General features: G+C 40.7%; 806 protein-coding genes, 8 tRNA genes, 3 rRNA genes, 14 pseudogenes, 1 CRISPR repeat array and 1 riboswitch (2 of these 833 only partly in view). Of the genes and pseudogenes, 431 read left to right on the forward strand and 400 right to left on the reverse strand.

The genetic code is table 11. From position 1 onward, the window contains the following. Together ACPZ3T_RS00510 and ACPZ3T_RS00515 are read left to right on the forward strand one after the other, a co-directional pair. On the forward strand, nt 1-1,120 hold the 3' portion of the coding sequence (locus ACPZ3T_RS00510; protein ID WP_490273041.1) for a M16 family metallopeptidase. The gene continues 158 nt to the left of window position 1, outside the view; the window shows 1,120 of its 1,278 coding nt (coding positions 159-1,278); its start codon lies off the left edge, out of view; its stop codon occupies nt 1,118-1,120. Between the two features lie 142 nt (nt 1,121-1,262). Further along, nucleotides 1,263-2,135, forward strand: coding sequence for a fructosamine kinase family protein (locus ACPZ3T_RS00515; protein WP_490273042.1), 873 nt, complete (start codon nt 1,263-1,265; stop codon nt 2,133-2,135). 76 nt (nt 2,136-2,211) lie between these two features. On the opposite strand, the gene ACPZ3T_RS00520 is transcribed toward ACPZ3T_RS00515, so the two are convergent. The 4 genes from ACPZ3T_RS00520 to ACPZ3T_RS00535 form a co-directional block, all read right to left on the reverse strand. Next, nucleotides 2,212-4,251 carry a chromosome segregation ATPase gene (locus ACPZ3T_RS00520; RefSeq protein ID WP_490273043.1) on the reverse strand — a complete coding sequence of 680 codons (2,040 nt, stop codon included), beginning with the start codon at nt 4,249-4,251 and terminating at the stop codon, nt 2,212-2,214. A gap of 153 nt (nt 4,252-4,404) precedes the next feature. Further along, nucleotides 4,405-5,310 carry an Hsp33 family molecular chaperone HslO gene (gene hslO, locus ACPZ3T_RS00525; RefSeq protein ID WP_490273044.1) on the reverse strand — a complete coding sequence of 302 codons (906 nt, stop codon included), beginning with the start codon at nt 5,308-5,310 and terminating at the stop codon, nt 4,405-4,407. Nucleotides 5,311-5,409: 99 nt separating this feature from the next. Next, complete coding sequence (locus ACPZ3T_RS00530; RefSeq protein WP_490273045.1) at nt 5,410-6,642, reverse strand: sensor histidine kinase; 1,233 nt, start codon at nt 6,640-6,642, stop codon at nt 5,410-5,412. A gap of 402 nt (nt 6,643-7,044) precedes the next feature. Next, nucleotides 7,045-7,539, reverse strand: coding sequence for an ester cyclase (locus ACPZ3T_RS00535; RefSeq protein WP_490273046.1), 495 nt, complete (start codon nt 7,537-7,539; stop codon nt 7,045-7,047). Between the two features lie 327 nt (nt 7,540-7,866). On the opposite strand from ACPZ3T_RS00535, the gene ACPZ3T_RS00540 reads away from it, so the two are divergent. After that, a complete protein-coding gene (locus ACPZ3T_RS00540; protein WP_490273047.1) occupies nt 7,867-8,259 on the forward strand; it encodes a hypothetical protein in 393 nt (130 codons plus the stop codon). On the opposite strand, the gene ACPZ3T_RS00545 is transcribed toward ACPZ3T_RS00540, so the two are convergent. From ACPZ3T_RS00545 to hisD, 3 genes are all read right to left on the reverse strand, one after another. Continuing rightward, the gene (locus tag ACPZ3T_RS00545; RefSeq protein WP_490273048.1) at nt 8,260-8,385 is read right to left on the reverse strand and encodes a hypothetical protein; all 126 of its coding nucleotides are present in this window, start codon (nt 8,383-8,385) and stop codon (nt 8,260-8,262) included. A gap of 1 nt (nt 8,386) precedes the next feature. After that, on the reverse strand, nt 8,387-8,812 hold the full coding sequence (locus ACPZ3T_RS00550) for a universal stress protein (protein WP_490273049.1): 426 nt from the start codon (nt 8,810-8,812) through the stop codon (nt 8,387-8,389). Between the two features lie 99 nt (nt 8,813-8,911). After that, complete coding sequence (gene hisD / locus ACPZ3T_RS00555; protein ID WP_490273050.1) at nt 8,912-10,222, reverse strand: histidinol dehydrogenase; 1,311 nt, start codon at nt 10,220-10,222, stop codon at nt 8,912-8,914. A gap of 334 nt (nt 10,223-10,556) precedes the next feature. On the opposite strand from hisD, the gene rpsT reads away from it, so the two are divergent. The 5 genes from rpsT (at nt 10,557) to ACPZ3T_RS00580 (ending at nt 21,864) form a co-directional block, all read left to right on the forward strand. Then, the gene (gene rpsT / locus ACPZ3T_RS00560) at nt 10,557-10,850 is read left to right on the forward strand and encodes a 30S ribosomal protein S20 (protein WP_490273051.1); all 294 of its coding nucleotides are present in this window, start codon (nt 10,557-10,559) and stop codon (nt 10,848-10,850) included. A 71-nt stretch (nt 10,851-10,921) separates the two neighbouring features. Next, entirely contained in the window at nt 10,922-11,707 is a 786-nt protein-coding gene (locus tag ACPZ3T_RS00565; RefSeq protein ID WP_490273052.1) for a TatD family hydrolase, read from the forward strand. A gap of 701 nt (nt 11,708-12,408) precedes the next feature. Further along, nucleotides 12,409-15,708, forward strand: a complete 3,300-nt coding sequence (gene rpoB / locus ACPZ3T_RS00570; protein ID WP_490273053.1) for a DNA-directed RNA polymerase subunit beta — start codon at nt 12,409-12,411, stop codon at nt 15,706-15,708. 124 nt (nt 15,709-15,832) lie between these two features. Further along, a complete protein-coding gene (locus tag ACPZ3T_RS00575) occupies nt 15,833-17,710 on the forward strand; it encodes a DNA-directed RNA polymerase subunit gamma (RefSeq protein WP_490273054.1) in 1,878 nt (625 codons plus the stop codon). Nucleotides 17,711-17,805: 95 nt separating this feature from the next. Further along, on the forward strand, nt 17,806-21,864 hold the full coding sequence (locus tag ACPZ3T_RS00580; protein WP_490273055.1) for a DNA-directed RNA polymerase subunit beta'': 4,059 nt from the start codon (nt 17,806-17,808) through the stop codon (nt 21,862-21,864). Between the two features lie 319 nt (nt 21,865-22,183). Here the strand turns inward: ACPZ3T_RS00580 and arsS are convergent, their stop codons facing one another. From arsS to ACPZ3T_RS00605, 5 genes and pseudogenes are all read right to left on the reverse strand, one after another. Continuing rightward, complete coding sequence (arsS, locus tag ACPZ3T_RS00585; protein ID WP_490273056.1) at nt 22,184-23,185, reverse strand: arsenosugar biosynthesis radical SAM (seleno)protein ArsS; 1,002 nt, start codon at nt 23,183-23,185, stop codon at nt 22,184-22,186. A 37-nt stretch (nt 23,186-23,222) separates the two neighbouring features. Beyond that, nucleotides 23,223-24,182: an inorganic phosphate transporter gene (locus ACPZ3T_RS00590; protein ID WP_490273057.1), complete on the reverse strand. Its 960-nt coding sequence runs from the start codon at nt 24,180-24,182 to the stop codon at nt 23,223-23,225. 15 nt (nt 24,183-24,197) lie between these two features. Then, complete coding sequence (gene arsM / locus ACPZ3T_RS00595; RefSeq protein WP_490273058.1) at nt 24,198-25,166, reverse strand: arsenosugar biosynthesis arsenite methyltransferase ArsM; 969 nt, start codon at nt 25,164-25,166, stop codon at nt 24,198-24,200. 125 nt (nt 25,167-25,291) lie between these two features. Continuing rightward, nucleotides 25,292-25,648, reverse strand: a pseudogene (locus ACPZ3T_RS00600) (response regulator transcription factor); the annotation flags it as partial. Between the two features lie 221 nt (nt 25,649-25,869). Then, nucleotides 25,870-26,157 (reverse strand): Mo-dependent nitrogenase C-terminal domain-containing protein, encoded by a 288-nt coding sequence (locus ACPZ3T_RS00605; protein ID WP_490277421.1) that lies wholly within the window; start codon nt 26,155-26,157, stop codon nt 25,870-25,872. Between the two features lie 408 nt (nt 26,158-26,565). On the opposite strand from ACPZ3T_RS00605, the gene ACPZ3T_RS00610 reads away from it, so the two are divergent. Then, nucleotides 26,566-27,177 carry a class I SAM-dependent methyltransferase gene (locus ACPZ3T_RS00610; protein WP_490273059.1) on the forward strand — a complete coding sequence of 204 codons (612 nt, stop codon included), beginning with the start codon at nt 26,566-26,568 and terminating at the stop codon, nt 27,175-27,177. A gap of 79 nt (nt 27,178-27,256) precedes the next feature. On the opposite strand, the gene ACPZ3T_RS00615 is transcribed toward ACPZ3T_RS00610, so the two are convergent. Continuing rightward, a complete protein-coding gene (locus ACPZ3T_RS00615; protein WP_490273060.1) occupies nt 27,257-27,721 on the reverse strand; it encodes a GNAT family N-acetyltransferase in 465 nt (154 codons plus the stop codon). Between the two features lie 199 nt (nt 27,722-27,920). On the opposite strand from ACPZ3T_RS00615, the gene ACPZ3T_RS00620 reads away from it, so the two are divergent. From ACPZ3T_RS00620 to ltrA, 3 genes are all read left to right on the forward strand, one after another. Next, nucleotides 27,921-28,121 (forward strand): hypothetical protein, encoded by a 201-nt coding sequence (locus ACPZ3T_RS00620; RefSeq protein ID WP_490273061.1) that lies wholly within the window; start codon nt 27,921-27,923, stop codon nt 28,119-28,121. Between the two features lie 609 nt (nt 28,122-28,730). Then, nucleotides 28,731-29,930 carry an ATP-binding response regulator gene (locus tag ACPZ3T_RS00625; protein WP_490273062.1) on the forward strand — a complete coding sequence of 400 codons (1,200 nt, stop codon included), beginning with the start codon at nt 28,731-28,733 and terminating at the stop codon, nt 29,928-29,930. A 545-nt stretch (nt 29,931-30,475) separates the two neighbouring features. Continuing rightward, nucleotides 30,476-31,324: a CRISPR direct-repeat array (repeat unit 37 nt; unit sequence GTTTCCATCAACCATTACCCCGCAAGGGGACTGAAAC). A 586-nt stretch (nt 31,325-31,910) separates the two neighbouring features. Beyond that, the gene (ltrA, locus tag ACPZ3T_RS00630) at nt 31,911-33,680 is read left to right on the forward strand and encodes a group II intron reverse transcriptase/maturase (protein WP_490273063.1); all 1,770 of its coding nucleotides are present in this window, start codon (nt 31,911-31,913) and stop codon (nt 33,678-33,680) included. A 600-nt stretch (nt 33,681-34,280) separates the two neighbouring features. Here ltrA and ACPZ3T_RS00635 read toward each other — a convergent pair. The 3 genes from ACPZ3T_RS00635 to ACPZ3T_RS00645 all read right to left on the reverse strand — a co-directional run bounded on the left by ACPZ3T_RS00635 (nt 34,281) and on the right by ACPZ3T_RS00645 (nt 36,957). Continuing rightward, the gene (locus ACPZ3T_RS00635; protein ID WP_490273064.1) at nt 34,281-35,708 is read right to left on the reverse strand and encodes a sensor histidine kinase; all 1,428 of its coding nucleotides are present in this window, start codon (nt 35,706-35,708) and stop codon (nt 34,281-34,283) included. Beyond that, entirely contained in the window at nt 35,705-36,424 is a 720-nt protein-coding gene (locus ACPZ3T_RS00640) for a DUF4079 domain-containing protein (protein ID WP_490273065.1), read from the reverse strand. The genes ACPZ3T_RS00635 and ACPZ3T_RS00640 overlap by 4 nt, the downstream gene beginning before the upstream one ends. 89 nt (nt 36,425-36,513) lie before the next feature. After that, nucleotides 36,514-36,957, reverse strand: coding sequence for a DM13 domain-containing protein (locus ACPZ3T_RS00645; RefSeq protein ID WP_490273066.1), 444 nt, complete (start codon nt 36,955-36,957; stop codon nt 36,514-36,516). A gap of 239 nt (nt 36,958-37,196) precedes the next feature. On the opposite strand from ACPZ3T_RS00645, the gene ACPZ3T_RS00650 reads away from it, so the two are divergent. The 3 genes from ACPZ3T_RS00650 to ACPZ3T_RS00660 all read left to right on the forward strand — a co-directional run bounded on the left by ACPZ3T_RS00650 (nt 37,197) and on the right by ACPZ3T_RS00660 (nt 39,959). After that, nucleotides 37,197-38,237 (forward strand): ribonuclease T2 family protein, encoded by a 1,041-nt coding sequence (locus ACPZ3T_RS00650; RefSeq protein WP_490273067.1) that lies wholly within the window; start codon nt 37,197-37,199, stop codon nt 38,235-38,237. Between the two features lie 228 nt (nt 38,238-38,465). Next, a complete protein-coding gene (locus tag ACPZ3T_RS00655) occupies nt 38,466-38,705 on the forward strand; it encodes a hypothetical protein (RefSeq protein WP_490273068.1) in 240 nt (79 codons plus the stop codon). A gap of 546 nt (nt 38,706-39,251) precedes the next feature. Next, nucleotides 39,252-39,959 (forward strand): HAD family hydrolase, encoded by a 708-nt coding sequence (locus ACPZ3T_RS00660; protein WP_490273069.1) that lies wholly within the window; start codon nt 39,252-39,254, stop codon nt 39,957-39,959. Nucleotides 39,960-40,014: 55 nt separating this feature from the next. Here ACPZ3T_RS00660 and ACPZ3T_RS00665 read toward each other — a convergent pair whose 3' ends face one another. After that, nucleotides 40,015-40,626 (reverse strand): CPP1-like family protein, encoded by a 612-nt coding sequence (locus ACPZ3T_RS00665; protein ID WP_490273070.1) that lies wholly within the window; start codon nt 40,624-40,626, stop codon nt 40,015-40,017. Nucleotides 40,627-41,322: 696 nt separating this feature from the next. Between ACPZ3T_RS00665 and ACPZ3T_RS00670 the strand changes: the two genes are divergently transcribed. Beyond that, nucleotides 41,323-42,039 (forward strand): response regulator transcription factor, encoded by a 717-nt coding sequence (locus ACPZ3T_RS00670; protein ID WP_490273071.1) that lies wholly within the window; start codon nt 41,323-41,325, stop codon nt 42,037-42,039. 76 nt (nt 42,040-42,115) lie between these two features. Here the strand turns inward: ACPZ3T_RS00670 and ACPZ3T_RS00675 are convergent, their stop codons facing one another. The 3 genes from ACPZ3T_RS00675 to ACPZ3T_RS00685 form a co-directional block, all read right to left on the reverse strand. Then, nucleotides 42,116-42,313, reverse strand: coding sequence for a DUF2811 domain-containing protein (locus tag ACPZ3T_RS00675; protein ID WP_490273072.1), 198 nt, complete (start codon nt 42,311-42,313; stop codon nt 42,116-42,118). Between the two features lie 476 nt (nt 42,314-42,789). After that, nucleotides 42,790-43,821 carry a 4-hydroxyphenylpyruvate dioxygenase gene (gene hppD / locus ACPZ3T_RS00680; RefSeq protein WP_490273073.1) on the reverse strand — a complete coding sequence of 344 codons (1,032 nt, stop codon included), beginning with the start codon at nt 43,819-43,821 and terminating at the stop codon, nt 42,790-42,792. Between the two features lie 131 nt (nt 43,822-43,952). Next, on the reverse strand, nt 43,953-45,230 hold the full coding sequence (locus ACPZ3T_RS00685; protein WP_490273074.1) for an IS1/IS1595 family N-terminal zinc-binding domain-containing protein: 1,278 nt from the start codon (nt 45,228-45,230) through the stop codon (nt 43,953-43,955). Nucleotides 45,231-45,336: 106 nt separating this feature from the next. Here ACPZ3T_RS00685 and ACPZ3T_RS00690 point away from each other — a divergent pair, with 106 nt between their 5' ends. From ACPZ3T_RS00690 to ACPZ3T_RS00705, 4 genes are all read left to right on the forward strand, one after another. Beyond that, on the forward strand, nt 45,337-45,936 hold the full coding sequence (locus tag ACPZ3T_RS00690) for a cytochrome b/b6 domain-containing protein (RefSeq protein ID WP_490273075.1): 600 nt from the start codon (nt 45,337-45,339) through the stop codon (nt 45,934-45,936). A 34-nt stretch (nt 45,937-45,970) separates the two neighbouring features. After that, nucleotides 45,971-46,693 carry a molybdopterin-dependent oxidoreductase gene (locus ACPZ3T_RS00695; RefSeq protein WP_490273076.1) on the forward strand — a complete coding sequence of 241 codons (723 nt, stop codon included), beginning with the start codon at nt 45,971-45,973 and terminating at the stop codon, nt 46,691-46,693. 194 nt (nt 46,694-46,887) lie between these two features. Beyond that, nucleotides 46,888-48,321: a bifunctional orotidine-5'-phosphate decarboxylase/orotate phosphoribosyltransferase gene (locus ACPZ3T_RS00700; RefSeq protein WP_490273077.1), complete on the forward strand. Its 1,434-nt coding sequence runs from the start codon at nt 46,888-46,890 to the stop codon at nt 48,319-48,321. Between the two features lie 47 nt (nt 48,322-48,368). After that, nucleotides 48,369-49,433: an AI-2E family transporter gene (locus ACPZ3T_RS00705; RefSeq protein ID WP_490273078.1), complete on the forward strand. Its 1,065-nt coding sequence runs from the start codon at nt 48,369-48,371 to the stop codon at nt 49,431-49,433. Nucleotides 49,434-49,687: 254 nt separating this feature from the next. On the opposite strand, the gene ACPZ3T_RS00710 is transcribed toward ACPZ3T_RS00705, so the two are convergent. Continuing rightward, the gene (locus ACPZ3T_RS00710) at nt 49,688-50,881 is read right to left on the reverse strand and encodes an FAD-dependent oxidoreductase (RefSeq protein WP_490273079.1); all 1,194 of its coding nucleotides are present in this window, start codon (nt 50,879-50,881) and stop codon (nt 49,688-49,690) included. Between the two features lie 429 nt (nt 50,882-51,310). On the opposite strand from ACPZ3T_RS00710, the gene ACPZ3T_RS00715 reads away from it, so the two are divergent. Further along, entirely contained in the window at nt 51,311-52,054 is a 744-nt protein-coding gene (locus tag ACPZ3T_RS00715; protein ID WP_490273080.1) for a pentapeptide repeat-containing protein, read from the forward strand. Nucleotides 52,055-52,248: 194 nt separating this feature from the next. Then, nucleotides 52,249-53,694, forward strand: a complete 1,446-nt coding sequence (locus ACPZ3T_RS00720; RefSeq protein ID WP_490273081.1) for a pentapeptide repeat-containing protein — start codon at nt 52,249-52,251, stop codon at nt 53,692-53,694. Here ACPZ3T_RS00720 and ACPZ3T_RS00725 read toward each other — a convergent pair. Continuing rightward, complete coding sequence (locus ACPZ3T_RS00725) at nt 53,691-54,212, reverse strand: hypothetical protein (protein ID WP_490273082.1); 522 nt, start codon at nt 54,210-54,212, stop codon at nt 53,691-53,693. The two genes, ACPZ3T_RS00720 and ACPZ3T_RS00725, sit on opposite strands and share 4 nt — an antisense overlap. 687 nt (nt 54,213-54,899) lie before the next feature. Between ACPZ3T_RS00725 and ACPZ3T_RS00730 the strand changes: the two genes are divergently transcribed. Next, entirely contained in the window at nt 54,900-58,253 is a 3,354-nt protein-coding gene (locus ACPZ3T_RS00730; protein ID WP_490273083.1) for a leucine-rich repeat domain-containing protein, read from the forward strand. 113 nt (nt 58,254-58,366) lie between these two features. Here the strand turns inward: ACPZ3T_RS00730 and ACPZ3T_RS00735 are convergent, their stop codons facing one another. After that, nucleotides 58,367-58,753: a hypothetical protein gene (locus ACPZ3T_RS00735; protein ID WP_490273084.1), complete on the reverse strand. Its 387-nt coding sequence runs from the start codon at nt 58,751-58,753 to the stop codon at nt 58,367-58,369. Between the two features lie 602 nt (nt 58,754-59,355). Between ACPZ3T_RS00735 and ACPZ3T_RS00740 the strand changes: the two genes are divergently transcribed. Both ACPZ3T_RS00740 and ACPZ3T_RS00745 read left to right on the forward strand, forming a co-directional pair. Then, complete coding sequence (locus ACPZ3T_RS00740; protein WP_490273085.1) at nt 59,356-59,535, forward strand: hypothetical protein; 180 nt, start codon at nt 59,356-59,358, stop codon at nt 59,533-59,535. Between the two features lie 27 nt (nt 59,536-59,562). After that, nucleotides 59,563-64,056, forward strand: coding sequence for a leucine-rich repeat domain-containing protein (locus ACPZ3T_RS00745; RefSeq protein WP_490273086.1), 4,494 nt, complete (start codon nt 59,563-59,565; stop codon nt 64,054-64,056). A 147-nt stretch (nt 64,057-64,203) separates the two neighbouring features. On the opposite strand, the pseudogene ACPZ3T_RS00750 reads toward ACPZ3T_RS00745, so the two are convergent. Beyond that, nucleotides 64,204-65,317: pseudogene (locus tag ACPZ3T_RS00750) on the reverse strand (IS4 family transposase); the annotation flags it as partial. A gap of 865 nt (nt 65,318-66,182) precedes the next feature. Then, nucleotides 66,183-69,206, reverse strand: a complete 3,024-nt coding sequence (locus tag ACPZ3T_RS00755) for a zinc-dependent metalloprotease (RefSeq protein WP_490273087.1) — start codon at nt 69,204-69,206, stop codon at nt 66,183-66,185. A gap of 578 nt (nt 69,207-69,784) precedes the next feature. On the opposite strand from ACPZ3T_RS00755, the gene ACPZ3T_RS00760 reads away from it, so the two are divergent. The 3 genes and pseudogenes from ACPZ3T_RS00760 (at nt 69,785) to ACPZ3T_RS00770 (ending at nt 74,879) form a co-directional block, all read left to right on the forward strand. Further along, a complete protein-coding gene (locus tag ACPZ3T_RS00760) occupies nt 69,785-71,500 on the forward strand; it encodes a pentapeptide repeat-containing protein (RefSeq protein ID WP_490273088.1) in 1,716 nt (571 codons plus the stop codon). Between the two features lie 443 nt (nt 71,501-71,943). Continuing rightward, nucleotides 71,944-73,143: an argininosuccinate synthase gene (locus ACPZ3T_RS00765; protein WP_490273089.1), complete on the forward strand. Its 1,200-nt coding sequence runs from the start codon at nt 71,944-71,946 to the stop codon at nt 73,141-73,143. A 406-nt stretch (nt 73,144-73,549) separates the two neighbouring features. Then, nucleotides 73,550-74,879: pseudogene (locus ACPZ3T_RS00770) on the forward strand (IS4 family transposase). A gap of 308 nt (nt 74,880-75,187) precedes the next feature. On the opposite strand, the gene ACPZ3T_RS00775 reads toward ACPZ3T_RS00770, so the two are convergent. The 5 genes from ACPZ3T_RS00775 to ACPZ3T_RS00795 form a co-directional block, all read right to left on the reverse strand. Further along, a complete protein-coding gene (locus ACPZ3T_RS00775; protein WP_490273090.1) occupies nt 75,188-81,802 on the reverse strand; it encodes a hybrid sensor histidine kinase/response regulator in 6,615 nt (2,204 codons plus the stop codon). Nucleotides 81,803-81,913: 111 nt separating this feature from the next. Continuing rightward, nucleotides 81,914-84,787 (reverse strand): methyl-accepting chemotaxis protein, encoded by a 2,874-nt coding sequence (locus ACPZ3T_RS00780; RefSeq protein WP_490273091.1) that lies wholly within the window; start codon nt 84,785-84,787, stop codon nt 81,914-81,916. Nucleotides 84,788-84,803: 16 nt separating this feature from the next. Continuing rightward, nucleotides 84,804-85,334 carry a chemotaxis protein CheW gene (locus tag ACPZ3T_RS00785; protein ID WP_490273092.1) on the reverse strand — a complete coding sequence of 177 codons (531 nt, stop codon included), beginning with the start codon at nt 85,332-85,334 and terminating at the stop codon, nt 84,804-84,806. Between the two features lie 13 nt (nt 85,335-85,347). Continuing rightward, the gene (locus tag ACPZ3T_RS00790) at nt 85,348-85,713 is read right to left on the reverse strand and encodes a response regulator transcription factor (RefSeq protein ID WP_015139860.1); all 366 of its coding nucleotides are present in this window, start codon (nt 85,711-85,713) and stop codon (nt 85,348-85,350) included. Between the two features lie 214 nt (nt 85,714-85,927). Further along, nucleotides 85,928-87,070: a DUF4388 domain-containing protein gene (locus ACPZ3T_RS00795; RefSeq protein WP_490273093.1), complete on the reverse strand. Its 1,143-nt coding sequence runs from the start codon at nt 87,068-87,070 to the stop codon at nt 85,928-85,930. A gap of 377 nt (nt 87,071-87,447) precedes the next feature. Between ACPZ3T_RS00795 and hmpF the strand changes: the two genes are divergently transcribed. Next, complete coding sequence (hmpF, locus tag ACPZ3T_RS00800) at nt 87,448-89,199, forward strand: pilus motility taxis protein HmpF (protein ID WP_490273094.1); 1,752 nt, start codon at nt 87,448-87,450, stop codon at nt 89,197-89,199. A gap of 6 nt (nt 89,200-89,205) precedes the next feature. On the opposite strand, the gene tilS is transcribed toward hmpF, so the two are convergent. Both tilS and clpB read right to left on the reverse strand, forming a co-directional pair. Further along, nucleotides 89,206-90,213: a tRNA lysidine(34) synthetase TilS gene (gene tilS / locus ACPZ3T_RS00805; protein ID WP_490273095.1), complete on the reverse strand. Its 1,008-nt coding sequence runs from the start codon at nt 90,211-90,213 to the stop codon at nt 89,206-89,208. A gap of 153 nt (nt 90,214-90,366) precedes the next feature. Beyond that, nucleotides 90,367-92,985 carry an ATP-dependent chaperone ClpB gene (clpB, locus tag ACPZ3T_RS00810; RefSeq protein ID WP_490273096.1) on the reverse strand — a complete coding sequence of 873 codons (2,619 nt, stop codon included), beginning with the start codon at nt 92,983-92,985 and terminating at the stop codon, nt 90,367-90,369. 171 nt (nt 92,986-93,156) lie between these two features. Here clpB and ACPZ3T_RS00815 point away from each other — a divergent pair, with 171 nt between their 5' ends. The 4 genes from ACPZ3T_RS00815 to ACPZ3T_RS00830 all read left to right on the forward strand — a co-directional run bounded on the left by ACPZ3T_RS00815 (nt 93,157) and on the right by ACPZ3T_RS00830 (nt 97,095). Further along, nucleotides 93,157-93,414, forward strand: a complete 258-nt coding sequence (locus tag ACPZ3T_RS00815; RefSeq protein WP_490273097.1) for a TIGR02450 family Trp-rich protein — start codon at nt 93,157-93,159, stop codon at nt 93,412-93,414. 536 nt (nt 93,415-93,950) lie between these two features. Beyond that, nucleotides 93,951-94,817: a ferredoxin:protochlorophyllide reductase (ATP-dependent) iron-sulfur ATP-binding protein gene (bchL, locus tag ACPZ3T_RS00820; RefSeq protein ID WP_490273098.1), complete on the forward strand. Its 867-nt coding sequence runs from the start codon at nt 93,951-93,953 to the stop codon at nt 94,815-94,817. Between the two features lie 29 nt (nt 94,818-94,846). Then, on the forward strand, nt 94,847-95,536 hold the full coding sequence (locus ACPZ3T_RS00825; protein WP_490273099.1) for a DUF5331 domain-containing protein: 690 nt from the start codon (nt 94,847-94,849) through the stop codon (nt 95,534-95,536). A 155-nt stretch (nt 95,537-95,691) separates the two neighbouring features. Then, nucleotides 95,692-97,095: a ferredoxin:protochlorophyllide reductase (ATP-dependent) subunit N gene (locus tag ACPZ3T_RS00830; protein ID WP_490273100.1), complete on the forward strand. Its 1,404-nt coding sequence runs from the start codon at nt 95,692-95,694 to the stop codon at nt 97,093-97,095. Nucleotides 97,096-97,216: 121 nt separating this feature from the next. Here the strand turns inward: ACPZ3T_RS00830 and ACPZ3T_RS00835 are convergent, their stop codons facing one another. The 3 genes from ACPZ3T_RS00835 to ACPZ3T_RS00845 form a co-directional block, all read right to left on the reverse strand. Beyond that, entirely contained in the window at nt 97,217-98,611 is a 1,395-nt protein-coding gene (locus tag ACPZ3T_RS00835; RefSeq protein WP_490273101.1) for a hypothetical protein, read from the reverse strand. A 367-nt stretch (nt 98,612-98,978) separates the two neighbouring features. After that, nucleotides 98,979-99,422, reverse strand: a complete 444-nt coding sequence (locus tag ACPZ3T_RS00840) for a cyclic nucleotide-binding domain-containing protein (protein WP_490273102.1) — start codon at nt 99,420-99,422, stop codon at nt 98,979-98,981. A 228-nt stretch (nt 99,423-99,650) separates the two neighbouring features. Next, on the reverse strand, nt 99,651-100,235 hold the full coding sequence (locus tag ACPZ3T_RS00845; RefSeq protein WP_490273103.1) for a Uma2 family endonuclease: 585 nt from the start codon (nt 100,233-100,235) through the stop codon (nt 99,651-99,653). Nucleotides 100,236-100,514: 279 nt separating this feature from the next. On the opposite strand from ACPZ3T_RS00845, the gene sbcC reads away from it, so the two are divergent. Then, complete coding sequence (gene sbcC, locus ACPZ3T_RS00850; RefSeq protein ID WP_490273104.1) at nt 100,515-103,541, forward strand: exonuclease subunit SbcC; 3,027 nt, start codon at nt 100,515-100,517, stop codon at nt 103,539-103,541. A 227-nt stretch (nt 103,542-103,768) separates the two neighbouring features. On the opposite strand, the gene ACPZ3T_RS00855 is transcribed toward sbcC, so the two are convergent. Then, nucleotides 103,769-104,248 (reverse strand): SH3 domain-containing protein, encoded by a 480-nt coding sequence (locus ACPZ3T_RS00855; RefSeq protein ID WP_490273105.1) that lies wholly within the window; start codon nt 104,246-104,248, stop codon nt 103,769-103,771. Nucleotides 104,249-104,448: 200 nt separating this feature from the next. After that, nucleotides 104,449-105,960, reverse strand: a complete 1,512-nt coding sequence (locus ACPZ3T_RS00860; protein ID WP_490273106.1) for an AAA family ATPase — start codon at nt 105,958-105,960, stop codon at nt 104,449-104,451. Between the two features lie 189 nt (nt 105,961-106,149). Between ACPZ3T_RS00860 and ACPZ3T_RS00865 the strand changes: the two genes are divergently transcribed. The 7 genes from ACPZ3T_RS00865 (at nt 106,150) to ACPZ3T_RS00895 (ending at nt 112,896) form a co-directional block, all read left to right on the forward strand. After that, entirely contained in the window at nt 106,150-106,440 is a 291-nt protein-coding gene (locus ACPZ3T_RS00865) for a zinc ribbon domain-containing protein (RefSeq protein ID WP_490273107.1), read from the forward strand. A gap of 29 nt (nt 106,441-106,469) precedes the next feature. After that, the gene (locus ACPZ3T_RS00870) at nt 106,470-107,357 is read left to right on the forward strand and encodes a hypothetical protein (RefSeq protein WP_490273108.1); all 888 of its coding nucleotides are present in this window, start codon (nt 106,470-106,472) and stop codon (nt 107,355-107,357) included. Further along, entirely contained in the window at nt 107,347-107,493 is a 147-nt protein-coding gene (locus ACPZ3T_RS00875) for a hypothetical protein (RefSeq protein ID WP_490273109.1), read from the forward strand. The genes ACPZ3T_RS00870 and ACPZ3T_RS00875 overlap by 11 nt, the downstream gene beginning before the upstream one ends. Then, entirely contained in the window at nt 107,494-109,986 is a 2,493-nt protein-coding gene (gene recG / locus ACPZ3T_RS00880; RefSeq protein ID WP_490273110.1) for an ATP-dependent DNA helicase RecG, read from the forward strand. It abuts the gene before it with no gap. A gap of 342 nt (nt 109,987-110,328) precedes the next feature. Continuing rightward, entirely contained in the window at nt 110,329-111,681 is a 1,353-nt protein-coding gene (gene mgtE, locus ACPZ3T_RS00885) for a magnesium transporter (RefSeq protein ID WP_490273111.1), read from the forward strand. 39 nt (nt 111,682-111,720) lie between these two features. After that, complete coding sequence (locus ACPZ3T_RS00890; RefSeq protein ID WP_490273112.1) at nt 111,721-111,864, forward strand: histidine kinase; 144 nt, start codon at nt 111,721-111,723, stop codon at nt 111,862-111,864. A 27-nt stretch (nt 111,865-111,891) separates the two neighbouring features. Next, nucleotides 111,892-112,896: an aspartate carbamoyltransferase catalytic subunit gene (locus ACPZ3T_RS00895; RefSeq protein WP_490273113.1), complete on the forward strand. Its 1,005-nt coding sequence runs from the start codon at nt 111,892-111,894 to the stop codon at nt 112,894-112,896. A 68-nt stretch (nt 112,897-112,964) separates the two neighbouring features. Here the strand turns inward: ACPZ3T_RS00895 and ACPZ3T_RS00900 are convergent, their stop codons facing one another. Further along, on the reverse strand, nt 112,965-113,159 hold the full coding sequence (locus tag ACPZ3T_RS00900) for a DUF6760 family protein (protein ID WP_490273114.1): 195 nt from the start codon (nt 113,157-113,159) through the stop codon (nt 112,965-112,967). Next, complete coding sequence (locus ACPZ3T_RS00905; RefSeq protein ID WP_490273115.1) at nt 113,114-113,491, reverse strand: phage tail assembly protein; 378 nt, start codon at nt 113,489-113,491, stop codon at nt 113,114-113,116. The genes ACPZ3T_RS00900 and ACPZ3T_RS00905 overlap by 46 nt, the downstream gene beginning before the upstream one ends. 196 nt (nt 113,492-113,687) lie before the next feature. Here ACPZ3T_RS00905 and ACPZ3T_RS00910 point away from each other — a divergent pair, with 196 nt between their 5' ends. Beyond that, nucleotides 113,688-114,164, forward strand: a complete 477-nt coding sequence (locus ACPZ3T_RS00910; RefSeq protein ID WP_490273116.1) for a tellurite resistance TerB family protein — start codon at nt 113,688-113,690, stop codon at nt 114,162-114,164. A 56-nt stretch (nt 114,165-114,220) separates the two neighbouring features. On the opposite strand, the gene ACPZ3T_RS00915 is transcribed toward ACPZ3T_RS00910, so the two are convergent. The 6 genes from ACPZ3T_RS00915 to ACPZ3T_RS00940 all read right to left on the reverse strand — a co-directional run bounded on the left by ACPZ3T_RS00915 (nt 114,221) and on the right by ACPZ3T_RS00940 (nt 118,796). After that, the gene (locus tag ACPZ3T_RS00915) at nt 114,221-114,517 is read right to left on the reverse strand and encodes a hypothetical protein (protein ID WP_490273117.1); all 297 of its coding nucleotides are present in this window, start codon (nt 114,515-114,517) and stop codon (nt 114,221-114,223) included. A gap of 184 nt (nt 114,518-114,701) precedes the next feature. Then, complete coding sequence (locus ACPZ3T_RS00920; protein ID WP_490273118.1) at nt 114,702-115,199, reverse strand: phage tail protein; 498 nt, start codon at nt 115,197-115,199, stop codon at nt 114,702-114,704. A gap of 80 nt (nt 115,200-115,279) precedes the next feature. Beyond that, complete coding sequence (locus tag ACPZ3T_RS00925; RefSeq protein WP_490273119.1) at nt 115,280-115,744, reverse strand: phage tail protein; 465 nt, start codon at nt 115,742-115,744, stop codon at nt 115,280-115,282. 65 nt (nt 115,745-115,809) lie between these two features. Next, a complete protein-coding gene (locus ACPZ3T_RS00930) occupies nt 115,810-116,295 on the reverse strand; it encodes a phage tail protein (RefSeq protein ID WP_490273120.1) in 486 nt (161 codons plus the stop codon). Nucleotides 116,296-116,488: 193 nt separating this feature from the next. Continuing rightward, the gene (locus tag ACPZ3T_RS00935) at nt 116,489-118,159 is read right to left on the reverse strand and encodes a phage tail sheath family protein (protein ID WP_490273121.1); all 1,671 of its coding nucleotides are present in this window, start codon (nt 118,157-118,159) and stop codon (nt 116,489-116,491) included. Nucleotides 118,160-118,277: 118 nt separating this feature from the next. Next, on the reverse strand, nt 118,278-118,796 hold the full coding sequence (locus tag ACPZ3T_RS00940) for a Pvc16 family protein (RefSeq protein ID WP_490273122.1): 519 nt from the start codon (nt 118,794-118,796) through the stop codon (nt 118,278-118,280). Nucleotides 118,797-119,250: 454 nt separating this feature from the next. Here ACPZ3T_RS00940 and ACPZ3T_RS00945 point away from each other — a divergent pair, with 454 nt between their 5' ends. From ACPZ3T_RS00945 to ACPZ3T_RS00955, 3 genes are all read left to right on the forward strand, one after another. Beyond that, nucleotides 119,251-120,396: a sensor histidine kinase gene (locus tag ACPZ3T_RS00945; RefSeq protein ID WP_490273123.1), complete on the forward strand. Its 1,146-nt coding sequence runs from the start codon at nt 119,251-119,253 to the stop codon at nt 120,394-120,396. A gap of 119 nt (nt 120,397-120,515) precedes the next feature. Then, a complete protein-coding gene (locus ACPZ3T_RS00950) occupies nt 120,516-121,196 on the forward strand; it encodes a response regulator (RefSeq protein WP_490273124.1) in 681 nt (226 codons plus the stop codon). 100 nt (nt 121,197-121,296) lie between these two features. Then, nucleotides 121,297-121,971, forward strand: coding sequence for a response regulator transcription factor (locus ACPZ3T_RS00955; RefSeq protein WP_490273125.1), 675 nt, complete (start codon nt 121,297-121,299; stop codon nt 121,969-121,971). Nucleotides 121,972-122,188: 217 nt separating this feature from the next. On the opposite strand, the gene dprA is transcribed toward ACPZ3T_RS00955, so the two are convergent. After that, entirely contained in the window at nt 122,189-123,310 is a 1,122-nt protein-coding gene (dprA, locus tag ACPZ3T_RS00960) for a DNA-processing protein DprA (protein WP_490273126.1), read from the reverse strand. A gap of 316 nt (nt 123,311-123,626) precedes the next feature. Here dprA and ACPZ3T_RS00965 point away from each other — a divergent pair, with 316 nt between their 5' ends. Next, nucleotides 123,627-123,992, forward strand: coding sequence for a hypothetical protein (locus ACPZ3T_RS00965; RefSeq protein WP_490273127.1), 366 nt, complete (start codon nt 123,627-123,629; stop codon nt 123,990-123,992). A 54-nt stretch (nt 123,993-124,046) separates the two neighbouring features. Here ACPZ3T_RS00965 and ACPZ3T_RS00970 read toward each other — a convergent pair whose 3' ends face one another. Beyond that, nucleotides 124,047-125,219 carry an RNA-guided endonuclease InsQ/TnpB family protein gene (locus ACPZ3T_RS00970; RefSeq protein ID WP_490273128.1) on the reverse strand — a complete coding sequence of 391 codons (1,173 nt, stop codon included), beginning with the start codon at nt 125,217-125,219 and terminating at the stop codon, nt 124,047-124,049. A 419-nt stretch (nt 125,220-125,638) separates the two neighbouring features. Between ACPZ3T_RS00970 and ACPZ3T_RS00975 the strand changes: the two genes are divergently transcribed. Both ACPZ3T_RS00975 and ACPZ3T_RS00980 read left to right on the forward strand, forming a co-directional pair. Next, nucleotides 125,639-126,190, forward strand: coding sequence for a Uma2 family endonuclease (locus ACPZ3T_RS00975; RefSeq protein WP_490273129.1), 552 nt, complete (start codon nt 125,639-125,641; stop codon nt 126,188-126,190). A 165-nt stretch (nt 126,191-126,355) separates the two neighbouring features. Then, a complete protein-coding gene (locus ACPZ3T_RS00980; protein ID WP_490273130.1) occupies nt 126,356-126,817 on the forward strand; it encodes a DNA phosphorothioation-associated protein 4 in 462 nt (153 codons plus the stop codon). Nucleotides 126,818-126,868: 51 nt separating this feature from the next. On the opposite strand, the gene ACPZ3T_RS00985 is transcribed toward ACPZ3T_RS00980, so the two are convergent. The 3 genes from ACPZ3T_RS00985 to ACPZ3T_RS00995 all read right to left on the reverse strand — a co-directional run bounded on the left by ACPZ3T_RS00985 (nt 126,869) and on the right by ACPZ3T_RS00995 (nt 131,227). Continuing rightward, entirely contained in the window at nt 126,869-128,860 is a 1,992-nt protein-coding gene (locus tag ACPZ3T_RS00985) for a ParB N-terminal domain-containing protein (RefSeq protein ID WP_490273131.1), read from the reverse strand. 6 nt (nt 128,861-128,866) lie between these two features. Continuing rightward, nucleotides 128,867-129,547 carry a GIY-YIG nuclease family protein gene (locus ACPZ3T_RS00990; RefSeq protein WP_490273132.1) on the reverse strand — a complete coding sequence of 227 codons (681 nt, stop codon included), beginning with the start codon at nt 129,545-129,547 and terminating at the stop codon, nt 128,867-128,869. Nucleotides 129,548-129,628: 81 nt separating this feature from the next. After that, entirely contained in the window at nt 129,629-131,227 is a 1,599-nt protein-coding gene (locus tag ACPZ3T_RS00995) for a DGQHR domain-containing protein (protein ID WP_490273133.1), read from the reverse strand. A 184-nt stretch (nt 131,228-131,411) separates the two neighbouring features. Between ACPZ3T_RS00995 and dndC the strand changes: the two genes are divergently transcribed. From dndC to ACPZ3T_RS01015, 4 genes are all read left to right on the forward strand, one after another. Beyond that, nucleotides 131,412-133,025, forward strand: coding sequence for a DNA phosphorothioation system sulfurtransferase DndC (gene dndC, locus ACPZ3T_RS01000; protein WP_490273134.1), 1,614 nt, complete (start codon nt 131,412-131,414; stop codon nt 133,023-133,025). Between the two features lie 506 nt (nt 133,026-133,531). Then, a complete protein-coding gene (locus ACPZ3T_RS01005) occupies nt 133,532-133,858 on the forward strand; it encodes a DUF3040 domain-containing protein (RefSeq protein WP_490273135.1) in 327 nt (108 codons plus the stop codon). A gap of 17 nt (nt 133,859-133,875) precedes the next feature. Further along, nucleotides 133,876-135,960, forward strand: a complete 2,085-nt coding sequence (locus ACPZ3T_RS01010; protein ID WP_490273136.1) for a dynamin family protein — start codon at nt 133,876-133,878, stop codon at nt 135,958-135,960. Nucleotides 135,961-136,080: 120 nt separating this feature from the next. After that, nucleotides 136,081-138,291: a dynamin family protein gene (locus ACPZ3T_RS01015; RefSeq protein WP_490273137.1), complete on the forward strand. Its 2,211-nt coding sequence runs from the start codon at nt 136,081-136,083 to the stop codon at nt 138,289-138,291. Nucleotides 138,292-138,346: 55 nt separating this feature from the next. On the opposite strand, the gene ACPZ3T_RS01020 is transcribed toward ACPZ3T_RS01015, so the two are convergent. Further along, nucleotides 138,347-140,776 carry a VIT domain-containing protein gene (locus tag ACPZ3T_RS01020; RefSeq protein ID WP_490273138.1) on the reverse strand — a complete coding sequence of 810 codons (2,430 nt, stop codon included), beginning with the start codon at nt 140,774-140,776 and terminating at the stop codon, nt 138,347-138,349. 385 nt (nt 140,777-141,161) lie between these two features. Between ACPZ3T_RS01020 and ACPZ3T_RS01025 the strand changes: the two genes are divergently transcribed. Both ACPZ3T_RS01025 and ACPZ3T_RS01030 read left to right on the forward strand, forming a co-directional pair. Continuing rightward, the gene (locus ACPZ3T_RS01025) at nt 141,162-141,437 is read left to right on the forward strand and encodes a hypothetical protein (RefSeq protein ID WP_490273139.1); all 276 of its coding nucleotides are present in this window, start codon (nt 141,162-141,164) and stop codon (nt 141,435-141,437) included. Further along, nucleotides 141,434-141,874, forward strand: a complete 441-nt coding sequence (locus ACPZ3T_RS01030) for a PIN domain-containing protein (protein ID WP_490273140.1) — start codon at nt 141,434-141,436, stop codon at nt 141,872-141,874. Before ACPZ3T_RS01025 ends, ACPZ3T_RS01030 begins: the two co-directional genes overlap by 4 nt. Before the next feature lie 194 nt (nt 141,875-142,068). On the opposite strand, the gene ACPZ3T_RS01035 is transcribed toward ACPZ3T_RS01030, so the two are convergent. From ACPZ3T_RS01035 to ACPZ3T_RS01045, 3 genes are all read right to left on the reverse strand, one after another. Beyond that, a complete protein-coding gene (locus ACPZ3T_RS01035) occupies nt 142,069-142,482 on the reverse strand; it encodes a secondary thiamine-phosphate synthase enzyme YjbQ (RefSeq protein ID WP_490273141.1) in 414 nt (137 codons plus the stop codon). Between the two features lie 11 nt (nt 142,483-142,493). Further along, on the reverse strand, nt 142,494-143,789 hold the full coding sequence (locus tag ACPZ3T_RS01040; RefSeq protein WP_490273142.1) for an APC family permease: 1,296 nt from the start codon (nt 143,787-143,789) through the stop codon (nt 142,494-142,496). A gap of 1,192 nt (nt 143,790-144,981) precedes the next feature. Then, entirely contained in the window at nt 144,982-145,182 is a 201-nt protein-coding gene (locus tag ACPZ3T_RS01045) for a hypothetical protein (RefSeq protein WP_490273143.1), read from the reverse strand. A gap of 473 nt (nt 145,183-145,655) precedes the next feature. Here ACPZ3T_RS01045 and ACPZ3T_RS01050 point away from each other — a divergent pair, with 473 nt between their 5' ends. From ACPZ3T_RS01050 to ACPZ3T_RS01080, 7 genes are all read left to right on the forward strand, one after another. Continuing rightward, a complete protein-coding gene (locus ACPZ3T_RS01050) occupies nt 145,656-146,675 on the forward strand; it encodes a chlorophyll a/b binding light-harvesting protein (RefSeq protein ID WP_490273144.1) in 1,020 nt (339 codons plus the stop codon). 2 nt (nt 146,676-146,677) lie between these two features. Continuing rightward, nucleotides 146,678-148,108 (forward strand): chlorophyll a/b binding light-harvesting protein, encoded by a 1,431-nt coding sequence (locus ACPZ3T_RS01055; RefSeq protein WP_490273145.1) that lies wholly within the window; start codon nt 146,678-146,680, stop codon nt 148,106-148,108. Between the two features lie 15 nt (nt 148,109-148,123). Further along, complete coding sequence (gene fldA, locus ACPZ3T_RS01060) at nt 148,124-148,636, forward strand: flavodoxin FldA (RefSeq protein ID WP_490273146.1); 513 nt, start codon at nt 148,124-148,126, stop codon at nt 148,634-148,636. 158 nt (nt 148,637-148,794) lie between these two features. Next, complete coding sequence (locus ACPZ3T_RS01065) at nt 148,795-149,547, forward strand: alpha/beta hydrolase (RefSeq protein WP_490273147.1); 753 nt, start codon at nt 148,795-148,797, stop codon at nt 149,545-149,547. Between the two features lie 382 nt (nt 149,548-149,929). Next, nucleotides 149,930-150,964: a chlorophyll a/b binding light-harvesting protein gene (locus ACPZ3T_RS01070; RefSeq protein WP_490273148.1), complete on the forward strand. Its 1,035-nt coding sequence runs from the start codon at nt 149,930-149,932 to the stop codon at nt 150,962-150,964. Nucleotides 150,965-151,147: 183 nt separating this feature from the next. Then, on the forward strand, nt 151,148-152,110 hold the full coding sequence (locus ACPZ3T_RS01075) for a chlorophyll a/b binding light-harvesting protein (RefSeq protein ID WP_490273149.1): 963 nt from the start codon (nt 151,148-151,150) through the stop codon (nt 152,108-152,110). Nucleotides 152,111-152,223: 113 nt separating this feature from the next. Continuing rightward, nucleotides 152,224-152,508 (forward strand): hypothetical protein, encoded by a 285-nt coding sequence (locus ACPZ3T_RS01080; protein ID WP_490273150.1) that lies wholly within the window; start codon nt 152,224-152,226, stop codon nt 152,506-152,508. Between the two features lie 225 nt (nt 152,509-152,733). Here ACPZ3T_RS01080 and ACPZ3T_RS01085 read toward each other — a convergent pair whose 3' ends face one another. Beyond that, nucleotides 152,734-152,952, reverse strand: coding sequence for a hypothetical protein (locus ACPZ3T_RS01085; RefSeq protein ID WP_490273151.1), 219 nt, complete (start codon nt 152,950-152,952; stop codon nt 152,734-152,736). Between the two features lie 87 nt (nt 152,953-153,039). On the opposite strand from ACPZ3T_RS01085, the gene ACPZ3T_RS01090 reads away from it, so the two are divergent. Then, nucleotides 153,040-153,810: a pentapeptide repeat-containing protein gene (locus ACPZ3T_RS01090; protein ID WP_490273152.1), complete on the forward strand. Its 771-nt coding sequence runs from the start codon at nt 153,040-153,042 to the stop codon at nt 153,808-153,810. Here ACPZ3T_RS01090 and ACPZ3T_RS01095 read toward each other — a convergent pair. After that, a complete protein-coding gene (locus ACPZ3T_RS01095) occupies nt 153,807-154,817 on the reverse strand; it encodes a calcium-binding protein (RefSeq protein ID WP_490273153.1) in 1,011 nt (336 codons plus the stop codon). The two genes, ACPZ3T_RS01090 and ACPZ3T_RS01095, sit on opposite strands and share 4 nt — an antisense overlap. Before the next feature lie 229 nt (nt 154,818-155,046). Between ACPZ3T_RS01095 and ACPZ3T_RS01100 the strand changes: the two genes are divergently transcribed. Beyond that, nucleotides 155,047-155,667 (forward strand): TenA family protein, encoded by a 621-nt coding sequence (locus ACPZ3T_RS01100; protein WP_490273154.1) that lies wholly within the window; start codon nt 155,047-155,049, stop codon nt 155,665-155,667. 184 nt (nt 155,668-155,851) lie between these two features. Here the strand turns inward: ACPZ3T_RS01100 and ACPZ3T_RS01105 are convergent, their stop codons facing one another. Continuing rightward, entirely contained in the window at nt 155,852-156,733 is an 882-nt protein-coding gene (locus tag ACPZ3T_RS01105; RefSeq protein ID WP_490273155.1) for a LysR family transcriptional regulator, read from the reverse strand. Between the two features lie 188 nt (nt 156,734-156,921). On the opposite strand from ACPZ3T_RS01105, the gene ilvD reads away from it, so the two are divergent. Both ilvD and ACPZ3T_RS01115 read left to right on the forward strand, forming a co-directional pair. Further along, entirely contained in the window at nt 156,922-158,610 is a 1,689-nt protein-coding gene (gene ilvD / locus ACPZ3T_RS01110) for a dihydroxy-acid dehydratase (RefSeq protein WP_490273156.1), read from the forward strand. Nucleotides 158,611-158,818: 208 nt separating this feature from the next. Beyond that, complete coding sequence (locus ACPZ3T_RS01115) at nt 158,819-159,691, forward strand: inositol monophosphatase family protein (RefSeq protein ID WP_490273157.1); 873 nt, start codon at nt 158,819-158,821, stop codon at nt 159,689-159,691. A 412-nt stretch (nt 159,692-160,103) separates the two neighbouring features. Here ACPZ3T_RS01115 and ACPZ3T_RS01120 read toward each other — a convergent pair whose 3' ends face one another. Both ACPZ3T_RS01120 and sbcD read right to left on the reverse strand, forming a co-directional pair. Next, nucleotides 160,104-160,898, reverse strand: a complete 795-nt coding sequence (locus ACPZ3T_RS01120) for an IS5 family transposase (RefSeq protein ID WP_490271763.1) — start codon at nt 160,896-160,898, stop codon at nt 160,104-160,106. Between the two features lie 246 nt (nt 160,899-161,144). After that, a complete protein-coding gene (gene sbcD, locus ACPZ3T_RS01125; RefSeq protein ID WP_490273158.1) occupies nt 161,145-162,401 on the reverse strand; it encodes an exonuclease subunit SbcD in 1,257 nt (418 codons plus the stop codon). Nucleotides 162,402-163,024: 623 nt separating this feature from the next. Between sbcD and ade the strand changes: the two genes are divergently transcribed. From ade to ACPZ3T_RS01145, 4 genes are all read left to right on the forward strand, one after another. Next, nucleotides 163,025-164,659 (forward strand): adenine deaminase, encoded by a 1,635-nt coding sequence (gene ade / locus ACPZ3T_RS01130; protein ID WP_490273159.1) that lies wholly within the window; start codon nt 163,025-163,027, stop codon nt 164,657-164,659. Nucleotides 164,660-164,914: 255 nt separating this feature from the next. Then, nucleotides 164,915-165,001 (forward strand): hypothetical protein, encoded by an 87-nt coding sequence (locus ACPZ3T_RS01135; RefSeq protein ID WP_490277085.1) that lies wholly within the window; start codon nt 164,915-164,917, stop codon nt 164,999-165,001. A 114-nt stretch (nt 165,002-165,115) separates the two neighbouring features. Continuing rightward, the gene (locus ACPZ3T_RS01140; RefSeq protein ID WP_490273160.1) at nt 165,116-165,403 is read left to right on the forward strand and encodes a hypothetical protein; all 288 of its coding nucleotides are present in this window, start codon (nt 165,116-165,118) and stop codon (nt 165,401-165,403) included. 177 nt (nt 165,404-165,580) lie between these two features. Beyond that, nucleotides 165,581-167,116, forward strand: coding sequence for a hypothetical protein (locus ACPZ3T_RS01145; RefSeq protein ID WP_490273161.1), 1,536 nt, complete (start codon nt 165,581-165,583; stop codon nt 167,114-167,116). Between the two features lie 89 nt (nt 167,117-167,205). On the opposite strand, the gene ACPZ3T_RS01150 is transcribed toward ACPZ3T_RS01145, so the two are convergent. Further along, complete coding sequence (locus tag ACPZ3T_RS01150; RefSeq protein WP_490273162.1) at nt 167,206-167,802, reverse strand: O-methyltransferase; 597 nt, start codon at nt 167,800-167,802, stop codon at nt 167,206-167,208. A gap of 121 nt (nt 167,803-167,923) precedes the next feature. Here ACPZ3T_RS01150 and ACPZ3T_RS01155 point away from each other — a divergent pair, with 121 nt between their 5' ends. Then, on the forward strand, nt 167,924-168,841 hold the full coding sequence (locus ACPZ3T_RS01155) for an ATP adenylyltransferase family protein (RefSeq protein WP_490273163.1): 918 nt from the start codon (nt 167,924-167,926) through the stop codon (nt 168,839-168,841). A 70-nt stretch (nt 168,842-168,911) separates the two neighbouring features. On the opposite strand, the gene ACPZ3T_RS01160 is transcribed toward ACPZ3T_RS01155, so the two are convergent. From ACPZ3T_RS01160 to ACPZ3T_RS01180, 5 genes are all read right to left on the reverse strand, one after another. Next, the gene (locus tag ACPZ3T_RS01160; RefSeq protein ID WP_490273164.1) at nt 168,912-169,403 is read right to left on the reverse strand and encodes a PEP-CTERM sorting domain-containing protein; all 492 of its coding nucleotides are present in this window, start codon (nt 169,401-169,403) and stop codon (nt 168,912-168,914) included. Nucleotides 169,404-169,434: 31 nt separating this feature from the next. Next, nucleotides 169,435-171,336, reverse strand: coding sequence for an alkaline phosphatase (locus tag ACPZ3T_RS01165; RefSeq protein WP_490273165.1), 1,902 nt, complete (start codon nt 171,334-171,336; stop codon nt 169,435-169,437). Nucleotides 171,337-171,466: 130 nt separating this feature from the next. Next, nucleotides 171,467-171,679: a hypothetical protein gene (locus tag ACPZ3T_RS01170; RefSeq protein WP_490273166.1), complete on the reverse strand. Its 213-nt coding sequence runs from the start codon at nt 171,677-171,679 to the stop codon at nt 171,467-171,469. Continuing rightward, nucleotides 171,676-172,479: a cation diffusion facilitator family transporter gene (locus tag ACPZ3T_RS01175; RefSeq protein WP_490273167.1), complete on the reverse strand. Its 804-nt coding sequence runs from the start codon at nt 172,477-172,479 to the stop codon at nt 171,676-171,678. The genes ACPZ3T_RS01170 and ACPZ3T_RS01175 overlap by 4 nt, the downstream gene beginning before the upstream one ends. Before the next feature lie 244 nt (nt 172,480-172,723). Next, nucleotides 172,724-173,071, reverse strand: coding sequence for a hypothetical protein (locus ACPZ3T_RS01180; RefSeq protein ID WP_490273168.1), 348 nt, complete (start codon nt 173,069-173,071; stop codon nt 172,724-172,726). A gap of 130 nt (nt 173,072-173,201) precedes the next feature. Between ACPZ3T_RS01180 and ACPZ3T_RS01185 the strand changes: the two genes are divergently transcribed. Beyond that, a complete protein-coding gene (locus ACPZ3T_RS01185) occupies nt 173,202-174,563 on the forward strand; it encodes a cysteine desulfurase-like protein (protein ID WP_490273169.1) in 1,362 nt (453 codons plus the stop codon). A gap of 20 nt (nt 174,564-174,583) precedes the next feature. Continuing rightward, nucleotides 174,584-174,727 carry a hypothetical protein gene (locus ACPZ3T_RS01190; protein ID WP_490273170.1) on the forward strand — a complete coding sequence of 48 codons (144 nt, stop codon included), beginning with the start codon at nt 174,584-174,586 and terminating at the stop codon, nt 174,725-174,727. Between the two features lie 213 nt (nt 174,728-174,940). Here the strand turns inward: ACPZ3T_RS01190 and ACPZ3T_RS01195 are convergent, their stop codons facing one another. Further along, entirely contained in the window at nt 174,941-175,177 is a 237-nt protein-coding gene (locus ACPZ3T_RS01195; protein WP_490273171.1) for a DUF3134 domain-containing protein, read from the reverse strand. 272 nt (nt 175,178-175,449) lie between these two features. Beyond that, nucleotides 175,450-176,232, reverse strand: coding sequence for a potassium channel family protein (locus tag ACPZ3T_RS01200; RefSeq protein WP_490273172.1), 783 nt, complete (start codon nt 176,230-176,232; stop codon nt 175,450-175,452). A 64-nt stretch (nt 176,233-176,296) separates the two neighbouring features. Between ACPZ3T_RS01200 and ACPZ3T_RS01205 the strand changes: the two genes are divergently transcribed. Next, entirely contained in the window at nt 176,297-176,722 is a 426-nt protein-coding gene (locus ACPZ3T_RS01205) for a nucleoside deaminase (protein ID WP_490273173.1), read from the forward strand. A gap of 16 nt (nt 176,723-176,738) precedes the next feature. Beyond that, nucleotides 176,739-177,062, forward strand: a complete 324-nt coding sequence (locus tag ACPZ3T_RS01210; protein WP_490273174.1) for a hypothetical protein — start codon at nt 176,739-176,741, stop codon at nt 177,060-177,062. A 10-nt stretch (nt 177,063-177,072) separates the two neighbouring features. On the opposite strand, the gene ACPZ3T_RS01215 is transcribed toward ACPZ3T_RS01210, so the two are convergent. Then, nucleotides 177,073-177,735, reverse strand: a complete 663-nt coding sequence (locus ACPZ3T_RS01215) for a response regulator (protein ID WP_490273175.1) — start codon at nt 177,733-177,735, stop codon at nt 177,073-177,075. Then, nucleotides 177,732-178,940: a sensor histidine kinase gene (locus ACPZ3T_RS01220; RefSeq protein WP_490273176.1), complete on the reverse strand. Its 1,209-nt coding sequence runs from the start codon at nt 178,938-178,940 to the stop codon at nt 177,732-177,734. The genes ACPZ3T_RS01215 and ACPZ3T_RS01220 overlap by 4 nt, the downstream gene beginning before the upstream one ends. Before the next feature lie 449 nt (nt 178,941-179,389). Between ACPZ3T_RS01220 and ACPZ3T_RS01225 the strand changes: the two genes are divergently transcribed. Next, nucleotides 179,390-179,908 carry a Spy/CpxP family protein refolding chaperone gene (locus tag ACPZ3T_RS01225; protein ID WP_490273177.1) on the forward strand — a complete coding sequence of 173 codons (519 nt, stop codon included), beginning with the start codon at nt 179,390-179,392 and terminating at the stop codon, nt 179,906-179,908. A 161-nt stretch (nt 179,909-180,069) separates the two neighbouring features. On the opposite strand, the gene ACPZ3T_RS01230 is transcribed toward ACPZ3T_RS01225, so the two are convergent. The 3 genes from ACPZ3T_RS01230 to gatB all read right to left on the reverse strand — a co-directional run bounded on the left by ACPZ3T_RS01230 (nt 180,070) and on the right by gatB (nt 185,078). Further along, nucleotides 180,070-181,503 (reverse strand): hypothetical protein, encoded by a 1,434-nt coding sequence (locus ACPZ3T_RS01230; protein ID WP_490273178.1) that lies wholly within the window; start codon nt 181,501-181,503, stop codon nt 180,070-180,072. Between the two features lie 147 nt (nt 181,504-181,650). Continuing rightward, nucleotides 181,651-182,892, reverse strand: coding sequence for a bifunctional ornithine acetyltransferase/N-acetylglutamate synthase (gene argJ, locus ACPZ3T_RS01235; protein WP_490273179.1), 1,242 nt, complete (start codon nt 182,890-182,892; stop codon nt 181,651-181,653). 710 nt (nt 182,893-183,602) lie between these two features. Further along, nucleotides 183,603-185,078 (reverse strand): Asp-tRNA(Asn)/Glu-tRNA(Gln) amidotransferase subunit GatB, encoded by a 1,476-nt coding sequence (gene gatB / locus ACPZ3T_RS01240; protein ID WP_490273180.1) that lies wholly within the window; start codon nt 185,076-185,078, stop codon nt 183,603-183,605. 1,170 nt (nt 185,079-186,248) lie between these two features. Here gatB and ACPZ3T_RS01245 point away from each other — a divergent pair. After that, nucleotides 186,249-186,671 (forward strand): hypothetical protein, encoded by a 423-nt coding sequence (locus ACPZ3T_RS01245; RefSeq protein ID WP_490273181.1) that lies wholly within the window; start codon nt 186,249-186,251, stop codon nt 186,669-186,671. Between the two features lie 34 nt (nt 186,672-186,705). Here the strand turns inward: ACPZ3T_RS01245 and ACPZ3T_RS01250 are convergent, their stop codons facing one another. The 3 genes from ACPZ3T_RS01250 to ACPZ3T_RS01260 all read right to left on the reverse strand — a co-directional run bounded on the left by ACPZ3T_RS01250 (nt 186,706) and on the right by ACPZ3T_RS01260 (nt 190,116). Further along, a complete protein-coding gene (locus ACPZ3T_RS01250; protein WP_490273182.1) occupies nt 186,706-187,509 on the reverse strand; it encodes an SDR family NAD(P)-dependent oxidoreductase in 804 nt (267 codons plus the stop codon). Nucleotides 187,510-187,864: 355 nt separating this feature from the next. Next, nucleotides 187,865-189,784 (reverse strand): DNA primase, encoded by a 1,920-nt coding sequence (gene dnaG, locus ACPZ3T_RS01255; RefSeq protein WP_490273183.1) that lies wholly within the window; start codon nt 189,782-189,784, stop codon nt 187,865-187,867. 128 nt (nt 189,785-189,912) lie between these two features. Beyond that, nucleotides 189,913-190,116: a hypothetical protein gene (locus ACPZ3T_RS01260; RefSeq protein WP_490273184.1), complete on the reverse strand. Its 204-nt coding sequence runs from the start codon at nt 190,114-190,116 to the stop codon at nt 189,913-189,915. Nucleotides 190,117-190,213: 97 nt separating this feature from the next. On the opposite strand from ACPZ3T_RS01260, the gene tftA reads away from it, so the two are divergent. Beyond that, a complete protein-coding gene (gene tftA / locus ACPZ3T_RS01265) occupies nt 190,214-191,581 on the forward strand; it encodes a hormogonium tapered terminus morphoprotein TftA (protein WP_490273185.1) in 1,368 nt (455 codons plus the stop codon). Nucleotides 191,582-191,800: 219 nt separating this feature from the next. Here the strand turns inward: tftA and ACPZ3T_RS01270 are convergent, their stop codons facing one another. The 3 genes from ACPZ3T_RS01270 to ACPZ3T_RS01280 form a co-directional block, all read right to left on the reverse strand. Further along, on the reverse strand, nt 191,801-192,823 hold the full coding sequence (locus tag ACPZ3T_RS01270; protein WP_490273186.1) for a tetratricopeptide repeat protein: 1,023 nt from the start codon (nt 192,821-192,823) through the stop codon (nt 191,801-191,803). Between the two features lie 217 nt (nt 192,824-193,040). Then, nucleotides 193,041-193,814: a hypothetical protein gene (locus ACPZ3T_RS01275; RefSeq protein ID WP_490273187.1), complete on the reverse strand. Its 774-nt coding sequence runs from the start codon at nt 193,812-193,814 to the stop codon at nt 193,041-193,043. A gap of 102 nt (nt 193,815-193,916) precedes the next feature. Continuing rightward, on the reverse strand, nt 193,917-194,324 hold the full coding sequence (locus ACPZ3T_RS01280; RefSeq protein ID WP_490273188.1) for a hypothetical protein: 408 nt from the start codon (nt 194,322-194,324) through the stop codon (nt 193,917-193,919). Between the two features lie 442 nt (nt 194,325-194,766). Here ACPZ3T_RS01280 and ACPZ3T_RS01285 point away from each other — a divergent pair, with 442 nt between their 5' ends. Further along, nucleotides 194,767-195,648: a 2OG-Fe(II) oxygenase gene (locus ACPZ3T_RS01285; protein WP_490273189.1), complete on the forward strand. Its 882-nt coding sequence runs from the start codon at nt 194,767-194,769 to the stop codon at nt 195,646-195,648. On the opposite strand, the gene ACPZ3T_RS01290 is transcribed toward ACPZ3T_RS01285, so the two are convergent. The 4 genes from ACPZ3T_RS01290 to ACPZ3T_RS01305 form a co-directional block, all read right to left on the reverse strand. Then, nucleotides 195,613-195,825 (reverse strand): hypothetical protein, encoded by a 213-nt coding sequence (locus ACPZ3T_RS01290; RefSeq protein ID WP_490273190.1) that lies wholly within the window; start codon nt 195,823-195,825, stop codon nt 195,613-195,615. The two genes, ACPZ3T_RS01285 and ACPZ3T_RS01290, sit on opposite strands and share 36 nt — an antisense overlap. Further along, nucleotides 195,818-196,234 (reverse strand): alr0857 family protein, encoded by a 417-nt coding sequence (locus ACPZ3T_RS01295; RefSeq protein WP_490273191.1) that lies wholly within the window; start codon nt 196,232-196,234, stop codon nt 195,818-195,820. Before ACPZ3T_RS01295 ends, ACPZ3T_RS01290 begins: the two co-directional genes overlap by 8 nt. A 16-nt stretch (nt 196,235-196,250) precedes the next feature. After that, entirely contained in the window at nt 196,251-196,796 is a 546-nt protein-coding gene (locus ACPZ3T_RS01300; RefSeq protein ID WP_490273192.1) for an HNH endonuclease, read from the reverse strand. A 102-nt stretch (nt 196,797-196,898) separates the two neighbouring features. Beyond that, nucleotides 196,899-197,126 carry a hypothetical protein gene (locus tag ACPZ3T_RS01305; RefSeq protein WP_490273193.1) on the reverse strand — a complete coding sequence of 76 codons (228 nt, stop codon included), beginning with the start codon at nt 197,124-197,126 and terminating at the stop codon, nt 196,899-196,901. Between the two features lie 79 nt (nt 197,127-197,205). On the opposite strand from ACPZ3T_RS01305, the gene ACPZ3T_RS01310 reads away from it, so the two are divergent. The 3 genes from ACPZ3T_RS01310 to ACPZ3T_RS01320 all read left to right on the forward strand — a co-directional run bounded on the left by ACPZ3T_RS01310 (nt 197,206) and on the right by ACPZ3T_RS01320 (nt 200,826). Beyond that, entirely contained in the window at nt 197,206-197,541 is a 336-nt protein-coding gene (locus tag ACPZ3T_RS01310) for a ribbon-helix-helix domain-containing protein (protein WP_490273194.1), read from the forward strand. A gap of 698 nt (nt 197,542-198,239) precedes the next feature. Next, complete coding sequence (locus tag ACPZ3T_RS01315) at nt 198,240-200,249, forward strand: GAF domain-containing sensor histidine kinase (RefSeq protein ID WP_490277086.1); 2,010 nt, start codon at nt 198,240-198,242, stop codon at nt 200,247-200,249. Continuing rightward, nucleotides 200,242-200,826: an SRPBCC family protein gene (locus ACPZ3T_RS01320; protein ID WP_490273195.1), complete on the forward strand. Its 585-nt coding sequence runs from the start codon at nt 200,242-200,244 to the stop codon at nt 200,824-200,826. Before ACPZ3T_RS01315 ends, ACPZ3T_RS01320 begins: the two co-directional genes overlap by 8 nt. Nucleotides 200,827-200,924: 98 nt before the next feature. On the opposite strand, the gene ACPZ3T_RS01325 is transcribed toward ACPZ3T_RS01320, so the two are convergent. Beyond that, nucleotides 200,925-200,997: transfer RNA gene (locus ACPZ3T_RS01325), tRNA-Glu, on the reverse strand. Nucleotides 200,998-201,039: 42 nt separating this feature from the next. Here ACPZ3T_RS01325 and ACPZ3T_RS01330 point away from each other — a divergent pair. Together ACPZ3T_RS01330 and ACPZ3T_RS01335 are read left to right on the forward strand one after the other, a co-directional pair. Then, nucleotides 201,040-201,168, forward strand: a complete 129-nt coding sequence (locus ACPZ3T_RS01330) for a hypothetical protein (protein WP_490273196.1) — start codon at nt 201,040-201,042, stop codon at nt 201,166-201,168. Nucleotides 201,169-201,565: 397 nt separating this feature from the next. Next, nucleotides 201,566-203,485: a cation:proton antiporter gene (locus ACPZ3T_RS01335; protein ID WP_490273197.1), complete on the forward strand. Its 1,920-nt coding sequence runs from the start codon at nt 201,566-201,568 to the stop codon at nt 203,483-203,485. On the opposite strand, the gene ACPZ3T_RS01340 is transcribed toward ACPZ3T_RS01335, so the two are convergent. Together ACPZ3T_RS01340 and ACPZ3T_RS01345 are read right to left on the reverse strand one after the other, a co-directional pair. Further along, nucleotides 203,452-204,093 carry a cytochrome b N-terminal domain-containing protein gene (locus tag ACPZ3T_RS01340; protein WP_490273198.1) on the reverse strand — a complete coding sequence of 214 codons (642 nt, stop codon included), beginning with the start codon at nt 204,091-204,093 and terminating at the stop codon, nt 203,452-203,454. The two genes, ACPZ3T_RS01335 and ACPZ3T_RS01340, sit on opposite strands and share 34 nt — an antisense overlap. Nucleotides 204,094-204,193: 100 nt before the next feature. Continuing rightward, complete coding sequence (locus ACPZ3T_RS01345; protein ID WP_490273199.1) at nt 204,194-204,871, reverse strand: esterase/lipase family protein; 678 nt, start codon at nt 204,869-204,871, stop codon at nt 204,194-204,196. 600 nt (nt 204,872-205,471) lie between these two features. On the opposite strand from ACPZ3T_RS01345, the gene ACPZ3T_RS01350 reads away from it, so the two are divergent. Next, nucleotides 205,472-206,932, forward strand: a complete 1,461-nt coding sequence (locus ACPZ3T_RS01350; protein ID WP_490273200.1) for a hypothetical protein — start codon at nt 205,472-205,474, stop codon at nt 206,930-206,932. A 301-nt stretch (nt 206,933-207,233) separates the two neighbouring features. On the opposite strand, the gene petE is transcribed toward ACPZ3T_RS01350, so the two are convergent. The 3 genes from petE to ACPZ3T_RS01365 form a co-directional block, all read right to left on the reverse strand. Next, on the reverse strand, nt 207,234-207,653 hold the full coding sequence (petE, locus tag ACPZ3T_RS01355; RefSeq protein WP_490273201.1) for a plastocyanin: 420 nt from the start codon (nt 207,651-207,653) through the stop codon (nt 207,234-207,236). 355 nt (nt 207,654-208,008) lie between these two features. Beyond that, nucleotides 208,009-208,500 carry a photosystem II cytochrome c-550 gene (psbV, locus tag ACPZ3T_RS01360; protein ID WP_490273202.1) on the reverse strand — a complete coding sequence of 164 codons (492 nt, stop codon included), beginning with the start codon at nt 208,498-208,500 and terminating at the stop codon, nt 208,009-208,011. A gap of 8 nt (nt 208,501-208,508) precedes the next feature. After that, nucleotides 208,509-208,640, reverse strand: a complete 132-nt coding sequence (locus ACPZ3T_RS01365; RefSeq protein ID WP_490273203.1) for a hypothetical protein — start codon at nt 208,638-208,640, stop codon at nt 208,509-208,511. 59 nt (nt 208,641-208,699) lie between these two features. Here ACPZ3T_RS01365 and ACPZ3T_RS01370 point away from each other — a divergent pair, with 59 nt between their 5' ends. Next, a complete protein-coding gene (locus ACPZ3T_RS01370) occupies nt 208,700-208,981 on the forward strand; it encodes a hypothetical protein (RefSeq protein ID WP_490273204.1) in 282 nt (93 codons plus the stop codon). On the opposite strand, the gene ACPZ3T_RS01375 is transcribed toward ACPZ3T_RS01370, so the two are convergent. Continuing rightward, on the reverse strand, nt 208,913-209,749 hold the full coding sequence (locus tag ACPZ3T_RS01375; protein ID WP_490273205.1) for a carbohydrate ABC transporter permease: 837 nt from the start codon (nt 209,747-209,749) through the stop codon (nt 208,913-208,915). The genes ACPZ3T_RS01370 and ACPZ3T_RS01375 overlap by 69 nt on opposite strands. After that, on the reverse strand, nt 209,746-210,582 hold the full coding sequence (locus ACPZ3T_RS01380) for a carbohydrate ABC transporter permease (protein WP_490273206.1): 837 nt from the start codon (nt 210,580-210,582) through the stop codon (nt 209,746-209,748). The genes ACPZ3T_RS01375 and ACPZ3T_RS01380 overlap by 4 nt, the downstream gene beginning before the upstream one ends. Before the next feature lie 457 nt (nt 210,583-211,039). Between ACPZ3T_RS01380 and ACPZ3T_RS01385 the strand changes: the two genes are divergently transcribed. Continuing rightward, nucleotides 211,040-212,056 carry an SDR family oxidoreductase gene (locus ACPZ3T_RS01385; RefSeq protein ID WP_490273207.1) on the forward strand — a complete coding sequence of 339 codons (1,017 nt, stop codon included), beginning with the start codon at nt 211,040-211,042 and terminating at the stop codon, nt 212,054-212,056. A gap of 527 nt (nt 212,057-212,583) precedes the next feature. Further along, nucleotides 212,584-213,066, forward strand: a complete 483-nt coding sequence (locus ACPZ3T_RS01390) for a DUF4383 domain-containing protein (RefSeq protein ID WP_490273208.1) — start codon at nt 212,584-212,586, stop codon at nt 213,064-213,066. Nucleotides 213,067-213,097: 31 nt separating this feature from the next. On the opposite strand, the gene ACPZ3T_RS01395 is transcribed toward ACPZ3T_RS01390, so the two are convergent. The 3 genes from ACPZ3T_RS01395 to ACPZ3T_RS01405 form a co-directional block, all read right to left on the reverse strand. After that, the gene (locus ACPZ3T_RS01395; protein ID WP_490273209.1) at nt 213,098-214,666 is read right to left on the reverse strand and encodes a metallophosphoesterase family protein; all 1,569 of its coding nucleotides are present in this window, start codon (nt 214,664-214,666) and stop codon (nt 213,098-213,100) included. 157 nt (nt 214,667-214,823) lie between these two features. Continuing rightward, the gene (locus tag ACPZ3T_RS01400) at nt 214,824-216,110 is read right to left on the reverse strand and encodes a serine hydrolase (protein WP_490273210.1); all 1,287 of its coding nucleotides are present in this window, start codon (nt 216,108-216,110) and stop codon (nt 214,824-214,826) included. A gap of 547 nt (nt 216,111-216,657) precedes the next feature. Further along, complete coding sequence (locus ACPZ3T_RS01405) at nt 216,658-216,993, reverse strand: CU044_2847 family protein (RefSeq protein ID WP_490273211.1); 336 nt, start codon at nt 216,991-216,993, stop codon at nt 216,658-216,660. Nucleotides 216,994-217,062: 69 nt separating this feature from the next. On the opposite strand from ACPZ3T_RS01405, the pseudogene ACPZ3T_RS01410 reads away from it, so the two are divergent. Both ACPZ3T_RS01410 and ACPZ3T_RS01415 read left to right on the forward strand, forming a co-directional pair. Next, nucleotides 217,063-218,949 (forward strand): annotated as a pseudogene (locus ACPZ3T_RS01410) (nSTAND1 domain-containing NTPase); the annotation flags it as partial. Between the two features lie 192 nt (nt 218,950-219,141). After that, nucleotides 219,142-219,900: pseudogene (locus ACPZ3T_RS01415) on the forward strand (sensor histidine kinase); the annotation flags it as partial. An 82-nt stretch (nt 219,901-219,982) separates the two neighbouring features. Here the strand turns inward: ACPZ3T_RS01415 and ACPZ3T_RS01420 are convergent. The 3 genes and pseudogenes from ACPZ3T_RS01420 to ACPZ3T_RS01430 all read right to left on the reverse strand — a co-directional run bounded on the left by ACPZ3T_RS01420 (nt 219,983) and on the right by ACPZ3T_RS01430 (nt 221,266). After that, nucleotides 219,983-220,189: pseudogene (locus ACPZ3T_RS01420) on the reverse strand (hypothetical protein). Between the two features lie 482 nt (nt 220,190-220,671). Beyond that, nucleotides 220,672-221,049: pseudogene (locus ACPZ3T_RS01425) on the reverse strand (type II toxin-antitoxin system RelE family toxin). Further along, nucleotides 221,039-221,266, reverse strand: coding sequence for a hypothetical protein (locus tag ACPZ3T_RS01430; protein ID WP_490273212.1), 228 nt, complete (start codon nt 221,264-221,266; stop codon nt 221,039-221,041). Before ACPZ3T_RS01430 ends, ACPZ3T_RS01425 begins: the two are co-directional and overlap by 11 nt. Nucleotides 221,267-221,487: 221 nt before the next feature. On the opposite strand from ACPZ3T_RS01430, the gene ACPZ3T_RS01435 reads away from it, so the two are divergent. From ACPZ3T_RS01435 to ACPZ3T_RS01445, 3 genes are all read left to right on the forward strand, one after another. Continuing rightward, on the forward strand, nt 221,488-221,733 hold the full coding sequence (locus tag ACPZ3T_RS01435; RefSeq protein ID WP_490277087.1) for a DUF1902 domain-containing protein: 246 nt from the start codon (nt 221,488-221,490) through the stop codon (nt 221,731-221,733). 33 nt (nt 221,734-221,766) lie between these two features. Continuing rightward, nucleotides 221,767-221,931: a type II toxin-antitoxin system HicA family toxin gene (locus tag ACPZ3T_RS01440; RefSeq protein WP_490273213.1), complete on the forward strand. Its 165-nt coding sequence runs from the start codon at nt 221,767-221,769 to the stop codon at nt 221,929-221,931. A gap of 161 nt (nt 221,932-222,092) precedes the next feature. Further along, the gene (locus ACPZ3T_RS01445) at nt 222,093-222,695 is read left to right on the forward strand and encodes an MBL fold metallo-hydrolase (RefSeq protein ID WP_490273214.1); all 603 of its coding nucleotides are present in this window, start codon (nt 222,093-222,095) and stop codon (nt 222,693-222,695) included. Nucleotides 222,696-222,782: 87 nt separating this feature from the next. On the opposite strand, the gene thrC is transcribed toward ACPZ3T_RS01445, so the two are convergent. The 6 genes from thrC to pstS all read right to left on the reverse strand — a co-directional run bounded on the left by thrC (nt 222,783) and on the right by pstS (nt 230,335). Further along, the gene (gene thrC / locus ACPZ3T_RS01450) at nt 222,783-223,874 is read right to left on the reverse strand and encodes a threonine synthase (RefSeq protein WP_490273215.1); all 1,092 of its coding nucleotides are present in this window, start codon (nt 223,872-223,874) and stop codon (nt 222,783-222,785) included. Between the two features lie 344 nt (nt 223,875-224,218). Next, nucleotides 224,219-225,004: a phosphate ABC transporter ATP-binding protein gene (locus ACPZ3T_RS01455; protein WP_490273216.1), complete on the reverse strand. Its 786-nt coding sequence runs from the start codon at nt 225,002-225,004 to the stop codon at nt 224,219-224,221. Between the two features lie 1,187 nt (nt 225,005-226,191). After that, nucleotides 226,192-226,974, reverse strand: a complete 783-nt coding sequence (gene pstB, locus ACPZ3T_RS01460) for a phosphate ABC transporter ATP-binding protein PstB (RefSeq protein ID WP_490273217.1) — start codon at nt 226,972-226,974, stop codon at nt 226,192-226,194. A gap of 311 nt (nt 226,975-227,285) precedes the next feature. After that, nucleotides 227,286-228,167: a phosphate ABC transporter permease PstA gene (gene pstA, locus ACPZ3T_RS01465; RefSeq protein WP_490273218.1), complete on the reverse strand. Its 882-nt coding sequence runs from the start codon at nt 228,165-228,167 to the stop codon at nt 227,286-227,288. 37 nt (nt 228,168-228,204) lie between these two features. Next, nucleotides 228,205-229,203, reverse strand: a complete 999-nt coding sequence (pstC, locus tag ACPZ3T_RS01470) for a phosphate ABC transporter permease subunit PstC (RefSeq protein WP_490273219.1) — start codon at nt 229,201-229,203, stop codon at nt 228,205-228,207. Between the two features lie 88 nt (nt 229,204-229,291). Then, complete coding sequence (gene pstS, locus ACPZ3T_RS01475) at nt 229,292-230,335, reverse strand: phosphate ABC transporter substrate-binding protein PstS (RefSeq protein ID WP_490273220.1); 1,044 nt, start codon at nt 230,333-230,335, stop codon at nt 229,292-229,294. Between the two features lie 725 nt (nt 230,336-231,060). Between pstS and ACPZ3T_RS01480 the strand changes: the two genes are divergently transcribed. The 7 genes from ACPZ3T_RS01480 (at nt 231,061) to ACPZ3T_RS01510 (ending at nt 239,710) form a co-directional block, all read left to right on the forward strand. After that, nucleotides 231,061-231,564 carry a phosphate-starvation-inducible PsiE family protein gene (locus tag ACPZ3T_RS01480; protein ID WP_490273221.1) on the forward strand — a complete coding sequence of 168 codons (504 nt, stop codon included), beginning with the start codon at nt 231,061-231,063 and terminating at the stop codon, nt 231,562-231,564. 569 nt (nt 231,565-232,133) lie between these two features. After that, nucleotides 232,134-233,264, forward strand: coding sequence for a homocitrate synthase (gene nifV, locus ACPZ3T_RS01485; RefSeq protein WP_490273222.1), 1,131 nt, complete (start codon nt 232,134-232,136; stop codon nt 233,262-233,264). A 211-nt stretch (nt 233,265-233,475) separates the two neighbouring features. Then, on the forward strand, nt 233,476-234,021 hold the full coding sequence (locus ACPZ3T_RS01490) for a GIY-YIG nuclease family protein (RefSeq protein WP_490273223.1): 546 nt from the start codon (nt 233,476-233,478) through the stop codon (nt 234,019-234,021). Between the two features lie 73 nt (nt 234,022-234,094). Next, entirely contained in the window at nt 234,095-235,588 is a 1,494-nt protein-coding gene (locus ACPZ3T_RS01495; RefSeq protein ID WP_490273224.1) for a protein kinase domain-containing protein, read from the forward strand. Between the two features lie 118 nt (nt 235,589-235,706). Then, complete coding sequence (locus ACPZ3T_RS01500; protein WP_490273225.1) at nt 235,707-237,473, forward strand: protein kinase domain-containing protein; 1,767 nt, start codon at nt 235,707-235,709, stop codon at nt 237,471-237,473. A 155-nt stretch (nt 237,474-237,628) separates the two neighbouring features. Next, nucleotides 237,629-237,862 (forward strand): ribbon-helix-helix domain-containing protein, encoded by a 234-nt coding sequence (locus ACPZ3T_RS01505; protein WP_490273226.1) that lies wholly within the window; start codon nt 237,629-237,631, stop codon nt 237,860-237,862. 228 nt (nt 237,863-238,090) lie between these two features. Continuing rightward, nucleotides 238,091-239,710 (forward strand): protein kinase domain-containing protein, encoded by a 1,620-nt coding sequence (locus ACPZ3T_RS01510; protein ID WP_490273227.1) that lies wholly within the window; start codon nt 238,091-238,093, stop codon nt 239,708-239,710. Nucleotides 239,711-240,209: 499 nt separating this feature from the next. Here ACPZ3T_RS01510 and ACPZ3T_RS01515 read toward each other — a convergent pair whose 3' ends face one another. After that, a complete protein-coding gene (locus ACPZ3T_RS01515; RefSeq protein ID WP_490273228.1) occupies nt 240,210-242,558 on the reverse strand; it encodes an ATP-binding cassette domain-containing protein in 2,349 nt (782 codons plus the stop codon). 157 nt (nt 242,559-242,715) lie between these two features. Between ACPZ3T_RS01515 and ACPZ3T_RS01520 the strand changes: the two genes are divergently transcribed. The 4 genes from ACPZ3T_RS01520 (at nt 242,716) to ACPZ3T_RS01535 (ending at nt 247,291) form a co-directional block, all read left to right on the forward strand. Further along, a complete protein-coding gene (locus ACPZ3T_RS01520; protein WP_490273229.1) occupies nt 242,716-244,344 on the forward strand; it encodes a protein kinase domain-containing protein in 1,629 nt (542 codons plus the stop codon). Nucleotides 244,345-244,382: 38 nt separating this feature from the next. Continuing rightward, nucleotides 244,383-244,865 (forward strand): hypothetical protein, encoded by a 483-nt coding sequence (locus tag ACPZ3T_RS01525; RefSeq protein ID WP_490273230.1) that lies wholly within the window; start codon nt 244,383-244,385, stop codon nt 244,863-244,865. Between the two features lie 28 nt (nt 244,866-244,893). Continuing rightward, a complete protein-coding gene (locus ACPZ3T_RS01530; protein WP_490273231.1) occupies nt 244,894-246,324 on the forward strand; it encodes a serine hydrolase in 1,431 nt (476 codons plus the stop codon). A gap of 112 nt (nt 246,325-246,436) precedes the next feature. Then, nucleotides 246,437-247,291, forward strand: coding sequence for an Rpn family recombination-promoting nuclease/putative transposase (locus ACPZ3T_RS01535; protein WP_490273233.1), 855 nt, complete (start codon nt 246,437-246,439; stop codon nt 247,289-247,291). Between the two features lie 183 nt (nt 247,292-247,474). Here the strand turns inward: ACPZ3T_RS01535 and ACPZ3T_RS01540 are convergent, their stop codons facing one another. After that, nucleotides 247,475-251,524 (reverse strand): DUF2157 domain-containing protein, encoded by a 4,050-nt coding sequence (locus ACPZ3T_RS01540; protein WP_490277088.1) that lies wholly within the window; start codon nt 251,522-251,524, stop codon nt 247,475-247,477. A gap of 247 nt (nt 251,525-251,771) precedes the next feature. Here ACPZ3T_RS01540 and thiD point away from each other — a divergent pair, with 247 nt between their 5' ends. Continuing rightward, a complete protein-coding gene (gene thiD / locus ACPZ3T_RS01545; protein WP_490273234.1) occupies nt 251,772-252,593 on the forward strand; it encodes a bifunctional hydroxymethylpyrimidine kinase/phosphomethylpyrimidine kinase in 822 nt (273 codons plus the stop codon). 196 nt (nt 252,594-252,789) lie between these two features. Next, nucleotides 252,790-253,398, forward strand: coding sequence for a hypothetical protein (locus tag ACPZ3T_RS01550; protein ID WP_490277089.1), 609 nt, complete (start codon nt 252,790-252,792; stop codon nt 253,396-253,398). 194 nt (nt 253,399-253,592) lie between these two features. Here ACPZ3T_RS01550 and ACPZ3T_RS01555 read toward each other — a convergent pair. The 4 genes from ACPZ3T_RS01555 to ACPZ3T_RS01570 all read right to left on the reverse strand — a co-directional run bounded on the left by ACPZ3T_RS01555 (nt 253,593) and on the right by ACPZ3T_RS01570 (nt 255,644). Continuing rightward, a tRNA-Asn gene (locus tag ACPZ3T_RS01555) sits at nt 253,593-253,664 on the reverse strand. 154 nt (nt 253,665-253,818) lie between these two features. Continuing rightward, nucleotides 253,819-254,367: an NYN domain-containing protein gene (locus ACPZ3T_RS01560; protein WP_490273235.1), complete on the reverse strand. Its 549-nt coding sequence runs from the start codon at nt 254,365-254,367 to the stop codon at nt 253,819-253,821. 232 nt (nt 254,368-254,599) lie between these two features. Further along, complete coding sequence (locus ACPZ3T_RS01565; RefSeq protein ID WP_490273236.1) at nt 254,600-255,259, reverse strand: ABC transporter ATP-binding protein; 660 nt, start codon at nt 255,257-255,259, stop codon at nt 254,600-254,602. A gap of 112 nt (nt 255,260-255,371) precedes the next feature. Then, on the reverse strand, nt 255,372-255,644 hold the full coding sequence (locus tag ACPZ3T_RS01570) for a UPF0367 protein family (RefSeq protein WP_490273237.1): 273 nt from the start codon (nt 255,642-255,644) through the stop codon (nt 255,372-255,374). 486 nt (nt 255,645-256,130) lie between these two features. On the opposite strand from ACPZ3T_RS01570, the gene psbD reads away from it, so the two are divergent. The 10 genes from psbD (at nt 256,131) to ACPZ3T_RS01620 (ending at nt 268,586) form a co-directional block, all read left to right on the forward strand. Next, nucleotides 256,131-257,186 carry a photosystem II D2 protein (photosystem q(a) protein) gene (gene psbD / locus ACPZ3T_RS01575; protein ID WP_490272761.1) on the forward strand — a complete coding sequence of 352 codons (1,056 nt, stop codon included), beginning with the start codon at nt 256,131-256,133 and terminating at the stop codon, nt 257,184-257,186. Nucleotides 257,187-257,770: 584 nt separating this feature from the next. Then, entirely contained in the window at nt 257,771-258,052 is a 282-nt protein-coding gene (locus ACPZ3T_RS01580; protein WP_490273238.1) for a 4a-hydroxytetrahydrobiopterin dehydratase, read from the forward strand. A gap of 366 nt (nt 258,053-258,418) precedes the next feature. Then, nucleotides 258,419-260,170 (forward strand): iron uptake porin, encoded by a 1,752-nt coding sequence (locus ACPZ3T_RS01585; protein ID WP_490273239.1) that lies wholly within the window; start codon nt 258,419-258,421, stop codon nt 260,168-260,170. A 292-nt stretch (nt 260,171-260,462) separates the two neighbouring features. Then, the gene (locus ACPZ3T_RS01590; RefSeq protein ID WP_490273240.1) at nt 260,463-260,684 is read left to right on the forward strand and encodes a hypothetical protein; all 222 of its coding nucleotides are present in this window, start codon (nt 260,463-260,465) and stop codon (nt 260,682-260,684) included. A gap of 105 nt (nt 260,685-260,789) precedes the next feature. Further along, nucleotides 260,790-261,101: a carbon dioxide-concentrating mechanism protein CcmK gene (locus ACPZ3T_RS01595; protein ID WP_490273241.1), complete on the forward strand. Its 312-nt coding sequence runs from the start codon at nt 260,790-260,792 to the stop codon at nt 261,099-261,101. A gap of 91 nt (nt 261,102-261,192) precedes the next feature. Continuing rightward, nucleotides 261,193-261,543: a carbon dioxide-concentrating mechanism protein CcmK gene (locus ACPZ3T_RS01600; RefSeq protein ID WP_015139154.1), complete on the forward strand. Its 351-nt coding sequence runs from the start codon at nt 261,193-261,195 to the stop codon at nt 261,541-261,543. Between the two features lie 593 nt (nt 261,544-262,136). Continuing rightward, a complete protein-coding gene (locus tag ACPZ3T_RS01605; RefSeq protein WP_490273242.1) occupies nt 262,137-263,318 on the forward strand; it encodes a HetZ-related protein 2 in 1,182 nt (393 codons plus the stop codon). Nucleotides 263,319-263,782: 464 nt separating this feature from the next. Beyond that, nucleotides 263,783-264,922, forward strand: coding sequence for a GspE/PulE/PilB domain-containing protein (locus ACPZ3T_RS01610; RefSeq protein WP_490273243.1), 1,140 nt, complete (start codon nt 263,783-263,785; stop codon nt 264,920-264,922). An 848-nt stretch (nt 264,923-265,770) separates the two neighbouring features. Next, the gene (locus tag ACPZ3T_RS01615) at nt 265,771-266,457 is read left to right on the forward strand and encodes a Crp/Fnr family transcriptional regulator (RefSeq protein ID WP_490273244.1); all 687 of its coding nucleotides are present in this window, start codon (nt 265,771-265,773) and stop codon (nt 266,455-266,457) included. Between the two features lie 344 nt (nt 266,458-266,801). After that, nucleotides 266,802-268,586 (forward strand): M61 family metallopeptidase, encoded by a 1,785-nt coding sequence (locus ACPZ3T_RS01620; protein ID WP_490273245.1) that lies wholly within the window; start codon nt 266,802-266,804, stop codon nt 268,584-268,586. Nucleotides 268,587-268,795: 209 nt separating this feature from the next. On the opposite strand, the gene ACPZ3T_RS01625 is transcribed toward ACPZ3T_RS01620, so the two are convergent. Continuing rightward, nucleotides 268,796-271,420, reverse strand: a complete 2,625-nt coding sequence (locus ACPZ3T_RS01625) for a TonB-dependent siderophore receptor (RefSeq protein WP_490273246.1) — start codon at nt 271,418-271,420, stop codon at nt 268,796-268,798. Nucleotides 271,421-271,752: 332 nt separating this feature from the next. Here ACPZ3T_RS01625 and ACPZ3T_RS01630 point away from each other — a divergent pair, with 332 nt between their 5' ends. Together ACPZ3T_RS01630 and fhuB are read left to right on the forward strand one after the other, a co-directional pair. Beyond that, nucleotides 271,753-272,655: an ABC transporter substrate-binding protein gene (locus ACPZ3T_RS01630; RefSeq protein ID WP_490273247.1), complete on the forward strand. Its 903-nt coding sequence runs from the start codon at nt 271,753-271,755 to the stop codon at nt 272,653-272,655. A gap of 40 nt (nt 272,656-272,695) precedes the next feature. Further along, the gene (fhuB, locus tag ACPZ3T_RS01635) at nt 272,696-274,621 is read left to right on the forward strand and encodes a Fe(3+)-hydroxamate ABC transporter permease FhuB (RefSeq protein WP_490273248.1); all 1,926 of its coding nucleotides are present in this window, start codon (nt 272,696-272,698) and stop codon (nt 274,619-274,621) included. A gap of 140 nt (nt 274,622-274,761) precedes the next feature. Here the strand turns inward: fhuB and ACPZ3T_RS01640 are convergent, their stop codons facing one another. From ACPZ3T_RS01640 to ACPZ3T_RS01705, 14 genes are all read right to left on the reverse strand, one after another. After that, nucleotides 274,762-276,948, reverse strand: a complete 2,187-nt coding sequence (locus tag ACPZ3T_RS01640; protein ID WP_490277090.1) for a GumC family protein — start codon at nt 276,946-276,948, stop codon at nt 274,762-274,764. A 60-nt stretch (nt 276,949-277,008) separates the two neighbouring features. Beyond that, nucleotides 277,009-278,172, reverse strand: coding sequence for a DegT/DnrJ/EryC1/StrS family aminotransferase (locus ACPZ3T_RS01645; RefSeq protein WP_490273249.1), 1,164 nt, complete (start codon nt 278,170-278,172; stop codon nt 277,009-277,011). Nucleotides 278,173-278,251: 79 nt separating this feature from the next. Further along, a complete protein-coding gene (locus tag ACPZ3T_RS01650; protein WP_490273250.1) occupies nt 278,252-279,319 on the reverse strand; it encodes a FemAB family protein in 1,068 nt (355 codons plus the stop codon). Between the two features lie 42 nt (nt 279,320-279,361). Further along, nucleotides 279,362-280,030 carry a PIG-L deacetylase family protein gene (locus ACPZ3T_RS01655; protein ID WP_490273251.1) on the reverse strand — a complete coding sequence of 223 codons (669 nt, stop codon included), beginning with the start codon at nt 280,028-280,030 and terminating at the stop codon, nt 279,362-279,364. 23 nt (nt 280,031-280,053) lie between these two features. Further along, nucleotides 280,054-280,746: a WbqC family protein gene (locus tag ACPZ3T_RS01660; RefSeq protein ID WP_490273252.1), complete on the reverse strand. Its 693-nt coding sequence runs from the start codon at nt 280,744-280,746 to the stop codon at nt 280,054-280,056. A 32-nt stretch (nt 280,747-280,778) separates the two neighbouring features. Continuing rightward, a complete protein-coding gene (locus ACPZ3T_RS01665) occupies nt 280,779-281,489 on the reverse strand; it encodes a sugar transferase (RefSeq protein WP_490273253.1) in 711 nt (236 codons plus the stop codon). A gap of 442 nt (nt 281,490-281,931) precedes the next feature. Further along, nucleotides 281,932-283,074: a glycosyltransferase gene (locus ACPZ3T_RS01670; RefSeq protein WP_490273254.1), complete on the reverse strand. Its 1,143-nt coding sequence runs from the start codon at nt 283,072-283,074 to the stop codon at nt 281,932-281,934. 2 nt (nt 283,075-283,076) lie between these two features. Beyond that, nucleotides 283,077-284,771: a beta-galactosidase gene (locus ACPZ3T_RS01675; RefSeq protein ID WP_490273255.1), complete on the reverse strand. Its 1,695-nt coding sequence runs from the start codon at nt 284,769-284,771 to the stop codon at nt 283,077-283,079. Between the two features lie 30 nt (nt 284,772-284,801). Next, nucleotides 284,802-286,013 carry a glycosyltransferase gene (locus ACPZ3T_RS01680; RefSeq protein WP_490273256.1) on the reverse strand — a complete coding sequence of 404 codons (1,212 nt, stop codon included), beginning with the start codon at nt 286,011-286,013 and terminating at the stop codon, nt 284,802-284,804. Further along, nucleotides 286,003-287,397 (reverse strand): O-antigen polymerase, encoded by a 1,395-nt coding sequence (locus tag ACPZ3T_RS01685; RefSeq protein WP_490273257.1) that lies wholly within the window; start codon nt 287,395-287,397, stop codon nt 286,003-286,005. The genes ACPZ3T_RS01680 and ACPZ3T_RS01685 overlap by 11 nt, the downstream gene beginning before the upstream one ends. Before the next feature lie 25 nt (nt 287,398-287,422). Further along, entirely contained in the window at nt 287,423-288,556 is a 1,134-nt protein-coding gene (locus ACPZ3T_RS01690) for a glycosyltransferase (protein WP_490273259.1), read from the reverse strand. 115 nt (nt 288,557-288,671) lie between these two features. Continuing rightward, nucleotides 288,672-290,021, reverse strand: a complete 1,350-nt coding sequence (locus ACPZ3T_RS01695) for an AMP-binding protein (protein WP_490273261.1) — start codon at nt 290,019-290,021, stop codon at nt 288,672-288,674. A gap of 51 nt (nt 290,022-290,072) precedes the next feature. Beyond that, nucleotides 290,073-291,461 carry a murein biosynthesis integral membrane protein MurJ gene (gene murJ / locus ACPZ3T_RS01700; protein ID WP_490273262.1) on the reverse strand — a complete coding sequence of 463 codons (1,389 nt, stop codon included), beginning with the start codon at nt 291,459-291,461 and terminating at the stop codon, nt 290,073-290,075. Nucleotides 291,462-291,607: 146 nt separating this feature from the next. Further along, a complete protein-coding gene (locus ACPZ3T_RS01705; RefSeq protein ID WP_490273264.1) occupies nt 291,608-293,620 on the reverse strand; it encodes a polysaccharide biosynthesis protein in 2,013 nt (670 codons plus the stop codon). A 1,007-nt stretch (nt 293,621-294,627) separates the two neighbouring features. Here ACPZ3T_RS01705 and ACPZ3T_RS01710 point away from each other — a divergent pair. Together ACPZ3T_RS01710 and ACPZ3T_RS01715 are read left to right on the forward strand one after the other, a co-directional pair. After that, nucleotides 294,628-295,371: an ABC transporter ATP-binding protein gene (locus tag ACPZ3T_RS01710; RefSeq protein ID WP_490273265.1), complete on the forward strand. Its 744-nt coding sequence runs from the start codon at nt 294,628-294,630 to the stop codon at nt 295,369-295,371. A gap of 28 nt (nt 295,372-295,399) precedes the next feature. Continuing rightward, nucleotides 295,400-295,540 (forward strand): hypothetical protein, encoded by a 141-nt coding sequence (locus ACPZ3T_RS01715; protein ID WP_490273267.1) that lies wholly within the window; start codon nt 295,400-295,402, stop codon nt 295,538-295,540. An 86-nt stretch (nt 295,541-295,626) separates the two neighbouring features. Here the strand turns inward: ACPZ3T_RS01715 and rpsU (ACPZ3T_RS01720) are convergent, their stop codons facing one another. The 10 genes from rpsU (ACPZ3T_RS01720) to ACPZ3T_RS01765 form a co-directional block, all read right to left on the reverse strand. After that, entirely contained in the window at nt 295,627-295,806 is a 180-nt protein-coding gene (rpsU, locus tag ACPZ3T_RS01720; protein ID WP_008226419.1) for a 30S ribosomal protein S21, read from the reverse strand. Between the two features lie 241 nt (nt 295,807-296,047). After that, on the reverse strand, nt 296,048-296,389 hold the full coding sequence (locus tag ACPZ3T_RS01725; protein WP_490273270.1) for a hypothetical protein: 342 nt from the start codon (nt 296,387-296,389) through the stop codon (nt 296,048-296,050). Nucleotides 296,390-296,569: 180 nt separating this feature from the next. Next, complete coding sequence (locus ACPZ3T_RS01730) at nt 296,570-298,201, reverse strand: mucoidy inhibitor MuiA family protein (protein WP_490273272.1); 1,632 nt, start codon at nt 298,199-298,201, stop codon at nt 296,570-296,572. Nucleotides 298,202-298,430: 229 nt separating this feature from the next. Beyond that, nucleotides 298,431-299,357 (reverse strand): LysR family transcriptional regulator, encoded by a 927-nt coding sequence (locus tag ACPZ3T_RS01735; protein WP_490273274.1) that lies wholly within the window; start codon nt 299,355-299,357, stop codon nt 298,431-298,433. 289 nt (nt 299,358-299,646) lie between these two features. Then, on the reverse strand, nt 299,647-300,435 hold the full coding sequence (ccmO, locus tag ACPZ3T_RS01740; RefSeq protein WP_490273276.1) for a beta-carboxysome assembly protein CcmO: 789 nt from the start codon (nt 300,433-300,435) through the stop codon (nt 299,647-299,649). Between the two features lie 32 nt (nt 300,436-300,467). Then, nucleotides 300,468-301,241, reverse strand: a complete 774-nt coding sequence (ccmN, locus tag ACPZ3T_RS01745) for a beta-carboxysome scaffolding protein CcmN (protein ID WP_490273277.1) — start codon at nt 301,239-301,241, stop codon at nt 300,468-300,470. Nucleotides 301,242-301,411: 170 nt separating this feature from the next. After that, nucleotides 301,412-303,073, reverse strand: coding sequence for a beta-carboxysome scaffolding protein CcmM (gene ccmM / locus ACPZ3T_RS01750; protein WP_490273279.1), 1,662 nt, complete (start codon nt 303,071-303,073; stop codon nt 301,412-301,414). Nucleotides 303,074-303,152: 79 nt separating this feature from the next. Continuing rightward, nucleotides 303,153-303,455: a beta-carboxysome shell vertex protein CcmL gene (ccmL, locus tag ACPZ3T_RS01755; RefSeq protein WP_490273281.1), complete on the reverse strand. Its 303-nt coding sequence runs from the start codon at nt 303,453-303,455 to the stop codon at nt 303,153-303,155. Nucleotides 303,456-303,462: 7 nt separating this feature from the next. Beyond that, nucleotides 303,463-303,807, reverse strand: coding sequence for a carbon dioxide-concentrating mechanism protein CcmK (locus tag ACPZ3T_RS01760; protein ID WP_039748664.1), 345 nt, complete (start codon nt 303,805-303,807; stop codon nt 303,463-303,465). A gap of 79 nt (nt 303,808-303,886) precedes the next feature. Beyond that, the gene (locus ACPZ3T_RS01765) at nt 303,887-304,195 is read right to left on the reverse strand and encodes a carbon dioxide-concentrating mechanism protein CcmK (RefSeq protein WP_010995042.1); all 309 of its coding nucleotides are present in this window, start codon (nt 304,193-304,195) and stop codon (nt 303,887-303,889) included. A 657-nt stretch (nt 304,196-304,852) separates the two neighbouring features. Between ACPZ3T_RS01765 and ACPZ3T_RS01770 the strand changes: the two genes are divergently transcribed. Then, the gene (locus tag ACPZ3T_RS01770) at nt 304,853-306,709 is read left to right on the forward strand and encodes an NAD(P)H-quinone oxidoreductase subunit F (RefSeq protein WP_490273284.1); all 1,857 of its coding nucleotides are present in this window, start codon (nt 304,853-304,855) and stop codon (nt 306,707-306,709) included. Here the strand turns inward: ACPZ3T_RS01770 and ACPZ3T_RS01775 are convergent. After that, complete coding sequence (locus ACPZ3T_RS01775) at nt 306,706-306,969, reverse strand: hypothetical protein (RefSeq protein ID WP_490277426.1); 264 nt, start codon at nt 306,967-306,969, stop codon at nt 306,706-306,708. The two genes, ACPZ3T_RS01770 and ACPZ3T_RS01775, sit on opposite strands and share 4 nt — an antisense overlap. On the opposite strand from ACPZ3T_RS01775, the gene ACPZ3T_RS01780 reads away from it, so the two are divergent. Next, entirely contained in the window at nt 306,890-308,338 is a 1,449-nt protein-coding gene (locus ACPZ3T_RS01780) for an NADH-quinone oxidoreductase subunit M (RefSeq protein ID WP_490277091.1), read from the forward strand. The two genes, ACPZ3T_RS01775 and ACPZ3T_RS01780, sit on opposite strands and share 80 nt — an antisense overlap. A 213-nt stretch (nt 308,339-308,551) precedes the next feature. Continuing rightward, nucleotides 308,552-309,682: a CO2 hydration protein gene (locus ACPZ3T_RS01785; protein ID WP_490273285.1), complete on the forward strand. Its 1,131-nt coding sequence runs from the start codon at nt 308,552-308,554 to the stop codon at nt 309,680-309,682. 264 nt (nt 309,683-309,946) lie between these two features. Here the strand turns inward: ACPZ3T_RS01785 and ACPZ3T_RS01790 are convergent, their stop codons facing one another. Together ACPZ3T_RS01790 and ACPZ3T_RS01795 are read right to left on the reverse strand one after the other, a co-directional pair. Beyond that, complete coding sequence (locus ACPZ3T_RS01790; protein WP_490273286.1) at nt 309,947-310,243, reverse strand: hypothetical protein; 297 nt, start codon at nt 310,241-310,243, stop codon at nt 309,947-309,949. Nucleotides 310,244-310,488: 245 nt separating this feature from the next. Continuing rightward, nucleotides 310,489-311,034, reverse strand: a complete 546-nt coding sequence (locus ACPZ3T_RS01795) for a TetR/AcrR family transcriptional regulator (RefSeq protein ID WP_490273287.1) — start codon at nt 311,032-311,034, stop codon at nt 310,489-310,491. 112 nt (nt 311,035-311,146) lie between these two features. Here ACPZ3T_RS01795 and ACPZ3T_RS01800 point away from each other — a divergent pair, with 112 nt between their 5' ends. The 3 genes from ACPZ3T_RS01800 to ACPZ3T_RS01810 all read left to right on the forward strand — a co-directional run bounded on the left by ACPZ3T_RS01800 (nt 311,147) and on the right by ACPZ3T_RS01810 (nt 312,670). Beyond that, on the forward strand, nt 311,147-311,287 hold the full coding sequence (locus tag ACPZ3T_RS01800) for a hypothetical protein (protein WP_490273288.1): 141 nt from the start codon (nt 311,147-311,149) through the stop codon (nt 311,285-311,287). Between the two features lie 130 nt (nt 311,288-311,417). Next, nucleotides 311,418-312,023, forward strand: coding sequence for a glutathione S-transferase family protein (locus ACPZ3T_RS01805; RefSeq protein ID WP_490273289.1), 606 nt, complete (start codon nt 311,418-311,420; stop codon nt 312,021-312,023). A gap of 41 nt (nt 312,024-312,064) precedes the next feature. Beyond that, nucleotides 312,065-312,670 (forward strand): pyridoxamine 5'-phosphate oxidase family protein, encoded by a 606-nt coding sequence (locus ACPZ3T_RS01810; RefSeq protein WP_490273290.1) that lies wholly within the window; start codon nt 312,065-312,067, stop codon nt 312,668-312,670. A gap of 152 nt (nt 312,671-312,822) precedes the next feature. Here the strand turns inward: ACPZ3T_RS01810 and ACPZ3T_RS01815 are convergent, their stop codons facing one another. From ACPZ3T_RS01815 to ACPZ3T_RS01830, 4 genes are all read right to left on the reverse strand, one after another. After that, entirely contained in the window at nt 312,823-313,902 is a 1,080-nt protein-coding gene (locus tag ACPZ3T_RS01815; RefSeq protein WP_490273291.1) for an ATP-dependent 6-phosphofructokinase, read from the reverse strand. Between the two features lie 292 nt (nt 313,903-314,194). Then, nucleotides 314,195-317,542 carry a two-partner secretion domain-containing protein gene (locus ACPZ3T_RS01820; RefSeq protein WP_490273292.1) on the reverse strand — a complete coding sequence of 1,116 codons (3,348 nt, stop codon included), beginning with the start codon at nt 317,540-317,542 and terminating at the stop codon, nt 314,195-314,197. Between the two features lie 574 nt (nt 317,543-318,116). Next, nucleotides 318,117-318,503: an Alr5209 family pentapeptide repeat protein gene (locus ACPZ3T_RS01825; RefSeq protein WP_490273293.1), complete on the reverse strand. Its 387-nt coding sequence runs from the start codon at nt 318,501-318,503 to the stop codon at nt 318,117-318,119. 286 nt (nt 318,504-318,789) lie between these two features. Continuing rightward, nucleotides 318,790-318,921: a hypothetical protein gene (locus ACPZ3T_RS01830; RefSeq protein ID WP_490273294.1), complete on the reverse strand. Its 132-nt coding sequence runs from the start codon at nt 318,919-318,921 to the stop codon at nt 318,790-318,792. A 53-nt stretch (nt 318,922-318,974) separates the two neighbouring features. Here ACPZ3T_RS01830 and ACPZ3T_RS01835 point away from each other — a divergent pair, with 53 nt between their 5' ends. From ACPZ3T_RS01835 to ACPZ3T_RS01865, 7 genes are all read left to right on the forward strand, one after another. After that, on the forward strand, nt 318,975-319,451 hold the full coding sequence (locus tag ACPZ3T_RS01835) for a hydrogenase maturation protease (RefSeq protein ID WP_490273295.1): 477 nt from the start codon (nt 318,975-318,977) through the stop codon (nt 319,449-319,451). Nucleotides 319,452-319,649: 198 nt separating this feature from the next. Then, nucleotides 319,650-322,469, forward strand: a complete 2,820-nt coding sequence (locus tag ACPZ3T_RS01840; RefSeq protein ID WP_490273296.1) for a bifunctional acetate--CoA ligase family protein/GNAT family N-acetyltransferase — start codon at nt 319,650-319,652, stop codon at nt 322,467-322,469. A 325-nt stretch (nt 322,470-322,794) separates the two neighbouring features. After that, nucleotides 322,795-324,069: a methionine adenosyltransferase gene (gene metK / locus ACPZ3T_RS01845; RefSeq protein WP_490273297.1), complete on the forward strand. Its 1,275-nt coding sequence runs from the start codon at nt 322,795-322,797 to the stop codon at nt 324,067-324,069. Between the two features lie 799 nt (nt 324,070-324,868). Beyond that, nucleotides 324,869-326,581 (forward strand): sensor histidine kinase, encoded by a 1,713-nt coding sequence (locus ACPZ3T_RS01850; RefSeq protein WP_490273298.1) that lies wholly within the window; start codon nt 324,869-324,871, stop codon nt 326,579-326,581. Nucleotides 326,582-326,692: 111 nt separating this feature from the next. After that, a complete protein-coding gene (gene pcrA / locus ACPZ3T_RS01855) occupies nt 326,693-329,014 on the forward strand; it encodes a DNA helicase PcrA (protein WP_490273299.1) in 2,322 nt (773 codons plus the stop codon). Nucleotides 329,015-329,471: 457 nt separating this feature from the next. Then, nucleotides 329,472-331,994 carry a bifunctional diguanylate cyclase/phosphodiesterase gene (locus ACPZ3T_RS01860; RefSeq protein WP_490273300.1) on the forward strand — a complete coding sequence of 841 codons (2,523 nt, stop codon included), beginning with the start codon at nt 329,472-329,474 and terminating at the stop codon, nt 331,992-331,994. A 314-nt stretch (nt 331,995-332,308) separates the two neighbouring features. After that, entirely contained in the window at nt 332,309-332,848 is a 540-nt protein-coding gene (locus ACPZ3T_RS01865) for a L,D-transpeptidase (RefSeq protein ID WP_490273301.1), read from the forward strand. 43 nt (nt 332,849-332,891) lie between these two features. On the opposite strand, the gene ACPZ3T_RS01870 is transcribed toward ACPZ3T_RS01865, so the two are convergent. Next, nucleotides 332,892-333,761, reverse strand: a complete 870-nt coding sequence (locus ACPZ3T_RS01870; RefSeq protein ID WP_490273302.1) for a sulfite exporter TauE/SafE family protein — start codon at nt 333,759-333,761, stop codon at nt 332,892-332,894. Between ACPZ3T_RS01870 and ACPZ3T_RS01875 the strand changes: the two genes are divergently transcribed. Next, nucleotides 333,739-334,116, forward strand: a complete 378-nt coding sequence (locus ACPZ3T_RS01875) for a hypothetical protein (protein ID WP_490273303.1) — start codon at nt 333,739-333,741, stop codon at nt 334,114-334,116. The two genes, ACPZ3T_RS01870 and ACPZ3T_RS01875, sit on opposite strands and share 23 nt — an antisense overlap. Here the strand turns inward: ACPZ3T_RS01875 and ACPZ3T_RS01880 are convergent. Next, nucleotides 334,057-335,184 (reverse strand): AAA family ATPase, encoded by a 1,128-nt coding sequence (locus tag ACPZ3T_RS01880; RefSeq protein WP_490273304.1) that lies wholly within the window; start codon nt 335,182-335,184, stop codon nt 334,057-334,059. The two genes, ACPZ3T_RS01875 and ACPZ3T_RS01880, sit on opposite strands and share 60 nt — an antisense overlap. Before the next feature lie 69 nt (nt 335,185-335,253). Continuing rightward, entirely contained in the window at nt 335,254-336,036 is a 783-nt protein-coding gene (locus ACPZ3T_RS01885; RefSeq protein WP_490273305.1) for an RNA ligase family protein, read from the reverse strand. 284 nt (nt 336,037-336,320) lie between these two features. Between ACPZ3T_RS01885 and ACPZ3T_RS01890 the strand changes: the two genes are divergently transcribed. After that, nucleotides 336,321-337,262: an SPFH domain-containing protein gene (locus tag ACPZ3T_RS01890; protein WP_490273306.1), complete on the forward strand. Its 942-nt coding sequence runs from the start codon at nt 336,321-336,323 to the stop codon at nt 337,260-337,262. 24 nt (nt 337,263-337,286) lie between these two features. Next, entirely contained in the window at nt 337,287-337,442 is a 156-nt protein-coding gene (locus ACPZ3T_RS01895; protein WP_490273307.1) for a type II toxin-antitoxin system antitoxin, read from the forward strand. Nucleotides 337,443-337,705: 263 nt separating this feature from the next. Here ACPZ3T_RS01895 and ACPZ3T_RS01900 read toward each other — a convergent pair whose 3' ends face one another. The 3 genes from ACPZ3T_RS01900 to ACPZ3T_RS01910 form a co-directional block, all read right to left on the reverse strand. Further along, nucleotides 337,706-338,113: a transposase gene (locus ACPZ3T_RS01900; protein WP_490273308.1), complete on the reverse strand. Its 408-nt coding sequence runs from the start codon at nt 338,111-338,113 to the stop codon at nt 337,706-337,708. Nucleotides 338,114-338,316: 203 nt separating this feature from the next. Further along, complete coding sequence (locus tag ACPZ3T_RS01905) at nt 338,317-338,490, reverse strand: helix-turn-helix domain-containing protein (protein WP_490273309.1); 174 nt, start codon at nt 338,488-338,490, stop codon at nt 338,317-338,319. A 704-nt stretch (nt 338,491-339,194) separates the two neighbouring features. Beyond that, entirely contained in the window at nt 339,195-340,400 is a 1,206-nt protein-coding gene (locus ACPZ3T_RS01910) for an HhoA/HhoB/HtrA family serine endopeptidase (protein ID WP_490273310.1), read from the reverse strand. A gap of 105 nt (nt 340,401-340,505) precedes the next feature. On the opposite strand from ACPZ3T_RS01910, the gene ACPZ3T_RS01915 reads away from it, so the two are divergent. Beyond that, the gene (locus ACPZ3T_RS01915; RefSeq protein ID WP_490273311.1) at nt 340,506-340,769 is read left to right on the forward strand and encodes a hypothetical protein; all 264 of its coding nucleotides are present in this window, start codon (nt 340,506-340,508) and stop codon (nt 340,767-340,769) included. Between the two features lie 26 nt (nt 340,770-340,795). Beyond that, nucleotides 340,796-341,692: a LysM peptidoglycan-binding domain-containing M23 family metallopeptidase gene (locus ACPZ3T_RS01920; RefSeq protein ID WP_490273312.1), complete on the forward strand. Its 897-nt coding sequence runs from the start codon at nt 340,796-340,798 to the stop codon at nt 341,690-341,692. A 199-nt stretch (nt 341,693-341,891) separates the two neighbouring features. Here ACPZ3T_RS01920 and leuS read toward each other — a convergent pair whose 3' ends face one another. Then, nucleotides 341,892-344,513, reverse strand: coding sequence for a leucine--tRNA ligase (leuS, locus tag ACPZ3T_RS01925; RefSeq protein WP_490277092.1), 2,622 nt, complete (start codon nt 344,511-344,513; stop codon nt 341,892-341,894). A gap of 137 nt (nt 344,514-344,650) precedes the next feature. Between leuS and ACPZ3T_RS01930 the strand changes: the two genes are divergently transcribed. Beyond that, the gene (locus tag ACPZ3T_RS01930) at nt 344,651-345,094 is read left to right on the forward strand and encodes a gamma-glutamylcyclotransferase family protein (RefSeq protein WP_490273313.1); all 444 of its coding nucleotides are present in this window, start codon (nt 344,651-344,653) and stop codon (nt 345,092-345,094) included. 78 nt (nt 345,095-345,172) lie between these two features. On the opposite strand, the gene ACPZ3T_RS01935 is transcribed toward ACPZ3T_RS01930, so the two are convergent. From ACPZ3T_RS01935 to ACPZ3T_RS01945, 3 genes are all read right to left on the reverse strand, one after another. After that, entirely contained in the window at nt 345,173-345,784 is a 612-nt protein-coding gene (locus tag ACPZ3T_RS01935) for an anti-sigma factor family protein (protein ID WP_490273314.1), read from the reverse strand. A 158-nt stretch (nt 345,785-345,942) separates the two neighbouring features. Further along, on the reverse strand, nt 345,943-346,599 hold the full coding sequence (locus tag ACPZ3T_RS01940) for a sigma-70 family RNA polymerase sigma factor (RefSeq protein ID WP_490273315.1): 657 nt from the start codon (nt 346,597-346,599) through the stop codon (nt 345,943-345,945). A 520-nt stretch (nt 346,600-347,119) separates the two neighbouring features. Next, nucleotides 347,120-347,272, reverse strand: coding sequence for a hypothetical protein (locus ACPZ3T_RS01945; protein WP_490273316.1), 153 nt, complete (start codon nt 347,270-347,272; stop codon nt 347,120-347,122). Nucleotides 347,273-347,533: 261 nt separating this feature from the next. On the opposite strand from ACPZ3T_RS01945, the gene ACPZ3T_RS01950 reads away from it, so the two are divergent. Further along, complete coding sequence (locus tag ACPZ3T_RS01950) at nt 347,534-348,349, forward strand: L,D-transpeptidase (RefSeq protein ID WP_490273317.1); 816 nt, start codon at nt 347,534-347,536, stop codon at nt 348,347-348,349. Nucleotides 348,350-348,451: 102 nt separating this feature from the next. Here the strand turns inward: ACPZ3T_RS01950 and ACPZ3T_RS01955 are convergent, their stop codons facing one another. The 6 genes from ACPZ3T_RS01955 to ACPZ3T_RS01980 all read right to left on the reverse strand — a co-directional run bounded on the left by ACPZ3T_RS01955 (nt 348,452) and on the right by ACPZ3T_RS01980 (nt 353,713). Further along, entirely contained in the window at nt 348,452-348,994 is a 543-nt protein-coding gene (locus ACPZ3T_RS01955) for a late competence development ComFB family protein (RefSeq protein ID WP_490273318.1), read from the reverse strand. A gap of 126 nt (nt 348,995-349,120) precedes the next feature. Continuing rightward, entirely contained in the window at nt 349,121-350,065 is a 945-nt protein-coding gene (locus ACPZ3T_RS01960; protein WP_490273319.1) for a M23 family metallopeptidase, read from the reverse strand. Nucleotides 350,066-350,741: 676 nt separating this feature from the next. Continuing rightward, nucleotides 350,742-351,752 carry a S66 peptidase family protein gene (locus ACPZ3T_RS01965; protein ID WP_490273320.1) on the reverse strand — a complete coding sequence of 337 codons (1,011 nt, stop codon included), beginning with the start codon at nt 351,750-351,752 and terminating at the stop codon, nt 350,742-350,744. A 104-nt stretch (nt 351,753-351,856) separates the two neighbouring features. Further along, nucleotides 351,857-353,278 (reverse strand): NB-ARC domain-containing protein, encoded by a 1,422-nt coding sequence (locus ACPZ3T_RS01970; RefSeq protein WP_490273321.1) that lies wholly within the window; start codon nt 353,276-353,278, stop codon nt 351,857-351,859. 121 nt (nt 353,279-353,399) lie between these two features. Beyond that, the gene (locus tag ACPZ3T_RS01975; protein WP_490273322.1) at nt 353,400-353,576 is read right to left on the reverse strand and encodes a hypothetical protein; all 177 of its coding nucleotides are present in this window, start codon (nt 353,574-353,576) and stop codon (nt 353,400-353,402) included. Next, the gene (locus tag ACPZ3T_RS01980) at nt 353,573-353,713 is read right to left on the reverse strand and encodes a hypothetical protein (protein WP_490273323.1); all 141 of its coding nucleotides are present in this window, start codon (nt 353,711-353,713) and stop codon (nt 353,573-353,575) included. The genes ACPZ3T_RS01975 and ACPZ3T_RS01980 overlap by 4 nt, the downstream gene beginning before the upstream one ends. Before the next feature lie 289 nt (nt 353,714-354,002). Here ACPZ3T_RS01980 and ACPZ3T_RS01985 point away from each other — a divergent pair, with 289 nt between their 5' ends. The 3 genes from ACPZ3T_RS01985 to ACPZ3T_RS01995 all read left to right on the forward strand — a co-directional run bounded on the left by ACPZ3T_RS01985 (nt 354,003) and on the right by ACPZ3T_RS01995 (nt 358,623). Then, nucleotides 354,003-355,040 (forward strand): MBL fold metallo-hydrolase, encoded by a 1,038-nt coding sequence (locus tag ACPZ3T_RS01985; protein ID WP_490273324.1) that lies wholly within the window; start codon nt 354,003-354,005, stop codon nt 355,038-355,040. Nucleotides 355,041-355,178: 138 nt separating this feature from the next. Then, nucleotides 355,179-357,725: a hypothetical protein gene (locus tag ACPZ3T_RS01990; protein ID WP_490273325.1), complete on the forward strand. Its 2,547-nt coding sequence runs from the start codon at nt 355,179-355,181 to the stop codon at nt 357,723-357,725. Between the two features lie 55 nt (nt 357,726-357,780). Continuing rightward, nucleotides 357,781-358,623, forward strand: a complete 843-nt coding sequence (locus ACPZ3T_RS01995; protein WP_490273326.1) for a hypothetical protein — start codon at nt 357,781-357,783, stop codon at nt 358,621-358,623. A gap of 32 nt (nt 358,624-358,655) precedes the next feature. Here the strand turns inward: ACPZ3T_RS01995 and ACPZ3T_RS02000 are convergent, their stop codons facing one another. Continuing rightward, nucleotides 358,656-358,778, reverse strand: a complete 123-nt coding sequence (locus ACPZ3T_RS02000) for a hypothetical protein (RefSeq protein ID WP_490273327.1) — start codon at nt 358,776-358,778, stop codon at nt 358,656-358,658. A gap of 62 nt (nt 358,779-358,840) precedes the next feature. Between ACPZ3T_RS02000 and ACPZ3T_RS02005 the strand changes: the two genes are divergently transcribed. Together ACPZ3T_RS02005 and ACPZ3T_RS02010 are read left to right on the forward strand one after the other, a co-directional pair. Further along, nucleotides 358,841-359,089: a hypothetical protein gene (locus ACPZ3T_RS02005; RefSeq protein WP_490273328.1), complete on the forward strand. Its 249-nt coding sequence runs from the start codon at nt 358,841-358,843 to the stop codon at nt 359,087-359,089. A 193-nt stretch (nt 359,090-359,282) separates the two neighbouring features. Beyond that, on the forward strand, nt 359,283-359,816 hold the full coding sequence (locus ACPZ3T_RS02010; protein WP_490273329.1) for a Uma2 family endonuclease: 534 nt from the start codon (nt 359,283-359,285) through the stop codon (nt 359,814-359,816). Between the two features lie 36 nt (nt 359,817-359,852). Here ACPZ3T_RS02010 and ACPZ3T_RS02015 read toward each other — a convergent pair whose 3' ends face one another. After that, nucleotides 359,853-360,119, reverse strand: a complete 267-nt coding sequence (locus ACPZ3T_RS02015; protein WP_490273330.1) for a hypothetical protein — start codon at nt 360,117-360,119, stop codon at nt 359,853-359,855. On the opposite strand from ACPZ3T_RS02015, the gene ACPZ3T_RS02020 reads away from it, so the two are divergent. Continuing rightward, entirely contained in the window at nt 360,085-360,315 is a 231-nt protein-coding gene (locus tag ACPZ3T_RS02020; RefSeq protein ID WP_237991294.1) for a hypothetical protein, read from the forward strand. The two genes, ACPZ3T_RS02015 and ACPZ3T_RS02020, sit on opposite strands and share 35 nt — an antisense overlap. Next, nucleotides 360,312-360,719, forward strand: coding sequence for a type II toxin-antitoxin system VapC family toxin (locus tag ACPZ3T_RS02025; RefSeq protein ID WP_490273331.1), 408 nt, complete (start codon nt 360,312-360,314; stop codon nt 360,717-360,719). The genes ACPZ3T_RS02020 and ACPZ3T_RS02025 overlap by 4 nt, the downstream gene beginning before the upstream one ends. Before the next feature lie 91 nt (nt 360,720-360,810). Here ACPZ3T_RS02025 and ACPZ3T_RS02030 read toward each other — a convergent pair whose 3' ends face one another. Both ACPZ3T_RS02030 and ACPZ3T_RS02035 read right to left on the reverse strand, forming a co-directional pair. Then, a complete protein-coding gene (locus tag ACPZ3T_RS02030; protein WP_490273332.1) occupies nt 360,811-360,966 on the reverse strand; it encodes a hypothetical protein in 156 nt (51 codons plus the stop codon). A gap of 45 nt (nt 360,967-361,011) precedes the next feature. Then, the gene (locus ACPZ3T_RS02035; protein ID WP_490273333.1) at nt 361,012-361,308 is read right to left on the reverse strand and encodes a hypothetical protein; all 297 of its coding nucleotides are present in this window, start codon (nt 361,306-361,308) and stop codon (nt 361,012-361,014) included. Nucleotides 361,309-361,336: 28 nt separating this feature from the next. Here ACPZ3T_RS02035 and ACPZ3T_RS02040 point away from each other — a divergent pair, with 28 nt between their 5' ends. Next, nucleotides 361,337-361,516: a hypothetical protein gene (locus ACPZ3T_RS02040; protein ID WP_490273334.1), complete on the forward strand. Its 180-nt coding sequence runs from the start codon at nt 361,337-361,339 to the stop codon at nt 361,514-361,516. A gap of 18 nt (nt 361,517-361,534) precedes the next feature. On the opposite strand, the gene ACPZ3T_RS02045 is transcribed toward ACPZ3T_RS02040, so the two are convergent. Both ACPZ3T_RS02045 and ACPZ3T_RS02050 read right to left on the reverse strand, forming a co-directional pair. Further along, nucleotides 361,535-363,535, reverse strand: coding sequence for an ATP-binding response regulator (locus ACPZ3T_RS02045; protein WP_490273335.1), 2,001 nt, complete (start codon nt 363,533-363,535; stop codon nt 361,535-361,537). Between the two features lie 34 nt (nt 363,536-363,569). Continuing rightward, nucleotides 363,570-369,563 carry a hybrid sensor histidine kinase/response regulator gene (locus ACPZ3T_RS02050; RefSeq protein WP_490273336.1) on the reverse strand — a complete coding sequence of 1,998 codons (5,994 nt, stop codon included), beginning with the start codon at nt 369,561-369,563 and terminating at the stop codon, nt 363,570-363,572. Between the two features lie 197 nt (nt 369,564-369,760). On the opposite strand from ACPZ3T_RS02050, the gene ACPZ3T_RS02055 reads away from it, so the two are divergent. The 3 genes from ACPZ3T_RS02055 to ACPZ3T_RS02065 all read left to right on the forward strand — a co-directional run bounded on the left by ACPZ3T_RS02055 (nt 369,761) and on the right by ACPZ3T_RS02065 (nt 371,357). Further along, nucleotides 369,761-369,946, forward strand: a complete 186-nt coding sequence (locus tag ACPZ3T_RS02055; protein ID WP_490273337.1) for a hypothetical protein — start codon at nt 369,761-369,763, stop codon at nt 369,944-369,946. 25 nt (nt 369,947-369,971) lie between these two features. Beyond that, nucleotides 369,972-370,625 carry a tRNA (adenosine(37)-N6)-threonylcarbamoyltransferase complex dimerization subunit type 1 TsaB gene (gene tsaB, locus ACPZ3T_RS02060; protein WP_490273338.1) on the forward strand — a complete coding sequence of 218 codons (654 nt, stop codon included), beginning with the start codon at nt 369,972-369,974 and terminating at the stop codon, nt 370,623-370,625. A gap of 522 nt (nt 370,626-371,147) precedes the next feature. Next, complete coding sequence (locus tag ACPZ3T_RS02065; RefSeq protein ID WP_490273339.1) at nt 371,148-371,357, forward strand: hypothetical protein; 210 nt, start codon at nt 371,148-371,150, stop codon at nt 371,355-371,357. A 22-nt stretch (nt 371,358-371,379) separates the two neighbouring features. On the opposite strand, the gene ACPZ3T_RS02070 is transcribed toward ACPZ3T_RS02065, so the two are convergent. Then, the gene (locus ACPZ3T_RS02070) at nt 371,380-371,823 is read right to left on the reverse strand and encodes a YidH family protein (protein ID WP_490273340.1); all 444 of its coding nucleotides are present in this window, start codon (nt 371,821-371,823) and stop codon (nt 371,380-371,382) included. A 495-nt stretch (nt 371,824-372,318) separates the two neighbouring features. On the opposite strand from ACPZ3T_RS02070, the gene ACPZ3T_RS02075 reads away from it, so the two are divergent. The 4 genes from ACPZ3T_RS02075 to ACPZ3T_RS02090 all read left to right on the forward strand — a co-directional run bounded on the left by ACPZ3T_RS02075 (nt 372,319) and on the right by ACPZ3T_RS02090 (nt 375,402). Continuing rightward, nucleotides 372,319-372,921, forward strand: coding sequence for a DUF4360 domain-containing protein (locus ACPZ3T_RS02075; protein WP_490273341.1), 603 nt, complete (start codon nt 372,319-372,321; stop codon nt 372,919-372,921). A 1,257-nt stretch (nt 372,922-374,178) separates the two neighbouring features. Then, the gene (locus ACPZ3T_RS02080; RefSeq protein ID WP_490273342.1) at nt 374,179-374,553 is read left to right on the forward strand and encodes a DUF433 domain-containing protein; all 375 of its coding nucleotides are present in this window, start codon (nt 374,179-374,181) and stop codon (nt 374,551-374,553) included. Between the two features lie 70 nt (nt 374,554-374,623). Beyond that, nucleotides 374,624-374,839 carry a FitA-like ribbon-helix-helix domain-containing protein gene (locus ACPZ3T_RS02085; RefSeq protein ID WP_490273343.1) on the forward strand — a complete coding sequence of 72 codons (216 nt, stop codon included), beginning with the start codon at nt 374,624-374,626 and terminating at the stop codon, nt 374,837-374,839. A gap of 383 nt (nt 374,840-375,222) precedes the next feature. After that, nucleotides 375,223-375,402 carry a DUF4278 domain-containing protein gene (locus ACPZ3T_RS02090; protein ID WP_490273344.1) on the forward strand — a complete coding sequence of 60 codons (180 nt, stop codon included), beginning with the start codon at nt 375,223-375,225 and terminating at the stop codon, nt 375,400-375,402. Nucleotides 375,403-375,534: 132 nt separating this feature from the next. On the opposite strand, the gene ACPZ3T_RS02095 is transcribed toward ACPZ3T_RS02090, so the two are convergent. The 4 genes from ACPZ3T_RS02095 to ACPZ3T_RS02110 all read right to left on the reverse strand — a co-directional run bounded on the left by ACPZ3T_RS02095 (nt 375,535) and on the right by ACPZ3T_RS02110 (nt 379,296). Next, nucleotides 375,535-376,743 carry a 4-hydroxy-3-methylbut-2-enyl diphosphate reductase gene (locus ACPZ3T_RS02095; RefSeq protein WP_490273345.1) on the reverse strand — a complete coding sequence of 403 codons (1,209 nt, stop codon included), beginning with the start codon at nt 376,741-376,743 and terminating at the stop codon, nt 375,535-375,537. Between the two features lie 75 nt (nt 376,744-376,818). Then, nucleotides 376,819-377,034 carry a hypothetical protein gene (locus ACPZ3T_RS02100; protein WP_490273346.1) on the reverse strand — a complete coding sequence of 72 codons (216 nt, stop codon included), beginning with the start codon at nt 377,032-377,034 and terminating at the stop codon, nt 376,819-376,821. Beyond that, nucleotides 377,024-377,845 carry an SGNH/GDSL hydrolase family protein gene (locus ACPZ3T_RS02105; protein WP_490273347.1) on the reverse strand — a complete coding sequence of 274 codons (822 nt, stop codon included), beginning with the start codon at nt 377,843-377,845 and terminating at the stop codon, nt 377,024-377,026. Before ACPZ3T_RS02105 ends, ACPZ3T_RS02100 begins: the two co-directional genes overlap by 11 nt. A 74-nt stretch (nt 377,846-377,919) precedes the next feature. Next, nucleotides 377,920-379,296, reverse strand: coding sequence for an ammonium transporter (locus ACPZ3T_RS02110; RefSeq protein WP_490273348.1), 1,377 nt, complete (start codon nt 379,294-379,296; stop codon nt 377,920-377,922). A gap of 455 nt (nt 379,297-379,751) precedes the next feature. On the opposite strand from ACPZ3T_RS02110, the gene ACPZ3T_RS02115 reads away from it, so the two are divergent. After that, on the forward strand, nt 379,752-382,016 hold the full coding sequence (locus ACPZ3T_RS02115) for a monovalent cation:proton antiporter family protein (protein WP_490273349.1): 2,265 nt from the start codon (nt 379,752-379,754) through the stop codon (nt 382,014-382,016). 61 nt (nt 382,017-382,077) lie between these two features. On the opposite strand, the gene ACPZ3T_RS02120 is transcribed toward ACPZ3T_RS02115, so the two are convergent. Further along, entirely contained in the window at nt 382,078-382,302 is a 225-nt protein-coding gene (locus tag ACPZ3T_RS02120; RefSeq protein WP_490273350.1) for an Hfq-related RNA-binding protein, read from the reverse strand. A gap of 41 nt (nt 382,303-382,343) precedes the next feature. On the opposite strand from ACPZ3T_RS02120, the gene ACPZ3T_RS02125 reads away from it, so the two are divergent. Continuing rightward, nucleotides 382,344-382,550, forward strand: coding sequence for a hypothetical protein (locus ACPZ3T_RS02125; RefSeq protein ID WP_490273351.1), 207 nt, complete (start codon nt 382,344-382,346; stop codon nt 382,548-382,550). Further along, on the forward strand, nt 382,517-383,356 hold the full coding sequence (gene dapF / locus ACPZ3T_RS02130; RefSeq protein WP_490273352.1) for a diaminopimelate epimerase: 840 nt from the start codon (nt 382,517-382,519) through the stop codon (nt 383,354-383,356). Before ACPZ3T_RS02125 ends, dapF begins: the two co-directional genes overlap by 34 nt. Before the next feature lie 2 nt (nt 383,357-383,358). On the opposite strand, the gene ACPZ3T_RS02135 is transcribed toward dapF, so the two are convergent. After that, a complete protein-coding gene (locus ACPZ3T_RS02135) occupies nt 383,359-383,520 on the reverse strand; it encodes a hypothetical protein (RefSeq protein WP_490273353.1) in 162 nt (53 codons plus the stop codon). Between the two features lie 204 nt (nt 383,521-383,724). On the opposite strand from ACPZ3T_RS02135, the gene ACPZ3T_RS02140 reads away from it, so the two are divergent. The 4 genes from ACPZ3T_RS02140 to ACPZ3T_RS02155 all read left to right on the forward strand — a co-directional run bounded on the left by ACPZ3T_RS02140 (nt 383,725) and on the right by ACPZ3T_RS02155 (nt 389,406). After that, nucleotides 383,725-385,785 (forward strand): sensor histidine kinase, encoded by a 2,061-nt coding sequence (locus tag ACPZ3T_RS02140; protein WP_490273354.1) that lies wholly within the window; start codon nt 383,725-383,727, stop codon nt 385,783-385,785. Nucleotides 385,786-385,960: 175 nt separating this feature from the next. Continuing rightward, nucleotides 385,961-386,959: a hypothetical protein gene (locus ACPZ3T_RS02145; protein ID WP_490273355.1), complete on the forward strand. Its 999-nt coding sequence runs from the start codon at nt 385,961-385,963 to the stop codon at nt 386,957-386,959. 94 nt (nt 386,960-387,053) lie between these two features. Next, complete coding sequence (locus tag ACPZ3T_RS02150; protein WP_490273356.1) at nt 387,054-388,856, forward strand: PAS domain-containing sensor histidine kinase; 1,803 nt, start codon at nt 387,054-387,056, stop codon at nt 388,854-388,856. A gap of 226 nt (nt 388,857-389,082) precedes the next feature. Next, nucleotides 389,083-389,406, forward strand: a complete 324-nt coding sequence (locus ACPZ3T_RS02155; protein ID WP_490273357.1) for a hypothetical protein — start codon at nt 389,083-389,085, stop codon at nt 389,404-389,406. Nucleotides 389,407-389,466: 60 nt separating this feature from the next. Here the strand turns inward: ACPZ3T_RS02155 and ACPZ3T_RS02160 are convergent, their stop codons facing one another. From ACPZ3T_RS02160 to ACPZ3T_RS02175, 4 genes are all read right to left on the reverse strand, one after another. Then, nucleotides 389,467-389,787: a DUF2103 domain-containing protein gene (locus ACPZ3T_RS02160; RefSeq protein ID WP_490273358.1), complete on the reverse strand. Its 321-nt coding sequence runs from the start codon at nt 389,785-389,787 to the stop codon at nt 389,467-389,469. Between the two features lie 8 nt (nt 389,788-389,795). Beyond that, nucleotides 389,796-390,122, reverse strand: coding sequence for an ATP-dependent Clp protease adapter ClpS (clpS, locus tag ACPZ3T_RS02165; protein WP_490273359.1), 327 nt, complete (start codon nt 390,120-390,122; stop codon nt 389,796-389,798). Between the two features lie 160 nt (nt 390,123-390,282). Beyond that, nucleotides 390,283-392,385: a TonB-dependent receptor plug domain-containing protein gene (locus ACPZ3T_RS02170; RefSeq protein ID WP_490273360.1), complete on the reverse strand. Its 2,103-nt coding sequence runs from the start codon at nt 392,383-392,385 to the stop codon at nt 390,283-390,285. An 867-nt stretch (nt 392,386-393,252) separates the two neighbouring features. Further along, nucleotides 393,253-394,158: a phospholipase A2 family protein gene (locus ACPZ3T_RS02175; RefSeq protein ID WP_490273361.1), complete on the reverse strand. Its 906-nt coding sequence runs from the start codon at nt 394,156-394,158 to the stop codon at nt 393,253-393,255. A 487-nt stretch (nt 394,159-394,645) separates the two neighbouring features. On the opposite strand from ACPZ3T_RS02175, the gene ACPZ3T_RS02180 reads away from it, so the two are divergent. Continuing rightward, complete coding sequence (locus ACPZ3T_RS02180) at nt 394,646-395,116, forward strand: cupin domain-containing protein (protein WP_490273362.1); 471 nt, start codon at nt 394,646-394,648, stop codon at nt 395,114-395,116. A 187-nt stretch (nt 395,117-395,303) separates the two neighbouring features. Here ACPZ3T_RS02180 and ACPZ3T_RS02185 read toward each other — a convergent pair whose 3' ends face one another. Together ACPZ3T_RS02185 and ACPZ3T_RS02190 are read right to left on the reverse strand one after the other, a co-directional pair. Continuing rightward, nucleotides 395,304-396,518, reverse strand: coding sequence for a HetZ-related protein (locus ACPZ3T_RS02185; protein ID WP_490273363.1), 1,215 nt, complete (start codon nt 396,516-396,518; stop codon nt 395,304-395,306). Between the two features lie 358 nt (nt 396,519-396,876). Continuing rightward, nucleotides 396,877-397,536, reverse strand: coding sequence for an L-threonylcarbamoyladenylate synthase (locus ACPZ3T_RS02190; RefSeq protein WP_490277093.1), 660 nt, complete (start codon nt 397,534-397,536; stop codon nt 396,877-396,879). Between the two features lie 190 nt (nt 397,537-397,726). Here ACPZ3T_RS02190 and ACPZ3T_RS02195 point away from each other — a divergent pair, with 190 nt between their 5' ends. Then, the gene (locus tag ACPZ3T_RS02195; RefSeq protein WP_490273364.1) at nt 397,727-397,990 is read left to right on the forward strand and encodes a hypothetical protein; all 264 of its coding nucleotides are present in this window, start codon (nt 397,727-397,729) and stop codon (nt 397,988-397,990) included. Nucleotides 397,991-397,998: 8 nt separating this feature from the next. Beyond that, nucleotides 397,999-399,291 (forward strand): nickel pincer cofactor biosynthesis protein LarC, encoded by a 1,293-nt coding sequence (gene larC / locus ACPZ3T_RS02200; protein WP_490273365.1) that lies wholly within the window; start codon nt 397,999-398,001, stop codon nt 399,289-399,291. Nucleotides 399,292-399,378: 87 nt separating this feature from the next. Here larC and ACPZ3T_RS02205 read toward each other — a convergent pair whose 3' ends face one another. Together ACPZ3T_RS02205 and ACPZ3T_RS02210 are read right to left on the reverse strand one after the other, a co-directional pair. Continuing rightward, nucleotides 399,379-400,005: a hypothetical protein gene (locus ACPZ3T_RS02205; RefSeq protein ID WP_490273366.1), complete on the reverse strand. Its 627-nt coding sequence runs from the start codon at nt 400,003-400,005 to the stop codon at nt 399,379-399,381. A gap of 44 nt (nt 400,006-400,049) precedes the next feature. Next, on the reverse strand, nt 400,050-400,616 hold the full coding sequence (locus tag ACPZ3T_RS02210) for a DUF6658 family protein (RefSeq protein WP_490277094.1): 567 nt from the start codon (nt 400,614-400,616) through the stop codon (nt 400,050-400,052). Between the two features lie 744 nt (nt 400,617-401,360). On the opposite strand from ACPZ3T_RS02210, the gene ACPZ3T_RS02215 reads away from it, so the two are divergent. Continuing rightward, on the forward strand, nt 401,361-401,624 hold the full coding sequence (locus ACPZ3T_RS02215) for a hypothetical protein (RefSeq protein WP_490273367.1): 264 nt from the start codon (nt 401,361-401,363) through the stop codon (nt 401,622-401,624). Here ACPZ3T_RS02215 and ACPZ3T_RS02220 read toward each other — a convergent pair. Further along, nucleotides 401,580-401,756, reverse strand: coding sequence for a hypothetical protein (locus tag ACPZ3T_RS02220; protein WP_490273368.1), 177 nt, complete (start codon nt 401,754-401,756; stop codon nt 401,580-401,582). The genes ACPZ3T_RS02215 and ACPZ3T_RS02220 overlap by 45 nt on opposite strands. 64 nt (nt 401,757-401,820) lie before the next feature. Between ACPZ3T_RS02220 and ACPZ3T_RS02225 the strand changes: the two genes are divergently transcribed. From ACPZ3T_RS02225 to ACPZ3T_RS02235, 3 genes are all read left to right on the forward strand, one after another. Continuing rightward, on the forward strand, nt 401,821-403,404 hold the full coding sequence (locus tag ACPZ3T_RS02225; protein WP_490277095.1) for a CPBP family glutamic-type intramembrane protease: 1,584 nt from the start codon (nt 401,821-401,823) through the stop codon (nt 403,402-403,404). A 233-nt stretch (nt 403,405-403,637) separates the two neighbouring features. After that, nucleotides 403,638-403,719, forward strand: a tRNA-Leu gene (locus tag ACPZ3T_RS02230). 65 nt (nt 403,720-403,784) lie between these two features. Next, the gene (locus tag ACPZ3T_RS02235; protein ID WP_490273369.1) at nt 403,785-404,567 is read left to right on the forward strand and encodes a TrmH family RNA methyltransferase; all 783 of its coding nucleotides are present in this window, start codon (nt 403,785-403,787) and stop codon (nt 404,565-404,567) included. Nucleotides 404,568-404,827: 260 nt separating this feature from the next. Here the strand turns inward: ACPZ3T_RS02235 and ACPZ3T_RS02240 are convergent, their stop codons facing one another. The 13 genes from ACPZ3T_RS02240 to ACPZ3T_RS02300 form a co-directional block, all read right to left on the reverse strand. Next, nucleotides 404,828-410,233 carry a trifunctional serine/threonine-protein kinase/ATP-binding protein/sensor histidine kinase gene (locus tag ACPZ3T_RS02240; RefSeq protein ID WP_490273370.1) on the reverse strand — a complete coding sequence of 1,802 codons (5,406 nt, stop codon included), beginning with the start codon at nt 410,231-410,233 and terminating at the stop codon, nt 404,828-404,830. A 72-nt stretch (nt 410,234-410,305) separates the two neighbouring features. Then, on the reverse strand, nt 410,306-415,690 hold the full coding sequence (locus ACPZ3T_RS02245) for a trifunctional serine/threonine-protein kinase/ATP-binding protein/sensor histidine kinase (protein WP_490273371.1): 5,385 nt from the start codon (nt 415,688-415,690) through the stop codon (nt 410,306-410,308). Nucleotides 415,691-415,884: 194 nt separating this feature from the next. Then, nucleotides 415,885-416,130: a hypothetical protein gene (locus ACPZ3T_RS02250; protein WP_490273372.1), complete on the reverse strand. Its 246-nt coding sequence runs from the start codon at nt 416,128-416,130 to the stop codon at nt 415,885-415,887. Nucleotides 416,131-416,466: 336 nt separating this feature from the next. Then, nucleotides 416,467-418,179 carry a diflavin flavoprotein gene (locus ACPZ3T_RS02255; RefSeq protein WP_490277096.1) on the reverse strand — a complete coding sequence of 571 codons (1,713 nt, stop codon included), beginning with the start codon at nt 418,177-418,179 and terminating at the stop codon, nt 416,467-416,469. A gap of 91 nt (nt 418,180-418,270) precedes the next feature. Then, a complete protein-coding gene (locus ACPZ3T_RS02260; RefSeq protein WP_490273373.1) occupies nt 418,271-418,486 on the reverse strand; it encodes a hypothetical protein in 216 nt (71 codons plus the stop codon). Between the two features lie 100 nt (nt 418,487-418,586). Beyond that, a complete protein-coding gene (locus ACPZ3T_RS02265) occupies nt 418,587-420,323 on the reverse strand; it encodes a diflavin flavoprotein (RefSeq protein ID WP_490273374.1) in 1,737 nt (578 codons plus the stop codon). Between the two features lie 800 nt (nt 420,324-421,123). Further along, the gene (locus ACPZ3T_RS02270) at nt 421,124-421,513 is read right to left on the reverse strand and encodes an agenet domain-containing protein (RefSeq protein WP_490273375.1); all 390 of its coding nucleotides are present in this window, start codon (nt 421,511-421,513) and stop codon (nt 421,124-421,126) included. A gap of 617 nt (nt 421,514-422,130) precedes the next feature. Then, complete coding sequence (locus ACPZ3T_RS02275; protein WP_490273376.1) at nt 422,131-422,355, reverse strand: ferredoxin family protein; 225 nt, start codon at nt 422,353-422,355, stop codon at nt 422,131-422,133. Between the two features lie 210 nt (nt 422,356-422,565). After that, a complete protein-coding gene (locus ACPZ3T_RS02280) occupies nt 422,566-423,780 on the reverse strand; it encodes an ATP phosphoribosyltransferase regulatory subunit (protein ID WP_490273377.1) in 1,215 nt (404 codons plus the stop codon). A 245-nt stretch (nt 423,781-424,025) separates the two neighbouring features. Continuing rightward, nucleotides 424,026-424,973 (reverse strand): J domain-containing protein, encoded by a 948-nt coding sequence (locus ACPZ3T_RS02285; RefSeq protein WP_490273378.1) that lies wholly within the window; start codon nt 424,971-424,973, stop codon nt 424,026-424,028. A gap of 127 nt (nt 424,974-425,100) precedes the next feature. Then, the gene (locus tag ACPZ3T_RS02290; RefSeq protein ID WP_490273379.1) at nt 425,101-425,913 is read right to left on the reverse strand and encodes an inositol monophosphatase family protein; all 813 of its coding nucleotides are present in this window, start codon (nt 425,911-425,913) and stop codon (nt 425,101-425,103) included. A gap of 148 nt (nt 425,914-426,061) precedes the next feature. Then, the gene (locus tag ACPZ3T_RS02295) at nt 426,062-426,610 is read right to left on the reverse strand and encodes a thermonuclease family protein (RefSeq protein ID WP_490273380.1); all 549 of its coding nucleotides are present in this window, start codon (nt 426,608-426,610) and stop codon (nt 426,062-426,064) included. Between the two features lie 133 nt (nt 426,611-426,743). Then, a complete protein-coding gene (locus ACPZ3T_RS02300) occupies nt 426,744-427,112 on the reverse strand; it encodes a 2Fe-2S iron-sulfur cluster-binding protein (RefSeq protein WP_490273381.1) in 369 nt (122 codons plus the stop codon). 103 nt (nt 427,113-427,215) lie between these two features. Here ACPZ3T_RS02300 and ACPZ3T_RS02305 point away from each other — a divergent pair. From ACPZ3T_RS02305 to ACPZ3T_RS02325, 5 genes are all read left to right on the forward strand, one after another. Beyond that, nucleotides 427,216-427,302 (forward strand) — tRNA-Ser (locus ACPZ3T_RS02305). A 47-nt stretch (nt 427,303-427,349) separates the two neighbouring features. Further along, nucleotides 427,350-427,493 carry a hypothetical protein gene (locus ACPZ3T_RS02310; protein ID WP_490273382.1) on the forward strand — a complete coding sequence of 48 codons (144 nt, stop codon included), beginning with the start codon at nt 427,350-427,352 and terminating at the stop codon, nt 427,491-427,493. Nucleotides 427,494-427,812: 319 nt separating this feature from the next. Then, entirely contained in the window at nt 427,813-428,250 is a 438-nt protein-coding gene (locus tag ACPZ3T_RS02315) for an RrF2 family transcriptional regulator (protein ID WP_490273383.1), read from the forward strand. Nucleotides 428,251-428,482: 232 nt separating this feature from the next. Beyond that, entirely contained in the window at nt 428,483-429,445 is a 963-nt protein-coding gene (gene cysK / locus ACPZ3T_RS02320) for a cysteine synthase A (protein ID WP_490273384.1), read from the forward strand. Between the two features lie 14 nt (nt 429,446-429,459). Beyond that, a complete protein-coding gene (locus ACPZ3T_RS02325) occupies nt 429,460-430,161 on the forward strand; it encodes a J domain-containing protein (RefSeq protein ID WP_490273385.1) in 702 nt (233 codons plus the stop codon). Nucleotides 430,162-430,376: 215 nt separating this feature from the next. Here the strand turns inward: ACPZ3T_RS02325 and ACPZ3T_RS02330 are convergent, their stop codons facing one another. Together ACPZ3T_RS02330 and ACPZ3T_RS02335 are read right to left on the reverse strand one after the other, a co-directional pair. After that, complete coding sequence (locus tag ACPZ3T_RS02330; RefSeq protein ID WP_490273386.1) at nt 430,377-430,745, reverse strand: clan AA aspartic protease; 369 nt, start codon at nt 430,743-430,745, stop codon at nt 430,377-430,379. Then, the gene (locus tag ACPZ3T_RS02335; protein ID WP_490273387.1) at nt 430,745-431,014 is read right to left on the reverse strand and encodes a hypothetical protein; all 270 of its coding nucleotides are present in this window, start codon (nt 431,012-431,014) and stop codon (nt 430,745-430,747) included. Before ACPZ3T_RS02335 ends, ACPZ3T_RS02330 begins: the two co-directional genes overlap by 1 nt. A 272-nt stretch (nt 431,015-431,286) precedes the next feature. Between ACPZ3T_RS02335 and ACPZ3T_RS02340 the strand changes: the two genes are divergently transcribed. Continuing rightward, entirely contained in the window at nt 431,287-432,159 is an 873-nt protein-coding gene (locus ACPZ3T_RS02340; RefSeq protein WP_490273388.1) for a 6-carboxytetrahydropterin synthase, read from the forward strand. A 336-nt stretch (nt 432,160-432,495) separates the two neighbouring features. Here the strand turns inward: ACPZ3T_RS02340 and ACPZ3T_RS02345 are convergent, their stop codons facing one another. Both ACPZ3T_RS02345 and ACPZ3T_RS02350 read right to left on the reverse strand, forming a co-directional pair. Beyond that, on the reverse strand, nt 432,496-433,902 hold the full coding sequence (locus ACPZ3T_RS02345; RefSeq protein ID WP_490273389.1) for an LCP family protein: 1,407 nt from the start codon (nt 433,900-433,902) through the stop codon (nt 432,496-432,498). Nucleotides 433,903-434,312: 410 nt separating this feature from the next. After that, entirely contained in the window at nt 434,313-434,753 is a 441-nt protein-coding gene (locus tag ACPZ3T_RS02350; RefSeq protein WP_490273390.1) for a hypothetical protein, read from the reverse strand. A gap of 111 nt (nt 434,754-434,864) precedes the next feature. Between ACPZ3T_RS02350 and ACPZ3T_RS02355 the strand changes: the two genes are divergently transcribed. The 3 genes from ACPZ3T_RS02355 to ACPZ3T_RS02365 all read left to right on the forward strand — a co-directional run bounded on the left by ACPZ3T_RS02355 (nt 434,865) and on the right by ACPZ3T_RS02365 (nt 436,646). Beyond that, nucleotides 434,865-436,007 (forward strand): AI-2E family transporter, encoded by a 1,143-nt coding sequence (locus ACPZ3T_RS02355; protein WP_490273391.1) that lies wholly within the window; start codon nt 434,865-434,867, stop codon nt 436,005-436,007. Nucleotides 436,008-436,093: 86 nt separating this feature from the next. Further along, nucleotides 436,094-436,453: a Uma2 family endonuclease gene (locus tag ACPZ3T_RS02360; protein ID WP_490273392.1), complete on the forward strand. Its 360-nt coding sequence runs from the start codon at nt 436,094-436,096 to the stop codon at nt 436,451-436,453. Next, the gene (locus ACPZ3T_RS02365; RefSeq protein ID WP_490273393.1) at nt 436,410-436,646 is read left to right on the forward strand and encodes a Uma2 family endonuclease; all 237 of its coding nucleotides are present in this window, start codon (nt 436,410-436,412) and stop codon (nt 436,644-436,646) included. Before ACPZ3T_RS02360 ends, ACPZ3T_RS02365 begins: the two co-directional genes overlap by 44 nt. A 32-nt stretch (nt 436,647-436,678) precedes the next feature. On the opposite strand, the gene ACPZ3T_RS02370 is transcribed toward ACPZ3T_RS02365, so the two are convergent. Further along, the gene (locus ACPZ3T_RS02370) at nt 436,679-438,007 is read right to left on the reverse strand and encodes a serpin family protein (protein ID WP_490273394.1); all 1,329 of its coding nucleotides are present in this window, start codon (nt 438,005-438,007) and stop codon (nt 436,679-436,681) included. Between the two features lie 415 nt (nt 438,008-438,422). Beyond that, nucleotides 438,423-440,015 (reverse strand): S8 family serine peptidase, encoded by a 1,593-nt coding sequence (locus ACPZ3T_RS02375; RefSeq protein WP_490273395.1) that lies wholly within the window; start codon nt 440,013-440,015, stop codon nt 438,423-438,425. 192 nt (nt 440,016-440,207) lie between these two features. Here ACPZ3T_RS02375 and rpe point away from each other — a divergent pair, with 192 nt between their 5' ends. Then, nucleotides 440,208-440,915: a ribulose-phosphate 3-epimerase gene (gene rpe, locus ACPZ3T_RS02380; protein WP_490273396.1), complete on the forward strand. Its 708-nt coding sequence runs from the start codon at nt 440,208-440,210 to the stop codon at nt 440,913-440,915. A gap of 137 nt (nt 440,916-441,052) precedes the next feature. On the opposite strand, the gene ACPZ3T_RS02385 is transcribed toward rpe, so the two are convergent. The 4 genes from ACPZ3T_RS02385 to ACPZ3T_RS02400 all read right to left on the reverse strand — a co-directional run bounded on the left by ACPZ3T_RS02385 (nt 441,053) and on the right by ACPZ3T_RS02400 (nt 443,384). Further along, nucleotides 441,053-441,574 (reverse strand): hypothetical protein, encoded by a 522-nt coding sequence (locus ACPZ3T_RS02385; RefSeq protein WP_490273397.1) that lies wholly within the window; start codon nt 441,572-441,574, stop codon nt 441,053-441,055. A gap of 60 nt (nt 441,575-441,634) precedes the next feature. Beyond that, entirely contained in the window at nt 441,635-442,075 is a 441-nt protein-coding gene (locus ACPZ3T_RS02390) for a hypothetical protein (RefSeq protein WP_490273398.1), read from the reverse strand. A gap of 197 nt (nt 442,076-442,272) precedes the next feature. Continuing rightward, on the reverse strand, nt 442,273-442,455 hold the full coding sequence (locus ACPZ3T_RS02395; RefSeq protein ID WP_490273399.1) for a CsbD family protein: 183 nt from the start codon (nt 442,453-442,455) through the stop codon (nt 442,273-442,275). 440 nt (nt 442,456-442,895) lie between these two features. Further along, complete coding sequence (locus ACPZ3T_RS02400) at nt 442,896-443,384, reverse strand: hypothetical protein (RefSeq protein ID WP_490273400.1); 489 nt, start codon at nt 443,382-443,384, stop codon at nt 442,896-442,898. A gap of 172 nt (nt 443,385-443,556) precedes the next feature. Here ACPZ3T_RS02400 and ACPZ3T_RS02405 point away from each other — a divergent pair, with 172 nt between their 5' ends. The 5 genes from ACPZ3T_RS02405 (at nt 443,557) to ACPZ3T_RS02425 (ending at nt 449,312) form a co-directional block, all read left to right on the forward strand. Then, on the forward strand, nt 443,557-443,733 hold the full coding sequence (locus tag ACPZ3T_RS02405; protein ID WP_490273401.1) for a hypothetical protein: 177 nt from the start codon (nt 443,557-443,559) through the stop codon (nt 443,731-443,733). A gap of 50 nt (nt 443,734-443,783) precedes the next feature. Then, complete coding sequence (uvrB, locus tag ACPZ3T_RS02410) at nt 443,784-445,781, forward strand: excinuclease ABC subunit UvrB (RefSeq protein ID WP_490273402.1); 1,998 nt, start codon at nt 443,784-443,786, stop codon at nt 445,779-445,781. 375 nt (nt 445,782-446,156) lie between these two features. Next, on the forward strand, nt 446,157-446,606 hold the full coding sequence (locus ACPZ3T_RS02415; protein ID WP_490273403.1) for a hypothetical protein: 450 nt from the start codon (nt 446,157-446,159) through the stop codon (nt 446,604-446,606). Between the two features lie 285 nt (nt 446,607-446,891). Next, nucleotides 446,892-447,095 (forward strand): hypothetical protein, encoded by a 204-nt coding sequence (locus tag ACPZ3T_RS02420; RefSeq protein ID WP_490273404.1) that lies wholly within the window; start codon nt 446,892-446,894, stop codon nt 447,093-447,095. Nucleotides 447,096-447,860: 765 nt separating this feature from the next. Then, nucleotides 447,861-449,312, forward strand: a complete 1,452-nt coding sequence (locus ACPZ3T_RS02425) for a glycoside hydrolase 100 family protein (RefSeq protein WP_490273405.1) — start codon at nt 447,861-447,863, stop codon at nt 449,310-449,312. Between the two features lie 533 nt (nt 449,313-449,845). Here ACPZ3T_RS02425 and ACPZ3T_RS02430 read toward each other — a convergent pair. Both ACPZ3T_RS02430 and ACPZ3T_RS02435 read right to left on the reverse strand, forming a co-directional pair. Continuing rightward, nucleotides 449,846-450,811 (reverse strand): class I SAM-dependent methyltransferase, encoded by a 966-nt coding sequence (locus ACPZ3T_RS02430; RefSeq protein WP_490273406.1) that lies wholly within the window; start codon nt 450,809-450,811, stop codon nt 449,846-449,848. A 139-nt stretch (nt 450,812-450,950) separates the two neighbouring features. Next, nucleotides 450,951-451,187 carry a hypothetical protein gene (locus ACPZ3T_RS02435; protein WP_490273407.1) on the reverse strand — a complete coding sequence of 79 codons (237 nt, stop codon included), beginning with the start codon at nt 451,185-451,187 and terminating at the stop codon, nt 450,951-450,953. 123 nt (nt 451,188-451,310) lie between these two features. Between ACPZ3T_RS02435 and ACPZ3T_RS02440 the strand changes: the two genes are divergently transcribed. Further along, nucleotides 451,311-451,550, forward strand: a complete 240-nt coding sequence (locus ACPZ3T_RS02440) for a hypothetical protein (protein ID WP_490273408.1) — start codon at nt 451,311-451,313, stop codon at nt 451,548-451,550. 283 nt (nt 451,551-451,833) lie between these two features. On the opposite strand, the gene ACPZ3T_RS02445 is transcribed toward ACPZ3T_RS02440, so the two are convergent. The 3 genes from ACPZ3T_RS02445 to ACPZ3T_RS02455 form a co-directional block, all read right to left on the reverse strand. Then, nucleotides 451,834-452,211 carry a hypothetical protein gene (locus tag ACPZ3T_RS02445; RefSeq protein ID WP_490273409.1) on the reverse strand — a complete coding sequence of 126 codons (378 nt, stop codon included), beginning with the start codon at nt 452,209-452,211 and terminating at the stop codon, nt 451,834-451,836. A gap of 539 nt (nt 452,212-452,750) precedes the next feature. Next, nucleotides 452,751-453,815, reverse strand: coding sequence for an NAD(P)/FAD-dependent oxidoreductase (locus ACPZ3T_RS02450; RefSeq protein ID WP_490273410.1), 1,065 nt, complete (start codon nt 453,813-453,815; stop codon nt 452,751-452,753). A gap of 357 nt (nt 453,816-454,172) precedes the next feature. Continuing rightward, nucleotides 454,173-454,760: a hypothetical protein gene (locus tag ACPZ3T_RS02455; protein WP_490273411.1), complete on the reverse strand. Its 588-nt coding sequence runs from the start codon at nt 454,758-454,760 to the stop codon at nt 454,173-454,175. Between the two features lie 170 nt (nt 454,761-454,930). Between ACPZ3T_RS02455 and ACPZ3T_RS02460 the strand changes: the two genes are divergently transcribed. The 3 genes from ACPZ3T_RS02460 to ACPZ3T_RS02470 all read left to right on the forward strand — a co-directional run bounded on the left by ACPZ3T_RS02460 (nt 454,931) and on the right by ACPZ3T_RS02470 (nt 457,099). After that, nucleotides 454,931-455,197: a hypothetical protein gene (locus ACPZ3T_RS02460; protein ID WP_490273412.1), complete on the forward strand. Its 267-nt coding sequence runs from the start codon at nt 454,931-454,933 to the stop codon at nt 455,195-455,197. Then, nucleotides 455,190-455,465, forward strand: coding sequence for a type II toxin-antitoxin system PemK/MazF family toxin (locus tag ACPZ3T_RS02465; RefSeq protein WP_490273413.1), 276 nt, complete (start codon nt 455,190-455,192; stop codon nt 455,463-455,465). Before ACPZ3T_RS02460 ends, ACPZ3T_RS02465 begins: the two co-directional genes overlap by 8 nt. A gap of 605 nt (nt 455,466-456,070) precedes the next feature. After that, the gene (locus ACPZ3T_RS02470; RefSeq protein WP_490273414.1) at nt 456,071-457,099 is read left to right on the forward strand and encodes an HNH endonuclease; all 1,029 of its coding nucleotides are present in this window, start codon (nt 456,071-456,073) and stop codon (nt 457,097-457,099) included. A 97-nt stretch (nt 457,100-457,196) separates the two neighbouring features. Here the strand turns inward: ACPZ3T_RS02470 and ACPZ3T_RS02475 are convergent, their stop codons facing one another. After that, entirely contained in the window at nt 457,197-458,603 is a 1,407-nt protein-coding gene (locus ACPZ3T_RS02475) for an NAD(P)(+) transhydrogenase (Re/Si-specific) subunit beta (protein WP_490273415.1), read from the reverse strand. After that, a complete protein-coding gene (locus ACPZ3T_RS02480) occupies nt 458,600-458,893 on the reverse strand; it encodes an NAD(P) transhydrogenase subunit alpha part 2 (RefSeq protein ID WP_490273416.1) in 294 nt (97 codons plus the stop codon). Before ACPZ3T_RS02480 ends, ACPZ3T_RS02475 begins: the two co-directional genes overlap by 4 nt. Nucleotides 458,894-458,933: 40 nt before the next feature. Between ACPZ3T_RS02480 and ACPZ3T_RS02485 the strand changes: the two genes are divergently transcribed. Beyond that, complete coding sequence (locus ACPZ3T_RS02485; protein WP_490273417.1) at nt 458,934-459,062, forward strand: histidine kinase; 129 nt, start codon at nt 458,934-458,936, stop codon at nt 459,060-459,062. Here the strand turns inward: ACPZ3T_RS02485 and ACPZ3T_RS02490 are convergent. Beyond that, nucleotides 459,039-460,196, reverse strand: coding sequence for a Re/Si-specific NAD(P)(+) transhydrogenase subunit alpha (locus ACPZ3T_RS02490; protein WP_490273418.1), 1,158 nt, complete (start codon nt 460,194-460,196; stop codon nt 459,039-459,041). The two genes, ACPZ3T_RS02485 and ACPZ3T_RS02490, sit on opposite strands and share 24 nt — an antisense overlap. A gap of 830 nt (nt 460,197-461,026) precedes the next feature. Here ACPZ3T_RS02490 and ACPZ3T_RS02495 point away from each other — a divergent pair. From ACPZ3T_RS02495 to ACPZ3T_RS02525, 7 genes are all read left to right on the forward strand, one after another. After that, nucleotides 461,027-461,539 (forward strand): DUF2808 domain-containing protein, encoded by a 513-nt coding sequence (locus tag ACPZ3T_RS02495; RefSeq protein WP_490273419.1) that lies wholly within the window; start codon nt 461,027-461,029, stop codon nt 461,537-461,539. A gap of 107 nt (nt 461,540-461,646) precedes the next feature. Then, nucleotides 461,647-461,781, forward strand: a complete 135-nt coding sequence (gene rpmH / locus ACPZ3T_RS02500) for a 50S ribosomal protein L34 (protein ID WP_490273420.1) — start codon at nt 461,647-461,649, stop codon at nt 461,779-461,781. A gap of 25 nt (nt 461,782-461,806) precedes the next feature. Continuing rightward, nucleotides 461,807-462,211: a ribonuclease P protein component gene (rnpA, locus tag ACPZ3T_RS02505; RefSeq protein WP_490273421.1), complete on the forward strand. Its 405-nt coding sequence runs from the start codon at nt 461,807-461,809 to the stop codon at nt 462,209-462,211. After that, the gene (locus tag ACPZ3T_RS02510) at nt 462,198-462,581 is read left to right on the forward strand and encodes a PH domain-containing protein (protein WP_490273422.1); all 384 of its coding nucleotides are present in this window, start codon (nt 462,198-462,200) and stop codon (nt 462,579-462,581) included. Before rnpA ends, ACPZ3T_RS02510 begins: the two co-directional genes overlap by 14 nt. A 164-nt stretch (nt 462,582-462,745) precedes the next feature. After that, nucleotides 462,746-463,888, forward strand: a complete 1,143-nt coding sequence (gene yidC, locus ACPZ3T_RS02515) for a membrane protein insertase YidC (RefSeq protein ID WP_490273423.1) — start codon at nt 462,746-462,748, stop codon at nt 463,886-463,888. A gap of 3 nt (nt 463,889-463,891) precedes the next feature. After that, nucleotides 463,892-464,410 carry a Jag family protein gene (locus tag ACPZ3T_RS02520; RefSeq protein ID WP_490273424.1) on the forward strand — a complete coding sequence of 173 codons (519 nt, stop codon included), beginning with the start codon at nt 463,892-463,894 and terminating at the stop codon, nt 464,408-464,410. Between the two features lie 110 nt (nt 464,411-464,520). After that, nucleotides 464,521-465,027, forward strand: a complete 507-nt coding sequence (locus ACPZ3T_RS02525; protein WP_490273425.1) for a YceD family protein — start codon at nt 464,521-464,523, stop codon at nt 465,025-465,027. 41 nt (nt 465,028-465,068) lie between these two features. Here ACPZ3T_RS02525 and ACPZ3T_RS02530 read toward each other — a convergent pair whose 3' ends face one another. Next, complete coding sequence (locus ACPZ3T_RS02530) at nt 465,069-465,710, reverse strand: Uma2 family endonuclease (RefSeq protein ID WP_490277097.1); 642 nt, start codon at nt 465,708-465,710, stop codon at nt 465,069-465,071. A gap of 421 nt (nt 465,711-466,131) precedes the next feature. Here ACPZ3T_RS02530 and ACPZ3T_RS02535 point away from each other — a divergent pair, with 421 nt between their 5' ends. Then, nucleotides 466,132-467,244: a sensor histidine kinase KdpD gene (locus tag ACPZ3T_RS02535; RefSeq protein ID WP_490273426.1), complete on the forward strand. Its 1,113-nt coding sequence runs from the start codon at nt 466,132-466,134 to the stop codon at nt 467,242-467,244. A gap of 109 nt (nt 467,245-467,353) precedes the next feature. Here the strand turns inward: ACPZ3T_RS02535 and ACPZ3T_RS02540 are convergent, their stop codons facing one another. Further along, nucleotides 467,354-468,133: an Npun_F0296 family exosortase-dependent surface protein gene (locus tag ACPZ3T_RS02540; protein ID WP_490273427.1), complete on the reverse strand. Its 780-nt coding sequence runs from the start codon at nt 468,131-468,133 to the stop codon at nt 467,354-467,356. Nucleotides 468,134-469,102: 969 nt separating this feature from the next. On the opposite strand from ACPZ3T_RS02540, the gene ACPZ3T_RS02545 reads away from it, so the two are divergent. From ACPZ3T_RS02545 to ACPZ3T_RS02560, 4 genes are all read left to right on the forward strand, one after another. After that, nucleotides 469,103-470,275: an anhydro-N-acetylmuramic acid kinase gene (locus ACPZ3T_RS02545; protein WP_490273428.1), complete on the forward strand. Its 1,173-nt coding sequence runs from the start codon at nt 469,103-469,105 to the stop codon at nt 470,273-470,275. A 260-nt stretch (nt 470,276-470,535) separates the two neighbouring features. Next, nucleotides 470,536-470,802 carry a hypothetical protein gene (locus ACPZ3T_RS02550; RefSeq protein WP_490273429.1) on the forward strand — a complete coding sequence of 89 codons (267 nt, stop codon included), beginning with the start codon at nt 470,536-470,538 and terminating at the stop codon, nt 470,800-470,802. Nucleotides 470,803-470,931: 129 nt separating this feature from the next. Beyond that, nucleotides 470,932-473,163 (forward strand): CHASE2 domain-containing protein, encoded by a 2,232-nt coding sequence (locus tag ACPZ3T_RS02555; protein WP_490273430.1) that lies wholly within the window; start codon nt 470,932-470,934, stop codon nt 473,161-473,163. A gap of 101 nt (nt 473,164-473,264) precedes the next feature. Next, nucleotides 473,265-474,284, forward strand: a complete 1,020-nt coding sequence (locus tag ACPZ3T_RS02560) for a VOC family protein (protein WP_490273431.1) — start codon at nt 473,265-473,267, stop codon at nt 474,282-474,284. Between the two features lie 154 nt (nt 474,285-474,438). On the opposite strand, the gene ACPZ3T_RS02565 is transcribed toward ACPZ3T_RS02560, so the two are convergent. Together ACPZ3T_RS02565 and ACPZ3T_RS02570 are read right to left on the reverse strand one after the other, a co-directional pair. Then, nucleotides 474,439-474,831, reverse strand: coding sequence for a hypothetical protein (locus ACPZ3T_RS02565; protein WP_490273432.1), 393 nt, complete (start codon nt 474,829-474,831; stop codon nt 474,439-474,441). 364 nt (nt 474,832-475,195) lie between these two features. Then, nucleotides 475,196-476,176 (reverse strand): endonuclease/exonuclease/phosphatase family protein, encoded by a 981-nt coding sequence (locus ACPZ3T_RS02570; RefSeq protein ID WP_490273433.1) that lies wholly within the window; start codon nt 476,174-476,176, stop codon nt 475,196-475,198. A gap of 153 nt (nt 476,177-476,329) precedes the next feature. Between ACPZ3T_RS02570 and ACPZ3T_RS02575 the strand changes: the two genes are divergently transcribed. From ACPZ3T_RS02575 to ACPZ3T_RS02615, 9 genes are all read left to right on the forward strand, one after another. Next, entirely contained in the window at nt 476,330-476,866 is a 537-nt protein-coding gene (locus ACPZ3T_RS02575; RefSeq protein ID WP_490273434.1) for a hypothetical protein, read from the forward strand. Nucleotides 476,867-476,932: 66 nt separating this feature from the next. Beyond that, nucleotides 476,933-477,196, forward strand: coding sequence for a hypothetical protein (locus tag ACPZ3T_RS02580; protein WP_490273435.1), 264 nt, complete (start codon nt 476,933-476,935; stop codon nt 477,194-477,196). A gap of 332 nt (nt 477,197-477,528) precedes the next feature. Further along, complete coding sequence (locus ACPZ3T_RS02585) at nt 477,529-478,914, forward strand: aminopeptidase P family protein (RefSeq protein ID WP_490273436.1); 1,386 nt, start codon at nt 477,529-477,531, stop codon at nt 478,912-478,914. 197 nt (nt 478,915-479,111) lie between these two features. Then, nucleotides 479,112-480,584, forward strand: coding sequence for a signal recognition particle protein (ffh, locus tag ACPZ3T_RS02590; RefSeq protein ID WP_490273437.1), 1,473 nt, complete (start codon nt 479,112-479,114; stop codon nt 480,582-480,584). Between the two features lie 324 nt (nt 480,585-480,908). After that, the gene (rpsP, locus tag ACPZ3T_RS02595) at nt 480,909-481,169 is read left to right on the forward strand and encodes a 30S ribosomal protein S16 (RefSeq protein ID WP_041555828.1); all 261 of its coding nucleotides are present in this window, start codon (nt 480,909-480,911) and stop codon (nt 481,167-481,169) included. Further along, entirely contained in the window at nt 481,132-481,554 is a 423-nt protein-coding gene (locus tag ACPZ3T_RS02600; RefSeq protein WP_490273438.1) for a KH domain-containing protein, read from the forward strand. The genes rpsP and ACPZ3T_RS02600 overlap by 38 nt, the downstream gene beginning before the upstream one ends. A 273-nt stretch (nt 481,555-481,827) precedes the next feature. Next, the gene (rpsU, locus tag ACPZ3T_RS02605; RefSeq protein WP_490273439.1) at nt 481,828-482,004 is read left to right on the forward strand and encodes a 30S ribosomal protein S21; all 177 of its coding nucleotides are present in this window, start codon (nt 481,828-481,830) and stop codon (nt 482,002-482,004) included. A 108-nt stretch (nt 482,005-482,112) separates the two neighbouring features. Beyond that, a complete protein-coding gene (locus ACPZ3T_RS02610; protein WP_490273440.1) occupies nt 482,113-483,066 on the forward strand; it encodes a PhoH family protein in 954 nt (317 codons plus the stop codon). Nucleotides 483,067-483,341: 275 nt separating this feature from the next. Beyond that, on the forward strand, nt 483,342-484,763 hold the full coding sequence (locus tag ACPZ3T_RS02615; protein WP_490270384.1) for a hypothetical protein: 1,422 nt from the start codon (nt 483,342-483,344) through the stop codon (nt 484,761-484,763). 581 nt (nt 484,764-485,344) lie between these two features. On the opposite strand, the gene ACPZ3T_RS02620 is transcribed toward ACPZ3T_RS02615, so the two are convergent. The 6 genes from ACPZ3T_RS02620 to ACPZ3T_RS02645 all read right to left on the reverse strand — a co-directional run bounded on the left by ACPZ3T_RS02620 (nt 485,345) and on the right by ACPZ3T_RS02645 (nt 490,170). Continuing rightward, nucleotides 485,345-486,073 (reverse strand): DUF3891 family protein, encoded by a 729-nt coding sequence (locus ACPZ3T_RS02620; RefSeq protein ID WP_490273441.1) that lies wholly within the window; start codon nt 486,071-486,073, stop codon nt 485,345-485,347. 106 nt (nt 486,074-486,179) lie between these two features. After that, complete coding sequence (locus ACPZ3T_RS02625) at nt 486,180-486,869, reverse strand: manganese catalase family protein (protein ID WP_490273442.1); 690 nt, start codon at nt 486,867-486,869, stop codon at nt 486,180-486,182. Between the two features lie 171 nt (nt 486,870-487,040). Further along, complete coding sequence (locus ACPZ3T_RS02630; protein WP_490273443.1) at nt 487,041-487,313, reverse strand: GlsB/YeaQ/YmgE family stress response membrane protein; 273 nt, start codon at nt 487,311-487,313, stop codon at nt 487,041-487,043. Between the two features lie 243 nt (nt 487,314-487,556). After that, nucleotides 487,557-488,939 carry an oxygen-independent coproporphyrinogen III oxidase gene (hemN, locus tag ACPZ3T_RS02635; protein ID WP_490273444.1) on the reverse strand — a complete coding sequence of 461 codons (1,383 nt, stop codon included), beginning with the start codon at nt 488,937-488,939 and terminating at the stop codon, nt 487,557-487,559. 329 nt (nt 488,940-489,268) lie between these two features. Continuing rightward, a complete protein-coding gene (locus ACPZ3T_RS02640) occupies nt 489,269-489,460 on the reverse strand; it encodes a hypothetical protein (RefSeq protein WP_490273445.1) in 192 nt (63 codons plus the stop codon). Further along, the gene (locus ACPZ3T_RS02645; protein ID WP_490273446.1) at nt 489,457-490,170 is read right to left on the reverse strand and encodes a biliverdin-producing heme oxygenase; all 714 of its coding nucleotides are present in this window, start codon (nt 490,168-490,170) and stop codon (nt 489,457-489,459) included. Before ACPZ3T_RS02645 ends, ACPZ3T_RS02640 begins: the two co-directional genes overlap by 4 nt. A 491-nt stretch (nt 490,171-490,661) precedes the next feature. On the opposite strand from ACPZ3T_RS02645, the gene acsF reads away from it, so the two are divergent. Further along, nucleotides 490,662-491,738: a magnesium-protoporphyrin IX monomethyl ester (oxidative) cyclase gene (gene acsF / locus ACPZ3T_RS02650; RefSeq protein WP_490273447.1), complete on the forward strand. Its 1,077-nt coding sequence runs from the start codon at nt 490,662-490,664 to the stop codon at nt 491,736-491,738. A gap of 280 nt (nt 491,739-492,018) precedes the next feature. Here acsF and pgmB read toward each other — a convergent pair whose 3' ends face one another. Then, nucleotides 492,019-495,081 (reverse strand): beta-phosphoglucomutase, encoded by a 3,063-nt coding sequence (pgmB, locus tag ACPZ3T_RS02655; protein WP_490273448.1) that lies wholly within the window; start codon nt 495,079-495,081, stop codon nt 492,019-492,021. A gap of 54 nt (nt 495,082-495,135) precedes the next feature. Then, a complete protein-coding gene (locus tag ACPZ3T_RS02660; protein WP_490273449.1) occupies nt 495,136-497,550 on the reverse strand; it encodes a sucrose synthase in 2,415 nt (804 codons plus the stop codon). A 637-nt stretch (nt 497,551-498,187) separates the two neighbouring features. On the opposite strand from ACPZ3T_RS02660, the gene ACPZ3T_RS02665 reads away from it, so the two are divergent. Then, complete coding sequence (locus tag ACPZ3T_RS02665) at nt 498,188-498,430, forward strand: HetP family heterocyst commitment protein (protein ID WP_490273450.1); 243 nt, start codon at nt 498,188-498,190, stop codon at nt 498,428-498,430. Between the two features lie 314 nt (nt 498,431-498,744). Here ACPZ3T_RS02665 and ACPZ3T_RS02670 read toward each other — a convergent pair whose 3' ends face one another. Continuing rightward, entirely contained in the window at nt 498,745-499,089 is a 345-nt protein-coding gene (locus tag ACPZ3T_RS02670) for an antibiotic biosynthesis monooxygenase (RefSeq protein WP_490273451.1), read from the reverse strand. Nucleotides 499,090-500,194: 1,105 nt separating this feature from the next. On the opposite strand from ACPZ3T_RS02670, the gene ACPZ3T_RS02675 reads away from it, so the two are divergent. Together ACPZ3T_RS02675 and ACPZ3T_RS02680 are read left to right on the forward strand one after the other, a co-directional pair. Beyond that, a complete protein-coding gene (locus tag ACPZ3T_RS02675) occupies nt 500,195-503,542 on the forward strand; it encodes a PAS domain S-box protein (protein WP_490273452.1) in 3,348 nt (1,115 codons plus the stop codon). Between the two features lie 302 nt (nt 503,543-503,844). Continuing rightward, on the forward strand, nt 503,845-504,084 hold the full coding sequence (locus tag ACPZ3T_RS02680) for a hypothetical protein (protein WP_490273453.1): 240 nt from the start codon (nt 503,845-503,847) through the stop codon (nt 504,082-504,084). 40 nt (nt 504,085-504,124) lie between these two features. Here the strand turns inward: ACPZ3T_RS02680 and ACPZ3T_RS02685 are convergent, their stop codons facing one another. The 3 genes from ACPZ3T_RS02685 to ACPZ3T_RS02695 form a co-directional block, all read right to left on the reverse strand. Further along, nucleotides 504,125-504,844: a GDYXXLXY domain-containing protein gene (locus tag ACPZ3T_RS02685; protein ID WP_490273454.1), complete on the reverse strand. Its 720-nt coding sequence runs from the start codon at nt 504,842-504,844 to the stop codon at nt 504,125-504,127. A 146-nt stretch (nt 504,845-504,990) separates the two neighbouring features. After that, a complete protein-coding gene (locus ACPZ3T_RS02690; RefSeq protein WP_490273455.1) occupies nt 504,991-506,448 on the reverse strand; it encodes a DUF2157 domain-containing protein in 1,458 nt (485 codons plus the stop codon). Beyond that, a complete protein-coding gene (locus tag ACPZ3T_RS02695) occupies nt 506,441-506,677 on the reverse strand; it encodes a hypothetical protein (RefSeq protein ID WP_490273456.1) in 237 nt (78 codons plus the stop codon). The genes ACPZ3T_RS02690 and ACPZ3T_RS02695 overlap by 8 nt, the downstream gene beginning before the upstream one ends. 88 nt (nt 506,678-506,765) lie before the next feature. Here ACPZ3T_RS02695 and ACPZ3T_RS02700 point away from each other — a divergent pair, with 88 nt between their 5' ends. Continuing rightward, the gene (locus ACPZ3T_RS02700; RefSeq protein ID WP_490273457.1) at nt 506,766-507,719 is read left to right on the forward strand and encodes an RsmB/NOP family class I SAM-dependent RNA methyltransferase; all 954 of its coding nucleotides are present in this window, start codon (nt 506,766-506,768) and stop codon (nt 507,717-507,719) included. Nucleotides 507,720-507,892: 173 nt separating this feature from the next. Beyond that, nucleotides 507,893-508,336 carry a DUF2267 domain-containing protein gene (locus ACPZ3T_RS02705; RefSeq protein WP_490273458.1) on the forward strand — a complete coding sequence of 148 codons (444 nt, stop codon included), beginning with the start codon at nt 507,893-507,895 and terminating at the stop codon, nt 508,334-508,336. A gap of 84 nt (nt 508,337-508,420) precedes the next feature. Here ACPZ3T_RS02705 and ACPZ3T_RS02710 read toward each other — a convergent pair whose 3' ends face one another. Beyond that, nucleotides 508,421-508,879, reverse strand: coding sequence for a YbhB/YbcL family Raf kinase inhibitor-like protein (locus tag ACPZ3T_RS02710; protein ID WP_490273459.1), 459 nt, complete (start codon nt 508,877-508,879; stop codon nt 508,421-508,423). A gap of 167 nt (nt 508,880-509,046) precedes the next feature. On the opposite strand from ACPZ3T_RS02710, the gene ACPZ3T_RS02715 reads away from it, so the two are divergent. Beyond that, nucleotides 509,047-511,506, forward strand: a complete 2,460-nt coding sequence (locus tag ACPZ3T_RS02715) for a dynamin family protein (RefSeq protein WP_490273460.1) — start codon at nt 509,047-509,049, stop codon at nt 511,504-511,506. Nucleotides 511,507-511,636: 130 nt separating this feature from the next. Here the strand turns inward: ACPZ3T_RS02715 and ACPZ3T_RS02720 are convergent, their stop codons facing one another. Further along, nucleotides 511,637-512,539 (reverse strand): cell division protein FtsX, encoded by a 903-nt coding sequence (locus ACPZ3T_RS02720; RefSeq protein ID WP_490273461.1) that lies wholly within the window; start codon nt 512,537-512,539, stop codon nt 511,637-511,639. A 161-nt stretch (nt 512,540-512,700) separates the two neighbouring features. Between ACPZ3T_RS02720 and def the strand changes: the two genes are divergently transcribed. The 9 genes from def to ACPZ3T_RS02765 all read left to right on the forward strand — a co-directional run bounded on the left by def (nt 512,701) and on the right by ACPZ3T_RS02765 (nt 525,526). After that, on the forward strand, nt 512,701-513,264 hold the full coding sequence (gene def, locus ACPZ3T_RS02725) for a peptide deformylase (protein ID WP_490273462.1): 564 nt from the start codon (nt 512,701-512,703) through the stop codon (nt 513,262-513,264). A gap of 11 nt (nt 513,265-513,275) precedes the next feature. Continuing rightward, nucleotides 513,276-513,479, forward strand: coding sequence for a hypothetical protein (locus tag ACPZ3T_RS02730; RefSeq protein WP_490273463.1), 204 nt, complete (start codon nt 513,276-513,278; stop codon nt 513,477-513,479). 218 nt (nt 513,480-513,697) lie between these two features. Beyond that, on the forward strand, nt 513,698-514,501 hold the full coding sequence (locus ACPZ3T_RS02735; protein ID WP_490273464.1) for a PD-(D/E)XK nuclease family protein: 804 nt from the start codon (nt 513,698-513,700) through the stop codon (nt 514,499-514,501). A 189-nt stretch (nt 514,502-514,690) separates the two neighbouring features. Then, the gene (locus ACPZ3T_RS02740; RefSeq protein WP_490273465.1) at nt 514,691-515,320 is read left to right on the forward strand and encodes a GNAT family N-acetyltransferase; all 630 of its coding nucleotides are present in this window, start codon (nt 514,691-514,693) and stop codon (nt 515,318-515,320) included. 509 nt (nt 515,321-515,829) lie between these two features. Then, nucleotides 515,830-517,338, forward strand: coding sequence for a UbiD family decarboxylase (locus ACPZ3T_RS02745; RefSeq protein ID WP_490273466.1), 1,509 nt, complete (start codon nt 515,830-515,832; stop codon nt 517,336-517,338). 457 nt (nt 517,339-517,795) lie between these two features. After that, a complete protein-coding gene (locus ACPZ3T_RS02750) occupies nt 517,796-520,906 on the forward strand; it encodes a cation-translocating P-type ATPase (protein ID WP_490277098.1) in 3,111 nt (1,036 codons plus the stop codon). 33 nt (nt 520,907-520,939) lie between these two features. Next, a complete protein-coding gene (gene metK, locus ACPZ3T_RS02755) occupies nt 520,940-522,130 on the forward strand; it encodes a methionine adenosyltransferase (protein WP_490273467.1) in 1,191 nt (396 codons plus the stop codon). 253 nt (nt 522,131-522,383) lie between these two features. Continuing rightward, nucleotides 522,384-522,773 (forward strand): hypothetical protein, encoded by a 390-nt coding sequence (locus ACPZ3T_RS02760; RefSeq protein WP_490273468.1) that lies wholly within the window; start codon nt 522,384-522,386, stop codon nt 522,771-522,773. Nucleotides 522,774-523,186: 413 nt separating this feature from the next. Next, nucleotides 523,187-525,526, forward strand: a complete 2,340-nt coding sequence (locus ACPZ3T_RS02765; RefSeq protein WP_490273469.1) for a WD40 repeat domain-containing protein — start codon at nt 523,187-523,189, stop codon at nt 525,524-525,526. A 30-nt stretch (nt 525,527-525,556) separates the two neighbouring features. Here ACPZ3T_RS02765 and ruvC read toward each other — a convergent pair whose 3' ends face one another. Continuing rightward, nucleotides 525,557-526,048 (reverse strand): crossover junction endodeoxyribonuclease RuvC, encoded by a 492-nt coding sequence (ruvC, locus tag ACPZ3T_RS02770; protein ID WP_490273470.1) that lies wholly within the window; start codon nt 526,046-526,048, stop codon nt 525,557-525,559. Nucleotides 526,049-526,206: 158 nt separating this feature from the next. Here ruvC and ACPZ3T_RS02775 point away from each other — a divergent pair, with 158 nt between their 5' ends. Both ACPZ3T_RS02775 and tsaE read left to right on the forward strand, forming a co-directional pair. Beyond that, complete coding sequence (locus ACPZ3T_RS02775) at nt 526,207-527,577, forward strand: gluconeogenesis factor YvcK family protein (protein ID WP_490273471.1); 1,371 nt, start codon at nt 526,207-526,209, stop codon at nt 527,575-527,577. A gap of 269 nt (nt 527,578-527,846) precedes the next feature. Next, nucleotides 527,847-528,302, forward strand: coding sequence for a tRNA (adenosine(37)-N6)-threonylcarbamoyltransferase complex ATPase subunit type 1 TsaE (gene tsaE / locus ACPZ3T_RS02780; protein WP_490273472.1), 456 nt, complete (start codon nt 527,847-527,849; stop codon nt 528,300-528,302). Between the two features lie 1,198 nt (nt 528,303-529,500). Here the strand turns inward: tsaE and ACPZ3T_RS02785 are convergent. Beyond that, nucleotides 529,501-530,673: a patatin-like phospholipase family protein gene (locus tag ACPZ3T_RS02785; protein ID WP_490273473.1), complete on the reverse strand. Its 1,173-nt coding sequence runs from the start codon at nt 530,671-530,673 to the stop codon at nt 529,501-529,503. Nucleotides 530,674-530,898: 225 nt separating this feature from the next. Further along, entirely contained in the window at nt 530,899-532,218 is a 1,320-nt protein-coding gene (locus tag ACPZ3T_RS02790; RefSeq protein ID WP_490277099.1) for a dihydroorotase, read from the reverse strand. Between the two features lie 213 nt (nt 532,219-532,431). Here ACPZ3T_RS02790 and lepB point away from each other — a divergent pair, with 213 nt between their 5' ends. The 4 genes from lepB to ACPZ3T_RS02810 all read left to right on the forward strand — a co-directional run bounded on the left by lepB (nt 532,432) and on the right by ACPZ3T_RS02810 (nt 539,002). Further along, nucleotides 532,432-533,076: a signal peptidase I gene (gene lepB, locus ACPZ3T_RS02795; RefSeq protein WP_490273474.1), complete on the forward strand. Its 645-nt coding sequence runs from the start codon at nt 532,432-532,434 to the stop codon at nt 533,074-533,076. A gap of 981 nt (nt 533,077-534,057) precedes the next feature. Continuing rightward, on the forward strand, nt 534,058-535,893 hold the full coding sequence (locus tag ACPZ3T_RS02800) for a two-component system response regulator (protein ID WP_490273475.1): 1,836 nt from the start codon (nt 534,058-534,060) through the stop codon (nt 535,891-535,893). A 219-nt stretch (nt 535,894-536,112) separates the two neighbouring features. Then, the gene (gene ldpA / locus ACPZ3T_RS02805; protein ID WP_490273476.1) at nt 536,113-537,225 is read left to right on the forward strand and encodes a circadian clock protein LdpA; all 1,113 of its coding nucleotides are present in this window, start codon (nt 536,113-536,115) and stop codon (nt 537,223-537,225) included. Between the two features lie 40 nt (nt 537,226-537,265). Beyond that, nucleotides 537,266-539,002, forward strand: coding sequence for a R3H domain-containing nucleic acid-binding protein (locus ACPZ3T_RS02810; RefSeq protein WP_490273477.1), 1,737 nt, complete (start codon nt 537,266-537,268; stop codon nt 539,000-539,002). Nucleotides 539,003-539,089: 87 nt separating this feature from the next. On the opposite strand, the gene rrf is transcribed toward ACPZ3T_RS02810, so the two are convergent. The 7 genes from rrf to alr form a co-directional block, all read right to left on the reverse strand. Continuing rightward, nucleotides 539,090-539,207, reverse strand: a 5S ribosomal RNA gene (gene rrf / locus ACPZ3T_RS02815). A gap of 97 nt (nt 539,208-539,304) precedes the next feature. Beyond that, a 23S ribosomal RNA gene (locus tag ACPZ3T_RS02820) occupies nt 539,305-542,129 on the reverse strand. Between the two features lie 160 nt (nt 542,130-542,289). Further along, nucleotides 542,290-542,362, reverse strand: a tRNA-Ala gene (locus ACPZ3T_RS02825). Between the two features lie 86 nt (nt 542,363-542,448). Beyond that, nucleotides 542,449-542,522: transfer RNA gene (locus ACPZ3T_RS02830), tRNA-Ile, on the reverse strand. Nucleotides 542,523-542,641: 119 nt separating this feature from the next. Continuing rightward, nucleotides 542,642-544,129 (reverse strand): 16S ribosomal RNA (locus ACPZ3T_RS02835). Together the 16S, 23S and 5S rRNA genes with 3 tRNA genes alongside form the textbook arrangement of a ribosomal RNA operon. Nucleotides 544,130-544,552: 423 nt before the next feature. Then, a tRNA-Leu gene (locus ACPZ3T_RS02840) sits at nt 544,553-544,633 on the reverse strand. Nucleotides 544,634-544,755: 122 nt separating this feature from the next. Further along, nucleotides 544,756-545,943 carry an alanine racemase gene (alr, locus tag ACPZ3T_RS02845; protein WP_490273478.1) on the reverse strand — a complete coding sequence of 396 codons (1,188 nt, stop codon included), beginning with the start codon at nt 545,941-545,943 and terminating at the stop codon, nt 544,756-544,758. Between the two features lie 512 nt (nt 545,944-546,455). Between alr and ACPZ3T_RS02850 the strand changes: the two genes are divergently transcribed. The 4 genes from ACPZ3T_RS02850 (at nt 546,456) to ACPZ3T_RS02865 (ending at nt 551,622) form a co-directional block, all read left to right on the forward strand. Further along, nucleotides 546,456-546,953 carry an HNH endonuclease gene (locus ACPZ3T_RS02850; RefSeq protein ID WP_490273479.1) on the forward strand — a complete coding sequence of 166 codons (498 nt, stop codon included), beginning with the start codon at nt 546,456-546,458 and terminating at the stop codon, nt 546,951-546,953. Between the two features lie 1,217 nt (nt 546,954-548,170). Continuing rightward, nucleotides 548,171-549,457, forward strand: coding sequence for a DHH family phosphoesterase (locus ACPZ3T_RS02855; RefSeq protein ID WP_490273480.1), 1,287 nt, complete (start codon nt 548,171-548,173; stop codon nt 549,455-549,457). Between the two features lie 421 nt (nt 549,458-549,878). Continuing rightward, nucleotides 549,879-550,373, forward strand: a complete 495-nt coding sequence (sixA, locus tag ACPZ3T_RS02860; RefSeq protein WP_490277100.1) for a phosphohistidine phosphatase SixA — start codon at nt 549,879-549,881, stop codon at nt 550,371-550,373. Nucleotides 550,374-550,485: 112 nt separating this feature from the next. After that, on the forward strand, nt 550,486-551,622 hold the full coding sequence (locus tag ACPZ3T_RS02865) for a citrate synthase (protein WP_490273481.1): 1,137 nt from the start codon (nt 550,486-550,488) through the stop codon (nt 551,620-551,622). Between the two features lie 132 nt (nt 551,623-551,754). Here the strand turns inward: ACPZ3T_RS02865 and ACPZ3T_RS02870 are convergent, their stop codons facing one another. Further along, nucleotides 551,755-551,946 (reverse strand): hypothetical protein, encoded by a 192-nt coding sequence (locus ACPZ3T_RS02870; protein ID WP_490273482.1) that lies wholly within the window; start codon nt 551,944-551,946, stop codon nt 551,755-551,757. A 201-nt stretch (nt 551,947-552,147) separates the two neighbouring features. On the opposite strand from ACPZ3T_RS02870, the gene nuoH reads away from it, so the two are divergent. From nuoH to ACPZ3T_RS02910, 8 genes are all read left to right on the forward strand, one after another. Next, on the forward strand, nt 552,148-553,266 hold the full coding sequence (gene nuoH / locus ACPZ3T_RS02875; RefSeq protein ID WP_490273483.1) for an NADH-quinone oxidoreductase subunit NuoH: 1,119 nt from the start codon (nt 552,148-552,150) through the stop codon (nt 553,264-553,266). Between the two features lie 87 nt (nt 553,267-553,353). Then, nucleotides 553,354-553,938, forward strand: a complete 585-nt coding sequence (gene ndhI, locus ACPZ3T_RS02880; protein WP_490273484.1) for an NAD(P)H-quinone oxidoreductase subunit I — start codon at nt 553,354-553,356, stop codon at nt 553,936-553,938. An 82-nt stretch (nt 553,939-554,020) separates the two neighbouring features. After that, entirely contained in the window at nt 554,021-554,629 is a 609-nt protein-coding gene (locus ACPZ3T_RS02885; protein WP_490273485.1) for an NADH-quinone oxidoreductase subunit J, read from the forward strand. 32 nt (nt 554,630-554,661) lie between these two features. After that, the gene (gene nuoK / locus ACPZ3T_RS02890) at nt 554,662-554,967 is read left to right on the forward strand and encodes an NADH-quinone oxidoreductase subunit NuoK (protein ID WP_490273486.1); all 306 of its coding nucleotides are present in this window, start codon (nt 554,662-554,664) and stop codon (nt 554,965-554,967) included. A 6-nt stretch (nt 554,968-554,973) separates the two neighbouring features. Next, nucleotides 554,974-555,894, forward strand: a complete 921-nt coding sequence (locus ACPZ3T_RS02895; protein WP_490277101.1) for an NAD(+) kinase — start codon at nt 554,974-554,976, stop codon at nt 555,892-555,894. A gap of 374 nt (nt 555,895-556,268) precedes the next feature. Then, a complete protein-coding gene (locus ACPZ3T_RS02900; protein WP_490273487.1) occupies nt 556,269-557,045 on the forward strand; it encodes a GNAT family N-acetyltransferase in 777 nt (258 codons plus the stop codon). Between the two features lie 75 nt (nt 557,046-557,120). Then, the gene (locus tag ACPZ3T_RS02905; RefSeq protein WP_490273488.1) at nt 557,121-558,668 is read left to right on the forward strand and encodes a hypothetical protein; all 1,548 of its coding nucleotides are present in this window, start codon (nt 557,121-557,123) and stop codon (nt 558,666-558,668) included. A gap of 148 nt (nt 558,669-558,816) precedes the next feature. Next, on the forward strand, nt 558,817-559,842 hold the full coding sequence (locus tag ACPZ3T_RS02910) for a 2-hydroxyacid dehydrogenase (RefSeq protein ID WP_490273489.1): 1,026 nt from the start codon (nt 558,817-558,819) through the stop codon (nt 559,840-559,842). A 164-nt stretch (nt 559,843-560,006) separates the two neighbouring features. Here ACPZ3T_RS02910 and ACPZ3T_RS02915 read toward each other — a convergent pair whose 3' ends face one another. The 8 genes and pseudogenes from ACPZ3T_RS02915 to ACPZ3T_RS02950 all read right to left on the reverse strand — a co-directional run bounded on the left by ACPZ3T_RS02915 (nt 560,007) and on the right by ACPZ3T_RS02950 (nt 565,809). Next, nucleotides 560,007-562,181 carry a GumC family protein gene (locus ACPZ3T_RS02915; RefSeq protein WP_490273490.1) on the reverse strand — a complete coding sequence of 725 codons (2,175 nt, stop codon included), beginning with the start codon at nt 562,179-562,181 and terminating at the stop codon, nt 560,007-560,009. Nucleotides 562,182-563,280: 1,099 nt separating this feature from the next. Further along, the gene (locus ACPZ3T_RS02920; RefSeq protein ID WP_490273491.1) at nt 563,281-563,652 is read right to left on the reverse strand and encodes a hypothetical protein; all 372 of its coding nucleotides are present in this window, start codon (nt 563,650-563,652) and stop codon (nt 563,281-563,283) included. Continuing rightward, nucleotides 563,645-563,797, reverse strand: a pseudogene (locus ACPZ3T_RS02925) (LLM class flavin-dependent oxidoreductase); the annotation flags it as partial. The pseudogene ACPZ3T_RS02925 and the gene ACPZ3T_RS02920, both read right to left, overlap by 8 nt. Further along, entirely contained in the window at nt 563,743-563,913 is a 171-nt protein-coding gene (locus ACPZ3T_RS02930) for a hypothetical protein (protein WP_490277427.1), read from the reverse strand. The gene ACPZ3T_RS02930 and the pseudogene ACPZ3T_RS02925, both read right to left, overlap by 55 nt. A gap of 274 nt (nt 563,914-564,187) precedes the next feature. Next, nucleotides 564,188-564,550: a hypothetical protein gene (locus ACPZ3T_RS02935; protein ID WP_490273492.1), complete on the reverse strand. Its 363-nt coding sequence runs from the start codon at nt 564,548-564,550 to the stop codon at nt 564,188-564,190. A 149-nt stretch (nt 564,551-564,699) separates the two neighbouring features. Continuing rightward, the gene (locus ACPZ3T_RS02940; protein ID WP_490273493.1) at nt 564,700-565,011 is read right to left on the reverse strand and encodes a hypothetical protein; all 312 of its coding nucleotides are present in this window, start codon (nt 565,009-565,011) and stop codon (nt 564,700-564,702) included. Between the two features lie 2 nt (nt 565,012-565,013). After that, nucleotides 565,014-565,304: a hypothetical protein gene (locus ACPZ3T_RS02945; protein ID WP_490273494.1), complete on the reverse strand. Its 291-nt coding sequence runs from the start codon at nt 565,302-565,304 to the stop codon at nt 565,014-565,016. 85 nt (nt 565,305-565,389) lie between these two features. Then, complete coding sequence (locus ACPZ3T_RS02950; protein ID WP_490273495.1) at nt 565,390-565,809, reverse strand: hypothetical protein; 420 nt, start codon at nt 565,807-565,809, stop codon at nt 565,390-565,392. Between the two features lie 983 nt (nt 565,810-566,792). Here ACPZ3T_RS02950 and cysK (ACPZ3T_RS02955) point away from each other — a divergent pair. Then, entirely contained in the window at nt 566,793-567,743 is a 951-nt protein-coding gene (gene cysK, locus ACPZ3T_RS02955) for a cysteine synthase A (protein WP_490273496.1), read from the forward strand. Between the two features lie 32 nt (nt 567,744-567,775). Here the strand turns inward: cysK (ACPZ3T_RS02955) and ACPZ3T_RS02960 are convergent, their stop codons facing one another. From ACPZ3T_RS02960 to fdxB, 9 genes are all read right to left on the reverse strand, one after another. Further along, the gene (locus tag ACPZ3T_RS02960) at nt 567,776-568,213 is read right to left on the reverse strand and encodes a type II toxin-antitoxin system VapC family toxin (protein ID WP_490273497.1); all 438 of its coding nucleotides are present in this window, start codon (nt 568,211-568,213) and stop codon (nt 567,776-567,778) included. Further along, nucleotides 568,210-568,569 (reverse strand): hypothetical protein, encoded by a 360-nt coding sequence (locus tag ACPZ3T_RS02965; protein ID WP_490273498.1) that lies wholly within the window; start codon nt 568,567-568,569, stop codon nt 568,210-568,212. Before ACPZ3T_RS02965 ends, ACPZ3T_RS02960 begins: the two co-directional genes overlap by 4 nt. A 101-nt stretch (nt 568,570-568,670) precedes the next feature. Continuing rightward, complete coding sequence (locus ACPZ3T_RS02970) at nt 568,671-569,186, reverse strand: ArsC/Spx/MgsR family protein (protein ID WP_490273499.1); 516 nt, start codon at nt 569,184-569,186, stop codon at nt 568,671-568,673. Between the two features lie 151 nt (nt 569,187-569,337). Then, a complete protein-coding gene (locus ACPZ3T_RS02975) occupies nt 569,338-569,949 on the reverse strand; it encodes a cysteine dioxygenase family protein (RefSeq protein ID WP_490273500.1) in 612 nt (203 codons plus the stop codon). A gap of 221 nt (nt 569,950-570,170) precedes the next feature. Beyond that, nucleotides 570,171-570,656 (reverse strand): hypothetical protein, encoded by a 486-nt coding sequence (locus ACPZ3T_RS02980; RefSeq protein ID WP_490277102.1) that lies wholly within the window; start codon nt 570,654-570,656, stop codon nt 570,171-570,173. Nucleotides 570,657-570,784: 128 nt separating this feature from the next. Next, nucleotides 570,785-571,372 (reverse strand): cytochrome c oxidase subunit 3, encoded by a 588-nt coding sequence (locus ACPZ3T_RS02985; protein WP_490273501.1) that lies wholly within the window; start codon nt 571,370-571,372, stop codon nt 570,785-570,787. Nucleotides 571,373-571,830: 458 nt separating this feature from the next. Continuing rightward, nucleotides 571,831-573,477 (reverse strand): cytochrome c oxidase subunit I, encoded by a 1,647-nt coding sequence (gene ctaD / locus ACPZ3T_RS02990; protein ID WP_490273502.1) that lies wholly within the window; start codon nt 573,475-573,477, stop codon nt 571,831-571,833. A gap of 50 nt (nt 573,478-573,527) precedes the next feature. Beyond that, nucleotides 573,528-574,505, reverse strand: a complete 978-nt coding sequence (locus tag ACPZ3T_RS02995) for a cytochrome c oxidase subunit II (protein WP_490273503.1) — start codon at nt 574,503-574,505, stop codon at nt 573,528-573,530. Nucleotides 574,506-575,297: 792 nt separating this feature from the next. Beyond that, entirely contained in the window at nt 575,298-575,591 is a 294-nt protein-coding gene (fdxB, locus tag ACPZ3T_RS03000) for a ferredoxin III, nif-specific (RefSeq protein WP_490273504.1), read from the reverse strand. A gap of 1,017 nt (nt 575,592-576,608) precedes the next feature. Between fdxB and ACPZ3T_RS03005 the strand changes: the two genes are divergently transcribed. Next, the gene (locus ACPZ3T_RS03005; protein WP_490277103.1) at nt 576,609-578,198 is read left to right on the forward strand and encodes a helix-turn-helix domain-containing protein; all 1,590 of its coding nucleotides are present in this window, start codon (nt 576,609-576,611) and stop codon (nt 578,196-578,198) included. Nucleotides 578,199-578,420: 222 nt separating this feature from the next. On the opposite strand, the gene ACPZ3T_RS03010 is transcribed toward ACPZ3T_RS03005, so the two are convergent. Beyond that, nucleotides 578,421-579,257: a prohibitin family protein gene (locus tag ACPZ3T_RS03010; RefSeq protein WP_490273505.1), complete on the reverse strand. Its 837-nt coding sequence runs from the start codon at nt 579,255-579,257 to the stop codon at nt 578,421-578,423. 310 nt (nt 579,258-579,567) lie between these two features. On the opposite strand from ACPZ3T_RS03010, the gene nfi reads away from it, so the two are divergent. From nfi to ACPZ3T_RS03060, 10 genes are all read left to right on the forward strand, one after another. Then, complete coding sequence (gene nfi / locus ACPZ3T_RS03015) at nt 579,568-580,233, forward strand: deoxyribonuclease V (RefSeq protein WP_490273506.1); 666 nt, start codon at nt 579,568-579,570, stop codon at nt 580,231-580,233. Between the two features lie 212 nt (nt 580,234-580,445). Beyond that, nucleotides 580,446-581,141, forward strand: coding sequence for an FHA domain-containing protein (locus ACPZ3T_RS03020; protein ID WP_490273507.1), 696 nt, complete (start codon nt 580,446-580,448; stop codon nt 581,139-581,141). Nucleotides 581,142-581,425: 284 nt separating this feature from the next. Further along, entirely contained in the window at nt 581,426-583,390 is a 1,965-nt protein-coding gene (locus ACPZ3T_RS03025; protein WP_490273508.1) for an FHA domain-containing protein, read from the forward strand. Between the two features lie 306 nt (nt 583,391-583,696). Continuing rightward, nucleotides 583,697-584,587: a CPBP family intramembrane glutamic endopeptidase gene (locus ACPZ3T_RS03030; RefSeq protein ID WP_490273509.1), complete on the forward strand. Its 891-nt coding sequence runs from the start codon at nt 583,697-583,699 to the stop codon at nt 584,585-584,587. A gap of 87 nt (nt 584,588-584,674) precedes the next feature. Continuing rightward, nucleotides 584,675-585,394: a GDSL-type esterase/lipase family protein gene (locus tag ACPZ3T_RS03035; RefSeq protein WP_490273510.1), complete on the forward strand. Its 720-nt coding sequence runs from the start codon at nt 584,675-584,677 to the stop codon at nt 585,392-585,394. A 124-nt stretch (nt 585,395-585,518) separates the two neighbouring features. Further along, nucleotides 585,519-585,950 (forward strand): hypothetical protein, encoded by a 432-nt coding sequence (locus ACPZ3T_RS03040; protein WP_490273511.1) that lies wholly within the window; start codon nt 585,519-585,521, stop codon nt 585,948-585,950. A 194-nt stretch (nt 585,951-586,144) separates the two neighbouring features. Then, on the forward strand, nt 586,145-586,669 hold the full coding sequence (locus ACPZ3T_RS03045) for a GNAT family N-acetyltransferase (RefSeq protein WP_490273512.1): 525 nt from the start codon (nt 586,145-586,147) through the stop codon (nt 586,667-586,669). Nucleotides 586,670-587,026: 357 nt separating this feature from the next. Then, nucleotides 587,027-589,222: a cation:proton antiporter gene (locus tag ACPZ3T_RS03050; protein WP_490273513.1), complete on the forward strand. Its 2,196-nt coding sequence runs from the start codon at nt 587,027-587,029 to the stop codon at nt 589,220-589,222. After that, entirely contained in the window at nt 589,219-589,713 is a 495-nt protein-coding gene (locus tag ACPZ3T_RS03055) for a hypothetical protein (protein ID WP_490273514.1), read from the forward strand. The genes ACPZ3T_RS03050 and ACPZ3T_RS03055 overlap by 4 nt, the downstream gene beginning before the upstream one ends. Before the next feature lie 244 nt (nt 589,714-589,957). Then, nucleotides 589,958-590,680, forward strand: a complete 723-nt coding sequence (locus ACPZ3T_RS03060) for an AMIN domain-containing protein (protein ID WP_490273515.1) — start codon at nt 589,958-589,960, stop codon at nt 590,678-590,680. Between the two features lie 81 nt (nt 590,681-590,761). On the opposite strand, the gene ACPZ3T_RS03065 is transcribed toward ACPZ3T_RS03060, so the two are convergent. Continuing rightward, nucleotides 590,762-591,301 (reverse strand): DUF3172 domain-containing protein, encoded by a 540-nt coding sequence (locus ACPZ3T_RS03065; protein WP_490273516.1) that lies wholly within the window; start codon nt 591,299-591,301, stop codon nt 590,762-590,764. Between the two features lie 206 nt (nt 591,302-591,507). On the opposite strand from ACPZ3T_RS03065, the gene ACPZ3T_RS03070 reads away from it, so the two are divergent. Then, entirely contained in the window at nt 591,508-591,666 is a 159-nt protein-coding gene (locus ACPZ3T_RS03070) for a hypothetical protein (protein WP_490273517.1), read from the forward strand. Next, nucleotides 591,629-592,087, forward strand: a complete 459-nt coding sequence (locus ACPZ3T_RS03075; RefSeq protein WP_490273518.1) for a hypothetical protein — start codon at nt 591,629-591,631, stop codon at nt 592,085-592,087. The genes ACPZ3T_RS03070 and ACPZ3T_RS03075 overlap by 38 nt, the downstream gene beginning before the upstream one ends. Nucleotides 592,088-592,203: 116 nt before the next feature. On the opposite strand, the gene ACPZ3T_RS03080 is transcribed toward ACPZ3T_RS03075, so the two are convergent. Further along, complete coding sequence (locus tag ACPZ3T_RS03080; protein ID WP_490273519.1) at nt 592,204-592,692, reverse strand: NAD(P)H-quinone oxidoreductase subunit N; 489 nt, start codon at nt 592,690-592,692, stop codon at nt 592,204-592,206. A gap of 979 nt (nt 592,693-593,671) precedes the next feature. Here ACPZ3T_RS03080 and rplC point away from each other — a divergent pair. From rplC to ACPZ3T_RS03240, 32 genes are all read left to right on the forward strand, one after another. Then, nucleotides 593,672-594,307, forward strand: a complete 636-nt coding sequence (gene rplC, locus ACPZ3T_RS03085) for a 50S ribosomal protein L3 (protein WP_490273520.1) — start codon at nt 593,672-593,674, stop codon at nt 594,305-594,307. A 53-nt stretch (nt 594,308-594,360) separates the two neighbouring features. Continuing rightward, nucleotides 594,361-594,993 (forward strand): 50S ribosomal protein L4, encoded by a 633-nt coding sequence (gene rplD / locus ACPZ3T_RS03090; protein WP_490273521.1) that lies wholly within the window; start codon nt 594,361-594,363, stop codon nt 594,991-594,993. Beyond that, nucleotides 594,986-595,300, forward strand: coding sequence for a 50S ribosomal protein L23 (locus ACPZ3T_RS03095; protein ID WP_490273522.1), 315 nt, complete (start codon nt 594,986-594,988; stop codon nt 595,298-595,300). Before rplD ends, ACPZ3T_RS03095 begins: the two co-directional genes overlap by 8 nt. A 6-nt stretch (nt 595,301-595,306) precedes the next feature. Then, nucleotides 595,307-596,170 (forward strand): 50S ribosomal protein L2, encoded by an 864-nt coding sequence (gene rplB, locus ACPZ3T_RS03100; protein WP_490273523.1) that lies wholly within the window; start codon nt 595,307-595,309, stop codon nt 596,168-596,170. 198 nt (nt 596,171-596,368) lie between these two features. Beyond that, nucleotides 596,369-596,647: a 30S ribosomal protein S19 gene (rpsS, locus tag ACPZ3T_RS03105; protein WP_490277104.1), complete on the forward strand. Its 279-nt coding sequence runs from the start codon at nt 596,369-596,371 to the stop codon at nt 596,645-596,647. Nucleotides 596,648-596,727: 80 nt separating this feature from the next. Next, nucleotides 596,728-597,087, forward strand: a complete 360-nt coding sequence (gene rplV, locus ACPZ3T_RS03110) for a 50S ribosomal protein L22 (protein WP_490273524.1) — start codon at nt 596,728-596,730, stop codon at nt 597,085-597,087. A 51-nt stretch (nt 597,088-597,138) separates the two neighbouring features. After that, entirely contained in the window at nt 597,139-597,888 is a 750-nt protein-coding gene (rpsC, locus tag ACPZ3T_RS03115) for a 30S ribosomal protein S3 (protein ID WP_490273525.1), read from the forward strand. An 86-nt stretch (nt 597,889-597,974) separates the two neighbouring features. Further along, nucleotides 597,975-598,400, forward strand: a complete 426-nt coding sequence (gene rplP, locus ACPZ3T_RS03120; protein WP_490273526.1) for a 50S ribosomal protein L16 — start codon at nt 597,975-597,977, stop codon at nt 598,398-598,400. Between the two features lie 3 nt (nt 598,401-598,403). Then, entirely contained in the window at nt 598,404-598,631 is a 228-nt protein-coding gene (gene rpmC, locus ACPZ3T_RS03125; RefSeq protein WP_490273527.1) for a 50S ribosomal protein L29, read from the forward strand. Nucleotides 598,632-598,637: 6 nt separating this feature from the next. Then, nucleotides 598,638-598,889, forward strand: coding sequence for a 30S ribosomal protein S17 (gene rpsQ / locus ACPZ3T_RS03130; RefSeq protein ID WP_490273528.1), 252 nt, complete (start codon nt 598,638-598,640; stop codon nt 598,887-598,889). A gap of 25 nt (nt 598,890-598,914) precedes the next feature. Further along, on the forward strand, nt 598,915-599,283 hold the full coding sequence (rplN, locus tag ACPZ3T_RS03135) for a 50S ribosomal protein L14 (protein WP_490273529.1): 369 nt from the start codon (nt 598,915-598,917) through the stop codon (nt 599,281-599,283). Further along, nucleotides 599,283-599,633, forward strand: coding sequence for a 50S ribosomal protein L24 (gene rplX / locus ACPZ3T_RS03140; RefSeq protein WP_490273530.1), 351 nt, complete (start codon nt 599,283-599,285; stop codon nt 599,631-599,633). Before rplN ends, rplX begins: the two co-directional genes overlap by 1 nt. A gap of 119 nt (nt 599,634-599,752) precedes the next feature. Then, complete coding sequence (gene rplE, locus ACPZ3T_RS03145; RefSeq protein ID WP_490273531.1) at nt 599,753-600,301, forward strand: 50S ribosomal protein L5; 549 nt, start codon at nt 599,753-599,755, stop codon at nt 600,299-600,301. A gap of 20 nt (nt 600,302-600,321) precedes the next feature. Continuing rightward, nucleotides 600,322-600,723 (forward strand): 30S ribosomal protein S8, encoded by a 402-nt coding sequence (gene rpsH / locus ACPZ3T_RS03150; protein ID WP_490273532.1) that lies wholly within the window; start codon nt 600,322-600,324, stop codon nt 600,721-600,723. Nucleotides 600,724-600,804: 81 nt separating this feature from the next. Next, nucleotides 600,805-601,353 (forward strand): 50S ribosomal protein L6, encoded by a 549-nt coding sequence (rplF, locus tag ACPZ3T_RS03155; protein ID WP_490273533.1) that lies wholly within the window; start codon nt 600,805-600,807, stop codon nt 601,351-601,353. A gap of 3 nt (nt 601,354-601,356) precedes the next feature. Further along, the gene (gene rplR, locus ACPZ3T_RS03160) at nt 601,357-601,719 is read left to right on the forward strand and encodes a 50S ribosomal protein L18 (protein WP_490273534.1); all 363 of its coding nucleotides are present in this window, start codon (nt 601,357-601,359) and stop codon (nt 601,717-601,719) included. 94 nt (nt 601,720-601,813) lie between these two features. After that, complete coding sequence (rpsE, locus tag ACPZ3T_RS03165) at nt 601,814-602,341, forward strand: 30S ribosomal protein S5 (RefSeq protein WP_490273535.1); 528 nt, start codon at nt 601,814-601,816, stop codon at nt 602,339-602,341. Between the two features lie 46 nt (nt 602,342-602,387). Then, nucleotides 602,388-602,834: a 50S ribosomal protein L15 gene (gene rplO / locus ACPZ3T_RS03170; protein WP_490273536.1), complete on the forward strand. Its 447-nt coding sequence runs from the start codon at nt 602,388-602,390 to the stop codon at nt 602,832-602,834. Between the two features lie 71 nt (nt 602,835-602,905). Continuing rightward, entirely contained in the window at nt 602,906-604,219 is a 1,314-nt protein-coding gene (gene secY / locus ACPZ3T_RS03175; protein ID WP_490273537.1) for a preprotein translocase subunit SecY, read from the forward strand. After that, nucleotides 604,219-604,773: an adenylate kinase gene (locus ACPZ3T_RS03180; protein ID WP_490273538.1), complete on the forward strand. Its 555-nt coding sequence runs from the start codon at nt 604,219-604,221 to the stop codon at nt 604,771-604,773. Before secY ends, ACPZ3T_RS03180 begins: the two co-directional genes overlap by 1 nt. 178 nt (nt 604,774-604,951) lie before the next feature. Further along, entirely contained in the window at nt 604,952-605,176 is a 225-nt protein-coding gene (infA, locus tag ACPZ3T_RS03185; RefSeq protein ID WP_006276978.1) for a translation initiation factor IF-1, read from the forward strand. 116 nt (nt 605,177-605,292) lie between these two features. Then, nucleotides 605,293-605,406, forward strand: coding sequence for a 50S ribosomal protein L36 (rpmJ, locus tag ACPZ3T_RS03190; protein ID WP_015129703.1), 114 nt, complete (start codon nt 605,293-605,295; stop codon nt 605,404-605,406). A gap of 85 nt (nt 605,407-605,491) precedes the next feature. Continuing rightward, nucleotides 605,492-605,872 (forward strand): 30S ribosomal protein S13, encoded by a 381-nt coding sequence (gene rpsM, locus ACPZ3T_RS03195; protein WP_490273539.1) that lies wholly within the window; start codon nt 605,492-605,494, stop codon nt 605,870-605,872. Nucleotides 605,873-605,926: 54 nt separating this feature from the next. Next, nucleotides 605,927-606,322, forward strand: coding sequence for a 30S ribosomal protein S11 (rpsK, locus tag ACPZ3T_RS03200; protein ID WP_010998331.1), 396 nt, complete (start codon nt 605,927-605,929; stop codon nt 606,320-606,322). 332 nt (nt 606,323-606,654) lie between these two features. After that, nucleotides 606,655-607,602 carry a DNA-directed RNA polymerase subunit alpha gene (locus ACPZ3T_RS03205; RefSeq protein ID WP_490273540.1) on the forward strand — a complete coding sequence of 316 codons (948 nt, stop codon included), beginning with the start codon at nt 606,655-606,657 and terminating at the stop codon, nt 607,600-607,602. Between the two features lie 37 nt (nt 607,603-607,639). After that, a complete protein-coding gene (gene rplQ, locus ACPZ3T_RS03210; protein WP_490273541.1) occupies nt 607,640-607,990 on the forward strand; it encodes a 50S ribosomal protein L17 in 351 nt (116 codons plus the stop codon). A gap of 61 nt (nt 607,991-608,051) precedes the next feature. Next, nucleotides 608,052-608,876: a tRNA pseudouridine(38-40) synthase TruA gene (truA, locus tag ACPZ3T_RS03215; RefSeq protein ID WP_490273542.1), complete on the forward strand. Its 825-nt coding sequence runs from the start codon at nt 608,052-608,054 to the stop codon at nt 608,874-608,876. 165 nt (nt 608,877-609,041) lie between these two features. Further along, nucleotides 609,042-609,497, forward strand: a complete 456-nt coding sequence (gene rplM / locus ACPZ3T_RS03220; protein WP_490277105.1) for a 50S ribosomal protein L13 — start codon at nt 609,042-609,044, stop codon at nt 609,495-609,497. Beyond that, a complete protein-coding gene (gene rpsI, locus ACPZ3T_RS03225; RefSeq protein ID WP_490273543.1) occupies nt 609,497-609,913 on the forward strand; it encodes a 30S ribosomal protein S9 in 417 nt (138 codons plus the stop codon). Before rplM ends, rpsI begins: the two co-directional genes overlap by 1 nt. A gap of 156 nt (nt 609,914-610,069) precedes the next feature. Then, on the forward strand, nt 610,070-610,303 hold the full coding sequence (rpmE, locus tag ACPZ3T_RS03230; RefSeq protein WP_103140463.1) for a 50S ribosomal protein L31: 234 nt from the start codon (nt 610,070-610,072) through the stop codon (nt 610,301-610,303). Nucleotides 610,304-610,402: 99 nt separating this feature from the next. Continuing rightward, a complete protein-coding gene (gene prfA, locus ACPZ3T_RS03235; protein ID WP_490273544.1) occupies nt 610,403-611,500 on the forward strand; it encodes a peptide chain release factor 1 in 1,098 nt (365 codons plus the stop codon). Nucleotides 611,501-611,644: 144 nt separating this feature from the next. Beyond that, on the forward strand, nt 611,645-612,214 hold the full coding sequence (locus tag ACPZ3T_RS03240) for a Uma2 family endonuclease (RefSeq protein ID WP_490277106.1): 570 nt from the start codon (nt 611,645-611,647) through the stop codon (nt 612,212-612,214). A gap of 76 nt (nt 612,215-612,290) precedes the next feature. Here the strand turns inward: ACPZ3T_RS03240 and ACPZ3T_RS03245 are convergent, their stop codons facing one another. Further along, nucleotides 612,291-612,725, reverse strand: a complete 435-nt coding sequence (locus tag ACPZ3T_RS03245) for a hypothetical protein (protein WP_490273545.1) — start codon at nt 612,723-612,725, stop codon at nt 612,291-612,293. A 219-nt stretch (nt 612,726-612,944) separates the two neighbouring features. On the opposite strand from ACPZ3T_RS03245, the gene ACPZ3T_RS03250 reads away from it, so the two are divergent. From ACPZ3T_RS03250 to ACPZ3T_RS03285, 8 genes are all read left to right on the forward strand, one after another. Further along, on the forward strand, nt 612,945-613,307 hold the full coding sequence (locus tag ACPZ3T_RS03250; protein WP_103140459.1) for a helix-turn-helix domain-containing protein: 363 nt from the start codon (nt 612,945-612,947) through the stop codon (nt 613,305-613,307). 193 nt (nt 613,308-613,500) lie between these two features. Beyond that, a complete protein-coding gene (locus tag ACPZ3T_RS03255; protein WP_490273546.1) occupies nt 613,501-614,001 on the forward strand; it encodes a hypothetical protein in 501 nt (166 codons plus the stop codon). Nucleotides 614,002-614,026: 25 nt separating this feature from the next. After that, complete coding sequence (locus ACPZ3T_RS03260; protein ID WP_490273547.1) at nt 614,027-614,887, forward strand: Rpn family recombination-promoting nuclease/putative transposase; 861 nt, start codon at nt 614,027-614,029, stop codon at nt 614,885-614,887. A 3-nt stretch (nt 614,888-614,890) separates the two neighbouring features. Continuing rightward, on the forward strand, nt 614,891-615,160 hold the full coding sequence (locus ACPZ3T_RS03265; protein ID WP_490273548.1) for a hypothetical protein: 270 nt from the start codon (nt 614,891-614,893) through the stop codon (nt 615,158-615,160). A gap of 218 nt (nt 615,161-615,378) precedes the next feature. Beyond that, nucleotides 615,379-617,073 carry an ABC-F family ATP-binding cassette domain-containing protein gene (locus tag ACPZ3T_RS03270; RefSeq protein WP_490273549.1) on the forward strand — a complete coding sequence of 565 codons (1,695 nt, stop codon included), beginning with the start codon at nt 615,379-615,381 and terminating at the stop codon, nt 617,071-617,073. Between the two features lie 215 nt (nt 617,074-617,288). Beyond that, nucleotides 617,289-618,887: a 2,3-bisphosphoglycerate-independent phosphoglycerate mutase gene (gene gpmI, locus ACPZ3T_RS03275; RefSeq protein WP_490273550.1), complete on the forward strand. Its 1,599-nt coding sequence runs from the start codon at nt 617,289-617,291 to the stop codon at nt 618,885-618,887. Between the two features lie 145 nt (nt 618,888-619,032). Continuing rightward, nucleotides 619,033-619,263 carry a preprotein translocase subunit SecG gene (gene secG / locus ACPZ3T_RS03280; RefSeq protein ID WP_490273551.1) on the forward strand — a complete coding sequence of 77 codons (231 nt, stop codon included), beginning with the start codon at nt 619,033-619,035 and terminating at the stop codon, nt 619,261-619,263. 200 nt (nt 619,264-619,463) lie between these two features. Continuing rightward, on the forward strand, nt 619,464-620,159 hold the full coding sequence (locus tag ACPZ3T_RS03285) for a peptidase (RefSeq protein ID WP_490273552.1): 696 nt from the start codon (nt 619,464-619,466) through the stop codon (nt 620,157-620,159). Here the strand turns inward: ACPZ3T_RS03285 and ACPZ3T_RS03290 are convergent, their stop codons facing one another. The 6 genes from ACPZ3T_RS03290 to ACPZ3T_RS03315 form a co-directional block, all read right to left on the reverse strand. Continuing rightward, a complete protein-coding gene (locus ACPZ3T_RS03290; RefSeq protein WP_490273553.1) occupies nt 620,160-621,221 on the reverse strand; it encodes a DUF6585 family protein in 1,062 nt (353 codons plus the stop codon). A gap of 551 nt (nt 621,222-621,772) precedes the next feature. Next, the gene (locus ACPZ3T_RS03295; protein ID WP_490273554.1) at nt 621,773-622,921 is read right to left on the reverse strand and encodes a glycosyltransferase family 4 protein; all 1,149 of its coding nucleotides are present in this window, start codon (nt 622,919-622,921) and stop codon (nt 621,773-621,775) included. A gap of 341 nt (nt 622,922-623,262) precedes the next feature. Continuing rightward, nucleotides 623,263-624,885 (reverse strand): MFS transporter, encoded by a 1,623-nt coding sequence (locus ACPZ3T_RS03300; RefSeq protein ID WP_490277107.1) that lies wholly within the window; start codon nt 624,883-624,885, stop codon nt 623,263-623,265. Continuing rightward, a complete protein-coding gene (recO, locus tag ACPZ3T_RS03305; RefSeq protein WP_490273555.1) occupies nt 624,872-625,837 on the reverse strand; it encodes a DNA repair protein RecO in 966 nt (321 codons plus the stop codon). Before recO ends, ACPZ3T_RS03300 begins: the two co-directional genes overlap by 14 nt. A 78-nt stretch (nt 625,838-625,915) precedes the next feature. Beyond that, the gene (deoC, locus tag ACPZ3T_RS03310; protein ID WP_490273556.1) at nt 625,916-626,596 is read right to left on the reverse strand and encodes a deoxyribose-phosphate aldolase; all 681 of its coding nucleotides are present in this window, start codon (nt 626,594-626,596) and stop codon (nt 625,916-625,918) included. A gap of 202 nt (nt 626,597-626,798) precedes the next feature. Beyond that, nucleotides 626,799-627,941 (reverse strand): DNA cytosine methyltransferase, encoded by a 1,143-nt coding sequence (locus ACPZ3T_RS03315; protein WP_490273557.1) that lies wholly within the window; start codon nt 627,939-627,941, stop codon nt 626,799-626,801. Nucleotides 627,942-628,315: 374 nt separating this feature from the next. Here ACPZ3T_RS03315 and ACPZ3T_RS03320 point away from each other — a divergent pair, with 374 nt between their 5' ends. The 9 genes from ACPZ3T_RS03320 to ACPZ3T_RS03360 all read left to right on the forward strand — a co-directional run bounded on the left by ACPZ3T_RS03320 (nt 628,316) and on the right by ACPZ3T_RS03360 (nt 633,161). Next, a complete protein-coding gene (locus ACPZ3T_RS03320) occupies nt 628,316-628,651 on the forward strand; it encodes a cation:proton antiporter subunit C (RefSeq protein ID WP_490273558.1) in 336 nt (111 codons plus the stop codon). Further along, nucleotides 628,648-630,081 carry a cation:proton antiporter gene (locus ACPZ3T_RS03325; RefSeq protein ID WP_490273559.1) on the forward strand — a complete coding sequence of 478 codons (1,434 nt, stop codon included), beginning with the start codon at nt 628,648-628,650 and terminating at the stop codon, nt 630,079-630,081. The genes ACPZ3T_RS03320 and ACPZ3T_RS03325 overlap by 4 nt, the downstream gene beginning before the upstream one ends. Next, nucleotides 630,078-630,461, forward strand: a complete 384-nt coding sequence (locus ACPZ3T_RS03330; protein WP_490273560.1) for a Na+/H+ antiporter subunit E — start codon at nt 630,078-630,080, stop codon at nt 630,459-630,461. Before ACPZ3T_RS03325 ends, ACPZ3T_RS03330 begins: the two co-directional genes overlap by 4 nt. Then, the gene (locus ACPZ3T_RS03335; protein WP_490273561.1) at nt 630,458-630,715 is read left to right on the forward strand and encodes a hypothetical protein; all 258 of its coding nucleotides are present in this window, start codon (nt 630,458-630,460) and stop codon (nt 630,713-630,715) included. The genes ACPZ3T_RS03330 and ACPZ3T_RS03335 overlap by 4 nt, the downstream gene beginning before the upstream one ends. Further along, nucleotides 630,712-630,993, forward strand: a complete 282-nt coding sequence (locus ACPZ3T_RS03340; RefSeq protein WP_015141110.1) for a monovalent cation/H(+) antiporter subunit G — start codon at nt 630,712-630,714, stop codon at nt 630,991-630,993. Before ACPZ3T_RS03335 ends, ACPZ3T_RS03340 begins: the two co-directional genes overlap by 4 nt. Next, nucleotides 630,983-631,567 carry a DUF4040 domain-containing protein gene (locus ACPZ3T_RS03345; RefSeq protein ID WP_490273562.1) on the forward strand — a complete coding sequence of 195 codons (585 nt, stop codon included), beginning with the start codon at nt 630,983-630,985 and terminating at the stop codon, nt 631,565-631,567. The genes ACPZ3T_RS03340 and ACPZ3T_RS03345 overlap by 11 nt, the downstream gene beginning before the upstream one ends. After that, complete coding sequence (locus ACPZ3T_RS03350) at nt 631,567-632,229, forward strand: Na(+)/H(+) antiporter subunit B (RefSeq protein WP_490273563.1); 663 nt, start codon at nt 631,567-631,569, stop codon at nt 632,227-632,229. The genes ACPZ3T_RS03345 and ACPZ3T_RS03350 overlap by 1 nt, the downstream gene beginning before the upstream one ends. Nucleotides 632,230-632,361: 132 nt before the next feature. Continuing rightward, the gene (locus ACPZ3T_RS03355) at nt 632,362-632,652 is read left to right on the forward strand and encodes a type II toxin-antitoxin system TacA family antitoxin (RefSeq protein ID WP_490273564.1); all 291 of its coding nucleotides are present in this window, start codon (nt 632,362-632,364) and stop codon (nt 632,650-632,652) included. Continuing rightward, nucleotides 632,652-633,161: a GNAT family N-acetyltransferase gene (locus ACPZ3T_RS03360; RefSeq protein ID WP_490273565.1), complete on the forward strand. Its 510-nt coding sequence runs from the start codon at nt 632,652-632,654 to the stop codon at nt 633,159-633,161. The genes ACPZ3T_RS03355 and ACPZ3T_RS03360 overlap by 1 nt, the downstream gene beginning before the upstream one ends. 131 nt (nt 633,162-633,292) lie before the next feature. Here ACPZ3T_RS03360 and ACPZ3T_RS03365 read toward each other — a convergent pair whose 3' ends face one another. The 10 genes from ACPZ3T_RS03365 to ACPZ3T_RS03410 form a co-directional block, all read right to left on the reverse strand. Next, nucleotides 633,293-634,720, reverse strand: coding sequence for a slr1306 family protein (locus ACPZ3T_RS03365; RefSeq protein ID WP_490273566.1), 1,428 nt, complete (start codon nt 634,718-634,720; stop codon nt 633,293-633,295). A gap of 41 nt (nt 634,721-634,761) precedes the next feature. Then, the gene (locus tag ACPZ3T_RS03370) at nt 634,762-635,208 is read right to left on the reverse strand and encodes a group I intron-associated PD-(D/E)XK endonuclease (RefSeq protein ID WP_490273567.1); all 447 of its coding nucleotides are present in this window, start codon (nt 635,206-635,208) and stop codon (nt 634,762-634,764) included. Nucleotides 635,209-635,653: 445 nt separating this feature from the next. Further along, on the reverse strand, nt 635,654-636,607 hold the full coding sequence (locus tag ACPZ3T_RS03375; protein WP_490273568.1) for an asparaginase: 954 nt from the start codon (nt 636,605-636,607) through the stop codon (nt 635,654-635,656). Between the two features lie 76 nt (nt 636,608-636,683). Continuing rightward, nucleotides 636,684-637,184: a CGLD27 family protein gene (locus ACPZ3T_RS03380; protein WP_490273569.1), complete on the reverse strand. Its 501-nt coding sequence runs from the start codon at nt 637,182-637,184 to the stop codon at nt 636,684-636,686. Next, nucleotides 637,181-637,639: a ribosome silencing factor gene (gene rsfS / locus ACPZ3T_RS03385; RefSeq protein WP_490273570.1), complete on the reverse strand. Its 459-nt coding sequence runs from the start codon at nt 637,637-637,639 to the stop codon at nt 637,181-637,183. Before rsfS ends, ACPZ3T_RS03380 begins: the two co-directional genes overlap by 4 nt. Nucleotides 637,640-638,403: 764 nt before the next feature. Then, nucleotides 638,404-639,675 carry a glycosyltransferase family 4 protein gene (locus ACPZ3T_RS03390; protein WP_490273571.1) on the reverse strand — a complete coding sequence of 424 codons (1,272 nt, stop codon included), beginning with the start codon at nt 639,673-639,675 and terminating at the stop codon, nt 638,404-638,406. 685 nt (nt 639,676-640,360) lie between these two features. Next, entirely contained in the window at nt 640,361-641,101 is a 741-nt protein-coding gene (locus tag ACPZ3T_RS03395; protein WP_490273572.1) for an amino acid ABC transporter ATP-binding protein, read from the reverse strand. Between the two features lie 53 nt (nt 641,102-641,154). Next, nucleotides 641,155-642,171: an amino acid ABC transporter permease gene (locus tag ACPZ3T_RS03400; protein ID WP_490273573.1), complete on the reverse strand. Its 1,017-nt coding sequence runs from the start codon at nt 642,169-642,171 to the stop codon at nt 641,155-641,157. Nucleotides 642,172-642,221: 50 nt separating this feature from the next. Beyond that, complete coding sequence (locus ACPZ3T_RS03405) at nt 642,222-643,148, reverse strand: amino acid ABC transporter permease (RefSeq protein ID WP_490273574.1); 927 nt, start codon at nt 643,146-643,148, stop codon at nt 642,222-642,224. Between the two features lie 126 nt (nt 643,149-643,274). After that, nucleotides 643,275-644,324 carry an amino acid ABC transporter substrate-binding protein gene (locus ACPZ3T_RS03410; RefSeq protein WP_490273575.1) on the reverse strand — a complete coding sequence of 350 codons (1,050 nt, stop codon included), beginning with the start codon at nt 644,322-644,324 and terminating at the stop codon, nt 643,275-643,277. A 430-nt stretch (nt 644,325-644,754) separates the two neighbouring features. Between ACPZ3T_RS03410 and ACPZ3T_RS03415 the strand changes: the two genes are divergently transcribed. Beyond that, complete coding sequence (locus ACPZ3T_RS03415) at nt 644,755-645,312, forward strand: type III secretion system chaperone family protein (protein WP_490277108.1); 558 nt, start codon at nt 644,755-644,757, stop codon at nt 645,310-645,312. A gap of 77 nt (nt 645,313-645,389) precedes the next feature. Continuing rightward, entirely contained in the window at nt 645,390-646,034 is a 645-nt protein-coding gene (locus ACPZ3T_RS03420; RefSeq protein ID WP_490273576.1) for a DUF3318 domain-containing protein, read from the forward strand. Nucleotides 646,035-646,107: 73 nt separating this feature from the next. Here ACPZ3T_RS03420 and ACPZ3T_RS03425 read toward each other — a convergent pair whose 3' ends face one another. Then, complete coding sequence (locus ACPZ3T_RS03425) at nt 646,108-646,902, reverse strand: 7-carboxy-7-deazaguanine synthase QueE (protein ID WP_490273577.1); 795 nt, start codon at nt 646,900-646,902, stop codon at nt 646,108-646,110. 191 nt (nt 646,903-647,093) lie between these two features. Here ACPZ3T_RS03425 and ACPZ3T_RS03430 point away from each other — a divergent pair, with 191 nt between their 5' ends. Further along, nucleotides 647,094-648,143: an anti-sigma factor antagonist gene (locus ACPZ3T_RS03430; protein WP_490273578.1), complete on the forward strand. Its 1,050-nt coding sequence runs from the start codon at nt 647,094-647,096 to the stop codon at nt 648,141-648,143. Between the two features lie 302 nt (nt 648,144-648,445). Continuing rightward, complete coding sequence (locus ACPZ3T_RS03435; RefSeq protein ID WP_490273579.1) at nt 648,446-648,925, forward strand: hypothetical protein; 480 nt, start codon at nt 648,446-648,448, stop codon at nt 648,923-648,925. A gap of 2 nt (nt 648,926-648,927) precedes the next feature. Here ACPZ3T_RS03435 and ACPZ3T_RS03440 read toward each other — a convergent pair whose 3' ends face one another. Continuing rightward, on the reverse strand, nt 648,928-650,361 hold the full coding sequence (locus tag ACPZ3T_RS03440; protein ID WP_490273580.1) for a cobyrinic acid a,c-diamide synthase CobB: 1,434 nt from the start codon (nt 650,359-650,361) through the stop codon (nt 648,928-648,930). Between the two features lie 195 nt (nt 650,362-650,556). Here ACPZ3T_RS03440 and ACPZ3T_RS03445 point away from each other — a divergent pair, with 195 nt between their 5' ends. Continuing rightward, nucleotides 650,557-652,785 (forward strand): glycoside hydrolase family 10-like protein, encoded by a 2,229-nt coding sequence (locus ACPZ3T_RS03445; protein ID WP_490273581.1) that lies wholly within the window; start codon nt 650,557-650,559, stop codon nt 652,783-652,785. Between the two features lie 83 nt (nt 652,786-652,868). On the opposite strand, the gene ACPZ3T_RS03450 is transcribed toward ACPZ3T_RS03445, so the two are convergent. The 5 genes from ACPZ3T_RS03450 to fbp all read right to left on the reverse strand — a co-directional run bounded on the left by ACPZ3T_RS03450 (nt 652,869) and on the right by fbp (nt 659,568). Further along, nucleotides 652,869-653,711: an Rpn family recombination-promoting nuclease/putative transposase gene (locus ACPZ3T_RS03450; RefSeq protein ID WP_490273582.1), complete on the reverse strand. Its 843-nt coding sequence runs from the start codon at nt 653,709-653,711 to the stop codon at nt 652,869-652,871. Nucleotides 653,712-653,787: 76 nt separating this feature from the next. Next, nucleotides 653,788-655,167: a glucose-6-phosphate dehydrogenase assembly protein OpcA gene (opcA, locus tag ACPZ3T_RS03455; RefSeq protein ID WP_490273583.1), complete on the reverse strand. Its 1,380-nt coding sequence runs from the start codon at nt 655,165-655,167 to the stop codon at nt 653,788-653,790. Nucleotides 655,168-655,310: 143 nt separating this feature from the next. Next, nucleotides 655,311-656,840 carry a glucose-6-phosphate dehydrogenase gene (zwf, locus tag ACPZ3T_RS03460; RefSeq protein ID WP_490277109.1) on the reverse strand — a complete coding sequence of 510 codons (1,530 nt, stop codon included), beginning with the start codon at nt 656,838-656,840 and terminating at the stop codon, nt 655,311-655,313. Between the two features lie 216 nt (nt 656,841-657,056). After that, the gene (gene tal, locus ACPZ3T_RS03465) at nt 657,057-658,202 is read right to left on the reverse strand and encodes a transaldolase (protein WP_490273584.1); all 1,146 of its coding nucleotides are present in this window, start codon (nt 658,200-658,202) and stop codon (nt 657,057-657,059) included. Between the two features lie 316 nt (nt 658,203-658,518). Continuing rightward, nucleotides 658,519-659,568 carry a class 1 fructose-bisphosphatase gene (gene fbp, locus ACPZ3T_RS03470; RefSeq protein ID WP_490273585.1) on the reverse strand — a complete coding sequence of 350 codons (1,050 nt, stop codon included), beginning with the start codon at nt 659,566-659,568 and terminating at the stop codon, nt 658,519-658,521. Between the two features lie 132 nt (nt 659,569-659,700). On the opposite strand from fbp, the gene ACPZ3T_RS03475 reads away from it, so the two are divergent. Beyond that, on the forward strand, nt 659,701-659,823 hold the full coding sequence (locus tag ACPZ3T_RS03475; protein WP_490273586.1) for a hypothetical protein: 123 nt from the start codon (nt 659,701-659,703) through the stop codon (nt 659,821-659,823). 354 nt (nt 659,824-660,177) lie between these two features. Here the strand turns inward: ACPZ3T_RS03475 and rbp are convergent, their stop codons facing one another. Together rbp and pgeF are read right to left on the reverse strand one after the other, a co-directional pair. Then, a complete protein-coding gene (rbp, locus tag ACPZ3T_RS03480; protein WP_490273587.1) occupies nt 660,178-660,462 on the reverse strand; it encodes an RNA-binding regulator in 285 nt (94 codons plus the stop codon). A gap of 358 nt (nt 660,463-660,820) precedes the next feature. Continuing rightward, nucleotides 660,821-661,591 (reverse strand): peptidoglycan editing factor PgeF, encoded by a 771-nt coding sequence (gene pgeF / locus ACPZ3T_RS03485; RefSeq protein ID WP_490273588.1) that lies wholly within the window; start codon nt 661,589-661,591, stop codon nt 660,821-660,823. 68 nt (nt 661,592-661,659) lie between these two features. On the opposite strand from pgeF, the gene ACPZ3T_RS03490 reads away from it, so the two are divergent. Together ACPZ3T_RS03490 and ACPZ3T_RS03495 are read left to right on the forward strand one after the other, a co-directional pair. Beyond that, nucleotides 661,660-662,637 (forward strand): biotin--[acetyl-CoA-carboxylase] ligase, encoded by a 978-nt coding sequence (locus ACPZ3T_RS03490; RefSeq protein ID WP_490273589.1) that lies wholly within the window; start codon nt 661,660-661,662, stop codon nt 662,635-662,637. A gap of 100 nt (nt 662,638-662,737) precedes the next feature. After that, entirely contained in the window at nt 662,738-664,312 is a 1,575-nt protein-coding gene (locus tag ACPZ3T_RS03495; RefSeq protein ID WP_490273590.1) for a M23 family metallopeptidase, read from the forward strand. A 172-nt stretch (nt 664,313-664,484) separates the two neighbouring features. Here ACPZ3T_RS03495 and ACPZ3T_RS03500 read toward each other — a convergent pair whose 3' ends face one another. Next, nucleotides 664,485-665,150, reverse strand: a complete 666-nt coding sequence (locus ACPZ3T_RS03500) for a riboflavin synthase (protein ID WP_490273591.1) — start codon at nt 665,148-665,150, stop codon at nt 664,485-664,487. A 337-nt stretch (nt 665,151-665,487) separates the two neighbouring features. On the opposite strand from ACPZ3T_RS03500, the gene ACPZ3T_RS03505 reads away from it, so the two are divergent. From ACPZ3T_RS03505 to ACPZ3T_RS03515, 3 genes are all read left to right on the forward strand, one after another. Next, a complete protein-coding gene (locus ACPZ3T_RS03505) occupies nt 665,488-665,985 on the forward strand; it encodes a bifunctional nuclease family protein (protein WP_490273592.1) in 498 nt (165 codons plus the stop codon). A gap of 204 nt (nt 665,986-666,189) precedes the next feature. Then, nucleotides 666,190-667,320, forward strand: coding sequence for an aldo/keto reductase (locus tag ACPZ3T_RS03510; protein ID WP_490273593.1), 1,131 nt, complete (start codon nt 666,190-666,192; stop codon nt 667,318-667,320). A 202-nt stretch (nt 667,321-667,522) separates the two neighbouring features. Beyond that, nucleotides 667,523-668,131 (forward strand): Uma2 family endonuclease, encoded by a 609-nt coding sequence (locus ACPZ3T_RS03515; protein ID WP_490273594.1) that lies wholly within the window; start codon nt 667,523-667,525, stop codon nt 668,129-668,131. Nucleotides 668,132-668,192: 61 nt separating this feature from the next. Here ACPZ3T_RS03515 and ACPZ3T_RS03520 read toward each other — a convergent pair whose 3' ends face one another. From ACPZ3T_RS03520 to ACPZ3T_RS03530, 3 genes are all read right to left on the reverse strand, one after another. Further along, the gene (locus tag ACPZ3T_RS03520) at nt 668,193-668,486 is read right to left on the reverse strand and encodes a DUF6679 family protein (RefSeq protein WP_490273595.1); all 294 of its coding nucleotides are present in this window, start codon (nt 668,484-668,486) and stop codon (nt 668,193-668,195) included. A gap of 230 nt (nt 668,487-668,716) precedes the next feature. Then, nucleotides 668,717-669,799 carry a photosystem II q(b) protein gene (psbA, locus tag ACPZ3T_RS03525; protein ID WP_490273596.1) on the reverse strand — a complete coding sequence of 361 codons (1,083 nt, stop codon included), beginning with the start codon at nt 669,797-669,799 and terminating at the stop codon, nt 668,717-668,719. A 275-nt stretch (nt 669,800-670,074) separates the two neighbouring features. After that, a complete protein-coding gene (locus tag ACPZ3T_RS03530) occupies nt 670,075-670,425 on the reverse strand; it encodes a histidine triad nucleotide-binding protein (protein ID WP_490273597.1) in 351 nt (116 codons plus the stop codon). A gap of 67 nt (nt 670,426-670,492) precedes the next feature. On the opposite strand from ACPZ3T_RS03530, the gene ACPZ3T_RS03535 reads away from it, so the two are divergent. From ACPZ3T_RS03535 to ACPZ3T_RS03545, 3 genes are read left to right on the forward strand one after another with little or no spacing between them, the layout of a single operon-like run. Then, nucleotides 670,493-672,022 carry a YifB family Mg chelatase-like AAA ATPase gene (locus tag ACPZ3T_RS03535; RefSeq protein ID WP_490273598.1) on the forward strand — a complete coding sequence of 510 codons (1,530 nt, stop codon included), beginning with the start codon at nt 670,493-670,495 and terminating at the stop codon, nt 672,020-672,022. Nucleotides 672,023-672,069: 47 nt separating this feature from the next. Then, nucleotides 672,070-672,300, forward strand: coding sequence for a hypothetical protein (locus tag ACPZ3T_RS03540; RefSeq protein WP_490273599.1), 231 nt, complete (start codon nt 672,070-672,072; stop codon nt 672,298-672,300). Next, nucleotides 672,297-672,719, forward strand: coding sequence for a type II toxin-antitoxin system VapC family toxin (locus ACPZ3T_RS03545; protein WP_490273600.1), 423 nt, complete (start codon nt 672,297-672,299; stop codon nt 672,717-672,719). Before ACPZ3T_RS03540 ends, ACPZ3T_RS03545 begins: the two co-directional genes overlap by 4 nt. Before the next feature lie 25 nt (nt 672,720-672,744). Here the strand turns inward: ACPZ3T_RS03545 and ACPZ3T_RS03550 are convergent, their stop codons facing one another. The 4 genes from ACPZ3T_RS03550 to ACPZ3T_RS03565 all read right to left on the reverse strand — a co-directional run bounded on the left by ACPZ3T_RS03550 (nt 672,745) and on the right by ACPZ3T_RS03565 (nt 677,010). Then, on the reverse strand, nt 672,745-673,011 hold the full coding sequence (locus ACPZ3T_RS03550) for a DUF433 domain-containing protein (RefSeq protein ID WP_490273601.1): 267 nt from the start codon (nt 673,009-673,011) through the stop codon (nt 672,745-672,747). Nucleotides 673,012-673,105: 94 nt separating this feature from the next. Then, the gene (gene aspS, locus ACPZ3T_RS03555; RefSeq protein WP_490273602.1) at nt 673,106-674,893 is read right to left on the reverse strand and encodes an aspartate--tRNA ligase; all 1,788 of its coding nucleotides are present in this window, start codon (nt 674,891-674,893) and stop codon (nt 673,106-673,108) included. A gap of 655 nt (nt 674,894-675,548) precedes the next feature. After that, on the reverse strand, nt 675,549-675,965 hold the full coding sequence (locus tag ACPZ3T_RS03560) for a hypothetical protein (RefSeq protein ID WP_490273603.1): 417 nt from the start codon (nt 675,963-675,965) through the stop codon (nt 675,549-675,551). Nucleotides 675,966-676,146: 181 nt separating this feature from the next. After that, nucleotides 676,147-677,010: a M48 family metalloprotease gene (locus ACPZ3T_RS03565; protein WP_490273604.1), complete on the reverse strand. Its 864-nt coding sequence runs from the start codon at nt 677,008-677,010 to the stop codon at nt 676,147-676,149. Nucleotides 677,011-677,391: 381 nt separating this feature from the next. Next, nucleotides 677,392-677,476, forward strand: a riboswitch (Fluoride riboswitch). Nucleotides 677,477-677,571: 95 nt separating this feature from the next. On the opposite strand from ACPZ3T_RS03565, the gene ACPZ3T_RS03570 reads away from it, so the two are divergent. Next, the gene (locus ACPZ3T_RS03570; RefSeq protein ID WP_490273605.1) at nt 677,572-679,194 is read left to right on the forward strand and encodes a cation:proton antiporter; all 1,623 of its coding nucleotides are present in this window, start codon (nt 677,572-677,574) and stop codon (nt 679,192-679,194) included. Nucleotides 679,195-679,574: 380 nt separating this feature from the next. Beyond that, nucleotides 679,575-681,041: a TolC family protein gene (locus tag ACPZ3T_RS03575; protein ID WP_490273606.1), complete on the forward strand. Its 1,467-nt coding sequence runs from the start codon at nt 679,575-679,577 to the stop codon at nt 681,039-681,041. Here ACPZ3T_RS03575 and ACPZ3T_RS03580 read toward each other — a convergent pair. After that, a complete protein-coding gene (locus ACPZ3T_RS03580; RefSeq protein ID WP_490273607.1) occupies nt 681,031-682,557 on the reverse strand; it encodes an aminotransferase class I/II-fold pyridoxal phosphate-dependent enzyme in 1,527 nt (508 codons plus the stop codon). The two genes, ACPZ3T_RS03575 and ACPZ3T_RS03580, sit on opposite strands and share 11 nt — an antisense overlap. 513 nt (nt 682,558-683,070) lie before the next feature. Between ACPZ3T_RS03580 and ACPZ3T_RS03585 the strand changes: the two genes are divergently transcribed. Together ACPZ3T_RS03585 and ychF are read left to right on the forward strand one after the other, a co-directional pair. Continuing rightward, a complete protein-coding gene (locus ACPZ3T_RS03585; RefSeq protein ID WP_490273608.1) occupies nt 683,071-683,268 on the forward strand; it encodes a hypothetical protein in 198 nt (65 codons plus the stop codon). Nucleotides 683,269-683,306: 38 nt separating this feature from the next. Next, nucleotides 683,307-684,398, forward strand: coding sequence for a redox-regulated ATPase YchF (ychF, locus tag ACPZ3T_RS03590; RefSeq protein WP_490273609.1), 1,092 nt, complete (start codon nt 683,307-683,309; stop codon nt 684,396-684,398). Between the two features lie 175 nt (nt 684,399-684,573). On the opposite strand, the gene ACPZ3T_RS03595 is transcribed toward ychF, so the two are convergent. Further along, nucleotides 684,574-685,488, reverse strand: a complete 915-nt coding sequence (locus ACPZ3T_RS03595) for a hypothetical protein (RefSeq protein WP_490273610.1) — start codon at nt 685,486-685,488, stop codon at nt 684,574-684,576. A 127-nt stretch (nt 685,489-685,615) separates the two neighbouring features. Between ACPZ3T_RS03595 and ACPZ3T_RS03600 the strand changes: the two genes are divergently transcribed. Next, nucleotides 685,616-686,713 carry a glutamate--cysteine ligase gene (locus tag ACPZ3T_RS03600; RefSeq protein WP_490273611.1) on the forward strand — a complete coding sequence of 366 codons (1,098 nt, stop codon included), beginning with the start codon at nt 685,616-685,618 and terminating at the stop codon, nt 686,711-686,713. A 235-nt stretch (nt 686,714-686,948) separates the two neighbouring features. On the opposite strand, the gene ACPZ3T_RS03605 is transcribed toward ACPZ3T_RS03600, so the two are convergent. Together ACPZ3T_RS03605 and ACPZ3T_RS03610 are read right to left on the reverse strand one after the other, a co-directional pair. After that, complete coding sequence (locus ACPZ3T_RS03605) at nt 686,949-688,811, reverse strand: peptidoglycan D,D-transpeptidase FtsI family protein (protein ID WP_490273612.1); 1,863 nt, start codon at nt 688,809-688,811, stop codon at nt 686,949-686,951. 26 nt (nt 688,812-688,837) lie between these two features. Further along, nucleotides 688,838-689,473, reverse strand: a complete 636-nt coding sequence (locus tag ACPZ3T_RS03610) for a hypothetical protein (protein ID WP_490273613.1) — start codon at nt 689,471-689,473, stop codon at nt 688,838-688,840. A gap of 498 nt (nt 689,474-689,971) precedes the next feature. Here ACPZ3T_RS03610 and ACPZ3T_RS03615 point away from each other — a divergent pair, with 498 nt between their 5' ends. Together ACPZ3T_RS03615 and ACPZ3T_RS03620 are read left to right on the forward strand one after the other, a co-directional pair. Next, nucleotides 689,972-690,142: a hypothetical protein gene (locus tag ACPZ3T_RS03615; protein WP_490273614.1), complete on the forward strand. Its 171-nt coding sequence runs from the start codon at nt 689,972-689,974 to the stop codon at nt 690,140-690,142. A 177-nt stretch (nt 690,143-690,319) separates the two neighbouring features. Then, nucleotides 690,320-690,634, forward strand: a complete 315-nt coding sequence (locus tag ACPZ3T_RS03620) for a hypothetical protein (protein ID WP_490273615.1) — start codon at nt 690,320-690,322, stop codon at nt 690,632-690,634. A 100-nt stretch (nt 690,635-690,734) separates the two neighbouring features. Here ACPZ3T_RS03620 and ACPZ3T_RS03625 read toward each other — a convergent pair whose 3' ends face one another. From ACPZ3T_RS03625 to ACPZ3T_RS03670, 10 genes are all read right to left on the reverse strand, one after another. After that, the gene (locus ACPZ3T_RS03625; RefSeq protein WP_490273616.1) at nt 690,735-692,057 is read right to left on the reverse strand and encodes a CO2 hydration protein; all 1,323 of its coding nucleotides are present in this window, start codon (nt 692,055-692,057) and stop codon (nt 690,735-690,737) included. Nucleotides 692,058-692,072: 15 nt separating this feature from the next. Then, entirely contained in the window at nt 692,073-692,198 is a 126-nt protein-coding gene (locus ACPZ3T_RS03630) for a hypothetical protein (RefSeq protein ID WP_490273617.1), read from the reverse strand. Between the two features lie 98 nt (nt 692,199-692,296). Then, nucleotides 692,297-693,796 (reverse strand): NADH-quinone oxidoreductase subunit M, encoded by a 1,500-nt coding sequence (locus tag ACPZ3T_RS03635; RefSeq protein ID WP_490273618.1) that lies wholly within the window; start codon nt 693,794-693,796, stop codon nt 692,297-692,299. A 167-nt stretch (nt 693,797-693,963) separates the two neighbouring features. Further along, nucleotides 693,964-695,823 carry an NAD(P)H-quinone oxidoreductase subunit F gene (locus tag ACPZ3T_RS03640; RefSeq protein ID WP_490273619.1) on the reverse strand — a complete coding sequence of 620 codons (1,860 nt, stop codon included), beginning with the start codon at nt 695,821-695,823 and terminating at the stop codon, nt 693,964-693,966. Between the two features lie 306 nt (nt 695,824-696,129). Next, nucleotides 696,130-696,306, reverse strand: a complete 177-nt coding sequence (locus ACPZ3T_RS03645) for a hypothetical protein (RefSeq protein ID WP_490273620.1) — start codon at nt 696,304-696,306, stop codon at nt 696,130-696,132. A gap of 441 nt (nt 696,307-696,747) precedes the next feature. Further along, nucleotides 696,748-697,542, reverse strand: a complete 795-nt coding sequence (phnE, locus tag ACPZ3T_RS03650) for a phosphonate ABC transporter, permease protein PhnE (protein WP_490273621.1) — start codon at nt 697,540-697,542, stop codon at nt 696,748-696,750. An 89-nt stretch (nt 697,543-697,631) separates the two neighbouring features. After that, the gene (locus ACPZ3T_RS03655) at nt 697,632-698,366 is read right to left on the reverse strand and encodes a phosphonate ABC transporter ATP-binding protein (RefSeq protein WP_490273622.1); all 735 of its coding nucleotides are present in this window, start codon (nt 698,364-698,366) and stop codon (nt 697,632-697,634) included. A gap of 99 nt (nt 698,367-698,465) precedes the next feature. Next, on the reverse strand, nt 698,466-699,449 hold the full coding sequence (locus tag ACPZ3T_RS03660) for a phosphate/phosphite/phosphonate ABC transporter substrate-binding protein (protein WP_490273623.1): 984 nt from the start codon (nt 699,447-699,449) through the stop codon (nt 698,466-698,468). A 539-nt stretch (nt 699,450-699,988) separates the two neighbouring features. Continuing rightward, entirely contained in the window at nt 699,989-700,534 is a 546-nt protein-coding gene (locus ACPZ3T_RS03665) for a phosphate-starvation-inducible PsiE family protein (RefSeq protein WP_490273624.1), read from the reverse strand. A 206-nt stretch (nt 700,535-700,740) separates the two neighbouring features. Continuing rightward, a complete protein-coding gene (locus tag ACPZ3T_RS03670) occupies nt 700,741-701,667 on the reverse strand; it encodes a tetratricopeptide repeat protein (RefSeq protein WP_490273625.1) in 927 nt (308 codons plus the stop codon). A gap of 279 nt (nt 701,668-701,946) precedes the next feature. Here ACPZ3T_RS03670 and ACPZ3T_RS03675 point away from each other — a divergent pair, with 279 nt between their 5' ends. Beyond that, nucleotides 701,947-703,977, forward strand: coding sequence for an elongation factor G (locus ACPZ3T_RS03675; RefSeq protein ID WP_490273626.1), 2,031 nt, complete (start codon nt 701,947-701,949; stop codon nt 703,975-703,977). Nucleotides 703,978-704,514: 537 nt separating this feature from the next. On the opposite strand, the gene kdpC is transcribed toward ACPZ3T_RS03675, so the two are convergent. From kdpC to priA, 6 genes are all read right to left on the reverse strand, one after another. Continuing rightward, the gene (gene kdpC, locus ACPZ3T_RS03680) at nt 704,515-705,114 is read right to left on the reverse strand and encodes a K(+)-transporting ATPase subunit C (RefSeq protein WP_490273627.1); all 600 of its coding nucleotides are present in this window, start codon (nt 705,112-705,114) and stop codon (nt 704,515-704,517) included. Nucleotides 705,115-705,284: 170 nt separating this feature from the next. Then, nucleotides 705,285-707,369: a potassium-transporting ATPase subunit KdpB gene (kdpB, locus tag ACPZ3T_RS03685; protein WP_490277110.1), complete on the reverse strand. Its 2,085-nt coding sequence runs from the start codon at nt 707,367-707,369 to the stop codon at nt 705,285-705,287. Continuing rightward, nucleotides 707,338-707,478, reverse strand: coding sequence for a hypothetical protein (locus ACPZ3T_RS03690; protein WP_490273628.1), 141 nt, complete (start codon nt 707,476-707,478; stop codon nt 707,338-707,340). The genes kdpB and ACPZ3T_RS03690 overlap by 32 nt, the downstream gene beginning before the upstream one ends. A 106-nt stretch (nt 707,479-707,584) precedes the next feature. Next, on the reverse strand, nt 707,585-709,270 hold the full coding sequence (kdpA, locus tag ACPZ3T_RS03695) for a potassium-transporting ATPase subunit KdpA (RefSeq protein ID WP_490273629.1): 1,686 nt from the start codon (nt 709,268-709,270) through the stop codon (nt 707,585-707,587). A gap of 239 nt (nt 709,271-709,509) precedes the next feature. Further along, nucleotides 709,510-709,692 (reverse strand): hypothetical protein, encoded by a 183-nt coding sequence (locus ACPZ3T_RS03700; RefSeq protein ID WP_490273630.1) that lies wholly within the window; start codon nt 709,690-709,692, stop codon nt 709,510-709,512. A 2-nt stretch (nt 709,693-709,694) separates the two neighbouring features. Further along, nucleotides 709,695-712,292 carry a primosomal protein N' gene (gene priA, locus ACPZ3T_RS03705; RefSeq protein WP_490273631.1) on the reverse strand — a complete coding sequence of 866 codons (2,598 nt, stop codon included), beginning with the start codon at nt 712,290-712,292 and terminating at the stop codon, nt 709,695-709,697. Between the two features lie 782 nt (nt 712,293-713,074). On the opposite strand from priA, the gene ACPZ3T_RS03710 reads away from it, so the two are divergent. Beyond that, complete coding sequence (locus tag ACPZ3T_RS03710) at nt 713,075-714,241, forward strand: RpoD/SigA family RNA polymerase sigma factor (RefSeq protein ID WP_490273632.1); 1,167 nt, start codon at nt 713,075-713,077, stop codon at nt 714,239-714,241. On the opposite strand, the gene ACPZ3T_RS03715 is transcribed toward ACPZ3T_RS03710, so the two are convergent. Further along, on the reverse strand, nt 714,238-714,378 hold the full coding sequence (locus tag ACPZ3T_RS03715) for a hypothetical protein (protein WP_490273633.1): 141 nt from the start codon (nt 714,376-714,378) through the stop codon (nt 714,238-714,240). The genes ACPZ3T_RS03710 and ACPZ3T_RS03715 overlap by 4 nt on opposite strands. Nucleotides 714,379-714,466: 88 nt before the next feature. On the opposite strand from ACPZ3T_RS03715, the gene ACPZ3T_RS03720 reads away from it, so the two are divergent. The 3 genes from ACPZ3T_RS03720 (at nt 714,467) to ACPZ3T_RS03730 (ending at nt 716,189) form a co-directional block, all read left to right on the forward strand. After that, the gene (locus ACPZ3T_RS03720; RefSeq protein ID WP_490273634.1) at nt 714,467-714,958 is read left to right on the forward strand and encodes a GNAT family N-acetyltransferase; all 492 of its coding nucleotides are present in this window, start codon (nt 714,467-714,469) and stop codon (nt 714,956-714,958) included. Between the two features lie 100 nt (nt 714,959-715,058). Beyond that, a complete protein-coding gene (gene petJ, locus ACPZ3T_RS03725) occupies nt 715,059-715,388 on the forward strand; it encodes a cytochrome c6 PetJ (protein WP_490273635.1) in 330 nt (109 codons plus the stop codon). A gap of 558 nt (nt 715,389-715,946) precedes the next feature. After that, a complete protein-coding gene (locus ACPZ3T_RS03730; RefSeq protein WP_490273636.1) occupies nt 715,947-716,189 on the forward strand; it encodes a hypothetical protein in 243 nt (80 codons plus the stop codon). A gap of 208 nt (nt 716,190-716,397) precedes the next feature. Here ACPZ3T_RS03730 and ACPZ3T_RS03735 read toward each other — a convergent pair whose 3' ends face one another. Continuing rightward, on the reverse strand, nt 716,398-716,646 hold the full coding sequence (locus ACPZ3T_RS03735) for a Ycf34 family protein (protein ID WP_490273637.1): 249 nt from the start codon (nt 716,644-716,646) through the stop codon (nt 716,398-716,400). A 90-nt stretch (nt 716,647-716,736) separates the two neighbouring features. Here ACPZ3T_RS03735 and ACPZ3T_RS03740 point away from each other — a divergent pair, with 90 nt between their 5' ends. Next, a complete protein-coding gene (locus ACPZ3T_RS03740; RefSeq protein ID WP_490273638.1) occupies nt 716,737-718,008 on the forward strand; it encodes a tRNA nucleotidyltransferase/poly(A) polymerase-related protein in 1,272 nt (423 codons plus the stop codon). A 94-nt stretch (nt 718,009-718,102) separates the two neighbouring features. Here ACPZ3T_RS03740 and ACPZ3T_RS03745 read toward each other — a convergent pair whose 3' ends face one another. Beyond that, nucleotides 718,103-718,900 carry a Rieske 2Fe-2S domain-containing protein gene (locus ACPZ3T_RS03745; RefSeq protein ID WP_490273639.1) on the reverse strand — a complete coding sequence of 266 codons (798 nt, stop codon included), beginning with the start codon at nt 718,898-718,900 and terminating at the stop codon, nt 718,103-718,105. A 276-nt stretch (nt 718,901-719,176) separates the two neighbouring features. On the opposite strand from ACPZ3T_RS03745, the gene ACPZ3T_RS03750 reads away from it, so the two are divergent. Beyond that, complete coding sequence (locus ACPZ3T_RS03750; protein WP_490273640.1) at nt 719,177-719,944, forward strand: TetR/AcrR family transcriptional regulator; 768 nt, start codon at nt 719,177-719,179, stop codon at nt 719,942-719,944. 1 nt (nt 719,945) lies between these two features. On the opposite strand, the gene ACPZ3T_RS03755 is transcribed toward ACPZ3T_RS03750, so the two are convergent. After that, nucleotides 719,946-720,158, reverse strand: coding sequence for a hypothetical protein (locus ACPZ3T_RS03755; protein ID WP_490273641.1), 213 nt, complete (start codon nt 720,156-720,158; stop codon nt 719,946-719,948). 4 nt (nt 720,159-720,162) lie between these two features. After that, a complete protein-coding gene (locus tag ACPZ3T_RS03760; RefSeq protein ID WP_490273642.1) occupies nt 720,163-720,888 on the reverse strand; it encodes a Coq4 family protein in 726 nt (241 codons plus the stop codon). Between the two features lie 70 nt (nt 720,889-720,958). Between ACPZ3T_RS03760 and ACPZ3T_RS03765 the strand changes: the two genes are divergently transcribed. From ACPZ3T_RS03765 to ACPZ3T_RS03775, 3 genes are all read left to right on the forward strand, one after another. Next, nucleotides 720,959-721,615: a TetR/AcrR family transcriptional regulator gene (locus ACPZ3T_RS03765; protein ID WP_490273643.1), complete on the forward strand. Its 657-nt coding sequence runs from the start codon at nt 720,959-720,961 to the stop codon at nt 721,613-721,615. Nucleotides 721,616-721,854: 239 nt separating this feature from the next. After that, complete coding sequence (locus tag ACPZ3T_RS03770) at nt 721,855-726,015, forward strand: PAS domain-containing protein (protein WP_490273644.1); 4,161 nt, start codon at nt 721,855-721,857, stop codon at nt 726,013-726,015. A gap of 443 nt (nt 726,016-726,458) precedes the next feature. Beyond that, complete coding sequence (locus tag ACPZ3T_RS03775) at nt 726,459-727,466, forward strand: hypothetical protein (RefSeq protein ID WP_490273645.1); 1,008 nt, start codon at nt 726,459-726,461, stop codon at nt 727,464-727,466. Nucleotides 727,467-727,621: 155 nt separating this feature from the next. Here ACPZ3T_RS03775 and bchH read toward each other — a convergent pair whose 3' ends face one another. Beyond that, the gene (bchH, locus tag ACPZ3T_RS03780; protein ID WP_490273646.1) at nt 727,622-731,353 is read right to left on the reverse strand and encodes a magnesium chelatase subunit H; all 3,732 of its coding nucleotides are present in this window, start codon (nt 731,351-731,353) and stop codon (nt 727,622-727,624) included. 704 nt (nt 731,354-732,057) lie between these two features. Here bchH and ACPZ3T_RS03785 point away from each other — a divergent pair. Beyond that, entirely contained in the window at nt 732,058-733,731 is a 1,674-nt protein-coding gene (locus tag ACPZ3T_RS03785; protein WP_490273647.1) for a choice-of-anchor I family protein, read from the forward strand. A 55-nt stretch (nt 733,732-733,786) separates the two neighbouring features. Here the strand turns inward: ACPZ3T_RS03785 and ACPZ3T_RS03790 are convergent, their stop codons facing one another. Further along, nucleotides 733,787-734,326: a phycobiliprotein lyase gene (locus tag ACPZ3T_RS03790; protein WP_490273648.1), complete on the reverse strand. Its 540-nt coding sequence runs from the start codon at nt 734,324-734,326 to the stop codon at nt 733,787-733,789. An 856-nt stretch (nt 734,327-735,182) separates the two neighbouring features. Here ACPZ3T_RS03790 and ACPZ3T_RS03795 point away from each other — a divergent pair. From ACPZ3T_RS03795 to ACPZ3T_RS03820, 6 genes are all read left to right on the forward strand, one after another. Then, nucleotides 735,183-736,559, forward strand: a complete 1,377-nt coding sequence (locus ACPZ3T_RS03795; protein WP_490273649.1) for an efflux RND transporter periplasmic adaptor subunit — start codon at nt 735,183-735,185, stop codon at nt 736,557-736,559. A gap of 47 nt (nt 736,560-736,606) precedes the next feature. Beyond that, on the forward strand, nt 736,607-739,843 hold the full coding sequence (locus tag ACPZ3T_RS03800; protein ID WP_490273650.1) for an efflux RND transporter permease subunit: 3,237 nt from the start codon (nt 736,607-736,609) through the stop codon (nt 739,841-739,843). Between the two features lie 731 nt (nt 739,844-740,574). Continuing rightward, a complete protein-coding gene (locus tag ACPZ3T_RS03805; protein ID WP_490273651.1) occupies nt 740,575-742,491 on the forward strand; it encodes a transketolase in 1,917 nt (638 codons plus the stop codon). Nucleotides 742,492-742,862: 371 nt separating this feature from the next. Beyond that, nucleotides 742,863-743,657, forward strand: a complete 795-nt coding sequence (locus ACPZ3T_RS03810; protein ID WP_490273652.1) for a DUF2382 domain-containing protein — start codon at nt 742,863-742,865, stop codon at nt 743,655-743,657. A gap of 359 nt (nt 743,658-744,016) precedes the next feature. Next, entirely contained in the window at nt 744,017-744,904 is an 888-nt protein-coding gene (locus ACPZ3T_RS03815; protein WP_490273653.1) for a PRC and DUF2382 domain-containing protein, read from the forward strand. 234 nt (nt 744,905-745,138) lie between these two features. Beyond that, nucleotides 745,139-745,648 carry a YsnF/AvaK domain-containing protein gene (locus tag ACPZ3T_RS03820; protein ID WP_490273654.1) on the forward strand — a complete coding sequence of 170 codons (510 nt, stop codon included), beginning with the start codon at nt 745,139-745,141 and terminating at the stop codon, nt 745,646-745,648. A gap of 594 nt (nt 745,649-746,242) precedes the next feature. Here ACPZ3T_RS03820 and ACPZ3T_RS03825 read toward each other — a convergent pair. Then, a complete protein-coding gene (locus tag ACPZ3T_RS03825) occupies nt 746,243-747,421 on the reverse strand; it encodes an MFS transporter (protein ID WP_490273655.1) in 1,179 nt (392 codons plus the stop codon). 109 nt (nt 747,422-747,530) lie between these two features. On the opposite strand from ACPZ3T_RS03825, the gene ACPZ3T_RS03830 reads away from it, so the two are divergent. Further along, complete coding sequence (locus ACPZ3T_RS03830) at nt 747,531-748,457, forward strand: ion channel (RefSeq protein ID WP_490273656.1); 927 nt, start codon at nt 747,531-747,533, stop codon at nt 748,455-748,457. An 18-nt stretch (nt 748,458-748,475) separates the two neighbouring features. Here the strand turns inward: ACPZ3T_RS03830 and ACPZ3T_RS03835 are convergent, their stop codons facing one another. Further along, nucleotides 748,476-748,907 (reverse strand): C6orf136 family protein, encoded by a 432-nt coding sequence (locus ACPZ3T_RS03835; protein ID WP_490273657.1) that lies wholly within the window; start codon nt 748,905-748,907, stop codon nt 748,476-748,478. A gap of 40 nt (nt 748,908-748,947) precedes the next feature. Further along, nucleotides 748,948-749,196 (reverse strand): hypothetical protein, encoded by a 249-nt coding sequence (locus ACPZ3T_RS03840; protein ID WP_490273658.1) that lies wholly within the window; start codon nt 749,194-749,196, stop codon nt 748,948-748,950. A gap of 404 nt (nt 749,197-749,600) precedes the next feature. Between ACPZ3T_RS03840 and ACPZ3T_RS03845 the strand changes: the two genes are divergently transcribed. The 3 genes from ACPZ3T_RS03845 (at nt 749,601) to ACPZ3T_RS03855 (ending at nt 752,688) form a co-directional block, all read left to right on the forward strand. Then, nucleotides 749,601-750,473, forward strand: a complete 873-nt coding sequence (locus tag ACPZ3T_RS03845) for an alpha/beta fold hydrolase (RefSeq protein WP_490273659.1) — start codon at nt 749,601-749,603, stop codon at nt 750,471-750,473. A 305-nt stretch (nt 750,474-750,778) separates the two neighbouring features. Beyond that, complete coding sequence (locus ACPZ3T_RS03850; RefSeq protein WP_490273660.1) at nt 750,779-751,237, forward strand: pentapeptide repeat-containing protein; 459 nt, start codon at nt 750,779-750,781, stop codon at nt 751,235-751,237. A 1,013-nt stretch (nt 751,238-752,250) separates the two neighbouring features. Beyond that, complete coding sequence (locus tag ACPZ3T_RS03855; protein WP_490273661.1) at nt 752,251-752,688, forward strand: CAAD domain-containing protein; 438 nt, start codon at nt 752,251-752,253, stop codon at nt 752,686-752,688. Between the two features lie 113 nt (nt 752,689-752,801). On the opposite strand, the gene glgA is transcribed toward ACPZ3T_RS03855, so the two are convergent. Further along, entirely contained in the window at nt 752,802-754,226 is a 1,425-nt protein-coding gene (glgA, locus tag ACPZ3T_RS03860) for a glycogen synthase GlgA (protein WP_490273662.1), read from the reverse strand. Nucleotides 754,227-754,356: 130 nt separating this feature from the next. Continuing rightward, nucleotides 754,357-755,328: a hydroxymethylbilane synthase gene (gene hemC / locus ACPZ3T_RS03865; protein WP_490273663.1), complete on the reverse strand. Its 972-nt coding sequence runs from the start codon at nt 755,326-755,328 to the stop codon at nt 754,357-754,359. 226 nt (nt 755,329-755,554) lie between these two features. Here hemC and ACPZ3T_RS03870 point away from each other — a divergent pair, with 226 nt between their 5' ends. Genes ACPZ3T_RS03870 through ACPZ3T_RS03885 form a run of 4 tightly spaced genes read left to right on the forward strand, consistent with a single transcriptional unit; the run spans nt 755,555 to nt 756,806 of the window. Then, nucleotides 755,555-755,905: a DUF433 domain-containing protein gene (locus tag ACPZ3T_RS03870; protein ID WP_490273664.1), complete on the forward strand. Its 351-nt coding sequence runs from the start codon at nt 755,555-755,557 to the stop codon at nt 755,903-755,905. Continuing rightward, nucleotides 755,898-756,242 carry a DUF5615 family PIN-like protein gene (locus ACPZ3T_RS03875; protein ID WP_490273665.1) on the forward strand — a complete coding sequence of 115 codons (345 nt, stop codon included), beginning with the start codon at nt 755,898-755,900 and terminating at the stop codon, nt 756,240-756,242. Before ACPZ3T_RS03870 ends, ACPZ3T_RS03875 begins: the two co-directional genes overlap by 8 nt. A gap of 49 nt (nt 756,243-756,291) precedes the next feature. Then, nucleotides 756,292-756,528: a DUF433 domain-containing protein gene (locus ACPZ3T_RS03880; RefSeq protein WP_490273666.1), complete on the forward strand. Its 237-nt coding sequence runs from the start codon at nt 756,292-756,294 to the stop codon at nt 756,526-756,528. Continuing rightward, nucleotides 756,525-756,806, forward strand: a complete 282-nt coding sequence (locus tag ACPZ3T_RS03885) for a DUF5615 family PIN-like protein (RefSeq protein ID WP_490273667.1) — start codon at nt 756,525-756,527, stop codon at nt 756,804-756,806. The genes ACPZ3T_RS03880 and ACPZ3T_RS03885 overlap by 4 nt, the downstream gene beginning before the upstream one ends. Before the next feature lie 220 nt (nt 756,807-757,026). On the opposite strand, the gene ACPZ3T_RS03890 is transcribed toward ACPZ3T_RS03885, so the two are convergent. Next, complete coding sequence (locus ACPZ3T_RS03890; RefSeq protein WP_490273668.1) at nt 757,027-757,170, reverse strand: hypothetical protein; 144 nt, start codon at nt 757,168-757,170, stop codon at nt 757,027-757,029. A 122-nt stretch (nt 757,171-757,292) separates the two neighbouring features. Here ACPZ3T_RS03890 and ACPZ3T_RS03895 point away from each other — a divergent pair, with 122 nt between their 5' ends. Further along, nucleotides 757,293-758,252 (forward strand): YegS/Rv2252/BmrU family lipid kinase, encoded by a 960-nt coding sequence (locus ACPZ3T_RS03895; protein ID WP_490273669.1) that lies wholly within the window; start codon nt 757,293-757,295, stop codon nt 758,250-758,252. 329 nt (nt 758,253-758,581) lie between these two features. Here ACPZ3T_RS03895 and ACPZ3T_RS03900 read toward each other — a convergent pair whose 3' ends face one another. Beyond that, nucleotides 758,582-758,977: a DUF6335 family protein gene (locus tag ACPZ3T_RS03900; RefSeq protein WP_490273670.1), complete on the reverse strand. Its 396-nt coding sequence runs from the start codon at nt 758,975-758,977 to the stop codon at nt 758,582-758,584. A gap of 360 nt (nt 758,978-759,337) precedes the next feature. On the opposite strand from ACPZ3T_RS03900, the gene ACPZ3T_RS03905 reads away from it, so the two are divergent. The 8 genes and pseudogenes from ACPZ3T_RS03905 to ACPZ3T_RS03940 all read left to right on the forward strand — a co-directional run bounded on the left by ACPZ3T_RS03905 (nt 759,338) and on the right by ACPZ3T_RS03940 (nt 765,115). Next, the gene (locus ACPZ3T_RS03905; RefSeq protein ID WP_490273671.1) at nt 759,338-759,739 is read left to right on the forward strand and encodes a DUF2267 domain-containing protein; all 402 of its coding nucleotides are present in this window, start codon (nt 759,338-759,340) and stop codon (nt 759,737-759,739) included. 51 nt (nt 759,740-759,790) lie between these two features. Then, entirely contained in the window at nt 759,791-760,882 is a 1,092-nt protein-coding gene (locus tag ACPZ3T_RS03910; RefSeq protein WP_490273672.1) for a DJ-1/PfpI/YhbO family deglycase/protease, read from the forward strand. Between the two features lie 102 nt (nt 760,883-760,984). Continuing rightward, nucleotides 760,985-761,671 carry an SRPBCC family protein gene (locus ACPZ3T_RS03915; protein ID WP_490273673.1) on the forward strand — a complete coding sequence of 229 codons (687 nt, stop codon included), beginning with the start codon at nt 760,985-760,987 and terminating at the stop codon, nt 761,669-761,671. 65 nt (nt 761,672-761,736) lie between these two features. Next, a complete protein-coding gene (locus tag ACPZ3T_RS03920) occupies nt 761,737-762,135 on the forward strand; it encodes a hypothetical protein (RefSeq protein WP_490273674.1) in 399 nt (132 codons plus the stop codon). 65 nt (nt 762,136-762,200) lie between these two features. Further along, nucleotides 762,201-763,013: pseudogene (locus ACPZ3T_RS03925) on the forward strand (zinc-dependent alcohol dehydrogenase); the annotation flags it as partial. 205 nt (nt 763,014-763,218) lie between these two features. Beyond that, nucleotides 763,219-763,575 (forward strand): annotated as a pseudogene (locus tag ACPZ3T_RS03930) (glutathione-dependent formaldehyde dehydrogenase); the annotation flags it as partial. A gap of 12 nt (nt 763,576-763,587) precedes the next feature. Beyond that, complete coding sequence (locus ACPZ3T_RS03935) at nt 763,588-763,929, forward strand: cupin domain-containing protein (protein WP_490273675.1); 342 nt, start codon at nt 763,588-763,590, stop codon at nt 763,927-763,929. A 271-nt stretch (nt 763,930-764,200) separates the two neighbouring features. Further along, nucleotides 764,201-765,115 (forward strand): manganese catalase family protein, encoded by a 915-nt coding sequence (locus ACPZ3T_RS03940; RefSeq protein ID WP_490273676.1) that lies wholly within the window; start codon nt 764,201-764,203, stop codon nt 765,113-765,115. 360 nt (nt 765,116-765,475) lie between these two features. Here ACPZ3T_RS03940 and ACPZ3T_RS03945 read toward each other — a convergent pair whose 3' ends face one another. Next, nucleotides 765,476-766,516 (reverse strand): DMT family transporter, encoded by a 1,041-nt coding sequence (locus ACPZ3T_RS03945; protein WP_490273677.1) that lies wholly within the window; start codon nt 766,514-766,516, stop codon nt 765,476-765,478. A gap of 282 nt (nt 766,517-766,798) precedes the next feature. Between ACPZ3T_RS03945 and ACPZ3T_RS03950 the strand changes: the two genes are divergently transcribed. Both ACPZ3T_RS03950 and truB read left to right on the forward strand, forming a co-directional pair. After that, nucleotides 766,799-767,179, forward strand: coding sequence for a hypothetical protein (locus tag ACPZ3T_RS03950; RefSeq protein WP_490273678.1), 381 nt, complete (start codon nt 766,799-766,801; stop codon nt 767,177-767,179). A gap of 137 nt (nt 767,180-767,316) precedes the next feature. Further along, the gene (gene truB, locus ACPZ3T_RS03955) at nt 767,317-768,195 is read left to right on the forward strand and encodes a tRNA pseudouridine(55) synthase TruB (protein WP_490273679.1); all 879 of its coding nucleotides are present in this window, start codon (nt 767,317-767,319) and stop codon (nt 768,193-768,195) included. A gap of 355 nt (nt 768,196-768,550) precedes the next feature. On the opposite strand, the gene ACPZ3T_RS03960 is transcribed toward truB, so the two are convergent. Next, nucleotides 768,551-769,999, reverse strand: coding sequence for an IS200/IS605 family accessory protein TnpB-related protein (locus ACPZ3T_RS03960; RefSeq protein ID WP_490273680.1), 1,449 nt, complete (start codon nt 769,997-769,999; stop codon nt 768,551-768,553). Between the two features lie 76 nt (nt 770,000-770,075). Here ACPZ3T_RS03960 and tnpA point away from each other — a divergent pair, with 76 nt between their 5' ends. The 5 genes from tnpA (at nt 770,076) to ACPZ3T_RS03985 (ending at nt 774,112) form a co-directional block, all read left to right on the forward strand. Further along, nucleotides 770,076-770,501 carry an IS200/IS605 family transposase gene (gene tnpA / locus ACPZ3T_RS03965; protein ID WP_490273681.1) on the forward strand — a complete coding sequence of 142 codons (426 nt, stop codon included), beginning with the start codon at nt 770,076-770,078 and terminating at the stop codon, nt 770,499-770,501. Nucleotides 770,502-770,899: 398 nt separating this feature from the next. Beyond that, entirely contained in the window at nt 770,900-771,238 is a 339-nt protein-coding gene (locus ACPZ3T_RS03970) for a hypothetical protein (RefSeq protein ID WP_490277111.1), read from the forward strand. Nucleotides 771,239-771,525: 287 nt separating this feature from the next. Next, nucleotides 771,526-772,731 carry an AbrB family transcriptional regulator gene (locus ACPZ3T_RS03975; RefSeq protein ID WP_490273682.1) on the forward strand — a complete coding sequence of 402 codons (1,206 nt, stop codon included), beginning with the start codon at nt 771,526-771,528 and terminating at the stop codon, nt 772,729-772,731. 140 nt (nt 772,732-772,871) lie between these two features. Continuing rightward, entirely contained in the window at nt 772,872-773,687 is an 816-nt protein-coding gene (locus tag ACPZ3T_RS03980) for a DUF1838 domain-containing protein (RefSeq protein ID WP_490277112.1), read from the forward strand. A gap of 191 nt (nt 773,688-773,878) precedes the next feature. Beyond that, nucleotides 773,879-774,112, forward strand: coding sequence for a ribbon-helix-helix domain-containing protein (locus tag ACPZ3T_RS03985; protein WP_490273683.1), 234 nt, complete (start codon nt 773,879-773,881; stop codon nt 774,110-774,112). 21 nt (nt 774,113-774,133) lie between these two features. Here ACPZ3T_RS03985 and ACPZ3T_RS03990 read toward each other — a convergent pair whose 3' ends face one another. Further along, on the reverse strand, nt 774,134-774,502 hold the full coding sequence (locus ACPZ3T_RS03990; protein ID WP_490277113.1) for a pentapeptide repeat-containing protein: 369 nt from the start codon (nt 774,500-774,502) through the stop codon (nt 774,134-774,136). Next, on the reverse strand, nt 774,492-774,806 hold the full coding sequence (locus tag ACPZ3T_RS03995; protein WP_490273684.1) for a hypothetical protein: 315 nt from the start codon (nt 774,804-774,806) through the stop codon (nt 774,492-774,494). The genes ACPZ3T_RS03990 and ACPZ3T_RS03995 overlap by 11 nt, the downstream gene beginning before the upstream one ends. A 481-nt stretch (nt 774,807-775,287) precedes the next feature. On the opposite strand from ACPZ3T_RS03995, the gene ACPZ3T_RS04000 reads away from it, so the two are divergent. Then, the gene (locus ACPZ3T_RS04000; protein WP_490273685.1) at nt 775,288-776,097 is read left to right on the forward strand and encodes a PhzF family phenazine biosynthesis protein; all 810 of its coding nucleotides are present in this window, start codon (nt 775,288-775,290) and stop codon (nt 776,095-776,097) included. 19 nt (nt 776,098-776,116) lie between these two features. On the opposite strand, the gene ACPZ3T_RS04005 is transcribed toward ACPZ3T_RS04000, so the two are convergent. Further along, the gene (locus ACPZ3T_RS04005; RefSeq protein WP_490273686.1) at nt 776,117-776,539 is read right to left on the reverse strand and encodes a DUF4363 domain-containing protein; all 423 of its coding nucleotides are present in this window, start codon (nt 776,537-776,539) and stop codon (nt 776,117-776,119) included. A gap of 347 nt (nt 776,540-776,886) precedes the next feature. Between ACPZ3T_RS04005 and ACPZ3T_RS04010 the strand changes: the two genes are divergently transcribed. After that, a complete protein-coding gene (locus ACPZ3T_RS04010; RefSeq protein ID WP_490273687.1) occupies nt 776,887-777,171 on the forward strand; it encodes a peptidase in 285 nt (94 codons plus the stop codon). Nucleotides 777,172-777,267: 96 nt separating this feature from the next. Then, a complete protein-coding gene (locus ACPZ3T_RS04015; RefSeq protein ID WP_490273688.1) occupies nt 777,268-777,723 on the forward strand; it encodes a DUF4332 domain-containing protein in 456 nt (151 codons plus the stop codon). Here ACPZ3T_RS04015 and ACPZ3T_RS04020 read toward each other — a convergent pair. Together ACPZ3T_RS04020 and ACPZ3T_RS04025 are read right to left on the reverse strand one after the other, a co-directional pair. Beyond that, nucleotides 777,713-777,841 carry a hypothetical protein gene (locus tag ACPZ3T_RS04020; protein WP_490273689.1) on the reverse strand — a complete coding sequence of 43 codons (129 nt, stop codon included), beginning with the start codon at nt 777,839-777,841 and terminating at the stop codon, nt 777,713-777,715. The genes ACPZ3T_RS04015 and ACPZ3T_RS04020 overlap by 11 nt on opposite strands. Further along, on the reverse strand, nt 777,828-778,451 hold the full coding sequence (locus ACPZ3T_RS04025) for a TetR/AcrR family transcriptional regulator (protein WP_490273690.1): 624 nt from the start codon (nt 778,449-778,451) through the stop codon (nt 777,828-777,830). Before ACPZ3T_RS04025 ends, ACPZ3T_RS04020 begins: the two co-directional genes overlap by 14 nt. Nucleotides 778,452-778,635: 184 nt before the next feature. Between ACPZ3T_RS04025 and ACPZ3T_RS04030 the strand changes: the two genes are divergently transcribed. The 11 genes from ACPZ3T_RS04030 to ACPZ3T_RS04080 all read left to right on the forward strand — a co-directional run bounded on the left by ACPZ3T_RS04030 (nt 778,636) and on the right by ACPZ3T_RS04080 (nt 787,792). Next, the gene (locus ACPZ3T_RS04030) at nt 778,636-780,255 is read left to right on the forward strand and encodes a M16 family metallopeptidase (protein ID WP_490273691.1); all 1,620 of its coding nucleotides are present in this window, start codon (nt 778,636-778,638) and stop codon (nt 780,253-780,255) included. 91 nt (nt 780,256-780,346) lie between these two features. Beyond that, a complete protein-coding gene (locus ACPZ3T_RS04035; protein ID WP_490273692.1) occupies nt 780,347-781,834 on the forward strand; it encodes a M16 family metallopeptidase in 1,488 nt (495 codons plus the stop codon). A 381-nt stretch (nt 781,835-782,215) separates the two neighbouring features. Next, nucleotides 782,216-782,467, forward strand: coding sequence for a hypothetical protein (locus ACPZ3T_RS04040; RefSeq protein WP_490273693.1), 252 nt, complete (start codon nt 782,216-782,218; stop codon nt 782,465-782,467). A gap of 442 nt (nt 782,468-782,909) precedes the next feature. After that, on the forward strand, nt 782,910-783,155 hold the full coding sequence (locus ACPZ3T_RS04045; protein ID WP_490273694.1) for a hypothetical protein: 246 nt from the start codon (nt 782,910-782,912) through the stop codon (nt 783,153-783,155). A 142-nt stretch (nt 783,156-783,297) separates the two neighbouring features. Next, nucleotides 783,298-783,540, forward strand: a complete 243-nt coding sequence (locus tag ACPZ3T_RS04050; RefSeq protein WP_490273695.1) for a hypothetical protein — start codon at nt 783,298-783,300, stop codon at nt 783,538-783,540. A gap of 136 nt (nt 783,541-783,676) precedes the next feature. Next, complete coding sequence (locus ACPZ3T_RS04055) at nt 783,677-783,922, forward strand: hypothetical protein (protein WP_490273696.1); 246 nt, start codon at nt 783,677-783,679, stop codon at nt 783,920-783,922. Between the two features lie 136 nt (nt 783,923-784,058). Beyond that, nucleotides 784,059-784,304, forward strand: a complete 246-nt coding sequence (locus ACPZ3T_RS04060; RefSeq protein WP_490273697.1) for a hypothetical protein — start codon at nt 784,059-784,061, stop codon at nt 784,302-784,304. Between the two features lie 136 nt (nt 784,305-784,440). Beyond that, nucleotides 784,441-784,686 (forward strand): hypothetical protein, encoded by a 246-nt coding sequence (locus ACPZ3T_RS04065; RefSeq protein ID WP_490273698.1) that lies wholly within the window; start codon nt 784,441-784,443, stop codon nt 784,684-784,686. 137 nt (nt 784,687-784,823) lie between these two features. Then, nucleotides 784,824-785,069: a hypothetical protein gene (locus ACPZ3T_RS04070; RefSeq protein WP_490273699.1), complete on the forward strand. Its 246-nt coding sequence runs from the start codon at nt 784,824-784,826 to the stop codon at nt 785,067-785,069. Between the two features lie 320 nt (nt 785,070-785,389). Continuing rightward, nucleotides 785,390-786,574, forward strand: a complete 1,185-nt coding sequence (locus ACPZ3T_RS04075; RefSeq protein ID WP_490273700.1) for a phosphotransferase — start codon at nt 785,390-785,392, stop codon at nt 786,572-786,574. Nucleotides 786,575-786,697: 123 nt separating this feature from the next. Further along, nucleotides 786,698-787,792 carry a T3SS effector HopA1 family protein gene (locus tag ACPZ3T_RS04080; RefSeq protein ID WP_490273701.1) on the forward strand — a complete coding sequence of 365 codons (1,095 nt, stop codon included), beginning with the start codon at nt 786,698-786,700 and terminating at the stop codon, nt 787,790-787,792. A 355-nt stretch (nt 787,793-788,147) separates the two neighbouring features. Here the strand turns inward: ACPZ3T_RS04080 and ACPZ3T_RS04085 are convergent, their stop codons facing one another. From ACPZ3T_RS04085 to ACPZ3T_RS04100, 4 genes are all read right to left on the reverse strand, one after another. Further along, nucleotides 788,148-788,930, reverse strand: coding sequence for a peptidylprolyl isomerase (locus ACPZ3T_RS04085; RefSeq protein WP_490273702.1), 783 nt, complete (start codon nt 788,928-788,930; stop codon nt 788,148-788,150). A 253-nt stretch (nt 788,931-789,183) separates the two neighbouring features. Further along, on the reverse strand, nt 789,184-790,731 hold the full coding sequence (locus tag ACPZ3T_RS04090; RefSeq protein WP_490273703.1) for a beta-barrel domain-containing protein: 1,548 nt from the start codon (nt 790,729-790,731) through the stop codon (nt 789,184-789,186). A gap of 118 nt (nt 790,732-790,849) precedes the next feature. Further along, nucleotides 790,850-793,891, reverse strand: coding sequence for an ABC transporter transmembrane domain-containing protein (locus ACPZ3T_RS04095; protein ID WP_490273704.1), 3,042 nt, complete (start codon nt 793,889-793,891; stop codon nt 790,850-790,852). Between the two features lie 64 nt (nt 793,892-793,955). Beyond that, on the reverse strand, nt 793,956-794,552 hold the full coding sequence (locus ACPZ3T_RS04100) for a helix-turn-helix domain-containing protein (RefSeq protein WP_490273705.1): 597 nt from the start codon (nt 794,550-794,552) through the stop codon (nt 793,956-793,958). Between the two features lie 819 nt (nt 794,553-795,371). Between ACPZ3T_RS04100 and ACPZ3T_RS04105 the strand changes: the two genes are divergently transcribed. Further along, entirely contained in the window at nt 795,372-796,070 is a 699-nt protein-coding gene (locus tag ACPZ3T_RS04105) for a class I SAM-dependent methyltransferase (RefSeq protein WP_490273706.1), read from the forward strand. Between the two features lie 61 nt (nt 796,071-796,131). Here ACPZ3T_RS04105 and ACPZ3T_RS04110 read toward each other — a convergent pair whose 3' ends face one another. The 4 genes from ACPZ3T_RS04110 to ACPZ3T_RS04125 all read right to left on the reverse strand — a co-directional run bounded on the left by ACPZ3T_RS04110 (nt 796,132) and on the right by ACPZ3T_RS04125 (nt 802,869). Continuing rightward, complete coding sequence (locus tag ACPZ3T_RS04110) at nt 796,132-796,875, reverse strand: peptidylprolyl isomerase (protein ID WP_490273707.1); 744 nt, start codon at nt 796,873-796,875, stop codon at nt 796,132-796,134. A gap of 726 nt (nt 796,876-797,601) precedes the next feature. Beyond that, nucleotides 797,602-798,048, reverse strand: a complete 447-nt coding sequence (locus ACPZ3T_RS04115; protein WP_490273708.1) for a HetP family heterocyst commitment protein — start codon at nt 798,046-798,048, stop codon at nt 797,602-797,604. Nucleotides 798,049-798,157: 109 nt separating this feature from the next. Beyond that, on the reverse strand, nt 798,158-798,463 hold the full coding sequence (locus ACPZ3T_RS04120; RefSeq protein WP_490273709.1) for a hypothetical protein: 306 nt from the start codon (nt 798,461-798,463) through the stop codon (nt 798,158-798,160). Between the two features lie 1,295 nt (nt 798,464-799,758). Continuing rightward, nucleotides 799,759-802,869 (reverse strand): ABC transporter transmembrane domain-containing protein, encoded by a 3,111-nt coding sequence (locus tag ACPZ3T_RS04125; RefSeq protein WP_490273710.1) that lies wholly within the window; start codon nt 802,867-802,869, stop codon nt 799,759-799,761. A gap of 1,160 nt (nt 802,870-804,029) precedes the next feature. Here ACPZ3T_RS04125 and ACPZ3T_RS04130 point away from each other — a divergent pair. Then, nucleotides 804,030-805,229 carry a Coenzyme F420 hydrogenase/dehydrogenase, beta subunit C-terminal domain gene (locus ACPZ3T_RS04130; RefSeq protein WP_490273711.1) on the forward strand — a complete coding sequence of 400 codons (1,200 nt, stop codon included), beginning with the start codon at nt 804,030-804,032 and terminating at the stop codon, nt 805,227-805,229. A gap of 57 nt (nt 805,230-805,286) precedes the next feature. Here the strand turns inward: ACPZ3T_RS04130 and ACPZ3T_RS04135 are convergent, their stop codons facing one another. Then, a complete protein-coding gene (locus tag ACPZ3T_RS04135) occupies nt 805,287-805,664 on the reverse strand; it encodes a GxxExxY protein (RefSeq protein ID WP_490273712.1) in 378 nt (125 codons plus the stop codon). Nucleotides 805,665-805,700: 36 nt separating this feature from the next. Further along, nucleotides 805,701-806,930 (reverse strand): methionine gamma-lyase family protein, encoded by a 1,230-nt coding sequence (locus ACPZ3T_RS04140; protein WP_490273713.1) that lies wholly within the window; start codon nt 806,928-806,930, stop codon nt 805,701-805,703. 84 nt (nt 806,931-807,014) lie between these two features. Between ACPZ3T_RS04140 and ACPZ3T_RS04145 the strand changes: the two genes are divergently transcribed. The 4 genes from ACPZ3T_RS04145 to ACPZ3T_RS04160 all read left to right on the forward strand — a co-directional run bounded on the left by ACPZ3T_RS04145 (nt 807,015) and on the right by ACPZ3T_RS04160 (nt 811,114). Then, nucleotides 807,015-807,833 carry an acyl-CoA desaturase gene (locus ACPZ3T_RS04145; protein WP_490273714.1) on the forward strand — a complete coding sequence of 273 codons (819 nt, stop codon included), beginning with the start codon at nt 807,015-807,017 and terminating at the stop codon, nt 807,831-807,833. A gap of 224 nt (nt 807,834-808,057) precedes the next feature. Continuing rightward, complete coding sequence (locus tag ACPZ3T_RS04150; protein WP_490273715.1) at nt 808,058-809,110, forward strand: fatty acid desaturase; 1,053 nt, start codon at nt 808,058-808,060, stop codon at nt 809,108-809,110. A gap of 205 nt (nt 809,111-809,315) precedes the next feature. Then, complete coding sequence (locus ACPZ3T_RS04155) at nt 809,316-810,383, forward strand: fatty acid desaturase (RefSeq protein ID WP_490273716.1); 1,068 nt, start codon at nt 809,316-809,318, stop codon at nt 810,381-810,383. 176 nt (nt 810,384-810,559) lie between these two features. Beyond that, on the forward strand, nt 810,560-811,114 hold the full coding sequence (locus ACPZ3T_RS04160) for a Uma2 family endonuclease (RefSeq protein ID WP_490273717.1): 555 nt from the start codon (nt 810,560-810,562) through the stop codon (nt 811,112-811,114). 316 nt (nt 811,115-811,430) lie between these two features. Here ACPZ3T_RS04160 and ACPZ3T_RS04165 read toward each other — a convergent pair whose 3' ends face one another. From ACPZ3T_RS04165 to psbZ, 7 genes are all read right to left on the reverse strand, one after another. Beyond that, on the reverse strand, nt 811,431-812,141 hold the full coding sequence (locus tag ACPZ3T_RS04165) for a DUF4336 domain-containing protein (protein ID WP_490273718.1): 711 nt from the start codon (nt 812,139-812,141) through the stop codon (nt 811,431-811,433). Nucleotides 812,142-812,170: 29 nt separating this feature from the next. Beyond that, nucleotides 812,171-813,436 carry a glutamate-5-semialdehyde dehydrogenase gene (locus ACPZ3T_RS04170; protein ID WP_490273719.1) on the reverse strand — a complete coding sequence of 422 codons (1,266 nt, stop codon included), beginning with the start codon at nt 813,434-813,436 and terminating at the stop codon, nt 812,171-812,173. 4 nt (nt 813,437-813,440) lie between these two features. Further along, nucleotides 813,441-813,848, reverse strand: coding sequence for a hypothetical protein (locus ACPZ3T_RS04175; protein ID WP_490273720.1), 408 nt, complete (start codon nt 813,846-813,848; stop codon nt 813,441-813,443). An 825-nt stretch (nt 813,849-814,673) separates the two neighbouring features. Continuing rightward, nucleotides 814,674-814,745: transfer RNA gene (locus ACPZ3T_RS04180), tRNA-Gly, on the reverse strand. A 26-nt stretch (nt 814,746-814,771) separates the two neighbouring features. Then, nucleotides 814,772-814,972 carry a hypothetical protein gene (locus ACPZ3T_RS04185; RefSeq protein ID WP_490273721.1) on the reverse strand — a complete coding sequence of 67 codons (201 nt, stop codon included), beginning with the start codon at nt 814,970-814,972 and terminating at the stop codon, nt 814,772-814,774. Next, complete coding sequence (gene ribH, locus ACPZ3T_RS04190; protein ID WP_490273722.1) at nt 814,969-815,547, reverse strand: 6,7-dimethyl-8-ribityllumazine synthase; 579 nt, start codon at nt 815,545-815,547, stop codon at nt 814,969-814,971. Before ribH ends, ACPZ3T_RS04185 begins: the two co-directional genes overlap by 4 nt. Before the next feature lie 160 nt (nt 815,548-815,707). Next, nucleotides 815,708-815,896: a photosystem II reaction center protein PsbZ gene (gene psbZ, locus ACPZ3T_RS04195; RefSeq protein ID WP_490273723.1), complete on the reverse strand. Its 189-nt coding sequence runs from the start codon at nt 815,894-815,896 to the stop codon at nt 815,708-815,710. Nucleotides 815,897-816,069: 173 nt separating this feature from the next. On the opposite strand from psbZ, the gene ACPZ3T_RS04200 reads away from it, so the two are divergent. The 4 genes from ACPZ3T_RS04200 (at nt 816,070) to ACPZ3T_RS04215 (ending at nt 826,363) form a co-directional block, all read left to right on the forward strand. Next, on the forward strand, nt 816,070-818,778 hold the full coding sequence (locus ACPZ3T_RS04200) for a CBS domain-containing protein (protein WP_490273724.1): 2,709 nt from the start codon (nt 816,070-816,072) through the stop codon (nt 818,776-818,778). Nucleotides 818,779-819,187: 409 nt separating this feature from the next. Further along, nucleotides 819,188-821,737: a proteasome protein gene (locus ACPZ3T_RS04205; protein ID WP_490273725.1), complete on the forward strand. Its 2,550-nt coding sequence runs from the start codon at nt 819,188-819,190 to the stop codon at nt 821,735-821,737. A 56-nt stretch (nt 821,738-821,793) separates the two neighbouring features. Further along, entirely contained in the window at nt 821,794-825,177 is a 3,384-nt protein-coding gene (locus tag ACPZ3T_RS04210; protein WP_490273726.1) for a molecular chaperone, read from the forward strand. 79 nt (nt 825,178-825,256) lie between these two features. Next, nucleotides 825,257-826,363, forward strand: a complete 1,107-nt coding sequence (locus ACPZ3T_RS04215) for a hypothetical protein (protein ID WP_490273727.1) — start codon at nt 825,257-825,259, stop codon at nt 826,361-826,363. Nucleotides 826,364-826,522: 159 nt separating this feature from the next. Here ACPZ3T_RS04215 and ACPZ3T_RS04220 read toward each other — a convergent pair whose 3' ends face one another. The 3 genes and pseudogenes from ACPZ3T_RS04220 to ACPZ3T_RS04230 form a co-directional block, all read right to left on the reverse strand. Next, a complete protein-coding gene (locus ACPZ3T_RS04220) occupies nt 826,523-828,025 on the reverse strand; it encodes an IS5 family transposase (RefSeq protein WP_490273728.1) in 1,503 nt (500 codons plus the stop codon). Between the two features lie 235 nt (nt 828,026-828,260). After that, nucleotides 828,261-832,592 (reverse strand): annotated as a pseudogene (locus tag ACPZ3T_RS04225) (response regulator); the annotation flags it as partial. 260 nt (nt 832,593-832,852) lie between these two features. Then, the gene (locus ACPZ3T_RS04230; RefSeq protein WP_490273729.1) at nt 832,853-833,056 is read right to left on the reverse strand and encodes a hypothetical protein; all 204 of its coding nucleotides are present in this window, start codon (nt 833,054-833,056) and stop codon (nt 832,853-832,855) included. A 70-nt stretch (nt 833,057-833,126) separates the two neighbouring features. On the opposite strand from ACPZ3T_RS04230, the gene radC reads away from it, so the two are divergent. After that, nucleotides 833,127-833,858, forward strand: a complete 732-nt coding sequence (radC, locus tag ACPZ3T_RS04235; protein ID WP_490273730.1) for a RadC family protein — start codon at nt 833,127-833,129, stop codon at nt 833,856-833,858. A gap of 241 nt (nt 833,859-834,099) precedes the next feature. Beyond that, on the forward strand, nt 834,100-835,221 hold the full coding sequence (locus tag ACPZ3T_RS04240; protein WP_490277114.1) for a site-2 protease family protein: 1,122 nt from the start codon (nt 834,100-834,102) through the stop codon (nt 835,219-835,221). A 90-nt stretch (nt 835,222-835,311) separates the two neighbouring features. Here ACPZ3T_RS04240 and ACPZ3T_RS04245 read toward each other — a convergent pair whose 3' ends face one another. The 4 genes from ACPZ3T_RS04245 to ACPZ3T_RS04260 all read right to left on the reverse strand — a co-directional run bounded on the left by ACPZ3T_RS04245 (nt 835,312) and on the right by ACPZ3T_RS04260 (nt 841,788). After that, nucleotides 835,312-836,469: a Glu/Leu/Phe/Val family dehydrogenase gene (locus tag ACPZ3T_RS04245; RefSeq protein ID WP_490273731.1), complete on the reverse strand. Its 1,158-nt coding sequence runs from the start codon at nt 836,467-836,469 to the stop codon at nt 835,312-835,314. Between the two features lie 94 nt (nt 836,470-836,563). Then, nucleotides 836,564-838,213, reverse strand: coding sequence for an alpha-keto acid decarboxylase family protein (locus tag ACPZ3T_RS04250; RefSeq protein WP_490273732.1), 1,650 nt, complete (start codon nt 838,211-838,213; stop codon nt 836,564-836,566). Between the two features lie 59 nt (nt 838,214-838,272). Beyond that, complete coding sequence (locus tag ACPZ3T_RS04255) at nt 838,273-839,994, reverse strand: cation:proton antiporter (RefSeq protein WP_490273733.1); 1,722 nt, start codon at nt 839,992-839,994, stop codon at nt 838,273-838,275. A 786-nt stretch (nt 839,995-840,780) separates the two neighbouring features. Continuing rightward, nucleotides 840,781-841,788: a metallophosphoesterase gene (locus tag ACPZ3T_RS04260; RefSeq protein ID WP_490273734.1), complete on the reverse strand. Its 1,008-nt coding sequence runs from the start codon at nt 841,786-841,788 to the stop codon at nt 840,781-840,783. A 168-nt stretch (nt 841,789-841,956) separates the two neighbouring features. Here ACPZ3T_RS04260 and ACPZ3T_RS04265 point away from each other — a divergent pair, with 168 nt between their 5' ends. Further along, a complete protein-coding gene (locus tag ACPZ3T_RS04265; RefSeq protein WP_490273735.1) occupies nt 841,957-844,677 on the forward strand; it encodes a cation-transporting P-type ATPase in 2,721 nt (906 codons plus the stop codon). A gap of 503 nt (nt 844,678-845,180) precedes the next feature. After that, on the forward strand, nt 845,181-845,642 hold the full coding sequence (locus ACPZ3T_RS04270) for a hydrogenase maturation protease (protein ID WP_490273736.1): 462 nt from the start codon (nt 845,181-845,183) through the stop codon (nt 845,640-845,642). Here the strand turns inward: ACPZ3T_RS04270 and ACPZ3T_RS04275 are convergent. The 5 genes from ACPZ3T_RS04275 to ACPZ3T_RS04295 form a co-directional block, all read right to left on the reverse strand. Further along, entirely contained in the window at nt 845,632-845,811 is a 180-nt protein-coding gene (locus ACPZ3T_RS04275) for a hypothetical protein (RefSeq protein ID WP_490273737.1), read from the reverse strand. The two genes, ACPZ3T_RS04270 and ACPZ3T_RS04275, sit on opposite strands and share 11 nt — an antisense overlap. Continuing rightward, nucleotides 845,808-846,182 carry a hypothetical protein gene (locus ACPZ3T_RS04280; protein WP_490273738.1) on the reverse strand — a complete coding sequence of 125 codons (375 nt, stop codon included), beginning with the start codon at nt 846,180-846,182 and terminating at the stop codon, nt 845,808-845,810. The genes ACPZ3T_RS04275 and ACPZ3T_RS04280 overlap by 4 nt, the downstream gene beginning before the upstream one ends. Before the next feature lie 19 nt (nt 846,183-846,201). Beyond that, a complete protein-coding gene (locus tag ACPZ3T_RS04285; RefSeq protein WP_490273739.1) occupies nt 846,202-847,488 on the reverse strand; it encodes a nitroreductase family protein in 1,287 nt (428 codons plus the stop codon). Further along, nucleotides 847,475-847,939, reverse strand: coding sequence for an ankyrin repeat domain-containing protein (locus ACPZ3T_RS04290; RefSeq protein ID WP_490277115.1), 465 nt, complete (start codon nt 847,937-847,939; stop codon nt 847,475-847,477). Before ACPZ3T_RS04290 ends, ACPZ3T_RS04285 begins: the two co-directional genes overlap by 14 nt. 154 nt (nt 847,940-848,093) lie before the next feature. Next, entirely contained in the window at nt 848,094-848,687 is a 594-nt protein-coding gene (locus ACPZ3T_RS04295) for a CBS domain-containing protein (protein WP_490273740.1), read from the reverse strand. 1,051 nt (nt 848,688-849,738) lie between these two features. Here ACPZ3T_RS04295 and ACPZ3T_RS04300 point away from each other — a divergent pair. Then, nucleotides 849,739-850,347 (forward strand): DUF4360 domain-containing protein, encoded by a 609-nt coding sequence (locus ACPZ3T_RS04300; protein ID WP_490273741.1) that lies wholly within the window; start codon nt 849,739-849,741, stop codon nt 850,345-850,347. 72 nt (nt 850,348-850,419) lie between these two features. Here ACPZ3T_RS04300 and ACPZ3T_RS04305 read toward each other — a convergent pair whose 3' ends face one another. From ACPZ3T_RS04305 to nifN, 9 genes are all read right to left on the reverse strand, one after another. Next, a complete protein-coding gene (locus tag ACPZ3T_RS04305; RefSeq protein WP_490273742.1) occupies nt 850,420-850,665 on the reverse strand; it encodes a FeoA family protein in 246 nt (81 codons plus the stop codon). Between the two features lie 114 nt (nt 850,666-850,779). Beyond that, the gene (locus ACPZ3T_RS04310) at nt 850,780-851,079 is read right to left on the reverse strand and encodes a 2Fe-2S iron-sulfur cluster-binding protein (protein ID WP_490273743.1); all 300 of its coding nucleotides are present in this window, start codon (nt 851,077-851,079) and stop codon (nt 850,780-850,782) included. 151 nt (nt 851,080-851,230) lie between these two features. Beyond that, nucleotides 851,231-851,605 carry a HesB/IscA family protein gene (locus ACPZ3T_RS04315; protein ID WP_490273745.1) on the reverse strand — a complete coding sequence of 125 codons (375 nt, stop codon included), beginning with the start codon at nt 851,603-851,605 and terminating at the stop codon, nt 851,231-851,233. A 52-nt stretch (nt 851,606-851,657) separates the two neighbouring features. After that, entirely contained in the window at nt 851,658-852,461 is an 804-nt protein-coding gene (locus tag ACPZ3T_RS04320; RefSeq protein ID WP_490273747.1) for a HesA/MoeB/ThiF family protein, read from the reverse strand. A 10-nt stretch (nt 852,462-852,471) separates the two neighbouring features. Next, nucleotides 852,472-852,786: a nitrogenase-stabilizing/protective protein NifW gene (gene nifW / locus ACPZ3T_RS04325; protein ID WP_236140278.1), complete on the reverse strand. Its 315-nt coding sequence runs from the start codon at nt 852,784-852,786 to the stop codon at nt 852,472-852,474. After that, nucleotides 852,783-852,998, reverse strand: coding sequence for a CCE_0567 family metalloprotein (locus ACPZ3T_RS04330; protein WP_103135405.1), 216 nt, complete (start codon nt 852,996-852,998; stop codon nt 852,783-852,785). Before ACPZ3T_RS04330 ends, nifW begins: the two co-directional genes overlap by 4 nt. A 181-nt stretch (nt 852,999-853,179) precedes the next feature. Then, nucleotides 853,180-853,656 carry a NifX-associated nitrogen fixation protein gene (locus ACPZ3T_RS04335; protein WP_490273750.1) on the reverse strand — a complete coding sequence of 159 codons (477 nt, stop codon included), beginning with the start codon at nt 853,654-853,656 and terminating at the stop codon, nt 853,180-853,182. Continuing rightward, nucleotides 853,653-854,066, reverse strand: coding sequence for a nitrogen fixation protein NifX (nifX, locus tag ACPZ3T_RS04340; RefSeq protein WP_490277116.1), 414 nt, complete (start codon nt 854,064-854,066; stop codon nt 853,653-853,655). Before nifX ends, ACPZ3T_RS04335 begins: the two co-directional genes overlap by 4 nt. Nucleotides 854,067-854,173: 107 nt before the next feature. After that, nucleotides 854,174-855,499: a nitrogenase iron-molybdenum cofactor biosynthesis protein NifN gene (nifN, locus tag ACPZ3T_RS04345; RefSeq protein WP_490273752.1), complete on the reverse strand. Its 1,326-nt coding sequence runs from the start codon at nt 855,497-855,499 to the stop codon at nt 854,174-854,176. A gap of 119 nt (nt 855,500-855,618) precedes the next feature. On the opposite strand from nifN, the gene ACPZ3T_RS04350 reads away from it, so the two are divergent. Continuing rightward, nucleotides 855,619-855,753, forward strand: coding sequence for a hypothetical protein (locus ACPZ3T_RS04350; RefSeq protein ID WP_490273754.1), 135 nt, complete (start codon nt 855,619-855,621; stop codon nt 855,751-855,753). On the opposite strand, the gene nifE is transcribed toward ACPZ3T_RS04350, so the two are convergent. The 4 genes and pseudogenes from nifE to ACPZ3T_RS04370 form a co-directional block, all read right to left on the reverse strand. Further along, nucleotides 855,714-857,153, reverse strand: coding sequence for a nitrogenase iron-molybdenum cofactor biosynthesis protein NifE (gene nifE, locus ACPZ3T_RS04355; protein WP_490273756.1), 1,440 nt, complete (start codon nt 857,151-857,153; stop codon nt 855,714-855,716). The genes ACPZ3T_RS04350 and nifE overlap by 40 nt on opposite strands. 336 nt (nt 857,154-857,489) lie before the next feature. Next, on the reverse strand, nt 857,490-857,816 hold the full coding sequence (locus ACPZ3T_RS04360; protein ID WP_490273758.1) for a Mo-dependent nitrogenase C-terminal domain-containing protein: 327 nt from the start codon (nt 857,814-857,816) through the stop codon (nt 857,490-857,492). Between the two features lie 129 nt (nt 857,817-857,945). Further along, nucleotides 857,946-859,484: a nitrogenase molybdenum-iron protein subunit beta gene (gene nifK, locus ACPZ3T_RS04365; protein ID WP_490273760.1), complete on the reverse strand. Its 1,539-nt coding sequence runs from the start codon at nt 859,482-859,484 to the stop codon at nt 857,946-857,948. Between the two features lie 199 nt (nt 859,485-859,683). After that, a pseudogene (locus ACPZ3T_RS04370) lies at nt 859,684-859,833 on the reverse strand (nitrogenase molybdenum-iron protein subunit alpha); the annotation flags it as partial. Between the two features lie 110 nt (nt 859,834-859,943). On the opposite strand from ACPZ3T_RS04370, the gene ACPZ3T_RS04375 reads away from it, so the two are divergent. Together ACPZ3T_RS04375 and ACPZ3T_RS04380 are read left to right on the forward strand one after the other, a co-directional pair. Beyond that, nucleotides 859,944-861,362, forward strand: coding sequence for a site-specific integrase (locus ACPZ3T_RS04375; RefSeq protein WP_490273762.1), 1,419 nt, complete (start codon nt 859,944-859,946; stop codon nt 861,360-861,362). Between the two features lie 318 nt (nt 861,363-861,680). Next, nucleotides 861,681-861,953, forward strand: coding sequence for a hypothetical protein (locus ACPZ3T_RS04380; protein ID WP_490273764.1), 273 nt, complete (start codon nt 861,681-861,683; stop codon nt 861,951-861,953). A gap of 108 nt (nt 861,954-862,061) precedes the next feature. Here ACPZ3T_RS04380 and ACPZ3T_RS04385 read toward each other — a convergent pair whose 3' ends face one another. Beyond that, nucleotides 862,062-863,516: a tellurite resistance TerB family protein gene (locus tag ACPZ3T_RS04385; protein ID WP_490273766.1), complete on the reverse strand. Its 1,455-nt coding sequence runs from the start codon at nt 863,514-863,516 to the stop codon at nt 862,062-862,064. A gap of 436 nt (nt 863,517-863,952) precedes the next feature. Here ACPZ3T_RS04385 and ACPZ3T_RS04390 point away from each other — a divergent pair, with 436 nt between their 5' ends. From ACPZ3T_RS04390 to ACPZ3T_RS04405, 4 genes are all read left to right on the forward strand, one after another. Continuing rightward, nucleotides 863,953-864,369 (forward strand): XisH family protein, encoded by a 417-nt coding sequence (locus ACPZ3T_RS04390; RefSeq protein ID WP_490277117.1) that lies wholly within the window; start codon nt 863,953-863,955, stop codon nt 864,367-864,369. Beyond that, nucleotides 864,357-864,692: a XisI protein gene (locus ACPZ3T_RS04395; protein WP_490273768.1), complete on the forward strand. Its 336-nt coding sequence runs from the start codon at nt 864,357-864,359 to the stop codon at nt 864,690-864,692. Before ACPZ3T_RS04390 ends, ACPZ3T_RS04395 begins: the two co-directional genes overlap by 13 nt. A 104-nt stretch (nt 864,693-864,796) precedes the next feature. After that, a complete protein-coding gene (locus tag ACPZ3T_RS04400; RefSeq protein WP_490273770.1) occupies nt 864,797-865,021 on the forward strand; it encodes a DUF6364 family protein in 225 nt (74 codons plus the stop codon). 57 nt (nt 865,022-865,078) lie between these two features. Further along, a complete protein-coding gene (locus tag ACPZ3T_RS04405; protein WP_490273772.1) occupies nt 865,079-865,639 on the forward strand; it encodes a Uma2 family endonuclease in 561 nt (186 codons plus the stop codon). A gap of 27 nt (nt 865,640-865,666) precedes the next feature. Here the strand turns inward: ACPZ3T_RS04405 and ACPZ3T_RS04410 are convergent, their stop codons facing one another. Then, a complete protein-coding gene (locus ACPZ3T_RS04410; protein ID WP_490273774.1) occupies nt 865,667-866,236 on the reverse strand; it encodes a Uma2 family endonuclease in 570 nt (189 codons plus the stop codon). 389 nt (nt 866,237-866,625) lie between these two features. Here ACPZ3T_RS04410 and ACPZ3T_RS04415 point away from each other — a divergent pair, with 389 nt between their 5' ends. The 3 genes from ACPZ3T_RS04415 to ACPZ3T_RS04425 are packed head-to-tail and all read left to right on the forward strand — an operon-like array spanning nt 866,626 to nt 873,766. Further along, nucleotides 866,626-867,648, forward strand: a complete 1,023-nt coding sequence (locus ACPZ3T_RS04415; RefSeq protein ID WP_490273776.1) for a restriction endonuclease-related protein — start codon at nt 866,626-866,628, stop codon at nt 867,646-867,648. Beyond that, nucleotides 867,645-870,959, forward strand: coding sequence for a pPIWI_RE_Z domain-containing protein (locus tag ACPZ3T_RS04420; RefSeq protein WP_490273778.1), 3,315 nt, complete (start codon nt 867,645-867,647; stop codon nt 870,957-870,959). The genes ACPZ3T_RS04415 and ACPZ3T_RS04420 overlap by 4 nt, the downstream gene beginning before the upstream one ends. Before the next feature lie 23 nt (nt 870,960-870,982). After that, nucleotides 870,983-873,766, forward strand: coding sequence for an RNaseH domain-containing protein (locus ACPZ3T_RS04425; RefSeq protein WP_490273780.1), 2,784 nt, complete (start codon nt 870,983-870,985; stop codon nt 873,764-873,766). A gap of 2 nt (nt 873,767-873,768) precedes the next feature. On the opposite strand, the gene ACPZ3T_RS04430 is transcribed toward ACPZ3T_RS04425, so the two are convergent. Next, nucleotides 873,769-873,891: a hypothetical protein gene (locus ACPZ3T_RS04430; RefSeq protein WP_490273782.1), complete on the reverse strand. Its 123-nt coding sequence runs from the start codon at nt 873,889-873,891 to the stop codon at nt 873,769-873,771. Between the two features lie 11 nt (nt 873,892-873,902). Here ACPZ3T_RS04430 and ACPZ3T_RS04435 point away from each other — a divergent pair, with 11 nt between their 5' ends. Both ACPZ3T_RS04435 and ACPZ3T_RS04440 read left to right on the forward strand, forming a co-directional pair. Continuing rightward, complete coding sequence (locus ACPZ3T_RS04435) at nt 873,903-875,258, forward strand: DNA methyltransferase (RefSeq protein WP_490273784.1); 1,356 nt, start codon at nt 873,903-873,905, stop codon at nt 875,256-875,258. A 158-nt stretch (nt 875,259-875,416) separates the two neighbouring features. After that, nucleotides 875,417-876,019: a hypothetical protein gene (locus ACPZ3T_RS04440; protein ID WP_490273786.1), complete on the forward strand. Its 603-nt coding sequence runs from the start codon at nt 875,417-875,419 to the stop codon at nt 876,017-876,019. Nucleotides 876,020-876,155: 136 nt separating this feature from the next. On the opposite strand, the gene ACPZ3T_RS04445 is transcribed toward ACPZ3T_RS04440, so the two are convergent. After that, entirely contained in the window at nt 876,156-876,539 is a 384-nt protein-coding gene (locus ACPZ3T_RS04445; RefSeq protein ID WP_236140264.1) for a hypothetical protein, read from the reverse strand. A gap of 128 nt (nt 876,540-876,667) precedes the next feature. Here ACPZ3T_RS04445 and ACPZ3T_RS04450 point away from each other — a divergent pair, with 128 nt between their 5' ends. The 6 genes from ACPZ3T_RS04450 (at nt 876,668) to ACPZ3T_RS04475 (ending at nt 879,281) form a co-directional block, all read left to right on the forward strand. Beyond that, nucleotides 876,668-876,856, forward strand: a complete 189-nt coding sequence (locus tag ACPZ3T_RS04450) for a hypothetical protein (protein WP_490273788.1) — start codon at nt 876,668-876,670, stop codon at nt 876,854-876,856. A 310-nt stretch (nt 876,857-877,166) separates the two neighbouring features. Next, nucleotides 877,167-877,379: a hypothetical protein gene (locus tag ACPZ3T_RS04455; protein WP_490273790.1), complete on the forward strand. Its 213-nt coding sequence runs from the start codon at nt 877,167-877,169 to the stop codon at nt 877,377-877,379. A gap of 184 nt (nt 877,380-877,563) precedes the next feature. Beyond that, entirely contained in the window at nt 877,564-877,803 is a 240-nt protein-coding gene (locus ACPZ3T_RS04460) for a hypothetical protein (protein ID WP_490273792.1), read from the forward strand. Nucleotides 877,804-878,148: 345 nt separating this feature from the next. Continuing rightward, complete coding sequence (locus tag ACPZ3T_RS04465; RefSeq protein ID WP_490273794.1) at nt 878,149-878,442, forward strand: BrnT family toxin; 294 nt, start codon at nt 878,149-878,151, stop codon at nt 878,440-878,442. Then, on the forward strand, nt 878,439-878,648 hold the full coding sequence (locus ACPZ3T_RS04470) for a BrnA antitoxin family protein (protein ID WP_490273796.1): 210 nt from the start codon (nt 878,439-878,441) through the stop codon (nt 878,646-878,648). Before ACPZ3T_RS04465 ends, ACPZ3T_RS04470 begins: the two co-directional genes overlap by 4 nt. Before the next feature lie 429 nt (nt 878,649-879,077). Then, on the forward strand, nt 879,078-879,281 hold the full coding sequence (locus ACPZ3T_RS04475; protein WP_490273798.1) for a hypothetical protein: 204 nt from the start codon (nt 879,078-879,080) through the stop codon (nt 879,279-879,281). Between the two features lie 264 nt (nt 879,282-879,545). Here the strand turns inward: ACPZ3T_RS04475 and nifD are convergent, their stop codons facing one another. Both nifD and nifH read right to left on the reverse strand, forming a co-directional pair. After that, nucleotides 879,546-880,988: a nitrogenase molybdenum-iron protein alpha chain gene (nifD, locus tag ACPZ3T_RS04480; protein ID WP_490273800.1), complete on the reverse strand. Its 1,443-nt coding sequence runs from the start codon at nt 880,986-880,988 to the stop codon at nt 879,546-879,548. Nucleotides 880,989-881,126: 138 nt separating this feature from the next. Beyond that, nucleotides 881,127-881,585: pseudogene (gene nifH / locus ACPZ3T_RS04485) on the reverse strand (nitrogenase reductase); the annotation flags it as partial. Nucleotides 881,586-881,694: 109 nt separating this feature from the next. Here nifH and ACPZ3T_RS04490 point away from each other — a divergent pair. Both ACPZ3T_RS04490 and ACPZ3T_RS04495 read left to right on the forward strand, forming a co-directional pair. Next, nucleotides 881,695-883,122, forward strand: a complete 1,428-nt coding sequence (locus ACPZ3T_RS04490; RefSeq protein ID WP_490273802.1) for an integrase — start codon at nt 881,695-881,697, stop codon at nt 883,120-883,122. Nucleotides 883,123-883,177: 55 nt separating this feature from the next. Further along, nucleotides 883,178-883,450, forward strand: coding sequence for a UPF0175 family protein (locus tag ACPZ3T_RS04495; RefSeq protein ID WP_490273804.1), 273 nt, complete (start codon nt 883,178-883,180; stop codon nt 883,448-883,450). Between the two features lie 251 nt (nt 883,451-883,701). Here the strand turns inward: ACPZ3T_RS04495 and ACPZ3T_RS04500 are convergent, their stop codons facing one another. The 8 genes and pseudogenes from ACPZ3T_RS04500 to nifS form a co-directional block, all read right to left on the reverse strand. Then, a complete protein-coding gene (locus ACPZ3T_RS04500; protein WP_490273806.1) occupies nt 883,702-884,121 on the reverse strand; it encodes a pepsin/retropepsin-like aspartic protease family protein in 420 nt (139 codons plus the stop codon). After that, the gene (locus ACPZ3T_RS04505; RefSeq protein ID WP_103135377.1) at nt 884,114-884,374 is read right to left on the reverse strand and encodes a hypothetical protein; all 261 of its coding nucleotides are present in this window, start codon (nt 884,372-884,374) and stop codon (nt 884,114-884,116) included. Before ACPZ3T_RS04505 ends, ACPZ3T_RS04500 begins: the two co-directional genes overlap by 8 nt. Before the next feature lie 181 nt (nt 884,375-884,555). Beyond that, a complete protein-coding gene (locus ACPZ3T_RS04510) occupies nt 884,556-884,768 on the reverse strand; it encodes a type II toxin-antitoxin system HicA family toxin (RefSeq protein WP_490273808.1) in 213 nt (70 codons plus the stop codon). 11 nt (nt 884,769-884,779) lie between these two features. Further along, nucleotides 884,780-885,004, reverse strand: coding sequence for a type II toxin-antitoxin system HicB family antitoxin (locus ACPZ3T_RS04515; RefSeq protein ID WP_015137578.1), 225 nt, complete (start codon nt 885,002-885,004; stop codon nt 884,780-884,782). A 173-nt stretch (nt 885,005-885,177) separates the two neighbouring features. Further along, nucleotides 885,178-886,146 carry a hypothetical protein gene (locus ACPZ3T_RS04520; RefSeq protein ID WP_490273811.1) on the reverse strand — a complete coding sequence of 323 codons (969 nt, stop codon included), beginning with the start codon at nt 886,144-886,146 and terminating at the stop codon, nt 885,178-885,180. Between the two features lie 263 nt (nt 886,147-886,409). Beyond that, nucleotides 886,410-886,841 (reverse strand): annotated as a pseudogene (locus ACPZ3T_RS04525) (AAA family ATPase); the annotation flags it as partial. A gap of 188 nt (nt 886,842-887,029) precedes the next feature. Then, nucleotides 887,030-887,932: a Fe-S cluster assembly protein NifU gene (gene nifU, locus ACPZ3T_RS04530; protein WP_490277118.1), complete on the reverse strand. Its 903-nt coding sequence runs from the start codon at nt 887,930-887,932 to the stop codon at nt 887,030-887,032. A 134-nt stretch (nt 887,933-888,066) separates the two neighbouring features. Then, nucleotides 888,067-889,269, reverse strand: coding sequence for a cysteine desulfurase NifS (gene nifS / locus ACPZ3T_RS04535; RefSeq protein ID WP_490273813.1), 1,203 nt, complete (start codon nt 889,267-889,269; stop codon nt 888,067-888,069). Between the two features lie 109 nt (nt 889,270-889,378). Between nifS and xisF the strand changes: the two genes are divergently transcribed. The 4 genes from xisF to ACPZ3T_RS04555 all read left to right on the forward strand — a co-directional run bounded on the left by xisF (nt 889,379) and on the right by ACPZ3T_RS04555 (nt 892,502). Further along, nucleotides 889,379-890,923, forward strand: coding sequence for a fdxN element excision recombinase XisF (gene xisF, locus ACPZ3T_RS04540; RefSeq protein WP_490273815.1), 1,545 nt, complete (start codon nt 889,379-889,381; stop codon nt 890,921-890,923). 55 nt (nt 890,924-890,978) lie between these two features. Next, nucleotides 890,979-891,392: a XisH family protein gene (locus tag ACPZ3T_RS04545; protein WP_490273817.1), complete on the forward strand. Its 414-nt coding sequence runs from the start codon at nt 890,979-890,981 to the stop codon at nt 891,390-891,392. Continuing rightward, nucleotides 891,380-891,715, forward strand: coding sequence for a XisI protein (locus ACPZ3T_RS04550; RefSeq protein ID WP_490273819.1), 336 nt, complete (start codon nt 891,380-891,382; stop codon nt 891,713-891,715). Before ACPZ3T_RS04545 ends, ACPZ3T_RS04550 begins: the two co-directional genes overlap by 13 nt. A gap of 205 nt (nt 891,716-891,920) precedes the next feature. Then, on the forward strand, nt 891,921-892,502 hold the full coding sequence (locus ACPZ3T_RS04555) for a Uma2 family endonuclease (protein WP_490273821.1): 582 nt from the start codon (nt 891,921-891,923) through the stop codon (nt 892,500-892,502). Between the two features lie 103 nt (nt 892,503-892,605). On the opposite strand, the gene ACPZ3T_RS04560 is transcribed toward ACPZ3T_RS04555, so the two are convergent. The 10 genes from ACPZ3T_RS04560 to ACPZ3T_RS04605 form a co-directional block, all read right to left on the reverse strand. Next, nucleotides 892,606-893,391 carry a metal-dependent hydrolase gene (locus ACPZ3T_RS04560; RefSeq protein ID WP_490273823.1) on the reverse strand — a complete coding sequence of 262 codons (786 nt, stop codon included), beginning with the start codon at nt 893,389-893,391 and terminating at the stop codon, nt 892,606-892,608. 31 nt (nt 893,392-893,422) lie between these two features. After that, complete coding sequence (locus ACPZ3T_RS04565; protein ID WP_490273825.1) at nt 893,423-893,938, reverse strand: DUF302 domain-containing protein; 516 nt, start codon at nt 893,936-893,938, stop codon at nt 893,423-893,425. Nucleotides 893,939-894,235: 297 nt separating this feature from the next. Further along, nucleotides 894,236-894,994: an SDR family oxidoreductase gene (locus ACPZ3T_RS04570; RefSeq protein ID WP_490273827.1), complete on the reverse strand. Its 759-nt coding sequence runs from the start codon at nt 894,992-894,994 to the stop codon at nt 894,236-894,238. An 18-nt stretch (nt 894,995-895,012) separates the two neighbouring features. Next, nucleotides 895,013-896,239, reverse strand: coding sequence for an RNA polymerase sigma factor (locus tag ACPZ3T_RS04575; protein ID WP_490273829.1), 1,227 nt, complete (start codon nt 896,237-896,239; stop codon nt 895,013-895,015). Nucleotides 896,240-896,242: 3 nt separating this feature from the next. Next, nucleotides 896,243-896,860 (reverse strand): glutathione S-transferase family protein, encoded by a 618-nt coding sequence (locus ACPZ3T_RS04580; RefSeq protein ID WP_490273831.1) that lies wholly within the window; start codon nt 896,858-896,860, stop codon nt 896,243-896,245. Nucleotides 896,861-896,869: 9 nt separating this feature from the next. After that, nucleotides 896,870-897,211, reverse strand: coding sequence for a YciI family protein (locus ACPZ3T_RS04585; RefSeq protein ID WP_490273833.1), 342 nt, complete (start codon nt 897,209-897,211; stop codon nt 896,870-896,872). Between the two features lie 242 nt (nt 897,212-897,453). Continuing rightward, nucleotides 897,454-898,614 carry an SMP-30/gluconolactonase/LRE family protein gene (locus ACPZ3T_RS04590; protein WP_490273835.1) on the reverse strand — a complete coding sequence of 387 codons (1,161 nt, stop codon included), beginning with the start codon at nt 898,612-898,614 and terminating at the stop codon, nt 897,454-897,456. Nucleotides 898,615-898,645: 31 nt separating this feature from the next. Then, nucleotides 898,646-900,271: a GMC oxidoreductase gene (locus tag ACPZ3T_RS04595; protein WP_490273837.1), complete on the reverse strand. Its 1,626-nt coding sequence runs from the start codon at nt 900,269-900,271 to the stop codon at nt 898,646-898,648. Between the two features lie 187 nt (nt 900,272-900,458). Then, entirely contained in the window at nt 900,459-901,259 is an 801-nt protein-coding gene (locus tag ACPZ3T_RS04600; RefSeq protein ID WP_490273839.1) for a cupin domain-containing protein, read from the reverse strand. Between the two features lie 87 nt (nt 901,260-901,346). Next, nucleotides 901,347-902,144 (reverse strand): cupin domain-containing protein, encoded by a 798-nt coding sequence (locus ACPZ3T_RS04605; protein ID WP_490273841.1) that lies wholly within the window; start codon nt 902,142-902,144, stop codon nt 901,347-901,349. A gap of 1,759 nt (nt 902,145-903,903) precedes the next feature. On the opposite strand from ACPZ3T_RS04605, the gene ACPZ3T_RS04610 reads away from it, so the two are divergent. Continuing rightward, a complete protein-coding gene (locus ACPZ3T_RS04610; RefSeq protein WP_490273843.1) occupies nt 903,904-910,797 on the forward strand; it encodes an SDR family NAD(P)-dependent oxidoreductase in 6,894 nt (2,297 codons plus the stop codon). A gap of 2 nt (nt 910,798-910,799) precedes the next feature. Here ACPZ3T_RS04610 and ACPZ3T_RS04615 read toward each other — a convergent pair whose 3' ends face one another. Beyond that, the gene (locus ACPZ3T_RS04615; RefSeq protein ID WP_490273845.1) at nt 910,800-910,922 is read right to left on the reverse strand and encodes a hypothetical protein; all 123 of its coding nucleotides are present in this window, start codon (nt 910,920-910,922) and stop codon (nt 910,800-910,802) included. Between the two features lie 81 nt (nt 910,923-911,003). On the opposite strand from ACPZ3T_RS04615, the gene ACPZ3T_RS04620 reads away from it, so the two are divergent. The 9 genes from ACPZ3T_RS04620 to ACPZ3T_RS04660 all read left to right on the forward strand — a co-directional run. Continuing rightward, complete coding sequence (locus ACPZ3T_RS04620) at nt 911,004-912,836, forward strand: lycopene cyclase family protein (RefSeq protein WP_490273847.1); 1,833 nt, start codon at nt 911,004-911,006, stop codon at nt 912,834-912,836. A gap of 6 nt (nt 912,837-912,842) precedes the next feature. Further along, entirely contained in the window at nt 912,843-914,948 is a 2,106-nt protein-coding gene (locus ACPZ3T_RS04625) for an NAD(P)/FAD-dependent oxidoreductase (RefSeq protein WP_490273849.1), read from the forward strand. A 261-nt stretch (nt 914,949-915,209) separates the two neighbouring features. Further along, the gene (locus ACPZ3T_RS04630) at nt 915,210-916,565 is read left to right on the forward strand and encodes an aldehyde dehydrogenase (protein ID WP_490273851.1); all 1,356 of its coding nucleotides are present in this window, start codon (nt 915,210-915,212) and stop codon (nt 916,563-916,565) included. Nucleotides 916,566-916,612: 47 nt separating this feature from the next. Next, the gene (locus tag ACPZ3T_RS04635) at nt 916,613-918,022 is read left to right on the forward strand and encodes a carotenoid oxygenase family protein (protein ID WP_490273853.1); all 1,410 of its coding nucleotides are present in this window, start codon (nt 916,613-916,615) and stop codon (nt 918,020-918,022) included. Between the two features lie 168 nt (nt 918,023-918,190). Continuing rightward, nucleotides 918,191-919,414, forward strand: a complete 1,224-nt coding sequence (locus ACPZ3T_RS04640) for an NAD(P)/FAD-dependent oxidoreductase (protein WP_490273855.1) — start codon at nt 918,191-918,193, stop codon at nt 919,412-919,414. Nucleotides 919,415-919,440: 26 nt separating this feature from the next. After that, nucleotides 919,441-920,385: a DUF1702 family protein gene (locus ACPZ3T_RS04645; protein WP_490273857.1), complete on the forward strand. Its 945-nt coding sequence runs from the start codon at nt 919,441-919,443 to the stop codon at nt 920,383-920,385. A gap of 252 nt (nt 920,386-920,637) precedes the next feature. Next, nucleotides 920,638-921,597, forward strand: a complete 960-nt coding sequence (locus ACPZ3T_RS04650; RefSeq protein WP_490273859.1) for a DUF1702 family protein — start codon at nt 920,638-920,640, stop codon at nt 921,595-921,597. Nucleotides 921,598-921,687: 90 nt separating this feature from the next. Continuing rightward, a complete protein-coding gene (locus ACPZ3T_RS04655) occupies nt 921,688-922,590 on the forward strand; it encodes an alpha/beta fold hydrolase (RefSeq protein WP_490273861.1) in 903 nt (300 codons plus the stop codon). A gap of 27 nt (nt 922,591-922,617) precedes the next feature. After that, nucleotides 922,618-922,746, forward strand: partial view of a DUF302 domain-containing protein gene (locus ACPZ3T_RS04660; protein ID WP_490273863.1) — the 5' portion only. The gene runs 384 nt beyond the window's last position; the window shows 129 of its 513 coding nt (coding positions 1-129); it begins with the start codon at nt 922,618-922,620; its stop codon lies beyond the right edge, outside the window.

Raw genomic sequence — 922,746 nt, forward strand, 5'->3', positions numbered from 1 at the left:
CGGCATGGCTCACTTTTTAGAGCATATGATTTTTAAGGGAACAGAGCGAATTGCTAGCGGTGAGTTTGAACGAAAAATAGAAGAACGTGGTGCTGTCACCAACGCCGCCACTAGCCAAGATTACACCCATTACTACATCACCACCGCCCCCAAGGATTTTGCTGAACTAGCTCCTTTGCAAATGGATGTAGTATTAAATGCCAGTATTCCCGATGCAGCCTTTGAACGGGAACGATTCGTAGTCTTAGAAGAAATCCGACGTTCGGAAGATAACCCCCGTCGCCGCACCTTTCGCCGGGCAATGGAAACAGCATTTGCAGAGTTACCCTACCGTCGTCCAGTATTGGGGCCGGAATCAGTGATTTCCCAACTAACAGCCCAGCAGATGCGAGATTTTCATCAAACTTGGTATCAACCCCGCTCGATGACGGCTGTAGCTGTGGGTAATTTACCAGAAGAAGAATTAATCGAAATTATCGCTGAAGGATTCACCTCACACAAGAGTCAACAGTCAACAGTCAATAGTCAACAGTTTCCCAACCTCGAACCTGCATTTACTGAAATTGTCCGCCGGGAATTTATTGATGAAAGCCTCCAGCAAGCGAGGCTAGTTATGGTTTGGCGAGTTCCAGGGATGAATCAGCTAGAGCAAACTTATGCTTTGGATGTTTTAGCAGGGATTTTGGGACACGGAAGAACCTCAAGATTAGTTCAGGATTTGCGGGAAGAACGGGGATTAGTCTCCTCTATTGGTGTGAGCAATATGAGTCATCGCTTACAGGGGACGTTTTATATTTCTGCTAAGTGTGCAGTAGAAAATTTAGCAGAAGTAGAAACCGCGATCGCCCAACACATCCGCAGGTTACAAACAGAATTAGTCACCGAAAAAGAAATCGCCCGTGTTCAAAAGCGCGTCGCCAATCGATTTATTTTTGGTAACGAAACACCAAGCGATCGCACAGGCTTATATGGTTTTTATCACTCCCTCATCGGCGATTTAGAACCAGCATTCAACTACCCAGCCCACATCCAAGCCCAAGCCGCCCAAGATTTACTCTTAGCAGCAAATCAATACCTGTGTCCAGAAGCTTATGGTGTAGTGGTACTTAAACCAGCTTGATTGAAGGGATAAAAGTGCTGAGTAAAGAGTGAGAAAATATATACTAATCTCAAATCTCTATCTCTTATCACTCAGCAATTCTTTAATTTTGAATTTTGTAGCTTGCTTCCCGTAGGGTATTTTGAATTTTGAATTTTTTAAAATGTGGACTGAAATCGATGCCCAGATTAGCCGAGTCACTGGTGAAAATTTTCACAGTCAACAGAGGCGATCAGTTAGTGGTGGTTGTATTAACCAAGGTTACTCTGTCTCTGATGGTAAGATAACGTACTTTGTCAAGCTCAACCAAGCGTCTCAAGTCGCTATGTTTGAGGCGGAGATGCTGGGATTACAGCAGATGTACGACACTGACACAATTCGCGTTCCAAAACCAATCTGTTGGGGAATAGCCGGGAACTCTGGTTACATCGTTCTAGAATGGTTAGAAATGGGAGGCGGTAACAACAACTCCTGGGCGGAAATGGGGCGCAAGTTAGCAGGAATGCACAAAGCCACCAGCCAAAAAGGTTTCGGTTGGGAGATGAATAACACTATCGGTTCTACACCCCAAATCAACACTTGGACGGATAATTGGGTAGATTTTTATGCTAAACATCGTCTCGGTTATCAGTTCCAATTAGCCAGAAGACGGGGCGGTAATTTTCCTAAACAAGATGATTTACTAGCAGCTATCCCTGATTTATTAGCAGACCATCAAGTCCAACCTTCCCTAGTACATGGTGATTTGTGGGGTGGTAACGCTGGGTGTACTGTCACAGGCGAACCAGTGATATTTGATCCTGCCACTTATTTTGGCGATCGCGGAGTTGATATTGCGATGACAGAACTTTTCGGAGGCTTTCCCGCCGCTTTTTACCAAGGTTATAACGCAGTTTGGCCTTTAGATGCAGGTTATGAAACGCGCAAAACTCTGTATAATCTCTACCATATTTTGAATCACTTCAATTTATTTGGTGGTGGTTATGCTTCCCAAGCTAACCGCATGATTGAACAAATACTGCGTGTTAGGGCATAGGGCATTGGGGACTGGGGATTGGGGATTGGGAACTGGGGATTGGGTTAAAATCTCCCCTACACCCCTACACCCCTAATTACTGACTATTAATAATCGAAGGTATCAATTGTTCAGGTTGCGGATTGAGAAATTGTTGCCAAGTTTTAATTTGCTCTTGTGCTGCATTATATGCTCCACTGCCCCTTGGCACTAACCGAGCAGTTTCTATACCTTTAGCAATATCAGAACTGCCTTGAGTACGGGCAATATCCAATATTTGCTGACTCCATTGGTCAATAGCTATATTGGCATCCATCCGCAAAATGCTGTTGCTGGAAACTTTATCAGCTATGCGAATGGCTTCTAATAAAGCTTCTGGTGTACCAGTTTGGGCTATAGCCTTGGCTTGTGTCCAATTTTCTCTAGCCCGGATTTGATTTTGCCAATCTGCTATAGCGTTTTGTGCTTCGCCGGAGAGCGATCGCCCGGAATTGGCTAGGGGTCTAGCTGCGTTAATCGCTGCCGTCAAATCCCCAGTTTGCGCTAAGTCTCGCGCCTGATCTAGTAATGGTTGGTCTTGGATGCGCTGGATTCTTCCTACCCAGTTTCTAATTTTACGCCGTGCTTCTGGGTATAATGCCCGTCCTTGACGAATTTGACTTGCTTCGGCGATCGCAGCTTGCAAAGAATTAACATCCCCAAGAAAGGCTATTTGTTCCGCTCTTTCTAAATATGGTCTATCTTCAATAGTTTCTACTTGCGCTTGCCAACGATTAATATCTTGCCTAGCTTCCGAACCACGGGGATTGCTGGTTGGTATTAATTGGGCTTCGGCAATGGCTGCTGTTAAATCGCTGATTGTACCTTGATTTGCCAACATCCGCGCCTTTTCTAGACGGGAGACATCTTCTATTTCTAACTGCCATCGGGTGATGAGTTGTTGGGCTTCATCATAGATTGGTCGTGATGGATCTATTTGCTGTGCCTGGATAATTGCTGTTTCTAAACCAGCGACATTTCCTATCCATGCACTTCTTTTGGCATCAGCCAAGGCAATGAAGTCTTCAACCTCTATTTGTAATCCTGTGACTTCAGGAATTTGTCTGGCAATATCTAGGGCTGTATCTGCATCCCGTTGATCCATTTTTGACTGGGCTAACTGTAGCATATTGCGCCCATAGGCTGGTATAAGTTCTTGAGCTTTTTGGTATAAGTAGCTATTTTTGCCAATAGACTCAGCTAATTTAATTGCTTCTAAGAGATTATCAACTACCTTAGTCTTTGCTAATCTTTCCGCTTCGGCTATTTTATCAACATCTTCTTTAGCTGACGTAATAATGCCATTTAATTCGTCGTATTTAACGCTTGACCAATACTTATTATCTACCCGCAACAGCTTTGAAGCCACCATAAACGCCGATTGCCAACGCTGTTGACGTAGTTCTTCTTCCGCGTTTTTGTATATTTCTGCCGCTTTGCTCCAAATTGTTTCCCACTGGGAAATTCTTTCATCTACTACTTTATACGTTGGTAGGTCTTGGGGTATCTTACGAGCTGTGGCGATCGCTTCTTCTATCTTCCCGGCTTGAAAACTCCCATCGGCTAGGTCTAAAATATCCCGTGACCATTGTTCTATAAAACGATCAATTTCTCCCCGCAGTGGATGATCTTGAGGTAGTTCTTTAACTAAGGATATTGCTTGCAGTAAGTCGTTAACTGTCTGTTTAGATGCTGCTAATTGGGCGCAATGTAAGCGCACCGAAGCACTAGCCAAAGGCCAAAAAATTGCTGGGCAATTGGGAGCAGATGGTAACTTCAGTAGCATTGACGTTGCCATAAATGCCACGCCACCAGGAATCAGCGTTAACAATAAAGACCACGCCACCCAGCTTTTCATCCACCGTGGCAGTTTAATATGACCTTTTTTAACTTTCCGATTTCCCTGCAATTGATCTTTAACAGGTGATTCCTGTTTAGGATGATCTATAGGCTGCTTAACTGAATCATAAGCACCAGTAGCTGGGATACCAGATGGATGGTGATCACCTACCTTGTAATTCTGAGGCAATCTTTCCCTATCATCTGGATTTATTCCTCTGGTTGGATGCCAACTTTCTGGGATATCCCGCTCTGTCATCTCTCACACCAAAATAGTTGAATAGCTATCTGTTTTAGAATGATAATTCGATTTTCGCCAGAGTAACTTTCTCATATTTAAAAAGCTACTTGTTACATAATCAATCCCCACAGATAGCATTAATAATTATCAAATTCCGCGTCCTTGTATACCTTATCCTGAAACAGAAGATTCAGTTTGCAAATCTACAATTAGTTGAGCTAGATGATCACTACTAGCTTGATAAACGCTGCCACAAAAGTCACAAGTTGCTTCTGCACCATCATCTTTTACAATCATATCTTGCAACTCTGCTTCTCCCAACATTTTTAATGCTCCTAACACTCGGTCAAAAGAGCATCCACAATGGAAGCGTAAGATTTGGCTTTCAGGAAAAATTGTTAAGCCCATGTCGCCTAGTAGATCGTTAAAGATTTCTGGTAAAGTCTTACCTGCTTGTAAAAGTGGCGTGAAACCTGATAAAGCTGCTACCCGCGATTCCAATTTTGCCACTAATTTTTCATCTCTGGAAGCTTTAGGCAACACCTGCACCAATAATCCCCCAGATGCTGTCACCCCACCTGCACCAACAAACACCCCTAAAACCAATGCTGATGGTGTTTGCTCGGAATTAACGAGGTAATGAGCCACATCATCGCCAATTTCCCCAGAAACCAGTTCTACTGTACTAGAGTAAGGGTAGCCGTAACCGATATCTCTGACTACATAAAGATAGCCATTACCCACAGCACCGCCAACATCTAGCTTTCCTCTAGCATTGGGAGGCAATTCCACAGAGGGATTACCCACATAACCCCGCACTGTGCCATCTAGGCCAGCATCCACCAAGATACCGCCCAAAGGGCCATCACCCTTAACCCGGACGTTTACCCTAGATCCTGGACGTTTCATACTAGAAGCCATCAACAAACCAGCCGCCATCGTCCGCCCCAGAGCCGCCGTTGCTACATAAGAAAGCTGGTGGCGTTGCCGTGCCTCTTCTGTCAAACGTGTGGTAATCGCACCTACTGCACGAATACCACCATCGGCTGCTGTGGCACGAATTAATTGATCCGCCATGAAAACCTTACCAATAATAATTTCTTAACAAACGCCCTTGCTCTTCAGCATCGGGTTTCCAGTAATATTTAGTATAACAAAACTTAACTTATACAAAATTTACGTAAGTATTGTTTGTCTAATGGGTAGCCTAATCTCAATTTTTGTACCTTGATTGACAGTAGAGCTACATTTAATTGAGCCACCATGTTGCTCAACAATAATTTGATGACTAATCGACAAACCTAAACCTGTTCCTTGACCAACTGGCTTAGTAGTAAAAAAAGGTTGGAAAATATTTTGGCGAGTCTCTTCACTCATGCCACAACCATTATCAGCAATTGAGATAGTGATGTAATTATCCTCAGCAGTAAATGTGCGAATCAAAATAGTAGGTTTTTCTAATGTATCTTGATTAAAAGCATTGTCTTTTTGTATCAAAGCATCAATGGCATTATTCAGTAAATTGAGGAATACTTGATTTAAAAACCGGGGATTGCAAAAAATTTGGGGAATTTCTCCATATTCTTTAATTACTGAAATAGATTGGCTATTATTACCGCAAGATTTCAGCCGACTCTGCAAAATTACAATTGTACTATCAATGCCTTGATGGATGTCAGCTTTTTTATAATCTGCTTCATTCAATCGAGAGAAGTTTGAGAGAGATTCTACAATCTCCATAATCCGATTTGTACCAACCTGCATCGAATGCAACAGATTGGGTAAGTCAGCCTGAATAAACTTTAGATCGCTATGAGCCAGAGCATGAGCGATTTTGCAATTTGGATTGGGATATACCTCAGCATAAGTTGCTATAATATTCAGTAATTCATCGGTATACTGCTGAAGATATTGTAAATTGCCGTGAATGAAACTCACAGGGTTATTAATTTCGTGAGCAACTCCAGCCACCATTGTTCCCACGGCTAACATAGTTTCGCGTTGGATCAGTTGCATTTGGTGTTGTTGGTTTTCTTTTAATTTAAATAGTGCAAATTCTGCATTTTCTTTGGCTATGCGGTATTGTTCCTGAATTATTAATAATCTTTGCAGTGTTTGATAATAGATACTAACTGTAAATAATACAAATAATGCGCCGAAAAAGAAAACCATACCAGTGAGCAATGGTATCCAATCTATTATTTTTGCAATTATCAAATATATACATAAAGAATAACCAAATAAGAAAAATATCATTAGCAAAAACATGATTCGCCAACTCAATTTTTCTGGTTGTTTTCGGAATAATTTGAGAATTTTATTGGCTTTAATGATAGATAGTCCCATGATTCCAGCACCAAGAGCAATCATAGTGACAATGGAATATAAAACTATTGGCGAATTTAACATAGTATGTATCTACAATAAAATTCAATAAAACCACGGGAAGAGCAAAAAAATTACTGTGCTGTTACTAATAAACTACAATTTTCTTAGCAATAACAATAGTTTTGATTGATTTTTATCAAAAGTTTATTTATTTTTCCCCTGCGTAAAGCCAGTATATACTTTAGCTTAAATGAATAGAATTTTAATATTCATGTTTTCAAATATATAGGAATAATATTTAATTTTTAAACAAATAGGTAGGGTTTGTTAGCAGTGAGAGTAAGGCAATTCCCCAAAGCTTTCGGTGGGTTATGACTTCTGCCTAACTGCTTGGCTATGCTTAGTATTAACGTCAGTTCGGGTTAAGACGATTTCGCTGGTAGTGATATGAAAGAATAGCAGTTTTACGCCTAAGTGATTAATTTATGTTAGCTTCTTAAACAGCCTGGATAAGAGACTTTTAATGATATGTGGAAAAAGCGTAGGCCCTGGTAAAAAAATAATGCCTAACTGTTGCATTAATCCAAAGACATCGCCTTGCCCCCAATGTTCTACAATTAAGCCGTTTTCGATGCGATCAATGTGCATGATTGATAACTTAATTTGCTTAAAAGTTGGAGGAAGACCTTGGAACTCTCCAAGATGTGTAGCTGTAAATGTTCCGCAAGTAACAACTTTATCCCCTTCAATAAGCACTTGGTCAAATGTATGTTGACCGTTCGTAAAGGCTAAGTAGAAAGCCATACCGAACTGTTTAAAACCTTCAGTGTCAAGAGGAGTAGATATGCCAGCCATGTGAGCAACAAAATTGGGGGATAGAAGTGCCAACGCCTCACTAATATTCCGATTATCAAATGCTTTATAGAACTGAAGAACGATATCTTTATTTTGTTCAGCTAGACTGATTTCTCTACACATACATCTTTAAAAATAGCTTATCGAATAATTTCTCGTCCCATTGTTGGGTAAACTGCGCCCATTAAATAAGAGTATACGCGTTTAAAAATTTTGAACTCCGACAGAGCAATTATGTTGCATCTCATTGGCGGCTAAAATGCTGACAAGTCAAGCTTAAGAGCAAAGTATAAGATTTGTTCTTAACTAGATTTCTTACTCGCGCCTAGCCCTATGTTTAGAAGTATCCATATTCAATTAAGAATAAACGCCTGACTTGTTCCACCTCCCTGACTTCTGCACCTATGATTTAGGATGAGTGTAGACACTTCTCTGATCGAGCTGCTAAAAATGCTAGGGAATTTTCAACACAGCCAACTGCGAATCGAAATAGAAGCATCAGTTAGTGCCATCCGTGATAGTCTGTTACGGACTGAGCAACTGTCAAAATGGCTGATAGGGCAAAGATTTGCACCAGGAATACCAGATGAATTGACTACAGGAGTAGAGTTTACTACTTGGACTGGTGCGATCGCCATTCATCATACTGTAGATGTTGCCAAATCCAACTGCTTACGTTTGTTACTCAGTGGCGGTATTGATGGATTTCATGAATGGTATTGGGGAGACGGTTGGGTACAGTCTCGGATTGAAGGTATATCACTACTACCCCTCAATTTAGGACAAACAATCAGCTTATTGAGTTTACGTCAGTTTCTTGCTGAATCTCCCAGCAAGGTTTAACTACTGCTCATCACCCGCAGAAAATACTTGCTCAACTGTTAATGTAATTTGGGCATGGGGCATTGGGCATTGGGGTAATATGTCTCCCTTATCTCCCTTGCCTCCCTTATCTCCCCTAAACCCCATTCTAACTAGGCTTGACTACCAACACTGAACAAGCAGACTCTTCCACTACTTGACTACTCACAGAACCCAAGACAATTCGTGTCATACCTGTTAAACCACGACTGCCAATCATAATTAAATCTGCTTTGTAAATATTAGCCAGACGAATGATTTCTTCAGCTGGATTACCAGCTACTATTTCAATTTGACTTTTAACTGATAACTGTTCTTGAAAAAATTGTAATTGCTGTTCAATCTCAAAAGCGGAAAATCTCAAAGATTGGGGTTGAGGACGATCAGCTGGTAAGTTTATTTCTGACTCTGCTGTAGAAAAAACATGACACAAGATTACCCTAGCCTCTGGTGATAAAACCAAATCATCTAAAGTCTGAATGACTCGTGTGGCAATTTCCGAACCATCGAGAGCCACCAAAATATTTTTTAGCACAACCGTTATCTCCTCAGATGTAGACCCCTGATACAAGTACTTAGACTTTCAGTTTGTAGCTACTGAGTAGGTTTTACTCAAACTATAGGAAAAAATTAATCATTCTTGAGGTTCATCTTTTTGCAGACGACGGCGCACAGAATCAGCATGAGAGGGTAAACCTTCAGATGTTGCTAGGGTATCAATCATCCCAGCAACTTTGTGTAGAGCCGTTTGGGAATATTGAATAATGTTAGAGTGCTTAAGAAAAGTTTCGACTCCTAAAGCTGAGGCATAACGAGCCGCACCGGAAGTAGGCAAGATATGATTAGGGCCAGCTAAATAATCTCCTACTGCTTCTGGGGTAGAGTCGCCTAAAAATATCGCGCCAGCATGACGAATTAGGGGAAGCAATGCCCAGGGATCTTTAATTTGCAAGGCTAAATGTTCTGGGGCAAATTCATTAGAGAGTTCGGCAGCTGCTTGTAAAGACTCCACCAGGATAATTAAACCATAATGAGCGATCGCTTTTTCGGTGTCTATCCGCCTGGGATGATCTACTAGTTGTCTTTCTACTGCTACCTGTACATTTTTAGCTAAACCTGGATCTGTAGTTAACAAAATCGCTGCCGCCATTGGGTCATGTTCAGCTTGTGCTAGCATATCAGTCGCCACATGAATGGGATTGGCTGTGCGATCAGCAATGATCAACACTTCGCTAGGCCCTGCTAAACAATCAATCCCCACTGTACCGTAGACTAGCTTTTTGGCTAAGGTGACATAGACATTACCAGGCCCAGTAATTACATCTACCTTGGGGATGGTTTCTGTACCATAAGCTAAAGCGGCGATCGCTTGCGCTCCTCCCACTCGATAAATTTCTTTTACTCCGGCTTCTTGCGCTGCTACTAGCACTGCTGGGTTAATAGTTTTTTCTGTGCCTGGAGGTGTCACCATTACTACACGTTGTACACCTGCTATCTTCGCCGGAATCGCATTCATTAGTACCGAACTCGGATAAGCTGCACGTCCCCCAGGAACGTATAATCCTGCCTGATCTACAGGGGTGTAACGTTTACCTAAAACTACGTCATCATCTCCAAAGTTTACCCAGCTTTTGGGGACTCGCTGACGATGGAATGCTTCAATTTGGCGACAAGAGAGCTTAATTGCTGCCAACAGTTCTGGTGACACCTGTTGGTAAGCCGCATCCAATTCCGAACCTTTCACCAGCAGTTCTTCTGGTTTGAGAATTTGATTGTCAAATTCGGCAGTATAATGTAGCACAGCTTTATCGCCTTGGCGTTTCACTGCTTGCAACACTTCCCGCACCGTCGCCTCTTTATGAATAACTTGTTCATCATCGGTGCGATCGCAGATCCGTTGCAATTCTGCTTTTACATCTGACTGCTGAGTAATGATTCGCAGCATGGAGTAAGGACAATGCCAAAATTGTAGAATATTCCTGCCTGAGAATTAGATTGACCCTGACCCTACAAAAGTCAAGAGTTGATGCTGATTCTCTTCTCTAGCTTAACCTGGATTTTTTTGATACTCTCAAGGTCTGATCAATTCAAAATACCCTACGGGTTCGCGTAGCGTCTCGGAGATAAGGCAAAGCCTACAAAATTCAAGATTCTGTTCCCCCAACCCTCTTCCCTAATAACTAATTTTTTTTCAGAACCCCTAACATTGGCAATATAGATGCTATATTAGTAAGTCTAGTAGTGTGTGTACATAATTAATAGTCTTTTTGGAATCGACTGTGGCGAATACAAAGTCTGCTCTTAAGCGCGCCCAAATCGCAGAACGCAATCGGCTGCGTAATAAAAACTACAAATCAGCTGTTAGAACGCTGATGAAAAAATACCTGGAAGCGGTAAAAGTCTATGCCGCTAACCCTACACCAGAACTCAAAGAACAGGTAGAAACACGGTTGTCGGAAGCTTACAGCAAAATCGACAAAGCCGTGAAACGTGGGGTTCTCCATCCAAACAACGGAGCGAGAAAAAAATCCAGATTGGCAAGCAAGCTCAAGCCAGTTACTCAAACAGCATAAGCAGTTATTATCCATTAGTTGTTAGTTCCTTAACTAATGACTAATCAGTAATAACTAAATGACTAACCACCATGCAGCTGATTGATACTCACGTTCATCTCAACTTTGAGAATTTTCAACCTGATTTAGCAACAGTGCGATCGCGGTGGCAAGCCGCAGGAGTAGTACATCTAGTACATTCTTGTGTCGAGCCAGCAGAGTTTTCCAGTATTCAAGCCATAGCCCACCAGTTTCCTGAAGTCAGCTTTGCTGTAGGATTGCATCCCCTAGATGCCGAAAAATGGCAAAGTCAGACAGCACAGGAAATATTATCTTTAGCCAAGTCAGACTCAAAGATAGTAGCAATTGGTGAAATGGGACTGGATTTCTACAAAGCCGATAACTATGAGCAACAGCAAATAGTGTTTGAAGCCCAATTAGCGATCGCATCTGAACTAAATTTACCTGTAATTATTCACTGTCGAGATGCAGCACTAGCTCTGCGAGACACATTATCGAAATGGCAGGAGCGCACCAACAATCAACTCCGGGGGGTGATGCACTGCTGGGGAGGGACACCAGAAGAAACCCAATGGTTTCTTGACTTGGGCTTTTATATTAGCTTTAGTGGTACGGTGACATTTAAAAACGCCAAAGCCATCCAAGCCTCAGCCGCAATGGTAAATAGCGATCGCCTGCTGGTAGAAACCGACTGTCCTTTTTTAGCTCCCGTACCAAAGCGAGGTGAAAAACGTAACGAGCCTGCTTATGTCCGCTATGTAGCAGAGCAAGTCGCTCAACTACGACAAGAAACATTAGAGACTATTTCCACTCAAACTACCGCAAATGCCTGTAAATTGTTTGGTATAGCAATATAAACTTTGCTGATTCAACTTGTAGCGGGCAGTAAAAAAATAAAACGCTAGGAGGAAAAAATGTGCTAATATTAATGCCTCCAAAACGTTTGGCGTGGGTCATAATAATAAAGGAAAGAACGGAGAACTTCTAAGCTTGATTTTGTAAAGTTATCAACTTGACCATCCTCACATCTCTACAATCGGATGCTCTCAATGTATGAAAAAACCTGGCAATCAACATTGAGAATAGACTGCCCATCCATTCAACCTATAGAAAATTGTTAAAAGAAATTGTCTTGTGATTATAATCCAACAAAATTCCCCCATTTTGATCCAAAACCTACAAAATCTAGCTCAATTCCTCGATTTAAAACCTTCACAGTGAGTATAAATGTTCTAGTGCAGAGCCAATAATATCTGCCTAGATTTGGTAAACGTGCTGGGAGGAGAAAAAGTGAGGCAAAAAAATCAAATTCAGGCATACCTCAGACTAGGGCTGTTGAAGAATCATTCAAATAGCTGTATGTTCGTAGCGGTTGCTGGAATTTAGGGGTGATCACCCCCTTGCCAAAATCGCCCTCTCCAGGTTCAATTGCGGCGTTTACCCACACCTTTCAATAGTCAGGTGACATGGAAGGAGAAGTTTCCCAACAGCTAAGGACAACAGCAGCGACAAAGCTTTGTCCTACTAAAAATTTAACCAGGTTGACAAAGGTAGAGGCATGATTAGCGAAAATTATATTGAACCCGCCTTTTTGTTGCCCGACTTGATTGAAATCCAGCGTTCAAGCTTTCGCTGGTTTTTAGAAGAAGGGCTGATTGAAGAACTTAACTCCTTTAGTCCGATTACAGACTATACGGGCAAACTAGAACTGCACTTTTTAGGACAGAACTACAAGCTCAAAGAACCAAAGTATAGTGTAGAAGAAGCGAAACGGCGGGATAGTACCTATGCCGTACAGATGTATGTACCTACACGCCTGTTAAATAAAGAAACAGGGGATATTAAAGAGCAGGAAGTATTTATCGGGGATCTGCCTTTGATGACAGATCGCGGCACGTTTATTATTAACGGAGCAGAGCGAGTCATTGTCAATCAAATTGTGCGATCGCCTGGAGTTTACTACAAATCAGAAATCGATAAAAACGGGCGACGTACCTATTCAGCTTCACTCATTCCTAACAGGGGTGCATGGCTAAAATTTGAAACCGACCGTAATGATTTGGTGTGGGTACGCATCGATAAAACCCGGAAACTCTCAGCCCAGGTACTTTTAAAAGCCCTAGGGTTATCTGATAACGAAATCTTTGATGCCCTGCGCCATCCTGAATATTTCCAAAAAACCATCGAAAAAGAAGGGCAATTTTCTGAAGAAGAAGCCCTCATGGAGTTGTACCGCAAACTCCGTCCCGGTGAACCACCAACCGTATTAGGTGGACAACAACTCCTAGACTCCCGATTCTTTGATCCCAAACGCTATGACTTGGGTAGAGTAGGCAGATACAAACTCAACAAAAAATTACGCTTATCAGTTCCTGACACCTTACGTGTTCTCACACCCCAAGATATTTTGGCAGCCGTCGATTACCTGATTAACTTGGAATATGACATCGGTAATATTGACGACATTGACCACTTGGGGAATCGCCGAGTCCGAAGTGTCGGTGAATTGTTGCAAAACCAAGTAAGAGTAGGGTTAAACCGCCTAGAAAGGATCATTCGGGAACGGATGACCGTATCTGACGCAGAAGTTTTAACACCTGCCTCCTTAGTCAACCCCAAACCATTGGTAGCAGCCATCAAAGAGTTCTTTGGCTCTAGCCAATTGAGTCAGTTCATGGATCAAACCAATCCCCTAGCAGAACTGACCCACAAACGCCGTCTCTCAGCCCTAGGCCCTGGTGGTTTAACCAGAGAAAGGGCAGGGTTTGCGGTGCGAGATATTCACCCCTCCCACTACGGGCGCATTTGTCCCATCGAGACACCAGAAGGCCCCAACGCTGGTCTAATTGGTTCATTGGCAACCCACGCACGAGTCAACCAGTACGGCTTTTTAGAAACCCCCTTTAGACCGGTGGAAAATGCACGGGTAAGATTTGACTTGCAGCCAGTCTACATGACAGCCGACGAAGAAGACGACCTGCGGGTAGCTCCAGGGGATATTCCCGTAGACGAAAATGGCTACATTATCGGGCCACAAGTGCCAGTCCGCTATCGTCAAGAGTTCTCTACCACCACACCGGAACAAGTGGACTACGTAGCTGTATCTCCGGTACAAATTGTATCTGTAGCTACTAGTATGATTCCCTTCCTGGAACATGACGACGCTAACCGCGCCCTCATGGGTTCTAATATGCAACGGCAAGCCGTACCTCTACTCAAACCAGAGCGTCCCTTGGTGGGGACAGGTTTAGAAGCCCAAGGTGCAAGAGACTCTGGGATGGTGATTATTTCCCGGACTGATGGCGATGTCACCTATGCAGATGCCACGGAAATCCGTGTCCGTCCCAAACCTAACGCCACTGAAATCAAGTACACCCTTTCTAAGTATCAGCGTTCTAACCAAGATACCTGTCTCAACCAAAAACCCTTGGTGCGGATTGGAGAACGGGTAGTAGCAGGCCAAGTATTAGCTGACGGCTCATCTACCGAAGGTGGTGAGTTAGCACTAGGACAAAACATCGTCGTCGCCTATATGCCCTGGGAAGGCTATAACTACGAAGACGCGATTTTGATTTCCGAGCGACTGGTACAAGATGATATTTACACTTCAATTCACATTGAAAAATATGAAATTGAAGCCCGTCAAACCAAGCTAGGCCCAGAAGAAATCACCAGAGAAATTCCCAACGTCGGGGAAGATGCCCTACGACAGTTAGATGAACAGGGGATTATTCGCATTGGGGCTTGGGTAGAATCAGGAGACATCCTCGTAGGTAAAGTTACTCCCAAAGGTGAATCTGACCAACCCCCAGAAGAAAAATTACTGCGGGCAATTTTCGGAGAAAAAGCGCGGGATGTGCGCGACAACTCCCTACGCGTACCCAACGGTGAAAAAGGTCGGGTAGTGGACGTGCGACTATTCACCCGTGAACAAGGGGATGAACTACCACCAGGGGCTAATATGGTAGTCCGGGTGTATGTAGCTCAAAAGCGGAAAATCCAAGTCGGAGATAAAATGGCAGGTCGCCACGGCAATAAAGGGATTATTTCGCGCATACTGCCCATAGAAGATATGCCATATTTAGCCGATGGCTCACCTGTAGATATTGTCCTCAATCCCTTGGGTGTACCCAGTCGGATGAACGTCGGCCAGGTGTTTGAGTGTCTATTGGGTTGGGCTGGTCATAACTTAGGTGTGCGATTTAAGATTACTCCCTTCGATGAAATGTATGGGGAAGAATCATCCCGGAAAATCGTGCATGGCAAACTCCAAGAAGCACGGGATGAAACTGGTAAAAACTGGCTATATAACCCAGAAGACCCAGGTAAGATTATGGTCTTTGATGGCCGGACTGGTGAACCCTTTGACCGTCCTGTGACAGTAGGCGTGGCTTATATGTTGAAACTAGTACACCTAGTAGACGACAAGATTCACGCCCGTTCTACAGGCCCCTACTCACTAGTAACCCAGCAACCCTTGGGCGGTAAAGCCCAACAAGGTGGTCAACGATTTGGGGAAATGGAAGTGTGGGCATTGGAAGCCTTTGGTGCAGCTTACACCTTGCAGGAATTGCTGACAGTGAAATCTGACGATATGCAGGGGCGTAACGAAGCATTAAATGCGATCGTTAAAGGTAAAGCCATTCCCAGACCAGGCACACCAGAATCCTTTAAGGTATTGATGCGAGAACTGCAATCTTTGGGATTAGATATCGCTGTGCATAAAGTAGAGACTCAAAATGATGGTAGTTCCTTAGATGTAGAAGTCGATTTGATGGCAGACCAAGCCAACAGAAGAACACCACCTAGACCTACCTATGAATCTCTCTCCCGTGAATCATTGGAAGACGACGAATAAATCTTAGGGAATGGGGCATAGGGAATGGGGCATCGAAATAAATACCAATGCCCAATGCCCTATTTGCCCAATCCCCAAAGTCCAAAACTAAATACACTCATAACTCAAAACTCAGCACTTAAGTATGAGACCTGCCCAAACCAATCAGTTTGACTACGTAAAAATCGGCTTGGCATCACCAGAGAGGATTCGTCAATGGGGTGAACGGACATTACCGAATGGCCAAGTAGTGGGTGAAGTCACCAAACCAGAGACAATTAACTACCGCACCCTCAAACCAGAGATGGACGGCTTATTTTGTGAGCGCATTTTTGGCCCGGCAAAAGATTGGGAGTGTCACTGTGGTAAGTATAAGAGAGTCCGTCACAGAGGTATTGTTTGTGAGCGTTGTGGTGTAGAAGTCACCGAGTCACGAGTCCGCCGCCATCGCATGGGATATATTAAACTGGCTGCCCCAGTAGCACACGTTTGGTATCTCAAAGGGATTCCTAGTTATATCTCTATCCTGCTAGATATGCCTTTGCGGGATGTAGAGCAAATTGTCTATTTCAACTCTTATGTTGTCTTAAGTCCCGGCAATGCGGAAACTTTAACCTATAAACAGCTACTGAGTGAAGACCAGTGGTTAGAAATTGAAGACCAAATTTATAGTGAAGATTCGCAGTTGCAAGGTGTAGAAGTAGGCATTGGTGCAGAAGCATTATTGCGCTTACTAGCGGACATTAATCTAGAGCAAGAAGCCGAAAACCTCCGGGAAGAAATTGGTAGTGCCAAAGGACAAAAGCGGGCAAAACTGATTAAACGCCTGCGGGTGATTGACAACTTTATTGCTACAGGTTCAAAGCCAGAGTGGATGGTAATGTCAGTCATTCCCGTTATTCCTCCAGATTTGCGCCCAATGGTGCAACTGGACGGCGGACGGTTTGCTACTAGTGATTTGAATGATTTATATCGCCGGGTGATTAACCGGAATAATCGTTTAGCACGACTCCAGGAAATCCTTGCACCAGAAATCATTGTGCGAAATGAAAAGCGGATGCTGCAAGAAGCAGTAGACGCGTTAATTGATAATGGTCGTCGGGGACGCACCGTAGTCGGAGCAAATAACCGACCCCTGAAATCCTTGTCTGACATTATTGAGGGTAAACAAGGTCGTTTCCGGCAAAACTTGTTGGGTAAACGGGTTGACTACTCTGGACGTTCTGTAATTGTGGTCGGGCCAAAGCTAAAGATTCACCAATGCGGTTTGCCTAGGGAAATGGCCATTGAGCTATTTCAACCCTTTGTGATTAATCGCTTGATTCGCAGTGGCATGGTGAATAACATCAAAGCGGCGAAAAAGCTGATCTCACGTAACGACCCCAGTGTTTGGGATGTATTGGAAGAGGTGATTGAAGGACACCCTGTCATGCTCAACCGTGCGCCAACACTACACCGCTTGGGTATTCAGGCTTTTGAGCCAATTTTAGTGGAAGGTAGAGCGATTCAACTACATCCTTTGGTGTGTCCAGCCTTTAACGCTGACTTTGACGGCGACCAAATGGCGGTACACGTACCTTTGTCCTTGGAAAGTCAGGCTGAGGCACGGTTGTTGATGTTAGCTTCTAACAATATTTTGTCACCAGCTACCGGTAGACCAATTATCACCCCTAGCCAAGATATGGTGTTGGGTGCTTATTACCTGACTGCGGAAAATCCCCATGCAACTAAGGGAGCAGGTAAATACTTTGCGTCCTTGGATGATGTAATTATGGCCTTCCAACAAGAGGAAATTGACCTGCACGCTTATATCTATGTGCGGTTTGATGGTGAAGTAGAATCTGACCAACCAGATACAGAACCTCTAGAGGTTACAAAGAACGAAGATGGTAGCCGGACTCTACTGTACAAGTTCCGCCGCGTTAGAGAAGATGCCCAGGGAAATTTAATTTCTCAGTATGTACGCACAACTCCAGGTCGCGTTATTTACAATAAAGCGATTCAAGAAGCACTAGCAAGTTAATTCGTAATTTCTAATTCGTAATTCGTAATTGCAAAATTAATTACGAATTACGAATTACGAATTATTAATTATTGATGACTAAGGACTAATGACTAATGACTAACGAAAAAATGGTTTTTCGCAATCGCGTCGTTGACAAAGGTCAACTGAGAAATTTGATTTCTTGGGCGTTTACCCATTACGGGACGGCACGCACTGCGGTAATGGCAGATAAATTAAAAGATTTAGGTTTTCGCTATGCTACTAGAGCAGGGGTTTCCATCAGTGTTGATGATTTGATGGTTCCACCTAGTAAGCGGAGTTTATTGGAAGCGGCTGAGGAAGAAATTCGCGCGACGGAAGCCCGTTACCAACGGGGAGAAATTACTGAGGTGGAACGTTTCCAGAAAGTAATTGACACCTGGAATGGTACTAGTGAAGCCCTCAAAGATGAAGTAGTCGTCCACTTTAAAAAGACTAATCCCCTCAACTCTGTATATATGATGGCGTTCTCTGGAGCGCGGGGTAATATCTCTCAGGTACGTCAGTTGGTGGGGATGCGGGGACTGATGGCAGATCCTCAAGGGGAAATTATTGACTTACCCATCAAAACTAATTTCCGTGAAGGTCTGACGGTAACAGAATATATTATTTCGTCTTACGGTGCAAGAAAAGGGTTGGTAGATACTGCTTTGCGTACCGCCGACTCTGGTTATCTTACCCGTCGTCTAGTAGACGTATCCCAGGATGTGATCATTCGGGAAATTGACTGTGGTACTACTAGAGGCATTCCCCTACGGGCGATGACTGAAGGTAGTAAAACTTTGATTAAGTTGTCTACACGCTTGTTGGGACGAGTCATAGGAGAAGATGTAGTACATCCCACTACAAAAGAAGTGATTGCACCACGCAATACCCCGGTTTCTGATGAATTAGCCAAGGAAATTGAAAAAGCTGGGGTGACAGAAGTTGTAGTGCGATCGCCTTTAACTTGTGAAGCCGCCCGTTCTGTTTGTCAACACTGCTACGGCTGGAGTTTAGCCCATGCTAAGATGGTAGACTTAGGCGAAGCAGTGGGGATTATCGCCGCTCAAAGTATTGGTGAACCTGGAACGCAGCTAACCATGCGGACATTCCACACAGGTGGTGTATTCACAGGGGAAGTAGCGCAACAAGTGCGTTCCAAAATTGATGGTACGGTCAAGTTGCCGAAAAAATTACGGACAAGACCCTATCGGACTCGCCACGGGGAAGATGCGTTGTATGTAGAAAGCAATGGCATTTTAATCTTAGAACCCCGCAAGGAAGGGTCTGAAACTCCAGTACCTCAAGAAATTCATGTTACCCAAGGTTCAACATTATATCTATTTGATGGCCAGCAAGTTAAAACTGGTCAACTGTTAGCAGAAGTTGCCCTAGGCGCACGCACCACCCGTACCAATACAGAAAAAGCCGTTAAAGATGTGGCTTCTGACTTGGCTGGGGAAGTGAAATTTGCTGAAGTAGTACCTGAACAAAAAACAGACCGTCAAGGTAACACCACTATTACAGCCGCACGGGGTGGTTTAATTTGGATTTTGTCTGGTGAAGTTTATAACTTACCACCAGGGGCAGAATTAGTAGTCAAAAACGGCGACGCAGTAGAAACTAACGGCGTTTTAGCGGAAACCAAATTAACAACTTTACACGGTGGTGTCGTCCGTCTACCAGAAGCTACCCCCGGTAAGAGTACCAGGGAAATTGAAATTATCACGGCTTCTGTAGTATTAGACCAAGCTACTGTCACCGTCCAAAGTTCCCAAGGACGTAACAATTACCTAGTCACCACTGCAAATAACCAAGTATTTAACTTACGGGCTACACCAGGCACAAAAGTGCAGAATGGTCAAGTGGTAGCTGAATTAATTGATGACCGTTACCGCACCACCACTGGAGGCTTCTTAAAGTTTGCTGGGGTAGAAGTCCAGAAGAAAGGTAAAGCTAAACTCGGTTATGAAGTGGTACAGGGAGGCACAATGTTGTGGATTCCCGAAGAAACCCACGAAGTTAACAAAGACATCTCCTTGCTGTTGGTAGAAGATGGTCAATATGTCGAAGCTGGCACAGAAGTTGTTAAAGATATTTTTTGTCAAAACAACGGTGTAATTGAAGTCACCCAGAAAAACGACATTTTGCGGGAAGTGGTGGTGAAGCCAGGGGAACTACTGATGGTAGATGACCCAGAAGCAGTAATTGGACGAGATGACACATTTTTGCCTGCGGGTGAAGAATTGTTGGGACGGACTTTTACAGAATTGCGCTACATCCAGTATGTGGAATCACCAGAAGGCCCAGCCTTATTAAGTCGTCCAGTAGTTGAGTTTGCCATACCCAATAATCCTGATGTGCCATCTACCACATCCGTCAGCCAACAAACAGGACGTTCGATTCAATTGCGGGCAGTACAGCGATTGCCTTACAAAGATTCTGAACGGGTGAAGTCTGTAGAAGGTGTAGAACTGCTGCGTACCCAATTAGTTTTGGAAATTGACCAGGAAGGTGAACAAGAACATAATGCTTCTCCCCTAGCAGCAGATATTGAATTGGTTACTGATTCTGACAACCCAGAAATTCAACGCTTGCAGTTGGTAATTTTGGAATCCTTGGTAATTCGTCGTGATATTGCGGCTGATGCTACCCAAGGTAGTACCCAAACTAGCTTACAAGTCAAAGATGGGGATACGATCGCACCTGGGGCTGTGGTAGCAAGCACTCAAATTCTGTCGAAAGAAGGCGGCATTGTTCGAGGTGTGCAGAAAGGTACTGAAGCTGTGCGTCGTTGTTTAGTACTGCGTCACAATGACATGGTGACATTAAACACCAATGTACAGCCTACAGTGAAAACAGGTAGCTTGATTGTAGCTGGGGCAGCAATTGCGCCTGGAGTCTTGGCGGAAGAATCTGGACAAGTTGTTTCAGTGAAAAATGCTGCCCCGACTGCAACTACTGAAGACTCAGCCCTCAGTACCCAAAACTATGCTGTAACTATCCGTGTGGGTCGTCCTTATCGAGTTAGTCCTGGTGCAGTATTGCAGATAGAAGACGGCGACTTGGTACAACGGGGCGATAACTTAGTGCTGTTGGTATTTGAACGGGCGAAAACTGGGGACATCATTCAAGGTTTACCCCGGATTGAAGAACTACTAGAAGCCCGGAAACCCAAAGAAGCCTGTATCTTGGCAAAACGCAGTGGAGAAGTCAAGGTGGTGTATGGTGATGGTGATGAAGCGATCGCCATCAAAGTTATAGAATCTAATGGCGTAGTTACCGACTATCCACTAGGCCCCGGTCAAAACCTTGCTGTTCCCGATGGTTCTAATGTCTCAGCCGGTCAACCCCTAAGTGATGGCCCTTCTAACCCCCATGAAATCTTGGATGTTTTCTTCAGTTTGGGGTCAGACGAAGGGGTTTATGCTTGTGCTAGCCACGCTTTACAGAAAGTACAGACCTTCTTGGTAAACGAAGTGCAGATGGTGTACCAATCCCAAGGGATTGACATTGCTGACAAACACATTGAAGTAATTGTCCGCCAGATGACTAACAAAGTCAGAATTGATGATGGTGGTGATACCACCATGCTGCCTGGTGAGTTGGTAGAACTGCGCCAAGTTGAACAGGTAAATGAAGCTATGGCAATTACTGGCGGTGCAAGGGCGCAATATACCCCAGTATTGTTAGGGATAACTAAAGCATCATTAAATACCGATAGCTTTATTTCTGCGGCTTCCTTCCAAGAAACCACACGGGTACTAACAGAAGCAGCAATTGAAGGTAAATCTGATTGGTTGCGTGGCTTGAAAGAAAACGTGATTATCGGACGATTAATTCCGGCGGGAACTGGTTACAATACCTACGATGAACCCGGTATGATTGACGACTACGCGACTTTAGACACCGCTAGTGTTTTAGATGAAACTGATGATCCACTAGATATGGTGCTAGATGACCGCACAGCTCGCGCCTACAATTTAGATGCACCTGGTCTAGACACCGGATTTACCAATCGTCGCGCAATTTTGGATGATGATGATTTAATCGCAGATGAAATTCATGATCTCATAGAAGACGACCAAAGCGACGACTATGAGGAAGAAGATGATGATGAAGATGATGATGATGAATATGACGATGATTAAATCTCAAAAATAAACTCATAATTTAAAAGGCAAAAGATTAATTCTTTTGCCTTTTTCCTATTTTTAAATCAGTGCTGGGTGCTGGGTGATACCAATTCAAAAAATAATTGATACAGATGTAGGTTGGGTTGAGGAACGAAACCCAACACCCCAAACCCTTGAATTTGTTGGGTTTCACTGCGTTTAACCCAACCTACGCATCTGTTTCATTTTTTTCGTGAAACAGTATGAACAGTTATCAAGGCGTATGGTGTGATGTTTCACCAACGATAAACAAATCACTCTTGACTGATAACTGATAACTGATAACTGATAACTGTTAAACTAAAGCACCACCACAACTAGAACCACATCCAGCCGTGCAACCATAGCAATAATCAGCCGTTTGGATTTGATCAATTAAGTCTAAATTACCAGCCTCTAGCAACTTAGCAACAGTGATTTTTTCACCGTTAGCAGTTTTTGCAGGTAAATTCATCATCTGATTAAAGTCGCAATCATAAATATTACCTAAATAGTCCACTGAAAGCTGATCACGACACATTAAATATTCAACTGTACTTTCATTAAAATGAGATTCTAAAAACTTTAAATAGCTACTGTAGAGTTTTTTTCTTTCTAAATGAAAGAGAGTTCTACCAACGGGTAAGTTAGTAATTGTAAACAAATGATTAAATACTAGGTTAAAATTTTCTTGTAGAAACAGTTTATAATCCCGTTCTAATTTACTTTGTTCTGGCGTTAGAGAGAACTTATCACTATTGGGTAATTGGGGATTGTAAACCAAATCTAAAATCAAATTGGGATCTGTACCATAACCCAATTGATTTAGCCATTGTAAAGCTTTAACTGAGGCATCAAATACACCATCACCACGCATTTTATCAACATTATCTGCTAGGTAGCAAGGCAAAGAAGCCACGACTCGTACTTGATTCTGGACAAAGTATTCTGGTAAGTATTCAAAGCCATTTTCAAAATATATAGTCAAATTAGAACGGACAATGACTTGTTTATTGTTGTTTCTTGCTGCTGCCACTAATGATTTGAATCCATAATTCATTTCAGGTGCGCCACCAGTTAAATCAACAATCTCAATTTCGGGAAATCTGTGAATTAATTCAATTAATTGTTCGCAGATTTCTGCTGATAATTCTTCTGTGCGTTTAGGACTAGCTTCCACATGACAATGGCTACAGGCAAGATTACAGCGTTTACCTAAATTAATTTGTAAAATATTAATCTTTTTTTTAATCAAGGGGTGATTTAATTTAGCATTAAATGGAGTAACGTTTGTATCTAGTGGATGATTGATTTGCATTGGTAATTACTCTTAAATAAAAATAGAGATTTGACTTTTATTTTTGTAATAATCTATAAATGATGCCGCCAATAATGGTGGCAATAGGTAATGTTAATACCCAGGCAATAAAAATTTTTAAAATAACAAATGTGTGAGTTTTTTTCGTGATCAATCCTACACCAATAATTGAACTAACCGTGACATGAGTTGTAGAGATAGGTAGACCGAAATAACTAGCGGCAATGACTAAACTACTTGTAATTAGATTGGCTGATAAACCTTGGGCATGATTCATGGGTGTGATTTTCATACTCATAGTTTCAGCAACTTTTTGAGAACTAATTAACCCCCCTAACGCCATAGCCATTGCAATAGTGACCATTGCACCTTGCTTAGAAAAGTATTCAATTACCATCACCAGAGAAACAAGTTTAGGTGTGTCATTAAAGCCTTTAGTGAAACAGATAATTCCAGCACTGATATAGTGAACAATATTCAGAAATTTTTGGCTGAGGGGTAAAGAAAATTTTGGCTTGAGATATTGAACTATCCTGTAAATTCCTGCTCCTAAAATAATAGCCAGAATCGGACTTAACAATAAAGGTAAAACAAAGTAACTCAAGAGAACTACAAACTTAGCTTGCAGTCCAATTGCTACTAATGCTCCCCCCAGAATAGCCCCTGTTAAACTATGGGCAGTCGAAACAGGTAAGCCAAACGTGGTAGCAATTAATACAGTTAAACCCGTGGCGATCGCTACTGCTATATGAAAGTTAGGAGCATTAGCGATCGCATCTTTAACAATACCTTGACCGGAAAAGGTTTGGACTAACTGATGAGCAAAGATAGTTGAGGTTAAAGCACCTGCAAAGGTTGTTAAAGTTGCCCATAAAATTGCTGTTTGGTAGCTATTTACACGGCTACCAAATAGCGTAGCTACACCTTTAAAATTGTCATTAGCTCCTTTAACATAAGCCAGAAAAAGCGTAGCAATAAATATACTTACTAACCACATTTTAAAGATGATAAATTAACAACAACCACCACCGCTATAATGCCAGGTTGAATCAGTAATTATGATTTCTGATGGCTTTAAAGCTCCCAGTTTAGCAGCAGTTTTATCACAAACTGCTGCCGGAATGCCACGTTGCAATAAATGACCAGCTGAATCATCAAAAAATGGGTCATAACCAGCATAAATAGCTGTTTTACCTGTAAAAATACAAGCCCCATCTTCTGGAATGGCTACTTTAAAAGCTACTGAATCAAGGCTTTCTAATAATAGATGGGTTTCTAAGTTATAAGTTGCTGAGTCTAGCAAGCGATAAGGACGACGAGCGCGAATTTCAATTTGACCAAAACCAGCATTGATAATGCGTTGTGTATATTCTTCGTAGGTGAGTGCGCCTGATAAACACATAGCCCTGAGCCGTTCATCTTGTTGTAGATGGCTAGGGATAGGACGGGTAGCAATGGGATCACTCATTTGTAAACGTCCACCGGGTTTTAACACCCGATAGGCAGTTTCTAAGGCACGAGTTAAATCTTCAGGTTCAAAAATATTAAACAGGCAATTTTGGGCGACAATATCAACGGCAGCATCAGCCACAGGTAAATTAAAAGCATCCCCTTCTCGAATTTCTACAAAACTGGTGTCAAACCAGGGGTTTTGTGCCGCCGCCAGTTCTAAGTTATGTTTTGCAGCTTCCCGCATAGCCGCCACCGGTTCAACCGCAATGACAGCCCCAGGACGGCGAGAAAAATAAGCAAACTGCAAGGCTTCTAACCCACCCCCAACGCCCACATACAACACCGTAGGCTGATGAGACAGTTCAGTCGGGTGAACCGTAGTTCCACAACCGTAGTTCATTTCCTGCATTTTGCAAGGTATCTTTAACCCTGGCAGTTGCAAAGGCGTGCTTTGCACACAACAAAGTCCTACTTGTGGAGTTTGAGCGACTTCACTATAAAATTGGGCTGCTGTTTCTAGATAAGTCATAGCAATTTTGATATTGGATGCTTGGATGTAGAGTTAACTGTGTGCATCCTAATATAACTAGTTATGAGTTGTATGAGTTTTTGCTGAAAAATCTCGACAAATCAGCACTCAAAACCCTGGGGCTTTTTACGTAAATAAGCGTTAACTTTCGTTAATAGTTCTTCGATGTCGAAGGGTTTAATGACATAATCATTGAAATTATTATCTAAACTTGAGATGCGATCGCTTAGTTCTTCCTGAGCGATTAAGAGAATTATCGGCACTTGATGGTTCGTAGTTCGCAAGCGTCCGTAAAATTCTAAGCCTGAGCCTCCAGGTAATGTATCATCTAAAATGATTAAATCTAGCTGTAACGCCCGTGCTGCCATGATTGCAGTTAATCCATCGTAAGCGACGCTTACTTGATAACCTTCATAGTTCAGTTCTAATTCTATAAGTCGAGCTAGCTTGACTTCATCTTCAACCAGCAAGATGTGCGTCATGATCGGGCAAAAGTAAAAAAGTAAAGGTTAAAATATTAAGATACCTATAATTTCAGCTTTTTGCCTGCACGGAGTCTTGTGATTGCTACAGTGCTGTGCTAGCCAATAATATGGACATCTAAATAGTTCTCCGTTAGCTTAGTATACTTTTGCGGAACTAACAAGAGTGAATCTGTAATTACCGATAAAAAATGGCTGCTTTCTGGAGCAATTGTCATCATTTAGCAATAAGCTGTTATGTCTTCACCACATTCATCAGCTAAATAACATAGGGCTTTAAAACGTAAACCTACTACTTGTTCATAGAAAGGATTTAATTTACACATGGGGGGAATGTGAAAGAGTTTACGACCAAAAAGCTTCACATCTCGTTCAAATGGACATTGAGCAGGAATAACTCTACACAAGAGATGAGCTAGTTTATAGTTATGAATTTCGATTCCTTCTAGCCATGTGCGAATAGAATTAAGTAGGTCGCTGTGGCAGTGAAGTTGAGTAAAGCTTGTCATCATCCATTACCTTCATTATTACTTGTTTTGTGTGTTTAACCTTCTATAAATAAATACAGTTAGGCTATGTCTTTTTATGCAGTTTTCCACAGAGACAGATATCATCTTTGGGAACACTGTTAACTACATATGCAGATGTTGCTATTACAGAATTTTGCTCTAGCTGCATCACATATCTGTTGTCGCCAACGCTAGTCTAGATAAAGTTAACTATCTTTTGGGAGGCGCAGCTTAACACTCATGAGGGACTTACAGAGCAAAAAATATCCAAACTGTAGGATGCGTCAGTAAGAATAATTTCTGAGTATAGTTAGGTTCTATCTCACTGACGCAACCTACCCAAGCATTCATTTCGGATAATTTATTTTGTGGTGTTCCCTTGCTGTAAACATCTAGCTGCGAAAAGCAATGAATAACGAGTTTCTCAAGCAGAAAAAGTTGATTTTTGACCTATGGGCTTCTAGTTATGACTCGCTGTTACCGTCTGTGTTTTACCAAGCTGTCCATAAACGGTTGTTAGAATATGTTGATTTATCAGCGCAAGCAAATGTGCTTGATTTAGGTTGTGGTACTGGTCGTCTGCTGGAGCGTTTGGCTACTAAGTTTCCCGAATTGCGGGGAACTGGTTTAGATTTATCGCCTAAGATGTTGCAAGTGGCACGACTGAGTAACCGTCATCATCCCCGATTAATTTTCATGGAAGGTAAGGCTGAGGCTCTACCTTTTGGTGATGGTCAATTTGATGCAGTATTCAACAGTATTAGTTTCTTGCACTATCTAGAACCAAAGCAAGTTTTACAGGAAGTAGCACGAGTATTGACTCCTGGTGGACGCTTTTATTTAGTGGATATCACTAGTAAAAAAGAACAAGAACCACAAATATTCTCAATTTCCCGTCAAGCCATTAAATTCTACAGTCCCCAGCAACGGGAAATGCTTGGTGCTAGTGCTGGTTTAGTCTGTTTACATCATTACTATTTATTAGGGCCTGTCTTGCTGACAGTATTTGCTAAATCCTAAATAGTAGTTCCCTATTATATTGTGTTTGCTTTTAAGTATGGGGTTCACTACACCCCACACCCTGCCCCCTACACCCTGTTCATTGATTTTGATACTGCATAAAGACGACAGGAACTTTAAGGATTTTTTTAGCTAGTTGAGAAAATTTGAACTTGTGCTGGAGAGATTTGGGTAAGTTTTCAAAGTCGATTTGCACAAAACCAAAGCGGTTGTAAAACTCTGCTAGCCTGTCACCTAAACATTCAAGATATAGTGGTTCTGTGGCTTGAGTGATCAAATGTTGTGTGAGCAAAGTTGCTAAACCCCGACCTCTCCAAGCTGGTGTAACAACTAAACTGCCGAGTTCTTGTGCTTGTGTAAAATTACGGAGTTGTCCGCAGGCGATGACATCTCCTTGAGATTCAATTACCCAAAACTGCTGCCAACGTAATTGAGTAGGGTCAAGTATAGCTGAAAAAACTAACCATCGGAGCGATCGCATATCCCCAGATGTGGCTCTACGCAGTGTACATCCAGATGGCAATGACAAATTATTTTGCTGCATAAAATTAATTGATTATGAGAGCAGGCCTCATTTTGACAGACAAAAGTGTTATTTTTGGCATTTTCGCAAGTATACATGAGTAACACTAAACAATACTTCCGATAGAGTCATGAATTAGCCAGAACTAGAGTTTAGATAGATAAATTTACCATATGTATCTTTTTACAATAGTTTCTGTGCTAAACGAAGGAGTATAGTTATGTCGGAACAAAAAAAACAGAAATCTAAAAATCAAGAAACTACTCCCACCGCTTCTGGTGGCTACCAAACTCCACTGCAAGAAGATATCCGCAAAACTGGTGATGCTTCTCAGTCTGATGCCAAAGAATCTGCTACACCAGAAGCTCCAGGAGAAGATGACGTAGCTGGTAGTCCCAATCAAGGTACGCCATCACGCTAACTTTGGAGAAGTTTATAAACTAAGCTAGCTAGATTAGGGAACACCAAAAAATAAATTAAGTAGAACGGCGTGAATAATTCAAGGTTTGTAGTAGGGACTTTAGTCCTCTCTTAAGGGCTAAAGCCCTTACTACAAGCCGATTCAATTAAATTTTACATTACTTAATGTAGTTTGTTTTTTTCTCGTCGACTTACTTATCCCTATTGATTGTTAGTAGAGTGCATCAACCTCAAGCAAAACCATCAAAACTGATCAGTTTTGATGGTTTTGGTGATTTTAAGTTGGGTAAACTTCTTCAGTGTCAGGACACACCATAAATTAATTTTTCGCCACAGTTAATCAAAGAACCCATAAACTAAAGTCAAGTAGGAGTGACGAGAATTTTTATTTTACTCTCTATGAGAAATAGTTGTACTGTATTAGGTAAATGTCATATATATGCTTAATAGCTGTATGATTTACAATCAGAACTTACGTGCAACATTTTGGAATTGCATAGAGTTTGTGGAAAAGCAATCAAATATGACTCCTACATTAGCTGCTTACTCAAAACTCAACACTTATTAGCTAATTAGATAATTATTTGGCAAATTTATCTCACTGTAGTTTATGGAAAAGACAAAGATTCGGATCTTACTGGTAGAAGATAGCCTAACTGATGCCCGACTACTACACCAGGTCTTTTTACATACAGATGAAGAAACATGGCAAATGACTCATGTTGAGGAATTATCGGAAGCAATTGCAATTTGTCAAGCTAGTTCTACAGTTACATCTGAGGCTAATTGCCAAACAAGGACTCTCAAACAACATAAATTTGATGTTGTTTTACTAGACCTTCATCTACCAGACTCTACCGGATTAGATACATTAAAACAATATCAAGCCGCCATTAGCCATGTCCCAGTGATAGTGTTAACTGAGTTGGATGATCAACAATTAGCAGTACAAGCTTTAGCACAAGGAGCGCAAGATTATCTAGTCAAAAACCAAATTACAATACAACGCTTAGTTCATGCTATTCGTTATGCAATTGAGCGGCAAGGAATCCTCAATCAAATAAGAGAGAGAGAGGAATGCAACCGTCAAGCACTAGTAAGACAACAGGGTTTAAATGAACTCAAGCCAGACTTTGTAGCGATGGTTTCCCATGAATTTCGTAATCCTTTGACTATGCTGAAAACAGCCTTGGAAATTTTGGAAGCGAGTAATGAAAAATATGTTCAAGAACGTAGCTCTAAATATTTCGAGCGAATGCACAATGCTATTAACCAAATGCTCCAGCTTTTAGATGAAGTTTTATTTTTGAGTAAATCAGATGCTAAAAAATTAGATTTTAACCCTTATGTTTTACATTTAGAAAACTTTTGCTTAGAACTGCTAGAAGTCTTAAAAATTGGGGTTTGTAGTAAACACAATATTATTTTTAATACTAAAGGTGATTGTACTTACGCAAAAATGGACGAAAATTTAGTTAATTGTATCCTGACTAATTTAATTTCTAATGCTGTGAAGTATTCTCCTGAAAATAGTAATATTTATTTTGATGTTATTTGTCAAGATAATATAGTCATTTTTAAGATTAAAGATGAGGGTAGAGGTATTCCCTTAAAAGACCAAGCAAATCTCTTTCAGACTTTTTATCGTGCTAGTAATGTGGGTAAAGTTCAAGGTACAGGGTTGGGATTAGCAATTGTCAAAAAATGTGTAGAAATACATCAAGGTCAAATTTCCATTGAAAGTCAGGAAGATGTGGGAACTACAGTAATAGTTACTTTACCATTAGAGCTAATTTGTAAACTAAAGTAAAACATTTACCTTGTAAAAAAAGTTTTAGCTTGACTTTTTCAGCAGACCCTACTTAGCGCAGGAATTTCATACCAATTCTGACAGCAACTTAGTCTGAGTGTTGTGGAATTGGAGTATAGGAACGAGATTACCCCAATGTATTAACATCTTTGTAAGTAGCCGTCATGAACTGGGTACACCAGAACACATGAAACAGTCTTTCCCTTACACCCCTACACCCCTACACCCCTTTTTCAAGTCAGCACTTCTTTAAATTACTGCTTTTTAGCTGTTGCAGGTTAAACTCTAGAAAAAACTCGACAATACAATATACTTATCTTATGATGAGGGAATCAGCTTGATGTTTGACAAGCCGAAGCGGGGTCAAAAACCCTGGGGGATTCGTCAAAAACGCCAGAACCTTGACAACATAATAATTACAGCGTTTTAAGAATTAGGGAAGTTGCGAATTACTTGCAATAAGATGGGCTGAAATCGACCTGATTTTGAGACTCGTCAAAATCCTTCCCAGGAAGCTTGCTCTGTAATAGTTTCAGCACCGAGCAGTTTCCATCAACCATTACCCCGCAAGGGGACTGAAACAAACAATCTCAAGACTTATCAGAGCAGGGCATAGAGTTTCCATCAACCATTACCCCGCAAGGGGACTGAAACGATCCTTAAAGTATGCCCCCATAGCTGAATTAATAGGTTTCCATCAACCATTACCCCGCAAGGGGACTGAAACTTGAATGGGGAGTGTTATCGGCTGCATCCGTGGGTGTTTCCATCAACCATTACCCCGCAAGGGGACTGAAACTTGGTGGGGTGCTTTGGTACGCCAATACAGAGAAGAAAGTTTCCATCAACCATTACCCCGCAAGGGGACTGAAACCGCCAAGGAAGAGGACATACAGTTAACTGCAAATCGTTTCCATCAACCATTACCCCGCAAGGGGACTGAAACATATTCAGATGACTCTCGATGAAATTAAAACGGGAGTTGGTTTCCATCAACCATTACCCCGCAAGGGGACTGAAACGTTCACGAATAACATCCAAATACAGCACTACCTGTCTTGGATGTTTCCATCAACCATTACCCCGCAAGGGGACTGAAACGCTAGACTAATTCAATATAAATACTGATGTTACTTAGGTTTCCATCAACCATTACCCCGCAAGGGGACTGAAACCAAACGAACTAACAGAAGTGGTGTATAGCTGCAAAGGTTTCCATCAACCATTACCCCGCAAGGGGACTGAAACGAAGCAGAACCATCATTTCTAATAGAAACAGAAGGAGGTTTCCATCAACCATTACCCCGCAAGGGGACTGAAACGATAAACACCCACCCATAAGGGCAACTGTTTCGGCGTTTCCATCAACCATTACCCCGCAAGGGGACTGGTGCGACTATCAGTCGCTCATGAGAGTGAGTATCTCAGAAATACTCCTGGTTAATGTCTAAACCAGTACCTACCCGAAGGGGCATTGCGGGTAACTGCGGTGTCTCAGAGCTAGAGGGGAAAGCGTAAAATCTGCAAGCCGAAAAGTGGAGGTAACGCCAAGGTAAAACCACTGACGGGTTAACGAGAGTGAACCTTTGACGAGGCATCGTGAAGCGGAAATACTGAAACGGCTGAAACAGTAAAAGGGGTGAGATATTCTGCCCTGTCCTCAGAATATAAGACATCAAAACGCCCCCGGTGTATAGAAGGAACGCGCAGTGGTTGTGTCTTTCATGTGTGATATGAAGAAACCCCAATGGAGTCTGACAACTAGAAACGATGCTGTCAGTAAAGCAGGGAGCAATCCCGACTGAACCCTCCAGTGGGTGTAAGATGCTACAAAAAGCGAAAGCTGTGAAGCCGAAAGGCAACGGGAAACCATAACCGCGCAGATAGGTTTAACTAAACCGACCTGAAAGGGTGCAGACGTGTAGCGAGTGAATCCCTTGAAATCAGAGTAGTAAGAAACCGAACTGTGCGGGAAAAGTTATGGTGCAATCAACGATTGTGAATGTAACCGACAGGACTACAGACTGGAACAGCATTAACTGGAAAAATGCTTACCGCGTAGTCAGGCGACTCAGACAAAGAATATTCAAGGCAACCAAAGACAGTAACTTTAAGAGGGTACGCAATCTTCAAAAGTTACTCATGAGGAGTTACTCCAACATTATACTTTCCGTGCGACGAGTAACGCAATTAAATCAAGGCAAGAAAACAGCAGGTGTGGACAAATTACTGGTACTGACACCACGAGCAAGAGCAACATTGGTAGATATTCTCGCCATGCGCCTACCGTGGAAAGCATTACCAGTTAAGCGGGTATACATCCGCAAATCCAACGGCAAACAACGCCCCCTCGGTATTCCCTGCATCATCGACAGATGTCTCCAGGCAATAGTATTAAACGCCTTAGAACCAAGTTGGGAAGCACAATTCGAGAGAACATCTTACGGTTTCCGCCCCGGCAGAGGTGTACATGACGCGATAGAAAGAGTACACACAACGTCAAAAGCCAACTCCACTACTAGTTGGGTGGTTGATGCCGACATTGAAGGTTGCTTTGATAACATCGCCCATGCACCGCTCATGCAAACCATTGGGAACTTCCCCGCACGGCAGTTAATACACCAGTGGTTAAAAGCGGGATATGTAGACAAGGGCGTGTTTTACGATACAGAAACAGGTGTACCTCAAGGTGGAATCATTTCCCCACTACTCGCAAATATTGCATTGCACGGTATGGAAGCAGCATTGGGTATCAGATACGATAAACACGGTCATAAAATCGGACATCGTGGTCTGGTACGCTACGCTGATGACTTGGTAGTTTTCTGCAAAACTCAAGAGGATGCCCACAGGGTGGTTGATATCTTGTCCGGCTGGATGAAAACTAAAGGGCTGGCTTTATCAGAGTCTAAAACCCAAATAGTACATCTAACTGTGGGATTTGATTTTCTGGGGTTTAACATCAGATGGTATCAAGACAAAAATACCAAAACCGGGCGGAAAGTATTAATCAAGCCCAGCAAGAAATCTTTGCAAGATGTCCGAGACCAGATTCGCCAAGTTTGGCTAGAGAATAAAAGCCATAATGTCAATTATCTCATAGGCAAGCTCAACCCGATAATTCGCGGTGTGGCTAATTACTATCGGACAGTTGTTTCCTCACATATATTCGCCAAACTAGATAGATGGATGTATGTGCGACAGCAACGGTACGCCAAGAGAATGCACCCAAATAAAAGCTCACATTGGCGCAAGCTTCGCTACTGGGGGAACTTTAACTTGGATAGAAATGACTTTTGGGTGTTTGGGGACAAACGTTCTGGTCAATATCTACTCAAGTTTAGTTGGTTTAATATCAAACGGCACACTTTGGTCAAAGGTGATGCTTCTCCTGATGACCAACACTTACGTGTTTACTGGGAACAACGACGCAAGAAGCAATCTCGCTGTTTGATTCCTAGTTACCAAAAGTTAGCCCGAAGACAAGGGTATAAGTGTCCTATTTGTGGCGAGTCTCTGTTTAACAATGAGTCGCTACATAAACACCATAAAATCCCTTGTGCTGCTGGCGGTAATGATAGCTACTCTAATTTAGAGTTGGTGCATTTCTACTGTCACCAACAAATACACTCAGTAGGGCGCAAGTCTGAAGGTGAGGTGTTTGTGCAAACACAAAATTGCTTTCATCCACCGATACACTCAGTAGGATTATTAGATGAATCTGAAGACGAGGTATTTAGTCTTTGGTAAGCGTTCGGGTTTGCTAAAGCCGGATGCAGGGTAACTTGCTTGTCCGGTTTGTCGGGGGGAAAGGGATTGCAACATCCCTGCCCTACCCTCTAAACAACAATGTGAGCGATCTGATTTTAACCAGTTCACAAGTTTCCATCAACCATTACCCCGCAAGGGGACTGAAACCTTTGCCTGGTAGTTCTCCTCAAGCCTGTGAAAAGTTTCCATCAACCATTACCCCGCAAGGGGACTGAAACATTAAATTTGCAGTAGTGGGGTTGCGTACTTCCCGCAGGTTTCCATCAACCATTTTAATCCTAATCAATCGCTTTGATTCTTGTAGGTGTGATTGTATTCCTTCTAAATGAATTGTCATCTTTTGATGGCGTAAGCAGTCAATTTACTTAGACATGATTATTCTCTACCATAAGTAGAACGGCGTGAATAATTCAAGGTTTGTAGTAGGGACTTTAGTCCTCTCTTAAGGGCTAAAGCCCTTACTACAAGCCCATTTAATTAAATTTTACATTACTTAATGTAGTTTGTTTTTTTCTTGCCGACTTACTTAATTTCTTTTAAAGACAGGTCTATTGTATTGAATCTTGAACTGATTCATGGTCAAAAATTAATCATGGGTAAACTAATAGTAAATGTACTACCTTCTTCTAATCGACTACGTACTGTAACATTACCACCCATACCTTCCACGATGGTTTTGACAATTGATAATCCTAAACCACAACCACCAATAGAACTAGTACGAGCTTCATCTACACGATAAAAGCGTTCAAAAATTCGTGATTGGTGTTGTAAAGTTATACCATAACCTTGATCAGAAACTTGGATAATTGCTGCTTGTGCTTGCTGATCTAATTTTAAAGTTATCGGTGTATGAGGCTCAGAATATTTAACAGCATTGTCAATTAAATTTAGTAATACTTGCTTGAGGCGATTGTAGTCAGCTTGGACTACGATTGTATTAATTGTGGCATCAATTGTAATTTGGCGATCGCTATATTTTTCCGCCATACCTGCAACTTCGATAATTAAGTCATTTAAGACGCATTCTTCTATGCGAAACTGCAAGTAACCACTATCGGCTCTAGCTAAATCTAGTAAGTCTTGCAATAACCGAATTGTTCTTTCAGCTTCTGATGCAGCCGTTTCTAAAGCTTCTCGCTGGATATCAGTGAGATTAGTTTGTCTGCGTAATACACTTTGTAAGTAGCCGTGTACTATTGTCAGGGGTGTACGTAATTCATGGGAAACATTACTAACAAATTGACGCTCTTGTTCCCAAGACTGGGAAAGACGAGCTAACATCATGTTGAAGGTTTGAGTTAATTGTTTGACTTCGCTGGGTGCGCTCTCTAAATATAGTTTTGCTTGTCCTAAATCTGCAATAGAAATGACAGCAGTCATTTGGCTAAGTTGCATGAGTGGTTGCAGAGAATGCTTGATGTAAAATGCGATCGCCACAGACATGACTATAATTGTTAAAACACTACCAACTCCCAAACTCTGCGCCATTACCAAGAATATCCTCTGTTCACGGGTGACATCCTGAATGACAAATAACTTACTTACGGCTTTTCCCTGTACTGGTATTGCACCACCACACAACACAAAGTAGCGTTTTTCTACTTGATTAATTCGTGGTTTGATTGTCATTTCACCCAGAGACATTAACTCAGTTGTTGTTGCCTGAGATAATTGATTCCAATTGTTAGATTTAGCCAAAATCTGATTGTCAGCAGTTTTAACCCACAAAAATGTATTGGTTGTTGTCAAGTTATCAATTGCTTTTTGTAGTGCTGTTGCTGATGGCATCATTTCACTATAAATCTGCACATCACGGGGTAGCCGTTCAGCAATTGTAGCGACATTTTCTTTGTGGTTATTAATTAAAACTTGCTGCATTTTTCGGCTTGTCCACAAAGCCAGATTTCCTAAACCGAAAGCAGAAAGTAAAGCAATACCAACTGTAAGACGTAAACGTAATGAAAAAGGATCTATCTTGTGATAAATTTTGGTGACTTGTTTCACTGGGGATTTTGATTATTGGGTGTGGGACAAGTTCTTTGGGAATAATTACACTGATAAACGTGTGATTCTTGCCAGCTTAAGGGAATTTCTAATAAATCTCTTGAACCTGTGAAGCCTTGACCAATAAATAGTAATAATGCTAGGCAATTGATCACAGTATGAATTATGCGCCAACGATTAGACCTATCTTGATAAATATCTTGCACAATCGCTACAGAAAAAATCATCAGTAGTGATGCGGTAATGCCTATATAGTAGTGTGACCAATACCATTCATTTGTGCGGCGAAATACTCCCTCTTGACAACCAAGAATTACTATACCAGTACCCGTTAAGGTGGCAAATACACCCCGCCATAATCGCTGTTTGGCTTGAAAGAGTAGCACCAAACAACCTATAGTTAAAACAAACATGAGCAGGATAAAAACAACTTGGAATAAATTTTGATTCCATAGTTGATTTTTAATGATATTTTTCCCAATTGGATAAGCTAAACCTAGTAAAGATAAACCCACAACACCACTAGTTAGCCATTCTCCTATGCGCTTATGTTCTCCTCCGACTATCGGCGGAATTTTACTTTTACCACCGTCTACGATTTGCAGACGACGTTGGCGTGTCTGCCAAGCAAAATGGCTGACAATACCAATGAGAGGAAAGACAAAAATAACTGCGATCGCTGGATGTATAATTGCTAAGAAATCCACTAGTTCCATATAATAAATCTCCTGGTTATATAGTTTAATAAATTTCCAGTAAAAGAGAAGTTTAATTATTGTATATACTTCTCTTTTTACTTTTTATTTTATAAAGGGGCATAGCCAAAGGTAGCATTAAACTTGCGACACCAAATAGCTACGGATTTGTAATTTTCTAATTTGACATTCGCTGGTAAAGCATAGCGTTGATTACCACTGATTTTTTGTAAAGGAGCAATATTTACATAATCTTTTTCTTTAATTCCAGATACTGGTGGTGCGTTAGAAGTATGGAGAATTACGAATAAGTCAGGGCCGTTATCTGTTTTAAAATTTTGATCAAACTCTAAATATTGTTTACCTTGTTCCGTCACGACGCTAACTTTTCCCTGGGTTGGGTGTTCCGCAGCTTGAAAATTACCTGCTTGAGCAGTTTGACTAGTGGTAGTAGTTGGAGTTTGATTATCTACTTGATTAGAACTTACTTCTCTCGTACAGCCTAGAGTTACGCTAGTAACAATTGCCAACATAACTAAATGTTTCCATTTCATGGTTTAAACCTCTGTAAATTGTTATCTACAGACAATTTAAAGCCTTATGTGAGCTAGAAAATTAAATTAAGCTGAGAATTTGTTAAAAATTAACTGGATGAAGAATTTTTAACTTAATTGTTTAAGTAATTTTAAGTTAAATTTTTACTTTTATTTAAGTATTACTGCTGAGAGATTCGCTGGAATCAGTTTATAATCAAGCAAAGTCCTAGCTATCAGCCATCTCAGTATCATAGTTGATGGAGTATTCTATGGTGCGATCGCTCAAAAACACACTTGTATTAGCAATCATATTGGTGTTGGCTTTTATCCTTTGTCCTCACCCTGCTTTTGCTCTTGTCCCCTTTGAAGCTCAATTTACAGCTACAGATGCTTGTGAAGCTTTAGTTTCCATCAAAAAAGAGACTAACCCCGGCAATATAAAATTACAACCAGAACAGACTTATCAAGTCGTTGGGAAAAATAAAGATATCCCCTCTCACTACCTTTTAAACATTACTGGTGTTAATCCTCCTCAGCGTTGGGTGGCCGCTAGTTGTCTCAACGTAGCTAGTTTACCTCCTGAGACAACTGTAATTGATACACCTGTAATTCCAGTTCCTGTTGGTAACGATTACTTATTAGCCGTGAGTTGGCAACCCGCATTCTGTGAAGAAAAACCCGACAAACCAGAATGTAAACTGCTCACTACAAATCCCAATCGTCCTGAAGCTACGAATTTCACTTTACATGGTCTTTGGCCTCAACCTAAAGACAATATTTACTGCGGTGTTAGTAGAACTGATAGAGCTTTAGATGGGGACAAAAGTATTAATAATGGTAGTAAGAGAGACTGGTCAAAGTTACCAGCTATAGAGAATGATTTATCTCCCGAAACTTGGGAAAAATTACAAGCAGTTATGCCTGGAACTTTATCCAACCTACATCGCCATGAATGGATTAAACATGGCACTTGCTACCAAGGTACACCAGAGGAATATTACACAGAATCAATTGTCCTTCTGGAAGCTTTTAATAAATCTCCAGTGCAAAAATTAGTTGCTACTAATATAGGTCGCCAACTTGCTATTAAGGAAATTGATCAAGCTCTATCTTCTTTTGGTGATAAAACTGGAGACAAGGTAGAAGTAAAATGTAATAATTCCCTACTGGGTGAACTTTGGGTAAATCTCAAAGGTGATATTACCTTAGATACTCCAGTTACTAACTTACTTCTTAATAGCCCAAATGCCAAAGTTGAGAAATTTAAATCTTGTTTAATTGATGATGCTCGTGATTAGGATATGTAGTAACGCACCGAAAAAAATATACAATTAAGTTTGTAGTAATACCAAATTAATATGAAGTTGCATATAATAGGAGGAAGTAAATTTGAGAATTCCTAAGACCGATGAGCCGCCCGTTTAAGATAGAAATCGTGGAGAGCGAAGAAGAACTAAAAAAACGCCTGCAAACAGCCATTGAAGGAAGCCAGAAAGAAAAGCTACAGATGTTGTGGTGGCTCAAGAGTGGGGCTGAAAACACTCACAGGCAAAGTAATTACAGCTAAAGGACTTAAACCCACGGTAGAGGTGAAATGGCTTCGGGAAAATTTCTGGATTTATGGTGCAATTGAACCGTTAACTGGAAAGCATTTCCAGCATGAATACCCTAAACTCAATGGAGACTATTTTCAACAGTTTTTAGACTGGCTCTCAGAACAATTAGGCTCGGATTATGCCATTTTACAGATTAGACTTCTTGCATAAATACTTTGGTGTTGCCAACAAGATTGTTTAAAAGCTCACGCATACCGCTAAAGCGGAACCCGCAGGGTAGGCGCATTCGGCGAAGCCGTTCTCGAAGAGTAGACGCAAAGAAGAACGCAGGAAAATAACTCTTGAAGTTATGTATTAGGATTGTTCAATTATTCGTGCAAGAGGTCTATTGACCAAGCTCGCGCCCATACTAGTTCTGCGATTCGTTGGCCAGACAATATTATTCCTCTACTGCAACCACCTCATTCTCCAGAACTCAATCCCATCGAGCGGCTGTGACAGTTTCTCAAAAAATCTCTCAAAAATGTACTTTTCTCTTCTTTAGAGGATTTACGTGAGCGCATTCAGCAGCTATTTGACCAATTAACTTTTGAACAAGTCATCTCTGTATCTTCTTATAACTTTATCTTGTAAGCTCTTTTCTATGCAGCTTCATATTAAATCGGTATAAGGCGCATATAATTGACAGAAAAGTTTCTAGCATACTCTAGACCGAGGTAAGATAGTTGCAATAAAAATTAATATTAACTTCCGCCGATGCTGAGACTAATTACCGACTTCGACGGCCCTATTATGGACGTTTCCGAGAGGTACTATCGTGTATATCTATTTTGCCTAGAACAAATCCGATATGCGAATCAACCAGTGCGACAGCTGGCTAAGGCAGAATTTTGGCAAATGAAGCGATCGCGGATTCCAGAAAAACAGATCGCTTTGACTTCTGGTTTAGATGAGACACAAGCGCAGCAATTTGCTCAATTGCGACGTAAAACAGTACACACAGAACCTTACTTTGAGTATGACAGCCTCATTCCTGGTGCGGTAGAAGCATTATTAAAACTTCAACAAGCTGGTGTTGATTTAGCGGTGATGACGATGCGCCGAGTGCGGGAATTAGACTATGCCTTCCAAAAATACGATTTAGGTCGGTTTTTTCCAGAAAATCGTTGTTATTGCCTGAGCAATGATTATGTCAAAACTCGTGATATTGAAGATAAACCGTTATTGATGACTAAGGCCTTAGCAGAACTACCACTAGCAGCCGATACTTGGATGGTAGGAGATACAGAGGCTGACATTGCCGCCGCTAAAAAGCATGATATTAAAGTTATGGCTGTGGAGTCTGGTATTCGAGATCGTAAACAATTGGAACTTTACCATCCTGACTTAATTGTTCCAAATTTAAATAGTGCCGTAAATTTGATCCTCGAATCTACATTATCAACCTCATCATCAAAAATTTAACCTAAAAACCCCTTCCTGAGTAGGAAGGGGCTACGAGGTAAGTTAAGAATTTTAATTAACGCAAAAAACTACTAATCAACCACAACACTATAAACGTCAGCACAGTCGAAAACTGATTAGCTGAGAGATAGGGTATTTGGGGCAAGAACCAGCCAGCGATTAGTCCTCCCGCAATTAAGCCAATGATTAGCCCAATGAGAGTAAACAAAACAGCTCGGCCAAATCTACCTTCTTTGCGATTGAGAAAGAAAATACTAACTCCTACCCCAACCACTAAGACCAGCTGTAAAACCTGATTGCCTGTAAAAATGCTAATGGCACTCAAACCCACATACCAAGCACCGGGTAGAAGCACATCTGCCGTTGTGGGCTGATCTAGGATATTTTGCAGCCATGCAGGTGACTGCTCACGAGGAGTGGGACTTTCTTTGGGAACAGATTGTATCCTCAATTCTGGAAAGCGGATACGTTCTGGTACTTTAATTTTTCCTTCCTGGCGCATCCGTAAGCGATCCATTAAAATCGCGTCGTAAGCTGCCTCAACGGTTTCTACACTCTTGGAATCGCCACTATATTGCTCCATCAGGCGATTGCGAGCGTCCTGAATCTCATCGAAGCTAGCATCTTCTGATACCCCAAGTTTTTCGTAGGGATTTTGATCGCTCATGGGAGTTTATACTTTAGCCTTTAGTCAGAGGCAATTTTTTGTTGCAGAATAACAATTTTAGATTTTAATTTGATCGAAGACAAATGTATCGACCGAATTTTATGCTCTACCAGGATAGTAGCACGCGTTAGTCAGATTGACCCAGGAATTTCAGCTATAGTTACTTTAACATATTGTCATAACTCCGTGTATACCCTCATGTCGTTGACCAATTCTAGCTCTAACCTAGAATTTGAACTGGAAATACCTAAAGAATATAATTTTTATGAAAATATTTTTTGCGGCTTCAGATTTACTACTGTACCCTAAGTTGAGGACATGGCCATGATATAGCTTTCGCCTAAGTAGTGGTATGAATCCACATAAAGATTTAAAATTGAAAAGTTTTAAATCTCCACTGAATTAATATTAGGGAAGTCTCCAGGATCAATCAATGATCTGTGCTTAATAGCCTAGTATTGAGTAGCTGGACATATTGAGTTTCTCATAACAGGCTCTTTCATTAAAGTGTAATAATAATTACCAAACTTTTTCTAGTATACTTGTCCAGCATCTTAACTGCACTATCATTATGAAAAATCAGGAAGTAAATTTCTGAGTCTTGTAGCCCCTTAGATCATTCCTCAGTGGAAACTGCGTTTTACGCAATACTGCTGTTAATGTTAAATAAATTTATTTTTGTGTAAAGAGATGGTCATGGCTCCTGCCAAGATTCTTGTAGTTGACGACGACCCGGCGGTGCGGAATTTAATCCAACGCTTTTTGTTGAAGCAAAGCTATCAGGTAGAAGCTGCTGAGGATGGTAAGACCGCGTTGTCCTTATTCGAGCAATTTAACCCAGATTTGGTAATTCTTGATGTCAATTTGCCAGACGTAATTGGGTTCAACCTCTGTCAAGAAATGCAAAGTCGTAATGGCGTGTTTGTTCTCATGCTAACTAGCCGTGCAGACGAGACGGACAAAATTCGCGGCTTTGCTAAAGGTGCTGATGACTATCTCACCAAGCCATTTGGCTTAGGGGAACTGGAAGTCAGAGTAGCAGCTATTTTGAGAAGACAGAGGGTAGTGACTACCGCCGAACAGAAACGGTTACTATTTGAGAAGTTGATGATTGATCCGGTACGGCGAGAGGTGACACTAAATAGCCAACCTGTACCCTTAACGGCTTTGGAATTTGATTTGTTACATTTTTTAGCTAGTCATCCTGGTCGAGTTTGGCGACGTGCAGAACTGATTCAAGAAGTTTGGGATTATGAGTATGTGGGAGATCAGCGAGTTGTAGACGTGCATATTGGCCAAATTCGCAAGAAAATCGAGGTTGATGCTAGCCAACCCGCATTAATTCAGACGGTACGTGGAGTTGGTTATAAATTTGAATGTCCTAGTCATTCCCAATTAGAAACCAACCCTTGATTGATTTTTCAGCATCGCCATTTATTAATTAAGGGCATGGGATACCATGCCCAAATTTTTGTCAAAAGATTTCTGATTAACAGTGATGAAACAGAGTTTCTAAATAAACACGGGCAGCACGGCGATCGCTGTCTCCATTTTGTAGTAAAAACAATGATAGTGCTGCTGTCAGTACTCGATTTTGATCCCAATCAGGATGAGTTTCTAAGTAGGTTTTCAGTGAGTCATGAAGAGTTTCGGGGATTTCAGTAAAAATACTAACTGTTGCGTTCATGGTATTTTCCTTGTGTAAGTTCAGGTAAAACGAACTATGGCTTGGCTTGAGGCAGTTTTAGGCAACATCTACACTGACCTCAGAGGTAAGTTTTGATGTCAACGGTTGCAAAAAATATAAAACCCGGTCGCATCATTGTGCGACAAGAGGGGGTGGGTTTGTCAATGCTGCGAAATGTTAAAAACGGTGGTATAAAAAATCAAATCAAACGGAATAATCAGCGTTTGAAGTTCTTTTTTGTTACATTTCGTAATCTAAACTCAGTCTGTTGAGTTTGTTCACACTCGCAATTCAAAATCCCCAGTTAGCCTGCAAGAGCCTATCCCCTCGTAACCCATCTGTGGAAAAGTGTGAAAATCCCTGTGGAAAGCCTGTGGAATCTGTGAGGAAAATTGCACTTTATGATAAGAATTACAAAAAGATGATCTTTTTATGAAGGTGAGTAGGGGATGGGGCATCGGTAAAAAAATTACTGGCTAGGAGAGAGTCCCGCGTTTAATTTGTTCGCTTTCAATGGCTTCAAACAGGGCGCGGAAGTTTCCTTCGCCGAAGCCCTGAGCTTGGTGACGACGTTCGATAAATTCAAAGAAAAAGGTTGGTTGCCCAAAGATGGGCTGAGTAAAAATTTGCAACAATACTCCTTGATGGGAGTCTTGCTGCCAATCTACCAAAATTTCTTGTTGAGCGATCGCACTTAATTCTACAGGTGAGAGGGGAAGTCCGGGGCGGTTTTGCAGTTGGGAGTAGTAGGTTTGGGGAACAGAGAGTAATGATAAACCACGCTGACGAAATTGGGCGATCGCATTGATAATATTAGTGGTTTGCAAAGCGATGTGTTGAATACCTGCGCCGCGATTAAAATCTAAAAATTCTTGAATTTGGGAATTTGGGGAAGCTGGTTCATTCACGGGTAACTGAACGCTACCTTGACGGGAAACCATGACTTGACTATGCAAGGCAGAGCGATCTGTTTGTATTTTAAAGGTTTGACGGGGTTGAAAATCGAGAATTTTTTCATACCAACTGACTACACGCTCTAAATCACCTGCGGCGACATTCAAGACTATATGATCTATGGCAGTAATTATGTTGTTTGAGGGGGTTTGATGGCTGATGGGAGGGCTTTCAATTAAGGTGTGAGTCAAACCACCCCAAGCGGCTATTTTGCCGCACTTACAACATAAATCACCTACTTGTCGTTCCTCAATAGATTGTAAAACTGTAGTACCGTAGTTTTGGGCATGAGCGATCGCAGTTTCTACATCTTCCACCACAAAAGCAATATCTGCTACACCAGGGGGGTGTTGACGCAAAAATTCAGCTACTGGACTGGTGGGTAGTACAGGTGAAGACAGCAAAAACTTGACCACACCACTTTTTACTGCTTCTGTGCAAGTGTGAAAGGAATGGATACCACTAGCTACGGGTGTGAACCCCAGATAGTTTACAAACCAATCTCGCCAGACTTTGGCATCTTCTACATACAAGTGAACATGATCAATTTTCATATATTCTCAAAATCTAGCACCACAGTTAATCTAATTGTAAATTTTGTCGTTATTGCTAGATTTTTGAGTCTTGCTTGGGCAAGAATTATGCAGATACGGTAAAATATTTTACACTCAATTACAGCATCTAGTTATGATTTAACACATCCCAGAGACTGATCTTGAGACTTAGTGACTTCGTATTCTTTACCATTGGCTTTCAAGGTAAATAGGGGGGATGACTGTAAAAACTTCATAAAGCTAGACCCAAGTTTTAACTTCTTGACAATGGAATTAGGGGATTGACCACATTTTTTTTGTAATTCTGTTCCTAGTTTAGATACAGATAATTTAGTTTTAGGTGCATTGATGTTGAAATTATGAATAATCTCCAAAAGTAATTGTTCTAAATCGTTTTGGGAATTAATAACTGGGGAATTTTTGGGTGCTTTCGTGCTATTTTGTTTTTGTGTAAGCGGCTCTGTTTTTTCAGTTTTTGGTGGCTGATCATAATGTAATTCTAGATGATATCGCTCTTGGAAGAGATTAGCGATCGCCACAAGATTATTAAGTTTATTTTCAATGGATACTTGCTCAGACTTAATTAAATTTTCAATTTTCTGAACAACATCTTCCAAAGACGGAATCTCCATTGTTAAGGGGAGAGAATAGAAAATAGATTGCTGATTATTACAGTTTTTTATATGCAGTATTTGGGCTTGTCTACGTACCCAATAGACTGTTAAACCCTGGTTTAGCAGTTCATTACACAGGTGTTTTAAAATGCCATCTCCAGAGCAGACTAATACTTCTTTGACATTGGGATAATAGCGTAAAATATTCGCGCCAACTGTGATCATTTTAGCATCAGCACCATCTTTACCATCAGGTACATGAATAAGTTGATAACCTCGCTCATATAAATCTATATCTTGCTTACCAATGCTGGGATTTTTCCAGTTTGCAAAGCCTATTTTGACTTTGAGGGGATATTTACATATACTGGCTAAAAATGTTTCTACCTCAATGTTTATTTTGAGATTTTCTACATCCAATAATATTAAAGAAATTCCGGTTTCTACAAAATCAGTTCTATCTTCTGTTGGTGGCTGAAATTTCTTGATAAATTGGTAGAATACTGGAGATTCTAGCCACTCATTTGATAGGATATTTTGCAAGAGTTCTTCTAATAAGCTTAAACTAAAAGATGCTGTAGATGTGACAGTGGTTTTTTCTGCCAAAGGTTGATTTTCTAGAACGACTGAGTTTTCACTATGTCCGTTAATATCCGTCATCAACTCATTTTCTGGGTCATGGGGTAATGCAGACTCTAAGAATTGTTTACCACAATTTTTGCACAGGTAATTCTGCTTACCGTTCCGATGGCCGTTTTTACGATATGAGGTTGATGCACAATGAGGACATTTCATTTTCTTTTTCAGCCTGTCTTGTGCTGATGATTACCTCTGAGGATGGGATTTGAAAAGTTTGCTTCACATTTTTTAATATAATTGTTTAACCAAAAGATTTAAATCAATGACTGCAAGTATTACCGGCAAGATGAGAAAGTTACCAACCCAAGCAATAGGAGCAAAGATTTTCCACTCTATCAATATTGTTAGCCTGTTTCTTATGGTGACTAGTGGACTGCAAATTTACAACGCTAACCCTGTGTTCGGCGGACGTGCCGGTTTACACATACCTCCTATATTTACGTTAGGAGGTTGGTTAGCAGGTGGTAGACATTGGCATTTTGCGGCGATGTGGTTATTTTCCCTAAATCTGCTGTGGTATGGGATATATGTTTTAATTACTCGTCGCTGGCGACATAGATTTGTTGGTGTTAACGATATCAAAGCATTACAAAAAACTCAAAATCCTCAGCGTTTATTTTATGCTTGGCATCGGATTGTGTATACATCTATTATTCCGATTATGCTGCTGGCATTATTGACGGGGATAGGTATGTATAAACCTGCTCAATTTCCTGTTATTGTTGATATATTTGGAGGTTGGGAAGCTTTACGAATTGTGCATTTTGCCTCAGTGCCAATGGTAGTATTATTTGCGATTATTCACCCATTTTTAGGGCGTAAAGCTGGAGGGGAAGAACTGACAGCATCAATGTTTTGGTAGAAAAATGTTAATTGCTAATTTTACCTGATTAAATATGGATTTAATTCGTCTACGTCGTCCTCAATTAAGTCGTCGTCATTTTTTAAAGATTTCTGGGATTTCTAGCATGGGTTTTTTGTTAGGTGGTTGTGGAACACCAGTTTTTGAAGATTTGGTGGGTACGATTTCTCAACCATTGAATCAAAAAATAGAAAAGTTAATATTTAAGCCCCAGCAGCCAGTCCCAGAATTTTCACCTAGCCAAATTCAACCAGAACAATTAATAGTTAATAGCTTTCGTGGTACACCAATTATTGATGTAGAAAAATATCGTTTAATTATTGATGGTGAAGTTGATAACCCTTTAAGTTTGAGTATGGCAGAAATCTATCATCTGCCTTTGACTTCTATGATTATACGCCATGTTTGTGTAGAAGGCTGGGCTGCGATCGTGCAATGGGGAGGTATACGTTTAAGAGAAATTATTGCCCTTGCCCAACCTAAAAGTAATGTCAGCTATGCTTATTTTAAATCTGCTGATGGTTACTATGAAAGCTGGGATATTGCTTCAGTTTTACATCCTCAAACATTATTAGCATATCAAAAAAATGGTGAACCTTTACCAGTTGAAAATGGTGCGCCTTTACGCCTAGCTTCACCAATTAAACTTGGTTATAAACAGAGTAAGTGGGTAACTCAAATTACTCTCACAAGTCATTTAACAGCTTTTCAGGGTTATTGGGAGGATCAGGGTTATGAATGGTTTGCAGGGATTTAGGATTAATTAGGGGTGTAGGGGTGTAGGGGTGTAGGGGTGTAGGGGTGTAGGGGTGTGGGGGGCAGGGGGCAAGGGGAGTAGGGGAGACAAGGGAGACAGGGGAGACAAGGGAGCAGGGGGAGTAACACTTTTCAATTTTGAATTTTGAATTTTGAATTGATTCGCCCAATGCCCAATGACTATTAACTAAAAATATGATTTTTTCAGATAAATTACAGACGGTTATTTCGCAAAATCAAAGTTTACTATTTGTTGGTCTTGACCCGAATATAGAGATGATTCCTGATGTTTATAAATCTCAGGATATGATTAGTGGTTTGTGGCAATGGATGAAATTTATCATTGCGGAGACGGCTGATTTTGTCTGTGCATATAAGCCAACATTGGGTTTTTATGAAGCCTTGGGTCTTGGTGGTATGGAATTACTGCATAAAACTTTAGACGCTATCCCCAATCATATTCCAATTATTTTAGATGCGAAACATAGTGATTTAAATACTAGCACTATTTTTGCTAAGACAGTATTTACAGACTGGCAGGTAGATGCAATTACGCTGACTCCCTATACAGGACAAGATCATGTAGCTCCTTTTTTGGTTTATCCTGATAAAACAGTATTTATTTTATGTTGTACTTCTAACCCAGGTGCAGAAGCTTTACAGCAATATCCTACTAAAGAAGCACCGTTTTATTTACAGGTAGTAAAAGAATCAAAAAATTGGGGAACTCCAGAACAATTGGGGTTAGAGGTAGGAACTACTAATGCTGAAATTTTATCTCAAATTAGGGCAGTTGCACCTGAACGAATTATCATGGCGCGTAGTGTTTGGGGTGAGGGAAGTAATTTAAATGAAATTTTAGCAGCAGGGTTGGATACTAATGGTAATGGTTTGTTAATTCCTGTACCGCAAGATATGTTATCTAAACCGAATTTATCTGAGGAAATTCAGGTTTTACGGTCAGAAATTAATCAGATGAGAAATCAGGTAATTCAAAATGGTTCTAGCTGTGCTGTATGGCTACCAGATATTGTTTCTCCTGAGCAGCATCCTTGGCATGATTTGATTTTACAGCTTTATGATATTGGTTGCATTATGTTTGGTGATTATGTCCAAGCATCAGGGGCAATATTTCCTTATTATATTGATTTACGTAAAATCATTTCTAATCCCCAAGTTTTTAATCAAGTGCTGAGTGGGTATGAAGCCATTCTCAAAACTTTAACTTTTGATAGGTTGGCTGGTATTCCCTATGGTTCTTTACCTACCGCTACTGGTTTATCTTTACGTCTAGATTGTCCCATGATTTTCCCTCGTAAAGAGGTGAAAGCACATGGAACTCGTAGGCTAATTGAAGGTGATTTTTATGCGGGGGAAACTGTAGTGGTTGTTGATGATATTCTTATCAGTGGTAAAAGTGTGATGGAAGGGGCTGAAAAGTTAAAGTCTGCTGGGTTAAATGTTGAGGATATTGTGGTTTTTATTGACCATGAACAAGGTGTGAAAGCAAGATTAAGAGAAAATGGTTATCGTGGTCATGCTGTTTTAACTATTTCGGAAGTTACAGGTATTCTGCATCAATGTGGGAAGATATCAGATGAGCAATTTTTGGCTTTGAGTGAGGGTTAATTGTTAAACGCGAAGGGATGCGGATGTTATTGGGGGAGGATGAGAGGGTGAATATTTCGCTTCATCAGTTGATTAAATGGTTGATTATAACTTTATTGTTTCCTCTGGTATTTCTGAATGTTTGGCTAGTTGGTCGATTTTTTCGCTACTTCCAACCTTTAGTGACAATTTTTGTACTGGCGGCTTTGTTGGGGTTTATTTTAAATTATCCTGTTTCACTGCTTCAGCAACGGGGAATTAAACGTAACTATGCTGTGAGTTTAGTATTTTTGGTGAGTTCTTTGTTGTTAGTTATTGTGGGGATTCTTTTACTACCAATAGCAATACAACAGTTTAATGAAATAGCGAAAGTTCTACCACAGTGGATAGATGCTAGTCAGAAAAATATTCAGAATTTGAATGATTTATTTATTGGTGAAAGGTTAGATATTGATGTGGGGGAAATACTCACAAGGGTTACGGACAGAATACCAGATGAGTTGGAAAACATTTCTGATAAATTTATCAATATTGTGATCAATACAATTGATAGCCTTTCGGAAGGATTAGTGACAGTAGTTTTGGCTTTCTATTTTTTATTAGATGGGGCGAGAATTTGGGATAGTTTATTTAATAAATCACCTTGGTTTTTTGTTAAACGACTCAGAGAACCTATTCAAAATAATTTACAAAATTACTTGATTGGACAAGGCACTTTAGCTCTGTTGATAGGAACTGCACAAACATTGATGTTTCTCAGTTTTCAGGTGCAGTTTGGGTTACTTTTTGGTTTGGGAATTGGGATTTTCAGTTTAATTCCCTTCGGTGATGTTGTGAGCTTAATTGTAATTACTTTAATTATCGCGTCTCATGATTTTTGGTTGGCGGTGAAAGTTTTAGCGGTAGCTGTGATTATAGACCAAATTATTGACCAAGCGATCGCACCTCGTCTTTTAGGTAATTTAACGGGTGTTAGACCTTTATGGGTGTTAATTTCTTTATTGATAGGTACTTATGTTGCTGGGTTGTTAGGGTTGCTGCTGGCTGTACCTGTGGCGGGTTTAATCAAAGATATCATTGATGGCTGGGATTCTTTATTTAGTCAACCTGATGAGGTGACAGGTGACAGTTGACATTTGGTTAGGGTTAAATTACTTAGGAAATTTCACTTAGTTGCAAAATCATCATTAAAATTATGCAATTTTTGCATTTTCCCGGATGCGCTTTCTGCAATCTAATGGCATTCTCTATTGTTAGGAATAGAGTTGATGGCATACATCATCAGTACCCCGGCTTTGGCTGGGGTCTTTTTATTGGGTGTGGGGGTGTGGGGGTGTAAGGGTGTAGGGGTGTAGGGGTGTAGGGGTGTAGGGGTGTAGGGGTTTCCTTAGTTTCTAGTTGTCATTCCCCATTTCTGCATGAACTTTCTGTCAATGCTATCTTTCCACTGCCACAGGAGTGGGTGAGGTGGTAAAGTTAAACAGCCTTTAGTTGCGATCGCCTTTCCGTCTCCTGTACCAATTAAACTGAGATATTGTTGCTGTGGTATGTAGGGTTGCAGTGGTTCACCTGTTAACGTTCGCCGCAGGTTCTCAAATAATGGCTTGCCTTGGCGCACTGCAAATACTCCCGCTTTCTGTCGGGGATGGTTTTTCATGGTGGCAATGTCACCTGCTGCAAATACCTCTGGATGGGTAAGAGATTGTAATGTATCTTTAACTAAAATAAAGCCTTGATCATCGGTAGCTAGTCCTGTAGATTTTATCCATTGGGGTGCTGAGGCTTGCGTCACCCAGAAAACTTTGTCACATTTTAGTGTAAATCCAGATTCACATTTAACTTCAAATAATGCTGCTGTGTGAGGAGATGGCGCAATTTGAGAGACTGTTTCACCTAGATGTAATTTCACACCACGGCTGATTAAGGTTTGCCTCAGTTGATATTGTACAGATGGATGATGATGAGGCACTAGTTGAGGCTGGCGTTGAAATAAATGAATTGCTAAATTTTGCAGTGGTTGTTGGGCTTGTTGTAAAATTTGCTGCAAATGAGATTGCATAGATAACGCCAATTCCACACCTCCAGCACCACCACCAACAATAACTATAGTGATTGGTTTTTCGGGATTTTGAGTGACATTTTCTAATAGCTCATACCAATTTTCTAAGAGTTTTTCTACTGGTTTAGCCGGAATTGCATATTCTGCTGCACCTAATACAGATATGGTGGCGGGAGTGCTGCCAATATCAATAGATAATAAATCAAAATCTACCGCCGGACGGTTAGCACAAATTACTTTATGGTTGGTTAAATCTAGGTCAACTGCTTGATCAAGATATAATTGTGCTTGGGCAAAATCTGCTAATCTTGGCAAGTTAATGTGACATTCATCACGACTATAAAAGCCTGCAATATGTCCTGGCAGCATTCCAGAGTAGGGTGTATCTGGATTTGGACTAATTAAGGTTAAACGTACTCCGGGTAAAGGTTTCATGCCAAATAATTTCATGACAATGGCATGACTATGACCACCACCAACTAATACTAAATTTTTTGCGATCGCTTGTAAATTATCCAGCATCTTTTATTTATAAGTGTTTATTTTTACAAATAGCAGTTTGTTTTTTATTATGGTCATTAATTTTTAACAATTTATTGTTATGGCTAAATAAATTTATGTGTTATTTATGACTTATATATTTTGGTAATTACAATAGCAATTAATACGTTATATCGTTAAAAACACCAGCATTATTTCTGTGGTTAATGCTATGTATTTAGCTGCATAGCATAGCTTGACTAAGTTTTATTTCAACAAGATTTGAGCAGCCAACAAGTATTAATTTTAACTTATTTATTAGCAAACAACGAGTTTTTATTTACATATACTTAATGAATTGGTGATATTTGTTCTTATCGAGTTTTCAATAATCGTTAGATTTACCACTACTCAAATTTGAATAATCTATGGAAAATGGCATCACACTAAAATTATATAAATGTGTTGCTTATGCTGAATGTCATCAATACTTTTTATCATGCAATGACTAAGCAATTACTAAATAGCCAGTTTTCTCTAGCCAACATCCTCCATAATATATATTCTCCTGTATATAAACATCAAAATTTTCCGGCTGATGTAGTCAACCAAAAATGCAATCTGTTAATTGAGTATTGGCAACAACAAAAATCTCCAGAGTTTATAGAATTAGTATTTGAGTTAGAAAATTTAGCCAAAAATTATCCTCTGGATGATGAAGTAATTATCAAATTGCTCAGTGATTTTGTGCGAAATCACGTTACTGATATTTCTCCAGATAGCCAAAACTTGACAGTCTGTCCAGAAATTCAAGCAATTTTAACAGTAATTGGCAGCATACACCGAAAAAAAGACTCGGAAAATGCACAATTGAATTTAAGTTATACCAACTTAGTAGGAGCGAATCTCTCACAGGCTAACTTAGAGTCGGCAAATTTATACTGTGTTAATTTGGCGGGAGCAAACCTGAGTTATGCCAATCTTTCCGGCGTAATTCTGACTGCTGCTAACCTCTGTGGTGCAAATCTGAGTTATACCAATCTTTCCGGCGCAATTCTCGGTGCTGCTAACTTTAGTGAAGCTAATCTCACAGGTGCGAATTTATCTCAGGCAAATCTTTACTTAGCCAATTTGCAGCAAGCTACTCTTGATGATGCCATATTAGATGGGGCTAATCTCCGAGAAAGCAAATTGGGTAAAGAATCAAAGTTGTGAGGTGAGTTAAACCAATTTGCAATTACGTAATTATGTGTTGTGACAGGAACTTAAACCTTTACAGTTTGTTCACGAAACAATATCAAAAATTTGTACTGTAATCTTTTTCCGTAATCACCACATCAGTAAATTTTTGTGATATGATAGTAAGACTATCTAAATAGTATATTACTTTATAAAAACAATAAGTAAGTATGTCTGCTAATCAGACAGACAAAGTGTGGCGTTGGATAATCGCTACCACAGTGACATTTGGCTGCTGTGCAACTCTGATTCTTTTGGTGTTTTCAACTCCTGAAGAATTATCAATTGAGCAACAATTGCAATCGAGAAATCAAGGATTAACTGCTACAGCGATCGCATTTTTGGGATTAGGAGTCATCCTGAATGCTTACTATACAGCTAAACGTGTAGAGGCTATACAAAAAAGTGCGATCGCTAGTCAAAAAAATCTAGAAATTAGTCTACAAAATGCCCAGTTATCCCAAGATAGATTAATTTCGGAACGGTTGATGGCAGCCATTGCTCAGTTAGGCCATGAAAAAATGGCTACTCGCACAAGTGCCATTTATATTTTAGAGAGAATCGCCCAAGATTTTCCCCAAGAACATTGGACAGTCATGGAAATTCTCACCGCTTTTGTACGGGAGAATGCTGATATTCGAGACGCAGAAAATACAGAGGAAGATTCCCAAGTATATCTGAACAAATACAAAAATAATCAACGTCGCACATCACCAGAAATAGCCCCAAAAATTCGCAAAGATATTCAAGCAGCTTTGACTGTAATTGGTAGACGCAATTCTGAGCAAGACGACAAACGTAAAAAACTCGATTTACGCAATACAGATTTGCGGCGAGCCGATTTGTTGGGAATGGATTTACAACGGGCAGATTTACGAGGCTCAGACTTACGAGGGGCTGATTTACGTAATTGTAATCTTAGTCAAGCCAACCTAGAAAATATTCAAATGGCTGGTTGTGTACTACATGAAGCCAACTTATGGAAAGCCAACCTCCAAAGCGCAAACCTCCAAGGCGCAAACCTAAATCGTGCTGATTTATATGAGGCAAATTTGCGTGAAGTTAATCTTGTGGGAGCGAATTTACGCAGTGCTAACTTGGAAGGGACGAATTTTTATAAAGCCAACTTACAACAAGCGAGTTTAAAAGTAGCTAACCTCACCGGAGCGAAGTTATTTCTAGCTAACCTGCAAGGGGCTAAATTGGGTAAAGCCAATTTATATCTTTGTGGTTTAATTGGGGCGAACTTGAATGGTGCAAACCTCAACGGTGTTAATTTGTGTGGAGCTAACTTAAATGCTGCCAAATTAGAACAAACAGAAATTTTATTTGCTGACTTTACACAAGCTAGTTTGACACAAGCCAATTTCCATAAAGCCAACCTGATGGGAGCAAATCTGCAAAGAGCCATTCTCTATGAAACCAACTTAACTCATGCCAACTTGGTTGGAACTAACTTATCAGACGCTAGCTTTTATGATGTGAAGCTAGAAGGCGCAATTTTAACAGGAGCGAAAAATCTCGCATCGCAACAAATTTCAATGGCAATTGGCGATCGCACAACCAAATTACCAGATAACATTGAAGTACCAATACACTGGCGACAGTCTAGTTAAAAAGAAGCACTGTGTTCTTCATCCCAACACTGGTTATTACTCCAATTTCTGCCAGTATCTTCACACTCAAATTTACTTTTAATCCAAGGAATTGAAGTAGGGTAAGTAGATTGATTTACAGGGCTAGCAGGAAATAAGAAAAATTTACCAGCAAGAATACCAACCGTCAAAATAGCTGCCGAAAAAGTTGTATAAATAAAAATTGTAGTTAAAGTTTCTACGTAAATTTTACGAGAAATATAATATTCAAAGTCGTAAGTCGTACCCCTCCGCGAACGTCTCTTATAGGTGATACTTTCCTGACTATCTTCCTTCTTTGCTTCTTCTAGTAGCATCTCCATCTCAGAAGAAAGCTCTAGCTCATTTAATTGGTTGTTCTCTCCTACTAGAAATATCCAAGGATATTGAAGCAAAAATGCTAACGAGAAAAGCTCTAGCCCATCTGGTTGGTTGTTCTCTTTTACGCCTTTGCTCTCCTCCGCTTGTTCAGTATTATCCGGTTGGCAGTTATCTTTCATATTATTTCTCACATTTTTAACAGGGATGAGTCATAGCAATTTAATATTTAAAATTAAGACATTCAGATTTTATAAGGGTTTCATACTTTAGAACTGCTGCCGAATTTCGGCGAATAGTGTAAAAGTATAAAGTATTGGCTGTTTTAAACTATTTTTATCAAAAGAATTAAATTTTTTTGTTCTTGAAAAACTTTTAAGTTTTTGGGAATTGGGAATTGGGAATTGGGAATGGGAAAGAACATACCAATGACCTAAGAACTTTGCACAAAAAATATAATATTAAGAATTGTTGCCAATAATGGAGATGCTCAGTAGAATTAACAACCCGTATATCTTCAGTTTAGTATTGCTACTAAATAAAATTAGTATTTTTTTTGTGAAGAAAAGATAAAACGTCAATAATTTTAACAGTAGTAAAATTACCTAAATTGAGTCAGACCAATATTACTGATGTAGTAGGCGATCGCCTTTTTACCCTTTGGACTTCATATTATAGACCATTCATAGCACAGTCAGTTTAGATTTAGTGCTAATTTAACTCATATTCTGAGTAATTGTACTGTTAGTTTATAGAATTTGATAAAGTAAATATGCTGGCAATGGTGGTGCTAGATGAAGATGTGTTATCTGAATATGCGTAAGTCAGAGCTAAAGAAATAGGTGAGAGACTAAATTTCAACAATTTAAATGACTAACGAAGAACTGCTGCAAATTATTGCACAAGCTGCAAAGGACAAAGTTACAAGATTAGACCTTTCAATCAGAGGTTTAACAAAACTTTTACCAGCAATTGGACAACTAGTCAACCTGCGATCACTTAACCTCGCCAACAATAAACTGAGGAGTCTACCTAGTGAAATTGGACAACTCACTAACTTGCGATCGCTCGATCTTAGCAGCAATCAATTGAGTAGTCTGCCACCAGAAATTGGACAACTCACTAACCTAGAAACACTCGATCTCTACAGTAATCAATTGAGTAGTCTGCCACCAGAAATTAGACAACTTACTAAGCTGCAAACGCTTCACCTCTACAGTAATCAATTGAGCAGTCTGCCACCGGAAATTGGACAACTCACAAACTTACAAACGCTATACCTTGGTAGTAATCAATTGAGCAGTCTGCCACCGGAAATTGGACAACTCACAAACTTACAAACGCTTAATCTATACAATAATCAACTAAGCAGTCTGCCATTAGAAATTGGACAACTCAACAAGCTGCAAACACTATATCTTTACAGTAATCAACTGAGCAGCCTGCCATTGGCCATTGGACAACTCACCAAGCTGCAAGCACTAAACCTTGGTAGTAATCAACTGAGCAGTCTGCCATTAGAAATTGGACAACTGACAAACTTACAAACCCTCGATCTATACAATAATCAACTAAGCAGTCTGCCATTAGAAATTGGACAACTCAACAAGCTGCAAACACTACATCTTTACAGTAATCAACTGAGCAGCCTACCATTAGAAATTGGGAAACTCATCAAGTTACAAGCACTACACATTGGCAGTAATCAACTGAACAATCTGCCATCGCTAATTGGACAACTGAGAAACTTACAAACCCTAGACCTCTACAATAATCAACTGAACAATCTGCCATCGGAAATTGGAAAACTTACCAACCTCCAAACACTTGACCTTAGCAATAATCAACTGAACAGTCTACCACCGGAAATTGAAAAACTTACCAACCTCCAAACACTCGACCTCTACAATAATCAACTGAACAGTCTGCCATCGGAAATTGGAAAACTTACCAACCTCCAAACACTTGACCTTAGCAATAATCAACTGAACAGTCTACCACCGACAATCCGGCAACTAACAAACCTCACAAAACTGGATCTGCGTAGAAATCCTATCCCCATTCCCCCGGAAATTTTGGGGACGAAAGAATTATACAGAGATCCTGGTGATGTGAACGAAATCCTAGATTTCTATTTCCGCGTGCAAGATCCAACTGAAACCGAACCTTTATATGAAGTCAAATTCTTAATTGTTGGCGAAGGAGAAGCAGGTAAAACTTCTTTAGCCAAAAAAATCCAAGACGAAAATTATCAACTCCAAGCAAATGAAAAATCAACCGAAGGTATAGAAGTTATCCGTTGGCATTTTACCCAAACTAACAGTAAAGACTTTCGCGTCAATATCTGGGATTTTGGAGGCCAGGAAATTTATCATCAAACTCATCAATTCTTCCTCAGCAAACGTTCTCTCTATGCTTTAGTAGCAGATGACCGCAGAGAAAACACAGATTTTTATTGGTGGCTGAATGTTGTTGAACTCCTTAGTGATAATAGTCCAGTTTTGATCATCAAAAACGAAAAACAAGACTGTCAATGTGAAGTCAATGAACGCCAGTTACGGGGAGAGTTTACCAATCTCAAAGAAGTTTTAGCTACTAACTTAGCCACCAATCGCGGTTTAGCAGCAATTAAAGACGCAATTCAGCTTTACATTAGCAGACTTCCCCATGTTGGCACACCACTACCAAAAATCTGGGTGAGAGTCAGAGCCGCACTAGAAAACTACTCCCGTAATTACATCACCCAAGAAGAATATTTTAATCTTTGCCGAGTCAATAATTTAAGCGATCGCAAAGATATGCTCCGGTTGAGCAGCTATTTACACGACCTCGGTGTTTTTCTCCACTTCCAAGATGATGCCACACTTAAACACTACGTCATCCTCAAACCAGAATGGGGAACTACTGCTGTTTACAAAGTTTTAAAAAATGATACTGTCAAGCAAAACCTTGGTTATTTTACACGCGATGACCTAGAAAATATTTGGCAAAATGATGAATATGCCGAAATGCAAGATGAACTACTGCATTTAATGATGCGGTTCAAACTATGTTACGAAATTCCTAGTCGTCCCGGTACTTATATCGCACCGCAATTACTTTCCATTGAACAACCTGATTACAACTGGGATGACACCAACAATTTAATACTTCGCTACACCTATGACTTCATGCCTAAAGGTATGCTCACCCGTTTTATTGTGGAAACACACCCTTGGATTGAACAGCAAAAACTCGTTTCGAGAACAGGCGTTGTTCTCCACAAAGACCAAACCCGCGCCGAAATCATAGAAAATTATAATCAACGAGAAATTAAAATCCGTGTAGCCGGAAATCGCAAAAAAGAACTCATGGCAGTTGTCACCCATGAACTAGAAAAAATCCACAAATCTTATGAACGTTTGCAATATCAAACTCTAGTTCCCTGTAACTGTGAAATGTGCAGAAATCTGCTAATTCCTCATTTTTATGCTTTGGACTCACTCCACAAACGCTTAAACGCTCGTCGCTACCAAGTTGAGTGTGACAAAAGCTATCAAATGGTAGATGTTCGTAGATTAATTGATGATGTGATGTTCACATCTGAACGAGAATATGGGGAAATTAACCCTCAAGTTACACCTTTACAAAAGCAACTAGAACAAGAGAGAGAACAACATAAAATGATTAAGCAAGAAATCTTTATTTCTTATGCTTGGGGTGGAGAAAGTGAAGCTTATGTTAATCGTTTAGACGAAGTTTTACAAGCTAAAGGTATCACCATTATTCGAGATAAACGAGACTTGGGTTACAAAGGTCTAATTAAAGCTTTTATGGAAAAAATTGGACGCGGTAAATGTGTAATTGCCGTGATTAGCGATAAATATTTAAAGTCTCCAAATTGTATGTTTGAATTGGTGCAAATTGCTAATAATGGTGAATTTTATCACCGAATTTTACCGATTGTGTTAGCAGATGCCCAAATTTATAAACCTGTTGAAAGACTTAAATATATTAAACATTGGGAAGACCAAATCCAAGAATTAGACGCAGCTATGAAAGGAGTTTCCGCCGCTAATTTACAGGGATTTCGAGAAGAAATTGATCAATACACCGAAATTCGCAACACCATCGCCGAACTTACCAACCTGCTTAAAGATATGAACACCCTCACCCCCGACATTCACAGCGAGTCAGAATTTGAGGAATTATTGCAGGTGATTAGCAAGCGTATTGATGAGTAAAATTAGATGTCATGTAAGTTGGGTTGATGTAAGGAAACCCAACACCAACATCTCTATTGAGTTTTCAAGATCAATATTGGGTTGCGCTGCGCTTAACTGTCACTTGCTACATTTCATGCCGTTGTTGTTGACTCCGCAGGTACTACCATAGACTTAGCTACTGATGGACGTGGTTTTTTTCTGTCTGATTTGCGTGTTCCACCAGCCATCCCATATTCATCACTATTTTTACCATAGTGAGACGCAACACCTAATAACATATGCTCAGAATAATCATTCAAAACACGTTCCGCTTCTATTAAGGCATTCTGCGTTTTTTCTATTATGGCTCGTGCTTGATTATAAGCTGCTAACTTATCTCGTAAATCACTAACCATCTTTTTGTAAATAGCCACTGACAAGCCATTACCAAAATCTAAGTCAGAATTAATTGTCTGCAATCTTTCAATCCGACGTTCAGCTTTAGTCAGTGCAATTGAGTCTCGTCTGCGTTGCGACATAAAATTTTCCTTTTGGCAATGTAGTGAATATGAAAGACTAATGTTAATTAACACTTAGTTCTTCAGATACCATTAGAATACGCAATCAGCAGATGTACTAGCTTGAGTGAAGCTACAGAATTTTTTAATTATTTAGGTTGAGTAGTTATAAGTGTATTTGCTGTTTATATAAGGTGTATAGGCTACGGTGTATATATATCTGGTTGCTGAGTGGAAAATGTGGTTAATTCTCTATGAAGTTGCATCAAATAAATGATGTAGAGACGTTGCATGCAACGTCTCTACAGTCCAGAATAAAGTGGACTTTCAATAACAAGCCAAACATTCCGCAAATTAGATTCACGAGTTCTAAATCAGATTTACGACTCAGAAATTAGATTCACGAGTTCTAAATCAGATTTACGACTCAGAAATTAGATTCACGAGTTCTAAATCAGATTTACGACTCAGAAATTAGATTTACGAATCGTATATTAGGTTCACGAGTAATCAACAAGCATTATCAGTTAAAATAAAGATTTTATACTTCCTAAACTCCCTGTTAATCGCTGCTACGGCTGATAAATTAGAATTACATTCATTTTTGTAGCTGGTTTTCCGTAGTGCTTTTTGAATCTGGCTCAAAGCAACGTGAAATTCATGTTACCATTGCAGCAAATCTGTTTGCGCTTCTACGGAGTCAGGTACGCGGTTCTAGTTGTCGTGTTTCTCTTGCAGACAATGACGGTACTTTATGTAACTGTGGTGTTTGCAACATCCGTGAGTCAGAACTGAAAAAATAGGTGAGACAATCAATTTCAACGATGTAAATGACTAACGAAGAACTGCTGGAAATTATTGAAGAAGCCGCCGAAGAAAACGTTACAGAATTAAACCTTTCTAACAAAGGGTTAACAAAACTGCCACCAGAAATTGGTGAACTCACTAACCTGCGATCGCTCAACCTCCGGGATAATAACCTAAGCAGTCTGCCACCGGAATTTGGTCAACTCACCAATCTGCGATCGCTTCACCTCAGCAGTAATCAACTGAGAATTTTACCAAGAGAAATAGTCAAACTCACCAATTTGCGATCGCTTAACCTCGGTAGTAATCAACTGAGAATTCTGCCACCGGAAATTGGTCAACTCACTAATCTGCGCTTGCTTCACCTCGGTAGTAATCAACTGAGCAGTCTGCCAAGGAAAATAGTCCAACTTACCAACCTGCGATCGCTTCACCTCGGTAGTAATCAACTGAGCAGTCTGCCAAGAGAAATAGTTCAACTCCCCAACCTGCTCTGGCTCAACCTTTACAACAATAATCTGAGCAGTCTGCCAAAAGAAATAGTCCAACTCAGCAACCTGCGATCGCTCGACCTCAGCAGTAATCAACTCAGCAGTCTGTCAAAAGAAATAGTTCAACTTACAAACCTGCGATCGCTCGACCTCAGCAGTAATCAACTCAGCAGTCTGTCAAAAGAAATAGTTCAACTTACAAACCTGCGATCACTCGACCTCAGCATTAATCAACTCAGCAGTCTGCCACCGGAATTAGAACAAATGGTCAACCTGCGCTCGCTTAACCTCGGTAGTAATCAACTGAGCAGTTTGCCAAGAGAAATAGTTCAACTCCCCAACCTGCGCTCGCTCGGCCTCAGCAGTTATCAACTGAGCAGTTTGCCATCGGAATTAGAACAACTGGTCAACCTGCGATCGCTCGACCTCAGCAGTAATCAACTGAGCAGTCTGCCAAGAGAAATATTCCAACTCACCAACCTGCAATCGCTTCACCTCGGTAGTAATCAACTGAGCAGTCTGCCAAGAGAAATAGCCCAACTCACCAACCTGTGCTTGCTTAACCTCAGCAATAATCAACTGAGCAGTCTGCCACCGGAAATTGGACAACTCACACACCTGCACTCGCTTTCCCTCAGCAGTAATCAACTGAGCAGTCTGCTACCGGAAATTGGACAACTCACACACCTGCACTCGCTTTCCCTCAGCAGTAATCAACTGAGCAGTCTGCCACCGGAAATAGTCCAACTTACCAACCTGCGCTCGCTTTCCCTCAGCAGTAATCAACTGAACAGTCTGCCACCGGAAATAGTCCAACTTACCAACCTGCGCTCGCTTTCCCTCAGCAGTAATCAACTGAACAGTCTGCCACCGGAAATAGTCCAACTTACCAACCTGCGCTCGCTCGACCTCAACAGTAATCAACTCGGCAGTCTGCCATCAGAATTTGTCAAACTCACCAACCTGCAAACGCTCAATCTCGGCAGTAATAAACTCGGCAGTCTGCCATCAGCATTTGTCAAACTCACCAACCTGCGCTCGCTCAACCTCGGCAGTAATAAACTGAGCACTCTGCCATCAGAATTTGTCAAACTCACCAACCTGCAAACGCTCAATCTCGGCAGTAATAAAATTGGAGCGAGCAGTCTGCCATCAAACTTTGGACAACTCACCAATCTGCGCTCGCTCGACTTCAGCAACAATCACCTGAGCAGTCTGCCACCGGAATTGAAACAACTGGTCAACCTGCACTCGCTCGACCTCAGCAACACTAAACTGAGCAGTCTGCCACCGGAATTGAAACAACTGGTCAACCTGCGTTCGTTCGACCTCAGCAACAATAAACTGAGCAGTCTGCCATCAGAATTTGGGCAACTCACCAACCTGCACTCGCTCGACTTCAGCAACAATAACCTGAGCAGTCTGCCACCGGAATTGAAACAACTGGTCAACCTGCACTCGCTCGACTTCAGCAACAATAACCTGAGCAGTCTGCCACCGGAATTGAAACAACTGGTCAACCTGCACTCGCTCGACCTCAGCAACAATAACCTGAGCAGTCTGCCACCGGAATTGAAACAACTGGTCAACCTGCAAACGCTTAACCTCAGCAACAATAACCTGAGCAGTCTGCCACCGGAATTGAAACAACTGGTCAACCTGCAAACGCTTAACCTCAGCAGTAATCAACTGAGCAGTCTGTCACCGGAATTTGGACAACTGGTCAACCTGCAAACGCTTAACCTCAGCAGTAATCAACTGAGCAGTCTGCCACCGGAATTTGGACAACTCAAAAATCTTGAAACCCTTGACCTTGAAAATAATAACTTAGCCAATTTACCTTCAGCACTACAAAAGCTAACCAAACTCAAAAAGCTAAATTTACTCGGTGAAGGCAATGCTCAGTTGCAAATTCCGCCGGAAATTTTAGGGGATTCAAGGGATAAATTAGGTGAACCAGCCAAAATTCTGAGCTTTTATTTCCCTCTGCAAGCCGGACAAGAAAAACCCCTCAACGAAGCTAAATTATTGCTGGTAGGACAAGGTAGCGTCGGCAAAACTTCCTTAGTTAAACGACTAATTGATGACCTTTACGACCCCCACGAAAACAAAACAGAAGGTATCAATATTCAACCCTGGCAAGTTACGATTAAGGATCAACCTATCCGGCTCAACGTCTGGGATTTTGGCGGACAGGAAATCATGCACGCCACCCATCAATTTTTTCTCACCAAACGCAGCCTTTATTTATTAGTCTTAAATGCGCGTATAGATGAACGACAAAACGAACTAGAATACTGGCTGAAAATTATTCAAAGCTTTGGTGCTGATTCCCCAATTATTATTGTTGGTAACCAAATAGATCAACATCCCCTCGATATCGACCAAAAGGGACTGCGCGAAAAATACACCAACATCAAAGATATTGTCCCTATTTCCTGTAAAACTGGTGAAGGTGTGAGTCAATTAAAGTCCATTATTACCCGCGAAATAGCAAGTTTAGATCATATTCACGACCCATTACCCGAAAGTTGGTTTCGAGTCAAAACTCGCTTAGAAGAAAAGAAAGAAGAGGAAAATATTGACTACATCTCCTACAAAGAATATGAAGATTTATGTAAAGAGGAGCAAATTACAGAATATCAAACACAATCTACACTCCTAGAATTCTTGCACTGCTTCGGCACTGTTCTCAACTTCCGTGATGATAATCGTTCAGAAGGTACAAAAGTCCTCAACCCCACATGGGTAACAAATGGTGTCTACAAAATTCTCAACGATAATCAGCTAATCACCCAATGGCGGGGAATTTTAAACCACCAGCAACTTAACCGCATTCTCAGAGATCCTTGCTATCCCAGTGATAAGCAATTATTCATCGTAGAGATGATGCAAAAGTTTGAACTCTGTTTTCCTCTAGAGAATGGTTCAGGCGAAAATCACTTCCTCATCCCCGACTTGTTACCCAAAGAAGAACCCGCCACAGGTGAATGGGAAAATGTTTTAGCCTTTCAATATCATTACAAAATCCTTCCTAACAGTATTATTTCTCGCTTCATTGTCAGAATGCACCACCTAGCAGATAGACAAACTTGGTGGCGGAGCGGGATAGTGTTGAAACGTGAAAATAACCGCGCCTTAGTAAAATGCGACAGAGAAGACAAAAAGATATTCATCTCCATCAGTGGTCAAAACTCAACCAGACGGGAACTATTAACCAAAATTCGTGAACAATTTGAAGCAATTCACCAAACTATTAAAGGTTTAAAAGCAGAAGGAAAAGTTCCTATCCCCAATCAACCTGAAATTTTGGTGGACTATAACCATTTACTTACCTTAGAAAAATTAGGCGAAAAAACTTTTATTCCTCAAGGTTTGGCGGAAAGAGTGAGCATTCAAGAATTATTAAATGGTATTGAAACAATTACGATAAAACCTGAATTTATACCTCCACCTATACCAGAAAAATATGAAAAACAAATCTTCATATCTTATGCTTGGGGTGGAGACAGTGAAACCTATGTGAATCGCTTAGACGGAGTTTTACAAGGCAAAGGTATCACCATCATTCGAGATAAACGAGACTTAGGTTACAAAGGTCTAATCAAAGCTTTCATGGCAAAGATTGGACGCGGTAAATGTGTAATTGCCGTGATTAGTGATAAATATTTAAAATCACCAAACTGTATGTTTGAACTGGTGCAAATTGCTAAAAATGGTGAATTTTATAACCGAATTTTCCCAATTGTGTTAGCAGATGCCCAAATTTATGAGCCTATTGAAAGAATTAAATATGTTAAACATTGGGAAGAAAAAACAGCAAAATTAGATGTAGCAATGAAAGATGTTTCATCTGCTAATTTACAAGGATTTCGTGAAGAAATAGATTTATACACCGAAATTCGCAAGACAATTGCCGAACTTACCAATCTGCTCAAAGATATGAACACCCTCACCCCCGACATTCACAGCGATTCTGAATTTGAGGAATTATTGCAGGCAATTAGCAAGCGTTTAGATGAGTGACTAACACCCAAAGACAAGGGACGGGCAAGATGCCCATCCCACAAGAGAATTTGGGATATTTGTTAGTTGGTAGGCCTTATACCAATTTAATGTGAAGTTGCACATATCTAGATCCCCCTAAATCCCCCTTAAAAAGCAAACACTTATAGAAATCGCTTGCAAACATTGCTGTTCCTCCTGAGAAAAAGCCAAGGTTGCAGGTATTTCAGGTTGCTCCCTACCCACGAGCATTTGTAAAATACGCACAGCTACAGATAAAGCTAAGATAGTTAAGCGTTGAATCGATTGAATCGACTCTAATTGAGTTGATTCAATATCTAAACCAACAGTTTTGAGAGTAGCAAAAAGCTGTTCAATTTTCCAACGCCATTTGTACCATTCAATGACTTGTAATGCTTGTTCTAAACAAACTACGCTTCGGGGTAGTGAGTAATCGCCAATGAATTGGTTTTTGGCCTTTTGGTGGATTAACTTCTATAGCTTCAACTGCATAAAGTTGTACACTATCAGGATAATCTTGTGCAGATAATTGGCTTGGGCGTTGAATTTCTACTCGCGCACAACGTATCATCAGCAAAGCTTCTCTTGCTTTTCTCTCAATTCGTGAATCCGCTTGAACTACAACAGTATAAGTTCCCTCAGATGGCTGCTGATTCAAGTATGTATATAGTGATTCTGAAGTATTCTTTAATCGCCGATTTTGGCAGACTCTGACCAATAAATGATTCTGGCGGTCTGGGATTCTCACAAAGTCCTCAAATATATCGCTTTCCCTGTCTCCAATATGAGTTATCATTTTCACATTAGACAGAGTAAACGCATATTTTGTTTTCTCTGCCGACTCAATCCATTTATAGGATTCTTTCTCTTCTATCTCTAATTTTTGGTATTTTCTTTGCTTCTTATCAACGTGGTCTGGTTCTCTAGTCCATAATTTTACTTTACTTATTCCTAAAGGTAATCCATTTTCTGCATCTATTGCTAATGTTGGGTGAATATAAAACCCCACATCTTGATTATTTCCGACTACTCCTATTCCCTCTTTTTTCAATCTTAGAGAATGGGACTGGAGGTTAATTTCACTGGTATCGCTAATTGCTAGTAGATGTTTTCCGTCTACATTTACCGCGCAACTACTTCCTAACACACTAGACAACTCTTCTATTGCTACATTATCATTCTGTAAAAATCTGTAATATCCCACTTGTTCTGCTCTATTTTTACTTATTTTCCGAATATTTACTGTTTTATGTGTTGCCATTGCTGCGTACAATTTGGCCCCCTTTTTACTAGCCTGGGGTCGCCGAATGTTTTCCCCTGAGACTCTTGTGCATGAATTAAAATTGGGTTTTCCATCTGTTTTTTCTCCTCACTTTCCTTGTCTTACTAATAGACATCTTTTTATCTGTACAACTTAATTTAACTTGTCTGTCACACCTGAAACCCTTGCTGCGTAAGGTTTCTAGAAGTGAACTCTTTCCGATCACATCGCCCCGAAAGGGGATGGAAAGGCATAAAAAAACCTCGCGAGGATAATGTTTCTAACTTTCCGATCGCATCGCCCCGAAAGGGGATGGAAACTAACTGTTGTCGCCGCCTTTGAAGTAATTCTGGTTTCCTTTCCGATCAAATCGCCCCGAAAGGGGATGGAAACAGGTAAATTTTCTAACCCATCGTCATGGGTACGATTTAGTTTCCGATCGCATTACCCCGAAAGGGGATGAAAACGTGTAAATCCACTGGGCTACGGGGCTATATTCCCCTGAAGGGGATGGGAACTTAAGAATGTCGTCACCTAGTCTAAACGAGATAAAAAATGAGGGTGACGAAATCGAAGTGCGATCGCCTCCCCTCTGTTAAAATAACGTGAGTTCGACAAGTCTTTTCTGACCTCTCCCCCAACCCCTCTCCGACGCGGAGAGGGGAGTAAAAAGCAGATATATCAACGAAAAATCAAGGTTTTAAAGCCTCTACGCCACTTGCTACAAGTCGGGAAACCCGCCCAACGCAGTGGCTTCTCCTTGCAGGGGAGAGGTACTCTACGAGAAGCAAGCTATGGAGAGGGGTTTTTTCCAGTCGCCTGCCCTCTGTTAAAATATTTGGTGTACCCAGTTGATGATGGCTAGTTAATTGCTTTGCAATGGGGCATTCAAGGTTTTTTCAATGCGATCGCGGGTTTCTAGTAAATGAGCTTTGGTATAATCGTCATTAGTATTTACCTGGGATAATTTTTCATCTAATTGTTTAAGTTGATACCAAGCGAGGGAACGGGCATCTTCTGGGACGTATTCTCGACGTAGTACCATACCAATCAAAATGTCGAGATATTCCCTTTGTAAACCCCGGCGGAAACTGTTGATTTTTAGTGTTCCAGGTTTTGGTTGTAGTACCTCTGTCCAAATTCCTGTTTGCAAAGTGTTAAATAATTCTGGTAAAGTCAATGCTTGATCTGGTGGGCTTTTGATTTCGATATCTTTGAGCAGTGAGAGACGACTACCTGAGAGTAAGTCCCTTAATACTGCACTTTGCAATAGCAAGGTTAAATCATGGATAGGATAATCTAAACGCCCTACTTGGGGATAACTGCCCCAATGTCGCCATCGGGAAGGTGCTAATTTATTCAATAAATCTGGGGGAAAATTTAAGGCATCTTCAGCAAAGACATACTTTTGTAGAGTTTTTAAGGCTTGTCTTTGTTTTGCTACTGGTATTTGTGTAAATGGTAATCGCGTTTGATTTCCCTGGGTGGTAGATGATATTTCTCTGGCTTGCATTCGATAGAAAGATTGTCCACCAATGTATTTTGTGGTGTAAAAAATATTGTCAAAGTAGTTACTAAGTATTGTGTTGAAGCGATATCTGACATCGCTGTAGCTATCTCCTGCTAGGGGATAACGTTGGTTAAGACGTTGCCACATCAGTTGTAAATTATCGAGTTGCCACTGGGAATAAACAAGTACATTGCTGCTATAGTCCCAAGCATCGGCAGTAGGATCAAGCTGATATATGTCTTCATCGGTGGCATAACTCAACTCAGGTTTATATGATTGGCTGGCGATTTCTTGTAGAATTGGCTTTTCAGCAATGGGGGTTTTGGCTAAAGTTTGTGTATAGCCATACTGAATTGCCCACTTATCATAAACCCCGACTGTGCTGGGGAAAAAATCTCCCTGTTTTGTGCCTTGGGGGGCAATATTGGGGGGAATATAGTCCATGACTGAAGTTGTCAACCCTTTATTACGGGTGATTTCTGGATTATTCATTTCTTCTGGTGCTAGGAAAGTGCTACCCCGGAAGTTATGACGTAAACCAAGGGTGTGACCAACTTCATGGGCAATAATTAAACGTAAGTATTCATGGATATATTGTTGTACTTGTTCTTGGCTGGGTGGTTTATCTGCTAGGAGTGACATCGCCAAAGAGCCATAGGCGAATTGATTGGCTGCTTGTATACCATAGCAAAGATCGTATTTACTGGCTAATAGGGATAATCGACGTAAGAGATTATCTGGCTGAGTTTGATCACTTGCTTGGGAATTATTGTTGCACAAACGGCGATCGCGGATTAATTCTGATAAGGAGGTACGATTTGAGATTTGGTTAGGTTGTACCAACTTTTCATATTGTCCTCTGAGGAAGCGGACAAAACTGGCATCTACTAAAATATCTGCATCTAAAATTTCCCCAGTTAATGGGTTGACACGGGATGGCCCCATTGCAAAATAGCCATCTACGGTGTTAATCCAGCGAATGGTATTATAACGAATATCAGCCGCATCCCAGGAGGCATTATCAGGCATTTGCTGCACTTCGATGGCATCTTTAAATCCTGCTTCCAGAAAGGCTTGATTCCACATCAACACCCCTTCTTTGATGGCATCGCGGTATTTTAAGGGTACGGCATTATCAATCCAGAATACTATCGGTTTTTTGGGGCGAGATATGGGTGCTTCGGGATTTTGTTTTTCTAGATGCCAGCGATTAATGTAACGTACAAAGGTATCATCCCGATCATCTTTTGATAAATCTTGGTAGGCAGTAATAAAATAGCCTACACGCTCGTCAGCTAGTCGGGGACGATAATTATTGTTTGGTAGTTGTGAGAGACTGTAGTGAACTCGCAGGGTAAAAGCACGGTTGTCAGGTAAGGATGCTAAATTTAGCTGTTCGCTTTGTTTGGTAGCAGTACTTACAAAGTTCAATACTGACTCAATTTCTAAATTTTGAGGGAAGGCTTTGGCGTTCCCAAAATAGGATTGTTCTGTGTTGGGTGCTATGCCTAAACTAAAACCTAATCCGGCTAAGTCTGTTAGTAGTAAGTCACTCAAGTCAATTAATAAAGTTTGACGTTCGGGATGGATGCTTTTAATGTTTATCGAGTAAAGAATCGAATCACTAAAGGATCTGGCTAGCGATCGCGCTTGCGGATCTCCCTCCCGTGTGCGAAAATTCACGTTACGCACCACAAAATTTAATTTATTATCCATCCGTTGGAAATAAAACAAAAAATCTTGCAGTGGTATGCCACTATAAATCCCTCTTTCACCAATGCCAGATTCTAGTGTGGTGGTAGCTAAGTAGTTTTTATTGAGTTGTTCTGGTTTGATTTCTAGATAGATTTTATTTTTTTCTGGATGGCGATATAAGGTAAATAAACCATCTAGTTTTTCGGTGTCTTTGGTAACTTCGCTAAATTCTTCCAAATCATCTTTTTTCTTGGGCTTAGTTTCTGTATTAGGTTTAGTAGCTGGTTTATCTGTGGGTTTCCCAGCCTTTAAAATTGGTTGTTGCCCTGACTGTCTGACATCTTGCACTAGCCAATAAAAAGACTCGCTTTTTACCTGTTTTTGGTGATCAATTAGCCATACTTGCCCCGGTTTTTGTACCTGAGACTGAGGTGGTAAATTAAAAGTATGAGTTAGTAATTTTTTGGATATTAAGACATTACTAGAATTTGCATTTTTAATATTAGATGTTGGTAGAATTTTACCTAGGGTTTGATATTGATTGTTTTCGGTTGATATTTTGGTTGTTAAATTATTGTTTTGCTCATTTACCCACTTTTTATGTGGTGTTAATTTAGCATTGGCTGTTGTGATGCTAAACAAAAAAGTGTACAACAAAATCACATAAAAGCTCAATCTATTCATTTAATTGATTCCTAATAATATAATCATTTACTATAACGATTTGGATGGGCATTATAGCGATTTTTATTTAAACGCAGAGTGGCGCAAAGGAAAACGCGGAGGTACGCGGAGATAATTATTCATTTACCCTCACTAGAGATTGAAGATTTTTGTATTGTGAAGCTTTTAAGTATTTTTACTTATTAGTGATAGCTCTCACTACTAGATTAGCTGTTCAGAGAAAATTAGTTGATTATTTAATGATTATTTTTACTCTAGTTGTTTTGTTTTGCTGTAGTATTTTTCCTAACAATTGTTTTGGTAACAAAGAGTACGTATTATTTTGACATCATTGCGATAGATTACCGATTGTAAATATCATATTTTAGCCAAAATACTTGAAAATGACTAGATTTTTGGAAAAAATACCTAATTATTAGAATAAGGATTTAATTTCTGTCAAAGAAAATATTTGCTGATATCAGATGTGATTAATGGACGGGGAAAATTAGGTACTTGGCTTTATTTTATACTTGATTTTTTAGAAATGACAAAAAAAGCTTGATTTTCGCTAATAATTAGTATTAACGGATAATAATATGTCACAATTACCCCAAGTTTGGAAACTTTTACAAAATTATGTCAAAGGTACAAGGTCACAAGATAGACCCCTCAAAAATCATTTGGAGTCTAGAGCGTTTTTACCTTTGAGAAGAAAACTGCAAAAACCAGATATTTTAAAATTTCATCAAAATAATTTACAAAAAGATATTTTGTTGCAACAGTTACAAACAAATCTAGAAAGGTGGACAATAAAAGGAGAAGATGAGGAATTTCATGTTAGCGATCGCCAACTTTATGCGAAGATTTATGACTTATTAGGTCATGGTGCGTTGACATCAGAAATAGTAGCAAAACTGATGGATTTGCTAATTACAGAAAATAGCTGGCAACCAATACTATTACTTCAGCGTTTAGAAGGTTTTTATCAGCGTTGGTGTCGGGGAGAATTTATTGACGCGTTGCCAGATGATAACTTACCTCAGCGTAAACTAATGGAGATGGTAGCACAAAATCAGGCGATCGGACTCAGGCAAATAGATATATATACAGGATTGAATGTATTAATATTATTACTAGAATTATCTCGTTACGCTCAAGAGCAAGAAGCATTACGGGATCAAATTGATTTTTACCCCTCCAGTAAACCAGACACAGACAGCTTTTTTACCTCCCAAATGTTACGGGTGATCAACTACAGCGATTCTATTGAGATTGGTAACTTTAGCAACATTGTCGGAGAATTTCTTAAAGGTGCTAATTTTAGCGGTGCATATTTAGGAGATGCCAACCTTACAGGAGTTAATTTTAGCGGTGCTAATCTCGCAGGTGCATATTTAGGAGATGCTAACCTCACTGGTGTCAACTTTCAAAATGCCAACCTAGCAGGGGCAAACCTAGGTGATACTAACCTCAGTGGCGCAAACCTCACAGGTGCTAACCTGACTAATGCAGACCTCAGCAGTGCAAATCTTACAGGTGCAACCCTCACAGGTGCTAACCTGAATCGTGCAGACTTGAGCCGTGCTGACCTCAGTAGTTGCCATCTCCACCATGCAGAACTTTCTCATGTTAACCTGAGTGGTGCTAACCTCAGAGATGCAGAAATTGCCCACGCCAACTTAGCCAACGCGGTGCTTTTTGGTGCAAATCTCAGCGACGCTAACCTCAAAAATGTTAACCTCAACCATGCCGACCTTTGTCGTGCTGACTTGAGTGGTGCTGATTTATCTGGTGCTGTTCTCAATGGTACTAACCTCAGCGACACGATTTTATTCAGCACTAACTTGAGTGCAGCCAGCCTCATAGCCGCAGACCTTAGTTATGCCAAACTCAACGGTGCTAAACTGAACGATGCTAAACTTAACGGTGCAATGTTTTTAGGTGCAGACCTGAGTGGTGTTGACCTGAGTCGGGTAATTCTTAATGATGCTGATTTGAGTGGTGGTATTCTCAGCGAAGCAGATTTGAGTGGTGCAGACTTGAGCGATGCTGTACTATTGGGGACTGACCTGAGTTTTGCTAACCTCAACAGTGCTAATTTAAGTGGAAGTAATCTTAGTGGAGCGATGCTCAACGGTGCAGACTTAAGGGAAGCTAATTTTTCCTATACCATTCTTGATGATACAGATGTCACTGAAGCCAACTTAGAAGCCACACACTGGGGTGAAAAGCAGCAATGGGAAGGCGTGCGGGGTTTAGATACTGCCTTGAATGTCCCTATCATGTTAAAGAAACAGTTAGGTTTAGCTTAAATTACGAATTAAGTAGAACGACTTGAAAAAACCAAACTATGTAAAGTAATGTAAAAAAAAATGTTTAGTTCGTAGTGAGGAATTTAGTCCTTAAGAGAGGACTAAAGTCCTCACTACGAACCTACGTCTAATGTGAATTGAAATTTTGCGAATACCTAGATATTTGTAGGGGCGGGTTCACCAAGATCAAAACTTAATCATGAAAGATGTTTGTTAACCCGCCCCTACCAAGTTTGATACACCCTACCCATAGGCTATTGATTGGATAGGCGATTTTCCTAATTCACATCAGGCGTAATTAACATCTTTGAATTTTGACTTGATTTTACCCCTACACTCCCATCTTGCCGAAACTTTGTTTGTTGCATTAAGGAAATATACATGGTGCAGTTAGATATAATATTGACTCATTAATTATGGTGTTTTCCTAAGTGGAGAAACAAATGGGTCGCGCCAAAAAAGTTGTGCTGGCATATTCTGGTGGAGTCGATACCTCCGTTTGCATTCCCTACCTCAAGCATGAGTGGGGAGTAGAAGAGGTAATTACGTTAGCAGCAGATTTAGGTCAGGGTGATGAATTAGAACCAGTTCGAGAAAAGGCCCTGAAATCGGGTGCAAGTGAATCCTTAGTAGCGGATGTCAAAGATAGCTTTATTAAAGACTATGCTTTTCCGGCAATTCAAGCTAATGCCCTCTATGAAAATCGCTATCCCCTGGGGACTGCTCTGGCTCGTCCGTTAATTGCTAAGATACTAGTCGAAACTGCACAAAAATATGGTGCGGATGCGATCGCACATGGTTGTACTGGTAAAGGTAACGACCAAGTACGTTTTGATGTCTCCTGTGCAGCATTAAATCCTGAGTTGAAAATTCTCGCTCCGGCGCGGGAATGGGGTATGAGTCGTGAGGCAACCATCGCTTATGGTGAAAAATTCGGCATTCCTGCCCCTGTGAAAAAGTCTTCTCCTTATAGTATTGATAAGAATTTGCTTGGTCGTAGTATTGAAGCTGGTGTGTTGGAAGATCCCAAATTTGAGCCACCAGAAGAAATTTATGAAATGACAAAAGCGATCGCCAATACCCCTGATGAGCCAGAATATATAGAAATTGGCTTTACTCATGGTATTCCCACCACTCTCAATGGTGTAGCTAAAAACCCTGTAGAGTTGATTCAAGAACTGAATCAAGTAGTGGGAAATCATGGTGTCGGACGCATTGACATGATTGAAAACCGCTTAGTCGGGATTAAATCACGGGAAATATATGAATCCCCAGCGATGTTAGTGCTAATTAACGCCCACAGAGATTTAGAAAGCCTCACCTTAACCGCAGATGTTACCCACTACAAACGGGGAATTGAAGAAACCTATAGCCAAATGGTTTACAACGGTTTATGGTACAGTCCACTTAAAGCTGCTTTAGATGCCTTTATTCAAAAGACACAAGAACAAGTATCTGGAACTGTCCGCTTGAAACTGTTTAAAGGTAATGCCACCATAGTTGGACGTTGGAGTGATAATTCACTCTACACCCCTGACTTAGCCACCTACGGTGCTGATGATCAATTTGACCACAAAGCAGCCGAAGGTTTCATTTACGTTTGGGGGCTACCTACTCGCATTTGGGCGCAGCAAACTAGATAATTATCTGTTTGTTCTGACTTTTCACGGTATCGGGAAAACCCCTCTCCCAACCTCTCCCCTACCAATGTAGAGACGTTTCATGAAACGTCTCTACAAATTCCCCCTTCCCTACTAGGGAAGCTAGGGTGTACACACATCTTTGTGCTGAGTGCCAAATGTGGCTTGATCCCCCCTAACCCCCCTTAAAAAGGCTACGGTGTACACACAAGTGGTAGCTGCAAGGGTTTCAGGTGTGACAGACAAGTTAAATTAAGTTGTACAGATAAAAAGATGTCTATTAGTAAGACAAGGAAAGTGAGGAGAAAAAACAGATGGAAAACCCAATTTTAATTCATGCACAAGAGTCTCAGGGGAAAACATTCGGCGACCCCAGGCTAGTAAAAAGGGGGCCAAATTGTACGCAGCAATGGCAACACATAAAACAGTAAATATTCGGAAAATAAGTAAAAATAGAGCAGAACAAGTGGGATATTACAGATTTTTACAGAATGATAATGTAGCAATAGAAGAGTTGTCTAGTGTGTTAGGAAGTAGTTGCGCGGTAAATGTAGACGGAAAACATCTACTAGCAATTAGCGATACCAGTGAAATTAACCTCCAGTCCCATTCTCTAAGATTGAAAAAAGAGGGAATAGGAGTAGTCGGAAATAATCAAGATGTGGGGTTTTATATTCACCCAACATTAGCAATAGATGCAGAAAATGGATTACCTTTAGGAATAAGTAAAGTAAAATTATGGACTAGAGAACCAGACCACGTTGATAAGAAGCAAAGAAAATACCAAAAATTAGAGATAGAAGAGAAAGAATCCTATAAATGGATTGAGTCGGCAGAGAAAACAAAATATGCGTTTACTCTGTCTAATGTGAAAATGATAACTCATATTGGAGACAGGGAAAGCGATATATTTGAGGACTTTGTGAGAATCCCAGACCGCCAGAATCATTTATTGGTCAGAGTCTGCCAAAATCGGCGATTAAAGAATACTTCAGAATCACTATATACATACTTGAATCAGCAGCCATCTGAGGGAACTTATACTGTTGTAGTTCAAGCGGATTCACGAATTGAGAGAAAAGCAAGAGAAGCTTTGCTGATGATACGTTGTGCGCGAGTAGAAATTCAACGCCCAAGCCAATTATCTGCACAAGATTATCCTGATAGTGTACAACTTTATGCAGTTGAAGCTATAGAAGTTAATCCACCAAAAGGCCAAAAACCAATTCATTGGCGATTACTCACTACCCCGAAGCGTAGTTTGTTTAGAACAAGCATTACAAGTCATTGAATGGTACAAATGGCGTTGGAAAATTGAACAGCTTTTTGCTACTCTCAAAACTGTTGGTTTAGATATTGAATCAACTCAATTAGAGTCGATTCAATCGATTCAACGCTTAACTATCTTAGCTTTATCTGTAGCTGTGCGTATTTTACAAATGCTCGTGGGTAGGGAGCAACCTGAAATACCTGCAACCTTGGCTTTTTCTCAGGAGGAACAGCAATGTTTGCAAGCGATTTCTATAAGTGTTTGTGGACGCACATCTTTACAGCAAAATCCTTATCCAGTTTATTCCTTATCTTGGGCGACTTGGATTATTGCTCGACTTGGTGGTTGGTCTGGCTATCGTTCTCAAAAACCTCCCGGAATTTCTACTTTGATTTGTGGGCTACGTCAATTTGAATACTTCTTTCAGGGCTGGAAACTTGCTCTGTGTAAGGATGTGTGTACACCGTAGCCTTAAAAAAGGGGGAACAAGAATCAAATAGGACTTACGCATTGACAGAAAAACCAAAATAGCAGGTATAGTTTTCAAGGCTTATAGCTAGATTTTTCAATGATATTTTGGCGATCGCATTCAATCAAGGATGATTGATAAGAGCCTGAAACAACGTATTTACGTTGATTCACAAGATAGTTATTTTGTACAGTGCGTAAGTCCTATCAAAGTCCCCCTTTTTAAGGGGGATTTAGGGGGATCAGATGACTTGTTTGTACACCGTAGCCGCGTCGGAGAGGGGTTTGGGGAGAGGTCAAAAACGTTAATTAACCAACACTATTCACCAATTTCTCTCCTTTTAACATCCGCACGGCAGCCTCTAGTAAAGCTTCCTCTAAGTAGGGTTTAGTGAAGTAGCCACTAGCACCTAACTGAATCGCCATTTGTCTGTGTTTATCCGCACCCCGTGAGGTGAGCATAGCAATAGGTAGATGATTGAGATTCGAGTCTTTTTGAATCCGTGAGAGTAACTCCAGACCGTCACAACGGGGCATTTCAATATCACAGAAGACAATATCACAAGGCAAGCCAGAACGGAGTTTATCCCAAGCTTCCTGACCATCTCTCGCCTGTTCGACTCGATACCCAGCTTTAGTAAAGGTGAGAGATAACAATTCTCGAACTGTAATGGAGTCATCAACAATAAGTACAGTCGGGTCAATCTTCTCAGCCGGAGTTTCTGGCAGAACGGGAGGCGCAGTTTGTTGCCAAAGAGTGTTACCAATATTTTTGGCCATCCGTCCTTGGAAGATGTCAATTAATTCTAATACATCAGCAATAGGCATGATGCGTCCATCCCCTAAGACAGTCGCACCAGCTACGCCAATCGGTTTCGGTGCGGGACTTTCAAATTGCTTAATTACAATTTCCTGCTCACTCAACACTTGATCAATTTGGAGAGCTAGCAGAGTATTTCCCGATCGCACTACGACGACGGAAACCATATCATCATCTCTATTCCCACCGTAAACATTACCCCGACTCAGTTGACGATTAAAGGTTAATAGTTCTTTGAGGGGACGGAATGGTAGGATTGTATCCCGCCAGTAAATAAATGATTGTCCATCGGCATTTTTTTGGATATTTTTGCTAGGAATATCTAGGGTATCTTCCACACCATCCATTGGGAAGGCAATTCTGGCTTTATCGGAAACACAACACAGAGCCTTACAAATACTTAAGGTGAGGGGTAAACGAATTGTAAAAGTTGTGCCTTTACCAAGAGTAGAATCTGTGTTGACTATGCCACGAATTTCACTAATTTCAGAGCGTACCACATCCATCCCCACACCACGACCAGAAATTTCATCGGCTTCATCTTTGGTACTAAACCCAGCTTGGAATAATAAATCATAGATTTCTAAGCGGGACATAGTTTTTGCTTGTTCTGGTGTGATTATCTGCCGTTTCACAGCCAAGGCTTTAATCTTGTTGGTATCGATACCTGCACCGTCATCACCTACAGAAATTACCGTTTGATTACCTTGGTGGAAAGCACGGATAGTAATTATTCCCGCAGGTGATTTACCAGCTGCTTGTCTGATATCTGGGGTTTCAATCCCGTGGGCGATCGCATTGTTGAGCATATGCGTTAACGGGTCGGTGAGATGATCTAAAATCATCTTGTCAATTAAGGTATCACCACCTTCAATCATCAACTCAACTTGTTTACCACATTTAATAGCATTGTCCCGCACACCGCGCCGCAAGCGATCAATTGTTTGGGAAAAGGGAACCATGCGAGCGCGTGTTAATCCTTCTTGTAACTGAGTTGTTACCTGACGGAATTGTCGTGCGACTCGCTCCGTTTCTTCTGTAACAAAATCAATGTCACTAGCTGACTCACGCACTCTCACAATCAATTCAATCATTTCTTGAGACAGGGTATGGAAAGGAGTAAACCGATCCATTTCTAATTCGCTAAAACCCCGATCAGAATCAGAATCATGGCTATGGAAGGAAATTTCCCTAGTTTTACGACTAGCTAACAAAGACGCTTCCAATAGCGATCGCTCATACAATTCTTGCATCCTTGCTCCCACATCTGAGAGCTGTTGCACTTGCACCAGCAAGTTATCTAAAGACTGTCGCAATCTTTCATGATCCTGCTCTAAAGTATTGCGATTAACTACCAATTCACCCACCAAATTACTCATATCGTCCAGTTGCTTGACTGGAACTTTCATCGTTTCCTCAAACTTAGCCTGACGACGAGTAGAAGAACGTGTAAGTTTAGGTGTAGTCGGTTTTACTGGTGTTGACTGAGATATAGTTTGATCTGCTTCTGCTAGCAATTGTTCGAGATCGCTAAATTCATCTTTGACTACTGGAGATGAAACGGGATTGCTAGTGGCAACTGGGGTAACTTTTGGTGTAGGAGGTGAAATTACTGGATTTTGTGGCTCGTTGGGTGCAATGGTAACACTTTCTTCACCCAGCAACGCCTCTAGATCCGCAAACTCATCTTCTGGGATAGAACTAACATCATTACTTGGTGGTGATTCAACATCTAATAATGCTTCTAAATCAGCAAATTCATCTTCGATACTGATGTCTGTTTCTACTGGTAATGCAGCAGTATTTGTAGCTGAAATCTCTGATGTAATTTCATTCAGAATTAATTCAGAGTTAGGTTCTGGGTTTTCATTAGTTAATTCACTCTCACTAGCCACCAACTCGGCAAAATCTAAGGTGCTAGTTTCCTCAGCCACCGTCTCATCCAGTTCCAAGCTGAGATTGTCACTTACATCTGGAGTTGTCGCACTCTCACTAGTTGCCAACTCGGCAAAATCTAAGGTGCTAGTTTCCTCCGCTAGAGTCTCATCCAATTCCAAGCTGAGATTGTCACTCACATCTGGAGTTGTCGCACTCTCACTAGTCGCCAACTCGGCAAAATCTAAGGTGCTAGTTTCCTCCGCTACAGTCTCATCCAGTTCCAAGCTGAGATTGTCACTCACATCTGGAGTTGTACCACTCTCACTAGTTGCCAACTCGCCAAAATCTAAGGTGCTAGTTTCCTCCGCTACAGTCTCATCCAGTTCCAAGCTGAGATTGTCACTCACATCTGGAGTTGTCGCACTCTCACTAGTCGCCAACTCGCCAAAATCTACACCCCTAAATTCCTCAGCTACAGTCTCATCCAGTTCCAAGCTGAGATTTTCACTCACATCTGGAGTTAATTCACTCTCACTAGTCGCCAACTCGCCAAAATCTACACCCCTAAATTCCTCGGCTACGGTTTCATCCAGTTCCAAGCTGAGATTTTCACTCACATCTGGAGTTAATTCACTCTCACTAGTTGCCAACTCGGCAAAATCTACACCCCTAAATTCCTCGGCTACGGTTTCATCCAGTTCCAAGCTGAGATTTTCACTCACATCTGGAGTTGTACCACTCTCACTAGTTGCCAACTCGGCAAAATCTAAGGTGCTAGTTTCCTCAGCCACCGTCTCATCCAGTTCCAAGTTGAGATTTTCACTCACATCTGGAGTTATTGCACTCTCACTAGTTGCCAACTCGGCAAAATCTAAGGTGCTAGTTTCCTCAGCTACAGTCTCATCCAATTCCAAGCTGAGATTTTCACTCACATATGGAGTTATTGCACTCTCACTAGTCGCCAACTCCCCAAAATCTAAGCCGTTAAATTCCTCCGCTAGAGTCTCATCCAATTCCAAGCTGAGATTTTCGCTCACATCTGGAGTTGTACCACTCTCACTAATCGCCAACTCCTCAAAATCTAAGCCGTTAAATTCCTCCGCTACCGTCTCATCAAGTTCCAAGCTGAGATTTTCGCTAAAGTCTTGAATTGTTGTTTGTGTCAGTTCACTCTCACTAGCTGCCAACTCGCCAAAATCTAAGCCGTTAAATTCCTCTGCTACAGTCTCATCCAATTCCAAGCTGAGATTTTCGCTCACATCTGGAGTTGTACCACTCTCACTAGTCGCCAACTCCTCAAAATTTACACCCCTAAATTCCTCCGCTACAGTCTCATCCAGTTCCAAGCTGAGATTTTCGCTAAAGTCTTGAATTGTTGTTTGTGTCAATTCACTATCACTAGTCTGCAACTCCCCAAAATCTAAGCCGCTAAATTCCTCTGCTACAGTCTCATCAAGTTCCAAGCTGAGATTTTCGCTAAAATCTTGAATTGTTGTCTGTGTCAATTCACTCTCACTAGTCGCCAGTAGATATTCACCAAAATCTAAATTGCTAGTTTCCTCAGATTCTGTAGCTACAAGCTCATCATTAATTATTTGAGTATCATTAACAGCGATATCTTCAATGACAACATCTGTTAATTTACTAATAGGAATAGCCCATTCTTCTAGGTTAGTTGTTGGTAGTTCATTTTGTATTGCCAGTAAATTCTCATCTAAACTAGATTCACTAATTTCATCAAAGTTTGGAATCTCGAGATCATTTTCTAATTCAATAGAAACATTATTAATAACTTCTAGTTCTGATTGCGCCTCTGTATTTAAATTAATTGTAGAATCAAACAAATCATTATCAATGTTATCTGTATTTTCTCCTGATAATTCAACTTCAAATTCTGCAAATGTTAACTGAGAATCTTCTATAGAAGATATTTCTGGTAACTGATTGTTGGTAAATTCTGGTGTAAAGTCTAAAGTTTCTGGAGCTTGTGAAAATTCTGGAATTTGTGGAGGAGAAATTTGGCGATCGCCAATATTAGGAGTGGCAAGAGAGTTAGTGTTTTCTACTTCTGCAAACAAATTATCATCAGTATCTGATTCTAATATTAAAGCTAAATCTTCATCTGACTGGAGAAAAGTCTGATGTAAATCTTCCTGCAAACTTTCTAATCCAGAGATAGCATAATCCTGAGAGTTGCGGAAAATTTCACCTGATTCTGCCGCCGCTAATAAACTATCCTCTAATTCTTTGCCTATCTCACTTTTAACTACAGAGGGTAATAGTTGTTCTGCTTCTAATGGAATTTCTTGCTGCCATAAATTACCCAAATCTTCGTCACTAGCAGCAAATTCCAACACTGTTATAGGCTGCTCATCAAAGACACCGTTATTTTCTGTATCCTCTGTAGATAATTGAGTATTTTCATCTACATCTGCAAATAGATTATCTAGAATTAAGTCTTCTGTTTGTGTGTCTGGATTGCTGACAGGATGATTAATTAAACTCTCATCTAATGTGGTTGCATTCAAATCTTTTTCTATAAATAAATCATCAAAACTATTTGAGGGTTTATTGTGATCTTCAAAGTTAGAAATTGGTTGATTTATCGCTGAACTTGTCTCCCCTGTAATACTCAAAAACTCTTCTAATATGTCTGGATATTCTTGGATTTCAGTACTATCTAAATTTTCCGAGATTTCCTCAGAACTGTTAACATTTTTAATTGCTTTTTCCGGGATAAAATCACCAAAGAATAGACCTAACTTTTCTCTTTCATCTGCACTACTGGGAGATTCATAAGCATCACTATCAAGAGAGAGAAAATCATCTAAATCGCTATCAAATTCTTGAATAATAGTTTCTTTTATTTCTACTTCTGATTCATTAGCATTGCCATTTTCTATAATTTCCTCATGCTGCCAATTTTCATCTAATTCTGGTGTTTCACCTTCAAATAAATCAGCCAGGCTATTCAATTCAGCTAATCCTACTTCTGGGCCGTGGGTGTCGATTTTTGCAGCATGAACAAATGAACGCTCTTCACCTGTGGAGAAAAGATTAGTGTTAATGTCGCTCTCAGTAGCTGTACTGGCAAAAGTCAGTTCAGTATCTCCTTCAATCTCAAGTTGTTCGGAGACTTCAGTCAGACTAGTGACACTATCTGTAGGCAATTCTGGGGTTTTTACAGACAATACTTCCTGAATATTGTCTGGAGATTCACTAGCTGTTGGTGTAGGTAACGATTGTGTCACCGTAGATGGTACATCACCTAGTAACTCTTGAGCCACTTCTCCCAATGCAGTTTCGGGAAAACCCCAAAGCGATTCTAGTTGATCGCTAATGCTGATCTCAAGTTCTCTACCTTGCAGTACTAACTCTTGCGCTTTTTTAATTTCAGTGATGATAATTTTAGCTAAGGTGAGATAGCTATTTTCAGGATTACCAATAGCTCTGGCTGCGGCTTTAGACAAATTACACCAATTAGGCAAATTGCAGGTTTGACCGAGTTTCACTAACTCGTTGCAGCATTCCTGAAGATTCTGACGAGATTCGGGTGTTGCTGGTTGCTTAAATAGTTGCAACATTTCCCGCAGTGTTTGTAATACCTGGGTTTGAAATTCACCCCAATGATCATTGGTTGTGGATGCAACTGGTGTCGGTGGGGCTTGAGGTGTAGGGGTATTTACTGTATTATCTGGGGGAGTGGGTACATCCTGCCGGAAAAAGATTTCGGTGAGTGTGCTGACAGTATCTATTGAGGTTGGTTGAATAAAAGTAGATGTTTCTACTGTACCAGCACCACCTTGTTGCACTAATAGTTCTAGATGCTGATTCAGCCATTCAAATACAGGCTCTGTCTCTGACATCAAGGTATTAGCAGTTTCTTCTGATAAACCAAAGGGGCCACTTAACTGTTCTAAAAGTGCCTTGAGAGTATCAGACACACCCAGAAATAAGGATTCTAGTTTTTGATCAACCTGAATTGGATTTTCTTTAAGAACTTTGAAACAATCTTCCAGACGATGGGAGGTATGCTGAATGCTAGTCAGTCCCAGCATTGCTGCACCGCCTTTAATGGAGTGAGCCGCCCGGAAAACTTCGTTAATTAATTCCGGGTCGTTCAAGGTACTTTGAAGATTGAGTAACCCTTGCTCAATAGTATTGAGGTGGTCTCTAGCTTCTTCAATAAAGTAACCTAATATCCTCTGTTGTTGTTCCGGCAGCATAGTTTTTTAGTCAATAGTCAATAGTCATCAGTTATCAGTCATCAGTCATCAGTCATCAGTCAATAGCCAATTATGTAAACTTTGGACTTTGGACTTGGGACTATTGACTAATTACCTTGTTTCCATAGTTTCAACACGGAAACGTTCTACGGAAGCAATCAAGTCGCGGGAGACACCGACTAAGTTTTGTAGTGCGCCGGAAACTCGTTGTGCTTCTTGGGATGTTTCTTGGGCTGTGAGTTCTACAGATTGCATTACGTGGGCGACGGCACGGGAAGTTTCCGTCTGTTCTACGGTATCACTGGTAATCGAGCGCACCAGACTATCAATGCGATTTGCCACTTGGATGATATTTTCGAGCGATCGCTTGGCTTCTTCTGCCAGTTTTGTGCCTTTAATTACCTGTTGTGTACCTTCTTCCATTGCGGTCATTACTGAGCCGGTTTCGCTTTGGATTTGCATCACGATTTGCTCAATTTCTTTGAGGGATTTGGCTGATTTATCCGCTAACTGCCGGACTTCATCCGCCACAATTGCAAATCCCCTGCCGGCTTCTCCTGCCCTTGCCGCTTCAATACTGGCGTTGAGTGCCAGTAAGTTGGTACGGGAGGCAATTTGAGAAATTAACGCCACAATCTTAGAAATTTCTTGGGAGGATTCCGCGAGTCGTTTCACCTTGCGGGTAGTTTCGGCTACAGTTTCCCGAATTTCCAAAATCCCCGCCACAGTGTTTTCTACAGCTTCTCCACCTTTAAGAGCGATCGCACTGGCATCACGAGCTACAGTTTCTGCTTCCCGCGCCGCTTCTGCTACCCGTTGAATTGAGTCAGTCATCACCTGCACAGAATTTAAGGTAACAGCCAACTCTTCGGCTTGGCGCAAAGCATCGCTAGATAAGGCTGTAGCAAAGGTTTCCGAGTTGGTTGCACCTTTGGTTACTTCCTTGGCGGCAACTGTTACTTGTTGTACGATGTCTCGCAGGTTTTGAATTGTCAAGTTAAACGCATCAGCAACTGCTCCCAATACGTCGGCTGTCACTTCTGCTTGGACTGTTAAATCTCCTCTGGCTGCGCCTTCTACATCGTCTAAGAGGCGAATTACTTGACGTTGCAAGTTTTCTTTGGCTTCTTCTTGTTCATCAGCTTTACGTTGGGCTTCAAATGTAGTAGTAAAAATTACCCGCGCCATTTCATTAAAGCCAGCTGCTAATTGACCTAATTCATCTTCAGAATAAACCGTAGCCTCAACGTTGAGATTGCCTTGACGTACAGCATCAAATTGTCCTTGTAGATCCTTAGTAGTGCGGCGAACTTGTTTCAGAGTAATATTACCCATAAAAGCAGCTGTTGCAAAACCTGTGATCCCGGCGGCTAATGACATCGCCCAACCCGTATTTCGCACTGTTTCCCGTTGTTCAGGTGGTGAAAAACTGGTAGCTGCAAAGCTGACTGAAGCAACTACCAAAGCAGAGAACACACCCACTACACCACCTACTAGCCAAGGTTTGGCATCTAGAGTAGCGTTTTCTAAGGGGGCTAGCCAACCTTGTTCGACACTGACTTGAGGTTCTACTTTAGCAACATCTGTTTGGGTAAAAACTGGTACTGATTCTTGAGAGCCAGTAATGCTAAATAGTTCTTCATCACGATCATCACTATTGTTATTACTCGGAGTTTCTCTCACTTGATTCTGGGCAATGCTACCAAGTTCTGTAGAATTGGAAAGCATCACATCACTGAAGCTAGAATCAGCATCTGATAAGTCAAATCCAGGAATATTTCCTAAATCATCAAATTCATCAAAGTCATCTAGAAATTCTATATTACTCTTAGAATTATCTTGACTCAGGATATTACTTGTATCCTCATCATCCATCATGCTTTCTGAACCAAAAGCTGATTCAAATGCTTCCAAATCAAAACTTTCATCAATATCAAAGTTTTGAATCTCTTGTTTGGCTAATACCTCTGGATATGGCTGTTCTGGTTGAGCCAAATTACCATTTGTCTCTGATAATTCCTGTTGGTCTGCTATTGTTTGTAACCAGTTACTCGGTTCAGGGATATTATCTGTTGGTGCTGCACTGTTGTTAATTTCATCTTCAGCCAATGATAAATTATCACTAACTTCGGTTTGACTGATCAATTCCACATCTGAATTAGTTGATTGTTCAGATTCTTCAGGTTTGAGAAACTCCGCAGCACTATATTCTGCATTCAGGTTTGTTGGTATATCAAATTTCCCAAATGGGGAATCTAGAGTATTTTGATTGTCAAGTATTGATTCACTATCAGGACTGAAAAAATTACTATCAGCCTCTAGTTCTTCCAGGCTATCTTCTGAGGTATCTTCTTGCCAGAAAACAGGTAAATCTAATTCTTCCGAATCTGGTTGATTATTTGTATCTAATTGCTGTTCACTGGGTTGTACATTCACAGCAAAAGGATCGTCACTCAAAGTTTCTATAGATGCTGATTCTGGTGGCGATGAGAAGCTGTCTGTAGAAATTTCAAAGGGATTATCCAATGCAATTTCTGGTGTATTGACAACTCCTTGGTTAGTCTCAAGACCATTCAAATCCAAGCTACTAAGATCAAAATTATCTATCCCTCCTAAATCTTCTAATTCTGCTGTATCAGGTTCTACTACATCGGATGTATTACTCAGATGAATTGGTTCTTGATGCTCAATTTGCTCTGCAATAAGCTTTTGATATTGGCTGATATTTTCTAAACTCTTGTGAGCGGCACTAATCAGTTCTAAATCATCAGTCAACTCTAAAACTTTTTCATATTCTACTTCCGCAATATCGTATTTTTGCAAAACATAGTAGATGTGACCCCGCAATAAATGGCAATTAGGGTCATCTGGAACATTCTGCACCACCTGATCAACTAAAGTAGCGGCAACTTCATAGTTTTGTTGCGCGTAGGCTGTATAAGCCTGTTGATATGTTTCGAGGTAATCTTCTATACTTGCTGCCATTTCCTCCCTCCAAATTTCATCCTGCCCACCGCGCACTCCGCAAAATTGCCATTTGATCAAGTAGTCTTAGACACTGATTGTTTTTAGGTTCTAATAACCACTCTCCACGCAAAAAGGGAGTCATGGTATCCGGTATGTTAGTAGGTGGCATCAGATTTTGGACATCTAGCCAATCCATACCACCAATTGCTTCTACGGCTAAACCGACGATGGTGTCTTGTTCTTGCACGGCAATGACCGGAATTTCTGCTTTATCTGTGTTTAATGGAGTTGCTTCCCCTAGAAACTGACCTAAATCAGCAACCCAAATTACTCGACCTCGTAAATTTAGAGTACCCAAAAGTAAAGGAGAAGCATTAGGAATCGGGGTAATTCTATCAGGACTTAGTTCCATCACTTCTCGGATACCAGTTGCGGGTAGTGCAAACTCCTGATGCGAAGGAATGTAAAACCGCAAATGTAACTCACCTTCAGGACTTTCTACTTGTAATTCAGGACGAAAGTGATCTTGACCACTGCCATTTAAAAAGTCCGGTTTGCTAACCATGTTGTATTCATCCTTATCCTCGCAGCAGTTGTTTGACTGTTCCCACCAACTCGGTTGGTTGAAACGGTTTAGCTATGTAAGCATCCGCCCCCTGTTTCATGCCCCAGTAGCGGTCAAATTCTTCACCTTTAGAAGAACACATCACGACGGGAACATTTTGGGTTTTGGGGTCAGACTTTAATCGTCGGCAAACTTCGTAGCCATTCATTCGGGGCATAACAATATCTAAAACCACCAGGTCTGGAGGTTCAGTTTGAATTGCCTCTAATGCTTCTAGTCCGTCAGTGGCATGGGTGACTGTTAAACCACTGGCTTTGAGGAGGTCTGTAATCATCTCCCTCTGAGCAAGACTATCTTCCACAATCAGAACTGTACTCATAAATGGCTACCTACCTCCTGGTGTAGACGTTCCTCTCTGGAACATTCCCTGATCTCCCCACAAATAGTTACTGTATAAATTAAATCTAAGATTTTACCAAGTTGGCTGGATACTAACTTTAGTTTGAGAGTTGGTCGATTCTGTGATAACATTTTTTACCGCATTTTCTATGGGATCAACAAGTGTTGTCTTGAGTTGATTACGCCACACCAGATCAAATATTGAGATATTTTTTGATCAACATTAGTAATTCTGCATCATTAAAAGGTTTTGTTAATAAATCTGTTGCCCCAAAAATCTTTGCCCTAACTCGATCTATAAATTTATCTTTACTAGTCATCATAATCATCGGTATATACCGAAAAGCTGGAGATTGTCGCAGCATGGCACACATCTCATAACCACTTAATTCCGGCATGGCTATTTCACATAAAATGACATGGGGCTGGAGTTGAAAAATCAAACTGAGTGCTTCCAGGGCGTTACTGAGGCTGATAGCTTCATATCCTTGTGTGCGTAAAACAGACTCTAGCCTCTCCCCAGTACTCTTGCTTGTGTCAATACATAATATCTTCATCTTTTCTTGATTCGTCGCTTGTGCTTCTAAGTTAGTAGTTTCTGGATATGTTAATTTCAGCCAACCCTGTTGTATATATGGATATATGGTCTTAGCTACCGTCAACATATCACGATCAAGATAGCGACTCAGTTGACGTAACGATGTTTGACCATCTGCCCATTGCTGGAGTTTATTGACTGTGGTTGTTGGTAGTGAGGAATGTAAATGAACTGTTGGGGCAAGTATTAGTAGTTGTTCTGGAGATTGAATATATGGGTATAGCTGCTTCCACTCTTGTAACTGTTGGGTAATTTTAGCCGTTAAAGGGGCAATCTCCCAGCTAGTTAATTGTGGTGCTAGTGCTGTATCCTGATGAAAAATAAAACTACCCCGGTGTAAGGTCAGTAAGTCAAATAGTGTCTCACAAATCAAGCGATAGATGATCACCCGTGCTTGTTTGGGGTTGATAATATTTTTCTCTAACAGTATCCAAAGGTAGTCATATTCTGAAGCATTTTCTGCACCTAAGCATGGTATGGGCTGTTCATTTAGGGATAATTCGCCACGGTATTGACGTAAGTAATCGTCAATGCGTGACAAATTATTATTCCCTTCTTGGGAATAAATAATTTGTCCATTGTCGAAAAAAATTAACCAAGCTTTATGTTCACCTTCTGGAAATACTTTACCTTGATGGTGAAAATTGTAGCTTTCAATGAAAAGTTGCCCAGTTCGCTGTCCTAGTTCAATTAATTGCAGGATACTGCGAATATCAATTTCCTGTAAATTTCCCTGCATTTACTTCTAAGTAGCTCCTCTTGATGCCGTTAATGTTAGCCGATCAATCAAGTTTTGTGATTTTGCCTTTTAGCTGTTGATTTTTACCTTGTTGTACCAGTTTTAATCAAGGAATCGATTCAGCTATAAACCGTAAATTTTCTTAATACTCTTTGACAAAGTTAGTGATAACACGGAAGTCATTGTAACTGCCATCAGTACAAAATATAAAGACGCGATCAAATCGCTTTTATAAAATATCAGGACGTAAAACTAAGCGTCTATAAATAGTTTTGTTTGTTTTGTTTTCCTAAAGTTTAGGTGAATAAGACAATTTAGCAGAATTATATAAGGTATATTTTCTAACAAATACATGAAGTACCAAGAGGACTAGCGGTGTGCTGTATTTAGCAGAAGTACAAAAGCAGAAAGGCGGATTACTAGGTGGTAGTTCCAAAACCGAACTGAAACTGCTAGCTTGTCAGCGAACCGACCAGAATTGGAGTCCTGTGTCGGAAGAAGTCATAGGTGCTGAGGAAGCTAGCAAATTAAATGATGGCGCATTAGTGCTGGTAGAAGTGACTCCCAATCGCCAAGTACAAAGACTGCAAGAGGCTGGTAGGCCACTTGTTAATATTTTGCAAAATTTTTCTCGTCAGCTAGAAAAATATAAGCTCAAGGAAGACGAAATTGATCAATGGAAGGAATCGCTGACATTTCAGGCGCAAGAGTTAAATCGCCGTGAAATGGACATGGAAGTGCGATTAGAACAGTTGCAAAATATGGAAGAGGAGTTTCAACGTTTAGAGTCGCAACAACAAGAAGTTGAATCATCCCGCGAAAAAATTGCCGAGTTGCAAGTAGAAATTGACCGTAATCGTCAGGAATTAGAAGGTGCGTGGGAGCATTTACGGGGTGAACAGCGTCGCTTAGAGGAGCGTCTGCAAGAGGGAGGAGTATTAGACGCAGCCCAAAGTCACAAAATCAGCGAGTTACTCAATCACTTGTCGAGTCGTGTTGCTCCTATCGAGTCATTGCGGGAAAATCTTCACATAGCTGTTGAACTAGTTGAAAAACAACAAGCTATTCTCAATCCCCATTGGGAAAAATTCACCCAACAAAAAACTTTAGCCGATCAACAGCAACAAGAAGTTGAACAACTAGCGCAAACTTATAGCGATCGCCAAAACGCATGGCAACAAGCACAAACTGCTCTAGATCAACAGACTGCCCAATTTAAACTAAATACGGCATCTCTCGCCAGCAAACAAGAACATATTCAGATACTAAAACAGCAGTTGCAATCTCAAGATGAGTTATACCAACAACTTTATTCTTTGGCTGCAACATCTGGCTGCACATTTCCAGGTCAAAAAATTGATGTGCAGGCTCTAGAAAATATGCCTATCAATGAACTGCAAACAACAATACAACATTTATCAGAAAAGTTAGACATAGATTCTAGTTTTGTTCATGATCAAGAACAAGAACTTAAATATAAACAAGAAACCATAGAAGAACTCCAAAGCAAGATTAATCAAGCATCTGGTCAGGATGTCAGCAATTTGCAAACAGAATTGGCAGATGAACAAGACTTATATCAGATGCTCAACGAAACTTTAGTGGGACAAAGACGCAATTTGTTGATGCGGCAACAAGTCATTAAACAACACCAGAATATCCTACTACGACGACAAGGAAAGACAGTTCCTCATACTGAAGAAGAAAATAATATTGACTTTAGCCCGATTCTTTCTCAGATGGAACAATACAAGCAACAACACTCACAGGAATTGCAGAAATTAGGTCATGAAATTGAACAAATGCGTGCTGCGCTGGAACTAGATCAAGGGATGATTGACAATCAAACCCACGACCTAGAACAACAGCAACAAGAACTAAAAACGATGGCAGATAATCTCCAGTCTCTCAGGACGGCTAACGCTGAGTGCTGGGGTAGGGTAAATCTTTATCAAGAATCACTACAAGCTATCCAAGATTGTTTAGATGAGTTAAGACGCAAGCTACAAAGCATGAATGAATCCTTGGGTCAAATTCAAGAAACTGGTGATCATCAACTCCAAACTATTACTGAAATCCGTCAGACTATTGGCAGTTTACTATCTCAGCCAGAGTTGTTAGCTTCTTAGATAGAATTAACATCCAGTCCCTAATAATATCCAGTCACCTTGGACTTGAGCGATCGCACCACCAGGAAAAGGATCGGTTTGCGATCGGTTGGGGGCTATAATTAAGGCTGTTAATTTCTCGATATGTTCAAAATTAGGAGCATCAGGAAGTATTTGTTGTAATACCTGACGCATTACCCGCCGTTGCAATGCTAACGGTGCTTTTTGTAATATCCGCCGATTTAAGCGTAGTGGTAACAAACTTTCTCCATTTTCTTTCCCCAATCCCCAGTCCCCTGTAGCCTCTTCCCGTAACTTCTGGGCTGCTTGTTCTAAATATTCCACTTCTGCTTGGAGAATTTCAGCAGTTTGAGCTATAGCTAATTCCGCTTGGGGATTAAAGTTTTGTTGTAAATATGGGATGAGTTCTTGACGGATACGGTTACGGGCGTATTTTAAATCTTGGTTGGTGGAATCTTCCCAAATTGGCAAGTTAAAATCTTCACAAAATTGCTCTGTTTGTCTGCGGGTAACTTCCAACAGGGGACGCACTAACACAATTTTCTCAGTTAAGGGACGTTGCCAAGTGAGAGCTTGCAAACCATCAGCACCGGTTCCGCGAATTAAATTATAAAGCAAAGTTTCGGCGCGATCGCTAGCGGTGTGACCAGTGAGGATATATTGATAATTATGAGCTTGGGCGATCGCTATTAAAGCTTGATAACGCCAATCACGAGCCTCGGCCTCGGTATTTACTGGTTGAGTGGCTGTTGCTAAATAAAAAGATACACCCCAGTTTTTCGCTAAACTCTCTACGTGCTGGGCATTAGCTTGAGAATCTTCCCGCCAACGATGATCACAATGGGCAATACCTAACTCCCATTGCCATTTGGGTTGTAAATCTAACAATAATTTACACAAACACAGAGAATCTTGCCCACCAGAAACTGCCACTAATAGCCGATTTTGACGGTCAAATAGGTGGCGCGATCGCATGGTACGATGTATTTTGGCGTGGAGAGCAGTCCATATCATGTTACACGCAGGGGGCAGGGGGCAACTTTTAAGGGCAGGGGGCAGGGGGCAGGGGAAGAATGAGCTGTAGCCGGGATTTAGAGAAATGGTATTAACTATAAAAAAGGTGCAAAGACCCTATTTTCACGTCTTTGCACCTATTCTAAAATTGAACTAACTACTAAACACCTCAACAGGTAAACGACTAAAAGACAACCTTTCATTCTGCACATCGACAAAAATTGTATCCCCGTCGTTAAATTCACCGCGCAAAATCGCCTTAGCAATTTGGGTTTCTAACTCACGCTGAATGGCTCGTTTGAGTGGACGCGCTCCAAACACGGGGTCATACCCTACTTCTGCCAAAAAGTCAAGAGCAGCATCAGAAAGTCGTAGGGACATCTTGCGATCGCTTAATCTATCCCTTAATCTCTCCACTTGCAACTGAACAATCTGCCGTAATTCTCGCTTATCTAAACCGTGGAAGATAATAATCTCATCAATGCGGTTGAGGAACTCAGGCCGGAAACTACTCCGCATCGCTTCCATTACCCGATGACGCATTTCATCGTAGCGGGAATCATCACCAGCCACATCGAGAATGTACTGTGAACCAATATTACTGGTCATAATAATAATGGTGTTCTTAAAGTCCACAGTATGACCTTGGGCATCGGTAACACGGCCATCATCGAGAATTTGCAGGAAAATATTAAACACATCGGGGTGTGCTTTCTCGATTTCGTCAAATAGAATCACAGCGTAAGGACGACGACGAATAGCTTCGGTGAGTTGTCCCCCTTCTTCGTAACCTACATAACCAGGAGGCGCGCCAATTAACCGTGAAACTGCGTGTTTCTCCATATATTCAGACATATCAATCCGCACTAGTGCTTCTTCGGTGTCGAACATATACGCCGCTAATGCCTTAGCTAACTCAGTTTTACCTACCCCTGTAGGGCCAAGGAATACAAAGCTAGCAATAGGACGATTAGGATCAGCCAAGCCAGCGCGCGATCGCTGAATCGCATCGGCTACAGCTGTAACTGCTTCTGATTGTCCAATTACGCGGTGATGGAGTTCATCTTCTAAGTGCAGCAGTTTTTCCTTCTCAGATTCCACTAACTTACTGATGGGTATCCCCGTCCACTTAGAAATAATCTCTGCAATATCGGCTTCGGTGACTTCTTCCCGCAACAGAGATTTACCTGTACCTTGGGCTTGGGCTAATTCCCGTTCTGTAGCTTCTAAGCGGCGGTGTAAGTCGGTTAAATTGCCATATTTCAATTCTGCCGCCCGGTTGAGGTCGTAGTTTCTTTCCGCTTGCTGAATTTCTAAGTTAACTTTATCAATTTCTTCCTTGACAGACTGAAGTTTTGTAATCACATCTTTTTCAGACTGCCATTGAGCATTCAGGGTTCTTTGTTCTTCTTTTAAATCCGCTAGTTCTTTTTCCAGTCTTTCTAACCGTTCGCGGGAAGCTGCATCACTTTCTTTTTGTAAAGATAGCTTCTCCATTTCCAACTGCAAAATTTTGCGGTCGATTTCGTCGAGTTCTTCCGGTTTAGAAGTAATCTCCATTTTCAATCTTGCGGCGGCTTCGTCTACCAAGTCAATGGCTTTATCGGGTAAAAAGCGATCGCTAATATACCGACTAGACAATGTAGCGGCTGCAACTAAGGAACTATCAGAAATTTTTACCCCGTGGTGGACTTCATAGCGTTCCTTCAATCCCCGCAAAATAGAGATTGTATCTTCAACGCTGGGCTGATCTACATAAACTTGCTGGAAGCGTCTTTCTAAAGCTGCGTCTTTCTCGATATATTTACGATATTCATCTAAAGTTGTCGCCCCGATGCAACGCAACTCACCCCGCGCCAACATCGGTTTTAACAAGTTCCCCGCATCCATCGCGCCTTGGGTTGCACCTGCACCGACGACGGTATGAATTTCATCAATAAATAAAACTATATTGCCACCAGATTCAGTGACTTCCTTTAAGACGGCTTTTAAACGCTCCTCAAATTCACCCCGGAATTTTGCCCCGGCAATCATCGCCCCCATATCTAAGGAAATTAACTTGCGGTCTTTGAGGGATTGAGGAACATCACCTGCTACAATACGCTGTGCTAGACCTTCCGCGATCGCAGTTTTACCAACGCCTGGTTCACCAATCAACACAGGGTTATTTTTGGTACGGCGAGACAAAATTTGAATGGTGCGGCGAATTTCATCATCCCGCCCAATGACTGGATCTAGTTGACCTTTACGGGCTGCTTCTGTAAGATCACGTCCGTATTTCTCCAGTGATTGGTACTTGCCTTCTGGATTTTGGTCGGTCACTGTTTGACTCCCACGAACTTGTTTAATAATATTTTTGAGCTTGTTTTCGTCTAACCCAAATTCTTGAAATAATGCCTTACCAAAGCGATCGTCTTTAGCGTAAGCCAGTAATAAGTGTTCAATAGAAATATATTCGTCTTTAAAATCTTTTCGGTAGCCTTCAGCGCGGTCTAAGAGCGTATCTAAACTCCGCCCCAAGTATACAGAAGTGCTATTCCCTGAGACTTTCGGTTGACGTTGGATAAATTGTTCGGTGCGGTCAGTGATTTTTTGTAAGCTTACACCCGCTTTAGTCAAAATCGCACTTGCTAAACCTTCTTGCTCTAGCAGAGCTTTCATCAGGTGTTCACTTTCTATCTGCTGCTGTTGATGCTGTTTAGCAATGTCAGGAGTATGAGCGATCGCTTCCCAGGCTTTTTCTGTAAATTGGTTAGGATTAGTTGGTTGCATAGGCTGATTGAGGAACTTAGACGCGCAGATGCAGATAAAACAATCATTATTTGTTGTTCTTATATGGTTATTGTAGGAATAGTAGTAGAAATAGCTAGATCGGTCTTCACGTCTTCATCTGGTAGTAGTATTACCTGTGAGCTGGTGCTGTTGAGCTTTGAATATTGACCAATGACTAAAAAACAAAAATTTCCTTACTTACTAGGTTCTAAATGGACAGCAACCACAAAAATAGATGGCTGGAGACACTTTCAAGTCGTCAATCGCAAAAATCAGGGTAAATGGGTTTATGCGGAGATGGTAGCAGCTTGTGATCCTAGTGTCCGTTTTTGGATCAACGCTAAATTATTGCAAGACGGTTCTCAGTGGCAAGCTGGATGGCAGTCCCTCAAAGAAATCGAGGCAATAGAATCACAACTGCAATTTTAATTAATCTTCAAGCTATTGGAAAAATTAATATTTTTTTACAAAAAAGTTTGATTTCACTAATAGAACTGAACTCAGAAAGGTTGAGGTATAGCAGGGGAAAGATGATTTACTGATCCCCTGCTATCAATATAGGGTTTGGATCTAGTTTGCATATAGTTTGCGATCGTCTCTATATTCAAAAACCCTTCACATACCACAATAAAGATTCAACTCTCGGAAATATTTTAAATTTTTTTATGATAGATGATTATTTTATTTTGTTTTTTGTAACTAATTTTATGTTAAAAGTTTAAAAACTCTAATATATAAGCTTAAATAATTAAATTATGTGCTTTTATGGCAATTTTAATGTTTTTATTTTAAATAAAATGACTAAGCATTCTTTTACAGCGTTTTTCATATTTAACACCCCTTTCTTTATCGTGAAATTTCGTCAATAATCACAGTCACAGACCTCAAAAATTGCTCTTGTAGAGACGGCAATTTATCGCATCTCGCCAAGATTTTGATAAAAAAAAGATAAGAGGCAAACAAAAGTGAAATTAGCAGTTTACGGAAAAGGTGGGATAGGTAAATCCACAACTAGCTGTAATATCTCCGTCGCCCTAGCCAAACGGGGCAAAAAAGTCCTACAAATCGGCTGCGACCCCAAACACGACAGCACCTTTACCCTAACTGGGTTTTTGATTCCGACGATCATTGATACCCTGCAAGAAAAAGACTACCACTACGAAGATGTTTGGCCAGAAGATGTCATTTACAAAGGCTATGGTGGTGTAGACTGCGTAGAAGCTGGTGGCCCCCCTGCGGGTGCTGGCTGTGGTGGGTACGTTGTCGGCGAAACCGTGAAATTACTGAAGGAACTCAACGCCTTTGATGAGTATGATGTGATCTTGTTTGATGTCTTGGGTGACGTTGTTTGTGGCGGTTTTGCAGCACCACTCAATTATGCCGACTATTGCATGATTGTTACCGATAACGGCTTTGATGCTTTGTTTGCTGCTAATCGTATTGCAGCTTCTGTGCGAGAAAAAGCACGAACTCACCCACTCCGTCTAGCTGGTTTAATTGGCAATCGTACCTCCAAGCGGGACTTGATTGAAAAGTATGTTGAAGCCGTTCCTATGCCCGTACTGGAAGTCTTGCCACTAATAGAAGATATCAGGGTATCGCGCGTTAAAGGTAAAACTTTGTTTGAGATGGCAGAACATGACCCATCTTTAAACTACGTTTGTGACTACTACCTCAACATTGCCGACCAAATTCTTGCCCGTCCTGAAGGAGTCGTACCTAACGATGCTCCCGACCGTGAATTATTTTCTTTATTATCCGATTTTTATTTAAATCCGCGTAAACCACAGGTTGCTAATCCTGAAGAGGAATTAGACTTGATGATTGTATAAATCATCTAGTTTTCAGGATGGGGGTCAATATGGCTTTCTTTCATAGCTTTACAGATTCAATCAGACACAAGTGGTTACAATTTTTCCAAGCCAATCGTGATTGGATAAAACTCCATATGCAAGTGGAGTCAGTATATACACCTGATGGTGGGAAGCGTCCGCCTTCTTACCTCATCCTGGGAGTAATAAACGCGCTAGAGCCGAAATTAGCGCAGTTAATGTTTCCTTTTTCTAAATTGAATCCTGATGCGGATACTTTAATTGAGGTACTGGATTTAAACTTTGACCCAGACATCGCCCTCGGTAACAGTACCATCTCCGATACAGAACCTTCTAGTTTAGGGATGGAAGACAATACTGAAGAAGATGCCTTTGCAGTTTCTCATACCGATAGTTTTGAGGAAGATAGTGAACCTCAAACCCTGATAGTCGGCGATATGCAAGATACCTTCAACAGACTGACAACAGCTAACCAAGAAGAAGATTTCGCTGATGTTTCCTTTGATGTTGCAGCTGCATCAGTAGAGAAAATGCAAGATCAACTCCTTGAGGATCTGAGTACACCCGATGAAAATGCTTTCGGTGACGTGTTATCAGATGTCTGGGGTGATGAGACATCCTTACAAAAGGGTGAAGACAATAATGATTTCATGGGGGAAGAATTACCAGCCGGCGTTTTTGATGAATCGGAAATTGCCCGTCTCTTCCCCAACGCATAAATACGTTGCTGTTGAATTTAGGGATTGTTAGTTGGTGCTATGTGCCAGGTACTACAGCGTGAGGGAGTAGAGAGTAAAATTTATTACTTACTACTCCCGGTTGAGGCTGACCCTATTTTCACCTGCCTTTAAATATAAAGGGGAGAAAAACCAAAATGACCGTCGCGCAAGAACCAACAGCTTTAAACTTTGAGTGTGAAACAGGAAATTACCATACCTTCTGCCCAATTAGCTGTGTGGCATGGTTATATCAAAAAATAGAAGATAGCTTCTTTTTAGTGATTGGCACTAAAACTTGTGGGTACTTCCTACAAAACGCGATGGGGGTAATGATTTTTGCCGAACCCCGTTATGCAATGGCAGAATTAGAAGAAGGGGATATTTCAGCACAATTGAATGATTATGAGGAATTAAAGCGATTGTGTGAGCAAATCAAACGCGATCGCAATCCTAGTGTCATTGTCTGGATTGGCACTTGCACCACTGAAATCATCAAAATGGACTTGGAAGGTTTAGCACCCAAGTTAGAAGGTGAAATTGGTATCCCCATTGTAGTGGCGCGTGCTAACGGCTTAGATTACGCCTTCACCCAAGGGGAAGACACCGTATTAGCTGCAATGGCTAACCGTTGTCCTAATCAAGTTCCCGTAGGGGAAAGCGAAAAACATGAGCGTAACGCTATTCAAAAGCTGCTGCATTTCGGGAAGAAAAAAGAAGAAGTGGTGCAGGAAGAATCAGAGTATGTAGATCATCCTCCCTTAGTTCTTTTCGGTTCTCTACCTGATCCTGTTGTTACCCAGTTAACCTTAGAACTGAAAAAACAAGGAATCAAAGTTTCCGGCTGGCTACCCGCTAAACGCTTTACAGAATTACCAGTGTTAGAAGAAGGGTATTATGTCGCTGGTGTCAATCCCTTCCTCAGCCGCACTGCTACCACCTTAATGCGTCGTCGCAAATGTAAACTCATCGGCGCACCCTTCCCCATCGGCCCTGATGGTACTCGCGCTTGGATTGAAAAAATCTGCTCGGTATTTGGAATTACACCACAAGGCTTAGAAGAACGGGAAGCACAAATTTGGGCAGGGTTAGAAGACTACGTAAAATTAATTCGTGGTAAGTCCGTGTTTTTCATGGGTGACAACTTGTTAGAAGTTTCCCTAGCACGGTTCTTAGTACGCTGCGGGATGACTGTTCATGAAGTTGGTATCCCCTACATGGATAAACGCTATCAAGCGGCTGAGTTAGCCATGTTAGAGAAGGCTTGTCAGGAAATGGGTGTACCTCTGCCAAAAATTGTGGAGAAGCCAGATAATTACAACCAAGTGCAGCGAATTTATGATTTAAAACCAGATTTAGTCATTACTGGCATGGCACACGCTAACCCCTTAGAGGCGCGAGGGATTAATACAAAATGGTCTGTAGAGTTTACCTTTGCTCAAATTCACGGTTTTACTAATGCCCGTGACATTTTAGAGTTGGTGACTCGTCCACTGCGTCGTAATCATAATTTGAAAGATTTGGGTTGGGATAAGTTGGTGAAGGAAGAAGCGAAGATTTAATATTTGGGTTTTCAATGAATTATTTAGAGGCGAACTGTGTTCGCCTTTTTTTTATGTTTCGCGCATTCGCCCTTGGCGTTCCCGCAGGGTAGGCGCAAAGGCGCAAAGTAAAGATGTATTTTTAAGTGGCGAGTGATATTTGTAGGGGTGTTGATGGGATTATATACATTAACTCTGCACCGTTTGGTTGATTCTCTGTAGGAGTTAATTTGAGCCATTCATGAAAGCTGATACCTAATTGAGATATTGCCTGTATTTCTGTTTGATAAGATTCAAAACGGCGATTGGTTTCAATCATCGATTCTATGATTTCTAATAGCTGAGGAAGTCGTTTATCTGCTTCTCGCTTCAAATCACTGACATTTGGGCCTAACCAACCTCCTTGAACTTCAACACGACTTATAATAGCTGTTGGCAGAGATTCCACCCACTTATTAGGGTCTTGCACCATCTTATAGAAATTCTCCCGTTGCATTTCAAATACTGTATTTTCTTCCAAAGTTGGATCAATCCATTGGTAGACTTTAGTTAATCTTCTTAAGTCAATTTTGTCTTTAAAATGAGGTTGCAGATAAGCTGCTGGATTAGAAGTTAGTAAAATTTCAACATATTTTTGAATACGAGAACGGATAACTCTTGACCCTTCCTGAAAACGACGCAGTGCTGTTTCGTGTTCTTCTAATTCTAAATAACAACGTGTTTCAGCTAGATATGCCAAAGATAAAGTCAGCAGGTATTCATCAGCTATTTGGCTTTGCTGCTCAATTTCGATATCAGTAAACTCAGTATAAATATGTTCTGCTTCTAAAAAACGGTTGATAGCTTGTAATGCGCTACTTCTACGATTTTCAGATTTAGTCATCGTAAAAGCATTAATTGCTAATTCAATCGCAGCACGAAAATTAGCGTAAAAACTTAGATCAATTTTACGGTTAATTTTAGTTAATAATTCTTGTGCTTGTTGTAAGCTTTGTTCTATGTCTTTAAGACGTTGCGCTATCACAGCAAAACCCATCACTGAAACACCGAGATTCATTATGCTAGTAGCAGTAGTTACCTGTAAAATTCCTTGAGTATGTTGTAAATTTTGACCTATTTCTTCTAACTGATTTTCAATACTACCTAAACGTCCATTAACATCAGCTAAACCTTTTCCTGTCACAGCCGTGTTAGCAACAGTTGCAACTAAATTCACCCCAGACACAGCAAGATTTCCTAAATTTGTTTGTTCAACTCCGCCTAAACGCTGGCTGACATTAGCTAAACCTTTTCCCGTAACAGTAGTATTAGCTCCTGAAGCAACTAAATTTGCTCCTGAAAAAACTAGGTTGAGAAAATTGTTAGAGGAGTAAGTTGTTGTTATTGGGGAATTATTGGTTATTTCTCTGAGCCAAGTGACGACTTGTTTTGTAGTAGCGTCAACTATTACACCTCCAATTCTGATAAACTTTCCAGCAACTAGACCTTCAACAATATGTGGTGCAAGTGCAAATGCAATTTGAATTGGTAAACTCATGATATTCTCCTGGTGGTCATAACTCAGTCATGGAGTATCAGCTTTGCTTGTATTTAGCAGATAATCGGGCTTGAGTTATTATTCCCAATTTGGGTTGGAGAGTATCTAATTAACTAGCGATCGCTCTTTTCTAGCTAACTCTAGATAATAGGATATAAAGAGCTATCATCTGACAAAAACTGTTGTTTAATATAGTGAACTTTAGTTCTCAAAGCAGGACTAAAGTCCTTACTACGAACTGAATCCTAGCATTTTTACATGACTTAACATAATTTGGTTTTTTGAAGTCGTTCTAGTAATTACGAATTACGTAGCTTGCTTCCGCGTAGCGAAATTACGAATTACGAATTACGAATTACGAATTATATTAATGCCTACCGGAAACAGTGATGTTGATATTATCGTTGAGTCGCCGAACTAGACGCGATAACTCACGAATAATATTTACGGCAATTTCGGGGGTTTCTTCAATGGCATCGTAAAGTTGCTCTTGGGTGAGTTCTAAAAATTCGCAAGATTCTAAGGTAGTGACACTAGCGGAACGGGGTTGAGTATCAAATACTGCCATTTCACCAAAGTATTTACCCTGATCTACAACTGCCAGTTGTTTATCACCAATATGAACTTTAACTCTACCGGAGACGACTATATAGAGCGATCGCCCTTCTTCTCCCTGTCTGAAAATGGTATGATTTGCGGGAAAATGCAACTCGTGCATCACGGAAGTCAGGCGGACAATAAAATCATCCCGCAATTCTTTAAAAATTGGCACTCGCCGAACAAATAATAAACGGTCAACGCTACTCAGCATAATTTATAGTTAAATTTATCACATTAATAATACGCAATATATATATGCTATGTTGCGGGTGAGTTTGAGTGTAATGTGGCGATCGCTTATTTTCAGTAATAGGTATAAAATCTTGTAGCAACGGTGAATACTCCTGATTGGTAGATGCAGAAATCAGATAAATAATACTAACTATATTCCTATCCGTTGTTAGCAAGTATACGCTACTTTTAAAATAAAGGTGATCAGCTATTCAATTTCAGTAACTTCGGCTGCAAACTCCACCTGTCGATATATGTCAGCAATGGCTATTTCTACATTCACTGATTCTAGTAACAAGCGATCGCCCAAATTATACTCTGACAGTACCCATTTCCCCTGTTCGTTGCGGCGAAATACTTCTACAACTGGTTGCCCTACTTGTACTAAAACATATTCTTGCAAAGTCGCAGATTGACGATATGCAGCAAACTTTTTCCCTCGATCAGCTGCCTCTGTGGAAGGTGATAGCACTTCGATAATTAAGCAGGGAAATTGTACCCATTGAGGATCTTGCTCACGCTGATCACAAGTCACCACCACATCAGGATAAAAGTACTTTTCACCAGGTTTTACTTGCACTTTCACATCTACAATGTATACCTCACAGGGGCTATCTGCTAGGGCATCATCTAGAATTTTGAACCAATTTCCTGACACTCGATTATGGTTGCGTGTTCCGCCGCTCATCGCTATGACTTCACCATCCCAATATTCATAGCGTTGTTCTTGGGTGGATTCCCAAATCAGATATTCTTCTGCACTCATGAAAGTGCTGTCTTGTAAAGCAACCATAGATCAATCCAAGAATAAATTAGTTTTTACCGTATAAGTCAGTCGATGTAATCAAACCAAACTCTTTTCCCCCTGCTCCCTGCCCCCTGCCCCCTGCAATAATTATTCACCCCAACCTACTTATTAAGATAGCGTTGAGGAAAATTTCTGCATTCTATTGTTAATTTTCGTAAAATTGCAGACACTAAAACTAGAAACCTGATAAACACCTAGATAAACTATCAAAGAGTGCATCTGTACTGCTAGTTAATAATCTGTAAATATGGCGATATGGCCTGAATGATCCCAGTACAACTTATCCTCAAAAATTTTCTTAGTTACCGTGATGCAACGTTAGATTTTAGTGGTTTGCATACGGCTTGTATTTGTGGTTCTAATGGAGCAGGTAAATCATCACTTCTGGAAGCAATCACATGGGCGGTTTGGGGTGAAAGCCGAGCAGCTGCTGAAGATGATGTGATTCATTCTGGTGCAAAGGAAGTGAGAGTTGATTTTACTTTTCTCAGTAACCAACAAAAATATCGCATCATTCGCAGCCGAGTTAGGGGTGCGGCTGGAGGGTTGGAGTTTCAAATTGAAACGCCATCTGGGTTTCGTCCCTTAACAGGCAAAGGAGTTAGGGCAACCCAGGAGTTAATTTTAGAGTATATTAAACTCGACTATGATACTTTTATTAATTCTGCCTATCTGCGACAAGGACGAGCCGATGAATTTATGCTCAAGCGTCCGAGTGAACGCAAAGAGATTTTAGCAGAGTTATTAAAGTTAAATCAGTATGATGAATTAGAAGAACGGGCGAAGGATTCATCTCGGCAATTTAAAGCTAGAGCGGAGGAATTAGAACGCTCTTTAGAGTCAATTAAAACTCAACTACAACAACGTCAGACAACTCAAGCCGAGCGTGCAGAATTAGAGTCAGAAATTAACCAATTACAACAAGTACAAGCTTTTGATAATATTCAATTACAAAGTTTGCAAGTTGTCCAACACCAACGCTCTAATTGGGAACAGCAACTAAATTTTGTTAAACAGCAATACCAGAATTTAACTCAAGATTGCGATCGCCTACAACAAGAGCAGTCATCTATTAATAGTGAAATTGCTCAGTTAACTGCCCTCCTTAACCAAGAAACGGAAATTAAAACCGGCTTCACCCATTATCAACACCTGCAATCTCAAGAAGAAGCCTTTGGCATCAAATTTGATCAATACACCCGTGCAACTGCTCTAAAACAACAAAAGCAGCAACAACTGACTACCAAAATTCATGAATTAGAACGACAACTGCAACAAGTCCAAGGACAATTAGCCGCCTTAGCACAGCAAGAGCAAGAAATTCAGCAAACTTTGTCAAAATCAGGGGAAATTGAAGCTGCCCTAGCCCAACTAGCCGCAGCACGTCGCCATCTTGCCCATTTAGATGAACTGCAAATGCAAGTTTCGCCTTTATTGCAGCAGCGACAAAGTTTACAAAGTCATTTAGATCGGGTTCATGCTGGGTTAGTCGCCCGTTTGGAACAGTTACAAGTCACAGAAAATCAATTGCAACGCGCCTCTCAACGCCAACCCCAACTGCAACAAGCGGTGATGGAAGTGGCAATGCAAATTGATCAAATGGACAAAGATCGAGTTTATTTGCAACGAGTCCAAGAAAAAGGACAAGAAAGACGGCACTTTATAGAGCGTCTCCAGGCACAACATCGAGAATATGAGCGATTATTGGGAGAATTAGAGCAAAAACTGCAAATGCTCCGCACTCCCGATGCTATTTGTCCCTTGTGCGAACGTCCTTTAGATGAGCATCATTGGAATCGGGTTGTAGATAAAACTAAGGATGAGTACAAAGAAACAGAGGGGCAATTGTGGGTGTTCCGGGAACAAATGGCGGTTTCTGACCGAGAAATTCAATTATTAAGGCAAGAATATAAGGAAATATTTCAGAAATTGAATGGTTATGATAGTTTACGGGAGCAGAGAGGACAATTAGCCGCACAGTTAGAATCAACCAGCGATGCCGAACAGCATTTACAGCAACTGGCAGCAGAAAAACAACATCTGGAGCGATCGCTACAAGCGGGAGATTATGCCCCGACTCAACAAGCCGAACTCAGGCAACTAGATGAATATCTCCAACAACTCAATTATAATGAGCAAGACCATGCTCTAGCTCGCAGCGAAGTCGAAAGATGGCGATGGGCAGAAATCAAACAAGGGCAAATTAAAGATGCTACCAAACGCCAAGCCCAACTAGCCGCCCGCAAACCAGACTTACAAGCCCAAATTAGCCAATTACAAACTAGAATCCAGCAAGAACAAATAGATTCTGATATTGCTCAAGAAATTGCAGCAATTGACAGCCAAATTAATGAAATTGCTTATAGTTCCCAGCAGCACAACCAGATCCGCACTGCCCTGCGTCAAGCCCAATCTTGGCAGTTGCGTTATCAACAGTTGTTGTCAGCCCAGCAGCAGTATCCCCAACTCCAGGCAAGATTACAAGATTTGCAAGCATCCAGAAATACCAGATTACAAGAGAGAGAACAACTTGTCACTCAAATTACTACTATTGAGCAGCAATTAACCACATCTGCTAATCCCATTGCACAGATTCAAGCTTTAGAACAGCAAATAGCCAGCCGTAGACGGCAACTTGATGAATGTATTACCCAATTGGGGCGTTTAGAACAGTTAGTTATACAACTGGAAACTCTGCAAATTCAGTATGAACAACAACAGCAACAATTACAAATTTCTCAACAGCAATATCGGGTATATCAGGAATTAGCCCAGGCATTTGGTAAAAATGGTATCCAAGCATTAATGATTGAGAATGTCTTACCTCAACTAGAAGCCGAGACAAATCAATTATTATCGCGGTTGAGTGGTAATCAACTGCACGTACAATTTATTACTCAAAAAGCCGGGAGAACTGGTAAATCTACGAAGAAAAACGCCAAATTAATTGACACCTTAGATATTTTAATCGCCGATGCCAGAGGTACACGCGCCTACGAGACTTATTCTGGGGGAGAAGCCTTTAGAATTAACTTTGCGATTCGGTTAGCTTTGGCGAAATTATTAGCACAAAGAGCCGGAGCAGCCTTACAGTTATTGATTATTGATGAAGGTTTCGGTACACAGGATGCAGAAGGATGCGATCGCCTGATTGCCGCCATTAATGCGATCGCCCACGATTTCGCTTGTATTCTCACTGTCACCCATATGCCCCACCTCAAAGAAGCCTTTCAAGCCAGAATAGAGGTAAATAAGACACAACAAGGCTCACACGTTAGACTGTTGACATAAGTGATTTAAGTAGCCGTCATGAACTACGTACACCAGAACACATGAAAAAGTCTTTCCCTTACACCCTTATATCCTTACACACGCCAGTTTGCTCAAGTCGGGAAACCCGCCCACGCAACTGGCTTCCCTACACCCTTTTTTCAAGCTAGAACGGTGTAAATAATTAAAGGTTTGTACTAAGGACTAAAGTCCTTACTACGAACTAGATGCAATTTTTTTTACATTACTTAATTCGTTCGTTCGATATTACCGACTTTTACCCAACCTTCTTGTTTACTGCCTTCAGTACGAATTTTCAGCCATTTTTTATCTTCGTTTTCTTGCAAAACAATAATGTTTTGTTGAAATGCCACACTACCAACTCTTTCAGCATCTTGTTGCGGTTGAGCGCGCAAACTTAAGCCCTCAGGCCAAATCACCCTTCCTTGATAAGCTCCTGGTGGTAATTCTTCTGATGCCTCTGTAGTAGGAGTAACACTAGGAGTAGGACTAACAGAAGTTTTCAATTTCGGGTTAGGTGTATTCTGCACATCAACTTTAGATGTGTTTGTAGTTGTGAGGGCAGGGCTATCATTAGCATAAAGAGGTTTAGCCGGAGGTATAGAAGTTCTATTCATAAAATAGAGTGCCACAGCCACACCGCTACCAACTAAAACCGCGATCGCTAATAAAAATCCCAATATAAACTTTAGTAAACCAGAAACCATATTTATTTAAATCCTTGTCAATAGTCAATAATCATTAATCATTCTCCCCCTGCCCCCTGCCCCCTGCCCTCTACTTCTTGCCCCCTGCCCCCTGCCCCCTACCTCTTGCCCCTGCCCCTCAATCAATAGTCCATATTAGTTGATGATTAACTTGAATTATGGACTATTGCAGGTGAATTGACCAACTCTGAGCAGCTAAATTACATTAGCTTACCAAAGCTATCGCTTAAGGGTGTTTGTTTAGAAGCTAAACGCGCTCTTCCTGCGGCTGCCCATTCTTGGAGTTTTTGGATTTGCTCTACAGCTGTACGGGCAAGGGGGATAATTTGACTAGCAGCTTCTAAAACATCGTCAGTAGTAAAATCACGGTTTTGGCTAAATCCAATGTGCATCGCTTCAATTAAAGTTTGCTCGATTTCTGCCCCTGAAAAATCCGGTGTTTCATATGCTAATCGGTTAATGTCATAATTTTTCAGATTATGGGGGCGCAATCGGGATAAATGTACGTTAAAAATGGCTTTTCTTTCGTCTTGGGTAGGTAAACCGACAAAGAAAATTTCATCAAATCTACCTTTGCGGAGCATCTCCGGTGGTAAGGCTTGGATATCATTGGCGGTAGCCACCACAAATACAGGTGAGGTTTTTTCGGCTAGCCAGGTAATAAATGTACCAAAGACACGGCTAGTTGTGCCGGCATCACCTTTACTACCCAACCCAGAAAAAGCTTTATCTATTTCATCAATCCACAACACACAAGGGGCGAGGGCTTCCGCGACTTGAATCATTTGGCGAGTGCGAGATTCTGACTCACCTACCAACCCAGCAAACAAACGTCCGACATCTAGCCGCAGTAGGGGTAAATGCCAGTGATGAGCGATCGCTTTAGCCGTTAATGATTTGCCAGTTCCCTGAATCCCTACCAATAATAAACCCCTGGGATGGGGTAAACCATATTGACGCGCTCGTTCAGTAAATGAGCCTCCCCGCCGCAATAGCCAATCTTTGAGGTTATCTAGTCCCCCAATATCAGAAATTTGCTCAGTGGCGGGGTAAAAGTCGAGGATTTGGGTTTGGCGGATAGTTTGGCGTTTTTCCTCCAAAACTAAATCTACGTCCTCTGGTTGTAATTCTCCGTGGGTAGCGATCGCTTTTGCTAAAACCCGTCGAATCCTCTCCATTGAAAGTCCCTGGCAAGAACGCACTAAATCATCTAAAACTTTGCCAGATAGGGAGTTACCCGTAGCTTGCAGTAAACGTTCTACCTCGGTTTTAATTTCCGGGGCTACTGGTAAAGGAAACTCCACAACCGTTAAAATTTCTGTTAAATCATCAGGAATCGCAATCCGTGGTGATAGTAAAACAATATTTTTCGGTTGAGACTTGAGGAGTCGCGCTAAGTTGCGGAGTTTGCGCGCGATCGCTACATCATCTAAAAACCGATGATAGTCTCGTAAAATTAACACGGCTGGGGCTGAAGCTGGCAGTTTTTCAATAAATTCTAAAGCTTGCAGAGGGTTACGCCGCCCAAATCCCTGATCATTCGGGTTTCCCTGGTAGCCATCGACAAAATCCCAAGTGTATACAGGACGATTTCCTTGATTTGTCGCTTCTTCTCGAATCGCTGTTTCTACCCGTTCCTCTTCATAGGTGGGAATATAAATTAATGGGTAGCGAGCGCGTAGCAGCAGTTTAAACTCTTCACGAAAGTTCATATATTGCCATCAGTCGTTAGTTGCTCTTGAAGGTTAATCAACAGTAGCCAAAAAGCTAACAATCACTCAATTTTCTTCACTTTCCTGGACAAGCCACGAATTATGCCTCTCTTGAGTCCAATTTTTTCTGTAAAATCCTGATGGTCAGCTATCATTTATCTTTCAATATCTGGTAATAGGCCATATCATATGCGAATGTTACTAGGATTTAAAATACAACTCAAGCTCAACAATCAGCAACGCACAGACTTGCTAAAACACTGTGGTCAAGAGCGTGTTTTCAAGTGTGGACAGTGTGGTTTTGAATGTGATAGAGATTTGAATGCGGCAATTAATTTGAGGCACTGCGTTACTTTGGTTGCCAAAGTTGTCGCCAGTGGTGTGAGGATGGTGGTCAGTTCGACCGTGACAGCTTGTGGACTAGATAGTGCCGACACTTCTAGAGTGAAGCAAGAAGTATTTGTTAGCCAATGTTACTAAATATGGAGCGGCTCAAGTAGATTAAAAATATGGCTAGAGCAATTGAGCGAATTGAACGGGATATTGCCGTATTGCAAGAAGCGATTCAAGCGATCGCCAAAGAACTCCAAAGTGCTTATGCTAGTTATTTAGCCGCCTTGGGTCAAGCACTCAGGAAACAATTAATTTTGGCAAGTTATCACCTATGTACCCAAGGCTATCCCGAGAACTTTCTCAAGTTATCATTAACTCAGCGACAAAAATTACAGCAAAATCTCCGCAACTTGGGTCAACAAGCAGCACAAATATTACTCTCTCATTTGATGACTGAGGAAGATGTAGAACTAACTACCACTTCCGGCACAATTGCCGATGCAGAAGCAACAGAGAGCGTGGAGGAAACAGAAAACCCAGAAGTTACATCTAACACATCATCATCTCTTGAACCATCTGATAATGTTGTCGGTGAGACTCATATTGTTGATATTTCTCACCCGATAGTATTAGCTAGATGGCAACAGCATTTAGAAACACAAATCCAACATACACTTAGAAAAGTTTCCCATGAAGCGAATTTGAGTTTACAAACAGCTGGAATTTTACCGCAAAAATTACCAGAACCAATTTTAGAAGCCGCAGCCGTCGCTTCAGAAGCTTCAGCCGAGATGATGCCAGGGCCACCTAACATCTTAAACTTAGTCATTCAAATTGAAGATGAACAAGATGCAGAAGAACCAAGTTTAACTCAAATTATGACTGTGAATTTACGCTTAGGAGAAATAGAATTTGCTGACTCCACACTTGCTACAAGTCGCAAGCAAATTCGTGACATTTTAGGGCAACTGAATAAACTAGGAAGGGAGTATCAAAAAAAGCAAAGGGAACGCTCTATTGCTGAAGCTGAGGCGGCATGGCGTGCTAGTTGGTATGAAGACTGAAAGCGGGAGGCAGGGGGCAGGGGGCAGGGGGCAGGGGGCAGGGAGCAGGGGGAGACAAGGGAGACAAGGGAGACAAGGGAGACAAGGGAGACAAGGTAGGCAGGGGAGCAGAGGCAGAAAAACTCTTGAATTTTGAATGAACGAGCAACTAGATTGGATACGGTTACATAAAGCCTTGACAGTGGAAGCTGAACACGGTTTTACAGATTTGGTGGGTAGACAGTACCGCTTCAGTGAATTTCTCAGTCTCACATTTGGGAAATTCCCTACGAGTTTACCACCAACTGAACGCCGTCGTTGGCAAGAACTGGCGGGGCAGTTTGCTAATTATCCTCATCTGGAACTGCAACAGCGTCAACATTTAGTAGCTCAAACCCGGCAATATCTTTACCAACTGCAAAAAGGGGAGGGGGAGCAGGGAGCAGGGGAGCAGGGGGGCAGGGGAGCAGGGGAGCAGGGGAGAGGTTATAAAGCAAAAGTTCCTAATTCTGCGCCTGTGGTAGCGGAAGTTAATCGGAGATTAGCACCGAAAATTGACCAAAAACTGAGCGATTTACCAGAAATAGGCTTTCGGAAAGCTGATAAATTGGCGGCTTTGGGTGTGTATACTGTACGTGATTTACTGTATTACTATCCCCGTGATCATATTGACTATGCGCGTCAGGTAAATATCCGGGAGTTAGAAGCCGGGGAAACGGTGACAATTGTGGCGACAGTTAAGCGGTGTAACTGCTTTACTAGTCCCAAAAATCAAAAGTTATCGATTTTAGAATTAGTCCTCAAAGATAATACAGGACAAATTAAAGTTAATCGCTTTTCTGCTGGGGCGCGGTTTACTAGTCGGGGTTGGCAAGAAAGTTTAAAACGACGCTACCCTGTGGGCAGTGTGGTAGCAGCTTGTGGGTTAGTTAAAGGTAGTAAATACGGCTTGACTTTAGATAACCCTGAGTTGGAAGTTTTGGCACATCCAGGGGATAAAATTGAATCGCTGACAATGGGGCGAGTAGTACCAATTTACGCTCTCACCGAGGGAGTAATGGCGAATATGGTACGACAGGCGGTAATTGCGGCTTTACCTGCGGCGGCGCAATTAAAAGATCCATTACCTAAAGGTTTGCGGGAAAAGTATGGTTTGATGGAATTAAAGGATGCGATCGCTAGCATCCATTTCCCTAACGATAGCGATAGTCTGCAAACTGCCCGTCGTCGTTTGGTATTTGATGAATTTTTCTATCTGCAACTGGGTTTACTACAACGTCAACAGCAAGCCAAAGCCATTCAAACCAGTGCTATTCTTGCACCTAAAGGTGAATTAATCGAAAAATTCTACCAAGTTCTACCATTTCAACTGACAGGCGCACAACAACGAGTCCTCAACGATATTCTCAACGACTTGCAAAAAACCACACCAATGAATCGACTAGTACAAGGTGATGTCGGTTCAGGTAAAACTGTTGTAGCCGTGGTAGCAATTTTAGCCGCCATTCAATCAGGTTATCAAGCTGCATTGATGGCCCCAACTGAAGTTTTAGCCGAGCAGCATTACCGGAAACTAGTTAGCTGGTTTAACTTGTTATATTTACCCGTGGAATTACTCACAGGTTCAACCAAAACTGCCAAACGGCGAGAAATTCATTCTCAGTTAACTACAGGTGAATTACCTTTATTGGTGGGAACTCACGCCTTAATTCAAGATACCGTCAACTTTCAGCGACTAGGGTTAGTGGTGATTGATGAACAGCATAGATTTGGGGTGAAACAACGGGCGTTATTACAACAAAAAGGCGAACAACCCCATGTATTAACTATGACTGCTACCCCCATTCCCCGCACCTTGGCACTAACTATACATGGGGATTTGGATGTGAGCCAAATTGATGAGTTACCACCGGGACGACAAGCAATTCAAACTACAGCCTTAATTAGTCAGCAACGCAGTTTTGCTTATGACTTGATGCGGCGGGAAATTGCTCAAGGTAGACAAGTGTATGTAGTCTTGCCTTTAGTGGAAGAATCAGAGAAACTAGATTTGCGATCGGCTGTGGAAGAACATCAAAAGCTGCAAGAAAGCGTGTTTCCAGAGTTTCAAGTCGGGTTGCTGCATGGACGGATGAGTTCTGCCGAAAAAGACGAAGCTATTACTAAATTTCGGGATAATAAAACGCAGATTTTAGTTTCTACTACTGTGGTAGAAGTTGGTGTAGATGTACCTAATGCTACAGTAATGCTCATTGAAAATGCCGAGCGTTTTGGTTTGTCTCAACTACACCAATTGCGGGGCAGAGTCGGAAGGGGTGCGGCAAAATCTTACTGTTTATTGATGAGTAGTTCTAGAAGTCCTGATGCTCAACAAAGATTAAAAGTTTTGGAACAGTCCCAAGATGGCTTTTTCATCTCGGAAATGGATATGCGGTTTCGGGGGCCGGGGGAAGTGTTAGGAACTCGCCAATCTGGTGTACCAGATTTTACCTTGGCTAGTTTAGTAGAAGATGAGGAAGTGTTAATATTAGCCAGGCAAGCGGCTGAGAAAGTGATAGAAATAGACGCAAGTTTAGAGCGTTGGCTGTTAATGAAAGCTGAGTTGAAATATCGTTATGAACGTTTGATGGGTGGGGCTATTTTAACTTGATTGGTTGTGAGTTGAGGTGAGATTTTAAACGCTAAGGGGCGCGGAGGTAAGCGCAAAGTTACGCAGAGAATTAGTTGTGATTTGATGGCGAGTTTGCAACTAAGTAAAAATCATGGCATGATAGTGAAATTGTGTGGAACAATCAAAATCTCGCACATTTTCCATCGAAACTTATGCTGTTAACCAAATTCCGAGCTAGGATTAGTGGTTAGCGGTGCTTTAATTCAATATCGAGTTCAATTTTTAAGATTTTATGGACAAAAGTCCAACAGACGGCAGTATTATCCTCCTCTGATCTGGTGAGTTTCTCCCAGGACGGGGGAGACTATAGGAGGTAGTATCATGCTCACACAGGATATTCGCAATTCGCTCATCGATATTGCTGATTTAAACCAGCTGAAATGGGATTTAAATCGGTTGCCACCTGTGGATGTGGGAGAATATATTGCACAATTACCGAAAAAACAACGTGCGATCGCTTTTCGTGTACTCAACAAAAATCAGGCAATTGATGTATTTGAATATCTACCTAAAGAAATTCAAGAAGAACTCATAAATTCTCTACAAGATACGCAAGTTGTGCAATTAGTAGAAGCTATGAGTCCTGACGAACGGGCAGAATTATTTGATGAATTGCCGGCTTTAGTAATTAAACGGCTATTACAGGAACTCAGTCCTGAACAACGGCAAGCCACAGCGACGATTCTCGGTTATCCTGAAGGGACAGCCGGGCGCATCATGACTACAGAATATGTGCGCTTACGGGAAGGTTTGACTGTCGGTGAAGCTTTAAGTAAAATTCGCCGTCAAGATGAAGACAAGGAAACTATTTACTATGCTTACGTCACCGACGATAATCGGAAACTAGGGCGGGTGGTGTCACTACGACAGTTATTGTTTACCTTCCCTGATGTATTGATTCGAGATATAGCTAGCGATCGCGTTATCAAGGTAAGAACTGATACACTCCAAGAAGAAGTCGCTCAAGTCATGAAACGCTATGACTTAATCGCTGTGCCTGTGGTAGACAGAGAGGATCGGTTAGTCGGTATTGTGACAATTGATGATGTCGTGGATGTTTTAGAAGCAGAAGCAACAGAAGACTTCCAAAGATTGGCAGGTGGTAGCGGTGATGAAGAAGCCTTATCCCCCGCTTTAACTACCATTCGCAAGCGTTTACCGTGGTTATTGGGGATTATGGCATTGTACATTGGTGCAGCCAGTGCGATCGCGCCTTTTCAATCGGTGATTGCAGCTGTGCCGGTCTTAGCTGTGATTATGCCCATATTCTCCAACACCGGTGGCACAGTCGGTATTCAAGCCCTCACAGTTACTATTCGGGGTTTAGGGATAGGAGAAGTCACACCCAAAGATACAATTAAGATTCTGCGGAAAGAAATTTTCGCAGGCTTAGGTACAGCCGTAGTTTTAGCCTGTACGATGTTTGCCCTATCTTTAATTTGGGCTAGACCCCAGGAAAGATGGGTAGCTTTAATTGCCGGCATAGTCATGGCAACGAATACAATGGTAGCCGTGACATTGGGAACTCTCCTACCAATGGTTTTAAAACGCCTGAAACTAGATCCCGCCCTGATGAGTGGCCCCTTAGTCACCACTATGTTAGATACAATTGGATTCTTAACTTTCCTCACCATGATTTCGGTAGCGTTGAAAGTTTTTAATTTACCTAGTTGAAGTACGGGTGTGGGGGTGTAAGGGTGTAAGGGTGTAAGGGTGTGGGGGTGTAGGGGAGACAAGGGAGACAAGGTAGACAAGGGAGACAAGGTAGACAAGGGAGACAAGGTAGAGAATAACTCATGCCCCCTGCCCCCTGCCCCCTGCCCTCTGCCCTATGTTCTCCTGAATTTTGAATTTTGAATTTTGAATTTTGAATTTTGAATTGATATGCCCACATCTACTTGGAATCGTCGTCACGTCCTGTCTTTAGCTGATTTTTCGGGTGCTGAATACGATACTGTTCTCAAAACGGCTGCTAGTTTTAGCGAGGTATTGTCACGGCGAACGAAGAAAGTACCGACTTTGCAGGGACAGGTGGTGGCGAATTTATTTTTTGAACCATCTACCCGTACTCGCAGTAGTTTTGAAATCGCTGCTAAACGTTTGAGTGCAGATACCCTTAACTTTGCCGCCGCTACTTCTTCCATGACGAAGGGCGAGACAATTCTTGACACAGCGAAGACTTATTTGGCGATGGGAACTGATATTATGGTGATTCGCCATAAAGAAGCCGGAGTACCAAATGCGATCGCTGATGAAATGGATCGTTTAGGTGTGAAAGTTAGTGTTCTCAATGCTGGTGATGGACAACATGAACATCCTTCCCAAGCACTGCTAGATTTATTTACGATTTGTAGTCTGATTGACGCAGAAAATCCCCGTCTGGAATTACTTCAAGATAAGAAAATCGCTATTGTGGGGGATATTCTGCATTCGCGTGTTGCCCGTTCTAATATTTGGAGTTTAATTGCTAGTGGCGCGGAAGTACATCTAGCTGCACCACCGACTTTATTACCGAAATTCTTTGCTGAATATATCTATGCAGAAGGAATAAATGTACCTCCAGGTAAATTATTTATTCATTGGCAATTAGAACCAGCTTTAGAAAATGCGGATTTTGTGATGACGTTGCGTTTACAAAAAGAACGCATGACTGCCCATTTATTGCCGAGTTTGCGAGAATATCATCAGTTATTTGGCATTACTCGCGCCAAATTACAGCTATGTCAGCCTCATGTGAAAGTATTACATCCGGGGCCAGTAAATCGCGGTGTGGAAATCAGTTCTGATTTAATGGATGATCCAGAATTTAGCTTGATTCAATCTCAAGTAACAAGCGGTGTAGCTGTGCGGATGGCGTTGTTATATTTATTGGGTAGTGGGAAAACGTGATATTGGGCATTGGGCATTGGGCATTTTCTTTTTCTCCCCTGCTCCCTGCCCCCTGCCCCCTTGCCTCCTCAGGAATCATCAGCTTTGATTTTACCGATTTCTTTGACCCAACGACGGCGATCGCAATGCTCTAAATTGAGAATATCTGCTAAACTCCAGTGAAAATGATAGGCAATGCAGGCTACCTCCTCATCTAGCAGTTCTGAGGGGTAGCCAACTATTCCCCCGCTAAAGCTAACTCCACTTGAAACTGGCTTTGACATTGAGGACACTGCACGGGAATATAAGCATCACCTTGTTGATTAATGCGATTATAAAACTCTCTTAAATAAGCTAAATCTTTAGAAAAAAGATTCTCTAATAAATCAGGAGTAATTTCTGTTAAATTGCCTAATTTTGTGATCACTCTAGATAACATCACAATTACAGCATAACTGGAATTGTCTTGAGCAGCACGATTCTTCTGCACCATAATTTCATCTTTAGCAGTAGCCAGACGCATCACACCATGACGATGTAAATTACCCTCTGTATCTAACAAACCTCTAGGTAAAATAAAGTTAAATTCTGTACAAAATGTATCTTGATTATTCATAAATTTAAATGATAGAACTACTATTTCATGGCTGACATTACAAAAATCATACAATTCGGAAGCTAGACACTGTATAGTTTGTAAAAAAATATAGTGTTTGGGTTTTTGGGTATTTTTCTGGGAATCCTAGTAAACAAGCAATATTCACCATAAAAAATTGCTTGTTCCAGCAGTACCAAAATTTTACAGGAATTTTATGCCTAAACATTTACCTAAAGGTCGCAGTGCAAATTCAGTGGCTTTACAACCAGAAGTTGCGATCGCTATTATCGGATTATTCTCCGCCGCAGCTGATGGTGAAGGTATTACCTCAGATGAAGAATACGCCTTAAGTGAAATGCTTGGCTGTATAGGTCAATTTGAAGATTACTCTGATGAGGATTTTGAAGAATTAGGCGAAGAAATAGCTTCTCTGATAGAAGAAGAAGATCCCGAAGAACTCATAGCCCAAGCAATTAATTCCTTACCAAATAAAAGTTATCGAGAAGCTGCTTACATCACAGCTATTTTAGTAGTAGGTCTTGATGAAGAAGTACCTGAAAGTGAACAAGATTATATATCTGAACTTCAGGAAGCCTTGAAGATTTCCGATGAACGCGCCCAAGAACTCATAGATGAAATCTTTGGGGAGGAGGAAGAAGACGACGAAGACGAAGAAGACGACGAAGATTAAATTTTCCCTTGGGTACTGCAATATTAAATTTATTTCTATTTCCCAGTACCCAATTTCTATTCTTCTGGTAATTCATTAATCTGACGATAAAACTGTTGCAAATAGCTTAAATCACAAGCAAAAAAATTTTCTACTACCGCAGGTGTCACTTCATCTAATGCCCCTAAACGAATAATGACACGAGATAAAATAATCACGGTAGCATAAGCAGGATTAGTTTTAACACGAGGATCACGTAATGGTACAATTTCATCAATAGCTCTAGATAAACGCATTACTCCCGTGCGGTGTAAATTCCCATCTTCATCAAGATAACCTTTAGGTAAAGTAAATTCAAACTCAGTTTGTAACATTCATCAATCTCATGCTTTATTAATTAATAGCACGATATTATAGCCTTTTCTAACCTACTAAGATACAGAAGACTTCACTAATCAAATTAAGCAACCCTCCGCGTAACTCCGCGCTTAACCCTGCGTCCCTCTGCGTTTCAAAACACCCAATTAATATTTATAACTCTTAATTACTCTCATATTTTTATGCTGTTACCTTAACTCGTTTTAATTCTTCGACTACCATTTCTATCTCTTCAATTTCATGTTCGCTACCATCAGCTTTAACATCAGAAATTGTATAACTAGTAGGCCAAGCATTTTTAAACTCTAGTCTAAACTTTTCCTCCGCCGCTTGGTTATAAATTACTAAAGAACCATCCCGCCTTTCATCACCCCACTTACCTTCTTTAATAGCCTCTAGCCAATTCCACATAGTCATGGAAATAGTTAACCCACGGCGTAGAATTATATTGGAATAAGTAATATTCCCAGGGACTTTACTACGAACAATTCGCCCATTCGCATTACCAGTTTTACCCCAAGTCAGAGGCGTAACTTCTGAAATTTCTATAACTTCCTGAGTAGTTTTAAAACCTTGGCATTCCATAAAATAGCCATCAATAGGTTCTTGGCTACCAGTCAGCTTTAATTCTAAATAAAAGCGGCTATTAGTAAGGATTTCTGGAAATTCTGCCATCATGAATTACCTTTTATTTGTTCGTAGTAAGGACTTTAGTCCTCAAAAAAGAGAGGACTAAAGTCCTTACTACAAACTTAGATTTACTTTTTGCGTTCAAAATAAGTGAAACCTACGGTAACTGTTTCTGTGAGTAAATCACTAGCACCGGCAGTCAAATCACTTGTTCCGTAACTAGTAGGAAACACATCTGTAAATTCGTACTGAACTTTCTCTTGCTCACCATCATAAATAGAAAGTTTGCCTAATTTACGATTTTTACGTCCCTCAGATTTACCTCCTGAAAGAGCTTCCGCATGGCATTTGTTATACCAATCAAGCAATTGTTTAGAGTCAGCAGTTGCAACACATTCAATAGTAATCTCTGAACATTCTACACCACCGATGGTAGCTTGTGTTTGAGTTTTACCATCTTTGGTGACACCAATAGGTGCTTCCCCACCAGCAACTACCATTTTCATTTGCATCCCACTAATTTTTTGAATCAAAATTTCAGTGAGTCCGTCGGCTTCCCAGTAAAACTTGGCGTTAGAAATAAACTCTGCCATAAATTAAATCTCCCAAAATGATTTCAGAATGGCTTGTATGAATTAGCTAGATTTCAGATTCAAATCTATTTCATTCTGTTAATGTTTTCACAGGTTAATGTATAAGTTTCTTCGATATAGTCGTTACCGTTTACATCTAAATCACCAATTTTATATTCAGAAGGCCAAGCTTCTTTTAAATCCCAACGTAATACTTCATTACCATCAGTGTCATAGGCAACTATAGAGCCTGTTTTTTTACTTTCTGCCCATTTACCTTCACCTTTTTCAGCTTTAGGCATACACTTTTTAAACCAATCATACATTTTTTTGCTAGTGCTATCACTATCACCACTCATCAAGGTTGAAACTTCAATTTTGAATAGCCCTTCAAAACCAGCAGAGTTAATTTGTCGAATAGTAACGCCACCTTTAGTAGACATTAAAGGTTTATCTTGACCTTTAACTTTAGCTTCAAATTTGACACCACCGACTTTGGTAAAAGCCATATCGGTCATGCTGTCAATTTCAAAGTAAAAGTTACTGGCGGCTATTGGTTTTAATTCAGGCATAGTGACAACTCCTTAAATGAGCAACAGGATTTGTTTTTGTATGGTTTTTATTAGTATTTGGTAAGGTGCGTTAGCCTGCGGCTTAACACACCCTACAAATTATCAATTCTTCAAAATTCATTAATATATCCAAACTTAAAAACAATATATTTTTCTTAATTTTGAATTTTGAATTTTGAATTTTGAATTGATATTACTGGTTAGGAGACCATTGGCTAAAGCGGAAGATAACAAACTCCGCCGGACGCACAGGACAGACACCAACTTCGATGTACAAACGCCCTAACATCATGGTTTCATGGGTGTTGATGCTAGAGTCACATTTGACATAGAAAGCTTCTGCGGCTGTTGCACCAAATAAAGCACCTTCGCGCCAGAGTCTTTCTAAGAAGTTGCTGACGGTACGGGTGACGCGCGCCCAGAGGTCTTGGTCATTTGGTTCAAATACTACCCACTGTGTACCTAATTCTACTGACTTCTCAATGTAGCTCATCAAGCGGCGGACGCTGATGTAACGCCATTGCACGTTGTCTGGTTCGACCAAGGTACGCGCGCCCCAAATTCTGATACCTCGGTTCGGGAAGGTACGGATACAGTTGATACCCAAGGGGTTGAGTAATTCTTGTTCGCGGAGGTTGGTTTCGTAGGCTAAACCGATAACACCTCTGGGTGTGTCGTTGGCTGGTGCTTTATATACGCCGCGTGTTTCATCAGTGCGACACCACACCCCTAGCATATGACCACCGGGGGGAATGAGAATAGGTCTACCACCGTTACGGGGGTTGGGGACTTTAATCCAAGGATAGTAGAGAGCGGCAAATTGCGATCGCCTGTTAAATGCACTCAACCACTGGGCAATATGCTGGGGTTTGACTTGGGTGGGAGAAACAGCATCACCACCACCTTTGCAGGGGGGAGGATCTAACACTACCATCCGGTTAGGGGCTGTGTTTTCGCACAGGCTGACCATTGTTTCCATGATGCCATGCACTTGGTCTAGATCCAAAATGCCGTCTTGATAAACGCGCATCAAGTCAGGACAGGCAATCATGGTTACTTCGTCAATTTCAAAGATACCTTGCATCCCGGTGCGATCGTCTCTGACACCTTGCACATCACGGGGGAAGCGGTCTGGTGTGGAAACTACAGGGGGGGGACTGACTTCATACGCACCATTGGCTGGACGACGAGAGAGGGGTTGTCCTGGGGTTTCTAAATCTACGGCGGTAACAAATTGTGACTCTTCTAAAGCTGTCACCGCATAAGTACCTACCTCTGTTGCGACTTCGGGGTTCATGGAGAGGTGGTCATATTCCTCTAGCACTTCCCCGTTGCGGCTAATGGTGACTTTGAAAAATTCCCCTGTATTTAAAGGTGGTTCGGCGGCAGGGTCAGATGGTGGAATTGGTTCGGTTTCACTAATGGTGACATTTAATCTACCACCATCATCATCACTATCATCACCTTCGGCTGATTTGAGTGCTAATTGTAACGAAGGACGATTGCCAGTGGTGCGAATTTTCAAGGCTGTTTCATCAGCTGATGGTGCTTGTGAACCAGGTAGTTTTGTGCCGATGCTAACTACCCAACATCGTCCACCACCGTTCAAGAACCAACCATTAACAGCAAAGGGTAAGTAAGCATTAAAGTCTGTATAACCGTCAGAACCTTGTTTGGCAAAGTATTCTAAATACTCATTCCACGATGTCACCAACATCGGTTTAAACAATTCGGCATCACCGCGTATATCTTCGGTGAAGCCGATAAATCCTGCAATATTGGTACTCACACCCTCAATGGGACGACTACCTCGATCTACTTCTTCGACGTAGACCCCAGGGGCAAAGTAATCTAATCTAGGCATATGGGATCATTTTCCTGTAGTTGCTCAATAACAGTTTTTTGGCCAATTCTCGAAAATTCAGTAATTACTATCTGAATTGTGAATTTTGAATTGGTATTAGTCCTCTCTATGGAATTGCTCAATTGTGTTTGAGTAAAATCTCCTCATCGTTATGAGTTAAAGGATCGCTTTGCAGATTAATGGGAATTGTCAACGTCACATACAAAGCTGGACGTAATGGCACACCCAACGCACTCCACAAAGCCGCAGCATCAATGGGATTAATGGCACAAACGGTCATCGATAATTCACCGTGTCCGCGTAATGCCGGAGCTAGCAACTCCTCTTGCAAGCAATCGTGATGCAAAAGTAGTATTAAAGCCTCAGACAGCAAGCGTTGTTCCCCTAAACTGGTACAGTCCCAAGCACTCAATAAAAAAGACACATCAAACCACCGAGGCGGCGGTAGAGGTTGTTTTCCCTGTTTGTTAGGTTGCTCTATGTAAAGGTTTTCCTGAATGTTGTAACAATACAAATTCAGTCTGGGGTTGAGATTTTGGCATATACCAGGGTGGCTAAAATCAATTTGCTCTGTAGTCAGCAGAGAAATTCCACCAGCTAAGATTTCTGCTAAAGTTTGGGTAGCAGCTGGAATCATAAGACACAACAGCAGGGTTTCTGAGAATGCCCCCAAATGCCTCAAATTACTTTGATGATTGTATTTAATGTCACCAAAATTAATGTGTGGTTGTTGGGATGTACTTACCAGAGTCCCTGATGCAGACAAGACAAAGGTGCAACTTTGCTATCTACAACTAGGGGAAGTTTAGTGCTTGCAGCACAAAATAAACCTGAGAATGAGGCCGATTGGTTGATTGACAGTTTTGGGACTAAATGTTTATAGCTTAGAGATCGAATCCTGGAGAAGTTATTAGACTTTGGTCGAGATTCTAAATAATTGTTTTAAATTGAGGAAATCTCATACCTGTGGAGTAAGCTAAATTTTGTCAGTAGTTATACAGATCATTAGCACTATTTCTAGTACAGGCAGAGAATATCTGCAATTTAGTCAAGTCTGCAATGTTGCTTGCTATTCCACCGGAGAATAAAAGATGAAGGTTGTGACTGAAAAATCCACTGCTCCGACAACTCTACCTTCGTCCATCCACACTCTAGCTGATAATTTATCGGTAGTTGATGTTAAGAATTTTTGCCAACTGATTGGGCAGCAGTTAGCAACTTTACTACCCACTAGGGCTGTATGGACTTTATATCAAAATTTAGATACGGGAAAGCGGGAATTTGTAGAGTATTATGCTGCTATCCAGGATAGTAGTCTGACATCTAGCCAGTCTGAAATTTTCTCTTATCTGCAACAAGAAAAATGGTTATTAAATGATTTATCTTTTCTTAAAATAACTCAACTAAACTTAGTCAAGGAATGTCAAGTGTATGTTTGTTGTGTAGGGGAAAAGAAGGCGATCGCTCCAGAATATATCTTAATCTGTACCGGGGAATTACTGACAAATCAACAGCAACAAGCCTTTTTAGATAACGCTCAGATTTTGAGTCAATATTTAGCCATGTATAGAGAGCGATCGCATCATTTAACGCAAATTAATACTTTATCTCAAGCCTGTGGCAAAATCGAACATCAATTACGAAATCCTTTAGCATTAATTAATCTTTATGCAGAAAATTTGCGTTTAGCCTTGCCACATGATCAATCTTTACAAGCACAGGCTTTATTGATTCGGCAAACAGTGGATGAATTAAGTACTAAATTAACAGACTTACTATATTACGGACAGCGAGCCAAACTAAACATTCAGTCACATAATCTGCAAACAATTGTTGCTGAATGTATCAAATCTTTAGAACCCAGTATCAAAGAAAAAAATATTACCATATGCTACCCCAATCAGGCATTAAATATAGAAGTTGATCGCTGGCAGATGAAACAGGTATTTGATAACTTATTGGGCAATGCCATTTATTTTAGTCCCCTTGGGGGAATAGTTAGCTGCGATTGGCATATTTATAGAAATGAAATATTAGTAGAAATTTGCGATCGCGGTTCAGGAATTTCCGAAACCGACTTGAAGCAAATATTTAAACCCTATTATTCTCGGCGAGTAGGAGGTACAGGATTAGGATTAGCGATCGCCCAAAAAATCATCCTAGATCACAAAGGTCAACTTTGGGCAGAAAATCTCCCCAAAGGCGGCGCGCAATTCTCTTTTACTCTACCGAGATAGGGCATGGGGCATATCAATTCAAAATTCAAAATTCAAAATTCAAGAGTTTATCTTCCCCCTGCTCCCCTGCTCCCCTGCCCCCTGCCCCCTGCCCCCTGCCCCCATTCCCCACTACAATTATGAAACCTAAAAAAGAACCCATTTCCATTTTACTTGTCGATGATGAACCTAATTTTCGTCAAGGAATCCGCACCTTATTAAACTTTTATAACAACAATAGTTATTTAGGCTTTAACGTAGTTGGTGAAGCGGCTTCTGTAGAGCAAGCTGTGAAATTAACTACTGAACAACACCCCACTTTAATTTTATTAGATTTAGAATTACCTCCAGAAGATGGAATTACTGCTTTAGTACGGTTAGCAGAAATATCTTATAACGGCAAAGTGCTAATATTATCAGCACACCAACAAGATGAATGGGTCTTTAAAGCCATGCAAGCAGGTGCTTGGGGTTATGTTTTTAAAGATAAATTAGCTACCCAATTATGCGAAGCAATTAATACGGTAATTGACAATAAAGTATATCTACCTCCAGAAGTAGCAACCGCCTTTTTTCGTCTTTTTCATTACTATACTGGACAGTCTTTAGTTGCCAGTGCCAGTATTCATCTAACTGAAAGAGAACAGGAGGTACTCAACTGGTTAGTTCAAGGAGCATCTAATGAACAAATAGCCTCTCATTTGTATATTACAGTTGCCACCGTCAAAGCTCACTTAACAGCCATATTTGACAAATTAAGTGTTACTAGTCGTACCCAAGCTATTGTCAAAGCTTTAAAGTTAGGTTTAGTTTGTCCTTAAACACCTCATAGAACGAATGGGGGGACAGGTAGGAGTTCGTTCAAAACGTGGTTATGGTAGTAATTTTATTGTGAAATTACTAGCATTAGGAGTATGAATTATGACTGCACATATTTTACTTGTAGAAGATGAAGTTAAACTAGCACGATTTGTAGAATTAGAACTGAGTAGCGAAGGTTACAAAGTAAGTGTAGCCCATGATGGTATTAGTGGTTTGACCCTAGCACGGGAGTTATCCCTAGATTTAGCCATTTTAGATTGGATGTTACCAGGATTAACAGGGTTAGAACTGTGTCGCCGCTTGCGCGCTACCGGCAACAAAATCCCAGTGATCTTATTGACTGCCAAAGATGAAGTGAGCGATCGCGTGGCAGGATTAGATGCAGGAGCAGATGATTATGTAGTTAAACCTTTCAGCATAGAAGAACTACTAGCCAGAATCCGCGCTCATCTGCGCCGCACTCAAGAAACAGAAGATGACTTATTGCAGTTTGCAGACTTGAGTTTAAATCGTCGTACCCGTGAAGTATTTCGTGGTAAACGAGCAATTGAGTTAACAGCAAAAGAATTTGATTTATTAGAATATCTGCTTTCCCATCCCCGGCAAGTTTTTACTAGAGATCAAATTCTAGAGAAAATTTGGGGTTATGATTTTATGGGTGACTCTAATATTATTGAGGTTTATGTTCGTTATTTGCGCCTCAAATTGGAAGAAAATAACGAAAAACGCTTAGTGCAAACAGTGCGTGGTGTCGGGTATGCACTGCGAGAGTAGTTCTAAAAATTTTCAATTAATCCCACAGGAACGCAGATACTACAATCACACTCTGCGTTACTTTGCGCTTAACTTAGCGTTCCTCTGCGTTAAACAATAGCTTAAGTGTTTTGAGTATTGTGGGAGTTACTAACTCTTAAGTGATGCAGTCTTAAAACTTGGCTAATAAATTTAAGAAAATTAACCAGATATTTTTCATCATTTTCTCAGTAATCATTTAGATTTGCTTCTGATACTGCATTCCTGGTAGCTGTGCAACTAAACCCATCAATTCCAACTGTAATAAAGCACTGGAAACTAAACTAGTATTCATCCCGGTTTTCTGCACCAATAAATCAAAAGATATTGTCTCCAAGGCAATTGCATCCATGACTTGTTGCAGTTCTGGTGACAATACTGGTAAACTCAATTGTTCTGGGGCTGGTGATGTGTCAACGGTGTCAATTTGTGGTATTGCTCCCAGCATTTTGAGTAATTCATCTAATTCTTTGCAAATTAAAGATGCTCCTTGGGTGATTAATTTTAAACAGCCTTGAGATGGATAATCATCAACTCTGCCGGGGAGTGCATAGACATCTCTACCAAAATCATTGGCGTAGGTGGCTGTAATTAAAGCACCAGATTTTAGCGGTGCTTCTATAACTAATATGGCGCGACTTAAACCGGCAATAATTCGATTACGGCGGGGAAAGTGAGTGCGGTCTGGTGGAGTTTTACTAGGATATTCACTCACAACTAATCCCATCGTTAAAATTTGTCTGTATAAGTCTTGATTTTTGTGAGGATAAATCACATCTACACCAGTACCAACAACAGCGATAGTGCGTCCTCCAGCTTTCATGGCTGCACTATGACTTTCGGTGTCAATTCCCTCAGCCATCCCAGAAACTACCGTAAAGCCATTTTTCGCCAAAGCTGTACTAATTTTGCGAGTCCAACGAATACCATAATCAGAAGGCTTTCTAGTACCAACAATTCCCACTAGGGGTTTTTGTCCCAAATTTTCTGATAATTCTACTTCACCGCGATAATACAAAATTGCTGGTGGGCTATGGGTTTCTAGCAGCAAGCGGGGATATTCAGCATCGGCTGGTGTCCAGAAAAGAGGATTTTCTTGTTGGTGTTGAGTAAGTAATTGTTGGGGATTGAGATGCGATCGCTGTTGTACCACTTTTGTCAATGTTTGTAAACCAAAACCCTCAACTGCCGCCAATTGAGCTTTATTAGCATTCCATGCTGTCGCCAAACTACCAAAATGCTGCTGTAGTCGTTGCAGCAGCACCGGGCCAATTCCCGAAATTTGCGCCCACGCCAGCCAATATGCTCGTTCTTCTAACACTTCTATCTCCTCCCAGCCAGTCAGTTAATTATGCCCACTCCCCACTCCTAATTCCCTACTGTCCTAACAAATAGCTAAAATACGCGATGTGCAACTTATTTTTCAAACCCCTCTCCATAGAGCGAAGCTCTTCTCGTAGAGTACCTCCGAACAGCAACTGTAGAGACGTTGCATGCAACGTCTCTACTTTGATTCTTGCTCCCCTTCCCACTCCTTCGGAGAAGCAAGCTATGTAGGGAAGGGGTTGGGGGTTAGGTTTGAGAGAAAGTTGCACACGGCGTTAAAATCAAAATGTTTAGTAATTTGAGCTTAAGTTGTGGCTACTGTATCCTGTCCCCACTGTCAGCAAGTAATTGATAGTCAAGCTTTAACTTGTCCCTATTGTCGGACAACACTCAAAGCCTACGGACACCCCGGTATTACTCTCCACCGCGCCAAGAAAAATGAATATTTATGTGATAGTTGCACCTATCATAGTGATGATACTTGCAACTTTCCTCAACGTCCCTACGCTAAAGACTGTACCCTTTACCAAAATATTGCTGAAAGGCAATCTCAGTTAGAACAGCAGTATACTGCTACTAGTTTTACCGCAACTCTCAATAACTGGATCAAACGCCATCAGGCTATTTTACTATTACTGGGTTTATTGTTGATTTGCTTACTAATTGCCATCAAGTGACGTACTCCACACACTCCCCAATCGCGGGTGAGTGTGGGCTTCTCAACGACTCCTCTATGAGGACATTGATTGAGCTTTGAGGGCGTGCGTCCCACGCGCCTTTATGTTTATAGCCGCATTCAAATCCCTGCACAAACTGGTATGACAAACAGGACAATTGTGCATTCTTTGAGATAAAGACTTTTTGACTTTGTGACCGCAGTTAGAACACTCTTGGCTAGTACCGTTTGGATTTACAGCTATTACTTTTAAACCAGCATTTTCGGCTTTGTTTGAAAGTATTGTGATAAACTGCCCCCATCCAGCATCATTTATACTTTTTGCCAATCTTGTTTTAGCAAGTCCTTCAATATTCAACTTTTCAACAGCTACCACGTCGTATTTAGTTAGAAGTGATTTAGCTGTTTTGAAGTGAAAATCTTTTCTAGTATCAGCAACCTTTTTATGTTGTTTACTCAGTTTTTTGATAGCTTTTTGACGACGATTAGAACCTTTTTTACGCCTAGAAACCCTACGCTGTGCTGACTTTAATCTACGTTCAGCTTTGCGTAAATGCTTTGGTGCAGCGATTCTAGAACCATCAGAAGCAACATAAAAATCAATTAAGCCAACATCAATACCAACGATATTGTCAGGATTGAAATCAAGTTTAACAGTTGGCACTGTTTTATCATCAAGACTCAGTGTCACATAGTAACCATCAGCTTTTCTGGTAACAGATACAGTTTTAATATCAAAACCATCAGGTATTGGACGATGAACAATTACCTTGATATCACCAATCTTTGAAAGCGTAATTTTGTTATTAGCAAAATGGTGTCGCTTAAATTGGGTATAAGTGAAAGTTTTGTATTGACCTTTACCCTTAAATCTAGGTCTACCAGATTTTTTCCCATTAACATCGCCTTTCAACCATCTGTCAAAAGCCAATTCAACTTTTTTAGGAACTTCCTGCAACACTTGAGAGTGAATATCTTTGTACCAAGGTCTATCAACTTTCAATTGAACCAAAGAAGCTTTTTGATTGTAGTAGTTAGGTTGTTCCTTTAATTCTGGTAAGTGATACATTAACGGGCATCTATCAACAGGACAACGATTCATTTCATACCAGTCAAACCTTTGATCAAGCAAATAATTATACTGACAGCGCAGCATTTCCAAAGTTTTATCTATTTTCTCTGCTTGTTCTTTAGTTGGTTTGATTTTGTACTGGTGTGAAGTTTTCATTGTTTTATCCTTGTTTTCGACCTGTATTTAGGATAGCATTAACGTAAAGACGTTGTGTAGGCAACATGAAAAATAAAGCATTAAATTTAAGAATATCTGAACGCAGATTAAATAAATTAAGATTATATGCAAGTCAAAATGATAAAACTATGACTCATGTAATTGAAGATTTCATTGACTCGCTTAAAGTCAAAAATGGCGATTCCGCACTTCGTGCCGCTTCGCTAACATCGACCCACCATTCATCCCACACCTCAGCAAGCTGTAGGTGTGGGGCTTCTGTCGGTTCAAGCTAAATTATTTTCGCTATCATCCTAGTATAATCCCCAGCGTAGGCACAAAAGCACAGAAATTTTTATGGCTGAAACTACAGTTAGTATTGTAATTACGAATTACGAATTACGAATTATTAGTGGTTTATGAATACAAAAACTGACGCAACAATTGAAGATTTGTACAGTTTACCTGACAATTGTAAAGCAGAAATTGTCAATGGAAAATTGTTACTGATGTCTCCAACTGGATTTTTACCGGGGCGTGCTGGGGGTGAAATTTATGCTAGTCTGCGTAGTTATGAACGATTGAATAAAAATGGTTATGCTTTGCCTGATAATGTGGGTTTTTTGGTGAATCTTCCTCATCGTCGTTCGTTGAGTCCTGATGCTGCGTTCTATACTGGTAAACCTACTGGTGGAAAGTTTCTGAATGGTGCGCCTGTATTTGCTGCTGAGGTGAGAAGTGAAAATGATTATGGGGAGAAAGCCGAGGAAGATATGGCAAATAAGCGGCGTGATTATTTTGCCGCCGGCACTTTGGTAGTTTGGGATGTGGATGTACTCAAAGAGGAAGTGATTAGAGTATACCGTGGTAGTAATCCTGAACAACCCCAAGTTTATCGCCGTGGAGAGATAGCAGAAGCTGAACCCGCAGTACCAGGATGGTTATTTGAAGTGAATGACTTATTTTTTTAAGATGAGGAAGTTCCAGAAAATAAATTCACGAATGATTTTGACTGGAAGTGAGTTAGGTGAGCGATCGCTCTTTTTATTTAGTATAGAATGATGCTTATGAGTAGCCCAAGCTAGGCATTACTTCTATTTTCTGGTTAATATAGCTACAAACCGATTATCAATATCATGGCTGCAAATAGAATCAGGGTTGCTAAAGATAAAGCAGAATTAGTGAAATCATTACTTGCATCAAAAGACACAACTGGACTTTTTCAAACTTATGTAGAAGTCATGGTATTTGCCGCCGCTTTGGGCGCAAAGCATAGAAAAAGAGTTCCTCTAGAAGTAATTTCTAAAGATTTATCTCCATTACGACAGGAATACTTTACTAGTAGCTTTGCGATGTTGATTAATTTGTTATCTGTCACAGAAACAAAAGATATTCAAGTTCTCGGTGATGATGAAATAGCTGACGAGCAACGCATACATATTTTTGAAGAGTATGCTAATGGTGGACTAGAAATCATACAAAAGGAACTTCGTGGAGCGGTAGACTATTCAGAGCGACTTCTCTTAATTTTAAGTTCTGAAAGATTTAATATTGATGAACAAGAAGAGGAATTTGATTTAAGTAAATTCCTCTCATAATTTGATAGATAGTTTCTTCCTAAAAAATACAATTTTGAAGTCGCTAATTTTTCAATCTGCGTCTATATCATCATCAAATGTTTCCTTGGCTAATAACTGATGATATGATTCTGGTAAGCCAGCCGCTAGTACAGCAGAAAATCTGTCACGAACTAAGTTTTCTTTTTTCTGATTGCTCATCTTTTCGTGATCTCTGCCATAAAATGCGGCTGTATCAAAACCTTTATATAATGTTTTGTGAGCATCTGTACAACCTGGCCACTGAGCTTTATTAGTATCTGCACCAAAAAAATTTAATAGTTTACGCCTGGATACAATTACAGAACCATTTGCAATATCAATTTCTATTTTACGAGAGCCAAAATACCACAAGCATAATAGTGAAAATATTCTATCTTCTACTGCTTTTGCAACCTTGATTTTGTCGTTTCCAGGGTTGATGGCTACAAATGTCCACAATCGGAAGGCGTAACCAGGTAACTCAGTGTCTACTCTAAGAGTACCTTTATCATACAACCTCTCTAAAAACTTTAATACATCATCTATAGTACCTAAGTTTTTATCTTCTCCTTTATAATTAAATTCCACCATTTTGCCCAAACGTACTATTGCTTTCTGAAATATAGTTTTGAAAGCCCATTGATTTTCTTTCATACTAGCGATCGCCGTTTGATGTGTCAGGATCTCTCTGCTATGCCAATCACTATCTCTAGCAATTTCCTGTTCACGGATAATGCCCTTATGTTTGCTAGTTTGAGCTTGGAACTTACCAAAAGTTCCTTCTATCAAATTATGTTCACGAGCATACTGGAGAAGATTACGATATGGCTTGAACTCAAGCAGTAGTTTTAATAACCAAGGGCGAAAGTTCACTTTAAAACCTTCTATTGCAGAACCAAGATAATTTTCTGGTATTCGTGCAAATGGTGTTACAGGTTCTCCATCTTCATCACAGTAGTCTTCTACATAATACTCTTCCAGAGAACGCCCTTCACACTGAACTTTTTGATCATTAATTCCAAGGGCAGAGTCAATACTGTTAATAAAATCTAATACTTGTTTCTTTTCCATTGGATCGCGCGGCAGTTTAAGATCCAATGCTGCCGACACTAACAAATCTAAATGAACCAAAGAGTTTAAATAATAAGAACTATCAAATCTATTTGAGTCGTCTTGCCAACGCACTAAAGAAAGAGGAAGTTTATCTTTGCCATCTTCACCTGTACTTTCAGTTAATAAAGTCCTTACGCATTGCGCGCTAATACTTTTATCATCGAGAATAAGTTCTCTAGCTTTATCTACCGTCTTTGCATTTTTATTTAAATCTGTAAATAATTCACGAGCAATACCCCGAATTGAATAATCAGCTTCACTTTGAACATTCTGGAAACCTGCACGGTGATGAAGTAAAAGGAACAATATAGGAATTTTTGTTTGTTGTTCAAGTGTACGAAGAGTACCACCACGAAATTTTTGATCTTCTCGAAAAGTACGTAATGCCCAAAGGCGATGTTGCCCATCAACCGCTACTGCTAAAACTCTATCTTCATCCCAACGAAGTCGTGCAGAAATTCCAGCAGAAACAAATTGAACACCTCCAAAGTTGGCAACCTCTGATTTAACGTGCTTCCATTGCTCGTCATCTGGATCTGTCCCGTCCCAAGGAATAGGAGGAGGAGCTATATTTAAACTATCATCAAAAGTATCCTGAATCTTGCCGTCAGATCCTTTTGGCATCAACACAATTGTAATTGCATTAAAAAACTTTAACTTTTTTGGATCTAAAAGGTAGCCTTTAACAATATCATCCTCTACTCTCTTTTCATCAATTTCTCTTTGAAAAAGTTCTTTCAAAGACCATTTTGTGTCTAAAGAGGCTGGTATCTGTTCAGCTATCTTGAGTTCGTCAATAGCACGATTAATTTCAACCAATGATAGAAAATAAGGTAGTGCTATGCCTTCTGATAATGTATAAACACCAGTTAAACCATACAGAGGCTTGTTAAATCTTGCTTTGCCTTCATTATTTGAAAATATTAACATAAAGTTTTAACCATACCTAAGAGTAAATGATGGGAGAAATAGTCTAGATAATATATCTTCAACTAGTTTGTCTGAAGCTAGCTCAGAGTATTCACAATCTTCATCCAATCGATCATCATAATCGTTATCTTCTATGACATCATCTGAAATAATGTTGGAATTGCTAGATGAAGTGTGAATTATTAAAAGCCTACATCGATTGATTGTGTGTCCAGCACTAGCGAGTCGTTCACGTAAAATACTGCCTTCACTTAGATGACTACGAATGCGAGAATATAAATTATTGGCTTTCCCTATGTATAATGGCTGTTGAAATATCAGTGAATTGTTTAGAAGTGTAAAAATTAATTCTCGAAATGAAGAATCAGTTGCTAACTCTTTAAGTAAAAGTTCTTTAGAAAAGCAAGTTTCTGGTTCTAATTTTATCTTGTGTACTGGCGGAAGTCTTGTTTCTCTTGAAGATGAATGATCCTTGTACAATTCTTTCAGAATATAGTCAACAAAAAGTTCAGGCTCATTGAGAGCATTTGGATTAATCTCAAAACGACGATACCAAGCATACACACCACCAATATTGTTTGGGATGCGGCTCAGAATAGAAATATTGCCGCGCATCTGCGATAAATCGTATAATACAGCATTCTCACTGAACTGATGCACAGCACTATTGTCGTGTAACCATGCCACAAAGTAGACTCCCTTTATACATTACGCATCAGGGTAGCATAATAATCTCTTTAAAGGCGATAAAAAAGTAATTAATTGTAATTAAAGAACTTGTGGTAATCCTACTTCCTTTGGTTCTACCAACTGACCATCAAAACCTATCGTCTTATTTTCTACAGTTCTCCCGTTAGCTAAAGCTTTGCGAAGTCCTGCCACTTCCATCTGATCCTCAAGTCCACCCAGCATATAAACTAACAACTTAGCTGCTAAATCTCTACCAGAAACCTGCACGCGCTTTTTATTCGGGTCATATAAAACACCATACCAAAGAGACTGGGGATATTCCATACCAGTAAAGCCCCCTTGCTGGTCAAACTTCCGCAATTTCTTAAAAATGCTAGCTAGCGAAAAACCTTTTTTAAACACTAAAAATCCTAATGCTTGCGCTAAAGCAACTTGAGCTACAGGACGAAACAAAATATTGGCTTCCCCCCCACCCTTTTCAAAACTAAACCGCCTTAAAACAGGTGTATCTTCATGTTCTAAAATTTTCAAACTAGGTAGATTAGCCAAATTATCAAACAGTTTTTTAAAGTCCTCAATTCCCTGCTCAATTTCCTCATTTTCTGGACGCATGGGAATTAAACCTTTCTCAAATGGTTTCCAATGAGGGAACTTGTGAGCTAAGTATCTCTCGGACATATCTTGTAATGCTTGTAGCGTCGTCAAAACTGTAGAATTAGCTGCTACTGTTGCACTATTCCAATTAACACGAGGTTTACGATTTGGTTTTTGTTCTAAAAGGGGATGAGTAACCGCAATTTTTCGTGCCACAATTGCAAAACCATCATCTTCATTTAGCTGTGCTAACTGACCTTTGGTTAATGGCGCAGCCATCAAGTTAACATGAACAAAAACTGACCTTACCCTTCTTCTAGCTTCGGTGCGCGTCTCCCCTGCATTCACCGCACAAATAAATTCAATGCCAATTTTTTCCTTGGGTAAGCTTTGTAAATAAGCAGGGTCTACTTGATATTGGTCTGTTAAATCTGACAGGGTGATCAAACTATCATCAGCTGTTTTATCTTTCTTATATCGCTGGAGTTTACTAGTTTTAATTAACTCCATCAACCCTTGCACACCCATGAGGCGATGTTGACCATCTAAAGCATAAATGGTGACATGATCTTCAGAAATATTCAGTAAACCGACTTTACCGTCTTTATCTAAGGGGGTAAAGTCCGTTGTAGATTTTTTCGCACGTCCTTCACTATCCCACTCAGGTGCTTTCGGGTTATCTACCCAAGGCTGATTAATTACTACTAGCACTGGCGGAAACTTATGATTTTTTCTAGCCGCCAAATACTGGACTAAGGGTGCTTGGCGTGACCAGTCAAGGGGACGCTGTTGAATTTCATCGATACTATCTGCATCAATTTCAATATTGTCCGTCTCTGGATTGTATTTTTTTTGCAGTAGCGGTAAACCAGAGGCGAAGTGAACCCGACCAGCAAACCATTCTAAAGTGACAGAACCAATATAAGCCTCTGTTCCCCCCATTTCGGTCTTTTGGGCTAGAATATGGTCTTTTTTGTCTAAAAAATTACCTAAAATTAGAGATAATACTTGTTTTTCTTTATTTTCTCTTTCTAAATACTCTCTAGCAATATCAGTGGTAGGATCAGATGTACTATCTATCATGTTAATTTTTAAAAACTAAGTTAAGGTATGTAGCTATATTCTCCGAAAAATTAGATACTGATAAAACAATTTTTAAAAACTCTTTAACAACCGGGACGCGTGAGTTTTGTCTGTTTATCTGTGAATGACTCTCGCCAAAATAACAAAAATGAGGTCAAGTCGATATTTCCAGAGGTAGGGAGAAATGAGTACAGGACAACAGCCAGAAAAAAAAGGTCAGCAGACACGTACTGTAGCAGACTTAGTGGAAGACATCCAAGCTCTGACTACTGAAATTCAAGAATTGTATTGTTTAGATGCGATACCCTGGATCATAGGTGTATCTTGGGGCAAAGACTCTAGTACAGTTTTGCAGCTTGTTTGGAATGCGATCGCAGCTCTACCTCCAGAAAAAAGAACTAAAACAATCCATGTAATTACTACAGATACTCAGGTTGAAAATCCTATTGTTGCTGCTTGGGTTCGTCAATCTATAAACCAACTAAGATCGGCTGCACAAGAAAAAGGGATGCCGATTCAACCGCATTTACTACAACCAGTAGTTGAAGACACATTTTGGGTAAATCTTATTGGTAAAGGCTATCCAGCCCCTCGAAACCAGTTTCGCTGGTGTACACCACGCTTAAAAATTAATCCAGCTAATCAATTTATTCGGGAAATAGTTCGAGCTAACGGTGAAACAATACTTGTCTTGGGTACTCGTAAAGCAGAAAGTGCCAAACGGGCTGCAACCATGAGAAAGCATCAAGCAGGTAGAGTCAGAGAACGCCTTAGTCCCAATGCAAGTCTTGCTAATTCCTTAATTTATACTCCTATAGAAGATTGGAGTAACAATGATGTTTGGATATATCTGAACCAATCTAATAATTCCTGGGGACATAGTAATAAAGAATTATTCAGTTTATATCGAGGTGCAACAGCAGATAATGAATGTCCTTTAGTGATTGATACTTCTACTCCTAGTTGTGGCGATTCACGATTTGGCTGCTGGGTTTGTACACTAGTTAATCAAGATAAATCTATGCAGGCGATGATCCAGAATGATGAAGAAAAAGAATGGATGCAGCCTTTATTAGATATCCGCAATGAATTGGATGCCAAAGATGATAGAGAAAAAAGAGATTTCCGAAGGCTCAGAGGAGAAGTTCAATTATTTGAAAGAAACAAGGATGGAAAAGTATCTGTTGAACCAATACCTGGGCCATATACAAAATATTGGCGTGAATATTGGTTAAGACGCTTATTAGAGGCACAAACCAAAATTCGGCAAACAGCACCAGAAAATATGCGGGATATTACCCTGATTTCTGTAGAAGAACTCAGCGAAATTCGTCGTATTTGGCTAGAAGAAAAACACGAATTTGATGATAGTTTACCCCGTATCTATCAAGAAGTGACAGGTGAAAAATTTAAAGATCCTCGTCCTGGTGCTGACCAACAACTATTAGGTAGCGATGAATGGTCTGTATTAGAAGAAATCTGTACAGGTGATGCCATGCACTTGGAACTCATGGCGAAACTTTTAGATACAGAACGTCAATTTCGTAAGAAAAGCAAGCGCGTAGGAATCTACGAATCTTTAGAGAAATGTTTTGATACTAGTTCTCGTTCCCCAGAAGAAGCGATTAAGAATGCTCATTTAAAACGCGATTTGAGAGAAGCTGTTCTTCAAGGTGATGTAGCTACAGTAAAAGAAAAAGTTAAGCAACTGACTTTAGGTGATGCCGTGGATGAAGATCAAAAGGAAAGTGATAAGCCCTTAACTTGGGCAAATGTGAAATTTAAAGTTAATTCGTAATTCGTAATACTCGCAAAGCGAGAAGCTACGTAATTCGTAATTAACCCACATCTTACACCTCGGTTAAAAACCGGGTTTCTTGCAAATATCTTTCGTTCAGAAACCCGGTTTTTTAGGGCTTTTAGTTATACCATTTCTTGAGGAAGATGCACTTTATTCTGTACTGTAGAGACGTTGCATGCAACGTCTCTACATCATTTATTTGGCATAACTTCATAGAGAATTGGTATTAACCCCAACTGAAGTTAATTTCCATAAGGGACTCCCAGATAAAAAGAATATCCAAACTGTAGGGTGCATCAGTGCGACAGAACCTAACTATACTCAGAAATTATTCATGCTGACGCACCCTACCCAACCATGAGTTTCGGATAATTTGTTTTTTGGTGTTCCATAAGCTGAAAATAGTAATTTTACTGGGGTTGATAATTATTTACGTAAGTTAATATACATTAATTTGTTGCGTGATAATATTATTAACATCATCCTTCATGGGGTGGACATCAATGACATTTCAAAATAATCGCTCTCACGAACTAGAGCAACGGGAACGGCTACTGCGAGAGAAGGAAGTAGAGTTACGACTCCGAGAAATGGAACAGGAAATGTCTGCAAGTCATGCACCATTTCACAAGACGGTGAAACATCAACCTGAAAATTCTCCCAAACCTTGGGTAAAAAAAGCAATTCTTGCCGGAAAACTATTTGCCCTTGGTGTAGCAGCATTAGTTGCGGTGAGAGTGGCTTCAGTTTTAGCTGGGTTTGTCATTATCGCAGTTTTGGGTTGGGTAGCTTACAAACTATTCTTTGAAAATCGCAAAAAATCATCTTGAATTAAGGAATAATTTACATGGTAGGTCAAGTAGCATCTGATAAATTTATTCAAGACTTAGAAAGGGTGGCTCAGGTACGTTCTGAGATGGCGATGTGTTTGGAAAATCTATCTGAAACTATTAATAAAGCTGAATTAGATGGAGAATCTTCATCGGGCAAACTCAGTTTAGAGCGAGATTTGGAAGACATTAATGTAGCTAGTAAAAATCTCAAAAAAGGTGTATTTCGCCTGTTAGTATTAGGCGATATGAAACGGGGTAAAAGTACATTTCTTAATGCTTTAATTGGAGAAAATTTACTTCCCAGTGATGTGAATCCCTGTACCGCAGTTTTAACGATTTTACGCTACGGGGCAGAAAAAAAAGTTACAATTCATTTTAATGACGGTAAAAGTCCACAGCAACTAGACTTTCAGAGTTTTAAATATAAATATACCATTGACCCAGCCGAGGCGAAAAAGTTAGAGCAGGAGAAAAAACAGGCGTTTCCTGATGTTGATTATGCCATCGTTGAGTATCCCTTAAGTTTACTAGAAAAAGGAATTGAAATTGTTGATAGTCCAGGGTTAAATGACACAGAAGCGCGGAATGAATTATCTTTAGGATATGTGAATAATTGCCATGCAATTCTGTTTGTGATGAGGGCTTCTCAACCTTGTACTTTGGGAGAGCGTCGTTATCTGGAAAACTATATTAAAGGGCGTGGTTTATCAGTTTTCTTCTTAATTAATGCGTGGGATCAGGTGAAAGAATCATTGATTGATCCTGATGATATGGAAGAATTACAAGCGGCTGAAAATAGACTGAGAAAAGTTTTTCAGGCGAATTTAGGCGAGTATTGCTATGTTGATGGTCAAAATATTTATGATGAGCGAGTATTTGAACTATCATCTATTCAAGCACTACGCCGACGGTTGAAGGATAACCAAGCTGATTTAGTGGGGACTGGCTTCCCGGAATTTATGGGTTCGCTTAATACTTTTCTTACCAGAGAACGCGCGATCGCGGAACTCCGGCAAGTCAGAACTTTAGCCAGACAAGCTGTTAACCATACCCGTGAAGCTATAGATCGCAGAATACCACTACTTGATCAAAATGTTGCCGAATTAAAAACACGCATTGATTCTGTAGAACCAGAGTTTAAAAAACTTACCAATATTCGGGATCAATTCCAAAGGGAGATTTTTAATACTAGAGATACTCAAGCGCGTAAAATCTCAGAATCTTTCCGTAGTTATGTTTTGAATTTGGGTAATACTTTTGAAAGTGATTTCTTACGCTATCAACCAGAATTAAAGATATTAGATTTTCTCAGTAATGGGAAACGAGAAGCATTTAATGCAGCACTGCAAAAAGCCTTTGAACAATACATGACTGATAAGTGTGCAGCTTGGACTTTAACTGCTGAGAAAGATATTAATGCAGCTTTTCAAGAATTATCTCGCAGTGCGGCGCAGTATGGTGCATCTTATAATCAAGTTACGCGACAAATTACCGAAAAACTCACCGATAAACAAGTTAAAGTCAATTCTTACAACACTAGCACAGATGAAGATAATTCCCCCTCTTGGGCAAAATGGGCAATGGGATTATTATCACTTTCAAGAGGAAATTTAGCAGGCGTTGCGATGGCTGGTGCTGGGTTTGATTGGAAGAATATTTTATTAAATTACTTCACTGTTATTGGTGTGGGGAGTATTATCACCGCCGTTACTGGTGTGTTTCTAGGGCCAATTGGATTTGCTTTATTAGGTTTGGGAGTGGGTTTTTTACAAGCAGAGCAAGCGCGTAAGGAATTGGTGAAAACGGCTAAGAAAGAGTTGGTGAAATATTTACCACAGGTTGCAAATGAACAAGCACAAACTGTATATGATGCGGTGAAGGAATGTTTTGATAGTTATGAAAAAGAGGTGAGTAGACGGATTAATGATGATATTAATTCGCGGAAGTCTGAGTTGGATAATTTACTGAAGCAAAAGGAAACACGGGAAATTAATCGGGAGGGTGAGTTAAGACGGTTTAAGACTTTGCAGGAAAATGTTATAGTTCAATTGCAAAAGATTGAGGCTGCTTATAGTAATCTTTTGGCTTACTATAGTTAAGGGTAGTATTTATCCCCTCTTGTTTTGAGTAAGAGGGGGAGTTTTTTAACGCAAAGTGGCGCAGAGGTTGACGCAGAGTAACGCGGAGTAATGTAGAGTTTGAGGATAGGTGATGGGAATATGCAGCAGGAAGATGGGAGATATAGAAGTTTAATAGATGCGCTGAAATCTGCGTCTAATTTACTTGGTTTGGAAAGGACATCACAGTTATATCAAGATGTGGTTAATGTTGGTAATTATTTGAGTAATCCTAATTTTAGGATTGCGGTGTTTGGCCCTTTTAATCATGGTAAATCTACTCTGTTAAATGCTATTTTAGGAACTCGCACTTTACCTATAGATTTAATTCCGACTACAGGCGCGGCTATTACTGTTAAATATGGTTCTGATGTGAGAACTCGCATTATGTTGCGGGATGGAACAGAAATTTATCGCAGTGGAACGGATATTTTACAGCAATATGCAATTTTAGATGGTGATAGACAGATGCGTAAAGATGTAGCATCTGTAGAAGTTTTTTGTCCTCATACTTTTTTAGAAACTGGTGTGGAGTTTATTGATTTACCAGGAACTAATGATAGGGATGAGCAAGATAATTTAGTACGAGAGCAACTTTTAAGTGCGGATTTAGTTGTACAGTTATTAGATGCGCGCAAATTGATGACGTTGGGTGAACGGGAAAATTTGCGCGATTGGTTATTAGATAGAAATATTAAAACTGTTATTTTTGTTGCTAATTTTATTAATTTACTTGATACGGAAGAACAAAAACAAGTGCAGAATCGACTGCGGTTTGTTGCAGAAAGTTTCCGTGCAGAATTACCTCCGGGTTTTAGTAATTTATATCGTGTGGATGCTTTACCGGCTTTACGCGCTCGATTAAAGGGTGATGTGGGTGCGGCTAGTAGTAGCGGCTTAGTGGCTTTTGAGACGGCTTTGCAAAATATTGTTGGGATTTTAGAACAAAATCGGGGTGATGTGAGGTTGCCAAGAGTGCAGGCGATCGCATCCCAAATTCAATTATCATTAAAAAATAAGATTGACCCTTTCGTCAATGAATTTACAGCTTTTGATGAAAAACAAAATGCCAAAATAGAAATCAAACAAAAAGCGCAAAACCTCATTAAGCAAGGCTTTAATAAAAGTATATCTGAGTTAAGAGATTGGTTATCTTTACCAAAATTATTAGCACAATACCAAGCTGATGCGGCTGTTGCACTAGCAGAGAATAATTTTAAATCTTGGCAAACAACTAAACTCAAAAAAGACTTGACAGAATTACAATTATCTGTAATGAAATGGCTGTATCAAGCTTATGATTTCTTTAAAGAAGAACGTCCCGAAGATTTATTAATTCCTTTCCCCTCAGAACCACAAATTACTTTACCTCCTAAGCCAGAGAATATTGAAATATTAAGTGAACCCGGTGCAATGGCTGTCGGGGGTGGGATTGGTTGGTTATTAGGCGGGCCAGTTGGTGCGGCTGTCGTTGGGAGTATTTCTTATATATTAAATAAAAATATTCAACAACATGAAACAAAATCAGCTAATGAATCATATCATCAACAAGTTGCGAAACTTTGTATAAATGCAACGGAAGCATATTTATCTCAATTTAGTAGTCAAGCTTTATTAATATTATCTGAGTTTGAACGTCAAGCTGAAAAGGTAATTTACTTTCAAGTTACCCAAGAACCCCAAGAAGTTATTAGAAAGCGTCAAGATTTACGAAGACTACAACAGGGATTTAATCAATTACTGAGTGAGTTAGCAAAAGCACGAATTTCTACTAATTATCAACCTTATCAAGAGACACCAAAAGTTAGTCAACCTCAACCCCGACAACAAGAAAGGGTTTATACTCGTCCACCACAACCAGAGAATGCAACTAAAACCACCGACAAAAAAGTAGAGCCTCCAAAACAGCAAGTTTATTCACCACCACCCCCACCAAAAGCAACTCCTGCACCTAACCCCGCAGAGGTAGAGGCAAAGTTTCGTAACTGGGAATTAGATGAAGAAATCGCACAAATGAAAGCACAAATGCGTTCTCCTGGTTTTCAGAATAGTAAGCAGCAAACTAAAAACACGCAAGCACCTAAACCACCGCAAAGCCAAGCCGAAAAAGATAAAATTGCGCGCGCTTATAAAATTTTGGGAGTACCGCAAAATGCAGCCTTCGCTGATATTAAACAAGCTTATAAAACCTTAGTTAAAAAATGGCATCCTGATTTATTTGTCAACCAACCCCAGATGCAAAAACAAGCGCAAGAAAAAATGCGTTTGTTTAATGAAGCTTATACGGTATTGTCTGAAAAAAAAGGGGTATAGGGGTGTAGGGGTGTAGGGTAAGAAAAAACCGGGATAAACCCGGTGTAATTTTATATTATGACTGCACCCGCACTGTTAGAGACACGGTAGTTGTGAGGTTTTGAGGGAGTGGCCAACGGATGAGCGATCGCCTGATAATATCAATTACAGTTTGTTCTTTAAGTGAAGAAGCCTGTTCATCTAACAAAACCTGTTTCACTCGTCCTTTACTTATCTGCAATTCAAACACTAAATCGCCACTAAAACCCGCAGGTAATTCGATAGATTGTAAATAGTGAGTCAGAATCGCACTCATCTGCTGATTCAATCCTGTTACACTCACAACCTCTAGATGCTGAATAGGAGAAATGATTTCTAAAATAGCTTCCTGATCTATTAAATCAGCATCTTCAAGGCTTTCAAGGCTTCTATTAGCAAAACGATACTCTCTTTCAAAGAATGACATTTTTGGAGGTGGAGGAGGTGCGGGAATTGGTGCGGAAGGAGACATCGCCGCTTGGGGAGATGGTGCAGAGGGTTGAACTTTTCTTTTACGTTGGAAAAACTCATACGCAGCAGACATCACACCTCCAACTACTGGAGCAGCAGTACTAACAGAACTACCAAAAATACCTTGATAACTGATACCTTCAGCCATTTCTACAGGTACTTGCACCGAAATTGAACCCTGACGCGAATCAAATCGCACATCATCACTCACAGCCACGAAAGCTGTATATTGCGACAAAAGTTGATAAGTTAAAGCCGTATCCGTCACTGCTTCCACGCCTAACTTAGTTTCACCATGCACCATCTGATTCATCAATTCTTTGATGCGGGAACGTCCCCAAAGTTGAGCAATGGCGGGGTTTCCAGTTTCCTCAAAGTTCAAGTTAAAGGTATGCTGATAACGTGTACCACCAGCCGTAACTCCTGTAATGTGCAGTTTTCCGCCACGCGCATCTGGTTTTTTGCCAAATAAAACTAACGGCTGTTCCGCAAACAAATCTGGTGCAGTAGAAGGATAGATAATTGCAGACTCACCATCACCTTCCCATTGCAAATTAATGTTAGCCAAAACAGGATTATTAATTTGACGGTAGAATTTCTCAGCTACCTCATCCGTTGGTTCGTCATGGCGAATAATGTGAGATATACCCCTTCCTAATTCTGCAATGCGGTTGAGTAGAAAACGATTAACAGAACTACCTGCACCAAAACTATAGAGGCGGTTTCCTGGTTGCAGATGTTGTTTCACCTCTGAAAGAATTTGGTTTTCATTGCCGATATAACCATCAGTCAGTAGTACAATACTCCGCAACCTTCCGGGATCTGTAACTGGAAAATTCAACACAGCACGAATCCCCCTTAACATCTCAGTGCCGCCATTAGCACTCAATTGATTAATATAATTGATGGCGCGTGTGCGATTTTGGGAATTATTGGCGAGGGGAACAGGGGATAATTGCCGAGTCGTATCAGAGAAATCAATAATACTAAAGGTGTCATCAGGATTAAGTCCATTGATAAAGCGGCGCATCAATTCCTGACATTGCATCAATGGCGCACCCATTTGCGAACCAGAAGTATCAATGAGAAACACCACATCTTTAGGAACAACTTGATCCTGACGGTACTGGAGTGCGGGAATTAGATATAGTGCAAAATGTCCACCTCGTGCATCAGCTTGGGTGAGTACAGTGGCTTGGGTAGAGTCCCCTGCTACTTGATAGCGTAAAATCAAGTCTTTATTAGGAATTGTGTCCCCACCCGCCAATTTCACTAACACCTGCTTACCTTCATAACTTATCTGGAGTTGGTGAGAAGGAGACTGCACATTTTGAATCTCAACCCCTGCATCAATTTCTATAGTGACATTAATATCATGGGGCGATCGCGTACCCGATGGTAATATAGGTGCATTCAACTGTGAACCATCAGGAACTATATCCGTATCTTGATTTTGCGTCATCGGTGCAGTAGCTGAACCTACACCGCCTGCGTTTTCCTCAATTGGTATCCCTGGAATATAGCGAGGAGCAACCACCATCGGGAAAACAAACTCATAGTTACCCGCAGTAAATTTTAGACTTTCAGAGTAGCGAATAATCACATCAATTTGTTCACCTGGTTGAATGTTGGCGAGGGATTGAGTAAAAACATTTTCCCGTTCTTGTTCCAAAAGTCCCGCAGTGCGTCCTTGCTGCTTCGCTTGCTCGTAAATTTGCTGTGCCTCTTGGCGTTTTTTGATACTACCTTTAATAGTCTTGTCACCAATCCGAATCAGCATATCATCAACAGCCGCCTCATCCGGTAACGGGAAGATGTAGACAGCTTCTAGTGTAGTTGTGAAGGGATTTTCAAAGCTTTGGGTAACTTCCACCCGTGAGATATTCCCCGCAATTTTAGCTTGTACTTCAGTGTGCTTGAGGGGGAAAGCAATTTGCTGTTGTTCAGGTGTTTGAACATATAAGCCACCAGCTTGGCGTTCTAGAGTTTGAGTCATATCTGTAACCTCACGCTTTTGTGTTATGTTTCTAGCGTAGGCGCGTTTACTCGGCAGATATGCTCAGTTTTGTGTTCAGTCGATGCTCAGTGACTTGTATTATCTTTCACATACTAATTTTACATATGCAATACTAGTTAGTTGACTGTTGATATTACTTTTTTCACAACATTACCTAAATTACCTAAAGAATTAGCTTATTTTATAGCGTTTCTTAGTCTGCTGAGGTACAAATTTATCCGCGTTTATCTGTGTCCATCTGCGTTTAATTTTGTCGTTTGTACTTCACTAGGGTAAGAAAGGCTATATAGAAATTGATAATCAGAGAACACTTATCATTATTATTGATTAAAATTCAATTATCAACATTATTCAAACTAACTATATGACTTTGCAAGAACTCAAAGAACAGATTGATAAATTATCAACAAGCGATCGCCTCACTCTAATCACTCTAATTATCGAATCACTCCAGCGTGAACATAACGATAATTTAGAACAAAAGCAATTTGATATTTCACATCAAGAACACTTAGGTAAAAATAGGGCAAATGTAATTAACCAAATGCGTGGATTTCTCAAAACGGATCAGCCTGCACCTACAGATAGCGAAGTGCAAGCCATGTTAGAACAACGTCTAGTAGAAAAATATCTACAATGAGAGTCTTAGTTGATACAAATATTATTTTAGATTTTCTACTAGAAAGAAATCCATTCTTTTCAGATGCACAAAGATTGTTTCAAGCAATCAGTTCTGGAGAAATTGTTGGTTATGTGACGGCAACAACTTTAACTGATATATTCTACGTTGCTAAAAGACAAACCCAAAGTATCGAGCGTGCAAGACAAGCAATCTCAATGATCATGGCTACTATGGAGATTTGTCTAGTTGATCGTTCTACTCTTGAAGCTGCTCTAATTTCTGGTATTACAGATTTTGAAGATGCTGTACAAATTGCTTGTGCGATCGCTCAAAATTTAGATGCAATTGTGACTCGTGATACTAAATTTGCGGGTGCTTCTATTCCTGTATTCTCTGTGAATCAGATATTACAACAGCTCTCTTTAAGCCAAAATATAGACGATCTGCTCACTTAACAGATATATTTCAAACTCGCTCAAAGCATCAACGACTGGATTGGCAATTGTAGATAAGGCGCGAAAACGTCTTGGGTGGACGAAAACTATTACGGCGCGTTGGTGGCAAGATGCTCACACTTCTAGAGCAACTTTACGGCGATTTTGGCAAGGCGATCGCACTGAATATTTTTGTCTTGATGGGATAATCAGCTTTATCCAGAAATATGGACGACTAATTCCCGGCTATGACTATGGTAGCGATGTTCCCAAATATAGATTCCTTGCCAAGTTCCTAAAACTAAATGACCGCGATTAATAGGTATATGCTCAGAAGTGTGAGTTAGTGCTGTGCGAATATGTGCCGGCATATCATCAGCACCTTCGGCATCATGAATATATTGTCCTGATTCTGGCACAAGTTTAGCCATGAAGTTCGCTAAATCAACCAGCACATCAGGATCAGCATTTTCTTGAATGACTAAACTAGCAGAAGTGTGGCGTAAAAATAGCGTACATAGTCCGGTTTCAACTCCTGATTCGGCCACTATTGACTCGATTTTGGCGGTAATGTTGTGAAAGGACTTACCGTTAGTAGTAATTCTGAGAAGTTTTTGGTAGTGAGTCATCTTGAACAAATTTAATTGTGTTGAAAGAGCGATCGCCTGACTTTATGCCAAATTAATCCTGCTACAATCAATCCTAAACCAATTTGCCAAATTCCAGACTCTACCCAAAAAGCTAGGAATAGACAAGATAACAAACCTATCCAACCTATCCACACAGGATACAGGCGTTCTGAAGCAGGCAGTCGTAAAGCAGCGTAATTGGTGATGGCGTAGTAAATCAAAACGCTAAAGGCACTAAATGACCATGTAGTTTTGACATTGCCTAATAATACTAAAAGTGCGATCGCTATTCCTACCACTATCACAGCCGCTTGAGGTGCGGTTTGTTGTTGATTCAAACGTGCTAAAAATCTAGGAGCATCTCCACGTCTACCCATCGCCAATAATACGCGAGATAACCCCAAAATTAAGTTTAACAACACGCCTAACATCGCTGTGACTGCACCAATCGCCAAAACTATCGCCGCACCCCTACCTCCTACACTGCGAACTACAACTTCCAACGGTGCGGCTTTTGTCTGGGTTGTGGCATTCGCTAAAGTCTCCACACCCACAGCCCCAATACCCACTGTCGCCACTGTCATATACAGCAACATCGTTACACATAAACAAACAATCATGGCTTTGGGAATCGTTTCTCTAGGAGAGCGGGCTTCTTCCCCCATCGTGGCAATTCTTCCATAGCCTGTGTAAGCCACAAACATCAAAGCACTAGCATGAAGCACATCACCGAGAGAACTACCAAAGAAAGGAGTAAAATTTTTCACTCCCTGAGCTACAGCCCCAGGGAAACAAGCCACGATAAAGAAACCCAAAGATAACAATGTGACTGAGACAATGAGAATATTGGTGAGATTAGAACGTTTAATCCCACTTAGAACTACTAAAGTCATAATTACTACAGCTAAAACAGCTACAGGAATTACCCAACTGGAACTCACACCCAACAAATTGAGTAAGTAACCAGCAAACCCCAAAGCAGCCGTCGCCGCCGAAGCTGTCTTAGCTACTAAAAACATCCAACCTGCGCTAAAACCAAAAGCAGGCGTAAGATATTTGTAACCATATTCATAACTACCCCCACTGACGGGATGATTAGCTGCTAGTTGCGCGCTATTGAGTCCGTTACAAATAGCGACAATTGCCCCAATTGCTACAGCTAAAATCACGGCTGCCCCGGCAATACCAGCCGCAATCCCAATACTCACAAATACACCCGTACCAACAATCGAACCCAAACCCATGAGTGTCGCACCGAAAACCCCTAATTCTCGTTTGAGTTGGGGAGGTGAATTGGTGACAGACATTTTGCATATCTCCCTATTTATCTGAAGATATCATTGCAGATCAAGTAGGGAATAGGGAATAGGGGGGCAGGGAGCAGGGGGCAGGGGGCAGGGGGCAGGGGGGCAGGGGAAGACAAGGGAGACAAGGGAGACAAGGGAGAATTTTTAGTCACGCACCAACTATCGATTGTGATATTTGCGTAACTCCTGATTTTATTAGCATCCCCTCAACCCGGACTTACCACTAACAATAATCAACAGTCAATTACGAATTACGAATTACGAATTACGAATTACGAATTACGAATTACGAATTACGAATTACGAATTACGAATTATCAAATAACACCCAACATCTAGTAGTTTTAATCCTTTCCTCTCTTAGTGCATTCTAGCTAGGGATGTAATCAGTTCAATTGCTTTAATACAAGCAAGACAATTACCTTACCCTCATTTTTCAAAGTTGAGGAAATAGAAACTTTCGCGTTGGGTGTTATTAGTTTTTATCGAGACAGATATGAAATTAAACAGCGTTTTTTACCTCTTATACTAATTTGGACTCTAGCTGTTACATCTGCCAGGGAAGCTTTGTTTGTAGCTTCAATTAATAGATTAGCACTTATAAATCTTATCTGATGTTTTCGCAATCAAACTTTACTTATGTTTCTAAGCTCAAAAAAAACCAGTTTGATGTCAAAAACTGGGTTATTTATCAACAATTAAATCTTATTCATATATATACAACAACACCCAAACATCTACTAGTTACAACGATTTCCTCTCTTGGTTGATTTTAATTAGGGATGTAATCAGTTTCATCAAACTAAGTCATGAAATCAAATACATTGCCCTCATTTTCAGATATTTGAGGAAATATTAACGTTCGCGTTGGGTGTTGTCGGTTGTTAACGAGACAGACATGAAATTAAACAGCGTTTTTTACCTCTTATACTAACTTTAGACTCTAGCTGTTACATCTGCCAGGGAAGCTTTGTAGCTTCAATTAATAGATTAGCACTTATAGATTAGTGTGGTGTTCTCTGCAAATAAACTTTACTTGTTTGATCAGGAATAATTCAGCCTCAAGCTTTAATATATCTGTCTTCAACAGCTAAATAAACATATGATTTTGGTTATTGTGTCTTGAGAGTATTTGCTCATTTATTTTTAAGTTTTGAAAAATTTGGGATACTATCTAAGATTTAGCGATCGCTTATTTTGACAAAAACTCAGTTTGCGTCGGGGGAGTTGTAATTTCTCCCTCGCTGTAACCTAAATCGTACATACTAGCAGCTTGAGCATTTTGTTCTGGTGGAACTTTAGGCTTTCTCGCCCAAGCATCTGACTTTCCTAAGTTGAACCAATCTTCATCACTCATTCCAGAACTCAATCTGTTGTCCGTTGTTTTGTTCATGAATCCGCTTGTAAGTGGGTAGGCGTTTGACGGCGGTAATTATTTATCATGTTGGCATGATGCTCTGAGGAAGTCTTATACCTTTCGATAGTAATCCTGTTCTATCCACAGGTAGCGATCGCATCCACCATATACAGCAGATTTCAGATAGAGAATTTCAAACCTGTTCCCTGCTGTATTATTCAACGTTTTTGAGGATCTACTATACCTTATTAGTAATCTTTCTAAACTAATAAATTGCAATCTAGGTAGTAATGCAAAAATTTTACGAAAAAAAATCCCTGAAACCCCTGCAAAATAGGGATTTTTATAATATTAACTTAATTTTTACAAAACTTCATCTTGAACTAATGAAAATCTATCTCAATAAATCTGATAGGATATTGCCAAAGTTTATTGAATAACTATCTCAATAAGCCAGAGAAAGATCAGACCTATTTCCCAAAATTCCAGGAAATGACAACATGACAAGCATGGCTGTACAATCCCCGGACTCGATACCCTGGTGGTCAGGGAACGCCCGCTTAACTAATCTTTCAGGGCGACTGTTAGGAGCGCACGTAGCTCATGCGGGCTTAATTGTACTCTGGGCAGGTGCAACCACCTTATTTGAACTAGCCCGGTTTCAGGCCTCGCAACCAATGTACGAGCAAGGCTTAATTCTTTTACCCCACTTAGCAACTCTGGGTTGGGGTGTAGGTAGTGGCGGTCAAGTTGTAGATACCTATCCCTACTTTGTGATAGGAGTATTACACCTGATTAGCTCTGCCTTCCTGGGTATAGGCGGAATTTTTCACGCTCTCCGCGGCCCCGCCATCTTAGAAGAAAGATTTGCTTTCTTTGGCTACCGTTGGCAAGATGCCAATAAAATGACGACTATTTTAGGTATTCATCTAGTTTTACTAGGTCTAGGTGCTGGCTTACTAGTTGTCAAAGCTGTCTTCTGGGGAGGGTTATACGACCCCATACTAGGAGAAGTGCGAGTTATTTCTCATCCGACTTGGAACTTTGCAACTATTTTTAGCTACCTACTTGGTGGTCATAAATATTGGATAGCTGGAGTCGATAATCTCGAAGACTTGGTTGGTGGTCACATTTGGGTCAGTATTCTTTGTATAGCAGGGGGTATCTGGCACATTACTACTCAACCTTCAGGATTTGTTAAAAGCCTATTTGTCTGGTCAGGAGAAGCATATCTTTCCTATAGCTTAGGTGCATTAAGCTTAATGAGTTTGATAGCTGCTTATTTTGTCTCTATCAACACACTGGCTTACCCTGTAGAGTTTTTCGGGCCAGCGTTAAGTATTGGGTTTGACCGCTTCCCTTACTTCCAAAGTGCAGATTTACTATCCTCTCGCGTGTGGTTAGCAAATGCTCACTTTTGGTTAGGCTTTTTCTTCCTGCAAGGCCATCTCTGGCACGCCCTCCGCGCTGCGGGTTTTGATTTCCGCACCGGGAAAGTTCTACGTCCAACCCGTGGGGAGGTAATCTAACTATGGCTACAGCAACAATCACCCCCCAACAATATGGATGGTGGGCAGGTAACGCTAGGTTTATCAATCTCTCAGGTCGGCTATTAGGAGCGCACATTGCCCATGCAGGCTTAATTGTCCTGTGGGCTGGGGCAATGACTTTATTTGAAATCACCAAATACAACCCCTCCCTACCCATATACGAACAAGGGTTAATTTTACTGCCCCATTTAGCCACCCTAGGATTTGGGGTTGGTGATGGGGGACAAATCATTGATACTTATCCCTATTTCGTGATTGGTGTAGTCCATTTGGTCAGTTCGGCGGTACTGGCTGCGGGTGGCATTTATCACGCTCTTTTGGGGCCAGAAGTATTACCAGAAAACAATCAATTTCCTGGTTTCTTTGGTTACGACTGGGAAGATGAAGACAAGATGACCACAATCATTGGCATTCACCTATTGTTATTAGGTGTAGGTGCTTGGCTTTTGGTAGCAAAAGCTTTATTCTGGGGTGGTCTTTATGATCCCGCAGTTGCATATGTCAGAGTCATCACAGAACCTACTATTAGCCCAACTCGAATTTTTGGCTATCTCTTTGGTGCATTTGGCAAGCAAGGAATGGCTGCTGTCAATAACTTAGAAGACGTTGTTGGTGGTCATATCTGGGTAGGTATTCTCTGCATCGGTGGCGGATTTTGGCATATCTTGACTCAACCTTTTGCTTGGGCGAAAAAAGTACTTTTTTGGTCTGGTGAGGCTTACTTATCCTATAGCCTTGGTGCTTTGGCCTATATGGGTTTATTAGCAGCCTACTTTGTGACTGTTAACGACACCGTTTATCCGACAGAGTTCTATGGCCCTTTGGGATTAAGTAGTACATCAGGGGTGGTTTCGGTTCGGACTTGGTTAGCCACAGCCCATTTTGCTTTAGCAATTGTGTTTCTATCTGGTCATATTTGGCACGCTTTGAGAGTGCGTGTTTTAGATGCTGGATTGAATTTTGAACAGGGAGTAGTCAACTATCTGGATACCCCAGAACTAGGAAACCTGCAAACGCCAATTAATACTTCTGATTTGACGTTGAAGTTGTTGGTAAATCTGCCAATTTATCGTCCGGGTTTGTCTCCCTTTGCCCGTGGCTTAGAAATTGGTATGGCGCATGGTTATTTCTTACTTGGCCCCTTTGTCAAGTTAGGCCCTCTGCGGAATACAGAGTTAGCCAATCAAGCTGGATTACTCGCAACTATTGGTTTGTTATTGATTTTATCAGTTTGCCTGTGGCTGTATGGCCGCTCATGGCTCAAAGAAGGCAAATCTCCCCAAGGTGAGCTACCAGAAAATCTCAAAACTCCTAAGTCTTGGAGTGAGTTTAATGCTGGTTGGATTGTTGGTAGCTGTGGCGGAGCTTTCTTTGCTTATTTGCTTGTAACTAATAGCAGTTTGTTTTTCTAAATTTAAGGTGTCAAGATGTCGAAAAAAATTGGTTTATTCTACGGTACTCAAACGGGTAAAACTGAATCTGTGGCGGAAATTATTCGGGATGAATTTGGTACTGGAGTGGTGACACTACACGACATTTCCCAAGCCGATACTAGTGATTTTGATGAGTATCAATATGTAATTGTTGGTTGTCCTACTTGGAATATTGGTGAACTCCAAAGCGATTGGGAAGGCTTTTATCCAGACTTAGATGAGATGGATTTTAGTGGTAAGATGGTCGCCTATTTTGGCACTGGTGATCAAATGGGCTATGGCGATAATTTTCAGGATGCAATCGGCATTTTGGAAGAAAAGATTTCCCAACGCGGTGGTAAAACTGTAGGCTATTGGCCTACTGAGGGTTATGATTTTAACGATTCTAAGGCGTTAAGAAATGGCAAGTTTGTTGGTTTGGCGATTGATGAAGATAATCAATCTGATTTAACTGATGAGCGCATCAAAGCTTGGGTGTCTCAGTTAAAGAGAGAATTTGGTTTGTAGTTTGATTATTTGTACCTGATGTTTAACCACTGATGCACACAGACAATTGAGTTTTTCAATACAAAGTTGCGCTAGGGTTTACGGAATGCTGAGTTTTGAAAACTATCTGTGTGTATTTGTGGTTATTTAATTTTAGTTTTTGGGGTTTTAGGGTTTTTATGTCTGATGATCTTGATGTTGTGTGGATTAGTTCTAGCCCAGCATTGCAGCGTTTCGATAAGCCTTTACTACAATACATATCGCAATATGTGAATGTGGCTCAGTGGGAATATCGCTCTAGTCAGGATGAGGGTAGTTCCATAGATGAGGCGGTCACTTTACTGCATGAGTTTTTGTCACAGTGTCCTCATCCCATAAATTTAGCTGGTCATGGTGCGGGTGGTTCGATCGCCTTAACTTATGCGCGGCGATATCCTCAAAAAGTGCGATCGCTTATTCTCTTAGCTGTAGCCTCTCAACCTGCAAATACTTGGCACGCTCATTATTATCTCCAAAGACAATTATTTACAATGAGTCGTGAGCAGGTGTTAGCCTGTAGTGTTCGTCATCTGTTCGGAGAACAACCGCATAATACTACTAAAAAGTTAGTAGCTGTATTAGATAAGGATTTAGAACAAACCCCCTTGTTACACTCTCTTTTCAAGTTGATTGAGTTACCTCAAGGTGGTGTCTCTATGCCGATGATGATCTGCGGTAGTAAGAATGATCCCATTGTTAATCCACCAGCATTATACAACTGGTTACATTATTTTAAGCCAGAAGATCATCTCTGGGAATGCCCTAAAGGCTATCATTTTTTTCACTATTTTTATGCTCAACAAGTCGGTGAAAGAATGTTAGATTTTTGGCAACCCTATCATGTAGAATTAATGTCTCCCCGTCCCATCATTTTAAGAACTATGGGTAATTAATTAATATTTATTAGGGGTGTAAATACTCCCCTATGTAATTTAATATTCATTATTTTGACAGCGACGAAATGGAAGATTTTCGCCGATTTTTTGCATTTCAATTCACCATTTACATTAAATGTAAACTTTTGTAAAAACAGTTGTAATTAAGAATATTTTTCAATAAAATAAATGTGTAAGCAGCAAATATCAACTGTTAACTTTCAGCATTAAATCCTAGTACACCACAGCCTAAATCAAGCAAGCATCTAAAATCAGCCTTCTTTTTTTACTTTTGCCTTTTTGTACTAGTTCTTTATCTTAAATTTCTGATGTTGAAGTTAATCAACCCATGACAGCTTACTTGAGTATTTCTAGCAACAACCTTATAGATTAGCAACCAATGCAGACATACGATAATCCCAACATCAAATATGATTGGTGGGTTGGTAATGCCCGCTTTGCCGACCTCTCTGGCTTATTTATCGGCGCACACGTAGCCCAAGCTGCACTCACAACCCTTTGGGCAGGCGCGTTTACATGGTTTGAAATCTCTCGTTACAAACCTGATATCCCAATGGGTGAACAAGGATTGATCTTGTTACCCCATTTAGCTACTTTAGGTTTTGGTGTCGGTGCAGGTGGTCAAGTAGTCAACACTTACCCTTACTTCGTCATTGGAGCTTTGCATTTAATTTCCTCTGCCGTTTTGGGAGCAGGCGCGCTCTTTCATACCTTCAAAGGGCCGCGCAACTTAAAAAACAGTACTGGTTCGGCTAGGAAATTCCATTTTGAATGGAACGACCCCAAACAATTGGGTTTGATTTTAGGACATCACTTACTTTTCCTAGGCGTAGCAGCTTTATTCCTAGCAGGAAAAGCGATGTTTTGGGGAGGACTATATGATGCAACAACTCATGCTGTCAGAGTAGTCAGCAATCCTACCCTCAACCCCTTTGTTATCTATGGCTATCAAACTCACTTTGTCACTGTTAACAACCTAGAAGATTTAGTGGGTGGACATATTTATGTAGGCTTAATCCTCATTGGTGGGGGTATTTGGCACATCATCAAAGAGCCGTTACCCTGGGCGAAAAAGCTCTTAATCTTCTCTGGAGAGGCAATTCTTTCTTACTCTTTAGGTGGTATTGCGTTAGCTGGATTTGTTGCCGCTTATTTTTGTGCAGTCAACACCTTAGCTTACCCTGTAGAGTTCTACGGCGCGCCCTTAGAACTAAAATTTGGTGTCACTCCTTATTTTGCCGATACAGTTAAGTTAGCTAATGGTGCTTACAGTGCTAGAGCTTGGTTAGCTAATGCTCACTTCTTTTTAGCTTTCTTCTTCTTACAAGGTCATCTCTGGCACGCGCTCCGAGCTATTGGCGTTGACTTTAGACAAATTGAAAAATCATTAAACGCCATTGGTAGTGCTGATTAATGACTAGTCAAACAATTTTGGATTTTAGATTTTAGATTGAAGATTCAACATCCAAAATCCAAAATTTAAAATCTAAAATTCGGTCAGTTCTAAGTTTCGACCTCGCTCTGAAGAGTGATAAGGATAAGGGTAGTGTGCTGAGTCTCTACATACTCAGCACTTTTCTAGAAAGGATAGGTAACAGTGGCAATTTCTACTGATAAAACTTTCGCAGCCAATACAGAATTATCTTGGTTAATTGGTAATGCTCGTTTAACTGATTTATCTGGTCAATTATTAGGCGCACATATTGCCCACGCAGGCTTAATTATGTTTTGGGCAGGAACAACTACCATTACAGAAGTGCTACGTTTTGTTCCTGACATCCCCATGTATGAGCAAGGTTTAACTTTATTACCACACCTAGCAGCTTTAGGGTGGGGAGTAGGAAAGGGTGGTGAAATAGTTGATACTTATCCTTATTTTGTCATTGGCGTATTGCATTTAATTGCTTCTGCCGTGTTGGGTGCTGGTGGACTATTTCATGTGTTTCGCGCTCCCGCAATTTTATACAATAACGGTGGCAGAGCAGCGAAATTTCATTATGAATGGAATGACCCTAAACAATTGAGTTTAATTTTAGGACATCACTTAATTATTCTGGGTTTAGGAGCATTCTTGCTCGTACTAAAAGCCATGTTTTTTGGCGGCATTTATGACACCAATTTAGGAGAAGTGCGCCTCATTACTAACCCTACTCTTAACCCAAGCATCATTTTTGGTTATTTAGTCGGGTTAAAAGATAATGTTTGGCATCCTCTAGGACTAGCCAGTGTTGACAATTTAGAAGATGTCATTGGTGGTCATATTTGGATTGGTGTCATTTTAATTTTGGGCGGTATATGGCATATTATCGTACAGCCATTTAGTTGGGTAAGAAGAATTTTACCAATAGAACATGGTGAAGAAATCCTGTCTTACAGTTTGCTGGGTTTAGCTTTAATGGCTTGGATTTCTGCCAGCTTTGTGGGATATAACACCACCGTTTTCCCACCAGAATTTTACGGTTCAGAACGTTTATTTTCTGCCAATATTCAATTTTTTCTAGGGGTATTAGCCTTCTTAGGTTATGCTTGGCACGCTTGGAGGGCGCATAGCATTTCCTAATCGTTTCTAGTTCCCTCAACACTAGCTATTCTCAAGTTCCTTCCCCTGCCTACAGTTAAAAGTAGTTGACTGTAGGCAATTTCCTAAAACTTTTTGTGGAGTAACAAATAGTGATGGCTACAATTTTATTTGCTTTATCTGCTTGGGCAATCATGATTTTATTACTTTGGAGTATGTGGAGTACTTGCAAAAAAGGAATCAGTTTTATTTGGAAATTACATCAAGTCCCCTGTCACAATTGCGAATATTTCACTAAGGACTATCGGCTAAAATGTACAGTACATCCTTATAAAGCTTGTTCTGAACAGGCGATTGGTTGCATTGACTTTGAGCCAAAAACTGCTGCTTGTAATGCTTGTCAAAAAGGCAGAGTTTGGAAATTAGAGAAGAGAAGTTGACAATCACATTAAATTTTATATTAAGTAATAAGTAATAAGTAATGAGTAATGGGTAATAAGTAATGAGTAATGGGTAATGAGTAATAAGTAATAAGTAATAAGTAATGAGTAATGAGTAATGGGTAATGAGTAATGGGTATTTACTCATTACTTAAAGAAGAAAAGGATTGTGTATGAATTTTTTACCCCTGAAAAGGTACAAAGTCAACAGCCTAGGCAGGGACACTACCAGAACAACCCGCACTCTCGCAAATCAGTGTGAAATAAGATAAGTAAGTCGGTGCAATAAAACCAAACTATGTGAAGAAAAATAAATAAGGCTAAAACTCTTTCTCCCCCTGCTCCCTGCTCCCTGCCCCCTGCCCCCTGCCTCCTGCCCCCTGCCTTATTCCAACAATAATTATTTACGCCAACGTACTTACTGTAGGTCTTTACTGAGGGCAAATGGCTCAAATTGCTCATATCATAGCTCAAGTATATATTTACCTTAGCTGAATCTAAGTATTGAGTGAAAAATTTGCTAGCGGAATTATGAAAAATCTAATTTTAGCAACCTCCGTATTTTTGACTGGTATTAGTCTTACAAATGCTGTCCAAGCAGCAAATCCTGACCATTTAAGACAGTTATTGTCAACTAAACAATGTCAAAATTGTGACTTAACTAATGCAGGTTTAGTCATGGCTGATTTGTCAGGAGCGAATTTAAGTGGTGCGAATCTCACAGGTGCGAATCTTAGCCGTGCTAACTTAAGTGGTGCAGATTTGCGGGGTGCAAACTTGACTGGTGCGGGTTTATTTGGTGCTAATTTGAGTGCAGCTAAATTCGGCGGTGCAAATCTCGCTAGTGCTGACTTGCGAAATACTTATCTAGGGAACACAGAATTTACTGGTGCTTATGTAGTTGGTGCGAACTTTCAAGGTGCGGTAGGTATACCGTTACAAATTGCTACAGCAGATGAATTTTATGCTTGGGGTGTAACAGAGGCAGAAAAAGGCAATCAAAAACAGGCTATTAATTATTTTAATCAAGCGATCGCCATTAAACCAGAATACGCAGGTGCATATTTAGCCCGTGGTGTCGCCCGCTACCAAATTTTTGATAGAGCAGGCGCGCTCGCAGATGCTCAAACAGCAGAAAAACTCTTTACCACTCAGCAAAACACCACAGGAACACAAACTACCCAAGCCTTTATCAAAGAACTGCAAACTCCTTACACAGAAAAAATCAGCGCAGGTAAACCCAGTTTCTTTGATTTTGTTGGTAGTCTCGGCTCAGTCTTACTGCAATTTTTACCTTTTTAAACATAGGTAAAATAGCTATCAGCAAGATTGAGATTGGTTGAACCTTGCACAATCGCAATTAATTCTGATGGCAAACCATTACTAATACCATCATCATAATAAATTGCTGTACCTTGTACCCCAGCAATTGGAGAACTTCCGAGGCGATAATGAGGCTGTGAGCCAATTGGGTTTTGTGGCAATTTGGTTAACTGAATAGTGTCTTCATTTTTATCAAAATCTCTAATGATGGCATAATCAAGAATACCACTGCTGTAGATAATGCCATCATCATAAAATAGTTTATTGGTTTCTCCCAGTACAAACAAATCTCTTTCAATACCAAAAGAACCGATAGGATTATCACCAATTAGAACATCTATTTCAAATAATCCTGGACGGCTAGCTGTACGATCTACACCTATCAACGTATCCCAACCATCATTACCTACTAGGGTATCATTACCAGTGCCGCCATAAAGTTTATCTCCTCCTGCACCACCATCTAAATAGTCGTTACCTTCATCTCCATAGAGTTTATCACTACCCACTTCTCCAAACAGAAAATCATTTCCTTTTCCCCCTCGCAGAGTATCATCAAAGTACCATCCTGGAATTAATTCATCATTATCATCCAGACGTTCAACCCTTTGATTCGCTCCCGGAACATCAAAATAAAATCGGCTTGAACCATCATCACCATAAAGGAAATCATTACCGTCACCACCTACTAAAAAATCGTTGCCATTTCCTCCAAATAAATGATCTTGGTAATTTCCATCTCCTCCATACAGCCAATCATTTCCTTCTCCACCATCGAGAATATCGCTATCTGTTCCACCATCTAAATAATCACCATCTCTTTCTCCTAATAGTCTATCTTCACCAGAATTACCATAAAGTTGATCCCTGCCTCTATTTCCATAAATAATATCATTACCTCCTTCTCCATAAATATCATCATCGCCAATAGTAGCGCGGAAAATATCATTAGCATTGCCTAAATATTTAATAATGCCTCTCACCATTAGTAATGCCTCAAAAATTCAAAATTTATCAAGGGAAAATGAGTACAAAATTAAATTGTACTACAAAACTACATTTTAATACATTTTTGAGATTGCTGGAAAAATTTATAAAAATTTTATTTATTCCCACGCAGGAAATTACCTGGAAAAAACGCTCAGTCCTGTAGATTTATCAAAGATTGAAAAAGTTGTACAATTCTATACATGGGTGAATATCCTCAATGAATCAATGAATCTATCTCGTCAATTGTGGGCAATCAATCAAGACTTAACTAAAGCTTGTCTAGAGCATCCGTTTGTGCAGGGTATTGGTGATGGTTCTCTAGAACAGCGAAAATTTGCTTACTATGTAGGACAAGATGCGTTTTTCTTAGAATCTTTTGCCCGTGCTTATAGTATTGCAGCCGCTAAAGCACCAAGTTGGCAAGATTTTAGGATCTTTCATAGTTTAGCTGGGGGAGTTTTAGAGGAACTGCAACTGCACACAAGTTATGCTGCTGAGTGGGGAGTTGATTTAGCGACTGTAGAACCGGGAATGGCTACCCGTTGTTATACTGACTTTCTCTTAGCGACGGCTTGGGGTGGGGATGTCGGGTTAACGGCGGCGGCGATGTCTCCTTGTATGCGGTTGTATGCTTATTTAGGAGAACAATTAGCTAGCAATGGCATTCCTAATCATCAATATGCTGACTGGATTCGGACTTATAGTAGTGCCGATTTTTTACCATTGGTACAACAATTAGATAGTTTAGTAGATAATTACGCTAGTGGGAATAATTCCACTCATTCCACATATCGCTATGCTATGTTGTGTGAATATCAATTCTTTCAAGCGGCATGGATAATTTAACAGTTAAACCAATTCGCAATTCGCAACTCATATAAGTAGAACAGGGTAAATAATTAAAGGTTTGTAGTAAGAACTTTAGTCCTTATTTCAGAACTAAAGTCCTTACTACGAACTCAATTTTATTCTTTTTACATTACTTAACATAGTTTGATTTTTTTAACTTGTTCTACTTACTCTCAAAATATCAAATAAACCCTTGCATAAATTGTAAGAAATTTTCTACAATCGGACTTAAACTACTAGGCCGCCAGATGACAGCAGTTTCTATTACAGGGACTTCTGGTAGTAGAGGACGATAAACTACACCAGGCCTTTGCAGATTTTGTAAACAAGATGGTGTAATTGCTACACCCATGCCAGCCGATACTAAACCAATAATTGTCTGCATTTGAATTGCCTCTTGAGTAATCTTCGGTTGGAAATTTTCCTGTTGAAAAAGACTCATGATGCAATCATACAATCCTGGTGCGAGATGGCGGGGAAACATAATCAAAGGTTCATTGAGGAGCGATCGCACTGTAATATGTTCTTGTTGAGCCAATGGGTGAGTTGAAGACAACGCCAAAATTAATTTTTCTGTGTGAATACACTCATGAGATAGTGTATTATCTTCCAAGGGTGGATGAGCAAAACCAACATCAATTCGGCAATCTCTGAGTGCTTGTTCCTGTTGACTTGTAGTTAATTCTAGTAATACTAGTTCGACTTCTAAAAATTGTTCACGAAATTGCCGTAAAATCACGGGTAACAAATCGTAAATTACCAAACTTGTAAATCCAATGCGGAGTTGTCCTGCTTCACCTCGTCCAGTCCTTTGAGTCAGAGCTACTGCTGTTTCTAATTGTGCCAGGAGTTGATAAGCTTCTTGTAAAAACACCTGCCCGGCTGGAGTTAATTGCACTTGTCGCTTAGTTTTGCGCTCAAACAGCTTGACTCCCAGTTCTGTTTCTAGCTGTTGAATTTGTTGGCTTAGAGGTGGTTGAGCTATATGTAATCTTTCTGCGGCTTTACTGAAATGTAGTTCCTCAGCTACAGCAATAAAGTAGCGTAGGTGTCGTAATTCCATGTTTATTATACTTTATAAGTCTAAATTCCAAATAAATATATATTGGACATCTTAAAAAACTATACTTATGATACTCGTACAGAGATTTAACAGTGTTGAGTAAAATCGGCTTGTGAAACACCACACCATAAGCCTGATAACTGATAACTGATAACTGATTTAATTGAGCCAGCGCAAGGGGTGAAACCATGTCAGAGAATTTTAGAAGTAAAGTTGTTACACAAGGGGTACAGCGATCGCCAAATCGGGCTATGCTACGGGCAGTTGGTTTTCAAGATGAAGACTTCAAAAAAGCCATTGTCGGTGTAGCTAATGCCTACAGCACCATCACACCCTGTAATATGGGGATTAATCAATTAGCCCAAAGAGCCGAAGCTGGAATTAAACTAGCTGGAGCGATGCCGCAAATGTTCGGCACAATTACTATTAGTGATGGCATTTCAATGGGAACTGAAGGGATGAAATATTCCCTAGTGTCACGAGAAGTCATTGCTGACTCCATTGAAACCGCTTGTAACGGTCAAAGCATGGACGGTGTAATTGCCATCGGTGGCTGTGATAAAAATATGCCAGGGGCAATGATTGCAATGGCGCGGATGAATATCCCCGCTATCTTTGTTTATGGTGGCACAATTAAACCTGGACACTACAACGGCCGTGACTTAACTGTTGTCAGTTCCTTTGAAGCTGTGGGTGAATACAGTGCGGGAAAAATTGACGACACTGAACTGATGGAAGTAGAACGCCGTGCTTGTCCTGGTGCGGGTTCTTGCGGTGGGATGTACACAGCTAATACTATGTCCTCAGCCTTTGAAGCAATGGGCATGAGTTTACCCTATTCTTCCACAATGGCAGCCGAAGATGACGAAAAAGCCGACAGCACCGAAGAATCAGCTAAAGTCTTAGTAGAAGCGATTCGTAACCAACTCTTACCCCGACAAATTATTACTCGCAAATCTATAGAAAATGCTATTTCGGTAATTATGGCTGTGGGTGGTTCAACCAATAGCGTATTACATTTTTTAGCGATCGCGCGCGCGGCTGGTGTAGAACTAACTCTAGATGACTTTGAAACTATCCGTGGTCGTGTCCCCGTTTTGTGTGATTTAAAACCCAGTGGTCGCTATGTTGCTACAGATTTACACAAAGCTGGCGGTATTCCCCAAGTAATGAAAATGCTCCTCGTGCATGGGTTACTTCACGGAGATTGTATCACCATCACCGGGAAAACCATCGCCGAAATTTTAGCAGATGTCCCCGAAGAACCCCCTGCAAATCAAGATGTGATTCGTCCTTGGAATAAACCCATGTATGCCCAAGGACACTTAGCCATCCTCAAAGGCAATTTAGCCACAGAGGGAGCAGTAGCCAAAATTACCGGAGTGAAAAATCCCATTATTACCGGCCCTGCACGGGTATTTGACTCCGAAGAAGAATGTTTAGATGCCATCCTAGCAGGTAAGATTAAAGCCGGTGATGTGATTATCATCCGTTACGAAGGCCCGAAAGGCGGCCCCGGTATGCGAGAAATGTTAGCACCCACCTCAGCCATTATTGGCGCAGGTTTAGGTGATAGCGTCGGTTTAATTACCGATGGACGTTTCTCTGGCGGTACTTACGGCATGGTAGTGGGACACGTTGCACCAGAAGCAGCCGTTGGTGGTGCGATCGCTCTAGTACAAGAAGGTGATAGCATCACTATTGACGCTAATTCTCGCTTATTACAAATCAATATTTCTGATGAAGAATTAGCCACTCGTCGCGCCAAATGGCAACCCCGTCCACCCCGTTATAAAACAGGCATCTTAGGCAAATATGCCAAATTAGTCGCCTCTAGTAGCGTCGGTGCTGTCACAGACTTGGATTTATTTGATTAACGACTAATACCAATTCGCAATTAAGAAAGTCAGCCAGTAGGTTGGGTTGACGCAAGGAAACCCAACACCAATATCCATATTCAGTTGCCTGATATCTTGCACCAGTTTTTCATCCCCTACACCCCTATACCCTTACACCCCTGCACCCCCACACCCTTACATTTGCGGTATGATTTTGATGCCTGATTGAATCTGGGATTTGATTGAGATGTTTAAAACAGCATTAAATGCGCGCCTGATTTTGGAAACTTTACTTCCTCATCTCAAAGTTGCAGCTGCTTACGCTCGTTCTATGCAATCAAAAATTGCCACACTACCAGCCAAAGAACAAGGAGACAACTTTTTTGCAGCAGCTTTGACAGATGCAGATTTAGCAATTCAAAATTTGGTAGAAGTAACATTATTAGGTCTATTCCCAGACATTCGCTTTCACGGAGAAGAATACGAAAGTTCTCGGAACACTAAATATTTTCGTGCCACTGAACTAGGTACAGACGGTGATTATTTAGTCACCCTTGACCCTATCGACGGCACGAAATTTTATATGGATGGACATTCTAATTATCAGATTATTCTCAGTATTTTAAATCCAGATGACTTTGAGGCAGTCATAGCCATCTCACCTGCTCAAAATACTTATTATTATGCACTGCGGGGTGAAGGTGCTTTTCACGGCACACTAGAGATGAACTTAGCCGCCTGTCAACCCTTGCAGATAACTTCCTTTGCTCCTAATATATTGTTGGGTTGGGGAATGAATGCGATCGCACCTGCACTAAAAAACTTGTATAAAGTTATTAGCGTAGAAAATGATTACTCCAGCCAAACAGCAATTCCCAATGTCAATGGTATGTTGACCGGTGACTTAAGTGGCGCAGTCATCAGAAAAGGTAAATTTATCGATGGTGCTGCGCTGGCGTTTCTAGCAAGAGAAGCTGGTTGTATTGTCACCACTCTAGACGGCAAAACCCCACCTCCCCTACACACTTGTGAAGACTACAGTTTACCAGGCTTGATTATTGCCGCTTCTCCAACAGTTCATCAACATCTGTTAGCAGCCAGCCAAAATCTAAAGCAATGAGTAATGAGTAATGAGTAATGAGTAATGAGTAATGAGTAATGAGTAATGAGTAATGAGTAATGAGTAATGAGTAATGAGTAATGAGTAATGAGTAATAAACGCGATGTGCGACTTATTCTTGAAACCCCTCTGCAAAGACCTACTGTGTACACATAAGTTGCTGCATTGATATTGTGAATGTATCACCTGACATTGCCAATGTATCACCTGACATTGCCAATGTATCACCTAACATTGTGAATGTATCGCCTGACATTGCCAATGTATCGCCTGACATTGTGAATGTATCGACTAACTCTAAAAAACTTGTGTGTACACAGTAGCCTGCAAGGAGAAGCAACTGCGTTGCGCGGGTTTCCCGCGTTGTAGCAAGTGGCGTTAGAGGATGTTTGGAAAGTATGAAACTAATCAATCAAGCAAGTCTTCTCAGCATTAACCGAATCATTGCGACTTGTACAAATGTTTCATGGGTCTGCGGTAAAATTTCGTAGTCTTTACTTAACCGGCGACACCAATTAAACCAACCAAAACTGCGCTCAACAACCCAACGTCTTGGCAGTAGAACAAAGCCTTTGGTATCAGTTGGACGACGTACAACCGCTAAAATCCAATGGTAAGTGTCCATCACCCATTTCATAAATCCCTCACCTTGGTATCCAGCATCAACCCAAATACAAACTAACCGTGTCAGGCGATCGCTGATCCTGTTGTAGGCTTGTGCAAATAATTTCTTTGCTCCAGCTTTATCAGATTCATATGCTGATGTCACTACAACCATTAAGACCAATCCCAGGGTGTCAACCAGCAAATGGCGTTTACGTCCTTTTACTAACTTACCTGAATCAAAACCAACATCCTTTGACACCATTGTTCCATTATCCACAGATTGGCAATCGACTATTGCCGCACTGGGATTAGCTTCTCGGTTTTCCACAACCCGCACCCATTGTTGTAGCTTATGATTCATACCTTCCCATGTACCATCCATTCGCCATTTGCGGAAATAGTAGTAGACCGTTTGCCACTTCGGAAAGTCATGCGGCAACATTCGCCATGCACAACCCGCACAAAGAATATAAAAGATAGCACTAACCACCCCACGTAGATCAACACAACGAGGACGACACCCTAGATTTTCAGGCGGTATCAGATTTGATAACAATTCCCATTGTTCATCTGTCAGGTCTGTTGGATATGATGTAGACATTGCTCTAGTAACCCTGTCGCTTTTTTATCTACTGACAGAATACAGTTACTGGAGTTTTTTTAGACTTTCCAAACATCCTCTTAGAGGCTTTGATTCTTGCTCCCCTTCCCTTGTAGGGAAGGGGTTGGGGGTTAGGTTTGAAAAAAAGTTGCACACGGCGTTAAAAAGTAAAAAGTAAAAAGATAATTCTCTTGAGACTTCTGACTTTTACCTTTATTCTCCCCATTCCCCATTCCCCAGTCCCCATTATCTATCTCCAGCACTTGCTTCTAACCACACTTCCACATCATCAGCTAGTAATTTTTCTGCGGCTTCTAACATTAACCCTGAGATATCTTTGAGGTCTTCACGATTTTGTAAGTAAGTTTTCAGTGCTTCCATAGGGTCTATACTACTGCTAGCACTCAATTCTGGAATGCGGGGACGAGCTAACTGACTAACTAATTCTGCTTGAATAGTGTAATTATGGGCAGCACTCAAAGCAGAATGTAAGGCAGCGTTATCAATTAAATCAATTTGCTCAGAACGGATTTTATAAATTAGCCGTACTACCACATCTTGCAGATCATGTTTATTAATTGCTTTTATTAAAGCACCTTGAGGATCTTCTGCTTTCGACACATCTATTTCTAAGGTGCGAAAAGTCCGAACTGGTAAAGGACAAAATTCCCATTCTGCACTTCCCGGTTCTAATTCCACCATTACATAACCTTTATCTTCTTTTTCTTCACTAAAATCTACCCGTTCAATACTCCCCGGATAAATTACTGGTGGGTTATTAGATTTATTCAAATTTTGATGGCGGTGGACGTGTCCTAAAGCCACATAATCAAAACAAGGACGAGTCAACAAAGATAACGGTAGAGTAAAACCCTTACCCACAGCTAAATAACGTTCAGCCCCCAAAGTAGCATTATCTGCCATTAAATGAGCTAACAGTACAGTCGGCACATCAGGGTCAAGTCGCCTAATTTCTCCTTCCATGACAACTTGCAAGCGTTCTGTTAACAATTGGTTGACTTCCGCCAGTGATAAACCCTCTGTTTCTTGGCGAGTCATCAACGTGGAACGAGTTAGCCAAGGTAAAGTTATCACTTGCACTTTACCGTTAGGGGTAGAAATATGATGCGTCATTAACTTATCCCCCACCACAAAACCCGGTACGCCCAAAGTCCGGTAGATATTTAAACTCGCACCTCCCAACCCTTGGGAATGTTGGTCATGATTTCCCACCAACAACACCGTCGGAATTTGAGCATCAACTAAACGCCGAAATTGACCAGCAAAAGCTTCCTGTACATACGGCGGCGGTGTCGCATCAGGAAACGCATCTCCACCAAATAAAACTAAATCTACGCCATCATTTAATGCCCGGTCAATACATAAAGATAATGTCTGAACAAAATCCTCAAGTCGCGTATTCAAACCCGTCACAGGGTTAATTCTACCGTGGGAAAAACCGCTTCCCATATGGATATCAGAGAGATGAAGAATTTTAATCATAATTATGACTAGACGCTAAATAGTATTTTTACTTAATCAAATCAATAGAACGGTTCGTAGTCAGGACTTTAGTCCTGATTTAAGGACTGAAGTCCTTACTACAAACTATTTTTTCATCAGCAACGCCGACTTAAGTTATTGTAAGGAATCCAAATTTATGTTTATCTAAAGAGATTAATCATATTTTTAAGTAAACACTACAGTTTTTACTAAGAAGAATTAAGGTATTTTAATTTTTGCATTGCTTCCATAGATATTTATACCCGGACTGATATCTTTAAAAAATAACTAAATTTGCAGGATTCTACGAACATGAATAATTCAAAACGTCCTAATTCCTTGGGAGAATCAATGATTATGGGTGTTTTAATTATGTTGACTAGTGTCAGCATCATCACAATCATGAATGCTTTTTAACAAAAAAGAATAAAAAACTTAGCAACAAAGGTTAACAAAACTCCCCTCAATACTGAGAGGAGTTTTTACATTTGCGAACAAAAATGAGAAAATCTAAATTTGGAAGGAAAACTTAGCTGAATTTATACCATAAGAATATAAGATGGTAATAGAGCGATTTTTCTAGAGAGAAACTTGGCGATCGCAGTAATTTGCGGAGGTAGGCTATGTCAACCTTTAGCATTTCGGGAAACATTGTAGACGTTCTCCACAAAACCATATTTCCCGGTACAGTCACCATTAAAAACGGGCGTATTGACTCTATTCAGCATCAACGGGAAAAGCATTACAGCCAATACATCCTACCCGGTTTGATTGATGCTCATATTCACATTGAAAGCTCAATGCTTGTACCGTCAGAATTTGCACGTCTAGCAACGGTACATGGTACTGTGGCCACAGTTTCCGACCCCCACGAAATCGCCAATGTGTTGGGAATTGCCGGTGTCCGCTTCATGCTCGCTAACGCAGCCCAAACACCATTTAAAATAGCTTTTGGCGCACCAAGTTGTGTTCCCGCCACTCAGTTTGAAACCGCAGGCGCAACCCTCACAGCCGCAGAAATTCATCAATTATTCCAAGAAGATAAAATTACTTATCTCAGTGAAGTCATGAATTTTCCTGGTGTGTTGGCGAGAGATACTGAGATAATGGCAAAAATTGCTCTGGCTAATAAATTAGGAAATCCCATCGACGGACACGCGCCAGCACTTGCAGGTACAGCCGTGCAGAAATATGCGGCTGTAAATATTACTACAGACCATGAATGCTCAACCCTAGAAGAAGCTTTAGAAAAAATTGCGGCGGGGATGAAAATTTTGATTCGTGAAGGTTCAGCCGCTAAAAATTATCTCGCCCTCCACAGCTTAATTGATTCTCATCCCGAACAATGTATGTTTTGCAGTGATGATAAACATCCTGATGATTTAGTGCGGGGACATATTAACGAACTTGTACACCGTTCTGTGGCATTAGGTCATGATGTCATGAATGTGTTGCAAGTCGCCTGTGTTAACCCAGTGTTGCACTACAATCTAAATGTAGGTCTATTGCAACTGGGAGATCCTGCCGATTTCATCGTAGTGAATAATTTAGTAGACTTTGCGGTACAGTCTACCTATTGCCAAGGTGAATTAGTAGCAAAACAAGGTCAAGCATTATTACCATCTGTGCAAGTTGCAGCTATCAATAACTTTGCTACAAAACCAAAGCAAGTAGCAGATTTTCGCCTCCCCGCTCAAGGTACAATTGTCAGAGTAATTGAGGTATGGGACGGACAATTACTCACCACAGAACAACATTTACCAGCTCATATTCATAATAATGAAGTCACCGCAGACATAGAACAGGACATATTGAAAATAACTGTAGTCAACCGTTATCAGAATTTACCACCTGCGATCGCTCTCATCAAAAATTTTAGACTACAACGAGGTGCGATCGCCTCTAGCGTTGCCCATGATTCCCATAATATCATGGCAGTGGGTACAACTGATGCAGAAATTTGCCTAGCTGTCAATGCCATTATTCAAGCACAAGGTGGTATTGCTGTCGCTGAAGGTAACACAGTGAAAGTGCTTCCCTTACCCGTAGCCGGACTAATGAGTGCGGCTGATGGTTATACCGTAGCCAAACAGTACGCTGAACTAAATACTTGGACAAAAAATCTAGGTTCAACACTGTCCGCACCCTTCATGACCCTGGCATTTATGGCGTTGTTAGTCATTCCCGATTTGAAACTCAGTGACCAAGGCTTATTTAACAGCAAAGACTTTCAATTTATCCCACTTTGGGTGAGCTAACATTTTGATAGTTCGTAGTCAGGACTTTAGTCCTGTTGATTCTAAGGACTAAAGTCCTGACTACAAACTTACCCAGTCATAATATAAAGAGTCTAATACTCAGGACTGCTGGATTATGTATCAAACTGACCCGCCACGTTCCCCAAAAGAAGTATTACCCACGATGTATGATCTCAAGAGTGAAGATCCTGGAGAGCCTGGTTTGCCAGATCAGTTTCATTTGAAGAAGGAAAAGCACCCGATGTAGTCATTGAGTTGCTTTCTGAAAGCACAGCCGCCACAGATAAAAACGAGAAAAAGCTGATTTATCAAAATCAAATGCGCGTACCGGAATATTTCTAGTATGACCCCTTTAACCCAGATGATTGGGCTGGGTTTTCTATCCAACAAAGAGTTTACCAACCTTTAGTAGTTAGCGATCGCAATCAATTATTCAGTGAGTCGTTAGGTTTAGCTTTGCAGCGTTGGCAAGGAAACTACAAAGGCATAGATGCAACTTGGCTACGCTGGGCAACTACCGATGGTGAATTACTCCCCACACCAGAAGAACAAGAACGCCAACGCGCCGAACAAGAACGCCACCGCGCCGAACAAGAACGCCACCGAGCAGACATGGCTGAGTCACAGTTATTACAAACTGCCAGCAACTTACTCGCAAGTGGTATGACAGTAGAACAGGTAGCTAGTATTACAGGTATGGACGTATTAGCGATCGCTAAACTCCTACGCTCTTCCGAACCATAATACATAATTCCTTAAATAGAATCGATTGATCCTACATAAAGCACCTAGTTTGCAATATCACCTTAAAGTGCTTTGGCCGTAAAAACTATTACATTTTATTGGTATTACTTTACAAGCCATTCTGAAACTGCAAAAGTGAAATTTTGAGACATAAGAAATTGAATCACAAAAATCAATATGAAAAAAATTATTTTATGCCTCATAGGTTTAAGTCTGGGGATATTTCTAGCACTATTTGCGGAACAGACCTATGCACACAATTCAGGGTATGAAGTGTGGCTTTCTGATCAAGGAAATACTCAAGGAATTACCTCCACAACCCCAGATGGAGCGTATGGCGGCAAAGTTAGAATTTATGATAGTGCAGACTTAGAAAAGCAACCTCCAGTAAACAATCCATTGGTATTAGATGTAGTCACTGACTTATTTCCAAATGCGTTGTCAACGACAGGAGCTGATGTCAATAGAATTCATGGGATTCTTCCCACCCCAGATTATAAATACATGACATTAAACTTTGTGGCTTCAGGACATTTGGGGATAGTAGACGGTGCGACAAAACAACCCGTGTGCTTGTTTCGCTCTACTGGAACTAGTACAGGTAGGCAAAACCATATGTCTACAGTCTCTCCAGACGGCACAAAAATTCTCATCGCTAACCAAAGCGGGAGAATGCTGGAGCGCGTAGATATTCAAAAAAATGCCGTAGGGCAAGTAACTGGATTTAATTATAATGCGAATGCCAGTATCGATGTAGTTGGTGGCACAGGACGCATATTAGCCCAACCGATCGCAGTAGATGTGAATCTTGGGGATAACATTAATTGTACTGTAACCGGACAGGTTGCAGACGGACAGCCTACTTCTACCCCCAATGGCAATCCTAAACAAGCAGCAGGAGTTCGCCCAACCAATACAGTAATTTGTCCGATTATTTCTGATCAAAGTCAGCACGCTTACCTAACTTTAGGCGGTGGTGGGATGTTTGTGGTGGACATTACTACAACACCCATGAAGATAGTAGCTGAATACGATTTAAATGTAGTTCGTGCTGCCGGTTGTGGAGGACAGTCGGCTAATGGATTTATGATGCTCAATACTGGAACATCTGGCCCCAATATTTCCGAATTTACGGTTTATCGGTTTACACAAGACTATCCTTTAGCACCGAACTACAATCAACCTAATCAGCCATTACCTGTTGCTGTGTGGACAGATGCAGACAATGGCAAAACTATACCTGGGAACAATCGAGATGCACATGGTATGGTCGTTGTAAAAAATTTAAAATCTGGAAAGGCCAAATATCTGCACCAGATGGATAGGGTACGCAATAATGTAGAAGTATTTAAGATGAATCCTCCGTGGAATAATCTTTACTTGCGTCACGAAGGTATGTATAGTTTGACAACAACTGGAGCTTGTGGGACAACTCTAGGAGCAATGCAAAGTAATGACCCAACACCGGATTTGGCTGATTTATCTTTAGGCAATAATGGTGACAAGATTTATGTTGCCTTGCGGGGGCCAAATCCCCTGAGTGTAGCACACGCAGCAGCAGGTAGTTGTCCAGGATTGGGAATTATTACGCTATCTCCTAATAAGAAAAGTGGTGAATTGACAAATGTCCTACCCACAATGATTATGAGTGGAGATAGTACCAAAAACTTGAGTGACCCTCATGGGGCTATTTTGCGTAAAAAATTAAACTAACTATTTCCTACAAGAAATACAGAGCGATAATGCAACAACGATAGACTGTAGTAGGACATAGGCTATCGTTGTTGTTATCTGAACTAATGTTAAATTTCTTGTACCTGTTTTGTAGCTATAATAATTCCACTTGACCAGTTGAGTTTTGTGAGCAGCAAATCCTGCCTTTGCTCTAACTGTGCAATCAACGCAGCAACTTTTAACTCATGGCCTTCTGGCCAGTTTGTTTGGGGTAGCATATCATCAATAATGTATAAACCACCTGGCTTGAGAATGTGAAGTGCAGTCTCAAGATGAGTGTACTTTCCTGCCCATGTATCAGCAAAGATCAAATCAAACTGCTCGCCTGTTTGTTCAATTTGCTCCAAAAATGTTCCAGCATCCTGAATATAGAAAGAAATTCGTTCGTCATCTCCTAAATATTTTTGAGCAATAGCAACTACTGTGTTATCATTTTCCACTGTAATAATTTTTGAGTTACTGTCCATGCCATCCAGTAACCAGGCTGTAGAAACACCTGTACCAGTGCCAAGTTCGAGAAAATCCCCATCAGGCTTACTCGCAGCTAAAGTCCTCAGTAGCGAGCCTGTTGATAGTTCGGATGTCATTTGAAAGCCGATTTTGATAGTTTCGGACAATATATTCTGTACAACACTAGGGATTTTTAGATTTTGTTGGTCATTCATCACTTGTTCTGCTGTTGTTTACGGCAACAAAATTTTTCACTCTACTGGCAATTTCAGATGGTGCTTAGAAGCTGAAAGCCTTAAAATCTGGTGAGTAGGAAGACTGCAAACATACGTAACTATGCCAGAAAAAAATATATTACTGCAACCTAGCACATTATGGGACAGTGTTAAAAAACAAACTAAATATGCTTTAGAATGTGGTGCGCTGCTATCCATCCCGACAGAATTTGAATTTGTCGAACAGGATGGAGTCAAATTTTTAGTACGAATTTTAGCTAACCTGAACCGTAAAAATACTGCCAAAAAACAACAAGACCAACAAACCCAAGCTACTGGTAAAGAGTTTAACCCCTTCCTACCCTACGAAGAAGATTTATTTGTAGCCGATATTTCCGAAACTCACCTATGTATTTTAAATAAATTCAATGTTGTTGATTATCACCTATTAATTATCACCCGTGCCTTTGAAGAACAAGAAAGCTTACTCACCCTGGGAGATTTTACCGCTATGTGGGCGTGTTTAGCGGGAATTGACGGCTTAGTATTCTACAACGCTGGTAAAAACGCAGGCGCAAGCCAACGACACAAACACTTGCAATTAATACCCCTACCCCTGACACCTTTAGGAACGCAAATACCCATAGAACCGCTTTTAGCTGAGGCTCAATTTGAGGATGAAATTGCCACTATCCCCAAACTACCATTCCTACACGCTTTTGCTAAGTTAGAGCCTAGCTGGATAGAGTCGCCATGCACAGGTGCTAAGGCTACCTTAGAAATTTATCAAAAATTACTACAGGCTGTAGGTTTAGGTGCAATTGATGGTGAACAACAAGCAGGTGCTTATAACTTACTAGCCACTAGAGAATGGATGTTAATCGTACCGCGATCGCAAGAACATTTTCAATCAATTTCTGTCAACTCATTAGGATTTGCTGGCGCAATGTTAGTAAAAAATCCATCAGAAATGGAACTACTCAAACAGCAAACCCCCATGAATATCCTCAAAAATGTGGCAAAATCAATTGCTCCATAAATAAGTTCGTAGTAAGGACTTTAGTCCTAATAATCTCAGGACTAAAGTCCTTACTACAAACCATCAAACACTAGTTTAGTGATTGCGAAGATTGCTTTCTTCTATTCAGAAATAAACCCAATCCTACAATAGATAAACCTAGCATAGAACCTGGTTCTGGAACACGACTGTAATTTACAGATTGGATTGCAGTTCCATCAGCATTGATAAAGTTTTCACTAAATACAAAAAACTGATCTGGTACTACATATTGCAACCCCAAACCTTGTCCATTGGGAATGTTACCCAAAAAATCAGTCAAAACTGCTGCTAGTGGATCATCTGCTTCAGTAAAAGTTTGACCATTGTAGTTAGCAACAATCTTTAAACCTTCTGAAACTTCTACAAATTGATCCGCCGCCGCAATTTCATCGAAAGAAAAAGAGCCTGTGAGAGTTTGATCAGCGTTAGAGAAGTTATAGGAAATATTGCCAGCTTGGGCAGGCATAACTTCTCCCAAAGTCAACAGGAGAGTTGTTCCGGCTGTAGCAATTGCTAATTTTTTGAAGATGGAGTTAATCATGTTTCTCTTGATAAAAGAGGATAGAAATTGTTTACAAAGCTGGGCCTGTCACAGCAGCTTTCATGGCTTGGAAGATGTGGCTTTGATCAACTACACCCCTAACACCAGGAACGGTGTAAGTATTACCGGTGCTATCTGTAAACTGAACATTCTGCCCTAAAGAACGAGTCAATGCAGAAGAGTAAGCACCTTGGAAATAAACAGGCACAGGACGGTTAGTGTGACTACCCCAAAGGTATTTTTGCGTGGGATCTGAACCCCAAAAGTGACCAGCTTCTTGAGGGTTGTGTTTGTTGTAGGTGATTTCTTTGGCGTTGTATTTTAACCCTCTAGCTAATTTAGGATTAGCATTAGGACTCAGCTTTGATACGAAGTCATTATTAAGGGTTAAATAGTGGTCATGGTCAGCAGTCACGAGGAGTAAATTTTTGCTCCAACCACCATTTTTATTAATCCAGCTAATGACTTCTTCAACTGCCTTGTCGAAGTCATTCATTGTACCGATGAGGTTATCCATATTGTCATCATGGGCAGACCAATCGACATCACCACCTTCTACCATCAACCAGAAGCCGTCTTTATCTTTACCTAGAACGCTGAGAGCGGCTTTGGTCAAATCAGCTAATGTGGGGTTTTCATTGACTTCTTTCGCCACAAAACTAGCGTCTGTTTCCCCAGGAGCAAGAGGACGCACTGTATCGGGGTTAGGGCCATTCACTGGGTTGCCGTTAGCATCGAGAACAGGAACACACTCACTAATTGAGCCAGGAATAATTTGCCCTGATGGACAGGTAGCTGGTGTTCCTCCACTGATTACAGAGCTATAAAGAGAGAAGTTATTTAAACCTGTTGTGCTGTAGTCACCCTTGGAAGAACTTAAAGGCAGATTGCCGTTTTGTCCCCGCGCACCGTATAGACCAAATAGTTTACCGCCTTGATTGGGGTCAATGTTTGCGGCTGTGCTTAATAAAGTTTGAGTGGCGTTGGGACTACGTTCTAAAAAGGTGTAACCATAACGGTTCAGTGTGGGAGTGGGGTTATTTTTGAGGTGTTCGTAGGTGTCTTGTGTGATATAAGTGTAGTCATTGCCAATATTTAACGTGCTGAGAGGATGTCCACCACCTAACAAAATATTGGGCTGAAAGTCTAATAATATCTGTTGTAAAATGCTGTCTTGGTTGGTTTTAGTGGGGTCGTAAACACTGTCATACTTACTACGACGGTTGACGTAAGACGCAGCCGCCCCTGGTGTAGCGTGGGTGACAGGTACGGATGTCACCAAACCTGTGGCTTTGCCTTGTTCTTTGGCAATTTCTAGGATGGTTTTTAATTTGTTCTCGTATACATCTACCCCCATAGCGTTGTTATAGCTTTTCACACCTGTATAAAGAGTGGTAGCGGTGTTTGCAGAGTCGGGATAGCTGTATTTGATGTAGTCTTTGTTATATTTCCCAGGATTAGCCGGAGATAAAGGAATCCAAGGTGCAGGGCCACCTTGACTTACATCGTAACCGACTAAGTTACCGGGTTGTGAGCTATTGCCATCGGCGCGATCGCCTGGGTTAAATGGAGTAGGTTGGAAAGTAAAACCAGGACGGACATTACTCAAACCTGTAAATGAATTAGATCCATCTAACGCAGAGTTACCTGTAGAATGTATCTGATTAGTAGGATCAGCTGGTGTACTTCTTTGAACAGTTGTGCCGTAAGTCGTCACCAGTCCATAACCTGTCAGTTTTTGAAAGCTCAAACCAGAACCTTTTCCACTAGTGTAAAAAGGCGCGCCTTTAGCTAAAGCTGCGGCTCTGGCCATGTTCCAGCCCATGCCATCACCAATCATAATGATGACGTTAATACCATTGCCCGCCGCCAGTGCCGATTCTATGCCAGGATTGCCAAATACCAACAAAATTGCACAAAAAAGGCTCGTCATGGCCAGTGCTAGCACTCGCCTGTACTTTTCTAAATATGAAATCATTGCAGTATGCCTTGGATTTGATTAATTCGTAATTCGTAATTCGTAATTCGTAATTAGGAATTTTGGGTTGGAGGTTTCTTTTGATCTATTGGTATTGATAGAAGTTGGGTTCTTCGTGACTATAATAAGCGTCTGGATGACCGACAATTATAGGCTTCACAACAGTTTGAGTGGGAATTTGCACTGAAGCAGTAGCTGGTTTTTGCTCGGGTGTGGTGAAAGAAAATGCAATTGCTACTACCAAACCACATACAAAACAAGTTAGGGAACGCCAATGGCGTTTTAATAATGAAATCATCGCACAAGCTCCTCTAAAGTCGGAAATAATAGCTTTTCTGCTTGCTGGCGATCGCTACAATCTTCAGTTTTCACATCACAAATGCAAGTCACATCAGTAATTTGACCACGTAAACACTGTACACTCTGAATTACTAAATAAGCTGCAAATGTAGCTATTAATACAGCTACAATTAAGCTGATCACACCATCAGCCCAAGTCCAATTAAGCCAGATAACTGCGATCGCTGCTAACACTGCTCCTATTGAACTAGCTACATCCGCTAACAAATGTAGTAAAGCTCCTCTCATATTCAGGTCATGATGACTACATCTGTGTAAACATCTGGCGTTAAAAACGTTAACAGCTAAACCAATCAAGGCAGTTGTTAACATCGGTACACCAAGAATCTCTGTGTTGGGAGATTGCAACCGCTCTAATGCTTCTTTAATAATCCAGCCAGCAACAGCCGCTAAACTGATGCCATTAATCAAAGCTGCCAGGACTTCCAATCGATAGCGTCCAAAGATTGTTCGCTGGGATATAGACTGAGATAACCAAGCTGCAACCAATGCTAAACCCAATGCTGCTACATCTGAAAGAATGTGTTCAGCATCAGCTAAAAGAGATAAGCTGTGACTCCAAATTCCTGCACTTAGTTCTATGCAAAAAAAAACGCTCAGTAAAACTAAGGCAGTCCAAAGAGTCTGAACTTTCTGCTGTAGGTGGGTTGATGTCATTGCATCTGCGCCTCTAACTTGACTGGTGGTTAACTCAAATTTTGAGCGTTCCATTGGATGCCTTTGTGCTGACAGCACCATTCTTCATCTCTGAATACCTGTACATTCTTGAAGCAATCTACCAGATACAAGGTTAATAATTATCTAAATAACGTTTAATATCAGGTAAAAAAATCCGTATTTACCTCAAATAAAAATGGTTATCATATTCAATTTGATACCAAACTGTTGGTAAATATGCCAACAGCTAAAAATGAGGTTGGGTTATCCTCCCCACCTCATGTATTATTTGTAATATGTTAAGCTGGTATAAACAACAGAAAATTTACTTAGGCTTGATAAAAATACATTTGACTGTGACATGACCGCTAGACGAGTAGGTACAAGTTGTACAGCGATTAGTGCCATTAACGCCCTGTGAATTGGTAGCAGGTGCATTAGTGGTTTCGCAAGTTTTCTTTTCTGTTGATCCCCCTGGTTGTGCGATGGGTAGTTTGGCATTAGGTTGGACTGTACGGGAACTGATTAACGTGTAGTTTGTGGAGTGAACAGCATCAGTACAGTTGCGAGATATAACTTCAGATTGGGGTTGAGCAGCGATCGCAGTACCAGAAACTAAGGTAGTTGCTAGGATGGTTACACCCATAATCGTAGAGCGAATGTGAGATATCATGATGCTTTCTTTGGATTTAGTAGTGAAGTTTTTCTAGTGTTGTTTAACACCTTCACTAACTATCTATGTCGGTAGCTAATTTTTTATGCAGTGAAGGATATAACATTACTTACTTACCCAGGAGTCAGTTATGGAATCTCTGGATTTGAAATGGATACGCGGACAGTTTACGGCACTTAACCAAACAGTCAACGGACAACCTGCAATATTTTTTGATGGCCCTGGTGGCACACAAGTACCGGGAGCAGTGCTAGATGCAATTAGTGATTATTTGGTCAGATCAAATGCTAATGCTCATGGTGCATTTGCTACCAGTGTGCGGACAGATGCAGTGATTGCGGCGGCGAGGGTGGCGATCGCAGATTTTTTGGGTTGTAGTAGTGATGAGGTGGTATTCGGTGCAAATATGACCACACTCACCTTTACTTTAAGTCGAGCGATCGCCCGCACAATTCAACCAGGGGATGAAATTATTGTTACTCGTTTAGATCATGCCGCTAACATTGCTCCTTGGTATGCGCTAGAAGAACAGGGGGCAATTATTCGTGTGGTAGATATTAATATCTCAGATTGCACTCTCGATATGAGTGATTTAGCACAGCAAATTAATTCTCGCACCAAGTTAGTAGCCGTTAGTTATGCTTCCAATGCAGTAGGGACAATTAACGATGTTGCAACTATAGTACGTCTTGCCCATGCTGTCGGTGCTTGGGTATTTGTGGATGCTGTTCATTATGCACCCCATGCACCTATAAACGTTCATGCCTTAGACTGCGATTTTCTGGCTTGTTCCGCTTACAAATTTTTTGCGCCTCATGTGGGGATTTTGTACGGGAAACGGCAACATTTGGAGCATCTGCAACCATATAAAGTCAAGCCAGCTTCCGATGAAGTACCATCTCGTTGGGAAACTGGCACTCTCAATCATGAGGGGTTGGCGGGTGTGGTGGCAGCAATTAATTACTTGACAAAATTAGGTTGTCATGTATCGCCAAGCATGGATAATGAATTAGTAGCAGCTTTAATTGAGGCTGACAAAGAAGGTTTAGAACACTTTCAATGTCCCCGGTTTTTGAGATCAGAACACCCAGATGCGATCGCCTCAGCATATCATAGTCGGCGAGCAGCTTTAGTTGCAGCCATGTCAGCAATTCAGCAGTATGAAAGAGAACTGAGTCATCAACTGATTTCAGGACTATTAGAAATTCCTGGCTTAAGTATATATGGGATTACTGACTCAAATCGTTTTAACTGGCGCACACCCACAGTAGCCATCAGAATCAAAGGTCAAAGTCCTGAAAGTATAGCAAAAAATTTAGGCGATCGCGGTATTTTCACTTGGCATGGTAACTTTTATGCTCTGAGCCTAACTGAAAAATTAGGACTAGAAACCACTGGCGGTTTATTAAGAGTCGGTTTAGTACATTACAACTCTTTAGCAGAGGTTTTGCAACTACTACAAGCCTTAAAAGAAATTGCAGCAATGACTTAATAAACGCCACAAGAAAGTGGATGGCTGTCTTTAAGGGACTTCCAACTAAAAAAATATACAATCGCTGTGGTAAGCAGGGGGGCAGGGGGCAGGGAGCAGGGGGAAAAATCAAAATATTCTTTCTCGGAAATTGGATAATTTATTTTCTGGAAGTCCCTAAGTAACAAGTAATAAGTAAATCCTATTACTTATTACTTATCAGGACTTACGCAAGTAAGTCCTAATACCGTTTCTTGATGTAGCTTGCCTGGCGTAGCCATAGATGCACTTTATTCTGTACGGTAGAGACGTTGCATGCAACGTCTCTACATCATTTATTTGGCGCAACTTCATAGAGAATTGGTATAACTGATTACTCATTACTCATTACTTATTACTCATTCCTCCAAATCCTCCACCTCTTCCGCTTCAAAATCAAAAGCATCTACAAGTTCTGCCACATCTTCCTCTTCTTCTACCTCTTCTTGGTAATAGTAGTCAACAGATGGGTAAGACACTATTCGACCACTACTATACAACCAATCAAGTAAGGATTCCTCTTGTTTGAGAGGAATTATCGGTGCTGGTTGGTAACGAGGTTCTTCATGGAGACCTGGGTTAGATTGTTTTACCATAATTGTGTACCCCCGAAGCATCTGTTTAACAGTCAACAGTGTTGGGTAAAATCTCTGCCGAAACACCACACGACACGCCGTCAGGAGTGATAACCAATAACTGTTTGATATTACTTACTAGTGTGATGCTCAGAACAGTAAAGACTTCCTCCCTATGGTTGATGTTGTCCTGATATTTTTTAAGAAACAGACGGATGTAATACCAATTAACGGGGAACAGGGTTAGCGGATTTAAGTAACGCACCGCAACCCATATAACGTTCTATATCCAGCTAATTAATCGGTAATTTACTTCCACACCGTTTACAAAATTCCGCATCTTGATCATGAAATGCTAAACCACAATCAACACAAATAATTTCGACTTGATTAGCATTTTTCACTAACCCCTTAATCAAATCTCCTACTTGCCAAGGTATGAGAGTTACGCCAGTTAAAATCATTAACACAGTTAACAATCGCCCCAATTCAGAAATTGGTGTGACATCGCCAAAACCAACAGTTGTCATGGTGACAACGGAGAAATAAAAAGCATCTAAAAAAGTTGCATAAACCTTGGCGTTGACTGGATGTTCTACCTGATAAATCAGACCAGAATAGACAAATATGATAGCGAATAATGTAAATAATATCCGCATGAAAATTATGCCGTCTTCTGTGCTAATCGTGCCGAATAAAAATTTTTGATCAATAAATCTAATTAAACGTAAAATTCTAAACCACCTGAGTAAGCGAATAAAACTAATATCTACTAATCCAATGAAAAACGGCAAAATAGCCATTAAGTCAACAATTCCATAAAAACTGAAAATATAATTGATTTTATGTTCCGCACTCCACAAACGCAGAGCATATTCTATAGCAAAAATTATTAATATAACTTTATCTATGACATCAAACTGTAACCGCACAGCATCAGGTATATTATATGTCTGCGCTACGAAAATCCCTGATGACAATAGCACTAAGGTAACGATTGTTAAATTAATTGCTTTACCAATGGGTGTTTCTAAGTCTGTTAAGTAAAATTCCGTTTGTTTTCTACTTAGCAACATATTTACCTGCCACCATTTGAATATGGTATTTTTACTCATTATTAGCCTGAATTACCACGCTACTATGAATCAAGAATATTTTATGCGTTTAGCAATTGAGGAAGCTAAACAGGGGGATGCGCCTTATGGCGCGGTAATTGTGAATGATAATCAAGTTCTGGCAACAGCACACAATACTGTCGGTAGAGATTGTGATCCTTCTGCTCATGCGGAAATTAATGTGATTCGTCGTTTAACAAGTCAAATTAAAAACTTCTCTTTAGAAGGTTATAGCATATATACCACTGGTGAGCCTTGCCCTATGTGTGCATCAGCTTGCGTTTGGAGTGGGTTAGGGGAAATTGTTTATGGTGCTTCAATTGCAGATTTAATTGCTATCAATCAGGCACAAATTAATATTACTTGTGAGGAAGTAATTGCCAAATCTTTTAGAAACATCCGTGTTACTAAGGGTGTGTTGAGAGAGGAATGCTTAAATTTATTCACTTAAGTTCAAGGAGGTTCAAATGTCAACAATTATCGGCTTAGATAACATGACGGTAGCAGAATTAAATCAAGAGTTAGCCAATGGTGGTAAATTTGTGGTTTTTCTCTATTGTTTCTCTATCGTCATTTTAACATTTAAACGTAGTTCCCAAATCTATTTTATTAAATCAGGCGAAAATACTTTGACCAAAAGTCTGAAATTTACGTTAATTTCTTTATTTTTGGGTTGGTGGGGTATACCTTGGGGGATAATTTACACGATTCAATCTATATTTACTAATTTCAGTGGTGGGAGAGATGTTACTGCCCAAGTTATGACAGCATTGAGACAAAATTCAGTTTGATGATCACAAATTAAATTGACTGATTTAAATAAGATAAATAGGTATTGGCAATAATAGCGGCTTGAGTGCGATCGCGCAAGTTCAACCGATTTAAAATATTAGTTACATGATTTTTAACTGTACCTTCAGAAATGTATAGTTGCTGGGCAATTTCTCGGTTATTTGCACCTATGGCAATCAGTCGTAAAACTTCTTTTTCTCTGGGGGTAAGTTCAGCTAAACTGGGTGGAATAGATGGTGTTTGGCTAGGTGCTGGAGTCTGAAATTGAATCAACAGTTTTTTGACAATTCCCGGCCCTAGTTGAGTATATCCCTTCTGCACAGCACGAATAGCTACAGCCAATTCTTCTGAAGGTGTATCTTTGAGTAAATAACCCATTGCACCATGTTGTAAGGCGGCTTTGACATATTGATCATCATCGAAAGTTGTCAGCACTAAAACCTTGATAGTTGGAAAATTTTGGCAAATTTCCCGTGTAGCTGCAACTCCATCCATAATGGGCATTCTAATATCCATTAAAACTACATCTGGTGCTAATTGAGCCATTAAATTTAGAGCAATTTCCCCATTTTCTGCCTCTCCGACTATTTCTAAATCTGGTTCTAGTTCTAATAAAGCTCTTAATCCTTGACGAATTAAACTTTGGTCATCTACCAATAATACTTTAATCATGAAATTAACCTACCTAAAGGAATATCAACTGTAATTTGACAACCACAACCAAACGCACTATTAATGTTAAATTTACCACCTAAAGATAAAGTGCGATCGCGCATACTTTGTAGCCCAAAACCTGTCGTATTTTGTTCTAGATCAAATCCCTGTCCATTATCTTGAACAGTTATACATAAACTGCCTCGATTGAGAGTTACATCTAAGTTAACTTCTGTGGCTCTAGCGTGTTTAGAGATATTTGTTAATGATTCTTGAATAATCCGATAAATAGAAGTATTAACTTCATGAGATAATTGATATTCAAGATGAATATGACGATTTAAGACAATATTATTAGAGCGTTGAAATTCTTCTGCTAAAATATCGATTGCCTCTGCTAGAGACTTGCCTTGTAAGGGATGCGATCGCATGGTAGAAACTGATTGTCTCACATCCTGTAAGGCTTTAGAACCTAACTCTTTAGACCTGGCTAAAAAAGCGTAAGCTTTATCAGGATTAGCTTGATAAAGTTTTAAGGCAGTTTCTAATTGCAAATTTAAAGCCGTCAAAGAATGACCTAATGAATCATGAATTTCCCTAGCAATGCGATTACGCTCTTCTAAAGCAGCTTGATTCTCAATTCGTAGAGCATATTGTCTGAGTTTTTCATTAGCAACGGCTAATTCTTCTCTACTTTCTCGCTCAGATAATACAGTATTCATTAAAATTAAAACGAATACTAAACTTAAGCCAACTACTAAGGCTAAACTTAAAGTAAAAAATCGAAATCTTTCTTGGGCTGGTGGTGGTAAAGGATAGCGGGGCATCCGATATAATAGTGTTGTTAAAAATAAAGTAAAGGAAACAAATGTAACTGATAAACGTCCAGGTAATTGGAAAATTAAACAGCTACGAATCACTAAAATAATGTAGAGGAAAGGAAATAAACGATCCGCTCTACCACCAAATAAACCAGTGATAAAAATTAAGCTAATGCCACAGACAGTATAGATGATTTTAATAATCTGATTATTAGTAGGCAATCTTAAGCCCATTAATCCGAAAATTACCAGATTTAAAATTGCTATTTCAGGAAATTGACTAGCAAATCGTGGTGAAGGATGGGGCAATACAGATGTAATCACAGAAATTGCTAGTAAGATCCATTCTAAATAAAGCAAGAACCGGAAAGGATGATTATTAACTTGAATAGGGCGAGTCATAATTAATTCGTAATTCGTAATTCGTAATGGGCTAACGCCCCGCTCCGCTAACGTAATTCGTAATACCGCTACGCGGAATAAAGCTACGTAATTTGTAATTTGTAATAGCCTGGGGCTAGGTTTTTGCCTAGGTAATTCGTAATTTAAAAACTTGTGGAATTTGAATAATTTAACAAGATGGGTATGTTTACTTAGATAAGGTTATCACCTCAGTGATTTTGATTGATTGGTTTTTAATTAAAAGTAAAATTTATCAGTAAATTTGCAGTTAGATATTTGCTATTTTGTTTTCTATATCTACTTTAGTTTTGAGATAAATACTAGTTACCTAATTCATAGTTAAACCATGACTAAAGTCATGGATATATTCATGACTTTCTCCTCATGTCACTAATGGTTATCAGTTCTTAAGATGGTCGCATACCACAGAAAACAAACCGAGGTCATCAATGCAACTCAAGTCTTTATCTTTATTAGCTAGTGCGATCGCTATCACTTTATCTGCAACTGTAGCTCCTTTTGCTGTTCAAGCACAACCCGCTTTTTCTTCGCCATTTCAGGTTGCACAAGCGCAAAGAAAAGCCCCTTGGGAAAGTTTGGGGCTATCTGAAGACCAAAAAGCTAAAATTAGAGAAATTCACAACAATGCCCGCGCTCAAATGCAAGAGGTGTTCACCCCTGAACAAAAAGCCAAGCTAGAAGCCGCACGTCAAGAACGTCAAACACGTCGAGCACAACGCCAAGCTGGTGAACGTCCTCAACCTGGTGAATATCGTCAGCGTCGTGGCAAGAAAATGGCTGACTTGAATTTGACAGATGACCAAAAAGCTAGAATGCGCGCAATTCGGGAGAATACCAAAAAACAAATTGAAGCAGTTCTCACTCCAGAACAACGTGCTAAATTACAAGAAATGAAAGCTAATCGTCGTGAGCGTTGGCAGCAACGTAATAATAACCGCTCAAACTAATTATTATTAGGGTATAAGGGTATAGGGGTGTAAGGGTGTAGGCAACTATTTCTGATTTCAGCCTCTTATATCAAGTTCGGATAATTAGTTATAATTGTCTGACCTATGCAGAAACAAAAAACTCTTTCTTCCCCCTGCCCCCTGCCCCCTTGCAGTCTTAATTATAAGTCTTTAACCGAACACGATATTACCCCTATTGGGTTACTGTTCAAACACTGTGTAATCGTATCTTTTTTACTGTAGTATTTTGTTTGAGCATAGACACTAATGATACTTTCTCCTAACACAAAAAATTGACCTTCTCGCTCATATTTAGAAAACTGTAAATTAGGATATCGCCGCGTAATTTCCCTTGCAGTCATCGCTGGTACTGACATTTCCTTGGGTAACATCCCAGTAGTACCAATGTAAAAGACTAATGGGGAAATTTTTTCTTGATAAATTTTGTCTGCGTACTGTTCTAGTTTGGTTTTAGCCTCAGTTAATGCTGTCACCATAATCTCTTTGCTGACAGTATCACCAGAGAATTTATTTTCTAACAACTCTGCCAAACTGTTAGCACCCACTTTAGACAAAGTTGCTGTTACTATGCCGTAATTTTCAATTCCTAAGAAGTCATCAAAAATTACTTTCATAAATTCATCAACTTTTGTGATTTTGACGCGAGATGACAGAAGTTTATGTCTAAAGAAGAGATTTTCCTCAAAAGCCATTGTAAAATTAGGCTTAGTGATAATTTCGCCAGTTTCTTTGTTATAAACTCGATATCGCTTATCAAGGAATTTATTGGCAGAATAAAACTTACTCAGATTCAAAATATCTTTACTGCCAATATTAATTTTATAACTAGTCTGGCAATCAATGATACCCTTAGCTATTGCTTGTTGACGGCTGGTGTATGGGTTAGTTGTGGGAAAATTTAGATAAATATTCTCAGAGATGTAGTGATGTTTTAATTCATCTAACTGGGGTTCTAAAAATATATCTGATTCTCCTTGGAGATGGGCGGCAACAATACTAGAAATCACCTTGATTTTCGCTAACTCATCAAATAACCCATCAATATTTTGATAATGTACATCATTACTTACTAGGGGCAAAGCATCTAGTTCAATAGTGTATTCTCGCTGAAAATCAAATTCAACTGCATCTAAAATATCTTTGAGTAATTCAAATGTTTTTTTGCTACTAATTTTGATTTTTAATGACTCTACATTAAGTTGTCCATTGCTAACAATTGTGTAATTGTTAAATGTATGCAACTCATTAACTAGCAGTCCTGCTACTTCTAAAATTGGTGTTGTATCATCAGATTTTACTAGCTTAACTTGGCGTTTGACTAGCATATTAATAGTAGCAGTATCACGGTTAAACTTGAACTTAACTAGGCGAACATATTTGGCATTATCTCTATACTCGGTTCGCAACCAAGGCTGAATCAGTTCACCGTTGGCATTCCTAACGCCTTTAATCCGCTTGATACCAGTTCTTTGATAATTTTCTTGTAAATCCTGGATATTGATAATGATATTTTTGCTGTTAGCTGTAAAAATCTCTATGAGTTTTAACAGGGATAATTTCTGATTATTTGTCATATTATCGCCTCTAGAAACAGTGTCGTTGCTGTCGATGCTGACTAACTTGCACCTTTATAGTACAATTGTACCATATAAATGATTAATGTATAAAAAATTGGCTAGCGATCGCTAGCCAAATCAAAAAATTTATAAATAATATAGAAGTTAGGTGGTGTACTCGGCGTTGATTTTTACGTAGTCGTAACTTAAATCACAACCCCAAGCTTTACCAGTACCGTGGCCATTCCCTACACTGACGGAAATTAAGACTGTATCCTCTTGAAGATATGCACCGGCGGCAGCTTGTTTCAAGTATGCACTGGCGGCGGCGCGGTCAAAGGGTTGGGGCTGACCATTTTCAAACAGGAGAAAATCTCCTAATTTAATTTGTAGATTTTCCTGTTCAAAAGCTACATCTGCACGTCCGGCGGCGGCGGCGATGCGTCCCCAGTTGGGGTCACGGCCAAAGATTGCAGATTTCACCAACGATGAACCGGCAATAGTTTTGGCGATTTTTCTGGCTGAGAGTTCGTCATGTGCGCCGGTGACTTGTACCTCAATTAGACAAGTTGCGCCTTCACCATCACGAGCGATCGCTTTAGCTAAATGCTGGCATACTGCTGTTAGCATGGCCTCTAATTTCTCCGCTTCTGCACCCATCTCGGTAATTGCTGGGGTGCGAGATTCCCCATTGGCTAAGGCGATTAAGCTATCGTTGGTGCTAGTATCACCATCTACGGTAATAGAATTGAAGCTTCTATCCGCCGCCCTACTTAACATTTCTTGCCATAAATGAGGCGAAACGGCTGCGTCACAGGTGACAAAGGCTAACATAGTCGCCATATTGGGATGAATCATCCCAGAACCTTTGGCTATACCACCAATACGCACAGGGCGGTCGCCTATAGTTGTTTCTAGAGCAATGGATTTAGTGACTAAATCTGTAGTAATGATTGCCCCGGCGGCTGTATCTGAACCAGTCTCAGATAATCCTGCCACTAATTTGGGAATCCCACCCCGTAAGGCATCCATTTTAATACGCTGACCAATCACCCCAGTAGAAGCCAACAGAATTAATTCTGGAGAGATATTTAATTCTTTGGCTAATAACTCCGCACTTTCTTGGGCATCACGCACACCTGCACTACCTGTAGCAGCATTAGCTTGTCCCGCATTGCAAAGAATAGCCCGCACAATTGGTTTGCTTTGCAAATGTTGACGACAATAATCTACACAGGCCGCTCTGACTTGGCTAGTGGTGAATACACCAGCTGCGATCGCCTCTACATCTGATACTATCAAGGCTAAATCCGGCAATCCCGAAGGTTTTAACCCTGCGGTGATACCTGCCGCTTTATAACCCTTCGGTGCTGTAACTCCACCAGTAATTTCCTGCCACTCTGCCATTTTTCCCACCCTTACACTAATTAGCAGCTTGACTGGCGATTATATCAATTCGTATTCATAATTCGTAATTCGTAATTCGTAATTCGTAATTCGTAATTACAAAAAAATTTAAGGATGCAACAGGTTAATCTCCCCAATCCCCAATCCCCAGTCCCCAGTCCCCAGTCCCCAGTCCCCAGTCCCCAGTCCCCAGTCCCCAGTCCCCAATCCCATACATATCAAAAAAAGAGAGCTACTTGGGCAGCTCTCCAGATCATCAGGGTGCATCTACTTAGCACAGTATAGCATTTTTGCACTGAGGAGTAACACCCATTATTTAATAATTTGTATAAATATTCTTAAGAAATTTCACTGAGGACACTGTACTCAGCACTAATAGAAAAATTAATGGTACTTTAAATCACCTTAAAAACTCAGTAACTCGAAAATAATTGTATCATTTACATCACCGTGAATGTCTCGCTATCATCAACCAAGATATTTAATGATTTCGTTGACGTTACAGCTCTATGATTGCCCTAAAAACTTTCTAACCCTTGATACCAAAAAATCATCCCTTGATAAATAAAGAGAGTTACTCCAGTAACTCTCCAAAGCATTAGGGTGCATTTAATAACAACAGAATAGCTGTTTTAGTGCCTTATTTAACACAGTATTTTCTGTAGTTTTGGTAAAAATCTTGTAAAGATATCACTGAGAAAATACTGAACTTAGCTATTCAGTTTCTTTTCAACCAATTCGTTGGTTAACTTGGGATCAGCACGTTTGTTAGTCTTTTTCAGGACTTGACCAACAAAGAAGCCTTTCAGGTTAACATTGCCGTTGCGATATTTTTCTAATTCTTTGGGGTTAGCGGCGATGACTTCCTCCACGATGGGTTCTAGTACACTAGGATCTGTAATCAGTTCTTGACCTGCAAAGGCTTTTTCAGGAGATACACCTGTCAACAAGTCTGGTAATTTTTGTTTAGCTTGGGCATTACTAATTTTGCCGCTTTCAATCAGTTTAATCAGACTAGCTAAGTTAGCGGGAGTTAAACCAATTTCAGTGATGCTGAGTTTTTGTTTGTTGAGATAAGCAGCGATATCTTGAGTAATCCAATTAGCAGCCGTTTTAGGATTTGCATCGGCAGCAATTACCGCTTCAAAATATGCAGCTACAGAAACTTCCTCTGTCAATACTCGCGTATCATAAGCTGAAAGCCCTAGTTCACTTTCAAAACGCAGGCGTTTTTGGGCGGGTAGTTCTGGGAGTTGACTACGCCATTGATTGAGTTGTTCATCTGATACTTCAATCGGTGCTAAATCTGGTTCAGGAAAATAGCGATAATCGCTAGAACCTTCCTTAGTCCGCATACTAATAGTGCGTTGTGAACCTTCTTCCCAAAGGCGAGTTTCTTGGATAATCGGTTCTCCAGCTTCTACAGCCGCAATTTGACGTTCAATTTCGTACTCAATTGCCCGTTGAATGGCATTGAAGGAGTTCATATTTTTAATTTCTACCTTCGTACCAAATTCTTTTTGTCCTACGGGACGTACAGAAATATTCACGTCACAGCGTAGAGAACCTTCTTGCATATTGCCATCACTCACACCCAGATAGCGCATAATTCGCCGTAATTCTTGGGCATACTCGGCCGCTTCTTGTCCAGAACGGATATCTGGTTCAGAAACAATTTCCACCAATGGCACACCTGCACGGTTGTAGTCTACCAAAGAATAGGTAGAACCAGAGAGCCTTTCACTACCTGCGTGTACTAGTTTGCCTGCGTCTTCTTCCATGTGCAGCCGTGTTACCCCAATGCGTTTACGAGTTGGGTTTCCGTCTGCATCTACTAATTCGATTTCTAACCAACCATGTTCGGCAATGGGGAGGTCATATTGAGAAATTTGGTAATTTTTGGGTAAATCAGGGTAAAAGTACTGTTTACGGTCAAATTTGCTATATTTAGCAATTTCACAATTTAACGCTAGCCCTGCTTTAACCGCGTATTCTAGAACTTTTTGATTGAGTACAGGTAAAACCCCAGGCAAACCCATACACACTGGGTCAATATTAGTATTAGGATCAGCACCAAAGGCTGTAGAGCTACTAGAGAAAATTTTGGTATTTGTACTTAGCTGACAGTGGGTTTCTAGACCAATAATCGCTTCATACTCAGTTTTTACGCTCGTAGCGGCAGTCATAAGATTACAATTTCAACAAATTCACGTAGATTCCTATTTTAGCTCTCAGGGAGTAGGTATTGGGGAGTGGAGATAAAGTAAATAAAACCCCGGAAATTTTTCCAGGGTTGTCCTCGTGAACCACTATTTTATTTTGATCGATTTACTCCACTAACGATGAAAATACTCTAGACATAATTCTTTTATTTGGAGAAACAATCTCAGTATATGTAGGGGAGGCAAATTGCAGTGTGGATTTTCCTCCTGCAATATTGCCGTTGTGTTAGGCGTAAGGCGTAACGCACCAAAGGCTTTAGGGATTTCCAAATCAAAAAATATCCAAACTGTAGGGTGCGTCAGTGCGATAGCGAATTGCGTTAGCGGAAGCGGGGCGTTTAGCCCATTGCGAATTGCGAATTGTACTGACGCACCCTACCCAACCATTAATGTTCCTTTAGGTGAAGTGGCGTACTATCGCTGCTAAAATCCTATGAAAATTAAATATGAGTTCTATAGATGATTTTAACTATATAAATTTTGCTTCTTATATAAAAATAAACACAATGTTTCAATCATGATTAAATGCTGATTGCCGGACATATTTACTGATGTTATGTCTAAAAAATCAAGCTTTAGTACTTGCTTTATTCCAGATATTAGTAAAAAATGGAATCAGCCTCTAGTAAATTAGTAGGCCATCTTGGTAATAACCTAACCTTATCCAATGTCCAAAGTCCGCGCAAGCGGACTTTATTTCTATAAACAAATGTCTAAATTATTAATGTATGAGGGTTGATAAAATCAATAGTAAACGACAGAATAGAAAGGCTATCTGAGATAATTTTTAATTACAAAGATAGTAATTAGCCCTTGTAGTTAGTCCGCTTTGGCGGACTTTATTAATTTATAGGATTCCTACTTGATTTTTGCACAGATACGTAGGGGAGGCAAATTGCAGTGTGGATTTTCCTCCTGCAATATTGCCGTTGTGTTAGCAGCGAGAGTACAACACCTACCACCAAGGCCTTTGGTGCGTTACGGCTTACGCCTAACACACCCTACATATACTTAAATTTTTTGAGAAATCAACCGACAATTTTTTTGCATAATTTTAGTTGTTTCACACCAGTACCTATTTATCTAGATTGTAGTTAGAATAACTAAATGTAGAGTATTCTTGGAGATCAACCCGTGGAGACTTTAGGTAAAAAAAGATTAGAAAGTGTATTAGCAATTATTACCTACGCTATTGGTAGCGGTACGGCTTTAGTTGCACCTACTCCGGGGGGAGAAATTCCTAAACAGTTAATATTAACTGCTTCTGATATCCTGATGTATACTAGCATTTGGAAAATTTATTTTGAAGAAGATTTATCTAGTAAGGATCTAATAGAAATATTGGCAGAGTTGGGTTTAGTAACCTTGGGCGCGACGGGAACAGCTTACGTAGTTAGCAAAGCAAGTACAGCTATTTTAAAGGAAATTGCTAACTGGACAGGCCCATTAGGATGGGGTTTTACAGCTGCGATCGCAGGTTCTTTAAGTGGTGTATTCGGTGCTATTTGGGCAGTATATTGTGATCACACTTATTCTCAGAAAAAGCAAATTGTATAAGCTATAATGTCCTAAAAATGGCTAAGTAATACATCTAATTATTTTCCTGCATCTTTCTCACGATTTTAGTTACCAAACTTCTGGGTATAAATCTTACAATTTTTGCTAGTATATTATTTAATATACCAGGAACAACAATTGTTTTACCCTTCATTAAAGCGCGATAACCAATTTGTGCTACCGTTTCAGCATCCATCATATTTTTCTTTTTGATTAGCTCAGAATCTGCCATTCCTGTTCTTTCATGAAATGCTGATTGAGTTGTTCCTGGACACATAACTGTTACAGTTACACCTGTACCTTCTAATTCATTAGCGAGTGCTTCTGAAAAAGATAAAACATAGGCTTTAGTAGCAAAATAGACAGCCATTAAAGGCCCTGGTTGAAAAGCAGCCGATGAAGCAACATTTAATATTTTGCCATCACCATTTTTAACCATATTTTTCAAAAATAACTTGGTTAAATGAGTCAAACATACCAAATTTACCTGTAGCATTTCTAGTTCATCATTCAGGTTTGTTTCATTAAACAATCCGTAAGTGCCAAACCCTACATTATTGACTAGTACATCAACTGGAATACCCTCTTGTTGTAACTCTGTAAAAATTTCTTCAGGAGAGTTTGATTTCGATAAATCTTTACTAATAATTTTGACAGAAATATCGAATTGTTCTTGAAAATTATCAGTAATTTCTGTAAGTTTTAGATGGTTTCTGTCTACTAGTACAAGATTGTATTTATCGTGAGCGAAAATACGTGCTAGTTCGTAACCAATCCCACTTGCTGCACCAGTAATCAGAGCAGTTTTTTGGGAGAACTGATCTTGTATGTTACTCATATAAATTTTATTGGAAGTAATGGTAATAGTTTTTCTGACTTGAGAAAGGGGTATAAGGGTGTAAGGGAAAGACTTTTTCTTGTGTTCTGATGTACGCAGTTAATGCCAACTACTGAGTTTTTAGGTGATTCTTAATTTAAATATATATTTAACGTGAGTTCGATCACCTCTCCCCAAACTTCCCATTTTTGGAGAGGTGTGTTTACAATTCGTCGAACTCACGTATATTTAAAACTTGATAGCTCTTAAATTAAGATCAAACCCTCAATAAGTATATTTAAACTATTGCCATAATTCTGTATTAAGTCATGCAGATTGGAGAATTTATCAATCTAAAACCAAAATAATTAATTAACTACAACAATTCTGTAATAGAAAACTGTCGTTGGCGATCTAATTCTTGCAGCTTCAGCTTTTCGGCATAAAAAGCTTGATAATAAAACTGCCATTTTTCTGGTTCAGCATCAGGATCAGTTGCTTCCCACAGTTCTAAAAAGTGACGATAACGCTTTTCTCTTAGCACTCTTTCCATACAAGCGATCGCAGCTTGCACAACTTGAGGAGTACGCATGATCTCTTTTTTGCTTTTCTCATTCAAATGAAACAAATGAGAAATAATTGTTATATCTTCAGATAATTCTAAATATCTATCTTGCAAACTAGAGACTAAATCTACCTCTACCCCTACTAAATCTAAAATTTCTCGCCACAAAAAACGATGATGAGAAAGGCTAAATTCTAACTCTCGCTCTTCTAAAGCTGTAATAATAGTTTGACGCTGTTCAACACAATGTAAATAAATCCGCAGTAGTAAAGCTTCGGCTTGTTCTAGCAGACTGCGTTCTGTTGAGATTGGAGATTGGGGATTAGAGACTGGGGAAACTTTATTGGTTTTCTTGGGTAAAGGTTGAGAATATGTAGATGTAGAAGGAGAAATTTGAGTTAATAAATTCTCAACTCTCAGTTGTATCAGTTGTGTATCACCTAAGCTGAGTATTTCTGCACAGTGAGAAACATAATAATTACGAGTGTCACTGTTAACTATATTTTTGAGTAATTTAACTATTTGTTGTGTAACTTGTTGAAAATCTGTAGCTTGTTTTAAGTTACGTTCCTTAAGAATTTGTTGAATTTGCCAATCTATCCATAAAGGAGCATTTACTAATAACTGTTGATAGTCTTCATGGCTATGGGAACGTAAATATTCATCAGCATCCTTACCATCGGGAATATTCAAAATTTTGAGTTGCACTTCACCCTTGTAAGCTAAATCAGCGATTTCACCAATGGCGCGTTCCGCCGCATTTGTTCCCGCTTTATCAGCATCAAAATTGAGTATTAATTGTTTAGAGTCACTGTAGCGTAACATTAATCTGACTTGTTCCAAACTCAAAGCTGTACCCAGAGAAGCGACAGCATTATTAATACCCGCAGCGTGAAGGGCGATCGCATCAAAATATCCCTCCACCACCACCGCTTGATCAAGTTGGGCAATCCCGGCTTTGGCTTGATCTAAAGCAAATAAAGTTCTCCCTTTATTAAATAATTCTGTTTCTGGGGAATTTAAATACTTTGGCTGCTCATCAGTAAGAGTTCTACCACCAAAGGCAATCACTCGCCCTTGCACATCCCGAATCGGAATCATCAGGCGATCGCGGAATACATCATAATACCCGCCGCCTTCCTTGCGCGGTTTAATCAAACCCGCCTTTTCCACCAACTGCACCGGGTAGTGCTTATCTTCTACCAAATAGCGGTGGAGAGTTTCCCAACCGGGAGGCGCGTAACCCAAACCAAACTGCTGAATTGTCGCTTCATTAAACAAGCGATCGCTACGTAAATATTTTAATGCCGATTGTCCCTGAGATTGACGTAGGGCGTGTTGATAAAACTGTGCAGATGAAGCCAAAACCTCATACAACTGTTCCCGCAAAGATATCTGACGCTGTAATTGTTGGCGTTGTTCTGGTTCTAACGTTTTCACAGGCACTTGGTAACGCCGTGCTAAATCTAACACCACCTCCGCAAAAGACTGCTTACCCAAATCCATCAAAAACTTAATTGCATTACCCCCAGCCTGACAACCAAAGCAATAATACATTTGCTTATGTTGGCTGACAGTAAAACTAGGACTTTTCTCATCGTGGAAAGGACACAAACCCACAAAATCTTTACCACGCTTCCGCAAAACCACATATTCTGATACAACATCGACAATATCAGCACGGTGTTTAACTTCATCAATTGTGTCTGGGTGTAAGCGCGGAATTTGCATACTAGTTAATGGTTAATGGGCATATCAATTCAAAATTCAAAATTCAAAATTAAAGAATTTTGGGCATGGGGCATTGGGCATGGGGCATATCAATTCAAAATTCAAAATACCCTGCGGGTACTCCTTTGCTACGCAACGCTACCGCGAACGGAGAACTCGGAGAGTAGCAAGCTACAAAATTCAAAATTGAATAGTTTTACTCCCCCTGCTCCCTGCTCCCTGCTCCCTGCTACCCTGCTCCCTTGTCTCCCTTGTCTCCCTTGTCTCCCTTGTCTCCCTTGTCTCCCTTGTCTCCCCCTGCTCCCTGCCCCCCTGCCCCTACACCCCCACACCCCTGCCTTCTATAATTCACCCATGATGGATATTATATTGTTGTTGATAAATCAAAGAATTGCTTACACTTAATTTTATTAAGAGGAATTACGGTAAATGGGGCGTATTTTTATTTCAGCAGCCCACGGAGGCCGAGAAGCGGGAGGTATAGATCCAGGTTCGATCGCTGGTGGGACGACGGAAGCTAGAGAAATGATTTTGCTGCGCGATTTGATTGTAACAGAACTGCGATCGCGGAATTTTGAAGTGTTAGCTGTGCCTGATGATCTCAGTGCAGCAGGTACTATTGGTTGGATTAATTCTCGTGCGCGGCGCGGTGATGTGGCTTTAGAAATTCATGCTGATGCTGCCAATAGTCCGGTTGTCCGGGGGGCGAGTGTGTTTTACATTTCTAATAACAATGAACGCCGGAGTAATGGCGAATTGCTGTTAGTTGGACTGTTGCGCCGTGTTCCCCAACTGCCCAATCGAGGTGTCAAGCCAGATACCGAGAGTGGTTTGGGAAATTTAGCCTTTTGTCGGCAAATTGCGATCGCATCTTTATTAATGCAGGTAGGTTTTATCAGCAGTCCAGAGGATCGGGCTTTGCTCCAAAATCGCCGCCGAGATTTCGCTTTAGGCATTGCCGATGGGCTAGCATCCTGGAGTCGGGTGATTGACCCCACCCCCGGCACTTCTACAGATCCCGTTTATCCACCCATCAACATTAACATTAACGGACAAATTTACGCAGAGCAAGGCATTTTAGTTAATGGTAATGCTTATATCCCCATTGATTTAGTAGATCGGCTGCGAATTGACTTATCAAAATCACCTAATGTCAATCGCATTACCTATCGCAAAGTGGTATATGTCAAAGCTATAGAATTGCGGGATTTTAATGTTGCTGTTGGTTGGGAAGCAAGCACTCGTACTGTTACTTTGCGCTCAAATTTGGTCATTTGCCCTGGTCAATTTGACAGAATTATGGCCAATGGCAACACTTCCGAAATCGAAATGCAACTGTTTTTAAGAAACAATAATGAAAATGCCCTCAACAAGTTCCCTGATATCCCAAAACTTTATCGGGAAGAAGGAGCTTTAGAAGGAGTGAATTATGATATTGCCTTCTGTCAAATGTGCCTAGAAACCGGCTTTTTGCGCTTTGGTGGAGACTTAAGACCTGAGCAAAATAACTTTGCGGGTTTAGGATCTATTGGTGGTGGTGCGGAAGCCGCCTCTTTTCCGAGCGCGAGAATCGGAGTCAGGGCGCACATTCAACACCTCAAAGCCTACGCCAGTCTAGAACCTCTAGTTAATGAAGTAGTCGATCCTCGGTTTCGTTTTGTTACCCGTGGCGTAGCCCCACTCATTGAACAACTCTCAGGACGCTGGTCAGCAGATTTAGAGTACGGTACAAAAATTACCGCCATGCTCAAACGTCTGTATGATTCAGCCGGTTTTCTCAATGTTAATAGAGTTTAGAGATTACGAACTATCCAGGATTTAGGCAAGTGTCACAATCCATAGTTGGTGCGTGACTTAACAATTCAAAATTCAAAATTCAAAAATAATAAACCGCTAAATTTTGAATTTAGCGGCAGACTCAAACTCTCTTAATTACGTTAGCGGAGCGGGAGCATCGTTACGTAGCTTGCTTCCGCGTAGCGGAATTACGAATTACGAATTACGAATTACGAATTATTAAAGCGTATCGATAAACTGCCTCACCTTGTCTAGCAACTTGGGATCTGCAATTTGGTGTGCTAATTCCTGGGCGTTTCGGTAACAAATTCGTGCTAAACTTTTGCGTTTTGTTTTAGCATAAAGACTGCCCATATTTAGCAAACTCGCAATTTCACCCAGAGAATCACCCTGTTGTTGATAAATTTCTACCGCTTGTCTGTAGAATTTTAGGGCTTTACGGTGAATATCTAGGTGGTTGTAGATATAACCGATATTATTTAGGGTGTTAGCCTCGCCGATGCGATCGCCTATAGCACGACGTGATAATAATACTTGATGATAAAGTAATAAGGCTTGTTTGGGTTGTCCTATATCTATATATATAGAGGCAATATTGTTGAGGGTAATCGCTTCACCAACAACGTTTTTTGTCGCCTTTTGAATTGGTAATGCTGCTTGCAGAAATTCTAGAGCTTTTTCATGATCACCTAAAATACTGTAGGCAAATCCAATTCCATTCAGGGTTGTCGCTTCCCCAGAAAAGTCTCCCACTAATCGACGTATTGCTAAAATTTGGTTTTGTAGCAATAAAGCCCGTTTCGGTTGACCCAATCTGATATATATAAGTGCGACATCATTCAGAGTAGAAACTTCTCCTGGGGTGTCTTGTAGTTCCCGAAAAATTTGCGCGCTTTTCTCCAAATACTCCAAAGCTTGAGAAAGCTGTCCCATGCGGCTATAGGTAGAACCTACATTGCTCAGTGCTGTTGCTTGCGCTTGTAAGTTACCAAGCTCCACCGCAACGACTAAAGCCTGATTAAAAAAATCTAGTGCTTGTTGCAACTGACAACAACCTAGATAAGCTAAACCAATATCATTTAATGTATGTCCTTCTCTGGCTCGATCGCAAATAGCTCTAGCTAACTGTAAATTTTCTTGAACTAAATCGAGATATTCTTGAAATTTTCCCTGTTTATAGTAGGTATTCGCTGTATCACGGCGTTGTTCCCAATCTTTGGCTTGATTGCAATATTGTGTCATTTGACCTCAGTTGCACTGCAAATAAATTGGCGGGTTATATTCAGTAATCAGTCATCAGTTATCAACCCAAGAGATCCTGATCACTGATAACCGTTCACTGTTCACTGAAAATAAAACTTGCTTAAGTTAAGTTTCGGTTAAACTTTATTTTCTACCTTTAGGTACAAGACGTAAAGGAACAGATGTGGTAAATATAACCCGCTTTTAGCAGTATGAGTTAAGCTGACTTAAAAAATCGAATGATTTCGCGGACATGATCCAAAAATTGTCCATCTGTGGAAAGTTGCGCGATCGCATTCCGTGCTTCTCTGGCTAATCGTTCATGTTCAGTTTGATTGACAGCACGAAATTCTTCTAAATTAGCGGATATTTTCGCTATGTCTTTACGGGTTTCATCAGCAAATCGTTGTTGGGTTGTTGGTAAAGAATAAGGTTGTTCTGGGTTGAGTTGATCTTCTACAGCTTGGATTTTTTGCTCTAATTCATAGAAGCGTTGACGCAGTTCTACAATATCTTCACGGGGATATTTCCATTCTTGGCTAATCATTGTTAGCCTCGCGTATACATATTCATAAGCGCGGATAGCTGGACGCAAGATAGTTAATAACAAAGCTGCACCAGAACTGATATAACCTACAGCACTAATACCCGTGGCGGCAAGGGTATAAAGGCCAATAGCTGAAACTAAGTGTAAAGCTAAGGCAACCCAGAGCGATCGCTTGGCGAGAATCCTGACATACTTAAGTTGTCTTTCGTCTACAGGTATTGCTTTTTCAATTGACTGTGCGGCTTCTGCTAAAACTTGCTTGGCTTGAAAATGAATATTCCAGGGGACGGTGACAATCACTAACAACCACCAAAAACTTGCACCCCCAATCACCCAATCAAGAAAGTTTCCGGCTGGGACATTAAACCATTGCAGTACACCAAAAGCTAGCAGCACTACAACCACAATACCGACAATCGAACTAATAAAAAAATTGAAATACATATATATAGCCCTGTTTTGGGTGAAGCTATCACCTCAATCATCACTAGGCTATGGCATTTCTACGGAAAAGTTTGTGATGCTTTTTCTAGCTGCATAATAACTTTAGGGTATCAGATAACTCCGCCAAACTGTTTGAGCATCTGCACTACCCTTACTAGGTAACAGCAATCGCCAAGTTTTACCTTCTTGTTGAATCTGTAAGTAAACTTCAAATGGTTGTTGCAGTTTTTTCAACTGTCTCTTAGGTAGCTGAAAAATTAAGTCGTAGTTTCCCCGCACTCGAAAAGCCGGTAAATTTTCAATCGTCAACGGTTGTTCCTGGCGAATTTTCAGGTGTTTAATTTCAAACCCTTGAAACTTGATATCTAACTGCTGATTCAGTTGCTCTTGGGTTTGTTCTAGCTGGAGTGCGATCGCTTTCTGCACTAACTCACTAGTTGGTAACAATCCTATATTGCCACAACCTACCAATAGCACCAGCAAAACTACTGTTACAACAAACCGCACCATGTTACTTTTTATCTAGCTTCAGAGCTAGTATAGCCGTATAACAGTAAAACTCCCTAATTGATTTACGCAACTAGCATATAGGAATCCGACTTGATTATTGAAATTATTTGCGTAGGTAGGGAACAGGGTTGAGGGAACAGGGAACGGGAAAAAAAAGTAACAGAGGTGTACTTAGTTTTGTTCAGAAATCAAATATGATTCCTATATTTTTTATGTAGTCACCCGCCAACCATCAATTGTGACACTTGCCTAAGTACTAATATTATCTGCCAAACGTGCATTTTAACGATAAATCTATAACTCAAGTCAGATATTTACTCTTGAGAATAACAGTATTTTTATAGAGTTTCACTATTCACTCTCACAGAGCGATCGCCACTTGCACGAAACTCATATTTTTTAATAATTATTTGTATCTTAACTAGTTTCGGAACAAAATTTAATGTTGAAACTATTTCCTAGAGTCAAAAATAAAATATTCAGAAAAATCATCAATTTACCATTAATTAAATATTATGCTGATCTAGCTTATGAAAGAAGTTTAAAAGAACATCTACTTTATTTACCGACTCTGTCAAATCATGATTTAAATATAGTCAAAACCATCAAAAACCAAGGCATAGCAATTACCTCTTTGCAGGAATTATGTATGCCATCTCATCAGAAACTTATAGAAGCGACACAAAAAATATTACCAGAACTTAAATCACGTCCTGCCGTTGATAAAAATAGATTTGTGATTCATGCTAATACCCAACAAATGATGGCATATCCAGAAATCTTCTTGTGGGGGCTAGAACAAAGATTATTAAATATAATTGAAAATTATCTCGGTTTACCAGTAGCCTATCATGGTGCGTATTTTCGTAGAGATATTCCTAATCAATTAGAAACAGGATCAAGACTTTGGCACATAGATAAAGAAGACCGACAAGTTATAAAAATAATACTCTATGTCAATGATGTTGATGAAGACACAGGGCCATTTCAATACCTTGATCCGTCTTTAACTTCCGCAGTGGCTAAAGCTTTACATTACAACTCAGGTTATCTTACCGACAAAACCATGCGGAAGGTGATATCACCTCAACAATATCAATCATGTATAGGGGCGGCTGGTACACTAATTTTTGCCGCTACTGGCAGCATTTTCCATCGAGGTAAAATCCCAATCAAGTCAGACAGATTTACCATTTTCTTTGATTACACTTCTTATAGAAAAAAATATTTATACTATAATACTTCTCCTTTAACTAATGATTTTTTAGTCAAATACTATCATCATCTTTCAGAACAGCAGAAAAAATATATTTATTGGCATTAAGGGAATTGGGAATTGGGCATTGGGAATTGGGCATTGGGCATTGGGCATTGGCGTAAATATTTCTCCCTTGTCTCCCTTGTCTACCTTGTCCCCCTTGTCTCCCTTGTCTCCCTTGTCCCCCTTGTCTTCCCCTGCTCCCTGCCCCCTGCCCCCTGCCCCCTGCCCTCGCCTACTCACTCATCACAGAGGCACAACCCTGGGCAGCCTGCCAGAGTTTGTGTATAAATAGTTCTGTGCGTGCAGCGAAGTTGTCGCCGTTAGGCGAATCGCTAATTACGGTGACAAACACACCGTCTGCATCCTCAGAACCATCTGATAGCCAATAACCTCTGAGAGTAATTTCTACATACTCAGCATCACTAGTTGATACATCAATAATTTGACTGTCAGCAAATCTGGCTTCAGCCTTGAGTGCTTCAATTCCTGGTAAATCCCCAGGTAGCAAAAAGGAAGCAGTGCTGGGTTCAATAGATAAACTTTGACCAACCCGTAGTGCTAAAATTACCCGTGTTTGTACCCATTCCTCTAGAGATAAAGCCAGATATTCCAAATAAAAACTGCTTTCGGTGTAAGTTAATTTCAGCATTTGTGATGCTCTCCTGCTATTCCAGGTTGGCTTGCATATCTATCCAAAATTTGCTGGCACTTTCTCGCCAAGTTTCACTGAATGCAAAGGCTACGGCCGGATGAACTGGTGGTTTGGGTTTGCTACGCAATTGCATACCCACCTCAGCTAGTGTGCGATCGCCTTTTTGAGAGTTACATCTTTCACACGCTGTCACCACATTATCCCAAGTGTGAGAACCACCCCTAGACCGAGGAATTACATGATCTAGTGTTAAACGCTTATTGCTACCGCAATATTGACAACTGTGATGATCTCTACGCAAAACATCCCGCCGATTTACCGGAGGAATTTTCCATGTCCGTTCAATTGCAGCAATTTTGAGACGAATATATTTTGGTACATCAACTATCAAGCTGGGTGAGTGAACTCGCCACCCACCATCTGTAGAACCAAGCAAAGGTTCGGCTTTGTTAGTAATTAACAGTACAATAGCCCGCTTAATATTAACCCGGCACAGTGGTAAGTAATTTTGCGAAAAAACCACCACAGATTGCTCTAATACTGGCATTGCGGTTGCCACAGTTTCACTCCTTAATAAAAAACCCCCGCTTCTGATTTAAGTGAAGCGGGGGTAAAAAATTGACCATCATTTTGTTCGGTCTTACCTGGGTACAGCATTTCTCTATCTGTACCTCCCGCTTCTGACACTGAGTTGTGGTTTGGCATTCAGCGCACCAATGCTGAAATATCTAAAATCATAATTTTCCTCTGTGATTTGCTCATGCTTGTGGCTACCATCACCCATAAATAAATACTCCACTCCCACAGCACCTAATTCCCAACTAGATCGATAGTTGGTGGCGTGGGAGAAAGTAGAGATGGGGTAAATGGGTTTCACAGAAAATTTCACCTATTGAACATTCCTTTAAACATACTACACTTGTATTACTATCCTGTCCATACTTTAAAGGAGAAAAGGAGAAAAAGTTATGCACACAATTACTCGCACCCCAACCACCGATATGGAAGTAACTAGCATTCGCTTAGAAAGAGAACTGAAGGAGAAACTTAAAGAAATTGCTGGCAATCAGGGTTATCAAGCCCTCATCCGCGATATTCTCTGGAATTATGTACAGCAAAAATCTGGTGAGTGGAAGCCGCGATTTTCACGAGCGGATATTCGGGCTAGTATAGCCGCCACAGCTCAACAAGAAGAACGTTGTGTACTCACAGGTCAATTGATTCAACCCCAACAGCCGATGTTGTTAGGACTAACCAAAAATGGCGATATGGTTCCTCTCGCTGTCGAGAGTCTAGTCGGTTAATTTCGTATGCAGGTGAAAACAGCTTAGTTACTGATCAATATGTAACTAAGCTGTTTTCATCAACTTATAAAACAATTTCTATGTTTTTTACTTGACAAATAAGTATTTTTGCTTTAGTAAATTTAAACACTATACTAATTCACTTTAACTTTTGTATACCTGAGTGGAGGACAAGGACGGATTTGGGATTGTTTTTGGTACAAGCCTCGCCTAAGCCTGGGCAGAATAAATCCAAAATCCAAAATCTAAAATTCGTTGCCTCAGTCGTTTGGGCTGGTTGAAGGAGTGTGTAAAGCTTTATTTCAGCAATCTTAACTAGGGATTTCTATTGCCACAGTAGTAATGCGGTGATCAGATATGAAGTTCTGCTAGGAAATCTAGAGAAATCACGGTTTATGTATAGTTATCAACAAGGTATGGTAAGGCAAAAGTTATTAACTAATACTAGACCATCCCCTTAAACATAAGTTAAATTAAGTATTCTCGAAAGTTTTGGGTATTTTTATGGTGATGTATAAATTATCTTAATATACTGATAATTTGGTCATCTGCAAAATAAAGGGGCTATAACAGAATGATAGAAAATCTTGAAGCAAGATTTGCCATCCATCCGGTATAGCCAGATAACTAACGGTGAAGAATATGCCAAAAAGTTGGGTGCAAGAACAATGGGGTCATTATCCAAGAACAGATCAGGAATGAAAAAGCATTTATTAGTGTCACCACAACGCCGCGATGACCCAGAGCGACTCAAACCATACCCAGTCAAACTGATGCAGCATCAGGAAGAAACAGCCCAGAAGTTGGCGCAAAAAATTAATCACATCATTGCTAGTAGTCCATCGACAGCATTGATGCTGCCAGAAATTGCCAAATTGATCGGAACGGCCACTCATGTAGATTGTTGCTGCTTAGTAACAGTCACGAATGATGACTCAACTGAAGCTACAACTGCTAGTTGGTGTTCTGATCAATATCTAGGAATGCCCCAGCCAGATGGGCTATTCTCTGTTGAACAGTTAGTGCTGCAATGTGCAACTGAACCCTTCACCATTGAGGATATTGCAACAATTCGTAATAGTTTAATGATTGGCTGTCAACAGTTACCATTACCTATTAAATCGGTGTTAGCAATTCCTACCCGCTTTGGAGGGAAAAATAATGGTGTTATCAATCTGATTCAATTTCAATCTTATGATTGGGGAAATTCGGAAAAACAAATTCTCCACACGATCGCTTCATCCTGTGCGATCGCTTTTGCCCAAGTTACACAAACAGAGTTAATTTCCAACCAGCAGCAATACCTGCAAAAGAGCAATCAGCACCAAAGCTTAATCAAGCAATTAACTATACTTAGTCGGAGTAACTTGGAGTTAAATCAAATGCTCCAACTAGCCATAGCATCTACTGCTGAATCTTTACAAGCAGACAGGGGTTTATTAATTCTCCTTAAATATACAGATCCATTATTTAGAACGCGCTCTAAAAAACAAATTCCCCAAGCTAAAGCAGATGTTGTGGGTGAATGGTGTAGGAAAACTCCTAGTAAAACAGAGTCTTTAAATCAATCTTTCGCTTTAACTGACTGTGCTTTGTGTCAGCGAGCTTTCACTGAGGGCGGAAAGCCTGTCATTATCAATGACTACACAGATGTACAAGATTCTGCAACAGTTGCTCCCTTATTTGCAATTACACAATTGCCAGCCGTGCTGTTAATGCCTTTAGAAAATCAAGGTAGAATCTTAGGCTTTTTAGTCCTACAACAATCAACACCGCGCGATTGGCAACTAGCAGAATTAAATCTGGTGGAAATGGTTTGCGCTCAAATTAGCAACGCCATTATTCAATCAAACACACTACGGCAAGTCCAGACTTTAGTGGATGAGCGCACCGCCAAACTCCAAAGTAGCTTGGAACTACAAGCCAAACTCCACGAAAGAACACGGCAATATGTAGACCAATTGCGGGAGTTAAATCAGCTCAAAGACGAATTTATGAGCAATATTAGCGATCGCCTCCGCTATCCCCTGACAAATATGATGATGTCTATCAAGAATTTACGTTTGCCAGGGATCACAGCCGAACGGCAAGACAGATACTTAGATATTCTGGAAAAAGAATGTTCTAAAGAAATCAATCTAATCAATGACTTGCTGACTCTGCAAAAACTAGAGACGCAGCAAGAACCGCCACGCTATGAAAATATCAATCTCAACGGCAAAATCGAAGAACTGAGCAGTTCTTTGAGTGCAAAACTCGTAGAAAAAGGCTTAAGTATAAATTTAGACATACCCACTCAACCGTTAAAACTGCAAACCGAAGTAGAGAGTTTTGACAGAATCCTGCAAGAGTTATTAAATAATGCGTATACATACTCAGAGCGGGATACGATTATTCATCTGCACGCCAGTCACCAAGTTAATCAGTTAGTAGATCAAGTTATGATCAAAGTGACTAACACAGGACGTGGCATCTCCCAAGAAGAAGCAACCTATATCTTTGATAGGTTTCGTCGTGGTAGAGGCGGTCGTTGGACACCAGGTACTGGCTTAGGACTGGCTTTAGTCAAATCCTTAGTGCAGCATTTAAATGGAGCGATCGCGGTTGAGAGTACACCCATTCCTGATTCTCAACTGAGCGAAATCTGTTTTACCCTGACTCTGCCCCAATTTTCTGACGAGAACAAACCATATTCTGAAAGTGACTAACCAACAAACAACCACAGAGAACTTTCAAGTTGATCCCCATCTTGACCCGGATTTGGGTTTGGTTGCGGATACAGCTAATTTACCCCCAGTTGAAGTCCAAATCTCCAAGCTCGCCGAGCGACAAAGACAAATTACCGCTAAAGTGCAAATTCCCCATCCAGTAGAACAAGTCTGGAAGGTATTAACAGATTATGAAGCCCTCACTGATTTCATTCCTAATCTAGCCAAAAGTACTCTTTTAGAGCATCCTAACGGTGGGATTCGAGTCGAACAAATCGGCTCTCAGCGTTTACTCAATTTCAACTTTTGCGCCCGTGTAGTTTTAGATTTGGAAGAATGTTTCCCTAAAACCATCAACTTCCAAATGGTAGAGGGAGATTTTAAAGGCTTTTCTGGCTATTGGTGTTTAGAGCCTTATGTCCTTGATCAACTAATAGGCACTAATCTCTGCTACAGCATCCAAATTTGGCCAAAACTGACTATGCCCGTGACAATTATTGAACGTCGCCTCAGCAATGACCTCAAATCTAATTTGCTAGCGATTTACCAACGAGTCAATTACCTAGCAAATCAATAATATTGACTGTCGAAAATATTAGTTCCTACAGAAGTAGGACTGTAGGAACTAGTTCTTAAGTATACGTGAGACTCTCAAGTCTCTTTTCTTATAATTAGTACCCCCAGGGGAATTCGAATCCCCGTTACCTCCGTGAAAGGGAGGTGTCCTAGGCCTCTAGACGATGGGGGCATCAACCTCAGACCTTTTATAAGTTAACGGATTTTTCAGATAATGTCAATAGATTTGCTAAAAAAAAATTTTGATGTTCCTGTCAGGACTTTAAGGGGGCAGGGGAGCAGGGAGCAGGGAGCAGGGGGCAGGGGGCAGGGGAACAAGTATAGGTTTTTTACCAAGCAGTGAGTAATGACTCTCAGACTAACGAAATAATTATCGTTTTACTAACCCCTACACCCCTACACCCCCACACCCCTACACCCCTTACACCTGTCAGGCAGTGGATAGATGTCCTATGTTCAACAGCTTAGTACACAGTGAACATCTTTCATCTGGCAGATTATTCAGATATATCAACAGTTGTATTTTTTTTCGTGTTTAATACTCAGAATGTTATGCCAATTGTTCGTAAATTGTCACACTAGCTCACCAATATGGCGAGAAATAGAGTATTGTGAAAGACTACGTATGAAAAAAACTCTCAAGTCCACAAAGGATCAATGGTCTAATGTTGTACCCTGTAAAGGGAATATTCATTATTCTTTACAAAAGATTTTGAAATACATCGCTCAAAATCCATAGCATGGAAGCATCTTTTCAAGTCACCCTACAGATGGTAATCACCGTCGTTGCTGGTATTAGCGCCCAAGTATTGGCTGCATATTTTCGTGTACCCAGTATTGTCCTGTTACTACTAGTGGGTATTTTCCTCGGTTCTGATGGGATTGGGGTATTGCATCCCCAGTTACTCGGCACGGGATTGGAGGTCATTGTTGCTCTCGCAACGGCGATTATTCTGTTTGAAGGCGGACTAAACTTAGATTTACGCGAGTTAGGCAGAGTTTCCTTGAGCCTGCAATTACTCGTTACCTTGGGAACGCTGGTGACGCTAATTGGTGGCAGTATGGCGGCTCACTGGTTGGGTGAGTTTCCTTGGAATATCGCTTTTCTCTACGCCTCTATAGTCGTGGTGACAGGGCCAACGGTAATTGGCCCCCTACTCAAACAAATTAATGTAGATCGACAGGTTGCCACCTTACTAGAAGGGGAAGGGGTATTAATCGATCCCGTCGGAGCAATTCTCGCTTTTGTGGTGTTGGACACCATTGTTAATGGTGATGCTGACCCCATTAACGCCATTGTCGGGTTAATCATGCGCTTGGGTGTTGGTGCGGCAATTGGTGCGGTAGGCGGTTATGTGATGAGCCTGATTTTTAAACGTGCCAATTTTTTGTCGTTCGAGTTGAAAAATTTGGTAGTGTTAGCAGTCCTATGGGGTCTGTTTACCCTAGCGCAGATGATTCGCAGCGAATCAGGGGTAATGACTACGGTAGTGGCTGGAGCAGTGTTTGCTAACTCCTCTGTGCCAGAGGAACGCCTATTACGTAGCTTTAAAGGTCAACTGACCATTTTGAGTGTTTCGGTGCTGTTTATTTTACTAGCGGCGGATTTATCCATTGCCAGTGTGTTTGCTTTGGGTTGGGGCAGTTTATTCACTGTTTTGGTGTTGATGTTTGTGGTTCGCCCCATTAATATCCTGCTGTGTACCGGCAATAGTGACCTCAACTGGCGACAAAAGCTATTTTTAAGTTGGGTTGCGCCTAGAGGAATTGTTTCTGCTTCTGTGGCTTCTTTGTTTGCAATTTTGTTGACCAAACATGGTATCAACGGGGGTGATGCAATTAAGGCTTTGGTTTTCCTGACAATTATCATGACAGTGGTTTGTCAAGGACTGACGGCTGGCTGGGTTGCCCAATGCCTGCAAATTACCTCTCAAGAAGCTACAGGTGCAGTTATTGTTGGTTGTAATCCTTTAAGCCTTTTAATTGCCCGTTTCTTTCAAGAACGGGGGGAAAATGTGGTACTTATCGACACTGAGCCAGAATTTTTGGCTCAGGCGGAAGCTCAAAATATCAGGGTAATTGTCAGCAGTGCGCTGGATGCTGAGGTGTTGGAAGAAGCTGGGTTAGCTTCGATGGGGACTTTCTTGGCGATGACTAATAATGGTGAGGTGAATTTTGTGTTGGCGCAACGAGCCGCCGAGGAATTTCATCCCCCAAGGGTTTTAGCTGTTTTTCCCCGTGACCCGCAAGCTAATAATTCAACTAATAATAAAGTTAGCCAAGCTTTCGTCTCAGATTTGGCGATTAAAACTTGGAATGAGTATCTGAATGATGGGCGAGTCAAGTTAGGCACAACTACCTTGAATGAAGCCGAATTTGCGACTCAACAGCAACGTATCCAAGAAAGGATTCGGACTGGGGCTTTAGTGCCGTTGTTGGTAGAAAGAGAAGCTCGCCTCCAGATTACCCCAGCTAACCAAGAATGGGAAGTAGGCGATCGCATTATCTACCTTTTACATGACCCCAGACCGAATCTACTAAAACGCTTATCTGGTGCTAGTCAGTCTACACCTCTAGTTCTAGAAAAGTTGCCAGAGTTGGAAGAACTACCTTTAACAAAGTTGCCTCAACTTTCTGCCACTGATGCGGCTGTTAGTTGAATTTCCTCCCCAACTTGTTCTGTGTACATTTGCCGTTCTTGCCACATTAATGCTGCAAAATGCACCACCGCGAACAATATGGCAGCTAGGGAAATGATATAGCTGTGTAGAGTGTATAAATGCTCTACAGTAATACTGCTAATTGCTCCACCACCTGTGAGAATATCTCGCAGTTGTGAGCCAATTACTGGGATGGCTTGGATATTCCCTAGCTCAATGTTAAATCGCCAATAGCCTTCTTGAGTCCAATCCAGAATCATGGCTGTCCAATCTAGGGCGATCGCACTTAAGGTAAATAAAATACCACTTACCCAAGCAAATAGCCAACTCCGGCGAAATTGCCGCCCTAAAAACATCACTACAATTTGGATTAGTGCGATCGCAATCATGCCATTACCAGCTATATCATGCGCCCTATGGAATAGCCAACCATAGGCAACTTCTGTGTCAATCATTCTCAAAGAGTTATAAGCACCGCCTGCTGTGGGTTCGTAATAAAAAGACAGCAAGATGCCAGTAGAGATATAAATCAGGCACAGGGAAAGAATTACGACCGATAATATCGTTGCTACTCGCCGCAAAATCCTATCAAAATGGGTGCTTTGCATGGCTCACCCCTCCTGTTATGGGAGTAAATATGTATTTTTATTACAATATAACTAAGATTTATGAATATATCTATATTCGTTTTGCAAAAAATATACTTTTTTAAATTAAATACTGCGTCCAATTTGGTAACTTTTCTGGCGAACCATACCAAATTCCCGGACTTCTGGGAGAATGTCTAACACCTGGAATCACCAGATTTTCTGCACCAGGTAAGTGAGCGGCTGCAATAGGTGTAATTCCATCTCCCCAGGTATTACCTTCACCACAGGTTAATTGATAGCTACTGTAAGCGAACCAACTACCAAGCCGCCTTTCCCCAAAAATTGTTTTACCAGCGACGCAAACGTAACGCACGTTTTGATAAAAAGCACCAGGGTAATTATCATTGACAAAATCCAAATTCTGGCGAGTCCAACGCTCTTGGCTAGTGTGGGGTGTACCCAGGGTAATTAAAGTTGCCACTAAGGAATGAGCATTCCAAATATTAAGGGAGTAAGGCTTTTCTCCCAAGTAAATGCGGGAAATCCAACCGCCGGCTGAGTGTCCAACCAAATTAATTTGAGTCGCGTTATTTTTTTGTAATGCCTGTTGAACAGTACGATCAAGTTGTTGCAAAATTGGCGTGATTGGTCTACCGCCGATAGTAGGTATCCAGTCACGCCGCCGCAGTGGCACTGTGGAGGTGGGAAAACCTAACTCTTGGAGAGATATTTCTAATGGACGGTAGGCGATCGCACTTTCTAGATATCCCGGCACAATAACTATAGGTAATGGCATTTCAAGGCAAAATTTTAAAAGGGCATTTTTTAGAGAAATAGCCAAACAGGCAACATTTTCTCATGTGGTAGATATGGTAATATATGTCGGCTTGCCGATATTCCTCACCATAGCCAGAATTTCTGTTCACCAGTGCAACTACTAATCAATCTGGTATTTTGAGCAAATATACTTATGCACTTAGACTGATGCGATCGCGCTAACTGATCACTACCCTATGCTTAAGCTGGAATGGTGCAAGGCATGAATCAATTCAAAATTCAAAATACCCTGCGGGAACGCCTTCGCGCAGCGTCTGTCTACGACACGCTCCGCGAACGTAGAGAAGGGCGAACAAAATTCAAGACAGCTACTCACCATGTGAGCGGGGTTTCTACCTAACTTCTCTGCCAGTGCCGGAGGCTAGGGATAACTTGGATTTTTTCTTTAACTAGACGTTGCGCCAACGGCGCAGGAAGTTGATAAAAGTCTATAAATTAAAGAGTGTTTTGAGCCTCAACATGGGCAGATACGATTTTTTCCAGGGACGCATTTATTACAATCAAGATAATATTTCTTTGCTAGTCAACTGCAACCGAGCCGAGTGAACGATTAACAGCTATGTCTTACGTCTCCCTGATCAAAAATATACCAGAATTTCTCAGTCAACCAACTGGGATAGCCGCAATAGCCTCTGTTGGTATTCACGGTGCTATTGCATTGATTGTGCCATTGATGCCTGTAGATTCCAACCAACCAAAAGAATCACCTCCACAAAAAACTGTTGGAGTTTTAGAACTAAGCCAAGTAGACCAAAGTCGTCTACCACAAACTCCAGATACCAACACAGTTGCTCTACAGCCACAATTACCTTTATTACAAAATCAATTTCCGCAACAACCGCAACTCAATACCACACCAAATTTCAATACTCAGACGACGGTTTTACCTCCTCTACCACCACCTATAAATACACCGTCATCACTACCACCCCTGGCGACAATTCCACAGAATTATCGCATACCCTCTTTACCACAACGTCAGCCTTTACGGGTATCCCGCAGCAGAAGTTTTCAGTTTGATAATTCTACTTTCAATCCCGCCAATAATAAATTCGCCCGTGTCACTCCTCCTAGTTTTGATAACAAGGACATAGTTCCAGAATCTTCAAAACCTCTAGCAGTAGACAAATTACCAGAATTGAATGGGGCAGAATTACCCAGTAATTTGCCTCCTACTCCGCCTGTTGCTCCATCTGTGACTCCCCTACCTACTCCGGCTGCGACTGTGACACCAGATGCTAATCAAGCAAATACACAGCTTAATAATGATGCGGCTAAAGTAAATCCGATTACTAAGACTCCTAAAGTTGGAGAGGATCTAGCGGTTGCTACGCCAAGCATACCTAAAACAGAGCAAGGAAATACTCCAAACCTGCCTAATTTACCTGCAAAGCTCCGTGAAACTCGTGAAATTGCTCAGGTAAACTCATACGAAAGCTTGAGAAAAGCACTGGAGCAGCAATACCCCAACTCCCAAGAAAAAGCAGTTATTCGGAGTATCATCCCCACAGAAAAACCCGGTCTTGATAGGACATTGTTGGGTGTTTTAGTAGTAGATACAGAAGGTAAAGTTGTAGATATTAAGTTCCAAGACAGGTCAGTTCCCCCTGAACTGCAATTGAGAACAAGACAATATTTTGTTCGCAACACCCCTAAAAGTGATAAACAAATCAGTCGTTATCCATTTAGCTTGCGTTTTCAACATGGTGCTACCGTCACAGAGGAAACTAGCCCAGAAAAAACTCCGGGTGTAGTTATACCCAATGCAGCTACTACTCCAGGTGTCAACAATAAGCAACCTGCACCCCAACCTGAAGCCACATCTACGCCTGTACCACAAGTACAAACCGACAAAAAACAGCCTGTCTCAACTCCCAATGGCAAACCATCTTCTGAGCAGACTCTCAAGAAAGATGATTTATCATCTTCATTGGAATCTGGTCAACAATTGATACAAAAGTTACAAAATTTGCGTGAGGCTAGACAGCAAAAGCAAAATTCTCAATCCTCAAATGAGTAATGAGTAATGAGTAATGAGTAATGAGTAAATGATTACTTATTACCAGGACTTACGCAACTGGCATATTAGTAGGGTGCGTCAGATATCAAAAATCAGGTTATTGACAGTATTTAAGCCGTCTGACGCACCCTACAAGATATATTTAATGTGATCTAGGGGTCTTAAAGCCTTGAATTTACAATAAAATTTGTGGTGAGTAGTCTTATTTCCTCTGTGTAGAGGGGAAATACGACTACTCACCACTATTAATTTGCTTATTGCTTTTGGCTAATTTAGCTGTGAAGTATGGAAATCAAATGTTCTAGCCTTGAACAGTGAGTTTACCGACCATACCAGCACCGCGATGAGGTTCACAGTAGAAGGTGTATTCTCCAGGTGGAGTATCAGCTGCAAAGGTTGTTGTTTCTTTTTGACCAGGACTCATCATCAACTGTTTATGAGAGAGTGATTTAGCTAAATCAGCACTCTTAGCAGGGTTGAGGCCAGGATCAAAGACAACGTTGTGTGGAGGTACTTTATTATTTAACCATTCGATGGTATCTCCTGGTTTAATTGTCAACTTGGCTGGTTCAAATGCGAGCATTCCTTTATCAGTACCCAGTTTAACTGTGTAGGTTTCAGCCGCAGCACTAGGTGTAAAGATGGCAAAACTACTCACAACTAAAACAAGTGTCAATACAGCCAGGCTCAAGCGTCTCCAGCTTGCTGCAATTAATTTCATGGCGTTCTCCAAGAGAATATAGTTTTTATTTTGCTAATCTCATTGTAAATAAAATCAACGCCAAATATGACAAGTTGTCGTAGATAGATTTTTTTTTCTAAAAAAGTCCAAAATTCAGAGCAGAAATTTAACTTCAGAATTAAATTTTTATTTTTTTTAATAATTATTTTGCGCTTTTTATGCCTATCAAAAATTCTGAGTTCTGGATTCTGAGTTTTGGGGATAGTCGGAAGTAATTATGATATATTGAGTATAATTACTCAATATCATTCCTAGACTTGAGAACTCAACACTCAGAACTCAGCACTCAGAACTCAGCACGGGTTAAGCCCATGCTACGGTAAAAGCACTGGGTTTAGTAGTAGATTTTACCGCCGCCCCATTTGTCGCCCAGGATTTTTGGCTGTAGAAGGATATGACCTGCGATCGCTTCTAAGTCATCATCGGTCAGATTTCGCATTTCTGTGAAAATATCTGCGCTCTTGATGCTGGGGTGTAATTCAGAAATCTCCTCTTCACCGTCGTAGGTGGTGGGATTTTTCATGTAATCCACCAAACCTTCAACATTGTCACGCTTGGGTGTTGCCAAAGCCAACGCTTCTGGTTCAAGTCCCACGTTTTGGTTAGTCTTAGTCACACCGCCGACGTGACATTGGGCGCAGGCGTATTGAAATAAACGTTTGCCTTCTTTAACTTGTTTTAAACTGAGGGTAACATTATCACCCTGATCATTTAATTTTACTGTTCTGGTAGCTTTGTCCAGTTCCACTGCTGTTGCGCTACCGACAACTAACTGAAAAGTCAGTAGAACAGTAACCGCAACAACGCCAATGAGTCTTCTAAACATGTTTCCCCTTAAAGATTTTGACGCTCAACACAGCTAAGAAATTGATACTCAACCTCTACGGTTGACAAAGACACAAATTTGGCTACAGTCACACTGTAGTCTCCTGTTATCTCTGCGATCGCTAGGTTTGCAAACCCCATAATGCGTGTTAACTAACAGATAGAGATTGAGTCGCTGTAATACCAATATCACGTTAAGAGTGCAATTTGTTGCCCAAAATCTGGATTGGGGGATCGGGGGCTGGGGACTGGGGGCAGGGGGCAGGGAGGGAGGGGGACAAGGTAGACAAGGTAGACAAGGGAAGGGGGACAAGGAGCAGGGGGTAGGGGAGCAGGGGAGGCAGGGGAGAAATATTTACCCCAATGCCCAATGCCCAATGCCCAATGCCCAATGCCCAATGCCCAATGCCCATTTATCCCTTACCACCGGTGAAGGTGACGCTTTGGATGAGGTAGCGGTTGAAAAAGGCGTAAAGACATAGGGCGGGTAAAGTGAACACCATAGAGGCGGCCATGATGTAGTTCCAGTAGCTAATGTATTGCCCTTTGAAGGTGTTTAAGCCTAGGGGGAGGGTAAACATTTCAGGGTCAAATAAAATGACTACTGGCAGTAAAAAATTATTCCAACTGCCCATAAAGACGAAAACTGCTTGGGCTGCTAGGGCTGGTTTGGCTAAAGGTAAAATAATATGACGAAAAATGCCAAAGGTATTTAAGCCGTCTAGTTGCCCGGCTTCTTCTAGTTCTTTGGGAAAGTTCACAAAAAACTGGCGCATCATAAAGATAAAAGTGGCATTCACCATGCCAGGCACAATCATGCCTTGATAAGAATTGAGCCAACCTATGGCTTTTAAAATTAAAAATGTGGGTATGAGAGTGATTTGGATGGGGACTGCTAAGACTGCCAAAATCAGGAAGAACCAAAAGTTTCTGCCAGCAAATTGCAGTCTAGCTAGGGCGTAACCAGCCATTGAGTTAAAGAGCAAGTTTAACACTGTGACGCTGACAGCAATGAAGACACTATTGAATAGCCAGCGTAAAAATAGGGGTTCATTGAGGAAGATTTGCTGATAGTTTTCTAGGGTGAAATTTTTGGGAAAAAAATTAGGCTCACCACTGATAATTTCAGAGAGGGGCTTAAATGACGCAGATAACGCCCAGAGAAAGGGAATTAAGGTGATGATGGCATAGGTAATGAGAATAATGTATAAAAGTCCCTTGAGCCAGGGAAAACTAGAGATATTTTTCACCCTCGTTCACCTCCGAAAAGTTGTCTTTGCAGGATGGTGACGACGATGATGACTACGGCTAATAAAAATGCGATCGCAGCTGCATACCCCATCTGAAGATAGCGAAAAACGGTTTGATAAATCAACAGCACTACAGTTAAGGTGGCATTATTCGGCCCGCCAGTCCCACCAGAGAAAATATAAGATTGATCAAATAATTGAAAAGTACCAATTACGCCTATAGCAACTACAAAAAAAGTCACCGGTTGCAGTAAAGGAATAGTAATATAAATAAATTTTTGCCACCAATTTGCCCCGTCAATGTCTGCGGCTTCATAAAGTTTTTGGGGAATATCTTGCAAAGCTGCTAAATATATCACCATATAAAATGGTGCAGTAGACCAAATATTCATAATCATAATACCTTTGAGTGCCACTCTTGGATCACCCAACCAATTGTAAGTAGGTAGTCCTACAAAACTGAGAAAATCATTGAGTAAACCATCAGTGTTATAAATCCACATAAAGATGAGGGTTAATACTGCGGATGATGTGACTGTTGGCAAAAAATAGAGGATGCGCCACCAATTTTTACCACGGATACCAGAATTTAAAGTGACTGCTAAAACTAAAGCTAAAATTGTTTGGCTAGGTACAACAATCGCCACATATTCGGCTGTATTTTTCAGGGCAATACCCACTCTCCCATCTGTGAATAATCTTTGGAAATTACGCAAACCAATAAACTCATAATCAATACCGCCCAAAAGTTGAACTTTGTTCAGGGAAAGGAACACAGCATAGAAAATCGGCAGTAAGACAAAAGTTCCTAAAACCAAGATGGTGGGCATCATGAACAAATAACCTACAAGGCTATCTTGAATCTTCCACCTGCGGTTTCTCTTTGGTCTGTGTGTAAAAAACACCGCTACATCTCCGGTTGATTTTGGTTTACAACAATTGTAGCGATGAGTTTGCTGTTATTTGTAGATGCAATTTATCGAGTCTTTATCTGAAAATATTGGCTGGTTACGAAGGCTATTGATTTCTCTAGAGAAATTCCAGAAAGTAATCTTAAATAAATATCGGAATCCTATATATCTCTAAGGTATGAAATTAATGAATGTTTCTACCTTTCTTTTTATAGAGGAATAAATAAGAAATTTTGATTATATTCTGGGTATTAATAGTTTCACAATCCCCTTAGCTCCTAAAGATATTTTTTTAGGGGCTTTATTTAAATAATTACTAATTCATAATAAATTAACTTACTTACGAATTACGAATTATTTTATTGAGGTTACATAATATATGCAACTCAAGCCAATTAATGAACAGGTTGTATCAGTGGTTGGTGCTTCTAGTGGTATTGGTCGTCAAACTGCGCTGCAATTTGCTCAACGGGGAGCAAAGCTAGTTGTTTCAGCGCGTAGTCAATCAGGATTAGAATCTTTGGTGGATGAGATTCGGGGCTTCGGGGGTGAAGCGATTCCGGTTGTAGCTAATGTAGAAGTATTTGAAGAAGTGGAAGCGATCGCCAACAAAACGGGTGAAGTTTACGGACGAATAGACACTTGGGTACACGTTCCGGCGATTGGTTTGTTTGCTACTTTTGATCAAACCACCCCGGCAGAGTTTAAACACGTTATTGATGTGGATTTGATGGGTCAAGTATATGGCGCAATGGCTGCACTTCCCCATCTCAAGCGGGAGGGTAGAGGCGCGTTGATTCACATTTCCTCAATGGAAGGTAGGCGATCGCTACCCTATCAAAGTGCTTATTCCGCCGCTAAACATGGGGTTGAGGGTTTTGTGGAAGCGATGCGGCTGGAATTACAACATGAAAATTGGCCGATTAGTGTCACGAGTATCAAGCCAGCAGTGATTAATACCCCATTTTGGAATAATGGTTTAACGAAATTGGGTGTAAAACCAGCCGGGATACCACCTTATTATGATCCGCAGTTGGTAGCTGATGCTATTTTGTACGCAGCCGAACACCCAACCCGTGATTTTTTAGTAGGGGATGCGGCGAAAGCATTAGATATAGTGCAACGGATTTCACCATCGTTAGTAGATTCATTTTTGTTGCGGGTTGCGTTTCAAATGCAGCGCAGTTCTGAATCAAAATCAGAAGACGCAGCCAATAATTTTTACCAACCTGTTCCAGAACACGACAGAGTAAAAGGTGACTTTAGCAACCGGGTTATACCTAGTATTACTGATGCTATAGATAAAAATCCCTGGCTTCAGTGGGGAGCGATCGCAACTGGGGCTATCTTTGTTTTATTAGCAGCAAATACATTCAACCACAAAGGTAGTAGCTAATCAGTTATCAGTTATCAGTTATCAGTTATCAGTTATCCTGACTTTTTACGTTATGTGGAAAAGTTAACGTAAAACCTAACCCCCTAACCCCCTTCCCTACTAGGGAAGGGGGAATATGTAGAGACGGTTCATGAAACGTCTCTACATTATTTGTAGGGGAGAGGTACTCTACGAGAAGAGCTTCGCTCTATGGAGAGGGGTTTTTCAGAACAGGTGAAAAGTCAGATTAGTTATCTATGGCGTTTCATTTGATTTTACACTATCGGAATTAATCCTACCTTTTGATAGAGTAAAGCACACAATAATTAAGTTGAATAGTAAGAATCAAGTGTGGAAATAAGTTATACCAATTCTCTATGAAGTTGCGCCAAATAAATGATGTAGAGACGTTGCATGCAACGTCTCTACAGTACAGAATAAAGTGCATCTATGGCTACGCCAGGCAAGCTACATCAAGAAAAGGTATTAGTTACAAAGAGATTTAATATTCCTCCAAAAATTACATATTGCAAGGGAGAAAAGAGCAGATGGAAAATATTCAGGCGGCTAAAATTACTGAGCGTTACTGTGCGTTAATTATCGGCATTATCTTCTTAGTTGTAGGGTTAGCAGGATTCACTCCGGCTTTAGTTTCTATCCCAGGTACAAGTGAATCTTTTATTCCCGCCGATGTCGCGCCTAATGCTTACGCTGCTGGTTTTGGCTATATCTTTGGTTTATTTCCCACCAATTTTTTACATAACTTAGTACGTTGTGGTGTCGGGTTATGGGGGATAACTTCCTACACAAGTGCTAGCAGTAGTCGGATATTTAATCGGGCTTTTGCAATTGCTTATATTGTGTTAGCAATTATGGGATTGTTTCCCTTTGCAAAAACTTTTTTCGGCTTAATGCCTTTGTTTGGTAATAATGTTTGGTTCAATGCTTTAGCCGCGATCGCAGCTGCTTACTATGGTATTGTTATGCCTGCTAAGGTAGGAGGGGTGAATGTTTCACAAAATATCTCTTAGTCATTCGTAATTGGTAATGGGGAGGAGTTAATTAAATCATAAAGGGTTCTAACTCACCCTTGAACCATTCGCCCCCAAATCTTTCGGCTATCAAAGGTCTGATGATAAATTTAGGTGGATTTCCTGCTTTCACATCAACCCGCACACAGGAGTATGATAGCCGTCTTTCTACTCCGTGGCCATGACGACCAAGGTAAAGCAAGGAATCAGCTACTTTTCCCAAGGTTATACCATCAGGTGCAGGAAAAACTTCCATCAACTCATTCCCCTCTTGACGCTGACGACGGGGACGATGACCGCCACCACCGGAGATAATACAGTTGAGGTGAGAGTCAGCGTGTCCGGTGTCTACGGTGCGGAGATATTCTAAACAGTGGGCGTGTCCATTAAAAATTACATCGACTAAGGGACGGTCTTTTACTACATTACCAAGGGTTTTTGCCACTTGATTAAATACCTCCCGTAGACGATGACGCACCGCTAAAGTTTGGGCTTGATGCCATTTGGTAGCTTCGGTGACGTAGGGGGGATGATGGAAAAAAATGATTCTTCCTCGTACTTGGGAATTTTGCCAAGACTCGATTAATTTGGTGCGTAACCAGTTTAATTGTTCCCAGTCAGTCGGAGGGGTATCGTGGGCAGCGAGTTGTTTTTCAATATCAATTTTGACTTCGTTAATTTGGTCTAACTTTGCGCTGAACTCATCGAGTTGTTCTGCATCGCTTGGGTTGTCGGGGTTGAGTTTGTCGCATTGAGCTAAGATTTCTTCTTCTTGTTTGTCTATTTCATGGCGACGCTGTTGTAATTCCCGGCGGTAAATATCCCCGGCTTGGGTATGAGGCACGGGAGAAGGTGTATTAAAAGTATTAGAATCAAGGGCGAAAAAATCTATACCACCGTAACGGAAACTGTAATATCGGTTAGGGATACGGGTAAATTCTCCCGGTACGTAACGCAAACAGCGAGATGTATTTGTTTTAGCTGTGTAGTGTTGGTCTAAATGACGGTGTAATGCTTCTGGGGATAGGGCGGCGAGATAATCAAGAAAGGCTCTAGCATAGGCATCACCTTGATTAGAACCATGCCAACCAATCTCCACATCTTTGTAACGCAACATTCGCCGTAGTCGTAACGTGCTACCGGTGATGAGGCGGTAGAAAAAAGGGACATCATAATAGTCATGATTGCCCAGTACAGGTAAAAACGGTAGATTAAAAATCATGCGATCGTAAGCAATTTTTTGGGGTTGCTCACCACCTAAGAGAAATTCCCGATATGGTTCGATAAAATTGGCGGGGTAATATTCTTGTGAACCGACGACATAAATCACATCCCCCGTGTGCAGCACAAAATTACATTCGTCTTTGTGGCCAAGCATGAGTTCTGCCACTAGTCTTTGGGGATGATATCCGTAATGGGGTTTTGTGCCGCTATCACCAAGGACTAAAAAAGAAAATTCCGGGTTTTCGTTGTGGCTATCGTCAATGACCATGCTAGTTTGGTCAATTCCCCGTTGCTGGATGCTGGGGTGTTGCCATCGTACCCGTTGTTTCATTTTTTGGATTTTGACGGGGATAGATGGTTCGGAAATTAATCTCATTGGTGATTATTGTTTTTCTAACTAGCGATCGCTTAAATTTTAAGACAGTCGCTACATATACTGCTCTCACCTATAGGGGGTATGTCTTCTCTAAGTTCCCCCAGGGAAGACAGGGACTTAAAATCAAGAGCCACAGACAGTCCCTGTTTCCTGTTGATTAATTAGATGACAATTGCCTAGCCGATACTGGTTGTTCTAGATAACCATACACTAGACGAGAAACTTCATTGATAAAACGCCTAGCTCTGGCATCACCAAAAGGTCTAGCCACCATAATACCTGCTAAGTAACGCTTACCGGATGGTGTTTCTATAATTCCTGCATCTCCTAGCACTCTTCCTAATGTGCCTGTTTTGTGGGCAATTACTGAACCTTTACCCAAACCAACAGGTAATAAGCTTCTATTTTTGCAGCGCACCATAATATCCATAACTTGGGCGTGGCTGCTGCTAGTTAGTAACTTATTATTGGAAATTAACGCTGCCACCCTGACTAAATCTTTGGCACTAGTAGTATTAGTGCCTTTAAAATCTCCTAGGAGGTTACGAATTACAGTATTTTGCAGTCCCCAACTACGAAACCTCTGATTCAATCTATTTTTACCGCCCAATCTATCAATCACCATATTGGTGGCAGTATTGTCACTGATAGTCATCATTCTGGTTGCAGTTTCTAAAAGACTAAACTTAGTCCCTGGTTTTCTATACTGCATATTTCCTGAGCCACCAGTCATTAAATCACGGCGCATGACTAAGGTTTCATTGAGCTTGACTCTACCAGCATCGACTTCTTGGAACAATGCTACTAAAATGGGGAATTTAATCGTGCTAGCGGCAGGAAATATTTTTTCTCCGTTGATGTCTAAATATTCTCCTGTCTGCATATCCAAGAAAAACATTCCCGGTGATAGAGACTTGTAGCGTGCCATTAATCTTTTAATTTGAGTCTCAAGCTGGGATATTTCCTGATTTAAAGGTACAACACCAGCAAAATTATTATTATTGGTGATGGGAATAAAAACTTTTTCTTCACTAGCACTAAATACGAGATTATCACTCTTTTCAATTGCTGATAGGTTAAGAACCCAGCTTGAGCCAGACTCCCCTTTAACGACTAACTTGTCTGGAGAAGCTGTATAACCTGGTGCTAACTCAACTACGATTCTGGTAGTGTTATCGTCAACTTTGCCAACGCGAATTTCTTTGATTTCTGAGCCAAAACTTTTGCGGATTGTATCACTTTTGAGGTTGGTTTGAGGTAGATCAATCACAATTCTTGTCGGGTTATTAATCAAGAAAGCCCTTGGTTTAACTTCAGAATCAGTGGTGATAGTTAGTTGATTTTTAGTAGGGTTGAAGTTCCATGATTGTAGTCTAGCTGCATTGACTGGAGAAGATAAAAGAACTGCACTGAGTAAGCTAAGTAAGACAAGAGGTGATTTCATGTGTGTGAGTAGTAAGAAGCAATAAGGTGTATGTGCCAGATTTTCTCAGATTGTTTGAGTTTTCCCGGAAGAAAATTCAGCCGGGTATAATTTTATTGATTTTCTGGCATCGAGACGAGGGTTAAATAAAATAGTTCCAATGTTTGATCAACAAATGAGAGCGAGATTATTTAACAGCATCACAATACATCTCAAAACAGGTGTTGGTCAATTTAAGAGATTCTACTCAGATTACAATAAATCTTGTACCCAAACTTGCCAAAGTGCTATTTTTTTAGGTGATAAAGGTAGAAAATATGGTTTTTACCGATGTCAAAGAGTTGGAAGTGAATTAGTTTTTGCTTGAGATAGTAGATTTGATGGAGACTACAAATCTGATGTTTTAATTAAAGATGAATCTGGGAAACTATACTTTCAGTTTTGAAAACAGGCACTTTCACAGCAGAACTTGGAAATATCGTGAGTATAAGGCGATCGCATTTTTAATCTCACCTCGGAATTAATTCCGAGGCTAATAGCTCAAGTTGTCTAAATATGACTAAGTGTATTATGTAGTTTTCTTGGATAAATTATACTTAACCTCTATCTCAAAATTACTCTCCGCCGAGCCTTCAGTCAAAAATGGAATACCCGTTTTACCACCTAACTTGATGCCAAACTTAACTGTTACTTCCTCCGCTTCAGGTAAGTTCTTAAATGCACCAACAGCTAACTTGGCATAACCCCGAATCTTGTCTTGAAAATCTTTAATATTGAGCGTAGGTAAACCATCACGATATCCTGGTTCTTCCTCTTCTATCTCTTTAGGAGCGGTCTTAGATTCTAGGTAGATGGTGTATTCTTGATCATCGTCTTTGACAATTAAACTTTGTACTTCTGACATTTAAGAGCCTCAGTTAGTTTTTTAGTTATTATTCTAGTAATATTACGGAAAAACATCTGCCAAGGAAATATGGCTCGATATGCGCTGGTAATTGGCATTGCCAAGTATGACAACTTCAATAACCTACCAAAAACCGTCAATGATGCCGCACAAATCACACAGCTACTCAGAGAACATGGTCGGTTTGATGTGCGGCCATTACCAGAGAAGTTAATCGAGAGTGATAAATGTTGGCAAGTCACGCCTGATAAAAAATTAACAGGACAAGAACTCGGACAAGCATTAAACACATTTTTGCTAGAGAAAGCGAAAGGTGCTGAGGCGTTAATTTATTTTGCTGGACATGGTTTTGAAGCAACTAGCAACACAGGAGTGAAGAAAGGGTATTTAGCGACATCGGATTGTGCTAAAGATGGAGTAAAGGCGATCGCCTTTGATGATTTCAACACCCTGATTAGTAAATCCCAACTCAGCAGCTTAGTAGTACTGTTAGACTGCTGTTATGCCGGGTCTTTACTAGAGAGAAGTTTGATCAACTCTAGTTTTCCGGTGTTTAACAGTAAAACTGACTATTGTTTAATTACCGCTTCCCGTGCATTTGAAAGAGCCAGAGAAGATGGGGAAGGCGGAATTTTTACCCAAGCTGTGCTGAAAGGATTAGCTAGTTCCCAAGCTGATGAGAAAACCGGCGAAATTAACGTCAATGATTTGATCAGTTTCATCTCACGGGAACTCAAGGACAGCGGCCAAGAACCAATATATATGGGTGGTGGTCGATCAATTCCTTTGGTTTGGTATCCGCCCAGAAATCCGGTAGTGGCTAGGGTAGTGAGTGAGGAATGTCCCTATCGAGGCTTAGAGGCTTTTGAGAAACAACACGCCAAATTCTTTTTTGGTCGGCAAAAAGTTGTCAACGACATCCAGCGAAAACTCGCTCAGGCGAATTTTGTCCCGATTATTGGCGCGTCGGGAAGTGGTAAATCTTCTGTGGTGCGGGCGGGTTTAATTCCGGTGTTAGAAAAAATTGGTTGGCGCATTTTAGAACCAATTTTTCCTGGAGTTGAACCGTTAGCAGAGTTAAAACGAGCCTTTACGCAGTTGTTTGGACGCACAGAAATTAGAGAAATTGCGGCTTTGATTGACACAGCAGGTTTATCTACTGTAATTTCTCGGCTGACTGGTTCGGAGCGTTGTTTATTGGTAGTAGATCAATTTGAAGAAATTTTTACCCTTGGTGCGAGGGAAGAAGAGAGACGACAATTTATTGAGTTGTTAACCCAAGTTGCTGAAGGGCGGTTAGCGATTATCACCACCATGCGAGCCGATTTTCTGGAATACTGTTTAAACTATGAATCGCTCACACAACTAATTCAGGAACAAGCTGTGTATATGCCGCCATTACTGGGGGCAGAATTAGAAGAAGCGATCGCATCTCCAGCTATGTTACAAGGTTATCAACTAGAAAGGGGATTACTGGGAGCGATTCAGCAAGAAGTATTAGGACAAGAGAAAGGCTGCTTACCATTATTGCAGTTTGCCCTGACTGAACTTTGGGAACAGCGCGATCGCACAACTCACCAGTTAACAGTTGCTAAATTTAACGCACTAGGTGGAGTTATTGGGGCGTTGAATCGTCATGCGGAAAAACTGTATGCAGGTTTCACTGAACAGCAGCAAACTTGGGTCAAGCGGATTTTCTTAAAACTGGTGCGTACTGGTGCAGTAGATAAGGATACCCGACAGCGACAGCCAAAAGCAAAATTGTTGAGTCTTGCTGGTGAGAGAGTAAATGATCAGCAAGCAATGAGTGATGTTTTAGAGAATTTAATTCAAGGACGTTTGTTAGTATCTGACTGTGAGAAATCAGGAGAAATTCTGCTTGATTTGACTCATGAGGCATTGATAGAAGGTTGGCAAAGATTAAGTCAATGGAGAAACGAAGATAGAGAAATCAGACGAATTATTGACCGTATGGAAGATGCTTTACGAGAGTGGGAAGAACAGCCAAAGGATGAAAATTTGATGATGGGTGGATTACTAGTACAAGTTCGGAAAAAATGGCAAGAAATACAATCAGATGTACATATATCAGCTAAAGATTTTTACGAAAAAAGTATTTTATTAGAAGAAAAACAACTCCAGAAATATGAAGTCGCAAAGAGAACAAAAGAGATGTTTTTGGCAAATATGAGCGATGAATTACGTACACCCTTAAATGCAGTCATTGGGTTGAGTCAACTGTTACAAGATGATTTAATTGACCTGAATTTATCAACAGAACTCATAACCGACTTAGAAACCATTAATTTCGCAGGGAAACACCTTTTAGAAATAATTAACGACATCCTCGATTTATCTAAAATTGAAACCAATAAAATGACTTTCTACCTAGAGACATTTGAGATTGTAACGTTAATTGATAATATTGTTCAGACAGTCAAGCCATCTATAGAGAAAAATGATAATCTCTTAAGAGTCTATTGTGATGAACACATAGGCACAATGTACGCTGATAAAATCAGAGTGCGACAAGTGCTTTTGAATCTGCTGAGTAATGCAGCTAAATTTACCAATAACGGTCAGGTAAAATTCACAATTACAACAAGTCAAAAACAAGAGTTACCATCAGATGCTCTCTCTGGCATGATTACTTTTACTGTTAGTGATACAGGGATTGGTATGTCTCTCGAACAACAGCAGCAGCTTTTTCAACCTTTTACTAAAGCAGATAATTCAATTAACAAAAAATATGGTGGTACAGGACTAGGGTTAGCCATCAGTCATCACCTTTGCCGGATGATGGGGGGTGAAATTATTGTCAGCAGTGAGTTAGGAATTGGTTCTACTTTCACAGTTAACTTACCGTTAATCACCTCAGAGGATTTGTTAAAGGAGAAAGTATTTTAGCGTTACCTCGGTTTGTCTTCTATTGGCATTGCTTGCTTATATTTGGCGATCACTTCTTTAATAATGTTGGTTAGAAATTACTTTAATCAGTTTCCCATTGCTGAAGCTCCTTTTCTGGTAATGGCTCAAAAAAAGCGTCGCTGAGTTTTGCAGTTAGTATCTCTGGAGTTCGGGGCTGTGCAGCCTATTGATCTAAACCTAAGCGAAAGTAGTGAATTAGATCATAAATTTCTGTAAGTTTGTCTTCGGGGATGCCTTGCAGTTCTTGGATAATTTTCTGGATTAGCAACAGTTAAACCTTCCTTATTTTCCGGTAAATTGGGTTTAGACTTTGTTTATTATGGCTCATCTGAAAAATTGGCAGAAAATAACTCACCTCTTTGGGATCAAAAGAGGAAGTTTTGAGCTTGACACTCGAAACTTCAGCCTCAGAACTTGGAACTTTGAGCTTAAAACTGGAAATGTCGAGTTCAGAACTCAAATTTTTTCACTAAAAACAGCAAACTCCGAGTTCAGAACTGGAAACGTTAAGCTGGGAACTCGAATTTTCGTGCTTAGAACTCGGAACTTGGACTTCAGAACACCAACATCCGAGATTTGAACTGCAATGATGGTGTGTAAAGAGCGATCGCCCAGTGTACGCGCATTTCTCACAAACAGTAGGGGCGGGTTCACAGATATGCTCGAATCATTGATGAATATTTCGCTCAACCCGCCCCTACGGACTCTGGACTGAGGTTGCAAGAATTGCTGAGAAATCCGGGTGTAAAATTACGTCAGGTTCTCTTCTATTGACATTGCTTGCTCATATTTGGCGATCGCTTCCTCAATGACTTCATTACCAACATCAGAAATATCAGACTTGGAATAAATTGTAGTGAGGATGATTTCTTGTTCTGTTTTCAGATAATAAATTACTCGATAACCGCCACTTTTTCCTTTTTGGATATCGCTATTCTTGAGGCGAACTTTGAAAACCTGATATTTAACTCCAGCAATTCTATCTCCAGGAGTCTCACCTGCTTGAAGTTGTTCAATTAATGGTTGTATATCGCTACGAATTGAACGATAACGTTTAGCTAGTTATCGCAGATCCTTTTTAAAACGAGGAGTCAGAGCAATCTGAATTGGTGATGGTTCACTCTGCATCAATACCTTCCCACATTTCTGAGAGAGGTATAGTTTCCCCACTCAATGCCTCTCTGATGCCTTGGTTAATGCCTTCAATTACTGTTTCAGTGGGTGTTTCTTCAGCAGATAACTCACTCTCTAAACCCATGCGAAAATTATGAATTAGTTCATAAATTTCTGATAATTTATTTTCTGGGATATCTCGCAGTTCTTGGATAATTTTATCAATCAACATAGATCCAATTTTCTGTTTATTGGTGGTTAATTATTAATATTCCGCTTTATTTATTATCCCTCATCTCCACCGTCTGGAGATAAAAACAGGAATTTTTGAAGTAGGAACACGAAAATTCAACCTCAGAAGTCCAATATCCAAGATTTGATCTGCAATATGATAGTGAGTGAAAGGCGATCGCTGTCATAATTACTAATGAACTACTTCTTCAACAGCCGATGATGACACAAATCACATTTAAGGTGGAAGCATTTTGGGATTCTGAAGCTGAAGTCTGGGTTGCAACTAGCGATGATGTACCTGGATTAGTGACGGAAGCTTCTACGATAGAGATTCTTACCCAAAAGCTACGAGATATGATTCCAGAACTCATTATTCTCAACAAAATCGTTCCTCCTGACTATGCAGGTTCTCTCACATTTGAGTTAATTAGCCATCGACAAGAGTTGATTGAGGTCGCTTCATAGATGGGTGCATCGTTTACTCCTGAGTTGAAAAAGATGCTTTTAAAGGCTGGATGCTATTTTGAAAGGCAAGGCAAAGGAGATCATGAAATTTGGTACAGTCCAATTACAGATCGTCAGTTTGTAGTAGACGGAACTATTAAGTCACGCCATACAGCCAACGGCATTTTGAAACAAGCAGGACTGCCTAAAGCCTTTTAAGCGGAGATAACAATTACCCGCCTTGTTTGTCATTTTTTCAGCAAATTATCAATGCGATCGCCTACTATCCTCTGACGATATACCAAAATAGCTTTGAATGATAGATTATTGATGCTGACTGATAAGTACATCACTATCAAAGGTATAGAGCCAGAATTATTATGAAATTTCTACACCGTCCTGATTTATATGGTTGGTCTAATTTCAACCCGGCAAGAAATATTGATTTCAATGGAATTGCTTGGATTCGCCCCAGTGGTAACATCTTAATTGACCCTGTGGCACTATCCAATCATGACTGGAATCACTTGGAATCTTTAGGTGGTGTAGATTGGATTATTATCACTAACTCAGACCATATTCGGTCAGCTAAGGAAATTGCAGATCAAACCTATGCTAAGATAGCCGCCCCTGTGGGTGAGAAAGATACTTTTCCTTTAAAATGCGATCGCTGGCTAGCTGATGGTGATGAGTTTGTACCAGGACTGAAAGTTTTGGAAATGCAAGGTTCTAAGACTCCAGGGGAGTTAGCGTTATTACTACAAGAAACTACCCTAATTACTGGGGATTTAGTCCGTGCTTACAAAGCAGGTAGTTTAAGCATTTTACCCGATGATAAATTACTGAATAAAGCTGAGGCTGTGGCTTCAGTTCACAGATTAGCAGCTTTAGAACAGCTAGAAACTATTTTAGTCGGTGATGGTTGGTCTGTGTTTCGAGATGGACGCGATCGCTTAAAAGAATTAGCAGCTAGTTTAGGATAAATAGCGGAATTAACTGTGGATACATTGTAGAGGTTAATGTTGGGTTTCGCTCCGCTCAACCCAACCTACGCCAAAATCTCAGCACTCCTAAAATCCCATCGCCTTGGCGACATCATCTAATTCTGCTTCAATCCCCTGTTTAAATTGGGCGTGACTGTGTTTAATCGCTGTATCGGGGTCTTTCAAACCGTTACCAGTCAAGACACACACCACGGTTGCACCTGTGGGTACTTGGTCTTTCACCTGTAACAACCCAGCGACGGAAGCGGCACTAGCAGGCTCACAGAAAATACCTTCTGATGAGGCTAAAAGTCTGTATGCGTCGAGAATTTCCTCGTCGGTGACGGCTTTGAATTGACCTTGACTAGCTGATTGCGCTGCGATCGCTTTATCCCAACTAGCGGGATTACCGATACGTATAGCTGTGGCGATAGTTTCGGGATGTTTCACTGGCTGTCCATTGACTAACGGTGCTGCGCCTGCGGCTTGAAATCCCATCATCCGGGGGAGGCGATCGCATTTCCCGACTTGGTGATATTGACAAAATCCCATCCAATATGCTGTGATATTCCCGGCATTCCCGACGGGGATACATAACCAGTCTGGAGCATTTCCCAGCGCATCGACAACTTCAAATGCTCCGGTTTTTTGCCCTTCTAAACGGTAGGGGTTGACGGAGTTTACCAAGGTAATGGGATAGTGTTCTGCCATATCGCGGACAATTTCTAAGGCGCGGTCAAAGTTACCCTTGATGGCTAAAACTTCCGCACCGTAAAGTAAAGCTTGCGCCAATTTACCCAAGGCCACATAACCATCGGGAATTAATACAAAAGCTTTCATTCCCCCACGACGAGCATAGGCGGCGGCGGCGGCGGAAGTATTACCGGTACTAGCACAAATTACGGCTTTCGCTCCCGCTTCCTTGGCTTTGGTAATCGCCATTGTCATTCCCCGGTCTTTAAAACTACCGGTGGGGTTAAGACCATCGTACTTGACAAATACCCGTACTTGTCTACCGATGCGTTCTGCGATCGCTGGCACGGGAATCAAGGGAGTATTACCTTCTAATAAGGTGACAATCGGCGTAGAATCGCTGACAGGTAAATACTCACGATAGGCTTCGATGAGTCCGGGCCAGGGTTGGCGATGAGATTGGGCAATAGACAAGCTTACAGTCACGGGCTTACAAACTTAGTTCAAAACTATATTATGAAGGATCATGGTCATTGCTCAGGCAAAGAAGGTCTATATTTTTGCGTCCTTCTGTGTTTCTGAGATTTTTACCCCAGATATTATCTCTTTTTGTACAGTTATTTTACAGATAATTTTGATTTAATTTAATTAACAATTGCGTCAGTTGCCATAATCCCCCAAAATTGATCTGAACTGTATAGCCAAAGTCATCTCTATAGGACTAGTGCTAGCGATACCTACGGTAAGCTCCGCTAACGCACTCTACTAACATACTTACTTTCACACTAAATATTCCCGTTCCCTCTGCTCCCCTGCATTAGCGCACATCTTTAACTAATACGAGTCAGAACGTAGTCACGAGTACGAGAATGAGCCGGGTTGGTAAACATTTTTTTCGTCGCACCAAATTCGACCAATTCGCCGACTCGATTTTGATTCAAGTGAAAGAAGGCGGTAAAATCAGAGATGCGGGTGACTTGTGATAAGTTGTGACTCACAACTACGATGGTCAACTCCGAGCGCAAACGCAAACTTTGAATCAAGCTTTCCACTTTCATACTAGCGATGGGGTCAAGACCAAAACAAGGCTCATCCATCAATATGACTTTCGGCTTCACCGCTAAAGCACGAGCAATACATAATCTCTGTTGTTGACCACCAGACAGTTCTAAAGCAGACTTATGTATTTTATGTTTTAATTCATCCCAAAGGTCGGCATCCTTAAGGGCAGATTCTACAATTCCATCTATTTCTACCTTTGGCCGCCATCCTACTATTTTTACCCCATAAGCCACATTATCGTAAACACTCATGGGAAACAAATTCGGCTTAGAAAGGACTATACTAACTTGTCGCCGCAACCGATTCAGATTCACTCGTCGCTCATAAATATTTTGATTAAAAAATTCTACTCTCCCCTCCACTCTGATCTCTGCTTCTAATTCATTCATCCGATTCAGACATTTCAGGAAGGTAGATTTCCCGCAACCACTAGGGCCGATAATTGCAGTGACTTTACTCTGATAAATATCTATTGACACCCCTTCTAGTATTTTTTGGATGTCGTAATAAAAAGTCAGGTTTTTGACTCTGATAGCTGGAATAAGTTTGTTCATGCTGGTAAACCCTATGTAGTAAAGAATGATTGAATATAGTAAAAGGACTAAAAGTGACGTTATTTCACTATTTATCTAGCTAATCTCAAATTTTCATCGCTCTGTTACCAAAAACTTAGGATTTACTCTGGCTTAGGTTTAGTTTTTAACATCCAGTAATTAATACAAACATTTTGTTCTTTAACATAGAAAATGTGCTATTTTGTTAGTGTGTTGAAATCAAGCAAGTAACAAACTAAATTGTCTAACTGCTTGATCAGTTAAATTGTCCATGACGTTGTATTTATTATTTCAATTATCACCTGAATTATCTTATACTGGTGGGCAGACATTAGAAAATATACTAATTTAATTACCTTTTAACTATAAATTCAAGTAAAATTACTGATTCTTTTTACATTTGGGATGAGAATAATCTCAATTGATCTTGATATATTGTATGTTTTTCAGGTACAGCAACTAAACTCTCAAGAAAAGCAGGGATGTAAGGGTAGGCTTTTGACTTGGATGAGATTTACCCATTTTTTATTCATTGAGTAATGAGTAATGAGTAATGAGTAAATAGGGTATCCTGTTGGAATTTTAAAACTCTTTACTCGTAAGCAATTCGTGGCTATTTTTGGATAAGAAAATGCAAGACAATTGGGATATAACGCCGTGTGCAACTTTCTTTGAAACCTAACCCCCAGCCTCTTCCCTACATAGCTTGCTTCTCCGAAGGAGTGGGAAGGGGAGCAAGAATCAAAGTAGAGACGTTGCATGCAACGTCTCTACAGTTGCTGTTCGGAGGTACTCTACGAGAAGAGCTTCGCTCTATGGAGAGGGGTTTTAATAATAAGTTGCACATCGCGTGATATAAGGCTTAAAAAGATTGCATTTCCAACTTTTTGGAGCTAAAAAAATTGTTAAAAATAAGGGTAAAACTGTTTTTTATTTCCCCAACCTTCCTACTTCTACTAAAGGACTTTATGATATTTTTAATAGTAAAGTTAATAAAATTATATGAAATCTAGGTGCAAATATTCACCAATTTTTTATATCAAAAGACAATAGGATTTTAAGTAGTAAAGAAACTTTTCCAAAGCCTTTGGTGCGTTACGGCTTACGTCTAACACACCCTACTTGTACTGATTGAAAAAAGTAATGAGTAATAAATTTAATTATTACTTATTACTTATTACTTAATTTTAGCCAAAACGCCCGGAAACATAGTCACGGGTGCGAGGATCGAGGGGATGACTAAAAATTTGAGTTGTAGTACCAAATTCCACCATTTGACCAATACGACTTTCATCGGTACTAAAGAAAGCTGTAAAATCAGAGACACGGGTGGCTTGCTGCATATTGTGAGTAACAATAGCAATAGTTAGTTCAGAACGCAAACTATGAATGAGTTCTTCAACTTTCATTGTAGCGATGGGGTCAAGGGCAGAACAAGGTTCATCCATCAATAAAACTTTTGGCTTGATGGCTAAAGCACGAGCAATACAAAGCCGTTGTTGTTGCCCTCCAGAAAGTCCTAAAGCTGATTGATTTAGCTTATCTTTGACTTCACTCCAAAGAGCAGCACCTTTAAGGGCTGATTCGACAATTTCATCTAATTCTGCTTGGGGTAGTCTACCTGATATTCTCACACCATAGGCAACATTTTCATAGATGCTCATAGGAAAAGGATTTGGTCTTTGAAAAACCATACCGATTTGGCGGCGGAGTCTATTAATATTAATCCGAGGGTCATAAATATTTTGACCAAAAAATTCTACTTTTCCGTCTACCTTAACTGGCCCTTCTAATTCACTAATTCTATTCAGGGTTTTGATAAAGGTAGATTTACCACAACCACTAGGGCCAATAATAGCTGTGACTTGGTTTTGGTAAATATCCATAGACACCCCTTCAATGGCTTTTGAGGTGTTGTAATAAAAGCTGAGGCTTTTAACTTTAATAGCTGGTTTTAATTCATTCATCATGCCAGGGAATGTCACGTCGCTATGCTCCGAATTAAAAATTCAAAGTACCCTTACGGGAAGGCTTGCGCCTACAAAATTCAAAATTCAAAATACTTTTAATCTTGGTCACTGTTGACAGATAAGAGTGTTGATATTTGCATCCTGATGTGGCAAGTTGCAGATGTTTACTTAAGTAGAACAGGGGAAGTAATTAAAGGTTTGTATTAAGAACTTTAGTTAGCAAATAAGGACTAAAGCCCTTACTACGAACTCAATCTTGGTTTTTTAGATTAGTTAACATAGTCTATTTTTCTCAACTCGTTTTACTGAATTTACTTAATTTTTTTCTTACTGGTCACTAGGCGAGAAATGAGGCTAACACACAAAACTAAGCCAAGTAAAATAATGGAGGTTGTCCAGACTAGTTGGTTTCTTTCTGGGTTCGGGTCATTGTATAGATTAAATATTAATACTGGTAGGGAAGCTGTGGGGCTGATTAATCCGGCTGACCAGTCTAAACTAAATAAGGCAGTAAAAATTAGTGGTGCTGTTTCACCTGCGGCGCGAGCTACGGCAAGTAAAACACCTGTAGTAATTGCAGGTATAGCGGCTGTAACAACTATGCGAAAAGTCGTTTGAAAACGTGTTCCTCCTAAAGCAGCAGAGGCCAGACGTTGGTCTATGGGAATTAATTTTAAGGCTTCTTCTGTGGTGAGGACAATAATAGGCAGCATGATTGTGGCTAAGGCAAAACCACCTGCGATCGCACTAAATTTCTTAGTTAATAACACTATCACACCATAGGCAAATATTCCCACGACAATAGAAGGCACGCCAGTCAAAATACTGGTAATAAAACGAACGAACCGAGCATAACGATTGGTTTTTCCAAACTCCGCTAGAAATATTCCTGTAAATAAGCCAACGGGAATACTCAAAACTGAACCAATAGCTACAACTGTGATTGTTCCTAAAATAGCATTACCAAATCCGTTATCAATTACCGATTTAGTAAACAATTCTATTTTGATGCCGCCGATGCCTCTAGCAATAATTTCCCACAAAATTGATACTAAGGGAATTAATGCTAAACCTGCGAACCCAAAAGCAATTACATTCATGGCGTAAGTGAATAATAGCCTGAATGTTGGTAGAGGGCTATATAATTCTTGTGCTAATAATTTATCTATTTCAGAATTTTGATAGTTCGTCATATGTTTACGTAACGTTAAAATTTCATGTCAACGATAGCTATTTATTTTTATTACTAAACCACTGCACTAATAATCTAGCAGCAATATTTACGGCTAAAGTTAAACCAAATAAAATTAATCCTAAATAACTTAAAGCTCCAATGTGTAAACCTGGTTGTGCTTCAGCAAATTCATTGGCGAGTACAGAAGGAATTGTATAACCTGGATCAAGTAAAGATAAGCTAATTTGGGCAGAGTTACCAATTACCATAGTTACGGCCATTGTCTCACCTAACGCACGTCCTAACGCCAGCATTGATGCACTGACAATTCCTGAAAATCCCGCAGGTAACAACACTCGAAAAATAGTTTCCCAACGGGTGCTACCCAAAGCCATAGATGCAGTACGTAATTCTTTTGGTATAGCTAGTAATACATCACGGGTAATGGCGGCCATTGTGGGTAAAATCATAATCGCTAAAATTATCCCGGCGGTGAGCATATTTGTGCCGATGGGGAAATCTGATTTAAAAAGTGGTATCCAAGCCAAGTTAGTTGATAACCATTTTTGTAAAGGTTCAATAACAGGAATAAAAGTAAAAACACCCCACAAGCCAATAATTACGCTAGGAATAGCAGCGATCAATTCTACGACAAATGCTAATGTAGTTTTAACTGATCCTGGGAGAAAGTTTTCGCTCGTAACTAAGGCTACTGCTATACCAACCGGGAAAGCAATTAAAATAGCGATCGCACTACTTACTAAAGTTCCATAAATATAGGGTAAAGCTCCAAAGGTTTCATTACTGACATCCCACTCTTGACTCCACAAAAAACCTATACCAAATGTGCCAATCGCTGGTTTAGCTTCATGGAAAATAATCCAACTCATCACAAATAAGACTGCGACTGTGATGATGGCAAATATATAGACTAGCCAAGTAAAACCTTGATTTAACCAAAAATTGCTGCCGTCATTAGCGATCAATTCTACAATAGGATTATCTGAATTTACTTCTCTGGAAAAATTATTATTTTGGTCTGAAAAATTTGCCATAGATATCAATTATTAAATCATCAAACTAATAATTGTTATATTAATGAGAGTGGATTATTTATCCACCCTCATACCATCGAACAAGCAATTATGGTTTAACAGTGCTGTTGACTGTTTGTAATACTCGGTTAGCTACATCAGCAGGGATTCTGGTGTAGTTTAGATCATCATTAAATTGTTGACCATCTCTCAACACCCAATTAATCCATTTTTTAACGGCTTCAGATTTAGCTGCGTTAGGGTAATTTTTGTAAATCATCATCCAAGTCAGGCCAACAATTGGATAACCTTGTCCTGGATCTCCTACAAATACACGATAATTGTCTGGAAAAGTTACAGCTGACAAAGCAGCGTTTGCAGTTTGTAAAGAAGGTGCAACAAATTCCCCTCTCTTGTTTTGTAGTTGTGCTGATCTTAGCTTGTTAGCGACAGCATAGGAATATTCAACATATCCGATAGAGCCAGGAGTACGAGCAACTATACCAGCTACACCAGGATTACCTTTACCTCTGAGAACATTTGGTAAAGTCCATTTCGGTGCAGTACTAGCTCCGATTCTGCCTTTAAAAAATGGGTTGATGCTGCTTAAATGGTTGGTAAAAATGAAAGTTGTACCGCTACTATCAGCACGGACAACAAATCTAATTGGTTGATTTGGTAAGTTGACACCAGGGTTGTCAGCTTTGATTTTTGGGTCGCTCCAATTGGTAATTTGACCAGCAAAAATTGCTGGTAGTGTAGTGCGGGATAATCTGAGATTATTCACTCCCGGAACATTGTAAACTACAGAAACTGCACCGCCTGCTGTGGGAACTAAGATAGTACCTCTTTTCACTTTAGCTATTTCACTATCTTTCATCGCTGCATCACTACCACCAAAATCAACGGTTTCAGCAGTGAATTGGCGAATACCACCACCACTACCAATTCCTTGGTAGTTAATTTTCAACTCTGGATGCTTCTTTCTCACTTCACGAGCATATCTTTCATAGAGTGGAGCGGGAAAAGTTGCGCCTGCACCATTGAGAGTTTGAGCTTGAGCGGTGGCTGTAAAAATAGGACTAACTGCAACAGCAGATGCTAAAACTGCGGTGCTAAATACACGCTGAAAAACGGTGGTTGAAAAAACCATATTACCTCGTAATCAAAGGAATATTTGCTGCTTAAATCAAAGCCTCCATTAAGGTACATTTTTTGTTTTTAATTTAGATTAACAAAAGGTAAAGCAGTATTTAAAATGTATTTAAATTGAGCTTATAGCTAATATCTCTGATTGATGACTAAATCAATTTTTATTTATGATCTGAATAATCGGAAATAAAGAGTACATAAAACTTAATTAATAATTTATTTTTTTTGTAATCATAAACATAAGTTTCATGAATTTATGGTAAATTCAAGGAAACAAATGAGTAATGAGTTATGAGTAATGAGTAATGAGTTATGAGTTATGAGTAATAAGTTATGAGTTATGAGTAAATACCCATGACTTCTTACTTGTTACTTCAAGAACACGAAAAATAACTTTTCCTACTGCAAATTTTACTCAGCGAGGAAAGGAAAGGATTGTACCTGAATTTTTAACCCCTGAAAAGGTACAAAGTTAACACCCTAGCGTGTGACACTGTGAAAGTATGACACCCAGCAAAGCTTGCGGTGCGTTACGGCTTACGCCTAACACACCCTACTAGCTACTATATGCAATTAATCAAAAGTCAATTTGAATACATTTAATTTAGGTTTATTTTGTGTTTTCAAATTGTTAATAATTACTTAAAAAGTCATTAAATTAAAATATTTTTTATTTCTAGTATTGTCTATCATAAAAAGTGTAAATCACAATTTTCTGGAGACAATATGCCCAAACGAATCATGACCAAGTTAAATACCTGGTTCAACAGAGAAACAATTGTTACTAATTTAGAAGTTTTTCAAGATATTATTATTATTTCTCTGTGTGTGGGCTTGTTTTGTGTGATGCTCATCCGTCTAGGAGATATGTTTTTATCTTTTTTACACCCATTAGATTTACGGGAAGTAACATCTGATATTTTGTTTATTTTGATTTTGGTAGAGTTATTCCGCTTATTAATTGATTATTTACAAACACAAAAAATTTCAGTAGGAGCAGCCGCAGAAATTACTATAGTTTCTGCTTTGAGGGAAGTAATTCTGCGGGGTGTACTAGAAATTTCCCGTGATCAAATTTTCGGTATTTCCATATTTTTGTTAGTGTTAACAGGTATTCTTATAGCTTTACCTTGGATATCTCGCTTTTTTGATCATGTCAGAATTGTTAGCCCAGAAATATCAGCCGATGATACAGAATTGTTGTCAGAAACTGCGATAACTGCCAAGTAGTGAAACTGCAAGGGAGAAAAGCTACCCATAAGGGATGAGGTTTCAAGCAAGAAATCTTTTCTTTCATCCCTAAACTGCATCCCTTTATGGGTGCAGTCAATCTAAAATCCAAAATCTAAAATTACGTGAGTTCGACAAATTTAAAAAACCCCTCTCCATAGCTTGCTTCTCGTAGAGTACCTCTCCCCTCTAAGGCTTCAAAACCTTTATTTTTAGTTGATGTTGTTGAATTTCATTCAATATATTTAAGCCCCTCTCCGCGTCGGAGCGAAAAGTCTGTAGCTTGCTTCCCGCAGGGTGCGGAGGTTTCCTCCGTACATAACTTTTCAAGAGAGAGGGGTTGGGGAGAGGCCAGTCCCTAAGTTTAATTTGTGAAAAAATCTCACTATATGTAGTGTCGTGTCACCCCACTACATATCTGTGCAAAAATTAAATATGATTTTGATATTTAACTTAAGTATTTATACTAAAATTGTAAGTAATAATAGTTTATTAAACTTTTCAAGGTCATCCACACTTACAGGAATAATCAATTACTATAACTATTTAACCGTCATGACAAAAAAACAATGAACCAAGTTTTGATTAATGACACTACATTACGCGATGGTGAGCAAGCGGCTAGTGTTGCTTTTAACATAGAAGAAAAAATAGCGATCGCCACATTTCTTGATACCATCGGTGTTGATGAAATTGAAGTAGGGATTCCAGCTATGGGCAAGGGAGAACAAAACGCCATAGCAGCAATCTCTGAATTGGGTTTACAAGCCAAGTTATTGGGTTGGAATCGGGCTGTAATTGCCGATATTCAAGCTTCCATAGCTTGTGGGTTACAACGAGTACATATATCCATTCCCGTATCTCCAATCCAAATTAACGCCAAATTTCAAGGAAAATGGCAATTAGTACTAGAAAAACTCAAAGATAGTATCAATTTCGCCCTAGATCAAGGATTATTTGTTTCCGTAGGGGGAGAAGATTCTTCCAGAGCCGAAGACAATTTTCTTTTAGATGTAGTGCTGTCTGCTCAAGCCTGGGGTGCATCACGGTTTCGCTATTGTGATACAGTAGGCATTCTCGAACCGTTTACAACTTACACCAAAATCAAGCAACTAGTAACATCTTTGACTATCCCCATAGAAATGCACACTCACAATGATTTTGGTTTGGCAACCGCTAACGCCCTAGCTGGTATCAAAGCAGGTGCTTTATCAGTAAATACTACCGTTAATGGTTTAGGCGAAAGGGCTGGCAATGCAGCTTTAGAAGAAGTTGTGATGGCTCTGAAACATTTATATCACTATGATTTAAATATTGACACACGACGATTAATAGAAATCTCCCGACTGGTAGCATCCGCATCCGGTTATGATTTACCCCCCTGGAAAGCCGTAGTAGGAGACAACAACTTTGCCCATGAATCAGGTATTCATGCTCACGGGGTACTACAAAACCCCAGCACTTACGAACCATTTGCACCAGAAGAATTAGGTACTTCCCGACGTTTAGTAATTGGGAAGCATTCTGGTAGACATCTATTATCTAGCGTATTGGAGCAATACGGCATCATTCTCAACCCTGAAGAAACTCAATCTGTTTTAGACGCAGTACGAGAACAATCAGTCCAAAAAAAACGTAGTTTGACTACACAAGAACTTTTATATTTAGTTCAAAGACAACAACAATCGCAACTTTGTTGATTGACAAATCTAAAAAAACGAAAATTGAGTTCGTAGTAAGGACTTTAGTCCTTATTTGTTCGCGGAGCGTCTGTCTACGACACGCTATGCGAACGGAGAGAGAACTAAAGTTCTCACTACAAACCTTGAATTATTTACCCTATTCTACTTAATTTTGAATTTTGTAGGCGCAAGTTTTTTCCTAGAGTATTTTGAATTGGAGCAAAGCGACTTGACTAACGAAACTAATCTCACTACCCTCACAGCTTTAGCATATATTCCATATATTGATGAAAATGGCCAATTACCTGAATATTTACAGGGCAAAATTGGAGTATATGCCATCTTTAATCAGGAAAAAAATCTGCAATTTGTTGGTTACTCTCGTGATGTTTACTTAAGTTTAAGACAGCATTTAGTCCGCCAACCCCAACAATGTTATTGGGTAAAAGTACAAACTATTGAGCGTCCTAGCCGGACAATTTTAGAAAATATTGAACAGGCTTGGATAGCTGAAAATGGTAGTCTCCCTGTAGGCAATGGAGAACAAAAAAGCTCATGGACACAGCCTATTGATGTGCAAAAATTTATGACACCAGAAGAAGAGGCTAATTATCAAAAACCCACTAATGATGAAATCGCTCAGACGAAAATCATTAAAAATGCAGCTAGAAGATTAGAAACAGAAATTCTAGCGGCTTTAGAATTGCGGGGTTTAAAAACCCAAATTCGCTTTAATCCTAAGTTAAAAGAAACAGGATTATTGGATTTAAAATAATTCGTAATTCGTAATTCGTAATTCGTAATTCGTAATTCGTAATTCCGCTACGCGGAAGCAAGCTACCTAAAGTATGAGTATACAAATGTTAAACGATCGCTATCAAGTGATTCGCACATTGGGGGCTGGGGGTTTTGGCGAAACTTATCTGGCGGAAGATAGTTATATGCCGTCTAAACGGCGGTGTGTGGTGAAACAACTCAGGCCAATTCACCACAATTCCCAGATTTATCAGTTAGTGCAAGAACGATTTCAAAGAGAAGCGGCTATCTTAGAAGAACTAGGGGGAAAAAATGACCAAATACCTTCATTATATGCCTATTTCTCTGCGGATGGGCAATTTTATTTAGTACAAGAGTGGATTGAAGGGGATACGCTCACAGCTAAAGTGCAACAGCAAGGGCGATTAAATGAGAATGCAGTCTATGAAATATTGCTGAATGTCTTACCTGTTTTGGATTATGTCCATTCTCAAAAAATTGTCCACCGTGATATCAAGCCTGATAATATCATGGTGCGTCATCGAGATGGGAAACCTGTATTAATTGACTTTGGCGCAGTGCGGGAATCTATGGGAACAGTGGTAAACTCTCAAGGTCATCCTACCAGTTCCATTGTGATTGGCACACCTGGGTATATGCCCAGTGAGCAAGCCGCAGGGAGGCCAGTTTATTCTAGTGATTTATATAGTTTAGGGCTGACAGCAATTTATTTGTTGACAGGAATGCAGCCACAACAATTAGAGACAGACTCCCAAACCGGTGAACTGATTTGGCGTAATTATTTAGGGAATATTAACCCCATTTTAGCCAGTGTAATTGATCGGGCGATCGCCTACCATCCCCGCGATCGCTTCCCCACTGCCAAAGCTATGCTAGAGGCTTTGCAAAGTCTAGCCAACACCATCCCACCCACACAAGCAGTAACAAAACCCTTTGCAGATATCCCCGTTACACAACCAGTAGCCACCACCCCCACACCTGACACTATTCCGGTGACTACTCAACCGTCAACTTCCAGTAATAATCAGAATGCTATTGTTATCGGTAGTTTAATTGCAGGCGGTTTAATAGGTGGTTCTGTAATTATTAGTCAGGTGTTAACAAAATCACCGCAACCATCATCCAACCAAAATATCACCTCTTCAGTCACACCCCAAATTACTCCAACTCCTACCTCTGTTACAACACCTGTAGCTGTATCACCTACCCCAGAAACTCCTCCATCTCAAATACCTCCGCCATTAGCACCACCATTACAACAGCCAGAGTTACCTACAACTACTAACAATTATGCTTGGCTATCTCAAAGGCCTGTCACCGATGCAGATTTAGATGGTAAAACCGGCTTTGAACTAGATATTATGCGAAATACCATTTTCGCTGTTCATGGCCGCCGCTTTAACAATCCTGGTATCCAAAATTACTTTAATCAACAGCCTTGGTATCGTCCTTTATACTCACCAAATAAATTTCCAGGCAACTTACTTTCAAGACTAGAACAGGATAATGCAGCTTATATCGCTAGATATCAAGACCGTAATAACTTAAGATATTTTAAGAAATAACTTCTAGTCCATATGTAGTTACAAGTAATTAGATCAACCTGATTACCTATGATGGGTTTTGCTCATCAGTATTTTTAGTGACAATTTTTAAAACGAAAAATTATCCTGTCTCTAACTTATGGAAACGCTGCTAGATAATCGCTATCGGGTAATTCAGACTTTGGGTGATGGTGGATTTGGAGAAACATTCTTGGCGGAAGATACCCAAATGCCATCTCTCCGTCGCTGTGTGGTGAAACAACTCAAACCCATACACCATAACCCGCAAATTTACCAACTCGTACAGGAACGTTTTCAAAGAGAAGCGGCAATTTTAGAAGAATTGGGGAGTTATACAGACCAAATACCTACATTATACGCTTATTTTCAATCGAATGGGCAATTTTATGTAATTCAAGAGTGGGTGCAAGGAGATACCCTCACCGCCAAGTTTCGCCAACAGGGTGTATTTACTGAAAGCGCAGTTAAAGAAATTCTCGTAAATTTATTACCCGTTTTAGAGTACGTCCATTCCAAGCGGATTATTCACCGGGATATTAAACCAGATAACATTATTTTGCGTCATCGGGATGGGAAACCTGTACTGATTGATTTTGGTGCAGTACGGGAATCTATGGGTACAGTCGTTAATTCTCAAGGGTTACCTACCAGTTCCATTGTCATTGGTACACCCGGCTATATGCCCAGTGAACAAGCCGCAGGTAGACCAATGTATTGCAGTGATATATATAGTTTAGGCATGACAGCAATATATTTGCTCACAGGGAAACAACCCCAGGAATTAGAGGCAGATCCTAGAACTGGGGAACTTATGTGGCGTAAACACGCTTTAAGTGTAACTCCTACATTAGCAGGTGTAATCGATCGCGCGATCGCCTACCACCCCAGAGAACGTTTCACCACCGCAAGAGAAATGTTACAAGCCTTGCAACTCGGTGCAGCTACCTTTCCCCCCAGCGTAGAAAAACCCCAAAACACCCCTGAACCAACAATTTCTTTTAGTCCAGGTGCTGCTTCTCAACCGCCAAATCAAAGTAATAGCAAACAAAATATTTTTGTGGCTAGTTTAATTGGTGGTGGTTTGATTGGTGCAGCCGCAATTATTGGTGTGGCTATCAACAACAACCAACAACAATCAATAGTTAACAACTCTACAACCGAATCTACTCCAGAATCTACACCTGAATCAACCCCTACTCCCAGCCCACCAACCCCAACCCCTACTACTGAAACGCAGACATCAACATCAACGGAGAAACCTTATTTGGGTATTCAGATGGTGACAGTAACACCAGAAGTTAGAGAAAAAATAAATAAAGAATTTGGTGATAAGATTAACCTTACATCAAATTATGGAGTTTTAGTGCTGAGGATTGTGCCTCGTTCTCCAGCCGCTACTGGGGGATTACGAGCAGGTGATGTGATTCGCAGTATTAATAATCAACCTGTCACCACAAACGAAGAAGCACTAAAATTAATAGGACAAACTACAATAGACAGCCTTGTACCCATCGAAGTAGAACGTAATGGGCAACTTCTCCAAGTTACGGTGACTCCCACAATAGTACCATCACCGAAAGTAACTATCCAAAATTACTACGGACATATCAATGAGGGTGAATATCAAACTGCCTGGACTTATTTATCAGAAGAAAATCAAAATAATACCGGTTTCAATTCATTTAGAGATTGGTGGCAACAAGTCAAATATGCAGAGATTCAACAACTGACTAGTCAAGAATTAAGTAACGACACAGCAACTGTAGATGTTCAACTTTCTTACACCACAACATCAGGCAGAAATATCTCTCAATCTCTGCGTTTCTTTTTAAAGAGAGAAACATCATCTCCACTATGGCTGATTGATAAAACAGAAAGGCTCTAATACCGTTTCTTGATGTAGCTTGCCTGGCGTAGCCATAGATGCACTTTATTCTGTACTGTAGAGACGTTGCATGCAACGTCTCTACATCATTTATTTGGCGCAACTTCATAGAGAATTGGTATAAAAAGGGTGTGGGGTTTGGGGTATCGCCATCCATGAATCTATTCATTGATTTCATTAGCGATCGCATCAACAGTAAAATTAGAAATACAAAGCAGACAATTAAATTAAATGCAATGAGTATTATACTAACGCCAGAACAAGAAAAATTCATCCAAGCCAAGCTGCAAACGGGTAAATATCGTAATGCCCAAGAATTGTTAGCAGTTGCTTTCAGATTACTTGATGAATACGAACAAGCTGATGCTGAGTGGATAAACTCCGTGTGAACGAAAATAGATGCAGCAATCGCCACTAGCGAACAGACTGCACCTATCGACGGGAAAACTTTCGTTAACCAAATTCTTAATCAATTTCAAGGCGTTGCATGAGTCAATTCAACTAGGAGAGATAAATTCGTTAAGCTGGGCTAACGCATTATTGCAATTTGGTATAGTCAACCACTAAAAATGAGTTAAAGTATACACCAAACACGTTGTCTTGACTGACACCAACTTATGGAAACGCTGCTAGAAAATCGCTATCGAGTCATTCAAACTTTGGGTAGTGGTGGATTTGGGGAAACATTCTTGGCGGAAGATACCCAAATGCCATCTCACCGGCGTTGTGTAGTCAAACTACTCAAACCTATACATAATAATCCGCAAATTTACCAACTCGTACAAGAGCGTTTTCAAAGAGAAGCGGCAATTTTAGAAGAATTGGGCAACTATACAGACCAAATACCTACATTATACGCTTATTTTCAATCTAATGAGCAATTTTATCTTATCCAAGAGTGGGTAGAAGGAGATACCCTCACAGCTAAATTTCGTAAACAAGCTATATTTAGCGAAACCCTAGTTAAAGAAATTCTCGTAAATTTATTACCCGTTTTAGAGTACGTCCATTCTAAGCGGATTATTCACCGCGATATTAAACCCGATAACATTATTTTGCGTCATCGAGATGGCAAACCTGTGCTGATTGATTTCGGTGCAGTACGGGAATCTATGGGTACAGTAGTTAATTCCGAAGGTAATACTACCAGTTCCATTGTGATTGGCACACCCGGCTATATGCCTAGTGAACAAGCCGCAGGTAGACCCATCTATTCCAGTGATATATATAGTTTAGGGATGACAGCAATATATTTGCTGACAGGGAAACAACCCCAAGAATTAGAAACAGATCCCAAAACAGGGGAAATTATGTGGCGCACATATGCCTTGAGTGTAACTCCTACATTAGCAGGTGTAATTGATCGCGCGATCGCCTACCATCCCAGAGAACGTTTCACCACCGCCAGGGAAATGTTAGAAGCCTTACAACTCGGTGCAGTCAACTTCCCACCAACAGTCCCCTATCAACACCCACAACCCCCCACAGTCCCCTATCAGCAACCACAACCCCCTACCGTTCCCTATCAACAACCACAAATAGCTACAGTACCACCGCCTGGGACATTACCTAACACCTTTGCTGTCAGTCCAGGATCTTCCCCTTCTCCTCAACCTGTCAATCAAAAAAATGGTAATCGGGGTGTAGTGGTTGGTAGTTTAATTGCCGGAGGTTTAATTGGTGCATCTGTCTTAATTGGTCTTGCCTTAACTAGACCAAATACCACAGTAACACCATCAACAACATCTACTACTGACTCTACAACCAACAACAACACCAACACAAATGTAGAACCCACAGCACCCCAACCACCTGAAACAACCACAAATCAGCAAACAACCCAAAATACCCCACCACCTGCTGAAACCACCGAACCAGAAGATACATCATCTGAGACTACCGAAGTTAATCAACCTTCACCAGAAGAAGCGATCGACAATTATTATGCAACCATCAATCAAGGTGAATATCAAACTGCCTGGAATCTTTTATCTCCTAGTTTTCAAAATAGCAGCCTGCACCCCCAAGGCTATACTTCTTATGTAAATTGGTGGACACAGGTAGAGAGCGTTACAGTTGAGGAAAGTAGTTTAATAGCATCTGATGCAGCAACAGCTACAGTTAGTAGTCGGTTAACATATTTGATGAAATCTGGTAGACAATCTTCTTCTTCTTTGCGATTTTCTCTATTATGGGATGGGGAGAATAGTAGATGGCTAATCAATGGTGCTAAGTAGTAGCAGCAGGAAAAATATTGAGTAATGAGTAATGAGTAATGAGTAATGAGTTTCGCTTGATGTGAATAGGAATTATGTAACTGGCATATTTTGAATTTTGAATTGATTCATGTAGGGTTTGTGACGCTGCGAAACGATTTGAACGTAGTAATTAAGACTTATAGCGTCACGCACCTACCATTGATTTTGACACTTGCGTAAATGGTGAATTAGAAACGCCTCTTATCCCACAAAGGTTTCAAGACTCACTCACAATCATAGTTTTGTCAATACCTACAGACTTGCAATGGTTTCAATACTTAATTCACATTAAACGTGAGTAATAAGTTATGAGTAATACCCATTACTTATTACTTATTACTTATACCGTTTCTTGATGTAGCTTGCCTGGCGTAGCTATAGATGCACTTTATTCTGTAGTGTAGAGACGTTGCATGCAACGTCTCTACATCATTTATTTGGCGCAACTTCATAGAGAATTGGTATTATTACTTATTACTTAAAAAATGTCCTTGCGTTTTTGTAAATAAAACGTCACTGTCAAATAAACAATAGTATGCAAGCACAAAACGCCCCAATTTAAACTTAAATTAGACCATGTATTTTCATAAATAGATGTGGGTTCAAATGGTTGGGGAGCAGGAAGATTATCAGGAACTAGACCATTCAAATTAACTAAAGTACCATAAGCTCCCACAGACCAACGACTGAGCATTAACCAAGAAACTATTCGAGCCGCACCTTCCATTTTAAATAAAACACCAGAAAATATAATTTGCGGTAGCAATAACAGTGGTAAAGCACTATTAGCTTGACTAATATTTTTCACAAAACTGGAAACTAATAAACCTAAACTAATGCTAGTTATGAGGGTGAGAAATGTGGTAATTGCTAATCCTAATTGCCAGGAAATTAAATCAGGTTCTGGTGATTGAAAACAAATCAAAATTACGACTGCGATTAATAAAGTTTGCAGAATTGCTAAACCTGAAAGAATGACTACTTTAGAACTGAGATAAGCGAATAAACCTAAATTAACTAATCGTTCCCGCAGGTAAATTGCTGCTTCTTTGACTATTTCTTGTAATGAGCTAGAAAGTCCTACCCATAATGCTGCACAAGTAAAAATAAATAACACCCGCAAGGCTAAAGGTGCAAGGGTAGGATCGGGTGGTTGTGCTAATATTAAGGGTTCTTTTTCTCCAATGGCGAGAGTCATTAAACTAATGCCGATGGGTGCGGTTAGCAATGCTAAAGCCAGATTAACGCGATCGCGCATTTGAATTTGCAAGTAACGTTGCGCTAAAATCTGAAACTGTCCCCAAAAGGAAGTGCGAGAACCCTGAGAGTTAATTAAATTTGGCTGTGGGGTTTGATTTCCAGGACTGAGATGATTTTCAATATAAAACCGATAATCATCTGATGCGTGAAATTTCATCGCCTGATCAATGACATTTTCAGGGTTTTCTAGCTGATTATAGATATCTGCAAAATCCTCTCTGACACCAAAAAATTGCAAACATTCATCAGGAGGGCCAAAATAACATAACCGTCCTCCTTGTCCTAAAAATACCACGCGATCGCATAGTTTAATATTAGCTGTGGCATGAGTCACTAAAACCACTGTCCGCCCTTGATCTGCTAATTTCCGCAATAATTGCATCATCTTCTTATCTAAACCAGGATCAAGTCCTGAAGTCGGTTCATCTAAGAAAAACAACTTGGGATCAGCTAATAATTCCACCCCAATACTCACCCGCTTTCTTTGTCCCCCGCTCAATTGCGATACCTTAGCCTGGCGACGGTGGGACATTTCCACATCTTGTAAAGTCTTTGCCACCACATTCGCCACATCCGTATCTGGTGGTAATCGCAACTTAGCCGCATAAGTCAGCACTTCTTCCACCGTCAATTCTTGGTGAATAATGTCATCCTGTGGAACATAACCTATATGGGTGCGGTAAAGGTGAAAATTATGGCGCAGGTTTTCACCATTGAGGTAAACTATACCTTGAGTGGGTTGCTCAATTCCCAACAGGGTACGCATCAAAGTAGACTTACCCGCACCACTGCCACCCACCAAAGCGACAAACTGTCCGGGTTCAATAGCAACAGAGATATCATCTAAGCGTCGCTTGTCTTGATCTTGAATTACTAAATCGCAAGCATCTAAACGAATTTGATTACCTTGATCAAGAAATTGTAATTCATCACCGCGCAATACTAAACTAAATGGCCCGATGCGAATGATTGCGCCTGGGTTGAGGATAATACTGTGGTTAACTCGTTGCCCATTCACAAACACCCCATTGGTACTATGATCACGCAGAATGTAACGTCCTTGAGAATCAGTTTCAATGGTGGCATGACGACGGGAAACTGTGGGCGCGTCTAAAGGTAAAGTAGAATTGCCATCTCTTCCCAGTAAAATAGACTTGTTTTTCAGCGAAATTCCTTGGAAAATGGGCGCAGGATTAACTACTGGATTAGCTGGATTGTAGTATTTCAACACCACCATATTTTGGGGATTTTGACCAATGGTGATTTCTGTGCCGTGTGTGAGATAATGCCCAGAATCAGAAGTGATGCGGATGCGGTTAATATACAGCCCGTTAGTACTAGGCTTTTGACCATCCCCATCATAAATGCGGTAGTCTTGGCCATCTTTATATAACAAAGCTTGACATCGTCCCACAACTTGCCAATCTTCCGGGACAACTAAATCTGCTATTGATTGTTCCCGCCCAATTATATGCTGTTGCTTGTTCAGTTCAAACTGTAATATGTTGCCTTGCTTTTCTAGCCTTAAATATGGGTTCGTAATCACACCGATTTTATTTGTATTCATAGAATAAAAGTTTTGTATAATTTTCTTGATTTATAGATAAATATATGTTTTTCGGCAAATTTTCACAAACTCTTGTACTGATTTATAAAAGTATATATTCGGAGTTAGATGTATTCAATTATGCTATAGTAAATTTAATTTAAAAATTATAATAATTATGCAAACACCTACATTATTAAATCATCGCTACCGGGTGATTCGAGTACTGGGTTCTGGTGGATTTGGCGAAACATTTTTAGCAGAAGATACCCAAATGCCGTCCGGGAAGAGATGCGTAATTAAAAAGCTCAAGCCAGTAGAGAATAACCAACAGATTTATCAATTAGTGCAAGAAAGGTTTCAAAGAGAAGCCGCCATATTAGAAGAACTGGGGGATGGATGCAATCAGATTCCCAAGCTATATGCTTATTTTTTAGAAAACGATGACTTTTTTCTAGTCCAGGAATATATAGAAGGAGAAACTCTACAACAAAAAGTACAGCAACAAGGGCTTTTAAGTGAAAGTTCAGTCAGAGAAATTTTAAGTAATATTCTGCCGGTGCTGGATTACGTCCACAATAAACGCATCGTGCATCGAGATATCAAGCCAGAAAATATTTTAATTCGCCATACTGATGGCAAACCCGTATTGATTGACTTTGGTGCAGTCAAAGAAACAATGGGAACAGTCATGACATCTGCGGGTGAATCGAGTCGCTCAATAGTGATTGGCACACCTGGATTTATGCCTAGTGAACAATCAGCCGGCAGGCCATTATTTGCCAGTGATTTGTATAGTTTGGGGTTAACAGCTATTTATTTGCTGACTGGTAAAATACCCCAACAATTTGAAACTGATCCGGCGACGGGTGATTTAATTTGGCGCAACCATGCTTTAAGTATTAGTCCTAGTTTTGCCGCATTGTTAGATAAAGCGATCGCCTATCATCCCCGCGATCGCTTTTCTAGTGCCAGAGAAATGCTACAGTCCTTACAGCAGGGTGTCACCCCAATTGCTCCCACCATCCCCGTATCAAACCCCACCATAGTTTCTGCACCACCCGCATATGTACAGCCGCAGCAAACAGTAGTCTCTGCACCACCCGCAGCAGTCCCATATCAACAGCCTGTTTATTCTCAACCACCAGCACCAGTTAATAAAGGAATGAGTGACTGGCAAAAAGCAGTTATCATTGGCGGGGTAATTGGCGCGTGTGTAATTGGTGGTTTATGGATCACCAGACCATCAGAAAAATCCACTACTAATACATCCAATACAAATACGTCCACTACAAATACGGTAGAAACAACCACTTCGCCTACAACAGAGACATCCGTAACTACTCCACCAATCACTACACGGACACCAGAACCTACTCAAATCATTGAACCATCTCCATTGCCAACTTCATCAATTACACAACAAGAAGCTGTCGCTTTAATTAGAAATTGGCAAGCCGCTAAAAGAGTTTTATTTGCACCACCTTATGATCGCCAACGAGGTGCTGAGTTAACCACAGGTGAAGCCTATAGAAAAAATATTGGGACAGGCAGTTCAGTCGAATGGTTAGAAAATAATAATTCTTATTACAGATATGGCGTACAGAGAATAGATTCTGTACAGAGATTTGTAGCCAATGGCAATCAAGCAACCATCGAAGTAATTACCACTGAAGATCGTAAATTGTATCGCAATGGTAGATTAATCAATGATGGAAATACAGCTTTTGAGACGACACTAGTCCGCTATTCCTTACAAAAGGAGAATGGCATATTAAAAATAGCTGACTACTCCACCGTACCCTAAAATTAACTACTACTGATTAATCCATTAAATTTAAATAGATGAAAAACACCGCGAGAAAAATTTCACCAGCATTATTTGGCATGACTTTAATTTGTTTTTTCTTGCCATTTACCAAAATTTCTTGTCAACAACAGGAAATTTTGAATTTAACTGGTGTGCAGTTAGCAACAGGTACAAGTATTAAACAGCCTCGCTTCACAGGAGGAAGCCAAGAAAAAAAAATCCCAGGAGAACCTTTAGCAATGCTGGCGATGGCCTCTACTGTTGTTGGCTTTGCTACTAGTTTAATGAAAGCCAAAAAAAGTGCGATCGCACCAGCAGGTTCTGGAGCAATTGGCTTTATTCTATTGTTAATGCTCAAGTCTAAAATTGATGATTCTATCCTCAGAGAAGGGCAAGGTTTGATAGTAGTTAGTTACGGGTTAGGATTTTGGCTAGCATTTTTACTTTTTGTTTCTGCAACTGTCATCAATATTTACAGCCTTGTGCCAGACAAAACAGAAGAAAATCCTCAAGAATAAACATTTGACTTATAAGAAGGTCTAACTTGTGCCGGAAAATCCCCATAGCAAACAACGTCATCAAAGTATTACTCAACTGCAAGCAGATTTAGCCCATGCCTATGAGGTAATTAACCAACAGCAGGAATATATCAATCAACTTGAAGAACAATTATCTAGACATCCACAAAAAACCCTCAAGACAAATATTTCTGCTGCACATTCAAATAAATCAGCTTATCCATCAGGTCAAACTAAAACACGCTATCAGGTAAAAAAAAGAGTGTTACCTTATCACAAAAAATCGGGTAAATTGTCTCAATTACAGTTTACCACTATAGTAGCTGTTGTTGTCCTATTTATCACTTTAATAGGTTCTGCACTCATGCGGAGACCAAGTTCTAATACATCGCAACCGACTACAGATAAAGCCGCAAATTCATCAAAATCAGCCACATCATTTCCAACTGCACCACCTTTAGCAAATATTCCTGAAATTGCAACTAATCCTGTAAGTGTGCCGCCTATAGCATCAGTCAATTCAGAATTATCAGAATCAGTATATAATATTCAAACTCCCCCCAATTTCCGCAAAAGCAAAGTTTTGCAATCTATTGTTGATGATGTTGTCAATCTTGCTGTGACTAAAGGACTACCAAAAAAACCCTTATCCATTACATTAATTAATGTCAAGACTGGCGAATATGCAGAATATCAACAAAAAACGCCGAGGTTTCCCGCCAGTGTAATTAAAATGTTTTGGATGGTGTATTTATATCAGCAAATTCAAAATGGTAGGGCTAATGAAACAGTATTTTCACCGTACATAGATGCAATGGTGAAAAAATCTGATAATAACGCTGCTAGTGTAATTATAGATGCAGTTACTGAAACTCAATCTTCTCTCAAAAGTTTAAAAGACGATGAATATAAAGATTGGTTGAAAAAACGCCAACAACTCAATACTTTTTTCCAAAAAGCTGGTTATAAAGATATCAATATTACCCAAAAAACTTATCCCATAACTGATCAAAAAATCTATGAACCCCAAGGTGCTGATCTAAGAATGAGAGGCGATCCAAAATCACCAATTCGCAATAAAATTACAACTCAACAAGCAGCTAGACTTTTGTATGAAATTTACACTGATCAAGCTATATCTCAATATTATAGTCAAAAAATGGCTAGCTGGTTATCAATAGATGCTCCTACCAGAATTGAGAAAAGAGAACAGCAAGATCCTAATGTGTTTAACCCAGTCAGGGGATATTTTAGCGAGTCCCTGCCTACAGATGCTTACATTGGTTCTAAAGCAGGTTGGACTTCTGGATCTCGTCAAGAAGCCGCATATATAGCAACAAGGAATGGAGCTACATATATTTTAGTTGTATTTGCTGAAGATCGTGCCTATGCCTACGATTGGAAAATCTTCCCCAAGATATCAGAACTAGTACTTAAACGCATGACAAATACTAACTAAAAAATTGAATTTAACCAAAAATAATTAAAAGTTTGTAGTAAGGACTTTAGTCCTTTTTTTATTACCAGTTTCCACACAATTTTCTATTACTACATATTAGAAATACTACTCCATGCGTAGAGACTCAATCTTTTACAAACTCTTTCAACAATCACCTACACTGTTATTTCAATTACTAGCAACACCGCCAAGTAATGCAGATGCTTACCGATTTGATTCAGTAGCCGTCAAAGAACCGAGATTTGAAATTGATGGTGTGTTTCTGCCACCAGAAAATCAAGGTGCAGGAGTGGTATATTTTTGTGAAGTCCAATTCCAAACAGACGAACAACTTTACGAGCGAGTATTTGCCGAGTCTTCACTATATTTTTACCGTAACTGTTCCAGATTTAGCGATTGGCAAGCAGTAATTATTTATCCGTCACGCGCCATCGAACAAAGCAAAACGCATCCCCATCGTTCATTACTGAATGGCGAACAAGTCCATCGAGTGTATTTAGATGAATTGGGGGATATTCGTCAATTACCCGTATGGGTAGCACTGATGCTACTGACAACTATAGAAGAAAGTCAAGCACCAGAAGAAGCTAGGTATTTGTTAACAAGAACTCGCCAAGAAGTAACCGAGCCAGCAAACCGCGCCATAATAGAGATGATTATCACAATTATGGTGTACAAGTTTGAGCAATTAAGCAGAATGGAGGTAGAGTCTATGCTGGGAATCACACTCAAAGAAACAAGAGTTTATAGAGAAATTAAAGAAGAAGGGCGAGAAGAAGGAAGAGAAGAAGCAACAATTAACCTCATCATCCGACAGATAACTAAGCGGTTTGGTGAACTGTCTGGAGAAATGCGTGCTGCAATTACTAATTTACCTTTACCTGTGCTGGAAGATTTAAGCGAAGCATTGTTAGATTTTACAAGCTTAAGTGATTTGCAGGCTTGGTTAGAGAACACCAGATATTAAAAACTGAACTTCGTTCAAGCTTCCTTGCTCCCTTTCACTCTTGGTTGAAACCCCAACCCCGGTTCTCTCAAGTTGGGAAACCATGCACGGCAGTCACTCATGGGGGAAACCCCCTGTTCTGCGCGCTGCCTCACCACGAGACTGGCTCTTCCTTGTAGCTGGCTTTTTTCTCTGCTTTTTCAATTATTCCCACTCCTCAAATTGATTATTTGTACGACGCAACATAGAAGTGATTTGAGTGCGGTGAGTTTCAAAGTTGGCAGCGATAGAAATTAGGGCAATTCCCACTACTAAACCGATAACCCATTTTAAGAAGGGGTAACGCAAACTCAATATTACTAGTTGATAAATACTCGTGATGAAAAAGGTAATTGTTCCAACATAAAGGAATGCCCGTATACGTAAAGCTAATCCGGCAAAAATAGCCACCAGGGCAAACCCTCCAGAAATCAAGGGTGCGTGTTGATAAAATACAATTGCCCAGCCACAAATTATCCCACTGCCAATGACTCTGAGCGTGTGACGGGAAAGTTTATTTTCTGGTTGTAGCAGTTGGGGATCAACTTGGGCAAGATACAACAGTGATAATCCGATTACTGTCACATACCACAAGGAATCATATAGGCGTAAGCTATTAAACCACAAGAATAACGCCCAATCTATTAGCAGCACACTAATATATGTAAAGCGAATATTCTCAACTAACTTGGCGATGAAAATATAGTATCCAGCCGCTATTACTAATGTAATGGGGTAAACTTCTAGCCGAGTTTCTGCGAGAATCACTAAAGGAAAAATGTAAGCAGCTAATCGCCAAGGTTGTTTAGACCAGCCCCACCGCTCCCAAGGTAGAATATATAAACAGTAAGCGAATAAACAAGCGATCGCACCATTCCAAGGTACTAAAGGCCCTGCTAACCATTGTCCAACGGCGGTTTCCTTCCAATAAATTCTCATCGCCGCTACTAATAAGAAGCCGAGGTAAACCCAAAAATCGCCGACGGGAATACGTCCAAACACCCGGGTTTGATTGCCGTGGGTGGTTTGTTTCCCTTGTAAAATGGCATAGGAAATCAAAAATGCTCCTGTTCCTAAACCTACCATACGATTAACTACAATCGGTTGCAAAATCGCCGCCATCAGTAAGCCGCTACTCCAAACCCAATGTAAATGAGCAATTCCTCTAAGTTCTTGACGGCTGAGGCGTAACCATGTGACTAGCCAGGGAGTCAAAACACGGTAGGCGGACATAATTCCAGTTCCTAGGGTAGCCATTGCAATTAAACCATCACCCAAACCACCGCCAGAGGCTTGTAGCATTTGGTAAAACAGGAGTTCATAGGCAGATATAGAAATGCCGATAATTCCCAAATATAGTAAGGGTTTTAACTCACGGTTGCGTCGTCCTACTCCCACAAAGATTAATGCTACACCCAAAGAACACAACCCCGACCAATCGGTAAAAATATACAAGCGCAGTAGTACACTAAATGCACCATATATTAGGGGTAAAATATGCAAACTGCTGGGAAGTCTTGTTAATTGGAATTTCCGCCGCCACCATTCACCGAAAAGTTGTGAGCATAAGCCCAAGGCAATATTAGCAATAGCAATACGAATAATGGAACGTTCCCCAAAGCCTAACACCTCAGCAATTAACAACTCCATACACCAACCGATGCCATAAAATGCCCAGTTTGTCGGTTGTTGCCAACTGCGATAAACAATGGCTACTAAGGTAATAGTTGTAGGGATTAAGTACCAAAATTCAGCACTAACATAACCTTGATACACCAAGGACGAATGGAGAGTCAGGAATAATAATTCTACAGTACATAATGCGATCGCCCATCGCTCACAAGCAACTGCATAAATTCTGCTTAATTCATCATCTCGTCGTAACAGTGCTGTACGTCCTAACCATAAACTTAAAGTAGCGATCGCACCCACAATATACCATCCCGATATACTCAGGCGCGGTAAACCAGGGATACCTTGCCACAATAACGCACCGATGAAACTTAAACCAAAACCAATGGTAAATCCTGCAAATTGTTGCTTGCGTAGATAATGGGTATTAGCATACATCACACCAGTACCAACCGCTAAACCAATTAATCGAGTTCCTGGCAAGGGTAAGGTAAGTAACTGCGCCACACAAACAGTTATCACACCAGATAAACTATTGACGCTGCGGCGTTGATGTGTGCGACTAGCTAAAACTGTGAGTGCTATCGGTGTAGTTAACCAAATCACACCCCAATAATCTTGATTTTGAATTACACCTCTCCAAGCTGATTCTACATTTATCCACAGCAGCAAGAAACTCACCGTCGCCAGGGCAAATCCCATGTACCATGCACTACCTCGCCAGTCTACAGTTCTAGGAGAGGAGTTTTCTCTCTCACCTAAACTAAATCCCCACTCTGCCAACATCAGCAGTAATAAAACACTTGCCCACAGGTGTAATGCTAAATTCGGTAATAGCCAATTAATCACCGAGCAGAATGTCAGCACCCCTATTGTGTGTGTGAGATACACCAACCCAACAGGAAGGGGAGAACGCCGTTTGCTGACAATTACCAAAGTGATAGTCGAACACAATAAATTCAGCGATCGCAAGGTAGGATTAACGGTAGCGATCGTAGTTAAACAAGTGCCAAATAACAGGCTAAGAACCTCACCAAATTTTGCTAATTCTCGTTTCTCAACTGCGTATAAACTCTCCGTTACCACCACCATCAACACAAGGTAAGGAAATAACACCACACTTAACAAAGCCGAAGGTTCATTTTGCGACTGTGTCAGTTGTGTTCCCACAGTGATAGCCAACTGCTGTAACCCAGGGGGAACTAACCGCCAACCCAACCAAATCCCCTGTAAACCAATGACAAACAATAAAAATAAATCAAATTGCCAACTATATCTCTGCAATCGGACTGTTACCACCCACAAAGCCAGTCCACTCACCGCTATAGCTTGGGCTGGATGATTAAACACCGCTACCAACCAGCCAAAAAACAGCAAAGCTTCGCCAATTTTCGCCCAAATTACATCTAATTGCAGTGCAGGCGCATTATTTTCACTCTCTCCCCTGCTCCCCTGCTCCCTTGCTCCCCTGCTCCCCTGCTCCCTTGCTCCCTTGCTCCCCTGCTCCCCTGCTCCCCTGCTCCCCTGCTCCCTCCGAAGTTCCGATCGGAGGAAGCCTCCGCTCGGACTTCTCTCTGCTCCCCTACTCCCCTGCCGTGACAACCAAGTTCCTAACCACCCACAAATCCCAATTGCTAAACCTAATTGTGTTACATCCACCCTAGCAACAAATATTCCTCGTCCGAGGAGGAGTAATAAAGCATAAATAATTACAGTCGCATATAAATTAATTCCTAATCCCCGTGGTTGTTCCTCATCATTAGCTGGAGGTGGCTGGCGGCGATACTGATACAGCGTCAAGATAGTTGTCCCTACCATTGCCACATAAATTGCTGTCAGGGGAAATAACGGTAATTGCCAACCCCAATGCAAATAAATTAATCCCAAAATATTAAATAGAGGTAAATTCCCTCTAGTTGCACCAGTGATTAATGTACGATTTTTACATAATATAACAGTAATTACCGTTAATATAGGAACTGCGATCGCCACCGTCAACCAATCCAGAGGATTACGCCATAAACCAAAGCTATCCATCGCCCAAAAGTTAATCGGCACTAACAACAGTGTCACAATTAACAATGTCTGTGCTGTTAATCTCAGGTTATTTTGTTTACCAGCCCAAAAACTCAAACCCCAAAAACTCAAAGTATAAGCAAATAACACCCCATACTGTCCCGCCGCCGGAAATCTCTCCCACTGACTAGCCGCCAACACTCCAGAAGATAGTACGACTAAAAACACACCCAAAAACAGCAGCCACCGCACACTTAATTCTGCTCCCAAAGATTGCAACATTTGGTTGACAATATTGGGGCGTGTTGGTTGTTTTGGTGCTTCCGGGAGGTAAGCAATTAGTGGTTGTTCTAATGTTTGACGAGATGCAGTTACTTGCTGTAATTCAGGCTCAATTACTGGTTGTAACTCCACACGACAGGAAAGATATTGTCGGCATACTTGCCTAACTTGGATATCCGAAATTAAACCCAGGCGCAACCATATATCTAAACCTGTTAATAACTCAGGGTGGTTAGAGGATATTTTTAACTCAATTTTAGGGGGATGCTCAAAGGGTGGTGACATAAGCCGCAGTTCGGTAGATACCTCAATCATCATTTGATTAAAGTATAGTTATGCGATCGCTATGCCAGTTATCCTACTGACTCATAGTAATTATTCACCTAAATTTTCATTACTTAACTTTTGACTCTAGGTTAAAAAAGGGGTGTAGGGGTGTAGGGGTATAAGGGTATAGGGGTGTAAGGGAAGGACTTTTTCATGTTTTCTTGTGTAGGCAGTTCATAATTAATATTTAGTTAAAATTGTGCTTATGAATATTCAAACAAAATCAAAAATCCCAGTTGCATTAACTATTGCTGGTTCAGATAGTGGTGGCGGTGCAGGTATTCAATCTGATTTACGCACTTTTGCTTTCCATTGTGTTCACGGTACTAGTGCTGTAACTTGTATTACCGCTCAAAATACTCTAGGGGTGATGCGAGTTGATGCCATGCCACCAGAGGCTGTTATCGCTCAAATACAAGCAGTAATTGAGGATATTGGTGTACAAGCTGCCAAAACTGGGATGTTACTCAACCACGAAATTATTACGGCTGTTGCCCAACAAGTAGAGGCTTTAGAAATTCATAACTTAGTCGTTGATCCAGTGATGGTATCACGCACAGGGGCGCAATTAATTGATGATGATGCTGTGAATGTACTCCGCCAAAAATTAATACCCAAAGCAGCTATTGTGACACCTAATCGTTACGAAGCTCAGATTTTAAGCGGCTTACAGGTAAATTCTCTCGATGATATGAGAGCAGCAGCCCAATTAATTCATCGTAATTGCAAAGCCAAAGCTGTTTTAGTTAAGGGCGGCGGAATGCCAGGAAATGCCCGTGGTGTTGATATTTGGTTCGATGGGCAAAAATTAGAAACTTTAACTATACAGCAAGTAGATACTCCCAATACTCACGGTACAGGTTGTACTTTATCAGCTGCGATCGCTGCTCATCTAGCCAAAGGTGAAGATTTATGGCAATCTGTACAACAAGCCAAAAAATATGTTACTAATGCACTCACTTATGCCTTAGATATCGGCAAAGGACAAGGCCCCCTAGGACACTTCTTTCCTTTGTTATCCAATTAGGATTTATTGCGAATTGCGATCTTCTCTAAGAGAGGCTATGCCAACATAGACGGACGTTAGTCCATTACCAATTGGTTTTATTTTCTGCATCAGTGCCTAACTTCTTATATATATCTTGGCCTAGTTTCCTAGCTGACTATCTTTTGATAGTATGGCTCATACTTTAAATTCACCTTACTTTGATACCAAGCAAGCAATGCGAACAACCACCGGTTCTGTTCACAGCAACCCAGCCAAAACAACATCTGCCAATCATCCCACCTCCGTACCACTATACGTATATCGGGAATTAGCAGCAGAACTCAAAGCCACACAGTCTCAGTTGGATGCCCTGACTGCTAAAAACCAACAATTAGCGCAAGAAAATCAACTCCTGCGCCATGAAATTACTCAAGTGGTTAAGTCTTTTATACATTTGCAAAAATTAGTAGATTACCGAGCCACACCAAATTCTACTGCTACTCCCAATTCTGACTCGGCAGTAAAGAATATCTCTAATCATCAGTTTCTACAAGCTAAACAACGTCCACAGCCTACTCCTTCACGCCAACCTGTTGTACCTGAAGCACCCACCAGCAAAAGCCAATACTCTAATTTCGCTGTACCTGTAGTAGAAATCAATCCTCCCATACCAGAAACAGTCTTGATTGAAGAGCAAGAAGTGGGTTACTATCCTACCTCCAAGTCCGAACCCAAGGAAATCAATGGTTGGTGGTTAGCAATCAGTATCATAGTAATTATGTTGACAGCTTTTGGGGCAGGATATTTAATTGTGCGTCCTTTATTTGCACAACAAAGCCCTTAGCACCATTTACGCTGTCTAGGAGACGTGATGCCCTTGAGTTTACACAGTGGTTGAGAATAATCGCACCCAGGGCAACATCATCTTTTTAGCGATCGCACCTTAAAAAAAGCTGCTATTTCCTAAAATCAAATAGAACACCTACTGACTTACAGCTATCAAGTGTAAGGCTGTAGTTGATTATCACAAATTTTAAACTCCCCAGGCTGGATTCGAACCAGCGACCAATCGATTAACAGTCGATCGCTCTACCGCTGAGCTACTGAGGAATGATTGCTCTCACGATTTATAATATTAACGTAGTTTTTTAGATATGGCAAGTAGTTGCAGAAAAATTTTTTGACGATGTTGAACTCACAAATTTTTGGCAGCTAAAACCATCTCTAGGACAAGACTAGAGCTTTGGAAATCAACCTATCTAATTCATAATCCCATTCGCAATTGAGCCAGCTTTTGCCTAGCTTGCGGATCAATACTACTAGCTAAAAACCTGCTCTTAGATTGGGTGCGTGCTTTCGACCTTTGTTTTACCCGACAAATCGTAGTTTGTACTTCCCCACACAATTGCATTGCTGATAACCATTCAGCCCCATACCCCTGTACTGTTAACTGCTGTGCGCGGTCTGAGGTAGCAACAATAATGCGAGAAATCCGAGATTGCGAGAATTGAGGGCGCAAAGATGCACAGGTTTTTTCGATATACGAGTCTGCTGTTTGCCCAAAATCAGTGTAATGAACTGATAAAAATTCAGTGATAATTTCCTTATTGCTAGAGGTGTTTTGATAATGAGCATCAAAAACTATTTGAGTCTCATACCCTTGAAACGCACTGTAACTGGTCATTGTTTCTACAAGTTCCCAGCGTGCCGCCTCTAGTCCAACAGTATCACGGGTTTTTTTCAGGCAATGCCAAGAGCCAATTATGTTGTAGCCATCCACTAACAAGACGGCTGGGGAAAGGGAACGGGGCATGGTTTTTAATCACAATTTTCTAAGTTAACAAGATCCATTCATAACTTTTATAGTAATAGAAGCATCTCCTGTAACACTATGTTACAAACAACAAAATAATATGATTTAATTGCAAAGTTTGCGTCAAAAACCCTCTGAATCAAAACAGCGACGCGTTTCAGGTGCGTCGCTGTTGTGAGAAATTATTGATAACTGGAGACTGGGACAGACAAGGGAGTTAAATTGACTGAATTTATTCCATCAATCTTTGTTTGAGACGCTGAGGTTCACCACTGTCTATGAGTTGCCCTTTTTCTAGTAAAAAAGCACCATCAGAGTAATTTAACTCATCTAACCTGTGCGTCACCCATAAAGCAGTGATACCTCTACTTTTGACAAGTTTGCGGACACTAGCCACTAAATCCAATTGGCTATCAGGATCTAGCAAAGCCGTGGGTTCATCTAATAATAAGACTTCACAGTGACGAGCGATCGCACCCGCTATAGCTACCCGTTGTTTTTGTCCCCCACTGAGTGCATAAATTGGGCGTAGTTGAAAAGCACTTAAGTTAACTGCTGCCAATGCCTCTTGTACCCTAGCTCGCACCATCTTATTGGGCAGTTTTTCTTCTACCAAACCAAAAGCCACATCTGCACCCACAGTTGGCATAACTAGTTGATGGTCAGGATTTTGAAAGACAAAGCCAACAGGATGCAAAACCCCAATTTCTCCAGACTCAGGAGCTAAAAGTCCGGCTAGCAAACGGAGTAATGTAGATTTGCCACTGCCATTTGTACCCAACAACATCCAAAATTCACCCTTGGGTACTTCCAAAGAGCAAGATTCAATCGCTGTCTGTCCATTAGGCCAACTAAACTTTAAATCTTTAACTACAATGCCTGCGGCCGTCATCAAACACTCCTGAGTCTGAAACCCTTTTTTAATTTAGAAGTTTTGAGGATGCGTCAGTATGAGCAACCGTTACGCATCCTACATTGGGCATATTTTTGGGACTGGAAATCCCTTACTCACCAGCTAAGGCAAAAAATCCCGGTGGCCTGCCGCTACTGGTGCTGACACCATCTTTTTCAGTAATCTGGACTCCGGTTATTTCACTGGCACGAACAGCGATTTTTTTCTCTGTCTTGCCTTCACACTTAAGTTCTACAATGTCAGGATTTCCAGAACGCATAGCCGCCAAAATTAGCTGATACACAGCTTCAGCATCTTCTGCTGTCTTCCGTTGAACTGATGCCGGAAAAGCGGTATTTCTGATGGTTAAGTCGATGGTAAACATTTAGCAGTAACTACATATAACTGTAGGACTCATTTTAGCGTCATAACAATGGGGTTAGCAGGTCATCGACAGTCTCCAACGGAGGCGCACCCACCACAAGGGCGAAAACAACAAGTAAAATTCTCTTTCCCCCTGCCCCCTGCCTTATTTCTTAGGAGCAGGCGCACTGGCGGGACACCAACCCCTATGAATGAAAGAAACACTTTTTTCTTCCCCTATACCCCTATACCCCTACACCCTTACACCCCTGTTTCTTCAAACTTTGATGACCTCTCTCCTTTTAGGTCAGGCACAATTTTTTGTATCAAAAATAAAATTATTTCTCCAGTCCCCTGGAAAAATTAGCGATTTGCACCTAGAATTATTAGAGTCAGTAAAAAATTGTAAACTAGATTGACAACCTAGTAACATTTCTGTATGTAGATAGCTTCATTATGCTCATCTACATCAAAACCCGTACTTATAAAGATTTGGAGATTTTTTCTCATGACCATCGCAGTAGGACGCGCCCCCAGTAGAGGGTGGTTTGACGTACTAGACGACTGGTTAAAGCGCGATCGCTTCGTATTCGTAGGTTGGTCAGGAATATTACTATTCCCCTGCGCCTTCCTAGCATTAGGCGGTTGGCTAACCGGTACAACCTTCGTCACCTCGTGGTACACCCACGGACTAGCCTCATCGTACCTAGAAGGGGCAAACTTCCTAACAGTAGCAGTATCCAGCCCCGCAGACAGCATGGGACACTCCCTGTTGTTACTGTGGGGGCCAGAAGCACAAGGGGATTTCACCCGTTGGTGTCAATTGGGTGGATTGTGGCCCTTCGTAGCCCTACACGGAGCATTTGGACTAATTGGGTTCATGCTACGTCAATTTGAGATTGCGCGGTTAGTAGGAATCAGACCATACAACGCCCTAGCATTCTCAGCCCCCATCGCGGTATTCGTCAGCGTCTTCTTGATGTACCCCTTGGGACAATCATCTTGGTTCTTCGCCCCCAGTTTTGGAGTAGCAGCCATCTTCCGGTTCTTATTATTCCTGCAAGGATTCCATAACTGGACACTCAACCCCTTCCACATGATGGGAGTAGCAGGTGTATTAGGTGGAGCATTACTGTGTGCGATTCACGGTGCAACCGTAGAAAACACCCTATTTGAAGACGGCGAAGCATCAAACACCTTCCGCGCCTTCAACCCCACCCAATCAGAAGAAACCTACTCAATGGTGACAGCAAACCGTTTCTGGTCACAGATATTCGGGATTGCTTTCTCCAACAAACGCTGGTTACACTTCTTCATGTTGTTTGTACCAGTTACCGGGCTGTGGATGAGTGCTGTCGGAATTGTCGGTTTAGCCCTCAACCTGCGCGCTTATGACTTCGTATCCCAAGAATTACGCGCTGCGGAAGACCCAGAATTTGAAACTTTCTATACCAAGAACATTTTGCTGAACGAGGGTATCCGCGCTTGGATGGCTCCTCAAGATCAGCCTCACGAAAAATTTGTATTCCCCGAAGAGGTACTACCTCGCGGTAACGCCCTCTAAGGGTGATGATTTAACATTCATCAATTTTTCAGAGTTTTCATACCCTCCGCTAAAATGCGGGGGTTTTTCTTTAAGAGCAAACTACTCATTACTCATTACTCATTACTCATTACTCATTACTCATTACTCATTACTCACTACTCATTACTCATTTGATCAAATTAATTTTTCATATGCTATAGTAGTCGAAGGTTAACGCCCAGAGATATATTCTCTGCCTTTTTGAGACTAAGACCGTTTAGGCAACAAGGAGGTGATGCCCATGATAGAAAGTAGTAAACGCATGGGTCATCAGGTTGCAGTTAGCCGGCTGTGCGCCGGGGCTGTTCTCTAAAAGTTAGCCTTAATCTGCTCGTCAGATTAAGTTGGCTACTAGTAGCTAGGCTAAAGCACGGAGTTCCTTCCGGCAGTCTGGTTGCAACCTGAAGACCCGCTAGACCGCTCTGATATAGATCATCTGATCTAACATCAGAGCGGATAGTTTTTTATAGGTATCCTAAGATTTATTGATAGTTGCCGACGGTAATTTGAGCAGCGATCGCGTTAAATTCAGTTAAGTGATTACTGTTGAGACTTGAATTAATATGGCGCAACTACTAACTGATGCAGAGATTCAAGCACAAGCAACCAAGCTTTCAGGGTGGACTGTAGAAGGTTCTAAGTTGGAAACTACCCGCAAATTTGCCGACTTTGTTACTGCCATTGGATTTGTCAATAAATTGGTAGAACCTGCGGAATCAGCCGGACACCATCCAGACATACAGATTTCTTATAACAAAGTGCAAATTACATTAACAACACATGATGCAGGTGGGTTGACACAAAAAGATTTTGATTTAGCCAGAGTAATTTCTGAGATTAGTTAAATAGTGTGATCGCAGCCAGTTTAAGCCGCAGATGAAATAAAACTTTGCAGAGAGTAGGGAACTTTTTCCACCCTACTCTTTCTTTTTTATGGGAGGTAATGAAGTGTGACAGTTAATGAGGCGATCGCCTATCCCTTGCCATGTAGCTCAAATATCCTATAATAATAGGCTATATAGTTATGTTTTTGCATAAGTTAATTACATCAATTTTTAACATTAAGTTAATCAGTTATTAGCTTTGCGAAAACTAAAATTGTAGTAGTGGCAACTATGCCTCATCGGCAGATTTTAACTAAGATGTCGAATGGTGAGAATTAAGTGCAGCGAAAACAATTATCTATACAAGGTGTGAGGAGAAAAGTAAAGATGTCTAATTTATTGTGGAAATCCCTAGTCGTTAGTCCGGCGGTATTAGGAGCAAGCCTGTTGGTTTCTTCAACAGCCATCGCCGCCCCCACTACAACCACAGAAGCCCCAACAACTGTAGTACCAACTACAGAAGTAGCAACAACAGAAACTACAGTCACTGAAGTTGCTCAACAACCAGCAGTTGTGGCTCAAGCAGCCCCAACCACTGAAAATACAAAAGTAATCGACCAAGTTAACCGCTATAGTAACGAAGGCAGAAACAACACTTCTCTGTCTCAAGTTACATCAGTTTCTCAGTTTTCCGACGTACAACCAACCGACTGGGCATTCCAAGCATTACAATCCCTGGTTGAGCGTTATGGCTGTATCGCTGGTTATCCCAACGGCACATATCGCGGTAACAGAGCCTTAACCCGCTATGAATTTGCAGCAGGTTTGAACGCTTGTTTAGATCGGGTGAACGAACTGATTGCGACAGCTACAGCTGACTTAGTCACCAAACAAGATTTAGCCACCTTACAACGCCTGCAAGAAGAATTTTCTGCTGAACTAGCAACCTTGCGCGGTCGTGTAGATACATTAGAAGCCCGGACTGCGGAATTGGAAGCCAACCAATTCTCCACCACCACCAAACTTGCCGGTGAAGCTATTTTTGCAGTAACTGATGTGTTTGGAGATAATGTCGGTGATGCCAATAACACCGTATTCCAAAACAGAGTTCGTTTAAGCTTAAACACCAGTTTCACAGGTAGAGACTTATTAACTACCCGTTTAGCTGCTGGTAATGCTAGCAGATTCGTAGACCCTGCAACCGGTCAACCTACTACTGGTGGTGAAGGTTTACAAACATTCCAAGTTGGTAGCACTGGTAACAACAATGTTGTCGTAGACCGACTGACCTATGAAGCACCTGTAGGGCCTGCTCAAGTCTACTTGGCAGCTGTCGGTGGACGACACAGCCATTATGCTGCTGTTAACAACCCCTACTTCTTCGACAAAACAGATGGTGGTAACGGTGCGTTATCTAGCTTCTCTTCTGAAAGCCCCATCTATCGGATTGGTGGTGGTGCAGGTATAGCAGTAAATCTACCCTTTGGTAAAGGCGGCGGTATCCTCAGACCCAGTTCCTTAACTTTAGGTTATTTAGGTTCTGAAGCAAACAATCCCGGTGTTGGTTCAGGTATCTTCAACGGTAACTATGCTGCATTAGGTCAATTGAACTTTAGTGTAGGCGATCGCTTGGCATTAGCTGCAACTTATGTTCACGGTTACACCGGTGCAGGCAGTCAACTATTCGCAAATGAAGACAACGTTGCTTTAGTAGGTACTCCAAGAGCTAATACTTTAACTAACTCAGCTTCTAGCAATTCTTATGGCTTATCAGCAGCCTTCAGACCTAGTGATAAATTATCAATTAGTGGCTTCGTCTCTTATACTGATGTCACAGAAACTGGTGTAAATAATGACAAAGAAGTCTGGAGTTACGGCGTTGGTGTAGCATTGCCTGACTTTGGTAAGCAAGGTAACGTATTGGGTATTTTCGCAGGCGCACAACCTTATTCACTTTCTCGTGCCGGACTAACTCCCGGTTCTAATGAAGTACCCTACCAAGTTGAAGGATTCTACAAATATCGTGTTTCTGACAACATCTCCATCACTCCTGGTATCATCTGGTTGACCAATGTTAACCAAAGAAATAACAGCGACGATGCGATTATCGGTACTCTCAGAACTACTTTCACCTTCTAGAGCATTCCTGATCAATTCAAGATTTTAAACATCAAAACCCCGTTTTATAGCGGGGTTTTTTATATTGTCTCCGGTTAAAGACTTATCTTGACATACTCCTTGACCTGAAGGTACAAGGATTCTCTAAGTCTCACGGCTTAGATTTCTGCTTCTTAGCAACTGCCTCCACCCCAAAGGTTTTTCGGTCTTATGTTTGCTCCACAGACTTAAATTCCCGGATGTCCCTCGGTATGTACTTAAGTGTAGCAGAAAGCCGTCCCAAAAGGACGGGGTTTCAGACCCAGAGGTTTCGATGAAGGCAGCAACGGGGCAGGGAGCAGGGGAGCAGAGAGAAGTCCGTAGCTTGCTTCCCGTAGGGTGCGGAGGCTTCCTCCGTAGGGAACTTCCCTGCGGGACGCTACGCGAACGGAGGGAGCAGGGGAGATATCCCCCACAAGGGGCGAGGTTTTGTTGGCGCAGCCTTTGCCACGCAACGCTACCGAGAACTCGTAGAGTACCTAGCTTTTTCCAATAAATTATTATGCTTAAATTCTGCAACAGAGAAAAATATCTCCTTTGTCAAAAAAGGGACAAAGCCTCGTAAAATTAATATTACTTATTATTCACAGGAGCTGATGCCATGCCAATGGCGGTTGGCGTAATTGAAACATTGGGTTTTCCAGCAGTGTTAGCAGCAGCAGATGCAATGGTGAAATCTGCCGCAGTCACACTAGTGTATTATGGGCAAGCGGAAAGTGCGCGCTTGTTAGTTGCCGTTCGGGGACACGTTGCTGAAGTAAAAACAGCAGTTGCAGCTGGAATTGAAGCAGGTGAACAAGCTTATGGTGGTGAAGTGATCACCCATTATATAGTTCCCAATCCCCCAGACAACGTGGAAGCAATTTTACCAATCCACTTCACCCAAAAATCTGAGCCTTTCCGAATGTTCTAAGCAATTTCGTCATCAAAATTTGTAGCGAAACTTCGTACAATTCACTGATACACCAACAAACCCATAATTTTATTCATACAGGAGATTAGTAATGTCACTACAAGCAGTTGGAGCTTTAGAAACTAAGGGTTTTCCTGCTGTATTAGCCGCAGCAGATGCAATGGTTAAAGCTGGCCGAGTTACCCTAGTTGGGTATATCAGAGTGGGTAGTGCGCGTTTTACAGTCAATATTCGGGGGGATGTTTCTGAAGTTAAAACTGCTATGGCGGCTGGTGTAGAAGCAGCACAAAATGTTCATGGTGGCACTCTAGAATCTTGGGTAATTATTCCCCGTCCCCATGAAAACGTGGAAGCTGTCCTGCCCATTGGCTACACCGAAGCAGTTCAACAATATCGGGACTCCGTAGAAAACCCCATCATTCGCTCCTCTAATGGACGTTAGAGCCAATCTACACAATTAGGTGTGATATTTCTGGTCTATAAAAGGAGATAAGGAAATTAAATCAGTGAACAGTGATCAAGTAACTGATAACTGTTCACTGATGACTGATGATGCCTGATCCACATCAATTTTAAAACGGAGTTGAAGATTGTATTCTTTTAACTACGCTAGATGATGTAGTGACAAGAAATATTACAAAATTTTCAGATTCTCAAAGGAAAGTTTGTCTAGCGAAACTTTTAGGCTGTAAACAGTGTCTTTAATGGAGGTAATTCCGATTAAATCCTTCCAATAGTCGTAAAATGTTACGTTTTCTCAACCCTTTGATCATAAAAGCCCATCCTCTACTTGTTCATCCTGACCACAGGGAAGTATACAAAAGTTTAACTTCAACTAAATAGAGGGAAATGCTTGATATACCGTAATTTCCGGGAGTTATAACCTAGCGATCGCCATAATTTTAAGTAAATTCCTGCATAAAGTTAGTGAATTTAGACGTAATAACAATGGAATCGCTGAGAAGTCTTCATCCACATGATGGACTCACAAGCAAGTGCTAGCTAATTATTTGAGTGGGATCAAAGGGGGTTGTGATGCAAACTTTAAAACAGGGTTTTGAGGAATACAATCTCACTATGGCAACGGAAGCAGAAAAACTAGCGCAATTTTGGCGCAAGCGGCTAGCTGCGGAGTGTCCAGAACAAAATGTAAGTGTCACAGCTAGAGAAAGCATTGTTCTCTGGCTACTAGGACGTGATTTACAAAGGTTTGATCTGCTCAACCCCAAAGAACTTGATATTGCTAAACAAGCGATGGAATATCGCTGGAAAATCTTAACTCAACGTTACTTAGGTGTAGGACGAGAACGCGCTTATCGTAACTTGATCACTCGTTTAGGGAGTGTGGCAACATTACGCAATAAAATTCAAACCTGGATTTCCCTGAGCCGCGATCGCCAGCGTAATGTCATGGATGTTTTACAAGAAGTGCTGCAAGAACTACTGCAAAACGATAATTATATGCAGCAGCAAATGGCGTACATTGCTGAAATCGCCCTAGATAAACGCCTAAAAGATACTTTATTATTTGCCGCCACAGAAGAGTATTGCTTACGACCAGTACGAAATCAACCCTTGTTAGTGTATCGCTTTGTTAACTATCTCCGCCGTTCTCAACGTGGTGGGTTAACTCAAGTACCTGGTAGTGACTTAGTACGGCTAGTTTCCGAAGAAGTATTAACAGATGACAACGATAATCGAGTTAACTTAGTAGATAGTCAGGCGATCGCAGAATATCAAGAAGCACAACAATTAGAAGAACAACAACTACTACGGCAAACCGTCCAAGCAGAATTTGCTAACTATTTACAAGAAAACTTAGATAAAGAAGCAGTAGAGTGGCTAAAACTCTACCTCCAAGGCAAATCTCAAGATGAAATCGCCAAAAAACTCAACAAACCCATAAAAGAAATCTACCGCCTACGGGAAAAAATTAGCTATCACGCCGTGCGTGTCTTTGCCCTCAAAGGTAAACCAGAACTCGTCAATAGTTGGCTATCAATTTCCTTAGAAGAAAATAATTTAGGTTTAACCCCAAATCAATGGCAGGAACTTGAGCAAAAGTTAACTCCCATAGGTAAGCAAATCTTAGCTTTACGCAAAGCTGGTAACTCCATAGAAGCCATAGCCGAACAACTACCACTCAAACCCCATCAAGTCATGGGTGAATGGACAAAAGTCTACCTCGCCGCCCAAGCCATCAGAAACCAAGAATAACCGTTTCCCGTTAAAGCCATACAACAGATTGCGAAGTATTTGCCCAGTTTTACAGCCAATACTTCGCAATAAAAAATTGGAGTAGTTCACCGAGTATATTTATTGACGGCTCACTAGACTTAATACCAACATAAAATATGAAAGAAATAGTTACTAAAAATATAGTCGAATATTTCTAGCTTTGTAAGGTTTACACCGTTCGGCTGATGCTCAAGGCGAAGCCTTACTGGACTAACTACGAGCCACTCTATCTAGTTATTGATTTTCAATGTTCTAGACTACTTTAAAATATGAGGTTATCTAGTCACAGAGGCTTTGAACATCCAACAGGAGAGGTCGCTTGTATTGCTAGGCTCATAAACTTAATTATAGCAAGTTCATTGAGTATTAGATGAATTTGTTAAAACTTGAATATATTTGACTAGACAACTAATAACTAGACTTAATACCAAGCTAACAAACCTATGTGGTCTCCAGACGGTAAATTATCTGATACCAAAGCCAATAGCCAGGAAATGCCACCCGCAACTCCTAGTATTTGGGAGCAAGAACCAGAACGCGAACAGATATTTAAACTGATTGATAGCTTCTTATCCTTTGAAGCTTGTTTATACCACCAAATACTGCCCCTAAAATTAGAAAATCAGCAATTACTGCTCGGTATGGTTCATCCACTGGATAACGGGGCTTTAGATTATGTCAACCGCATTGTGTCCTATGCCAATTACACAATGATCACCCAGGAAATTGCGATCGCAACCCACCGTAGCATTCTCTCAGTCTATCTCACCTATAAAAATACATCTTTACCAGAAAAGGAACTCACACAACCAGCAAATACCACAACTAATTTAGAACAACATCCCGATGACAATCCTGCCACGATGGATTCTATACCCCCATCCTCACAGCATCAATCTTCTGCTCAAAGTCCCGGCGTTGTTCCTGTTGGTAATCAGTCAGTGGAAAATGTGAGTTTCAACGATATGACTGTTTTGCAGTTGCATCGGCCAGAAGTATTCACCTCTATAGAAGAACTTACAAGTTTACCACCTAAGAAATTACTAGAAGAGCTACTAGCACGAGTCTTAAGTGGGGGAATTGGTCGTCTGTATTTAGAAAGACAACCTTATCAGGGGAGAATTATCTGGAGCGATAACGGGGTTTTACAATCAGTGTTAGAGGATATACCTTTATCTATTTTTCAAGGGGTACTAAATGAATTGAAGCGTTTTGTGGCTTTGCCTGTCACCAGACACGCAGAACCAAGACAAGTAGAAAAAGAATGCCTGTATCAACAAACCCGCGTATTATTACGGATTCGGGTTATGCCAGGAAGCTATGGCGAAGAAGCTACATTACAAGTGCTACGGGGAGCAGCTTTAAAATTCTATCAACAGCAACAGGTAGTTAATCTCAGCCGAGATGTTATCCGTATTTCTCAACAACTCAGCCATAAGCTACAGGAATTGAATCAAAGATTGTTACTCAATCCAGCCCTGAAATCGGAAGAATCAGACGCTATTCTAGCTCTGAACCAATTAATAGAAAACCTAGACCAACAAATCAAAGTACTGACGGCAAATAACCAATTACCCCTGTGATACTCCCCCAGTTTAGATGACACCTGCAACTATGCTGTTGTTTACCTGTGGCAGCGAGCCAGGCGGGATATTCCAGTTAAGCAAGGGGGCAGGGGGCAGAGAGCAATGCGGTCTTCTCTTCGAGACGCTCCGCGAAGGGCTTTGCCCAAGTGGAGCAATTGCGGAGGAGCAGGGGGTAGAGGAGATAATTTATTGTCTGGAAGTACCTAAGCTCAATCATAGGTTTGACACTCCCCCGACTGTTTAAATTTCGCTACGCTCATTTAAACAAAAAGTCGGGGGATTCTCTAACAAACACTTAGAAGGGACAGTCAAAAGTCCCCCTACCTGCTTGACATCACTGAACATACGACATCCATGAGTCTTACAGCTACGTTATTTATTCAATTAATTAATGCTTTCCGGGGTTCTCCACTCAGCCAATGTTGCGGTACACTCAGCTACTTGCCATTACTTACATTCTTGGGATATCGACTCAATGCGATTCCGAATATGTCGGGAGTTCGCCGTACTAAGAAGCTTCAACGTGCAGGAGTATTACCTTACTCACGCTACTATTTTACCATTTTTTTTGACTGCGACTAAAGTCGCACGAGTCACTTTTCCTCCTCGATCTTTAGATGCGAGGCTACCAAGTTTCCCGTATTGTCGGGTGTCAGTAAAACCTCTGATTGCGATTTTCTACACAATTGTTATGTTGTAATGACAATCGAGACTATCTCTTTTGGCAGTTCTGGTTACAATTATCACAAACTTTCTGTCTTTATCTATAGCCAGATTGTGGTTTTAAAACTTAAAAATACCTAGCTTTATTTTCCCTTCCCAAATTTATTTTTAGTAGATATTTCATGCAGACCGAGGTTTTTAGTGAAATTTTCCCTTTGTTGAGTACAGCCAACCCACAAACCCTAGAGTGGCTACTCAATGTTGCCATTGAACATGAATACCCAGTTGGAAGAGCCGTTTTAATGGAAGATGCTTGGGGTAACGCCGTTTACTTCGTAGTTTCTGGCTGGGTGAAAGTCAGGCGCACCTGTGGAGAAGATTCTGTTGCCTTAGCCATCTTGGGTAAGGGCGATTTTTTTGGAGAAATGGCGATTTTGGATGAATCTCCCCGGTCAACAGATGTAATTGCCCTTTCTCCAGTCAAATTGCTCAGTATTTCCAGAGAACGTTTTATTCAAATACTGTTTAAAGATCCCCAGTTACACCATCGGATGTTGCAGTTAATGGTACGGCGATTGCGACAAATTAATCAACGTTTACAAATTAGGACTTCACCACCTGCGGTTAAACTTGCTCATACTTTAGTCAGTTTAGGTGAAAGCTATGGCCATGAATCACCAACAGGTAAGGAAATTTTAAATATACCTTTTAAAGATTTAGCAGAAGTGACAGAAATTGGTGTTGAAGAAACGACTAAAATTATGGAAAAACTACACGAAAAAGGTTGGATAAAAATTGATCATGGTAACAATATTGTGCATCTGATAAATTTTAAACAGTTGGTGAATTTAGCCGGGAAAGTCTCATAATTGCTAGTTACTAAGCATTGATTTATAAAGTAAATATAAAATTTTTCTTAATTATTAATACAAATACCCATAAAGAATTTAATGTTTACTTTATAAATAATCTCTGAGAAAGCAGTGTTTTGTTAAGCCAAGTCAGGTGGGCGAGTCTTTAGTTGCGATATGGCAAGCATTAGTGAGCTTGACCTGGGCGAGTTTTTGTCCGGTTGGCTCTATTGTGGTAGCTGGTGCTGCTGGATACCTAAATGCGGAGTCTCAGGTTGTGAACTATTGACTATTGACCATGAACTATTAACTATTAACTATGGACTGACTTTTGACTCAGAACTTACCACTCTTAACTACAGATGACTGAAGCAACAGCACCTCGTATCGATATTAACGTCCAGGAAACCGTGCCGACGATTTATTATCAGGTGGCAATGCCACAACCAGAAACGCATCTATTTGAAATTAATTTACGAATTGTAAACCATACATCATCAATTCTTGACTTAAAAATGCCGGTATGGACACCAGGATCATACTTGGTGCGGGAGTACGCCAAAAATTTACAAGATTTTGCGGCTTTTGCAGGAGAAAAGCCTTTAAGTTGGCGTAAGGTTAGCAAAAATCACTGGCAGATAAATACAAGTGATGTAGTAGAAGTAACCATAAAATACCGTATTTTTGCTAATGAGCTATCGGTAAGAACCAATCATCTAGATTCTACTCACGGGTATTTCAATGGTGCAGCCCTGTTTTTAAGACTGGTGGGTTGTGATAATTTACCTATCCGTGTAAGTGTCATCCCGCCCTATCCTCAATGGCGAGTCACTACCGCCTTACCAAAGATCCCTGACAAATCTAATACTTTTTATGCTGCCGATTTTGATACTTTGGTAGATAGTCCGTTTGAGGTAGGCGAGCATCAGGTGTATCAGTTTGATGTGTTAGGAAAACCTCATGAACTAGCTATTTGGGGACAAGGAAATTTTCAAGTACAGCCATTAATTAGCGATATTCAAAAAATTGTTCAAATAGAAGCTGAGATGTTTGGCGGTTTGCCATACGATCGCTATGTCTTTTTGTTACATTTATTTGCCCAAGCCTATGGAGGTTTGGAGCATAAAAACTGTTGTTCTTTGATTTATCAACGGTTTGGATTTCGCGCTCAAGATAAATATGAACGGTTTATCCAATTATTAGCGCACGAGTTCTTTCACTTGTGGAATGTCAAGCGCATTCGCCCTAAAGCCCTAGAGGTGTTTAATTACGATCAAGAAAGCTATACACCTTCTTTGTGGTTCTGTGAGGGGACAACTAGTTACTATGACTTGCTTATTCCTTTAAAGGCAGGGATTTATGATGCTAAATGCTATCTAAATTATTGGAGTAAGGAGATTACCAGATTTTTGACAACTCCAGGGAGGAAAGTACAATCCTTGGCTGAGTCGAGTTTTGATGCTTGGATTAAACTGTATCGCCCAGATGCCAATAGTGGTAATTCCCAAATGTCCTACTATTTGAAGGGAGAAATGGTTTCTTTGCTGCTAGATTTGCTAATTAGGGCGCGGCATCGCAACCGGCTTTCTCTGGATGATGTGATGCGGCAAATGTGGCAGGAATTTGGGCTACCAGAAATTGGCTATACACCCCAACAGTTGCAGGCAATTATTGAATCTGTAGCCGGAGTGAATTTAACAGAGTTTTTTGATGCGTATATTGATGGTACAGAGGAATTACCATTTAATGAGTATCTAGAACCGTTTGGTTTACGTTTGGTGACAGACAAGGAAGACGAGCCTTATCTGGGAATCAAAGTACATACCGACAATGGTAGGGAAATGATTAAATTTGTCGAGGCTGGTTCTCCTGCCCAATTAGCTGGGATTGATGCAGGTGATGAACTGCTAGCGATCGCAGGTATTAAGGTGACATCTCATCACCTGAGCGATCGCCTTAAAGATTATCAGCCAAATGATACCATTCAAGTGACAATTTTCCACCAAGACGAACTGCGGACTTTATCCGTCACCCTCGCACAACCGCGTGCTACGAAGTATCAGGTAGTAGCAATACAAAATGCCGACTCCGTACAACAAGAGAATTTTGCTGGCTGGTTAGGTACACCCCTATCTACAATTTGCTAACCTCAGCAATTTTGTGGATGCTTGGTAAATTTACTTTGTTTTGGCCAATACTTAGCCGCATAAAAATTTGGGAATACCTACGAGAATCCCCACTTTATCAATAACCTCTAGCTGCCTAGTTTACCAGATTGTAAGCGATCGCCTGAGCTAGAGGTTTTTACATTGTTTCCGGGAAAAGGCTTTGAAAGCTAGATAATATTGCCTAGAAACTACCAGTCAAAAGAGTATTTAATACTCAAAGTCCTACCCCTAGCCGCAGCGTAAGCACTATCGTTTGCTTGCAATTGCGAAACTACAGGAAAATATTGATTATCAAAAAGGTTTTCTAGTCCTATTTGTAATGTGCCTGTACCGAGCTTCACACTACTTATGTAATCGACTACAAAATAACTCTCTACAGGTCTTCTACCAAAGGCGGTGGTGTTATTAGTAAATACTTCTCGACTACCGGAAAATAGAGCTTGTAGACGATTTCGCCAACCGGGTAAAGTCTCATTTTCTACATAGGCGGTGATTTTTAATGGAGGGATTCTAAACCCATCTAATGATTCATAATCACCATCATTATTAGTATCAATTTCACCACCAATTAAGGTAAATGTCCCGCCTAATTGCCATTGAGAACTCGGTTGTACGTCAACGGCTGCTTCTAAACCATAGATTCTTTCTGGGGCGCGAATTACAGTCCCCGGTGCGGTGAAGGTTGTACCCAAGTCTGACTCGTTGTAAAAGGCTGAGAGTGAAGCTTGGACAGTATCCCATTGTCCCCGAATCCCAATTTCATAGTTATCTACTTTTTGCGGTTCAGGATTAAGAGTTTCTACGGAAAAACCTGGTTGGGCGTTGCGGAGTGCTAACCCAATATCTGAGAGTGAGAAACCTTGAGCATAATTCGCAAAAACACTTATTTGTGGATTGATAGCGTAGACTGCGCCGACATTGAACAGAGTCGCATCAAAGTTTAAATCGCCACCGGGAATAGTGACGTTGGGATTAGCTAAGGTGCTGAAATCATCGACACTGACATCAGCATTTTCGTAGCGCACACCACCATTTAATACTAAGCGATCGCTAATTTCCCAATTCAATTGTGCGAATAATCCCAGACTCCTTAATTCTAAAGGCGGAGTCCAAGAGCGATCGCCTGTTTTGCGAAATGCTAACCCCCCACTAGCAGCAAACGCCGCTTGATCAAATACCGATACAGGTTGGGATGTATCTTCTTTAGAGTAATCGACACCCCAAAGTAGTTTAGCTGCACCTTGGTTAAATAAAGGTGTTTCTATTTGCAAACGTCCGCCATACTTTTCTGATTCCACCCGTGATTGAATGATTTCATTCCCTAAACTGGCAAAGTTACGACCATCAAAGGGAAAGAAGCGGGTTAAGTAATCCCGATAATACAACTGTGCTTGTAATTTGCTGTTGAATAAGTCGTCATGGGTGTATTGCAGGTTGATGAATGTATTTTCATTCCCTGGCTTTTCATCCAAACTCAACCCTTCCAAAGCACGAGCCTTTTGCCTGCCTAGGATAGTATTAACGCTGGGGTCACTAGCAATATTTGTATCTTGCTTCTCATCGAAGCGGTTAAAAGTCAGTTGTAGACGTTGATTGGTAGCGATATCAACGCCGAATTTACCAAATAAGCTAATACTAGAAGCATCAGAAAAGCCACCTTGGGCGTTAGGATCAGAAGGAATGCGATCGCCTTGAGCATCAAAGAAGCCGCCAGTTTTCGCTACAGCAAAGTTAAAGGTAAAATCTACATTCCCTTGTCTAGCCGAGAGCAAATGCTGGAAGTTGGTGCTAAAACTTTCTCCTTCTAAATTACCCAAAGCTGCACTCACACCAACTTCTGTCCGCGAAGTCAAACTTTCTTCGGTGGGTTTGCGGGTAATGATATTAATCACACCTCCAGTAGCACCATCACCATAAATTGCACTGGGGCCGCGTACCACTTCAATTCGTTCAATCGCCGCCGTATCAATCGTTCTCAAATCCCGTGACGCATTACGAGTTGTAGATTGGGGAACACCATCAATCAAGATTTGCGGATTACGTCCCCGCAGAGTCAAACCGAAATTACTAGCACTTTGTGTTGGTGGTGCTAACCCAGGAATGGTTTTACCCAGAATTTCGATTAAATTACGGGAAGTGCTGGCTTGTTTCTCTATTTGTTCGCGGTTAATTACGGTGATGGAACGCGGGACATTTTGTAACGGTGTTTCTGTACGTGTGGCTGTCACCACCAGTTCTATTGGTTCATCCGCTTCCGCAGTTGGTTGTTCTGGTGGCGTTGGGATTTGCGCTTCATTCTCTGGCGTTTCTGGAGAATCAGCAGCTACTTCTGTAGGTGTGAAGGCTAAAATTAAACCCTGATCACTATCAAATAACTCAACTCTGGGAAGGCTTTGCTCACCTGTTACCGTCACTCGGATAGTATTGTCATCCTGATTAACTATAGTGATACCTGTTACACCTTTAGCTGGGTTGTCTTGGCTGAATGTATTTCCCTGCGCCAAATTCAGTTGAGCGTTAGTGATATTAGCAATCAAACTATTGCCTTGATTCTGTGTTGCTATCCGCAATTGTTCGGCGGCGGTGGTTTCTAGTATCACCTCTACACCTTGATCTGTCGGAACAACCTTCACACCAGTTACTTGAATCAATGTCTGTGCGTTAGGTGTTGGTGATTGTGTTAGTAAAGGGGTGTAGGGGTGTAGGGGTGTAGGGGTATAGGGAAAAGACGTTTTGATTTCCTCTGTTGGTGATGCTGTTTCCTGACTTTTAGCAGGGTGATTGAGTAATGAGCAAATAGAGCCTGTAAGCAAGAGAAAAAAAAGGATGTTTCCGGGTTTCATTTTCACTTCACACCTAAAAGTTGCGACTGGATCATGTCTATTGACATCACCCATCGCAGATTTTTATTGATTTGTATTCGCAATAGTCTTTAGACTTATAAAAATATCTTTATTTGAGAATTTATACAAGTAGTTTAGTGAAATTTTTAAAAAACCATGACTTGATCAGCGTACTTCAGGCATGGATTTCATGTATGTGGTCATAAATAAGCGTCTGATCAAGCTAAAATCAAATTATCGCTATAGTTTTGCAATAAACTGCATTTATTATCTCAATAGCATAGCTAGAAGCTAATAAGAGTATGAGCAAATTTACTAGACGCACCTTTTTAACTGCGGCGACGGCTTCCGCTTTGACGGTGGCTTGTAATCGTTCTCCTCGTCCCCAAGCTGCTAATCAAACTGCAACGAGAGTAGTCGCCCTAGAATGGGTGTATGTAGAAAACCTTTTAGCTTTGGGAATCCAACCTGTAGGAGTTGCAGATATCCAGGGCTACAAAAAATATGTCAACATCCAACCATCCCTAGATGAGAGTGTAGTTGATGTAGGAACACGTCAAGAACCAAGTTTAGAAGCGATCGCGCAATTAAAACCCGATTTAATCTTAGGTGTAGAGTTAAGACATCAAAATATTTACGATACCTTATCTGCGATCGCCCCCACCCTCATATTTAACCCCTATCCCTCGGCGCAAAACTCAAATCAACTCGATGAGATGCAGCAAACATTCCGCAAAATTGCCGAAAGCGTCAACCGTCGAGACATAGCCGAGAAAATCCTTCAGCAAATGCAAACCCAATTTCAAACAGCAGCCACCCGCATCCAAAACACCCAAAAACCCGATTTCATCCTCGGACAATTCAGCGACAACGCCCCCCAAATCCGCCTTTTTACCGATAACTCAATGGCTGCACAAATCCTCACAGCCATCGGTTTAAAAAACGCCTGGAAAGGAGAATTTGACCGTTTTGGCTTCAACACAGTCTGGGTAGAAGCACTACCAAAAGTACAAACCGCCAACTTCATCTATATCGCCGCACCCAACAGCCCCTACCAAAAACAACTAGAAACTAACCCCGTATGGCAAAAACTACAATTCGTCCAACAAAACAGATTGTATGCGATCGCCCCAGACACCTGGCTATTCGGAGGCCCCCTATCAGCCCAAATCCTCACAGAAAAAATCATCCAAACCTTTGCGTAACCTCCGCGTTAACCTCCGCGCCCCTTTGCGTTTCAAATTCATGCTCAAACCCCTAATCACCCCAATCCTCATCCTCCTCCCCCTCCTCCTCCTCCACAGCAACCCCATCACCACCCCAGAAGACATCCTCCTCTACATCAAACTACCCCGCACAGTCATCGGAATCTTATCAGGCGCATCTTTAGGAATAGCCGGCGCACTATTCCAGACAATCACCCGTAACCCCCTAGCCTCACCCGCCACATTAGGAGTCAACGCTGGCGCATATTTAGCCGTCACCGCCACCACCATCTTTGCACCAGAAATATTTAGTTGGTCGCCTTTACTGGTAGCATTCACAGGTGGAATATTAGCAGCCTTACTCGTCTACGCCATAGCCGGGAAAGAAATCACCCCCATTCGCCTCACCCTCTCAGGAATGGCCGTTTCCCTAGCCTTAGCCGCCTTCACTTCCGCCTTACAACTACTCTACGAAAACCAAACCCGTGATTTATTTTTTTGGGGTGCAGGTTCTTTACTACAAACCAATTGGCAGGGAAGTATTTACGCTCTACCTAGAGTATTATTAGGAGCGATCGCAGTTTTCATCATCGCCAAACCCTTAGATGTTCTCCTGTTAGGCGAAGATGTCGCCCGTTCCCTCGGTGCAAAAGTCCAGTGGACACGCTTATTTAGTACCCTACTAGGTATATTTTTAGCCTCCGTCGCCGTGAGTGTAGTCGGGCCGATTGGCTTTGTAGGTTTAGTTGCACCCCACATCCCGAAATTAATGGGATGTCGCCGACACCGAATTTTATTACCATCGGCGGCGATTTGGGGCGCAGTAGTCTTACTAGCTGCTGATTTAATAGCACAGCAGATATCTAGTGAATTACCTGCGGGGAGTATCACAGCTTTATTAGGCGCACCGTTTTTAGTCTGGTTGGTACGCTCATCGCCTCGTCTATTGAGTAAAACAGGGGGAAATCATGGTTTCATCAAATCCCGTCTCCCGTATCCTGTTTTACTGTTTGCTGGGTTTGTTTCCCTACTACTAGTGCTGGTTTTGGGATTATCCCTCGGCAATATGAATTTAGGTATTGATCAACTTATTTCAGTCATCGTGGGAAACAGTGACGCGCTTACAGAAAGGATAGTCTTATACTTACGCCTACCCCGCTTACTGGTAGCATTATTAGCAGGTGCAGCTTTAGCCATCAGTGGCTTATTATTACAGGGAGTTGTCCGCAATCCTCTAGCCGCACCGGAAATTATGGGGATTACGTCAGGGGCAGGTTTGGGGGCATTGCTAGTATTAGTATTACTACCGAATTTACCTGTAACATTCATCCCAATCGCTGCTTTTATTGGTGCAGTTATAGCCTTTGGTGTAGTTTATTTAGCAGCTTGGCAAAACGGTGTAGCACCAGCGCGGCTAGCTTTGATAGGAATTGCGGTGTCTGCGTTTTGTGCGGCTGGGATTAACTTGTTGGTAGTCAAATCTAAATTGCAGGTAGCTCAGGCGTTGGTGTGGCTAGCTGGAAGTACCTACGCTCGCCAGTGGAATGAGGTATGGCAATTGTTAGGGTTTCCCTTGATTTTATTACCTTTGGGGTGGTTACTTGCCCGTAAATTAGATGTCATGGCGTTAGGGGAAGACTTACCGCGAATTTTGGGGATGCGTTTACAGCAAGCTCGTGGTGTAATATTAGCGATCGCAGTTGCTTTAGCTGCTGCTGCTGTTTCGACGGTGGGAACTATTAGCTTTGTCGGGTTAATTGCTCCCCATGCTGCACGTTTATTAGTTGGTTCTCGACACCGCCAGCTAGTACCCATAGCTGCTATTTTAGGTGCAGTCTTAGTAAGTTTAGCTGATATCGTTGGTCGCGTTGTTTTAGCTCCAAAAGAAATTCCCTCTGGGTTAGTCACTGCCCTAATTGGTACACCTTATTTTCTGTGGTTGCTAGGATTTAGCAGGAGGTTCTAAATCAGCAGTGAAACCCAACAATCATAAGACTTTGATGTGTTGGGTTACTCTTTGCTACGCAACGCTAGCGCGAACGAGAAGGCTGCGCCTACGTTCCTCAACCCAACCTACATTTGCATCATATTTTTTGTGAAATGGTATTAGACTTTAACTTTAGCCATACTCATAGTTTCCTGTGGGTAATCTTCTTCAGCAAAGTAGTAGCTGTAGCGTTCATTGTAGGAAACCACACCGTTAACTACTTGTCCTAAAACATTTTGACCAGATTTTTCTAAAAATTCTCTAGCAAAAGCTGCATTGACTGAATCTACTACACCTGGACGAACTACTAATAAAACACCATCAGCCATTTGTCCCAAGGTAGCAGCATCAGCTGCAACATTTAAAGCAGGGGTGTCAATAATTACAAAATTATATTTAGTTGCAAAGGTGTCAATTAAGGTTGCCATACGTTTGGAGTCTAATAGAGATGCAGGATTAGGCGGTACTACTCCAGAGGTGAGGACATCCAAATGTTCCATCACTGGCTTAATGGCTATTTTAGTATTTGTTTGCTCAACAATTACATTACTTAGACCTTGACTATTATTAATGTCCCAAATTTTATGCTGTACGGGACGGTGTAAATCTGCATCTATGAGTAATACTTGATGTTCTTTTTGAGCTAATGCTGTAGCTAAGTTAGCAGCCACTGTTGACTTACCTTCTTGGGGGACAGAGCTAGTGACAACAATCACTTTTAGCTCTTTATCAGCACTCATAAAGCGCAGATTTGCTCTTAACATCCGATAAGCTTCACTGATAGCAGAGCGCGGAAAATCCCTCATAATAATTCTTTGGTTATAATACTCTATGCCTTCATCTTCCTCCCCATATTTTTTGAACTTATTAACTCTGGGAATTACACCTAATAAAGTTAAACCAATTAACTTTCTAGCTTCATCAATATTTTTGATAGACTTATCTTTTGCTTCCAAAATATACACGGTGACTAAAGATGCTACAAAAGCTAACAAGCCAGCACTTAAGTAGGAAATTAGGGGAGAAGACATCGGCTCATCTGGTATTTCAGCCGGGGAAATAATGCTGGCATTACCAACATTTTGATTCTCCGCTATCCGACTTTCTTGCAGTTTTTGTAAAAGTAATGAATAGGTAATTTGAGAAACCTGGATTTTCCGGTCTAATTCACGCTGTTTTTGTTGCAGTTTTGGCAAATTATTTAGTCGTGTTTTATAGGCAGTTTGCAAGTTAGATAAGGTAGTAAATTGATTGGCTGCTCCTAGACGAATTGACTCTAATTCTACTAATTTAGCTGACAGTTGTTGTTGCAATGTACCTAATTGCAAGTTCTGATTTAGTTGAGATGGATTTGTGCCGACAACTTGACTAATTCTTTGTTGTAATAGCCTCTTTAATGATGCTAATCTTTCCTCTAATTCAATAATTTGTGGATGTCTATCTTGCAAAAGATTACGCCTTGTGGTCAGTTGTGATTCTACTTGCTGGATTTCTTGGAGAATATTTTGTACACCAGCAGTCTGACTGAGGGAAGTCATCAATACTGCCTGTTGTGAGTTCATACCGAGTTGTTTACGAATTGATTGAGACTGTGCCTCACTATCAGCTACTCTAGATTGAGCAGTATTCATTTGATTTTGCAGTTCTGTGATGACTTCCAGTGCTTTTGTTGCTTCTTCTTCTAAATTAACAACTTTGTATTTTTGTTTAAAATTAGCTAGTTCGGCTTCAGCTTTCTGCACAACTATTTCTGCATTTGGTAGTTGTTTTTCAATAAATTTACGAGCAGCAGAGGCTTCATTTTTGATGAAAGAGATATTTTGCTCTAAATAAATTTCTACCAGAGTATTAACAACTTTGGCAGATGTTTCAGGATGAGGATCATGGTAGGAAATTTGCAGAACATCAGTACCTTTAATATCTTTTACAGTCAGCTTTTTGAGAAACTCCCTAGTTTTTAAAGGACGACCTCGATTATCTTTTAAATTCAGCTTAGTTATGGTTTTTTTGATAATTGGGTTAGAACGTATCACCTCTGCTTCTGTATTCAGGGGATTAGTTGTTTGGTTTTGCGCTACCGACTCTAGTTTACTGATTTCCGTACCGACACCAGTGAGAGTTGAAGTAGTATTTGTTCGTTGAAACTTTAACTTTGCTTCTGCTAGATAAGCAGGTCTCTTCAAATAAACCAAACCTAATGAAGATATCAAGAAAACAGGTATAAAAATCAATATTGCTGATGTTCTACGACGATTGAAAATGTGCCAATATTTATCAAATGAAGAATAATATTCTTGAGTTTCCATAATTAATTGGGATGGTTTGAAAGTGAGTTTGATGCTGAGGTGTGTCAAAGAAATTTCATTTTAAACCATGAATAGAGGTCTTTGATTTTTGTGAATACCGTAGTGAATTGTTGTGATTTCATCGATCACTCTTGTTAAATCTTCGGTGGTGAGATTAGAACCAGAAGGTAAGCAAAGACCCCGTGTAAATAAATCTTCTGCTACTTCACCGCCAAAACATTCACATTCAGAAAATACGGGTTGGAGGTGTAAAGGTTTCCAAACTGGACGAGATTCTATTTGCTCTTTAGCAAGTGCTAAACGGACTTGTTCTCTGTCTGCACCAAAGGCTTGAGAATTTATCGTCAAACAAGTTAACCAGCGAGTTGATTGGCCATAATCAGCTTCTGGCATAAATTCTAATCCTGGTAGTTTTGCCAGCGCAGAGGCATACATCTGAAAGTTATGTCTTCTAGCGGCAACTCGCTCATGCAAAACCAGTAATTGACCGCGACCAATCCCAGCTAAAACATTGCTGAGACGGTAGTTGTAGCCAATTTCTGAATGTTGGTAGTGGGGAGCGCGATCGCGTGCTTGGGTTGCTAAGAATCGAGCTTTGTGAACTAATTCTGGGTCTTGGGAAACCAACATTCCACCACCAGAGGTAGTAATTATTTTATTGCCATTGAAAGAGTAAATACCAATGCGTCCAAATGTTCCAGGCGAACGTCCTTTATAGGTAGCTCCTAGACTTTCTGCGGCATCTTCAATTAAGGGAATTTGATAGTGATTGCAGACTTGGAGAATTGGCTGTATATCTGCACTTTGACCATATAGATGTACCACTATTACAGCTTTTGGTAATTTACCCTGACGGGCGCGATTGTGCAAGGCTTCATGCAACAAGTCTGGGTTCATATTCCAAGAATAGCGATCGCTATCAATGAAAACTGGCTTTGCACCTAAATAAACTATGGGGTTAGCGGTAGCAGCAAAGGTTAAAGTAGAACAAAACACCTCATCCCCAGGTTCTACTCCCAGCAATCGTAAAGCCAGATGCAAAGCAGCAGTTCCAGAACTGACGGCAGCCGCATGACTAGCACCAGTGATTTGACAAAATTCTTCCTCAAAAGCATCAACATGAGGGCCGACAGGTGCAATCCAATTCGTGAAAAAAGCTTCTTTAACAAATTCTAATTCTTCAGATCCTATATGGGGAGTTGAAAGTAATATTGGGTTCTTCATCTTGATCTAATTAATCAATAACTCAAGACATGACAAAAAGTGGTGTAGTATTCTTTATGTGTTCCTCGTTCCCTCTCTATTATCGTGAACGATAAGCAGGAAAGAAGTCTGATGCTAATAATTGTGAAGCTGGGATATCTAACAATTTCGCTTTTAAGTTAACTAAATGATGATATTTTTCTTCATCAACTATTAAACGTAAGGTTAAAAATGTATGAGAAAGTTGAGAGAATCCAGATTTGAAAGTATACAAACTATCTGTTGTTGAACCACCAAGTCCACCACCTAAATGTAAAAAATTATCTCCCCGTTCTTTAAACCACGATCTTGCATAGTCAGTTTCTAAACTACTAGGTGATAGATGCACAAACTCATTTTTTGTTCCACCTAAGGCACTTTGTACAATTCCACAACATTCTGTATATAAACCAGCAGAAGCTATCTGATTTTCATATTCAACTATACCTAAATGTAGATGAGAACCTAACAATTCATTCATCTGACTAAAATATTCAAAATTAAAGGAATAATATCCTGATGTTGCACTTACCCGTCCCATCGTTTCTTCATAAATGGCAACAAACTCATCTAAATAATCAGTAAATGAAACCATTCTGGCAACCATTCCCAAACGTTTGCACTTATTAATAGTGCTACGAAGTCCTTTTCTGGTCTGACTCCAAAAGTTAGAAGTATTTAAATCCACTGAGATAGTTTTGCCATTTAATCTAAAAGTTTCTGGTGCAAAAATATCAGTGAAGCTTTCACTAAGAATCGGATGTAAACGTAAGAAAGCAGAGCATATTCCTCTAGAAGAAAATTGTTGCTTCATTAAATCTAGAGCAGCATCTGCAAATCCAGGGGTATTAATAGCGGATTCATTCATTAAAATTCCTGGATAGCCATAGGGTGAAATTACATCAAAAATACTATCTATTTCTCCCAATACTACGTCTTCACAACTCCTCATCAAGTAAGGCAAGAAAAATATTTTTTCTCTATCTGATATCAAAATAGCTTCAGGAATTGTACGCAGTCGATTTGCTTCTAGATATAGGTATTCAGGTAAATGATAAATGTCATGAGGTAATTTGCTTAAAGTATTGATCCACAAAGGGTCTGATAAACTAATTACTTGAACTTCCATTTTATTGTTACCTCATCTATTGTTGTAAAAAAACTAAAAATATTAGATAATTTCTCGAATTAAAACAAATCCCTCAGCCGCAAAACGGTTAACGGTACTACCTCGTAATGTAGCAAGAGCGCGGAGAGTTTCTTCTGAACGCTCATGAGGAAAAGATTGCACTTCAGAAGCATACTTTTGCATAGCTTTGAGTTTGGTTTCTAGATAGGGAGAAATATCAAAAAACACATTAGGAATAAAACCAGGAGTTAAATAAGGTGCATTCCAATTAGTTTCTGAGAGTGTTTCATAAGCATAGATAGTTTTAGGTGTATATCCCCCATTAGGCCTAGCAGCTACTAAACTTGATAAAAAAACTCGTTGATGATCTAAATGAATATCCCCACAAAAGGGAATAAACATAATTTCTGGTTGAATGCTGTGAATAGCTTCATTCAATTGACGATTAATGTCTCGATGAGGAATGGTATCTAAACGAGCAGCAGGTAAACAGAGAATGATTGTCTGTTTCACCCCTAGCAGTTTATGAGCAGTCAAAGCTTGTATGCGATCGCACTCTGCAACTTGTTCGTCATAATCAGGTGGATAAGCTTGAGTCACAATTACTACAGAAACCTCTGCACCTTCATCACTAAACCTGGCTATTGTTCCTCCCACCCCTAAAACTTCATCATCTGGATGGGGTGCAATTACTAATACTTTTTTGCTCATGTTATCCTCAATTTTTAATGTGACTAGTTTTGCAGAAATTTATTGATCTCTGAAGCACCCCAGCAAAATAGTGTGTCAATGATTGATAAATGGGAAATAAAACCTAACTCTGGTAATATCTGGGGATAGAACGGAAAACTAAACTCTTGCCACATCACATCTATATCTGCTGTTGCAAAAGCAGTTAAATCCATATAACCTCTGCCACCAGAACCAGATAAATAAGTATTAGCTCCCACCGCTTTGCAAGCATTAATTAGTAGTTCACTTTTACTACCTTCAACATTTAATTCTGATAAATAGATAATGGGTTTATTGATGTCTAATAATCCCATCATCCATTGAATTAATTCCATGTTTAACTCACATAAATTACTCCAGTTTCTTGATAATATGTGCTGCAAATCAGGTGCATATTTTTCAAAGTAAGGAGAACGCGCATAATTAGTTTGGATACTATTCCAATGTTTGCGTGACCAGGGAATTTCATTATTAATTTCCATTGAACCAATCGTTTCTTCTGCTCTAGAACGGTGTATAACTGGAACAGTCAACCATTGCTCTCCCTGGGGAGTTTTAATTTTATTACGATGTTGTACTCCTCGTCTTTCAAATTGAACACTATCCATTGCTATAAATAAATCACAGTGTTGTAATTTATGAAAAAATCCCAAATAAGGTAAATACTGAGGTTGATGAATGGCGGTAATTTTCATTTTTTTACTCTCTAAACTCTTTAATGACTTACTTAAGAAGTTTGTTCTTCATAAACTCCTTCTTTCCTTAATACAACTGGAATTGTTCGCAATAAAATTAATAAGTCTAGCCACAGTGAGAAATTAGCTACATAAAAAATATCTAGCTCTAATCGTTTCTCTAAACTGTTACTTAATCCCCCATTCACTGCTTCCCAAGCTGTAATTCCTGGTTTGACAAGTAAGCGTAGTTTTTGTTCTTCAGTGTAAGTAGATAAAGATTCTGGTAGCAGAGGACGAGGGCCAACTAAACTCATTTCTCCTGATAAAACATTAAATAGTTGAGGTAATTCATCAAGGTGATATTCTCTGAGAAATTTTCCCACTGATGTCACACGAGGATCACCTTTGAAAGTATCAAGACCTGTACCTTGATGAATTGCTCCATCAATCATGGTGCGGAATTTATAGATCCGAAATGTTTTACCCAGTTTTCCTAATCGTTCCTGACAAAATAAAATTGAACCTGGAGAACTCAACTTGACTGCTAAAGCAATTAAAAAAAATACAGGCAATAAAATGATAATTGCGATAGTAGATAGAGTGATATCTAAATAGCGTTTCCAGGTCAATTCAACTCTCAAATTTTGGCGTTTTTGCAGATAGTTATTTTCAAATTCTTGCCATTCTGCTTTTGTCCAACATTTTGAGGAGGTTTGGATATTGTCATTGACAACATGACAATGAAAAACATTCGTCTTCATAGATTTAAATTCCTATTAGATTGTTGATATCTACAAAGTGTTGAGAATGTAGACTGTATTACTTCTGTACCTTTATTCCCGCATTTCTCATCAAAACTAGAGGCAAATATTGAGTTCGTAGTAAGGACTTTAGTCCTTATTTGTTCCCTGCGGGACGCTCCACGAACGCGGAGCGTCTGTCTACGACACGCTATGCGTTGGCGTAGCCTCTCGGAGAGAACGCAGAGAGAACTAAAGTTCTCACTACAAACTTTTAATTATTTACTCTGTTCTACTTATAAACTTGATACTTGACTAATTTAGTCTGTGGAGAAACTTTTTACAGCTATATATGAAGCATAAGTTATTAATAAATATATCTCTAATTTTTACGCTTCACTTGCCATTTTGTCACTTTTAGTAAATTTACAATATCAACTAAAAGTCAGCATTTAGCTACCGATTAATAACCATAAATAGCCTCATGGTATAAATCATCATGTTGTTTGATAATGTGGGAAATATCATATTCAGCAACACATTTTCTTCCTTGTTTACCCATGATGATGGCTTCTTGAGGATGATCGAGAATCCATGCCATTGCTATTGCCAGAGCCTCTATATCACCCACTTTGACTAACAAACCACAGCCCTTAGCTAATAAGTCTCTAGTACCTCGAATATCTGTACCAATGACAGGAGTTTCCAAACACATTGATTCCATCACACACCGAGGTAGTCCCTCATGTTCAGAAGCTAAAACAGTCGCTACAGCTACACGCATTAAGGTTTTAATATCCTGACGCACTCCTAAAAAGTGGACTTGATTTTCTACCCCTAATTCAATTGCTAATTGCTGCATCTGCTCCATCAAATGACCATCTCCAGCAAAAGCTAAACGTGCTTCAGGTCGAGCTAAATGAGCAAATGCCTTTAAAACATCTTGAGGACGCTTACGAGAGGTGAACTCAGCTACTGATAAGAATAGTGATGTTTTTGATGTTAAATTTAATTCCTGTCTTAACTGTTCAACCTCAGTTTGTGGAAGATTATCACTATTATAATGTTCTAAATCTACGCCAATTCCCGGCATATATCGAATACGTTCAGATGAAATTAGCTTCTGTTGTTTGGCGGTTTCTTCATCCTCACGATTAATTACTACTAAATAATCTGTCCAACATCCGGCTAACTTTTCTAATGTCAGGAATAAGGCATTTTTGAAAAACTTGCCACCGCGATAAAAGTGAAAACCATGCGCTGTGTAAATAATCTTTGGTTTTTTGCACTTATTCATATCCTTAAGTGCATATCGAGTCACAAAAGATGCTACTGGTGTGTGAACATGAACTATGTCATATTGCTCATGAAAAATCACTTCTTGAATAGTCCGGGGAGCAATGATTAGATTATTTAGTGCTAATGGATTACGAGACCATTCTACATTCCAAACACGGTCAAAAGCTTGTGAACATTCTATACTTTCAGAAATACCTTGAGCCATTGCATCTACCCGCCAACCCTGATGGCGAAAGTGATAAGCAAAGGGTAGAAGAAATGCACTCAGAGTATCTGGGACAGTAGTAATTTGTAAAATACTTTGCATATTTATTTATAGGGAGGAGTTAATTTAATCAAGCGCACAAATCGCACAGTTAGGTCTGATTGACCTCCATTAAAGACTCGAAAATCCATATTGCTATGCTGACGGTTCATGAAAGCAGCATCATTTATTTTAAAAGTTGTTGTTTTCCATTTACCATCATTGATGTTTTTAACTGGAGATGAGCGTTTATAGCTTTTACCATCTGAAGCATCATATTCAAGCCACCATTTGCTTTTATTGTTATCCAAGTATGTAACTTTAATTTGGATATTATTACTACCACCTCTCATAAATTTGTCATCGACTCCAAAGTAAATGTAATCGCTACCATTTTTATGGTCAGTACGTCGCGCTTCATAACTTTCTTCATTTAGTTGAACTGGGGTTTTAATGTAATTTGTTCTAACTGTTTTACCATCAGGTTCAACTTCTCTTTGAATTAACCAGCGTTCAAAGTTTCTTACCCACCAATCTTGTCGTTCACCAAGATGCCATCGCGCCCATAATTGATAAACATCTTTTCCTTCACGCAAGGCACACCAAGCATCTGGAGAATCATCATAATGTCTACCTAAAGTTTTAAGTAGATAGTGATGTAACTGAGGTGCTTTTGACCAAATTTCTTTACCCATAAATATGACATTCACTCGCGCTTGCAGATTTTTTAGTGCTGTCATTTTTAGTTGGTAATAATTAGAAACAGGAATATTTGTGTTTCCTAATTCTTCGCTTTCGCTGCCTATAAATCGCTGATTACTAGCAATTAAAGGAGCGTTGTCATTAACTAGCATATATTTACCATTGTCTATAGTAGCTACTGAAATACCATAATTAGGCATATCAGTGGCGATAAAATTGTATTTTTCTAGCAAACCAAAACGGGTGCTACCACCTTTTTCAATCACATAATTGAATAACTTTCTATCTATGGCTTTTCGCCATTCAATATTGCCATCACATAAACAAATTGCATCTTGGTCAGTATACATAAGTTTGTAAGCATTTTCTTTACCAAAAGCATCTAGATAAGCATCTATTATTTCTTTAAACCAGTTGATAAAATCTTCTGGAGTTATTCTTTTTTCAGTCATATTTTGGATAAATTCAATATCAAACTCTCCCCATTTCCAAGCACCGGGTATGTAAGCAAACTGTAAATGGGGATGTGAGCCAAATTGATGTTCTTTAAAACTCTGTAGTAATTTCTTAAATTCTTGTTTAAATCCTGAGTGCCACATGGGATAAAACCATCCCTCACTCATTACGTCAAAATTATCTATGTAAGGTTGGAGTTTTAATGGCTTGAGATCAGGATATTTTTTTTGTAGCCATTCTGGGCAATGTATGACATCTGAATTTTCCAGACGGAGATAGATATTATGAGATTGTTTAAGAGCATTTTCTAAAATACTCCAGTCATATACACCCTCTTTTGGGTTGACATCCCGCCAGCGAAATGTGATTAATTTTAAAGTTTGTTCTGGTACATCTTGAGGATTATCGCCATAAAATCCCACGACATTAGGAAGGGGTTTTACCCATTCTGGCAACCACCAATCATCTTCTGAAATATTTTGTTGAAAATGATGGTTGGTGATGGGTGAGCCTTTGATGGTGATGAATCCTACAAAGATTGTGATTAGTAGAAAAACAAAGCAATAAGGTAAGTGAAAAAATCTTGCTAGTCTTTTGAACATTAGACTGTTGAGGTGAGAATTAATTTGTATTTATTTTGGTAAAAAAGCTGTAGCTTTGTAATTTTTGACTGTTTGTTTTTGCTCAATTAGACTGTCATATAAATCTTCATAACAATTGACAATAGAATCTAATGAGAAAAACTCTATGATTCGAGTACGTGCTGCTTGTCCTAAAGTCTGTCTCTGTTCAGAGCCTATTTGAATTAAATCTTTCCAAGCATCGGCTAAGGCTTGTGGATGGCGTGGAGGTACTATTTTTCCTGTGTTGTGTACAATCAAACCTGAATCACCAACATCTGTGACGATGCAAGGAACACCGGATGACATGGCTTCTCCAATAACTAACGGAAAGGCTTCTCCATAAGCGGAAGAAGAAGTCAAAATATCGATTGAGGCGATTAGACGATGGATATCTCTGCGTTCTCCCAGTAAGTGGACTTGCTCAACTAAGTTTAAATCACTTAACTGCTGAGATAAAATCTGATTTTTTGGCTCAACCTCAGTCCCAGCTAGAACAAAATGTACTTCTGGAAACTCTTTGACTAATAAAGCAGCAGCTTGCAGCAGGTTAGCATGGTCTTTCATTGGATGAAAGCGAGCAAAAGAACCAATTAAAAATGATGCTGGTGATAAACCTAGTTCTTCTCTAACGCTGATTCTGGCTTCGTTGGATGGCTTGAATAAAGATGTATCAAATCCATTAGGAATAATGCAACTGTTATGTCGGGAGTATCCTATTGCTTGATGATGTCTTTGACTTTGAGAAGATACAAATACTATTTTACTTGCAAACCGAGAAATCCGTGAACAAAATCTAATAATTATTTGGCTTAACTTTTTCTCAGTTGCGAGTGAATTAATAGAATGATGAATACTCCAGATGACAGGAATTTGAGATAAGGAAAGAATACTACCTAATTGTGCAGCTAAATTACCGTGATACATCCAGCCTTGGATAATATCAGGTTGAAGTTTACGTATGATTTGTATTAATCGCCATATTACGCCAGGGGTAGGTAGAGAGCCAATTTTCATATCTAGAGTATAAACAGGGATATCCAAGGTGGTAATGCGATCGCCTAATGTCCCCCGATCCATTAAAGAAACGACAACTGGCTGAAATCGCCATCGGTTGATTTTATTGAGCAAGTTGTAGAGCATGATCTCTGCACCACCAGTTGAAAGTCCAACAATTAGATGTAATACAACAATTTTTTTACCAGAATGCAAATTATCTGACATGACTTTGACTCCGAAAAGTTTGATGTTTGCGATGTCTGAGCCAAGATGTTTTATGAACTATGAAAAATAAGACAAAACTAGAAGTGAGATAACAAAAATAACCTTTGATGAAATATTGGGGATCACCTGAACCACAAAAATCTGTCCAAAATCTGGCTGTGATGGCGTAAAAGAATGGCATCCAACATATAGTTTGCAGATGTCTGCTGCAAATAGTTTGTAAGTAACGACCTACCCATCCAAAAGAACAACAGAAAATCATTAATCCAGTCCATGACATACTATAGATGGCAAAAGCCAAAAATCCGGGGGGAACGGTATATTCATTGGTTTGAGCAACAAAGTAACTGTTATAATCGAGTATTGTTTTTGGTGATTCAAAACCAAATAACTCTTTGGGAATTAAATCAGCTATACCTAAAAAGAAATCTACAAATAGCCTCAAATCATAATTGTTAGTAAACGCTGCATCTAATGAATGAACTGGATAAGCAAAACCCGCTAGAAAAGTGTAGAAATCTAAATGATCATTAGATGATGTTGTTTGGATGGAAGTTATAAATCTATCTGTAAAAGCTTCTAAGCCATCTGGGAGTGCAGTTAAGCTAAAAAAGAAGTTTTTACCATATAGAATGAAGGGAATTGATAAGGTGATTATAATGACAATAATTTTGAAATGTATTTTTTGGGTTCGGAGCGCATAGCCTAAATAAAAGACAACAAAATAATTAATTATTTGTTGGCGGCCACTCTCCATAATTGCTGCTAAAAGTGAAATCATTACTGAGAATGCAAAGAGAATATACAGCAACAATTTATGTTTTTTATGCTTGTGAAAAAATATTAAAGCACCTATGAGATAGGAGGCATAGAAAGAGTAATAGGTTAATTTTTGAAAGAATAATAATTTACTACCACTTTCTAAATTATGCTGAGGACTGATTCTAAATAGCATTGCTTGCGATATGGCATTTAATAACCCACCTTGTTCTGATGAGTATATGTACATTGATATACAAGCAAACAATAATAGTAGAACAGCATAGATGATTAGATTTTTGCTGCTGTTGCTTTTAATCACTATTTTCTGTGCTAATCCTTTGGCTGATTTTGAGTAAAAGCCGATCAGTACAAAAAAATATCCTAAAAATATTGCTAAAGCTGTTTGAGGATTACTAACATAACTAGAATTATCATACTTTAACATCAATATTGAATTGGAGTTGAAGTATTGGGTTATATCTAAGACAAATGCAGGTAAAGGATACCAGATTAAGAAAAATAGATGAAATAAGGTAAGAAAATCTATTTTATCGGGTTTAGAACGGACTATTTCTATGAAGAAGATAAACAATATTAGTCCTAAATAAGCTATAGATAGCATGATTTTATTGAGTAAATTACTAGATTTAGTTATGAAATAAATTAATAAGAGCTTGTTCAGTTTTTAAGACTAATTGATTATTAGAAAAATGAGTGATTATTCGCTTTTGAAGATATTGGCGATCGCAACGATGAATCTCGATATTTTCTATTAAACTATTCACAGCATTTTTTAAAGCTTGAGGATTTTTAGGTGGTATGACTATACCTGCATCACCAACAATTAAAGCTGAATCACCTACATTAGTAACTACACAAGGTACGCCACAAGCCATAGCTTCTCCAATGGCATTAGAAAAGCCTTCTCCATAAGCAGAAGCAGAACAGGCAATATCTAACGCATTGTGTACTGCTGGCATATCTTTGCGTCCTCCTGTCCAGATAACTTTATGAGAGATATTTAACTTTTTAGCTAACTTTTGTAGTTGTTGTTTATAAACTTCTGAACCACCACCCACACACACAAAATGCACATCTTGTCTTTGTTGGCATAATAGTGCTGCGGCTTGCAGGAAATTAGGATGATCTTTCATCACATCTAATCTTGCGACTAAACCGACTAAAATAACTGACTGTGAAATTCCCCATTCACTGCGGACTTTATTTCTAGCGATTGGATCAGGATAAAATCGTTTGATATCAATACCATTAGGAATTACCATAATTTTATCTTTAGGTAATCCATAATCTAAATATTCGCTGCAACCAGCATGAGAGTTGGCAATGATTAAATCAGTTAAATGACATAAAGGAAAATCTAACTTAGATAGCAATTTACCCAGCCAATCGGAACGTTCTGGAGACATTTGAGATTCACGTATTCCCCAAATGATGCGAGTTGATGGTAAAAAAGGCTTTAGGAATATAGAAAGTAAATTGGCTTCACCAAGATATCCATGCAATATATCAGGTTTGATGTCTTTGACTTCTCTGAGAAGACGCAAAAAGAAACCAAATACATCCCAACGCTTTCTTTTATTAAGGCATATTAATGAAATACCACTATTTTTGATATCTGCTTGCAATTCACCACCTGCATAAAAGTATAAAACTGTGATATCAAATAATTGCTGATTTAGACCTTTAACTAAAGTGATTAATTGTCTTTGTGCGCCACCATAGTTAAGATCACGAATTAAGAAAGTCAGTTTCTTTTTCATGGCTGTTCACTGATAACTCATAAATGTTTGTAGTAAGGACTTCAGTCCTGATTAGAGGACTAAAGTCCTCACTACGAACTAGATATTTTTAATATCTTCAAAACAAATTAAGTGATCAAATAACTTCTGAAATTGTATATCTATATTTTCCAGAAATACTTGATGCAATATCATCTACAAATTCTACTTTGATGTCACAGTCTTGACCCATGACAGTTTTAATTTTTTCTTTGATTAATGAAAAGTCGAATTGTGCTTTATTTCCTAGCTCATTCAGTACTATTTTGATGTGAATTAAATTGTAGGTTTTCTGAACAACTTGGAATTTTTTAATTCTATCATTATTGAAAACAACAGCGAGGAGTTGAATAAAATATCCGCCAGGAATTATATCGCCTTTGCTAGTTTTGAAGTTATCAACGATTCTGCCAGAGACTTCTTGCAGAATTTGTGCTGAATCATTGCTGTGGGGGGATAAAATTCCGCGATCGCCAATTTTATAGCGAATCAATGGCATAGCAAAGTTAATTAAACAAGTCACAATAATATTGCCTTCAACTCCTGGAGGTACGGGACGATCATTGTCATCCACAATTTCAACATAATTTCCCCAAGGTGCTATCCACAAGCCTTGATATCCTGGTATTTCACAAGCTATATCTCCCACTTCTCTAGAGCCATAACGGTTATAAACTCGACACTGAAACACACTCTCAATCTTTTCTCGCATCCAAGGGTGGAGGGTTTCAGCTGTGGTAATAATTGCCTTTTGAGGTACAACTTTCAGCTTCTCAGCCTCAACTAATTTTGCTAACGCATACATAGCTTGAGAGTAGGCAATAATTAACTTTGGTTGTTTCTGCTGGAGTAATTGCAAAAACTCTCTGGCTCTATCTGCATCTATTTTTTGAAAGGCATTAATATAAGTAGTATTTTGCAGAAAGTTAGAAATTGGTTTCTTCCAGCCGATTTTAGCTCCTAAAATATCTCTTTCTGAACTCCATAAATGTACCTCTGGTTCTCCTAAATCACGTCCACTAACTAGGTAAGAATACAGTAACTTTATTGCCACTGTTTGATCAAGAAAATCCTGATCTTGAATAATTTCTAGTGGTTCTCCTGTTGAACCACCAGATTTTTGAAAATACCAAGAACGCTGTGCTATATCTTGAGACTTCAGTTGTTCAAAATTTTTACGTATTATATCTTTTGTTAAAATTGGTAACTTTTTCAGATACATCTCTGGCTGATGTTCAAGAAGTTCTCTTGCACCAATTTGATTCATAATTTCTGCATAATACGGTACAGACATTTGACAATGATGCAGCAGCTTGATTAACAATTTCTGAGTTGTATTGCTAGGAATATTAGTATGACTTTCTCTTGAAAATTGATTGTAGTATTTAAATAAGTTTCTGCCTTGAGAATAACTATAGATTGAGTAAAGTAACTTTCTCATATTCATAACAAAGAATTTCCTTATATTAATACAGTGTGCTAGTGGCTTGTATATTATTTATAGATTTTGGTGATGTGTTTGTAATTTGCATCTTTTGTGAATTAGTTTATTAGTCCAAAAGTTGGCGTATAAGAAAGAAAATAAATAAACAGCACTAGTAGATAAAGCAATACCTTTGATGCCTAGCCATTGGATAAATAAGTAATTAAAAAATATGTTCATAATTACATTTAATCCAGCAATACTCATGAGAATAAACTTATCTTGCATGGAAATCAGCATTTTTATTAGTAAAATATTGCCGAGATAGAAAGGAATCTGCAACGCGTAAAATGATTGAATCTGAGCTACTATTTGGGTGTCTTGATAAGTAAATAAGCCTCGTTGAAATAATACTTTAACTATGGGTTCAGAAAAGACGATGAGCAAACCAGTTAACGGGATAGTAGTTAGAAAGATCAGTCTGAGATATTTGTTAAGTGTGCGACGAACTGCTAACCAATCTTGACAAGCAATCATCTTTGATAGGTAAGGAAGAATTGCGGTGCTTAAAGCAATGCTAATTAAACTAATTGGAGAAGCTGTTACCCTATTACCATAGTTGAGTGCTGCTAAACTGCCATTGGCAAACATAGCTGCCATTATTTGATCTATAGGTTCACTAGTGCATACTAATAATGAACCTGCAATCATTGGTGCAAATTGAGTAAAAATTTGGGAAAGATGAGAGTCTAAGGGATAGAATTTAGGCGTTAATGATATACCTTGCTTGTAGAGTCCTATTCCTAAAATCACCATTTCCAATACTGCACCCGATATTAACCCTCCAGTTATAGCGAAAACACCCCAAGTTGGAAACACAAAAAGTAAGATGACACTAATAATAGGGGTAATGAGGGGACTAATAGCAGCTAATGTAAAACGTTCTCCAGCATTTAAAATCGCGCTCCAAATACTAATAATTCCATTTAAGAGGATTATAGGTGCGATCGCACATAAAAGATGAAAAGTCAGATATAACTTTTGTGGTTCAAATTTTGATGCAATTCCTGGTAAATATAACGGTGCAGTACTCACCATGAATATGGTAGTTATTATCAGTAAAGCAATGCTCCACATCATTGCACCAGCAAACAGTTTTTCAGATTCTTTTTTACCTTCCTGTTCTCGCACCCAAATATACTTAGGAATCAGAGCCGCTTTTAAAGAACCGGCTAAGACATTAATGATAAAACTGGGAATTACTAAGGCAATGAAAAAAGCATCTAAATCATCTCCTGCTCCAAATCTCCAAGCTATGACTAATTCTTTACCGATAGCTGCAACTTTAACTAACAATGTAAATAGTCCAACAATTACAGCTTTACCGAAGATTTGACGATTTATAGAACCACTAGTTAACTTTTTCCAATGTACAATTAATCTTGGCAATTTTTGGCTTTTCATTTAGAGTATCTCCATACTCCACCTGATAATTTATCCAAGGGTTACAAAAGACTAGCATTGAGTTTGTAGTAAGGACTTTAGTCCTTGCTTGTTCGCGCAGGGAACGGAGAGAACGCAGAGAGAACTAAAGTTCTCACTACAAACCTTTAATTATTTATAGTCATAACTGGTTTTATGCTTCTCTGCTTTTCTACAGATTTATGATTCTCTAGGGATTTAGCTTTATATCCAGCCACAATTTTTTCTAAAAGGAACATGATGGATTTAGAGTCATTTTTAGCTGCGGCTATACATAATTCTTCTACAGTTATAGCTAAATTATCTGGAATAATCCGGCTGGCATTTTTGACAATCAAGAGCTTTTCATGTTCCGTTGGTTCGTAGCTTTCACCTGCTACAAATAGTTCCTCAAATAACTTTTCTCCCGGTCTTAAACCTGTATATACTATGTCAATATCTTTATAGACTTCATACCCTGAAAGTTTAATTAATTCCTTAGCTAAGTCTACAATTTTTACAGGTTTACCCATATTCAACATTAAAACTTCACCACTACTTCCAAGCACAGAAGCTTGTAAAACTAATTGCACTGCCTCTGGAATAGTCATAAAATAACGAGTGATGTCAGGATGTGTTACCGTAATTGGGCCACCAGATGCAATTTGTTTTTTGAATGTGGGTACTACACTACCTCGACTACCTAAAACATTACCAAATCTGACTGCAACATAATGATTTCCTGTTTCTTTAGCTGCTTGTAATACCAACATTTCGGCAACTCTTTTACTAGCACCCATAACATTAGTTGGGTTGACTGCTTTATCAGTGGAAATCATCACAAAATGTTTAACATTATATCTCTGTGCTAATGTTAATAAATTTCTAGTTCCAATCACATTATTAGTGATTGCTTCACTGGGATTTAACTCCATGAGGGGAACGTGTTTATGAGCAGCAGCATGGAAAATGACATCAGGTTTAAATCTATGAAATGTGTATTCTAATCGGGAAATGACACGAATATCAGCAATAAAAATAGAAATCTGTGGGATGTTTTGTGGTGAATTATTACTATATTTGAGAGATTGAACTAATTGCTCTAGTTCTTGTTGAATGTTGAAAACAGAATTTTCTCCGTGTCCAAGAAGTATGATGTTATTGGGTTGGCATTGAAAGATTTGGCGGCAAAGTTCACTACCGATTGAGCCGCCTGCACCTGTGATTAGTACAGTTTTACCTTGGAGAAATTGCGAAACTCGCTCAATATCTGTTTGTACTGGTTCGCGTCGCAGTAAATCCTCAATTCTCACATCTCTAATGCTGTCTATTCTGACTCGATTATTGAGAATTTCATGTATTCCTGGTAAAGTGCTAGTTTGGATGCCAGTTGCTTGGCAAATATCGACAACTTCCCGAATAATCTTACCTGCAACTGTAGGCATGGCAATGATTACTTTTTGGATTTGTAGAGATTTTACTACATCAGGAATTGTGTTGCGATCGCCTACTACCCGAATACCCCGAATTTTGGCGTGTAATTTCTGTGGATCATCATCAATAAAAGCAATAGGATTAAATCCCAATTGTGGATTTCTCTGCATTTCTTCTACAAGATCAATTCCTGCATTACCAGCACCGACAATCAAAACACGCTCTTGCAAAGAAAATACTGTATATTTTTGTTTGGTTCTTTCTATAATGCGAATACTAAAACGCACTCCACCAACACAAATACAAGAAAGCAAGCCGTCAATTAATGGTAGAGATGGGGGTAATTTAGCTATATTGATATAGGGTATTAAATCTAAGTTATAAAATATCAACATTTGAATAACTGTCGTAATCCCCATATATAAAACGATATTGATTAATTCTTCAATACTGGCATAACGCCAATAAAACCGATAAAACCGCAAATTCCATAAAACAAGTATTTTAACTAATAAAAAGATTACTGTGACTCTTCCTAACTCAGATATATATGTTTGTAAGCCGATTGTGCCATCTGAGCATAGAAGTAAGGCTAATAATGGTGTGAGTCCAAAAATAATACTGTCAATGACAATTAAATATTTATTTCTGAGATTTAAAAATTTTTTGAGCCAAGCATAGGAGTATTTTTGTATCCACTGAAGATAATTAAACAATAAGCCATTCATACTCGTATAAGCCTCTAGTTTATTAATTCTCAAGAAAAACAGGTGTGTAGGGGAAGCAAAAGTATTGCTTTTAAATCTGACTTGAGATATGAGTACTGTAGAGACGTTGCATGCAAAGTCTCTACATCATTTATTTGGTGCAACTTGATAGAGAATTGGTATTACTGAAAATCCAAAGTTTGAAATCACAGGATATTCTACTGTTAACCGTCAATCCTTAGTAGTTAACAATAAAAAATATGATTTATTCGCAGATGCGCTAATATTATTTTCCTTTTCATTAAATATCATAAATACCATTAAGCAGGCATCAAAAATGCAATTAATGTATATTTACTAGATATTTTTTATGAAATTGAATGGTGTAGAACTTAATGTCAGACATTATTGTTTTATCAGAAGATAATCGATTAAGTCTCGCCAGTTTGGCAAAATATCACAAATAAAAAATAAATAAATCCCACACTTACCTTTATTAATTATTGAATTTTTAGTTATACAAGTGGATGCAATTTGGCAAAAATATCAGATTGAAAAAATAATTACTTTGGCAGTAGAATTAAAGATGTATAAGGACATTAAACCTTTATAAGTGTTGAGGTGGTTCAAATTACATAGCTAGTTTTTATAATAAAAGCTAGAACGCAACAAAAAAGATTTTAATTCTGTACTATGTAATGAGCTTGACACTGATAAATAGCTAAAACATCAAATATCAGTAGTAAAATCAACAGTAATAGTAGGAATAATAGAGTGATTGAGAACATAGTAGTTTTATCAGTTGTTAAAGAGAAAGCTACCTTTTTGTTAGGCAATATCAGTCAGAGGGGGCAGTAAGAAAGTGGCAACTTAAAAAAATGCTATCAGTGTGTAGGCAAGAGGGCAGGGGAGATACAGAAAAGATGAACTGAGTAAATTGGATAATTTATTTTCTGGCAGCCCCTAAACTGGAGACTATAAGTATGTATAGTGAAAGTCACGATATTTGATTTGATGGCAAGGATTTTATGTCAGGTTCAGTAGACAACTTAGCCCCACTTCTGGAAGTTCAAAACGTCCATGCTGGATATATTAAAGATGTTGATATCTTACAGGGTGTGAATTTTCGGGTTGAGCAAGGGGAATTAGTGACGGTTATCGGCCCTAACGGCGCAGGGAAATCAACTTTAGCAAAAACTATTTTTGGCTTGTTGACACCCCATACAGGCACAATTACCTTTAAAGGAGAGAATATCGCCGGACTAAAATCCAATCAAATCGTCCGTCGGGGAATGTGCTATGTACCCCAAATTGCTAATGTGTTTCCGTCTTTGAGTGTGGAAGAAAATTTAGAAATGGGGGCTTTTATCCGTAATGATGCCCTCAAACCCCTGAAAGATAAAATATTTACCATGTTTCCCAGATTAAGCGATCGCCGTCGCCAACGTGCTGGTACACTCTCAGGAGGAGAACGTCAAATGCTAGCAATGGGCAAAGCTTTGATGTTAGAACCTAATTTATTGGTGTTAGATGAGCCTTCAGCCGCTTTATCCCCCATTTTGGTAACACAAGTGTTTGAGCAGATTAAACAAGTCAATCAAGGGGGTACAGCAATTGTATTAGTAGAACAAAATGCCCGCAAGGCTTTAGAAATGGCTCACCGTGGTTATGTATTAGAGTCTGGGCGCGATGCTATATCTGGGCGAGGGCAAGAATTATTGACTGATCCCAAAGTCGCTGAACTATATTTAGGTGCTGGGAAGGGACATTAGGGAGGTAGGCAAGGTAGACTTTGTTCTAATGCCCCATGCCCTTGAAAGGGCAGGGAGCAGGGGAGACAAGGGAGTTAAATTTGTCAACTCTCAACTCTCAACTATCAATTATCAACTGTCCACAGCGATATACTCACACCCCATCCGGGGTGCGGCACATCCTGCTTGATTCTTTTCAAAAATAGTTAGTGGCGAGTGAATGTGGCTTTTTTAGGTGATTCTCCTCAAGCAACACACGCACCAAACCAAATTAGTTTATTTAAAACGTCTTTTGCGTCTAGCTGCCACTGCTTTGCGTTTACGTTTCTCTAATGGGGTTTCAAAGTGCCGATGATACTTAACATCAGCTAATATACCAGCCTTAGATACTTGACGTTTGAACCGACGTAACGCTGAATCGATTCCTTCGTTTTCTCCTAAAACCACCTGGGTCATTCGTTTTCCTCGTTTTCCTCATTGATCAATAGTTTCCATTGTAATAGTAGCCTCAAACTTAGCCAAACTTATTACCCTTGTAACTAACAACAATGGCATTTTGTTCTTTGATGGTGATGTATCTGTAATTTTTGAGATGAGAAGAGGATTATCAAGTTTTTCTGACAAGCCATGCTCTCAACCTTGAGTATCTTTACTTAGGTTATGCTTTTGGGACTTTAAAACTCTTTGGTTGTAAGCGTTAAAAGTCAATCCTACCTCTGTTCAATAATTTAAATCCCACAGTTAAAGCGGAGAAAGCCAAAAATAAATTCCACAAGCTAATAGATTTAAAAAATATGCCCCCACTCAAAAACACAAGCAGGAAGCCAATAGCTAACAAAGCCCAGCCAAAATTACCAGTTTCTCGCCGAAAGAAGATCAAAGATAATGCACCCGTCATCATCGCTAAAACTGAAGCAGTTACAGGTAATCTCTGAGAAAACGAATAATAACCGCTCACAAATATAATGTTTTGAGCCAGGAAGTAGATACCTGCAAACAGTAGAATTAAACCTACAATTTTAATTAACAGCCTGCCCATAATATCTCTGCATCTTTGATGATGGCAGTGTTTATTGTTACCAAGATTATACTTTAGCTTGGCAAAAATTCTAGGGTATGTAAGTAAATGTTGTTGAATTGTAGTAAAAGTTTAAATCGGCACGGTTGACAAATATTTCTCATACCACTTGTTTTAATAACGGGTTTCCCTACACCCTGTTCAAATGTCTAAGCCTGTAACTCTTAGCTCTGGGGAATGCTCAACAGTGAATTGATAGTATACTTCTTGCTTTTGTTGGGGTGGAATAGTTAACCTCCATTCTAAAATTCCCATTTCGCTGAGTGGTATTTGGGGGTTACTGCGGGTGAGACGGACTTTAATTTGCTCGTTGCGGCTAATTGGTAGTTGTTCAGTTAACTTTAAATGAGTTTCTTGGTTGAGCAGGTTGTTTATTATTAAACGATAAGCGTAAGTCGTGCGGCGTTGGTTGCCCATCAATTTTTTATCTACTTGACGCTCAACTAAATCGCGCTCAATTTTTAAACCTTCGTCAATTCCTAAGTTAAGTTCAAATTCTTGTCCTGGGGCAGTATTTTCTAATTCAGTTGTGCCAATAAACATATCATCACGGAAAATATTGGCTGTACCTGCTAATAAAGTTGCCCCGTCGGGATTATTTTTGACATTTGCTTCTAAGTAAGCAAAGCTCACTAGACGTGGTGTGGCAACATACTGAAATTCACAGGGGTAATTGTCATTAAAAATAGTGCTTTTATGGGGTGCGCCATCACTAGGGATATTACCACCACCATTGAGTTTAAAGGTAACAATACTGCCTTCTTTGGCTACTTCTGATACTAGTGGTTTTGCCTGTATAAAATCTTCTTCTAGTTCGGATTCTGCCTCTGATCGCATTCCATCTGGAGTTGGGGCAGGTGTAGCTGCGATCGCAGGTAAAGATGGACTAGCTAGTTTACGTCGCATCGTGGGAGCTACTGGAGGATTAAAAGTATCTATATACCAAGGATCTAATTTTGGGGGCAATGTGCCTAATCCTGGTTTAGCAGTAGATAGGATAAGATTCACATCTTGCCAATCTTCGCCGGTGTTTTGGGTAATTTCTGCCAAGTAGCTCAAGTTAACTATCTTGCTGGTAGTATCCAAGCGCAAATCATATAAAGGCTGCCAACTGGCACGATTCACCGTGTAGGAGACTTCTAAGTCAAATTCTCCGGGTTCTGTCACTTCTACCGCCACAACCAAGGTAAAACTTTCTTTGGCGTGGGGTGTTTGAATACTTTGTAATGAGTTACGTAGGGCTTGGATTTGTTGTTCTAATTCTTGTTGTTGACTGGTACACTCAGCAGATGCGATCGCATATTCACTGTACTGAGTGCCTAGAAAATTGAGAAAATCTAGGGTTTCACTCAGACTCAGATTTTTCCGTGATAAACTTTGGGCAAAAGGTTCTTCTGTTTTTTCTCGTAAACCTGCAATAAATTGAGATTGTAAAGTTAAAGCATCTACCTGGGCTTGGAGATGGCGTTTTTCAGTTTTTAATTGTTCAATTTGTCTGGTGATTTGGGCAACTCGTTCGGCTACAGGCTCAGTAGTGTAAATGCGATCGCAACTCACCGCTAACAAACGCACTTGTACTGTACCCTTCCCGCTAACTCGAACAGACTCAGGTTCTAGAGTCACTGGCAGTAAAGGAATCACTAATTCCCGTTCCGAACCTGTGAGGGACACCTTACCCTGTCGTGTCACCAGGGCTTTATCAGTGTAGACTGTCACAGATACAATCTGACTTTGTACTGTTTTGCGCCAAGATGGTATTTCCGGGTTAACCACTGCCAGTTTTTCCTGTGTTAATTGACTCTGTTGAATTATTTAAGGTTTAAAGGTCTACCTAGTCAAGTCGCTACGCTCCAATTCAAAATTCAAAATTCAAAATTCAAAGTCAATTGATGACTCTTGACTGATTTAACTCCCCTGTCTCCCCTGTCTCCCCTGTCTCCCCTGCCCCCTGCCCCCTACTCCCTGCCCCCTGCCCCCTGCCCCCTGCCCCCTACCTACAAATCTACTGTGCTGCACTAACATCAGGAGGGACAGTTTGCTCTAGAAATTTTTTAGCTGCTTCCAGCAAATATTCGTAGTAAGTATGGGCGACGATGGAGAGCTGTTTGCCTGGTGGATAAACTATGTACCAAGTCCGCTTAATGGGAAAATGCTGTACATCTAAAATGCTAAATTCGGTATCTGTTAACAGAGTATGACGAGACAAAACTGAAATTCCTAAGCCACCAGCGATCGCTTGTTTAATCGCTTCATTACTGCCTAATTCTAGTTTAACTTTGACTTTGACTTCATGTTCGTCTAACAGACTCTGCACCGCGCGACGAGTTCCTGAACCTGGTTCGCGCATAATAAAAGGTTCATTGGATAAACGTTCTATGGGAATGTTTCTTTCCTTGGCTAAGGGATGATTTAAGGGAGCAAACACCACTAAGGGATTATCTAAAAATGGCTCACAATGAACATCTACATTTTCTGGAACTTGACTCATAATGTACAAGTCATCCATATTACTCATCATCCGTTCTATGATGCCTTCGTGGTTTGTGACTTGTAGGGAAATCTCAATTCCGGGATAAAGTTCACAAAACGGCCCCAACAAACGCGGAATCAAATATTTTGCTGTTGTGATGACTGCTAAACGTAATTGCCCTTGTTTGAGTCCTTTTAAATTGGCAACTTTCATTTCAAACTGGGCGATAGTTTCAAAAATTTGCCGACAGGTAGCAAACAATTCTCGCCCTGCTTCTGTCAAATAGAGGCGTTTTCCTACTTGCTCAAATAGTGGTAAACCTACCGATTTTGTCAGCTGCTTAATCTGCATGGAAACTGTAGGTTGGGTCAGAAATAATTCCTCAGCTGCACGAGTGAAGCTGCCATGTCTTGCAGCTGCCTCGAACACCTTCAACTGGTGTAGGGTCGCCTGATTCAAGGGTGATTCTCCTCTAATAGCGATTCATCAATATAAAATTAGTATCACTGAACACTCATAAATGATAGAGCTTCAGTCATATCAAAGTTATGAGTTTATTATAGATAAAACTCTATTCTCGCTATTAGAAGAAAATAGTTTTACTTATGGTCTTGAGAAGTTATGATCAAAAAACAAGCAAAGCGTAAGATGCCTTCCATCTGCATGATGAATGCTGAAAATTGAACCCATAATTTTTTAATGACAATTTCTCGGATTGTTCATTTTTTAATTAACAGTTCATGATTCATCATTCATCATTCCATACTTCTTCTGTAATTTTTACAGGAAGTTTGACTAATTCTGGCAACACTAACACTTCCCTTTCTGCAACTTGTTCTCTAATATTTACTGGCAATTTTAATGGTTGTTGTTCTTCAATCCAGCAACTAGCTATAGGTAAGGTTTGTTCTAATTCATCTAGGGGTCGAGGGATGACCATGACGGCGTTCAATTCCCCAATTCTTTCTGCTTCATACATTCCCGCTTCCACAGCAACGGCAACATTAGCCACAGAACCACGGATAATTGCTGTACACAAACCCGCCCCAATTTTTTCATAGGATGCTAGTTGGACATCAGCCGATTTGAGCATGGCATCACACGCGCCTACCATTGCTGGAAAGCCACGGGTTTCAACTAGACCAATGGCTTGATTACTTAATCGACTATACTGACCTTCTGCCATGAATTGACTGAGGCGGTTAGTAATAGGTAGCACTACGTCAAGGTTGGGAAACGGTCGGGGAATTACCAAGCTAGAAACCAGTTGACCAAACTGTTCAGCAGTTTGCACACCCGATTCTACAGCCAGGCGCACATCCGCAATCCCACCACGGACGATCGCGGTACAATGGCCACTACCAATTTTTTCGTAGCCAACTAAATGCACCCCAGCCGATTTGAGCATCATGTCCGCAGTGCCGACAATCGCCGGAAAACTGAGGGTAGATACTAGCCCTAGAGCCGTATCCTTGAAGCTGTCTTGACGACGGGTTGTCTGATTTGTGCTAATAGACCTTTGATTATATGTCTCCATGTGAATCCTCCAGGATACTCACAAACTAACACTTACTCAGAGCGATCAGCTACGCTGGGCGGAACGCCATCGTCAGAGACGGGGTTGTTTAATGCTTGCCTGTGGGGAAATAATGTTACTAGAAGTCTTTGGATACTCCCTTGGCCATAAATTTGAGTACCAAAGGTATCGGGGGATGGGGTAGCAGTTTCACCAGATGCTAAATTTTCTGGGCTGGGTTGTGTTGAGTTAGAGTCAGTCTGAGGATTTTCTTGTTCTACGGCAGCAGTTTGATTTTCTGGGGTGGGAGCAGATTCTGACACAGATGTAGACTGGTGTGTTAATTCCACAAAAGCTGCGGCTGAGATGCTAGTTGAGGTAATCACTTTGCTCTCATTGTTTGGGGGCTTTTGGGGAGTGGTAGTAGCAGGGGTATTTGTAGATGTCTCTGGAGGTGGTTCTTTGAGATTAATCTGCCGACTCTTATCTCCTAAAATTGAACCTGGTGGTACTACTAGCCCTGGGGCAACAGAACAGTTAAATACTGTCGTTGCTGCACCAATACAAGCGTTCATGCCAATTTTGCCTTGACCGACCATCAAAAACCCTGCTCCCAAGTTGACACCTGGTTCTACTTCTATTACGCCTTCACTAACTTGCAGAATTGACCCCATACCAATACAGACTCCTGCCCCGATGATAATCTTACTGTTTGTAGCCGCTTGGAGTATTACCCCTGGTGCAAGGACTGCACTAGGATGAATTGTCACCTCGCCACTAATGTAGGAATCAAAGTTATTGTGGAGGCGCAGTGGCGGCACAGACATGGAAACTTTAACCTCGGAAGCCGAATATCAAGGGAGTACTGAGTAATGAGTAATGAGTAATGAGTAATGAGTGTCAATGTTGAGTCAGGTGATTATTGCTTGTCATCAACAAAGACCTGAGTTGCAACTGCACTGACTACTCACAACTCAACACTTTTAACTCAGCACTACTATGGACGCTGAATAATTGTTTCTAAGACTCGCCGTTTGGCTTTGGGGTCAATGCCAATTAAGCGGACGTATTCACCTGCAAATTCGGCTAATGCTGATTCTATAGCAGCGATCGCTTCTCTTTCGGAATTAGCTGAAATTACACCTGTACTACTCCAAGAACCTGTGCGGAATCTTCTTTGGTCTACGTGTTCGATGCTAATCTTATAGCCACCAGTTAAAATCTGCCGGACTTGATCTACTACCTCAGAACTCAAACGAGTGCTAGTAGCTGTAGCTGTGGCTGTGGCTGTGGCTGTTGATCCACTCACTACTGATCTGGGGCTACTAGAGGGTGTAACTTGACCGTTGGGACGTTGGATAATGGTTTCTAATACCCGTCGTTTGGCTTTGGGATCAATGCCAATCAAACGTACATACTCACCTTGATGGCTGTCTATACATTCTTCTAAAGCCGAAACTACTTCATTGGCTGAAGTGGCTTCTATGGGTTTACAACTATTCCAAGAGCCAGTACGGAAGCGTCGCTCATCTACGTGTTCTGTGCCAATTCTGTAACCATTTGCCAGGAGTTGGCTAATTTGCTGCACGGTTTGTGCCGGTAGTCTACCACTACCAGATCCGTTACTATAGCTGCTGCCGTTACCGTTATAGCTACCGTTTGTCTGGGTTGCTGGTGCTTTAAAACTTGTAGAGCCTTGAACTACACCATCAGGACGCTGAATAATGGTTTCTAATACCCGTCGTCTACTAGAGTCAATTCCAAACAGACGCACATATTCACCACTGTGGTCTGCTAGACAGGCTTCTAATGCTGCTACTGCTTCTCCTACTGTTCTAGCTTCAATGGGTTTACAGCTAGTCCAAGAGCCTGTACGGAATCTTCTTTGGTCTACGTGTTCTGAGCCAATCTTATAACCTTGGTTTAATAAATAGCGTAATTGCTCTATGGTTTCTGCACCCAGGCTGTTGCTTGCCACTTCACTACTCCTTCCTATCTCTATGACATTAAGTTTATTACTTGTATAAGATTTAGCTTTCTCGGCGCGAATGGGTGCAATACACTTAGTATCAGCAGCACATAAATATCCAGCGCGCAGAGCTTGGTTAATCCCTATGACGTGATGAGCAAATTCTTCGTCTTGTTCTTGGACATCCGGCAAGCGGTCAGCTTGCTGTTGGGTGGTGATAACTGCCCCAGAAGGTACATACTTACCAGGAGGAATTTCTACATCTTGAATCAAAGCGTGCATCATCACAATGCAGCCTTCTCCTACCCTGGCATTAAATACTGTGGAGCGAAAGCCAATAAATGAATTGTCTCCAACATAAGCTGGCCCGTGAATTAATGCCATGTGGGTAATAGAAGCATTTTTCCCAACCCAAACCGAGTATTCTTGGTCATCATCACCAATGACTCGGCCTTGCTCTAAGCCGTGAATTACGACACCATCTTGAATGTTGGTGTTTTCTCCAATATAAAATGGTGTACCTTCATCGGCTCTGATTGAAGTTCCCGGAGCAACAATTACATTTGCACCTATAGAGACATCCCCAATAATGTTGGAAAAAGAGTGTACAAATGCGGTTTCATGGATTTTTGGTTCCGCTAAACTCCTTGACCACGGGGTTGGGGGAGCCGCCGTGCTGCGGACTGCCATCGTGAGATTCCTCCTGATTAAGATTTGGTCAATAGCCAATAAGTCAATAAAACTTTAACTTTTGACTGTTGACTTTTGACTACCTGTATTGATCTTTTTTGCTGTAAATAAGACGATCTTCTACGTAAATAGTATCAATTATCGCCACCACTGCTGCATCCACAGGACGCTGCTCACTTCCAGGTACTTGACGCGCCGCACTACCACGACTAATCAGCACCCACTCGTCCACTCCTGCACCTACGTTATCTGCTGCTACCTCGTATTTTTGCAGGAGGTTGCCTTCTTCATCTACTAATTGCAACAACAGTAGTTTGACACCTCTGAGACTAGGTTCTTTTTGTGTGCTAACTACTGTGCCACGTACTTTGGCAATTTGCATTACTTAATTATGGTCTTCTGCCGAAGGGACGAATCGCGTTCACATTTTCCCGGAATTGTTCTACATCTTCCGTATAACGAATTGGGAGAACATACTCTAAGTTTTCATGGGGACGCGCAATGATGTGTGTAGACAACACTTGTCCACCGTTAACGCGCTTTACTGATTCTACCCCTGCGCCTACAGAAGCTTGTACCTCGGATACATCACCTCTGACAATGACTGTCACCCGACCACTACCAATTTTTTCGTAGCCTACTAAAGTAACACGAGCAGCTTTCACCATCGCATCTGCTGCTTCTACTACTGCGGGAAAGCCTAGCGTTTCTACCATTCCTACTGCAATTGACATTCTTTTGATTCCTGAATACAGTTTTTATCTTTTGATGCTCAAGAAGGCAACCCCGTTCATGAGTTTTTCTACTCAGCTTTTAGGTACGGAACTGTTCAACAGCTTCCGTGTAACGAATCGGTAACACGTATTCTAAGTTCTCGTGGGGGCGGGCAATGATGTGTGTAGATACCACTTCACCACCATTTACTCTTCTGGCTGCTTCAATTCCAGCTGCTACTGAGGCTTGTACCTCAGAGACATCTCCCCGCACAATTACGGTGACTCTAGCACTACCGATTTTTTCATATCCTACCAGAGTTACGCGTGCAGCTTTCACCATCGCGTCAGCTGCTTCTACTACTGCGGGAAATCCCTTAGTTTCAATCATTCCAACTGCAATTGGCATCCCATATCTCCTAAAAAATTAATCCAATCTCTACTACGGTTTGAAATTTTGCACGGGGAAGCTGATCTTGAGCTACAAAAACACTCCCAAACTAAGCATAGGAAAGCTTGGCATCTCTGGCAATATAAATTAGTATAATAGTTTATAATAAAAAAGTTTTAAAAAACTTAACAAAAATTTGTACCTGTGATCTATTTAATCAAAGTTTATGGATTACTAGAGTAACCACTTGTGCTTTATAATTTTTTTATTACATTTAGCAAAAGATATTTATAGTCAAGCCCAATCCTGTCTGGCAAGGAAAGCTCTGAGTCTGGAGATTTTACCGTCTCTGGTTTTCCCGTAATTTCTAGTCAGGATAAAAACTATTTGCAAAACACATAAGTTTTTTAAATAGGTTGTATAAACTGAGGTTTTCAAGGTAGAAACTGAGAGTTTAAACCAGATAAAATATGCAAGCTCCCCATCCATTACCATAAATCAGATTGATTTTAATAGTAATTTTTGTAGGGGATAATCAGGAAAAAATACTCATCTAAGAGTTTCAGCAAAAAAATTAAAAAAAGCAGAGTTTTTAGGATAGTTTATTTTTGGTAGTAAATGATTGTATTAAGGGTTTTAAGAAAATTTAAAGCTGGGTCTGGAAGGGAAATATAAATGAACGAGTTTCTATTTGCAACAAGTTGGTGTATGCCTTTTTATAGTTTGATAGGCGCACTGATCACGTTGCCGTGGAGTATGGGTATAATCCGACGAACAGGGCCAAGACCTGCGGCGTATTTTAACTTGTTGACTACCCTTTTAGCTTTTACTCATAGTCTCTTAGTATTTAAGGATATTTGGAACAGAGAACAAGAAACCTGGGTCATTACTTGGTTGCAAGCGGCGGATTTAAATTTATCCTTTGCCTTGGAAATTTCACCAGTTAGTATTGGAGCAACAGTATTAATTACAGGGCTGAGTCTACTAGCGCAAATCTATGCTCTAGGTTACATGGAAAAGGACTGGGCTTTAGCACGGTTTTTTGGACTGCTGGGATTTTTTGAAGCTGCACTCAGTGGTTTAGCTGTCAGTGATTCTTTATTCCTCAGCTACGTACTATTAGAAGTGTTGACCCTTTCAACATATTTGCTGGTGGGATTTTGGTATGCACAGCCTTTAGTTGTAACAGCAGCCAGAGATGCGTTTTGGACAAAACGGGTGGGAGATTTATTACTACTGATGGCAGTAGTAACCCTTTCTAACTTAGCGGGTAGTTTAAATTTCTCGGATTTATCTGAGTGGGCGCAAACAGCGAATTTAAACCCAGTCACCTCAGCATTATTAGGTTTGGCTTTGATTGCTGGCCCCTCTGGTAAATGCGCTCAGTTTCCGTTACATATGTGGTTAGATGAAGCAATGGAAGGCCCTAACCCAGCTTCTGTGATGCGGAACTCCTTGGTGGTAGCGGGTGGTGCTTATATATTGTACAAACTACAACCGATTTTGGCTCTCTCACCTATAGCATTGAACGCTTTACTAGTTATAGGTAGTGTCACAGCCGTGGGAGCGAGTTTAGTAGCACTGGCACAAACTGATATTAAGCGGGCTTTATCTCATTCTACTAGTGCTTACATGGGATTGGTATTTTTAGCAGTGGGTTTGCAGCAGGGGGGTGTAGCCCTAATGTTGCTATTGACCCATGCGATCGCCAAAGCATTATTATTTATGAGTTCAGGCTCAATCATTTTCACTACCCACAGTCAAGACTTGACAGAAATGGGTGGTTTATGGTCAAGAATGCCAGCAACTACCACAGCTTTTATCGTCGGTTCGGCGGGGATGGTGACATTATTACCACTGGGTAGTTTTTGGGCAATGCTAGCCTGGGCAGATGGTTTAGTGAGAGTTAGCCCCTGGGTGATTGCAATTTTAATCTTAGTCAATGGGTTAACCGCCTTAAACTTAACACGGGTATTTAGATTAGTCTTTTGGGGTCAACCGCAACAAAAAACCCGTCGTGCGCCGGAAGTTGGTTGGACAATGGCTTTTCCAATGGTATCCCTGACCATCATGACTTTAATCTTACCTCTGATGCTACAGCAATGGTACTTGCTACCTGCTTGGGAAAGTATTGATTGGTATGTGGTTTTAGTATTGGTTGCCTCTAGTGTAGCTGGGGTAGTGATTGGGTCAAGTATATATCTGCACAAAGCTTGGTCACGGTCGAGAATTATGGCTTGGCGTATGGTGCAAGACTTATTAGGTTACGACTTTTACATTGACCGCATTTATCGCCTGACTATAGTCAGTGCCGTAGCCATACTATCAAAAATTTCCGCTTGGAGCGATCGCTATTTAGTCGATGGTTTTGTCAACTTAGTTGGTTTTGCCGCTATTTTCAGTGGACAAGGCTTAAAATACAGCATTTCCGGTCAATCCCAAGGATATATGTTAACTATCCTAGCGGTAGTCAGCGTCTTGGGCTTTTTCATTAGTTGGTCATTAGGTTTACTGGATAAATTGCCTTTTTAGTGGGCATCGGGCATCGGGCATTGGGCATCGGGCATCGGGCATTGGATATTTCTCCCTTGTCTCCCCCTGCCCCCTGCCCCCCTGCACCCTGCCCCCAGTCCCTTAACCCCATTCCCCTTGAGTTCTATGTTAAGTGCTTTAATTTTTGCCCCCTTCTTGGGTGCGCTGTTAGTTGCTTTGTTGCCTGCGGGCGTAAATGGGAAAATCTCCCGGAGTATTGCTTTAATAGTTGCAGGATTTATTTGCTTGTGGACTGTCATCTTGACAACCCAGTTTAATCCAGGGGAAGTTAACCAACAGTTTAGTGAATTTTTACCCTGGATAGATGCGTTGGGATTGAATTATAATTTGGGAATAGATGGGCTATCCTTGCCTTTGCTGTTGTTAAATGGATTATTGACGGGTATAGCTATCTACAGCACCGATGAATCTCTACAACGTCCTCGGTTATATTACTCCATGATTTTGGTGTTGAGTGCTGGAGTAGCCGGAGCATTTCTTGCCCAAGATTTACTACTATTTTTCTTATTTTACGAGGTAGAACTGATTCCCCTGTATCTGCTGATTGCGATTTGGGGAGGGGCAAAAAGAGGTTATGCTGCCACAAAATTTCTGATTTACACTGCTGTTTCAGGAATCCTGATTTTAGCTAGCTTCTTGGGTATGGTGTGGCTCAGTGGTGCTAATAGTTTTGCCTTAACAGCATTTAATCCTCAGTCTTTACCATTAGCTAGCCAATTGCTACTGCTAGGAGGAATTTTAATTGGATTTGGCATTAAAATGCCCCTAGTTCCCTTTCACACATGGCTACCAGATGCCCACGTTGAAGCTTCTACACCAATTTCCGTCTTGTTAGCTGGTGTGTTATTGAAACTGGGGACTTATGGCTTATTGCGGTTTGGCATGAACTTGTTACCAGATGCTTGGGCATATTTAGCCCCTTGGTTAGCGGTTTGGGCAGTGGTGAGTGTGTTGTATGGCTCATCCTGTGCGATCGCGCAAACTGATATGAAGAAAATGGTAGCCTATAGTTCTATTGGTCATATGGGCTATATCTTACTAGCCGCCGCCGCCGCCACACCATTAAGTACCTTGGGGGCTGTCATGCAGATGATTAGCCACGGTTTAATTTCTGCCATGCTGTTTTTATTGGTGGGGGTTGTCTATAAAAAAGCTGGTAGCCGTGATTTAAATATCATTCGCGGACTGTTGAACCCAGAACGGGGTATGCCTTTAATTGGTAGCCTAATAATTATCGGCGTAATGGCTAGTGCTGGGACTCCGGGAATGGTAGGGTTTATTTCCGAATTTATTGTATTTCGGGGTAGTTTCGCTGTATTTCCCATACAAACCCTGTTATCAATGATTGGTACAGGGTTAACGGCGGTTTACTTCTTAATTCTGGTTAACCGCGCCTTTTTCGGGCGATTATCTGAGCAAGTTATTGCCCTACCTAGAGTTTACTGGAGCGATCGCACTCCTGCCTTTATCTTAGCTGCTTTAATTGTCATTTTTGGTATCCAACCCGGTTGGTTAGTACGTTGGACTGAACCCACGGTTACTGCTATGGTCAGCGTAGAACATACAGTGGCAACTGTCTCTTTAGAAGCGACAAAAAGCCAAAAATAAATGTTTGGTGTAGGGGTGTAGCAGGGTGCGTCAGACAGCTTAAATGCTCTCAATAAATATATTTTTGATATCTGACGCACCCTACAAGACTAAAACCCACATTTTACGATAACTCCCTAATTACGAATTACGAATTACGAATTACGAATTACTACAGTCTAGTAATTAATAAACATAATTTTAAAAAATATCTTTATTATTTGGAGAATTAAAATGGTAACTGTTAGAAAAAAACAAAATCGCAATCCCTTAGAGGAGTATATTCAACGCCTGCTAACAGGACAAGCTTTACTAGTAGATAATCCAGGCAATGTCTTAGAAGTTGTAGGGATTCTTAAAAGTTATGGTGTAGTTCTGGATGCTTACTCAAAAAATCTAATTTATATTGCTGAACATCAATTTTTAGTATTTTTTCCCTTTTTTAAATATTTTAATGGGGAAATTAATTTCCAAAAATTACTGCGCCATTGGTGGCATGACCGAATTAATTTTGAGTATGCTGAATACTGCATGAAAGCCATGATGTGGCACGGTGGCGGCGGTTTAGATACTTATTTAGATACCCCAGAATTTCAACAAAGAGCGCAAGCAGTGATCAAAGCAAAATTTGCGATGAATCCTGCAATTATGGGTTTGAATCAATTATTTCCCGACTTTTTAACTGAACATTTACGCGTCTCGGCTTACTACAGTGGTTTAGGACAATTTTGGCGGGTAATGGCTGATATTTTCTTAAACTTATCAGACCGCTATGACAGAGGTGAAATTAAAACGATTCCCCAAGTTGTAGACCATATTAAAGCGGGGTTAGTAGCGGATGCTTTAAGGCCAATTACCTATGCTGTGAAAATTAATAAAAAAGTCTATGAAATTATCCCTCAAAGTTTAGGTTTGACTTTTTTAGCAGATACCGCCGTACCTTATGTAGAAGCAGTATTTTTTAGAGGGACTCCATTTTTGGGAACAGTTTCATACAACGCCCAAGCTTATCAAATTCCACCAGATCAATCTCGATTTCAATATGGAGCATTATACGCTGATCCATTGCCTATTGGTGGTGCAGGTATTCCTCCGACATTGTTAATGCAGGATATGCGTCATTATCTCCCAGAATATCTGCATGAAGTTTATCGCCGCAGTTTGCGAGGTGAGGATGATTTACGGGTGCAGATTTGTATGACTTTCCAAAAATCTATGTTTTGTGTGACGACAGCCGCGATTTTGGGATTGATGCCTTATCCGGCAGATACTGAAAACGCATCTGAGCAAGAGGCTAATCGAGTTTATTTAGAAAAGTGGATGGATAGGTTACAAACTTCCCAGTTATTGACTGTCAATAAGTAAAAGAGTGCAGGATTTAGGGAATCTTGCCACTCACGAGGGGGAAGGCTGAAGAATTTATCAATAGGGGAAAGCGATCGCTTTCTCCTTCTTAATATTAGACCTCTTGGACGAATAATTGAACAATCCTAATACATAACTTCAAGAGTTATTTTCCTGCGTTCTTCGCTAGTAATGTAAAAAAAATTGTATTTAGTTCGTAGTAAGGACTTTAGTCCTCTCATAAGGACTAAAGTCCTTACTACAAACGTTTAATTATTGACACCATTAAGAACATTCTGATAACTTTCTTTTAGCGTAATAGCAATCAAAATGAATCAGAGCATCTCTACTAGAAGAAAATTGTCTTGTTGTTGTGTATGGACTGCTATCTGAACTAGCTTCTCTTAACCAAATTTTCAAATAATAATTGTTATTATCGCTCTGCCATAATTCATAACGATATTCACCTCCTACACCTTCGCTATTTAAATAGTCAGCGAGTGCTGTATTTGATGAAGATATCAGGCTGAATCCTATCACAACAGAAATGGCGGTTAATTTGAATAGTTGGCGGAATTTCATAGATACACACACAATAAATACACAACAAATTATCTGCTTCTAGCTTCCTGCACCAGTGTATATTTATACCTCAGTAAAGGTACTTTACTTTATGTAAAGATATTTTATACCAACGCTTAATTTTGAATAGTGGATTTAAAGCCTTGATTAATCAGCTATTCCAGAATAAAAAAATAATACTTATAAAAAATAGAGCATAAATAGTTACATTTTTCTTTCCCCATTCCCCATTCCCCATCATTCATCTATTGACGAGAGATTTCTGTGGGTAGTTGCTGGATAACACGCATAAACAGCGATGGATTATTTAATGCTTGAGAGAGAATCAATGAACCTTGAATGGCGATCGCCACATCTTCCCCTCGCTGTGTAGCCAGTTCCTGATCCATTCCATCTGCAATTAACACACTGGCGATCGCATTTATCCAACCACGAAATAACGCTTCTACCTTGGCGTGAAATACATCACGGGCTGAACCTAACAGCAAAATTGCAAACAAACAAGGTTGCTCTCCCTGTTCATAAAGTTCGCTGAGGCGATCGCACATCCGCCGCAATTTTGTTACAGCATCGCCTTCACTATCAAGTGCTGGCAAGATATTTTCTCCTAACCACTGTTCCAAATAATCCAGCACCGCCGTTACCATTTCATCCTTACCCCCAGGAAAGTGATGATACAGACTAGCCTTACCTAGTCCAGTTGCTTCCGAAATCTTGGACAGCGTTGCACCATCGTAGCCATACTGCCGAAACAGCTGTAACAGGCAGGGAATATACGTTTCTTTGGGCATTTGTTTAAAACGTCAAAAAATTTTTGGTTTGATCTGTTGACATTGTACCGAACGTTCGATAAAGTATCAATATACCGAACGAACGGTACAGTAATTACAGCCAAGAGTACCTATGAAACGATTTCAGGACAGAGATCCTCAACCACCTGTCAAGCAGACATTTAGGTGTTGGGATGAAATCTGTACTTTAGCAGTGCTATTCCCGCTAGAACGCGAATTTCTCCCCTTTGAACAAGCTCCGCCAACCAGATAAGTAGAACGGTGTAAATAATTAAAGGTTTGTAGTAAGGACTTTAGTCCTTATGAGAGGACTAAAGTCCTTACTACGAACTAAATGAAGCAAAAAATCAATCAATAAATTCCTGATTTTGGAGAACTAAGCCATGATCAAACTCTATGGACACGAACTATCCGGTAATAGCTATAAAGCAAAATTAATGCTCTCGCTGTTGGGTAAAGATTACGAATGGGTGAAAGTGGATTTACTTGCAGGAGCGCACAAACAACCAGAATTTTTGACTCTCAACCCCTTTGGACAAGTACCGCTTTTAGTTGATGGTAATACGATTTTGGCAGATGCTCAGGCAATTTTAGTTTACCTAGCACGGAAGTATGGTTCAGAACAGTGGTTGCCTCTAGAAGCAGAACCGATGAGCCGTGTAATGCGCTGGCTATCAACTACGGCTGGAGAAATTCGGCAAGGGACAGAATCAGCGCGTTTGTATCACCTATTCAAAGCCACTAGCATCAATATAGAACGGGCAAATCAAAAATCAGAGTTCATTCTGACACAACTGAATAACCATCTTGCAGAGCGAGAATGGCTAGAGTTAGGACATCCAACAATTGCAGATATCGCTGTCTTCCCCTATGTTGCTCTTGCTCCCGACGGCAAAATTTCCCTTGCGCCCTATCCTCATATTCAATCTTGGATTAATCGCGTCAAACATCTCCCCGGTTTCGTGGGAATGATTGGCATTGATAAGTGATAATTTTTACCTTTTACTTTTCTTTACATCCCAAAATAACTATGCCACGCAAATTTGGAGAAATTGCCTTTACTCCTGAAGTTCAGGCTGCACAATTAGAACGGGGTTCACGGCAGACTTATGAACGCTATATTGCCAATGGCCCTGCTAATGACACCATTACCCCACAAATTGCCGAATTTATCGGCCGCTTGGACGGATTTTATTTGGGAACAGTCAGTTCCAATGGCTATCCTTATATCCAGTTTCGCGGCGGTTCACCTGGTTTTCTGAAAGTTTTGGATGAAAAAACTCTAGGATTTGCTGACTTTTCTGGAAATGTACAGTACATTACCGTCGGCAACTTATCAGGAGAAGCCAAAGCATTTTTGTTTTTGATGGATTATCGTCACCGCAAACGCATCAAGATTTGGGGAAAAGCCGAATATATCGAAGGGGATTCAGCTTTAGTTGATCAGGTTCGTGTCCCCGACTACCCAGCAGAAATTGAACGTGTGATTCTCTTTCACGTTGAAGCTGTAAGTGAAAACTGTCCGCAGCACATTCCTATTCGCTATGGCGTTGCGGAAGTGGAAGCCATGATTGCTCCCCTTCAGGCGCGGATTCAAGAGTTGGAACGGAAATTAGGTAAACAACCTAAAAATTAGCAGGGGAGCAGGGGGCAGGGTGCAAGGGAGAAAATCTTTCCCCTCTGCTCTCTCCCCTGAAGCCTGCCACTACGCAAAGTTGACTTCTCTCTGCTTTTAAGTATGGAGTTCACTACACCCCACACCCTCTTAATTTAGGCGATGAGTCTTGATCAATCTCCTAAATAAATACCCAAACCACGCGCCGTTTTGACTAAGGTATCCTCTGGGTTGACGGCTTTATATTGGGCGATCGCTTCTGCAATTGGTACATTTAATACCTGGCGATTTTGCCAAGTTACCATGTAATCATATTTACCTTCGTCAATCAGGTTAACTGCTGCTACACCAAAGGCGGCGGCGACTAGTCTATCTAGTGGTGAAGCTGTTCCACCCCGTTGGATGTGTCCTAAAACGGTGACGCGTGTTTCTGCACCGATGCGATCGCTAATTCTATCAGCTAGGTATTCACCAATACCACCATATCGAGACTGTCCCAAGCGATTAGTCATGGTGAGGATTTCACCTTCTTGGGTACGTACTGCTTCAGAGACAATGATTAAACAATAGTTTTTACCTGCTTCCTGGCGTTCTTTAATTTTGTAGCAAATCTGGTCTAGATTGTAGATAATTTCGGGTATTAAAATTACATCTGCTCCCCCAGCAATTCCCGCCGCAATGGCAATGTGTCCAGCATCACGCCCCATCACTTCTAAAATCATGACTCGACTGTGAGAAGCTGCGGTAAAATGTAACCGATCAAGGGCTTCTGTGGCAATATTGACGGCTGTATCAAATCCAATGGCGTGTTCGGTGATGCCAATATCATTATCAATGGTTTTGGGAATAGCAACTAAGTTAATGCCCCCTTGTTGTGCGAGACGACGCAAAATAGCCAAACTACCGTCGCCACCAATGCCAATTAAGGCATCTAAACCTAGTTGATGATAACCTGCAATAATTTCCTCAGAGCGATCGCATATACTACCATCAGCCATTGGAAATGCAAAAGGATCTCCTTTGTTGGTAGTGCCTAACATTGTGCCACCGGAAGTTAACACCGGATCAACTTGTTCAATTTCTAGTTTTGTAAATTGCGGTGGGCGTGCCATTAAGCCTAGGGTTGCTTGTTTAATTCCTAATACTTCCCAACCTTTACCGCTAGCACAATGAACAACAGCCCTAATTACAGCATTCAAACCAGAACAATCTCCGCCACTAGTAAGAATGCCAATTCGCTTACTTTTACCCATATTTTTAACAGTGAACAGTTATCAGTTAACAGTTATCATTCAAATCTCTTTATTTCCGGTCTGCATATTCTTGCACCTCGGTTAAAAACCGGGTTTCTTGCAAATCCTAAAAGAAACCCGGTTTTTTAGGGCTGTTAATACATTGAGCATCTCAGTGCATTTTTTATTGATTCGGTACTTTAAAAAGACTATGGTAATTTGGATATATCTAAGTTACTCTGACACAAAATTTTATTGAAATTATTAAGTAATTTATAATTTCATCAAAAATATTGTTGATTAATATCACGATTTAACTAGGACAAACTGGGTGAGTAAGTGCTGAATTTTGGGGTGTTAAATTGGCAGATTCTGCTGTTAACACTAAATTACCTTGGCTATCAAAGGCTAAAGCTTGGGCTTCTACAATAGTTGTTTCTGGAGAATGGGGAATTTGGGGGGAATTAGTGCTATTTTTGCTGATATTATTGACATCAATCCAATTAGCGATCGCCGATTCACTTTGGAGCGTATCATAAGGATTTATCGGTGTACCGCCCTTACCTGTAACTAAAAATTCATTTGGCTGTTTAGCTATAGCTTGACTACCACGGCATTTTTGAGCAATTTGATTGGAAACATCAGTCACATTTCCTGGTAATTCTGTTAAGCCTTGGCTGGGATCTACTTCTGGGGTAACAATTTCTACAGTACCGCTTAACTCTGGAGTTGCACCAGTCGCCGTAATATCACTTTCTGGAGTCAAGGAATTACGAAACTGCGTACCAATAATACCTTGAGCCGTAACTTTCACACGCCCACCCCGAAAATCGGCTGAGTTAGCACTAATATCACTATTCTCAAAGGCAGCTAATAATTTAGTTTCAATATTAATATTACCCCCAATCACATTATTACCAATAGCGTTGGTGGTGATGCTGCTATTGCCACGCAGCAAAATTAAATCTTGAGAACGTAAGGTAATATTCCCTTGTGACTGGCTGGAATTATTACTAACACCACGAGTATCAGCATTGATAAAAGCTTGATTATCTAAATTAATCGCACGAGCATTAACAAACAAGTTACCCGCACTCCCTAAGCCTCTATTTCGCACTGCTACACCTGCACCCTGGGATATTTGCAATAAGTTAGTATCAATTGTCAAGTTACCAGCATCCCCTGTAGAGTTTGCAGTTGCTGTGGCAAACAAACCACTAGGAAACGCCCCATTGATAGCAGTACCAATTAATTGTACTTTTTCTGTAGCATTCACTGTTAAATTACCAGCTTGTGCTTGAGTGTTGGTGCTAGCAGCCACTTGCGCCCCATCTCGCACCAATAAACTAGCAGTATCAACTCTCAAGTTACCAGCATCCCCCGTTGCACCTGGTGCGGCTACCGCAAATAAACCACTAGGAAATAAATCACCATTCAAAGAAGTACCAATTAGTTCTATTTTCTCCCTCGCCTGCACATTTAAATTCCCACCTTTACCTGTACTAAAGGTACTAGCACTAATTTGCGCCCCACCCTGCACTAACAAACTAGAAGTGTTAACTGTTAGTTCTCCTGCATCTCCTCTACTTCCAGAATTAGCTTGACTAAACAAACCACTGGGGGCATTTTGAGGAGAAACACCAATAAGTTTAATGCTGTCGGTAGCTTGCACATTTAGATTCCCTCCCTTACCCGACGCAAAGGTACTAGCACTAACCTGCGCTCCATTTTCTACTAATAAATTCCGCGTTAAAACTGTCAAAGTGCCTGCATCTGCCGTAGCTTTGGGATTAACTCTCGTAAATAAACCACTAGAAATTCCACTAGCGGCAGTTCCCAAAAGTTGCACCTGTTCACTAGCATTAACAGTTAAATCGCCACCCGTGCCTTTACTAAAAACGTTAGCACTAATTTGTCCGCCATCTCTTAGGAACAATTCACGAGTATTAATATCAATATTCCCTGCATCTCCTCCTGCGGTTGTGTTACTAAACAAACCACTAGGGAGAGTATTGTTGATTCGTAAACCTTGAACAGATGACAAAAATATCAATGAACTATCGATAACAGGCTCATCTATTAACAGATTATTTTCTTGTGGAACACTAGCAAGTCTACCCGTAGGAGAAGTGCCAATAATTTCTATTTTATCTGTGGCATTAACTGTCAATTTCCCAATTGTTTCAGAACTAGAGTTAGCTGTCATCACCTGTGCGCCGTCTGCAATTGACAACACTTTTGTGTGAATTGTCAGTGAGCCGCTATCTTTGCCATGAAAATTTCTAGTAAATAAACCACTAGGATTAATCTCACTTACTGAGCTACCTGATAATGTCACTGACTCAGAAGCATTGACAGTTAAATTACCCCGTTGTACTGGTGCTAAATTATCGAAAATATTCATGAAATTAGGCAAATCATTACTACCAGCATTAGTCAGGATTTGCCCCCCATTCACTATAGATAAATGTCGAGTGTTAATTGTCAAGTTGCCGGTTGTTTTTGTTATATCGTCTGAGGCGGTGGCAAATATTCGGCTAGAACGCTGGGAGTCAGAATCAAGGTTACTGATCATTTGCACCCTCTCTGATGCGTTAATGATCAAATTACCTTTATTAGCTGCAATATAAGCCCCATCTTTCACTAATAAATTTTGTGTGTTGATGGTGATAGTACCGGGAAACCTGGTGGAACTATTAGAATCAATAGCAGTATTATTTAATATTTCTATATTTTCTCTAGCATTAAATGTTACGTCATTCTCTGCACTCAAAATTCCATTGTTGAAGATAATATTTTTACCTGTAAGTTGGATATCAAACAGACGGCTAATATTAGTATTTCCAGATATTTGTAGATCACCTAAGTTTGGGGCGGCATCAAAATTCAATGTAAAACCTAATGGTGTGGAGTTGATACCTACTAAACCTGCTCCAGCTACACTACCAATTTCTACTCTACCACTGGATTTTTCCGTACTAATATTAGCATTCTCAACAATAACATTGCCCCCAAGCAAAGCTAAAGTTTGTAAAGATTTTACTTCTAGTACAGTTGGATTTAAATCAGATTCTCCTTGCACATAAATACTACGAGGGTTCACTCCCAACACGAAACCAATAGGAGTCTGAAAGTTTGGTTTTTGCTCGGCATCGAGTTCTGATTTTCCACCAATTTGTAACCCAATTGGTGTTTTAATATTCAGTAGAGGTGTACTTGCTTCTGGTGTAGCACTAAAAATTTCACCATCTAAAAAATTGATACCGTTGGCTGTACTGGCAAAAAATGAGCCGCCAATTTCTAACCGCGCCTTAGCTCCAAAAATAATGCCGTTGGGATTGATAATAAATAAATTGGCGCGTTCATTAGCTTTGATAATGCCATTAATCTGAGAAACTGTCCCACCTGTGACACGGCTAAAGATATTTTCAATGTAGGGCTGATTATCAAAATAAGCTGTGTGATCTGTGGGGAGAGAAAAGCTAGAAAAACTATGAAATAGATTGTTGCCTATTTCAGTGCCACCTTGAATTAAAAAGGTTTGATTAGATGGGGTAACTTGGGAATTGTTAGGTAAAGTTTGGTCTGTAATAATTTGAGCATGAGCGCGATCGCTTGTATTCAGCGTCAAGCTTGTGCTAAAAATTACAACAATTAGCACTTTCAGACTATGATGACAATTCGATAGTTTTAGTAAGTGGTAAATCAAGACCTAGTTTACTCTATCAGTTTAATATTTATCAGCAAATTAGTGAGGACTTACGCAAGTGTCACAATTAATATTTGGTGCGTGACGCTATCAGTCTTATGACTTTCGTAGCATCACACAATGGCAATAAAGCGAGAACTCAGTTCGGTGGCGAGAAAAACCCACACCGCTTTTTGCCTCCCCCATACAATATGCTAGTTGCGTAAGTTCTATAATTGCATATTAGCTGAATTAAAAGGCAGTAATAATTTCTTTTATACACATAAAAAACATTTTTTCATGTTGACTGTTGAGTGCTGATTATTAACACTCACAAAACATCATTAGTAATAAATTCAGTAGGCAGTATGTATAATATTTTAGCAATTCCACGCAATAGAATTGCGTGGATTCAGGCAAAGGTGACGCTCACTTTTCGCGCTTTTTCCCTATTTAGGTGTAAGCTGTAATGCACCAAAAGGTTTGGGGAAGGTGCATTACTGGCGTGGCTATGTATATTTTAGAAATCAAATATGATTCCTAGAGTTTAATCTTTAATTTGTACACCAGCTTTCACAGGATCAAAATTTGGGGGAAAATGAGTACTGCGATCGCAATCTGCATTTTCTAACATTGCTCCTTGGAGATTAGCTTGGCGTAGATCAGCTGACATCAACATTGCACCTCTTAAATCGGCCTGTTGCAAATCAGCCTGACTTAAATCAGCAAAGCTTAAATCAGTACCTCTCAGATTTGCTCCTCTGAGGTTAGCTGTACTCAAGTCAGCGTAACTCAAGTCAGATCCTTTCAAGTCAACGCCTTGTAAATTGGCATTAGCTAATTCAGCTCTGCTAAAATCCCGCCTACCCGTGATGTACATCTCCATCAGAGTTGCTACCGTACTAATTGGCTGTTGGTAATTAACTTCAGACATAAAACAGCCTCACATCAGATTTTTTGATCAGTGTTCAATTATGTTGCGCTACACAAGTTAATCATAGAACTACCATCCTCGCTAGGTAATAATTCCAAATTAAAAATTAAAAATTACCCTTCAAAGTAGCCGTCATGAACTGCGTACACCAGAACACATGAAAAAGTCTTTCCCTTACACCCCTATACCCTTACACACGCGAGTTGCTACAAGTCGGCAAAGCCGCCCAACGCACTCGCTCCCCTACACCCCTACACCCCTACACCCCTTTTCAAGTGAGACTGATTTAACTCCCCCTGCCCCCTGCCCCCTGCCCCTTGCCCCAATCCCTCACAACTTCCTCAAATTGTTCGGTTAATGTTGCAAATGGAACTTCCTTGGCTGATGATACCGATAAAAATGCCCACCCGATAGACAAAATCTAAATTGTAAATTTCAATTTTGATTTATTTAGCTCAGAGAGATAAAACAATGGACAAAAAAGTGATGGTAATTGGTTATGGTAACGACTTGAGGAGTGATGATGGCATTGGACAAAGAATAGCAGAAGAAATTGCTGCTTGGCATTTACCATCTGTGAAATCTCTAGCAATTCATCAACTTACACCAGATTTAGCCGATGCTTTAGCCAACAGTGATTTAGCCATATTTGTAGATGCTTGTTTACCTGTAGATGGCTATGATGTTGAAATACAACCGCTTTTTCCGGCGGATGACTTTGATAGTAGCATTCATACAGGTGATCCGCGATCGCTCTTAGCTTTAACGGAAGTTCTCTACGGATGTTCACCGACTGCTTGGTTAGTTACAATACCAGTAGTTAACTTTGAAATTGGCGATCGCCTGTCTCGCATTGCCGAAGTTGGCAAAGCAATTGCCCTAGTCAAAATCATTCAAATCTTAGATAAAGTCAACAATTATTGGGTTGATTTTAAAGTATCAGCTTAAATACAGTTAACAGTTATCAGTTTACTGTTCACCCCATACTGATTTAACCTGTACAAACAACATTCATAGGCTATTCCCAAAGCTCAAAACCATACTATCTATTTTTGGTATTACGTAGCTTGCTTCCGCGTAGCGGTATTACGTAGGCGCAAGCCTTGCCGTAGGCTATTACGAATTACGAATTACGAATTACGAATTATGCAAAAGTTTCTCAACCTCAAAAGCGATCGCACCGATGCTACGATTGATCGGGCTTATGATATTTTACAGGCAGAAAAGGTTAATCCTCTCAATGCTATCTTTGCACCCCAAAGTGTGGCAGTAATCGGTGCTAGCGAAAAAGCCGGTAGTGTCGGACGCACGATTTTATGGAATTTAATTAGCAGTCCCTTTGGCGGTACGGTTTTTCCCGTTAATCCCAAACATCATAGTGTCTTGGGAATTAAAGCCTATCCCTCCATTGCAGCCATTCCAGAAACCGTTGATTTAGCTGTTATTGCTACCCCTGCCCCCACTGTTCCCGGTGTAATTGCTGAGTGTGTAGCCGCAGGAGTCAAAGGGGCAATTATTATTTCCGCCGGTTTTAAAGAAGCTGGTACGGCAGGTATAGCCTTAGAACAGCAAATTTTAGAGCAAGTACGCCATAGTAAAATCCGTATTATTGGCCCTAATTGTCTAGGCTTGATGAGTCCCCAAAGCGGCTTAAATGCTACTTTTGCCAGTACAATGGCACGTTCTGGGAATGTCGGCTTTCTCAGTCAAAGCGGGGCTTTATGTACTGCCATCCTTGATTGGAGTGTACGGGAAAATGTCGGTTTTAGTGCCTTCGTTTCCATCGGCTCAATGCTAGATGTGGGTTGGGGTGACTTAATTTATTACCTGGGTGATGATCCCCAAACTAAAAGTATAGTCATTTACATGGAATCTATTGGTGATGCCCGCTCTTTTATCTCTGCGGCGCGGGAAGTAGCCTTGACTAAACCCATTATTGTGATTAAAGCCGGGCGCACATCCGCCGCCGCCAAAGCTGCCGCCTCTCACACAGGAGCTTTAGCGGGTAGCGATGCCGTCTTAGATGCAGCTTTCCGCCGTTGTGGGGTACTACGAGTTAACAGTATTTCCGATTTGTTTGATATGGCGGAGGTACTAGCAAAACAACCCCGTCCCCAAGGCTCAAAATTAACAATTCTCACCAATGCCGGGGGGCCTGGAGTACTAGCTACTGATGCACTTATTGAAGCTGGGGGGGAACTCGCCACCATTTCCCCAGAAGTGATCACTGCTCTCAATGAAATTTTGCCAAAACATTGGAGTCACAGCAACCCAATTGATATTCTCGGTGACGCTGATCCTCAACGCTATACCCAAGCCTTAGAAATTGCTGCCACAGATCCTAATAGTGATGGTTTACTGGTGATTCTCACACCCCAAGCCATGACTGATCCTACCCAAACCGCAGAACAATTAAAACCCTACGCCCAAATTGCTGGTAAACCAATACTTGCCAGTTGGATGGGGGGTGCAGATGTGGCAGATGGAGAAATGATCCTGAATCGTCAACGCATTCCTACCTATCCCTACCCAGATACGGCGGCGCGGGTATTTAGTTATATGTGGCAGTCTAGCTATAACTTGCGTGGGATTTATGAAACTCCGGTATTACCTGCCATTGACGCTGGTAATGGTATTCCTTATCGGACATTAGTAGAGAATATCATCTCCTCGGCTCGTGAAGCCGGACGGACGATTTTAACAGAATACGAATCAAAGCAGATTTTAGCCGCCTATGGTATTCCTACTGTGACTACTGGTGTGGCTCAGACTGAAGATGAGGCGGTGCAATGTGCAGAAAATATAGGTTATCCCGTTGTTGTTAAACTTTATTCTCAAGTTATTACCCATAAAACTGATGTCGGTGGTGTACAGTTAAACCTACAAAATGCCGATGCTGTTCGTCACGCCTATCGGACGATTGCAGCGAATGTTAACCGTCAACAGTCAACCCTCAACACTCAAGCATCAAAATTGTTTTTGGGTGTGACTGTGCAACCAATGGTGAAAATAGACGGCTACGAACTGATTATTGGTAGTAGTTTAGATCCTCAATTTGGGCCAGTGTTGTTATTTGGTGCTGGGGGACAATTAGTGGAAGTATTGCAAGATAGTGCGATCGCTCTCCCTCCCCTAAACACAACTTTGGCACGGCGCATGATAGAACACACAAAAATTTACAAAGCTCTTAAAGGTGTGCGGGGACGGCAAAGCATTGATATGGATGCCCTTGAGCAACTGCTAGTAGCCTTTAGTCACTTAGTAGTGGAACAACCTTGGATTAAAGAAATTGATATTAATCCCTTATTAGCAACTCCCCAGAAAAACACTCAAGAAAATTCACCATTCCCCTCACTCATTGCCTTAGATGCGCGGGTAGTGCTGCATGAACCTACTATGACAGCCGCCGAATTACCAAAGTTAGCTATTCGTCCCTACCCCATCCAATATGTAGGAGAGTGGACAATGAAAGACGGTACACCCGTAACTATCCGTCCCATTCGTCCCGAAGATGAGCCATTAATGGTGAAATTTCATGAGACACTCTCGGAAGAAAGCGTTTATTTTCGCTACTTCCACCTGATGAAATTAAGCCATCGCATCACCCACGAGCGGTTAACACGGATTTGCTTTATTGATTATGACCGGGAAATGGCCTTAGTCGTAGAACATCAAGATCCACAAACCGGAACAAGGCAAATATTAGGAGTCGGGAGATTAAGTAAATTGCATGGCACTAATACAGCTGAATTTGCGATACTAATTAGCGATCGCTATCAATGCCAGGGTATAGGTACAGAATTAGTCCGGCGACTCCTACAAATAGGACGAGATGAGCAAATTACCCAAATCACAGCCGATATCCTCGCTGATAACAATGGAATGCAAAGAGTCTGTGAAAAACTCGGTTTCCGTGTCGAAAATACCAGTGATACCACCGTTAGAACCGCAAAAATCACTCTGTAAATTCCGCTATTGAACAGGGTGTAGGGGGTAGGGTGAGTGAAAAAAGGTGTGGGGAAGCAGTGAGTAATGACTCTCAGACTAACGAAAGAACCATCGTTTTACTAACCCCTACACCCCTACACCCCTACACCCCTACACATCTCAAGAGATGAGGAGACGAAAAAGCCGCAACCAGTCAAATTTTGTACTTTTGTATTCTTAATGACTAGTTCAAGGAAACTAACTAGTGAATGTGTCAATATTGTTATGATTCCAGTAATGAGTAACTGCACTAAATATCTGAATGTTTAGTCAGTGAAAATACGTTTACAGGAGGAATACTCTATTGTCTCGACGTTACTTATTTACCTCTGAGTCAGTTACGGAAGGTCATCCTGATAAAATCTGTGATCAGATTTCTGATACGATTTTAGACACCTTACTTGCACAAGACCCTACTAGTCGGGTTGCGGCTGAGGTAGTTGTAAATACTGGCTTAGTGCTAATTACTGGTGAAATCACCACCAAAGCCAATGTCAATTATGTCAATATTGCCCGCAAGAAAATCGCTGAAATCGGCTACATTGATGCTGATAATGGCTTTTCTGCGAACAGTACCAGTGTGATTGTTGCTTTAGATGAACAATCTCCTGATATTGCTCAAGGTGTGAACACCGCTCAAGAAAGCCGCCAGCAAGATAGTGAAGAACTATTTGACAGTATTGGGGCTGGTGATCAAGGTATCATGTTCGGTTTTGCTTGTAACGAAACCCCGGAACTGATGCCTTTACCTGTGAGTTTAGCGCACCGCATTGCTCGCCGACTAGCCGCAGTCAGAAAAACTGGTGATTTGCCTTATCTTCGTCCTGATGGTAAAACCCAAGTCACTGTTACTTATGAAGATGGTCGCCCTGTCGGTATTGATACCATCCTCATTTCTACCCAGCACACGGCTAATATCGGTGATATTACTGATGAGGCGGCAGTTCAAGCCCAAATTAAACAAGACCTGTGGACGGCTGTAGTTGAACCAGTGTTTGGCGACCTGGAAATTAAACCCAGTTCAGAAACACGCTTTTTGGTCAACCCCACTGGTAAATTTGTGATTGGTGGCCCTCAAGGTGACTCTGGTTTAACCGGACGGAAAATTATTGTAGATACCTACGGTGGTTATTCCCGTCATGGTGGTGGTGCTTTCTCCGGTAAAGACCCCACAAAAGTAGACCGTTCCGCCGCCTATGCAGCGCGCTATGTAGCTAAAAATATTGTTGCGGCTGGGTTGGCAGAAAAATGTGAAGTGCAGTTGAGTTATGCCATTGGTGTAGCTAGACCCGTGAGCATTTTTCTCGATACCTTTGGCACAGGCAAAGTCGATGATGAAACCTTGCTGGAACTAGTTAAACAGAACTTTGAACTACGTCCGGCTGGGATTATTCACACCTTCAACTTACGTAACTTACCAAGTGAAAGAGGCGGACGTTTTTATCAGGACGTTGCAGCTTACGGTCACTTTGGACGAGATGATTTAGACTTGCCTTGGGAACGTACCGATAAAGCGGAATTTTTGAAACAAGCACTCAACCATTCCCTGTCTGCGGCGATCGCTCAAGCATTAAAGTAGACTCCCATCCTACTGCAAACAAGATTTATTGGTAAACCCTCTGGCTAGAAACTTCCTCAGCCGAGGGTTTTCTTTATGGCAGGAAAAAATGCTAATTTCTAGCAAATAAAGCCAATTTGTGATAGAATTGACCATTAGTTGGTAAAATAGTAGATATCTAACGAAAATTTTTATTCTTGTTCCTTAATCAAGCGACCCTTGATTCTAGAGTAAAAACAATCGAGAGCAAAAGTTCCCTGTTTGTGTTTTTGATTAGCATTCCTGTGCTGAATTGGTAAAAAGTTCTAGTAAAGTGAATTAGCCCTGTGGAATTTTTAAACATCCAAGACGATAGTCCTTGAAGATGTTGATCAAGTTTCACTCTCATGACTTCAGATAACTGGCGACATATCAGCCAGGACATAGTGGAAATGGGTTAAAGTAGAATATGCCATACCGTCATACAAAATTCTTTGCCCGGCAAAAATACAGGAGAAAAAAAGCGGTTACAACCAATACAGGTGACAGGTGACAGTCAAGGAGACTTGGAGTGTTTGCCTAAAGTATACCAGTGCATCAGAACATTGAGATTAATTAACTGCCAACTTTACAAGTATCGGATTGCTAGCGTTAACAAAAATGCGTGTCAAAATTCCTATCAAAATTACTGAAATTTGATTAAATCATGGGAATTATAGACAGCAATTGATGGCACTTGTGATAAGAGAAAATAATCTAAAGTATTGATCAAGATTGGCAATAGTTGTATAAGTAAGACTGATTTGGTGATTGTTGCGGGAGGGATAAGGAGATTTGAGGGATGCAAACTCAACAGCCAATCCCTATGGACAGCAGTTTAGAAAGCGAACAAGTGCCAGTAGAAGAGACATCCAACGATGAACTCCCGACTATAGAATTTCCCTCAAGAGGGAAACTCAAAGCCAGTTCCTGGCGCATACATCAGAAAATTGGTTATGGTTATTTTGTGGCGATTGGCATTGGCTTTTTCGGCTCACTCACGGGCTTAGTCATTGCTAATTACTACCGTGGGAGAGAAATCAGGGAATTTAATCAAGCCCAAGAGCAAAGACAACTACTGAGTGAGTATAAAGATGCAGTCATAGGCGCACAACTGCATAGCTTTAAAATGACAGCGTTTTTAGAACAGCCACAACTACTACCAGCCAAAAAAAACGAATTTTTGCAGAATGTAGAGCAAGCTAAGAAATTAGAACTGAGAATCGACAAATTTATTCAAAGAAACCCTCCTGAAACTTTAGCTGCGGCTAGTGGCAACTTACAAAGTCTATTACAAGATTACGCCTTTTACTTAAAATCTTATGTTGACAAAATAGAACAAGTTTTAAAGGAAAGTAATCAAGAGGAAGTGGCTGTTACAAGAGGCAAGCTGCTAGAAATTATGCGTGGTCAAACAGCCATGCAACTAGACCAGTTATCAGAACGCCTAACTAATATCCTTCGTACTGCCGAAATCAAAGAACAAAAAAGACAACAAGATGTAGAACAAGCCAAGGGAGTAGAAAGATTAATTGTGATGGTGAGTATGCTGGTGTCAGTAGCGATCGCCGCCATCATAGCATGGCGTACCAGTCGAGCGATCGCTGAACCAGTGATTATTGTCACCCAAGTTGCTGAACAAGTAGCACGGAAACACAATTTTGATTTGCGCGCACCCGTCACCACCGAAGACGAAATTGGCTTATTAGCAAAATCTTTAAATCATCTGATTGAACGTGTATCAGAACGCACAAAAGAACTCGAAAAAGCCAAAGAACAAGCGGAAGCCGCCAGCAAAGCTAAAAGTAGATTTTTAGCTAATGTCAGTCACGAATTACGCACCCCCTTAAATGCAGTCATTGGTTTAAGCCAACTGCTACAAGATGATGCCACTGATCTCAATTTATCAGGAGAGTTCATCACCGACCTAGAAACCATCAACGGTGCTGGTAAGCATCTACTAGAACTAATTAACGACATCCTCGACTTATCCAAAATTGAAGCCGAGAAAATGACTCTCTACCCAGAGACATTTGAGATTGGTACTCTAATTAATAATGTTGTCCTCACAGTTAAACCAGCTATAGAAAAAAATGGCAACGTGTTAGTAGTAGATTGTGATGAGAACTTAGGTACAATGTATGCTGATCAAACCAGAATGCGACAGGTATTATTCAATCTATTAAGTAACGCTGCTAAATTTACTACTAACGGTAAGATCACCCTAACAGTTAAAAATGACAGAGAAAACTATTCACCAGAAGCTCCCCTGGGAATGATTACTTTCAATGTCACCGATACAGGAATTGGGATGTCTCCGACACAACAGCAACAACTATTTCAACCCTTTATTCAAGGTGATACCTCCACTACCAAAAAATATGGTGGTACAGGGCTAGGGTTAGCTATCAGCCGTCACTTTTGTCAGATGATGGGTGGTGAAATTGTGGTACAAAGTCAAATTGGCATAGGTTCTACTTTCATCGTTCATCTACCGTTGACAGTACAGGAGTAAACTGGGAATGGGGCAAACAGGGCATTGGTAAACAGGGAAGCTGACAAGGTAGAGTAAGTAACTAATGACTGTTGACCATTAACTAAGTAAGTTATCAGCACTCCTCACACCATGACTACAAGCATTGACTTTCTCAGCCATCTTAACCCCAGCCAACGTCAAGCCGTGGAACATTACTGCGGCCCCTTGCTGGTTGTGGCTGGCGCGGGTTCTGGTAAAACACGCGCTTTAACTTACCGAATTGCTAACTTAATCCTCAAACACCGTGTCGCGCCTGAAAATATTTTGGCGGTGACTTTTACCAACAAAGCCGCACGGGAGATGAAAGAAAGGATTCAAAAGCTATTTGCAGAACAGTTGGCAATGGCAGAACATGGACAAAGATTGGATTTACTGCCAGAATACGAACAAACAAAATTGCGATCGCGTGTTTATAAGACTACCATCAAAGACCTATGGTGTGGTACATTCCACAGTCTATTTTCCCGGATTCTGCGCTTTGATATTGAAAAGTATCAAGACGAGAAAGGCAGAAAATGGGATAAAAATTTTTCTATTTTTGATGAATCTGATGTCCAGAGTTTAATTAAAGAAATTGTTACTAAACAGTTAAATTTAGACGATAAAAAATTTGATCCTCGTTCGGTACGCTACGCCATTAGTAATGCCAAAAACCAAGGCTTTTCCCCACAAGAATTAGAGCAAGAACAACCAAATTATCGCGGACGAGTGATAGCGAATGTTTATAATCTTTACCAAGATCGGCTATCGCAAAATAACGCTCTAGACTTTGATGATTTGATTCTAATTCCTACCAGATTATTTCAGCAAAATGAACAGGTTTTAGGCTATTGGCATCGCAAATTTTGTCATGTGCTTGTAGATGAATATCAAGATACTAACCGTACTCAATATGACCTGATTCGTCTGTTAGCAACTAATGGCGAAGAAAGAAAAAGTGAATGGGAATGGAAAAATCGGTCAGTCTTTGTAGTAGGAGATGCTGACCAATCAATTTATAGCTTTAGAATGGCAGATTTTACCATTTTGTTAGAGTTTCAAAACGACTTTGGAGATGGGTTGCCCGATGAAGATACCCGCACAATGGTGAAGTTAGAAGAAAACTATCGCTCTTGTGAAAACATTCTCCAAGCTGCTAATGAACTGATTGAAAATAACACCCAACGGATTGATAAAGTTCTCAAACCGACAAGGGGAGCAGGTGAACAAATTTATTGTCACAAAGCAGATGATGAACTAGCGGAAGCCGAATTTGTAATTAGGCAGATTCGCACCTTAGAAAATCAACATCCTGAATTAAATTGGGGCAGTTTTGCTATTCTTTATCGTACCAATGCCCAATCTCGCCCCTTTGAAGAATTGTTAGTCAGGAATCAAATTCCTTACACAGTCGTTGGCGGGATGAAATTTTATGACCGTAAAGAAATTAAAGATGTCTTAGCTTATTTAAGAGCGATCGCTAACCCCGCAGATACCGTAAGTTTATTAAGAGTTATTAATACACCCCGGCGCGGTATTGGTAAAGCTACTATTGATAATTTAATCAATGCTTCCCAACAATTAGGCACAACATTATGGGAAATATTGAGCGATGAAACCTCAGTCAATACTTTAGCTGGACGTTCTGCTAAATCTGTGAATAATTTTGCTGCCATGATTAACCGTTGGCAAGCAGAAATTGCTACTGTTCCCGTGACTGAGATGGTAATGGGGATTTTAGAAGATTCTGGTTATGTGCAGGACTTACAAAATCAAGGTACAGACGAAGCCGAAGACAGAATCCAAAACGTCCAGGAACTTTACAACGCTGTACTGCAATTTCAAGAAGAAAACGAAGATGTTTCTTTAACAGCCTTCTTGCAAAGTACTGCCCTCAGTTCCGATTTAGATAACTTAAAAGAAGGACAAACAGCCGTTTCTTTGATGACATTACACGCGTCTAAAGGTTTAGAGTTTCCCGTTGTCTTTTTAGTGGGCTTAGAACAGGGATTATTTCCCAATTATCGTTCTATGAATGACCCAGCCGCCTTAGAAGAAGAACGCCGCCTGTGTTACGTGGGAATTACCCGCGCCCAAGAGCGTTTACACTTATCCTTTGCCCGTGAACGCCGCTTATATGGTTCACGAGAACCCGCAATGCGATCGCAATTTCTCGATGAATTACCCCCAGAATTATTAGCAAATCCCGGTAAAAAGCGGCAAAATTATCCTAAAAATTCTACAACTAATGGCAAGCAAACAGTTAATCAAAATTGGCAAGTAGGGGAGCGAGTTTTACACAAAACTTTTGGTATTGGTGAAATAACTCACATTTTTGGTGAAGGTAATAAGCTATCTGTAGCAGTTAAATTCGCTAGTCTAGGACAGAAGATTATTGATCCTAGAGTAGCGCAGTTACAAAAAATAGAGTAGTAACCAACCCCTTTCCAAACCTCTCCCCTGCAAGGAGAAGCCACTGTGTTGGGCGGGTTTCCCGACTTGTTCGCGTAGCGTCTCGTAGAGAAGCAAGTGGCGTAGAAGTTTCAAAAACTTCATTTTTCATTGAGATTTTAAGATATTTAAGCCACTCTTTGTGTCGGAGAGGGGTTGGCGAAAGGTCATCTAACTAACATTAATTTACTTAAAAATTTTCTGTGAAGGAAGAATCCTGAGCCTACAGGAGTGGCAAGTTCTTAAGTGAGTCAATTTTAAAGATATGATGTAGCGGATATTTTTAATCGTAGTATTAGGGTTAATATCATGTTCTATTATCAACCTATATACTATTTTAGAGATGTCTTTTATACATCTCTTCCGTTTAATGTTAAAGCATCATATCCCTCTTCGCATAATTTTAATAGTACCTTTCGCGGTTCAAATTTTTGCGGCTGTGGGGATAACTGGATGGCTTTCTTTGCGGAATGGTGAAAAAGCAGTAAATAATCTCACTAGACAACTGAGTTCACGAGTTAGCGAGAGAATTGCTGAGAGACTCAACGATACTCTAGGTACAGCTCCCTTGGTAGCTCGTTTCAATGTAGATATGATTGAAACCGGCAAGATTAATCCTAACAATCCTAGAGAATTAGAAAGCTCTCTGCTTCGGCAACTCAGACAATTTAATTCTATTACTAGCATTACCATTGCCACAGAGCAACCCAACTATATCAGTATTAGCTATAACGAAGGCGATCGCCATCAACTCTATCTTTCAATTTGGAATCCTGCCAAGGGAGGAACGTTTGATTGGTTGATTGACGCTCAAGGAAAGCGTCGTTTACTAGACGAAGATACAACCTATGATCACCGTAAACGCTCCTGGTATCAGGACACCGTTAAGGCAGGTGATCTCATTTGGAATCCAATCTATCTGACTATCTCCCCTCAAGAGTTAGTGACTTCTGCAAGTCAACCTTTTTATTACCCGCAAGGTGAAGTGCGAGGAGTCGTCAGCATCGATTTGAGCTTAGAAAAGCTCGGTCAATTCCTCCAATCTTTACGAATTAGTAAAACAGGAGAGGCTTTTATTATCGATCACCAACAAAAACTCATTGCCACCTCTGACAAGCAAAAACTTTATCGCATCAACCCTATTAATCAAGAGCCAGAACGAATCGCCGCTATTGAAAGTTCAAATCCTCTCATAAGTGCCACTGCTCAACATCTGCAAACTGAACTTTCTGTCCTGAACAACATCAAAAAGCATCAACATATTGAGTTCAATTTTAAAGGAGAACAAGTATTTGCCCAAATAACCCCCTTTTCTGATCAACGAGGACTCAATTGGTTCATTGTCACCGTCATTCCCAAATCAGATTTTATGGAGGAGATAAATGCCAATACTCGACTAACCATTGGGTTATGTTTAGTTGCCTTATCTATTGCTATAGGAACAGGAATTATCACTTCTAGTAAGATTGTCACTCCCTTATTAAAAGTAATTACAGCTGCGGATACCCTATCTCAAGGTAATTGGCAACAAAAAATTCCAGAATCTCGCTCTACCGAGTTGGCTTTGCTAGGACAAGCTTTCAATCGGATGGCAAAACAACTCCAAAAATCCTTTACTCAGTTAGAATACAGTGCCTATCACGATGCTTTGACTGGGCTACCCAATCGAGAAGCACTTTTAATGCAATTAACAGAGGCAATCAATCAGTCTATTACCTCTAAGGAAGAATCATTATATGCTGTTTTGTTTCTTGATTTGGACTTTTTTAAATTCGTTAATGATAGTTTTGGTCATCTAGTAGGCGATCAATTATTAATAGCTGTCGCGCAACGCATCAAAATGGTTATTCGTCCTACTGATACTCTGACTCGTTTTGGCGGAGATGAATTTATCCTCTTACTAAAACCCATTGCAGATATCTCAGAAGTTATTGAGATTACAGAGCAAATTCTTAAAAGTTTCCAATCCCCCTTTAACTGTAATCACAATAGCACTGCAATATTTATTAGCACTAGCATTGGTATTGTTTTAAACACAATGGGAGGAGCAAACCCTCAAATCTTACTCCGCAATGCCGATATCGCTCTCTATCGCGCCAAAGCCAACGGTAAAAATAATTATGAAGTATTTAACCAGCAAATGCACGCCCAGATAGTAGAGCGATTACAATTAGAAACTGATTTAAGATACGCTCTAGAAAGACAAGAATTTGAGCTATATTACCAACCCATAATTGAAGCATCAACTTTAAAGATTAAAGGATTTGAAGCATTAATTCGTTGGCATCATCCATTGTTGGGTATAGTTTCTCCAGTCAAGTTTATCCCTTTGCTAGAAGAAACTCGATTCGTTATCCCTTTGGGTTGGTGGGTGTTACGGGAGGCTTGTACTCAAATGCAAAATTGGCGCAATCAATTGAATAACTGTGAAGAAATCACCATCAGTGTCAATATTACTAGCCAACAGCTTTCCCATCCTGACTTCATAACACAAATTGAGCAAATTTTGTCAACAACTCAGTTACCACCTCACCAGCTTAAACTCGAAATTACTGAAAGTTCTTTACTCAATAGCGAGGAATTTATTCAAACGAAACTCACTCACATCCGAAATTTGGGGATTCAGTTGAGTCTTGATGATTTTGGCACAGCATATTCTTCGTTGAATTATCTGCATCGTTTTCCCATCAACACCCTCAAGATTGATCGCAGTTTTATTCTAGATTTAGAAAAAGGTGGGAAAAATTTGGCCTTGGTTGAAGCGATTATCATCTTAGCGCACAAGTTACAGATGAACGTAGTGGCTGAGGGAGTAGAAACTCAAAGGCAGCTAGAAATTTTACTGGAGATGGGATGCGAGGCAATTCAGGGTTATTTGTTTTATCCTGCGCTCCCAGCTATGAAAGTTACAGAGATACTATCACGAAATAAAAAAAAATACCCGACTTATGTCACTATTTAAAGTGGGTTTGATGGCTAAAAAAAGGAGTAAAAAAAGATGAATCTGGTGATTTTATAAAAAAATATAAATATTTCCAAAGCAAGACAATCACTATCATTTCCCGGAATTGGCATGAATAAAATTGAAATAAACTATAGAATAGGGAATTAATCTGTCTGCCTCAACAAATCTGCGTAAATCCTGACTTGAGCTAAATTTCGCTTCAAAATACTCTACATTCTCCAAACATCAAGTTTTATGTTTGGAATCTTGGATTTTCTGTAATCCAAAGTTTAGGAATTGATGACTTTATTAGCATAAGAAGGTGATGCAATATGCAAAACTGGATTCGCAGTAACGGAAGACATTGCTTAGGAAAATTGTGTACTGGTGGAGTCATGATGATGGCAGTTTTGCTATCTTCGTTGCCACCAACCGCAGCTGATCCCAATCCACCCAAGGCGTTAGCTGCATCAGTTAATGATCAGAGTATCGCCTCATCTCGTATTCAGGAAATCTCCCAAAATCGCCGGATTGTCATTGATCTCTCTGCACAGCGTCTATTTGCTTGGGAAGGGGATAAACTGGTGTATTCTTTTCGGGTTTCTACCGGAAAACGTTCGACTCCTACACCTCTAGGCAAATTTCGGATTAATTCCAAATATCGTATTAACCGGATGAGAGGACGTGGTTACGATATTCCAGATGTTCCTTATGCGATGTACTTTTATAGAGGCTATGCCATTCATGGTGCTTATTGGCATAACCGCTTTGGCACTCCCGTAAGTCATGGTTGTGTGAATTTACCAGTCAAACAAGCCCGCAAGCTGTTCAATTGGGCTTCTCATGGTACTTTGGTTGTAGTGCGGAGGTAACAACCTAACCCCCTAACCCCCTTCCCTTGTAGGGAAGGGGGAATTAAAAAACCGTTTTGAATAGCATGAAAATAGCGATCGCAATTACAAAATAAGCAAAACCTGTTTCTAGTTTTTGCGCTGCAATAAATTGAGTTAAGTAAGCACCAACTAGCATTCCCAACCCTGCGGCTAAGGTAAAAGTTAGCATTAAATTGATATCTATGGGAACATGACCCCAATATCCAGCAAAACCCGTCACGGACTTAAAAGCCATAATCATTAAAGAAGTACCAATTGCTTCTTTAATAGGTGTGTTCCCCAAAATTACCAAAGTCGGAATAATCATAAACCCGCCACCAATTCCCACTAGTCCAGTCACAACCCCCACCCCAAAACCTTCTGTGGGAATGGCTAACCATCTGGGAATATGTTGATGTATGCTGATTGATGAATTTACCTCAACACTGGCTTCACTTACTTCCAACTCTAGATTTGGTGATAATTGATGCTGACTATTGCGAAGCATCAAGTATGCAGCCACAAACATCATAATTACAAATAAAATCTGCTGTAATGCTGGTGTGACAAAGGGAAAAGTAGCTAAACGCGCCCCCATGTAAGCACCTAGCATTGCCCCTGGAGAAAATAGCAAGGCTGTTTTAAAGTTGACATGGTGCTGTTGCCAGTGAGGAAAAATACCAATGAGACTGACAGCACCAATAGTCACTAAACTCATAGCGATCGCTGATTTAATTGGCACTCCCAGCACATAAACTAAGATGGGTACAGCTAAAATCGACCCACCACCACCAATTAAACCTAAGCTAACGCCTACACAAACAGCTAAAAAGTGAGCAATTATCATCATGGGGAATTGGGAATTGGGCATGGGGAATTGGGAATTGGGCATGGGGCATGGGGCATTGGGCATGGGGCATTGGGTAAGAAATTCTACCTTGTCTACCTTGTCTCCCCCTACACCCCTACACCCCTACACCCCTACACCCCTACACCCCTACACTAGGCTGTTGACTTTGTTAAAATTTGGGCGGTTTTTAGTAATTTTGTACGCGATGTTTAATTTGTGCCTCAAAGCCTTCTCAAAACACAGTTTCAGCCATCGTAACTACGCACATTTTTTGCATGGACAAAATCCCAAAAAAGTTACAGAGTCAACAGCCTACCCCTACACCCCTACACCCCTACACCCCTACACCCCTACACCCCTACACCCCTTCAACTATCCAATCTACCGCTTGCGCTTCGGTGATATCTGGTACTTCTAGACGACTTTTCATTTTATAGAGTACCTTTTCTGGTAACTTGGCGGTGCGATCGCTATTTCTATTCAGTAATTCCTCCCAAGGTGCTTCTAGGTAAACAATGCGAATTTTAGCTTGATAATTAGCAAATTGACGAATCAGTGAACCTCGCAATTGACGGCTGATGTTAGTAGCGTTCCACACAAAAGATTTTCCGGTTCTTAGATAATCTTTGGCTATGGCTTTCGCTGCATTTACTACCGCGCTTTGTTCTGCGTCAGGTGCAACCCCCATTTTGTTCCTGAGTTCATCTAGAGAAATTACTGGCGATTCATGTATATTTTGCTGAATCCATGTGTCTTTCCCCGCACCCGGTAAGCCTGACATCATCACGACTTCCAAACGGGTATCATCGTAGGCTGCATAATCTGGATGACTATTTTCTTTTTGAAAATAAATAAACCGACTATGGGCTGAGGGAAAGGCGCGTGGTTTGTCAAAACAGTGATTTTCTTGGGCATATTCCCGAAAAAATGCAATCCTTTCTAATAACTGGGCTTGGTCGTCACAATATCGCCCCCTAACATCAGCTTCGGCTAATAAACTCAGCATATCGCAACGGATGATTTGACTAGTTTTAATCACTGCTTTTTCGGGGTTGGGTTTGTCCCAAAACCACAGAGGTAAACTACCATATTTCACCAAAGCCACAATTGCTTCCCGTTGACGGAATGGGACTTGCAAATCCCAGAGAATTGATTGCGCCATCTTTGCACCTTGGAGGACATGACCTTTAGAGGAGATAGCACCATCCGTTGCGATTTGGGTGGCAACTGGTTTAGCAACATCATGCAGCAACGCCGCCGCAAATAACACTGAGCGTTCTGTGGCTGGTAGGGTTCGCCATTGTGGTAATTTTACTAATGCTTCACACACTAACTTAGTATGAATAAGTACATCACCTTCGGCATGATAACGGGGGTCTTGGGGACAATCAGCAAGCGATCGCAACCAGTCAAATTCTCTTTCTAGTCCCTGCCAATCTATTGTCCAGTCATTTGCCTCTGGACAATAGGGAAAAGTCCAATTCATCTTTCCTTCCTCAAGTTGTTGTAACATTTATTCTTAGATTTAAGGACTAAAGTCCTGACTACAAACCAATCAAAATAAATTCACATCAGAACGCAATTGATTAGGGATAATGGGACGATTCAACCAATGACCATCAGATTGCTGAATGGTAGTTAAAAAGCTGGAACGCACGTATTTATAACGTGCTGTCACCGTATCCCCTGGTTCGACTTTGATGTATAAACCTTCCATCAAAGCACTTTGGTCAGTTTGCTTCAGGGAACGTTCGACATCTAGTTCCTGTTGTTGACAAATTTGGCGAAAATTTTCTAAATATGTAGATGTTTGATAATGGGACTCACCCAAGAACCCCAAAAGTTGCTGATAAGATTGCAGTTCGCCAGCAAACAAAATGGGGACAGAAACCAGTGGGAGTCCTGCCAGTAAATGCTGGCGGCGTTGGGTGCTAAGAAATACTCTGTTGTCTAAATCCAGCACATCATATTCTAAAAAGTAGTGGGGTAAAGCATCGTAAAAAACCGTGTGCTTGGCATATAACCATTCACCAAAGAGAATAAAACGACTCCCCAAAACTTCCCAAAACGCGCCTGTGTGAGTATACGCCCACTGTTTAAATAAGTTGAAATGCTTTTCTCTTGCACCACCCGTTAAATAATGTCCCCGGCTTTGTAGTCGGAGTTGTCCATCAGACGTAAAACTGATAGCAGCGTTTGCACCATCAACTTTTTCTTCAACTACTACATACTTTTCTTTGATAGTTGCAAAAGGGATGCTATCAAGGTCTTCATCCCCAGGCTGCAACCGCGAACCCTCAATGTGATGGGTACGCGGATATTTATAAATTTGTTCCATGATTTTTTACCTTGGTAAGAACAATCAAAATCTTGAGGTAGCGAAATGACACGAATGAGTTACTTTCATTCGCAATCATTGAGAATTTGACTGAGCCAAGGGATTACATAACCGTGACCTGAAGTTACAGAGTGTTTACATCATACATTTACTTCACAAGCTGAAGCCAGATTTCCAGAATTTAACTGTTCCCTGTTCCCTTCTTTGCTAACAAAATATAGCAATTTAAAAATTTTGATACTACAATGATATCACTTTGATATAAATATGGTTTGAGAAGAACTATGAACCCAAAAATCAAGGAATTTCCAGCGTTCAAGGTGAACGGCTTTGTGATGTTGGCTGTAGTAGGAGCGATCGCCCTTCTGGGAGGGTGGTATATTTGGTCTAGGGTTACGGGGTTAGAAGCTTTATTGGCTAGAGGACTGAAAGTTACTGATTTCATCGGTGGTGATGATACTGTTGCCGAGTTGGTGGCTTGGTTGGCGGCTACACTTTTGATTGTGATTATTCCTTCACTATCGGGATTTTTTACTGTTGAGCCAAATCAAGCTGTAGTATTGATATTTTTTGGGCAGTATATGGGAACAGTCCGAGAATCGGGCTTTTGGTGGACAAATCCCTTTGCTAGCAAGCACAATATTTCCCTGCGGGTGCGTAACTTCAACAGCAAAATTATCAAAGTCAACGATGCTGAAGGTAGCCCTATTGAAATTGCGGCTGTGGTTGTTTGGCAGGTTTTCGATTCCGCAAAATCAAAATTCGCCGTTGATGACTATGAAGAATTTGTGGCTATCCAAAGTGAAACTGCTATCCGTGCGCTAGCCATACGTTATCCTTACGACAGCACCGACGACACAGCCACACCATCTTTGCGGGGAATCCCCGATGAAATTGCTCAAGCCTTGCAAAAAGAACTCCAAGCCCGTTTGGAAGTCACAGGAGTAGAAGTCATTGAAGCTAGACTCTCCCATTTAGCTTATGCACCAGAAATCGCCCAAATGATGCTCAGAAGACAACAAGCCAAAGCCTTAATTGATGCCCGGCGGCAAATTGTTGAGGGTGCTGTAGGTATGGTGAATGAAGCGTTAAACCGTTTGAGTCAAGAACAAATGATTGATTTGGATGATGAACGCAAAGCCTCAATGATTAATAATTTATTAGTGGTCTTAACTTCTGAGCAAACCGCCCAACCTGTTATTAACACTGGCACACTTTATAACTAATAAATGGGACAAAAAAAACGATTTTTGTTACGTGTAGATGAAAAGCTGTATGAAGTACTTGAAAAATGGTCAGCCGATGAATTAAGAAGTGTGAATGCACAGATTGAGTATCTGTTGACTGACGCAGTCAAGAAAGCTGGACGTTGGCAAAATGATCAACAAAAATCATCAGATGATTAATGTTGATTGTTGAATATTATAAAGACGCGATTGATCGCGTCTTTAAAGGTTTGTAGTGAGAACTTTAGTTCTCAAACAAGGACTAAAGTCCTTATACCGATTTAATATGAAGCTGCATAGAAAAGAGCTTCCAAGATAAAGTTATAAGAAGATACAGAGATGACTTGTTCAAAAGTTAATTGGTCAAATAGCTGCTGAATGCGCTCACGTAAATCCTCTAAAGAAGAGAAAAGTACATTTTTGAGAGATTTTTTGAGAAACTGTCACAGCCGCTCGATGGGATTGAGTTCTGGAGAATGAGGTGGTTGCAGTAGAGGAATAATATTGTCTGGCCAACGAATCGCAGAACTAGTATGGGCGGGAGCTTGGTCAATCTGTAAAATGGCATAATCCGAGCCTAATTGTCCCGAGAGCCAGTCTAAAAACTGTTGAAAATAGTCTCCATTGAGTTTAGGGTATTCATGCTGGAAATGCTTTCCAGTCAACGGTTCAATTGCACCATAAATCCAGAAATTTTCCCGAAGCCATTTCACCTCTACCGTGGGTTTAACTCCTTTAGCTGTAATTACTTTGCCTGTGAGTGTTTTCAGCCCCACTCTAGTTTCATCCTGACACAGGTAGCGTACACTTTTACCTGGTGCTAGCAGTTGTTCCAGACTAACTATCAGCACACCGAGTTTTTTTTTAATTCGGATATGAGTTTTTCTTTCTGCTTATAGCTTTGGGAGCGTGGCACTTTTAATTTCGCTCCTAAACGATATCTCACCCAGGCGTAAACTGTTCCATACTCTATATCCAGTCCATGTTTGAGTTTCAACCACTCGACTATTGCTCCATAACTACTAAACCCTTCTCCTGTTTCCAACTCTCGTTTTCATGAAGCGATCGCTTCATCATGGATTTTTCGTTTTGCCCCTGGTGCTTTCTTCACTGCTAATAACCCAGACAATCCACCCGCTCTATACCTCTGTAACCATCTCGTCACCGTCGAAGTATCTCTGCCCAAGCGGTTGCCAATTTCTTGCTGTTCCTTTACCTGCCCGTTCATGCAAAAAAGCAGCATTTGTGTCAAATGCTGATAAACCACTTAAAATATTGCTGCTTTGTCTGGTAACTTTAATACTTGTTTGTAAAAGTTGCAGTCTGATTGCTTGATTCTTGGAATGTGATCAAAACTTCCTAGATAAAGCAGTCCAATTTACCCTGTCTACCTGTGTTCTCTTGGCGTATCGGGTGATATCACCAGATGCCAAAGGTCTTATTTTACGGTGTTTTTACGTGTCTTACCCATGACATTCAATTTTTTGTATGTCAGATATGTAAGTAGTCAAACACGTTGATATGTTCCCTAATTCCAGATCTGATCTAGTGTTACATACAAGCAACCGCATAGGCGTTAACCCTTTGTTTATGAATTGATCAATTAAAAATCAGATGATGTTTCTATGTTGCTTAACAGTCCTCTGAGTGCGAAAGTTTTCCTATCGCTGATTTTCATGCTCCTATGGGGGGATTCTTTAAGAGGAGGGTAGAAACAGACTGCTATTTATGGCGCAGAACTGAGTCAATAGTCCATAGTCAAGAAATTAGCGGGCAGAAATAATGGGCAGTTGACAGCTAATATCATCTCTCCCTAATAACTTACTTGTGCAGAAATACAAACATTCTCTTTCCCCTGCCCCCTGCCCCCTGCCCAAAGTTTTCTAATTTTGAATTTTGAATTAATTAGCCCCCTGCGGCTAAAGAACAAGACTACCTTTTAGGGTAAGCTCCTGACTTAACTGGCACAGTGAGAATTTTCCCACTGCGGTTAACTTCTATGACTAGAATGTCTCCCACAGTGCTAGACTCAACCTGTTTCTGCACTTGGGCTGATGTTTTTACTGGTTTATTGTTAATCTTTTGAATTACATCGCCCGGTAGTAGTCCTGCTTGTTGAGCTGGTGAATCAGGTCGTACACCTTTAATCACAACACCAGTTTCTTGTAAGATATTGACTTGACTATCTTGATTCATCTGTTTCCTTTTCGTGGGAGATAAATCAGTCATTTCAATACCCAAAAAAGGGTGTTCTACGCGCCCTTTAGTAAAAAGTTCATTAGCGACACGGGCAGCAGTTTCTATGGGGATAGCAAAGCCTAACCCTTGAGCATCGGCGCGGATAGCGGTATTAACTCCAATAACTTCGCCTTGGGCATTCAATAAAGGCCCCCCGGAGTTCCCAGGGTTAATAGCAGCATCAGTTTGGATAAAGCTAACTCGTTTATCCGGGACACCAACCTGCGCGCTGGTGCGGTCTGTGGCACTAATAATCCCAATGGTAACGGTATTATCTAAACCTAAAGGATTACCGATAGCGATCGCCCACTGGCCAGGTATTAAATTTTGTGAATTTCCTAACTTCACCGTCGGTAAATTATCTCCGGGAATCTTCACTACAGCCACATCTGTGATATTGTCAACTCCTATCACCTTGCCTTCAAAAGTCCGCCCATCCTTGAGAGTCACTTGTACGGTATCGGTGTCAGCTACGACATGAGCATTAGTCAGCAATTCCCCTTTTTCACTTAAAATAAACCCTGAACCAGTACCACGCTCAATGCGTTCTGAGGGAATTGGTTGTTCATCCTCACCAAAAAATCGCCTTAATAAAGGATTTTTTAAAGCATCCGAAATAGGATTAGCTACTTTGCGCGTCGCATTAATCCGCACAACTGCCGGGCCAACTTTTTGGACTGCATTTGCAATAAAATTGACATTATCGCCACTAATCGTCCCTGGAGAAACATTCACAGAGTTAGGACTCACAGTCTCTGGAGGTAAAGCTACTGTGACATTTTTCAGTTGTTGAAACGAGCGATTTGGTGGGAGGAAATAGCGACTGCCTAATAAACCTGCGCCACTGCCAATCACTAATAAAGACAAATAAGCAGCTAATTGTTTTAAAGATAAATTCATAATGACTACGTTTAAGGATAGCAATGCAGTTGCTAATTTCTAAGTTTAGTCAAGCAAACAGCAAGTGGACAGATAAATTTAACATTCAGTAGCTTTTTAAGGGTTTTGACTGTTGACTTTTGGCCAGGGGGCAGGGGAGCAGGGGGGAGGGGGCAGGGGAGCAGGGGAGTAGGGGAGACAAGGGAGACAAGGGAGGGGGGTGTGTGGGGAGAGAGGGGAGAGAGGGGAGTGTGGGGGGAAAGATTTGTTTTCCACCATTCCACACCTCCCACACCTCCCACACCTCCCACACCCTGCGCCATTCCCCATTCCCCATTCCCCATTCCCCATTCCCAATGCCCAATCTCTAATTTCCAAACTAAAATCTAAAGTTAAGGCTTTCTTAACTGAAATCTATGGTTTTTCCCTATCGTATTGTTTTCTTGTGTGGCTTAGTCGGTGCTATGGGATGGGTAACAGCTATGCTGCCAAACTTGAATAGTGCTAGTGCGGCGGTTGAGGGTTGCCCAATTCCGGCTTTATCTCGCTTCCGGCGGCACAAGGTAGTCCGTGGTGACACTTTGGTAAGTATTGCACAACGTTACAATCTTGTTCCTGAAACGATTGTAGGGATGAACCCATCTCTTCAGAATGGCTCGCCTCCATCGGTGGGTAGTGAATTACAAATTGCTCCTTTCAATGGGGTTGTAGTAGAAGTACCTGCTGGCCAAACTTGGCGACAAATAGCCACAAGATTTAAAGTGCGTCCTGATACACTATTTGAGGTGAATGGTTGTCAACAAAACCCTAGAATTGTGTTTGTACCTGGGGTAAATTGGTCGCCTAATGGTTTTACTGCCACTCCCAAAAATAATTTATTCGCTGCTTCAGTTCAGTTATCTGGCTATCCTTTAGAGCAAGCGGTAGAGGTGGCTTTACCCTATGGTTGGCAAATTAACCCCAATACAGGTCAGGTGTTTTTCCATAGTGGTGTAGATTTGTTAGCAGATGTGGGAACACCTGTAGAAGCGATCGCACCCGGTAAGGTAGTATTTGCTCAAGAACAGGGTACTTACGGTAATTTAGTCATCATCAACCACAATGGCGGTTTACAAAGCCGCTATGCTCATCTGGATAGTATGCAAGTTAAAGTTGGTCAACAAGTCACTCAAGGGCAATTACTAGGAACTGTTGGCACAACTGGACAACCAACAGGAAAACAACCCCATCTACACTTTGAAATTCGTTCGAGTTCTTCTTTGGGTTGGGTGGCAGAAAATCCCAAGGACTATTTAAAAGTCAACGGTAAATAATCATCAAATATTTGTAGAGACGCGATGAATTGGGTCTCTACTAGTAAAAGGGAACGGGGAACGGGGAACGGGGAACAGGGACTGCCTATGGTGGGGAGAGGGAACGAAGGGACGAACTGTTCCCCGTTGCTTCAACCCCAACCCTCTCCCGTTGGCGCAGCCTCTCGTAGAGAAGGGAGTTCAACAGTGAACAAGTGTTTTAGCCAACTACAAAATTAACCAACTTTCCAGGCACAACAATCACCTTTTTAATTTCCTTCCCTTCTAAGTGACGCTGTACTGCTTCTGACTCACGGGCGTATTTCTCCAACTCGGCCTTATCTGCTTGGGCTGGAACTTGCAAATCAGCGCGCTTCTTACCATTAACCTGAATGACTAACGTAATTTCATCAGCCACCAAGGCAGCCGAGTCAAAAGCAGGCCAAGTTTGAATATGCACAGATTTACTATTACCTAATAAATGCCACAATTCATCAGCAATGTGTGGCGCAAACGGAGCTAACATCACTACCAAAGTTTGAATACCTTCAGCATAAATTGGGGAGTTGCGGCAGTCAGCATCAGAGAGAGCATTACTCAACTTCATCAACTCAGAAACAGCTGTATTAAATTGATACTCATCTTCTAAATCTTCCGTCACCGCTTGAATGGCTGTATGAATTGCCCGGCGTAATTCTTTTTCTGGTTTACTCAAATTATCGAGTTGGGCTTGTTTACGACAAACTCCAGCTGCAGCATAATCTGTCACCAACCGCCACACCCGATTTAAAAACCGGAATTGCCCTTCAACATCCGCCTCATCCCATTCTAAGTCTTTTTCCGGTGGTGCTTTGAATAAAATAAACATCCGTGCTGTGTCTACACCATACTTAGAAATTACATCTTCTGGTGCAACACCGTTACCTTTAGACTTGGACATAGTAGCGTACAGACGCTGCAAAGGTTCACCTGTTTGGGGGTCACGGGGGTCATTAGGGTTGACTAAACTGGAAGGAATCCATTTATCTTTACCGCCTTTGTTGGGGTTCATGTAAGTTAAACCCTGCACCATACCTTGAGTTAATAGGCGCGCAAATGGTTCATCGAAGTTCAATAAACCGCGATCGCGCAAAACTTTGGTAAAGAAACGGGAATACAATAAATGTAGAATCGCGTGTTCAATTCCGCCTACATATTGTTCTATGGGCATCCAGTCGTTAGTTTTAGCAGGATCGAAAACTTGGTTTTCGTTTTTAGCGTCTGTAAACCGTAAGAAATACCAGGAGGAATCAATAAAGGTATCCATTGTATCGGTTTCCCGTTTCGCCGGAGTACCACAGCTAGGACAAGGCACATTTACCCAACTTTCCAGCTGTGCCAAAGGCGAACCACCCCGGCCAGTAAATTCCACTTCTTCGGGTAACTGTACAGGTAAATCTTCATCTGGTACTGGTACTATCCCACAATTGGGGCAGTGAATCACAGGAATGGGTGCGCCCCAATAGCGTTGACGGGAAATCAACCAATCCCGTAAGCGATACTGGATACGTTCCTTACCAAAGCCTTGTTCTTCGGCATATTTAGTAATTGCTGACTTCGCTTCTGTAGAAGTCATCCCTGTAAACAACCCAGAATTAATTAAAATTCCTGGCTCAGTATATGCCTCGTGATATTCAATCTGTACCAGTTGGGTAACTTCTTCTGTGTCTGATGTCGGCGTTAAATCAAACCCTGCCACATCTTCAGGGGCAGCAATCACAAAGTCAATGGGTAAATCATATCTTTGGGCAAATTTAAAATCCCGTGCATCATGGGCAGGTACACCCATCACTGCCCCAGTACCATACTCATACAGTACATAGTCGGCGATCCAAATGGGTACTTCTTCCCCAGTCAATGGGTTGATAACTTTCCCCCCCGTAGGAACACCGCGCTTAGGTTTGTCTTCGGCGGTACGTTCCAACTCACTTTGATTTGTCACCTCTTGAATAAAGGCTGTGACTGCTGCTTGTTGGTCTTTGGTGGTAACTTGCTCAGTTAAGGGGTGTTCTGGTGCTAAAACTACGTAGCTGACACCAAATACAGTATCAGGACGGGTAGTGTAAACTGCTATTTTTTCCTCGCTACCCACAATGGGAAATTCTAAATACGCCCCTGTAGATTTGCCTATCCAGTTCGCCTGCATCAATTTGACCCGTTCTGGCCAACCTGTTAATTTATCCAGGTCATTTAATAATTCTTCGGCGTAGTCAGTAATCTTTAAAAACCATTGTCGCAGTAACTTGCGCTCAACTTTCGCCCCACTGCGCCAAGAACGGCCTTCGTTGTCAACTTGTTCGTTGGCTAATACAGTTTGGTCAATAGGATCCCAATTAACGGCTGCTTCTCTTTGATATGCCAAACCTGCTGCCAAAAACTGCAAGAAAATCCATTGTGTCCACTTGTAATAGTCTGGGGAACAGGTGGCAATTTCACAATCCCAGTCAATAGATAAGCCAAGACGCTGCAATTGTTGCCGCATTTGGTCAATATTTTGATAAGTCCACTTAGCAGGGGGGACACCACGGTCAATGGCGGCGTTTTCTGCGGGTAAACCAAAGGCATCCCATCCCATTGGATGCAGTACCCGATACCCTTGCATTCGTTTGAGGCGAGCAATCACATCGGTAATTGTATAGTTACGGACGTGACCCATGTGCAGGCTGCCTGATGGGTAGGGGAACATGGATAGAGCGTAGAATTTGGGCTGATTACTATCTGTTGGGGTCTTATCTAAGCCCAGTTCTAACCATGTTTTTTGCCATTTTTCCTCAATTGATGCGGGGTTATATCGGGAATCCACCGAAAATTCTCCTACTGGACTGTAAATCTTGTCTGCCTCCATATTGTAGATGATGGTAGGCAATTGACAATTCGTAATTCGTAATTACTAATTCGTAATTATGTTGGCAAGAGCAGAGTCTTGGAAACTTAAAAATAATGATCTTAAATAACGAAATTTCTGGCAGAGTGAGAATTTTTGTCTACGGTACACTCAAACCAGGGGAAGTTAATTATCAACAATATTGCGTTGGTAAGGTAGTAGATAGCCAAAGATGTACCACCCTCGGTCAACTGTTTGCTTTACCGATGGGCTACCCAGCTATGACTATAGGAAAAGAACTAGTCCACGGATATTTACTTTCTTTTGCTCAACCCTGGATTTTAGATGCTCTAGATGAGTTGGAAGATTACCAGCCTACTAGAGAAATGTCAGCAAATCTCTACAACCGTCAACAAGTCAAAGTATACAATCTCCAGGGTTTGTCTCTGGGTTGGGCTTGGGTATACCTGATGCACCCAGAAAAAGTGAAAAAGTTAGGAGGTGTACTCCTACCTGATGGCTGGTGGAGTGGTTATGGTGTAACCCTCCAGGATAACTAGGACTTAAGTGTTTGTAGTGGAAACTTTAGTCTTCACCATCTCAAGAACTTTAGTGCTGACTACAAACTTGGGTGGAGATTAGTTGATCTCTCGGATAACGTCCCCTAGTCCTGATTGTGGTTGATTAATCAACCTTTCGGGAGAGGATACAGCCGCTTTCTTGGGAATTGCCATGACTGGGTGGTTCAAGGCGATCATCGGTAGTGGTTGTGACTTAGTGGTAGCCTGGGTAGGCTGTGGTTGTGTTTGTTGTGCTAGTTGGGTGATGCCCGATTCTCGATTTAGCACCCAGCTAGATAATGCACCAATCACACAAGCAGCAACTGCTGCACCACCAAATGCCCATTTGATTCTAGAACGGCGGTTAATCCGGGCAAATACTTGGTCGGCTGTTGTTTCTGGAGAAGTTTGGGCTGTTGGCACTGGCATAGTCCGTAGGGCTTGCCTGAGCTTAAGGAGTCGGTTATACAGACGTTGAACTGCGGCATCATTGGCTAACCAATCTTCTACTTGCCGACGTTCTGCTGCTGTCACCTCGCCATCTAGATAAGCACTCAATAATTCAAAGCGATCGCGCTTTACCATATCCATAGCACCCGTTGCTTTATTGGTATGCTTTGCCATCTCATTTGGTAACTCTCTTGGTAGTTGCCTGGGACAAGGATCATTAAATTGAGAATCAGTAGTCATACTAACATTATTACCAATTCATCCACGGGTAAAAGGAGTGGGCAACCCTAAGAGCATAATTTAATTTTTCTCCTGATGGCAGAGGCACGAGCTACATTCCTCACAATTCTTAATCAATGCTTAAATTCTGCCATAGGGCAGAGTGAAGGTACTGTAAATTAGGCATCAAGATAGTTTTGCAATTGAGTTTGCAAGCGGGATCTAGCTCTAGCTATTCTTGACTTCACTGTTCCGAGGGAAACTCCTGTGATTTCGGCAATTTCTTCGTATGCCATGCCTTCGATTTCCCGCAGAACAATGGTAGTGCGGAATACTTCGGGTAAATCCGCGATCGCCTCACGCAATTGCTCGTAAAATTCTCTTGTGGTCAGTTCTTCCTCTGGCCCTGGAGTGTCTCCGGCAATTTCCCAATCCATTTCACCGTCATCTACTGAACGGGGCGCATCTAATGATAGGGGACTGACAACCCGCTTGCGCTTCCGCAATTCGTCATAAAACAAATTGGTCGCTATGCGGCTTAACCAACCCCTAAACTTAGATGGTTCTTGTAATCGGCTAATGTGCCGATACACTCGAATCCACACTTCTTGAGCCAAGTCAGCTCTGTCTGGCCAATCTGGAGCTAGATGGTACAAGACTCTATCCACTTGGGTTTGATAGCGGCGCAACAGTTCTGCAAACGCAGCACGATCTGGGCGCAGTCCCATTTGACAACGCAAAATCAAATCGTGGTTCGAGAGTTTCTCAACTTGCACCGATGCTTCTGAATACCCCGCATCACCCGTTGACCAGGATACAGTAATCGATTGACTCATAGATCGTACTGGTTGTAAATCATCCCTATCTATTAGACTAGGTAATCGGCTGCTTGTTCCTGCTTCAAGGACGGATTTCAGAGTGGAACACTGAGTTATAGAATTTGGAGTGGATTTGTGATTACGCAAAGTCTCAATTTTACCAATTAGCTATTGCCTGGACTATTATGGTGCATCTTGCCAGTTACTGCCATCTCAATTCCATGTCTGTGCAGATCAGAGCATCTGACTACACTAGCTTGACAAACGCTGTATTATATGTATCAAAAATATATGACTACAACTGAGTCCATCAGACTATTAAAAAACTCAGTCATCTTGCAGACAGAAATTTCTACGTTCAGCATTTATATTTGAATTTTAGAAGCAGTGTAATCAAGGCAAATACTCTATGATAAATTCCTAGTATTTGCCTTGAGGGTAGGTTATTATTCAGGGGAAATACATCACCTATTGGATCTTTCAATACCCAGCATAAGTTTATTATTACTAATTTTATGGATATGTAACCGGAAAAATATTATTTTTCCGGTCTTCTTACCAAAATTGTTGCTGATGTTTCTGTATGTTGTTGGTTGCTACTACCAGAATTAGTGTAATGAGGCACACGAACTTGAAAAAATAAATTGAGGGCAAATGTAATTGTGACTGCTAATAATAGTTTTTCCAACATAGTCTTTCTCTCACCCACACCATTAATGATTTATTCCAACTCTTGGAGAGCAATCAAGATAATTTCCAAATTTAGAAATCTATTTTGGCAATACCAATCCAACCAATGTGTTAGTTAGTTGGAATGTCCTGATAGCCTGAGTTTGCCCCAGGGTATCAGTAAATTCATGAGTTAAAACCACAGAATTGATCAATTCTTCACAGTTGAATCATTAAGAACTGAAATCACTAAGCCGAGTATGTCAGGGATAAACAAGAAGCTATGGCAATGGTAAAAAATGAATCTCTAGCGCGTATGGTAATGTTGATTTGTTTTGGCACTGCTATCTTATCGGTAGCTATCCATTGGCGCATTACTACAACGCAAGGGCAGTTTAAAAAGCCAGGCTATACCACCGTCAGCCGCCCTGGAGACGTTTATACAGGAGGCTTAGGTGAAACCGCGTTCGGTGCTTCTACACCTCCAGATCAAACAAACCAGAGGGCTTTACCACTAAAGTCCTCAGTTACCGAGTCTCATAATAATGGGGATACAATTAATCAAAATGTAGCTTTAACGACTAATGCACCCAAAAAATCACAATTATTAACACCGGCATCCCAACCGAAAGATCAGGGTTCTGAGTCACCGATGTCGATATTTTCTCAGATTTTTAGTCAAAATAAGTCATCTAATCAACGAGGCAAGATCACTAAGCAGGTGGTAGTTGATTTAAGCGATCGCCGCACCTATGTTTATAAAGGAGATTTAGTCATCGCCAGTTACCCAATTGCTATAGGTAAGAAGGGTTGGGAAACGCCTACAGGTACATTTGAAGTCAATGATAAGCAACATGATCCTATTTGGCGACATCCCATAACTGGCAAAGTTTATCCACCTGGTTCTGACAGTCCTTTGGGAGAAAGATGGATTGGGTTTTGGTCAGATGGCCGTAATGAAATCGGCTTTCACGGTACACCAGACATTCATCTTCTAGGAACAGCCATTTCTCATGGTTGCTTGAGAATGCGTAATTCTGATGTCCGTTTGCTTTACGATCAGGTAGGTGTTGGTACTACCGTTGTAGTACGTGAGTAATAATAGTCAATAGTCTATCTAAAATCCCCAAGCCACGCACCCTTGTAGTCGGGGTTAATCTAAAATCCCAAATCTAAAATTGGTTGACTATTGACTATTAATTTAGTTTGATGTTTTCTGCTCAAAGCTAGGTGCATAGACTTGCAGTAAGCTACTAACTTGACGCAGTACCTCATTACCGGTAGTTTTGCCACTCACAGGTGTGCGATTATCGTTGGGTTGGTCGAGGTTACGGTTGATCGCTTCATGAACTTGCTGAGAAATTAATTCTTGCAGTTCTGCTTTGGCGCGTTGACGTTGGTAGTTAGCACCTTCTTCTGTGGTAGCGTATAAAGGTGGGAGACGGTTGAGAGCGTAGGCGGCAATATCCCCAACATCGATGGAACTTTCACTAGTGGCTTCGATTTCCGCTACACGGGCGATCGCTTCAGTTAACACCAATTCTTCCATGACGTTAATAAATTGCTTGCGAGGTACTGCGACTACCTCACCAGTTAATAACGCTCCCATTAACTTATCTAACGCCATATACTCTTCGATTGAGAGTTCCGAAGCGTTATCACAAATACGTCCAACTTCTGCTTCCATTGCTGGTGTGAGATAACCATCCTGGAGAGCTTGTTCTACAATTTTTTCAATACTCATAAGGCTCATCTTAATTTAATCCACCCAAGCAAGGTAAGGACGGTAGTAAACAAACTCAATCTTGCCTATATTATGGACAAAAAATATACCAAAACTAACAACAAAAGCAATTTGTTATGTATTTTGCTATTGTTTAGCCTGGTTTCGCCAAGATGTCGGGTCAACAGATTGCCCATTGACATATAAACCCCAGTGCAAATGAGGCCCGGTAGAAGCCCCTGTAGAACCAACTGCACCAATTAATTGTCCCGCCTGGACTATATCACCTTCTTTGACGTTGATTCGGCTAAGGTGCATAAAAATACTAACAACTCCTTGGCCGTGGTCAATACCAACTACGTTGCCATGCACCCGAAATCCTTGGGATACTGTACCAACTAAGGCTACCTTACCGGCTGCTGGGGCAACTACAGGAGAGCCAGATCCGCTAGCATAGTCAAGGCCACGATGGTAGTAATCATTGGCAAATTTACCATTATAGTAGCGACGTACACCATAACCTGTACTGAGTCGCCCTTTATTGGGTGCAAGGAATGCGCCCTGCCAAAACTTTTGGGGTGTTTGTAGGGCTTTAAAAGCAGCTACGCGGTTGAGTTCGTATTCGGTAGCTCTAGTACCAGCTTTTCCTGGTGGTAAGGTGATACGCTGTACAGCAAATTTACGATTACTTACCCAGACAGCCAAATTTCTTACCTTGTTATCACCGATGATTTTGACAGTTCTAGCACCAGGTTTTTCTAGGGGAGTTGTGGGAATAAAGGTACGGTATCTATTAGGTGCAATTTGGTAAGCTGGATAAGTTTTTTCTCCCACTAAGACTTCTGGGGTGGTGGTACTATCTGGATTATCTGGTGTGATCAAAACAGATATTGTATCGCCCAAGCGAGGTTTGACGGGAGTTATCTGGACTTCCAATGCTGCTACAGGCAGGGAAAAACTCATAGGTAAAGCAGCACACAAGCCAATAAATAAGTTGATGGTGTGATGATTATTTGGTCTGCGGTTATCTCCTTTGATGTTGCTAAACAGCGAATGTTGTTGAGAATGTTGAGAAGTATCTGGGATAGTCATAGAACTAAATAACCATATTTAACTGCTGTTGAAAGACAGACTAACTGATAATTGCTAGTGTTTCCTAACGACAGCAAATATTTTTCAGGAAGAATATATTATTAAGTAATTTCCTAGGGTCTAAACTATACTAACCGCAAGATTAGGAATTGCAAATAATGCTTATCGAAAATTTGCGTTGAAAACCCCATCGTTCTAGGACGGCTTCTGGTAGAATATGTTTGTGGAAGGGTAATCAACCACTTAAAAAAACCCATTTGCTGCCTAATACGCAGACGCTGAACCTTGACAACTGAATCTAGGGCGTTCTACTTCGTAGTTCTAGTATCGCCTGGAAGTAGGTAAAAGATACCCTTCGGGAAGGCTTCGCCAACACAGGTACTAGACGAACAGCATTAAACTTCAAACAAATATTGCACAGTGTGCAACTATGGTCGGGCAGACCAAAAGTTAACGCTTGGAAGCCAGTGCGTTGGGCGGCTTTGCCGACTTGAAGCAACTGGCGTGGAGAGAACCACCTCTGACTTAGATACCGCAAGGAGTCTAGGTTAAGTGGACTCGTTGAACCAAGAATCCCCTGCCTTTTTCAGCAAGTGAGCGAAAGCGTTCGCGCAGCGTGCCGTAGGCAAACTTGGTGAGGCGGGGGAGTGTCAAATTAACTTGACAAATGCTAACCTCAAATGACTGCCGCCTCTAATAGTTGTATTGTCCCAAGGGTGGCATCGATTTCTACAGACATCCCCAGGGGTAAGATAAATTTATCTCGAATATGACCAATCATCGCTCCATACCAAGCGGGGATTCCTAGAGGCAGGATATGGTCTTGCAATACCTGCATTAATGTTAGTGAGGGTTCATCTCCCTGGTTACAGTTATTACAGTTGCCAAAAATAAAGCCAGAAATTTGGTTAAGTATGCCAGCATTTTTTAACTGTGTTAACATTCGGTCTACGCGATAAACATCTTCGTTAATATCTTCTACAAATAGAATACTTTTATACCAAGAAGGTAGATAAGGTGAACCCACCATTGCTGATAGCACTGATAAGTTACCACCGATAAGTTTTCCCTTGGCTTTTCCTGGGGTGATGGTTTGGACTTGTCCTTCAGGAGAGTTGGTATTTTGCAGGGTGACTGTTTGGCCATCAAAGAGGATGGGTTTGAGGTAATCTAACATAAAGGGAGTCCAGGTTGATGTGGCGACTGGCCCATGAACAGTCATAATTCGACTACGGGCATTAATTGCTAATAGTAAAGCAGTGATATCACTGTAACCCATGAGAATTTTTGGATGGGAGCGAATCAAGGGGTAATTAAGTAAGGGTAAAATCCGGTTACAACCCCAACCGCCACGGATAGGAATAATAGCTGCGACTGAGTCATCTGCAAACATATCATTTAAATCTTGGGCGCGATCGCTATCTTTCCCTGCTAAATAGCCATAACGATCTAATATATGTTTGCCTTGCTTAGTTTTTAAGCCTAATTGTTTGAGATGTTCTTGTAGTATGCCAATATACTTAGGCTCGAATATTCCAGCCGGGGCAACTAATCCCACCGTATCGCCCACTTTGAGCCGTGACGGTTTAATGATGCTGTTGGGAGATATTTGAGCATGGGCGATTGGGGGAATTTGGCTAGCTAAGGTAGCTAAACCACAAGTTGTCAGAAATTGGCGGCGTTTCATCTTAGTTAAGAGTCATTAGTTTAGTAGGGGCAGGTTCTGTGAGATATTCACGTTGTTAAATAGATATTTTGCCATTACACCCCTACACCCCTACACCCCTCTATTTAAATGACAAATTGTAGTTGCTTCTGTTCAAGCAAGATACTTGGCTGGATTTGGATATTGTGTTCTGGGATGAGTTGGGAGTTAAAATATTCCATGACTAAAGGATGTAGCGATAACTTAGCTCCATTGGTTTCAATCAACGATCGCGCTTGCAAAGATTCTAGGGCTGCTAATAAAGTTTGGGGTGAGATGGAAGATGTGAGTTGCGATCGCAATTCGGCAAATGAAATTGGTTGACAATGAAATGCCAAGGATTTAAGAACTTGTTTATGTGTATCTGATAAGCATTGCCATTGCTGTTCTAACAAGTAGGATAATTCTCCAAAAATGGGGGTTTGTTGCTGCAAAAATTCACCAATATTACCAGCAAATAAGTTTTGAATAGTATTAGAAACAAGATTTAAAGCTAGAGGATGACCTGCATAACACTCTACCAATTTGTGCCAATCTGCTGGAGAACCTTTAAAATTACCTTTGGCGTTGAGAAGTTCCTGAACATCTGGCATTTGTAAGCCATAGAGATGAAAGACTCTCACAGGGAAAGTTTCACCTTCTAATGGTGTAACTTCTTTGGGTTTATGACAACTTGTGAGGATGACACAGCTATTATGAGCCACTTCTCCCAGACGCTTAAAAAATTCCCGATATTCTTGATTTCCCGTTTCTGGAAACAAGAAGCAACTCCCGCAAGGAGACTTGTAAGTTGCACAATCTTGTAATACAGCCTCCGCCCCATCTAATACCAGAAGACAACGGTGGCGTTGTAAATAATCAATCAATCGTGAAACTCTGCTGTGCAAGTTATCGGGTAAATTGGTGTCTTGTCCATTGGATAGGAAAGTAATGAGATCAGATAATAAATCTTTGAGGGGAGGACGAGGTAAAAGCGATCGCCAAATCACAAACTCAAACTGATCTTGAAGCTGTTGTGTGAGTTTTACAGATAACCAAGTTTTACCGATACCACCCATACCCAATAAAGTAATGAAACGGCAGGGTACTGGTTTATTTGTAGGACATTCATTTAAAATCCATTGCTTTAGGGTGGCTAGTTCTTCACTACGTCCGCAAAAAAGCGAGACATCTGGTGCTTCTCCCCAATCTGACGAATTTTGGATTTGTGTGTTAGTTTTTTCTAGATTTTTATCAGAGTTGGCAAATTGATAGTCTTGGGATTCAAGTTGCAGGTTAAATGCAGCGAAACAATACTTTAAGGTTTGCTTATCTACTCCTAGTTCGCAAGCAAATACCTTCGCTACTGTATCTGGATCTAACCCCATGCGAAAGCCTAAATCTTCGCCGGTATAACGCTTATCGAAATTTTCATTTTGTTCTGATTGAGATTTTGCATTTTGGAGTTTTTGTAATCCTTGGGTGGTTAAGATGACACCACGTCTCCGGCTTCTTTGTTGGGATTTCATGGGAAACCTCACAGATGAGAGATGTATGTTTGGCTGCTATTTACACCGATACAAAACACCATTTAAGACCATGATCACGTTCAGTGATTACACTGGATCAAGCAGATTTATGCAGCCAATTTTATGTTACTTGCTTTATGGTTGTATAGATATTAAGTAATTTTACGTACAGTGATTCAGTAGGCGATCGCAGATCCCTGATTTCTAGGTCTGTTTGACACAACTGTGTTGGGTTGATGGGTGCGATCGCTCTTGCTGGAATATCTACGGCTGTTACGTTAGTTCTTAAGTTCGTCAACTTCGGTTGTGAAAACTGGGTGTAAATGTATTGGCGATGGCTGCGCCAACGTCTGCGACGAACGCACTATTGATACCAAAATCTGAGGCGATCGCATTGATGGTGAAATGTTGGTATTGAGAAGCGAGCGTTGACATCAAGGTTAAATGCTCCTTAATGCTGGTGTTCGGGAATGTCAAAAAAATCAACACCGATTTTTCTTAAAATCCTTAACTTCGGTTGAATAGCCTGGAGTCAAAATACATACTGAATATGTTGGTTTTTTGAACACAGTTAGCATTTGCCATTTGCAAATAAGTCTCAGCAGTTCGCAACATTGCAGAATTGAGATTTGAATCAGACTAAAGTTCAAAAAATATTTTCTTTTTACTGCATATATATCGCTTATAAGGTTATGCAAATTTAGAGAAAAAAAGGAGTGGAATAATGCCAGTATTCATAGCTCAATTTGCGGGTGGAGAAGGATCAAATGCAGGGGATTGTTGTCTAGTTTACGCAGGCCCACAAGATATAAGTCAAGGGCAAGCGATCGTAATCGATCTTGGCACTAATACTATGCAAAATAATCTTCAGGCAATCCTACAAAGACTCAATCTTAAAATAAAAACCCTGCTATTGACTCATATGCACGCAGATCATATTGCTGATGCTGAAAATTCATTAAAGTGGTTTTTCCAAGGTCGAGAGTTGGAGGAGTTAATCCTGCCAGAAAGTGCATCACCATCTCATCAAGATAATAGGAAAAAGATGATATCTTATTGCAAAACTAATCAAATTAAAATCATTGAAGTAGGAAATAATTGCTATAAAGACAATGATACTAAAAAAGAAAATGCTAACTATCAATCTAAGATTGAGTGGGTGGAAAATAATAATAGTCAAACTCTCACTTTAACGGTTATAGGGCGTGATCCTACACAAGGTAGTGGTGATGAAAACGCATACAGTATTGGAGCATTATTAACTTGTCCTAGAACAAATGGAGGAAATCCTTGGTACTATTTGACTTTAGGTGATATGGAACCAAACGCGGCTGGTGGTAATCTAGCAAAGGTTTTAACCGCAAGTCTGAAATTTACTGGATTAAAGTTAGCTCATCATGGTTCAAGCAATAATTTGTTTTCAAAGGAATGCTTGAATAAGTATATGGATGAAAATACTACAATTATATCATCTGGATATACACAAAATGACATAGCTCCAGTTATTGATTGGGTAAAATCAGTTAACCATAAATATTTCATTTATCTCGTCCACTCTAGCAATCGCACCAATCTTTGCGATGGCGAAGCATGGAAGTTATGGCAAAACAAATTAGAAAAAAAGCTATTATGTAAAACCACGATGGTAATGTATTTCAACCCATTTTGTAAACAAGTCAAAATTGAAGTAGATGATACTGTTAATTCTCCTGCGGCTCTTATAAAAATTACTAGAACATGGGGAAATCGGAATAAAACATAGTAAATTCGTTATTGTTGGAGATGTTTGTTTTATCTATTTACGATTATTTCAATCATTACAAACCTACTCTAGGTTTTTTCGATGTCCTAAAAAAAATAATCAACAAATATATTCTAAACTCAAAAGGAAACTGACACCATGCCAGACGAACAAGACCAGAAAGCAAAAAACAAAAAGGTAGCCATAATGGGACTCATTTACAAAAAAGTAAATGACCTATTGGGTGCCGGAAACCAACTATTCTCCATGCAGTTTCCAGCCCAGCCCTTGAATTATCGCCAGTATCAATATGATACGAATGACCGAAACAGTACGCTGACTCGTCCGTATACAATTGCCGAAGCGGAATTTCGCCTTTCTGACCAACTGTTCGATGTTTTTCCCATTACACAGGGTTCGACTGGAGAACGGCTTTCAGTCGTTTATAACACCTTATTGAATAACTATGTACCAAGTCTAAAACCTTTTGCTGCCTACTTTCGAGACCGTGCAGGACTAAGTAGGTTTCTGCTTCAGGAGAAAAATAACGGCAATGGAACTGCAAAGTCAAGAATTGATTGGTGTAAGGAGCTTTACAACCAATATTTGCAGGCAAAACTGGAATGGGAAACAGACAAGAACTTAACATTTGATGAAATCAAAATTTTAAGTGAGAAAGAAAATTCAGGTGTCACCCTGGATGATTATGCTAAGTGGCTAAGTTCTGAAGGTTTGGTTCGGGAAGAAGTGTTGAACAACCTTTACAACGATGCTGTTGTCAAGGGTCATTTCCATGAAGTGCTAACTATACTCGGTTATCTCAATGTCTCCTCTATCGCTGAGGAATTGGAACTCGCCAAGCAAAGAATGCGCCATTCGATGAGACTATCGCTTGACGAATCAATGCTAGTTTATCCGGTACAGTTTCAACCAAGTAATTGGTTCCAAGGATTAGCCCCCAATCTCTCCCCTGTAGACTTGACGATGGCTAATGACACTATTCGAGACCTACTCAAAGCAAAACGTCGAGAACTTGCTCGGTCACAAACCGATTTACAGGTACTTGAGATGATCTCCAGCAATGGGGATGAAATTAAGAATCTAGAAACTCAAGTTGCTGAAGGCAAGAAAAAGCTTAGTGACGCGGAGAGTAACCTTGTTGAAAAATATGGTCAAGCGGTGGTGACTGCTGCCAAAATTTATCTATCCACCCAGGTACCAGGCGGAAGTCTACTTGAGCTAGCGGATATGGAAACAGTACCTGATGCGGATAACAAAACCCTGGATGAGCTAGGGTTATCAGACGATCAGGTTTTAAAAGAGCTACAAACCGTAGTTACTGAACTGCACGCTACCTATAAAGCACAAAAAGAAGTTCTGCAACAGGCTGAGGAATTGACGTATCTCAAAGCACAGTTGGCTCGTGCTAAGTCCCATGATGTGCGGTTTGAGAAGATTAACCTCAACCAGCGCATTAAAGAACTTCATGCTGACATTGATGAGCTAGGTCAATTACTTGCTGGCGTGTATCGGGAGAGGCAGAAACCAAAAGGCTCGGTTATTGTAGAGCAAGATAACACGGATAAGAAGAAATGGACGATTCGCCTTCCAGGTTCACCTACGGGTGGTAACTTTAAGTTGACGATACAGGGTAAAACCTCGTCTGATATCGCTTTTGACGCTAATGATACTGCACTCAGTAATGCTCTCAAAGCTTGTCTGGGAGATGATGCAGTTGAGAGTGTGACAGTGCCAACTGGGAGCAAAAATATATGGAATGTTACATTCGGCAACGAGAAAATCGAAATTTCTGGTGATGGCACAGGTTTAACCGTAGCAGAGTCCACTATTGAATTGCCCGTAATTCCTTCTACTGGCAATGTCACTGAGGCAGATGGGATGTTTATGGATGTCGTCATCAAGAGTACCGAAATTGCCGACTCATCGAGCAAGGTTGAAACAGAATCTGCTTCACAATTTGGTTGGAATGTAAATGGATGGTTTTTTTCGGCAGGAGGACAACACAGCAGTTCGCAAGCCAGTACTGATGCTGAACGAACCTTTTTCAGCCAAGACATAGATATTGGCTTTCGCGTGGCTAAGGTTACGTTTGATCGCGGGGGTTGGTTCAACCCGCAAATCTTCAAGATGTCCCACGCTTTTTACAGGCTTGCAGACCTAAAGGCATCACCATCAGTCCAGGAAATAACAAAGGATAAAGTTTTGGAAGCAGCAGCCAAGGAAACAGACCCTAGTGGACAGGTAGCTCAACTCCTAAAAGACGGCGAAAATCGTTCTATCCTACCTGCTTACCCAGTCGGTATGGTAATTGCGAAGGATATTACTATTAAAGTCAAGCAGGATGCCTCACAAAGCAAGGCGACGAGAACCGTTATCGAAAACTCGAATACCGCAGGCGGTGGATTATTTGGCTTTTCTTGCACCTACTCATCTGCTAACTCCAGCACAAGTGACAAAACGTTTTTCGGTCAGCAAGGGGATTATTTCTATATTCGCATTCCTGGCCCTCAGATTCTGGGCTACTACCTTCAATTTGTTCCACCCGACAAAGCCATGCCCTACGAAGCAATATTTGAGGAAGAAAGAGATACCGAAGTAGAAAAAGCATTGGCTGCCTATGACCTCCCTCCACAGTTACCTGCATCTGGCGCAATAGATCAACCTCAAAATACCGCAGAGCAGTAATCGTGATCAAAAGCGGTTAACATCTGCAACGACAACCCGACACAAAAGAGGACTTATGAATCATACACAACGAGTGATTGATCATCTACAAAAGCACCTAAGTACACTTAACAGATACTATACATGGGCTAGTAGCAATAGAGGTCATCCAACAACGGACTTGTTGGCAGGCAAGATTGAAACATGGGTGCAGAATCTAGGGCCAGCTCTAGGTCATATGGAGGAGTTCGCTGAATACAAACGCCATGTGGACAAGCAACGTATATTGCAGAGTCCGAAGGGTCAGGGCGATGTCGTGATAGGAAAAGCGGGCGATGCCTACGCAAAAGTTATGCAGTTGAAGACGATTGTCAGTGACCAGAAAACTGCGGTAGACGATGCTCTTACAAAAGCAGTGCAGCAGATCGCTGGGCTAACTGGTGAGGAGGCAAATCCTGATGTCAATGCGGTTATATTAATAATAATCCTCAACAGTGAAAATCCTTACCCATTTTCACCTGGAAGTAGGGCAGGAAAGACGACACAGGAACTCACAAACCACCTGAAAAACGCAATAAATAACAGTGTGCAAATGGTTCTCTGTCAGGAAAGCTCATATCAAAATCAATTACAGGCGTTGCTCAGTCGCCGGATAGGTAAAACTTATGCCCTTAGTCGAAAATCCACCATTTTCAAACGTAACTTATACAGGCAGACTAGCTTCTATGATCCGGTGCGGGAACAATATTTGTATGAGTATTTGCACACTTTCACAGTAAAGTTCCGGTGGCCTTTCGGCACACCTTATCTTGATCAAGGGCAACAAAGACAAATATCAAAGATAGACTTGATATGGAACCCAGACGCGCAAGGCGAAAACAAATTTGAATTATCTAAATTTGATGTACTCCGTGATTAGCCTCTTTTGAAGTCGTGCGATCGCTTTTTTCATCAGTTATCGAGAGCGATCGCCTGACTTCCGTTTACTGACTGTTTCTCTTCAAGTGCGATCGCCTCTCTATTTTCATATTTTGAAAATGGGGCGATCGCTTGGTTTGGCAAAAAATGAGCCATAGTCAGTAAGATATAATTTCATCAAGATTCCAGCGCATAACCCAAGAATGTAAAGTAGCCTAATGTCTCTTCAAGAACTTAAAGAGCAAGCTTTCAAACTATCGGTGAGCGATCGCCTTGCACTCGTTAGCGCAATTATTGACTCTCTACAAAACACACTTAGTTCTCAACCCAATCGCAAAGCCTTAATTCAGCAAATGCGGGGTTTGCTGAAAACAGATCAACCTTCGCCCACAGATGCTCAAGTTGAGGAAATGTTGCAAGTAAGGCAAGTGGAGAAGTATTTCAAGTCGAAATTCTACAACAGCTAGAGTCTCGCTCACCAATTAGCGAATTGGCAAGTGTGATCGCCCCCACAACAGCAAAATTGCGATCGCATTTCTTCTGTTTTTCTTCAAGTGCGATCGCATCTCAAGTTTTGATTGCACTTAACTGAGGTAGTATAGAGAACTGTAAGGTTCAACACAGGAAAAGCAAGAGTAGCGAAGTTGTGGGCAAAATTTTATGAATCCAGTCATCACTACCCCACTCGCCCAGTTTCTATCTCAACCCAACATTGAATCTTCTCCGGCATGGGAGTTGATTAATGGGTGTGTAATCCAAAAGCCAATGCCGACCCTCTTTCACTCGCGCCTACAACGCAATCTAGTTAATTACATCAATCAACATACCGACGAGTTTGAGGCTGTGCAAGAGCTACGCTGTTTAGTGCCTCCCTATTCACCTGTACCGGATATTTCTATCATTGCGATCGCACGTCTTCTTGATCAAGACAGGCCATTTGATGGCGCACCAGACTGGTTGATTGAAATTCGATCGCCCGACCAAAGCACCCTAGACTTACAGAAAAAGATTCTCCATTGCTTAACCAACGGCACACAACTCGCCTGGTTAATTGACCCAGCCAGTCAACAAATTTGGGTCTGGCAAGGGGATAACTTACCGATGGTTTGTTCAGGAGGAGAAGTTTTGCCAGTGTTGGGCAATCTACCGGAACTCACAGTTAATACTGTAATGGCAATGACTCGCCGACAATAATAACGTTATGTTTGCCTATGTCTGTTCTAATTTTAATTAGAGGTAAGTTTCTCGATTCAAGGAAAGATTGAGCCAAAGAGCGATCGCGCAGTATGCTGTAGGCGATCGCCAAATTAAAAACCTTGCCGTGAGCAAGATGCGATCAATCACCTGACTGATTGTCTGTGTTAAAGTGCGATCGCTTGGTGTTGGGAAAAATGAACCATACTCAGTAAGATATAATTCAATAAAGATTTCCGCGCATAACCCAAGAATGTAAAGTAGCCTGATGTCTCTCCAAGAACTTAAAGAGCAAGCTTTCAAACTATCGGTGAGCGATCGCCTTGCACTCGTTAGCGCAATTATTGACTCTCTACAAAACACACTTAGTTCTCAACCCAATCGCAAAGCCTTAATTGAGCAAATGCGGGGTTTGCTCAAAACAGATCAACCTTCACCCACAGATGCTCAAGTTGAGGAAATGTTGCAAGCACGACGATTGGAGAAGTATCTCAAGTGAGGGTGTTAGTTGATACAAATATTGTGTTAGATTTCTTGCTAGAACGAGAGCCATTTTTGCAAGATGCAGAGGCATTATTTGATGCGATCGGTTCTGGTCAAGTGGTTGGTTATGTGACTGCTACAACCTTAACTGACATCTTCTACATTGCTAGAAGACAAACCCAGGATATTCAACGTGCAAGACAAGCTGTATCAAGCATACTAGCTGTTATGGAAATCTGCTCAGTTGATCGGCCTATTTTAGAAATTGCTCTAACTCTGGCAATGACAGATTTTGAAGATGCTGTTCAAGTGGGTTGCGCCCTTGCTCAAGGTTTAGACGCAATTGTCACTCGTGATGCTGACTTTGCAAGTACGTTGATCCCGATATCGTCTGTAAGCCAGATTCTACAACAGCTATAGTCTTCCTAAGCAACTGGCACATTGGCAACTACGATCGCCCCCACAACAGCAAAATTGCGATCGCATTTCTTCTTGTGACAGACTGTCTCTGTTAAAGTGCGATCGCCTCTCTATTTATTTTGAAAATGGGGCTATCGCTTGGTTTTGGGAAAAATGTTGACTGACTGTCTCCGTTAAAGTGCGATCGGGCATTATTGGGGTGAAGTATGAAAAAATCAGCGATCGCTATATTCATCTGAAGTTCCAAATAGATACTATTTTTTAATACAGAGTGAAAATGCCACAGTTCCCCCTATTCCCAGGTTGAAACATCACGCAACACATCAGGGATTTCTCCTTGGGAGAGGGGAAATTCTAAGATAGTTTCTCTGTAACCTAAGTATCCAGATTCGGCAAATGATAACAGCATTCGTGCTAGTGCTAGCCACACTTCTGGCTCATATTCCCAATCACGATAACGGGTAGAACGACCAGCAATTGAACGCAATGCCCAAAAATAGGAATTTCTGACTACAGAACCACCCTTTTTAAACTCTGGTAAGTCCTCATGGTTTAAAAATAGCACTTGATTGTCAATTTTCGCTCTCATAGGGACTCTTAACTAGAAAAATAATCAATTGCTGTGTAGGGAGGGGGCAGGGGAGCAGGGAGCAGGGAGCAGGGGGCAGGGGGGCAGGGGAGCAGGGGGAGACAAGGGAGACAAGGGAGACAAGGGAGAAATATTTACGCCAATGCCCTATGCCCAATGCCCCATGCCCAATGCCCCATGCCCAAAATTCTTTAATTTTGAATTTTGAATTTTGAATTGATATGCCCTAGCCTCTCTTATTTAACAGATTCCTTTTGGCGTTTTTGGATTCCTGGACAAGTATAGTGTGTATGGTTTCTAGCATTTCTTTTTGTGTGTATGGTTTGGCCAGAAATTTTTTCACCATGACGGTTTTTGTGAGTTGATTTTTGCTTACCAAGCCACTGACAGCGACAATATTGACAGAGGGATTAATTTTTTGTAGGGCGCGGATGGTGGTACTACCATCCATACCAGGCATCATCATATCCATTAATACCAGGCTAATTTTATCTTGGTTTTGGGCATAGAGTGCGATCGCCTCTACTCCATCGCTAGCGGTTAATACTCTATAGTTGTAAGCTTCTAGGGAGATTTTGGTAGTCTCTAGAATTTGGGCTTCGTCATCTACAACCAAAATTAATTCACCGTTACCTTTGAGCAGTTCTAAGTCTTCTACTAGTGAGGTGGCTGCGGCTTCGACTGCTGGTAAAAATACTTCAAATTGTGTGCCTTTGCCAACTTCGCTGTACACTTTCACAAAACCATGATGGCTTTTAATGATGCCCTGTACAGTTGATAAACCTAGCCCTGTACCTTTACCCACGTCTTTAGTTGTGAAAAATGGCTCGAAGATTCTATCTAGGGTTTCTGGGGGAATACCGATGCCTGTATCTGTAATGCTAATCACAATGTAATGTCCGACATTTGCACCCAAATTTATGCGCGCATACTGTTCATCAATAAATAAATTTTTGGCACACAAACTTAAGCTACCACCTTCTGGCATCGCATCACGGGCATTTACTACTAAGTTCATGAGTACTTGATGTAAATTAGTAGCGTCGCCAATTACCATCCACAGTTCTGGTTGAATACTTACAGAAAATGTAATGGATTTGGGAAATGTTTCTTGAACAATTTGCTTAATTTCTGAGAACAAATAGTTAGTTTGTACAATGGTGCGTTTCCCTTCAACGCCACGGGTAAACTGTAAAACTTGCTTGACTAAAGCCGCACCGCGTTTAGCGTTCGATTCTATAGTTTGAAACATTCGCTGAGAGCGATCGTCAACGTTTGGTAGTTTAATTTGTAGTAGCTGGGCGGCTGTTAAAATGGGAGTCAGGATATTGTTGAGATCGTGGGCAATACCACCTGCTAGTGTGCCAATGCTTTCTAATCTTTGCGCGCGTAAAAACTGATTTTCTAATTGTTTTTTCTCGGTAATATCTGTGTTTACTGTTAAAATTGATTGCGGATTTCCAGATTCATCACGCATCACATTCCAGCGACTAGCAACAATAATTTTTTTACCTTCTCTGTTTAATTGATGCAATTCACCGCACCAAAAATCAATTTCCCTTAAATCATGTAAGACATTTTGCAGTTGTGGGAGAGTTTCTGGTGAATACAAAAATTCACTCACACTTTTACCAATTACTTCTTCAGACTGCCAACCGTATAAATTTTCTGCTCCTTTACTCCAGAAACATATGTGCTGATGCAAGTCTTTAACCAAGACTGCATCTGTAGTAATATCGAGTAAGGCTGCTTGTTCTCGTAATTTATTTTCTGCTTGTTTGCGCTCCTCAATTTCTACTGCTAAAAGTTGATTTTGGGTTCGGAGTTGTTTGGTTAAATTGCGTAGTCGCAGGTGGAGTTTAACGCGGGCTAAAACTTCTTCATGTTGTAGTGGTTTAGTAATATAATCAACTGCACCTAGACTTAAACCTTTGACTTTATCGACTGTTTCGGAGAGGGCAGTCATGAAAATAACCGGAATGTCTTTGGTTAATTCATTGCTTTGCAGGCGGCGACAAGTTTCAAAACCGTCTATTCCTGGCATGAGGATGTCTAAAAGAATCAAGTCAGGAGGAGCATATTCAGCCCTTGCTAAAGCACTTTCCCCATCTTCTGCTACTAATACTGTATATCCAGTATTAGCTAAAAAATCAAACAGCATTTCTAAATTGATAGGAGTGTCATCAACTATGAGGATGACTCCTTGTTCGAGTGTATCAATAGCCATATAATTCGGATGTTTTAAAAAGTTTTAAAAAAGTTTAAAATTGTTGAAGAAAATCTAAAATTTGCTTGCCTTTAAAACCTTTGGCAAGTTGACGTAAATGATTGGCAAAGGGTATTAATTTTTTGTCCAATTCCTCTAATTGTTGAGTTCTTTCAGAAATAGCCCTCAAGTTACCTCGCATGGCTAAATCGAGCAAAATTGTTAATTCTTCAGATGGTGGAGTAGCCAGTTGCGAGTCTGGGATTTGAGGGTGTGGTTGATCATCTTCTGGTTTGGGTGAAAGCTTTCTTTCATGTTGATAAATCCATTGCAAGTTTAAATGAAATTGTAACTTTTCTAAAAGATTATTAATCTGGATGGGTTTGGGTAGAAAATCGTTACAACCAACTTCCTGACTCTGTTGTTGTTCCACATCAAAAACACTGGCGGAAATGGCAATAACTACTGTATTTTTAAGTTCTGGTAACATTTTAAGCCGGCGTGTAGCTTCAAAGCCATCCATGCGATTCATTACTAAGTCCATGAAAATCACATCTGGTTGAAATTCACAGGCTTTATTAATAGCATCTACACCGTCTGTTGCTTCTAGCACTGTAAAACCCAAAGGTTGAAGTAAATTAACTAAAATAGCGCGATTTTCCCATTTATCATCTACTATCAATACTTTACGTCTAGAACCAATAAAAGCAACTATATCGCCTGTTTCAGTGCTATCGGTATGAGTGGAGTAGACAGCTTCAGGTAAATCTAAGTCTAGCCAAAAAATACTACCTTTTCCTAAATTACTTTTAACATTTAGTTCACTCCCCATAAGTTGAACTAATTGACGGCTAATCGCTAATCCTAAACCTGTACCTTCAGTTTTCAGGCTATCTTGAGCTACTTGCTGAAAAGGCAGAAAGATTTCTTCTAATTGCTCTGCTGCAATACCAATGCCTGTATCTTCTACATAAAATCTGATTTGTGTTTGGGAATACTCAGTATTAATGATTCCTGTTTTTAGTTCCCAATTTTCATGAATAGGTACATATCCTATTTGAAATGTGACACAACCTTTCTCTGTAAATTTAATGGCGTTACTGAGTAAATTAATTAATACTTGTCGCAATCGTTTTTCATCGGCATAGACTATTTTAGGTAAGGTAGAAATTGGTTGATATAATAGTTGGATACCTTTTTGTTCGGCGCGGATACGGCACATTTGCACGATAGTATCTAGAAATTGCGAAAAATGAAATTGTTGGGGATAAAGTTCCATTTTTCGAGCTTCTATTTTAGAAATGTCTAAAATATCATTAATTAAGGTTAATAAGTGTTCGCCACATTGATAAATAATATCAACCCCATTTTTTTGCTGAGGGTTTAAGTTTTTATCTTTCTGTAAAATTTGGGTATAGCCTAAAATGCCATTTAGGGGGGTGCGGAGTTCATGGCTCATGTTAGCAATAAATTCACTTTTAGCACGGTTAGCGGCGGCGGCGATTTCTTCGGCTTTTTGACGTTCTTTAATTTCTCTTTTTAAGAGTTGATTTTTCTCTTGTAACTCTAGAGTTCGCTGTGTGACTTTAATTTCTAAGTTACGATTGTATGCTTCTAAATCATTATAAAGGCGGGCATTTTCAAGAGCGATCGCAGCTTGGGAAGATAACAGTTGTAATACTTCTACTTGTCCTGATGTAAATGCTCCTGAAATTAAGTTATTTTCTAAATATAGGATACCAATCAGCTTACCTTGATTAACAATAGGTGTACATAAAAGAGATTTAGGTTGATGTTGAATGATGTAATTATCTGTGGTAAAAATACCGTTATCTGTGGCATCGTTCAAAACGACATTTTCTTGAGTACGGTGGACGTAATTAATAACTGATATGGGTAATTCTTCAGTTGAGGATACAGAAATTGATTGTTGGATGTGAATTTCTGCATTGGCAAAACTGCCTGAAGCTTCTATATATAAATTTCCCCCTTGTTCTAATAACAATAATCCTCTTTCTGCTCCCGCATTTTCTAAGACAATTTGCATTAATTTAGTCAGCAGCTTTTCTAAAACGATTTCGCCAGATAATGCTTGAGCAGCTTTAACTACGGTAGCCAAATCAATAGCTCCCCCAATATCTGCATTGGCTACTGTTGATATTTTTTGTGTCGATATTTGAGATAAAAATTGAGGATATTTTAATTCTAAATCTTGAACTTTAGCAGTAGCACCCCAGTGCAGATATCCGTAATAAGCATCAGTTAAATAGGTTTGGGCTATTTTGTCTTTACCACAACCAAAGTAAAATTTTGCTGCTAGTTCATTGGCTAGTGCGGCTTCTTGGATGTATCCTTGGGTTTGGGAAGTTGCGATCGCACAATCATAACTCTCCATTGCTTGCCAATTTTGCCCTAAAATCCGCGCTGTTTCCGCTTCTACAAGTTCATACTTGTGCTGAAAGTTCATCGGCGCATGATCTGCCCATTTTCGCATTTTGGCTTGATTGTAGTTAACTTTCTCTAAAAGAGATTTTTGCTGTAGTGGTGGTGCGGTGGGGTAGATGGCAAGTTGCACTAAAGAATCATAAAAATAAAATTGTGGTACATTTAACCACCCTGCAACACCATCTAAATATTGTTCGGCTTGCAGTGCATATTCTCTAGCTTGTTCTAATTCGCCAAACAAATAACATAAAATTAATTTCGCCAGAAATACATAGCATACTACTGTGCGTTCATTTGATTGGATATGCAGGGGTAATAATTGTGCTTCGTTGTAGGCTGTACCAATTAACTGACAAGGGTTTTCAGCTAACCCGATTAAATTCAAAACTACCTGATGAAATACCTGATGCCATTTTAATGCAGTTTCTTGATGAATTTGCGCGATCGCTTGGCTATATCTAGCCATTTCTTGTTCTAAATTCTTTAATTCTGCACCACTCCAAAATAAATATTGGCATTTATTACTAGCTGCATAGCCAGTATGTACTAAATCACCAAATTCTAATCCACTAGAGTAAGCAGCTTCTAAAAGGGGCAATGTTTCTCTGACATGATGTTTTCCATAAATGATGAAAGTAGCTACTTTAAATAATACCTGAGCGCGGACTTTACAAGCATCTAAACTTTCTGCTAGCACTAAAGCTAACTTGCCAAATTTATCGGCTGCTTCAATATCTTGTAATAAGCCACTAAACACAACTCCATAATCAGCAAAGCCACTGGCAGCAAAGGGATTTTTACCGTATTGAATGGATAAATTTACTTGTTCACAAGCCATTAAAATAAATAATGTCGGTGCAGATTGATAAGCAGCAGGGACTAAACTAGCTATGAGGCGTAAAGCTGCTAGTTTATTAGCATCAGTCATGACAGGTAAATTAACTAAATCTGCGCTACTTTTATTTGTTAAATTGGCTGTGGTTTTGTTAATCGCTTGTTGAATATCTACAGTAGTTGGTGCTGCTGGTAGTTTTATTCCCAAAATTTCCAGCACTTGCAAACCTAAATTCACAGCAGCAATTAATTTTCTTTGAACTTCACAACTTTTAATTCGCAATTCATAAATTTTGACTTTTTCTATTTGGGTGTTTGCTTGTTGTAACACTACTTTAGCTAAATGTTCAACTTGCTCAAAGTCACCAATCAAAAATGCTACTTCTGCGGCTTCTTGATGTATAGTTAATGTCAGTTGATACTGCTCATACCAGCTATCTGTTGTTAATAAGCTTAACCCTTGATGCAGATAATCACTAGCAGACTCATAAGCTGTGGCTAGTTTAGCTTTTTGTCCCGCTAGAAGATTAAGTTCGGCTAGCTCAGTTTTTTCTGATGTGAGGCTCAGTAATTCTATACTAGAGTTTAAATGATTAACTAATGTAAAAATATTATCATAGCGTTCTTCAATCGTAGTATTTTGAAGGAGCGATCGCCCAATTTTTAGATGAGTTAACTGTTGCTCAAAATTGGGCATTAATGAATAAGATGCTTGTTGTACGCGGTCATGTAGAAATTTATATGTAATTGGTTGTTGCCTTGCTTGTTGCTCATCAACAACCATAGATTTTTTATAAAACTCATCTACTGGCAAAATTAAACCCGCTTGCAGTGCTTCCCTTAAATCTTCTTGAGTTTCTGCACAAGATTTTTCATGGACAAGACTTAGAAAGTCTAAAGTAAATTTATCGCCAATACAAGCTGCTAACGTCAGAATATTTTGTGTATTAGGTGAAAGTTTCTGAATCAGATTTACCATCAATTCAATTACATTATCTGTAATTTTAATAGTTTGTAGCTGTTTGATATTCCACACCCAACCACCAACGCTAAAATCAAATTTCAAGAAGTTTTCTTGCTGCAAAGATTTAAGGATTTGGTTTAAAAAGAAAGGGTTTCCCTGAGTTTTACTAAATAATAACTCAGCTAGTGGCTCTGACTGATTTAAATCAGTGTGGAGTGTATCACCAATGAATTGTTTTACATGATCTAACTGTAAAGGTTTGAGGAGAATATGCTGAATATCTGCGCGGGATTTTTGAATTTCTTCTAAAGTTAGCAGCAATGGATGAGTTGCATTTACCTCATTGTTACGATATGCACCTAAGATGAATAGATGTTTACTCTGAGGATGTTTAATTAGCAATTGAATTAATTTGAGAGATGCTGCATCTGCCCATTGCAAATCATCTAAAAAAATTACCAGTGGGTGTTCTGCTTGACAAAATACATCAATGAATTGTTGAAATACACGGTTAAATCGGTTTTGAGATTCATACAAACCTACCTGAGTAACTTCTGGTTGAGTGCCAATAATGCGTTCAATTCCCGGAATTACATCAATAATTAATTGACCATTATTACCTACAGCCGCTAAAATTTTGGTTTTCCAAGTCTCTATATTTGGGGAATTTTCAGTTAATATTTGTTGAATTAATTCCTGAAAAGCTTCTATTAAAAAACCGTAGGGAATATGACGTTTAAATTGGTCAAATTTACTACCTATAAAATAACCTTTACTCTTAGCTATCGGTTGAAGAACTGCATTGACTAAAGAAGATTTACCAATACCAGAGTAACCACTAACTAACATTACCTCAGTAGCTCCAAGTCTAACTTGCTCAAAGGCATTAATTAAACTAGCTACCTCTGTTTCTCGACCATAAAGTTTTTGCGGAATTAGAAGTTGACTATATAAATCTAATTGTCCAATAATAAATTCATCAATTTTACCAAAGGTTTTGATTCCCTTCAGACACTTTTCTAAATCAGATTTTAATCCCAAAGCATTGTGATATCTGTCTTCAACATTTTTAGCCAGTAATTTCATCACAATATCAGCAATTATTTCAGGAATTTCTGAGTTAATCTCTTTGGGTGATAAAGGTGTTTTAGCAATGTGACAATGAATTAATTCTAAGGTGTCATTAACAGTAAATGGTAGTTGTCCTGTGAGCATTTCATAAAAAGTGACACCCAATGAATAAAAGTCAGTACGATAATCAATTGTATGATTCATTCGCCCAGTTTGTTCTGGTGATATATAGGCAGGTGTGCCTGTGAGTAAATTGGGTTTTTCTTGAGTGAGCCAGGATGAAATATTAAAACCCAGAATTTTGACTTCATATGTTTGGAGATTGATGAGAATATTTTCTGGTTTAATATCTTGATAAACAATATTATTTTGATGGAGTTCGGCGAGTGTTGTAGCTAGTTGAATGGCGATCTCTAAAAATGTGGCTATATCAAATGTTTTTGTACTCACAATTCTTTTTAATGGGTAGCCACCAAAGTCATCAAAAACTATTGCTAGGCTATTTTGATAGCTTTCTATAGCAATCGGTCTAATAATTCCAGTTAGATTTAATGATTGTAGTATTTTATATTCAGATTTTAATTCTGCAAGTTGTTCTATTGTGGGGTATTCAGATTTAATGGTTTTAATAATTACTGCTGATTTTGCTGAGTCTTTAAAAGCACGGTAAATACAAATATTTTGATTTTCAGTCAGAATTTCAGTGATATTGTAACCAAGAGTTGTAATGCCCATTTTTGATAGCAGTTAAATATAGTAGTGGGTTTTATGATTTTGTCTGAAATTTTTATATATTATTACTAATTGTTTATCACTAATTTGGCTGTTAACCCATTTTTTTACTCAATATAAAATTATGTAATTAAAATTAAAGACATTGCAAGTATTCACTTTGATATAAAATATCATTTTGTTGCAAACAGATGTTTTTCTTGACAGATAAGTTGCGTTTTTCTAGAGTTTGTGGTGCGTTACGGCTTCGCCTAACACACCCTACTGGAACTACTGAACTGTTTAGAGTTTGCGGTGCGTTACGGCTTCGCTTAACACACCCTACTGGAACGACTAAAACTCTCAGGCGGAGTATTGGGCAGGTGCAAGATATGATGGTAATTTGAGAACAATCAATACTTTAAATCTGCTTTGACTAAACAATTGGAAAACTGGACACCTACAAAATACGCTTTATCACTGCATACAACTACACCAGAATTGGGTTTAGCAATTAGTAATTTTTCTGGAGATACTCGTTATCAAGTTTGGAATTTAGGAAGAGAGTTATCAAGTTATGTACATCAATATATAATCGAGTTTATCAAGCCACAAACTTGGGCAGATTTAGGGTTTATTGCGGTGGCTCAAGGCCCTGGAGGTTTTACAGGCACTCGTATTGGTGTTGTTTTGGCGCGAACTTTGGGGCAACAATTAGAGATTCCCGTGTTGGGAATTTCTACTTTAGCAGCAGTCGCTTGGTCTTATGCTAGCAAAAATCAGGAGGCTAGAGCGATCGCAATTGAAATGCCAGCACAACGCGGACAGGTTTTTGGCGCAATTTATCAACTCTCTCTCACTCATGCTGGCTTAATCACTTTATTACCGGAAACTGTATTCACTCCAGAAGCATGGCAGGAAACTCTAGCTAACTGGAACACTGACTATCAGCTATTAGTAGCTACATCTAATTTAGCCGCAACGGTAACAAGTATTTTAGAACTAGCTTATTTTAATTGGCAGTTAGGCCAGCGTCCTCATTGGTCGGAGGTTTTGCCTTATTATGGGCAGCATCCGGTGGTGTAGGAAGTAATGAGTAATGAGTAATAAGTAATAAGTAATAAGTATATGTAGGGGAGGCAAATTGCAGTGTGGATTTTCCTCCTGCAATATTGCCGTTGTGTTAGGCGTAAGCCGTAACGCACCAAAGGCCTTGGTGGTAGGTGTTGTACTCTCGCTGCTAACACACCTTACTGGTGCGGCAAGCCTTAAATATTGCCATAGGTTTTGGATGAAAATGCACTATTTTAGCCTTGACACGCTACTACATATACTTAAATTTTTTCAGAAATTAAATCAGATTCCTATATTTGTTCGATTATTATCAGTCAAATAACTTAATGGATTTTAAAATATGAAGAAATATGCTTTACATTTGTTATTAAAATGTTAGCAAATTGATATAAAAAATAACTAAATATAATTCTAAGTCTCCGGGAAATTAATTAAGTATTTTTGCGGTTGTAAGTCCACAAGTAGTAATTGTACTAGTATGAAATCTAGGGTGAAATTAGTTAATACACCTAGCTAGAAAGCAAGGAGAATGACATGAAGCCGGTAGATTTGACAACCACGGATGGTGTTAATGTTGAAATCAATCCTAATGCTATTTCTGAAATAGTAGAAGTGGAAAAAGAAGAACCGGGATTTCTATTTTTTCCTGGCAAAGAAGCGGTTTATGAAATCCATATGATGGATAAAGAAATATACCGAGTCACCCAAGAAGAACATGAAAAATTAAAAGACTCCTCCCAGTAAGTTTTGATTTTATTTGACAATCTCAACTTTGATCAAAATGACGAGACTGGGGACGCAGGTGAGAAGATGGGCGTGGTGGTGTGTGATTTCGCAATAAGAGTAAAGGAATACTCAGTAGTCCTAAAATGATCACCACTCCTGTCATCAACCAAACTGCCCAGCGATTAGCTTGATAGTCACTGCGTTCAATTTGCCAAAACACTTGGTTGTAACGCCATGCCGCCACAGCAATGGTAAGAATACCAAACATCACAAAAATAAGACCCAAGTTTTCTGAATTAAACCAGGAATTTACTGAGGTTGCCTTTTGCGTAATTATAAGATTAAGCTGGCGTAAAAATAATCCAAAGCGTGCGATCGCTAATCCAAACCCAATCAACGCTATAGAAGTCCTCAGCCAAGCTAAAAAAGTGCGTTCGTTGGCTTGATGTTCCCGTTGACGGTCAATTTTTGGGGTTTTACTCATCAGTATTTTTAGTCCGGTGAGACTAGCGTAACGCACCGATCAAAACATTCCGCGCGTTACTAACACACCCTACATAATATTGGAACTGCATAATTATTTCGTATTTTACAGATATATCAGTATTGGGTTTGCTTGCAACAAACGCCACTCACTTGTGCTTGTCACAATGGTAAATGCCCAACCTGGCATTTTTTGCATCAGTTGATCTCTTAGTACATTTACTCAGGACTTAGTATTGATTGTTTATGGGCATAACTTCATTAAATTAAAGATTGAGTAAAGATGAGGAGCATTTCATCATGAGGTTAAATACCGTCACATTCAATAGGGCAAATTATCAAATTTTTGCAAGTTTCCGCTTATAAAGTTAAGTTTTTTTACTTAGGAAACAAATTTAAACTCAGCCCAGTCACGAAATATACGAAGATTGAAAAACCAACTTTGGTTGGAAATTTTCACTTAACCCTAGTCAAAAATACACAAATAAGGTAATTTATGAAGACTCAAAACTTCAAGAAAACATCTATGAAGGTAGTCAATTCTGTGTTGGCTGCAACTGCGTTAATGACTGCTTATGTTAGCCCTGCCTTTGCTAACACCAAAGTTGAGATTTTAGGCGCAGAATATGGTGGTAACGGTTGCCCCGCAGGATCTGCTAGTGTGAGCGTTAGTCCCGATGGTCAAGAATTAAGTATTCTATTTGATAAGTTTGCTGCCCTAGGGAACAGCGCAGCAGAAAGACGTAAAAGCTGTAATTTGAGTATTCCCATCAAAGTACCCCAAGGCTTTCAAATTTCCCTCTACGATGCTGATTATCGGGGCTATGTTGCGCCTTCAACTTCTGGCAGACTAAGATCAGAATACTTTTTTGCAGGTCAACGTGGCCCTGTTTTTTCCCGGACATTTAGAGGCGAAGTTGACTACAATGTTCGTGATAAGCTAGCAACTGTAGCTAATGTTTGGTCACGCTGTGGCGACAGTTTAAATATGCGCGTCAATGCTTCGATGACAGCTAGTGGTAGAGGGATGGCAACTGTTGATTCTTTTGATCTAGCACACCGTGGTTTGGTTTATCACATCAAATATCGCAGATGCTAGTAATTGACTCAGTAATTACTAATTCGTGTTCTTAAATCGGCTCGGTTTTGAATCTATTGATATGCTGTTCTGTGTCCATATCCCAAATGATAGTAGTAGGGTAAAATAGCGATCGCCAACATATTACCTTCAGCATAGAAGGCGGCGCACATTAGCTAAATGTCATTTTCTTGTAGGTTTGGCATATAATCCCACTAGCCACATCACAGAATTTTAAAGTTAACAGTCATCAGTTATTAGTTATCAGTCAATACCATGACTGTTTAGCCAACACTGCTCAGTGATTGTTAGCTTAAGGAACACCAAAAAATAAATTATCCGAAATGGATGCTTGGGTAGGGTACATCAGTATAAATAATTTCTGCGTATAGTTAGGTTATATCTCACTGACGCACCCTACAGTTTGAATATTTGGCGTTGCATAAATGCGGGATGAATTAAGCTTTTCTATCCAAGTAAACTACCGATTTTTTGCGGCTTTGCGCCTACCCTGCGGGTTCTGCTTGCAGTATGCGCGAAACATAAATCATCCCATTAATCAGCAACACCGAATATTTTATTATCTGTAAGTCCCTGAGATATTGTCTACTCATATCTGCGTTCAAGATGTGGGTAGGCTGGCCTGCGGGTAGAATCTAGGTGTTGGGTATCTTGACATCAGCGCAACCTTGTATATTGAGGGAAGTAGTAAACATTCTCTTTCCCCTACAGCCTTATCTCACCTTACTCGAAACGCCGGGCTTTTTACTCAAAACTTCAGCTTCAGAACTCGGAACATCAAGCAATTTACTGCAACATCCGAGTTCTGAAGCTCACACTTCCCATTCAAAAGTGCAACTGTTGAGTTATTTTCTACAACACTGCTGCTTCAGGCTTGGCTTTTCGAGATTTACGCGTAAACCTTTCCTCAACATTGAAGATATTTGAACATTATCAGTGATGAATCTACCATTAATAGCATCGCAAATAAAGTTAAGCGATCGCACCCGTACACTAGGCTGTTGACTCTGTACCTTTTTTGGGATTTTGTCCATGCAAAAAATGTGCGTAGTTACGATGGCTGAAACTGTGTTTTGAGAAGGCTTTGAGGCACAAATTAAACATCGCGTACAAAATTACTAAAAACCGCCCAAATTTCAACAAAGTCAACAGCCTACCCGTACACCCCCAAATTCCCAACCTCAAGAGCGATCGCCTGCCCCTGCCTTAAAGTTACATTGGGGATATGATGAAATTAGCTTCTGATGAAAAATCTTTATGGCAACAGCATCCAGCCAAGAACCAAAAATCATTCGGACAGAACGTGGATTGACAATCGCCGGCACACGCATCACACTTTATGATGTGATGGACTACCTGAAAGCTCAATATCCACCAAAACTGATTCGTGAGAAACTGGGTCTTAACGATGAGCAGATTCATTCAGCCTTAGCCTACATTGAAACTCATCAGATTGAAGTTGAGGCAGAATACCAAGAATGTCTGCAAACAGCAATGGAAATTCGCCAATATTGGGAAGAGCGAAATCGAGAACACTTTGCAAAAATCGCAGCAATACCACCAAAATCAGGTCAGGAAGCTTTACGTGCAAAACTTCAAGCCTGGAAAGCGCGGATTGAAGCCCAATCATGAACTTTCTGATTGACTACAACTTAACAGGCGATGCCGTTTTATTCTGGGGAATACAATTCATCAACTCATCATGGACAGGATCACTATATCTAACCTAGATGAAAACATCAAAAATATCCTGCAACAACAAGCAGAAAAAAATGGTCGTTCTGTAGAAGCAGAAATCAAAGAAATTTTGCGTATTGCTTTAACGGAAAATCAACAAACCACCATTAATATTGTTACGATGCTAGAAAAACGCTTTGCTCATTTGGGAGAATTTCAAATACCAGAAATCCAACGATAAGCTATACGCCCCATACCTAATAATGAAGTTATACCGGTTCTTGATGAAGATGCACTGTATTCTGTACTGTAGAGACGTTGCATGCAACGTCTCTACATCATTTATTTGGCGCAACTTTATAGAGAATTGGTATTAAGCGATCGCACTTACCTCACACCCCCAAATTTCCAATACATCTAAACAACAATTACCACTAGAAATTACCTAATCGTAGCTATATTTGCCCTTCATTAGAATTTTTTAAGCATGGAAGCTGAGTAATTATGGTTATAATTTAACTATGATTTTTCTATGAAAGTAGAAAAATAAAATATTTTACAGGGGAATCATCGACCGAGTATTACGAGTTTTATCTTCCATCCCTGAATAAATATTAATTAGCCATGCAACTAACTTATCGTGCTGGTAGGTATGAACTGAACCCTACAGATGTTAAGCCTACTAAAAGCTACAGCATAGGTATGTATCGCGGTGTGAAAATTCAGATTCCCACACCTGCGATAACACAACAGACTCGTTCTTCCCGCCAACTGAAATATCGCGGTGCGGTATATAGCAGGTAAGGGATTTCCAACTAAAAAATATGCCATTACTATGTAGGCAGGGGAGCAGGGAGCAGGGAGCAGGGGGCAGGGGGCAGGGGAGATACAGAAAATGTGAACAGAGGAAATTGGAAATTTATTTTCTGGAAGTCCCTAAGATACAGCTACAGTCCCCTTGAGAGCAAAAATCTTTTCAATTATATCTTCTACAACCTTATCAGGTGTTGAAGCTCCAGAAGTGACTCCCACAACAATTTCGCCATCTGGTAGCCAGTTTTCTGAAATTACCAAATCGCCAGTTAATTGTCGATGCTCAATTGCTGTTCTCGACTTAATTCGCTGCACACTATCAATATGATAGGAAGGTAAATTACGTTCTTGAGCAATTTGTTGTAATTGAGTGGTATTGGATGAATTAAACCCACCAATTACCACCATTAAATCTAAGTTGTGTTGCACTAATTCCAACATGGCATCTTGCCGTTCTTGGGTAGCGTCACAAATGGTATTGAAGCTTTGAAAATGTTGATTCAATTCAGTCGGGCCGTATTTCTGCATCATGGTACGCTCAAACAGTTTACCAATTTGCTCGGTTTCGCCTTTGAGCATAGTGGTTTGATTAGCGATACCTACCCGTTCTAAATCTTGATCAGGATCAAAACCGACGGAACAAGCCTTGGCGAATTTTTGTAAAAACTCCTGGCGATCGCCTCCATGTAAAATGTAGTCAGCTACATATTGGGCTTCTTTTAAATTCAGCACAATTAAATACTTACCAGCAAAGGAACTAGTAGCTACAGTTTCCTCATGCTTGTATTTTCCATGAATAATGGAAGTAAAATCACCTTTTTTGTGCTTTTCTACAGTATTCCAGACTTTAGATACCCAAGGGCAGGTGGTATCAACGATTTTACAGCCTTTATCGTTGAGTAGCTGCATTTCTTGGACACTTGCCCCAAAAGCAGGTAAAATCACAACATCTTCATTGCCCACAACCGAGAAATCTTTTTTAGCTCCATCAACGGGGATAAATCCCACCTGCATTTCCTGCATTCGCTGATTTACAGAAGGATTGTGGATAATTTCATTAGTAATCCAGATGCGTTCCGTGGGGAAATGCTTGCGGGTTTCGTAAGCCATAGCCACAGCCCTTTCCACACCCCAACAAAACCCAAAAGCTTGCGCCAACCGGATAGTAACATCACCGCGTTTGAGGACGTAATTGCGATCGCGGATTTCTTGAATTAAATTACTTTGATACTCAGATTGTAATTGAGTAGCCACTTCCGCTTGATGACCAAACCCCTTACGGTTGTAATTCTCAGAATGTTGCAGGGAACGTTTAAAAGCTTTTGTATCCATATCTTTTATTTTTTAGTATCTCCTCTTTTTGATTTTCTCGTGCCATGTCACATTGAGAAAGTGAAAAGTCAAAAATTAAAAATCAAAGGGCATTGGGCATTGGGCATTGGGCATTGGGCATTGGGCATCGGGCATTGGGCATTGGGCATCGGGCATCGGGCATTGGAGTAAATATTTCTCCCTTGTCTCCCTTGTCTCCCTTGTCTCCCTTGTCTCCCCCTGCCCCCTGCTCCCCTGCCCCCTGCCCCCTGCCCCCCTGCCCCCTGCCCCCTGCCCATCCTCACCCGCCATTCCCCAGCCCCTTTTGATAAATCTGCAACGCTGTGCGCCAAACTAGATAACCGGCGGGGTTGAGATGTAAGCCATCGGTGGTTAATTCAGGACGCATATTTCCTTGCTGGTTGGCAAATAAGGAATATAAGTCTAGATATTCCACCCGTTCTTTGACTGCTATGGTTTTTAACTGCTGATTTAATTGCTGAATGCGACTATTGGGAATAGTCAATAACTTCTCTCGTCCTTCCCAGGTAGCGGCTTCTGCCCCATGAGGCAAAATTGATTGGATAAAGATTTTCGCTTTGGGATGGGTTTTTCTGAGATAAATCATCATTTGGCGTTGGTTATCTAAAATTACCTGATCATTTACACCCCGAATCAGATCATTAATGCCAATCATCACAAAAATGGTTTCTGGCTGGGTTTGGTCAAATAAATTTAATCTTTTTAATAATCCATTGCTGGTTTCGCCGGAAATTGCTTGATTGAGCCAATTTCTATCTTTAGGTAATAACTGCACAGGAAACCACAGAGTTAGAGAATCCCCTGCTAAAATGCTTAATTTTTTGGGACGCTGTTCAGCCGCTACTTGGGCTTCTTGCTTGAGGATATCTACCCACTGTTCATAACTGAGTTGATGGCGGGGGCCTAACTCTGGGGTAGCAGACGGGGCTTGATTCCCTGGAACTGGGGAAGATACATTACCGGAAGAAGCGGTCAAACTCTGCTGTCGCCAAATCAGCAGAATGACCGCCAACATCAGGATGCCGTTGGTTGCCAGTAAGAAAAAAGCCCAGATAGGAAAGTGTTTTGCAGTGGTGGACACGACTAGCGAAATTTTCCAATGATTTGACTCAGATTTTAAATCGCTAGTAAGATAATCGCACTATATTTCCGCAATTATTCGGAGAGATTAATGCGATCGCTAAATTCTGAGTTATAAGCTTCCTCGCCATGTTCGTGAATATCTAACCCCTGGTCTTCGGCTGTTTCCTTGACTCGTAGCCCTACAGTAGCGTCAATAATTTTGAGAATTATCCAAGTTCCAGCCGCCGCAATTACATAAGCAATAATAATTGCTGCTAGTTCTACCCCTAATTCCCCAAAGTTACCCCGTAGTACACCGTCTTTACCGTTGGCATTAACTTCCGCCGTAGCAAAGAAGGCTGTTAAAATTGCCCCGACTGTGCCGCCAACACCGTGTACAGGATAGGTGTCTAAGGCATCGTCAACATTTAGCTTGTGCTTGAAACTCACCGCATAGAAACAGACGAAAGAGGTGATAAACCCAATCAAAATTGCCGATAAGGGGACGACAAAGCCGGCGGCTGGGGTGATACCTACTAAACCAGCAACCGCCCCTGTAGCCGCACCTACAGCCGTTGGTTTACCCCGTAAAGTTGCTTCCAAAATTAACCACATCAAAGCCCCGGCAGCTGCTGAGGTATTCGTAGCTACAAAGGCAGTAGTAGCAACATTTGTCACCAAGTTACCAGAACTACCACTAGCTAGAGATAAAGCACTGCCAGCATTAAAACCAAACCAACCAAACCAGAGTAAACCCGCACCCAACAAAATCAATGGCACACTGTGGGGAGGGCTGAGGCGGTCGGGGTGGGCTTTGCGAGGCCCCAAGACAATGGCGGCAACCAAAGCAGAAACACCAGAACTAATATGAACTACTGTACCGCCAGCAAAGTCCAGCGCACCCAAACCACCATATAAACCCAAGAAACCGCCTTTAGCCCAGACCATATGCGCTAAAGGAGTGTAAATTAAGGTTGACCACAATAGGACAAACAGACAATAGGCGCGAAAACTCATCCGTTCGGCGATCGCACCAGAAATCAACGCTGGGGTGATAATAGCAAACATGGCTTGATAAATCATGTATGCTTGGTGGGGAATCGTCGGCGCGTAGGAAACTACATCTACCGGGGCTGAACCTTGGAGATAGTTAGTTGTTTCTAAGCCCACACCGTTTAAACCCAACCACTGTAAGCCACCGATAAACGGCAACCCAGGGGCGAACGACAAACTATAACCCCATAACACCCAGGTAACACCCACAATAGCCATCAATACAAAACTCATCATCAATGTATTGAGGATATTCCGCGATCGCACAAACCCACCGTAAAAAAATGCTAATCCTGGTGTCATCAACAACACTAATCCAGAACAAATCAGCATAAATGCGGTGTCTCCAGTATCAGCAGGCGGAGTATTAACCGGAGTTTGAGCCAACGCACTCCCCATCAAAGGACTTGCAAGCATAAGTAGGGTAAAAAACCCAATCACTAAAAATTTCTTGATCACGTCTTTTTCCCTGAACAGCAGTTACTTTGTATACTTAATGACATTTGATTACTTTTTTCAGAGAATTTTTGTCTTGCAAGTTACTGCCATTGAGTTTTCGGGAAATTTTAAGAAAAAACTAATTTATAGTTAAAACTTACGCCTGATGTAAATTAGGAAAACCATCTATCCCATAAATATTAGGGGCGGGTTAACAAACATCATTCATGAGCAACTTTTGATCTCGGTGAACCCGCCCCTACAAATATCGAGGGGTTCACTTAGTAATTAATATTACAAACACCCAACTTCACTAGTCAGTTAATTACGAATTACGAATTGCTAATTACGAATTATTTGACTTCCCCTCCCCTTATATAGATAAAAATTTGTATTCTAAAGTTAATAGGTCTTAATAGTTCTTAGAGAAACTGGTGCAAGAAGATTTTAGATTAATTGTTGATTTGGTGGCTGTTTTAGGCGTTGCAGCTTGTGGCGGTTTATTAGCCGCTATGCTAAAACAACCGGTGCTGCTGGGCTATCTCATCGGTGGGATGGTGGTGGGGCCGGCTGGGTTGGGGGTGATTAAAGAAGTTGTGCAGGTGGAAACCCTGGCACAGTTTGGCGTGGCTTTCTTATTATTTGCCTTGGGTGTGGAGTTTTCCTTTGCAGAACTTAAAAAAGTGAAAGCGATCGCTCTTGGTGGTGGGGGGCTACAAATCGCCTTGACAATCCTGATTACAGTTTTGCTGTGTGGCTTAACGGGCGCATGGGGAAGTTTACCCGCTAAGGGTGTGTTCTTAGGGTCAATTTTGTCTCTGTCTTCAACGGCGGTGGTGCTGAAATGCTTGATAGAGCGCAACGAAACCGAAACTCCCCACGGTCAGGTAATGTTGGGGATTTTGGTAGTTCAAGACTTAGCTTTGGGTTTGATGCTGGCCGTATTACCTGCACTCCATGAACCAGGAGAAGCCATTGGTATTGCTGTGATCACAGCCTTGGTGCGAATTGGTTTATTTGCGGCTGGGGCAGTGGTGGCAGGAATTTGGCTGATTCCGCCTCTGCTGAGATTGTTAGCCCGTACTGAAAGCCGAGAACTATTTCTATTAGGTGTAGTAGCGTTGTGCTTGGGAATTGCCCTGCTGACAGAATATTTAGGACTCTCCATTGAGATGGGGGCGTTTGTCGCCGGGTTAATGATTTCTGAAGTGGAGTACGCCGACCAAACTCTAACTTATGTAGAACCACTGCGGGATATTTTTGCGAGTTTGTTCTTCGCTGCCATTGGGATGTTAATTGATCCGGTGTTTTTGTGGAACAACCTAGAATTAATTTTAGGGTTAGTGGCTTTAGTATTCGTCGGCAAGTTTTTAATTATCACTCCCTTAGTAAAACTGTTCCGTTATCCGCTAAAAACCGCCTTAATTGCTGGGTTAGGACTGGCGCAAATTGGGGAATTTTCCTTTGTGTTAGCTAGTGAAGGACAAGTTTTGGGGTTGGTATCTCGGCGGATATATTTACTGATTTTAGGAACTACCGCCGTCACACTGATGCTCACTCCCTTTGTGTTGCGGTTAGTCCCCTTTTTATTTAACTTGATGGAATCAATGCCTTGGCTACAACCGTATTTAGATGAAACTCAAGCCAAAGATGTTTCCGAAGAACTACCTTTTAAAGATCATATAGTAGTGTGTGGCTACGGGCGAGTCGGGCGGAATTTAGTCAGGTTGTTACAGCAACACGATCTCCCTGTAGTCGTAATTGACCAATCTGAAAGCAGAATCCAGCAGTTACGGGAAGCAAAAATACCTTACGTCTACGGTAATTGTGTGAGTTTACACGTTTTAGAGACAGCTGGGGTTAATCATGCTAAAGGAATGGCGATCGCACTTCCTGACCCTATGAGTATCCGTCTTTGTCTTAAACGCGCTTTAGAATTGTGTCCTGAATTAGATTTAGTTGTCCGGGCTACCCAAGATAAAAATATTGAGTTGCTGTACCAATTAGGGGCGAGGGAAGTAGTTCAACCGGAATTTGAAGCTAGTATTGAAATGGCCACTTATCTATTAATAGGCTTAGGCTTGACTCCTGGTGTCTTACAGCAGGAAATGCAGCAAATCCGCAGCGATCATTACTTAGATTTTCGCCCAGAACGCAGTGCTGATGAAGTTTCTCGCCATTTACAGCAAATAACTCAAGATTTAAATCGGCGTTGGTATCCTCTCCCATCCAACTCACCCTTAATTGGGATGAGTTTAGGGGAAGCGGATATGCGTTATTTAACAGGTGTAAGTTTAATGGCCATTCGTCGCGCCAACGGCGAAGAAATAGACTATCCCAACCAACACACCAGATTAGAACAAGGCGATCGCTTATTAGTCGTCGGAGCATCAGAAGAACTAGCCGCCCTAGCCGAATTAGCTCAAGGTAAAATAGCTGTCCCCGGAGAAAACACCGCCTGTCAATGGATTCAAATTGATGATCATGCCCCAATTTTAGGCAAAACTATCGCAGATTTAATGGGAAATTCCCAATTTGGCGTAAAAATCCCCGCCATACGCCGGGATGGCAAGTTTATGCGTTCTCCTGATCAAAATCTAGATTTGCGAACCAGTGACCAAGTCCTGCTGTGCGGCAACTTGAGCAGTTTAAATCAACTGCAACAGATGTTTATGGATGTTAGGGGTGTAGGGGTGTAGGGGTGTAGGGGTGTAGGGGTGTAGGGGTGTAGGGGTTTTCAATACCTGTTCCCCCAACCTGTTATTCTCTATCGCTGGCTTTCATGTAAGCGATCGCTGCTTTCCAAATAGTAATTTGTTGACTATTTTCATCCATAATACAAATACAATTGGGGTCTTGCCATAAAATTCTCCCCGTGAGTAAATCACCTGTAAGGAGCTTGAATTGTACTGCTCCGGTTTGTTTAATCAGGGTTTGCACTTGGCGAATGCTAGGCAGTGAAGTATCAAAATCGGTGATAGTCATCTTTGTAATAATGGAATAATTGAGGGACTAGGGACTGGGGAGTGGAAGGGAGCAGGGAGCAGGGGGAGACAAGGGAGACAAGGGAGACAAGGGAGACAAGGAAGAAAGATTTACTCCAATGCCCCATGCCCCATGCCCCATTCCCCATTCCCCATGCCCCATGCCCCATTCCCCATTCCCAATACCTAATCATTGATAATTCATCATCAGGAAAATGGCAATCGAATTTACTAAGTATCACGGTTTAGGCAACGACTTTATTTTGATTGATAATCGCGCGTCCAGCTTGCCTGTGTTGACTCCTGAGCAGGCTGTGAAGTTATGCGATCGCCATTTTGGTATCGGTGCTGATGGTGTTATTTTTGCCTTACCTGGGGAAAATGGCACAGATTATACTATGCGGATTTTTAATTCCGATGGCTCAGAACCGGAAATGTGTGGTAATGGGATTCGCTGTTTAGCAGGATTTTTGGCAGACTTAGAAGGCATATCCCGCCAACAAGACACCTATCGTATTCAAACCTTAGCAGGTGTGATTACACCCCAACTCATGCCCGATGGTCAAGTGAGGGTAGATATGGGTGTACCACGATTGCTGGCTGATGAAATACCTACTACCTTGGGTGCGGCTGATGCTAAAGTCATTAACCAACCCCTAGAAGTAGAAGGGAAAACTTGGGATGTCACCTGTGTAAGTATGGGTAATCCTCACTGTATTACCTTTGTAGATGATGTGGCCACAATTCCCTTAGAAAGTATCGGCCCGAAATTTGAACATCACCCAGTCTTTCCCCAACGTACCAATACTGAATTTATCGAAGTAGTCAGCCGTGATTACTTAAAAATGCGCGTCTGGGAAAGAGGCGCAGGAATTACCCTAGCTTGCGGCACTGGTGCGTGTGCTTCCTTGGTGGCTGGTGTCTTAACCGACAAATGCGATCGCGCCGCTACTATAGAATTACCCGGTGGTTGTCTACACATTGAATGGTCAGAATTAGATCAACGACTCTACATGACAGGCCCGGCTGAGAGGGTATTCACAGGTAAAGTCTAATATTAGGGCATCGGGCATTGGGCATTGGGCATTGGGCATTGGGCATTGGGCATTGGAGTAAATCTTTCTCCCTTGTCTCCCTTGTCTCCCTTGTCCCCCTGCTCCCCTGCCCCCTGCTCCCCTGCCCCCCTGCCCCCTGCCCCCCGCTCCCCCTGCTTTTTCATTGTTCACCCGATTGGGTGAATGCGATCGCTAAATCAAGAATTAACCTGAAGTAAGACACAGTTTTTACAGTGAACAGTCAACAGTACACGCTTGGTTTAAGTCCCCCACCATAGGCTGTCAGGACTGATAACTGATAACTGGTTTAATGTTGTTACAGATGATGCAAATAGCATAAAAATCTGCTAAAAACTGTCACAATAGCTATGATTCCCCCAGTTAGTTGCAGGTTAAAAGGTCAAAAAGTGGATGAAACTGCTCAATTCTGGACTCAAATAGATTGTCAAGCACAAACAATCTCTTGTTTAGAAAGAATTGCAGTCAATGTACCGGGGATGATTTTTCAATTTCTCCTCAAACAAGATGGTTCTCGGTATGTATTTTATGTGAGTTCTGGTAGTCTAACGCTGTGTGGATTAGCACCATCTGTCATTAAATCTCATTGGCAAGTGTTAGAAACACTGGTGCATCCAGATGATATCAAAAGCTGGGTAGAATCTATGGCGATCGCCGCAGCTAGTGTTACTCCTTGGCGTTGGCAAGGTCGCATCATCACCCCTAGCGGTCAAGTAAAATGGATTGACTCTCATGCTCAACTGCAACTACAGGCTAATGGTGATTTGCTTTGGGATGGTTTGGTGATGGATATTACAGACCGCAAACAAGTACAGGCACAATTGCAAACCACACAAGCACGGTATCAAGCGATTTTAAATGCCCAACCTGATTTTATGTTTTGCATCAGCCGAGATGGTGAATATCTCGATTTAAAAGGCGATGGCGAAAATATAACTTTATCTAGAGCAGAAATCATTGGCAGAAGTTTGCAGGATGTTTTACCAACGGATGTAGCTGCTATCAGTCAGGAAATTATTCACAAAACCTTGGAAACGGGAAGTTTGCAAACCTGTGAATATCAATTACCCACACCTTTGGGAGTGCGAGATTATGAGGCGCGCTTGGTGGTGAGTGGTGATGATGAAGTATTGGCCATTGTCAGGGATATCACTGAGAGTAAGGCAGCAGAAAGCACTTTGGAGAATTTAGCACAAAAGTTTTCTAAAGCCTTTAATTGCAGTCCCGATCCTATTACTATCAGCACCCTGAAGGAAGGACGCTATGTAGAGGTGAATGATAGTTTTGTGCGACTGTCTGGTTATGAGCGCGATGAAGCAGTGGGTCGTACAGCTTTAGAATTAAATATTTGGGTAAATGAGAGCGATCGCACTCAATTATTACAAAAATTACAGACTCAGGGAGTAGTGCATAACGAACAATTCGCATTACGGCGCAAATCTGGGGAGGTGATTACATCTGTAATTTCAGCAGAGGTGATTGATTTAGAGGGCATCCCGCACATTTTAGCCATCAATCATGATATTACAGCAGAATTAGCGATCGCTACCCAACAGGTTAAACTCTACCAAGAATTAGCCGACCTCAACGCCAATTTAGAACAGCAAGTAGAAGAACGCACCGCCCAATTACAACAAAAAATGCAGGAATTAGCAGAAATTCACCGCATCAAAGACGTTGTATTACACACCGTCGCCCATGATTTACGCACTTCTGTTATGGGTAACTTGATGGTGTTGAAGAATCTTTTGGGGAATGGGGACAAGGGAGACAAGGGAGAAAGATTTACTCCAATGCCCAATGCCCAATTCCCAATGCCCCATTCCCCATCTCAAATTACCGTTCCTAAATCAATTATTGAACGGATGATTCAAGGCAGTGATAGACAATTGGGGATGCTAGATTCATTGTTGGAAATTCATGCTTGTAAAGAACAAGGAATGATTCTGCATCGGGAATTGGTGTCATTTAACCATTTGTTTGAAAGAATTACTAGAGATTTACAACTCCTTTTGAGTCAAAATCAAGCCACTATCAAAAATTTACTCTCCGCAGATTTACCATTAGTGATGGTAGATGTAGGCAAGTTACAGAAAGTCTTGCTGAATTTATTTACTCATAGCCTGCTACATAATCCCCCAGGGCTGAACTTTATCATCAAGGCTACAGTGGAAAATGGTATGATTCGCACTTACATTCAAGAGAATGGTATAAATCTGAGTAAACTAGAATGCGATCGCCTGTTTGATTTATATATCCGCGATCCTCAAGCCTCCTGTTCTACAGCTATTAGCTTAAAAATGTATCTCTGTCGGCAAATTATTCAAGCACATGGGGGTGAAATTGGTGTAATTCGTCACCGGAAAAAAGGTTTAACTTTCTGGTTTACCCTCCCTTTTGATAATTCTTAATTAGAAAGCAATGTAGCGAATAAATTAAGTCAAAGTTAAAGGACACTAGGGGTTGAAAATTTGGTATAAAATTTATACACATTCACTAAATTTTGGCAAAGTATCCAAATCTATAAACCGTTGCCAATTATGGATTTGTTAATTTTAATTGGTATTAGGGAGTGTAATTTTATTTATGATGTGGTTTGAAAAATTAACAGGTTTTGCTGAAGAATCACCAGAGCAGGTGAGGCAGAATATCACTGTTGACGGTAATGTCCTCAAATCCCATGTCAATGGCAAAGAATTGATTTGCGGTCAGTTGGAAACACCTTCTTTAGCCGAACTCAAAAACCGTGTCCATTCACATAGATATAAACCAGGAAAAATATCAGTACGCCAAATAGTGGCGAATGTCCAGAGTTTGCATATAAACGAATCTAACGCTGATTCACTATTCCAAGTAGCTTCTCAGTTCAATCTCCTGGAAATGGTGTCTCCAAATAAAACCCCTGAGCGTGGTGTAGGAATTTACGAGTATGATCATACCCAAGGGCCAGCCTGTGCTGTTGCAGCAGGGGCAGGGACGATTTATCGTAATTATTTTGCAGTTGTCAATGGGCAAATTGGGCAATCAACAACAAATCAAATCGATTGTCTGGCGGATATAGGCGCAGCACTAGGAAATTCCCATAACCGTCTTTGGGAAATGAAAAACGGTTATGCTTTGGCATCACATAGCGGGTTGGTTGAGATTTCAAATCAACTTCGTGGATTAAATGAGCAGAAATTTGATCAATTGCGACAGTTGTTAAAAATCGGTATTCAATGGAATACGCAAGTGACGCTCAATGACTGCAAACACACAGTTTCACAAGCTTACTGTTCCGCCTTGCCAGTTGCTTATTCTTCTCATGATTCAGACTTATGGGCAGAATTTGCACGGCTAGTTTTAGAAGCATCTTATGAGGCGACTATTTGTACTGCCATCTTAAATTCCGTCAACAATGGCAACAACAGATTGTTTCTCACCCTGCTTGGCGGCGGAGCATTTGGCAACCGCAGCAATTGGATTGTTGCAGCAATACAGCGTGCCTTGAATCTCTACAAGGATTTTGATCTTGATGTAGCGATTGTAAGTTATCGCTCACCCAATCAATATATCCAAGAATTGGTAAACCAATTCAATCAGTAGAACTCACCTGAAATTTCAACACACTGTTCAAAAGTCAAGGTATTATGGGAGGCTGAAAACAGGAAGCACCTTCAATGTGAAAGGTAAAACACTAATGGCTACCTGGTTAAGAACAGTGGAAAGGTGGTGGAGAGAAGTAATTCCTACACCAACTATCAATGAAGTCAGTAATATTTACAAATTGCGCCACCCCAAAGAATGGGAATGGCTAGCTAATAGACATCGCTTTTTGTGGCAAAGGCTTTATTTGTGGTTATGGCTAGCATTGATTTGTCTAACAACTTTCACTTTGCGAAATATTTACGATTTATTTTTTCCTCTGCGGGAGTTGGAGATATTACCCCAGGTTTGGAAAACTCAAGGCTTGGTGATGAATGCAGGTATGTTATTCAGCCTCATCATCTGCTTTGTTTTGCATAGAACTAAATTCGGTCGTCGCCACCCACAAATACTATTTTTAGGCTCATCTTGGTCGTTGGGTTTAGCTTCTCAAATATTCGGTACTCTCAAAGGCTTGGCACTCCCTGATATTCCTGGCTGGTCGCTGCTGTTTTTAAGCCAGGCTACATTTATACCTACTCATTGGAGTTTACACTTAATTTCTCAATTAGGAGTGTTGATTTACTATTTTGGTGTGAATACTCTCCTAGGTTTGAAAACACCCATACCTGAACGGCCAGAAATCTATAATGTAACGTTGATTTTATATATTTTTTGGTTTTGTGTTATCTGTGATATTAGTGTTTATCTATACGACCGCCTGCAACGCTCAGAATTTTACGCCCGCAAAGAATTAGAAGCTACTAATAAAAAACTCCAGCTAGCAGAAGCGAAGTACCGCAGTATCTTTGAAAATGCTATTGAAGGCATCTTCCAAAGTAGCCCTGATGGTCGTTATATTACAGCTAATCCGGCATTGGCTCGCATCTATGGTTACTCATCTTCTCAAGAGGTGACAGATAATTTTACAGATATTGAAAATCAGTTATATGTTGACCCGAAACGTCGTGCTGAGTTTGTCCGTTTAATTGCAGAACAAGGTTTAGTTTCTCAGTTTGAGTCCCAAATTTATCGCCAAGATGGTAGCATTGTTTGGATTTCGGAAAAAGCCTATGCAGTCCGTGATGATGAAGGTAAATTACTTTACTATGAAGGCTTAATTGAAGATATCACCCAGCGTAAACAAGCTCAAGAAGCATTGAGAGTATTTTTTCATGCCGTTTCCCATGATTTACGCAACCCCGTTTTAGGATCTGTTTTGGTGTTGCGAAATTTACTCAATCAGGGAGAAGGGAAATACTTAATACCTGTGCCTCGGTCAATTTTAGAACGGATGGTGCAAAGTAGCGATCGCCAATTAAACTTAATTAATTCTCTCATGGAGGCACATATTAGTGATGTCCAAGGTATAGTTTTACAGTGCCAAGCTGTAGAATTAGGTCAGATTGTACAAGCTGCGATCGCAGATTTAGAACCCATACTTGTAGAAAATCAAACCACATTAACTAACCTTGTCACCGCAGATTTACCCTTAGTCAATGCCGACCCCACGCAACTATGGCGAGTATTTGCTAACTTGATTATGAATGCAATTAAACATAATCCTCCTGGCTTACAAGTCATAATTAATGCAGTTCCTCAAGGCGACAAAATTTATTGCACTGTCACTGATAACGGCATAGGTATCAGTCCCCAACAATGTGAACGACTGTTTGACCTTTATTTTCGAGGTGCTAATTTCCGCAATTCTATAAGCTTAGGTTTGGGCTTGTATTTATGTAAGCAAATCATCAATGCTCACAACGGCGAAATTGGTGTAAACAGTCAATTACAACAAGGAGCAACCTTTTGGCTGACTTTACCTCAGTTTCAAGACGTAAGTAAGTCGGTTCAATAAAACCAAACTATGTGAAGAAAAGTAAATAAGGCTCAAACTCTTTCTCCCCCTGCTCCCTGCTCCCTGCCCAATGCCCCATGCCCAATTTAGCAAAATTAATATATCTATCGTTGCATTTGTTAACAGAAATTGCATGGTTATATTGCAGTTTGTTACTGTTTTTTGTGCTTGCTAGGAATATTCCTTTAGACTGAATTTCAATTGCAGAAGATGGGAATAAACACAAATGCACGCAAGCAATTTATTGTGTCACGAGTTTGTAGTTGCTGTATCGTTTGTAGCTTGTATTATTGGCTTAGGCTTACTGTGGAATTGCCAAGATACAAAAAATGATGATCGGGAAGAAACAGAGATAATTTTGTTTAGAATGAGCTTTAGTTACTGGCTTGTTTATTGTGTGGCTTTTGGGCTAGAAAAGATGGTTTTTCACAATTATGAGCCTGTACTCATGACCTTAAAAATAACGACAGCATTGTCATATTTTTTAACTTTTTCGTGTATTTTGAGTTTACCGCTACATAAATTTGCAGTTCACCGAGTTGAAGAATAGCTACATATAGCAGGGAAGATGTGACAGGTGATAACTGCTATACATACTCAATATTTTTTATTATTTCATAGCGATCGCTATGATTTCTTCTAGTTTATCCTGAGCCAGACTCGTCAGGATAAACACCTCCTGCACAGTCTTACCCTGTCTAGCAATGATTTTATAACCGCCACGAATAGGTACAGACACGCGTAATTGCATCTTGGGGGCGTGTCCTTTAACTCTGCCAATTACCCCTGGTGTAATAGTTTGAATACCTTCCTGTTGACACAACCGCTCTAAAATGGGGATCAAACCGGGAAGGTGGGTAGAATGATTCCAAACTAATCTACCCTCTTTACGAGTATTAGTTTTTGAGGTGTCTGCACTGGATTTACCCATAATATTGGTTAAGCTGCCTCTAATGGGGCCATTGTTAAACCAGCCCGACGCAACTGTTGATGATATAATTCTGCTGGTTCTTGAGGGCCTACCCAAACAATCGCTTGCCCTTCATAATGTACCTGATTAGTTAAGTCCCAGGCTAAATCACTAGTCATACCTGGAATATACTTTATCAAACACTCGGCTACGTGTTGAAAAGTATTGAAGTCATCATTTAAAACTATCACTTTATAATTTGGATAAGTCTTACGGACGGTTTGACTAGTCTTTTCAGGCGTGACAGTTGGTGCTGTACCCACAGCGAGAACGACTGCTGAAAGTGTTGTGACCATAAGAGCAGTTAACCAACGGAATTTTACAAAACTACATTACAACTAACTAGTTTAATCCATATGTGGCGATTGGCGACTGGGAACTAAGAATTATTCTTCAGGTAGGGTGCGTCACTTTAAAAACCGGGTTTCTGAAAAAACCCGGTTTTTTGGTGTTCCCTTAAATTCCTGAACTTAAACCTACTCTAAAAGTAAACCCAGGACTATAAATTCTATTGACGCGTTCGTATTGTTCTCCCAAAAGATTTTCTAAGTAAAATGTTAATCCTAAACCCCTGTTTAAAGGAATACGTCCACTCAGATCAAAATTCACATAAGATGCTGTAAAATCTGTATTTTTATCATTGGGATTAATAAACAAAGCTCTACGCGCACCACTGTTATATGTAGCATATAAATTGGCTTGCCATCCATTTTTTTGATAGCCAATACCAGCTTGCAAATTAGAATAGGGAATTAAACCTAATTGCAAACCGCGCTCTGTTCCAGTTTTAATTTGAGCATCGGTATAAGTATAATTCAAAAAAGTTGACCAATTACTCGTAAATTGCCACCGCAGTGCAGCTTCTAAACCATTGGTATCAACTAGCCCGATGTTTTGCCATTGCCCTTGAATAATTCCCAAGCGATTATCTAAACTGCTACCAAAATATGTGAATTGCCCAGTTAAATCTTGAGAAAATTTTACATCTATTCCCGCAGTCCATGATGAGCCTGTTTCCGGTTTTAAATCAGCATTAGATAACCAATTATGCACCGTATCATAAAGATATAATTGGTCTAAGCCTGGGTTACGTTGTCCACCTGCCCAACTTCCCCGCACAGCGAAATTTGGAGACATTGCATAACGTAAACCCACACTAGGATTAAGATAATTACCAAATTGGGAATCAAAGCTTTGCCTTAAGCCTAAATCTATCTGAAATCTATCACTCACATCCCAAGTATTCAACGCAAATAAGGCTGTATTCAAGACACTACGATTTTCTACTTCATTTAAAGCGATTCTATTGGGACTGGTGCTGTTAGTAATTCCATCTAAATTAGTATTTTTTAAATCTAAACCCCAACGCAATCGATTATTTGCACTGAGTCGCCATTCATGGTCTACTCTAGCTGTGAGGTTTTGTGTGTCTAATGTCCCAGTCCGATAGAATGTATTGCCTTGGAACACCGTAGGCCCGTAAGTATTAAAGTAGTCTTGGTTATAACCTAGTGTAGTGGTAAGATGAGAGCCTGGGGCAAGTTGCGATCGCCAAGATAAACCAATATTTAATCCATCATGGTCTAACCTGTCTCTTTGCAAAGGAAACCCAAAATAAATCAACCCACGACGACTACTTAGTTTTTTAACATCAAAACTTAAAGTATTACTCCCATTCAAATCAACAGCAAAACTACCAAAATAGGTACTAGTAGCCGTATCTGCATTGAATAAATTACCGCTAGCATCGCGGTTAGCTGCACCTTGAGGAACTTTATAACGATTATCAATAAAAAATCGTTCAAAACTCAAATTATATCTAAAGTTTTCACCACCACCACTAAAACTAGTTTGTTGATTATTTAAATTCAACGAACCAAATTCTGCTACGCCGTTAAACTTAGGAGTTCTGCTACCTTGTTTAGTAATAATATTAATTACACCACCAAAAGCTGAAGCACCATACAAAGCTGTAGATGCACCACTAGATACTTCTATCCTTTCAATCGCTTCTACAGGAATGCTATTTAAATCTGTAGCACCATGATAGGTATTGACATCATTATTAATCGGTCTACCATTAATTAAAAATACCGACTGATTAATTGAATGTCCCCGATAATATGTGCCTGTGTGAATATCTGCACCATGCCCTACATCATTGATAGCAAATCCCGGCATTCTCTTTAAAACATCAGCAACACTGGTTGCACCTTGTTTTTCAATTTCCTCTTTTTCAATAATGTAAGTTGGTGTAGATTGAGGTAAAGAATCTTCTTGTCCTATGGTTTCTAAAATAATATCTGCATCATCCTCTACTGGAGCTTCAGTTTGTGCTAACTTCTCCGGTTGAATTGTTGGTAGAGGTGATGATGGCATCAATAATTTCGCATCCGTAGAGTGTAAAATCACCTCACTTACTTGCAAAAGATTGGAATTACTATTTTCAGATTCATTATTAATTTCTTTTTCGTTAACTGCAATCTCTGATGCCAATGATGGTGAACCAACTAATACACTCACTAAACTTAATGACAGCACCCCTAACTTTTGCTTCATAGAGTTCTCCACAATTAAAATGATGATATTACGCTTTTAAGTTACACAGTTTTTATCACAGTAGTTGATTGTTAACAGTTGAAGATCAACAGTCAACACAAAAAATGTGCAGATTAGATATATGAAAAATTATTTTCTACCAGAAAACACTATCGATAAATACGAATAAATGTCAAGTGTTTTTATCTGATTTTTTAATTTGACAAACCGTCTTAGTTGTTGTGTTCTGTTATTTTTTTGTTTGACGTATTGTCATATATAAATATGTTGACAATTCAGGTGAAATCCATCAAATTAAATAGATTTGGAGTTGTAAACCATGAAAAGTTTTGATACAATATAGTTCTAAAAATATAATGATAAGTTTTTCATCAAGATATAGATAGGAATCATATTTGATTTCTGAAAAAAACTAAGTACACCTCTGTTACTTCTTTTCCCGTTCCCCCAACCCCGTTCCCCGTTCCCTTTTCCCTACCTACGCAAATAATTTCAATAATCAAGTCGGATTCCTATATTTTAGGGACAATTAATGGATTATCCCTACTCAGATCAAAATTGGAATTAGCAATCTATAAAAATCAGGTTTGATTTGGAGAAAAAATCTAAGTATATGTTGTGGCATGGCAAGCCTTAAATGTTGCATTAGACTTGGATAAAAAACGCAGATAAACGCAGATAAACGCCGATGAAACAATTTTTTTATTGCAACATTTTAGTCGTGTCAGTCCAGTAGGGTGTGTTAGGCGTAAGCCGTAACGCACCGGAAGCTTTGGGGGGTGCGTCAGATATCAAAAATATGTTTATGGAGAGTATTAGAGAAATCTGGCGCACCTTACCACAATATTTAATCAATCCGTAAGTTATTTATCGGGACTTAATCTGCAACAATTGTTTGTATGCCTCTATTCGGCTCTGATGACTGTAAGATACAGATGTAAATTGATCCCGCTTGCGTGCAGTTGGGACTGAAATCTTAGCAACAACCGCAAATGGTGCTACACCTGGGTAATCATCCATCCGCACTACTAGTTGTGCATTCGTTCCTAAATCAGAAATAGAATATCTGCTACCTCTGGTAGTGACACATTCTTCGTCAGTTTGACCAACTTTAATATTACGCTCGTAGGTGTCCGGTTCAGTATCAACTATCGCACCTTTTTTATCCAGCAGTACCAGATCCCACTCTGTGGCTAAGTTGCCGTCGTTACGGACTCTGACACATACCTTAAGTTCATCATCACTCCAGCGATCATAAATGCGATTAGCCTTAACGCTAACGACTTTCAGACTGTGAATAGCTTGATTTCCCAAGGCCTTCTCACCAAATTGACTAACTGCCCAATAAGCATAATCCGCCTGACGCTTACAAGGCCCAGTCATACCAACCCCACCCCATAGCTTGGGATTTGTGACATAACCAAACAAATCCTGACTAACTTTTTGCGAAAGAGAGCGATCTTCACAAATTTTATAGAGATTCTTCCGAAATTCTTCTTCGCACTGTTCTTTAGTTTTACCTGTTTGTCTTAACGTCCCATAACAAATATCGTGCTTTTCACACGCAGGATCAAAAGTTTTGTTATAAGGAAATAAGAAAAACTTCGCCGCAGCCCGTGCTGCTTGACTGTTATTTGGCCCACAGTAGTCGCTGGCAGCCTGAGCCGATTGCATTGTAATTGTTTGTTCAGTGATTGACAAATTAGAAATATAGCTAAAGGTCAAAACCCCTAAAGCCAACGTAGCAATTTTAGTTAATTTTGAACGCAACATTTGATTTCTCTTGAAGGTTATCAGTTAAGCGATTCTCGTTACTCTATTAAGTAATAAGTTAAACTCAATATAATTATGCAAACTCGCAACCAAAACAGTGATTTTTAATTTTTTCGTGTAACGCTGTGAAAGTATTTGAACCTAGTCATGAGACTGATAGCGTCACGCACCAACTATCGATTGTGACACTTGCGTAAGTGCTACTATAGATGATTTATATGCTCATGCTCTGTGTTTGGTCATGAGTAAAAACCCTGAGAAAAGAATATATCAGGGAGATTATGACTCAAAAAATCGAGAATATGAAACTTTCTCTTATCCTCTGGATGATAACTTCTAGGCTTTTAGTGTGAAGCGGCTGACTATTCTTGCTGTAAAGGATCAGTAAAGTTCGGTAATCCTACTAGATTTAGTTACTTTTATCACATTTTTTTATTTTTGAGCATCTAAGATTGAATGTATCAAAGATGCTATTTTACGATTTTTTATGGCTATTAGGAAAATTGAAATTCGTCAGTTAGAGTCAATCAAGGGGGGAATGGTTGAGTTTTTTACTCCTCAAGCAAGTCATGAAACTATGCTGGCACAAATCGCCCCAAATACAATAGATGATTTGTTTGTTCATAAATCCCAAACTGACCAATTACTGGTAGTTAAAGGACAGATTGTACTTGTAAGTTTAATTGATAGGCAATATCAATATATTCCTTTAAGTGAAGATCATCCTGTGGTGGTGACTATTCCTCCTGGGGTGCTGCACGGTGCAATTAATTTAAGTTCACAACCCTGTTTAGTAGTGAATGCTGTGCTGCGTCATCGTCCTACTCAAGCAAGGGATTATATGACTCGTTGTAAACCTTTTCCTTACGATTTGGATGCTGCAACTCTTGCCTTGAAGCAGTTGCAAGCAACAAAGAAAATAGAGATTTTTGGTGTGACACCTACAAAGGTTGTTTAGGGAAGTTTTGATGACGTTACCTTAATAATTTTGCTAGTAACAAAAATAAATAAGGGGATGTTGTCTAGATTTGAAAACAACTGATTTCATACCGAAGTGGGATAAGTAGTATCATTTGTGTTTGCTGGAATAGCCTATAAATCTAGGCTTTCAATCCACAATCCAAAATCCAAAATTGGTATAAAATTTAGCTGATTTGGATTTCACTTTGACCGTTGCGGATAGCCCAAGCCATATCTAGTAGTTGTGTCCAACGCTTTTGTAGTTGCTTAGGGGTACATTTTAGGGTTTTAGCGATCGCTTGATCACTATGTTTAGCAATTTTTAATTCTAATAGTTGCTGTTGTTGGGGAGATATAGCACTAACCAAAGTTTCCCACTGCTGGCCAGATAATCCTAGTTTCTGCTCTAAACCTGCACCTAACCATTGATGTACTAATTGCCAATGATGTTGCTTGGCAAACTTCTGCACATGATATTTAAAGCGTTGTTGCAGATAATCACGCTGACGGCTAGTCAGACCGAGAATTTGGTCAATTTCTGGTGCAGGTAGGTCTTGTAGCTTTAAAGTCAGGTAATCTACACAGTCAGATTGTCCTTGAGACTCTAAATATTGTACTAATTCTGAGATAATGCGATCGCGCTCTGATTCCTCTGAAGGGTCAAAATTAGCTTGAGCAATCATTTGCGCTCTAATTTGTTGTACCGCCGAGTTCCTTTGGTAAGATTCTGCTTCCTCACCTTTGGCAGATTCTACCGCCATTTCAATATCTACAGCTGTTTCTTGGGGCTGACGACGGGCAAAACCTTGGGCGCGTAAAATAACTAATTGTTGATTATTCCCACCAGGTAAATTAATGCGGCGTTTGGCGTACTGTTCAGTAAAAGCCATGTACTCAGCTAACTGTAACTGAGTGCGTGGGGTATAATCTTCCGGTAATTCGTTTTCCCGACGAAAAGCTTTAATGGCTTCAATATAAAATGCCTGGAGAAAATCTTCAATTAAACTGTAACGACCATCAAAACCCAATTCTGAACCTGCTATGGTGACATGACGGTAAACCATCGCCCCCAAACTACTATGTAATTCTACCCGCCCCCTTCTCGAACCTAGTTTATAATAATGTAGGCATTTTTGCAGGCGGTGACGAGATAAGGTAATTTGCCAAGACTTAACTTGACCAGAAGTTTGAATGCGAGAACTCTTATCACAAATGCGCTGAACTTCCTTAATAATGCGCTGGACTATAGCTTCTACACACCTTGGCGTTGCTTTGACTTGAGCTTGCATTTCCTGACATAGCAGTTGCATCAAAGCATTTGTAGGGGCGAAGTCCTCAGTGACAACTTCGTTGACAAAAGCAGATGTAGAGGTTGGTAGATTTGCAAGATTTAGTTTCATGACTATTCCTGGGTGTGGTGTTGCACCTTAAAGGCAATGCACAAACAGTACCTGAAGTCAAGCTTGAGTAGGTTAACCCATCAAAACCTGTTGCAAGCACTGTTCATATATATGACTGTAGGCGATGGAAAAAAGTTACAGAGAAGGTCGTGTGTCGCTTTTTTCACAAGCAACCGAATCGAGGTTAACACAAGCATATTTGCTTTGCCCCTAAAATAGCTAAAAAGCTTAATATGTCTCCATCACTGCCATCATCTTTTATTCCCTCCCGATCCTGGTAAATTATGACAATAGGCAAACTGGAGTATGTTTTCGACATAATTCCGAAATGCTTGAGGGAGGCTGTGAAGTTGAACAGTCAAACCCATGCAGCTACTGCTTCCCAACCTAATCCCCGTCTGGTAATCATGGGTTCATCTCCTGTTAAATCTACGATTGTAGATACTTCATATGTTGGTTCTTGCTCGGTATCTACAATCACATCTACTAATTTATCCAAACGATCAAATAACTCCACGCGTGACAATCTTAATTCTGAATTGAGGGTAAATTTGCTATTATCCATTTCATCGGGTGGTAAATGTGCCGAAGTGGAAATAATCGGGTTTCCTAGAGCTTCTAATAATGCTAAACATACGCTATGATTTGGTACACGAATGCCTGTACTCTTGCGTTTAGGACTTTGTACTAGTTTTGGTACTAATTTAGTAGCAGGGAGCAAAAATGTATAAGTTCCTGGTATGAGTCGCTTCATAATCCGGTAAGCTGTGTCACTCACAAAAGCATAAGTGGTTACATTGGACAGTGAAGGACATAAAAAAGTCAGTGGTTTATCATTTGCTAGCTGCTTAATTTGTCGGACTTTTTCCACCGCAGATTTGACATTTAAATCACAACCGATCGCATAAACTGTATCAGTTGGATATAGCATAACTGCGCCACTAGAAAGAGCCGACCTTATTTCCTCTATTCTGCGACTTTGGGGATTCTCAGGATGGACAGGGATAATTTTTGCCATAAAATGTGGGGTTGGGGTTAAGTATGGGGCATGGGGCATTGGGCATCGGGGAGGCAGCCGCGTGGGCGGGTTTCCCGACTTGAGCGGACTGCCGTCATCGGGCATGGATAATAAAATTTATGCCCTGATCAGTGATATCTCTATTTAGGTAGGGATACACTCTAGCCATTAGGTTCTTTAAACTTAAGCGTTGCACATATTTACATACACAAGCAATTGCTTCATATATTTATTAGGGGCTGGGGACTCTAGGGGAGCAGGGGAGCAGGGAGCAGGGAGCAGGGAGCAGGGAGCAGGGGAGCAGGGGAGCAGGGGGAGACAAGGGAGACAAGGGAGACAAGGGAGAAAGATGTACTCCAATGCCCAATGCCCAATGCCCCATGCCCCATGCCCCATGCCCCATTCCCCATTCCCCATTCCCCATTCCCCATTCCCTATGCCCAATAACCATTAACTTGAATTATGAACAAAATTGCTTATTTTCAATGTCCGGCTGGTATTTCTGGTGATATGTGTTTGGGGGCTTTGGTGAGTCTGGGTGTTCCCCTGGAATATTTAACGGAAAAACTCGATAATTTGGGTATTTCCCAGGAATATAAGTTAAGAGCAGAACTCGTACAAAAAAATGGACAGCAGGCTACTAAAGTCCATGTGGATTTAGTTGAGCATCACCATGATCACCATCACCATCACCATGAACATCATCATGGTCGTCATCTGCCAGAAATTGAGAAGATGATTCTGAAGGCGGGGTTGCCATCACGGGCTGAGGCTTGGAGTTTGGCTGTATTTCGCCAATTAGCGGTAGCTGAAGGGGCAGTACATGGGATTGCTCCTGAAAAAGTGCATTTTCATGAAGTGGGTGCGGTGGATGCAATTGTAGATATTGTGGGTACTTGTTTGGGATTGGATTGGTTAGATATAACTAGCGATGCGGCAGGATTCCCTTTAGTGTATTGTTCGGCATTTCCTACGGGTGGGGGTACTGTACGGGCAGCGCATGGACAAATGGCAGTACCAGTACCCGCAGTTTTGAAGTTATGGGAAATGCGGAGTTGTCCGGTTTATAGTAATGGTATTGATCGGGAACTAGTGACACCAACAGGAGCTGCGATCGCTACTACCTTAGTCAGAGAATTTGGCGCACCACCACCCATGACCATTAAACAAATCGGATTAGGATCTGGTACAATTAATCTCCCTATTCCCAATATACTACGCCTATGGCTGGGTGAAAGTGCTAGTTTACAGACCAATTTCATAGATTCTGGGGAAACTAGCCCAACTCTAGAAACCATTTCTGTACTAGAAACTCAAATTGATGATTTAAATCCCCAAGCTATAGGTTATGTATTTGAAGCTTTGTTTGCGGCAGGTGCAGTGGATGTTTTCACCCAACCCATAGGCATGAAAAAATCCCGTCCAGGGATTTTACTAACTGTAATTTGCCATCCAGAAAATTTACCCAATTGTGAAGCGGTTTTATTTCGAGAAACCACTACTTTAGGCATCCGTCGCACTACCCAACAACGCGCCATCTTAGAACGAGAAATTCAAACAGTCGAAACTAAATACGGCACAGTGCGAATCAAGGTGGCATGGCAAAGACAAGCAGGAAATAAACATATTGTCAATATCCAGCCAGAATACGAAGATTGTGCAGAATTAGCCCGTAAATACAATCTTCCCTGGCGAGAAGTTCACCAACTAGTTTTAAACAGTTGGAAACATACTTCTGTAAATATGGGCGTATGATTTTTTACCTACTAAGAAAACCAGATGCCACATCTGTTTGAGAATTGGCATCTGTTACTTAATTTTGGATAATAGGTATTACTGAACTTATCGGATTGTTCTATTGACTGCATCAGCCGTATCTTCAGCTTGTCGCTGAATATTTGTGGCTGTATCTGCTGCTCCACGCTGAACATTTGTGGCTGTATCTGCTGCTCCACGCTGAACATTTTTTACTAAGTCTTCAGCCGCATTTTGTGTATTTTCTTTGATATTTTTCAATCCGCGCTGAGTACCTTTAGCAACACCTTCCTGCACTTCTTCCGCAGAACTACCCACGTCTTCACCTAGGTTTTTGACTCTTTCACCCAAAGGTGTGCCTTGACGATAATTGCGGACATATTGTTCTGTGCTATCAATGCCTTTTTGTTCGACATTTGTTTTAGCCATGTCTCGCAAAGCTTTAGCCTTAGCTTCTGCGGCTTTTTCGTCGGCTCTAGCTCTGGGATCTACATCACTAAAGTTATTCATTCCACCTTTAGCTGGATTAAGCGGATAACTTTTTGTGGGATCATATCTTTCCACATTAGGAGGTTGATTACTTGGTTGTGGTGGTTGTGCTGCTATACCTGGACGATTACAAGCCTGTATTGTTAACAGAAAAACTCCTGCTAAAAAGGCTGTAAAAATTTTCAGAGGACGAAGGTTTTTTAGCCAATTAATGACTCTATTCATAGTGATACTCCTGGAATTTTTGATGATTATTAGTTGACAGTTACTTATCTACCAACTGCGGGATTTTTTTGTAACTCAGGTCTAGCACTGGCTTCATCTGCTTTTTCTTTTAAAAATTTTGAAGCCTCTTGGACATTTTCTTGTACAGTGCCAATTCGCTCTTGAATGCGAGTGCCTACATCTGGTTCACGCTGAATTAAACCACCTGGTTTTGGCTGTTGGTAGTCTTTTTCAGTAATGATTGGTAATTCCCCTTCTTTTAAAACTCTCCCTGTTGGTGTTTCCGCACCAGGGTAGAGCAATTCAGATTCTCTATTAGCAGCAATCAATATTTGTGGATTGCTTTCTAGATTAGCTTGGTCACTTGTTTGACTGGTCTTTGTGTTGGTGATTTTTGGATCTGTAGACATCCTATACTTTGTATATTTGTCTCCACCATTTTTATAAGGATTATTTGCACCACCAGCTTGTACAGCAGGATTTTTGGGATTTGCACCTTGAGGATTTGCTTGGGTGCAAGCAGTGCTAAAGATTAACAATATCCCAGCCAAAAATACGGTAATAACTTGGCGCAGGCGCATTTTTTTCCATAAAGATATGAGGCTGTTCACCAATTCCTCCTTCCAAATAATCACAAGCTAATTTTCTTACTTATTTGTAGTTAATAAATAAGCAAAGATGTATGTGGTTTTTTGGTTGATTTAACTACTCAATTGACCAACAGTATCTAATGTTAGGTGTAAAAAATTATCTTTTCCTCTAGCGTAAGTCACATTATTTATGCTCGTAATGTGCTATTTTTATCTAACTTACGAGAGATAACATTAAATATGATTACTAGTTATCAATTATTAGTTATTTTTGATTTTCAATTAAAATTGATATTTCTCCCTCTAATTATATTTTAAATAATGAGATTTACTTATTACTTATTACTTATTACTTATTACTTATTTAAAAATATAGTTGGTGCGTGACGCTATCAGCCTCATGACTACGTTCACATACTTTCGTAGCGTCGCACCCTACTTAACTTATTACTCATTACTAAGTAGAACGGCGTGAATAATTCAAGGTTTGTAGTAGGGACTTTAGTCCTCTCTTAAGGGCTAAAGCCCTTACTACAAGCTAATTTAATTAAATTTTACATTACTTAATGTAGTTTGTTTTTTTCTCGCCGACTTACTTAGGTTTTCTCTCCGCGACTCTGCGACTCTGCGTGAGACATATCAAAATCTCTGATAGTTAGACAAAATAGTACAAATGTACTATAATAGATACAGCATTCACAAAGTGGATATAGCAAAGCACTTATGTCACGGTCTTCTGGAAGAGGGATTCAAGGGTATAGTCAAATGATTAAACATTACATTCTCAATCTCAACCCTATTGCCAAACACGAATGGGATCGCTGCATCTTAAGAGATCCTCTAACTGCAAAGCGTCCAGACATTGCAAAATTAATTGCTGAAGCTGTTGGTGCTGATGCTGGTAGTTATTTGGTGAGCGTGAATATTGAAGTCCAAGTGTTAGAAGAAGCTGCTGCACCCCAATCAGAACAACTTTCGCTTTCATTACCTGAAATGAATGTTCCGAATCAACTCAGAGAAGCAGCGTAATTGTGCGGCTAATCTTTGAGGGCGTTGTTGAGAGGCGATCGCTCTTGCTTTTGGTGACAAGTATCTCACACCTTGGTAACTTAGCATAGTTAGAGCGATCGCCAACGCATAATATTGATATCGATCCATCATTTGCGTTTTCTTGCGATAATTCCCAAGGGGGACGCGCTCCCACTGTTTCGTGAAAGGGGGAATGATGACACTCAAACGCATATTTTTATTCTTTATCCTCACGCCGATTGCAGTTTTATTTGCTGCTTCATCTCTATTCGGGACTTTACAAGAACCCCAGTTTCAGACTCGTTTAGAACTTTATCAAACTAATATTGTTCTGGAAGCGCAAGCTTGGCAACCAAGCGATAGTCAAGATGAAAACTCGGAGGTACTTCGAGAAGCCATCCTTGGGGATCAACCCCTGGAAGGTGCTACAGAGAAATACCAACAAACACGTCAATCTGTACAGACTAACTTAGCCAAAGTGCAGAGCCAACTTGCACAACTGCGTTCTACAAATCAAATTCCTGTACCACCGAAACCACTACCAGAAGTTCCTCCCACCACAGATGTTGCTAACTCCCAAAAGCAGCAGCAGTTGGAGCAGTCCCAACAAAAAATGCAAAAGTTCCTAGATGAATTAGACTTGGAGTTGGGAATTTTACAAGCCAAGCAAGGAAAGACAGATACAGCACTCAAAACCTGGAACGATGTAGAACAGGGACAAGCACAACAGTCAACAGTTAACACTCAACAAACTGCTGCTGTGCTTAGTGGACTATGGAGCGATCCTCCCAGGCTGTTACCTGATGCTCAAGCTGTAATTAATAATAATTTATCAGGTTGGTTTCGTTCTACAGCTTTGATTCAGTTATACCAACTCCAACAACGCCAAACCGCTTTATCAGAAGTGCAAACAGCACAGCAAGAGAGGGCTGCTGACGCTGTATATAAGTTAGCAGTTATTAGTACTGTTCCTGCTGTTGCAGCTTTGGCGGGAGTTATCCTGTTAATTTTCTTAATTGCTCAACGCTTACTCAAGGGGAAAGAGTCATTACTAGCCCAAAATGAGGATTTAACCTGGACAACACCTTGGGATGGGGAAATCATCTTACAGGTGTTTGTCGTCGGGTTTTTCTTCATGGGACAGGTTTTCGTTCCCGCTTTACTCTTAACACTGCCTATTCCCCGTCCCCTGGCGGATGTACGCCTGCAAGCTGTTTCAGTTTTAGTTAGTTACTTTTTAGTAGCTGCGGGTGCGCTATTAGTTATGTATTTCTCGTTGAAGAAGTTTTTCCCCCTACCGAGACTGTGGTTTAAATTACAGCTACGGGATAATTGGTTTTTGTGGGGATTTGGGGGATATTGCGCTGCTTTACCGATTGTTGTCGTTGTTTCCTTGATTAATCAACAGCTATGGCAAGGACAGGGTGGTAGTAACCCTTTATTACAATTAGCATTGGAAAGCCAAGACTTTGTAGCACTGGGAATATTTTACGTTACAGCTGCGATCGCCGCCCCCATATTTGAAGAAATCCTCTTTCGTGGCTTTTTATTACCCTCATTAACGAAATACCTACCAGTGTGGGGAGCAATTCTCGCCAGCAGTTTATTATTTGCGATCGCTCACCTGAGTTTATCAGAAGTATTACCATTGACCGCTTTAGGTATCGTCTTAGGAGTAGTTTACACGCGATCGCGCAACCTACTTGCACCCATGCTACTGCATAGCCTCTGGAATAGCGGTACACTCATCACCCTGTTTCTCTTGGGTAGCGGTAATTAGGTAGGTGTGGGGGTGTCGGGGTGTAGGGGTGTGGGGGTGTAGGGGTGTGAGGGTGTAGGGATGCAGGGCGCAAGGGAGAAAATCTTTCCCCTCTGCTCCCTGCTCCCTGCCCCGAAGCCTGCCACCACGCAAAGTTATCTTGGTAGACTACTAGTTCCCAATCCCTATTGAGGTAGTTGACAAATAAAAGTAATTAAGCAATAATAAGAAATTGTCGATATGCAAAACTGCTAGCGGAACTGGCGGAATTGGCAGACGCGCTAGATTCAGGTTCTAGTGCCGCAAGGCTTCCGGGTTCAAGTCCCGGGTTCCGCATTGAAAAGGGAAAAAGTAAAAGTCAAGTATATTTTGCTGGCTGGTAAGTTTTATCAGATGAAGTAGTGTTAACAAGTTTACAAAATCCTTTAGTTAAGCAAATTCGCAAGCTGCAATCTACCAAAGAAAGACATAAGCAACAGTTGTTTTTATTGGAAGGAACGCACTTGTTAGAGGAAGCGTGTGCGGTGAATTACCCTCTAGAGGTGGTGTGTTGTACTTCGGAGTGGCAAGCAAACCATAGCCAATTGTGGGATTTAGCCTGTAGTTTATGCGATCGCTCTGAAATTGTCAGTCCTGAAGTGTTAAGTGCGATCGCTACTACTGTACAACCAGATGGAGTCATAGCAACAGCCAAACGCGCCGAACAGCACAATCAAGTGCCGTATACTGGCATAGTTTTAGCCTTGGAAACCATCCAAGATCCCGGAAATTTAGGGACAATGATTCGTACTGCGGCGGCGGCTGGTGCGTCGGGTTTATGGTTGAGTCAAGACAGTGTAGATTTAGATAATCCTAAAGTCTTGCGTGCTTCGGCTGGACAATGGTTTCGTTTAGCTACGGCAGTAAGTGAAGATTTAAAGGCAACAGTCAAAAATTGTCAGCAGGCGGGAATGCAGGTAATAGCCACCTTACCTACTGCCAAGTTAACTTATTGGGAAGTAGACTGGCAAAAACCGAGTTTGATTTTGTTAGGAAATGAAGGTGCTGGCTTATCCGCAGATTTAGCCGCAATGGCAGATACCCAAGTCAAAATACCCCTGAGTCCAGGAGTAGAATCATTAAATGTAGCGATCGCAGCTGCTTTAATGCTATATGAAGTCCAGCGTCAAAGCCAAGGTGGTTGAATCTTAACCCTTTTATATCGTGTTCGGTTAAAGACTTATAGTTAAGACTGCAAGGGGGCAGGGGGCAGGGGGAAGAAAGAGTTTTTTGTTTCTGCACAGTTCAGAGAATTATAACCAATTATCCGAACTTGATATTACACGAGATTTGATGTTGATGAGGTACAGCAACTGATTGAAAAAAGTAATAAGTAAATTTCTTACTTATTACTTGTTACTTATTACTTGTTACTTATTACTCATTACTCATTACTCATTACTTATTACTCTATAGGAATAGAAATTACAAACTCTGTCCCCTCACCCAAAACAGAATTAACTGTGATTTTACCGCCGTGTTTTTCTTCAATAATTTGCTTGGCGATCGCTAATCCTAAACCTGTACCTTTACCTACTGATTTAGTAGTAAATAAATGGTCAAAAATCTTGTTTTTAACTTCTTCAGTCATTCCTTTACCATTATCGGTAATTGAGATTTTCGTGTATTTATCCACAAGTGATGTTGTGATTGTGATGCGGTTAGGGTGAGTTTTAATTTCTGCAAAACTCTTACCAATACTTGCTTCTTCTAAAGCATCAATAGCGTTGGCAAGAATATTCATAAACACCTGATTTAATTGTCCAGGAAAACAATTGACTAAAGGTAAATTACCATAGTTTGTAATTACTTCAATGGCTGGGCGTTGTTGATTTGCTTTCAGGCGATGCTTGAGGATTAAAAGTGTGCTGTCAATGCCTTGATGTAAATTAAATTGAACTTTATAATCTTTGTCAGCACGAGAAAATGTCCGCAAGCTAGTGCTAATATTTTTCAACCTGCCGCACGCCATCAACATTGCATCGATTGTTTCAGGTAAGTCTGCCAAAAGATATTCTAAATCAATTTGTTCCGCATGGTTTTGAATTTCATCACCAGGGTTTTCGATAAATTTTTGATAGAGTTTCAAATGTTCTGTGATATCAACAAAATTGGGTTTAGTTTGTTGCAGCGTAGCAGAAATAAATCCCAACGGATTATTCATTTCATGGGCGACACCTGCAACTAAATTACCCAACGCAGACATTTTTTCACTTTGGACTATATGCAATTGGGCATTTTGCAAATCAGTAAGTGCTTGCTCTAACTTTTGGGCATATTCCTGAGCAGATTCATAAAGTAGGGCATTTTCTAGAGAAATGGCAGCTTGAGCGCAAATGAGATTGAGTATTTCGACGCGATCGTTTGTAAATGCTCCCTTTGTTAAGTTATTTTCTAGATATAAAATCCCCAGTAATTTGCCTTGATGCAAAATTGGGCTGCACAAGATACTTTGAGGCTGTTGACGGATAATATAAGGGTCATTGCCTAACACCGGATCTGCGATCGCATCCACTAAAATAGTAGTCTGTTGGTTGTGCTTGACTTTGTAAATCAGCTTGTGGGGAATGTCTTGGCTATCCTCAACAGGAACGTGCTGCAAAACGACTGGCTGCATCCCTTCAGAAATCGACCCTTTAATTAGCAATTTTGCATCTTGCAACAGCATTAATACACATTTATCCGCCCCAGCATTTTCAATGACGATTCTCAGCAATGATAAGAGAAGTTTTTCAAGTTCCATTTCACCGGAGAGAGTTTGAGAAGCTTTGAGGATAGCTGTTAAATCTAGGCTATCGGAGACACTGCTGTTAGAAGTGAGGGAACTGGCGGATGAGACAGTCCTTAACGTAAGGATCGTTTCGTCAGTGGAGAAACGAGAATTGGTTTGCTGTAATGTGGGAGCGAGTAATTGGGGATAGCGAGTTTCTAAGTCGGCGACTTTGGCTTTTGCTCCCCAACAAGTATAAGCATAGTAGGCTTCAATCATATACTCTTGAGCAATGCGTTGTTTGCCCCAATCAAGATAGAATTTTGCCGCCAGTTCGTTAGCAAGGGCTTCTTCTTGTACGTAATCGTTAATTTTAGCTCCACATATTGCCTTGTCGTAGATGTCACTGGCTGCGATTTTTTGTCCTAACACGCGACATTTTTCGGCTTCGACTAAATCAAACTTATGCTGATGATTCATCGGTGCGTGGTGCGCCCAGTTTTTTAGCTGAGTTTGATTTTCCTCTACCCGTTGCAATACCTCTGATGGATCTTGTAATTGTAAATTGAAACTTGCTAAGGCGATCAAAGAATCGTAAAAATAAAATGCTGCTTCATATACTAGTCCTTGAGCAGCAATTAAGTGGTTTCTGCATTCAACAGCATGATTTTGCGCTTGTTCAATTTCTCCAAACAAAAAGCAGAGCATGAGTTTATATGAATGGAAGACATACAACTCACTGAAATTATTATCAGAGATGATCTGTGGCAAAATTTCCGTTTCTTGGACAACTTCCCCAGACAAAATACAAGGATGTTCCCCATAACCAAGCAAATTTAATGCAGACTGCCAAGAAAGCCGACAGTGATTAGCTAGTCCAACTTGATTGAGTTGCATCAACCCATTGTAGTAAGCACGAGCATTCTGTTCTAAGGTAGCAAGAGATTGATTACACCAAAAAGAAGCATTACAAAATGTACGGGCATGATATCCTGCAAATTTTGTGCTGCCAACTTCTAAAGCAATCACATAACTTTCTTGCAATAGAGGGAGAATATCTTTGATGTGAGATTTGCGATGCAGGATAAAACCTCCCAAAACTAAAATTACTTCTGGTTTCAGGGCTTTAGCATCAAATTTGGTAATCAGTTTTAGTGATAATTGAGCAAATTCTGTCGCTGTATCGATATCTTGTAAAAAATTGCAGAGAATGAAGCCATAGTTAGCATAAGCAAATGCAGAAATAATTGTATTTCCATACTGAATCGATAATCTAACTGACAAGGCTATCAGTAATGGACACAAAATAGAACCAGAGTTGTAAGCTGCTGGGATGAGAGCATTAGCAATTTGGATAATTGCCAAGACTTCCCGATCTGTCATTACAGGTAAATCACATAAATTGGCAATTTCTCGATCTCCAATTAGTTGATTAATTTCTTGAACTGCCTGTTGAATATCTACTGGAGTTGGTGATTCAGGAAACTTGACACCGAACTGTTGTAATAGATTTTGTCCAATATCAAGGGCTTTGATTATTTCATCTTGAAAATCATAAGATTGAATTTTAATACAATAAATATTGACTTTTTCTAGCAAAGAGTGTGCTTGTGTAATTACGCTATCAATTAATTGCTCCATTAATTCAAAGTCGCCGCATAAAGAAGCAATTTCTGCTGCTAACTCATGCAATTCTAAGCTCATATCATATTGCCGGTGCCAAGCTTGTTCTCCTAATAAACATAATCCTATGGCAGCATATTCTCCAGCCGCTTGATAGGCTGTAGAGTTTTTAGCTTTGCGACAAGCAATTAAATTAAGTTCTGCTAATTCATCTCGGTGATTCTGTTCGCCAATTAACGTGATTCCGTAATTTAATTGATTGACAAGTTCAAAAATTCTCTCTTCTCTGACATCTAGAGACATCTGTTGCAGCAGCAGTTGTCCGATTTGGTAATGAGTTATCTGTTTTTGATCATCGGGAATTAGGGAATAAGCAGCTTGTTGGACGCGATCGTGTAAAAATTTGTATGTAACGGTTATTTGTTTTTGCTCATCTTGCTGTAGTTCGCTATTTTTTAATGGAGAATCCTGATAAAGTTTATAAATCTCATTAGTTGGTAAAATCAGTCCTTCTTGTAAGGCTTTCCACAAAGCAGCAGCAGTTTCAATGACTGATTGCTTACAAACAATAGCCAAAGTATCTAAATCGAACTGATTACCAATACAAGCGGCTAATCGCAAGGTTTCTTGAGTTGATGATGGGAGTTTTTGTAATTGCAAACTCATAAATACCAAAACATCATCTGTGACTGCTTGAGTCGTAACCTGTGCAATATCAAATTGCCAACAGCCTAACTTTAAATCAAATTCAATCAATCCATCTTGATGTAATGCTTTAAAAAACTGGATGGTAAAAAAGGGATTACCTTGGGTTTTTCGATAAATTAATAAAGATAAATCCCATGCTAAACTTTCACTACATTTGAGGGTGTCAGCAACTAATTGATTGACTTGTTCTTGATTGAGGGGTGCTAAGGTAATTGTATTAATTGTTGCTTGATTTTTTTGGATTTCGCTCAAAGTCAACATTAATGGATGTCCTAGATGGACTTCGTGATCACGATATGCACCAATAAGTAGAATATGACCTGTATCAGCCATTAATAGCTGCATTAATTTTAGTGATGCTGAATCTGCCCATTGCAAATCATCTAAAAATATTACCAAGGGATGTTCTGCACTGGTAAATACTTGTGTAAACTTTTGAAATAATAAGTTAAAGCGATTTTCGGCTGAACTTCCTGATAATTCTACTGCTGGTGGTTGTTCACCAATAATTTTTGATAATTCGGGAATTACTTCAATAATAACTTGTCCATTGTCACCAACAGCTTCTAATATTTTATTTTTCCATTGTTCTATTTGAGTGTCACTTTCTGTCAATAGTTGTGCCATTAAATCACGAAACGCTTGCACAAAAGCAGAGAAGGGAATATTGCGGTTAAATTGGTCATATTTACCTTTGATAAAATAGCCACGTTGTCTGACAATTGGTTTATGAACTTCATTGACGACTGCTGTTTTCCCAATTCCAGAAAACCCAGCTACCAGCATCATTTCTGTTGCACCAAGGCTGACTCTCTCGAAAGCTTCTAGTAGTGTTTGTACTTCGGTTTCTCTACCATAGAGTTTATCAGGAATAAGGAAGCGATCGCACACATCATTACTCGCAATTTCAAATCTTTGAATCTCACCAGTTTCTTTTAGCTGAATTAAACATTTTTCTAAATCAAATTTCAGTCCCAAGGCACTTTGATATCTATCTTCAGCATTTTTCGCCATCAATTTGCTGACAATTTTTGATAATACAGATGGAATTTGGGGATTAATTTCGTGTGCTAATGGTGCGATTTTGGCAATATGAGAATGTACCAACTCAATCGGATCGTTGGAGGCAAAAGGTAACTCTCCTGTAAGTAATTCGTAGAAAGTTACACCCAGGGAATAAAAATCTGTGCGGTAATCAATTCCCCGGTTCATTCTGCCTGTTTGTTCAGGAGAAATGTAACCTAATGTTCCTTCTAAGACATTAGGATTGACGAGGGTTTGGGTTTCACGCGGTAATAAAGATGCAATACTAAAATCGATTAATTTAACTTGTTTGGTTTGAGGATGAATTAATATATTGCTGGGTTTAATATCTTTATGAATAATGCGCTCGTGGTAGAGTAAGTTGAGGATGTCGCAGAGTGCGATCGCTATCACTAAAAATTCTTCTAAAGATTGTTGGGTTTGTCTAGTTCGCCACTCCTTCAGAGAAATCCCCCCAAAGTCTTCCATAACTAGTGCATAACCATTTTGGCAAGGTTCTAGACTGTAGGTTTGGACTATCAGGGGGGAGTTGAGATTTTTAGCAATTGTGTACTGATTGCGAAACAATAAAAGTTCGTGAAAGCTGGGATAAGGATTTTTCAGTAATTTGATCACTACTGATTTTTGATCAACTTCTCGATAACCTCGATAAACTTGAGTTCGAGAGCCATTATAGAGTTCTTCGCTGATGCTATATCCGGGAATCTTAACAAGAGTGCTAGTCATATCCTAAATCTTTAAAATGTTTAGATTTAGTATTCCCAAATGATCAACTGAACTCTATATAATGGTAAAAATTTACACTGGTAATTGAATAATGAATTGTGTTCCTTCGCCCAGAACAGAATTAACTGTGATTTTACCACCGTGTTTTTCTTCAATAATTTGCTTGGCGATCGCTAATCCTAAACCTGTACCTTTACCTACTGACTTAGTAGTAAATAAATGGTCAAAAATCTTATGTTTAACTTCTTGAGTCATTCCTTTACCATTATCAGCAATTGAAATTTTCGCGTATTTATCTACAATTGATGTTGCAATTATAATGCGGTTAGGGTGAGTTTTAATTTCTGCAAAACTCTTACCAATACTTGCTTCTTCTAACGCATCAATAGCATTAGCAGTAATATTCATAAACACCTGATTTAATTGCCCAGGAAAACAATTGACTAAAGGTAAATTACCATAATTTGTAATCACTTCAATTGCTGGGCGTTGTTCGTTAGCTTTGAGGCGATGCTTGAGAATTAAAATTGTGCTGTCAATGCCTTCATGGAGATTAAATTGTACTTTGTAGTCTTTGTCAGCGCGAGAAAATGTCCGCAAGCTAGTGCTGATATTTTTCAACCTGTCGCACGCCATGACCATTGCATCGATTGTTTTAGGTAAGTCCTCTAACAGAAAATCTAAGTCAATTTCTTCCGCATGGTCTTGAATTTCATGACTAGGATTTTCTAAGTTTTCTTGATAGAGTTTCAAATGTTCTGTGATATCGGCAAAATTGGGTTTCGTTTGTTGAAGTGTAGCAGAAATAAAGCCTAATGGATTATTCATTTCATGGGCGACACCTGCAACTAAATTACCCAACGCAGACATTTTTTCACTTTGGACTATATGCAATTGGGCATTTTGCAAATCAATGAGTGCTTGCTCTAACTTTTGGGCATATTCCTGGGCAGATTCATAAAGTCGGGCATTTTCTAGAGAAATGGCAGCTTGAGCGCAAATTAAATTCAGTATTTCGATGCGATCGCGCGTAAACGCCCTTTTAATTAAACTATTTTCCAGATATAAAATTCCCAGTAATTTGCCTTGATGCAAAATCGGACTACACAAGATACTTTGAGGCTGTTGACGCACGATATACTGGTCATTGGCTAAAATCGGATCTGCTGTCGCATCCACCAAGACAACAGTTTGATTACTGTGCTTGACTTTGTAAATTAGTTTGTGGGGAATATCTTGACTATCTTGAACCTGAAGATTCTGCAACACAACTGGCTGTGTTTCCTGGGTAATTGAGCCTTTAATTAGCAAGCGGCTGTCTTGCAACAGCATTAATACACATTTATCAGCCCCAGCATTTTCGATGACGATTCTCAGCAATGATGAGAGAAGTTTTTCTAGTTCAATTTCACCGGAGAGAGTTTGAGAAGCTTTGAGAATCGCCTTTAAATCTAGGGTATCTGAGACACTGCTTTTAGAATTAGTTCCACTGGTAGAGGTGACAGTCCCCAAGGTGATGATAGTTTCGTTAATTGAGAGAGTCGAAAGAGTTGGCTGTAATATGGGAGTCAGTAGTTGGGGATAGCGTGTTTCTAAATGGGCAACTTTGGCTTTTGCACCCCATTTTTCGTAACAATAGTAGGCTTGTTGTATATAGCTTGCGGCGAATTTTTCTTTGCCCCATTCGAGACAGAATTTACCTGCAAGTTCGTTTGCTAGGGCTTTTTCTTGAAGATAGCCATTGACTTCAGCCCCAGAAATAGCACTATCGAACAGTTCAATTGCTTCTGTTTTCTGTCCTGATAAAACGCTTAAAACTGCATTCACTAGATCGTACTTATGAGCAAAGTTTTCTGGACAACTAGCAGCCCATAAACTCAGTTGCGCTTGGTTTGATTTAACTTTTTGGATGTAACTATTATCTAAACCTAAAGCATGAACCCGACAGTATTCAGCTAGAGCAATAGATTGATAAAAATTGATAGCTGCAACCTGATATTTTCCAACAATCGTACCAACGAGTTCTTCAGCCCCCTGAGCCGATTCCAATGCCTCATCATAGCGTCCGTAAAAACACAAAATTTTAGTTTTTAGGAGCAAATAGTGGCAAATTGCATAATCACTGTTGTTAATCCTACATACTTCCAGATGCTGCTGCTCAGTTGGGATATTCTCAGCACGACTAGCTGTAAGTTCAGCAAGTGCCATGTTTAATCCAGACAGTACATCTACAGGCAGCTGATAGTTAAGTTTTTTGGCACAAAATTCTAAATATTCAGGAAGATTTTGCTGAATTTCTAATAGGCTTGCTCCTGCATAAAATGGATTGAGCAGCTTGTACATCAAAAGATTACCAGAGAAAACCATCTCCCCAGACTGTAGCCCTGCTACTAATCCTTGATCGAAAATAGGCACCGAGCAACGCAAGGGACGCACCCAGGAAAGCAAATTATTTCCCAGCATATAGCAAGCTTTACATAGATTTTCTGCTTGCTTAAATCGTTTGGCTAAACTTTCTGCCAGGACTCCAAATTCATAGCCAGATTGATAGTTGCTCTGATAATATCCGAGATACATTCCATAGGCTGAAAATCCGTTTCCTGATTCAGCTATTACGCCAAAATTGAGCGATACGGAAACCATCGATAAGGCGACGATAAAGTATAGCTCTCCCTTTTGGAGAACATAAACAGGTACGATTAAATTATTCAAGATTTTGATAATTAAGCGTTTTTCTGGATCGGTGGCCTCTGGTTCATCGACTAGCTGCTCTATTGTGCGATCGCCTAATTTCAATTCAATCTCACGTTGGTAAGATTCAAGTTTCTCTGGTAAGTCTATTTCTGATAAATCAAAATTCAAGCAAGACAAGGCCTTTTGTCCATACTCAAGTGCTTGGAGATATTGACCTTGCAATGTGAACATCAAAATTGCTAAGTTAAACGCTTCAGCCCGATCAATTTGTTGTCTTGCAAAGCTAGAAATCGTTTCCACAATGGCGAGAGAAGATTGAAAATCCCCAGACAAATACTTAACTTCTGCGAGATTGAAATAAACATCTAAGGTTTTCTCATAACATTGCTGCCAACTATCGGCAGGTAACAAGCTTTTAGCTACTGTAAAATAGTTAACAGCAACTCCATAGGCAGTAGATTCTTTAGCCCTTTTCCCCGCAATCGAGTTTAGCTGTAAAAGTTCTGAACGTTCTTCTTGGCTTTGATGCAGTACAAAGCCCTCATTTAAGTGATTGACGATCGCAAAAATTTTGCTACCTTGTTCTTCTTTTGAAACATTAGCCAGCAGAAGTTTACCGATTTGGAAGTGGGTTGCTTGTCTCAAAGTCTCAGGAATCAGAGAGTAAGCGGCTTGCTGCACTCGGTCGTGGAGAAACAGATAATTAACAGTAATGTTATCAACCGCTTCTACATCATGTCCCTTTCCTTGGAAAAACTTGTAGGTTGAGTTTTCTGGAATCACTAACCCGTCTTGCAGCGATCGCCACAAGTCTGCTGCTACACTCTCTGGAGTAGCTTCACAGACTACTGCTAAGGTTTCTAAATCAAATCTATTCCCAATACACGCCGCTAGTTTTAATACTTGCTGTGTAGCTTCTGGTAGCCTCTGCAATCGTCGGATTGTAAATTCCACAACATCATCCGTCAGAGCCAACTGTGTCACCTGGGTTAAGTCACACTGCCAATAGCCGGAGGCAGGATTAAAAATAATACATTCTTCCTCGTGGAGTCCGTACAAAAACTGAATGGTGAAAAATGGATTTCCCTGAGTTTTTTGGTAGACTAAGTGCGAAAGTGGTGCAGCGATATTATTGGCACACTGCAATGTATCGGCAACTAAACAGGTAATATCTAATTCATTCAAAGCAGCCAACATCAGAGTATTGAGATTGACACCTGTTTGTCTAATCTCATTCAGGGTGAGCATCAACGGGTGGGCTGGAAAAACCTCATTATCCCGATAAGCTCCGAGTACGAGTAGATAGCCTGTTTCTGACTCGCTCATCAACAATTTCAAAAGATGCAAAGAAGCAGAATCAGCCCACTGTAAATCATCGAGAAAAATCACTAAGGGATGTTCTTTTTTCGTAAATACCTGAATAAATTTGCCAAACAACAAATTAAATCGATTCTGAGAAGCACTACCAACTAGCTCAATTACTGGGGGTTGAGAGCCAATAATGTATTCTAGTTCGGGAATGACTTCAATGAGAACTTGGCCGTTTTCACCAACAGTAGCCAGGATTTGCTCTTTCCAGTGAGCTAGTTCTATATCGGATGCGCTGAGGATTTGTCCCATCAAGCTGCGAAAAGCTTCGACAAAGGCTGAAAACGGAATATTGCGATTAAACTGGTCGTACTTCCCTTTGATAAAATAGCCGCACTGTCGGGTAATGGGTTTGTGGACTTCATTCACTACCGCAGTTTTGCCAATACCAGAGAAACCAGCCACCAGCATCAGTTCAGAACTACCGCCTGCAACACGCTCGAAGGCTTGGAGTAAAGACTGAACTTCATTTTTCCGTCCATAGAGTTTATCAGGAATGATGAAGCGATCGCACACATCCTGACTCGCAATTTCAAAACTTTCAATCTTACCCAAAACTTGTAGCTGATGCAGACAATTTTCTAAATCAAATTTCAATCCCAAAGCATTCTGATATCTATCTTCAGCATTCTTCGCCATCAATTTACTAACAATTTTTGATAGTACAGATGGAATTTGGGGATTAATTTCGTGTGCTAATGGTGCAATTTTGGCAATATGAGAATGTACCAACTCTATCGGGTCGTTGGAGGCAAAAGGTAACTCTCCTGTAAGTAGTTCGTAGAAAGTTACGCCGAGTGAGTAGAAGTCTGTGCGATAGTCAATCCCTCGATTCATTCTCCCGGTTTGTTCGGGGGAAATGTAACCTAGTGTTCCTTCTAACACATGAGGATTGACGAGGGTTTGGGTTTCTCTAGGTAATAATGATGCAATACTAAAGTCGATTAATTTAACTTGTTTGGTTTGGGGGTTGATTAATATATTGCTGGGTTTAATATCTTTATGAATAACGCGCTGATGATAGAGTAAATCTAATATATTGCACAGGGCGATCGCGATCGCTAAAAATTCTGCTAAAGATAATTGTGTTTCTCTAGTTCCCCACTCCTTCAGAGAAACCCCCCCAAAGTCTTCCATAACTAGTGCATAACCATTTTGGCAAGGTTCTAAACTGTAGGTTTGGACTATCAGGGGGGAGTTGAGATTTTTAGCAATTGTGTACTGATTGCGAAACAATAAAAGTTCGTGAAAGCTGGGATAAGGATTTTTCAGTAATTTGATAACTACTGGTTGTTGATCAACTTCTCGATAACCTCGATAAACTTGAGTTCGAGAGCCATTATAGAGTTCTTCGCTGATGCTATATCCGGGAATCTTCACCAGAGTGCTAGTCATATCCTAAAATCTTTAAAATGTTTGGATTTAGTATTCCCAAATGATCAACTGAACTCTATGTAATGGTAAAAATTTACACTTATATTTGAATAATGAATTGTGTTTACTTAGGCTTGTGCCTACTCCTCCCTTTGGTAATAACACAACACTCCCTGAAAGAGTTCTCTGTAGGAGTACTGATAGGGTATTAAAAATTACGAATTATTTTTCGTCTTTTCTTCTAGATATTGTTCAATATCAGCAACTGCGTCTTCCCAGGCTGCTAAATTCGTATCAGTTGCATCTTCATTCTGTTCAACTGTATTGGGGTTAGTAGTAGAGATATTTGGTGTCGCCTCACCCTCAGTCTCACTTTCGGTTAAGATATCTTGCAATTTTTCTAGGGCTGCTTGAAACTCTTGATCAGCCTCCTGGCGATTATGTTGCTGATTTGATTCCATAATATTTGATTTCAAATTTTTGATTGAGAAATTAGACGTTAATTTTAATCCCTATTATATTTACAGCAAATAGCTGTATAAATTTTACCAAGAAAGGGAACAGGGAACGGGGAACAGGGAACGGGGAACAGGGAACAGGGGAGACAAGGGAGGGGCGAGTGTGGGGAGAGAGGGGAGTGTGGGGGGAAAGATTTGTTCTCCACCATCCCACACCTCCCACACCTCCCACACCTCCCACACCCTGCCCTGACAAGGTTTCAGCTTAACAAGCGTGCTATTCCCCAATGCCCAATGCCCCATGCCCCATTCCCAATGCCCCACACTCAATTGCTTATTTTAGTAATGCGTACCCGTTTTACGGTGATTGATGGCTGTGACATCATCGGGTTTGATGAGCTTACCATTATCAACGGTTGCATATACTACCCAATGGTCGCCACATTCCATCCGTTGCTCAACGGAACATTCCAGGTAGGCAAGAGCATCAGTAAGGACTAGACAACCGTTTTCTGCTGCTGTGGTGGTGAAGTTAGCAAAACGGTCTTCTCCGGGTTTGAAGTTTTTGCGGAAATGCTTCATGTATTCCAGATGATTGCCTTCTGGGAGGATATTCAGGGCAAACTTACCACCAGGATACATGAGGGATTCTATGGCGCGTTCTTTGGCGATCGCCACCGTCAACCCAGGGGGATTAAAGGTAGCTTGAGATACCCAAGACCCTAGCATTCCTGTGGATACTTCCCCATGTTTAGCGGTAATTACACATACTGAGCCGACAATTCTACCTACGGCTTGTTCTACAGGGGTAGCAGCTTGTTGAGGTAAGCGGACTTTTTTAGCTTTCTTTAAGGTTTGAGCAAAATCTGTACCCAATTCTTCACAATATTTCAGGGTGACATCATCGGGTTTAAATTTGACTTTCAGGGTTTCCACACCAAAACGATATCCAGCATCCCGGAGTTTGCATTCAATCATTTCTACGGCTTCACCACTCCAACCATAAGAACCGAAAACCCCAGCTAATTTGTTGTTATCACCCACCTTGAGAACAATGCCTAAAGCGGTGTTAATGGGGGTAGGCGCATGGCCGCCAATGGTAGGAGAACCGATGAGAAAACCATCCGCTTTTTCTAAAGCCGCTTGAATTTCTTCCGGGGTGGCAAATTCGCAGTTAACAGAATTGACAGCCGCACCACCTTTAGTCACTCCCAGCGCGATCGCCTGTGCTAAAGTTGCAGTGTTACCGTAAGCTGAGGCATATAATAACGCCACAGAAACTTCCCGGTCTTTTTGAGCCAAACTCCAATCAGCGTAAGCTTGGGTCAATGCCATTAAACTACTACGTACCAAAGGCCCGTGACCTACACCATACATTCTCACTTGTAAGTCAGAAATTTTTTCTAAAGCTGCTTCCACATGGATAGCATGGGGGGCCATCAAACAGTTGTAGTAATAACGTTGGTCTTCTTTAAAAGATTCCCAATTGTCATCAAACACATCATCACTACAGATATGTACCCCAAACAACTTATCTGTATAGAGAATCTGGGTTTGTTGGTCATAGGTGCAAAGTCCTTCCGGCCAACGGGGACTAGGAATAGGCAAAAACTTCAACACATGACCCTTACCTAAATCAAGGGTTTCTTTCCCCCGCATCACCAAAATATTTAAGCTATCATCTGGGAACGCCGCCCGTAAATTAGCCGCACCGAGAAGGGAACAGACAAAGGTAATTTGCGGTGCTACTTCTAACAACGCCTTCAGAGTCGGTACACGGTTAGGGCTAAAATGTCCCAGGATGACGTAATCCAATTGTTTCAAATTGATCGTCTGCTGCAATGCTTCCAAATAAATCTTCGTAAAAGTTTCACCAGGGGGGTCAGTAATTGCAGTTTTATCACCTTCGATGACATAGGAATTAGAGGTAGTACCTCTTTCTAAGGCATATTCAATTTCAAACCGCAGACGTGACCAACTACGCGCTCTGAGAACTTTAGTATCTGTAGCAATAGGCAGAATTTGTACGTCACGAGGTTTGGAATCGTTCATAGATGTTGGTTCAGATTTATCAAAAAATTGCAAAAACCGGGTAGATTTTGCCCAGTTTTTAGTGGATTCGATGAAGCGGTTTAAATCCATATTATTGGGAATTGGGAATGGGGCATTGGGAATTGGGCATGGGGCATTGGGAATTGGGCATTGGGCATTGGGAATTGGGCATTGGGCATTGGGCATGGGGAACTAGGGAAAATTCTTCCTTGTCTCCCCGTTCGCGTAGCGTCCCGCAGGGAAGTTCTGTTCGCCCTTGGCGTTGGCGAAGCCATCGGAGGAAACCTCCGCACCCTACGGGAAGCAAGCTACAGACTTCTCTCCTTGTCTTCCTTGTCTCCCCTATCTCCCTTGTCTACCCCTGCTCCCTGCCCCCTGCCCCCTGCTCCCTGCGCCCTACACCCTTTCTAGTAATAATTACCCACCTTACGGTGACGTACTGCGGTGAGTCCATCGGGTTTGGACACTCGCCCTTCTTGGACTGTGCAGTATAACAGCCAGTGGTCGCTACATTCCATGCTGCTTTGGACTTCGCATTCCATGTAGGCTAAAGCGTCTGTGAGGATAGGTGAGCCGTTTTTGGCGGTTTGGGTTCTCACTCCGGCAAAGCGGTCAGCACCGGGCAGCAAACGCTTGAGGAAGTGCTTTTTGAGTTCTTGATAGTTGCTTTCTTCTAAGACATTGAGGACGAAGCGATCGCCTATTTGCATTAAGCTATCAATAGCCCGGTCTTTAGCTACGGCAATGGTAAATCCTAACGGTTGCAAACTTGCCTGGGCTACCCAAGAAGCTAACATGGCACTGCTAACATCACCTTTTTTGGTGGTGACAATATACAAGCCACTGCTAATACGTCCCAAAGCCTTTTCCATGTTGACATCAAGGGCTTTGATTTGCTTGATGTTCCGTTCCCGTGTCAATAGTTGACCTAAATCTGTACCCGCTTCGGTACACATTTGGTAAGTGGAAGCACCAGGAACATCTTTAATGCGAATGGCTGGGAAGGCTTCTTTAACACCCAAGTCAATAAACTTGCGGCGCATTGTATCAACGGGTTCATCATCACCGCCGAAGCACTCAAACAAGCCGACTAGTTGCTTATCTTTAATTACCGATAGCAAAGAACTAATACCAGCTTGGGCAGCCACGGAGGTTGTAGGCGGCATACCAATAATTAAACCAGCTGCTCTACCTGCCAATTCTTGAATTTCTTGAATTTCGGCGGTGCTGAGATCAATGATTTCTACACCTAGACCAGTTTTTTGAATACCTTCTGCTATGGCTTGACCAAGGCGATCGCTATATCCATAATCAGAGACATAGAATAAACCAACAGTGGTTTCCGCTTTGGCTTGTCTTTGACTCCAACTGTGGTAACACTCGGTCAACACATCCAGGTGATGATATAACAGAGGCCCGTGACCGTTAGCGATAATATTAATCTTGCCTAATTCCCCCATCCGCTTCATTGCGTTCAGCAGGGAACGAGCGTTTGGCCCCATGAGACAATCATAGTAAAATCTAAAATCAGCTTCGATCGCTTCTAAATCTTCATCAAAAGTGCGATCGTCACAGAAGTGCATCCCAAACGCGTCACAGGTAAACAGAGTTTGAGTTTTGCGGTCATAACTAAAGATAGTGTCTGGCCAGTGGAGATTAGGCGCACTCACAAATTCGATTTCGTGACCTTTACCAATATTAATGCGATCGCCACTTTTGACAATCCGCTTAGAAAAAGGATCATGTACCAAACCTTCCAAAAATTGCAACGCAATTTTAGAAGCCAAAACCGTTGCTCTTGGTGCTAATTGCAGCACATCTTCCACCAAACCACTATGGTCTGGCTCTGTATGACTGACAATAATGTAATCAATAGCCTTGGGGTTAACCAGACTTTTAAGGGTATCTAAATACAATTGGCGAAACTTCTGGTGAGAAGTATCAATTAAAACTGTTTGTTCACCCCGAATCAGATATGAATTATAAGTCGTACCGTTTTGCAGTCCGAACTCGATATCGAAGCGATCGCGATCCCAGTCTAGACAGCGAATCGCCGTAGTATTAGGGGCAATTTCTACAGTTTGGACAGTTAACCGATGCTGAACTTCTGCGTTGGCGTTGCCGGTCGTAGACATCGCTACCATTATTATCTTCGTCTCCGAGCGCAAATAAACAGTATTGTTTCTCTGCCCCCATTGTGCCGCCAACCCGTTTTTTAAGTTGTAATGAAAACGATATTTCCCTAAATTCAATATGTAGCAAATAATGCCATTTTTCGGGATTATTTCTAACTAAATAAATACCCGAATAACGGCTTGTATCAAGGATATTAAGTTTTAAATCTTGACCTTTCTTAGCAAAATTTAGATTCCCTCACATATCATACATAAATTATTGATCATGTAGAAATTTCCGTAAGAAAAAGCATAGATTTCTCTACGTTGCTCAGTGTTCAAGACATAAATTCGTATTACTCCGAGTAGTGGACTGACAAGCCTAAAATGATGGATGAGGCGTAGGTTGGGTTGAGGAACGAAACCCAACAGAATCCTGAAAGTGTTGGGTTTCACTCCGACGCGGAGAGGGGCTTAAATATCTGGAAAGCTCTCTTGCACCTCGGTTAAAAACCGGGTTTCTTGCAAATCCCTCAGCTTAAAACCTTAATCTTTCGTTCAGAAACCAGGTTTTTTAGGGCTTTTTAGGGCTTGTTGAGAATGGTGCAAGATATAAAATTACCTATTAACAGTTATCAGTAACGCACCAAAGGCCTTGGTGCTAGGTGTTGTACTCTCGCTGCTAACACAACGGCAATATTGCAGGAGGAAAATCCACACTGCAATTTGCCTTCCCTACGTATCTGTTCAAAATTCAAGTAGGAATCATATATTTAGGGACGACTTAAATTAGAAGTTGTCCCTTTAAATTTATCAAAATGAAGTATTATTTATCTACTTACCCGCGTAGATTCCACCCATTCATCCCAAGAGCTATCATAACCAATATAAGTAATTTTATAAAGATTATCAGCAATATCTAAAACTTCTGCTTGATACCATTTCCCCCGCCATAGAACTCTTACCGAATCTCCGATTTCAAATGATGCTCGAAATCTTGCGGATTCAACCCATTCATTCCAAGAACTATCATAACCATCGTAAGTAATATAGCATTGGTTATCATCAACCTTTAATACTGTAGCTGGATACCATGTTCCTCTCCAAAGAACCTCCGCCTTTTGTCCTACAGAACACGGTGAAGCCGCAAAGGCACTGGGTATTAATGTTCCTAACAAAGTTGCCATGAAAACGCCAGCAAACAATAGTTTATTTTTCATTTTGATAGCATTCCTCAGTAAAGTTATCCACTAACTTTCACTATTGTCATGGCGTTGAATTTGCGATCGCCTCAGCAAAAACTATGAATTTACGCCGCTTTTTGTAAAGATATGGCTATCTTATTATGAATTTAAAATTAATAATATTTAAGAATTTAACTGAGTATTAGTAACAACTAAAAACATTAAATATTAGTTTTTATTTTTGAAAAAATTGAGCAATAAAACCAATTTATTAGAGTCATTTAGTTTTAGTAGTTGGTAATGGGTAATTGAACATAAATTATTACCCATTACCTATTAACCAGCCCCTTCTCTACGAGAGGCTGCGCCAACGGGGCGGAAACAGGCAAGAGGGTTGGGGGAACAGAAGAAAAAAGTAGAACCGGATCTTGGTTTTAAGCCTCGCCCCCGAAGTTGCTCCTCTTGGGCAAAGCCCAAGACCGCACTTCTCTCCTTGTGGGCGAAATAATCCTTGTATCGCAAGGTAGGTTGAAACCCCACAAGAAAGTGGGTGGCTTAGTTTTCCCTGTTGCCCGTTGCTTCAACCCTGTTCCCTTTCATCAATTACCATCGCTGAATTGATAACTAGCTAAAGTTGCTAGCTATCAACACAATTAAGGAGTTTTTTGTAAATCAGGTCTTTCTTCTGGAACGATCGCGTCAGCTACAGGGCATACTTGAATACAGATACCACAATCAATACAGGTAGAAAAATCGATCCAGTACCAATCAGTTCCCTTAACATTTTTGCCAGGGCCTTGATGAATACAAGCTACTGGACAAGCTTCTACGCAGTCAGCAGCACCTTCACAGACATCAGTAACAATAGTGTGTGGCATTTGATAGATTCCCTCTCTTTTGAATCAGCTTTTTCTAGCCTAGCAGGGTAAAAATCAATTCAAAATTCAAAATACCCTTACGGGAAGGCTTGCGCCTACAAAATTCAAAATTATGAATTAGGTGCAAAGTAATAGGGGAAGGGATGAGTATTAGTATTTCCCCTAAACCCCTAAACCCCTAAACCCCTACACCCCTACACCCCTAAACCCCTACACCCCTACACTTTCAATTGCCGGTGTTCCATCGGCTTTAATCCAGGCGATTTGCGCTATATTGCGATCGCGGGCGTATTGTTTAATTGCCTCTGTATCTTTCCCACCCAGTTCCATTTCTACGCGGACTAAATGAGTAGAATCACGCAACTTTTGAGCATAGGCAAAAGCCGCAGCATGAGCAATTGGCGTTTCGGCAACTACCAACCAGTTACTAGCCGGGATTTCTTGCGGTAATTGCTGAGTTGACAACAAAACTTGATACAGGTCTTCAATATTCAGCACAAAGCCAATACCGGGAATATCTTCACCTTGGGGGTTATACAGTCCCAAAAGCTTGTCGTAACGGCCACCTCGTCCTAAAACCTGTGCTTGTGATTCCCTACTACTGACAATTTCAAACACAATGCCGGTGTAGTAGTCTATGGTTTGAATTAAACTGAGGTCGAGAATAATCGGGAATTTCCCCTCTGATTCTAATAACTCGACTAAAGATTTGAGGTTATTAACTGCTTGTTGCTGACTAGCATCTAAATCCAGACTGCTAACTTTTTGCAACACATCTGCACTATTACCACGCAAATCTAACATGATTCTAGCGCGATCGCGTAATTCCTCACTTAAGGGCAGAGTATCTATAGTAATGCGGTCAAGATGAGCGATCGCACTCCGCACTTTGTCACGTACATTTTCAGGAAAAGCATTTAAGAGCGATCGTGTGATTCCTGCTTCACCTAAAATTAAATGCCAGTCCTGTAAATCTAACGCCATCAAGCAATTACTCACTAACAGTAATACCTCAGCGTTGGCTAACAAACCACCCACACCTAACAATTCCACCCCAGCTTGATAAAATTCTTGCTGGCGATTGTGTCGGTTTTCCCAGATGCGGCGAAAGACGTTAGCATTGTAATACAGTCGTTGCGGATAAGTATTACCTGCCATCCGCGTTGCCACAGCACGAGCAATAGAAGCTGTCAACTCTGGCCGTAATCCTAATTCTTCATCTTCAGCATTTTGTAGTTGAATCACCATTTGGCGTTGAATTGCTTCCCCCGCCATCAGTGTATCCATACGTTCCAGGGTTGAGGTAATAATCCTGTGGTATCCCCAACGATGAAACACCTGCTGTAATCTATCTTCAATCCAGCGTTTTTGAGCCACATCCAGAGGTAATAAATCCCTCGCTCCTGCGGCTGGTTGATACACCATTCATCCTCCGTTATATTGCCCCATTTTCCTGCAAACAGGCAAACTGCACATTGCATTGTCTGTCTTCGCCTATGCAGCCAAGTATATTGGAAAAGGTCATCAATCTAAAGAGGTTGAGCCTGGGAATTTTAGATTTTAAATTTTGCGGAAAGTCTGTAGCAAGATCCCGTAGGGTGCGGAAGTTTCCTCCGTACAGAACTTTCCAAGACGGATTTTGGATTGTTTTTGGTACAAGCCCCACACCCTTATTTTTTCTTGCCACTAAACAAACCACCAAACAAACCACCTCCAGATTTTTCTGGTTGCTTATGACCAGAATTAGCTGGTGCATTGCCATTATGACTACCAGATTGTTGCCCTAGGAATTTATCTATTTTAGGCTTCCACGCCAACGCTGTGGGATCTTTGGGGTCTAGTTTTAGCGCATTATCAAAGTGGATTTTCGCCATTTTTAGCTGATTTTGCTTCAAATAGACAAATCCCAGCAAACTATGACAACGGCTATTCTTTGGCTCGATTTTCAGCGCGTCTTGTAACTCTATTTTGGCTTGAGCAAATTGATTTTTATCAATTAAACCTTGAGCGCGCCGCAGATATTGTTCAATAGCTGGATCTTCTTTTGGGGGTGGGGGTGGTGGTGGAGAATCTATATTTGGCTGAGGTGAATTAGAGTTAAGCTGAGGTTGAGCAACTGGTGGGGGTGAAGATAAAACTTTACCAGCACTCCGCATTAAGTAAACTAAATTTAACTCGCTGATTTGGGAAATAATGGAGATTGACTGCTGTAAACAATCATATTGAGTTTCAGCAATTTTAGCGATCGCACTTTTATAAGCATGATCAATATTAGGAGCGGCTGCTAACTGTTTAGCTAAATCTGTAGTCAATTCTACTGAAGCTGATTCCAGGACTAACCGCTTACCTATTTGGGACAAAACTATCATGTATTCCGAACGGGTGCGTTCTGTAGAGAGGATTTCATAAGCGGGGTTAACTAACTTCGATAGTAATTCAATAGCCAGTTTTTTTTCTGACTCAGTATGAATTGCACTGCTATCAGGATGTAAATGTCGGGCAATTTTTAGATATCGCTTGCGGATTTCTTTGAGATTCGCGTCAACTGGAACACACAAGATAGCGTGATTGTCGATGAAGTCATATTTAAATAATCCACGATCTATTCTTAAAGACATAAAGCAGGTAGCACCAAAGGAGCGGTGAGATTTTTTCTAGTTTACTTCGCTCACACAAGTAAGCGTCAGTATTAGCCTGTGATTATTATTCCCTTTAGTGAATGCTGATTGATCTATATCTTTGCCCTTATTGCCAAGCCAACAGAGGTGGTACTTGCATTAATGCTTTGCTGAGGTTGTCATGAACATAACCATTAGTTGCGAGGATTCTACCAGAAGCGATTTTCAAGGGTGTGCCATCATAGGCAGTGACTTTTCCACCCGCTTCTTGTAATAAAATTATCCCAGCTACAACATCCCAAGGAGATATTCCCCTTTCCCAATAACCATCCACACGCCCACAGGCGACAGATGCTAAATCTAAAGCGGCTGAACCACTACGCCGTACCCCTTGGGTGAGATGAGTGAGGTGACAAAATTCCGCATAGTTATTATCTGATGTTTCCCGGCGATCATAAGCAAATCCGGTGACTAACAAGCTTTTGCTCAACTCCGAGGTTTCGGAAACATGAATTGGGCGGCGGTTGCGTGTTGCACCCAAGCCAGCAGCCCCCCGGAATAGCTCATTATGAAATGGATCATAAATTACCCCTACCTGGGGCGCACCATCAATTAACAACCCAATAGAAACGCAAAAAGCCGGGTATTGGTGAGCGTAGTTAGTTGTACCGTCAAGAGGATCAATTGCCCAGAGATATTGAGCATCTTGATTCCCCAGTTTTCCCGATTCCTCCGCCAAGATAGAATGCTCAGGAAAATGACGACGCAAAATTTCTAAAATTACGGCTTCTGAAGCTTTATCAGCCGCAGTCACTAAATCCCCAGGACGACTCTTTTCTGTAATCTCATCTTCTAACTTACCCAAATACCCTAGTAAAACTGCACCGGCAGCCAGAGCCGCTTCTGTGGCAATATCAAGAAAAATTTCTAAGTTAGTCATTATTAATTAGTTATATATTTATAGGGCATGGGGCTAGTCAATTCAAAATTCAAAATTCAAAATTCAAAATTAAAGAATTTTGGGCATGGGGCATGGGGTATTGGGCATTCAGTATGATAACTGTTCACTGTTCACTGTTCACTGTTCACTAGCGATTCAACCGCCGAAACTCAGCCGGGGTTTGACGCATGGGTTTTTCAGGATTCCATATGCCTTTGCCCATAATTCTTGCCCATTGTTGAGCGCGTTCTAAACGTTGATTGTATTTTTGATTAGGCGATCGCTCTATAAATAAAGCATATCCTTGTTTGATCACTTGTTCGTTTAACAACTGGTTATCTTTCCATACATAGGCTATAGTTCGACCAATTTTATCTTGCGCTTCTAGATCAAACTCCAACATCACCGGTTTTTCTAAATCCCCCACCAACTTCGCCATAAGTTCTTTAGACTCCTCTCCCCAAGGATACTGACGCAAATCTGGTGCATCTACACCAATTAACCGCACCTGGGAAATTAAGGTGGGTTGTTCCGCCATCCCCACCACTTCCAAAGTTTGGCCACTCACCACCCGCGCCACCCTCACCTGCTTTTGATTGCTCTCAGGCTGATTTTTCCCTTGACAACCAATTAAGAGTAATAAGCAAGCGACAATGGCAATTTTTCGCAACCAATTTGTGAGTGACTGGGACATCATCAGTTATCAGTTATCAGTGATCAGTTATCAGTTAAACACACTACTATGCGCCTTGATAGTTCACCAAGCAGTTCGTAGTCAGGGCTTTAGCCCTCAATTCAAGGACTAAAGTCCTTACTACTAACTGATTTACCTAATCTTCATCTAAGGGTAAACCAGCTTTGACTCTGCCTTTAGCAAAGTAGCGGCCAAATTGGAGTTCGTAGACTTCATCTTCGTCTTGGGTTTCTACTTCTATGTCAGAACGCGCATAACTGACACACAACAAAGCATAACCTTGCCGACGCAATTCTAAAGATAAGCCTACCGCCTCTGGTTGATATATGTCCCCCGATATTACCCGGACGGCGCAAGTGGTACAAGCTCCATTACGGCAGGAAAATGGCAATTCTACCCCTTGATTTTCCGCAGAGTGGAGAATATAGCGGTCTTCGGGGACTTGTAGGGTGTACTCTTTACCAGTGGCGCGATCGCGTATTTTAATCGTGTATGTGTCGGACATCTTAAATTTGGTTTTGGGACTTTCAGAATCAAACAAAAAAAATTTCTTTCTTTATCTTTGCATTTTCTGGGATTTCATATTACAATCGTAAATCGTGATACCTGGAGAGATGGCCGAGTGGTTGAAGGCGCAGCACTGGAAATGCTGTTTGGGGGCAACTTCAACGAGGGTTCGAATCCCTCTCTCTCCGTTACTCCTCAATCTATATTAATCATTCTCCCTAGCTAGAGATAATAGTTGGTCACGCACCAACCATCGATTGTGACAACTCCAGCAGGTTATCAAAGTGAAATGATTCTATCAGAACAAGTAACAATTTCACCTCTAGCATTTCCTGAATGTGTGATTACAGTCAAGGAAATGTTACGTCCTCAAATTTAAGCCTGCGGTGTACACACAAATCATTCGATCCCCCTAAATCCATGCCACTTGCTACAAGCCGGGAAACCCGTCCAACGCAGTGGCTCCCATTAAAAAGGGGGACTTTGATTCTTGTTCCCCCTTCCCTTGTAGGGAAGGGGGTTAGGTTTCACGTTAGCTTTTCTACATAACCTAAAAAGTCAGAACTAATTAGGCGGACATGAGATGACAAATTAGCATAAGGCATAAACCCTAGTGGTGAACCGGAGTATACTAGAGAAGGTTAAGGGATCAGACTTAACTCTCTCATAAATTTATTCACCACTTAATTATTTTGCTTGTGGAACTATCGTGTAAATCAGAATACGCAATTCTTGCCTTATTAGAAATGGCAACCCACTACGAAAGCGGCGAACCAATGCAAATCCGACAAATCGCCGCCCAGCAAAACATACCCGATCGCTATTTAGAACAATTACTGGCAACCTTAAGGCGTGGTGGCATACTCAAAAGCCAACGCGGCTCGAAAGGTGGCTATTTTTTAGCACGAGAACCTCGCAAAATCACTCTGTTTGAAGTATTAGAATGTTTGGAAGGGTTAGACGTGAGGACGGGTGAAGATAATGGGAACTCGAAAACCTTAGATGGTGCAGTCATCGAAGAAATTTGGCAAGAAGCTTGTCAAGCTGCTAATTCAGTATTACAAAACTACACACTTCAGGATCTTTGTGAAAAAAGAGATTCCCGACGGCAGTTGGATATCATGTACTACATTTAGCCCATAGAGTCAATCGTAAAGAAAGCTGTGGACTCTAGAGTTTTAATCCTGAGATTATGGATAAATGATTAAGAGAACACAAAAAATGAATTATCCGAAATTGATGGTTGGGTAGGGTGCGTCAGGGCGATAAAACCTAACTATACTCAGAAACTATTCATACTGACGCATCCTCCAATTTGGATATTTTTTGATCTCAAAGTACCTAATAAATCAACGATAAGGAAAGAATATGCGGATTGCTAGTAACATCACAGAATTGATTGGGCGAACCCCCTTAGTGCAGTTGAATCGCATTCCCCAAGCTGAGGGGTGTGTGGCGCAAATTTTAGTCAAATTGGAAAGCATGAATCCCTCATCATCTGTAAAAGACAGAATTGGTGTAAGTATGATTAATGCTGCGGAGGAGGAGGGGTTAATTACTCCTGGGAAAACAGTATTAGTAGAACCCACATCGGGAAATACAGGAATTGCTTTAGCAATGGCGGCGGCGGCTAAAGGTTATCGGTTAATTTTAACCATGCCGGAGACTATGAGTGGTGAACGGCGGGCAATGTTACGGGCGTATGGTGCAGAATTAGAACTTACCCCAGGAATGGAAGGGATGAGTGGGGCAATTCGCCGGGCGCAGGAGATAGTGAATACTACACCTCATGCTTATATGTTGCAGCAGTTCCGCAATCCTGCCAACGTGAAAATTCATCGAGAAACTACCGCCGAAGAAATTTGGCAAGATACCGACGGACAGGTAGATATGATTGTGGCAGGGGTAGGTACAGGTGGTACGATCACAGGCGTAGCGGAAGTCCTGAAAAGTCGAAAACCAGGTTTTCAAGCGATCGCAGTTGAACCAGCCAACAGCCCAGTTTTATCAGGAGGTAAACCAGGCCCCCATAAAATTCAAGGGATTGGAGCGGGTTTTATTCCCCAGGTACTTAAGGTAGACTTAATAGATGAAGTGATTACAGTCACCGACGAAGAAGCGATCGCCTACAGTCGCCGTTTAGCTAGAGAAGAAGGGCTACTATCAGGAATTTCCAGTGGTGCAGCTTTATGCGCTGCGGTTCGTGTAGCCCAACGCCCAGAAAACGAGGGACGCTTAATCGTGATGATTCAGCCTAGTTTTGGCGAAAGATATTTGAGTACACCGTTATTCCAAGACTTAGAGGCAAAAGTAGCCACTAGCATTAGCTAACAATTATTGGATGAATGGCCGATTTTAAACAAGATTCCAACCACTACGACACTCTCAAAGTCAGTTCTAATGCTAGCCAAGCGGAGATCAAGCAAGCCTATCGCCGCTTGGTGAAATTATTTCATCCTGATAGTAATCAGGACACAGCTAATCATGAAGAAATTATCCGCATTAATGCAGCTTATGAAGTTTTAGGTGATAGTCAAAGTCGCCGCAATTATGATCAAAAACTGCGAAATGAATCCCAAAAATTAAATAATAGTCGCCAACAGCGAACAGCCTCAGCACAAAAACATTACCAAACCACACGCAAATCAGGAAAAGACGCTGATGAGCAAGTTGAAGAATGGCTGCGCGTTGTATATCATCCAGTCAATCGCCTACTGTGTAACATACTCAACTCTTTAGAAGAGCAAATTGAAGAACTCGCCGCCGATCCTTTTGATGATGAATTATTAGACGAATTTCAGGAATATTTACAACAGTGTAAAGCAGACTTAAAACAAGCCCAAACTACTTTTCGTTCCTTACCTAATCCCCCTAGTTTAGCTAGGGCTGCGGCTCATATTTACTACAGCCTTAGTCAAGTGGGAGATGGACTAGAAGAATTATCTTATTTTCCCTTAAATTATGATGACCGCTATCTGCACACAGGGCAAGAACTATTTCGCATCGCTACAAGATTGCATTGTGAAGCCCAAGCATCTGTAGAGTAGTGTTGAAAATTAAATTTTGGAGATGTAATACTCAAAATTACACCTGATGTGAATTAGGAAAACCGCCTGTCCAATAAATAGCCTATGGGTGGGGTGTATCAAACTTGGTAGGGGCGGGTTAACAAACATCTTTCATGATTAACTTTTGATCTCGGTGAACCCGCCCCTACAAATATCTAGGTATTCGCAAGGTTTTAATTCACATTAGACGTAAATTACAAAATTTCATCAACTATCACCGTACCGCCATCATAGAAATCTATACTGAGATGATAATCTTCAAGTAGTCCAGTTCCAATCAGAGGACGGCTACCCATTGCTAGCACGGCAACATCCCGTTCTATCCCTTGCCATACGATAGTTGCTGAATAGACGTTAACGGCAACATTAGAATTATCAGCAAGATTGGCATCGATTCGAGCAATATAAGGCAACCGAAGCTCATTAACTACAAGGGATGGCAGCGTCAAAAAACCTTCAAAGCCTGTATCAACGACACATTCAATTTCTATATTTGAACTTTCCTGAAGGCAAAAAATCACATTAATTCGAGCTTGCAGCCCAACTACAGTTCCATGTATCACTATGCCATCCTGGTCAATGTACCACCAACTGCATAGACAGCATTAAAGCCAATTCGTCCTGCCCAAATGGGAGCATCAGATTGTTTAGCTTGTAATCGGCGACTCGTCATGATTAAATCTTCACCTATTTCATATTCACCGGTTTCTACATTAATGGAGATAATCTTACCAATATTTTCTTTTGTTTCTACTTGAGAACGAATGCTCTGTTCATAGAGTTCTCTACCACGTTGGGTAATTTCTTCGCCACTGAGTTGAGGATTAGCCATACGAGCAATACCAAGTTTAAAGTTATTAGACTCTTTCCATAATTCTAGTAGGGCAGAAGCTAAGGCTCAATGCTGCCTTTCCCTGGGTTTTGTACTGGTAGAAAATAAGCTATTGCTGCATCTCCTAAACCTTGTGTAGCGATCGCACCTGTTCATAGTCTAGAGTCAATAGTCAATATGACTAATTACTAATGACTAATGAGTATAAATTTAGTTTATGCTGGAATATAGAGAAAGATTAAGAAATTTTAAATTCTGCTCCCAGTGTACTCATGCAATGTATCGTAAATCGCCGCGCTCAGTTTTCGGCCAGTCATCGCTATTGGTTGCCGGAATTGAGTCCAGCCGAGAATCTGGAGAAATTTGGGGCTTGCTCGAAATTTCCAGGACACGGACACAACTATGTCTTATTTGTCTCTATGGCTGGAGAACTCGATGAATATGGCATGGTGCTGAACTTGTCAGACGTGAAACACGTAATTAAAAGTGAAGTTACCAGCCAATTGGACTTTTCTTATTTGAATGATGTCTGGGCAGAATTTCAGCAAACTTTGCCTACGACAGAGAATATTGCACGGGTGATATGGCAGCGACTAGCACCCCACTTACCAATAGTCCGCATACAGTTATTTGAACATCCTGAACTTTGGGCAGATTATATAGGAAACGGAATGGAAGCTTACCTCACTATCAGCACTCACTTTAGTGCAGCTCATCGGCTAGCAAGTCCTCATCTTACCGATCAAGATAATCATGAAATTTATGGTAAATGCGCCCGTCCCCACGGACACGGACACAATTATCATTTAGAAGTCACCGTTAAAGGTGAAATTGATCAGCGTACTGGAATGATTGTTGATTTAGGTGCGTTGAATCAGGCGATTGAAGATTATGTAGTAGAACCATTTGACCACACCTTTTTAAACAAAGATATTCCTTACTTTGCTGAGGTTGTACCGACGGCTGAAAATATCGCTTTGTATATTAGTAATTTACTGCGATCGCCCATTCAAAATTTAGGTGCAAAGCTCCACAAAGTCAAACTGATTGAAAGCCCCAATAACTCCTGCGAAATTTACTGCACAGATACAGAATCAAATGCTGTGAGCGCAGTACAAAACCAACCCGTGTTAGCCAGAATCTAAATGAGTAATAAGTAATAAGTAATGACTAATGGGATTTACGAATCGTGATGCGTAAAGCCCCCGTTTTCAAAAGGGGGGATATAAGCGAATGACTTAGATTACCTAGCTTTTTTCTATAAAATTTTGGGAGACGCATAATTTTGCGTCTCTCTGTTTCAGTGTTGGGGGGGTGAACAAAATCTTGTGTGGGATTTCTAGCTAAGTATCCAAAAAATTACCCTCCATACTCCCCACACTCCCCACACCTTTTTTTGCTCACCCTGTTGGGGGTTGGGTGTTGGGTAAAATCACCCACGGGAAATACCACAGCATACGCCGTCAGGACTGATAACTGCTTTAAAAAGTACTACTATCTAATAAGTCTTTCTTTTGCAACCAATCTCTACCTAACTGGATACTGATATCGGAATCAAGACTACCTGTACTTTGTACCTTGACTTCACCAAAACCTAAAGTATTGCGGACTAATTCAGCACTATCACCATCTCCTTGTTGAGCGATAATGTTAGTCACCTCTAGGGGTTCTGACCAAGGTCTATATATGTAAATATTACGATATCCAGCTTTTTCTAAGCTGGCAATCAAAGGACGCAGTTGAGAGCGATCGCTGCCTGTGCTATCTTGAATTGCTATCCTTACCCTTCCTGGCTCACTCATTTGGTATTCTGCCAATGATTCTAAACCAAATTGCTGTGACATCAGTTTAGCGATACCTTTTTTATTCGGTATCCAATAGCTAGCATCATACTCGCCATTTTCGCTAAATCTACCAGGGAGCATAAACATTTGCATATTCGCCCGATTGGTGCGGACTCCAAAGCCTAATAATGCTACTAATTCCTCAACTGTTAAGTTAGTGTCAATATTATCTTTGACCACGTTGAGAATTTTTGGTAGCTGAGTTAATGTAGCTGGGTTAAGACTCTGGTCAATTAATGCCCTAATTACCATTTGCTGGCGTTGAATGCGGCCAATATCTCCGAGTTCATCATGGCGAAAGCGTAGTAATTGTAATGCTTGATCACCGTTGAGATGTTGCTTACCTGCTTTTAAGTTAATATATAAATGTTGGGAATCATCTCGATATTTCATGTCTTTGGGGACATAAACGGTAACTCCACCCAAAGCATCGATCAGTTTACCCACGCCTAAAACATTAATGCGGATGTAGCGATCAATACCTGTACCCCCCAAGACATTACTCACGGTTTTAGCCGTTAACGCTGGGCCTCCCTCCACATTGGCAGCATTAATTTTTCTCATCCCATATCCCTCGATTTCGGTGCGGGTATCTCTGGGAATAGATAACATGGCGATTTTTTTCTTTTCTGGTTCAAATTGCACCAAAAGCATCACATCTGCCAGGCCATCAAAGGAATTGACTTGGGGTAAATAGCGGAGATTTTTAGTTTCAGCAGGAGCATTCTGGACATCTGGCGGTAGTACACTCATTCCCATCACGAGCAGATTCACGGGACGAGTTAATTCTGAGAAGCGTAACCCACTACCCGCAATGCGATCGCCATCAAAGACAGCTTCTTCTTGGGGACTGAGTTCTGCTTGCTGTAACGGTGTGCCACTTAAAGACACTGCCAACAATGCGCCGGCTGTGGCGGATACCATAGCAATACCACTCATCCCCACCCAAAACCATAGCCAACGCCCAGATTTGGCATTTTTTCCCCTGGAATTAGGGGCGTTTGCTGATTGGTTGCCTTCTCTCGAAGTTCTTTGACTAGTCACAGACTGCCTCACACTTAACTGATGAAATTTATGTATATTTGCCAACTAACAATTAATGCAGATAAATCAACCCATAATAGCTAACTTCTAATAAACCATGCTGTTGTATAAATCAGTGTCAACCACAACACTTATAGCAGGATTTTTTGTTAGTTGTGGCAAATCTCTCCTTGTTTTCTTGCAGTATGACAACAATTTAGTCAATTTGACTAGATGTGGAGAGGAAATTTTTTGGTGATTAGGGATTGGGGATTGAAGATTGAGTATAAGATACTATTTATATAGTCTAGGATTTTGAATTTCGAGTGTTTGTACTGAGGTTAGAGACTTACAAAAAATAAATTATCCCATCGATGGAGATGATATTTTTGTGTATTTCCCCTCCCTCCTGCTCCACTGTCACCTCTGGCCTAGTCTAATAATTTTTGCGCTAACTTACTTAAACCTGGTAAGCGGTGAGATTTACCTTGCATAATTCTCAACATCACCCACAGACTCACCAAAAAATAACCAGATGTACAGAAAGTATTGAGAATTAACAGCCGCAGTGCTAAAAAATCCGCAGTTGCTGCCCCACTGGCTAATAAGACATAGCCCAACAGCCAGATTAATGCCAGAGTAATAGACAGACGACTAATAGCTAGTTGTTCCTGATTACCTTGGCGACGATAAACCGTCCATAGGGAGGGAAAAAAACCTATCACGGGGATTAAATATAAAATCAACTGTGTTTTAGCATTTTTTTCCTCTTGTTTATAGGTTAGTGATGGCGTGACATCTTCTTCACGCCCAATTTTCCAGTCTTTACTCTCTTGATACAGAGAATGATCACTTGATTCCGAATTTTTCATACGATGTTTTGTCAAATCCTAAACTAGAGAGATGAATGACAGTGATGTAGTTAGCGATAATAAGCTATAGATTAAGACTTGTATTGAGTTCTATCCCGCAATCGGTTTAAGATGCAGACACGCAAGCTATTTGACTGGTGGCACACACTAACACCAATAGCGAGAATTGGGGCGATCGCTCTGTTCGCACCCTTATTAGTTCTCAATGGTTGGGCATTTGCCGCTATTTTTGATTATTTCCACTCCCTCATAGTTATTTTAGTGGGAGCTTCAGTTTTAGCATTTCTGCTCAACTATCCCGTTAGCTGGATGGAGTATCACGGTGCAAAACGACAGCAAGTAGCTGTTTTAGTATTTTTATTGGCTTTATCAATACTTTTGGCTTTGGGTGTAACTTTGATTCCCTTGGCTCTTACCCAAGCACAACAGCTAGTAGCGCGGATTCCAGAGTTAATTGATTCTGGGCGATCGCAGTTGATGATTTTGAATGAAAAAGGCGAAGCGATGGGTTTACCGATTAACCTAGATGCTTTGTTAGTACAAATCAACGATCGCGTTAAAGGGGAATTACAAGCGATCGCTGGACAAGTCTTAAATTTAGCTGTCGTCACCTTCACCAGTCTACTAGATTTTCTGTTGACGATGGTGTTAACCTTCTATCTGTTACAGCATGGTGACGAACTCTGGGAAAGTTTAGTAGACTGGCTACCCCAAAGATTTCGTGAGCCTTTTTCCCAGACAGTACGCCTGAGTTTTCAGAATTTCTTTATTACCCAGCTGATCCTATCTACCTGTATGGCTTCTGCTTTGATTCCTAGCTTTTTGTGGCTGAAAGTGCCGTTTGGTCTATTATTTGGCTTGACAATTGGCATTATGGCACTTGTACCCTTTGGTGGTTCTGTGGGAATTGCCCTCACAACTTCCTTAGTGGCACTGCAAGATTTCTCAATGGGAGTCAAAGTTTTAATCGCCGCCGTCATTGTACAGCAAATTCTAGAAAACTTAATCGCTCCTCGGATTTTAGGCAGTTTTACCGGGTTAAATCCGGTGTGGGTATTAATTTCTGTATTGACAGGAGCTAGAATCGGTGGACTTTTAGGTGTAATTGTCGCTGTTCCTACGGCTGTAGTGATTAAGACGGCTTTGAGTGCTGTACGTCTGCCTAGTTTAAATACTCAAGTAGATGAAACCCCTCCTCAGACATCAGAAACCAAAAATCCCCTCAACGTTGCGGAACAGCCGACTTTACCGTGATATTTAGGGGTGGGGGTGTGGGGGACTGAGGACGGTAATTGCCGTAAAATAAGCGTATTCAGTGAGCGATAAGGATGGCGATCGCTATGACTGCTACCACAAAAAAATTAACTTTTGCTGAGTATCTCAACTATAACGATGGCACAGATACCCAATTTGAATTGGTAGACGGAGAATTAGTCCCTATCAGTCTTGGCACTGGTAAACACGGTAGCATCGCCAAGTTTTTAGAACGTAGCTTTGATGACGAATGTGCCAAAATGGGTAAAAATTGGACAGCACAAAAGTTTGCTGTGGATGTGCGTTCACCACGGGGGGGACGCTGGGACACTTCACGAGTGCCGGACGTAGTAGTATTAATCACAGAGCAATGGGAAGCACTGGCTCATCGAGAAGCTGTAATTGAACGTCAGCGAATCTACACAAACAACAGACTACCGCAGTAAGCGTTCTGAATATGCCGTTCTGGAAATTCCTGAATACTGGATTGTTGACCCAATTCAAGAGATAGCCACAGTATGCACCCTAGTAGAAGGGTTTTATGATGCAATGGCATTCCGAGGACAAGAACTCATCATCTCTGCTACTTTTCCACAGTTGAATTTGACTGTTGAACAAGTTTTGGCAGCTAAAAAGTAGCATTATTTCCAACTCCCAGCCTACATCAATTATCAGGCTGGGTCATTTATTGCACCCATCAATAAGATACTACCTGTCTGGTTGTCCCGAATGGCGGTGAAGAAAGGACGATCAACAATCATGGAGAATGGTGGTTGTGGTTCTCTCAAGGAGGTAGTAACTACCCCTACAGAAGTAGCTGCACTCGCTTCTGTACCTTCTTCATTAACTTCTACAAAAGTTTTATGTCTGACTTGGCTAATGGCCAGATTTTCTCCCATAGCAGCAAAGTTGGCTTGTTGAGTAAACGCCTCTCCCATGCCTAAAGCTGTGAGTGCATCCTTGAGGGAAATCTCATATTTTGTCTGAAACCGAGGTAACTTAATCGATCCTTGACGCTGACTAAATTGAGACATCCATTTTTCCCAGTTTTCGGCATTGAGGTTTTCTGCAAAGGCTTTGAGGTTAGAGTTCTGCTTGGGTAAAAAGATGTATAAACTCACTTTACCATCCTGACCATAAGGCAGACTCACAGCCTGAAATTGTTCAGTTTCGTAGTATTTATAATCACCCTTTTGGGACATCATTGGGTGTTGTTTTTGCTGAGTTGATGAGAGATAAAAGGGCAGGGGTTTAGTTTGACTGGCATCAAATTTTTCACTCCATTGTCCTTTGAAATATATGGCGTTCAGCAAAAACAGCATTTGATTCGGTTCTACTTTGTTGACAATGCTGTCAATTTTGCCATTGGTATTGTCTTTTACCCATTTGTTAATAGTATTGGCAGTGGCAGCATCTTGAAAGTCTAAAGTTGTGACTTTGGCTTGATAGAAGTTTTTAGCGTTCTGAATAAAATCTGGACGCAGGTTAGCATTTTCATTTGCCCATAAGGAGTTAGCAATCTGCAATTGTACATTTTGATCAGGATTTTTGAGCAGCTGATGAAGTGAAGCGTAAGCAGCGTTAAGTTCTGATAGATTGATACCCTGTAACTCCAGAGTCTTAGCCATTGCTTGTTGAGTAGAGCCGCTAGCACCATTGTAGGTCATGGATAAAGCGATCGCTATACTGGTAGGCGAAACAAAAATGTTCTGAGTGTTACTTTCTTGTTGCCAGATTTCCCTAAATAGTTTGAAGCCAAATTTATTGTTAGCAGAGATGATTTTTGTATCGGGAATTACTGTTTTTTTTTGCACTGATGAAGCCGTTGGAGATAAATCAGATTGGGCTAGCGCACTTGTACTATCATTTACCTGGGAACAACCTAAAACCCCAAACAGAACCACGCTAGCTGCGGCTAGAACATAACGTCTTCCTAAGCTCACAGCGTAACGTCTTTGTAGGAAGCTTTCTTTCACACCACTGAACTTTTGCCGAATCATCTTACTACCTCATGTCTCCAAATTTTTGACCTGTCTACCAAATATTGACGTTAATGCTGTGTTCACTATCTAATTTTCCATGAACAACAATGTAAATACTTGGCGGTTACAGTTTTGGTAACGGTGATTTTGCGGCAAATTTCCATGAATACAGCAAAAGCTGTGAGTAAATTTACTAGTAGATTAAAAAACTGATCAGAAAGTAAACAAGGCTAAAACCCTTTTTCCCCCTGCCCCCTGCCTCCTGCCCCCTGCCTCCTGCCCCCTGCCTTATCCCAACGACAATTTTTAACGTCAACCTACTTATACTGTTTCTTGATGAAGATTCACTTTATTCTGTACTGTAGAGACGTTGCATGCAACGTCTCTACATGACTTATTTGGCGCAACTTCATAGAGAATTGGTATTAACTGATTAATTGGCAACAGTCCACCATGCTAAACCATAGGCTTGAGTTGGTTCGTTGACTTGCCGACGGAACTGTACACGAATTTTGTAGTTACCAGTAGCAGGCACAGGACAAAAAATGTGTTCTACACTATCAATGTCACTAATTGAAGCACAAATTACCCCAGGATCGGGATTTTTGGTATCAGCTTTGACTAAATATAAGTCTAAATTATTTAAACCGCGATCGCTAAATTTTTCCCCAACATCATACATTTGGTTTTTGTTGGTATCTCTGATTTCTACTAAACGATCCCAAGTTAAAGTAATCGCTACAAAACTTCCTGGCTTTAAGGGCTTGGCTAAGGTATATTCAGCATATTTACCACTATCAACTTGCCCATAATCCCAACCAATAGCCGGGATAGCTGCGGTGGCTTGCCATTGTCCAGCACTAAATTGCTGATAGGCACGAAAAGTATTTAAATGTCCTGTTCCCATTTGAGCATCTAAAGGCACTTTTGGATTTTGATAAGCATCGGAAGCTAACCAATTTTGGTTTTGTTTATCAATGAGGGTTCGTGTCATCCCCAACAGTAAACCGTTACCCTGATCTTGAATTTTCTCAGCAGAGTTGAGTAATACAGCTTTCATCACTTGATGGCGGCGACTATCAACACTCCAATTGGGTTGTTTACGGCGTAACTGTTTGTCACCAAGTTCTTGGAGTAAAGCTACACTCGCTGTAACATGAGGTGCAGCGAAACTTGTACCCGTGACTTTATTTAATTTATTATCGGGATTGAGTACCGGAATATTACTACCTGGTGCAACTATACCTATAGCGCGTCGCCCATCCAAATTAAATTCCTTACCAGCCAACCGTCCACTTACACCTTGATTTAACCCCGCTAGGTTAGAAACATCGACTTTATTAAAAATCCCATCGCGCCGGGATGAAAAAGCCACATTTAATCCGTTAAAATTGTCTGTAGGGATAGGAATACCACCCTTGCCCTGATTGCCCGCGATCGCATACAAAACATCGTGAACACGGCTAGACCAGTCAACACACAACGTCAATAAAGCATTACCATCTAAAATAGCATCCGGTCGGGGGTCGCGGTTGAGAGGTTCGCCAAAACTAAAATTAATGGCACGAACATCACCGCCATTTTGCAAAGCTATGTGTTGCGCTGATAAACACTCCTCTGGTTGACCCGTATTTTTTGTAGAACCTACAGCCGTAGAATAAAGTCTAGCTTGGGGAGCAACCCCAGGAAAACCTTTATCTCTACTCACCATCACACCAGCCACATTATAAGCATGGGGGTCAACACCATTATTAGATTTAGCTGGAGTATTGCGTGAAAAAACCCCCGCCAAAGACACAGCACGGTTTTTAGATACTGCCTTATCCCAGCCAAACATCCCAGGACGACCAATTTCCACCTGACCAATCGCAATTTTTCTACCCAGCAAATTATAAGGAGGTTGATGTAACTTCAAAACATCTATACCATCAATTCCCAAAGAACTTTTTAAAGTTAAAGCTAAAACCGGGAAACTGACACAAGAAGCACCAAAGCCGCAGAATATCCAAATTAGTTTTTTATTCATAGTCAATAGTTAATAGTTATTATTCATTAAGTTTAGGGCATAGGGCATAGGGCATTGTCTATTCTACCTTCCAACCCCATTCCCCAGTCCCCAGTCCCCATTCCCCAGTCCCTAATTCCAAAATTCTCAATATTTTGTTACAGTATTTTGTTACAATGCTTACAGACGAGAACGCTTAAAAACCCACTAGCCATGACCCAAAACCGATCTGAAAAACCCATTGTTATCGCTCCATCTATCCTATCAGCAGATTTTAGTCGTTTAGGTGACGAAATTCGCGCTGTAGATGCAGCTGGAGCGGATTGGATTCACGTTGATGTAATGGACGGTCGTTTCGTACCTAATATTACGATAGGCCCTCTGGTAGTGGAGGCGATTCGTCCAGTTACCAAAAAACCTCTCGATGTTCACTTGATGATTGTTGAACCAGAGAAGTATGTAGAAGGTTTCGCTAAAGCAGGTGCAGATATTATTTCTGTACATTGTGAGCATAACGCTTCTCCCCACCTGCACCGCACCCTCGGACAAATCAAAGAACTCGGTAAGCAAGCTGGAGTCGTACTCAACCCTGGTACTCCTTTAGAACTAATTGAATATGTTCTAGAACTGTGCGACTTAATCTTAATTATGAGCGTTAACCCGGGTTTTGGTGGTCAAAGTTTTATTCCTGAAGTTGTACCCAAAATCCGCAAGCTGCGTCAAATGTGTGATGAGCGCGGTTTAGATCCTTGGATTGAAGTAGATGGTGGACTAAAAGCTAATAATACTTGGCAAGTTTTAGAAGCGGGAGCAAATGCAATTGTAGCTGGTTCTGCTGTATTCAATGCTAAGGATTACGCTGAAGCAATTACCAATATTCGTAACAGCAAACGTCCTACACCAGAATTAGCAAAGGTTTAATTCCGTCGCTAATTAGTATTAACTAAAAATAATAAAAAATTAGGGTGGGAAATTTCCTACCCTAATTTTTTTAGAGGTTTGTAGTAAGGACTTTAGTCCTAAAAGAATGACTAAAGTCCTTACTACGAACTTGGATATTATTTGCGGCTACTCAACCACTTAGCTGCTGCTATACCGATAATTCCTGCAACTACGGGATTGCTGAGGAATTTGATAATTCCTGGCTGTTCAGCTAACACTTCCCGGAAAATATCAGGGTGGTTGTGATAGGCGAAAGATGCAAGCCGACTGACATCATCAGCATTCATGCGGCTGGCGTGGTGTGTCGAAAGGCCTAATTGCTGTTCTAGGTGACGTTCGTCTAAACCCCTTTGCTTCAAATGTTTAAAAAAGGCACGTGCAACATCATCGCGTTCATTCGGTTTGATTTGCGCGATCGCTTTTTGTAAATCGGGTTCTAATTGACTTGGGGGAATCCGTTCTGGTTGTAAGGAACGATTGAATAAATTACGACGTTGATCTGGTGTTGTCCGTTGAGCAAAATCATCGAAGGTTTCGTATTGAGTCCCAACGTCACTACTTACATCATCTAGAGATTCAATATTTCCTCCAGCCAAATCCCTCATGATTTGCCTTCTGTATTCTTCACTACTGGTCACTTTTCTCATCTCCTTCTAGTTTAGAAGTTTGTAGCCATTGAATATTGAATACAAACTCTATTAGGTATACTGAATCTGATTCGTTGCAGTATCGTATTTCGCGGTTACAATTAGCTTTTTATCAGGGCCGTAAATTAGCACAGTTAAATCTCGGTCTGGAAAATTATTCCGAAAACCTTTGGCTAAAGACTTCGCTAAAGGTTTCACCTCATTAGGACGTACTTGAGGAGAAATCACAACCCCTAGTTTGTTGTTATCTCGTACATAAGCATCTTGAATTAAACCTCTAGATGTTTGTACAACCCAATTACCAAAACTTTGCCCTACGGGGGTATTACCTCTTTCTAATTGGGAATAAGTTACGTCTCTACCAATTGCTGGTGGTGAGGTAACACGGTCACTTTGCGTTACTGTTCCACCACCGCAAGCAGTAGTCAGCATTAACAGGAAAACCAAAACACAAGTCGCCAAAATTTTGCGACTCTGCTGTAGCAGAATCATATTTTTTCCTCCTCATTAAAATATTTTTAAATATATAAAATTGAATTAAATATCGATTTAGAAAAATTAAAAACCAATGTTAATTAATCAATGTTTTTCTCAATAAATTATATCTTCTTAATAAATTTAGGAATGTAGAGATACGATATACATATCTCCACACTGACAATTCTTTAACTAACTAAAGACAATTAGAACTAATCAAGCTTTTTTTTCAAGTTATCTTTGGCATCTTCAACACCATGACGCACTTGACTTTCAGCTTGCTTGGCTTTTCCTTCTGCTTGATCTTGAGGATCGCCAGTTACATTTCCTAGTGCTTCTTGGGCTTTACCTTCAATATTTTTAGCTGTAGCTTTTGCTCTTTCCTCTAAACTCATTTTGCACTCCTAAATTGATAAAAAATATGTTGTAAAACAATCAATTAAGCTTTGAACTTAATTTGACTATCACACTGTACAATTTAACTTTATAATTTTTCCCTAACTTCCCCCACAGGGTATATTATTGACCTATGCACAAAGATATAAGAGTAATTCAAAATTGACAATTTAAAGTAACCACCTATTTTCGTGTGGGATTTCTACCCACCAATTTTTTGCAGATATAAACTATCATAGATAGCCTACTCAAGTCCTAATTTATCTGCGTCTATCTGCGTGCATCTGCGTTTAATTATTTGGAGATTGATGTTAAAATCTATCTCAAACTATATATTAGGGATACTAAAATCATTAATATAAACATAAATCAAAACCCAGCTACTGTGATTAAGCAACTGGGTGAATCATGGATTTATTAAAGTAGATTTTTCGCTGTTCTAATCTAGAAAACCCATTAGATTCTCAGAATCATCAATATTGTTGGAAGCAACTGGACGATTACCCATAACAGAATAGTTACTAGAAATAACTAGCGCACTAGAAGAAATAGGACGAATACCTGACAAGTTAATACTGTCAACAACTTGAATTGTATTAGCGGCAATGGGACGAACACCCATCACATTCATTGTTTCCACAACTTGCAAATGACTAACACCAATTGGACGCGAACCGGCACTAGAAAATGTTTGAGACACTTCTAAATCGCTACTAGTAATAGGACGTTCTCCTGCAACTGCTAACTTTCCTACCACTTCTTGTTTATTTGATTTTTCTATCTGCACTGGTAAATTATCACCTTTTTCGACGGGTTCTTGATTTAAGCTATGACCTTGGTTATTTTCAACTTCCACTGTTGTTTCTCCTTTAAGTTTGGCACGTCTTTGCCGAGGGCTGACCGTTTTGCCATTACTGCTGATGGTCATAACTAGACACCTCTGGTTGCTTAACTTGACTTTACAATATTTAAGGAAAGCTTAAAATATTTCCTATAGAACAGAGTTTAACCCTAAATAACGTTGCATAGATATAAGTATCTTCAAAACTGATACATAAGTAAATTTAAACTGCGAACTTTTGTAAAATAAGATTGCTGAATTGAAAGGGGATTGGGGATTGGGGATTGAACTCAAAGCAAAATACCAGCATAGGGACAAGAATAACCCTTGTTTCCCCTACACCCCTATACCCTTACACCCCTACACCCCTACACCCCTACACCCCTATACCCCTACACCCCTACACCCCTACACCCCTACACCTCTACACCTCTAGATCCCATCCCTAACGCTACTATAAAATAGGCTGTTTTTTAGTACAAATGTATGACAGAATTTGGTCTGCAAGCTCCCTTTAGTCCGACTGGCGACCAACCGCAAGCGATCGCTCAGTTAGTTGCTAGCATAGAAGCTAATCACCGTTATCAAACGTTACTCGGTGCGACGGGAACGGGTAAAACATTTTCCATAGCAGCCGTTATTGAGAAGGTGGGTAAGCCGACTTTAGTTTTGGCGCACAATAAAACCCTAGCGGCACAACTTTGTAATGAGTTGCGGGATTTCTTCCCAAACAATGCTGTAGAATATTTTGTTAGCTACTACGACTACTACCAGCCAGAAGCTTATATTCCTGTTACCGATACATATATTGAGAAAACGGCAGCGATTAATGATGAAATAGATATGCTGCGTCACTCAGCCACGCGATCGCTATTTGAACGGCGTGATGTGATTGTTGTAGCATCAATTAGCTGTATCTATGGTTTAGGTATCCCTTCAGAATATCTCAAGGCTGCCATCCCCTTAAAAGTGGGAATGGAAGTAAATCAACGGGAAATTCTCCGCGATTTAACTTCTGTGCAGTATAGTCGCAACGATGTCGAAATGGGACGGGGACGTTTCCGTGTCCGGGGTGATGTGTTAGAAATCGGCCCCGCCTACGAAGATAGAATTATTCGGGTAGAATTTTTTGGTGATGAAATTGACGCAATTCGCTACATTGACCCCGTAACAGGGGAAATTTTGCATAGTTTATCAGGTGTCAATATTTACCCTGCACGTCACTTTGTCACCCCAGAAGAACGTTTAGAAATCGCCTGTGAAGATATTGCCGCCGAATTAAAACAACGCAAATCTCAACTCGAAGAAACAGGTAAATTAGTAGAAGCGCAACGCATAGACCAACGCACACGCTACGACTTAGAAATGTTGCGGGAAGTTGGTTATTGCAACGGCGTAGAAAACTATTCTCGCCACTTAGCAGGGAGACAAGCCGGAGAGCCGCCAGAATGTTTAATTGATTATTTTCCCAAAGATTGGCTATTAGTAATTGATGAATCTCACGTTACTGTCCCCCAAATTCGAGGGATGTATAACGGCGACCAAGCCAGAAAAAAAGTTTTAATTGAACACGGATTTAGATTACCGAGTGCGGCTGATAATCGTCCTTTAAAAGCTGAGGAATTTTGGACGAAAGTTAATCAATGTATTTTTGTTTCTGCTACTCCTGGGAATTGGGAATTAGAAATTTCTGAGGATAGAATTGTCGAGCAAGTAATTCGACCGACTGGGGTAATTGACCCAGAAATTTTTGTCCGTCCCACCGAAGGACAAATTGATGATTTATTAGGAGAAATTCAAGACAGAGTAGACCGCCATGAACGGGTATTGATTACCACTTTAACTAAACGCATGGCGGAAGATTTAACGGAATATTTGCAAGACCATAGTATTAGAGTGCGTTATTTACACTCAGAAATTAATTCCATTGAGCGCATTGAGATTTTACAAGATTTGCGTGAGGGTAACTTTGATGTTTTGGTGGGTGTGAACTTACTACGGGAAGGTTTAGACTTACCAGAAGTTTCTTTAGTGGCAATTATGGATGCTGATAAAGAAGGGTTTTTACGTGCTGAACGTTCTTTAATTCAAACTATCGGCAGAGCGGCGCGTCACATCCGGGGACAAGCGATTTTGTATGCCGATAATTTAACAGATAGTATGATTAAAGCCATTGAAGAAACTGATAGAAGGCGCGGTATTCAAATGGCATATAATCGGATGCACGGCATTACACCGCAACCGATTGTGAAAAAATCTAGTAATGCAATTTTGTCTTTTTTAGATATTTCGAGAAAATTGAATGCAGGAGATTTAAAAGCTGTCGAGGAAAACATCGGTGAATTGCCATTAGAGCAGATTCCTGAATTGATTACTCAACTAGAAACCCAGATGAAAGAAGCAGCGAAAAAATTAGAATTTGAAGATGCGGCAAAATTGCGCGATCGCATCAAGCAACTACGGGATAAAATGCTAGGACATTAATATCAATTCAAAATACCCTACACTAAGGCTTGCACCTACAATAAATTTTGTATGTGAATCCTATACATCAATACGGTTTAGTTAAGGCTAAAAATTAAATCTGGCGTAGGTTGGGTTGAGGAACGAAACCCAACACTATCAAGACTTTGTTGGGTTTCGCTATCGCTCAACCCAACCTACCTTTGCTGTTAACTAGGTTATATTCAGCGCAATTTTGTTATTTCAAAATTTAAGATAGCTGAAGGTTGCACTTTACACAAAGTTTAAAAGCGAGATGCAATATTTCCTTGTTTGTAACGAGGTTGTAACAAGATTTCTTAGCTTAAGTTTAATTAGTCTAAAACGTGTAATTAAATTAACAAACAAGGAGTTTGAATGCTAAGTATCTTGCAAAGTGCAAAAACCTTTATCTCTACCCTATTGGTTACTTTATTTTTTGTAACAAGTACCTTAACAATTTTGCCATCTTCAGCGTTAGCACAAGGAAATTTAGTGGAAGGAAGTCTTATCAAAGGAGATGGAGATATAGTAGTTTTCAAATGCGAATCAGACTGCGGAAATATATGGACATTTGCTGCGGGTCTTGTTTCTGGTAGTGCAGTCACACTTATGGCTTCAGGTGATACTGCAACACTAACGGCAGTTGCAGCAACAATTGGACACGCAGCTGTAGCAACAGTCGCTCCATTGGCTACAGTAGCAACAACATTTACAGCAGCAGCACCAGTATTAGTTCCAGTCGCAGCTACAGCAGCAGGAGGCTATGGTGCTTATCAGCTATGGAAATGGGTAAGGAATGATAATACTAAAGTTCCCCAAAGCTAACACCACTTATATCTAGTTCTTATGCCTCCGATAGCATTATGTTATGGGAGGTTTAAATATACAAGGTGGGGTTGACGCAAGGAAACCCAGAACCAATATTATACGGTGCGTTACGCGTTGTTTGAACGCACCCTACAAATGCGTCAAGTTGGGACAGTTTATTTTTTGATTTTCTCTTACTAATCTTGAACCCTAAATAGTATTACTGAGGATTTTGTTAGTTTTAGTGTATTAAATTAAGTATATAGTTTAAGTCTTTCCTAAATAGTAAATCGAAGAAGTGTTATGTTACAAGTATTGCAAGCTGCTAAAAAAATAATTTTGCCGTCCTTAATAATGCTACTCACATTGAGTAGCAGCATGATGATTTTACCGAATCCTGCTTGGGCGAGTCAGACTGGTCAAGTTCAATCAAATATTGTCGAAGTAATCATAGGATTTTTAGGTATTATTATCGGTTTCTTTTTGGGAATATTTTCTCAACAGTAAGGGCTTATACAAAATTTGGCTTAAAATCCTATCCTTAAGTAGCGGTAATTCATCAATTACCGCTACTTTTGTAAAGTTATGCGTAAGTATTGATCAAGGTAACTTAACTTCAGATAAATGCGCGATCGCCTGACATTTACTGTACCGTAATAACCCTATAGTTGCTTGATTTTTGATTCATTACTAGTGGTTATTAGTCCAGTAATCACACTAGTTTATATTTCTGTAGTGTAAAATATATAATCCTTTATAGGTATTGACATCTTTAAATTTGCAATTATTCATATTGCAAAATTTCACAAAACGTTATAAATTATTAATTTGTAGGGGAAAAATAATCTTGAAAAATAGATCCTAACTAAGTAAAGATCACTAGAGTTCATGGAGACTTCACTTCATACAACCCTTAAACAGTTAGAGAGATATGTTTTTGTTTGGTAAAGCAAAGCTCCACACACACAAAAGAGAGTTGGTTAAGCTAAAAATATATCTGGGATGACTGTGATTTATTAATCATTTTATTGCTTGGGTATGTTCACAGCTAATTGTAGATAACCACAAGCATAATTGATTAAACGTGCATTAATTCACCATCAACTATTATACGCACTATAAGCAGCTTGAGATATTCAGCTTAAGCTGCTTATCTTGGGTAATTTTGCCATAGTAAAACCTGCTCTCTGTTATGCTATTTAAGAGTAAAAATCCTCACGAGAGAAAGCGCATCTACCAAAAATTTACACCCACAACGGAGTTAGTCTGGCGATGCAGAAAATAGACGAATTACTAACAGATGAAACTATAGAAAATTCAGCCTGGGCAGCCCTGGAGAAATCTATAATATATTATCAAGGTCGTCCTGTTGGCACAGTAGCAGCTTATGATGTTTCTGTGGAAGCACTCAATTACGACCAATGTTTTATTCGGGATTTCGTATCCTCAGCCTTGATTTTTCTGATTAAAGGTAGAACTGATATTGTTCGCAACTTTTTAGAAGAAACTTTAAAATTACAGCCGAAAGAAAGGCAATTAGATGCCTATAAGCCTGGTAGGGGTTTGATACCAGCCAGTTTTAAAGTAGTATCAGATAATGGTGAAGAATATTTAGAAGCAGATTTTGGTGAACACGCGATCGCTAGAGTCACACCAGTAGATTCTTGTTTATGGTGGATCATTTTATTACACTCTTATGTAGTCGCAACCAAAGATTTTTCTTTAGCCTATCAGCCTGAATTTCAAACAGGTATTAGGTTAATTATGGAAATCTGTCTGGCTAATCGTTTTGATATGTATCCAACGCTATTAGTTCCAGATGGTGCTTGCATGATTGACCGTCGTTTGGGTATTTATGGTCATCCTCTAGAACTGCAAGTTTTATTTTACTCCGCTTTGCGTGCAGCACGGGAGATGTTAATTTGTAAAGGTAATCAAGATGTGGTAGAAGCAATTGATAATCGCCTACCGCTTTTGTGCGCCCATATTCGCCAACATTATTGGATTGATATTAATCGTCTCAACGCTATTTATCGCTTCAAAAGTGAAGAATATGGTAAAACAGCAGTCAATCTTTTTAATATCTATGTAGACTCGATTCCTTATTATGAATTAGATAAATGGCTACCCAAAAAAGGTGGTTATTTAGCAGGTAATGTTGGCCCATCACAGTTAGATACCCGCTTCTTTGCTTTAGGTAATTTGATGGCTGTCATTTCTGACTTAGCTACGGAAGAACAAGCTCAAGGAATTATGTCTTTAATTGAAGAAAGATGGGAAGATTTAGTGGGAGATATGCCCATGAAAATCTGTTATCCAGCTTTAGAAAATGAAGAGTACAGAATTGTCACAGGATGCGATCCTAAAAATATTCCTTGGTCATATCATAATGCGGGTAGCTGGCCTGTTTTGATGTGGATGTTAACAGCAGCAGCAATCAAAACTAATAAACCATATTTGGCAACTAAAGCGATTGAAATTGCCCAAACAAGATTGTTGGAAGACGAATGGCCAGAATATTATGATGGCAAAAAAGGCAGATTAATTGGTAAGCAATCTCGAAAATATCAAACCTGGACAATTGCTGGTTTATTATTAGCGAAAGAACTAATTAAAGATCAATCTTATTTATCTTTAGTGAGTTTTGATAAATTGCCATCTGAATTAGTTTCACGAGCCTGTGAATTTGAAATTGGTAGTGTAGATCCATATATGTCTCTCTAGTTGTTTAAATTTTCAGTATTTTCAGATTTGATACCAATTTCTATGGAAGCTTGAGCTAGGGACTTCCAAGGTAAAAGCAGGGGAGAAAAATTACCTTAAATTAGTGTAGGTGTAATTAATTACATCTACACTAATTTATGAAAAGAATGAAACAGATGCGTAGGTTGGGTTGTAGCTTGCTTCCACGGAGTGGTACGAAGTGAAACCCAACAATCACAAGACTTTGAGGTGTTGGGTTACTCTTCCCTCCGGGACGCTACGCGAACGAGAAGGCTGCGCTTACGTTCCTCAACCCAACCTACATTTGCATCATATTTTTTGTGAAATGGTATAAAGCTTTGGAAGGTACGTTACGCTGTCACTAACACACCCTACTGCCGTGTCTAGCCTTAAATGTTGGAAAAAAATTGTAGGTTGGGTTGACGTAAGGAAACCCAACACCAATATTTATGTTCAGTTTCCCAGTTCATGTTGGGTTTCACTGCCTTCAACCCAACCTACATCTAATGCACTATTTTAGTCTAGACGCGCCACTACGCATCTACTAACTTGATGGGCTTTCTGGCAATAATAGTTCGATGGCGGGGGTCACTAGGAACTGTTATCGGTTCTAGAAAACCTACTTTTTGCAGTGTTGACTCAATATCGAAGCTGTAGTATTGGTCACTCCAAGGCTCAGTGCTTTTCATGAGGGTGAACAAAACAGGGGGTAGATTTTGGATCACAGGCGATCGCGGGTTATTATCTACTAAGGCAATATAACCACCTGGTCTGAGTACCCTGATAGCCTCGGCAAAAATTTCTTGACTGGCATAACTTGGGAGTTCATGGGTGAGGAACTGGAGAGTTACCAAATCAAAGGAGTTATCTGGTAAACCTGTGTTTTCTGCCCTAGCATGAATCCACTCGGCTATCTCACTATTAACATCCCTAGTTCTGGCTACAGCTAGCATATAAGGGGATAAATCCAAACCCACTGTCCGAACTGGATATCTTTCCCGACTTTGATAATAACGGTGTAGAGCCAAAGTAGACACACCTACAGAACAACCAATATCTAAAATATCCTTGACTGGCTGAGGGGCGTATGTCTCTAAGGCATCATGAAAAGTACCTCTGAGTCTAGCATGGGCATCTTCCCAAGTCAGATTTTCTTGTGGCCATACCCGCAACGCCATCGCATAGGTAGCTGATTCCGTTTCAAAGGCAGCTTGCCAACACAAATTACCCTCAGAGTAAGCATGAAAAGGAACTTTGTAATAATCGGGATAAACAACATGGGGGTTAGTCACTGCTGCTAACAGTTGTTCTTCTACCGATGCTTGGAGTGCCTCATAATTTTTACGCCAGGGAATGCCATTTTTTTCAGCTGTTTTGATGAGGACTTGTCTGGCTTGGTGTTTCATCACACCGTAAATGGGTTTAGTCTGAATTAATAAATTCACGAAATTGGAGAGTAAACTTTCACCAGCCCAGTCTGGTTTGCTCTTGTTGTTCATCAGCGTAGATGTCATGAGGCGATAATAGCAACTGCCTATATTGTAGAGTTACTCAAGCATAAAGTGATCTCTATATATATGAGAGCGATCGCACTTGAGAACTTATGATACAGATGCTTAGGCGATCGCTTCAGATAACTTAACTTACATTTTCATCCTGTTGACAATCAAAAACCACAACAAAATCAGCATCAGGGATAAGTTGACGCAAACTCCGCAAGTAAACCTCTGCATGAGAACGACTGTGGAAGCTAGCAACAGTTATCCGTTGCATATTAGGTAGTAAACGCGCAATCACCCAAGAATTGAGGAATCCTCTGTTAACAATCTTCAGATGTTTTAATCGAGAATCTTGATAGTTGATATTATGATTCATGATTCAGTTTTGATATAAATTGTCACAGCGCGATTTTGTTTTATAAACATCGCACCTGATTTTTCCTAATTGGGGGATTTTGCTTATACACTGAATATGTAATTTAAACCTCACACTATTTCTATGAAGCCGCAGCAAGACTACACCACCACAATTCGTCCCGGCGATCATGGCACATATACTAATACCCATCTACCATCAATATGTAATTGTCATACCTGGGGAAGAACACCAGATCAAGCCCGTGGTGAACTTATCTACGTTGTAGAAGTGGTGCAACCAGAGTACGAAGGACAAGAACGTTCTCTATTTGAAAACGTTGAATCATTTTTTGTAGAAGAAGAGCGTCATCAACTACGATAACTACTTTCATCTTGCTTTCACTTGTAAAAGTGTAGAGCATCTCATATTTTGTAGCTTCAGATACATCAAATGTAGAAGCAGGCGATAATCATTTTGGCATCAGGAATTAAATGAGCGATCGCATCTACCTAAATCAGCCATTATTTCATAATTTCTTAAGCTCTTGCCATGAGTTCTCTACTTAGTTTATTCTTGGCAAGAGCTTATCTAAATAAACTCATGGATGCGATTTCTCTGCAAAAAAATTAAATTTTGCATCCCATTACCAACTTTCTCATCAGTATTAACCAAACCAGTGAGATGGTTCACCACTAATTTCAACAGATTCGGACAAGTGATGGCTAATCCAAGCGGACTTTTCTTGAAAAATAGCGTAAATACCTTGGTGAATCAAATTTTGTAGATGTAGTTGCTGTTCTAAAGCACTGCGAGGTAATTTTTGATGAACTGGAGTGTCTTGATCACAACTTGGCGTTACTAGTTGTTCTTGAGATAAGGGATTATAAAAGCGGGGGATTCGGTTCAGGACAAAAGCAATTAACTCTTCTCGTAAATCAGGAATTGCAAAGGCTTGTTGATAAGGATGATATGAGTATGTATCTAAAACATTTTCAATCTCTCCTAAGACTGATTCCTGTGTTAAATTAACTACTGTTTTCATAGCTTTTTAACTCCTTTTTTATATTTTCATCCAGGCAATATATACAGACAATCAACGATCTCAATGGCTAACTTTTACTGTTATCCACTAAGCTTCCAAACCTAAACGAACTTTTTATTTGAGTAGAATACCACGTACCTGGATCTACTAGCTTTTAAAGCATTGGCTAATTTTGACAGCATAATTACTGAGCAAAATTCTGATTTACTTAAGTAAGTTACTGATGTTTCTCATTTATATTTTAATTTTTTCAAGTTTATGGGATTTTGATCAAAATCTACATAAAACTAATTACAAGTAACTTGGGATCAATTAAAAAGCAAGACAAAACCATTAACAAGTATGAACTAAGATGTAAAGTATAGACCTTGCCATTGTTAACATTCTTTATCTAATTTCACGATTAATGTCTAGATATAAGCTTGGCATAATCATCTATATATTTTGTCAAATATGATTACTATACTTAAAGAAAATTAGCAAGTTACAGCAATGAGGCTGACTATATAGAGTAACCAGTCTAACGATAGATGTCACAATTAAATAAAACCTTGAAAAAAGTTCATATTTGGTAGGATTAAGTTTTCTAAATTCTGGTTAATTTCCTCAGCCGCAGCCAATCCAGACAGCATTGCACCTTCTGCCAAATTGCCACCACACCAATCTCCACAACAGACTAAAGGCAAAATAGTTTCAGCTTTCAGAACCTTTTCTGGGCAAGGAGTACTAGGAAACGCATAACGCCAGCGATGTACCTGCATCCATTCAGGAGTATTTAGCCAAGGAAGTTGTAACATTGTGGCAGCATACTCTAACATCTGTTGTCCTGTAGGATGTAAATCTGCTGACTCTAGATGCTGTTGGGCAAAACTGGAACTACTTTGCACCACAAATACAGGTTGTGAAGATTGAGAACGCTTGCTACTATCGAAACCAATCCATCCCAAAATAGGACTATCAAGAAATTTGATAGCTTTCCAGTCTGGTAGCGGTTGTGATGTAGGAGCATACCCACTCATGACACTGATACAAGGATGAAAGTCTACAGCACTCAAATTTTGCAAAAATTCCTGCTCCAAAATACTGCCACCCAATGGTGCTAGTAACATCACAGCTTGGGGTGCGGGAATAGCAATGACTAAAGCTTGAGCAGTCAATGGTTCATGGCTAGATTCCACAGTAATCTGCCAATGCTGTTGATTAATCAGATTAATAGATGTTACACGTTGATTAAGTAAGATATTTAAATCTTGAGCTAGAAATTTAGCGATCGCACTCATTCCCATAGGTGCAACATAGTGAGGAGTCAGATTTTCCGGTGCAGATAAACCAGTATGGGTACTGAACTTGTAAACTTTATCTGTCCAGACTTCTAAGATATGGCGATCGCATAATAAATTTACGAGACTAGTAAATAATTCACCTTGGGGATGAAGATAACAAGCACCATGATCTACCCTAGTTTCATATAACCGACGTGTAGCAAGTCTTCCTCCCAAACCACGCGACTTATCCACAACCAACACCGAATATCCGGCTCGACTTAGGTATTGAGCGCACATTAAACCCGCCATACCCGCACCAATCACTACAACATCTCTCACCTTACTTTGCTCCAAATTTAAAGTTTAAAATAGAACTTACGCAACTGGCTGATTTTTATTGCCGTTGTGTGACGCTGCAAAAGTATTTAAACGTAGTCATCAGACTTATAGCGTCATGCACCAACTATTGATTGTGGTACTTGCGTCAGTCCTGTAAAAAATTCAAAATATTGAAAGATCACTACAGAAGATTAAACTTGTAGATACTATTACAGCATAAAACAACACACCAAGATTAATAGTGTGTTGCAGTAAAAAAGAATATTATCTGAGATTGATCAATTACACCAATTTAATTTGCAAGTTAGTACATCATTTTGAAATTAATTTGATAAAATTGGTATAATTACTCAAGCTTTAGTGGAAGCTAAGGTCAAATAAAGAACCACCATGAGCAGTAGGCAGAGAATATGCTATTTGATCAAGTTGAACTTGAGAAGCATCGCCTTCTAAACTCTTGAAGAATGTACCTCTATGCTCAGGAGTTAAAAGCAGTTTTGCGGAATTATATCCAGTCGAAAGCGAAGAGATAAATACTTCTACATATCCCCGCACTTCAAAGTTTGCCCTCGCTAACAATTCTTCTTTGAGAATATTTGGTTGCAGTAGAAACAAACCAGTATCACCAGGTTTAATAGTTCTTGTGAATCTGATTTTATTAGGGGCAAAATCAGGTTCAAGTTCACCCAACATATTAGTTTCATCTACATCTAAGAAAGCAACAAGCTCCTTAATATTCACAGGAGGGTTAGAAACGATTGTGAATACAAGAGACAAAGTTACTTCAAAGGCATTGATATTACTCAAAGTTAAAAAATAACCTTGAATCACAGTGCGGCTGAGTTTTTCAATATTAACCTGTACACCAGGTGGTACTGGTACTGGTAGACTTCCTAGCCTGGGAAATTGTGGTTTTACAAGCAGTTCAAAAGTAGAAACGAGCATAAATTTACCTCGATTAAGATAGAAGTTAGATCAACACTCAAGTGTGTTGCATCACTGTTTAGGGTTGGATATGGTGATTAACCGTGAACCCTAGTCATCTATCAGATTGAGGTAGAAGATTTATGCAAGAGGTGAGAGAATTATTTATGAGCTAAGAGCCAGATAAAATCATGAAAATCCACGATATTATACAAGCTTTGTCAAATTTAAGTGTAAGCGATCGCCTCATGATAGCTGAGTCAGCTTTAAAACTTGTGCTTCAGGAACAAAAATCACTAACTCAAGATGAGAAAAAACAGCAATTAGCACTAGCCGCAATCGCAGCTATTTCAGACTATGCGCCAAATGGTGAATTAAATGTTTTTGGTGATTTAGAAGGAGAAGATTTCTACGATTATGGCGATGAAGACTTAAATCATTCAGATGCTTATGTATAGAGGTGAAGTCTGGCTAGTAAATTTAGATCCAACGGTAGGGACAGAAATTAGTAAAAAGCGTCCTTGTATTATAGTAAATGATGATGCTATTGGGATTTTACCTTTGAAGGTGATTGTCCCTATTACAGACTGGAAAGAAAGATATGCAGTCAGACCTTGGATGGTGCGACTGGAATCAACTACAACTAATGGTTTAGCTAAAGTTTCAGGTGTAGATACTTTTCAAATTCGCTCAGTCTCACAAACAAGATTAGTGAGAAAGTTATGACAACTATCTGATTCTGAAATGCAACTGATTTCTCAAGCTTTGGCTGTAGTTTTAAATCTTTCGCACTTAACAAATTAGCCTCCGAACCTATCGCCTCCTGGCGGATGGTGTTGTTAGCGTAGCTTACCGGAGGTATGGCTTTTAAACGCAAAGGAACGCTAAGGTTAACGCAGAGGTACGCAGAGTATTTGCGATATCAAATTTTAGCAGCGATCGCTCTCCCAATGCTATGGAAATATTCATTAGTTGCGCCGAAAGCTACCGGATGTTTAGCTATCACAAATACAGTTTGACTATTTCTGGAGATCAAGAAACCTTCTGGTGTTGATTTAAACTCAACATCTGTTATTTGTTCAGTTATTTTCCTCCAATAGTATAGGAATCCGACTTGATTATTGAAATTATTTGCGTAGGTAGCGAACAGGGAACAGGGTTGGGAGAATAGGAAAAGAAGTAACAAAGATGTACTGAGTTTTTTTCAGAAATCAAATATGATTCCTATAGTCACTGATATTTGAGTCTCTGACTAGTCTACGGATAATGTTAAATTTTAACTTATTTTGGGTAATCTAATAATAACAACAACCAAAATCAACAATTTTTAAATGAGAGAATTAATTGCTGAGAATAGAAAACCTAGAGCATGGTTACTACTAAGTTTTGGTGAAAGCAGACAACATGCTGGCAATCTTGGGTATGATGATGAAATTTCTAGAATGTATCATTATGACAGCTTTGTACCAAATTGTCGTCAATTATCTGAAGGTGATCTAGTTTTATTACAGGATAAAGAGAAACTTCTTGGAATTGCTAGAATAGAAGTAATAAGAAACTATCAAGCAACAAAATCTTTATTAAGATGCAATTCATGTAATACTACAAAAATAAAAGAACGTATAAAGAAGAAACCTCGTTTTTATTGCTATATGTGTAGACATGAATTTGACACACCTACTATTGAATATAAACCTTGTGAAAAATTTATTGCCGATTTTGGAAATACATTTATCAAAGTCGAGGAAGCAATAGAAATTGAGAAGCTAAGACAAGCTTGTCCAAAATATAACAGGCAGCTTTCAATGCAGTTAATAGATTTAAATCAAATTGAAGCAATATTATTGAAAAAATATCCTATGGCAGCCAACTTGCTTAATAAGAATAATATTTTTAACTATATAAAAGCGGATGATGCTGACGATAATGTAAGTATATCTGAGTATGTTATTACAGACAAAGATAGTCGAGAAGCTGTATTTCGGACAATCAAGGAACGTCGTGGACAATCCAAATTTAGAAATCGGTTACGTAAACGATATGGTGATAAATGTATGATTACTGGTATTAAATTACTGGATGTTTTAGAAGCTGCTCATATATCACCATATCGTGGTGAAGATGATAATCATCCAGATAATGGACTTTTATTGCGTGCAGATTTACATACTTTATTTGATCTAAATTTACTGGGAATTGAGCCAGAATCTCTAGAAGTGAAGCTTCATCCAAAAGTTTTGGAAAATGGGTATCAAAAGTTAGATGGTAGAAAACTTATATGTTCTAAATATCAACCAAGTAAGTCAGCACTAGAGTCGAGATGGCAGGAATTTTTGAACCGTCTTAATGAAGACGCTTGAACTATTTGCGTCTTTGTGCGAAACAATCTTAAAAAAACTTGCCTCAGAAGCATCACACCCCCAAGGCAAGTAAATTATCTAAATTATTGTTAGTTTCCTAAAGTTGCTTCACTTCCGAAACTAACTTTGACACCATATCTTTCGCACTACCAAATAACATTGTGGTTTTATCTTTGTAGAACAACTCATTATCTACCCCAGCAAAACCGGCACTCATCCCACGCTTAATCACAATGGTATGTTTTGCCCTATCTACCTCTAAAATCGGCATCCCATAAATAGGACTATTGGTATCACTACGCGCCGCCGGGTTAACTACATCATTTGCCCCAATTACCAAAGCGACATCCGCTTGTTCAAACTGAGGGTTAATATCTTCCATGTCATACAACTGGGTGTACGGCACATTTGCTTCAGCTAACAACACATTCATGTGTCCCGGCATTCTTCCAGCAACGGGGTGAATGGCATATTTTACATCAACACCGAGGCGTTCTAGTTGATCTGCCAATTCTCTCACACTATGCTGTGCTTGAGCTACAGCCATCCCATAACCAGGAACAATCACCACAGAACGAGCATAACCCAACATCATCGCCCCTTCTTCGGGATCAATACTGTGGACAGTGTGATCTGTTGTACCACTAGCACCACCAGCAACCACCGCAGAACCACCAGAACCAAAGGCACTGAACAGCACATTAAACAGGGAACGGTTCATGGCTTTACACATGATTTCCGTGAGGATAATACCGGAAGCCCCTACCAATGCACCGGCGATGATTAACATATTGTTCATCACCACAAAACCAGCCGCCGCCGCCGCTAAACCTGATAAGGAGTTTAACAACGAAATTACAACGGGCATATCGCCGCCACCAATGGGGATGACGAACATTACACCCAAAACTAAGGAAACTGCAACAACTCCCAAGAATACAGGTAAGCTATCTGGTGTGATGATTAAGTAGGCACTACCAGCTATATAAGTAGCTAACAGTAACAGGTTAAATGGTTGCTGGAAGGAAAAGGTAATTGGCGAACCGCTAATTAATCCTTGCAATTTGGCGAAGGCGAGAAAACTACCTGTGAAGGTGACACCACCAATTAACACATCCAACAACATGGAGATGTTGACATCTAGGGGTATAGTTGCACCAGCATCTAATAACCGCCAGAACTCAGCCACAGCCACTAATGCCGAAGCTGAACCACCCAAACCGTTGAGTAAACCCACCATTTGGGGCATTTCTGTCATCTGGACTTTGTAGGCTGCGATCGCACCAATGGCTGCACCAATCGCCAAACCTACCAAAATCATCTCATAATTCAATACGTGCTGGTCTAGCATTGTAGCAACAATAGCCAGTAGCATCCCCACCGCCGCAATGACATTACCATTACGTGCAGTAGCAGGAGAACCCAGTTTTTTCAAACCCAGAATAAACAAAGAAGCAGCGACTAAATACGTCAGCTGAATCCCGGTTGGTATAAAGTCGCTCACGCTTTAACCTCCTTTTTTTTGAACATTTGTAACATTCTGTCAGTCACCAAAAACCCACCCACAACGTTGACAGTTGCGAGTACCACGGCAATTAAACCGAGAATTACAGATAGATTAGTATTTCTCTCTCCGGCTGCTACTATCGCCCCAATTACAGCAATACCCGAAATGGCGTTTGAACCTGACATTAGGGGTGTGTGTAAAGTTGGTGGGATTTTATTGATAACTTCAAAACCGATGAAAGATGCCAACACAAATACAAACAAAGCCGCAATTAATGCCTCTGTCATTGAAAACTCCTGATTTTTTGAGGGGTATAGGGGTGTGGGGGTGTGGGGGTGTAGGGGTGTAGGGGAAGACAAGGGAGACAAGGGAGACAGTAAATCATATCCAATGCCCAATGCCCAATGCCCCATGCCCAATTCCCAATTCCCATTACCTAAGTACCGCATCTTGTAGCGCATCTTTGACACGCTGATTGCGAATTTCCCCAGCGTGGGTGATGCAGGCTGCATCGATGATGTCGTCAGCAAAGTCTATGTTTAATGCTTTGTCTTTAATTAGCAGTTGCAATAATGATGTCAAGTTCTTGGCATACAACTGGCTGGCGTGGACTGGCATGGATGAAGGTAGATTAATCGGCCCAATGATGGTTACACCATTCCAAACGATATCTTTACCGGGTTCAGTACAAGCACAGTTACCACCTTGTTCGGCGGCTAAATCTACAACTACTGAACCTGGCTTCATCTGTGCCACCATTTCAGATGTGACTAACAGAGGGGCTTTTTTCCCAGGAACTTGGGCGGTTGTAATCACAACGTCCGCATTTTTAATGTGTTCGGCGACAACTTCTTGGGTACGTTGTTTGCTAGCTTCAGATATTTCTTTGGCGTAACCACCGGCGGCGGTTGTTTCTTCTTCTAGCTGCACTTCCACGAATTTCGCGCCTAAACTTTGCACTTCTTCTTTGACGGCTGGACGAATATCAAAGGCTTCTACTACTGCGCCCAAACGTCTGGCGGTGGCGATCGCTTGCAATCCTGCTACCCCAGCCCCCATAATAAATACTTTTGCTGGGGCAATTGTGCCGGCGGCTGTTGTTAGCATGGGGAAATATTTCGGTAATGCGGCAGCAGCAATTAATACTGATTTATAACCCGCCAAGGACGCTTGGGAAGACAAAGCATCCATACTTTGCGCCCTGGTAGTACGGGGGATCAATTCCATACTCAAAGCGGAGATTTTGCGATTAGCTAGTTGCTGGGCTATTGCAGGGTTGCCCAAAGGATTCAGGAAACTAATTAATACAGTTCCTTCCCGCATTAACTCCACTTCCGAACGCCCATCTTCTCGTTCTTGTGGTGGGCTTACTTTCAGTAAAATATCTGTTTGTCCCCATAATTGGTCACAATTATGAATAATTTGCGCTCCTGCTGCTTCATAGGCAGCATCACTATAAAATGATCTTTCTCCTGCCCCTGCTTCTACCCAAATTTCCCATCCTTGTTTAACTAATTTGGCAACGGTGTCAGGATTTAATGCTACACGCCGTTCACAAACTTCTATTTCTTTAGCAACTGCTATTTTCATGAAATCTCCTGGAGATAAATACCTAATCTCTGCACAATCAGCCACTGTTGACATTAGCTATGTCATCAACTCATAACTACTGCTTTAAAGCATGAGTCATAGCTTTTTGTTTTAGATACAACCTTGAACTTTCCGTTTATTCTTGCTTTCAGACAGGCCAAGCTTTAGTTCGATTTGTAGAAGTCTTACTTTTTCTGATAGCTACCGATTATTTTACTTACTGCAAATCTTAATTTTAATACTCTATTTTCTATCTATGTCTTTAGTTTTTTTTAGGGATCTAAAATTTTTATTTATAGTTTTATTACATCTGGTAATATTCCAGTAATTTTTGGATTTTTTAGCTTAAGAGTTCCCTAATAGTTACTTAATGATTTATTGATGAGATGTCAGCTTAGTTTTCACTATCATTCCCAACTTAACAGGCGATCGCTAATTACATGACTCAATTTTTATAACAAAAAACCTAAATTACGATACACTTATACATATTTAGCAACAAAGTCAAATTTCAACAGTCTTGATGAGGACTTATGCAACTGGCATATTTTTGATGTAGGATGTGTGACGCTGCGAAAGTATGTGAACGTAGTCATGAGACTTATAGCGTCACCCATCAACGATCAATTGTCACTCTTGTGTAAGTCCTGTTGATATCAGACTGTAACTAGGGAAAGAGTAGTAAAATCTAACACCAATAGATCACATACTTTTCCCAGTCCCCAATCCCTGATAGGCACTTTTAATCACTACATCTCGTCACTTGTTACCAAACTAATAGTAAAGTTTAGTTACGAAAATTCCATTTTGGTGTAGGAGTTACACAAATTATGCGACGTTTACTTTCCGTTTTAGCTTTAACTGGTTGTGTGCTGACTAGCATACCAGCTATGGTCTTGGCACAAGGGGGTCAAGGATTTGTCTTATTTAGCGGCGTTAAACGAGAATACCAACTCCCCTTTCGGTTAGACTTTGGCGGACAGACCAATAATAGAGATAGATACAGATTTAGGATTCCTGCTCAAACGATGAAATTGGCAGCTGCTCAATTTGCTGTCACCTATCCTGACTACTACAAAGGCACTTTTGACCCTAAAAACATCGAAGTCAGAGTCAAAGGCAAGAAAGTACCTTTATCTGAAGTCAAATGGAATAGAGAAAGCCGTTTAATTGAAATTTTCCCAGAAGAACCAGTACCAGCAGGTAACCAAGTAGAGTTAGTATTTTCCAACGTGATCAATCCTGCCTTTGGTGGTACATTTTATTTCAACTGCCAGGTTCTCTCACCAGGGGATGTACCCTTACTGCGCTACCTTGGCTCTTGGATTGTGACGATTAGTTAAGTTAGTTAAAAGTCAACAGTCAACCATTACCCTCGACTATTGACTATTAACAATGATATATTTTTAGATTGTGACTTTTTATAAAAATCGTCTAAAAGGAGCATACTATGCAGAGAACCCTAGGTGGGACTAACCGCAAGAGAAAAAGAACCTCTGGCTTTCGTGCCAGAATGCAGACACCGACTGGCAGAAACGTGATTAGAGCTAGAAGAAAGAGAGGACGGCATCGTCTGAGCGTCTAGGGTATTTTCAGCGAAAAGAACAAATGTGGCTTTGCCCAAAGCAAATCGACTAAAATCCCGCCAAGATTTTCAGGCAGTTTTCCGGGAAGGAATCCGGCGATATAGTTCTCATTTAACCTTGAGAGCTTTAAAACCCTTATCTACCCAAGAATCTTCTTGGGATACTGCCCCTCAAAGTGAAAATTTGGCCAGTACAAAAATTGGCATTTCAGTCAGCACCAAAGTCAGTAAAAAAGCTGTGGTGCGTAACCGAATTAAACGTCAGATTAGCGCAGCCTTGCAGCAATTATTGCCAAAAATAGCACCCGGATGGAAATTGGTGTTAATTGTGAAACCAAAAGCAGCAGAATCTGAGTGCGGAAGCCAACAATTTCTGCAAGAATTAGAGCAGTTGTTGGCACAAACTGAGGTATTAAATGGGCATTCGTGAAGAAATTTATTATGAAGGCGGCCCCCACATTGGGGATTTGATTTTAAATATCCTGATTGGCTTTACTGTTGTGGGTATACCACTGACAGTTGGTGCTATTGTCAGAGCCTTGTGGTTACGTTACCGCATCACCGATCGCAGAATATCTGTGATGGGTGGTTGGATGGGACGCGATCGCTCTGACGTAATTTACTCAGAAATTGTCAAAATTGTCAAAGTTCCCCGTGGCCTTGGAATTTGGGGAGATATGGTAGTCACTTTAAGAAATGGTAGTCGTTTAGAAATGCGGGCAATTCCCAAATTCCGCGAAGTTTATGACTACATCAATGAAAAAGTTGCTGCCAAAAATCCTCAATATACAGCTAAGTAGGGAATAGTGTTAGGGAATAGTGTGGGGAGAGATTTTCTCAGTCAACAGTCAACGAAATTCTTAATTGGGAATTTTCAATTGATTGCTCCCTACTCCCGACTCCCCCTTTTTTAGATAAATTAGATTCAGTTCAGTTTACAGTAACTCAGGTTAAATTCAGAATAATGGATTTTGGTATCGGGTTTCTCTCAAACAACGTCATGCTGCCAATCATAGACTTGTTCTACAGCATTGTACCTAGCTATGGATTGGCGATCGTTGCCTTGACATTGATAATCCGCTTCGCGCTCTACCCCCTGAGTGCTGGTTCAATTCGCAGTATGCGGCGGATGCGAATTGTACAACCTCTGATGCAAAAGCGCATGGCGGAAGTTAAAGAACGTTACAAAGATGACCCGCAAAAGCAACAGGAAGAAATGATGAACGTGCAGAAGGAATTTGGCAACCCCTTGGCGGGATGTTTGCCACTTCTGTTACAAATGCCAGTCCTGTTGGCGTTGTTTGCCACCTTGCGGGGTTCGCCCTTTGCTGGAGTTAACTATTCTGTTAACCTGCAAATCTTTCCCTCAGAACAAATCGAACGCATTCAACCCCAAGCCTTTGCGACTCCTCCTCAGAACATTTACATAGCTGATGGAGAACACGTCAAAGTTACTGCCATTCTCCCTAGCGGTAACAAACTAGCAGTAGGTGAACAAACTAAAATTCAATACCAAACCCTTGAAGGTAAGCCATTCCAGGTATTACTAGCAGAACACCCAGACACCAATTTAGTTCCCGAATGGAAAATTACCAAAGGCGAAGATAGAATCAAAATTGACCCACAAGGCAACATAGAAGCCTTACAGCCAGGAGATGTGACAATTCAGGGAACAATTCCTGGTTTGGCCGCAGACAAAGGATTTCTATTTATTGATGCCTTGGGCAGAGTAGGCGCAATTGACCCAGATGGTACATTGCACTGGGATATTGTGGCAATGATTATCTTTTTTGGAATCAGCCTCTACGTTAGCCAAATACTTTCCGGGCAGAACTCTGGCGGTGGCAACCCACAGCAAGAAACTGTCAACAAAATCACCCCTGTCATTTTCTCTGGAATGTTCCTGTTCTTTCCTTTGCCGGCTGGGGTATTAATGTACATGGTAATTGGTAATATTTTCCAAACCCTGCAAACTTACATCCTCTCTCGTGAACCCTTACCAGAGGAACTACAAAAAATTGTAGAATCTCAGGAAAAACAAGCAGTAGCAGAACAAAAGAAATTACCTTTTGAGCCAAAAAGTTCCAAGAAAAAGACCACAGGTTGATAGATGAGCAATGTTCCCATGCAACGAGGTGAGCAGTGGCTAAAATCACTGCTCGAACTCACTGGGATATCATCTGAGATTAGAGGTAGTGTAGAAACTCCCCATTCTCCAGAAGACGATTCCCCAACAATAGATAGTTACTGGTTGACAATAGACGAAACCAGCTTGACACCAGAGCAAATTCATACCCTCATTGGTGCTGATGGGTCTGTACTAGATGCAATTCAGTATTTAGCTAATTCTACCCTTAACCTCAATCAACCCCACGAAGGACAAGCTTCCTATACTGTGGAATTGAATGGTTATCGAGTCAAAAGACAAGCCGAAATTCAGGCAATAGCCGAAGCAGCTGCGGCGCAAGTGCGTTCCACAGGGCAAGAAGTAGAAATCAAATCTTTAAGTTCAGCCGAACGGCGTTTGGTGCATACCTTCTTCCAAGACATGACTGATGTAGAAACCTTTAGTCGTGGCAAAGAACCCCATCGCCATTTGGTTGTACGTCCCGCCGGAATTGAATTTTAATTAGCTCAACCAATACAGAAGATTCTTTCTAAGAGCTAAACTATATATGGATTGTCAGCAGCATTGCTGATGATCAACATAATTTTTCGTGATGATGTTTCACCAATCCTATGGACGCTATTTTTATTCCGCAGCTCACCAAAGCCCCGGAGCGGACAGAGGAAATTCAAGTTAAAGAATTTCTGCCTGGGCTGGAAACTTTGACACCAGTGCGCGGCCGCGTCTGTGTGCAGCATCATGGCAATTATTTGGATGTGTCAGCTCAGGCAGAAGCTATTATTACTTGTACCTGCAATCGCTGTTTACAACAGTACAATCACCGTTTAGTGGTCAATGCTCAAGAAGTTATTTGGTTAGATGAGGCAGTAAATCAAGAGCAGGACTTGCCTTTAGAAAGGGAAGTAGCTATGGAAGACTTGGTGGAAACCTTGTCACCTAATGGTTATTTTTATCCCAGTGAATGGTTATATGAGCAAATGTGTTTAGCATTGCCCCAGCGTCAGTTGTGTGATTTGAACTGTCCAGGTATTCTGAATACGGCAGGTGAGAATGCAGAGAAACCTATTGATAACCGTTGGGCTGGGTTAGAGGCATTGAAAAAGCAGTTACCCGGATAGTTTTTTGTCAAGACTCGCCCAGAGGCGCAGAAGAAAGCAAGCTAAATTTGCGCTCTCACCCACTTCCTAAATAATCTCAGTGTGGGACTTCTCCCTATTGTTCGGCTTTGTTCATAAAACTCAGAAATTACTTCCACAATGGGCAAATTGAGAAAGGTTAGACTGATTTCTGACTCAATATATTTGCCATCTTGAAGAATGTTTATTTGGAGTCTGCCTTTTTCATATCGCCACAGTTCGGGAACTCCTAATGCTTCATAGGCTGCAAGTTGAGTTTTAGAGGTGACATCAACTTCAATTACTAAATCGGGTGGTGGGTCAACTGTTAAGTCTATGCGCTCTTTACCAATCATCCGACTATAATTTTGAATATAGAAAGAAGCGTCAGGTTCTACACCAAAACTCATATCTTCGCGTTTAAAGGTGGTAGAACCAAAGGATTCACAATCAATCTCTAATTCTTCTAAGAGAATTTTTACCATATCACCAATGATGACTTTGGCTACCTCATGCTTCGGTAATGGCATTCTTATCTGTAAAGTTCCCTGAATGTAAGCCAATCGACTTGCACGATGGTCGCCTAGTTCGGTGAGAATGGCTTCAAATTCTTGCCAGCTAACATTGTGGAGTATTACTCTCTGTCCTGGCGGTACACTTAATTGTTTGAATTGAAGTGTTACTATCACTAGATTGTAAAATTATAGAGATAATTATATCATTTAAATTTAAGAATTTAAATTAATATTTAATTCTTTTTGAAGAAAATTTTGAAATTCTGGAAATCCTGTCTCGCCCCATCTTTTTTTAAATGCTTTTAGTCTGTTAATTTGATATGCTTTTCCGCCTTGGGGAAGATACTCAGCCTCAAAGAATTTTTTAACACTTGGAGGATTATTCCAATTATCAGTTATCCAAATAATTTTAACATTACGATAAATATTAAATTCATTCTCGGATTTTGGTTCAACTATGTTAAGTAATTTAAAAAGAATAAGGTTGAGTTCGTAGTAAGGACTTTAGTCCTTATTTCAGAACTAAAGTTCTTACTACAAACCTTTAATTATTTACCCTGTTCTACTTAATGCCAGAATTTTGAATTGATTTATGTATGCAGCACGCAAGGGAAAACACAAAATTTTTATTGGTATGGCCCCTGGAGTGGGTAAAACTTACCGAATGTTAGAAGAAGCCCAAGCACTCAAGCAAGAAGGTATTGATGTTTTCATTGGGCTTTTAGAAACCCACGGGCGCAAAGAAACAGCAGATAAAGCCCAGGGACTGGAAATTATACCCCGTCAGCAAATTATCCGGGGAGATTTGACACTCACAGAAATGGATACTGATGCTATTTTACAGCGATGTCTGACGACAAGCCGCTACACGTCTACGCCTCAACTAGCATTAATCGATGAACTCGCCCATACCAATGTTCCTGGTTCTCCACGCGCCAAACGCTACGAAGATGTAGAAATCATCTTAGCGGCAGGTATTGATGTCTACTCCACGATGAATGTCCAACATTTGGAAAGTCTCAATGATGTAGTAGCAAGAATTACTGGGGTAGTCGTTAGAGAACGCGTACCCGATCGCATTTTGGAAAATGCGGATGAGATAGTAGTTGTAGATGTTACACCAGAAACCTTACAAGAACGGTTGTTAGAAGGCAAAATTTATGAATCAGCTAAAATTCAGACAGCCCTTGATCACTTTTTTCAACGGCGGAATTTAATTGCCTTGCGAGAGTTGGCTTTAAGAGAAGTTGCTGACAACGTAGAAGAAGATGCGATCGCTATTACCCCCAATGGACAATCCTGTAATATTCATGAGCGAGTTTTGGTGTGTGTCTCTACTTATCCCAACTCAGTACAATTATTACGTCGGGGTGCTAGACTCGCGGGTTACATGAATGCCCCTTTATATGTTTTATTTGTAGCAGATCCAGACCGCTTTCTTACCAAACAGGAAAGTTTACATATAGATACCTGTGAAAATTTGTGTAGAGAATTTACAGGTACTTTTATCCGTGTGAGTAGCAATAATATAGCTCAAGCGATCGCCGAAGTAGCCGAGAAGTATCGTATCACTCAAATCGTCATCGGTGAAAGCCAGCGATCGCGTTGGCAAATCCTCCTCAAAGGCTCTTTAACTCAAAAGTTAATGCGCTTACTCAAAAATATTGATTTACACATCATTGCTAGTGAAAAAACATTTAGATAAAAATTATCTCCAGATACTTCAACAGTATCATGGAGAGATAATCATGAGTATTTTCAATTAAAGAATTTCTCAGCCCAGCTAATCTCTCATAGTGACCATTTAAGGCTACTTACTTAGCATTTTGCAACTTTTGCTTGCGACGTTGGTTCACGAACACACCACCGACAGCTAGCATTCCCAAGATAACGCCAGGTTCAGGTGTAGACTGAGGGTTAGGATCGAACTTACCTCTACCAATGTGAAATGTGTGGTTATCAGTTTCAAATCCACCGCCACCAACTTGGGAAAGCCTAATTTCGTCAAAGTTGTCGTTAAAACCGTCAGAGAAAAACTCAAAGAAGCCATTCTTTTGGTTTTCCATATTTGTACCAACAACCGTCGCAATATTATTCAACTGGCTGTAGTCCCATTTAGCAACTGTCACTCCTCCCTTGAGTAATTCAAAAGTATTACCAGTGCTTAAAGCACCTGCATTCAGACCAAAATAGTTGAAAATACCACCATCCTTAGCTGTGATACTGACATAGCTATTTTGAAAGACTGCTAAATACTTACTCTGATTTACTTCTCCACTCACACCAGATGGAGCCCATCGATCATTAAATATCCCTGTGCTGCCAGCATTTGTAGAATAGCTACCGCCAGAGAAGGTATATTTTACGAGGTCGTTACCTTGAAAGTTTTTGTCGGTGACATTATTGAAATCAATAGTTGTAAAGTTGCTATTGTTGACATTTTCAGAAAAAGAACCTTCATTAGTTACGCCTGTTGTACGATAAGCACCAGGGGTGTAAGTCAAGCTAATAGCATGGGCAGAACCAGCGTAAGCAAAAGGAGCGATCGCGGATGCAGAAACAGCCGCTAAACAAGCAAGTTTTTTAAGGAACATATTTTTAAGTTGCCCTGATGATGTTGTGTATAAGTAAATTTTGTAACTAATTTGTCATAGAAACTAGGATGTAATTACTAGATTTGGAAAAATAGATTAAATGCGTAGATTTTTAGTTTTTTGTATCTTTTGTTAGAGGATAATTGGCATGATTACATAACAAATATGTGGAAAGATATTTATTCTGGGGAACAACTGTGAACTTTTGATGAAATCACGATTAGTTTTTAAAGGATTGTCTTTTAGCTAGCCGTGAAGTTAAAGAACAGATGAAAACTCAAGCTATTGATATATGGAAATTACTCAGGAGTCATAACTATCACTCAAATCATCTATCTGTGTTTTTGACGGGGCAATGGCATCAACTAAACTACTGCACGATGCTATGGATCAGGAATAAATCTAACTATGTTAACGCGATGTGTGACTTATTCTCGAAACCCCTCTCCAAACCCCTCTCCAAACCTCTCCCCTACAACTGTAGAGACGTTGCATGCAACGTCTCTACTTTGATTCTTGCTCCCCTTCCCTACAAGGGAAGGGGTTGGGGGTTAGGTTTAAAGAAAAGTTGCACACGGCGTTATGTTAACTAATGTAAATTTATGGTGATAAAGTTCTTAGTCTAGTAACCCATCTCTCAAAGCTTGCGGTGGGTTACGGCTAGGCTGTTGACTCTGTACCTTTTTTGGGATTTTGTCCATGCAAAAAATGTGCGTAGTTACGATGGCTGAAACTGTGTTTTGAGAAGGCTTTGAGGCACAAATTAAACATCGCGTACAAAATTACTAAAAACCGCCCAAATTTCAACAAAGTCAACAGCCTAGGTTACGGCTTACGCCTAACACACCCTACTGGACTACATATACTGTTTTATTGGAATCGTTGATTGTTTCCTGTTGAATTTTGATAGTTTACAGTTGACTATTGTTGGCTTTTTTGATTTTGTCCTTTATTTAAGAGCTTCTATTTATGCACCAAAATGGACAAACTACCCGCGTCATCGGTTTAATTAGTGGCACATCTGTAGATGGTATAGATGCGGCTTTAGTAGAAATTTCCGGTACAGACTTGGATCTTCAGGTTGAGTTAGTAGCGGGGGAAACCTATCCCTATCCTGGAGAATTGAGAGAAAAAATTTTGGCAGTGTGTGGTGGTGCAGCCATATCAATGGCAGAATTAGCAGAATTAGATGATGCGATCGCTTCCGTTTTTGCTCAAGCTGCCCAAAATATTCAAACTAACCAGCAGCCAGCTAGTTTAATTGGTTCTCACGGTCAAACTGTATATCATCGACCGCCTAGACGTGAGGGACAGGGAAAGCAGTCTCTTGGTTATAGTTTACAGTTGGGACGCGGTGAATTAATTGCCAACCTGACGGGAATTACAACTGTTAGCAATTTTCGGGTAGCTGATATTGCTATTGGTGGACACGGTGCGCCCCTTGTCCCTAGAGTTGATGCCTTTTTACTCAGTCATCCCCAAGAGGGGCGTTGTATTCAAAATGTTGGGGGAATTGGTAATGTAGCTTATATTCCCCCCCGTCGTGATGACTGGTTAAATAAAATTCGGGGTTGGGATACTGGCCCTGGTAATAGTTTGCTAGATTTAGCAGTGCAGCAATTAACAGACGGTGCTAAAACCTACGATGAAGGTGGTAAATGGGCTGCTAGCGGTGATCCCTGCTATCCTTTAGTGGAACAATGGCTGAATCAAGAATATTTTCATGTCCATCCCCCTAAATCTACAGGACGGGAGTTATTTGGTGTTGATTACTTGCATCAATGTTTCCAAGATGCTGCACCATATGAACTTAGTCCGGCTGATATGCTGGCAACCTTAACAGAACTGACAGCTGCTTCCATTGCTCACAGTTACCGCACATTTTTACCAGCCATGCCCAACCGCGTCTTTTTATGTGGGGGTGGTAGTCGTAATCTTTATTTGCAGCAAAGATTGCAATTATTATTGGGCGAAATACCTGTTTTAACCACTGATGACGTAGGTTTAAATGCTAATTTTAAAGAAGCGATCGCCTTTGCGGTGTTAGCCTACTGGCGACAGTTGCATCTCCCCGGTAACTTACCTGCTGCCACAGGCGCACCCCAAGAAGTTTTGTTAGGAGAAGTTCATGGGAGAAATTAAGGTTTTATCGAGGGGTGTAGGGGTGTAGGGGTGTAGGGGTGTAGGGGTATAGGGGTATAGGGGAAAGAAAAAAATAAATTCTTTCTTCCCTTATACCAATTCACCAAAATGATGAAACACATCCAAACCCAGAAACCCTTGTCCAACATGGATTGCTTAATTTTGAATTTTGAATTGGTATTACACCCTTACACCCTGCGAACATCAAAAGTTTGACTATATATTAATTTCTGATAGTTACTGAAAAAAGGGATGGAGATATGAGGGTTTGGTTGGCTTGCTTTTTGGTATTATTTGCCTTAGCAGAACTGTTTGATTGGTTAAAAGGATTTTCTCTGCCATTACCTATCTATATTTTGGGTGGGGCTTTTTTAGCAGTGGCTTCTAACTATGAAAAGATTATTGGCTCTTATTTTAGTGATGGGAGTGAACAGTCTCCTGTAGATGTTTTTGCTCCATCTACTGAGGCAGTTCCTTTAACACCAGCGAATCAAGTTGTAGATGCTCAACAGGAGGAGATAGGGTAGTGGGCAGGGGGCAGGGGGCAGGGGGAGGAAACAGCAATGTCGTCTAGCTACTAACTTGCTAAATTAAATACAGCTTACCCTGCTAAATTAAATACAGATTACCCCAATTCAGGCTACTTTCCTAACGCCGTGATTAGTGGAATATTACACAGACTCAAAAGTGCGTTTATCAAAGATAAAAGTTACCGTGACACTGGTTTTAATCAGCACTGGTGGCAAATTATTTTGCTGACTACTCTGGGGGTGACGGCTGTAGTCTGGGTGAGTCGGGAATTGAAATGGTTGCAGTCTTGGGAGTTGAAAGCTTATGATCAGATGTTGCGATCGCGTCCTGTAGAACCACCAGACTCACGCATACTAGTCGTAACTATTACTGAAGCAGATTTAGACCTAGAAAAATGGCCGCTCTCAGATACTACTATTAACAAACTATTAGGGAAGTTAGAATCTTATCAACCCCGTGTCATTGCTCTCAATCTTTACAGACCCCAACAGCAAAATTTAGGCAAGAATTTAGAAAATACTCATAATATTATTGGTAGTTGTTTGTTCAGTAGTATGGGGAGGCCAGAAATCTCAGCCCCTCCCAATTTCCCCATAGAAAATGTTGGTTATAACGATTTAATTCCTGACAGTCAGGAAGACCAAATTATTCGCCGTGCTTTATTATTTTCTGAGCCAACAGATCAAAAGTGTGCCACACAATTTTCATTTGCTGCTTTAGCCGCAATTAATTATCTCGAACAAGCAGATATTAATGTTGATTTCATTGAATCCCATAATTTCTATCTCGGTAAAACCATCTTCCCCATTCTCTCGGCTAATTCCGGTAGTTACCAAGATATCAATGCTCGTGGTTATCAAATTCTTCTGAATTATCGCCATCCCAACCACTTGGCTCAAACTGTGACTCTTACTCAAGTTCTCAATAATCAAGTTAACCCGAATTGGGTTAAAGATAAACTTGTAATTATTGGTACAACAGCCCCTAGTATTCACCCTGGGTTATATACACCATACACGGCGGCATCTGGTCAACCAACTAGAACACCTGCTGTCTTTATTCACACCCAAATAGCCAGCCAAATCCTCAGTACAGTTCTGGATGGACGACCCCAAATTTGGTATTGGCCTGACTGGGTAGAATTAATCTGGCTTGGGGGTTGGTCTTTGGTGGGGAGCGTTTTGGGGTGGCGAGTCCGACATCCTTTGTTGTTGGTAGTAGTGGGAGGTACAACCCTCGCTGGTTTAATCGGGATATGTGCGGGTTTATTTCTGCAAGCTGGATGGCTTCCCCTGATTCCGCCAGCTTTAGCTTTAGTGATGAGTAGTGTGAGTGTTATGAGCTACACCACCTACAAAACACAGCAGCAAACTCAGGTAATATTGCTGCAAGTGGAACAACAACAAGAAGCGATTGAGCAGTTACATATCCTATTACAAGACACTCAAGCGAGTACAGTCGCTACAGCACTTTACGACTTACACAATCACAATGATGCTGCTAGTGTTAACTCAGGACAAAATACTGGGGAATTATTATTAGGTGGTCGTTATCAAATTATCTCAGTGATTGCGGCGGGGGGATTTGGTCGCACATATTTGGCACAAGATACCCACAGGCCAGGAAATCCTAGTTGTGTAGTTAAGAAATTAATGCCAGCCCGTCGGGATACTAAGTTTTTACAAGTGGCACGCAGATTATTTAATACTGAAGCAGAAATTTTAGAAGTGTTGGGTAAACATCCACAAATTCCCACATTGTTTGCTTATTTTGAAACTGAGGAAGAATTTTATTTGATAGAAGAATATGTCCCTGGTCACACTTTAAATGAGGAATTACCACCTACAGAAACTATCAAGAGTGAAGCCTTTGTAATTGCCATGCTGAAAGAAGTTTTAGAAGTTTTAGCATTTGTACATCAGCATCGGGTAATTCATCGAGATATAAAACCAAGTAATATTATTAGGTCTGAAATAGATCATCGATTAGTGTTAATTGATTTTGGTGCAGTGAAATTAATGCAGCCACCGAGCAGCGAGGAAACAGAATTAGCAACAGTGGCTATTGGGACGCGGGGATATGCACCACCAGAACAATTTGCAGGTCATCCCCGGTTAGCTAGCGATATTTATGCAGTGGGGATGATGGGGATTCAAGCCTTAACGGGAATCTTACCCCAACAACTGCAACCAGATGAGCAAACAGGTAATGTAATGTGGAGAGAAGGGGTGCAAGTTAGTGCCGAATTGGCAGAAATTTTAGATAAGATGGTACGTTACAATTTTAGCGATCGCTATCAATCAGCCCATGCTGTGCTACAAGATTTAAAACGCATTTCTGATTTAATATATATATAACGCGCAGGTTAGCTAAAGTAAACAACATTAATTGAAGCCCCCGGATTTATCCGTGGGGTATTTAATTTTGAATTTTGAATTTTGAATTGGAGCGAAGCGACTTGACTCAGGCTGCAATTGAAGGTATCTATGAGGTTTGTATTGGTGTTCCCGATGGAATTTTTGCCATTCAATATTGGGAACAGTTTGGCTATCGTATCGGCCAAATGGGCGAACTATCCCCTAGTGCAGCTTATCAATTATATGGCGTAAATTCAGGTTTGCGCTCAATTCGCCTGTATCATCAAAATGCAGATCATGGTTTGATTAGGTTGATGGTGTGGCAAAATCCCACGAATCCAGGGTTGGGGTTAGCTTCCATGAAAATTAAGGGGAATCGTTGGGCGACTAGTTTAACTGGAGATATTTTAAGTATTTTAAACCATGCGGAGGAAGCGAAAGCAGCAGGAAGGGCTATCCGCTATACTCCCCCTTATTGGGAAGTAATTTACCAAAAAGAGCAGAAAAACCGTCCTTTTCTCGATCCGGTGGTGGGGGTGCGGGAAATGTTACTATTGCAACCATTGACTCGACAGGTGTTGTTTCAAAGGTTTGGCTATAGCATACCTAATTACGGTCAAATTAATCACGCCTGCCCTTTCCAAACTAGCCAGTTTACCCACATGGGCATTATTGTGCAGGATGATAGTAAGGAAAGTCTAAAATTTTACGAAGAAGTTTTGGGTTTGTTGCGTGTGCGCGATGATGTGGAAACTAGTTATGAATCTTCTCTAGCTGGGAGAGATATTTTTGATTTACAACCAGGAGAAAAGTTTATTGTTACTACCTTTGATGATCCCCGTTCCTCTAAGTCTGACATGATGGCGGCGCGGAGTGGGAGGTTGTATGTGATTCGATTTCCTAATGGGATGAATTTAGAGTCACGCTTTCAAGCCGCACAGCCTGGTAGTTTAGGGATGTCACTCTATACCTACCGGGTGAGAGGAATTGAAACATATTGCGATCGCATTAAGGCTAGTCCTGTGCCAAAATTTACTAGTATTATGGAAAATGAGTTTAGGGAGAAAAGTTTCTCCTTTGTTGCTCCAGATGGGTACTTCTGGAATTTGGTGGAAGGATAATTAAGATTGCAAGGGGGCAGGGGGAAGAAAGAGTTTTTTGTTGCTGCACAATTCAGAGATAACTAATTATCCGAACTTGATATAAATTAAAAGTCAACAATTCCTGAGAAAATTGTTTGTCATTTTATGAGCTTTCATATCTGCATTTTGATATTTAAAATTTAGTCACCGTTAACCTCAAACCAGAATCAAGGCGCGGTACTTTGAGATAATCGACTGGTTCAGTGCGTTGGGGAATTTGCTGATTTGCTGATTCCTGACATTTTTTGACAATAGCATCAGGATTTTCCAGAAATTCTAGGGGATTAACGTTTTTGCAGCCTGTTTCTTGTACCACTGCCAAAGAACTGGCGGTATCTTGAAGATGATTGCTTTGGTTAATGGGATTATTCCACTGACTATTAATCGTAACTGGTTCTGTCAATAAAGCGGCAGCTTCATGACGTTCGCTGATGATGTCCTGGGGATTTTCTGGGTTAGCGTAGGCAGTTTGGCTAACTGCGATCGCACTTACAATACAAACTAAGCTTATATAAAAGTATTTCATTTAAATTACCTCACTTTGCTGTCATTAAAAATATCAAAGACAGATTTGTATTCAGCAGAACTTACGCAAGTGTCACAATTAATAGTTGGTGCGAGACGCTATCAGTCTCATAACTACGTTCAAATACTTTCAGAGCGTCACACAACGGCAATAAAGCGAGAACTCAGAGCGGCGGCAGCCCCGATGTGAAGTTCGGTAGGGAGGAAAATCCATACTGCTTTATTGCCTCCCCTATATAAAAAATGTGCCAGTTGGATAAATCCTGTTGAGTACAGTTCTAGCAGAAATATTCTTATAAGTCTATGGGTTAATTACATTCAATTATTTATAATTTCACTGCATAAATTAAATGGCAATAATTTTCCTACCGTAAAACCAAATCTGTAATTAAAGCAGCATGGTCAGAATTAGCATGATCACCAGTATAAGTTTCAACAACTTGAAAATGTTTACTGACAAAACAGTGGTCAATGGGAATATTGATTAATGGTATTAACCAATGAGGTAAATTGACATGAGTTGCAGGCCTTGGCCAGCTAGGTAAAATCCCAAAACCTAATCTAGTGTTATGCAATTTAGTTTTATTCACAAACCTGCGATAATAAGGCGACCAAGGCGTTAAATTAAAATCTCCCGCTACAATCAACGGCTGATTTAATCCTTGAATATATTCTGTGATTGCTGCTAATTGTAAATTGCGACTGTGAAAGGTGACTGGCTTGATAGGTATGAGTGGATGAGTACCAATAAAAGTAATAGGGCGTTTTGCTATTTCTAAGGTTGCTACTAGATTATGCTTGGCTTGTTTGTTAAAATTATCTGCTCTAGCATCTTGAATAGGAAACCGACTAAAAAGAGCCAACCCACCACCAGGGCTTCTGAAAGAATAGGGTAAATTTGCTTGTAATTGAGACTGAATTTTTTTAAAGGAATTAGCATTGATTTCTAGTAATAATGCTACATCCGGTTGATTATCTGCTATTAAATTAACAATATCATTGTATTGCTCATTTTTAATATTGATATTGAAAGATAAAATACGAATAACTTTAGTTGTATTTCCAGCTAATTGATGAGTATTGGATAGATACCAAGGCAACACATCAACTAAATTAATTCCGATTAATAATAAGGCAATAAAAAACAGAATTTTGTGCTGAAAATTTCTAAACTTCCAAAGAATAAATAAAATAATACTCACTAGTAATGATATAAGCAAATACTGGTAGCGAAAATGAGTAATTAATTCTAGCGGCCAAGACCAGGCGAAGTAAGAAATTAATGACAATAATCCTAAGCCAGAGATAGTAGCGATCGCCACGATGAAAGTTATTTGTTGCCACATAAAATTTATGCACTTAAGTATTATTTATTTACATCAAGCACACTGACAAGTTTTTCGGATTAGTATACCATTATTAAAATCCATAAAAGCCCTACCGGAAGGTGGCAAAAAGTAGTTGAATAAGTACCAGTAACTAACCTAAAAATTTTCCTCATGAGAATTTGGGCTGCGACAGTTGTACTCACTGGTTCTTTGGTAACTTCTGGGGTTATTCATCCCGCCGTTCTTGCCAACAATCCTCAGACACCTTCTCAGTCAAACAAAGCTCAACAGATTAACGTTCACAAAGCTGAGTTTGGCATTGCCAAAATTGACTCTGAAGGGAGATTGAATTTCACTCCTACAACTAAAGTACCGCTAGCAACAGGTAGTAAATACGGCTGGCGCATTCAATTGCAAAATGTTGAGGGTGAAGTCACATGGCGAGAAGTTATCCGCTTACCAAAACCTCCAGAAACCTGGGCTACAGATAATGGTGAAAATTTCAACCTATCACCAGACGGGATTGAAGCTATTTCCCGTCGTACACAGTTAGCTAAAGATGGTGTGATTGAGAATTTTTGGACGATCGCACCCGGTGATCCTCCAGGTAAGCATACAATACACGTATATGTTGATGACCGTCTCGTTGGTAATTTTGAATTTGAAGTTTTACCTACAGGGGGGCTAGAACACAAAGGTAAAAAATAAACTTCAGTTCAGGTTAAACATAATAAGGGAAAAATATAATCAGAAACTAAACAACATCAGAACAATATGTTGCATCTACCAGCCCACTCAGAAGTAAAAATCTTCAAAAACATTTTTGCTACTATTTCTATGGGGTTAATTCTGTGTGGTTTATGCGGTTGCACTCTCAACCAACAACCATCTTCACCGACAATAGAACGACCAACTATAGAGTCCGATCCATCACCAACTGACATAGAAACTGATCAAGATCAGGATGATGAGGAAAATGATCAGGGTGACACAGAACAAAACAGTGAAAATGATACTGAGGAAAATAAAAATAACTAAGTAGCCGTCATGAACTGGGTACACCAGAACACATGAAAAAGTCTTTCCCTTACACACCTATATCCCTTTTTCAAGATAGAACAGGGTAAATAATTAAAGGTTTGTAGTCAGAACTTTAGTTCTCAAATCAGGATTAAAGTCCTTATACTGTTGCTTGATGAAGATGTATTTTATTCTGTACTGTAGAGACGTTGCATGCAACGTCTCTACATCATTTATTTGGCGCAACTTCATAGAGAATTGGTATTACTAAGAACTCAATCTTAGTTTTTTGAAATTACTTAACATAGTTTATTTTTTCAACTTGTTCTACTTAAAGCTGGTTAATATTCATGGTTATCCACAACAGTTCTAGTTCCCTAGCTGAGATTCTACGACAACGACGGCAACGACTAGCCAGTTTAATAGACTTCCCGGTAATTCTCTGGTCAGGTCACAGTTTACCCCGTAACTTTCCTGCCAATGCCTTTCCATTTCGTGCTAGTAGTCATTTCCTGTATTTTGCTGGCTTACCTTTACCGAATGCGGCAATTCGTTTAGAAGCTGGCAAGCTAGAATTGTTTATGGATAACCCCGAACCCAGGAGCGCGCTTTGGCATGGAGAAATGCCCAAACGGGAAGAAATCGCCGCCGCCATTGGTGCTGATGTCGCCAGAACCATGTCAGAGTTAAAGCATCGAGGGAAAGATGCAGCCTCAATTCCTGTGCAGAATTATCGCACTACCTTAATCCAGTCACAAATTTTACAAAGATTAATATCTTCACCCTATGATTTAGAGGGAATAGACTTAGAATTAGCAAAAGCGATCGCTAATTTACGTCTCACCCATGATGCAGCCGCATTAATGGAACTACGCCAAGCTGCTGCCGTTAGCATTGCAGCACATAAAGCCGGGATGGCTGCCACACCCCAAGCCCAAGTTGAAGCCGAAGTCCGCGCCGCAATGGAAGGGGTAATCATCGCCCACAATATGACTACCTCCTACAACAGCATTGTCACTGTTCACGGTGAAGTTTTACATAATGAAGCCTATCACCACCCCCTACAACCAGGTGATTTACTCCTAGCTGATGTCGGTGCAGAAACGCCAATGGGTTGGGCTGCTGATATCACTAGAACTTGGCCTGTGTCTGGTAAATTTTCCCCGACGCAACGGGATATTTATGATCTTGTCCTAGCGGCTCATGATGCTTGTATTGCCAAAATTAAACCAGGTGTAGAATATCGAGATATTCATTTATTGGCGGCTTTTATGATCGCCGATGGTTTAGTAGATTTAGGCATTTTACAGGGAAATACCGAAAATTTAGTAGATATGGATGCCCACGCCTTGTTTTTCCCCCACGGTATCGGGCATTTACTCGGTTTAGATGTCCATGACATGGAAGACTTGGGAGATTTAGCCGGGTATGAACAGGAAAGGAAAAGAAGCGATCGCTTTGGTTTAAGCTACCTGCGTTTAAATCGTCCCTTAAAATCAGGTATGTTAGTCACCATTGAACCTGGTTTCTATCAAGTCCCAGCCATTTTAAACGATACCAACAACCGCGCAAAATATCAAAATATAGTCAATTGGGAACGGTTATCACAATTTGCCGATGTCCGAGGTATCCGCATTGAAGATGATGTTTTAGTCACAGATGATGGTAGTGAAGTTTTAACTGCTGCCTTACCCAATCAAGCCAATGCTGTAGAAGATTTGGTTAATCTTCATTAGCTATTAGTCATTAATTTTTCACTACTACATCCCCAGTCCCCAGTCCCCAGTCCCTAGTCCCCATTCCCCATTACCCATTCCAAGTCGGGGAAAAAACTACTAAGCTGGTAAGTAGTACATTCAAAATTCATCACTTCTGAATCGCACCCAAACAGTGATTCGGACATCCCCATTGGCTCAATAACCGTAACTAAGATATGTTTGACGCATTAGCAGACCGTTTAGAATCCGCCTGGAAGAAACTACGCGGACAAGATAAAATTTCTGAATCTAATATTCAAGATGCTTTGCGGGAAGTGCGCCGCGCCCTGCTAGAAGCAGATGTTAACCTCCAAGTAGTCAAAGATTTTATTAGCGAAGTTGAAGCCAAAGCGCAAGGGGCCGAAGTCATTAGCGGTGTGCGCCCTGACCAGCAGTTCATCAAAATTGTTTACGATGAACTAGTGCAGGTAATGGGTGAGGAAAATGTCCCCCTCGCAGAAGTTGAACAACAGCCGACAATCGTTTTGATGGCTGGTTTACAAGGTACTGGTAAAACCACAGCCACGGCTAAATTAGCTTTACACCTCCGCAAATTAGAGCGTAGTTGTTTGTTAGTCGCTACAGACGTTTATCGTCCCGCCGCTATTGACCAGTTAATCACCCTGGGTAAACAAATTGATGTTCCCGTTTTTGACATGGGAAGCGATGCCGACCCTGTAGAAATCGCCCGTCAAGGTGTGGAACGTGCCAAGGCGGAAGGCGTAAATACAGTAATTATTGATACTGCTGGTCGTCTGCAAATTGACCAAGACATGATGGCGGAATTAGCCCGCATCAAAGCCACAGTCGAACCCCACGAAACTTTGTTAGTAGTGGATGCTATGACGGGTCAAGAAGCAGCAAATCTTACCCGTACATTCCATGAGCAAATCGGGATTACCGGGGCAATTCTCACCAAACTGGATGGTGATAGCCGTGGTGGTGCGGCGTTGTCAGTGCGGCAAATTTCCGGCGCGCCGATTAAATTTGTAGGTGTGGGTGAAAAAGTTGAAGCCCTACAACCCTTTTATCCAGACCGCATGGCTTCCCGGATTTTGGGGATGGGTGACGTTCTCACCTTGGTAGAAAAAGCCCAGGAAGAAATCGACTTAGCAGACGCAGAACAAATGCAGGAGAAAATCCTGTCAGCGAAATTTGACTTTACTGATTTCGTCAAGCAACTGCGCCTATTGAAAAACATGGGGTCATTGGGCGGTATCCTCAAGATGATTCCAGGGATGGGTAAGCTTTCCGATGATCAGCTAAAACATGGCGAAACCCAGCTAAAACGCTGTGAATCCATGATTAACTCCATGACCATCCAAGAACGCCGCGACCCCGATTTATTGGCTAGTTCCCCCAGTCGTCGGCGAAGAATTGCTAAGGGTTCAGGTTATAAAGAAGCCGACGTAAGTAAATTAGTAGCTGATTTCCAAAAAATGCGATCGCTCATGCAACAAATGGGTCAAGGTCGTTTCCCCGGAATGCCCGGAATGCCAGGCGGAATGTTTGGCGGTGGCGGCGGTAACGCCTACGCCGGCATGGGTGGCCGTCCCGCCGCCCCAGGTTGGCGCGGCTATAACAGTGGCGGCGGTACGAAGAAGAAAAAACCCAAGGATAAGAAGAAAAAAGGCTTTGGGAATCTTTGAGATTGGGATGTAGCAAGGCAGGGGAGCAGGGGGCAGGGGGCAGGGAGCAGGGGGAGACAAGGGAGACAAGGTAGACAAGGGGAAGAATTTTAGATTTTAGATTTTGGATTTTAGATTCAAATCCAATCCAAAATTGAAAATCCAAAATCCAAAATTAAATTGCCCCATGCCCGATGCCCAATGCCCAATCCCCAATTTCATGTTTGAAATCATAGCCGTAAACCCTGAGCAAGTGCTAAAATTAGCATTTCAGTGTGGGAAGTTCTGAATTAAAAACAGCTGCTTCCTCAAATTATCCATAAACAGGAGAATGATTCTTCAACCATGATCAAATTGCGCTTGAAGCGATACGGTAAAAAGCGGGAAGCGAGCTACCGCATTGTCGCTATGAATAGCCTCTCTCGCCGCGATGGTCGTCCTTTAGAAGAACTGGGATTCTATAACCCCAGAACTGATGAGGTACGCCTGGATGTTCCCGGCATCGTCAAGAGACTACAGCAAGGCGCACAACCTACTGACACAGTACGTCGGATCTTACAAAAAGCAAATGTCTTTGAACAGGTCAGTGCCACAACCGCATCTTAATTCCACGACAGCAACAGCTAGCCCTAACTACGTTGGGCTAGTACAGTTTTTGATGCAGCCATTTTTAGAATCTCCAGAGTCTTTAAGTGTTGATTGTGAAATTTCTCAAACCCTCAAAAGAGTTTGGATTCGCATCGCCTTTGACAGTAATGATAAAGGCAAAGTCTTTGGCCGAGGTGGACGGAATATCCAGGCGATTCGGACAGTAATTGCGGCTGCGGCACAATTGTCTCAACAATCAGTTTATCTGGATATTTACGGTAACACCAATTCTGCGAGGGAAGGTATGTCTTTTGACGAAGATCAGCAAGAGCGATCGCCTCATCCCCGAACAAGAGAACGGCATAACCCATCAAGACCTGTTGTCAAACCGCGCTCTCGCTAAGTTACAAATAAATCAGAAGCCTGAGCGGCCGAGGTAAAAAGGAAAAGTAAATTTGCCTTGTTGAATCGTTTCCGCTCAGAAACTTCCAAAAAAATATGGAAATGGTCAAAAGATGACACAATCTTTCGGCAATTTTCTCCAAAGGTTACAAATATATATAGTCGCCGGAAAAACACTCCGTAGACTTAAAATCAGTGAACAGTCTGATAGCTGATAGCTGATAATTGATAAATGATAACTGTGATAGTCTCTGGCAGGAGGTGAAACCAGGGAGTGGCTGAAGTTCGTTTGGGTGAAAATGAGTCGATTGACTCAGCAATCAGACGTTTTAAAAAGAAAATCCAAAAAGCCGGCATTTTATCGGAAGTCAAACGTCGGGAAAGATATGAAAAACCGAGTTTACGCCGTAAACGCAAGGCAGAAACAGCACGTAAGGTTGGACGTTACTAACTGAAAGTGCTAAACAAGCCAAAGAAAGTAGAGATGCAATTGTATCTCTACTGCCTCGATTAATAAAGAAATACTCACAATTGCCCCTCACACGATAAGAAAATAACTATGGCAGATGCCGTCATAATTCAGCTGCCTAACATTCCCAGTGCGATCGCTCTAGTCGGTGATAGAGAAGAAAACCTGAAAATCCTCTCCCGGCAAACAGGAGCGAACTTAGTATTGCGTGGACAAGAACTACATATTTCTGGTACAGATACACAAAAAGACTTAGCGGCGAAATTAGTGCGATCGCTAGAAAGTATCTGGATTCAGGGCAACAATATTTCTAGTGCCGATATTTTAACAGCTCGTCAAGCCCTAGATACCCACCGGCAAGGCGAACTTAAAGAATTACAGCGCGATATTTTAGCAAAAACTCGCCGAGGGGAAGAAGTCCGCGCTAAAACTTTTAAACAACGCCAATACATTGAACAAATCCGCAAGCATGACCTCACCTTCTGCACTGGCCCGGCTGGTACAGGTAAAACATACTTGGCTGTTGTCATTGCCGTACAAGCACTCCTAACTAATCAAGTAGAAAAACTCATCTTAACTCGTCCGGCGGTAGAAGCTGGCGAACGCCTGGGATTTTTACCCGGAGACTTGCAACAGAAAATTAACCCCTATCTCCGTCCCCTTTACGATGCTATTTATGAATTTATCGACCAAGAGAAAGTCTCTAACTTAATCGAACGGGGAATCATTGAAGTCGCGCCTCTAGCCTATATGCGCGGACGAACTTTAAATCATGCTTTTGTGATTGTTGATGAAGCACAAAACACTACCCCGGCTCAAATGAAAATGGTTTTAACTCGTTTGGGTTTCCGTTCTCGCATGATCATTACAGGCGACACAACACAAACTGATTTACCGATGAATCAACAATCTGGTTTAACAGTAGCTTTGCAAATTTTAAAGCACGTTGAAGGTATCGCCTTTTCTGAATTTACTCAAAAAGATGTCGTCCGTCATCCATTAGTGCAGCGTATTGTTTCGGCTTACGAACAATTTGAGCATTAGGGAAATTTTGAGAAATACAGGGGTATAGGGGTGTAGGGGTATAGGGGTAGGCTGTTGACTTTGTCGGTTTTAAGGCAGAATTAGTTCATACAATAATTGTGTCGGAAAAATCCAGCAAAGTCAAAGTCTATGCAAGAGTTTAAAAGCCCAGTGAGTAGATTAGCGAGATTGTTCAAGAAAGGTAGAGAAAACTGGAAAGAGAAGGCGGTCGTAAAACAGAAGCAAATCAGAGCTTTAGAAATAAAAGTGAGAGACTTAACGGATTCGAGAGAGAAGTGGAAAAAGCGTGCGATGGCGGCAGAAGCAAGGTTAAAAAAACTGAAGTTGGAGGAGGAGAGCGAAAAAAAGCAGAAATCGAAAACCAATCAGCCGACATAGAATCGGAGATGGGTGAAACAGACTTAAAGATTAAGGGTCACTATTATGATGTAAAAACAATTCAGCAAGCGATACATTTGTTAATCAACAGTGGGATTAGTTTTAGAGGTGTAGAGAAAGTTTTTGAATTATTTAATGATTGTGAATCACAGGCAACTCCTAGCTTTAGCTGTATTAGAAAATGGTTAGGAAGAATAGCAATATATGAGTTAAAAAGAGAAAAAGAGTATCGCAGGGATTGGATTTACATTGTGGATTTTACTTTAGCATTGGGAAAACATAAAGCTTTAGTTGTGCTAGGGGTGTCACAGGAATACTTATTATCAAATGTAATTGAGGAAAAGAGGGGATTATCACATAAAGACGTAGAAATACTAGCAATAGAAATAATGGAGTCTACCAAAGGAGAAATCATAGAAAAGCAATTAGATAAAATTAGCCAAAGGGTGGGAGTACCAAGACAAATCGTTGCAGATAATAGTAGTGACCTAGCGCGTGGAATCAAGCTATATCAAGAAAATAATCCAGAGGTAATTTATACGCATGATGTGACTCACGCAATGGCATTACTATTAAAATATCAATTAGAATCAGATAAGAGATATCAATCATTTATCCAAAAGTGTAGCATATGTAGGCAGCAATTACAGCAAACAGAATTATCTTTTTTAGCTCCGCCATCACAGCGTTCTCAATGTCGTTATTTTAATATTGAAAGGCTAACTAATTGGGGAATTAAGTTATTAAACTCATCAGTGGAAACTCTAATTAGCCTGATTCCAGATATTGCCCCCACAGTGATTTATCAAAAAGTCAGAGATAAGTTGGGGTGGTTAAATGATTATCAATCAGATTTAATTAAATGGAATCAAATGGTATTGCTAACACGCCGTATCGAAACTGAGCTTAAACAATCAGGAATCAATCATGATTCTCTTGTGCATTTCGCAAATAATCAAGATAATTATGATGATAATTGTCTCCAGAAGCTTCAGCAAGATATTTTGGGTTATCTAGCTGTTCAATGTAACAAAATCAAGCATGAAGGTACTTTTTTGGCTACTTCTGATGTCATTGAATCACTCTTTGGAAAATACAAGCAATTTTCTGCTCGCTGTCCATTTAAAGAAATCAGTCAAATGCTACTAACCATATGTCTATCGACTATGGATTTAACAACTACTGTTGTTAAAAATGCACTTTTAAATATTAGCTTTGCTGATGTTGAAGCATGGTTTCTTCAGGTTTTTGGTCAGTCTTCGCTCTCGAAACGAAAAATATTATTTTCTCCTGATTACGAAGACACAGAAACTGCATGAACTTTTACCCCTAAAAAAAGTACAGAGTCAACAGCCTAGTATAGGGGTGTAAGGGTGTAGGGGAAAAATAAGATAATGATTAATATGAAGTTTCCGTGAAGAGTCAAATAAAATACTTGTCATGTCCACTGACAGATGGTAACTTTTATTTGTGTGTGAGGAGTAAGTTGAAATTAAAAAACGCTTGGGGTGGAAACACGGCCACACTCCCAGGCGTTTTTTAATGTTAGGGGTATAGCTGCCTCACAAGTGTAGGTTTTTTGCCAAGCAGTGAGTAATGACTCTCAGACTAACGAAAGAATCATCGTTTTACTAACCCCTACACCCTTACACCCCTACACCCCTACACCCCAAAACCAAGGTTTTTGAGATAGCGACGCAGAGCATAGTTAGGAATTACGAATTAGTATTTTTTGTGCAGTTAAAAAAGTGTCACACACTAGAGTTAGTTGAGAAAACATCAATGATATTTTTTAGTAGTGTGAGGAGCAAGTTGAAATTGAAAAGCGTCTGGGGTGGAAACACGGCAACACTCCCGGACGCTTTTTAGTTATTGGGGGTAATAGAAATATTGACAATTTTTAAGTTTTCACAAATGTCCACTCTAATACTTTGATTGGGGCTGTTTGCAAAGATTGCGTGAGTTGAGCATTACTCTCAAACTTGACTTGATGTAAATCACAGGCTTCAACATTGACTGTAAATTTATCATCTTCAAAAGGCCAAGGTTGAACAGTCAGCAAACGATCACTACGCTGCATAATGTCATAGCGTTGACCATCAGGTCCCAAACTAATTTCTAAAAATCTTTCATCGGCTGGTAGTTTCTGCTGACATAATATCAGAGATAAGCGATCGCACCACTGCATAAAAGCATAAGCCGCCTCTACCTCATCTTTCTCAATCCCCAATTCCTCAGACCAACGCTGCTGGTTTTGCAGTTGTTCATCTAAAAATTGATCTATTTCAGGAGACTGTCCTCTTTTTGGTTCATTTAAACGGCTGATGTGTTTAGAAATTAATAAAGTTACCCACCTGCCTCGATAACGGGCAGCATTTACTAAATCCGCCAGTTTCTCCACAGATGTTGTTTGGTACATGGTAAAGTCCATTGGCGCACCACCAGGAGTCAGATTATCTTCCTGCCATTCTTTTTCTAAATCATCATGATGAGAAATAGCAGCTAGAGTTTCATATATCCGTGCTGGAGAATTTTTACGTCGCCATTGTCCTGCTAGTTGGGCAGCTAACAACGCATGGGCGCGGTGATAAATAATTTCCCATCCATTTGGAGTTGCATTTACAATCACAAATTTATCTCCCAAATTAAGGGAATAGATAGGGAATAGAGAACAATAAAAAAGTCAAAAGGTAAAAATAGTTATCTTTTATCTTTTACCTTTTGGTTTTTGGCTTTTACCTTTTTTCCAAAGGATTAGCAATATATTTAAATGTTGGTTCAGAGTTCCAAGGGCCACGTTCATCATGTCCATTGCCATTGGTAGACAGATTGTAGTAAATATCCACAGTCTCATCAGGCTGGATATTTCCAAATAGTGGATCTGTCAATTTACCCAGTGAGTCTAGAGCTTTCATAAACATCTGGGTATGAGAAATTTCTCTTGTTAATAAGTGTACTAGAGTTTGTTTTGTACCTTGGTCGGGACATAGCTTAATTAACTCTTCGTAAGTTTGACGCGCACCAGCTTCAGCCGCAATATTCGCACGCAAATCTCTGACTACATCTCCACCTTCGTTAAGGTAATTTGCACTCCAAGCATTACCTTGACTATCTAAAAAGTGAGGCCCCATTCCTCTAACTGCAAAGAGAGTACTTTTATAAGCCTCTGTTTGATCCACATTTTTGGTATGACCCTCAATCAGTCTACCAACCATTTCTAAATGTCCAAATTCCTCAATGGCAATGTCTTGCAACATATCCCGGATTCCAGGATTCTCAACATGGAATGATTGCACCCAATATTGCAAAGCTGCTGATAATTCTCCGGTTGCTCCGCCAAATTGCTCTAATAATAACTGAGCAAAGCGAGGATTAGCATCATCAACGTTTACTGTATGAATAGGCTCTTTTTTGTGGAAAAACATGAATTGCCTCTAGAGATATTTTCAACTAAGCAAAGAGTTATCCTGATTTTGGATTTTGGATTAAAGAATCTCAAAACAATACGAAATATCCCAATTTGGGATGATCAAGCATTACATTAGTGAATGCTTGATTTTTTGTTTTGAGTTTCGTTTGTTGATTTTTCAATTGTTTTACGCGCTGCGACTTCTGCTGAGAAGCCCCCATATATAAATGGCAACCATTGCCCCGATGATAGCAATCAAAAGACCTGGAATACTAAAACTAGTAGCGGTAAATTGTAACGTTCCCGTAGCTAATAAACTATATAAACTACCACCAATGAAAGCACCAACGATACCTAAAATCATGGTAGCTAGGATACCGCCGCCTTGATGTCCGGGATAAATTGCTTTAGCGATCGCACCAGCCAATAGTCCTAATATTACCCATGCAATAATATTCATATAATGTCCTCAAAAAGTTCATCTTTACCAAGAATAACAAGCTAAATTACTTAGCGTTTCTCCCAGATGAAGTAAGTTTTGAAGCCAAAAGATAGATATAGCAGAATTAATAACAAATTCTTTTAATTAAGTCTTATGAGACTATAGTGGGTAATTGGTCAGAGGTAATTAAGTACAGAGAATTACCAGCAACCAATTACCAAGATGTTCTATGAACACAAGCTGATAGTTGCAGGTTGGTTATTATATGGCGCGAGAAAAATGTTTTTCTGGCGTTTGATTGTAAGTATCAAAAACAACAGCAACATTCCTGACTAATAACCTACCAATATCAGTGATGTAGATATGGTTAGGTGATAAAGTCACTAGTCCATCAGCTACTAATGGTTCTAATAACTTTAGTTCCAAAGCGAAATACTGATCAAAGTCAATATTATATTTCTCTGCAATTTCTGATTTATGCAATTGAAAATTCGACATAATGCACATAATCACATCGCGTCTTAAGATATCATCATCAGTGAGTTTTACACCTTTACTAATTGGTAAAGTATCGCTACCAACTGCTTGATAATATTCTTTTAACTGCTTATGATTCTGCACATAAGCATCATGCAACATACTGATAGATGTAGCACCAAAGCCAAATAAGTCTGTACCTGCGTGGGTTGTGTAGCCTTGGAAGTTACGTTGGAGGGTGCGGTTACGTTGTGCTATTGCTAGTTCGTCGTTAGCTTTAGCAAAATGATCCATACCAATAAATAGATATTGGCTTTTGGTCAATTCTTCAATAGTCATTTGCAAAATTTCTAACTTTTCCTGGGGTTGGGGTAATGCCTCCACAGGAATATGCTTTTGCGCTGGTTTTAACCAAGGTACATAAGCAAAGTTAAAAACCACAATTCGATCAGGATCTAATGCAACTGTTTTCTGTACCGTCTCACGAAAGCTCTGTAAAGTTTGATAAGGTAAACCATAAATTAAGTCTACATTTACACTGTCAAATTGAGCTGCTTTAATCCAACTCATGGCATTAAATAACATCTCTTCCGGTTGGATACGGTTGACAGCTACCTGTACTTTACTATTAAAATCTTGGATACCAAAACTAACACGATTAAACCCAATTTCTCTGAGAAAGAAAATGTAGTCTTCGTCAACGTAGCGGGGATTAATCTCAATTGAAACTTCAGCTTGTGGATCGAGGTTAAAGTTGCGAGTGATTTGTTTCCACAAAAATTCTACTTGTTCACAGTCTAAATAATTAGGTGTACCACCACCCCAATGAATTTGCAGAACTTTGCGATCTTGGTCAATCAAAGATGCTGTATGCTCGATTTCTCGTGCTAAATTGTCTAGGTATGGTTTGGCAATATTGGTATTATTAGAAATAACCGTATTACAACCACAAAAGTAACAAGCACTTTGACAAAAAGGAATATGGAAGTATAAAGACAAAGGTGATTTACGTTGATTAGAAGCAGCGATCGCAGCTTGATAATCAGTCTGGGTAAACCCTTCAGCTAACTGTGCCGCAGTTGGGTAACTTGTATATCTAGGTGCAGGAGTATCATACTTTTGAATCAATTCCAGGTCAAATCTAACTCCAGATGACAGAAAAACCATCAAATCCTCCAAGGTAATGTGACCATTCAAAAAGTGAAAAGGTAAAAGCCAAAAAGCAAAAGAACATGAAGCTATATTTGATGATTTTGATCAATTCAAGTGTGATTTTGATTACCTTTTTCTTTACACTTGATATGTTGCGGTAATCGAAATAACATCTGAAATGAAGCGATATATAAATAAATACATCAAGGTTGAGCTTTTGAAATTTGACTGATTACCTTTGCTTTATTGTCCGGTGAGATGTATAGGTATGTGTAGTCTACAATTTGTTTTTTGATTGGTCACAAATTGCCAAGAAAATATCTATGCTCTAGCTATTTTCTAGTTTAAATATTCACCGCTAGAGCCTGATGTGTTGATTGAAACCAAATTTGGGCATAGGGCATTGGGAATGGGGCATTGGGCATTGGGCATTGGGCATTGGGCATTGGATAAGACTTACTGTCTACCTTGTTTCCCTTGTCTACCCCTGCCCCCTGCTCCCTGCTCCCTGCCCCCTGCCCCCTGCCTCCCCTCACATCGCGGTTGCTTCAGTACTACCGGGGTTAGTGGTGTGAGTTAAGCTGTTAAATACTACTTGGCCAATGGCTTTGATTAAGCTGCCTTCTAAGTCTCTAGCCATTTGCATATTGAATTGGAATGCAATATTGGCTTCAGCAACAATGCGATCGCCTGTGGCATCATCAATAGATAATGAGTCCATCGCCTGACGATACTTGTTTTTAAATGCTGCCTTGTCGGGAATTTGCTCAAAATTATAGAAAGATGTGCCTTCGTAGCCAGATAATTTCAGTGTAGACTGGGCAATTTTTTGCAACATCTGACCCCCAGAAAGGTCGCCCATGTAGCGAGTGTAAGTATGACCAATTAACAACACAGGTTCATGGGCAGACAATTCATGAATGCGTTTGATGTATGCCTGTGTGCTGCTGGAAGGTGTAATTAAATTTCGCCAGTTACTGCCATAATAAAACACCATGTCTTTTTCTAAAGAGGCTTGGCGATTTAATTCAGGGAAGTACAGGGTAGCAATTACAGGGTTATTAACATGGCTAGTAATAGCAGTTTCCAGTTCACTGTAGACAAAATACAAATTGCTTAAAAATTTAGCGAAACTTTCTCTATCTACAACCCCCTTCAAAAAACATTTCATGAATCCCACATTTTCTGCTGCTGTGTGAGCTTTTTGAGTACCAGAACGCAGTTTGATGGCTAAATTGCTACTCATTTTTGCTTCCTTTATGCTTAAGTTTTCCGACAGCCACATTCACATACTCAAGATGGCTGAAAATTCGCAGTCAATACTAGAGAGAAGATTGTTATTGTAGGTTTAGAGAGGATTCGCATCGCTCTATCTAGCAACTAACACTGCTGACGCAAATCCAGACTATTTTTATATCTCCCAAAATCATTTAACTATTAATAGCTGTATAACTATACGGAGATTAATATTTTTTTATATTTCGCTTAATTTCACTACATATATTGTTGGGGGTGTGGGGGAAGACAAGGGGCAGGGGGCAGGGAGCAGGGTGCAGGGGGAGACAAGGTAGACAAGGTAGACAAGGTAGATAGTAAGTCATATCCCATGCCCAATGCCCAATGCCCAATGCCCCATTCCCAATAATCAATACCTAATCACTTCAATAATTTAACTGATGTATATAAATATGAATTTATGTTTATATAACTATAAAACCGTTTATATAAAGGAGTCTCATGGTTAATACTCTTGCAACTCCAGAGCCGCATACTCTGAAGCCAGGAATAAAAGCACCTGTTCAAGAAACTTTATTAACACCCCGGTTTTATACTACGGATTTTGAAGCGGTGGCGAATCTGGATATTTCTGCTAATGAGGCGGAAATTCGCGCCATTGTGGAAGAACTACGGGCTGACTACAACCGCCATCACTTTGTTCGGGATGCAGAGTTTAAGCAGAATTGGGATCATATTACCGGGGAAAAACGCCGCACCTTTATTGATTTTTTGGAACGTTCTTGTACTTCCGAGTTTTCGGGGTTTTTGTTGTTTAAAGAGCTATCACGGCGCATCAAAGACCGTAATCCTTTGTTGGCTGAGGCCTTTAATTATATGGCACGGGATGAGGCACGCCATGCGGGATTTTTGAATAAATCAATGGCGGATTTGAATTTGTCTTTAGACTTAAACTATTTAACTAAAAACCGCACATATACCTTTTTCCCGCCAGAGTGGGTGATTTACACCGTCTATCTATCGGAGAAAATAGGCTACTGGCGTTATATTTTGGTGCATAAGCATATGCAGGAGCATCCAGAATATCAATTTTATCCCTTATTCCGTAAATTTGAGAGTTGGTGTCAAGATGAAAATCGCCACGGGGATTTCTTTAAAGCGGTGTTAAGATCCCAGCCCAAATTATGGAAAAGTTGGCAAGCTAAGTTATGGATACGTTTCTTTTTGTTAACTGTCTTTGCTACCCACACGATGACAGTATTTGAACGGGCTAGCTTTTACGAAGTAATTGGTATCCATCCCCGCAAATACAATCAACGAGTCATTCAAGAGACAAATAACACCTCAGCTAGAGCATTTCCTGTGATTTTAAATACTAATCACCCGGAATTTTTCTGGCGTTTGGAACAGTGTTCCGAAAATAATTTGAAGCTAGCAGCAATCAAAAATAATGATATGCCTGGCTTTGTGAAATTTTTGCAAAGAATCCCGCCAGCGATCGCTATCTTTTGGAATATGTTACGGTTGTACCTAATTAAACCAATTGATACTGAAGCTACACGCCGTACAGTTATGTAATTGCTCGAAGTTAAAACAAACATAGGCAAATCTCTGCGTAAATTGCCAACCCCCTGTCTAGGGTGTTGAGTTTATACATTTTCAGGGGTGAGAAAAGAGAACTAATCTTTTGAAACGCAGAGGGGCGCGGAGGAAAACGCAGAGGGGCGCGGAGATTACCAAATTTTTGAGTAGTGTAATCAGTACATGAGTAGAGTAATAAAGGCTATATTACTCATTACTCATTACTCATTACTCATTACTCATTACTCATTACTCATTACTCATTACTCATTACTCATTACTCATTACTTATTTGACGCTGTAAATCCTTCCAACTGACACCCGCGAGACTGGGGAGAACTATATGGGCTGTTCCTACCCTTTGGGAAGGGCCGATACCTATAGCCCACATACCACCGGCTAAGGCGGCTGCAACACCTGCGGCTGCATCTTCTACAACTACACATTGTTCTGGTTTTAAGCCTAGCTGATGGGCGGCGTAGAGAAATAAATCGGGGGCAGGTTTAGGTTTTTGGACACTGTAACCATCAGCTAATGAGTCTATCTGATTGGCAATACCCAGTTTTTCGATCACAGTTTGAGCATTTTTACTGCCTGAACCAATGGCTATTTTAATTCCAGCTTGGCGGAGTTCATGCAAAAGTGCGATCGCTCCTGGTAATAAGTTCTTGGGCGTGATATTTTGAATAAGCTCCACATAGTAGCGGTTTTTCCGTGCCATCATTTCTTGAATTTGGTCTTCTGAATAAGGTCTATCCCCAATAATGAGCATCAGCGAAGCACGGCGAGATACACCCCGCAAAGCTTCATTCATCTGCCGATTAAAAGGAATACCTTCTTCATCTGCCAATTTTTGCCATGCTAAATAATGATATTCAGCCGTATCCGTCAGTACACCATCTAAATCAAAGATAAATCCGCGAATATCGGGGTATTGGGCATTGGGCATTGGGAATGGGGCATTGGGCATTGGGCATTGGGCATTGGGCATAGGAGTAAATATTTCTCCCTTGTCTCCCTCGTCTCCCTTGTCTACCTTGTCTCCCTCGTCTACCTTGTCTCCCTTGTCTCCCCCTGCCCCCTGCCCCCTGCCCCCTGCCTCCTGCCCCCTGCCCCCTACCTCCTGCCCTGCCTCCTGCCCCCTATTCCTCAAATCAAACTCATACCACTCCCCGCGCCAGTGTACTTGAAACTGCAAGCGTGACCAACCGGGGGGTAGATGGGGGTGAGCTATGGGGCCATTTTCTGTGAATTGAATCCCTCCAAAGCCAAAAACTACCGCCTGCCATACACCTCCTGCACTAGCACCGTGAATCCCATCTTGGGTGTTACCACGATGATCTTCTAAATCCACCATTGCAGCTTGCAGAAAGCGTTGGTAGGCTATGGTTGATTTCCCTAAGTCTGAGGCTAAAATACTATGAATTGGTGGGGCTAAGGATGAACCATAGGTAATATCAGTGCGGGGTGCGTAATAATCCCAATTGGTGGCTAATACTTGCTGATTGTAAGGAAACTCTGCTGATGTCCGCATCAAGTACAACAGCATTAAAACATCTGGTTGTTTGAGAACTTGGGTGTGGTTAGTTGTTTCCATGCCTAAAATAGCTTGGATGGCTTGCTGGCGTGGTTCGTAGTCGGTTAAGTCAATATCTTTCAATTGAAAAAATCCCTCAAATTGTTCAATTAATCCGGTTGAGGGTTCGTAAAGAATCCAGATTTTATTGATAATTTCTTGCCAAGAGGTTGTGATTTCTGGGGTGAGTTGCAACTTTTGGGCTAGTTCGGCCGCACGTTTGGGGAAATTTTGCTGTAACCATTGATAAATTTGTAGTGCTTGTACTAAATGCCATTGCGCCATGCGGTTAGTAAAGGCGTTGTTGTGGACAAATTCGTGATATTCATCTGCACCAATCACGCCGCGAATTTCATATCTGTCATACTGGGGGTTAAATTCAACTCGACTACCCCAAAAGATAGCTGTATCGAGAATCATCTCTGCGCCATAATCCCGCATCCACTCATCATCACCAGTGGCTTGCCAGTAGTGACAGACGGCATAGGCGATATCTGCGCTATTATGGATTTCACGATCGCGGCACCAAATTCGCACATCTTCACCATAATAATCATCTGGTAGTGACCAACGAGGGGTAACTTCATCCCCTGTATCAGCACTTTCCCAGGGGTACATTGCTCCTTTAAAGCCGTAGTGAGCCGCTTTTCGTCTTGCCCCTGCTATGGTGTGATGGCGGTAAGTGAGTAAGTTACGGGCGACATCTGGCAGGGTATAAGTAAAAAACGGCAGAATAAAAATTTCTGTATCCCAAAAAATATGACCGCGATAACCAAACCCTGACAAGGTTTTAGCTGCTATACTGACTTGAGGATCATGGCGTGGGGCGGCAATTAATAGCTGAAATAGATTGTAGCGAACTGCAAAAGCGGCTGTCTTATCCCCTTCTATGACTATGTCACAGGTTTGCCAGACTTGCTCCCAAGCTTTTTGATTTTCTGTGAATAATGTTGTGTAATCAGCTATATCTGCAATTTTTTCTTGGGCGGCGATAACTGGTGTTTTTGTTTCCCGTGAAGTGAAGACTGTGACTATATTTTCTACCGTCACAGTTTGTTGGGCTGTGGCTAAAAAGCTGGTGCTGATGCTGGGATAACCGGGGATAGTGCTGATTTGTAGAGTAGCATCACATCCCGATATAGTCATTTTCGCCGCCATACCAATTTCAATGCGGGTACTACGGGTACGACTTTCTAACCAAATCCCTTGATCTGTTTTACCTTGATCTATGCTTTCCCAGTGATTAAAACCTTGGTTTTCTGCATAGCCATTAATGCTAGCCTGAAATTCTATGACAGCATCGCCATCATAGGATGTTAATTGGCAACGTTGCCCTAAAATGTGTGTATCTGCAAGGGAGGCGAAACGTTGAAAGTGAATTTCAATAACTTGATTTTTCGGACTACGCCAACGTACCCAACGACTTAATAAACCATGACGTAAATCTAGCCGTCGTTTATATTGTAATACTTCTCCTTGATCAAGACGAAAGCGATCGCCATTAATCGTCACTACTAACGGCAGCCAGTCAGGACAATTAGCCAATTCTGTATAAACTACCGGCACATCATCATAAACACCATGAATAAATGTTGCTGGTAAGCTACGAGTATAACCTTCTTCAAAACTACCCCTTGTACCTAAATATCCATTACCAATAGTAAAGATAGTTTCCCTGACATTAATTTGCTCAGGGTTAAACTGAGTTTCAATTAATGCCCAGTCTTCATAGATAAAATCACTAGAGGTGGATTGTTGATTCATAACCCAGGTTTTAAAGTAGTAGGAATCAGGAGAATTAAAGAGTTTTAATTTATATCACTTGCCCATATGTTTATCTAGAACTTTCTCGGCTCTTGGTTTATAAATTAAGTGATATAAACTTTCCATGTAACGCAATCTAGTTTCTGTATTTTCTGGGGCAACAAAATTCCAAAAACTAAAGATTTTAGCCACTGATAATAATTTATTGCTGTGTAACTCCCAATTGTATTTATGATAGATACGCTGGCTCACCAACTCGGATATTTCTGGCCACAATTCGGGGTTGCGATCGCATTCTTTCAGAAACGTCACAATTTTATTAGCTGTCCCTGGTAAATCTGTGGGGTTAATATGAAAACTCTTATCATGATCTTCAATAATTTCTAACGCCCCACCAAACTTAGTAGCAAAAGTTGGTAAGCCGGAAATCATCGCTTCTAAAATACTGCGTCCAAAGGCTTCAAATCGGGCAAAATGTACATAAATTCCCCGACAATCAGCCGCTACTCGATAGCCTTCTCCAACTTCAAAATTAGGTAGCCGCATTCCCACCCAACGAATTTTATTTTGTAGTTGATAGTGATGAATTAAATCATGTAGTTTTTGAATTTCTGCTGCTTCTGCTGGGTTAGCCGCTTCTGAAATATGGAGTTTGCTAGTTAAAATAATTAAGTTACAATGCCCTTGTAATTCGGCACTTTCGCCAAAACATTCTACTAAACCAGTTAGATTCTTTATTGACGTAATCGGTGCTACTGCCAAAATAGGACGCTTTTGAATATTATCTAATTTACCCAGAATTTGGGGATGTTCTTGATGTAAGAGTAAGTTAGATATTTTCTGCGTTAAATTGGCATCCCGTCGCATTTTTTGGCTGTAATGAAAAAAGACTTTTTCATTCACCCCTGGCGGAATCATATTAAATTTAGGACTAAACAAATCTATGCCATCAACTACATGATACAGGTGGGGCATAGTAAAATATTTGTATGATTCATATTGTCCTATACTGTCTGGTGTGCCTACAATTTCTTGGTATGATGATGTAATGATAAAATCTGCTGCATTCATGGTAATTAAATCGGCGGTAAATTGTGCCGAAAAATGAAATTCTTCCTCAAAATTTTGCCAGTAAAGATTGCTGAATAAATATTTGGGTTTTTCTAAAGAATGAGCAATATTACAATGAGTTACTTTTAAATTACGTGCCAGTAAAAAAGCTACTAAATTACCATCTGTATAGTTACCAATAATTAAATTAGGCTTACCTTGAAAGTGAGTGATGAGTTGTTTTTCTGCATCCCAAGCAAAGGTTTCTAAATACGGCCAGATATCAGTTTTAGATATCCAGTGGTTAGTAATATTTGGATTAAATTCTTTAAAGGGAACACGTAATATCCAAGCATTTTCTGTGTCTTGTACTTTTTCGAGTGCCAAGTTACAGAATGTACCTTCACAGTGAGGAATGAGGCGAGTAAGAATAATTACATGGGGTTGAATACCAAAGCTGTCAAGACCAGCGAGTTGAATTTCTGACTGGAGTTTTTTTTCTAAACTGCGCGCTTGTTCTAAGACATAGATGACTTGTCCCAATGTTTCATCTCGTCCCATAACATCTGCTTGTGCTACCCAACCGTGAACAGACACCAAAACCACACGAAAGATAGCCGGAACACGAGCAACAAAGGCTTCGAGGATGGGTGCTTGTGGTGCTTCAATTAGTCTTTGTAGGAGTGTGAAAGTTTCTAGAGTCCGGGAAGCTGTATTTCCCCAACCAGGCTCAAAACCTAGTTGTTGTAAGTCCTGGTGAAAGTTGGTGTAGGGTTCTTCACCTTGTCGCTGACTGAGAAACTCAATTGCTAAGGGAATTTGTTGAGCTAATTGAGTGCCAGAGGAAATGCGATCGTTGAGGAGTAAGCGAGTGTTATTGTATTTTAAGGCTTCTAGGGCTAAATATAGAAGTTCAAACCAATACTCGCCATGAGTTTCTAATTGACTACATAGATAATGATTGAGGAAGGTTAGACCTTCACCAATGTTTCTTGAGTCTCTGATTCTGGGAGAATTTTCATAAAACGCCTTCAAGTCAATTTCTAAAATGTGGGGGTCGTAGGCATTGACTAGGCGATCGCTCACATCTAATAATACTTCAGGTGACATCACCTCAAACTTACTAAAATCTAATGTCAGTCGCCAAACTTCTTGGTGAGCAATTCTCGGACGCACCACAAACCAAATAGCTTCCTCCTCTAGAATGATTTCGTGGGTAAAGTGAATTAATTTCCCCACTGAAGAAGAATAGTAAAAGTATGTAGGTTTTTGGAATTGATGACAGTATTTAGCAAAAGTTTGCAGAATCTCATTTCTGAGGAAGTAACGTTTACCTAAAGCCTCTAGTGCAAATATTAGCTGATGCAGGGTAGTTTTTTCTTCACTATCAGCCAAAATAGATTGGTGTAGTTCATACATGGCGATTTCCCACACTCTATAAAGTTAGTCGTAATTTAGAACTAACTTGTTGAGAAGTAAGTAGAACGGTGTAAATAATTAAAGGTTTGTAGTGAGGACTTTAGTCCTCTCTTAAGGACTAAAGTCCTTACTACGAACTAAATTCATTTTTTTTACATTACTTTACATAGTTTGGTTTTTTCAAGTCGTTCTACTTATCTTTCCCTTTTATGTCTCTATGGTAGATAAGCTTGAATACGAGTTACTTCTAGCTTTAGGAGGAAACAAAAATCATCCAGAGTGCTGCGTCAGTCTGCGAAAACCTAACTCCATCCTCAAAAAAATGCCAATTTGGCTGAAATTGGTAGACAAAAACTAGTATTCTGTATTTTAGTTAACTGTTTTATTCCCAATTTCTTGGTTGAAAACTTGCCAGATAAATTAAGGAAAGATTATGAATAAGTAAAATATATATTTGATTGGTGAGGGAAATTAACTACCAAAATCAGCGTTAAACTGAGAAATAATTTTCATTTCCTACTTCCTAAGCTCAAATTAAGCAAATCAGTTCCATAATCAAAGTAAATTACGATATGTTTAATTGAACATCAAATTTCTCAATGGTCTACATTCTGAACAAGTTACCTGAGAGATGATTATGAACTACCAAATTCCTTCTTCATCGAAAAGTTTTCATAGTGCAATTACTAATGAACAGTTAAATCAAATTATTGCAGCTATCACTGATGGTAGATATTCCTGGGCTTGTGTGTTAATTTTACGCTTTGTTGGTTACAATCCACTTCACTTTATTCCGCAGCGAACTTATAGCCGTTTAATGAAGGAAAATAAACAAATTCCTAGCGTAACATTAATGAACAGTTCTGAGTTCAATGAATGAAAACTTAAAGGTTTGTAGTAAGGACTTTAGTCCTCTCATAAATAAGGACTAAAGTCCTTACTACGAACTAAATTGTGCTTAACCGAACCTAGGGTGTTGACTTTGATGAGATTTACCTATTCTTTATTCATACAGTTTTGGTGTTATCATCGGTGAGCCAAATTCAATAAGTAATAAGTAATAAATCATGGGTATTTACTCATTACTCATTACTCATTACTTATTACTCATTACTTAAAGAAGGAAAGAATTGTGCATGAATTTTTCACCCCTGAAAAGGTACAGAGTCAACAGCCTACCCCAAACACGACATCCTACTCCCTGTTCATATCATCTTGTGTTTCCACTGGCTTAATTTCACACACGAGTTCATATACAGCCGTTTGTGGTGGTTCAGCAAATAATGGCATCATTTGTTTTAAAATATTTTGATAAGCTTCATTTTGATTAGCAGTCATATCTTCTACACTTTCCCAAAATATTACAGATATACCCTTATCTGTACCTGGTTCTTGCAATAAATAAGCTCCTTTGAAACCATGAGTGTAGGTTAAGACTGCCTCTTCATAGAGTTTTTTTGCCGCTTCAAATTTACCTGGCTTAAATTCTCCAATGGCAACTTGTGCAAAGTTATGTCTGAGAAAATCTTGGAAATCCATAGAATTTTTACTCCTATTTTGTATGATTTTATACTATAAACTATAGTCTCATCCTAATTCATGATGAAGCGGTAGGGAGTGCAAAATATTATTAATAATTCATCTTCCCATAGTTATATAATTCACGAATTTGATATTTAAAAAACTTATAAACATTTTCAATATCTATATCATTTGATATTCATGACATTGAGTTCAAGATTAAATAGTGATTGTAGAATAATCATCAGTTGTTAGCAAGTCATCAGCTATGGTGCATATGAGTTGCACCTATTTTCTTGTTGATTATTGACTGTTAACAAACTTCATGAAGGAATGTGTAATTTTAAGTGTACTATAGGAGTCATATTTGGTTTGTAAATATATACATAGAGGAGGCAAATTGCAGTGTGAATTTTCCTCCTGCGGTCTTACGGTTGTCTTAGCCGCGAAAGTACGGCATCCCCAAAGCTGGTGGTGCGTTATGGCTTACGCCTAAAACACCCTACATATACTGGAATTTTTTCTCCAAATTAAACAGGGTGCCTATAACTTAAGTAGAACGGTGTAAATAATTAAAGGTTTGTAGTAAGGACTTTAGTCCTCTCATAAGGACTAAATGCAGTTTTTTTTACATTACTTTACATAGTTTGGTTTTTTCAAGTCGTTGTACTTATATAGCAATGGGATTTGAGTCAGAGCAAATATTAGCCGTGGGGAGAGAATAACTTGAATGCTTAAGATTGTACTAGTATGTAACCTAGAAAATCGAAAAATACATAAATAATATTGAAGATATTGCCCTAGTTTGTAAAATTAATCTTATGCAAAAAAACTTAACTAGACTAATTAATCCATAACATAGGATAATCTCTTTAAGCTAGGAAGTGATCATATTCCTAATTGAAAAATAGAATAATTTTGTGGCATATCTAAACACTGTCAAACGTCTCAGTGTTTTTATTTATTTGGCACATCAACTTACTTGATGCGCCAAAGTTATAGAAAGATATATAGGGTGCATTGGCTATATCAAACCTAAGAAATATCAATAAGTTCCGATTCCTGACACATCCTAGCTAAAAGCCAATTTGGACTAATTGATTTTTTGGTATCCCCTAAAATCATGACAATTGACGAATTAACTATGCAGTTCGACAAGCATCTCATTGATTTACCTAATGTGTATCATGCCATCAATCGTTACCCTGTCACGATTGAACCTGATAGTGATGTAGTCGATGCTATTAGCTTGATGTATCAAAACAGAAGTGAAATATTGCCGTTCACGAGCTTAAACGCAGTGGAGAACCCTGGCAACAGCTATTTACAAAAAACTAGCTGTGTTTTAGTAGTAAAGGCACAAAAAGTATTAGGAATATTTACAGAAAGAGATATATTGAGTCTGGCTGCATCAGAGATAGATGTTTCCCAAGTCAAAATTGCCCAGGTGATGACAAAGCCGGTCATAACAATGAAACTGTCACATCTGCAAGATAGTCTGACAGCCTTGTCGGTAATGCACAATCATCAAATTGATCATTTGCCCATTGTGGATGATGAGGAATGCTTAGTAGGAATTGTAACTCTCACTACTTTGCTACAAGGGTTTAATCAGTTACCGATGGTGAGTGTTGTTAAGGCGGTGAAAAAACCATCAAAGCAAGTTTGGCAACCCGAAATGATTGAGCAGCAAATGGGTGAAGAAGCATTACCAGAGAGTGAAACAGAGCGCAACCGAATAGAGTTAGCATTGCGAGCTAGTGAGGAGAAATTTCGTTGTCTGGCGGAAAACACCCATGCTTTAATTTGGATAGCTGAATTAGCTTCAGGAGCGAATATATACGTTAATTCTGCTTATGAAAAAATTTGGGGACGCTCTGTAGAGAGTTTGCGTCAAGATCCATTATCTTGGATAGCATCATTACATCCAGAAGATTGCGATCGCGTCCTTGCTAAAATAGAGCGACAAAAACAGGGTGAAGCCACCAATGAAGAATATCGCATTCTCCGCCCTGATGGTTCAGTACGTTGGATTTGGGATCGGGGTTTTGCTCTAGGTGATGAACAAGGCCAAGTATATGCCTATGGAGGCATTGCAGAAGACATCACCGAACGCAAACACACAGAAGAATTACTGCGGCAAAGTGAAGAAAGGTTAAGTTTAGCTCTAGCATCCGCCGAGATGGGGATGTTTGACTGGAATCTCTTAACCAACGCCACCCATTGGTCTGCGGATATGGGGAAACTCTATGGACTCCCCCAAGGTACTATTTGTCCAAGCCCGGAAGCCTTTTTGCAGTTAGTTCATCCTGAAGACCGAACTTCTTTCAGAAAGGCAGTGAACCGCAGTATTGAACAAAATCAACAATTCGCCATTACCTATCGAGTTATATGGCCTGATGATAGCATTCACTGGATCAGTACAAAAGGTCAAACTTACTATAACGACATGGGACAACCCATGAGAATGGTTGGTACAACCAGAGATATCACCGAGCGCAAACAAGGGGAAATCGCCCTCAAAGAAAGCGAAGAACGCTATCGTTCCGTAGTTACAGCTATGCAAGAGGGTGTAGTCTTACATCAGCGCGATGGCAAAGTAGTTGCTTGTAATGCCAGTGCAGAAAGGATTTTAGGACAATCAAGTGATGGCATCATGGGGCGTTTCTGCGATGATGTCTCTTGGCGAACTATCCATGAAGACGGTTCTCCGTTCCCTGGTGAAGAACATCCCGCAATGGTGAGCTTACGCACCGGGCAACCTTGTACAAATGTGATTATGGGAGTTCACAAACCCAATGGACAATTAACTTGGATTTCGATTAATTCTCAACCCTTATTTCGTAACAATGAAACTACACCCTACGAGGTAGTAGTTTCCTTTACTGATATTAGTGAACTGCAAGCCGCACAGCAAGAACAGCAACAAGCACAGCAAAAAATCCGCCAACAAGCCGCCTTATTAGATATTGCCACCGATGCTATTTTTGTTCGAGACTTAAACAATCACATTCTGTTCTGGAATCAAGGTGCAGAACGGCTGTATGGTTGGTCAGCTTCAGAAATTATCGGCACTCAACCCCAGGAATTACTATATCCAGAAATTGCCTGTGATTTCCATCAAATAGCATGGGAAATTGTCCAGGCGACTGGTGTGTGGCAAGGAGAGTTAGAAAAAATTACCAAATCAGGCCAAGAAATCATTGTCGAAAGTCGGTGGACACTGATGCGGGATGAAACAGGGCAACCTAAATCAATTTTGATTGTAGATACCGACATCACCCAGAAAAAACAATTAGAAGAACAGTTTTTTCGCACTCAACGTTTAGAAAGCTTAGGTACACTTGCCGGTGGTATTGCTCACGACTTAAATAATATTTTGACACCTATTTTGGCGGCGGCTCAACTCTTAAAAAATACAAATAATCACAAACTAGAACCATCCCCAAGGGGGGGCGGCAGAACATCCCAACAACACCTACTAGACATTATAGAAAACAATGCCAAACGAGGAGCAGGCTTAGTTAAACAAGTATTATCCTTTGCGCGGGGATGTAAAGGAGAACGTACCATAGTCCAACTCAAACACCTAATTACCGATATTATTCTGATTGGTAAACAGACATTTCCTAAATCAATTCAATTTGCTGCCAAATTACCAGAAGACTTATTTGCTGTCTGTGGAGATGCTACCCAATTACATCAAGTATTGATGAATTTAGTAGTTAATGCCCGTGATGCTATGCCAGAGGGGGGAAAAATCACTATCTCTGCGGAAAATATTTTTATTGATGAAGCTTACGCCAGTATGAATATTCATGCTCAAGTTGGGCATTACATTCTAGTTAAAATCAGCGATACCGGCATGGGGATGCCACCGAAAATTTTAGATAGAATTTTTGAGCCATTTTTTACTACCAAAGCAGTAGGTACAGGTACAGGATTAGGACTTGCCACCGTACTCGGTATCACCAAAAGCCACGGTGGTTTTGTGACTGTGACTAGCAAAGTCAGCGAAGGTAGCCAATTTAACCTATTTTTACCCGCAGTGCCAGCCGTAGGAGATTCAGTTACTGAAAATACACTCACCCCTCAAGGTGATGGAGAGTTAATTTTAGTTGTCGATGACGAAGTGCAGATTTGTGAAATCACCAAAATGATTTTAGAAAGTCACAACTATAGAACCTTAACTGCTAATAATGGTATCGAAGCGATCGCCCTTTATGCCCAACACAAGCATCAAATTAGTGCAATTTTCATGGATATGATGATGCCCGAAATGGATGGCATCACCGCTATTCGTACCATGCGGAAAATGAACCCCAAAGTCCAGTTTATCGCTTGTAGTGGCCAAAACTCACCAGAAGCCCTAGAAGAAGTTGCGGGGATTAATATTCATCAAGTATTATCTAAACCTTTCACCGCCGCAGAATTATTAAATAGTTTGCAGAATTTACTTCGCAACAATTAATTATAGCGATTTCCAGTTAAGTGAGGTATGGGTAATATTTTAAACGCAAAGGGGCGCAAAGTAAAGCGCAAAGGTACGCAGAGGTTTGTACCTCAGCAGGCTAGGAAAGGCTATATATTACTCATTACTCATTACTCATTACTCATTACTCATTACTCATTACTCATTACTCATTACTCATTACTCATTACTCATTACTCATTACTCATTACTCATTACTTAGTTTCAGCTGACAGAATTGCCACATATCGCTAAAGTAGTTGAGGACTGTTAACCATTTCTCAACTTTGACGCATCCATCTATGGATAGAAAAACTCAACGCTTATTACTGCTTGTGGCTTCCTGTAGTGTAGCTGGTGTAATTTTAGGGGGTAGTGCTAGTTGGGCTGAAAGCAATTTGTGCTTGCAAGCCAAACAAGTTACAAGCGATTGCTTAACTCAAAACCCGATAGAAAAAACTATAGCAGGCATGAGTACAGGATTGTTAGCCGGAGCAGGAGCGGCTTTTGGTGTAGCCTGGAATGTGCGGCGAGAAGATTAAATCAGTTATCAGTGACTTGATAACTGATAACTGTTAACTGTTAAAAACTGTAATTGCGATCGCGTACCCATAGACTAACAGGTACAGCATTACCTTGGGGGTCTACTTTCACTTTGACAGTGATTGGCCGTAGCTGTCTAGTGCGATTTTGTCTAGCAGAACGGCGAATATCTTCAGAAATCATTTGCCGTTGTTCATCAGCAATATTAAATGTTTCTACGCCGTAGTTGACAAAACCATTTTCATAAACACCTCTGAGGGCTACTTGATTGTTGGGCAGGGACGTAGGTAAGGTACTAGTTACACGCACAGGCCGCCAAGCTCTAGGCACACCACGACTAAAAGATGATTGTTCTCGCAAAATCACATATAAATTAGTACCTGAAAGTAACCGTCCGTTCCTCGTGCCATTTTGCCTCACAACTTCATTCCACCCTGGTAATCTTCTCAAATTAGAGATTCGAGCTATGTTGTAATCAAGATTGAGAGTATAACCTTGCAAGACATTTTCAGGAGATGCACTCACAGTCTGCAAAATCACATCTTTGCCTGTGAGACTAGTATAGGCAGCTTGGGTAGGCACAGACAAAATTATTCCTGTTTGTAGCATTAAAGGCACTAATAACCGCCAAAAAGGCAAAGGCTGGTTATATTTTTGTTCTGTCGCCGTTAAGTAATCTTTAAAAGTTAGCTTCTTGGAGAACTCCGCTTCAGGAGACAAAGTTTGACTTTTACTAGATTCAGAAGATTTATCTGACATGGGCGTAGTCCTAAAAATAATAGTTTGTGGAGGAAATGAAAATAGGACTTACGCAGAGGGGGCAGGGGGCAGGGGGCAGGGAGCAGGGAGCAGGGGGAGAGTTATTATCCAGTCAACAGTTAACAGTCAACGGTTAATAGTGGCTATTAATCTTTATTCTTATTGCCTGATGAACTGGATGAACTAGAACCACCGGTGACACGGCGTTCAAACCACAATCCTGCACTGATTAATGTTGAACCGCACATGACGAAAACCATTGATCTAAAGAGTAAATCAGTGTTGTACTCTAGTACTCGACTAATAACTAGTAAAGTTAACAATAGCATACCGCCCCAAAAGGAGCGTCTATTGTTGAGTTTTAATCCTTCTTGAATGAATCCCCAAGAGAGTACTACTAACAGCACACTGAAAATAAAACTGCCTAAGTCGCCAATACGATTAATAGCTTGATGCCAAAACGGGACTACAACGATAAAACCTAGAAAGGTAGCAATCAAACCAGTTTTAAAAACCACTTCCCGACGGGGTGGGTTATTGGTTTGACGTAAGAGAAATAGCCATTGTAAGACGGCTAAACCACTGAGAATCCCCAAATCAATGATTGGCAAAGACATAAAAGCGTTGATGCTGTTTCTCGGTGCAAAGGAATTAAAAGCTATTCCTTGCCACGGGGAACGGAAGGAGAGGGCATAAAAGACTAAACCAAAGGCAATTAAAGCTAAATTACGGGCTAGGGGTTGAAATAATCTGTAATTGATCGTGGGAAACAGCAGATCGTCGTAACTCCAGAATAATGCAGGTGGCAGTGCTAATGCAAAAGATGCCACCCAAGGAGCCATATTCGAGAAATTCTGTAATGGTAGGGGGTTAAGGTTGAATTGCAGGGAACTGGCAAAAAAGAAAGCGGCGAAGAAGAAAATCCACCGGGAACGGCAGGAGTAAGCTAAAGGTACAAACAATAGCCATGAGATTAAAGGCATATGTCGGACTGCTAACCTAGCCCAATTCCAGTCAGCCGATGATGGAGAAGCCCATAAATCTCCTACTCCAGTCCAATAACCAATCTGCACGAGGATAATAGCCAAAATTCCCAAAGAATTGAGGGAGAGACTATAGGCCATGAATGACACACCAAATCCCCAGGCTAGAAAGAGTTGTGTAGCCGAACCACTGATATTAAAAATCTGCGCCATCAAAAAGATGTTAACGCCGAGGATGAAAGCAGCTAAGATTAATAGTGCTTCTCCTAAAATGCGGTTATTGCGTTGTTTCTTTTTGCCTTCACTTTTATTGAGTGTGGGTTCTGTCCAGGTGTAAAAACCTGTGATGCTAACGAAGATAAACAAACTCATCATCATGATGAATTTGACTTCTCTTGACCAGGCAAACCAGTTAGCCGCTACAAAAGTGGTCACACCTAAGATTAACAGGATACCACCGACAGCGATCGCAATCATCATAAAGCGATCGCGCGCAGCTGCTTCTAAATTTTTAAATTGATGGCGATCGGCAATTTGTTGATATTGGGAAGCACTAATTATTCCTTCATCACGCCATATCTGTGCTTCCCGTCGCAGTCTCTTCTGAAAATTATCAAACATCGTCACCCTCTCTAGTGCGTTTGGGCAGCTTGGTAATCAATTGTCCAGGATTTACGCAAAGAGATATTAAATGGGGAATTGGGAATGGGGAATGGGGAATAGGGAATGGGGAATAGGGAATGGGGCATTGGGGTAAATATTTCTCCCTTGTCTCCCTTGTCTCCCTTGTCTCCCTTGTCTTCCTTGTCTCCCCCCGCCCCCTGCTCCCCGCCCCCTGCCTCTTCCCCATTCCCCTATTTAATAAATGGTGGTCATTATATTCTAAAGTATGAGGCAAAACTACTCATAAGTATTGTTCTTCTGTAACAGTTTTACTAATGGAAAAACCATCAAATTTACTGCTGAAACTTGCACGACGTTTGTCTGAAAACCCTGATAAACAAGAAAAGTTTATTCAAGCATTAATTTCTCCTCAGTCCTTTCATCCCTGTATTCTTTGGTGTCAAAATCAGCCAGATATCTTACCTTTTTCAGTAGAATCGCCATTGAATTGGCAGCCACAGTTTATAGATAGATTACAATTAGGAGAAAAACCCGGTAAACACCCCTTACATGATCAAGGATATTTTTACTGTTTAGATTTTTCGTCTGTATTTGCAGCTTCTATTTTATTAGCAATTCCCCAATCAGTGCAGTTAATTTTTGATATGTGTGCTGCACCAGGAGGTAAAAGTATATTTGCTTGGCAAGCTTTGCAACCAAATTTAATTATCTGTAATGAAGTAATCGGTAAACGTCTAGGAATGCTGATATCTAATTTAAAGCGTTGCCAGATTAGTCCTAGCATTATAGTCAATCGAGATTCTAGTATTTTTGCCGAAAATATCCCCCTCACCTTTGATTTAGTATTAGTTGATGCCCCTTGTACTGGACAATCTCTATTAGCAAAAGGAGAAAAAGCCCCAGGATGTTTTCACCCAACTGCTATTAATAAAAGTGCTAATCGTCAAAAAAGAATCATTGCCAACTCCGCCCAACTAGTTGCACCCCAAGGTTATTTAGCTTATATGACTTGTACCTATTCGCCTGAAGAAAATGAACAGGTATGCGAGTGGTTTTTATCACGCTTTCCGCAGTTTCAGCCAGTAAAAGTAACTCATTTAGAAAATTATCAATCACATCTCACAACTATTCCCTGTTATCGTCTATTTCCTGAAGATAGATTAGGTGCAGGTGCTTTTACTGTGTTATTTCAAAACACTAATATTGATGAAAAACCACACCTAGACATGGAAGTTTTAAATGATTTAGGTATTATCCAGAAAATTTAAAACAGTTATCAGTTTCAAAAATTAATCATCCCTGAGACAGACAAGTAAATAAACCATCACACCTCATTAGTCGGAAGAGAGTTAACTGGTTGCTTTCTTAGGATGACTGTAGGAATTAGAAAGTCTACAAACAAAATAAATCCCGTTTCTAGAAAGCAAAAAGTGAGGTTTATATGACAATTACAGGATTAGATATTTTTGATACTACGTTGCAGAATACTATGCCTTGGGTAAATGAGTTATGTAATAAGCTCGGATGGGAGAATAAACACAAAGTATTCCAAGGTTTACGGGCAACCTTGCACGCTTTGCGCGATCGCCTCACAATAGAAGAAGCTGCTCATTTAGGCGCACAATTACCCATTTTACTAGGGGGATTCTATTATGAAAACTGGCGACCTGGAGCGACTCCCATTAAAGATAGAACCAAGGAAGCATTTTTACAACATATCCGTGATTATTTCCGCACCTCCGATCCCGATATTGATGCTGAGATGGTAGTGCGTGCTGTCTTTAAACTTTTGGCTGAGAAGGTAACTAAAGGCGAAATTGCAGATGTAATTAATATGATGCCTTCACAATTACGAGAACTTTGGCCTGAAGAAGCGCGTGCTTAAAATAATTCGTAATTCGTAATTCGTAATTCGTATTACGAATTATTATCTTACTTTTCGCCCTTTATAAAATTCAATACTTACAATTTAACGATGTTTTTCATACCGTCCTATTAATTCTGCTGTTGCTAAAATATGCCCTGACATAGCAGCTTCAACTGCTTGTTTTGTAGCACCAAAATCTAGCCCTAAAGGAGTATCTAAAGCATAAAGTTTGAAAAAGTAACGATGAGTTCCTTGGGGGGGACAGGGTGGAAAATAACCGAATTGTCCAGCATCATTTTTTCCTTGTATGCCACTTCCATCTAGTCTTGGTGTAGTGGGAATTGCCTCTGATAAGTGGTTAGTATGGCTAGGTAAATTATACAAAACCCAATGGACAAACGTTCTATTTGGTGCATCTGGATCATCGACAATCAACACAAAACTTTGTGTTTCTATGGGGGCATCTTCCCACTTTAATGTAGGAGAAATTCCTGCGCCTTCACAAGAAAATTTCAGTGGAATCATCCCATTTGCAGAAAAGCTATCACTTAGTAGTCTCATACTAATTAACTGGTGATATTAAAAATGATGATTGTATGCAATTATCGTAATCATCAGAAATTTCTTGATCCTCTTTCTGAAGTTACAATTATCTATCTTAGTAATAATACTGAAGCAATGGGAAAAAGCCTTGAATAAAATATACTGATAATTATCTGGGTTATTTTATGTCAGGCGTGTCTTTTCAGTGTGAGAATTTAAAAGATCAAGTTGACTCTATATTACAACTTTTACAGCAGGAACAATCTTTGCGATCGCAAGATATTACACCTGTACAAACTTCTTTAGTCAAAGCAATTTCTCCTAGATTTGAAATTGTATTTGCTGGGGCTTTTAGTGCGGGTAAATCAATGTTAATTAATGCCCTGTTAGAAAGAGAATTACTCTATAGTGCAGAAGGACACGCCACAGGTACAGAATGCAAAATTGAGTATGCAGAACTAGAGCAAGAACGGGTAGTTTTAACTTTTTTAAGTGAAGTAGAAATACGAGAGCAAGCAGCTTGTTTATGTCAACAATTAGGCTTTAAAACAGCAGCTAATCTCAATCAATCGGAAGTCGTTAATCTGTTATATCAAGGCTGTGAAGCAATTATTTTACAAGAGGGTGGCGAGAATAGATCAGAACGAGCTAAACAAGCCAAAGCATTAATATTATTATTACAAGGATATGAGGCTAACCGTCAACATATTCATACTATCAATAATGCTACCTATTCAATGGAGCAATTTAACTTTTCTAATTTGAAAGAAGCGGCTGGATATGCGCGGCGTGGCAGTAATAGCGCAGTTCTCAAGCAAATTGAATATTATTGCAACCATCCCTTATTGCAAGATGGTAACGTAATTATTGATACCCCTGGTATTGATGCACCAGTGGAAAAAGATGCACAGTTAACTTACGCCAAAATTCAACATTCCGATACATCGGCGGTGGTGTGTGTGCTAAAACCTGCCTCTGCTGGTGATATGACGAAGGAAGAAACGCAACTTTTAGAGAAAATGCGGCAAAATGGCAGCATACGCGATCGCGTTTTTTATGTCTTCAACCGCATCGATGAAACGTGGTACAATACCCAACTCAGGCAACGGCTAGATAATTTAATTAACGGAGAGTTCCGTGATACTAGGCGAGTTTATAAAACTAGTGGCTTACTTGGGTTTTACGGCAGTCAAATTAAACAAACAAGCCAACAAGATCGCTTTGGTTTAGATTCTATTTTTGCAGATAGTGTTAAAGGTGTAAATGGAGTAGAAGAAACACCACAATTTGTTTACGCTTTTAATAACTATTGTGTAAGTTCCGGTAAGCTAGCTGCTACTAATTTTCGGATTTCGCTCAATGGGTTTGAATCACCCAATACTAATTATGTACGAATTTTAGCTGAACAAGGCACACCTTTAATTAATCAACTCATTCAAGACAGTGGGATTGAAGAATTTCGCACAGCTATTACTCGTTATCTCACTGAAGAAAAGCGTCCCCAACTTTTTCAAACTCTCGCTGATGATTTAGAAGATATTTGTATTAAACTGAAAAAACACTATCAATCATTGTATCAAGACTTAGATAGTCAGCCCCAAGAAATTGAGACGATGAAAAAACAGGAATTGCAACGTCTCAATCAACAATTACAACAAGTCGGCAGAGATTTTAGTCAGCAAATCACCGAAGAAGTTAATCAGGTAATTAATAATGCCTGTAACTTTTTTGAAGGAGATTTCAAGCAATTACAATCACGGATGATTCATCGGTTAGATGAGTTGTTAGATACCTTCTCTGTAGCTGATGCTTATCGACGTGCCACTCTCAGCCATCCTCGCAATGCTACCGCGCCATTATTAGCAATTTTAGTAGAGGCATTTTATTATCTAGCTAATCAATTAGAAGATATTTTAGTTGAATCATCCCAACAACTCGTTGCTAATCTTTTTCAAAGGTTAATGGAGAGAGTTCGTAAATCAGAATATTACCGTCAATTATATCGTTTATTAGGTAATGATGCCGGGATTGAAAAACAGATTAAAGTCTTAGAAAAACGTGTGTGTCAATCTTTAATAGATGCAGCTAGTGTAGAGTGCGATCGCTTTGTGCGTGAAAGTCATTTATTCTATGATGAAGGCACTTTTTCTATCTATCAATTCCGCCAAACATTGCTGCAAACTTCCCAAGGTTATGACTGTGAAAGCATGGTAGAAGCTCAACCAGCCATTAGACAATTATTAAAGTTAGATTTTGAACCAAAGGTTTTTCAAACCATCCACAAAACTTTCCGCCAAACCATTAATCAAATCCTCAAAACTCAATTATTACCAATGGCTGAAACCCAAGCCGAAGAAATTTTACAACAGTATCCCCAAGCACGGGTTTATTTAGAACAAACTCTGCAACAAGAAGCTGAGGAAAAGATTGATCATAATCGGCGGTTACTCACTGCATTAACTAAAAAAATTGACGCTTATAATGCGGCAGTTACTAATATCAATAGTGACTTACAAGCTATGCAACTATATGACCATCTCTTACCTGTAGTTACCATTAGTGAATCAGAATTTATAGAGAAAATAACTGCTACTAATGGAGTAATTATTTCAGATGGTTTATTGGATGGACTGGCACAGTTTTAGAATTATCAATTCCTAATTTGTAATTTGGAGATAAGTAGGGTGTGTTAGGCGTAAGCCGTAACGCACCTCTGAGAGATTGGGGTGCGTTAGCGACAGCGTAACGCACCCTACTAAATAAGTTATATTACGGTCAGCTTTTAGCAAAACGTCTGACAGCAAATAAACTGCCAATTAATCCCACAACTGCACCGAAACTTAACAAAATTAAAGGTAAGAGTAAAATTTGTGTAGGAGTAAGTTGTAAACCATTAGTAATAAATTGAATAAATTCTGGTTGATTGGTGAGTAACTGACTAATAAACTGTTGAATGACAGAAATAAAACTCCAAGCGATCGCACCACCAACTAAACCAAAGGCAATGCCCTGTAAAATAAATGGAAGATAAATCCAGGCGGCAGTTGCACCCACTAGCTGCATAATTTCAATTTCCTGACGACGCGCTAACACAATCAGACGGATGGTAGTAGTAGTGACAGCGATCGCAGTTAATGTCAAAATACTCGTAATTGTCAAAGTCACCAAATTTAACCCCCGGTGCAATTGAGCAATCCGTTTCACCGCCTCATCAATATACTGCACTGTTTCTACCCCCTGTAACTTAGCCAGTTGCGTAGCTAAATGAGGCACAACTTCAGGGTTACTTGCTTTCACCTTCACTTCATCAACCAAAGGATTCTCGCCTAGTTGCTCAGTTGCACCATCAATATCAGAAATCCCCAATTCCTTGACTAACCTAGTCCAAGCTTGTTCTTTAGGAATAGTTTGCACATTTACCACACCTGGAATTTGCACCGCCATAGTTTCGATAGTTTGCGCCGATATCCCAGATTCCAGATACACTGATACCTCTAGCTGACTACCGAATTGATTCAGGAGTTTTTCTACTTGCCAAGAAGTCTGCAAACTCAAACCAAACAAAAATAATAATACCGTCACGGTACTAACCGCCGCCCAATTCATCCAACCGCCACGCAGTAAACCCAGAAAAGTTTCTTTCAACAGGTAGTCAAGTTTTGTGAGAAATTTAAACACAGATCACCCCAATGAGCTTAATCCAGCACAACACTACCTTTTATAACCCTCTTACCCCTGTGCGTTGAAAAATCAAACATTTAAAATCCTCCCAGTCAAGCTAAAACTAGATTGATACAATTAAATTAATTGGAATTTTTACAATCTAGCCATCGAGAATCATGCCTTCTGAAATTGCTGTTGAGAAGAAAAAGTTAAAAAATCCGCCTTTACAACTTCACTATCTAGGCGATCGCGTCCTGCGTCAACCAGCCAAACGCATCACCAAAATAGATGATGAAATTCGCCAACTAATACGCGAAATGCTGCAAACTATGTACAGCAATGATGGCATAGGTTTGGCTGCACCCCAAGTAGGAGTTCATAAACAGCTAATTGTCATCGACTGCGAACCCGATAACCCAGCTAATCCACCACTAATATTGATCAACCCCACCATCAAACAATTCAGCCAAGACATTTGTATGGCTCAGGAAGGGTGTTTGAGTATTCCCGGTGTGTATATGGATGTCAAGCGTCCCACCGTGGTAGAAGTCGCTTATAAAGATGAAAATGGCCGTCCCCAAACACTCAAAGCCACCGACTTACTCGGACGCTGCATTCAGCATGAAATGGATCACCTCAACGGTGTAGTGTTTGTAGATCGTGTAGATAATTCCTTGACTTTAGCACAGGAGTTATCTAAAAATGGCTTCTCGTATCAAGCAGTCAAACCAGTAGCGTAGGTGGTCTAGTAGTGTATTTAACTCCAAAAAGCGGTTTTTTTCTAGCTAGCTCTTGTGTAACAGCCATTGCAGCTGTTGGCTCAGTGTTTGAATTAAGTTCAGGACAGCCAGATTTAGGCGTGCAAATCACCTCCATTATCTTAGGGTTGAGTATTCCTCTCACGGGATTATTTTTTATTGCCGCAGTTAGGGACGCACGGGCTAACATTAAATAAGCATCAGGTACATAAAAAGGGAAAAGGATGAAGTTAACTAGTAAGGTTCATTCTTTTCCCTTTTCTCATGGGTGTAGGGGTGTAGGGGTGTAGGGGTGTAGGGGTGTGGGGGTGTAAGGGTATTTACTCATTACTTATTACTTATTACTCATTACTCATTACTCATTAGCCTACCCTCATACCCCTAATTTGCTAGCGATCGCCTCTACAATGAGAAAATGCTGATCACTTCTACTCAACTACTCAGACTCTCGCAAGGACATCTCAATTTACTAGAGACTTGTCCACGTAAATTCCAGCACACTTATCTAGAACAACTCAACTCGCCTTTAGATCCTCAACACGAAGAACGTCAGATTTTAGGTAGTCGCTTTCACTTGCTGATGCAGCAGCGAGAAATGGGTTTACCAATTGATCATCTCTTAGCCGCAGATACAAAACTCCAAAGTTGGATGTCTGCTTTTGCTGAGGCAGCACCAGAGATTATCCAACCTGTCAGGAATGGAGAAGTCTTTCGGGAAAGTGAACATTACCGCACATTACAAGTGCAAGATTATTTACTCACAGTTATTTATGATTTACTCATCAGCGATTTTCAACAAGCGCAAATTCTAGATTGGAAAACCTATCCCAAGCCACCAGATAAACGCAAGTTAGCCCAAAACTGGCAAACTCGTTTATATATGTACGTTTTAGCAGAAACGAGCGCGTACTTACCCGAAAATATTTCTATGACCTATTGGTTTATTCAGTCTGAAGGTAAACCCCAAAATATAAAATTTACTTATAGCTCTAGCGAACACGAAAAAACCGCTAAAAAACTGCATCAGTTATTAAATAAGTTAACTAATTGGTTAGCACTTTATCAACAAAATCAGCCATTTCCACAAGTTGTAGACAGTAGTAAAGCTTGTAATTATTGCCAGTTTGCAATGAGATGCGATCGCATTCCCACCACTGAAGAAACTAACAACCAAAACTTATTACCAAATATCGCTAACATTCAAGAAGTAAGTATTTAATTGGGTATTGGGTAATGGGAAACTACCTTATTGTAAATTCAACGGTATAAGACCCCTACGTCTACACGTAGTATCAGTTGAGTTGGTGTTTAAATCCCTAACTTCAACTGTCTTTAATTTTGAATTTTGAATTTTGAATTTTGAATTGTTAACATCCTACACCTCTACACCCTTACACCCTTACAATTTATGACTAACTTTGATCAAAGTGATGCTATCTATGTACGTGAGTTAGGTATTGATGATATTGCTCCCGTTTATCATTTGGGAGAACAATTATTCACTAGTGATTTGTATCCTTATCTATATCGTACCTGGGATGAATGGGAAGTCATTGGACTTTACAATACAGATCCAGAATACTGTTTAGTTGCAGAAACAGATGGCGAATTAGCAGGATTTATTTTAGGAACAATTATTACCAAAGCATCCTGGACTTATGGCTACATTTTATGGCTAGGAGTTAATCCTAAATTTCAACGTCAAGGAGTTGCTGACAAGCTAGTTGATAAAGTCGTGGCTCGGATGATTGAAGATGGCGCAAGATTTATGTTAGTAGATACTGATCCTACTAATATACCAGCCGTAAAGTTTTTCAACCGCAAAGGTTTTGGTAATATCCGCCAGCACATTTTCTTATCGATGAATTTAAGCAAACATCCGTATTATGGCAGACTAATTGACTACGAACATCAAAAAGCAGAACGAGCAGGTTATAGACGTTCCCGCCCAGCAATTCGCACCCGTAAACCTGAAGGATTTAATAATGAAATAGTCTTAAATCCTCTAGTCAATGAATCTGTTAATAATGAATCATGACTTTTAAAGTAATGAGTAATGAGTAATGAGTAATGAGTAATGAGTAATGAGTAATGAGTAATGAGTAAATTTATTCACAAAAAAGATACGATTAATTGCTTGTATAAAATAAATCTGGCAGAGTCTATATCAGGAGACTAGCTGCCAGGAACACACCGTATATTCTCGCCATGTTTGATCGGGGTAGTGCTTATTTATAGGAAATAATGCCTATCCGTCACTAAGGATAACCGAATTACTGCTGTTCTGGGTTAAGAAAAGTCAGTTAAAGCGTTAATTTGTAGTTAATAATCAATATTTCTGTCCCCCTTGTCTCCCTTGTCTCCCTTGTCTCCCTTGTCTCCCGTGTCTCCCGTGTCTCCCCTACACCCCTACACCCCCATACCCCTACACCCCTACACCCCTACACCCCCACACCCCAATACCAATTTCCCCTGCCTGAAAGTAACTAATGGCTAATAATATAAGAAGACGCTTCACAAATTTTAACTATTAGCTTAACTAGAACCATGTCCAGAGATTTACGCGGATTTATCAAAATTCTAGAAGAAAAAGGACAATTACGGCGGATTTCTGCTTTGGTTGATCCAGATTTAGAAATTGCGGAGATTTCCAACCGGATGCTGCAAAAAGGTGGCCCTGGTTTGTTATTTGAAAACGTCAAGGGTTCATCTTTCCCGGTGGCGGTGAATTTAATGGGAACTGTGGAGAGAATTTGCTGGGCGATGAATATGGAACATCCCCAAGAATTGGAGACTCTGGGTAAAAAGCTGAGTATGTTGCAACAACCAAAGCCACCGAAAAAGATTTCTCAGGCTATAGATTTTGGCAAAGTGCTGTTTGATGTGGTGAAAGCCAAACCAGGGAGAGATTTTTTTCCGGCTTGTCAGCAAGTGGTAATTACAGGGGATGATTTAGATTTAAATAAGTTACCTTTAATACGTCCATATTGTGGGGATGCTGGTAAGATTATCACCCTGGGATTAGTAATTACTAAGGATTGTGAGACAGGTACGCCGAATGTGGGAGTGTATCGCTTACAACTACAATCTCAAACTACAATGACAGTTCACTGGTTATCAGTGCGGGGTGGGGCGAGACATTTACGCAAAGCTGCCGAAAATGGGAAAAAATTAGAAGTAGCGATCGCATTAGGTGTAGATCCTTTAATTATCATGGCGGCGGCTACCCCTATCCCGGTAGATTTATCAGAGTGGTTATTTGCTGGACTGTATGGCGGTTCTGGTGTCAATTTGGCGAAATGTAAAACCGTAGATTTAGAAGTTCCCGCCGATGCAGAATTTGTTTTAGAAGGGACAATTACACCAGGGGAAGTTTTACCAGATGGGCCTTTTGGCGACCACATGGGGTATTATGGCGGCGTGGAAGATTCGCCCTTGATTCGCTTTCAGTGTATGACACACCGCAAAGATCCAATTTACCTCACCACATTTAGCGGCCGTCCCCCCAAAGAAGAAGCGATGATGGCGATCGCTCTCAATCGGATCTATACTCCTATTTTGCGGCAACAAGTCTCCGAAATCGTGGATTTCTTCCTACCAATGGAAGCTTTAAGTTACAAAGCTGCCATCATTTCCATTGATAAAGCCTACCCCGGACAAGCAAGACGCGCCGCCTTAGCCTTTTGGAGTGCATTACCCCAATTTACTTACACCAAATTTGTGATTGTCGTCGATAAAGATATTAATATCCGTGACCCCCGTCAAGTAGTCTGGGCAATTAGTTCCAAAGTTGACCCCACCAGAGATGTATTTATTCTCCCCAATACCCCCTTTGACACCTTAGATTTCGCTAGTGAGAAAATCGGTTTAGGTGGACGCATGGGTATTGATGCTACTACCAAAATTCCCCCAGAAACAGACCATGAATGGGGCGCGCCTTTAGAATCAGATATAGATGTAGCCGCAATGGTAGATAGACGCTGGGCAGAGTACGGTTTGGCAGATTTACAATTAGGCGAAGTTGACCCGAATTTGTTTGGTTACGACATGAAGTAATTTGTCGCGTACTCAGAAAATTTGTTAACAGCCAGTAGTGGCGTGTCAAGGCTAAAATAGTGGGAAAAAATCGTAGGTTGGGTTGACGTTAGGAAACCCAACATTGGTTATGGCGTTGGGTTTTACTGCGTTCAACCCAACCTACTGGACTTCTCAGACATCCTCTTAGCGTGGCAAGACTAAAATAGTGCATTAGATATTGATGTTACGTCTTGCATTCCCCTACACCCTTACACCCCTACACCCCCACACCCCTACACCCCTATCTTCCCAAGAATATCTAACTTGAGAGAGAGTAACGGAGAATATTGCCAAATATTGAGCATGATGTAAGGAAAACGTTGAAACTCTTAACAGATTAAGTCACTTTCTTTTAGAGATATTGACACTATAATTACTTAATGTACGTATACACGTATTCAATCAGTTATGGAATACTCAAGGAGTGGGAATTGCTGTGATTCAAGCAATACATACTCAAGTCAAAGGGAGAGCTAGATATAAAATCACAGAACTTTATGGTTCGATAGAACTAAAGGAATATTTAGAGCGATCGCTAATCAAAAACCCTGTAATATGTCAAGTAAAGGGGAATACATTAACGGGTAATTTGTTGGTGAATTTCACACCAGAGTATAATTATCAACAAATTCAATTTTTAATTGAAAAAAATATATCAAGTTTTCTTAAAAATTATTCATTAAATCAAACAAAAAAAATTATAAAATCTCCTCATCAAATTACTAAAACTGATAGCAATATCCAAGCACAAAAAACAGATAATTGGCATTTAATGCCGACAAATAAAGTTCTCAAAGCCTTTAACACTTGTCAGGAATCAGGGCTATCAAGTAAATCGGCTGCTCATAATTTAAGTAAATATGGGGCAAATGTTTTAGCAGAAACGGAATCGCGCTCAAATTTGAGCATGATAATTGCACAGTTTCAATCCTTGCCTGTGGCTTTATTGGGTGTAGCGGCAGGAGTCTCAATTTTTACTGGGGGATTGGTTGATGCTGTGGTAATTTTAGGTGTGGTGGGTTTAAATGCCATCATTGGTTATGTGACAGAAAGCCAATCAGAAAGAATTATTAACTCATTAAAACACCATCAGCAAAAATCAACTTGGGTTTTGAGAGATGGTCAGCCTCAAGAAATACCCATAGAAGATGTAGTTGTAGGAGATATTTTAATTCTCAAACCAGGCAATTATGTAGCGGCTGACTCCAGATTAATTACCATTGATAGCTTAAGTATTGATGAATCGGCTTTGACTGGTGAAAGTATCCCCGTGAATAAGGATACAGCATATTTGAGCGGTGAAGATGTACCATTAGGCGATCGCATCAACATGGCCTATAAAGGGACTTATATCACCAATGGTCAAGGTTTGGCGGCGGTAGTAGCCACCGGCAAATACACAGAAATGGGCAAAATTCAACAGTTAGTAGGTGAAGCCCAAGCCACCGAAACCCCCCTCACCAGACAACTAGACGAAGTAGGCGGACAACTGGTGTTAATCAGTATGGGTGTTTGCGGCCTCGTCTTCGGAATGGGCGTTTGGCGGGGATATGGTTTAGTACAGATGCTTAAATCATCCATCTCCCTGGCGGTGGCGGCTGTTCCTGAAGGTTTACCCACCATTGCCACTACCACCTTAGCTTTAGGCATCCTAGAGATGCGGAAAAATAAAGTTTTGGTGCGGAGTCTTGCCGCCGTGGAAGCTTTAGGGTCTGTGCAGACAATTTGCATGGATAAAACCGGGACAATTACCGAAAACAGAATGTCTGTGGTGGAAATTCACGCTAATTCCCGCCAAGTTCAAGTTATGGACGGTGATTTTATCGATGGTGAAGATCATATCAACCCCTACGCCGATGATGAACTACTCAAGCTAATTCATGTATCAGTATTGTGTAACGAAAGTGAAGTCAGCAAATCGGCAGATGGGGAATATACCGTCACAGGTTCAGCCACAGAAAACGCCTTGATTTATATGGCCATTGCGGCGGGAGTCGATGCGATCGCTCTCAGAGATAAGTATCCTTTATTACAAACAAATCTGCGCTCAGAAAACCGTAATATCATGAGTACGATTCACCAGACTCATGAGCAACAAAAATTTGTCGCAGTTAAAGGTAGTCCCGCCGAGGTAGTGGAACTATGCCAAAAACGGGTGAAAAATGGTCAATTAGTGCCGTTAGACGAGGAAGAACGGCGACAAATCGAAATTGAAAATGATCACATGGCTGGCAAAGCCTTACGCGTCTTGGGAATAGCTTACAGCCATGTAGATGAATGTCATAACGGTAATGGTAACGGTAAGAACCATGAATCTAACTTGATTTGGTTAGGTTTAGTAGGAATGGCAGATCCCATTAGAAAAGGCGCGAAAGCCTTAATTGCCGACTTCCATCAAGCCGGAATTGACACCGTGATGATTACCGGTGATCAAAGTCCTACAGCTTATGCGATCGCTAAAGAATTAGAATTAAACCGTGATCCTCAATTAGAAATTCTCGACTCCACCAACATTAACAACCTCACCCCAGAGGCTTTAACCGCCCTTAGTGACAAAGTAGACGTATTTGCTCGCATCAGTCCCAGCAACAAACTGCAAATCGTCCAAGCCTTGCAAGGTGCAGGAAAAGTAGTAGCCATGACAGGCGATGGCATTAACGATGCACCCGCCTTAAAAGCTGCCCAAGTCGGTGTGGCAATGGGTAAAGGTGGTACAGATGTCGCCCGTGAGGTTGCAGATATCGTTTTAGAAGACGATAGACTCGAAACGATGATTATCGCCGTCAGTCGGGGAAGAACAATTTACAACAACATTCGTAAATCAGTGCATTTCCTCCTGGCTACCAACCTCAGCGAAATTATGGTGATGACTACCGCCACAGCCGTGGGTATCGGCGAACCCTTAAACGCCATTCAATTACTCTGGCTAAATTTAGTCACAGACATCTTTCCTGGCTTATCCCTCGCTTTAGAAGCCCCAGAACCAGAAGTATTAAGCCAACCACCCCGCAACCCCAACGAACCCATCATTAAAAATTCCGACTTGGGTAGAATTGCCTTTGAGTCAGGGGTGATTTCTGCCAGTACCCTAGCCGCCTATGGTTACAGCCTCATCAGATATGGTATGACACCCCAAGCCAGCACCATCGCCTTTATGAGTTTGACATCCGCCCAACTGCTACATACAATCAGCAGCCGTTCCGAAACTCACAGCATCTTCAGCAAAGAAAAATTACCGAATAATCCTTATTTAAATGTAGCCATTGTAGGTTCTTTCGGTATTCAAATTTTAGCTATAGCCATTCCCCCGCTCAGAAATCTGTTAAGAATCACCCCAATTAATCTTGTAGATGGTGCAGTCATTGGTGCAAGTGCTGTACTGCCCCTATTAGTGAATGAAAGTACAAAAGGGGCAGGCGACTGGGCGCAGGGTGCAGGGAGCAGGGGGCAGGGGGCAGGGAGCAGGGGCAGGGAGCAGGGGGCAGGGGGAGAAAAACTCTTAAATTTTGTAGGCGCAAGCCTTCCCGCAGGGTATTTTGAATTTTGAATTTTGAATTGATATGCCCAAAGCAGGTAAATTATGAAAAAAGACTTCATGTTTACATCAGAATCAGTGACAGAGGGGCATCCTGATAAACTGTGTGATCAAATTAGTGATGCGATCGTAGATCGTTTTTTACAACAAGACCCCTACGCTAGAGTAATTACAGAATGTGCTGTGGCTACAGGTATTGTATTTTTAGCCGCCCGCTTTGAACCAAATACTAACGTAGATTTTACAAATATAGCTAGACAAGTTATTGATCAAGTCGGCTACACTCACAAAGAATTTAATGGTAAAACTTGTAGTGTTTTAACCAGTTTAACAGAATTACCATCTGATCAATATCACTTATTTAATGAGCAGACATTATCAGATGCAGAAATAGAAAAAATTACCGTCACAAACCAAGCAACAGTCTTTGGTTTTGCTTGCAATCAAACATCAACATTTATGCCTTTACCCATCTGGTTAGCCCATAAACTAGCCAGAAAAATGAGTGAAGTGAGAAATAACAATATTTTGGATTATCTCACTCCTGATGGTAAAACTCAAGTTGGAGTGGAATATAGAAACCGTCGCCCCTATAGAATCCATAGTATTACAGTTATTGCCAGTCAAAATAAACGCAAAAAACCTGAATTTAAACAACTACAAGATGATATTCGAGAGACAGTAATTTTTCCGGTTTTTGAACATGAAGATATTAAACCAGATGAAAATACGAGAATTTTCATTAATCCCGACGGGCCATTTATTACTGGGGGGCCTGCGGTGCATTCTGGTTTAACAGGTAGAAAAAACGCTATAGATACCTATGGCGAATATTCTAAACATAGTGGTTCAGCTTTAAGCGGTAAAGACCCCATTAGAATAGATAGAGTGGGAGCTTATGCGGCTCGTTATGCTGCGAAAAATGTAGTTGCAGCTAAATTAGCAGATGAGTGTGAAGTGCAACTGAGTTATTCTATAGGTTTATCTCGTCCTGTCAGTGTGCAAGTAGAAACTTTCGGTACAGGTAAAATATCTGATGATGAAATTACCATTTTGTTAGAAAAATATTTTGATTTTCGCCTAGCAGGTATTCTCAAACAGTTTAACTTAAGACATTTACCATCTTTAATGAAAGGTGGATTTTATAGAAAGTTAGCCGCTTATGGTCATGTAGGCAGAGATGATATAGATTTACCTTGGGAAAAATTAGATAAAATGCCGTTTTTAGCCCTATAAATACCAAATAATTACCTCTAGAACTAGCTGTGGTGTACATAAGTAGAACGACTTGAAAAAACCAACCTATGTAAAGTAATGTAAAAAAATTGTATTTAGTTCGTAGTAAGGACTTTAGTCCTCTCATAAGGACTAAAGTCCTTACTACAAACCTTTAATTATTTACACCGTTCTACTTACATCTGGGAGAAACTTTTTGACATTTTAGTTAGTCTCTCCCTTGTATTCACCTGTTAGGTAGTGAGGAGGAAGTATGAAAACAGCAATTATTGCTAAAGCAATTATCACATCAATAGGATGTTTAGCTTTATTTGCTCCGAGTTCCGCTACAGCACAAATCATTCCTCAGCCTTGGGTTTCTGTCGGTGCTAAAGATGGGGATACAACCTATGCTGTGGGCGCAAGAGCATTAAACTTGGGTGTAGAGTTAGGGACAACCAACGATGGTGCGACAGGTGTAGATGTGTTGAGATTTATTAGTTTGCCAGTGGTATCCCCTTATGTGGGAGTGGGATATTATTCTGAAGACAAAGGCGTTGCGCTTTCTGGTGGTGTGCAGGTAGGTGCAGGCGATCGCTTTTTTATCGGTGCTGGTTATAATTCTGTACGGGGAGTTAATGGACAGTTAGGCATCCGATTTTAAGTCAAATATCCTGTCCATCTGTGTTTACCTTCCTATTTCTCGGCATTTCCAAAATTTATCAACTTAGCAAAAGAGAGGGATAAAAAGCAAATTTTTTATCCTTCTCTTTTTTCTTTGATCAATCAAAATTTTTAGACAAAAAAACTTTTATGGCAAAACTATTCCGTCAAGTAGTAGGATAGGCCATATATAGAGATATCTTGAGATAGATGTCATAATGACACAAAGCGTAAAGAAAAGTATCGGCTATATCTGTGGGCTGGCTAATACTAGTACAGCGCAGCATCAATAAACAGAACATTTTTAATGGTTAAAAGCCTGAAAATCAAGGATTTTTGACTTTTTACTTTCCCTTAACGGTACTGATATTAGCAGTAAAACATGGAAGTTATTGGTATAACAGGATTCTCCTTATGGAGCAAGGATTAAAGTTACTTATTCAATTAGTGATAGAGTTTGCACCCGTAGTTGTAACTCTGATACAAAAAAGAACCGAAGGAAGCCTAGACAAGAGTAAATACCCAGTCCCTCAAGCGATTCAAGCATTTATTGAAATTGCCAAAACAGCCAAACCAAAGAAAAATGCAGATACAGGATTTGAGAAAGAAAAACTTTTACAAAAGCAACTAGCAATTTATCACCGTGAGACTCAATTAGAAGTAGCTAAACAACAAAGAGATACGGCTCTTAATTTACCAGAAATTAATAAAATTCTTGATAATTGGCCTCTGAGATTATACCCTTCACAAATTTTAGAATCTCACATAGATCATGGTCGGACACCATTAAAAATTTTCTTAGCACCACCGCAAGTTAAATTTGATGAATTTGACCAGAATCCTCAAGAAAATTCTGGTATAGAAACAATGCTAGCTGAAGGATTAAGGGAGTTTATTAACAATCACTACTCCCTACATAATCCCATTCGTCCAACAGAGTTTTTAGCGGGTGCTTGGGATAGTAAACGGTTTCATAGTGAATCTAGCATTAAAGCTTTATTTGGTACATTAAAAACAGAGCCGATTTTAATTTTAGAAACCGAACATGATGGAGATTATTTAAATTTTCGGATTGCGTATTGGGGCTTAGGACAAAGCAATTATTACTATAAAACTATTTCCCGGATTCCTTACAAAGAAATTTTGCAACAATCTGCCAAAAATCGCGCCTGGGAATGGCGCAAAATCCGTAATGATTTATTAGAATTGGGAGAAGATATTGCAGAAATTAACAAATTTGGTCAAGATAATTTAGTTAATTTAGCGATTTTAGAAAAAGCCGAAAAATGGCAGTCACAAGGAATTGATATTAGTAAATTAGGTTTAAAATATCAAGTTAATCATCAAGATTTCCAATACCTTACTCAACTATTAACAACCTGTCATAGTTTAGTGGCTGCATGGGTAGCAGATATCTATCATCTAGTACATCATGATGTTCCCCCTTTATTGCCTGAGTTACTATCAAATTTACTCAAAGACAATTTTGACTTACAATCAGTGCAAGCGATCGCTACTAGTTATCAGCAAATTTACCAGGCTTTAGAAAAAGAGCGGCTTTATTGGATACCAGAATTAGCCTTGCAGTTAGCTCAGAGTTTAGCTCATTTACCCGATCGCACATGGTCACAAGAGCAGATAAACTACTCCATAAATACTTGGTTAGATTTGCACCAAGTCTCACTCCAAGATTTTCCTAATCCCCTAGAGGCAATGCAATCAGCCATCCGCATTGAAGATGAGGAATATGTAGAAAAGTTAAAAGAATATTTTCTTAGCGTCAACGATATAGATAGTGTTTTAGATGTAGAGAAATTATTATTAGCGATCGCACGTCTCAAACACAAGCGCGCCTTAGAAGCTCCCCATCTAGGTTACACCCTCACAGGGCATTCCGGTAAAATCTCATCTGTCGCTATTAGTCCAGAGGGTGAAGTTTTAGTTAGTGGGTGTACAGACCAAAATGTCAATGTCTGGGATATTAATAATGGTAACTTTATCCGCACCCTAGCCGGAAATTTAGGCGAAGTTTCATCCGTCGCCATTAGTCGCAATGGTAATTTTGTCGCTGTGGGTAGCTGCGAACATCCCAGAAGCAACGTCAAAGTTTGGGATTTAAAAACAGGCAAACTACTGCATACACTCCTAGGACATCAAAAACCCGTGAATGTCGTAGTCATTAGTCCAGATGGACAGATTTTAGCAAGCGGTAGCAATAAAATCAAAATCTGGAACTTACAAAAAGGCGATCGCATTTGTACCCTTTGGCACACATCCGCAGTTCATGCGATCGCCATTAGTCCCGATGGTAAAATCCTTGCTAGTGGCAGTTCCGACACTAAAATCAGACTGTGGAATCCCCAAACAGGCGATCCTTTACGTACACTTATCGGTCATACTGGGGATGTAAAAGCGATCGCCATGAGTCCTGATGGCCAATTACTTTTTAGTGGTAGCACTGACAACACCATCAAAATTTGGCACTTAATCACAGGTAAACTGCTTTACACCTTAACAGAACACACCGACGAAATCACATCCTTAACTGTCAGCCCTGATGGAGAAATTCTCTTTAGTAGCAGTGCTGACACAACCATCAAAATTTGGCGTATTTCTACCTTTGAAGTCATACAAACCTTAACCGGACATTCAGAAACAGTTAATACTATTGCCCTGAGTCCCGATGGTAAAATTCTCGCCAGTGGCAGTTCTGATCAAACCATCAAAATCTGGCAGATTGATAAAATCCAATAAGATTAAACCAATTCGCAATTAATTCAGCCTCTACAATTGAAACCAAGCCGTCAAAGCCACAGCCAACCCATCGGCTGCGTCGTCAGGTTGGGGGATATCTTCTAAATCTAACTCCCGTGCTACCGCTTCTTGCACTTCAGATTTATCAGCATTGCCATAACCAGTTAAAGCTTGTTTAATTTGAGCAGGGGTAAATTCTACATAGGGTAGATGATGTTGCGCCAAGGCTAACATAACTACGCCTCTGGCCTGTGCCACTAGGATAGTACTTGACATACGATAGAAGAACAATTTTTCAATCGCTACCAAATCTGGCTGCAAATGATCAATCAGGGTATGTAAATCATCGAACAAAGTACACAGGCGTTGTCCCATCTCTGTCTCTGCTGAAGTCTTGATGACTCCGAAATCTAAGATACTAACTGTTGTATCGTGTATACTAGTTGGGCTTTTGGTACAGTTAATTGCCCCAAATCCTAAAATTGCTAGTCCTGGATCTAATCCTAAAATGCGCTTTTCCATGAAAGTTTTCACAACCAAGTTAATTTATTTGGCAACTGTGACTATATGCCTCTAATCTAAATGGAACAGGAAAGTTCCATAATTTCATACTTGGTGTTAAAACCAGTTAGTGTACATTTTCTGTTAATTATTGTTTGTACCACTGTTCCGAATCAGGTATGTCAATCGGTTTTTTTAGACAAGCCCTCCACAGACTGCAAAAAGAATCGCGCAGTCGCACTTCCCATCGGGTGAACCAGTGGTTCAAATGGTTATCTCCCGGACTGTCAGTTAAACGTTGGTTGCTGATTAGTGTGGGGGGTGTACTGCTGGCAATTTTGGGGTTAGCGATTTGGATTAAGCTGACCCCCATTTTTTTCATATTAGAACTACTTAAAGGTTTTTTGAGTGCGATCGCTGATATCTTGCCCAACTATGTCAGCGGCCCTTTAGTGATACTTTTTGGTTTGCTGTTGGTGCTATGGGGACAAACTCGCACTGTGGGTTCAATTACTCAAGTTCTCAGGCCAGATGGGGAAGAAGAACTGATTGATATGCTTTTAGCCCATCGTCGATTGTACCGTGGCCCCAAAATAGTGGTGATTGGTGGCGGTACAGGACTATCTACTTTACTGCGAGGATTAAAAACCTATAGTGCTAACATTACTGCTATTGTCACCGTTGCTGATGATGGTGGTTCTTCTGGCAGGTTGCGCCAAGAGTTTGGAGTTTTACCACCAGGGGATATTCGTAACTGTCTAGCAGCCCTCGCAGATGAAGAAAAGTTATTAACAGAATTATTTCAATACCGTTTTCGGGCTGGTGATGGATTAACTGGCCATAGTTTTGGTAATTTATTTCTCACAGCCATGAGTGATATCACTGGCGACTTAGAAAGGGCGGTGGCTGCTAGTTCTAAGGTGCTGGCGGTGCGAGGACAAGTTTTACCCGCTACTTTAAGTGATGTGCGTCTGTGGGCAGAATTAGCTGATGGCCGTCGCATTGAGGGGGAATCGAATATTCCCAAAGCCGGTGGTAGGATTGTCAAGATTGGTTGCATTCCTGATAATCCTCCAGCTTTACCAGCAGCGATTAAAGCTATCAAAGAAGCTGACTATATTATTATTGGCCCTGGTAGTCTTTATACCAGTTTAATTCCTAACTTGTTAGTTACAGAAATTGCCGATGCGATCGCTCAAGCTGAAGTTCCCCGCATCTATATTTGCAACATTATGACCCAACCTGGAGAAACTGAGGGCTATAGTGTTGCTGATCACATCCAGTCTATTGATGCTGCCTGTGGACAAAAACAACTATTTGATGCGGTACTAGTCCACAAAAAATCCCCCTCAGCTAAATCACTTATCCGTTATGCTCAACAAAATTCTCACCCGGTGTTTTTAGATAGGGAAGCTGTATCTCAACTAGGACGCAGAATAGTTTTAGCTAACGTTCTCTATGAAGATGAAATTGGCTGCGTGCGCCACAACCCCCAAAAGCTAGCCAAAGTCCTCCTAAAGTGGTACAGTGGGGCGCATCATGGAAAATAGAAAATCAGCGATCGCCTATTCACAAAGCTGATTATTTGCTGTTAACTCTTAACTGATAACTATTGACTAATTAAGTAGCCTTCATGAACTGAGTACACCACAACACATAAAAAAATCTTTCCCTTACGCCCCTACACCCCTTTTTCAAACTAGAACAAGTTAAAAAAATCAAACTATATTAAGTATTGAGTTCGTAGTAAGGACTTTAGTCCTTATTTCAGAACTAAAGTTCTTACTACAAACCTTTAATTATTTACCCTGTTCTACTTATGAAAATTTTACTTAAAGATGCAGCAGCGACGCTCCATTTAGGTATTCATCTGGGGCAAACTCTGCTTCCTGGAACTGTGATTTTACTAGAAGGTAATTTAGGTGCAGGTAAAACTACCTTAGTACAAGGAATTGGGCAAGGGTTAGGTATTACTGAACCGATTGTTAGTCCTACATTTACCATCATCAATGAATATTTGCAAGGACGCTTACCCCTTTATCATCTTGATTTATACCGCTTACAACCAAAAGAGGTTTCAGCATTAAACCTAGATATCTACTGGGAAGGTGTTGAGGTGGATCTCGGTATTGTAGCGATTGAGTGGCCAGAAAGAATACCCTATAAACCAAACAGTTATCTCGAAGTGCATTTAACTTATGGAGAAGAAGGTACTCGTCAAGCTGAAATTACACCCGTCAATTGCACCATCAACGAATTAATTACTAATTTGTGAAAAGCTTTGATTAAATTTTGGTAAAAAAGCTGCCAATACTTCAGTAATGTCAGGATTGCTGATTAAATACCGTGTATTAGGGTAAATAAACTATTCACCCTCAAATACATTGATATTTTTCTTGATTTACCAGCACTAACAGCATCATTACCAATCAACTTCTGTAAATTAACAAACGACAAAATACTTAGTGATAGTCGAGGAAGAAGTCCAGACTCGTTCTATCTACCACTACCGCGCTCATCTAAAAAATTCGTCACCATAATCGTCTTCTTTATTCAAAAATCAATGAAATATTGTTGATTAACACATCTGATATATTTACCATCTACTTAGTTTTGGAATTAGATCCGCTAAATTGCAGATAATCGCGGTTATTTTCGGAGTAGATGGGCGAACTCACTTTTTTTCAGAAATGCTTTTCCGATGGTGTATAGCAACCAGTGAGACTTTTTTAATACCTGCTTTTTAAGTAAATGAGACTAACTGTAAAACTGACATAAATTCGTCCTTGAGTCGATAATATTGCTGATGAAGTTTTGAGAAGACTTTAGTTCACCAATTAATACTGGTAAAAATTTTGTGTCTTCTGCACTGCGGTTGTTACTGTTAGGCTCTTTGTTTAAAATCCCTGTAAACCTTGTGTGGAGTTGACAATAATGAATCTGTATTCATTTTTGATTGTCTTGTTTTAGTCAGTAATGCTAAGGTTTTTACCTACAACACCCCTACTCACACTCAGGAGTCAGAGAACATAAAATAAGTTTTAAGCAGGTACAGCATAAGTGCATATAAAATTTTTGTATGTATAAAACATATTTTTCACAGAAATTTACCCGTTTACTTAACCCTACTTTTCTCTACAGTTATTTGCTAAAACATCCGGATAGTTGAACTCAAAAAAGCTAATGCAGAGAAATTAAGTAATTATTAATTTCTGTATTAGCAGCCGCAGCTATCTTCGTACTTAAGTATTCCCAAACGGAATTGACGATCTATAGCTGTAAAGTTACTAATTGTTAATTTATGAGATAAACTGATTTACTTTATCTGCTGTTACAAGATATACTTATATTCAACTTAAGATAGATGAAAATCACAGTAATTTGATATCAAAAAATTAGTATTTATACGGGATGTATAAATACTGTGGAATTTCCCAATAAATATTTTGCCTAAAGTTTTTTACGTAAATATACTAATTAGAGATAATAAAAGAGGCGATCGCATCCTTGACTTTTGGTCCACAACCATTTCGACTGTAATAAGTACACCCTTCCTCAACAAATTCGGATGCAGCATAGATAAACTTTTCTATAGTATGAGTTCTAGCATCATCCATTTCTTCACTAACTGGGGTTTGGGTAAACCGATTGATTCTTTCCTCTCTTGTCAAGAGACTGCGGGTATCTTTATAGGTTTCCTCTTGTTTAGATTTAAATCTCTCATTTAAATCGAACTGAAGACGTAAATATCGTGGTGAATTGTATCCCCCCATGATTTGGCGGCAAATCGTGTTACTCACCTCTGATGTTGGCTCCATAAATATATCAATGAGATGCTGCGCCCAGTTTATCCCCCGCCAACTGCGGACTTGCTCAAACGCAAATGGTTCGCCACTCTGACCTGTACCAATAGAAAGGATAGCAATGTCTTTTAACTCTACACCATCCAAATTATATTGCTGTTTAATTGTTGGTGAAATTGAAGATTGACTCAGCCTCATTACTAGACTCAGTGCTGCTAGTGCTGGGTTATTAGCCCCGACACCACCATCAATGTGAGGGAATACCCAATGACCAAATTTCTCTTTGTCAACTGGTTCTAATTTATAAGGTGGGAAAAATGTAGGCGCGGAGGCTGATGCAGTACATATCTGCCACAAATAACATTCGTCATACCATCTAGCCCCCAAATCTGGATGACAATTAGTAAAAAATGTTGTGTTCCGGTAAAGAGTATCGTAAGCCAAGATTAAAATGATCGGTTTGGTGATGTCTTGGATTCTTTTGTAACCCAACACATCAGTTAAGACATCTATCAGCCCTTGATGAGAATATTTAGGGGGAGAAAAAGCCTCCAGCAATGGTTGGATGACACCGGGGAATTTTTTGTAGCGTTCTTTTTTCTTCAGAGGGAAGATGTGCTGACCCCTCTCTCTATATAGTTGAATTAGTTGATCACTCTTTTTCCCTACAGCAATTCCGGCTGTTAAAATTGACCCCGTAGAAGTGCCGGCAATCACATCAAAATATTCGTGTAAAGATTGACCTTTACGTTCTTGAATTTGTCGCTCCACTTCTTGAAGAATGCGTGCTGTAATCACTCCACGTATGCCGCCACCATCCAAACTCAAGATTTTGAAGGACATAAGAGTTCTCCTTAATAGTGTTTGTGCTGATTTTTTCATGAGGTTGCTGACATAGACAAAACAAAATGTTTTGTTGAGATGGGGTAAATACTCTCATCTCAACAAATTACCTTTTGTGTAAGTTAGGGTTTGATTGGAAACCAAGCAAAACCATACTAGTCAGCACCTTAGCTAGTAACACTATGGTTTAAATTGGTGCTATACGTAAAGACAAGCTAATATTTGCTACACGAAACTTAAAGCTTGACCGCGCACTTCTGTATTCACTTCACCTTTGTCATAGACAATTTGACCGCCGACAATAGTTGTTACAGCCCATCCTGTAAGATTCCACCCTTCAAAGGGACTCCAACCACACTTGGTTAATAGTTCCTCTCTGCGAACGGGGCGATATGTATTCAAGTCTACCAGGACTAAATCAGCATCGTAACCAGGGGCGATCGCGCCTTTATTGGGGATACCATAAGCTTGTGCTACAGCCGTAGACATCCATTTGACGACTTGGGCAACAGTACACTTACCCTCCATTGCCGCCGTTAACATCACAGCTAGAGAGGTTTCTACCCCAGGCATTCCAGAGGGTGTATTGGGATATTCTTGGGCTTTTTCGGCTAAAGTGTGGGGGGCATGATCTGTAGCAATAAAATCAATTACCCCATCCCGCAAAGCTTGCCATAATACTTGATTATCGTGGGGCGATCGCAATGGCGGATTCATCTGTGCTAAAGTGCCAATCTCTTGATAAGCATTGGTATTGAGTACTAAATGTTGTGGTGTCACTTCTGCCGTTACCCAACTGGGTTTGTCTTGACGCAGTAACTCTGCTTCCTCCGCCGTGGACATATGCAGAATGTGTAACCGACGTTGATATTTTTTAGAAAGTTTTAATGCCAACTGTGTTGCTAACAATGCCGCTTGATTATCTTGAATTTGGGAGTGAATGGCCGGATCGTGAATCCCGGCAAATTCTTGGCGGCGTTGCTGGATTCTGGCTTGATCTTCGGCATGAACCGCAATTAATCGCTCACCTTGAGCAAATATAGATTCCAGCACAGCTTCTTGATCAACCAATAACTGACCGTGCATCGACCCCATGAAAATTTTAATTCCCGGTGTGGGGGATGCTGTCAGTAAATCTGGTAAATTGTCTGCCGTTGCCCCAATAAAAAAGCCATAATTAACTAAGCACTTATTTGAGGCACGTTGTAATTTGTCGTCTAAAGCTTCCTGGGTAGTAGTCAAAGGACGAGTGTTGGGCATCTCTAAAAAAGATGTCACCCCACCTTTAGCACAGGCACAGCTAGCGGTGAATAAGTCTTCCTTATGTTCTAAACCGGGTTCACGGAAATGTACCTGGGGGTCAATTACTCCTGGCAACAAAGTCAGGCCTTGTGCGTCAATTTCTATTGCTGGTGTTGTTGTGGCAATTTCTGGTGCAACTTCAACGATCTGGCGATCGCGTGTCAATACATCTCCTACCATAAACTCACCATTAGGTAGGATGATCCGAGCGTTCCGAATTAATATCGTTTGGGGCAAAGACATGGGATTAACAATTTTCTCATAGGGAGCTAAAAATGAAGTCAACTGGCAGTAATTAGTCCTGATTCTCTCTATTTTTCTCTACCCATACAAATATAGGCAATAAAAAAACTTTATGATCATGACTACTTAATCAAGTTTCTCCCATTAAAATTAACAAATATAGTATTCCTCAGCGAGTTAATTACCAGCAATTTTATTTACTTCAATAATTTCATGCAAAATCAAGTGTCTGACAACAACTCTAGTCAACAACCCGATAATTCCTGGATCGCAGAGCTAGGTAGAACAGTTGTATTAAGTATCGTTCTAGCATTGGGTATTCGTACCTTTGTCGCTGAAGCACGCTGGATTCCTTCTGGCTCTATGGAACCAACTCTCCACGGCACTCCCAACCAATGGGAAGCAGACAAGATTATTGTTGATAAATTGAAGTACAAATTTTCCCAACCACAAAGGGGAGATATTGTAGTATTCTCGCCTACAGAAGAACTGCAAAAAGAACAATATCAAGATGCTTTTATTAAGCGGATTATTGCCTTACCTGGAGAGACTGTAGCTATCAAGAATGGCAAAGTCTACATCAACAATCAACCTCTCAAAGAAGACAGATATCTTAACTCTGCTCAGAAGACAGTTATTGATGTTTGTACATCAGGACAACAACCACCTTTCTTAGCAAAGCCCCAAACCATACCTCCTGATTCCTATCTGGTACTAGGTGATAACCGTAATAGTAGCTACGATAGTCGTTGTTGGGGTGTAGTTCCTCGTAAAAATATTATCGGTCGTGCTGTAGTCCGGTTCTGGCCACTCAACAATGTAGGAGAAATCGATAAATCACCACTTTATCCACAATAAATAATCACCCATAACAGTTGGGGTGAAATTCATGATAATTATTGATTAACTATCATAAATCTGGCTAAAAATTACCCAATTAATGTTTCACCCCGGCTAAATTATATTTTTTACAGTCAACTAAACACTTTATTCAGATCAGGGAATTACAAGTAAAAAATATTGCAATATAATTGCAATTATGCTTATAGAGTTTCTAGTCTCCTGAGGCAAAAATCTCTTTGTCCCTCTCTCTTGAAAAGTTTCCTACGGAGGGAAACCTTCCTCCAGAACTTTTCGCTGCGCTCTACTCCGCGCACCTCTGCGTTTCAAAATATTATCTATACCTCCCTTAAATCAGAATTTTTCCTTAAACAATTATCAAAACTCAAAATATATAATTCTGACATCCTCTGTTAACTCTCATCACAAATTCAGGGGATATTTTGCTAATTAATTAAAAACCTTTAAGCATTTTTCCTAGCTTGTTGGCAATTTGAGGAGGATTTTTTATACATTAAAGATAAATGTAGTTTATAATACACTTATTTTCTGTGACTGACTTTTAGTGCTAATGGTGACATTCTTGATGAGCAGTCATCTTATGTAAAACAGTTAAAATGCGATTTAACACTTAATTAAGATACACATTGTGTATTTCGAGGTGATAGATGGCAAGTTATGGTGTTATAACAAATTTGAGGTTTAAATCTCAAAAGATATGCTCTAAAAGCTTAAGTAAATATAAATTTTTTGGTATTTTTATACACTACTAACAGCTAGTTGCTTGACATATCTTACTATTGTAATTTAGTGGTATCCCTGAAATTCAATGTAGCTGATATGGGTGAGATGATCTAAAAAAATAAATTATCTAAGTAAAAATGAAACTCATCAGCCCATTTTAAATTTAATACAGGAAATTCCTTTAGATCAAAACCTCAGTATTTAGCAAAAATATTATTTTTAGAAAATCATGGAACTGAGCGGAATAAATGTAGAATGAATTACCAATGGTTAGAGACATCTAAAAAAGATATTTTAATAATTGACGATATGGTAGACAACCTCCGAGTGTTGTCATCAATTCTCACTAGAGCCGGATATAACGTTCGTAAGGCTTTAAACTGGCAAATGGCACTAACTGCTTGTCAAACAGTATTACCAGATTTAATTTTACTGGACATTATGATGCCAGAAGTAGATGGTTACGAAGTGTGCCAACGGTTTAAAGCTTGGGAACTCACTACGGATATTCCTATAATTTTTATTAGTGCATTAGATGATGTATTCGATAAAGTGAAAGCGTTTAAAACAGGAGGAGTAGATTATATTACTAAGCCTTTTGAATTAGAAGAAGTTTTAGTAAGAGTCCAAAATCAAATAAAGTTACGGACAACACAATTAGAAATTATTAGACTGAATTGTGAGTTGGAACAAAGGGTAAAACAGCGCACGTTAGAGTTAGAAAAGGCATTGATAAAATTACAAAAAGAAATTACTGTTCGTGAATCTTTGCAAAATAAATTATTGGAACTAGCCCTTCATGATTCACTCACGGGATTGCCAAACAGAGCTTTATTTATTCAGTATATAGAAAAAGCCTTACATCGTGCTAATCAGGACTCTGATTATCATTTTGCAGTCATGTTTTTAGATTGCGATCGCTTCAAGGTTATCAATGATTCTTTAGGCCATCTAGTAGGAGATGAATTACTGATCGCTATTGCCAGGCGCATTCAGTTATGCCTAACATCATGTGATATCTTAGCAAGATTGGGTGGTGATGAATTTGGGATTATTTTAGAAAATTTGTCAGATATTAATACAGCAATTAAAGTGGCAGAATGTATATTACAAAAATTATCAACTACTTTTAAACTGGCAAGATATGAAGTTTTTATGAATGTCAGTATTGGTATCAATTGGGGTAGTAAGGAGTATCAAAAACCAGAACATTTGTTACGAGATACTGATACAGCAATGTACCATGCTAAAGCTTTGGGAAGGGCGAGATATCATGTTTTCGATCCATGTATGTATCAAGATGCTATCCACGTATTAGAGATGGATAATGACCTACGTAAAGCTATTGAACGAGAAGAATTTCTGATTTATTATCAGCCAATTATTGCTTTATCTACAGGTAAAATTTCTGGATTTGAAGCTCTTTTGAGATGGCAGCATCCCCATCGAGGCTTAATTTATCCCACGGAGTTTATTCCCGTAGCTGAGGAAACAGGTTTAATTAAACCTATTAACACATGGGTATTGCAATCAGCGTGTCAACAGCTTTGCATTTGGCAAAATCACCCAGCAACACCAGAAAATCTGACTATCAGTGTTAATTTGAGTGCGCGCTTATTTTATCAACCTAACTTTATTGAGCAAATTGATCAAATTCTCTATGAAACCCAAGTTAATCCCAGTAGTTTAGAATTAGAAATTACCGAAAGTGTAATTATGAACAATACTGAAGAAATCAAGGTGATTTTACAAGCACTCAAACAACGCAAAATCAAACTTGTTATGGATGATTTTGGAACAGGCTATTCATCCTTAAGTTACTTACATAATTTCCCTTTTGATGCCTTAAAAATTGATAAATCTTTTGTCAAACTTATGCAAGAAAATAAAATAAACATGGGTTTAGTCCCTGCAATGATTAGCATTGCTGAATCTATGGGCATGAAGGCAATTGCAGAAGGGGTGGAAACCCAAGAACAATTAATTCAACTCAAAAATCTAAATTGTGATTTTGCTCAAGGATATTTATTTTCTGAAGCTATAGAACAAAAATCAATTATTGATTTTCTTAAATTACCACCCCAATGGTAAGTTATATCAATAAACTTTCAGAATAAAACGTAAAATTTTAATCAATACTTTGACCTTATATTTGCTTAATTTATCATTAAAGCCCACTTAAGTCAAATTAGTAAAAGTCTCCACATGAGTCAAAGATTATACCTTTGAATCAATGGATGGAATCAATGGATGGATAATTATATTGGTCTGAGACTTCTATTTTTAGTCACTTAAAAGCATAATAGAAATGTGACTCATATCTTACCCCCATTACAATCCCTAACAAAAGGTTGTTGGTTCAAGCTCATCTGTGGAGCTAGTTTCCAGCACCTACCTACAGTCAGAACTTTAGCATTAGCCTACACTTTGGCAGGTGCTGACTGTATAGATGTGGCTGCTGATCCAGCAGTAATTATAGCAGTTCAAGAAGCTTTACAAATAGCCAAAACTCTAGTCTCTCAAGCCCAAGGACGAGGCTTTCAATACACAGGTGATTCTCCACTGTTAATGGTCAGTTTAAACGATGGAGAAGACCCTCACTTTCGCAAAGCTGAATTTGATGCTGCCAAGTGTCCTCCAGACTGCTTAAGACCATGTGAAAAAATTTGTCCAGCACAGGCAATTATATTTAATCGTAGAGCGGATGATTTTTCAGGAGTTGAATCTCAGAAGTGTTATGGGTGCGGTCGTTGTTTGCCCATTTGTCCATATGATATAATTTATACAGAATCTTATATATCAACACCATCAGCGATCGCACCATCAGTCATATCTACGGGGGTAGATGCAGTAGAAATCCACACAAAAGTAGGGCGTTTAGCCGAATTTCATAAATTATGGCAAGTAATCTCACCTTGGGCAGAAAAATTGAAAATATTAGCCATCAGTTGTCCTGATCAAGAAGGAATAGTTGAATATCTTAAGTCTATCTACAACCTAATTTCTCCCCAATGTCAAAGAATAATTTGGCAAACTGATGGCCGTCCTATGAGTGGTGATATCGGAGACGGTACTACATTGGCAACTGTAAAATTAGGTCAAAAAATTTTAGCAGCTAATTTACCAGGATATGTACAGTTAGCAGGTGGCACGAATAGATATACAGTTGCTAAGTTAAAAGCAATGGGATTATTAAATTGTGGTGAACGAGCCATCAAAAATCAGCCCTACATTGCTGGAGTAGCTTATGGTAGCTACGCTCGTGGATTAATTTCTCCCATTATCGAACAATTAGAAAGCAAGGAGGTGAATCATCATATTCAAGCCAGTATCCGCCTAGAACAAGAACCCGATTTACTCTGGCAAGCCGTTGAGCTTGCATATTCTCTCGTTTCCCAAATCAAGTTACCGCAAGAGCGATAATCGCTCGTTCGTTATCTCTCAAAACGTCACAATAGAAAGCATGACGATAACAGACGATCTCCAAAAGTTATTAGATATTTTGCCCCAAGACTTGCAACAAGTACTAGAGAATCATCCCAGAATAGATACTTTAGTAGAAGTGGTCTTGGATTTGGGTCGTCGTCCAGAGGCTCGGTTTCCCCATCAAGCCGAGTATCTGAGCGAACTTCCAGTCACTCAAGCACAGATAGATGATTGTATTCACAGAGTAGGAATCTTTGGCGGAGATAATCGAGCAGGAATTGAGCAAACCTTGCATCGGATCAGTGCTATCCGCAATCGTAATGGTAAGATTATTGGCTTAACTTGCCGCGTGGGTAGGGCTGTATTTGGCACGATAGGCATGATCCGCGATTTGGTAGAAACTGGTAAATCGATTCTCATGCTAGGAAGGCCAGGTGTAGGTAAAACCACGGCTTTAAGAGAAATTGCCCGTGTTTTAGCAGATGAATTGAATAAACGTGTAGTTATTATCGACACATCCAATGAAATCGCTGGAGATGGGGATATAGCTCACCCTGCGATTGGTCGTGCTAGAAGGATGCAAGTAGCTCATCCAGAACTTCAGCATCAAGTCATGATTGAGGCAGTAGAAAACCATATGCCAGAAGTCATTGTCATTGATGAAATTGGTACGGAGCTAGAAGCTTTAGCCGCACGTACCATTGCTGAACGAGGTGTGCAATTAGTGGGTACTGCCCACGGCAACCAGATAGAAAACTTAATTAAAAACCCTACCCTTTCCGACTTAGTAGGTGGTATTCAAGCTGTAACACTAGGAGACGATGAGGCAAGACGACGGGGTAGTCAAAAAACGGTTTTAGAGCGCAAAGCTCCTCCTACCTTTGAAATCGCTGTAGAAATGTTAGAAAGGCAACGTTGGGTAGTACACGAAAGCGTTGCTGATACAGTTGATAATCTTCTCAGGGGTCGTCAAGCTAACCCGCAGACGAGAACCGTTGACGAGCAAGGTAAAGTTGCAATTACGCGCCCACTAGCTGTTGTGAACGGTCGTGGTGGACACTCAATAACATCTGAAGACCCTTTCTCCTCAGCAAGACAATCTACAGGCTGGCGGTCATCAGGACAAATGCTAGCATTGCCATCCTTACCTGTAGAGCGGGAGAGAGTTGCCAGTCCTAGTGAATTTGACCGCTTGCTCGACGAGTCGTTTAATTCCTCTGAAAGCTTTGACTTTAGTGCCAGCAGACAAGCTGGGCCTAATGGTGAAGACTTACCACTGCATATTTATCCATATGGTGTCAGTCGTCATCAATTAGAACAGGTGATTAATGTACTAACTTTACCAGTGTTATTGACAAAAGACATTGATAGTGCCGATGCCATTTTAGCACTGCGATCGCACGTCAAAAACCATGCAAAGTTAAGACAAATGGCTAAAGCTCGCCATGTGCCAATCCACATGATTAAATCTAGTACCATACCTCAAATTACGCGTGGTTTGCGGCGGTTGCTCAATATCGATGAGCCAGAAAGTACTGATGATCGAGAACTGCAACTGTTTTTGCATAATAGCACCGACGACGAGATTGATGCACTAGAAGAAGCAAGACTAGCCGTTGAGCAAATAGTCATTCCCAAAGGACAGCCTGTTGAATTATTACCTCGTTCTCCTCAAGTGCGGAAAATGCAACATGAGTTAGTAGAACACTATCGACTCAAATCCCACAGTTTTGGAGAAGAACCAAATCGACGTTTAAGGATTTATCCAGCATAGATTCAGAAAAAAGACAAAGAAAGGTCACAATAATACAAAAACTCCCTTGAGATGATATCAAGGGAGTTTTTGTTATCCAAAAAAAGAACCTGGCACTGAGCGATTGTGGCAGGAGGCAACCCTCCAACTATCGTAGCCGCAGCAGCGTTTCACCTCTGAGTTCGGGAAGGGATCAGTGTGGTTCCACCGCGCCATAAGCACCAGGAAAGACAGTGAACAGTGAGCAGTTATCAGTTATCAAACAACTGTCACCCATTCAGAAACCCTGAAGACTGCAAGAAACGCGAATTGCCAATGATTATGAGGTCAAGCCCTCGGTCTGTTAGGACTCCTCAGCTACATACATTACTGCACTTCCACTTAGAGCCTATGAACGGGTGTTCTGCCCGTGACCTTACCTACTTTTCGTAGTGAGAACACTCATCTTGAGGTGGGCTTCCCACTTAGATGCTTTCAGCGGTTATCCGCTCCGAACTTGGCTACCCAGCGTCTACTGTTGGTACAATAACTGGTACACCAGCGGTTCGTTCCTCCCGGTCCTCTCGTACTAAGGAGGAATCCTCTCAATGTTCTTACGCCTGCACCGGATATGGACCGAACTGTCTCACGACGTTCTGAACCCAGCTCACGTACCGCTTTAATGGGCGAACAGCCCAACCCTTGGGACGTACTTCCGCCCCAGGTTGCGATGAGCCGACATCGAGGTGCCAAACCTCCCCGTCGATGTGGACTCTTGGGGGAGATCAGCCTGTTATCCCTAGAGTAACTTTTATCCGTTGAGCGACGGCCATTCCATTCTGCGCCGTCGGATCACTAAGGCCTACTTTCGTACCTGCTCGACTTGTCGGTCTTGCAGTCAAGCTCTCTTTATGCCTTTACACTCGCCGCACGGTTTCCAAGCGTGCTGAGAGAACCTTTGCGCGCCTCCGTTACCTTTTAGGAGGCGACCGCCCCAGTCAAACTGCCCACCTGAAACTGTCCTTCTACCGGATAACGGTAGCAAGTTAGAATCCTAGCTTCGCCAGAGTGGTATCTCACCGTTGACTCCATATCCCCCACAAGGAATATCTCTTCGTCTCCCACCTATCCTGCGCAAGCGAAGCCCGGACACAATTCCAGGCTACAGTAAAGCTTCATAGGGTCTTTCTGTCCAGGTGCAGGCAGTCCGTATCTTCACAGACATTCCTATTTCGCCGAGTCTCTCTCTGAGACACCATCCAGATCGTTACGCCTTTCGTGCGGGTCGGAACTTACCCGACAAGGAATTTCGCTACCTTAGGACCGTTATAGTTACGGCCGCCGTTCACCGGGGCTTCGGTCGTCAGCTTCATGTTACCACTGACCAACTTCCTTAACCTTCCGGCACTGGGCAGGCGTCAGCCCCCATACTTCCTCTTTCGAGTTCGCGGAGACCTGTGTTTTTGGTAAACAGTCGCCTGGATCTCTTCACTGCGACCAGCTCTCGCTGGCACCCCTTCTTCCGAAGTTACGGGGCCATTTTGCCGAGTTCCTTAGAGAGAGTTATCTCGCGCCCCTTGGTATTCTCAACCTCCCTACCTGTGTCGGTTTCGGGTACGGGTAATCTACTTTCATCACATTCCTAGCTTTTCTTGGCACTATCCTTCCCCACTCGGAGTTCGTAAACTCCTCCCAAACCAATCAGGGTGTGGCTATCTTTCATGCGTCCCTAGCAATGCTCCAGTACATTAGTCAGGGATTGTTGACCCTGTGTCCATCGACTACGCCTTTCGACCTCGCCTTAGGTCCCGACTAACCCAGAGTGGACGAACCTGGCTCTGGAACCCTTAGGGTTTCGGGGCATTGGATTCTCACCAATGTTTGCGCTACTCAAGCCGACATTCTCACTTCCGTTTCGTCCACAGCTGCTCGCCGCTACTGCTTCTTCCTACCACGGAACGCTCCCCTACCGATTAATGTTTAGTTAATCCCACAGCTTCGGTACATCGCTTAGCCCCGTTCATTTTCGGCGCAAGACCGCTTGACTAGTGAGCTATTACGCACTCTTTCAAGGGTGGCTGCTTCTAGGCAAACCTCCTAGTTGTCTTTGCAGTCTCACCTCCTTTCTCACTTAGCGATGATTTGGGGACCTTAGCTGGTGGTCTGGGCTGTTTCCCTCTTGACAATGAAGCTTATCCCCCACTGTCTCACTGGCAATGTGTTCTCTAGGTATTCTGAGTTTGTCTCGATTTGGTACCGGTCTCCCAGCCCGCACCGAAACAGTGCTTTACCCCCTAGATATATTCATTACCGCTGCGCCTCAACACATTTCGGGGAGAACCAGCTAGCTCCTGGTTCGATTGGCATTTCACCCCTAACCACACCTCATCCGCCGATTTTTCAACATCGGTCGGTTCGGACCTCCACTTGGTTTTACCCAAGCTTCATCCTGGACATGGTTAGATCACCAGGGTTCGGGTCTATAAATACTGATTATCGCCCTCTTCAGACTCGGTTTCCCTTTGGCTCCAGCTACACCGCTTTAACCTACCAGTACCTATAACTCGCCGGCTCATTCTTCAACAGGCACGCGGTCATCCGTTTAATCGGACTCCCACTGCTTGTAAGCTCACGGTTTCATGTTCTATTTCACTCCCCTTCCGGGGTTCTTTTCACCTTTCCCTCGCGGTACTTGTTCTCTATCGGTCACACAGTAGTATTTAGCCTTACGAGATGGTCCTCGCTGATTCACATGGGATTCCTCGTGCCCCATGCTACTCGGGATTCAACTACTATCCTTAAGTTTTCGACTACAGGACTTTCACCTCCTCTGGTGCAGTATTTAGCTGCTTCGTCTAACCTCTAGATTCGATATCGTTGTCCCTCTACCCCAAAAGATATATCCTTTGGTTTAGGCTCTTCCCCTTTCGCTCACCACTACTTAGGGAATCTCTTTTGATTTCTTTTCCTCCAGCTACTAAGATGTTTCAGTTCGCTGGGTTGGCTCTTTCCTGTCTATATATTCAACAGGTAGTATTTAGGGTTGCCCCATTCGGATATCTCCGGCTCTATGTTTGCTTCCAACTCCCCGGAGCTTTTCGTCGGTAACCACGTCCTTCTTCGCCTCTGTGTGCCTAGGTATCCACCGTTCGCTCTTATTAGCTTGACCACTTTACATTGGTTTTTATCCGCAAACACTCGAATTTTTCTTGAAGATTCTTGTGTCTGCCTGCTATAATCGCGTTTCTATGCAGTTTTCAAGGTTCTGGCTGGATTTACCCAGCAGTCTAACTTCCGTTAGTTGCTGAGTTTTCCTCTTTCTTTTCATGTGGAGGTTAGCGGACTCGAACCGCTGACATCCTGCTTGCAAAGCAGGCGCTCTACCAACTGAGCTAAACCCCCCAACCGAATTTTCGATTTTGGATTTGCGATTTTCGATTGAACAATACAATCTAAAATCTAAAATCGGCAATCTAAAATTCTTCAGGTGGGCCATCCTGGACTCGAACCAGGGACCTCACCCTTATCAGGGGTGCGCTCTAACCACCTGAGCTAATAGCCCATACGAACCTCATTATTAGTTTGAAAGCCTATTCAACTTCTGCGACCGACCTAGAGTAGACCATCTCAGTCTCTATTTGCTTTTCGCTTTCGATTTCTGATTTGGGTAGGTCTCCCTAAAAAGGAGGTGATCCAGCCACACCTTCCGGTACGGCTACCTTGTTACGACTTCACCCCAGTCACCAGTCCTACCTTAGGCATCCCCCTCTCCGAAAAGTTGAGGTAATGACTTCGGGCGTGACCAGCTTCCATGGTGTGACGGGCGGTGTGTACAAGGCCCGGGAACGAATTCACTGCAGTATGCTGACCTGCAATTACTAGCGATTCCTCCTTCACGAAGGCGAGTTGCAGCCTTCGATCTGAACTGAGCTACGATTTCATGGATTTGCTTCACATCGCTGTGTCGCTGCCCTTTGTTCGTAGCATTGTAGTACGTGTGTAGCCCAAGACGTAAGGGGCATGCTGACTTGACGTCATCCCCACCTTCCTCCGGTTTGTCACCGGCAGTCTCTCTAGAGTGCCCAACTTAATGCTGGCAACTAAAAACGAGGGTTGCGCTCGTTGCGGGACTTAACCCAACATCTCACGACACGAGCTGACGACAGCCATGCACCACCTGTGTTTGCGCTCCCTAAGGCACTTTCCCCTTTCAGGGAAATTCGCAACATGTCAAGTCTTGGTAAGGTTCTTCGCGTTGCATCGAATTAAACCACATACTCCACCGCTTGTGCGGGCCCCCGTCAATTCCTTTGAGTTTCACACTTGCGTGCGTACTCCCCAGGCGGGATACTTAACGCGTTAGCTCCGGCACGGCTCGGGTCGATACAAGCCACGCCTAGTATCCATCGTTTACGGCTAGGACTACTGGGGTATCTAATCCCATTCGCTCCCCTAGCTTTCGTCCCTCAGTGTCAGTTACGGCCTAGTAGCACGCTTTCGCCACCGGTGTTCTTCCTGATCTCTACGCATTTCACCGCTACACCAGGAATTCCTGCTACCCCGAACGCACTCTAGCTCTGTAGTTTCCACTGCTCTTATGAGGTTGAGCCTCACTCTTTAACAGCAGACTTTCAGTGCCACCTGCGGACCCTTTACGCCCAATCATTCCGGATAACGCTTGCATCCTCCGTATTACCGCGGCTGCTGGCACGGAGTTAGCCGATGCTTATTCCTCAAGTACCTTCAGAACTTATTCCTTGAGAAAAGAGGTTTACAACCCAAGAGCCTTCCTCCCTCACGCGGTATTGCTCCGTCAGGCTTTCGCCCATTGCGGAAAATTCCCCACTGCTGCCTCCCGTAGGAGTCTGGGCCGTGTCTCAGTCCCAGTGTGGCTGATCATCCTCTCAGACCAGCTACTGATCGTCGCCTTGGTGCGCTCTTACCACACCAACTAGCTAATCAGACGCGAGCTCATCTCTAGGCAGCAAGCCTTTCACCTTCCGGCACATCCGGTATTAGCCACCGTTTCCAGTGGTTGTCCCCGACCTAAAGCTAGATTCTCACGCGTTACTCACCCGTCCGCCACTAAATCCTAAGATTCCGTTCGACTTGCATGTGTTAAGCATACCGCCAGCGTTCATCCTGAGCCAGGATCAAACTCTCCGTTTTGTTAAGTTTGCTTTTAGCTCTTTCTTTGGCTGCTCTTTTTACACCTCAGCCTGGTGTGTATTTTTCTTGACGCAGGCTAGTTGTTTTTTTCTGGCTTTCAAACTATAATTTTTTCAAGGTTCGGTTGCCTCGGACTGCGCTTCGTCGCGCTCTCCTTTCAGGCACTTATTCAATATAGCTAACCCTCTTGGGATTGTCAACTCCTCATGTTAAAAAATTTGTTCTTCAGCAGTGATGCTATAGATTGTAAGCATTGCTAGATAAAACTTTTAGTTGTTTTAATTTATTTTTTTGAGATAGTTGATCATTATTAAAGCAAACACTTCTAGTTCTTTTAAATTTAAATAAGTGCGTTGACATAATAAAAAAGGGTTTTTGGTCGTGTATGACCAAAAACCCTTTTTTATATCCTATTAGATTTTATGCGGATGAAAGGACTTGAACCTTCACTCCAGAGGAACTAGAACCTAAATCTAGCGCGTCTGCCAATTCCGCCACATCCGCATTATCTGTCTATGCTAGCATAACATATATTCTGAGGGAATAGGTAAAAATTAAAAATTAATGATCAGTATCTCAGGTACGATTTAATTACATTTACGTGCGCCTCGGTTGGAGACATTACGTTACATTACCGCTACACGAGGTAAGCGATGTTTGAATCCGCACAAAATTTCCCAGGAAATCGTCTTTAATTCTTCTGCCCAATCATCTGCTGTGATTTTTTGATTGCCTTGTTCACCAAGTAAAGTGACTACTTCACCTTCTTGTAAATCTGGAATACTAGTTACATCTATCATTAACTGATCCATTGTGATTGTGCCGATTTGTGGTACTCGCTGACCGCGAATTAAGACCTGCAACTTGTTGGAAAGATTTCGTGGTACACCATCTGCGTAACCAATACCAACAACCGCTAGGCGTATTTCTCTAGGGGCAATAAATTTATGACCGTAGCTGACACCTGTACCAGGAGCAATCGTTTTAACGTGGGTAACTCGTGCGTTGAGTTGAAGAACAGGTTTTAGGTGAATTGTGTGTTGTAAATGTGGCGCGGGATAGAGTCCATACACGGCTAATCCAACACGCACTAGGTCGTAATGTAATGTTGAGTCTGTGAGAGTAGCTGCTGAGTTGGCAAGGTGTAGACAAGGAATTTTAATTTTTAAAGCTTTGATTTGAGCGATCGCTTCCTCAAATCTTTGATGCTGTTGCTGCATAATTGTCTGGTCTGGACTGTCTGCTGTAGCCAGGTGGGAGTAAATACTGGCAATGTCAAGATGAGGCAGACGGTCTACTAGCTGTATAAATTCACCTGCTTCTTGCCAGTTAGTGCCTAATCTAGACATTCCTGTATCTAGTTTGATATGTACTGGGATAGGAGAACTATACTCAATGGTTTCTAAGGTGTTAGAGAATATTAAAGCTTGCTTGGGACTGCTGATTGTGGGTTGGAGTTGCCAGTGAGTGATCGCATGAATTTGTTCTGGTGTATGGGTTGCGCCTAAAATCAAAATTGGTGCTTTGATACCACCTTCTCGGAGTTGAATCCCTTCAGGAACTGTGGCAACTCCTAACCAATTTGCACCAGCTTGCAAGACTGTTTGTGCTACTGTAACTGCACCATGACCATACGCATCTGCTTTGACTACAGCCATCAATTGGGTACGTGGTGATAAAAACTGCTTGATTTGCTGTACATTATGATTTAAAGCATCTAAATCAATTTCTACCCAAGCCCGTTGTGAGAACCAGGCATACGTATCACACTTTTGATTGGCAGCAATCTTTGCAGCTTGTTCCCTACTCAACATTTTTACTCTCTCCTATCACACCACTATTGAGTTTAATTAGTTCAGAGTTAATCAGGAAGTTTAACCTTCATTACGGAATAAATACAATATACCTGGGTTAATAATTGAAAACTTCCTACCTTTAGGTGTAAGCAGTGCTTCGCTGTAAGTCATACAAATATCTATTGAGATATTTAATCGGGAATAGGAAGGTAATAATAAATGCTCAGTGATTTATTGCCTATTCCAATGTGCATTTAAAGAATTTTGATTGTTTATTTGATGATTAGTAAAATTTTTTGTCGCTTATAAGTGATATTTACTACTGGATACGGAAATCAACAGAGACAATAATATTGTTGATTATTCCTGCAAAATCTAAAAATAAATATATATTGCAAACCTCTAGCTAATTAGCACCTTCCACCCATATCATTTTTTGAAAAATTTTTGTAAGTATAATTTATTCTCATCTCCCCATGAGCTGAGATTCGTGTTAATATATGTAAAACTAATACCTTGAGCGTTAATCAATGGGGAAGGTTTTAGTCCTAAACGCCTCTTACGAACCGCTCAATATAACGAGCTGGCGTCGTGCTGCGGTTCTGTTAATTAAAGGCAAAGCAGAACGTGTTGAACACAACGGTAAGTTTCTTTATACAGACTTTCCGCTACCAACAGTGATTAGGTTGCGCCATTATGTGCGTGTGCCTTACAAGGAAATCCCTCTAACTCGCCGAAACATCTTGCATCGTGATGGACATACTTGCCAATACTGTGGTTACACAGGCGATGAATTAACATTAGACCATGTGATCCCGCGATCGCGAGGTGGTGGTGATAGTTGGGAGAATATTGTTACAGCTTGCGTCCGTTGTAACGTTAAAAAGGGTAGCCGGACTCCACAAGAAGCTCATATGCTACTACGGCATCAGCCTCGTCAACCTTACAGTAGCCTTTATTTCGAGGTAAGCAAGCACCTTAAGAGTGGACACCATCAAGAGTGGCAAAAATATGTTATAGGACTTTAGTGTTTAAGTCTATAATGCTGAGTACCCGGTAGTTTATCGTTACTTGATCCGGGTGCTATACTTGCCCGCACACCATGAAAAAAAATTAATAATTTTTAATTTTAATTTACTTGTATATCAAGTTTCTATTAAAAGTTATTTCTAATATATTTTTCATTTATGATACATAATTTGTTGCGCGTTTTTTCTACTTTAGATAATTAAATTAGGTGATATGCACCTGAATGATGCAACAGCTAGATATTATAGCTTATAAAATATTAGAATGTAGAAGTCTGCTAAAAATAATTTTTAAAATAAAGTTATTTATGTATAAAACTATAATTTTATACATAAAGCTTTTAGTTACTGAAGATAAATCAGCAGTAACTGATTTGACATAAAGTGAATTTTCGCTGTAAGCCGAAATAATATCTAATGTATTAAGAACTATCGAATGGCTAAAACTAGTGGGAAAAAATATTTAATAAGTAGCCGTCATGAACTACGTACACCAGAACACATGAAAAAGTCTGTTCCTTACACCCCTATACCTTTACACACGCGAGTTTCTACAAGTCGGCATTCGCCCTTGGCGTTGCCGTTCGCGTTAGCGTCTCTGAAGGAAAAGGCTAGCCGCCCAACGCACTCGCTCCCCTACACCCCTTTTTCAAGCTAGAAAGATATAATGTAAGGACGAACTTAAGCCTATGGTAAAAACGGTAATCTAGGGTAACATAGGGCTTGTGGTTGTATCACAAATGCGCCAAGTTTAGTTTCATTTCAGTACAAACGGATAAAATAATAGGTAAACATAGAACTATATGTAGCAATCCGATTTGATTTCTGAACTTACTCGTGAAGCTAGGGTTGGGGGAACGTGGTTAGAGGAACAAAAACCGTACTGGGGTTTTTTCAAAAGTCAAATAGGATTCCTAATATTTCTTACCTAAATACTGAGTTAAACAGATATCTATCTAGAAACAACAGCAGAAATTCAGCGTTGTTTGAGATAAGCTTGACAATATCAGGAATCTTGGTTTTCAAGCTCTATGTGCATTCTGGTAGAATTAGGTAGATTGATGAATTATCTGATTGACAAAAAATATACCGAGATATATATCCCTATCTCCTCAGATTTTTGCAAAAATCAGTAACGTGGGGCTAAATCAATCAACTGCTGCTTGTAGTGTCTCTAAAAAAATTAATAGAGCCTCATACTTAGAACAAACTTTACCATGCAATTACATTCTTCTTTTATTAAGCAGTCTGATAGTTTTCCCTTGACTACCGAGTCTCATTCGGAGGACGCTGAGATAGACAAAGAAACGGAAGCATCACTGACTAAATCTACTTCGCCAACATCCACACCCGAAGGAGTAGGGATATATCTAGGACAACGTAGTAATTCTCTGGCATTGCAAAAATCAGAAGAATTGCAAAAGACACTGCTATCACATCGGCATGAGCGTCAGTTGATTATTTTGCAAGATTTTCCTGATCCTGATGCCCTTTCTTGTGCTTGGACTTACCAACTCATTGCTCAGCAATACGATATCAAATGTGAAATTATTTATGCTGGGACTTTAAGCCACCAAGAAAATATAGCTTTAGTCAAGCTAACGGGTTTGCCTGCACAACGTTGGACACCACAATCCCTGAAGACAAAAGACCTATCAGGTTATCAAGGTTTGGTTTTGATTGATAACCAAGGTACAACCAGTCAGCTACTAACATCTTTACAACAAGCAGGAATACCGATAGTAGCAATAATTGATCATCATAGTTTGCAAGCGGACTTGAAATCAGAATTTCTGGATGTGCGTCCGTATGTCAGAGCTACAGCTACGATTTTCACTCAATATGTTCAGTGTGGTTTACTAGCTTTAGATAGCAGCATTAGTCAGCACGTTAAATGTGCTACTGCTTTAATGCACGGCTTGCGTTCAGACACGAATCGCCTAATGCAAGCGCAAGAAGAAGATTTTATGGCGGCGGCGTATCTGAGTCGATTTTATGATGCTCAACTGCTTAATGCGATTCTTCAAGCTAACCGTTCTAAACGGGTGATGGATGTAATTGAGCGATCGCTCAAAAACCGTATTGTCCAGAATAACTTTTCCATTGCGGGTGTTGGTTACTTACGCTATGACGATCGGGACGCTATCCCCCAAGCCGCAGATTTTCTAGTGACAGAAGAAAACGTACACACTGCTGTGGTTTATGGCATTGTTCACGATGAAGATGATGAGTTAGAAGTAGTGATTGGTTCACTGAGAACAACCAAACTCACTCTTGATCCTGATGAATTTATCAAAGAAGCCTTTGGACAAGATAGCACCGGACGATTTTTTGGTGGTGGGAGAACGGGTGCTGGTGGCTTTGAAATTCCGATGGGATTTTTATCTGGTGGTAATGAAAATTCTGCTTATGCCAGAATGAAATGGGAAGTATTTGACGCGCAAATTAAGCAGAAGTTACTGAAATTGGTGAATCCTAAAGATAACCCCATTCAGTCTGAGTAGGTTTTGTGTTCAACTACTAAAAATTGAGAGCTAAACATCAAAAATCTAACAGTTCTCACATGGTAAACAGCCTCAGAATTAATTTCTGAGGCTGATAGCTTTTTACTAAAGAAATGCTACCAGAGCAAATGGGAAAATAATTATTAGCGCGATCATCTCGATAACATACCAAGATATGGACTGCGATCGCCTATAGGAATGGTATTTGATTTCTGAAAAAATCTAAGTATGTGTAGGGTGCGTTACGGCTTACGCCTAACACACCACCGGCCTTGGTGCTAACACAATGACAATATTGCAGGAGGAAAATCCACACTGCAATGTGCCTCCCCTACGTATCTGTTCAATAATCAATTCAGATTCCTATATATTTCGCTGAGATATTCCAAAATAAAATATGTTAATTCACTGGGGTGCGACTGTGGAACTGTATTTTATTCGTCATGGCATAGCAGAACAACAACAGGCTGGAATTAAAGATGAGGAACGCCAGCTAACCAAAGAAGGAAGACAAAAAACAGAGAAAGTAGGACAGAGATTAAAAAAACTGGGTTTGCAATTTGATTTGATTGTCACTAGTCCTTTAGTCCGCGCTCGGCAAACAGCAGAAATCCTCCTAGAAGTAGGACTTAGTTCTCAAATAGAAGAATCCAACCATCTAGCTCCTAATGGTCATATTTCCAGTTGGTTAGATTATTGGTTGCAACCCAAAAACTTTGCCCAAAACGCCCAATTAGCCTTGGTTGGACATGAGCCTTGTTTGAGTAATTGGGCAGAAATTCTTCTATGGGGAGAAGCCAAAGACAGCTTAGTCCTCAAAAAAGCAGGTATGATCGGAGTAAAACTGCCAGAAAGTGGTTCACCTGTGGGTCAAAGTCAGATGTTTTGGTTGACACCTCCCAGGTACTTGCTATAACAGTTTGGCAGCAATTCTTTAAAGAATTGTTGTTAGCTAGGCTACTGTTATGGCAACCATCATTTCTGGTAAGTTAGCGTGTCGGATATTTCATTAAGCAAATGGTGTTGCCATGATGGTGTGCGAATACAAGCCTGGTTTAGAAGGCATTCCCGCCGCCCAATCGAGTATCAGTTATGTAGATGGGCAGAAGGGAATACTTGAGTATCGTGGCATTCGGATTGAGGAACTAGCAGCTAAAAGTACATTCTTGGAAACTGCTTACCTTTTAATCTGGGGAAAATTACCCACGAAAGATGAATTACAAGCATTTGAGGAAGAAGTTCGCTGCCACAGGCGAATTAAGTATCGCATTCGGGATATGATGAAATGTTTTCCTGAAAGCGGTCATCCGATGGATGCGCTCCAAGCCTCTGCTGCGGCTTTAGGCTTGTTCTACTCGCTGCGGGATTTACATAATCCTGCTTATATTCGGGATTCTGTAGTGCGCCTGATTGCTACAATTCCGACGATGGTGGCAGCATTTCAATTGATGCGGAAAGGCAACGACCCCGTTAAACCCCGTGATGACTTAGATTATTCTGCCAATTTCCTCTACATGCTCAACGAGAAAGAACCGGATGAGTTGGCAGCAAAAATCTTTGATGTCTGCTTAATTCTCCATGTGGAGCATACAATGAATGCTTCTACCTTCAGTGCTAGGGTAACAGCTTCCACTTTAACTGACCCCTACGCAGTGGTTGCTAGTGCTGTAGGTACTTTAGGCGGCCCGCTTCATGGTGGAGCTAACGAAGAAGTAATTCAGATGTTGGAAGAAATTGGCTCTGTGGCAAATGTTCGTCCTTATGTTGAGGAACGACTGCAAAGCAAAAAGAAATTGATGGGCTTTGGTCATCGTGTCTACAAAGTCAAAGATCCTCGCGCCACCATTCTCCAAGAACTAGCAGAAAAATTGTTTGCTAAGTTTGGGGCAGATAAGTATTACGACATTGCCCAAGAAATGGAACGGGTAGTAGAGGAGAAACTAGGTCACAAAGGAATTTATCCTAATGTTGACTTTTACTCTGGTTTGGTGTACAGAAAGATGGGAATCCCCACAGACTTATTTACACCAATTTTTGCGATCGCTCGTGTAGCTGGTTGGCTAGCTCACTGGAAAGAACAGCTAGCAGAAAACCGCATTTTCCGTCCTACCCAGGTTTACGACGGTAAGCACGATGTTCCTTACCTACCTCTTGACGAGAGGTAAGAGACGGAGCAGGGAGCAGGGGGAGAGCATTTCCATCAGCATTAGCTCAATGCCCTGCTATCCTTAATAGCACTCAATTCAATCTATTTCTTCTACCAAGCTGCACTATTAGTTCCATTGTCAATCACCTCACTACACTCTCAAGTTGGCAAATACCGACTTAATAGACAGTGGAGAACCGTTGCCAAAGTGGAAGCGGCAGTCTTTTGTTGCTTGTCTGAGGGATTGGGGATTGGGGACTGGGATTCTTCCCCTGCTCCCCTGCCCCCTGCTCCCCTGCCCTATGCCCCATGCCCCATGCCCAATTCCCAATGGACATAGCAAATCTCAATCCTAGCTATAAGTAGAAGTTCTTGTGTAGCTACAGAAGCCAAAAACCATCGGGCGATATACTAGGCATGGGTATTGGCAAAAAATATTAACTCAGGTGTCATCTCAATAGAGAGATAAATGGGTGTTGTTGCAAGTATTAGTTTAACTAATGATTGCGATTCACCATGACTTGATGACTTAAAGAGCAGAAACATGAACTCAGGAATTGACCTCCAAGGAACTTTTATTAAATCCTTGATGGATTTAGGACTCCCACAGGGGGCAGCTAAAGCAATTTGGATGCCTCTGCCCATGATCCTGATGCTGATTGGGGCAACAGTGGGTGTACTTGTTTGTGTGTGGCTGGAACGGAAAATTTCCGCAGCTGCACAACAGCGAATTGGCCCTGAATATATCGGGCCTTTGGGCTTATTAGCTCCCGTTGCCGATGGTTTGAAGCTGGTATTTAAAGAAGACATCGTACCGGCACAAGCTGATGCGTGGTTATTTACTCTCGGCCCTATCCTAGTCGTTCTGCCAGTGTTTCTGTCTTACTTAATCGTGCCGTTTGGACAGAATATTGTCATTACCAATATAGGGACAGGGATATTTTTGTGGATTGCTTTATCGAGCATCCAGCCGATTGGTTTGTTGATGGCTGGTTATGCCTCCAACAACAAATACTCCCTCTTGGGGGGCTTGCGGGCAGCAGCGCAATCAATTAGTTATGAAATTCCCTTGGCTTTGAGTGTGTTAGCGATCGCTATGATGTCTAACAGCCTCAGCACTGTGGATATCGTCAACCAACAATCAGGCTATGGTCTTTTGGGTTGGAACATTTGGCGACAACCCCTAGGTTTTATGATCTTTTGGATCGCCGCTTTAGCTGAGTGCGAACGCTTACCCTTTGACTTACCAGAAGCCGAAGAAGAATTAGTTGCAGGTTATCAAACTGAATACTCTGGGATGAAATTTGCCCTGTTTTATCTCAGTTCCTACGTCAACTTAGTGCTTTCTGCTTTATTGGTAGCAGTTTTGTACTTGGGTGGTTGGGATTCTCCCATTCCCATCAATGTTTTAGCAGGCTGGTTGGGAGTTACTGAAGTTAATCCCGTACTCGAAGTAGTCAACGCTGCTTTGGGTATTACCATGACCTTACTCAAAGCTTACTTCCTCATCTTTATAGCCATTCTCTTACGCTGGACAGTACCACGGGTAAGAATTGACCAGCTGTTAGATTTAGGATGGAAATTTTTATTACCAGTTGGGTTAGTAAACCTGTTATTAACCGCAGCTTTGAAACTGGCTTTTCCCGTCGCCTTCGGTGGTTAGTCCAATTTTAGATTTGAGATTTTAGATTTGAGAATCAATTCAAAATCTAAAATCCAAAATCCAAAATTCAACAGAGAGAGACACAAAATGCTCAAATTCCTTAAACAAGTTGGTGAGTACGCCAAAGAAGCAGTACAAGCCGGCCGTTACATCGGTCAAGGATTATCTGTCACCTTTGACCATATGCGCCGCCGTCCCGTCACTGTGCAGTATCCTTACGAAAAACTGATTCCTGGTGAAAGATTTCGCGGTCGGATTCACTATGAATTTGATAAGTGTATCGCCTGCGAAGTATGTGTGCGCGTTTGCCCGATTAACTTACCTGTAGTCGATTGGGAATTTGACAAAGCTACCAAAAAGAAAAAGCTCAAGCACTACAGTATTGATTTTGGGGTTTGTATTTTCTGTGGTAACTGTGTGGAATATTGCCCCACTAACTGTCTTTCGATGACAGAAGAGTACGAGCTAGCCGCCTACGATCGCCATGAACTCAACTATGATAATGTGGCCTTAGGTCGTCTGCCCTACAAAGTTACAAATGACCCAATGGTGACACCATTACGTGAATTGGTGTACCTACCCCCAGGCGTTCTCGACCCCCACGACCTACCCGCCGACGCACCCCGTGCCGGCGCACGTCCAGAAGACCTAGTAGAACAAGTGGAAAAGTAAGTGCCATTAGTCATTTGTCCTTTGCGAACGACTAATGACTAATGACCAATGACTAATGACTATTAACTGAGGACAAAAAACAGTGAATCTAGCGGAAGGAGTACAACTTGTTACCTTCGGCATACTGGCCGTAATGATGATTGGAACAGCCCTGGGTGTGGTGCTAGCCTCCAGCATTGTTTATTCTGCCTTTATGTTAGGGGGTGTGTTTATCAGCATTGCGGGTTTGTACCTGCTGTTGAATGGTGATTTTGTCGCCGCCGCCCAAGTGTTGGTTTATGTGGGCGCAGTCAACGTGCTGATTTTATTTGCCATCATGTTGGTGAACAAGCGGCAGAATTTTACCCCCTTCCCCAGTGCTGGCGTGCGAAAAATCCTGACTGCGATCGTGGCTGTAGGTTTGTTCGCACTATTAAGTACAATGGTATTAGCTACACCTTGGGCTTACTCCACTGCTGCGGCAACAGGAGAAAGTTCCATCGTGTTAATTGGTGAGCATTTCTTCTCTGACTTCTTATTACCTTTTGAATTGGCTTCAGTATTATTACTAATGTCAATGGTAGGTGCGATTATTTTGGCACGTCGTGAGTATCTGCCAGAAGTCAACCCCTCCGAATTGCCTCAAACTGTGTTGACTTTACCAGAACGTCCTAGAGAAATGGTAGGGGCTGGTACCGATACTCAAGAATAAATACAAGCCGTTCAGAAGGAAAACAAGAACTCATGCAACTCCAGTATTTTTTGTTACTTGCAGCCGCTTTATTCTGCATTGGGATTTATGGCTTAATTACCAGTCGCAACGCTGTCAGAGTGTTAATGTCAATCGAGTTATTGCTCAATGCTGTTAATTTGAATTTAATGGCATTTTCCAACTTTCTTGATGCAACATTAATTAAGGGTCAGGTTTTCACCGTGTTTGTGATTACCGTGGCGGCTGCTGAAGCGGCGGTAGGTTTAGCGATCGTGCTTGCCATTTATCGCAACCGTGATACCGTCGATATGGAGCAGTTTAATCTCCTGAAATGGTAATTGCGTGTGCAACTCAAGCAGGTAATCATTGCTTATAAAGCGCGAGACTCCCAGAGTAAACGCTGGGCAGAAATTTGCGCTAAACAACTAGAAAATCGCAATTGTCAGGTCTTAATGGGGCCTAGCGGGCCAAAAGATAATCCTTACCCGGTATTTTTGGCTTCCGCCGGACAACCAATCGATCTGGCAATTGTCCTAGGTGGTGATGGTACAGTCCTCACTAGTGCCAGACATTTAGCACCAGCAGGTATCCCCATTCTGGGAGTAAATGTAGGTGGTCATTTAGGTTTTTTAACTGAGTCAGTAGAAGAATTTCAAGATACGGAAGCAGTTTGGGATCGGCTGTTTGAAGACCGCTATGCTATTCAAAGGCGGATGATGTTACAGGCAGCTGTGTACGAAGGACACCGCACAAATTTAGAACCCGTTACGGAACGTTTTTTGGGGTTAAATGAATTTTGTGTCAAACCTGCTTCAGCCGATCGCATGATCACCTCTATCCTAGAAATGGAAATTGATGGCGAAGTGGTAGATCAATATGTGGGTGACGGATTGATTGTTTCTACTCCCACAGGTTCAACGGGTTATACTGTTTCTGCCAATGGCCCAATTATGCACGATGGTATGGAAGCGATTACCATCACGCCTATTTGTCCCATGAGCCTTTCGAGTCGTCCTATAGTTTTACCCGCCGGTTCAGTTGTGAGTATTTGGCCTTTGGGTGACTATGAGTTGACCACTAAATTATGGATGGATGGGGTCTTAGCAACTTCAATTTGGCCTGGACACCGTGTTGATATACGGATGGCGGAGTGTCGGTCTAAATTTATTATTTTGCGAGAGAATAACTCCTACTATCAGACACTACGGGAAAAATTGCTCTGGGCAGGTACTAGGGTTCGCTACGCTAGTAATCATCAAAATTGATGATTCAGTTAATTTCTCACCTAATACAATGACTAAGCATTTTTTCTGGAATAGCCTATGAATCTCGGCTTTCAATCCAAAATCTCAAATTTCAAATCCTTGCATTGGTATTATTAGCCTCTAGTATATAACTAGGGGCTTTTTATATTATTAGTTATGCAAGCTTGATATTAGAAAAATTCTGTATAATATTGCCAGATTTTTCAAGTAATTAAGCTCATAATAAAACACATTACTGACTGGAAATTTTCGCATTTTGTTTTCAAAACCTGCGTAAATATCGCTTTAATACGTTAATAAATAAAATAATCTATTCGTATAGTCAGTAAAACTGAGAAGTTAGGATATCTTTACATATCTAAGTTGGAAGACAGATGGAAATTTCTTATACACACACTAATTACCTACTTAGTCCTCCTTCTGAGCTTAAAACTTTTCCCATCATAGAAACAGAGAAATATATTTTAAAAATTGCATCTACAAATCAGGAGTTAGAGTCTATTTTTCGTCTGCGTTTTGAAGTATTTAATCTAGAATTAGGTTTGGGATTTTCTACTTCTAGTTTGACACAAATGGATCAAGATCAATTTGATGCTGTTTGTCATCACTTAATGTTGATTTGTAAGAACACTAGTCAAACTATTGGTACTTACAGGATGCAAACTTATCAAATGGCTGCTTATAATTTAGGTTTTGATGCTGCTGATATATTTAATCTACAAGGGATTCCTGATAATATACTAAAGGCATCTGTAGAAGTGGGACGTGCCTGTATAGCTAAAGAATATCGGCAAATTCAAGCTTTATTATTACTTTGGAAAGGTCTAGCAAATTATCTTATTTGGAGTGGAAATGAGTATTTTTTTGGGTGTGCTTCATTAATGACACAATCTCCTACTGAAGCTGCATATGCCTATGATTATTTCCAAAAAAATGGTTGGATACACAAAAATATCTTAGTTTATCCCCATCCAAAATATTGTTTAAATATACCACAAATTTGTACTCGAAAGTATCACGTAGAAATCCCAAAGATTATACAGGCATATTTGAGCATTGGAGCTAAGATATGTAGTTTACCTGCAATTGATGAGCATTTCAAAACTATAGATTTTCTGACTATATCTCACATTAGAGATTTTACGATATAGCATTAAAGGTTGGAATTTTTTGGTGTATACTAATACAGTTTATCCACCAAGCTATAAACACAGCTAATATTACAAATGTCTGCCTCAAAAATAATTAATCGGATTTCGAGTTTATCTTTTAAGTCTCCTTGGTTAATTATCATTATTTTTTCGATGCTTGGTTTCATAGGTATTATGAACCATGCAATGTGGAGAGATGAGCTAAACCCTTGGCTAATTGTCAGAGATAGTCAGAGTTTTGCTGATTTAATTGGCAATATTCGTTATGAAGGTCATCCTGTACTTTGGTATTTTTCTCTAGCTTTTCTGAGACAAATTGCGGATAATCCTTTAATAATGCAAGTTTTTCATCTAACCATTACTATTGCTTCAGTTGTTATTTTTTGGTTATATAGTCCTTTTAACTATCAACAGAAACTTATTTTTAGTTTTGGTTACTTTCCTTTTTATGAATATCTATTAATTTCCAGAAATTATGCTTTTAGTATGTTGTTTACCTTTGCTTTCTGTGCTGTTTTTGCATCCAGAAAGAGAACTTACTTTTATTTAGCACTGTTATTAGGATTATTAGCTAATAGTAGTGCTTATGCTTTGTTTGTATCATTCTCTTTGTCATTGACTTTGCTTGCCGAGTTTTGTTTTGATAGTCAGCATCGACGGGAATATTTTAGCCAAAGTCAAAAATACGACTTATTTTTAAGTATTGGAATTATTATCATTTCTTTTTTATTATCTATCTATATTATTATTCCTCCTGTAGATGGTTATCTGCATGGGGGATTAGATAGCGGATGGTCAATTAAACTAGATATGCGCCATTTATTGAGAAGTATAGGCAGAATATTTGGGAGTTATTTTTTAATAATACCGAAACAAAATTGGCTAGATTTAATTATGACAACTACCATTGTCTTATTTATTAGCATGGTTACGTTAACCAATTTGGTTAAAAAGCCAGTTGCTCTATTTTTTTATATTGTTGGTAATTGTGTAATACTTGCGTTTACTTATTTGAGATTTGTTGGAGATCCTAGACATTTTGGGCATTTTTATCTAGTTTTTATCGCAGCTTTATGGCTGGGGAGTTATTATCAAAATTCGAGTTTATTAATTAACAAAATTCCTATTCAAGAAAAGTTATTTAGACGATTAGAAAAATGGCATCATATTGTGTTGATGTTGATACTCTATGCTCACCTTTTAGGAGGAATATCTGGATTTTTAAAAGATATGTCCATACCATTTTCTGCGAGTCGTGAAACTGCTAATTATATTCAAAAAACTCAATTAACACAGGAGTTTATTGTTGCTAGCCGTGATGCCAACATGGCTGCATTAGCTGGTTATCTGAATCGAAAATTTTATTATCCTGAGCTTAAAAATATGGGGAGCTTTACCTTATTTAAACAAGGACGTAACCCTGTTGAACAACCTGAAATACTAGAGCAGATTAATTCTATATTTAAGCAGCAAGTAGAGATTAATAGAATTTTACTGATTTTAAATAGAAAACTAAGTTTTACCCACAATAATTTAGAAATTACCCCACTCAAAAACTTTGATAAATCATGGGTAGATAGTGAAAGATACTACCTGTATTGGGTACGTGAAGTAGGTAGTTAGTGAAAAGGATTAATTTTTGCTGTAGTTATGATATTGACTAGAAGGATAGTAAAACCTATAGCTGGTATCTATCACAGGCTTAACTGCTACTTTTTCACCCAAGGTATTATGTATGGGACAACATGCACCATAAAATTTGAGGTTTTGCATGAAAGTAGCAGTCTTCAGTACAAAAGCCTATGACCGACAGTTTTTAGAAGCTGCAAACTTCCCCAATAAACATGATTTGGTGTTTTTTGAACCACGCCTTAACCAAGATACTGCTATTCTAGCGGCGGGGTTCGGGGCGGTTTGTGTATTTGTCCATGACCAAGTTGATGCACATACTTTAGAACTTTTGGCGTTAAGAGGAACTCGCTTAATAGCTTTGCGTTGTGCAGGGTTCAATCATGTAGACTTAAAAGCCGCAGCTAAGTTAGGAATTAGGGTGGTGCGCGTTCCTGCTTATTCACCTTATGGTGTAGCAGAACACACTGTAGGATTGATTTTGAGCCTAAATCGCAAAATTCACCGTGCTTATAACCGTGTCAGGGAAGGTAATTTTTCTCTAGAAGGGCTGTTGGGATTTAACTTAAATGGACGCACTGTGGGAGTGATTGGTACTGGTAAAATCGGGATAATTTTATCAAGGATTATGAGGGGGTTTGGTTGTCAGATACTTGCTTATGATATGTATCGAAATTCTGAATTAGAAGCATTAGGTGGCAAGTATGTAGAATTGTCGGAGTTATTTGCTAACTCTGATATTATTTCTTTGCATTGTCCTTTAACACCAGAAACACATCATCTGATTAATGCTGAGGCGATCGCACAAATGAAAACTGGTGTAATGTTAATTAACACTAGTCGCGGTGCGCTAGTTAACACTCAAGCTGTGACTGAAGGACTCAAGACAGGTAAAATAGGTTCTCTTGGTGTCGATGTATACGAACAGGAATCAGAATTATTTTTCGAGGATTTGTCTAGCGAAATCATTCAAGATGATATCTTTCAACGCTTAACGACATTTCCTAATGTACTCATTACCGGACATCAAGCATTTTTCACAGAGGAAGCATTGCGTAATATTGCAGATACGACCCTAAGTAATATTACTGATATTGAGCAAGGTCGTGTTTGTGCCAATGAGTTACGCCCACAACCAGAAGTAACAGACAAGATTTTGGTGGGTTAAATATATTGTTTTGGGCATTGGGCATTGGGCATTGGGCATTGGGCATTGGATAATTCCCTAGGTATTATCACTAAAAAGAATAAAATTAAGTTTGTAGTAAGGACTTTAGTTCTCAAACAAGGACTAAAGTCCTTACTACAAACTTTTAATCATTTATTCTCTACTTAATTACTGGCTTCATTAGCAATGATGCCAACTAAATTCAAGGGATTTAAAATTTCTACAGCTTGGGTGATTTCGGTTTGAGTTACCCAACCAATGCGCCCTACAAGCATAATTCCATTGCAGAAGGAAGCGACTATTCTAGCATCAACTGTCCCTAAAATAGCTGGAGCATCTATCAATACTAGGTCATAGTTTTGCTCAAATATTTCAATTAATTCTTTCATCCGTTGAGAACTGAGTAATTTTACTGGGTCTTCTGGTGCGGGGCCGGCTGTGAGAATATCAATTGAGGGGTGAATAGGCTGGATATAGTCTTGTACATTGTCAGTTGTCTCATCAACTAGTAATAGAGATAGTCCCCAATCGTTGGATAGTTGAAGAATTTTGTGGAGTTTAGGCGATCGCAGGTTAGCATCAATTAGTAGTACCCGTTGGTGCATATGGGCTGCACTCGCCGCTAAACCCAAAGCCAAAGTTGTACGTCCTTCTCCTGGTAGTGCAGAAGTTAACATCACAGAATTAAAGGGAAAAGGATACTTTAAGATTTGCGTATTTTGGTACACCATATCTAAAGTTTCGTGGCAAGGTAGCCAAGAGTTGTCTTCTACCAAAGAAGCTTTTGTGTTGCGTCGCCAGTTCCAAGCCAGACTCGGAAGCCGCTTTTCCATCGCATTAGCGGCGAGTTTTGGTACTGAACCGAGTAGTCTGAGTTTGCTGACTCTGTGTAAGTCTTGGGCAGAATGAATTACACGATGACGAACTCCCCAAATTAAGGCAATGATAACACCCAAAACTGGCCCGACAATCATACCTCCAAAAACCAGTAATAGTTTGTCATAACTGTTGTATTTGGCTGGGGTAGGTTCTTCTAAAATTTGCCAATCAAACCCCGCTTGGGTAATTCTTAATCCTACTGATTGTTGTGTTTTTAAGGTTTGATCTAAGGCTTGGCGATGAGTTTCTAATTCTGAGATTAAACGTTGATATTCTGTAATCAAACTGGGGTATTTTTGTAATTCAGCACTAATTCGTTGTTCTGAGGCAACTAAACTTTTTTCATTATCTATTAGCCCTTGAGCAGTTGTTTTTAGTTGATTTAATTCTGTTAATATTTGCTCTTGTGTTGAGGCGACAGCTTTGCGAGTATCTGCTGTTAGTTGCTTGCTTTCTTGTTGCAAAAGTTTTAATTGGTTTTGGCGTTGCTGTTTGAGATTTTCAATGATAGGAGAATTATCTGTGTAGCGTAATTGTTCCTGTGCTAATAACTGTTCAGTTTTTTGTACTTCACTTAAAAGAATTTGGTAGCGTATCGATTCTTGGAAACTAGAATTAATCAGTGCTTGGTGAGTTGAATCGTTGATTTTATCTTCTAAATTTTGCTGGCGATCGCGTACATTTTGTAACTCAGTACGAGTGGTTTCTAGTCGTTTTTGAATATCAGTGCGAGAGTTAACTAGAACTTGTACTTGTGATTGCGGATCTAATAAATTATGCTTTTTACGGAAAATCTCCAGATTTTTTTCGGCTTTTCTTACTTGTTTTTGTAATAGTGGTAAGCGACTATTTAGGAAAGCCATTCCCTTATGCAAACGTTCTTGTCGTTGTTCAAGATTGTAGTCTTGATAAACGGCTTGTAAAGCTAAGAGAACCTTTCGTGCTTTCACCGGATCATTATGCTGAAAGGAAACTTCAAAAACTGGAGTAAAAAATTTACTTCCACCTGCTGTCTTTTGTAGTTGTGTGATTTCTATAGCTGATTGATGCCGATTTCCTGATGGATTTTTTATATCATCTACAGTAACATTGGGGTAATCTGAGCGTAATTTATTTACTGCTTTTTCAATTAACTTAGAACTCAGCATTAAATTCTTTTGAGCAGTATAGTGATCAACTAATTGGGGTGTGACATCACTTACTTCAGTGTTGCCATTTTGAGGAATATTAGTTAAATCTATACTTTCATACACATTAGAACTTACTAAAATTTGCATATGGCTCTTGTAAGTTGGTTTAGTCATGACAGCCAAGAGGCTAGTAACTGACATCACAAAACAAGAAACTCCCAATACTATATATCGTCGCCGCAGTAAAATTTTAGATATATGTCTAAATTTTACTTGTTTTTCTGATGAGTTGGTGACAAATTCCCCTTGATTTAGACTTATTTTAGACACTAGTAAATTCCTCGCATACTGTAACAATTTATTTGAACAACATCAGAGTTGACCTTTGACTGATCTATTTTTATGTATATGCCAATACAAATTTTTCATTTTCAATTTGGAATTGATTCATATGATCATCAAATTAAAAAAATACCAATACCTTGGAAATTGGTACAGAGAATATAGAGCCTAAAATAATCAACTTAATGATGTCAACTGTCTCTATAATGTTTTACTTGATCCTGATATAAGCAATAGTGGTATTTTTTAAATATGTCGAAATTAAATATTTCTAGTTATTAATGTTTCTAGTTAATTTTGAAATAATTGCCAAAATTAGGATTTGATACCAGAATGCCATAAAAATTTAACTAAAAAAATTATTTTCTGTGTTGTTTAGACTACCAAACAAAGCTGTTCAAAATTTTAGATAAAGGCTGTAAACTTGCAATGGTAAGGATTGGCAATTATCTGAGCGATCGCCAAAAAAATCACTAGTCACTTTAACTAGAGTGATTAAATAATAAATGAGTTAACTAATATACTTTGTATATAATCTTTAGACACAATACAGAGGCATAAATAATAAATGTATTATGTGTTGCCATTAATTATGTAATACTTGGTATTAATTCAATCAAAAAATCTTAATTTAATCACCAAAAATCATATAAATCTTGAAGCTTAGATAAAATTATTTTCTAGTTTCCGGTTATGTTGCCAAAATGATTAGATAATACCAATTTGTAATTCGTAGTACCCTACGCTTTCCCCTAGCGTTACGTAGAAAAGGAAAGGCTAACGCCTAGTTATATCAATTCTCTATGAGTTGCGCCAAATATAATAATGTAGAGACGTTGCATGCAACGTCTCTACATTACAGAATAAAGTGCATCTTCATCAAGAAAGGGTATTAAGTGATAATTAATGGTTGGTGCGTGACGCTATCAGTCTGATTACTACGTTTAAATACTTTCGTAGCGTCACACACCCTACATAAAAACTACATAACAATATGCCGGTTGCGTAACTTATATAAATGCAAAAAACCCCAGTTTTTGAGGCAAAAACTGGGTGTAACTATACCAACAAGCTTACTTATAAGAATCTATAACCAATCTCGATAAGCTGAAATCTCATTGACACTAATTTCTAAAGGCCCTCCTTTACCAAAAGGGGGATAAACGCGAATCTTAGCGTTACTGGTAAATCTCTCTAGTCTATTGCCTAACTGGGGAATATTGCTCACAATGTGCCAGTAAGAGACTATATCAGGACAGTCAATCACTAACATCAGCATCATGTCTTTTTTGGTGAGATACCACTGGCAATTAGATAATAATGCTTGGGTAATGCGATCGCAAGCTAAATAAAAGCATCTACCAATAGACTGTTCTAGTTCCAGATGCAGCATTCCATCCTCTTTCGTCACCTCATTTGGAGGTAAATCATCGGGAGGAAGCTGATTGATTTTAGACATAATTTCTAACCTCTTGGTTGTAGCGCAGCAAACTCTCCTGATTCTTGGTTAAAGTCAATGAGGTAGGTTTGAGTGCCAGTGTACCTAGATTTAATTCGTCCTGGAATTACTTGATTTTGTTCCAACAGGTGACAATATCTCCAATTTAGCTACAAATTTTATACTAGAATCATCACCAGTAGCTATACTATGATTTGGGGTAGACTCTGAGGCGATCGCATTGATAATATTGACAATTAAAAGCTTTTGAATCAATGCCATTGCCTCTCACATTGCGGCACGAAATTCACCCATCAATATTCCAAAATACTTGTTGTATTGGGAAAAGTATTCTCTGTAGCTACCCCAAACAATCATCTACAATTACACAAATTCTCTAGAGCTTTTCGTCCCATCAAGAAATGAATTTTCAATTTCCAGATGTTGGTATTTCCGAGGTAAAATGCTCTATGGTTGTAAGAGAAGTTTCTCTGAGTAAAAAGCTATCTGTCAGTTAATAACTCTATTACCCTTGATGCTCAATTTCCCATTCTTTTTACTTGGCTACCATATGTAACTCCAACCATAAACGTGGATCATTATCCTTCAGCTTAGATAAAGGATCTCGCAATAATCGTTTGGCATTCATACAAACTACTTGCACTAATCCCATATTTTCTGCTAATTCTCGGAGTATTTCTTTGTGAGCTTGCACATGAGGAAGCATATCTTCAGAACAATAAATGCCTATATATTGCAAGCGTCTAGCAGGTCGTCCCCAAAAACAGGTGATGACTTTCACATGACACCCGTCTAATAGTTCCCCAACTATTGGGTAATATTGAGTGACAACTCTTGTGAACTCTTTAGCTAATATATCTTCCGTCAGCATTGGAATTGATATTTCTGTAGCGTCCATCACTATACCCAATATAACATATATTTGTTATTCATTTCTGACATAATCATGAATTTATTTGGAATAAAATTTTTATTTCCATAAAAAATGAGGTGTGATTTTTAAATTCACTACCTCAAAGAATATCAACTTATATGTTGTCAATTTTATTATCTAGATTTTCGCTCTGCTAATAAAACCTCAGCTATAATTGCTGGTAAATTACCTAAGTCTACAAATCCCTCAGCCGGATTAATAGGAGACTTAAAGTTATAGTTAGGATCGCATTCTCCCGTATCATATACCTGAATGTACCACCTATCAGGAAATCCAGCCACACTCAATTCTACAATATACCAACTCTCACCTACTAACCGAGAATTTAAGATAACAAACCAATCTCGGTAATTTTCAGCAATATTCCAATCCGCCAATAGAAATTCTAATGCTATATGTCCAGCATCAGTTGCAGTAAGTAGCATTTTTACTCCTTATTTGCAGCTTCAATATTACTATGTTCAGATTGTTGAAAATCAGGATATAAACCTAAATGTTTTGCTAATTCACGAGCAAGAAAAAAAAGGAACTTTGACCCATCTTGATTACCTTGGTGAGCAAATGTAGTCGCTACTTGGACAATAGTTTCAACAAAATGAGCATCAATTAATTCTTGATTGGCTTCTAAAATTTCTGGCTCTTGTCCGTTGGGACATTGCAGTAATTGATCAATTAAATTGAAATATAATATTTGGCGTTCTTCTTTCACTTCTTTCATGGGATTATTTTCAATAATAGGGTTGACGATGAATACTTAAAGAAAGTCACCATTCATAGGTAAAGTGTGATTTTAATTTCCACATTTATTGTTCTATACTTTGTTGCCAAAGCCTTTCTAACATTTCCACTTGTTCTTTTAAAATTGCAGCCCGATAGACAAGATATCGGTCATGTATAATAATTCCTAAGCCAACAAAAATCGGAATTAGTACAATAAACCATTGGATAAGAATAGCCAGCTTATAACTTTCAGCAACAGTTACTACTTGATGCACATTTTGATGAGGAGTTAATGAAGTGACAGATGGTAAGACAGCAGATTGATTAATGATTATTGATTGCTCATTTACTGGACTAATTCTATTAACGTCATTAACTAATTTCTGTGTTCTAACGAACTCTGTGTGTTTTTCCCAAACTAAACTCAACACTATTAGCCCAGGAGATATTACCACTAAAGCAACCAGACAAACAGTAAGAACATTGAGCAGTTTAGCTTTCATCTTTGCTCCCCTTGCTAGGTAGTCAGCACCAGCAAATTAAATATCGTAATAATTCCATACATTAAGCTTCCAGAACATGAGATATAATTTGGATAATAAAGGTGCTAATGATACAGAAAAATAATTAATTAACGCTGCTAAAAAAAATCTGTTTTACCAGCAAGACTCCCTTTACAGAAAATAGAGTTTTTAACTGGAAACGGTTCATCAATCACTTTTTAAGGATTAAGAAGTCCCCCCTTGTTCACTGGTTTAACCCATTGAATTTCGGGGGGTAGAGGGGAATCTCTGCGTAAATCCTATACGTTTTATATCAGCTGCTCTTGTCGGCTCTGATTTTTGGGTGTCAGATCAAGATTATTAAATATATTAAGTTTGTACTCAAAGTCTCAAAGGCTTGTATATTCAGGATTATAAAAATAATTTGGGGTAGGGGTACTAGTATTTTTGGGGCGGGGTACTAGCATTAATTAGATAGGGTTCTAGTATTGGTGAAATTAGGCTCAAAGCTAATTGGGCTGATATTTCAATGTAATTTCACTTGAGTACTTTATTTAAATAACTTGTACTCAAGCAAATTATATGTATTGGTGAGTATATACAAATAAGTCAAAAAAAGCTATTAAGATGATGTAAATTAAGTTATGTTTTTCTAATAAATTAACCAACTTGTTGGCAGAAGTTATAAATGTTGCTTACTAAGCAGCAATTTCTAGACTGATGAGTTATCAGACATAAGGTTTAATCACAAAGTTCCCTGAAGATTCTTCAGTTATGGGTGATTTTGGAGATGATGGGATTAATAAATAGAAATTTTGCACTGTTCTGAACTGGACGAGCATCTAAAGTCCTATAAAAATGTCATCAAATTGATTTTTTCCGCACAAATTTTGTGCTTTAGTGAGAATACATGACTGATAATTGTTATCATATGCAAATTATAAATACACAACACTAAAGCTAAAATTTTTAGGAGTAAATTTATGAAAATTGCTAAAGATGTTACAGAATTGATTGGTCAAACTCCTTTAGTGCAACTAAATAAAATTCCTCAATCAGAAGGAGTAGTTGCCACAATAGTTGTCAAATTAGAAAGTATGAATCCGGCTGCGTCAGTGAAAGACCGGATTGGGGTAAGTATGATTCTTGCCGCAGAGACAGCAAGTTTAATTGAGCCAGGAAAAACCATATTAGTAGAGCCAACTTCTGGTAATACAGGAATTGGTTTGGCAATGGTAGCAGCAGCCCGTGGCTATCAGTTAATTTTAACCATGCCAGAAACTATGAGCCAAGAAAGACGCGCCATGCTCAAAGCCTACGGTGCAAGGTTAGAATTAACCCCAGGATCTGAGGGTATGCGGGGAGCAATTCGCAAAGCTGAAGAAATTGCCGCGAACACTCCTAACGCTTATATGCTACAACAGTTCCGCAACCCAGCCAACCCCAAAATTCACAGAGAAACCACCGCCGAAGAAATTTGGACAGATACAGACGGTAAAGTAGACATGGTGATTGCAGGGGTAGGGACTGGGGGAACAATCACAGGGATTGCAGAAGTAATTAAACAACGTAAACCGAGTTTTCAGGCGATCGCAGTTGAACCTAGTAACAGTCCCGTCCTCTCTGGAGGTACAGCCGGTTCTCATAAAATTCAAGGTATTGGTGCTGGCTTTGTCCCTGATGTCCTCCGTTTGGAACTAATTGATGAAGTCATTAGAGTTAGCGATGATCAAGCCATGAGTTACGGACGACGTTTAGCCAAAGAAGAAGGCTTACTGTCTGGTATATCCTCCGGCGCGGCTTTGTGTGCAGCCATTCAGGTAGGTAAACGCCCAGAAAACCGAGGAAAACTCATTGTGATGATTCAGCCTTCCTTCGGTGAACGCTATTTGAGTTCACCTATGTTTCAAGGTTTGACTGTTGATCAGGATTAGGAATTGGGGACTATCAAGTTTACCGCCCTAACTCATTGATTACGAGGGTCAATTACAGTTATCTCAGAAAACCGATGAAAATCACTGGTGTTAAAAGTTAGCAGATGAGTGAGATTGTGAGCTATCATTGCCGCAACTAATCGAACATCATGAGAAGGTTTGCCGATGATTTTATATTTGTTGATCAGACTCTCCCAAATTGGAAAAATTAATTCTGTATCTGGTAGAAGCACGAAACAATTCTTCAGTTCCTCTAGTTCTTTTAGAGCATCAACTACTGATAAACCTAATCCATTAACTTCTATCGGGCGAGTTGCAACCACCCAAAACTCAATCAAATTTTGCGGTATTATGCAAAGTATATGTCCTTGTTCCAACAAAATCTTTATTGCTGCTACTGAAGTTTTATACATTGGATGAGTATCTTGTACACTTCGCAATAAAACATTAGTATCAACCAGATAGTTCATAACATTTCATCTTCTCTGGTGTAGATACTTTCGCGGCTAATTGCATCATCTGACAGAAGTGGTGCTTTTATTGATGAGTGGCTTTTAGTCCAGTTGACAAATCTTTCTACCCGTTCTTGAGGTGATAGTGTTAGGGATGTAGATGGAGATGAGGATGCTAGCAATCTCAAGCTTTCTAATAAAGAGTTTAATGATACTCCCACATATGCTCCTGGGGCTATCGATGGAGGTGGAGAACTTATGACTAAAATTTCGACTAAAGTTTTTAATAATACTTCTACAGATGTTCCCTGGGCTGCTGCTTGAGCCATTAAGCGAGATTCAATTTCAGGTTCTAGTTCGAGTAAGATAGCCATAATAGCTTTAACAATTAATTGATATTATTTTAATGTATTGATGGGAAGCCCCAACTAAGCTTTGCTATAGTTGGGGTTAATCAACGGTATTTCACATATATCTAATGGTGACAACCTTGGCGGTGGTGTTCTTCCTGAGTGTGATGGTTGCAATTACCTTGATGATCGTGGTGATGAGCATCACTGTGGCCTTGACCGTGGGCGCAACCTTGTAAATCTTGGCTCATAAGATTTTCAGCCATAGCGCGGAAGGATTCATCTACAGGCTTTAAGCCAATCCACGCATCTAAAATATTGACATCAAAACCGACCTCGCGGCGATCGCCTACTTGAATCAAAGGACGGCGAATTAACAGAGGATCACGCAACATTAAAAATAAAGCCGTTTGTTCATCTAAGTTTTGAGGAACTATCTCACCTGATTTAATCTTGGGTGAGGAAGCATTAAACCACTCAGTAATCGGGCGATCGCCAAAAAATGATCGCAGACGTTCCAACGTCCAAGGTTCACTCAGTAAGTCATAAGCCACGACCTCATGTCCAGCCGCAGTTAACAAAACCTTTTGTCTTGTACCACCTTTACAGCCAGGTTTGCTATAGAAAAGGACTCTAGCCATTGAAGTATCTCCTAATGAATTGGAAATAATTCGTAATTCGTAATTCGTAATTAATACCAAATTGGTTATGAATGTAGGCTTTAAATCCAAAACCCAAAATTGGTATAATTGGCGATAAATTAATTACGAACTGAGAATTATTGATTACAAATTAAAATTTCTTGGCACTATGGTTTACTGGATCAAACTCAAACCTTTGTTTGGGATCAGTTTCACCATAAATATTAAAAGTCACAGTTGTTTTATCACCTACTGCTACCACACTATGAATTGCATCAGGAGTAAAGCTGATGATGTCTCCTGGGGATAAGAGAATTTCTCCTGTTGGCTCAATTTTGTCTGGATAATCTGGGTGTTGAGTGCGTTGCCAAACAGTATTTTTTTCTTGTCCTTGTAATACCGCAACTACTCCCCATGTTCCATGATTGTGAATGTTAGATGTGCTTCCTGGTGCGAATGTAACTGTTTGGACTGTTAATGGAAAACCCAATTCATCATATAACAGTAAAACAGATATTCCGGTTGTCGGGGAAGGTTCTAAATACTGACTCCTCACCCAATAAGAATTGAGAATCAAGCGTCTGACGAGCATTCGGATTTTAGGTAGACGACTAGATTCATCATCTACCCCATTAAGAACATCTTCTATTTCAGTTAAAAACCGATATAGACGATAATTTTCTTGTAATAAATCCCAACTTCTCGGTGATTTGCACGCTTGATATTGACCGTCTCCCGTCAACAACCAATCCCTACCTTGCATAATATTTAAAATCTTTGTTGAGAAAATTGAGGCAATACAATGATTGGTGTAGCGAGATTAGGCAGAGGTTCACGGGAAAATGTTGGCACAACAACCCTAGAAGGAAATAGGTCATTATTACCAGAAAATGTAGATACAGGGTTGTAGGAAGATGCGTTAAAAAATGAAAAACTGTTCATGGTTGTTGACTCTTAACTGATAACTGTTCACCCAAAACTGATTTAATCATCTTCTTCTGCTGGACGTGTCAAAACATCCAGGAGGATTCCTGCACCGAAATCATGTTTGTCGTCAATTTCTTTGACTCGCAAACTAATTTCTTTAGCCCGCTCGATTTCCCCTAACTTTGCTAATACCAAACCTGTAGCGGCATAAGCATTTAAGTATAACCTAATTGGGGGTTCTTCTCGACGATTCACCAATATAGGTTTAACTTGCTCCCACTCATCAGGAAATTTCTCTGATTCTTTAATTTTATCTAATAATTGGCGACTTATTTGCAATGCCAAGAAATAATTATTTTTATAAAAGAAAAATCTATAAGCTGCTACTAAGACATCAGTGTTTTCCCTAGTCATCGCTAAAGCTGCTTGAATGTATTTTTCTGATGTTGAAGTATCTTCCCAATTTTGAGCAGCTAAAATTAATAACTCTTTGACTTCTTCTGGAACTTCAAACCAGGAAAATTTGTTAGTTTGATTGAGCATAATTTTATTTTGGGGCATTGGGCATGGGGCATTGGGCATGGAGCATAGGGCATTGGGAATCAAAAGGTTTTTCTGTTTTTACTTCTGGCTTTCCCCTACACCCCTATACCCCTACACCCCTACACCCTTCAAAACTTGGTCAGAACGTAAATCAAAGTAAACAGAATAATCCAAATAATGTCTACGAAGTGCCAGTAAATTTCTGCCATTTCGATGCCAATGTGCTTAGTTGCAGAATAATGACCATCACGACGCGATCGCCATAACACTCCTAAAATCAGTAACAGTCCCACAAATACGTGCAAACCGTGAAACCCAGTCATGATATAGAAGCAATTAGCAAACACATTCGTAGTCAGACCATAGCCCAAATTTTGGTACTCATAAACCTGACCCGCCAAGAAAGCTGCTCCCATAATCGCGGTGACGAAATACCAAAACCGCATTCCCCAAACACAATTCTGCTTAATCGCCATATCCCCGAAGTGAATGACGAAACTACTAGACACCAGAATTGCAGTGTTAATCGCCGGGACAAGTAACTCTACCTCAGTTCCCTCCGGCGGCCAAACATCAGTCGTCCCCCGAAAAAACAAATAAGTAGCAAAAAAGCCGCCAAACATCAAAGATTCGGAAGCCAGGAACGTCAACAATCCCCACACCCGCAAATCAGGATGCGCCTCGTGATGCTCATCATGCGCCGTTACAACAGTCATACATACCTCTGAATACAATTTTTTGACCTCTCCCCTAACCCCTCTCCTACCAGGAGAGGGGAAAATTTCTTACTCCTCCTTCTGTACTGCTACTTGTACATACAACAGAGTTAGTCGATACATCAGCAATGTCAGCCAATACATTCACAATGTCAGCCAATACATTAGCAATGTCAGACAATACATTAGCAATGTCAGACAATACATTAGCAATGTCAGACAATACATTAGCAATGTCACCGGATACATTCACAATGTTGATGTAGCAACCTGTACACTAGACCTCTTGCACGAATAATTGAACAATCCTAATACATAACTTCAAGAGTTATTTTCCTGCGTTCTTCTTTGCGTCTTTGCGCCTTTGCGTGAGCTTTTAAACAATCTTGTTAGCAACACCAAAGTATTTATGCAAGAAGTCTACTGTAGCTTTCATACTAGAAAAGGGAGTTGGGGGATTAGGTTGATGAACTAACTTCCGAAGAATGACCATACTCATAAGGGCCATGAGTCACCACTGGTAAAACCTCCCAATTTTCCACCGCAGGAGGAGAACTAGTAGTCCATTCCAAACTCAAAGCCTGCCAGGGATTATCCCCAGCCAATTCACCCTTACGCCAACTGACAATAATATTGATTGCAAAGGGAATTACCGACAAGCCTAAAATAAATGCGCCAATGGTACACAGTTGATTCAAATCGACAAACTGGGGATCATACATCGCCACCCGGCGAGGCATACCTTGCAAACCCAACTTGTGCATTGGTAAGAAAGTTAAATTAGTGCCGATAAAAGTCAGGACAAAATGCACACGTCCCCAAAACTCATTTAACTTCCGTCCCGTCATTTTGGGAAACCAGTGATAGATACCTGCGTAAATCCCAAACACAGAGCCACCAAACAGCACATAGTGGAAATGGGCAACTACATAATAAGTATCATGGACGTGAACATCAAAAGGTGCTGTCCCCATCGTCACGCCGCTTAAGCCACCCATGACAAACATCGACAACAAGCCGATCGCAAATAACATGGCACTGGTAAAGCGAATCTTACCACCCCACAATGTCGCTACCCAACCGAAAATTTTCACCCCGGTAGGTACAGCTACAATCAAAGTCGAGATGGTGAAAAACATCCGCATCCAACCGGGTGTACCACTGGTAAACATATGGTGTACCCAGACAAATAAACCAACCACGCAAATAGCTACACTAGAGTAAGCGATCGCTTTATAACCGAAAATTGGTTTGCGGGCATGAACGGGAATAACTTCCGACATAATGCCGAAAATCGGCAGAATCATCAAATACACTGCCGGGTGGGAATAGAACCAAAACAAATGCTGATAGATAACAACGTTACCACCTGCATCTGGTTTAAAAAAGGAAGTGCCAAAGTTGATGTCAAACAGCAACAGTACCAAACCGGCGGCTAACACAGGTGTAGATAACAGTGCTAGCACAGAAGTAGCTAAAATTGCCCAGCAAAACAGAGGTAATTGATCCCATTTCATGCTGGGGACTTTCATCATCAAGATAGTGATGACAAAGTTAACTGAACCGAGAATTGAAGAAGTCCCCACTAACACAATTGCCAAAATCCACAGACTTTGAGCAATAGGTGCGGTAATTAGACTTAAAGGCGGGTAAGCAGTCCAACCAGATTGCGAACCACCGAAAAAGAAACTCGCTACTAATAGTAATCCGGCTGGGGGGTTTAACCAAAAAGCGATCGCATTTAATTTGGGAAACGCCATATCCCGCGCCCCAATCATCAAGGGGATGAGATAATTACCAAAACCCCCGATGGCACTGGGAACAATCCACAGGAAAATCATAATTGTCCCGTGGTTAGTCATGAAGGCGTTGTATAGATTAGGATCAATAAAGTCCGCTTCTGGTGTCGCTAACTCAGTACGAATTGCGATCGCCATCAACCCGCCAATCAAGTAGAACACAAAGGCTGTCACTAGGTATTGAATACCTATCACCTTATGATCTACATTAAATGTGAAATAGTCCCGCCATTTCCAAGCCGGTTGAAAATGTACACTCTTTCCGTCATCTGGTGGTGTATATGGTGGAAATTCTAATTGTGTCATAACTGAATTTGTGACTATTGACTTTTGTAGAGACACGATTAATGCTGTCTCTAGCGAACATTAACCAGTGACTCTAAACTTGCTGCATCAATTCCCAAGCTCTGCACATGAGGTGCAAGAAACTCTGATGTAGACAAATTTTCTGGGTTAACTGCCACAGCTTGTTGGAGGTTCTGCTGTTGAGCAATTTGATTTTCTGCCAACCAGCTATCAAACTCTTCTGGTGTGTGGACAATTACCTGTGTCCGCATCGAACCGTGATAACCGCCGCAAAGTTCCGCACAAACTACAGGATATGTCCCTGGTTTAGTGGCTACAAATCGTAATTCTGTGGAAATCCCAGGAATCGCATCTTGCTTCAGCCGAAATTGGGGAACCCAAAAGGAGTGAATAACATCCTGCGCTGAAAGATTGAGTTGCACATCAGCACCCACAGGAACGTGTAATTCTCCAGCCGTAACACCGTTATTAGGATAATCAAATAGCCAAGCAAACTGCATACCAGTCACATTCACTACCACATCCGCAGCTTTGGCTTGATTTGTAGGTGATGCGCCAATCCCAATGCTAGGAGAAGTTGTAGCTGTGGCGGTGTCTTCGAGAGTAGCAGCCAGAGCCGTTCCAGAGTTGTGAGTTGCATGAGATGCAGCGTGGGGATGACTTCCTGGCTCTAATCCTCCCATTTGGTTAAACACATCTACGCTGTAGATGCCTAAACAAATCACAATCAGTGATGGAATTGCTGTCCAAAAGATTTCTAACGGAACATTACCTTCTATCGGTACACCATCGCCATTATCACCCCGACGACGACGATATTTGAACAGGAAAATCAAAATCGTGCCTTCTACTACCAAAAACAGTGCCACAGCAATGGTAAACATAATATTAAAAAACCCGTCTACCAAAGGTGCTTGCTGTGATGCTGCTACGGGCAACAGGTCATGATTTTGACCAATCCACAAACTTATTACTCCAATTACTATTCCAGCAATTAGAGTCCATAGTGAAACAGGAATTTGTTGCATAGTACCTGCTTTTTTCGTTATCGGTATTTGGTGCTTTAGGTATAGGCTATGGGGTATTAAGCATACTCCTGATTTTTCACCTATAGGCTTTTACATTATTGAACAGATAATGTTTTTTCACTTATTCAATTTTTAGCTCATAAAAATAAAAATTGGGGTAATTATTCCAGATATTTTCATATCTACCCCCAAAAACTTAACAATAAATTGTGAATATATTCCAGGATAATAATTCTGCTACATCCTACGCAGAAAATCTTTATTTTATAACCAAGATAAACTTGTTAACCATGAACAATTACTGATTTAACCATGTGTTGAATACGAACTTTTTACTAAACTTAGATTTCTCCACAGTAATCATTTAAATTCGAGAGCAAAACACCAAATCAAGTAGTGTAGGGTGTGTTAGGCGTAAGCCGTAACGCACCAAAAACTTTGGAGAATGGCGTGCAAGCTTTAAACGTTGCAATATATTTGAGATGAAATTGAGATAAGTCAATATTTTGTAAGTAGAACGGTGTAAATAATTAAAGGTTTGTAGTAAGGACTTTAGTCCTTATGAGAGGACTAAAGTCCTTACTACGAACTAAATGCAATTTTTTTTACATTACTTTACATAGTTTGGTTTTTTCAAGTCGTTCTACTTACTTTTTTCTAATAGACTATTTTAGCATTGCCACATTAGGAAGGTGCGTTACGCTGTCGCTAACGCACCCTACGTATATTTCAGAAATCAAACATGATTCCTCTAGTTAGCTTACCAATAATTTTTACATTGCCACTAACAACTTAGTTGTCTAATGCTGCATGGGTGTAGCAATTTTTAGGACAAATCCGCGCACAAGCTTCACAACCAACACAGTTTTCTGGGTTGGCAACTACCATGACTTTACGCTCAATTTCATCATCTTCTTCATCATCTACAAATTCACCTTCCTCATTGAGTGCTTTCAAATCCAACACAGAATAACCACATACTTTAATACATCTGCCACATCCGATACATTTGTCTTTATCAATTGATTGAGCAAATTTAGGTGTCCAAGTCTTGCCACCAAATGTTAATCCTGTGAGTACTGCCATGACTAAACTCCCGGCTATTCTGCCAATAAACTTGTTGGTACTTGAATATTCATCCTACTTTAATTTTATCTATATGTTTTGTTATTAATTAATTATTTTTCGAGTATATAACTGCTAATTAAATACAAAATTAAATCTTGTTATATGCTTATATTTAAATGAAAAACTTTATCATTAATTGTTGATATTATCCCATAATTTAAAATACTAGCTCATCAAAAATTAGATACCAATGCCAAGCTACAAGGGCTGAAACTGTTGCAAGATGCAAACTAGATTTTCTTGAAATTACTAGTGGCTAAAAACTATGTATTGAGTTAATTCATACCAATATAATTGATGAAATTACATAAAATTACTGAAAATTTATGCAATTAATTAGCAAAATTATCATCATGGCATATTTTGATATTTTTTCTGTCACCTAAAACACAGAACGAATTTAACCATATTGATAAAAAAATACTTTATTTCTAGAGATTTTTTGCTAAATGATTATCAATGCTTTAATTAAAGCATTGGCAGAATTATCTAAATAAGGATTACATCACCAAGCAGCGAATCTGTTGCAGAAATCACAGATTATTACTTTGAGATAAATATTAAAATTATTAATAAATCTTCCTTACTGTCTGATTACACAAACACTTTCTAGAAATTAAGCAGATTATTCTATGCTTGTAGATGTCCAACAAAAATACTTTGGTTAAGCCTCTAAGGTTAAATATAAACCCTGCTAAATAAAGCATTTTGGAAATCCTTAAAAACTTTTTGTAAGCTCATTATGAACAAACTTATCAATATATTTATGAAATGTTTATTTAAGAAAGAAGGAAATTAATGGTGACATTAATACCTTCTAATTGGGTGCAAAGTCTAAATATGGATGTGGACAAATTGCAGTAATCACCTTTTATTACTGCATAAATAAGTAGGTAGTAAATGCAAAATCAACAGGACACATCCAGGGGAGACTTAGCCGAACATCTCAACGATTCAAGTGGGAAAAGAGCCAATATGCCTTATACAATTCCTAACAAAAATTGCGTTGGATGTGACAACTGCCGTCCCCAATGTCCTACGGGTGCAATCAAACTAGAAGGCAATGAATATTGGATAGATCCTTGCCTTTGTAATAATTGTGAAGGCTATTACTCTGAACCACAATGTGTAATAGCTTGTCCAACTAAATCTCCTATTCCCTGGCAGGCAAAGAAGGGGAGATGCAAAATAGAACCAAGAGATGCTACCAGTCCAGACTTATTTTCTAATGGCAAGAATAACCCATTTGCTTCTGCGATCGCCATTTGGGAAGCTTGCAACCTCTTAGCACAGCGTACATCCCTGAATTGGCAAAACGATGAAGCAGGCTATCTATGTTATAGCAGACAAGTCAACCAAGGACGAGGTGCGATCGCCTTTCACATCCAAGATCCATTTCAAGTCAACCAATACGCCAAAGATATTACTGCCATTGAAACTCTTGATATTCGCGCCGCTTGCATCCATCTCATTTTTGCTGCCCATGCTACAACCTTAGCGCAACCTTGGGAGCAGGAATTTGCCATTGACGAACGCCAACTAGAAAAATATTTAGGACTGGAGAAACGTAAAGACCTCAATAAAGCCGCCAAACTCTCCTTAATCAAAAATCTAGTTAAACAAGCTTGTTCACTGATTATTTCTCTCGACTGGCCACAACAAGGTCGAGTCCAGGGGTTTACAGTCGAAAATAGTCGCTTGTGGCACTTAGTCAACGTTCAACACCACTTTCAAGAAGATGACCTAGGATGCAAATATCTCATCGGACTAACTTTTAAAATCCGTGCTGGGATTTGGTCTCAATATTTCTTGAACAAACAAGGATGTAAAGAACGTAGTGCATTCTATCAATATGGCAGTCTCCCCAAAACTCTCCTCACCACAGTGATGAGTATTTGGCAGCAACATGAAGGTGCAGTCAGACTGATGCTTTGGTTGCTGTTTAAAACTAAAATGGGCAAGGAACAACGCATCACCGTTCCTACTTTGCTCCGCATCGCCTACGGGGAAGAAAAAGTCACCTTAGCTTCCCGACACCGTGAAGAACGCAAACGTCTATTAAAGACATTTGAAAGCGATTTAGAAATTCTCAACCATCATGGTATTAAACCCATCTTCGACCCCGTTACCTATCCCCTAGAAATTCAACCCCTGTGGGCAAAGTTAATTGATATTCCCGAAGATCCTGATGAAGCCTTAGAATTTTGGATTAATGACGCTGGTGGCGAAACCCGGCTTACAGACTCAGGCCCCCGTGGTAAGTGGAATCTGTTGATGAATGCCCGGATTTTAGCATTTGAATTACCACCAGAATGGGAACGCCAAATCTCAGAATCAGAAAAAAAACAACGGCGAACCGCTAGAGTCAGACGCAAATCTCCCACCGCAGGTGATTTAGTTGGTGAGCAGATTTTACAAGCACGAAAAACTCTTAATCTCTCTCAACGAGAATTAGCCAAACTCACAGGTAAAAGCCAAAGTTGGATTCGAGATGTCGAAAATGGTCGCTTAAAAGCCAAGTTAGAAGACCAAGCAATTTTACGCAAAGTCCTAAATATTGCTTAATTTGAGCTTCGAGGTTAAAAACCGGGTTTCTTGCAAATCCCTCAGCTTAAAACCTTAATCTTTCGTTCAGAAACCCGGTTTTTTAGGTTCTTGCAAATCCCTCAGCTTAAAACCTTAATCTTTCGTTCAGAAACCCGGTTTTTTAGGTTCTTGCAAATCCCTCAGCTTAAAACCTTAATCTTTCCTTCAGAAACCCGGTTTTTCAGGGCTTTTTAAGAAATTTTAGTTATTTTTGCTACTCAAATTACTAGGATTAACATTAATCAATGGTAATGAACCATTACCACCCATAACCATTGGGAACTTACCATCCCATTTTTCAATTGCTTGTTTTTGTAATAACTCCGGTGTTAAAGTTAGCCTTTGTAATCTTTGTGCTTCAGCTTGACCTTTAGCACGGTTGACTTCTGCTTGAGCTTCTTGGGTTGCTTTTTTAGCAATAAATTCTGCTTGTTTAGCTTCTTGTTCGGCAATTTGTTTAGCTTCAATGGCTCTACTAAATTCTGGTGAGAAGGAAAAATTTACTAAAGAAACATCATCGACTATCAACCCATAAGCCTCAAGTCTATTTTTTAAATTAGTATCAATCTCTGCCTTCAATTCTGTTCTGCGGGTGATAATTTCTTCTGCTGTTTTTTTAGCAGTTGCCGCTTTTAAAACTTCCGATACTGCCGGGGTGATTATACTTACAACTATTTGTTGTTGATCTCCAACTTGTTGGAATACTCTGTTAACTTTACTGGGATCAACGTGCCAGTTAACAGCCAATTCTGTTTTTACTTGTTGCAGGTCTTTAGACGCTGCATCAGCTTGAAAACTATTTTGTTGGACGCGCACATTAATTCTTTTCACTGATGTGATCACAGGCATAATCGGATGTAAACCTTCATCTAACACTTGATCTTGGACTTTACCAAATTGCATCACTACCCCACGTTCCCCCGCATTCACAATTGCAAATGGACGAAACATCATGGCTACAAGTAAGAAAAATATTCCTCCTGTTAAATAAAAACCATACTTAAATTTAACATTAGAGGTATTGGCCATATTACGCATATTGTTATTCTCCTTCTGCAACAATTGTCTATCGGTATGAAACTCGCCATTTCTTGATTCTGATTGACAAATTCTTACAAAAATTTACAAATTTCTACTAATCCTGGAAATTAATATTTCGGGAATCATACACCAAAAATTCGTAGGATTTTACGGGTAATCACTCACCGAGTATCCGCCATCAATTAACCTTAAGTTCTGTTTTGGTCTTCCATGAAAAAGTACAAATAAATTACAATTAGTGACAACTGTAGATACACAGTTATCTCTAGTTTTTTTAGAAAAAAAATTTTAACTATTAATTAAAAATATGAAGATTTATCAACTCCATGCCTGGCCTCAGAGTTTGGAAACAGCCATAGCTATTCAAGAAGAATTACGCAATCAAGTAATTATACAGGATCAAATCCCACAACCAGTTAAATATGTTGCTGGGGTTGATATGGGTTTTGAAGCGGATGGTACTATTAGCCGTGCAGCCGTAGCGGTGTTGAGTTTTCCTGAGTTGCAAATTATCGAAACCCAATTAGCATACCGTCCGACTTCCTTTCCTTACATTCCCGGTTTTTTATCATTTCGAGAAATACCAGCCATACTCGATGCCTTAGAAAAAATTCAAACCATACCGGATATCATTTTGTGTGATGGACAGGGAATTGCTCATCCCCGGAGGTTAGGTATAGCTAGCCATCTAGGAGTTATTATCAACATCCCCACAATTGGGGTAGCAAAATCCTTATTTATTGGTAAACATGAAAAGCTACCAGACACTAAAGGTAGTTGGCAACCATTAATACATCATGGTGAAACTATTGGTGCAGCCTTACGCACTCGTACCGGAGTCAACCCTGTGTATGTTTCTAGTGGTCATAAAATCAGTTTACCTACGGCAATTGACTATGTGTTGGGTTGCACCACGAAATATCGCTTGCCAGAAACTACCCGCATAGCTGATAAATTAGCATCTGACAGGTGACAGGTGATAACGAACACAATAAAGACGTATTTTCATGTTTGCGATCGCCAACCTTTAATTTTTGTTGTCATTACTTAGGTGATAATAGCAACAATCACCTTATCATTTTATTGAAGTTGCTTGTAAAAACTTGCTTCCTAATGCTCAATCGTGTTAGGAATCGCACAGCAAGAACTTGAAGTAGCTACATAGGAATTATTTAAGTTAGAACAATGAACGCACTAACTTTACAGTGGTATGATGCTGGTCAAAATAGAAATCAGCAAATTTACGAACAACAGCCAAGCAAAAATCCTGGTACTATTCGCATTGGTAGAGATCCACTCCAGTGCGACATTGTTTTGGCCAACCCAACTGTCTCAGGTCTACACGTAGAAGTATTTTTTAATTCACAACAGCAAAGTTTTTATATCAGAAATTTGCGATCGCAAAATCCCCCCCTCGTAGATGGACAACCACTCCCCCAAGGAGAAAAACCCTTAAGTCAAGGTAGCGTATTTTACTTAGGGCAAGTACAACTCCAAGTAACTGCCGTTAACATTAACACCATTCCACCTACAGTTATCAACCCAGCTCAACCACATCAAAATCCCCAAGTTACAGCCCCCATACCACCACAACCACCTATACATAAAAATCGCCAAGTTACAGCCCCTCTACAACAAAAACCACCTATACATAAAAATCGCCAAGTTACAGCCCCCATACCACCACAACCACCCATACATCAACATCACCATACACCCCCTTCACCTGTACACAACCATCCACCAGCCCCAGGCAATTACGGCTTAGAGTGTCCTAAATGTCATAAAGTATCCCCAATTGAAAATTTACAAATCGGCTGTCATTGGTGTGGTACATCTTTAGCGGCGGCTGTGAGTGTATTGGTTGCACCAGGAAATTGAGCATAGAATCATGAGTCAGGTGAATAGGCTGTTATTTAGCATCAGCATGACTGTAAATTCGTGTCTTAATTTACGTGATGTGCGACTTATTATTAACACCTCTGTCCTCACCCTTGCGGCAAGGACAGGGGCTTTGATTCTTCCCCTTCCCTACAAGGGAAGGGGTTAGGGGTTAGGTTTGAGAGCAACTTGCACACAGCGTTAATTTTGAATTTTGTAGGCGCAAGCCTGGCCTTACGCTATGAGTGAATTTTGAATTTTGAATTTCCCAAAGGTCTTAATCAATGACTAACCAACAAATTCAATTAACTTGGGAAGATCCAACAACGGGGGAACGGCGAGAACCAAATTTAAATGTACCTATAGCTTTTGGTCGAGAGTTCGCACGTTTACCTGCTGAAATTAACGGGCAGCGTGTAACACGAATGCTCTTAAATAGTAGTCAAATATCTCGCTATCATGCTTTGATTACCTGGGAAAACAATCAATTTGTAGTAATTGATCAAGGTAGTGTGAATGGTGTGCTTGTTAATGGTCAACGCCAACCACGTAGTATTCTCAATCATGGTGATACGCTGCAAATTGGCCCCTATACCATGATGGTGAATTTGGCTAGTAATGTCACTCAACAAATCACCACTTCCCCATCCTTAATTCAATTCAATCCTCATACTAATATCCCCGATCCGAGCATACCACCCTTACCACCACCCCGCCCATTCACACCTTTAGGGAGTAATTTTCCCCCACCCGCATTTCAAGCTCAACAGGTGGCAGTGCAGGCACTTCACGCCACAGGTTTACCTGTCGATGAATATGATTATTTAGCCGTTGGGGGAGGACTAGGGAGTTTTATCTGGTCAGACTTACTGCGAATTACCGGTGTCCGTGCCGAAAAAATTGCGGCTTTGGGACTAGAACCAGAACCTTATGCTCGTTATAAGCGTCTGTGTTTAAATTCCCAAATTCCTTTACATGAAAGACTACGCTCTAACTCTGATTCCTGTCCTGACAATATTTGGGGTTGGCCTAGTTATGCTTGGCGAGAAGCTTGGCACGACTTCACCAAAGGTAAGCTGAATACAGCCATACAATATTTATGGCAGGTGTTTGCAGAACCAACTTTTGCCGAAACCTATACTCCCCGTGCAGGTAATGTTTTCGATTCTATTGACCGAGAAGCCAAGCGTATTGGCTGGAATCAAATTTATCGTTATGGACGAGTCAGGGCAATTCGCAAAACCGATGATGGTCGATATTGTGTAGCCTATTCTCGCGGACAAGGCAATCATGCTTTTGTTGTGAGTCGTTATTTACATTTAGCTACTGGGTATCCAGCAATTCAGTTTCTCCCTGATTTGCAGGCTTATAGAGAAAAATATCAAGATTTTAAATCCGTCGTGAATGCTTATGAAGCACACGATCATGTATATGAGCAATTAGAGCGTCAAGGTGGCACAGTATTAATTAGGGGACGGGGAATAGTCGCTTCCCGAATTGTGCAGCGCATTTATGAAGCCAGACGCAAAAATAAGAATATTACAGTTTTGCATTTAATGCGATCGCCTAAACCCCAAGGTAACACATTCCAAAAAGCCACACGTCTCGTTAAAAATCATTACGAATTTCAACCCTTTAACTGGCCGAAATCCTGTTGGAGTGGGGAATTGCGTTTTATGTTAGAAAACGCCACACCAGACGAACGCCAACGCCTACTCACAGACTGGGGTGGAACAACCACCGCCGACCGTCAAGACTGGCAGCAAATTACTGAAAACGGTTTAAAAGAAGGTTGGTATCAAATCACCTTCGGAGAGGTATTAACAGTAGAAAGGGACGCACAAAATCGCACCATCAGCGAAATCCAAGAAAAAGGCTTTGGTCAAATGAAATTAGCCGCAGACTTTATCGTTGATGCCACAGGTTTAGATGCCAAAGTCCAAGCCAATCCATTATTAGATGATTTGGTCAAGCATTACAATCTACCCCTCAACTATATGGGACGCTTGGCTGTTGCCAATAACTTTGAAATCCCAGAAATGCGAAATAATAAAGGCCAAATGTATGTAGCCGGTGCAATTACCCTCGGCGGCCCCTATGCAGCCGTTGATAGTTTTTTAGGTTTGCAATACTCCGCCTTAGTCGCCGTCGATGGACTCGCCGCCGCCCGCGCGCCAGGAATTAAGCGTTTAAACCCCTTGAGTTCCTTTGGACAGTGGTTAAAGTGGGTGTCAAATCAATCACCATAGGAAATGTTAACTGTTGATTGTTTACTGTTGACCGAAGCATTAAGGATTTAAAGTTCCGTCATTGGATAAATGCGAGATGAATTAAGCTTTTGTAGCAAAGTAAAGTATCGATTTTTTCCGCTTACTCTGCGAGAACGCCTTACGGCAAATGCGCCTATCCTGCGCGTTCCGCTTTAGGGGTATGTGCGAAACACAAATCATCCCATTAATCAGCAATGCCAAAATTCCTTAATTTTGAATTTTGAATTTTGAATTTTGAATTGATTAGCCCATGCCCTATGCCCTATTCCCTATGCCCTATTCCCTATGAATACAAATCTAAATAATCCATTCCAAAAACTCAAGGTTCGCTACCTGTTTGGCCAATTTGTACTGATATCTTTTGCTATTGTCTTAGTACAAGGTGTATTGCAGAGAGTTAGTGGACAAAAATTTAATAGTCAAACTTCCATACTGGTTCTTTACATTGTAATATTTTGTTCATTATCTCTTTGGACACTGGCAGACTTTAAGCGCACAGGAGTTAATCTTCAATATTTAATGGGCAGTGTCCCCAAGAACTACAAATGGTTCTCGACATTAGGCTTGGTTTTGTTGATGATTTTATTTTCCATTAGTGCTTATCTCGTATCATTTTCCCTGTTATCCTGGGTTGCACCTAATTTCATCAAAGCTTTACTGAACCAAGTCGCAAATAACCCTGCACCTCGTAGTTCTGCACCCCTATTTTATAATTTACTGGGCGCGATCGCCTATGTAGTGATTGCGCCTATCACTGAGGAATTTATCTTTCGCGGATTTATCTTACAGCGTTGGGCGGCTAAATGGGGTCTGCGTTCTGCTTTGGTGGTTTCCTCCATTTTATTTGGAGTCTTACACGCTAACTTTGTGGGATTATCTTTATTTGGGCTAGTGATGGGGGTTTTGTACATTAAAACCCGGTCATTAATTGTACCTATTGCCTGTCACGCCTTTAATAATTTAATCGCATCTGGTATGGGATTTTTATCAAGTCGTGGCGAACCCACAACAACATCAGCCGCCAACACATTGGCACAACTACGTTCTGGCTGGTGGGTGGGAGTCTTATTAATGTCAATTTCATTACCTCTTTTGCTGCGCTTCCTCATACGCAACTGGCCACGCAAAGATGCCCTAGTTCCATACTTAATCAATGCCAGCACCACACAAAGGTAAAATTTTCAGCATAAAAATAAAAAAATATACTGTTTAATAGTGTAGAAATGTATAGAATCTTCTAAAGATATAAGATAAATTTTTAAGATGCAAACATTACCAGTTCATTCCTCAATGCAGCTGTCTTTATCTCCAAATCAATGTCAGCCTTTGAAGATCATCGCACTGGGGGATAGCTTAATATACGGCTTTGGCGACCCCGAAAAAGGAGGCTGGGTAGAACAATTGCGTCGCTCATGGATGTTACCAAATAGTTCTGGTCATGTCCTGTATAATTTGGGAGTGAGAGGCGATCGCACCCAGCAAGTAGCACAAAGATTAGAAGTAGAATTTCGCCATCGCGGTGAACTCCGAAATCGTGTCCCCGACTTAATCATCCTCTCCGTAGGGGTAAATGATTCACCACGCTTAGGCCGTCTTAATGGCAAAAACTATACAGACTTTGCGATATTTGAGTCAGAAATCGCTGCACTATTAGATCAAGCACAGCAACTTTGTCCCGTGCTATTTGTCGGTATGATTCCCGTTAATGAAGCCAAGATGCCTTTTCTTGATTGTTTATACTACAATCACCTTGATCAATACCGTTACAAGGAAGCCACTCGTCTAGCTTGCAACCAACGGCAAATTCCCTATTTAGATATTTTTGATCGCTGGATGGCACGGGGCGATACTTGGCGAAATCATCACCTGAGTGAAGACGGACTCCACCCCAACACTTTAGGTTATCAAGCTTTATTAGAAGATGTGATCAATTGGGAAGCACTAGCAGCCTATCATCCTCAACCTGAATATCAATTAATCTAAAATTTATTGGGTGTGTAAGTAACCAGAGAGACAAAGTTTACTGAAACAGTAAGTAATTTCCTTCGTTACTTCCTGCACCCCTACATTTTCAACTGACAAACCATATATTCATAACCCAATATATATGACCCCAACTTTATTTGGTCGTTGGCAAACTCGCTTATTATTGATGGCTACCGTGGGTGTAATAGTATCCCTACCCTTTGCAATGGGCTTAATTGATGGATCTCCCGATTCTATCTACTTTTGGATACTTGGCTATGTTACTATCTTCGGCTTAGGCTGGGATATACTTTATAACTATCTACAAAAGTTTCGTTGGGATAGAGATTGGCCAGCCGCTTATCAACTCTTTGCAGGTCTTTGGGAATTACTCTTTATTTTGTGTGGAGTCCAAATCTTTAACTTACCATTACCTATACCCAAAGACAGACTATCGTTAATCATGGTTCTGTTACATTACAGCGTAGTTTGGTTATCAGTATTTATCGCCTCCCAAAGCATCATGCGAATTTTATTCCCCCGTTGGCGATTCCGAGGCGGACAATGGTTTTAAAGGGAACAGAGAACAGAGTTGGGTCGTAGAGAAGGTTGGTGAAGATGACTTTTAACTTCTCAGCCAAACTCCCCAGCAGTTTATGAAAGTATAGAAAAAGTTTCTTGCATATTTATCTCCTTGGGATTGTGACAAAAAATACTTTTTAAGCAGCGAAATCTTCTTAACCCGAACTGACGTTATTTAAGGAAGTTGTGATAAACTTACGCTCTGCCACCTCTGCTGATGTGGATCTGTTACGACATTGGGATGAACAGCCTCATGTGATTGCCTCAGACCCTAACGATGACTGGCACTGGGAAGTAGAACTAGAGCGCACCCCTAATTGGAGAGAGCAATTGATTGCTGAAATCGATAATCGTCCCATTGGATTTATCCAGATCATCGATCCCGCGCGTGAGGAAAGCCACTATTGGGGTGATGTGGCGGCGGATCTTCGGGCTATTGATATCTGGATTGGGGAGGAGGCCGATTTAGGCAAAGGCTATGGAACAAAAATGATGCAGTTAGCCCTCAGTCGATGTTTTGCAAATCCATCAGTCAAAGCTGTAATCATTGATCCGCTTGCCAGTAACACCCGCGCTCATCGCTTCTATGAACGTCTTGGTTTCCAATTTGTTGAGTACCGAAGATTTGGTGAGGATGAATGCTTTATTTATCGTCTTAATCGACAAAATTGGCAAAATCAAACCTCTGGAGAAAATAACAGTGAACAGTAACTGTTACTACTAAAATCACCCTTCCAAAGCACCACACCATAGACTGTCAGGACTGATAACTGATAGGTGGTTTAAATATAGACATTGAGTATCCAATCCAATTCCATAACATCAGTGAGCTAATCACCTCCTTCCCTCAACCCTGTTTACTGCTTTAGCAGCATCTATAATATTTTAAAATTTATCTCCATATAGCTCGTAAATTCTCATTCATATAGAGTTTTATCTCTGATATTGTTACAACAATTAACATCAAAAATCATCCTAAATTATTGTAAATTAGCTACCCAAACTTGACATTACGACCCACTTGCAGAATCATCTTAGGGAAGCCAGGTAGTTGCTATTGAGGGAACTATGCACACAGTGATTCTCGTGCTGGTTGAAGTGTTAATTGTGATTGGGTTGTCTCGGTTAGTAGGGCTAGGATTCAAATCAATTAAACAGCCTTTAGTAATTGGTGAAATTGTCGCCGGAATTATGCTTGGCCCTTCTTTATTTGGTTTAATCGCTCCTGAATTATCAAATACTTTATTTTCACCAGAAACTCTACCTTTTCTCAATCTTTTATCTCAAGTAGGACTGATATTCTTCATGTTTCTGATTGGGTTAGAACTCAATCCCAAATATTTGAATGGTAATTTGCAAGTAGCTATTCTGACATCAAATATCAGCATTCTTGTCCCATTTTCTTTGACATCTATTTTATCTTTATGGCTTTATCCTCTCGTTTCTAATGCGAGTGTTTCTTTTACAGCCTTTGCTCTATTTCTAGGTGCAGCAATATCAATTACTGCTTTTCCTGTATTGGCTCGTATTATTACTGAAAATAATTTGCAGAGGACTCGTTTAGGAACGCTGGCATTAACTTGTGCAGCAGTTGATGATGTCACAGCTTGGTGTTTGTTAGCAGTAGCGATCGCTGTCGCCAGAACTGGTAATATCATAGGTGCATTACCGACAATTTTAGAAGGTTTAGTCTATATCGCTTTGATGTTGACACTAGGACGTTGGTTTTTGCAACGACTGTCCGCCCATTACCAGCGCACTCAACGTTTGAGTCAATTGTTACTAGCAGTAATTTACATTGCCGTAGTCGCCTCAGCACTAATTACCCAACTCATTGGGATTCACTTGATCTTCGGAGCATTTTTATTGGGTGCAGCTATGCCTAAGAATGCAGATTTAGTCCGGGAATTAGCTGTTAAAACCGAAGATTTCGTCCTGATTTTTCTCCTGCCAATATTTTTTGCCTACAGTGGCTTGCGGACAGAAATTGGTTTATTGAACCGTCCTCAACTGTGGCTAATATGTGCGGCAGTTTTATTAGTAGCGATCGCAGGCAAGTATATTGGTACTTATGTAGCAGCTCGTTTCAGTGGCATCAACAAACGCGAAGCCTCAGCACTCGGTTGGTTAATGAATACTCGTGGTTTAACTGAGTTAATTGTACTGAATATTGGTTTGGAACTAGGGGTGATTTCTCCCTTGTTATTTACCATGCTGGTAATTATGGCCTTAGTCACCACATTTATGACTTCGCCCCTAGTAGAGTGGATTTATCCCAAAAAACTGATCGAATTAGATTTAGTCCCACCAGAAGCAGATACGAAAGTTACCAATAAAACCCCCCATGAAGGTTATATTCGCCCCTATCGGATTTTAGTCCCAGTTGCTAATCCTAGTACACAAAAAGGTTTATTACAGTTAGCTGTAGCATTAGCCATCAATTACCGTCAACCAGCTCTAGTTAATCCCCTCAGCTTAATTGAATTAGAAGAAGATTATGGTTTTGCCAATACCCCAGATGAAGCTGACCGATTAATTATTCAGCGTCGCCACCATTTAGAAGAGTTGATTAGTACCCTAGAACCACAAACAACTCAAGCTTTTGTCCATCCCATTGTGCAGATATCTAGTAATTTTGCCAGACAAACAGCCCAAATTGCCAAAATCGAACAAGCAGACTTAATTTTAGTAGGATGGCATCGTCCAGCATTTAGTAACAATCGTTTAGGTGGACGGGTTGGTCAAATTCTCAGCACTGTACCAGTAGATGTAGCTGTTTTTGTAGATAGAGGCACAGATAAATTAGAAAGTCTATTAGTTCCCTATTCTGCAAATATTCACGATGATTTAGCACTCACATTAGCTTTGAGACTATTAATTAATCGTGATACTTGTATGTTGCAAATATTACAAGTAGTTCAAAAGCCCCAACATGAGAACGAATTAAGTTATGAAATGCAGACCATGATGGAACAAATACCAAAAAGTGTACGCGATCGCATCAACATCAAAATTATCCATGCTTCCGAACCAATTTCAGCCGTAGTCACAGCCTCAGAGACTGTTGATTTAACTATTGCTGGTACTAGTCGAGCTTGGGGAATTGAGCGGCAAACCCTAGGCAGATATACAGATGAGCTAGCTATTCAATGTCGTTCCTCACTACTAATAACCCGTCGCTATAACCAACTCACCTCTCACCTAACCTCTGCTCTCTCTGAACCCATGAGTCAAGAACCCATCATCAAAAATTCAAAAAAATGAATCTTTTCCACTCCAAATCCCTGACCTTCTATGCAGTGGCAATAGGTTCAGTACTGGTGTTATTTAAAACCATCACTATTTATGGAGAAACACACCTCAAAGCCTCACCCACGATTCAAGGTTCTTATCTTCTCACCTTAACTAACAATGTACCTGAATGTCGGCAATCACCATCTCTCAGACTCAACATACAACAGTCAGGTATTTACTTAAATGCTTCTTTATCTTCAGCGAAAGCTCATGGAGAAACTCACAAAGATTATTCTCTCCAAGGACTTTTCCAAAATCAGCAATTAAATTTAGCCGGAGAAGTTGACCACATGATTCTTTGTAACCTTGCACCCCCTCACACCCTTAAAGCTCAAATGCAAATGACAGATGGCGGCAGACTACAAGGACAAATAACTATCAGTACTATCTCCCAAAATGTAGAATTTTATGCTACACCTGAACCAGCCCAGGCAGAACCCAAAAACTCAAATACCTATTAAAATATGGCAACCAGTAGGGTGTGTGACGCTGCGAAATTATTTGAACGTAGTTATAAAACTTCTAGCGTCACGTACCAGCCATCAACTGTAACACTTGCGTAAGTTCTAATAACTTATTACACCGCAAGTACCAGTTAGCCATTAGAAACGAAAAATCAGAGAGTAGAGACTAAAAGCTAGTAAATTTTACTCCGCACTCATTACTCTTTCTGCCTGGTGGTTAAACACAATTACAGCTAAATCAATGATGTTGAACGGAATCTCAAGTCAGCAACTTATTCACAGGGGCAAACACCTATTTACCATTAGTTTGTTTGCTGCATTTGCACTTCCAACCACCAGTACCATTGCTGCACAGGTAGCCAAGCTCAATAATTGGCGTTTCTCCCCAGAGGCAGGTAAGTTAGAAATTAACCTTTCAGTCGGCAAAACACCAAACTACTTCTACCTCTCCGAACCACCGCGCATTGTTATCGATATTCCCGATACCCAGTTAGGTAATATCCCCACTCAGCAAAATTACACTGGTGCAGTCCAAAGAGTTCGCGTTGCCCAATTAAATACCAACGTCACCCGTATCGTTTTAGATTTAGCAACCGGAGTTTTTGTAGACCCTAATCAAGTAAAATTACAACCAGTCTCCAAACAGAACCCCACTCGCTGGGTTTTACGCCCTTTTGTTAGTGGCTCTAGACAACTCACCAACACCAAAAATTCATTCATTAATCCTTTACCAACTCAATCTAACTACTTACAATTACCCAGTACTCTACCTCCAACAATTGCTAGTCCACAGCAACCTTTTGTTACTGTACCTCCACTCAATTCCACCAATCCTGTCCAAATCCAAAATTCTCTCTCATCTCCTACAAACTTCCCTTCTCCCACAATCTCTAACCAACCAAACAATTCACCCAAAATTACTAATCCAGTAGTCATTGAGTTTGGTCAACCTCTACCTAAGTGAAAAGCTCTTAAGCCGTCAGGAGAAGAAACAGTTGGTTTTATAACGCACCGAGATTAACGGTGCGTTGCACTTTTCCCACTACTAAAATCTTTCCGTTTCTTGTGGTGGTGCAACTGCTCCTGGTTGAGACAAAAAGAAATTTTGTCCAGCTTCATTCTGATAAATACATCTAATATCAGGTTTTTCACTGTCTAAGCTACCAGTAAAACCAAAAGTATTCAGGCGATTTTTACATTCTCGCACCTGATCCGATGTCACAAGCTTACGTTGCTCTAGAATTGCCCAGTTATTTTGACGGATGACGCAGCCAGGGCGCATACTCGGTTGGGCAACATATACATTGAAGGGGTTGAGAGTCACAAACAACCTAGCATCCATTACCATTGCACTTGCTCCGTACTGTACGCAAATTTCAGGATTTGGTGCTTTAGTATCAATAAATTCACGGGAAGCTACATTGGATGGAGTTAACGTAGTTGTGGAACTAAAAGCAATACCAATACCAATTCCCAGCACCAATACCCCACCCAAAATAGCAATAGTGGTGAAGTTAAACATGGAGGCTTGGAAACCCGAAGGTTTAGATGTAGTAGTTGATCTACCAGTTGATTTACGTCTCATTTGTCTTTGTTAACCTTCACGTCTGAACAAGCTGAGATTGTATCCCTATTTTAGTATGCCGATTTTTCAATATATTTACGAATTTTGGACAATTGGTATTATTGACATACTCACCGACGTAGAACGTCGGTGATTATTGACGGTTCACAGCAACTAGCTACCGGAGTAGTCTTACAGTCGCTCCCCGTCCGTTTAAGGTCGTGCCGATGCCCCATGCCGACCATCGTCATCAACAACATGAGTTGCAAACAAAGTTTTTCAAAGTTTCTGGCTTGTCATGCCCACAAAACGCTAATCTGACTTGGTATCGTGGAGTAAAATCCAGTCATGACCAAAGCTTCCAACATTCGTCAGTTGTTAACTGATGCCAAATTAGGGCTACTACCATATCTAGATCAACGTCTCCAGGAAATTACCAAAACCTGGAAACCAACAGAAAACTTTCAATTACAGCCTTATAATATCCGGTTTAGTAATTGCAACACCTCTGCCGCCAACGAACCTAGACCAGTCATTAGCCAGTCAATTGCTTTACGGTTCTTCATTTTGGGCAACCCTGAAGATAGATTAGAGTTATTACTGCTAGCCTCAGAACTGCAAAACGACGTAGATGCAGCAATTTTTGAATGGAGTAACCGAGAATGGTCTCAGTTTGAGAAACCCCTCAAGCGACCAGTAACGCAAATTACAGGGGGTTTAGAGTATGAAAACTTAGAAAATCACAATAATACTTGTCGTATAACTCTTGAGCGTGAATTTGATTTAATCTACTCAGTTAGTTTTTAATTATTAGCGCATGGGGCATGGGGCATGGGGCATAGGGCATGGGGCATGGGGCATAGGGGATGGTATTTTCTTCACCTACACCCCTGTACCCTTACACCCCTATACCCCTGCTTCCTCTAAACCGCTTGATAGCTCAATGAGAAAGTATCTTTGAGAGGTCGCCAACGGAAGGAGCGATCGCCACCTCTTTCTACAACTACTTTCACTTTTGGTTCTAAACTAGGTAGAGTTGTCAGAAATTCTACTTCCTGGTCTGAAAGGATATTTCCTTCAATAATCCACAACACCAAACCCTTAGACTTTGGTGGTAACTGCTCTAGTTGGTAATTCACAACAGGTGGCAGATAATAAACGTTACCCACAGCTGCACCATTACCAGAACTTTTTTTACCCAGATGGGGAGGTCTAACACCGTGAACTCCTGTCAGATAAGCCGCAACATCACCCAGTCCCCTAGCAGTCATGGGCAAAGTCACATAACCGGCAGCACGCAAACGGCGGCGATACCGACCTTCAAAACCCCCTTCCAAGGGTACGTAAACACCTAGAGAACCAAATTTTTCCAGATTGCGGATGAAACCGTTGCCAGTGGTAATTAGTGCCATAGATTTTTCGGATAATTTTTCTATCCCGCTTTGATATCTCTATTATTGACCCTGAAGTGATAAATCAAGTTAGATCACAAAGCTTATAGCTGAGATAAGCTAAACTCAATTTTATCAGTAAAGCTTGCTTTGCGGGATTAGGAACGGGCGAGCAGATGAACAAAATTCAATGCCCCATGCCCCACGCCCCATGCCCCATACCCTATACCCAATCTTAAAATTTATTTTTAATTTTCTAGACAAACATCGGTTAATGATATACAGTATTAGATTGTGACCATTTTTGCAAATTAAGATCAAACACAGTCGTCATTTTGAGCGATCGCTAGCTGTGAAAGCTAACGTATAACTTCACCAGAAAAAATCCGGTGGAAACAGCTCAAAGACTGGTAAACTTAGAAAGCTTTGAGGTCAAATTCAGGGTAAGCGGCTTAAGAACATAGTCCACCCTCATCACCAGACTACACCCACGCCTGTAGTCAGAAAAGACAAATCAAACCTCACACTCAAGGTTTGACTTGTCGAGTGAATGAAAATCTGAGTAGTGATGTTAACTGGATGACATTACATAAGCCTCAGTTCAATGGATACTGAGCGGCAAAAGCTGCTTAAGTCCAACTGAGACAAGGCAGTAAGCCAAAATCGGGAAAACCCTTAATGCTACTGCCTCCAGAAAGTGCCTAAGCAATGGCTAGGACGAAAGCCTTGCTGCACAAAGTGCAAAGCTCTAAGCATTGCCTTGATACCAGAAGTTATTCCTTCTTTAAAGAAGGCACTTGTGGCTGTGCTGGTGAAAAAGTGAGTGCAACTAAAGAAAATCACCAGCCACTAACAACACAGCTTGTTGTATCCGGGAGTATCGTCAACAGCAAAAACTGCTGGCGATTTCGGAGATTCGTCCATCCCCACCCGCATGAATACACTCTGTGCTTAAACACCCAATTTCAAGGTCAGCAAGTAGAAAGGAGAGCCAGTTACCGTGTCTGTAGGCATTCTCGGCACAAAACTGGGTATGACCCAAATCTTTGATGAAGCAGGAGTAGCAATTCCTGTCACCGTCGTCCAAGCTGGGCCATGCGTAGTTACCCAAATAAAATCAAAACCAACCGATGGATACACAGCTATTCAAGTTGGTTATAAAGAAGTTAAGCCCAAAGCACTCAATAGGCCATTGCTGGGTCACTTGGCTAAGTCCTCAGCCCCAGCATTAAAGCATATCAAAGAGTATCACACAGATAGCCCTAGTGATTATGCTTTAGGTCAAGAAATTAAAGCAGATATTTTTAGTGCAGGTCAAATTGTAGACGTTATCGGTACAAGTATCGGTCGCGGCTTTGCAGGCAACCAAAAGCGTAATAACTTTGGTCGCGGGCCGATGTCACATGGTTCTAAAAACCATAGAGCGCCCGGTTCTATTGGGGCTGGTACAACCCCAGGTCGTGTCTATCCAGGTAAACGGATGGCAGGGCGTTTAGGTGGTAGCCGTGTCACCATCAAAAAGTTAACCGTAGTGCAAGTTGATACTGAACGTAATTTGTTGCTGATTAAAGGAGCTGTACCTGGCAAGCCAGGGGCATTGCTGAATATTGTGCCAGCCAAGCTAGTTGGTAAATAGTGCTGAGTGTTAACCGTTAACTGTTAACTGTTAACTGAAATAAGGACACAAAGATGGTTGAAAGTGTAGTTAAAAATTGGCAAGGAGAACAAGTTGGGCAAAAAGAGTTCAACTTGAGAACTGCCAAAGAAGAAACGGCGGTTCATATTGTCCACCGCGCCCTAGTCAGGCAAATGACCAACTCTCGTCAAGGAAATGCCAGCACTAAAACTCGTGCAGAAGTCCGTGGTGGTGGTCGCAAACCTTGGCGACAAAAAGGTACTGGTCGCGCTCGTGCTGGTTCTATTCGTTCGCCATTGTGGCGTGGTGGTGGTGTGATCTTCGGGCCTAAACCCAGAGATTTCAACCTAAAAATGAACCGCAAAGAAAGACGGCTAGCATTGCGGACAGCCCTCGTCAGCCGTATAGACGACTTAATTGTAGTAGAAGAATTTAACAACGAGCTATCCCGTCCTAAGACTAAAGACTTATTAGCAGCCCTAACCCGTTGGGGTGCTGCACCAGAAAATAAGACACTGTTAATTTTGTCTGAGGTAGCGGAAAACATTTATTTGTCAGCGCGCAACGTAGAAAACCTCAAGGTACTTGCGGCGGATCAACTGAATGTTTACGATATGCTACACGCTGACAAAATCGTGATCACAACATCAGCTTTAGATAAAATTCAGGAGGTCTACAGTGGCTAAATTCGACCCCCGCAACCTTCCTGATTTAATACGTCGCCCCATCGTCACCGAAAAAGCGACGATTCTGATGGAGCAAAATAAATACACCTTTGAAGTTGTTCCCAAAGCCGATAAAACCCAAATCAAGGCAGCAATCGAAGACTTATTTCAGGTCAAGGTTGTGAAAGTGAACACCACATTACCACCCCGGAGAAAGAAACGGGTTGGCAAATTCATTGGTTTTAAGCCCCAATATAAAAAAGCGATCGTCACTGTCGCAGCTGGGGATGTAGAGAAAATTAGACAAGTACTATTCCCAGAGGTCTAAGATATCATGGGTACTCGTTCTTATCGTCCTTATACCCCCAGTACTCGCCAAGTTACTATCTCTGACTTTGCGGAAATTACCAAAACCGAACCAGAAAAGTCACTTACAGTATATAAACACCGTGCCAAAGGTCGCAATAACCAAGGACGGATTACTAGCCGTCGTCGGGGTGGCGGACACAAGAGACTTTATCGGATCATTGACTTTAAACGGGATAAACGTAACATTCCAGCTACAGTTATAGCCATTGAATACGATCCCAACCGGAACGCCCGTATTGCTTTGCTATCTTATGAAGATGGTGAAAAGCGGTATATCTTGCATCCCAATGGGTTAAAAGTAGGCACAACAGTGATGGCTGGGCCAGAATCTCCCTTTGAAGATGGTAACGCTTTACCCTTAGCCAACATTCCTTTAGGTACTAACGTTCACAACGTAGAATTAATCGCTGGCAAAGGCGGTCAAATCGTCCGTGCTGCTGGTGCTACAGCCCAAGTTATGGCTAAAGAAGGGAATTACGTAACACTCAAGTTACCTTCAGGTGAAGTCCGTATGATTCGGCGGGAATGCTACGCCACCATCGGACAAGTTGGGAATACCGATGCTAGAAACCTGAGTGCAGGTAAAGCTGGCAGAAACCGTTGGAAAGGTCGTCGTCCCAAAGTTAGAGGTAGCGTCATGAACCCTGTAGACCACCCCCACGGCGGTGGTGAGGGTAGAGCGCCTATTGGTAGATCCGGCCCTGTAACTCCTTGGGGTAAACCAACCTTGGGTGCGAAAACACGTAAACCCAAGAAAGCTAGCAGTAAATTGATTGTTCGTCGTCGTCGGAAATCTTCTAAGCGCGGACGTGGTGGTCGTGAGTCTTAGAATTTTAGATTTTAAATTTTGGATTTGAGATTGGGTCTGGTAGTTGAGCATTAATAATTTTTGCCTGCTCATCAGATACATATTTATCCAAAATCCGAAATTCTCAATTTGCAATCCAAAATCCGTCTTGAAAAGTTTTCTAGGGTGGGAAACCCACCTACAGAACTTTCCGCAAAATCCAAAATCCAAAATCAAACTATGGGTCGTTCTCTAAAAAAAGGTCCTTTTGTTGCGGATCATTTGTTAAGCAAAATTGAAAAATTGAATGCTAAAAACGAAAAACAAGTGATTAAAACTTGGTCGAGAGCTTCAACAATTTTGCCAGAAATGGTAGGCCACACCATCGCAGTTCACAACGGGAGACAGCACGTTCCTGTATTTGTCAGTGACCAAATGGTAGGGCATAAGTTGGGAGAATTTGCTCCTACACGCACTTATAGAGGCCACGGCAAAACTGACAAAAAATCGGGGAGATAGTCATTAGTCATTAGTCATTAGTCATTAGCTGAAGACGCATGACAAATGACCAATAACCAATGACCAAAATGGAGAAACATATGGCTACTGATACTAATGAAGTAAAGGCGATCGCCCGTTATATACGCATCTCTCCCTACAAAGTACGTCGTGTCCTTGATCAAATTCGTGGTCGCTCCTATCGAGAGGCACTAATTATCCTAGAATTTATGCCCTATAGAGCCACTGAGCCTGTGATAAAACTCCTCAGAAGTGCGGCAGCTAACGCCGAGCATAATGCAGGATTAGATCGCACTCAATTAGTGATTACTCAGGCATACGCTGATCAAGGCCCCGTACTAAAACGTTTCCAACCTAGAGCGCAAGGTAGAGCTTACCAAATTCGCAAACCAACGTGTCATATTACCTTGGCTGTGGCAGCCGATGCTAATGCTAAGTAATTTATATACACAAAAAATTGCGTAAAGTGAGAAATTTTAGAGGAAACATTTGTGGGACAAAAAATTCATCCAGTTGGCTTCCGCCTGGGAATTACCCAAGAACACCAATCACGCTGGTTTGCTGATCCCGATCGCTATCCAGAACTTTTACAAGAAGACCACAAACTCCGTAAATACATTGAGCAGAAATTGGGTAGATATGCTCAAAATAATGCCGGTATTTCCGAAGTGCGGATTGAAAGAAAAGCAGACCAAATCGATCTAGAAGTACGTACTGCTCGCCCAGGCGTAGTAGTAGGTCGCGGTGGTCAAGGGATTGAAGCATTACGTACAGGACTACAAGACTTGCTAGGCGGTCAACGCCAAATCCGCATTAATGTCGTGGAAGTCCAAAAAGTTGATGCTGATGCCTACTTGATTGCAGAATATATTGCCCAACAACTAGAACGCCGTGTTTCCTTCCGGCGAGTAGTCAGACAAGCAATTCAACGCGCTCAACGAGCAGGGATTCAAGGCATTAAAGTACAAGTTGGTGGACGGCTCAACGGTGCAGAAATTGCCCGGACAGAGTGGACTCGTGAAGGTAGAGTACCCCTGCATACCTTACGGGCTGACATTGACTACTCTTACTGCACAGCCAAAACTATTTACGGCATTTTAGGAATCAAAGTTTGGGTATTCAAAGGCGAAATTATTCCTGGACAGGAAGAAGCCCCGTCCCAACCAGCCGCCCGTGAACCTCGCCGTCGTCAACAACAACGTCGTCGTCAGCAGTTTGAAGACCGTTCCAATGAAGGATAACAGGGGACTGGTGACTGGTGACTGGGCAAACAACCATACCCAATCCCTCATCCCCAATCCCTCATCCCTAATCCCTAGTAAAAGTCATGTTAAGTCCTAGAAGAACTAAATTCCGCAAACAACAACGCGGACGGATGACTGGTCTAGCCCATCGTGGTAGCACCCTCAACTTTGGAGATTTTGCCCTCCAAGCACAAGAACCAGCTTGGATTACTTCCCGGCAAATCGAAGCTTCCCGTCGGGCAATGACTCGCTACATCCGCCGGGGCGGTAAAATCTGGATTCGCATTTTCCCAGATAAACCCGTCACCATGCGTCCTGCTGAAACCCGGATGGGTTCAGGTAAAGGTAATCCAGAGTTTTGGGTAGCTGTAGTTAAGCCAGGACGGATTATGTTTGAAATCGCAGGCGTTTCTGAAGAAGTAGCCCGGGAAGCTATGCGTTTAGCAGCCTACAAGCTACCCATCAAGACCAAGTTTATTGTGCGATCGCAAGTAGAGGAGCAGGAGTAGGTTATGCCTCTTCCCAAAATTTCAGAAGCTAGAGAACTAAGCGACGAGCAACTGGCCGAGGAAATTACTGCGGTGAAAAAACAACTGTTTCAGTTGCGCTTGCAAAAAGCCACCAGACAATTAGAAAAACCCCACCAGTTCCGCCATGCCCGCCATCGTCTTGCCCAACTACTAACAGTAGAAGGAGAAAGGAAACGGGCAGCAAGTCAACCGCCTCAAGAATCAAAGTAGGAGATTATGGCAATCAAAGAACGAGTTGGCTTGGTAGTGAGCGACAAAATGCAAAAGACGGTAGTTGTTGCCGTAGAAAACCGCGCTCCCCATCCCAAGTACGGCAAGATTGTAGTCAACACCCGGCGTTACAAAGCCCATGACGAAGAAAATAAATGTAAAGTGGGCGATCGCGTGCGGATTCAGGAAACCAGACCCCTGAGTAAAACCAAACGCTGGCAAGTGGCCGAAATCCTCAATACTAAAGCTACAACTTAAAAGTTGTGCATAAGGGAGACCGATTGTGATTCAACCCCAAACTTACCTGAATGTGGCAGATAATAGCGGCGCACGCAAACTGATGTGTATTCGCGTCTTAGGCGCGGGTAACAGACGTTACGGTTTTGTGGGCGATAGAATTATCGCTGTTGTCAAAGATGCTATTCCCAACATGGCAGTCAAAAAATCTGATGTTGTTGAAGCTGTGATTGTCCGCACCCGTCACAATATCAAGCGTGATAGTGGTATGAGCATTCGCTTCGATGATAACGCAGCCGTGATTATCAATAAAGAAGGTAATCCCAAAGGTACACGGGTATTTGGCCCAGTAGCACGGGAATTGCGTGAAAAGAGCTTCACCAAAATTGTTTCTCTAGCTCCAGAGGTGCTGTAATGGGAAACCAAAAAGAACAACCCAAATTCTACAAAATGCACGTCAAAACTGGCGACACAGTACAAGTGATTGCTGGCAAAGACAAAGGTAAAGTGGGTGAAGTGATCAAAGCACTGCCCCAATTGAGTAAAATCATCGTCAAAGGTGTAAATATTAAAACTAAGCACGTCAAGCCCCAACAGGAAGGCGAATCAGGGCGGATTGTTACCCAAGAAGCTCCGATTCATAGCTCTAACGTCATGCTGTATTCCACCAAGCAAAACGTTGCTAGTCGTGTCTGCTACACCTTCACCGCAGAAGGGAAAAAGGTCAGAAAACTCAAGAAAACTGGTGAAATTCTTGATAGCTAGATAAAAAGCCAAAGTCAAAAGGAAAAACTCACAAATAAACTGTTGAATTTAGAATTTTGAACTTTGAATTGAAAATCAGTTTCCCTGACCAAGACCAGGGAAAATCAGGACAAAAAACTATGGCGACACAAAGACTCAAAAGCTTATATCAAGAAACCATTGTCCCTAAACTGACCAATCAGTTTCAGTACACTAACGTTCATCAAGTGCCAAAATTGGTGAAAGTTACTGTCAACCGAGGTCTAGGGGAAGCGGCGCAAAATGCCAAAGCACTAGAAGCATCCTTAAGCGAAATTGGGATAATTACTGGACAAAAGCCAGTAGTCACCAGAGCCAAAAAAGCGATCGCTGGCTTTAAAATTCGTCAAGGTATGCCTGTTGGCATCATGGTAACTCTCAGAGGCGAGAGAATGTATGCTTTTCTCGACCGATTGATTAGCCTGGCACTGCCCAGAATTAGAGACTTTCGCGGCATCAGCCCCAAAAGCTTCGACGGTCGCGGTAACTATACTCTCGGCGTCAGAGAACAGCTAATCTTTCCAGAAGTCGAGTACGACAGCATCGATCAAATCCGTGGTTTAGATATTTCCATTATCACCACAGCAAAAACCGACGAAGAGGGCCGCGCTTTACTTAAAGAATTTGGAATGCCCTTTCGCGATCAATAAGTTCATCTAAAGAGGGAACGATGGCGGCTAACGACACAATTGCAGATATGCTAACGCGCATCCGCAATGCCAACATGGCAAGGCATCAAACTACACAAGTGCCTGCTACAAAAATGACGCGTAGTATTGCTAAAGTGCTACAGGAAGAAGGTTTTATTGCTGAATATACAGAAGATGGAGAAGGCGTAAAACGCAACCTAGTAATTTCTCTGAAATACAAAGGTAAAAATCGCCAACCCCTGATTACTGCACTCAAACGGGTGAGTAAACCAGGCTTACGGGTTTACTCCAACAGAAAAGAATTACCAAGGGTACTAGGCGGTATTGGTATTGCCATCATTTCCACCTCCAGTGGAATTATGACTGACCGCGAAGCGCGTCGTCAGAACCTAGGTGGTGAAATCCTCTGCTACGTCTGGTAGTTGTCAACAGTCAACAGTCAACAGTCAACCTTATTGACTACAGACTATGGACTATAGACGAATAATAAAGGTCAAAAAGTCATGTCTCGTATTGGTAAACGTCCAATTACTGTTCCTCCCAAAGTACAAGTGACTATTGATGGTACAAAAATTGCTGTCAAAGGCCCAAAAGGTGAACTTTCCCGCAATTTATCCCCCAATGTCATCGTTTCTCAAGAGGGAGAAATCTTACAAGTAACTCGCAAGGATGACTCTCGTACCTCCAGACAAATGCACGGTTTAAGCCGGACTTTAGTCGCTAACATGGTCGAGGGAGTATCCCAAGGTTTTCAACGACGCTTAGAAATCCAAGGTGTGGGTTATCGGGCGCAAGTGCAAGGGCGTAACCTAGTGCTGAACATGGGTTATAGCCATCAAATCCAAATTGAACCACCAGAAGGGATTCAGTTTGCTGTCGAAAATAACACCAACGTAATTGTTACTGGTTACGACAAAGAAATTGTCGGCAATACAGCAGCTAAAATCCGTGCCGTTCGTCCACCAGAGCCTTACAAGGGTAAAGGTATTCGCTATGCGGGCGAGGTCGTCAGACGTAAAGCTGGTAAGACCGGAGGTAAAGGTAAGAAATAAGCTATGAAACTTACTCGTAGGGAATCAAAACAGCGTCGTCACAGACGCATTCGCGGCAAAGTCAAAGGTTCATCAGAACGTCCACGGTTAGCCGTATTCCGCTCAAATGAGCATATCTATGCTCAAGTCATTGATGATACTCAGCATCAAACTTTAGCAGCAGCATCAACACTAGAAGCAGATTTAAAATCCAGTTTAGCTTCAGGTGCTACCTGTGAAGCATCAGCAAAAGTTGGTAAATTAATTGCCGTGCGATCGCTAGAAAAAGGCATCACTAAAGTCGTCTTTGACCGTGGTGGTAACTTATATCATGGTCGCATTCAAGCCCTAGCGGAAGCCGCACGCGAAGCAGGCTTAGATTTTTAAACCGTCAACAGTCTCAGGTCAAAAGTCAAAAGTAAGTGACTATTGACTATTGACTATTGACTATTGACTATTGACTAAATAGAGAGCATAGATTATGGCAACTGGTCGTCGTAAAGCTAATCGCGCAAAAAAAGAAGAAACCAACTGGCAAGAAAGAGTCATCCAAATACGTCGGGTGAGTAAGGTAGTTAAAGGTGGTAAAAAACTGAGCTTCCGTGCCATTGTGGTCGTCGGTAACGAACGCGGTCAAGTTGGTGTAGGAGTAGGGAAAGCCTCCGATGTCATTGGTGCTGTGAAAAAAGGTGTCGCCGACGGCAAAAAACACCTGATAGATATCCCCATCACCAAATCTAACTCGATTCCTCACCCCATTGATGGTGTAGGTGGCGGTGCTAAAGTGATCATGCGTCCAGCCGCTCCCGGTACTGGGGTAATTGCAGGTGGTGCTGTCCGTACTGTCTTAGAATTAGCCGGAGTCCGTAATGTTCTAGCAAAACAACTAGGGTCAAACAACCCACTCAATAATGCTAGAGCCGCAGTCAACGCCTTATCTACCCTGCGTACCTTAACCGAAGTGGCTGAAGACCGGGGCATTGGTATTGAAAAACTCTACGTCCAGTAGAGCTAGTGTGACAAAATGTTTGTGTAAACTGGTATCAATATACACCATGAGACTCAACGATCTAAAGCCCCAAAAAGGCTCTAAAAAACGCCGCCGCCGCGTCGGTAGAGGTATTTCTGCTGGGCAAGGTGCCAGTGCCGGTGCAGGTATGAGAGGTCAAAAAGCCCGTTCTGGTAGCAGTACTAGACCAGGTTTTGAAGGGGGTCAACAGCCATTGTACCGCCGCATACCCAAACTCAAGGGCTTTCCTGTAGTTAATCGGAAAATTTACACTACGATTAATGTAGAGAAGCTAGCCTCTCTTCCTGCCAACACAGAAGTAACATTGGAATCCTTGAAAGCAGCAGGTATTCTTACTGCTACCAAAGGCCCATTGAAAGTTTTGGGTAATGGAGAATTAGGCGTGGCACTTACAGTGAAAGCAGCAGCTTTTACAGGACAAGCTCGGAGCAAAATTGAAGCAGCTGGAGGGAGTTGTGAAATTTTAGGTTGAGCCAGAACAGCGCACTTAAAATACTAGCCAACTTGCTTCCAGCGTCTGGTTCACGATAAAGGTAGCACTCTATGATCAGTCGAGATAAAGCCCCAACGGCTCAAGAAACTTTTATGCAGATGGCACAAGCAGCTGGACTGAGAGGTAGGCTGCTTGTCACTGTCGGTATTTTAATTTTGGTTCGCCTGGGTATATTTTTGCCCGTACCAGGAATAGATAGAAGTAGGTTCGCTGAAGCTATATCGGGCAATAATTCTATATTCGGTTTGTTGGATATTTTCTCTGGACGGGGACTTTCCACATTAGGGGTCTTTGCCTTAGGGATTCTGCCCTTTATTAATGCGTCCATTATTATCCAATTGCTGACAGCGGCCATTCCATCTTTAGAAAATTTACAGAAAAATGAAGGGGAAGCTGGTCGGCGGAAAATTTCCCAAATTACCCGCTATGTGGCACTAGGTTGGGCAATTATTCAAAGTGTAGCTTTCTCGGCTTTGTTTCTCCAACAGTTTGCTTTAAAACCCGGCCCTATATTTGTAGCAGAAACCGCGATCGCCCTGACAGCTGGTTCTATGTTTGTAATGTGGGCTTCGGAACTGATCACAGAACGAGGTATTGGGAATGGTGCATCTTTGTTGATTTTTGTCAACATTGTCGCTTCCTTACCCAAATCTTTAGGTGACACCATTGACTTAGTGCAAGTTGGTGGTAGAGAAATAGTTGGACGGGTAATTGTCTTAGTATTAGTGTTCCTGGCCACCATTGTGGGTATTGTCTTTGTTCAGGAAGGCATCCGTCGCATCCCGATTATTTCCGCCCGTCGTCAGGTAGGTAGAAGAGTATTAGCAGAACAACGCAGCTACTTACCCCTGCGTTTAAATTCTGGGGGGGTAATGCCGATTATTTTTGCGGCTGCCATTCTCAGTTTGCCTCTATTAATTGCCAACTTTACAAAAAACCCTGACCTGGCAAATATTGTCAACACCTATTTGAGTCCTGGTGGTTCTGCACCTTGGGTCTACGCTCTTGTTTATTTAACATCAATTGTTTTCTTTAGCTACTTCTACTCTTCATTAATTGTCAACCCAGTTGATGTAGCCCAGAACTTGAAGAAAATGGGTTCTAGTATTCCGGGGATTCGTCCAGGAAAAGCTACAAGTGAGTATATTGAGCGGGTTATTAACCGACTCACATTTTTAGGTGCTATCTTTTTGGGCTTGGTTGCCATTATTCCCACAGCTGTAGAAAGTGCTTTGAAAGTGCCAACCTTCAAAGGACTAGGTGCTACATCTTTGCTGATTCTGGTTGGGGTGGCAATCGATACTGCCAAACAAGTCCAAACCTATGTGATTTCTCAGCGATATGAAGGAATGGTGAAGCAATAGTGACGCGATTAATCTTCTTGGGGCCGCCTGGAGCAGGTAAAGGAACTCAAGCTCAAATTTTGGCTGAACATTTAGATATTCCTCATATTTCCACGGGGGAAATATTGAGGCAAGCCATGAAAGAGCAAACTCCTTTAGGCATTAAAGCTCAAAGCTATGTTGATAGCGGTGAGTTAGTCCCTGACCAGCTGGTACAAGACCTAGTGGCGGAACGTTTAGACCAACAAGATGCTAAATCTGGCTGGATTTTAGACGGTTTTCCCCGCAAAGTGACACAAGCAGCTTTTTTAGAGGAATTGTTGCAAAAAACTGGTCAAGGTGGCGAAAAAGTAGTCAATTTAGATGCACCAGATACAGTTGTAGTAGAACGCTTACTAGCTAGGGGACGTAAAGACGACAGCGAAGACGTAATTCGTCGTCGTCTAGAAGTTTACCGCAACGAAACTGCACCATTAATTGATTATTACCGCGATCGCCATAAACTCCTCACTGTCAATGGCGACCAATCCCAAGCAGAAGTCACTATTGAATTACAAACTGTCGTAGGTTCATAGACTGTAGATAGGGGGTAGGCGGTCAAAAATTCTCAAACCACTACTCCCTTATTATTCAGAATGCTAGACAATTTTAGATAAGATATATTAAGAAACTGTTGATATATTTCTCTAATTATGTTCTCTTGCAGAGGAGTGCTGCAACCGAGCAAAAAAACTGTTGAATTGAGGGAAAAACTTGTCTAAGCAAGATTTGATTGAAATGGAAGGTACAGTCACCGAATCATTGCCAAATGCAATGTTCCGGGTTGATTTGGACAATGGATTTAATGTTTTAGCACATATTTCTGGGAAAATTAGGCGCAACTATATCAAAATTTTGCCTGGCGATCGCGTCAAAGTAGAACTAACTCCTTATGACCTCACAAAAGGCAGAATCACTTATCGACTGCGGAAAAAGTAGATATATGTATGGAAGTCTACCACAAAACAATTTATTTGGGTGTTACCCATTGACTTAATTGCATAAATTTTCCTAGAAATGCTATAATTTAATATTTGGAGTCATTTACAAAAGGCATGAAAGTTAGAGCTTCAGTCAAAAAAATCTGTGAAAAATGTAACGTGATCAAACGCCGTGGTCGCGTCATGGTGATTTGCGTCAACCCCAAACATAAACAACGTCAAGGATAGGCTTCTCTATCACTGAACAAAGTATAAACGTGTAAACCGCGTTTTTCCATCAGCAACTGCAATAAAGATTAGGGAGAGATGAATTGTGGCACGTATTGCCGGAGTAGACCTGCCACGCGATAAGCGCGTTGAGATTGGTCTGACCTATATTTACGGAATTGGATTAACTAGGTCGCAAGAGATTCTAGCGGCAACAGGGGTTAATCCTGACACTCGTGTGAAAGAATTAAGCGATGCTGATGTCGCTGCCTTGCGCGCAGAAATAGAAAGCAACTATCAAGTTGAGGGTGATTTGCGACGCTGGGAAGCAATGAACATCAAGCGATTGGTGGACATCGGTACTTATAGAGGTCGTCGTCATCGCATGGGCTTGCCAGTCAGAGGACAAAGAACTCGCACCAATGCTAGAACCCGTCGGGGTAGAAGGCAGACAGTAGCTGGTAAGAAGAAAGCTCCTGGTAAGTAATTTTCCTATGCTTGCTAAATGCAGCAAGTTTTCCTTTAAATTAATTGAACAAATATGGCAAGACAACCGACTAAAAAATCTGGGAGTAAGAAACAAAAGCGTAACGTCCCCAATGGGATGGCCTACATCCAGTCTACTTTCAACAATAGCATTGTCACTATCACCGATCAAAACGGAGATGTGATCTCCTGGGCAAGTGCTGGTTCTAGCGGCTTCAAAGGTGCAAAGAAGGGAACACCTTTTGCAGCCCAAACAGCTGCTGAAAGTGCTGCTCGCAGAGCAATAGACCAAGGAATGCGCCAAATTGAGGTCATGGTAAGTGGCCCAGGTGCAGGGCGAGAAACTGCAATTCGCGCTCTTCAAGGAGCAGGATTGGAAATTACACTAATTCGGGATATCACACCAATTCCTCATAATGGTTGCCGTCCACCCAAACGCCGCCGAGTTTAAACATACAACTCTTGGCCAGTTTTAGCCACAAAAGTCACCTGCAATTACTGCTGGTAAGTTGAGTTCACAACCTATCAAGCAGGGTGATAGCTAAAAATTTCCCAAAGCTGGGGTGACAAAAAATACATCAGCTCTTCCATTGGGGAGGGCTGCTAGAGTTAAAATCACCCAAAACTATAATCAAGGCCTGTAAGCTAGATAGACGGAGAAAACATCACTACCCTCAGAAGTTGGCAGTTTGATCCACCGCTAGCCAGCTAAAGGCAATAAATTAAATTCCAGAGGCAATCTTTTTGCCTGCTAGCAGCACCTTAAATAAGGGAGGCTACTCCGTGGCGCAATTTCAAATTGAATGTGTAGAGTCGAATACAGAAGAAAGTCGGAGTCATTACAGTAAGTTTATCTTAGAACCGCTAGAACGTGGCCAAGGAACAACAGTTGGTAACGCGCTACGGCGAGTTTTACTGTCAAATTTAGAAGGAACAGCCGTTACAGCAGTCAGAATTGCCGGGGTGACACACGAGTTTGCCACAGTGCCGGGCGTGCGGGAAGATGTGCTAGAGATCCTGATGCGAATGAAGGAAGTGATTCTCAAAAGTTACTCCTCTCAACCCCAGATTGGCCGATTACTAGTGAACGGCCCAGCAACAGTGACATCAGCACATTTCGACTTGCCTAGTGAAGTAGAAGTCATCGATCCTACCCAGTATATAGCCACCATTGCCGAAGGGGGCAAACTGGAAATGGAATTTCGGATTGAGAGAGGTAAAGGCTACCGCACCGTAGAAAGAGGACGGGAGGAAGCTACATCCTTAGACTTTTTGCAAATTGATTCGGTATTTATGCCAGTGCGAAAAGTTAACTATAGCGTTGAAGAAGCCCGTGGGGACGGCTCAATTACCAAAGACAGACTACTGATAGAAGTTTGGACAAATGGTGGTCTTTCACCCCAAGAAGCACTATCTTCAGCAGCTGGGATTTTGGTAGACCTATTCAATCCCTTGAAAGATATCTCGCTAGAACCAACAGATACAAGTTCCGAGATTCCCGATGACCCAACAGCGCAAATCCCCATTGAAGAATTACAACTTTCAGTGCGGGCTTATAACTGTCTCAAGCGGGCGCAGGTGAACTCCGTGGCAGACTTATTAGATTTCACACAAGAAGACTTGTTAGAAATTAAAAACTTCGGTCAAAAGTCAGCCGAAGAGGTAGTAGAAGCTTTGCAACGCCGCCTAGGTATTACCTTGCCCCAAGAAAGAAGCTCTAAACACAGCTAAAACAAAACCGTCGTTCATAATTTCACAGTAGATTTTTATGCGTCACCGTTGCCGGGTTAAAAAACTGAGTAAACCAGCTGACCAGCGTCGCGCTTTACTGCGATCGCTCACCACTGAACTGATTCGTCATGGTAAGATTACCACTACCTTAGTCCGCGCCAAGGTTTTGCGCGCTGAAGTAGATAAAATGATTACTCTAGCTAAAGACGGTTCATTAGCATCACGTCGTCAAGCTTTAGGTTATATCTACGACAAACAGCTAGTTCATGCTCTATTTGAGCAAGCACCGACACGCTACGCTAATCGTCAAGGTGGTTATACCCGCATTCTCCATACCGTGCCTCGCCGGGGAGATAATGCGGAAATGGCAATCATTGAACTAGTGTAGGGAAGTAAAAAGTAAAAAGTAAAAATTTTTTACCTTTTGGCTTTTTATTTACCAAAATCCTATGTTAGCGAGCCACCAGCCAGCACCAACTCAGCGAGTCGCCTTAGTAATTCAATACTTAGGCACTCATTTTCATGGTTGGCAACGGCAAAAGCAGCACCGTACAGTGCAAGAAGAAATTGAAAAGGCGATCGCTAATATATTAGGACATCATGTGACACTCCACGGTGCAGGACGCACCGATAGCGGAGTCCACGCAGCAGCGCAAGTAGCCCATTTTGATGCGGCAAGTTTGATCCCGGCACATAGGTGGGCAGCAATTTTAAATAGTTATTTGCCCGACGATATATTAATCAGGGCTTCAGCTGGTGTTAGTGACCGTTGGCACGCTCGTTTTAGTGCCGCGTATCGGCGGTATCGCTACACCATCTATACTGAAGGTTGTCCCAACTTGTTTGTTAAATCCTTCAGTTGGCATTATTATCATCCGCCCCTAGATGAATCACTCATGCAAGCTGCCTTAAAACCACTTTTGGGAAAGCATGACTTAGCAGCTTTTCATCGAGCCGGGTCAAAGCGATCGCATTCCTGGGTAGAAGTGCAAGCAGCAGAGTGTCATCGCCAAGGGTCGTTTATCCATATTGAAATTCAAGCAGATGGATTTTTATATGGCATGGTGCGGTTGTTAGTAGGGATGCTAGCACAGGTAGGTTCTGGACAAAGAACCCTCGCTAGTTTCACCGACATCTGGAAAGAGCAACGCCGCCAAGAAGTCAAATATGCCGCACCCCCGCAAGGCTTATGTTTATTGCGCGTCGGCTACCCTGACTTTCCCTTTTCCCCTGATGTTTGGTATGACACCATGCCAAAGTTAGTGATTAGTTAAGAGTATTTAATTTAGGGACTAGGAACTGGGAGTAGAGAAAACAAGTTAGATTTTACCCCAATGACGGCAGTTGCTACAACGGAGGAAACCTCCGCAACGCACTGCCTACCCAATGCCCGATAATTATTGACTCAAACAAAAATGACAAAGGATCAATACACAATGATGACTAAAACCTACCTTCCTCCTCAAGACTCTCTTGAGCGTGAGTGGTACGTAGTAGATGCCACAGATAAACGTCTCGGTCGCCTCGCCACTGAAATCGCAATGATTTTGAGAGGTAAAAACAAGGCTTGCTATACTCCTCACCTAGATACAGGCGACTTTGTAATTGTCGTCAATGCTGAAAAAGTAGCAGTTACAGGTAAAAAACGCAGTCAAAAACTTTACCGTCGTCATTCTGGCCGCCCTGGTGGGATGAAAACTGAAACCTTCGCTAAACTGCAACAGCGTTTACCAGAAAGAATTGTAGAACACGCTGTTAAAGGTATGTTACCTAAAAATAGCTTGGGTAAGCAGTTGTTTACTAAACTAAAAGTCTACGCTGGGCCTACACATCCCCACGCAGCCCAAAAACCCAAAGAACTCAACATCAATACAATTCCCGGAGCAGAAAGTTAATGGTAGTAGCAGAAGCAAATAGCGGCCGCGCCGTGTATTGGGGGACTGGTCGCCGGAAATCCGCAGTAGCACGGGTACGGTTAGTTCCCGGTACTGGTCAATTGATTGTCAATGGTAAACCCGGAGACGTGTACTTCCAATTCAATGCTAATTATTTGGGAGTCATCAAAGCTCCTTTAGAAACCTTAGGACTAGAAAACGAATACGACATTTTAGTTAAAACAGAAGGCGGCGGCTTAACTGGACAAGCTGACTCTGTACGCTTGGGAGTAGCCCGTGCTTTATGCCAACTAGACCCCGAAAACCGTCCACCCCTCAAGGTTGAAGGTTACTTGACTCGTGACCCACGAGCAAAAGAACGCAAAAAATATGGTCTGCACAAAGCTCGTAAAGCTCCTCAATACTCCAAGCGGTAAAATTTGGGCATCGGGAATGGGGCATTGGGCATGGGAAATTGGGCATTGAAGATTATATTCTCCTCTGCACCCCTGCACCCTTCTCCTCTGCTTCTTCCTAGTACCTAACTACAACCAAAAAGTTATAATTTATATAGATTCACCACAAAAGGAACAATGGCTAAACCTGATATTCATCCCCAGTGGTATCCAGAAGCAAAAGTTTACTGTAACGGTCAAGTTGTGATGACTGTTGGTTCTACCAAGCCTGAATTACACGTAGATGTTTGGTCTGGAAACCACCCTTTTTACACTGGTACTCAGAAGATTATTGATACCGAAGGACGCGTTGAAAGATTCCTTCGCAAATACGGTATGTCTGGCAATCAAGGCGACAAAAAGAAAAAGTAGCCGGTTGGCTCTGCTGTTAACGACGACCCTGCGAATGCTGGGTCGATTGTCATTTAATGCCTGAGCCAACTTGTTATTTTTAAGGAGCGTTGCACTGATATGGCTGAAACATACTTACTGGAGAAACTGAGATCCGTTGAACAAACCTTCAATGAATTGACTCGTCGCCTAGCTGATCCTGATACTGCTCAAAATCCTGATGAGTATCAAAAAATTGCTAAGTCTCGTTCTTCCTTGGAAGAAGTCGTTAATACCTACGATACTTGGAAAACAGCACAAGAAGAATTAATCGGGGCGCGTCAGGTACTCAAAGAGGCAAACGGCGATCCTGAGTTGCAAGAAATGGCAGCTTTGGAAGTAAAAGAATTAGAAGAAAAAATAGAATATTTAGAAAACCGCTTGAAGGTGTTGCTGCTACCCCGTGATCCCAATGATGATAAAAACATCATGTTGGAAATTCGGGCTGGGACTGGTGGCGATGAAGCAAGTATCTGGGCGGGAGACTTACTGCGGATGTATTCTCGCTATGCTGATACTCAAGGTTGGCGAGTCAAGTTGGTGAGTGAGTCTCTGGGTGAAATGGGCGGCTTCAAAGAAGTAATCCTCGAAATTCAAGGCGAGAGCGTTTACAGTAAGCTGAAATTTGAAGCTGGTGTTCATCGAGTGCAGCGCGTACCGGCTACGGAAGCTGGGGGAAGGGTTCACACCTCCACGGCTACAGTCGCAATTATGCCAGAGGTTGATGATGTAGAAATTCACATTGACCCGAAAGATATTGAAATGTCCACAGCGCGTTCCGGTGGTGCAGGTGGACAAAACGTCAACAAGGTAGAAACTGCGGTTGACTTGATGCACAAACCAACAGGAATCCGCATTTTCTGTACAGAAGAACGCAGCCAGTTGCAAAACAAAGAACGGGCGATGCAAATTCTGCGGGCGAAACTGTATGAAATGAAGTTACGAGAACAACAAGAAGAAGTAACTTCGATGCGGCGATCGCAAGTTGGTACAGGATCACGCTCAGAAAAAATCCGCACTTATAACTATAAAGATAACCGTGCCACCGATCACCGTTTAGGTCAAAACTTCTCCCTTAACCCTGTTTTGGAAGGAGATATAGAATCACTCATTCAATCTTGTATTTCTCAAGACCAGCAGGAAAGATTAGCAGAGTTAGCGGCTTCTGGTACGAATTAAGGATTTTAGTAAATATTTATTATAAGTTGGGTGGGGCGATCGCTCTACCCAATTTTTTATTTGAAGAAATGCAAACTTTGGTGATCATAATTTCTCTATAGGACTTGTTCCATAATGAAGATACAAGAGACAGTAGAGGTAGTTATGACAGTGCAGTTATTAAGACGAAAATTTACAGTAGACCAATATCATAAAATGATTGAGTCGGGAATCCTGACACAAGATGATCGGGTGCAACTGATCCGAGGAGAAATTATTGAGATGTCACCTATTGGAACAAAACACGCCTCTTGTGTGAAACGTTTAAATAAAATTTTCGCTAATAAATTAGGTAATAGAGTTCTAATTGCTATTCAAGACCCTGTAGAACTTGATGATAGTTCCGAACCTCAGTCAGATGTAGCCTTAATCAAACCCCGTGATGATTTTTATGAAAATGCACATCCTCAACCACAGGACATTTTCTTATTAGTAGAAGTCGCTGACTCCACAATTCAGTTTGACAGAGAAGTCAAGATACCTTTATATGCAATTGCAAATATAATTGTAGTTTGGTTAATAGATATGAACGAACAAACTATTGAAGTTTATCAACAACCAACTATCACCGGATATCAGCAAATACACAAATTTACTCGCGGTGAAACCTTAGTAATTCCTGGCTTCCCTGATGTCACAATTACCGTTGATGAAATCTTTGGTATATCAATATAACTTATTAAATTCAGTTCGTAGTAAGGACTTTAGTCCTTCTTTGATAACTTTAGTTCTCACTACCAACCTTGAATTTCTAAACTGCTTGTGGTGCTGTTGTTGTTAAGACTTTCATACGGTTTTCTAATGCCGCTTGTAGTTCTTCTTCCATCTCTTGAGAATATCGGTAATAAACAAATTCATATTTCAAGAGATAATTTAACCTCTGCCATTCCTTAATAATTTGACAGTTAGAGATTAAACTTTCTACTTCCTTTTGCCAACGCAGAAAAATTCGGTAACTAAAAAAGCTGCTGCATATATTGCCTTTAATATCCCAAAAAGATATACAAACTTGATGTTTCAGACAATAGATTTTCTTAATTTGTTTGACGTTATAACCTTGAGCATTTAAAGCTGCTTGTGCCTCAGTGTGAGATATGCACCACTTTTGTGGTTTAATTTTATTAGCTGCAATTAAATTTTTATTCTTACGGCGATATTGATTAATTCTGCGTAACTTGCGAGACATGATGCACCTGTTCTGATTACACGCACTGGCATTGCAGCCTTGAAACATTAATTTGCGCTCAAGACCACTTACTTTAGAGTAATTTTACCTATTACTTTAGTTGCAATATTAAAACTTAGATTATATACATTACAGCTAAAACCAAACTCTGTCAATCAAAATGTCAACGGATAGTGTTACAACTAAATTTGTAAATACAGTTGACTAGCCAGAAAAGCCGTGAACGTTGAAAGCAGACAAAAACTGATTGAAATCATTAAATCGGCTCGTGGTTCGTTGAGTCAGCGAGCCTTTGGTAAATCGCTGGGAGTTTCTGCGACTGCCGTTCAGATGTGGGAGAAGGGTGTAAAAGTGCCAGATACAGAAAATCTGGCTCAAATCGCAGCGAAAGCAGGCTACACAATGGAGGAGTTACTCTGTTGTTTAGAGGGTAAACCAGTACAAGAAATTTCTGACTTAAATTTAATTTTACGACAAATCAAGCATATGCCTCTAAGTCAAGTTGCTCTGGTAGTACAAGCGGCGGCTGATAGACTGGCGGCTGTGGCACAGTCGTCAGATGAGGAAGCTAAGGCTAGTTAAATCAATTAATTATGTAGATTTTTCTTACCATTTGAAGAGATGAATTTAGAACATGGGAATAGGTCAGAATTTAGATCACCTATTTTTTCAAAAAGTTGAAATTTAAATTATGCACCATTTATCCCAAATTTCAACAATGACGAGTTAGTGTAAATGCTTCTAAAATGGTGAGCATCAAATTTAATTAGGTGCAATGATGTCTCTACGCAATGAACCTTTAGACTGGGAAGCAAATATTCAAGATAGTTATGTTCCTATTTATCATAAAGGTGATTTGGTTGGTTTTTTTAAGCAAGAATATGCAAATGAAGTCATACAATTTCTTAATGAAGATGAAGTTTTAAAAAAAGCTTTAAAAAGAGCTTGTGTTGATTTATTAAAAGTTGCTGGGAAAGATATTAATTTAGTTAATAATTTAATCAAAAAATATATACAAGTGAGTGAACGTCCTAAGCATGGAACTAGAGCGATCGCACTTTTATTAAAAGAACGACAAGCAGAACTAGATTTGAGTGATTTGGAGTTTACAAAGTTCTGTGATACCTTCAAAATTTCTCCCGCAGAATTAAACAGCATCTATGCAGGTGAAGCATTTGATGATAAATTACTATTACCACTCACACGCGTACTAGGAATCACAAAAGAGCGATTGTTAGAGGTGCGAGATGGTTCAGAAGAAGAAAACAATATATAAGTAACTCAATATATTGTAAACAATTGTGAAAACAGACAGCATTTTTTATCGTTTATTTCAAGAATTTCCAGATATCTTTTTTGAGTTGATTGGAAATTCACCAGATGTTGCTAGCATTTACCAATTTTCGTCCATCGAAATTAAGCAAACAGCCTTTAGAATTGATGGTGTGTTTGTTCCCAATAGAGAAAATGAGCAACCAATTTACTTTGTAGAGGTGCAATTTCAAGCTGATGACGGAATTTATTCACGTTTGATGGCAGAAATATGCTTATATCTACGTCAAAATCAACCTGTAAACGATTGGAGTGCTGTGGTTTTATACCCAAACAGAAGTATAGATATAGGAGATATTAAACATTACAGAGAATTTTTCATTAGTCAACGAATTAGACGGATTTACCTAGATGAGTTAAGTACAGATTCACCTTTACCCATTGGTATTGCAACTGTTAAATTAATTGTGGCATCTGAAGATACAGCCATTACCACAGCTAGAAATTTAGTAGAAAGAACAAAATTAGAAATAGACTCACCCAGAAAACAACAGCAATTATTACAATTAATAGAGACTATCTTGTTGTATAAGTTGCCCACAATCACTAAAGAGGAGCTAGAGGAAATGTTTAGCCTCAGTGAGTTAAGGAATACCCGATATTTTCAGGATGTTTTCCAAGAAGGTAAAGAAGAAGGTAGAGAAGAAGGTAGAGAAGAAGGTAAGGAAGAAGGTAGAGAAGAAGGTAGAGAAGAGGGTGTGCGTATAGGTAAATTAAAAGCTGTACCGCCAATGTTAGCAGCAGGCTTGACAATAGAACAAATAGCACAAGCTCTAGAATTAAGTGTTGAGGAAGTACAGCAGGCTGTACAGGCGACAGGTGATGGGTAATAGGTGACAGAAAAGAGAGAGGAAGGTGTTTATTTCGTAGCAACAATCACTAAGGAGGAGCTAGAGGAAATGTTTAGCCTCAGTGAGTTAAGGAATACCCGATATTTTCAGGATGTTTTCCAAGAAGGTAGAGAAGAGGGTGTGCGTATAGGTAAGTTAAAAGCTGTACCGCCAATGTTAGCAGTAGGCTTGACAATAGAACAGATAGCACAAGCTCTAGAATTAAGTGTTGAGGAAGTACAGCAGGCTGTACAGGCGACAAGTGAAGGGTAATAGGTGACAGAAAAGAGAGAGGAAGGTGTTTATTTCGTAGCAGTTTTAGAGCGAAAATGTAGCAAGTGGCTGTTTCAATTGCTCAAACAGGATTATTGTTTGTCTAAAAAGAGTTTCTGACAGCAATTCTTGGTTAATTTTTGTTAATATTGGACACAGTGCTGGTGCTTCGTCCACAACTGTCCATAATTCCTTAACTCCTAACCAAGAAAAACTCAATGCTGCGACTAGAACATATTAGTAAAATTTATCCTACAGGCGAAGTTCTCAAAGATATCAACTGGGAAGTCAAGTCTGGCGATCGCATTGGTTTAGTCGGTGTGAACGGTGCCGGAAAATCCACCCAACTGAAAATCATCATGGGGGAAATTGAACCGACGGCTGGTGAAATTATTCGTCCTGCTAGTCTGCACATAGCTTACCTGAATCAAGAGTTTGAAGTAGATCCAGGCCGCACGGTTAGAGAAGAATTTTGGACTGTATTTAAGGAAGCTAACGCAGTACAACTGGCTTTGACGCAGATACAGCATGAGATGCAAACGGCAACTCCTGAAGAACTAGACGCGCTAATTAATAAATTAGATCGCTTACAGCGTCAGTTTGAAGCTTTAGACGGCTACGGTTTAGAAGCACGCATCGGGAAAATTCTCCCAGAAATGGGATTTGAGCCAGAAGACGGCGATCGCCTCGTAAGTGCTTTTTCTGGTGGTTGGCAAATGCGGATGAGTTTGGGTAAAATCCTGCTGCAAAAACCCGATGTCTTACTACTGGACGAACCTACAAACCACCTCGATTTAGAAACCATTGAGTGGTTAGAAAATTACCTCAAAGGTTTAACTACCCCAATGGTGATAGTTTCCCATGACCGAGAGTTTCTTGATCGTCTCTGCACCCAAATTGTCGAAACTGAACGCGGTGTTTCCACAACTTATTTAGGAAATTATTCGGCCTATCTCGAACAAAAAGCTGAAAATCAATCAGCACAACTGAGTGCTTACGAACGTCAGCAAAAAGAAATCGAGAAGCAACAGGCGTTTGTGGATCGATTCCGTGCTAGTGCAACCCGTAGCACCCAAGCTAAAAGCCGCGAAAAGCAACTAGACAAAATCGAACGCATCGAAGCACCTACAGCTAGCGTCAGAACTTTGCATTTCCGCTTTCCCCCTGCGCCTCGGAGTGGGAGAGAAGTAGTCAGAATTAAAGACTTAACCCATATCTACGGCGACAAGATTTTATTTTTGGGTGCAAATCTGTTGATTGAAAGAGGCGATCGCATCGCCTTCCTGGGTCACAATGGTGCAGGCAAATCTACCTTATTGCGAATGATTATGGGTTTAGAACCACCCACCGAAGGTAAGGTTGAATTAGGGGAACATCATGTCATTCCTGGCTATTTCGAGCAGAACCAAGCAGAAGCTTTGGATTTAAACAAAACAGTCATGGAAACAATTCATGATGAAGTTCCCGATTGGAAAAATGAAGATGTCCGCACCTTATTAGGAAAGTTTTTATTTAGTGGAGACACAGTATTTAAGCAAGTTGGTGCATTAAGTGGGGGCGAAAAAGCGCGTTTAGCATTAGCAAAAATGCTGCTTTGTCCTGCAAACTTAATTATTCTGGATGAGCCAACAAATCACCTTGACATTCCCGCCAAGGAAATGTTAGAAGAATCACTGCAAAACTATGATGGCACAGCGATTATAGTTTCCCACGACCGCTATTTTATTTCCCAGGTTGCAAATAAAATTGTAGAAATTCGGGATGGGGAATTTAGGGTTTATCTCGGTGATTACCACTATTATCTCGGAAAAATTGCCGAAGAAAAAGAAGCGGCAAGATTAGAAGCGATCGCTGCGGAAAAAGCTGCTAAAAAAGCTGCCAAAGCCGCTAAAGCATCTGGGAAAAAGAAATAAAACACACAAATTAATAGTAGTTTTTCCATGCTGCTATTAAGCTTTTGGAACAGGTTGCATATCACAAAAGATATGCAACAATTACTCAGTTTTTAAGAAAAGCTAAAAAATATGGAATTATGTCATAAAAAAAGTTAATAAGCACAAATTCACTTGCAGTGGTGGGTAGCAGTGGTATCATTCGGTTATTACAAAAAGTAAAGGGCAATTTTACTATGACCAAAGCACCTGTTGCTCCTGTGGTGCTAGTCATTTTAGACGGATGGGGCTACTGCGAGGAGAAGCGAGGAAACGCTATTATCGCTGCCAAAACGCCAGTAATGGAAAGTTTATGGGCAGCTTACCCGCATACCCTCATCCACACATCAGGGAAAGCCGTAGGATTGCCAGAGGGTCAAATGGGTAACTCAGAAGTTGGCCATTTGAACATCGGCGCAGGTCGAGTCGTACCACAAGAATTGGTACGCATTTCTGATGCTGTGGAGGATGGTTCTATCCTCAGCAACTCAGCTCTTGTCAAAATTTGCCAGGAAGTTCGCTCTCGGAATGGCAAGCTGCATGTAGTTGGGCTGTGTTCTGAGGGGGGAGTACACTCACATATAACCCATCTGTTCGGACTACTTGACTTAGCCAAAGATCAGCGAATTTCAGAAGTTTGTATCCACGCTATCACTGATGGGCGTGACACTGCACCCACAGACGGAATCAAAGCCATCAGTGCGATAGAAGACTACATCAACCGTGTAGGCATTGGACGCATTGTAACTGTTAGTGGTCGCTACTATGCAATGGATCGAGATCGCCGTTGGGATCGAGTCCAGCAAGCCTACAACGTCATGACACAAGTTGGCGAAGGTGATGGGCGTAAAGCTGTGGATGTCTTGGAAGCGTCCTATGCGGAAGGCGTGACTGATGAATTTATCGTCCCAGTGCGGATTGCTCCTGGTGCAGTAGAGCCAGAAGACGGGGTGATATTCTTCAACTTCCGCCCTGACCGTGCCAGACAATTAACTCAAGCCTTCGTCAGCGAAGAATTTACAGGGTTTCCCAGAGAGCAAATCAAGCCTCTGTCGTTTGTGACATTTACCCAGTATGATGGCGATTTGGCTGTAAATGTAGCTTTTGAACCACAAAATCTCAGTAATATTCTGGGTGAAGTCATCGCCAATCATGGTTTAAAGCAATTTAGAACTGCTGAAACCGAAAAGTATGCCCACGTTACCTATTTCTTTAACGGGGGTTTAGAAGAACCATTTGCGGGAGAAGACCGGGAATTAGTCAGCAGTCCAATGGTAGCGACTTATGACAAAGCCCCGACCATGTCAGCCGCAGCCGTAACTGATGTAGCGATCGCCGCCATTGCCAAAGGCATCTACTCCTTGGTAGTGATCAATTATGCTAACCCAGATATGGTGGGTCATACTGGTCAAATGGATGCTACTGTCACAGCCATTGAGACAGTAGATAATTGTTTAGGCCGCCTGTTAGAAGGTGTGAGCAAAGCAGGTGGTACGACAATTATTACCGCCGACCACGGCAACGCTGAGTATATGCTAGATGAAGCAGGTAATTCCTGGACAGCTCACACAACTAACCCAGTTCCCCTAATTTTAGTGGAAGGTGAAAAAGCCAAAATCCCTGGCTATGGTACAAATGTTGAATTGCGGAGTGATGGAAAGTTAGCTGACATCGCCCCCACAATTCTAGACATTTTACAACTACCCCAACCACCAGAAATGACTGGGCGATCGCTGCTAAAACCAGCCGAATATGACCTACAACGCTCTCGCGCTCCTATGCCAGTAGGGCTATGAGATGGGAAAAGGGACAAGGAAAATAATTTACCAACAAAAGGTAAACTAAAAACTTACCCTGTGATCTAAGAGAAAACAGTTAACATTAATTTGTTGACTGTTTTCTCAATGTGTTTTGAAACTTCTGATTTAAGAGATTGCTACCATGACAGTTACTAGTATCGTACAAATTATTTGGGCTATTTCTGCCCTTGGACTCATCATTTTAGTATTACTTCATAGCCCCAAAGGTGATGGTATTGGTGCAATTGGCGGACAAGCGCAGTTATTTAGCAGCACCAAAAGCGCGGAAAATACTCTAAACCGTATTACGTGGGCGTTGACAGTGATTTTTCTTGGTTTAACCGTGGTTTTAAGTGCAGGTTGGCTAAAATAAGGACTTGCAACTAAAATAATCTTCCATTGCTGTGTTCGCAGGGGAGTAGGGGAGCAAGGAGCAGGGAGCAGAGAGCAATGCGGTCTTGGGCTTTGCCCAAGTGGAGCAATTGCGGAGGAGCAGGGAGAGAAACATTTGTCTGAAGTCTAGAAATTGGAAGAATTGATTTTTTGCAGTTTCCTAATACCCTGAACAAGTTCATGAACAAGCAGTTACTAGCAGCCCTAGTTTTAGCTATCAGCACAGGGCTGCTAGTTGTTTTCACAAATTTCTCTGCTTTCGCTGTATCGACAAAATTACCTCCAGCCAAAGCCCATCTTCTACCGCCAACACTCGCACAATGGCAAGATAACACCAATAGCGGTGACTACTTTTCTCAAATAGCCAAAACTGAAGTCGGTTATTTAGTGTGGTCAAAATTTCCTGTAAAAGTGCATATTAAACAACCAACAGGAATTAATAACCAACAAGCTCAAGCATGGGTTGATAGCGTTTTCCAGACTGTCCAAGAGTGGAATAATTATTTACCTTTACTAGTAGTAGAATCAGCAAAAATAGCCGATATTATCATTGAGCGCAAAACCCCACCTTTGGAATTTTCCCGTGTAGATAAAATTCCCCGTGCGCGTTCTGCTCTTACCCGCTATGAGTTATACACTAGCAATGATGTTTTATTACACCGCTTCAGGATTTTATTAAGTCCGAGTCAAACTGGTCGTTATCTTTTAGCTGCTTCCCGCCACGAACTCGGTCACGCTTTGGGAATTTGGGGTCATAGTCCGCAAGAAACAGATGCACTCTACTTTTCGCAAGTGCGTAATTCTCCACCAATTTCTGCTAGAGATGTGAATACTTTAAAGCGGGTTTATGAACAGCCTACTAGTTTGGGTTGGTGATTAGCTATCAATCTCTAAATGTATGTATAAATCCCCAGAATTGCCCCCGCGACTACCAGCATCACCTTCACCAATAATTGTGAGGCGATCGCCTGCTACACTATGAGGGGGAATAGCTACCTGAATTTTTTTCACGACTTGGTTTTGTCCCTGTCCTACACAGACAACACAGTCATAACCCCGATTATCTAAACCTGAGCCATTGCATTCATCGCAAGTTTCCCAACGGCTAAAACTAATGTCTTTTTCTGTGCAACCGGATGTAGCTTCAGCTTGGCTGATTTTGAGATGAATGTGAATGTCATTACCTTTAGTGGGAGTTATAGTTTGAGGCTGTGTGACAGCCATAATTTCATATATCAAATTCAGAAACACATAAATATTAGGAATTGCCGCCATATTGAGCAACAAATTACCACGCTCTTTTTCTAATAAAACTTGACCTTCGACAACTCTAATATTTTTAATTTGTTCCCAACTTAGTTGCTGTGTTTTAATAATGATGCCGTTTTGATTAACTATTAAATCTCCAAATTTAATATTTTCACCCTTGCGATAATTATCTATAACTATTGGTAATTCCTGCTGTAATATTTTATTTTGAATAAAATCACCAGCTTGTTTAATATCCTCAAAAATATTTGTGAGATGTAATGGCTTAATGTGATTTTTGATATGAATTGTGTATTTATAATGTGTTGGTGTAGGAATCCCATTTACATAGAAAGTGGTAATTTCTTGAAATATTTCCTTGATATCTTCATATTTAACTATTAAAGGAGCATGATTTATATATATAAATCCATTCTGGTAGATAAATAGTAGCTTGTTATTATTAGCAATAAAAAGACCAATAAATATAGCACTAAAAATTAAAAAGAAAATAGAGATTACAATAAATGTGGTAGATAAATCTATTCCTCGAAGTACAAATAACACCACAAAGCATAAGGGGATAGTTATCAATAAACCTAAAGTATAATTACGCCAGAGAAATTTAACTTTAAATTCTTGAACTAGGCTTCCTAAGTTATTATTCGCAGCTAATTCATTGATATTCATTAGTAATTGACTTCAGAGAGAAACTACTACTACAAGTACATAATTCCCGAAACTTCCGCCAAAGTAACAATCATCAATGACATAAAGACACTTGAGTTCGACCAATTTAAAAAACCCCTCTCCATAGAGCGAAGCTCTTCTCGTAGAGTACCTCTCCCTCTGCAAGGAGAAGCCACTGCGTTGGTGAGGCAGTGCAGTCTTGGGGGTTTCCCCCATGAGTAACTGTCGAAAGGGTTTCCCGACTTGTAGCAAGTGGCGTAGAGGCTTACAAACCTTAATTTTTCGTTGAGTTTTCCAGATATTTAAGCCCCTTTCCGCGTCGGAGAGGGGTTGGGGAGAGGTCATCGAAATCACGTTAAAGACGGCGGAAATCTCGTTTTTTGAATCTTGTAGAAATATCGTCTAAAACACCAATTCAGTATTCCGAGAAGAACTCCTCCCCTGCAAGGAAAGCGGAGTATTGCGCCCCATTCTCTTGTAGGGGATGGGGTTGGGAAGTTAGGTTTTTATTGCTGAATGGATGTTTTAGGTAGTTGCGAATTTTGAATTTATTAAGCACCCCAAATAAGTTTTACACGTCGCTGTGCTAAAACTTCACCATACAGTTCTTCTAATTGAGTAATATTTTTACTGAGGGTGTACAGGTCTAAAACACGGTTTCTTGCTTTTTGTCCCAGTAGGGTTGTTAGCTCAGGATGGTCTTGAAACAATGGTAACAGAGTGCGTAATTGCGATCGCACTGTTTTAGTATTCATTACTACCCCTGCACCTTTTTCTAATACTTCCCCGTCTGCACCAACATCTGTGGCTATACAAGCTAAACCACAAGCCATTGCCTCTAGTAAAGATAGGGATAAGCCCTCTACTAAAGAAGGTAAAATAAATACATCTGCGCCCCGTAAAATTTCGATGCGCCTTTCTTCGTCAGCAACAAATCCTAACCAAATAATATTGTAATCAACCCCATAAAATGGTTCCAAGGAACTTCTTAACGGGCCATCACCCACAATTAATAATTTACTACCCGCCCCCATGTTGGCTTGCTTCCAAGCTCTCAGCAATGATTCCACATTTTTTTCGGGAGCGAGTCTGCCTTGATAAACAAATAAACGTTCTGCTTTAAATTCTGTTTTAATTGTCGAATAACCAGGACAATATTTATCAACATCTACACCATTGGGAATAACAGCGATTTTTTGCTCGCGTACACCCATATTAGCTAACAATTCTCGTTGAATTTGTGAAAATACAATTACACTATCATAGTTATCTAAAAAAGGTGCGTAGAGTTGATAGGCTAAAAGTTGTGTTCCTGAAATTAGCTTTGCCCCTTTCCCTGCAAATGGCGTGTGAAACGTGGCCACAAGGGGTAAATTTAATTGCTCACAAATTTCTGGTAAAAAAAAGTCAAGGGGAGATAAAGTCAAAGAAGCGTGGACAATATCTGGTTTAATTTCTCTGAGTGACTCAGTTAAAACCTTTGTGGCTTTGAGAGTCGGTATAGTGTAAACCTGCGACTTATAAATAAAAGGCAGAGAAACTTCTTGAAAGTTCGGCCAGTTATCGCTTTCAGATTCTTCTTGAGCAAAGTGGAGAAAGCTAACTTGATGCCCTCTATCTAACAAAGAGTTAGTGATTTCCCTACCGTAAGTGACGTTGCCACAAAAGGGTGACTTTTTTCCAATCCAGGCTATACGCATTCTTTATCCGCTATCAGAAAAGCAGGGTTGATTATTGATTTTGAATTTTGTTGTTTTATGTGTTTACTTGCTGGTTGTTAATTTAGTATGTGTTGTCACGATAAATAACCATAATTTCTGACTTTATGTATAGTAAAGCAGATAGGTTATGGATTTATTTATTGTCTTTTTCACCTGTACTTAAAACTACCTTGAAAACAAAGTTTCCTGGTTAGTATCAAACTGATACCCAGCAAGGTGACATCAAATTTTTATGAGATTAGTTTAGCATGAAAGGTTTTGGTTTCTATGCAAGAGCGATCGCCTTTCATTTGTAAATAATTTTAGCTAAGTAGCTGATACTAATCGCGGGAGTTAAACCAAGTCAAAATACCGCCCGAAATCACGATTGCAGCTAATCCCATAAACACGGCTTTTAAACCGACAAAGGTTTCGGCAACTCCTGCTAATGCTAGAGGTAGAGATAAAGCAATATTCACGACATTATTTTGTAAGCCGAAGACTTTACCGCGCATTTCGGGCAAGGTTTCGGTTTGAATGGTCGTCTGCATGGGGATACCCACCAAAGCACCAAATACACCTAGTAGTGCGACTAACAGTAAAACTAACCATAGTTGGGTTGTAAATACAGACAAACCCATTAAAGATGCTGCCATTCCCATACAACCAAATAAGCTGAGTTGACTGTAGGAAAAACGTTGACCAAATTGACCAATCATCGTCGCCCCAGCAGCAATTCCCACACCACCAGCCGCTAATAAAAAGCCAAACTGGGAAGCTTTTAAGTGAGGGATAATTTCTGCCATCCGCACAGCTAAAACGGTGAGGGCAGCAAACACAGAAAATAAAATCGTCAATTGCAGTAAAGCATTACGGACATGATAATTCTCTTTGAGGTAGCGTAAACCGTCTTTCAAGTCTGAAAATACGTGAGGAAATTCGGTTTCCGGTGCGTGGGTTTTTTCGTGAGTTGCTAACGATAACAAAATAATACTAGCGATCGCATAACTACCACCCACCAAAAGTTCTTTCCCAAAGCCATTATTTCCACCCAGTTGCGCCCAAATGCTATCCGCCAAAGCTAATAGCGGTTCTCCCACTGCAAACCCAACAATGACTGATGCCATCATTGTTGTTGTATATAAGGAATTAGCGGAGAGTAAATCCTGTTCTTTCACCACTAAAGGAATCGCCGCCTGTTCTGCCGGGGCAAAAAACTGCGTTAATGTAGACACTAAAAAAGTCACAGCCAAGATAATCGCAAAACCGACAGGTATCACCCCAATAGGTTGCCAATCATGAGTCAACCACAACAGCAAGGGAATCACCAACACCAAAATTCCCCGCCAAGCATTGGTAGCGACTAACACCGCCTTTTTTGACCATCGGTCTACAAACACACCAGCCACCGAACCAAACAGCACAGCCGGAATCGTGAAAGACATCATTAACGCTGACACCCAACCACTGATGCTTTGATTACTGCCTTGAAACTCACTATTAATCAAAGCAATCATCAATACTAAGTAAACTTTATCTGCCAGTTGACAAAAAACCTGACCACCCCAGAGTGCGAGAAAATTAGGATTTTTGAATACAGCCGCAAAACCTTGATTATCTTGATTATCTACCCCACCATCACCGGATGAAGTTGATTCTGTTTTGAGAGTCGTGGCATCTGACTCGCTATCTCCATGACTTTGTTCGTCATGATGGTGAGTTTGATTTGGCTGACTCAGAGTCAACGGCTTTGGTAGATCAGTTTTAGGTTTTTCCGATGTCCAAGATTTCTCTTGGTGAGAAATATCTTCACCGGAAATTTCTGGGTTAGAGGTGTGAATAGGCCGGGAATGAGGAACAGCACTTAAATAATTTGGTGCAGTCGGAGCTGATGCCCTATTCTGTTTTCTAGTGTGAGTGGGTGACAACGGCAGAATTTTCGTATCAAAATCAGACGGTTGCATCATGATGGTTGGCAGCAAAATAAGAATCGATTAGAGTGGCAGAGCGAATAGGGCGACCTAAATGATATTGAGCATACTGGCGTAAAATTTGCTCTACAGATAGCCAGCTTTCATCTTTGGTAGTGCTACTTTGCATTATCTCTGGTTGTGAGAGCTGTTGGAGCATCTCTAGTTCCAAAGAATTTAATCTTACAGAAATAACGGGGATTTCTTGGCGATGGACAATGGTTTGGTAAGCTTTTGGGGATTGGGCATTGGGCATTGGGGATTGGGGATTGGGGATTGGGGACTGGGTAAAAGTTTTTCTCCCCTGCTCCCCTGCTCCCCTGCTCCCCTGCCCCCCTGCCCTGCGACTGGCTTCTTTCCGCAAATTTTCCCAGGCTTCTAAACAAACAATGCCACCGGATGAGATGCTAAACCCTACTTGCCAGTGAGGATTTGTCAAGTCAGGGTTAATATGGCGTTGGGTTATACAACAGGTTTGAACTTGGGGGGTGAGTCCTGCTAAGGCTAAGAGATGAAAAACGGCATGAGCTAGGCAGGCTAAAATACTAGACGGCTGATTTCTTGGTAAAGCTTCCAAACGCCGGAGATGTTCATTGAGTAATTCATATAGTTCTTCTTGGGGATGTTCGCTCAACGCCTGACAAAGAACTATTTCCGCTAGATACTGACTAGCAGCTAATTTTCCCAAATCTTGAGCCAAACCCGGATAAGTTTTGACTGTTTGAGCTTGTGTAATTTTATCGAGCGATCGCCCTTTAGCAATCAGTAGTTCGTTGACGACAAACATTCCGCTTCTACCGCCCAAACTAGAATTATGTTTACGCGCCCCGGGAGCTACTGCTCGAATCAAACCAAATTCTCGTGTCAAAATCGTCACAATCTTATCCGATTCTCCCAGCACCTGGGTTTTGAGATTAATACCCGTTGCTTTATAGGTCTTACTCATTACTTAGTTACTAGTTATTAGTCATCAGTCACTAGTCATTATGTAAAGACAAACGATCAATGACACATGATCTTCAGACTATCTACCTTTTTCCAGGTTATCGCGCTCTCGGATCAAATCAATACCGCGAGATGTGCCTAATCTAGTAGCACCTGCCATGATTAATTCTAAAGCTTGCTCCAAGGTGCGAATCCCTCCTGATGCTTTAATTCCTACCCTGTCTCGTGCTACTTCCTTCAACAACCGCACATCTGACACCGTAGCCCCACCACTCCAACCTGTACTAGTTTTCAGGAAGGCTGCGCCTGCGTCCATTGCAATTTCGGCTGCTAGTTTTTTTTCTGCATCCGTCAGCAGGTTAGTTTCCAAAATCACCTTCACGGTTTGCCCGGTTTCTTCACAAATTTCGGCAATTTCTCGGTGAATAGCGTCAGTTTTACCAACTTTCAGCCAGCCTAAATTCATGACTAAATCTAATTCCGTAGCTCCGTTTTCTACCGCTTCTTGAGCTTCATACAACTTGACAGCCGCAGTTGTCGCCCCAGTGGGAAAACCTATCACTGTACAGACTTTTGGCTTTTTACCATGTAGAAGTTCTGCGGCTTGTTTGACATAGACAGGGTACACACAAACCGACGCGAAATTAAATCTATCTGCTTGTTGACACCATTGCTCAACCTGCTCTGGAGTAGCTGTTGGCGTTAACAGGGCATGATCGATAAATGGCGCAATATCAATATCTGGATAGTCTGCTGCCATCGTTTTTTTAACCAACTAACTCAACTATAAGTCTTTATAAAAAATTAAGATTCTTATAATTAATTAAACCATATTTACTTCCAGTCTAGCTTGGAAACACACAACAGTCTCAGTCGTATATACCGAATCTTAAGTTGAAAGCAGGACTAAAGTCCTCACTACAAACTGTAGTGGTATAGCTTGAGATTTAAACTGGCAAATGTTACCTACCAGATACTAAGAAATCAAGAATTGTTTGCGCTATTGCTTTTGATGCCAAATATGGTACACCGTTACCTATAGTTTTAAACATATTTGTCAGGGACATATTCTCAGGTAAAACAAAATTTGCTGGTAGAGATTGTATTGCTAAAGCTTCCGCCACAGAAATACGCCGTGGTTTGTAGGGATGTAGATGCACTTCATTATTGCCATAACAAGCTGTGGGAGAGTAACGCCAGCGATGCAGACGCTTAAATGATTTTTTGCTATTATCACCTTCGGCAATGCTGATAAATTTTGTCATTCCGGCTCTAGGTTGGAAGTAATGATTAGCGTTAGGATGCTCTAAAACTTGATTTTTTCTAAACCAATATTCCACTGTTAGTTGTTGAGGAATACCATCAGGACAAGGAATAATTGAATCTGCTTGAAAAGGTGCAGTTTGACTCCAAGGGTAAGCAAAAATAGTGTCTTGAGAATCTAAGATATATTTACACCACGGAAAATTTACTGTAGATAATTCCGAATAATTAATAATTTTAATGCCTAAAGTTTTTAAAAGATTTTTTTGAAATCCTAATAAAATAATTCTTGATCTATCTTGAGGTACACCGTATTCAATAGCATTAATTAAACGTTCTGTTAATATATAACCTGCCTGTTGTAATTTAATTTTTATAGATTCAAAAAATTGCCGATGTTTCTTAGTTCGCCATAACCCTTTAACATTCTCAAATAAAAAGAAATCTGGTAAATTCTGACAAATTAACTCTACATAAGCAGCCGAAAGTTTGCCATTTTCCCCCAAATAACCCCGATTTTTACCACCAATGGAAAAATCAGGACAAGGCGGCCCACCAATAAAACCAACAATATGATTGGCTCGACGACAATCTTGTACTAATCCCCCAAGGTACTGCGCTGGAGAACCTGCAAGCAGTTGGGTGACATCTCCAAGTTCCCCGTGATGATATCCGTATTCTGGCAATGGTAATTTCAGCAGGGTGCGAGAATAACGATATGCTGTCATAAACGGTAAACATATTTCATTCACATAAACGATATTAAAACCACTTGTTTCAAACCCTAAATCTAGAAACCCTGCTCCTGAGAAGAAGGAAAAAATACCAGGAATCAAACTCATATTTATATGGTTAATAAAAGTTATTAATAGCTAGTCAACTTGTCCTAGAAATATTCAATGCCTGAGATAAGTTTTTTTGATGATCACAGAACTATTGATTTTTGCTAGGTTTACAAGATAACCTGCATCTGTTTGAGACTCGGCAATTTACAGCAATATCTTGCTTTGGATACCACATACCACATATTCTTAATAGGAGATGTGTATGAACCAAACAACAGTACCAAAATGAAGCCCCAAAATTAGGTGTGTGTCCAGAAAATTCTCTAACTTTGCTTAATTCCAACTGGAAAAAAGTTACTCTCTTGCAGCCCGTTGACGCTTAATTTTTGCATAGATAATTACCCTATCCCCTTACCCAACAAATTATTCCTGTGTTAGAAGCCTGTGTATTCGCAACAATATTGTGCGGCTTTTTTGGCATCATTTTAAAAAAGAACTTGTTGATGAAAATCATCTCTATGGATGTGATGAGTACCGGGGTGATTGCCTTTTACGTACTGATTGCATCACGAGATGGTTTGCTCACCCCGATTATTGGCAAAGTTACCAATGGGGCGTACTCCGATCCAGTTCCACAGGCGGTCATCTTGACGGCGATCGTCATTGGCTTTTCTATTCAAGCATTGATGCTGGTCGGTGTCATGAAACTGGCAAGGGATAACCCCACCTTGGAAAGCAGCGAGATCGAGAAGAACAACACCCCATGAATACCATTACACTTATCTGGATTGCACTACCATTCTTTTTGGGGTTCTTGACTTTTTTAGTCCCCAAGTTGAACCGCCATTTCGCTTTGTGGGCGGCTATGGCTTCTGCTGCCTATGGGTTGCAGTTATTTTTGGAACGATCGCCCCTGACACTGAGTTTACTAGATAATTTCGGTGTGACGTTGGTAGCCGATGAGTTAAGTGGTTACTTTATCTTAACTAATGCCATAGTCACGGCGGCAGTGATTATCTACTGTTGGCGCAGCGATAAGACGGCTTTTTTTTATGCCCAGACAATTATTGTGCATGGTAGCTTGAATGCTGCCTTTGTCTGTGCGGATTTTATTAGTTTATACGTAGCCCTAGAAGTAAGCGGGATTGCTGCCTTTTTGTTAATCGCTTATCCCCGCAGCGATCGCTCTATTTGGGTAGGGTTGCGTTATCTGTTTGTCAGCAACACGGCGATGCTGTTTTATCTAGTAGGCGCGGTACTAGTTTATCAAACCCATCATTCCTTTGCTTTTACAGGCTTAAAGGACGCACCACCAGAAGCCGTAGCCCTGCTATTTCTGGGACTATTGGGGAAAGCCGGAATCTTTGTTTCTGGCTTGTGGCTACCCTTAACCCACTCGGAATCAGAAACCCCAGTGTCGGCTTTACTATCGGGAGTTGTCGTCAAAGCCAGCGTATTACCTTTGTTGCGTTGCGCGGCAATTTCCGAAGAAATTGAAATCATCGTCAGAATTTTTGGTGTGGGAACAGCTTTGATGGGAGCATCCTGTGCGATTTGGGAAAAAGATACCAAGCGGACACTAGCGATGAGTACGATTTCCCAATTGGGCTGGATACTTGCTGCACCAGTAGTAGGGGGTTTTTATGCCTTGGCACATGGACTAGTAAAATCAACGCTGTTCTTAGTAGCAGGCTCATTACCTAGCCGCAAATTCCCAGAACTGCAACAAAAGCAGATGGATACAACTCTTTGGATTGGCTTAGTCATAGCGAGTCTATCTATTTCTGGCTTGCCCTTATTGTGTGGTTTTGGGGCGAAGATGTTGACCATGAAAAACCTGCTGCCTTGGCAAGCGATCGCTATGAATGTCGCCGCCGTAGGTACAGCTATTACCTTTGCCAAATTCATCTTTTTACCCCATAAACCCCAGGGAGAACAGCTAGTTAAACCAGGTTTTTGGCCAGCCGTCACCCTGTTGATTGGGGGACTATTTACAACTAATGTCATCTATCTTCAGGCGTATAACACCAACGACATCATCAAAGCGATCGCCATCATTGCTGGAGGTTGGTTAGCTTATAAGTTGATTTTCCAACGGTTAAATATTTATCTACCCCGTGTACTAGAACAATTTGACCATTTGATTGGGATGATGAGCTTGATTTTAATCCTACTATTTTGGATGGCACTGGCATGATTGGACATATCATATTACGACTGGTAATTTGGTTTCTCCTCACCGCTAACCTGAGTTTGACAAATATTGTCATTGGGGTAGCCATTGCACTGTTATTACCACGGGGTTACACCTCACCGGAAAAATTTAAAGAGTGGCTCAAGGTGATGATGAAAACCATCGTCGCCATTCCCGTGGCTTATATGGAGGCAGTTGAAATTATTTTCCGTCCCCATCAACACGAAGATATCATTCTCGAACGAGTCAAGGCCAAGCGATCGCCCAGTCTCATTTTCTTGGACATCTTTATTATTACCTTTACCCCCAAAACCATTGTCGTGAATTACCGCGAAGAGGGTTGGTATGAAGTCCACCAGATTCAACCGAGGAAAAAACCATGAACCTGGAAATCATCATCATTGCCATGATTGCAGCCTTGCTCATCCCCATCTATGAAACCTGGAAAAGTGATGATATCTGGCAGATCATGTTGGCTTTTGGCAGCATCTCCAGCAAGATATCCATCATGATTTTGTTCGTCTCCGTTCTCCGCGATGATTGGATGATTGGTGTAGTGGGAGTGATTATTTTGAGTGTGGGTAACGCTGGCTTGATGCTACTAGCGCAAATATTAAAACGATTGAGTGACGTATGATCAACATTTTGAGTTATATCTGTATATTCATCGGTCTGATTTTCTGGTTTTGGGGAACGGCTCATCTAGTTAGCGATCGCTCAGTCTTATTTAAACTACATGGTCTTTCCGTCGCTGATACTCTCGGCTCAATGCTGATGGTTGTCGGCTTGCTACTCAAAATACCCAGTGAATGGCCACTACTCATCCTAGGCATTATTTCCTTAGCAGTCTGGAACACCATGCTGGGTTACGTAATAGCTCACTGTTCCTATGAAGAGGAAAATCATGAAGGATAGCTATATCTATATAATTATTGCCTTATTGCCCTTAGCGGGTGGGATGTTAGTCACTCAAACCAATCCCTACCATGCTTTAGTAATTCGTGGGGTATTGGGTGCAGTCGCCGCCTTGGTAGATGCCATTTTAGGCGCGGTGGATGTAGCTTTAACTGAAGCCTTGATGGGGAGTATGTTGGCAACTACTCTCTATGCAGTGGCGGTACGCTCATCAATGGTGATGCGGTTGGGGGTCATTCAAGATGAGTCAAGAGAGGAAGAGAGCGATCGCCATTTCAGCACAATCATTGATGGCATACGTGCTACTTTTAACAAACACTATCTGCGTTTAGAAATCGTTCCCTATACCAATACCCAAGCTTTGCAAAGGGCGTTGATAGATAAAGAAATTCACGCTACTTGTATCCCCACAGCAGACAGTGAACAAAATAGCGTAGTTGATGGCGCGGAAATTCCACCCTATCAAACGACAACCAGAATCCCACGCCTCTATGAAATCATGCAAACCGAACTTGCCACACCAGGCACAATCCTGTCCTATGTAAACGTTTCAGACTTACAGGAGCAACATTGATGAAATGGGTCTACATCTTAGCAGGGATAGCACTGTTCGTCAAAATGCTAGTTCTACAAAATCCTGAACTTGCTCCCACAGAGATTTCTATTGTGGAAATGGTGGTTAAAGATAGTGGCGTTCCCAATGCAGTCTCAGGAATAATTTTCCGTAATCGCCTCTACGACACCATATTTGAGGTAATTGTTTTTACTATCGCCATCTTGGGCGTAAACTATCTGCTAGCCAATGAAAATTCATCCTGCACCATCTATCAATTTAAAGACCAACCATCAATTATATTGGCGCGTTTAGGTGCAACAATTACCGCCATAGTAGGTATTGAACTAGCGATTCGCGGACATCTTAGCCCTGGTGGTGGTTTTGCGGCTGGTGTCGCCGGCGGAACAGCCATTGGACTGATAGCAATTACCTCATCCTACCCCTGGATGCAGCAAATTTACCAACGTTGGCGCGCCGCCACCTGGGAGAAAGTTTCGGTACTGCTGTTCATCGTTCTGGCGGTAATTACTTTGGCGGGAATAGAGTTACCACATGGAGAATTAGGAACACTATTTAGTGGTGGTGTTCTCCCCATTTTAAATATCATTGTCGCCATCAAAGTCGCCTTGGGTTCTTGGGCGGTAGTGTTGATTTTTATTCGCTATCGGGGGTTGTTGTAGAGCGATCGCATCGTGTGTTGACGTTGTATACACAAAAATCTATATTAGATTTATGAGGTGTTGTCGAAATCAAAGCGCGACTTCATTCGGTAACACCAAGCAACGTTATACAAATTATGGATTAGAGAAACAATGGTTTCCCGTTCTAACATGGATAACCTTGGCCGTAACCAAGTCATTAACATTAGAGTTCAAGAACAACAACGGGATTTAATTGATTATGCCGCATCTATTCTGGGTAAGAGCCGTTCTGACTTTATGTTAGAAGTAGCTTGTAGAGAAGCTAAGAACATAATTTGCAACCATACATTCTTTACCTTAGACGAAGAAAAATATCAAGAATTTCTAGCAATTTTAGATTCACCACCTCAAGCCGATGAAGAATTGCGTAAATTCTTAAAGACAAAATCGCCTTGGGATTAATGATGGAAGAAACGAAAAGTATTAATCCTCCTCAGCTAATTACTCCTGAACATAATGTATTAGAGTTTAATTCTAAATCAGAAACTCTGAATAAATGGCTGAAGGAAAAAGCTTTAAAAAGCGAAGGTGATACTGCAAGAACTTACGTAGTTACTATTGAAAATCAAGTCATAGGCTATTACTGTTTAGCAACTTCTTCTGTTGCTCATTTCATAGCTACTAGCAAAGCTAAACGCAATGCACCAGACCCTATACCTTGTATGCTCATTGGTAGACTAGCTGTAGACACCAAATGGGAAGGACAAGGCATAGGAGCAGGCTTATTAAGAGATGCTATTTTTAGGACTTTAAAAGTAACTCAAATAGCTGGAATTAGATGTATTTTGGTTCATGCTAAAGATGAAGAAGCCAAAAGTTTTTATTTAAAACATAGGTTTCAATTATCACCAATAGAACCATTAACATTAATGATAACTATAAAAGATATTCGAGCCAGCATTCAAGATTAACTAGCCTGAGTTCGAGGTCTTTTCGATTTACAAAAATAAATATAGTCACGCAAAAGCGCAAAGACACAAAAGAATTTTCTTTGCGTCTTTGCGCCTACCGCAAGCGGAACGCCAAGGGCGAATGCGCGAAATTATCCCACAACTTCTGGTACTAATCGCTTCACCCCTTGCTTCACAAAACCTTGCAGAAAAGCTAACTGCTGATTTTGTTGGAAGACATTTTGTAAGGTTTGACGCAATTTATCTAAATTCAAATTATTACCAGAATCTAAAGCAATTTCTTGCTGTTCAAAATATGCAATCAGACTCAAGCCAGCGACTCTAGTCAGATAAGCTGCACTCACACCTTGCACTAAACCACCAGCGACAAAGGTGACAGCGTTACTTTTGAGAACTGTGCTAATAGCTTTAGTAGAAAGTTCCACTAAACCTAACTTCAACATCAAACTTCCCATTGTTCCCGCTACAGTTTGCGCTTGTTCTAGGGAGAATTTCTGCTGATAGATATTACCCAAATCCATTACCATTTGAGCATTAATCGCCGCCGTTGCTAAAATATCCAGTGCTGGAACTGGGTTAGCAAAAGCAGCAGCCGCAGCTATCCACTGATATTGTTCAATAATTGGCGTAGCGCGATCGCATCTTACCCCATTCAAATAATTTTTCGCCTCAGCTTTCAACAGCAGAGCCTGTCTAGTGGTAGTTGTCCACACCAACTGTTGACTTTGCTGCACTAAAATCTCATTTAACTGCTGTGTCAACTGCTGAATATCTGCTGCTGGCTGTTCCATCCATTCTTGCACATTCCCATCAGCCTGATGTTTCCGCACTTTCACCGCCACAGGAGCAGCTGAAACCGCGACTACATGATCCTGCTGACGTTGTTGTAAGGACTGCAAAATGCTAGCACGCTCATCAGGCAAATATTGGTCTTGTTTATTGAAAACTAAGACTTGTGGCTGATTAGTTGCTGTTAACTGTTTTAAGGCTTGAAATTCCGAATCAGTCAAATCGCCATTAGTCAAGAACAAAACTAAGTCTGATTTTGCTGTTTCTGTGAGAATTGCAGCATCAGAGGTTTCTACTTCTCGAAACAAAGGTGCTGTTTCTTGGAAGCTAACTCTTTGCTGTGTTTCTTGCCAATTACTAGACTGTAGCACCTGAATTAAGGTACTTTTACCAACGGATTTACCGCCAGTCACAGCTAATTTCAAATCTTGTCTGTCTAACTCTACAGGTAATGCGGCTAGCTGTGTTTTCAGTGTCTCTAAAGCTGGATGGTTGACAGCTTCTTGACCTAACTGATTAATCACAACTTCAGTTTTAGCGATCGCATTCACTGCTGTTTCCCGATCAGTAATGATACCACTCGGTTGTTCTGCATGGTCATGGGGGAAGTTACGCTTCCACAGCCACAAACCACCACCTACAGCTAAGAGACTGACTAAACTTAGCTCACCTACCTGCATAATTGAATGATGCCAACTTTGCACCATCCATAAGGAAAAGGATAATCCTAATCCTCCTATTAAAATGGGTCGCTGTAACTTCACAACCATGACTCTCCGAACTTTTTGGAATGTTCCAACTCAACAATAAATCAAAACCCTGCTGCACCGAATTGTAAAGGTAAGATTAACTCCCAAGCCTCACGATATTTTGCCGAACGCGGTTTACGTTGGCGTTTTTCGGTTTCGACAAGGTGTATTTCGCTACCATATCCTATAAACACATCTACCGGAAAGACATAGAAAACATCAAGTGGTTCTATGTAGGCTAGGGCAAAATCAAAGTCTGATGGTTGATATGTTGCTCTAAGCATGAGTCGGCGATTTGTTTTAGTGCGGCGGTTGTCTACAACATAATTACCAGATGGCTCATGCAACCAAGCATACTTGACTTGGATTTTAACTAAAGTTCCCTCTATATCAAATACTAAATCGTATGGCAGGCGATCGCCAATTGGTTTTAAAACACCCCAGCCACGCTTTAAAGCATGAAGCACAGCAGCTTGCTCTGCTATGTCTCCCCTCAGCTTTGTGTCCATTGGTCAAACGAAATCACTGATATCAGCATAAAACAAAACCCCATAATCTTTAAAGATTACAGGGTTTTATTTTAAATTTGGTGGCGGGAAGTGGATTTGAACCACTGACCTTCGGGTTATGCTTACCATCTACAACTTTCGTTGCCCAGTTTTACTGGTTTGTGGTCTGGACTGTCCCTTCACCCTCGGCGTTATCGTTAGGGTGCCTGCCTTCCAGTCTCTACACCTTCTCTGTTTCCAGAGCTTGGTTCGGGATTACCGCGCTAGTGGCTTCCCCGAGTTTGACAGGTAATCGCACATGAGTTTCTTCATGTACCGCCCACTGCAAAACAAACTAATAAGCGCGTAATCAGTTTTGCTAGTTGAGCCCGACGAGCTACCAGGCTGCTCTATCCCGCGTCGCTCTTGACTTTTCAAGTATAACTCGAAATCTCAAGTTTGACAACTATAAAAACGATAATTCTCCGACAACCTCTAGACGCGTGTATTTGCCTGGGTTCATGAACTTTTCCGCCAAGCTTTCGGCAACACTGGGGGTAATCCAGCCCATTTGTTGCAGCAGGTGAATGGCGACGGCACATTTAGCACGTTTAGAACCATCCATGACTTTGATTGCCAAGCCCATGCCTTCACCCAGCCTAGCAATACATTGAACACCTTCCGCGCCAGATTTGCTGGCTAGTTCCCCAGGGGTGAGGCGCATTAATTCTGTGTCAAATTCCCCATCGCCAGCTACCATTGCGGGGTGATGAGTCATGGCGCGGACGATGCGCTCCATATCTACGTTATTACTAGCACCTAATAGCGCATATAAGGAGGCGATTTGCCCCAGTTGCATCAAATAGGTGGGTGCGCCGCAGTCGTCATGCGCGCTGATAAATTCTTCAGCAGGCATTCGCAGTAATTCTGCTATCTTCCCAACAATTAATTGCTGTACAGGGTGCTTACGGTCTAAATAAGTATTTAATGGCCAATGACGTTGCTGACACACAGCCAACATCCCCGCGTGTTTGCCAGAACAGTTATATTCCAGAGGACTGCGCTTGTCTTGGGGGATGGGACACTGGAGAACTGAGGGATCTAAATCTGCTCGCCACAGGATATTAAATACCTGTCGGACTTGTTCAATAGTTCCTCGGTGAGAACTGGTGATGATGGCTAAGTCACGATCGCTTAGATCATAACGTTCCAGTGTGCCTGTCGTGGTGACAGCCAGTGCTTGAAATGGTTTCAATGCTGAACGCACGAATGTCGCTGTTTCCGCGTTACCTGCCACAGTTAACACTCGTCCCCGTTCGTCGCATACAACCGCCTGGACTATATGCCTCGATTCAATAATGCCTTCTCGCAACAACCGGACTTCCAGTGCTGCCGCTTGAGTTCGTTTTCCCATTGTCATGGGTTAAATCTATCACTTTTTAGTTATTATTCATTAGTTATTAGTCATTAGCTCATCACTAATGACTAATAACTGTTTAAAACAAATGCCAAACTATAGTACCAGTAACAAACATTCCCGCCAAGCCAGCGAATGTAAATTGTAACCGTTTGAGGATGGGTTTAATTTCGTAGGTGACAATCAAGCGATCGCGATTTAACACTTCCTGGGGTTTGAGCCATGTTTGACCGTCATACCAGCCTGATTCTTCATAAAATACAGTTGTAGTGTATAGGCGATCGCGTATATACAGCCAGCCTAAATACAAACGTACTAGTACCAAAATTACTCCAATACTGGCCCCAGCTGCACCACACAGAAGAAAATGAACTAATTGCTTATTTAGTGGAAAGCTTGCGGCGGCCACTGGCCCAGCTACTAGCCAAGATAAAACCCAAATCCACGCTAGTTTTTTGGTATACTGCTGCCAATTCAAAGTGCAATCACGAAATAGCCAAGCAGCTTTTAGCTCTTCGTACTCGTTGAGCGGCTGTTGTTCTGTGGGTACTGGGCAATTTGCCAGTGAGGAATTAATCATATTGGACTACCACCACCTTCTTCAATGTTGGGAAGGGAAAGACGTTCTGCATGAACCCAGAATGCTTCTAGATTATAAAATTCCCGTTCCTTTGGCATCATAATATGTACAATTACGTCGCCATAGTCTTGCAATACCCAGCTACCTTCCCCTTTGCCTTCAGTCCGTAAGGGGCGGCGTTGCAACTCAGTTTCTACTGTATCTTCGATTGATTGCGCGATCGCCCTTACTTGTACCCTGGAATAGCCAGTGGTCATCACAAAATAATCGGCTAAGTAGGAGACATCTGCTACCTTCAGGACTATAATATCCCCAGCTTTACGTTCTGATGCTGCTTCGGCGATCATCAAAGCGAGATTTTCACTCTCATTATGTTCACTTGATGAACTTTTGAGTGCGCTATTGGTGACAGAGATGGATTTTAGTGGTAAATTTCCTTGGAAATAATCAGACATTCAACCTCAGGTAATTTATCCCTTTTGTGACGTTTTTTGAGAATTACTGACAAACAACAACTAAACGATAACTGTGTGTTCGTTTTTTTGAATACTAACAAAAAAACAGGTGTTTATGGGATTGGCTAATATATTGAAACACTGATCACAGGTTTTTCTCTGTTGATTTTTGTAGCGTTCCATTCACAACAGGCTACCTATTAGCCATAAAACTAGGCTATCTCTCAAAGATTAATACTTGTGCGGCAATGTGTTTTTTGACACAAAATACACGAGGGTTAGCAACACAATAAATAAATATTACTGCTGCTTAAAATTATTAAATCTGCTAAAAACAGTATATAGTATAACTGAATTTACCAGATTCTGCCTCAAGTGTGATTTATGGTTGTTGATTGCATAGTTCTTTTGTGTCAGGACTGATGCAAGTGTCACAATTGACGCTTGGTGCGTGAAGCTACAAGTCTCATGACTAATACCACTTCTCTATGAAGTTGCGCCAAATAAATGATGTAGAGACGTTGCATGCAACGTCTCTACAGTACAGAATAAAGTGCATCTATGGCTACACCAGGCAAGCTACATCAACAAACGGTATAAGTTCAAATAAGTAAAACAAGTTGAAATTTTCATTTTTTAAAAGCAAAAACAGGACATAGAGTAGTTTTCCATATGTCCTGAAGGAAGGATTTTGATCAATTTTGCTAATGTAGCCGAATAATTACATCCTGCTACGATATCAATCGGCACTTAAGCCAATTTTTTTAAACTTCTTGTTTGGAAACTACTTTCGATTCTAATGTTTGAGTATCCGTAGTTACAGAGTAGAACAAATTCTCGTATTGATTTAACGCTTGCTCAAAAGCATATTGCTCCATAGCATATTTGCGGCTATTGTAACCCAATGTTTTAGCTTTTTCTGGGTGTTTGTATAGGTCTAAAGTAGCCATTGCTAAAGCTTCGGGATCTTCGGGAGCAACTACAATACCGCCGCCACTTTGTCTAACTGCTTTGGCAGCTGTACCATTTTTGGGTACAGAAGCTATCATTGCCCTACCACTCGCCAGTAAGACTTGAATTTTTGATGGCATATTGAAGGAAATAACGTTTTTCTTCTGCACGACTAATCCCACATCTGCGGCTGCTAACATCTCTGGCAGATGCTCACGGGGTTGGAATGGTAGCAATAGGACATTATCAGCACCACAATCTAAGCAATACTTTTGTAGTCTCTGCAAGCCTTTGGCTTCACCAACTATCACAAAGGCAATTTCTCGAACGTCGCGTAAAATCGCCGCCGCTTTAATTACTGTTTCTAAGCCTTGTGTCAAAGCAATGTTCCCTGAATACAAGACTACAAATTTGTCCTTGAGGTTGTGTTGGGCGCGGAAAGAGTTATTTTCTTTAGGTAAAGGGCGAATAAAATTTACATCAACCCAATTAGGAATTTGCTCTATTTTTTGTTGGGGTACGCCCTTAGAGAGTAAATTCTCTACAAAGCCATCAGCAATGACGCTAACTTTAGTGGCACTATAGTAAGCAAATTTTTCTAAGACTGAAAAGACTTTAATCAGCCACTTGTTTTTCAATAATCCAACGTGGATAGCCGCTTCCGGTAAAATATCTTGCAGGTTTAAGACTACAGGACAAGCACGCAGCCATCCTAGTAATGCAGCCGGCACACAAACAGGTAATGATGGTGATGTGGAAAGAATGACATCAGGCCGCCAGCCAAGCAAGGCAGGCCAAAAGCTAGTCATGACGAAACTAGCATCTAGTAATACTCGATCTATCAGTTTAGGTTGCGGGCGAATCCAAACAAAGCTACGTTGAATTTGGACACCATTTTTATACTCATTGACGTAAAATTTACCACGGTATCCTTCGTAAATTTGACGCTCAGGATAGTTAGGCATCGCTGTGACTACACGCACTTGATGACCCCGTTTTACCAATCCCTCTGCTAATTCCGTCATCAGTGGGGCAATCCCAATTGGTTCTGGATAGTAATTGTAAGAGTAGATTAAAATCCGCATAACAAATTTAGTCAGAAGTCCCTGGCTACTTTTAGATCATGAATAACTTTTGTCTTAAAATGGCGATCGCTCTTTGCTGGAAAGCGTCTATTAAGACATCTATTAATTTACATTTTGTCTTTAGACTGTTTTTTTGTCAGTGTGTTTTGTTTGAAGATTCGGTAAATCTTATCGTTGTCTACATGAGTAGAGTTAGATATATTTAACACATTCTTTATTGCTAACTAATTGTATTTACGTAACTCAGTTATCAGCATAAACTCTCTTGTGATTAATTAAATTTGCGACACAAAACTAGTAAATATGTATTAAGGACAAGTACAATTGCGTGCATTTCCTGAACATTACTAGAGATTTGTAATTGAAAATACAGTTTAGATAGATCAAAATTATCTAGATGGTATTGAAATTTATTTAAGTAACAACTTGTACATCAGTTGTTACCTAACTTAAAACTAAGTTGATAATTCGTGTGATTGGCATCCTCCATGTTGAAGTAATTTTTGTGGATAGTCTGTAGTTAGCTTCAACATAAGTAGCTGGGATTTCGGGAATTGTTCCCAAATTGAAATGTTATAAGATCAATTCAAACGCAGAGGGACACGGTAGACGCTTTTGCGGCTTGCCGCAGGCTGGGAAGCGCATACCGCCAAGGGCGGAACCCGTAGGGTAGGAGCGCGGAGGTTTAGAGAATTTGTGAGAGGAATTTACGGGTGCGTTCTTCTTGGGGGTTGGTAAAAAAGTTTTCTGGTGTGGCTGATTCCACTAAGTTACCGCTATCCATTAACACTACTCGGTCAGCGACTTCACGGGCAAATCCGACTTCATGGGTGACTACTACCATCGTCATGCCTTCGCTGGCTAGGTTTCGCATGACATCTAATACTTCTCTAACCATTTCTGGATCTAGTGCGGATGTGGGTTCGTCGAATAGCATAATTTTAGGCTGCATGGCTAAGGCACGGGCGATCGCTACTCTTTGTTGCTGTCCCCCAGATAACTGTCCTGGGTATTTGTGCGCTTGAGCTAAGATTCCGACTCTTTCTAATAGCTGCATGGCTAATTCTTCGGCTTTGGGTTTTTTCCAGCCACGCACCCAAATGGGAGCTAAGGTAATATTTTGCAGGACTGTTAAATGAGGAAATAAATTAAACTGCTGAAATACCATCCCCACTTCTCGTCTAATTGCATCAATATTTCGTAAGTCATGGCTGAGGGTAATGCCATCAATGTTAATTTTTCCTTGTTGGTATTCTTCTAGGGCGTTAAATGTGCGGATAAATGTTGATTTTCCTGAACCGGAAGGCCCCATTAACACTACCACTTCTCCGCGATAGACTGTTAAACTTACCCCTTGGAGAACATGGAATTTTCCATACCATTTATGAACATCTTCAGCAATAATTATGGGTATTTGTTCTTTCATAGGTTTTTACCTCAAAATAGGGGTGTAAAGTAAAAAATAAGACTAATGAATAACTATTGATTTAACTGTTTCTCTAAACGTCGAGAAGCTAGGGAGATAGAATAACAGAATAGCCAATAAATCAAACCAATAAATAAATATACTTCTGCATAACGACCAATAAATTGAGGCTGTGCCAATATGGAACGGGCAATTCCTGTAAGTTCCACTAAGCCTACCAGAGATAATAGTGAAGTATCTTTAAATAAGCCAATAAACTGCCCTACAATGGCGGGAATTACGGCGCGTAAAGCTTGGGGTAAAACGATAAATATAGTTACAAGTAATGTATTTAATCCTAATGCTTTAGCAGCTTCTACTTGTCCACGAGCAACAGATTGCAGTCCACCTCGGACATTTTCTGCCATGTAAGCAGCACTGAATAACACTAACCCAGCGATCGCTCTTAATACCCGATCTAACCTCACCTCTGCTGAGAAAAATAAAGGTAACATGACTTGGGCAAGAAATAAAATGCCGATGAGGGGAACTCCGCGAATGATTTCAATGTAGAGAATAGAAAACAAACGAACTACAGGTAATTTACTAGTTCTGCCTAAAGCGAGTAAAACCCCAATTGGAAAGGAAAGCACAATACTAACTGCGGCCATTAGTAAAGTCAGTAGCAAACCATTCCATAAATTACTAGATACAGGTGACAATCCAAAGCCACCACCAATTAACCACAAAATGATCGGGAAAGATAGTAACCAAAGATAAGCTAACCAAGGTGCGATTAATTTAGTAATAGCAAATTTTTGTTTACCAAAAAATACCCCGGCAGTGACAACACCCAACGTAGCAGTAATTGCGAATACAATCCAAATTCGCCAATATTGGCTTTGGGGATATCTACCAACTAAAAACAAATGTAAATTGGCTTGAATTACTGTCCATTGTGCTTGAGTGGTAGCCCAAATTATGACTCCTCGTGCTACCCAAAATAGCAATAGTAAACAGATGATAGTTAATAAACTGTTGTACCAATTGTTAAATAAATTTTTACGTAGCCAAGTTAGTTGTTTAGTCATTAGTCAATAATGGGTATGGGGCATGGGGCATGGGGCATTGGTATGATTTTTCATCTTTCTTTGATTTGAACTCGGCGATTGAATAGGTTCATGATCAAGGAGATGGTTAAGCTGAGGGTGAGATAGGTGAGGGTAAGTATTAACATCACTTCTACTGCTTTACCTGTTTGATTAAAGGTGGTAGAAGCGACGAAATAAAGGTCAGGGAACCCGATAGCGATCGCTAAACTGGAATTTTTGGTGAGATTGAGATATTGACTAGTAAGTGGAGGGATAATTACTCGCAAAGCTTGGGGTAAAATTACTAAGCGCATGATTAAACTGGATTTTAATCCTAGCGATCGCGCTGCTTCCCATTGTCCTTTTGATACTGAGGCAATCCCACCCCGGACAATTTCTGCTATGAAAGCACCAGTGTAAAAGGTTAACCCCAAAAGCAAAGCGGCAAACTCTGGAGATAGGGTAAACCAAGGTAGTTCTATGCCATTTTGGCTTAACCCTAAAAATCCCCACAGGGTGATTTTATTTTCAATTTTGGGAAAGCTTAAAAAAACGGCGAAGTACCAAAATAACAACTGTAATAGTAAGGGTGTATTACGGAAAATCTCTACATAAACTAGCATGATGTTCCGTACTAACCAATTATCAGATAATCGGCCAATTCCAGCCATGATACCGATAATAGTTGTGAAGATGATGCCTAAAATGGCCACTCGTAATGAGTTAATTAGTCCCACCCACAAGGCGCGACTATAAGTATCAGTTGGTTGATAAGAAATTAGGGTTTCGCCAATATCAAAAGATGCTTGTTGCTTGAGGAAATCAAATCCGAACTGAATGCCTAATTGCTGTAAATTGCGATTTAGGTTTCCCCATAGTATCGCTACTATAGCTAAGGCTAAAAATACAGCAATGACTTGTCCAGTAATTTGCCAAAAGCGATCGTCACGCCATAAAGGTGGTTTGGAATTAGTCATTAGTTAATGGGCATGGGGCATGGGGCATTGGGCATTGGGCATTGGGCATTGGGCATGAATCAGTTATTAACTAGTAGCTAACTGATTTAACTTCCACAGTTAACACTCAACAGTCAATAATAGTTACTACCTAAATGGGGGTGAATACAATAGTCCGCCTTTTGTCCACTGTTGATTTTGGCCGCGAGGTAAGTTGAGTTTTGTGTTTGGGCCGAGGTTGCGATCGTAAATTTCGCCGTAGTTACCAACGTGTTTGATGACTTTGGCGGCAAAGTCATTGGGTAAGCCTAGTCCTTCCCCTAAATTGCCTTCAGTTCCTAGCAGTCGCTTGATATCTGGATCATTGCTGGTAGCTAATTCTCCTACATTCTGAGAATTAATACCTAACTCCTCAGCTTTGATTAAGCTAAAAACTACCCAAGTTAGGGTATCACGCCATTTGGTATTGCCTTTGGCGACTGCTGGGGCGAGGGGTTCAGAAGAAATGACTTCATCTAAAATGACGTTATCGTCTGGTTTGGGGAGAGTTGTACGGCGAGCAACTAAAGCGGAGCGATCGGCGGTGACGGCTTCACAACGACCTTCGGCATAGGTAGCAAAGGTAACATTAATATCTTCAAATACAACTGGTTTGTAGGTAATACCTCGTTTCCGCATTTGGTCTGCTAAATTCTGCTCAGTCGTAGTACCTGTTTGTACACAGATGGCTTTGTCTTTGAGGTTAGCTAAAGATGTAATGCCGCTATTTTTGCGAACCATAATAGCTTGACCATCGTAAAACACTACGGGCGCAAATTCTAAACCGACTGATGTGGCACGGCTGAGTGTCCAAGTAGTGTTGCGGCTGAGGATATCTACTTCTCCTGTTTGTAAGGCTGTAAATCGCTCTTTGGCGGTGAGGTTACGGAACTCTACTGCCTCTGGATTATCAAACATAGCTGCTGCGACGGCGCGACAGACATCTACATCAATGCCATTGTATTTGCTGTCAGTGCCGACAAAACTAAACCCTGGGACTTCACCACTGACACCGCAAATTAATTTACCACGGCTTTTGACAGTATCCCAGCGATCGCTTGATGTACTGCTAGTATTTGTTGGTTGGGCTGTGTTGCCGCTACAGGCACTAATAGCAAATATTAAAGATGCCCCTACAATTAAAGTGGATTTTTTCATACTTCCCAGATTATTGTTGCCGAAAATGTAATTGTGAAGACAATACTTGTATTAAAACAAATATACTCCTGTAATATAAAACTTTTTTAGCCCTTTATGTTGCAGTTTTATGCAGATAAAAAAATATTTATATTTTTCTTCGTTTAGATTTTTAACTTAAATACAAACAAATAACTATCAATGTTCTGAATTTGATATTTAATCATTGAAAGACAAGAAATAGGAAATAGGAATTATGTTAATATGTTTTATTTATTTAATTAGTTAAGAGTAACAGGATATGTTGTTCTGAACCAGAAAAGTCATAGATTCCCGACTTATAAAAGCAGTGAGGGATATTGTTTTTCATGAATTGCACCTAAGGGATCGCCACTAAAGGGTTAAACTAGTTCTGGTGACAAATGCTCCACCATTACTTAAAGAGGATTTTATGGGAGCTAACCTCAAGCAGATTGCTAATTACTTAGACAAACTAGGTTGGGAGTACCGTCTTGATCAGGAAGAAGACAGGATTATCACAGGTGTTGAAGCGGATAACCTAGAAGATTTTCTAATAGTTGTTCAATTAGATGAAGAAGGAAAATTCTTTCGGTTATTTGCGCCTCATGTTCTGCCAGGAGTACAGGATCATCCTCACAAGGGAGAAATCTTACAGACCATGTTGGCTATTTCTTGGGAAACCAAAATGCTGCAATGGGAATATGATCCCTCTGATGGTGAAATTCGTGCGATTATTGAATTTCCCTTAGAAGACTCAATCCTGACCGAAAGACAATTCCATCGTTGTCTGAGTGGATTAATTCAAATCGTTGATAATGTAGCGATCCCACGGTTGCAGGAGGTTATGGCCACGGGAAACGATCCAGGGAATATAGAACTTGGGGAAAGAATCTTGCTGAGTATCCAGGAAGAAGCACCTGGGTTACTAGAATTACTGGCAAAAGCTATGGAAGCTAGAAAGAAAAGAGGAAGTTTTCCTACAGAGTGAGACGAAACATCACTTAAATAGCTATACTCCAAAGTGATACCCTCACTATATACTGAAATTTTCTAGGGCTGGATTTTATGACATCCTATGCAACCTCCTCTGCCAAAGCGGAAATGAGTGAACTCCGGCGGTTAAAAGGCTTACTACCGCCAGAATTGCAGAGTTGGGTCACGGTTGAAGGCACAACTGAGGTCAATCCACCCCTGATCCGCAGCGAAGAAATTGGCAAAGACCAAGTAGAAATTCAAATTGACTTGGTGAAATGGGATACTCTAGCAATGGATCAGCGTAATTTGCTGTTCTGGCATGAAGTCGCCCGTATTCAAAATGACACCATTCCCAAAGATGGTTGGGAAATGGCAGCTTTAGCTATCGGTTTAGGCGGAGCTGTAGGTGAGTTGTGGGTGCAGGATGGATTATTGTTGGTTTTAGCCTTGGCACTGTGCGGTGTGTCAGGCTGGAGGCTATATCAAAAGAATAATGGCGAAAAGCAAATGAGAGAATTGCTAGATGCTGATGAAAAAGCGATCGCACTAGCAACTCGTTTTGGTTATAGTCTCCCTAATGCCTACAAGAGTCTTGGTAGTGCCTTAAAGACCCTGATCGATAATACTCCCAGCAAACGTCAACGTTCTCGCTATGAAACGCGACTATCTGCCCTCAAGCGCAGTGCTAACAAAGCCAAAGCTAAATCTAGAACCACAGATGAAGGCGGAATGTAGTCTGCAAAAATTAACTTGTCTGGGCAATACCCGAACAGTGAACGGTGTTGATAACTGTTCACTGTTCACTCATTTAAAGCTGATTGAGCATTTTATGGGTTTGAGGGACGACACGAACGTGTTTTAAAGTCCGTTTCATCACAGCCTGCCAAGTTAATATTTGTTCTGGAGTCGGAGCAAGGATAGGTACTTTGGTGAATTGTTTAGAGTCACCTAAAGGGGTAACTGGTTGTAAAAATACAGGAATATCAGGACTGACATCGGCCACTAACAAAGCAGCCTGTTCCAATTCAGCAATATCTGTATGTTGAGAAATAATTATTTTAATGAAAGTTTCTAAATGTGGATAACAAATTTGTAGAAACTTCATATGTTCCTGCCAATAGGATTCACCACTGACACTGGGTAATTTTAAATCCATACCAACAGAATCTAGATAGGGTAATATCATTTGCAATTGTTCTGGGCGATGTCCGCCAGTTTCTAAGTATATTGGTAGACCAGTTAGCGATCGCAATTGGGGCAGAAATTCCTTTAAGAAACCTGCATGAAGAAGAGGTTCTCCACCAGTTAAGCTAATGCTATCGTGTAGGGAAGGTAAATTTTGCCGTTCAATCCATGCCAATAACATTGGCAGTGGAACAGGATTAGGATGAGTTTCAAAATCTCGGAATCCGGGCGATCGCTCTATCCTACAGTTAGCAGGTGCATTCCAAGTATGGACACTATCGCAAAAGTGGCAACGTAAGTCACAAAAAGCAAAGCGAATAAAAATCTGACGTGTCCCGACATTGAGTCCTTCCCCTTGAATAGCAGAAAAGACCTCAATCAGACGTGCAGTAGATTTGGCTGTAGTGTTAGTAGTCATAGGATAGTAGCAAAGCGATCGCGCTGCATCAGTGCAACAACAAGTAGGTTTTTAACTTCTTGTTCTATTGTGAACGGTGCAGTCAATCCCTAACTTACCTATAAAACTCACTATGAGTTATTATTACTGCTTATTTAACATGAGGTTAGGTGATTTTCTAGGACAAAATAAGTTTGGCAGATTAAATTTATATGGCAACGAAAGTGCAGAGCTTCATGACTAGCCAACCCAATGAGGTAAATTTTCTAGTTACTTCCCTAAATGAAACGGTTATAGTGCAGGTATCTGCGCGATTAAGCGTGCTTGAAGCAGTTAGCTTTAAGCAAACCTGCCAAGATTTAACCCAAGGAAATAGCCATCCCCAGCAAATCATTATTGATTTTCACCAAACTACTTTTATGGATAGTAGTGGTTTAGGAGCATTGGTTAGTAGTTTTAAAACTACCCAAGAAAAAGGAATTGTGATGATTTTGCGGAATGTGACACCCCAGGTCATGGCAGTGCTAAACCTCACAGGATTAGATAAAGTTTTTTCTATTGAGTCTAATACTGAAGCATTAGCAATAAAACCTGATCTTGCCACAGACAACCAGAAAGCAACTTCTCGCAAAGTCGAACCATTACCAACCACTCATCCATCTATCGCATCTTGGACGAAACGATTTATAGATATTATTGGTGCTTTAGTGGGTTTATTCATCACAGGAATTTTGTTTATTCCCATTGTGGTTGCCATTCAAATTGATGATCCCGGCCCAATTTTCTTTGGACAAATTCGCTGTGGTTGGATGGGTAAACGCTTTAAAATTTGGAAATTTCGCTCCATGTGTGTAGATGCAGAAGCGAAAAAATCTCAGGTTAAAAATCAAGTCCAGGGAGCATTTTTCAAAAATGAAAATGACCCCAGAATTACTAAGGTTGGTAAGTTCTTACGTCGCACCAGCTTAGATGAGTTTCCGCAATTCTGGAATGTCTTAAAAGGTGACATGAGTTTAGTAGGAACTCGACCACCCACACCCGATGAAGTCGAACGCTATGAAGTTCCAGAATGGCAACGTTTGGATGTTAAACCCGGAATGACCGGAGAATGGCAAGTTAACGGCAGGTCTAAAGTTCGCAGTTTTGAAGATGTAATTAGGCTCGATTTACAATATCAAAAAAACTGGAGCTTAATGTATGACTTGAAGTTAATTTTCAAGACTATTACTATTCTATTTAATCGCAATAGTGGTGCTTGTTAACAAGTTAGATATATTTTATTTAATTTGTTAATATTTACAACTACCAAATCAAAACTTATCTGTTATCATGCCCAAAATTAAATTTAGTTTTGGGCATATTTTTTGATTATCTAAGTAGCCGTCATGAACTACGTACACCAGAACACATGAAACAGTCTTTCCCTTACACCCCTATACCCTTACACCCCTACACCCCTTTTTCAATTCAAGATAGGGATTCAAACCTCATAATCATCATTTTGCATAAAGCATCAAAGCCATACATATCAAGTCTATGTAAAGACAATCAATTGGTGATGCTAATGAACACCTTAAATTTAAACTCAAAGATAATTTTAGGAAGTTTTGTCACTCTCAGCTTCCTTTGTGTTAACCCTCAATCTTCAATGGCGCAAATTGATTGTAACGCAGTGGAATCATTCGGTAATACTTATAATTCCCAGATTTTGAGAGAACTGAATAACCGCATAGCAGGAGAAGATATCAATATCAGCCGTCGCAAAGAGTTAGAAATTAATCGTGTAGAAAGCATTTCTTTTAATGGTTGTCGGATAAAGGGTGTGGCCAATGTAACTTTAGAAAGAAAAATCCGCCGAGATGCTCACGGAACAATGACAGTACGGGCGGATATCACATCTTTTAGCGGACTAAATCGGCAATTATGTTATGAAAATGCAAAAGTGACGGATTTTAATTTGAGTAGAACACTTAATATTGGGGAAGCGGTTTATAGAGGGGTAGCAAATATAATATTCCCTAATAAACAATGCTTAAGGGTTTAATTCTAAACGCTGTATTGACGACATTGACGCATAAACTGTTGGGGGATTTCTACACTTTCCCCCCAGTGCAAATGAATATAAGAAGCGTGAATATTGCTTGGTAAACACCATCCTTCAAATCCCAAATTTTCCTCGACATCGTAGCGATAAGTTGTAAATAAAGGTTGATCAGAATTTGAGATAAGATGTGAACGATGGAACTCATGTCCATATAGATTTGTGCCTGCTTTCACTAATAAATTATCCTGCAAAGCTAGAGCGCGACGATAACCCAAAGTTAGTTTTTTATCCATTGCTGCCGATGTGGGTAATATTCCCAGCATTGCCCAAGATTTACCCTCAAAATCAATTATTTGCTCACATAAATACATCAAACCCCCACACTCTGCAATCGTGGGCATTCCTCTGAGAATAGCTTGTTTCACACTCTCACGAGCGTTACTGTTAGCTGCTAATTGTTGAGCAAATACCTCTGGAAAACCACCCCCAAAATACATTCCTTGCACACCTGGGGGTAATTCCCTATCTACTAAAGGACTCCAAAAAACTAATTCCGCCCCTAAATTTTGCAAGATATCTAAATTATCTTGATAGTAAAAATTAAAAGCGCGATCGCGGGCTACGGCAATTTTAACGGGTATTGGGCATGGGGCATTGGGCATGGGGCATTGGGCATTGGGAAAAACTTCTCCAGTCCCCATTATTCCCAGTCCCCAGTCCCCAGTCCCCAACAAAGGTAATAAAGTTTCCCAGTCAAAGCAGGTATCTCCTAAATCTGCGAGACGATGAACTACAGCGTCTAATTCGGGGAGTTCGGCGGTAGGGATTAAACCTAAATGACGATCGGGTATTGTAATGTTATCTTGACGACGTAGTACACCAAGAATGGGTAATTGTAAAGGTTGGAGAGCATCTTTGAGGAGAGAGAGATGGCGATCGCTACCTACACGATTCAGCACTAAACCAGCTATTTTAATTCTAGGGTCAAAAGAACAATAACCGTGAGCGATCGCAGCCACAGAACCAGACAACCGACTACAATCAATCACCAACACCACAGGTAAATCTAACAACCGTGCAATATGCGCCGTACTAGCAAAGTCAGCGCGGAGTAAATCTTCTTCCCCATGCCCGATGCCCGATGCCCTATACCCAATTCCATCAAACAACCCCATCACTCCTTCAACTAAAGCATATTCACTTTGTTGCTGATGACGAGCAAAACACTGACGAACATAAGTTTCTGAAGTTAGCACTGGGTCTAGATTACGACAGGCACGACCTGTAACATAAGTATGAAACATCGGGTCAATATAATCTGGCCCGACTTTAAAAGATTGCACCGCCACACCACGCCGACATAAAGATGCTAACAGGGTGAGGGTGATTGTTGTCTTGCCCACTCCACTACGTTCCCCAGCAATAACTACAGCCATAAAAAAATTAAATAAACTATCCCACCTTGCATCTTAAATCATTCACAATTCTGACTTGGCACTACTTACCTATTAGTTGCGTCACGTTCGTAGTGAGGACTTTAGTCCTCAGAAAAATCAGGACTAAAGTCCTCACTACAAACTGTAATAGAGTAAATTAAGCTCATTCATCTAAGTATAAATATTTAGAGAGTAATGCCAATTCCATTTCAGAACCAAAGTATCAAAGTTAACTCTTGGATAACTAACTTATTATCCATACTTCAACAATTACCTTTAATTTTTTCCTGTAGTACCAAAGATAAAAGAAAATTATCCCCCTACTCGCTACTCTCTGTATTATTTGCCCTATCATTTGCTACCGTCTTACTTTTGGGAAACTTCACACCCGCACCTGCTCAACTACCCCAGTCATCGCGTCAGGAAATTCGCGGAGTTTGGCTAACAAATAATGACTTTGACATTCTCAGAAACCGGGCTAAAGTGCGGGATACCTTTGCTCAATTGCGGCGGTTGAACTTTAACACAGTTTATCCGGTGGTTTGGAATGATGGTTATACCAAGTATCCCAGCGCAGTTATGCAGGATAAGGGTATTCCTTTTTTCTTCAGAGGAACAGAAGGCCAAGATGTACTTGCAGACGTTATCAGTCAAGCGCGTAATCAAGGCTTATTGGCAATACCTTGGTTTGAGTTTGGTTTCATGACTCCCTTGACATCAGAATTGGCTTCACAGCATCCAGACTGGTTGACACAAAAGCGGGATGGTACTCAAACTTCAATTTCGGCTGCGGGTGAGGTTGCATGGCTCAATCCCTTCCACCCAGAAGTACAACAGTTTATTACTAACCTTGTGGTAGAAATTATCACCAAGTATAACGCTGATGGGATTCAATTTGACGACCACATGAGTTTACCCGTAGATTTTGGCTACGACAAATACACGATTAACCTCTATACCCAAGAAACTGGTAATCCCCCACCGCCTAACCCTCAAGCTCAAGCTTGGATAAAATGGCGAGCAGATAAAATCACAGCTTTCATGGTACAACTCAATCAAGCTGTGAAAGTGAGAAAACCCAATGCCATTTTTGCGGTTTCACCCAATTACTATAACTTTGCTTATAAATTTCAACTCCAAGACTGGCTCAATTGGGTGCGGTTGGGTGTTGTGGATGAGTTGGTAGTTCAGGTTTACCGCAATGATTTATCAAGTTTTGTCAGTACAATTATTACCCCAGAAATAGCAGAAACGCAACAATTAATACCTACTGGTATCGGGATTATGACTGGGTTGAGAAATCGTCCAGTTTCCATATCACAAATTCAGTCTCAAGTCAGAGCCGCACGAGAACGTGGTTTAGGTGCAGTCTTTTTCTATTATGAGAGCCTTTGGGAGTTTGGCTCAGAATCAGTGGAACAACGCCAAGCCGCTTTTCAGGAAATGTTCCCTAACTCCGTTGTCCGTGATACCTCTCAATTTAGACCCCGTAAACCCGTTTTTGAGACTGTAACACTGCCTTTATATCCCAGAGGCGCAAATGGTTATTTCCTAGAGGTAGCAGTAGCTAATGGTCAGCCTAGGCGGGTGCTATTGGATACAGGCTCGGCGGGGTTAAGAGTGCCAAGGGAGTTTTTAGGGAATGCTCCTATCCAACAAACTGGTCAAAGGGTCAGGGAAGTTTTGAGTGATGGTACTATATTAGAAGGTGATTTAGTTTACGCAAATGTTCAGTTTGGTTTAATTCCAACTGAAGAACCTGTTCCTGTACAAGTTGTTACAAGTCGCCAATGTATCCCCCAAAAACCTAATTGCTCTGCCAAAAGTGAGACACCGTTTGCTGGTATTATCGGTGTCAATTATGCAGAACGCACACTTCCTTATAATCCCTTGAGAAAACTACCGGGAAACCTCAGTAACGGATTTATTGTGAGAGGAAATCGTGCTGGTAGTAACAGCAGTTTAATTATTGGTTTGACAGCAAACAATCGGGCAGGTTTTAGAATAGCTTCTTTGAGTCAACAACCTGCGATGAGTGAGATTCCGGGTAATAGATGGGATTCTAGACTAAATGGAGTTTGTTTAGCGATCGCCAATAGCTCCATGAAAAATAACTGTACTACCAGAATGATAGTTGACTCTGGAGGAAGCAGCAGTTTTGTTGAGTTTAAATCTGCGGCTTTGATGGGTAAACTCAAACCGGGAAGATTAGCGGCAAATAATACAGTGAGGTTATCAATACCGCGTGTTTTTGAATATGGCGTTACCCCAGGCAGTCGCATTGGGTTTAATGTATGGAATGTTAATGTTTCTCCCCAGCTAGATCAACCTGTAGTAGTGAATAGTGGGATGGCATTATTTGACCGATACAATGTACTGTTTGATCCAGTGAATGGAAGAATAGGTTTTGGCGATCGCGTTTAAAACAGGGGTGTAGGGGTATGAGGGTGTAGGGGTGTAGGGGTGTAGGGGTTTTTGCGTCTGCTCTTATGCCCTTTAATGTACTATTATGAATCATGTGTTTCTAGCCAGGCTTGTAAATCAGCCACGTTAGTAAAGTCTAATAATGCTTCGCCCAGATTTTCTAATTGCTCTAGGGAGAGTTTTTCAATACCCTCAAGTAGTGCTGGGGGTACTTCTCCTACCCGTCTATTGAGTTGACGTAAAATTAGCGATCGCTCTCCCTCTTCTCGACCCTCTTCCTTAATTTCTCTGTAAACTCTCGTTTCCTTAAGTGTAATTCCTAACATTGATTCAACTTCCTTGCGATTTAAATTTTCAAACTTATACACCATAATTGTCATCACTAGTTCTATTATGGTGCTACTTACTGTTTCCGGCTGTTGAGTTGAGGTACGCTCAATTAAATATCTCGCTTCCTGTGGTGCTTGTTCTTCTTCTATCGTAGTTAATACCATCAACGCTACCCACACAGGTAATTGGCGAATATCACCTAATTCATCCAAATACACCCGATGCACTTGATCACTATGAATTAGGGCGCGATGGGGATAAATATTATTTTGTTCAATACTGCGTGACGGATAAATGATCACGGTTTGCCAATCATTAAACCTTTGGCGGTTGCGGTAGAAATATAAGAATGATTCCGCAAATACCCTTTCATAAAGCTGTTCATCTTTCTGGAATTGCACCTCGCAGAAATATACAACTCCCGGAATTTCATTTTCCGGTGGTAGAAATACCCCATCAATTTCAAATTTAGGTTCTTTGACAGCTACCGAGTCAAACTTATATTCACCCGCATTTATTGGCGGATTTGTCAATAGTTCAAATAGTAAATTTGGGGATTGTTGAAATAGTTTATAAAATATCGAGTCTCGCCGCATGAAAAGATTTTACCAATTTATTTTTCAGCATAGAATCCCAGTTTCTTCAAGAAACTGGGATTCTGAGGTCATCAAATTAACTCTTTGCGCCTAGCTTCAACACTTGCCCAATTACTGCGAGACTTTCTTCAAATAATGTCTCACGTCCCCAGCGTTGTACTTGTTGACTGAGTAACGCCTCTGCTTTTTGCTCAGATAAAGAACTTACCTGTTGGAATAAACCCGCAGATTGTGCGCCACCGTGCGTTTCCATCCGCATACAACCGCCAGTTTCAGAGCAAATGACAGTACCGCAGTCTGCTTGAGCGTTAGTTGAACTCAGACGCAGGGCAATCAAATCACCTACAATTTCACCCACATCTGCAACTGGAACTCCTGCTAATTCTGCTTCTATTTGTCGTTGGTTTTGACCAACAAAGCGAATGCGGGTAATGTCATAATCGCCACTTTCCTTTTGATAGGAGACTGGCTGCCATTGCAAGCGACTCGCTAACCAACCCAAAAATAATAAAGCTTGAGCAGGATTGCCTTTTTCATAATCCAGTGTCACGCGGTCAATTTCTCCCAAAGCGGCGCGACGGTGAGGAGGATCGTAAGCTTCGGCGGTTAACTCTTGCCATGCTGAGAGTCTACGCCAGTTCAAATCAGCTAAGGGTACACTGATTTCTACTAACTCTTGCAGGCTGAGTAAATCAGTATCTGGGTCATTAAAGTTGCAAGAATCAACAATAACGTTGTTGCAAACTGCTGACAAACGTTTAAACAAAGTGTTGTTGGGGTCTGGTGTCGCCTTCCACCACAGGAATTTAGGTAAGCCACCAATCAACAAGGCTGGAATCATCCCACCTATCCGTTCTAAAGCGGCAGCAGTGCCACTCAAAGTAATGTATTCACAGCAAATCAATGTGCTGGAAGATTGTTTTTGGATGGGACAGTAGGCTGATACTTGTGCCTTCACACCTTCATCTTCGCCAGCAATGGGACACAGGGCGATGATGCGGCAAGGGTTACGCAAGGCAATCTCGTCGGCAATTCTGGGGCTATTAGCACTGAAAGTATAGGCAGTAGAACCGTTGCCGCTTTCTCCTGTCGCTGCATTTCCTTGACGTTTCGCAAATTCTTCGCGGAGTTTAGCTAGGGTTTCAGGTGTGGCTGTGCCGGTTTCTGTTAGTCCATACTTAACTTGTACTCGGCGTAGAGCTGTATCTGTTTGAGGACCTAAAATCCCATCAATTGGCCCGTGATAAAATCCCAAAGCAGCTAACAGATATTGGGTTTCTTCTGGTTCGTACACTACTAAAGTGAAGGTAGTAGCGCGAGTAGCCGCAGGTAATGCACCATCTTCGCCGGTGATGCCGTAACTTTGCCAAATTTGATTTAATTCCCCTTCAATTTCGTTGAGCGAAATATCCTTGGGGGCTTGGAGTGAAAAAATAGTTGGGGCTTGGGAAGTCATAGTAGTTGTGATGTTGTCAGTGATCAGTTGCAATTGAGGGTATAGGGGAGGGTGTAAGGGTGTAGGGGTGTAGGGGTGTAGGGGAGAATTTTATCCCCATGCCCTATGCCCCATGCCCTATGCCCCATGCCCAATCCCCATTCCTACAGTCTGCGCCAGCGACGACCGTCTTGATTAATCAAAAGTTCTGCTTCTGCGGGTTCCCAAGTACCTGCTTCGTATTGGGGAACAACGGCGGGATCGGCGGGTGCATCCCACACGGACAGGGCGGGGGTGACTACTTGCCAAGCTGCTTCTACTTCGTCGGCACGGGTGAATAATGTTTGGTCGCCCATCATACAATCTAGGAATAGGCGATCGTAAGCATCGGAAGTAGCGGCAATTCCAAATGAACCATAGCTGAAGTCCATATCCACAGAACGGGTACGAAATTCTGCCCCTGGCATTTTGACATCAAAACGGAGAGAAATCCCTTCATTCGGTTGAATCCGCATTGCCAAAATATTGGCGTTTCGTTGTTGGGCGGCGGATTGGAACATCCGGGAAGGAACATCGCGGAAATGGATGGAAATCTCACTGACTTTTTTCGGCATCCGCTTGCCAGTCCGCAGATAGAAGGGGACACCTTGCCAACGCCAGTTATCTACCATGAACTTCATTGCTACATAGGTCGGGGTGGTGGAGTTGGGGTCAACTCCTGGTTCTGTCCGATACCCCGGTACTGGCTGTCCTTTCATCCAGCCTGCACTGTATTGCCCACGAATGGCTGAACGTGTCAGGTTATGGACATCAGCTAATCTTGTAGCTTGTAAAACTTTCACCTTTTCCGTGCGGATACTGTCAGCATCCATTGAGTTGGGTGCTTCCATTGCAGTGAGACAGTACAGCTGCATCAGGTGGTTTTGCAACATATCCCGCAGTGCGCCAGATTTTTCGTAGTAGCCTGCGCGGTCTTCTACACCTACGGTTTCTGCAACAGTAATTTGAACGTGGTCAACAAATTGACGATTCCACAGGGGTTCAAAAATCGCGTTGGCGAAACGGAATACCAACAGGTTTTGAACTGTTTCTTTCCCCAAGTAGTGGTCGATGCGATAAACTTGGTTTTCTTGGCAATATTTACGGACTACTTTGTTGAGGCTTTGAGCCGATGCTAAGTCCCGACCAAAGGGTTTTTCAATGACTAGACGATGTTTGTAGGGGTCGTCTAGCATTCCGGCTGTCCCTAGTTGTTTGATGGCTTCAGGGAAGAAGTTAGGTGCAACGGAGAGGTAAAACATTCTGTTACCTCTTGTACCCCGTTGCTGGTCTAATTCGCTTAAGAGATTTTTCAGCTTTTGGTAACTCTCAGGATTGTCTATGTCTCCAGGGCAGTAGAACAGACCTTGAGAGAAATCTTGCCAGAGTTCTTCAGGATCTACGCCGCCATGAGCCTCTTCCATCCCTTTCCGCATTTGTTCGCGGAAGTATTCATGACTCCACTCACGACGCGCCACACCGACAATCGTAGTTTCTGGGGGGATGCGTCTTTCCTTGCGTAATTTGTAAAGGGCAGGAACGAGTTTGCGCCAGGTTAAATCACCAGACGCGCCAAAGATGACGATGATTTGAGGTTCGGGCATCCCTTGTTGTTGTAGACCAACGCGCAAGGGATTTTCTAGGAGACTAACCATATCAGTTTTCGATTCTAGGTGAGGATTGGGGATTGGGGATTGGGGATTGGGGATTGGGGATTGGGGGGTATTGGGCATTGGGCATTGGGTATTGGGCATTGGGCATTGGACTCTGGGGAAAAACTCTCCCTTGTCTCCCCTGCTCCCTGCTCCCTCGCCTCCTCTGCGCCTCTGCTTTTTACCAGTCCCCAGTCCCTAGTCCCTAGTCCCCAGTCCCTATACTGGTGACAATAACTTGACTTTTCGCTCTAAAGAGTTCATTAGGGACTGGAACGGTTGGACAAATTTGTTAATGCCTTCGCTTAACAGTTCATCCATAACAGCATCGAGATTGATATTGATGTCAGGGTCTTTGAGGCTTTCTATGAGATGGTAAGCTTCATCTACTCCTGTTTCTAAACGATTGACAACATTACAGTGTTCAGCACAGGCAGTAATTGTCCCTGGTGGTAGGGTGTTGACGGTATCTGGGCCAATTAACTCATCAACGTACATGACATCGCTGTAGTTGGGGTCTTTGGTGCTGGTACTAGCCCACAATAATCTTTGCACTTTTGCACCTTTGGCGGCTAGGGCTTGCCAGCGATCGCTCTCAATAATTTTTTTGTACTCTTGATAAGCAATCTTTGCATTTGCGATCGCTACTTTACCTTTGACGGCTCTGAGTCTCGCTTCTAAATTAATATCATCAACACCGCGTTGTAGTTTGGCATCTATTTTGCTGTCCACATTACTATCAATGCGACTGAGGAAGAAACTAGCAACAGAGGCGATTTTACTAATATCTTTACCCTCTGCGACTCGTTTTTCTAGCCCCCGAATATATGCCCAAGCTGTGTTGATATAACTTTGAACAGAAAATAACAGGGTAATGTTAACATTAATACCCTCAGCTATTACCTGTTCTACGGCTGGCCACCCTGCTTCTGTCCCAGGGATTTTAATCATGATATTTTCCCGGCCAATTTCTTGGAAATAACGCCGAGCTTCATTGATTGTAGCTTGGGTATCATGGGCAATGGTGGGTGGGACTTCGATACTCACATAACCATCTTGTCCATTGGAGGCTTCATATACAGGGCGTAAGATATCACAAGCATTACGGATATCTGCAAACACTAAGGACTCATAGATTTTGTATGTGGGTAATTTGGCCTTAATGCCTGCCTCAATATCAGCATCATAAATTGCATTATCTGCGATCGCTTTTTCAAAAATAGCTGGATTGGAGGTAATGCCACAGATGCCTTGATTTTCCACAAGGTTTTGCAGTTCCCCTGATTGAATAATGTCACGGCTCAAATTATCCATCCAAATACTTTGGCCGTATTGTTTAATTTCTAGTAGATGATTAGTGGCCATAGTTATTATGTCACTCCATTAATGATGTTTCTAAGTGAATTTAACCAAACCCATCAAAGTTTTGACTTTAATGGGGACTTTTGCATTGTTGCTCTGTCAATCACTTATGACATCGGCCAGCTGAGATAATCTCTCAAGGTCATCCAAAAATTGTTACAGAAATTGCTGAGTAAGTGTTGAGTAACTCCTGAGTAAGTGCTGAGTGCTGTTAGCGGCAGTGCGGCGTTTAGCCGGTGCTGAGTCATCAATTCTTCAATTTTGAATTTTGTAGGCGTAAGCCTTCCCGAAGGGTATTTTGAATTTTGAATTGATTACTCTAATGTCCATTCTGAATAAACGACTCCACCTTGGCGACATCCTCTTTGCTACCAATAATTAATGGGGTGCGTTGATGCAGTTTTGTTGGCACTACGTCTAAGATGTCTACTAAGCCTGTAGTTGCACGACCACCAGCTTGTTCCATCACAAAGGCTAGAGGCGCAGTTTCATATAACAAGCGCAATTTTCCTTCTGGTTTTTGAATTGTACCTGGGTAAATAAATACACCACCTTGAACCAAAACTCTGTGGATATCACTTACCATTGCACCACTGTAGCGGGCTGTGTAACCTTCTGTGCGATGCACGTAACGGATATATTCCCGGTAGGATTCTTCCCATTGCCAAAAGTTACCTTCGTTAACGCTGTAAACAGCACCGTGATTAGGAATGCGGATGTTTTCTTCGGTGAGAATAAATTCTCCTAAGCTGGGGTCAAGGGTAAAGGAATGAACACCTGTGCCAATGGTGTAAACTAGCATGGTGCTTGGCCCATACAGGATGTAACCAGCAGCAATTTGTTTGCGTCCGTTGGTGAGGAGGTCTTTAGCTTGACCATCGATATCGTCTCCTTCTTGTTGACGAATCGAGAAGATAGAACCCAAACTCAAATTAATGTCGGTGTTGGATGAACCATCAATGGGGTCATAGAGTAGGGTATAACGACCGATGGGGCAGTTTTCGGGAATATAATAGGGTTCATCCATTTCTTCGGAAGCTAGGCGACACACTAAGCCACTTTGCTTAAACACGGAAATGAATACGTCATTAGCATAGACATCCATTTTTTTGACAGATTCGCCTTGGACGTTAACTTCTCCTGTAAATCCAAGAACGCCTTCCATTAAACCTGCACGGCTCATGTGACGGGAAATGAGTTTCCCAGCTAAAGCAATGCGGTTCATCAGCGCACTTAAGTCTTGTGCGTCTGGGGAAAAACTTTGTAACTGCTGTAGTACGTGCCGTGATAAGGTTGTACAATCACGATCTAAACTTTTGTCTGTAGCGTCTTTCCTAGACAAATCTAAAGGTTCTGAAGCTTTAGTCATTTTATCTACTTCCTAGCTAGTGCCTGTTTTTTGGGTAAGTCAGTTTAATTTGGGCAACTAATAGCTGCTGACTCTATCTTAGAAAGGTAATCTGATAACTTAGATGTGATTTTAGATAAACTAAAGGAATGAATGTTTCTGGCTGGTATGCTGGAAGCGATCGCTATTGCAGACCCATCAGTTGAACTGACGGTAACATCAATTTTTCCTACCAAAAAATCCGACGAGTTATTGAAGATTTTTAAACAAACATAACTAGTCGGATTAATATTCTATGTTTTGGGATGAATAGCTGATTATTGCTAGCAAATCATAACGTCATCACCTTGCTTTTCTCTAAGACTTTTGATACCGAGTAAGTTTCAACTTCCCCTAGGTTGCTGATCTTATCCAGATACATTCTGAGGGTTTAGGCTCACTTGTCATAAAGCTCACTCAAATTTTAGGGTAAAAGAAGATTTTTCCCTTTGTATCTGGGTGTTGAAAAATCATTTTTTCACAACAGATTTCAGGAAAATTCTCTTTCTACTCTTGATCATGAAAAGTAAACTTCATACTTAAGGTTGTTGCTTTATTACCAACAAAAGTGTTAGTATCATTCGCCTGCTGCTAAAAGTCTTGTCTCTTATTCCAACTACCTCGTCGGTCATCTTCTCGTGGTTTAGCTTTGTTGACTCTTAGTTGACGACCCATCCATTCTGCACCGTCTAGTTCAGTAATAGCGGCATCTTCTTGAGCATCTTCACTCATTTCAACAAAAGCAAAACCACGCATCCGACCGGTTTCACGGTCAGTAGGTAAAACAACTCTTTTGACTTCGCCGTAGTCTGCAAACACAGCTTTCAAGTCTGCTTCGGTAGCACGGTAAGAGAGATTTCCAACGTAGATAGTCATGTGGGATCAGGTAATTGTCAAAAACAAAGCGACTAGTTCAGCGATAAAACAGATTGCAAAACTTGCACAGTCTCTTTTAGGTCACAGATGGTCAATGTTGTAGGGCAGCAGTCATATTGCTAGCATTATCTTCAACTAATCCTTAACTGCGGCTGAACTGACGCATACGCTCATATGATAACTGATTGTGAGATTTTTCAAAGTGAGAGATTTTACAAACTATCAATAAATTCCGATTAGCAAGTCTTATATGTTTGATAGTTCAGGTAATTTTGTTGGCAGGAATACAATTTCATAGCAACAGATTCAAACCTGTCAACCCAGACCAAATCTGAATTTTTTCATTTTTAATTATTAATTACCAACTGACAATTCCTGACCACTGGACTTTTTTTTGTTGCTCACGGCGGTAGGAAAAGAAATAATCTGGAGTTTGGTAAGTACAATAAGGTGCGATCGCTATTTGTTCTAAATTAATTCCTAAATGTTCCAGTTGCAAAGCATTGATGCGGCGCACATCTAATCTGACTCTTCCTGGTTCTGGGTCAGCTAATAATGGTGAATTGGGTAACTCGTGTAAAGAATGAACAATCTTATGTTTGTCATCATGTGATATAATGCTGAGTCCAACTTCTGCTGCTACTTCTACAGAAACTTGGTAAACCTCTCCGGCAATGGCTGGCCCCATTGCAATTCGCAAGTCAGCTAAGTGACTACCTTGGGCTTGCATCCTGGCGATCGCAGTGGGGACAATTTTTTGAGCCGTACCCCGCCAACCTGCGTGTAATGCCGCTACCTGTCCAGTTTTAACATCCCCAATCAACACAGGGGTGCAGTCAGCACTTGCTACCCACACCGCTTGTAAAGGTTGCTCACTGATTAAACCATCAGCTAAAGCTAGAGCGTCTTCTTTCTCTAGGTTGCTGTCTACTTCTGTGGGAGTGAGAACTGTGTTGCCATGTACCTGTTTTAAGCGAAATGTTGATGCTTTTGAGTGTAGCACCTGTGTTAATTCCTGGGGCGATCGCGGCCAAAACTGCTGAGTAAAAAAGCCGTGTTGCCAATTTCCTAAGAGACTACAAGTTAGGTATGGTAGTCCCTCCCAATTCTGCCAATGCCAAGTGTGCATCTTGAACCAAACCTAAACAGAAACTTATCCGCCAATTAATGCTAACTTGAACAACGGAATTTGGGTGAATGGCTGTGGAATTTGATCAGCAAAAATTACTAGCTGCCCTCAGTGCAGGGCGAGAGTATGATTATTTACCGTTTTCTCTACATATTTTTAACAGTGTGAACTCAACCAACCTAACCCTATGGGAATTACTCAAACAAGGGGCAGGTGTAGGAACTGTAGTTATTGCCACACAACAAACATCTGGTAAGGGGCAATGGGGAAGGCAGTGGGTTTCCCCAACAGGAGGATTATATCTTTCTGTAGCGATCGCACCTAATTTAGCAGCTAACGCCAGCTACCAACTGACTTTAGCTACTGCCTGGGGCATTGCTGATCAGTTGCGTCAATGTGGTATTAGTGTAGGGATTAAATGGCCGAATGATTTAGTATTAGAGGGTCGTAAATTAGGTGGCATTTTAACAGAAACCAAAGTGAACCAAGGCAAAATCACACAAGCTGTGATTGGTGTTGGTGTTAACTGGTCAAATCCAGTGCCAGAAACAGGGATTAATTTACAGTCATGGTTGGAGAGCAGGGGAGGAGGGGGGCAGGGGGGCAGGGGTGCAGGGGAGGCAGGGGGAGACAAGGGAGACAAGGGAGACAAGGGAGACAAGGGAGACAAGGGAGACAAGGGAGAAATATTTAAGCCAATGCCCGATGCCCAATGCCCCATGCCCCATGCCCAATGCCCCATGCCCAATGCCCCATGCCCCATCCCCAATCTAGAAACCTTAACCTGTAAGGTTTTACTAGGAATAGAATCCGGTATGGCTTGCCTTTTAGAAGCAGGAGTAAGTGTACTTGTGTCTCGCTATGTAGAATTGTTGGTGAACATGGGCGATCGCATTTACGTCAACGATCTAGCAGGCAATGTTGTCGGCGTGACACCTCAAGGAAATTTACGAGTATCCTTAGAGACGGATTGCATAACTGATATAAAAACACCAGAAATTTCTGTAGAACCCGGTAAAATTAGTTTGGGTTATCGTAAGTCTTGAGGTTCGTATTCGGTTTGTTTATAATTTCGCTCTTTGGGCAAGACAAACCACTAGCATCATCTCTTTAGCTAAATAAGACACAACTCAACTGAGAGAAAAAATGACGCAGCGCAATAACTCTGCCCATAATCCGAAAAAACATCTAGCCTACACTCTACCAGCACAAGGTCTGTGTTGGTTAAGTAGCGTTAGCCTTCTTAGTGGGGGTTTGGTGTTTGCTCAAACAGAAACATCAATAGATAACATCGTTCCCACTATTGAAAATTCCCAACCGACACCAGCAACAAATTTTGTGAAAAAAGATGTCGTTGTGCCAAAGGCATCACAACCACAGCTGAAATTATCAGAACGGCAACGTCAACTGAGACAAAGATTAGCGCAACCAGAAGTTTCTCAGTCACCCAAGCCAATTAGAAAATCTCAACCAAAAATTGAGATTGAGCCGACTGAGCCAGTTGTAAGTAAGAAAAGATCACAGCCACAAGTAGAGACTTCCCAAGTTGCACCCAATCCAGACTCAAAAGTTAAACCGCAATTTGAAGTAACTACCCCGAAAGTTTCCTTACCTGATCAAAAACCAGCAGTTGCTCAACCATCAATAACTAATAAAAAACCAGTAGTTGCCGAGCCATCTAACCAACCCGATAAAAATCAAAGCATTACAGTTCGGCAACCAAAACAGGATTATAACAACGCTTATATTGACCCCCAAGATTACAGCACCAATAATGCTGGTACTTATCAAGCACCAAATTCTGTAATTCTCACAGAACGCTCTAGTGGTTGTCGCACCGTTTTGTCGGCTGGACAAGGGGTAGCTGGTAGCGGGTGCGCTCAAACACCATCTGTAGCTAATTCCAGTGGTAAATCATCCCCCACATGGTTGAAAAAAAGTCAAACTGCTCAGTTAGCTACGACATCACCAGTCCGTTCCGTAGCCAATACTAATAGCCAAAGCAGATGGCGTGGTTCTCAGGTGAGTGCTGGTAGCGTTAATAAAGGGTCTTTTCAAGCTAACCGATTTATCCCTAACCCCAGTGAGTTCGCTACTACTAAAGTAAGTGCTACTCCCATTGCCCCCAGTGCTGGTACATTACCCCCACCAATGGCAGAGGGGAACATTGCACCTCGTGTAAGTAATGTAAGTTATGATATCCCCTTAGCTTCAGTATTGCCCAAAATCCCCTACACAGGCACATTAGCCTACCGTGGTGGTAGTGGTATGGTGTATCCCTTAGCGATGGCTGCCCCAATTACATCTTTATTTGGCTGGCGGATTCATCCCATTACAGGCGATCGCCGTTTCCATGCTGGTACTGATTTAGGCGCGCCTCTAGGTACACCAATTTTAGCTGCTGCCAAAGGTCAAGTCACAACTGCTGATTGGGTAGGTGGTTACGGTTTAACCGTCATCCTCAACCACAGTTCTGCTCAACAGACACTGTATGGTCATATGTCAGAAATCTTGGTTCAACCAGGACAATGGGTAGAACCCGGAACTGTAATTGGGCGAGTAGGTAGCACTGGTAACTCCACAGGCCCCCACCTCCATTTTGAAGTCCGTCACCTGACACAAAACGGATGGGTAGCTGTTGACCCTGGTGTACAATTACAAGTAGCCTTGAGCCAGTTATTACAAGGCGTGCAGACAGCCCAGGCATTGAAGAAGGAGTAGGGACTGGGTAAGGGGCAGGGAGCAGGGGGCAGGGAGCAGGGGGCGGGGGAGACAAGGTAGACAAGGTAGACAAGGTAGATTATATCTTTCATGCCCTATGCCCTATGCCCTATGCCCTATGCCCTATGCCCTATGCCCTATGCCCTATGCCCCATTCCCCATTCCCCATTCCCTATAAATACCCGTGTTCTACTAAAAATGCGGGTGTAATAGAATCATCAGTGGTGCTGAGAGATTTTTTGCCAGGGTGAAGAAATTTTTCTACATATTTACCGAGAATGTCGCCTTCTAAGTTGACTAAACTACCAGACACGAGATAGCGGAGATTGGTGTCAGCGTAGGTAATCGGAATCACGGCGACGGTAAATTGAGATAATTCTGGTTCGTAAGCAGCTACCGTCAAACTAATGCCATTGACAGTGATACTTCCCTTGGGGACAATGTAACGAGCGATCGCTTCTGGTGCAGTGAAAGTCATTTCCCAAGAACTGGCAGTCTGTTGAGCATCTAGCAAGCTGCCTACACCGTCTACGTGACCCATAACAAAATGACCCCCTACTTTACCGCCAACGCGTAGTGAAGTTTCTAGGTTAACGTAGCTTTGTTGTGTTTGCTCATAGCCTAGAGTTGTGCGGCGCAAAGTTTCCGGGGAAGCTGAGGCAATGAATCCTGCTGGCAAAATTTCTTCTACTGTTAGGCAAACACCGTCTACAGCAACACTGTCACCGTAAGCCAGATCCTGCATAATTGATGATGAATGACTCACACAAGTAATTTGCCATGAATCACCCCCTAGGGGTTTGATTGTTCCTAATGCTTGAATTAATCCTGTAAACACGGTTCTTTTGCAAAACTAACTCTATTTATTGCCTAATTTGGCAGAAAATCCACTGGTAATTATCACAAGAATGTCGAACATCTGAGTATATTTTCTGACTGTTTTTATTATAAGGTAATTAACACAATGGCATCCTTCACAAGTCATACTTGGTTAAGAAGGTTATTGTCTACAAAGAACCTTTTAATTTACTCTGGTGTTCACAACCAGTTCGGAGTTTAATAGAGGCAATTATAGAGAACAATGCCTATGTTTATTTCTGTTGCTCATTACCCCGTAAAGGGTATTATTTATCACTTAGCAATTAAGCACTCAAAGGATTGTAGAGGGTTAGCCAATGATTGAGATGAAAGTCGCTGGCATAGCATTAGATGCCATAACCCGTAGTCCCATAGTTTTGTTAAAAGATGCTTCCGATCGCCGGGCATTACCAATTTATATTGGACAAGAACAGGCTAGGGCAATTATGGGCGCATTGGAGAATCAAAAACCTCCTCGACCCTTAACCCATGACCTAATTGTGAATATTCTAGAAACCTGGAGTATGACTCTAGAAAAAGTGATTATTCATTCTTTGCAGAAGGATACGTTTTATGCAGCATTAATTGTGCAGCAAGGCGAAGTTAAAAAAGAAATTGATGCTCGGCCTAGTGATGCGATCGCCGTGGCATTACGTACAAATACTCCAATTTGGGTGATGGAAGAAGTTATTGCTGATGCTTCGATTCCTGTTGATCGGGATGCTGATGAAGCAGAACAACAAGCCTTCCGAGAATTTATTTCTAACCTTCGTCCTGAAGATTTAATTAAACGATTTGGTAATGACGAAAGTTAAGCTATTGTTAAGTGCTGAGTCTGAAATAGCTACCAATACCAACTCAAACCCCCAAACCAAATTTAATTTCGTAATTACGTAACTTGCTTTGGCGTAGCGGTATTACGAGTTACGTAGCTTGCTTTGGCGTAGCGGTATTACGAATTACGAATTACGAATTACGAATTACCCAGACTTAGCACTTTCAAGTCAAAACTTAACTTTATGCACTACCGACGCTTTGGGAAAACAAATCTTGATCTATCGGTTTTTTCTCTAGGTACAATGCGCTACCTTGCTGATGTTGAAACTGCACAGCAAACTATAGCCAAAGCCTTAGAAATGGGAATTAATCATATAGAAACAGCTAGAGGTTACGGTAAAAGTGAGGAGTATTTAGGGGCAGCGATCGCAGATGGATTATCAGTAACCCGTTCCCAAGTGTATATTACTACCAAAATTCCACCCACAGCTGATGCAGACAGTATGCGGCGGTGCATTGATGAATCCTTAACTAGATTAAATTTAGATTATTTAGATTGTTTGGGGATTCATGGCTTGAATACGTGGGAACATCTGGAGTTGGTGCAGGCCAAAGGTGGTTGTATGGCAGCCGTTGCAGAAGCGATCGCTGACGGTAGAATTAAACACGTTGGCTTTTCTACCCACGGCAGCTTAGATTTAATTCAAGCGGCAATAGCTACAGATTTATTTGAATTTGTCAATCTACATTATTACTATTTTTTCCAAAGAAATGCCCCAGCCATTCAGTTAGCAACTGAGAAGGATATGGGCGTTTTTATTATTTCTCCGGCTGACAAGGGAGGACGACTTTATACACCACCCCAAACCCTGAAAAATTTGTGTCAGCCATTTTCACCTTTAGAATTAAACTATCGATTTTTATTAAGTGATCAACGCATTACTACCCTCAGTGTAGGGGCAGCGAATCCACAGGAATTAGTAGAACCGTTAAAAGTTGCTGATAGGAATGGTGAGTTAACATCAGCAGAAATTTCAATTTTTCAAAGGTTAGAAAATCATCAAAACCAAGTTTTAGAAAATGAAAAGTGTAGCCAATGCTATGCTTGTTTACCCTGTCCAGAAAAGATTAATATTCCCGAAGTTTTACGCTTACGTAATCTAGCTGTAGCCTACGACATGAAAGATTACGGGCAATATCGTTATGGGATGTTTGAAAATGCTGGCCATTGGTTTCCAGGGATGAAAGCTAACCGTTGTACAGAATGCGGTGATTGTTTACCTCGGTGTCCAGAAAAATTAGATATTCCTGGTTTATTAGCAGATACTCATGAGCGATTAAAGGGTAAATCTGGTAGAAGACTTTGGGGGTAATTCGTAATACCCTCTGGGTTCGCGTAGCGTTCTCGGAGAGTAGCAAGCTACGTAACGATGCTCCCCCCCGCTACGCTCTAAGCGCAGCTATGCCGCAGGCTTTACGTAATTGAGAATGGTTGGATATCTTGCTTGAAGACTACGTTAAACTGTTTGGTAAGATTATGAAAATCTTTTGAGGCGATCGCTACTTAATAAAACTATGCAAATTACCCAACAGCGATATTACACGCCAGAGGAATATTTAGCCCTAGAAGAAGCGGCTGAATACAAAAGTGAATATATCGATGGACAAATAATTCCAATGGCAGGCGGAACAGTAAATCATAACCAAATAGCACTGAACTTCAGCACTGAGTTAAATTTTGCTTTCAAAAGGCAAAACTATCACGTTTATATGGGTGATGTTCGTCTATGGATACCTGAAAGACGTATCTACACATATCCAGATGTGATGATTGTGGCGGGTGAACCAGAATTTTTCAATAATCGCCAAGATATGATTCTCAACCCCCAGGTAATAGTGGAAGTTTTATCTGATTCTACTAGAGGTTATGACCACGAAGGTAAATTCCATGCTTATCGGACAATTGGTACTTTCCAGGAATATGTGTTAATAGATCAAACTCAAATCTATGTAGAACAGTTTTCTAAAACTGGTAAAAAGCAATGGAATCTACGCCAATATGATGCAGAAGATGAAAAAATATCTCTAGTTACTTTACCCTTTGAGATTTCCTTACAGGATATATATCACAAGGTAAAGTTTGAACCTGTGGAATCTGAGGGCGAAAGGGTTGATATTGATTAGGCAGTGCTACAACCCTGTTTTTAGGGAATGCGATCGCTATTTTTTCATCCTCATAAATTAATTAGTTTTCATTGTCTTTGTGATGATTATTTTTAGGTTGCTCAGTTTCTATTAGTTGTGAAATAAACACATCAGGTTTTCTACTTACAACAGATATAATTCTATCAATCGCAGTTACTTCATTTATTTTTACAACCATTTCCCACAAAGTATCTTCCTCATTTTCTTTGTTGTGAGTCCTGTGTTGAAACCACAGTAAATCATCCCAAACCCGAATAATTTTGGCAAAATACCATTTATCTCGTATCAGTATCCAGATTTCTTGATCTAAGTAGGAATGTAGAATAGATTTCACAATATTTCAAATAATCAAAAATGATGTGCTAAATATTATTTGAGTATTCTATATTAAACAACAGTAAACATACTATATATTAGATATTTTTTGCAAAATTTTATACTATTAAGACCTTCTTTGGTGTAGAGACGCGATTCATGGCGTATTGAAAGTCCTCGTTTGCAATTAGACTAAAAAAGCGTCCCTCGCCAAGAGGAACGCTTTTTATTTAGCTAGAAGCCAGAAGATTAACCGTTGATAGCAGGTGCGCTGATAGCAACAGGAGCAACTTCACCAGCAGCTAAGTCTAAGGGGAAGTTGTGAGCGTTACGCTCGTGCATTACTTCCATACCTAAGTTAGCGCGGTTGATTACGTCAGCCCAGGTAGCAATAACGCGACCTTGAGAATCAATGATGGATTGGTTGAAGTTGAAACCGTTCAGGTTGAACGCCATTGTGCTGATGCCCAATGCGGTGAACCAGATACCAACTACAGGCCATGCTGCCAAGAAGAAGTGCAAGGAGCGGCTGTTGTTGAAGGACGCGTATTGGAAAATCAAACGGCCGAAGTAACCGTGTGCTGCAACGATGTTGTAGGTTTCTTCTTCTTGTCCGAATTTGTAACCGTAGTTTTGAGATTCGGTTTCGGTGGTTTCACGCACCAAGGAAGAAGTTACCAATGAACCGTGCATTGCAGAGAACAAGCTACCACCGAATACACCAGCCACACCTAACATATGGAAGGGGTGCATCAGGATGTTGTGTTCTGCTTGGAACACGATCATGAAGTTGAATGTACCGGAGATACCCAAGGGCATACCGTCGGAGAATGAACCTTGTCCGATGGGGTAGATCAAGAATACTGCGGTTGCAGATGCCAAAGGTGCAGAGTATGCTACGCAGATCCAAGGACGCATTCCCAAGCGGTAGGATAATTCCCACTGACGACCTAGGTAGCAAGCGCATCCGATCAAGAAGTGGAAAATTACCAATTGGTAAGGGCCACCGTTGTACAACCACTCATCTAAGGAAGCTGCTTCCCAGATGGGGTAGAAGTGTAAACCAATGGCGTTGGAAGAAGGAACAACTGCACCAGAGATGATGTTGTTTCCGTAGATTAATGAACCTGCAACGGGTTCGCGGATACCATCGATGTCTACTGGAGGTGCAGCGATGAAGGCGATGATGAAGCAGGTGGTTGCGGCTAGTAAGGTGGGGATCATTAATACGCCGAACCAACCGACATAAATCCGGTTTTCGGTGCTGGTGATCCACTCACAGAACCGCTCCCATACGTTCGCGCTTTGACGCTGTTGTAAGGTTGTGGTCATTTTTTTATGATTGCTTTGATTTTTATGAATTTAGGTAAGGAAAAATACTTACCTGCTTACAACCTTAAAGGCACGATTGAGTTTTGTAAAGGGATTTTAATTTAAATTTACTTATAACATACATTTGATTTACTTATTAATTACGTCCCGTGGGTAGGGTGCGTCAAAAACCGGGTTTCTGAACAAAAAACCCGGTTTTTAATAACGTATGGTTAGGTTCTATCGCACTGACGCACCCTACAGTTTGGATATTTTTTGATCTGGAAGTCGCTCAATCAACCAGGAGGCCATGCCATCTGCCGTCCTCCGAGGATGTGCAGATGTAGATGGTAAACAGTTTGGCCGCCATCATTACCCGTGTTGATAACGACACGATAGCCCTCTGTTAATCCGGCTTCTTGCGCCACACGCTTGGCAGTTAATAAAAGATGCCCTAAAACAGACTGATCTTCGGGCGTGGCATCGGCTAATTTGGGAATTGGTTTTTTAGGAATGAGCAGAATGTGTACTGGTGCTTGGGGACTAACATCTTTAAAGGCCAGGGCTAAATCATCTTCATAAACGATGTTAGCGGGAATTTCTCGGCGGATAATTTTACTGAAAATTGTCTCTGTGGTTTCACTCATGCGTTTCTAATTATTCATCTGCTAGAGATTCTAAAGGTTTACTGTTTATAGAAGAAATATTTAACTAATGCTTGCTAGAGTTTGGAGTGCGTCAATTGTCGGCATCGATGCCGTTAAAGTGGGCGTAGAGGTGGATGTTTCAGGGGGTTTACCAGGAATTGTGGTTTTGGGGCTACCAGATTCAGCAGTTCAGGAGTCGAAGGAGAGAGTCAAAGCGACTTTAAAAAATGCTGGATTTGGGTTTCCGATGCGAAAAATTGTGATTAACTTAACGCCTGCTGATTTACGTAAGGAAGGCCCTTGTTTTGATTTGCCTATCAGTGTGGGGATTTTGGCAGCTTCTGAGCAAGTTAAGGCGGATTTGTTGGGAGATTATATTTTTTTGGGTGAAGTGTCATTAGATGGTAGCTTGCGTCCGGTGGCTGGTGTTTTACCTATTGCGGCTACTGCTCAAAAAATGGGAATTACAGGTTTAGTTGTACCTGCTGATAATGCTCAAGAAGCATCAGTGGTAGAGGGTTTAGAGGTATATGGCTGTAAGAATATCTGTGAGGTGGTTGATTTATTGAATCATCCAGGGAAGTACAAACCTGTAAAGTTGGATGAAACCAAAAAGTTACCAGAGATAGTTAATGCTGTTGCAGATTTAAAGGATGTCAAAGGACAAGCTCATGCTCGTCGCGCCTTAGAAATTGCGGCGGCTGGGGGGCATAATTTGATATTTGTGGGGCCGCCTGGGAGTGGTAAAACGATGTTAGCAAGACGCTTACCAGGGATTTTACCACCATTGAGCTTTGCGGAAGCTTTAGAAGTGACTCGGATTCACTCTGTGGCTGGTTTATTAAAGAATCGTGGCTCATTAGTGCGCGATCGCCCTTTTCGTAGTCCCCATCATTCAGCATCAGGGCCATCTTTAGTTGGTGGTGGTGGGTTTCCACGTCCTGGGGAAATTTCCCTATCTCATCGGGGTATTTTATTTCTGGATGAATTAACAGAATTTAAACGGGATGTCTTAGAATTTCTGCGTCAGCCCTTAGAAGATGGTTTTGTGACGATATCCCGCACCAAACAATCAGTCACATTTCCGGCACAATTTACTTTAGTCGCTAGTACTAATCCCTGTCCTTGTGGTTACTACGGGGATACTATTCAGCAATGCACCTGCTCACCCAGACAAAGAGAACATTATTGGGCAAAACTTTCTGGCCCCTTGATGGATCGGATTGATTTACAAGTGGCGGTGAATCGCTTGAAACCTGAAGAAATTACCCAACAACCCACAGGAGAAGCTTCCATATCTGTACTGCATCGGGTACAACAAGCACGCGATCGCGCTACGGCTCGTTTCCAAAATGAACCAAATCTGCGTTGTAATGCCCAAATGCAAAGCCGACACCTGCAAAAATGGTGCAAATTAGATGATGCTAGCCGCAATTTATTAGAAGCTGCAATTAAAAAATTAGGTTTATCAGCCAGAGCTAGCGATCGCATTCTCAAAGTTGCCCGCACCATCGCAGATTTAGCAGGTGATGAAGAACTCAAAGCCAATCATCTAGCTGAAGCCATCCAATACCGCACTATAGATAGAATGCAATAAAGGACAGATATAATTAAGACAGAAATGAGTTCGCTGCATTCATTAATATGCCTATATTACTAGACTTGACAGTTGAGCAAGTAATTGCGTTAGTCAAGCAATTACCTCTAGATGGGAAAAAAGTTTTATTCGAGGTACTCCAACAAGAATTAGGGGATGAAGAGAATCCCTGGCTAAAATTAGCTGGGAAATATCAAGATGATCCACAATTTGATCAAATGTTAGCGTACATAGATGCTGAGAGACAAGAATCAGATGCTCAAGGGGAAACTAAGTGAGTTTATGGATTCTTGATACTGATCATTTGTCGCTTTTGCAGCGAGGAAATCCGATTATCTACAAGCGTATCAGTGAAATTAGAGCCTCGGAAATTGCGATCACAATTATTTCAGCCGAAGAACAAATTAGGGGAAGACTCAATATTATTAGGCGAGCTAGTTTAGGTAATGAGCTTGTTTTAGCCTATCGGCGGTTGCAAGATTTATTAGACGACCTCAAAACTATAAATATTCTTGATTTTAGTCCAGAAGCCACGGCGATTTATGATGATTTAATTCGCCAAAAAGTACGGATTGGAACGAGAGATTTAAGGATTGCAGCGATCGCACTTGCCATGAAAGGAACTATAGTAACTCGCAATCAGCGAGATTTTGAGCAAGTCCCTGGTTTAAAAATTGTAGATTGGACGGTAGAGTAGAGGCGATCGCGCTTTTGCAGAGTAATTATATATCAATAAATTCATCAGGGATGCGATTGCCTTCAATATAGGCATTAATTTCATCTTGATGATCGCTGTAATAACTCAACGCGTCAAAAACTTGTGCCAAAGTTAGGTGAGGTAAGCCTTGAGGAATTTCTTCAGGAGAAACACCCATACGCCAAGTTTCAACGATCGCTCTGACTGATGTACGAGTTCCCTTGATAATTGGCTCACCACCCAGAATATGCTCATCTTTGACAATATAAAGATGCTCTGTTGCTTGAACCATAGCTGTCAGTATGTTAAAGAATCTTCCTATAAAATAATTTTATCAATTGGTTGAGAGTGATCAGTCAAAAGTTAACTGATCACTGATCACTAATTTAAGCCTTTGGTTTGTAGGTAGAAGCAACGTGCAGTTCCTTCAATTGCTTGACATCTACACCAGAAGGTGCATCTGTTAACAAACAACGGGCTTGTTGTGTCTTCGGAAAAGCGATGACATCCCGGATGGAATCTTCCCCAGCTAGTAACATCACCAACCGATCTAAACCGTAGGCGATGCCACCATGCGGTGGTGTACCATACTCAAATGCTTCCAAGAGAAAGCCAAACTTATTTTGTGCTTCTTCAGGAGATAAGCCAATCGCTTCAAACACCTGTTCTTGAATATGCCGTTGATAAATCCGCAGACTACCGCCGCCAACTTCAAAGCCATTGAATACTAAATCATAGGCTTGGGCGCGGGCGGTTTTTAAGTCGTGTAAATCGTCGGGATGGGGGGCTGTAAATGGGTGGTGTAATGCTTCTAGGCGTTTTTCGTCGGCATTCCACTCAAACATGGGGAAATCGACAATCCAGAGGAGATTAATTTTTTCAGGATCGATTAAGTTAAATTCTTTGGCGACAACTTGACGTAATCTATCTAAAGTCTTATTGACAGTAAAAGCATCGCCTGCACCAAACAATAGTAAATGTCCTGGTTGCGCGCCTGTACGCTTTAAGATTTCCTGTTTTTGTTCTTCTGAAAGGTTATCTTTGATTGCGCCGATGGTGTCGATTTCGCCGTTTTCTCGCACACGGATATAAGCTAAACCTTTAGCACCGGCTTCGCTGGCTTCTTTGAATAAATCGCCACCGGGTTTGATGCGGACATTAGAAATTTGCTCGTTACCGTTGGGGATGGGGAGAATTTTGACGATGCCACCATGAGCTACAGCATCTCGAAAGACTTTAAAACCGGAGTCTTTCATCACATCGGAAACGTTGACTAATTCCAAACCGTAGCGGGTATCTGGTTTATCGCTACCGTAACGCTCCATCGCTTCAGCGTAGGTGAGACGGGGGAATGGTGTATGTAATTCAATCCCTTTAACGATTTTGAAGATATAACTAACTAACTTTTCGTTGAGTTGGATAATTTCTTCTTGAGACATGAAACTCATTTCCATGTCTAATTGGGTAAATTCTGGTTGTCTGTCGGCGCGTAAATCTTCATCGCGGAAGCAACGGGCAATTTGATAGTATCTATCCATTCCCGATACCATCAATATTTGTTTAAATAATTGTGGTGATTGGGGTAAGGCGAACCATTCACCTTCATTAACGCGACTAGGTAGAATATAGTCCCTTGCGCCTTCTGGGGTAGAACGGGTGAGGATAGGGGTTTCTACTTCTATAAAACCCTCTATGTCTTCCAAGTAGCGGCGCATAGCTTTCACGACTTGATGACGTAGCTGCATATTCCGCGCCATGCGATCGCGTCGTAAATCCAAGTAACGATATTTTAACCGCAAATCTTCCCGCACTGTTTCAATATCGGCACTGGAAACTTGAAAGGGTAACTGTTTCCGCACACCATTGAGCAGAGTAATTTTATCGGCGTAAATTTCCACTTCCCCGGTAGGGATGCGGGTATTCAGCGATTCTTCGGGACGTTGTGTGACTCTGCCTGTGATTTCGACAACGTACTCATTACGTAGAGAGTTAGCCTGTTCGTAGGAATCTGGGGTGCGTTGCGGATCGCTGACAATCTGGACTGTACCAGAGCGATCGCGTAAATCCAAGAATATCACGCCCCCATGATCGCGGCGACGGTCTACCCATCCATACAAGGTAACAGTTGCTCCAATATGCTCTTTTCGGAGTTCGCCGCAATAGTGAGTTCGCATAGTTATTTATCTGTTCTTCCGGGCTAGATTGGGTGGTGAATGACAAAGCTTTCCCATTATCTAGCATCAATCGTATCTAATTGAAGAACAGTTAGCATAATCTCATGACACTAGATTCTCAAACCTAAATACCAAAACCGTATTTCTCTCCGAGAGGCTAACACCCCTTCTGGGCAATATCTCCCCTGTTCCCTTGCTCCCCTCCTCCCCTGCTTTTCATGTAGGGTGCGTGACGCTGCGAAAATATTGCAACGTAGTCATGAGACTGATAGCGTCACGCACCAACTATTAATTGTGACACTTGCGTAAGTCCTGATAAGTTAATCTAGCGACAAAGATATTACGAGAGTTTAAATGTTGTGAACAACAGCTTATTGATTTATAAATAACGCCGTGTGCAACTTGCTCTCAAACCTAACCCCCAACCCCTTCCCTACAAGGGAAGGGGAGCAAGAATTAAATTAGAGAGGTTGCCACACCATACCATACGTCTGATAACTGATAATTGATAAGGTACTTCCAGATAAAAAAATATCCAAACTGTAGGGTGCGTCAGTGTAATAGAATCTAACTATACTCAGAAATTATTCATACTGACGCACCCTACCCAACGATTAATTTCGGATAATTTATTTTTTGGTGTTCCCTAGCTGTTTTAGCCTTGATGGCGTGGTGCATTGAAGGCTTCCCAACCGGCTTTGACTGCATTTTGTAGACGGGTACTAAAATCTACAAATTCTTTCATCATTAAATGCCAGTTTCTTTCTGTTTCTTCTTGAAATACTGCCCAATAATATTCTAGGCGATCGCGTTCCATAATTTTTTCACCTTCAATAGCTGCCCGTGCTTTGCGTACAGCATTTAAATAAGTTTCACGGGTAAGTTTACCTGCTGATTCTGCTTCTGATTGAGCGCGTCTTCTTAATGCTTCAATTAATGATTTGGTTTCGCGCTTTACTTCATCACTTTCACCAGCCATTTCAGTTTCTACTAGTTCATCAGTTTGTGGGCTAATTTCTACAACGATTGTAGATTCCACGATTTCCACAGAGTCGATGTTGTCATTATTCATGGTTGAGACATCCTTTTAGTTGTTAGGGAATGGGGAATGGGGAATGGGGAATGGGGAACAGGGGGAGACAAGGGAGACAAGGGGGCAGGGAGCAGGGAGCAGGGGGAGTAAAACTCTTCAATTTTGTTCTTCAATTTTGTAGGCGCAAGCCTTCCCGCAGGGTATTTTGAATTTTTCTGCCCTATGCCCTAATTTGCTGTTCTATTCTCAGTAATTGCTCAACTCGTGCTTCTGTAGCAGGGTGACTAGAAAATAAGTTACCGAGAAACTGCCCTGAGATGGGATTGATAATTAATAGCGGTTCAAAGGCGGGGTTAGCATCTAAAGGTAGTTGCTTGGCGGTAGCTTCTAATCTTTGCAATGCACGAGCTAAAGCGCGGGGATTACTTGTTAATTTAGCAGCACCAGCATCAGCCGAAAACTCTCTTGTGCGGGATATTGCTAATTGAATAATTGTGGCGGCGATAGGAGCGAGAATAACTGTTAACAATACGCCTAAAGGATTTCCACCTCTTTCTCCATCTCTACCACCTCCACCACCAAACCATAGGCTATAACTTAGCATCTGCGCTAGGAAAGATATTGCACCGGCGACGGTAGCAGCTACGGCTTGGGTTAAGGTGTCACGGTTAATAATGTGAGTTAATTCGTGAGCAATTACTCCTTCTAATTCATCCTCTGGCAAGATATTTAAAATACCTTCAGTAACAGCTACTGCTGCGTGTTCGGGATCTCTGCCTGTGGCGAAAGCATTAGCAGTTTGACTGGGAACAATATACACTCCCGGCATAGGAATATTTGCCCGTTGTGATAATCTCTGCACCATGCGATATAGTCCAGGTGCTTGGCTTTCACTTACTGGCTGGGCGCGATAAACTGACAGGGCAATTTTATCTGATTGATACCAGGAAAATAAGTTAGTGACTGCGGCTAATCCAATACCGATAATTAAGCCGCCAGTGCCACCAATTACCCAATAACTAATAGCAATTAATAAGCCACTGAGGGCAGCAAGTAATGCAAGTGTTTTGAATTGATTTCCCATGTTGATGCTCTCCTATCCTACTTATGGTTTATTGATTATGTATAGGAAGTATCGTTAATGTTTGGTTTTATTTTTAAACGCATACCGCCAAGGGCGGAACCCGCAGGGTAGGGGCGCGGAGGTTTGAGGCTGTGTTTTAATTGTAGTTATTTGAGGATGGATTTATCAGGTAGAAATTGTCTCCCTAGATAAGTACGGTTTTCACTCTCAGGTGAGCATTACTCATTACTTATTACTTATTACTCATTACTTATTACTCATTACTCATTACTCATTACTTATTTAATTTTAGGTAATTTGATAGATGATCTTCTTAAAGGTTTAGTCGTTACTGTCTAACATTTTGATGTATAGCCAAGCTAAAAATATGGTATTGTAGATTTTAATGATGGCAATGGAGCTTGCCAAAACCGCTATTCCAGAACAAAAAATATAAATTTGGAAAGCTGATAGCTCCTACTCTCCTTGTTGATTGCAGGATAGTAGGAGCTTTGTTGTATTTATCTCCAGACTTCCTGTAGTCAGCATTTATCTACAAGTCGCTGCTTTGGAGGTTACGGGATGTTATTTAGCATATTGTGGATTTTAATGATGGGCTTTTTTGTTGGTCAAATTGCTCGTCGTTTGGGTGCGCCGCCTTTAATTGGCATGATTTTAGTGGGGATTTTTCTTAGTCCTGGGGTATTGAATGTCATCAGTCCAGATGTGTTAGGTGCTGCTGATGAGTTGAGAACTTTGGCGGTAATGATTATTTTAATGAAAGCTGGACTGGGATTAGACAGAGAAAAGTTGGCTGAACAGGGAACTGTGGCGTTACGTTTGGGTTTTTTACCTGCGATGTGTGAAGCGATCGCTATTGCAATTGCGGCTATGGTAATATTTCAGTTTAATTTCACCACGGGTTTACTTTTAGGTTGTATTATCGGTGCTGAGTCTCCGGCTGTGATTGTTCCGGGAATGTTACGTCTGAAAAGTTTAGGTTTGGGTGTAACTAAAGGTATTCCCGATGCAATTTTAACTGGTAGTGCTTTATCTGATGTTTTGTTATTACTGGTTTTTAGTTTACTGCTAAATTTCTTGCGGGATGGTGATGTTGAGCAAATTACTCTGTTGGGCGGGTTCACTGTCAACACTGTTTATTTACTTCCCATCCAGGTAATTTTACAAATTCTCTTGGGCGTTTTATTTGGTTATTTTGCGGCTCGGTTACTGGTTTTAGTATTAACCAAACAAAACTGGACTCAAAATGCTGTACAAGATACTGTCATCGCCGCAAGTTTGGCTTTATTTCTGGTGATTATTGCTAATACATTGCCTTACTTTTCTGGATATCTGGCAACAATGGCGATGGGATTTTTTTTAATTGAATTAGATGCGCCTTTAGCTAGAAGATTACGGGGTGGTTTTGATAGTTTATGGGTGGTAGCTGAGATTTTTTTGTTCGTTTTATTAGGAGCAAGTATTCAGTTACAAACATTGGAGAAGGTTTTTTTACCAGGTGTTTTAGTGCTGGTAATTGGTTTATTGATTGGGCGGATGATTGGATGGTATCTTTCTACTTTGGGTAGTAATTGGAATTGGCACGAAAGATTATTTTTACTCCCAGGAAACTCTGCTAAAGCCACAGTACAAGCCGCTATTGGGGCAATTCCTTTAGCTCAAGGGATTGCAGGAGGTGAGATCATGTTAGCGATCGCAGCTCTTTCAATTCTCATTACAGCACCTTTGGGGGCTTGGTCTACAGCTTTTTTTGCGCCTAAATTGTTAACTAAAGGCGAAGTTGACCCCACAAAGGTAACAGTTGCTACTCGCACTCTATTACTTGCAGCAGTAGATACATCTAGTTTAGCCACACAAGTTTTAACTAAAGCGGCAGATTTAGCACGGCGTAGTAATGGTGAAGTTATCGTTTTACACGTAGTGAATATATCCAACTCGCCATCTGTGGAAAGATTACAAGCACAAGCTAAAAAAATCTTATCTGATATTAGGTATGAATTTGTGACTGTGAATGGTGCTATTCCAGAAACGATTATTAATATTGCTGAAACTTATAAACCGACAGCAATTATTATGGGGAAACGTGGACACCAACCGTTAGAAATACTGATTGGCTCAGTGTCACAAGCAGTATTAGAAACTAGTCAAACACCTGTCATTTTGTTAGAAAATACATCCCATTAATTTTAATGTTTGTAGTTGGGCTTTAGCCCTTTATCCTTTACTGTAGAGACGTTGCATGGAACGCCTACTGGCGTGGCAAGGCTAAAATAGTGCATTAGATGTAGGTTGGGTTGAGCAAGGCGAAACCCAACATGAATATTGGTGTTGGGTTTCCTTACGTCAACCCAACCTACAGTTTTTTTGGTATTTTGTATTGCCACATTTAAGGCTTGTCAGTCCACTACATATACTTAGATTTTTTCAGAAATCAAATCAGATTGCTATATTTTCAGAAAATTCAATCACCTTGACTTTTGAGCGTACTTCCCAGAAAATACCTAGGAGCATAGATATATAATTTGTGATTAGTGAAAGTTGTTGTATTTTAGGGGGTGTCGCAAGTGTTCCTGGAGTTGTACGCAAGTAGCACAATCGCTTTAAGTAATACTAGTGATGCTAATATTACCAGCCAATATAATTCACATGGTTATCAAATCAGTCAAGTAGATACGAAAGCGCAATCTCAAGCTTTAAAGCCTAACTCCAATCCCCTATACTTGCCTAGTAATTCTGAAGCAGTCAAAATTACTGAGAATGTACCTATTACTCTAGAACAAGCTTTAGAGTTAGGACGTAAAAACAGCAATGATTTACAAGTAGCCTTACTGACTCTAGAACGTAGTCGATATGTACTCAGAGAACGAGAGGCAGATGCTGGTCTGTATCCTATAGTTACTGTAAATACAAGTATAACTCGTCAACAGCAAGCTGAAGGTGAACTGCGAGGAGAGCAATTACGACAAGAGTTAACTAATGCCACAGAAAGACAACTAAATGCGCTGGCTGGCTCAGACGCAGCAACATCTAATTTTGATGCTACAGTGCAAGTCATTCAAAATCTCAAACCGACAACATCCCAGCGCAAACAAGCTGAACAAGATATCATCATCAATGAATTAGAAATAGAGCGTCTTTCTGAAGAAATTCGTTTGAATATTGCCACAGATTACTATAATTTACAACAAGCAGATGAACAAGTACGCATTGCGGCTTCTGCGGTAGAAAATTCTCAATCGAGTTTACGAGATGCACAAGCTTTAGAACGTGCCGGAGTGGGTACAAGATTTGATGTTTTGCGATCAGAAGTCAATTTAGCCAATGCTCAACAAAATTTAACCCAAGCCATTGCTAATCAAAAAATTGCTCGTCGTCAATTAGCGACTCGGTTAAATATATCCCAAACCACAAATATCAGTGCAGCAGATCCTGTACAGTTAGCAGGATTGTGGGAAAAAAGTTTACAAGATAGTATTATTCTCGCTTTTCAAAATCGTCCTGAACTACAACAGGAACTAGCACGGCGTAACATTGCCATAGAACAAGCATCTAAACCAGATCCAACTTTCCTTTTGTTTGGTAATTATAATCTGCTGGATCAGTTTAATGATAAAGTTGCGGTTACGGATGGTTACTCTGTGGGTATAAGTGCAAGTCAAAATATATATCAGGGTGGAGTAACTAGAGCTAGGATAGATCAAGCAAAAGCAAATAGAGCGATCGCAGAAACAAGATTTGCCCAACAAATTTATCAGGTGCGTTCAGAAGTAGAGCAAGCCTTTTTTAACAAGGATGCAAATTTAAAGAATATCCAAACCGCCAACACAGCACTAGAACAAGCTAAAGAATCTTTACGCCTTGCTAGATTAAGATTTCAGGCAGGTGTGGGAACTCAAACTGATGTCATCAATGCTGAAAACGAGTTGACACAAGCTGAAGGTAATCGCATCACGGCAATTTTAGATTACAATCGCGCTTTAGTCAGTTTACAACGAGCCGTTGCGGGAAATCGCGTCAAATCTACTTCTTAACTACCTTTAAAGTTTGGAGAGTAGGATCACAACAACCGCTAATAAATCCCCCTTGTTGTTGAATATACTGTAAATATTCCAGCATAGATGATGTGATGACTTCCCCAGGAATTAACGCCGGGATTCCTGGGGGGTAGGGACAAACGGTTTCTGCACAAATGCGATCGCACGCCTCCCACACAGGTACTATTTCACTAGCAGCAAAAAAAGCCTCACGGGGAGAAATTGTTTTTAATTCTTGCTCCCCTGCTCTTAAATTTTCCTCAAATACCGCGATTTTGTAGCTATCCAAGGGTAAAGGCTTTAATTCTTGCTCCCCTTCCCTTGTAGGGAAGGGGTTGGGGGTTAGGTTTAATGAGTTGATTTCCACTAAACTCCTAAAACCCTGCACCAACTGTTCAATATCATCGGCTGTGTTCCCCAAACTAATAATAAAAGTTATATTTTGCAGTGTAGAAAACTCCGCCGTGACACCTTGCGCGTCTAATATTTCTTCCACCTCAAATCCCGTCAAACCCAACCTAGAAACATTAACAGTCAGTCGTGTTTCATCTAAATCAACAAACCCAGGTGATAAATCTCCTGTGGGTAACTGCAAAATTGATAACCCCGGTATTTGACTAATTCTAGTTCTCGCATCACGCGCCAATTGCAAAGTGCGAGACATGATTTGTTTACCATCCATCGCCATTTGTTGACGCGCCGCATCGAGGGAAGCTAACAATATATAACTAGGACTGGTAGACTGTAAAAGTTGCAAAGCTTTACTAACTCGGTCAATATCTATTCTGTCACCCTGAACGTGTAACATTGATGCTTGCGTCATTGCGCCGAGTACCTTGTGAATTGACTGCACAGTTAAATCTGCGTCGGCGGCTAAAGCTGGGGTAGGTAATTCAGGGTGAAACGCAAAGTGTGCGCCGTGGGCTTCGTCTACCAGCAAAGGAATATTATATTGATGGGTAATTTTAGCGATCGCCTGTAAATCTCCACAAACACCGTAATATGTTGGGTAAACTGTCAACACAGCTTTAGCATCTGGATGTTGTTGTAATGCAGCTTGTAAACCCTCCGGTGTGATACTGTGGGCAATATCTAAAACTGAGTCATATTCAGGATTAACGAAAATTGGCATTGCACCAGAGAGAATTAAACCGGCGATCGCAGATGAATGCACATTACGAGGCAAAATTATCTTATCACCTACATCACAAGTAGCCAGAATTGCCGCTTCAATTCCACAGGTAGAACCATTGACTAAAAACCATGTTTGTGCAGCACCAAAAGCCGCAGCCGCTAACTGTTGCGCCTGTTGAATTACTCCCTGTGGTGCAGATAAATTATCTAAATCAGCCAACTCTGTCAAATCAACACCAAACACATCTTTACCCAGCAAATCAACCAAAGGTTGACTAATTCCCCGTCCCCGCTTATGTCCCGGCGTATAGAAAGCCGCATGAGGACGCGCCGCACACTTTTGTAATGCTTCTAGTAAAGGTGCTTGGTTTTGATTCATTTTAGATTTTGGAATAATTTGACTCGTAAATCAAGTTTCTGAGTTGTAAATCAAGTTTCTGAGTCGTAAATTAAGTTTCTGACTCGTAAATTAAGTTTCTGACTCGTAAATCAAGTTTCTGACTCGTAAATCAAGTTTCTGACTCGTAAATCAAGTTCACGACTCATAAATTAAGTTTCTGAGTCATAAATCAGGTTTTCAACCCACAAATCAAGTTCTTTTTTGCTGAATCAACTTTTTAATACCAATTTCTTTAAAATGTGAAACACATCATGTAGAGACGTAGCAATATTACGTCTCTACATGATTTATCTGTATCATGATTGGCGATTTTTCTATCCCTACACCCCTACACCCCTACACCCCTACACCCCTACACCCTGTTTTTCACTAAATTTGAATCTTGCTCTGTTTCTAGCTAAAATAACACTTTTGGGTATAGTCATTTAGGGAGATGTCAATCATTCAAGTTGTCATCTAGGTTGAGAAGGTTGAATAATTGATGTAATAGACATGATTCGACCTCAAGCAATTTCTATCCCTGAACCACAAATTCCCAACCCAGAGCCAAACACATTACCAGAACCAGAACCTACACCGGGGCCTGCTATTCCCCGTCCTTTCCCTGAGCCTGTACCAGAAACCGTACCCGCTCCCATTCCCCAAACAGTTCCGGGGACTATTCCCCAGACAATACCCAAACCTGTTTAGTTTTTCTTTGTCAACAAACTCAAAATCTCACATCTAAAATGCTAAGAGCCGGAATTGTCGGACTTCCCAACGTCGGAAAATCTACTTTATTTAATGCTGTAGTCGCTAACGCCAAAGCGGAAGCGGCTAACTTTCCGTTTTGTACCATTGAACCCAATGTCGGCGTTGTCGCAGTACCGGATGAACGTTTAAACGAACTTTCTAAAATTTCCGGTTCAGCACAAATTATCCCCGCACGCATTGAGTTTGTCGATATCGCCGGTTTGGTGAAAGGTGCTAGCCAAGGCGAAGGACTAGGTAATCAATTTCTCTCTCACATTCGAGAAGTTGATGCGATCGTTCATGTGGTACGCTGTTTTGAGAATGATGATATTATCCACGTCGCCGGTTCAGTTGACCCAGCAAGAGATATTGACATTATTAACTTAGAACTAGGTTTAGCAGATTTAGCCCAAATCGAACGCCGCATTGAACGCACCCGCAAACAAGCGCGCACCAGCAAAGAAGCACAATTTGAAATCACGGTTTTAGAAAAGTTAGCTGCGGCTTTAAATGAAGGTAAATCAGTCCGTCAAGTCAGCTTAACTGAAGAAGAAGCCGAAATTATTAAAGGCTTAGGATTATTAACTAATAAACCTATTATCTATGCTGCTAATGTCTCCGAAGATGACTTAGCCACAGGTAATGATTTTGTGGAGCAAGTGCGACAAATTGCAGCACAAGAAAATGCTCAAGTTGTCATTGTTTCTGCTCAAGTAGAAGCCGAATTAGTGGAATTACCAGAAGAAGATAAAGCTGATTTTCTCGCCTCTTTGGGTGTAGAAGAAGGCGGTTTAAAATCTTTAATTCGTGCTACTTACACCCTCTTAGGTTTGCGGACATATTTCACCAGTGGCCCAAAAGAAACCCGTGCTTGGACTATTCATGCTGGAATGTCAGCACCCCAAGCCGCAGGTGTAATTCACTCCGATTTTGAACGCGGTTTTATTCGTGCTGAAACCGTTGCTTACAAAGATTTAGTCACAAATGGTTCTATGAACGGGGCTAAAGAAAAAGGTTTAGTGCGGAGTGAAGGTAAAGAGTATATCGTGCAAGAAGGCGATGTTATGTTATTTAGATTTAACGTTTAATTAGGGGTGTAGGGGTTTAGGGGTGTAGGGGTGTAGGGGTTTAGGGGTGTAGGGGTTTAGGGGTGTAGGGGAGACAAGGGAGACAAGGAAGACAAGGAAGACAAGGAAGACAAGGAAGACAAGGAAGACTTTTAACCCCATTCCCCATTCCCCATTCCCCATTCCCCATTCCCAATTAATTACCTTGTCCCAAGGTGTAAATATAGCCCCCTAAATTTTCATCATCTGTACCCACTACTACACCACCATTTGCGCCTGGAATTAATTCTATAGCTTCAATTTTGTGGTAGTTAAAACGGTGCAGAGGAAATAATTGGGGGTTTTGTTTCCAGATAATTTTATTACCAGATAAACTCAAATAACCAGCAACATAAACAGCAGACTCAAACGGGCCATCGTCGCCTGTATCACTCGCAGATGTAATATAGACAATTCCGGCTGCATCTAATTTAATGTCGGAAATATGACGTACATTTTTAGTAGGAAATGGTACTCTTAGCGGTGCAGAACCAAGGGGAATAATTTGATAGTTTGCTAAGTCAAATAATCCCCAATAGATAATCGCTGGTTGTTTATCTGCACCTCTATGCCCCCAAACTGCAACTAATTTACCAGCGATATTTTGCAAGGCGAATCCTTCAAAATTACTGTCTGGAGGAATGTTTGCTAGTTGAAATACTTTGATAACAGAGATAGTTTTATTTGTATAATCTAATTGGATATCATAACCTTTACCAGCACTACTAAAAGCTATAAACCGAGAGTTATTTTTCCCTGGAATAGATGTTAAAGCTTCTAAGTCTATGGGTAATTCTGCGTTACTTGGCCAGTTTATCGGAAAATATGCTGGGGAGTCCTGACCTTTAATGCTAATAATTGCTACACGACCTTGATTTTGTTTTTTGTTGTCATGAACAATTAAGAAATCTAGAGAATTACTTTTTTGACTTAATAATGACATTCCACTGATACCAAAGGTAATACCTCCGCGCACAGGTCGCCAAGTTTGTGCTAAAACCTGCTGCGACATCAGTAATAAAGCCACCACAATCGCAATTTTGATAACTAACTTGTGTTTAAGTATTTTCATTAGTAGTTCTGGTATGGAACGTGATAAATATAACATTCAAATGGCGATCGCCTAAAAACTCGCCACCATCCTAGCTTGGTGTATTATATTCTGGTAATCTTATTAAGAATTTTTCTTATTAAATTGTATGAGTTTTTTGTTTGGTATTGAACATGAAGTAGCCTTCCTCAACCGGGAAGGAAAGTTTGCAGATTTTACCTGTACACAATTTGCAGATTTCGCTCAAATTGTCGAGCAACTACCCATATATCCTGATGATTATTTGCAATTACGCGTAGGGGATGCTGGTATTAGAAGCAAGAGATGGTACATTGAAGGGTTTGAAAGATTCGCTGATTCCGACAAGGTAATTGACTGTACCTCAAAAGGTATCGAAATTAGAACCACAATACACCCTCATATTCAAGGTGCAATTGAGGAATTATCCCATAGTTTTAATTTACTGCGAGAAGTAGCTGCTAAATTTGGATTTTCACCAGTTTTAACTAGTTTTAATCCCTACAAAACAATTTTTGAACCAAACCCACCATTAAATGAATATGAAATTCAGCAGTTACAGGCTTATCCTGATGAACATACTGCTTACATTTATATGGTGTCATACGGGCCAGATTTAAATATTTCGATGCCCAGTTTACCCATTGAACAGGTAATTGATATTGGTAAAAAATTAACTTATTACAGTCCTTATATTGTGCCTTTTAGTTATAGTTCACCCTTTTATAACGGCACACTTTGGGAAGGTTTATCTGTGAGGACATTTATCAGAACTGGCAAAAGACCAGCCGCTTTAGTATTCGTTCCAGACGAAGAAGAATTAATTAAAAGTGTGCCATCATTAACGAAAATTGCCCGTTTACCCGCCGAGGTAGGACGCATCGAATTTAAAGCTTTTGATAGTTGTGATGATTTTAATCTCTATGCCTCATTGTTGGCATTATTAAAAGGTTTAATATTAGATAAAACTTTAACTGGTAGAGCCATCACACCAGACACATCGCTACATCAATTATCAGCAAAGGAAGGTTTTAGCAACGAAGATATATTAATAAACGCTAGAGAAATTGTCCAAGCAGCAGCAATTGCATTGGCAAATGACCCAGATGGGGAATTGTTAAAACCATTACAATTGATGTTAGAAAACCGCCTGACAAAATCTCATGAACTAATCGAAATTTTTCAGCGCGTAGGTTCTATTGAAAATGCACTGAAGGAGACTTATTAGTTGGGGACAGTTTACAGATGACACATAAAAACTACGAATTATGTAAAGCCTGCGGCATAGCTGCGCTTAGAGCGGAGCAGGGCGTTATACCAATTCTCTATGAAGTTGCGCCAAATAAATGATGTAGAAACGTTGCATGCAACGTCTCTACAGTACAGAATAAAGTGCATCTATGGCTACGCCAGGCAAGCTACATCAAGAAACGGTATTAGCTCATTACGAATTACGAATTATTTTAGTCTCTAACTGTGTTTTTCTCACTCTTTTGAGTAGACTTTGGCTCAATTTCTTGGCTGGGTGGTAACTTTTCAATGGGAATGAGAGCATCCATGACAGCCTTGACAATGGGGGCTGCAACTGTTGAACCGTATGCGTTTGCGCCTTTGGGTTCGTCTACCACAGCAAAGACAACATAACGGGGAGATTCTACAGGTAAAATACCGACAAAACTAGTAATTCTTGCACCAGGAATATAACCACCATTCGGACTAGCTTTTTGGGCTGTACCTGTTTTTCCACCTATGCGATAGCCGGGAATTTGAGCAGCTTTGCCAGTGCCTTCACTAACTACAGTTTCCATCATTTCTACAACTTTTTGGGCTGTAGTCGCTGAGAAAATTTGGCGGGGTGCTGGGTGGTTAGGTGTGTAGTGAACTTGTCCTTTACTATCCATTAACCCTTGCACGACATGAGGAGTTACTAATTTACCACCATTGGCTAAAGCACCTTGCATTTGTACTAGTTGTAATGGTGTGAGAGAAAAACCTTGTCCAAAGGAAGCGGTTGCAGGTTCGATGGGTGAACGAATAAATTTTTCTTGATTTTTGAGTTTACCACTAGCTACAGAGGGTAAATCTGTATCAACTGGTTGTCCTAAACCCAAGCGTTCTAGCCAGTTATAATAAACCGAAGGTTTTAACTTTTGAATGATTTGCACCATGCCAATGTTGCTGGAGTTTTGCAAAATTTGAGCAATAGTAATGCGCCCATAACCATTGAGTCCAGCATTTCTAATGGTGTGCGTTCCGATTGTAATTGCCCCAGAGTCATTAAATGTATCATTAGCTTGGATAACACCATTTTCTAATGCGATCGCTACATTTATTGGTTTAAATGTTGAGCCTGGCTCATAAAGATCCGAGACTGTCCAATTTTTAAATAGAGAAATATCTGCTTTTGAGTATTCATTAGGATCATAAGTCGGCTCAGAAGCCAAGGCTAAAAGAGAGCCATCAACAGCATCCATGACAATGACAGCCCCACGTTTACCATGAAACTTTTCTAACTGTTCCTTGAGTGCTTTACGTGCAGTCCTTTGCAGACGACTATCAATAGTCAATTTCATGCGTAAATCGTCAGCGTTCACAAAACCTTCCGGGGCATAATCTGGCATTAAAGCCCCATTTCCCGCCCGACTTAAGCGCATGGTTTTCACAGAACGTTCTAACCAATCCTGTTGAGAAAGTTCTACCCCAGCCTGACCCACCCGGTCAACATTGACATATCCCACGATGTCAGCCATTAAATCACCTTGGGGATAGTAGCGGGAATATTTGGAAATTAACTCCAAACCATTTAAGCGTAATTTTCTAACTTGGCCAGCTGTATTTTCAGGCAACTTAGCAGCTAGGAGAATGCCGCTTTTTTGGCTTTGAAAAGTTTTGACTAAATCAGCCGGAGTTTTATCCAAAATGGGAGCAAGTTTTTCGGCGATGCTTTCTTGCGTCTTGTCAAATAGTTTAGGATGGACATACAGAGTATATACAGGATTGTCAACGGCTAATACATTATCATTGCGGTCAACAATGAGGCGACGAGGCATATAGGGACGCAAACTCACCATTTGTTGATTTCTAGCTCTTTGTGTGAGCTTTTTTCCCTGGATAATTTGCAAATTATACAAATTGATTGCCAACCCTAGACCGGCGGCCATTAATATACCCCAAACAGTCAATAGTCGGACTTTAGAATTTGATATTGGTTCTTGAATAGTGGGGAGAGTAGTTTTTCTGTTTCTGTTTCTAGGAGTTCTTCCCCGCGCAGTAAATTCAGGTTTACGTAATTTTCTAAACTTTAATTGACTTGGTGTTTTTTGCATGACCCTGCTCTTGTTTTAGTCCCTAATTAGTATCCCAGTGGTGAAGAAGTAGGCGACTGTATTTCTGAGTTTGGTTTTGTACTAGAAGATGGTACATCAGACTGATCAGATGCTGAAGGCAGGAAAATAGTGTTAGCAGGAGTTGGTGATACTAGACCCATTTTTGATTTTTCTGCTTCTTCGGCTATTTTATTAGTTAATGTGGCATTAGTTGTTGTCATCTGTCTCTCATGACGTTGGAGTTCTTGCAGTCTCCCATAGTTTTTACCCCACATTTCCTGAGTATAAACTGTGCATCCGTATGCAACTAAAGCTGCTGCTACTAATAAAAAGGCGACAATAGAAGAATGCCGATGTAAGGTATGCAGTCGCAACAACCACAAAGGCATGGCTGTAGCATTAGGGACTACAGGCATTGATTGTCCTGTAATATGAGATACTTGTGAGGTTTTCAAATTTTGCCTTGGGGGAGTGATAGGAAGGGATAGATTTTTTGAGGAGTGCCGTTGTCTTTTGGTAGGTAATGACGAGGTGGGAGTGGCAATGGTAGAAGTATTCTGCACGGTTGATTCTAAACGTGCTGATTGACGCTTTCTGCGTCTGGTAGTAGAACTTTGCCAACTAGTAGATTTAGCAATATCTGATTTACGAACAGCAGTCATAAAATTTGGTGATGAGAAATTAATGTATTGTAGACCGATTATTCATTTTTGCTAAGGTTAGCCTCACCCTCCCATGAATACAAGGCGATTTGCAATTAAAAGTATAGGCAGGGGGCAGGGGGCAGGGTGAATATAGAAAAATATCATCTCCATACATTGGATAATTTATTTCTGGCAGTCCCAAATAAAAGTTTGATAGATGGGTATTGCATCTCAAGTATGGCAACCTCAAGCTGCTAGGGCAAGAGTTAGGAGAATATTACACCTGTTGTCTAGATTATTGATTTTTCTTTCTCAGATGCCAATTGACATTAACTTCTGAGGCTCTGAAATCTTGGCTAGCTAATGAACTCAGATATAAGACTAAACCCGATAAACTTAGCTCAAAGTATAGCTTTTGAATATGTATTGACAGCGTTTTAAAAAATAAGCGACAAATAGGTTATCGTATTCAACAGGCGAATTTTTTTATTGCCGCAATTGGTGAAAGAGGAGTTTATGAAAATTAAAATCTTTGGTTTAGCATTAATGTTAAGTCTGGCTGGATTTTTAGGAGCTTGTGACGGTGGTACTACTGATACCACCACTACCCCAGCTGCTAGTCCTAATGAGCCAGCTGACACAGGTACTGCTACTACCCCAGCTGCTACCCCCGCTACTACCCCATAGAAGATAGTCAATCACTATTGTCAGCAAGTTTTGTAACTAATCCTCACAGCATAGCTGGGGGTAATTAGTTACGAGTCGTGATGGGTAAAGCCCCCGGTTTGTCACTGGGGGTAATTCAATTTATTATTCTGGAATCTTTCCCCTTGGGATGAGAGGCAGCTAAAAATATGTGACAGCATGAAGCGAATTAAATTTGTCTTCTGGAGTATTAGTAGTATTATTGTGGTGTGGTTAAGCAGTCATGTGGGAATAGCAGCGATCGCACTACCACCGCCGGAAGATACACCAGAGGAAATATTACGTACAGAAATTATTATAGATGCGCGATCGCCTATAGATGGTAAACCAGTTACACCTCTGGAATACGCACAAATACAAGAACAGCTACAAGTTAGCCCACCGCCTAAGTTAAGTAACAATTTGCGGCAGACTGTTTTTTTGTTACGGTTACGTAAGGCTCTGCTTCAGGTTTTCCCGTTTTTGGATTTGTAAAACGCAAAGGGGCGCGAAGGTTAACGCAAAGGGGCGCGGAGGGTTCATTTGGGAATCTTCTTCCCCTGCCCCATGCCCCATGCCCCATGCCCCATGCCCCCTATCGATAATCTTGACGTTGGATGTCTCGCAGACGGGCGGCGTTACGCATATCGTATTCTGTGCGGGTAAAGCGGTTGAGTTGGGCTTCAAAAAATTCTCGGTTGGCTTGCAGGTGTTTGGGGTTGGGGTCGTCTAGGGGATACAATAGGGCGGTTCGCAATGCCTGAATAACCGCAGAGGTGACGTTATACATGGAACGTTGGAAGGTAATGCCCAACTGAATCAACATATCTTCTTCCCCACGACAATACTGTTGGTAATAATCAAGGAGATATTGGGGTAAGAAGTGCAACATATCTTGCATTAATAATGTAGGTGGAATCCCGGCTGTACCTACGGGAAAGACATCGGCGTAGAGAATGCCATAATGAAAATCTTTTTGGTCATCAGGCACTTGACGGGCTTGGGCATTATAGGATTTTGTGCCTCTAAAGGGGGCTGTGCGGTAAAATACAGCTTCTACGTAGGGTAATGCAGCTTCATATAGCCAGGTAAAACCTTTGGATTTGGGGATGATTTCGTAACATTCCCCACGAATATATACATGATGATAAATGGGACGACCGGCGATCGCAAATATGCCATTAACTAAAAAGTTCATTGCGTCAGGGACACCTTTAAAGCCACCTTCATCATAGATATCGGACATTTCAAAGAATACTGGTGCCATGACTTCCCAGAATAAGCCGAGGTTGGCGTAGTAGGACATCTGGCGGCACTGTTCCAAAAACATATCGGGGAACAGTTTGTAGAGTCCTAACATGACTGGGTTGCCTTGGAAGTAAGCTTTAATTGCCCTGTCGGCGTTGGCTTTGTATTCTTCCGAGTCTAGGTAAGCATCAAATTGGTTGACTGGGGCATACATATGACGATGCCACAGCATAGCCCGCATACACGCTTCCGCAAATTCCATGTTAATGCGATCGTGTAATAAATGATGCAATAATTTAGGCATTTTGACGGTTTCACCCTTGTCCATAAATGCCAAAAGTTCCGGGTGAGCTGTGGCTTCACCGCGCCAAATTCTTAAATCAGCATCATCACCAGCATAATGATTATGTCTATCTAAATATTCTTCGGAGATGAAGTATTTAAAAAAGGGCAAGGGATCTAAAAATACCTGTTCAGCAATATAAAGTAAGTCGCGCCAATAAAAATCCATTGGTACGGCATAGGCTTTATAAATACCGATAATTTGCATTAAATTTTCTGGCGTATCTGGCAACATTGAACCGCCAGCTTCCAGGCGATGAATAATCTCAGCAAATTCATGCTGTGATGGAGGTAATTTAGTAACTGGTTTGTCTGGAGTTTGTACCATATATTTTTTGTGAATTTAATTCAAAAAATGGAAATTAGGTATGGGGCATGGGGCATAGGGCATTGGGGTAAATATTTCTACCTTGTCAGGGCAGGGTGTGCTTGGTGTGGGATGGTGGAAAACAAATCTTTCCCCCCACACTCCCCTCTCTCCCCACACTCCCCCTGCTCCCTTGTCTCCCTTGTCTCCCTTGTCTCCCCCTGCTCCCTGCTCCCTGCTCCCTGCCCCCTACACCCCTCTTATTTCAAAGCCACTTGCGCGGCTGTAGTTTTCACTGGCGTAATTGTCGCTACCATTGCTGTGGTTGTAGGTTCACTCCAACGGACTAACCAAGTGGGTTGGATGCCTAAAAAGATGATGAGGGCTGCTAAAACTAAGGCGGGGATTTTTTCAGACCACAAAACTTTGGGATAGTAAGCTAAGTTATTATCCAATTTGCCAAAGCAGGTGCGGTTGAGGAGGATGACAAAGTACACGGCTGTTAAGCCGCTAGAGGCGACACATAAAAGTGTTGATATAGGAAAGACAGAAAAACTACCTTGGAAAACGATAAATTCAGCGATAAATCCGATTAAACCAGGAATACCTGCACTCGCCATACCACTGAGAACTAGTAGCGCGCTAATTAAGGGCAAACCGCGAATGGGACTCATCAAACCGTTGAGTTTATCTAATTCCCGTGTACCAACTTTAGCTTCGACAACGCCGACTAGGTGGAAAAGAATTGCCAAAATTAAACCGTGGCTAAACATCTGGGAAACAGCACCTACCAGTGCTAAGGCTGTGCTGGAGGCACTAGCGAGCAGTACATAACCCATGTGACCAATAGAGCTGTATGCTACCATGCGCTTGATGTCTTTTTGCGCGATCGCAATTACTGCCCCATAAATTGCTGTAACTGCTCCCCAAATTGCTAAGGTTGGTGCAACTACACTCCAGGTTTCGGGAAACATTCCCATGCCAAACCGCAATAGTCCATATGTTCCCAACTTCGCCAACACACCACCCAACAAAATGGCGATGGGTGCGGAAGCTTCTACATAAGCATCAGGTAGCCAAGTATGGAAGGGAACAAGGGGAATTTTGATGCCAAAACCTAAGATAATTCCCGCTAGGAGAACAAGTTGTAAACCGCCGGAGAGAGTTTGTGTAGATACAGCATCAAAGGCGAAACTCGTAGAACCTGTGAGGAATACCATGCCTAGGAAGGTGGCAAGAATTAAAGCACCGGAAACAGCCGTGTAAATCAGGAATTTAATGCCTGCATACGCCCGTTTCTCTCCTCCCCAAATGGAAATCAACAGATAAAAGGGAATTAGTTCTAATTCGTAAAACAGGAAAAATAGTAATAAGTTCTCGGCTAAGAATGCCCCAGCAACGCCACCACTAACTAATAAAATCATCGAGTAGAAAAGTCTGGGGCGTTCTGTGTCTTTACTACTGCTGTAAATCGCAATCCAGGTAAGGAGGCTATTCAAAATCAACATTAACATTGATAAGCCATCAACACCTATTTGATAACTCAAACCCAAGGTTTCATTCCAAGGTAAATACTCTTGAAATTGCATTCCTGGATTGCTGATATCAAATTTCAGCAAAATAAACAAATTCCATAGTAAGACTATGCCAGAAATAGTTAAAGAAACTAGTCTCACTCGACTCGATGGCACAACTTTACCAGGTAAAAACCCGATAATTATCGCACTGATAATTGGAATCCAAATTAAAACACTGAGCATATAGCAGTCCGCTTTGATTTTGGAAATTACTTGCTTAGGAGGGAATTAGGAGACAGGGAAAATAAAAGGAGTTGGAGCATGGTAAGCAGGGAGAGAAAAATACAATGCCTACCTACTCATTACTCATTACTCATTACTCATTACTCATTACTCATTACTCAGCACTACTAAAAAATCAAACTTAAGAACTGTACTCCCCAGTATGGCCAAGTTACCCAAGCACCTAAAACCCCTACACCTAAAAGAACTGTGAAGGCATAAAATTGGGTTTGTCCGTTGGTGCTGTATTTCAAACCTTCGCCCCCTAACAGGGAAAATAAACCAACGAAATTTACAATCCCATCTACTACAAATCGGTCAACCATATCAGCTAATTTGGAAAGTTGAGCAACGCTGAAAATTATGGTCATGCGATAGAGTTTAGGTGTGTAAAAGTCGTAAGCGAAAAAGTCTTGTAAAGGTTGCCAAGGTAAGCGTATTGGTTTGGGAATATTGCCTAAATAAAGAACTCCACTGATGCTGCAACCAAAAATACTTGACCAGATTAGTAATAGTGCGACATCTTTATTGAGGATTGCCCAACTGGGTAGTAATGATAAGCTTTGTAAGACCAAAGGTAGATGTAAAACGAAGCCGAATAATATCATCATTGGTAATACCATTGGCCAATGAACTTCAGGCGATCGCTCACTCATTTGTTTGACTTTACCACCGAAAATCAAGCCAAATTCTCTGGTTAAACTAATGGCTGTTAAGGTGTTAATTGCAATGATAATTCCCACTAACCAAGGGTAATTTTCCCACAAGCCGTCAGCTAGTTCTAATAAAGCCCAAAAGCTACCCAAGGGGGGAAAACCAATTAAGCCCAACATTCCTACAATGAAGGCTAACCCAGAAATGGGACGGCGTGACCATAAGCCACCGAGTTGAGTAATATCTTGAGTAATGCTGTTCCAAACGATGCCGCCGGTACTCATAACTAACAAAGCGGCGGATACAGCGTGGGTGAGTACCAATAATAATGCTGCATCGTCCTGTTGTGTGCCTACAGCGATGAACACTAAGCCCATGTAAGCACTAACAGAATAAGATAAGCAGCGTTTCACGTCAACTTGGGCGATCGCAATTAAGGATGCACCAATGGCTGTCACTGCACCAATTGCCACAATAAATGCTGAAACTACAGGTGAGAGAGTTAACACAGGTTGCAGTTTAATTAGTATCCACGCACCACTAGCAACTACGACTGAGTTTCTTAAAATTGTGCTGGGGACAGGGCCTTCCATCGCTTCATCTAACCACAAATGCAAGGGAAACTGAGCGCACTTACCCATAGGCCCAGCTACTAAAGCTAAACCTACCAAGGTCATCACAGTAGGGTCAACCTCAGCTGTAGCTGCCCATTCGGCTAAATCTGCGTAATTCCAAGTTCCAGCGAGATTCCACAGCCCCAAGACTCCCATCAACAAGAATAAGTCCCCTACCCGTTTGGTTAAGAAAGCGTCTCTTGCCCCGGTGACTACCAAGGGTTGACTGAACCATAAGCCTACCAACAGGTATGTTCCTAAAGTCAAAACTTCCAAAATCACATAACTGAAAAATAGGTTATTACACAGTGCTAAGGCGCACAATCCCGCTTCAAATAATCCCAATAGAGAATAGAAGCGTCCCCAACCCCAGTCCATTTCCATGTAACCAATTGCATAAATCTGCGCCAGCAAATTTAAGCCAGTGATTACCGCCATTGCACCGACACTCACGGAAGAAACTTCCAGGACAATAGTCAAATTTAAACCTGCGGTGGATAGCCAAGGAATAAATACTTCTTGGGGGGGATGATTCCACGTTGCTTGTAAAGCTACTGCACTGTGAACCAATGCCAAAAATGTCATGATTAAATTGACATAACCTGCTGGTCTTGGCCCCGTTTTGCGAATGATTCCTGGCGACCAAGGAATCGCTAAAAGCCCACCTATTAAGGCATAGCACGGAACTAGCCAAACAGTCTCTAGTAGAAACTGAGCCATGAAATTAACCTCTAGATTTGTAACAAAAGTTAAACGACGAGGGGGCAAATTTAACTTTGCTCCCAGTCACTTGATGATTGTAAATAAGAAAATTTATTTTTGCTTAATATTCTTCTCAGCTTACCGTTATATTTAGCAAAAAGGAATTACCAAATAGAATAAATCTACGATGTTTACTCTAACTAATTCTTATATAATCAATTATTAAATCTTAGCCATAGATTAAAATCTATGGATTGACCAAGCCCCCTTGGGGCGGGTGTGGAGTGTAGGGTGTAGGGTGGATTATTGCCCTCTCTCCAAGAATTAACTCAAAATAGATGTGATTACCAAAGCCAAATTCGTTGATAATTGGTGAATTTGACTGATGGGAGCAGGCTGCATATCACGATAGTCTAATATTTGAACAACAATTAGATAAGCGATCGCTAACAGAATAGAAATTGCACCTGTAATAATTGCTACAATTTTAGAGCGATTCATGAGTATTTCCTAAATTCTAGATAATGTGACTGTACCTATATCTAGATTGCCACAGGACGTGAGTAATGAGTAATGAGTAATAAGTAATAAGTAATGAGTAATAGGAGTTACGCAATTGGCATATTTTTTATTTTGAATTTTGAATTTTGAATTGATTAGACCTCTTGCACGAATAATTGAACACTACGAATACATAAATTCAAGAGTGATCTTTCTGCGTTCTTCTTTGCGTCTTTGCGCCTACTCTACGAGAACGCCTTGCGGCGAATGCGTGAGCTTTTAAAAAATCTTGTTAGCAACACCAAAGTATTTATGCAAGAAGTCTATTCATGTAGGGTGTGTGACGCTGCGAAAGTATTGGAAAGTAGTCATCAGACTTATAGCGTCACGCACCAACCATCTATTGTGACACTTGCGTAAGTCCTGAGTAATAAGTAATTGCTAAAGCGAATCCAAACGGCGACGCAGTTGACTGCTGAAACTATCAATTACTGTCACAACTACCAACAGCACCAACATCATAGTTGTGGCTTTGTTATACTCAAAGCCATCAATATAACTTTTCAACTGAAAGCCGATACCACCTGCACCAACTACACCTAAAACTGAAGCAGCACGAATATTGTACTCAAACATCCATAAAGTGTAGCCTAAGCTGAGGGGTAAAACTTGGGGTAAGATACCATACTGAGCAATTTGAAATCTGGATGCTCCCATCACTTGCAAAGATTCTAAGGAGCGATGATCAACTGCTTCAATTGCTTGTTGATAGAACTTAGCTAGATAGCCGATGGTATAAATTCCTAAAGCTAAAGTACCTGCGGGTGCGCCTAAGCCGGTAGCCGCTACAAAAATTAAGCCCAAAATAATTGAAGGGACGGAACGGACAGCATTTTGTAGTAAATTAGCTAACCATTGTAACCAACGCGGTGCGACATTATTGGCACTGGCTATAGCAATAGGTAAAGAAAGAATTGCACCGATGGTTGTTCCCCATAAAGACATCTGCACAGTTTCAATTAATGCTTTGACGGCTATATCAATAACTGCGGGATCGGGGGGAAATAATCGGGAAATGAAATCGCTAATGTAAGGCCAACTAGAACTCAACAGTTCAAAATCAAGCTTTAGACCTTGTAACGCCCAACCATAAACTATCACTATAATTAATAAAATGAGTAAGGGCGTTACCCAAGGGTAGCGACGAAAGAGTTTTGAATTTAACAAGTCAATCATATTTTATACTGAACTGTTTACGCTCTCAAATAACTCAAAACTCACCAGGAAGTGTTCGGCAGACGGGCAATTTTTGGGCTTGCCCTTACTCACGGAGAAACTTGAGCCAATTTTTCTTGTAAATTATCGCACATCCCGTCATAGAGAACACGCCCGGCATCTAAGACGATCGCACGCTCGGCATATTTGGCAGCAATGCCCAAATCATGTAAAACTGCGACAATAGTCATCCCTTGTTGGGTATGCAATGCTGATAAAGTATCCATTACCTGCTGACAAGCGATCGCATCTAATCCGGTAATGGGTTCATCAGCTAAGAGAATTTGCGGTGATTGAATCAAAGCACGAGCGATCGCTACTCTTTGTTGCTGTCCGCCACTGAGTTTGCTAGTTTTTTGATAGGCTAGCTCTTTCAAACCCAATTGTTCTAGTAATTCTAGAGCTAATAAGCGATCGCGTTTGGGAAATCCCAATAAAGTTTGCCAAGTCGTTCTGACACCGAGTCTTCCACACAGCACATTATCAATGGCTGATAACTGAGGAATTAATCCACCGCCTTGAAACAACATCCCCACATCACGGCGAACTGTTGACAATGTACGGGGTGTTACGTCGATACCATTGATGCGAACACCACCTTGTGCTGTTGGAATCAATCCCACTAGCGATCGCAGTAAAGTAGACTTACCCGCGCCATTGAGTCCTAACAAAACAACGAACTCACCCTGCTTAATCTGGCAATTCACTCCATTCAGGATAGGACGATTGAGAGACGCGGTATAAGCCGTCTCTAGGTTGTAACAATCTATTACACAATCACTCATCCACACCTCAGAATCCAATTCAAAATTCGTTGCACGGTGCTGAGTTATGGTGAATAAAACTACGACTCAGCACTGTACACTTGCTACCGGGTAATCTTCCTATGGTTCAATCCCAACACGCTTGAGTGCATCACGGACTGGTGCTAAATGACGATTATGATCAACTCTCACCAGTTCTGTAGAATTGTATAAACTGCGTAGCATTTGATTATTCTGTGATTGATTTAACTTCAGAAAAGCAGCAATGATTTGTTCTCTTTGGGGTGCAGGTACATCATCATCAATCGCAATACCGTGAGCAGGTACACCTGAAATTTTGTGTAGTACACGCAACTTGCTTCTATCTTCAGCAGAGATGTAGGGAGGGAACAAAGCATATTCTGAGACTACAGCCACATCTGCCTGACCACGTACTACAGCTTGTAAAGCTTTGCTGTAGTTACCACCGTAAGCAATTTGACTAAAGAAACCATCCATGCGATCGCGGTTGGGGACGAATCCTTGCTTCACCAACTCACTCACCGGGAAAATAAACCCTGAACCAGAAGTAGGAGAAGTAAACGCCATTTTCTTACCCCGCAATTGTTCTAGGGTAGCCTTGGGGGTATTTTTAGTTTTCAGAGGACTATCGTTGGGAACTACAAATACTGAATTATATGTATACCTACCTGAATAGTTAGCACGGACTTCTGCTAAGTGTAAACGAGCATTAGCTAATTGTTCTGCTTTCAGTGCTGGACGGCTGCTTAAAAAAGCCACATCAGCGCGATTTGCTCTTAAAGCTTCCACCGCCGCCGTATCATCACCGATTTGTGCTTTGACAGGCATTCGCAATTCTTTCGATAAAAAAGAGGCTACAGCATTAGCTTTATTTTGCAAGTCTGTAGAGTCTGAACGACTAGGAAAAATTACTGTTAATTGTTTTAATTTCCGTTGACTCTGAGCAAGTAAGCGTGGTGTTTGTTGATTATCAATGGAATTAGCAGTAGTTGCTTGCATAACTCCAAAAGTGCTGACTGCTAAACCTGTAAACGCCATGAATGCTGCTCCAGCACCCACCAAGCTCTTTTTACTCACACTCATCTCTAAGTCTCCATTAAGAACTATTTGCAGTATTTTTGCAAATCAATATCAAATATCCCGATTAAAAAATCTAGTGGTTTTAAGAATAAAAGTCAATAGTTATAGCGTGTAGACGTACAAAAATGAGTCATGCAGTTAGTAACACACTGATTAGCTAGTTATCTTTAAAAGGGAACGGGGAACAGGGAACGGGAAACAGTAGTAGATGTAGGGTGCGTCAGTTCAAGAAAATCTGGAACTGACGCACCCTACTAAGCATTTGGGTTGATTAATTACCCCTGATGTGAATTAGAAAAACCGCCTATCCAATAAATAGTAGGGGCGGGTTAACAAACATCATTAATGATTAACTTTTGATCTCGGTAAACCCGCACCTACAAATATCTAGGTATTCGCAAGATTTGAATTGACATTAGACGTTAATTTTGAATTTTAGATTTTGAATTTCAACTTAAGTAAGTCGATGTAATCAAGCCAAACTATATAAAGAAAAAATAAAGCTCAAAATTTTTCTCCCCCTGCCCCCTGCCTTATACTTACTAGTCTCTAGTTAACGGTTGATGCTCATCATATTGATGTGCATAAGTAAATTCTATTTCTTTGTGTGTGCCTATATCTCGAATTGGACAAAATTTTGTATTAGCACTCATACAATCCATATGGGGTGTTTTAGCGCAAACTAGTAACAAGCAACCGAGAATTAGTAATAAGCCACAAATTGCTAGAGTTTGAATCCAAGAAATTTCTAATGCTCCGTGGACAACTACTTCTCTCAGAACAGAAACAATGGCTACTTCTACCGCTACTCCTACAGAAATACTATGCTCTTTGAGATAAACCATTAACAGCCGAAATAATTCGACTAAAATCAAGACAAAGAGAACTTTAGCTGTGATTAATTGATAGTTGAGTAGTTGTGTAATTGCTAAAAATATACCCCATAATTGTATGACCATAACGGCAAATAAAGCTAAACACAAGACAATTACGAGTAAGTCTTGAAAAGCTTCCATATAGCGAACGATCGCGTGTCTATCTAGCCAGCGATCGCAAAATAAAAATCGACTTTTGACGCGCTTTTTCATGTAAATTTCCGTTGGTATATGGTCAGGGCAGACTACCACAGCCCAGTTATGCCATATTTTTATTTTTAGCCAATGTTAATTATATTTACATCAGCAATCATAATATTTTTAGAGTTTTCATATATGAAAAAAAATCTCTAAAATTATTATGCCACCTTAGTTATATTATTGAATATTTTAATAAATAACTGTTCAAAGTTAACTATTTATTGTTTAATATTTTGTGCCTGTTGTAACAAGTTCCCAGCATTTTTAGCCCATTGAGTATTACCTTGAGCATTATATAAATTCTTGGCATGGGTAAATACTTTCACTGCTTCCCCATACTGTTTTAACTGCATAAAAACCAAGCCTGCACCATAATAAGCATTAGGATAATTAGGATTAGCTTCTGCTGATTTTCTAAAGGCATCTAAAGCTTGTTGTAGTTTACCTTGATTCAGCCAAATTGCACCGAGATTGTAGTGAGCTTCTGGATATTTAGGATTAATTTTGATGGCTTGATTTAAGGCGGCTTGGGCTTCATTCAGTTTACCTTGTTGCAGATAACATATGCCTAAATGATAGTGAGGTTCTGGGGCATTTTTACTATATGCGATCGCTTGTTGAAAAGAGGCGATCGCACCTGACCAATTTTGTTGCTGTTGTCTGACTAATCCTAAGTTATAATGAGCAAAGCCTAGGCGGGGATCAAGTTCTAAAGCCCGTTGTAAATATTCACTCGCCTGTTGTAAATTATTACCTTCTAATAAAGCTCCCCCTAAATTAGCAAAAGCCAGGGAGAAATTAGGATCAGCTTGGGTAGCACGATAAAACGCATTAGCGGCTGGTTGTAATTGTCCAGTTTGTCGCAGTGCTAACCCCAAATTGTAATGAGCTGCGGCTAAATTGGGATCTAACTGAGCCGCACTTTGAAATGCCGCGATCGCATCTTGGACTTTCCCCCCTTGAATTGCTTGTAAGCCTTGATTTAATAAGGTTGTGGCTGTGGGTAAACTAGTTTGTGCTAGGCGTGTGGGGGTGTAGAGGTGTAGGGATGTAGGAGATTTTGCTGATACTGGCACAAAAACCCCCCATAATAATGTTAAACCCAGTATGGGAAATAGTTGGTATTTATATAGAGATAATTTCATTGATGTGTTTGCTGTAATTAATTTTCGTCATTGTTATTCATAAAAAGTTTTTTAAACAGGTGAGTTTTAACAAAACTTTTGTTTTTAGCATTAAAGTTAGTTTTGCTTAACCTTTCTTAAGGTAAATCTTACAACAGGCTACAATTTTTTTTGCCTTTAGTTAAAGAGAGGATAATTACAAGTTAAAGGGGAGATAATTCTCCTACAAGCGAACCATTATTCATTCCCTGAATCGCACAGGGATATGCAGTAAGAGAGAGTTACTGCAAGGGAGGTTTTATGAGCGAAAAAGTCATATCAGGTACGCGGAATATTGCCATAGTCGGCCCTTATTTAAGTGGAAAAACAACATTATTAGAAAGCTTGTTATTTGTCACCGGAGCGATTTCTCGCAAAGGCAGCGTTAAGGATGGTAACACAGTTGGTGATAGTGCAGGAGAAGCGCGCGATCGCCGGATGAGTGTAGAAATTAGTGCCGCTAGCGCAGAGTATGATGATACTCGCTTTACTTTTATCGACTGTCCCGGCAGTGTAGAATTTGTTCAAGAAACTTACAACGCCTTAATTGGGGTTGATGCCGCAATTGTAGTCTGCGAACCTATCCGTGAACGAGTCCTGACCCTCGCGCCTCTATTTAAATTTCTAGACGACTGGGAAATTCCCCATCTAGTTTTTGTGAATAAAATGGATCGGGCTAATATCCACGTCTTGGAAACATTACACGCCCTCAAAGCCGTTTCGAGTCGTCCATTAGTAGCCCATCAATACCCCATCATGCAAGGGGAACAGCTAACAGGCTTTATTGACATGGTGAGCGAACAAGCCTATCAATATCATGCCGGCGCACCAGCTGACCCCATTCCTTTCCCCGAACATTTAAAAGCAGAAGAACATACAGCCAGAGCAGAAATGCTGGAAGCTTTAGCAGATTTTGATGACCATTTACTCGAAGAACTTTTAGAAGATATCGAACCACCCCAAGAAGAAATTCTCACAGATTTAAAAATGGAATTAGGGGCAGATTTAGTAGTCCCTGTATTTTTTGGTGTCGCTGAACAAGATTATGGTGTTAGACCCCTACTAGATGCACTGCTGAGGGAAGCACCCGCACCAGAAGCCACCGCACAACGTCGCCTCAAACCCAGTAAAGCCACCAATACAGCTATAGCTCAGGTATTGAAAACCTATTACACTCCCCAAGGTGGTAAACTCTCTCTCGTCCGGGTTTGGCAAGGTAAATTAACCGATGGAATTGTCCTCAACGGTGTGCGTACTGGTGGTATTTATCGCCTCATGGGACAACAGCAGCAATCAGTTAATGAAGTAGCGGCTGGTGAAATTGTCGCCTTGAGCCGATTAGAAGGGGTGAAAACCGGGGATATCATCTCTACAGAACAGCCAATAGAATTACCCAAAGCCGAGCAGTTAGAACCGGTGTATGCCTTAGCCATTACCCCAGAAAAGCGCAATGATGAAGTAAAACTCAGTGCCGCTATTACGAAATTACTGGAAGAAGATCCTGCTTTGGCTTGGGAACAGCACGGCGATACCCACGAAGTTATTCTTTGGGGACAAGGTGAGATTCATTTGCAAGTCGCTCTAGATAGACTGCGCCGCAAATATAACTTACCCATGTCTACCCACCTGCCCCAAGTACCTTACAAAGAAACCATCCGCAAACCGGTAAACTCAGTACATGGACGCTACAAACACCAAAGCGGCGGTCATGGTCAATTTGGGGATGTTTTCCTAGATATTAAACCATTACCCCGTGGTGAAGGCTTTAACTTTCAGGAAACCATTGTTGGTGGTGTCGTTCCTAGACAATATATTCCTGGGGTAGAGATGGGTGTGCGAGAGTTTCTCTCTCATGGGCCTTTGGGTTTCCCTGTGGTAGATGTGGCGGTAACGCTGACTAACGGTTCATATCACAACGTAGATAGTTCCGAACAAGCCTTTAAGCAAGCAGCACGGTTGGCGATGCAAACAGGTATACCCCAAGCGCAACCCACCCTCCTAGAACCAATTTTGCGAATAGAAGTCACTACACCCAGTGAATTTACTTCCAAAGTGCTGCAACTGTTGAGCGGACGCAGAGGCCAGATTTTGGGCTATGAAGCTAAAAACGACTGGCAAGGTTGGGATAATGTCTGTGCTTACCTACCACAAGCCGAGATGCACGATTTTATTGTAGAGCTGCGATCGCTCACCCTCGGCGTTGGTTCTTTCCACTGGGCATATGATCACCTCCAAGAAGTCCCAGAAAAACTAGCTGAACGTGTACTTGCTAGCAACGGTAACAGCAAATAGTTTTGATTTACTCCATGTCTCCTTTATTTAGCATTTTGGAGTGGCAATAATTGTCACTCCAATTTCTTTTGAACAATACTAAGTAGAACGGCGTGAATAATTCAAGGTTTGTAGTAGGGACTTTAGTCCTCTCTTAAGGGCTAAAGCCCTTACTACAAGCCGATTCAATTAAATTTTACATTACTTAATGTAGTTTGTTTTTTTCTCGCCGACTTACTTAGACAGGGAAATATACAAATGATTTACAGCACTTTTGAAGTAAGTGAGGTACACCATAAGTAATAAGTAGTGAGTAATATAGCGATTCGCAGTTAAGTGAGGTACAGATAATATTTTGAAACGCATTCGCCGTTAGGCGTTCCCGCAGGGTAGGGACGCAAAGTAAAGCGCAGAGGTACGCAAAGATTTGTACGTCAGTAGACTAGGAAAAGCTATAAGTAAATTTTTTACTCATTACTCATTACTCATTACTCATTACTCATTACTCATTACTCATTACTCATTACTCATTACTCATTACTCATTACTCCTGAACTCCTAGCGATTTTCCCGATTGATATCTTGGAGATCAAGAGCATAGTTTAAACGCAAGACATTGACACCTGGTTCACCAAATATTCCTAATAATCTACCATCAGTGTATTTATTAATTAAAGGGAAAATTTCTTCCGGTTTAACATCACGGGCGCGGGCAACTCTTTCTAACTGTTGTCTAGCAGCATTGAGGGAAATATGGGGATCTAATCCAGAGCCAGAAGTGTAGACTAAATCAGCCCAAGGTTGAACATTTTCGTCTCGTAGTTGATTAGCTGTATCGATGATTCTATTAAGTAATTCGGGATTGCCAGGGGCGAGGTTACTACCACCAGATATACCAACGGGCTTGGCTTTACGACCTTGTGAATATCTAACCGCACTGGGACGACTGTGAAAATATTTCTCTGAGGTGAATACCTGACCAATTAAAGCTGAACCTATGGGTTGAGCCTCAATATTTTCCATGATACTCCCGTTAGCTTGGGAGGGAAATAAACCTTGACCAATTACTAAAATTGCTAAGGGATAAATGATGGCTGTGATTAACCAAAGTACTAGGGTAATCCGAATTGCTTTGATGATTTCTCGAATTAAAGACATATATGGGGATTGGGGATTGGGGATTGGGGACTGGGATATATCCTTTTTTCCTTTGCTGACTGTTTGATAATAATTCCAAATATTTACTCATTTATTCATACTTTTTCTGTGTATAACCGCCTAATTAATTAAAATTATTTCGATTCTTTTACCTTTTGACTTTTGCCTTTTCAAGCTAATCCTACTAAAGTAATCAGCATATCTATTAATTTAATGGCAATAAATGGTGCAATTACTCCACCTAAGCCATAAATCAAGATATTGCGTTGTAAAAGTTCGTTAGCTGTGAGGGGTCTAAATTTGACACCTGTTAAGGCTAAGGGAATTAAGGCGGGAATGATTAAGGCGTTGTAAATCAAAGCTGACAGTATCGCTGAGTTGGTACTAGTCAAGTTCATAATATTGAGATTTTGCAGATTAGCTCCCATAAAGATGACTGGGAGAATGGCAAAATATTTAGCAATATCATTAGCAATAGAAAAGGTGGTTAACGCTCCTCTTGTAATGAGCAGTTGTTTACCAATGCTGACAATATCAATTAACTTCGTGGGGTCGGAGTCCAAATCTACCATGTTGGCAGCTTCTTTGGCGGCTTGTGTACCCGTATTCATGGCTAAACCAACATTAGCTTGAGCGAGGGCTGGCGCGTCGTTAGTACCGTCTCCTGTCATGGCTACGAGTTTGCCTTGGGCTTGTTCCCGTTGAATGACACTGATTTTGTCTTCTGGTGTGGCTTCGGCAATAAATTCATCAACGCCTGCTTCTTGGGCAATAACGGAGGCGGTAATGTGGTTATCACCTGTGAGCATGATGGTACGTACACCCATGCGGCGTAATTGGTTAAAGCGATCGCGGATGCCGGGTTTCACAATATCTTTAAGATAGACCACCCCATAGATGCGATTATCTAAGCACACCGCTAAAGGCGTACCCCCCTGTTGGGAGATTCTTTCATAAGCGGTATCTAATTCCGGTGAAATTTGACCATTACGAGAACGGACAAATCCTTTAATTGCTCCTACCGCGCCTTTCCTGGCTTCCCGTCCTCCTGGTAAGTTAGTACCGCTCATGCGGGTTTTAGCAGAAAATTCCACTGCTTGGGCTTGGTTGAAGTCAAAATCAAATCTTGCACCCAATTTTTCCGCCAGGCGGACAATAGATTTACCTTCTGGGGTATCATCAAAGACGCTAGCCACCCAAGCAACACTAGCAATTTCCGCCATTGAATGACCATTGATGGGGATAAATTCTTCCGCCAAACGATTCCCTAAAGTAATTGTGCCGGTTTTATCGAGGACTAGGGTGTTAATATCACCGCAGGCTTCTACAGCTTTACCGGATGTCGCAATAACGTTAAATTGGGCGACTCTATCCATCCCAGCAATACCGATGGCACTGAGTAAACCACCGATAGTAGTGGGGATTAAGGCTACCAGTAAGGCAATTAAAATCGGGACGCTGACGGGACTATCTACATAGTAGGCAAAGGCCGGTAAGGTAGCGACAACGAATAGAAACACCAAACTCAAAACCGCTAATAATACCGTCAGGGCGATTTCATTGGGGGTTTTGGTGCGTTCTGCCCCTTCTACAAGGGCAATCATTCGGTCAATAAAACCTTTACCGGGATCGGCAGTAACGCGGACAATTAATTCATCGGAAAGGATGCGCGTCCCACCAGTCACAGAACTAGCGATATCTGAGCCTGATTCTTTCAGAACTGGTGCTGATTCCCCAGTAATGGCTGATTCATCGACAGAAGCAACACCCATCATCACTTCCCCATCTACGGGAATTGTATCTCCTGCAACTAGATAAATAGTGTCACCTTGCCGGAGACTAGTAGAAGGAACTTCTGTGATTGTGCCATCAGGAGAGAGTTTTTTAGCTAGGGTTTCTGATTTAGTAGAACGCAAAGTATCAGCTTGAGCTTTACCTCGTCCTTCCGCCACTGCTTCAGCGAAGTTAGCAAACCAAACAGTGAAGAATAACACCCCGGTTAAGATACCGTTGAATAATTGGGGGTTTTGTTGTTGAGTTGTGCCGAATAGATTGGGATCAATGGTGACAGCTAAAGTGATGAGTGTCCCTACCCAAACTAAAAACATGACTGGGTTTTTAATAGCAGATTTGGGATTGAGCTTGACAAAAGCATCTCCAACTGCTCTAAGGTAGATATTTCTAATTTTAATTCGGCTTTTTTTGCGGCCTTGACGGCGAGATTTAGTTTTGGCAGTAGATGCAACTGGATTCATAATTTGGGGATTGGGAATTGGGAATTGGGCATGGGGCATGGGGCATGGGGCATGGGGCATGGGGCATGGGGCATGGGGCATGGGGCGTTGGGCATTGGGCATTGGGCATGGTTTATTCTCTACCTTGTCTCCCTTGTCTCCCTTGTCTCCCTTGTCTCCCCTGCTCCCTGCTCCCTGCCCCCCGCCCCCCGCCCCCCGCCTCCTGCCCCCTGCTTCTAACTACCAGATGCTAGTTTAAACCCTTCGGCAATGGGGCCTAGTGCTAACACTGGGAAGAATGTTAACACTCCTAAAATCAAGACGATGCCGGCTGTAACTGTTGTAAATATTAAGGAATCTGTTTTGAGTGTGCCAGGGGTTTGGGGTACTGTTTGCTTGCGGGACATACTATCGGCTAATAGTAAGACGGCAACCATTGGAATGTATCTCCCTGCAACAATGGTGAGGCTGGTGGTTAAGTTCCACCATAGGGTATTGTCGGTGAGTCCTTCTAAACCTGAGCCGTTGTTGGCACTAGCTGAGGCATACTCGTAAACTACTTGGGAAATGCCATGAAAGCCGATGTTGGTAATGCCGGAAAGCGAAAAGGGATAGGCGAGGGCGATCGCACTGGGAATTAATACTAAGATGGGGTGAATAAGTAAGACGACGCTGGCAAGGACGATTTCGCGTTTTTCAATTTTGCGCCCAAAGATTTCTGGGGTACGCCCTACCATCAAGCCGGTTAAAAAGACGGTAAGAATTAGATAAACGAATAGATAAGCTGTGCCTGTGCCTTGCCCACCCCAAATAATTTGCAGAAATAAGTTAAATAAGGTGGCAAATATTCCTGATGGCATTAAGGAATCGTGCATTCCGTTGACTGCACCTGTCATAGTGGCGGTTGTGGTAACTGCCCAGAGTGCTGTTTCTGCCCAACCAAATCTTAATTCTTTTCCTTCTAAGTTTGGTTGATCTATATTTAATGTCCCATTAACTAGGGGATTTCCTTGGAGTTCTCCCCCAGCCGCTACCCAAATTAGAATTACAAATACTACAAATACCATCCAAAATAATAGCCAAGCCTGTTTCATGTTTTTGGCAAATATGCCATAGGCATAAATCATGGCGGCGGGGATCGCAATCATAGCGATAATTTCGAGCAAGTTAGAAGCACTGTTAGGATTTTCAAAGGGGTGGGCGGAGTTAGCACTAAAGAAACCGCCGCCGTTTTCACCCAACATTTTGATCATTTCAAAGGAAGCTACTGGCCCTCTAGCTAGATATTGAGTGCCTCCTTCTAGGGTGGTGACTTCTATAGGTGGTTGTAATGTTTGTGGTACACCTAAGATAACTAAGGCGATCGCACCAATGACTGAAATAGGCAATAATATTCTAGTAATTCCACGGATTAAATCAACGTAAAAGTTACCCAGTTTTTTCCCTGTCAACCCCCGAATAAAAGCAATACCTACCGCTATCCCCGTAGCGGCTGAGGTGAACATCAAAAATCCCAAAGCTGCCACTTGGGAAAAGTAACTCAGGGTTGTCTCAGGAGTATAATGTTGCTGATCGGTATTAGTGACAAATGAAACTACTGTATGTAGTAGAATATCCCAACTAGGAGCAGCGAAGCCATTGGGATTCCAAGGTAACAATCTCTGATAATATATCAGTGCATATACGAGAATACCCATACATAGGTTAGTGTAGAGGATCGCTCTTACATACTGCCAACCAGTCATTTCATCTTTGGGACGAATCCCCGCCAGAACGTAGAAGCTGCGTTCTATTGGATTCATCAAACGATCTAATAATGTTCTTTCGCCGAGGAACACACGGGCTATGTATCTACCCAAAAGGGGTGTGATTACTATCACAATACACAGCGTTAAGCCAATTTGTAAGAAACCTTGTCCCATTTATTTTGTACTCAATTTTCAGCCAATACTGTCTAAATTCTTAGAGATAAAAAATAACTTACTTATTTACAGCAGTGTGAGCAATTTGGCAATATTTCACACCACCTAATACCGGGCAGGGGGCAGGGGGCAGGGGAAGAATTATCTGTAGCCGGGATTTAGAGAACTGGTATAGTTCCTTTAGCTGTATTTACGAATGCCAGTCTTGATAATTTTGTAGTAGATGTTTAAAGTTTGCATCAAGAACACTTAAATTTATGAAAGGGGCATATCAATTCAAAATTCAAAATTAAAAATTCAAAATGAAAGAATTTTGGGCATTGGGCATTGGGCATTGGGCATTGGGCATTGGGGTAAGTATTTCTCCCTTGTCTCCCTTGTCTCCCCCTGCTCCCTGCTCCCTGCCCCCTACACCCCCACACCCCTACATAATATTTAGTGGGTCTACATCTATTGTCAAGCTAACGCTATCACAACAGAGCGATCGCACTGCGTCCCAGTCTGGTAATTGTGGTAATGTATCTGAGTCAAATTTCAGCAATATCTGCCAGCGATAGCGGTTGGCGACTCGCATCACATTGGCTGGTGCTGGCCCCAAAATTTCCCAGTCATCGTTGCCACTTAAAGCTGTAGCAATGATTTGGGCTGTATTCTGGACTTGCACAGGATCAAGACTACTTAAACGTAATAAAATTAACCTGCCTCTGGGGGGATAATTGAGGTCTTGCCGTTGTTGTAATTCGGCTTCTACAAAGGAGTGATAGTCATAATTTCTCACTGCCTCAATGACGGGATGTTCTGGAGTATATGTTTGCATAATAACTCTACCGGGATCATCACCTCTACCTGCACGTCCCGCTACTTGGGTGAGGGTTTGAAAGGCGCGTTCGCTGGCGCGATAATCTGACAAATTTAGCAAACCATCAGCCGCCACCACACCCACTAATGTAACTTGGGGTAAGTCTAACCCTTTGGTGAGCATTTGTGTACCTACTAATAAATTTGCTTCGCCGTTAGCAAACTGAGTTAATAGGGTACGATGTGCGCCTTTGTTGCGGGTAGTATCACTATCAAAGCGGATGTAAGTTAATTCTGGGAACTGTTGGCTTAATTCCTGGGTGACTCGCTGAGTGCCGCTACCAAAAAATTTGAGGTAAGGAGACATACATTCAGGGCAACTTTGGGGATGCGATCGCACATAATTACAATAATGACACCGTAAAAGTTGCGGCGCGCCAGCCTCAGTTTGATGGTAGGACAAGGACACATCACAATGGGGACATTCCAAGACATAACCACAGCTACGACAGGAAACAAAGGTGCTGTGTCCCCGACGATGAATAAATAAAATCCCCTGTTGTTTTGTCTGTTGTAGTTCTTTTAAAGCTTGTTGTAATGACCTACTAAATATAGAACGATTCCCATTTTGCAACTCTTGCCGCATATCCACTATTTCTATTGGCGGCAAAGGGCGGGAATTGATGCGTTCGGGAAGGGAAAGGTAGTGACTGGGCATTGGGCATTGGGCATTGGGCATTGGGGTAAGTATTTCTCCCTTGTCTCCCTTGTCTCCCTTGTCTCCCTTGTCTCCCTTGTCTCCCTTGTCTCCCTTGTCTCCCTTGTCTCCCCCCGCTCCCACATTCACCCAACTCTCCAAGGAAGGTGTCGCTGAACCTAAAACTAGGGGACAATTTTCTAATTCTGCGCGCCACTGGGCGACGGTGCGGGCGTGGTAGGTGGGGATGGGTGAGTCTTGTTTAAAGCTGGAGTCGTGTTCTTCGTCGAGGATGATTAAACCTAGGTTGGGTAGGGGGGCAAAAATCGCGCTCCTTGTGCCGATGATGATTTGGGGTTCGCCTGTGAGCATTTGTCTCCAGGTGTCGTAACGTTCACCGTCGGAGAGTGCGCTGTGATAAACGCTGATTCTACTGCCAAACCGGGCGCGAAATCGATCTGTAAGTTGGGGTGTGAGTCCAATTTCTGGGACTAAAACTAATGCTGATTTACCTTGCTTGATGAGGGGAGCGATCGCTTGTAAATATACTTCTGTTTTCCCTGAGCCTGTAATCCCATGCAACAATACTTGATGAAATCCCTCTAACTTTTGAATGGTTTCTAAGGCATTTACTTGGGCTGGATTTAATGATTTTGCTGTGTCTAAAGCTAGTGATTGTCCTTGTTCTGTTCGTAATATTTCCCGTTCTTCTATGACGATGTAACCTTTTTGTGCCATCGTCTTGAGGATAGAGGAACTGGCGTTAGTAATTTGCAATAATTCACTTTGCCACAATTCACCACCACGTCTTCTTAATACTTCTAAAATTTCTCTCTGGCGTGTGGTGATATCTCTCTCAATACTATCAATTAATATCACTGCTTTTTGTCTTTTTGGTCGAGTTGTGTGGGGAGGTTCTAAATAACTTTCTACTAAACCAATTCGCAGCAGTTCCCGCACTCCTCGATAGGCAGATTTGACTTTTTGTTGTAAATAAGCGAAACTATAATCCCCTGCTGATTGAGTCTGTAAAAGTTGCAGAATTTGCTGGGCTGTTGGACTTAAAAAAGCAGTTGTAGTTAATTGGTCTTTTTGATTGCTAATTAACCGGATACGACGTTGCGATCGCCCCAATAATCCTGGCGGTAATGCTACTCGTATCACTTGCATTAAAGGTGTATAATAATATGAGGCTACTTTGTTTAACAATTCCCAATAAGCTCTGCTAAAAAAGCCGGAAGTTACTACATCTTCTACTTCTCGGATTTTTTCGGCTGGTATATCAATATTAGGTTGACTCAATAACCGAACTGCGATCGCGCCTAACTGTTGCGCTCCAAACGGTACACTTAATATATCTCCTGGCTGAATTTCTAGTTGGGCTGGTAAACGGTAAATAAACAGTCCTGCATTACCTGGACAGTCTACTAACACCTCAACGTAACGATTTTGATTTGTTCCTGTTCGGTAAACATCTGTAGCCTCGTGAACCACTAAATTATGTGAATTTACGTCATTAATATACATGGTAACTAAAATCTCAAGATAAATATTCTTATTTGTTTACTATCGAACTGCAAAATTCCCTAAAATTAGCAAATTTTAAAATTTCCTCCCGTGGAAGTAAATTGTATTTGAGAATACTTTTATCCCCCATAATACTTGATAAGTTTCCTCTTATGTAATCCACTAGACAAATTGATCTCAACGATACGTGCAATAAATATTTGAAGTCTACTATAAAAAATAAGACTATCTCCCTGAAGATTTCCGAAATAGTTTATCTATTTACTAAATAGGGAATAGCCTTTTTCAGCCTCTTGATAGATATTCAATCCTTTCTGTATATGAGATGCTTTTATACAAACATTTTTTTTGGAATAGTAAATTGCCCGATTATTACCATTAATAATTTTTATAAGCAACTGACCACTCCAGACCAACAAATAAGATGATTAATTTCATAAATCTCAACTAAATACCCCAAAACTTTTACAAAAATTCAAATTCCGTGATTTCCAATTGTATTTGAGCCAAATTGTTCAGGTTGAGAAAAGCGGAAGGGGTTTGACAGATTGAGAAATTAATAAAACAATAAGTATATATATGTTGGTTGTGACTGGAAAAAAAATTGGGTGCAAAACCAATATGATTTAGAAGTTTAAGTTAGTGACAATAAGTAAATGTCAACTAAAAATTAAATTTAACTTCTATAAATGAATTTGTCTCAAGCTGGGTTTTGTAATTAAACAGGTGCATTCTTGCTTAGGGAACTGTCAATTATTAGTAGTGAACAGCTGCCAAAAATTATGTACCAAACCAAGCAACAATCCCTCAAGGAAACTATGAATATTGCTAAATTGGAAACGATGGAAATACTCGAAAATACAATTGAAAATGAAGAAGAAACCCTTGATACGTTGGAAATAGTCATAGAAGAAGCCCCACCCGAAGAACATTTAGAATCAGATGAGCGGGATGGGGATAAAATGGCAGCTGCTCGTCCTTCTGGTTACAACAAAACTGAGCATGATGATGCTGTCGGGGCATTTTTTAAAGAAATGGCACGCTATCCATTACTCAAACCTGATGAAGAGGTAGAGTTAGCCAAGCGAGTCAAATTTTTAGAAGACGTAAAAGATTTACAAGATGCTTTAGCATTAGAATTAGGGCAGCAACCAACCAAAGCTCAAATAGCGGCGCAATTAGAAATAACCGAAAAGCAATTAGAAAATCGTTTATATCAAGGTCGAGTAGCGAAGCGAAAAATGATTCGCTCGAACTTGAGATTAGTTGTATCAATTGCCAAGAGATACTTAAATCGGGGAGTCCCTTTTTTGGATTTAATTCAAGAGGGGGCAATGGGTTTAAACCGCGCTACAGAAAAATTTGATCCCGACAAAGGGTATAAATTTTCAACCTATGCTTACTGGTGGATTAGACAAGCAATTACGAGAGCGATCGCTAACGATGCCAGAACTATCCGCCTACCCATACATATTGTAGAAAAACTTAACAAACTCAAAAAAGCCCAACGAGAACTCAAACAAAAACTCCGCCGCAACCCCTCCGAAGCCGAAATGGCGGAAGCGTTGGAAATCACTGTCCAACAATTGCGCCAACTGCAACAACTCAGAAGACAAGCCCTATCTCTCAACCACCGTGTCGGTAAAGAAGAAGATACCGAACTAATGGATTTATTAGAAGATGAAGATAACTTGTCTCCTGAAGCTAAAATGAACGAAAACATGATGCGTCAGGAAATTTGGGAAGTTTTAGGCGATGTCCTCACCCCACGGGAAAAAGACGTGATTTCCCTGCGCTATGGTTTAACCACCAGCGAACCCTGCACCCTAGAAGAAGTGGGCAATATGTTTAATCTCTCCCGTGAACGAGTCCGCCAAATTCAAAGTAAAGCCATGCGGAAACTACGCCGTCCCCATATTGCTAAACGGTTGAAGGGGTGGTTGATTTAAGAGGGGTGTAGGGGTGTAGGGGTGTAGGGGTGTAGGGGTGTAGGGGTATAGGGGTGTAGGGGTATAGGGGTGTAGGGGTATAGGGGTGTAGGGGTGTAGAGGGAGAAAAACTGTTGACGTTTTATGGGTGCAGTCAATCTAAAATCTCAAATCCAAAATCTAAAATTGATTGACTGTGGACTAATAACTATGGACTAATAACTATGGACTAATGACTATGGACTAATGACTAAAAATCTCACCGTGCGCTGTGCTGAACCTGATGATAGCAAAGCTTTATTCGAGTTAATTCAGGGTTTAGCAGAGTATGAAAAACTCTCTGATGCTGTTACGGGCAACGCTGCGGCATTACATGAGCATTTATTTGGCTCACGAAAATATATAGAGGCACTCTTGGCAGAATATGCAGGTAAAGCCGTGGGTTTTGCCCTGTTCTTCCATAATTACTCTACCTTTCTCACCAAACCAGGTATTTATCTCGAAGACTTGTTTGTTTTACCGGAATATCGGCGGCAAGGCATTGGTAAAGCACTCCTGATTAAATTAGCTCAAATTGCCGTTGAAAGAGATTGCGGTAGGTTAGAGTGGAGTGTCCTAGACTGGAACGAGTCAGCACAGGCATTTTACCGCAGTATGGGCGCGTCCATTTTAGAGGAATGGCGTATTTGTCGGGTTACAGAGTCAGCAATTAGCCAGTTAGCAGCTAAAGAATCATGAAGTTTGACAGCCTGTCGTTTGACGACAGCAATTAAGTCGCCTGAGAATTGTAAAGGAAGATATTGGGCTAAATAAGCCTTTGTTGCAGAGAGAACACAAAATGAAGAAAATCTTTTCAATTCTACTGGTAGGCATAGCAATCTTCACGTTTGCCTTCAGTAATTCCGCTTTGGCTGCTGACAGCGTCAATGGAGCTAAAATCTTTAATGCTAACTGTGCTGCTTGTCATGCAGGTGGTAAGAATTTAGTGCAAGCTGACAAAAACTTGAAGAAAGATGCTTTGGAAAAGTACGGTATGTACTCAGCAGAAGCAATTATTACTCAAGTTACCAAGGGTAAAAATGCTATGCCTGCTTTTACCGGTCGTTTAAAACCTTCTCAAATTGAAGATGTAGCAGCTTACGTACTAGACCAAGCAGATAAGTGGTAGTAGCATTAGGCAGAATTTTGCTTGTCTTGTGAAAAGTAATTTCTGTAAACCTCCCCTAATCTAAATAAAAAAGAATCCCCCTATCTTAAAATACAGAGGGATTCTTTTTTTATGTGGTTTGTAGTGAGGACTTTAGTCCTCTATAAGTAGAACAGGGTAAATAACTAAAGGTTTGTAGTGAGAACTAAAGTTCTCAAAAAAGGACTAAAGTCCTTACTACGAACTCAATCTTAGTCTTTTTACATTACTTAACATAGTTCGTTTTTTTCAACTGGTTCTACTTATATTTAACAATTCATATAGACATAAATTAGAGATTTGTGTCTAATTATTTGATGTCTTATGTTTGATTAATTAGATAATATCAGAATTAGTTGGACTCAATATCATCAAATAAACATGGCTGTAAAAATTTATTTTTGGCGATTTAATTCGCACCTACCATCATTTATATCTATTTTTATGCAGCCATTTCCAAGTGTTGATATGATTTTTCTCTACATTCTATTAAGTCTAACTAATTTTATTTTTCAACATGATTAATTAGGAGCAAATGAAATGGCTAATATCACAATTAATGAGATTTATATGACAGGTCATGATTTGTTTCAAGACACTGAAACATTTCTGAATGAATTGACTCACCAGACAATAGAATTGATCACAGGTAATGGTTATAGCGGTTTCTTGGGATTTGGTTCTTATAGTAATTCCGCTTCTCAATATTCTTACAATTCGTTTCCTAGAAGTGGGTATTCAGGAGGTTACGGTTATGGCTATGGCTATGGAAAATGGTGTTAGATAAATTTCAGGACTTACGTAAGTGTCACAATTGATGGTTGGTGCGTGACGCGATAAGTTTCATGACTACGTTAAAATACTTTCGGTGCGTCACACACCCTACATCTACATCTAATTCGTAATTCTTAATTGACGCTGTTTTACTTAAATCGCAAAAGTATTGGAAACACTTTTGCGATTTTGTGATGATAAATTATGGCTTTGTTCATCAAGTCGGCACTAATTCGCCTGGGCGTAATTTTGACCATTTACCTGTTTCTTGTTTAAAACTCAGACAACCAACTACATCCCATTCCATCTCAATGACATCTTCTTGGGTACGAATGTTAACGTTGATAGATGGTTCATTGGGATCAAAAGTGGGATTTTCTGTTAAATGGGGCTGTTGGTGCTGGGTTTCAACGGCATGATAGGTTAGACAGCGATCTACATAGTGGCAGTTTACGCAAATACACATAATAGAACCAACTCCAGAGGCCTTGATTATTGTTAATCTAGCTTAAAGCCCAAGCTTTATTCACCTGTTGTTGGGTTGATTTTTATTACAATGTCTTGTGATGTTCTTGCTAGTCTAGCTCCAAAAAATTGGCCTTTTAGTCTGGAATACTTGCCCCAACCAGCTTACATGGTAGGTGGTGCGGTGCGGGATGCCATTTTAGGTAGAACTCGTGAATATTGGGATCTTGACTTTATTATCCCATCAGATGCGGTGAAGGTAGCTAGAGCGATCGCTCATAATTACCAAGCTGGTTTTGTCTTACTCGACTCAGAACGCCAAATTGCCCGTGTAGTGTTTCCTGATGCGACGGCTGACTTTGCTCAACAGGAGGGGCAAAGTTTAGAGACTGATTTATCTAGAAGGGATTTTACGATAAATGCGATCGCCTACAATCCGCACACCCAAGAAATCATCGACCCATTACACGGCTATGATGATATACAGTTGGGTATGTTGCGGATGATATCACCGCATAATTTAGCAGACGATCCTTTACGCTTGTTGCGTGCCTATCGCCAAGCTGCTCAACTCGGTTTTACTATTGAGGCCAATACTCACAATACTATCTGTGCTTTAGCACCGCAAATATCCCAAGTCGCCGCCGAACGCGTCAGAGTCGAAATTGGCTATTTGCTAGCTAGTTCTCAAGGTACACCGTGGATAAGCAAAGCTGGGGAAGATGGCTTACTTGCACCATTCTTTACAAATGCTACTCACCAAAGCTTCCAGAAATTAGCCGCAGTCGATACCATAGCTACCCTCATTACCCAACATTGGCCACAACTGGGGGCAGAACTACAAAATTATGTCCGCCATACAGTCAAAACCACTTGGCTAGGTATTGCGAAACTCGCCTGTCTGGCGCATTCAGAACCAGCCGTTGCCGAATTAGAACTACAGGCACTTACCTATAGCCGCGCCGAAATTCGGGCTGTCACCACTGCTTTGAAATTGTTCCCTCAACTAAAGTTAGCTGATACCTTGCGAGAACAGTATTTTTTATTCCAAGAAGCAGGGATTGTATTTACGGCTACAATTTTGCTAGCCGTTGTGAACGATAATCTGGTAGAGCCGATGTCTGGCACAAATCCTTTTAAGGTGTACGCACCATTGATCAGCCGCTACCTTAACCCTGATGATCTGGTCGCTCATCCCACTCAGCTAGTAAGTGGTAAAAATCTTATGATAGCACTAAATATTCCCCCATCGCCAGTAGTCGGTACACTGCTGACGGAAATTGCTGTGGCACAAGCTGAGGGGAAGGTTTCAACACCCCAAGAGGCGATAGAGTTGGCGAGGAAAATTATTACTAATTCGTAATTCGTAATTCGTAATTCGTAATACCGCTACGCGGAAGCAAGCTACGTAATAGCCTACGGCTAGGCTTGTGGCTAGGTAATTTGTAAGTTGGTGTTTACCATTCACGATACAGTTTCTGGGCATGAAACATGATTTCTTCGTTGGGTAGCCGAATTTTTGCTGGCTGGCGAGGATAAGATGTTTCAATGGCGCGTGTATCTTGTTCTACGACTGTTGCCACTGCATTTAAGAGAAAGCGTCCCATTAATGGTTTCAAAATTGGGTGTTTGGTTTGGCTGTAAACTAAAACAAAGGTTTTGGTTTGAGTTGGGGTTTCTGGATATAAACTATGAACTTGCAAAATTTCTCCCAGGGAAAAGTTAGTCCGAAATGTTGTTAGTGCGGGGAAAGCATATTCTAATGTGCCGGTATAAATTTTAGGTGCAGTTAAAACCATAGGATTACGGAAGATATCATTCCAGGTACTATCCTCCCGCTCTAGTTCCTGCACAACTTTAGCATAATAACCATCATGCTCAAATACGGGGATGCGATTAGCTTTAATGCCAAATAAATCCCGATGTGTACCGCTTTGATGGTTGTAGTCATAATTGATGGATATGTTGTCTAAAAAAGTACCGTGAATACTTTTCTCTCCCGCTACTCCTACAAAGCTCATATCTGCGCTGACTTTGGCAATTAAGTCGGGAACTGGGATTTTAGGAGGATAGCCGCCATATGTCCAAATACAATCTTCTTGAATGACTAATTCTAGAGAATTTAACAAGGGTTGACTGCCGACTTGATCTTTATTGTGCAGTCTTCCCTGTCCATCAAATTCTAGCGCATGGAAGGGACAGGCGATCGTACCCCTGTCTGAACAAATCCAACCATCTGATAACGGTGCTTGCATATGGGGACAGACGTTATCGAGGGCAAATACTTCTCCTTGTTGATTTTGCCATAGTACATAGTCTTATCCATTCAAGGTAATTTTATAGGGTTTGTTGATGCCCAGCATGGAACGATGGGCAATTAACCAAGGCGCGCCAGGCAAAATTACTTCCATAGGAGTCTCCCAAAGATTGTGTAAGTATGTATGGGGCGATCGCCATCACTAGATTAAAATTGTGACAAAAGTTTCATATTTGAATCTAAAAATACGACATATTATTCATGTTTGTCAACTATGATCAGGAATAAATCAGACTCAACTTTGATGCGCCGCCAACCCAAGCAAAAGCGCAGTCAACAGCGAGTAGAAAAAATTTTGCAAGCCGCAGCAGAGGTATTTGTGGAGGTGGGATATGAAGCTGCAACCACCCACATGATTGCAGCCAAGGCTCAAACGGCGATTGGTTCGCTATATCAGTTTTTTCCCGATAAATTGGCGATTTTTCATGCACTGGAAGCTCGTCACATGGAACAGGTGACAAAGATTAATGCTGAAATTATGCAGTCAGCAGACAAGCAAAAGCCATTGTCAGCATTTATTGAACGCATGGTGAATACCTATGCAGAATACTTTGAAAATCCCATGTATCGTGTCGTGTACATCCAATATTTTGTTGCGCCAGAGATGTTTCAGCTATTTGATGACAGCTTTAATCAGCAGTTGATTAAACAACTAGCAGGCTTTTTTCGTGAGTGGAATCCTGAGTTAGCAGTTGAAAAAAGCGAATTTTTAGCAGAAACAGTTCACATATGCTACAACGCTTTACTATTGAATGCTTTACGCCAGGATAAACACCAAAGACAAGCCCGTTATGCAGAAATTAAAGCTTTATTAGTCGCATATTTGACTCCCCACACCCAGTCAGGAGCAAATCAGGTAATGAAAGTAATGATATGCCCTTACTGCCATTCATCCCAATTATCGAAAAATGGCCATCGTCACGGGAAGCAACGCTATCTCTGCAAAGACTGCGGGAAACAGTTTTTGCAAAAGTCTGGCTGAATTAAGCCCAAAATTCTGGTTGAACTAATTCAATTGCGATCGCCAACAGATTAGCAAAATCGAACTTGTAAAACAATACCCAAAAACGCACCCACTCCCGCATTTGCTCCACATCGCTAGCAAACATGACTCGCCTAGCTTGTATAACTAGAGATAACCAGGGGTAAGTCTTGCGAATCAGACGCAACCATAGATAGCAATCTTTTTTCAACATAGAATTAGGCTTTAAACGGCTGAATATTTAATTCTGCTTGCCATTGGGATAAAGGCTTTTCCCAAGCATCTTCCCACCGTTGAGCAAATAAAGGCTTGGCATTTAATCCCATCTGCCAACCTTGAGCAATAGTATCGAGAAGTTGGGGTAAATCTTCAGGAGTCAGCAAAATCATCCCTATTAAAGCATTAGCAATTAACATCCCCGCCAAAGGTAGACGAAACTGTGCCAAATAAAATGCCTGTAGTCCAATTTCCTCAATGCTGCTGATACTAAACCCTGTAATCAGATGCCAAATATCATGAGTTTGTTGCCAACGATATTCAATATAAGTAGTATCTGAATTGATTTCAATGTCTAAATCAATGCGCTTCAGACTTAATTCCTTTAATCTGCAAGCATAGAGATATCCCAGAGAATCAGGGGGAAGTTGCAAAAGTCGCTCTAAATCATGGTTTGGAGGAGTGTATCTTTCTTTGATTAAATTTGCCACATCAGGATGAATCTGCATATCTTCGGCTGCCAGTTCATAGGCACGGCTGTGAATTAAAGCACTACTGAGTTCATCTACTGCGTCTAGGCTGTCGTCTGTTGTTAGCAACGTAAAAAAGCCTTTCATGGCTGTGAAAAACTGAAAATTTAGCTGTCTTTGTACTTCGGAATCAACTTTTAGTGGCTGCATAGTTGCAGGATTGAGGGTTTGCATGACAACAACTCCTAAAGATGACATAATTAATGTGAACAATGTTCATATTTATAAAATACGAACACTGTTCATGTTTTGTCAAGGGGTTTATTTGATGACAGCAAAAAATACTTCTAAAATGCGCCGCCAACCGCAGCAGATGCGGAGTCAAGAACGAGTGGATAGCATTTTAAATGCAGCCGAGGAGTTATTTATTGAGGTGGGATATGAACAGACAACAACACGGGCGATCGCCACTCGTGCTAAAGTGCCTGTAGGTTCGTTGTATCAGTTCTTCCCCGATAAAGAAGCAATTCTCAAAGCCTTAGCAACGCGATATTTTCAACGGGAGTATGAGTTATTTGCTCAACTGCACACACAACAAGCTGAGAGTTTATCTGTAGATGTGTATGTTGATAAGGTAATTGATGCCTTTGATCATTTTATGAATAGTCATCCGGGATATCGAGCAGTTTATGAGCAACTGCTGAATTTAATGACATATCCAGCAATTGCGGCAATGGATGACTACGAATACCGAATTGTTGATGAACTGGGGGCTTTTTTTGGTAGAATTAATCCTGAGTTAGATCCTAGAAAATGTCAGGCGATCGCTTTGGTAGTAGTGAAAGTAGTAGGCGATTTGCTCTGGCTAGCGACAAGTCAAAACCCTGAAATGCGCCAACAGTTGTTAACAGAAACCAAAATATTAATGTTGGGTTATCTGAATAATTATTGTGGCAAATATTCCTCACAAATGAAGTGTAAATAAGAATAATTTTCAAGTATTGCGTTCGTTTAAACATCATGATATGTTAAAGTATGTTTGCTTGCGACTTATTCTGAACTAGTTTCAAAAAAAGCTGAAATAACTTGGTGTTGAGTGATACCAATCAACCACTGTATTATCAATTTGATAGATTTTCAGCAACCAAAATCAAGATACGCGAACACTGGTAGATAACTAACTACTTTAGGCATAACTCGGCTAGATGACTCAAAAGGTTAGCTATGAATAGCTCTGCACGCAAAGTTTTAATCGTAGATGACTCTTCCGAAGACCAAGAACTCTATCAAAGGTATTTGCGGCAAGATCAGGGTTATTCTGACAATTTTTTACAAGCAAGACTAGGAGAGCAAGGATTAGAACTGTGGCATCAACACCAGCCAGATGTAGTATTACTAGACTATAGATTACCTGACCTAGACGGGCTGGAATTTATTGAGCAGTTAAAAAACGCACACCCAAAGCTGTGCTTACCGATAATTATAGTTACGGGACAAGGCAATGAAGAAGTTGCTGTCCAGGCGATGAAAGCAGGCGCGCAAGATTATCTAGTCAAGAAGCAGATTACCCCAGAAAGGCTGCAACTAACACTAAAAAAGGTAATTGAGACAGTGCGTTTAAGTAATGAACTGCAACAGCACATTGAGCAAAAAAGATTAGTCTCACAAATTACTAAAAAAATCCATCAAACACTAGAACTGTCAGAAATACTGCAAACGACGGTAACAGAGGTACGGCATTTTCTCAAGACAGATCGTGTTTTGATTTATCAATTACAGTCACAAGGTTGGGGTCAAGTCACAACCGAATCTGTAGGCGCAAATTGGACTTCTTTGCTGTCTACGTCTTATCATGATCCTTGCTTTGATGAAAAATATATTGCAGCCTTTAGTCAAGGATTAGTCACCCTCAAAGCAGATATTCATGATGGTAGTATTGCGCCTTGCTACGTTGAACTACTAACTAAATTGCAAGTACGCGCGAACCTAGTAGTACCAATTCTTCACAACGGCAAGCTGTGGGGTCTTTTGATTGCTCATCATTGTACTGCTCCCCGACAGTGGCAACCTTTAGAAGTGGAATTGCTGCAAGAATTAGCAACTCATGTTGGGATTGCACTTCAGCAAGCAGAAGTTTATCAACAGGCACATAATGAACTGATTGAGCGCAGACGAATAGAAACTCAACTGCGAGAGAGTGAAGAGCGTCTGCGAGTGGCACTGACGGCTTCTCGCATGGGAACATGGGACTGGAACATCCAGACAGGTCTGATTATATGGTCAGAAAATTTGGAACCATTGTTTGGATTAGAGCCTGGAGAGTTTGATGGTTCATTTGGGATGTTTGTGGATAGAATACATCCAGATGATCGCGATCGCGTATTAGCCGCCATAGATCATGCCATTGCTACCGGAGACGATTATGAAATTGAATTTCGGGTAGTCTACCCGAATGGCAATATTCGTTGGGCATTGAGCCAAGGTAAGGTATTTTATGACCAGAACCATCAACCCATCAGGATGGCAGGCAATGACATAGATATTACAGAACGCAAACGACGTGAACTCAATAAGCAATTTATTAACAAACTAGATTTGCGGTTGCGTTATCTCCAAGATGCTCAAGCAATGATGTGGGAAACACTCAGCAGTCTGGGGCAATACCTAGAAGTGAACCGATGCACCTTGGGCAAGATTGATTGGCAACAAGGTCTTTACATCACAGAACGAGAGTGGTGTCGAGACGTTGCCAGTAGTGCTATGACGTACCAACTCTCAGATTTCGCTACTTCAGGTTTTCAAGCTGTATTTGCTGCCAATCAAGCTGCGGTTGTGCATGACATCACTACAGACTCCCGTACGCTGGCGTTTGCTAGCAATTATGCTCAGATTCAAGTCAACGCTTTTGTTGTTGTTCCTTGTATCTATCAAGGACAATTAGCAACCGTCTTAACCATTGCTTCCAAAACACCGCGTGTGTGGAGTGCCGATAAAATCACACTGCTGCAAGAAACCGTAGCTCGTATCTGGTCACTGATTGAGCAAACACGAGCTATGCAGGCATTACGTGCCAGTGAAGAACGCTTCCGCACTTCAGTGGAAAATATACTAGATTGCCTGGGTATTTACTCTGCGATGAGAAATGAACAGGGTGAGATTATCGATTTCCGAACTGAATATGTTAATCATGCTGCTTGTCTCAACAATGAAATGACGTATGAGCAGCAGATTGGTAAGGGGTTGTGTGAATTACTACCAAAGCATCACGAAAGTGGCTTGTTTGATGAATACTGTCAAGTGGTAGAAACAGGACAGGCACTTGTGAAAGAGAACCTGATCTATACAGATGAGTATGGAGAACAACGCTTAACCAGAGCATTCGATATCCGTGTGGCTAAATTTGGCGATGGTTTTGTTGCTACCTGGCGGGATATTACCGATCGCAAACAAACTGAAAAAGCACTGCGATATAGTGAAGAACGCTTCCGTACCCTGGCAGATAACATATCACAATTTGCCTGGATAGCAGACCAAAGCGGCTGGATATTTTGGTATAATCAACGCTGGTTTGATTATACAGGTACTACCCTGGAAGAAATGCAGGGTTGGGGCTGGCAAAAAGTCCACCATCCCGATCATGTTGAGCGGGTGGTGCAACACATTAGCCACTGCTTTAAAACAGGTCAATCATGGGAAGACACCTTTCCTCTGCGGGGACAGGATGGGCAATATCGTTGGTTTCTGTCTCGCGCCATTCCCATCAGAGATGAGAATCACGAAATTGTCTGTTGGTTCGGTACAAACACTGATATCGAAGAGCAAAAACAAGCCCAGGAAAAGTTACGTCAAAGTGAAGAACGCTATCGTTGTTTAGCAGAGTTAATTCCTCAGTTAGTGTGGACAGCCGACGCTCAAGGAGCATTATTAGATGTTAATCAACGGTGGACAGATTTTACTGGGGTAACAGTGGAAGAAGCCCAGACAACAGGATGGGAAAAGGTTGTCCATCCAGAAGATATTCCGATTCTCACTCAACAGTGGGCAGATGCAGTCCGTCGGGGTGTTTCCTATCAAGCGGAAGGCCGGATGCGTCGGGCTGATGGTGTGTATTGTTGGCATTTACACCAAGCAATTCCCCAAAAAAATCAGCAAGGTGAAATTGTCAAATGGTTTGGCACTGCTACCGAAATTGAAACGCAAAAGCAAATGGAGGCCGAACGCGATCGCCTGTTGGCACAAGAGCAAGCAGCCAGAGCCGAAGCTGAACGTGCTAACCGAATCAAAGATGAGTTCTTAGCCGTTCTCTCCCATGAGTTACGCTCACCTCTTAACCCCATTTTAGGCTGGGCAAAGCTGATGCAAACTCGTAAATTGGACTCGGCTAAAACAGCTGAAGCTTTAGCCACAATTGAACGTAATGCTAAATTGCAGTGCCAATTGATTGATGACTTGCTGGATGTGGCGAAGATTTTGCGCGGCAAACTCAATATGGATGAAACTCCTGTTGATTTAGTGGCGGTAATTGAGGGCGCACTAGACACGATGAGGACAGCAGCCGTTGCCAAATCAATTTTGTTACATTCAGTTTTACCCCAGATTGGGCAGGTGTTTGGGGACTCGGTACGACTCCAGCAAATTATCTGGAATTTGTTGTCTAATGCCATAAAATTTACACCTGCCGGTGGGCGAGTCGATATTTGCTTGGAACGAGTTGAGAACCAAGCACAGATTAGCATCAGCGACACAGGTAAAGGTATTAATCGTGATTTTCTGCCCTATATCTTTGAATCATTTCGGCAAGAAGATGCTTCCATCACCCGTAAGTATGGGGGGTTAGGGTTGGGATTAGCGATCGTCAGATATTTGGTGGAAGCCCACGGCGGAACAATTGAAGCTGATAGCCAAGGTGAAGGGCAAGGAGCTACATTTATTGTGCGTTTGCCTTTGCTAGATCATGCTCAAGATTACGAGCAACCTAATCAATTACCAGAGCAAGAGCCAGATTTGACAGGTATTCGAGTCTTAGTTATTGATGATGAACCTGATGCCCGTGAATTGCTCAGTACAATGCTTGTTTTATACGATGCAGAAGTTTTAACTGTTACCCGTCCTGTTGAAGTTTTAGCGGCTCTAGAATCGTTTCAACCCCATGTGTTAGTCAGTGACATTGGAATGCCAGAAATGGACGGTTATACCCTCCTGCGACAAATTCGTTCTTTACCACCCCAAAGCGGCGGACTGATTCCCGCGATCGCTCTTACGGCTTATGCTAGAGCAGAAGACCAGCAAAGAGCTTTAGCAGCCGGTTTCCAATATCATATCTCTAAACCCCTGGATTTAGATAAATTGGCTCAAGCCATCTCTGCGCTATTTCTCAATAAATAACAGAACTTCTGTTTCCAATATCAAGTAAGAATTTTATAGCAAAGTTAAGTATTTTAAGTGAAGTATTGAGACTTAACTTTTCACTAACTTTCAGACATATATTGCATCCTGCAAATCTTATTTATAGCAATATAGACGAAATTAGCTGATAGAAACTGACCTTAGTTTTTACACAAATCCATAATTAATTTTTTCCCTAACTTTACTTACTTTATACCCATCGACATATTTAGATTTAACTCATAAATTAAAAATGTACTGAATAACGGATGATGTTCCGCTATCAGCAAAGCCAACTTTGTTTTTTGAGCTATACATCGGCAATATAGGCAAATAATTTAATTATTTATAATTGCCAATTAACTATCAAACTTGTAGTTGTATAGCATAAAAAACTATCTATCTAAACATCAAAAACCTAGTAAATTAAAAGGAAAATCAACATGGCATTTGTCATCATTGAAAGAAACAAGAATAACGTTCCTTCAGACCAAGACATCAAAACAGCGATGAATCAGAGCGGAGGAAAAGTTACTAATATCGAACAAGATAAAGCTACAAAGAAAGTAACTTTTACTGGACAAGTCAATCACAACAAATTTGAAAATAATTTAGAAACAGTTGCCAAGGGCAACAAACAAAGTTGGAACTTTGTTTGGGCAGATGCTGAATCATCAATTGTTCAATTTCCTAAGCTAACTCTAGCAACTGCTGTGCCTAGCAATTATTCCGTCAACATTAATATGGAGGAGCAAACTATTGATGCTCTGTCTAATAACGGCTATATTTTGTATGCTTTCAAAGCTGTAAAAACTACAGCCAAGGGTTCTCCTGTAGTTTGGTTTAAGACAGAAAACTACGGCTTGAATACCAAAATATCATGGTCAGAGGAATACGAGGCTTACACCTCCAAAACTGACATCAGTCCAAATGTCCTAATTGTTGACACTAACTCTTATCCTATTTCCCTCGGCAATACCTTGAATATTACAAGCTCTACTGGAATTGGCAGCGTTGACACTAGTCAAGGTACACCTGGAGCTATTAACATTCACAATCAAACATCAACTCAATTTACTACTGGTATCTCACAGAAACTAGATGACGGTAGTGTCAATCCTCTGTGCGCCTTTCCGCTTTTCGGTAATATGTTAGATGTCATTGCTCCTATTGAGAAAGTCGTGCTGATGTTCTCTACCACACCAGTAAATACAGGTAGTGTCATTGAGCAATCTTTCAGTCCTGCTATCCTCGTTGATTTAACAGGAGAAAATTCACGGACTGTATCTTTCGATATCAATAATGGTTGGTCTTGGGGTGGTGCGCCTTGGGGACAAAACATCTCAGCTAGTACCAGCCTCGTTCCGTTCCTGATTGAATCTGCTACCGCTAACTCTGCTATTGTTAATAATCGCTTAATAGCACTTCACGAACAGAGAAGATTGGCATAAGTTTCAAGCAATTCGCAATGGCCGCAGTCCATTGCGAATTGGGTTTATAGTTCGTAGTGAGGACTTTAGTCCTTCTTAGAGGACTAAAGTCCTCACTACAAACTTTTTAAATTACTTTACATGGTTTGGTTTTTTCAACTCGTTCTACTCAATTTCTAAACCGTCACTCCTTCCAATTGTTCATCTGTTAATTCATACAATTGACGCAACTTATTTAATTTATCTCCATCAGCTTGCCAAAAACCGCGCCCATGTGCTTCTAACATTCTGCTAACAATATTCCGAAAAGCTTCGGGGTTAGCTTGGCGTAATTTCTCTGCCATTTCGGGGTCTAAAGCGTAGGTGTCGGCGGCTTGGTCGTATACCCAATCATCTTTAAAATCAGCAGTACCACCCCAACCTATTAAAGCTGTCATACGTTGGGAAATTTCAAATGCACCGCCTGAACCTTGATTAGCCATTGCTTCCGCCCATTTAGGATTTAATAGTTTGGTGCGGTATTCCATTCTGAGTAAATCATCTAAGTTGCGGGGTGTGGTGTCTTTGGAGAAACTTTCCACAAAGCTAGCTGTAACTTTCTTGCCGCTTTGCTGTTCGGCGGCTTTTTTCAGTCCCCCGGTGTTGGCGTAATATTCCTGAATGTCGGTTAAACCATATTCTACAGAGTCTATTTCTTGGACGATGCGATCGCTAGTCTGCAATAACTGATTTAATACTTCTGGTCTAGCTTGGCCTTTATCTTGTCTGCCATAGCTAAACACGTTACGACTTTGCCAAGTTTTACCTAATTCATCCCCAGATTCCCAGTTACTATCAACTACTCTATCATTGACTAACGAACCAAAATCACCGGCTGGGTTAGAAAATAATCTCGCTGATGTATTTTCTACACCTTGCGCCTTTAAAGCTAAGGCGTGTTTTTTAATAAAATTCTGGTCTTCTGGTTCGTCAGCTTCCGCCGCCCTTTGGAATAAATCATCTAACAATTCGATGATATTTACAAAGCTATCACGGAAGATTCCTGATAGATTTCCTAATACATCAATGCGGGGATGTCCGACTTCAGTTAAGGGTTTTAATTCATAACGAACAATGCGCCCTGTCCCTTCTTTTACAGGTTCAGCACCGACTAATTCTAAAAGGATTCCTAATGATTCACCCTTGGTTTTAATGGCATCTAATCCCCACAATAAAACTGCAACTGTTTCGGGATATTTGCCATGTTCTTGTAAATGCTGACTGATAATTTTTTTACCAATTTCTCGTCCCCGTTCATAGGCGGCGGGAGATGGCATTCTATAGGGGTCTAAGGCGTGAATATTTCTGCCTGTGGGTAATACTCCCGCACCATCTCGTAATAAATCACCACCAGGTGCAGGGGGAATAAATTCACCATTCAAACCCCTTAACAGATTGGTGATTTCATCTGTAGTTTGCATCAACAAATCTGTGATTTGCTGTGCTGTTTCTGGATTTGTTGGTTGTTCACTGCCAAAATATGCTTCGAGATAAGATGCTAGTTCTTCCTCATTTGGTGGTTCGCCTAAGATATGTAACCCAGAAGAAAATAGGCGATTTTCTAATACTTGCAAATACTCATACAACTTCACCAGATAATCATCAAAGGCATGACTACTAAACATTCTGATATTTTCTGGGGTGAAGGGAATACCCAATTTTTTCGCATCTTCAAATGGGCAATCGGCATCTAAACCAGTATCAACAATCTTTTTACAAATACCTTCCTTGAGGACATAATTCTTTTTCGTGTCTTCTCGATATTCTGAGATTAAATCTCGCAGTGCCACCAATTCTTTATACAAACCAGCCCGACCATAAGGCGGAACATTGTGTGAAATTAACACGCCATAACCGCGACGTTTAGCTAATATCGACTCAGAAGGATTATTAGCAGCATATATATATAAATTGGGTAAATCTCCTAATAAAATATCCGACCAAGAATAACCTGTATTTCCTAATGGTGAACCGGGCAACCATTCTACTGTTCCGTGCATACCAAAGTGAACTACTGCATTGGCTTGCAGTTCATTTTGTAACCATTTATAAAAAGCGGCGTATTGGGGATGAGGTGTTAAGTCCCGTTCAAACATTAACCGCATGGGGTCGCCTTGTATCCCCAAGGGTGGTTGTATACCTATCCAGACATTTCCTAATTGAACACCTCCTACATGAAGTTCATCACCATAGGTTTTAATTCCGCTTCCTGTTAAAGATTTCCATTGTTTTTCAATACGCGATGTGCGGAGATATCCCAACCATTTTTCTAATTTTCGGGCGTTAACAGTAGTGGCTGAACTTGGGAAAGGTTTATTTATTTCCCATCTTTCCATTTCTTCATCTACTTCTCTGACTTGGCGAATTAATTCTTCCCCATCTTCAGGAATATCGCCGACGTTGTAACCTTGTTCTTTGAGGGCGTGGAGTAATTTAATTAAACTGCGGGGTACGTTTAATAATGCAGCCGTACCCACTGCACCATAACCAGGGGGGAAGCCATATAAAATGATGGCAATTTTACGTTCTGCGGGGGGTGTTTGTCGCAGTTTCACCCAGTTTTTGACTCTCCCAATGAGACGCTGTACCCGTTCGGGAACTAGATAAATATCTTCACCTACTAAACCGCCGAGGGGAACGGTATCAATTGCACCGTCTAATTCTGGTAAGGCATACAATACCACACTTTGCAAACCACCCACGCCTTGACGTGTCCAGGAGTGGATGTCTTGAATTAACAAAGGTGCGGCGACGATGTAAGGAACGTTTTTGGCCGTGAGGATGCGTTTGGCTACTTCTACTTGGCGGCCAGCTTCCATTGAACCGGCTGGCCCTCCAACTAGGGGAAAGCCTATTGTAGAAACTATTGCATCTACTTTGACGGCTTCTGGGGATAGGGAGGGGGTTTCGATATTACCTTGTTGGCGTTGTTGAAGTTCGTAGTCGGTTGTCATCCAATCTCTAACCGCTACGTGTCCTTCTACACCGTTGATGAAGATGGGTAAGGGTATTAAACCAGCTTCCTCAAAGCGGCGAATGAGTTGGGGAATGTATGGTTGTTTGGTGATGACGTGTTTACGGTAGAGGAGGATGGCGGTGATGGGAGGGCAGGGGGCAGGGGGCAGGGGGTGAGACAGCGCGGTCTTGGGGGTTTCCCCCATGAGCGACTGCGAACCCGAAGGGCAGGGGGAAGAACGCTGTTGATACCATTCTAGGTAGGCTTTGGGTGAAGTGAAAAAGCCTTGATAGTCGGGGTGTAGTAAACCGATGTTGGGGGTTTCTATGGGTGGGGGGATTTCACCGACTTTTAAGTCTAAATATTTTTCTGCTAGTGTCCAAAATAAGGCGGCTACGTTTTCTGTGCCGCCGGCGTTCCAGTAGCCGTAGATAATTAACCAGTTGCGTAGGTCTTGTACTTTCTGGACTGGGACGAATTTTAATAGTTTGGGGCCGATTTTTAAGAAGCTAATATAACCTGCTAGTTTATCTTCTTCGCGTCCGTTGCTGAATTTGTCGAGGATGAATTTAACGGGTTTGGGCATTCCTTTGGGTTTGTCACCAATGGAAAATGCACCAATTTTGGTTAAACTCATCAGTTCTAAGGCTGACTCGAATACTAGACGGATGGGAATTTGAGCAATGCGATCGCGCAACCACAAAACTTGGTCATAATCAAATAGGAGACTGCCAAAAAATACGTCCGCGCCTTGTAATGCTGCTTCTACTTCTTTGCGGTTGCTGGTAATATTGCGATCGCTAAATACTCTAATATCTAAATCAGCACAGCGAGATGTCGCCAGAATTGCGGCTTTTCTGTACAGTTCAGCGTTAAATGATTCAAATCCAGCAATCAGAACGATGCGTTTCATGCCCGTAATTTCAGCAATATTTCTTTACTTTTTATTCTAATCGTTGGTTGCAGCTTGATGGTTGAATATCTGCCTAGAGGAGTTGTGAGTAAATTCGAGGATTAATCAACGGTGTGACGCTTTGTAAAGTGTAGCTGATTAATCATTTATTTTTCTTTTAAAAAAGATATTCTGGAGTTAAGTGCAAGGAGTGATACTAGTTCACGAGATGAGTATTAAGCAAGTGAATGGGTATAAATCCACACGAAAACGCTTAGATAAGTCAATTTCTAGGCGTTTTTGTGTATGATACGTTCGGCAGGTAGGTTATGGTAAGGGACAGAACTCATGTTTTTAAACGCGGAGGGGCGCGGAGATTGCCCAATTTTATTAGTTTTGTACTCAGTATCTCAGCAGAGTAAGAAACGCTATCAGATCAAAAGTTAATCTTTAATAGTGGTTCATGAAGATTCAGTGAAAATACTGTACTTAATCTCTCGTTAACCTTTGGTTGTCTTTTGCTTAATCTTCAGCTATTAATTTTGCGGTTGTACTCGTAATTGATAATTTCTGGGATTTCGAGTCATTACACCGATTGATTTAGTCTGATTGATAAAAAACAGGAAATATCCACAAGGCACAATTCAAGCTTAGTGGAGATATTCTCGTGTTTTCAATTAGCGGCAAGAGGTATAAAGTTCAGCGTTTAAACATTCACTGCAATCATGACTATCAAACAGCTTATCGGACTACTAGTTCCATCTGCAATTTTGTTGGGAGCAATGACAACTCCAGCCGCAGCATTTACACTCAAGCCTATTGGTACTTACAGTACAGGTCTGTTTGACGAAGGGGGTGCAGAAATTCCCACCTATGACGCTGAGACTCAAAGACTGTTTGTCGTTAATGGCGGTACTAAGAGTATTGATATTATCAGTATTAGTAACCCCAGTCAGCCTTCACTATTTAAGAGTATTGATATTAGTCTCTATGGTGGTGGGGTGAATAGTGTCGCCTTCAAGAATGGGATACTAGCGGCGGCTGTGCAAGCGGTTGATAGGCAACAGCCAGGTCAAGCGGTATTTTTCAATGCTAATGGTGATTTCTTAAATTCTATTGGAGTCGGTGCATTACCGGATATGCTCACCTTCACACCTGATGGAACTCGTGTGTTAGTGGCGAATGAAGGTGAACCGAATAGTTACAATCGGCCTGATAGTATTGACCCAGAAGGCTCAGTCAGTATTATTAATGTGACTGATATTAATAATTTGAGTGCATCTATTGCTGGCTTCACTGATTTTAATGACAAAAGAAGTGAGCTAATAGCTGCGGGAGTGAGAATATTTGGCCCTAATGCTACCGTTGCTCAAGATTTAGAACCAGAATATATCACCGTTTCTGAAGACTCTACGAAAGCTTGGGTATCGTTGCAAGAAAATAATGCGATCGCATTTCTTGACTTGATTGAAAATAAAATTACCGATATCGTCCCTCTAGGCTTCAAGGATCATAGTTTACCAGGAAACGGTCTAGATGCTAGCGATCGTGATAATACTATCAACATTGCTAATTGGCCTGTTTTGGGGATGTACCAACCTGATGGTATAGCTTCTTACCAAGTTAATGGTAAAACCTATATTGTCACAGCGAATGAAGGTGATGCTCGTGACTATGATGGTTTTAGTGAAGAAGTCAGGGTTGGTAATTCTGCTTATCAACTTGATCTTACAGCTTTCCCTAATGCTGCTACTTTAAAACAAAATGCCAATCTAGGACGCTTAACAGTTACCAATACTCTTGGTGATACTGACGGTGACGGTGATTTTGACAAGATTTACGCTTTTGGTAGCCGCTCTTTTACCATTTGGGAATCGGTTGATAACCCAGCCCCAGGTGAACCTAAACTAAAATTAGTTTATGACAGTGGCGAAGATTTTGAGCAAACAATAGCCAAACTTTTGCCTCAATTTTTTAACTCAGACAATGGAGAAAACAACTTTGATAACCGTAGCGACAATAAAGGCCCAGAACCAGAGGATGTCAAAGTTGCTAAAATTGACGGTCGTTTTTACGCTTTCATAGGTTTAGAGCGTATCGGTGGAGTGATGGTTTATGATATCACCGACCCAGAAAAACCCACTTATGTTACCTACTCAAACAACCGTAATTTCCTAGCTGCACCAGATAGCCTAGCTGTAGGAGATTTAGGACCGGAAGGTTTGCTATTTATTCCTAGTGCAAGTAGTCCTAATCGTCAGTCGTTGTTGGTTGTATCTAATGAAATTAGTGGTACAACTACAATATATGCCGTTGTACCTGAACCTGGAACTATCTTGGGTTTATTGGCAGTTGTGGGAATGGGTATGTTGAAATTAAAGTCTAAAGCTGATTCCTGATAGTTGCGAACTTTAAAACCTGGTTTCTTCAACAAACCAGGTTCTAGCCTAAAAATTAGATCAATCTCTTTTCTAAATATTGACCAATCATCAACTGTTCACCAGCACGGGAAATAATGGTTTGTCTGGTGCGATATTTACTCCCAACTAACTTTAACTCCTCTTCAAAAACTGAACCATTGTACTCTGTCCGCAGACATAGAGTTTTGGGGTTAGGGAAAGCATACTTAGCGGTAATTGGATCAGATGTGGCAAAACCGCGATCGCGGTACAATGTATGTCCTAAAGCTCCAAATAATGTAGATCCTTGCGACTCATTCCGATTTTTGAGGGTATCTCTACTACACCAGTGAACTTCAGCACCACCAACCAACATCACTGCATCAGTTAAATCGTGCATTTGAGCCAGCTTTTGCAATTCATCACATCCTCGCTCTAAAAATCTGATAGTGATGATACTCTCAATTTCCTTAGTAGCTCCATCTGGGAGAGTATAGTAACGCCTTTCTGAGAGCCACTGACCAACTGATTCTCTAAAAAATGCGATGATTTGGGATTCATCAGCAGTGTGTGCAACTTTTAACGCTGATATCACGCGTAATTGTCCTCACCTAAAAGGAATAAAAATTTGGCTTCCTCTATATAATACATTGAGACAAAAGACAATTCTAGTTTAAAATTTTTAATATATTGCCTAAATACCGAAAATCACCAGTGATTTCCGTGGTGTTTTTGTTACTATAAGATGTGTATTTAGAAAATCTAAATATTTGCATTCCAAATAATACTCATAGCAATATATGAATCCGGTTTGATTTCTGAAAAAAATCTCAGGATATCTAGTATATGTAGGGGAGGCAAATTGCAGTGTGGATTTTCCTCTTGCAATCTTGCCGTTGTGTTAGGGGTAAGCCGTAACGCACCTCCGCCAAAGCTTTCCGTGGGTTACGCTGTCGCTAACACACCCTACCTATTGTTTCAAAAATCAAATATCAAGATGCTCATAGACAGTATATTCTGCACTAAGTAGAACGACTTGAAAAAACCAAACTATGTCAAGTAATGTAAAAAAAATTGCATTTAGTTCGTAGTAAGGACTTTAGTCCTCTCATAAGGACTAAAGTCCTTACTACAAACCTTTAATTATTTACACCGTTCTACTTATTGCGAGTTTACTGACTTCAATTGATACCAATGTTATAGTCAAATCAGAGATAAAATATGTTTTATTTGTGCATTAATAATGTATTAGTAAAACCAGTTTTGACATTATTTCGTAAACATAGTAAAGTTTGACACAAAAAACTTTTCCAAGATAATTTGTAGATTATCCAGATTTCTGAGCCAGCAAGATATCCGGCCGTTGATGTGGGGACGAAAAGCTGTTATGTCAAAAACTTGTTTAAACAAGCTAAATAGATAATTTAGAAGCAAAACTACCACAAAAATCGATGAAACAGCAAAGGAAAACGCCGCTTGGGCAGTTAAATTATACATACTGGAATGATATTGTGAAAAATCATCCTCAGAAAGATAGGATTGTCCATTTTCTCTGCCTAGCTTTTGTATTTAGCGTGGGTATATTTACTGCTGGTTGTGGATCTTTACCAAAAGAATCAGCGACAGCACAACCCCAACAACGCACCAGAGGCGGAGGTAATCAAGCGACACCTGTAGATGTAGCCATTGCCAAGATAGAGAGATTACAACCACAAACAGAATATACAGGTACAACCACACCATACCGCACAGTATCACTGCGATCGCAAGCAGAGGGCAGGTTATTATCTTTAAGTTTAGATGTGGGTGACACGGTCAATAAAGGGCAAACCGTTGGTCAATTAGATGACACGATTCTCTCAACCGATTTAAAACAAGCAGAAGCCGAACTAGCCGCCTTGCAGTCAGAAGTAGCCAGAGCTAACACCCAAATCAGTAACGCCAACGCAGAAGTAGAGAGACTGCGGCTAGAGTTAGTGCAAGCCGAAGCTGATGCTAACCGTCAACAGCAATTATTTCAAGAAGGGGCAATTTCTCAACAGCTAGCCGAACAAGCCAGCACCAAAGCCCGCACCGCAGCCCAAGCTCTACAGGCGGCAAAAGAACGAGTCCGTACAGAACAACAAGCCACAGCCGCCGCCAAAGGTCGAGTTTTTGCCCAAAAAGCAGTATTAGCTCAAGCCAAAGAACGCCGCTCTTATACTCGTCTCACATCTCCCATTACTGGCGTAGTCACGGAAAAAGTCACAGAACCCGGAAATCTGCTACAACCAGGGGGCGAAGCTTTGAAAATTGCCGACTTTAGCCGAGTGAAAGTAGTTGTGCAAGTGTCTGAATTAGAATTGAGCCAAATTCAGGTAGGACAATCTGCACAAGTACGCTTAGATGCCTTCCCCCAAGAAAAATTTATTGGTAGAGTCGCCCGCATTTCCCCTACTGCCGATGCCACAGCCCGTTTAATTCCCGTTGAAGTAGTGATTCCCAATAGTAATAACAACATTGGTAGCGGGTTGCTAGCTAGAGTCAGTTTTGCTACCCAAACACCACAGCGAGTAGTGGTATCACAAACCGCCCTCCAAAGCCCAGCCACAGAACAAAGTAGCACAATTTACGTAGTCACAAACTCAGCAGGTAAAACCAAAGTCACAGCCCGCCCTGTTACCCTAGGGGAAAAAGCTGATGGCAAAGTAGAAATTTTATCCGGGTTACAAGCAGGCGATCGCTATGTAGTTCGTAGTGGTAAACCTTTAAAAGATGGCGAAACTGTCCGTCTTTCCATTCTTTCAGAAACACCAGAGGGTAATTCAAACTTCAAAAGACCAAGGTAAAAATTAACTCTTTGAATTTTGAATTTTAAATTGGAGCATCCCCACAAATGCAGCAAGCGAATAACATCCGTGGATTTAGTATCAGTGCCATATCAATTCGCCGACATATTGGCACACTAATGCTAACCTTAGCAGTTATAGTTTTAGGTTTATTTTTCGTTATTAAACTGCCTGTAGATTTATTACCTTCAATTACCTATCCTCGTATTGGTATCCGCATCCAAGCACCCGGTATTTCTCCAGAGGTAGCAATTGATGAAGTCACAAAACCTCTAGAAGAAGCTTTTTCTGCTACTGAAGGTGTCATTCAAGTTTTTTCTCAAACTCGTGAAGGACAAGTCAGCATTGATTTATACTTTGAACCGGGAGGCAACATTGACCAAGCTTTAAACGATGCCACAGCAGCCTTTAATAGAGCTAGAAGTACTTTACCAGATACCATTGAATCTCCCCGCTTATTTAAAGTAGATCCTTCCCAGTTACCTGTTTATGAATTTGCCTTAACTTCCCCATCCTTAACAGGGGTTGATTTGCGGGTATTTGCTGAAGAAGAACTAGCGCGGGAATTGGGTGTAGTCTCTGGAGTCGCTGGGGTAGCAGTATCGGGAGGTTTGCAAGAAGAAATTCGAGTCAACCTAGATTTAGACCGCTTGCAAGCTTTGGGTATAGGTTTAACCGATGTTTTAGATGAATTGAGAAACCGCAACCAAGATATATCCGGTGGTCGAATTTTGGGAGTAAATTCTGAACCACTTACCCGGACTGTTGGACGCTTTAAAAACGCCGACGAAATTAGAAACTTATCTTTTGAAGTGCCTTCCTCATCTGCCAGCAGCCAGTCCTCCCTTCCTCCTCGTCGGGTGTATCTGCGAGACTTTGCCGAAGTTATCGACGGTGCAGAACAACAAAGAATTTTTGTCTCCCTCAACGGTGAACAAGCCGTTAAAGTGAGTATTCAAAAACAGCCAGAGGCTAACACTATTAACGTTGTTGATGCTGTCAAAATCCGTTTAGAACAATTGCAAGCATCTGGTGTCATTCCCGAAGGAACAATTATGACACCCACCTTAGATGAATCTAAATTTATCCGTAATTCTATTGCCAATGTTACAACTTCCGGGTTAATTGGTACAGGATTAGCAGCGATCGCAGTTTTGTTATTTCTCGGTTCGCTACGGCAAACCTTTATTATTGTTGTTGCTATTCCCTTAGCTACCCTAGCCGCAATTATTTTAATGGGGGTATTTGGCTTAACACTCAACGTTTTTAGTTTGGGTGGTTTAGCCTTGGGTGTGGGTATTGTTGTAGACAACTCCATCGTTATGTTAGAAAACATTGCCGAGGGGGTGGGCATGGCTCCCGGTAAAGATAATCAAGGCCGTTTACGTCCACAACAATTAATTGCTCAAGCCGAACAAAGTAGCCGAGAAGTAGAATCAGCCTTAATTGCCTCAACTAGTACCAACTTAGTAGCAGTATTGCCGTTTTTGCTGATTGGCGGTTTGATTGCTTTATTATTTAACGAACTAATTCTTACTATTAGCTTTTCCGTAGCGGCTTCGATTTTGATTGCTGCTACCGTTGTACCAATGCTGACCTCGCGGATGTTAGGCTGGAGAGTTTCTAGTTATTTGAGCGAATTTTGGCTATTAAAGCAATTTAATCGCCGCTTTTTAGCTGCTACTAGAATGTATGGTAGCTTTTTAAAGATGATTTTACGCTGGCGGTTAGTGACAATTGCGATCGCTATTCTCGTTTTTGGTGGTGGTAGTTTATGGATGCTCCCCCAAATTCCTCAAGAAATTCTCCCCCGCATCAACACCGGACAAGCCCGTTTATTCGCTCAATTTCCCCCAGGCACACCCGTCGAAACTAACCGCAAAGTCATGAATGCGGTAGAAGAAATTCTCCGTCAACAACCAGAAACCGAATATGTATTTTCCACCGCCGGGGGTGCATTATTCGGCACTAATACCAGTGCTAACCCTCTACGCGGTAGTAGTGACATCACCCTCAAACCTGGCACAGATATAGATGCTTACATTGAACGAGTCACCCAAGCTGTTAACAAATTAAACTTAGCAGACATTCGCGTCCGCCTATCCCCTGGTCAAGTCAGAGGTTTAATTGTCAATAACTCCCCTGTCCGTAACGCTGATGTTGACATTATTCTTCAGGGTAATAGTTCAGAAACTTTAGAACAGGCTGGTCGTCAAGTTTTAGCAGCCTTAGAAGAACGCGCCACTTTATCTAGATTCCGCCCTGATGCCGATGACAGACAACCAGAAATTCAAATTCGTCCCGACTGGGAACGAGTCGCCACTTTAGGATTAAACACCCAAAACATCGGTAACACAATTCAAACCGCCCTCGAAGGCAGTGTCCCCACCCAATTACAACGGGGCAACCGTTTAATAGATGTGCGGGTGCAATTAAATGAAACATCTCTACAAACACCTTCTCAACTTCAGAGATTACCCTTATTTGTAGATGGCAATCGCCAAGTTCGTTTAAGCGACGTTGCCCAAATTGTCGAAGACCAAGCCCCAGGAGAGATTCAGCGCATCAACCAACGCCAAGTCGCTATTTTTGCAGGTAACTTAGTAGAAGGAGCTAGCCTCAGTGAAGCTTTAGAACAAGTACGAGCAGTAGTCAATAGCCTCGACTTACCAGAAGGTGTCAGCATCTTACCCAGTGCAGCAGCAACATCAAATCAACAACTGCAAAGTTCACTGCAACTTTTAGGGGGATTAGCTACCTTTTTAGTATTTGTCGTCATGGCAGTGCAGTACAATTCCCTCATTGACCCCTTAGCCATTATGTTCACAATTCCCCTAGCCTTGGCTGGCGGCATTTTTGGGCTTTACATGACTAAAACCGCCATTGGTGCAACTGTCATCGTCGGTGCAGTGTTACTGGTGGGGATTGTGGTTAACAATGCTATTATCATGGTCGAATTAGCCAACCAAATCCGGGAACGAGAGCAAATAGACCGCAGAACGGCTATTTTGCTAGCTGCACCCCAAAGGTTACGCCCCATTTTAATGACTACCATTACCACAGTTTTAGGTATGTTCCCCTTAGCCTTGGGAATTGGTGAAGGATCAGAATTTCTGCAACCATTGGGTGTGGTTGTCTTTTCCGGTTTATCCCTAGCTACACTCCTGACATTATTTATTATCCCCTGTTTTTATACTCTCCTTCACGATGTGTTAGGGGGAAATTGGGTGAAGTCAGTTTCTTTATGGCTACGTTTATGGCGGAAAAAGCTAAAACGAGTGTAGGAGTTTAATACATTGGCATTGTCAGGCGATACATTGATATTGTCAGGCAATACATTAACAATGCCGATGAAGCAACTTGTGTGTATACCGTAGATTTATACAAAGGGGAAACAAAACATAGTTTTGATTAAGCCCCATTTTTTTGATCTTCCTTCAGAAATAAACGTTGATTACTCCATTAGAAAGAAGTAATTATGATGTCAAATCTTTAGATTTGATTCAATAATAAGTAGAACGACTTCAAAAACCCAAACTCTCTTAAGTAATGTAAAAATAATAGGATTCAGTTCGTAGTAAGGACTTTAGTCCTTTGTTGAGAACTTTAGTTCTCTCTACAAACCTTAAATTACAACAGATTCGATGTTTATGAAGTACAGCAACTGATTCAAAAAAGTAATGAGTAATCAATAATGAATAATGAGTAAGAGATTTATCTATTACTTACTACTTATTACTTATTACTTATGAATCCTGGTGTACCTCACTTACTTCAAAAGTGCTGTATTCACCCTGTTTTACTTATAGAACTCATATTTGATTTTTGAACAAACGCGTAGAGGAGGTAAATTACAGTGTGGATTTTCCTCCTGCAATATTGCCGTTGTGTTAGCAGCGAGAGTATGACAGTTCCCAAAGCTTTCGGTGCGTTACGCACACCCTACGTATATTGAGATTTTTTGTTAGCAAAAATAACCTAAAAAACTTATTCCTTCTCATCCAGGTAAAACACCATGACCATACAGGAGCAGCTACACCAATGGCATGAACTGGCACAACAATTGCGAGTTGATAGTATTCGCGCCACAACCGTTGCTGGTTCAGGTCATCCTACTTCTTCAATGTCGCCGGCAGATGTGATGGCGGTGTTGTTGTCTAATTATCTCCATTATGACTTTAAGCATCCCCATAACCCCAATAACGATCGCTTTGTTCTTTCCAAAGGACACGCTGCACCGTTGCTTTACTCTATGTATAAAGCAGTTGGGGTAATTAGTGATAGAGAATTGCTATCATTGCGGCAACAGGGAAGTCCCCTAGAAGGGCATCCCACCCCGGTTTTACCTTGGGTTGATGTGGCCACTGGCTCGTTAGGACAGGGATTACCTGTAGGTGTGGGGTTAGCTTTAGCAGGCAAGTATTTAGACCAACTACCCTATAATGTCTGGGTATTATTAGGTGATAGTGAAACCTCTGAAGGTTCGATTTGGGAAGCCTTTGATCATGCGGCACACTATACCTTAGACAATCTCATTGCTATTATTGATGTTAATCGCCTTGGTCAACGGGGTCAGACAGAATTAGGCTGGAATACTCAAGCTTATGCTAATCGGGCTAGGGCTTTTGGTTGGCAAGCCATCGAAATTGATGGTCATGATTTAACTGAAATTGATCAAGCTTTGAGTGCAGCTGTGACGGTTAACGATCGCCCTACAGTCATTATCGCCCGTACTAAGAAAGGTAAAGGTGTCAGTTCTATAGAAGATATAGGCGGTTGGCACGGTAAAGCCTTAAAACCAGAGGCAGAAAAACAAGCCATTGCCGAATTAGGTGGTGAACGGCAAATTAAAATTACAGTCAGAAAACCAGACACAGAAGCACAGCCTGCAACCATCGCTACTGCCCAACCTTTGCAACTTCCTACCTACGACAAAGGTGCAAAGGTAGCCACTCGCCGCGCCTATGGTGATGCGCTCAAAGCTTTAGGTGCGGCACAACCCCAAGTAGTCGCCCTAGACGCAGAGGTGAGCAATTCTACTTACGCTGAAGATTTTGCCGAAGCTTACCCAGAACGATACTTTGAAATGTACATTGCCGAACAGCAAATGGTGGCGGCGGCTGTGGGTTTGCAAGTGCGAAATTACAAACCTTTTGCTTCTAGCTTCGCAGCATTTTTAACTCGTGCCTATGATTTTGTTCGCATGGCGGCTGTCTCCCGTGCCAACATTAGATTAGTCGGTTCTCATGCGGGTGTATCCATTGGTCAAGATGGTGCTTCTCAGATGGGTTTGGAAGATTTAGCCGCATTTCGGGCTGTTTGGAGTAGTACAGTTTTATATCCTAGCGATGGCAATCAGACAGCAAAATTAGTAGAGCAAATGAGCGATCGCAATGGTATAGTTTATCTGCGTACTACACGCCAAAGCACACCAGTCATCTATGGTGCAGATGAAGATTTCCCCATCGGTGGCAGTAAAGTGATTCGCAGTTCTGACCAAGACCAAGCCACGGTAATTGGTGCAGGGATTACTTTACATGAAGCATTAACAGCTTATGACCGCCTCAAAAATGAAGGAATTACAATCCGCGTAATTGATGCTTACTCTGTGAAACCGATTGATGTACAAACCCTGCATCAAGCTGCCCAGGATACCGAGGGTAACTTAGTAGTAGTGGAAGACCATTGGAGTGAAGGGGGATTAGGTGCAGCCGTGCTGGATGCCTTTGCTGGTAGTGGTGACATATGTAGTTATGAGGGGTCACAACTGCAAGTTATTAAGTTAGCAGTGCGTGATTTACCCAGTTCCGGCACACCCGAAGAATTACTTCATGCCGCCAAAATTGACGCTGATGCCATTGTAGAAGCAGTTAAAGCCCAAATTAGACAACCTGTCAGAAAAACTGCGATCGCTACTCCCTCCAGCTTGTAGGTAATTGTCCCGCTTACCCCATTTCTCTAAATCCCGGCTTACATATCATTCTTCCCCTGCCCCCTGCTCCCTGCGGTCTATGTGTAGGTTTATTTTGGAGAATTGGTATTACTCCCTGCTGCCCTGCTTTTTCATTTTCTTAGGACTAAAGTCCTGACTACGAACCTATAACCTACTCCCACAAATTCAGTCGTTAGCCAGAGGGAATCCAGACAAAAGATTTTTACCCTAATGGGTATAGCGATGCTCAATTATTTTATCAGAGTTAATAACTTCCCTTTTGTCAGCCAAAATGGGTGATAAAACCGCACCACTCTGAGAAATTTTAGAGCATAACAATAGATATTGTTTAAAAAAATTAGGAATAGTATATGCCTCTTTATAAACTCGAAGAATTTGACCCCAACTATCGAGAAACTTTCGGCGGTGATGATGTAAAATCCTTAGAACTATATACTGAAGGTGGAGTATTAGTTGGCTCAATTGCTGATGCTTTAGTTGACCAAGAAGGACGGTTTCGTTATCTAGTTGTCTCTACCGATTTAGATGGACTTAATAAAAAAATCTTACTACCAATTGGACTTTCCCACATCAATTATCCTGCCAAACGCGTCTATGTAGATGGATTGAGTAAACAACAAGTAGAACATTTACCCGAATACCACGAAAGCTTGGTAGTAGATGAAAATTATGAACAGCGAGTGCGTCATGTTTTTCGTCCTCAAACTGGTGAATATAGCTCCGAACAAGAAGCTGATTTATATAAGTTAAATGAGCCATATCATCAAACATTTAGACTGTATGAAGAACGTTTAATTGCCAACAAACAACGGGTGAAAACAGGAGAAGTAGCACTTGGTAAACACATTGAAACCGAAACTACAAGAGTTACAGTTCCTGTAAAAAAAGAGCGGATTTTAATTGAACGTGTACCACAAACAGCCGCAGACACGATATTAGATCCTAAAGAAGTTCAATTCCAAGCCGGAGAAGTAGCACGGATAGAACTTTACGAAGAAACACCTGAAATTCGCAAACAAGCTTTTGTGCGTGAAGAAGTCAGAGTCAAAAAAATCATTGAACAAGAAACAGTAGAAGCACAAGATAGCATTCGGCGCGAAGAACTAGATATTGATACAGCAGGAAATACACTGCATAATGCTTGATGAAAGTTTTTGAAAGTCCAGTAGGGTGTGTTAGGCGTAAGCCGTAACGCACCAAATGCCTTAGTGCTAGGTGCTTTTTGCTGGTAAAACCCCCTTGTATGTTGAGAGAAGTAGGAATCTTATAATTAAAGGTTTGTAGTGAGAACTTTAGTTCTCTCCGTTCGCGGAGCGTCCCGCAGGGAACAAACAAGGACTAAAGTCCTTACTACGAACTAGACACCAGTTTTGTAGTCGTTATACTTATAACTTTTGATATTTCTGCACAGCAATAATTCATTCAAATGAAAGATGCAATATCTACCATAAATCTCTAATTTAGTAATTATGAGATAGTTTATAAATTTCTAAGGAAGAAGCAAATGGTACTTTACAAACTAGAAGATTTTGACCCTAATTATCGGGATACATTGCAAGGTGATGATATTAAAGGTCTTGGTGTCTACACAGAAAGAAATAATGAAAAGATTGGCACAGTTAACGATGTTTTAGTAGATGATGATGGTCATTTTCGCTATTTAATTGTTGACCTAGGTTTCTGGATCTTTGGTAAGAAGGTTTTATTACCAGTTGGTCGTACTCGTATTGACAGAGGTACAGACCGAGTTTACGCCATTGGTATGACTAGAGAACAAGCAGAAAACTTACCAGAATTTAATGAGCGTTTAAATTTAGATCATGACTATGAAGAGCAAGTGCGTGGAATATATCGTCATTCCAGCTACACCACCCAACCTTTAGATACATCAGCACCCTTAGAAACCGGAACACCTCTAGAAGCACCATTAGAAACAAGAACCGCTTATACCCGCGATACTTATAAATACGAACAAGAACCTCATTTGTATGGACTTCATGAACCCCATCATGAAACCATGCGATTATATGAGGAGCGGTTAATTGCCAATAAACGTCGTCAGAAAACTGGAGAAGTAACTGTTGGTAAGCACGTTGAAACTGAAACTGCACGGGTTGCTGTTCCTGTAGAAAGGGAACGAGTTGTGGTTGAGCGTGTCACCCCAGAAGATGCGGGTAGAGTTGTTTCCCCCGGTGAAGCTAACTTCCGTGAAGGTGAAGTTGCTCGCGTAGAACTTCATGAAGAAACCCCAGAAATTCGCAAAGAGGCTGTTGTTCGAGAAGAAGTCAGAGTCAAAAAAGTCGTCGAGCAAGAAACAGTGCAAGCCGAAGATACTATCCGCCGTGAAGAGTTAGATGTGAATGCTCCTAACCTTCCAGTTGAGGAGCGTTAATCGTTAGTTAACTCAAGTGAAGTCAGTGCAAGTACAAGTATAGTTTTTGCCAGTTCTATCGGAATCATATTTGATTTTTGAACAGATAAGTAGGGTGTATTAGCCACGAGAGTACGGCATCTTCCCCAAAAACCTTTGGTGCTTTACAGCTTACCCCTAATACACCCTACGTATAATACATATACTGTACTTGTCAGTAATTTTAATCATGATGAATTTACAAATTATAGTTATATGACTGAATATTTAACCTCACAAACACCAGAACATCAAAAAATATCAGACCATACAAATGATGAAGATAAACTTATCCGCTTACTTGAAGAACAGTTAGTAGTTGATACCAAGAAGCAGAAACTTGGTGAAGTAATTGTACGGAAAGTTATTGAAACGAAGATGGTAGAAATTCCTGTCCGCAGGGAAAAATTAATTGTAGAACAAATTACCCCTGACCATAAACAATTAGCAGAAGTTGATTTAAGAAATGGGGAAATAACTGGTGTTGAATTGACGGCAGGCGAAAGATTAGAATTTACTGGTCAATGTAGCGGTTTAAGTGTGAATGGTAGGTTTATATCTCCTAAGATTGCCAGTTTATTATTAAATGCGATCGCTCTAGAACGCAACCACGGTTGTCAGGAAGTTTTAATATCAATTTCTGTAGACAATGAAGCACACCAAAAAAAATATCAAGAGTGGTTCGACCGTTGTTCTCAAGGTCAATTACCAAAACCTGAAAATTGAACAGGGTGTAGACTGTAGGATAGTAAAACTTAAATTGTAGAGTGCGTTCAAGCAAAGCGTAATACCAATTCGTAATACTCGCAAAGCGAGTTCGCGGAGCGTTCTCGGAGAGTAGCAAGCTACGTAATTCGTAATTAAAAAGCTTAGATTCAGCAAGGCTTTGAGGGTTTACATCTGTATCCGGTTTTTCGTGAAATGGTATAACGCACGGTATAATATTGATGCCCTACGGCTAGATATCATTTGGTAAAATCCCCAAATCCTTACATAGCAATAACACAACAGCAATAAAGCGGGAGGAAAATTCACAACATTTTTCCCTCCCCTACTTAATATTTATTTTATAAATAGGCTTTTATTTAAACCCTGCTTTTCCCAGAAAGCAGGGTTTTATACTATTCAAATTAAGTAAGTCGGCGAGAAAAAAACAAACTACATTAAGTAATGTCAAATTTAATTAAATTAGCTTGTAGTAAGGGCTTTAGCCCTTAAGAGAGGACTAAAGTCCCTACTACAAACCTTGAATTATTCACGCCGTTCTACTTAATTACGAATTACGTAGCTTGCTTCCCGTAGGGTATTACGAATTACAAATTATTCAGGAATATATTTTTTCCGATTAGCTATAGCAAACAGTAAGACTAAAAAAGTCAGTATTCCAGCTAAATATAAAGGATAGCTATAAGTTTGGGGATAGTTTTGATTAACTAACACACCAGCAATTACAGGGCCAACTCCATTAGACACACTTAAATAAGATGAGTTTAATCCCAAAGCTGTACCTTGTTGTGCTGGTTTGGCATTTAATGAAATCAAAGTGTTAATCATCGGTTGCACTAAGGAATTAAATAAGGAGAAAACTATACTAACAACTACAAAATAACTGACTATAGGAAAAACTGGCATCAGCAGAAATGAAAAACTCCTCACGCATAAACTCAAAAGCAATATTTTCACTTCATTCAAATATCGACTTAAAATTTTCACGCCCCAGGTTTGCATAATCACTCCTAAAGCTCCAAAGGTAAGAAACATTAATGTTAATGACTCGCTATTTTGTTTTAATACCTTAATAAAATAAGGTTGAAAAGCAAAGGTAAATACTGTGAATGTCGTGCCAATAAAAAAGTTAATTATCAATAAAATACCAATTTTAGGAATAGCTAAACCTTTAACTAAATTATCTAAACCCAAGTCAAAAATATTATTATTTACTACATGATCTTGAATTTTGAGAGTCTCTGGTAAGAATAACAGGGTGATGACAAGTCCTATCATTGCCACGCTAGCCGATACTAAAAACGCTGCGCCTAAAGATATCTGCTGTGCAGCTAAACTGGTGGCTGGCCCCAGCACAAAACCTAAACCCATTGCTGCTCCATAGATGCCAAAACCTTGAGCGCGCCTTTCTGGCTCAGTCACATCAGAAATCATCGCCTGAGCTACAGCATTATTACCCCCAGTAATTCCATCTAAAAAACGTGCTAAAAACAGAGTTATTGCGGCTGTAGCAGTGCCAGCGAAAAAATTAGCAATCACTGTCCCAGCTAAACTAATTATCAATAAAGGCTTGCGGCCAAAGCGGTCTGAGAGTTTGCCAATGACAGGAGTGGCGAAAAATTGCGCGATCGCATATGTCGAAAATAGTAAACTAGTATGGAAATCACTCAGCCCAAATTGCTTACTGTAAATATAGATAATAGGAATTAAAATCGTAAAACTCAGGGAATTAATAAATGCAACTAACGCAATAATCCAAAAAATTCTATTCATGAGCATTCCACACTATCTATTTTATGAAGTCTTAACTATACCAGAACTGAACCTATCAGTTTTTAAGTTCTAGTTAAATCCCCAGTTATATTTTGTGTGTCTATTATCAATGAAATCTCCATTAAAAAAACCTGCTAAACCCAAAAAACAAGCTACACTACCGCGAATCCATATTAAAATCAACAATGGACAATTTCAAATACTTGGGATGGGTGCATGGTATTCCTATTGGCGCGATCCTTACCATCTTCTACTCACAATTCCTTGGGGTGGTTTCATCATCCTGATTTGTATTTTTTATGTAGTAATTAATGCCTTATTTGCTATAGCCTACTTAGCTGGTGGAGACTGCATTGCCAACGCTCAACCAGGCTCTTTTCTGGATGTATTTTTCTTCAGTGTCCAAACCTTAGCATCTATTGGCTATGGCGCAATGTACCCTAAAACAACTTATGCCAATATTATTGTCACAATAGAAGCAATGATTGGCTTGGTAGGAATTGCCGTGATGACAGGATTAGCGTTTGCTCGCTTTTCCCGTCCTACAGCCCGTGTTATATTTAGTCGTGTAGCAGTAATTACACCCCATGAAGGCTTACCAACTTTCATGTTTCGCACTGCTAACCAGCGTCGCAATTTCATTCTAGAAGCACATATGCGCGTCTATTTAATGCGGGATGAAGTGACAGCAGAAGGTGAATTTATTAGGCGATTTCACGATTTAAAATTAGTGAGACACCAGACACCTAGTTTTGCACTAAGTTGGGTAGCCATGCACCACATTGATGAATTGAGTCCTCTTTATGGAATGACAGCAGAATCCCTTTCTCAAACCAATACTACTATTGTGATTTCCCTCAGTGGCATTGATGAAACAGTCTCACAAGTAGTTCATGCTCGACATACTTACGCTGCTGATCATATTATCTGGAATAGTCGATTTGTTGATATTTTTCATCACACAAATGATGGTCATCGCTACATCGATTACAAACATTTTCACGATGTTTTACCTGTGGGTATTTCCCAAGAATAAGCGAATTGCGAATTGGCTTTATTGTTTTTGCCAAAACTGTTGGAGAATTTCACTTGGTTTGCGATCCCAAGTATCAATATGCTCGTAAATTAAATTGTTTGAGTTGAGTTTATAGGTTGAGTACCCATTGAAAAAAAGCTTTGCTTTCCAGGGTACACGCAAGACTCCCCGCACTGTCCACTGCACTATAATTGTATCTGGGGCTGATTGATGTATTTCATGCACATCAAAGTAGATTTCTGTAAAAAATAGCCGAGCATGAAATCTTAAAGTCCAAAAGATAATTCGGTAGTTAAATTTATATTTGAATTTATTTACAGGGTCTTGAAAGTAGATATCTTTTGTATATATGTCATAGGATATATCTTTGGCAAACAGTGTGGGTAAGTCCTGTTGCAGAGTTTTGATAACTTCTTCTATTGTTAGGATAGATTCCACAAACTTTGTCATTTATTTTTTACTCAAAAATCAACAACAGGAAAATCATACCTTATACTAGTGCTAATGGAGAATATTTTACCAACTTGTTATCGGTTTTGGTAATAATTTCTACCCCATCTAACATCAGATTGAAAGTATAATAAACGCGATCAATCATCTCATATATCTGTTGATATTGTGTCTGGCTAATTTGAATTTCTGCTACATATGCGTTGATTTTTTGTGCAAATGTTTGATTATATTGGTCATCATGCAGATGGTGAGGTAAAAAATACAAAATACTAGTATGATCGCACATTGATAGTTTTACCTTGTATCTGGCTCTTATCTGTTAAAAAATATTGCTCATGGGCAATATCTTGCAAGCGATGCTGGCGTACAATATGGCGAAGTTCAACACAGATCCTATTTTGAAACGCAGAGGGGCGCGGAGTAAAGCGCAGAGTTACGCAGAGATTTGTACCTCAGTAGACTAGGAAACGCTATATCACTTATTACTTATGACTTATTACTTATTACTTTTTTCAATCAGTTGCTGTACCTCATAAACATCAAATCTACTGTAAATCAGTGAATAGTTATTAAGGGTATACTCCATTGGAAATTGGTTTTATCCGCCAAGGGATTGATGAGCGAGATGAAGAATTACTGTAAAATTATCCCAAAATCTCTTACTTTTTGCCAATTCCTAGCTTTAAACTCATGTTTACAGACCAAAATTCTTGGCAGCATGAATATATCAATACTAACGGTGTGAAACTGCATTATGTCACCCAAGGGAGAGGACGTTTAATGCTGTTTTTACATGGGTTTCCTGAGTTTTGGTATTCTTGGCGGCATCAAATTCCAGAATTTGCTCAACATTTCCAGGTGGTGGCTGTTGATTTGCGTGGCTATAACGATAGTGATAAACCAAAAGATAAATCAGCCTATGTGATGGCTGAATTTATTCAGGATGTTGAGGGAGTAATTAAGGGACTAGGACACGATAGTTGTATTTTAGTCGGACATGACTGGGGAGGTGCGATCGCCTGGAATTTTGCCTATGCTCATCCTGAAATGGTAGATCGGTTAATCGTGCTGAACTTACCTCACCCTGCAAAATTTGCTCAAGGCTTATCTACTCCTCAACAATTGTTGCGTAGTTGGTATATCTTCTTATTTCAATTACCCTGGCTACCAGAATTTCTCTTGAAATTTGATCATTATCAAGCCATTTCTAAAGCAATTTCTGGTACAGCAGTTAATCAATTAGCTTTTACTCCAGATGATCTCGAAGCTTATCGTCAAGCATCTGCTAAAAGTGGTGCGCTCACAGCCATGTTGAACTATTACCGTAATGTTTTCTCTAGTTCCCTGTTTCAGAAAAATTGGGATATTTTACAAGTTCCCACACTGATGATTTGGGGCGAAAATGATACTGCACTAGGAAAGGAACTCACCTATAATACCGCTACCTATGTGAAAAATCTCGAAATTAAGTATATTCCCGGTTGTGGACATTGGGTTCAACAGGAACAGCCCCAACTAGTTAATCAGTACATCAGAGATTACCTCAGTGATTTAATATACTGAATTTCTGTAAAGATTGATAGCTTTTATTTATTTGTAAATTAGTCAAAACTACTGTGAATAAAAAATATATCTGATGATACATTCTCTTAAAAATAATTAATATTAAATTAAGTCAAGTATTTATGCTTAATTGAGCATAATCAAATGGCTAGAAACCATAACTAATCATATTTTCAGCCTCACGAATACATCTGTGATTTACAAAACTAAATTGTGATTTAAATCAACATTATTTAGGAAGTTAGTGAGATAATAGAATCGTGAGGAAAAGAACGGACAAGAGTAAAGGAGAAAGGGGGACAATTATGAAACTTAAGCTATTAGCAGCCGTAGCCTTAGCTACTCCCCTGTTTTTTGTAAACTCAGTCAAGGCTGGGAATCCACAAGACTTACAACGGCTATTAACAACTGGGGAATGTGGTGGGTGTAATCTATCAGGCATGAACCTCAGTGGCGAACATTTAATTGGTGCTGATTTACGAGGAGCAAATCTAGCGGGTGCAAACCTGAGCGGTGCAAACCTCGAAGGTGCTGATTTGACTAACGCTAACTTGAAAGGCGCAAACTTAAGTTCAGCCTTCATCACCAACGTCAACTTCAAAAAAGCGAATCTAGACAACGTGAACATGACTCGCGCTCATGTCATAGATTCCAATGTGTATGGTGCATCAATGCAAAACCTCACCATCACTGATGCAGAAATTTATCACACTGCTATCGGTATAGGTGGTGAAGATGGCCAAGAAATTCCTGACTGGGATTAATACCCACTAAGTCAGCTAAACTTTAAGAAACAAAAGATGGGGTGAGAGAGTTGGGTGTTAGCCAATAAAATCTCTCACATACCTCTCAAATGTATTTAAATTCACCCAAAACTGCTTGATCTGCCAAAACTTAACATTAATTCACTTCACCAGGCGATCGCATCTCTAGTTTGTAGTTAGCACTCGATTTGTTTTGTAAAATAGTACATTAGTACCAAAGCAAGGTTAATCAATTTGGTTGCCAATCATCTTGCAAAATAGTACTAATCCTAATTTTTATGAAGTATGAGGTTTGAATACCGACGATATATTCAAATATCAAGAATCAATACTTTCATTGACGAACAAGGCTGAAGATAGCTTTAATATTCAGATGAAATCAGCATTTGTGCTTATATAAATGAGAGGTAGAGTGATTTATTGCATGATCTGTACTCAATTTTGAGTACGATGAGGAGCAATTGACACAGCCTAGGATAATGAGAACCTGAAGTTTCCAGTTGATTCATGAAAACAGAACTCAAAAACCCTCTGATTTTATGACATTCTGTAGCCTTCTGATTTCTAGCAGCCTAGTGACTGTCTACCTTGTAGTTGATGCAGTAGATTTTACGAGGCAATTATGGTTATAGGACATTCAACCCTATTACCAAACTCTAGTTAATGCCAGAGTACATTGTCTAATGAAAAAGCAGGGAGGTAGGGGAGAAAAGCCACCTACAAGGGAGAGCCAGTTTCGTGGCTGGGTTTCCCGACTTGAGAGAACTGGCGTTGGGGTTTCAACCCAGAGTCAAAAGCAGCAAGGGAGCTTTCGGCCAGTTTCTGGTGTTAGCGTCCAACTTTGTGGAAGCAAGCTAGCTTTCTTCGTCTTCCTTGAGAAGCGGCACAAAGTTCCATTTGTACCTCCAGTCTCCTCTTGCCCCCTGCCCCCGTCCCCTGCATCTAATCAACAGCCTTTTGGTTGTAATTGTCGGGATTAGAGAAACTCAACTGTCAAATTTATGGAAGTGAACATGCAAGAACCCGAATTCGCCCAAACCCAATCCAAAGAGACAACAGTGCCAGATATCAACAACCAAACAGGAACTATCACTAAACTTCAACCTCCTGTAGAATCTCAAGAACAATGGGTAAAATACGGAGAGCAAATTTCTCAATTTTTAGCAACCCTGCCTGATTATGTCAGTAACTTCTTTAATCAATATAAGCAGCCTTTAGTTACTGTAGGCTTAATTGTCGGCTCATTGGTTGCAGTTAGGGTACTTTTGGCAGTATTAGATGCTTTGAATGATATTCCTTTGGTAGCACCAACCTTTGAGTTGATTGGTATTGGTTATTCTGCTTGGTTTGTTTACCGCTACCTGCTCAAAGCTTCAACCAGACAAGAATTAAACAGTGAAATTACTACTCTCAAGTCCCAAGTAGTTGGTGACGACGGCTCAGAAAATTAACATCTAAATCACCATCACCTACTGACAGCTACTACAGGGTATAGACGTTCAATCAAATGGTCAAGCACAATGCTTGACCATTTTTGCTTTTGGATAAGAACAGTTTCAATTCCTTATTGATTGGTTAACGCCAATTCTGCTTCTATTCCTTCTTGCTCTGGCTCTGGTAAGCCGTACATAGAACGGTAAAGTCTATCGTACTCTTTAGCAGATTTATACCAACTGAAGTCTTGAGTCATGCCCCGTTTTTGCAATTCTTGCCATTGGGGTTTGAAACGGAAACCTTCCCAGGCGCGAATCATGCAGGTGAATAAGTCTAGGGGTTCGTAACGGTCGAAGCAATAGCCTGTACCTGCTTCGTTCATGGGGTCATGGTGGGATACGGTGTCTACCAGTCCCCCGGTGCGGCGAACGATGGGGACGCTACCGTAACGCAGAGCCATCATTTGGCTAATACCGCAGGGTTCAAAGCGGCTAGGCATTAAGAAAGCATCTGTACCGGCATAGATACGACGGGAAAGAGGGTCATTGTACAGCAAATAGGTGGCCATACGTCCGGGGTAGCGGGAGGCTAATTGCCACATTTGGGTTTCGTAATAGCGATCGCCTGTCCCTAACAAAACGAACTGAGCGTCAGTATACGCCAAAAAGCGGTCTAACATTTGGATGACTAAATCCAAACCTTTTTGCTCAACTAACCGCGTCACCATGCCTATTAAAAAGGCGTTTTTATTCACTTCTAAACCAACTTCTTCTTGCAGGCCAATTTTATTGGCTTTGCGTTGGTCTAAAGTTTCAGTAGTAAAGGTTTGAGTAATATATTTATCTGTTGCCGGGTCATATACTTCCGTATCTATCCCGTTGACAATTCCAGATAACTTACCACTGATAAAAGATAGTAAACCTTCTATCGTTTCACCGTAAGCTGGAGTCTTAATTTGTTCGGCGTAGGTAGGAGAAACTGTATTAACTCTATCGGCAAATTGCACCGCAGCAGCCATTGTATTATGTCCTTGCATATACCAAGGACACCAAGTAATTTTCTCTAAATACCAACGCCAAGGCCCTTGATATGCCAAGTTGTGAATTGTAAAGACTGTGGTGATGTCTGGAGACTGGTGCATCCACACAGGAATCATCCCTGTATGCCAATCATGACAGTGAATAATCTCTGGTTTCCAGTGATTCCAGCAAAATTCAGCTGCACCATTGGCGAAAAATGTGAAACGCCAGTCTTCATCATCACCGCCATAGATGCGACGAGGATCGAAGGCAGGATGTCCGAATAAGTACAAGGGAACATCAGTACCAGGCAGAATTGTTTCGTAAACTGCAAAATCTTGGAACATGGCATATCCCCGCCAAACAGGTTCTTGGGGAATCTCCATTTTGTCGGCAAGAAAGCCATAATAGGGCAAGAAAATCCGTACATCATGCCCCATTTTTCTCAAGATTTTTGGTAATGCCCCGACAACATCACCCATACCGCCAACTTTAGCAATGGGTGCTGCTTCTGCTGCTACAAATAGAATCCGCATGGTAATTTTTATGTCCCCGGCTCTTGAGGTTTTCAGTGAAGTAATTACGAATTACGAATTACGAATTACGAATTACGAATTACGAATTACGAATTACTCCTTATCTAAACATATCTGGTAGCCTCATCGGTTAAGAACCCCGTTGAATCTCTGCAAAGATGGCATCTAAAATTTCTTGCGCGCCTTGTTGACGTAAGAGTTTTGCTAGTTCTATGCCTAGGTTTTCTGCATCACTCGCTGCACCACTGACGGTATCTTTGACTAGGTTTTGTCCGTCTATGCTGGCAACTACACCAGTTAGTGTTAAATTCTGCCCATCTATTTCTGTATTTACACCAATGGGTACTTGACAACCACCTTCTAAACTGCGTAAAAATGAGCGTTCGGCTAAACAACGATCGCGGGTTTCAGGGTGTTCAATTACCTTCAGTAGTGATATTAATTCTGTATCATCACCACGGCATTCGATTCCTAATGCACCTTGACCGACGGCGTGTAATGATACTTCTTTAGGAAGAATCTGGTGAACGCGATCGCCCATACCTAAACGTTGCAACCCGGCAGCCGCTAAAATTAAAGCATCGTACTCACCTGCATCGAGTTTGGCAAGGCGTGTATTCAAATTTCCGCGCACATCTTTAAATGTCAGATGGGGGAACTTGTGGCGTAACTGCGCCAAGCGTCGCAAAGATGATGTACCCACTACCGCACCGGGGGGGAGAGTATCGATTTGTTTATCTTTGAATTTTTCATGCACCACTAAGGCATCGGCGGGGTTTTCCCGTTCCGTGATGGCGGCTAGTGCTAAACCTTCAGGTAGGTTTGTCGGTAAATCTTTGAGGGAATGCACAGCAAAATCAATCTCTTGATTGATCATTCCCAATTCTAATTCTTTGGTGAATAGTCCTTTGTCGCCAATTTTGGCTAATGCTACATCTAGGATGTTGTCGCCTTGGGTGGACATGGTATGGACTTCAAAGGTAATATCTGGATAACTTTTTTGCAGTTGATCTCTTACCCAGTAGGTCTGAACTAAAGCTAATTGGCTTTTACGTGAACCAATGCGAATTGTGCGTGTGGCTGTCGAAATAACTGAAGTCATAAAACAATATGTCAAACCAGGCGATATTTTCACTCTCATCTAGACTACCGCAGTGGGTGACTTCCCGGATGGCGATCGCCTGATTTTTGTTAGGTTTATTTTGGTTTTTGTTTACAGTTTGTAACACTAGGGGATCAGGTGGGAGGTAGGGCGATCGCACTATATAGCGGCAATTGTTTGGATGTTAGGCTTATATAGATGTGGATAATATTAACTGGCAATAACTATGCACATTGAAGAATATTTTACCTTTCTAGCCCCCGATGATATTAGGTTGAAAGGTACACGCGTAGGAATTGAAACTATCTTGTTTGACTACCTATTTCATGATAAAACACCAGAGGAAATTGCTAAAACTTACACTTCCTTGACTTTAGAACAAGTTTATGCAACTATTCTTTACTATTTACACAATCAGCAGGCAATAGATGCTTATATGACTGATTGGATGGAATGGGGCGATCGCATGAGAGCAGAACAAAGCCGTAATCCTAATCCAGTTGTGGAAAAGCTACGGAAGTTAAAAGCTGAAAAAATGTCAACTGCAACTCATGACGCTGAAGTATCTCATGGATGAGAATGTTGATCCAATTTACACAAATCAATTACGTCGTTTAAAACCTGATTTGTTTGTTTTAGCAATTGGTGAATTAACTACTCCAACAAGGGGAACTCTAGATCCAGAAATTCTGCTTTGGTGTGAAGAAAATAATTTTATTCTAGTTACCAACAACCGTAAATCTATGCCTGTTCATTTGGCAGATCATCTAGCTCAAAAGCATCATGTGCCAGGAATTTTTATCTTAAGTCCAAAACTCAGTGTTGGTGAAAACCTAGAACAGTTACTTTTAATAGCAGAAGGCTCACTTGATAACGAGTATCAAGACAGGATAGAGTTTCTGCCTTTGTTTTAATTAGTCTAGATGTTAGGATTGAATAAGAAATTTTAAATATCTCAACGATATGGATCACACACTTTTACAACGTATCACTCTAAATCCTCATATTTGTCATGGAAAACCCTGCATTAGAGGGTTGCGTTATCCAGTTGAGTTTATTTTAGAATTGCTCAGTTCTGGTATGACAACAGAGCAAATATTAGCAGATTATGATGATTTAGAATCTGAAGATATTCTGGCTGTTTTATTATTCGCGGCTCGACTTAGCCAAGTCAAAAGTATTCATAAAATCGCCTCATGAAATTTATCGTTGATGCCCAATTACCAGTGCGGCTGGCAAATTTTCTTAAATCATTAAATTACGATACTATTCATACTAGAGACTTACCAGAGCAAAATTCTACATCAGATATTGAAATTAATACTATATCGATACAACAAAAAAGAATTTTAATTACTAAAGATTATGATTTTGTCAATTCCTTCTTAACAATTCAGCAACCATATAAATTATTGTTAATCACAACAGGTAATATCAATAACTCGGAACTAGAAAACCTGTTTACAAGTAATAAGTAGAACGGTGTAAATAATTAAAGGTTTGTAGTAAGGACTTTAGTCCTTAAGAGAGGACTAAAGTCCTTACTACGAACTAAATTCATTTTTTTTACATTACTTTACATAGTTTGGTTTTTTCAAGTCGTTCTACTTATTTCCTCAATTGTTGAACTATTTCAACAGCATTCTTACATTGAAATGAACCGAGAAGCTGTAATTGTGCATCAATAAATATAGGAATCTAATTTATAGGGTGTGTCAGCAGGAATAATTTCCAGGTATAGTTAGGTTCTCTCGCACTGACGCACCCTACCTTGTCTCCCTTGTCTCCCTTGTCTCCCCGCAGTTCTGTACGGAGGAAACCTCCGCACCCTACGGGAAGCAAGCTACAGACTTCTCTCCTTGTCTCCCCTAAACCCCTACTTCTAGAAAGACACGAAAGTTTTGCAGAAATGATACTTTAAAAGGTGATGATAAGAAGATCGCATCTAAATCTTTGACAACTTTATGAATCGTTCAGCTTGTCTTATTTTTAACCCCGTGGCTGGACAGGGTGATCCTGATGTGGACTTGGCACAAATTCGAGCAATTTTAGAACCAGAAATTCATCTGGATGTACAGTTGACAACGGCAGAGCTTGGTGCTGATGCCTTGGCAAAGGCGGCTGTTGAGCAGGGTGTCGATTTAATTATCGCCTCTGGTGGGGATGGAACTTTATCGGCGGCGGCGGTGGCGGTGGCTGGTAATGATATTCCCTTGGGGATTATTTCACGGGGAACGGCTAATGCTTTTGCGGCTGCTTTGAGGATTCCTGATACTATTGATGCGGCTTGTCGAACGATTTTACAAGGAATTACCCGTGATGTTGACATAGCTTATTGCAATGACTTGCCGATGATTCTATTGGCAGGAATTGGCTTTGAGGCGGAAACTGTAGATATTACAGACAGGGAAGCTAAAAAACGCTTTGGAATTATGGCGTATGTTTTGGCGGGGATTCAGCAATTAAGAGAGTTAGAAAGCTTTGATGTTGAGATTGAAACGGCAGATAAAATCATTAAAACTCAAGCGGCGGCGGTAACGGTGGCGAATGCTGCACCACCAACTTCTGTGTTAGCACAAGGCCCGGCTGGGATTGTTTATGATGATGGATTATTAGATTTGACAATTGTAGCTCCTAATAGCAAAGCCGGAGCGATCGCTGCTACCTATCATTTATTTCAAACCGCATCTTCAGGAAATGCTGCCGAACGCGATGATATTGGTTATCTGCGAGCTTCGCAGTTTAAAATCACTACAGATCCTCCCCAAAAGGTAGTTATTGACGGGGAAGTAGTAGGAATAACACCAGTAGAAATTAAATGCGTCCCCGCAGCTTTGAAAATATTTGTTCCGTCAGTTCCAGAATTAGAACCGATGGAGAAATTAGAGGGATTACCCAATTTAGAGATTGAATTGAAAAATTGACGTTGGTTTTTTGTTTCGCGCATACCGCTTACGCGGAACCGCTTGCGGTAGGCGCAAAGACGCAAAGAAGGACGCTATAAAAGCCTCTCTCCTTGTAGGGGCTACTGTGTACACAGTAGAGGGGTTGGGGAGAGGTCATCGAACTCCTAAGAAATAAGGCAGGGGGCAGGGGGCAGGGGGCAGGGGGAAAGAGGATTTTACTTGTTTCTTTCGCCCTTTCCGTAGGTGCGCCTCCGTTGGAGACTCACGTTAATTCCATTACGAATTACGTAGCTTGCTTTACTGCGTAACGCTCCGCGAACTCGCTTTGCGAGTATTATGAATTAATTTCAATGCCATTCTTGATAATCTTCAGAAGATTTGGGATCTAATTCCCAACGTGCATTATCACGGCGTTCTAAGATATCTTCTGTGTGTAGTAATTCGTTATCATTCATTTCTAAACCCACGGCTGCTTCGATTTCTTCTGTAACATTTTGGTCAGGAGTGGGTACTGTACCACCGACTGCTTCATCTCCTACTGAGTCTGCATTTTGCCAATAAGCATCAACATCACCGCCAGTTAATTCGGGACTGGTTTGTGTGTATTCATGTCTTCTTTCATGGAGGGTTCGTCCACCAATATTGTATCCTGGTATATCTTTTACACCTGTACCATAGGATTCGGTAATTTCCTGTGGTAAGTCATCAGATTTAATTTCGGGATTTTGATGATTTTCTGTCATAAAACTAGCCGTTTCTATATCATTACCATAACTATTTTTAGCTGTTTTGTTGTACTACATAAGATGTACAACTTGAGAAATAAAATCATCTCTTTCTTAAGAACGAAGCCAATATAAATCTTACAGCCTAATCTTAATAGTATGAAATCTAAGGTCAAGCCACTTGTAGTTGAATCTGGTAGTTATGAGCTAGGAGTTCTCAACCCACGTCGAACCTAGATGAAAAACTTCCTACTCATAACTATTTTTTTGTAAATTTTAAAAAAATGATTTTTAATTTTTGAAATTGAATTTTTATTTTTTTATTGTTCAGAATATCTAGAGTTTTATAACTCTAGCTTGTGTTTATGGGAGGGAGAAATGGAATACAAAGAATTTATTACCCACGTCCAAAGCTTGGCTCAATCAAACTCGCGCGAAGAAGCGGAACGTGCTACCCGTGCGACGCTAGAAACTATTAAAGAACGCATTTCTGGAGATGAAGCTCAAGACTTATCCACTCAATTACCACAAGAACTTGGTCAATGTTTAAAAGGTAGAGAAGGAGAGCCAGATCAAAGCTTTAATTTACAAGATTTTATTGTGCGTACCAGTCAAAAAGAAAATTTAGAACCGACAACAACAGCAATTCATGTACGTGCTGTTTTTGCAGTGTTACAAAATGCTGTGACTCCAGAAGGTTTTGCTAAATTACATCGTCATTTTTCTCATGATTACGAGGAAATGTTTGGTACACCACCAACTAGTGAAGTAACAGCCTAAACAATTCAAAATTCAAAATTCAAAATTCAAAATTATTAGTCAGGAAAAAATATGACCAACCATAATCATCATGCTGGGAAGAAAAAAGTAGCTATTCTCATTGAACAGGGAGTAGAAGATGTAGAATTTATTATTCCTTGTAATGGGCTAAAACAAGCTGGGTTTGAGGTAGTTGTCCTGGGTGGACGGATGAATGAAAAATATAAGGGTAAACGGGGGAAACTTTCTACTCAAGCTGATGCTACCACTACGGAAGCGATCGCATCTGAATTTGATGCTGTAGTTATTCCCGGTGGAATGGCACCTGATAAAATGCGCCGTAACCCCAACACCGTCCGGTTTGTGCAAGAGGCTATAGAACAAGGAAAATGGGTGGCCGGTGTTTGTCACGGGCCACAAGTGTTAATTGAAGCTGATTTACTTCAAGGTAAGCGGGCTACAGGTTTTAGTGCTATCCGCAAAGATATGATTAACGCCGGTGCAAACTACCAAGATGAAACTTTAGTAGTTGACGGTAATTTAATTACATCCCGTGAACCTGGAGACTTGGCAATTTTCACCACAGCGATTTTGAGCCGTTTGGGTTATGGCGGTAAAGAAGCTGCATTACCAAATGAGGAAGACACCAGCGCAGAATGGTGGAAACTGGCTGATGCTTGGGGTGGTTCAACTAAAAGTGAAATTCTTCGCGGTTTGAATACAGCTTTGGGTGGAGAACGTTATTCACTAGAAGCATTGGAACAGTACACAGAAAAAGAATCAGATACACAAGCTAAAGCCTTGTTTCAAGAGATGATTACTAATAAACAAGGTCACATTGAAAAGTTAGAAACATATCTGCACAGGCTTGGCGAAAAACCCTCTTTTGGTGCGAATATTGCCAATCAATATGCCAAGGTGAAATCAACTTTTACAGGTAGTGATGACATCTACCAAATACGCTGCGCCTTGGGTGATTTACAAACAGGTATTGGTGATATTGGTAACTTATGTGCTATGTACACTGACCCAGTAGCAACAGCCATTTTTAAAGGTATTTACCAAGACTTAGTACAGTACGAACAGCGACTAGTTCAGTTATATCGGACACGCATGATGCCGGCAGCCAAGCCCCCGAAGCCAACTACAGGAGCAGCAGTATAGATGTGAAAAGAGGTTCGTAGTGAGGGCTAAAGCCCTCAAGCTCAGGACTAAAGTCCTGACTACGAACTTATTCACCAAACACTTTGATTTGGAGATAAAAAAGTGACTGTCACATCAGGAGATAAACAAGCTGAAGCCGGCGACATGGAACGTTGGGCATCACTCATTGGCGGTGGTGCGCTCGTTTTAATGGGTTTACGACAAGCCTCTTTGCGGGGAGTATTGACGGCTTTAGCGGGTGGAGGATTGATTTATCAAGGTGCAACTAAGCATAGCACTATTGAGCAAGTTCAAGAAGCTATTGGTTTGAACACACCTATCAAAGTTGAAAAGACGGTGACAATTAACAAGCCAGCAGAGGAACTCTACCGTTATTGGCACAACTTTGAGAATTTGCCCACATTCATGAAACATCTCAAATCTGTGAAAGTTTACAATGAGAAGCGATCGCACTGGATAGCGAATGCACCGCTCGGTAACAGTGTAGAATGGGATGCAGACATCTTAGAAGACCGAGAAAATGAGTTTATTTCTTGGGCTTCCGTAGAAGGTGCAGACATTGAGAACTCTGGTTTTGTGCGTTTTACAAAAGCACCAGGAAATCGAGGTACAGAAGTCAAAGTAGTCTTAGAATACAACCCCCCAGGCGGAACACTAGCTGCAATTTTCGCCAAACTTTTTGGTGAAGAACCAGAACAACAAATAGGCGACGAATTACGCCGCTTCAAAATGTTGATGGAAACAGGGGAAATTGCCACCACTCAAGGACAGCCTTCTGGGAGGAAGTAATACAAATTCAAAATTCAAAATTCAAAATTCAAAATTCAAAATTAAGAAATCCTTAGAGGTTATTTATGAATAGGGTAATTTCTTGGTTACAAAATTTTCTGCTACGTCAAGTTGTAATTATTTGTTTGATAGTAGCTACATTTTTTGTAGGACAGTGTTTTATATATAGTAATGCCATAATTGCCCAGGCGGATGTGCAAACTCCAGAGGGCATCTATTACAAAGGTACGCCCGATAATCAAGGGATTAGTAATGATACTCAAATCAGAAATGCTCAACAAAGGTTAAAAAGCACTGTTGATAATGTTCGTGAGAAACTAAATTTAGATGAAGAAACTCCTAGGGCTACAAAAGAATTTCGAGATACTATGCAAAGAAAAGTAGGAAAAACTGTAGAGCCGATTACTGGTGAGGAAGGCGGTTATTATCAACAACCTCTAGCCCAAAGAGAAATGAGGAAATAGTTTTCAGGCTTATAGAGACGTGATTAATTACGTCTCTACAAAATATTGATTAAGCAATAATAATTATGAAAGCAGTTTGCTGGCATGGAACAAACGATGTCAGGGTAGAAAATGTACCTGACCCAAAAATTTTGAATCCCCGTGATGCCATTATTAAAATTACTTCTACAGCCATTTGTGGCTCAGATTTACATATATATGATGGCTATATCCCCTCAATGCAAAAGGGTGATATTCTCGGTCATGAATTTATGGGGGAAGTCGTTGAACTAGGAAGCGCAGTCAAAAATGTGCAAGTAGGCGATCGCGTAGTTGTTCCTTTTACTATTTCTTGCGGTTCTTGCTTCTTTTGTCAACGGCAATTATGGTCTTTGTGTGATAATTCTAACCCGAATGCCTGGATGGTAGAACTGCAAATGGGTTACTCCCCATCAGGTCTATTTGGCTACTCTCATTTATTCGGTGGTTACGCTGGTGGTCAGGCAGAATACGCCCGTGTACCCTTTGCTGATGTTGGCTTGTTCAAAATCACCGAAAATTTAACAGATGAACAAGTGCTATTTTTAACTGATATTTTTCCGACCGGCTACATGGCGGCTGAAAATTGTGATATCGAACCCGGTGATATTGTCGCCGTTTGGGGTTGTGGCCCAGTCGGACAATTTGCCATCAGAAGCGCGTATATGTTGGGTGCAGAAAGAGTCATCGCCTTTGACCGCATCCCCGAACGCCTACAAATGGCTAAGGAATACGGTAAAGCCGAAGTTCTCAACTATGAACAAGTTGATGTTGGGGAAGCACTCAAAGAAATGACCGGCGGACGTGGCCCTGATGCTTGCATTGACGCAGTAGGAATGGAAGCCCACGGTACTGATTTGACATACTCCTTGACCTGAAGGTACAAGGATTCTCTAAGTCTCACGGCTTAGATTTCTGCTTCTTAGCAACTGCCTCTACCCCAAAGGTTTTTCGGTCTTATGTTTGCTCCACAGACTTAAATTCCCGGATGTCCCTCGGTATCTACTTAAGTTTAGCACAAAGCCGTCTTTCTAGGACGGGGTTTCAGACCCAGAGGTTTCGATGATGGCTTTCTACGACCAAGTTAAACAAACCGTGCGCCTAGAAACAGACCGACCAACAGCTTTAAGACAGATAATAGTCGCTTGTAGAAAAGCCGGTCATGTATCAATTCCCGGTGTATATGGGGGCTTTATTGACAAAATACCAATGGGTGCAGCCATGAACAAAGGTTTAACTTTCAAAATGGGACAAACCCACGTTCATAGATATTTAAAACCTTTACTAGAACACATTCAAAACGGTGAAATTGATCCTACATTTGTAATTACCCATACTTTACCGTTAGAACAAGCACCCCACGGCTACGAAATTTTTAAACACAAACGAGATAACTGCATCAAAGTTGTACTAAAACCTTAAGGTAATCAAATTATGACTGACACCAGCGTCAAAAAAATTGATTCTTCCCATTCTCCCAAAGGGAAACTCGGTCAGAAATATTTAGCATCCGGTAAATCTGTTTCTATGCGGCTTTGGGAAAATGAACAACCAGGAGAAGATAAACAACCTACCAAACGCGAATATGAAACCGTAGGTTATGTAATGAATGGTCGTGCAGAACTGCATATTGAAGGGCAAATCATCTCACTAGAACCTGGCAGTTCTTGGGTAGTTCCCAAAGGAGCAACCCACCACTACAACATTCTAGAGCCATTTACAGCAGTAGAAGCAACCAGTCCCCCAGCCCATATTCACGGACGTGACGAAAATTAAACAACATAATCACCACACAGATTTAACATCTGTGTTTTTTTATTCTAAAAAGAACATCTCAAACCACTTCTATCAACTCTTACTCTCTGCGCCTCTGCGTGAGGCAAATAAATACCTGCATCCACCGAAATAAATCTACTATAAATATTTCCAATTTTTCTATAACTCTTGAATGATGTAGATAAAACATTTACTTAGTTTCCTAGAAGAAATAAGCCATAAAAAAACAGAGATTTGTGAGCTTTTCTTCTGTCACTTACTAACAATAAAAATGTTTTATCATTCCAAAAAACTGCAATATTTCAAGCCCCCCGAAAAACCTGATCCTGTCTACGCGATGAAAATTCAAGAACTCATCGGCGGAACTTTTGGGGAAATGACCGTCATGATGCAGTACCTATTTCAAGGTTGGAACTGTCGTGGCCCTGCCAAATACCGAGATATGTTGCTAGATGTGGGGACTGAAGAAATTGGCCACATTGAAATGCTAGCTACAACCATTGCCCATCTGTTAGACAAAGCACCTGTAAACATCCAAGAAGAGGGAGCAACAGATGCGGTAGTCGGTGCGGTGATGGGTGGGACAAACCCACGAGAGGTCATCATGAATGCAGCCATGAATCCCCAACACGCTATAGTTTCCGGTTTAGGTGCAATGCCAGCCGATAGTGTGGGCTATCCTTGGAATGGTCGTTACATTGTTGCTAGTGGTAATCTCTTAGCTGATTTTCGTTCTAATCTCCACGCCGAAAGTCAAGGACGTTTACAAGCGGTACGGTTGTATGAGATGACGAATGACCCAGGGGTGAAAGATACCCTAAGTTTTATGATTGCTCGTGATACCATGCACCAAAACCTGTGGTTAGCTGCAATTGAGGACTTAGAACAATCTGGTTTAGAAAGCACTCCAGTTCCTAGTTCCTTCCCTCTGGAATTAGAAAAACGACAATTCGCTTATCAATTTTGGAATCATTCCGAAGGTAATGAAAGTGCAGAAGGGCGTTGGGCAAAAGGCCGTTCAATGGATGGTAGAGGGGAATTTGAGTATGTTACTAACCCCCAAGCTCTAGGGTCAGAACCACAGCCACCACAACCAGAACCACAACTTCATGGCACACCCCAAACTAGACCAGAAACAAAAGGTGATGGTTCTAGCAAACCACCCCTAGTTCAGCGTATTGGCTAAGAAAATCAGACATGGGGCAGAAAAATTCAAAATTCCAAAGTGTTTCTTCCCCTGCCCCCTGCCCCCTGCCCCCTGCCCCCTGCCCCCTGCTCCTCTGCCCCCTGCCCCTCTGCTACCCGGTGGGAGCTATGACCCCTCACCCCGGTCTTGAGCTGCACAACTTAAAATAAAGATAAAGAAAAGAAAACGATCACAGTGATCACCGTGATCGTAGACGAATTAACTATACAAGCTAGATTGTACTACAAACAAACGTCTATCGACCTATCCCCCAAAAGGGGGTTTTTTTTGCTTGCTGATATCAAGGTTGTCTTTTCTGAGGTGCGATCGCTCCACCAAAGTCAATCATAACTGGAAATCTCACACTCCCTTGAATCCTGCCTGATTTTCTAGCTCTTGTTCTGTAGCGGTAGAAATTCGCCCATTCACTTTGACACGCTCCGAATTTTGACGACGCAGACTAACTTGACTCAGGAATATACCAAATAAGATCAAACTGCCACCAAAATAATGAGCTACAGTAGGAGCTTCACCAAGAATTAAATAAGCTGCCAAAATACCTGCAATCGGAGTGAAAGAACTAGCTAAGGAAGCTGTAGATACAGTAGTAAATCTCAACCCTTTAATCCAAAATGATTGACCTAAAACAACAATTAACCCACCATAAATAAACATCCATTGCCATAAAAAAGGTGAGAGTACATCCATAAAATGCTCACTACCATAAAGCAATATGGCAAAGATAAAAAATACAATAGTCCCTAATGCTGTCCGAAAGATACTATAAATTCCTAAGGGAATATGAGCGAGGTGTTGTTTACTAATAATTGTGGATAATGCTAAAAATACTGCTCCTGCTGCTGCTAAAATTTCCCCTAGACCAATATGGAAACTCCCCATAGTCATCATGCTTTCAGTTTGGGGCTGAAGAATCACAGTTAAAATTACACCAACAAAAGCTGCGATCGCACCTACAATTTCCCAAATATTTACCCGTTCTTTCAATAGCAAAATAGATAATACTAAACTCAAAGGCAGTTCTATCCGTCCTACTAAAATTACATTATTAACATTAGTTAAAGCTAGGGATTGAAAAATTAACCCTGGGGCTAAAGCTCCTGATAAAATAGCGACAATTGTTAAATTAAACCATTGTTTTTGATTAATTTGCTCTAAAGCGGGTTTATTCCACTGTCGCCCATAAATCAAAATCATCAATGTTAAGGCGCACAGATTCCCCACAAATAAAACATTACATAAAGAAATTGGGTTACGACCATCTAAAAAGTTCGCTGCACCGATTTCGGTTAATTTGCGAGTAACTGCACTCGAAGCTCCAAAAATTAAGACTGCTAACCACAGATAAATTTGACCAGGAATTTTAATTCTCTGTTTGGTCATAGTTACACTACTCCCACTACATAATAATTCACTTGATTTTGATTGCGATGAGTCATGTTTTCACCGCACCCCTAGCTCCTCTGCTGACTAAGCCCCCGTTTCCTTTTCCCTATTTTCGGCTTTTATGCCATACTTTACACGGAATTTTCCTGAGAAAATGCTGAGTATTGGCTAAATTTCCTGCATAAGTAAATTCAGGAAATCTCTACTTAGGTTTCAGGTGAACTTCAGCAGTTGTTGAGATGCTGTAATCGCTGAGATAAATAAACACTGGAGTTACAAATGAAACTTGCACCATCTCTACTCACAACCGTTGCTTTAGCTGGTATGTTAACGGTCTTTGATGTTCCATTACAAGCCGTTAATCCTACTTGGGGTGAAGCTTCAGCTGCGGAAATGAAGGATGCTACAGGGTTGACTGCACAACAAAAAATTGACCTACTAATCAAAAATAAGGGTCAGTTTGGTAGTGGAGATCAATTGCGTCGCTTTTTCTTTGGGGACTTAGAACCAATTGGGGTTCAACCTGGTGGCGCAGGTATGGTAGTTAATCTGTACAATAAGGCTAATAATGTTACCATCTCTTATTGTGCAACTTATGATGTGGTAGTTGCTGTCAAAAAAGGCAAAATCAAAGCCTTTGCGCCAGAAGAAGTCAAATAATTACTCCATTCGCTAGATACCGGACTTTGATCAAAGTTCGGTATGTGAACTACCTACACTGCCCTCTGCCTTTCTTCGTAAAAAGTCGCTCAATAATATTAGAATTATGGCTATTCGGCAAACTACCAAATTTCACAGTGCAAGGTTTTATCAACTTAAACAAGCCATTTGGCTGGACTTCTCATGATTGCGTGGCGCGGGTGCGAAAATTGTTAAAGCTCAAACGTGTAGGACACGCAGGAACTTTAGATCCTGCTGCTACGGGTGTGCTACCAATTGCAGTTGGTAAAGCTACAAGATTATTACAATATCTTCCTAGTGACAAAGCCTATAAAGCCACCGTCCGTTTTGGTGTGCAGACTACAACTGATGATTTACAAGGTGAAATTATCACTTCCCAACCCTGTGCAGAATTAAATTTAGCAGAGGTGAAAATCGCACTGACGCAATTTATCGGTCAGATTGAGCAAATACCACCAGTTTACAGCGCGATACAAGTAGAAGGAAAACGGTTGTATGATTTAGCGCGTCAAGGTGAAACTGTAGAAGTTCCCTCACGCATAGTAGAGATTTATAGTATAGATGTTTTGGATTGGCGAGACGGAGATTTTCCTGAATTGGATGTAGAGATAGCCTGTGGTAGTGGGACATATATTCGCGCGATCGCCCGCGATTTAGGTACAGTGTTAAATACTGGGGGAACTCTCGCCGCTTTAAGCCGTACTCACAGCAGTGGCTTTAATTTAGCAGATAGTCTGACTTTCGAGGAGTTAGAAACTCAACTACAAAACAATACCTTTCAACCCACCCCCCCAGATGCAGCCTTGCAACACTTACCATCTGTAACTTTACCCAGTATCTCTGCAAAAAAATGGTGTCAGGGACAGCGTATTACTCTCAATCTAGAGATTACCGGCAATGTGCGAGTTTACGAAACAGAAAGCCGTTTTTTAGGAATTGGCGAATTACAAGCTGGTGTATTAATTCCTCAGATGGTATTTGAACCAATAGCTTAAATAATTCGTAATTCGTAATGGACTTCGTCCCGCTTCGCTAACGTAATTCGTAATTCGTAATAAAAATCAAGAGTCTTGTAGGGTGCGTCAGACTGCTTAAATGCTGTCAATCATCAGATTTTTGATATCTGACGCACCCTACTAATATGTTAGTTACGTAATATTTACACTTTCTTACTTACAGCAGATTTCATTGCTATAAGGTACAAATCATAATAATGAAACTCTTGTGGGGTGGGCATCTTGCCCGCCAATAGTGTACCTCATTACACCGGAAAGTGCTGTATGTTCTAATTCCTGTTCTTCTTGAACGCACCCCAACTAATTGCAAGCAATATAGTTGGGGATTCTTTCGCTAAGAAACCATAAGATTTCTCAACGCATCCAGAGTTACTGGCGTTCTCAGTTTGTCGTTGGAACTTTTGCCTACGAACACTCTAGAAAAATGCTTATCTCTCATGATTAATGAGTACCAATATCTAGCACCAATATTATAAGAAGCTGAGAGATCAGCGTTGTATTGTTTACCATTTTTAAATACAGCTAAAGAGTAATTAGTCTTACCCCTTCTAACCTTACCACTTCCATCAAAAGCATAAGCACTGGTGTACTTGGGATTAACAAAAACTACTTTACCTCCCAATTCATTCCATCTTTGTTGTGTCAACTCAACTATTTTACAGTGACACCAGAGATGGAATTTTTGTTTTTGTAGAGAACCTTTTCTACCCGCTTTCGCTTTCCATCCAGATAAATTCTCAAACACAATTACTTTGACATTGTGAGTTTTTGCAAACCCTACAATACCTCTCATAACCTTACGAGAAATTTCTAAATTGATGTTGGCTGATTTGCGGTAAAGTCCTTTACAAAAACCAGTAGGTATTTTTTGTTTGGTGAGGCAGTCGCAGTCCTGGCGGTTTCCGTCGGTTGCGAACTGCCGAACCCGGAGGGTTAAGTTAGCTGTTTGTGATGATTTCTTCTTAATCATCATTCTACGTTGGTTTCTTCGGTCTATGTCTCTAGCAGGATTAATAAACTTCCTTGCTTTTACAGTACCGTTTTTAGCAACAATTGAGACTGTAGCAGCATTGTTAATACCCATATCAACACTGCATACAAACTCTGAATCTTCTCTATCAACCTTCTTAATTTGAACGGGCATAGAAAGTTGACATTTGTTTTTATTAACAACTAAAGCAGGTGATTGTATCTCATTACCGTCAATCAGATGACGCGATAAACCATGTTTTTTGATTTTAATGCTGTTAAGCCATACCCAATCAGTTCCACTCCATACCTTAATATCGACAGTTTGATAATTTAACCCATACCTTACCTGTTGACCTTTATATAAAGCAGGATAAGTTTTACACATTGCAGTTAGCCTTGGTGGTCTAGCTGTTCTATGTTTTCTTATTCCTGATTGCCATTCATAATATCGGCTTTGAAAGCTTGAAACTATACCAATAGCGTCAGCTATTGCTGCTCGTCTTAAATAGCTAGGAAACTTTCTAAAAAACGGATATTTATTAACTACTTTCTGAAAATATCTATGCTTTGGACTAGGATTATCTGCGGTTTGATGAATCATCTTCTCAACCGCATTGACCTTCTCTTTTGATGTCAACTCACCAAGAGTAAACCATTGAGCGTTAACAACAATTACTAAAGGAAGCAAGAAGTTACGATACGCCTCCACTGTTAAAACCATTTCGCGTTTTTGTTCCTTGTCTACTGACAATTCCCAAATATCAGTTCTAACTTCTTGTATGGATTTTCTTTTAGTTGCTCCTTTAGTCATTGGCTTTGTCTCGACCTTGACAGACATATACTACCAAGCTACTGTTTTAGTTGTCAATACAGCTATTTGATTAGTTATGGAAAATGGCATCAGGCTAAAAACCCGTTCTAACAGTGCTTTTAGACTTATCTATCATTTAGTTCTAGTAACTAAATTCCGCCGTAAATCCTTAACAGGAGAAATCCTTACTAGGATGAAATCAATCATCACCGAACTATTATTTAAGTGGGAATGTGAGTTAATTGAGTTTGGCGGAGAATCGGATCATGTACATCTGCTGATTGAGACTCATCCTAGTGTTGATTTATCTAAATTAGTAAATAATATAAAAACCGTAACTTCTAGGAAATTACGGTCTGAATTTTCTCAACATCTAAAAAAGTTTTATTGGGCAGAAAAGCCTCAGTTTTGGTCAGGTTCTTATGCGTTAATTAGTGTTGGCGCACAAGCACCATTGGACAAGCTTATAGAATATGTACAGAACCAAGAGAAACCAGAATAAATCGTTCGCACTTTCTTTTATACTGGTTTCGCTAACCCAACAATCAACTTCGTTATAGGTAGGGACTGCGCTCAACATTTTTGTTCAAAAAACCACATTTCAGCCAACAGAGTGAAGCCAAAAAGCCAAACTACGCAAATAACTGTTATCCAAAATATTCCGATCATAATTTTTTCCTCCAATGCTCTCTCGTGGATCAAGGGAGTGTTTCAGATTACATCAATAAAATCATCTTCAACTTATCTAAATTATCGCGCCTCATTTCCTCACTCATTCAGATAATTCATAAAAATCAACGTCTGAATCGCCGTTACTGGTACGCTAAACTAAAGAAAATTGGGAGCAAAATCTCTGGTAGTAAATTCAACCTACACACACCTTTAATTACTCCAGCGAATATGTTTCACGAAGATGAAGAAGCACTGAATGTTCAACAGTCAGCGATGCTCAAACCAACACACTTTGCTGACTTAATCAGAACCGCACAGTTAGTTTTTGATCCTGCGTCGGGAGTTTCAGGGAGATACATAGAAGTTGATTGGCAAGAATTTGGTATTCCCGATGAAGTCGCTCAAAATTTATATTTACTTGGTCAAAAATATCGCTATGCTTCTCCCGGTATTCCAGCTGATATTATTTGGGAACAATTGACCCCAGCTACTAGAACATGGTTTGTCAACAATAAAGATGAATTATGGAAGTTTGAAGAAGCTTTTCCGCCTTTAGATGAGGACTAATACATTGGCTGGAGTTATTCAGCCTTGGGTGCATTAGTCATATTAATGCACCCTGATATATTTTTTTAGGTTCTCCACAGTCCAGACTATCGATAACTGTGGAATTTCAAGTAAGTTCAATTTATTTAATAATTCATCAACTTTTCTAAATTAATGTTATGGTTTAATTCTATAATATAAGCAGCTAGTTTTTTTTAATACATATTTATACTGATAAATACGAGCAATTTACCAATCAAACCCCTCAATTGAAGTGCATAGTAACATTAATTTACAAGCGCGTATAGATGAATCAAATTGTAAGTCCTATTTCCGCCACCAAGGAAACCATCACTCAAAAGATGCGAGTTGTCAAACCACGACTACCAACAAAAAAACTCATAGTTGTGACTTTGGAACTCCTATTATCCTTTCCTTTAGCTCTAGCTTTAACAAAGCTACACTTTGGTGGAATTTCTTGGATATTTGGCGGTATTGCTGCGGGAACAACGATTTTGCAGTTATGTCGTATCTTTTATCAGTATTCTCCCCGCCCCAATCGCATGGCCAGAAAAGTTGGTATGGCCTTAGTAGGACTGACAGTAGGTGCTTCCAATGCTAACACTGATTTAACTAGCCTAGCGGCTGGAATCCCGGTGTTTATTTTGTTGACTCTATTTTTGCTGTTGTGTGGTGGCTGTATTGGCTATATTTACTCTCGCTTGAGTCACACTAATCTGTTAACAGCGATGTTGGCTACAGTTCCTGGAGGCGTGGGGGTAATGTCATCAATTGCGGCTGATTATAATAAAAATGTCACCTTGGTAGCAATGGTGCAAGCGATTCGCGTCACCTCTGTAGTTTTACTGATTCCCTTCATTGCCAGAACAGCAGTCGGTAATTACTTTAATTTACCAACCCTAACAGTTAATAGTGGTTGGTTGAATTTTGATGTATCACAACTACAATTATTAGCAATAGCATTACCAATCACAGTACTCATAGTTTATCTAGCTGGTATTTTCAAGCTACCTGCGGGTGATTTTTTTGGCTCATTACTCCTAGGACTAACATTGAATTGTGTTTTAGGTTGGTTGCCGTTTGTGGGTGATATTAATTTTAATCCTCCCCAATTGGTGAATATTATCGGTCAAATGCTTTTAGGCATTACTATTGGGGAGTATTGGGGAGAAAAACCTGCTTTTGGTAAAAGAACTATAGTTTATGCTTTAATGTCTGTAATTATGACCTTAATTGCTGGTGCGATCGCTACTATTTTAGCGATGCAATTAACCTCATGGGACTGGTTGACTTGTTTATTAGTCACCGCACCAGGAGGAGCAGCAGAAATGATTTTAGTTTCCCTAACACTAGATCACAATGTAGAAATTGTCACAACAGGTCATTTAGTTAGGCTTATCGCCATTAACAGTTCTTTACCCCTGTGGTTATTTTTATTTCGCCGCCTTGAGACTCAGGGGAGTGGGGAGTGGGGAGTGAGGACTGGGGACTAGGGACTGGGGCAGGGGGCAGGGAGCAGGGGGAGACAAGGTAGACAAGAAAATAAATCATGTCCCGTTTGCCCATTCTTAATTACGAATTACGAATTACGAATTACGAATTACGAATTACCAATTATTCCAGGATTGTATCTATGGTTGCTAAAACTCAAGAATTAGACGCTCAATATTGGGTGAAAACTCGTTCTTCTCTTGATTCTACCCAATCAACCTTTCTCACTTGGCAAGGGAAAATTTACGCTTTTATTCCCGGTGAAAGAAGAAAACTACTATTTAAAATTTTGGGTTTAAGTGTCAGTCGTTGTATTCTTACAGAAGTCGGTAGTTGGGATTTTACTTCTAGGGAACTAACTTATTATTTAAATCCAGAAACAGAGGAAATTTTACGTACATGGGAAAATCCCTGGACAGGCGAAACATTACCAGTCATTCACGTTGCTAATAACCCTGTGCAGGGTCGTTTTAAAGGTAAATTTCCCGCTCTAGTAGATGTAGAAAATACAACTTTCGTCTTTGATATTTTCCCTACATATCCGAACCCTTTAGCAGCAGATGCTACCTTATCTGAATATAGTCCCTATGAAATTTATCAAGCAGCAGAACTATTTAAACTGACAGTACCAACCGCAGATTTATTTAACTCAGAACTAAATTCAGTATCAAAATTGCAGCTAAGTTGGGATAGGATGGGTCAATGGTTGCCTTGGATGAAAATGAGCGATCGCCCTGGCTATTTAATCTATAGTGCCTTTGGTAGTAAAGTCAATGGTTTAACGGAATTACCCCAGTTACTTCAAGATGAAATTAATAATCGCGTACCTTTATATAAACAAGCTCCCAAAGGTTTTGATGAGGGTGAAGACATGACATCTTGGTTATACTTCAAGAAAAACTTTCAAGCATACCTAGCTGGTGAAACCTTCCCTCTACCTGTCGGCGAAGAATCTTAAATTAACTATCAAATTTATCTGTAATACCGTTTCTTGATAAAGATGCACTTTATTCTGTACTGTAGAGACGTTGCATGCAACGTCTCTACATCATTGATTTGGTGCAACTTCATAGAGAATTGGTCTAATGCCTGGTGCAGTTGCTAGAAATTGGTTAAAAATAAAGTAATATTTATCTAGAGGTAGATAGTATGTACATCCAAATCAAACCAGAAATACAGCAATTTATTCAAGCACAGCTTGCAAGTGGTAGATTTGCTACTACAGATGATGTAGTCGATGAAGCTTTTAAGCTATTACAAGAAAGAGAACAGCGAATTAAAAAAATACGAGAAGAAATTTCTATAAGTACTGAACAAATTGCTAAAGGGCAAGTAACTGATGGCGAAGTTGTATTTGCCAGATTACAAGAAAAAATTCAATAAATAAATACACCATTAACAAAATCAAAATTTCCGCATATTTCTACTAACAGGATCAAATCCTTTAGAGAAACGGGTGGTGTCGTCATAACAAGCATCAGTTAAATCTGCGCCATACAACTTAGTAAAATTAAGTTTAGCACCCCGGAGATTGGCTTCATTGAGTTTAACTCCACACAAATTCGCCCTAGTCAAATTAGCATTGGCTAAATTTGCCCTACTCAAATCTGCACCCCACATTTTAGCTTTAGCTAAGTTTGCACCACTTAAATCTGCTCCCCATAAGTTTATTCCTGGCAAATAGGCAGCAATTAACTTAGCTTTAATTAAGTTAGCGGCAGGAAAATATCTCTCCCCTGCCTGATATCGCCGTTTTATTTTCTCAGCATCCATTGGTTGCATTTACCTTCTTCAACAACAAAGAAGTTATCTGTTCCCATTCTTGGTTGATATCTCCACTAAACGCTGGCTGACTGCTGCGCTGATACCAATAATGGGCATTATTTAAATCGCCTTCTTTGCGATGTAAATAAGCATGAACCCAAGCACTATCAGCATCATGAGCATCCTGCACAATCTCATGGGCGTGATTCCAATCACCTTTTTTGTCATACCACAAGGCTTGTAGTGCTTTTGGTAGGGTTTGGGGACAAGGACGCTGTTTTGCCATCAATCGTAGAAATTCTTCTGTATTCACGATCGCTACTCCACAAGTATCAAACCTCTATCTCCAAGATACTGCCCAAATCACTGAAGAAACCCACTTATAGAAAACCGAGTTTCTGAAATTTTGTAACAATTTTAAGGTGATTGTAATATATCTACTTATATATATCCTTTATAATTTCAAACCTCAAATCGGATTTCTATAGGAATCATATTTGATTTCTGAAAAAAAAACTAAGTAACGCGATGTGCAACTTATTTTTGAAACTCCTCTCCATAGAGCAAAGCTCTTCTCGTAGAGTACCTCCGAACAGCAACTGTAGAGACGTTGCATGCAACGTCTCTACTTTAAATCTTGCTCCCCTTCCCTACAAGGGAAGGGGTTGGGGGTTAGGTTTTAGAGAAAGTTGCACACAGCGTTAAGTACACCTCTGTTACTTCTTTTCCTATTCCCCCAACCCCCAACCTTCCTGCCTACGCAAATAATTTCAAACCTCAAATCGGATTTTTATATGAAACAAATTATTACTCAAGTTGATGCGTTTACCGATAAACCCTTTCAAGGTAATCCCGCCGCCGTCTGTGTTTTAACAACGCCTCAATCTGATGAGTGGATGCAGAATGTTGCCCAGGAGATGAATTTATCTGAGACGGCTTTTTTACTCAAAGAGGATGATGGTTTTAATCTGCGCTGGTTTACGCCAACAACAGAAGTACCGCTTTGTGGTCATGCAACCTTAGCTAGTAGTCATGTACTTTGGTCTGAGGGGCATCTATTACCAGATGAAACCGCACGTTTCTACACTAAAAGCGGCTTACTGATTGCTAAACGACAAGGTTCATGGATTGAGTTAGATTTTCCGGTGACTCATTCTCAAGCAACTGTTGCGCCACCAGAACTGAGGGAAGTGTTAGGAGTAGAATTAACAACCGTTGTGCAGAATAATTTAGGTTACTTAGTAGAAGTTGCAACAGAAGCATTAGTCCGGGAAATGCAGCCAAATTTTCAACAAATGAAAACCTTACCTTTGGCTAATGTAATTGTGACAAGTCGCGCCAACTCTGATTCTCCCTACGATTTCGTTTCTCGTTTCTTTGCGCCAGGGTTAGGGATTAACGAAGATCCAGTAACGGGGGCTGCCCATTGTTGCTTGGCTGCATATTGGCGCGATCGCCTGCACAAAGATCAATTTCTAGCATATCAAGCATCAAGTCGCGGTGGAGTAGTAAAAGTTACTTATCCAGGAGGCGATCGCGTTTTTTTAGCCGGTCAAGCTGTGACAGTTTTACGGGGCGAGTTGTTACTTAGTCAACTTGAGTAACCCTGAAACTGCTAGCATTTTAAGGTTTAGCAACACTAGTGATGCTCTTGTTCAGAGCCTCTAAAGCTGTTACCACTTTCTGTTTATCAGGTGTAGAGGATTTGAGTCCAGCATTGATCTCATCTGATTTATCCTCAATTTCTTTGTAGGTATTCGGGGATTTAGCTTTCACTCCATCCTCAACCTTTGACCAGTAGTCCTCAAATTTGGCAAATTCTCCCTTAGCTGCGGTAAAATTTCCGGCTTTAACTGCTGCTTCAGTATTGGTAACAACACCCTGCAAACCTTTAAATTCCGTTGCAGCAGTGGAAGTAGCTGCTGTTTGAGAAGTAGAATTTTCAGTAGGTAAAGTCTGCGTAGTTGATTGTTCTGTATTGTTGCATCCCACTAAAGCTATCACGCTGAGTAGAGTAACCATGAGAACTTGATAAAAACGATTCATTACAAACTCCTTCACAAAAATTATTGGTGTCAACTATTATCTTCTGCGGGCTTTTGATAATGGTGATTTATAACACAAATTTTGTTTAAATATCACATTTACCTAGTACAAAAATATATAATAGGGTTTTTGTGAACCCAAAATTACATATTAAGGTAAAGAGTATATTTACTATTTTTGTGTTGTTACCTATTGTGCTTTATGTTAAAACAGAGTTTGAAAAATATAATATTCTTTTAGCAAAGTATTTACGTAGAGTCTAATTTTTCAAGACTCTATTGTGATCAGCACATTTGCATTTTTAGTAACTAGCCAAAAAGTTTCCACTCACTAAATAAATACATACTATGAAACGCTCATTTCGTAAGTATCATCGTGTTCTTGGTATCATTCTATCTTTGCCACTAATTTTAACTGTAGTGACCGGAATGTTAACAACATTTGTCCGCGAGTGGTCTATTAGTATAGGAATCCCTGCTAGTTTACTCTTAAGTATTCATACAGGGGAGATTTTCCATCTTGAAGGCATATATCCCATTTTGAACGGATTAGGAATGCTAGGATTATTAGTGACGGGATTAAGTATGTCTGGTTTGTTAAGTAGACGAACTCCACCAAAGTCCAAAAATTAAACATCAACGAGGTGTTATCTTCCTCCTAATCCACCATACCCAATACCTCGATTCACCCGTCACAATATTAAAAGAAATTTATGTTTATTGATAAAAATGTCTACTAAAGTAACGGGGAAGAAAAGACAAAGTACTATAACCTTGTGTGATTGGCCGATTGAACAGTTGCCGGGATTGAGTCAACTAGAACAATCCCAACTGCAAAACTGTGGTATTAAAACTACAGTGGGGCTAATAAAACAGGGCAGAACTTTGGAAGATAAACTAGCTTTAGCGAGTAAATTACAAGTTCACATTCAATATGTAAACAAATGGGTAGCTTTAGCCGATTTAGCTAGGATTCCCAGCGTCGGCATCCAGTATTGTGGTTTATTACTACACGCAGGAATTGGTTCTGTAGCACAGTTAGCCCAAACTCCAACCCACAGACTACACAGACAGATTTTACGCTTGCAGGTAGCAACCATGCAGCGACGGGATTTGTGTCCAGCAATTGAGCAAGTCCAACAATGGAGTCAACAAGCGAAAACCCTAATGACAGTTAACAGTTAACAGATTTAACTCCCCTGTCTCCCTTGTCTCCCCTGTCTCCCTGCTCCCTGCCCCATGCCCCATGCCCCATGCCCCATGCCCCATGCCCCCTGCCCCCTGCCCTATCAATAACCTGCATCCTTTACCAAGACACCATTGAGAAAGATATCGGCTAAACCTTCTGCCATTTCTTGCATTTGTTGGGGGGAAGCATCGGGTTGCATGAGGGTATTATTGGAGAACCCAGCGATCGCAAACATTCCTAAGAAGACTTTGGCTACTAAATTGGCATCCATGCGGCGATAAATGCCTTTATCCATTGCGGTTTGGAAGAAGGCTTCAGCAACATCTGTCATTTTATTGATCACTTCGATTTGAATGCGATCGCGTAAGTCTGGATGAAATTGCACTTCCATGAAGCAAACGCGCATTAAATCGGCATTTTTTTGTAAATTCCACATCCGGCGGCGCATCACCTGTGCTACAGCTTTATAGCTGCCCATTTCACTTAATTCTGTCAGTAAATCTGTGAGAATCTCCACCCAGCCCGCAGTTGCGACTTCTACTAAAATCGCTTTTTTATTAGAAAAATGCCGAAATAAAGTTCCTTCTGCCACACCTGCTGCTTGTGCTAAGTCACGGGTGGTAGTGCCATCAAAGCCCTGAGACGCAAATAACTTGAGTGCTGCCTGTAAAATGCGGGAGCGTGTCTGTGCTTCTGAGGGTGGGGGAGAATTAAAAACGCGCATAATAGTTAATGTAAAATCTCTGGAACATGGTTTGTAGCATTATTGTCTAACGTCAGGTACAAAAAGCACAGAAAGCTTAATACAAGATTAACGCTCCCATCGCTAATTTACCTGTCACCTAGGTAGTGAAAACTCATTTTACTCATCGCTTATGAATCATTCCAGTTCCCCGAACACGCCAGGTATGAAAAGTCAATTATATATTCCCTGTTTTTTGAGCAGGAATTTTACCCGCCGACTTTTAACAATGTTATTGGTAGTGATAGTTGCTTGGTGGGGGTTAGTACCACAGACGGCTTTAGCCCAAACCCAAACCCTACCACCTGCTGAAACTACGCTGCAACCGAGCAGAACTCCTACAGATAAAAGTTCGATTCAACCCTATTTAGATCGGGTAATCAAGCAGCTAACCGAGTTCCGCTTGAGTAATGGCATGAAGTTCATTGTTTTAGAACGCCATCAAGCACCTGTGGTTTCCTTTCTCACTTACGCAGATGTGGGTGGTGTGGATGAACCAGATGGAAAAACTGGTGTAGCTCACTTTTTAGAGCATTTAGCATTTAAAGGTACTACCCGTATTGGTACAAAAGACTACCAAGCTGAAAAACCTCTGTTGGAGCGGTTAGAGCAGTTAGATATACAAATTCGCGCTGCTAAAGCTAATGGCAAACAAGATGACGTTGCCAAGTTACAAGCAGATTTTCAGCAAGTAGAAGCACAAGCAGAGAAATTAGTCAAGCAAAACGAATTAGGGCAAATAGTTGAGCAAGCCGGGGGTGTAGGTTTAAATGCCACTACTTCCAGTGAAGCAACCCGCTATTTCTACAGTTTTCCATCAAATAAGTTAGAACTGTGGATGTCACTTGAATCAGATCGATTTCTTGAGCCTGTCATCCGACGGGAGTTTTTTAAAGAAAAAGATGTGATTTTAGAAGAACGCCGGATGCGGGTGGAAAACTCACCTATTGGGATGATGGTGGAAAAGTTCATTGATACAGCTTTCCAAGTCCATCCTTACCGACGGCCTGTCATTGGTTATGACGAAGATATTCGTAACCTGACACCAAAAGATGTACAGACTTTTTTTGAAACTCACTATGTCCCCAGCAATATCACCGTTGCGGTTGTAGGAGATGTCAACCCAGCCGAGGTGAAAAAATTAGCGCAGACTTACTTTGGACGCTATCAAGCTAAACCCAAGGCACAATCAAAAATTCCTGTAGAGCCAAAACAAACCCAAACACGAGAAGTAACTTTAGAGTTACCTTCCCAACCGTGGTATTTAGAAGGCTATCATCGTCCGGCTACCACCCATCCTGATAATGCGGTGTATGAACTCATTGGCAGTTTATTGAGTAATGGACGGACATCAAGATTGTATAAGTCTTTGGTAGAACAAAAACGTGTAGCCTTAAATGCCCAAGGCTTTAGCGGTTTTCCTGGTGACAAGTACCCCAACTTGATGCTGTTCTATGCGCTGACAGCTCCTGGTCACAGTGTAGATGAAGTGGCGGCGGCCTTACGTCAAGAAATTGAGAAATTACAAACTCAACCTGTAGCAGCTTCCGAATTAGAACGGGTGAAAACTCAAGCACGGGCAAATTTACTCCGCAGTCTAGATTCTAATATGGGCATGGCACAGCAACTTTTAGAATATGAAGTGAAAACTGGTTCTTGGCGAAATCTGTTTAAACAGTTAGATGAAATTGTGGCTGTGACTCCGGCGGATATTCAGCGAGTAGCGAAGAATACATTTACCCCAGAAAATCGCACAATTGGCAAGCTGTTATCAAAGTCAGCTTAAACAACTCAAAATACCCTACGGGTAGGCTTATGCTTCTCGAAAAAAGCAAGCTACAAAATTCATAAGTATTAAGGTGAGGGTTTAAAGGCGGATGTCCAGGAAAATTCAAAATGGTAGGCGACTGATTTTTGCGTTCTTGGTTGCTTGTGCTTTTTTACTGGTAACTTTTAACTTTTCTCCTGTGGCGACAGCAGCAGCCAAGCACTACACGGAGTTAGAGTTTGCACCAATACCAGAAATTAAGTTACCCAAGTACGAGCGGTTGGTGCTGCGAAATGGCTTAGTTGTGTATCTCATGGAGGATCACGAACTACCTTTAGTTAGTGGTACGGCGTTGATACGAACTGGTAGCCGTTGGGAAGCAGGGGATAAAGTTGGCTTGGCTGGCTTGACGGGTACGGTGATGCGGACTGGGGGAACTCAAAAGCATTCTCCTGATGAGTTAAATGAAATATTGGAACAACGGGCGGCGGCGGTAGAAACTAATATTGGTGAAGGTGTGGCTAGTGCCAGTTTTGACAGCCTGAGCGACGATTTAGAAACGGTGTTTGGGTTGTTTGCTGAGGTGCTGCGAGTACCAGTATTTGCTCAAGAAAAGTTAGATTTAGCTAAGACACAAGTTAAGGGTAGTATTGCTCGGCGGAATGATGATCCTGATAGTATCGCCAGCCGAGAATTTCGCAAGTTGATTTATGGCAAAGAAAGCCCCTATGCCAGAATTACAGAGTATGCCACAGTAGATCGAATTACCCGCGAGGATTTGGTGAAGTTTCACCAGAATTATTTCCACCCCAATAATATGATTTTGGGGATTGTGGGTGATTTTGACAAGCAGAAAATGCGATCGCTCATTCAAGCTAAACTAGGTGATTGGCAACGTAACCCCAGACTGAGTAAATTACCTTTACCAGAGGTATCACCAGCTAATACAGGCGGGGTATTCTTTGTGAATCAGCCACAGTTAACCCAAAGTAGTGTGTTAGTTGGCCATTTAGGTGGTAAGTTTGATAATCCTGACTATGCAGCTTTGGATGTGTTGAATGGGGTATTTAATGGCTTTGGGGGTAGGTTATTTAATGAATTGCGATCGCGTCAAGGTTTAGCATACTCTGTATACGGTTATTGGAGTCCCCGCTTTGACTACCCTGGTATGTTCATTGCTGGGGGACAAACTCGCTCTGACGCAACTGTACAGTTCGTTAAAGCTTTGGAAGCAGAAATTAAGCGTATGCAAGCTCAACCAGTCACAGAGCAAGAATTAACTCGTGCTAAGGAGTCTACCTTAAATTCCTTTGTCTTCAACTTCCAAGATCCTGCTCAAACCCTATCTCGATTAATGCGCTATGAATATTACGGCTATCCGGCTGATTTTCTGTTCCGCTATCAAAAAGCCGTATCTGCAACCACAGCCGCAGATGTGCAACGAGTAGCGAAGCAATACCTCAAGCCAGAAAATCTCGTAACTCTCGTAGTGGGTAATCAAAACGCTATTCAACCACCATTAACTCAGCTAGCAGCTCAGGTGACACCCATAGATGTAACTATTCCTGCTGCACAAAAACAAGCTCAAAATCAATAGTTGAGGGACTTCCACATCAAGAAAGACCTCAAATGTAGCCAGTAGGGTGTGTTAGGCGTAAGCCGTAACGCACCGAAACCTTTGGAAGTCCCTGAGATTTTTTCTCCAAATCAAACCGGATTTCTATATATTCAGAGCATTATCAACCCAGTTTTGCAATAAACTGGGTTTTTTTGGCAATGAAGTCAAATCAGTTTCAAAATTATCAGCAATTAGCTTGTATAGACAAAAAACCTTGTTTTCTGTCTAAAAATATAGATAAAAAATCTTGACTTTTAAAAAAATAAAATCAAAATATAAGGGGATAATTCTCTTTTTTGTGGGCTAGTAACATGACTTTATTGTGTTAATTTGAATGAACTTATTGCTGGAGGCAAGCACATGGTAAAAATAACAATCTCTGACCTTTCTCCCAATGACCATAGAAAGTTTATGAATGAACTTACAGCTTGGGAGATAACGAATATATATGCTGGTTCGCAAAGAATATCTGGCAGAAGGCAAGCAATGGAAAATATGCCAGAAGCACCAACAGCAGAATCAGTAACTGATACAACTGAAATTCTAAACCGATGGATGAGTAATCTAGAAGTAGAAATTCAAGGCTTGCGAAGTCAGCTTGGTATTCGTTAATAACTCTCGATGAATCACAAGTTAAATAGAAATCGTGTGTTGTAATCCAATTTCTGATTACACACACGATTTTTTTGCATCTTTTTAATTGCGAATTGCTATAAGTAGGGTGTGTTACGGCTATGTAAGTCTGAAGCATCTGAGTAAATGATATATAGCCGTAACGCACCAATATCATACGGTGTGTTAGGCTTTGCTGGAACGCATCCTACAATTTAGGGTTTACTTTATCAATCATCTCATCTCTAACAGACATATTTAATTTCTAATATATGAAAATATCGCAAACAGACAGATATCACTAATTTATGTCTTGAAAAGAGATTTTTTTAGCTTGATTTTCTTGGGAAAAGTAAATAAAAATTGAATCAACGGTTAAGCAATACAAAGCTTAATCGCCTGAGATTTACAAGCAACAAAATAATTGTTTTAGGAGTCAATTATGGCGTTTATTGCTGTTAACGAATTACGTGCTACTGGTGCAGAATTATTCCAAGATTCTGAAAGCTTCCTCAACGAATTGAACAATCTTGATGATGTTCATGGTGGTTATGGCTATTCTAATGGCACAGAAGGCGTTCTCGGCCTACTCAACAAAGGATTTGAGTTTGGTGTCATCACCTACGGTATTGATGCTATCAACCATTTAGCTAAGTCCTACAGTTCTGCTGATGGTACTTATTACTAATAATTTCTAATTAGTATCTGAGTACAACCGGAGCTAAATTTCTCTGTTGAAACTGTGGCATAAGCGATTAAGCTATGTGAGATTATTCAACTTAATCGCCTGCTATTTCTACTAAACACAAGACTTTTTTTAGGAGTCAATTATGGCGTTTATTGCTGTTAACGAATTACGCGCTACTGGTGCAGAATTATTCCAAGATTCTGAAAGCTTCCTCAATGAATTGAACAACCTTGATGATGTTCATGGTGGTGGTGGCTACTCTATGACCGCAGGAACAATTCTACCTCTAGTTGAGAAAGGATTTGAGTTTGGTGTCATTACTTACGGTATTGATGCTATCAACCACTTGGCTAAATCTTACAGTTCTGCTGGATATCCCTACTAATTTCTAATTAGTTGCTGAGTGAAGTCGGAGCTATTGAGCTTCGTTGAAATTGTAGCATGAGCGATTAAGCAATCTCATATATTCTGCTTAATCGCCTGCTTTTGATACTGACACACAATTATTTTAGGAGTTAATCATGGCATTTATTGCTGTTAACGAATTACGTGCTACTGGTGCAGAATTGTTCCAAGATTCTGAAAGCTTCCTCAACGAATTAAACAATCTTGATGATGCAGTTTATGGTGGTAGCCAAGACTATTCTAATGGCACTGCAACAGTTTTAGCCTTAGTCGAGAAAGGATTTGAATTTGGTGTAATCACTTACGGTATTGATGCTATCAATCACTTAGCTAAGTCTTACAGTTCTGCTGATGGCTACTAATCTCTAATTAGTTGCTGAGTGAAGTGCGAGCTATTGAGCTTTGTTGAAATTGTAGCATGAGGGATTAAGCAATCTCATGTATTCTGCTTAATCGCCTGCTGTTGATACTGACACACAATTATTTTAGGAGTTAATCATGGCATTTATTGCTGTTAACGAATTACGTGCTACTGGTGCAGAATTGTTCCAAGATTCTGAAAGCTTTCTTAACGAATTGAACAGTTTTGATGATGCGGTTCATGGTGGTAGCCAAGACTATTCTAATGGTACAGCCGGAGTTTTAGGCCTACTTGAGAAAGGATTTGAATTTGGTGTAATCACTTACAGTATTGATGCTATCAATCACTTGGCTAAATCTTACAGTTCTGCTGATGGCTACTAATTTCTAATTAGTAGCTGAGTGAAGTCGGAGCTATTGAGCTTCGTTGAAATTGTAGCATGAGCGATTAAGCAATCTCATGTATTCTGCTTAATCGCCTGCTGTTGATACTGACACACAATTATTTTAGGAGTCAATCATGGCGTTTATTGCTGTTAACGAATTACGTGCTACTGGTGCAGAATTGTTCCAAGATTCTGAAAGCTTCCTCAACGAATTGAACAGTTTTGATGATGCAGTTTATGGTGGTAGCCAAGACTATTCTAATGGCACAGCAGGAGTTCTTGCCCTCGTTGAAAAGGGATTTGAGTTTGGTGTAATCACTTACAGTATTGATGCTATCAATCACTTAGTTAAGTCTTACAGTTCTGCTGATGGTTACTAATTTCTAATTAGTTGCTGAGTGAAGTGGGAGCTATTAAGCTTCGTTGAAATTGTAGCATGAGCGATTAAGTAATTTCATATATTCTGCTTAATCGCCTGCTTTTGATACCAAAACTAGTAATCTTTTAGGAGTTAGTTATGGCGTTTATTAATGTTAATGAATTACGTGCTACTGGTGCAGAATTATTCCAAGATTATGAAAGCTTCCTCAATGAATTGAACAATCTTGATGATGCAGTTTATGGTGGTAGCCAAGGCTATTCTAATGGTACAGCCGGGGTTCTAAGTCTACTTGATAAGGGATTTGAGTTTGGTGTCATCACTTACGGTATTGATGGTATCAATCATTTGGCTAGGTCTTACAGTTCTGTCGATGGTTACTAATTTTTGATGAGTTTATAAATAGATTTTAAACAGTTATTTTGCGACTGTAAAATCAGCGATTAAGTAATTTTATATATTCTACTTAATCGCTTGTTATTTCTAATCAAAATAGGATTCCTACTTGATATTTTAACAGATACGTAGGGTGTGTTAGTAACGCACCTATTACCAAGGTCTTTGATGCGTTACGGCTTACGTCTAAAACACCCTACTTATAGTAATAATTAGTGTTGAGTATATATTAAATAATTCACTCGTAGAGCAATCAATATTATTTTTGCAACCCAAAAAAGTTATTATTTTGTATTCATCGTAAAACTATGCCACCATTTATCCTCAATTCTCAAAACGTATTTGAGTACCTAATTTCTCTGAATTTATGTACTCCTGAACAACAGTCATTGAGTCAAGTTGAACTAAAACCTGCTAAAAACTTTAATTTATTAGTAACCTTTCCAGAAGGAAATAAATTATTAGTGAAGCAAGAACGCCATAATTTAGAAGGTAAAACCAGTGGTGAATTTTTACTAGAATGGCGTGTTCATAACTTTTTACGTCAATTTCCCGAACTGAGCCACATCAGTCCGCATTTATCAGAAGTAGTACATTTTAATCGGGAAAATTCTATCATTATTTTTAAATATCTTGACAAATATCGAGATTTGATGGATTTTTACGTCAAGGAAAATTTAAGCTTATTTCCTATGAAGATTGCCAGAGCAATTGGCAGTAATTTGGCATTAATTCATTCTGTCTCGATTAACCGTGAAGAATATCGACAATTTTTTCAAAGTCCTACTAGTGATATATTTAACCAAAAACCTGCTAACCTGACTAATTTACATCGGGGTTTAGATAGGCTAACTCCAGAAATTTTTGGTAAAGTGCCGGCTGATGGTATTAAGTTTTTTACTTTATATCAACGTTACGATAGCTTAGGTCAGGCGATCGCAGAATTAATCAATTCTTTTACTCCCTGTTGTCTCACCCATAATGACCTGAAGTTAAACAATATTCTAGTCTCCCTCGATTGGGAAACCGCAGATGAAGATCATATTATCCGTTTGATTGATTGGGAGCGTGGTAACTGGGGAGATCCCGCGAATGATTTGGGAACAATTATCGCCAGTTATCTGCAAATCTGGTTACACAGTATGGTGACAGGCAAATCAATGACAATTGATGAGTCTTTACGTCTGGCTGCTGCTCCTTTGTATCTTTTGCAACCTTCAATGCGTGAGTTTCTCACAGCTTACTTAACTCATTTCCCCCAAATTTTAGAACACTGTCCTGATTTCTTACAACGGGTAATGCAATTTTCTGGGTTAGCGTTAATTACTGCTATTCAAGCGCGACTCCAGTATGAAAAAACCTTTGGGAATGTGGGTATTTGTATGCTGCAAGTTGCCAAGAGTTTGTTATGTCGTCCACAAGCGTCTATCCCGACAATTTTTGGTGTGGAAGCCACAGATTTTTATCCTCAGAGTTTGTTGGTTAATTCGTAATACCTACACATTAATTAGTTACGCCTAATCAGTGTTTGTAGTAAGGACTTTAGTCCTTAAATCTTCCAGCACTAAAGTGCTTACTACAAACTTATTCATCTCCTCATTCACAGGTTACTATCTATGCAACTATTAGATTCTGTCCAATTGTCTGATATTTCTGAATCACTGCAAGTATCATTGCAAGATATTATTCATAATGTTGAGATTCAATCGGAGTATTGTATTAGACATCCAAACTACAAACCTTTAGAATTACCAGAGTCTTCAATCTCTCGCTTTCAAAAGTTATCGCCAGATTTACAGAATAAGTATTTGAGTCAGCAGTTGCGTACTTTTCTCTACGGTATCTATTACAATGGCTCGTTGCACAGTGTTTTGGCATCTGATGCAGACATATCTAATTTAGCCGTCAACCAAAATCTAGAAAATAATACCTTTTTAGGTGTAGACTTAGCTTTTTACGATCGCCTCCATGAAAATAACAGAGGTACAGGCTATTGGAACTATGGTTGGCAGGTAGTCAGAAAAGAAATAGATGGTAGTGTAGCAGTTCATCGGGATGGTTTGACGTTGTATGTTGAACCAGAAGCCGTACAAACCCCTGCTGAGGTAAATCATTTCACCGCTATCAAACTACCGAAAAATCTTGTCCAGAGCGGATTTTATATGGCAGTGGCTAATGCCGGTGCATCACGACATCATCAAACCGATAATCAAACTCTGGTACGTGTCTACTTTAATGTCACTCCAGATGGTGCCGTTGCAGTCATGGATGGTTTGACTACACAACTGAATGCTTTATCTCTAGAATTTACATTTAAAGCTTTATACAATCCTGCTGATTATCGGCGTTATGACTCAGCAGTGTTGTATTTTGACAAAAATCACTATGAACAGATTCAACCCATCTTAAAGACGATTTATACAGAGCATCAAGCTTATTTTCAGGAGCAAGTCCCCCTATTTACTAAGCCTATCGCACCAGGGTTAGCGATCGCAGAAGAGCCAAAACATAGATTTATGGAAAATCAGAGTTTTGGTACACATCGTTGTCAAATTGTAGCCAATGGTTTGTTAGCGGCTTGGCAAGAAGGTAATCATACACCCACAGGTAAGATGACATCTATTTTGCAAGAGTTCTCTGCATTAAATATTAAGTTGCAGTGTCCTTATCTTAATGCTAATTCGGAAGATATATATACACCTTTGAGATAGGATAAATTTGTAATTGAGAAATTCTTAAATAAGTAATAAGTAATAAGTAAATACTCATTACTTATTACTTCATAAATAAACTAAGATTCCGGTAGATTCAAAAAAACGGATTGTTGTATTGTTATTTATTAATTACGGTGCGTTATACCAATTCTCTATGAAGTTGCTTGCGCGAAATAAATGATGTAGAGACGTTGCATGCAACGTCTCTACAGTACAGAATAAAGTGCATCTATGGCTACGCCAGGCAAGCTACATCAAGAAACGGTGTTACGGCTTTGTCAAGATTTAGGCGTGTGAGCAAATAATATATAGCCGTAACACACCGTATGATAGTGGTGCGTTAAGCTTTGCTTTAAGCTGGCTTGGGTAATTCCTCAGAGTGTTGAAAGTTATCTGGCTGATGCAAATCGGCTACAATTTCTACATTATTTATTTGTTCTTCTAACCAGACTGTAAATAAATCTTTGGCAATTTGCATATGTCGTTGTTCATCTAATTCTGGGGTAATTATTTCTTCTACAGCAATGATATGTACTCCTTTTGGGGTGACTATGGGTTTGAGAATTTGGGGAGGAGTGGCAGCAAAAACCGCCGCCGCAATTTCTGGCCTCAAGTCTCGCCGATAGCGAATACCTTGATAGCCGCCAGCCCTTCTAATTTCAGGGTTTTGGATGTATTGACGAGCAATTTCTTGGAAGCTGATTTCACCTTCTGTTAAGGCATAAAATAACTCTAAAGCCAAGTCTTCATCATCTAATATTACTTCATAAGTTACAGCCCCAGTGTAATCAATTTTATGGGCATAAAAGAATGGTTCAACTTTATCAGCAAATAAATGAGCAGCTAACTTAGCAGATAATAAGTTGGTTTTAGCCATATCTTCAAAATCATCTAGGGAAAGATAATATTTTTTGAGCCAATTCCAAGTATCTTCTGCTTTGAATAATTGATAAGTGAGGCGCATACTATCTGCGGCTTGTTGGAGTTCTTCGATAGTGATTTCAATGCCTGTGGAAACGGCAGCTTCAGTAATAATTCTAGAAGTGGCGATCGCTTCTAAAATTGTGGGTATTTGGCAAGATAATTTTAGATGATAAATAATGTCTGCAATCGATAGTTCAATAATTTTTGCCATGATAATATGCTCCCTTTAAATTAGTTGGTGGTGGGAAAATAGCATCGAAGTGAGAGGATGACAAATAATCTTTTGAAACGCAGAGGGGCGCAGAGGAAAACGCAGAGGGGCGCGGAGATTGCCAAATTTTTGAGTAGTGTAATCAGTACATGAGTAGAGTAATAAAGGCTATATTACTCATTACTCATTACTCATTACTCATTACTCATTTGTTGACATCAAAACTGTATGAATAAAAAATGGGTAAATCTTATCAAAGTTCTAAACCACCTTTTTGTAATTTCTTGAAGGGGTCTAAAACAAAATCAATTACTCGCCGTTGACGAATAATTACCTCTGCTGATGCTGTTTGTCCTGGGGTTAAGAAAATACGTTTATTGCCTGCTTGGATATATGGTTGATCTATAGTTATATCCATCTCGTAGGTTTCTACATTTCCTTGATTGCTGGTTTGGATTTTCGAGTCGGGAGAAATCCAACTAACGCGCCCTTGTACAACACCATAATCTTGGAAGGGATAGGCATCAAATTTGATTTTAACTGGCATTCCTACCTTCAAGAAACCGCTTTGTTGACTGGGCATTTGAGCTTTGAGAATTAAAGCGGCATTTTTCGGTGCGATTTGGGCTACTATCTGTCCTGGTTCGACTACGGGGCCTGGTTTTTCTACAGGTAACTCAAAAATTATGCCATCAATAGGCGATCGCACTATTCTTTGTTGTAGTTGTAGTTGCAATGATGCAATCTGGCTCTTAGTCTGGGCTATTTCTGATTGCAAGTTAGTGATTTGGCTTTGCAAGTCTTTTAGCTGTTCCTGGCTTTTTAAGATTGCCAATTTACCAGCTTGCACGACACTTTGATAACTACTTAGCTGCTCTTGTAGACGTAGTTGTGCTTGCTCAATTTCGGCGCGAATTTGAGTAATAGTTGCTTGGTAGCGGCTCATTTCTTCCCTTAACCGTAACTGAGCCTGCATAATCTCTGCCTGAGCTTGCAGCAAAGAGCGTTGACTATCTTCGGCAGAGTTTTCTAGTTCGACAATTTTAATTTGGGGAATTGCCCCTTGTTCTAACAGATTACGATAGCGTGTAACTTCTGTTAAATCGCGCTGTAAACGCCTTTGAGCTAAATTTTGCAGAACCTGAGTAGAATTAATTCTCTGTCTAGCCTGTTCTACCAGAGCTTTTTTTTCCAGCTTTTGCAGATGATAGGTACTTTCTTTACTATCTAAATTCTGCTGGGCTTGATTGACTTGTGCCATTTTTTCCAAGGCTTGGGCTTGGTTTTGCTGCTCTTGGATATTAATGGCTAGCATTAATTGATTTTTCAGTAATTCCTGCTGTGCTTGCCGATTAGTTAATCCTTCTAATTTACTTTCGGCTTGTTCTATTTCTTTTTGAATAACATCAGCATCTAATTCTAATAAAACTTGTCCAGCTTTAACCGTCGCCCCTTCCTCTACATTCACAGTTGTGACTTTACCAGCGACGGGAATACCTAGTTTTTGCGTTGCTCCCTTGGGTTCTAAACGTCCTCTAGCTGTTCCTGTTTCATCTACTTTACTCAGAGATGCCCAAGGAATAACAATCACAGCAAAGCTCATCAAGAGGTAAAGCATGGAACGAGTCCAGCGTTTGGGTAAGGCATCGAGTAATTCCTCAGTGCCATAAAACCAATCATTAGACTCGCTTACCTCTACAATTCGCTCACTAGGGACATAAGGCGATGTTTCAACAAGTTGTAGCTCATCTGGCTGTGATTTCACTAGCACAGATGATGAATTGTGGGATATGTGTGGCATAAATTACTTTTGAAAGAGGGGGAATAGGGTTAGGGGAAAAACTATTACTCAGTAATCTGTTGCCCCATACCCTTGATTTAGCAATTTCCCAGTAATACCCAAGGCAAAAAATTCTTAATTACGAATTACTTGCCAATTGCTGTTGGTTTAGATAAAAGTAATGGCCTTTTCGTGTGATTAGTTGATCGTGAGTACCGCTTTCGACTAGTAAGCCACGATCTAAGACTAAAATTAAATCAGCATGACGCACGGTGGACAAGCGGTGGGCAATAATTATACTTGTGCGTCCTTGGAGAATTGTTTTCAGGTTATTTTGAATCAGACGTTCAGATTCAGAATCAAGATGACTGGTGGCTTCATCTAAAAGCAATAAGCGGGGATCACCTACCAAAGCACGAGCTATGGCTAGGCGTTGGCGTTGTCCGCCAGATAACATTCCGCCACCTTCGCCAATTTGGGATTCGTAACCCATTGGCAATCGTTGTATAAAATCATCAGCCCCAGCTAATCGCGCTGCGGTTATTACTTGTTCTAAGGTAGCTTCAGGGTGAGCAATGCTGATATTTTCGCGGATTGTACCACCAAATAAAAAGGTATCTTGGTCAACCACACCAATTTGAGAACGGAGCGATCGCAGGGCTATACTAGTCACATCGTTACCATCAATCAACACTTTGCCATCTGTCGGCAGATATAGCCCTAAAATTAATTTAAATAATGTGGTCTTACCAGAACCACTACGCCCTACAATCGCAACTGTTTGTTCTGGTTTAACTTCAAAGCTGAGATTTTCTAGGACATTAATATCACTCTCTGGATGATAGCGAAAGGTGACATTGTCAAAGCGGATATTACCACTCAAGCGAGGTAAAAATTGCCGGGGGTGATGTTGTAAGTCTTCTTCTGGTTCGGCTTCGAGAATATCATTAATCCGTTCTGTGGAAATTGTCACCTCTTGTAATTGATTCCACAGCACGACTAGACGCTGAAAGGGTCGAATAATGTTACCCAACAGCATATTAAAGGCAACTAACTGACCAATGGTAAGTTGATTTTGAATTACCAACCACGCCCCCAACCATAATAAGCTGGTGGTAACTAGGGTTTCAATTCCTGAACTAAAAATCTGTAACTGGTTACTGATAATCTGTCCAGCAAAGGTCTTTCTAATTACATTATTGAGCAGTTCTTCCCAATGCCAGCGTACTGTCTGCTCAATAGCCATTGAACGAATTGAGCGAATACCAGTCAAGGACTGAATGAGATAACTGTTTTCGTTGGCGGTAGCACTAAAAACTTCTCGGCTAATACGGCGTAAAAATGGTGTAGCAACCAGTGCTAGTAAGACAAATGGCGGTACGATCGCTAAACTCACCATTGCCATAGCCGCACTATACCAAAACATCAGCCCCACGTAAACGAACACCGTCAGTAAGTCTAAAATAATTGACAGGGCTTCCCCAGTCAAAAAACGCTGGATTTTTTGGTTTTCTTGGACGCGGGAGACGATATCCCCCACATAACGGGATTCAAAAAACGCTAAGGGTAAACGAAAGGTATGTTTAATAAAACCTACCAACAGTGAGACACTAATCCGGTTGGCTGTATGGTCTAGTAAGTATTGTCTGAGTCCGTTGACGGCGACGCGAAACAACCCAAAAATCATCAACCCTAAACCCACAGCGTTTAAAGTCAAGGTACTACCCTGGACTATGACTCTATCTAATAACAACTGGGTAAATAAGGGTGTAATCAGTCCTAACAACTGAATTAATACGGAAGCCCCAAATACTTCTAGCAAAACTCTGGAGTGAGGTCTAACTAACTCCAACATCTGCCAAAATGGGGTATTGGTTTCTTGTGCCTCTTGTAGTTGGGTAGTGGGTTGTAATAATAAAGCGTAGCCAGTCCAACCCGCTTTAAAGTCTGCTAAAGTTAGACTACGTTGTCCAATGGCTGGGTCACAGACAATAACGTGTTTTTTGGTAATTTCGTAAACTACAATGTAGTGCTTATTTTCCCAATGGGCGATCGCAGGTAAAGTTTGTTGTGCTAATTTATCTAAACTAGCCTTGACAGGACGTGTAGTAAAACCTATTGTCTCGGCGGCTGCGGTTAAACCTTTAAGGGATGCACCATTGCGGCTGACATTAGCTAAATCCCGGATGGGGTTCACACTCAAGTTTTTTCCCCAGTAACGGCTAACCATGACTAAACAGGCTGCACCACAGTCAGCAGCACTTTGTTGTTCAAATAATGGATAACGTTTGATAATTCTGCCCCACCAATGTCCGACTCTCACCTTGGGACTTGGGAAATAGGTGCGGCGCGGTTTAGCCGTTTGAGGAGGGGGGGGTTGTAGAGATGCGATATATCGCGTCTCTACAACCGGGGATGGGGAGGGGTTACTATCAATAATAACATTAGTTTCTCGAAATGTTGCTAACTGCGGCCAATATTCTAAAGATATTTGCCAATTGGTATTTCTGAGGATGTAGACAACGCCTGACTGGGTAAGTTGACAATCAGTTAGTTTTGCTGGTGTGGTGATTGTACCAGGTGTTAGGATGTGTCCTTGGCTATCTGTTACCTCTCCTCGCTGCAATAGCCAGAGTTTGGTATCTTGCAAAAGTGACTCAGGAAGTGAGCCACTAGCTAAAGTATGACGCTCGAATAAAAATAATACTCTCAAGGCATCTTCGATGGAGGTATCATCAGGCAGTAGGGCGTTTTGGTTACAGAACACCAATAAATCCCAAGTTTCTGCCCGTTTTTTTAAGCGATCGCCAATGCTAGAATCTTCACTAATCAGCTTTTGTAAGCTAGATTGCGATAAATAGCCAAGTTTTAGATTCACAGAAGCCCTAGCCACATAAGGACTAAATTCCTGTTCAGGAAATAAAGTCAGTTCACCAAAAGAACCTCCTGTAGAAAGTGTAGTGATTAAGTTTAAACCACTATCGAGTAATCTGACTTTCCCCCCCAGGATGATGTAAATTCCCGGCGATGCTGTAGCAGCTTGCCAAAACTGCTTGGCAACTGGCGGGGCAATAATTTCCAACTGTGGGATCAAGTTTTCAATTGTCATTGCTGACAACGACTCACCCAAAACTTGAGTAAGTTGTTGTCCTAAATATTGCTGGGAAAAACCTGACGGCATTCCCTCACCTCCAAACCCAAATATTGTGATTGCCCTAATTCCCCATCGTTCTTTTAATTACAAATTACGAATTACGAATTAAATTAAACGACCAATTAACAGCTGATTCTGATTGAGATTTCAAGTCAGAAATCGTAATGTTATTATCTGGTTCTGGTGCAGTGACTTGAGGAGGATTATTTTTTTGTTTGGTAGAAAGTCCCATTTGTTTTAATAGCCGATTGATATGGCGATCGCTAATAGTAATTCCCAATTCTGCTGCCAAATGTTTACTTAACCATTGTGCTGTCCAATTTGTAAAAGCATAACCATAATCACGGGGACTATGTGTTACTAACTCCTTCAATCTATCCATATATTGATTATTCACAATTTTCGGCCTACCTATAGGCCGCTCATTCCATTTGTGTGCTAAACCCGCTTCTGCTATACCAATCCAATAACGCGCCATTTCTTGAGAACAACCTAATTTTTCACAAATTTGGGTTTGTGATGTCCCCATATCCGCCAATAACATAATTTCAATGCGTTTGCGATATTCTGGCTGTAAATTACTTTGTAAATGTTTGAGCAAAGCTTTACGTTGAAACTGAGTTAAAAACTTGCTCTCTTGTAATTCATACCCTTCGATAAATAGTTCTTGATGCAAATATTCAGACATAATTACTACCAGGTAATGTCTAATGTATGTGTACTTCAAAGTCTTCTGTTGATTAGGCTTATTCTGTCTTCTGCAAATCACCTGTACCAATTACAAGACAAAATACCCCTAGGCTCTTGCTCAACCTAACCTGCTTTTCTTGTGACTAAACCTAAATTTTCTCAAATATGCTGTAACCATACCTATCGTTATTCCTCGATAAACAGCAGTATTTGGTAAAACACCGGAAAAATTTACGTTAATCACTTGATAAATTTCTCTAGACAATGGTGTCATGCTGGTATGATTGCAACTACAATAATTAGCTGCAAATTTCCCTGACTTGATCTCAGGTTGGCTAATAATTTTTATGATCAAGATGTTGTTAAAGGCTGGAATTTAGGTAGAAAGTCACTGAGTCTTTAAGTTGGTGATGTTAGTTAAGGGTTGATGGTTAACACTCAACAACCAACAAGCAACGATGTGCTTTCTGAATAGGGGATGGCTTAACCTGCATTCACCTGGCAAAGATTAACTAAAAAGTGACAGTCTTTCAATTTAGTTATTTAACCTACTGTTATTTTTTTAGAAATTTTCTCAAGGCTAGTCAATAGTTTTTATCCGAAAAAAGTAAAGTTCATCAAATCTTTACCATATTTTCACTAAAAATTGATTATTAATTTATGATGGGAGGAAAGTCAGCTAATTTATTCAATTTTCTACGTCCCAGAGGAATTTTAGTAAAAACTACGGTTGAAAAATAAAAACTTACGTGTTAAATATCAGTATGATTACTCGTAACATTCTAATAAGCTGTTAATAAGAACAAAAATCTAAGAAATGACAACTATTTACCAAGACGGTACATATCTTAGTAATAATCCTACCTGGCATGAAGAAGATTCACCTTGGAAAGCAAAGCAAATAGTTGAGATAATTAAAAGAAACAATTTACAGCCATTAACAATATGCGAGGTTGGATGTGGCTCAGGGGAAATCTTGAGTTGTTTGCGAAATAAATTACCCTATGCAGGAAATTTGTATGGATATGAGATATCCCCACAAGCCTTTGAAATATGTAGTCAAAAAAGCGATAAAAGCCTTAAATTTTTCTATAAGGATCTCCTCAACGAGCCAGCAGAAATGTTTGATTTAGTAATGGCTATTGACGTGTTTGAACACGTAGAAGATTATTTTAGTTTCTTGCGAAAAATCAAACAGAAGGGTAAATACAAACTATTCCATATTCCTTTGGATTTGTCAGTACAAACTGTTTTACGTAGCTCTCCTATATTGAAAAGTAGAGTAACATATGGACATATCCATTATTTTACTAAGGAAACTGCACTTGCAAGCCTGGAAGATATGGGATATGAAGTATTGGATCACTTTTATACTTCCGGTTGCTTTGAACTGGCAGCTTATGATCATTGGAAAAGTCAGCTACTAAATCTCCCAAGAAAAGTTTTATTTTCAATTAATCCAGATTTAGCAGTCAGGATATTTGGTGGTTTCTCGCTATTAGTCTTAGCAAAGTAATTCCACTCTCAACTAATGTTAGCTTTTGGAGTTTCTTGCCAGGAACTAGTCCCAAGTCTAGTTATGGATTTAGCAGGGAATTGAATCTATGATTTAATTCTACTGCTAGCCACCTTTGGAACATATTATTGAGAATTTCTTGATAGTTTTCATCTGTTAATTCAGCAGGTAAAAATTCTTCTACTTTTAACAGGTGATAACCGGATTCAGTCTTTATAGGGCCAATTAATTGCTCAGGCTGTGTTCTAAAGACTACAGCAGCTATATCTCCTGGTAGATTAAAGCGATATAATTTACCCTCATAACCACACTTTTGTCTTCGCAAAACATCTAAATCATAAAGATGTGCAGCTTCATAAAAACTAATTTCTCTATCTTCAATTTGATAATAAATTTCTTGAGCCAGTTTTTCAGAGTCTACAATAATTTGATACAGAATAACTTGCTCAAATTCTAGTTTATTTTTGTGGAAGAAAGCTTCTACTTCGTCCGCAAATAGTATATTAGCTAATTTTTGGGATAATAGGCGATCGCAAATTCCCATTTCCCAATCATCAGTCGTCACTAACTCATTCTCTAACCATGCTATTGTATCGCTAGCTTTCTCTAAATGCTGCTGGCGACGCTGGCGGTTAGCCTCAGCTTCAATTTCTGCTGGTGTCACCATAATTCCACGTTCTTCAGCAACTTGCCAAATCACTTTATTAAATAAAATCTTTTGATAAACTGCCTTGAAGTTCATCTCTTTCTTGAGCAGGGTTACAACTTCCTCTGGTGTAATCAATACTGGCTGTGGTTCGTTCATTGTAGGATTTTTCTTTCTGGAAAATTCAATAATATACTGCTGTTTTAACAAATAAAAAAGCAGGAAGCATTGTTATATTTCAGCTTCCTGCATTAGAAAAATTTGTTGTATAAGTTACCAATGTTGCCAAAAAAGCTTCAGAACTAGAGGTTCTGTTACCATGACAAAAATTAAACGATTACTCTATTGATTCTTACTTTTACTGGTAGTTCTAGGAATAGAGTTTATTTATGGACAACAAAACCAGTACAGTACAGAAATTCATCTCAGTTTCCTCCACCATAAGGAAACTTGATAGGGAGCATTGAACTTGAAAATTGGAGGAGGCCAGCACACCAACTTTCTTTGCTCAAACTGCCTCTGAAACAGAACTACTAGTAGTAATAGTTAATTTGTCATGTTTACTTTTAACCACTGATTAGTTAAGCAACAGTAATCAGTTAGGTATCTCTCATAGTCAGTTAATCACTGATTTGATCCTTGAGAATCAGTTTGCCAGCTAATTCCCTAATTTAAGTCCTAATATTTAATGTATAATATCTCATGCTTGGATATTTGCCATTTTGGCATAATTTAGTCATATATTCAGGAATTGATGACATTTCAGGTAATATATGCAATGTTTTTGGTTAACGTTTTAACATTGAACAGTAAATACCAGGTTTGTAGTAAGAACTTTAGTTCTCTCATAAGGACTAAAGTCCTTACTACAAACTAGATGCTAGTCTAATTATTCATGAGATTCAGTTCAGTAGCTCTCAGAGATTCCGCGTTAAATTGTATAGGTTGTGGTGCGTAAGTTTTTTGAGCAAACCAGGAATCTATACTACCACCACGAATTTCTGTTTTTTGCTTACCTACTACCTCAAAGTAAGCCAAGTCTTTGATTTTACTTAAACAATTAGAAGATGTATGAGCTTCAGAGGATTTGTTGTTGATTGTACCATTGCTTTGAGGTGACTGTTGCTTTCTACTAGCTTCAGAGTTTTCTTTAAGTAAGCGATTGTAAGTACGATAGGGAATGTAATGTAAAGGATTATAACCAGCAATCCGTAGCATTAAAACACAAGCCCAAGAATATTTTCCAGCCAGAATTGCTTCGACTACTTTGTCAAATTGCTGAGGATTAACTGCTTTGTTAAGATTGCTCATACCTGTCATCTGTTGATTCATAGTAGTTGTGTGTGGAAAAATACTAATTCGGTTGTGTGGTGGTTAATGATGCAATCAACATCCACCAATGGAATGCAAATGCTGGGTTAGGAGATATTGCCGGAAAACATCATTTGAGCAAAAAACTTATACAATAATGGCTACTTCTGTGATGTAGATGTAAGATATTTGGCATTATTTTGGTTGACCATGTGTTGATAAATACCTTTAAAAATAAGAGTAAATAGTTATAGAACATTGACCATAAATATACTCTCTGTCTTGCAAACAATGACTTTATATTAGATATAGCATTTGCTATTTTTTGGTATATTGCTACCAAAGTTACTGGTAGTTGATGGTGGCGATCGCTACTATTAATTCTTACCATTTCCAGGACTAATTCATAGTCTTGTTCAATCTTATCTAGCCTCATCTTTTAACTGCTCCTTGTCATTTATTTTGACTGGCAGACAAAAGTCTCAATTTAGTTATCGGTAGATACAGTGTTTTGTAACTGATGCAAATTTACATTTTTTTTACCCTGACATATTCATTGTACGATATTTATTTCTAGAGGGAATATACAATATCAGTAGTATTCAGTGTTTTTTAGTAGGGGACAGGAAAATTATTTTTCTCTAGAAACTTCATCAAGGGTGCTATTCGTATTTATACTATTTTTTTTCATGGATGTCACCTAATGATCTGGCAGTTTAATCATTAAATTTACGGAATATTTTCAATGTTGACTTTTTTGCTGTATTGTTTTTCATATTAATTGTTTTGAGCTAGGTAATGAGGGGTTACACCCCTCGCCTAATGTACATTTGAGACTTGAAACCCACTAAGAAAATTTACCACTAAATAGGGTGATAGGCAATAATAAAAAATCATAATTCCTACTGAATAAAAGCTAACTAAATATTTTCTTGGGTGAGGGGTGAAACCCTGTTTACATCTTTTCTAGGATATGTAGGTATAGATTTAACTATCAAGTCTCATGGCTGAAGATTACGGTAATTAGATGTCTGGAGACATTAGCAGTTACCTGTGTTCAAGAATGCTCAACGTCCAATATGTAACCATTGGTTAAAAATCTGGCTTTCTGCTAGGAGAATAGTTGATTAACCTTGTTAATTGGTACTGAGTTTGACTGTGTGTCGGCTCATGCCAATGCCGACAGCCATCAAAAAGGAGTCCAATTATGTTGGTATATATTCGATGAAGATTTATCTATGAAAACAAAAATAAAATAAAAATAAAGTTTAATTATTTTAGAGCATTAATATGATTGTGTGTTTGTATCTTGTCTTAAAGAATTTTCGCAAATATATTAAGTGTTACTTCAGTGATACTTTGTAGGGTGTGTGACGCTGCGAGAGTTTTGAACGTAGTTATAAGACTTATAGCGTCACGCACGAATAAGTACGCTGCGAGAGTATTTGAACGTAGCAAATGTAGGTTGGGTTGAGGAACGAAACCCAACACCTCAAAGTCTTGTGATTGTTGGGTTTCACTTCGTACCACTCCGTGGAAGCAAGCTACAACCCAACCTACGCATCTGTTTCATTCTTTTCATGAATTGGTATCACTTATATCTTGCACCATTCTCAGCCCTAAAAAACCGGATTTATGAACGAAAGATTAAGGTTTTAAGCTGAGGGATTTGCAAGAAACCCGGTTTTTAACCGAGGTGCAAGAGAACTTCCTAGAGTGGTTGATTTGTCTCTACTTCATAGCTAACTGCTGATAAATACCTGCAATTTGTATCAGTTGTTGGTGTGTACCTTGTTCAACAATCATGCCTCTGTCTAACACCAGAATATAATCAGCATGGCGGACAGTGGAAACATGGCCAGAGATGATAAAGGTAGTGCGTTGTTGAGTGATGAGGGCTAAGTTTTGTTGCCAGTCTGTATCTGTTTCAGTGTTTGAGGTGATAGTTACTTCATCAAAAATTAAAATCTTGGGGTTTCTAATTAAAGCACGGGCGATCGCAATTTTTTCTTTCTGTCCCCCAGAAAGTCCCAAACCCCTCTCTCCTACTTGGGTGTCATAACCAAGGGGTAAGGCTTGAATAAACTCATGGGCATTAGCCAACTTGGCAGCCATGACCGCCTGTTCTCGGCTAAACTCTGGATCATGTAGGGTGATGTTATCTAAAATAGTGCCTGAAAATAAAAACAACTCTTGTGATACAAGTCCCAACTGACTCCGCAAAGATTGGGAAGACATGGCAGCGATATCATGGCCATCAATGAAAATTCTGCCAGTGGTGGGAGTGTACAAACCGGCTAGCAAATGGGCTAAAGTGCTTTTACCTGAGCCGCTATGACCAATAATGCCAATAATTTGCCCAGGTTTCACCCCAAAGGTAATATTTTGCAAAATTTTGCGCTCTTGCTGGGTATGATAACAAAAAGAAACATTTTCTAAGCGCACCTCACCCTGAATGGGAGGCATAACTAATAGGGTAGGTTGTGAATTTTGCTCTTTTCCAGCCGCAAAGACATCATTAAGCCGTTCCGCCGCAATTACCACTTGTTGAAACTCATCCCATAATCCCACTAAAGCTAAAACGGGGTTAGTGATATTACTGATGAGTAGATTAAAGGCGACAAATTGACCTAGAGTAATATGCTTACCAATAACCAAAGTTACCCCAAACCAAAGAATCAGGGTGCTACTGATGTGGTTAATTAAGCTACGGGTAAGCTGTAAGCGATTAGCTAACTTCTGTCCTCGCAACCGCGCTTTTAACATTTTCAGGAAGCGTTCTTCCCAATACTTTTGTAATCCCCGTTCGGCGGTGGCAGTTTTGATGGTAGTAATACCACTAATCATGTCTACAATTGCTGTTTGTTGTCCGGCGGATTCTTGCCAAACTTCCCTTGATGCTTGCTTAATATAAGGACTGACACCCAAAGTTAAAAATGCGATCGCTAAAATCCAACTTAATATCAACAGTGTCATCTGCCAATTGTAGGACAACATCAGCCCCAAGTAAGTCAACACCATCAAGGCATCTATACTTGCTCCAATTGCCCGACGAGTCATAAATTGCTGGATTTGATGATTTTCCTGCACCCGACTGACAATATCTTCCACTGGGCGGGAGGCAAAAAACTGTAATGGTAATTGCAAGGTGTAGTGAATAAAATTACCAATTAAGTTGATATCAATACGGCTAGCTAAATAATCCAGTAAGTATTGGTGCTGTAAGGCTAAAATGTTTCGCCAGATTCCCAAACACAGGTAGCCCACAGCAAACATATTTAAGGTATCTAAATTCTTACTAGGGATCAATTGGTCAATGACAATTTGAGTACACAGGGGCGCAGCTAGGCCAAATACCTGTACTAATAAGGAAGCAAGGATAATTTGCTTGAGTAATTGACGATAATGCCACAATACCTGACCATAACGACCGAGAGAGACTTTTTCGCTTTTGAGAGCATAAAAAATATCTGTAGGGTTTAGTAATAGTGCGTAGCCAGTCCAATTAGTGATAAATTGGGCGCGCTTTAGCCATCGTCTTCCTAAAGCTGGATCAGAAATTAAAATGCGATCGCCTTTAACTTGCCAAACTACAATATAGTGAATCCCTTGCCAATGGGCAATCCAAGGGTTAGTTTGCCACTCTAATTTATTCAAACTTGCCCGCACCGGTAGCACATCATAACCCAATGTTTGGGCAGCTGTGTTTAAACCCTCTAAAGTTGCACCTAATCTATCTACCTGTGCTAAATTCCTCAGTGTGGGAAAAGTCAACCGCTTACCCCAGTATTGGCTAATCATCGCCAAACAAGCCACCCCGCAATCAGATAAACTTTGTTGCTGAATAAACGGATAAGAAAACCAAAACCTCCGTTGCACATCTCCTTGGGGAAAGTTAATGGCTTCCGTATCGGTGGCGGGTATGTCTGCGGGAGGATGAGGCTTATGGGAATCACCGACTGAGACATTAGTTAATGGCGGTAAGACGATTTGAGTTTTACTCTGACTCGCTTTAACTTCTGGTTTTGTCTGATTTGTCCCAGTGCCTAATCCTACATTGACTACAGCTTTGGCTGCATCCCAGTTTTCTATAGATAGATGGTAGACTAATAAATCCGTGTGTGCTTTGCCATCGGGGGGTGTTAGTTCAGGATACCCCCAACTATCTCCCATTGCTGGTGGTAAACTGCCTACAGATATAGACTCAACTTGGCCACGCGCTAGCCAAAACCTCCCAGTTTCTGGGGGAGTTGCTGTTAATAATGATGTTCCTGCGGGGATATGCTTGGTAGTTAATAATGGTGCTAGTTCTCGCAGTTTGGCACTGCTAAGAGAATGTAACTGAGTGTAACTTTTAAAGAAAATCAGTGCTTGTCGTTCACTGGTGAGTGTTTGTAAGTAAGTTTCTAGCTGGGGTAGACGTTCTAACCATTGCTCTAGTTCGCTGACAGAGATTTGGGCTACACTGCCAGGGCTAGCTGCGATCGCTCGATATGATAAATTGTGATGACAAAATAAATCATCTGCTCCAAAAATCTGCCCATCTAGTAATAATTGGGTGGAAACTTCTCGCCCTAACTTTTGATTCAACCCCAAAAGCCTAACTCGACCTTGACAAACTAAAGAAACAAGATTATTACTATCTAAACTATAGCTAGCTAACTCATCACCTAATTGAAATTCACGCATCACCCAACCTTGGCTAAACTCTGAAACCAGATTCGTGTCCCCTGCAACTAACCTCAGCAGTTTGAGGATAGGCGCGATTGGAGTGGAAGATGGCTGATTATTAGCATATTGATTCAGCCCTCCCTGAACTCTTAAAGACGAAGAGGGATTCATGGTTTATTTCAGATTTGGGTGTAAACTCTTGGTGTGATCAAGCTAAAATTTGCCGTTGCTAAAAAGTAATCTTTTTATTACTAATTAGGGATGAGATCATGGCATAAGCCGCTAAAAACCAAAATTATTTCATATTTTGCCCTAAAATCGCTATCAAATTGTGATTGATAGAATGGCTTGTTAGGAGATTTGACAAAATTATTTTCCTCTTGCTAATCACTTTATAAGTTATGACAACAGTAGTTTTACTAAAAAAATCTGAATCATCAATTCTCCACTACCAAAATGTTCATCATGAACTAAATTTTGAGGAATTTAGTAATAGCTTTACTATTTAAATTCAGAGTGCGATCGCTACACAAATCGACAGTAATTTGTGATGATTGAGAATTTTCTTAACTTAGTTACTTTTTCCTGTAGTTAGTTAAACAACCGGAAAATAAAGCCAAAAATTGTTAACCCTTATTTCTTGATTGTAGGTAGAATCCTACCCAAGAGAGAGATACTAAAACATTTAAAATCTGTATTATGTATCTTCTGTTACGGATTTTTCCTAGCTCCTTCTAGTAATAATTGTAAAATTGCCAAGGTAGTTCTCACCCCTCATTGACTCCTTGAATTTCTCAAACCCAGTCAGAAAGAGCAAGCAACAACAGGATAATTTTTCCAAAATTGTTAATTTAGCCGCCCAAAAAATGGTTTTTAGGCTGTTACCCAGGCAAAACTTAAGGAAAATTTTATAATTTATCAGGAAAGCAGGAAAAAAGCCATCCACAAGGGATGGCATTGACAGCAAGCATTAAATGTAGATTGGGTTAAGGACAGCCCAGACTGTAATCTACTGATAGTTACTAAAGGCAGTGGAAGTGCTGAGTCCATGATTGCTGTCGTTCCCCGAAGCACTCACATAATAAGTTGTTGGTGTAGTTTTGGCTGCAACTAAATTGCTTTTGGCTGGTTTGCTATTTTCCGCTAGGTACTAGTAAACTTTTTCCTCAGTCTCTCCTGTAAAGATTAGATCAGCCTGTGGTTCGACTATTTCCCGCATTTTTTTCACAAGGATGTGGAAAAAGTATTTAGCTAAGATAATTCAGTGGTCAAGTTCACAACGTCTGAAGGTATGGTAATAAAAGCGATGCCTTGATAAGACAAACATATATATGACCTTGGTTAATTCTCAAAAGCACAAGAAAGCTAAAGCCCTAAAACCCGGTAGCCCTCGCCCTGCTAAAGAACTATGCAGCGAGTGCGGACTGTGCGACACATACTATATTCACTATGTCAAGGAAGCTTGCGCTTTTATTACCCAACAGATAGACACCCTAGAAGCACAAACACATACCCGCTCTCGAAATCTAGATAACCCCGATGAACTTTACTTTGGCGTACATCAAGATATGATGGCAGCCCGAAAACAGCAACCCATCGAAGGCGCACAATGGACAGGGATAGTCAGCACCATAGCCATAGAAATGCTCAACCGTGGACTAGTTGAAGGCGTTGTCTGCGTCCAAAATACCAAAGAAGACCGCTTTCAACCCATGCCCGTGATTGCCCGCACACCAGAAGAAATACTAGCAGCACGGGTAAATAAACCTACACTGTCACCCAACCTTTCCATTTTGGAACAGGTAGAACAATCAGGGATGAAGCGATTATTGGTAATTGGTGTAGGTTGTCAAATTCAAGCACTCAGGGCGGTCGAGAAAAAATTAGGTCTAGAAAAGCTCTATGTCTTAGGTACACCGTGCGTAGATAACGTTACCCGTGCCGGACTGCAAAAATTCTTAGAAACCACCAGCCGATCGCCACAGACAGTAGTACACTACGAATTTATGCAAGACTTCCGCATTCACTTCAAGCATGAAGACGGCTCAATTGAGAAAGTACCCTTCTTTGGCTTAAAGACAAACCAACTCAAAGATATCTTTGCGCCATCTTGTATGAGTTGCTTTGATTACGTCAACTCCCTAGCGGATTTAGTCGTCGGTTATATGGGTGCGCCCTTTGGCTGGCAGTGGATTCTTGTACGAAATGAGACAGGTAAAGAAATGCTGGAATTGGTAAAAGACCAGTTAGACACTCAGCCTGTGATGTCCGAAGGGAATCGGAAAGAGGCGGTACAACAGGGGATTCCTGCTTATGACAAGGGTGTAACTTTACCGATGTGGGTGGCAAAACTGATGGGGGTGGTGATTGATAAGATTGGTCCTAAAGGTTTGGAGTATGCGCGGTTTTCGATTGATTCCCACTTTACACGCAATTATTTGTTTGTGAAGCGGAATTATGGGGAGAAGTTGGAAGATCATGTGCCGGAGTTTGCCAAGCGGATCGTTGGGCAGTATAAATTACCGGAGTGATGTTTCGCGCAAAGGCGCAAAGACGCAAAGGTGTTTTTGCGTCTGGCGCGAATTTTTTTACAATCCATTTACTAGCCGCGTAATACCGTTTTTAATTAGTTCCTCACCAAAGTTGATTAGTAACCCAAGGCGTTTGTTAGCTAGACGAAGATATGTCAAAAGTTGCTTTTTGTGTACTGGGTGAACAGTTTCTAAAGATTTGATTTCAATAATTACCTTGTCCTCGACGATTAGGTCGGCTCGAAAACCTTCCTCTAAACGCACTCCTTCATAAATTACTGAAATACCCTGCTGTCTTACTACCCACACACCCCGTCTCTCTAACTCATAAGCAAGCACCGCCTCATAAACAGATTCCAACAACCCAGTACCCAAAGTTGTGTGAACCTTATACGCAGCGTCAACAACTACCTTTGCAATCTCATTTTCTGTCATATCTTTGCGCCTTTGCGCCTTTGCGCGAAAAAAATCCTAAACCATCCCCACCGCATCAATCGCCGCCTCAAGAGCGATCGCCACATGAGTCCAGTGAGTCCCCCCTTGGCAATACACTACATAAGGCTCACGCAAAGGCCCATCCGCCGAGAACTCCAACGTACTCCCCTCAATAAACGTCCCCCCAGCCATCACTACCTGACTCTCATACCCCGGCATCGCATCAGGCACAGGGTCTAGGTAAGAACCAACGGGAGAATGCTGTTGTATCGCCTTACAAAAGGCAATCAGTTTTTTCCCTGAACCCAACTTAATCGCCTGAATCACATCGCCACGCGGTGCAAGGGGTGCAGGATTCACTGGATAACCCAGCTTGTCAAATACATAACCAGTGAGATAAGTCCCCTTCATCGCCTCCCCTACCATCTGCGGCGATAAAAATAACCCCTGGAACAACAGCCGATTTTGGTCAAAGGTCGCACCCCCAAAACTACCAATCCCCGGCGCAGTTAGACGACAGGCGGCAGCTTCTACCAAATCCGCCCGCCCCGCTACATAACCCCCAGCCGTGACAATAGTTCCACCAGGATTTTTGATTAATGACCCCGCCATTAAATCCGCCCCTACATGGGTGGGTTCTTGGGTATCGATAAATTCCCCGTAGCAGTTATCAACAAAACAAACAGTGTGCGGATTTTGTTGTTTAACTAGATGTACAATTTTTTCTATATCCTTAATTAATAAACTTGGTCGCCAAGAATAGCCACAAGAACGCTGTATTAACACTAAACGCGTGTTATCAGTGACGCTAGTGCTTAAAGCTTCCCAATCAACAGTTCCCTGGGGTGTTAGCTCCAATTGGCGATATTTTATGCCAAACTCAATAAGAGAACCTTGACCTTGACCACGTAAACCAATGACTTCTTCAAGCGTATCGTAGGGAGAACCGACAACTGCTAGCATTTCATCCCCAGGACGAAGAACACCATATAAAGCGCAAGCGATCGCATGAGTCCCCGAAACAAACTGCACTCGCACCGCCGCCGCTTCAGCCCCCATTACTTCCGCAAAAACTTTATCTAAAGTTTCTCTACCTAAATCATCGTGGCCGTAGCCACTTACACCCGCAAAGTGGTGCGCCCCCACACGCTGATTACGAAAGGCCTCTAGGACTCTTTTGAGATTATGCTTGACCTGAGCGTCAATACCAGAAAAAATCTCTAACAGTGCGTTTTCTGCTGCTCGCAGCTGTTCCAAGCTGTTCATTACTTCCTCGTTAACAAAAAATTATAGATTGCGAATTTTGGGTTCGCAAAGATTAGGCTGAAAAAGTTCAATACAGGTTATTGCATGACAATTGCTACTTCAACTAAACCTCAAATCAATTGGGTGAATACCCTCTTTTTCCTTGGGCTACACATCGGCGCGTTGTTTGCCTTTGTCCCCGGTAACTTTAGCTGGGCGGCCGTTGGTGTGGCTTTATTGTTGTACTGGATAACCGGTGGTCTGGGCATTACTTTAGGCTTTCATCGCCTTGTCACCCACCGCAGTTTCCAGACTCCCAAGTGGTTGGAATATATCCTCGTGCTGTTTGGAACTCTCGCCTGTCAAGGAGGGCCAATTGAGTGGGTTGGTACACATCGCATTCATCATTTGCATTCCGATACTAAAGCCGACCCCCATGATTCCAATAAAGGTTTCTGGTGGAGTCATATTGGTTGGCTGATTTATCACTCTCCTGCCCACGCTGATGTTCCTCGTTTTACCAAAGATATTGCCGAAGACCCAGTTTATCAGTTTTTACAGAAATATTTTATTTTTATTCAGGTTGCGCTGGGTTTATTGCTGCTATACTTGGGCGGCTGGTCTTTTGTAGTTTGGGGCGTTTTTGTTCGCATTGTTTGGGTTTACCACTGCACTTGGTTAGTTAATAGTGCTACCCATAAATTTGGCTATCGCAGTCATGACTCTGGTGATAACTCCACTAATTGTTGGTGGGTGGCTGTGCTAGTGTTTGGTGAAGGGTGGCACAATAACCACCATGCCTTTCAATATTCAGCCCGTCACGGTTTGGAATGGTGGGAAATTGACCTCACTTGGATGACAATTCAACTTTTGCAAGTGCTTGGTTTAGCTACTAATGTAAAACTTGCAGACAAAAAACAATAAGTCATTTATGATTAGTCATTAGTTCTTCACCAACAACTAATGACTAAATAATTTTTTGGCAACCAAATACCTAGTCGATTCTCAAATCATATGCAAATCTAAATTACATCTGTACTGGGGTATCTTAGATTGCTATAATCCAGAACGGCTCATGCAAATAAACTTTGCGGCAAGTTACTGATTTAGTAACTTGGTGGACGATTTTGTTCGTTTTTCAGGTTTTCATGACTACATCAATCATCAAGACACAAGAAATAAATAATGACCTTAGCAATTCCGAACTAAGGCTGAGAGATATTATCAAAACTTTACCCAAGGAATGTTTTCAATTAAATGCTCGTAAAGCTTGGACACAAGCAATCATCAATGTTTTGATGGTCGGTTTAGGCTATTATAGCTTGGCAATTTCCCCTTGGTTTTTATTACCAATCGCTTGGATTTTTACAGGAACAGCTTTAACAGGTTTTTTTGTAATTGGTCATGATTGTGGACATCGTTCATTTGCCAAACGTCGTTGGGTAAATGATTTGGTGGGACATATTTTCATGATGCCCTTAATATACCCTTTTCATAGTTGGCGAATTAAGCATAATCATCATCATAAACACACCAATAAATTAGATGAAGATAATGCTTGGCATCCCATCAGACCAGAAGTATTTAGCAATTGGGATAAAACCAGACAATCTGCATTTGAGTTTTTTATGCGTAAAAAACTCTGGTGGGTTGGTTCAATTGGACATTGGGCTGTTGTGCATTTTGATCCACGCAAATTTAAACCTCAAGAGCGCGCAGGTGTGAAACTATCTGTTGCTGTAGTAGTCATATTTGCAGCAGTTGTTTTCCCTACTCTCATCGCCACTACTGGTATTTGGGGATTCATTAAATTCTGGTTTATCCCTTGGATGATTTATCATTTTTGGATGAGTACCTTCACCATTGTTCACCACACTTACGCAGATGTACCTTTCAAGGCAGCAGATAAGTGGCATGAAGCAATGGCACAGTTATTTGGTACGATTCACTGTGATTATCCTCGTTGGGTAGAATTTCTCTGTCACGATATTAATGTCCACGTACCGCATCACATATCTACAGCAATTCCCTCTTACAATTTGCGGCTAGCTTACAGCAGCATCAAAGAAAACTGGGGTTCTTATCTACATGAAGAATTGAAATTTTCTTGGCCGTTAATGAAGCAAATTACCAACGAATGTCAACTCTATGTTACTGATGTTGGTTATCAAACATTTGATGAATATTACGCAGGAAAATAAATCTTTTCGGAATTAGCAGCTATATTATATAGTGCTGATCATTCGGAAAATTAGTACATATTCTGGCAACTTTTTCCTTTATTATTGCTAAAATGAATTGCCAGAATTATTTTTTGCCTTTGCATTCATAATTGCAAACATCACTGAGGCAATTTTAATCTGACCTCAAACAGAGTCCGCATTTACATCACCACCGAAAAATATAGTGCAATCAACGACTGTTAATTTCGATAATTCTCATCTCAGTGAACCCTCTCAGGACAACAATTCACTTCCCTTTACTCTTCAGGACTTGAAAGCTGCAATTCCCGCAGAATGCTTTCAACCTAATGTGAGTAAATCATTGTTTTACTTCTTCCGCGATATTCTAATTATTGGTCTGCTTTATGCAGTAGCTCATTACCTTGATTCTTGGTATTTCTGGCCTATTTTTTGGCTGATGCAAGGAACAATGTTTTGGGCTTTATTTGTAGTTGGACATGATTGCGGACATCAATCTTTTTCTAAGCATAAATGGCTGAATGATTTGATTGGTCATCTGTCTCATACACCAATCTTAGTTCCTTATCATGGTTGGCGGATTAGTCACAGAACCCATCACAAAAATACTGGCAACATCGATAATGATGAAAGCTGGTATCCTGTATCGGAATCCCAGTATAAGGAGATGCCTTTAATACAAAAAATAGGTCGATATTATGTGTTTTTATTGGCTTATCCAGTGTATTTATTTAAGCGTTCTCCTAATAAAGAAGGCTCTCACTTTTTACCTAGTAGCTCACTTTTCAAACCCTCAGAAAAATGGGACGTTATTACTAGCACTGTCCTCTGGGTTGGCATGGTAGCCTTATTAGGGTTTCTCACCTATCAATGGGGTTGGATGTGGTTGCTGAAATACTACGCTGCACCCTACATTGTGTTTGTTATTTGGTTAGATTTGGTGACATTTCTACATCACACCGAACCTGATATTCCTTGGTATCGTGGCAATGATTGGACTTTTCTTAAAGGTGCAATCTCTAGCATTGACCGCAATTATGGTTTAGTCAACCATATTCATCACGATATCGGTACTCATGTAGCTCACCACATCTTCTTAAATATTCCTCACTACAATTTGCTGAAGGCGACTGAGGCAATTAAACCTGTGATGGGTGAATACTACCGCAAGTCAGAAGAACCGATTTGGAAATCTTTATGGCGTTCTGCCATTAGCTGTCACTTTGTACCCGATACTGGCGGCAAAGTTTATTACACATCCAATCAGAAATAAGTTTTTCTGCAAATTAGCAGTCTAAAACTCAACAAAAGTTCGTCTAGCTTTCCTGATGCAAATCCAGCTACGCGGACTTTTTTTTAATTCATATACAATTTGCAACTTGTCAGCTTATTTTCTGTGGAGAACTTAGGTTAACATAACTATAAAGTTAAATTTATCTAAAAAGTTGTATGACTCTGACTATTCAAGATGTAGAAAGACTACAACAAAAGCTACAAGAAGAACAGCAGGACTATCAAGTAGAACTGCAAGAAGGAAATATCTTAGTTATGGGGCCATCAGATATCGAATCCAGTGAAATCGGCGCACAGTTGATCTATTTATTAAAACTTTGGATTAATCCTCGTAAGCTAGGAAGGATATTCGACTCAAGCGGCGGGTTTATTATGCCTAACACTGATTTACGCGCCCCGGATGTTTCTTTTGTAGCAGCATCAAGATTAAAACGCACTGTGAGAGATTTTGCTCAGTTAGTACCTGATTTAGTCGTAGAAATTAAATCGAAAACAGATAGAATTTCTAAGTTAGAAGAGAAAGTCAAATTATTTTTATATTTAGGTGCAAGGGTAGGGATATTAATAAACCCAGATGATTTAACTGTAAGTGTATATCGTCCGAATGGTGATATAAAAGTTTTAACTGGTGAGGATAAGTTAACTATTAATGAGTTATTTCCTGGCTGGGAGATTGCCATTTCTGAACTATGGCCACCTGTATTTGAATAACTAACTTTGTTAGAACTCCAAGTGCAGATTCTAACTATCTCCCTGATGTCTTGGTAATCAAACGTAAAAATTTGCCTAATGAACTACTTTGGAAAAAAGCTTCCATGATTACTCAGCCTGAGCAATAAGAGCCTATTTATAAAGTAAATATTAAGTAGTGGACTAACACAGCTAAACTAGTGCATTAGAAAAAACGAGAAAGCATTGATTTATATCAATTTTTTGAAAAATATATTGCATAATTTTAGTCGTGTCAGTCCACTACTGGCTTCTTTGCGAGGTCGTGGCTCAAAAAATTTTTCGGCGGTGCGTGATTTTAAAGAGATTCCCCTAAAAACCATTCGTACCCTTCCTTAAACTGCTTCTTCGCATCATCCTCCACAATGCTGCCATGAGCCACAATAACTCTTTTAAAGTCCCAGAGCAGTACCTTTTGAACTGATTGTTTAACCAATACCTTTTCTTGAGTAGCTAACTGTTCTAAAAATGATGGTCTAAGTTTCTTGTACCCTCCCATTATTTTAGATATTAATTTTGTTGACATTGGAAAACTTTCATCAAAGTAAAAAGCTGTGTCTGTCAAAATCAAAGTTTGACTTTCAGCATGAAAAAAAACGTACTCATTCAAAGGTAATGCTCCATTTGGAAGAAAGGTTTTAAACCCTTCAAATAATAAACATTCAAGTTCGCCTAAAAGATTTTCGCCATTATCCTCTAATGCTTGATCAATAGATATCTCAGGTCTTTTAACCTTCAATCCCGATACAGCATAGGTCTTTGCTTGAGGATAGAGAGCCTTAAAGTTAGATAAGAAAAGATAGTGAAAAAGATTTGGGGCAATAATATACTTAACATTTCCAAGCTGATTGAGTTGTTCTGTAGTATAGTCATCAACTTGGATCGGAGAGATAACAGCTAATTCACCATTATTGAAACGAATTACCGTCATTCTTGTACCAACACTCAATCCAAAATACCTTAATGGTTGCTCGGCAATCCAAATATTTTTATCAATTTTTCTAAGCATAGCTTCACCAAGCCTGACATCATCAACTTTTAAAACCGTCCATTCCCTTGAATAATATGTTTAGCAGTAGTCAGAGTCTCTAAACTAATAAATCCCCGACGGTGGCCTTTTTGATTGGACATCCCTAAAAATACTGAGTCTCCCCGTGAAGGGTTACGAGAAAACCGGGGGGATGTGTTGATATAAGTTGATGCACTGTGAACACCTAACGCAAACTGCCGGCTTTCTTGATATGATTCAGTAGCAATTGAGTCAGCATGACCGCTACTATATTGATTAATCCAAGCGATCGCACCTTCTAAACTATCCACCAATTTAAATGCTACTGTCTTAGTTAAATAAGCACATCCCCATTCACCGTCTTTCGCTAGCTGCAATTGTGGGAAGGCTTCTACTAGTTCTGCATCCCCTCTGAGTTCAAAGCCTTTTTCTTTCAAACTATTCCACAGTACCGCCAAGGATGATGGCATAGCTTGACGATGAATTAACACTTTTTCAATGGCGTTTACGGGGTCTGGTTCGCTTTCATGACTATCAATAATCATCCAGCGCACCATTTCTAAACTGCTATTTAAAGACCAATAAAGGTAGCAGTTACCCATTGCTGATTTTAATACTGGACAGGTGGCTTGGCGCATGACCTGCTGTACTAAGCTAGAACGTCCGTAGGGAATGGCTAAATTCAGATATTGGTCTTGAGTAACTAAATCCCGAATGGAAGCACCGTGTTCGGCTGTAATTAGTTCTATACAACCGGGTGGTAAACCAACTTCCCTAAGAGCCTGTTGTAATACCTCAGCGATCGCAGTATTGGAGTGGCTAGCTTCTGTACCACCTTTGAGGATGATACTATTACCTGTTTTAATACACAACCCTGCGGCGATCGCACCAACATCGGGAAAGGCTTCATAAATAAAGCCTATAACTCCCAAGGGCATAAGTTGGGAGTAACTCTGAGAATCTTCTGGTTGATAGTCGGCGTTTCTGACGCGCCGCAAGGGGTCTGATAGTTCTCCTAACCTTTGGAGAATTTCTACTGTTGTTTCTAACCTAGTGGGAGTGAGTTTTAGCCAGTCTAAAATCAATTCTGGCACTGCCATTTCTCGACTAGCTTCTAAATCCAAGGTATTAGCTTCTAAAATGTCGTCAAATGCGTTTTCTATCGCCTGCGCCATTGCCAATACAGCGCGACTACGGTCTGTTCCCTTAGTGGTACTTAACTTGAGGGAAGCTTGATAAGCGCGTTTCGCGCTGTTTATGGGTTCGGGAAATTCGTCCACAGCTACAACGGTCATGAAATTATCGTCTGTAAGTCAGCCAGACCATGAATGCTGGCAAAATTGCCAACAATACTGCCACCATAGCCCATGCAATCATACTAGAACCATTGGCCAATCGCAGTGCTAATGGTAGCCATATAATCACTAGCACGAAAATAATCCCTAGTGCTATAGGTAAATAACTTTCTCCTAATTTTGGGTGAACGACTCGCCAACTATTCCCTGTCCAACGCCAAGCACGTTTGTAGGGATAGGTGGTTGATAGTTGTTCTAGTACATGACCATTATCTTCCACAACAAAGATTTGTTGACAGCGATCGCATCCAAATGCTTCTGTAAGTGTAATTGGAACTAACCTTCCCTTGCGGCGACAGGGACAGGGGTACTCACTATTAAAGTCGATTTTTTCGGGTTTTTGGGATTGCACAAGCGTTTTAAGCAATTCAAAATTCAAAATAGCTTACGGTGTGGCTTACGCCTAAAAAATTCAAAATACAAGACTCAGCATCTATCAGCATCCTGGATAGGCACTGTATCCAATTCAAAAATTCAATGTGCAACAGCTTGATAACTTGGGCATATTTTTACAGATTTTGATCATTAAAGTTTTATATAAATAGCAAGGTTAGCTGTATCATTCCAGGATAACTATCTCAGGTTTTTTTGCCTTGGGGTAGTCATCTCTTAGAGGATGTTTGAAAAGTATTGTTATTAACACCAAACTCTCTCTAACCTAACCCCCCTAGCCCCCCTTCCCTACAAGGGAATGGGGGTTTTAAAGCCTCTCTCCTTGTAGGGGAGAGGTTTGGAGAGGGGTTTTTAGTATCCTTGATGACTTTCTAAACATCCTCTTAGACTAGTTTCTGTATTTTTATGATTAAACATCGATAGTAGTGGGGTATTTGGTACTTTTTTTAGCTTACGTGGCCAACACTATCAAGACAACCCATTTACCAAAGTTGCACCTAAGAATAAACTATTTATTCAGAATTTAGCTGTATCCTCAGTAGCTATGGCTGAGTTTTATTAAAGAATAGATGCCCATACTCCACCTGTGAGATTTGTTCTTTGAACCGCTTTATCCAGTCTAGTACATACCTCGGTTTGATGTGTGGTAGGACAAACAATCCAAAACTTACAACTCAAAATCCCATTTATCTAGGAAAATGAGATGACTTTTCTAGCTCAAATTTCGTTAATGAATATGGTTGCAATCAATATCTAATTGCTTTACTTTCTCTTGATTTATCAAAGCGGGTAACGCGATTCGAACGCGCGACATTCACCTTGGCAAGGTGACGCTCTACCACTGAGCTATACCCGCAAACCTCACTTTATTAATATGACAGATTAATTTTGATTTGTCAACTGTTTTTTGGGAATTGGGCATTGGGAATTGGGAATTGGGCATTGGGAATTGGGAATTGGGCATTGGGAATTGGGCATGGGGGTAAAATCTGCTGTGCTACCTTGTCTACCTTGTCTACCTTGTCTCCCCCTGCCCCCTGCTCCCTGCTCCCCTGCTCCCTGCTCCCTGCTCCTCCCTCTCACCCCAAGCCTTCTGACTCGGCTGTGAGGTTGCCGATGCTATGACTAGAAATAGATGCTGGTAAAGATTGGGGGTTGTGTGGGTAGGCATCTTTTAAGTTATTACGCAACTGGCGCATGAGGCTGGCCATTTCGAGGGCATTCATGGCATAATCCCAACCATGATTAGCTTTAATACCTGCCCTTTCTAGGGCTTGCTGCATAGTGTCTACTGTCAAGATGCCAAAAATTACTGGTACTCCTGTCTGAAAGCTAGCGGCTGCAATTCCCTTGGCTACTTCTGAGGATACATAGTCAAAATGGGGTGTTTGCCCCCGAATGACTGCGCCTAGACAAATTACCGCATCGTAGCGGTGAGAGAGGGCTAGTTGACGAGCTACAAGTGGCACTTCAAAACTGCCAGGCACCCAAATATAATCTACTTGCTCTCCTTCGGGATTAGGATCAACACCGTGGCGTTTTAAGCAATCTTGACACCCTGCTAGCAGTTTTGTGGTAACAAGGTCATTAAATCGACCAATCACGACTGCTAAACGCAAAGGTTCTGTTTGGGTGAAAGTTCCCTCAAAAACTGCCATGACTGCCTCTTACATTAACTATACTGTTGTCAATATACATTTCTTCTTTAAATGTAGAAGAGCAGGAAGGCACAATTAGGTTTTAAGAACAAATTGAGTTTGTTCTTATGCCTGAGTTGTCGGCTTTCCTGCTCTTGAGTTTTGTTGCTATTTCTTTGACTTAGACGACAAAAAAGTTTAATAGCCCAACTAAAAGTACTAAAGCGATCCAAACTCCAGAACCTAGCCAGAGCAATCTTTTAGATTCAACCCAGCTTTGAGGAGTAGCATAGGCTACGGGTACGCCGACAACTAGAACAAAAGACATCAAAACTAGAGCTACTAAAGCAAATTGGAATATTATGGTCATTTTTACTTCTCCCAAGACAGCGAGACACTAAAGATAGAATATCCTAAAGGGCGATACTGACATTTCTCCTTATTGTAAGCTACCAGAAATTGTCACAATTTAGTTAATAGTCCACAGTCAATAGTTCACTTTTGGCTGTTGAGTATTCACTGTTAAGTAGTGACTCGGAAATCATGGATTTAATTCTTTGCCACACTACAGCCGATTTTGATGCCTTGGGGGCAGCCGTCGGGTTAACCTGCCTGCTACCGGGCAGTAAAATTGTGTTGACTGGGGGCGCACATCCTCCTGTCAGAGATTTTTTGGCACTGCATCGAGATGAATACGCCCTGATTGAAAGGCGTTCGGTAAACCCAGAGAAAATTCGGTCTGTTACGGTAGTAGATACTCAACAGCGCGATCGCTTGGGTAAGGGTGCTGAGTGGTTAGATTTACCTCAACTTGATCATATTACAGTCTATGATCATCACCTCGGTCAAGTCTCAGATATTCCGGCGACGCAATTTCACATTGCCCCAGTCGGTGCAACCACAACTTTAATTGTGGAAGAATTACAACAACAAAATATCTCTCTCACTCCAGCCCAAGCTACAGCAATGGCTTTAGGTATTCATGTAGATACTGGTTCTCTTACCTATGACCAATCTACACCACGGGATGCCCTGGCGTTGGCGTGGTTAATGCAGCAAGGGGCAAGTTTAGCTGTGATTTCTAATTACCGCGAGCCTGGTTTATCGCCGCAATTACAACGGTTACTCAAGGAAGCTTTAGAACAATTAGAATATCTTTGTTACCGAGGATATACGATAGCTTGGGTAATTTTAAAGACTGAAGGCTTTGTGCCAGGGTTATCTAGTTTAGCCTCACAATTAGTAGAGTTAACAGAAATTGATGCTTTATTATTGGCTAGTGAGCATCCTTTGAGTAAAGATGAATCGCGGTTGACGGTAATTGGGCGATCGCAAATTCCTGGTATCCATCTTAACCAGTTGTTTGAAAAGTTTGGCGGTGGTGGTCATTCTCAAGCCGCTTCGCTGAATTTACGCGGTGTCTATACTCAAAATATTCTGCAACAACTTTTAGAGGGGATGAAAACCTCAATTCCCCATCCCCCCACCGCCAGAGATTTAATGTCTTCCCCTGTCCGCACAATTCGCCCAGAAACAACGATTTCCGAAGCTCAACGGATTTTATTACGCTACGGACATTCTGGTTTATCGGTGGTGGATAGCCAAGGGCAATTAGTGGGAATTATTTCCCGTCGAGATTTAGATATTGCTTTGCACCACGGCTTTAGTCATGCGCCAGTCAAAGGCTACATGACAATTGATTTAAAAACTATTACGCCAGATACCACCCTGCCACAAATTGAATCTTTGATGGTGACGTATGATATTGGGCGGTTGCCTGTATTAGAAAATGGGCAATTGGTAGGAATTGTCACCCGCACAGATGTTCTCAGGGAATTACATCAAGCCCAAGGACAGAGTAGAGGAGAAGGAGAGAGGGGATTACAACATAGTGTTCAGCTTCCCAGTTTAGAACAATTACGCGATCGCTTAACTCCCCAACTGTGGCAATTACTCACCACCGCTTCCCAAGCCGCCGAAACACGAGGTTGGCATCTTTATTTAGTGGGTGGTGCGGTGCGAGATTTACTCTTAGCTGAAGCCACCGCCAAAAATCTCATGATTACAGATATTGACCTAGTAGTTGATGGTTTTCATACAGCCGCCGATGTCGGTGCAGGGGTAGAACTAGCGAAAGCACTACAAGCAATTTATCCCGCCGCGCGCTTAGAAATTCATGGTGCTTTTCAAACCGCAGCTTTGTTATGGCACAAAGATCCCGAATTAGATTCTTTATGGGTGGATATTGCCACCGCCAGGACAGAATTTTATCCTTACCCAGCCGCCAACCCGGAAGTTGAAGCTAGTTCTATTCGTCAAGATTTATACCGCCGTGACTTTACTATCAACGCCCTCGCCTTGCGTTTAACTTCCCCCCGTGCCGGAGAATTACTCGATTTCTTTGGTGGGTTACTAGATTTACAAGCTAAACAAATTCGAGTTTTACACGCTAATAGTTTTATTGAAGATCCCACCCGTATTTATCGTGGTGTCCGGTTTGCGGTGCGCTTTGGATTTACCATTGAACCACGCACACAAGAATATATTCACTATGCCATTAATAGTGGTGTTTATGACCGCACCGCCCAAACTAACCCCAAAACCCCAGCTTTGCAAACTCGCCTTAAAGCCGAACTCAAACACATTCTAGAAGCACCCTACTGGGAATTAGCTTTAAAGTTACTGGATAATTTAGGCGCGTTACAGTGCATCCATCCTACATTGCAATTAAATCATGAAATTTTAGAAAAATTGCGGTTATTAGAACGGTGTTGGCGAAGATTTAATTTTCCACAAAATCTAATTTTATGGCAAATGCGTTTAGAAATTTTAATTGCCCACCTAGCACCACAATATCGGCATAAAGTAGCTAAAAATTTGCAATTGTCAGAAAATAGTATGACAAGATTGCAAAAATTAGCTGTTGCCAAATCTGATGTTACAGAATATTTATCTACAAATCAAAAACCTAGTCAATTAGTGCAATTACTCAGTAAATATGACCTAGAAATGTTAATTTTAATCGCCTTGTTTAGTTCCCGCATAATTAGACAGAAAATCTGGTATTATGCAACAGTTTTATCTCAGATTCACCCAATCTTAAATGGTAATGATTTAAAGAAACTAGGCTACAAACCCAGCCCAAAATATCGTCAAATTTTAGATGATTTGCTAGCTGCCACTCTAGATGGAACTATTACAAATGAAACCGCAGCAGCCGAATTTTTAGCTCAAAATTATCCTCTAGGTTAAATTTCTCTTGGTTCAAGCCCCCGGATTTATACGTGGGCATTAATTGCATAAAGCCTGCGACATAGCTGCGCTTACACCAATTCTCTATGAAGCCAAATAAATGATGTAGAGACGTTGCATGCAACGTCTCTACAGTACAGAATAAATTGCATCTATGGCTACGCCAGGCAAGCTACATCAAGAAACGCTATTAGAGCAGAGCATGACATTAGTACATTGCGAATTGCACTGACGCAGGTGTAAACCTACCCGCAGGGAATTACGAATTACGTAGCTTGCTTTACTGCGTAACGCTCCGCGAACTCGCTTTGCGAGTATTACAAACTACGAATTGCCAAAATAGGAACTGACTGGCTTTTTTTTGTGTTATAAAACTCACAGCAAATTATATTAATTGGTAGGCTAGTGTATGGAATTAGAAAAAATAGGACGTTTTAAAGAGTACGGCGAAATTATCCGCGAAAAAATTAATTCTGTTCCTCAAAATCTTTCTCATCAAGAAGATTGGATTCCTACTAGCTTAGATGAATGTATTTTGCGTCTCCGGGAAGCTGCGGAGAAAACTGTAAGTCTTGCTACTTCGCCTGTGAAAATCGGCGTGATGGGTGAATTTAGTAGTGGCAAAACTTTACTTTTAGGTAGCTTAATTGGCTATGGCGATGCTTTACCCATTAGTGAAAATCCCACAACCGGTAACGTTACAGCTATTCATATCATCCCCCAACCGGGTTTCTCCACCACCCAGGTAGGTAACTTTAGTGTAGAGTATTTGACGCGGGAAGGGGTGAATGAGTGTTTGCGCTTCATGTTGGGAGAAGCTAACCGTCGTACCGTAGCAGCAGGACTTCCCCCTATTCCCGCCGCTACCCTTAATTCTGGAAATGAAATTCTTAAATGGTGTCAAGAAACTTGGGATATCAGCAATAATCTAGAATTACGCTATTTACTCCGGGAATTAGTGCTGTTTTTACGTGCTTACGCTTCCTATGAGGCATTGTGTGGGAAACGCTATGAAATTGATGCAGCGACGGCGCGGGATGGGTTACAGTTAGCAGAACAGCCAATGGCTATCCAAACTCTCAGTTTTGAAGATTTACCACCAGCCCATATTCGTTTACCGAGTCCACCGCAAAATTTACCCACCAAGTTATTACAAAATAGTTTTCCGTTAATTCGGCGTATTGATATTGAGGTGAGAATTTCTCAACAAATTTGGGATGTGAGTGGTGCAGAGAGATTTATTTTATTAGATTTTCCCGGTTTGGGTGCGGCGAACTCTGGCGCGCGGGATACGTTTTTATCGCTGCGGGAATTGGCGGAGGTGCAAACAATTCTGGTTCTTCTGAATGGTAAGTCACCGGGGAGCGATCGCGCCAATAAAATTTTCACAATGATGCAACAACAGCGTCCCGGACAAGACCTCAAGGATTTAATTCTCGTGGGTGTGGGACGGTTTGACCAGTTACCGCTAGAAAGTGAAGGCGGCGAGAGAGAATTAGATTTACTGATAGATGAAAACCACACCCCCCAACTCACAGGGGAAATGGTATTACGAAAACTCAAGGTTTTACAAACCACCATCGACGGCGCGAGTGCGTTTACAGTTAATCAAGACCGCATCGTTTTACTATCTCCTTTGTTGGGACTGGCGGAATTAGCGAAACGTTCCAGCAGTGTGAAAGCTGGTTCACCGGAATTTTTAGCCAACTTAGATTATCCAGAGTATTTAGAAAGGTCAAAACGACTGCAACAAAAATGGCGCAGATTGAGCGATCGCCTGTTAGAATCAGATGCACGTCACGGTTTAGGTAGAAAGCTGGGTTACTTTGCTCAAGATGGCGGTATTGCCAAGCTACGGGAATTAATTCAAAATCACGTTGCGACTCATGGACTGAAGCAATTATCTGAAGATACTAGGCGCGCAGCAGAAAATTTAAAATTACAACAAGAAAACCTCAAAAATATTATCGCCGAAATTCACGCCCAAGGCATTCCTACCGGTGACTCTCAGGCTTTAGTTGACTTACGTAACGCGATTGAAAGTTTAGATAAAACCTATCGTCATTTCCAAAAAGATTTAGGAAAACAACCACTCAAAGACCTCCGGGGAACGGTGGTGAGTGATGTGGTGAAAGATGAATTGACCTTTAGAGTCATTAACTGGAGTCAGTGGACTTTATTATTTAACAAAGTTAATAACGGCACAATTACCTTAACAGAATCGAAGGGTGCAGCAGGTAAGTTATTTGACAGAGGTAGTAGAACTAATAGCAGTATCCCTACCAAAAGCGATGATTTTTATCCCGCCTTTGCTAAGACAGTCACAGAAGTCGAAGAATTTGCGCGCGATCGCATCCGGCAAGCTGTAGTAGACTTACTTAGTAGATTATCGCACCACATCGCCCCAGAGCGCGATCGTCTGTTGGCAATTTTGACACCAGAAATGGAACAAGAAATTGAAGCCAAATTTGGCCCAGAGGAAGCAGATTTATTTTATCAATTGCTCTTAGGATGCGACCCGAATAAATGGCAAGACGTAATTTTAGAGGAAATTAATCAACAAGATAAATCTCTTGTGCCTGAGATCATGTTTCCTTTAGCACGTCAGGATGAACAACACAATATTGGTCAAATCTTTGATTGGTCGCCAGAAAAAAATCAAGGTTTAACAAGAGCAGCTAATCACCAGTTATTTGTTTTACGATTACGTGATGAAATTACCGCCAGTGCTAGCTTACATCTGGTGCAGTATGTTAGTGAATTTAATCAACAAGTTAATAGAGAATTAGAGGGAATTTTGGATCAAATTATTCCCACTTTGCAAAATCTTTCCAAAAAAGATAGCTTACTGAGATTTATCGCCTCTGGTGATACTAAATCAGGTGCAGCCGTTCCCCCTTGGCTACAGAATCTCACAGAAATCGCCAATATTTCTGATTCCCTAATTGCTAATCAGTAATCAGTAGTTAGACATAAATATATTGATTATTGAATTTTGCTAAGGAAGATAAAAAAATGCCTGTAGAAATTCAACTTGTGCCACGTTTTCAAGTGCGGCTGAATCATAAAAAGTATTTAGAATTACCCAGTATTCAACTACTGGCGGCGGGAAACAATGTCCCTCATATTTCCCGGATTACCTGCACTGTTAAAGGTATACCAAGTGAATTAGCAATTAAAATTCAACAGGCGTATAAAAAGTTTGATTCTGATATCCCTAAAATCTCCCAAATTGGTCAATTAGAACAATATCCTTGTAAAATAGAGCAGCCTTTAATACAAGCGATTAATTGTCATTTACGGGTAATGGTGGAGTATTTTGATTCTGACAATTCAGGAAATCCACTATTATCTGTAAGACAAAAAGTAGCAGCTTATTGTCATCTGTGGTCACTACCTATGGAAGAAAAAATACTCAATAATCCGGTGATAACTCCCGTCGCCACTCGTACCGAAAAAACAACCAATGGCAAACCGAAAAAAAGGTTTCCCGGATGGTTGGCGGTAGATTTCGGAACATCAAATTCTACAGTGACATTGTTCGATCCGATAGAAGTTCCCATTGCAGAAGTTTTACCGAAAGAACAGGAGATGAGATTGCGCGATCGCCTTTCTCAATGGTTGAGTTCTCCGGCTGCGATCGCCTTACCAGAAGTCAGTGAGATTGAATGGGAAAAGTTTATTGTTGATATTAGTAAAAACCTGGAAATTGAACCGAGTAATTTAAGTGAAGTTTTTAGCAGTGATAATAAATCCAGATTTTTAGAAGCGATTCGTCAAATCGAATTATGTTTAGGTAACAGCGATAGATTCCGGCGTGCAGTTAGCAAAAAACTATATCAAATCTATCATGAAGTTTTTCGCGTTCCGACATTAGAATCCCAGAATTTAATCCCCGTAGTTTTAGATATTGATCGTCGTGATACTGAGATACCCAGTGAGTTAGAAATTGCGAGTTTAGAGGCTTTAAAACTTCGCATGGGAAGGGAAGCAAGGGACAATAGAAAGAAAGCTATTGCACAAGGTACAAGTAGTTCTTTAAAAGAAATTATCAGCCGCTTTCACCATTCACCCAAACGTTATTTTGGACAAGACAGAAATTTCTCTGTAATTTTAGACGGCGAAGAAGATATTATTAATGTTACCCAACTCATTCAAGCAGCATGGGCGCATTTAATCGAATTAACGGAAGATTATCGTCAACGTGCTAGACGTAGATTTTCCGAAGGAGATTTTTTAACAGCCGTTGTCACTTATCCCACCGTTGCACCGCCTGTAGTTAGAAAAGAAGTTAAACAATTAGTTGAACAATTAGGAATTGATGACGTACAAACAGCTTACGATGAAGCTGTATCTGTCGCCATCTTCTTTTTATGGCGAGAATTTGGCGGTAATTTAAATATTGGGATTGAATCGTTTAAAACCCGTTGTCGCCAAGACAATAATAAATGGTCACAAAATGTTTTAGTTTTAGATATTGGTGGTGGGACAACAGACTTAGCATTAATTGAACTCACCTTAGAGGATAATACTCCCTACTTTGCTAATCATGAAGATAGAGGTTTAGGAGGAAGATATTATAAATTGACTCCAAAACTGTTAGGTTCTTCAGGACATTTACAACTAGGGGGTGAGTTAATTACACTGAGAGTATTTAGATTATTGAAAGTTGCGATCGCGGACTTTTTACTCACAGCAGTTACCAGAGGCGACATCGAAAGCGACAAACTCGAAGACTTAATCACCGCCGAATTAAACGAACGCTTTTTAGAACAAGGTAAATTCAAAAGCGGGAGTTTATTAAAATGTATTGATAAAGAAAATCCCGAAGGTGACGCAGCTTATAAAGACGCTTTAGACACCGCCGAAAAAGTCATCCCCACCCGTTGGCAACAAGCACCCCAACGTCTGCAAACCTTTTACACTCTTTGGGATCATGCCGAAACTGCTAAACTTAAACTTGGGCAGAAATCTGAAAACTCTTTGTTAACTTTCACCATTTTTGAACCACAAATTGCCGAACTTCTTACTCAAAGCGCGATTAAATTCCAGGTAAGAAATGCTGAAAATATTTCCGTCACCTTAGACAGTCAACAATTTGAACGCGCCGCATCCTCCGCAATTAAAGAAGCCATTGGCATTGCAAAAGGCTTAATGGAAAGCCGTTTACGTCCTGACAACAACAATCTAGATTCTTGGAACACCCGAAAAGTTGATTGGTTAATTCTCTCCGGTAAAACTTGTAATCTCGACTTAATACAACGCCAAATTTACCAAGAATTTAGCAAATCTCCTTACTTCGTATGGAATCCCGAACGCATCACCTTTGTTTTAGAGTACACCAAACTCGCCACCTCCGCCGGTGCTTGTTACGCCGAGAAATTGCGAAGATTAAGATTTGATCCCGAAGAATCGAAAGGATTATTACGTAAAGGTGCAAACCAATTAGAAATCGACGTTAAAAACTTATTTTATTACCTACCCTGCAACTTCAAACGCAAAACCCAAAGCAACGAACTCCTGACAGTTTTCAAAGCTGGACAAGAACTTTATCAACTTTTACCCTCAGAAAACGTTGCTAAAGTGCGAACCAATTGGGTAGGGATACAGTTAACTAATATTATTTACCGCCAAGACTACGAAGATGGAGACTTACGTTTGTGGGGAAGCTTCGACGGTAAACACCTCATGGAACAATTAAGAATAGACGAAGCAGATTTCCTGAAGAAAATTAAAGTCCAGTTTGAGATTGATCAAACCCTACAATTTAATGTTTTATTGTGTCAAGGAAACCCCCACTACTTAATAGATGTTCCCGGAATTGATATCAGTGCAGCATTATCACAAGTTTCAGAAACATCATTATTTGCGAACGGGAAATTGCAATGGAATATTGCTGTTGAACGTCCTGATAAAGACTTAAATGATGGTGATATTGCCGTCAACGTCATTGAATCAGCCACCGTAGATCATCCCGATGCTTATCATTTAGTTTTTGAAATAGATAAAGATGGTAATAAACCTCTGCAACAATTCCATTACTTTCGTGATGGTGTACACGAACCAGGAAGCGGTTTAATTAGTACTCCTTTACCTCCTTTTCCTTACAGTAATCAACATACATTTTATATGTATAAAACAGAGGTGGAAACTAATACGAAAAAGTGGATACGTATTGGTGCATTGAGAAAACCTGATGTCAATACAGATTATCCTTGTCAATATCGTGTCACTATTGATGATCGAGGTATCCTACGTATCCACGCCGGTGATGTGCCTTACTGGACATCACCAGATTTAGAATGTTTGACACAGGAAGGATGTGTTTACTCTGGCGAATTGGATTTACAGCCAAATGAGGTTGATAAAGAACGCGATCCTTTTTCCGGTATACATTAAACCCACCTCACGCAAAGACCCTCAGCAAAACTCTCTGCGCCTCTGCGTCTCTGCGTGAGATAAAAAGAAGGTAACACTCATGCAGCATCTCAAAAAATTATTAGCAATAGAAAACTCAACGTTAGCTCAGGTATTGCGGTATAGTCTGCATGGATTGGAGGCTACTTTGAAAAAGGCGCAAGCAGAATATCCCTATGATGCTGGTGCTGATGTGTGTGATGAGGTGCTGTGTGAGATTCACCATTTGTTAGAGGTGAAGGAAGAAAGGCAGGAAGAAGTAATTGCTTTTACTCCACCTACGACTACATCAAAACTAGATTATCTCCGCGCTGCTTTTGAATCTGATGCGGAACTGGGTTTTTATTTAGGAAATTCACCGTTATATAGTGAAACAGATGCTGATTTATGGCATGAAATTCACCGCAAACTGTTGCGCGTTCCTGAAGATTTGGCGGGGTTTTGGCGACAACGTGCTTTAGAATTAGCACAAGAAGTAGGAGCAGTAGCAGATAATTCTCAACTCTATCATTTACCATTTATTAGAGATGAAATTATCTACCCTGGACTAAGTGGAAGTGTGATTTCTCCTGGATTATGTTTATCTCAAAAAGCTTTTGCACAAACAAATATTCTGCCAGAATATGCTTCTGAAGAATTAAATTTACTCGCAGGTTTTCTAGCTTTATTGATTAAATTTATTGAAATTGAACCAGAGTTATATCATGCACTAAAAAGTGTATTTAGCTTTGATGTTATTCCTTTGTCTTCTCAACCAGAACAAAGAAATCAATATATTGAAGCATTAAAAGACCGTTTTTACCGCGTCAAAAAAGCTGAAGAAACAGCAGATTCTTTATTAATGTTACGCGCTTGGATTGACATGGATGAAGCTATCCATTCGTTAACGTTTGTCCCCCCAGCCGAACGTTATTCTTGGTGGGGTAAATTGCAACAAGAATCACGACGCGCTTTAAAGAAAATTATTGCGATCGCCACTAATATAGGTTACGAAGTCCGCATCCGTCAACTAACAGGGATTTATGCTGACGTTTGTGCATTAACCAAAGACGATTTACAACTAGACTGCGGCGGCATCCCTGGCGAAGTTTTAACTTGTCTGCGAGTTTATGCCAAAATTAACAATGAAGAAATCCCTGGAAGGGTGATCTTTCGTTCCTTACGATAAATATTTTTTGATTTCGCGCATACGCCCTTGGCGTTCCCGCAGGGTAGACGCAAAGACGCAAAAAAGAACGCTATCATGAGGGTTTATATCAAGTTCGGATAATTAGTTAGGGCTTGCTGAAAAAGTAGTAAACAAACAACAGGAGAATAGAGTAGGTAATCAGGCAGGAGTAAAGATAATTTTTTGTTTTCTGAAATTCATCAAAACATTAGTTTTGTTAATCAAAGCAGCGAAAAAAGATGTTGTTTTGAAAAATTGACACAAAAACTGACAAAAAAGACGTAATAACAGGGTAGAAAGATTCATAACTAAAAAAGTTATGGCAATAGCGGTTAAAGAAGTATGAGGCAGTTTAGCCATAACTCTAGCAAGGCTAAATCTTCGTTTTCCTTGTCCGAATTTCCCTTCAATAGAACTACGAATTAGCTCATCATCTCGTGCTTGTTTCTTGGTTTCAGGACTGACATTTTTGGGTGGTCTACCTAGTGGTGGGCCACTAATTCTAATTCCTCTTTCTTGACACCAAGCTCGATTCTCTCTAGTCCGATAAATTTTATCAACATGAACAGACTCAGGATAATATCCAGTGTATTTTTTGTAGGCTTCTACTTGTGTTTGTAAGTCCCCTGATTCGTTAAAGTTATCCCAACTAATATGGTCTAAAAATACATAACCATCACAGCAACTAGCAGAAAACTTAGCCCCAAATTCTACCTCTGTTCTAGCTTTACCACGGACTATCGGACGAATATGTGGTTGGCTTAAACTGACAATCCGGTCTTCTATACTACGTTTTTGATTTTCATATAACCACAGTTGTTGACGATAAACTTCTGACACGACTAACAACATCTTGTATTGTCTTCTACTCAGGTTTATTAGTGACACACCTAAATCTATCAGTTGCTGAATGTGAGAGAAGTTTCTTTTAATATATTGTAGTTGCTTTTTAATGGCTTTCCTTCTTTCATTAAAGTTTACTTTCCTTTTTTTGGCTACTGCTAAATAATCCTTTCTGGCTCTTTTCCTGTAGGTTCTTGGTTTGTTGATATTTTTTACACTTAGGGAGTTATATAATCTATCTATAATTATTTCTGTTTGCTTTCTGGCTTGATTTAATAATCCTAAATCTGTCGGATAACTTATATCTGCTGGCGCACAACTAGCATCTAATATTAATTTTCCCCTATTGGTCACTTCACTTTTTGAAGCCTCGGTTTCTGACTTTTTTGATTTTACTTGCTCCTCCTCTTTTGTTTCTAACACTTTTTTGACCATTTCTTGATTCAATTTGTTGACTAAGTTCATATCTATTCTTTCTCTAAAATGAACTAGCATTGATGGGTCAAATGGAGGTTCATTACTATAGGCTGACATTCCTATAAAGTATTGCAGATAGGGATTTTCTCTAATCTGTTCTACTGTTTCTCTATCACTTGCTCCTAGTTTTTCTTTGATTATTAATGCTCCCAATGCCATTCTAAATGTTTTGGCTGGTGCGCCCATACTTGCTGAAAATCTTTCTGCGTATTCTGCTTCAAATTCTGACCAAGGTATCATGTTCGCCATGATTACCCATCGGTTATCTGCTGCCAGTTTCCCCCCAAAGGGCAGTTCAAAGTTTTCTGGACGCTTGTCTTGTTTCTGCGCTTTTCTATACATTTTAACGCACATTAATGCAAGTGTTTTTACTCATTTTACCCTTTTTTCTTCCACTTTATTTCTGTTTTCTGAACCTGAAACTCTTGATGCTTCTCTCTTTCGCCATTTTTCAGCAAGCCCTAGTTATAATTCTCTGACTTGTGCAGAAACAAAAAACTCTTTCTTCCCCTGCCCCCTGCCCCCTGCCCCCTGCCCCCTTGCAGTCTTAATTATAAGTCTCTAACCGAACACGATATTACTGATATAACCAAACCCGTAATAAAGAAATTAACTGTTCTGTGTTTACAGGTTTAGTAATATAATCTGATGCACCTGCGGCAATACAACGATCCCGATCGCCTGGCATAGCTTTTGCAGTTAAGGCAATGATTGGTAAAGATTGAAACTGCTCTTGTTGACGAATTAATTGCATGGTTTCATAACCATCCATTTCGGGCATCATAATATCCATCAACACTATATTAATATCTGGTGTACTTTCCAAAATTCTCATTCCTTCTGTACCATTTTCTGCATACACAACCTGCATTTGATAACGCTCTAGCATACTGGTAAGGGCAAAAATATTGCGTATATCGTCGTCTACGATTAGCACTTTTTTGTCAGCAAGTGAGTTATCTTGTGCATACAATTGTTCAAGTATTTGTCGCTGTGATTCTGGGAGATTAGCTTGCACACGGTGGAGAAATAATGCAGTTTCATCTAGTAAACGTTCAGGCGATCGCACATCTTTAATAATAATTGTTTCGGCAATTCTTCTTAATTCTGTTTCTTGGGCGGGAGTAATTTCTCTAGCGGTGTAGACAATAATTGGTAAAGTTGTACCGTTGGTTTCTTGCTTAATCTGCTCAATGAGTTGAAATCCGGTCATATCTGGCAGGCCTAAATCTAGGACTAAGCAATCAAAATGCTGGGAACGAATGGCTTGTAAAGCTTCTGCACCAGTACCCACGGCTGTTGTCACTACATCATTATTGCCAATCAATTCCACAATGCTGCGACGTTGAGTTTCATCATCTTCTACTACTAGCAAGTTCTTAACTCTCTGGGTGACAAAGCCTTGAATTTTATCTAAAGCCGCAGAAATAGCTTGACGAGTTGTCGGTTTTTGTAAATATGCGATCGCCCCTAATTGTAAAGCACGTTGTTGCTCATCTTCTACGGTGATAATGTGTACGGGAATGTGACGGGTACTAGGGTTTTGCTTGAGGTGCGTTAGTAATGTCCAACCATCCATTTCTGGTAAGCGGATATCTAGCAAAATCGCTGTTGGTTGAGATTCCTGAGCCAAATTCCAACCTAAAATGCCAGTTGGGGCAGTAATCACCTGGAATCCTTGCTGTTGTGCCATCTCTACTAATATACGAGCAAAGTTCACGTCATCTTCAATGATTAACAGTAAGGGATTGGGAAGCGAGGAAGGCTGACTAGAAACCTGTAGAGGTTTAAAGACTGGCTGTTTTGAAAGATTAAATTCCTGAGTCGGCTGTGGTTGGAGTCTGGGAGTTTCAGAAATAGGCAGGGGTAAATATAATGTGAAGGTACTACCTTGACCGGGAAAACTAACAAGTGTAATTTCTCCACCCAAGAGATTGGCAATTTCCCGGCTGATGGATAAGCCTAAACCTGTACCCCCAAATTTGCGGCTAGTAGTACCGTCACCTTGTTGAAAGGCTTCAAAAATAATTTTTTGTTTGTCTGGTGCAATACCAATACCTGTATCACTAACAGCAAAAGCAATCACTCTGTAGGCACTATTTAAGGTTTCTTGCTCAGAATCCCATCCTTGTTGAGCTACGCTAATTTCTAAGCGGACTTCTCCCCGTTCGGTAAATTTAAAGGCGTTGGAGAGGAGATTTTTTAATACTTGTTGTAAACGTTTAACATCAGTATTAATAGTTGTTGGTAATTCTGGGGCTAATGTAATGGTGAAGTTTAACCCTTGATTTTGAGCAACTTTGCTAAAAGCCCGCTCAGTTTGTTTGACTAACTCTGTTAACCAAATCTCAGAGGTATTAACTGACATTGTTCCCGATTCAATTTTGGCTAAATCTAAAATGTCGTTAATTAATGCCAACAGTTCATTACCTGCGGAGTAAATTGTTTGGCTATATTCAACTTGTTTATTGTTGAGATTACCGTCAACATTATCTGCTAACAATTGCGCCAAAATTAACAAGCTGTTGAGGGGTGTCCGCAGTTCGTGGGACATATTCGCCAGAAATTCAGATTTGTATTTGGATGAAAGAGCTAGTTGTGTGGCTTTTTCTTCTAGAGAACGTCTGGCTTGTTCAATTTCGTGGTTTTTGCGCTCAACTTCTTGTTTTTGTTGTGCCAGTAATTCTGCTTTTTCTTCTAATTCGGCGTTGGTTTGCTGTAATTCTTCTTGCTGTCCTCTTAATAAATCTTCGGAGGCTTTGAGTGATTGGGCTTGTTCTTCTAATCGCTGGTTGGTTTCCCGGAGTTCCTGTTGTTGGGTTTGCAGTTCTTCCGCTAATAACTGGGACTGCTTGAGTAATTCTTCGGTACGCATGGAGGCGGCGATGGTGTTGAGAACGATCGCAATACTTTCGCTGAGTTGGTCGAAGAATGTCAAATGAATTTCACTAAAGCGGCTGAAAGAGGCTAATTCGATTACAGCCGTTACTTGTCCTTCAAATAATACTGGTAAAACCACGGCATTCAGTGGTGTGGCTTCTCCTAAACCGGAGCGAATTTTGATATAGTCAGTCGGTACTTGAGTTAACAAAATCCGTTCTTTTTCTAAGGCGCACTGTCCTACTAAACCCTCACCCAAGTGGAAGCGATTGGCTAAATGCTTACGTTCACGGTAAGCATAGGTACTAATGAGTTTTAAGTAGGCTGGTTCTTCTCCAGTTTCCATTAAGTAAAATACACCATGTTGCGCTCCTACTAAGGGGGCTAGTTGAGAGAGAATCAATTTCGAGACAGTTTCTAAATCCCGTTGGCCTTGCAACATCTGGGTGAATTTAGCTAAGTTGGTCTTTAACCAATCTTGTTCAGTGTTTTTCTGGGTGGTTTCTCTGAGGTTAGCAATCATCTGGTTGATGTTGTCTTTGAGGGTTGCTATTTCCCCCTGGACTTCGACAGCGATCGCACGGGTTAAATCGCCTTTAGTGACGGCTGTTGCTACTTCCGCGATCGCTCGTAACTGGGTAGTTAAAGTTGCTGCTAGTTCGTTGACGTTATCGGTTAAATCTTTCCATGTACCACCGACACCTCGAACGTAGGCTTGTACCCCTAGTTTCCCTTCTGTTCCAACTTCCCGCGCCACTCTAATTACTTCCGATGCAAAGGAGTTGAGTTGATCAACCATTGTATTAATAGTGTTCTTCAACTCTAAAATTTCGCCTTTAACATCAACGGTAATTTTCTTGGAGAGATCGCCATTAGCTACGGCTGTGGTGACTTCCGCAATATTCCGCACCTGTGCCGTTAAACTCCCCGCCATGAAGTTGACGCTGTCGGTTAAGTCTTTCCATGTCCCCGCTACTCCTGCAACTTCTGCTTGTACCCCTAACTTCCCTTCTGTTCCCACCTCTCGCGCCACTCTAGTCACTTCCGATACAAAGGAATTGAGTTGATCTACCATGATGTTGATAGTGTTTTTCAACTCTAGAATTTCCCCTTTGACATTGACGGTGATTTTTTTAGACAAATCGCCATTAGCGATCGCTGTTGCCACTTCGGCAATGTTTCTCACTTGTCCGGTGAGGTTTCCCGCCATCAAGTTGACGTTATCAGTTAAGTCTTTCCAAGTCCCCGCTACCCCTGCAACTTCTGCTTGTACCCCTAACTTCCCTTCTGTTCCTACCTCCCGCGCCACCCTAGTGACTTCCGATGCAAAGGAATTGAGTTGATCTACCATTGTGTTGACGGTGTTTTTCAACTCTAAAATTTCACCTTTGACATTGACGGTGATTTTTTTAGACAAATCGCCATTAGCGATCGCTGTTGCCACTTCAGCAATATTTCTCACTTGTCCGGTGAGGTTTCCCGCCATCAGGTTGACGTTATCGGTTAAGTCTTTCCATGTCCCCGCTACCCCTGCAACTTCTGCTTGTACCCCTAACTTCCCTTCTGTTCCCACTTCTCTAGCCACCCGTGTGACTTCCCCTGCAAAGGAACTCAGCCTATTTACCATTGTGTTGACAATATTAGCCGTTTGCAGAAATTCCCCTTTTAGGGGTCTACCTGCAATTTCTAAGGCCATCGTATGGGATAAATCACCATTAGCGACAGCCCGAATCACACGGGTAGTTTCCGCCGTCGGCTGCACTAAATCTGCAATTAGAGTATTGACATCACTAACACAATCTGACCATGAACCACGAACATCACCCAAAGAAGCACGCTCCATAATTTTGCCTTCTTTGCCGACAACATTACTAACGCGCCTTAGCTCTGCTGCCATACGCTCATTTTGGTCAATAATATCGTTGAGGGTATCAGCTATTTTTCCTGCCATACCAATTTTATCTATGGGCATCCGAGCCGAAAAATCACCCTTTTTCACAGCAATTAAAGTTTTTAATAACTGTTGCAAATCCAGATTATCCTTGTCTGTAGTTAACTGTTCGGTTGCCATAGTTTAACCCTGAAATAATGCTCATGTGTGGCTCATCCCATCAATGTTTTACAGCCAGTGTAGGGATGAATGACATCAATACTCATGTTGAGAAGAAATATTATTTATCTTATTTTTAACAACACTACGTTAGCAAATCATAGCCGCTATTTTATAAATCAAAAAGTAGTTACTCAAGTTTTTTCAATATTGCCCAAAATAGCTTTATTACCTATTACTTATGGACTATTTCTTCTGATAGATGCGCTAAATCTAAAAAACCGAGTTTCTGAACGAAAGATTAAGGTTTTAAGCGAGGGATTTGCAAGAAACCCGGTTTTTAACCGCAAGATGTGAGCCAAAGCTGCTTGGTGAAACTTAAAGATTTGCTCAAGATAGGATAATTGCGATCGCAAACAGGGCATAACTAAAAATAGTGGCATCTATAACCCAACCCCTTGTAGGTGGCTGTCTTTAATTTTGAATTTTGAATTTTGAATTTTGAATTGATTCATGACCTATTGCCTGAGAATTGCTGATATACCTGAAAATGAGCGTCCCCGTGAACGTTTAATGACTCATGGAGCTAAAATCTTAGCTACAGCCGAGCTAATAGCCATTCTTTTAGGTACTGGACAAGGGCCTGGCAAACTTTCAGCCGTAGGTTTAGGGCAATATATCTTACAAGAATTGAGCAAACATCAACGCGATCCTTTAGCAGTGCTACGGGAAGTTACCCCGGCAGAATTAATGCAAATACCGGGAATTGGCCCTGCTAAAGCCACCACTATTTTAGCTGCCATCGAATTAGGTAAACGGGCTTTTCAATCTCGTCCCTTAGACCGTACACCCATTGATAGCCCAATTGTGGCGGCTGCGGCGTTAAGTCAAGACTTAATGTGGCAAGCTCAAGAGCGTTTTGCTATTTTATTATTAGATGTGAAAAACCGCCTCCTGGGTACACAAATAATTACCATCGGTACAGCCACCGAAACCTTAGCTTCTCCCCGCGAGATTTTTCGAGAAGTGATTCGTCAAGGTGCAACACGGGCGATAGTAGCTCATAATCACCCTTCAGGCAACTTAGAACCCAGCCCAGAAGATATAGAATTAACACGCCAATTATTAGCAGGGGCGCAATTTTTAGGCATACCATTGTTAGATCATTTGATTTTGGGCAACGGTAATCATCAAAGTTTACGAGAAATTACCAACCTCTGGAATGATTACCCGCAAGGAGATTAAGGTAATTCGTAATTCGTAATTCGTAATTCGTAATGGGCTACGCTCTAAGGGCAGTTATGCCGCATATTTTAGGCAATTATGTGTTGTAACGGGCATTTAGAGGCATTTTCCTGATAACCGCACCTGATCAGTCGGTGACTACTACCGTTATAAAGATTAAAATTACTTAATAATTCGTTACACTGAGAACAACGAGAGGGTGAAAAAACGACTCTCGCCGTTGAAATCAAAGGTGAACGACATGAACGGCACAATTCGCGTTGGGAATCTTTTCGGTATCCCTTTTTATATCCATCCGTCGTGGTTTTTAGTTCTAGGGTTAGTAACTTGGAGTTATAGCGGCGGACTCATGGCACAATTTCCCCAATTGTCTGGGGGATTAGCTTTAATACTAGGATTGACGACAGCGTTGTTATTGTTTGCCTCTGTCGTCGCCCACGAGTTAGGACATAGCTTTGTCGCCTTACGTCAGGGAATTAATGTTAATTCCATTACATTATTTATTTTTGGTGGTTTAGCTAGCTTAGAGCAAGAATCAAAAACCCCAGGTGAAGCTTTTTGGGTAGCGATCGCCGGGCCTTTAGTGAGTCTGTTATTATGCGGTATCGTCACAGTAGTTGGTTTTACTACTAACCTATCTGCTCCCTTAACAGCAATTCTAGGTGTGCTGGCATCTGTAAACCTTGCTTTAGCGTTGTTTAACTTAATTCCTGGCTTACCTTTAGATGGCGGTAATATCCTCAAAGCAATTGTCTGGAAAATTACAGGTAATCCCTATAAAGGTGTGACATTTGCCAGCCGAGTTGGACAAGTATTTGGTTGGGTAGCGATCGCCTCTGGTTTAATTCCCCTATTCTTGTTTGGTAGCTTCGGCAACTTCTGGAACTTACTAATTGGCTTCTTCTTATTGCGAAATGCTGGTAATGCGGCGCAATTTGCCAGAGTTCAAGAAAAACTCACAGGGTTGACAGCAGCAGATGCAGTCACAGTTAATAGTCCCATTGTTGATGCTCATCTCACCCTCAGAGAGTTTGCAGATCAGCAAATTGTTCAAGGTAACAACTGGCGACGCTTTTTAGTCACCAATGATGAAGGACAATTAGTAGGAGCGATCGCCTTAGATGACCTACGCAGCGTAGATACAACATTATGGTCACAAACCCAGATCAAAGATGTAATGCGATCGATTCAATCCAGCACGATTCCATCAAATCAACCATTACTAGAAGTAGTGCAACTACTGGAACAACAACAATTATCAGCACTACCCGTAATTCATGACAACGGCGTGTTAGTGGGAATTTTAGAAAAAGCTGCGATTATTCAACTACTACAAACTAACACCCAACCCACCCCTGCATAAACTCCTGATCGAAAAACGCTCCTTCTCTCCATACCCTCAGACTTCCTGGGGGATTTTTTTTGTAGGTGTTTCCCAAGCATTAATATCCGACTAACACAACTCACCACGGAATTTTCTAGCAATACTAGCTCGTTGCTGGGCAAGTGCTACAGCAGCTTGACGTGGGAGGATTCCCGTTTTAGCTGCTGTTTCTAAAACTAGGATAGTATTATGGCGGATTTTATCGGCGACAGCTGGTAAAGCATCAGCTTGTGTTCCGCCGCCATACTCTACAGCCGCACAAATCACCCCCCCGGCATTAGCAATAAAATCAGGTACTACAAGAATATTGCGCTCATGACAGATTCTTTCTGCATCTTCTGTCAGGGGAATATTAGCCCCGGAGATAATGAGCCGAGTATGCAAACGGTTGACATTATCAGTATGGATAATATCTGGTCTAGCGGCTGGTATCCAGATGTCACATTCGATATCAATAACTGCATCTCGATCAAGTTTTTCCCCCTTGGGATAGTCAAGGACACTCTGGCCAGATTCTTTAATAGTAATAAGTTCGTGGACATTGATACCCTGTGGGTTGAATAATGTACCTTGAGAATCTGCGGCGGCAATGAGAATTGCACCCTCAGCAGTTAAGAAACGGGCTGCGTGTTTGCCAACTGAACCAAAACCCTGAATGGCAATCCGCGCCCCAGGTATGTCAAGGTTACAGAACTTACTAGCAACTTCTGCACAAACACTGACACCGAAGCCAGTAGCACCAATTTCATCAAGGGGGATACCACCCATTGCTCTAGGTAGTCCTACTGCACGGTCAATTTCTTGTTTGATCCAAGCCATGCACTGTTCATTAGTTCCCATATCGGGGCCGGGAATATACTCTGTGATGTCTTTAATCGCACGGGCAAAGGTGCGAATTAAGCTTTCTTTAGTTGCTAAGGGTAATTTGGGGTCAGCTAAGATTGCAGATTTACCGCCACCGTGAGGTAATTCAGCGGCCGCATTTTTTAAAGTCATGGCTCGCGCTAGGCGAAAGACTTCTTCTGTAGTGACATCGGCTGCTATACGAACTCCACCAATTGCGGGGCCACAGGCAATATTATCAACAACGACAATGGCTTTTAACTGAGTGGTAGGCTCATATATATAGATAATTTTAGCAGGGCCGAGGTCATCAGCGAATTGGAAGATACTTTCTGGTAATTGAGTGACTGATTGTCGATAATTTTCGGAGATTGTAGAGATCATTTTGAATTTTCTCCTGAATTTTTAATCTGACTCTTACCTCTTTGTTCTTTACCCCTTGATGGTGAGATAAAAAATTAAACCAAACAAAGAATCTTTATCCCTTCAGAGTTTTGGCAAACAGTACGCTTAAATGTTGCAAAGCTGGTGAGATATCGTCTGGGAGCAGACGCACATCTAAAATGCTGAAGCTATCGCTGTCTCGTGCTGTGTTTAATGCCTGTTGTAATTGGGTGCTAGTCTCAATGACAAAGCCGTTACCGCCTAAGACTTGGGCTAATTGGGCATAGTTAATCGAGGGGATATTCACAAAAGCTGCATCTCGATGACCCATTGCCCGGAGAGAGGCGAAAGAGCCATTATTAATAATGATGACAATTGGGTTTAATCCTAAACGTTTAGCTGTGAGCAATTCCATACCGGTCATTTGGAACGCACCATCACCAACTAATGCGATCGCATTCCGCCCACCGTAGTTGTTCGCTCTCCGTAGGGGATTGGCTAATTGTGCGCCAATCACACCAGGAATCCCAAACCCCATGCTGGCATAGAATGCAGGACATAAAAATGATGTCCCTTCTTGAGTTTGGATATCATCGGCAGCAAATAAGGTGTCTCCAACATCAGTTACCAGTATGGTTTTACTGTCAATAAACTGGTTGAGTTCGTAGAGTAATCCACTCATGGAAATCTGTCCTTGGGATGGTGTGACACGGGGTTTGATTGTCATGATGGTGGATAATTCCCGATTAGGTAGATCAGGACTGCTAGATAAAGCATTGATGAAATCCTCAAACCTCACATTGGGGTATTCGTGATGCTTAATCGCAATGTGTTCAGAAGTGGCATCAACAGTACGATTTGGGTGAAGATGGGCGGTAAACATACCCAGATTAAGATCGCTCAAGAACACACCCAACATCAGCACACAGTCTGATTCTTCAACGATTTGCCGCACATGAATATCACCTGCCTCACCGTTGTAGATGCCAATGTATTGGGGATGACTTTCAGGAAAAACTGACTTACCTAACATGGTGGCGCAAACAGGCACACCTAATTTCTCTGCTAGTGCTATAACTTGGGGTTGCAAACCAAAGCGGTGTACCTCAACACAAACTAGAATCACTGGTGATTTAGCTTGATGCAGCATTGTGAGAGTTTCTGTCAAGGCTTCTGTGAGGGCATCTGTATTAGTGCGCTTGATGGGTGAGGAATAGTGTTCTGCCGCCTCAATCTCTGCATAAACCAGATCACGGGGAATTTCTAGATAAACTGGACGTTTGAAGGTGAGAGCGTAGTCTAGGGCGCGATGAATTTTGGCATCGGCAGTTTTAGGATCAGTAAGGGTGGTAGCGTAGACAGTGACTTCTTCGTAAACGCGCCGTTGGGTATCAAAGGTTTTGACTTTATGATGTAACAACTGATGTTGTTGTCGTTCTTGAATGCCTGGTGAGCCACTTAGAATTACCAAGGGTGATTTCTCAGCATAAGCACCTGCGACGGCGTTCACCATATTTAACCCACCCACACTGTAAGTAACTACAGCTAACCCCAAGCCCCGAATGCGAGAATAAGCATCAGCAGCAAAGCCAACACAAGGTTCATGAGTCATGACGATGGGTGTAATTTGGCTGGCGGCTAAGGCATCAAATAGTGTCAAGGCAAAATCTCCAGGGATGCCAAAGGCGTGTTCTACACCTTGTCTGTATAAGATGTTGAAGATATGGGGAGCTAGTTGAGGCATCTTGATTTACCTCTCCACAGAATATGTTGATTTAATTGTTCCTGTCTAAAGTACGGAGATCATCTATCTGGGCGAATACTCCGATATTTATCGGTGCGAATATCACTGATCACTGTATCAATCTGAGGTTTTGCTTCTCCTAAAGTAGCTAACAGATGCGCGCCTAATTCTAATGCGGCTTCAAATTCTGGTTGAACTACTTCCTTTGCTCCCATTTGAGTCAGGAGATCAATTTCATGATCATAGTGCGATCGCGCAATCACATCTAATTGTGGGGCGATGACTAACGCTCGTTGCAAAAGTAATCTAGAACTAGCAGGATCAGGTAAAGCGATCGCTAAGGCTTTGGCAGTTTCTAAATGGGTTTTTTGTAATACAAAGTCAGAATCAGCATCACCAAAAATGTAGGGGATGCGCTGCATTCTTAATCTTTGAATGGCGGCTTCGCTATTTTCAATTACCAACACTACATATCCTTGGTTGAGCAAAATATTCACAATTACTTGCCCCACTCTCCCATAACCTGCAACCACCACATGACCGCTAATACTTTCGGGGATTGACAGGATGTTGGGTTCTGTAAATTGTCTGAGAGATTTAGCAATCAATGGTATTTGAGTCAGACGCTCTAACAATCGAGGCGCAATATTGAAGCATAAGGGAGTTAGAACCAGTGTGATTGCTGTTGTTTCTAATAGTAGAAAATATGTTCTTTCGGGAATAAGTTGCAATTGTAAACCGGCTAAAGCCAAGACAAAGGAAAATTCTCCGATTTGGTTAATACCCAAACTCGTCAAAATAGCAGTTTTCAATGAGTAACCAAACTTTAAAATAATCGGCATCACAATCATGGCTTTACCCACCATAACTAAAGCTACCAGTCCCAAAACTAACCCCAAATTTGCCAGTAAGATGCGGGGATCAATTAACATCCCAATGGAAGCAAAAAACAGACAAGCAAAGGTATCTCTTAAAGGTAAAACCTTAGCTAAAGCATGATCTGCATAGTCAATTTCCGAAACCATTAAGCCGGCGACAAATGCACCCATTTCAATTGATAGCCCTAGTTGAGCAGTCACCAAAGCCACACCTAAACATAAAGCAATCACCGTCAGCACAAATAACTCAGTACTTTCCGTTGCGGCAACGTTACTAATTAACTTTGGCACTACCCAACGACCGCAGGCGATCGCTAATCCTAAAAATAGTAAAACCTTTAATAAAGCTATACCTAAAGCCGCACCAATTCTTTCTGGTTGATTAAGAGCAGGTAAAATTGCTAACATTAAACCCAAAGCTAAATCCTGAGCAATTAAAATTGCCAGCATCACTTGGCCGTGAAGTGTATTTGTTTCACCTCGTTCTCCTAGGGTTTTTAAAACTACCGCCGTGGAAGACAGAGAAAGCACCACCCCCAAAAAAATGCCTTGGGTAAAGTTCTCCACCCAACTCAGGGCAATTGTTAAAAATGCGACTAAAGCCGTAGTTAGCCCAATTTGTAACAAGCTACCTTTAATAGCAATATCTTTCACCCGCTTCAATTCCGTTAAAGAAAACTCCACCCCCAAAGCAAACAACAAAAAAGCTACACCGATAGATGCTAAAGATTGAATACGTGGTACATCACTTAACAACTTAAAGCCATAAGGCCCTACAGCTAATCCAGTCACTAAATAACCCAGTAAAACAGGTTGCCGCAGTCGATGAGCAAGGTATCCTCCTAATGCGGAAGCACCTAGGACAATTGTAAAGTCAAGAATTAAACCATGTTCTGCTGCCATATTTTTTTAGTATTGGTGACAATGTGTCAGTCTTGAAAATATCTTTGCGTAACTTCTGTTTTGAGGGTATATTTTTGATTGATCGAAAACTTCTATCTAGTGTTGTGTTAACGTTAGTTCGATAAACTTTAAAAACACCTCTCCATAGCTTGCTACTCTACGAGTTCTCCGTTCGTGGTAGCGTTGCGTAGCAAAGGAGTACCCGCAGGGTACGTTGATTTTTGTTCCCCCTTCTTTAAGCTATCCATTACCGGGATCTTTCTTAACAGAAAGTAAAAATACTTAAAAGAACGTGAGTTCGACGACTGGAAAAAACCCCTCTCCATAGCTTGCTTCCCGCAGGGTACCTCTCCCCTGCAAGGAGAGAGGCTTTAAAACCTTGATTTTCCTTGATATATCATGCTTTTTACTCCCCTCTCCGCGTCGGAGCGAAAAGTCTGAGCGGAGGTTTCCTCCGATGGCTTCGCCAACGCCAAGGGCGAACAGAACTTTTCAAGAGAGAGGGGTTGGGGGAGAGGTCAGAAAAGACTTGTCGAACTCACGTCTCTATAACCCTGATTTGTTCGTTTTTCATTCTCAATAAAAAAAGACTGTTTTAGCGAGAAGAATAAATGATGATTTGTCATTCTCTTAGCAACAGCGTAACGCACCTAATACAAAAATATTAGGTGCGTTACGGCTTACGCCTAGCACAACGGCAATATTGCAGGAGGAAAATCCACACTGCAATTTGCCTCCCCTACATATACTTAAATTTTTTCAGAAATCAAATCAGATTCTTATATCTTAATTTACAGGCAGAATTTCCTTATTTACTTCAAATAAATGGGGGTTTTTGGGGTCAACTGTGACTCTTAACCACTGTACATTGGGATCACCAAAGGTTTCAACGCGAGTAAAATTAGTGATGACTGTACGGGGTGGAGTGTCAATATTTAAAGGTTTGTCAATGCGGAAGTAATGGGTATCTCCATTCACAATCATGACAGGCTTACTATATTCTTTTAATTCAGCCTTTAATGTGTCAATAAAATCACTAAACCCATTTTTGGCTTTATCATCTGCATTAGTTGGAACACTAAAATTATTCGGGTTAGCATGGATAACAATTACCATCCCCAGATTCTTTTTAGTTTTAGCTGTCGTAAATGCTTTTTTTAACCAAATTAAATTAGCTGCATTCCGTTCAGCATATTCTGCATCATTTTCTGCGTTGCGTCCTAAATTATTGTTACTACCAACAACGTGAATACCTGCAAATAAAACATTATTAGTAGTCCAGTAAACATTTTCACGGAACTTACTATACTGAGGATCTTGACTTTGGCGATTGAGCTTAATTGTTCTTTGTCCTAAACTTCTGTTGCCTTGAGTAAAGATTTGACGTAATTTTTCTAATCTCTCTAGAGGATCATATCCCCCTGCGGCTGGACGGTGACAATCAGTCCACTCATTATCACCAAATAAATAAATTAATGGATGTCTAAATTGGTTAAATTCTTGGTATCTTTGCAGAAAAAGTTCATTAGTACAGAGGCTAGAGCCACTTTTAAAATCTCCATCATGAATGACGAAATTAACCCAAGATTTATTGATGTCTTTAATTAATTTTTGGAACTCTATTTCTTGTCGTGCGTCATAGGGTATATCGCCAATGAGTGCAAAGTCAAAACTCTTGGGGTTACGGTAATAAAAGTTAAAGGGTAGCTGTGCATTAGCTGAAGATACAAAAATTGTAGAAATACTAACCACTAAAAACAGCACTAAGACACCCAGTATTTTTTTAAACTTCATCTTCTAATATCCTATTGTGATGAAAAATCACTGGTAGCTTAATAAGGTTATATTAAGAAGAAATTAAGAAAAAGCTGATTAATTGTTATCACCAGAGGTAGATGTAAAACATTACCAAATGTATCAATGTAAGTTACGTACTGGAATAGCCGACTTTTCCGTTTTACTGTGACAGCAACTAATCAAAATCCCACTCAGCCCCAACAATGGCATACTTTGTCTGGATCAAGGGTAGCAGAAAACTTAGGCACAAATCTCGACACAGGTTTAACTACCGATGAAGTGACAAAACGACGAGAACGTTTTGGTACTAATGAGCTTAAAGCTAAACCCGGTAAAAGTCCATTGCTCAGGTTTTTGTTGCAGTTTCACCAACCGTTGCTGTACATTTTGCTGATTGCAGGTGCAATTAAAGCGTTCATTGGGCAATGGGTAAATGCTTGGGTAATTTGGGGTGTAACTCTGATTAACGCGATTATCGGTTTTATACAAGAGTCAAAAGCCGAAAGTGCGATCGCAGCCTTAGCTTCTTCAGTACAAACCAATGCAACTATCCTCCGCAACAATCAAAAGGTACAAGTTCCCTCCACCGAGTTAGTACCAGGGGATGTTGTCTTACTCGCTTCTGGTGATAAAGTACCAGCAGATTTGCGTCTGGTACAATCCCGCAATCTCCAAGTGAATGAATCAGCCCTGACAGGTGAGTCGGTGGCTGTGGAGAAAAACACCCAACCACTTAATCTAGATGCACCTTTAGCCGAACGCACCAACATGGCTTATGCTGGTAGTTTTGTTACCTTCGGCACTGGTAAAGGTATTGTAGTTGCTATCGGTGAAGCCACAGAAACCGGGCGCATTTCTCAACTCATGGAACGAGGTACAAGCCTCAAAACTCCCCTAACTCGGAAATTTGATAAATTTAGCCGCACTTTACTATATATTATTCTCGGTATAGCTGCATTGACTTTTGCCGTGGGGCTAGGATACGGCAATTCTTGGACAGATATGTTTGAGGCAGCGATCGCTTTTGCTGTAAGTGCGATTCCTGAAGGTTTGCCTGCTGTAGTTACAGTAACATTAGCTATAGGCGTTTCCCGTATGGCTCGCCGTCATGCGATCGTGCGGAAGTTACCAGCTGTAGAAACTCTGGGCGGTGCTACAGTCATCTGTTCTGATAAGACGGGGACATTAACAGAAAACCAAATGACTGTACAGGCCATTTATGCAGGTGGTAAACAATATACCACCACTGGCACAGGCTATATTCCAGAAGGAGAAATTTTATTAGATGAACAGCCTATAAATAGGGATAATTCTCCTGTGTTGATAGAATGTCTCAAAGCCGGATTGTTATGTAATGATTCCCACCTAGAACAAAAAGCAGGAGAGTGGCAGGTTGTAGGCGATCCCACAGAGGGAGCATTGATAGTTGTTGCTAATAAACTACAGCTAGAACGCAGTCAGGTAGAACAGGAAATGCCCAGAGTAGATGGTATTCCCTTTGAGTCTGAGTTTCAATACATGGCAACTTTGCATGATGATGGGGAAAGCAGAGTTATCTATGTTAAGGGTTCGGTAGAGGCAATTCTACAACGCTGTCAGCAAATGTTAGAGGCTGAGGGTAATCTAGTTCCTATAAATCCAGATACCATCCATCAAGAAGTTGATGCTATGGCACATCAGGGTTTACGGGTGCTGGCTTTTGCCAAAAAATCAGCTTACACTGCTCAAGATGAACTAGATCATGCACATATTGACAAAGATTTGATTTTCTTGGGATTGCAAGGGATGATTGATCCACCAAGAAAAGAAGCGATCGCGGCTGTGGCAGCTTGTCAAAATGCTGGTATCCAAGTCAAAATGATTACAGGTGATCATGCGGTAACTGCACGAGCGATCGCTAAACAGATGGGTTTTAATAAACATGGGGAAGTTTTGGCTTTCACAGGTAGCCAACTCGCCCAAATGGATCAATCCCAACTAGCGACAGCCATTGAAGATGGCACAGTATTCGCGCGTGTTGCACCAGAACAGAAACTCCGCATTGTCGAAGCACTACAATCTAAAGGTGAAATTGTAGCGATGACAGGGGATGGTGTAAATGATGCCCCAGCCTTAAAACAAGCCGAGATAGGGATTGCAATGGGGGCGGCGGGTACGGAGGTAGCCAAAGAAGCCGCAGACATGATTTTGACTGATGATAACTTTGCTTCCATTGAAGCAGCAGTAGAAGAAGGGCGTACTGTATATCGTAACTTATTGAAAGCGATCGCCTTTATTCTCCCTGTCAATGGCGGTGAGTCAATGACGATTTTAATTAGTGTACTACTAGCTAGAATCTTGCCGATTTTATCTTTACAAGTGCTGTGGCTGAATATGGTTAATTCCATCGCCATGACTGTACCCTTAGCCTTTGAGCCAAAATCAGAACGGGTAATGCAACAACCACCACGCAGCCCCCGCGAACCCTTACTTTCCCGCAGTTTAATCAAGCGTATTTTGGCAATTTCTGTATTTAATTGGATTTTGATTTTTGGTGTATTTGAATGGATAAAACAAACTACAACTAATGTTGATTTAGCTCGAACAATGGCAATTCAGGCTTTAGTTGCTGGCAGAATTTTTTATCTTTTAAGTATTAGTCAACTAGGGAAGGCTCTAATTAATCAACTCCGAGGAATTAAACAGACTATTAGCGATGCTTCCGCTATTGGAATTGGCATTGCTTGTGCGATTATTTTACAGATTATCTTTAGTCAATGGAGCTTAATGAATCGGTTATTTTCTACTGCTCCCTTGAATTTACAACAATGGTTTATTTGTTTGCTTGTAGGTTTACCAATGATTCCTTTAGCAATCTTAGTCAATCGCTTTGATCCTCTTGATTAAAAAACCATCAATTTTGAAGTAAGTAGAACGGCGTGAATAATTCAAGGTTTGTAGTAGGGACTTTAGTCCTCTCTTAAGGGCTAAAGCCCTTACTACAAGCCCATTCAATTAAATTTTACATTACTTAATGTAGTTTGTTTTTTCTCGCCGACTTACTTAATGAGTAATGATTAAGAAGGCAGGGAGCAGAGGGGAAAGATTCTCGCCCTTGCGCCCTCCCCCCTGCACACGGCAATATTAGGTTGGTGAACTACTAGCTTTAAGCCTTAATATTGTAATCTTAAGCCTTAATGTCGTGATGTTGAGCCTTAATATTGTAATCTTAAGCCTTAATATTGTGATGTTAAGCCTTAATGTTGTGATGTTAAGCCTTAATGTCGTGATGTTGAGCCTTAATGTTGTGATGTTAAGCCTTAATATTGTAACTGTAAAAATTGTGAGTTGAGTAAAGCGATCGCGTCAGACAAGCAAACCTCTAGCAACTTCATTTAAATAACTTACAAATGCTCACTATTATTGGTTGTGGAAATCTCAATCGCAGTGATGATGCTGTAGGTGTTATCATAGCTCAACGCCTACAAAAATACCTAGCTGAAAATCCCCATCCCAACGTGCAAGTATACGACTGTGGAACAGCCGGGATGGAGGTAATGTTTCAAGCTAGAGGTAGTAAAAAATTAGTAATTATTGATGCTAGTTCAAGCGGTTCTGAACCTGGAGCAGTGTTTGAAGTTCCTGGGGAAGAATTAGCAGCATTACCAGAACCTAGTTATAACCTGCATGATTTTCGATGGGATAATGCTTTAGCTGCGGGGAAGAAAATCTTTCAAAATGATTTCCCCCAAGATGTCACTGTCTATTTAATTGAAGCAGCAAACCTTGATTTAGGACTAGATTTAAGTCCTGTAGTGCAGAATGCTGCTAATTTAGTATTTGAGAAAATTACTCAAATCATTAGTAATTAATGCTGGGCATAGGGCATTGGGCATTGGGCATAGGGCATTGGGCATTGGGCATTGGGCATTGGGCATTGGGGTAAATATTTCTCCCTTGTCTCCCTTGTCTCCCTTGTCTCCCTTGTCTCCCTGCCCCCTGCCCCCTGCTCCCTGCCCCCTGCTCCCTGCTTCCTTTCAAGCCATATCTCGATATACAGACAATTCATCTACCCTCATTTCAAAGGGTACACCTTCACTCTCTGGGGGACAAACGCGAATTTTGGCACTGCTGACTATTTGGTTGAGTAATGTACCCATTGGTACAAGTTTTTGTAACACCCGCCAATTTGTAACTTCATCTGGACATTCAATCACTAATGTCATAGCATTGGCTTGAGTGGTGACATACCATCGACAGTTAGACAAGAGATTTTTGAGAGTGCGATCGCAAGCTTCATAAAAGTACCTGCTAATCGAATACTCTAGTTGCTGTCTCAAGATAATATCCGCCGAAGATGGCTGCATAGGATGATGATCATCACTGTTAAAATAAAAACTCTGCCCTTTCATTTCTGATTACAATCCTAAGTTAAATTCCAATTGCTACTGCATAAAGCACATCCTTATCTGTTTCTAAGAACTTCTGGGTTTCATCATCATAAAAAGCACCAATGCCACAACATTGAATGCCTATATAATTACTTGCCAGATAAATTCTTTGTCCCAGAAATCCAGCTATTTGCATAGCGGTTTGATAGCTGGTATATTCACATACAAGGAAAAAAATCACACCACAATTTTTAGCGATCGCTTGATTAATACACAAATAACTAGTTTCTTCACTAAAGTTACCTGCTTTCACCAAATTCACGCCTTTATATAACCCTGGTGACATTCCTGCAACGCGATGCACCACCGAATAAACTTCTATTTTTTCAAAGTTTGCCGTTGGGATTTGCTGATTTAGTCTTTGCAAGACATATAAATACTGTTCTTGCAAAATAGCCTCTTTCCGGAAACGTCTAAATGAACGTCTATTCCAGACAGTTTGGTAGAATTTTTCAGGCTCAAAATCAAATTGAGGCTGTTGAAATTGTTGTTGGCGACTGGTTTGACAAGCTGTCGCTTGATAGCTATCTTCAATAAATTGATTAGCTTCAAAATAATCTGTACCACAAACAAAAGGAACTTGTAACCTCAGTTGTCTTACTTTTTTAGCTTGTACTTCACCAGATACTGCACAAGCAGTAATAAACTCTTTATTCTCAAATCCTAACGCTGTATTGAGAGCGAGTTTATCAAAGTCAAAAATTAACTGAAAATCACGCTCATGGAGATAAGCCGATGCTGCAACAGCACCTAAATGATGTCCGCTATCTAACAGACAATATCTTATGCTCCTGTTTTTATATTTCCAGCTAGACCTATAATAAACAGAACTAATTAAAAAAATGAATCCCTTTATACTTTTGCTTGGTATAATATAACTCTCTAACCCATCATCAATTAATTCATAGATCAGAGTTAGACAATTATTCTCAACTTCTATATGATAAATACCGTCTACTATTTCCGGCATTCCGCGAATTTGTACATACACCTCAGTAGGGTACAACGCGCCTGCTGATGGATTTACCCGTAGTTTATGTGCAGCATTTTTATACAATTTATCTAAAGTAACAGCACTAGTTAACAAAATAAAAGAGTGAATTTTATTATTGAGATTTAATTTCACTCTTTTATAAAATTTTGGATAAACTTTAAATGCAGATGGTTGAGTTGTATAATCTACGTAATTTGGATCAAGCTGCACAGATAAGTAAGAATGCTTGGTAGTTTCATGAATAGTTTTACCATCTAAATTATTTTGCAGCATTTTTCAATATCCTTAAAACATCTATAGTGCTAGCAAAATCAATTGCCCTATAGTCATCCAAATTTTTTAAATCTAAGTTAGGATGGTATTGTAGAAGTAACTTCAATACTTCTGCTTTCCCAGATGATGCAGCATACATCGTAACAGTTGCACCATTATCATTTTGATTATCAATATTAATTTGATGCCCTAATAAAAAATCAATTAAATCGAAGTGATTACCAAAACAAGCAAACCACAGAGCATTATTCCCATCATTATTTCTAGCATTAATATCAGCACCAGCATGAATTAATGCTTCAACAACTGTAAAAACTCCTGCTCGTGTAGCTTTCATTAAAGCAGTATCACCATTTTCACCACGCTGATTTAAATCTGTGCCGTTGTAACCTTTTGCCGCTAACCATTGCTGAGTTTCCGCACTTAAATTGGAATTGCTTGTTTGATTCATCATGATTCTTTGTGTTGATAAATAATTTACGCAATAATAGGTAATGGTGGGAATTACCCACCATTTCTAAACACAATGCTATAGAATTATGACGCTGAAAGCTGTAAACTCAGACTCTAAAGTGTCAAAAGGCATTACCTTTTTACTTTCACAGCTAGACAGTAGCAAACACTGGTTTTTCTGCAAAGATTTCTCTAGCAGATTTATCAGGTTTAGGTAAGCCATAATAACAGGCTTCTGTTTCCAGTTCGTCTACAATATCCCAAGCTTCAATAGCTCGTTTAGAGTCTGGGCCATAATTAGCAGAAATTGCGCGAGCATCAGAGATAGCTCTGTGCAGTTCTTTACGCAAGAACACTAGTTTTGGTTTAGCAATAAAGTCATCCTTGCTGACAATATCAGTAACAGAAATTACACCCAATAATTCACCACGAATTACAGGCGCACACCACACATTTGTATTCGTTAATAAACGTGCTACATATTCTACATCGAGATCAGGATCGATAACGATGCAGGGTTTACTCATAACTTCGTAGACATGAACTTTGTCAGGATCTTTACCATAAGCAACAACCTTACCTGCAATATCAGCCACAGTCACGATACCGTAAGCATCAGCACTATGACGAGGTTCTACAATTAACGCACGCAGTCCTTTGAGCCTCAATAGTCTGACTGCTTCTGCTACAGTTGCGGAACTGCTAATAGTAGCAACATCTTGAGTCATAATTTGTTTGGCTCTCATAATTACTGCTCCTTATGTTTGCAAGGACGGAAATTATTACTAAACTGATGCAATTTTGCCAAAACTATTTCTGCATAGGCTGCACACTTAACTTAAATTCGCCATGAATTTTCAGTTAATGTATTGGCTACCTGCAAAAAACGTTTCAGGTAAGTAGACATACCTTTCATTTAGTTCCGTAACTATTTCACACCTTAAGAAGTCTGGTTAATTTGTCTTCACAATTTACGCAGTTTCTACCTCATTGAAGCTCTCTGGCTGTCTATCAAAATTTTTGTGTTTGACCAGTATTAAGGTAGTAATGTCTCAATCACCCGGTTATCGCTCTTTGCTGAAGTTTCAGTTCACTAGCAACAATTTAGCTTACTTATATATTATCACTCTGATAAGTTGAAATTATGAACGTTTATAAATATTGCCGTATATATTCGTTAAAACCGCTTAAAAATTACTACATTAACAGCAATTTTTATAGTTATGGCGTATCATGCTAACTTTTAATTTGAGTGGATATCATGAAAATAATGATTAAATAGCTTTTACACATATCAAGGTCAATAAAATCATTATTAAATTGCTATCTACACGAACAAAACCGAAAATGGCTTACTAAGACGGTGTATTTTTGTAAATTGTTGATTATGTAAATGAGTAATGAGTAATGAGTAATGAGTAATGAGTAATGAGTAATGAGTAATGAGTAATAAGTAATGAGTAATGAGTAATGAGTAATGAGTAATGAGTAATGAGTAATGAGTAATGAGTAATGAGTAATGAGTAATGAGTAATGAGTAATGAGTAATGAGTAAGAAATTTATTTATGTTTATCTAATACCAATTTTTTATAAAGCTGCATATAATTTGATCCCCCGTCGTCCCGGAGGGCGGCGCGGGGAGTATGTCACACTGATGTTAAAATAGTGATGTAGCGATCGCCATTCAACAAAGAAAACTGAAAGGTGTGGAGACAGCTTTTCAAGTAACAATAGTTTAAATCTTTTTACTCCTGAATTAACTACTTCTAATTTTGTCTTTCCGTTAAATACTCAAAATGAATCGCCAAAACTTTGAAAATATATTCCTTAAATTCGCGCCAGCTTTTCTGATTACTACTATATTAGTAATTTTCTTTATTCAGCCAACCTTGGCTAAGGACAAAGTTAAAATTAAAGGCTCAGAATATAGCGGTAACGGTTGCCCTCAAGGATCTGCTAGTGTCAGCGTTAGTCCTGACGGACAGGAGTTAAGTATTTTATTCGATAAATTTGTCGCTTTAGGAAATCAAGCAGCAGAATCACGCAAAAGCTGTACCTTTAGTATTCCAATTCAAGTTCCTCAAGGTTTTCAAATTTCTATCTATGATGTTGATTATCGAGGATATGTTGCACCTAAAACAATAGGAAGACTAAGAGTAGAATATTTTTTTGCTGGGCAGCGTGGCTCTGTTTTTTCTAGAACCTTTAAAGGCGAAACTGACTACAATGTTCGAGATAAATTAGTGAATATGCGTGGTGCATGGTCAGCTTGTGGCGATAATATAAATATGCAGTTGAATGCTGCAATGATCGCCAGTGGTCAGGGAATAGCCACTGTTGACTCATTTGATCTGGCTCACCGTGGTTTGATTTATTACATTAAATATCGTCAATGTAAAAAGTAAAAGTTGGTTTAATTTTTAATTGCTCTATCGGCAGATTATCCTCCTACCGATGAAGTTAAACATTAAGTATCTCTAAATAATTCGCACATAGATGGCGCGCGCTAAATCTTTGTCAATTTCTAACAAAATGCTACCAACTTTTATTAACAAGGAAGGAAATTCTTGTTCTACAGTGATAGTAACACCTGTAGTTAAACCTAGTGATTTAAGGTTTGTGAGAATCGCCTGATTTTGAACATTGCAGGAAACAACTATACCTTTTTCTCCCAGTCTGAGTAATTCTAAAGAGCAGCCAGATATACTAAATGGAGTAAACATAACTAGTTATTTACTTAAATTAACATTTAAAAATAATCAGGATGAAGTATTTAGTTCATCCTGATTAAAAACACAATTTCAAAAGCTGTAAATAGTAGCGACTACAGCAATTGATTAAACGAGATATGGTTCTTGATGGGTCTTGATTGTGCAGTTAGAACGAGGATAGGTAACGCACAATAGAGCAAATCCTTTACCCATTTGTTCATCATCTAAGAAGATTTGATCATCTTGGTTGATTTCACCTTCGACGACTTTACCTACACAGCTAGAGCAAGAACCTGAATGGCAAGAGAAAGGTAATTCAATACCATTTTCTTCTGCACCATCCAAAATTGTGGTATCTTCGTCGATTTCAATTGTGGTGTCGAGGTTGTCTTTTTTGTTGATCAATCTAACTTGATATGCTGCCATTTTCCGGTTCTCCTCAAGATTTATCGGATGGAAATAATTTCTCGAAGTAAATAAATCTCCCTTAATGCTTCGAGAATTGGGGCGGAGAAAGACACCGCTTTTGTTGCGAGATAAATACAAGCAAGTGTCTATTTTGTTTAAGGGAAACTTTTTAGCTGCAAGGTACGCCTTCAGGGGAGCAATCACCAGCTTTGAAGGATTTACCACAACCACAGGTACTAGTTGCATTGGGATTAGTGAACTTAAAGCCGCTTTCCACCATACCCTCAACAAAATCAATCACTAGTCCTTCTAATAAAGGTGCGCTTTTGGCATCTATATAAACTGGTACTTTACCTTGCTGGATGACAATATCATCTGGCTGGGGTTGGCTGGTGATTTCCATACCATATTCATAGCCACTGCAACCACCATCTTTGACAGAGACGCGGACACCTTTAGTAGTTGTTTCATCACTGTCGCCAGCCGAACCGCGCAAAAATGCCCGCAGACGAAATTCTGCTTTTTCTGTTAAAGTAACTGTCATCGAAACTCCTGATTTGTAGCGATTGGTGTTGTTAGTGATGGGTGATGGGTAGTTAACTATGTGTGCAATTGCTACTGGTTTCCATTGAATTGGATTGAGCGTATCGCCAAGGTGCGTTATTACCGCATACTGGACAAGAGCGATCGCGTTGAGAACGCCTCTTAGCAAATTCCATCCGATTCAAGTCAATGGTGAGTAATTGCGACAACAAAGGCTGACTAAATCCAGTAATCAGCTTGATGGCTTCCAGTGCTGTCAAACAAGCCAGTGTTCCAGACACCGCACCCAGCACAGAAAAACCACGCCGATCCCACTCAGGTTTCTCTGGGAAAAAACAGGACAAACAAGGAGTCACACCAGGAATAATGGTAGTTAAATAAGCCTCCATCCCGCTCATCGCTGCTTCCACCATTGGCTTTCGCCAGCGTACACAAGCAGTGTTCAACAAATCACGCTCTGTAAAATTGTGAGCGCAATCTAGAGCCATATCCGCAGACTGCACTAACTCATCTACATTTTCTGGAGTGATATAGTCATGAACTGCTTCGATTTGGATATCAGGATTGATCGCCTGTAAGGTTTCTTTGGCTTTGAAAACCCTCGGTTTACCTACCCAATCATCCGTCATCAAAACCTGGCGATTCATATCGTCCATCCGCAGATCACCGCCTCGGACTAGGATTAACCGCCCAACGCCTGCTACTGCTAGGTAAAGCGCAGCCGTACCACCTAATCCTCCCACACCAGTCACTAAAACCGTCGCTGACTTCAGACGCTTCTGAGCTACTTCGCCAAAATTGGGGAGCATCATTTGGCGACTATAACGTTCTAACTCGGTAGGCGTTAGGTTGATCACTTTATACCTCCTAATCAGACGTGAGTTCTGTCAGCGTGATTACATTTTTAGGCTTGTCTTTGAATACCTTGAACAGTTTTTGTTCTTGGGGTGAAGATTCCAAAAATGTCTGATAAGCCTGTTGTAATGCTAGTGAGTATTGATTTAACTTTTCTTCGTTGCTCAGTTCAGAATTGCTGTCAATTTCACTGATGAATTGTGAGAATTTTTTCAGAATATGTAAACGATTTACATTAACAAGTTTGGGGTCATATTCTAATTCAAAGAATTTAAAATATTCTTCAGCGTCGGTAAGTTTTTTGAACTCTTCAATAGTTTTAGTCATTTGCCTTGCTCCAATTGCTTGAGATATTTTTTGAGTTCATCAAGCTGATGATAAATTTCATAAGTTGCGGCTGCAACTTCCATTAATTGTGTGTAATTTGTGGGTAAGCCTTCTGCTAAGTCGTGCAAATCCATTTTCATTTGTCCGGCTTTGCTGTTGAGGCGTTTGATTTTATTTTTGAGTTCTTCAATGCTGGTGTTTTCTACTTGCATTGGGGGGTGATTGTATCAATATTTGGGCGGGGATGGATGGATTTTTAAGGTTCGCGCATTCGCCGTAAGGCGTTCCCGTAGGGTAGGCGCAAAGGCGCAAAGAAGTGCGAATAGATCATCTATTTACACCTTTGCGTTACTTTGCGTAAACCTCCGCGTTCCTTTGCGTTTCAAACTCTGATTACAACTTACTCACTTCGCGGAAGCGGGTGGCTAAATCTAGTCCTTTAGTGACGAATTTTTCGCCTTCTTCTGCTAGTTGTTCTAGGGATTCAAAACCGAAGCGGTGAGCGTCGCGGAGGGTTTTGACGGTGAGTAGTAGGCGACCGGAAAAGACTAAAGCCCAGCCAAAGCCTTCGTGACTTAGGTCAACTACTACTTGGGAAATTAAGCCGGTTTCTTGTTCGATTCTGGCGGCTATGGCGCGAAAAAATGACATGATTCGCGCTTGGGTGACGGCATCAACCTCACCTTCTACGGAAATTTCCCGTTTCTTTTTTTTGGGAACAATGAAGGGTTTTAGTAGTAGTTCGTCTGACCAATTACGGTAAACACCGTAAGCATCTTGTCCGCGAATTTGTAATACTAATGTTTTGAGAAAGGGGGAGGTGGCAACTACATTTGTAGCGGGATCGTTGACACTATTTTCTGCGCTCATACGGTTGCTTCGTCTTCTAGTTCATCTGCAAAGTTTGTGGTTTTGGGTTGCAATGCTTTCCGCAACCAAGGGGGAGGATTACCTTTTAAGGTTTGGACTAATTTAGTCAGGATTCCTTGGATTTCTTCTTGTTCAGAACGTGCTTTAACTGGGGTAACACCTTTTTTAATTAATTTAGCAGCAGCAGTTCCACCAATTGCTGTGACATATACAATGGCACAATCAACTAATGCTGCTAGTTTTGGTGCAACTTTATCTTCATTACCATCTTGTTGTAAGTCACCTTCAAAGTTTAATGTTTCTAAAAATTGATATCCTTCGGCATCGATTTCATAGACATCAATTTCTCTTGCCCAACCAAAGTGAGCATTAATATGTACGTGGTCGGTAGTTGTAAAGGCAATTTTCACTTTCATTCTCCTGCTTTTTTGGTCATTGGGGATGGGGCATAGGGAATTGGGCATTGGGTATTGGTAATTTATTCTCAATTCCCTAATTTTGAATTTTGTATTTTGAATTAATCAGTCTCCAGTCCCCATAAGTGTTTGACTCGTTCTTCTTCTGCTTCTAGAAATAGGTTGCCGATGCCAAATAAGACTTCCATTGAGCCGCGATAGCCTACTTTTGTGAACAGACCATTGCCTAAACGGTCGTAAATAGGTATACCGAGGCGATAAAGTGGGATGGAAAGACGTTTGGCGATCGCAGCTAGGTTAGAATTACCAATCAGCAGGTCAGATCCAACTGCCAATTCTTCTAAGTCTTCTAAATCTCCGATGGTCACGCTCTTGATGGGGAGTTTTTCTAACAGGGGGGAGCGTGTTGTGGTCACGGCTGCATGAATTTGCGTCCCCATCGATTGCAGAAAGCGCACTGTTGACCACATCAAATCCGGTTCTAATGCTAAGGATACGCGCTTCGCACCAAAGTAAAAGTGCGTGTCTAACATTGCATCTTGCAATTGGCGACGTTGACGGCGGTATTTTTCGGGTACGGGGTTGCTGCTGAGAATGGCTAATGCTTGTAAAAACTCATCTACTGGTTCTAGTCCAGTCAGTTCGCTAAACACTTCGTAAGGAATGCCAAACCGTTGTTCCAGAATTTTGGCTGCACCCCGCATACTTTCACCCAAGGCAATAGTAAAGGCGGAACAACCAACAGCTTTCAGTTGCGCCACACTCGTACCACTGGCGGTGATGGCGGTAAATCCATCTTCTAGATGTCCATCTAGTGACGCGCCAATGTCAGGTACAAAGATGGGGATTAATCCAAAGGAGGTGACGATTTCTTTAATTTCTTGCAAATCCCCTGGAGTAAAGGCAGAACCAGCCAGAATTGTGACTTGCTCACCATTAATTCCACCAGCTTGGGGAATTTGTTTAACTATGCTTTCCACAGCTGCTGCAAAACCATCTTGCAACGCGCCTTTAAAATCGGGTGTCGGTGCAAAAACTACGGGAATGTGAGCAAGTTCTGGATGGCGATCGCGGATATCCTTAAGGAATCTCTCAATATCATCGCCTCTGGTTTCTGTGAGTCCAGTGCTACACAAACCAATAATTTCGGGATTGGATTTCTCAACTAAAGTCAGAATCGCCTGTTCTACGTTCTCCTCACCACCGAGAATAGTCGTTACTTCCGTCATCGCTGTAGTAGCGAGGGGAATCGCTTCCCGAAAGTGACGAACTAACACCACCTTGGCGAAAGCTGTACAACCTTGCGAACCGTGGAACAGAGGAATCATCCCCTTCAATCCCAAAAAAGCCAGCGACGCACCTAAAGCTTGACTTTGCTTGAGAGGATTAACTGCAACTGATTTGTCGGGAACGGTAACGACTGCCATTTAGATTAACTCCTGGGTAGATAGGGAAGCAGGGGGGCAGGGGGCAGGGGGCAGGGAGACAAGGGGACAAGGGGGACAAGGGAGACAAGGGAGAGGGGAGTGTGGGGAGAGAGGGGAGTGTGGGGGGAAAGATTTGTTCTCCACCATCCCACACCTCCCACACCCTGAGCCATTCCCAATGCCCAATGCCCTATGCCCAATTCCCAATGCCCAATCAGATAAATTCTTCGATAGATGTCAGAGTGCGATTTTGATTTTTGGTATATTCGTTAGCCCATGTCCCCATATCTTCATCCCAAGGTGCGGGCTTACGGACTTGTTCCCAAATCGGGCTGTAGAGGGCTTCGTAAAGTTCCCGCGCCATCTCTAACATCCCTACATAACCAGCGTAGGGATGATGACGTTCTTGGTTGATATCGAGGAAGGGAATCCGGGCTTTGAGGGCGGTGTATTGGTTACGACCACCAGCAATTAACATATCTGCTTGCGTATCTTTTACCAGTTGCAAGAGTTCTTTGGCGTTGCCCTTTTCGAGCATGATGCCTTCAGTACCTAACAACTTCTTGATTTTTGCCTTATCTTCTTCCGTACTCTTTCTGGTACTGGTAGCAACTACTTCTATGCCTAAGTCCTTTGCTGCCGAGATAATCGACCAACTCTTAACACCACCTGTATATAATACAACTCGCTTGCCTCTGAGGCGATCGCGGTAAGGAGCAAGTGCCAAATCTAGAGCAGCCATCTCTGACGCAATCAGCTGTTCAGTACGTGCTTGTAAATCAGGGTCGCCCAATTTGGCGGCGATATTCCGCAGACATCGATTCATATCATCGATGCCATAAAAAGACTCTTCAATGTAGGGGATGCCGTATTGTTCCTCCATCTTTTTCGCCATATTGAGCAACGCCCGCGAACAAATCATTACGTTCAGCTTGGCGCGGTGGGCATAGCGGATTTCTTCAAATCGAGCATCGCCTGTAATTTTCGACAGAACGCGAATACCCAATTTTTCCAGTAACGGCAGGACTCCCCACATTTCCCCGGCGATGTTATATTCGCCGATTAAGTTTATATCATAGGGGGTGGTAAACTCCGGTTCTGCTGTCCCGACAACATAATCTAATAAAGCTTCACCGCCAAAACGGTTGCCTAAGTTCTTACTACCAATAAACCCAGGAGCAAATACAGGGATAACAGGAGTGCCAATTTTTTCCGCCGCAGTTTTGCACACAGCATTGATATCATCACCAATCAAAGCTGTCACACAAGTAGCGTAGACAAATACCGCAGTGGGTTTGTAGCGTTTATGAATTTCTAGAATTGCCTTATATAGCTTCTTCTCACCACCGAAGATCACATCATTTTCTGACATATCAGTAGTGAAGCCCATTTTATACATTTTTGGGCCAGAAGAGAGACTACCACGACTACCCCAAGAATTACCAGCGCAGGCGATCGGCCCGTGAACCAAATGAGCCGCATCGACGATAGGTACAAGCGCAATCATCGCCCCATCAAAAGCACAACCCCCTTGAGCCGCCCCTGGTTGTGCTTGTTGACTACAAGACTTATTCTTCTTTGCACCATGTTTCTCTTGATTATGCTCACAGCCAGGCTGGTTGAGCAGCTCATTAACTTTTCTTTGGGTATTCATTCTCTCTTCTCGCACGCGATCGACATTTTAATTTTCAGTTATCAGTCATCAGTAATTCAGTTCTCAACTACCAACCTCATAACTGATGACCGTTCATAATAAACTTCTTGCAAAAATCCTCTATAACCCCGCGAAATACACCTTTGCGTACCTCTGCGTTAACCTCCGCGACCCTACCCTACGGGAACGCCTTGCGGCGAATGCGTTTAAAAAGTCATCCGTGGTTAAATTTTCATAAACATGATCTTTGCAAGAAATAAGGCAAAGACATCATCATCAAATAGACGAAAAGCTTACAGAATCATCTTCTTGTTTTGCCTCTTGCCTTTCTAGCCGCTAGCAAATGTACTTAGTAACATCCTCACCACATTCATCAGCCAGATAAGACAAAGCCCGAAAACGCAACCCTACAAACTCGTCATACAGAGGATTAAGCTTACACAAAGCTGGAATATGAATAGTCCGCCCAAATAGATTAATATTTCGCTCAAACGGACAACAGCAAGGAATTACCTGACAAACGAAATGAGCAAAACGAGCATTTTTAACCGGAAAACGATCAACCAAACGACGCAAAGGACGGAGAACATCAAACGCGCCTGGTTTTTTATAGTTAGGTGGATGAAAATTAGGGTGATGATGGTGAGTGTGAGTTGATGACATACTGAGGAATTTAGAGTGAATAGAGTTAAGTTAGATATTGGTTACTGGGGATTGGGTTTCGGGTAATTCCCTAGTCCCCAGTCCCCAGTCCCTAAGCTCTACCTTTTAATAGAACGCCAAAACCAAGTTCTAGCGAATCAAGTCAAAGGAGATATCGGTCTTACCAGTAATGTTGGTGCAACGATCCATTTCATCCAGAAGGGTGTTAACAACCCAGTTGAGGATGTTTAGACCACCTTGGTAGCCGAGGGTAGAATAGCGGTGTAAGTGGTGACGGTCAAACAGAGGATAACCAATACGTACCATTGGGATACCAGTATCGCGCCACAGGTACTTACCGTAAGAGTTACCGATGAAGAAGTCTACAGGCTCGGTGAACAACAAGGAACGGAAGTGCCACAAGTCTTTTTGAATCCAAACTTTAGCTTCTTTACCGAAGGGGCTAGCAGCAAGGATTGCTTCCATTTCTTTCTTGAAGGTTTCATCACCATTGTTGCAGAGGATGTGTACAGGTTCAGCACCCATCTCTAACAAGAAACTGGTGATAGAGATAATCAAGTCAGGATCGCCGTAGATAGCGAACTTCTTACCATGAATCCAAGCGTAGGAGTCGGTGATAGCATCAACTAAACGACCGCGTTCGATTTCCAATTCTTCAGGAATAGCTTTACCGGTCAATTCAGAGATAGCAGTCAAGAACTCGTCAGTACCTTTAACACCGAAGGGGCGCAATACTTGTGTTTCTTGCTTCCACTGGGTTTTAATGTATTCGCGGGTCTTGGGTGTGGTGTAAGCTTGGAGAGCAACAGTAGCTTTAGCGTTGATAGAATCAGCCGCATCTTCTAGCTTTGTACCACCTGGGTACATATCAAACTCACCAGTGTTCGGTGAATCGAAGTAGTCGCTGCTATCAGACAGGATGGTGTAGTCAACACCCATTACACCCATCATCCGCTTCAATTCGCGGTTGTTACCAACATAGGTATCAAAACCAGGAATGAAGTTGATTTTGCCGTTGCTGGTAGCTTTCTTCTTACCTTCTGTCAAGTTAGACAGAATACCCTTCATCATGTTGTCGTAGCCAGTGGTGTGAGAACCAACGAAGCTAGGTGTGTGAGCAAAGGGAACGGGGAAGTCTTGAGGAATAGAACCAGCGTTCTTAGAGTTAGTGATGAACGCACCTAAGTCATCACCGATAACTTCCGCCATACAGGTGGTGCAAACAGCAATCATCTTAGGCTTGTACAGTTGGTAAGCAACTTGCATACCTTCAATCATGTTGTTCAAGCCACCGAATACTGCTGCGTCTTCTGTCATAGAAGAAGAAACGGCAGAGCAAGGCTCTTTGTAGTGACGGCTGAGGTGTGTACGGAAGTAAGCAACACAACCTTGAGAACCTTGAACGAAAGGTAGAGTACCTTCAAAACCCAAAGCAGCGAACATCGCGCCTACAGGTTGGCAACCTTTAGCGGGGTTAACGGTTAAAGCTTGACGAGCAAAGTTCTTTTCCCGGTAGTCCCAAGATTTTGTCCATTCAGCAACTCTTTCAACTTCTTCAGGAGGATGTGCGCCTTCAAAGTTCTTTCTTTTGTTTTCAAACAGTTCTGTGTATTCTGGCTGTTTGAATAGATCAACGTGGTCTACAATTCTGTCTGGATTCTGTGGCATTTGTCTGTCTCTCTACGCTTGCTGGTTGGTTTAGTAATTGATGTTTAGCAATAGCCTGGGTGACTTACTCCCCTGAAGGGAGTTACGAGTGATGAATCATGAATAATGAATGAAATTTCATGCAGCATTCAGCATTCACCATTCCTCCCTCGTTTCCTGGGGCGCAGACACCCCAGGCTATCCGTCTATTTCCTTGGAACTAGGCAGCAGCCTTAGCTTTTGTAGCGGTTTTCTTCCAAGGTGCGCCAATCAAGTCCCAAGTGGGGCTATTGAGGGCGAGATCCATATCACGAGCGAAGATAGCAAATCCGTCATAACCGTGATAAGGGCCGGAGTAATCCTTTTTGTGGTTTAATGCTTTTGAACAGCTTATTGTTTGCAATAAGCAGTGTTATTCATGAACATTGTTCACCCAAAACAAATTAATTTTTAGGCTAAATATAGGCTAATACCACAGCGATGCAAAATCAGGGTCAAGACAAATATCAACAAGCCTTTGCAGACTTAGAGCCACTTTCATCTACCGACGGCAGCTTTCTCGGCTCAAGTCTGCAAGCACAGCAGCAAAGAAAGCATATGAGAGCAAAAGTGTTACAGGAACTAGATAAGGTAAATCTGCGTTTGAAGTCTGCAAAGACGAAAGTATCAATTCGGGAATCAAATGGAAGTCTGCAATTAAGAGCGACGTTACCAATTAAACCTGGAGATAAGGACACAAAGGGAACTGGGAGAAAGCAATACAATCTCAGTTTAAATATTCCCGCCAATTTAGACGGACTCAAAACGGCTGAGGAGGAAGCCTATGAATTAGGTAAATTAATCGCTCGTAAAACCTTTGAATGGAATGATAAATATTTAGGTAAGGAAGCAACTAAAAAAGATGTAAAAACCATAGGTGATTTATTAGAAAAATTTGCAGAAGAGTATTTTAAAACCCACAAACGCACCACAAAAAGCGAACATACTTTTTTCTATTATTTTTCCCGCACCCAGAGATACACTAATCCTCAAGATTTAGCCACTGCGGAAAATTTTATTAGTTCAATAGAAAAAATCGATAAAGAATGGGCTAAATATAATGCCGCTAGAGCAATATCAGCATTTTGCCAGACATTCAACATTGAGATTGATTTATCTCAATATTCCAAAATGCCCGATCGCAATTCTCGTAACCTCCCAACTGATGCAGAAATACTATCAGGAATTAGCAAATTTGAAGAGTATTTAAACACCAGAGGTAATCAAGTTAATCAAGATGTCAAAGATAGCTGGCAACTCTGGCGTTGGACGTATGGAATGTTAGCCGTATTTGGTTTACGTCCTAGAGAAATATTTATTAACCCTGATATTGATTGGTGGTTAAGTTCGGAGAATGTAGATTTAACTTGGAAGGTAGATAAAGACTGTAAAACTGGGGAAAGACAAGCATTACCTTTACATAAAGAATGGATTGATGAATTTGATTTAAGAAATCCAAAATATTTAGAGATGCTAGCAACAGCAATTAGTAAGAAAGATAAAAGTAATCATGCTGAAATAACAGCATTAACACAGCGAGTTAGTTGGTGGTTTCGTAAAATCGGGTTAGATTTTAAGCCTTATGATTTACGTCACGCCTGGGCAATTCGAGCGCATATTTTAGGGATACCAATCAAAGCTGCGGCAGATAATTTAGGGCATAGTGTGCAAGTTCACACGCAAACCTATCAGCGTTGGTTCTCGCTTGATATGCGTAAGTTAGCTATTAATCAGGCTTTGACTAAGAGGAATGAAATTGAGGTGATTAGGGAGGAGAATGCTAACTTAAAGATGGAGAATGAGAGATTAAAGCTGGAGGTTGAGAAGTTAAGGATGGAGTTGGTTTATAAACGGAGTTGAATTTGATGTATACCAATTTATTTAACGCAGAGATTCATCAACACAGAGAGTAAAAGTTTGAGAGAAAATTTTTGACATTTATACTTTAGTTCACAAATACCAAAAAATTTGCGTTGGTGATTGAGAATATGAATTTAGCTCACGCAGAGGCGCAGAGTCACAGAGACTAAGAGTTGAGAATAGTTGATTTTTGAACTTCATATTCAAATTCAGCACCGCCAAAAGATTTATATCTCGTTACTAGTTCCCTCATGATAGTTTTAGAAAAAAATTTGGGAAGTATAATATTGTAACTAATCTGTAGAATGGAGAGATTTAATGGGAGTTAATGATATCGTCCGCCAAACTCTAGGACAAGTTCCCAATCCAGCTAGTATTGTTCGCAGTATTGATATTCCCAACGCTACTATAGTTATGGGATCAGCAGCAATCGGAGCATTTATTGGTACTAAAATTGGTGGGCCACTAGGTACAGCAGTTGGAACGCTTGTCGGTAGTCAAATTGGTACTTTAGCAACTGGTAACGTGCAGTCTCTTAAAGTAACAGTAAATGGTTTCGGAGCGGTAGAAATAGCATATCGATACGCGTAATAAAAGTAGTAATAGAAGTAGAGTGTGTCAGCTTGAGCGGATGACTTCATCACGAAAATGAATCTATGCTGACGCACCCTACAATATTTTGTTTATTCTATTGAATAACTACAGACTATCCGCAGCTGGTCGCAGACGATATTGTTCCCGAACACCTTTTAATAACTTGGTCTTTGAACCATTTACTTGTAATACTTCTTCTACTTCTAAAAGCTCACCTTTGTGCTTAAGGTTAAGTACCCGACGAATTTCCTTAACTTCATCACGAGAAATATTAAATTTATCTGCCATGCGATTATGAAGTTGTAATTCTGACTCTTTAATTTTTTCATCAGCAATGGCGATTTCCCAAGCTGCACACAAGATTAGGCGATGCTTTAGCCTCTCTTGATCACTTTGGCTACAAGTTTTTTCTCTATGTTCATTATCGAAAGGAATACTTGCTTCTATAATTTGGTCAAAAGTTTTGTGTTCTTTTATAGCTTTCCAAACTAAAGATTGCTCTTGCTCTCTAATACCGGAGGTAGTTATTAATCTATCTACTGTATCTTTCTCCTCATCAGCCAATTCACCATCTATCCAAGCCATTGGTAACGCAGCAATAATAATCTCTGATAAAAATTTACTCATCTTAGCAGCTTCTTCTTTACTACTCCAGTTCTTCAAGCCACTGTAAATTCCGACAGTTGCTAGCACTCCCAGTCCAACAGGAGCAGCAAGTGTTAGTAATGAGTAGGCTGATGCACTAACAACTATACCCGTTGATACTCCAAAAAAACCTTGAACAGCTGTCCAAATACTTGCCGGTACAAATAGTGATGAAGCAACAGCTGAAGTTCCAACACCAGCTAATGTTCCTAAAGATGCACCTGTGCCGAAAGAAAGTGTATCTTTTAACCAACTATCGCTATTATTCTTCTTTAATAAATCTGTATTTAAATCTTGATACTCTTGAATGGAGCTTCTACCAATATATAAATTCAATCCATCTAATTCATGATCAAGGTGGTTCTGAAAAGATTTATCAGCAAAGTCTATGCCGTGTTTGCTACCGTCTTCATAGATTTTCTGGGTAGAATCATTAATAGTAGTTACAACTTTATGCCAGGAATTACCAAAAATTTTTTTCAAATTCTGAATATCAGCTTCTATCTCATCTAGTCCAGCAAAGTTCTCTTTTTTTAGTCTTTCCAAATAATAACCCTTATTGATAGCAAAAATCGTGTCTAAAATGGCAAGAGCAACTACTATAGCGATAGCAGCCGCAATGGGACTAGTAACAGCACCAATTAAGGGAATGCCAGTCCAAGGTATAAGGGAATAAGCCATAAAAGTCAAAATACTACCAATTGCCAAAAGTCCAGCATTAATAATTTTGCGCTCTTTGGCGGATGAATCGATATCAGAATACAAAATTTTTATCAGGCGAATATAGGAAGGAATTTTAGGTATACGAGTTAAGGTGAAATTAATAACAGTAGCCAATACAGGAACTAAAAGAGCAAAAATAGTAGAGAGGAAAGGTAAAACAGCCTGAATAACAAAGGAAAAAATTATGGGCATAATAAATTATTCCAGATAATACTTGTTTGGTATTTTGCAGACAATATTAATTTTTGTTAGTTTACTACTGCTGCTGCTTTCTCTCCATTTTTACGATTCATAATATATATCTTGCAATGGAGTAAGGTGATATTATTTACTATAAAAATTTCAGTATTGATCTGCTTCAGAGAATTTCGGTAACTCTGCAATTCTTTTTTTTACATGATAATAGTAAGCAATTGGTAAGTATCACGCTTCAGCTTGGTTAAAGTATTTCATCATGAACATCAATTAATGCTGACGCAGCCTAGATGATAATTTTTGGGAAAAGAGCGTTAGTGTAGCTTGCCGTAGTTATACATGATAAGTATAAAATTGCAGGTGGATGGGTAGGCGATCGCTTTATCTCTCCATAGATTAGGTATGATATGAGTGTTGGTTTATGGTAGTCTCCGTGCCTGCAAAAGACATTTTTCATCAAGCTGTCAAACGAGGCTTGCAAAAAGATGGGTGGGTTATCACACATGATCCGCTAGTAGTTAAGTTTGGCAAAGATAAAATGTCAGTCGATTTAGGTGCAGAGAAAATCATCGCCGCCGAGCGAGGAACAGAGAAAATTGCTGTTGAGATTAAAAGTTTTGTGGGTGATTCAGAACTGTTTGACTATCACGCTGCTTTAGGACAGTTTCTCAATTATCGATTAGCTTTGCGATTTATTGAACCTGAGCGAATTTTATTTTTAGCCGTTCCGGTTTCAACATATCGCTCACTATTTAGCCGAGAATTTGCCCAAGCTTCTGTACAAGAATATCAGGTCAATTTGATAATTTATGATCCAACTGGAGAGGTGATTTTACAATGGCAAAACTAGATCAATATCGGGAATATATTCAGGAATTACTCACAAAATATGCTAGCTATAAACCTTCAGAGGAAAATGTAGAAGAGCAATTAATATTTGATACAGTTCGAGATCATTACCAAATTCTAGACATTGGCTGGGATGGATATGACCGAATTTATAACTGTGTCATACATCTCGATATTAAAGATGAAAAAATATGGATTCAGCGCAATATGACAGATATCCAGATTGCTGAAGATTTGACTGAAATGGGAGTACCTAAAGAGGATATTGTTTTAGGTTTACAGCCATCTTATCTGCGACAATATACACAATATGGCGTAGCCTGATAGATAATAAAGTTACAGGTATATGTACAGGCGATCGCGTTTCCCTAAACTCATACCGCACAGTAGTATGGCTACAATGAAAGAGTTTAAAAATATGCACAACTATGACCACTAAAATCATCTTGGAAATAGATGCAGCTTTATTCCAAAAAGCTGAACGCTGGGCGCAACAACAGCAATTATCACTTTCTGATGTAATTGCCAACTTTCTACGTGAATTACCAGAACCGGATTTAGTAGCCCAAGGTGAACATCCTTTAGCCAAGTTTGCTGGAATATTGAGTGATGCTGAAGCTAAAGAATTACAGCAGGCGATCGCAACAATATAAATAAAGTGCGATAACATATACACAAATCCAGTTACTCCCTTTTGCGAGGCAGTCTTAATGGTACAGACCCCATCTAAACCCATCACATTAGACGAGTTTCTGAAATTGCCAGAAACAAAACCCGCCAGTGAATATATAGAAGGTAAAATTATTCAAAAACCTATGCCGCAAGGAAAACATAGCGCAATTCAAGGCGAATTTGTACCTGCTATTAATAGTGTAGTTAAACCTCAACGTATCGCTCGTGCCTTTCCTGAGTTGCGTTGCACATTTGGCGGTCGTTCAACTGTACCTGATATCTCGGTTTTTATTTGGGGTCGGATTCCCCGCGACGAGAATGGGGAAATTGCTAATACTTTTCCTATCGCTCCCGACTGGACAATTGAAATTTTATCACCTGATCAAAGTCAAACAAAAGTAACTAAAAATATCATTCACTGTTTGAAACATGGGACTCAAATGGGTTGGTTAATTGACCCCGATGAGCAAACTGTATTTGTTTACCGTCCTCAACAAGAAACTGAAGTGTTTGATGAACCAGATGCACTCATACCTGTACCATCATTTGCTAGTGAACTGCAATTGACTATTCAAGATTTGTTTAGTTGGTTGCTGTAGTGAAAGTTATCACTTGCTCAAGCTATTTTACTCGAAAACTACACCGCGATAAATTTCAGCGATCGCCAACTCCTTACCAACTGACTCTAAGAAAATAGAACCCTCCAAACCGTTAAATTCACTCAGTAACCAACCTTGGGATTGTTTAGTGTAACGCTCCACAAAAGGCTCATCTTGCTCAACTAATAAATATTCCTTAAAACTTTTAATAGAACGATACATCCGAAACTTACTTTGTCGGTCGTAATCTGCGGTAGATGGGGATAAAACTTCAACAATTAAAATCGGATTTAAAACTTCATCTAGGCGATTTTCATTTAGTTGTGGTTCACCCTCAAAAATCATCACATCTGGATATACTCCGCGTCGGTATTCAGAAATCCACAACCGCAAATCACTGTTAATTGGCTCAAATTGAGTATCACGCAGCAAAAACTTTAGATATGCAAAAATATTGCCACTGATGCGGCTGTGTTTGAGAGTTCCTCCAGGCATAGGTACTATTTCTCCATCTCGGTATTCACTGCGTCCTTCCGATTTTTCTTCTAATGCGCGATATTCATCTAAACTGTAGCGTTGTTTGATATTTGAAAGCATAGATTTCAGGCGATCGCATTGGCTCTAGGAGAACAATAATATTTTGCCACATATTTAGTTATCATGTTGTGCAGAAGTGTTCAGAATCACGTTAAGAATGGCAACGAAATAAAAATTAAGCTTGAATTATGATAATAAGCTAACCCAGAAAATACTATACATATTTGAAATGCAAATGCTTGCTTTCAAAATTAAAAATTACTATAATTACCCACTAATAAATTTAGGCGAAGACCCTCACAGGGTATGTTATCAAGCTATTACTACGGGAGACGTAAGGAACTACAGGTAACAAATTATTCACATAACTTTAAGATTGCTATTGATGTTGTATTTCGGCACAAGTTTGCTATTGGGGCATCAAATTAACTAAGTTTTGTCAACAAAATATGAGTAAACCGAGTTTAGAAATAGCGTTGCACTCCCTAGCAACGGGTTTATTAGAGGCAATCGATGCTAAGGAGCGTGGTAAAGAAAAATGGATAGTCAATGCACATCTTTTTCAGGCTCTCAATCATATCTGCGCCCACCAAATTTTGAGGGATGGTATATCAACAATAGGGGGTGTACATGATCTATATACTAAAGCTCATCACCCACTAAGTGAAATTGAGCCTGAACTCGTTGATCAAGCTGAAACAGATGAGGCCTTGTTGGATTATTTTGAAGAACCCACATGGCTGTGTGAGGAATTGTCTATTAATTCTAGAGATATTGTAGGAGAAATTCAGCAACGTGTTATTTTACAAATCAAGTCACTAGCGACTGCCTTGGGGCAACCTGAACTATATATAGAAGCACGGCAATGGATGACGCAAAACCCCATTATTACTGAGGACATTATTGAGGAAGCTTGCAACAAATCGGTAGCTTTAGGACTGGCTAGAGGACATTTAGAAAAGTTTTATGAAATTTGCCCCGTAGCTCATCGTCTCAATTTATGTGAACGATGTGGTCGCCAATATGAGCCGGAAAAATGTGGTCGTCCTATGTGTATTCCTTGGAAAGCACCACAAAACAACAAAGAAATTTATCGAGTTAATCACGGTGCAGCTATGTATATTGTCAGACCTGGACTGGCAGAACTTTGGCTATGCGATGAATTGACGAAGTTGGGATTGCAGCCTGAGTTGTGGCCCGGTGATGATGCTTATGATTTGCGCGCTGAAGTTGCAGGTAAAGTTTTAGCGATAGACGTGAAGGATGCTCGTAGTGCAAAACAACTGGCACGCAGATTAAATAATGATAGTATTCCGTCTGAACCTAGTTGGGATGAAGCGTATTTTATTTTACCGCCTTGGCGAGATTCTCAACACTACCGTCATACGTTGCAAGTCAACCTGCAACCTAACGTGCCAGTTTTATGGGCGACTGAGTTGCTAACTCGTGTTCAAGGAGAGATTGCTAAATGAAGGATTCAGGGTGGTATTCTCAACTTTACAAAGACCAATTTAAGGAGACATGGAAGCAACTCCAGCAAGATCAACCGCAAGATGTTTTGTTGAGTTTTGCAGACTTTGTACGGATTGAATTAGCTCTCTATGCTATTGAAACCAAATTTCCAGCTATATCTGCGAGGGACTTTGGATATTTGCTTCAGGGAATCCCTGTCAATTCCCTCCAGTCACAGAAAAAACTGATTAGTCGATTGCGAGGATATCTTCGGCATATTCGCAGTCAGGCAGTATGGCAAGATTTATTAGATAAATATCTCAACGCTCCGGCTTTTTATCGAGTACGTGGATACGACCTTGATCAACAGGATAGGCCTATTCATCATGGAGTGTCATGTGCGCCTGATAGATTTCATGCTTATGCAAATTTTCTTAAGAATCCTGCTCCAATTAAGACACGGGCTGAGTATAGACCTGCGATCGCAGGCAACTATATTATCACTGACAACAATCAAAAACCACGTTCAGTCCAAATCAGTGAAAAATTAGCAGAGTATGGATTGCGCTCATTACCTAACATTGATTTGGCAGTACGTCACAGAAAATCTGCAAAAGCGATCGCCATCCCTTTTGATGATTTAATTAGCATTGCAAAAGAACTAGATCAAAAAATCCCAGGCAATTGGGTACATCGCGTACAAGATGCACTGAATGGGTTGCATAAAGTCACAAAATCAGGACTCAAAAAAGCAAACGAACTGCGTTTAAATGGCAAAGAACATTTACTAGGCCCTTGTGCAGCAGGAAAATCAACTATCTTTGCAGTCGCGGCAATTTGGTTAGAGAGACATAATTATACTTGCGCAATTGTATACCGAGATGTGCGATCGCTCCTCAATCAAGCAGATTTATTTCACCGTGTGGGTTGTTCTCCAGGTGTTGTGATTGGTCGGCTGAATCGTGACGAACATTACACCCGCTTACTCATAGATGAGGTGGATTTCAACCACTATGCTTACACTCAATTTCACCAAGCCTGTCCATTGTCAGTTTATTTATCTACTCCCCTACAAATTAACGAAGAACCACCTTGCATTAAGCAATTACAAAAAGCAGACGATCCCGAAAGAGTATATGACTGTCCGTTACTTCCAGTTTGTCCACGCCATCAAGGTACAAGAGATTTAGGAAAAGCATCAATTATATTAACGACACCTCCTGGCTTGATTTATGCAGGGCCAACAGCAGTTATTCAACCAGAACAAACAGTGTGGTTAGAAACAATTCACAAAACTTGTGATGTCGTGTTTGTGGATGAAGGCGATAGCGTGCAAGCACAAATGGATGGTAGTTTTGCACCTGCTCAAGTGTTTGAAACTAACCGATCAAAAGCTGATACTTTCTGCCGTCAGCTCTTCCAATCCCTTGCCAATGGTTCTCATGAAGGACGAATTGGTACACCTAATCCAGACAGAAGTGATGTCACATTTGCATTTAGTCTTTACTCTCGGCTGTTTAAGAATGGCACAGATTTGATGAATTTATTGCTAGAGGCTGACAAACAAAAATATACATCGTTAAGTAAGTGGGTAGAACGTAGCCACTTCTTTGCGGGATGGCAAATCTTTGGACTTTTGGCAGATATCCTCAGTGGTCAAGACAATCGAGATCAGCAAGAAAGTGAAAATGGTCAAAATAGTCAACGGGATGAATTATTTAAAGCATTCATTGCCTTTCGCTCACGACCAACACAACCAGATACTTCTTTACTCAATGATGCTCAAAAAAGCATTGTTCAGGGTATGGTGGATATTTTGCAGGCAACTGAAGATTTACGCTTAATAAAACCCAGGATTCGCAATTGGTTAACTAGCCAGCAATGGCCTATTGAAATTTCCGCAATGTCAATGTCTGTAGATGATTTGATACCATTAGTGGAACTTGGGGTTCACACAAGCGTAACTTTAAACAGGCTTGATTTGCTAATTGATAACTGGGAGTTAATGAAGCCATATATGCAGGCTGATTCAACTCCGCCTGGTGTGCTGAACCCTAAACCGGAAGAGTATGATAACATTTTACCTCTGACACCCTACGGAGCTTCTGTGGCATTGCAATGGTATAAAGGAAAAGCTTTAGAACGTGATTTACGGTATCTCAAAGTAGAAAGTTGCGGACGTTGGATTTTGACCCATTGGGATGAACTTTATTTGGGAGATGATAGTTCACCACCTCATTTGGTTGTTGCCAGTGCTACAAGTTGGAGTCCACCTAGCTATGCCTATGATGTGCAGATTCCGCCAACAATGGTAATCAAACCTGCACCAGCAGTTAATGATGCGATCGCATCCTCTGAGTTCTTTTTTGCCCCTCTTCAAACCCGTAACGGTAAACTCATATCAGTTTCCGGTTCTTGGGACGCAGCTCGTTATCAACGTTTAGAGTCAATGATGGAGGCATTAACTAGACGAGATGCAATGGGTGAATGTGAACTCACTCGTGAACGCAAGTTACTTCAGAGTCGAGATGCAGAACGTGACAAAATTTTGCTCGTTACTGGAAGTTACGCTGAAACTCGTTGGGTAGCTGATTGTTTATCCAGAACATTAGGAAATGATGCTGTAGCTTGGCTTGTACCAGATGGTTCTGGTGTTGATGTTCAGCAATTTCAGGTAGAACCAGGTGGTGAAAGAGTTGCACGAGGTCAGGTTAGCATCTTCGCCAAACTCAAAGCGTGGATTTTGGTAGCTCCATTAATGGCTTTGGAACGTGGTCACAATATTGTTTTAGATGATGGTCGTGCCGCAATTGGCTGTGTTCAAATGTTAATTCGTCCCCATCCGCGCCCTGATGCCCTTGAACCGTATATTCATCTGTTAAATCGCTGGTTTATAGAAACCTATCCCAAGATTCATCATGGCGATCCTGTCAAAGAAATTCAGGAATTGCGATCGCGTGCAGGAAATCTCTGGACACACTTGATGGCTTATCCTCTATACTATCGGCAATTACCAGAGAAATTTGACAAGGAAAACTTGCCTTTAAGAAGCAGTTTTACTTGGTCATTGATTGTACCTCTGATTCAGCTCATTGGTCGAACCACGCGCGGAGGTGTCGCCACACGGGTATTCTTTCGTGATGCGGCATTTGCCGAAGCAACGGCTGCTGGTAATTCCAGCAAAGAAACCGCTTCTACAAGTATTCTAGTTGCTTGTGAACAAGAATTAGCAGCTTTGTGTACTCACATTGATAAAGGTAAAAAAGCTTTAGCAATAGCCTTATTTCAACCACTTTGGACAGCATTTAAAAATCGTCAAGTCATTCTGTAAAAGCTAACTGCATGAGTAAAAAGATGGCGAAAAAAGAAAATCAGGCACGTATCTACCGTCAACGCCAACCAAAAAGCGATCGCTACCAAATGCTTTCAACTATCTTGAGTGGTGCAACTGAGTCATCTGGCTGGGTGATGTCATTTCCCAAACCAGAACGCTTTGCAGAACTCTACAAGCAATGTGTTAATGCCAAGAGGCGCAAGAAAAATCAGGCAGAAAGACAGCACGTTACGCCTCCTATAAAAGTCTTACAAGGCGCGATGCGCTCAATGTTCGACCTGCGATTTATCGGTAACTGGCGGAAAAATCCGTGGATTCTTTGCAATGAGCAACTTCCTAAACTACAGTTGCAATCTGTATTTCGTGCTTGGGTTGATAAATGTTTTGTTCACATTAAAGATGATCCTCAAGGTGATATTGCTTGGAAAACAGCCCGTGAACTTGCAACATCAATTGACTTTGATATCCTCTGGAGTATGGGAAGCGATATCCGCCAGAGTCCAGCAGCGATCGCACAAGCATTAATTGGGCAGGAATTTACGGTTGATGAAGAACTACTCCTATCAGAAATTGAAGGCATTTCTTTGCCAACTAGTGAGCAACCTGGATATAGAGGTTATTGGGTTCTAGGAGGCCCAACTAATAACGAGAATGAGATTGAGTTAATCGGTTTACCACTTCTTTACCATCGATATACATACAAAGATAAAAAAGACAATACCACAGTAGAAGTAGATGGTTACGCTGCGGTTTCAGTCAAAATTGCTCAACATACTCACATTCGTGGAATTGAATATCAAACTTACGATTTTAGTTTAAAAAGATTTGCTACACAACCTGTAAAATACCGTGATAAAACAACTTGGGTTTTGTTGCGGACAAATTCAAATCAAACATCTGGATTTCAAACAGCACCGCTAGGATTTTATAAGAAAAATGGGCAGTGGACACCACGCTGGAAAAATTCAGTACCAGCCATCATGCAAGCAGCTCGATTCAGTTTAAGATTGCCCTCAGCAATAGATTTATGTGCTAATCCCCGGCAATTTATCAATTTACGAACAAGCAACACTCCTACTTTTTTGATTCCTTTGAAAGCAAGTGAAAGTCATGCTTGGGAAGTCGGGATTCCCATGAAGGAACAGCGTAATCTGTTTCGAGAAATTTTGCGAATTTGTCAAAATGCCGAGCTTGATATTGCTGTGCAGAATCCTTATCCAGTTATTCAGACTTACTCAGGTATTGCCCGTCCGCCAAAACTACCTGGAAGTTTGGAAAGTAATACTCCTATTCCACAAAAATTTTTAGAACATTTATTGCCTGAAAATCTTTTAATTGAAGTTTACTGTCGTCAAACAGAAATTATCGGCAATCTGTTACAGCAAATCAATGATTATATTTTCGCTGGGCGGCTTCAGTTTTCAGTTCAACCCGTGGGTGATTTAATTAATCCATTGCCTGCTAAAACTTCTGTTACTGATAAGCAGCGAAGTATGGATGAACGGTTTGCCCAACGTTTAGGAAAACATAATAATAGTCCTGGTAATTACATAGGTTGTTTAGTAGAAATTGACCCCAAAGATAAGTACGATAAAAAACAAGATCCTAAATCTTATATTCAACAAGTTGCAACCAAATATGGGCGTTTGGTGAAATGTTTTACTTGGGAGGTAAATGACAATGCAAAATCTCCAATACCTAAATTAATTAATACTTTAACTGATTTAGTGTTAGTAGATTTATTAAATATGCCCCCTGCCTATGAACACTTTGATGATCCCAAACTTGATAAAAAAGGTAATCCTCAACTACCAACAATTTATCCACCTCCACCAGAAAAATTTGTTGAGGTGTGCCTTTGGGTTGAAAGTTTCAATCGGAAGACAGGATTAGAAGGAAAATCAGGGAAAACTGCTTACGCTGTTGCTGTTTTACCAGATGGAAAACGTGTTGTTTATTTTCCTGGTGTAAATAAGAACCAATGGATGAACTGGCAAGATGCACTTACTCAAACTGGAAATCAGATGCCAAAATTTCAACCGCGACACATTGAACAAATTTTAGATGCGATCGATAATTATTTTGCTAATCAACCCGTAATACTGACAGTTAAGGCTGAATCAACCAGACTGTCTTGGCCTTGGCTGCAAAACAAACAACATATTATTGGTGACATCCAAGTTCCGATTGAGTCCAAAGATGGTAGCAAGAAACAAAAACAGTGGCAACCTAAAAAATGCAAGCTACAAATAGTACGAATCCGTGAACCATACGAAATTGGTATTGGTTATGCGTTAAGTCCCAAGTGTCCTACTGATATGAACCTTGACCCTAGAGAAAAGGACATGATTACAGATGCGATTTTTCAAATTCCTACACCATCGGACACACCACCAACTTTTATTTCCAGCGCACAGAAACCGCAAACTGGTAAAGGAATAGCTAAGGGTGCATCTAAATTAGGAGGTATGCGAATTGCAATTTCTCATGAAACCATAATTGATGAGGAAACCCACAAACAGAGCAAAATAAAGAAAGTTACATTGGTAGATCCAGAACCTAGAAAACGTTTCGCTTACCCACTACCAAGAGAACTCTGCATTCTTTGGCATAGTGCAGATATCTCACCTGCGCTCATTGCTCAACACACCCACGATAGCCGTTATCGTATGCCTCACTTTCCAGATGCTACAGAACTACCCGTGAGTGGTGCTTTAGCAAAACGGTTGGGCGATCGCATTAAGATGGTTGCAGAAGCAGAAACAGAAGATGATCCTGACGATGAAGAAGAACTGAGTGAATAGTTTTATTTTGGCGATCGCTTTACAGTTTGGGATGAAGTCATGCGATCGCTTACACTAGGTCTGTATATCCGTAATCCAAAAACTAGTTTGGCCTTTCCATACTGAGCCACAGCAACACCTTCCATCCCGTTTTTTAATGACTAATTCCTTTCAGCTTCAGCTGTTCAACTCAAATTCTGATGATTGTCCCAAAATTGTTAGAGAAAGAACAGGTAGTTTTATTGACAACATGAAATTACCTGTTCATCGCTGGTTTCGCTATTCTGCGGGTTTTTCTGCTGCGTGGGTTGAAGAATTAATCAAAGATTTAGCTCCTCAAACTATTCTTGATCCATTTGTCGGCTCTGGTACTGTTTGTATTGTTGCTGACAAGTTAGGTGTTAGTTCCTACGGTGTTGAAGCACATCCTTTCGTTTATCGGCTTGCGAAAGGAAAGCTTTCATGGAATCTAGATATTGATAATTTTTTAGAAGTAATCAATGATATCAAGAATTTGGCTACAAATCTTAAACTAAAATTACCAGAAAATATTCCTGCTCTACTAAATAAGTGTTATACAGATGAGACGCTAATAAACCTTTTGAAAATTAGGCAAGCATATCTAGAAATAACTCCAACTTTATCTGAGGAATTACAGATCCTTGTTTTTCTCACAATTAATGCTATTTTACGCCCATCAAGTCATGTAGGCACAGCACAATGGCAATATATTCTACCTAATAAAAGAAAAGTCAAAACTTGTGAACCATTTGTTTCTCTAGAGAAACAAGCTTATCTGATGCAAGAAGATATGCTTTTTATGCAGTCTATTACTAGAGTTAGTAGAGCTAATCTTATTCAAGGAGATGCTAGAAATCTACAATCTATACCAGATAAATTAATTGATTTAGTTATCACGTCTCCACCCTATGCAAATAACTATGATTACGCAGATGCTACACGTCTAGAAATGACCTTTTGGGGCGAAGTTAATTCCTGGGGAGACTTGCATGAAACAGTGCGTAAATTCTTAATACGCTCTAGTTCACAACACGTTTCTAAAGAGCGTCTGAGTCTAGATGATTTGATAACTAAATATATTCTTGAACCCATCAAAGATGAATTAATTCCTGTTTGTAAAGAATTAGAAGCAGTAAGAGGTACTAAGGGCGGTAATAAGGCGTATCATACTATGATTGCTGCTTATTTTGCTGACATGGGATCTGTGTTCCAATCTCTGCAACGAGTTACGACATCTGATTGTAAAATTTGTATGGTAGTAGGAGATTCAGCCCCTTATGGTGTATATGTGCCTGTAGAAAAGTGGCTTGGTAAATTGGCTCTTGCAGCAGGATTTGAGTTTTGGAATTTTGAGCAAATTAGAGAACGAAATGTTAAGTGGAAAAACAGAAAACATGATGTTCCACTACATGAAGGCAGACTTTGGATAGAAAGCAATATTATGGCACAATCACCATCACATAAATTTGGTTTAAGGAAGATAGAAAGTTAGGTGTGTTTCTTAAGCCATGCGATCGCCTATTTAATCAAGCAAATAGCTGTTTACTAGCTACATTAGTGGAGCTTACTTGCTTATCAAGATAATTTAACTAGGAACAGTTAAGCTAACCTAAAGGATATATCATCCCGTAATCAAAGCACTGCAAAACTATGGCTTACAGTGACTTTACTCTAGAAAAAGCTGCTGCTGTTTTGGGAATCACTACCCAAGCAGCTGATCTGTTTCCCCAACTTGTACCGCTTTCTATACCTGCTTGGTTGAATGAAACTCTCAAAAAGCAAACCCAATTATTTTTAATTAGTGAAAAAGCTCGCAGTGAGTTCATTATTGCACCAATTTTACTAGCTTGTCGTGATATTAGCCAAGATAGGTTAGCTATTTTTTCTGGGCAAAGACTTGATGTTGATCCCACACAAGGTTTAATTGGAGAATGTGATTTTATTCTTGCATTAGCTCCAGCATTACCGCCACTTAGATCGCCAATTATCACTATTGTAGAAGCCAAGAAAAATGATGTTGAAGCCGGGTTAGGACAATGTATCGCTCAAATGGTAGCCGCAGATTTATTTAATCGTTCATCTAACCAAGCAGAAAAGCCTGTGTATGGATGCGTAACAACAGGAGAAGTATGGCAATTTCTTAAACTTTCTCAAAAAATAGCTTTCGTTGATCAGCAAAGATATTACTTGGATAATGTAGGGGCTATTTTGGCCATTGTGCAGACAATTTTTCAGCAATTCAGTAACGAATAATGTTTGTTGAGTGCGATCGCCAAGCTTATCATAGCGATCGCCAAGCTTACCGTAGTGATCGCCGATGGCGTGTCTTTTGTGCTATCACTCTTTAAATAATCAAGCAACATAGACAACAACAGACATTTCAGAGAAATTACATAATCCCCAATAGTTCAATCACTTCAGATAAATGATTCCTAACTTTGTACAAGTTTAGTAATTTCTCTTGGTCATATCTTTTGGGATATTCCATGCGTCTACCCTCAAAAGTCACCCTCAACAATGCTGACTGTTCCGGTGTGAGTGTTCCCATTTGATCTAGAATCTCAGTCATTATCTGTAATTGGTCAAAGGTAGGACGGATTAACCCTCTTCTTTCCTCTAACTGTTGCAGGGCTAAAGCTGGAAACGCCATCAGGGTAGTGAGGTAACTTGTCTTTTGTCCACCTGTTCCCGTAGGTCGTAATCCGTACCGTTTAACCAACAGGCTTAATTCTGGAATCGTTAACAATTCCAACTCTTGACGTGAAAACACCATAAAATAGTATTGCCCTTTTTTAAAAGTGGTATCGGTGGTTTACAGTTTTCCAGACACATAGACCACCGATTTAAAACTTTAATCGATTGCATACAATCAATTCAAGCGATATTTATATTTATATATAAATGCCTAACCCCAAAGGAACACCTGAAAATTTAGAACCAGGAATACGGAAAGGTGAAGAACCCATGACGGCTAATCTCAGTTTTCGCGTCACCGAATCAATGAAGCAAGCGGTACAAGCACAAGATGACCCCGCACAGTTTTGTAGAGATGCGATACAGAAAGCTTTAGAAGAAACTAGCCAACAATAGCAAGTAGGGTGCGTCAGCATTAACTAATTTTCACGATGAAATAGTTTAGTCAAGTTGACGCACCCTACAGAACCGAATGAGGGCTTAACAATCTAGGCGATCGCCTACTCTGTGTCTTTTATGCGTTAGCGTAGCTTACCGTAGCGATCGCCTAGCTAATCAAGTTAATTTCACTATGTTTGTTGAGAGCGATCTTCGTGGTGTAATCTAGGCATCGCTAAAATTTAGACAGGCGTATTCATCAGCTTTGAGAAGAATCAAGTTATTATTAATTAAGCTGTAGAGTAATTATTCTTGAGGTAGAGAACTTATGACCCTATCTGAGATACTTCCTGCCGTTAGGCGACTTTCAGCAACAGAAAAACTCAAACTCATTCGGATTCTAGTAGAGGATTTGGACGTAGCTGAGGATATTTTGCCATTAGAACCTTTCAAAACTTACGATTTACCAACTCCATATAATAGCTTTGGAGCAGGTGCAATTTTGATGGATGCACTCAAGCAATCCGATATAGATCATTAATGATGTATGCGATTTAAGTATTCAACTCTTAGCCCAACACAAAACGAGTTTGATAGTTTACCAAGACTACCACTTGTTTTACGGCGAGGCGATAAAAGTATTGAAACAATTGGCTTAGTGGATAGTGGAGCTACCGTTAATGTTTTACCCTACGAGTTAGGTCTTCAGTTAGGATCAACTTGGAATGATCGCTCCCGCTATTATTCAGTTAGCAGGAAACCTCAGTAATCAGCCAGCTATACCTTTATCTGCAACTGCTGAAATTGCAGATTTTCCAGCAGTTGAGTTAGTGTTTGCATGGGTGCATAGTCTAAATGTACCTCTAATTCTTGGTCAAACTAATTTTTTTCTTGAGTTCGACGTTTGTTTTTACCGCTCCCAATTTGAGTTTGAAGTCAAACCCAAGTCCCCAACAGCGACCTAAAAATCTTTGGTTTCAGACTGATTGGCGATCGCCTATTGAATCAAGGTAATTGCATGATATTTATTGGGTGCGTTAGCGTAGCTTACCGTAGCGATCGCTAACTTTAGCTATGAGTACGTTAGCGGAGCTTACCGTCGGTATCGCCAGCCCATCAAGCTAATTCAATCATATTTGTGGAGTGCGTTAGCGGAGCTTACAGCAGGTATCACTCTATTCCATATACCAGTTTTATTAAGGTGAAATTATCCAGATTTCGGCAAAGTACCCAGATTGTTAATTGACGATTGGACGGTTTAAATAGATATTATATTTGCTTATAGGGGACTCTATAACTACAATGTATGTATGAGTGAGATAGAATTTGAGTGGAATCTCTCCAAAGCTCAAAGCAACGAAAGTAAGCATGGCGTATCGTTTGAAGAGGCGCAAACTGTCTTTTATGACGAAAATGCCCGTTTAATTTACGATCCAGAACATTCAATTGAGGAAGATCGGTTTCTGATGCTGGGTATGAGTAATGAGTTTCGATTATTAATAGTATCTCACTTGTACAAAGAGAGCGATCGCTTAATTCGGATCATCTCTGCTCGTCTAGCTACAAGGCGCGAACGTCAGCAATATGAGGATTTTTTGCCATGAGAGAAGAGTATGATTTTTCAGAGTCTGTTCGTAATCCCTATCTGAAAAATCTGAAAAAGCAGATTACAATTCGTTTAGAAGAAGATGTGATTGAGTATTTCAAGACTCTGGCAGAAGAAACAGGTATTCCCTATCAAACTTTGATTAATCTCTACTTACAAGATTGTGCCAAGTCTAAGCGTAGACCTTCTCTAGACTGGGTATAAAAACTTAGTGCATTAGCGGAGCTTACCGTAGGTATCGCTAGCACATCAAGCTAATTCAATCATATTTGTGGGGTATAGTCGCTTACAGTGGGTGCTTGATGCGTTGACGTAGCCCACCAAAGGCATTGCTCTATCTCGTCAATTAGTTTTATTAACACGCAATCATCGGGATTTCAGCAAAGTAGCGGGATTTTTAATAGAGGATTGGACGGTTTAAATAGGTTTTAAGTGCTAAGTGCAATCACTAATTAATCCATTAGAGTGCATTGTGCTTTGTGACAACGCATACTACCAGTGACTATGTATTTTACCTGACTATAATGTCTATTTCGAGAAAGAAATTAAACCTAATCTTTATTTGTTTCTTACTAATGTCTTATGTTTTTATAGTTACACTTAAAAATATAGTTTTTCACTAGGTTTTTAGACATGGCAGAACCTTTATCGACCATTGCCGCCGGAGTTGGAGTAACCTTTGTAACAGCAGCAGCAACAGCCGCAGGCGAAAAATTTGGCGAATATGTAACTGAAAAGGGAATTGAAGCTTGGGAAGAAGGTTGGGAAAGACACGATGAGGCTGTTGGTAATTTGTTGGGGTCGGACGATCAAGACCTAGAAGGAGCAGAAGCCTAAAATACTACTTCATTGCATAATTAATTAACAAGGAGAGTACGGAAATTTCTGTACTCTCCTTTTGCCAATATCTGCTTCCACACCTATCACGCGATCGCCCAATCGCCCCAATTAATCTAAAATAATATCAATTAAAATAGTCTTTCATTTTACAATTTTCATCTAACCAAAACCTAAGCAAAACCCAACAACCAGACCCGATAAGAGTTATATTGTCTCAAGCAGCAAAAATATATTGTTCTCAGATAACCCTACAACCCGCATTTAGGCTAAAAATAGACTTATTTTTCTCCCCTCACCAAAAAACATTACCCCACCTGACATTTGTACCCCATCGCTAGGTTCGGAGTAATCCCAAGAGTGCATTTGACGGAAGGGAAGACCCATCTTTTGGAAGGCGTACTTCTCTTTAATACCAGAAGCGATTAAATCAGGCTTCTTAGCTTTTACGAACTCTTCAAATTCGTAGGCGGTAACGTCATCGTAAATGATGGTGGCGTTATCGATGTAGTGGGTAGTACGTTTGTAGTCGTCGTTGTGGGCGAACTCGTAACCTGTACCAACAACTTTGATACCCAAGTCTTCAAACGCGGGAACAACGTGACGAGGACGTAGACCACCTACGTACAACATTACGGTGTTACCTTCGAGGCGAGGACGGTATTTTTCAAGTACAGCATTCATTACTGGTGTGTACTTAGCAATTACCTTCTCAGCGTTTTCTTGAATCTTGGAATCAAATTTAGCTGCGATTTCACGTAAAGAAGCAGCAATCTTGGTGGGGCCGAAGAAGTTGAACTCCATCCAAGGCATACCGTAAGCTTCTTCCAAGCTACGGCAGATGTAGTTCATAGAACGGTAGCAGTGGATGAGAACTAACTTAGCAGCAGGCCCTTGGATTAACTCGTTAAGAGTACCGTCACCAGACCACTGAGCTACTACACGTAAGCCCATTTCTTCCAACAGCATACGGCTAGCCCAAGCATCACCACCGATGTTGTAGTCACCGATTAATGCTACGTCGTATGGGCTTGGCTCGAAGTCAATTTTGTTTTCTTTCTTAGCCTTGTCGAAGTGTGGGAAGATCCAGTCACGGATAGCGTCGTTAGCGATGTGGTGTCCTAAAGATTGGGATACACCACGGAAACCTTCGCAACGTAAGGGGATAACTGGCTTACCGATTTGCTTAGAAGTTTTCTTAGCAACAGCTTCGATGTCATCCCCAATTAGACCGATGGGACATTCAGATTGAATGGAAACACCACGGTTGAGGGGGAACAGAACGTCGAGTTCTTCGATGAGTTTAGTGAGTTTTTTGTCACCACCGAATACGATGTCGCGTTCTTGGAAGTCGGAGGTGAAGTGCATAGTACCAAAGGAGTTGATACCAGTTACACCTACGTAGTAGTTACGACGACCAGACCAAGACCAGTAACCACAACCTACAGGCCCGTGGCTGATGTGGATCATGTCCTTAATAGGACCCCAAACCACACCTTTAGAACCTGCATAAGCACAACCACGAGCGGTCATTACACCAGGAATGGATTTGATGTTAGACTTAACGCCGCAATCTGACTTGTTTTCTTCGTGGACGTTGAGGTGTTTTTCGCGTTTTTTGCGAGATTTTTCGGGATAAGCTTTCAGAACTTCTTGAATAAGTTCCTTGTTTTCATCTACAAGATTCTTGTTTTCTGGAGGTGTCATTAGTCTGCCTCAGTGACTCTTTAAGAATGGAGAAATAGAACGGATGGGACAAGGGAGAGGGAGAAGTGGGAAGGGAGAGTGGGAAGGGGAATTACTTCCGCATCTTCCTTTCTCCGTGTCTCCTAATTACGGCATGACCTATTTAGCTGTAGCGGGCTTACCGATGATTTCAGCGTGCTTGGTGTCGTCGTCTAATAGACCGTATTCGATCAACAGAGCTTCTAATTCATCCATTTCCATTGGTGTAGGAATGGTGAGTTTGTCGTTGTTGATGATCTTCTTAGCTAATGCGCGGTACTCTTGACCTTGGTTGCTGTCTGGTGCGTATTCGTTAACGGTCATACGACGCAATTCAGCGTGTTGAACGATGTTGTCACGGGGTACAAAGTGAATCATTTGGGTGTTCAAACGTTCAGCCAAGTTCATGATTAACTCGTCTTCACGGTCAACTTTACGGCTGTTACAGATCAAACCACCTAAGCGTACACCGCCGGAGTGAGCATATTTCAAAATACCGCGAGCGATGTTGTTTGCAGCGTACATCGCCATCATTTCACCAGAGGTAACGATGTAGATTTCTTGTGCTTTACCTTCACGGGTAAGAGCAGTGATATGCTCTTAATAGCCGAAAATGTTCATTTTTAACAATGTTTGCTGTCATCAATGTCAATGATGGACAGTTTTTTTATTAGGGTAAATCTAGGGTATGAACAGAACACAGGAAGCATTTGCCGATTTTCAACAAACAGCCATCACTGATGGAGGATATTTAGGCAGAATGCAAGCAGTCACAAATCAAGAAAATCACCTAGCGGAAAAATTGGAAATCGAGTTAAAGGCGGTAAATGCTAGACTGAAAGCTGCTAGGGTGAATGTTTCCGTCAGAAAATCTGGTAAAGCACTACAACTGAGAACTACCCTACCCATTAAACCAGGAGATGTTGATAAAAACGGTATAGGAACAAAGCAATACGACATTTCTTTGGGTATCCCGTTTAATTTTGATGGGTTAAATACTGCGGAAGAAGAAGCCCATGAGTTAGGAAGATTAATAGCAAGAAAACAATTTCAATGGAATGATAAATACTTAGGCAAAACTCGCAAGAAAAGCACAGAAAAAACAATTGGTGATTTGATTGCAGACTTCGAGAACAATTATTTCCAAACTCGCAAACGTACTTTGAGAAGTGAAAATACATTTAATAGTTATCGCTATATTGCTCAAACACATTTGCCCAAGGATAAACTAGCAAACAATGCCAATTTTATTGAAGCTGTAAACTGTTGTAATTCATCAGATAGCGTCAAAAATGAGTTAATTAAAGTTATTAGGGTGTTGTGTAAGTGTTCTGGTTTAGAAGTTCCAGAATTAAGTAATCTGAAAATAAAACCTAGTTCTACCCGCAAGCGTGATATACCAACTGATACAGAAATAGAACAGGAATATCTCAAGTTTGAGACTTACGCTATTAATCGTCCCAGTAAGTTGCTGACAAGGGAAGATAGAAATAATTGGAAGTTGTGGCGTTGGGTATATGGAATGTTAGCTACCTATGGATTAAGACCTAGAGAAATTTTTCTTAATCCTGATTTAGATTGGTGGTTATCACCAGATAATACGATGAATACTTGGCGTGTGAATGAAGAATGTAAAACAGGGGAAAGGGAAGCTTTACCTTTATATCCCCATTGGGTGGAAACTTTTCACTTAAAAACTGACACGGAAGCAATCGAGTTATTGAAAGCAAAAATCCAAAACAAAGTTTCTAGTCAACAGATTAATTCGGCGCGACATGGTACAGACAGATGGTTTAGATTTGTTGGTATTACTTTTCAACCCTATGATTTACGTCACGCTTGGGCAATTCGAGCGCATTTAATGGGAATACCAATTAAAGCTGCTGCTGATAATTTGGGTCATTCGGTGAATATGCACACATCTATCTATCAAAAATGGTTTAGTTTGGAAAATCGCAAGGTTGCTATTGAAGAGGCAATTAAGAAAAAGTCTAAGGTGCAAGAATTACAAGATATGGTGATTGAACTTCAGCAAGAAAATGAGATGTTGAAACTAGAAAATGAAAAATTGAAGTTACAAATAGAAAAGAAAGATTTCATTCGTCTGATGAATTAGATACAATGGCTGATAGATGTTAGCCCAGGAAAAATCTGTAAATCCAACTTAATCTATGACCATACAAATTAGTATCGAACTACCAAATGATGTGTTTTCTGCACTCCGCAGTAATCCAGAAAATTTTGTAAAGGAAATGCGTTTAGCGGCTGCTGTCAAATGGTATGAAGTTGGTACGATTTCTCAATCTAAAGCTGCTGAAATTGCTGGAGTGAGTCGCCATCAGTTTCTAGAAGCATTGCATCGTTATAATGTTTCACCTTTTCAAGTAACTCCTGAAGAATTAGCGGAGGAGTTGGAACGTCACGAAATAATTACTAATTCGTAATTCGTAATTATGGGTACAAGCCTAGGCTGTTGACTCTGTACCTTTTTTGGGATTTTGTCCATGCAAAAAATGTGCGTAGTTACGATGGCTGAAACTGTGTTTTGAGAAGGCTTTGAGGCACAAATTAAACATCGCGTACAAAATTACTAAAAACCGCCCAAATTTTAACAAAGTCAACAGCCTAGTACAAGCCCCCGACTTCACTAGTGGTATTGTTCAGGAAATCTGCGTTGCACCATCTTATGGCTCTATCATTTAATTCTTGGGCGCAGTTCGAAGGCTAAGTCTGCGCGGTAAAAACAGACATCAAACTCGGCAAAAAAATTCATGTGTCCAAGTATCAGGGGTGCTTCCCTCGATTCTGTCCAAGCAAATGCAAGCAAAACAGGGGAAAAATCAGCAACTGTAGCTGAGAGAATTAATCCTCGTGCTGGCGAACGAGCGAGATTTCCCGTTAACTGAACTGGGACTGTTTGCTCTTCCCAGACTGCTCCCAATTGCAAGCCTAATTCGTAAGGCAAAACATTCACGCTTGCACCTGTGTCTAGCAAAGCCATAGCTTCTAGAGGGTGGTTTTTGTAAGTCAAAGTCAATGGCAAATAGGGCATAGTGCTAGAAACACCAGGGGTATTACTTCGCTCTATGAAGGGAAATCTTCTACCCTCAAGCATTGTTTTCTTCCTTGTGTGCGGTAAGCATATCAGATAATGTTTGGGCGGCTTCATGGGCATCATAGGGAGACCAGACAACAGCTTCTGTCGATGCTAGTTGCTCTAATAGGAGGTTTTCCGGTTCTTGATGATGAGTTGATTCGAGATTACATCCTTCTTCTTTTGCTACCTCTAACAAGAGAAAATGGATGAGGCGTAGTTTGTCTTGGTGAGATAGCTGGCTGACAGCAGGTATTAAGTGATTGAGAGACATATTGCCACTGATTAAAAGTTCGATGATTTTTCTATGATAATAGCAACTATCAATACTTTGACTTTGCTTACCGCAGATATCACTGCATCAAGTATCAATCAAATTTGCGATCGCATAATTTGCCTTATCATGTTTATTGTTTCCTTTTTTGATATTTTACATTGCCAATATGCTCAAATTCTTATAAGTCCTCTGGTTTTAATCCTGTTTTTTTAGCGATACGAGCGAGCATTTTTGAGCCAATTTCATCACTATCCCGAAACCCAAATACATAGTCATCCCAACCTTCTCTTTCTAAGATTTTATGCGACCCTGTTTGTCTTTTAACGATCCATCCAATTTTTTCTAGTGCAGCTAACACTTGTCTAGCTTTTGTTGATGACCACTGACTCATATCACCATCCTTTATGCTGCAATAAAGGTGAGACTGGTTAAACCTAAGCTAATTTCCCCGTGTTCTAGTTTGTCAGCAATCACTCGCAGAGCTAAAGCCTGCACATTAGATATGGCTTGTTGTTGAGTCGCAGCATAAACCATTACACCTGGTATTTCTATAATCTCTGCAATCCAACGACCGTCATCTTCTTGTTCAACTTCAATAGTTAAGTGAGTAGATATCGGACTTTGCATTATATCAACTCCGTTTTTTTATTCATAACAATGTTCATACTCAGATAAATGCTAAACCATTTTAGCTTGGCGATCGCTCTTTGCGAACCAAACACAGGAAAAGAAATATTCGTATTTTTTCAAAAGTGTTGCTCTACTTTGACAAAGAGCAAAGGCAAGATTCAGTATATTGATTATAGGGTTTGCTCATAGAACCAAGACCATGATTTTGATTCAGCCACAATATCCTTATCATCCATGACATCATAAATATCCATGAATCCCGCTAACTCATCATTAACAAACTGCTTACCTTCCTCAGAAATTCTTACTTCATCTTTATCCTGGTCATAGATTGTATAACCTAGTCCATAAAGTTTCAACAAATACCGTTTTTTAAACAAATCATCAGTCAGACCTGCTAATGATGTTATTCTTCCCTTAACCCTACTTAATAATTCCTCGCTGCTAATACTTTTATTGACTGATTCTAATTCTGCTAAAACTTCATAGAAACAAAAATCTACATCACTTTTAAGGAATGGAATAACATTAAAATAACCGTCTTTATTAGGTCTTAAATCTATCCCTGTAGGAGTATAAATTTCTTTTTTATATTCATTTCTCTGTGAAATTAGATAATGTTTTGTAGAAGTACCAGTTAATCTCGCCATTGTCATCAAAGCAAGATTGATGGTATTTGTACCTCCAGTTAGATTACACCAAATTTCTTTTCCTTGGCTTCTTTGTGGGCTAAATCTTCTGGCTACTAACATTGTTTTCTCATAACAATCTCTAAAATTGTCAATCTCAACTTGACACCAGTATAATTTTCGTCCTACATCTTTATCAGCAGTTTTCCACACTTTACTGAGTATCTTTTCAATTTCATCCCTAACTTGTCCAGGATATTGGCAACCATGATAGTCGTAAGCCTTGAAATTTCTATGAATAACTTCTTCACTTGTAAAAAATACAATTGCCTCAATTTTTCCAGGTTGTGACTCTTGATGGTTAATTCCTCCTGACTTTGAAAACATTCTTTCAATTTCAGTATTGGATTTATTATTTTTTCTTTTCTCTAAACAGTTTTCAATATAATCTACAGCGCAAGTGATAGCTCCAACGGCTCCGCCAACTCCCATAAAGTGAAAAATTCCCATGATTTTAACTCTCTTACTTATTTATGAAATCATAACATTACATGAATATTTCAAGGACAAGTGCAATAGTAAGTCCTAGTTACAGATTTATCAAAAATCATGTATTACTATTGACATCAGGGAACAAATAGGGTGAAAATAAAGTTCAAATATATAAAAACAATCAACTTTATTTAACTCTCACCAGGGAAAAATTAGGGCGATATAAAATCAAAATCTTCAGTCAATTGCATAGTAAAAACTTTGGCAAACACAGCTTAATCTTCACGGATAGGCATAGCGAAACCACCACATACAACGTCACCTAATACGTCGTAAGATACGAAGTCTAGGTCTGTGTAAGCACCGTTTTCTTCCAAGAAGTTAATAGCGGTGATAATACCACGACCAGCGCAACCTACACCGGGTTCTGGACCACCAGATTCTACGCACTTAACACCACGGAAACCGGTCAGCATTACTTCTTCGAGTTCGAGGTCTTCTACTGCACCGCGTTCAGCAGCCAAGTGTAATACGGTGGTTTGAGCTTTGGAGTGGAGCATCAAACGGGTAGAGTCAGCTTTAGGGTCGCATCCTACGATCATGATGCGTTGACCCATTTCTGCCATAGCTGCAAGGGTGTTTTGGGAGGTGGTAGATTTACCGATACCACCTTTACCGTAGAAAGCTATCTGTCTAATGTTTTCGTCAGTCATTGTTCTCTTTTCCTGCTAGTGTTGGTTAGTTGGTCGGTCTTTGTGTTTGGATCTCACGCCTGTTGAGCTATGGCTGTGAGGTTTGGTAGAACGTCGCCGAAGGGGGGCGATCGCTCTACGGAAACCAAGCTAGAATTTGTACTCATGATCGTTCGTTATGTAGTTGTGAAAGTTCTTTTGAGAGTCAACTAGACTGCTTCTACTACTAGAGTGGGGCTGACGCGATCGCGTAATCTTGATTCAACTGCTATCTTTAATGTGGCTGTAGAGCTGGCACAAGAACCACACGCGCCTTGCAGCACTACTTTGACAATGTCGCCGTCTAGGTCGTAGAGTTCTACATCTCCGCCGTCGGCTATCAAGACGGGTCTAACTTCTTCATCTAATACTTTTTGGATGAGGGCAATCTTTTGAACGTTGGTTAAAGGTCGTTTTTGCCCAAAATTAGGTATTTTTTCCGCAGGGTTTACGCCATTTGTGTTGAGATTCGTTACGGCGTTCTTTTCCTTTACATCTTTAATGATATCATCAATCTTAGCTAAACAAGAACCGCATCCGCCACCAGCTTTGATGTAATTTGTTACTTGTTCCGCACTGATAAGGTTATTTTCGGTCACGACGCGACGAACTTTGTTTTCACTGATACCAAAGCAAGTGCAAACTAAAGCCCCTTCATCATCGTCATCATGGGCAGCGAGAGGAATGCCACGATAGTTATAGATGGCAGCTTCTAGAGCTTCTTGCCCCATCACAGAGCAGTGCATTTTGGCTTCTGGCAAGCCACCGAGGTAATTAGCAATGTCTTTATTTGTTACTTTCAGAGCTTCATCTAAGGTCAGACCCTTAATCATTTCGGTTAAGGCACTTGAAGAAGCGATCGCACTGGTGCAGCCAAAAGTTTGGAAGCGAGAGTCCAGAATCTTATCAGTTGCGACTTCAACTTTGATGTGCAATCTCAGCGCATCACCGCAAGCAATACTCCCTACTTCACCGGTGGCAACCTTCACGCCAGGTTCGCCGTTTTCTTCGATAACCCCCTGATTCTTGGGATCATAGAACAGTTCTAATACTTTATCTGTGTAGTCCCACATATTTAGTTCCGAGTGCTGAGTTTTGAGTTGTGAGTGGGCATTGGGCATTGGGCATTGGGCATCGGGCATCGGGCATTGGTAATTATTTCTATTCCCTATGCCCCATTCCCCATTCCCTATTCCCCATTCCCTAATTAACGATGAGCCAATGTTTCTTCTTGTGCTTGCAGCCAACCCGCTTCGTCATTTTTGAAGGGCGAGAGAGCGCGGAGGCGTTCGACAATTTCGGGCATGACTTCGATGACGCGATCGATTTGAGCTTCCGTAGTGTAGCGGCAAAGACTGAAGCGAATCGAACCGTGGAGGGTGGTGTATGGTAAACCCATTGCCCGGAGGACGTGGGACGGTTCAAGTGACCCAGAGGTACAAGCCGAACCAGACGAGGCACAGATGCCATGTTTGTTGAGTAAGAGCAGGATGGCTTCACCTTCGATGTATTTAAATCCGATGTTAGTGGTATTAGGCAATCTCTGCGTAATATCACCATTAACTTCACACTCAGGAATTTTAGCAAGTAAAGTTTGTTCTAGGCGATCGCGCAGCCTTGTTTCTTTCTTAATCGCTGTTTCTATGTGCAGTAATTCCAATTCTGCTGCTTTCCCTAAGCCGACGATGCCCGCTACGTTCTCTGTACCTGCGCGTCGGCCTCTTTCTTGGTGTCCACCAATCAACAAGGGACGAAATCTCACGCCACGGCGCACATATAACGCACCAATACCTTTAGGAGCGTGAATTTTGTGACCAGACATAGTTAACATATCTATGGTGCTGGTCTTCATGTTCAGAGGTATCTTACCTACTGCTTGTACTGCGTCTACATGGAAAATCGCGCCCTTTTCCTTCACCCGCATCCCAATCTGCTCAATGGGGAATACAGTTCCGGTTTCGTTGTTGGCATACATAATCGTCACCAGGGCGGTGTTACCTGTCAACGAGGCTTCTAGTTCATCTAAATCCAATTGCCCCTGACGATTTACAGACAGATATGTAACACTATAGCCTTGGGTTTCTAATTGTTTGCAGACATTGAGGACTGCGGGGTGTTCAACTTGGGTGGTGATGATGTGGCGTTTTTCCGGTTGGGCTAACAAGGCGGCGCGAATAGCAGCATTATCGCCTTCAGTTCCACAACTTGTAAACACAATTTCTGATTCATCAGCACCCAATAGGGCTGCAACTTGTTCTCTACCTTTTCTCACAGCCTTGGCCAGTTGCCCGCCGAAGGTGTGCATACTAGATGGATTACCGTAATATTCAGTCAGGTAGGGCATAATAGCCTCTACAACTGCTGGGTCTACCTTAGTGGTAGCATTGTTATCCAAATAAATAACACTCATGTTTATACCCCTAAGATTTCACCCTGATGCTTTTGTAATTGTTCGGAATATTTCTGTGAATAGAAGTATTCGCTATCAAATATAATGAGGGTTGTGTCTATGGGTTGTTATGGAAGTTTGGGGTTACGCCAGAGTTAGCAGTGAGGAGCAGCAAGCAGATAAAGGTGCGTTGCGTAAGCAAATCGAACGTTTGCAGAATGCTGGCTGTGCAAAGGTATATTGGGATATTCAATCACGAACAACAGAAGTCAGGGAAGGGCTACAACAATTAATTAATGATTTGCAGACATCTCCAACAGGTAAAGTAAAATCATTGCAATTCACTCGGATTGACCGGATTGGCTCATCATCGCGGTTGTTTTATTCATTATTAGAGGTATTACGATCTAAAGGGATTAAATTAATCGCTCTAGATCAAGGAGTTGATCCTGATAGTCTAGGCGGAGAATTAACAATTGATATGTTACTTGCTGCTGCCAAATTTGAGGTCAGAATGGTGACAGAGAGATTGAAAAGTGAACGTCGTCATCGGGTAACTCAAGGAAAAAGTCACAGAGTTGCGCCATTAGGATACCGTATCGATAAAGATAAATATGTGCGCGATGAATCACCGTGTGTTTGTTTGCTAGAAGGACGTAAAGAATTAACTGTATCTGATGTAGCTCGGTATATTTTTAAAACTTTTTTTGAGTGCGGTTCAGTTGCGGCAACGGTGCGTAAACTACACTCAGATTTTGGTATAGAAACAAAAGCTTTAAATTGGAATAAGCTGGAAAAATCTGCACAAATTGTTAGTGATGACGACTTAGATAAAATTGTCTTTACACCAAATAAAACTAATCATCCCTTGCGTTATCCGTGGTCTGGTTTAAGATGGTCAATACCAGGTTTAAAAGCATTATTAGTAAACCCTGTTTACGCTGGGGGATTGCCTTTTGATACTTATGTGAAATCAAAGGGAAAACGCAAAAATTTTGACGAATGGAAGGTGAAATGGGGAACTCATGACGATGAGGCAATTATTACCTATGACGAACACGAACGCATAAAACAAATTATCAGAGGTAATCGCAACAACCGATGGAATGCTAGAGAAGATAGCGAAGTAAATCCATTTGCTAATTTACTTAAATGCGATCATTGTGGTGGCTCAATGACACGCCACGCCAAACGAGTAGATAAAAATGGGCAAGCTATTTATTATTATCAGTGTCGTTTGTATAAAGCTGGTAATTGTAATAATAAAAATATGATTTCCTCAAAAATATTAGATATCCAATTAATGGATTTATTAGCACAAGAAGCCGAACGATTAGCAAACTTGGTAGAAACAGATGAGCAACCCATTATAGAAGAACCCCCAGAAGTCAAAACTCTGCGCGCATCGCTGAATAATTTGGAAACATTACCACCAAGTTCAGCCATTGAACAAATCAAAAATGACCTTAAAGAACAAATTGCGATCGCACTCGGAGCAACCAATAATATCGCTAAACAATCTCTGATTGCTAAGGAAAGAATTATCCAGGCTTTTGCTCATAAAAGCTACTGGCAAGGACTCAATGCCCAAGATAAACGAGCAATACTCAATGGTTGCATTAAAAAAATACGCGTAGATGGAAATTTTGTTACAGCCATTGAGTATCGTTACTAGTCAATGTTGCGATCGCGCTTTTACATACTCCAGAAGAAAAAAGTGATAAATTAGTATGGCGAGAGATTTATTTCATGACATTGTGAGAGCAGCCCTGGAAAAAGACGGATGGACAATTACAGACGACCCGTTAAGTATTCGTTGCGGTGGGGTAGATGTGCAAATTGATTTAGGTGCAGAACGCCTCATTGCCGCAGAAAAAGCTGGGGAGAAAATAGCAGTTGAAATTAAAAGTTTCGCCAGTGCCTCAAAGATATCAGAATTTCATACAGCCTTGGGGCAATTTATCAACTATCGCATTGCCCTACGGACAGAAGACCCAGAACGAATTTTATATTTGGCAGTCCCTTCAGTAACTTATAACGATTTTTTTAGCTTGCCCTTTACTCAAACAGTCGTGCAGGAAACCAAAATTCTACTGCTGATTTACAACATTGAAACGGAGGAAATAGTGCAATGGCTAAATTAGATGAATATCGACTAAAAGTGCAGCAACTTTTAGAGAAATATGCACAGTACAAACCTAGTTATGGCGATGTAGAAATCGAGCTAATATTTGATACAGAACGTGACCATTACCAAATTATCAGCATCGGTTGGAATCAACAAAAACGGGTTTATGGGCCTATAATGCACCTGGACATCAAAAATGGAAAAATCTGGATTCAGCAAAATACTACTGAAGTAGATATTGCTGCGGAATTGTTAGAAATGGGTGTGATTAAAGAGGATATTGTTATTGGATTCCATACACCAAAAATGCGTCAACTGACTAGTTTTTCTGTAGGATAAAAGATCAGAATCTCTCACAACTGCTGTTTTAGTTTCAACTGTCTGCTGAAGAGGGAGTTTATCAGTCATCAGATTTAGGGTGTGTTAATGCGAGAAAGCATAATTACACCAAAAGAGAAAAGAGCGATACCTACGGTAAGCTACGCTAACGCCTACACCAGCAGAACCTATTCGCTAGAATCAAGACAAACTGGAAAAATCTTGTATGGTAGCCATTCCCCAACAACCGCAAAAAATGACCATTGAGGAATATCTCGCATGGGAACCCCTGCAAGACCTTCGCTACGAATACGTTAACGGCGAAGTTTTTGCAATGACAGGTGGTACAATTCCTCACAATGATATTGCACTTAACTTATACACAGCCTTACGCCCTCATTTACGTGCTAGAGGTTGTCGAGTCAATGTGTCAGACGTGAAAGTGCAAGTTACGCCTCAAAGTCCTTACTATTACCCTGATGTTATCGTCAGTTGCGACCCTCAAGACCTCAATGCGCGCAGATTTATTCAAAACCCCAAAATAATTGCCGAAGTTCTCTCCCCTGCTACAAGCGGTAAAGATAGGGGCGAAAAATTCACCAATTACCTGAAAATACCTTCTTTACAAGAATATTTACTGATAGATTCAGAAACCATCTCCGTAGAACGCTACTGTCGGGGAGAGGGCAGAATGTGGCTTTACTACCCCTACACAGAGGGAGATATGATTACTCTATCTAGCATCGAATTTGAATTTGCGATCGCACTACTATACGAAGGGGTTGTCTTGGGAGGAGAAGCAGAATAGCGGTTGAAAATGCTGGATGAAAAAATGACTTCAAAATCAAATTGCGATCTCGTAGAGTACCTAGCTTTTTCAGATAAATTAATGGTGAATGACAACAAATTGATTAACCAAGAATTTTCTTAATTAAAATATAGTTATCCCTATGAGCAGGGTGAAAATTGATTTTCAAATATTCTAGTGAGTGCCAGAATGCTTTAAAAAAGAATTTTTCCTTATTAAAGAAGAACTCTAGCATTTCCCACCAAACTTTAACATCTAACAGCTTTTTATCTTGGTGCAGCATAGTCAGTAACCCAAAATTCACAAAACTGAGAATAAAACTATAAGCTAAGAGCATACCGATTAAGCGAATTAAGTAATTCTTACTTACGGTTTGAAACACATCATAAGCAACTGTTTTATGCTCAATTTCCTCAGCAGAATGCCATTCAAAAAGCTCTTTTAATGTAGGATCTGCATCTGCAAATAATTCTTCTTTTAAAGTTAGTTCTGCTATAACATTAGTAAAATGCTCAACTCCGGCAATCATTGCTAACTTGAATGTATTATTCAAGCGTTTTTCGCAAACATTAAAAAGAATGAACCGCAAGCAATTAAGATAAGTGTCAAACTTATAACCTTGTTGCCAAAGATTGTGCCAAAATTTCTCATGTTGGAGAGCGTGTTGGGCTTCCTGACCGACAAATGCTAAAGCTTCCTCTTTTAAGTGAGGATTTTCAATCTGCTTGATTTGTCGTTTAATAGTCCGTAGCATAAATTGCTCACCATCAGGAAATAGTAATGTAATACTATTAAAAAAATGGGTTTTGAAGGGACTATTAGCGTACCAATACCTGTCAATATGCTCAGGAAACTTAAAGTTTTGTTGCCTGATAATGATGGGAGGCATAATTTTAATACTCCATTAATAGTTTCTATTTTTAGAGAGCGATCGCCACCAAATCTTCGAGCTTACGATCAAGCATTTGCGCCACTTTTAATATTTCTGGATTCTGTAATTGACCTAACAATGATGATGGTTTGTCATAAGTAACATAAGTCTTGCCATCAACATTTTCGTAGACAAATAGCCGCAAGGGAACATAAAGTCCCACCGTTGGATCTTGCTCAAACATTTGGTTAGCGATGAGCGGATTACCAATGATATAAAGCTTCGATTTATTACGTTTACCAGATGCAGATGTCAGCAAGCCACCTAATTCAAAATCTACCAAGCTAGTAAAACCACTTTTTCCCACCATTGACTCAACTGCACTTTGAACTTGCTCAAAAGATTTATTTGTATCTAATCTTTTCAGTTGTCTGAGGAGTTGATTATCAGCTGGAGTTGCCATTGCTTCAATCACGCTTGTCACTTCCTCAAATGTCTTTTCAGAAACAGCAACAACACGGGTGACTGTAAAGCTCATATTGAGCATGGAGTTAATAGTTGTCATTCCTTACCCTGAGATTTTATTAATTACGTATAATGTGAATTGAGTCATGAAAATTTGGGTCAAATTCGGTTAGTTTCATCATTACATTGCTATTGTCAGGCGATACATTGCCATTGTTAGGCGATACATTAACAATGCCGATGAAGCAAATTGTGTGCATACCGTAAATTTATGCAAAGCGAAGACAAAGCATAGTTTTGACCAAAGAAAAAAGGATACAAGCCAGAACTACAAGATAAATCATCATCCAGACTTACTATTATTCACATCAGGCATTAATTGGAAGTTTCGTTATGTTCACTGATGAGCAAAAGCTTTAGTTTCAAGTTGTTTGAGTATATCTTCAGCTTTTGCAGGTGAGAGTCGATGAGCAAAGTAAAGAGCTTTTGCAGGCCCAATTCGGATTTCATATTTATTGGCGCGTAAACCTCTGATGAGAGCTTCAGCTACCTCAGTTGGTGACACCTTATCGGCATTGATTTCCTCAATAGCTTCAGTATCAACAAAAGGCGGCATGACTTCAAATACCTTGACTTTTTTCGGCTCTAGCTGTTGTCGCAGAGAACGGGAGAATGAATGCAAAGCAGCTTTTGTTGCCGCATAAATTCCTAGATTTCCAGAAGGTACAAGGGCAACTATCGATGAAATGTTAACGATCGCAGATTCTTTGCTGTTTAAAAGTAATGGTAAAGCAGCTTTTGTAACGCGTAATGTTCCCAACAGATTAGTTGCAATCTCTTGCTCACCATTGATCAAGGCATCTTGATCATCAATAAAATCATAAAATTTGATGATACCAGCATTGTTCACCAGTAAATTTAAGTCCCCAAATTGGGACTTAATGGCAGAGAACATCTCACTGACTTGATTAGGTTGAGTAATATCGCACAAAAAAGTGTGTATTTTTGGGTAAGTTTGACTAACTTGTGCTAATTTTTGTTGATTGCGTCCACAGATGATGACTTGATTGTTTAAGTCTAATAAAGCTTTAGCGATCGCCAAGCCAATACCTGAGCTACCACCAGTAATTAAAACTGTGTTGCCGTTAATTTTCATAGTCCTATTCACATTAGTTTACTGTTGACGCATCAGAAACTCCCGGATTGCTTGGTCTTCAGTCAGACCAATAGCACGAGCATAAGCCGTCTGAGCTTCAGATTGCCGTTCTAAACGCTTGAGTAAGTAAGCTTTAATCGCCCAGTATGGTTGATAGTTTCTGACAGATTCCATCGGGATAAATTCCAAGAGTGTTAACCCTTTCTCAAAGCCTTTCGCCTCTGCAATTGCCGCCGCACGACTCACTAATGCTCCCAAAGTGGGTGCAATCTGAATTAATCCTTCATATAACAGTGCCAAAGCTTCCCAATCAGTGCATCCAGTCACTAACCTTTGGGCATGGATAGACTGAATTGCCGCTTCTAGTTGAAAACGTCCTAATTTGTGAAATTGAGCCGCTTGAGCCAATTCCCGCTCTGCTTCAGCAATCATTGGCTGTGACCACAGTGCCGTGTCTTGCTCCGACAACGGCACATAATCACCGTTTGGAGTGCGACGCGCGTTGCGTCGAGCCTCACAATGCAGCATCAAAGCCAACAAACCCCGAACTTCTGGTTCTTCTGGCATCAGTTGCACGCACAGACGCGCCAACCATATAGCTTCTTCTGCTAACCCTTGATGTCGGGGATCACCTCCTGTAAGGTTATCCCAACCATTAGTGTAAGCGGCATAAATTGCTTCTAAAACTGCTTCTAATCGAGTTGATAACTCTCCCGCCTCCGGTAACTCAAAGGCAATGCCGGCATCTCTAATTTTTGCCTTAGCACGTACAAGACGTTGGCTCATAGTTGCAGGTGCAACCAGAAAAGCAGAAGCAATTTCAGATCCATTCAAACCCAGTACAGTTTGCAACATTAAGGGTGTGTGAATGCTCGGATCAATCGCAGGGTGAGCGCAAATAAACAGCAGTTTCAGGCGTTCATCTGGGAACACATCTGCTATTTCCAGGGGGGGGTCGGTTTGCGTCTCAATTCCCGTCAATTTCAGAGCATTAATCACCCTATCTTTAACTTGAGTCCGACGTGCATCATCAATGAGCCGATTTTTTGCTGCTACCAACAACCACGCTTCGGGATTTTTTGGGACTCCGGCTTCTGGCCAAGTTTTTAAAGCCGCCAGGAACGCATCGCCGAGAGCATCCTCCGCCGCCGCCACATCCCGCGATCGCGCTGCTAAATAAGCAACCAAACGTCCATAAGAGTTGCGTGCCGCTAATTCTGCTACTCGACGTGCGTCTATCACCATAATTTATCCCTGTGGTGCGGTTTTCTGCCAAGCAGGTAACTGCTCAATCTTAGCGTACCAAGCTTGGATATGAGGATAGTTTTCTAAGGGGAAACCTGCTAGGGCAGCATAAGTTAAATCACTTGCAACCGCAAAATCTGCTAATGTCAAAGTGTTGTTAACTAAATATTCGCACTCCGCCAAATGGTTGTTTAACACCGTTGCTTCCTTGTGGAAGGCTTTGGTAGCACGTTCTACAACTTCAGGATCGGGATCACCTTTTTGTGTGAGTTGTTTAACAAAATTTTCGTATTGCAAAGGTTGACACGCCGGAGTCCAGTGAGCTAACTGCCAACTTTGCCAGCGCATGATCTCTGCACGACTTTTGACATCCTCAGGCCAAAGAGAATTGGGAACTTGGCTAGCTAAGTATTGCATAATAGCTGTTGATTCCCAAATCGACCAGTCTCCATCCTGTAATACTGGAGTCCGGTTGGTAGGATTCAACTGCATATATTCTGGTGTATACTGTTCGCCTTGCTGCACATCAACAAATCGCAGGTCGATAGGCAGTTCTAAATGAAGAGCCACAGCATGAGCTTTGCGAGTATTGGGAGAGGGGGGGAAATAATAAAGCTTCATACTCTTGACTTATTCCTCAGCTGTGGACATTAAAGGACGAACTTCAACACAACATTTACTAGCAGCTGGACAACGTGCTGCCCAATCCATCGCTAAATCTAAATTCGGCACATCAACAATAAATAAACCACCGAGTTGTTCTTTAGTGTCTGCGTAGGGGCCATCTTGCACTTTTCTTTGTCCGTCACGTAAACGGATAGTTGTGCCAGTGTGTGATGGGTGTAATTCTGCTCCACCTGCAATCACGCCAGCAGCCATCAAAGCTTGAGAATAGGCATTATAAGCAGCCTTAGCGGTATCACGGTTAGCAAAATCTTGTTCTGTTTCGTAAACCAGAATTGCGTACTTCATATTGGTACATTCGTCATTAATGGGAGTGAAGCACAATGTATTTTATGCTTTCTATATCTATAACGATTGAGCAAGAGCGATTTCGACACAGGCATGAGTAAAAATCAAAAATTTTTTTGGCGTTGTCTCAATGCCTTGATTTTAAGGGTTTTGAGACTGTCCCATCTCTTGTATAAGGAGGTGGACAAAATGCCCACCTCACAAGCTTGATCGTTAAATTCAGCAAATCTTTTTTCTGCATCCTAGCAGCGATCGCTGTTTTTACTCCCACGCCGAGTCCCAAAACCCCAGCCTAATGCCAAAAACAACATAGTTCCTAACACACTACTGGGTTCAGGCACTCCTACCGCCACATCATCTACAAAAACATCGTAAACTGCAAATTCAGGCTCAGGGTCAAAGATGGTAGGTATGGGATTGTTAGTGACTAAGAGTGAACGAGCTTTGTTATTAAAGGCAATATTCGATGGATTTCTCCAAAGTAAGGGATTTTCCGGGTCATTCGGTCTAATAGCAGGGCCAGAAAAACGATTAATTTCTGTGCCATCAGGAGACAGAATTGAAATTTGGTTGCCTTTACCCAGCACTACATAAAGATTCCCTGACTTGCCAAATTCAATCCCTGCTGGAGCTTCATTGACTCCATACTCAAAAAAGATAGACATATCGCTGCTACTGGGAGCATCAACCAGGGGTAAGGTGTAGATAAATCCCTTACCCAAGAGATCCAAGGTTGATGCTATGTACATATATTTGCCTGTAGGATCAACTCGGATGCCATTCGCACCAAAGCCATCAAAGCGACTGTCCTGATACCAAATCTCTGGAGTGCCGCCACCTGGTGCAACTCGCCAAATTGTAGATTGAAAGGAGTCAGTCATATACAGATTGCCTTTGGCATCAAAGACAATATCATTAATTAGTGGTGGCAGTTCTACCCCATTGGGAGAACAAGGAGTTGCCGCCGCCACACTAGAGCAAATGGGTATATCTGGTAATGCAGTCGCATAAATTTCTTGTACAGGGTTAGATTGAGTGACATCAAATCTAACAATCCCCTGTTGAATGTCACTTACATAGAGGCGATTTTTTTTATCGAAAACAATACCTGCGATCGCCTGGGGTAAGTTAGGATTCTGACCAGTAATATCATATTGCCGCACCAACGCCCCGGAGTTTAAATCGTACTCTAAAACACTCGGTTGGACGAACAAATTCGACTGGGCAGGCCCGGAAATAAACACGCGATCGCCCAATAAGGCAACGTCTTCAGGATAACCAGGTTCATCAGGTAGTTCAGCAAATACACGAGAGTCCCCCAACATCCGAGCAGCTTGAGCCGCTTGGGGGACACTAATCATCAGCGCAGTTAATAAGGCAATAGACCAGTGATGGATTTTCACGTCATTATCCTGTTCAATATCAAATCATCAATTAAGCAATATCTTCAGCAATAACCTTTTCTAAGCAACGTTCTGCCAAAGCTGCGATCGTTAAGGAGGGATTTGTACATCCAGTTGAACCAGGCATGAGTGCGCCATCAACTACATACAAGCCCCGATAACCCATGACGCGGCCATACAAATCACAAGCTTTACCTAATACTGCTCCCCCTAATGGATGGAAGGTAGGAAATCTATCTAAAACTGCACCGCCAATTCTAGTCTTATTGGGATAATAACTGCCTAGCATAGTGTTGGTTTGTGTCTTACCAAAGGCCAAAGCATTCTTGCGATCAATCGTTCGATAAGAAAATTGTGTGGCTTTTAACAGTCGGGGATCTCCCACAACCTGAGTATCAGGCCAAGTCAGCTTCACTGCACCTCTGATGGCATCGTAATGGAATCTTCCTTTGACAGAGGGTAAACCTATACCCACAAATGCCAACAGTCCATCAGGCGCATTCCAAACTGAAAGCAATTCTATAGAGAGCGGCCCAAAAGGATTATTAAAGTCTTGAATTACTGCCGTAGCAGGCCCCCCTAAATTGGTGTTGGTAGGTAAGGGAAAACCTCCACGAATTGAAAAGGTATCTCCGTTAGTCCCCCAATCTAGACCAATGTAGTTATTCAATCTAGCTAGTGTGCCTGTAGCTTTAGCTTTCACTAATAGCTTAGAAGTTCCCATTGAACCAGCAGCTAAAAATAAATATTTACAGACGATTGTTTTCGTCGCTACCACTGCGCCAGATTCATCAATCTGCTGACAAACAACTCGATAGCCATGTCCTGGCACTTCTCCTATTTCTGTAGCTATGTGCAGAGGTAAAATCTCTACACGCCCAGTTTGCTCGGCTTGAACTAAGTAGTTGCGATCGAGACTCTTTTTCGCACCACTATTAATCCCATACCAGTCCTCGCCAATAATTGTGGCCGGAATTTTAGTGCCATTAATTTCTTGACGAACTACGTCCCAATCTACGGCAATGTCTAGCAATTTACCAGGCACTCCAGCATTAGCGGCTTGTTGGAGAAACAGACGAGTTGATAAATAGTATTTGGTAGCTAAAATATCTGGGGGAATTGGCCCTGGTTTGATGATGGAAAGAACGCGGGGATAATAAACATTATCCATTTGTTCATAATCAATTTCTTTGGGAAACACCCGATAGAATAGCTCTTTTGGCGGTTGGTAGGTGACACCGTTGTAAACTAAAGAACCACCACCAACACCTGCACCAGAATAAACGGAAATTCCTGTTTCATCTTGACGTTCTAAAACCCCTGGATATACGTCTATAGGAACTTCGTCAAAAATTAATGTCTTAGGACTGAGCCATGTGGAACGCCCATCAGGCTGACGATAGGTAGCAAAAGTATTTTGTGCAGAGGTGATAGGCCAACGACGACCTCGTTCTAACACTAATGTATTGATCCCAGCTTGCCCTAAACGCAAAGCTGCTACAGCACCACCAAAGCCGCTACCAATGACTAAAGCTTCTACAGTTTCTTCTTGAGCATTTACCCAGCGATCGCTAACTAATGAAGTGATTAAAGCTGTAGAAAATAGGGCAGTACTTTGGATAAACCGCCGACGACTGTAAAACTCGTTCTTGACCATAATTTTAGATGATTAAGCCATCATTTGGACTCTAGATAACTCCCATAGTTGCATTGCCAAAATTCTCAAATGACTTTTGCATATTTGTGGGATTGTCTCTTTTATTTTTGAGGTAGGCTGTTCGGCCTACCTCGTCATGATCAGCCAATATTGAAATTGAAGCGTTGACAACGGAACTGTTGTCTAATTAACCCACTTTACGGACTGACTTAGATTTACGCTTCCACAGAGAAACTGCACCTGTAGCACCAAATACTATCACGCCAGATACAACAGAAGGTTCAGGTACTTGTCGAGAACCTGCTGCAATGATCTGCAACACGTAATCAGCACGATTGTCTTGTTGGAGTATATAGTCATCAAATACTATGTCTCCAAATTGGTCGTAAGCAATACTAGAGACTAATCCAAACTTACCAGACGCTTGGGCATAGGTCTGAGGATAATCAGCAGGAGTAGGTGGGATATTTGATAAATCTGGTACTGCAATGATGCCTGGTTCTTTAAATATCTCCTCAAATCCAGGAGGATTCCAAAGTACTTTCAATTTGGCATCTGTATCAGTGGGGTTTAAAACTCCATGAGTGCGATATCTGGGAGTATAAATTAATGTTCCAGCCGGTGCATCATAAGCGTGCAGAATGTCTTTAGGCGCATTCACTCCTGGGATCAGACTAACGTCATCATAAATATTTTCTCCCAAAAAGATTCGTAGAGTCCCTTCTTCAACATATAACCATTCGTCGTCATCTTGATGGATATGTGGGAATGCACCTTTTCCTGGCGGAACAATAGTTTCTCTCAATGTGTATTGGCCGTTAGTAGTTTCGCCTCTTTTCACAAAGGTAAACGGTTGTCCATCAAAGAATAAATAGGATGGTGCGTCTGGATCTGGTGTGATTTCAGGAAAGACAAAAGCTTCTGCTTTGGGGCCGATAGCTAAAGTCAATAGTAAAGAGCTAATTACGCCAATTCCAAATAATTTCATGTTCAATTCTCCTTGACATCTAAAGTTTGTGGTGGATTAAATCTCAAAATTTCCGTCTAGTCCCGGAAGCATCTAACTTCTATGGGATTAAGCTACCTTGTCCATAGATTTAGATTTACGTTTGCGTATGGATATTGCACCCGTCACACCAAACACTAAAATTCCTCCTACTAAAGTAGGTTCAGGAATTTCTGTTACGTCATCAGACAACAAAGCTAGCAACTCATCACCATGATTGTCTGGAAACGCAAAATTATGCTCTACAACAATCTCTCCGAATTGCTCGAAAGAGGCACTACCAACCAGTCCATAGTTAACTGCTTCTCCAGCAAATCTATACAGAGTCTGGGGATCGTAAGGTGGCAGATTTGACAGATCCCCAACGGATTGAGCTACTTCTGCAATTAGATTCTCAAATCCGGCGGGATCAGTAATTAACAAGACTTTGCCTGTTGTAGTTCCTATATTTCTAATTCCGTGAATATAGTTCTTTCTGCCAAAAAATAATGTTCCAGCAGGAGCATCAAAAGCATAGAGAGTATCTTTAGGTGCATTCACTCCAGGAATTTGATTAGGATCAGGATAGAAACTATCTCCTACTACTAACTGCATATTCCCTGCTGCAATATACAACCACTCGTTTTCTTCATGGTGAATGTGTGGAGGAGAAGCACCTCCTGGTGGGACTATAGTTTCCATGAGTGCATACTTTCCTCCGGTGGTTTCACCTCTTTTCAAAAAGGTAATCGGCCCATTGGGGAGGAATAGATAAGATGGTGCATCTGGATCTGGTTTGACATTGGGAAATTTAAACGCTTCTGCTCTAGCACTCATCACTACAGTCAGTAATAACGAGCTAATTAATCCCACTTTCAAGAATTTCATCAAATAATCTCCTGTGTTTGTGTTGCAGGTATTTGGTTGCATTGCACTGTACTTGTTACCATCTTGGTTATATGGTTCTCAGAAACACTGCATCAGATGAGACGGATTTTCATAAATCCACTTAATTAAAAATCTCGAATTTTCGTTATGTAAACGATTGTTTTCTGCGTCAGGAGCTTACCAATTCATAGCTGATCACAGCAATCTCATGCTTTTGGTATTTCAACTAGTGATTTTTCTGAATGTGACCTTTGTTGCTGCTAATTATTGAATGCAAATCTTTGTTTTGATGTTTTAAATTCAAGAAATTTTGATTGAATAAAAAATCAGCAAAATCATGATTGCTTCTCTCAAAGATTTTCATTTCTTGAACATAAACCCTTTAAAAGAGCCAGATGTTTCTTTTAAATATACACGGTGAATCTTGAAATTCTTGATGCTTTACTATTTTTAAATATTCGGCTGAACCATTGAATTTGCGTCACAAAGGTATTCATCGCTTGGTTAATTAACATTATTATCCATTGATGTCTTATAAGTTTAATCTGCAATTGTATTCTGATTAAGAAACAGTTAATAAATACTGGCAATTTTTTGATTTAGCTATTTTTTAATTTTATCTCCAAAAGAATTAATTTCATATTAAACAGAAAGGTTCTTAATAATTGCTTTAAAAAACAGTTAAGTCAAGGTTAAATTAGGAGATTATTGAGTTCTTTAAAATTACTAGTTATCGGTAATTGTTGAATAATTTTACAATTTACTCAGAAGTTGCCTGTATTTTGGCAATTGCTTTATATAAATTGATAAACATCATAAATATCATGATTTTCGTACATAAGATATTTGCTTAATAAAAATGCTATAAGCCTTGAACAGTGAGGATTCAATATCAATTCCAACAAAAACTTAAAAAAAAATAAAAACAAATTTACTAATTTAGTAGTACAAGCTGAAAGCATAGCTGAGTAATGAAAAATTAGATATTTAGCAAATAGTTTATATTTCTTTATACTTAACTACTATCTTATATTTATTAGTCCTGCTATTATTTTTTACAGTCATTCTCAAGATGGTTAAAAAAATTGCCAAAGCAAAAATTCAGATAAAAAAACCACAAGATAGAAACTGGAAGGCTACGCATCAGTAGCTGTTGATTAATTAGAATCAAGTATATCTTGTACATCTTGGCAATTTAATCAAAAACAAGGGTTACTAATCCCAAACCTGTTTCCAAGCATCAAGCCAGAGAGTATTCGGGGGGAAACTTTCTAGGCTAGGTAATGAATGATAGGTGCTAGTTTGTGGACTTTGTTGAAGATTCGGGAGAGAATAAGGTTTTATTGTATGGCTTTTTTGAATAATTGCTGAATACGAGGATGAAAATTAAAAGTTTAATCTTTCAAACTCTTAAGTTTCCGCTTCTTAGGAAGGATAATGAAAAAATAATAGAAGCCTCAGAGATTTTTACCTATATTGTGATTATGCTACCTATAGTCAGATAGTTAGCATAATTATTGACACTGAAGTCTGTAGCTATAGAAAAAGGTTACATAGCATTTGCTAGTCTGCTGAGGTACAAATTGCGTTCATCTGGGGTTAATTATTTTTGTTTGTATCTCATCAGGGTAATAAAGGCTATAGCAAGGTTTTGACACTAATATTGTGAGTGCTTGAAATCAGTTATTAAGCACTTTTGATTTTCGCACTAATACTTCTGGACTAGACTTATTCGTTTATCCTTACTATGAATATACCGATGAAAACATCTACTACTCCTATTGCAATAATTGGCATGGGTTGTTGGTATCCTGGAGCGCGTAATTTACGACAACTCTGGGAAAATATACTTGCAAGGCGGCAAGAATTTCGACGCACACCAGACCAAAGATTACCACTTGCTCAGTATTACGATGCAGACCGCAGCACACCAGATAAGACTTATGGAAGTCGGATGGCTGTGATTGATGGCTTTGAGTTTGACTGGTTAACTAAACGCATTCCTAAAACAGTCGTAGATGCTGCGGATATTGCTCACTGGCTAGCTTTAGAAGTTGCAGTGCAAGCTTTAGAAGATGCTGGATATACTCGTACAAATGTTCCGATAGAGCGTACTGGTGTTTTAGTGGGAAACACAATGACCGGAGAGTTTTCCCGCTCCACTAATGTGCGTTTACGTTGGCCTTATGTCCGACGCGCTTTAGTAGCAGCAATGGAGGCGAGAGGTATATCAGCACAGGCAATAGATGCGATCGCACAGACGATGGAGGATTACTACAAATCTGTGTTCTCACCAATTACTGAGGACACCCTTTCAGGTAATCTTTCCAATACAATTGCTGGCAGAATTTGCAACTTCTTCAACTTCCACGGGGGTGGTTATACAGTTGATGGTGCTTGTTCTTCTTCATTACTGGCAGTAGCTAACGCTGCTAACGCTTTAAGTAACGGTGATTTAGACTTAGCCTTTGCTGGTGGTGTAGATATCAGTTTAGATACATTTGAATTGATTGGATTTGCTAAAACTGGCGCACTGACAAGCAAAGATATGACAGTTTACGATCGCCAAGCTAGTGGTTTCATTCCCGGCGAAGGCTGTGGCTTTGTAGTGTTAAAGCGATTAGCAGATGCGCGTGCGGATGGTAATTATGTCTATGCAGTCTTGAATGGTTGGGGAATTTCCTCCGACGGTAAAGGCGGCTTGACTGCACCTAGCCGAGAAGGACAAGCAATGGCCTTGCGCCGTGCATACGAGCGAGCAGGTTACAGCCCCCATATCCTTGATTTCATTGAGGGACATGGCACTGGGACACCCGTTGGCGATCGCACCGAACTCGAAGGTATTGCTTTAGCAATGGGCGTTGATGGTGAAATTAGCGATCGCTCCTGTGGTGTGACTTCCTTCAAATCCCTGGTTGGGCATACAAAAGCGGCGGCTGGAGTTGGTGCATTCATCAAAGCCATCATGGCTGTCAATCGGCGGATTTTGCCACCAGTAGCAGGTTGTCAAGAACCCAACCCAGTATTTGCCACCACAGCACGCTGTCTCTACCCCATTCTGCAAGGACAGGTAAAAAGCCACACAGATATCTTACGAGCTGGGGTTTCCGCGATGGGATTCGGCGGGATTAATTGCCACGTCACCCTAGAATCAGGAGATGCTCCGGCGGCTCATCTCCAACCAGCTATTCCAGAACAAGCTTTACTCGTTTCCCATCAAGATACAGAAATATTCGTCCTCTCTGCGGTATCCGTTTCTGCTTTATTGCAACGCACATTAGCAGTGAACAATATTGCAGTCGGCTTGAGTGTCAGTGAATTAGTGGATTTAGCCGCCCACTTAACCCGCGAACTAGAACCACATTTACCAATTCGGGCGACAGTGATCGCGGGAACACCAGAAGAACTATCCGAACGTCTCAACCTCCTAGCAAAAATATTGCGGGAAACACCCCCAGCACCTGGAGAGTTTTTTGTCAATCCCCAAAGAGAAGTTTGGGTAGGGAATAGTGTGCGTCGTCAGCGAGTCGGCTTTTTATTCCCCGGACAAGGCTCTCAAAAATTGAATATGGCGCGATCGCTCATAGAACGATATCAATGGGCAAAAGACCTTGTAGAACAAGCAGATATTTGCTTAGAAGAAATTGGCTTGTCGGGAATCCGAGAGCGCACTTATCAACCACTTGACCGTGTAGCTAACCAGGAACAATTGGCGGCATGGTCAACAGAGCTAGCACAAACTGAAGTTGCTCAACCAGCCATTTGCCTAGCTTCTTTAATTTGGATGCGCTACCTGAATCGCCTTGGTATTCAACCCATAGCAGTAGGTGGTCATAGCTTAGGAGAACTGAGTGCAGTCTATGCAGCAGGGGGAATAGATGAAAAAACCCTCTTGTGTTTAGCTGGAGTGCGGGGACAGGCTATGTCTGCATCACATCAGAGCGATCGCCCTGGTGCAATGGCCAGTTTAAATTGTTCTCGTGAGCAAGCTGAAAAACTTTTAAGTCAAGTTAGCGGCTACATTGTCATTGCCAATATCAATAGCCCCTCGCAAACAGTTGTTTCCGGTGAACAAGCTAGTGTAGAACAGGTGGTAGAACTAGCGACAGCTGCCCAGATTAAAGCAGTGCGCCTGGCAGTTACCAACGGATTTCATTCACAACTGGTTGCAGATGCTGCCACACATCTGCGGCAAAGTAAACTGATACCAGAGCAGTTACAAAAGCTAGGAGTGCCATTATTCTCCAGTGTGAATGGACAACCACTAGCACCAGGGCTATCATTGCCAGATTACTTAGCTGATCAAGCGATCGCCCAAGTAGATTTTATCTCTCTGATCAAAACCCTAGAACAGAAATGTGACCTCCTCATAGAAGTAGGGCCGGGGAAAGTCCTGTCTGGTCTAGTCAAGGATATTGTTGGTGCAAACGGGCTACTTTGTCTACCAGTAGAATCAAAAGCCGGCATGGATAAAGATTTGAATATCATGCTATCTGGCTTATTTATCCACGGTGGGGACATCAACTGGGCAACCCTCTACGAAAGTCGTCTTGTTCGTCCCTTCATTCCCGCATCACAACGCATATTTATTGAAAACCCCTTAGAACGGCAATTTCAACCATCGAAGGCAGCATCTCCAATTGAGCTTTTGGCTAATCCCATCGCTAATTCACAAAATCAAGTACCGTGGGATTTGCTTGCTGATTACTTATCTGAGCGTGGTAAGTTTCTTACAGAAGTTATGCGAGCAGATTTACAAAGCTCTCATCCCTTAGCAAAAGCTCAAACAGGAAATGGTAACGGCCACACAACACTATTAGTCAACGGGAACGGGAACGGCCATCATCCAACCACAACACTATTAGTCAACGGTAATGGTAACGGTCATCATCCAACCACAACACTATTAGCAAACGGTAATGGTAACGGCCATCATCCAGCGATCGCAAATGGTTCTAAAAATGGGTCAGCCTTCAGTATTGAAAACATCTTAGTCAACTTAATTACTCAACATACAGGATTTCCGCCAGAGAGTATTACACTGCAAATCAGACTCTTGGATGATTTAAATCTAGATTCCATCAAAGCTGGAGAAATCATTGCTACTGCCGCCAGGGAAATTGGCGTAGCTGGTTTAGTTGATCCCACGACTTTGGCGAATGCAACTATCCAAGAGGTTGCGGAAGCTCTGCGGGTAGCTCTCCCAGGCAGTGATCATGGAGCAAAAGAGTCAACCATGACTCTCAACATTGAAAGCTTACTGGTGAACTTAATTACTCAACATACAGGATTTCCCCAAGAGAGCATTACACTCCAGATTAGACTCTTGGATGATTTAAATCTAGATTCCATCAAAGCCGGAGAAGTCATTGCTACCGCCGCCAGGGAAATTGGCGTAGCCGGTCTAGTTGATCCCACAACTTTGGCGAATGCAACTATCCAAGAGGTTGCCGAAGCATTGCGGGCGGCTGTACCAGAGGGTAACGATAATGGTCATCATGCAGTCATCAACAGCAGTCACAATAGCTCAAATGCCACTGTGCAAGCAGCTGTAGGTGTAGCTTTAACAGAAGCGATCGCAGGTAAAAACCCCACACCAGAACAGTACAAACCTGCCCAGGTACGTGATTACATCGTCCAAGCAGTACCAGAGGAATTTACAGCAGTTACCTTGGGTAAACATTCTGAGGAGAAATGGCAAACCGCTAATGTCTTGATTCTGTGTGAATCGCCAGAACAAGAGATAGCACAGACATTGTGTCAGCAACTCCAAAGTTACGGCTCTCAAGTACAAACAATTTCCTACACTACAGCCCGCGCTCAGACTCTCATTAGTAGCGTTGATTTCAGTCATTTTATTGCTATCTTGCCGCAAACAAGCAATAGTCAAATATCGACAGATCAGCGTTTGCTCGATATGATTGAACGCTTACGCAGCATCGCCACCCCACCAAAAAAAGCTCAGACTGCCCGTGAGCATACAACAGTAGCCTATATTCAATTTGGTGGCGGACATTTTGCCACACAATCACCACTAGCGGAGATTGAGCAGTGCTGTGCAGTCGGTTTTGCTGCTAGTGTTCATCTTGAGCGGGCTGATCTCAAAGTCCGAGTCATAGATTTTTCTGCCGCCATTAACTCAACTCACCTAGCTGAATGCGTTATTAAAGAGCTTTCTAGCGCACACGTTTATCTCTGTGTCGGCTACGATCAAAATTTAACACGATATATCCCTCGTCCCCTGGTACAAGAACCAGTCGATTATCAAAGCCGAGAAATTATTTGGTCTACTGATGATGTGATTCTTGTAACTGGTGGTGGTAAAGGCATCACCGCAGAGTGCGCTCTAGCTCTAGCTCGGAATACAGGGGTGAAGATGGCACTTGTCGGGCGATCGCCGCACCCCCACGGCAATACAGAAAGACGTGGCGGCACAAGTACAGAGATTGCTCAAACTTTGGAACGGTTCAACGCCGAAGGATTAACTTGTCAGTATTATGAATGCGATATTTCTGACTACGATGCAGTGGTATCTTTACTGGCGGAAGTTAGCCAAGATTTAGGTATAATTACAGGTGTAATTCATGGTGCGGCACTCAACAAGCCTCGGTTAGTAGAGCAGGTATCTGGGGAAGCAGCATTTGATGAAGTCAAACCAAAGCTCAAAGGTGTTTTGAATTTGTGTCAGGCACTAGCAGAGACTTCCCTGAAGTTGTTTGTCGGGTTCTCATCCGTCATTGGGATTACAGGGATGCAACGCAATGCTTGGTATGGCTTTGCTAACGAAACCTTGGATCTGATTTTACGCCGTTATCAACTGCAACATCCAGAAGTGGCCGTGATCACGATGGCGTTTAGTGTGTGGGAAGAAGTCGGTATGGGTGCAAGAATGGGCAGCGTCCGTAATCTTGCCAAGATGGGAATTAAAGCCATTCCCAAAAATGCAGGTGTAGCTCGATTTTTACATTTGATTAAAAATGACCCAGGAGACACCCGCATTGTGATTGCTGCCCCAATGCAGGCTCTATCTGCCTTTGAAGCCAACGGTTTAGACACTTGGTATCCCCAAAGATTTTTACCTCGTGCAGATTTAAAATTCTTGGAGCGGATTTTACTTTGTGAACCGGGAGTAGAGATTCTGGCACGAACACACCTCAGCTTGGAGCGAGATTCTTACTTGCTTGACCATCTGTATAAAGGTTCGTATTTGTTCCCGACGGTGTTTGGTTTGGAGGCGATGGCGCAAGCGGTTGCTTATGTTACGAATGTGCCGAACTTCCGCACCGTTCGCATTGAAGATATTCGCCTAGAGCGTCCCATAGTTGTAGATCCTCAAAAGGGAGTGGATATCGAAATTTATGCAGAAGTACCGGAACGAGAATTTAAAAATTCTCAGCAACGGGTATATGTAGCAATTAAGACAGAGCAAACAGGATTTGCTATTAGCCATTTTTCTGCTACTTTTGTCTTAGGTGAAGAAGACAAGCCATCGGTAGAACCCATCAATCTTCCAGAATGGCCTTTAGATATTGACCCACAAAAAGACCTCTACAGTTGGTTGCTGTTCCAAGGCCCCAGTTTCCAACGTTTGCAACAGATTTATACCCTCAATTCTAGAGAGTGTGTCTTCCGCACACAAACCAATTCATTCTTAGCTTCAGGAGAGGAAGGTAATTTAAATCGATCGCATGGTAAATTCTGGCTAGGAGATCCCTATTGTCGAGATTCATTACTGCAAGTCGGGCAATTGGTGATTCCTCAAGACCTGTGTTTACCAGTCCGCATTGACAGCATCGAAATTTATCAACCAGACAGTGAGGTTTCTTCTTATATTGGGGTGAGTCAACCCCAAGGTCGGGAAGGTAAACAGTATCAAAACAGCGTTTTTATCACAACTGCCGATGGGCAACTCGTAGAAAAACTCAATGGTTATCAACTGCGGATACTAGAACACCGCAAAGATCATCCAACCGTAGAAGAATTAGCTGATCCTACCCAAAGAGATGAGTGGATTCTCCGCCGAAAATTGAGCAACCAAGCGCATATTTTTGGGGTTGCTGCTCCTGAAGTTGCCTTAGCTTATCTTCCCGGAATACATAATTTACTGTCAGCTACACGCCATGAATTAGAACTACCACTATTTGATCAAGCGATCGCACAAATATTCCACAGTAATTCTCAGATCATCCCAGAATACCAAATCCAGTGGACTGATTCTGGCAAACCAATAGTTGATGGCTTAGACGCACAGGGTGTAGTAGTTTCGCTTTCCCACGATGAGCGAGTTTGTATTTGTGTTGCTGGCTATGGCGCGCAAGGTTGTGACATCGAGCCAATCACACATCGCACCCGCCAAGACTGGACGGCTTTGCTGAGTAATTCTCGTGAGCAGTTAATGCAAGAGTTACTAGCAGCTAATAGTTCTGTAGCTCATAGTGGTACACGAATTTGGAGTGCGATCGAAGCCCTACGTAAAGCTACTGAAGTCAAGCTCATTAATTTACTAATTGAACGTATAGAAGGAGACAGCGTTTTATTTAGTGATGCTGATGCCAACAGTCAACTCAAAGTTCTCACATTCCCTGTGAGACTCACACGAGGGTTAGAAAAAATGGTTGCCTTCGTGGTGCAAGATATACAGCCTAGTATGTAACATCAAGTCCACTGCATCACTAAAAAGGAACACTGGTTGGGAAAAGCTTCGCCGTGAGTTTCGGCAGGCTCAACTTCCGCGTCAGCCGAACGGGAACATAACAGGCAAGCAATGTTGTTTCTCACGAGAAAAACCTCACTGTTGCCCGTTCCCTGTTCCCCGTTAACTGTTAACTTCAACTATTAATCAATCAACAGGAAACATCAATGAACAACAATCAATCTTTAGTCTACGATGTGGTGATTATGGGTGCTGGGATAGCAGGAGTTTCTCAAGCTCGTCACCTGTTACTTAATATTCCTAATATTAAAGTCGCATTAATAGACCCACGTCCCGAAGAACGTACAGAAAAAGACTTAAAAGTCGGAGAATCTACTGTTGAAGTTTCTACAATGTTCTTCGGTAAAGAATTAGGTCTTTACGATTACTTAATTGAAAATCATCCTCCTAAATACGGTTTGAATTTTCATTGGGCTAAACAACCAAAACAAACAGATAATATAGACGACTATCATCATATTTGGTGTACTCGTCAACCCTCCCTTGCTTCTACTTTGATGAACCGCGCCAAGTTTGAGCGTGATGTCTTGAAAATGAACAAGGAAATGGGGGCTACTTTCTACAATGGTCGTGTAGTTGATGTAGAACTAACCTCTGGTGATGCTCTGAATATAGTTAAAATCAAAGTTGACAATAACTATTTAGAATTGCAGGCTAAACACGTTGTTGATGCTGCCGGTCGTCGCTTCCTGATTGGCAACAAAACCGACAATTTAATCTTTGATTCGGAAGACCTCTACGGTGTCAAAAATGGTTCAGCATGGGTGAGGATAAAAAATGTAGACCGGACAATTTTTCATAGTGGTTATGACCCACATGGCGCAACTTGCAGCCATTACTATGCTACAAATCACATGATGGGACATGGACATTGGGTGTGGGTAATTCCTACTGATACTCAAACAATGGAATTATCTATTGGTATTGCTCATCATCACAGTGTGATTCCTCCCCATACTATCAATACCAAAGAAAAATTCTATGCCTTTTTAGAAAAGAATCATAACATTCTCTATCGATTAATTCAGAGTGGGGAAGACATCGATTTTCATTACTTACCAAGATTACCCCACAAAAGTAAAACTTTGTTTTCTGAAGATAATTGGTATGTAATTGGCGATGCGGCGGCGATATTTGATCCTTTCTACTCTTTGGGAATGGTAATGATGACCTTTGAGATTGAAAGTATTACAGAAATTGTTCGTAGTAAGTTAGCAGCAGAGCCTGATGCTGAGAAAAAACGGGCTGTTTATAATGCTTTTAATCTGGGGACTATACGCTCTAACAATCATCTCATCCACGCTCATGACAGACAACTTGGTGATGCTAGCATCATGAGTTGGCGGATATTTTTAGAAAATATGTGGTGGTTTGGTATTATAGTACCTTTATATGTCGGAAAATGGCATTTAGACTTGAAGTTTTTGCGGAAGTTTGGTAAACAAGGTCGGAATATTATTACTTCCCTAATGACGGATGTTTATCAACAGTTTGACCAACTCATAGAACGGCAAGTAAATTTAGGGTTTATGTATACCCATCGTGCCGACCAATTGCCTTTTGATTACTATGTAACTAAAGACTTTGACACTTACCTACAAGATACTAAGTACGAACCCAAGAAGTGTAATGTCTATGCCTACATGAAACATACTTACTTCTTTGTGGCTCTATGGTATCTAAAGTTTTTATGGAAAGGTTTTGGTATTACTGGCTTATTATCACCACGTAATCTTTCCCATATCTTCAAGTTGCTCAAGGCATCTGGGGAATGTGCTGTAGATGAATTGATCTTCAAATTGAAGAATAAAGACTTGCCAAATAGTGTGGCGATCGCTCAAGCTAGAAAAGAGTTTGAAAGTTATCAATATCAACCAGAGTTGCAACCTTGGATACAAACACCAAGCGAACCAGTTTTGCAATCAAATGGTAAACATTCTTCTCCAGTTCGGGACTTAGTCAGCTTGCACATGGAATGAGATTTTGTGGCTAGTTTTATAGCGTTTCCTAGCCTGCTGAGGTACAAATCTCTGCGTACCTTTGCGCTTTACTTTGCGCCCCTACCCTGCGGGTTCCGCCCTTGGCGGTATGCGTTTCAAAATATTACCCATACCTCACTTAACTGGGAATCGCTATATCTAGTTGCCCTAACTTTACCTATCAAGCATTTTGGTGATGGTGTATCTAGAATCTGTCGAACTCAAACACCATCACCAACCACCAGAAAATTCTATTCCCTTCAACTATTAGTAAATCAACAGGAAACATCAATGAACAATCATCAATCTTTAGTCTACGATGTAGTGATTATGGGTGCTGGGATAGCAGGGGTTTGTCAAGCTCGTCACCTGTTATTAAACATTCCTAATATTAAAGTGGCATTAGTTGACCCACGTCCCGAAGAACGCACCGAAAAAGACTTAAAAGTCGGAGAATCAACTGTAGAAATTTCCACAATGTTCTTCGGTAAAGAATTAGGTCTTTACGATTACTTAATTGAAAATCATCCTCCCAAATACGGATTAAACTATCATTGGGCTAAACAACCTGAACAAACCGCAAATATTGACGATTACTATCACGTCTGGTCTATTAAACAGCCTCCTCTTGCCTCTACTTTGATGAACCGCGCCAAGTTTGAGCGTGATGTCTTGAAAATGAACAAGGAAATGGGGGCTACTTTCTACAATGGTCGTGTAGTTGATGTAGAACTCACTTCTGGTGATGCTCTGAATATAGTTAAAATCAAAGTTGACAATAACTATTTAGAATTGCAAGCTAAACACATTGTTGATGCTGCCGGTCGTCGCTTCCTGATTGGTAATAAAACAAATAATGTCATCTCCGGTGAGGAGAACCTCCACGGACTAAATAACGGTTCAGCATGGGTGAGAGTAAAAAATGTAGACCGGACAATTTTTCATAGTGGTTATGACCCACATGGCGCAACTTGCAGCCATTACTATGCTACAAATCACATGATGGGACACGGACATTGGGTGTGGGTAATTCCTACTGATACTCAAACAATGGAATTATCGATTGGTATTGCTCATCATCACAGTGTGATTCCTCCCCATACTATCAATACCAAAGAAAAATTTTATGCCTTTTTAGAAAAGAATCATAACATTCTTTACCGATTAATTCAGAGTGGGGAAGACATCGATTTTCATTATTTACCAAGATTACCTCATAAGAGTAAAACTTTGTTTTCTGAAGATAATTGGTATGTAATTGGCGATGCGGCGGCGATATTTGATCCTTTCTACTCTTTGGGAATGGTAATGATGACCTTTGAGATTGAAAGTATTACGGAAATTGTTCGGAGTAAGTTAGCAGCAGAGCCTGATGCTGAGAAAAAACGGGCTGTTTATAATGCTTTTAATCTTGGTTATGTAGAGTCTTGCAATCATCTCCTCCGCCATCATGAAAAACAACTCGGTGATGCTAGTGTCATGAGTTGGCGTATGTATCTAGAAAATATGTGGTGGTTTGGCATGATTGTGCCTATGTATGTCGGAAAATGGCATTTAGATTTACAGTTCTTACGTAAATTTGGTAAACAAACTCGCGGAGTTGTCAGAACACTCATGGTTCATGTATATGAGCAGTTTAATCAACTCATTGAACAAGATACTAATATTGGTTTGATGTATATCCATCGCGGTGGTCAATTACCTTTTGGTTACTACATCACCAAAGAATTTGATAGTTACTTACAAGATACTAAATACGAATCCAAAAAATGTAATGTTTATGCCTATATGAAAAACATTTACTTTTTTGTGGCTCTATGGTACATGAAATTCTTGTGGAAAGGTTTTGGTATTGCTGGCTTATTATCACCGCGCAATCTTTATCATGTATTTAATTTACTCAAAGCGTCTGGGGAATGTCTATTAAATGATTTAATATTCAAATTCCAATCCAGAGATGTGCCTGCTAGCACTAATATTGCTAACATGACAGCAGAGTTTCAGAGTTATCAATACAGACCTGAGCTACAACCTTGGATAGAAAAAGTAGCTGAACCATCCTTGCAATCAAATGCTGAAAATACAGCCAAAGTACCAGAATTAGTCCACTAGTATCACTTGATGGGGGTTTAAATCTGACTTTTCACATTAACTTTTCCACATAACGTGAAACCTAACCCCCAACCCCTTCCCTGCAAGGGAAGGGGAGCAAAAATCAAAGCCTCCTCTCATTGCAGGGGAGAGGTACTCTAGCGAGAAGCCGCTCCGCGTCTTTGGAGAGCGGTTTTCCAGATCCCGTGAAAAGTTAGGGCTTAAATCCCCTCTGTTCCCTGTTCCCCGTTAATATTTTATTGAATTTAGGTAGAAAAAGCTATGCTACTCCAAAGTAAAGTTAGTAGTTTAATTGAAGGACAACGGTATTTTTTCCAAACCCAAAAAACTAAAGATATTAACTTTCGCATCAATGCTTTAAAAACTTTAGCAGAGGCGATTGAAGATAATAAAGGTGTAATAATTCAAGCTTTAAAGGCTGATTTACATAAACCAGGGTTTGAAGCATACTTTGAAATTATGGGAGTTTTAGGTGAAATTCAATATGCTATCAAACATCTGAAAAGTTGGGTAAAGCCTCAAAAAGTAACTACTCCATTTCATCAATTTTTATCTTCTGCTTCAGTCCATCATGAGCCTTTAGGAGTAGTTTTAATCATTGGCCCTTGGAATTATCCAATTAACTTAATATTTACCCCTTTAGTGGGCGCGATCGCAGCCGGAAATTGTGCTATCCTAAAACCCTCAGAACTAGCACCACATACCTCTTTAGCTGTAGCAGATATCATCCAAAAAACCTTTGATAAATCCTTTATCACTGTGATTGAAGGTGGTGTAGAAACTAGTAAAGAACTGTTATCAGAAACTTTTGACCACATCTTTTTTACTGGTGGCACTGAAATTGGTAAAATTGTCATGTCAGCCGCCGCTAAACATCTCACACCAGTTACCCTAGAATTAGGTGGAAAAAGTCCCTGCATTGTTGATGATGATGTTAATTTGGAATATACTGCCAAAAGAATTGTTTGGGGTAAATTCAGTAACGCCGGTCAGACTTGTACTGCTCCTGACTATCTTTTAGTCAACCGGAAAATTAAACAGCAATTATTGCAACAAATTAAAAACCAAATACAAAAATTCTATGGTGATCAGCCAGCTAATAGCCATAGTTATGCACGAATTATCAATCAAAGACATTTCTATCGTCTTACCGAACTCCTGCAAGATGGGGAAATTATAGTAGGTGGAGATACAGATTTAGATACTCTCTATATTGCTCCTACTGTCATAGATCAAGTTTCTTGGCAACATAAAATCATGCAGGAGGAAATTTTTGGGCCAATTCTGCCAGTCTTGGAATACACCCATCTATCAGCAGCAATTGATTTAGTCAATAAACAACCCAAACCATTAGCTTTATACTTTTTCTCCAAAAATAAACAAAATCAAAAATGGGTTTTACAATCTACAGCATCAGGTGGTGTTTGTATTAATGATACTGTGATGCACTTGACTATTCCGAGTTTACCTTTTGGTGGTGTAGGAGCAAGTGGCTTTGGTCGTTATCATGGCAAGGCTGGCTTTGATAACTTTTCTTATCAAAGAGGAGTATTAAACAAATCTTTTCGATTCGATTTGCAATGGAGATATCCTCCCTATCCAGAAAAAGGAAAGTAGGGTATTGAGCATCGAATTTCCTCTTTATTGTTGATAAAAATGTAGTCATGGTCACAATAGCAACTAGTCCTTATCTTCAGGGTAATTTTTCTCCTGTACAAGCAGAAATCACAGTCAATAACTTACCGATAATAGGTGAATTACCCTCTGATCTTTGCGGGACATTTGTTCGTAATGGGCCTAATCCCCAGTTTTCTCCCATAGGTCACTACAATTGGATGGACGGGGATGGGATGTTACACAGTATTAAGATTAGTGATGGTAAAGCATCTTATCGTAATCGCTATGTGCAAACACGGGGATTTAAGATAGAGCAGAGAGCAGGTAGAGCCACTTGGACAGGTTTAACAGAGCCACCACAGTTAAATAATCCTGCAAATAATCTATTTAGTCCTTTTAAAAATACTGCTAATACAGGTGTATTGTGGCACGCAGGTCGCCTGTTGGCATTGTGGGAAGGCGGTGAACCATACGAAATTGAATTATCTCAATTGCAGACAATAGGGCCATATACTTATCATGGTCAATTAAAATCTCCCTTTACAGCTCACCCCAAAGTTGATCTCACCACTGGGGAGATGATGTTTTTCGGTGATTCCTTATTGCAACCCCCTTATCTGCAATATAGCGTTGTTTCGGCAGCCGGGAAAATAGTCAAAACAGTTCCAATTGACTTATCGGTAGGCGTGATGATGCACGATTTTGCCATCACGGAAAACTACACAATTTTTATGGATTTACCCCTAACGTTTAGGGTAGATAGGTTACAAAAAAGACAGCCTGGCTATATGTTTGAGCCTGATGCTCCCAGTCGTATAGGCATTATACCTCGTCATGGAGATAGTAAGAGTATTCGTTGGTTTGATGTCTCTACTTGCTATGTCGTACATACTCTCAATGCTTATGAAACTGGTGATGAAGTAGTCCTTTTGGCTTGCCGAGCCAAAGACGCTAAGGCTTTGAATATACCGAGCAAGACCAAGGTAAATCACTCTCTAGAAGATAGACCTATTCTGTATATGTGGCGGTTAAATCTGCGTACAGGTGCAGTAAAGGAAGAAGTATTAGATTATGTGGCAGCAGAGTTTCCTAGTTTAAATCAGCGTTGGTTAGGTAAGTCTAACCGCTACGGTTATACAGCCAGAATGTTATCCCAGGCTCTACCTGATTTCACATTTGATGGCTTGTTGAAGTATGACTTTACCAGTGGTGACTCTCAATTCCACGAATTTGGATTAGGACGTTACGGTGGAGAGGCTGTATTTGTTCCCCGTCCTGATGGGGTTGAAGAAGATGATGGTTGGTTGTTGACCTTTGTGTATGATGCCGCTAAAAGAACTTCTGAATTGATAGTAGTCAATGCTCAAGACTTTACTGGTGAACCTATAGCACGTATTCTTCTGCCGCAACGTGTTCCTTATGGTTTTCACGGCACATGGATTGCAGATAAGTTTTGAGTTGGTGAGCAACTATATCGATTCCCAGTTAAGTGAGGTATGGAAAAAATGTTTTTAAACGCAGAGTGGCGCAGAGTTAAGCGCAGAGTCACGCTGAGGATTACCCAATTTGGTTAGTGAAGTAGTTAGTGCCTCACTAGATTAGGAAACGCTATTTTCAAGGATGATATGGTGAAAAATGTTTATGATGTGATTATAGTTGGTGCTGGTGCTGCGGGATTAACTGCTGCTAATTTACTGGCACGGCAAGGATTAGACGTACTGATAGTTGACCGAGGAATTAAACAAGTTTTACAACTTCCAGAAACCTTTTATGGAATTAATCAAGACTTGTTAACACGATTGAATATTGAGAACAAGATTCAGTTAGCACTTGAAGATCCTAAACAAATTAGGTTGGTTTCTGCTAATGATATTTTTAATTACCAAATTGAAATTGAGCCAAAGAGATTCAAGGGGAATCTGCATGGCATGGGGCTGAATCGGGCTATATTTGAGCAGGTTTTGATAGAAAATGCCCTCAGTTATGGAGCGACTTATTTGCCAAACATATTAGTGAAAGATTTTGTATTTACTAATGAGCAAATTACTGGCGTTAAAGGTTTTTCAGTTGATGGATACGCCGAATATCAGGCAAAAATTGTTATTGATGCTAGAGGGAAACTAACTTCATTGACCCGTCATTTAAGGATGAAAAGATATGAGAAAAAATCAGATGAGTATATCGCTGTTTTTTCCCATTTTGTTGGAGATAGTCTAACTAAATTGATTCCTAATGATGGCATTTTAGTGATTAATTTAGATGGGGGCTATATCTTAGTTATGGCTCTACCAGATGAAAGAGTCAGTGTGATGGTGGTTTTATTTGAAGAAAAAGTAAGAGGTAGTACGAAGGATTGGGAAAATGTTTTTCAGGAAACCATCAATTGTTGGGAGCCTTTGGCTAAAGCTATACAAGCGTCCAAAAAAGTCACGGCGACGCAACCGGTGATCAATTATGATTGGGAATATGAAAAGTATTCTGGGCAAGGATTTTTAATTATTGGAGATGGAGTAGCATTTCTTGACCCATTCACTTGCAATGGTGTGGCGATTGGGATGAATAGTGGAGAAATAGCTGCTGATTTTGTGATGCAAAATTTAACTAGAAGCGATCGCCTATATGTACCAGAATATCTATCTAGTTACGATCGCCAAATTCATGAGCTGATACGCAGGTGGGAGAGAGTTTGGGGAATTGAAAAGCTGAGTTTGTGTAGTCTGGGTTTACTGAAGCAGACTATTGGGTTGTTGGGTCATCTTTCGTTTCTCAAGCTAGACAACCACGGACTCAAAAGACCACAACGAAGCTCAGAAAATCTCTCTCCTCTAGCTGCTAGCCTGCACACTTAGAAATTTTACCCATTAGGAGAATCAATATGATACAGGATGCTGTACAAACAAAGTTAAATGAAGATAAGACCCTGCCGATAAATATTTGGGCAGAACGTGGAATTTCTACAATCAGTCCCAGTGTACAGCAACGAATGCGACAGATTCGCGGTAGTTTGATTCAAGGTTTTCAAATTGCGATCGCCAATGACCATCCACAGACAATTATCAGTAAACTAGATGATATTGCCGATGAGTTGCGGGGATTTGCCTTCGAGGGTGTGGGTATGGGTCTGACTCAAAAGGATCTAGTTGCACCCAGTCAGCACAATCGCATCGAGTCATTTATCGCTGCCACGAAGACAGTTTATGAACATTTTGTCTATGTGGGAGTGGGTTTGATGCTAGGCAAAGCTCCTCTACCCTTAGAACCCTACATATCACAACTCAACCCTGACAGAGTTTGGTTAGTAATTGATGGTTATGGTTTTCAACATGGTTTATCCCATTGGCAAACATATCTTGATAAATTAGCTATCCCAGAACATCTAACTGGTTATGCTTGCCGTGTTTTCGACCAAGGTATGGGTCGCAGTATTTGGTTTGTAGATGGTACTGATGTCAGCCATATCTGCAAAACAATCGCAGCTTTTCCTTCTTCCAGACAAGCAGACTTGTGGGGAGGTATCGGTTTTGTCTGTACTTATTCTGGTGGTGCAGAACGTGCTACCCTGGAAGCCTTGAAAGTAGCCGCAGACAAGTATCAATTTGCTTTAATGCAAGGTTCGGCATTTGCAGCTAAGTCCCGTCACAAAATTACTAGTTTCTCTGCACATACACAACTCGCTTGTCAAGTTCTTTGGGGAATGGAAGCTGAGGCAGTAATTGAGAAGATTAACCAAACACCTCATTGCCAGATCACATCAGATTTAGAAGCTTGGCAGCATTACCGAGCGCATTTAATACTTGACCCTCTGAATTTTAGATTTTAAATTTTGGATTTTGGATTGAGGTTTTTTTGGTTCATGCCCTGCCCCTTGTGGGCGGAATAAATCTAAAATACTCGCTGCGTCGCGTCCGCTACGCTCTAAGCGCAGCTATGCCGCAGGCTTTACGTCAATCTTAAATCTCCAAGCCCCCACCCTTGTTGTCGGGGTCAATCTAAAATCTAAAATCCAAAATCCAAAATTGATTGACTAGCCCATAGCCTCTATTATCCCCACACAATTACAAAGAGAATCACAATGCAAGATAATTCATGGCAACTCAAAATCAATACTGTGATGACGCTGTTAAATAACACTTGGACAGCGCGTGGAGTGCGAACAGATGATGTAGAAATGCAGCAGCGATTTTTTCAAGTTACTAATGCCATGTGGCAAACCCACCAAGCATCCCTTGCTAGTGATGAACGAGAGGTGCTAGTCAACAAGTTAAATTCTATTGAAACGGAATTGTTTGGCTTTGCCTTGGAAGGTATTGGTATAGGACTTTCACAACAGGATTTAGTCGCACCTACCAACAAGAACCGAGTAACATCCTTTGTCATGGGTGGGAGTGCTGCTTATCAGACAATGGTTTATTTGGGTGTAGGTTTAATGTTGGGTAAAGGTCGGTTGCCTATTGAGAAATATTTAAAAGCAACTGATTTGGTGAAGGTTTGGCCAATTATCGATGGCTATGGCTTTCAACATGGAATGTTTCATTGGCAGGAGTTTCTAGATCGTACAGCTAACCCTCCTGGGGAATTTTCAGGGTATACTCGCCATATCTTTGACCAAGGTTTGGGTCGTAGTATTTGGATGGTGAATTGTGCTGATGTGGCTCGGATTGCCCAAACTATTGCCGCCTTTCCAGCGACAAGACAGGCAGACTTGTGGGGTGGTGTTGGTTATGCCTGTGCTTCTATTGGTGGTGCAGAACGTTCCAGGTTAGAAGCACTGGGAGAAGCTGCTGGAGTTTATCGGTTTGCATTGGCGAGGGCAGCAGCTTGCGCCGCCAAATTCCGGCAATTACTGGGCAACGCCGGAGGATATACAACAATGGCTAGTGAGGTATTGAGTGGGATAGCAACTGCTACCCCAGACGATATTATTAATCAAGCTCCTAAACAACTGAAAGCTAACATTGCAGAGATAAATGCCGAAACTTGGCAATTCTACCGGGTTTATTTAGTAGAGCATGATTTAGCAGTTGTGGCCTAAGCTTCTTAATCGTCTATTAATTAAATGTTTGCTAATTCCTAAAAATACGGTAGAAAACTGTTCATAGGTGCAAAAGACCTGGAGAAAAGAATGAATGTGAATGTGGAAGATCAGGTGAGCCAACAAGAAGTTGTGGCGATCGCACATACTGATCTAGAATCTCGTGTTGAGCATGGCTATGCTAACAATCATGGTGTGAAAATTCACTATGCTAGTCTTGGTCAAGGGCCTTTAATAGTGATGCTCCACGGCTTTCCAGACCATTGGTATACTTGGCACTACCAAATGCAATCCCTGGCCTCGCACTATCAAGTTGTAGCGATGGACTTACGAGGTTATAACTTCAGCGACAAGCCCCAAGGCGTAGAAAACTATGATATGGGCTTACTTGTCAGTGATGTAATGGCTGTGATTCAGCATTTAGGACAAGAAAAGGCGATCGTTGTTGGTCATGATTGGGGTGGGATGATTGCTTGGCAGTTTGCTATGCACATACCTACAATGACCGAAAAACTAATTATTCTGAATCTGCCACATCCCCGTGGCTTGATGCGGGAACTGGCTCACAATCCCCAACAACAGCAAAATAGTCAGTACGCTAGAGATTTTCAACAACCAGATACTTATTTACATCTCACACCAGAAATACTCTGTAGTTTGGTGACACAGCCAACGATGGCAGAAGCATTGAAGCAGAAGTACATCGAAGCTTTGCACAGGTCTGATATTCAGGCAATGTTGCATTACTACCAACAAAATTATCCAACAGAGCCTTATGGGGAAGATACTTCTCCAGTGATCAAAGTGGAAGCACCTGTATTAATGATTCATGGTTTACAAGACCAGTACCTGTTAGCGAATGCGCTCAACAATACTTGGGATTGGGTAGAAAATGACTTAACACTTGTGACTATTCCTGGTGCTGGCCACTTCGTCCATCATGACAGTCCTGATTTAGTGACGCGGACAATTAAAAGTTGGCTATCGCGTTGATTTTTCATATGCAACCAGGAGAACAGAATGGAAACCCTGACGACATTATCAAAATCACACATTCGAGTCTGTGTCAACAAATCCTTTGAGGAATTTACAGGCGCGCTAGAAGCGATCGCTAAAAAAGATCAACTGGATTTGGCAGGCGTTGAAGAA

It is taken from the genome of Aliinostoc maniaoense, from assembly GCF_058172895.1.

Bases quoted from the DNA above. Each gene is read 5' to 3' on its own strand.
- ACPZ3T_RS00515 (WP_490273042.1), top strand. From the start codon at position 1,263: ATGTGGACTGAAATCGATGCCCAGATTAGCCGAGTCACTGGTGAAAAT.
- ACPZ3T_RS00520 (WP_490273043.1), bottom strand. From the start codon at position 4,251: ATGACAGAGCGGGATATCCCAGAAAGTTGGCATCCAACCAGAGGAATA.
- hslO (WP_490273044.1), bottom strand. From the start codon at position 5,310: ATGGCGGATCAATTAATTCGTGCCACAGCAGCCGATGGTGGTATTCGT.
- ACPZ3T_RS00530 (WP_490273045.1), bottom strand. From the start codon at position 6,642: ATGTTAAATTCGCCAATAGTTTTATATTCCATTGTCACTATGATTGCT.
- ACPZ3T_RS00535 (WP_490273046.1), bottom strand. From the start codon at position 7,539: ATGTGTAGAGAAATCAGTCTAGCTGAACAAAATAAAGATATCGTTCTT.
- ACPZ3T_RS00540 (WP_490273047.1), top strand. From the start codon at position 7,867: ATGCTAGGGAATTTTCAACACAGCCAACTGCGAATCGAAATAGAAGCA.
- ACPZ3T_RS00545 (WP_490273048.1), bottom strand. From the start codon at position 8,385: ATGGGGTTTAGGGGAGATAAGGGAGGCAAGGGAGATAAGGGAGACATA.
- hisD (WP_490273050.1), bottom strand. From the start codon at position 10,222: ATGCTGCGAATCATTACTCAGCAGTCAGATGTAAAAGCAGAATTGCAA.
- ACPZ3T_RS00565 (WP_490273052.1), top strand. From the start codon at position 10,922: ATGCAGCTGATTGATACTCACGTTCATCTCAACTTTGAGAATTTTCAA.
- rpoB (WP_490273053.1), top strand. From the start codon at position 12,409: ATGATTAGCGAAAATTATATTGAACCCGCCTTTTTGTTGCCCGACTTG.
- ACPZ3T_RS00575 (WP_490273054.1), top strand. From the start codon at position 15,833: ATGAGACCTGCCCAAACCAATCAGTTTGACTACGTAAAAATCGGCTTG.
- ACPZ3T_RS00580 (WP_490273055.1), top strand. From the start codon at position 17,806: ATGACTAACGAAAAAATGGTTTTTCGCAATCGCGTCGTTGACAAAGGT.
- arsS (WP_490273056.1), bottom strand. From the start codon at position 23,185: ATGCAAATCAATCATCCACTAGATACAAACGTTACTCCATTTAATGCT.
- ACPZ3T_RS00590 (WP_490273057.1), bottom strand. From the start codon at position 24,182: ATGTGGTTAGTAAGTATATTTATTGCTACGCTTTTTCTGGCTTATGTT.
- arsM (WP_490273058.1), bottom strand. From the start codon at position 25,166: ATGACTTATCTAGAAACAGCAGCCCAATTTTATAGTGAAGTCGCTCAA.
- ACPZ3T_RS00605 (WP_490277421.1), bottom strand. From the start codon at position 26,157: ATGACAAGCTTTACTCAACTTCACTGCCACAGCGACCTACTTAATTCT.
- ACPZ3T_RS00610 (WP_490273059.1), top strand. From the start codon at position 26,566: ATGAATAACGAGTTTCTCAAGCAGAAAAAGTTGATTTTTGACCTATGG.
- ACPZ3T_RS00615 (WP_490273060.1), bottom strand. From the start codon at position 27,721: ATGCAGCAAAATAATTTGTCATTGCCATCTGGATGTACACTGCGTAGA.
- ACPZ3T_RS00620 (WP_490273061.1), top strand. From the start codon at position 27,921: ATGTCGGAACAAAAAAAACAGAAATCTAAAAATCAAGAAACTACTCCC.
- ACPZ3T_RS00625 (WP_490273062.1), top strand. From the start codon at position 28,731: ATGGAAAAGACAAAGATTCGGATCTTACTGGTAGAAGATAGCCTAACT.
- ltrA (WP_490273063.1), top strand. From the start codon at position 31,911: ATGGTGCAATCAACGATTGTGAATGTAACCGACAGGACTACAGACTGG.
- ACPZ3T_RS00640 (WP_490273065.1), bottom strand. From the start codon at position 36,424: ATGGAACTAGTGGATTTCTTAGCAATTATACATCCAGCGATCGCAGTT.
- ACPZ3T_RS00645 (WP_490273066.1), bottom strand. From the start codon at position 36,957: ATGAAATGGAAACATTTAGTTATGTTGGCAATTGTTACTAGCGTAACT.
- ACPZ3T_RS00650 (WP_490273067.1), top strand. From the start codon at position 37,197: ATGGAGTATTCTATGGTGCGATCGCTCAAAAACACACTTGTATTAGCA.
- ACPZ3T_RS00660 (WP_490273069.1), top strand. From the start codon at position 39,252: ATGCTGAGACTAATTACCGACTTCGACGGCCCTATTATGGACGTTTCC.
- ACPZ3T_RS00665 (WP_490273070.1), bottom strand. From the start codon at position 40,626: ATGAGCGATCAAAATCCCTACGAAAAACTTGGGGTATCAGAAGATGCT.
- ACPZ3T_RS00670 (WP_490273071.1), top strand. From the start codon at position 41,323: ATGGCTCCTGCCAAGATTCTTGTAGTTGACGACGACCCGGCGGTGCGG.
- ACPZ3T_RS00675 (WP_490273072.1), bottom strand. From the start codon at position 42,313: ATGAACGCAACAGTTAGTATTTTTACTGAAATCCCCGAAACTCTTCAT.
- hppD (WP_490273073.1), bottom strand. From the start codon at position 43,821: ATGAAAATTGATCATGTTCACTTGTATGTAGAAGATGCCAAAGTCTGG.
- ACPZ3T_RS00685 (WP_490273074.1), bottom strand. From the start codon at position 45,230: ATGAAATGTCCTCATTGTGCATCAACCTCATATCGTAAAAACGGCCAT.
- ACPZ3T_RS00690 (WP_490273075.1), top strand. From the start codon at position 45,337: ATGACTGCAAGTATTACCGGCAAGATGAGAAAGTTACCAACCCAAGCA.
- ACPZ3T_RS00695 (WP_490273076.1), top strand. From the start codon at position 45,971: ATGGATTTAATTCGTCTACGTCGTCCTCAATTAAGTCGTCGTCATTTT.
- ACPZ3T_RS00700 (WP_490273077.1), top strand. From the start codon at position 46,888: ATGATTTTTTCAGATAAATTACAGACGGTTATTTCGCAAAATCAAAGT.
- ACPZ3T_RS00710 (WP_490273079.1), bottom strand. From the start codon at position 50,881: ATGCTGGATAATTTACAAGCGATCGCAAAAAATTTAGTATTAGTTGGT.
- ACPZ3T_RS00715 (WP_490273080.1), top strand. From the start codon at position 51,311: ATGCTGAATGTCATCAATACTTTTTATCATGCAATGACTAAGCAATTA.
- ACPZ3T_RS00720 (WP_490273081.1), top strand. From the start codon at position 52,249: ATGTCTGCTAATCAGACAGACAAAGTGTGGCGTTGGATAATCGCTACC.
- ACPZ3T_RS00725 (WP_490273082.1), bottom strand. From the start codon at position 54,212: ATGAAAGATAACTGCCAACCGGATAATACTGAACAAGCGGAGGAGAGC.
- ACPZ3T_RS00730 (WP_490273083.1), top strand. From the start codon at position 54,900: ATGACTAACGAAGAACTGCTGCAAATTATTGCACAAGCTGCAAAGGAC.
- ACPZ3T_RS00735 (WP_490273084.1), bottom strand. From the start codon at position 58,753: ATGTCGCAACGCAGACGAGACTCAATTGCACTGACTAAAGCTGAACGT.
- ACPZ3T_RS00745 (WP_490273086.1), top strand. From the start codon at position 59,563: ATGACTAACGAAGAACTGCTGGAAATTATTGAAGAAGCCGCCGAAGAA.
- ACPZ3T_RS00755 (WP_490273087.1), bottom strand. From the start codon at position 69,206: ATGAATAGATTGAGCTTTTATGTGATTTTGTTGTACACTTTTTTGTTT.
- ACPZ3T_RS00760 (WP_490273088.1), top strand. From the start codon at position 69,785: ATGTCACAATTACCCCAAGTTTGGAAACTTTTACAAAATTATGTCAAA.
- ACPZ3T_RS00765 (WP_490273089.1), top strand. From the start codon at position 71,944: ATGGGTCGCGCCAAAAAAGTTGTGCTGGCATATTCTGGTGGAGTCGAT.
- ACPZ3T_RS00775 (WP_490273090.1), bottom strand. From the start codon at position 81,802: ATGCTGCCGGAACAACAACAGAGGATATTAGGTTACTTTATTGAAGAA.
- ACPZ3T_RS00780 (WP_490273091.1), bottom strand. From the start codon at position 84,787: ATGGCAGCAAGTATAGAAGATTACCTCGAAACATATCAACAGGCTTAT.
- ACPZ3T_RS00785 (WP_490273092.1), bottom strand. From the start codon at position 85,334: ATGGTTAGCAAACCGGACTTTTTAAATGGCAGTGGTCAAGATCACTTT.
- ACPZ3T_RS00790 (WP_015139860.1), bottom strand. From the start codon at position 85,713: ATGAGTACAGTTCTGATTGTGGAAGATAGTCTTGCTCAGAGGGAGATG.
- ACPZ3T_RS00795 (WP_490273093.1), bottom strand. From the start codon at position 87,070: ATGCAGGGAAATTTACAGGAAATTGATATTCGCAGTATCCTGCAATTA.
- tilS (WP_490273095.1), bottom strand. From the start codon at position 90,213: ATGATATGGACTGCTCTCCACGCCAAAATACATCGTACCATGCGATCG.
- clpB (WP_490273096.1), bottom strand. From the start codon at position 92,985: ATGCAACCAACTAATCCTAACCAATTTACAGAAAAAGCCTGGGAAGCG.
- ACPZ3T_RS00815 (WP_490273097.1), top strand. From the start codon at position 93,157: ATGACTAAAAAACAAAAATTTCCTTACTTACTAGGTTCTAAATGGACA.
- ACPZ3T_RS00825 (WP_490273099.1), top strand. From the start codon at position 94,847: ATGGCTTTCTTTCATAGCTTTACAGATTCAATCAGACACAAGTGGTTA.
- ACPZ3T_RS00830 (WP_490273100.1), top strand. From the start codon at position 95,692: ATGACCGTCGCGCAAGAACCAACAGCTTTAAACTTTGAGTGTGAAACA.
- ACPZ3T_RS00835 (WP_490273101.1), bottom strand. From the start codon at position 98,611: ATGAGTTTACCAATTCAAATTGCATTTGCACTTGCACCACATATTGTT.
- ACPZ3T_RS00840 (WP_490273102.1), bottom strand. From the start codon at position 99,422: ATGCTGAGTAGCGTTGACCGTTTATTATTTGTTCGGCGAGTGCCAATT.
- ACPZ3T_RS00845 (WP_490273103.1), bottom strand. From the start codon at position 100,235: ATGGTTGCTTTACAAGACAGCACTTTCATGAGTGCAGAAGAATATCTG.
- sbcC (WP_490273104.1), top strand. From the start codon at position 100,515: ATGATCCCAGTACAACTTATCCTCAAAAATTTTCTTAGTTACCGTGAT.
- ACPZ3T_RS00855 (WP_490273105.1), bottom strand. From the start codon at position 104,248: ATGGTTTCTGGTTTACTAAAGTTTATATTGGGATTTTTATTAGCGATC.
- ACPZ3T_RS00860 (WP_490273106.1), bottom strand. From the start codon at position 105,960: ATGAACTTTCGTGAAGAGTTTAAACTGCTGCTACGCGCTCGCTACCCA.
- ACPZ3T_RS00865 (WP_490273107.1), top strand. From the start codon at position 106,150: ATGCGAATGTTACTAGGATTTAAAATACAACTCAAGCTCAACAATCAG.
- ACPZ3T_RS00870 (WP_490273108.1), top strand. From the start codon at position 106,470: ATGGCTAGAGCAATTGAGCGAATTGAACGGGATATTGCCGTATTGCAA.
- ACPZ3T_RS00875 (WP_490273109.1), top strand. From the start codon at position 107,347: ATGAAGACTGAAAGCGGGAGGCAGGGGGCAGGGGGCAGGGGGCAGGGG.
- recG (WP_490273110.1), top strand. From the start codon at position 107,494: ATGAACGAGCAACTAGATTGGATACGGTTACATAAAGCCTTGACAGTG.
- mgtE (WP_490273111.1), top strand. From the start codon at position 110,329: ATGCTCACACAGGATATTCGCAATTCGCTCATCGATATTGCTGATTTA.
- ACPZ3T_RS00895 (WP_490273113.1), top strand. From the start codon at position 111,892: ATGCCCACATCTACTTGGAATCGTCGTCACGTCCTGTCTTTAGCTGAT.
- ACPZ3T_RS00900 (WP_490273114.1), bottom strand. From the start codon at position 113,159: ATGTCAAAGCCAGTTTCAAGTGGAGTTAGCTTTAGCGGGGGAATAGTT.
- ACPZ3T_RS00905 (WP_490273115.1), bottom strand. From the start codon at position 113,491: ATGAATAATCAAGATACATTTTGTACAGAATTTAACTTTATTTTACCT.
- ACPZ3T_RS00910 (WP_490273116.1), top strand. From the start codon at position 113,688: ATGCCTAAACATTTACCTAAAGGTCGCAGTGCAAATTCAGTGGCTTTA.
- ACPZ3T_RS00915 (WP_490273117.1), bottom strand. From the start codon at position 114,517: ATGTTACAAACTGAGTTTGAATTTACTTTACCTAAAGGTTATCTTGAT.
- ACPZ3T_RS00920 (WP_490273118.1), bottom strand. From the start codon at position 115,199: ATGATGGCAGAATTTCCAGAAATCCTTACTAATAGCCGCTTTTATTTA.
- ACPZ3T_RS00925 (WP_490273119.1), bottom strand. From the start codon at position 115,744: ATGGCAGAGTTTATTTCTAACGCCAAGTTTTACTGGGAAGCCGACGGA.
- ACPZ3T_RS00930 (WP_490273120.1), bottom strand. From the start codon at position 116,295: ATGCCTGAATTAAAACCAATAGCCGCCAGTAACTTTTACTTTGAAATT.
- ACPZ3T_RS00935 (WP_490273121.1), bottom strand. From the start codon at position 118,159: ATGCCTAGATTAGATTACTTTGCCCCTGGGGTCTACGTCGAAGAAGTA.
- ACPZ3T_RS00940 (WP_490273122.1), bottom strand. From the start codon at position 118,796: ATGATTCCAGCTGCTACCCAAACTTTAGCAGAAATCTTAGCTGGTGGA.
- ACPZ3T_RS00945 (WP_490273123.1), top strand. From the start codon at position 119,251: ATGAAGGTTGTGACTGAAAAATCCACTGCTCCGACAACTCTACCTTCG.
- ACPZ3T_RS00950 (WP_490273124.1), top strand. From the start codon at position 120,516: ATGAAACCTAAAAAAGAACCCATTTCCATTTTACTTGTCGATGATGAA.
- ACPZ3T_RS00955 (WP_490273125.1), top strand. From the start codon at position 121,297: ATGACTGCACATATTTTACTTGTAGAAGATGAAGTTAAACTAGCACGA.
- ACPZ3T_RS00970 (WP_490273128.1), bottom strand. From the start codon at position 125,219: ATGAAAACTTCACACCAGTACAAAATCAAACCAACTAAAGAACAAGCA.
- ACPZ3T_RS00975 (WP_490273129.1), top strand. From the start codon at position 125,639: ATGAATACAAAAACTGACGCAACAATTGAAGATTTGTACAGTTTACCT.
- ACPZ3T_RS00980 (WP_490273130.1), top strand. From the start codon at position 126,356: ATGGCTGCAAATAGAATCAGGGTTGCTAAAGATAAAGCAGAATTAGTG.
- ACPZ3T_RS00985 (WP_490273131.1), bottom strand. From the start codon at position 128,860: ATGTTAATATTTTCAAATAATGAAGGCAAAGCAAGATTTAACAAGCCT.
- ACPZ3T_RS00995 (WP_490273133.1), bottom strand. From the start codon at position 131,227: ATGATAGATAGTACATCTGATCCTACCACTGATATTGCTAGAGAGTAT.
- dndC (WP_490273134.1), top strand. From the start codon at position 131,412: ATGAGTACAGGACAACAGCCAGAAAAAAAAGGTCAGCAGACACGTACT.
- ACPZ3T_RS01005 (WP_490273135.1), top strand. From the start codon at position 133,532: ATGACATTTCAAAATAATCGCTCTCACGAACTAGAGCAACGGGAACGG.
- ACPZ3T_RS01010 (WP_490273136.1), top strand. From the start codon at position 133,876: ATGGTAGGTCAAGTAGCATCTGATAAATTTATTCAAGACTTAGAAAGG.
- ACPZ3T_RS01015 (WP_490273137.1), top strand. From the start codon at position 136,081: ATGCAGCAGGAAGATGGGAGATATAGAAGTTTAATAGATGCGCTGAAA.
- ACPZ3T_RS01020 (WP_490273138.1), bottom strand. From the start codon at position 140,776: ATGACTCAAACTCTAGAACGCCAAGCTGGTGGCTTATATGTTCAAACA.
- ACPZ3T_RS01025 (WP_490273139.1), top strand. From the start codon at position 141,162: ATGACTTTGCAAGAACTCAAAGAACAGATTGATAAATTATCAACAAGC.
- ACPZ3T_RS01030 (WP_490273140.1), top strand. From the start codon at position 141,434: ATGAGAGTCTTAGTTGATACAAATATTATTTTAGATTTTCTACTAGAA.
- ACPZ3T_RS01035 (WP_490273141.1), bottom strand. From the start codon at position 142,482: ATGACTCACTACCAAAAACTTCTCAGAATTACTACTAACGGTAAGTCC.
- ACPZ3T_RS01040 (WP_490273142.1), bottom strand. From the start codon at position 143,789: ATGTCTGTCACCAATTCACCTCCCCAACTCAAACGAGAATTAGGGGTT.
- ACPZ3T_RS01045 (WP_490273143.1), bottom strand. From the start codon at position 145,182: ATGAACAAAACAACGGACAACAGATTGAGTTCTGGAATGAGTGATGAA.
- ACPZ3T_RS01050 (WP_490273144.1), top strand. From the start codon at position 145,656: ATGGCTGTACAATCCCCGGACTCGATACCCTGGTGGTCAGGGAACGCC.
- ACPZ3T_RS01055 (WP_490273145.1), top strand. From the start codon at position 146,678: ATGGCTACAGCAACAATCACCCCCCAACAATATGGATGGTGGGCAGGT.
- fldA (WP_490273146.1), top strand. From the start codon at position 148,124: ATGTCGAAAAAAATTGGTTTATTCTACGGTACTCAAACGGGTAAAACT.
- ACPZ3T_RS01065 (WP_490273147.1), top strand. From the start codon at position 148,795: ATGTCTGATGATCTTGATGTTGTGTGGATTAGTTCTAGCCCAGCATTG.
- ACPZ3T_RS01070 (WP_490273148.1), top strand. From the start codon at position 149,930: ATGCAGACATACGATAATCCCAACATCAAATATGATTGGTGGGTTGGT.
- ACPZ3T_RS01080 (WP_490273150.1), top strand. From the start codon at position 152,224: ATGGCTACAATTTTATTTGCTTTATCTGCTTGGGCAATCATGATTTTA.
- ACPZ3T_RS01090 (WP_490273152.1), top strand. From the start codon at position 153,040: ATGAAAAATCTAATTTTAGCAACCTCCGTATTTTTGACTGGTATTAGT.
- ACPZ3T_RS01095 (WP_490273153.1), bottom strand. From the start codon at position 154,817: ATGGTGAGAGGCATTATTAAATATTTAGGCAATGCTAATGATATTTTC.
- ACPZ3T_RS01100 (WP_490273154.1), top strand. From the start codon at position 155,047: ATGAATCTATCTCGTCAATTGTGGGCAATCAATCAAGACTTAACTAAA.
- ACPZ3T_RS01105 (WP_490273155.1), bottom strand. From the start codon at position 156,733: ATGGAATTACGACACCTACGCTACTTTATTGCTGTAGCTGAGGAACTA.
- ilvD (WP_490273156.1), top strand. From the start codon at position 156,922: ATGTCAGAGAATTTTAGAAGTAAAGTTGTTACACAAGGGGTACAGCGA.
- ACPZ3T_RS01115 (WP_490273157.1), top strand. From the start codon at position 158,819: ATGTTTAAAACAGCATTAAATGCGCGCCTGATTTTGGAAACTTTACTT.
- ACPZ3T_RS01120 (WP_490271763.1), bottom strand. From the start codon at position 160,898: ATGTCTACATCATATCCAACAGACCTGACAGATGAACAATGGGAATTG.
- sbcD (WP_490273158.1), bottom strand. From the start codon at position 162,401: ATGATTAAAATTCTTCATCTCTCTGATATCCATATGGGAAGCGGTTTT.
- ade (WP_490273159.1), top strand. From the start codon at position 163,025: ATGTCAACCTTTAGCATTTCGGGAAACATTGTAGACGTTCTCCACAAA.
- ACPZ3T_RS01145 (WP_490273161.1), top strand. From the start codon at position 165,581: ATGAAAAAAATTATTTTATGCCTCATAGGTTTAAGTCTGGGGATATTT.
- ACPZ3T_RS01150 (WP_490273162.1), bottom strand. From the start codon at position 167,802: ATGAATGACCAACAAAATCTAAAAATCCCTAGTGTTGTACAGAATATA.
- ACPZ3T_RS01155 (WP_490273163.1), top strand. From the start codon at position 167,924: ATGCCAGAAAAAAATATATTACTGCAACCTAGCACATTATGGGACAGT.
- ACPZ3T_RS01160 (WP_490273164.1), bottom strand. From the start codon at position 169,403: ATGATTAACTCCATCTTCAAAAAATTAGCAATTGCTACAGCCGGAACA.
- ACPZ3T_RS01165 (WP_490273165.1), bottom strand. From the start codon at position 171,336: ATGACGAGCCTTTTTTGTGCAATTTTGTTGGTATTTGGCAATCCTGGC.
- ACPZ3T_RS01170 (WP_490273166.1), bottom strand. From the start codon at position 171,679: ATGATTTCATTATTAAAACGCCATTGGCGTTCCCTAACTTGTTTTGTA.
- ACPZ3T_RS01175 (WP_490273167.1), bottom strand. From the start codon at position 172,479: ATGGTGCTGTCAGCACAAAGGCATCCAATGGAACGCTCAAAATTTGAG.
- ACPZ3T_RS01180 (WP_490273168.1), bottom strand. From the start codon at position 173,071: ATGATATCTCACATTCGCTCTACGATTATGGGTGTAACCATCCTAGCA.
- ACPZ3T_RS01185 (WP_490273169.1), top strand. From the start codon at position 173,202: ATGGAATCTCTGGATTTGAAATGGATACGCGGACAGTTTACGGCACTT.
- ACPZ3T_RS01190 (WP_490273170.1), top strand. From the start codon at position 174,584: ATGGCTGTCTTTAAGGGACTTCCAACTAAAAAAATATACAATCGCTGT.
- ACPZ3T_RS01195 (WP_490273171.1), bottom strand. From the start codon at position 175,177: ATGGTAAAACAATCTAACCCAGGTCTCCATGAAGAACCTCGTTACCAA.
- ACPZ3T_RS01200 (WP_490273172.1), bottom strand. From the start codon at position 176,232: ATGTTGCTAAGTAGAAAACAAACGGAATTTTACTTAACAGACTTAGAA.
- ACPZ3T_RS01205 (WP_490273173.1), top strand. From the start codon at position 176,297: ATGAATCAAGAATATTTTATGCGTTTAGCAATTGAGGAAGCTAAACAG.
- ACPZ3T_RS01210 (WP_490273174.1), top strand. From the start codon at position 176,739: ATGTCAACAATTATCGGCTTAGATAACATGACGGTAGCAGAATTAAAT.
- ACPZ3T_RS01215 (WP_490273175.1), bottom strand. From the start codon at position 177,735: ATGATTAAAGTATTATTGGTAGATGACCAAAGTTTAATTCGTCAAGGA.
- ACPZ3T_RS01220 (WP_490273176.1), bottom strand. From the start codon at position 178,940: ATGACTCGCCCTATTCAAGTTAATAATCATCCTTTCCGGTTCTTGCTT.
- ACPZ3T_RS01225 (WP_490273177.1), top strand. From the start codon at position 179,390: ATGCAACTCAAGTCTTTATCTTTATTAGCTAGTGCGATCGCTATCACT.
- ACPZ3T_RS01230 (WP_490273178.1), bottom strand. From the start codon at position 181,503: ATGACAAATAATCAGAAATTATCCCTGTTAAAACTCATAGAGATTTTT.
- argJ (WP_490273179.1), bottom strand. From the start codon at position 182,892: ATGGCAGAGTGGCAGGAAATTACTGGTGGAGTTACAGCACCGAAGGGT.
- gatB (WP_490273180.1), bottom strand. From the start codon at position 185,078: ATGACTGCCGCTACGAGCGTAAAAACTGAGTATGAAGCGATTATTGGT.
- ACPZ3T_RS01250 (WP_490273182.1), bottom strand. From the start codon at position 187,509: ATGAGTAACATACAAGATCAGTTCTCCCAAAAAACTGCTCTGATTACT.
- dnaG (WP_490273183.1), bottom strand. From the start codon at position 189,784: ATGCAAATTCCGCGCTTACACCCAGACACAATTGATGAAGTTAAACAC.
- tftA (WP_490273185.1), top strand. From the start codon at position 190,214: ATGGGGCGTATTTTTATTTCAGCAGCCCACGGAGGCCGAGAAGCGGGA.
- ACPZ3T_RS01270 (WP_490273186.1), bottom strand. From the start codon at position 192,823: ATGACACAATATTGCAATCAAGCCAAAGATTGGGAACAACGCCGTGAT.
- ACPZ3T_RS01275 (WP_490273187.1), bottom strand. From the start codon at position 193,814: ATGTATTTCAATTTTTTTATTAGTTCGATTGTCGGTATTGTGGTTGTA.
- ACPZ3T_RS01280 (WP_490273188.1), bottom strand. From the start codon at position 194,324: ATGGTGCGGTTTGTTGTAACAGTAGTTTTGCTGGTGCTATTGGTAGGT.
- ACPZ3T_RS01285 (WP_490273189.1), top strand. From the start codon at position 194,767: ATGTTGAAACTATTTCCTAGAGTCAAAAATAAAATATTCAGAAAAATC.
- ACPZ3T_RS01295 (WP_490273191.1), bottom strand. From the start codon at position 196,234: ATGCTGAAATTAACTTACACCGAAAGCAGTTTTTATTTGGAATATCTG.
- ACPZ3T_RS01310 (WP_490273194.1), top strand. From the start codon at position 197,206: ATGCACACAATTACTCGCACCCCAACCACCGATATGGAAGTAACTAGC.
- ACPZ3T_RS01315 (WP_490277086.1), top strand. From the start codon at position 198,240: ATGAAAAAGCATTTATTAGTGTCACCACAACGCCGCGATGACCCAGAG.
- ACPZ3T_RS01330 (WP_490273196.1), top strand. From the start codon at position 201,040: ATGTCAATAGATTTGCTAAAAAAAAATTTTGATGTTCCTGTCAGGACT.
- ACPZ3T_RS01335 (WP_490273197.1), top strand. From the start codon at position 201,566: ATGGAAGCATCTTTTCAAGTCACCCTACAGATGGTAATCACCGTCGTT.
- ACPZ3T_RS01340 (WP_490273198.1), bottom strand. From the start codon at position 204,093: ATGCAAAGCACCCATTTTGATAGGATTTTGCGGCGAGTAGCAACGATA.
- ACPZ3T_RS01345 (WP_490273199.1), bottom strand. From the start codon at position 204,871: ATGCCATTACCTATAGTTATTGTGCCGGGATATCTAGAAAGTGCGATC.
- ACPZ3T_RS01350 (WP_490273200.1), top strand. From the start codon at position 205,472: ATGTCTTACGTCTCCCTGATCAAAAATATACCAGAATTTCTCAGTCAA.
- petE (WP_490273201.1), bottom strand. From the start codon at position 207,653: ATGAAATTAATTGCAGCAAGCTGGAGACGCTTGAGCCTGGCTGTATTG.
- psbV (WP_490273202.1), bottom strand. From the start codon at position 208,500: ATGTTTAGAAGACTCATTGGCGTTGTTGCGGTTACTGTTCTACTGACT.
- ACPZ3T_RS01365 (WP_490273203.1), bottom strand. From the start codon at position 208,640: ATGGGGTTTGCAAACCTAGCGATCGCAGAGATAACAGGAGACTACAGT.
- ACPZ3T_RS01380 (WP_490273206.1), bottom strand. From the start codon at position 210,582: ATGATGCCCACCATCTTGGTTTTAGGAACTTTTGTCTTACTGCCGATT.
- ACPZ3T_RS01385 (WP_490273207.1), top strand. From the start codon at position 211,040: ATGCAACTCAAGCCAATTAATGAACAGGTTGTATCAGTGGTTGGTGCT.
- ACPZ3T_RS01390 (WP_490273208.1), top strand. From the start codon at position 212,584: ATGGAAAATATTCAGGCGGCTAAAATTACTGAGCGTTACTGTGCGTTA.
- ACPZ3T_RS01395 (WP_490273209.1), bottom strand. From the start codon at position 214,666: ATGAGATTAATTTCCGAACCATCTATCCCCGTCAAAATCCAAAAAATG.
- ACPZ3T_RS01400 (WP_490273210.1), bottom strand. From the start codon at position 216,110: ATGAAATCACCTCTTGTCTTACTTAGCTTACTCAGTGCAGTTCTTTTA.
- ACPZ3T_RS01405 (WP_490273211.1), bottom strand. From the start codon at position 216,993: ATGTCAGAAGTACAAAGTTTAATTGTCAAAGACGATGATCAAGAATAC.
- ACPZ3T_RS01430 (WP_490273212.1), bottom strand. From the start codon at position 221,266: ATGTTGATTGATAAAATTATCCAAGAACTGCGAGATATCCCAGAAAAT.
- ACPZ3T_RS01435 (WP_490277087.1), top strand. From the start codon at position 221,488: ATGACACAAATCACATTTAAGGTGGAAGCATTTTGGGATTCTGAAGCT.
- ACPZ3T_RS01440 (WP_490273213.1), top strand. From the start codon at position 221,767: ATGCTTTTAAAGGCTGGATGCTATTTTGAAAGGCAAGGCAAAGGAGAT.
- ACPZ3T_RS01445 (WP_490273214.1), top strand. From the start codon at position 222,093: ATGAAATTTCTACACCGTCCTGATTTATATGGTTGGTCTAATTTCAAC.
- ACPZ3T_RS01455 (WP_490273216.1), bottom strand. From the start codon at position 225,004: ATGAACAAACTTATTCCAGCTATCAGAGTCAAAAACCTGACTTTTTAT.
- pstB (WP_490273217.1), bottom strand. From the start codon at position 226,974: ATGATGAATGAATTAAAACCAGCTATTAAAGTTAAAAGCCTCAGCTTT.
- pstA (WP_490273218.1), bottom strand. From the start codon at position 228,167: ATGACGAACTATCAAAATTCTGAAATAGATAAATTATTAGCACAAGAA.
- pstC (WP_490273219.1), bottom strand. From the start codon at position 229,203: ATGGCAAATTTTTCAGACCAAAATAATAATTTTTCCAGAGAAGTAAAT.
- pstS (WP_490273220.1), bottom strand. From the start codon at position 230,335: ATGGTTTTTTCAACCACCGTTTTTCAGCGTGTATTTAGCACCGCAGTT.
- ACPZ3T_RS01480 (WP_490273221.1), top strand. From the start codon at position 231,061: ATGCCCAAACGAATCATGACCAAGTTAAATACCTGGTTCAACAGAGAA.
- nifV (WP_490273222.1), top strand. From the start codon at position 232,134: ATGAACCAAGTTTTGATTAATGACACTACATTACGCGATGGTGAGCAA.
- ACPZ3T_RS01495 (WP_490273224.1), top strand. From the start codon at position 234,095: ATGAGTATACAAATGTTAAACGATCGCTATCAAGTGATTCGCACATTG.
- ACPZ3T_RS01500 (WP_490273225.1), top strand. From the start codon at position 235,707: ATGGAAACGCTGCTAGATAATCGCTATCGGGTAATTCAGACTTTGGGT.
- ACPZ3T_RS01505 (WP_490273226.1), top strand. From the start codon at position 237,629: ATGAATCTATTCATTGATTTCATTAGCGATCGCATCAACAGTAAAATT.
- ACPZ3T_RS01510 (WP_490273227.1), top strand. From the start codon at position 238,091: ATGGAAACGCTGCTAGAAAATCGCTATCGAGTCATTCAAACTTTGGGT.
- ACPZ3T_RS01515 (WP_490273228.1), bottom strand. From the start codon at position 242,558: ATGAATACAAATAAAATCGGTGTGATTACGAACCCATATTTAAGGCTA.
- ACPZ3T_RS01520 (WP_490273229.1), top strand. From the start codon at position 242,716: ATGCAAACACCTACATTATTAAATCATCGCTACCGGGTGATTCGAGTA.
- ACPZ3T_RS01525 (WP_490273230.1), top strand. From the start codon at position 244,383: ATGAAAAACACCGCGAGAAAAATTTCACCAGCATTATTTGGCATGACT.
- ACPZ3T_RS01535 (WP_490273233.1), top strand. From the start codon at position 246,437: ATGCGTAGAGACTCAATCTTTTACAAACTCTTTCAACAATCACCTACA.
- ACPZ3T_RS01540 (WP_490277088.1), bottom strand. From the start codon at position 251,524: ATGTCACCACCCTTTGAGCATCCCCCTAAAATTGAGTTAAAAATATCC.
- thiD (WP_490273234.1), top strand. From the start codon at position 251,772: ATGAATATTCAAACAAAATCAAAAATCCCAGTTGCATTAACTATTGCT.
- ACPZ3T_RS01550 (WP_490277089.1), top strand. From the start codon at position 252,790: ATGCGAACAACCACCGGTTCTGTTCACAGCAACCCAGCCAAAACAACA.
- ACPZ3T_RS01560 (WP_490273235.1), bottom strand. From the start codon at position 254,367: ATGCCCCGTTCCCTTTCCCCAGCCGTCTTGTTAGTGGATGGCTACAAC.
- ACPZ3T_RS01565 (WP_490273236.1), bottom strand. From the start codon at position 255,259: ATGACGGCCGCAGGCATTGTAGTTAAAGATTTAAAGTTTAGTTGGCCT.
- ACPZ3T_RS01570 (WP_490273237.1), bottom strand. From the start codon at position 255,644: ATGTTTACCATCGACTTAACCATCAGAAATACCGCTTTTCCGGCATCA.
- psbD (WP_490272761.1), top strand. From the start codon at position 256,131: ATGACCATCGCAGTAGGACGCGCCCCCAGTAGAGGGTGGTTTGACGTA.
- ACPZ3T_RS01580 (WP_490273238.1), top strand. From the start codon at position 257,771: ATGGCGCAACTACTAACTGATGCAGAGATTCAAGCACAAGCAACCAAG.
- ACPZ3T_RS01585 (WP_490273239.1), top strand. From the start codon at position 258,419: ATGTCTAATTTATTGTGGAAATCCCTAGTCGTTAGTCCGGCGGTATTA.
- ACPZ3T_RS01590 (WP_490273240.1), top strand. From the start codon at position 260,463: ATGAAGGCAGCAACGGGGCAGGGAGCAGGGGAGCAGAGAGAAGTCCGT.
- ACPZ3T_RS01595 (WP_490273241.1), top strand. From the start codon at position 260,790: ATGCCAATGGCGGTTGGCGTAATTGAAACATTGGGTTTTCCAGCAGTG.
- ACPZ3T_RS01600 (WP_015139154.1), top strand. From the start codon at position 261,193: ATGTCACTACAAGCAGTTGGAGCTTTAGAAACTAAGGGTTTTCCTGCT.
- ACPZ3T_RS01605 (WP_490273242.1), top strand. From the start codon at position 262,137: ATGCAAACTTTAAAACAGGGTTTTGAGGAATACAATCTCACTATGGCA.
- ACPZ3T_RS01610 (WP_490273243.1), top strand. From the start codon at position 263,783: ATGTGGTCTCCAGACGGTAAATTATCTGATACCAAAGCCAATAGCCAG.
- ACPZ3T_RS01615 (WP_490273244.1), top strand. From the start codon at position 265,771: ATGCAGACCGAGGTTTTTAGTGAAATTTTCCCTTTGTTGAGTACAGCC.
- ACPZ3T_RS01620 (WP_490273245.1), top strand. From the start codon at position 266,802: ATGACTGAAGCAACAGCACCTCGTATCGATATTAACGTCCAGGAAACC.
- ACPZ3T_RS01630 (WP_490273247.1), top strand. From the start codon at position 271,753: ATGAGCAAATTTACTAGACGCACCTTTTTAACTGCGGCGACGGCTTCC.
- fhuB (WP_490273248.1), top strand. From the start codon at position 272,696: ATGCTCAAACCCCTAATCACCCCAATCCTCATCCTCCTCCCCCTCCTC.
- ACPZ3T_RS01640 (WP_490277090.1), bottom strand. From the start codon at position 276,948: ATGGAAACTCAAGAATATTATTCTTCATTTGATAAATATTGGCACATT.
- ACPZ3T_RS01645 (WP_490273249.1), bottom strand. From the start codon at position 278,172: ATGAAGAACCCAATATTACTTTCAACTCCCCATATAGGATCTGAAGAA.
- ACPZ3T_RS01650 (WP_490273250.1), bottom strand. From the start codon at position 279,319: ATGGAAGTTCAAGTAATTAGTTTATCAGACCCTTTGTGGATCAATACT.
- ACPZ3T_RS01655 (WP_490273251.1), bottom strand. From the start codon at position 280,030: ATGAGCAAAAAAGTATTAGTAATTGCACCCCATCCAGATGATGAAGTT.
- ACPZ3T_RS01660 (WP_490273252.1), bottom strand. From the start codon at position 280,746: ATGAAAATTACCGCCATTCATCAACCTCAGTATTTACCTTATTTGGGA.
- ACPZ3T_RS01665 (WP_490273253.1), bottom strand. From the start codon at position 281,489: ATGAAGACGAATGTTTTTCATTGTCATGTTGTCAATGACAATATCCAA.
- ACPZ3T_RS01670 (WP_490273254.1), bottom strand. From the start codon at position 283,074: ATGCAAAGTATTTTACAAATTACTACTGTCCCAGATACTCTGAGTGCA.
- ACPZ3T_RS01675 (WP_490273255.1), bottom strand. From the start codon at position 284,771: ATGTTCAAAAGACTAGCAAGATTTTTTCACTTACCTTATTGCTTTGTT.
- ACPZ3T_RS01680 (WP_490273256.1), bottom strand. From the start codon at position 286,013: ATGTCAGATAATTTGCATTCTGGTAAAAAAATTGTTGTATTACATCTA.
- ACPZ3T_RS01685 (WP_490273257.1), bottom strand. From the start codon at position 287,397: ATGCTATCTATAGCTTATTTAGGACTAATATTGTTTATCTTCTTCATA.
- ACPZ3T_RS01690 (WP_490273259.1), bottom strand. From the start codon at position 288,556: ATGAAAAAGAAACTGACTTTCTTAATTCGTGATCTTAACTATGGTGGC.
- ACPZ3T_RS01695 (WP_490273261.1), bottom strand. From the start codon at position 290,021: ATGAATATGAGAAAGTTACTTTACTCAATCTATAGTTATTCTCAAGGC.
- murJ (WP_490273262.1), bottom strand. From the start codon at position 291,461: ATGAAAAGCCAAAAATTGCCAAGATTAATTGTACATTGGAAAAAGTTA.
- ACPZ3T_RS01705 (WP_490273264.1), bottom strand. From the start codon at position 293,620: ATGAATGGCTTATTGTTTAATTATCTTCAGTGGATACAAAAATACTCC.
- ACPZ3T_RS01710 (WP_490273265.1), top strand. From the start codon at position 294,628: ATGTCAGGTTCAGTAGACAACTTAGCCCCACTTCTGGAAGTTCAAAAC.
- ACPZ3T_RS01715 (WP_490273267.1), top strand. From the start codon at position 295,400: ATGCCCCATGCCCTTGAAAGGGCAGGGAGCAGGGGAGACAAGGGAGTT.
- rpsU (WP_008226419.1), bottom strand. From the start codon at position 295,806: ATGACCCAGGTGGTTTTAGGAGAAAACGAAGGAATCGATTCAGCGTTA.
- ACPZ3T_RS01725 (WP_490273270.1), bottom strand. From the start codon at position 296,389: ATGGGCAGGCTGTTAATTAAAATTGTAGGTTTAATTCTACTGTTTGCA.
- ccmO (WP_490273276.1), bottom strand. From the start codon at position 300,435: ATGGAGACATATAATCAAAGGTCTATTAGCACAAATCAGACAACCCGT.
- ccmN (WP_490273277.1), bottom strand. From the start codon at position 301,241: ATGTCTGTGCCGCCACTGCGCCTCCACAATAACTTTGATTCCTACATT.
- ccmM (WP_490273279.1), bottom strand. From the start codon at position 303,073: ATGGCAGTCCGCAGCACGGCGGCTCCCCCAACCCCGTGGTCAAGGAGT.
- ccmL (WP_490273281.1), bottom strand. From the start codon at position 303,455: ATGCAAATTGCCAAAGTACGTGGCACAGTAGTTAGCACACAAAAAGAA.
- ACPZ3T_RS01760 (WP_039748664.1), bottom strand. From the start codon at position 303,807: ATGTCAATTGCAGTAGGAATGGTAGAAACGCTAGGCTTTCCCGCAGTA.
- ACPZ3T_RS01765 (WP_010995042.1), bottom strand. From the start codon at position 304,195: ATGCCAATTGCAGTTGGAATGATTGAAACTAAGGGATTTCCCGCAGTA.
- ACPZ3T_RS01770 (WP_490273284.1), top strand. From the start codon at position 304,853: ATGAACGAGTTTCTATTTGCAACAAGTTGGTGTATGCCTTTTTATAGT.
- ACPZ3T_RS01775 (WP_490277426.1), bottom strand. From the start codon at position 306,969: ATGACAGTCCACAAGCAAATAAATCCTGCAACTATTAAAGCAATACTC.
- ACPZ3T_RS01785 (WP_490273285.1), top strand. From the start codon at position 308,552: ATGGTAACTGTTAGAAAAAAACAAAATCGCAATCCCTTAGAGGAGTAT.
- ACPZ3T_RS01790 (WP_490273286.1), bottom strand. From the start codon at position 310,243: ATGAAATTCCGCCAACTATTCAAATTAACCGCCATTTCTGTTGTGATA.
- ACPZ3T_RS01795 (WP_490273287.1), bottom strand. From the start codon at position 311,034: ATGCCCAAAGAAACGTATATTCCCTGCCTGTTACAGCTGTTTCGGCAG.
- ACPZ3T_RS01800 (WP_490273288.1), top strand. From the start codon at position 311,147: ATGAAACGATTTCAGGACAGAGATCCTCAACCACCTGTCAAGCAGACA.
- ACPZ3T_RS01805 (WP_490273289.1), top strand. From the start codon at position 311,418: ATGATCAAACTCTATGGACACGAACTATCCGGTAATAGCTATAAAGCA.
- ACPZ3T_RS01810 (WP_490273290.1), top strand. From the start codon at position 312,065: ATGCCACGCAAATTTGGAGAAATTGCCTTTACTCCTGAAGTTCAGGCT.
- ACPZ3T_RS01815 (WP_490273291.1), bottom strand. From the start codon at position 313,902: ATGGGTAAAAGTAAGCGAATTGGCATTCTTACTAGTGGCGGAGATTGT.
- ACPZ3T_RS01825 (WP_490273293.1), bottom strand. From the start codon at position 318,503: ATGTCTGAAGTTAATTACCAACAGCCAATTAGTACGGTAGCAACTCTG.
- ACPZ3T_RS01835 (WP_490273295.1), top strand. From the start codon at position 318,975: ATGGACAAAAAAGTGATGGTAATTGGTTATGGTAACGACTTGAGGAGT.
- ACPZ3T_RS01840 (WP_490273296.1), top strand. From the start codon at position 319,650: ATGCAAAAGTTTCTCAACCTCAAAAGCGATCGCACCGATGCTACGATT.
- ACPZ3T_RS01850 (WP_490273298.1), top strand. From the start codon at position 324,869: ATGCAAACTCAACAGCCAATCCCTATGGACAGCAGTTTAGAAAGCGAA.
- pcrA (WP_490273299.1), top strand. From the start codon at position 326,693: ATGACTACAAGCATTGACTTTCTCAGCCATCTTAACCCCAGCCAACGT.
- ACPZ3T_RS01865 (WP_490273301.1), top strand. From the start codon at position 332,309: ATGCAAAACTGGATTCGCAGTAACGGAAGACATTGCTTAGGAAAATTG.
- ACPZ3T_RS01875 (WP_490273303.1), top strand. From the start codon at position 333,739: ATGGGGCATGGGGCATTGGGCATGGGGCATTGGGTAAGAAATTCTACC.
- ACPZ3T_RS01870 (WP_490273302.1), bottom strand. From the start codon at position 333,761: ATGCCCAATGCCCCATGCCCCATGCCCAATTCCCAATTCCCCATGCCC.
- ACPZ3T_RS01880 (WP_490273304.1), bottom strand. From the start codon at position 335,184: ATGAATTGGACTTTTCCCTATTGTCCAGAGGCAAATGACTGGACAATA.
- ACPZ3T_RS01885 (WP_490273305.1), bottom strand. From the start codon at position 336,036: ATGGAACAAATTTATAAATATCCGCGTACCCATCACATTGAGGGTTCG.
- ACPZ3T_RS01890 (WP_490273306.1), top strand. From the start codon at position 336,321: ATGAACCCAAAAATCAAGGAATTTCCAGCGTTCAAGGTGAACGGCTTT.
- ACPZ3T_RS01905 (WP_490273309.1), bottom strand. From the start codon at position 338,490: ATGAACGGGCAGGTAAAGGAACAGCAAGAAATTGGCAACCGCTTGGGC.
- ACPZ3T_RS01910 (WP_490273310.1), bottom strand. From the start codon at position 340,400: ATGAATTTATCTTTAAAACAATTAGCTGCTTATTTGTCTTTATTAGTG.
- ACPZ3T_RS01920 (WP_490273312.1), top strand. From the start codon at position 340,796: ATGGTTTTTCCCTATCGTATTGTTTTCTTGTGTGGCTTAGTCGGTGCT.
- ACPZ3T_RS01930 (WP_490273313.1), top strand. From the start codon at position 344,651: ATGATCTTAAATAACGAAATTTCTGGCAGAGTGAGAATTTTTGTCTAC.
- ACPZ3T_RS01935 (WP_490273314.1), bottom strand. From the start codon at position 345,784: ATGACTACTGATTCTCAATTTAATGATCCTTGTCCCAGGCAACTACCA.
- ACPZ3T_RS01940 (WP_490273315.1), bottom strand. From the start codon at position 346,599: ATGAGTCAATCGATTACTGTATCCTGGTCAACGGGTGATGCGGGGTAT.
- ACPZ3T_RS01945 (WP_490273316.1), bottom strand. From the start codon at position 347,272: ATGTTGGAAAAACTATTATTAGCAGTCACAATTACATTTGCCCTCAAT.
- ACPZ3T_RS01950 (WP_490273317.1), top strand. From the start codon at position 347,534: ATGGCAATGGTAAAAAATGAATCTCTAGCGCGTATGGTAATGTTGATT.
- ACPZ3T_RS01955 (WP_490273318.1), bottom strand. From the start codon at position 348,994: ATGAGTATTGAAAAAATTGTAGAACAAGCTCTCCAGGATGGTTATCTC.
- ACPZ3T_RS01960 (WP_490273319.1), bottom strand. From the start codon at position 350,065: ATGACTATCCCAGATACTTCTCAACATTCTCAACAACATTCGCTGTTT.
- ACPZ3T_RS01965 (WP_490273320.1), bottom strand. From the start codon at position 351,752: ATGAAACGCCGCCAATTTCTGACAACTTGTGGTTTAGCTACCTTAGCT.
- ACPZ3T_RS01970 (WP_490273321.1), bottom strand. From the start codon at position 353,278: ATGAAATCCCAACAAAGAAGCCGGAGACGTGGTGTCATCTTAACCACC.
- ACPZ3T_RS01980 (WP_490273323.1), bottom strand. From the start codon at position 353,713: ATGTCAACGCTCGCTTCTCAATACCAACATTTCACCATCAATGCGATC.
- ACPZ3T_RS01985 (WP_490273324.1), top strand. From the start codon at position 354,003: ATGCCAGTATTCATAGCTCAATTTGCGGGTGGAGAAGGATCAAATGCA.
- ACPZ3T_RS01990 (WP_490273325.1), top strand. From the start codon at position 355,179: ATGCCAGACGAACAAGACCAGAAAGCAAAAAACAAAAAGGTAGCCATA.
- ACPZ3T_RS01995 (WP_490273326.1), top strand. From the start codon at position 357,781: ATGAATCATACACAACGAGTGATTGATCATCTACAAAAGCACCTAAGT.
- ACPZ3T_RS02000 (WP_490273327.1), bottom strand. From the start codon at position 358,778: ATGGCTCATTTTTTGCCAAACCAAGCGATCGCCCCATTTTCAAAATAT.
- ACPZ3T_RS02005 (WP_490273328.1), top strand. From the start codon at position 358,841: ATGTCTCTTCAAGAACTTAAAGAGCAAGCTTTCAAACTATCGGTGAGC.
- ACPZ3T_RS02010 (WP_490273329.1), top strand. From the start codon at position 359,283: ATGAATCCAGTCATCACTACCCCACTCGCCCAGTTTCTATCTCAACCC.
- ACPZ3T_RS02020 (WP_237991294.1), top strand. From the start codon at position 360,085: ATGTCTCTCCAAGAACTTAAAGAGCAAGCTTTCAAACTATCGGTGAGC.
- ACPZ3T_RS02035 (WP_490273333.1), bottom strand. From the start codon at position 361,308: ATGAGAGCGAAAATTGACAATCAAGTGCTATTTTTAAACCATGAGGAC.
- ACPZ3T_RS02045 (WP_490273335.1), bottom strand. From the start codon at position 363,535: ATGGCTATTGATACACTCGAACAAGGAGTCATCCTCATAGTTGATGAC.
- ACPZ3T_RS02050 (WP_490273336.1), bottom strand. From the start codon at position 369,563: ATGGGCATTACAACTCTTGGTTACAATATCACTGAAATTCTGACTGAA.
- ACPZ3T_RS02065 (WP_490273339.1), top strand. From the start codon at position 371,148: ATGAAGCCGGTAGATTTGACAACCACGGATGGTGTTAATGTTGAAATC.
- ACPZ3T_RS02070 (WP_490273340.1), bottom strand. From the start codon at position 371,823: ATGAGTAAAACCCCAAAAATTGACCGTCAACGGGAACATCAAGCCAAC.
- ACPZ3T_RS02075 (WP_490273341.1), top strand. From the start codon at position 372,319: ATGAAGACTCAAAACTTCAAGAAAACATCTATGAAGGTAGTCAATTCT.
- ACPZ3T_RS02080 (WP_490273342.1), top strand. From the start codon at position 374,179: ATGGCAACAGCATCCAGCCAAGAACCAAAAATCATTCGGACAGAACGT.
- ACPZ3T_RS02085 (WP_490273343.1), top strand. From the start codon at position 374,624: ATGGACAGGATCACTATATCTAACCTAGATGAAAACATCAAAAATATC.
- ACPZ3T_RS02090 (WP_490273344.1), top strand. From the start codon at position 375,223: ATGCAACTAACTTATCGTGCTGGTAGGTATGAACTGAACCCTACAGAT.
- ACPZ3T_RS02095 (WP_490273345.1), bottom strand. From the start codon at position 376,743: ATGGATACAAAAGCTTTTAAACGTTCCCTGCAACATTCTGAGAATTAC.
- ACPZ3T_RS02100 (WP_490273346.1), bottom strand. From the start codon at position 377,034: ATGGCGGGTGAGGATGGGCAGGGGGCAGGGGGCAGGGGGGCAGGGGGC.
- ACPZ3T_RS02110 (WP_490273348.1), bottom strand. From the start codon at position 379,296: ATGCTTGCAAGTCCTTTGATGGGGAGTGCGTTGGCTCAAACTCCGGTT.
- ACPZ3T_RS02120 (WP_490273350.1), bottom strand. From the start codon at position 382,302: ATGACTATCACCGATTTTGATACTTCACTGCCTAGCATTCGCCAAGTG.
- dapF (WP_490273352.1), top strand. From the start codon at position 382,517: ATGGCAATCGAATTTACTAAGTATCACGGTTTAGGCAACGACTTTATT.
- ACPZ3T_RS02135 (WP_490273353.1), bottom strand. From the start codon at position 383,520: ATGAAAAAGCAGGGGGAGCGGGGGGCAGGGGGCAGGGGGGCAGGGGAG.
- ACPZ3T_RS02140 (WP_490273354.1), top strand. From the start codon at position 383,725: ATGATTCCCCCAGTTAGTTGCAGGTTAAAAGGTCAAAAAGTGGATGAA.
- ACPZ3T_RS02145 (WP_490273355.1), top strand. From the start codon at position 385,961: ATGATGTGGTTTGAAAAATTAACAGGTTTTGCTGAAGAATCACCAGAG.
- ACPZ3T_RS02150 (WP_490273356.1), top strand. From the start codon at position 387,054: ATGGCTACCTGGTTAAGAACAGTGGAAAGGTGGTGGAGAGAAGTAATT.
- ACPZ3T_RS02155 (WP_490273357.1), top strand. From the start codon at position 389,083: ATGCACGCAAGCAATTTATTGTGTCACGAGTTTGTAGTTGCTGTATCG.
- ACPZ3T_RS02160 (WP_490273358.1), bottom strand. From the start codon at position 389,787: ATGGGTAAATCCAGTGCAGACACCTCAAAAACTAATACTCGTAAAGAG.
- clpS (WP_490273359.1), bottom strand. From the start codon at position 390,122: ATGGTCACAACACTTTCAGCAGTCGTTCTCGCTGTGGGTACAGCACCA.
- ACPZ3T_RS02170 (WP_490273360.1), bottom strand. From the start codon at position 392,385: ATGAAGCAAAAGTTAGGGGTGCTGTCATTAAGTTTAGTGAGTGTATTA.
- ACPZ3T_RS02175 (WP_490273361.1), bottom strand. From the start codon at position 394,158: ATGTTGCGTTCAAAATTAACTAAAATTGCTACGTTGGCTTTAGGGGTT.
- ACPZ3T_RS02180 (WP_490273362.1), top strand. From the start codon at position 394,646: ATGGCTATTAGGAAAATTGAAATTCGTCAGTTAGAGTCAATCAAGGGG.
- ACPZ3T_RS02185 (WP_490273363.1), bottom strand. From the start codon at position 396,518: ATGAAACTAAATCTTGCAAATCTACCAACCTCTACATCTGCTTTTGTC.
- ACPZ3T_RS02190 (WP_490277093.1), bottom strand. From the start codon at position 397,536: ATGGCAAAAATTATCCCTGTCCATCCTGAGAATCCCCAAAGTCGCAGA.
- larC (WP_490273365.1), top strand. From the start codon at position 397,999: ATGAACAAAATTGCTTATTTTCAATGTCCGGCTGGTATTTCTGGTGAT.
- ACPZ3T_RS02205 (WP_490273366.1), bottom strand. From the start codon at position 400,005: ATGAATAGAGTCATTAATTGGCTAAAAAACCTTCGTCCTCTGAAAATT.
- ACPZ3T_RS02215 (WP_490273367.1), top strand. From the start codon at position 401,361: ATGATTAAACATTACATTCTCAATCTCAACCCTATTGCCAAACACGAA.
- ACPZ3T_RS02220 (WP_490273368.1), bottom strand. From the start codon at position 401,756: ATGATGGATCGATATCAATATTATGCGTTGGCGATCGCTCTAACTATG.
- ACPZ3T_RS02225 (WP_490277095.1), top strand. From the start codon at position 401,821: ATGACACTCAAACGCATATTTTTATTCTTTATCCTCACGCCGATTGCA.
- ACPZ3T_RS02240 (WP_490273370.1), bottom strand. From the start codon at position 410,233: ATGACTAGCACTCTTGTTAAGATTCCCGGATATAGCATCAGCGAAGAA.
- ACPZ3T_RS02245 (WP_490273371.1), bottom strand. From the start codon at position 415,690: ATGACTAGCACTCTGGTGAAGATTCCCGGATATAGCATCAGCGAAGAA.
- ACPZ3T_RS02250 (WP_490273372.1), bottom strand. From the start codon at position 416,130: ATGGAATCAAATCAGCAACATAATCGCCAGGAGGCTGATCAAGAGTTT.
- ACPZ3T_RS02255 (WP_490277096.1), bottom strand. From the start codon at position 418,179: ATGAACGATTCCAAACCTCGTGACGTACAAATTCTGCCTATTGCTACA.
- ACPZ3T_RS02265 (WP_490273374.1), bottom strand. From the start codon at position 420,323: ATGGTAGCGATGTCTACGACCGGCAACGCCAACGCAGAAGTTCAGCAT.
- ACPZ3T_RS02270 (WP_490273375.1), bottom strand. From the start codon at position 421,513: ATGAAAAATAAACTATTGTTTGCTGGCGTTTTCATGGCAACTTTGTTA.
- ACPZ3T_RS02275 (WP_490273376.1), bottom strand. From the start codon at position 422,355: ATGCCACACACTATTGTTACTGATGTCTGTGAAGGTGCTGCTGACTGC.
- ACPZ3T_RS02280 (WP_490273377.1), bottom strand. From the start codon at position 423,780: ATGGTGTATCAACCAGCCGCAGGAGCGAGGGATTTATTACCTCTGGAT.
- ACPZ3T_RS02285 (WP_490273378.1), bottom strand. From the start codon at position 424,973: ATGTCTTTAAGAATAGATCGTGGATTATTTAAATATGACTTCATCGAC.
- ACPZ3T_RS02290 (WP_490273379.1), bottom strand. From the start codon at position 425,913: ATGACTAACTTAGAAATTTTTCTTGATATTGCCACAGAAGCGGCTCTG.
- ACPZ3T_RS02295 (WP_490273380.1), bottom strand. From the start codon at position 426,610: ATGATGTCCCAGTCACTCACAAATTGGTTGCGAAAAATTGCCATTGTC.
- ACPZ3T_RS02300 (WP_490273381.1), bottom strand. From the start codon at position 427,112: ATGTCCGACACATACACGATTAAAATACGCGATCGCGCCACTGGTAAA.
- cysK (WP_490273384.1), top strand. From the start codon at position 428,483: ATGCGGATTGCTAGTAACATCACAGAATTGATTGGGCGAACCCCCTTA.
- ACPZ3T_RS02325 (WP_490273385.1), top strand. From the start codon at position 429,460: ATGGCCGATTTTAAACAAGATTCCAACCACTACGACACTCTCAAAGTC.
- ACPZ3T_RS02335 (WP_490273387.1), bottom strand. From the start codon at position 431,014: ATGGCTAATCCTCAACTCAGTGGCGAAGAAATTACCCAACGTGGTAGA.
- ACPZ3T_RS02340 (WP_490273388.1), top strand. From the start codon at position 431,287: ATGCAATGTATCGTAAATCGCCGCGCTCAGTTTTCGGCCAGTCATCGC.
- ACPZ3T_RS02350 (WP_490273390.1), bottom strand. From the start codon at position 434,753: ATGAAAAATTCGGAATCAAGTGATCATTCTCTGTATCAAGAGAGTAAA.
- ACPZ3T_RS02355 (WP_490273391.1), top strand. From the start codon at position 434,865: ATGCAGACACGCAAGCTATTTGACTGGTGGCACACACTAACACCAATA.
- ACPZ3T_RS02360 (WP_490273392.1), top strand. From the start codon at position 436,094: ATGACTGCTACCACAAAAAAATTAACTTTTGCTGAGTATCTCAACTAT.
- ACPZ3T_RS02370 (WP_490273394.1), bottom strand. From the start codon at position 438,007: ATGATTCGGCAAAAGTTCAGTGGTGTGAAAGAAAGCTTCCTACAAAGA.
- ACPZ3T_RS02375 (WP_490273395.1), bottom strand. From the start codon at position 440,015: ATGAATAAAAAACTAATTTGGATATTCTGCGGCTTTGGTGCTTCTTGT.
- rpe (WP_490273396.1), top strand. From the start codon at position 440,208: ATGACCCAAAACCGATCTGAAAAACCCATTGTTATCGCTCCATCTATC.
- ACPZ3T_RS02390 (WP_490273398.1), bottom strand. From the start codon at position 442,075: ATGATTCTGCTACAGCAGAGTCGCAAAATTTTGGCGACTTGTGTTTTG.
- ACPZ3T_RS02395 (WP_490273399.1), bottom strand. From the start codon at position 442,455: ATGAGTTTAGAGGAAAGAGCAAAAGCTACAGCTAAAAATATTGAAGGT.
- ACPZ3T_RS02400 (WP_490273400.1), bottom strand. From the start codon at position 443,384: ATGACCATCAGCAGTAATGGCAAAACGGTCAGCCCTCGGCAAAGACGT.
- uvrB (WP_490273402.1), top strand. From the start codon at position 443,784: ATGACAGAATTTGGTCTGCAAGCTCCCTTTAGTCCGACTGGCGACCAA.
- ACPZ3T_RS02415 (WP_490273403.1), top strand. From the start codon at position 446,157: ATGCTAAGTATCTTGCAAAGTGCAAAAACCTTTATCTCTACCCTATTG.
- ACPZ3T_RS02420 (WP_490273404.1), top strand. From the start codon at position 446,892: ATGTTACAAGTATTGCAAGCTGCTAAAAAAATAATTTTGCCGTCCTTA.
- ACPZ3T_RS02425 (WP_490273405.1), top strand. From the start codon at position 447,861: ATGCAGAAAATAGACGAATTACTAACAGATGAAACTATAGAAAATTCA.
- ACPZ3T_RS02430 (WP_490273406.1), bottom strand. From the start codon at position 450,811: ATGAACAACAAGAGCAAACCAGACTGGGCTGGTGAAAGTTTACTCTCC.
- ACPZ3T_RS02435 (WP_490273407.1), bottom strand. From the start codon at position 451,187: ATGAATCATAATATCAACTATCAAGATTCTCGATTAAAACATCTGAAG.
- ACPZ3T_RS02440 (WP_490273408.1), top strand. From the start codon at position 451,311: ATGAAGCCGCAGCAAGACTACACCACCACAATTCGTCCCGGCGATCAT.
- ACPZ3T_RS02445 (WP_490273409.1), bottom strand. From the start codon at position 452,211: ATGAAAACAGTAGTTAATTTAACACAGGAATCAGTCTTAGGAGAGATT.
- ACPZ3T_RS02455 (WP_490273411.1), bottom strand. From the start codon at position 454,760: ATGCTCGTTTCTACTTTTGAACTGCTTGTAAAACCACAATTTCCCAGG.
- ACPZ3T_RS02460 (WP_490273412.1), top strand. From the start codon at position 454,931: ATGAAAATCCACGATATTATACAAGCTTTGTCAAATTTAAGTGTAAGC.
- ACPZ3T_RS02465 (WP_490273413.1), top strand. From the start codon at position 455,190: ATGTATAGAGGTGAAGTCTGGCTAGTAAATTTAGATCCAACGGTAGGG.
- ACPZ3T_RS02470 (WP_490273414.1), top strand. From the start codon at position 456,071: ATGAGAGAATTAATTGCTGAGAATAGAAAACCTAGAGCATGGTTACTA.
- ACPZ3T_RS02480 (WP_490273416.1), bottom strand. From the start codon at position 458,893: ATGACAGAGGCATTAATTGCGGCTTTGTTTGTATTTGTGTTGGCATCT.
- ACPZ3T_RS02490 (WP_490273418.1), bottom strand. From the start codon at position 460,196: ATGAAAATAGCAGTTGCTAAAGAAATAGAAGTTTGTGAACGGCGTGTA.
- ACPZ3T_RS02495 (WP_490273419.1), top strand. From the start codon at position 461,027: ATGCGACGTTTACTTTCCGTTTTAGCTTTAACTGGTTGTGTGCTGACT.
- rpmH (WP_490273420.1), top strand. From the start codon at position 461,647: ATGCAGAGAACCCTAGGTGGGACTAACCGCAAGAGAAAAAGAACCTCT.
- ACPZ3T_RS02510 (WP_490273422.1), top strand. From the start codon at position 462,198: ATGGGCATTCGTGAAGAAATTTATTATGAAGGCGGCCCCCACATTGGG.
- yidC (WP_490273423.1), top strand. From the start codon at position 462,746: ATGGATTTTGGTATCGGGTTTCTCTCAAACAACGTCATGCTGCCAATC.
- ACPZ3T_RS02520 (WP_490273424.1), top strand. From the start codon at position 463,892: ATGAGCAATGTTCCCATGCAACGAGGTGAGCAGTGGCTAAAATCACTG.
- ACPZ3T_RS02525 (WP_490273425.1), top strand. From the start codon at position 464,521: ATGGACGCTATTTTTATTCCGCAGCTCACCAAAGCCCCGGAGCGGACA.
- ACPZ3T_RS02535 (WP_490273426.1), top strand. From the start codon at position 466,132: ATGTATGCAGCACGCAAGGGAAAACACAAAATTTTTATTGGTATGGCC.
- ACPZ3T_RS02540 (WP_490273427.1), bottom strand. From the start codon at position 468,133: ATGTTCCTTAAAAAACTTGCTTGTTTAGCGGCTGTTTCTGCATCCGCG.
- ACPZ3T_RS02545 (WP_490273428.1), top strand. From the start codon at position 469,103: ATGCACCAAAATGGACAAACTACCCGCGTCATCGGTTTAATTAGTGGC.
- ACPZ3T_RS02550 (WP_490273429.1), top strand. From the start codon at position 470,536: ATGAGGGTTTGGTTGGCTTGCTTTTTGGTATTATTTGCCTTAGCAGAA.
- ACPZ3T_RS02565 (WP_490273432.1), bottom strand. From the start codon at position 474,831: ATGAAATACTTTTATATAAGCTTAGTTTGTATTGTAAGTGCGATCGCA.
- ACPZ3T_RS02570 (WP_490273433.1), bottom strand. From the start codon at position 476,176: ATGTGGCAACAAATAACTTTCATCGTGGCGATCGCTACTATCTCTGGC.
- ACPZ3T_RS02575 (WP_490273434.1), top strand. From the start codon at position 476,330: ATGAGAATTTGGGCTGCGACAGTTGTACTCACTGGTTCTTTGGTAACT.
- ACPZ3T_RS02580 (WP_490273435.1), top strand. From the start codon at position 476,933: ATGTTGCATCTACCAGCCCACTCAGAAGTAAAAATCTTCAAAAACATT.
- ACPZ3T_RS02585 (WP_490273436.1), top strand. From the start codon at position 477,529: ATGGTTATCCACAACAGTTCTAGTTCCCTAGCTGAGATTCTACGACAA.
- ffh (WP_490273437.1), top strand. From the start codon at position 479,112: ATGTTTGACGCATTAGCAGACCGTTTAGAATCCGCCTGGAAGAAACTA.
- rpsP (WP_041555828.1), top strand. From the start codon at position 480,909: ATGATCAAATTGCGCTTGAAGCGATACGGTAAAAAGCGGGAAGCGAGC.
- ACPZ3T_RS02600 (WP_490273438.1), top strand. From the start codon at position 481,132: ATGTCTTTGAACAGGTCAGTGCCACAACCGCATCTTAATTCCACGACA.
- ACPZ3T_RS02610 (WP_490273440.1), top strand. From the start codon at position 482,113: ATGGCAGATGCCGTCATAATTCAGCTGCCTAACATTCCCAGTGCGATC.
- ACPZ3T_RS02625 (WP_490273442.1), bottom strand. From the start codon at position 486,869: ATGTTTTTCCACAAAAAAGAGCCTATTCATACAGTAAACGTTGATGAT.
- ACPZ3T_RS02630 (WP_490273443.1), bottom strand. From the start codon at position 487,313: ATGAATATTATTGCATGGGTAATATTAGGACTATTGGCTGGTGCGATC.
- hemN (WP_490273444.1), bottom strand. From the start codon at position 488,939: ATGGTTTTTCTGTCATCTGGAGTTAGATTTGACCTGGAATTGATTCAA.
- ACPZ3T_RS02645 (WP_490273446.1), bottom strand. From the start codon at position 490,170: ATGAGTAGCAATTTAGCCATCAAACTGCGTTCTGGTACTCAAAAAGCT.
- acsF (WP_490273447.1), top strand. From the start codon at position 490,662: ATGGTTAATACTCTTGCAACTCCAGAGCCGCATACTCTGAAGCCAGGA.
- pgmB (WP_490273448.1), bottom strand. From the start codon at position 495,081: ATGAATCAACAATCCACCTCTAGTGATTTTATCTATGAAGACTGGGCA.
- ACPZ3T_RS02660 (WP_490273449.1), bottom strand. From the start codon at position 497,550: ATGTATGAACTACACCAATCTATTTTGGCTGATAGTGAAGAAAAAACT.
- ACPZ3T_RS02665 (WP_490273450.1), top strand. From the start codon at position 498,188: ATGAACTACCAAATTCCTTCTTCATCGAAAAGTTTTCATAGTGCAATT.
- ACPZ3T_RS02670 (WP_490273451.1), bottom strand. From the start codon at position 499,089: ATGGATTTCCAAGATTTTCTCAGACATAACTTTGCACAAGTTGCCATT.
- ACPZ3T_RS02675 (WP_490273452.1), top strand. From the start codon at position 500,195: ATGACAATTGACGAATTAACTATGCAGTTCGACAAGCATCTCATTGAT.
- ACPZ3T_RS02680 (WP_490273453.1), top strand. From the start codon at position 503,845: ATGGATAGAAAAACTCAACGCTTATTACTGCTTGTGGCTTCCTGTAGT.
- ACPZ3T_RS02685 (WP_490273454.1), bottom strand. From the start codon at position 504,844: ATGTCAGATAAATCTTCTGAATCTAGTAAAAGTCAAACTTTGTCTCCT.
- ACPZ3T_RS02690 (WP_490273455.1), bottom strand. From the start codon at position 506,448: ATGTTTGATAATTTTCAGAAGAGACTGCGACGGGAAGCACAGATATGG.
- ACPZ3T_RS02695 (WP_490273456.1), bottom strand. From the start codon at position 506,677: ATGGGGAAGAGGCAGGGGGCGGGGAGCAGGGGGCGGGGGGAGACAAGG.
- ACPZ3T_RS02700 (WP_490273457.1), top strand. From the start codon at position 506,766: ATGGAAAAACCATCAAATTTACTGCTGAAACTTGCACGACGTTTGTCT.
- ACPZ3T_RS02705 (WP_490273458.1), top strand. From the start codon at position 507,893: ATGACAATTACAGGATTAGATATTTTTGATACTACGTTGCAGAATACT.
- ACPZ3T_RS02710 (WP_490273459.1), bottom strand. From the start codon at position 508,879: ATGAGACTACTAAGTGATAGCTTTTCTGCAAATGGGATGATTCCACTG.
- ACPZ3T_RS02715 (WP_490273460.1), top strand. From the start codon at position 509,047: ATGTCAGGCGTGTCTTTTCAGTGTGAGAATTTAAAAGATCAAGTTGAC.
- def (WP_490273462.1), top strand. From the start codon at position 512,701: ATGCCTTCTGAAATTGCTGTTGAGAAGAAAAAGTTAAAAAATCCGCCT.
- ACPZ3T_RS02735 (WP_490273464.1), top strand. From the start codon at position 513,698: ATGCTGATCACTTCTACTCAACTACTCAGACTCTCGCAAGGACATCTC.
- ACPZ3T_RS02740 (WP_490273465.1), top strand. From the start codon at position 514,691: ATGACTAACTTTGATCAAAGTGATGCTATCTATGTACGTGAGTTAGGT.
- ACPZ3T_RS02745 (WP_490273466.1), top strand. From the start codon at position 515,830: ATGTCCAGAGATTTACGCGGATTTATCAAAATTCTAGAAGAAAAAGGA.
- metK (WP_490273467.1), top strand. From the start codon at position 520,940: ATGAAAAAAGACTTCATGTTTACATCAGAATCAGTGACAGAGGGGCAT.
- ACPZ3T_RS02760 (WP_490273468.1), top strand. From the start codon at position 522,384: ATGAAAACAGCAATTATTGCTAAAGCAATTATCACATCAATAGGATGT.
- ACPZ3T_RS02765 (WP_490273469.1), top strand. From the start codon at position 523,187: ATGGAGCAAGGATTAAAGTTACTTATTCAATTAGTGATAGAGTTTGCA.
- ruvC (WP_490273470.1), bottom strand. From the start codon at position 526,048: ATGGAAAAGCGCATTTTAGGATTAGATCCAGGACTAGCAATTTTAGGA.
- ACPZ3T_RS02775 (WP_490273471.1), top strand. From the start codon at position 526,207: ATGTCAATCGGTTTTTTTAGACAAGCCCTCCACAGACTGCAAAAAGAA.
- tsaE (WP_490273472.1), top strand. From the start codon at position 527,847: ATGAAAATTTTACTTAAAGATGCAGCAGCGACGCTCCATTTAGGTATT.
- ACPZ3T_RS02785 (WP_490273473.1), bottom strand. From the start codon at position 530,673: ATGTCCTTCAAAATCTTGAGTTTGGATGGTGGCGGCATACGTGGAGTG.
- ACPZ3T_RS02790 (WP_490277099.1), bottom strand. From the start codon at position 532,218: ATGTCTTTGCCCCAAACGATATTAATTCGGAACGCTCGGATCATCCTA.
- lepB (WP_490273474.1), top strand. From the start codon at position 532,432: ATGCAAAATCAAGTGTCTGACAACAACTCTAGTCAACAACCCGATAAT.
- ACPZ3T_RS02800 (WP_490273475.1), top strand. From the start codon at position 534,058: ATGAATTACCAATGGTTAGAGACATCTAAAAAAGATATTTTAATAATT.
- ACPZ3T_RS02810 (WP_490273477.1), top strand. From the start codon at position 537,266: ATGACGATAACAGACGATCTCCAAAAGTTATTAGATATTTTGCCCCAA.
- alr (WP_490273478.1), bottom strand. From the start codon at position 545,943: ATGTTGAGTAGGGAACAAGCTGCAAAGATTGCTGCCAATCAAAAGTGT.
- ACPZ3T_RS02850 (WP_490273479.1), top strand. From the start codon at position 546,456: ATGGGGAAGGTTTTAGTCCTAAACGCCTCTTACGAACCGCTCAATATA.
- ACPZ3T_RS02855 (WP_490273480.1), top strand. From the start codon at position 548,171: ATGCAATTACATTCTTCTTTTATTAAGCAGTCTGATAGTTTTCCCTTG.
- ACPZ3T_RS02865 (WP_490273481.1), top strand. From the start codon at position 550,486: ATGATGGTGTGCGAATACAAGCCTGGTTTAGAAGGCATTCCCGCCGCC.
- nuoH (WP_490273483.1), top strand. From the start codon at position 552,148: ATGAACTCAGGAATTGACCTCCAAGGAACTTTTATTAAATCCTTGATG.
- ndhI (WP_490273484.1), top strand. From the start codon at position 553,354: ATGCTCAAATTCCTTAAACAAGTTGGTGAGTACGCCAAAGAAGCAGTA.
- nuoK (WP_490273486.1), top strand. From the start codon at position 554,662: ATGCAACTCCAGTATTTTTTGTTACTTGCAGCCGCTTTATTCTGCATT.
- ACPZ3T_RS02900 (WP_490273487.1), top strand. From the start codon at position 556,269: ATGGAAATTTCTTATACACACACTAATTACCTACTTAGTCCTCCTTCT.
- ACPZ3T_RS02905 (WP_490273488.1), top strand. From the start codon at position 557,121: ATGTCTGCCTCAAAAATAATTAATCGGATTTCGAGTTTATCTTTTAAG.
- ACPZ3T_RS02910 (WP_490273489.1), top strand. From the start codon at position 558,817: ATGAAAGTAGCAGTCTTCAGTACAAAAGCCTATGACCGACAGTTTTTA.
- ACPZ3T_RS02920 (WP_490273491.1), bottom strand. From the start codon at position 563,652: ATGTCTAAAATCAATCAGCTTCCTCCCGATGATTTACCTCCAAATGAG.
- ACPZ3T_RS02930 (WP_490277427.1), bottom strand. From the start codon at position 563,913: ATGGCATTGATTCAAAAGCTTTTAATTGTCAATATTATCAATGCGATC.
- ACPZ3T_RS02935 (WP_490273492.1), bottom strand. From the start codon at position 564,550: ATGGACGCTACAGAAATATCAATTCCAATGCTGACGGAAGATATATTA.
- ACPZ3T_RS02940 (WP_490273493.1), bottom strand. From the start codon at position 565,011: ATGCTACTTACTGCAACTGATGCTGGACATATAGCATTAGAATTTCTA.
- ACPZ3T_RS02945 (WP_490273494.1), bottom strand. From the start codon at position 565,304: ATGAAAGAAGTGAAAGAAGAACGCCAAATATTATATTTCAATTTAATT.
- ACPZ3T_RS02950 (WP_490273495.1), bottom strand. From the start codon at position 565,809: ATGAAAGCTAAACTGCTCAATGTTCTTACTGTTTGTCTGGTTGCTTTA.
- cysK (WP_490273496.1), top strand. From the start codon at position 566,793: ATGAAAATTGCTAAAGATGTTACAGAATTGATTGGTCAAACTCCTTTA.
- ACPZ3T_RS02960 (WP_490273497.1), bottom strand. From the start codon at position 568,213: ATGAACTATCTGGTTGATACTAATGTTTTATTGCGAAGTGTACAAGAT.
- ACPZ3T_RS02965 (WP_490273498.1), bottom strand. From the start codon at position 568,569: ATGGCTATCTTACTCGAACTAGAACCTGAAATTGAATCTCGCTTAATG.
- ACPZ3T_RS02970 (WP_490273499.1), bottom strand. From the start codon at position 569,186: ATGGCTAGAGTCCTTTTCTATAGCAAACCTGGCTGTAAAGGTGGTACA.
- ACPZ3T_RS02975 (WP_490273500.1), bottom strand. From the start codon at position 569,949: ATGCAAGGTAGGGATTGGTTGTTGACGGGAGACGGTCAATATCAAGCG.
- ACPZ3T_RS02980 (WP_490277102.1), bottom strand. From the start codon at position 570,656: ATGCTCAATCAAACTAACAAATTTTCCTGGTTTGAAGTTCCAGAAGAA.
- ACPZ3T_RS02985 (WP_490273501.1), bottom strand. From the start codon at position 571,372: ATGACTGTTGTAACGGCGCATGATGAGCATCACGAGGCGCATCCTGAT.
- ctaD (WP_490273502.1), bottom strand. From the start codon at position 573,477: ATGACACAATTAGAATTTCCACCATATACACCACCAGATGACGGAAAG.
- ACPZ3T_RS02995 (WP_490273503.1), bottom strand. From the start codon at position 574,505: ATGCAACAAATTCCTGTTTCACTATGGACTCTAATTGCTGGAATAGTA.
- fdxB (WP_490273504.1), bottom strand. From the start codon at position 575,591: ATGGCAGTACTCACAGGATTAACATTTGGTGGCAAGACTTGGACACCT.
- ACPZ3T_RS03005 (WP_490277103.1), top strand. From the start codon at position 576,609: ATGCCTTATACAATTCCTAACAAAAATTGCGTTGGATGTGACAACTGC.
- ACPZ3T_RS03010 (WP_490273505.1), bottom strand. From the start codon at position 579,257: ATGCGTAATATGGCCAATACCTCTAATGTTAAATTTAAGTATGGTTTT.
- nfi (WP_490273506.1), top strand. From the start codon at position 579,568: ATGAAGATTTATCAACTCCATGCCTGGCCTCAGAGTTTGGAAACAGCC.
- ACPZ3T_RS03020 (WP_490273507.1), top strand. From the start codon at position 580,446: ATGAACGCACTAACTTTACAGTGGTATGATGCTGGTCAAAATAGAAAT.
- ACPZ3T_RS03025 (WP_490273508.1), top strand. From the start codon at position 581,426: ATGACTAACCAACAAATTCAATTAACTTGGGAAGATCCAACAACGGGG.
- ACPZ3T_RS03030 (WP_490273509.1), top strand. From the start codon at position 583,697: ATGAATACAAATCTAAATAATCCATTCCAAAAACTCAAGGTTCGCTAC.
- ACPZ3T_RS03035 (WP_490273510.1), top strand. From the start codon at position 584,675: ATGCAAACATTACCAGTTCATTCCTCAATGCAGCTGTCTTTATCTCCA.
- ACPZ3T_RS03040 (WP_490273511.1), top strand. From the start codon at position 585,519: ATGACCCCAACTTTATTTGGTCGTTGGCAAACTCGCTTATTATTGATG.
- ACPZ3T_RS03050 (WP_490273513.1), top strand. From the start codon at position 587,027: ATGCACACAGTGATTCTCGTGCTGGTTGAAGTGTTAATTGTGATTGGG.
- ACPZ3T_RS03055 (WP_490273514.1), top strand. From the start codon at position 589,219: ATGAATCTTTTCCACTCCAAATCCCTGACCTTCTATGCAGTGGCAATA.
- ACPZ3T_RS03060 (WP_490273515.1), top strand. From the start codon at position 589,958: ATGATGTTGAACGGAATCTCAAGTCAGCAACTTATTCACAGGGGCAAA.
- ACPZ3T_RS03065 (WP_490273516.1), bottom strand. From the start codon at position 591,301: ATGAGACGTAAATCAACTGGTAGATCAACTACTACATCTAAACCTTCG.
- ACPZ3T_RS03070 (WP_490273517.1), top strand. From the start codon at position 591,508: ATGCCCCATGCCGACCATCGTCATCAACAACATGAGTTGCAAACAAAG.
- ACPZ3T_RS03075 (WP_490273518.1), top strand. From the start codon at position 591,629: ATGACCAAAGCTTCCAACATTCGTCAGTTGTTAACTGATGCCAAATTA.
- ACPZ3T_RS03080 (WP_490273519.1), bottom strand. From the start codon at position 592,692: ATGGCACTAATTACCACTGGCAACGGTTTCATCCGCAATCTGGAAAAA.
- rplD (WP_490273521.1), top strand. From the start codon at position 594,361: ATGGTTGAAAGTGTAGTTAAAAATTGGCAAGGAGAACAAGTTGGGCAA.
- rplB (WP_490273523.1), top strand. From the start codon at position 595,307: ATGGGTACTCGTTCTTATCGTCCTTATACCCCCAGTACTCGCCAAGTT.
- rpsS (WP_490277104.1), top strand. From the start codon at position 596,369: ATGGGTCGTTCTCTAAAAAAAGGTCCTTTTGTTGCGGATCATTTGTTA.
- rplV (WP_490273524.1), top strand. From the start codon at position 596,728: ATGGCTACTGATACTAATGAAGTAAAGGCGATCGCCCGTTATATACGC.
- rplP (WP_490273526.1), top strand. From the start codon at position 597,975: ATGTTAAGTCCTAGAAGAACTAAATTCCGCAAACAACAACGCGGACGG.
- rpmC (WP_490273527.1), top strand. From the start codon at position 598,404: ATGCCTCTTCCCAAAATTTCAGAAGCTAGAGAACTAAGCGACGAGCAA.
- rpsQ (WP_490273528.1), top strand. From the start codon at position 598,638: ATGGCAATCAAAGAACGAGTTGGCTTGGTAGTGAGCGACAAAATGCAA.
- rplX (WP_490273530.1), top strand. From the start codon at position 599,283: ATGGGAAACCAAAAAGAACAACCCAAATTCTACAAAATGCACGTCAAA.
- rplE (WP_490273531.1), top strand. From the start codon at position 599,753: ATGGCGACACAAAGACTCAAAAGCTTATATCAAGAAACCATTGTCCCT.
- rpsH (WP_490273532.1), top strand. From the start codon at position 600,322: ATGGCGGCTAACGACACAATTGCAGATATGCTAACGCGCATCCGCAAT.
- rplF (WP_490273533.1), top strand. From the start codon at position 600,805: ATGTCTCGTATTGGTAAACGTCCAATTACTGTTCCTCCCAAAGTACAA.
- rplR (WP_490273534.1), top strand. From the start codon at position 601,357: ATGAAACTTACTCGTAGGGAATCAAAACAGCGTCGTCACAGACGCATT.
- rpsE (WP_490273535.1), top strand. From the start codon at position 601,814: ATGGCAACTGGTCGTCGTAAAGCTAATCGCGCAAAAAAAGAAGAAACC.
- rplO (WP_490273536.1), top strand. From the start codon at position 602,388: ATGAGACTCAACGATCTAAAGCCCCAAAAAGGCTCTAAAAAACGCCGC.
- secY (WP_490273537.1), top strand. From the start codon at position 602,906: ATGATCAGTCGAGATAAAGCCCCAACGGCTCAAGAAACTTTTATGCAG.
- rpmJ (WP_015129703.1), top strand. From the start codon at position 605,293: ATGAAAGTTAGAGCTTCAGTCAAAAAAATCTGTGAAAAATGTAACGTG.
- rpsK (WP_010998331.1), top strand. From the start codon at position 605,927: ATGGCAAGACAACCGACTAAAAAATCTGGGAGTAAGAAACAAAAGCGT.
- rplQ (WP_490273541.1), top strand. From the start codon at position 607,640: ATGCGTCACCGTTGCCGGGTTAAAAAACTGAGTAAACCAGCTGACCAG.
- truA (WP_490273542.1), top strand. From the start codon at position 608,052: ATGTTAGCGAGCCACCAGCCAGCACCAACTCAGCGAGTCGCCTTAGTA.
- rplM (WP_490277105.1), top strand. From the start codon at position 609,042: ATGACTAAAACCTACCTTCCTCCTCAAGACTCTCTTGAGCGTGAGTGG.
- rpsI (WP_490273543.1), top strand. From the start codon at position 609,497: ATGGTAGTAGCAGAAGCAAATAGCGGCCGCGCCGTGTATTGGGGGACT.
- rpmE (WP_103140463.1), top strand. From the start codon at position 610,070: ATGGCTAAACCTGATATTCATCCCCAGTGGTATCCAGAAGCAAAAGTT.
- prfA (WP_490273544.1), top strand. From the start codon at position 610,403: ATGGCTGAAACATACTTACTGGAGAAACTGAGATCCGTTGAACAAACC.
- ACPZ3T_RS03240 (WP_490277106.1), top strand. From the start codon at position 611,645: ATGACAGTGCAGTTATTAAGACGAAAATTTACAGTAGACCAATATCAT.
- ACPZ3T_RS03245 (WP_490273545.1), bottom strand. From the start codon at position 612,725: ATGTCTCGCAAGTTACGCAGAATTAATCAATATCGCCGTAAGAATAAA.
- ACPZ3T_RS03255 (WP_490273546.1), top strand. From the start codon at position 613,501: ATGATGTCTCTACGCAATGAACCTTTAGACTGGGAAGCAAATATTCAA.
- ACPZ3T_RS03270 (WP_490273549.1), top strand. From the start codon at position 615,379: ATGCTGCGACTAGAACATATTAGTAAAATTTATCCTACAGGCGAAGTT.
- gpmI (WP_490273550.1), top strand. From the start codon at position 617,289: ATGACCAAAGCACCTGTTGCTCCTGTGGTGCTAGTCATTTTAGACGGA.
- secG (WP_490273551.1), top strand. From the start codon at position 619,033: ATGACAGTTACTAGTATCGTACAAATTATTTGGGCTATTTCTGCCCTT.
- ACPZ3T_RS03285 (WP_490273552.1), top strand. From the start codon at position 619,464: ATGAACAAGCAGTTACTAGCAGCCCTAGTTTTAGCTATCAGCACAGGG.
- ACPZ3T_RS03290 (WP_490273553.1), bottom strand. From the start codon at position 621,221: ATGAATATCAATGAATTAGCTGCGAATAATAACTTAGGAAGCCTAGTT.
- ACPZ3T_RS03295 (WP_490273554.1), bottom strand. From the start codon at position 622,921: ATGCGTATAGCCTGGATTGGAAAAAAGTCACCCTTTTGTGGCAACGTC.
- ACPZ3T_RS03300 (WP_490277107.1), bottom strand. From the start codon at position 624,885: ATGCAACCGTCTGATTTTGATACGAAAATTCTGCCGTTGTCACCCACT.
- recO (WP_490273555.1), bottom strand. From the start codon at position 625,837: ATGAGTAAGACCTATAAAGCAACGGGTATTAATCTCAAAACCCAGGTG.
- deoC (WP_490273556.1), bottom strand. From the start codon at position 626,596: ATGGCAGCAGACTATCCAGATATTGATATTGCGCCATTTATCGATCAT.
- ACPZ3T_RS03315 (WP_490273557.1), bottom strand. From the start codon at position 627,941: ATGAGTTTGATTCCTGGTATTTTTTCCTTCTTCTCAGGAGCAGGGTTT.
- ACPZ3T_RS03325 (WP_490273559.1), top strand. From the start codon at position 628,648: ATGAATACCATTACACTTATCTGGATTGCACTACCATTCTTTTTGGGG.
- ACPZ3T_RS03330 (WP_490273560.1), top strand. From the start codon at position 630,078: ATGATTGGACATATCATATTACGACTGGTAATTTGGTTTCTCCTCACC.
- ACPZ3T_RS03335 (WP_490273561.1), top strand. From the start codon at position 630,458: ATGAACCTGGAAATCATCATCATTGCCATGATTGCAGCCTTGCTCATC.
- ACPZ3T_RS03340 (WP_015141110.1), top strand. From the start codon at position 630,712: ATGATCAACATTTTGAGTTATATCTGTATATTCATCGGTCTGATTTTC.
- ACPZ3T_RS03345 (WP_490273562.1), top strand. From the start codon at position 630,983: ATGAAGGATAGCTATATCTATATAATTATTGCCTTATTGCCCTTAGCG.
- ACPZ3T_RS03350 (WP_490273563.1), top strand. From the start codon at position 631,567: ATGAAATGGGTCTACATCTTAGCAGGGATAGCACTGTTCGTCAAAATG.
- ACPZ3T_RS03355 (WP_490273564.1), top strand. From the start codon at position 632,362: ATGGTTTCCCGTTCTAACATGGATAACCTTGGCCGTAACCAAGTCATT.
- ACPZ3T_RS03360 (WP_490273565.1), top strand. From the start codon at position 632,652: ATGATGGAAGAAACGAAAAGTATTAATCCTCCTCAGCTAATTACTCCT.
- ACPZ3T_RS03365 (WP_490273566.1), bottom strand. From the start codon at position 634,720: ATGGTTGTGAAGTTACAGCGACCCATTTTAATAGGAGGATTAGGATTA.
- ACPZ3T_RS03370 (WP_490273567.1), bottom strand. From the start codon at position 635,208: ATGGACACAAAGCTGAGGGGAGACATAGCAGAGCAAGCTGCTGTGCTT.
- ACPZ3T_RS03375 (WP_490273568.1), bottom strand. From the start codon at position 636,607: ATGACAATGGGAAAACGAACTCAAGCGGCAGCACTGGAAGTCCGGTTG.
- ACPZ3T_RS03380 (WP_490273569.1), bottom strand. From the start codon at position 637,184: ATGATTAATTCCTCACTGGCAAATTGCCCAGTACCCACAGAACAACAG.
- rsfS (WP_490273570.1), bottom strand. From the start codon at position 637,639: ATGTCTGATTATTTCCAAGGAAATTTACCACTAAAATCCATCTCTGTC.
- ACPZ3T_RS03390 (WP_490273571.1), bottom strand. From the start codon at position 639,675: ATGCGGATTTTAATCTACTCTTACAATTACTATCCAGAACCAATTGGG.
- ACPZ3T_RS03395 (WP_490273572.1), bottom strand. From the start codon at position 641,101: ATGAAAGAACAAATACCCATAATTATTGCTGAAGATGTTCATAAATGG.
- ACPZ3T_RS03400 (WP_490273573.1), bottom strand. From the start codon at position 642,171: ATGACTAAACAACTAACTTGGCTACGTAAAAATTTATTTAACAATTGG.
- ACPZ3T_RS03405 (WP_490273574.1), bottom strand. From the start codon at position 643,148: ATGACTAATTCCAAACCACCTTTATGGCGTGACGATCGCTTTTGGCAA.
- ACPZ3T_RS03410 (WP_490273575.1), bottom strand. From the start codon at position 644,324: ATGAAAAAATCCACTTTAATTGTAGGGGCATCTTTAATATTTGCTATT.
- ACPZ3T_RS03415 (WP_490277108.1), top strand. From the start codon at position 644,755: ATGGGAGCTAACCTCAAGCAGATTGCTAATTACTTAGACAAACTAGGT.
- ACPZ3T_RS03420 (WP_490273576.1), top strand. From the start codon at position 645,390: ATGACATCCTATGCAACCTCCTCTGCCAAAGCGGAAATGAGTGAACTC.
- ACPZ3T_RS03425 (WP_490273577.1), bottom strand. From the start codon at position 646,902: ATGACTACTAACACTACAGCCAAATCTACTGCACGTCTGATTGAGGTC.
- ACPZ3T_RS03430 (WP_490273578.1), top strand. From the start codon at position 647,094: ATGGCAACGAAAGTGCAGAGCTTCATGACTAGCCAACCCAATGAGGTA.
- ACPZ3T_RS03435 (WP_490273579.1), top strand. From the start codon at position 648,446: ATGAACACCTTAAATTTAAACTCAAAGATAATTTTAGGAAGTTTTGTC.
- ACPZ3T_RS03440 (WP_490273580.1), bottom strand. From the start codon at position 650,361: ATGGCTGTAGTTATTGCTGGGGAACGTAGTGGAGTGGGCAAGACAACA.
- ACPZ3T_RS03445 (WP_490273581.1), top strand. From the start codon at position 650,557: ATGCCAATTCCATTTCAGAACCAAAGTATCAAAGTTAACTCTTGGATA.
- ACPZ3T_RS03450 (WP_490273582.1), bottom strand. From the start codon at position 653,711: ATGCGGCGAGACTCGATATTTTATAAACTATTTCAACAATCCCCAAAT.
- opcA (WP_490273583.1), bottom strand. From the start codon at position 655,167: ATGACTTCCCAAGCCCCAACTATTTTTTCACTCCAAGCCCCCAAGGAT.
- zwf (WP_490277109.1), bottom strand. From the start codon at position 656,840: ATGGTTAGTCTCCTAGAAAATCCCTTGCGCGTTGGTCTACAACAACAA.
- tal (WP_490273584.1), bottom strand. From the start codon at position 658,202: ATGGCCACTAATCATCTACTAGAAATTAAACAATACGGCCAAAGTATT.
- fbp (WP_490273585.1), bottom strand. From the start codon at position 659,568: ATGACTAAAGCTTCAGAACCTTTAGATTTGTCTAGGAAAGACGCTACA.
- ACPZ3T_RS03475 (WP_490273586.1), top strand. From the start codon at position 659,701: ATGTTTCTGGCTGGTATGCTGGAAGCGATCGCTATTGCAGACCCATCA.
- rbp (WP_490273587.1), bottom strand. From the start codon at position 660,462: ATGACTATCTACGTTGGAAATCTCTCTTACCGTGCTACCGAAGCAGAC.
- pgeF (WP_490273588.1), bottom strand. From the start codon at position 661,591: ATGCACACTTGGCATTGGCAGAATTGGGAGGGACTACCATACCTAACT.
- ACPZ3T_RS03490 (WP_490273589.1), top strand. From the start codon at position 661,660: ATGGCTGTGGAATTTGATCAGCAAAAATTACTAGCTGCCCTCAGTGCA.
- ACPZ3T_RS03495 (WP_490273590.1), top strand. From the start codon at position 662,738: ATGACGCAGCGCAATAACTCTGCCCATAATCCGAAAAAACATCTAGCC.
- ACPZ3T_RS03505 (WP_490273592.1), top strand. From the start codon at position 665,488: ATGATTGAGATGAAAGTCGCTGGCATAGCATTAGATGCCATAACCCGT.
- ACPZ3T_RS03510 (WP_490273593.1), top strand. From the start codon at position 666,190: ATGCACTACCGACGCTTTGGGAAAACAAATCTTGATCTATCGGTTTTT.
- ACPZ3T_RS03515 (WP_490273594.1), top strand. From the start codon at position 667,523: ATGCAAATTACCCAACAGCGATATTACACGCCAGAGGAATATTTAGCC.
- psbA (WP_490273596.1), bottom strand. From the start codon at position 669,799: ATGACCACAACCTTACAACAGCGTCAAAGCGCGAACGTATGGGAGCGG.
- ACPZ3T_RS03530 (WP_490273597.1), bottom strand. From the start codon at position 670,425: ATGAGTGAAACCACAGAGACAATTTTCAGTAAAATTATCCGCCGAGAA.
- ACPZ3T_RS03535 (WP_490273598.1), top strand. From the start codon at position 670,493: ATGCTTGCTAGAGTTTGGAGTGCGTCAATTGTCGGCATCGATGCCGTT.
- ACPZ3T_RS03540 (WP_490273599.1), top strand. From the start codon at position 672,070: ATGCCTATATTACTAGACTTGACAGTTGAGCAAGTAATTGCGTTAGTC.
- ACPZ3T_RS03550 (WP_490273601.1), bottom strand. From the start codon at position 673,011: ATGGTTCAAGCAACAGAGCATCTTTATATTGTCAAAGATGAGCATATT.
- aspS (WP_490273602.1), bottom strand. From the start codon at position 674,893: ATGCGAACTCACTATTGCGGCGAACTCCGAAAAGAGCATATTGGAGCA.
- ACPZ3T_RS03560 (WP_490273603.1), bottom strand. From the start codon at position 675,965: ATGAATAATGACAACATCGACTCTGTGGAAATCGTGGAATCTACAATC.
- ACPZ3T_RS03565 (WP_490273604.1), bottom strand. From the start codon at position 677,010: ATGGGAAATCAATTCAAAACACTTGCATTACTTGCTGCCCTCAGTGGC.
- ACPZ3T_RS03570 (WP_490273605.1), top strand. From the start codon at position 677,572: ATGTTATTTAGCATATTGTGGATTTTAATGATGGGCTTTTTTGTTGGT.
- ACPZ3T_RS03580 (WP_490273607.1), bottom strand. From the start codon at position 682,557: ATGAATCAAAACCAAGCACCTTTACTAGAAGCATTACAAAAGTGTGCG.
- ACPZ3T_RS03585 (WP_490273608.1), top strand. From the start codon at position 683,071: ATGATTCGACCTCAAGCAATTTCTATCCCTGAACCACAAATTCCCAAC.
- ychF (WP_490273609.1), top strand. From the start codon at position 683,307: ATGCTAAGAGCCGGAATTGTCGGACTTCCCAACGTCGGAAAATCTACT.
- ACPZ3T_RS03595 (WP_490273610.1), bottom strand. From the start codon at position 685,488: ATGAAAATACTTAAACACAAGTTAGTTATCAAAATTGCGATTGTGGTG.
- ACPZ3T_RS03600 (WP_490273611.1), top strand. From the start codon at position 685,616: ATGAGTTTTTTGTTTGGTATTGAACATGAAGTAGCCTTCCTCAACCGG.
- ACPZ3T_RS03605 (WP_490273612.1), bottom strand. From the start codon at position 688,811: ATGCAAAAAACACCAAGTCAATTAAAGTTTAGAAAATTACGTAAACCT.
- ACPZ3T_RS03610 (WP_490273613.1), bottom strand. From the start codon at position 689,473: ATGACTGCTGTTCGTAAATCAGATATTGCTAAATCTACTAGTTGGCAA.
- ACPZ3T_RS03615 (WP_490273614.1), top strand. From the start codon at position 689,972: ATGAAAATTAAAATCTTTGGTTTAGCATTAATGTTAAGTCTGGCTGGA.
- ACPZ3T_RS03620 (WP_490273615.1), top strand. From the start codon at position 690,320: ATGAAGCGAATTAAATTTGTCTTCTGGAGTATTAGTAGTATTATTGTG.
- ACPZ3T_RS03625 (WP_490273616.1), bottom strand. From the start codon at position 692,057: ATGGTACAAACTCCAGACAAACCAGTTACTAAATTACCTCCATCACAG.
- ACPZ3T_RS03635 (WP_490273618.1), bottom strand. From the start codon at position 693,796: ATGCTCAGTGTTTTAATTTGGATTCCAATTATCAGTGCGATAATTATC.
- ACPZ3T_RS03640 (WP_490273619.1), bottom strand. From the start codon at position 695,823: ATGGCTCAGTTTCTACTAGAGACTGTTTGGCTAGTTCCGTGCTATGCC.
- ACPZ3T_RS03645 (WP_490273620.1), bottom strand. From the start codon at position 696,306: ATGAATCGCTCTAAAATTGTAGCAATTATTACAGGTGCAATTTCTATT.
- phnE (WP_490273621.1), bottom strand. From the start codon at position 697,542: ATGATTGACTTGTTAAATTCAAAACTCTTTCGTCGCTACCCTTGGGTA.
- ACPZ3T_RS03655 (WP_490273622.1), bottom strand. From the start codon at position 698,366: ATGAGTGATTGTGTAATAGATTGTTACAACCTAGAGACGGCTTATACC.
- ACPZ3T_RS03660 (WP_490273623.1), bottom strand. From the start codon at position 699,449: ATGAGTGTGAGTAAAAAGAGCTTGGTGGGTGCTGGAGCAGCATTCATG.
- ACPZ3T_RS03665 (WP_490273624.1), bottom strand. From the start codon at position 700,534: ATGAAAAAGCGCGTCAAAAGTCGATTTTTATTTTGCGATCGCTGGCTA.
- ACPZ3T_RS03670 (WP_490273625.1), bottom strand. From the start codon at position 701,667: ATGAAATTATCTCTATATAAATACCAACTATTTCCCATACTGGGTTTA.
- ACPZ3T_RS03675 (WP_490273626.1), top strand. From the start codon at position 701,947: ATGAGCGAAAAAGTCATATCAGGTACGCGGAATATTGCCATAGTCGGC.
- kdpC (WP_490273627.1), bottom strand. From the start codon at position 705,114: ATGTCTTTAATTCGAGAAATCATCAAAGCAATTCGGATTACCCTAGTA.
- kdpB (WP_490277110.1), bottom strand. From the start codon at position 707,369: ATGAATCCAGTTGCATCTACTGCCAAAACTAAATCTCGCCGTCAAGGC.
- ACPZ3T_RS03690 (WP_490273628.1), bottom strand. From the start codon at position 707,478: ATGCCCAATGCCCAATGCCCAACGCCCCATGCCCCATGCCCCATGCCC.
- kdpA (WP_490273629.1), bottom strand. From the start codon at position 709,270: ATGGGACAAGGTTTCTTACAAATTGGCTTAACGCTGTGTATTGTGATA.
- priA (WP_490273631.1), bottom strand. From the start codon at position 712,292: ATGTATATTAATGACGTAAATTCACATAATTTAGTGGTTCACGAGGCT.
- ACPZ3T_RS03710 (WP_490273632.1), top strand. From the start codon at position 713,075: ATGTACCAAACCAAGCAACAATCCCTCAAGGAAACTATGAATATTGCT.
- ACPZ3T_RS03720 (WP_490273634.1), top strand. From the start codon at position 714,467: ATGACTAAAAATCTCACCGTGCGCTGTGCTGAACCTGATGATAGCAAA.
- petJ (WP_490273635.1), top strand. From the start codon at position 715,059: ATGAAGAAAATCTTTTCAATTCTACTGGTAGGCATAGCAATCTTCACG.
- ACPZ3T_RS03730 (WP_490273636.1), top strand. From the start codon at position 715,947: ATGGCTAATATCACAATTAATGAGATTTATATGACAGGTCATGATTTG.
- ACPZ3T_RS03735 (WP_490273637.1), bottom strand. From the start codon at position 716,646: ATGTGTATTTGCGTAAACTGCCACTATGTAGATCGCTGTCTAACCTAT.
- ACPZ3T_RS03740 (WP_490273638.1), top strand. From the start codon at position 716,737: ATGTCTTGTGATGTTCTTGCTAGTCTAGCTCCAAAAAATTGGCCTTTT.
- ACPZ3T_RS03745 (WP_490273639.1), bottom strand. From the start codon at position 718,900: ATGCAAGCACCGTTATCAGATGGTTGGATTTGTTCAGACAGGGGTACG.
- ACPZ3T_RS03750 (WP_490273640.1), top strand. From the start codon at position 719,177: ATGATCAGGAATAAATCAGACTCAACTTTGATGCGCCGCCAACCCAAG.
- ACPZ3T_RS03755 (WP_490273641.1), bottom strand. From the start codon at position 720,158: ATGTTGAAAAAAGATTGCTATCTATGGTTGCGTCTGATTCGCAAGACT.
- ACPZ3T_RS03760 (WP_490273642.1), bottom strand. From the start codon at position 720,888: ATGTCATCTTTAGGAGTTGTTGTCATGCAAACCCTCAATCCTGCAACT.
- ACPZ3T_RS03765 (WP_490273643.1), top strand. From the start codon at position 720,959: ATGACAGCAAAAAATACTTCTAAAATGCGCCGCCAACCGCAGCAGATG.
- ACPZ3T_RS03770 (WP_490273644.1), top strand. From the start codon at position 721,855: ATGAATAGCTCTGCACGCAAAGTTTTAATCGTAGATGACTCTTCCGAA.
- ACPZ3T_RS03775 (WP_490273645.1), top strand. From the start codon at position 726,459: ATGGCATTTGTCATCATTGAAAGAAACAAGAATAACGTTCCTTCAGAC.
- bchH (WP_490273646.1), bottom strand. From the start codon at position 731,353: ATGAAACGCATCGTTCTGATTGCTGGATTTGAATCATTTAACGCTGAA.
- ACPZ3T_RS03785 (WP_490273647.1), top strand. From the start codon at position 732,058: ATGACTATCAAACAGCTTATCGGACTACTAGTTCCATCTGCAATTTTG.
- ACPZ3T_RS03795 (WP_490273649.1), top strand. From the start codon at position 735,183: ATGAAACAGCAAAGGAAAACGCCGCTTGGGCAGTTAAATTATACATAC.
- ACPZ3T_RS03800 (WP_490273650.1), top strand. From the start codon at position 736,607: ATGCAGCAAGCGAATAACATCCGTGGATTTAGTATCAGTGCCATATCA.
- ACPZ3T_RS03805 (WP_490273651.1), top strand. From the start codon at position 740,575: ATGACCATACAGGAGCAGCTACACCAATGGCATGAACTGGCACAACAA.
- ACPZ3T_RS03810 (WP_490273652.1), top strand. From the start codon at position 742,863: ATGCCTCTTTATAAACTCGAAGAATTTGACCCCAACTATCGAGAAACT.
- ACPZ3T_RS03815 (WP_490273653.1), top strand. From the start codon at position 744,017: ATGGTACTTTACAAACTAGAAGATTTTGACCCTAATTATCGGGATACA.
- ACPZ3T_RS03820 (WP_490273654.1), top strand. From the start codon at position 745,139: ATGACTGAATATTTAACCTCACAAACACCAGAACATCAAAAAATATCA.
- ACPZ3T_RS03825 (WP_490273655.1), bottom strand. From the start codon at position 747,421: ATGAATAGAATTTTTTGGATTATTGCGTTAGTTGCATTTATTAATTCC.
- ACPZ3T_RS03830 (WP_490273656.1), top strand. From the start codon at position 747,531: ATGAAATCTCCATTAAAAAAACCTGCTAAACCCAAAAAACAAGCTACA.
- ACPZ3T_RS03835 (WP_490273657.1), bottom strand. From the start codon at position 748,907: ATGACAAAGTTTGTGGAATCTATCCTAACAATAGAAGAAGTTATCAAA.
- ACPZ3T_RS03840 (WP_490273658.1), bottom strand. From the start codon at position 749,196: ATGTGCGATCATACTAGTATTTTGTATTTTTTACCTCACCATCTGCAT.
- ACPZ3T_RS03845 (WP_490273659.1), top strand. From the start codon at position 749,601: ATGTTTACAGACCAAAATTCTTGGCAGCATGAATATATCAATACTAAC.
- ACPZ3T_RS03850 (WP_490273660.1), top strand. From the start codon at position 750,779: ATGAAACTTAAGCTATTAGCAGCCGTAGCCTTAGCTACTCCCCTGTTT.
- ACPZ3T_RS03855 (WP_490273661.1), top strand. From the start codon at position 752,251: ATGCAAGAACCCGAATTCGCCCAAACCCAATCCAAAGAGACAACAGTG.
- glgA (WP_490273662.1), bottom strand. From the start codon at position 754,226: ATGCGGATTCTATTTGTAGCAGCAGAAGCAGCACCCATTGCTAAAGTT.
- hemC (WP_490273663.1), bottom strand. From the start codon at position 755,328: ATGACTTCAGTTATTTCGACAGCCACACGCACAATTCGCATTGGTTCA.
- ACPZ3T_RS03870 (WP_490273664.1), top strand. From the start codon at position 755,555: ATGCACATTGAAGAATATTTTACCTTTCTAGCCCCCGATGATATTAGG.
- ACPZ3T_RS03875 (WP_490273665.1), top strand. From the start codon at position 755,898: ATGGATGAGAATGTTGATCCAATTTACACAAATCAATTACGTCGTTTA.
- ACPZ3T_RS03880 (WP_490273666.1), top strand. From the start codon at position 756,292: ATGGATCACACACTTTTACAACGTATCACTCTAAATCCTCATATTTGT.
- ACPZ3T_RS03885 (WP_490273667.1), top strand. From the start codon at position 756,525: ATGAAATTTATCGTTGATGCCCAATTACCAGTGCGGCTGGCAAATTTT.
- ACPZ3T_RS03895 (WP_490273669.1), top strand. From the start codon at position 757,293: ATGAATCGTTCAGCTTGTCTTATTTTTAACCCCGTGGCTGGACAGGGT.
- ACPZ3T_RS03900 (WP_490273670.1), bottom strand. From the start codon at position 758,977: ATGACAGAAAATCATCAAAATCCCGAAATTAAATCTGATGACTTACCA.
- ACPZ3T_RS03905 (WP_490273671.1), top strand. From the start codon at position 759,338: ATGGAATACAAAGAATTTATTACCCACGTCCAAAGCTTGGCTCAATCA.
- ACPZ3T_RS03910 (WP_490273672.1), top strand. From the start codon at position 759,791: ATGACCAACCATAATCATCATGCTGGGAAGAAAAAAGTAGCTATTCTC.
- ACPZ3T_RS03920 (WP_490273674.1), top strand. From the start codon at position 761,737: ATGAATAGGGTAATTTCTTGGTTACAAAATTTTCTGCTACGTCAAGTT.
- ACPZ3T_RS03935 (WP_490273675.1), top strand. From the start codon at position 763,588: ATGACTGACACCAGCGTCAAAAAAATTGATTCTTCCCATTCTCCCAAA.
- ACPZ3T_RS03940 (WP_490273676.1), top strand. From the start codon at position 764,201: ATGTTTTATCATTCCAAAAAACTGCAATATTTCAAGCCCCCCGAAAAA.
- ACPZ3T_RS03945 (WP_490273677.1), bottom strand. From the start codon at position 766,516: ATGACCAAACAGAGAATTAAAATTCCTGGTCAAATTTATCTGTGGTTA.
- ACPZ3T_RS03950 (WP_490273678.1), top strand. From the start codon at position 766,799: ATGAAACTTGCACCATCTCTACTCACAACCGTTGCTTTAGCTGGTATG.
- ACPZ3T_RS03960 (WP_490273680.1), bottom strand. From the start codon at position 769,999: ATGACTAAAGGAGCAACTAAAAGAAAATCCATACAAGAAGTTAGAACT.
- tnpA (WP_490273681.1), top strand. From the start codon at position 770,076: ATGGAAAATGGCATCAGGCTAAAAACCCGTTCTAACAGTGCTTTTAGA.
- ACPZ3T_RS03970 (WP_490277111.1), top strand. From the start codon at position 770,900: ATGTTTCACGAAGATGAAGAAGCACTGAATGTTCAACAGTCAGCGATG.
- ACPZ3T_RS03975 (WP_490273682.1), top strand. From the start codon at position 771,526: ATGAATCAAATTGTAAGTCCTATTTCCGCCACCAAGGAAACCATCACT.
- ACPZ3T_RS03980 (WP_490277112.1), top strand. From the start codon at position 772,872: ATGGTTGCTAAAACTCAAGAATTAGACGCTCAATATTGGGTGAAAACT.
- ACPZ3T_RS03985 (WP_490273683.1), top strand. From the start codon at position 773,879: ATGTACATCCAAATCAAACCAGAAATACAGCAATTTATTCAAGCACAG.
- ACPZ3T_RS03990 (WP_490277113.1), bottom strand. From the start codon at position 774,502: ATGGATGCTGAGAAAATAAAACGGCGATATCAGGCAGGGGAGAGATAT.
- ACPZ3T_RS04000 (WP_490273685.1), top strand. From the start codon at position 775,288: ATGAAACAAATTATTACTCAAGTTGATGCGTTTACCGATAAACCCTTT.
- ACPZ3T_RS04005 (WP_490273686.1), bottom strand. From the start codon at position 776,539: ATGAATCGTTTTTATCAAGTTCTCATGGTTACTCTACTCAGCGTGATA.
- ACPZ3T_RS04010 (WP_490273687.1), top strand. From the start codon at position 776,887: ATGAAACGCTCATTTCGTAAGTATCATCGTGTTCTTGGTATCATTCTA.
- ACPZ3T_RS04015 (WP_490273688.1), top strand. From the start codon at position 777,268: ATGTCTACTAAAGTAACGGGGAAGAAAAGACAAAGTACTATAACCTTG.
- ACPZ3T_RS04020 (WP_490273689.1), bottom strand. From the start codon at position 777,841: ATGCAGGTTATTGATAGGGCAGGGGGCAGGGGGCATGGGGCATGGGGC.
- ACPZ3T_RS04025 (WP_490273690.1), bottom strand. From the start codon at position 778,451: ATGCGCGTTTTTAATTCTCCCCCACCCTCAGAAGCACAGACACGCTCC.
- ACPZ3T_RS04030 (WP_490273691.1), top strand. From the start codon at position 778,636: ATGAAAAGTCAATTATATATTCCCTGTTTTTTGAGCAGGAATTTTACC.
- ACPZ3T_RS04035 (WP_490273692.1), top strand. From the start codon at position 780,347: ATGTCCAGGAAAATTCAAAATGGTAGGCGACTGATTTTTGCGTTCTTG.
- ACPZ3T_RS04040 (WP_490273693.1), top strand. From the start codon at position 782,216: ATGGTAAAAATAACAATCTCTGACCTTTCTCCCAATGACCATAGAAAG.
- ACPZ3T_RS04045 (WP_490273694.1), top strand. From the start codon at position 782,910: ATGGCGTTTATTGCTGTTAACGAATTACGTGCTACTGGTGCAGAATTA.
- ACPZ3T_RS04050 (WP_490273695.1), top strand. From the start codon at position 783,298: ATGGCGTTTATTGCTGTTAACGAATTACGCGCTACTGGTGCAGAATTA.
- ACPZ3T_RS04055 (WP_490273696.1), top strand. From the start codon at position 783,677: ATGGCATTTATTGCTGTTAACGAATTACGTGCTACTGGTGCAGAATTG.
- ACPZ3T_RS04060 (WP_490273697.1), top strand. From the start codon at position 784,059: ATGGCATTTATTGCTGTTAACGAATTACGTGCTACTGGTGCAGAATTG.
- ACPZ3T_RS04065 (WP_490273698.1), top strand. From the start codon at position 784,441: ATGGCGTTTATTGCTGTTAACGAATTACGTGCTACTGGTGCAGAATTG.
- ACPZ3T_RS04070 (WP_490273699.1), top strand. From the start codon at position 784,824: ATGGCGTTTATTAATGTTAATGAATTACGTGCTACTGGTGCAGAATTA.
- ACPZ3T_RS04075 (WP_490273700.1), top strand. From the start codon at position 785,390: ATGCCACCATTTATCCTCAATTCTCAAAACGTATTTGAGTACCTAATT.
- ACPZ3T_RS04080 (WP_490273701.1), top strand. From the start codon at position 786,698: ATGCAACTATTAGATTCTGTCCAATTGTCTGATATTTCTGAATCACTG.
- ACPZ3T_RS04085 (WP_490273702.1), bottom strand. From the start codon at position 788,930: ATGGCAAAAATTATTGAACTATCGATTGCAGACATTATTTATCATCTA.
- ACPZ3T_RS04090 (WP_490273703.1), bottom strand. From the start codon at position 790,731: ATGCCACACATATCCCACAATTCATCATCTGTGCTAGTGAAATCACAG.
- ACPZ3T_RS04095 (WP_490273704.1), bottom strand. From the start codon at position 793,891: ATGCCGTCAGGTTTTTCCCAGCAATATTTAGGACAACAACTTACTCAA.
- ACPZ3T_RS04100 (WP_490273705.1), bottom strand. From the start codon at position 794,552: ATGTCTGAATATTTGCATCAAGAACTATTTATCGAAGGGTATGAATTA.
- ACPZ3T_RS04105 (WP_490273706.1), top strand. From the start codon at position 795,372: ATGACAACTATTTACCAAGACGGTACATATCTTAGTAATAATCCTACC.
- ACPZ3T_RS04110 (WP_490273707.1), bottom strand. From the start codon at position 796,875: ATGAACGAACCACAGCCAGTATTGATTACACCAGAGGAAGTTGTAACC.
- ACPZ3T_RS04115 (WP_490273708.1), bottom strand. From the start codon at position 798,048: ATGAATCAACAGATGACAGGTATGAGCAATCTTAACAAAGCAGTTAAT.
- ACPZ3T_RS04120 (WP_490273709.1), bottom strand. From the start codon at position 798,463: ATGAGGCTAGATAAGATTGAACAAGACTATGAATTAGTCCTGGAAATG.
- ACPZ3T_RS04125 (WP_490273710.1), bottom strand. From the start codon at position 802,869: ATGAATCCCTCTTCGTCTTTAAGAGTTCAGGGAGGGCTGAATCAATAT.
- ACPZ3T_RS04130 (WP_490273711.1), top strand. From the start codon at position 804,030: ATGACCTTGGTTAATTCTCAAAAGCACAAGAAAGCTAAAGCCCTAAAA.
- ACPZ3T_RS04135 (WP_490273712.1), bottom strand. From the start codon at position 805,664: ATGACAGAAAATGAGATTGCAAAGGTAGTTGTTGACGCTGCGTATAAG.
- ACPZ3T_RS04140 (WP_490273713.1), bottom strand. From the start codon at position 806,930: ATGAACAGCTTGGAACAGCTGCGAGCAGCAGAAAACGCACTGTTAGAG.
- ACPZ3T_RS04145 (WP_490273714.1), top strand. From the start codon at position 807,015: ATGACAATTGCTACTTCAACTAAACCTCAAATCAATTGGGTGAATACC.
- ACPZ3T_RS04150 (WP_490273715.1), top strand. From the start codon at position 808,058: ATGACTACATCAATCATCAAGACACAAGAAATAAATAATGACCTTAGC.
- ACPZ3T_RS04160 (WP_490273717.1), top strand. From the start codon at position 810,560: ATGACTCTGACTATTCAAGATGTAGAAAGACTACAACAAAAGCTACAA.
- ACPZ3T_RS04165 (WP_490273718.1), bottom strand. From the start codon at position 812,141: ATGCTTAGAAAAATTGATAAAAATATTTGGATTGCCGAGCAACCATTA.
- ACPZ3T_RS04170 (WP_490273719.1), bottom strand. From the start codon at position 813,436: ATGACCGTTGTAGCTGTGGACGAATTTCCCGAACCCATAAACAGCGCG.
- ribH (WP_490273722.1), bottom strand. From the start codon at position 815,547: ATGGCAGTTTTTGAGGGAACTTTCACCCAAACAGAACCTTTGCGTTTA.
- psbZ (WP_490273723.1), bottom strand. From the start codon at position 815,896: ATGACCATAATATTCCAATTTGCTTTAGTAGCTCTAGTTTTGATGTCT.
- ACPZ3T_RS04200 (WP_490273724.1), top strand. From the start codon at position 816,070: ATGGATTTAATTCTTTGCCACACTACAGCCGATTTTGATGCCTTGGGG.
- ACPZ3T_RS04205 (WP_490273725.1), top strand. From the start codon at position 819,188: ATGGAATTAGAAAAAATAGGACGTTTTAAAGAGTACGGCGAAATTATC.
- ACPZ3T_RS04210 (WP_490273726.1), top strand. From the start codon at position 821,794: ATGCCTGTAGAAATTCAACTTGTGCCACGTTTTCAAGTGCGGCTGAAT.
- ACPZ3T_RS04215 (WP_490273727.1), top strand. From the start codon at position 825,257: ATGCAGCATCTCAAAAAATTATTAGCAATAGAAAACTCAACGTTAGCT.
- ACPZ3T_RS04220 (WP_490273728.1), bottom strand. From the start codon at position 828,025: ATGTATAGAAAAGCGCAGAAACAAGACAAGCGTCCAGAAAACTTTGAA.
- ACPZ3T_RS04230 (WP_490273729.1), bottom strand. From the start codon at position 833,056: ATGCCACTATTTTTAGTTATGCCCTGTTTGCGATCGCAATTATCCTAT.
- radC (WP_490273730.1), top strand. From the start codon at position 833,127: ATGACCTATTGCCTGAGAATTGCTGATATACCTGAAAATGAGCGTCCC.
- ACPZ3T_RS04240 (WP_490277114.1), top strand. From the start codon at position 834,100: ATGAACGGCACAATTCGCGTTGGGAATCTTTTCGGTATCCCTTTTTAT.
- ACPZ3T_RS04245 (WP_490273731.1), bottom strand. From the start codon at position 836,469: ATGATCTCTACAATCTCCGAAAATTATCGACAATCAGTCACTCAATTA.
- ACPZ3T_RS04250 (WP_490273732.1), bottom strand. From the start codon at position 838,213: ATGCCTCAACTAGCTCCCCATATCTTCAACATCTTATACAGACAAGGT.
- ACPZ3T_RS04255 (WP_490273733.1), bottom strand. From the start codon at position 839,994: ATGGCAGCAGAACATGGTTTAATTCTTGACTTTACAATTGTCCTAGGT.
- ACPZ3T_RS04260 (WP_490273734.1), bottom strand. From the start codon at position 841,788: ATGAAGTTTAAAAAAATACTGGGTGTCTTAGTGCTGTTTTTAGTGGTT.
- ACPZ3T_RS04270 (WP_490273736.1), top strand. From the start codon at position 845,181: ATGCTCACTATTATTGGTTGTGGAAATCTCAATCGCAGTGATGATGCT.
- ACPZ3T_RS04280 (WP_490273738.1), bottom strand. From the start codon at position 846,182: ATGAAAGGGCAGAGTTTTTATTTTAACAGTGATGATCATCATCCTATG.
- ACPZ3T_RS04285 (WP_490273739.1), bottom strand. From the start codon at position 847,488: ATGCTGCAAAATAATTTAGATGGTAAAACTATTCATGAAACTACCAAG.
- ACPZ3T_RS04290 (WP_490277115.1), bottom strand. From the start codon at position 847,939: ATGAATCAAACAAGCAATTCCAATTTAAGTGCGGAAACTCAGCAATGG.
- ACPZ3T_RS04295 (WP_490273740.1), bottom strand. From the start codon at position 848,687: ATGAGAGCCAAACAAATTATGACTCAAGATGTTGCTACTATTAGCAGT.
- ACPZ3T_RS04300 (WP_490273741.1), top strand. From the start codon at position 849,739: ATGAATCGCCAAAACTTTGAAAATATATTCCTTAAATTCGCGCCAGCT.
- ACPZ3T_RS04305 (WP_490273742.1), bottom strand. From the start codon at position 850,665: ATGTTTACTCCATTTAGTATATCTGGCTGCTCTTTAGAATTACTCAGA.
- ACPZ3T_RS04310 (WP_490273743.1), bottom strand. From the start codon at position 851,079: ATGGCAGCATATCAAGTTAGATTGATCAACAAAAAAGACAACCTCGAC.
- ACPZ3T_RS04315 (WP_490273745.1), bottom strand. From the start codon at position 851,605: ATGACAGTTACTTTAACAGAAAAAGCAGAATTTCGTCTGCGGGCATTT.
- nifW (WP_236140278.1), bottom strand. From the start codon at position 852,786: ATGACTAAAACTATTGAAGAGTTCAAAAAACTTACCGACGCTGAAGAA.
- ACPZ3T_RS04330 (WP_103135405.1), bottom strand. From the start codon at position 852,998: ATGCAAGTAGAAAACACCAGCATTGAAGAACTCAAAAATAAAATCAAA.
- ACPZ3T_RS04335 (WP_490273750.1), bottom strand. From the start codon at position 853,656: ATGAGCGCAGAAAATAGTGTCAACGATCCCGCTACAAATGTAGTTGCC.
- nifN (WP_490273752.1), bottom strand. From the start codon at position 855,499: ATGGCAGTCGTTACCGTTCCCGACAAATCAGTTGCAGTTAATCCTCTC.
- nifE (WP_490273756.1), bottom strand. From the start codon at position 857,153: ATGAATACCCAAAGAAAAGTTAATGAGCTGCTCAACCAGCCTGGCTGT.
- ACPZ3T_RS04360 (WP_490273758.1), bottom strand. From the start codon at position 857,816: ATGTCATCAACTCACACTCACCATCATCACCCTAATTTTCATCCACCT.
- nifK (WP_490273760.1), bottom strand. From the start codon at position 859,484: ATGCCACAGAATCCAGACAGAATTGTAGACCACGTTGATCTATTCAAA.
- ACPZ3T_RS04375 (WP_490273762.1), top strand. From the start codon at position 859,944: ATGCAAAATCAGGGTCAAGACAAATATCAACAAGCCTTTGCAGACTTA.
- ACPZ3T_RS04380 (WP_490273764.1), top strand. From the start codon at position 861,681: ATGGGAGTTAATGATATCGTCCGCCAAACTCTAGGACAAGTTCCCAAT.
- ACPZ3T_RS04385 (WP_490273766.1), bottom strand. From the start codon at position 863,516: ATGCCCATAATTTTTTCCTTTGTTATTCAGGCTGTTTTACCTTTCCTC.
- ACPZ3T_RS04395 (WP_490273768.1), top strand. From the start codon at position 864,357: ATGGCAAAACTAGATCAATATCGGGAATATATTCAGGAATTACTCACA.
- ACPZ3T_RS04400 (WP_490273770.1), top strand. From the start codon at position 864,797: ATGACCACTAAAATCATCTTGGAAATAGATGCAGCTTTATTCCAAAAA.
- ACPZ3T_RS04405 (WP_490273772.1), top strand. From the start codon at position 865,079: ATGGTACAGACCCCATCTAAACCCATCACATTAGACGAGTTTCTGAAA.
- ACPZ3T_RS04410 (WP_490273774.1), bottom strand. From the start codon at position 866,236: ATGCTTTCAAATATCAAACAACGCTACAGTTTAGATGAATATCGCGCA.
- ACPZ3T_RS04415 (WP_490273776.1), top strand. From the start codon at position 866,626: ATGAGTAAACCGAGTTTAGAAATAGCGTTGCACTCCCTAGCAACGGGT.
- ACPZ3T_RS04420 (WP_490273778.1), top strand. From the start codon at position 867,645: ATGAAGGATTCAGGGTGGTATTCTCAACTTTACAAAGACCAATTTAAG.
- ACPZ3T_RS04425 (WP_490273780.1), top strand. From the start codon at position 870,983: ATGGCGAAAAAAGAAAATCAGGCACGTATCTACCGTCAACGCCAACCA.
- ACPZ3T_RS04430 (WP_490273782.1), bottom strand. From the start codon at position 873,891: ATGGAAGGTGTTGCTGTGGCTCAGTATGGAAAGGCCAAACTAGTTTTT.
- ACPZ3T_RS04435 (WP_490273784.1), top strand. From the start codon at position 873,903: ATGACTAATTCCTTTCAGCTTCAGCTGTTCAACTCAAATTCTGATGAT.
- ACPZ3T_RS04440 (WP_490273786.1), top strand. From the start codon at position 875,417: ATGGCTTACAGTGACTTTACTCTAGAAAAAGCTGCTGCTGTTTTGGGA.
- ACPZ3T_RS04445 (WP_236140264.1), bottom strand. From the start codon at position 876,539: ATGGTGTTTTCACGTCAAGAGTTGGAATTGTTAACGATTCCAGAATTA.
- ACPZ3T_RS04450 (WP_490273788.1), top strand. From the start codon at position 876,668: ATGCCTAACCCCAAAGGAACACCTGAAAATTTAGAACCAGGAATACGG.
- ACPZ3T_RS04455 (WP_490273790.1), top strand. From the start codon at position 877,167: ATGACCCTATCTGAGATACTTCCTGCCGTTAGGCGACTTTCAGCAACA.
- ACPZ3T_RS04460 (WP_490273792.1), top strand. From the start codon at position 877,564: ATGATCGCTCCCGCTATTATTCAGTTAGCAGGAAACCTCAGTAATCAG.
- ACPZ3T_RS04465 (WP_490273794.1), top strand. From the start codon at position 878,149: ATGAGTGAGATAGAATTTGAGTGGAATCTCTCCAAAGCTCAAAGCAAC.
- ACPZ3T_RS04470 (WP_490273796.1), top strand. From the start codon at position 878,439: ATGAGAGAAGAGTATGATTTTTCAGAGTCTGTTCGTAATCCCTATCTG.
- ACPZ3T_RS04475 (WP_490273798.1), top strand. From the start codon at position 879,078: ATGGCAGAACCTTTATCGACCATTGCCGCCGGAGTTGGAGTAACCTTT.
- nifD (WP_490273800.1), bottom strand. From the start codon at position 880,988: ATGACACCTCCAGAAAACAAGAATCTTGTAGATGAAAACAAGGAACTT.
- ACPZ3T_RS04490 (WP_490273802.1), top strand. From the start codon at position 881,695: ATGAACAGAACACAGGAAGCATTTGCCGATTTTCAACAAACAGCCATC.
- ACPZ3T_RS04495 (WP_490273804.1), top strand. From the start codon at position 883,178: ATGACCATACAAATTAGTATCGAACTACCAAATGATGTGTTTTCTGCA.
- ACPZ3T_RS04500 (WP_490273806.1), bottom strand. From the start codon at position 884,121: ATGCTTGAGGGTAGAAGATTTCCCTTCATAGAGCGAAGTAATACCCCT.
- ACPZ3T_RS04505 (WP_103135377.1), bottom strand. From the start codon at position 884,374: ATGTCTCTCAATCACTTAATACCTGCTGTCAGCCAGCTATCTCACCAA.
- ACPZ3T_RS04510 (WP_490273808.1), bottom strand. From the start codon at position 884,768: ATGAGTCAGTGGTCATCAACAAAAGCTAGACAAGTGTTAGCTGCACTA.
- ACPZ3T_RS04515 (WP_015137578.1), bottom strand. From the start codon at position 885,004: ATGCAAAGTCCGATATCTACTCACTTAACTATTGAAGTTGAACAAGAA.
- ACPZ3T_RS04520 (WP_490273811.1), bottom strand. From the start codon at position 886,146: ATGGGAATTTTTCACTTTATGGGAGTTGGCGGAGCCGTTGGAGCTATC.
- nifU (WP_490277118.1), bottom strand. From the start codon at position 887,932: ATGTGGGACTACACAGATAAAGTATTAGAACTGTTCTATGATCCCAAG.
- nifS (WP_490273813.1), bottom strand. From the start codon at position 889,269: ATGAGTGTTATTTATTTGGATAACAATGCTACCACTAAGGTAGACCCA.
- xisF (WP_490273815.1), top strand. From the start codon at position 889,379: ATGGAAGTTTGGGGTTACGCCAGAGTTAGCAGTGAGGAGCAGCAAGCA.
- ACPZ3T_RS04545 (WP_490273817.1), top strand. From the start codon at position 890,979: ATGGCGAGAGATTTATTTCATGACATTGTGAGAGCAGCCCTGGAAAAA.
- ACPZ3T_RS04550 (WP_490273819.1), top strand. From the start codon at position 891,380: ATGGCTAAATTAGATGAATATCGACTAAAAGTGCAGCAACTTTTAGAG.
- ACPZ3T_RS04555 (WP_490273821.1), top strand. From the start codon at position 891,921: ATGGTAGCCATTCCCCAACAACCGCAAAAAATGACCATTGAGGAATAT.
- ACPZ3T_RS04560 (WP_490273823.1), bottom strand. From the start codon at position 893,391: ATGCCTCCCATCATTATCAGGCAACAAAACTTTAAGTTTCCTGAGCAT.
- ACPZ3T_RS04565 (WP_490273825.1), bottom strand. From the start codon at position 893,938: ATGACAACTATTAACTCCATGCTCAATATGAGCTTTACAGTCACCCGT.
- ACPZ3T_RS04570 (WP_490273827.1), bottom strand. From the start codon at position 894,994: ATGAAAATTAACGGCAACACAGTTTTAATTACTGGTGGTAGCTCAGGT.
- ACPZ3T_RS04575 (WP_490273829.1), bottom strand. From the start codon at position 896,239: ATGGTGATAGACGCACGTCGAGTAGCAGAATTAGCGGCACGCAACTCT.
- ACPZ3T_RS04580 (WP_490273831.1), bottom strand. From the start codon at position 896,860: ATGAAGCTTTATTATTTCCCCCCCTCTCCCAATACTCGCAAAGCTCAT.
- ACPZ3T_RS04585 (WP_490273833.1), bottom strand. From the start codon at position 897,211: ATGAAGTACGCAATTCTGGTTTACGAAACAGAACAAGATTTTGCTAAC.
- ACPZ3T_RS04595 (WP_490273837.1), bottom strand. From the start codon at position 900,271: ATGGTCAAGAACGAGTTTTACAGTCGTCGGCGGTTTATCCAAAGTACT.
- ACPZ3T_RS04600 (WP_490273839.1), bottom strand. From the start codon at position 901,259: ATGAAATTATTTGGAATTGGCGTAATTAGCTCTTTACTATTGACTTTA.
- ACPZ3T_RS04605 (WP_490273841.1), bottom strand. From the start codon at position 902,144: ATGAAATTCTTGAAAGTGGGATTAATTAGCTCGTTATTACTGACTGTA.
- ACPZ3T_RS04610 (WP_490273843.1), top strand. From the start codon at position 903,904: ATGAAAACATCTACTACTCCTATTGCAATAATTGGCATGGGTTGTTGG.
- ACPZ3T_RS04620 (WP_490273847.1), top strand. From the start codon at position 911,004: ATGAACAACAATCAATCTTTAGTCTACGATGTGGTGATTATGGGTGCT.
- ACPZ3T_RS04630 (WP_490273851.1), top strand. From the start codon at position 915,210: ATGCTACTCCAAAGTAAAGTTAGTAGTTTAATTGAAGGACAACGGTAT.
- ACPZ3T_RS04635 (WP_490273853.1), top strand. From the start codon at position 916,613: ATGGTCACAATAGCAACTAGTCCTTATCTTCAGGGTAATTTTTCTCCT.
- ACPZ3T_RS04640 (WP_490273855.1), top strand. From the start codon at position 918,191: ATGGTGAAAAATGTTTATGATGTGATTATAGTTGGTGCTGGTGCTGCG.
- ACPZ3T_RS04645 (WP_490273857.1), top strand. From the start codon at position 919,441: ATGATACAGGATGCTGTACAAACAAAGTTAAATGAAGATAAGACCCTG.
- ACPZ3T_RS04650 (WP_490273859.1), top strand. From the start codon at position 920,638: ATGCAAGATAATTCATGGCAACTCAAAATCAATACTGTGATGACGCTG.
- ACPZ3T_RS04655 (WP_490273861.1), top strand. From the start codon at position 921,688: ATGAATGTGAATGTGGAAGATCAGGTGAGCCAACAAGAAGTTGTGGCG.